776 protein-coding genes, 27 tRNA genes, 1 other RNA gene, 7 pseudogenes and 1 riboswitch (1 of these 812 only partly in view) are annotated in these 922746 nt (G+C 60.1%); of the genes and pseudogenes, 554 read left to right on the top strand and 257 right to left on the bottom strand.

From position 1 onward, the window contains the following. Nucleotides 1–892 precede the first annotated feature (892 nt). The 4 genes from CORGL_RS10155 to CORGL_RS08555 all read left to right on the top strand — a co-directional run bounded on the left by CORGL_RS10155 (nucleotide 893) and on the right by CORGL_RS08555 (nucleotide 4535). Nucleotides 893–1147, top strand: a complete 255-nt coding sequence (locus CORGL_RS10155; RefSeq protein ID WP_216476088.1) for a glycoside hydrolase family 88 protein — start codon at nucleotides 893–895, stop codon at nucleotides 1145–1147. 5 nt (nucleotides 1148–1152) lie between these two features. After that, a complete protein-coding gene (locus tag CORGL_RS08565; RefSeq protein WP_216476087.1) occupies nucleotides 1153–1986 on the top strand; it encodes a glycoside hydrolase family 88/105 protein in 834 nt (277 codons plus the stop codon). Nucleotides 1987–2167: 181 nt separating this feature from the next. After that, a complete protein-coding gene (locus tag CORGL_RS08560) occupies nucleotides 2168–3595 on the top strand; it encodes an MFS transporter (RefSeq protein ID WP_049777764.1) in 1428 nt (475 codons plus the stop codon). Between the two features lie 88 nt (nucleotides 3596–3683). After that, entirely contained in the window at nucleotides 3684–4535 is an 852-nt protein-coding gene (locus CORGL_RS08555) for a sugar phosphate isomerase/epimerase family protein (protein WP_013709507.1), read from the top strand. Between the two features lie 63 nt (nucleotides 4536–4598). Here the strand turns inward: CORGL_RS08555 and CORGL_RS08550 are convergent, their stop codons facing one another. From CORGL_RS08550 to CORGL_RS08540, 3 genes are read right to left on the bottom strand one after another with little or no spacing between them, the layout of a single operon-like run. Further along, nucleotides 4599–5396, bottom strand: a complete 798-nt coding sequence (locus CORGL_RS08550; RefSeq protein WP_013709506.1) for a membrane protein — start codon at nucleotides 5394–5396, stop codon at nucleotides 4599–4601. After that, nucleotides 5389–6324, bottom strand: a complete 936-nt coding sequence (locus CORGL_RS08545; RefSeq protein ID WP_013709505.1) for an ABC transporter ATP-binding protein — start codon at nucleotides 6322–6324, stop codon at nucleotides 5389–5391. Before CORGL_RS08545 ends, CORGL_RS08550 begins: the two co-directional genes overlap by 8 nt. Next, the gene (locus CORGL_RS08540) at nucleotides 6321–6959 is read right to left on the bottom strand and encodes a TetR/AcrR family transcriptional regulator (RefSeq protein WP_013709504.1); all 639 of its coding nucleotides are present in this window, start codon (nucleotides 6957–6959) and stop codon (nucleotides 6321–6323) included. Before CORGL_RS08540 ends, CORGL_RS08545 begins: the two co-directional genes overlap by 4 nt. A gap of 144 nt (nucleotides 6960–7103) precedes the next feature. On the opposite strand from CORGL_RS08540, the gene CORGL_RS08535 reads away from it, so the two are divergent. Continuing rightward, nucleotides 7104–8045 (top strand): 1-phosphofructokinase family hexose kinase, encoded by a 942-nt coding sequence (locus CORGL_RS08535; protein ID WP_245526906.1) that lies wholly within the window; start codon nucleotides 7104–7106, stop codon nucleotides 8043–8045. Nucleotides 8046–8466: 421 nt separating this feature from the next. After that, complete coding sequence (locus CORGL_RS08530; RefSeq protein ID WP_013709502.1) at nucleotides 8467–9219, top strand: MurR/RpiR family transcriptional regulator; 753 nt, start codon at nucleotides 8467–8469, stop codon at nucleotides 9217–9219. A 47-nt stretch (nucleotides 9220–9266) separates the two neighbouring features. Here CORGL_RS08530 and CORGL_RS08525 read toward each other — a convergent pair whose 3' ends face one another. From CORGL_RS08525 to CORGL_RS08485, 9 genes are all read right to left on the bottom strand, one after another. Further along, entirely contained in the window at nucleotides 9267–10175 is a 909-nt protein-coding gene (locus tag CORGL_RS08525; protein ID WP_216476086.1) for a 2-keto-3-deoxygluconate permease, read from the bottom strand. A 5-nt stretch (nucleotides 10176–10180) separates the two neighbouring features. Next, on the bottom strand, nucleotides 10181–11545 hold the full coding sequence (locus CORGL_RS08520) for a four-carbon acid sugar kinase family protein (protein ID WP_013709500.1): 1365 nt from the start codon (nucleotides 11543–11545) through the stop codon (nucleotides 10181–10183). 162 nt (nucleotides 11546–11707) lie between these two features. Next, nucleotides 11708–13108 carry an AmmeMemoRadiSam system protein A gene (amrA, locus tag CORGL_RS08515; protein WP_013709499.1) on the bottom strand — a complete coding sequence of 467 codons (1401 nt, stop codon included), beginning with the start codon at nucleotides 13106–13108 and terminating at the stop codon, nucleotides 11708–11710. A 230-nt stretch (nucleotides 13109–13338) separates the two neighbouring features. After that, nucleotides 13339–15306: a Stk1 family PASTA domain-containing Ser/Thr kinase gene (gene pknB / locus CORGL_RS08510; protein WP_013709498.1), complete on the bottom strand. Its 1968-nt coding sequence runs from the start codon at nucleotides 15304–15306 to the stop codon at nucleotides 13339–13341. Between the two features lie 53 nt (nucleotides 15307–15359). After that, nucleotides 15360–18287 (bottom strand): FtsW/RodA/SpoVE family cell cycle protein, encoded by a 2928-nt coding sequence (locus CORGL_RS08505; protein ID WP_013709497.1) that lies wholly within the window; start codon nucleotides 18285–18287, stop codon nucleotides 15360–15362. Then, nucleotides 18284–19894 (bottom strand): Stp1/IreP family PP2C-type Ser/Thr phosphatase, encoded by a 1611-nt coding sequence (locus tag CORGL_RS08500; protein WP_013709496.1) that lies wholly within the window; start codon nucleotides 19892–19894, stop codon nucleotides 18284–18286. Before CORGL_RS08500 ends, CORGL_RS08505 begins: the two co-directional genes overlap by 4 nt. Beyond that, nucleotides 19891–20304 (bottom strand): FHA domain-containing protein, encoded by a 414-nt coding sequence (locus CORGL_RS08495; RefSeq protein WP_013709495.1) that lies wholly within the window; start codon nucleotides 20302–20304, stop codon nucleotides 19891–19893. The genes CORGL_RS08500 and CORGL_RS08495 overlap by 4 nt, the downstream gene beginning before the upstream one ends. A gap of 8 nt (nucleotides 20305–20312) precedes the next feature. Continuing rightward, the gene (locus tag CORGL_RS08490; RefSeq protein WP_013709494.1) at nucleotides 20313–21311 is read right to left on the bottom strand and encodes an FhaA domain-containing protein; all 999 of its coding nucleotides are present in this window, start codon (nucleotides 21309–21311) and stop codon (nucleotides 20313–20315) included. Between the two features lie 17 nt (nucleotides 21312–21328). Further along, nucleotides 21329–23179, bottom strand: a complete 1851-nt coding sequence (locus tag CORGL_RS08485; RefSeq protein ID WP_013709493.1) for a serine/threonine-protein kinase — start codon at nucleotides 23177–23179, stop codon at nucleotides 21329–21331. A 446-nt stretch (nucleotides 23180–23625) separates the two neighbouring features. Between CORGL_RS08485 and dnaX the strand changes: the two genes are divergently transcribed. From dnaX to fucO, 7 genes are all read left to right on the top strand, one after another. Beyond that, nucleotides 23626–25821, top strand: coding sequence for a DNA polymerase III subunit gamma/tau (gene dnaX, locus CORGL_RS08480; protein WP_013709492.1), 2196 nt, complete (start codon nucleotides 23626–23628; stop codon nucleotides 25819–25821). Nucleotides 25822–25994: 173 nt separating this feature from the next. Further along, nucleotides 25995–26306, top strand: coding sequence for a YbaB/EbfC family nucleoid-associated protein (locus CORGL_RS08475; RefSeq protein WP_013709491.1), 312 nt, complete (start codon nucleotides 25995–25997; stop codon nucleotides 26304–26306). Nucleotides 26307–26333: 27 nt separating this feature from the next. Beyond that, on the top strand, nucleotides 26334–26930 hold the full coding sequence (recR, locus tag CORGL_RS08470) for a recombination mediator RecR (protein ID WP_013709490.1): 597 nt from the start codon (nucleotides 26334–26336) through the stop codon (nucleotides 26928–26930). Between the two features lie 347 nt (nucleotides 26931–27277). Further along, the gene (nifJ, locus tag CORGL_RS08465; RefSeq protein WP_013709489.1) at nucleotides 27278–30811 is read left to right on the top strand and encodes a pyruvate:ferredoxin (flavodoxin) oxidoreductase; all 3534 of its coding nucleotides are present in this window, start codon (nucleotides 27278–27280) and stop codon (nucleotides 30809–30811) included. Nucleotides 30812–31230: 419 nt separating this feature from the next. Further along, nucleotides 31231–34479 carry a YDG domain-containing protein gene (locus CORGL_RS08460; RefSeq protein WP_013709488.1) on the top strand — a complete coding sequence of 1083 codons (3249 nt, stop codon included), beginning with the start codon at nucleotides 31231–31233 and terminating at the stop codon, nucleotides 34477–34479. A 161-nt stretch (nucleotides 34480–34640) separates the two neighbouring features. Beyond that, nucleotides 34641–34829 carry a hypothetical protein gene (locus CORGL_RS09975; protein WP_172633557.1) on the top strand — a complete coding sequence of 63 codons (189 nt, stop codon included), beginning with the start codon at nucleotides 34641–34643 and terminating at the stop codon, nucleotides 34827–34829. Between the two features lie 210 nt (nucleotides 34830–35039). Continuing rightward, a complete protein-coding gene (gene fucO, locus CORGL_RS08450) occupies nucleotides 35040–36185 on the top strand; it encodes a lactaldehyde reductase (RefSeq protein ID WP_245526905.1) in 1146 nt (381 codons plus the stop codon). A 356-nt stretch (nucleotides 36186–36541) separates the two neighbouring features. Here fucO and CORGL_RS08445 read toward each other — a convergent pair whose 3' ends face one another. From CORGL_RS08445 to allC, 10 genes are all read right to left on the bottom strand, one after another. Then, complete coding sequence (locus CORGL_RS08445) at nucleotides 36542–37000, bottom strand: pyridoxamine 5'-phosphate oxidase family protein (protein ID WP_216476085.1); 459 nt, start codon at nucleotides 36998–37000, stop codon at nucleotides 36542–36544. Between the two features lie 180 nt (nucleotides 37001–37180). Next, nucleotides 37181–38137: a 2-hydroxyacid dehydrogenase gene (locus CORGL_RS08440; protein ID WP_013709484.1), complete on the bottom strand. Its 957-nt coding sequence runs from the start codon at nucleotides 38135–38137 to the stop codon at nucleotides 37181–37183. Between the two features lie 114 nt (nucleotides 38138–38251). Then, nucleotides 38252–39265 (bottom strand): alpha/beta hydrolase, encoded by a 1014-nt coding sequence (locus CORGL_RS08435; protein ID WP_013709483.1) that lies wholly within the window; start codon nucleotides 39263–39265, stop codon nucleotides 38252–38254. A gap of 9 nt (nucleotides 39266–39274) precedes the next feature. After that, entirely contained in the window at nucleotides 39275–40873 is a 1599-nt protein-coding gene (locus tag CORGL_RS08430) for a PucR family transcriptional regulator (protein WP_013709482.1), read from the bottom strand. Between the two features lie 88 nt (nucleotides 40874–40961). Next, nucleotides 40962–41753 (bottom strand): (S)-ureidoglycine aminohydrolase, encoded by a 792-nt coding sequence (gene allE / locus CORGL_RS08425; protein ID WP_013709481.1) that lies wholly within the window; start codon nucleotides 41751–41753, stop codon nucleotides 40962–40964. 86 nt (nucleotides 41754–41839) lie between these two features. Then, on the bottom strand, nucleotides 41840–43108 hold the full coding sequence (locus CORGL_RS08420) for an MFS transporter (RefSeq protein WP_013709480.1): 1269 nt from the start codon (nucleotides 43106–43108) through the stop codon (nucleotides 41840–41842). After that, the gene (locus CORGL_RS08415) at nucleotides 43105–44430 is read right to left on the bottom strand and encodes an MFS transporter (RefSeq protein WP_013709479.1); all 1326 of its coding nucleotides are present in this window, start codon (nucleotides 44428–44430) and stop codon (nucleotides 43105–43107) included. Before CORGL_RS08415 ends, CORGL_RS08420 begins: the two co-directional genes overlap by 4 nt. 95 nt (nucleotides 44431–44525) lie before the next feature. Further along, on the bottom strand, nucleotides 44526–45890 hold the full coding sequence (allB, locus tag CORGL_RS08410; protein WP_013709478.1) for an allantoinase AllB: 1365 nt from the start codon (nucleotides 45888–45890) through the stop codon (nucleotides 44526–44528). Nucleotides 45891–45987: 97 nt separating this feature from the next. Further along, nucleotides 45988–47481 carry an allantoin permease gene (gene allW / locus CORGL_RS08405; protein WP_013709477.1) on the bottom strand — a complete coding sequence of 498 codons (1494 nt, stop codon included), beginning with the start codon at nucleotides 47479–47481 and terminating at the stop codon, nucleotides 45988–45990. Between the two features lie 33 nt (nucleotides 47482–47514). Continuing rightward, nucleotides 47515–48741, bottom strand: coding sequence for an allantoate deiminase (gene allC, locus CORGL_RS08400; RefSeq protein WP_013709476.1), 1227 nt, complete (start codon nucleotides 48739–48741; stop codon nucleotides 47515–47517). Between the two features lie 293 nt (nucleotides 48742–49034). On the opposite strand from allC, the gene CORGL_RS09730 reads away from it, so the two are divergent. From CORGL_RS09730 to arcC, 4 genes are all read left to right on the top strand, one after another. Continuing rightward, complete coding sequence (locus CORGL_RS09730) at nucleotides 49035–52037, top strand: bifunctional FdrA/YlbE family protein (protein WP_245526904.1); 3003 nt, start codon at nucleotides 49035–49037, stop codon at nucleotides 52035–52037. Nucleotides 52038–52050: 13 nt separating this feature from the next. Further along, nucleotides 52051–53049: an oxamate carbamoyltransferase subunit AllH family protein gene (locus tag CORGL_RS08385; protein WP_013709474.1), complete on the top strand. Its 999-nt coding sequence runs from the start codon at nucleotides 52051–52053 to the stop codon at nucleotides 53047–53049. A 10-nt stretch (nucleotides 53050–53059) separates the two neighbouring features. Beyond that, nucleotides 53060–54112: an ureidoglycolate dehydrogenase gene (gene allD, locus CORGL_RS08380; RefSeq protein ID WP_013709473.1), complete on the top strand. Its 1053-nt coding sequence runs from the start codon at nucleotides 53060–53062 to the stop codon at nucleotides 54110–54112. Nucleotides 54113–54200: 88 nt separating this feature from the next. Beyond that, entirely contained in the window at nucleotides 54201–55160 is a 960-nt protein-coding gene (arcC, locus tag CORGL_RS08375) for a carbamate kinase (protein ID WP_013709472.1), read from the top strand. An 83-nt stretch (nucleotides 55161–55243) separates the two neighbouring features. On the opposite strand, the gene CORGL_RS08370 is transcribed toward arcC, so the two are convergent. Further along, complete coding sequence (locus tag CORGL_RS08370; protein ID WP_245526903.1) at nucleotides 55244–55975, bottom strand: C39 family peptidase; 732 nt, start codon at nucleotides 55973–55975, stop codon at nucleotides 55244–55246. A 229-nt stretch (nucleotides 55976–56204) separates the two neighbouring features. Next, nucleotides 56205–57182 carry a zinc dependent phospholipase C family protein gene (locus CORGL_RS08365; RefSeq protein WP_013709470.1) on the bottom strand — a complete coding sequence of 326 codons (978 nt, stop codon included), beginning with the start codon at nucleotides 57180–57182 and terminating at the stop codon, nucleotides 56205–56207. Between the two features lie 437 nt (nucleotides 57183–57619). On the opposite strand from CORGL_RS08365, the gene CORGL_RS08360 reads away from it, so the two are divergent. From CORGL_RS08360 to CORGL_RS08340, 5 genes are all read left to right on the top strand, one after another. Further along, the gene (locus CORGL_RS08360; RefSeq protein ID WP_013709469.1) at nucleotides 57620–58192 is read left to right on the top strand and encodes a QueT transporter family protein; all 573 of its coding nucleotides are present in this window, start codon (nucleotides 57620–57622) and stop codon (nucleotides 58190–58192) included. 112 nt (nucleotides 58193–58304) lie between these two features. Continuing rightward, complete coding sequence (locus tag CORGL_RS08355; RefSeq protein ID WP_041738731.1) at nucleotides 58305–59489, top strand: glycosyltransferase; 1185 nt, start codon at nucleotides 58305–58307, stop codon at nucleotides 59487–59489. After that, entirely contained in the window at nucleotides 59489–60832 is a 1344-nt protein-coding gene (locus CORGL_RS08350; RefSeq protein WP_013709467.1) for a sensor histidine kinase, read from the top strand. The genes CORGL_RS08355 and CORGL_RS08350 overlap by 1 nt, the downstream gene beginning before the upstream one ends. Before the next feature lie 75 nt (nucleotides 60833–60907). Next, a complete protein-coding gene (locus CORGL_RS08345; protein ID WP_013709466.1) occupies nucleotides 60908–61624 on the top strand; it encodes a LytR/AlgR family response regulator transcription factor in 717 nt (238 codons plus the stop codon). A gap of 23 nt (nucleotides 61625–61647) precedes the next feature. Next, complete coding sequence (locus tag CORGL_RS08340; RefSeq protein WP_013709465.1) at nucleotides 61648–62097, top strand: metallophosphoesterase family protein; 450 nt, start codon at nucleotides 61648–61650, stop codon at nucleotides 62095–62097. Here the strand turns inward: CORGL_RS08340 and CORGL_RS08335 are convergent. Then, complete coding sequence (locus CORGL_RS08335) at nucleotides 62002–62583, bottom strand: GNAT family N-acetyltransferase (protein WP_013709464.1); 582 nt, start codon at nucleotides 62581–62583, stop codon at nucleotides 62002–62004. The two genes, CORGL_RS08340 and CORGL_RS08335, sit on opposite strands and share 96 nt — an antisense overlap. Nucleotides 62584–62971: 388 nt before the next feature. Between CORGL_RS08335 and CORGL_RS08330 the strand changes: the two genes are divergently transcribed. The 5 genes from CORGL_RS08330 (at nucleotide 62972) to CORGL_RS08310 (ending at nucleotide 66642) form a co-directional block, all read left to right on the top strand. Next, nucleotides 62972–63049: transfer RNA gene (locus CORGL_RS08330), tRNA-Asp, on the top strand. A gap of 221 nt (nucleotides 63050–63270) precedes the next feature. After that, the gene (locus tag CORGL_RS08325) at nucleotides 63271–63759 is read left to right on the top strand and encodes an RrF2 family transcriptional regulator (RefSeq protein WP_013709463.1); all 489 of its coding nucleotides are present in this window, start codon (nucleotides 63271–63273) and stop codon (nucleotides 63757–63759) included. Nucleotides 63760–63798: 39 nt separating this feature from the next. Next, complete coding sequence (locus CORGL_RS08320; protein ID WP_013709462.1) at nucleotides 63799–64698, top strand: HhH-GPD family protein; 900 nt, start codon at nucleotides 63799–63801, stop codon at nucleotides 64696–64698. A gap of 152 nt (nucleotides 64699–64850) precedes the next feature. After that, nucleotides 64851–65390, top strand: a complete 540-nt coding sequence (rbr, locus tag CORGL_RS08315; protein WP_013709461.1) for a rubrerythrin — start codon at nucleotides 64851–64853, stop codon at nucleotides 65388–65390. Nucleotides 65391–65616: 226 nt separating this feature from the next. Beyond that, nucleotides 65617–66642, top strand: a complete 1026-nt coding sequence (locus CORGL_RS08310) for a LacI family DNA-binding transcriptional regulator (protein WP_013709460.1) — start codon at nucleotides 65617–65619, stop codon at nucleotides 66640–66642. Here CORGL_RS08310 and CORGL_RS08305 read toward each other — a convergent pair. Beyond that, nucleotides 66639–67634, bottom strand: a complete 996-nt coding sequence (locus tag CORGL_RS08305; RefSeq protein WP_013709459.1) for a LacI family DNA-binding transcriptional regulator — start codon at nucleotides 67632–67634, stop codon at nucleotides 66639–66641. The genes CORGL_RS08310 and CORGL_RS08305 overlap by 4 nt on opposite strands. A 204-nt stretch (nucleotides 67635–67838) precedes the next feature. Between CORGL_RS08305 and CORGL_RS08300 the strand changes: the two genes are divergently transcribed. The 9 genes from CORGL_RS08300 (at nucleotide 67839) to CORGL_RS08260 (ending at nucleotide 79257) form a co-directional block, all read left to right on the top strand. Further along, the gene (locus CORGL_RS08300) at nucleotides 67839–69314 is read left to right on the top strand and encodes an alpha/beta hydrolase domain-containing protein (protein ID WP_013709458.1); all 1476 of its coding nucleotides are present in this window, start codon (nucleotides 67839–67841) and stop codon (nucleotides 69312–69314) included. A gap of 46 nt (nucleotides 69315–69360) precedes the next feature. After that, nucleotides 69361–70980: a glycoside hydrolase family 140 protein gene (locus tag CORGL_RS08295; protein ID WP_013709457.1), complete on the top strand. Its 1620-nt coding sequence runs from the start codon at nucleotides 69361–69363 to the stop codon at nucleotides 70978–70980. Nucleotides 70981–71079: 99 nt separating this feature from the next. Next, nucleotides 71080–72402, top strand: a complete 1323-nt coding sequence (locus tag CORGL_RS08290; RefSeq protein WP_013709456.1) for a PTS sugar transporter subunit IIC — start codon at nucleotides 71080–71082, stop codon at nucleotides 72400–72402. A gap of 67 nt (nucleotides 72403–72469) precedes the next feature. Beyond that, nucleotides 72470–72772, top strand: coding sequence for a PTS sugar transporter subunit IIB (locus tag CORGL_RS08285; RefSeq protein ID WP_013709455.1), 303 nt, complete (start codon nucleotides 72470–72472; stop codon nucleotides 72770–72772). Nucleotides 72773–72994: 222 nt separating this feature from the next. After that, the gene (locus tag CORGL_RS08280; RefSeq protein WP_041738729.1) at nucleotides 72995–74395 is read left to right on the top strand and encodes an L-fucose/L-arabinose isomerase family protein; all 1401 of its coding nucleotides are present in this window, start codon (nucleotides 72995–72997) and stop codon (nucleotides 74393–74395) included. Nucleotides 74396–74456: 61 nt separating this feature from the next. Then, nucleotides 74457–75305 carry a transketolase gene (locus CORGL_RS08275; protein ID WP_013709453.1) on the top strand — a complete coding sequence of 283 codons (849 nt, stop codon included), beginning with the start codon at nucleotides 74457–74459 and terminating at the stop codon, nucleotides 75303–75305. Continuing rightward, the gene (locus CORGL_RS08270; protein ID WP_013709452.1) at nucleotides 75298–76290 is read left to right on the top strand and encodes a transketolase family protein; all 993 of its coding nucleotides are present in this window, start codon (nucleotides 75298–75300) and stop codon (nucleotides 76288–76290) included. Before CORGL_RS08275 ends, CORGL_RS08270 begins: the two co-directional genes overlap by 8 nt. A gap of 5 nt (nucleotides 76291–76295) precedes the next feature. Further along, on the top strand, nucleotides 76296–77789 hold the full coding sequence (locus tag CORGL_RS08265; RefSeq protein ID WP_041738727.1) for an FGGY family carbohydrate kinase: 1494 nt from the start codon (nucleotides 76296–76298) through the stop codon (nucleotides 77787–77789). A gap of 172 nt (nucleotides 77790–77961) precedes the next feature. Next, nucleotides 77962–79257 (top strand): MFS transporter, encoded by a 1296-nt coding sequence (locus tag CORGL_RS08260; RefSeq protein ID WP_013709450.1) that lies wholly within the window; start codon nucleotides 77962–77964, stop codon nucleotides 79255–79257. A 121-nt stretch (nucleotides 79258–79378) separates the two neighbouring features. Here the strand turns inward: CORGL_RS08260 and CORGL_RS08255 are convergent, their stop codons facing one another. From CORGL_RS08255 to CORGL_RS08245, 3 genes are all read right to left on the bottom strand, one after another. Then, nucleotides 79379–80236, bottom strand: a complete 858-nt coding sequence (locus CORGL_RS08255) for a type 1 glutamine amidotransferase (RefSeq protein ID WP_216476084.1) — start codon at nucleotides 80234–80236, stop codon at nucleotides 79379–79381. 8 nt (nucleotides 80237–80244) lie between these two features. Next, a complete protein-coding gene (locus CORGL_RS08250; RefSeq protein WP_013709448.1) occupies nucleotides 80245–81759 on the bottom strand; it encodes a Mur ligase family protein in 1515 nt (504 codons plus the stop codon). A 169-nt stretch (nucleotides 81760–81928) separates the two neighbouring features. After that, on the bottom strand, nucleotides 81929–82573 hold the full coding sequence (locus CORGL_RS08245) for a TetR/AcrR family transcriptional regulator (RefSeq protein ID WP_013709447.1): 645 nt from the start codon (nucleotides 82571–82573) through the stop codon (nucleotides 81929–81931). A 376-nt stretch (nucleotides 82574–82949) separates the two neighbouring features. On the opposite strand from CORGL_RS08245, the gene CORGL_RS08240 reads away from it, so the two are divergent. The 4 genes from CORGL_RS08240 to CORGL_RS08225 all read left to right on the top strand — a co-directional run bounded on the left by CORGL_RS08240 (nucleotide 82950) and on the right by CORGL_RS08225 (nucleotide 88422). Beyond that, nucleotides 82950–84239: an MFS transporter gene (locus CORGL_RS08240; RefSeq protein ID WP_156789832.1), complete on the top strand. Its 1290-nt coding sequence runs from the start codon at nucleotides 82950–82952 to the stop codon at nucleotides 84237–84239. An 80-nt stretch (nucleotides 84240–84319) separates the two neighbouring features. Further along, nucleotides 84320–85861 carry a DUF5605 domain-containing protein gene (locus tag CORGL_RS08235; RefSeq protein WP_013709445.1) on the top strand — a complete coding sequence of 514 codons (1542 nt, stop codon included), beginning with the start codon at nucleotides 84320–84322 and terminating at the stop codon, nucleotides 85859–85861. A gap of 144 nt (nucleotides 85862–86005) precedes the next feature. Further along, nucleotides 86006–86938, top strand: a complete 933-nt coding sequence (locus CORGL_RS08230) for an ROK family protein (protein ID WP_245526902.1) — start codon at nucleotides 86006–86008, stop codon at nucleotides 86936–86938. 56 nt (nucleotides 86939–86994) lie between these two features. Then, nucleotides 86995–88422: a 6-phospho-beta-glucosidase gene (locus tag CORGL_RS08225; protein WP_013709443.1), complete on the top strand. Its 1428-nt coding sequence runs from the start codon at nucleotides 86995–86997 to the stop codon at nucleotides 88420–88422. Nucleotides 88423–88470: 48 nt separating this feature from the next. Here the strand turns inward: CORGL_RS08225 and CORGL_RS09490 are convergent, their stop codons facing one another. Beyond that, entirely contained in the window at nucleotides 88471–89604 is a 1134-nt protein-coding gene (locus CORGL_RS09490) for a helix-turn-helix transcriptional regulator (protein ID WP_013709442.1), read from the bottom strand. 113 nt (nucleotides 89605–89717) lie between these two features. On the opposite strand from CORGL_RS09490, the gene CORGL_RS08215 reads away from it, so the two are divergent. From CORGL_RS08215 to CORGL_RS09480, 8 genes are all read left to right on the top strand, one after another. Continuing rightward, nucleotides 89718–90971, top strand: a complete 1254-nt coding sequence (locus CORGL_RS08215; RefSeq protein ID WP_013709441.1) for an MFS transporter — start codon at nucleotides 89718–89720, stop codon at nucleotides 90969–90971. Further along, entirely contained in the window at nucleotides 90961–92025 is a 1065-nt protein-coding gene (locus CORGL_RS08210; RefSeq protein WP_013709440.1) for a carboxylesterase family protein, read from the top strand. The genes CORGL_RS08215 and CORGL_RS08210 overlap by 11 nt, the downstream gene beginning before the upstream one ends. A gap of 12 nt (nucleotides 92026–92037) precedes the next feature. Then, nucleotides 92038–93735 carry a CocE/NonD family hydrolase gene (locus tag CORGL_RS08205; protein ID WP_013709439.1) on the top strand — a complete coding sequence of 566 codons (1698 nt, stop codon included), beginning with the start codon at nucleotides 92038–92040 and terminating at the stop codon, nucleotides 93733–93735. 278 nt (nucleotides 93736–94013) lie between these two features. Next, nucleotides 94014–94355 carry a DUF5674 family protein gene (locus CORGL_RS08200; RefSeq protein WP_013709437.1) on the top strand — a complete coding sequence of 114 codons (342 nt, stop codon included), beginning with the start codon at nucleotides 94014–94016 and terminating at the stop codon, nucleotides 94353–94355. Further along, nucleotides 94348–94713, top strand: coding sequence for a hypothetical protein (locus tag CORGL_RS09485; protein WP_013709436.1), 366 nt, complete (start codon nucleotides 94348–94350; stop codon nucleotides 94711–94713). Before CORGL_RS08200 ends, CORGL_RS09485 begins: the two co-directional genes overlap by 8 nt. 442 nt (nucleotides 94714–95155) lie before the next feature. Further along, entirely contained in the window at nucleotides 95156–96583 is a 1428-nt protein-coding gene (locus CORGL_RS08190) for a PTS transporter subunit EIIC (protein WP_013709435.1), read from the top strand. 99 nt (nucleotides 96584–96682) lie between these two features. Beyond that, nucleotides 96683–98068: a glycoside hydrolase family 140 protein gene (locus CORGL_RS08185; protein WP_013709434.1), complete on the top strand. Its 1386-nt coding sequence runs from the start codon at nucleotides 96683–96685 to the stop codon at nucleotides 98066–98068. Between the two features lie 188 nt (nucleotides 98069–98256). Further along, the gene (locus tag CORGL_RS09480; RefSeq protein WP_049777708.1) at nucleotides 98257–98769 is read left to right on the top strand and encodes a hypothetical protein; all 513 of its coding nucleotides are present in this window, start codon (nucleotides 98257–98259) and stop codon (nucleotides 98767–98769) included. A 40-nt stretch (nucleotides 98770–98809) separates the two neighbouring features. Here the strand turns inward: CORGL_RS09480 and nth are convergent, their stop codons facing one another. Next, the gene (gene nth / locus CORGL_RS08175; RefSeq protein ID WP_013709432.1) at nucleotides 98810–99472 is read right to left on the bottom strand and encodes an endonuclease III; all 663 of its coding nucleotides are present in this window, start codon (nucleotides 99470–99472) and stop codon (nucleotides 98810–98812) included. A gap of 83 nt (nucleotides 99473–99555) precedes the next feature. Further along, nucleotides 99556–101151 (bottom strand): DNA recombination protein RmuC, encoded by a 1596-nt coding sequence (locus CORGL_RS08170; protein WP_013709431.1) that lies wholly within the window; start codon nucleotides 101149–101151, stop codon nucleotides 99556–99558. 537 nt (nucleotides 101152–101688) lie between these two features. Between CORGL_RS08170 and htpG the strand changes: the two genes are divergently transcribed. The 3 genes from htpG (at nucleotide 101689) to CORGL_RS08155 (ending at nucleotide 108690) form a co-directional block, all read left to right on the top strand. Then, nucleotides 101689–103713, top strand: a complete 2025-nt coding sequence (gene htpG / locus CORGL_RS08165; protein WP_013709430.1) for a molecular chaperone HtpG — start codon at nucleotides 101689–101691, stop codon at nucleotides 103711–103713. A gap of 70 nt (nucleotides 103714–103783) precedes the next feature. Continuing rightward, entirely contained in the window at nucleotides 103784–106501 is a 2718-nt protein-coding gene (locus CORGL_RS08160; RefSeq protein WP_013709429.1) for a YhgE/Pip domain-containing protein, read from the top strand. Beyond that, nucleotides 106498–108690: a YhgE/Pip domain-containing protein gene (locus CORGL_RS08155; RefSeq protein ID WP_013709428.1), complete on the top strand. Its 2193-nt coding sequence runs from the start codon at nucleotides 106498–106500 to the stop codon at nucleotides 108688–108690. The genes CORGL_RS08160 and CORGL_RS08155 overlap by 4 nt, the downstream gene beginning before the upstream one ends. A gap of 692 nt (nucleotides 108691–109382) precedes the next feature. Here the strand turns inward: CORGL_RS08155 and vsr are convergent. Beyond that, nucleotides 109383–110321 (bottom strand): DNA mismatch endonuclease Vsr, encoded by a 939-nt coding sequence (gene vsr, locus CORGL_RS10150; protein ID WP_280985038.1) that lies wholly within the window; start codon nucleotides 110319–110321, stop codon nucleotides 109383–109385. Nucleotides 110322–110583: 262 nt separating this feature from the next. On the opposite strand from vsr, the gene CORGL_RS08145 reads away from it, so the two are divergent. From CORGL_RS08145 to CORGL_RS10145, 3 genes are all read left to right on the top strand, one after another. After that, the gene (locus CORGL_RS08145) at nucleotides 110584–110763 is read left to right on the top strand and encodes a hypothetical protein (protein WP_013709426.1); all 180 of its coding nucleotides are present in this window, start codon (nucleotides 110584–110586) and stop codon (nucleotides 110761–110763) included. Between the two features lie 176 nt (nucleotides 110764–110939). After that, on the top strand, nucleotides 110940–111989 hold the full coding sequence (locus CORGL_RS08140) for a Rossmann-fold NAD(P)-binding domain-containing protein (RefSeq protein WP_013709425.1): 1050 nt from the start codon (nucleotides 110940–110942) through the stop codon (nucleotides 111987–111989). A gap of 131 nt (nucleotides 111990–112120) precedes the next feature. After that, on the top strand, nucleotides 112121–112252 hold the full coding sequence (locus tag CORGL_RS10145; RefSeq protein ID WP_280984767.1) for a hypothetical protein: 132 nt from the start codon (nucleotides 112121–112123) through the stop codon (nucleotides 112250–112252). Nucleotides 112253–112660: 408 nt separating this feature from the next. Here CORGL_RS10145 and CORGL_RS08130 read toward each other — a convergent pair whose 3' ends face one another. From CORGL_RS08130 to CORGL_RS08115, 4 genes are all read right to left on the bottom strand, one after another. Continuing rightward, nucleotides 112661–114316, bottom strand: coding sequence for a hypothetical protein (locus CORGL_RS08130; protein WP_013709424.1), 1656 nt, complete (start codon nucleotides 114314–114316; stop codon nucleotides 112661–112663). Next, nucleotides 114317–115096 carry an ABC transporter ATP-binding protein gene (locus tag CORGL_RS08125; protein WP_013709423.1) on the bottom strand — a complete coding sequence of 260 codons (780 nt, stop codon included), beginning with the start codon at nucleotides 115094–115096 and terminating at the stop codon, nucleotides 114317–114319. 53 nt (nucleotides 115097–115149) lie between these two features. Then, nucleotides 115150–115395: a type II toxin-antitoxin system antitoxin gene (locus CORGL_RS08120; protein WP_013709422.1), complete on the bottom strand. Its 246-nt coding sequence runs from the start codon at nucleotides 115393–115395 to the stop codon at nucleotides 115150–115152. A 65-nt stretch (nucleotides 115396–115460) separates the two neighbouring features. Beyond that, nucleotides 115461–116462: an SPFH domain-containing protein gene (locus CORGL_RS08115; protein ID WP_013709421.1), complete on the bottom strand. Its 1002-nt coding sequence runs from the start codon at nucleotides 116460–116462 to the stop codon at nucleotides 115461–115463. Between the two features lie 501 nt (nucleotides 116463–116963). Here CORGL_RS08115 and CORGL_RS08105 point away from each other — a divergent pair. The 12 genes from CORGL_RS08105 (at nucleotide 116964) to CORGL_RS08050 (ending at nucleotide 131797) form a co-directional block, all read left to right on the top strand. Further along, nucleotides 116964–117815 (top strand): ABC transporter ATP-binding protein, encoded by an 852-nt coding sequence (locus tag CORGL_RS08105; protein WP_013709420.1) that lies wholly within the window; start codon nucleotides 116964–116966, stop codon nucleotides 117813–117815. Further along, on the top strand, nucleotides 117805–120024 hold the full coding sequence (locus tag CORGL_RS08100; protein ID WP_013709419.1) for an FtsX-like permease family protein: 2220 nt from the start codon (nucleotides 117805–117807) through the stop codon (nucleotides 120022–120024). The genes CORGL_RS08105 and CORGL_RS08100 overlap by 11 nt, the downstream gene beginning before the upstream one ends. 370 nt (nucleotides 120025–120394) lie before the next feature. Continuing rightward, a complete protein-coding gene (gene pflB / locus CORGL_RS08095; RefSeq protein ID WP_013709418.1) occupies nucleotides 120395–122521 on the top strand; it encodes a formate C-acetyltransferase in 2127 nt (708 codons plus the stop codon). Nucleotides 122522–122612: 91 nt separating this feature from the next. Continuing rightward, a complete protein-coding gene (grcA3, locus tag CORGL_RS08090; RefSeq protein WP_013709417.1) occupies nucleotides 122613–122864 on the top strand; it encodes an autonomous glycyl radical cofactor GrcA3 in 252 nt (83 codons plus the stop codon). A 206-nt stretch (nucleotides 122865–123070) separates the two neighbouring features. Further along, nucleotides 123071–123868, top strand: coding sequence for a pyruvate formate-lyase-activating protein (gene pflA, locus CORGL_RS08085; RefSeq protein ID WP_013709416.1), 798 nt, complete (start codon nucleotides 123071–123073; stop codon nucleotides 123866–123868). Between the two features lie 235 nt (nucleotides 123869–124103). Continuing rightward, entirely contained in the window at nucleotides 124104–126071 is a 1968-nt protein-coding gene (locus tag CORGL_RS08080) for a BglG family transcription antiterminator (protein WP_013709415.1), read from the top strand. 57 nt (nucleotides 126072–126128) lie between these two features. After that, a complete protein-coding gene (locus CORGL_RS08075; protein ID WP_013709414.1) occupies nucleotides 126129–126506 on the top strand; it encodes a PTS lactose/cellobiose transporter subunit IIA in 378 nt (125 codons plus the stop codon). A 58-nt stretch (nucleotides 126507–126564) separates the two neighbouring features. After that, the gene (locus CORGL_RS08070) at nucleotides 126565–126861 is read left to right on the top strand and encodes a PTS sugar transporter subunit IIB (RefSeq protein ID WP_013709413.1); all 297 of its coding nucleotides are present in this window, start codon (nucleotides 126565–126567) and stop codon (nucleotides 126859–126861) included. Nucleotides 126862–126886: 25 nt separating this feature from the next. Further along, nucleotides 126887–128194 carry a PTS sugar transporter subunit IIC gene (locus CORGL_RS08065; RefSeq protein ID WP_013709412.1) on the top strand — a complete coding sequence of 436 codons (1308 nt, stop codon included), beginning with the start codon at nucleotides 126887–126889 and terminating at the stop codon, nucleotides 128192–128194. A 120-nt stretch (nucleotides 128195–128314) separates the two neighbouring features. Beyond that, on the top strand, nucleotides 128315–129793 hold the full coding sequence (locus tag CORGL_RS08060; protein WP_013709411.1) for a glycoside hydrolase family 1 protein: 1479 nt from the start codon (nucleotides 128315–128317) through the stop codon (nucleotides 129791–129793). Between the two features lie 4 nt (nucleotides 129794–129797). After that, on the top strand, nucleotides 129798–130328 hold the full coding sequence (locus CORGL_RS08055) for a DUF3284 domain-containing protein (protein WP_013709410.1): 531 nt from the start codon (nucleotides 129798–129800) through the stop codon (nucleotides 130326–130328). Between the two features lie 65 nt (nucleotides 130329–130393). Beyond that, complete coding sequence (locus tag CORGL_RS08050; RefSeq protein ID WP_013709409.1) at nucleotides 130394–131797, top strand: 6-phospho-beta-glucosidase; 1404 nt, start codon at nucleotides 130394–130396, stop codon at nucleotides 131795–131797. Between the two features lie 72 nt (nucleotides 131798–131869). Here CORGL_RS08050 and CORGL_RS08045 read toward each other — a convergent pair whose 3' ends face one another. The 4 genes from CORGL_RS08045 to CORGL_RS08030 form a co-directional block, all read right to left on the bottom strand. Then, entirely contained in the window at nucleotides 131870–132775 is a 906-nt protein-coding gene (locus CORGL_RS08045) for an ROK family protein (protein ID WP_013709408.1), read from the bottom strand. 194 nt (nucleotides 132776–132969) lie between these two features. Next, complete coding sequence (gene arfA / locus CORGL_RS08040; RefSeq protein WP_013709407.1) at nucleotides 132970–134484, bottom strand: arabinosylfuranosidase ArfA; 1515 nt, start codon at nucleotides 134482–134484, stop codon at nucleotides 132970–132972. A 107-nt stretch (nucleotides 134485–134591) separates the two neighbouring features. Then, nucleotides 134592–135671, bottom strand: coding sequence for a hypothetical protein (locus CORGL_RS08035; protein ID WP_013709406.1), 1080 nt, complete (start codon nucleotides 135669–135671; stop codon nucleotides 134592–134594). A gap of 134 nt (nucleotides 135672–135805) precedes the next feature. Next, entirely contained in the window at nucleotides 135806–136591 is a 786-nt protein-coding gene (locus CORGL_RS08030; RefSeq protein ID WP_156789829.1) for a helix-turn-helix domain-containing protein, read from the bottom strand. Nucleotides 136592–136812: 221 nt separating this feature from the next. Here CORGL_RS08030 and CORGL_RS08025 point away from each other — a divergent pair, with 221 nt between their 5' ends. The 23 genes from CORGL_RS08025 (at nucleotide 136813) to CORGL_RS07920 (ending at nucleotide 160164) form a co-directional block, all read left to right on the top strand. Then, on the top strand, nucleotides 136813–139068 hold the full coding sequence (locus CORGL_RS08025) for a beta-L-arabinofuranosidase domain-containing protein (RefSeq protein WP_013709404.1): 2256 nt from the start codon (nucleotides 136813–136815) through the stop codon (nucleotides 139066–139068). 93 nt (nucleotides 139069–139161) lie between these two features. Further along, the gene (locus CORGL_RS08020; RefSeq protein WP_013709403.1) at nucleotides 139162–140673 is read left to right on the top strand and encodes an oligopeptide:H+ symporter; all 1512 of its coding nucleotides are present in this window, start codon (nucleotides 139162–139164) and stop codon (nucleotides 140671–140673) included. Between the two features lie 57 nt (nucleotides 140674–140730). Next, nucleotides 140731–142695, top strand: coding sequence for a glycoside hydrolase family 127 protein (locus CORGL_RS08015; protein ID WP_013709402.1), 1965 nt, complete (start codon nucleotides 140731–140733; stop codon nucleotides 142693–142695). A 289-nt stretch (nucleotides 142696–142984) separates the two neighbouring features. Next, entirely contained in the window at nucleotides 142985–143479 is a 495-nt protein-coding gene (locus CORGL_RS08010; protein WP_013709401.1) for a PTS sugar transporter subunit IIA, read from the top strand. A 15-nt stretch (nucleotides 143480–143494) separates the two neighbouring features. Further along, nucleotides 143495–143830 (top strand): PTS fructose transporter subunit IIB, encoded by a 336-nt coding sequence (locus CORGL_RS08005; protein ID WP_013709400.1) that lies wholly within the window; start codon nucleotides 143495–143497, stop codon nucleotides 143828–143830. Between the two features lie 81 nt (nucleotides 143831–143911). Then, nucleotides 143912–145006 (top strand): PTS fructose transporter subunit IIC, encoded by a 1095-nt coding sequence (locus tag CORGL_RS08000; protein ID WP_013709399.1) that lies wholly within the window; start codon nucleotides 143912–143914, stop codon nucleotides 145004–145006. A 103-nt stretch (nucleotides 145007–145109) separates the two neighbouring features. Continuing rightward, a complete protein-coding gene (locus CORGL_RS07995; RefSeq protein WP_013709398.1) occupies nucleotides 145110–146012 on the top strand; it encodes a ketose-bisphosphate aldolase in 903 nt (300 codons plus the stop codon). 198 nt (nucleotides 146013–146210) lie between these two features. Beyond that, entirely contained in the window at nucleotides 146211–147080 is an 870-nt protein-coding gene (locus CORGL_RS07990; protein ID WP_013709397.1) for a MurR/RpiR family transcriptional regulator, read from the top strand. Nucleotides 147081–147095: 15 nt separating this feature from the next. Next, nucleotides 147096–147905: a 5'-methylthioadenosine/S-adenosylhomocysteine nucleosidase gene (locus CORGL_RS07985; RefSeq protein ID WP_013709396.1), complete on the top strand. Its 810-nt coding sequence runs from the start codon at nucleotides 147096–147098 to the stop codon at nucleotides 147903–147905. Nucleotides 147906–147983: 78 nt separating this feature from the next. Further along, entirely contained in the window at nucleotides 147984–148574 is a 591-nt protein-coding gene (gene yihA / locus CORGL_RS07980) for a ribosome biogenesis GTP-binding protein YihA/YsxC (RefSeq protein WP_013709395.1), read from the top strand. 166 nt (nucleotides 148575–148740) lie between these two features. Continuing rightward, the gene (locus CORGL_RS07975) at nucleotides 148741–149787 is read left to right on the top strand and encodes a LacI family DNA-binding transcriptional regulator (RefSeq protein WP_013709394.1); all 1047 of its coding nucleotides are present in this window, start codon (nucleotides 148741–148743) and stop codon (nucleotides 149785–149787) included. 237 nt (nucleotides 149788–150024) lie between these two features. After that, nucleotides 150025–150663: an SIS domain-containing protein gene (locus CORGL_RS07970; RefSeq protein WP_013709393.1), complete on the top strand. Its 639-nt coding sequence runs from the start codon at nucleotides 150025–150027 to the stop codon at nucleotides 150661–150663. A gap of 73 nt (nucleotides 150664–150736) precedes the next feature. Beyond that, on the top strand, nucleotides 150737–151219 hold the full coding sequence (locus CORGL_RS07965; protein ID WP_013709392.1) for a PTS sugar transporter subunit IIB: 483 nt from the start codon (nucleotides 150737–150739) through the stop codon (nucleotides 151217–151219). Between the two features lie 23 nt (nucleotides 151220–151242). Further along, nucleotides 151243–151992 carry a PTS mannose/fructose/sorbose/N-acetylgalactosamine transporter subunit IIC gene (locus tag CORGL_RS07960; protein WP_013709391.1) on the top strand — a complete coding sequence of 250 codons (750 nt, stop codon included), beginning with the start codon at nucleotides 151243–151245 and terminating at the stop codon, nucleotides 151990–151992. After that, a complete protein-coding gene (locus CORGL_RS07955; RefSeq protein ID WP_013709390.1) occupies nucleotides 151992–152915 on the top strand; it encodes a PTS system mannose/fructose/sorbose family transporter subunit IID in 924 nt (307 codons plus the stop codon). The genes CORGL_RS07960 and CORGL_RS07955 overlap by 1 nt, the downstream gene beginning before the upstream one ends. 18 nt (nucleotides 152916–152933) lie before the next feature. Then, nucleotides 152934–153869 carry a phosphoglycerate dehydrogenase gene (locus CORGL_RS07950; protein ID WP_013709389.1) on the top strand — a complete coding sequence of 312 codons (936 nt, stop codon included), beginning with the start codon at nucleotides 152934–152936 and terminating at the stop codon, nucleotides 153867–153869. An 89-nt stretch (nucleotides 153870–153958) separates the two neighbouring features. Next, nucleotides 153959–154366: a PTS sugar transporter subunit IIA gene (locus tag CORGL_RS09725; RefSeq protein WP_013709388.1), complete on the top strand. Its 408-nt coding sequence runs from the start codon at nucleotides 153959–153961 to the stop codon at nucleotides 154364–154366. Nucleotides 154367–154408: 42 nt separating this feature from the next. Continuing rightward, on the top strand, nucleotides 154409–155305 hold the full coding sequence (locus tag CORGL_RS07945) for a dihydrodipicolinate synthase family protein (RefSeq protein WP_013709387.1): 897 nt from the start codon (nucleotides 154409–154411) through the stop codon (nucleotides 155303–155305). Next, nucleotides 155286–155975 (top strand): beta/alpha barrel domain-containing protein, encoded by a 690-nt coding sequence (locus tag CORGL_RS07940; RefSeq protein ID WP_342610094.1) that lies wholly within the window; start codon nucleotides 155286–155288, stop codon nucleotides 155973–155975. Before CORGL_RS07945 ends, CORGL_RS07940 begins: the two co-directional genes overlap by 20 nt. Nucleotides 155976–156322: 347 nt before the next feature. Beyond that, the gene (locus CORGL_RS07935) at nucleotides 156323–156970 is read left to right on the top strand and encodes a UBA domain-containing protein (RefSeq protein WP_172633555.1); all 648 of its coding nucleotides are present in this window, start codon (nucleotides 156323–156325) and stop codon (nucleotides 156968–156970) included. 2 nt (nucleotides 156971–156972) lie between these two features. Then, on the top strand, nucleotides 156973–157749 hold the full coding sequence (locus CORGL_RS07930) for a response regulator transcription factor (protein WP_013709384.1): 777 nt from the start codon (nucleotides 156973–156975) through the stop codon (nucleotides 157747–157749). Nucleotides 157750–157876: 127 nt separating this feature from the next. Beyond that, a complete protein-coding gene (locus tag CORGL_RS07925; RefSeq protein WP_245526900.1) occupies nucleotides 157877–159244 on the top strand; it encodes a sensor histidine kinase in 1368 nt (455 codons plus the stop codon). A 194-nt stretch (nucleotides 159245–159438) separates the two neighbouring features. Further along, nucleotides 159439–160164: a GntR family transcriptional regulator gene (locus tag CORGL_RS07920; protein WP_013709382.1), complete on the top strand. Its 726-nt coding sequence runs from the start codon at nucleotides 159439–159441 to the stop codon at nucleotides 160162–160164. A gap of 121 nt (nucleotides 160165–160285) precedes the next feature. On the opposite strand, the gene CORGL_RS07915 is transcribed toward CORGL_RS07920, so the two are convergent. From CORGL_RS07915 to CORGL_RS07895, 5 genes are all read right to left on the bottom strand, one after another. Further along, a complete protein-coding gene (locus CORGL_RS07915) occupies nucleotides 160286–160687 on the bottom strand; it encodes a hypothetical protein (protein WP_013709381.1) in 402 nt (133 codons plus the stop codon). A 141-nt stretch (nucleotides 160688–160828) separates the two neighbouring features. Further along, on the bottom strand, nucleotides 160829–161692 hold the full coding sequence (locus CORGL_RS07910; RefSeq protein ID WP_013709380.1) for a PTS system mannose/fructose/sorbose family transporter subunit IID: 864 nt from the start codon (nucleotides 161690–161692) through the stop codon (nucleotides 160829–160831). Then, a complete protein-coding gene (locus CORGL_RS07905; RefSeq protein ID WP_013709379.1) occupies nucleotides 161682–162560 on the bottom strand; it encodes a PTS mannose/fructose/sorbose/N-acetylgalactosamine transporter subunit IIC in 879 nt (292 codons plus the stop codon). Before CORGL_RS07905 ends, CORGL_RS07910 begins: the two co-directional genes overlap by 11 nt. A gap of 108 nt (nucleotides 162561–162668) precedes the next feature. Next, nucleotides 162669–163148 carry a PTS sugar transporter subunit IIB gene (locus tag CORGL_RS07900; protein ID WP_013709378.1) on the bottom strand — a complete coding sequence of 160 codons (480 nt, stop codon included), beginning with the start codon at nucleotides 163146–163148 and terminating at the stop codon, nucleotides 162669–162671. Beyond that, nucleotides 163149–164942 (bottom strand): glycoside hydrolase family 35 protein, encoded by a 1794-nt coding sequence (locus tag CORGL_RS07895; protein WP_013709377.1) that lies wholly within the window; start codon nucleotides 164940–164942, stop codon nucleotides 163149–163151. Nucleotides 164943–165238: 296 nt separating this feature from the next. Here CORGL_RS07895 and CORGL_RS07890 point away from each other — a divergent pair, with 296 nt between their 5' ends. Genes CORGL_RS07890 through CORGL_RS07865 form a run of 6 tightly spaced genes read left to right on the top strand, consistent with a single transcriptional unit; the run spans nucleotide 165239 to nucleotide 170498 of the window. Then, a complete protein-coding gene (locus CORGL_RS07890) occupies nucleotides 165239–166039 on the top strand; it encodes an SDR family oxidoreductase (protein WP_013709376.1) in 801 nt (266 codons plus the stop codon). A gap of 19 nt (nucleotides 166040–166058) precedes the next feature. Continuing rightward, the gene (locus tag CORGL_RS07885; protein WP_013709375.1) at nucleotides 166059–167927 is read left to right on the top strand and encodes a PTS sugar transporter subunit IIA; all 1869 of its coding nucleotides are present in this window, start codon (nucleotides 166059–166061) and stop codon (nucleotides 167925–167927) included. Continuing rightward, nucleotides 167928–168437 (top strand): transcriptional regulator GutM, encoded by a 510-nt coding sequence (locus CORGL_RS07880; protein ID WP_013709374.1) that lies wholly within the window; start codon nucleotides 167928–167930, stop codon nucleotides 168435–168437. An 11-nt stretch (nucleotides 168438–168448) separates the two neighbouring features. Beyond that, nucleotides 168449–169018, top strand: coding sequence for a PTS glucitol/sorbitol transporter subunit IIC (srlA, locus tag CORGL_RS07875; RefSeq protein WP_013709373.1), 570 nt, complete (start codon nucleotides 168449–168451; stop codon nucleotides 169016–169018). A gap of 29 nt (nucleotides 169019–169047) precedes the next feature. After that, nucleotides 169048–170091 (top strand): PTS glucitol/sorbitol transporter subunit IIB, encoded by a 1044-nt coding sequence (srlE, locus tag CORGL_RS07870; protein ID WP_013709372.1) that lies wholly within the window; start codon nucleotides 169048–169050, stop codon nucleotides 170089–170091. 23 nt (nucleotides 170092–170114) lie between these two features. Continuing rightward, nucleotides 170115–170498 (top strand): PTS glucitol/sorbitol transporter subunit IIA, encoded by a 384-nt coding sequence (locus CORGL_RS07865; RefSeq protein ID WP_013709371.1) that lies wholly within the window; start codon nucleotides 170115–170117, stop codon nucleotides 170496–170498. A 123-nt stretch (nucleotides 170499–170621) separates the two neighbouring features. On the opposite strand, the gene CORGL_RS07860 is transcribed toward CORGL_RS07865, so the two are convergent. Further along, nucleotides 170622–172163: a DNA cytosine methyltransferase gene (locus CORGL_RS07860; protein ID WP_013709370.1), complete on the bottom strand. Its 1542-nt coding sequence runs from the start codon at nucleotides 172161–172163 to the stop codon at nucleotides 170622–170624. 241 nt (nucleotides 172164–172404) lie between these two features. Here CORGL_RS07860 and CORGL_RS09855 point away from each other — a divergent pair, with 241 nt between their 5' ends. The 3 genes from CORGL_RS09855 (at nucleotide 172405) to CORGL_RS09475 (ending at nucleotide 175814) form a co-directional block, all read left to right on the top strand. Further along, complete coding sequence (locus CORGL_RS09855) at nucleotides 172405–173490, top strand: zinc ribbon domain-containing protein (protein ID WP_013709369.1); 1086 nt, start codon at nucleotides 172405–172407, stop codon at nucleotides 173488–173490. Nucleotides 173491–173771: 281 nt separating this feature from the next. Next, entirely contained in the window at nucleotides 173772–174314 is a 543-nt protein-coding gene (locus CORGL_RS07850) for an N-acetylmuramoyl-L-alanine amidase (protein ID WP_013709368.1), read from the top strand. A gap of 18 nt (nucleotides 174315–174332) precedes the next feature. After that, a complete protein-coding gene (locus CORGL_RS09475) occupies nucleotides 174333–175814 on the top strand; it encodes a YARHG domain-containing protein (RefSeq protein ID WP_013709367.1) in 1482 nt (493 codons plus the stop codon). Between the two features lie 8 nt (nucleotides 175815–175822). On the opposite strand, the gene CORGL_RS09850 is transcribed toward CORGL_RS09475, so the two are convergent. Beyond that, the gene (locus CORGL_RS09850) at nucleotides 175823–176425 is read right to left on the bottom strand and encodes a zinc ribbon domain-containing protein (RefSeq protein WP_013709366.1); all 603 of its coding nucleotides are present in this window, start codon (nucleotides 176423–176425) and stop codon (nucleotides 175823–175825) included. A 195-nt stretch (nucleotides 176426–176620) separates the two neighbouring features. Between CORGL_RS09850 and CORGL_RS07835 the strand changes: the two genes are divergently transcribed. From CORGL_RS07835 to ulaG, 10 genes are all read left to right on the top strand, one after another. After that, nucleotides 176621–177058 carry a Fur family transcriptional regulator gene (locus CORGL_RS07835; protein ID WP_013709365.1) on the top strand — a complete coding sequence of 146 codons (438 nt, stop codon included), beginning with the start codon at nucleotides 176621–176623 and terminating at the stop codon, nucleotides 177056–177058. Nucleotides 177059–177310: 252 nt separating this feature from the next. Continuing rightward, nucleotides 177311–178255 (top strand): metal ABC transporter solute-binding protein, Zn/Mn family, encoded by a 945-nt coding sequence (locus CORGL_RS07830; protein ID WP_172633554.1) that lies wholly within the window; start codon nucleotides 177311–177313, stop codon nucleotides 178253–178255. After that, nucleotides 178252–179040, top strand: coding sequence for a metal ABC transporter ATP-binding protein (locus tag CORGL_RS07825; protein ID WP_013709363.1), 789 nt, complete (start codon nucleotides 178252–178254; stop codon nucleotides 179038–179040). The genes CORGL_RS07830 and CORGL_RS07825 overlap by 4 nt, the downstream gene beginning before the upstream one ends. After that, nucleotides 179037–179912, top strand: coding sequence for a metal ABC transporter permease (locus tag CORGL_RS07820; protein ID WP_013709362.1), 876 nt, complete (start codon nucleotides 179037–179039; stop codon nucleotides 179910–179912). Before CORGL_RS07825 ends, CORGL_RS07820 begins: the two co-directional genes overlap by 4 nt. Beyond that, complete coding sequence (locus tag CORGL_RS07815; protein WP_013709361.1) at nucleotides 179905–180684, top strand: metal ABC transporter permease; 780 nt, start codon at nucleotides 179905–179907, stop codon at nucleotides 180682–180684. Before CORGL_RS07820 ends, CORGL_RS07815 begins: the two co-directional genes overlap by 8 nt. Before the next feature lie 111 nt (nucleotides 180685–180795). Then, nucleotides 180796–181803, top strand: a complete 1008-nt coding sequence (gnd, locus tag CORGL_RS07810; RefSeq protein WP_342610098.1) for a phosphogluconate dehydrogenase (NAD(+)-dependent, decarboxylating) — start codon at nucleotides 180796–180798, stop codon at nucleotides 181801–181803. Nucleotides 181804–181826: 23 nt separating this feature from the next. Further along, nucleotides 181827–182285 (top strand): PTS sugar transporter subunit IIA, encoded by a 459-nt coding sequence (locus tag CORGL_RS07805; protein WP_049777706.1) that lies wholly within the window; start codon nucleotides 181827–181829, stop codon nucleotides 182283–182285. Nucleotides 182286–182288: 3 nt separating this feature from the next. After that, nucleotides 182289–183605 carry a PTS ascorbate transporter subunit IIC gene (locus CORGL_RS07800; protein ID WP_013709358.1) on the top strand — a complete coding sequence of 439 codons (1317 nt, stop codon included), beginning with the start codon at nucleotides 182289–182291 and terminating at the stop codon, nucleotides 183603–183605. A 20-nt stretch (nucleotides 183606–183625) separates the two neighbouring features. Then, the gene (locus CORGL_RS07795) at nucleotides 183626–183910 is read left to right on the top strand and encodes a PTS sugar transporter subunit IIB (RefSeq protein ID WP_013709357.1); all 285 of its coding nucleotides are present in this window, start codon (nucleotides 183626–183628) and stop codon (nucleotides 183908–183910) included. A 114-nt stretch (nucleotides 183911–184024) separates the two neighbouring features. Beyond that, a complete protein-coding gene (gene ulaG / locus CORGL_RS07790; protein WP_013709356.1) occupies nucleotides 184025–185098 on the top strand; it encodes an L-ascorbate 6-phosphate lactonase in 1074 nt (357 codons plus the stop codon). A 45-nt stretch (nucleotides 185099–185143) separates the two neighbouring features. Here ulaG and CORGL_RS07785 read toward each other — a convergent pair whose 3' ends face one another. After that, nucleotides 185144–186001: a MurR/RpiR family transcriptional regulator gene (locus tag CORGL_RS07785; protein ID WP_013709355.1), complete on the bottom strand. Its 858-nt coding sequence runs from the start codon at nucleotides 185999–186001 to the stop codon at nucleotides 185144–185146. A gap of 395 nt (nucleotides 186002–186396) precedes the next feature. On the opposite strand from CORGL_RS07785, the gene CORGL_RS07780 reads away from it, so the two are divergent. After that, the gene (locus CORGL_RS07780) at nucleotides 186397–187050 is read left to right on the top strand and encodes an MgtC/SapB family protein (RefSeq protein ID WP_013709354.1); all 654 of its coding nucleotides are present in this window, start codon (nucleotides 186397–186399) and stop codon (nucleotides 187048–187050) included. A 28-nt stretch (nucleotides 187051–187078) separates the two neighbouring features. Here CORGL_RS07780 and CORGL_RS07775 read toward each other — a convergent pair whose 3' ends face one another. After that, nucleotides 187079–188281 (bottom strand): sensor histidine kinase, encoded by a 1203-nt coding sequence (locus tag CORGL_RS07775; RefSeq protein ID WP_013709353.1) that lies wholly within the window; start codon nucleotides 188279–188281, stop codon nucleotides 187079–187081. 13 nt (nucleotides 188282–188294) lie between these two features. Further along, entirely contained in the window at nucleotides 188295–188960 is a 666-nt protein-coding gene (locus CORGL_RS07770; protein WP_013709352.1) for a response regulator transcription factor, read from the bottom strand. A gap of 127 nt (nucleotides 188961–189087) precedes the next feature. Between CORGL_RS07770 and CORGL_RS07765 the strand changes: the two genes are divergently transcribed. Beyond that, nucleotides 189088–191052 (top strand): ABC transporter ATP-binding protein, encoded by a 1965-nt coding sequence (locus CORGL_RS07765; protein ID WP_013709351.1) that lies wholly within the window; start codon nucleotides 189088–189090, stop codon nucleotides 191050–191052. A gap of 1 nt (nucleotide 191053) precedes the next feature. Next, a complete protein-coding gene (locus CORGL_RS07760) occupies nucleotides 191054–192919 on the top strand; it encodes an ABC transporter ATP-binding protein/permease (protein ID WP_013709350.1) in 1866 nt (621 codons plus the stop codon). Between the two features lie 157 nt (nucleotides 192920–193076). On the opposite strand, the gene CORGL_RS07755 is transcribed toward CORGL_RS07760, so the two are convergent. Next, nucleotides 193077–194039 (bottom strand): lactate/malate family dehydrogenase, encoded by a 963-nt coding sequence (locus tag CORGL_RS07755; protein ID WP_013709349.1) that lies wholly within the window; start codon nucleotides 194037–194039, stop codon nucleotides 193077–193079. A gap of 285 nt (nucleotides 194040–194324) precedes the next feature. Here CORGL_RS07755 and mfd point away from each other — a divergent pair, with 285 nt between their 5' ends. Continuing rightward, nucleotides 194325–197888: a transcription-repair coupling factor gene (gene mfd / locus CORGL_RS07750; RefSeq protein ID WP_013709348.1), complete on the top strand. Its 3564-nt coding sequence runs from the start codon at nucleotides 194325–194327 to the stop codon at nucleotides 197886–197888. Between the two features lie 7 nt (nucleotides 197889–197895). On the opposite strand, the gene CORGL_RS07745 is transcribed toward mfd, so the two are convergent. Further along, the gene (locus CORGL_RS07745) at nucleotides 197896–199563 is read right to left on the bottom strand and encodes a putative manganese-dependent inorganic diphosphatase (protein ID WP_013709347.1); all 1668 of its coding nucleotides are present in this window, start codon (nucleotides 199561–199563) and stop codon (nucleotides 197896–197898) included. Nucleotides 199564–200057: 494 nt separating this feature from the next. On the opposite strand from CORGL_RS07745, the gene CORGL_RS07740 reads away from it, so the two are divergent. The 4 genes from CORGL_RS07740 to CORGL_RS07725 all read left to right on the top strand — a co-directional run bounded on the left by CORGL_RS07740 (nucleotide 200058) and on the right by CORGL_RS07725 (nucleotide 205693). Then, nucleotides 200058–200792, top strand: a complete 735-nt coding sequence (locus CORGL_RS07740) for an ABC transporter ATP-binding protein (RefSeq protein ID WP_013709346.1) — start codon at nucleotides 200058–200060, stop codon at nucleotides 200790–200792. Then, nucleotides 200789–202150: an FtsX-like permease family protein gene (locus CORGL_RS07735; protein ID WP_013709345.1), complete on the top strand. Its 1362-nt coding sequence runs from the start codon at nucleotides 200789–200791 to the stop codon at nucleotides 202148–202150. The genes CORGL_RS07740 and CORGL_RS07735 overlap by 4 nt, the downstream gene beginning before the upstream one ends. A 266-nt stretch (nucleotides 202151–202416) precedes the next feature. Then, complete coding sequence (locus tag CORGL_RS07730) at nucleotides 202417–204447, top strand: RecQ family ATP-dependent DNA helicase (RefSeq protein ID WP_013709344.1); 2031 nt, start codon at nucleotides 202417–202419, stop codon at nucleotides 204445–204447. Between the two features lie 115 nt (nucleotides 204448–204562). Continuing rightward, complete coding sequence (locus tag CORGL_RS07725) at nucleotides 204563–205693, top strand: Gfo/Idh/MocA family protein (RefSeq protein ID WP_156789826.1); 1131 nt, start codon at nucleotides 204563–204565, stop codon at nucleotides 205691–205693. Nucleotides 205694–205804: 111 nt separating this feature from the next. On the opposite strand, the gene CORGL_RS07720 is transcribed toward CORGL_RS07725, so the two are convergent. Continuing rightward, entirely contained in the window at nucleotides 205805–208819 is a 3015-nt protein-coding gene (locus CORGL_RS07720; protein ID WP_013709342.1) for an insulinase family protein, read from the bottom strand. A gap of 335 nt (nucleotides 208820–209154) precedes the next feature. Between CORGL_RS07720 and CORGL_RS07715 the strand changes: the two genes are divergently transcribed. After that, the gene (locus CORGL_RS07715) at nucleotides 209155–210045 is read left to right on the top strand and encodes a DMT family transporter (RefSeq protein WP_245526898.1); all 891 of its coding nucleotides are present in this window, start codon (nucleotides 209155–209157) and stop codon (nucleotides 210043–210045) included. A gap of 64 nt (nucleotides 210046–210109) precedes the next feature. Here CORGL_RS07715 and CORGL_RS07710 read toward each other — a convergent pair whose 3' ends face one another. Beyond that, nucleotides 210110–211630, bottom strand: coding sequence for a carboxypeptidase M32 (locus CORGL_RS07710; RefSeq protein WP_013709340.1), 1521 nt, complete (start codon nucleotides 211628–211630; stop codon nucleotides 210110–210112). Nucleotides 211631–211763: 133 nt separating this feature from the next. Between CORGL_RS07710 and CORGL_RS07705 the strand changes: the two genes are divergently transcribed. The 19 genes from CORGL_RS07705 to CORGL_RS07620 all read left to right on the top strand — a co-directional run bounded on the left by CORGL_RS07705 (nucleotide 211764) and on the right by CORGL_RS07620 (nucleotide 234042). Beyond that, the gene (locus CORGL_RS07705; protein ID WP_013709339.1) at nucleotides 211764–213173 is read left to right on the top strand and encodes an aminotransferase-like domain-containing protein; all 1410 of its coding nucleotides are present in this window, start codon (nucleotides 211764–211766) and stop codon (nucleotides 213171–213173) included. Next, nucleotides 213170–214297, top strand: a complete 1128-nt coding sequence (locus CORGL_RS07700; protein ID WP_013709338.1) for a D-alanine--D-alanine ligase family protein — start codon at nucleotides 213170–213172, stop codon at nucleotides 214295–214297. The genes CORGL_RS07705 and CORGL_RS07700 overlap by 4 nt, the downstream gene beginning before the upstream one ends. 379 nt (nucleotides 214298–214676) lie before the next feature. Beyond that, a complete protein-coding gene (locus tag CORGL_RS07695) occupies nucleotides 214677–215753 on the top strand; it encodes a zinc-binding dehydrogenase (protein WP_013709337.1) in 1077 nt (358 codons plus the stop codon). Between the two features lie 99 nt (nucleotides 215754–215852). Next, nucleotides 215853–217256: an MFS transporter gene (locus tag CORGL_RS07690; RefSeq protein ID WP_013709336.1), complete on the top strand. Its 1404-nt coding sequence runs from the start codon at nucleotides 215853–215855 to the stop codon at nucleotides 217254–217256. Between the two features lie 37 nt (nucleotides 217257–217293). Further along, entirely contained in the window at nucleotides 217294–218361 is a 1068-nt protein-coding gene (locus tag CORGL_RS07685) for an NAD(P)-dependent alcohol dehydrogenase (protein ID WP_013709335.1), read from the top strand. Between the two features lie 2 nt (nucleotides 218362–218363). Next, entirely contained in the window at nucleotides 218364–219200 is an 837-nt protein-coding gene (locus CORGL_RS07680; protein WP_013709334.1) for a class II fructose-bisphosphate aldolase, read from the top strand. A gap of 1 nt (nucleotide 219201) precedes the next feature. Continuing rightward, a complete protein-coding gene (locus tag CORGL_RS07675) occupies nucleotides 219202–220149 on the top strand; it encodes a carbohydrate kinase family protein (RefSeq protein ID WP_013709333.1) in 948 nt (315 codons plus the stop codon). A gap of 70 nt (nucleotides 220150–220219) precedes the next feature. Beyond that, nucleotides 220220–221197: an NADH-dependent methylglyoxal reductase gene (gene ydjG, locus CORGL_RS07670; RefSeq protein WP_013709332.1), complete on the top strand. Its 978-nt coding sequence runs from the start codon at nucleotides 220220–220222 to the stop codon at nucleotides 221195–221197. Between the two features lie 118 nt (nucleotides 221198–221315). Further along, a complete protein-coding gene (locus CORGL_RS07665; RefSeq protein ID WP_013709331.1) occupies nucleotides 221316–222074 on the top strand; it encodes a DeoR/GlpR family DNA-binding transcription regulator in 759 nt (252 codons plus the stop codon). Nucleotides 222075–222178: 104 nt separating this feature from the next. Further along, a complete protein-coding gene (locus CORGL_RS07660; RefSeq protein ID WP_013709330.1) occupies nucleotides 222179–223525 on the top strand; it encodes a dicarboxylate/amino acid:cation symporter in 1347 nt (448 codons plus the stop codon). A 32-nt stretch (nucleotides 223526–223557) separates the two neighbouring features. After that, nucleotides 223558–223713 carry a hypothetical protein gene (locus CORGL_RS09845; RefSeq protein WP_156789825.1) on the top strand — a complete coding sequence of 52 codons (156 nt, stop codon included), beginning with the start codon at nucleotides 223558–223560 and terminating at the stop codon, nucleotides 223711–223713. A 402-nt stretch (nucleotides 223714–224115) separates the two neighbouring features. After that, nucleotides 224116–225192, top strand: a complete 1077-nt coding sequence (pheS, locus tag CORGL_RS07655; RefSeq protein WP_013709329.1) for a phenylalanine--tRNA ligase subunit alpha — start codon at nucleotides 224116–224118, stop codon at nucleotides 225190–225192. Between the two features lie 36 nt (nucleotides 225193–225228). Continuing rightward, nucleotides 225229–227724, top strand: a complete 2496-nt coding sequence (gene pheT, locus CORGL_RS07650; protein WP_013709328.1) for a phenylalanine--tRNA ligase subunit beta — start codon at nucleotides 225229–225231, stop codon at nucleotides 227722–227724. 41 nt (nucleotides 227725–227765) lie between these two features. After that, nucleotides 227766–228521: a hypothetical protein gene (locus CORGL_RS07645; RefSeq protein WP_013709327.1), complete on the top strand. Its 756-nt coding sequence runs from the start codon at nucleotides 227766–227768 to the stop codon at nucleotides 228519–228521. 447 nt (nucleotides 228522–228968) lie between these two features. Next, nucleotides 228969–230687: an ABC transporter ATP-binding protein gene (locus CORGL_RS07640; RefSeq protein WP_013709326.1), complete on the top strand. Its 1719-nt coding sequence runs from the start codon at nucleotides 228969–228971 to the stop codon at nucleotides 230685–230687. Nucleotides 230688–230694: 7 nt separating this feature from the next. Further along, nucleotides 230695–231687, top strand: coding sequence for an ArsR/SmtB family transcription factor (locus tag CORGL_RS07635; protein WP_013709325.1), 993 nt, complete (start codon nucleotides 230695–230697; stop codon nucleotides 231685–231687). Between the two features lie 66 nt (nucleotides 231688–231753). After that, the gene (locus CORGL_RS07630) at nucleotides 231754–231993 is read left to right on the top strand and encodes a hypothetical protein (protein WP_216476083.1); all 240 of its coding nucleotides are present in this window, start codon (nucleotides 231754–231756) and stop codon (nucleotides 231991–231993) included. A 241-nt stretch (nucleotides 231994–232234) separates the two neighbouring features. Then, nucleotides 232235–232951: an ABC transporter ATP-binding protein gene (locus CORGL_RS07625; protein WP_013709324.1), complete on the top strand. Its 717-nt coding sequence runs from the start codon at nucleotides 232235–232237 to the stop codon at nucleotides 232949–232951. Beyond that, nucleotides 232948–234042, top strand: coding sequence for an ABC transporter permease (locus CORGL_RS07620; protein ID WP_013709323.1), 1095 nt, complete (start codon nucleotides 232948–232950; stop codon nucleotides 234040–234042). The genes CORGL_RS07625 and CORGL_RS07620 overlap by 4 nt, the downstream gene beginning before the upstream one ends. Before the next feature lie 38 nt (nucleotides 234043–234080). Here the strand turns inward: CORGL_RS07620 and CORGL_RS07615 are convergent, their stop codons facing one another. After that, on the bottom strand, nucleotides 234081–234803 hold the full coding sequence (locus tag CORGL_RS07615) for a GntR family transcriptional regulator (protein ID WP_013709322.1): 723 nt from the start codon (nucleotides 234801–234803) through the stop codon (nucleotides 234081–234083). A gap of 240 nt (nucleotides 234804–235043) precedes the next feature. On the opposite strand from CORGL_RS07615, the gene CORGL_RS07610 reads away from it, so the two are divergent. The 5 genes from CORGL_RS07610 to CORGL_RS07590 all read left to right on the top strand — a co-directional run bounded on the left by CORGL_RS07610 (nucleotide 235044) and on the right by CORGL_RS07590 (nucleotide 239636). Next, on the top strand, nucleotides 235044–236444 hold the full coding sequence (locus tag CORGL_RS07610) for a glycoside hydrolase family 1 protein (RefSeq protein ID WP_013709321.1): 1401 nt from the start codon (nucleotides 235044–235046) through the stop codon (nucleotides 236442–236444). A 37-nt stretch (nucleotides 236445–236481) separates the two neighbouring features. Further along, a complete protein-coding gene (locus CORGL_RS07605; protein WP_013709320.1) occupies nucleotides 236482–237855 on the top strand; it encodes a PTS sugar transporter subunit IIC in 1374 nt (457 codons plus the stop codon). 85 nt (nucleotides 237856–237940) lie between these two features. After that, nucleotides 237941–238246 (top strand): PTS sugar transporter subunit IIB, encoded by a 306-nt coding sequence (locus CORGL_RS07600; RefSeq protein ID WP_013709319.1) that lies wholly within the window; start codon nucleotides 237941–237943, stop codon nucleotides 238244–238246. Nucleotides 238247–238255: 9 nt separating this feature from the next. Then, entirely contained in the window at nucleotides 238256–238621 is a 366-nt protein-coding gene (locus tag CORGL_RS07595) for a PTS lactose/cellobiose transporter subunit IIA (protein ID WP_013709318.1), read from the top strand. Between the two features lie 58 nt (nucleotides 238622–238679). Next, nucleotides 238680–239636 (top strand): ROK family protein, encoded by a 957-nt coding sequence (locus tag CORGL_RS07590; protein ID WP_013709317.1) that lies wholly within the window; start codon nucleotides 238680–238682, stop codon nucleotides 239634–239636. A gap of 89 nt (nucleotides 239637–239725) precedes the next feature. Here CORGL_RS07590 and CORGL_RS07585 read toward each other — a convergent pair whose 3' ends face one another. After that, a complete protein-coding gene (locus CORGL_RS07585; protein WP_013709316.1) occupies nucleotides 239726–239980 on the bottom strand; it encodes a hypothetical protein in 255 nt (84 codons plus the stop codon). Between the two features lie 340 nt (nucleotides 239981–240320). Here CORGL_RS07585 and CORGL_RS07580 point away from each other — a divergent pair, with 340 nt between their 5' ends. The 9 genes from CORGL_RS07580 to CORGL_RS07540 all read left to right on the top strand — a co-directional run bounded on the left by CORGL_RS07580 (nucleotide 240321) and on the right by CORGL_RS07540 (nucleotide 251320). Then, on the top strand, nucleotides 240321–241676 hold the full coding sequence (locus CORGL_RS07580; RefSeq protein ID WP_013709315.1) for an aspartate aminotransferase type Ic: 1356 nt from the start codon (nucleotides 240321–240323) through the stop codon (nucleotides 241674–241676). Between the two features lie 128 nt (nucleotides 241677–241804). Further along, entirely contained in the window at nucleotides 241805–242119 is a 315-nt protein-coding gene (locus tag CORGL_RS07575; RefSeq protein ID WP_013709314.1) for an STAS domain-containing protein, read from the top strand. Between the two features lie 90 nt (nucleotides 242120–242209). Beyond that, on the top strand, nucleotides 242210–242890 hold the full coding sequence (locus CORGL_RS07570; RefSeq protein WP_041738707.1) for a Sec-independent protein translocase subunit TatA/TatB: 681 nt from the start codon (nucleotides 242210–242212) through the stop codon (nucleotides 242888–242890). After that, the gene (tatC, locus tag CORGL_RS07565; RefSeq protein WP_013709312.1) at nucleotides 242890–243672 is read left to right on the top strand and encodes a twin-arginine translocase subunit TatC; all 783 of its coding nucleotides are present in this window, start codon (nucleotides 242890–242892) and stop codon (nucleotides 243670–243672) included. Before CORGL_RS07570 ends, tatC begins: the two co-directional genes overlap by 1 nt. Nucleotides 243673–243705: 33 nt before the next feature. Next, nucleotides 243706–245022 (top strand): histidine--tRNA ligase, encoded by a 1317-nt coding sequence (hisS, locus tag CORGL_RS07560; RefSeq protein ID WP_013709311.1) that lies wholly within the window; start codon nucleotides 243706–243708, stop codon nucleotides 245020–245022. Between the two features lie 298 nt (nucleotides 245023–245320). Then, the gene (locus tag CORGL_RS07555) at nucleotides 245321–248095 is read left to right on the top strand and encodes a phosphoenolpyruvate carboxylase (protein ID WP_425358166.1); all 2775 of its coding nucleotides are present in this window, start codon (nucleotides 245321–245323) and stop codon (nucleotides 248093–248095) included. Nucleotides 248096–248258: 163 nt separating this feature from the next. Further along, nucleotides 248259–249167 carry an alpha/beta hydrolase gene (locus tag CORGL_RS07550; RefSeq protein WP_013709309.1) on the top strand — a complete coding sequence of 303 codons (909 nt, stop codon included), beginning with the start codon at nucleotides 248259–248261 and terminating at the stop codon, nucleotides 249165–249167. Continuing rightward, nucleotides 249164–250069, top strand: coding sequence for a helix-turn-helix domain-containing protein (locus CORGL_RS07545; protein WP_013709308.1), 906 nt, complete (start codon nucleotides 249164–249166; stop codon nucleotides 250067–250069). Before CORGL_RS07550 ends, CORGL_RS07545 begins: the two co-directional genes overlap by 4 nt. Nucleotides 250070–250081: 12 nt before the next feature. Next, a complete protein-coding gene (locus tag CORGL_RS07540) occupies nucleotides 250082–251320 on the top strand; it encodes an MFS transporter (protein WP_013709307.1) in 1239 nt (412 codons plus the stop codon). A 54-nt stretch (nucleotides 251321–251374) separates the two neighbouring features. Here CORGL_RS07540 and CORGL_RS07535 read toward each other — a convergent pair whose 3' ends face one another. From CORGL_RS07535 to CORGL_RS07525, 3 genes are read right to left on the bottom strand one after another with little or no spacing between them, the layout of a single operon-like run. Next, the gene (locus CORGL_RS07535) at nucleotides 251375–252193 is read right to left on the bottom strand and encodes an amino acid ABC transporter ATP-binding protein (RefSeq protein ID WP_013709306.1); all 819 of its coding nucleotides are present in this window, start codon (nucleotides 252191–252193) and stop codon (nucleotides 251375–251377) included. 11 nt (nucleotides 252194–252204) lie between these two features. Beyond that, nucleotides 252205–253518: an amino acid ABC transporter permease gene (locus CORGL_RS07530; protein ID WP_049777704.1), complete on the bottom strand. Its 1314-nt coding sequence runs from the start codon at nucleotides 253516–253518 to the stop codon at nucleotides 252205–252207. A 1-nt stretch (nucleotide 253519) separates the two neighbouring features. Next, entirely contained in the window at nucleotides 253520–254359 is an 840-nt protein-coding gene (locus tag CORGL_RS07525; RefSeq protein ID WP_013709304.1) for an ABC transporter substrate-binding protein, read from the bottom strand. Between the two features lie 466 nt (nucleotides 254360–254825). On the opposite strand from CORGL_RS07525, the gene aspS reads away from it, so the two are divergent. From aspS to CORGL_RS07465, 12 genes are all read left to right on the top strand, one after another. Continuing rightward, nucleotides 254826–256598 (top strand): aspartate--tRNA ligase, encoded by a 1773-nt coding sequence (gene aspS / locus CORGL_RS07520; protein ID WP_245526975.1) that lies wholly within the window; start codon nucleotides 254826–254828, stop codon nucleotides 256596–256598. Nucleotides 256599–256894: 296 nt separating this feature from the next. Then, nucleotides 256895–257827, top strand: coding sequence for a type I phosphomannose isomerase catalytic subunit (locus CORGL_RS07515; protein WP_013709302.1), 933 nt, complete (start codon nucleotides 256895–256897; stop codon nucleotides 257825–257827). A gap of 208 nt (nucleotides 257828–258035) precedes the next feature. Further along, nucleotides 258036–258248 carry a FeoA family protein gene (locus tag CORGL_RS07510; RefSeq protein WP_156789823.1) on the top strand — a complete coding sequence of 71 codons (213 nt, stop codon included), beginning with the start codon at nucleotides 258036–258038 and terminating at the stop codon, nucleotides 258246–258248. Nucleotides 258249–258370: 122 nt separating this feature from the next. Continuing rightward, nucleotides 258371–258592 carry a FeoA family protein gene (locus CORGL_RS07505; RefSeq protein ID WP_013709300.1) on the top strand — a complete coding sequence of 74 codons (222 nt, stop codon included), beginning with the start codon at nucleotides 258371–258373 and terminating at the stop codon, nucleotides 258590–258592. A gap of 100 nt (nucleotides 258593–258692) precedes the next feature. Continuing rightward, a complete protein-coding gene (feoB, locus tag CORGL_RS07500) occupies nucleotides 258693–261236 on the top strand; it encodes a ferrous iron transporter B (protein WP_013709299.1) in 2544 nt (847 codons plus the stop codon). Between the two features lie 118 nt (nucleotides 261237–261354). Further along, nucleotides 261355–261561, top strand: coding sequence for a hypothetical protein (locus CORGL_RS07495; protein ID WP_013709298.1), 207 nt, complete (start codon nucleotides 261355–261357; stop codon nucleotides 261559–261561). A gap of 155 nt (nucleotides 261562–261716) precedes the next feature. Next, entirely contained in the window at nucleotides 261717–263054 is a 1338-nt protein-coding gene (locus CORGL_RS07490) for a glutamine synthetase family protein (protein ID WP_013709297.1), read from the top strand. Between the two features lie 181 nt (nucleotides 263055–263235). Continuing rightward, nucleotides 263236–263898: a response regulator transcription factor gene (locus CORGL_RS07485; protein ID WP_013709296.1), complete on the top strand. Its 663-nt coding sequence runs from the start codon at nucleotides 263236–263238 to the stop codon at nucleotides 263896–263898. Nucleotides 263899–264085: 187 nt separating this feature from the next. Beyond that, nucleotides 264086–265534 carry a S1C family serine protease gene (locus CORGL_RS07480; RefSeq protein ID WP_013709295.1) on the top strand — a complete coding sequence of 483 codons (1449 nt, stop codon included), beginning with the start codon at nucleotides 264086–264088 and terminating at the stop codon, nucleotides 265532–265534. A 323-nt stretch (nucleotides 265535–265857) separates the two neighbouring features. Further along, entirely contained in the window at nucleotides 265858–268011 is a 2154-nt protein-coding gene (gene ligA / locus CORGL_RS07475; protein WP_041739493.1) for an NAD-dependent DNA ligase LigA, read from the top strand. A gap of 317 nt (nucleotides 268012–268328) precedes the next feature. Continuing rightward, nucleotides 268329–270221: an ABC transporter ATP-binding protein gene (locus tag CORGL_RS07470; protein ID WP_013709293.1), complete on the top strand. Its 1893-nt coding sequence runs from the start codon at nucleotides 268329–268331 to the stop codon at nucleotides 270219–270221. Further along, a complete protein-coding gene (locus CORGL_RS07465; RefSeq protein ID WP_013709292.1) occupies nucleotides 270214–272097 on the top strand; it encodes an ABC transporter ATP-binding protein in 1884 nt (627 codons plus the stop codon). Before CORGL_RS07470 ends, CORGL_RS07465 begins: the two co-directional genes overlap by 8 nt. 87 nt (nucleotides 272098–272184) lie before the next feature. Here CORGL_RS07465 and CORGL_RS07460 read toward each other — a convergent pair whose 3' ends face one another. Then, on the bottom strand, nucleotides 272185–273048 hold the full coding sequence (locus CORGL_RS07460) for a MurR/RpiR family transcriptional regulator (protein WP_013709291.1): 864 nt from the start codon (nucleotides 273046–273048) through the stop codon (nucleotides 272185–272187). Nucleotides 273049–273239: 191 nt separating this feature from the next. On the opposite strand from CORGL_RS07460, the gene CORGL_RS07455 reads away from it, so the two are divergent. The 16 genes from CORGL_RS07455 to CORGL_RS07380 all read left to right on the top strand — a co-directional run bounded on the left by CORGL_RS07455 (nucleotide 273240) and on the right by CORGL_RS07380 (nucleotide 292824). Further along, nucleotides 273240–274685, top strand: a complete 1446-nt coding sequence (locus CORGL_RS07455) for a glycoside hydrolase family 1 protein (RefSeq protein WP_013709290.1) — start codon at nucleotides 273240–273242, stop codon at nucleotides 274683–274685. A 284-nt stretch (nucleotides 274686–274969) separates the two neighbouring features. Next, a complete protein-coding gene (locus CORGL_RS07450) occupies nucleotides 274970–276898 on the top strand; it encodes a BglG family transcription antiterminator (protein WP_013709289.1) in 1929 nt (642 codons plus the stop codon). Continuing rightward, a complete protein-coding gene (locus CORGL_RS07445) occupies nucleotides 276898–277248 on the top strand; it encodes a PTS lactose/cellobiose transporter subunit IIA (protein ID WP_013709288.1) in 351 nt (116 codons plus the stop codon). Before CORGL_RS07450 ends, CORGL_RS07445 begins: the two co-directional genes overlap by 1 nt. Before the next feature lie 40 nt (nucleotides 277249–277288). Further along, nucleotides 277289–277582, top strand: coding sequence for a PTS sugar transporter subunit IIB (locus CORGL_RS07440; protein WP_013709287.1), 294 nt, complete (start codon nucleotides 277289–277291; stop codon nucleotides 277580–277582). Between the two features lie 85 nt (nucleotides 277583–277667). Beyond that, on the top strand, nucleotides 277668–278126 hold the full coding sequence (locus tag CORGL_RS07435) for a hypothetical protein (protein ID WP_041738704.1): 459 nt from the start codon (nucleotides 277668–277670) through the stop codon (nucleotides 278124–278126). A gap of 5 nt (nucleotides 278127–278131) precedes the next feature. After that, the gene (gene celB, locus CORGL_RS07430; protein WP_013709285.1) at nucleotides 278132–279484 is read left to right on the top strand and encodes a PTS cellobiose transporter subunit IIC; all 1353 of its coding nucleotides are present in this window, start codon (nucleotides 278132–278134) and stop codon (nucleotides 279482–279484) included. 65 nt (nucleotides 279485–279549) lie between these two features. Next, nucleotides 279550–280980 carry a 6-phospho-beta-glucosidase gene (locus tag CORGL_RS07425; RefSeq protein ID WP_013709284.1) on the top strand — a complete coding sequence of 477 codons (1431 nt, stop codon included), beginning with the start codon at nucleotides 279550–279552 and terminating at the stop codon, nucleotides 280978–280980. Between the two features lie 263 nt (nucleotides 280981–281243). Continuing rightward, nucleotides 281244–282719: a PTS transporter subunit EIIC gene (locus CORGL_RS07420; protein ID WP_013709283.1), complete on the top strand. Its 1476-nt coding sequence runs from the start codon at nucleotides 281244–281246 to the stop codon at nucleotides 282717–282719. A 153-nt stretch (nucleotides 282720–282872) separates the two neighbouring features. Next, entirely contained in the window at nucleotides 282873–283406 is a 534-nt protein-coding gene (locus CORGL_RS07415; RefSeq protein ID WP_013709282.1) for a PTS sugar transporter subunit IIA, read from the top strand. Nucleotides 283407–283481: 75 nt separating this feature from the next. After that, nucleotides 283482–283733: an HPr family phosphocarrier protein gene (locus CORGL_RS07410; RefSeq protein WP_013709281.1), complete on the top strand. Its 252-nt coding sequence runs from the start codon at nucleotides 283482–283484 to the stop codon at nucleotides 283731–283733. A gap of 22 nt (nucleotides 283734–283755) precedes the next feature. Beyond that, nucleotides 283756–284322: a histidine phosphatase family protein gene (locus CORGL_RS07405; protein ID WP_013709280.1), complete on the top strand. Its 567-nt coding sequence runs from the start codon at nucleotides 283756–283758 to the stop codon at nucleotides 284320–284322. A 53-nt stretch (nucleotides 284323–284375) separates the two neighbouring features. Continuing rightward, the gene (locus CORGL_RS07400; protein WP_013709279.1) at nucleotides 284376–284687 is read left to right on the top strand and encodes an Asp-tRNA(Asn)/Glu-tRNA(Gln) amidotransferase subunit GatC; all 312 of its coding nucleotides are present in this window, start codon (nucleotides 284376–284378) and stop codon (nucleotides 284685–284687) included. Between the two features lie 2 nt (nucleotides 284688–284689). Continuing rightward, on the top strand, nucleotides 284690–286204 hold the full coding sequence (gatA, locus tag CORGL_RS07395; protein WP_013709278.1) for an Asp-tRNA(Asn)/Glu-tRNA(Gln) amidotransferase subunit GatA: 1515 nt from the start codon (nucleotides 284690–284692) through the stop codon (nucleotides 286202–286204). After that, nucleotides 286201–287841 (top strand): Asp-tRNA(Asn)/Glu-tRNA(Gln) amidotransferase subunit GatB, encoded by a 1641-nt coding sequence (gene gatB, locus CORGL_RS07390; RefSeq protein WP_013709277.1) that lies wholly within the window; start codon nucleotides 286201–286203, stop codon nucleotides 287839–287841. Before gatA ends, gatB begins: the two co-directional genes overlap by 4 nt. 198 nt (nucleotides 287842–288039) lie before the next feature. Next, the gene (locus tag CORGL_RS07385) at nucleotides 288040–289101 is read left to right on the top strand and encodes an NAD(P)-dependent alcohol dehydrogenase (RefSeq protein ID WP_013709276.1); all 1062 of its coding nucleotides are present in this window, start codon (nucleotides 288040–288042) and stop codon (nucleotides 289099–289101) included. 417 nt (nucleotides 289102–289518) lie between these two features. Beyond that, nucleotides 289519–292824, top strand: a complete 3306-nt coding sequence (locus CORGL_RS07380) for a YDG domain-containing protein (RefSeq protein ID WP_013709275.1) — start codon at nucleotides 289519–289521, stop codon at nucleotides 292822–292824. A gap of 360 nt (nucleotides 292825–293184) precedes the next feature. On the opposite strand, the gene CORGL_RS07370 is transcribed toward CORGL_RS07380, so the two are convergent. Then, nucleotides 293185–294423 carry a hypothetical protein gene (locus CORGL_RS07370; protein ID WP_013709274.1) on the bottom strand — a complete coding sequence of 413 codons (1239 nt, stop codon included), beginning with the start codon at nucleotides 294421–294423 and terminating at the stop codon, nucleotides 293185–293187. 453 nt (nucleotides 294424–294876) lie between these two features. On the opposite strand from CORGL_RS07370, the gene CORGL_RS07360 reads away from it, so the two are divergent. Together CORGL_RS07360 and CORGL_RS07355 are read left to right on the top strand one after the other, a co-directional pair. Then, nucleotides 294877–296340, top strand: a complete 1464-nt coding sequence (locus CORGL_RS07360) for a hypothetical protein (RefSeq protein WP_013709273.1) — start codon at nucleotides 294877–294879, stop codon at nucleotides 296338–296340. 380 nt (nucleotides 296341–296720) lie between these two features. Next, the gene (locus CORGL_RS07355) at nucleotides 296721–297842 is read left to right on the top strand and encodes a hypothetical protein (RefSeq protein WP_041738698.1); all 1122 of its coding nucleotides are present in this window, start codon (nucleotides 296721–296723) and stop codon (nucleotides 297840–297842) included. 401 nt (nucleotides 297843–298243) lie between these two features. Here the strand turns inward: CORGL_RS07355 and CORGL_RS07350 are convergent, their stop codons facing one another. Next, a complete protein-coding gene (locus CORGL_RS07350) occupies nucleotides 298244–298519 on the bottom strand; it encodes a helix-turn-helix domain-containing protein (RefSeq protein WP_049777701.1) in 276 nt (91 codons plus the stop codon). Nucleotides 298520–299338: 819 nt separating this feature from the next. Further along, nucleotides 299339–299707, bottom strand: a transfer-messenger RNA (tmRNA) gene (gene ssrA / locus CORGL_RS09715). A gap of 265 nt (nucleotides 299708–299972) precedes the next feature. Between ssrA and CORGL_RS07345 the strand changes: the two genes are divergently transcribed. The 7 genes from CORGL_RS07345 to CORGL_RS07310 all read left to right on the top strand — a co-directional run bounded on the left by CORGL_RS07345 (nucleotide 299973) and on the right by CORGL_RS07310 (nucleotide 308163). Then, nucleotides 299973–300851: a patatin-like phospholipase family protein gene (locus tag CORGL_RS07345; RefSeq protein WP_013709271.1), complete on the top strand. Its 879-nt coding sequence runs from the start codon at nucleotides 299973–299975 to the stop codon at nucleotides 300849–300851. 219 nt (nucleotides 300852–301070) lie between these two features. Further along, a complete protein-coding gene (rplM, locus tag CORGL_RS07340; protein WP_013709270.1) occupies nucleotides 301071–301514 on the top strand; it encodes a 50S ribosomal protein L13 in 444 nt (147 codons plus the stop codon). A 3-nt stretch (nucleotides 301515–301517) separates the two neighbouring features. Then, nucleotides 301518–301913 carry a 30S ribosomal protein S9 gene (gene rpsI, locus CORGL_RS07335; protein WP_013709269.1) on the top strand — a complete coding sequence of 132 codons (396 nt, stop codon included), beginning with the start codon at nucleotides 301518–301520 and terminating at the stop codon, nucleotides 301911–301913. Between the two features lie 130 nt (nucleotides 301914–302043). Beyond that, a complete protein-coding gene (gene glmM / locus CORGL_RS07330) occupies nucleotides 302044–303381 on the top strand; it encodes a phosphoglucosamine mutase (RefSeq protein WP_013709268.1) in 1338 nt (445 codons plus the stop codon). 37 nt (nucleotides 303382–303418) lie between these two features. Beyond that, nucleotides 303419–303916: a PTS sugar transporter subunit IIA gene (locus CORGL_RS07325; protein ID WP_013709267.1), complete on the top strand. Its 498-nt coding sequence runs from the start codon at nucleotides 303419–303421 to the stop codon at nucleotides 303914–303916. A gap of 70 nt (nucleotides 303917–303986) precedes the next feature. Further along, nucleotides 303987–304718, top strand: coding sequence for a glucosamine-6-phosphate deaminase (nagB, locus tag CORGL_RS07320; protein ID WP_013709266.1), 732 nt, complete (start codon nucleotides 303987–303989; stop codon nucleotides 304716–304718). Nucleotides 304719–305139: 421 nt separating this feature from the next. Then, nucleotides 305140–308163 (top strand): AfsR/SARP family transcriptional regulator, encoded by a 3024-nt coding sequence (locus CORGL_RS07310; protein ID WP_013709265.1) that lies wholly within the window; start codon nucleotides 305140–305142, stop codon nucleotides 308161–308163. A 49-nt stretch (nucleotides 308164–308212) separates the two neighbouring features. On the opposite strand, the gene CORGL_RS07305 is transcribed toward CORGL_RS07310, so the two are convergent. Next, nucleotides 308213–308530, bottom strand: coding sequence for a YhbY family RNA-binding protein (locus tag CORGL_RS07305; protein WP_245526897.1), 318 nt, complete (start codon nucleotides 308528–308530; stop codon nucleotides 308213–308215). A gap of 260 nt (nucleotides 308531–308790) precedes the next feature. Here CORGL_RS07305 and CORGL_RS07300 point away from each other — a divergent pair, with 260 nt between their 5' ends. Then, nucleotides 308791–309264 carry a hypothetical protein gene (locus CORGL_RS07300; protein ID WP_013709263.1) on the top strand — a complete coding sequence of 158 codons (474 nt, stop codon included), beginning with the start codon at nucleotides 308791–308793 and terminating at the stop codon, nucleotides 309262–309264. On the opposite strand, the gene CORGL_RS07295 is transcribed toward CORGL_RS07300, so the two are convergent. After that, a complete protein-coding gene (locus CORGL_RS07295) occupies nucleotides 309259–309723 on the bottom strand; it encodes a hypothetical protein (RefSeq protein WP_013709262.1) in 465 nt (154 codons plus the stop codon). The two genes, CORGL_RS07300 and CORGL_RS07295, sit on opposite strands and share 6 nt — an antisense overlap. 6 nt (nucleotides 309724–309729) lie before the next feature. Then, nucleotides 309730–311094, bottom strand: coding sequence for a PFL family protein (locus CORGL_RS07290; RefSeq protein WP_013709261.1), 1365 nt, complete (start codon nucleotides 311092–311094; stop codon nucleotides 309730–309732). Nucleotides 311095–311404: 310 nt separating this feature from the next. On the opposite strand from CORGL_RS07290, the gene CORGL_RS07285 reads away from it, so the two are divergent. Next, entirely contained in the window at nucleotides 311405–313513 is a 2109-nt protein-coding gene (locus tag CORGL_RS07285) for a glutamine synthetase III family protein (RefSeq protein WP_013709260.1), read from the top strand. On the opposite strand, the gene CORGL_RS09470 is transcribed toward CORGL_RS07285, so the two are convergent. Continuing rightward, the gene (locus CORGL_RS09470) at nucleotides 313510–314484 is read right to left on the bottom strand and encodes a GNAT family N-acetyltransferase (protein WP_013709259.1); all 975 of its coding nucleotides are present in this window, start codon (nucleotides 314482–314484) and stop codon (nucleotides 313510–313512) included. The genes CORGL_RS07285 and CORGL_RS09470 overlap by 4 nt on opposite strands. A gap of 340 nt (nucleotides 314485–314824) precedes the next feature. Here CORGL_RS09470 and CORGL_RS07270 point away from each other — a divergent pair. Beyond that, nucleotides 314825–314899, top strand: a tRNA-Glu gene (locus tag CORGL_RS07270). 168 nt (nucleotides 314900–315067) lie between these two features. On the opposite strand, the gene CORGL_RS07265 is transcribed toward CORGL_RS07270, so the two are convergent. Beyond that, nucleotides 315068–316189: a hypothetical protein gene (locus CORGL_RS07265; RefSeq protein WP_013709258.1), complete on the bottom strand. Its 1122-nt coding sequence runs from the start codon at nucleotides 316187–316189 to the stop codon at nucleotides 315068–315070. Further along, complete coding sequence (locus CORGL_RS07260) at nucleotides 316189–317268, bottom strand: hypothetical protein (RefSeq protein ID WP_013709257.1); 1080 nt, start codon at nucleotides 317266–317268, stop codon at nucleotides 316189–316191. Before CORGL_RS07260 ends, CORGL_RS07265 begins: the two co-directional genes overlap by 1 nt. 272 nt (nucleotides 317269–317540) lie before the next feature. Here CORGL_RS07260 and CORGL_RS07255 point away from each other — a divergent pair, with 272 nt between their 5' ends. The 5 genes from CORGL_RS07255 to CORGL_RS07235 all read left to right on the top strand — a co-directional run bounded on the left by CORGL_RS07255 (nucleotide 317541) and on the right by CORGL_RS07235 (nucleotide 323851). Further along, complete coding sequence (locus tag CORGL_RS07255) at nucleotides 317541–318755, top strand: iron-containing alcohol dehydrogenase (RefSeq protein WP_013709256.1); 1215 nt, start codon at nucleotides 317541–317543, stop codon at nucleotides 318753–318755. Nucleotides 318756–319008: 253 nt separating this feature from the next. Continuing rightward, nucleotides 319009–320079 carry an N-acetyl-gamma-glutamyl-phosphate reductase gene (gene argC, locus CORGL_RS07250; protein WP_013709255.1) on the top strand — a complete coding sequence of 357 codons (1071 nt, stop codon included), beginning with the start codon at nucleotides 319009–319011 and terminating at the stop codon, nucleotides 320077–320079. Nucleotides 320080–320157: 78 nt separating this feature from the next. Further along, nucleotides 320158–321429 carry a bifunctional glutamate N-acetyltransferase/amino-acid acetyltransferase ArgJ gene (gene argJ / locus CORGL_RS07245; RefSeq protein ID WP_013709254.1) on the top strand — a complete coding sequence of 424 codons (1272 nt, stop codon included), beginning with the start codon at nucleotides 320158–320160 and terminating at the stop codon, nucleotides 321427–321429. A gap of 50 nt (nucleotides 321430–321479) precedes the next feature. Beyond that, complete coding sequence (gene argB, locus CORGL_RS07240; protein WP_013709253.1) at nucleotides 321480–322463, top strand: acetylglutamate kinase; 984 nt, start codon at nucleotides 321480–321482, stop codon at nucleotides 322461–322463. Nucleotides 322464–322567: 104 nt separating this feature from the next. Continuing rightward, entirely contained in the window at nucleotides 322568–323851 is a 1284-nt protein-coding gene (locus tag CORGL_RS07235; RefSeq protein ID WP_013709252.1) for an aminotransferase class III-fold pyridoxal phosphate-dependent enzyme, read from the top strand. On the opposite strand, the gene CORGL_RS07230 is transcribed toward CORGL_RS07235, so the two are convergent. From CORGL_RS07230 to CORGL_RS07220, 3 genes are all read right to left on the bottom strand, one after another. Next, nucleotides 323848–325050 (bottom strand): acyltransferase family protein, encoded by a 1203-nt coding sequence (locus tag CORGL_RS07230; RefSeq protein WP_013709251.1) that lies wholly within the window; start codon nucleotides 325048–325050, stop codon nucleotides 323848–323850. The genes CORGL_RS07235 and CORGL_RS07230 overlap by 4 nt on opposite strands. An 18-nt stretch (nucleotides 325051–325068) precedes the next feature. After that, nucleotides 325069–325905, bottom strand: a complete 837-nt coding sequence (locus tag CORGL_RS07225; RefSeq protein ID WP_156789821.1) for a hypothetical protein — start codon at nucleotides 325903–325905, stop codon at nucleotides 325069–325071. 236 nt (nucleotides 325906–326141) lie between these two features. Beyond that, complete coding sequence (locus tag CORGL_RS07220) at nucleotides 326142–326447, bottom strand: hypothetical protein (RefSeq protein ID WP_013709249.1); 306 nt, start codon at nucleotides 326445–326447, stop codon at nucleotides 326142–326144. A 341-nt stretch (nucleotides 326448–326788) separates the two neighbouring features. Between CORGL_RS07220 and CORGL_RS07215 the strand changes: the two genes are divergently transcribed. After that, nucleotides 326789–327508 (top strand): CD20-like domain-containing protein, encoded by a 720-nt coding sequence (locus tag CORGL_RS07215; RefSeq protein ID WP_013709248.1) that lies wholly within the window; start codon nucleotides 326789–326791, stop codon nucleotides 327506–327508. A gap of 179 nt (nucleotides 327509–327687) precedes the next feature. Here the strand turns inward: CORGL_RS07215 and CORGL_RS07210 are convergent. Continuing rightward, a tRNA-Val gene (locus CORGL_RS07210) sits at nucleotides 327688–327761 on the bottom strand. A 155-nt stretch (nucleotides 327762–327916) separates the two neighbouring features. Here CORGL_RS07210 and CORGL_RS07205 point away from each other — a divergent pair. The 17 genes from CORGL_RS07205 (at nucleotide 327917) to CORGL_RS07125 (ending at nucleotide 343610) form a co-directional block, all read left to right on the top strand. Next, entirely contained in the window at nucleotides 327917–328831 is a 915-nt protein-coding gene (locus CORGL_RS07205; protein WP_013709247.1) for an HAD family hydrolase, read from the top strand. Beyond that, complete coding sequence (gene murI / locus CORGL_RS07200; RefSeq protein WP_013709246.1) at nucleotides 328828–329757, top strand: glutamate racemase; 930 nt, start codon at nucleotides 328828–328830, stop codon at nucleotides 329755–329757. Before CORGL_RS07205 ends, murI begins: the two co-directional genes overlap by 4 nt. A gap of 11 nt (nucleotides 329758–329768) precedes the next feature. Further along, nucleotides 329769–330509 (top strand): ribonuclease PH, encoded by a 741-nt coding sequence (gene rph / locus CORGL_RS07195; RefSeq protein ID WP_013709245.1) that lies wholly within the window; start codon nucleotides 329769–329771, stop codon nucleotides 330507–330509. A 57-nt stretch (nucleotides 330510–330566) separates the two neighbouring features. Beyond that, a complete protein-coding gene (gene rdgB / locus CORGL_RS07190) occupies nucleotides 330567–331217 on the top strand; it encodes an RdgB/HAM1 family non-canonical purine NTP pyrophosphatase (protein WP_013709244.1) in 651 nt (216 codons plus the stop codon). 195 nt (nucleotides 331218–331412) lie between these two features. Beyond that, nucleotides 331413–331709, top strand: coding sequence for a Veg family protein (locus CORGL_RS07185; RefSeq protein WP_013709243.1), 297 nt, complete (start codon nucleotides 331413–331415; stop codon nucleotides 331707–331709). A gap of 2 nt (nucleotides 331710–331711) precedes the next feature. Continuing rightward, nucleotides 331712–332611 carry a 4-(cytidine 5'-diphospho)-2-C-methyl-D-erythritol kinase gene (locus CORGL_RS07180; protein WP_013709242.1) on the top strand — a complete coding sequence of 300 codons (900 nt, stop codon included), beginning with the start codon at nucleotides 331712–331714 and terminating at the stop codon, nucleotides 332609–332611. A 36-nt stretch (nucleotides 332612–332647) separates the two neighbouring features. After that, nucleotides 332648–332724, top strand: a tRNA-Pro gene (locus tag CORGL_RS07175). A 331-nt stretch (nucleotides 332725–333055) separates the two neighbouring features. Beyond that, nucleotides 333056–333322, top strand: a complete 267-nt coding sequence (locus tag CORGL_RS07170) for a twin-arginine translocase TatA/TatE family subunit (protein WP_013709240.1) — start codon at nucleotides 333056–333058, stop codon at nucleotides 333320–333322. Between the two features lie 94 nt (nucleotides 333323–333416). Next, entirely contained in the window at nucleotides 333417–333890 is a 474-nt protein-coding gene (gene greA / locus CORGL_RS07165) for a transcription elongation factor GreA (RefSeq protein ID WP_013709239.1), read from the top strand. Between the two features lie 71 nt (nucleotides 333891–333961). Then, nucleotides 333962–335488 (top strand): lysine--tRNA ligase, encoded by a 1527-nt coding sequence (gene lysS / locus CORGL_RS07160; protein WP_013709238.1) that lies wholly within the window; start codon nucleotides 333962–333964, stop codon nucleotides 335486–335488. 595 nt (nucleotides 335489–336083) lie between these two features. Beyond that, nucleotides 336084–336833 carry a glutamine amidotransferase gene (locus CORGL_RS07155; RefSeq protein ID WP_013709237.1) on the top strand — a complete coding sequence of 250 codons (750 nt, stop codon included), beginning with the start codon at nucleotides 336084–336086 and terminating at the stop codon, nucleotides 336831–336833. Between the two features lie 96 nt (nucleotides 336834–336929). Next, nucleotides 336930–337847, top strand: a complete 918-nt coding sequence (locus CORGL_RS07150) for a DMT family transporter (RefSeq protein ID WP_216476082.1) — start codon at nucleotides 336930–336932, stop codon at nucleotides 337845–337847. Nucleotides 337848–337899: 52 nt separating this feature from the next. Continuing rightward, nucleotides 337900–338955, top strand: coding sequence for a linear amide C-N hydrolase (locus CORGL_RS07145; protein ID WP_013709235.1), 1056 nt, complete (start codon nucleotides 337900–337902; stop codon nucleotides 338953–338955). A gap of 83 nt (nucleotides 338956–339038) precedes the next feature. Further along, nucleotides 339039–339986, top strand: a complete 948-nt coding sequence (locus tag CORGL_RS07140; RefSeq protein ID WP_013709234.1) for a nucleoside hydrolase — start codon at nucleotides 339039–339041, stop codon at nucleotides 339984–339986. Between the two features lie 33 nt (nucleotides 339987–340019). Beyond that, on the top strand, nucleotides 340020–341420 hold the full coding sequence (locus CORGL_RS07135; RefSeq protein WP_013709233.1) for an MFS transporter: 1401 nt from the start codon (nucleotides 340020–340022) through the stop codon (nucleotides 341418–341420). Between the two features lie 135 nt (nucleotides 341421–341555). Further along, on the top strand, nucleotides 341556–342470 hold the full coding sequence (locus tag CORGL_RS07130) for a ribokinase (protein ID WP_013709232.1): 915 nt from the start codon (nucleotides 341556–341558) through the stop codon (nucleotides 342468–342470). A gap of 117 nt (nucleotides 342471–342587) precedes the next feature. Beyond that, nucleotides 342588–343610 (top strand): LacI family DNA-binding transcriptional regulator, encoded by a 1023-nt coding sequence (locus tag CORGL_RS07125; RefSeq protein WP_013709231.1) that lies wholly within the window; start codon nucleotides 342588–342590, stop codon nucleotides 343608–343610. Here CORGL_RS07125 and CORGL_RS07120 read toward each other — a convergent pair. Further along, entirely contained in the window at nucleotides 343607–345154 is a 1548-nt protein-coding gene (locus CORGL_RS07120; RefSeq protein WP_013709230.1) for a DUF6937 domain-containing protein, read from the bottom strand. The two genes, CORGL_RS07125 and CORGL_RS07120, sit on opposite strands and share 4 nt — an antisense overlap. 89 nt (nucleotides 345155–345243) lie before the next feature. On the opposite strand from CORGL_RS07120, the gene CORGL_RS07115 reads away from it, so the two are divergent. From CORGL_RS07115 to CORGL_RS06985, 27 genes and pseudogenes are all read left to right on the top strand, one after another. Beyond that, entirely contained in the window at nucleotides 345244–345975 is a 732-nt protein-coding gene (locus tag CORGL_RS07115) for a TetR/AcrR family transcriptional regulator (RefSeq protein ID WP_013709229.1), read from the top strand. Continuing rightward, on the top strand, nucleotides 345968–347386 hold the full coding sequence (locus tag CORGL_RS07110) for an MFS transporter (RefSeq protein ID WP_013709228.1): 1419 nt from the start codon (nucleotides 345968–345970) through the stop codon (nucleotides 347384–347386). Before CORGL_RS07115 ends, CORGL_RS07110 begins: the two co-directional genes overlap by 8 nt. Before the next feature lies 1 nt (nucleotide 347387). Next, complete coding sequence (locus CORGL_RS07105; RefSeq protein WP_013709227.1) at nucleotides 347388–349127, top strand: glycoside hydrolase family 36 protein; 1740 nt, start codon at nucleotides 347388–347390, stop codon at nucleotides 349125–349127. Nucleotides 349128–349292: 165 nt separating this feature from the next. Then, nucleotides 349293–350654, top strand: a complete 1362-nt coding sequence (locus CORGL_RS07100; RefSeq protein WP_013709226.1) for an MFS transporter — start codon at nucleotides 349293–349295, stop codon at nucleotides 350652–350654. A gap of 393 nt (nucleotides 350655–351047) precedes the next feature. Continuing rightward, complete coding sequence (locus CORGL_RS07095) at nucleotides 351048–353699, top strand: ATP-dependent Clp protease ATP-binding subunit (protein WP_013709225.1); 2652 nt, start codon at nucleotides 351048–351050, stop codon at nucleotides 353697–353699. A gap of 142 nt (nucleotides 353700–353841) precedes the next feature. Then, a complete protein-coding gene (gene disA / locus CORGL_RS07090; protein WP_049777747.1) occupies nucleotides 353842–354879 on the top strand; it encodes a DNA integrity scanning diadenylate cyclase DisA in 1038 nt (345 codons plus the stop codon). Beyond that, complete coding sequence (gene ispD / locus CORGL_RS07085; RefSeq protein WP_049777700.1) at nucleotides 354876–355631, top strand: 2-C-methyl-D-erythritol 4-phosphate cytidylyltransferase; 756 nt, start codon at nucleotides 354876–354878, stop codon at nucleotides 355629–355631. The genes disA and ispD overlap by 4 nt, the downstream gene beginning before the upstream one ends. A 14-nt stretch (nucleotides 355632–355645) precedes the next feature. Continuing rightward, nucleotides 355646–356125 (top strand): annotated as a pseudogene (gene ispF, locus CORGL_RS07080) (2-C-methyl-D-erythritol 2,4-cyclodiphosphate synthase); the annotation flags it as partial. A 97-nt stretch (nucleotides 356126–356222) separates the two neighbouring features. Continuing rightward, nucleotides 356223–357689 carry a cysteine--tRNA ligase gene (cysS, locus tag CORGL_RS07075; protein ID WP_013709221.1) on the top strand — a complete coding sequence of 489 codons (1467 nt, stop codon included), beginning with the start codon at nucleotides 356223–356225 and terminating at the stop codon, nucleotides 357687–357689. A gap of 9 nt (nucleotides 357690–357698) precedes the next feature. Then, entirely contained in the window at nucleotides 357699–358553 is an 855-nt protein-coding gene (rlmB, locus tag CORGL_RS07070; RefSeq protein WP_013709220.1) for a 23S rRNA (guanosine(2251)-2'-O)-methyltransferase RlmB, read from the top strand. Then, nucleotides 358554–359099 (top strand): NYN domain-containing protein, encoded by a 546-nt coding sequence (locus CORGL_RS07065; protein WP_013709219.1) that lies wholly within the window; start codon nucleotides 358554–358556, stop codon nucleotides 359097–359099. It begins immediately after the preceding gene. A 94-nt stretch (nucleotides 359100–359193) separates the two neighbouring features. Continuing rightward, nucleotides 359194–359268, top strand: a tRNA-Thr gene (locus tag CORGL_RS07060). A gap of 258 nt (nucleotides 359269–359526) precedes the next feature. Beyond that, nucleotides 359527–359608, top strand: a tRNA-Tyr gene (locus tag CORGL_RS07050). 10 nt (nucleotides 359609–359618) lie between these two features. Further along, nucleotides 359619–359694 (top strand) — tRNA-Thr (locus CORGL_RS07045). A gap of 4 nt (nucleotides 359695–359698) precedes the next feature. Continuing rightward, nucleotides 359699–359775: transfer RNA gene (locus CORGL_RS07040), tRNA-Met, on the top strand. 92 nt (nucleotides 359776–359867) lie between these two features. Next, nucleotides 359868–361058 carry an elongation factor Tu gene (gene tuf, locus CORGL_RS07035; protein ID WP_013709218.1) on the top strand — a complete coding sequence of 397 codons (1191 nt, stop codon included), beginning with the start codon at nucleotides 359868–359870 and terminating at the stop codon, nucleotides 361056–361058. A gap of 240 nt (nucleotides 361059–361298) precedes the next feature. Beyond that, nucleotides 361299–361448: a 50S ribosomal protein L33 gene (rpmG, locus tag CORGL_RS09710; protein WP_013709217.1), complete on the top strand. Its 150-nt coding sequence runs from the start codon at nucleotides 361299–361301 to the stop codon at nucleotides 361446–361448. Nucleotides 361449–361456: 8 nt separating this feature from the next. Then, a tRNA-Trp gene (locus tag CORGL_RS07030) sits at nucleotides 361457–361532 on the top strand. Nucleotides 361533–361606: 74 nt separating this feature from the next. Continuing rightward, nucleotides 361607–362053, top strand: coding sequence for a preprotein translocase subunit SecE (gene secE, locus CORGL_RS07025; RefSeq protein WP_013709216.1), 447 nt, complete (start codon nucleotides 361607–361609; stop codon nucleotides 362051–362053). 2 nt (nucleotides 362054–362055) lie between these two features. After that, a complete protein-coding gene (gene nusG, locus CORGL_RS07020) occupies nucleotides 362056–362592 on the top strand; it encodes a transcription termination/antitermination protein NusG (protein WP_013709215.1) in 537 nt (178 codons plus the stop codon). Between the two features lie 126 nt (nucleotides 362593–362718). Continuing rightward, nucleotides 362719–363147: a 50S ribosomal protein L11 gene (gene rplK / locus CORGL_RS07015; RefSeq protein ID WP_013709214.1), complete on the top strand. Its 429-nt coding sequence runs from the start codon at nucleotides 362719–362721 to the stop codon at nucleotides 363145–363147. A gap of 104 nt (nucleotides 363148–363251) precedes the next feature. Next, nucleotides 363252–363959, top strand: a complete 708-nt coding sequence (gene rplA, locus CORGL_RS07010; protein ID WP_013709213.1) for a 50S ribosomal protein L1 — start codon at nucleotides 363252–363254, stop codon at nucleotides 363957–363959. 209 nt (nucleotides 363960–364168) lie between these two features. Then, nucleotides 364169–365572, top strand: coding sequence for an asparagine--tRNA ligase (asnS, locus tag CORGL_RS07005; RefSeq protein WP_013709212.1), 1404 nt, complete (start codon nucleotides 364169–364171; stop codon nucleotides 365570–365572). Nucleotides 365573–365837: 265 nt separating this feature from the next. After that, complete coding sequence (locus tag CORGL_RS07000) at nucleotides 365838–366860, top strand: ABC transporter substrate-binding protein (protein WP_013709211.1); 1023 nt, start codon at nucleotides 365838–365840, stop codon at nucleotides 366858–366860. 247 nt (nucleotides 366861–367107) lie between these two features. Beyond that, entirely contained in the window at nucleotides 367108–368037 is a 930-nt protein-coding gene (locus CORGL_RS06995; protein WP_013709210.1) for an ABC transporter permease, read from the top strand. Beyond that, nucleotides 368037–368831, top strand: coding sequence for an ABC transporter ATP-binding protein (locus CORGL_RS06990; RefSeq protein WP_013709209.1), 795 nt, complete (start codon nucleotides 368037–368039; stop codon nucleotides 368829–368831). Before CORGL_RS06995 ends, CORGL_RS06990 begins: the two co-directional genes overlap by 1 nt. Before the next feature lie 110 nt (nucleotides 368832–368941). Then, on the top strand, nucleotides 368942–369760 hold the full coding sequence (locus tag CORGL_RS06985) for a tyrosine-protein phosphatase (protein WP_013709208.1): 819 nt from the start codon (nucleotides 368942–368944) through the stop codon (nucleotides 369758–369760). Here CORGL_RS06985 and CORGL_RS06980 read toward each other — a convergent pair. Then, on the bottom strand, nucleotides 369757–370413 hold the full coding sequence (locus CORGL_RS06980; RefSeq protein ID WP_013709207.1) for an HAD family hydrolase: 657 nt from the start codon (nucleotides 370411–370413) through the stop codon (nucleotides 369757–369759). The genes CORGL_RS06985 and CORGL_RS06980 overlap by 4 nt on opposite strands. Nucleotides 370414–370602: 189 nt before the next feature. Here CORGL_RS06980 and CORGL_RS09970 point away from each other — a divergent pair, with 189 nt between their 5' ends. Together CORGL_RS09970 and feoB (CORGL_RS06975) are read left to right on the top strand one after the other, a co-directional pair. Next, nucleotides 370603–370761, top strand: coding sequence for a hypothetical protein (locus CORGL_RS09970; RefSeq protein WP_172633552.1), 159 nt, complete (start codon nucleotides 370603–370605; stop codon nucleotides 370759–370761). A 204-nt stretch (nucleotides 370762–370965) separates the two neighbouring features. Continuing rightward, nucleotides 370966–373347 (top strand): ferrous iron transport protein B, encoded by a 2382-nt coding sequence (gene feoB, locus CORGL_RS06975; RefSeq protein WP_013709206.1) that lies wholly within the window; start codon nucleotides 370966–370968, stop codon nucleotides 373345–373347. Here feoB (CORGL_RS06975) and CORGL_RS06970 read toward each other — a convergent pair. Together CORGL_RS06970 and CORGL_RS06965 are read right to left on the bottom strand one after the other, a co-directional pair. Next, on the bottom strand, nucleotides 373344–374093 hold the full coding sequence (locus tag CORGL_RS06970) for an SdpI family protein (protein ID WP_013709205.1): 750 nt from the start codon (nucleotides 374091–374093) through the stop codon (nucleotides 373344–373346). The two genes, feoB (CORGL_RS06975) and CORGL_RS06970, sit on opposite strands and share 4 nt — an antisense overlap. After that, nucleotides 374077–374370: an autorepressor SdpR family transcription factor gene (locus tag CORGL_RS06965; protein ID WP_013709204.1), complete on the bottom strand. Its 294-nt coding sequence runs from the start codon at nucleotides 374368–374370 to the stop codon at nucleotides 374077–374079. Before CORGL_RS06965 ends, CORGL_RS06970 begins: the two co-directional genes overlap by 17 nt. A 203-nt stretch (nucleotides 374371–374573) precedes the next feature. Here CORGL_RS06965 and CORGL_RS06960 point away from each other — a divergent pair, with 203 nt between their 5' ends. After that, a complete protein-coding gene (locus CORGL_RS06960; RefSeq protein ID WP_245526896.1) occupies nucleotides 374574–375143 on the top strand; it encodes a uracil-DNA glycosylase family protein in 570 nt (189 codons plus the stop codon). An 18-nt stretch (nucleotides 375144–375161) separates the two neighbouring features. Here the strand turns inward: CORGL_RS06960 and CORGL_RS09465 are convergent, their stop codons facing one another. From CORGL_RS09465 to CORGL_RS09705, 3 genes are read right to left on the bottom strand one after another with little or no spacing between them, the layout of a single operon-like run. Then, nucleotides 375162–376490, bottom strand: coding sequence for a hypothetical protein (locus CORGL_RS09465; protein WP_013709202.1), 1329 nt, complete (start codon nucleotides 376488–376490; stop codon nucleotides 375162–375164). Further along, on the bottom strand, nucleotides 376487–377464 hold the full coding sequence (locus CORGL_RS06950) for a DUF4097 family beta strand repeat-containing protein (protein WP_013709201.1): 978 nt from the start codon (nucleotides 377462–377464) through the stop codon (nucleotides 376487–376489). Before CORGL_RS06950 ends, CORGL_RS09465 begins: the two co-directional genes overlap by 4 nt. Next, nucleotides 377461–378117, bottom strand: coding sequence for a helix-turn-helix domain-containing protein (locus CORGL_RS09705; protein WP_013709200.1), 657 nt, complete (start codon nucleotides 378115–378117; stop codon nucleotides 377461–377463). The genes CORGL_RS06950 and CORGL_RS09705 overlap by 4 nt, the downstream gene beginning before the upstream one ends. Nucleotides 378118–378823: 706 nt before the next feature. Between CORGL_RS09705 and CORGL_RS09840 the strand changes: the two genes are divergently transcribed. After that, nucleotides 378824–378985, top strand: a complete 162-nt coding sequence (locus CORGL_RS09840; RefSeq protein WP_156789820.1) for a hypothetical protein — start codon at nucleotides 378824–378826, stop codon at nucleotides 378983–378985. 710 nt (nucleotides 378986–379695) lie between these two features. Further along, nucleotides 379696–381261, top strand: a complete 1566-nt coding sequence (locus tag CORGL_RS06935; RefSeq protein WP_013709198.1) for an oligopeptide:H+ symporter — start codon at nucleotides 379696–379698, stop codon at nucleotides 381259–381261. A gap of 230 nt (nucleotides 381262–381491) precedes the next feature. On the opposite strand, the gene CORGL_RS06930 is transcribed toward CORGL_RS06935, so the two are convergent. Further along, a complete protein-coding gene (locus CORGL_RS06930; RefSeq protein ID WP_013709197.1) occupies nucleotides 381492–383315 on the bottom strand; it encodes an ABC transporter ATP-binding protein in 1824 nt (607 codons plus the stop codon). 372 nt (nucleotides 383316–383687) lie between these two features. Between CORGL_RS06930 and rplJ the strand changes: the two genes are divergently transcribed. From rplJ to CORGL_RS06915, 3 genes are all read left to right on the top strand, one after another. After that, on the top strand, nucleotides 383688–384212 hold the full coding sequence (rplJ, locus tag CORGL_RS06925) for a 50S ribosomal protein L10 (protein WP_013709196.1): 525 nt from the start codon (nucleotides 383688–383690) through the stop codon (nucleotides 384210–384212). Between the two features lie 118 nt (nucleotides 384213–384330). Beyond that, nucleotides 384331–384711, top strand: coding sequence for a 50S ribosomal protein L7/L12 (gene rplL / locus CORGL_RS06920; protein WP_013709195.1), 381 nt, complete (start codon nucleotides 384331–384333; stop codon nucleotides 384709–384711). Between the two features lie 305 nt (nucleotides 384712–385016). Continuing rightward, entirely contained in the window at nucleotides 385017–385928 is a 912-nt protein-coding gene (locus tag CORGL_RS06915) for a UTP--glucose-1-phosphate uridylyltransferase (RefSeq protein ID WP_013709194.1), read from the top strand. Here CORGL_RS06915 and CORGL_RS06910 read toward each other — a convergent pair. The 3 genes from CORGL_RS06910 to CORGL_RS06900 form a co-directional block, all read right to left on the bottom strand. Further along, complete coding sequence (locus CORGL_RS06910) at nucleotides 385918–387087, bottom strand: CdaR family transcriptional regulator (RefSeq protein WP_013709193.1); 1170 nt, start codon at nucleotides 387085–387087, stop codon at nucleotides 385918–385920. The two genes, CORGL_RS06915 and CORGL_RS06910, sit on opposite strands and share 11 nt — an antisense overlap. Nucleotides 387088–387246: 159 nt before the next feature. After that, the gene (locus tag CORGL_RS06905; RefSeq protein WP_013709192.1) at nucleotides 387247–387678 is read right to left on the bottom strand and encodes a GNAT family N-acetyltransferase; all 432 of its coding nucleotides are present in this window, start codon (nucleotides 387676–387678) and stop codon (nucleotides 387247–387249) included. 72 nt (nucleotides 387679–387750) lie between these two features. Continuing rightward, on the bottom strand, nucleotides 387751–389274 hold the full coding sequence (locus tag CORGL_RS06900) for a UxaA family hydrolase (RefSeq protein WP_013709191.1): 1524 nt from the start codon (nucleotides 389272–389274) through the stop codon (nucleotides 387751–387753). A gap of 307 nt (nucleotides 389275–389581) precedes the next feature. Here CORGL_RS06900 and CORGL_RS06895 point away from each other — a divergent pair, with 307 nt between their 5' ends. The 28 genes from CORGL_RS06895 (at nucleotide 389582) to rplX (ending at nucleotide 420795) form a co-directional block, all read left to right on the top strand. Further along, on the top strand, nucleotides 389582–390928 hold the full coding sequence (locus tag CORGL_RS06895) for an SLC13 family permease (RefSeq protein ID WP_342610092.1): 1347 nt from the start codon (nucleotides 389582–389584) through the stop codon (nucleotides 390926–390928). 118 nt (nucleotides 390929–391046) lie between these two features. Further along, nucleotides 391047–392387: an enolase C-terminal domain-like protein gene (locus CORGL_RS06890; protein ID WP_013709189.1), complete on the top strand. Its 1341-nt coding sequence runs from the start codon at nucleotides 391047–391049 to the stop codon at nucleotides 392385–392387. A gap of 92 nt (nucleotides 392388–392479) precedes the next feature. Next, complete coding sequence (locus tag CORGL_RS06885; protein ID WP_013709188.1) at nucleotides 392480–393808, top strand: enolase C-terminal domain-like protein; 1329 nt, start codon at nucleotides 392480–392482, stop codon at nucleotides 393806–393808. 94 nt (nucleotides 393809–393902) lie between these two features. Further along, a complete protein-coding gene (locus CORGL_RS06880; protein WP_013709187.1) occupies nucleotides 393903–394814 on the top strand; it encodes a dihydrodipicolinate synthase family protein in 912 nt (303 codons plus the stop codon). After that, nucleotides 394792–396069 (top strand): glycerate kinase, encoded by a 1278-nt coding sequence (locus tag CORGL_RS06875; RefSeq protein ID WP_245526895.1) that lies wholly within the window; start codon nucleotides 394792–394794, stop codon nucleotides 396067–396069. Before CORGL_RS06880 ends, CORGL_RS06875 begins: the two co-directional genes overlap by 23 nt. A 25-nt stretch (nucleotides 396070–396094) precedes the next feature. Continuing rightward, the gene (gene garR / locus CORGL_RS06870; RefSeq protein ID WP_013709185.1) at nucleotides 396095–396976 is read left to right on the top strand and encodes a 2-hydroxy-3-oxopropionate reductase; all 882 of its coding nucleotides are present in this window, start codon (nucleotides 396095–396097) and stop codon (nucleotides 396974–396976) included. A gap of 66 nt (nucleotides 396977–397042) precedes the next feature. Beyond that, a complete protein-coding gene (locus tag CORGL_RS06865; protein ID WP_013709184.1) occupies nucleotides 397043–397903 on the top strand; it encodes an MBL fold metallo-hydrolase in 861 nt (286 codons plus the stop codon). Between the two features lie 136 nt (nucleotides 397904–398039). Further along, entirely contained in the window at nucleotides 398040–399512 is a 1473-nt protein-coding gene (locus tag CORGL_RS06860) for an NAD(P)/FAD-dependent oxidoreductase (RefSeq protein ID WP_013709183.1), read from the top strand. Then, nucleotides 399509–401266, top strand: a complete 1758-nt coding sequence (locus tag CORGL_RS06855; protein ID WP_013709182.1) for an FAD-dependent oxidoreductase — start codon at nucleotides 399509–399511, stop codon at nucleotides 401264–401266. Before CORGL_RS06860 ends, CORGL_RS06855 begins: the two co-directional genes overlap by 4 nt. A 3-nt stretch (nucleotides 401267–401269) precedes the next feature. Continuing rightward, on the top strand, nucleotides 401270–402577 hold the full coding sequence (locus tag CORGL_RS06850) for a nickel pincer cofactor-dependent isomerase, group 22 (protein WP_013709181.1): 1308 nt from the start codon (nucleotides 401270–401272) through the stop codon (nucleotides 402575–402577). Between the two features lie 303 nt (nucleotides 402578–402880). After that, the gene (rpoB, locus tag CORGL_RS06845; protein WP_013709180.1) at nucleotides 402881–406390 is read left to right on the top strand and encodes a DNA-directed RNA polymerase subunit beta; all 3510 of its coding nucleotides are present in this window, start codon (nucleotides 402881–402883) and stop codon (nucleotides 406388–406390) included. 6 nt (nucleotides 406391–406396) lie between these two features. After that, the gene (locus tag CORGL_RS06840) at nucleotides 406397–410890 is read left to right on the top strand and encodes a DNA-directed RNA polymerase subunit beta' (RefSeq protein ID WP_013709179.1); all 4494 of its coding nucleotides are present in this window, start codon (nucleotides 406397–406399) and stop codon (nucleotides 410888–410890) included. A gap of 346 nt (nucleotides 410891–411236) precedes the next feature. Continuing rightward, nucleotides 411237–411608, top strand: coding sequence for a 30S ribosomal protein S12 (gene rpsL, locus CORGL_RS06835; protein ID WP_013709178.1), 372 nt, complete (start codon nucleotides 411237–411239; stop codon nucleotides 411606–411608). 89 nt (nucleotides 411609–411697) lie between these two features. Continuing rightward, on the top strand, nucleotides 411698–412168 hold the full coding sequence (gene rpsG / locus CORGL_RS06830; RefSeq protein WP_013709177.1) for a 30S ribosomal protein S7: 471 nt from the start codon (nucleotides 411698–411700) through the stop codon (nucleotides 412166–412168). Nucleotides 412169–412190: 22 nt separating this feature from the next. After that, nucleotides 412191–414299 (top strand): elongation factor G, encoded by a 2109-nt coding sequence (gene fusA, locus CORGL_RS06825; protein WP_013709176.1) that lies wholly within the window; start codon nucleotides 412191–412193, stop codon nucleotides 414297–414299. 65 nt (nucleotides 414300–414364) lie between these two features. Further along, a complete protein-coding gene (gene rpsJ, locus CORGL_RS06820) occupies nucleotides 414365–414673 on the top strand; it encodes a 30S ribosomal protein S10 (RefSeq protein WP_013709175.1) in 309 nt (102 codons plus the stop codon). A 391-nt stretch (nucleotides 414674–415064) separates the two neighbouring features. Then, entirely contained in the window at nucleotides 415065–415685 is a 621-nt protein-coding gene (rplC, locus tag CORGL_RS06815; RefSeq protein WP_013709174.1) for a 50S ribosomal protein L3, read from the top strand. Nucleotides 415686–415732: 47 nt separating this feature from the next. Further along, the gene (rplD, locus tag CORGL_RS06810) at nucleotides 415733–416359 is read left to right on the top strand and encodes a 50S ribosomal protein L4 (protein WP_013709173.1); all 627 of its coding nucleotides are present in this window, start codon (nucleotides 415733–415735) and stop codon (nucleotides 416357–416359) included. Next, nucleotides 416360–416647 (top strand): 50S ribosomal protein L23, encoded by a 288-nt coding sequence (gene rplW / locus CORGL_RS06805; protein WP_013709172.1) that lies wholly within the window; start codon nucleotides 416360–416362, stop codon nucleotides 416645–416647. 170 nt (nucleotides 416648–416817) lie between these two features. Further along, entirely contained in the window at nucleotides 416818–417648 is an 831-nt protein-coding gene (rplB, locus tag CORGL_RS06800) for a 50S ribosomal protein L2 (RefSeq protein WP_041738682.1), read from the top strand. Nucleotides 417649–417680: 32 nt separating this feature from the next. Then, nucleotides 417681–417941: a 30S ribosomal protein S19 gene (gene rpsS / locus CORGL_RS06795; RefSeq protein ID WP_013709170.1), complete on the top strand. Its 261-nt coding sequence runs from the start codon at nucleotides 417681–417683 to the stop codon at nucleotides 417939–417941. A gap of 14 nt (nucleotides 417942–417955) precedes the next feature. Continuing rightward, nucleotides 417956–418327: a 50S ribosomal protein L22 gene (gene rplV / locus CORGL_RS06790; RefSeq protein ID WP_013709169.1), complete on the top strand. Its 372-nt coding sequence runs from the start codon at nucleotides 417956–417958 to the stop codon at nucleotides 418325–418327. A 7-nt stretch (nucleotides 418328–418334) separates the two neighbouring features. After that, nucleotides 418335–419054, top strand: coding sequence for a 30S ribosomal protein S3 (rpsC, locus tag CORGL_RS06785; protein ID WP_013709168.1), 720 nt, complete (start codon nucleotides 418335–418337; stop codon nucleotides 419052–419054). 2 nt (nucleotides 419055–419056) lie between these two features. Further along, nucleotides 419057–419488 (top strand): 50S ribosomal protein L16, encoded by a 432-nt coding sequence (gene rplP, locus CORGL_RS06780; RefSeq protein ID WP_013709167.1) that lies wholly within the window; start codon nucleotides 419057–419059, stop codon nucleotides 419486–419488. After that, nucleotides 419489–419704, top strand: a complete 216-nt coding sequence (gene rpmC, locus CORGL_RS06775) for a 50S ribosomal protein L29 (RefSeq protein WP_013709166.1) — start codon at nucleotides 419489–419491, stop codon at nucleotides 419702–419704. Between the two features lie 16 nt (nucleotides 419705–419720). Next, the gene (rpsQ, locus tag CORGL_RS06770; protein ID WP_013709165.1) at nucleotides 419721–419981 is read left to right on the top strand and encodes a 30S ribosomal protein S17; all 261 of its coding nucleotides are present in this window, start codon (nucleotides 419721–419723) and stop codon (nucleotides 419979–419981) included. A 103-nt stretch (nucleotides 419982–420084) separates the two neighbouring features. Further along, nucleotides 420085–420453: a 50S ribosomal protein L14 gene (gene rplN / locus CORGL_RS06765; protein ID WP_013709164.1), complete on the top strand. Its 369-nt coding sequence runs from the start codon at nucleotides 420085–420087 to the stop codon at nucleotides 420451–420453. An 18-nt stretch (nucleotides 420454–420471) separates the two neighbouring features. Then, nucleotides 420472–420795, top strand: coding sequence for a 50S ribosomal protein L24 (gene rplX / locus CORGL_RS06760; protein WP_013709163.1), 324 nt, complete (start codon nucleotides 420472–420474; stop codon nucleotides 420793–420795). 324 nt (nucleotides 420796–421119) lie between these two features. Here rplX and CORGL_RS06755 read toward each other — a convergent pair whose 3' ends face one another. Beyond that, nucleotides 421120–422040 carry an AEC family transporter gene (locus tag CORGL_RS06755; protein ID WP_013709162.1) on the bottom strand — a complete coding sequence of 307 codons (921 nt, stop codon included), beginning with the start codon at nucleotides 422038–422040 and terminating at the stop codon, nucleotides 421120–421122. Nucleotides 422041–422596: 556 nt separating this feature from the next. Here CORGL_RS06755 and rplE point away from each other — a divergent pair. The 24 genes and pseudogenes from rplE to CORGL_RS06635 all read left to right on the top strand — a co-directional run. Beyond that, nucleotides 422597–423151, top strand: a pseudogene (rplE, locus tag CORGL_RS06750) (50S ribosomal protein L5); the annotation flags it as partial. Between the two features lie 72 nt (nucleotides 423152–423223). Beyond that, nucleotides 423224–423409, top strand: coding sequence for a type Z 30S ribosomal protein S14 (locus tag CORGL_RS06745; protein ID WP_013709160.1), 186 nt, complete (start codon nucleotides 423224–423226; stop codon nucleotides 423407–423409). A gap of 120 nt (nucleotides 423410–423529) precedes the next feature. Next, a complete protein-coding gene (rpsH, locus tag CORGL_RS06740; RefSeq protein ID WP_013709159.1) occupies nucleotides 423530–423928 on the top strand; it encodes a 30S ribosomal protein S8 in 399 nt (132 codons plus the stop codon). A 32-nt stretch (nucleotides 423929–423960) separates the two neighbouring features. Next, entirely contained in the window at nucleotides 423961–424497 is a 537-nt protein-coding gene (rplF, locus tag CORGL_RS06735) for a 50S ribosomal protein L6 (protein WP_013709158.1), read from the top strand. 72 nt (nucleotides 424498–424569) lie between these two features. Then, nucleotides 424570–424932 carry a 50S ribosomal protein L18 gene (gene rplR / locus CORGL_RS06730; RefSeq protein ID WP_013709157.1) on the top strand — a complete coding sequence of 121 codons (363 nt, stop codon included), beginning with the start codon at nucleotides 424570–424572 and terminating at the stop codon, nucleotides 424930–424932. Nucleotides 424933–424945: 13 nt separating this feature from the next. Further along, nucleotides 424946–425470, top strand: coding sequence for a 30S ribosomal protein S5 (gene rpsE, locus CORGL_RS06725; protein WP_013709156.1), 525 nt, complete (start codon nucleotides 424946–424948; stop codon nucleotides 425468–425470). Between the two features lie 2 nt (nucleotides 425471–425472). Next, nucleotides 425473–425655, top strand: a complete 183-nt coding sequence (gene rpmD, locus CORGL_RS06720) for a 50S ribosomal protein L30 (RefSeq protein ID WP_013709155.1) — start codon at nucleotides 425473–425475, stop codon at nucleotides 425653–425655. A gap of 2 nt (nucleotides 425656–425657) precedes the next feature. Further along, nucleotides 425658–426107, top strand: coding sequence for a 50S ribosomal protein L15 (gene rplO, locus CORGL_RS06715; RefSeq protein WP_013709154.1), 450 nt, complete (start codon nucleotides 425658–425660; stop codon nucleotides 426105–426107). Beyond that, nucleotides 426101–427384 carry a preprotein translocase subunit SecY gene (gene secY / locus CORGL_RS06710; RefSeq protein ID WP_013709153.1) on the top strand — a complete coding sequence of 428 codons (1284 nt, stop codon included), beginning with the start codon at nucleotides 426101–426103 and terminating at the stop codon, nucleotides 427382–427384. Before rplO ends, secY begins: the two co-directional genes overlap by 7 nt. A gap of 18 nt (nucleotides 427385–427402) precedes the next feature. Next, complete coding sequence (locus CORGL_RS06705; protein WP_013709152.1) at nucleotides 427403–428029, top strand: adenylate kinase; 627 nt, start codon at nucleotides 427403–427405, stop codon at nucleotides 428027–428029. Next, nucleotides 428026–428814: a type I methionyl aminopeptidase gene (gene map / locus CORGL_RS06700; RefSeq protein WP_013709151.1), complete on the top strand. Its 789-nt coding sequence runs from the start codon at nucleotides 428026–428028 to the stop codon at nucleotides 428812–428814. The genes CORGL_RS06705 and map overlap by 4 nt, the downstream gene beginning before the upstream one ends. 80 nt (nucleotides 428815–428894) lie before the next feature. Beyond that, nucleotides 428895–429113: a translation initiation factor IF-1 gene (gene infA / locus CORGL_RS06695; protein WP_041738678.1), complete on the top strand. Its 219-nt coding sequence runs from the start codon at nucleotides 428895–428897 to the stop codon at nucleotides 429111–429113. 140 nt (nucleotides 429114–429253) lie between these two features. Next, on the top strand, nucleotides 429254–429367 hold the full coding sequence (rpmJ, locus tag CORGL_RS06690) for a 50S ribosomal protein L36 (RefSeq protein WP_012802562.1): 114 nt from the start codon (nucleotides 429254–429256) through the stop codon (nucleotides 429365–429367). 15 nt (nucleotides 429368–429382) lie between these two features. Continuing rightward, nucleotides 429383–429757, top strand: a complete 375-nt coding sequence (gene rpsM / locus CORGL_RS06685) for a 30S ribosomal protein S13 (protein ID WP_013709149.1) — start codon at nucleotides 429383–429385, stop codon at nucleotides 429755–429757. Nucleotides 429758–429767: 10 nt separating this feature from the next. Continuing rightward, nucleotides 429768–430172, top strand: coding sequence for a 30S ribosomal protein S11 (gene rpsK, locus CORGL_RS06680; RefSeq protein ID WP_013709148.1), 405 nt, complete (start codon nucleotides 429768–429770; stop codon nucleotides 430170–430172). A gap of 19 nt (nucleotides 430173–430191) precedes the next feature. Further along, nucleotides 430192–430788: a 30S ribosomal protein S4 gene (gene rpsD / locus CORGL_RS06675; RefSeq protein WP_013709147.1), complete on the top strand. Its 597-nt coding sequence runs from the start codon at nucleotides 430192–430194 to the stop codon at nucleotides 430786–430788. 31 nt (nucleotides 430789–430819) lie between these two features. Further along, nucleotides 430820–431761 carry a DNA-directed RNA polymerase subunit alpha gene (locus tag CORGL_RS06670; RefSeq protein ID WP_013709146.1) on the top strand — a complete coding sequence of 314 codons (942 nt, stop codon included), beginning with the start codon at nucleotides 430820–430822 and terminating at the stop codon, nucleotides 431759–431761. Nucleotides 431762–431789: 28 nt separating this feature from the next. Beyond that, the gene (gene rplQ / locus CORGL_RS06665; protein WP_013709145.1) at nucleotides 431790–432395 is read left to right on the top strand and encodes a 50S ribosomal protein L17; all 606 of its coding nucleotides are present in this window, start codon (nucleotides 431790–431792) and stop codon (nucleotides 432393–432395) included. A 93-nt stretch (nucleotides 432396–432488) separates the two neighbouring features. After that, nucleotides 432489–435041 carry an energy-coupling factor transporter ATPase gene (locus tag CORGL_RS06660; RefSeq protein ID WP_013709144.1) on the top strand — a complete coding sequence of 851 codons (2553 nt, stop codon included), beginning with the start codon at nucleotides 432489–432491 and terminating at the stop codon, nucleotides 435039–435041. Beyond that, nucleotides 435038–435937, top strand: coding sequence for a tRNA pseudouridine(38-40) synthase TruA (truA, locus tag CORGL_RS06655; RefSeq protein WP_013709143.1), 900 nt, complete (start codon nucleotides 435038–435040; stop codon nucleotides 435935–435937). Before CORGL_RS06660 ends, truA begins: the two co-directional genes overlap by 4 nt. Nucleotides 435938–436194: 257 nt before the next feature. Continuing rightward, nucleotides 436195–437301 (top strand): glycosyltransferase, encoded by a 1107-nt coding sequence (locus CORGL_RS06650; RefSeq protein ID WP_172633551.1) that lies wholly within the window; start codon nucleotides 436195–436197, stop codon nucleotides 437299–437301. After that, entirely contained in the window at nucleotides 437264–438304 is a 1041-nt protein-coding gene (locus CORGL_RS06645; protein ID WP_013709141.1) for a LacI family DNA-binding transcriptional regulator, read from the top strand. Before CORGL_RS06650 ends, CORGL_RS06645 begins: the two co-directional genes overlap by 38 nt. Before the next feature lie 230 nt (nucleotides 438305–438534). Beyond that, nucleotides 438535–441057, top strand: coding sequence for a phosphoketolase family protein (locus tag CORGL_RS06640; RefSeq protein ID WP_013709140.1), 2523 nt, complete (start codon nucleotides 438535–438537; stop codon nucleotides 441055–441057). A gap of 239 nt (nucleotides 441058–441296) precedes the next feature. After that, a complete protein-coding gene (locus CORGL_RS06635; protein WP_041739416.1) occupies nucleotides 441297–441731 on the top strand; it encodes an arginine repressor in 435 nt (144 codons plus the stop codon). A gap of 69 nt (nucleotides 441732–441800) precedes the next feature. Here the strand turns inward: CORGL_RS06635 and CORGL_RS06630 are convergent, their stop codons facing one another. Further along, nucleotides 441801–443996 carry a transglycosylase domain-containing protein gene (locus tag CORGL_RS06630; RefSeq protein ID WP_013709138.1) on the bottom strand — a complete coding sequence of 732 codons (2196 nt, stop codon included), beginning with the start codon at nucleotides 443994–443996 and terminating at the stop codon, nucleotides 441801–441803. 181 nt (nucleotides 443997–444177) lie between these two features. Here CORGL_RS06630 and CORGL_RS06625 point away from each other — a divergent pair, with 181 nt between their 5' ends. Both CORGL_RS06625 and tyrS read left to right on the top strand, forming a co-directional pair. After that, entirely contained in the window at nucleotides 444178–445899 is a 1722-nt protein-coding gene (locus CORGL_RS06625; RefSeq protein ID WP_013709137.1) for a hypothetical protein, read from the top strand. A 218-nt stretch (nucleotides 445900–446117) separates the two neighbouring features. Beyond that, a complete protein-coding gene (tyrS, locus tag CORGL_RS06620; protein WP_013709136.1) occupies nucleotides 446118–447338 on the top strand; it encodes a tyrosine--tRNA ligase in 1221 nt (406 codons plus the stop codon). A gap of 187 nt (nucleotides 447339–447525) precedes the next feature. Here tyrS and CORGL_RS06615 read toward each other — a convergent pair whose 3' ends face one another. The 4 genes from CORGL_RS06615 to rnhA form a co-directional block, all read right to left on the bottom strand. Then, on the bottom strand, nucleotides 447526–447963 hold the full coding sequence (locus tag CORGL_RS06615) for a Fur family transcriptional regulator (RefSeq protein ID WP_013709135.1): 438 nt from the start codon (nucleotides 447961–447963) through the stop codon (nucleotides 447526–447528). Nucleotides 447964–448196: 233 nt separating this feature from the next. Next, complete coding sequence (locus tag CORGL_RS10015; RefSeq protein ID WP_013709134.1) at nucleotides 448197–448622, bottom strand: acylphosphatase; 426 nt, start codon at nucleotides 448620–448622, stop codon at nucleotides 448197–448199. A gap of 3 nt (nucleotides 448623–448625) precedes the next feature. Continuing rightward, nucleotides 448626–449717 carry a Gfo/Idh/MocA family protein gene (locus tag CORGL_RS06605; protein ID WP_013709133.1) on the bottom strand — a complete coding sequence of 364 codons (1092 nt, stop codon included), beginning with the start codon at nucleotides 449715–449717 and terminating at the stop codon, nucleotides 448626–448628. Nucleotides 449718–449774: 57 nt separating this feature from the next. Then, nucleotides 449775–450263: a ribonuclease HI gene (gene rnhA, locus CORGL_RS06600; RefSeq protein WP_013709132.1), complete on the bottom strand. Its 489-nt coding sequence runs from the start codon at nucleotides 450261–450263 to the stop codon at nucleotides 449775–449777. A 207-nt stretch (nucleotides 450264–450470) separates the two neighbouring features. Here rnhA and CORGL_RS06595 point away from each other — a divergent pair, with 207 nt between their 5' ends. Further along, nucleotides 450471–451721, top strand: coding sequence for an aldo/keto reductase (locus CORGL_RS06595; protein ID WP_013709131.1), 1251 nt, complete (start codon nucleotides 450471–450473; stop codon nucleotides 451719–451721). A gap of 223 nt (nucleotides 451722–451944) precedes the next feature. Here CORGL_RS06595 and CORGL_RS06590 read toward each other — a convergent pair whose 3' ends face one another. Continuing rightward, nucleotides 451945–452151, bottom strand: a complete 207-nt coding sequence (locus CORGL_RS06590; RefSeq protein ID WP_013709130.1) for a transcriptional regulator — start codon at nucleotides 452149–452151, stop codon at nucleotides 451945–451947. 166 nt (nucleotides 452152–452317) lie between these two features. Here CORGL_RS06590 and CORGL_RS06585 point away from each other — a divergent pair, with 166 nt between their 5' ends. From CORGL_RS06585 to CORGL_RS06565, 5 genes are all read left to right on the top strand, one after another. Further along, entirely contained in the window at nucleotides 452318–452875 is a 558-nt protein-coding gene (locus tag CORGL_RS06585; RefSeq protein WP_013709129.1) for a PTS sugar transporter subunit IIA, read from the top strand. 12 nt (nucleotides 452876–452887) lie between these two features. Beyond that, nucleotides 452888–453376: a PTS sugar transporter subunit IIB gene (locus CORGL_RS06580; RefSeq protein ID WP_013709128.1), complete on the top strand. Its 489-nt coding sequence runs from the start codon at nucleotides 452888–452890 to the stop codon at nucleotides 453374–453376. A gap of 83 nt (nucleotides 453377–453459) precedes the next feature. Continuing rightward, complete coding sequence (locus CORGL_RS06575; RefSeq protein ID WP_013709127.1) at nucleotides 453460–454314, top strand: PTS mannose/fructose/sorbose/N-acetylgalactosamine transporter subunit IIC; 855 nt, start codon at nucleotides 453460–453462, stop codon at nucleotides 454312–454314. Beyond that, complete coding sequence (locus tag CORGL_RS06570; protein WP_013709126.1) at nucleotides 454314–455081, top strand: PTS system mannose/fructose/sorbose family transporter subunit IID; 768 nt, start codon at nucleotides 454314–454316, stop codon at nucleotides 455079–455081. Before CORGL_RS06575 ends, CORGL_RS06570 begins: the two co-directional genes overlap by 1 nt. Before the next feature lie 71 nt (nucleotides 455082–455152). Next, on the top strand, nucleotides 455153–456268 hold the full coding sequence (locus CORGL_RS06565) for an SIS domain-containing protein (RefSeq protein ID WP_013709125.1): 1116 nt from the start codon (nucleotides 455153–455155) through the stop codon (nucleotides 456266–456268). A gap of 160 nt (nucleotides 456269–456428) precedes the next feature. Here CORGL_RS06565 and CORGL_RS06560 read toward each other — a convergent pair whose 3' ends face one another. Next, nucleotides 456429–456758 (bottom strand): helix-turn-helix domain-containing protein, encoded by a 330-nt coding sequence (locus tag CORGL_RS06560; RefSeq protein WP_245526894.1) that lies wholly within the window; start codon nucleotides 456756–456758, stop codon nucleotides 456429–456431. A 1426-nt stretch (nucleotides 456759–458184) separates the two neighbouring features. On the opposite strand from CORGL_RS06560, the gene CORGL_RS09835 reads away from it, so the two are divergent. The 7 genes from CORGL_RS09835 (at nucleotide 458185) to CORGL_RS06515 (ending at nucleotide 464140) form a co-directional block, all read left to right on the top strand. Continuing rightward, nucleotides 458185–458553, top strand: a complete 369-nt coding sequence (locus CORGL_RS09835; protein ID WP_156789818.1) for a helix-turn-helix domain-containing protein — start codon at nucleotides 458185–458187, stop codon at nucleotides 458551–458553. 80 nt (nucleotides 458554–458633) lie between these two features. Then, nucleotides 458634–459140, top strand: coding sequence for a PTS sugar transporter subunit IIA (locus CORGL_RS06540; RefSeq protein ID WP_013709121.1), 507 nt, complete (start codon nucleotides 458634–458636; stop codon nucleotides 459138–459140). Nucleotides 459141–459156: 16 nt separating this feature from the next. Then, nucleotides 459157–459486, top strand: a complete 330-nt coding sequence (locus CORGL_RS06535; RefSeq protein ID WP_245526893.1) for a PTS sugar transporter subunit IIB — start codon at nucleotides 459157–459159, stop codon at nucleotides 459484–459486. A gap of 26 nt (nucleotides 459487–459512) precedes the next feature. Further along, a complete protein-coding gene (locus CORGL_RS06530; protein ID WP_013709119.1) occupies nucleotides 459513–460979 on the top strand; it encodes a PTS galactitol transporter subunit IIC in 1467 nt (488 codons plus the stop codon). 29 nt (nucleotides 460980–461008) lie between these two features. Then, nucleotides 461009–462073 carry a 2-hydroxyacid dehydrogenase gene (locus CORGL_RS06525; protein ID WP_013709118.1) on the top strand — a complete coding sequence of 355 codons (1065 nt, stop codon included), beginning with the start codon at nucleotides 461009–461011 and terminating at the stop codon, nucleotides 462071–462073. 156 nt (nucleotides 462074–462229) lie between these two features. Continuing rightward, the gene (locus CORGL_RS06520; protein ID WP_245526892.1) at nucleotides 462230–462889 is read left to right on the top strand and encodes a class II aldolase/adducin family protein; all 660 of its coding nucleotides are present in this window, start codon (nucleotides 462230–462232) and stop codon (nucleotides 462887–462889) included. 81 nt (nucleotides 462890–462970) lie between these two features. Continuing rightward, entirely contained in the window at nucleotides 462971–464140 is a 1170-nt protein-coding gene (locus CORGL_RS06515) for an iron-containing alcohol dehydrogenase (RefSeq protein ID WP_013709116.1), read from the top strand. A gap of 46 nt (nucleotides 464141–464186) precedes the next feature. On the opposite strand, the gene CORGL_RS06510 is transcribed toward CORGL_RS06515, so the two are convergent. Genes CORGL_RS06510 through CORGL_RS06500 form a run of 3 tightly spaced genes read right to left on the bottom strand, consistent with a single transcriptional unit; the run spans nucleotide 464187 to nucleotide 468319 of the window. Further along, nucleotides 464187–466010, bottom strand: coding sequence for an NAD(P)/FAD-dependent oxidoreductase (locus CORGL_RS06510; RefSeq protein ID WP_013709115.1), 1824 nt, complete (start codon nucleotides 466008–466010; stop codon nucleotides 464187–464189). After that, nucleotides 466003–467382, bottom strand: coding sequence for an NAD(P)/FAD-dependent oxidoreductase (locus CORGL_RS06505; RefSeq protein ID WP_013709114.1), 1380 nt, complete (start codon nucleotides 467380–467382; stop codon nucleotides 466003–466005). Before CORGL_RS06505 ends, CORGL_RS06510 begins: the two co-directional genes overlap by 8 nt. 10 nt (nucleotides 467383–467392) lie before the next feature. Continuing rightward, nucleotides 467393–468319 (bottom strand): Mrp/NBP35 family ATP-binding protein, encoded by a 927-nt coding sequence (locus CORGL_RS06500; RefSeq protein WP_013709113.1) that lies wholly within the window; start codon nucleotides 468317–468319, stop codon nucleotides 467393–467395. Nucleotides 468320–468711: 392 nt separating this feature from the next. Here CORGL_RS06500 and uvrA point away from each other — a divergent pair, with 392 nt between their 5' ends. The 26 genes from uvrA (at nucleotide 468712) to CORGL_RS06365 (ending at nucleotide 506218) form a co-directional block, all read left to right on the top strand. Further along, nucleotides 468712–471606, top strand: a complete 2895-nt coding sequence (uvrA, locus tag CORGL_RS06495) for an excinuclease ABC subunit UvrA (protein WP_013709112.1) — start codon at nucleotides 468712–468714, stop codon at nucleotides 471604–471606. A gap of 389 nt (nucleotides 471607–471995) precedes the next feature. Beyond that, nucleotides 471996–474422, top strand: coding sequence for a leucine-rich repeat protein (locus CORGL_RS06490; RefSeq protein ID WP_013709110.1), 2427 nt, complete (start codon nucleotides 471996–471998; stop codon nucleotides 474420–474422). Nucleotides 474423–475052: 630 nt separating this feature from the next. Further along, nucleotides 475053–475340, top strand: a complete 288-nt coding sequence (locus CORGL_RS06485; protein WP_013709108.1) for a hypothetical protein — start codon at nucleotides 475053–475055, stop codon at nucleotides 475338–475340. A gap of 377 nt (nucleotides 475341–475717) precedes the next feature. Beyond that, on the top strand, nucleotides 475718–478126 hold the full coding sequence (gene murJ, locus CORGL_RS06475) for a murein biosynthesis integral membrane protein MurJ (RefSeq protein WP_013709107.1): 2409 nt from the start codon (nucleotides 475718–475720) through the stop codon (nucleotides 478124–478126). 6 nt (nucleotides 478127–478132) lie between these two features. Further along, the gene (gene uvrC, locus CORGL_RS06470; RefSeq protein ID WP_245526891.1) at nucleotides 478133–480184 is read left to right on the top strand and encodes an excinuclease ABC subunit UvrC; all 2052 of its coding nucleotides are present in this window, start codon (nucleotides 478133–478135) and stop codon (nucleotides 480182–480184) included. 325 nt (nucleotides 480185–480509) lie between these two features. Further along, a complete protein-coding gene (locus CORGL_RS06465) occupies nucleotides 480510–481526 on the top strand; it encodes a hypothetical protein (protein ID WP_013709105.1) in 1017 nt (338 codons plus the stop codon). 405 nt (nucleotides 481527–481931) lie between these two features. Beyond that, nucleotides 481932–483572 (top strand): glycosyltransferase family 39 protein, encoded by a 1641-nt coding sequence (locus CORGL_RS09450; RefSeq protein WP_013709104.1) that lies wholly within the window; start codon nucleotides 481932–481934, stop codon nucleotides 483570–483572. A 47-nt stretch (nucleotides 483573–483619) separates the two neighbouring features. Continuing rightward, nucleotides 483620–484612 (top strand): glycosyltransferase family 2 protein, encoded by a 993-nt coding sequence (locus CORGL_RS06455; RefSeq protein ID WP_013709103.1) that lies wholly within the window; start codon nucleotides 483620–483622, stop codon nucleotides 484610–484612. Between the two features lie 349 nt (nucleotides 484613–484961). Beyond that, the gene (gene rapZ / locus CORGL_RS06450; RefSeq protein ID WP_013709102.1) at nucleotides 484962–485882 is read left to right on the top strand and encodes an RNase adapter RapZ; all 921 of its coding nucleotides are present in this window, start codon (nucleotides 484962–484964) and stop codon (nucleotides 485880–485882) included. Between the two features lie 13 nt (nucleotides 485883–485895). Continuing rightward, nucleotides 485896–486999 (top strand): gluconeogenesis factor YvcK family protein, encoded by a 1104-nt coding sequence (locus tag CORGL_RS06445; protein WP_013709101.1) that lies wholly within the window; start codon nucleotides 485896–485898, stop codon nucleotides 486997–486999. Beyond that, a complete protein-coding gene (whiA, locus tag CORGL_RS06440; protein WP_013709100.1) occupies nucleotides 486978–487904 on the top strand; it encodes a DNA-binding protein WhiA in 927 nt (308 codons plus the stop codon). Before CORGL_RS06445 ends, whiA begins: the two co-directional genes overlap by 22 nt. A gap of 210 nt (nucleotides 487905–488114) precedes the next feature. Further along, on the top strand, nucleotides 488115–489143 hold the full coding sequence (gap, locus tag CORGL_RS06435) for a type I glyceraldehyde-3-phosphate dehydrogenase (protein ID WP_013709099.1): 1029 nt from the start codon (nucleotides 488115–488117) through the stop codon (nucleotides 489141–489143). A 225-nt stretch (nucleotides 489144–489368) separates the two neighbouring features. After that, entirely contained in the window at nucleotides 489369–490565 is a 1197-nt protein-coding gene (locus tag CORGL_RS06430; RefSeq protein ID WP_013709098.1) for a phosphoglycerate kinase, read from the top strand. Next, on the top strand, nucleotides 490555–491334 hold the full coding sequence (tpiA, locus tag CORGL_RS06425) for a triose-phosphate isomerase (RefSeq protein ID WP_013709097.1): 780 nt from the start codon (nucleotides 490555–490557) through the stop codon (nucleotides 491332–491334). Before CORGL_RS06430 ends, tpiA begins: the two co-directional genes overlap by 11 nt. Beyond that, nucleotides 491331–492887, top strand: a complete 1557-nt coding sequence (gpmI, locus tag CORGL_RS06420) for a 2,3-bisphosphoglycerate-independent phosphoglycerate mutase (RefSeq protein WP_013709096.1) — start codon at nucleotides 491331–491333, stop codon at nucleotides 492885–492887. Before tpiA ends, gpmI begins: the two co-directional genes overlap by 4 nt. A 396-nt stretch (nucleotides 492888–493283) precedes the next feature. After that, nucleotides 493284–493538, top strand: coding sequence for a preprotein translocase subunit SecG (gene secG, locus CORGL_RS06415; RefSeq protein ID WP_013709095.1), 255 nt, complete (start codon nucleotides 493284–493286; stop codon nucleotides 493536–493538). A gap of 360 nt (nucleotides 493539–493898) precedes the next feature. Beyond that, on the top strand, nucleotides 493899–495581 hold the full coding sequence (locus tag CORGL_RS06410; protein WP_013709094.1) for a peptide ABC transporter substrate-binding protein: 1683 nt from the start codon (nucleotides 493899–493901) through the stop codon (nucleotides 495579–495581). A gap of 224 nt (nucleotides 495582–495805) precedes the next feature. Then, on the top strand, nucleotides 495806–496843 hold the full coding sequence (locus CORGL_RS06405; RefSeq protein ID WP_013709093.1) for an ABC transporter permease: 1038 nt from the start codon (nucleotides 495806–495808) through the stop codon (nucleotides 496841–496843). Between the two features lie 74 nt (nucleotides 496844–496917). After that, on the top strand, nucleotides 496918–497799 hold the full coding sequence (locus CORGL_RS06400) for an ABC transporter permease (protein WP_342610097.1): 882 nt from the start codon (nucleotides 496918–496920) through the stop codon (nucleotides 497797–497799). A 2-nt stretch (nucleotides 497800–497801) separates the two neighbouring features. Further along, nucleotides 497802–498929, top strand: coding sequence for an ABC transporter ATP-binding protein (locus CORGL_RS06395; RefSeq protein ID WP_013709091.1), 1128 nt, complete (start codon nucleotides 497802–497804; stop codon nucleotides 498927–498929). Continuing rightward, nucleotides 498929–499957, top strand: a complete 1029-nt coding sequence (locus CORGL_RS06390; RefSeq protein ID WP_013709090.1) for an ABC transporter ATP-binding protein — start codon at nucleotides 498929–498931, stop codon at nucleotides 499955–499957. Before CORGL_RS06395 ends, CORGL_RS06390 begins: the two co-directional genes overlap by 1 nt. A gap of 25 nt (nucleotides 499958–499982) precedes the next feature. Next, nucleotides 499983–501734 carry a peptide ABC transporter substrate-binding protein gene (locus CORGL_RS06385; RefSeq protein WP_013709089.1) on the top strand — a complete coding sequence of 584 codons (1752 nt, stop codon included), beginning with the start codon at nucleotides 499983–499985 and terminating at the stop codon, nucleotides 501732–501734. Between the two features lie 153 nt (nucleotides 501735–501887). Then, a tRNA-Leu gene (locus CORGL_RS06380) sits at nucleotides 501888–501978 on the top strand. Nucleotides 501979–502097: 119 nt separating this feature from the next. Then, complete coding sequence (locus tag CORGL_RS06375; RefSeq protein WP_013709088.1) at nucleotides 502098–504458, top strand: GAF domain-containing SpoIIE family protein phosphatase; 2361 nt, start codon at nucleotides 502098–502100, stop codon at nucleotides 504456–504458. Beyond that, nucleotides 504455–505384, top strand: a complete 930-nt coding sequence (locus CORGL_RS06370) for a cation diffusion facilitator family transporter (protein WP_013709087.1) — start codon at nucleotides 504455–504457, stop codon at nucleotides 505382–505384. Before CORGL_RS06375 ends, CORGL_RS06370 begins: the two co-directional genes overlap by 4 nt. A gap of 96 nt (nucleotides 505385–505480) precedes the next feature. Further along, nucleotides 505481–506218 (top strand): anti-sigma factor antagonist, encoded by a 738-nt coding sequence (locus CORGL_RS06365; RefSeq protein WP_013709086.1) that lies wholly within the window; start codon nucleotides 505481–505483, stop codon nucleotides 506216–506218. 79 nt (nucleotides 506219–506297) lie between these two features. Here the strand turns inward: CORGL_RS06365 and CORGL_RS06360 are convergent. Further along, a tRNA-Cys gene (locus CORGL_RS06360) sits at nucleotides 506298–506371 on the bottom strand. A gap of 40 nt (nucleotides 506372–506411) precedes the next feature. Beyond that, nucleotides 506412–506487: transfer RNA gene (locus CORGL_RS06355), tRNA-Gly, on the bottom strand. A 338-nt stretch (nucleotides 506488–506825) separates the two neighbouring features. Here CORGL_RS06355 and CORGL_RS06350 point away from each other — a divergent pair. The 3 genes from CORGL_RS06350 to yedF all read left to right on the top strand — a co-directional run bounded on the left by CORGL_RS06350 (nucleotide 506826) and on the right by yedF (nucleotide 508903). Next, nucleotides 506826–506900 (top strand) — tRNA-Val (locus CORGL_RS06350). A gap of 205 nt (nucleotides 506901–507105) precedes the next feature. Next, nucleotides 507106–507573 (top strand): DUF488 domain-containing protein, encoded by a 468-nt coding sequence (locus tag CORGL_RS06345; protein ID WP_216476077.1) that lies wholly within the window; start codon nucleotides 507106–507108, stop codon nucleotides 507571–507573. Nucleotides 507574–508291: 718 nt separating this feature from the next. Further along, on the top strand, nucleotides 508292–508903 hold the full coding sequence (gene yedF, locus CORGL_RS06340) for a sulfurtransferase-like selenium metabolism protein YedF (RefSeq protein WP_013709084.1): 612 nt from the start codon (nucleotides 508292–508294) through the stop codon (nucleotides 508901–508903). A gap of 478 nt (nucleotides 508904–509381) precedes the next feature. Here yedF and CORGL_RS10105 read toward each other — a convergent pair whose 3' ends face one another. From CORGL_RS10105 to CORGL_RS06330, 3 genes are all read right to left on the bottom strand, one after another. Further along, nucleotides 509382–509690, bottom strand: coding sequence for a hypothetical protein (locus tag CORGL_RS10105; protein ID WP_049777698.1), 309 nt, complete (start codon nucleotides 509688–509690; stop codon nucleotides 509382–509384). A 65-nt stretch (nucleotides 509691–509755) separates the two neighbouring features. Further along, nucleotides 509756–509911 carry a class I SAM-dependent methyltransferase gene (locus CORGL_RS10095; protein ID WP_245526890.1) on the bottom strand — a complete coding sequence of 52 codons (156 nt, stop codon included), beginning with the start codon at nucleotides 509909–509911 and terminating at the stop codon, nucleotides 509756–509758. A gap of 95 nt (nucleotides 509912–510006) precedes the next feature. Continuing rightward, nucleotides 510007–510525 (bottom strand): YaiI/YqxD family protein, encoded by a 519-nt coding sequence (locus CORGL_RS06330; RefSeq protein WP_013709083.1) that lies wholly within the window; start codon nucleotides 510523–510525, stop codon nucleotides 510007–510009. 276 nt (nucleotides 510526–510801) lie between these two features. Between CORGL_RS06330 and CORGL_RS06325 the strand changes: the two genes are divergently transcribed. Next, nucleotides 510802–511986, top strand: a complete 1185-nt coding sequence (locus CORGL_RS06325; RefSeq protein WP_013709082.1) for a M20 metallopeptidase family protein — start codon at nucleotides 510802–510804, stop codon at nucleotides 511984–511986. Between the two features lie 91 nt (nucleotides 511987–512077). Here the strand turns inward: CORGL_RS06325 and CORGL_RS10240 are convergent, their stop codons facing one another. Continuing rightward, entirely contained in the window at nucleotides 512078–512413 is a 336-nt protein-coding gene (locus CORGL_RS10240; protein WP_013709081.1) for a helix-turn-helix transcriptional regulator, read from the bottom strand. 176 nt (nucleotides 512414–512589) lie between these two features. Between CORGL_RS10240 and CORGL_RS10235 the strand changes: the two genes are divergently transcribed. From CORGL_RS10235 to CORGL_RS06285, 7 genes are all read left to right on the top strand, one after another. Continuing rightward, complete coding sequence (locus tag CORGL_RS10235) at nucleotides 512590–512802, top strand: helix-turn-helix domain-containing protein (protein ID WP_013709080.1); 213 nt, start codon at nucleotides 512590–512592, stop codon at nucleotides 512800–512802. Between the two features lie 221 nt (nucleotides 512803–513023). Continuing rightward, nucleotides 513024–513449, top strand: a complete 426-nt coding sequence (locus CORGL_RS06310) for a PTS sugar transporter subunit IIA (protein ID WP_013709079.1) — start codon at nucleotides 513024–513026, stop codon at nucleotides 513447–513449. Nucleotides 513450–513512: 63 nt separating this feature from the next. Next, nucleotides 513513–514262: a PTS mannose/fructose/sorbose/N-acetylgalactosamine transporter subunit IIC gene (locus CORGL_RS06305; protein ID WP_013709078.1), complete on the top strand. Its 750-nt coding sequence runs from the start codon at nucleotides 513513–513515 to the stop codon at nucleotides 514260–514262. Between the two features lie 2 nt (nucleotides 514263–514264). Continuing rightward, nucleotides 514265–515098: a PTS system mannose/fructose/sorbose family transporter subunit IID gene (locus CORGL_RS06300; RefSeq protein ID WP_013709077.1), complete on the top strand. Its 834-nt coding sequence runs from the start codon at nucleotides 514265–514267 to the stop codon at nucleotides 515096–515098. Between the two features lie 115 nt (nucleotides 515099–515213). Next, nucleotides 515214–515888: a ribulose-phosphate 3-epimerase gene (locus tag CORGL_RS06295; RefSeq protein WP_013709076.1), complete on the top strand. Its 675-nt coding sequence runs from the start codon at nucleotides 515214–515216 to the stop codon at nucleotides 515886–515888. A 48-nt stretch (nucleotides 515889–515936) separates the two neighbouring features. Continuing rightward, complete coding sequence (locus CORGL_RS06290; RefSeq protein WP_013709075.1) at nucleotides 515937–516419, top strand: PTS sugar transporter subunit IIB; 483 nt, start codon at nucleotides 515937–515939, stop codon at nucleotides 516417–516419. Nucleotides 516420–516468: 49 nt separating this feature from the next. Beyond that, nucleotides 516469–517560, top strand: a complete 1092-nt coding sequence (locus CORGL_RS06285) for a galactitol-1-phosphate 5-dehydrogenase (protein WP_013709074.1) — start codon at nucleotides 516469–516471, stop codon at nucleotides 517558–517560. Between the two features lie 39 nt (nucleotides 517561–517599). Here the strand turns inward: CORGL_RS06285 and thiD are convergent, their stop codons facing one another. The 9 genes from thiD to CORGL_RS06240 all read right to left on the bottom strand — a co-directional run bounded on the left by thiD (nucleotide 517600) and on the right by CORGL_RS06240 (nucleotide 527401). Further along, nucleotides 517600–518418 carry a bifunctional hydroxymethylpyrimidine kinase/phosphomethylpyrimidine kinase gene (gene thiD / locus CORGL_RS06280; protein WP_013709073.1) on the bottom strand — a complete coding sequence of 273 codons (819 nt, stop codon included), beginning with the start codon at nucleotides 518416–518418 and terminating at the stop codon, nucleotides 517600–517602. A gap of 107 nt (nucleotides 518419–518525) precedes the next feature. Beyond that, nucleotides 518526–519227 (bottom strand): thiamine phosphate synthase, encoded by a 702-nt coding sequence (thiE, locus tag CORGL_RS06275; RefSeq protein WP_013709072.1) that lies wholly within the window; start codon nucleotides 519225–519227, stop codon nucleotides 518526–518528. Then, nucleotides 519227–520060, bottom strand: a complete 834-nt coding sequence (gene thiM / locus CORGL_RS06270; RefSeq protein ID WP_013709071.1) for a hydroxyethylthiazole kinase — start codon at nucleotides 520058–520060, stop codon at nucleotides 519227–519229. Before thiM ends, thiE begins: the two co-directional genes overlap by 1 nt. Nucleotides 520061–520132: 72 nt before the next feature. Next, entirely contained in the window at nucleotides 520133–521527 is a 1395-nt protein-coding gene (thiC, locus tag CORGL_RS06265; RefSeq protein ID WP_013709070.1) for a phosphomethylpyrimidine synthase ThiC, read from the bottom strand. Beyond that, a riboswitch (TPP riboswitch) is annotated at nucleotides 521515–521629 on the bottom strand. (Overlaps the previous gene by 13 nt.) A gap of 134 nt (nucleotides 521630–521763) precedes the next feature. Next, nucleotides 521764–522741: an ABC transporter ATP-binding protein gene (locus CORGL_RS06260; protein WP_013709069.1), complete on the bottom strand. Its 978-nt coding sequence runs from the start codon at nucleotides 522739–522741 to the stop codon at nucleotides 521764–521766. After that, on the bottom strand, nucleotides 522734–523732 hold the full coding sequence (locus tag CORGL_RS06255) for an ABC transporter ATP-binding protein (RefSeq protein ID WP_013709068.1): 999 nt from the start codon (nucleotides 523730–523732) through the stop codon (nucleotides 522734–522736). The genes CORGL_RS06260 and CORGL_RS06255 overlap by 8 nt, the downstream gene beginning before the upstream one ends. 12 nt (nucleotides 523733–523744) lie before the next feature. Beyond that, nucleotides 523745–524647: an ABC transporter permease gene (locus tag CORGL_RS06250; RefSeq protein WP_013709067.1), complete on the bottom strand. Its 903-nt coding sequence runs from the start codon at nucleotides 524645–524647 to the stop codon at nucleotides 523745–523747. A 12-nt stretch (nucleotides 524648–524659) separates the two neighbouring features. Continuing rightward, complete coding sequence (locus CORGL_RS06245) at nucleotides 524660–525580, bottom strand: ABC transporter permease (RefSeq protein ID WP_013709066.1); 921 nt, start codon at nucleotides 525578–525580, stop codon at nucleotides 524660–524662. A gap of 102 nt (nucleotides 525581–525682) precedes the next feature. Continuing rightward, nucleotides 525683–527401 carry an ABC transporter substrate-binding protein gene (locus CORGL_RS06240; RefSeq protein WP_013709065.1) on the bottom strand — a complete coding sequence of 573 codons (1719 nt, stop codon included), beginning with the start codon at nucleotides 527399–527401 and terminating at the stop codon, nucleotides 525683–525685. 268 nt (nucleotides 527402–527669) lie between these two features. On the opposite strand from CORGL_RS06240, the pseudogene CORGL_RS06235 reads away from it, so the two are divergent. The 8 genes and pseudogenes from CORGL_RS06235 to CORGL_RS06200 all read left to right on the top strand — a co-directional run. Continuing rightward, nucleotides 527670–529004, top strand: a pseudogene (locus CORGL_RS06235) (alpha-L-fucosidase); the annotation flags it as partial. 141 nt (nucleotides 529005–529145) lie between these two features. Then, entirely contained in the window at nucleotides 529146–531854 is a 2709-nt protein-coding gene (locus CORGL_RS06230; RefSeq protein ID WP_013709063.1) for a transglutaminase domain-containing protein, read from the top strand. A 176-nt stretch (nucleotides 531855–532030) separates the two neighbouring features. Beyond that, a complete protein-coding gene (locus CORGL_RS06225; RefSeq protein WP_013709062.1) occupies nucleotides 532031–533392 on the top strand; it encodes an ABC transporter substrate-binding protein in 1362 nt (453 codons plus the stop codon). A 111-nt stretch (nucleotides 533393–533503) separates the two neighbouring features. Continuing rightward, entirely contained in the window at nucleotides 533504–534346 is an 843-nt protein-coding gene (locus CORGL_RS06220; protein WP_013709061.1) for a carbohydrate ABC transporter permease, read from the top strand. After that, entirely contained in the window at nucleotides 534347–535183 is an 837-nt protein-coding gene (locus tag CORGL_RS06215) for a carbohydrate ABC transporter permease (protein WP_013709060.1), read from the top strand. 3 nt (nucleotides 535184–535186) lie between these two features. Beyond that, nucleotides 535187–536194 (top strand): LacI family DNA-binding transcriptional regulator, encoded by a 1008-nt coding sequence (locus CORGL_RS06210; protein ID WP_013709059.1) that lies wholly within the window; start codon nucleotides 535187–535189, stop codon nucleotides 536192–536194. A 73-nt stretch (nucleotides 536195–536267) separates the two neighbouring features. After that, nucleotides 536268–537920, top strand: a complete 1653-nt coding sequence (gene malQ, locus CORGL_RS06205) for a 4-alpha-glucanotransferase (protein WP_013709058.1) — start codon at nucleotides 536268–536270, stop codon at nucleotides 537918–537920. Continuing rightward, nucleotides 537892–539115 (top strand): ABC transporter ATP-binding protein, encoded by a 1224-nt coding sequence (locus CORGL_RS06200; protein ID WP_013709057.1) that lies wholly within the window; start codon nucleotides 537892–537894, stop codon nucleotides 539113–539115. Before malQ ends, CORGL_RS06200 begins: the two co-directional genes overlap by 29 nt. Here the strand turns inward: CORGL_RS06200 and CORGL_RS06195 are convergent. Next, entirely contained in the window at nucleotides 539091–540515 is a 1425-nt protein-coding gene (locus CORGL_RS06195; RefSeq protein ID WP_013709056.1) for an aminopeptidase, read from the bottom strand. The genes CORGL_RS06200 and CORGL_RS06195 overlap by 25 nt on opposite strands. Before the next feature lie 252 nt (nucleotides 540516–540767). On the opposite strand from CORGL_RS06195, the gene polA reads away from it, so the two are divergent. The 6 genes from polA (at nucleotide 540768) to ndk (ending at nucleotide 548926) form a co-directional block, all read left to right on the top strand. After that, nucleotides 540768–543596, top strand: coding sequence for a DNA polymerase I (gene polA, locus CORGL_RS06190; RefSeq protein WP_013709055.1), 2829 nt, complete (start codon nucleotides 540768–540770; stop codon nucleotides 543594–543596). Between the two features lie 432 nt (nucleotides 543597–544028). Next, entirely contained in the window at nucleotides 544029–545054 is a 1026-nt protein-coding gene (locus CORGL_RS06185; protein WP_083810004.1) for an argininosuccinate synthase, read from the top strand. Between the two features lie 253 nt (nucleotides 545055–545307). Beyond that, nucleotides 545308–546006, top strand: a complete 699-nt coding sequence (locus CORGL_RS09440; RefSeq protein ID WP_013709054.1) for a class I SAM-dependent methyltransferase — start codon at nucleotides 545308–545310, stop codon at nucleotides 546004–546006. A gap of 156 nt (nucleotides 546007–546162) precedes the next feature. Further along, nucleotides 546163–546837 (top strand): MATE family efflux transporter, encoded by a 675-nt coding sequence (locus tag CORGL_RS06175; RefSeq protein ID WP_013709053.1) that lies wholly within the window; start codon nucleotides 546163–546165, stop codon nucleotides 546835–546837. A 159-nt stretch (nucleotides 546838–546996) separates the two neighbouring features. Continuing rightward, nucleotides 546997–548424, top strand: coding sequence for an argininosuccinate lyase (gene argH, locus CORGL_RS06170; protein ID WP_013709052.1), 1428 nt, complete (start codon nucleotides 546997–546999; stop codon nucleotides 548422–548424). Between the two features lie 94 nt (nucleotides 548425–548518). Further along, nucleotides 548519–548926 (top strand): nucleoside-diphosphate kinase, encoded by a 408-nt coding sequence (gene ndk, locus CORGL_RS06165; RefSeq protein ID WP_013709051.1) that lies wholly within the window; start codon nucleotides 548519–548521, stop codon nucleotides 548924–548926. Here the strand turns inward: ndk and CORGL_RS06160 are convergent. Next, on the bottom strand, nucleotides 548923–549705 hold the full coding sequence (locus CORGL_RS06160; protein ID WP_013709050.1) for an HAD family hydrolase: 783 nt from the start codon (nucleotides 549703–549705) through the stop codon (nucleotides 548923–548925). The genes ndk and CORGL_RS06160 overlap by 4 nt on opposite strands. Nucleotides 549706–550271: 566 nt before the next feature. Here CORGL_RS06160 and rpsA point away from each other — a divergent pair. The 12 genes from rpsA (at nucleotide 550272) to CORGL_RS06095 (ending at nucleotide 569958) form a co-directional block, all read left to right on the top strand. Continuing rightward, the gene (gene rpsA, locus CORGL_RS06155) at nucleotides 550272–551540 is read left to right on the top strand and encodes a 30S ribosomal protein S1 (RefSeq protein WP_013709049.1); all 1269 of its coding nucleotides are present in this window, start codon (nucleotides 550272–550274) and stop codon (nucleotides 551538–551540) included. Nucleotides 551541–551783: 243 nt separating this feature from the next. Next, nucleotides 551784–552467, top strand: a complete 684-nt coding sequence (locus CORGL_RS06150; RefSeq protein ID WP_013709048.1) for an HAD family hydrolase — start codon at nucleotides 551784–551786, stop codon at nucleotides 552465–552467. Then, nucleotides 552464–553879, top strand: coding sequence for a Sapep family Mn(2+)-dependent dipeptidase (locus CORGL_RS06145; protein ID WP_013709047.1), 1416 nt, complete (start codon nucleotides 552464–552466; stop codon nucleotides 553877–553879). Before CORGL_RS06150 ends, CORGL_RS06145 begins: the two co-directional genes overlap by 4 nt. Before the next feature lie 280 nt (nucleotides 553880–554159). After that, entirely contained in the window at nucleotides 554160–557984 is a 3825-nt protein-coding gene (dnaE, locus tag CORGL_RS06140) for a DNA polymerase III subunit alpha (RefSeq protein ID WP_013709046.1), read from the top strand. Nucleotides 557985–558907: 923 nt separating this feature from the next. Continuing rightward, complete coding sequence (locus CORGL_RS06130; protein WP_013709045.1) at nucleotides 558908–559453, top strand: KOW motif-containing protein; 546 nt, start codon at nucleotides 558908–558910, stop codon at nucleotides 559451–559453. Continuing rightward, nucleotides 559450–560484, top strand: a complete 1035-nt coding sequence (locus tag CORGL_RS09695) for a sugar transferase (protein WP_013709044.1) — start codon at nucleotides 559450–559452, stop codon at nucleotides 560482–560484. The genes CORGL_RS06130 and CORGL_RS09695 overlap by 4 nt, the downstream gene beginning before the upstream one ends. A gap of 476 nt (nucleotides 560485–560960) precedes the next feature. Further along, a complete protein-coding gene (locus CORGL_RS06120; RefSeq protein WP_245526889.1) occupies nucleotides 560961–562766 on the top strand; it encodes a DUF4012 domain-containing protein in 1806 nt (601 codons plus the stop codon). Between the two features lie 292 nt (nucleotides 562767–563058). Next, on the top strand, nucleotides 563059–564825 hold the full coding sequence (locus CORGL_RS06115; protein WP_013709042.1) for a phospho-sugar mutase: 1767 nt from the start codon (nucleotides 563059–563061) through the stop codon (nucleotides 564823–564825). Continuing rightward, a complete protein-coding gene (locus tag CORGL_RS06110) occupies nucleotides 564822–566240 on the top strand; it encodes a sugar phosphate nucleotidyltransferase (protein ID WP_013709041.1) in 1419 nt (472 codons plus the stop codon). Before CORGL_RS06115 ends, CORGL_RS06110 begins: the two co-directional genes overlap by 4 nt. Nucleotides 566241–566653: 413 nt before the next feature. Continuing rightward, entirely contained in the window at nucleotides 566654–567436 is a 783-nt protein-coding gene (locus CORGL_RS06105; RefSeq protein WP_013709040.1) for a WecB/TagA/CpsF family glycosyltransferase, read from the top strand. Between the two features lie 73 nt (nucleotides 567437–567509). Next, nucleotides 567510–568631: a glycosyltransferase gene (locus CORGL_RS06100; RefSeq protein WP_083810001.1), complete on the top strand. Its 1122-nt coding sequence runs from the start codon at nucleotides 567510–567512 to the stop codon at nucleotides 568629–568631. Continuing rightward, complete coding sequence (locus CORGL_RS06095; RefSeq protein WP_013709038.1) at nucleotides 568624–569958, top strand: O-antigen ligase family protein; 1335 nt, start codon at nucleotides 568624–568626, stop codon at nucleotides 569956–569958. Before CORGL_RS06100 ends, CORGL_RS06095 begins: the two co-directional genes overlap by 8 nt. A gap of 927 nt (nucleotides 569959–570885) precedes the next feature. Here CORGL_RS06095 and CORGL_RS09830 read toward each other — a convergent pair. Beyond that, nucleotides 570886–571626: a hypothetical protein gene (locus tag CORGL_RS09830; protein WP_172633549.1), complete on the bottom strand. Its 741-nt coding sequence runs from the start codon at nucleotides 571624–571626 to the stop codon at nucleotides 570886–570888. A gap of 68 nt (nucleotides 571627–571694) precedes the next feature. Beyond that, nucleotides 571695–572372 carry a hypothetical protein gene (locus CORGL_RS09825; RefSeq protein ID WP_041738658.1) on the bottom strand — a complete coding sequence of 226 codons (678 nt, stop codon included), beginning with the start codon at nucleotides 572370–572372 and terminating at the stop codon, nucleotides 571695–571697. Nucleotides 572373–572690: 318 nt separating this feature from the next. Between CORGL_RS09825 and CORGL_RS06080 the strand changes: the two genes are divergently transcribed. Genes CORGL_RS06080 through CORGL_RS09685 form a run of 3 tightly spaced genes read left to right on the top strand, consistent with a single transcriptional unit; the run spans nucleotide 572691 to nucleotide 576285 of the window. Then, nucleotides 572691–573797: a polysaccharide pyruvyl transferase family protein gene (locus CORGL_RS06080; RefSeq protein WP_013709037.1), complete on the top strand. Its 1107-nt coding sequence runs from the start codon at nucleotides 572691–572693 to the stop codon at nucleotides 573795–573797. Then, the gene (locus CORGL_RS06075; RefSeq protein ID WP_172633548.1) at nucleotides 573745–575304 is read left to right on the top strand and encodes a polysaccharide biosynthesis protein; all 1560 of its coding nucleotides are present in this window, start codon (nucleotides 573745–573747) and stop codon (nucleotides 575302–575304) included. Before CORGL_RS06080 ends, CORGL_RS06075 begins: the two co-directional genes overlap by 53 nt. A 6-nt stretch (nucleotides 575305–575310) precedes the next feature. Next, on the top strand, nucleotides 575311–576285 hold the full coding sequence (locus tag CORGL_RS09685) for a Coenzyme F420 hydrogenase/dehydrogenase, beta subunit C-terminal domain (RefSeq protein WP_013709035.1): 975 nt from the start codon (nucleotides 575311–575313) through the stop codon (nucleotides 576283–576285). 1982 nt (nucleotides 576286–578267) lie between these two features. Here CORGL_RS09685 and CORGL_RS06070 read toward each other — a convergent pair. From CORGL_RS06070 to CORGL_RS06045, 7 genes are all read right to left on the bottom strand, one after another. Next, nucleotides 578268–579476 (bottom strand): MFS transporter, encoded by a 1209-nt coding sequence (locus CORGL_RS06070; RefSeq protein ID WP_013709034.1) that lies wholly within the window; start codon nucleotides 579474–579476, stop codon nucleotides 578268–578270. Continuing rightward, nucleotides 579476–580486 (bottom strand): ADP-ribosylglycohydrolase family protein, encoded by a 1011-nt coding sequence (locus tag CORGL_RS06065; RefSeq protein WP_013709033.1) that lies wholly within the window; start codon nucleotides 580484–580486, stop codon nucleotides 579476–579478. The genes CORGL_RS06070 and CORGL_RS06065 overlap by 1 nt, the downstream gene beginning before the upstream one ends. A 26-nt stretch (nucleotides 580487–580512) precedes the next feature. Continuing rightward, on the bottom strand, nucleotides 580513–581442 hold the full coding sequence (locus CORGL_RS06060) for a carbohydrate kinase family protein (protein ID WP_013709032.1): 930 nt from the start codon (nucleotides 581440–581442) through the stop codon (nucleotides 580513–580515). Nucleotides 581443–581582: 140 nt separating this feature from the next. Next, nucleotides 581583–582947 carry a family 4 glycosyl hydrolase gene (locus CORGL_RS06055; protein ID WP_013709031.1) on the bottom strand — a complete coding sequence of 455 codons (1365 nt, stop codon included), beginning with the start codon at nucleotides 582945–582947 and terminating at the stop codon, nucleotides 581583–581585. 34 nt (nucleotides 582948–582981) lie between these two features. Continuing rightward, complete coding sequence (locus CORGL_RS06050; protein WP_280985035.1) at nucleotides 582982–584409, bottom strand: PTS transporter subunit EIIC; 1428 nt, start codon at nucleotides 584407–584409, stop codon at nucleotides 582982–582984. 18 nt (nucleotides 584410–584427) lie between these two features. After that, a complete protein-coding gene (locus CORGL_RS10090; protein ID WP_245526888.1) occupies nucleotides 584428–584622 on the bottom strand; it encodes a hypothetical protein in 195 nt (64 codons plus the stop codon). Nucleotides 584623–584633: 11 nt separating this feature from the next. Next, nucleotides 584634–584858: a ChbG/HpnK family deacetylase gene (locus tag CORGL_RS06045; protein ID WP_013709030.1), complete on the bottom strand. Its 225-nt coding sequence runs from the start codon at nucleotides 584856–584858 to the stop codon at nucleotides 584634–584636. Between the two features lie 441 nt (nucleotides 584859–585299). Between CORGL_RS06045 and CORGL_RS06040 the strand changes: the two genes are divergently transcribed. Continuing rightward, on the top strand, nucleotides 585300–585518 hold the full coding sequence (locus CORGL_RS06040; RefSeq protein ID WP_013709029.1) for a helix-turn-helix domain-containing protein: 219 nt from the start codon (nucleotides 585300–585302) through the stop codon (nucleotides 585516–585518). Nucleotides 585519–586047: 529 nt separating this feature from the next. Further along, nucleotides 586048–586266 carry a helix-turn-helix domain-containing protein gene (locus tag CORGL_RS06035; RefSeq protein WP_013709027.1) on the top strand — a complete coding sequence of 73 codons (219 nt, stop codon included), beginning with the start codon at nucleotides 586048–586050 and terminating at the stop codon, nucleotides 586264–586266. A 111-nt stretch (nucleotides 586267–586377) separates the two neighbouring features. Here CORGL_RS06035 and CORGL_RS09430 read toward each other — a convergent pair whose 3' ends face one another. Beyond that, nucleotides 586378–587817: a tyrosine-protein kinase domain-containing protein gene (locus CORGL_RS09430; RefSeq protein ID WP_013709026.1), complete on the bottom strand. Its 1440-nt coding sequence runs from the start codon at nucleotides 587815–587817 to the stop codon at nucleotides 586378–586380. A 142-nt stretch (nucleotides 587818–587959) separates the two neighbouring features. Between CORGL_RS09430 and CORGL_RS06025 the strand changes: the two genes are divergently transcribed. Next, nucleotides 587960–588041: transfer RNA gene (locus CORGL_RS06025), tRNA-Leu, on the top strand. On the opposite strand, the gene CORGL_RS09675 is transcribed toward CORGL_RS06025, so the two are convergent. Beyond that, nucleotides 588039–588731 (bottom strand): hypothetical protein, encoded by a 693-nt coding sequence (locus CORGL_RS09675; protein ID WP_013709025.1) that lies wholly within the window; start codon nucleotides 588729–588731, stop codon nucleotides 588039–588041. The genes CORGL_RS06025 and CORGL_RS09675 overlap by 3 nt on opposite strands. Before the next feature lie 240 nt (nucleotides 588732–588971). Between CORGL_RS09675 and CORGL_RS06015 the strand changes: the two genes are divergently transcribed. Beyond that, on the top strand, nucleotides 588972–589256 hold the full coding sequence (locus CORGL_RS06015; RefSeq protein ID WP_013709024.1) for a PTS sugar transporter subunit IIB: 285 nt from the start codon (nucleotides 588972–588974) through the stop codon (nucleotides 589254–589256). A 513-nt stretch (nucleotides 589257–589769) separates the two neighbouring features. On the opposite strand, the gene CORGL_RS06005 is transcribed toward CORGL_RS06015, so the two are convergent. After that, nucleotides 589770–591755 (bottom strand): BglG family transcription antiterminator, encoded by a 1986-nt coding sequence (locus tag CORGL_RS06005; protein ID WP_041738652.1) that lies wholly within the window; start codon nucleotides 591753–591755, stop codon nucleotides 589770–589772. Nucleotides 591756–591984: 229 nt separating this feature from the next. Here CORGL_RS06005 and CORGL_RS06000 point away from each other — a divergent pair, with 229 nt between their 5' ends. From CORGL_RS06000 to folD, 16 genes are all read left to right on the top strand, one after another. Continuing rightward, on the top strand, nucleotides 591985–592290 hold the full coding sequence (locus CORGL_RS06000) for an HPr family phosphocarrier protein (protein ID WP_083809995.1): 306 nt from the start codon (nucleotides 591985–591987) through the stop codon (nucleotides 592288–592290). Between the two features lie 55 nt (nucleotides 592291–592345). After that, nucleotides 592346–592654, top strand: coding sequence for a PTS sugar transporter subunit IIB (locus CORGL_RS05995; RefSeq protein WP_013709020.1), 309 nt, complete (start codon nucleotides 592346–592348; stop codon nucleotides 592652–592654). 23 nt (nucleotides 592655–592677) lie between these two features. Continuing rightward, nucleotides 592678–593970, top strand: coding sequence for a PTS sugar transporter subunit IIC (locus CORGL_RS05990; protein WP_013709019.1), 1293 nt, complete (start codon nucleotides 592678–592680; stop codon nucleotides 593968–593970). A gap of 18 nt (nucleotides 593971–593988) precedes the next feature. Next, on the top strand, nucleotides 593989–594315 hold the full coding sequence (locus CORGL_RS05985; protein ID WP_013709018.1) for a PTS lactose/cellobiose transporter subunit IIA: 327 nt from the start codon (nucleotides 593989–593991) through the stop codon (nucleotides 594313–594315). Beyond that, the gene (locus CORGL_RS05980) at nucleotides 594312–595763 is read left to right on the top strand and encodes a glycoside hydrolase family 1 protein (protein ID WP_013709017.1); all 1452 of its coding nucleotides are present in this window, start codon (nucleotides 594312–594314) and stop codon (nucleotides 595761–595763) included. Before CORGL_RS05985 ends, CORGL_RS05980 begins: the two co-directional genes overlap by 4 nt. A gap of 240 nt (nucleotides 595764–596003) precedes the next feature. Next, nucleotides 596004–596090: transfer RNA gene (locus tag CORGL_RS05975), tRNA-Leu, on the top strand. A 343-nt stretch (nucleotides 596091–596433) separates the two neighbouring features. Beyond that, nucleotides 596434–597735, top strand: a complete 1302-nt coding sequence (locus CORGL_RS05970; protein ID WP_013709016.1) for an MSCRAMM family protein — start codon at nucleotides 596434–596436, stop codon at nucleotides 597733–597735. A 620-nt stretch (nucleotides 597736–598355) separates the two neighbouring features. Beyond that, the gene (locus tag CORGL_RS05960) at nucleotides 598356–599294 is read left to right on the top strand and encodes an aldo/keto reductase (RefSeq protein WP_013709015.1); all 939 of its coding nucleotides are present in this window, start codon (nucleotides 598356–598358) and stop codon (nucleotides 599292–599294) included. A 201-nt stretch (nucleotides 599295–599495) separates the two neighbouring features. Continuing rightward, nucleotides 599496–600479: a hypothetical protein gene (locus tag CORGL_RS10010; RefSeq protein ID WP_013709014.1), complete on the top strand. Its 984-nt coding sequence runs from the start codon at nucleotides 599496–599498 to the stop codon at nucleotides 600477–600479. 192 nt (nucleotides 600480–600671) lie between these two features. Then, nucleotides 600672–601034 carry a desulfoferrodoxin family protein gene (locus tag CORGL_RS05950; RefSeq protein WP_013709013.1) on the top strand — a complete coding sequence of 121 codons (363 nt, stop codon included), beginning with the start codon at nucleotides 600672–600674 and terminating at the stop codon, nucleotides 601032–601034. Between the two features lie 88 nt (nucleotides 601035–601122). Further along, nucleotides 601123–603123, top strand: a complete 2001-nt coding sequence (locus CORGL_RS05945) for an NAD(+) synthetase (RefSeq protein ID WP_013709012.1) — start codon at nucleotides 601123–601125, stop codon at nucleotides 603121–603123. A 100-nt stretch (nucleotides 603124–603223) separates the two neighbouring features. Next, on the top strand, nucleotides 603224–603748 hold the full coding sequence (gene ruvC, locus CORGL_RS05940; RefSeq protein WP_013709011.1) for a crossover junction endodeoxyribonuclease RuvC: 525 nt from the start codon (nucleotides 603224–603226) through the stop codon (nucleotides 603746–603748). After that, nucleotides 603745–604365, top strand: a complete 621-nt coding sequence (ruvA, locus tag CORGL_RS05935; protein ID WP_013709010.1) for a Holliday junction branch migration protein RuvA — start codon at nucleotides 603745–603747, stop codon at nucleotides 604363–604365. Before ruvC ends, ruvA begins: the two co-directional genes overlap by 4 nt. Beyond that, nucleotides 604362–605465, top strand: a complete 1104-nt coding sequence (gene ruvB, locus CORGL_RS05930; protein ID WP_013709009.1) for a Holliday junction branch migration DNA helicase RuvB — start codon at nucleotides 604362–604364, stop codon at nucleotides 605463–605465. Before ruvA ends, ruvB begins: the two co-directional genes overlap by 4 nt. A 134-nt stretch (nucleotides 605466–605599) precedes the next feature. Continuing rightward, nucleotides 605600–607267 carry a formate--tetrahydrofolate ligase gene (locus tag CORGL_RS05925; protein WP_013709008.1) on the top strand — a complete coding sequence of 556 codons (1668 nt, stop codon included), beginning with the start codon at nucleotides 605600–605602 and terminating at the stop codon, nucleotides 607265–607267. Between the two features lie 10 nt (nucleotides 607268–607277). Further along, nucleotides 607278–608129 (top strand): bifunctional methylenetetrahydrofolate dehydrogenase/methenyltetrahydrofolate cyclohydrolase FolD, encoded by an 852-nt coding sequence (gene folD, locus CORGL_RS05920; protein ID WP_013709007.1) that lies wholly within the window; start codon nucleotides 607278–607280, stop codon nucleotides 608127–608129. Between the two features lie 136 nt (nucleotides 608130–608265). On the opposite strand, the gene CORGL_RS05915 is transcribed toward folD, so the two are convergent. After that, nucleotides 608266–608496, bottom strand: a complete 231-nt coding sequence (locus CORGL_RS05915) for a cold-shock protein (protein ID WP_013709006.1) — start codon at nucleotides 608494–608496, stop codon at nucleotides 608266–608268. A 392-nt stretch (nucleotides 608497–608888) separates the two neighbouring features. Between CORGL_RS05915 and CORGL_RS05910 the strand changes: the two genes are divergently transcribed. Together CORGL_RS05910 and CORGL_RS05905 are read left to right on the top strand one after the other, a co-directional pair. After that, the gene (locus CORGL_RS05910; RefSeq protein ID WP_013709005.1) at nucleotides 608889–609380 is read left to right on the top strand and encodes a hypothetical protein; all 492 of its coding nucleotides are present in this window, start codon (nucleotides 608889–608891) and stop codon (nucleotides 609378–609380) included. Nucleotides 609381–609539: 159 nt separating this feature from the next. Next, entirely contained in the window at nucleotides 609540–611162 is a 1623-nt protein-coding gene (locus tag CORGL_RS05905; protein WP_013709004.1) for an ABC1 kinase family protein, read from the top strand. A 17-nt stretch (nucleotides 611163–611179) separates the two neighbouring features. Here CORGL_RS05905 and CORGL_RS05900 read toward each other — a convergent pair whose 3' ends face one another. Continuing rightward, complete coding sequence (locus tag CORGL_RS05900) at nucleotides 611180–611734, bottom strand: GNAT family N-acetyltransferase (RefSeq protein WP_041738646.1); 555 nt, start codon at nucleotides 611732–611734, stop codon at nucleotides 611180–611182. Nucleotide 611735: 1 nt separating this feature from the next. Continuing rightward, a complete protein-coding gene (locus tag CORGL_RS05895) occupies nucleotides 611736–613805 on the bottom strand; it encodes a class I tRNA ligase family protein (RefSeq protein ID WP_013709002.1) in 2070 nt (689 codons plus the stop codon). 122 nt (nucleotides 613806–613927) lie between these two features. On the opposite strand from CORGL_RS05895, the gene CORGL_RS09425 reads away from it, so the two are divergent. From CORGL_RS09425 to queA, 3 genes are all read left to right on the top strand, one after another. Then, a complete protein-coding gene (locus CORGL_RS09425) occupies nucleotides 613928–614554 on the top strand; it encodes a DUF3267 domain-containing protein (RefSeq protein WP_013709001.1) in 627 nt (208 codons plus the stop codon). Next, nucleotides 614551–615150 (top strand): epoxyqueuosine reductase QueH, encoded by a 600-nt coding sequence (locus CORGL_RS05885; protein WP_013709000.1) that lies wholly within the window; start codon nucleotides 614551–614553, stop codon nucleotides 615148–615150. The genes CORGL_RS09425 and CORGL_RS05885 overlap by 4 nt, the downstream gene beginning before the upstream one ends. An 88-nt stretch (nucleotides 615151–615238) precedes the next feature. Continuing rightward, nucleotides 615239–616450 (top strand): tRNA preQ1(34) S-adenosylmethionine ribosyltransferase-isomerase QueA, encoded by a 1212-nt coding sequence (gene queA, locus CORGL_RS05880; RefSeq protein WP_013708999.1) that lies wholly within the window; start codon nucleotides 615239–615241, stop codon nucleotides 616448–616450. Here the strand turns inward: queA and CORGL_RS05875 are convergent. Then, the gene (locus CORGL_RS05875; protein ID WP_172633547.1) at nucleotides 616447–617814 is read right to left on the bottom strand and encodes a coiled-coil domain-containing protein; all 1368 of its coding nucleotides are present in this window, start codon (nucleotides 617812–617814) and stop codon (nucleotides 616447–616449) included. The two genes, queA and CORGL_RS05875, sit on opposite strands and share 4 nt — an antisense overlap. Before the next feature lie 122 nt (nucleotides 617815–617936). On the opposite strand from CORGL_RS05875, the gene tgt reads away from it, so the two are divergent. After that, nucleotides 617937–619076, top strand: a complete 1140-nt coding sequence (gene tgt, locus CORGL_RS05870; protein WP_013708997.1) for a tRNA guanosine(34) transglycosylase Tgt — start codon at nucleotides 617937–617939, stop codon at nucleotides 619074–619076. An 88-nt stretch (nucleotides 619077–619164) separates the two neighbouring features. On the opposite strand, the gene CORGL_RS05865 is transcribed toward tgt, so the two are convergent. From CORGL_RS05865 to CORGL_RS05855, 3 genes are all read right to left on the bottom strand, one after another. Then, nucleotides 619165–619812, bottom strand: a complete 648-nt coding sequence (locus tag CORGL_RS05865; protein ID WP_049777693.1) for an HdeD family acid-resistance protein — start codon at nucleotides 619810–619812, stop codon at nucleotides 619165–619167. Between the two features lie 164 nt (nucleotides 619813–619976). Continuing rightward, complete coding sequence (locus tag CORGL_RS05860) at nucleotides 619977–620459, bottom strand: thiol peroxidase (protein ID WP_013708995.1); 483 nt, start codon at nucleotides 620457–620459, stop codon at nucleotides 619977–619979. 101 nt (nucleotides 620460–620560) lie between these two features. Beyond that, nucleotides 620561–621073 carry a CarD family transcriptional regulator gene (locus CORGL_RS05855; RefSeq protein ID WP_013708994.1) on the bottom strand — a complete coding sequence of 171 codons (513 nt, stop codon included), beginning with the start codon at nucleotides 621071–621073 and terminating at the stop codon, nucleotides 620561–620563. A gap of 214 nt (nucleotides 621074–621287) precedes the next feature. Between CORGL_RS05855 and argS the strand changes: the two genes are divergently transcribed. Both argS and rho read left to right on the top strand, forming a co-directional pair. Beyond that, nucleotides 621288–623141, top strand: a complete 1854-nt coding sequence (argS, locus tag CORGL_RS05850) for an arginine--tRNA ligase (protein ID WP_013708993.1) — start codon at nucleotides 621288–621290, stop codon at nucleotides 623139–623141. A gap of 296 nt (nucleotides 623142–623437) precedes the next feature. Continuing rightward, nucleotides 623438–625729: a transcription termination factor Rho gene (rho, locus tag CORGL_RS05845; RefSeq protein ID WP_013708992.1), complete on the top strand. Its 2292-nt coding sequence runs from the start codon at nucleotides 623438–623440 to the stop codon at nucleotides 625727–625729. A gap of 38 nt (nucleotides 625730–625767) precedes the next feature. On the opposite strand, the gene CORGL_RS05840 is transcribed toward rho, so the two are convergent. Beyond that, complete coding sequence (locus CORGL_RS05840) at nucleotides 625768–626544, bottom strand: SDR family NAD(P)-dependent oxidoreductase (protein WP_013708991.1); 777 nt, start codon at nucleotides 626542–626544, stop codon at nucleotides 625768–625770. Nucleotides 626545–627230: 686 nt separating this feature from the next. Here CORGL_RS05840 and CORGL_RS05835 point away from each other — a divergent pair. The 4 genes from CORGL_RS05835 (at nucleotide 627231) to CORGL_RS05820 (ending at nucleotide 630898) form a co-directional block, all read left to right on the top strand. Further along, nucleotides 627231–628457, top strand: a complete 1227-nt coding sequence (locus CORGL_RS05835) for a hypothetical protein (protein WP_013708990.1) — start codon at nucleotides 627231–627233, stop codon at nucleotides 628455–628457. Between the two features lie 3 nt (nucleotides 628458–628460). Beyond that, complete coding sequence (locus tag CORGL_RS05830) at nucleotides 628461–628928, top strand: VanZ family protein (protein WP_013708989.1); 468 nt, start codon at nucleotides 628461–628463, stop codon at nucleotides 628926–628928. 213 nt (nucleotides 628929–629141) lie between these two features. Further along, nucleotides 629142–629876, top strand: a complete 735-nt coding sequence (locus CORGL_RS05825) for an iron-sulfur cluster assembly scaffold protein (protein WP_013708988.1) — start codon at nucleotides 629142–629144, stop codon at nucleotides 629874–629876. A 17-nt stretch (nucleotides 629877–629893) separates the two neighbouring features. After that, the gene (locus CORGL_RS05820; protein WP_013708987.1) at nucleotides 629894–630898 is read left to right on the top strand and encodes a GGGtGRT protein; all 1005 of its coding nucleotides are present in this window, start codon (nucleotides 629894–629896) and stop codon (nucleotides 630896–630898) included. A 213-nt stretch (nucleotides 630899–631111) separates the two neighbouring features. Here CORGL_RS05820 and CORGL_RS05815 read toward each other — a convergent pair. The 7 genes from CORGL_RS05815 to sufC all read right to left on the bottom strand — a co-directional run bounded on the left by CORGL_RS05815 (nucleotide 631112) and on the right by sufC (nucleotide 636694). Further along, nucleotides 631112–631187: transfer RNA gene (locus tag CORGL_RS05815), tRNA-Lys, on the bottom strand. 24 nt (nucleotides 631188–631211) lie between these two features. Beyond that, a tRNA-His gene (locus tag CORGL_RS05810) sits at nucleotides 631212–631288 on the bottom strand. A gap of 141 nt (nucleotides 631289–631429) precedes the next feature. After that, nucleotides 631430–631852: a Fe-S cluster assembly sulfur transfer protein SufU gene (gene sufU, locus CORGL_RS05805; protein WP_013708986.1), complete on the bottom strand. Its 423-nt coding sequence runs from the start codon at nucleotides 631850–631852 to the stop codon at nucleotides 631430–631432. Then, nucleotides 631845–633101 (bottom strand): aminotransferase class V-fold PLP-dependent enzyme, encoded by a 1257-nt coding sequence (locus tag CORGL_RS05800; protein ID WP_013708985.1) that lies wholly within the window; start codon nucleotides 633099–633101, stop codon nucleotides 631845–631847. Before CORGL_RS05800 ends, sufU begins: the two co-directional genes overlap by 8 nt. Further along, nucleotides 633098–634429, bottom strand: coding sequence for a SufB/SufD family protein (locus tag CORGL_RS05795; protein ID WP_156789812.1), 1332 nt, complete (start codon nucleotides 634427–634429; stop codon nucleotides 633098–633100). Before CORGL_RS05795 ends, CORGL_RS05800 begins: the two co-directional genes overlap by 4 nt. Continuing rightward, nucleotides 634430–635842 carry a Fe-S cluster assembly protein SufB gene (gene sufB / locus CORGL_RS05790; protein ID WP_013708983.1) on the bottom strand — a complete coding sequence of 471 codons (1413 nt, stop codon included), beginning with the start codon at nucleotides 635840–635842 and terminating at the stop codon, nucleotides 634430–634432. Nucleotides 635843–635851: 9 nt separating this feature from the next. Then, nucleotides 635852–636694 carry a Fe-S cluster assembly ATPase SufC gene (sufC, locus tag CORGL_RS05785; RefSeq protein ID WP_013708982.1) on the bottom strand — a complete coding sequence of 281 codons (843 nt, stop codon included), beginning with the start codon at nucleotides 636692–636694 and terminating at the stop codon, nucleotides 635852–635854. A gap of 185 nt (nucleotides 636695–636879) precedes the next feature. Here sufC and CORGL_RS05780 point away from each other — a divergent pair, with 185 nt between their 5' ends. The 13 genes and pseudogenes from CORGL_RS05780 to CORGL_RS10230 form a co-directional block, all read left to right on the top strand. Beyond that, nucleotides 636880–637332 carry an RrF2 family transcriptional regulator gene (locus CORGL_RS05780; RefSeq protein ID WP_013708981.1) on the top strand — a complete coding sequence of 151 codons (453 nt, stop codon included), beginning with the start codon at nucleotides 636880–636882 and terminating at the stop codon, nucleotides 637330–637332. Further along, complete coding sequence (locus tag CORGL_RS05775; protein WP_013708980.1) at nucleotides 637329–637517, top strand: hypothetical protein; 189 nt, start codon at nucleotides 637329–637331, stop codon at nucleotides 637515–637517. Before CORGL_RS05780 ends, CORGL_RS05775 begins: the two co-directional genes overlap by 4 nt. A 14-nt stretch (nucleotides 637518–637531) precedes the next feature. After that, nucleotides 637532–639085, top strand: a complete 1554-nt coding sequence (locus tag CORGL_RS05770) for a 4Fe-4S dicluster domain-containing protein (RefSeq protein ID WP_013708979.1) — start codon at nucleotides 637532–637534, stop codon at nucleotides 639083–639085. Next, nucleotides 639082–640233: a glycosyltransferase family 2 protein gene (locus CORGL_RS05765; RefSeq protein ID WP_013708978.1), complete on the top strand. Its 1152-nt coding sequence runs from the start codon at nucleotides 639082–639084 to the stop codon at nucleotides 640231–640233. The genes CORGL_RS05770 and CORGL_RS05765 overlap by 4 nt, the downstream gene beginning before the upstream one ends. 203 nt (nucleotides 640234–640436) lie before the next feature. Next, on the top strand, nucleotides 640437–641141 hold the full coding sequence (locus CORGL_RS09665) for a glycosyltransferase family 2 protein (protein ID WP_013708977.1): 705 nt from the start codon (nucleotides 640437–640439) through the stop codon (nucleotides 641139–641141). 11 nt (nucleotides 641142–641152) lie between these two features. Next, complete coding sequence (locus CORGL_RS05760) at nucleotides 641153–641494, top strand: DUF2304 domain-containing protein (protein ID WP_013708976.1); 342 nt, start codon at nucleotides 641153–641155, stop codon at nucleotides 641492–641494. A 1459-nt stretch (nucleotides 641495–642953) separates the two neighbouring features. Further along, the gene (locus CORGL_RS09660; protein ID WP_013708974.1) at nucleotides 642954–644120 is read left to right on the top strand and encodes a glycosyltransferase family 4 protein; all 1167 of its coding nucleotides are present in this window, start codon (nucleotides 642954–642956) and stop codon (nucleotides 644118–644120) included. A gap of 65 nt (nucleotides 644121–644185) precedes the next feature. After that, nucleotides 644186–644716, top strand: coding sequence for a hypothetical protein (locus CORGL_RS05750; RefSeq protein WP_172633546.1), 531 nt, complete (start codon nucleotides 644186–644188; stop codon nucleotides 644714–644716). After that, entirely contained in the window at nucleotides 644698–645969 is a 1272-nt protein-coding gene (locus CORGL_RS05745) for a lipopolysaccharide biosynthesis protein (protein WP_013708972.1), read from the top strand. The genes CORGL_RS05750 and CORGL_RS05745 overlap by 19 nt, the downstream gene beginning before the upstream one ends. 825 nt (nucleotides 645970–646794) lie before the next feature. Next, the gene (locus tag CORGL_RS09655) at nucleotides 646795–648204 is read left to right on the top strand and encodes a glycoside hydrolase family 25 protein (RefSeq protein ID WP_013708971.1); all 1410 of its coding nucleotides are present in this window, start codon (nucleotides 646795–646797) and stop codon (nucleotides 648202–648204) included. A 124-nt stretch (nucleotides 648205–648328) separates the two neighbouring features. After that, on the top strand, nucleotides 648329–649897 hold the full coding sequence (locus tag CORGL_RS09650; RefSeq protein ID WP_013708970.1) for a DUF2142 domain-containing protein: 1569 nt from the start codon (nucleotides 648329–648331) through the stop codon (nucleotides 649895–649897). Nucleotides 649898–650157: 260 nt separating this feature from the next. Then, nucleotides 650158–652542: a glycosyltransferase family 2 protein gene (locus tag CORGL_RS09645; protein WP_013708969.1), complete on the top strand. Its 2385-nt coding sequence runs from the start codon at nucleotides 650158–650160 to the stop codon at nucleotides 652540–652542. Between the two features lie 230 nt (nucleotides 652543–652772). Continuing rightward, nucleotides 652773–652848: pseudogene (locus tag CORGL_RS10230) on the top strand (sugar phosphate nucleotidyltransferase); the annotation flags it as partial. 32 nt (nucleotides 652849–652880) lie between these two features. Here CORGL_RS10230 and CORGL_RS09400 read toward each other — a convergent pair. Next, on the bottom strand, nucleotides 652881–654086 hold the full coding sequence (locus tag CORGL_RS09400) for a DUF4422 domain-containing protein (protein ID WP_013708968.1): 1206 nt from the start codon (nucleotides 654084–654086) through the stop codon (nucleotides 652881–652883). Between the two features lie 1170 nt (nucleotides 654087–655256). Between CORGL_RS09400 and CORGL_RS09955 the strand changes: the two genes are divergently transcribed. The 6 genes from CORGL_RS09955 to CORGL_RS05700 all read left to right on the top strand — a co-directional run bounded on the left by CORGL_RS09955 (nucleotide 655257) and on the right by CORGL_RS05700 (nucleotide 663084). Continuing rightward, complete coding sequence (locus tag CORGL_RS09955) at nucleotides 655257–655400, top strand: hypothetical protein (RefSeq protein ID WP_172633545.1); 144 nt, start codon at nucleotides 655257–655259, stop codon at nucleotides 655398–655400. 121 nt (nucleotides 655401–655521) lie between these two features. Then, complete coding sequence (gene rfbA / locus CORGL_RS05720) at nucleotides 655522–656421, top strand: glucose-1-phosphate thymidylyltransferase RfbA (RefSeq protein WP_013708967.1); 900 nt, start codon at nucleotides 655522–655524, stop codon at nucleotides 656419–656421. A 96-nt stretch (nucleotides 656422–656517) separates the two neighbouring features. Continuing rightward, complete coding sequence (rfbB, locus tag CORGL_RS05715; protein ID WP_013708966.1) at nucleotides 656518–657537, top strand: dTDP-glucose 4,6-dehydratase; 1020 nt, start codon at nucleotides 656518–656520, stop codon at nucleotides 657535–657537. A 129-nt stretch (nucleotides 657538–657666) separates the two neighbouring features. Continuing rightward, a complete protein-coding gene (locus tag CORGL_RS05710; RefSeq protein ID WP_013708965.1) occupies nucleotides 657667–659127 on the top strand; it encodes a sugar nucleotide-binding protein in 1461 nt (486 codons plus the stop codon). Nucleotides 659128–659136: 9 nt separating this feature from the next. Further along, on the top strand, nucleotides 659137–661194 hold the full coding sequence (locus tag CORGL_RS09395; protein ID WP_013708964.1) for a glycosyltransferase: 2058 nt from the start codon (nucleotides 659137–659139) through the stop codon (nucleotides 661192–661194). 3 nt (nucleotides 661195–661197) lie between these two features. Beyond that, entirely contained in the window at nucleotides 661198–663084 is a 1887-nt protein-coding gene (locus tag CORGL_RS05700; protein ID WP_013708963.1) for a glycosyltransferase, read from the top strand. Here CORGL_RS05700 and CORGL_RS05695 read toward each other — a convergent pair. Beyond that, a complete protein-coding gene (locus tag CORGL_RS05695) occupies nucleotides 663065–664123 on the bottom strand; it encodes a glycosyltransferase family 2 protein (protein ID WP_013708962.1) in 1059 nt (352 codons plus the stop codon). The genes CORGL_RS05700 and CORGL_RS05695 overlap by 20 nt on opposite strands. A gap of 282 nt (nucleotides 664124–664405) precedes the next feature. On the opposite strand from CORGL_RS05695, the gene CORGL_RS05685 reads away from it, so the two are divergent. From CORGL_RS05685 to CORGL_RS05630, 12 genes are all read left to right on the top strand, one after another. Next, nucleotides 664406–664482: transfer RNA gene (locus CORGL_RS05685), tRNA-Arg, on the top strand. Between the two features lie 269 nt (nucleotides 664483–664751). Next, nucleotides 664752–666947 (top strand): fructose-specific PTS transporter subunit EIIC, encoded by a 2196-nt coding sequence (locus CORGL_RS05680; RefSeq protein WP_013708961.1) that lies wholly within the window; start codon nucleotides 664752–664754, stop codon nucleotides 666945–666947. Nucleotides 666948–667195: 248 nt separating this feature from the next. Beyond that, entirely contained in the window at nucleotides 667196–667459 is a 264-nt protein-coding gene (locus tag CORGL_RS05675) for an HPr family phosphocarrier protein (RefSeq protein WP_013708960.1), read from the top strand. A gap of 131 nt (nucleotides 667460–667590) precedes the next feature. After that, the gene (ptsP, locus tag CORGL_RS05670; protein WP_013708959.1) at nucleotides 667591–669294 is read left to right on the top strand and encodes a phosphoenolpyruvate--protein phosphotransferase; all 1704 of its coding nucleotides are present in this window, start codon (nucleotides 667591–667593) and stop codon (nucleotides 669292–669294) included. Nucleotides 669295–669392: 98 nt separating this feature from the next. After that, the gene (locus CORGL_RS05665) at nucleotides 669393–670325 is read left to right on the top strand and encodes a 1-phosphofructokinase family hexose kinase (protein ID WP_013708958.1); all 933 of its coding nucleotides are present in this window, start codon (nucleotides 669393–669395) and stop codon (nucleotides 670323–670325) included. Nucleotides 670326–670405: 80 nt separating this feature from the next. Beyond that, nucleotides 670406–671755 (top strand): C1 family peptidase, encoded by a 1350-nt coding sequence (locus tag CORGL_RS05660; RefSeq protein WP_013708957.1) that lies wholly within the window; start codon nucleotides 670406–670408, stop codon nucleotides 671753–671755. Nucleotides 671756–671772: 17 nt separating this feature from the next. Further along, a complete protein-coding gene (locus CORGL_RS05655) occupies nucleotides 671773–673251 on the top strand; it encodes a CCA tRNA nucleotidyltransferase (protein ID WP_013708956.1) in 1479 nt (492 codons plus the stop codon). Nucleotides 673252–673445: 194 nt separating this feature from the next. Then, entirely contained in the window at nucleotides 673446–675485 is a 2040-nt protein-coding gene (locus tag CORGL_RS05650) for a YDG domain-containing protein (RefSeq protein WP_013708955.1), read from the top strand. A gap of 382 nt (nucleotides 675486–675867) precedes the next feature. Continuing rightward, on the top strand, nucleotides 675868–677967 hold the full coding sequence (locus CORGL_RS05645; RefSeq protein ID WP_041738636.1) for a YDG domain-containing protein: 2100 nt from the start codon (nucleotides 675868–675870) through the stop codon (nucleotides 677965–677967). Between the two features lie 322 nt (nucleotides 677968–678289). After that, the gene (locus tag CORGL_RS05640; protein ID WP_013708952.1) at nucleotides 678290–679756 is read left to right on the top strand and encodes a glutamate-cysteine ligase family protein; all 1467 of its coding nucleotides are present in this window, start codon (nucleotides 678290–678292) and stop codon (nucleotides 679754–679756) included. A 241-nt stretch (nucleotides 679757–679997) separates the two neighbouring features. Further along, a tRNA-Gln gene (locus tag CORGL_RS05635) sits at nucleotides 679998–680071 on the top strand. 21 nt (nucleotides 680072–680092) lie between these two features. Continuing rightward, nucleotides 680093–680168 (top strand) — tRNA-Glu (locus tag CORGL_RS05630). Between the two features lie 196 nt (nucleotides 680169–680364). Here the strand turns inward: CORGL_RS05630 and CORGL_RS05625 are convergent. Further along, complete coding sequence (locus tag CORGL_RS05625) at nucleotides 680365–680739, bottom strand: hypothetical protein (protein ID WP_013708951.1); 375 nt, start codon at nucleotides 680737–680739, stop codon at nucleotides 680365–680367. A gap of 415 nt (nucleotides 680740–681154) precedes the next feature. On the opposite strand from CORGL_RS05625, the gene CORGL_RS09820 reads away from it, so the two are divergent. Together CORGL_RS09820 and CORGL_RS05615 are read left to right on the top strand one after the other, a co-directional pair. Beyond that, nucleotides 681155–681280 (top strand) — tRNA-Gln (locus tag CORGL_RS09820). Nucleotides 681281–681301: 21 nt separating this feature from the next. Beyond that, a tRNA-Glu gene (locus tag CORGL_RS05615) sits at nucleotides 681302–681377 on the top strand. A gap of 270 nt (nucleotides 681378–681647) precedes the next feature. Here the strand turns inward: CORGL_RS05615 and CORGL_RS05610 are convergent. The 7 genes and pseudogenes from CORGL_RS05610 to CORGL_RS05580 all read right to left on the bottom strand — a co-directional run bounded on the left by CORGL_RS05610 (nucleotide 681648) and on the right by CORGL_RS05580 (nucleotide 689725). Next, nucleotides 681648–683102 carry a glycoside-pentoside-hexuronide (GPH):cation symporter gene (locus CORGL_RS05610; protein ID WP_013708950.1) on the bottom strand — a complete coding sequence of 485 codons (1455 nt, stop codon included), beginning with the start codon at nucleotides 683100–683102 and terminating at the stop codon, nucleotides 681648–681650. A 74-nt stretch (nucleotides 683103–683176) separates the two neighbouring features. Beyond that, nucleotides 683177–683923, bottom strand: coding sequence for a sulfite exporter TauE/SafE family protein (locus CORGL_RS05605; RefSeq protein ID WP_013708949.1), 747 nt, complete (start codon nucleotides 683921–683923; stop codon nucleotides 683177–683179). A 50-nt stretch (nucleotides 683924–683973) separates the two neighbouring features. Then, nucleotides 683974–684876, bottom strand: a pseudogene (locus CORGL_RS05600) (NAD(P)-dependent oxidoreductase); the annotation flags it as partial. Continuing rightward, nucleotides 684864–686195: a hypothetical protein gene (locus CORGL_RS10225; RefSeq protein WP_013708947.1), complete on the bottom strand. Its 1332-nt coding sequence runs from the start codon at nucleotides 686193–686195 to the stop codon at nucleotides 684864–684866. The pseudogene CORGL_RS05600 and the gene CORGL_RS10225, both read right to left, overlap by 13 nt. Before the next feature lie 12 nt (nucleotides 686196–686207). After that, the gene (locus CORGL_RS05590; protein WP_013708946.1) at nucleotides 686208–686876 is read right to left on the bottom strand and encodes a DUF4867 family protein; all 669 of its coding nucleotides are present in this window, start codon (nucleotides 686874–686876) and stop codon (nucleotides 686208–686210) included. A gap of 8 nt (nucleotides 686877–686884) precedes the next feature. Beyond that, nucleotides 686885–687550, bottom strand: coding sequence for a transaldolase family protein (locus tag CORGL_RS05585; protein ID WP_013708945.1), 666 nt, complete (start codon nucleotides 687548–687550; stop codon nucleotides 686885–686887). A 144-nt stretch (nucleotides 687551–687694) separates the two neighbouring features. After that, a complete protein-coding gene (locus CORGL_RS05580) occupies nucleotides 687695–689725 on the bottom strand; it encodes an alpha-glucosidase (RefSeq protein WP_013708944.1) in 2031 nt (676 codons plus the stop codon). Nucleotides 689726–690096: 371 nt separating this feature from the next. Here CORGL_RS05580 and CORGL_RS05575 point away from each other — a divergent pair, with 371 nt between their 5' ends. Continuing rightward, on the top strand, nucleotides 690097–691338 hold the full coding sequence (locus CORGL_RS05575) for an ROK family protein (RefSeq protein WP_172633544.1): 1242 nt from the start codon (nucleotides 690097–690099) through the stop codon (nucleotides 691336–691338). A 348-nt stretch (nucleotides 691339–691686) separates the two neighbouring features. After that, on the top strand, nucleotides 691687–692967 hold the full coding sequence (locus CORGL_RS05570; protein ID WP_013708942.1) for a lysylphosphatidylglycerol synthase transmembrane domain-containing protein: 1281 nt from the start codon (nucleotides 691687–691689) through the stop codon (nucleotides 692965–692967). 9 nt (nucleotides 692968–692976) lie between these two features. Here CORGL_RS05570 and CORGL_RS05565 read toward each other — a convergent pair whose 3' ends face one another. The 10 genes from CORGL_RS05565 to gltX form a co-directional block, all read right to left on the bottom strand. After that, nucleotides 692977–693957 (bottom strand): alpha/beta hydrolase, encoded by a 981-nt coding sequence (locus tag CORGL_RS05565; protein ID WP_013708941.1) that lies wholly within the window; start codon nucleotides 693955–693957, stop codon nucleotides 692977–692979. 133 nt (nucleotides 693958–694090) lie between these two features. After that, nucleotides 694091–695323: an ABC transporter permease gene (locus CORGL_RS05560; protein WP_013708940.1), complete on the bottom strand. Its 1233-nt coding sequence runs from the start codon at nucleotides 695321–695323 to the stop codon at nucleotides 694091–694093. Continuing rightward, on the bottom strand, nucleotides 695320–696141 hold the full coding sequence (locus CORGL_RS05555) for an ABC transporter ATP-binding protein (protein ID WP_013708939.1): 822 nt from the start codon (nucleotides 696139–696141) through the stop codon (nucleotides 695320–695322). The genes CORGL_RS05560 and CORGL_RS05555 overlap by 4 nt, the downstream gene beginning before the upstream one ends. Then, nucleotides 696138–697481: an efflux RND transporter periplasmic adaptor subunit gene (locus tag CORGL_RS05550; protein WP_013708938.1), complete on the bottom strand. Its 1344-nt coding sequence runs from the start codon at nucleotides 697479–697481 to the stop codon at nucleotides 696138–696140. The genes CORGL_RS05555 and CORGL_RS05550 overlap by 4 nt, the downstream gene beginning before the upstream one ends. Nucleotides 697482–697739: 258 nt before the next feature. Next, nucleotides 697740–700673 (bottom strand): ABC transporter permease, encoded by a 2934-nt coding sequence (locus CORGL_RS05545; protein ID WP_013708937.1) that lies wholly within the window; start codon nucleotides 700671–700673, stop codon nucleotides 697740–697742. A 123-nt stretch (nucleotides 700674–700796) separates the two neighbouring features. Further along, a complete protein-coding gene (locus CORGL_RS05540) occupies nucleotides 700797–701864 on the bottom strand; it encodes a sensor histidine kinase (protein ID WP_245526968.1) in 1068 nt (355 codons plus the stop codon). Between the two features lie 5 nt (nucleotides 701865–701869). Beyond that, nucleotides 701870–702595, bottom strand: a complete 726-nt coding sequence (locus CORGL_RS05535) for a response regulator transcription factor (protein WP_013708935.1) — start codon at nucleotides 702593–702595, stop codon at nucleotides 701870–701872. Nucleotides 702596–702604: 9 nt separating this feature from the next. Then, a complete protein-coding gene (locus CORGL_RS05530; protein ID WP_172633543.1) occupies nucleotides 702605–704149 on the bottom strand; it encodes a L,D-transpeptidase family protein in 1545 nt (514 codons plus the stop codon). Nucleotides 704150–704436: 287 nt separating this feature from the next. Continuing rightward, nucleotides 704437–706047 carry an L-serine ammonia-lyase, iron-sulfur-dependent subunit beta gene (gene sdaAB / locus CORGL_RS05525; protein WP_013708933.1) on the bottom strand — a complete coding sequence of 537 codons (1611 nt, stop codon included), beginning with the start codon at nucleotides 706045–706047 and terminating at the stop codon, nucleotides 704437–704439. A 30-nt stretch (nucleotides 706048–706077) separates the two neighbouring features. Further along, the gene (gltX, locus tag CORGL_RS05520) at nucleotides 706078–707559 is read right to left on the bottom strand and encodes a glutamate--tRNA ligase (RefSeq protein WP_013708932.1); all 1482 of its coding nucleotides are present in this window, start codon (nucleotides 707557–707559) and stop codon (nucleotides 706078–706080) included. 443 nt (nucleotides 707560–708002) lie between these two features. On the opposite strand from gltX, the gene metK reads away from it, so the two are divergent. From metK to CORGL_RS05490, 5 genes are all read left to right on the top strand, one after another. After that, nucleotides 708003–709286: a methionine adenosyltransferase gene (metK, locus tag CORGL_RS05510; RefSeq protein ID WP_013708931.1), complete on the top strand. Its 1284-nt coding sequence runs from the start codon at nucleotides 708003–708005 to the stop codon at nucleotides 709284–709286. A gap of 4 nt (nucleotides 709287–709290) precedes the next feature. Further along, complete coding sequence (gene priA, locus CORGL_RS05505; RefSeq protein ID WP_013708930.1) at nucleotides 709291–711777, top strand: replication restart helicase PriA; 2487 nt, start codon at nucleotides 709291–709293, stop codon at nucleotides 711775–711777. A gap of 85 nt (nucleotides 711778–711862) precedes the next feature. Continuing rightward, the gene (def, locus tag CORGL_RS05500) at nucleotides 711863–712420 is read left to right on the top strand and encodes a peptide deformylase (protein WP_013708929.1); all 558 of its coding nucleotides are present in this window, start codon (nucleotides 711863–711865) and stop codon (nucleotides 712418–712420) included. A gap of 15 nt (nucleotides 712421–712435) precedes the next feature. Next, nucleotides 712436–713356, top strand: coding sequence for a methionyl-tRNA formyltransferase (gene fmt / locus CORGL_RS05495; protein WP_013708928.1), 921 nt, complete (start codon nucleotides 712436–712438; stop codon nucleotides 713354–713356). Continuing rightward, on the top strand, nucleotides 713353–714765 hold the full coding sequence (locus CORGL_RS05490; RefSeq protein WP_013708927.1) for an RsmB/NOP family class I SAM-dependent RNA methyltransferase: 1413 nt from the start codon (nucleotides 713353–713355) through the stop codon (nucleotides 714763–714765). Before fmt ends, CORGL_RS05490 begins: the two co-directional genes overlap by 4 nt. Nucleotides 714766–714788: 23 nt before the next feature. On the opposite strand, the gene CORGL_RS09640 is transcribed toward CORGL_RS05490, so the two are convergent. The 7 genes from CORGL_RS09640 to glgB all read right to left on the bottom strand — a co-directional run bounded on the left by CORGL_RS09640 (nucleotide 714789) and on the right by glgB (nucleotide 727963). Continuing rightward, the gene (locus CORGL_RS09640) at nucleotides 714789–715121 is read right to left on the bottom strand and encodes an FmdB family zinc ribbon protein (RefSeq protein ID WP_013708926.1); all 333 of its coding nucleotides are present in this window, start codon (nucleotides 715119–715121) and stop codon (nucleotides 714789–714791) included. A 114-nt stretch (nucleotides 715122–715235) separates the two neighbouring features. Then, nucleotides 715236–718535, bottom strand: a complete 3300-nt coding sequence (locus CORGL_RS05480; RefSeq protein WP_013708925.1) for a 4-alpha-glucanotransferase — start codon at nucleotides 718533–718535, stop codon at nucleotides 715236–715238. Nucleotides 718536–718721: 186 nt separating this feature from the next. Continuing rightward, a complete protein-coding gene (gene glgA, locus CORGL_RS05475; RefSeq protein ID WP_013708924.1) occupies nucleotides 718722–720860 on the bottom strand; it encodes a glycogen synthase GlgA in 2139 nt (712 codons plus the stop codon). Between the two features lie 125 nt (nucleotides 720861–720985). Beyond that, complete coding sequence (gene glgD, locus CORGL_RS05470) at nucleotides 720986–722098, bottom strand: glucose-1-phosphate adenylyltransferase subunit GlgD (protein ID WP_013708923.1); 1113 nt, start codon at nucleotides 722096–722098, stop codon at nucleotides 720986–720988. A 3-nt stretch (nucleotides 722099–722101) separates the two neighbouring features. Next, complete coding sequence (locus CORGL_RS05465; RefSeq protein ID WP_013708922.1) at nucleotides 722102–723250, bottom strand: glucose-1-phosphate adenylyltransferase; 1149 nt, start codon at nucleotides 723248–723250, stop codon at nucleotides 722102–722104. Nucleotides 723251–723351: 101 nt separating this feature from the next. Next, entirely contained in the window at nucleotides 723352–725778 is a 2427-nt protein-coding gene (locus tag CORGL_RS05460; protein WP_013708921.1) for a glycogen/starch/alpha-glucan phosphorylase, read from the bottom strand. Between the two features lie 37 nt (nucleotides 725779–725815). Continuing rightward, the gene (gene glgB, locus CORGL_RS05455) at nucleotides 725816–727963 is read right to left on the bottom strand and encodes a 1,4-alpha-glucan branching protein GlgB (RefSeq protein ID WP_425358165.1); all 2148 of its coding nucleotides are present in this window, start codon (nucleotides 727961–727963) and stop codon (nucleotides 725816–725818) included. 383 nt (nucleotides 727964–728346) lie between these two features. Here glgB and CORGL_RS05450 point away from each other — a divergent pair, with 383 nt between their 5' ends. Beyond that, complete coding sequence (locus CORGL_RS05450) at nucleotides 728347–729075, top strand: thiamine diphosphokinase (protein WP_013708919.1); 729 nt, start codon at nucleotides 728347–728349, stop codon at nucleotides 729073–729075. Between the two features lie 160 nt (nucleotides 729076–729235). Here CORGL_RS05450 and CORGL_RS05445 read toward each other — a convergent pair whose 3' ends face one another. The 3 genes from CORGL_RS05445 to rpmB all read right to left on the bottom strand — a co-directional run bounded on the left by CORGL_RS05445 (nucleotide 729236) and on the right by rpmB (nucleotide 733351). Next, a complete protein-coding gene (locus tag CORGL_RS05445) occupies nucleotides 729236–730006 on the bottom strand; it encodes a phosphotransferase family protein (RefSeq protein ID WP_013708918.1) in 771 nt (256 codons plus the stop codon). 82 nt (nucleotides 730007–730088) lie between these two features. After that, entirely contained in the window at nucleotides 730089–732737 is a 2649-nt protein-coding gene (gene adhE, locus CORGL_RS05440; RefSeq protein WP_013708917.1) for a bifunctional acetaldehyde-CoA/alcohol dehydrogenase, read from the bottom strand. Nucleotides 732738–733162: 425 nt separating this feature from the next. After that, a complete protein-coding gene (gene rpmB, locus CORGL_RS05435) occupies nucleotides 733163–733351 on the bottom strand; it encodes a 50S ribosomal protein L28 (RefSeq protein WP_013708916.1) in 189 nt (62 codons plus the stop codon). Between the two features lie 381 nt (nucleotides 733352–733732). On the opposite strand from rpmB, the gene CORGL_RS05430 reads away from it, so the two are divergent. From CORGL_RS05430 to rpoD, 28 genes are all read left to right on the top strand, one after another. Then, nucleotides 733733–736087, top strand: coding sequence for an ABC transporter ATP-binding protein (locus CORGL_RS05430; RefSeq protein WP_013708915.1), 2355 nt, complete (start codon nucleotides 733733–733735; stop codon nucleotides 736085–736087). Then, entirely contained in the window at nucleotides 736087–737898 is a 1812-nt protein-coding gene (locus CORGL_RS05425; protein WP_013708914.1) for an ABC transporter ATP-binding protein, read from the top strand. Before CORGL_RS05430 ends, CORGL_RS05425 begins: the two co-directional genes overlap by 1 nt. A gap of 161 nt (nucleotides 737899–738059) precedes the next feature. After that, on the top strand, nucleotides 738060–738413 hold the full coding sequence (locus CORGL_RS05420; RefSeq protein ID WP_013708913.1) for an Asp23/Gls24 family envelope stress response protein: 354 nt from the start codon (nucleotides 738060–738062) through the stop codon (nucleotides 738411–738413). A gap of 37 nt (nucleotides 738414–738450) precedes the next feature. Next, on the top strand, nucleotides 738451–740118 hold the full coding sequence (locus CORGL_RS05415; protein WP_013708912.1) for a DAK2 domain-containing protein: 1668 nt from the start codon (nucleotides 738451–738453) through the stop codon (nucleotides 740116–740118). A 1-nt stretch (nucleotide 740119) separates the two neighbouring features. Next, entirely contained in the window at nucleotides 740120–742303 is a 2184-nt protein-coding gene (locus tag CORGL_RS05410; protein WP_013708911.1) for an ATP-dependent DNA helicase RecG, read from the top strand. After that, nucleotides 742300–742911: a 16S rRNA (guanine(966)-N(2))-methyltransferase RsmD gene (rsmD, locus tag CORGL_RS05405; RefSeq protein ID WP_013708910.1), complete on the top strand. Its 612-nt coding sequence runs from the start codon at nucleotides 742300–742302 to the stop codon at nucleotides 742909–742911. Before CORGL_RS05410 ends, rsmD begins: the two co-directional genes overlap by 4 nt. Continuing rightward, a complete protein-coding gene (gene coaD, locus CORGL_RS05400) occupies nucleotides 742904–743401 on the top strand; it encodes a pantetheine-phosphate adenylyltransferase (protein WP_013708909.1) in 498 nt (165 codons plus the stop codon). Before rsmD ends, coaD begins: the two co-directional genes overlap by 8 nt. A 60-nt stretch (nucleotides 743402–743461) precedes the next feature. After that, nucleotides 743462–743962: an ATP synthase subunit B family protein gene (locus tag CORGL_RS05395; protein WP_013708908.1), complete on the top strand. Its 501-nt coding sequence runs from the start codon at nucleotides 743462–743464 to the stop codon at nucleotides 743960–743962. Nucleotide 743963: 1 nt separating this feature from the next. Then, nucleotides 743964–744515, top strand: a complete 552-nt coding sequence (locus tag CORGL_RS05390; RefSeq protein WP_013708907.1) for a YceD family protein — start codon at nucleotides 743964–743966, stop codon at nucleotides 744513–744515. Between the two features lie 132 nt (nucleotides 744516–744647). Further along, nucleotides 744648–744827, top strand: a complete 180-nt coding sequence (gene rpmF / locus CORGL_RS05385) for a 50S ribosomal protein L32 (RefSeq protein WP_013708906.1) — start codon at nucleotides 744648–744650, stop codon at nucleotides 744825–744827. Nucleotides 744828–744905: 78 nt separating this feature from the next. Further along, nucleotides 744906–745943, top strand: coding sequence for a phosphate acyltransferase PlsX (plsX, locus tag CORGL_RS05380; protein ID WP_013708905.1), 1038 nt, complete (start codon nucleotides 744906–744908; stop codon nucleotides 745941–745943). Between the two features lie 82 nt (nucleotides 745944–746025). Beyond that, nucleotides 746026–746268: an acyl carrier protein gene (locus CORGL_RS05375; RefSeq protein ID WP_013708904.1), complete on the top strand. Its 243-nt coding sequence runs from the start codon at nucleotides 746026–746028 to the stop codon at nucleotides 746266–746268. Nucleotides 746269–746273: 5 nt separating this feature from the next. Further along, on the top strand, nucleotides 746274–746999 hold the full coding sequence (gene rnc / locus CORGL_RS05370; protein ID WP_013708903.1) for a ribonuclease III: 726 nt from the start codon (nucleotides 746274–746276) through the stop codon (nucleotides 746997–746999). A gap of 9 nt (nucleotides 747000–747008) precedes the next feature. After that, nucleotides 747009–750548, top strand: a complete 3540-nt coding sequence (gene smc / locus CORGL_RS05365) for a chromosome segregation protein SMC (protein ID WP_013708902.1) — start codon at nucleotides 747009–747011, stop codon at nucleotides 750546–750548. Continuing rightward, complete coding sequence (ftsY, locus tag CORGL_RS05360) at nucleotides 750548–751468, top strand: signal recognition particle-docking protein FtsY (RefSeq protein ID WP_013708901.1); 921 nt, start codon at nucleotides 750548–750550, stop codon at nucleotides 751466–751468. Before smc ends, ftsY begins: the two co-directional genes overlap by 1 nt. Nucleotides 751469–751471: 3 nt before the next feature. Continuing rightward, on the top strand, nucleotides 751472–752953 hold the full coding sequence (gene ffh, locus CORGL_RS05355) for a signal recognition particle protein (RefSeq protein ID WP_013708900.1): 1482 nt from the start codon (nucleotides 751472–751474) through the stop codon (nucleotides 752951–752953). A gap of 123 nt (nucleotides 752954–753076) precedes the next feature. After that, on the top strand, nucleotides 753077–754159 hold the full coding sequence (locus CORGL_RS05350; protein ID WP_013708899.1) for a DUF871 domain-containing protein: 1083 nt from the start codon (nucleotides 753077–753079) through the stop codon (nucleotides 754157–754159). Nucleotides 754160–754498: 339 nt separating this feature from the next. After that, entirely contained in the window at nucleotides 754499–756010 is a 1512-nt protein-coding gene (locus tag CORGL_RS05345) for an IMP dehydrogenase (RefSeq protein WP_013708898.1), read from the top strand. Nucleotides 756011–756032: 22 nt separating this feature from the next. After that, entirely contained in the window at nucleotides 756033–758615 is a 2583-nt protein-coding gene (gene leuS, locus CORGL_RS05340; protein WP_013708897.1) for a leucine--tRNA ligase, read from the top strand. A gap of 109 nt (nucleotides 758616–758724) precedes the next feature. Continuing rightward, entirely contained in the window at nucleotides 758725–759228 is a 504-nt protein-coding gene (locus CORGL_RS05335; protein ID WP_013708896.1) for a ribosome maturation factor RimP, read from the top strand. Between the two features lies 1 nt (nucleotide 759229). Next, complete coding sequence (gene nusA, locus CORGL_RS05330) at nucleotides 759230–760465, top strand: transcription termination factor NusA (protein ID WP_013708895.1); 1236 nt, start codon at nucleotides 759230–759232, stop codon at nucleotides 760463–760465. Nucleotides 760466–760574: 109 nt separating this feature from the next. Next, nucleotides 760575–763235, top strand: a complete 2661-nt coding sequence (infB, locus tag CORGL_RS05325; RefSeq protein ID WP_013708894.1) for a translation initiation factor IF-2 — start codon at nucleotides 760575–760577, stop codon at nucleotides 763233–763235. Between the two features lie 14 nt (nucleotides 763236–763249). After that, the gene (gene rbfA / locus CORGL_RS05320; protein WP_013708893.1) at nucleotides 763250–763648 is read left to right on the top strand and encodes a 30S ribosome-binding factor RbfA; all 399 of its coding nucleotides are present in this window, start codon (nucleotides 763250–763252) and stop codon (nucleotides 763646–763648) included. Continuing rightward, complete coding sequence (locus CORGL_RS05315; protein WP_013708892.1) at nucleotides 763641–764711, top strand: DHH family phosphoesterase; 1071 nt, start codon at nucleotides 763641–763643, stop codon at nucleotides 764709–764711. Before rbfA ends, CORGL_RS05315 begins: the two co-directional genes overlap by 8 nt. A 13-nt stretch (nucleotides 764712–764724) precedes the next feature. Then, nucleotides 764725–765666 carry a tRNA pseudouridine(55) synthase TruB gene (gene truB, locus CORGL_RS05310; protein WP_013708891.1) on the top strand — a complete coding sequence of 314 codons (942 nt, stop codon included), beginning with the start codon at nucleotides 764725–764727 and terminating at the stop codon, nucleotides 765664–765666. Further along, entirely contained in the window at nucleotides 765663–766679 is a 1017-nt protein-coding gene (gene ribF / locus CORGL_RS05305) for a riboflavin biosynthesis protein RibF (protein WP_013708890.1), read from the top strand. Before truB ends, ribF begins: the two co-directional genes overlap by 4 nt. Then, nucleotides 766666–768660, top strand: coding sequence for a DNA primase (dnaG, locus tag CORGL_RS05300; RefSeq protein ID WP_013708889.1), 1995 nt, complete (start codon nucleotides 766666–766668; stop codon nucleotides 768658–768660). Before ribF ends, dnaG begins: the two co-directional genes overlap by 14 nt. A gap of 146 nt (nucleotides 768661–768806) precedes the next feature. After that, complete coding sequence (rpoD, locus tag CORGL_RS05295; protein ID WP_013708888.1) at nucleotides 768807–770135, top strand: RNA polymerase sigma factor RpoD; 1329 nt, start codon at nucleotides 768807–768809, stop codon at nucleotides 770133–770135. Between the two features lie 179 nt (nucleotides 770136–770314). On the opposite strand, the gene CORGL_RS05290 is transcribed toward rpoD, so the two are convergent. Continuing rightward, nucleotides 770315–770389, bottom strand: a tRNA-Asn gene (locus CORGL_RS05290). A gap of 136 nt (nucleotides 770390–770525) precedes the next feature. On the opposite strand from CORGL_RS05290, the gene CORGL_RS05285 reads away from it, so the two are divergent. From CORGL_RS05285 to CORGL_RS05250, 8 genes are all read left to right on the top strand, one after another. Beyond that, nucleotides 770526–771350, top strand: coding sequence for an ABC transporter permease (locus tag CORGL_RS05285; protein ID WP_013708887.1), 825 nt, complete (start codon nucleotides 770526–770528; stop codon nucleotides 771348–771350). Between the two features lie 9 nt (nucleotides 771351–771359). Next, nucleotides 771360–772139 (top strand): ABC transporter ATP-binding protein, encoded by a 780-nt coding sequence (locus tag CORGL_RS05280; RefSeq protein WP_013708886.1) that lies wholly within the window; start codon nucleotides 771360–771362, stop codon nucleotides 772137–772139. Between the two features lie 603 nt (nucleotides 772140–772742). Further along, nucleotides 772743–775202, top strand: coding sequence for a SpaA isopeptide-forming pilin-related protein (locus CORGL_RS05275; protein ID WP_013708884.1), 2460 nt, complete (start codon nucleotides 772743–772745; stop codon nucleotides 775200–775202). 306 nt (nucleotides 775203–775508) lie between these two features. Continuing rightward, a complete protein-coding gene (gene pyrR, locus CORGL_RS05270) occupies nucleotides 775509–776093 on the top strand; it encodes a bifunctional pyr operon transcriptional regulator/uracil phosphoribosyltransferase PyrR (RefSeq protein ID WP_013708883.1) in 585 nt (194 codons plus the stop codon). Between the two features lie 2 nt (nucleotides 776094–776095). After that, nucleotides 776096–777040 (top strand): aspartate carbamoyltransferase catalytic subunit, encoded by a 945-nt coding sequence (locus CORGL_RS05265; RefSeq protein WP_013708882.1) that lies wholly within the window; start codon nucleotides 776096–776098, stop codon nucleotides 777038–777040. Further along, a complete protein-coding gene (locus CORGL_RS05260; RefSeq protein ID WP_013708881.1) occupies nucleotides 777024–778316 on the top strand; it encodes a dihydroorotase in 1293 nt (430 codons plus the stop codon). Before CORGL_RS05265 ends, CORGL_RS05260 begins: the two co-directional genes overlap by 17 nt. An 81-nt stretch (nucleotides 778317–778397) precedes the next feature. Next, complete coding sequence (locus CORGL_RS05255; RefSeq protein WP_013708880.1) at nucleotides 778398–779192, top strand: dihydroorotate dehydrogenase electron transfer subunit; 795 nt, start codon at nucleotides 778398–778400, stop codon at nucleotides 779190–779192. Beyond that, nucleotides 779189–780112 (top strand): dihydroorotate dehydrogenase, encoded by a 924-nt coding sequence (locus CORGL_RS05250; RefSeq protein WP_013708879.1) that lies wholly within the window; start codon nucleotides 779189–779191, stop codon nucleotides 780110–780112. Before CORGL_RS05255 ends, CORGL_RS05250 begins: the two co-directional genes overlap by 4 nt. Before the next feature lie 57 nt (nucleotides 780113–780169). On the opposite strand, the gene CORGL_RS05245 is transcribed toward CORGL_RS05250, so the two are convergent. After that, nucleotides 780170–781324, bottom strand: coding sequence for a PucR family transcriptional regulator (locus tag CORGL_RS05245; RefSeq protein WP_013708878.1), 1155 nt, complete (start codon nucleotides 781322–781324; stop codon nucleotides 780170–780172). A 606-nt stretch (nucleotides 781325–781930) separates the two neighbouring features. Here CORGL_RS05245 and CORGL_RS05240 point away from each other — a divergent pair. The 12 genes from CORGL_RS05240 (at nucleotide 781931) to CORGL_RS05185 (ending at nucleotide 794645) form a co-directional block, all read left to right on the top strand. Next, nucleotides 781931–783157: an MFS transporter gene (locus CORGL_RS05240; RefSeq protein WP_013708877.1), complete on the top strand. Its 1227-nt coding sequence runs from the start codon at nucleotides 781931–781933 to the stop codon at nucleotides 783155–783157. After that, a complete protein-coding gene (locus CORGL_RS05235) occupies nucleotides 783154–783894 on the top strand; it encodes a nucleoside phosphorylase (protein ID WP_013708876.1) in 741 nt (246 codons plus the stop codon). Before CORGL_RS05240 ends, CORGL_RS05235 begins: the two co-directional genes overlap by 4 nt. Nucleotides 783895–784022: 128 nt before the next feature. Continuing rightward, a complete protein-coding gene (pyrF, locus tag CORGL_RS05230; RefSeq protein WP_013708875.1) occupies nucleotides 784023–784748 on the top strand; it encodes an orotidine-5'-phosphate decarboxylase in 726 nt (241 codons plus the stop codon). Nucleotides 784749–784948: 200 nt separating this feature from the next. Continuing rightward, a complete protein-coding gene (gene mihF / locus CORGL_RS05225; protein WP_013708874.1) occupies nucleotides 784949–785257 on the top strand; it encodes an integration host factor, actinobacterial type in 309 nt (102 codons plus the stop codon). A 3-nt stretch (nucleotides 785258–785260) separates the two neighbouring features. Further along, nucleotides 785261–785830 carry a guanylate kinase gene (gmk, locus tag CORGL_RS05220; protein ID WP_013708873.1) on the top strand — a complete coding sequence of 190 codons (570 nt, stop codon included), beginning with the start codon at nucleotides 785261–785263 and terminating at the stop codon, nucleotides 785828–785830. Nucleotides 785831–785835: 5 nt separating this feature from the next. Further along, the gene (locus CORGL_RS05215; RefSeq protein ID WP_041739262.1) at nucleotides 785836–786117 is read left to right on the top strand and encodes a DNA-directed RNA polymerase subunit omega; all 282 of its coding nucleotides are present in this window, start codon (nucleotides 785836–785838) and stop codon (nucleotides 786115–786117) included. After that, nucleotides 786118–787365, top strand: a complete 1248-nt coding sequence (gene thiI, locus CORGL_RS05210) for a tRNA uracil 4-sulfurtransferase ThiI (protein WP_013708871.1) — start codon at nucleotides 786118–786120, stop codon at nucleotides 787363–787365. Between the two features lie 18 nt (nucleotides 787366–787383). Next, nucleotides 787384–788316, top strand: coding sequence for an NYN domain-containing protein (locus CORGL_RS05205; RefSeq protein WP_013708870.1), 933 nt, complete (start codon nucleotides 787384–787386; stop codon nucleotides 788314–788316). Between the two features lie 458 nt (nucleotides 788317–788774). Then, the gene (gene ileS / locus CORGL_RS05200) at nucleotides 788775–791579 is read left to right on the top strand and encodes an isoleucine--tRNA ligase (protein WP_013708869.1); all 2805 of its coding nucleotides are present in this window, start codon (nucleotides 788775–788777) and stop codon (nucleotides 791577–791579) included. A gap of 19 nt (nucleotides 791580–791598) precedes the next feature. Then, nucleotides 791599–792159, top strand: a complete 561-nt coding sequence (lspA, locus tag CORGL_RS05195) for a signal peptidase II (RefSeq protein ID WP_049777737.1) — start codon at nucleotides 791599–791601, stop codon at nucleotides 792157–792159. Next, complete coding sequence (locus CORGL_RS05190; RefSeq protein ID WP_013708867.1) at nucleotides 792134–793186, top strand: RluA family pseudouridine synthase; 1053 nt, start codon at nucleotides 792134–792136, stop codon at nucleotides 793184–793186. Before lspA ends, CORGL_RS05190 begins: the two co-directional genes overlap by 26 nt. A 205-nt stretch (nucleotides 793187–793391) precedes the next feature. After that, nucleotides 793392–794645: a glycosyltransferase family 2 protein gene (locus CORGL_RS05185; protein ID WP_172633578.1), complete on the top strand. Its 1254-nt coding sequence runs from the start codon at nucleotides 793392–793394 to the stop codon at nucleotides 794643–794645. 5 nt (nucleotides 794646–794650) lie between these two features. Here CORGL_RS05185 and CORGL_RS05180 read toward each other — a convergent pair whose 3' ends face one another. Genes CORGL_RS05180 through CORGL_RS05165 form a run of 4 tightly spaced genes read right to left on the bottom strand, consistent with a single transcriptional unit; the run spans nucleotide 794651 to nucleotide 797861 of the window. Continuing rightward, complete coding sequence (locus tag CORGL_RS05180) at nucleotides 794651–795043, bottom strand: DUF956 family protein (protein ID WP_013708865.1); 393 nt, start codon at nucleotides 795041–795043, stop codon at nucleotides 794651–794653. A gap of 55 nt (nucleotides 795044–795098) precedes the next feature. Next, on the bottom strand, nucleotides 795099–796016 hold the full coding sequence (locus CORGL_RS05175) for a PTS system mannose/fructose/sorbose family transporter subunit IID (protein ID WP_013708864.1): 918 nt from the start codon (nucleotides 796014–796016) through the stop codon (nucleotides 795099–795101). 22 nt (nucleotides 796017–796038) lie between these two features. Beyond that, nucleotides 796039–796857, bottom strand: coding sequence for a PTS mannose/fructose/sorbose transporter subunit IIC (locus tag CORGL_RS05170; RefSeq protein WP_013708863.1), 819 nt, complete (start codon nucleotides 796855–796857; stop codon nucleotides 796039–796041). An 11-nt stretch (nucleotides 796858–796868) separates the two neighbouring features. Beyond that, nucleotides 796869–797861, bottom strand: coding sequence for a PTS sugar transporter subunit IIB (locus CORGL_RS05165; protein ID WP_013708862.1), 993 nt, complete (start codon nucleotides 797859–797861; stop codon nucleotides 796869–796871). 262 nt (nucleotides 797862–798123) lie between these two features. Between CORGL_RS05165 and CORGL_RS05160 the strand changes: the two genes are divergently transcribed. The 37 genes from CORGL_RS05160 to hflX all read left to right on the top strand — a co-directional run bounded on the left by CORGL_RS05160 (nucleotide 798124) and on the right by hflX (nucleotide 837133). After that, nucleotides 798124–799554, top strand: coding sequence for an ATP-grasp domain-containing protein (locus tag CORGL_RS05160; RefSeq protein ID WP_013708861.1), 1431 nt, complete (start codon nucleotides 798124–798126; stop codon nucleotides 799552–799554). 5 nt (nucleotides 799555–799559) lie between these two features. After that, nucleotides 799560–800015 (top strand): prepilin peptidase, encoded by a 456-nt coding sequence (locus CORGL_RS05155; protein WP_156789809.1) that lies wholly within the window; start codon nucleotides 799560–799562, stop codon nucleotides 800013–800015. A 104-nt stretch (nucleotides 800016–800119) separates the two neighbouring features. Further along, the gene (locus CORGL_RS05150) at nucleotides 800120–801370 is read left to right on the top strand and encodes a deoxyguanosinetriphosphate triphosphohydrolase family protein (RefSeq protein WP_013708859.1); all 1251 of its coding nucleotides are present in this window, start codon (nucleotides 800120–800122) and stop codon (nucleotides 801368–801370) included. 209 nt (nucleotides 801371–801579) lie between these two features. Then, nucleotides 801580–802968: a replication-associated recombination protein A gene (locus CORGL_RS05145; RefSeq protein WP_013708858.1), complete on the top strand. Its 1389-nt coding sequence runs from the start codon at nucleotides 801580–801582 to the stop codon at nucleotides 802966–802968. 101 nt (nucleotides 802969–803069) lie between these two features. Further along, nucleotides 803070–803678, top strand: a complete 609-nt coding sequence (locus CORGL_RS09390; protein ID WP_013708857.1) for a DUF948 domain-containing protein — start codon at nucleotides 803070–803072, stop codon at nucleotides 803676–803678. After that, nucleotides 803668–804054, top strand: coding sequence for an ATP-binding protein (locus tag CORGL_RS05135; RefSeq protein ID WP_013708856.1), 387 nt, complete (start codon nucleotides 803668–803670; stop codon nucleotides 804052–804054). The genes CORGL_RS09390 and CORGL_RS05135 overlap by 11 nt, the downstream gene beginning before the upstream one ends. A gap of 1 nt (nucleotide 804055) precedes the next feature. Next, entirely contained in the window at nucleotides 804056–804844 is a 789-nt protein-coding gene (locus CORGL_RS05130) for a SigB/SigF/SigG family RNA polymerase sigma factor (protein ID WP_013708855.1), read from the top strand. Then, nucleotides 804841–806217, top strand: coding sequence for an AI-2E family transporter (locus CORGL_RS05125; RefSeq protein ID WP_013708854.1), 1377 nt, complete (start codon nucleotides 804841–804843; stop codon nucleotides 806215–806217). The genes CORGL_RS05130 and CORGL_RS05125 overlap by 4 nt, the downstream gene beginning before the upstream one ends. Before the next feature lie 146 nt (nucleotides 806218–806363). Then, nucleotides 806364–809021: an alanine--tRNA ligase gene (gene alaS, locus CORGL_RS05120; protein ID WP_013708853.1), complete on the top strand. Its 2658-nt coding sequence runs from the start codon at nucleotides 806364–806366 to the stop codon at nucleotides 809019–809021. Continuing rightward, on the top strand, nucleotides 809018–809440 hold the full coding sequence (gene ruvX, locus CORGL_RS05115) for a Holliday junction resolvase RuvX (protein ID WP_013708852.1): 423 nt from the start codon (nucleotides 809018–809020) through the stop codon (nucleotides 809438–809440). Before alaS ends, ruvX begins: the two co-directional genes overlap by 4 nt. 330 nt (nucleotides 809441–809770) lie before the next feature. Then, nucleotides 809771–810802: an endolytic transglycosylase MltG gene (gene mltG / locus CORGL_RS05110; protein WP_013708851.1), complete on the top strand. Its 1032-nt coding sequence runs from the start codon at nucleotides 809771–809773 to the stop codon at nucleotides 810800–810802. Continuing rightward, the gene (locus CORGL_RS05105; protein WP_013708850.1) at nucleotides 810799–811299 is read left to right on the top strand and encodes a YqeG family HAD IIIA-type phosphatase; all 501 of its coding nucleotides are present in this window, start codon (nucleotides 810799–810801) and stop codon (nucleotides 811297–811299) included. Before mltG ends, CORGL_RS05105 begins: the two co-directional genes overlap by 4 nt. Before the next feature lie 7 nt (nucleotides 811300–811306). Continuing rightward, on the top strand, nucleotides 811307–811840 hold the full coding sequence (locus CORGL_RS05100; RefSeq protein WP_013708849.1) for a shikimate kinase: 534 nt from the start codon (nucleotides 811307–811309) through the stop codon (nucleotides 811838–811840). After that, the gene (locus CORGL_RS05095; protein ID WP_041738623.1) at nucleotides 811837–812943 is read left to right on the top strand and encodes an iron-containing alcohol dehydrogenase; all 1107 of its coding nucleotides are present in this window, start codon (nucleotides 811837–811839) and stop codon (nucleotides 812941–812943) included. Before CORGL_RS05100 ends, CORGL_RS05095 begins: the two co-directional genes overlap by 4 nt. 39 nt (nucleotides 812944–812982) lie before the next feature. Further along, complete coding sequence (locus tag CORGL_RS05090; RefSeq protein WP_013708847.1) at nucleotides 812983–814113, top strand: M24 family metallopeptidase; 1131 nt, start codon at nucleotides 812983–812985, stop codon at nucleotides 814111–814113. A 93-nt stretch (nucleotides 814114–814206) separates the two neighbouring features. Next, complete coding sequence (gene efp / locus CORGL_RS05085; protein WP_013708846.1) at nucleotides 814207–814770, top strand: elongation factor P; 564 nt, start codon at nucleotides 814207–814209, stop codon at nucleotides 814768–814770. A gap of 15 nt (nucleotides 814771–814785) precedes the next feature. Continuing rightward, entirely contained in the window at nucleotides 814786–815142 is a 357-nt protein-coding gene (locus CORGL_RS05080) for an Asp23/Gls24 family envelope stress response protein (protein ID WP_013708845.1), read from the top strand. 3 nt (nucleotides 815143–815145) lie between these two features. Next, nucleotides 815146–815742 (top strand): transcription antitermination factor NusB, encoded by a 597-nt coding sequence (nusB, locus tag CORGL_RS05075; RefSeq protein WP_013708844.1) that lies wholly within the window; start codon nucleotides 815146–815148, stop codon nucleotides 815740–815742. Beyond that, entirely contained in the window at nucleotides 815714–816001 is a 288-nt protein-coding gene (locus tag CORGL_RS05070; RefSeq protein WP_013708843.1) for an exodeoxyribonuclease VII small subunit, read from the top strand. Before nusB ends, CORGL_RS05070 begins: the two co-directional genes overlap by 29 nt. A gap of 9 nt (nucleotides 816002–816010) precedes the next feature. After that, a complete protein-coding gene (locus tag CORGL_RS05065; RefSeq protein WP_013708842.1) occupies nucleotides 816011–816814 on the top strand; it encodes a TlyA family RNA methyltransferase in 804 nt (267 codons plus the stop codon). Then, on the top strand, nucleotides 816811–817671 hold the full coding sequence (locus tag CORGL_RS05060; RefSeq protein ID WP_013708841.1) for an NAD(+)/NADH kinase: 861 nt from the start codon (nucleotides 816811–816813) through the stop codon (nucleotides 817669–817671). Before CORGL_RS05065 ends, CORGL_RS05060 begins: the two co-directional genes overlap by 4 nt. Further along, nucleotides 817661–819313 carry a DNA repair protein RecN gene (locus CORGL_RS05055; protein WP_013708840.1) on the top strand — a complete coding sequence of 551 codons (1653 nt, stop codon included), beginning with the start codon at nucleotides 817661–817663 and terminating at the stop codon, nucleotides 819311–819313. Before CORGL_RS05060 ends, CORGL_RS05055 begins: the two co-directional genes overlap by 11 nt. A gap of 150 nt (nucleotides 819314–819463) precedes the next feature. Then, complete coding sequence (locus tag CORGL_RS05050) at nucleotides 819464–821131, top strand: ribonuclease J (RefSeq protein WP_013708839.1); 1668 nt, start codon at nucleotides 819464–819466, stop codon at nucleotides 821129–821131. 1 nt (nucleotide 821132) lies between these two features. Next, the gene (locus CORGL_RS05045; RefSeq protein ID WP_013708838.1) at nucleotides 821133–823706 is read left to right on the top strand and encodes an FtsK/SpoIIIE family DNA translocase; all 2574 of its coding nucleotides are present in this window, start codon (nucleotides 821133–821135) and stop codon (nucleotides 823704–823706) included. Continuing rightward, a complete protein-coding gene (locus tag CORGL_RS05040) occupies nucleotides 823706–825007 on the top strand; it encodes a helix-turn-helix domain-containing protein (protein ID WP_013708837.1) in 1302 nt (433 codons plus the stop codon). The genes CORGL_RS05045 and CORGL_RS05040 overlap by 1 nt, the downstream gene beginning before the upstream one ends. Nucleotides 825008–825028: 21 nt before the next feature. After that, nucleotides 825029–825526 carry a YajQ family cyclic di-GMP-binding protein gene (locus CORGL_RS05035; RefSeq protein WP_013708836.1) on the top strand — a complete coding sequence of 166 codons (498 nt, stop codon included), beginning with the start codon at nucleotides 825029–825031 and terminating at the stop codon, nucleotides 825524–825526. Nucleotides 825527–825569: 43 nt separating this feature from the next. Further along, complete coding sequence (gene rimO / locus CORGL_RS05030; RefSeq protein ID WP_013708835.1) at nucleotides 825570–826916, top strand: 30S ribosomal protein S12 methylthiotransferase RimO; 1347 nt, start codon at nucleotides 825570–825572, stop codon at nucleotides 826914–826916. A 9-nt stretch (nucleotides 826917–826925) separates the two neighbouring features. Continuing rightward, nucleotides 826926–827564 carry a CDP-diacylglycerol--glycerol-3-phosphate 3-phosphatidyltransferase gene (pgsA, locus tag CORGL_RS05025; RefSeq protein WP_013708834.1) on the top strand — a complete coding sequence of 213 codons (639 nt, stop codon included), beginning with the start codon at nucleotides 826926–826928 and terminating at the stop codon, nucleotides 827562–827564. A 14-nt stretch (nucleotides 827565–827578) separates the two neighbouring features. Next, nucleotides 827579–828082 carry a CinA family protein gene (locus CORGL_RS05020; protein WP_041738621.1) on the top strand — a complete coding sequence of 168 codons (504 nt, stop codon included), beginning with the start codon at nucleotides 827579–827581 and terminating at the stop codon, nucleotides 828080–828082. Between the two features lie 298 nt (nucleotides 828083–828380). After that, the gene (gene recA, locus CORGL_RS05015; protein ID WP_013708832.1) at nucleotides 828381–829460 is read left to right on the top strand and encodes a recombinase RecA; all 1080 of its coding nucleotides are present in this window, start codon (nucleotides 828381–828383) and stop codon (nucleotides 829458–829460) included. After that, the gene (locus tag CORGL_RS09385; protein ID WP_013708831.1) at nucleotides 829457–830173 is read left to right on the top strand and encodes a regulatory protein RecX; all 717 of its coding nucleotides are present in this window, start codon (nucleotides 829457–829459) and stop codon (nucleotides 830171–830173) included. The genes recA and CORGL_RS09385 overlap by 4 nt, the downstream gene beginning before the upstream one ends. A 260-nt stretch (nucleotides 830174–830433) precedes the next feature. After that, a complete protein-coding gene (gene rny, locus CORGL_RS05005) occupies nucleotides 830434–831984 on the top strand; it encodes a ribonuclease Y (protein ID WP_041738620.1) in 1551 nt (516 codons plus the stop codon). Between the two features lies 1 nt (nucleotide 831985). Continuing rightward, entirely contained in the window at nucleotides 831986–833068 is a 1083-nt protein-coding gene (locus CORGL_RS05000; RefSeq protein WP_013708829.1) for an ATP-binding protein, read from the top strand. 92 nt (nucleotides 833069–833160) lie between these two features. Next, complete coding sequence (locus tag CORGL_RS04995) at nucleotides 833161–833481, top strand: stage V sporulation protein S (protein ID WP_013708828.1); 321 nt, start codon at nucleotides 833161–833163, stop codon at nucleotides 833479–833481. Between the two features lie 7 nt (nucleotides 833482–833488). After that, a complete protein-coding gene (gene miaB, locus CORGL_RS04990) occupies nucleotides 833489–834859 on the top strand; it encodes a tRNA (N6-isopentenyl adenosine(37)-C2)-methylthiotransferase MiaB (protein WP_013708827.1) in 1371 nt (456 codons plus the stop codon). Further along, entirely contained in the window at nucleotides 834856–835842 is a 987-nt protein-coding gene (gene miaA / locus CORGL_RS04985; RefSeq protein ID WP_013708826.1) for a tRNA (adenosine(37)-N6)-dimethylallyltransferase MiaA, read from the top strand. The genes miaB and miaA overlap by 4 nt, the downstream gene beginning before the upstream one ends. Then, on the top strand, nucleotides 835802–837133 hold the full coding sequence (hflX, locus tag CORGL_RS04980; protein ID WP_013708825.1) for a GTPase HflX: 1332 nt from the start codon (nucleotides 835802–835804) through the stop codon (nucleotides 837131–837133). The genes miaA and hflX overlap by 41 nt, the downstream gene beginning before the upstream one ends. Here hflX and CORGL_RS04975 read toward each other — a convergent pair. Together CORGL_RS04975 and lexA are read right to left on the bottom strand one after the other, a co-directional pair. Then, nucleotides 837101–837835: a heparan-alpha-glucosaminide N-acetyltransferase gene (locus CORGL_RS04975; protein ID WP_013708824.1), complete on the bottom strand. Its 735-nt coding sequence runs from the start codon at nucleotides 837833–837835 to the stop codon at nucleotides 837101–837103. The genes hflX and CORGL_RS04975 overlap by 33 nt on opposite strands. Beyond that, nucleotides 837835–838473: a transcriptional repressor LexA gene (gene lexA, locus CORGL_RS04970; RefSeq protein ID WP_083810037.1), complete on the bottom strand. Its 639-nt coding sequence runs from the start codon at nucleotides 838471–838473 to the stop codon at nucleotides 837835–837837. The genes CORGL_RS04975 and lexA overlap by 1 nt, the downstream gene beginning before the upstream one ends. Before the next feature lie 160 nt (nucleotides 838474–838633). Here lexA and CORGL_RS04965 point away from each other — a divergent pair, with 160 nt between their 5' ends. The 4 genes from CORGL_RS04965 to CORGL_RS04950 all read left to right on the top strand — a co-directional run bounded on the left by CORGL_RS04965 (nucleotide 838634) and on the right by CORGL_RS04950 (nucleotide 841447). Beyond that, nucleotides 838634–839110: a LysM peptidoglycan-binding domain-containing protein gene (locus CORGL_RS04965; protein ID WP_013708822.1), complete on the top strand. Its 477-nt coding sequence runs from the start codon at nucleotides 838634–838636 to the stop codon at nucleotides 839108–839110. An 88-nt stretch (nucleotides 839111–839198) separates the two neighbouring features. Further along, on the top strand, nucleotides 839199–839642 hold the full coding sequence (gene nrdR / locus CORGL_RS04960) for a transcriptional regulator NrdR (protein WP_013708821.1): 444 nt from the start codon (nucleotides 839199–839201) through the stop codon (nucleotides 839640–839642). A 4-nt stretch (nucleotides 839643–839646) separates the two neighbouring features. After that, nucleotides 839647–840090 carry a dUTP diphosphatase gene (gene dut, locus CORGL_RS04955; protein ID WP_013708820.1) on the top strand — a complete coding sequence of 148 codons (444 nt, stop codon included), beginning with the start codon at nucleotides 839647–839649 and terminating at the stop codon, nucleotides 840088–840090. 37 nt (nucleotides 840091–840127) lie between these two features. Further along, nucleotides 840128–841447 carry an NCS2 family permease gene (locus CORGL_RS04950; protein ID WP_013708819.1) on the top strand — a complete coding sequence of 440 codons (1320 nt, stop codon included), beginning with the start codon at nucleotides 840128–840130 and terminating at the stop codon, nucleotides 841445–841447. A gap of 34 nt (nucleotides 841448–841481) precedes the next feature. On the opposite strand, the gene CORGL_RS04945 is transcribed toward CORGL_RS04950, so the two are convergent. After that, nucleotides 841482–842798 (bottom strand): MGDG synthase family glycosyltransferase, encoded by a 1317-nt coding sequence (locus CORGL_RS04945; protein ID WP_013708818.1) that lies wholly within the window; start codon nucleotides 842796–842798, stop codon nucleotides 841482–841484. A 117-nt stretch (nucleotides 842799–842915) separates the two neighbouring features. Between CORGL_RS04945 and CORGL_RS04940 the strand changes: the two are divergent. Further along, nucleotides 842916–843872: pseudogene (locus CORGL_RS04940) on the top strand (NAD(P)/FAD-dependent oxidoreductase); the annotation flags it as partial. Between the two features lie 300 nt (nucleotides 843873–844172). Here CORGL_RS04940 and CORGL_RS04935 read toward each other — a convergent pair. The 14 genes from CORGL_RS04935 to CORGL_RS04870 all read right to left on the bottom strand — a co-directional run bounded on the left by CORGL_RS04935 (nucleotide 844173) and on the right by CORGL_RS04870 (nucleotide 856195). Beyond that, a complete protein-coding gene (locus CORGL_RS04935; RefSeq protein ID WP_013708816.1) occupies nucleotides 844173–845027 on the bottom strand; it encodes a DegV family protein in 855 nt (284 codons plus the stop codon). A 280-nt stretch (nucleotides 845028–845307) separates the two neighbouring features. Further along, nucleotides 845308–846465, bottom strand: coding sequence for a coiled-coil domain-containing protein (locus CORGL_RS04930; protein WP_013708815.1), 1158 nt, complete (start codon nucleotides 846463–846465; stop codon nucleotides 845308–845310). Between the two features lie 190 nt (nucleotides 846466–846655). After that, a complete protein-coding gene (locus CORGL_RS04925) occupies nucleotides 846656–847756 on the bottom strand; it encodes a C40 family peptidase (RefSeq protein WP_013708814.1) in 1101 nt (366 codons plus the stop codon). Between the two features lie 236 nt (nucleotides 847757–847992). Next, nucleotides 847993–848526 (bottom strand): adenine phosphoribosyltransferase, encoded by a 534-nt coding sequence (locus CORGL_RS04920; protein ID WP_013708813.1) that lies wholly within the window; start codon nucleotides 848524–848526, stop codon nucleotides 847993–847995. Between the two features lie 48 nt (nucleotides 848527–848574). Continuing rightward, complete coding sequence (ftsR, locus tag CORGL_RS04915; protein ID WP_013708812.1) at nucleotides 848575–849459, bottom strand: transcriptional regulator FtsR; 885 nt, start codon at nucleotides 849457–849459, stop codon at nucleotides 848575–848577. A 2-nt stretch (nucleotides 849460–849461) separates the two neighbouring features. Then, entirely contained in the window at nucleotides 849462–849896 is a 435-nt protein-coding gene (locus tag CORGL_RS04910) for an FHA domain-containing protein (protein WP_013708811.1), read from the bottom strand. 59 nt (nucleotides 849897–849955) lie between these two features. Beyond that, nucleotides 849956–850714, bottom strand: a complete 759-nt coding sequence (locus CORGL_RS04905; RefSeq protein ID WP_013708810.1) for a CDP-alcohol phosphatidyltransferase family protein — start codon at nucleotides 850712–850714, stop codon at nucleotides 849956–849958. Nucleotides 850715–851074: 360 nt separating this feature from the next. Continuing rightward, nucleotides 851075–851317, bottom strand: a complete 243-nt coding sequence (locus CORGL_RS04900) for a hypothetical protein (RefSeq protein ID WP_013708808.1) — start codon at nucleotides 851315–851317, stop codon at nucleotides 851075–851077. A gap of 195 nt (nucleotides 851318–851512) precedes the next feature. Next, nucleotides 851513–852583 (bottom strand): zinc-dependent alcohol dehydrogenase, encoded by a 1071-nt coding sequence (locus CORGL_RS04895; RefSeq protein WP_013708807.1) that lies wholly within the window; start codon nucleotides 852581–852583, stop codon nucleotides 851513–851515. 50 nt (nucleotides 852584–852633) lie between these two features. Beyond that, complete coding sequence (locus CORGL_RS04890; RefSeq protein ID WP_013708806.1) at nucleotides 852634–853491, bottom strand: PTS system mannose/fructose/sorbose family transporter subunit IID; 858 nt, start codon at nucleotides 853489–853491, stop codon at nucleotides 852634–852636. Then, nucleotides 853491–854273 (bottom strand): PTS mannose/fructose/sorbose/N-acetylgalactosamine transporter subunit IIC, encoded by a 783-nt coding sequence (locus CORGL_RS04885; RefSeq protein WP_013708805.1) that lies wholly within the window; start codon nucleotides 854271–854273, stop codon nucleotides 853491–853493. The genes CORGL_RS04890 and CORGL_RS04885 overlap by 1 nt, the downstream gene beginning before the upstream one ends. 3 nt (nucleotides 854274–854276) lie before the next feature. Next, entirely contained in the window at nucleotides 854277–854774 is a 498-nt protein-coding gene (locus CORGL_RS04880) for a PTS sugar transporter subunit IIB (protein WP_013708804.1), read from the bottom strand. Beyond that, entirely contained in the window at nucleotides 854774–855199 is a 426-nt protein-coding gene (locus CORGL_RS04875; RefSeq protein ID WP_013708803.1) for a PTS sugar transporter subunit IIA, read from the bottom strand. The genes CORGL_RS04880 and CORGL_RS04875 overlap by 1 nt, the downstream gene beginning before the upstream one ends. Before the next feature lie 117 nt (nucleotides 855200–855316). Next, nucleotides 855317–856195, bottom strand: a complete 879-nt coding sequence (locus tag CORGL_RS04870) for a class II fructose-bisphosphate aldolase (protein WP_013708802.1) — start codon at nucleotides 856193–856195, stop codon at nucleotides 855317–855319. 222 nt (nucleotides 856196–856417) lie between these two features. Here CORGL_RS04870 and CORGL_RS04865 point away from each other — a divergent pair, with 222 nt between their 5' ends. Continuing rightward, nucleotides 856418–857230: a DeoR/GlpR family DNA-binding transcription regulator gene (locus CORGL_RS04865; protein ID WP_013708801.1), complete on the top strand. Its 813-nt coding sequence runs from the start codon at nucleotides 856418–856420 to the stop codon at nucleotides 857228–857230. Between the two features lie 144 nt (nucleotides 857231–857374). On the opposite strand, the gene CORGL_RS04860 is transcribed toward CORGL_RS04865, so the two are convergent. Both CORGL_RS04860 and CORGL_RS04855 read right to left on the bottom strand, forming a co-directional pair. Then, entirely contained in the window at nucleotides 857375–858295 is a 921-nt protein-coding gene (locus CORGL_RS04860) for an N-acetylglucosamine kinase (RefSeq protein ID WP_013708800.1), read from the bottom strand. A gap of 600 nt (nucleotides 858296–858895) precedes the next feature. Next, nucleotides 858896–859540 (bottom strand): DUF5067 domain-containing protein, encoded by a 645-nt coding sequence (locus CORGL_RS04855; RefSeq protein ID WP_013708799.1) that lies wholly within the window; start codon nucleotides 859538–859540, stop codon nucleotides 858896–858898. A 126-nt stretch (nucleotides 859541–859666) separates the two neighbouring features. Between CORGL_RS04855 and CORGL_RS04850 the strand changes: the two genes are divergently transcribed. Beyond that, nucleotides 859667–860800: a M20/M25/M40 family metallo-hydrolase gene (locus CORGL_RS04850; protein ID WP_013708798.1), complete on the top strand. Its 1134-nt coding sequence runs from the start codon at nucleotides 859667–859669 to the stop codon at nucleotides 860798–860800. Nucleotides 860801–860806: 6 nt separating this feature from the next. On the opposite strand, the gene CORGL_RS04845 is transcribed toward CORGL_RS04850, so the two are convergent. The 5 genes from CORGL_RS04845 to CORGL_RS09635 form a co-directional block, all read right to left on the bottom strand. Then, a complete protein-coding gene (locus CORGL_RS04845; protein WP_013708797.1) occupies nucleotides 860807–861067 on the bottom strand; it encodes a TM1266 family iron-only hydrogenase system putative regulator in 261 nt (86 codons plus the stop codon). 32 nt (nucleotides 861068–861099) lie between these two features. Beyond that, the gene (gene hydF / locus CORGL_RS04840; protein WP_013708796.1) at nucleotides 861100–862368 is read right to left on the bottom strand and encodes a [FeFe] hydrogenase H-cluster maturation GTPase HydF; all 1269 of its coding nucleotides are present in this window, start codon (nucleotides 862366–862368) and stop codon (nucleotides 861100–861102) included. A 47-nt stretch (nucleotides 862369–862415) separates the two neighbouring features. Beyond that, nucleotides 862416–863861, bottom strand: coding sequence for a [FeFe] hydrogenase H-cluster radical SAM maturase HydG (hydG, locus tag CORGL_RS04835; RefSeq protein WP_013708795.1), 1446 nt, complete (start codon nucleotides 863859–863861; stop codon nucleotides 862416–862418). Nucleotides 863862–863906: 45 nt separating this feature from the next. Then, entirely contained in the window at nucleotides 863907–865004 is a 1098-nt protein-coding gene (gene hydE, locus CORGL_RS04830) for a [FeFe] hydrogenase H-cluster radical SAM maturase HydE (RefSeq protein WP_013708794.1), read from the bottom strand. A 1002-nt stretch (nucleotides 865005–866006) separates the two neighbouring features. Next, entirely contained in the window at nucleotides 866007–866747 is a 741-nt protein-coding gene (locus CORGL_RS09635) for a GntR family transcriptional regulator (RefSeq protein WP_013708793.1), read from the bottom strand. A gap of 191 nt (nucleotides 866748–866938) precedes the next feature. On the opposite strand from CORGL_RS09635, the gene CORGL_RS04820 reads away from it, so the two are divergent. The 3 genes from CORGL_RS04820 to CORGL_RS10220 are packed head-to-tail and all read left to right on the top strand — an operon-like array spanning nucleotide 866939 to nucleotide 869990. After that, nucleotides 866939–868342: a glycoside hydrolase family 1 protein gene (locus CORGL_RS04820; RefSeq protein ID WP_013708792.1), complete on the top strand. Its 1404-nt coding sequence runs from the start codon at nucleotides 866939–866941 to the stop codon at nucleotides 868340–868342. Nucleotides 868343–868367: 25 nt separating this feature from the next. Then, nucleotides 868368–869693: a PTS sugar transporter subunit IIC gene (locus CORGL_RS04815; RefSeq protein WP_013708791.1), complete on the top strand. Its 1326-nt coding sequence runs from the start codon at nucleotides 868368–868370 to the stop codon at nucleotides 869691–869693. A gap of 6 nt (nucleotides 869694–869699) precedes the next feature. Next, entirely contained in the window at nucleotides 869700–869990 is a 291-nt protein-coding gene (locus CORGL_RS10220; protein ID WP_049777684.1) for a PTS sugar transporter subunit IIB, read from the top strand. A gap of 147 nt (nucleotides 869991–870137) precedes the next feature. Here CORGL_RS10220 and CORGL_RS09630 read toward each other — a convergent pair whose 3' ends face one another. The 3 genes from CORGL_RS09630 to CORGL_RS04805 form a co-directional block, all read right to left on the bottom strand. Next, the gene (locus tag CORGL_RS09630) at nucleotides 870138–870320 is read right to left on the bottom strand and encodes a DUF3781 domain-containing protein (RefSeq protein WP_245526966.1); all 183 of its coding nucleotides are present in this window, start codon (nucleotides 870318–870320) and stop codon (nucleotides 870138–870140) included. Next, nucleotides 870301–870429 carry a hypothetical protein gene (locus tag CORGL_RS10140; RefSeq protein WP_280983406.1) on the bottom strand — a complete coding sequence of 43 codons (129 nt, stop codon included), beginning with the start codon at nucleotides 870427–870429 and terminating at the stop codon, nucleotides 870301–870303. The genes CORGL_RS09630 and CORGL_RS10140 overlap by 20 nt, the downstream gene beginning before the upstream one ends. Before the next feature lie 159 nt (nucleotides 870430–870588). Further along, nucleotides 870589–871392, bottom strand: coding sequence for a hypothetical protein (locus CORGL_RS04805; RefSeq protein ID WP_013708790.1), 804 nt, complete (start codon nucleotides 871390–871392; stop codon nucleotides 870589–870591). Between the two features lie 156 nt (nucleotides 871393–871548). Here CORGL_RS04805 and CORGL_RS04800 point away from each other — a divergent pair, with 156 nt between their 5' ends. After that, the gene (locus tag CORGL_RS04800) at nucleotides 871549–872031 is read left to right on the top strand and encodes a hypothetical protein (protein WP_013708789.1); all 483 of its coding nucleotides are present in this window, start codon (nucleotides 871549–871551) and stop codon (nucleotides 872029–872031) included. Nucleotides 872032–872114: 83 nt separating this feature from the next. Here CORGL_RS04800 and CORGL_RS04795 read toward each other — a convergent pair whose 3' ends face one another. The 4 genes from CORGL_RS04795 to CORGL_RS04775 form a co-directional block, all read right to left on the bottom strand. Beyond that, complete coding sequence (locus CORGL_RS04795; RefSeq protein WP_013708788.1) at nucleotides 872115–872906, bottom strand: MurR/RpiR family transcriptional regulator; 792 nt, start codon at nucleotides 872904–872906, stop codon at nucleotides 872115–872117. 488 nt (nucleotides 872907–873394) lie between these two features. Beyond that, a complete protein-coding gene (locus CORGL_RS04785) occupies nucleotides 873395–874000 on the bottom strand; it encodes a hypothetical protein (RefSeq protein WP_172633540.1) in 606 nt (201 codons plus the stop codon). A 206-nt stretch (nucleotides 874001–874206) separates the two neighbouring features. Continuing rightward, entirely contained in the window at nucleotides 874207–874674 is a 468-nt protein-coding gene (locus tag CORGL_RS04780; protein ID WP_216476076.1) for a PTS sugar transporter subunit IIA, read from the bottom strand. A 48-nt stretch (nucleotides 874675–874722) separates the two neighbouring features. Then, nucleotides 874723–876228 (bottom strand): PTS fructose transporter subunit IIC, encoded by a 1506-nt coding sequence (locus CORGL_RS04775; RefSeq protein ID WP_013708785.1) that lies wholly within the window; start codon nucleotides 876226–876228, stop codon nucleotides 874723–874725. 401 nt (nucleotides 876229–876629) lie between these two features. Between CORGL_RS04775 and CORGL_RS04770 the strand changes: the two genes are divergently transcribed. Together CORGL_RS04770 and CORGL_RS04765 are read left to right on the top strand one after the other, a co-directional pair. Continuing rightward, nucleotides 876630–878087: a zinc ribbon domain-containing protein gene (locus CORGL_RS04770; RefSeq protein WP_013708784.1), complete on the top strand. Its 1458-nt coding sequence runs from the start codon at nucleotides 876630–876632 to the stop codon at nucleotides 878085–878087. Between the two features lie 31 nt (nucleotides 878088–878118). Then, nucleotides 878119–878796, top strand: coding sequence for a metallophosphoesterase family protein (locus CORGL_RS04765; protein ID WP_013708783.1), 678 nt, complete (start codon nucleotides 878119–878121; stop codon nucleotides 878794–878796). 52 nt (nucleotides 878797–878848) lie between these two features. Here the strand turns inward: CORGL_RS04765 and CORGL_RS10215 are convergent, their stop codons facing one another. From CORGL_RS10215 to CORGL_RS10205, 8 genes and pseudogenes are all read right to left on the bottom strand, one after another. After that, complete coding sequence (locus CORGL_RS10215; protein WP_172633539.1) at nucleotides 878849–879064, bottom strand: DUF2087 domain-containing protein; 216 nt, start codon at nucleotides 879062–879064, stop codon at nucleotides 878849–878851. 695 nt (nucleotides 879065–879759) lie between these two features. After that, on the bottom strand, nucleotides 879760–879927 hold the full coding sequence (locus tag CORGL_RS09815; RefSeq protein ID WP_156789807.1) for a hypothetical protein: 168 nt from the start codon (nucleotides 879925–879927) through the stop codon (nucleotides 879760–879762). A gap of 151 nt (nucleotides 879928–880078) precedes the next feature. Then, nucleotides 880079–880558 (bottom strand): hypothetical protein, encoded by a 480-nt coding sequence (locus CORGL_RS10210; protein ID WP_041738611.1) that lies wholly within the window; start codon nucleotides 880556–880558, stop codon nucleotides 880079–880081. A 42-nt stretch (nucleotides 880559–880600) separates the two neighbouring features. After that, nucleotides 880601–881305 (bottom strand): DUF1648 domain-containing protein, encoded by a 705-nt coding sequence (locus CORGL_RS04745; protein WP_013708780.1) that lies wholly within the window; start codon nucleotides 881303–881305, stop codon nucleotides 880601–880603. 717 nt (nucleotides 881306–882022) lie between these two features. Next, complete coding sequence (locus CORGL_RS04735) at nucleotides 882023–883222, bottom strand: hypothetical protein (protein WP_013708778.1); 1200 nt, start codon at nucleotides 883220–883222, stop codon at nucleotides 882023–882025. A gap of 827 nt (nucleotides 883223–884049) precedes the next feature. Continuing rightward, a complete protein-coding gene (locus CORGL_RS04725; protein ID WP_156789805.1) occupies nucleotides 884050–884274 on the bottom strand; it encodes a hypothetical protein in 225 nt (74 codons plus the stop codon). A gap of 85 nt (nucleotides 884275–884359) precedes the next feature. After that, nucleotides 884360–884572 (bottom strand): hypothetical protein, encoded by a 213-nt coding sequence (locus CORGL_RS10080; RefSeq protein ID WP_245526883.1) that lies wholly within the window; start codon nucleotides 884570–884572, stop codon nucleotides 884360–884362. 55 nt (nucleotides 884573–884627) lie between these two features. Next, a pseudogene (locus CORGL_RS10205) lies at nucleotides 884628–884909 on the bottom strand (magnesium chelatase domain-containing protein); the annotation flags it as partial. Nucleotides 884910–885468: 559 nt separating this feature from the next. On the opposite strand from CORGL_RS10205, the gene CORGL_RS04715 reads away from it, so the two are divergent. Further along, the gene (locus CORGL_RS04715; RefSeq protein WP_156789804.1) at nucleotides 885469–887442 is read left to right on the top strand and encodes an ATP-binding protein; all 1974 of its coding nucleotides are present in this window, start codon (nucleotides 885469–885471) and stop codon (nucleotides 887440–887442) included. 126 nt (nucleotides 887443–887568) lie between these two features. Here CORGL_RS04715 and CORGL_RS04710 read toward each other — a convergent pair whose 3' ends face one another. The 24 genes from CORGL_RS04710 to CORGL_RS10075 all read right to left on the bottom strand — a co-directional run bounded on the left by CORGL_RS04710 (nucleotide 887569) and on the right by CORGL_RS10075 (nucleotide 907346). Then, entirely contained in the window at nucleotides 887569–888015 is a 447-nt protein-coding gene (locus CORGL_RS04710) for a hypothetical protein (protein ID WP_156789802.1), read from the bottom strand. 178 nt (nucleotides 888016–888193) lie between these two features. Continuing rightward, nucleotides 888194–888397 carry a hypothetical protein gene (locus CORGL_RS09805; protein ID WP_013708773.1) on the bottom strand — a complete coding sequence of 68 codons (204 nt, stop codon included), beginning with the start codon at nucleotides 888395–888397 and terminating at the stop codon, nucleotides 888194–888196. Between the two features lie 1110 nt (nucleotides 888398–889507). Continuing rightward, on the bottom strand, nucleotides 889508–889861 hold the full coding sequence (locus CORGL_RS04700) for a hypothetical protein (protein WP_013708772.1): 354 nt from the start codon (nucleotides 889859–889861) through the stop codon (nucleotides 889508–889510). Nucleotides 889862–889978: 117 nt separating this feature from the next. Further along, on the bottom strand, nucleotides 889979–890305 hold the full coding sequence (locus CORGL_RS04695) for a hypothetical protein (RefSeq protein WP_013708771.1): 327 nt from the start codon (nucleotides 890303–890305) through the stop codon (nucleotides 889979–889981). Nucleotides 890306–890968: 663 nt separating this feature from the next. Further along, a tRNA-Pro gene (locus tag CORGL_RS04685) sits at nucleotides 890969–891045 on the bottom strand. Nucleotides 891046–891123: 78 nt separating this feature from the next. Continuing rightward, a complete protein-coding gene (gene coaBC, locus CORGL_RS04680; protein ID WP_013708770.1) occupies nucleotides 891124–892431 on the bottom strand; it encodes a bifunctional phosphopantothenoylcysteine decarboxylase/phosphopantothenate--cysteine ligase CoaBC in 1308 nt (435 codons plus the stop codon). Next, nucleotides 892424–893149: a zinc ribbon domain-containing protein gene (locus CORGL_RS04675; RefSeq protein ID WP_013708769.1), complete on the bottom strand. Its 726-nt coding sequence runs from the start codon at nucleotides 893147–893149 to the stop codon at nucleotides 892424–892426. The genes coaBC and CORGL_RS04675 overlap by 8 nt, the downstream gene beginning before the upstream one ends. Then, on the bottom strand, nucleotides 893146–893952 hold the full coding sequence (locus tag CORGL_RS04670; RefSeq protein ID WP_013708768.1) for a Nif3-like dinuclear metal center hexameric protein: 807 nt from the start codon (nucleotides 893950–893952) through the stop codon (nucleotides 893146–893148). Before CORGL_RS04670 ends, CORGL_RS04675 begins: the two co-directional genes overlap by 4 nt. After that, nucleotides 893949–895118: a cysteine desulfurase family protein gene (locus CORGL_RS04665; protein ID WP_013708767.1), complete on the bottom strand. Its 1170-nt coding sequence runs from the start codon at nucleotides 895116–895118 to the stop codon at nucleotides 893949–893951. Before CORGL_RS04665 ends, CORGL_RS04670 begins: the two co-directional genes overlap by 4 nt. Nucleotides 895119–895142: 24 nt before the next feature. Further along, on the bottom strand, nucleotides 895143–895823 hold the full coding sequence (gene rpe, locus CORGL_RS04660; protein ID WP_013708766.1) for a ribulose-phosphate 3-epimerase: 681 nt from the start codon (nucleotides 895821–895823) through the stop codon (nucleotides 895143–895145). Then, complete coding sequence (locus tag CORGL_RS04655) at nucleotides 895802–896842, bottom strand: NAD(P)H-dependent glycerol-3-phosphate dehydrogenase (RefSeq protein WP_013708765.1); 1041 nt, start codon at nucleotides 896840–896842, stop codon at nucleotides 895802–895804. Before CORGL_RS04655 ends, rpe begins: the two co-directional genes overlap by 22 nt. Then, a complete protein-coding gene (gene plsY, locus CORGL_RS04650; RefSeq protein ID WP_013708764.1) occupies nucleotides 896839–897543 on the bottom strand; it encodes a glycerol-3-phosphate 1-O-acyltransferase PlsY in 705 nt (234 codons plus the stop codon). Before plsY ends, CORGL_RS04655 begins: the two co-directional genes overlap by 4 nt. Nucleotide 897544: 1 nt before the next feature. After that, on the bottom strand, nucleotides 897545–898882 hold the full coding sequence (gene der, locus CORGL_RS04645; RefSeq protein ID WP_013708763.1) for a ribosome biogenesis GTPase Der: 1338 nt from the start codon (nucleotides 898880–898882) through the stop codon (nucleotides 897545–897547). Then, complete coding sequence (locus CORGL_RS09950; RefSeq protein WP_041738601.1) at nucleotides 898879–899085, bottom strand: hypothetical protein; 207 nt, start codon at nucleotides 899083–899085, stop codon at nucleotides 898879–898881. The genes der and CORGL_RS09950 overlap by 4 nt, the downstream gene beginning before the upstream one ends. 66 nt (nucleotides 899086–899151) lie before the next feature. After that, nucleotides 899152–900000, bottom strand: coding sequence for a 4-hydroxy-3-methylbut-2-enyl diphosphate reductase (ispH, locus tag CORGL_RS04635; RefSeq protein ID WP_013708762.1), 849 nt, complete (start codon nucleotides 899998–900000; stop codon nucleotides 899152–899154). A 2-nt stretch (nucleotides 900001–900002) separates the two neighbouring features. Then, nucleotides 900003–900728: a lysophospholipid acyltransferase family protein gene (locus CORGL_RS04630; RefSeq protein WP_013708761.1), complete on the bottom strand. Its 726-nt coding sequence runs from the start codon at nucleotides 900726–900728 to the stop codon at nucleotides 900003–900005. A 7-nt stretch (nucleotides 900729–900735) separates the two neighbouring features. Next, entirely contained in the window at nucleotides 900736–901413 is a 678-nt protein-coding gene (gene cmk, locus CORGL_RS04625; protein WP_013708760.1) for a (d)CMP kinase, read from the bottom strand. A 1-nt stretch (nucleotide 901414) separates the two neighbouring features. Beyond that, nucleotides 901415–902188: a pseudouridine synthase gene (locus CORGL_RS04620; protein WP_013708759.1), complete on the bottom strand. Its 774-nt coding sequence runs from the start codon at nucleotides 902186–902188 to the stop codon at nucleotides 901415–901417. Between the two features lie 52 nt (nucleotides 902189–902240). Continuing rightward, entirely contained in the window at nucleotides 902241–902993 is a 753-nt protein-coding gene (scpB, locus tag CORGL_RS04615) for an SMC-Scp complex subunit ScpB (protein ID WP_013708758.1), read from the bottom strand. 9 nt (nucleotides 902994–903002) lie between these two features. Next, nucleotides 903003–903803 carry a segregation and condensation protein A gene (locus tag CORGL_RS04610; protein WP_013708757.1) on the bottom strand — a complete coding sequence of 267 codons (801 nt, stop codon included), beginning with the start codon at nucleotides 903801–903803 and terminating at the stop codon, nucleotides 903003–903005. A 65-nt stretch (nucleotides 903804–903868) separates the two neighbouring features. Next, on the bottom strand, nucleotides 903869–904555 hold the full coding sequence (locus tag CORGL_RS04605) for a site-2 protease family protein (protein ID WP_013708756.1): 687 nt from the start codon (nucleotides 904553–904555) through the stop codon (nucleotides 903869–903871). A gap of 13 nt (nucleotides 904556–904568) precedes the next feature. Further along, nucleotides 904569–904865 (bottom strand): hypothetical protein, encoded by a 297-nt coding sequence (locus tag CORGL_RS04600; RefSeq protein WP_013708755.1) that lies wholly within the window; start codon nucleotides 904863–904865, stop codon nucleotides 904569–904571. After that, complete coding sequence (locus CORGL_RS04595) at nucleotides 904852–906879, bottom strand: ABC-F family ATP-binding cassette domain-containing protein (RefSeq protein WP_013708754.1); 2028 nt, start codon at nucleotides 906877–906879, stop codon at nucleotides 904852–904854. The genes CORGL_RS04600 and CORGL_RS04595 overlap by 14 nt, the downstream gene beginning before the upstream one ends. A gap of 320 nt (nucleotides 906880–907199) precedes the next feature. Further along, a complete protein-coding gene (locus CORGL_RS10075) occupies nucleotides 907200–907346 on the bottom strand; it encodes a hypothetical protein (RefSeq protein WP_245526953.1) in 147 nt (48 codons plus the stop codon). Between the two features lie 226 nt (nucleotides 907347–907572). On the opposite strand from CORGL_RS10075, the gene CORGL_RS04590 reads away from it, so the two are divergent. Then, nucleotides 907573–909045 (top strand): outer membrane protein assembly factor BamB family protein, encoded by a 1473-nt coding sequence (locus CORGL_RS04590; RefSeq protein WP_041738600.1) that lies wholly within the window; start codon nucleotides 907573–907575, stop codon nucleotides 909043–909045. 91 nt (nucleotides 909046–909136) lie between these two features. Here the strand turns inward: CORGL_RS04590 and CORGL_RS04585 are convergent. The 18 genes from CORGL_RS04585 to tsf form a co-directional block, all read right to left on the bottom strand. After that, nucleotides 909137–909211, bottom strand: a tRNA-Val gene (locus CORGL_RS04585). A 113-nt stretch (nucleotides 909212–909324) separates the two neighbouring features. Then, entirely contained in the window at nucleotides 909325–909510 is a 186-nt protein-coding gene (locus CORGL_RS04580) for a hypothetical protein (RefSeq protein WP_013708753.1), read from the bottom strand. Between the two features lie 189 nt (nucleotides 909511–909699). Further along, nucleotides 909700–910560, bottom strand: coding sequence for a YhfC family intramembrane metalloprotease (locus CORGL_RS04575; protein WP_172633536.1), 861 nt, complete (start codon nucleotides 910558–910560; stop codon nucleotides 909700–909702). A 134-nt stretch (nucleotides 910561–910694) separates the two neighbouring features. Continuing rightward, entirely contained in the window at nucleotides 910695–911147 is a 453-nt protein-coding gene (locus CORGL_RS04570; RefSeq protein ID WP_013708751.1) for a DUF3887 domain-containing protein, read from the bottom strand. 215 nt (nucleotides 911148–911362) lie between these two features. After that, nucleotides 911363–912430 carry an ABC transporter permease family protein gene (locus CORGL_RS04565; RefSeq protein WP_013708750.1) on the bottom strand — a complete coding sequence of 356 codons (1068 nt, stop codon included), beginning with the start codon at nucleotides 912428–912430 and terminating at the stop codon, nucleotides 911363–911365. A gap of 266 nt (nucleotides 912431–912696) precedes the next feature. After that, nucleotides 912697–912774 (bottom strand): ribbon-helix-helix protein, CopG family, encoded by a 78-nt coding sequence (locus CORGL_RS10200; protein ID WP_083810036.1) that lies wholly within the window; start codon nucleotides 912772–912774, stop codon nucleotides 912697–912699. A 50-nt stretch (nucleotides 912775–912824) separates the two neighbouring features. Further along, nucleotides 912825–913043: a hypothetical protein gene (locus tag CORGL_RS09795; protein ID WP_156789796.1), complete on the bottom strand. Its 219-nt coding sequence runs from the start codon at nucleotides 913041–913043 to the stop codon at nucleotides 912825–912827. Nucleotides 913044–913354: 311 nt separating this feature from the next. Then, nucleotides 913355–913430 (bottom strand) — tRNA-Ile (locus CORGL_RS04555). 50 nt (nucleotides 913431–913480) lie between these two features. Further along, nucleotides 913481–913556, bottom strand: a tRNA-Ala gene (locus tag CORGL_RS04550). Nucleotides 913557–913666: 110 nt separating this feature from the next. After that, the gene (locus CORGL_RS04545; RefSeq protein WP_041739202.1) at nucleotides 913667–915385 is read right to left on the bottom strand and encodes a proline--tRNA ligase; all 1719 of its coding nucleotides are present in this window, start codon (nucleotides 915383–915385) and stop codon (nucleotides 913667–913669) included. Nucleotides 915386–915400: 15 nt separating this feature from the next. After that, entirely contained in the window at nucleotides 915401–916474 is a 1074-nt protein-coding gene (gene ispG / locus CORGL_RS04540) for a flavodoxin-dependent (E)-4-hydroxy-3-methylbut-2-enyl-diphosphate synthase (RefSeq protein ID WP_013708748.1), read from the bottom strand. 33 nt (nucleotides 916475–916507) lie between these two features. Further along, nucleotides 916508–917875 (bottom strand): M50 family metallopeptidase, encoded by a 1368-nt coding sequence (locus CORGL_RS04535; RefSeq protein ID WP_013708747.1) that lies wholly within the window; start codon nucleotides 917873–917875, stop codon nucleotides 916508–916510. 10 nt (nucleotides 917876–917885) lie between these two features. Further along, nucleotides 917886–919058 carry a 1-deoxy-D-xylulose-5-phosphate reductoisomerase gene (gene dxr / locus CORGL_RS04530; RefSeq protein ID WP_013708746.1) on the bottom strand — a complete coding sequence of 391 codons (1173 nt, stop codon included), beginning with the start codon at nucleotides 919056–919058 and terminating at the stop codon, nucleotides 917886–917888. Then, complete coding sequence (locus tag CORGL_RS04525; protein WP_013708745.1) at nucleotides 919055–919861, bottom strand: phosphatidate cytidylyltransferase; 807 nt, start codon at nucleotides 919859–919861, stop codon at nucleotides 919055–919057. Before CORGL_RS04525 ends, dxr begins: the two co-directional genes overlap by 4 nt. Before the next feature lie 68 nt (nucleotides 919862–919929). Then, a complete protein-coding gene (locus CORGL_RS04520) occupies nucleotides 919930–920724 on the bottom strand; it encodes an undecaprenyl pyrophosphate synthase (RefSeq protein WP_013708744.1) in 795 nt (264 codons plus the stop codon). Between the two features lie 2 nt (nucleotides 920725–920726). Then, entirely contained in the window at nucleotides 920727–921263 is a 537-nt protein-coding gene (gene frr, locus CORGL_RS04515; protein ID WP_013708743.1) for a ribosome recycling factor, read from the bottom strand. Between the two features lie 2 nt (nucleotides 921264–921265). Next, nucleotides 921266–921988, bottom strand: a complete 723-nt coding sequence (gene pyrH, locus CORGL_RS04510) for a UMP kinase (RefSeq protein WP_013708742.1) — start codon at nucleotides 921986–921988, stop codon at nucleotides 921266–921268. Between the two features lie 117 nt (nucleotides 921989–922105). Further along, nucleotides 922106–922746, bottom strand: the 3' portion of a protein-coding gene (gene tsf / locus CORGL_RS04505; protein ID WP_013708741.1) for a translation elongation factor Ts. Its footprint extends 238 nt past the window's final position; the window shows 641 of its 879 coding nt (coding positions 239–879); its start codon lies beyond the right edge, outside the window — the gene reads right to left on this strand; its stop codon occupies nucleotides 922106–922108.

Below are 922746 nucleotides of genomic sequence, written 5' to 3'. Positions count from 1 at the left end.
AACCTACGAGACCTGAGTATGAACCATTGCGCCGATGTCGGAAAATCGTACCAGTTCCGGCACAGGAGCATGTTTCTAGTCAAGTCTAGTAAACCGGTTAAGTCAAGCTGTTTTTCAGATTGATGTCGTACTTACACAATCTCGAAGCAAGGCGGCATAGTTCGTACCGCATGTCCGCCGGGCTTTCGCCCAGAAACAAAGACTTTGCTGACAATACACCATGTACATGAGTCAATTCGGCAAGTATGGTCGCTGTCTTCAACGGTCTCATGTCAACCGCGTGAGATATCGGTAATCACTCGCATGCGGCAGCTCAATGGGGCGGGAAGTGCGCGCGCAGCTCACCAATCGACATGCCGAGATCGAAGGATAGCTTGAAGTGAGCCACTTCGGATTAAAATGTTACTATCTGTCTAATTAAGCTCTGCTTATCTACCGTTCATCCCATTTTTCCGACCGTTTGCAACAAAGTACACGGTTTTCAATTTTTATAGTGCCAAGAAGAATTAAAAACAAATAACGTAGAAATCCAATGTTACAGAGAAAGATCAAACTAGTTTACTTGAACTTGAATTTGGATTGAGAGGAGGTGCTGCGCTTTGCGATGTCGTCGAAAGCTCCAACGCAGAGTCCAGTCCGTGTGGGCAAGGCGCTAAAACGCTGCTGACGTGTAGTGGCTGATCGACTTGGTCAGAAGATTCAGCGCGAGCCGTTGCGAGGGGAGTGGTCGGCGAGTCGCCGTTCAAGCTCTTTGAGGTGTTATGCGCGCATCGGTAGAAACCAGTGTTAAAAAACGTCCTGTCCGTTCATCACCATAAAGAATCGAAACGAGGGTAATCGAAGGGTTGTTTCGTTTGAATCCCAATCATGAGATCTGGAGGTATCTGACAAGATGATGCTCTGCAGCAAATCAGAAATTGAAAAGCGAATCCAGCTGCTCATCGATAACGAAATCCACTTGTGTGATCCTACCGGTGAGTGTTTTGTGCGAGTCGCTGATGGCTCCCTGATTGATAACAAAAGTTTCAATTTTTGGGAATGGACATCGGGAATCGGATTATACGGTTTGATGAAGTATTACATGCTGAGTAATAATCCTGAGATACTCGAGATCATCAGGAATTGGTTTGAAATCAATTCAGTATGACCCCGGTGGAAAAGAACATCAATACCGCCGTGCAAATGTTGACTTTGGCATATCTGTATGAGGAGACGCACGACAAGGCCTATCTTTCACACCTTTGTGCATGGGGGGATTGGCTTTATTACGATCTACCTCGTACACAGCGAGGCGGATTCCAACATGTCACCTATGGCGATTTGAATCAAGATGAGATGTGGGTCGACACTCTGATGATGAGCATCCTCACGCTGGCCAAGCTCGGTAAGGTACTTCATCGCCCCGAGTATACCGAGGAAGCGAAAAAGCAGGTTCTGCTGCACATTCAGTTTCTGCAAGATAAGAAGACCGGATTGTGGTTTCATGGTTGGAGTTTTCTCAGAAATGATAATTTTTCGGGGGCGTTTTGGGGAAGAGGAAACTCTTGGGTAACGATTTCATTTCCTGAGCTGCTTGATCTCTTGGATTTGCCGAGAGGAGACAGTTTCCAAGAGTATCTGACTACAATTTTGAAGTTTCAGGTCGAGGCTTTAGAGAATTATCAAGATGAAAGTGGATTGTGGCACACGCTGATTGATGATTCGAGCAGCTATCTAGAAGGGTCTGCTACGGCGGGCTTTTCGTACGGCATCCTTAAAGCCGTTCACGACCATCGAATAAGTCGACGACATCGAGAGACCGCGATGAAAGGGATCCAGGCTCTGCTCGACAATATCGATGACACCGGTGTCCTCGGAAGGACATCCGGTGGCACTCCGATAGGAGAAACCAAAGAGTTCTATAACGACGTTCAAATATCTGCTATGCCCTATGGTCAGTCGATGGCGGCTCTGGCTTTGACGGAATACCTTAAAGAATTCTATTGATGCTGCACGCACTCGAATTTCGGGCTCGATGAAACTTTTGCAGCGATGGGATTCTTAGCACGTGATCTGCCCAAGCGGTCGGATCCGATACTGAACCGTTGCACGGTCATGCATCATCACGAGGGGAGACAATGGAATGGAATCGGTTGTGATAGAAAGTCCTGCAGATACAGCGGAGGGCATGAAAGTTGTCAAGGCCACGGCACGCGTATTCGGTTGGAAAGACAAGATCGGATACGCATTTGGAGATCTTGGAAACTGTTTCATCCTTGGACTGGTAAACAGCTTTTTGACGATCTACTACACGAACGCATTGGGCATATCTGGAGCGATCGTTGGAATTCTGTTCTTGAGTGCGCGTTGCATCGATGCATTTGCCGACGTCACGGTGGGACGAATCGCAGATGTCGCTCCGTTGCAAAAGGCCGGGCGATTTCGCCCGTGGATCCGATATGTGAAGTATCCGTTCTGCGCGATAACAGTTATTTTGTTTCTCCCAATGGTGGGGAATTGGCCTATGGCTTTTCGTCTCGTGTATGTTTTCGTCACGTATCTCGTGTACGGCATCCTGAATTCATGCATCAACATCCCGTACGGCTCCATGGCCAGCGCTATAAGCGACAATCCGGATCATCGGGCCTCTCTATCGACATCGCGTTCCGTCGGATCTGCGATCGGCGGCGCAACGACTGGTTTTATGATTCCTCTTCTGGTGTACAAGGCGACTGTCAACGGCCAGCAGACGGTGTCTTCCATGCGCTTTTTCATGGTTTCGATCATGTGTGCCGTTATCGCGTTCATTTGTTACAACATGATCTATGCCATGACGACGGAACGCGTTCAGGTCCGCAAAACGCAGAAGGTTTCAGCTAAAAAACTGGTCAAAGGCCTGATTACGAACAAGGCATTAATGGCGCTGGTCGTTGCCGATTTCTTTTTAGTGATCAACCAGAATCTCTCGGGGACGCTGGCGACGTATCTGTTCACAGATTATTTCAGAAACACGCAGGCATTGTCGATTGCGTTGCTGTTCACGTTCGGAACGGTCGTTGTGCTCGCGCCGTTTGCAACGAAGCTGATCAAAGCTTTCGGTAAAAAAGAGGCAAGTATAGCGTGCCTGGCATTCGGAACCGTCATGTATCTGTTGATGTACGTTATGCATATCACAGATCCTTGGGTGTACTTGGTCCTGCTGTTTCTGGCAACATTGGGCTCAGGGATGTTCAATTTGATGGTATGGGCTTTTATCACCGACGTAATCGATTACTGTCAGTTTTCCACTGGGTTCCGGGAGGACGGGACTGTCTATGGAGTCAATTCATTTTCTCGAAAGCTCGCTCAAGCTTTCGGCGGCGGCCTCGGCGGCTTCATGTTGGCTGCTATCGGATACGTATCTTCGACATCGGGAGGAGCCGAGCAGACAGCAGCCGTCATCAATCGAATCTATGCCATCGGAAACCTGATCCCCGCCGGTTGTCTTTTGCTTGGCATGTTGACGCTCATCTTGTTTTATCCGCTAAATAAAAAGAGGATCGATGCCGTCGATGCAGAGCTGGCTGAACGGCGTTCTCGGGATATAGCCGAACAGGAATCAAGCAAGAGCGCTTAGCCGCTGCGCTGCACGGATGATAAGGATCGGATACCTATTTCACAAATGATTCCAACCTGATCTAAAAAAGGGAAATGAGATTCTGAGTATGAGAGAAGACTTTGCGGTTCGCGGCCATGATATTGCAATCAGAGATGATATTTTGGGACTGGCAACAGCCTTACAGGCAAGAGAGCTGCGTTCGCTTGCGTTCGCACCGGCTTTGTCATTGCCGGAGATGACTGACTCCGGCGAGCACATCAATGTCGGTCTTGCGAATTACATTCGCCGCATGCTTGCCGAGCGTGATGTGGAGATCGCGACGTTAAGCTGCTATGTGAACATGATTCACCCTGATGCATGTGAACGAGCCCAATCGGTTGCACGGTTGAGCCACTACTTGCAGCTTGCCCCGGAGTTCGGAACGCGAATAGTCGTGACCGAGACAGGTAGCGTCGATCCGAATTTCGCGTTCACAGAAGACAACTTCGGTGATGAGCCATTCGCTGCCCTGTTGGACGCCATTGCACCGCTCCTCCAAACCGCTCACGAAAATGGTGTTTTTCTTGCCTTGGAACCCGGAATTAATCATCCCGTATATTCGCTAGATCGTGTGGAAGACGTACTGACATACTTTGGTTATGACGCCGCACTGAAGCTGGTACTCGATCCGGTCAGTTTGATTACGCCTGGTCATGATCGGGCTGATGAAATTCTGAGGGAAGGTTTCTCCCGATTCGGGAGACAAATCGTCGCAGTGCATATTAAAGATTATGAGTGGACGCCGAACGCTTCGAGACTGATAAAGCCGGTGTTACCGGGTACGGGCCATGTTGATATGCATCAGCTCATTACGATTGCGCAGAGCTGCCAACCCTATGGCATCAAATGCTTTGACGAATTGGGCAACGACATGCTTGATGAGGTTCTTCGGATGCCTTGGATCAGTAAATATCAGTAGCTTGAGCTTTCATCGGAGACCTTGCGATCGTGCTGGCGCATGAGACAGCGAGGATCTGGATTTTTACACATCCAGATCTCGGCGATCGAAGACGACGATCGCCACGCCGAGCAGCGCGATGCCGCCTGCGCCGAGCAGAGCGGCATGCGCGATCGATGCGCCGTCGGCCGCCGCCAGTCCGTAGCAGTCGAACAGCGTCAGGGGATTTACGTTCTTCAGGAACTCGAATCTGTCGCCCACCTGAGAAATCATCTGCATGAGCAGAAACAGGATGCACAGGCTGCCCCCGCACCAGCGCGCCGCGCCGGCGCCGGGAAGCGCGCAGGCCGACAGAAAGCAGACGCCGCTGAAGAATATCCACAGCGCAAACAGGCCCGCATTGGCGCGAACGAGCGGGGCGACGGCGAGCTTTCCGGGAAGCATCGTCGCCGCACACGCCAGCTCGACCCCCGTGATCGCGCAGAGCAGGCCGATGAGCGTGGCTGCGAGCACACCTGCCATGCTGAGCACGATGGTCTTTCGGCTCATCGGCGTCGCGAGCAGATAGGCCATGCTGCCACGATCGAGATGGCGGATGATGAGTCGGTTTACCAGCAGCATGATGAGCGCGAGGGGCAGCACGGTGAGTAGAAATCCATACAGATAGTTCAACATGAACCCGATCAGCGTCGTTGCATGCGTCGACATGCCGAAGGCAGCGAAGATCTGCGGCATGCTCGCCGCCATCTCGTCGAGGGTTCCTACTAGCTTCGGGTCGAACATGCTCATCACCATGGCCACGTACACCGCTATCACTGCGGCGAAGATGCCGACGACCGTAAGGCTTGCCCGAATCTCCCGGGCGAACAGCGCCCTAATCATGTTCGTTCTCCTTCTCGACGATCTCGTCGCTTCCGTATAGATGCATGAAAAACTCCTCGATCGGCTGCTCGCGCACCGTGAGATCGGCGACGCCGAAGCCCGCAAGATCCTTCACAAATTCGTCCATCTCGCCGATCACCTCGATCGAGGCACCCGTCTCACCGGTGCGCGCGGTCCTCGGATGCGCGGTGAGATAACGCTCGCGCGTCGCCGTGTCGAGGAAGCTCACCTCGAGCGTTCGCTTGCGACTCCGACGGACGTCGTCCATGCGCTCCACCGCCGCCAGCCGGCCGCCGCGGATGAAGGCGACGCGATCGCAGGTGCGGTCCACCTCTTCGAACATATGGGAGGACAGCATGATTGTGGCACCCCGCCGCTTCTCGGCGAGCACAAGGTCGATGAAGCGCTGCTGCATGAGCGGGTCCAAGCCGCTTGTGGGCTCATCGAGCAGCAGCACATCCGGTGAGCCCATGAGCGCGCAGATCAGACCGACTTTTTGTTTGGTGCCCTTCGACATCTTGCGGATCCGTGCGCGCAGATCGAGCTCGAACAGCTCGGCAAGCTCGTGCAGGCGCCTGCGGTCCTGAAGTTGTTTCATGCGAGCCATGAACTCGAGAAAACCGCTCGCGCTCATCTCGTCCATCATGGAGATCTCCCCGGGCAGATAGCCGAGCCTCGCCTGGATGCGCGGTCGGGCGGCGAAGCAGTCCATGCTCTGGATGGACGCGCGTCCGGCGTCCGCTCGGATGAATCCCATGAGATGGCGCATCGTTACCGTCTTGCCGGCGCCATTGGGTCCGAGAAAGCCGAACACCTCTCCGCGCGTCACCGAGAAGCTGACGCCGAACACGCCGCGGCCTCGTCCGTAGTCCTTGACCAGACCGCTGACGTCGATCGCCGTGCGGTCCGCCATCGCGGTCTCGCTCATCGGTATTCCTCCTTGTATGCATAGGCCTTGAGCATGTCGCACCATTGTTCGAGTTCATCGAGGAGCATGTCCAGGTCGATGCGGCGTCTGAGACAGCGCTGCTGGTGCAGATAGCCGTCGCAAAGCCAGATGAGCTGGTCGACCACATGTCGGACGTCCACGTCATCACGAAAGCGATCGAAGCGGACGTTTTTGAAATAGATTCTGAGCATCTGGTCGATCTGCTGCTGGTTCCACGCGTTCAGGACATCGCGTACCGCTCGGTGCTCGGGGTAGAAGACGCGCAGGAAAAAGTCGAAGATCCAAGGGCACCGTTCGAAGACCGCTGTCTTCTTGCGAGCCGCGTAGCCCAACAGCTCGAAGAAGTCATCGATCCGATAGAACTCTTCATCGGCGACGATCGCCTCCATCCGTTCAGTGAAAAAGTCGATCAGATAGAGATAGAGCGCGCGCTTGTTGCTGAAATAGAAAAACAGCAGGCCTTTCGAGATGCCGGCCTTCCGGGCGATAGCTTCGGTGGAGGCCTTCTGGTAGCCGCAGCGACCGAACTCCTCGATGCCAGCCGACGCGATCGCTTCGCGCCGCTCATCGGAGAGGCGGTCCAGCCTGTCGGCAGCGGTGACGATCTCTCCCATAGTGGCTACCCCCTTCTCGCATGGCTTGTCGCCGCGTGGTTGATCAGCTCTCACGTGCATGCTATACCGTTGACTCGTTTTTGGAAGGGGTCCGACGCGAAAAGGCCGAGTTCTCATAAGGTACAATCAACATTGTCAACTTCGATGGGAAATGATGTATCGATGATCTACACGCTCACGCCGAATCCGGCAGTCGACCTCAATGAGAGCTGCGATGTGGTTGCCGCGGACACCGTTGTCAGAACCCGTGATGCCGTCTTCACGCCCAACGGCAAGGGATTGAACGTCGCCTTCACACTCAGGCGATTCGGTGTGCCCACAAGGATACTCGGTTTCTTTGCGGGGTTTACCGGAGACTATATCATCGCGGGTGCCCAGAGAATGGGCGTGAGCGTGATACCCGTGAAGTGCAAAGGCATAACACGCGTGAACCTGTTCGTCTCCGTCGGCAGCGGCGAAGAGTACAAATTCGTGAACGAGGGTGCAAAAATCGACGCGACCGCGGAGCGCGAGATGATCGAAACCATTCTCGACGTCGCAGATCTCTCATGCCTGTCCATTTCAGGATCGATGCCCCCGGGAGCCTCGGTTGACCTGCTTGATCGGCTTGTCGATGCCGCACGCGATCGCGATGCGGAGGTCGTGCTCGACACATCGAGCGAGAGACTGGCCGAGCTCATCCGAAGGCGCCCGCTCCTTATCAAGCCCAACGACGATGAACTGCGCGACGTGTTCGGCCTTGACGTGCGAGACGATGCGACCGCACGCGCCGCGCTCGCGCGCCTGCATGAAATGGGGGCGCGCAACGTTCTGCTCACGCTGGGAGCACATGGAGCTTACTTCTCGGACGGCTCGGCGATATGGCATGCCGTCCCCGCATTCGAGCCGATGGTTCTGTCCACGGCATGCGCGGGCGATGGTGCGCTCGGGAGCTTTCTGTCAATCTGGTTCGCAGACCGCTCACGCGTCGAGGAGGCGCTCGCTCTCTGTCAAGCGGTCGGTGCCAATGTGGTCGAATCAGCCGGACTGGGTGATTTCTCCTGTGTTGAGGAGTATCGGTCTCGTATCTGCGTGAGACGTCTGTGAGCTTTGCTCCGCTCATCGCCGAGGGGTCCGAAAAAGTGCATCGTGCGGAAGCCGGTGCACTTTTTCATGATGATTCACGATAAAAGACAGTATCAGCATAGTATTTAAATCAGTATGTTCATCTAATATAGTATTATTTTTGGCATGATATCCTACCTCATGTCCAGCATTTTATCAAATATGTTTGACATATGGATCAATTAAAAACCCTTCATTACCTTGCCTTTTCTGTAGTATCTGTGTGTAAATGAAAAGTGTTACTGTTTTTACCATAATTATATTTATGATATCGCTATGCTTTGTTTATTGGATTAATCACTATAAGTTTTACCATCATAGACCAGTTGATCTTCGGTTGTGAAATGATGATTTGTAAGAATTACCTAACAAGATGACGTTAGAGATAAGTGGGAGCTCAACTATGGAGCAGCTGATCACATACTACGATAACCTGACCGAACGCGAGCAGCGGGCCTTTGGCTATGTCTATCTCAACCAGCGCTCTGCAGCGAAGATGAAGAAGAAAGAGCTCGCAAAGAGCGCGCTCGTATCAAAAGATGTCATATCCAGCCTGATTCGCAAGCTGGGTTTCGACAAGTACAGCAGCTTCATAGAGTTTCTCAACAATGACGATGAGCGCATGCTCCCCATACGCCACAGGGCCATGAAAGTGCTCGAGGTTGCTCCTCCGAAGCCAACTGCCGCGCAGCAGAGCGGTATCCTCCGCAAGAGCGGGAAGGCGATCTGCAAAGCGCGCTTCATCTACATCCTCGCTGAAGGGGACAGTCGCCCGGTCGGCTCATATCTCGAGTATCTATTGCTGACATTGGGTATCAAATGCCTTCTCATGAGAGATTTCAGCCTCGCTGATGCTCTTACGAGGGCTATTTCAAGCGATGAGCTACTCATTTTGATTTCTCCGTCCGGTGAGACCCCCGGTCTTGTGGACGCTGCACGTATCGCGCGAAGAGGTCATGTGAAGACGATATCGCTGTCGGCCATCCCGGGCAGCCGAATCGCTCGATACAGCAGTCTGAACCTGTGCTGCAAGCTCGAGCAGGAGGAAACCGGCGAGCTGGGCGGGAACTCACGAATGGACATGCTCTATCTCGTCGAGACCCTGATCGATGGCGTGCAGCGGGCGCGCAAGAGCCGCTCGAATCACAGCGACTAGCGTCGGCGCGCTTCATCCGCTTTTGGCGGACAGCAGATGATCATGGCTCAGTGCAGGTGATGGTCAAAAAAGCTCACAATAAACGGCATCAGTATCATCGTGATGATCGACGCGGTCGCGCACTGCGCCGCTGCGACAGGTACGGCCCCCTCGAAGGCGCGGTCGGCAGAGGCGATGATAGAGGGAGTCAAGGCTGAGTTCGCCGCGACGGTTCCCATCGCGACCCCGAGAGGGGTTTTCTTTTTCAAAAGGACGTTGTACACGATTTGGATAGCGATACCGACGCCTATGGCAAGCACGGCGAGTGCGATTCCAGAGGCACCTGCGGTAAACAGTACGCCCAGGTTTGAGGTGGCACCGATCGCGAAGCTCAGAAATATCATGATCACAGGCTCCGATCTGAGGCAGAGGCACCGGAATTCGCGATCACAGTTGCCCCAGACGATCCCGATCAGCACCGGGATCGCAGTTCCGATGAGATCACCCATGGAGAATTGCGCTGCGCCGGAGAGCCCCATGATCACCATGGAGCCCATCGGCCCGTTTTTGAGCGCAAGGACCGAGACCGCTCCGACGTCGGTCGCATCACCGTATTCGCCGCTCAGCGCGATGTATAACGAGCTGTTATTGCTTGGAATCGCGCAGAAGAGCACGAACGGGCTCAGACCGAGAACACCAGCGGAGCCGAACGCAGCGTTGACGCCCCAGCCGAGTGCCGCTCCGAAACCCAGTTTCATACCGAGCAGAAGCGCACCTTTGTACAACGGAAGACCCGCCTGCCGGATATTTATCTGCGATCCGCAGATTATGAGAAACAGGCCCATGAGCGTCTGGCCGCCTTTGCGCAGCAGCGCGGTGGCCGGGCCCCCGACTCCGAGCGCTCCGGGAAAGATCGTATTGATCAGCATAGCTGCGACCAGCGGTACGATGATCTGGCCGCCGGGCACCTTTTCCATCGCTCTCATTTCGAAGCGCCGACCCGGATTCCGCCGCAAACGTCTTCGAGAATCAACCGAGTTACAATTCGCTTCGCGGTTTCGTCATCGCCGACCATGCCGCCTTTGCCGACGATTCTGAGGCCATCATGCGGACCGCCCACGATAGCGCCGAGGTTGGCCTGCGGCTGCACGGAGTCGATGAATCGTATGCCCTCTGCCCCTATAGCCTTGAGCACGGCAAACAGGGTGTCACCACCGGTCATCGATATGCCGCACAGATCGTCTGCGATGCGCTGATCGCTCAGGACCTCGCGCACGATCGAGGCGAGCCCGGAGGTCAGCCGTGCCGATGATGATCCTCGCGTCATCTTGCGCGCTGTCTCGATCGATGAGAGATCGATCCGCATCGAGCTGACGGCGGTCTCGACGACGACGACCTGCGCAGCGCTGCGTGCGAGGGCATCACGAATCTTGCGCACACCGCCGCGAATAGCCGTCGCTCGCATCTCGTCGTCCAGCAGCTCTTGTGGCGATATCGATACGATTTGCACGCCCTTCTCTTTTGCCAGCTTTCCGATCTGCTGTCTCGTGAGCTCGGTTGCGCTACCGGCGACGACGAGAACTCGATGCCGCGCATCGGCGATAGAGGCCAAGCGCGGGGATCTCACGGGCAGACGGTCGGCAGATCCGAGACCTCGACAGATCGCCATCTGCTGCGTCAGAGCGCCGGAGTCGACGCAAACCACGGCTAGATCCATGTCGGTGACAGCTTGGGCGATCGCGCGAACATGAGCGGTGGTGATCGCATCGATAACGATGATTCGGCTGCCCGCATGCGACTGCCTGTCGATGGCTCGCTGTAGCTCGCTGCGGCCGGCGAGCACGCACCCCAGATGGATCTCACCGACTTGACGCGTGCTCTGAGATGCCAGCAGCGTCGGAATGTGCGATTCGCGCACCGGCGAGAGCACATCGCGAGCAGCATCGGTTTCAGAAAGCGCCTGGCCGTCAATGAGGGCGTAGCCCCCGACCGTGATCCGTTTCGATGCGCTCAGCGTGTTCGCGACGATCGCCGTGTGATCGTCGCCGATCTCATCGAGCAGAGCGTCGATCTCCACGCCGATCCCGCCGCGATATGTCGTGTCAATGCGCTTCGTGAAGTGAACGGCACCGTGGGAGGCGAGGGCGCGGTAGGTGTCACGTACACGCTGCTGTGCCTGCCTTGGGGGCAGATTGCGGCTATTTGTGCTGATGATGAGCGCTTCATAGGACTCTGATCGCGGCATGCGCGCCGCACTCAGGTAGGACACGGCGCGGATACCGCTCTGCGCGAGCATCACGCCGGAGGTCATGGTCAAATCATCTGTGATCACTCCGAGTTTATCCAAGCGACGCATCCTCCTTTGCCGAGCCGAATCCGATACGGCACGCAAGACATGTCGGTTGGTATACCCATCTGGATCATCACATGGTCTGATCGCGCTCTTCTCGCTCAAACGCCACAGCGTCGCATGCTCCGTCTGAGCGCTCAGCACATCAGCAGGCTGAGTTCATGCGTGGCGCTCGACGGAGAACCGCTCGAGGCGAACGCCGGGTTCACTCGGATCGATGCCGCCCTTGCGTGCGGCGATGCTCACTTGGTCCTCGACGCTGTCCACCCCATCGAGATCGGGCAGAAGCAGGCCGCGACGCCCGTCGCTTCCGCTCACGATCACACCGAAGCGAGAAGGATCGAGCTCGTCGATGCTTGTTACCGGTTCGGGCGTCCCCATGACATCGACATCATAGACGAGCTCGTCGAGTTCATCGATGCTCACCGGGGGGAATCTGGGATCTCGGCAACCGGCGGATACCGCGTTATCGATGATTTCGTAGGCGAGATCTGCATGGACGGGCTCGATCGTGCCGATGCAGCCCCTCAGCTGACCATGTTTCTTGATCGAGACAAAAGCTCCCGACCGTCTTCCGAGTAGCTCGGCTGGCGTATCGTCTGGCAGAATCAGCGCGGTGCGTTCATGGACATAGTGCTCAAGGGAGGTCCGTGCGAGGCGTACAAGAGGATCCTCGTTTTCACGCAAGGTGCGCATCTCCTGTTCGTGGCTCTGCTCGTATCGGCTTCCGTAGGCGCGCGCTTCATCTGTACCCGGAGCATCGATCGGTGTGAACGCCCCGATGCCGTATCCCACGCCGAACGGTCCCTCATAGCAGAGAAGCTCGGATGTGATGGGCGTGCGATCGAGTGTGCCCGCCATGATCTGAAAGGATCGCAGTCCGCACTCGGCGGCTCGCTCTGCCAGGGCCGGATCTATCGTAAGCAGACGATCGAGCTCGCCGCTCTGAAACGTCTCGCAGACAAGCGCATCGAAGACGGAGCCTTCTTCAGCGAAGCCATAGGGTCCCTCGGAGCTGAGCTTATGGGAGAGATCCCCTGAAGCGATCATGACGACGCGTCGAGAGAGGGCGTCAGCCGAAGCGAGCACAAGCTGTCCGAGATGGTAGTGATCGAGTGGCGAGAGCCCCGAGAGACTGATCCGCACCAATCTGAAGTCGCGATAGCTCTCCTCGATGAAGTGAAGCGGAACGAGCACGCCCCAGTCGAGATCCTGCGCGGGCCCGCCGAAGGTGCCCGCGCGCAGGCCGTCGCGGTCGGCGCGACGAGACAGCTCGTCGACGAACTCCTCATCGTAGCGCACGTTCGATCCGTCGGATTCGTCGCCGAATTGCGCGAACGTGCCCCGTGCCCCCGATCCGGGGGCGATATGCAGATAATCGGCAAACATTGGGGAGTGCGGGCTCGACAACACGATCGTCTCAGGCTCGAGCTCCGCCACGCGGCGCGCGACTTCGTGATATGCCTCGACGGTAGACGATATCTCGTGTTCGCGGCCATGTCCTATGCGCGGGAGGATGAGCGGTGGATGGGGCAGCGCGAATGCGGCGAGAACAGGCATGGAATCACCTCGTGTACAACAGATGCCTACGAATTGGATACCACCCTTATTCCCGATTGCGATCGAATCACAATCTGATTCCGCCGAAAGAAAAAGAACCATGCAGGTCGCAAGGGAGCCGCTCGAATGCTGAGCGGCTCGCGAAAACAGTTCGCTACCTCGCAGGAGGAGCAGGCAGGGCTATGCAGCTGCCTCAGTTTGATCGATGAGACCGACCGATCGCGAAGGCATCAGTTCCCCGAGCTTTGAACCGGTTTCTTATCGGGGTCGGTGCTCGGCTGGGGATTCGGGTCGGGCTTTGGTCCCCTTGAGATGACGACGGTGATCGTGGTGCCGCTCTTCTGGTTCAGTTTCGGGTTGAAGCTGATCACATAGCCCCTCTTCACGGTGCTGTCATACTCAAATGTCGTATTCATGCCGAAACCCTTGGATTTGAGCGCATCGCTCGCCTGTTGCTCGGTCATGCCGCTGAGATCGGGAACGAGTACGGTGCTGGGCTCTGCCGGGCCGGTCGAGATCGTATAGCTCACCGTGGAACCGATATCGACCGAAGAGCCCGATGCGGGATCCTGCTTGAAAACCTGCCCCTTCGTTGTATTGCTGGTATCCTTCGAGGCGCTGCCCTGCAGGTTGAGGGACTTCAACTTCGCCTCGGCCTGTTGCTGGGTCAAACCGATAAGGTTGGGAACTGTGACCTGTTCGGGCCCGGTCGAGACCTTGTAGTCGATCGCAGACCCCTTCTTGACGGATGTGCCCGCCGCTTGGATCTGCTGGAAAACTTGGCCGATCGGAGCGTCGTTCGACTCCTCGGTCGGATTGGGGACCAAACCCTGATCAGTCAGAAGCCTGCTCGCTTCATCTTTGTCCTTGCCAACGATGTTGGGGACCTGAACGGTCTCATCGGGTTTGGCTCCCTTTGAGATCGTGATGGAGATCTCGGAGCCCTTCGCTCTGCTCTGAGCACCCTTGGGAGTCTGGTCGCAGACCTTGCCCTCCTCGTAGTCGTTGTCGAACTGGCTCGATATGGGTTGGTGGACCTTGAAACCGCTGTCCTCGATCTTCTTGATGGCCTCCTCCTGGCTCATATCGAGCACGTTGGGTACCTCAACCTGCTGCGTCTGGCCGAACAGATTCGTCGCGAAGATCGTGATCGCAGCGATGAGCACGATCGCGGCTATGATGCCCGCGATGATCTTGCCACGACGCCTCGGCTTGCGCTCGTAGGGACCCGAGCTCGCCTGCTCGGTCGCACTCGGTCCCGCGGCGGCGTCGCGTACCGGACTCACCATGGTTCTGGTCTGATTGCCCAAGAGGTCGGTTTCGGTCGTCGCGCCGATCGGTGCGACACCGAGCACGTGGGTTGGTTCGGGGATGTCGACCGTGCGACCGGCAAGATAGCTGTTGAGTGCGGCGCGAAGTTCCTCCGCGCTCTGGAACCGGTCTGCAGGGTTCTTCTCCATGCAGCGCAAGATGATGCGCTCGAGGTCCGCATCCACGGCTGGATTTACCTGTCTGGGTGCGACGGGTAGCTCGTTGACCTGCCGAAGCGCGACAGAGATGGCATCGTCGCCGTCGAAGGGAACCGACCCGGTCGCGCACTCGTACATGACTACGCCGAGCGAGTACAGATCCGACGTCGGCCCGAGCTCTTGACCGCGCGTCTGCTCGGGTGAGACATAGTGGGCCGTACCGAGCACGTTGTTGTCTTGCGTGAGATGGCTGTTCTTGGCTCGAGCGATGCCGAAGTCCATGACCTTGATGTTGCCGTCGGGCTGAACCATGATGTTTTGCGGCTTGATGTCGCGGTGCACGATCTCGTGCTTGTGAGCGACTGCAAGAGCCGAGCAGATCTGCGAGCCGATCTGCGCGACCTTCTTTGAATCGAGCGCGCCGTGAGCTCGGATTCCGCTTTTGAGATCGGTACCGCGCAGATACTCCATGACGATGTAGTACGTGTCACCGTCTTTGCCCCAATCGTAGACGCCTACGATATAGGGACTCTGCAGACCCGCGGCGGCGCGGGCTTCCTGCTTGAAGCGCGCCGCGAATGTTGCGTCCGATGCGTACTGCGGCAGCATGATCTTGACGGCGACCGAGCGATCCAAGACCTTGTCCTGCGCCCGATACACCGTGGCCATGCCCCCGGTGCCGATCTTATCTTTGAGAAGATATCTTCCTCCAAGGATCCTCTGACCCATGCTGCTCTCCTATCCGATGCTCTCGGGCATGCTGTTTCCATCTGTCATGGTCCTCACGACCCCTGTACGGCAAGTGCTGCGGCAAGGATCTTGCCTGCGACCGATGCGGCTGTGACGTTGCTCTCATAGTAGTTCTCGATCACCACCGAGATGGCGACGGTTGGGGTGTCATAGGGGGCGAAGCCGACGAATGTCGAGTTCGCATTCTCTTTCGAGGCCAAGTTGGTCTCTCCGGTTCCGGTCTTTCCCGCCACCTTGACGCCTTTGATAGCGGCTTCTCGTCCGGTGCCGCGCTGGACGACATCGAGCATAGCGCTCTTCACCTGATCGGCGGTACCTGCGCTCACCGCCTGACCGAGAGATCGGGGTTGCGTCGATTTGATGACGGTCCCGTCTGGGGCCAGAATCTGACCGCAGATATAGGGATCCATGGCGATGCCGCCGTTTGCGATCGCAGCGGCGATGACGGCGTTTTGCATCGTCGTCAGCTGCGGACCGGGCTTGTGGCCCTGCCCGACGGGCTGTCCTGCGCCCGCCCAAGCGAGTTCCCACGCCTTCATCTCCTGTGGCTTGGGCATATATGAGGCGCTTGTGGAGAAGTCCTGCCCGAGTGATTGTCCGAAGCCGAACGCCTTTGCGAACAGTACGAGCTTGTCTGCGCCAAGTTTGCCCGCAACCTGGCCATAGACCACGTTGGAGGAGACCTCGAATGCCCTTCGCAATGAGACGGTTCCGAAGTTCGCCCTGTTGACATTTGTAACGTCTGCTCCGCCGATGTTCATGGAGCTCGGAGAATTGAATTTCGTCTCGAGCGTCGCGGTGCCCGTCTCGAGCGCAGCGGAAAGGGTCACGACCTTGAACGTGGAGCCCGGTGTATAGAGCGCCTGCGTCGCCCGATCGAACATCGACCCCTTTGACTCATCTGATCCGCTGTTCAAAACCGCAGCGATGCTATCGGAGTCAGTGTTGTCGTAGGTGGGCGCATTGGCCTTCGCGATGACTGCGCCGGTACGCGGATCGAGCACGACGATGGAGCCCTTGAGACCCTTCAGGGCCGACTCGGCGGCCTTTTGGATACGCGAGTCGATCGTGAGCTTCACGGAGTTTCCGGGTTGCGCGATGCCTGCAAGCGAGCTCAGTGCGTTCTCCCAGCTCGAATAATCTTTTGAGCCGCTCAGCGTGCGATTCTGCGATTTCTCGACACCGGTTGCACCGTAACGCTGTGAATAGTAGCCCACGGTATGGGCTGCCAGGTTGCCGTTCGGATAGGTGCGCTTGTAGGTGCCGTCACCTTGGCGCAGCGATTCAGCGAGTGTGACGCCATCGGAAGTGATGATGGATCCGCGCTTGATGCGCTGCGTGCGCTCGATGGTATGGTTGTTGATGCTCATGTTGCGATACTCGTCCGCTTTGATGACTTGAATGTATGTCAGGTTGGCGATGAGCATGGCGAACAGAGCCGTGAACAGCACGACCGTGCGCGTAAGGCGCTTTGCGAGCGCGACCCGTCCCAAGACACCGGATTCGGGGGTCTCGAGCAGGTGGCGCCGCATGCGCGGAGTAGGTTGCGCATGAGAGCCGACCCCGCGCGACCGCGCGCGCGGTCGGGCGTCGGTCGAGGGAATCGCTCTCGCGTTGCCAGCGGTGGTGCCCGGATTGGGTGCGCCGGGTGCGCTCGCCAGCGCTTTGACCACCCCGGAGCCAGCCAGCTCCGCCTCGCGGCCGGTTGCCTCATCGCCGGCTCGCATGAGCAGTGCGATGATGACGAAGCTCGCCAGCAACGAGGTGCCGCCTTGGCTCATGAAGGGAAGCGTGACGCCGGTGAGCGGGATGAGGCGGGTGACGCCCCCCACGATGAGGAAGGCCTGAAACGAGATCGCGGCCGTGAGACCGGTCGCGGAGAAAGCCGCGAGATCCGACTTCGCGCGAGCAGCGGTGGTGAGACCGCGGACGGCGAAGAGCATGAAAAGCAGAAGAACGGCCGCGCCACCCAGAAGACCCATCTCCTCGCCGATGCCGGAGAAGATGAAGTCCGAGCCGACTACGGGAATCTTTGTCGCAAGTCCCTTGCCGATGCCCGTTCCGACGAAGCCGCCGTCGGCGAGTGAGAACAGCGACTGGACGATCTGCATTCCGGAACCGGAGGGATCGGCGAACGGATCCATCCAGATCTCGAAGCGGGTGCGCACGTGGTTCAGGACCTGGAAGGCACCGGTTCCACCGATGACCAGCAAGACGATACCGATGATCACATATGAGATGCGTCCGGTGGCGGCATAGAGCATGATGAGGAACAAGGTGTAAAACAGAAGGGCGCTACCGAGATCGCGTTCGAACACGACGATGAGCACGCATATCGCCCAGACGATGAACAAGGGCATGAGCAGGCGCAACCGAGGGAGCTTGAACCCCAGAATCGAGTGGCTCGAGATCGAGAGCAGCTCGCGGTTCTCCGCGAGGTATCCGGCCAGGAACAAAACGATGAAGAACTTCGCGAACTCGCCGGGCTGAATGCTCGCGATGTTGCCGATGTTGATCCACAGCTTCGATCCGGAGATCTCGGTCCCGATAAACATCGGGAGCACCAGCAGCAAGATACCGATGAATCCGAGCGTGAACTTGTATCGCTTGATCATATCGAGGTTCTTGACGACAGCGAGCGTACCGATCATGAGACCGATCGCGATAAACAAGTAGATGAGCTGGTTCATGGCAAGGGACGGTTCCAGCCGCGTGACGAACGTGATCCCCACGCCGGAGAGGATGAACACGATCGGCAAGAGCGCCGGATCGGCACCGGCCGCGAAGATGCGAACGGCGATGTGAGCCGCGGCGAAAGCGGCGAACAAACCGATCGGAACCGCCAGGGCCTGGGCCGATAGGGACGATCCGATGGCGACGACGTACATCGCATAGAGCAGCGTCACGGGAAACGCGGCTGCGACCAGAAGAAACAGCTCGGTGTTGCGGCGCGAGCTCATTGCGCATCGCCTCCGTTCGTGGGAGCGAGCGTGCCGGCGAGTCCGCTTTCATCCTGATCGAGCGTATCGCCTTGCGCGGGATCGCCCTGCGATTCCGCGGTGGCATCATCGGATGGGGGGGTAGCAGGAGAATCCGCCGACGGCTCCGGCTCGTTCTTGTTCTTGCGAATCGCCGCGGCGTCGTTCGCCTGACGGGTCTGCTCCTCGTCGATCTGCTTGCGGTATTTTGAGATGGTGTCCATCGCTTCATCGTAGCTTTTCTGCGGGATTCCGCCTTGGAGGCGAGCTCGCGTGTCCTCGGGGAGATCTTCGAGCTTGATCGACGTGGTGTCCTGAAGCCAGCTGAACTTGAGACCCATGAACGAGGAGGGCACCCCCGAGTAGATGGCGACCTTGCCGCTATTGGAACCGAGGTAGGTCGAGTTCGTGACGAGAAAAAACGCGATGCCGACGGCTGCCGCGATCGTGAGAAGAAGCGAGCATGCCGCGATGATCAGGTTGCGTCGCCGCCGACGCAGGATCTTGCGGAGCCGTCCATCGTCTACGACATCGATGACCAGTACGGTCACGTTGTCTGATCCTCCGTGCGCGAGCGCCGCGTCGACAAGGTTGTCCGTGCAGATCTGAGCCGTATCGGACTGGATGGAGATCCTCTCGATCTCCTCGTCCGGAATCATGCTCGACAGCCCATCAGAGCACAGGATGAGACGATCCCCCATCTCGATGTTCAGCTGAAAGTGGTCGGCATACATCGCCGGATCCGAGCCGAGTGCACGCGTGATGACCGATCGATTGGGATGGACGCGGGCCTCGTCGGCTGTGATCTGGCCAGCGTCGATCAACTCCTCTACGTAGGAGTGATCGCGCGTGATCCGGATGAGCGTTCCCGCATGCAAGAGATAGGCGCGAGAGTCGCCGACATGGGCGATCGCCACGGTCGTGCCCTCGATGTAGGCGGCGGTCGCCGTGCAGCCCATGCCGGGCTTGCCCAGGCCGTTGGCCGCCGCCTCGATGATCGCGGCGTTCGCCGCCTCCACCGAACTGCCCAGCAGCGCCGGATTGGCCGAGGGCGGCGCAGTCTTCGATATCGTTTTCACAGCGATCGAGGAGGCGACCTCGCCGGCGGCGTGTCCCCCCATTCCGTCGCAGACGCAGAACAGAGGGGACTGAACGAGATAGGAGTCCTCGTTGTGCGTGCGCACGCTACCGACATCTGAGCGCGCGCCCCACATCAGCGCCGTGGTCGTGCCCGCATCATAGGTCGAATCGGTCTCCACCCGCTCGAGTGAAATCGGCTCGAAGTCCATGGTCGAGTCGGGAGCACCGATCCTCGTCTCGATAGCCGACGAATCGATCTCAGCCGTGTCCTCCGGGGAGCTCTGCTGGGCTGCGCGCTCTCTGGTGTCCTTCGGTTGCGAGATCTCGTCTTTCCGATCCGGCTCCTCAGTCGTCTCGGATGCCGTCTCGCACGATGCGTCATCGCCTGAGGCCGGATCGGGCTGCTCGGTGAAATCCTTCTCGAAGGCGTCTGCGAGACCCTGCGTCGTCTGCTCCGGCGACGCACAGGACCCCTCCTCTGTCGAATCGATGCGCTTTTCTTCCGTCATCGGCGATTCACTTTCATGACGACATCGCCGATCTGCACCTCATCGCCCTCTCGGAGCGTGGTGGGATCGGAGAGCTCTTTGCCGTTCACGAGCGTGCCGTTAAGCGAGTTCAGATCCTCGATGATGAGCGAGGGCCCCTGCAGCGAGAAGCGCGCGTGCGATGCCGAGACGAACGGCTCGTTCACGCAGATGTCCGACGAGGGAGAGCGACCGACGATGACCGGACCGAGCATGTCCACGTGAATGCCCCGGATGCCGCGCGGTCCCTTGTCGACATCGATGGTCCAGATAGCCGAGTCGCGCCGCTGTCCGCGCACAAGCCCCACTCCGGTCTTCATGACCGCGAACAGGAAAATGTAGAGCAGAACGACCAGCGCGATCCTTCCCGCATACAAGACGATATCAATCATGCGGCGTATCAGCCCCTAAATTCAAACGTGTTGAGTCCGAATGTCAGCAAATCGCCGCTACGCAACGGCGACCTGCTGACCGGACGATTGTTGACGTGCGTTCCGTTTGTCGAGTTCAGGTCCTCGATCGACCAATCGGCGCCGGTGAAGGTCAGACGCGCGTGGCGACGCGACACGTTCGGGTCGCGCAGCGTGATGTCGGTCATGGAGCGCTCGCGGCCGATGATGCACTGGGCTTCGGTGATGTTGAAGATGTCGCCGGTGACGACATCGACGAGGTGAGCAAGCGGCTGAGCGGGGGCCTGCGGGGCACGCGAGCCGACCATGTTGACGGCGACGCTTTCGGCGCCTGTCGCAGCGGCCCCGCCAAGACCGAGAAGCTCGTCTCGCGGAACGGTCCTGCGGACGGGCACGACGGCAGGGTCCGGCGCGGTCGGTGCGAACGGGTCGGCGACCGCTGCACCTGCAACGCCTGCGGCGGGCTCGATCGGCGAGGGGACGCGCGAGCTCACCAGAGGAACGGATCCCCGCAGAGATCGAGGTTCGCGGGGATCGGCAGGCGTATCGCGAACCGGCCGCATCTCCTCGCCGCCGCCCGCGGACAAGCCGCTCTGATAGGCGCGCTCCTCCTCATAGAGCCGGCCCAACGTCGGCGCATCGACGTTTTCCGCGAAGACGGTGAACTTGCCCTCCTTGAGCGACGGATCGACCATGAAACGAACGAGAGGCTCTCCGATGAGCGCGAAGCGCTTCTTCTCGATCTGCGCTTTCACGAAGTCGCTGACCTCGCGCGCCAGTTCGATATAGTAGGGCGACAGCAGGGGATCGTCTGCACTTGCGACGAGAATCGTGTACAGAGCGGGCGCTGTGTTGACCCCATCCAGTGATAATGTCTGCTGTTCCATCTCGCGGGCCGCCCGCTTGGCGAGCTTCTTGAATGAAAAGGGCGCCCGGGAAGCGCCGAATATGCTCGCCACGTGATCCTCGAAGATATTCAGGAAGTTCACGAGCTATCACCCTCCGATTAGCTTTTGCGATATCCAAGTACTCGTACACATAACCAAACAAGTATAGAGGATAGAGTCGCCACGCATATCCGCAGGAGGAAGCCCAGCAGTCCCAGGCTGGCAATTTCCATAGGGTTAGCAAGAGCGGGAAGCAAAACGACCATAATTCCGGGAACGAGGCACGCTGGCGCGAGAAGGCCCGTGCCCCGATTCTCTCGCGCGCGCTCCCAAAGCGATTCAAGCACAAGGCTCGTAAGCGCAGCCGCCGCGGAGAGCGCCGCGATCGAGATCCAGAGCATGGGCGCACTCAACGCTCGCGCCGCCGCGAACGCGTCCAGCGCGCCGCCGCCGAAGGAGACCGCAAGCATCAGACGGGAGAAGGCGATGCCGAGCGCGCAGGTGCCCGCCGCTGCGATCGGCGGGAGGAAGTAGGCAGCCACCACAATCGCCAGACCTGCTCCCAGCGTGGCATCGCCGCAGATGAGCGCAAGAGCACTGAGCGACACGAATACCGCGGACGCAGCCGTCCATACCCGACCGCATGCATACCACCAGCCACCCACGAGCGCAAGCGCGACAACCGCTACGGGGAGCACCGAGAAGATCGCCGTGTGATCGAGTATCGTCATCAGGAAGCCCGTGGCGAGAAGCACGGCTCCGATCGGCGGTGCCAGGCCCGCGATCGCGCCGATGGCAGCCGACTCGATGCCGCACAGCAGATAGCCGCCGACGCCTTGGATGGCACCCATGATCTGCAGTATCCGGAAGAAGACGACCGCGACCGAGATTGCTGCGATGGCGCCGACGACGATGTCGCGGGCTTTGTCAAGCCTGCTGCCCAAGGTGCCCTCCGCAGGATCGAGGCGGCGCTCCTGCTCCGCGCCTTGCGTCTTCGTCGATGAGGCGTCCTCTCCGTCGGATTCCTGCTCCTCGTCAGATGCGAGGCGCACAACGATGCTCGACAGGCTCTTCCCTCCGGGGCGCACCTCGCCCAGACCGTAGAGGAACAACGAGCCGAACTCGTTGACGCTGCCTAGGCGGTCTTCCGGATTCACGCGCAGAGCCCGCAACAGCGCATCCTCCGAATAGGACGATATGTCGGGGAGCAGAACATGAGGCGCGACGATATCCTGCTCCATTCGCTTGAGGGACTCCTCGGTGGTTTCTGCGCGAAAAGGACTGGTCGAGCAGAGTGCCTCATAGAGCACGCAGGCAAGTGAGAACACATCGCTTCTCTCGTCGACCCGCTCGCCCCTGAGCTGTTCTGGCGACATGTAGTCGACCGTGCCGCCTCGCGCCGATCCGAACCCCGCCGCGCTGGTGAGCGTCGCCATGCCGAAGTCCGTCAGCTTCACATGGCCCTCGCGATCGATGAGCACGTTGGCGGGTTTGATATCGAGATGCAGCGCACCGTTCTCATGCGCATAGGAGAGCGCTTGCGTGAGGGCGTCCGCGACGTATGCCGTCTCATCGAACGTCAGCGAGTTTCCCTCGATGCCCTGGAGGAGTTCCTCGAGCGACAGGCCGTTGATGTATTCCATGACCAAGTAGGCATAGGTCTCATCGTAGGAGAAGTCAAAGACCGTGACGATGTTGGGATGAGGCAGCAGGCTCGCCGTGCGGGCTTCGGCGAGTGCGGTGGCGATCGTCTCCATGGGCTCGTTGCTGCCCGGCGGGGCCAGGGGCATGCGCTTTATGGCGACGCGACGCTGAAGCCGCGCGTCGAGACAGATCTCGACCATGCCGAACCCCCCTGCGGCACGCGTCGCGATCGGACGGTAGCGCCTGAGCAGCGAGGAGGCTCTGGTGCTTGCTGCAGCAGGTCCGGTCACGGTGGCACCGGTGGTATGTTGCGAGAGGTTCGGCATGATCTTCCTCTGAGGCGGCTGAGTTTCTGACGAGCTGCGCAAAACTGGCTTACAGAACAACTATTTTAGCACGCACCCCGATCGCGCCCGGATGTCTCGTGCGCCCGAGTCGTGTTGCTTCATTGCTCGGATACCGCGCGCTGAGTCTACAAGGTATCATACGAGATGGGTGCTCCCCGGACGGGGGTTAAAAAGAGTAGCATAAGCGACACAGGAGGTCCCGCCTGCGATGGTGGATCCGCTTCGCGGCCTACGACGCCTTCGTGCGCGAATCGCCACCGACCGCGCGGCAGCGCACGCAGACGAGCGGGGTTCGAGATGGGGAAAAGGTGAAGACAGCTGTCTATCGATAGCTCTTCCCCTATCGAGACAGCCTCCGGGGCATCGAGCGCCGCCTGTCTCGGGCAGGCCTCAGTCACCGAAACCAAACGGTTAGGAGAGATCCGATGGATTCGCTCTACAGAACGTACCGCCCGCTCACGTTTGACAGCGTCGTCGGTCAGGACCACGTCGTCTCGACACTTGAGCACGCCATAGCGGAGGGGCGCTGCTCCCACGCGTATCTGTTCTGCGGTCCGCGAGGCACCGGCAAGACCACCATGGCGCGCATCCTCGCCAAAGCGCTGCTGTGCGAGCGCTCCGAGGGCAGCGGCGGCTGCATGCCCGATGGCACCTGCGCCGAGTGCAGCCTGATCGCGGACGGGACCCATCCGGATGTCTATGAGCTCGATGCCGCTTCACGCACCGGAGTGGACAACGTCCGTGAGGAGATCATCGGATCGGTGAACTTCGCACCGGTACGCGGCAGTCACAAGATATACATCATCGACGAGGTTCATATGCTGACCACGGCAGCGTTCAACGCGCTGCTGAAAACCCTCGAGGAGCCGCCCGCGCACGTCGTCTTCGTGCTGTGCACCACCGATCCGCACAAGATCCCCGAGACGATCCTGTCGCGCTGTCAGCGATTCGACTTCCGTCGCATCTCGTGCGCGGACATCGTGGCGCGGCTTGCTCTGATCTGCGACGCAGAGGGCTTCGAGCGCGACGAGGAGGCTCTGGAAATCGTGGCCAGGCATGCGCGCGGCGGCATGCGCGACGCATTGTCGACGCTTGAGCAGCTTTCCGTATTCGGCAACGGATCCGTCCGCGCCCAAGACGCTCACACCCTTCTGGGCGAGGTGGCCTCCAGCGTGCTCACCGAGTTCAGCCACGGAATCGCCTCGCGCGATGTCGTCGGCCTGTTCGAGGCCGTTGCCGCCCAGATCGAGGGCGGCGGCGATCTGCTCGAGCTGACCCGCGACCTCGTTGCGCACGTCCGCGATGTGTACATGCTGCGGGTGGCCGGTCCCCACCGGACGCTCATCGAGGGATCTGCGGAGGAGCTGGCCGCCCTTGAGGAGGAGGCGCGGCGCTTCGAGAGCGTCGAGAGACTGTCGCGCGTGCTCACCGTGCTCGACGACGCCGCGCTCGAGATGCGCACGGCGGCAGATGTCCGGCTGGTGCTCGAGATCGCGCTCGCGCGGCTTGCCCGGCCCGAGTCCGATCTCACGCTCGAGTCGCTGGCGGAGCGCGTCGAGCGGATGGAGCGCGCTCTCGCGCGAGCGGCCGACAGCGCGACGCTCGACGGGATCACACGTCGCGTTGAATCCCCTCGGGGTGGGGCGGCAGCCGTCGGCGTGTCCGAGAAGTCGGCCCGCGCGGGGTCGGATGCCGCGCCCGGGCCTCGCCGAGGATTCGCTGCCGGCTCGACAGCCGCCCCGGCTGCCCCGGCCCCGGCTGCCCCCCTGCAGACCGCTGCGTCCTCGTCCGCCTCCGCGCGGGCCGACGTCGCCGCATCGCGTCCCGTCCCCCGGGATGCTCCCGTATCGGCGCCCACCGCCCCGGAGGCAGCGCCCGCCGACGATGCGACACCTGCGTCGGTGCCCCGGATGGTCGCGCCATCCGCTTCCGCGCCGCCTGCGAATCCCTCCTCCGCCGAGGTCGCGCGTCCGGTTGTCGATATCGGTGATCTCGGGCGAAGGTGGCAAGAGGTCGTGAAGCGGGTGACCGCAGCCCAGCCATCGCGAGGCGCCCTGCTTCAAAGTTCGCGTCTGCGCTCGGATGACGGAGCGATCCTGATAGTTGAGTTGCCCGCCGGCTCGGGGTTCGCCATCAAGATGCTCAGTCGGCCGGACTCGCACGAGTTGATCGCCCCTATCGCCCAGTCGGTCTTCGGAGCGCGCACCATCGAGTACCGCATGGATGGACATCCCGAGCGCGCGCAGCCGCGACGTGAGGTCCGGCGCCCCGCTGGGCCCGAGCCAGTCTCGCCCGCCGCCGATCAGGTCGAGTCGACGACCTCTGCCGGCGATGCCTCCGATGAGCATGAGAGCGTGCCGCCCTTTGATGTCGACCTCCCGCAGGCGGGATCCAAGGTCTCGACGAGCGACGCCGCGGTTCGTGATCGACCGGCCACCGATGAACGGCCGGCTCAGACGGGTGCCGCGCAGACGCGATCTGCCGCCGATGCGGGATTCGAGCCCGATCCCACCCAGGCCGCATCAGCTGCGGCTCCGACGGCGGCGGAGTCCGAGATCGATGCAGCGGATCTGCTCGGCAGCGTTTTCGGCGACGGGGTCGTGATCAAAGACACCCTGTGAGCGAGGGGAGGGGGCGTCGAAACGGCTCCTGCGACTTTTGGCGACGCTCAGCCCGCGTGCGGTCGCCTCCCGGCTTTGATGGTGTTTTCGCTGCGCCGTCCCGCGCATGGTACGATCTCACGGACAAGAGGCGATGCGGCCGCGCGGCCGCCCGAGAGGACAGGCAGTCGGCTATGGACATGCAGCAGATGATGAAGCAGGCCCGCAAGATGCAAGAGCAGCTCGCGGCCGCGCAGGAGGATCTCGCCCAGACAACCGTGGACGCGTCCGCGGGAGGCGGCACGGTCAAGGTCACCGTGAACGGCGAGATGGAGCTGACCTCGCTCACGATCGATCCGGAGGCGCTCGATCCCGAGGATGCCGAGCTTCTTCAAGATATGATCATAGCGGCGGTGAACGAGGCCTTGAGGGGCATCAACGACATCGCGAACAAGCAGATGGGCGGTATCGCGGGCGGACTCAACATGCCGGGTCTGCCATTTTAGGCGCCGCGGGCACTCAAGGGGATATCGATGTCAGCTGATCGCAGTCTTCAGATACTTCTCGATGAGCTGGGCAGGCTTCCCGGAATCGGTCCGAAGTCCGCGCAGCGCATCGCCTATCATCTGCTTGAGGCGGATCCCGAGCAGGCGCGCCGCCTCGCTGCGGCGATCATCCAGGTCAAGACGGAGGTGCACTTCTGCGCGCGGTGCTTCAACTATGCCACGGAGCAGGAGTGCTCGATCTGCTCGGACACCTCGCGCGACCGAACGCGCATCTGCGTGGTGAGCGAGCCGCGTGACGTCTCCGCCATCGAGCGGACAGGGTCTTATCGCGGTCTGTACCACGTGCTCGGCGGGGTCATATCTCCCATGGACAAGATCGGGCCCGAGCAGCTTCACGTGCGCGAGCTTCTCGCGCGGCTGGGCGCGGAGGACATCGAGGAACTCATCATCGCGACGAATCCCAACATCGAGGGGGAGACGACCGCGAGCTATCTGGCTCGTGCGATCAAGCCGCTCGGTGTGTGCGTCTCGCGCTTGGCGAGCGGTCTTCCCGTGGGGGGGGACCTGGAGTATGCCGACGAGCTGACGCTCGGACGAGCCATCGAGGCGCGACGTTCCCTTTGATCGAGGTCGCGGGTCCGTATCGCTCGATATCCGGTGTCCTCGATGGGAGCGTCCGATAGGGGTCCCCCTTCCGAGTGCGATGGGACACCCCGCAGACGATGGTCCATGCACGTTTTCTCGACGAGTGCCAGATTCGCGTGCGGCATGCGCGAAGACGGAGTACAATATGCGTGCCTGTGGATCATTGCAGCGGCAGTATCCTATCCGTTATCGAGGGGAAGCGCTTGCCATGCGATCGAGCGGTGCTCGATCGGCCGTTTCGTTCTGCGATATCCTATATGCTCGTTCACACCCCGGGTCGGCAGGCGTCTCCGGGACCTATATACCTACAAGAGAGGAGAAGGTATATGGAGCGTCAGTTCAAGTCCATGGATGGCAACACCGCCGCTGCATACGTATCGTATGCATTCACGGAGGTCGCGGGGATCTACCCCATCACGCCTTCCAGCCCGATGGCCGACTACGTCGATATCTGGGCCGCACAGGGGAAAAAGAACATCTTCGGCACGCCCGTCAAAGTCGTCGAGATGCAGTCCGAGGCCGGAGCCGCCGGCACGGTCCATGGCTCGCTTGTGACCGGTGCGCTCACCACCACCTACACGGCATCGCAGGGCCTGCTGCTCATGATCCCCAACATGTACAAGATCGCCGGCGAGCACCTGCCGGGTGTCTTCCATGTATCAGCGCGAACCGTGGCGTCGCATGCGCTCAACATCTTCGGAGACCACTCCGATGTCATGGCCTGTCGCCAGACCGGTTTCGCCATGCTCGCCGACGGCAACGTGCAAGAGGTCATGGATCTGGGCGCTGTGGCGCACCTGGCCGCGATCAAGGGCCACGTGCCGTTCCTGAACTTTTTCGATGGGTTCCGCACCTCGCACGAGATCCAGAAGATCGCCGTGTGGGACTACGATGATCTGGCCGAGCTCACGGACATGGATGCCGTGCAGGCGTTCCGCGACAGCGCGCTCAACCCGGAACACCCGCGCATGCGCGGCAGCCACGAGAACGGCGACATCTTCTTCCAGCACCGCGAGGCGGGCAATTCGGTCTACGACAACCTGCCGGCTGTGGTCGAGGACTACATGCATAAGGTCAACGCCAAGCTCGGCACGAACTACGAGCTGTTCAACTACTACGGCGCGCCCGACGCCGACCGCGTCGTGGTGTGCATGGGGTCGTTCTGCGATGTGCTCGAGGAGGTCGTGGACTACCTCAACGCCCACGGCGAGAAGGTCGGCCTCGTGAAGGTCCGCCTGTTCCGCCCGTTCTCCATCGATCATTTCGTCGACGCGCTGCCCTCCACCGTGCGCAAGATCGCCGTCATGGATCGCACCAAGGAGCCCGGTTCGCTCGGAGAGCCCCTCTACGAGGACATCGTCTCCGCTCTCTACGAGGTTGGTCGAACCGATATCTCGGTGATCGGCGGTCGCTACGGCTTGGGCTCCAAGGACACGCCGCCCGCCTCGGCGTTCGCGATCTACAACGAGCTCAAGGCAGATGCGCCTCGCCGCGAGTTCACCGTCGGCATCGTCGATGACGTCACGAATCTCTCGCTGGCCGAGGATCCCTGCGCGCCGAGCACCTCGGCGCCGGGTACCGTCGAGTGCAAGTTCTGGGGTCTGGGCGGCGACGGCACGGTCGGTGCGAACAAGAACTCCATCAAGATCATCGGCGATCACACCGACAAGTACGTGCAGGCCTACTTCCAGTACGATTCGAAGAAAACCGGCGGCGTGACCATCAGCCACCTGCGTTTCGGCTGCTCGCCCATCCGCAGCCCCTACTACGTCTCCAAGGCGGATTTCGTCGCCTGCCACAATCCGAGCTACGTCACCAAGCGCTTCAAGATGGTGCGCGATGTCAAGCCCGGCGGCACGTTCCTCATCAACTGCCAGTGGGATGTGGATGAACTCGGTCGCCAGCTCAATGCCGAGGCCAAGCGCTATATCGTGGAGAACGACATCCAGGTCTACACGATCAACGCGATCGATCTGGCAGCTGAGATCGGCATGGGCAAGCGCACGAACACCATCCTGCAGTCGGCGTTCTTCGCGCTCGCGAAGATCCTGCCGCAAGAGGACGCCATTCGCTATATGAAGGATGCCGCGACCCACTCCTACCTCTCAAAGGGGCAGGCCATCGTCGACATGAACCACAAGGCCATCGAGATCGGCGCGACGGCGTTCAAGAGGGTCGAGATTCCCGCCAGCTGGGCCGACGCCGTCGACGAGGACGTGCGCGTCGCACGAGAGGGCCGCGCTGCCGTGCTCGATCAGGTCGAGCGCATCATGGAGCCCGTCAACCGCATGGAAGGTGACAGTCTGCCGGTATCGGCGTTCACCGACTACGCCGACGGGGAGTTCGAACTCGGCGCGAGCGCTTACGAGAAGCGCGGCGTCGCCGTGCAGGTGCCGCACTGGGACGAGACGAAGTGCATCCAGTGCAACCAGTGCGCCTACGTGTGCCCGCACGCCACGATCCGCCCGTTCGTCTTGACCGACGAAGAGGTCGCCGCCGCACCAGAGGGGCTGCGTACCCTCGATGCGATGGGACCGAAGGCCAAGGGCATGAAGTTCACGATCGCCGTCTCACCGCTCGACTGCATGGGCTGCACCAACTGCGCGAAGGTCTGCCCGAAGGATGCTCTCACCATGCAGGAGACCTCTGAGGAGCTCGACGAGGAGAAGACCTTCGAGTACTGCGTCAACCATGTCGCCGAGAAGACCGAGCTCGTCGCCACCAACGTCAAGGGCAGCCAGTTCAAGAAGCCGCTGCTCGAGTTCTCCGGCTCCTGCGCGGGCTGCGCGGAGACCGCCTATGCGCGTCTGGTCACCCAGCTCGTCGGCGATCGCATGTTCATCGCCAACGCCACCGGGTGCTCTTCGATCTGGGGCAACCCCGCTGCGACCGCACCGTACACCGTCGATGCCGAGGGCCATGGCCCGGCGTGGAACAACTCCCTGTTCGAGGACAATGCAGAGCATGGTCTGGGCATGTCCTTGGGCTATCACGCCGTTCAGAACAAGCTCATCGCCGCTACGCGGGCCCTCATCGCGAAGGATGGTGCTCGCGAGGCCGTGAAGACGACCGGTCAGGCGTGGCTCGATTCGCTGGATGACGCCGAGGCCAGCAAGACTGCGGCTGCGGCATTTATCGCCGAGCTTGAGAAGTGCGGCTGCGACGCCGCGAAGCGGATCTTGGCTGATCGCTCCTTCATGACCAAGAAGTCCTTCTGGGTCATGGGCGGAGACGGATGGGCCTACGATATCGGATTTGGCGGCTTGGATCACGTGCTCGCCTCCGGCGAGGACATCAACGTGCTCGTCTTCGACACCGAGGTCTACTCAAACACCGGCGGACAGGCTTCAAAGGCGTCCAACATCGGCCAGGTGGCCCAGTTCGACGCAGCCGGCAAGGTGATGAAGAAGAAGAGCCTCGCCGAGATCGCGATGACCTACGGCTACGTCTACGTGGCGCAGGTCGCCATGGGTGCGAACCCGGCGCAGACGCTCAAGGCGATCGCCGAGGCCGAGGCCTATCCGGGACCGTCGCTCGTCATCGGCTACAGCCCTTGCGAGATGCACTCCATCAAGGGCGGTATGAGAAACTGCCAGGGCGAGATGAAGAAGGCCGTCGAGTGCGGCTACTGGAACCTGTTCCGCTTCAACCCGGCGGCGCCCACGGGCAAGAAGTTCTCCCTCGATTCAAAGGAGCCCTCCGGCGGATACCAGGAGTTCCTCATGAACGAGGCTCGCTACAGCCGTCTGACTCGCGAGTTCCCCGAGCGCGCCAAAGAGCTGTTCCCCGCAAACGAGCAGGCTGCCATGGCTCGCTATCAGCAGCTTGTGAAGCTCAAGGACATGTACGCGGACGTGTAGACCGACCTTCGAGCAACGGCTCCGGCGACAGTCCTGCCGCCGGAGCTAGCAGCGCCCCATTCGCCTGTGCGGATGGGGCGTTTTTTTTGATCTGATGTCATCTGCGGGCCGTGTCCGACACAACGCTTTGTGGTGGTCGCTTGCAACGGCACCTCGATTGCACCCGCAATCGACCCGAGTGCCACCTCTCCAGCTGCTCGATCACCTGACAGGGAGCAGAAGTCTTCGATCCGCAAAACCATCGAGCCGCATGTCGCCGACCGCGATGGCGATACGCTCTCCGCAGGGGGGGGGCTTTTTCTGAACGCGTATGACCCTTCTCGGATTCGGGTACACGTCAGGTGACGGCGTGATCGCGACCCGAGCCGACTCGGGTGAAGCTGCGGCTCGCGTGAATCAGGATCGCGAAAGGGGAACATGTGAATATCACGAAGCGGAGGAGCCGCTCACGGCAGCTTCTCGTCGGGCTGGTGCTGCTCGGAGCGCTGGCGGCCGTGCCGATCAGGAGCGCCTACGCCGACGCGACGTTCGGCTCCCTCCATGTGACCGGCGACGAGACCGCCTGCACCTATGCGAACGGCACCGTCACGATCACCAAGTCCTCGACCCTGACCTTCTCCATGGCGACTCCGGGTCAGAAGGGCACCGACAGCATCGTCGTGGGCAAGGGAGTCGAAGCGAACCTGACCTTCGACGGGGTCGACATCGATGAGAGCGGCGACACGAGCAAGCCGGCGATGGAGCTGGTGGAGACCCGCGATGGCGTCACCAAAGGCGCCATCGTGAAGCTGACCCTCAAGGGCACGAACAAACTCACGAGTGCGGGCGACAACGCGGGGCTGCAGATTCAGTACACGGATCATTTCGTTCAACCGGGCGTCCCGGAAATCGACATTTCCGGGCCCGGGTCCCTGACGGCCACCTGCGTCGGAGTTGGCACCGATCCCAAGCATCTCGGTGCCTGGGGCGCGGGCATCGGAGGCAGCTATCATCACTCGGGTGGTAACATCTACATCGAGAGCGGTACCGTGACCGGCGTGTGCGACGGTCGCGGATGGCCGAGCTACGCCGCGGGCATCGGCGGCGGCGCCGGGAAGAGGAACATCAGTGGAGACACCGGAACCGTCAAGATCTTCGGCGGAACCGTCGAAGGCAAGACGCTCGGTCCCAAAACCTACGGCGCGGGCATCGGGTCCGGTCAGAACGGGGTAAATACCGGTGTTACCATCTCCGGCGGGACGGTCACGGCGAGCAACGGGGACGAAGGAACGGAAGCGCACGACGCTGCGATCGGCTCCAACTTTCAGTTTGGAACTGGGCGCCAAGGCGTTATAGCGATCACGGGCGGCACCGTTAACGCATACTCTCAAAGCGACGATCCGGGCATAGGCGACAAGTACGATCAGCTGATCAAGATATCGGGAGGACGGTTTGACGTCTCCTCGAAAAACGGCAAGCCCATCGACCCGGGCAACGGTTTGAACGTGTCGCTGGGATACATCACGGGGGGATGCTTCGCGGGCGGTCAGGCCGCAGGCGTGAAAGACAGGAATCTGACAGACTGCGGATACATATACAATCTGAGCCTCAGAGATCCGCACGTGGCGTGGCACAACATAGATCCGGCCACCAAGGACAAGTATCCATATCGCATCTACAACCAGGGCAAGTTCCAGATTGCCGTGACCCAAAACGGCGGCAGCAAGGTCTACGATGGAACGTCCCTGGCCCTGAAGGACTTCACGCTCTCGGTGCCCGGCGGCGAGGTGGACCTCCAGCAGCTGGCCAATGCGCACCCGCATCTTACCTACAGGAGCAATGCGACCATGCACATATGGTCTGAGCTGGGGAGACATACAACTGATGCAAGCAGCTACATGATCTGGGCGCGCAGCGACCCTATAGCTCGCATGGGCACCAGCGAGACGACCTACACGCTGTTCGTCTCCAACAAGGAGCCGGATCAGAAGTCAGAGCTGGAGGGCTATGAGGCCTTCATAACCAAGCGGCCCACCCATCTCGTGTCCGCGAAGATCCTCTTCCATCTGAGTTACACGGGCTCCACCGTGTTCGGGTGCCCTCCCATCTACCCGAATCCAAAAGACGTGATCTTCACGTTCGACAACGCGGTGGAGGGGGAGCACTTCGGTGTCATGGACGACTATGAGTTCCAAGGCAAGCTGGCCGATGCGAACGCGGGACCGAACAGGCCGGCAACCGTGAAGATCACCAATTGGAGCACCTCGCTGAACAGTAGGTCGCACAACTACAGCTTGGAAGGCGACACCGTGGATACGACCATCGATGTCGACCCGGGGCAGATCACCATCAAGATCGCGTCCGTGGGGCCGAAGGTCTACGACGCGACCACCGTCTCGGCCGTCCCCGAGGTCACGTTCGGCGGCCTGGCGTCAGGTGAGAAGCTCGTCGCGGGCACCGATTACGATGCCTCCGGCGCCTACGCCGACGCGCGAGCGGCTACCGACAAGGATGTCACCGTCACCGTGACGCTCAAGGAAGGCTCCCAAGCGGCCGCGAACTACAAAATCGCGGGCACGATCACGACGAAGTCCGATATCACACGCCGACCGATCACGGTGGGCTCCGCGGACATCGCAACGCGGGTCTATGATGGGACGACGGAGGCGACCGTATCCAGCGTCACGTTCAAGAACCTCGCGGGCGACGATCAGCTCGCGCAGGGCACCGACTATCAGGTGAGTGCCGCCTTCGGCGACGCGCGCGCCGCGAACGGCAAGGACGTGCCGGTCGACGTCGAGCTGCTCGAGGGAGGCCCGCTGTCGGGCAACTACACCCTGTCGGGCAGTCCCTACATGGCAAGCGGCGACATCTCCAGGCGCCCGCTTCAGATCAGCGAGGCTAAAGCGGACTCGAAGGTCTACGACGCGACCACCGACGCGACCGTCTCGGATCTGGCATTCTCGAACCTCGTCGCCGGCGAGCAGCTCGTCTCGGGGGATGACTACACCGCGTCCGGCACCTTTGCCGACTCCCACGCAGGGGCTGACAAGGAGGTCAGCGTCACCGCCAAGCTCTCGCAAGACAGCTCGGTGGCTGCAAACTACACCCTCGACGGCGCATTCAAGACAACGGCGACCATCGAGCGCAAGCCGATCGAAGTGAGTTCGGCGAAGGTGGATTCCAAGGTCTTCGACGGCAACACAAGTGCGACCGTCTCAGCCGTCGCCTTCTCCGGCTTGGTCGGCAAGGAGCGGCTCGCTCCGAAGCAGGACTACACCGTCGCGGCGGCGTTCTCCGATGCCGCGGTGGGCAAAGCCAAGCGCGTCGACGTGACGATCTCGCTGATCGGCGAGGGCCCCGTCGCCTCGAACTACCTGATGGACGATGCGCACCTGAGCGCCAAGGCCGACATCACCCCGGCCGATTCGGGCGGTGGCGACGACGGCGGCAAGACCGACGGCGGCGGCACCGATGGAGGCAAGACCGACGGCGGCGGCAAGACCGACGGCGGGAAGAGCAGCGGCGGCAGGACCGGTGGTAAGACCGGTGCAAAAGCGAAAACGCAGCCGCACCGCGGCGGCGCTTTGCCCGGTTCCGGCGATGCAACGTGGGCTGCAACCGCCGTCGCCGTCGCGTTGGCGGCAGCTGGGGGTATCTGTCTGGTGGGCGCCCGGCACCGGGGCTGATCGCGCGGGACGCGGTGTCGCTATCGCGTGATCGGGGTTTCGCGAAATCGTAAGATTCTATACGGCCATCCGCTGTGCGGGTGGCCGTTATCGTAATTGAGCGGAGGAACGAGGACACATGGGACTGTGCAGGATGCTTCCGCTCGACCATTGTCGCATCTTTGGTCATACTGACCATTCCAACGAGAATATCGGGGCGCGCCGTCGCCATAGCCTTCTCGGTCGCACCGGAGCTGCCCTCGGCGGGCGGCGCCTCCGGCTTGTCCGCGCGACGGGGTGCGGCGATCTGCGCGCTCGGCGCGGCTCTGTCTCTGATGGTGCCGTTCTGTCGCAGGTGGAGGGCTCTGTGAGATGAGCGAGGACAATCCTCATCACCGCTGTTGGACGCGATGCGCATGAGAGCGAGCAGGGTGGGCAAAAGGCGCTCACGAGGCGCTGTCTGTCGCGAGCGAAAATCATTTTCGACCCCGGCCGCAATTTAGAGTAGAGTAAGCACAGGGAGGGCTGAGCAGCCCGCTTGGTCCACTTGGATGAGAGAGGTTGCGATCATGCAGAGAATCATGCTCAACGAAACTTCCTATCATGGTTCCGGTGCCATCGAGGCGATTGCCGATGAGATGCGCGCCCGTGGCCTCAAGCGCGCGTTTGTCGCATCCGATCCCGATCTGGTGAGGTTCGGCGTAACGGCGAAGGTGACCGACATACTCGATCGCGAGCACATCTGCTATGAGCTGTTCGAGGACATCAAACCCAATCCCACGATTGAGAACGTGCAGCACGGGGTCCAAGCGTACAACGCGTCCGGAGCGAATTGCATCATCGCTATAGGTGGCGGTTCCTCCATGGACACCGCGAAGGCGATCGGCATCATCGCATCTAATCCCGAGTTCTCTGACGTGCGATCCCTTGAGGGCGTGGCACCGACAAAGAACCCCTGTGCGCCCATCATCGCGGTTCCCACGACAGCCGGGACCGCTGCGGAGGTCACGATCAACTACGTGATCACCGATGTGGAGCGAAAGCGCAAGTTCGTCTGCGTCGATCCGCACGACATACCAGTCGTCGCCGTGATCGATCCGGATATGATGACATCCATGCCCGTGGGGCTCACCGCGGCAACGGGCATGGATGCGCTCACCCATGCGATCGAGGGCTATACCACAAGAGCCGCATGGGCTATGACCGATATGTTCCATATCGAGGCCATCAGGCTCATCTCGAAGCATCTGCGCGATGCGGTGGCAGAGGCGAAATCGAAGCAGCCGGGATCGGGCCGTGAGGGCATGGCGCTTGCTCAGTACATCGCCGGCATGGGGTTCTCAAACGTCGGCTTGGGACTCGCGCACTCCATGGCGCATACCCTCGGTGCGGTGTATGACACCCCGCATGGCGTGGCGTGTGCGATGGCGCTTCCTATCGTCATGGAGTTCAATGCGAGCTGCACCGGCGAGCGCTATCGCGAGATCGCGCGTGCCATGGGCGTGGCAGATGTCGATGGCATGCCGCTCGACGAGTGCCGTGCGCAGGCGATCGCCGCAGTGAAGAAGCTGGGCCAGGATGTCGGAATCCCTGCAGAACTCGAGGCTCTCTCCGAATCAGATCTGGACTTCTTGGCCGAGTCCGCACATGCCGACGCCTGCGCCCCGGGCAATCCGCGCGAGGCGAGCGTCGAGGAGCTTAAGGATCTGTTCCGCAAGCTGATGTAGGATATGCTGCTGGGCAGCTCTATTGATCACGTGATCGCGACGCCTCGCCCGCCTTGAGCCGACAAGGCGTCGCGATCACGCCCGAATATCATGATCACTTCGATGGTGTCATCACGGGCGGAGCGGCCACTCGAATATGATCTCTCGCGGTCATCTCTTACTGATGTTGACGGACTCTGATGTTGACGGACTCATCGAGTTCACAAAAGCGCGTTTTTTTACCTCAAACCAGGGGGTTAGTAAAACTTTTCTGTACCAAAACCGCGCTTTTGCACCAGAAATGACCCACCTTGCCCGCTCTGCAGACCCCGTCGCGGCTCAGCCCTCCTGTCAGCTCTCTATTCGTCCTTGACAAATCATTTTTCGTGCACTGTTTTCCCTGTCATGTGGTCGATGCAAAGTTCTAGCACCTGTACCCTATTTCCCGAGCGGCGGATGTCTTCCTCTACGGATTCTGTGGGTGGAAAGTATTTCTGTCCAAGCTGGCGGACAAGCCGAACAGTTTCATCCGGGTCATCAATCATGTGTATCCGGCCGAAGATGACGATGCTTTTAATAGTCAGCGCCCAATCCCCTTCTTTGCGGTAACCCTGATCCATGACACAGAACGATACCCGGTTATCTGCTGCGAGAGCATCCAGCTTGTGTCCCGTTTTCGCACAATGGAAGTAGAGTTTGCCATCTAGGTAGATATAGTTGAGCGGAAAGGCATATGGGTAGCCATCCTCCCCTTGTATCGCCATAACTCCTCGGGGTTCCCGCTTCAACATCTCGATGCATTCCTGTTCGGGCATAGCCTGCTTGATTCTTCTCATAGCGCGGAACATAATCGTTTTCCTTCTATCCAGCCTTAATTGATCGGTACCGTTGAGTCTGGCTGTCCCTAAGTTTTATTCAGGCTTTTCTGTACCAGATGCAACTCTGTGACGACAGCATTCCCCCTCGCACGGCGATTGCAATCGCCGCGACGTGCCCGTGTCCCTCTCCGTGCTCCCTTACAGCTTCATAACGTTTTGCGGCTTGCCTGCGAGGTAGGCGGTCACGTTGTCGAACTCGATTCTGGCACGCCGCTCCATCGCCTCCTCCGTGAGGAAGGCGACGTGCGGAGTGAGAACGATGTTGTCGGCCGACAGGAGCGGGTAGTCGTTCGGCAGCGGTGGCTCCATGTCGAAGACGTCGATGCCCGCTCCGGCGATTCGTCCGTCGTTCAGGGCGTCAGCGAGCGCCTGGTTGTCCACGATCGCACCGCGCGCGCAGTTGATGAGGATCGCGCTTCTTTTCATGCGCCCCAGCTGCTCGGTGCCGAAGCTCTTGCGCGTCGAGTCGTTGAGCGGCAGATGCAGCGTCACGATATCGCTGCTTTCAAGCAACTCCTCCTCAGAGGTGAACTCGATGCCCGCGTCGATCGCCTCTTGACTGCGGTGCGGTGCAAAACCCAGGACGCGCGCCCCGAACGCGCGATACAAGCGTGCGACCTGGGTGCCGATGCGTCCGGTGCCCACGATGCCGACGGTTCTGCCCGAGATCTCTCGGCCTGTGAGGCCTGCGGCGTCCCCGCAGGCGCGTACCGCGGCATCGCCGTTCACGATCTTGCGCAGCACGCTGATGGTGAGCCCGATAGTGAGCTCGGCGACCGAGACGTTCGAGTAGCCCGCGCAGTTGCACACGGTGATGCCGCGCTTCCTGCATGCGGCGAGCCCGACGTGGTCGATGCCGGTGAACGCCACGGCGATCATCTTGAGCGTGTCGATCTGCTCGATGACCGCATCGGGGTAGGGGTGGTTGGCGATCATGACGATCTCGGCATCGTTCGAGCGCTCGACCAGCTCAGAGGTATCGGTGCTCACCGAATCGAAGTACACGAAGTCGTGACCATCCCGTTTGAGCGCACCGGCCAGCTCGTCGATGTCGGCGCGTGAGATGCCGAGGGGTTCCAGAAGTGCGATTCTCATAATGGACTCCGATCTGTTGAAAGGTGGACGATTTGATCGTTGCGGGCTCACTCGTCTGCGACGATGTCGCCTGCGTTGGCCGATGCGCACCGCATGCAGGTACCAACCGATATCTTACCCGTCGCGCGGTTTCCGCCGGGCCGCAGATCGGCACGTATCGAGAAAATCAAGGGCGGCGCGGTATGCACGCGGCCCCGCCGACTGCTCTGGGTCTCGGTCGAAGTCATGCTCGAGGTAGTAGACCGTGTGCAGCTCGGTGTGAGGTGCCGCGCGGCTCAGGTGCTTGGAGACCTCGAAGGGAACGTCTCGGTCGGTTGTGCTCGCGGCGATGAACAGCGGAGGCAAACGAGCGATGTCGGTCTCGGCGAGCCCAAGACGATCGGCGTATCTCCTATCGGCTCCGACCATCTCCGGCCAGCGACCGCTCTGACGCGCGTAGACGTACAGGGAGAATCGCTTTTCCATCGGAGCGCAGGTGAGGGGTTCATCTGCGCGGTGCGCAGCGATGCGCGCTGCGGACTCGTCGTCCACGGCGGGCATCGCTGCGTAGTACGGGTTCGGCTTGCAGGTAAACGCTGCGAGCAGATCGGTGTAGCCGTAGAAATCCCATACCGCGAGCGGACCCGGCCAGCATTCGGGATCGCGCTCCGATGCAGCGCCCGGCCGGTGGCGCTGCGCGCGTGCCGCGAGCATGAGAGCGAGATAGGCGCCGGCCGAGCGACCGAACAAGACATGCTCGGTGCATCCGAGCGCGGCGAGACGTTCGCGTACGAGCTCGTCGACCGCGCACGCGGTCGAGCTGATGATATCGGGCGCGGCTGTTTGCGGGGCGAGCGGATAGTCGAGGCAGATCAGAGCGTGTCCGCGTGCCAAGATCTGGTCGATATAGGCCTGTGGCAGGTCATCGCGGCTTCCGAAGAGCAGGCCACCCCCGTGCAGATAGATGATCGCGACTCCCGAGCCGCTGGTGTCCATATCCGGGGATCCGCTCCCGTCGACATCGGCTCGCCTCGCGCGAGCGGGATCGGAGGAGGGCCGGTGCACGCTCATGCCGATCTCGGTGCGCACGATCTCACCGCTTGCGCGCATGCGCACGGCAACTTCGATCGCATCCCTGAAACATGACAAGATATGACCTCACTCCGTCGCATCGATGAGATGATAGATCCTGCTGCCCAAGACGATCTGCAGACGATCGTCGGGGTTGCGCAGATCGAGCTCGGAGATCTTCTCCAGACGATCCACGCGGTAGCGGATGGTTTTGGGGTGCACGAACAGATCGCGGCCGGTCTTCTGGTAATTCAAGCTGTTCTCACACAGCGTGACGGCGGTGCGAAAAAGCTCTGGACGGGCCGCATGGAGCGCGGCGACCCTGGGATCGATGAAATGATCGAGCTCGCTCAGATCACCTGCCTGCATCAGAATCTTGAACACCCCTAGGTCCTCGTAGCGAAGGCAGGCGTTTTGATAGCGATTGCTGTCAAAGAAGCGCAGGATATCGATAGTCTCTCTGTTGAGCGAACCCAGTTCGTAACGGTTGCCGGTGCGACTCAGCGCGGCGAAGAACGTGTAGCTCGGCATCGAGGGCACCTCGGCGACCTCTTTGAGCGCCGAGGTGATCGCATACACGTCGAAACAGGAGTGCTCACCTTTGAAGTTGTGGAGAAGCGCGATCCGATCGTTCGCTTGGAAGTATGCGATATCAGGGTAGATCATCTTGAGTCGCCGACGTATGGCGAGCAGGATATCCTCGCGACGATCGGCCTCAGACGGATTGGCGAGATCGATGCGAATGAGCAGCATCTGGTAGAACGGATACTGGGCGACCCCCAATATCTCGAGCGCGTTGTCGATATAGCTGCGATTCGCGTAGCGATCGAGCAGCAGATCCTGCACGAGATTGTTGTTGCGGAAGAACAGCTTGCGATCCACCGCGTTTTGCTTGAGCACTTCCATCTGCAGCAGACTCACGACATTTTCCACCGCCATGATATCAAGCGGTGCCAGTCTTTCACTCTTGCTGTGGATGATCAGATAATATATCTGATCATCCGAAGACGGGATTCTGACAGCGGTGGCGCGCCGCCGGATCGTCGCGTAGCGAAGCTCCGCGTCGTAATAGCGGTGCGTGCGGTAGCGGTCCGGCGCAATCTCGGTCAGTCGCGGGGAATTGAATTCGGAGAGTTCTTGACATGTTGTCGTTCGACTGTTTTTAGCTGCATCGAGATACGTTATATCCGAATGGATCGTGCGTCGAAGCTCGGTTATGACCTGCAACACGGTCGGCGACTTCAGCGCCAGTGCCATGGTCTGTCGGTGCACATCGAAAAAGCGATTCAGCAGGATCAGGTTCGATTCTAGAAAGCGACCGAGCACATCGAGCATCAAGGCCTCGTACTTGGTGTCCTTGGGAATCTGAACGAGCGGCAGCTTCAGCTCATCGCAGCGGCTGATGATCTGTTCGCCGGGGCTGTCAAGCAGGCGATCGGGTTTGAAGACGATGCCGGCGATGCCGATCGCGCTGGCCTTGGCGAAGAACTCGTCAAGCTCGCGGTCCGAAAGCCCCTTGAACGCGTAGAAGCTCGTGAGGATGAGCTGCCCTTCGCGGCCCCAGGCTTCGATATCCACGGCCTCGAGTATCATTGCGCTGCTGACTTCGCATGAGGCTCCCTCGGTACCGGCTATGAGAAGAGCTCCCGCGAAGGAGGGGAGTCTGAGAACCTCGGATACATTCATGAGCTTGGATACCCCGATACAAGATGCGGGCTGCGACTGGTTTCAGCGCTGTCGCAGCCCTGATGGCGCGTTCTCGCTTCGCGCCCGTCTACAGCTCGACGTCGCGATTGCAGTCCTTCGAGTAGATATAGGCGAAGTCGTCGCTTCTGCCCACGCCGTAGCCCGCCTGCAGGCAATAGGACGCCATGAAGATGTAGTCGCCCTTCTTCACCGGCATCCACTCGTTGTCCAGATTGTACATGCCCTCGCCTGAGTAGATGAACGCTCCATGCTCCTGGTAGTGCGTCTCGACGTAGCCATGGTAGGCACCGGGCTTGAAGGACAGGATGTGGATGTTCATGTCGAAGCCCATGTCGGTCGCAGAGGGCAGCAGATCCTTCACGAGCACGTCTTCCATCCCCTCATAGGCGGTCCAATCGATATCATTGACGTTGCCGACGACGGAGTGCGGCTCAGCTCCCTGGATCGCCTGGTAGCGACGCTTGTACATGAAGCCGTGAGCGACGTTGCCCGAGGAGTTCATGAACCGAAGGACACCGCCGGGTCGCGTGTAGATGTAGCCGCCCGCCGTGATGGTCGCGGTCTCGTCCTCGTTTTCGACCTCGAGCTCGCCGTCGAACAGGTAGAGGATCGACTCGATGCCGGCAGCCCCCCAGCCCTGCTGATTCTTTCCATGCTCGTTGATGGTGATCACGTAGTCCACGAAGGTCGCGCCGAGCTTGGGCGACCCCAGGATCGTGATGTCGCAGTCCTCGAATCCGGGAATGACGTTTTTCACCAAGCCATCGGGCTCTATGAGCGCGAAGTTGTTCTTTCTGATGATCGAGCGGTTCTCGAGGATGTCGCCGCGATAGCCGGTCACGTTGTTGATGTAGCCCATGTTGCATGCTCCTTATTGTTGAACTGGTTTCTATACTGATCCAAATCGCGACCATTTGAAAGCTCGGCGCTCGATGCGTGCGCCTCCTAGGCCGCCCTTCTCCCTTCATCTGCTCGGCGACCGTTCGTGAGCACGAAGAAGATCGTTCCCGCGAGCAGCAGAGTCGCTCCGAGGTAGAAGCTGATCTCTCCTGATCGGCTGATGTCGATGATGAGGCCCGTCAGCGCAGGTGCCACGACCGAGGAGGCCATACCGAAGAAGTTGAACACGCCCAGCGTCGTCGCGACGCGGTCGCTGTCCGCCTGATCGGACATGTAGGAGATGAGGACCGGATCCACGGCCATCTTGCCGAGCAGGCCGTAGAGCAAAAGGATGATGGACAAGATGACGGCGTTCGGCGCGAGCATGGAGACGGCGACGAGCACGAAGGCGAAGCATTCGAGCAAGATGATGATCGATGCCTTCCTGTCGCGTCTCCTATCGGAGAGATGCGAGAAGTACAGCGCGCCAGGAATCGCGGTCACCGAGATCATCGAGACGATGATGCCGATCATTCCGCCGGTGATGCCCCGCTCATTCTCGAGAAACGACGGCAGCCAGGTGACGATCATGTAGTAGGCGTAGCAGGTGCAGAAGTACAGGACGTAGCAGGCGATGAAGCGGATCTTGAACAGGCCACCTCCCTGAGTCGCCGTCGCCTGACCGACGCTGGCCGCCTCCGAGCGCGCTTCGGTCTCTCGGCGCGCCCGCTCGTGCAGCTCGCGCTTCTCTGCGATGTTGTCGCGCAGCGCGATCGCGTACCAGGCGACCATGAGAGAGATCAGCACGGCCGAGATCACGACCATGGTCTGCCACGGCAGCCCGAGCTGCTTGACCAGAAAGCTCGATCCGATGAGCCCCAAGATCATGCCGACCGCTGATCCGCTGTTGACGATCGCTGCGCCGACGCCCTTCTTATCTGCGGGAACGTGCTGCGTGGTGAGCGAGAACGCCGCGCCATAATAGCATCCGCAGCCGATGCCGGCCAGCGCGCTGCCCACGAAGATCGCACCCAGACTTCGTGCCATCGCGATAAGAGCCGCACCTGCGGCGAAGACCAGAAAGCCGGGAATGAGCACGCGCTTCTGACCGAAGCGGTCAACGAGGTAGCCCGAGGGGATCTGCAGCGCCGTGTAGCCGAAGAAATAGCAGCTCGAAATCAGCCCCATGGATGAGTTGGACTGCGGGCCGATCGTCTGCTGGATCTCGGCATAGACGGGTGTCAGCATCGAGCGGTAGACCCAGATGACGACCCATCCCAGACAAAATGTGAAGACGATGGTCTTCCAGTAGTCCCTTGCGAATCGTGCGCTCACGTGTGTACCTCTTCTCTGATAGATGCCGGCTCGGATCCGATCACGTTCGCACGGCGAACGGCTCTGGCGCTCAGGGCCCTGTTGACGAGGAAGAACTGGAGCGTTCCCAGAAGCACGATAGCGATCGCGACATAGAATCCGTACACCTTCGAGCTGAAGGCATCCGACAGCGCTCCGGTGACGAACGGAGCGACCACGGACGCGGACATGCCGAAGAAGTTGAAGACGCCGAAGCTGGTCGCGACGCTCTTCTTCGAGACGAACCGCGTGAGCCAGGAGATGATGATCGGCTCCACGGCAAGTTTACCCAGAAACCCATAGGCTATGATGCCGGCGACCAGCATCGGTGCCGCCGTCAGCTTTATGATGAGAAGAAGCATCCCGGCTGCAGCAAGTTCGAGACCGATGATGAGACCGATCTTCCGTTCGGGAATTCGATCGGCCAGTCTGCTCCATATGAGCGCTCCGGGTATCGCCGAGAAGAACACGAGGGAGGAGGCGATCCCGACGATCCCTCCGCTGAACCCGCGCTCGGTCTCAAGGAAGTTCGGCAGCCACGTCTCGATGAGATTGTAGGAGTACAGAGTCGAGAAATACAGGACGTAGGCGGCGATCAGATGCGGACGAAACAGATCGCGCAGGATCGATCCGCGAAAGCGAGCATCGGCCGCATTCTCGACCTGATCTGCGGCGACGGCTGCCCGAAGCGCCGCGGCAGCGCCTCTCATCTCGAGCGCGGGCCGGATGAAGCGGGCGAACACGGCGATCATGATCAGGCACAGCACGGCTATGATGGCGGGGAACACATACCAGGGCAGGATACCTCGACCGATGAGGAAACTCGACGACACGAGCGACACTCCGCTGCCCACAGCCGTCCCGCTGTTCACGATCGCCGTCGCGAAGCTCTTGCGCTCCTGCGGGACATAGGTGGCCGTGAGCGAATAGGCCGTACCGTAAAAGGTTCCGCACCCCAGCCCGGCAAGCGCGCTGCCGCAGTAGAGCATCGGCAGCGATGCGGACAGCGCCACGACCGTGGCGCCGGCGGCGAACACGGAGAAGCCCGGGATCAGCACGCGTCTGTGCCCGAAGCGATCCACCAGCAGCCCGGAGGGAATCTGCATGAGCACGTAGCCGAGGAAGAACGAGCTCGTGATCGCCCCGATCTGCGCATTGGAGATGCCTCCGAAGTACGCGCTGATGATCGGGTAGATCGGCGTCAGGATCATACGGTATCCCCATATGACGATCCAGCCCGCCGTGAGAACGAAGACGACTTGGTTCCAGTACGGACGCCTGCCCGCTTCTCGTTCAACTGCCATATGAGCCCCCGCACTCGTGCGCCGGGCCACCGGATGAGGTTCCGACGGCCCGGCGCGGTTCGTTTACAGTACCTTTCGATAGCGCCTGTCAGGCGTCACTTCTTGAGGAACGTCCCTGGGCAGTCGCCGGCGAGCCCCCGCTTCCTGCTGTAGGTCGTTTCGCCGCGCAGGATCGTCGCGGCGACCTGGGCACCGATCGTCTTGCCGACATAGGGGCTGACCTTGTTTTTGTACTCGAGATCCTCCGCCTTGAGCGTGTAGGGCGCGTTCGGCTCGATGAGCACGAGATCCGCGTCGCGGCCGACCTCGATGCGGCCCTTTTCCGTGAGGCCGAAGCGATCCGCGACATTGGTGGACATGACCTTGGCGAACAGCGTCATCGGCAGATGACGCTTCTGGACCATCTCATCGAACATGACATCGACGCAGTTCTGGATTCCTGCGATGCCGCCCCATGCCGTGAACGCGTTGTCGCCGGCCTTGAGATCGGGCGTGCACGGCGAGTGGTCGGAGACGACGAAGCTGATGAGTCCGTTCTCCACGCGCTCCCACAGCGCGTCTCGCTGCGCCGCATCTCGGATGGGAGGAGAGCATTTCGTGATGTTGCCGATGGCGTCGAGGTCGTCGGTTGTGAAGTAGAGATAGTGCGGGCAGGTCTCGCAGGTGATGTCGAAGCCCTCCGCCCGCGCGCGAGCGACCTCGTCCACGGCCTCCTTGCAGGTGCAGTGGCAGATGTTCACGCGGCAGCCCGTGAGCTTGGCGAAGAAGATCGCACGGCGCACAGCCTCGAGCTCGGTGAAGACCGGTCGGGTCGCGACGTAGTCCGCCAGCGTCTTTTTGCCCTGCTCCTTGGCGATCTCGCCGAGCCGATCGGTGATGGCGGCGTTTTCGCAGTGGAGGTCCAGAACCTTGCCGGTCTCGGCGATCTGGCGCATGCCCTCGTACAAGGAGTAGTCGTCGACGTTTTGGAAGTCGCCCTCGATGTTCGGGTCGCCGCAGGTGGCCAGAAACGCCTTGTAGCCGACCACGCCGCCCTGATCGAGCTCTTGGATGCCGCCGTCGAGGTTGTACGGGGTGAGCCCGCCGAGCGAGGCGACATCGACGCGCAGCTTGCCGCTGCCGGCCGCCTCCTTGATCTTCAGACGCTCGCCGTCGGTCGTCGCCGGGATCTGATTCAGCGGCATCTCGACGATCGAGGTGATGCCTCCCTTGGCGCAGGCTGCGGTGCCGGTGGAGTAGCCCTCCCAGCCGTCGCGGATGCCGCCGCCCGGATCGGTGATGTGCGCATGACCGTCGATCATGCCGGGGCTCACGACGAGCCCGGTCGCGTCGATGGTCTTGGTTCCCTCAAGGTCGTCGCCGATGCCTGAGATCCTGCCGTCTTTGATGGCGATGTCGCAGGTCATCTCCCCGCCTTCAAGTATGACAAGGCCGCCTTTGATAACGAGATCATTGCTCATGTCCGTTCCTCCTCTGTGTTGCCGGTCTGCTGTATTCCGATCCCTTTCAAAGATCCGCTTCGCGTCGAGACCGGTGCGCCAGCGCACCGGTCCGCCCTCATCGGGTCTCCGAAAACCGTGACTGGCCCGCTCGTCGGGCGGCGACCTTCATGATGATGGTATAGATGATGAGCGCCGAGGCGAATCCCACGATCCAGGAGATATCGGTCAGCGACTTGAGCGCCGGGATGATTTTGCCCGCATAGGATATCACGAGACCGGCGAGGGTGGCGAAGATCGCCTCCCACCTGATGCCGGCATAGGGGTTGGTCGAATCTTTGCGCGAGACGTCCATATACAGCGCATTCAAGTCGATGGTTCGCCTCGTGACGAAGTAATAGTGCGCGATCATGACGCCTGCGACCGGACCCAGAAACGCGCCCACGAAGTTCAGGAACTCGTAGATGCTCGCAGAGTTCGCCATGAGGTTCCACGGCATGATCGCAAAGCTCACGATGCTCGCGATGATGACACCCTTCTTATAGGTGACGCGCTTCGGGAACAGCGCCGAGAGCTGGTAGGCAGCCGGGATGATGTTGCCGGTTGCGTTGGTGGAGATCGTCGTGAACAGGAACAGCAGCGTGGCGAAGATGACAGCCGGCAGGCTGTCCCACCGGTTTATCAGCTTCGTGATGTCCCACTCCTGCACATTGAAGGCGATAGATGATCCGAGCAATATGACGACGCTGCAGAACGCGAAGATCATATAACCCACGATGAGACCCGCCGACTGACCGATCTGCTGAGATCTGGTCGATTCGGCATTCTGCGTGAAATCCGAAACGCTCGCCCCGGGTGCGGCCCAGACCGCGAGCACCGAGCTGAATATCATGAGGTAGATGAACGCCGGATTGACAGAGCCGGCTTCTCCTTGGCTGTAGGCGAAGATGGGGGCGAGCCCGCCGGCCGCCCAGATGGCCCACGCGGTCATGCCGAAGATGACGATGTAGATGACAGGCGAGAGTATGCCGGTGAACTTATTCAGGATGCCGCCCCCGCCGAGGCCGATCGCGACGTTCAGCAGCCAGAAGATCGTGAACGAGATGAGACCGGGAACGCTGATGCCCAGTATGGTCGCCCCTCCGCCGAGAGAAAGGAAGCCCGGCCACACCTTGCTGATGATAATCGTGAGCGCGAGCGATCCCGTGTAGTTCTGAAGGCCGAACCAGGCGATGGCCACGATGACACCTCGAATGATGCCGGGCGCTTTCGCTCCGAGATTTCCGTAGGTGGATCTCAGGTGCATGGCGAACGGGATGCCGTAGCGCGATCCCGCTTCACCGTTCGACGCCATGAACAGAGATACGAGCAGGGCGGATATGACGAGTGCGATCATAACGTTCACAGGGGACAGCCCCAAAAACAAGAAACCGCCGACCGCTGCGTAATTCGGGATGTTGTGAACCGAGCCCATCCACAGCGTGAAGTAGTTGATAGAGCTCATATTGCGCTTTTCGGCGGACTTCGGCAGCAGATCGTCGTTGTAGCCGCGATCACGATACCTTGCCAGCTCCTCCTCGGAGATCCGGCAATCCTTCCCATCGGTGCCCACGATTTCGCTCCTTAGCTGCATTGCGGATGGATGCTAATAGGCGAGCGCGTGCAATGCGGCGCCCAGGGTGCGGATTCCCTCTTTGAGGTCGGCCGGCTCGGTGTACTCCTCGGGGCTATGGCTGATGCCTTTCACGCTTCTCACGAAGACCATGCCGGTCGGGATGTGCGGAGCGATGATCTGAGAGTCATGACCGGCTCCGGAGTGCATGACGCGATAGCGCACCCCTACCTCCTTGCAGGCGCTCTCGACGCATTTGACGATAGCCGGATCCATGGGGACGGGGTCCGCATCCATCCAACGGTCGATTTCGATCTCGACGCCGTGCTCGGCGGCGATCTCGGCCATGTCGGCCTCGATCTGCTCGGTGAAGCGCACGAGCGCGGCTCGATCGGTGTGACGGCAATCCATCGTGAACATCGCGTCTCCGGGGACGACGTTGACGGTGTTGGGTACGACTTCGATGTGACCGAAGGTGAGCACGAGCGGATCCCCTTCGTCGACAGCCTTGCCAAGGGATCGGTTCACGATCTCGGCGAAGACCTGGATGACATCGTGACGATAGCACATGCGCGTCGTTCCGGCATGGTTGGCCTCGCCTTTGAGCGTGATGTTGTAGCGCCGCTGGCCCACGATGGCGTTGACCACTCCCACGGGGATGTCTTCCATCTCAAGGGTGTTGCCCTGCTCGATATGCAGTTCGACGAACGCCTTCATATGATCGGCGGCAGACGTCGGTGAGGTCCGTAAAGAGAAGCCGCAGTCTCGCATCGCATCGGCAAACGAGATGCCCTCCGGGTCGACCACGTCCGCGATCTCGGAGGCGGGCACGCTACCGACGAGATTCTTGCTGCCCCAGAACACGAATGGGAAGCGGCTTCCCTCCTCCTCAGCCATGGATATGACGGTGAGATTCTTCTTCGGCCGACCGTATTCCTCAACCAGGTGCTTGACGGCCAGAAAGCCGCCGATGACACCGAGCGCGCCATCGTACTTGCCGCCTTGGATGACCGTGTCCACATGCGAACCGGTCATGATGATGTCCTCGCTGCCGTCGGTGCCCGAATAGGTGCCATACAGGTTGCCGACCTCGTCAAAGGAAGCGACCATTCCGGCCTCTTCGAAACGCTGCTTCAAAGCGAGCTGCGCGGCGAGCCACTCCTTGGTGAACAACAGTCTGGTCATCCCTCCTGCAGGGTCGGCACCGTTTTTAGCAAGCCATTCGACATTTTCCACGATTTCGTTTTCCGTCACGCTCATGTGTGCCATCTCCTTTAGGGATGTTGTCTGCGACTGCGACCTCACTTCGGTTGCGGGGCCCGGACCGGCGCATCGTCACCTGGAGGTGAGAAGCCGTTCGCTTGCGACTGACGTTACCCATAAGACTACGCAGGCCTACACACAGCGACAATATCCACATTGGCTAGATACACCTTGTTATTATTATCCAGAATAGGGAATGTATGAACAGCCAGTCAATGGTTAACTGGTGACAGGAAAAGATCGTCCGGTCACACGGTCGGACGACATGAGGCTCGTTCAAGAAGGCGGAGATGACGATGCTCTACACCGTGGTAAAGAAGAACTCCTATCAGGACTCGATCAATCTGATGTTGCTCTCGAACAAGGTCAACGCTCTTGATGGAGTGACCAAAAGCCAGATCATGATGGGTACCGATGCGAACAAGGGCATATTCAAGCAATCGGGCCTGCTGACAGATGAGGCGGATGCCGCAGAGCCCGGCGACATGGTCGTCGTCGTGGACACCGATGACGAGTCCGTCGTTGATGATGTCTTGAAGGAGGCCGATTCATTTCTGGCTGATCTGTCAGTGAAGAGCAAGGGTCAGGCGAACAAGACCGTGGAATCATGGGAAGAGGCGATCGAGGAGCTTCCCGATGCGAATCTCGCAGTCTTCTCCATACCGGGCGAGTACGCCGCGCCCGAGTTGGAGCGCGCTCTCGATCTGGGGCTCAACGTCTTCTCGTTCACCGATAACATCGCGATCGAGGATGAGGTGCGTCTGAAAAAGAAAGCCCACGAGAAGGGCCTGCTGCTCATGGGTCCGGATTGCGGTACGGGCATCATCTCGAGCATTCCCATCGCATTCACGAATGTCATCCGACCGGGCAACATCGGCATCATCGGTGCGTCCGGTACCGGCATACAAGAGGTCTCCTGCATCATCGACAGGCTCGGCCAGGGCTGCGTCCATGCGATCGGCACAGGCGGGCGCGATCTCAGCGAGGATGTCGACGCCATCACCGTCAAGGACGCCATCGCCGCTCTCGACGCGCATGCCGCGACCGACGTCTTGTGCATCATCTCGAAGCCGCCGGCACCGAGCGTTCGCGATGAGGTGCTCGATATGCTGCAAAAGGTGACGAAACCAGTCGTCGCCATATTTCTCGGTGAGCGACCGACGGCGCACGAGGGCAGGGTGCATCTGGCGCACACCCTCGAGGAGACGGCGCGGATCGCCGTGGATCTCGCAACGGACCACGATGTCAAACCATGCTACGTGGAGCCGCTCGCCCATGATGTCACCCGGACGCTCGGTCGAGATCGCACGGTCGTGGGTCTCTACTCCGGAGGCACGCTCGCAGCGGAGGCGGCGATGATGGTCTCAGAGGCGCTCGATCTAGGGGGTCTGATCAAGAAGCGGGGCTTCGTGCTCCAGCACGAGGGATATGACGTGATCGATCTCGGCGACGACGTCTACACGCAGGGACGTCCGCATCCCATGATCGATCCGGATGTGCGCATCGAGATGATGCGCGACTACGCTGGCAGAAAGCAAACCGGTGTCATCCTGTTCGACTGCGTGTTGGGCTACGGCGCGCATCCGGATATGGCCGGATCCCTCGCCCCGGTCATCACGGAGTGCCTTGATGCGGCAAAGCGCGAAGGGCGCGAGCTGTTCTTCGTCGGTACGGTCGTGGGCACCCGCAGCGATCCGCAGGATTACGATCGCTGCCTCAAGGTGCTGAGCGAAGCGGGGGCCCTCATGGAGGCGACGAACGCGCAGGCGACCCGTTTGGCGCTCGCTCTCAAGGGGATCTCATGTCCGGAGCCAGAGAAGGGCACGGTGGAATACAAGATCAAAGACGACTCCGCGTTGCCCGAGCCCACCGACGCCCTCATGGAGCTACTGGATTCCAAGCCGCGCATCATAAACGTCGGCATCGAGAGCTTCAACGATTCGGTTCGCGCGTTCGGCGGCTCGTCGGTCCAATACACCTGGAAGCCCATGGCCGGCGGCAACAAGCGCATGATCCATCTTCTCAGCGAGCTTCGCAAGCACGAGGAGATCGACGATGAGAACGATCGCATCATCGAGAGATTCAAGCAATCGCAGCCGTTCCTCGTCGACGTCGTACCCGCAAAGTCCGTTATTCCCGAGATCAACGGCAAGGTGATCTTGCATGCAGGTCCCCCGATAGATTTCGAGAGCATGACAAACCCCATGCAGGGCTCCTGCATCGGAGCCGTGCTGTTCGAGGAATGGGCAGACAGCGAGGATGAGGCGGTGAAGCTGCTGAGAAGCGGCGAGGTCACGTTCATGCCGTGTCATGACGTGCACGCGGTCGGGCCGATGGGGGGCATCACGACCCAGAACATGCCGGTGCTCGTCGTCGAGAACAGGGTCGACGGCACCGTGGGCTACTGCACTCTGAACGAGGGCATCGGCAAGGTTCTTCGATTCGGTGCGTACTCCGAGGAGGTCATCGACCGCCTGCGTTGGATGCGAGACGTACTCGGTCCGGTGCTCTCCCAGGCGATCCGCCACAGCGAAGAGGGCATCAACCTGAATGTGCTCGTCGCGCGCGCTATCACGATGGGCGACGAGTTCCATCAGCGCAACATAGCGGCATCTCTGTGCCTGCTCAAGGAGGTCGGTCCTCTTATCACCGAGATCGACGTCGAAAAAAGGAAAAAAGAGCAGGTCATGCACTTCCTCGCCGATACCGATCAGTTCTTTTTGAACGTCATGATGGCTATGGGCAAGTCGATCGTCGACTACGAGCGCAAGGTTCAAAAGGGCTGCATCGTGACGACGATGTGCAGGAACGGGCGCGATTTCGCGATTCGCATATCGGGTATGGGAGACCAGTGGTTTCTCGCACCGGTCAACACGCCTGATGGCCTGTACTTCACCGGATTCTCACCTGAGGACGCGAACCCCGATTTCGGCGATTCCGCGATCGCTGAGACCATCGGCGTCGGCGGGATGGCCATGGTCGCCGCTCCGGGTGTGACGCGTTTCGTCGGCGCCGGCGGATTCGAGGATGCGCTTGCGATCTCCGACGAGATGGAGCGCCTGTGCGTCACGCATAATCCCGCTTGGACGATTCCGACTTGGGATTTCAAGGGGACGTGTCTGGGAATCGACATCAGAGAGGTGGTCGCCACCGGTATCACACCGCTCATCAACACGGGCATCGCGCACAAGCAGGCGGGCGTCGGCCAGATCGGCGCCGGAACCGTGCGCGCGCCGCTGGGCTGCTTCGAGCGCGCCCTCGAGGCGTACTGCGCCTCCCTCGGTATCGAGTAGGCGGGAGCATCCGGTGGCCGATCTGACAACCAGAATCGTGGGAGATCGCGCGCGGGTGTGCTCCCAGCTGCTCGATCGACTGCCCGCCCGCGGCAGCGGCAGCGTGCTCAGCGCGTACTCCTCCGGATTCAACATCTCGGTCGGCGAGGAGCTCCTCTACATGGGGAGCACGGACAGGGCGCTGTCCTGCACGGGTGCTGCCGTGTCCGCACGCGAGCGAAACGTCTTGCGCGCGAGAGCTCGTCCGGGTGATCTCGTGACGCTGCGCGACCGCGTGGTGCGCGTCTACGATCGGCTCGGCGTGACCGAGATCGATCTCAGCGGGTTCGAGCCGGTTGATCTGTCGCTTGCGAGCATCAGAAGCGCCGCCATCGATGATGAAGCCCGCACGGCGCTGATTCGGTGTTTGGATGAACTCGATCTAGCCACGACGATCGGGATCGCGCGTGACGCGCGACTGCGAGAGCATCTGCATCGTCTGGCTGATCCGGATTCAAGTTCCGCTGGAATCGCCCGTGGAGTGGAGTTTCTGCTCGGGCGCGGTGCGGGCCTTACGCCGAGCGGCGATGACGTGCTGATGGGCTTGGGTGTCGCGCGCTGGCTCCAACGGCGCGAGACGCGGCTGATCGATGCGATCAGTCGATCCGGACTCGATCGGACGACCCCGGTGAGCCGCGCCTATCTGCGCGCGCTGATCGCGGGGGCGGCCAATGAGAACTACATCGATCTCGGGCGAGCCGTGGCTGCCGCTCAGACGGAGCGCTTCGGCGGATTAATCAAGTCGATTCGCGCGGTTGGCCATACCTCGGGCAGCGATAGCCTGCTCGGTTTCGCGCTCGGCTGGGGTCTGGATGTCGATCGGCTGCTTTCGACAAAACCGCAGCGCACTCACAGCGGGTGCCGTGCGAGCACCTCAGATGGTTCTATAGCGAGTCCGGGCGCATTTCGCGTCGTAAGAGGGACCCGCATGAATAGGATGTGTACGCGTTCAGGGATATACCACCTAGCATAAGGAGACGATCATGCTGCTCGCACGAGAAGAACTGAAGGAACTGATGAAGAACAAGTTCATGGCGGCCGGCCTGCACGCAGATGATGCCGACAAGACCGCGGAGGTGCTCACGTGGGCTTCCGAGCGCGGTCTGCACAGCCACGGCGAGGTGCGTGTCGAGTACTATAGCGAGCGCATCTCCAAAGGCGGCATCACCGTCGATCCCAACTGGACCTGGGAGCAGACCGGGCCGTGCTCGGGCATGCTCGACGGCGACAACGGCTGCGGATACCCTTTCGCCATCAAGGGACTCGAGTACGCCATGGATCTGGCCAAGGAGAACGGCATCGGCATCGTCGGCGTCCGGCGCGTGTCTCACACCGGTGCGCTTGGCTACTATACCGAGATGGCCGCGAAAAACGATCTGTGCCTGCTCACGATGTGCCAGTCCGATCCCATGGTCATACCCTTTGGCGGCGCCGAGCCGTTCTACGGTACGAACCCCATCGCCTTCGGCGCGCCGACCGCAGATGAGCGTTTCGTCAACTTCGACATGGCGACCACCGTGCAGGCGTGGGGCAAGATCCTCGATGCCAGAAGCGCGGGACGCTCGATACCCGACACATGGGCCGTCGACAAGGATGGCTGCCCGGTGACCGATCCGCATAAGGTCAACGCTCTGGTCGCGATCGCGGGCCCCAAGGGCTACGGCCTCATGATGGTCGTGGACATTCTGTCGGGCGTGCTGCTGGGCGTGCCTGCCGGCAAGCACGTCTCCTCGATGTACCACGATCTGTCCGAGGGCCGCAACCTCGGTCACATCCACATCTGCATCGACCCGTCGCGCTTCTGCGGGCTGCAGGAGTTCAAGACGCATATGTCCGAAGTTCTGGATGAGCTGGGCGCCGTCAAGCCGGGCCCCGGATCGGACAAGGTCTACTACCCGGGCGAGCGGGCGCTTCTGCGCAAGGCCAAAGCCGACGCCGCCGGTGGCATCGAAGTCGTCGATGACATCTACGAGTATCTGAAATCCGACAAGCTCTATATCAACAGCTGGGACCACAAGAACCGTTTCGCTGAGTGAGCTATTCATGAGCCGGGGCACCCGCGGGCGTCCTCGGCCGCCGAAGAGCAAGGCCGAACGGTCTGCCCTGTCTGAGAAAGGGATTGCTATGTCACGATCATATGGGAGGCGCGAGCGCATCGTCGTCGCACTCGGGGGAAACGCGCTCGGTGAGACGCCGGAGGAGCAGATGGCGCGCGTGCGCGCTGCAGCGCCGACGCTTCTCGAACTCATCTTGCAGGGCAATGAGATCATCATCACCCATGGGAACGGCCCGCAGGTCGGCATGATTCAGAATGCGTTCGCCACCGCGACCGATCCGAAGGTCCCGCCGATGGATCTGCCGGAGTGCGGTGCCATGAGTCAGGGCTACATCGGCTACCAGCTCCAGCAGGCGATCGGGGTGGCGCTGCACAAGGCCTACAAGCGCTGGCACGTGGCGACCGTCATCACCCAGATCGAGGTGGATCCGGACGATCCGAGCTTTCAGCATCCCTCCAAGCCGATCGGACCGTTTCTCACGAAAGAGGTCGCCGATGCGCAGCGCGCCGATCATCCGGAAATGGTCTTCATCGAAGACTCAGGTCGCGGCTGGCGTCGCGTCGTCGCGAGTCCCGAGCCCAAGAAGATCGTCGAGGCCGATTCGATTCTGCATCTGCTCGACAATTCGTTCATCGTCATCGCCTGCGGTGGCGGCGGGATCCCGGTCGTGCGCGATTACGCCGACAAGGGCGCCTACAAGGGCGTGGCAGCGGTCATCGACAAGGACATGGGCGGCGAGCTGCTCGCCGAGGACTGCGACGCGGACGTTTTGTTCCTGCTCACGGCAGTCGAGCACGTGGCTGTGAACTTCGGGCAACCCAACCAGATCGATCTGAAGGATGTCTCGGCTGATGAGGCCGAGATAATGGCCGACGAGGGCCAGTTCGGCAAAGGTTCCATGGAACCCAAGGTCCGATCGGCGATCAAGTTCGCTCGCTCGCGCAAGGGGCGCACCTGCATCATCGGCGCGCTCGACAAGGCACCCGAGACGATCGCGGGTCTGTCGGGCACCCGCGTGCACGGCTGAAGGGACGGCGAGCCGACGAGAGGCCTCAGAGCGCTACCGTGACAGATGACAGCGGGATCGCCGCCGAGGATGCACCAGCAGCCTCAGTCGAGCTTGGAGAACGACCAAGCCATGTCCGCCTGTCGGAGCACCTCGACGATACCCCAGCGCTGCGTGCTTCTGATGCTGCTGTTGGGATCGTGGATCGTGAGCATCCCGCGCTCGTCGATGCTCTCGACCACGATGAAGTGACCCACCGTGGTGAAGTCGCCGACGCCCATGCTCAAGATGAGCGGATGCCCCGAGTTCAGGGCTGCGGTGACACCGGCACGCGTCGGGCGCATCTCGGTGCCCGACAGACCGATCGCGCGCGCCCCCTTCGTCATGAACGCCCATTCCGTTGCACCGGTCGGAGCGTAGCCCCCCGCGTCGGCAACAGCGCACATCTCGAGGGGGCCGAGGTCGGTCCTGCCGGTCAGATAGATGCAGATCATGGCGACGCAGGTGGGACCGCAGCCGTTTTTGCCGATGGTTCCGCCGGCGTAGGGTTTGTCGCACCACATGATATCGCCCTGGTAGAGGTGGGGCATCTCGCCCTGACGCCATTGCGAGCGCGGCGTCGAGATCATGAGATCATCTTCGAGAGAGCGCCGGTCGTCTTCTTTGCTCTGCTCGCCAGTGTCGGTCCGCCCGCAACGCCGCTCCGCGCTCGGATAGAGCAGCATGCCCAGACCGAGACTGAGAGCCAACAGGATGAACACCGTCAAAGCCGCCAGGGACCGGGCATGAAACAGCGGACGGGGACCGTCATGCGCATGCGGCTGCCGTGCGCGCACGGTGTGCCGGTCCGCGCGGTGATCGCGGGTCCCGGCGACGGGTTTTCTGACACCTCGCGTCTCACCCGGATGCTCGAGGAGTCGCCGGCCTCCATCGCATGCCGCCCGCGGGCGCGGCGTATGTCCCGCCCTGTTCGGGCTGCGCGCCTCCCGGTTGTCTGACCGCGCGGCCGCACTCGGCTCGGACCGATGAAACCTCGTCAGCCGGACAGCTCTGCGCGCCGCCTCATCACTGCGCCCTCGTCTGTCCGGCATCGCTTCGCTCGCTCCCCTCGCTGCTGCGCTGCGGCTCACCGAGCGGCTCTCCAGAGTAGTTCAGATGGCCGGTGATGGTCTTCATGTCCGCGCCGTCGATGAATGCGCTCATCGCGTCCGCGCAGTCCTCGAGAGCGCGATCGAACACGTCGGGAAAGCTCTCACATGAATCCGCTTCGGTGAACGGGTTTCTCCAGCTGAGATGATCCATATTGCCGGTTCCCGCTGCGGGCTTCTCGCTCATGCGATGTGCGAGGGAGGCGAGCAGCGAGTAGCCGCCATGGAGAGACTCAACGGCACCGACGAGGCGTTCGCCACCGGACCCCGCGGGTTCGATGATGCGGTACACCAAAGCCATGTCCCGAACGGCACCGGCGTATTCGTTGCCACCGATCTCGATGCCGTAGACCCTATGGGCCGCGTAGCTCAAAAGAGCCCCCCCGACCCGATCTGCGGCCTCGCATGTCTCAAGCGCTCCAGACGGCGAGAGACCATCTGTCGGCGCACCTGTTCGCTTGAGCTGCAACATGAGCACGTCGAGATCACTCTCTATGATAGCGTGCACCTGATGCTCAAGAGCCGCCAGACTGTCATCGGCATCCTGTATGGCGTGCTGCTCGGCATAGACGAAAGGATGCGCTGTGCGATCGAGTATGTAATGGGAGAGCATGCCGAGCGCGAAGGCCCGGCCCGTCCTGTTCTCGTCGTCCCTCAGATGGTCGACGCCCTCGCGGATCACCTCGAGCTGACGAGTCACCTGGCTCGCGTGCATCGTCGTACCGAGATGAGCGCACTCGCGCATATGAAGACTTCGGAAGCGGAAGAAGAACGGATCGGGTCCCTGGTTCGCGATGAGAAAGGCGCGCCGCTCATCTTCGGAGACGACTGTTCCCTCCGGCAGCAGATCGATGCTTTCCTCACCGAAAAGACGATGGGTGATCAAAGCTGGCATAGCGGATCCTCTCTGTGTTCGGTTGTGTCCATTATCGCTGTCTATTATATGAGGTCGCGGCAGAACCGGTGCGAAATCTCGTTTTGACCACCGAGGGCTCGGAGTGCGCCTGAATCCGTCTACCGCAGGCGTCCGCTCGAATAAGATCGGGCGGGTTCTGCCGGGGAAGCCCCCGTGATCATCGCGGCTTGCTCGATAACTCCGGTCCTCTGCGTGCGGATCTTGAAAATTCTGCTAGTATCGATGGTGGCATCGCTCACGGGGATCCTTCTTTAGGAGTGCTTTCCATCGGGATCCCGCTTGCTGTGAGCTTCGCCATGCTGTTGGGCCGTCCATATCGGGTCCGTCGCCGACGCGCGACGCGCTCTATCGAGCCTTCGATTCGCGGACGCCTCGCAGTTTCAGCAAAGCCCTCCGATTCACAGAAGGTGGTTCACATGTCATCGAAATCCATCGCCCGCGCGGGCGTCATCGCTGCGGCTTACGCGGCCTCGACGCTCGTGGTCATGATCTTTTTGGGTAACCTGGCTTGGGGGCCGGTGCAGTTTCGCGTCTCCGAGGTTCTATGCGTGCTCGCGTTGTTCACGCCGGACGCTGTCGTCGGCCTCACACTGGGTTGCGTCATCGCCAATGTCGCGAACATCGCTCTGTCCGGGACCGGTGCGCTGGGGATGCTCGATGTGGTGTTCGGGTCGGCGGCGACGCTTGTCGGCGCGCTCGTCACCTGGAAGCTGCGCCGGCACCCGGCGGTCGCGCTGCTCGGTCCGGTGATCGCCAACGCCTGCATCGTCCCCGCCTACCTGCCCATCCTTCTACAGGCGACTGGCTTCTACACCATACCGTTCACATCGATCGCGCTGGATGGATCGTGGTTGTTCATGTATGTCTTCGGGCTTGCGAGCACCGGTGCGGGGGAAGCGGTTATCATGTATGTTCTGGGGTATCCGTTGTCCCGCTCACTGTCCCGCACGCCTTATTTCAAGGATATGTCTCCTTTTCACTGCAAATAGGGTACAAAGAGGTAGCATCCTCTGGATTTCAGGCGTAGCGAGACGTGGTCGTTCTGGCGACGCCTAGAGCCGCGAGATGCGCCGACACCTGTTTGCTGGGAGCGTGAGGATGATGAAAGCGGCAATAGTGATCCCGTCGTATTGGGCCGATGCTGCCAGCGCCTCGATCGCATCGTGCGACTACGATCACACGATTCAACTCGGCGAAGATGCCAGCCAGCTCGAGGCGTGCCTCGCGTCGCTTGATCAGGTGCGCGGCAGCTTTCACGTGATCCTGCTCGAGGTCTGCGCGGCGTCTGCGACAGCTGAGGTCGCCGAGCGCATCCGTACGGTAGCGCTCCGCCATCCCGCCCTCGAGGTGAGCGTTGTCACGAACCTTGAGGCGAGTCGCATCATCGAGATGGTTTCGAACCTGGTACCCGGGGGGACGGGGGAGTGCATCTCTCTGCGCGGCTACGGTGCGATTCGCAACATGGGCTTGGCGGCAGCCGCGGTGCTCGGCTATGACGTCGTCGTCTTTCTCGACGACGATGAAGTGGTTCTCGGTCCTGATTTCATGGACCGCGCTCTGTTCGCCCTCGGTCAGGAAACCCGTCAGCGTCTGCCTATTTTAGCGAAGACCGGCTACTTTCTTGATCGCGCAGGCTCGCCGCTGGCGGACTGCGGAAGGAGGGGCCCCGCTCATCGCTGGTGGACGAAGCGTCTCGAGTTCAACCGATGGATGCGCAAAGCGCTCGCCGGCACGCGCATCTCGCGGTCGAACCATGTGTGCGGGGGATGCTTCGCGATCCACGCGCGCGCATTCACCCGTGTCGCGTTCGATCCGTTCATCACGCGCGGAGAGGACTTGGACTATCTGTTCAATATGCGCATGCAAGGGCTCGATGTGTGGTTCGACAACGAGTGGACGGTCAGACATCTGCCTCCCCGCCCGACCTCGACGGCGCCCCGTTTCATGCAGGACGTGTATCGCTGGTACTACGAGCGCGAGAAGCTTGCCTGCGCGAGCAGGAAAAAGGAGCTCTTATCGGTGACGGCGGCATCGCTCATGCCCTATCCGGGCCCTTGGATCTCCGTGGAGCTGGACCAGCGCGTCCGCAAGACCGCGTTTCGCCGCGCCCTGCTCACAAGAGAGCATCTGGCATATTGGCGCATATGGCGGCGCGGAAGCGCGGAAGCGACGCGTTATGCTCGAGAAAATGCTGAGAGCTACCTGCGGTTCCAGAGCTTCTGGCCGTTGATCATGAACAGGCTTTGGCTCAACGAGGAGCTCGCCGGCGCTCTGAGGAGCGCGTGATGGCCGCGCTCATCCCGGTGGGTCGGCCCGACTCGCTGTCCATCACGCGTGCGCTCGCCATGGTCTGCGCGCTGCTGCTTACCGGATATTTCGTTTTTACGCTGGCGATCGGCTCGGTGGGGGCGATCGCTGTCATCTGCTGCGTCTTGCTGTGCGTGGTGCTCGTGGGCGTGGTGCTGCTCGGTCTGAATCCCGATCCGCTGCGCTCGCAATACGCTCAGGAGACGCTGGCCATCGCCTCGGATATGCTCGAGGACATCAAGGGCGGTCTCAACTCAGAGAGCGCCGAGACCGTGTGCCGCCACCTGCTCTCGGAGACCCGCGCGAGCACGATAGCTGTAACCGATCAGCGCTGCGTGCTCGCCTGCGTAGGTGATCTCGCGAGCGATTTTCCGCCGGGATCGCCGATTCACACGGCGACGACGCACTACGTGCTCGACCACGGCATCGTCCAATCGTTTACCCGAGTGCTCGATGTTCTCGGAGAGGGGGGCAGGCACAGTCGGATACCGGCCGGCATCATCGCTCCTCTCATGGTCAGAGGTCATGCCGTCGGTACGCTCAAGTTCTATTTCAGAACGCCCCGTCTGGTGAACCGCACGCAGTACGCGCTCGTCTCCGGGTTCGCCGAGCTGCTCTCGACCCAGCTCGCGATCCATGAGCTCGAGATTCAAGAGGAGCTGACAGCGCGCGCCGAGGTTCGCGCGCTGCAGGCGCAGATCAATCCGCATTTTCTGTTCAACACGCTCAATACGATCGCGTCTTTCACGCGCACCGATCCCTTGCGGGCGCGCGAGCTGCTGCGAGAGTTCTCGTCGTTTTATCGATCCACGCTCGACAATTCCGGTTCGCTGATTCCCGTCGAGCGCGAGATCGCTCAGACCAGACGCTATCTCACGTTCGAGCGAGCGCGCTTCGGTGACGATCGCATCGTGGCGACATTCGATGTCGAGGAGGGGGTCCAAGACGCTCCGGTGCCCGCATTCGTGGTGCAGCCCCTTGTTGAAAACGCCGTTCGACACGCCCTCACCGGCGATGCTCCGCTTCACATAACCGTCTCGATTCGCTCATGCGCCGACGACGCCATCTCCATCGAGGTCTCCGATGACGGGGCCGGAATGGATGATGAGACGGCCACGCGTCTGTTCGATGTGTTCTCTGCCGCACCCGATACCAGCTCACCGCAGGGGCGCGGGGCCGGAGTAGCCATGCGCAACATCTCGGAGCGCATCAAGCGCTTCTACGGACCCCGCTCCTATGCAAACGTCGCGTCGAAACTCGGGCAGGGCACGACCGTGACGTTGCATCTTGATTTGCTGGAGAGTATCTTCGTTCAAAGGTAGAATAGATCGCAGGGTCATCTCAGTGCCGAGCTGGCCCATCTTCTCAATCGGGGACGACGGAAGGAACCATCCGATATGCTACGTGCCATGATCGTCGATGATGAAGCTCCTGCTCGCTCTGAACTGCGCTTTCTACTGGAGCAAACGGGCAAGGTCGGATCGATCATCGAGGCTTCCAGCGTTCGTTCGGCAATAGAGACGCTCATGGAGAATCGCGTCGATGTCGTGTTCTTGGATATCTCGATGCCGGGAGCCTCCGGGCTCCAGCTCGCAGAGGCCCTGCACAAGCTCAAGAACCCGCCATCGATCGTGTTCGTGACAGCTTACAGCGACCATGCCGTCGAGGCGTTTGAGGTAGACGCCGTGGACTACCTTCTCAAGCCTGTTGAGGAGGCGCGACTTGATCAGGCCATCGCCCGGGTTGCAGCCCGTATGAAGCCAGTGACTGACAACAAGGTCTCCATCGGTCGGATTCCGGTGGAGAAGGGCGGGCGCAAGGTGCTGATCCCCGTTGACGAGATTCGCTATATCATGGCGAAGGACGACTACTCGTGTATCTTCACCGATGATGATCGCTTCTTGTCAACCACATCGCTCGCTCAGTTCGAGGCAAAGCTGTGCGATTTCGGATTCTTCCGAGTGCATCGGCGTTATATCGTGAACCTGGGTAGCGTCGAAGACGTCGAGACGATCGCCTCCGGTGCGATCCAACTGGGCATCGCGGGGGTCCAAGATCACATCCCGGTTTCTCGACGGCGGGTGGTGCCGCTCAAAAAGGCCCTGAGTCTGTAGAAACATGCAATGAAACGGTATACATGAAGCGCATCGACATCATCTCTGACACGCACGGCCATCTCAGCTCAGATCTGCTCTCGGCGCTCGCGGGAGCGGATCTGGTGGTCCATGCGGGCGATATCACCTCCGAGCGGGATTGGGAACTCCTCTCGGCTCGCTTTGAGATCCGGGCCGTGATGGGTAACAACGATTACTGCCGGGATTACGGACCGCAGGTCAAGAAGGTGACCCGCTTCACCTTCGAGGGCCTGCGGTTCGTTGTGGCACACTATCGAGAGGATCTTCCGCTTGAGTCCGCCGATGTCGCGATCTGCGGACACACGCATCGTCCGAGTATCGCGCGCTCTGGTGGGTGCCTTTTGATCAATCCCGGATCACCCACATACCCCCGCGGGACGAGCGGCCCGACGATGGCGCGCATGCTTGTGGGCGACGCAAAGGTTGTCTCGGCGAAGATCGTCACGCTCTAGACGGCTCTCGAGAACGCGAGTCCCTCTATGAGCCGAGCGGCAGCTGCAGCCGATCCGCTTGCGATAGGGCTTCACCGTCGTTGACATCCAAGCCCGCTGATCTCCGCAGGCAGTGAAGCCGAGACGCTCGTAAAAGCCCCAAGCCTCGATCTTGCCATTCAGAGTGATCACGCGAAATCCCATCTCTGCGGCGATCTGCTCGCCGAATGCGATCAGATCGGCTCCGATTCCGCGTCCCCGTGCGAAGCGCGCGACGACCATCTGGCAGATCCGTATCTCCGACTCATCGATGGGCTCCAGATGCATCGTGGCGACGATTTCTTTGTCGATTATGGCGGCAAGGTGGATGCAGCGCGCCTCCTCTTCAGGGGCGATCAGCAGATCCTCGAGTCCTTCGTCGCGGCGCAGCTGCTCATTGCGCAGTGTCAGGCAGCGAAGATAGTGAGAGCTGTTCCACTCGATTACTGAAAGCGTTGCGTTGTTCATGATCTCTCCTCTTGTTATCTGTGAGAGGAGAAGCGATATCTAACGGGACGCTTGCGGCAGCGTCGCAGATGCACTCGTCACTATCGACTTCTTCCCTCTGTTGCCGATACTTCGTGATCGACTGTCATCCATCGCTGCCACCTCCTTGTGTGATTTCGGATATGGAAAAGATCCCGTCGCGCGCGGCAAGGCAGCTTGCCGCGACCATGTGGCGCGCGTTCACGGGTCTCATCGCATGCGCCGCATGTCCGGCGAAGCTTACTTCCCGCCGGCATCGAAGTCAAGGGCTCGTGTCGTCTGACTGCATCGCAAACACTCGAATTGCACGAAAATACTGCTTGCGCGCCCAGGGGGCTGTGTGTATACTTACCTACGCAGCAGTTGCTGTGGGGAGTTAGCTCAGATTGGTTAGAGCGCCGGCCTGTCACGTCGGAGGTCGCGGGTTCGATCCCCGTACTTCCCGCCATAGCATGCAAGAGACCCTGCCCCGGCAGGGTTTTTTATTTTGATGCAGATGTGACGAAAATAAATCGTGATAACGGGTACCTCAGAGCTAGCCGATAATTGTATATGAGAGTTGAAGCGATGTAATTCGGGCAGTACAATTCTCGGAGATTTTCGGTCCGTGTTTTCCGTCAGGGAACAGCAAGATCGAGCAGGTACTTTGTCGATACAAAAGGGAGCGAGATGGATATCTCAAGGAAAACCGATTACGCGTTCCGGATTCTTGCCATGCTTGTCGGGAGCAAGGGGTCGTTGCTTTCGGTCCGGACAGCGGCAGAGGAGATGGATGTACCCTATTCGTTCGCGCGCTCGATTCAGCACGAATTGACCAAGGTCGGATTCATCGAAAGCCTTCGCGGCGTTCGCGGCGGGATGAGGCTCAAAATCGATCCCGCTTCCATTACCGTCAACGATATCATCGAGGCCATGCAGGGACCCTTGGTGGTGAACAAGTGCTTGAAGGACGGCAAGCCCTGTCCCCGGCGCGAATCGTGCTGCTATCACCCGATCTGGATCGGTGCGAAGGCGCTGCTTCGGGACTATTTGAGTTCGGTTACCCTCGAGGAGGCCGTCAACTGCAAGCGCAACCCCTGTGTGAACTCCAAGTTCACCAAGCGCAGCGAGTTTCCCAATTACGTCTCACGTGAGAATGAGTATATAACTGGGAAATAGCTCCGTTGCCGCTTTTAAATCCAGAGGAAAGCATTTCGAATGCCCCTTGATTCCTTTCGTGCGCTCGTACGTTGTGAAGGGTCGCGCCTCTACCGCGATCTCTTTTGGCGTCAGACGCGTGATCCATATGTGATCTGGCTGTCCGAGGTCATGCTCCAGCAAACTCAGGTGCCGCGTGTCGAGGCGCGCATGCCGGCGTGGCTGGAGCGCTTTCCGCGAATCGAGGTCCTGGCAGCTGCCGGAACAGCAGATGTTCTCCGCGCGTGGCAGGGTATGGGCTACAATCGTCGCGCTCTGTCGTTGCATGCGACCGCTAACATCATCGTTAGGGATCACAGATCAGTCTTTCCCGAGCAGACTGCGGAGCTTCTGAGACTGCCGGGCATCGGTCCCGCGACCGCTCAGGGTATCCGCGCGTTCGCTTTCGATCTGCCAGGAGTCTATCTGGAAACGAATGTGCGCACCGTGTTTCTGCATCACTTCTTCCCAGACGTGCCCGCGGTACCGGACAAGGAGCTCATTCCGCTCATCGAGTCCTGCTGCCCCGAGATGTTACCAGAAGATCGTCACGGCAGGTTCGCCGAGCCCCAAGATGAGCGCGATACGCCCCGCGCATGGTACTATGCGCTGCTCGACTACGGCGCGCACCTTAAAAAGACGGTTCCCAATCCGTCGCGCCGATCAAGCGCCTATATCAAGCAGTCTCGATTCGAGGGATCGCGCAGGCAGAAGCGCTCAGGACTCGTGAGCCTGCTTCTCGATGCCCACCAGATGGCACCTGAGGGATTTTCATCGGCTGCTCTCACGGATCTTCTGAGTCAAAGGGAACAACGTGCGGGTCGCGCAGCAGTCGAGGAGGACATCGTTCGCTCGCTGCTCAAGGATCTGACATCCGAGGGGTTCTGCCGCGAATCCAATGACCTGTGGCGGATCGCGTAGCGCCCGCACGTGTGTGTTGTGTGCGTGAAGAGTGGGTATATGCTTTTGTAGCATCGATCGCTTATTAGGAATCGATCTACAATAAGAGGCGCGGCATCGTCGCACCAGACGTTGGCGAGCAACCAGCACATCGTTGAAGGGAAGGGTTCATTATGGATTTCGAGAACTCCCAGACAAAGAAAAATCTTGAGGCGGCCTTTGCGGGCGAATCGATGGCCCATACGAAGTATCGGTACTACTCGGCACAGGCGAAGAAGGATGGATACGTTCAGATTTCCGACATCTTCCTCGAGACGGCTCTGAATGAGTCCATGCACGCGAAGCAGTGGTTCAAGTTTCTGCACGACGGATCGGTCCCCGAGACGATCGATAACCTGAAAGATGCCGCTGCAGGTGAGAACTACGAATGGACGACGATGTACGCCGGCTTTGCCAAGACGGCAGAAGAAGAGGGCTTCCCCGAGATCGCTGCTAAGTTCAAAGGCGTTCTGGGGGTGGAGAAGGTTCACGAGGCCCGCTACCGGACCCTGATCGAGCGCGTGGAGAAAGGCGAGGTCTTCACCCGCGAGGGCGTCAAGGTGTGGAAATGCCTGAAGTGCGGTCACCTGCATGTTGGCCCGGCTGCGCCGCAGGTGTGCCCGGTGTGCGGCCATCCGCAGGCGTATTTCGAGGAGCAGAGCAAGAATTACTAGGCGTTGCCGAGCATCGCGCACAGCTGATTTGAGCTGCATGAACCGCCGAGCACGAATTCGTGCCCGGCGGTTTTTTTCGTCCATTCCCAGAATGGAAAACGTTCATGTGCCTTACTGGTTTAGCATAGTCGGTAAACATCTATGATCATGTTTACTTCTCGATGTCGTCTCGCGGCACAAGGGCTCGATGGCATCGCGGGGGCATGACCGCCAGAAGGAGTACCTCATGCCGAAAGCGAGCGTACGCGAGATCAGCCGAGTGACCGGGTTCTCGCCTGCAACCGTGTCAAACGCCCTCAATCACAAGCGCAACGTGAGCGAGCAGACAGCGCGCGTGATCATCGACGCCGCGAGAACGATGGGCTATCAGCAGAACTCACAGCTTGAAACCATCCAATTCGTGCTGGCGCGCAAGACGGGGGAGATCGTTGACGAGAGCACATTTCATCCGGCTGTCATCGAGGGTGTTGAGCGTCAGGCGCGTCGTCACAATATGGGAACATCGTTTGTCACCCTCGATTTCTCCGATTCCGAGACGGTTCGCCACGATGTCGATGCCCTGATCGCCGACTCCCAGGCGGCGGTGATTCTGCTCGGAACCGAACTCTCCGATGAGGATTTCGACCTGTTCCGTGACAGCGCCGCCCACCTGATCGTTCTAGATGGCTGGAGCGATCGACACTACTTTGATACCGTGGCGATCGCGAACGCTGATTCAGCGCTGCGGGCCGTTCGCCACCTTATCGACCGCGGTCATCGCAGCATCGGATATCTTGCCGGACGCTTTCGCATCCAGAACTTCAGAGCTCGCGAGCGAGGGTATCTCCAAGCGCTCAGCGATGCCGGCATCGCCTTCGATCCCTCATGGCGCATCATGTTGGGAACCACGCTCGAGAGCGCCTATGAAGACATGGCCGACTGGCTCGCGGCGATCTCGCCCGAGCGACTTCCGAGCGCGCTGTTCGCCGATAACGACGTGCTCGCCGTGGGCGCGCTGCGTGCGTTGCGCGAGCACGGCCTCAGGGTCCCCGGCGACATCTCGATCATAGGTTTCGACGACCTGTCATTCGGTGCCTTCTCAGATCCTCCGCTCACCACGATGCACGTTCTCAAGCAAGAGGTCGGCGAGATCGCGGTGCGACGGTTGGTCGGCAACATTCGAAATCCAAAGTCCTATACTTGCAAAACACAGGTCAGCACATATCTTGTTGAGCGGGAAAGCGTCTCTGAGTGTTTGCGTGACCCGCGTTAGGCTGATTCGCGTCTGATGAGCGAGACGCCGATTTCTATCCTGATGGGATGATGCTCGCTCTCATTCAATATCTCGACGAGTCGGCGCGCCGCGATCGCGCCCATGTAGCCGGCGGGTACATTGATGGTACTCAGGGAAGGATGAGCGTTGGTCGCTCCTTGCGAGTTATCGAATCCGATGAACCCGATATCTTGCGGTATGCGATATCCGCGCGCCGCGAACGCCTGGATGGCACCGATGGCGATATCATCGAAATCCGATAGGTAGCACGATGAGAGCTCCGTGCCCGAGTCGATGATCGCTAACATATCGTTGCGGGCGGTCTCGACGGTCGCACCGAGTTCGTGCACGATGCAGCTCTCAGCTGACCCGCCGGCGAGTCTGAGCGCGAGCAGATAACCATCCAGCCTCTCCTCGAAGTTGCTGATGCGCGCGCTGCTTCTGAGATAGCCGGGGAAAGAGCCGTACCGGCTGGACAGGTACTCTACGGCTATACGGCTGCCTTCGCGGTTGTTGATCTGGACGCGATCGAGCCCCGCGGATATGCATGTATCCAGAAGCACGAGGGGGATATCGAGCGCTGCGAACGGCATGAGGTCGATTTCGTTCATCTCGGTCGCGAGCAAGATGACGCCGCCGCTGGCCGCATCCGCGATCGAAGCGATCTGCGCGCGTACGCTCTCGTACGTCGAAACCTGTCTTATCGTGAATCGATAGTCCCTGATGCGCAGCTCTTCTTCGATACCCGAGACCATTTCGGAGAAGAACGACGTTCCGAAGATCTGGTGCTTGCTGTAGCAGATCAGCTCGATGCTGCTCGACCGGATCCGCTCGAACTTGAGTTTCGAGAAGTCGAATCCGAGGCTGCGCGCTGTTTCGATCACGACGGCTCTGGTTTTAGCTGACACTCCGGGTCGGTTATTGAGAGCGAGCGATACGGCAGCGGGAGATAGCCCCAGCTGCTCAGCTATCATCTTCGCTGTGACGGTCATGGCGATCACCTGAGGTTGAGTAACGGGAGAGCGGCAGCTGACGTGTTAGACAATCATGTTCGGCACGTTATCAGTAGTTAGGATACCACTGACCAAAGTATTTAGTAAACAGTTTAGATATTTTACTCAATTACCGGTTGAGATTTAGCTGATCGCCTCGTAGAGTACGCCGTGGGAAGACACCGAGCCACTCTTGGAGGCGCTATGATCTCGCATATCGAGGAGATTCCGATCACACCCGCATCCTATCCGTTCTCAAGTGCCGAGCGCTACTGCGAGCTGTCAAAAAGAGGCTATGTCGAGCGCGAGTATTATATTCAGGGCACAGCGAACGTCTATCGCAGCATCTCGAACGGACCGCTTGTGGAGATCAGGACGTCGGATGCTCCCTACATCAACAGATGCATCGTGCGCACGCCGACCGATCCGGGAGCAGCCAGCGGCAACGTCGTGGTAGAGATCATCAATCCCACCTCGTTCATGGAAATCGAGCGCATGTGGATACTGGGTCATCGCGAATTCCTACGCTCGGGTGACATCTATGTCGGCATCACCAGCAAGCCCAACACGATCGCCAAGCTCATCGAGTTCGACGGGAAGCGCTATGGCAGGCTCTCATGGGCGAACCCCACGCCCGATGTTCCGTTCACCTTCGATCCGGACGAGCTGATCCGCTCGGGCGTCGCCCAGCCCGATCTGGATCCGAGGTATGAGACGGGCCTTTTCTGGGACATGCTCATCGATCTGGCGCGTGTGCTGCGCTCGGATGCTCCTCAAAACCCCATTCGCGATTTTCGCCGGGACCTGATCTGTCTGAGCGGCTGGTCACAGTCCGGCTCTTATCTGCTTCGCTATATCAACTCGTTCGCCGAGATGGCGGATTCGGGCCCGGAGGGCCAAGTGTTTGACGCGTACCTCGCGGGGGGTGCCGTTCATTCGCTCGTGGTTCCGGTGAACCAATACGAATCGGGTCGCTCCTATGCACCTGAATTGCGCCGCGTCGAGCGCTGCCGCCAGCCTCTCATCGCGGTGCAAACCGAGAGCGAGAACGGTCGCATGCAGGGCTGGCGTACCTACATCGATGATTCCGATCGGTCTGATTTCAGATATCGCTGCTACGAGGTGGCCGGTGCGAGCCATGACACACGTTACACCTATGTCGATTATTACCGTGACGACGAGGATCTCAAGCGCATCGACCATCTGCCGGCCTACACCGGCAAACACGCCCACCCGAACGACTATCCCTCAGAGATCCTCATCGCCGCCGCCTTTCGCAATCTGTTTCGCTGGGTGCGGACCGGAGCGGGCCCCACCAGGTGCCCGCGGATCCCCGTCGACGCCTATGGCGAGAATATTCGCGATGCGTTCGGGAACAGCATCGGCGGGCTCCGGACGTGCTTGTTGGATTACCCGTGCGCACGCTTTTGCAACACGAGTCGAGTCGAGATCGGTCAGGGAACGGTCGATAAGAACTCGACCGTGGATGGGCTGTTCGGCCATCGCGAGCCCTTTTCGCAGAACATGCTCATCGAGCTATATGGAACATTGGATCATTATCGCGAACTGTGCGAGCAAAGCACCCGCGAGCAGGTGAGTCGCGGATTCGTCTGCAAAGAGGATGCGGATGCCCTCGTCGAGGCAGCGGTGAGGGCAGCGGTTGCGGGCGGACTTGTATGAGGGTCGCTCTCATCGTTTGACGGGGCCTGCGAGAAAGCGAGTTCACATGGAAATATCAGCAGTAAAAACCGAGACGTGGCGTGCGGCGATTTTGACGTTTGAGTCCAAGGAGGAGTACGCCAATCCGTTTTTGGACGTGGTGATCACCGCGGCGTTCACGGGACCTGCAGGCGAGCAGATCATACGCGAGGCGTATTGGGACGGAGGGTGCATCTATCGCGTCTCGTTCGCGCCAACCGCGCCCGGGACATGGGGCTACGCGCTGGTGGCACCGCCGCGATGCGGTTTGAACGGTGTCACCGGCACAGTTGAGGCGGTGCCCTATCGCGGTGATCTCGCTATCTATCGCCACGGTTTTTTGAAGGTGGCCGAGGGAGGTCGCCACTTGGCCTACGACGACGGAACTCCGTTCTTCTGGTTGGGCGACACCCATTGGGAGTTCGCTTTCGGCGAGCGCTGGGACGAGTCGAATCATCCTGAGATGGATAGCCAGTTCAAAGGGATGGTGGATCGGCGGGTAAACCAGGGTTTCACGGTATATCAGACCAACCTGCGCAGTGATCTCGGACCGGGCGCCCATCTGTTCTGGCGAAAGGACGGACCCGATGTGCCCAATGTCGAGTTCTACCAACAGGAGCTGGATCGACGCATGTTATATCTCGCCGATGCGGGCCTGATCAACGCGCTGGGGCAGGCATGGTTTTTTTCCGTGCAAGGCGACGGAGGGGTCGAGCATCAAAAGCATCTCGCTCGCTATCTGGTCGCCCGCTACGGGGCTCTGCCCATCGTCTGGACGCTCGCCGGCGAGATCGCCGGCTACGACGCGGACGCCGATCTCAGAGCCGCGCGCATAGACGGATGGCGCGAAGTGGCTCTTGAGATCGAGCGGCGCTGCGGATACGCTACGCTGCAGACGGCTCACTATACCAATGAGCGGCCCTTCGCCGACTACTATCAAGACGAGGACTGGTTTGATTTCACGCTCAATCAAGCGGGGCATGGTGATTATCTGATCCGTGCCACTGACTACGCTGACTTTTTTGCAGACCATCCCCGCAAGCCCTTCGTCGAGGGCGAGGCGCTCTATGAGCTGTGCTCCACGCTCGAGGAGATGGGTTGCAGAAAGTGCACAGACGACATGTTGCGTCGCGTCGCGTATATGACCATACAGATGGGTGGGTGCGGCTACACCTACGGTGCGCAGGGGATCTGGGACAACGTCTGGGAGAAACCCGCAGAACCTGATCCCATGATGGCCATCTTCAATCGCTTCGGTGTCACCTGGGCCGAGGCAGTCGATGCTCCCGGTGCCGCCCAGATGGGCTACATGCGCAGGTTCTACGAGGAGAATCGCTTCTGGGAGCTTGTTCCATACCATATGGGGGCGCCGGAGGGAAACCTGTTCGCCAAGAAGCGTCCGTTAGCGACGGTCAGCTCGGATCTCGCTCGTATCATCGCCTACTACGGCGATACGGCAAGAAAGGGACTGGTGATCGATGGCGTGGCGGAGGGGTCGATCTACAGAATGCGTTGGTTCGATCCGCGTACCGGAGTTTACCGAGATGGGGAGTGTGCCCCAGCAACCTCAGGCTCAGTCGAACTTCCTGTGAAACCCGATCTCGGCGATTGGCTTGCCGTACTCGAACGCGAGGGCCAGCAGGGGTAAAGCGGTATTGCAGCGGAGCGACCATATCTCAAGATGTTGGTTGTTCGCTGATTGCAGCAAGACAATTGATACTATGCATGAGGGGATTGGTGTAAGCTTATGAGCGCTCTCAATTCGGTGCAGGGAATACTTGAAAAGCACGTCGGCCCGGTCGCTCGCAAAATGAGTGAACTCAAGATCGTCAAGGGGCTGATGGCCGGTATGATGGCGACGATGCCGGTGACTCTCGGAGTCGCATTGCTGTCGGTACTTGCGGGGCTTCCCATTCCACCCCTGCATGGCTTTCTGGACGCGACGGGCCTGCTCGTCTGCATCAATGACGTACTTGTGGTCACGATGAATCTCGGGGCTCTGTATATGTGCGCCTCCGTCTCGTACAACTACGGCAAGGTGCTGGGCGAGCGTGGGATTTCCTCGACGGTGGCAGCACTTGGTGTCGTCTTGCTGTTGATTCCGCTTGGACACGCAGATGACGGGACCACCTATATCCAGACCTCCTATCTCGGCAGCAACGGTCTGTTCGTTGCTCTCATCTTCGCGCTGATCGTTCCCGCATCGCTTTCATTTCTCATGAAGCATATGGCGCTCAAGCTGCCGGACAGCGTACCTCAGTTCGTATCGGATTCACTTTCGCCGATGTTTTGCGCGATCGTCATCTTTACGAGTGCCGCGCTGATCAAGTACGGGATGACCATGACCCGGTTCGGCGATGTCTTCACCATGATAAACTCAGGTGTCGCGGCACCTGCCATGACGCTCGGCTCTTCTCCGCTTGCTGTGATCCTGTTCTTTCTTTTCTGCAATGTTTTATTCTTCTTCGGCGTCCATCCAAGTGTCCTGATGTCGGTCTACATGCCTGTCATAGGTGCAATCGGCTTGGCGAACACCGAGGCGTTCGTTGCGGGGCGACCCTTGCCCTATCTGCAGTTCACCATCATGTTCGCTATCGGCTCCTGTGACGCGCTGGGTATGGAACTCGCGTTGCTATGCGCAAAATCGGAACGGTACAAGGCGCTTTCACGCATCGCGCTGGTTCCCGCTGTTTTCAATATAAGCGAACCCATCATGTTCGGTACACCGATCGCGATGAATCCCTATATGTTCATTCCCTATATCCTATTGAAGCCGCTTGCCTGCCTTGTTGCGACCATCGGTTTCTATCTGGGTCTCGGAGCCGCACTCAATCCGACCATCTCCATGCCGTTTGTCGTGCCGTTGCCGATAAGCTCGTTTTTCAGCGGCGGAGCCGGGCTTGTGGCAATCATCGCGGTGACGATCCTTGCGATCGCTGTGCTTTTCTTTCCATTCGTGAAGATTGCAGACAAGGCGGCACTTGAAGAAGAGGCCGCCGCGATTGCAGCAGCGAAGAGCTCCGAAGACAAGGGAGCGCTCGCAGAGGAACTCGCAGGGCAGCCTGTATGATGTATATCGGTTATCGCAGGTGTATCGATAGCCCGTTTGATCATGAATACAACGTGAGGAGAGAACAATGAAGAAGATCGTCTTGATGTGCGCCGGAGGAATGAGCACGAGCATCATCATGAAAAACATCAAACGCGCCGCTGAAGAGGAAGGGCTTGAGTGCGAGGTGGTGGCAAGAGCTATCGCGGATGCAGCCGATGCCGGGCGCGACGCCGATGTCATCTTGCTCGGACCACAGGTGGGCTATGCCATCGATGATGTGCGCGCGAGCTGCCCGGGCGTGCCCGTCGACGTCATAGAGATGATCGCCTACGGCATGATGGATGGCAAGAAGGCGCTCGCTCAAGCCAAGGTCGCCATGGGCATCTGACCATGGCCGCCCGTCTCGTGTCTCGTGGTTCCTCGAGAACCGAAAAAGGAACTCAAACAGATTGATAAACATGTTTATTTCCGTTCATCTTGATTAATCGACCATTCATCTATATTATCGCCTATAGTAATAAACAGTGATATAAAACAATTAGTAAACAGTATGTTCTTGCGCGCTCGCCGCGCACCGCGACGATGGGAGTTTGGCCGTATGAATCGAACTATGGATACCATCAGACTCGGATTCGTGCCGACGCGGCGCAGCATCTTCAGCGCACCGGATGCTCTCAGGTATCGTGGGCTCACGCTCGACCGCCTGCATGAGCTGGATGTCGACGTCGTCGACATCGATGACATCAACGAAGAGGGCCTGCTGTTCGACGACAGCCACATAGAACCCATCCTCGAGAAGTTCCGGGTCGCCAAGGTCGACGGGATCCTGTTGGCTCACTGCAACTTCGGCACGGAGTTTCTGTGCGCCAGACTCGCGCGCGAGCTGGGCAAACCGGTGCTCCTCTGGGGTCCGCGCGATGAGCGTCCCGAGCCTGACGGCACGCGTCTGCGCGACACGCAATGCGGTCTGTTCGCAACCGGCAAGGTGCTCCGCCGGTTTCAGGTGCCCTTCACGTATATGACGAACTGTCGGCTCGGCGATCCGGCGTTCGAGCGCGGCGTGAACGACTTTCTTGCAGTCTGTGATGTGGTGCGCACCTTCAGAGGTATGCGCATCCTGCAGATGTCCACGCGACCGTTCGACTTCTGGACCACGATGTGCAATGAGGGCGAGCTGCTCGAGCGCTTCAATATCCAGCTCGCGCCTATCCCCATGACCGAGGTGGTCGCGGAGGTTCGTGCCGCCCAGCGCGATGAGGGGGCCCTGTCGGCCATGCTCGCCCACATCAGGGAAACCATGGTCATCGAGATACCTGAAGACAAGGTCCCGGTCGTGGCAGCCCTGGCCATTGCGATGCGCCGTCTCGTGGAGCGCTACGGCTGCGATGCCGGCGCGATTCAGTGCTGGAACGCTCTGCAGCAGGAGCTGGGCATCATGCCATGCGCCGCCAATGCGATTCTCAACGAGGCGGGCATCCCCATCGTCTGCGAGACCGACATCCACGGCGCCATCACCGCCCTGCTCGTCGAGGCCGCCGACCTGCGCCGGCACCGCGGCTTCTTCGCCGACTGGACGGTGCGGCATCCGGACAACGAGAATGGCGAGCTGCTGCAGCACTGCGGGCCGTGGCCGTGCTCGGTCGCCTGCGAGATGCCCCGGCTCACCTATCCGCTCGCGTTCGACCACCCCGGAGCGCTCACCGCCGAGGCGCGGCACGGCAAGCTCACGCTGGCGCGCTTCGACGGTGACAACGGGGAGTACTCGTTGCTGCTCGGCAACGCACGCGGCATCGACGGTCCGGCTGGGATGGGGACCTATCTGTGGATCGAGGTCGAGAACCTCAAGCGTCTCGAGGCCAAGATCGTCGAGGGGCCCTACATCCACCATTGCGTCGGCATCCATGCCGATGTGGTGCCGGTGCTCTACGAGGCGTGCAAGTACATCGGCGTGAAGCCCGACCTCTTCGATCCGATCGAAGAACAGGTCCGGGCGTATCTGCGCGGAGAATGATCGCAACCGGCGGCGAAGCCCCGCACAGAGCGGTGGCACCGAGAGGGAAAGGAAGCATATCGTGGTGGACGCGAGCTTGAAGCATCTCGAGCAGCTGCGGTGGCAGCTGCGAAAGGATACCGTTGACATCATCATGGCCGGAGGAGGCGGTCACATCGGCGGCGACATGAGCGTCATCGACACGTTGATCGCGCTATACGGCAAATGGCTCAACATATCGCCCGGCACCGCAGCCGATCCGGAGCGCGATCGCTTCGTTCTGTCGAAGGGTCACTCTGTCGAGGCCTACTATGCGGTTCTGTGCCACTTCGGCTTTCTTGACCTCTCCGATGTGAAGGCGCGCTTCTCGCAGTTCAAGAGTCCCTATATCGGTCATCCGAACAACAAGCTGGCCGGCATCGAGATGAACTCGGGCTCGCTCGGGCACGGGCTGCCGGTCGGCGTCGGCATGGCTCTCGCGGCTCGGATGGACAAAAGGTCCTATCGCACCTACGTGGTCATGGGCGACGGCGAGCTCGCCGAGGGATCGATCTGGGAGGCGGCCATGGCCGCCAGCCACTTCGGCCTCGATAGCCTATGCGCCATCGTCGATCGAAATCGCCTGCAGATCTCCGGGTCGACCGAAGATGTCATGGCGCAGGACAGTCAGCAGCAGCGCTGGGGAGCCTTCGGCTGGCATGTCGTCACGACCGACGGCAACGATCTTTTCTCGCTGGATGCGGCGTTCGCCGAAGCAGCGTCCACGAAAGGCGTCCCAACCGTCATAATCGCGAACACGACCAAGGGCTGCGGCAGTCCCGTCATGGAGAACAAGGCCGCATGGCACCATCGTGTTCCCACGCCAGAGGAGTACCGTCAGATCTGCGCCGATTTCAACACGCACATGAGCAGGGAGGTCGCCCATGTCTGAGAAGATGCCTCTGGCGCGCACAGCCGATGCCGCCGCCAACAACAAAATTGCGAACCGCCAGGCGATCTGCGAGGTGCTCCTGCAGACCGCAGCAGACGACCGCGATATCGTAGTCGTCTGCTGCGACTCGCGCGGATCCGCCTCGCTCGGCGCGTTCGCAGATGCGCATCCCGAGCACCTCGTCGAGGTCGGCATCGCCGAGCAGGATGCGGTCGGCATCGCTGCGGGCATGGCGAGCTGCGGCAAGAAACCCTACGTGGCGAGCCCTGCGAGCTTCTTGTCGACGCGCAGCTACGAGCAAATCAAGATCGACTGCGCCTATTCGAACACCAATGTCAAGCTCATCGGCATCTCCGGAGGCGTGTCTTACGGCGCGCTCGGAATGAGCCACCACTCCGTGCAGGATATCGCGGCGCTGTCCGCCATCCCCAACATGCGCGTGTACCTGCCGAGCGATCGTCACGAGACGCGCCGGCTCATCGAGGCGCTGCTGGCCGATGAGCTGCCCGCCTACATCCGCGTGGGCAGAAACGCCGTCGCGGACGTCTACGCGAGCGCCGAAGCAGCTGATCTGCCCTTCGAGCTCGATCGGGCCGTGTGGCTTCGCCGAGGTGATGATGTGGCTATTGTAGCCTGTGGAGAGATGGTGCGCCCCGCGCTCGACGCGGCGGCGCTGCTTCATGAGCAGGGCATCGAGGCGAGCGTGCTCGATATGTATTGCCTGAAGCCACTCGATCGCGATGCGCTCATCGAAGCGGCTGGCTCAGCGAGCGCCGTCGTCAGCGTGGAGGAGCACGCCCCCTCCGGCGGCCTCGGATCCTTGGTGGCGCAAGTCGTCGGTGAGACGTGCCCCCGACCCATCAGGTGTCTGTCGCTGCCGGACGCTCCAGCCGTGACCGGAACCTCGTCCGAGGTGTTCGCCTGCTACGGGCTGGACGCCCTGGGCATCGCGCAATCCTGCGCGGCGGTATTGCGCGGGTGCTGAGCGCCATGGCGCGCTATATCATCGGCATCGATCAGTCCACGCAGGGAACCAAGGCTCTGTTGCTCGATGAGCGGGGCACTCTGATACGGCGCGTCGATCGGCCGCACCGCCAGATCGTGAGCGATAGCGGATGGATCAGCCATGATCCTCGCGAGATCGCGCGCAACGTGATCAGATCCAGTCGGGATGTCGTGCTCGCCGAGGGGATTCCGCTCGGGGAGGTAGCAGGCATCGGCATCTCAAACCAACGCGAGACCACAGTCGCATGGGACGCCCGTACCGGAGAGCCGCTGTGCGATGCCGTGGTGTGGCAATGCGCGCGCGCGAGCGAGATCTGCGCGCGCATCAAGGCGAAGGAAGGCGCATCGGAGATGGTGCGCGCACGCAGCGGGCTGCCTCTGTCGCCGTATTATCCGGCGTCGAAGATGGCATGGATCTTGGAGAACGTGAGCTCGGCCTCAGAGGCCGCTCGCTCCGGAAGCCTGCGGATGGGAACGGTAGACAGCTGGATCATCTGGGTGCTCACTCACGGAACCGCGTTTTTGTGCGACCATTCCAACGCGAGCCGCACGCAGCTTTTCGACATCGCCGCACTCGGCTGGTCCCAGGAGCTGTGCTCGCTGTTCGGCATCGATGAATCGTGCCTGCCCGCTGTGACCGATTCCGACGCGTGCTTCGGATACACCGATCTGGAGGGCTTTCTCCCTACGCCGATTCCGATCCACGCAGCGCTGGGTGACAGCCATGCCGCTCTGTTCGGACAGGGTTGCCTGAAGCGCGGCATGGCAAAGGCGACCTACGGTACCGGTGCGTCGGTCATGCTCAATGTCGGTGCGCGGCCGATTGCGAGCGCGCACGGACTGTCGACGTCGATCGGATGGCGGATGGGCGCGACGGAGACCTATGTGATCGAGGGCAATATCAACTACGCGGGAGCTGTTAACACCTGGCTCAGGGATGATCTCGGGCTCATCGACGCTCCGAGCGAGGTCGAGGCGCTCTGCCGGTCTGCATCCCGGGCGAGTCGCGTCTATCTCGTTCCCGCATTCAGCGGACTCGGTGCGCCTCATTGGTGCGATCGGGCGCAGGCCGCGATCTTGGGCATGGAGCGCAGCACGCATCGGGCGGAGCTGGTCTGCGCGGCAAATGAGAGCATCGCCTACCAGATCGCAGATGTGGTGGACGCCATGCGCGAGGACGCTGGAATCGTCCTGTCGGAGCTGCGCGTCGATGGCGGCCCCACTGCCAACGGATATCTCATGCAGTTTCAATCCGACGTGCTCGCCACACCGCTGCGGGTCGCAAAGAACGACGAGATGAGCGGCATGGGTGCCGCGTGGTGCGCTGGAGTCTCTCTGGACATCTACGGTCGCGATGTCGCAGTCGATTCCGCGCCTCGAGCCCGATTCGAGCCGAAGATGCGGCCAGATGAGCGCCAGAGCCGTATAGCAGGATGGCGTCGAGCTCTCGCGACCACGATCGGTTATGCCCGCGACTGAACGCGGTTGCGCATCCATGATGCGCTCGCATCGAGCACATGTGCACAGACCGGCTGCGCGCTGGGTATACTAGCCCATCGCAGCATCAACCGGTCAGTCCGCGGTCGAACCGAAATGCGGTTCGCTCACCTTGAGCTCGGAGGGGCTGACGTGAATCGCATGGGAGGCCCCGATGGCAGATCCGATACATGACGGAGCCGTAGCTTCTTCGGCTCTGGCACCTGATACAGGAAAGCCGCTTCCGGCATCGTCGCTGGTTCGATTCGCATTGGGATTCATTCTATTCGGCGGCATGTGGATGATGTCCGACATGATCGGTGCCGCCGTGCTGCTGCCGCAGCGTTTCGTCGAGCTGTTTCCCGGGCAGGCCGAAGCGGTTCTCGGCACCATGAACTCCTTCGGGAGCATTTTCGCGTTGATCGCCAATGTCGTATTCGGAGCTCTTTCTGATGCGACGCGTTCCCGATTCGGCAAGCGGACGCCTTGGATCGCTTGCGGGGGCTTCATCGCCGGCATCGCTTTCTGGCTGACGTCGGTGCAGACGAGCCTCGTAGGGATCGCCGTCTTCTGGTCGATCCTCCAGGTCGGTCTCAATATGATGATCGCTCCGGCTATGCCGATTCTGTCGGATAGGATTCCGCTCATGAGGCGCGGGACCATTTCCGCGTTCTACGGAGCGGGAGTGATCTGCGGTCAGTCGCTCGGCACGATCATCGGCTCCGCGTTCATCACCGATATACCGGCGGGTGTCGTGTTTGGCGTGATCAGCTGGTTTCTCACCGGATTGCTCGTTGTCATCATCTGGCCGCGCGAACGTTCGGCTGCGCTGGCGCAGACCCAGCGATCTGATCGACTCAGCCCGTCCGCATTGCTCAAGAGCTTCATTCCCTCCTGTCGAGGCTGCCGCGACTTCTACCTGGCGCTGGTCGGGCGCTTCCTGTTCGTCTTCGGTTATTTTGTCATCGGCGGCTATCAGCTCTACATTCTCGAGCGCTTCATCGGACTGGGTGAGATCAGAGCATCGCAGGTTCTATCGATCCTGTCGCTCATCATCATGGTCGTTTCACTGGTCACATCGCTCACTTCGGGTGTCATCTCCGATAAGATCGGTCGGCGAAAGCCCCTTGTCGCGGTCGCATCCGTGCTCATCGCGATCGGGTTCGCGGTGCCCTGGCTTGTGCACTCAGTTGCAAGCATGTACATATACGCAGCTCTCTCAGGGATCGGATACGGTGTGTACAGCTCTGTGGATCAGGCCTTGAACGTCGATGTCCTGCCCTCAAGGGAACAGGCCGGCAAGGATCTCGGGATCTTGAACATCGCGAACACCGCCGGTCAGGTCTTTGCGCCCGTTGTGACATCCTCGATCGTGCTCATCACATCATCCTACGCTCTGACGTTCCCCTTCGCCATCTGCTTCATCATGCTCGGCGTCGTCTTCATCATGCTCATCAGAGGCGTCGCGTGAGCTTGACGGCCCGCTGAGCTCGCGTCGCAGGTCGCTGCAGCATCGGCGCTGCTGCGCGGCGGTCATATGGTGACATCTTCGAGAAGGCGGTCCGCCCGCATGCGCCTGCGCTCGCGGGATGCTATCTCGGCCGATGAGCTGCAACCGAGCGCGCCCTCTGGGCGAGATCATCGAGCAGCTGCAGCTCGCGACGCTGCTCTTCGATCTGCTTGGGAGCGAAGCGTCCATAGCGTCGCTCGATTGCGGTGCGAATGAGAAAGTCCGCCACCAGAGGGTTCTTGGGCAGCAGCGAGCCATGGAGATAGGTGCCGATCGCATTGAACGCGCGCGCCCCCTCGGTTCGATCCACGCCGTTGTTTCCCATGCTCTCGCGGTCGACCTCTCCCAGGGGAGTAGCTCCCTCTTCGAGAAATGTCTGGCCCGAGTGGTTCTCGTATCCGATTATCTCTCCGAACTGGCTTGATTGCTCCACCACGTTTCCTATCAATCGATCGGCTTGGCCGATCGTATACGCATCGAAGATGCCGATGCCCTCCATGCGCGTGCCGTCAATCGATTCGAAGAAATGACCGAAGAGCTGATAGAGGCCGCAGACGACGAGGGCGGGGGTGCCCGCTCGGACGAGAGAGCGCAACGAGTCGGCGCGCGCTGACAGATCCTCGCAAATCATCTTCTGGCCCAGGTCTTGGCCGCCGCCCCCGAGGATGAGATCAACGTGGTCGGGCCAATCGTCACCCGGGTTGTAGAAATGCAACCGGGCATCATAGCCGTACAATGCCAGACGACGTCGAATCGTCAGAAGGTTGCCGAAATCGCCGTAGATGTTCATATCTTTCGAATAGAGAAAGAGCACATCGACTGCTCTGTCCGCCGTTGATGTCACATGTTCGTCCTCAGTGGGGCGCATGCGCTCGCATGCGGCCTCGTTCACTGCGTTCGCCCGCCCGCGCGTCTGGTCGCTCGGCAGTGTTGCGTTCATCTCCGTCATCAGCGACCCACCCCTGCATCTGCAACATCTGTCATGTGCGAAAGCTTCGCGCGCACGCGCAGCATCGAGGTATAGGTGCAGAAGATCCTCTTGGGTATGCCCGCATCCGCCATGACGAATCGCTCGACCGCCGATTCCAGATCTGGATCCGTTTGCGCCACGCAGACTCCATCGTAGCCCAGCCGAAGCGCCATGTCCCAAGCCCTGTCACCGGACACCATGGCCACCCCCGTCTCTCTCAGGGACCTGAAATCAACGTCCCATAGCCAGCTCATATCCCGTCCATCGGCATACTGATCGCAAATGGCGATCATGGTCTTATGAGCGGCGGCGGCAAACGATTGCAGAGAAAGTCTGAACCCCATCGGGTTCTTTACCAGCACGAGCTCAACAGGGCCTGTTTCAATCTGTATGATCTCGCCCCTGCCGAACGCAGGGGTCACATGGGATAGGGCAACCGCCAGGTCTTGCGCGTCGGGATGACCGATCGTCTTCTCGATGACGGTCTCGGCCATTGCCAGAGCGGCAGCCGCATTGTATACGTTGTAGATGCCCTCGAGGGCCACCTGGGTCGTGATCCGCGTTCCGCAGATGATAAAAGATGCGCGATGATCCTCTACGTCTGCGAGCACGACGTCTGCTGCGGGCAGATCGGATGAGGATGGAGAATTCGACTCGGTCGCCGACTGGTCGGCAGAAGCCTTCGAGTTCTGGGCCCGGGCTGTCTCCGTGGTCGCCCATGCATACATTTCATCATCTGATGGGAAATACGAACGCAGTTCATCTGCGAGACCGAAATACCTGACTGCCACGCCAGTGTCGGCGTGAGCGGCGAGGCGACGGATGCGTCCGTCCTCGCGGTTGAGCACGATCGTGCCGGTAGTCGCTTCGGCGACCTGACCCAAAAGGCGCGCCGTCGTATCTATTTCGCCGAATCGATCCAGCTGGTCACGCATGACGTTGAGCAGCAAACTGTATCTGGGACTCACATGACGGACGAAATGCACGGCATACGCCTCGTCCAACTCCAGCACGGCTATATCGGCATGCAGTCTTCCATCCAGACCTATCTCGGCAAGCAGCGATGAAACGATCCCTCGGGTGAAGTTCGATCCGGTCGGATTCGTGAAAACATCCAACCCCATCTCCTGCAGCATCGTCGAGACCATGCGCGTGGTGGTGGTCTTGCCGTTGGTTCCCGATACCAGAACCACTCCATAGGGAAGCCGGTTCAGCGTTCGGCGAAGAAAGCCCGGATCGATGGCCTCGATGATCTTTCCGGGAAGGGCGCTGCCGCCGTGCCGGGTCAGCCTGATCATCGAGCGAATCAGCTTTCCGACAGCGGGCGTGAGAGGTGCATACCATGGCATGCCCCCCGAGATCCGCTGAGCGTCATCGGTTTCGTTCGGCCTCTCGTCTGATTGAAGATCTGTTTTGTTCAAGCCCCAAGCTCCCAGCTCGATGAACCATGGAAATTCCTGACCCGCGACCTCGATTCCAGCAAGGTGGTTCAAGATCGCTGTACGCGATGCGCGCGCCAGGCCATGATGATATCAGCTCCTTCAAGTCCGCTGCCTTCTCCGGAGAAAACATGTGCGCCGAGCAGAAAGATCACACCGGTTGGCGCGGGTCGCATCCGAGCGGGCACAGAGATCGATGGGCACCTGCTCGGCTGCCACCGCATCATCGATACCCCTCCCATTGCGGCAACGGAAACAGGAAGTCCTCGAAGCGCGCCCATTCTGCCTCATAATCGATCTCATCGGGCCGAGCGAGCCAGCGGCCCTCCAGACCGTACATGGCCGCCATCGCAACAGAGAGCGCGAGCTTCGCATCGACACCTTCGGGCACGCTCCAGTCGCGGCCATGTGAGGGATCGGAGACCTCTTTCGATCGCTGTGCGAAGTACTCATGCGTAGGGCTGTCCCTGGAGATCGCCTCGGTGTTCAAGATCTGGAACAGCAAGACGAGTTCCGGTTGATGCGCGTTCTCCGCCACGATCAGCCTGCAGAACTCTGGAATCTTCGGAAGCTGTCCGGCAAGCGAGCCATTGGGAACGAACAATGAGAGATAATCTTGCATCGAGCTGCTGCAGTTGTAATAGTGCCTGATCACCTCGACAAGAAGACCCTGTTTGTCGCCGACATAGTGCAGGACTCCCGCCTGCGTGATACCGACCCTGTCGGCGACCCCCTGAAGCGACATGCCGTTGAATCCTCGCGCATTGATGATGTCGACAGCAGCTGAGATAATCTCGTTGAGCCTGCGTTGCGCCGCCTCGCTTCGATGCCCCGCGGGGCGGATAGCGCTTTTTCTCTGAGCGGTCATATGGTCACTATGCTTTCTGATCGTATCTGGCTGCACCTGCGTAGACGCCCCGATGCGGTCGGGACTGGAACCGCCGTGGCCCCGATTATGCGCGCGGAAGAGCACGGTGTCAAAAGCGCGCCAGAGCCTGGGACGCCTTGATACGGTCGGCCGCAGAAGGCGGGTATGGCGTTTTCCGGAAGCTGAACGGTCAGATCAGCGGGATAAACGGCGTTTTATTGCGTTTACTCAGATTAGAATTGTAATAGCGTAAATACTATGGCAATCTTTTCTTTAAATTCACTTACTGATCAGTAAGTGATTAGCACATGTGGCGCGATGCCATGTCGCATGCGCACCGAGTCCGTAGAAACTTTCATGGGCGGTCCGTATGGAGATGTCAGCAGCGAGAGAGATCGCACCGGACGAAGCATTGGCACCGGACACCGGCAAGCCCTTGCCTGCATCTTCCTTCTGGCGCTTCGCGATCGGTTTCATCATCTTCGGCATCATGTGGATGATGTCGGGCACCATCGGGTCCGCGGTGCTGTTCCCCCAGCGCTTCAACGCGATCTTTCCCGGTAACGCTGAAGCTGCGCTCGGAACCATGAACGCGATCGGCAGCGTGTTCGCGCTCATCGCGAACGTGGTGTTCGGTGCCCTGTCGGATTCCACGCATTCTCGCTTCGGGAAGCGCACGCCGTGGATCGCCTGCGGCGGGATCATAGCGGGAGTCGCCTTCTGGTTGACATCGATACAGACGAGCGTTCTGGGCATAGCAGCCTTTTGGGGACTGCTCCAGATCGGTCTCAACATGATGCTGGCACCAGCCTTCCCCGTGCTTTCTGATCGCATTCCCCTCAACAGGCGAGGGACGATATCCGCCTTCTACGGAGCCGGAATGATTTGCGGGCAGTCAATCGGCACCATCATAGGCACTCAGTTCATCACGAATATGATCCCTGGTTTTCTATGCGGAGCGATCTGTTGGGTTCTCACCGGTGCTCTCGTTCTCATCATCTGGCCTGCAGAGCGATCGACGGCTATCGAGCGAGGTGATGATACGCCCTCTTTCAACCTGAAGGAGCTACTTCTGAGCTTCGCCCCTCCTCGGCATAACTGCCGCGACTTCTACCTCGCGCTCTCAGGGCGCTTTCTGTTCGTATTCGGAACCTTCATCATCAGCGGCTATCAACTCTATGTGCTCGAGCGCTACATCGGTTTGGATGATGTCGCCGCTTCGCATGTGCTCGCCACCATGTCGATCATCATCATGGTCGTCTCTCTTGCGACTTCGCTCACATCCGGTGTCATCTCCGACAGACTCTGCCGCCGCAAGCCCATAGTCGTTGTCGCCTCGATCATGATCGGTGCCGCCATCGCGCTGCCCTGGGTGTTTCACTCCGTTGCGAGCATGTACGGTTACGCCGCGCTGTCCGGATTCGGTTCCGGTATCTACAATTCGGTCGATCAGGCTCTCAATGTCGATGTGCTTCCATCGAAGGAGGAGGCCGGCCGGGATCTGGGAATCTTGAACGTCGCAAATACCGCGGGACAGGCCTTTGCTCCCGCGGTGACATCTTCGATCGTTCTTGCGACCTCTTCGTATTTTCTGACATTTCCCTGTGCCATAGCGCTCATTCTCAGTGGCGTGGCGCTCATCATGCTCATCAAGAGCGTGCGCTAGCCGATCTCGTCGCGGCTACGGTGTCTTTTCATTCGTTGTCATGGTCGTCTTTCCATTTTCAAGCTTCAAAGGAGGAGCTCATGCAAACCATCGAGCAGTACCGCATCTTCGAAGTGGTCTTGGAGGGAACAGACAAGGGCAACCCCTATCGCGACGTCGAGCTGTCTGCGAGATTCACGAGTGAGAGGGGAGCAGACAGCGTCGTCGTTCAAGGTTTCTACCGCGGGGATGGACGCTATGGCATCCGATTCATGCCGACTCTTGAGGGATCATGGAGCTTCGAGACGACAAGCTCCGATGCGCTGCTGGACGGCGCGCGCGGTGAGCTGTTCGTGGAGCCCGCTCAGGCCTCCAATCACGGTCGGGTGCTGCGATCGAAAGACGTCATGCACACATCCGCCCTCTTTGACTCGTCGCTCGATTTCACCTTCTCCTTCGAAGACGGCACGCGCTTTCTGCCGTTCGGTACCACATGCTATGCGTGGATCAATCAGCCTGCGGCGGTCCAGGAGCAGACGCTGCGAACGCTTGCCCATGCACCTTTTAACAAGCTGCGCATGTGCATCTTTCCAAAGTTCTATGATTACAATCATGAGGATCCGGAGCTCTTCCCCTTTCCGGGCGATCCGACAGATGGCTTCGATCGCGCGCGATTCAACGAGCCGTTCTGGGAAAACCTCGATCGGCGGTTGTCGCAGCTCGATGAGATGGGAATCCAAGCGGATATCATCCTGCTGCATCCTTACGACAAACCCGAATGGGGCTTTTCCAGCATGTCGACAGAAGAGGATATCTTCTACCTGAGCTATGTCGCTCGACGCTACGCGGCGTTCAAGAACATCTGGTGGAGCCTCGCCAACGAGTTCGATCTCATGCCGCACAAGACCGTGGAGGACTGGGACAGATACGCACGAGTTATCATGGCGAACGATCCCTGGGGTCACCTGCGCTCGATCCACAACTGCCGGACGGTGTTCGACCACACGCATCCTTGGATCACACATGTCAGCTGGCAGCGTATCGATGTGCGTCGCACCGCGGAGTGCGTGAGCGAGCTGCGCCGCGCCTATGGCAAGCCGGTCGTTGTCGATGAATGCGCCTACGAGGGAAATATCAGCTGGGGTTGGGGCAACATCAGCGGCGAGGAGATGGTCCGCCGGTTCTGGGAGGGCGTGCTCAGAGGCGGCTACCTCACGCACGGGGAGACGTTCGTGGATCGCGGCCCGCAGATCTGGTGGGCGCATGGAGGCAGACTTCATGGCGAATCTCCTGCGCGCATCGCGTTCTGTCGCGAGTTCATGGAATCATTGCCGCAGGATATGGACCACGTAGCCGGGGAGGTCTTCACGCTGGCCGGCACGTTCACATGGGATGTGACGTGCATGGCCGACAAACAGGGATCCGGAACGGATTGCATCCTCATATACTTCGGTCTCTCTCGCCCCGCATACCGCGATTTTGTCCTCCCGGAGGGGTCGCGCTACGCAATCGATGTGATCGATACCTGGAACATGACAGTGGAGCGCGCGCACGAGGATATGTCCGGGGCATTCCGGCTGGAGCTTCCGAGCCGTCCCTACATGCTTGTCCGCATGCAGGCCAGAGGGGAGAACGCTCTGTGAAGCCCGAGAGGGGCTCGTCCTGTCGCCTCGGGCAATCCGTGCGGCGCTGATGCGAATTATGGGAATGATTCGATATGGTTTTGACAGATGCCCGTCCGGGGAAGCTGATAGCAGAGGTGCGCGCAGGGCGCAGGTGCAGCAATCATGGGAGCGGTCGCGATGAAGCGCTATCTTGGAATCGATATCGGAGGCACCAGTATCAAGTGGTGCGTCCTCGACGACGACTTCGCGATAGCGGACCGCGGTTCGGTTCCAACCGATTTCGAATCTCCCACCGACCTCATCGCGGCGCTCGCCACGATAGGCCGACCATACCAAGATGACATCGCAGGGGTCGGCGTCAGCGCACCCGGTGGCTTTTACGAGAACGATCTCGACGGCATCGTTCACCGGGGTGGGGCCTTGGCCTATATGGATGGATTCCCACTCGGTCGGGCCCTTCGCGAGCAGCTGGGGGTCCCGGTCTGCGTCAGCAACGACGGCAAGTGCTGCGCGCTCGGCGAGTACAAGCGCGGGGCGCTCAGAGCGACTCGCGTCGGTGCCGTGCTCACGGTGGGTACCGGGATCGGCGGCGGAATCGTCATCGGTGGCCATGTCGTGCGCGGCGCGCACGGTTTCGCCGGGGAATTCAGCTTCATGAGCAACAACACCGAGGACTGCGTGGCGGTCGAGCACGTCTTCGGCTTCACCGGCGGCTGGTTGGCCCTGCGCGCGGCGATCCTCGAGGAAAAGGGTATCGCTGGTTCCGCAGGCGTGGACGGCAGGAAGCTGTTCGAGTGGATTGATGCCGGCGATGAAGCCGCACGTCGCGGTCTTGAGCGCTACGCCCGGATGTTCGACTCCAACCTACTCAACCTGCAGGCCGTCCTCGATCCGGAGGTATTTGCAATCGGCGGGGGGATCAGCGCGAATCCTGCCTTGGTTGAAGCGCTCAATCAACAGCTCCCGACGGTGCTCGCGCACTACACCGGCTTTATCCGAGACATTCCCCATCCGGTCATCCGCAGAGCGGAGCTGGGAAACGACGCGAACCTCTACGGAGCGGTACAGGAGCTGAGAGACATCCTTCATGAATGAGTTCGGGGGCGAACGGGCATACCTGCGATGTATGCCAGCATGAAAGGACGACGGACATGGGCTTTCCTGAAGGTTTTCTCTGGGGCGGAGCCACCGCAGCGAACCAGTGCGAGGGCGGCTACGATGAGGCAGGACGCGGGCTGGCCAATGTCGACGTGATGCCACATGGCCCTGAGCGCCTGAGAGTCGCAGCGGGCCTGCGCAAGATGCTCTCCTTCGAGAGCGGCTTCCACTATCCGGCGAAGGTTGCGATCGATATGTATCATAGATACCGACACGACATCGCTCTTTTCGGTGAGATGGGCTTCAAGACCTACCGGCTCTCTATTGCCTGGACGAGGATATTCCCGAATGGAGACGAGGAGGAGCCAAACGAGGAGGGCTTGGCCTTCTATGAGAAGCTGTTTGTCGAGTGCCATCGTCACGGTATCGAGCCGCTCGTTACAATCACCCACTTCGATTGTCCGATTCATCTCATAAGGAAATACGGCGGTTGGCGCAGCCGTCAACTCATCGACTTCTATAAGCGATTGGTGAGCGTGCTGTTCGAACGCTATCGAGGTCTGGTTCGCTACTGGTTGACATTCAACGAGATCAATATGATCTTGCAGCTGCCGTTCATGGGCGCGGGACTCGTGTTCGATGAGAGCGAGAACAAGCTGGAAGCGGAGGCTCGCTCGATTCACAACGAACTGGTCGCGAGCGCATGGGCGACTCGGATCGCTCACGAGGTGGATTCGAAAAACCTGGTCGGCTGCATGATCGCAGCGGGCAGCTACTATCCGTACTCCTGCCACCCAGAAGACGTGCGCGCCGCCCAAGTCGAGAGCCAGGCGAACTATTTCTTCACGGACGTGCAAGCGCGCGGGAGTTATCCAGCGTTCGCTGTAAAGCGTCTGGAGCGCGATGGGATCGATGTCGGTATGACCGATGAGGACCATCAGATCTTAGCTGAGAACACCGCTGATTTCGTTTCGTTCAGCTACTATGCTTCGCGATGCGCCGCCGGTCCCGATTCGGATGCCATGCGCATTCCGGGCGATTTCTTCGGCGAGGTGCGAAATCCCTATCTGAAGCGCAGCGAGTGGGGCTGGGCGATCGATCCTTTGGGTCTTCGCATCACACTGAATGATCTGTACGACCGCTACCAGAAGCCGCTGTTCATCGTGGAAAACGGCCTCGGTGCCAAAGACCGCATCGAGGCGGATGGAAGCATCTTGGACGATTATCGCATCGATTACCTGCGCCAGCATATTCAAGCTATGCGAGACGCGATCGATCAGGATGGCGTCGATCTCATGGGATATACCACGTGGGCTCCGATCGATCTCATCTCTGCCAGCACGGGCGAGATGTCAAAGCGCTACGGCTTCATCTATGTTGATCGCGATGATGACGGTGAAGGCACGCTTGCGCGCTCGCGCAAGAAGAGCTTCGAGTGGTACAAACGGGTTATCGCCACCAACGGCGAGGATCTGAGTTGACATCATATGCGTGATCGATGGCCGATCGCATGAGCGTGAAACTCTCGCTCAGACATGGTAGCTTTTGCGATAGTCACGCGGCGTGGTCTTCTCAAACCGGATGAACAGGCGTGTGAGGTAGCTCTGATCGGTGAGTCCGAGCGACTCCGCGATTTTTGCTATAGGCAGATTCGTAAACGTCAACAGGCTTTTAGCCTCACGTATCTTTTCTTTGTTCGCATAGTAGATGATCGTCATGCCCGTCTCGCGTCGGAACCTGGCGCACAGGTAGTTCTTTGAATAGCCGAGCGCCGCCGCCATGTCGTCCAATAGGATCCGCCCGTTCAAGTGGCTTGCCACATAGTCTTTGATCCGATAGATCGTTGCGAATCCCGGATGCTTGTCTGCTGCCTGGATGCGAACGATGAAGAGCGATCCGATCTCTTGAATCAGCGTGCTGACGTTTTCTATCGAGTCCATGTGCTCGATTTGCTGGCAGCATCGATCGCTCAGCTTGAACGCGGCATCCTGCTTGAGCCCTCCTCTTATGGCGGCCCGCGTTATCAGCGTCGTCGCCGACAACGCGAGATTCTTCTTGTTTCTCAGCTCGTTGCGCGTGGCCATCTGGCCGTAAGTTCCGCTCAGAAGCAACCCGGAGAGCCGTCTGTTGAAGCTCTTGAGGTCCCCCCGCTCGACGGCATCGAGCAACAGCGTCTCCTTGGCGAAGCTGTTGTGTCGAATTTCGGGGAGATCGAGCTGATCGTAGTAGGTACGCGGATGCGCCTGAGACGAGAACACGGTATCGGTGATCGAGGTCGGGACATCGATCACCGGCATACTTCGAAACAGAGCGAAGAACAGGATCCTTGTGTAGGAGGCCAGTCGTTCCATGCCGATCGTGGGGAATCTGTCTTCATAATGGCCGGTCTCCTCAAGCGTTCTCGGGGTCACCCATAACACAATGTAGGGGAAGTCGGCATTTTCAGTTCCGATGACGCTGTAGTACTCGTTGCCATTCCATGTGTAGATGCGAGCTTTACGCGGCGGCACCTCAGTCAGCTGGGAGAGGTGCGATTTCGGCGGCTCAGGCGTGGCGGGCGAGCGGAAAGACTCCTCGATTCGAGTCGTTGAATCGATGAGGAAAATAGGAAGTTTGCTCGATCGGTGGAACTCCGAGATAAGATTGCGAAGCGCATCTTGCATAGGGCAGCTCCCAAATGCGTTATATAGTTAAAATTACCATTCGATTATACAATTCCCCAAAATAAGCCTCCTGTAGACTTCGCTCATCGGCGAATCTAGGGAGGTAATTGGCTATGAAGGAAAAATCAGGTTATGCATGGTGGATCTTTGGAATCTGCTGTTTGATTTCCCTGGTCGGGTTTGGCCTCGTGATCAACACAGTCGGTTTATTTTACGAACCGATGAGCGTGGCGTTCAAAGTTGGCAGGACCCAAATTGCGCTCATGTCCACATTTCAAAGCATAACCGGTGCCGTAACCCTTCTGTTTGCAGGAAAGGTCATGACTAAGATTAGCGTCAAGCGCATTGTGGTAAGTTGCTTCGTTATCATGGGTGCCGGGCTGGTTAGCCTTGCATTTGCTAAATCGTTAGCACAACTCTATTTTGTATCCATGCTGATTGGAATTTGCCAGCCGTTTGCCATCGGCCTTTCGATCCCGGTTCTTCTTGGAAATTGGTTTGAAAAGAAACTTGGTACCGTTATGGGAATTGCCCTGAGCGTCTCTGCCATCGGGGGAACCATATTCAATCCGGCTATCAGCTCGGTTATTACTAGCTTTGGCTGGCGCACAGGCTGGATGGTCGAGGGAGGTATTCTCTTAATCACGATAGTGCCTCTCACGATGTTCCTATTGAAGGATAAGCCTGGAAAAGGTCAGGAGGCTTACGGACATGAGACACCGGAAGTTGGATCGACTGACGAATGCTCAAAGACGGGTATCACGTTGGGAGAGGCTGTCAGAACGCCAATGTTTTACCTTCTTGCATTTGCAATGATTTCGCTGCAGTTTGTTGCAGGATTCGTCCAGCACATCTCAGGGCATATCGTGAACATCGGCTTGCCGCTCACGACTGGCGCAGCAGTGGTTTCTGGGGTCATGCTGGGGGCAGCGGTGGGAAAAATCTGTATCGGATATCTGTTGGATAAATGCAATAACCGTGCAGTGATCGGTATCTTCACGGTCTTTGGAGTAATCGGATGGAGTGGTCTGCTCGTCATGCGCAGCGCATTCGCGTTGGTTGCAAGTGGCTTTATTCTAGGATTGGGTCAGGGAATCTTGCTCGTTGCGATGCCATACCTCATCCGAACTCAGTTCGGTCAGAAGGACTATAGCAACATCTTGTCAATCCTCGGCGTTTTCTCTGCTGTATCGGCCGCAAGCGCAGTGAGCATCGATGGCATTTTCTATGATCTGACCAACTCGTTTTCGGTGCCACTTCTGCTGAATGTCATTCTCTATATACTTGCCGGCTTAAGCGTGGTGGCTTCAATCATGTTTTCTAGACAGCATGGTAAGCGAATCGGAGATGTTTTACATGCAGAGTAGAATTATCTATACGCGTGAGATCACCGCAGACGGAGATCAGGTCATTTGCGCAGACATCAAATTGAACAAGAAGTTTCACCTCAACGATTCTCAAGTTTACTTTCAGGTGAGAGGCGAGAGGGTACCGATAACCTCGATCGATTGTTCTGGACGTGACGTTCATGTCGATTTCGCGAGAGATTCGCGTCTGGCGACATTTTCTTTCGATCAAGATGATTTCGTGAATCGTTTTGCACTTCCTGAGATCGAAGCATTTCTCGAACTCGGGAAAAGCCGGCAGTCCAGCTTTTTAATCAGTTTTCGCGAGCCGGCATTTTTTAGAGATTTCTCCAGCTTTGCCTTTCAATATGGTAATGGCTGCATCGGATGCTATCAATATGCGACCGGTACAAGTGCAACAAAACGACCGCTCGTGGTCTTTTTGCACGGCTCGGGAGAGCGCGGTCTCGCAGATTGGTTGCCGCTGATCGGCAACGATGTTCCTCAGGCGATTCATGACTACATCATGAACCACGAAGATGCCGTTCTCCTGGTTCCACAGGTTTCATGGACTCCTGAGCTAAGCGGATGGTTTCGACCAGAAATTCGAGATGCTTTGATACGTCTCATCGATGCCGTGATCGAAGAGGAGAATATCGATACGAGCCGAATCTATCTTGCCGGTCTTTCCAACGGTGGTGCTGCAACGTGGCATTTTGCCGAGCGGCATCCGGATATGTTCGCTGCAATCGTTCCCTGCTGTGGCTACATCTACAATGATGAAAAGAGCTTTCTTGGTGATCCGGGAGGCGGTCGCTATATGGAACCGACTCAACGGGAAGCTAGTAGGCTCAATGAAATTCCGATCTGGGCGTTTCACGCTGAAGATGATTCGACTGTTGATGTTCGTGGAACTCGAAGCTCGGTCGCCGCTGTCAAGAGTCAGGGCAACAGGCATGTCCGCATGACAATATACGAGCCTGGTCTAGTGAGACCGAATCCACATGCAAGTTGGAAGCTTGCGTTCAAAAACTCGGATCTTCTCCCTTGGATGTTCAGTCAGCGAAGACGATAGCGAGGGACCGTAGTGTTTACCATCAAGGATAGCGGCCTCATTTCATGGTATCAAAAAGTCACAGCAACTTATCCGAAAGCGCGGTCACAATCAGTCAAGTTGCGAACAGCACAGGTGAGAATGCGCGATGGCATTCTACTCAACACGCGCATTTTTTTACCGGATTCGAGCTCTCCGTACGACGTACTCTTCACGCGAAACCCCTATCCCGCCAATGAGTCGATTTGTGAAGCGATCTACACACCCTTTGTAGAGCAGGGTTATTGCATGATCATTCAGGATTGTCGAGGGACCGGTGATTCTGAGGGACTATGGGATCCGTTTCAGAATGAGAGAAATGACGGTATCGATTCGCTGAATTGGCTTCAAGCACAAGATTGGGTGCGATCCATCTGCACGTTTGGGCGCTCGTATTCCGCTTTCACGCAATGGATCGTCGGCGACGTCCTTCCTGAGAAAGTCAAGACAATGGTTCTTGAAGTCTACGGCGTCAATCGATTCGATCAGGTGTATTGCAACGGAGTCTTTCGTGAAGATATATATACCTCGTGGGCCTTTGCAAATTCCGGCGTGAAGTCCGATCTTTCGCCTGCGGAACAATATCGCCGCGCGATCAGTCTATATCCCGCCGACAAGCGCGACATCGAAATCGTTCGCCAACAGATGCCCTTCTATCAGGATTATCTGCGAGAGACTGATATGGCTGCTCCATACTGGACGGATGGCATCTGGCAGACTCTGCGGGACGTTCCCTCAAAGATTACCGTACCAGTACTCATCACCGATGGATGGGCGGACCATCATCTGCAGGGCAGTCTCATTGGATTTCGTGAGTTGCGCCCAGATGTGCGGGCTCGAAGTCGGTTGATTGTGACACCCGGCGATCACATCGGCTCCCCAACAGGCAAGTTGACGTATGATGATGCGCAACGATTTGGATTCATGAATCTACGCGCCAACCTTGATTGGTTCAACCATATTGTTCGTGGTACCGAGGAGATTTTCGATTCGGCTGTTTATTTGATGCGCGGAAATCGCTGGGTTGATTTCGACAGTGCAAAAGCAATGGATCAGAAGTATTACTTGGGCTCTAGAGGCGAGCTGTCGGAAGAATCTTCGGAAATGGGAAGCGTGGAATTTGACTATGATCCTCGTTGGCCGAACACATGGCCAGGGGGTAATGAATTGCTGGCTTGGATCACCCCCGGGTTCACCGACCTGCCTCATGGGTTTACCATGACGGATCCCTATCCAGATCGTTCAGATGTCGTTCGGTTCGAAACCCATGCTTTTTTTGATATGGTGATGATCGCTGGCGAGATAAAGGTTCATTTGGAGGTTTCATCAGACTGCGAGGATACGGCGTTCGCCGTACGGCTTTGCGAGCACACGGCTGACGATCTTTATATCAACATTAAGGATGGTATAAGCGCGCTTTCCCATCAGGTATTCGACAACGAGTGCAGATACGAGCCGGGTGCGCAAACTCGAATTGATTTGTCGCTTGGTGATATCGCTTGGGAGCTGCAGCCGGGTTCATCGATACTGCTGCTGATTTCATCCAGCAATTTTCCCATGTATGCGATACACAGCAACAAGTCCGGCCCGTGGAGCGCGCAGACAATAGAGGCAATCATCGCGCACCAACGCATATTTACAGGTGCGCATCAAAGCTATGTCGAACTTCCTCTTGCAGTGAGGTCGGAATGAGATATGCGATATGAATGCAGATCTTCTGGTCTCCGGGATCTGTTCGCTGTGTTGGTGTGGCAGGCTTGTCGACGGATTTAATGAGTTTGCATCGCGCTATGAGAACGAGGTGGGATATGTTTTAGTAAAACGAGCGTTACGAAACCACTCTGGGGTCTATGCTGGACCAGTGACTGCTGGATTTGATTTTGCTGATGTTTAATAGGCACCTATATGCTCTTATGCGCTACCATGTTCTCAAAACAACGTGTACCTCCTTGGATTAGAAGGCTTGTACCATGAACAAGGTCACATCCATCTCTGTTGAAGATCTGAGATCCGTAGCCGAGCGAACCTACAGCGATTTCGTCAAAGCCGTCGTCGATACGCGGCGAGGGATCGTCGTTCTCGATGCGGATCTCCACGCAGATGAGGAGCAATTTCTACTGGAGGATGGTTCGGCTCAAGATGATCTATGGGGCATCAACCTGTATCCCGATAAATTCAGATCCGAGAGCTTTGTCGAGTTCAAGTCGCTGATCAATATCAGGCCGTGGCAGCAGAACCGCTCACAATCTGTCCAAGATCCGCAGACGCGAAATGAGATACTCTCCATCATCTCCGAGGTCGTACATGAGTAGCTACAGGATCGACCAGAGAAGATGGGAGGGTCTGAGTTTTCTCGAGCAGATGGGAAACATCGGCATCGAGGTTGATCGCGCGATCAGCGCTCGACGCGCAGCAGACATCGAGCGCGCCGACGGCGCGCTCGACAGGGCGGTTGACCTTATCGATGCTACCGTGTGCTGTCTTGTCGAGCAGAGGTCTCATCGCCTGCGGGAGCTTCTTCTCGCTCGCAATGAGTTTCTTCGGATCTTTTTCGAGGACGCATCTGATACTGACGTTGAAGATGTTGACAGATACTTCATGTATTTCGCGGTGGCAGCGCAATGCCAAAGGCGGGCTCGGCGGCGTGGCGCACCTGCCACCGCCAGCTGAACGACCGATCACGATATCGGCGTCATCACCGGTGCATCACCTGACGCAACGACAAGAAGCGAGAGCAGGGTTCTGCGAGCCCGGACAGCTGATCTGATCTGGTGCATAGTCGCTTATTCCCACACACCGACTGGTGACAAATCGTTCAAGCTGTCCTATCCCCCCCCCAGCGGCAGTCCAGCGCGATTCTTCTCACAAGTAAACATGTTTAATAACTAGAAAGCATATCATCAGGTAACTTCAGTAGATACATACCGTTTAGCTTATTTATAAAACCGTCTACCGGTAAAACCTCGGTCAATTATTCAAATCCGGTATCCTATCAATCTAAACGTTCAATAAACAATTTGTTTACTGGACAGCATTGAAGCACCTGCGAGCGGCCGTCGGCCAAGAGCGCCGCTCAGGGGGAGAATGAACTGCAGCTCACGAGGGAGGATCAATGGCAGACAACAGGCAGATCGCAACGGATGTCCTTGCGGAGGTTGGAGGTGCGGCGAACATCATATCGGCTTCGAACTGCATGACCCGATTGCGTCTCACACTGAAAGACGACAGCAAGGCGGTCATCGACAGCATCAAGAAGATCAAAGGCGTACTCGGAGCCCAGTTCTCCGGTTCGCAGCTTCAGGTCATCATCGGTCAGAACGTACCGAAGGTGTGCGAAGAGTTCTGTGCGGCAGCCGGGATCGCCCAAGCTGGCGACAAGGAGCAGTCCCGCGATGTTCCGCGTGAGAAGTTGACCTTGAAGGTATTTGGAAACCGCGTACTGGATTACATTTCCGGCTCGATGGTCCAGCTCATCCCTTTGGTCATGGCAGGGGGTCTGTTTCGAACTTTCGCTGTGGTCCTGGGACCGCAGATGCTTCATGTCATCTCCGATACCGATGCCACCTACACGTTTTTCTACACGACGCTTTATGAGGCGACCTTCTACTTCCTGCCGATCTATCTGGGTTACGCGTGCGCCAAAAAAATCGGCGCGAGTCCGGTGCTCGGCATGCTCACCGGCGGCTTGCTGGTCGCTCCGAGCATCACCCAAGCGGCTGCGAACAGTGAGCACATCAGCGTCTACGGTATCTCTATCACCGCTGCCAACTACTCTCAGACCGTCGTCCCCATTGTGTTGTCGGTAGTCGTTCTCTATTTCGTCGAGAAGTGGATGAAGCGTCACGTGCCCGATATCCTGTCGACAATTTTCGCACCGTTTTGCACCATGATCATCGTCGTGCCCGTCGCGCTCATCTTGGTCGCGCCCATCGGCAACGAGCTCGGCAATCTTTTGGCCAACTCCTTGTTCCCGCTGTCAAAGATCGGCGGCGTCGGCATCATCGTCGTCATGGCGGTTCTCGGTGCCTCCTGGCAGCTTTTCGTCGTTGCCGGCATGCACATGCCGGTCATCATGCTCGCACAGGTGCAGATCATACAGGTGGGATACGATCCGTTCGTCTTCGTATCCACGAACTGCGCGATGACGGCGGTCTGGGGCTGCGCCCTAGGTTCGTTTCTGCGGTTGCGCAACAAGGAGGAGAAGGGATTGTCCCTGGGCTATGTCGTCTCCGCGATGCTGGGAGGCGTGACCGAGCCGGCGCTGTTCGGCATACTGCTGCGCTTTCGTCGCACGATGCTGGGTATGTTCATCGGCGGAGCGGTAGGAGCCGTGATCTCAGGAATTCTCGGTGTCACATACTATATGGCCGGTGGGGCGTCGAATCTTTTGGTCGTGCTGAATTACCTTCAAGGCGGCCAGAGAAATGTCGTCTGCGCAGTCATCGGCATGGCTATATCGTTTGCTGTCGCAACCGTCGTGGTCTATATGACCGGTTTCTCAAAGCAGGAGATGGAGCAGATGGACGCGGACAGCGAGTAGGCGCTTCGCGTCCGCGGGCTCTCAGGGCTGCAGCACGGCTCTGGCAGGTATGCAGATGACGATTCGCGACGGGCGTGTCGCACGAGAAAAGGAGAGATCATGGCTTTGGGATCGCTGAGCGTAAACAAGCGGGGTGACGGCTTTCTTCTTGATGGCCAGCCGTGGTTCTGGACCGCGGACACCTGCTGGAGCGCATTCACGAGCATCGCGCTCGATGATTGGGACTACTATCTTGAGCGCCGCGCCGAGCAGGGATTCAACACGGTGCAGATCAACACGCTGCCGCAATGGGATCGCTGCCGGCCGGATCTGGGGGTGTACCCGTACGCCAGCGAAGATGGAGTGAAATTCGACTGGTCTGCGCCGAACCCGGCGTGGTGGGAGCGCGCTCGCACCATGTGCGAGATGGCGCATGATCGCGGCATCCGTCCGGCGCTCGTTCTCATCTGGTGCAACTACGTTCCGGGAACCTGGGCGAGCGATATGGCGGCGAGCATCGGGATCGAGATCGATCTCATGCCGATCTCAGAGGCTCTGAGGCACATCGAGCGCGTTGTGCACGAGCTCGGGCGCTTCGATCCGATCTACATCGTTTCGGGCGATACCGATTTCAAGACCGATCAGGCTATCGATTATTACGACAGCGTGCTCAAGCAGATATGCGCCTGCGCGCCGGCATCGCTGCGCACGATGCATATCTGCGGCGGCAGCGATTCGCTGCCGGAGCGCTACCTCGATCGCTTGGATTTCTATCTCTTTCAATCCGGTCACAATATCGCCAAGCAGTCCGGCAGCTATCGTCTACCCGAGACGTTTCGCGCGCGCTATCCGAAAAAGCCGCTCATCAACTCCGAACCTTGCTATGAGCAGATAGGACCGAGCCGACACGTGTCCAAGCGCTTCGTGGACGGCGATGCACGGGCCGCAATGTCGCCCATCGCGCTTGATCAGCGCTTCTCGGCTCGCGACGTGCGCGCCGCGCTGTGGTCGAGCGTGCTCGCAGGTGCCGTCGCGGGAGTGAGCTACGGTGCGCACGGCATTTGGAACTGGCAGACCTCGCGCTCTGACAGCTCGGCGCTCGGGGAGGGGTTCGACGCGCCGTTTCGCTGGCAAGAGGCATTGCAGTTCAGCGGGGCATGGGATGCCGGGGCGCTCGGTCTGATGCTCGAGATCCTCGGCGCGACCAGCTCCGATGAGGACGAGGCCATCGAGCCGGCACCCGAGTTGCTCGATGACGAGCGCGAGGAGATCAGGGCGGCGCGCATCGGCGAGCGCATCGTAATCTATGTGCCGCGAACTACCTCGATCGCGATTCGCTCATCGCTGGCGGGCTGCAACGTCCAGGCAATCGCTCTCGAGAATCGAAGGGTCGCCCGGCTCCCGTTTTCGAGTGATGATAAAAAGGGGTGTTGCGCACGCATAGCGCAACACCCCTTTGAGCACGATGCGCTGATCGTCATCTCGCCTCGGACGCGGTCACGCTGATCAACCGGATGGCGTCTCCGACACGCACGCGCGGCCACGCGGATCCACGTCGCGGTGTCGCATGGACCCTCTGGGAGCGATGACCGCTCGCCGAAATCGCAAAGAATCGTCCTTGCGCTCGCGCAGCTCATCACCCATGCTGTAGGGGCCCCTCTTCTCTGCGCGTGCCCTTGAAACGGGGGCTCCGCATGAATCTGTTTATCGAAACTCCGCAGCGAACAGCCGATCGTCGCCGATGGGCTCAGTCTGAGTGCGCCTGCGAGACCGTCAGCGAGCGGGCCGTCCCCGGTTGGTGCGATGAGATAGCCGGTCCTGCACCAGATCGGTCCGGGGACCACCGATCGCTGCGCTCCCGGCTCTTCGGACGTGCGGGGGTGCGAGTGCCCCCGCACGAGCGGGCGCATCGCGAGGCTCAGGCACCTGAACAGGCTGAGATGCGTGACGGGGAGCTGTACTCGGTCGCTCAGGAGTCTTATCGCGAGGAGCTGGCATATGACCGGCATCGCGCACGATGCCGACGGGCCGCCCGCATCTGCAGAGCGCTGTTGCTTCTCATCGGCATACCCATGGCGCTTTGCTTGGTATTCACAGCATCGTACGCGCTCACCTGTATTCTGAACGGCGCTACGCCTTCAGAGGTCGTCGAGCTGCTCTCCGGTTTGTTCAACCGGATCACCGGTTTCATCAGAGCGGCGACCTGACAGCCCTTCGCCCCCGCCCGCGTCGTGAGACGAAGCCGCCTCAGGCGAGGTCGGCGCTGGGACAGATATCAGCGAGCGGACACAGGTTGCATCGCGGGTTCCTGGCTATGCAGATCTCCCGACCGAGTTTGATCCATTGATGGTTCACTGATCCCCACCATTGCGATGGCAGAAGACCGAGCAGGTCCTGCTCGGTCTTAAGCGGATCGTTCAGATGCGTTCGGGGTGAGAGGCCGAGACGGTGGGCGATGCGGTTCACATGGGTGTCGACGGCGATGCCTTCGACGATGTTGAAACTCACGTTGAGGACGATGTTCGCGGTCTTGCGACCCACGCCGGGCAGGCGCATGAGTTGCTTCATGTCGGCGGGGACCTCGCCTCCGAAGTCGGAGACGATCATCTGCGCAGCCTCGACGGCGTGCTTTGCCTTGGTCTTGTAAAACCCCAGTGAGCGAATGACGTCGGCGACCTCCTCGGGAGATGCCGAGGCGAGTGCCTCTGCTGTGGGCCAGCGGGCGAACAGCTCGGGAGTGACTCTGTTCACCTGAGCATCAGTTGTCTGCGCAGAGAGCAGGACGGAGATTACGAGACGATACGGATTCTCATGATCGAGGAAGCATTCGACCGAACCGTAGCGGGCTTCCAAGCGCTTGCAGACTTCGATCGCTCGCGTCCTCTTGATTGCGTTGCTCTCTCGTGGCATGCGCTCTCCTTTGGGATGTAAGAGAAATCCCCGGGACGAGACTTCGTTCCGGGGATGCCGCCTGTATATCTGATAAGGCGAGATTAGCTCTCGTCTTCGGTCTCGTACTCGAGTTCCTCTTCGAACTCGGTGTCTTCCTCGACGTCCTTTTTCTTCTTTTTGTCCTTTTTCTGTTTGTCCTTCTTTTTCTTCTTCTTGTCCTTTTTCTTCTTGTCCTTCTTCTTCTCTTCCTTCTTCTTTTTCTCTTTCTTGTCCTTCTTCTTATCCTTCTTCTTATCTTTCTTCATACCGTCCTCCTCATATTCGTCTGACGTCATGTCATCCATGTCGTCTATGGACTGCTTCATGTGTGCGCCGCCTATGCGCGTCGGGGTCTCGTCTTGGTTTGAGCACATACTATCTCCTATCTCGTTTTTCAGCTGGTCTGCACCTGCAGAAATGGCGCTGCTGACATTTCTGGACGCCACGTTGACCTCTCGGCGAGCGCGACGCAGTGCCTTCTGGTAGCTGGGAAGCTCCGATCTCACGGCGGTGAGGACCTTGAGCACGGAATCCGTGTGCTCCTCGAGCCGCACGCTCTGATAGCTCATCTGAAGACTGTTGAGAATCGCTGCCATCGTCGAGGGTCCCGCGACGTTCACGTGATAGACCCCCTGCAGCTTTTCAAGAAGACCGGGAAGTCCGACCACCTCGGCGTAGAGTCCCTCGGATGGCAGGAACAGGATGCCGAAGTCCGTTGTAGCAGGTTCGGCGATGAACTTTCTGGAGATCCCCTTCGCTTCCTTGCGTATCCGGTGCGCCAGCTCCTCGCGCGCAGCCGTGATGTCCTCGGAGTTGCCGCTTTCGAGAGCTTCGGACAGATACTCGTATTCATCGATCGGGAAGCGCACATCGATGGGGAGCAGAACCGGTGCACCCTGTGAGATCGGCAGCCTCACAGCGTAGCTCACGCAATCCGGGCTTCCCGGTTTCGTGGGAACGTCTTTGCAGAACTGATCTGCGGTGAGTATGTCTGACATGAGGGTCTCGAGGTCTACCTCTCCCAAGATGCCCTGAGTCTTGACATATCTGAGTACGCGCTCGAGGTCGCCTGCGCCCGAGGCGATCCCGCGCATGTCATCGAGACTGCCATAGAGCCTCTCAAGCTGTGTCCCGACGCGTTCAAACGGTTTCTGCAGCCGATTGCTCACAACTCGCGCGAGCCGCTCATCGAGGGTGGAGCGCATCTGATCAAGCTGGTTCTCGGTGTCCTCTCGAAACATTCGCAGCTGCCGGTTGATGTTCAGGAGTATCTTCTCCAGATGCTCCTCCACATAGCCGTTCGCTTGCTCGGAGGACCGCATCGTCGGACGGCGCTGATCGCGCTCACGAACGTCAGTCAGGTTCAGACGCTTTGCGATGTAATCGAAGCGCTGCTGTTCGATGGAGTTTTCGCTCGCCACCTGCTTTGACACAGCGTCAAGTGTGTTCTGCGTGTCGGCGAGCGACGAGGAGACCGTGTCAAAGATGCCCTTGATCTGATAGAGCGCAGGCACGATCTTCTTCGAGCGCTGAGTCTGATCTCTCACGGATCGGTTCGCCCGGCAGATGAGCACGGTGCAGGCAACACCCAAGGCTACAGCGCATATCGATGCCGCTGCGGCAATGATAAGTATCGCCGAGGCCGCCGGACCGTCCATACACACCCTCCCCCAAAACAGTGTTTCCGCTTGCAACATTATAGCTGCCATGTGCTCAGATGTGGTTGTGAAGGGCCGATGATCTAGAAGTTTGTCCAAAAGGCACTGTTCGAATCATATTCCGGACAACACGGGGACGCATCAGACCTGAGGAGCAGATCTGCCCATTGACATGAAATACTTGTTTTCTCCCCTGATCAGAACCATGATGATGGCACGGAGACCAGATGAGCGAGGCGGACTTCGAAGAAGTCGCAATCGCGTTCGGCACGTAAATCGAGCCCCCTTGATCGCGCATGTATGAATCCATCTATCCGATGTTGCGCAGACTGGCACGTGGTCTAGCAATCAGATTCTGCAAACCGGGACCCGTGCGTCTCATGAATAATATGAGAATCCGCAAATATGCAAGGTGCAAGGATATAAAATCTAAGTCCGAACGTATAAGGTCTGTTGGCGGCAGATCGTCTGAGCAGACGAGGCCTCAAGCTGAAGCCACCAGGCGACGGAATTGCCCTATATGGAGAGGACGCACGCATGCGCAAATTCAAGACTGAAAGCAAGAAGCTGCTCGATCTGATGATCAATTCGATATACACGAATCGCGAGATATTTCTGAGGGAGCTGATTTCCAACGCATCCGATGCAGTGGACAAGCTGTACTTCAAAAGCTTGACCGATCACGACCTCAAACTGGAGGATGAGGATCTTTCGATTCGCGTATCGTATGACAAAGATGCCCGGACGATCACAGTTTCAGACAACGGCATCGGAATGACGGCGGCGGAGCTGGAAAAGAACCTTGGTACGATTGCGCACTCGGGCAGCCAGGAGTTCAAAGACGAGACCGAAAAGGATGCGACTGACGCCATCGATATCATCGGTCAGTTCGGGGTCGGATTCTACTCAGCGTTCATGGTCGCGCACAGCGTTCGGGTGATCTCGCGTGCGTTCGGCGAAGATGACGCCCACGTATGGGAGAGCGACGGACTCGAGGGCTACACGATCGGCGACGCCGAACGCGAGCGCCATGGGACCGATATCGTTTTGACTCTGCGCGAGAACGAGGAAGCTGTCGACGGCGAGCCCGGTGAGGACTACGATCGCTATCTTTCCGAGTGGGCGCTCAAGGACCTTGTCACGCGGTACAGCAACTACGTGCACCATCCCATTCAGATGATGGTCACAAAGAGTCGCGAGAAGCCCAAGCCCGACGATGCGGGAGACGACTACAAACCCGAATACGAGAGCTACACCGAACTCGAGACGGTGAACTCGATGACGCCGATCTGGAAGAAGCGGTCCTCAGACGTGAAGCCCGAGGATTACAATGAGTTCTACAAGTCCACGTTCCATGACTTCGAGGACCCTGCGCGTACCATTTCATTTCACGCAGAGGGAACTCTGGAGTACGATGCACTGCTGTTCATACCGGGCCGCGCCCCGTTTGACCTGTACAGCAAGGATTATGAAAAGGGACTCGCCCTCTACAGCTCAAATGTCATGATCATGGAGAAATGCGCAGATCTGGTGCCGGACTACTTCAGCTTCGTGCGCGGTGTCATCGACTCGGCTGATGTCTCCTTGAACATCTCTCGCGAAACGCTGCAGCACGACCGTCAGCTTCATGCGATCGCCAATCGTGTCGAGAAGAAGATCACGGCCGAGCTCGAGGACATGCGTGACAACGATCGCGAATCGTTCGAGGCGTTTTTCGAGAACTTCGGACGCGGTCTCAAATATGGGATCTACTCAAGCTACGGCATGAAAGCCGCCGGTCTTGCCGATCTGCTGCTCTTTTGGAGCGCGCGCGATCAGAAGATGGTCACGCTCGCTGAGTATGCCCATGCGATGCCAAGCGAGCAGAAGGCAATCTATTACGCGGCCGGAGACTCGCGCGAGAGGCTCTCAAAGATGCCCATCGTGTGCGGCGTGCTGTCGCGCGGCTTTGATGTCTTGCTCCTCACGCAGGACGTTGATGAGTTCACGTTCCAAGCTATGCGCACCTATGAGGCAAAGGACATGCTCAAGGTGTTTGAGGACGATGCCGCTCGGGAGGCGGCGCAGGCCGCCGCAGCCGACGGTGCCGAGCCCGCGCGCGAGAATCGCAACCTGGAGCTTAAAAATGTTGCCTCCGACGATGTCGATCTGGAGACCGAAGAGGAGAAGAAGGACGCCGCCAAGGCGACCGAAGGCCATAAGGATCTGTTCGAGACCATGAAAAAGGCGCTCGAGGGCAAAGTCGAACGGGTCGCGGCGTCGGCTCGCGCAACCGACGCGCCCGCTTTCATAACCACGGAGGGACCGATGTCCCTTGAGATGGAAAAGGTTCTCTCGAAAGGGCCGGAAGCAACCCAGGAGAATATGCCCAAGTCACAGCGCGTGCTGGAGGTCAATCCGAAGCACCCCGTTTTCGAGAAGCTCGTATCCGCCCAGCAATCCGGTGACACTGAAAAGGTCTCTCGCTATGCGGGCCTGCTCTACGATCAAGCGCTGCTCGTCGAGGGGATGCTCCCTGAGGACCCGGTTGCGTTTGCGCAGGCTGTCTGCGAGCTGATGTAGCATCTGGCCCGCTCAGCGGGTTTGTAGTAGTGTGTTTCCGAATCAAGGCAGAGGGTTCCGCTCATCGCGCATGTACTGCGATGAGCGGATCGGTGTGATCGGATGGTTTGTCGTGTCCTGTGTGATCAAAATCTTTCGACGCGATCTCATGCGTCTCCTTCGCAATCCGGTGGCCCTGGTGCTCATCGCCGGCGTGTGCGTCATACCTTCTCTATACGCATGGTACAACATCGTGGCCAACTGGGATCCGTATGGCAACACGGCCAACGTCCATGTCGCAGTGGCGAATGAAGATGTCGAAGCCAGTAGCGATTACGTCGGCGGTCTGAACGCGGGGGAGCAGACGATCAGCCGGCTCAAGGAAAACCATCAGCTCGGATGGGTCTTCACGTCCGCAGCTCAAGCCAAAGCGGGTGTTGAGTCGGGTGAGTACTATGCTGCCGTCATCATACCGAAGGACTTCAGCAAAAATCTCCTGAGCATGTTCACCGACGAGTACACACAGCCGAAGCTGACATATTATGTGAACGAGAAGAACAACGCGATCGCGCCGAAGGTCACCGACACGGGAGCGGAGACGATCGAAGAGCAAATCAATGACACGTTTGTCGCCACGGTGAGCAAGACGATCATGGAACGCGCCAAGGAAGCCGGAGCCGACGTCGTCGAAAAGGGAGCCACCGCGCAGAGCGGACTCATCGGAACCATTCGAGAGGCAAACGATGCCCTTGATCAGGGGAGAGCTTCATTAGATGGAATGACGGGCACGATCGACGCGACAAAGAGGGCCATCGCGTCCGCCGACACATCACTCAAGAGCCTCTCGGACCGTGCTCCCGGACTTTCCGCTGCGCTCGCACAGGGCAATGATCTTCTGACCACCACGCGCACCTCGACCCGTGCGTTCACGACATCGCTGTCCGGTGCCCTTTCAAGCGGATCCATGCAATTGGGTCGCGCCTCCTCTCGGGCCAGCGTCGGCATCGGCTCCGCGAGCGGGGCCATCATCTCCGTACAGGGCAAGGTCGACGGCATGCTCGCCGACGTCCAAGCGCTCATTGATGACAACCAGCGCGCTATCGACGTGCTCAAGCAGATCACAGATAAGACAGTGGATACGAGCGCCATCATAGGCGCTCTGCAGAACGAGAACGATCGTCTTCAGACGGTGAAGGATGGTCTCAAGACGCAAAGCGATGACATCAAGAATTCTGCGACCTCGATCGCTGCCGCATCCTCAGAGATGAACACTGCCGTGCAAAACGGTGTCTCCGGTGTGGCGAACGTGCAGTCCCGTTTCTCCTCGAGTGTGCTACCCCAGCTGGATCGCGGACTGGACTCGTTCTCGAGTGTCTCAGGAGATCTTTCCGGAGCGCTCGGCGGCATGGTCCCGCTTATAGAGCAGGCGCGCGGGATGCTAGGAGAGCTTTCGGGGACTCTCGATCAGGCGAAGGAAACGATCGCACATGGTGACAGCGCAATCGGTTCCGTTCAAAACATGCTCAAACGAACACGCGACGATGTCGCTGCGCTTCGAAGCTCTGAGGTGGTCGGCAGGCTCGCGGATCTGCTGGACGCCAAGCCCGAGGACCTTGCTGACTTCATGTCCTCACCGGTCTCGCTTGTCACGAACACGGTGTATCCGGTTGCGACCTACGGTTCGGGCGTCGCGCCGTTCTATACGAATCTGGCTTTATGGGTCGGAGGCTTCGTGCTCATCGCGATCCTCAAGCTCGAAGTCGATCGCGAGGGGCTTCCGGCGTTCTCGCCAACGCAGGGATATTTTGGCAGATGGCTGCTGTTCGTGCTCCTCGGTGTCGTTCAGGCGCTCATTGTATGCTCGGGTGATCTGGTGCTCGGGATGCAATGCAGCTCTCCGGCGCTGTTCCTCGTTGCAGGCGTCGCGATCTCATTTGTTTACGTCAACATCATCTTCGCGCTCGCAAGCGCTTTCAAGCATATCGGCAAGGCGATCGCTGTCATATTGGTGATCGTCCAGATTCCTGGTTCCTCTGGAACCTATCCTATAGAGATGATGCCGGCTTTCTTTCAGTGGCTGCATCCGTTGCTGCCGTTTACCTATGGTATCAATGCGCTGCGCGAGACCGTCGGCGGCCTCTACGGCTCGCACTATCTCAGCGATCTCGCCTCGCTTTTTGCATTTCTCGTCGCAGCGCTTGTCGTGGGCGTGGGGCTTCGCCCGTGGTTGCTGAACATGAATCTTCTGTTCGATCGCGAGCTTTCGCGTACCGGCGTCATGATCTCCGAGAAGAACAGCCGCTCTCGCGAGCACTACTCGCTGCGCCAAGCTCTGCGGGTCATGTTTGATACCGCAGCATATCGAGAGCGCGTCATAGTCAGAGCAGACCGTTTCGAGCGTCGCTATCCTCGACTCATCCGCGCGGGCTTTCTCCTCGTGTTCGGTTTGCCGACCGTTCTGTTCGTGCTCACCGCCGTTCTTGATGTAAGCATAGATGGCAAGATCGGGATGCTCGTGCTCTGGGTCGTTTCCATTATCGTTGCCGATGCGTATATGATCGCTGTGGAATACGCGCATGAGAGCATGCGGCTGCAGCTGAGGATATCGGCGCTATCCGATGAGGGCCTGCGTGCGCAGATTCGCGGACATATGGACGACTCCCCGCTTGCTGCGCGAGCCGCTGGCATCTTGGGCGGCCGGGATCGATCTGCTGCAACCGACGACGATATTCAAGCGGGCAAGGCCACGAGAGAGAACTCGGGCTCATCTTCGCGTGCTTTCGATAAGGGGAAGGACGAGACGCTGTGAGAAACATCTTGCATCTGTTCCGCTGTGATCTCGCGCGCATCCGGCGCAGCGTTATCGCGCTGATCGTCGTGGTCGGTCTCATCATCGTTCCGGTGCTCTATGCTTGGTTCAACATCGCGGGCAGCTGGGACCCCTATGGCAACACCGGCAATCTCAAGGTCGCGGTGGCCAATACCGATCGCGGTTACCGCAGCGATCTCATCCCGATCAAGGTGAACATCGGCAACTCGGTGACTTCGGCGCTTCGCGAAAACAAAGATTTGGATTGGGTGTTCGTGGACAGGGATCAGGCTGTCGAAGGTGTGCGCTCAGGTGAGTACTACGCCGCGGTCGTGATTCCAGAGGACTTCTCCTCGGACATGATGACGCTTTTCTCCACCCAGGTGAAGCATTCGAATATCATCTACTACGAGAATCAGAAGGCGAACGCGATCGCGCCGCGCGTCACAGACAAGGGTGCGACCACGGTGCGCAAGCAGATCGATGAGACATTTACCGAGACGATCGGCAGCATCGGACTATCGACTTCGGCGAACCTTCTCGATTTCATGAACAGCGATCAGATCGGCGCCTACGTTTCCAATCTGAACTCCACACTCGACGCGAGCATCTCTGGGCTTCGCGATGCGCACGCGGGTACGAAGTCGTTGTCGGGACTCCTGGGCTCCACTTCGGGCCTCGTAGGGTCGACCGGCAGACTCATGGGCGATACCGGCGGCACATCCGCGCAGATGCGCAAGCTCTTGGCGGATGCGAAGCAGGGACTCGGAGACACTCAGGCCTCGATCGAGGGTGCGGCGGACACCATCAACCACGCTCTCGGTGACACAGCAGCGAGCTATGACGCGGTGTCCAGCGCGGTCGGCAAGGCGTTTTCCGCTGCAGGCACGCAGGCGGGTGACACTCAGAGCCAGCTCAAGTCTATTGCGTCTCGTGTGGGCGAGCAGGCCGCTCGAACCGAGAAAATCAAGGGCGATATCGAGAAGATCGAACGGGATCTTCCCGATCTCGACCCACGGGTGAAAGCTCCCCTCGATGGGGTGATTTCACGACTAGACGCAGTTGCGAAAAAGCAGCGCGATCTGGAGGCGCGTCTCAATGCCGCGGCAAGTGACATCGGCGGCAGCGCATCTGCCATCGAACAGAATCGCAAGGATATCCAGGCGCTTGTTGCGGAAGCGAAAGCAGGCATCACTCAAGTCAAAGCCGATTACGAGACCACGCTCAAGCAGAACGCCGCACAGCTCGAGAAAACGGTGGAAGATACCGTAAGCGGAAGTCGGGACACGGCGCGCGATCTGGATGCGACCGTCAAGAAGCTCTCCTCTTCCTCGGAATCACTCGCAAGCGAACTTGCGGGCGCACAGGGCGTGCTCGGTGGGGTTACGGATACTTTGGACTCTTCAGCGGAGTGGCTCGCCAAACTCAAGGGCGAGCTCGAAGGTGCCACCAACTCGCATGATCTGGTTAAGATTCGCTCAATCATCGGCGAGGATCCCGCCGCACTGGCCAGCGCGCTCGCGGCACCGGTCGGACTCAGCCGGCATGCTGTCTACCCGATTGCCAACTACGGCTCGGCTATGGCTCCGTTCTACACCGTCCTTTCGATGTGGGTGGGAAATATCGTACTCGCCGCCATGCTCAAGGTCGTCGTCGACACGGATCTGGTCAAGCGTCTCATGCCCGTGCGCCTGCATGAGCTGTATCTCGGACGCTTTCTGCTGTTCGCAACGTTGGCCTTATGCCAAAGCACACTCGTGTGCGCCGGAGACATCTTGTTCTTCGGCATTCAGTGCGACAGCCCTCTCGCATTTATCGCGACCGGCTGGCTTGCCGGTTTCGTCTTCTGCAATATCATCTACGCACTCACGGTGTCATTCGGCGATGTCGGCAAGGCGCTTGCAGTCGTTCTGCTTGTCATGCAGGTAGCCGGCTCGGGCGGAACGTTTCCCATTCAGATGACCGCCGACTTCTTCCAAGCTGTGTATCCGTGGCTGCCGTTCACCCACGCTATCAACGCGATGCACGCCGCCATGGCGGGAAGCTACGGTGCCGAGTATCTCGCCGAGATGAGCAAGCTCGCGATTTATTTGCTTCCATCGCTTGCACTGGGTTTGCTGTTGCGTCGGCCGATAATCAGAGCCAACACGTGGGTCATCGAGAAGATCGAGTCGACAAAGCTCATGTGATCACGTACATATCAAAGCCACATGCCAAGGTGCCCAGCTCTATGTCGCGATATCAAGAATGACGATGTCCTGGACATGCGGTTTCAAAGCGTGCGTGACGCAAAGATTGGCGTAGAGTTCCAATCAACCCAATCAGTCACACATATATTTGAGAAATACTCGTTATCCGGTATTAAGCTTATAGACGCTCAGTGCGGCGAAAGGGCGCAGCGCTGAGATCTTCGAGCAGATCGCGACAAGAATTCCTAAGATTCTCGTGCTGTCTGTTCGAACGGACAGGAGATGCTGTGGTAGAACCGAGGAGACCTGATCTCTGTATCGGGGGGAAGGAGAAATGGTTTGCACGTTGGGATGGCCGCTGTAGCGACCATGTGCAGGCTGCGCTTCTGGAAGAATGCATGCACGGCCTCCTCGTTCTACCACCAGTACCGTAGCGTCCGGAGCTGCTGCTGATCCGATACGCCGTTTACATTATTGGCAAGTTCAATTGAAAATATACCGAGAGAGCCCGAGAGTGTTATTTTTGCAGAAGGATACCAGATGGATAGCAATTATATACCATCGTTTTCCTGCTGATCCTGATGAAAAAATGGGGTGCTATAAAATGTTGAGATTTCGTGAAGACGTGAAACGATCCGTTATAGGTAGCAACTTGATATCGTTTGTGACGAAAACGACAACCAATAACACCTCTAACTTGAACGTCTCGCATTTCGTATCGTATCGATGACGCGAGCCATCGTCGCTTCGATGCGCGCATCTGCAAGCTCGCACTCCCAGATCGTGATTGCCTGCCAGCCCAGTGCGCGCAGCTCGGTGATCGCTCGGGCGTCCCGCTCGATATTCCTGCGGAATTTCGCCTGCCAGAACTCAACGTTGTGCTTCGGCACGCCGGGGTTGCAGTGCGGGCATCGGTGCCAGAAGCAGCCATTGACAAAGATCGCGATCCGACGACCAGGGAATGCGATATCGGGTCTGCCGGGCGCATCTCGCCATTGAAGTCGATAGCCAGTGAGACCGGCTTTTCGAAGGCGCTTTCGTACGAGAAGCTCCGGCTTGGTGTCGGAGCGTTTGTTGGCCTGCATGGTCTTTCTCGTGGCAGCGCGTCTTCGGATCATCTCGTCCTGAAGGTTCCCGCGAACCTCTCCATCTTCATAGTGCTCAACCTGTCCCGTCGCGGATTTGCGTGATTTCAATGAGCAGCTTTGAAGCACTTCGATAAGGTCGGAGTTCGCAGCAAGCCAGCAGAGCTCGGAAAGCGACGCTCTCTCCACCCAACGAATCTCGATCTGCTCGGTCATCGCGAGACACCCGGATTTGATCGTGCACAAAAAGCACCTCATCGAGAGATGGTACTTGGGATAGCTGTATTCAACGGTGTATATGTCGCGCAGGTCGCCGACGTGCACATGCAGCTCTTCCTCGAGTTCCCTCACACATGCCTGCTCGGCGGTTTCGCCGCGCTCGATCTTGCCACCGGGAAACTCCCACAAGTCGTGCGACCCGCACCGCTTTCGCCTCACTGCGAGTACGCGGTCGGTATCGGCTGACTCGCAGATAATCCCTATCGCTACCCGAACCGTTCTCAACGGGTTGTCTCCTCTTAGCCTCTCAACTCCATCTTCGAGCACAGTTGCCAAGTATAGGCGGCTCAGATAGCTGCAAGCAAGACTCTTCGACGAGCCGCGACAAGGGTTGCAGACAACCTGATAGAAACATGGCCCCGGTGACTGACGGCACCTCTGGGCGCCGCACGCGACGAAGTTGAGTGCGACTGCTGTGCGCGCATCTGGTCGCCTGAGCCGAATCTTACAAAACTGAAATAACCATGTAAGACAAATCGATGGCAGGCGCTCGCCCGTCCTGCCAGGATAGCGTCAGGAGGTGTTCGTGATGCCATCAAGAAACCTAAACGTCTGCGAGTCGAGCCCGTATACTCCGAGAGACGTGCGCGCGAGACGCAATCCGGTTGTGCGCATCGGCATGACCATCGCCGAGATGGTGATCTGGCTTGCCGTCATGGCGCTGCTCTCCATCGGTGTGATCTGGCTTCTGTGCAGCTCATCTCGTTGATCTGTCACAGGATTTGCCGCATGTTTTCGGATATGTGCAAAACTCGCCTCTCGTTGTGTATGTGGTTATCGCATGCCGATAGCCATCTGTTGAGCGGAAATCCGATATAGACCACGTGTCGATGCACATTCGGGGAATGATGATGGCAGCTATCCGCGTGCACCGAGGGAGCAGCCATGGTCAAGGATTTCATCGACACGAACGATTTCAGCAGTGAGGAGATCCGTGCGATCGTGGAGCTCGCAGCAGCTCTGAAGACAAGCATCAAGCAGGGCTTGTTCCATCCGCATCTGTTGCGAGACAAAAGTCTCGGCGTGATCTCCTTCCAGATCCCAGCGCTGACGCGCATCCCCCTCGAGGTGGCGATGTGCGACCTGGGCGGGCACAGTGCGTTTCTCGATGCGCGGTGCACAGCGTCGGAGGGCTGCGAGACACTCGGTGACTCCGCGCGGGTCATGGGCGCTCTATTGGATATCCTGGCAGCGCATGTCAGATGCCATCGAGACGTCATCGCACTGGCTGCGAGCTCTGCAGCTCCCGTGTTGAACGCGATGAGCGATTACAATCACCCCACGCAGGAGATCACCGATCTGCTCACCATGCTCGAGCATCTGCCATCAGGCAAGCGCATCGACGAGTGCAGGATCGTCTATGTCGGGGGTGCGACGCAGGTTTGTGCGTCGCTCATGTTCATCTGCTCCAAGATGGGAATGGATTTCGTTCAGTTCGCCCCCAGCGGCCATCAGCTCAGCGATGGAGCCCGCCAGATCGATTCCGATTTCGATCTGCTCGCGATCGGCCGGAGGAATTGTGAGATCTCGGGCGCTTCCGTGACCGTATCGGATGATCTCGAGTCCGTTCGGGATGCGGACTACATCTATACGGATGCATGGCACAGAGCGGTTCGCGATGAAACCTCCTCAGATGACCATCTGAGAGCTTTTCCTTCGAAGTATCAGGTGACACCCGCTCTCATGGCGCTCGCTGGCAGTGAGGCGAAATTCATGCATTGCCTGCCGGCATGTCGCGGCGAGGAGGTTGTCGATGAGGTCATCGATGGACCGAAGAGTCTGTGCTGGGTGCAGGCAGAGAACCGCAAACATGCCATCCGAGCGCTGCTCGCAACATTTGGGCCGCGCACGGCGCTCAGAGACGAGATCATCGAATACGCGGGCAGGGAAGAGCTGCACCGGGCGCTCGACAAGATCGATGTACTTCAGGCGTGAGTCCCCGACGGCGCGGACTCGCCGGCGACATCCAGAACGCGCTTCGCATGGTGTCCATCGAGAATCTCGGGAATCCTGCGCGTACGCGAGGCGCCCCGCCCACACGGGGTTGTGCGGACGGGGCGCCTCGCGTGGATCACGCAGCAACGGTCGGGGAGAGCCGTCAGACCGATGCGGCGTATGGGCGTATCGGCCAAGCGTCGAACGGTGAGATCGCGGCAGCGGCACCTACATTTCGAACGGCGCGCATGAACGCCCTGTAGGCTCGTCTCATGTTGATGCGCTGATCATCCGACCGACCGCGAGGGCTCTTGAAGCTGATCACGCGACCGCGTCGTCGAGTTTCTGATGAGCTTCCGGTTGCTCGCATTCCGACCGCTGTTGTTTGAACGTGAACGGCCGGTCTCGGACGGACTTTGCTCGCATCCCTCGAAGCGCTCCCGTGCCTGACCATGCGTGTTGCGCAGTGCATGAGATCTCCTCCTCTGCCTGATGGAGCCGGGCGCGGCTCATCCTCGAGATGCGCCTGACCAATCCGTGTCAAAAGCAATATAGCGCAACCGCATGTAGGCGCCCCTGAAGGAAGGCTTAATACTTCCTTAGATGATCCTCAAGTATTCTTGAGCAGAAAACTGCAGGTCAAATCCACTATAATTCGAAGTATAACCCCCTTAAGAGATATAGAGCCTCGCATGCCGTGAGGTGTGCGTGAAGATCGCTTGGCCGACCGCCATCCCGAGGATACCGACCACGAGGTTGTACACGCCGCCGGTCCAGACGCCAAAGGTGCTCATGAGCACCCATGCGAGAAAGGCGCCGCCGAACACCAGGACCATACCGCCGAGCGTGCACACCATGATGGGCAGGCCCCGCTTCACGACCTCCGCCGGGGCGCTCCAAGCGTAGTTGGGTCGCCTCGCGTCCAGGGCCATCGCTACGTTGACGGCGGTATAGAACAGGCCAAATCCCAGCACGGGGACCTGCAGAGCGCCGAAGGGGTTCTCCTGACCGGTGATGAGGAGCGTCAGCGCGCCGATGAGCAGGGTTGCGATCAGCGGAACCGCTCCAGCCACCAGCTTCGATGCGAGCACGGTGCTCACCGGCACCGGTGCGCTGGACATGACCCACGCCGATCGGCCCTCCATCGACACCGCGCACGCGGCGCTGCAGCACGTGATCGATAAGAACGCGAACACCCAGGGCACGAACGAGAAGAACAGGTCGAGCATCTGATCGGCACCGTTCGTTGAGGGAGCGATCATCACAATCGTGCCGCGCACCCCGAGGACGGCGATCGCTACGGACAAGGCGATCATGAACAGGTAGCCGGACAGGCACTGGAACGCATAATAGGGGATGCCGATGATGCAGCGGATCTCCTTTATCGCCATCGCCTTGACGGGCGCGGCCTGCGTCCCGGTCGCCAGTCTCAGCTTCTTGGCGCTCATATGCGAGCTTGCGCGGGCTGCCAGCAGACCGTTGATCTGGAGGTAGCAGCGCTGCATGATCTCAAGGCACAGCGCGCTCACTGCGATGGAGAAGACCGCGAAGTAGAGAAACGGCAGGACATGACCGCTGTCGAGCGCCGCGCTCACCCATGCCGCCGGCGGCCAGAACGAGGTTGCGCTGTCACGTATCATGGTGGCGATGCCTGACACCGCACCGGCGGTCTGCTCGCTTGACATAGAGTACGAAAAGCTCGAGAACCAAAGCGAGCCCCAGAACAAAGCGAGTATGCAGGCCAGCGCGATCACGATGTAGGCGAGGCTGGCGTGGCGAAATCGCGAGGCGATCGCCGTGATGCCGAATGCGAGAAAGACGCCGATGCTCGTAGGAGCCATCGGCGCGAGCACGATGCTGGCGATGGCGACGAGCACCGTCCACGGATCGGCGCCGACGTTGAGAAAGTAGATGATGTAGAGAGGGATCATGAAGATGAGCGCCGTCAGGATCGCCATGGAGAACAGCGCACCCAGGCGGGTGGCGACCACGCTGCGCCGCGATACCGGCAGCGACATGACCAAATCGAAGTCATGCAGTCCGAACAGGTTCCCGTTCGCTTTCATGAATGCAAACCAGACGCCGGCGAGCGACCCTATAACCATGGCGAGCGCCGGGATCGCGCCGGCGAGTCCCACCGCGGCGAATGAGATGCCGAAGGCCACCAGATAGGATTCGAAAATCGCGATGATCAGACAGACCCCCGCGACGATGAGCACGAGGCGGCGAGTTCGCGCACCCTTCGTCATGCCGTCGCGACCGCGGGGTGCCAAGGAGTTCAGCAGCGAGAGGAACTGGACGCGGTACAGCAGCACGAGATCGCGCATCTATCTCGCCTCCTTCTCCTTGACGAGTTCCATGAAGACCTCTTCGAGCGATTCGTTGCCGCGCACCTCGTCGATGGGCCCGCTCGCGAGCAGCTTGCCCTGTCTGATGACGGCGACCTTGTTGCAGAGCTTCTCGACCACCTCCAGCACGTGCGAGGAGAAGAACACGGCCGACCCGCGCTCCGCCAGCTCCCGCAGCAGCTTCTTCAGTTCAAAGGAAGCTTCCGGGTCGAGTCCGACGAAGGGCTCGTCGAGCACGAGGAGCTTCGGCTCGTGGACGAGCGCGGAGATAAGGACCACCTTCTGCTTCATGCCGTGGGAGTAGGAGGAGATCGCATCGCCGAGCGCATCGGTGATCTCAAGGCGCTTCGCCAGATCGGCGATGCGCTCGGAGCGCACATCGACCGGAACGCCGAAGATGTCGGCGACGTAGGTGATGTAGCTGATGCCGGTCATGTACTCGTAGATATCCGGATTGTCAGGCACATAGGATATGAGCCGTTTGGTGGCGACCGGATCGGTGGTGACATCGATGCCGCCAACGCGGATGGTGCCGGCGTCCACTCCTTGGACACCGACGATCGAGCGGATGAGCGTGGTCTTGCCGGCTCCGTTATGGCCGATGAACCCGTAGATGTCTCCCGGCTCGACCTCGAGCGAGATGCCCGAGACCGCGATCTTGGCACCGTATCGCTTCATGTAGTCCGATACCTCGAGCACCGGGTCGCGACGTGCGACGCAAGAATAGCTGCCGACAGGATCGCGTACGGTTTCGTCCATGATTTCCTCCGTTGTGACGATGATGAACTTCAGGCGACGTATTCGGTGCGCGCTCAGCTCGGGCTCTCGGGCGGCGCGTGCTCGCTGCGCGCGGCGCTCTCGGCATCGCGTGGGGCGCGATCTCCAGCGTCGGCTCCGTCGCCGCCGCGACGTATCGGTAGACGACCGGCCCGTCTGAGCGCGTCGCGCACGATCCACTCGATTTGGCCGTTCGCGCTGCGCATCTCATCATCTGCCCAAGCCTGCACGGACTCCCAGATCGCGGGATCTATTCGAAGCGGATATTGCTTGCGAGCCATAGCAGACCTCGATCGTCATAGGATGCATGCGCCAGGCCCGCGGGCGTAGCGGGGGCGGAAGCGCGCTAGTACAGCGAGCCGGTGTTCACAACCGGGTGCGCCTCGGACTCGCCGCACAGCACCACCATCAGGTTTGAGGCCATGGCGGCCTTTCGTTCCTCATCAAGATCGATCGTGCCGCCCTGTGACAGCTGCTTGACGGCCATGTCCACCATGGATACGGCGCCCTCGACGATCTTGCGCCTGGCGGCGATGACGGCCTCCGCCTGCTGCCGGCGCAGCATCGCCTGGGCGATCTCGGCCGCGTAGGCCAGATGGGTGAGACGCGCGTCGTCCACGACGACGCCCGCGGCAGCCAGACGGTCGGTGAGCTCACGCTTGAGCGCGCCGGAGACCTCCTCGACATTGGCGCGCAGTGTGATGGTATCGGTGGCGTCCGAGGAGTCCTCGGCGTGGTCGTAGGCGTAGATGCTCGCGACGTGGCGCAGCGCGGTCTCGGCCTGCATGGCGACGTAGCTCTCGTAGTCATCAACGTCGAACAGGGCCTTTGCGGTGTCGGCGACATGCCAGACCACGACGTTGGCGATCTCTATGGGGTTGCCCATGCGATCGTTGACCTTCAGGCGCTCGCCGTTCAAGGTCTGCATGCGCACCGAGACGAGCGTCGAGCGGCCGTCGGAGCCTCCGAAGAGATGCCCGGTGGCGAGCGCCTCGCCGAGTTTGGTGCCGGATCCCTCGCCGAGGTTGCGGCTGAAGAACGGATTGGCCCAGCGCAGGCCCTCATCGCGCACCGTCCCCATGTACTTGCCGAACAGCACGCACACGCGCGCCTGGCCGGGCTGGACGGTGAAGAAGCCCTTGGTGGCGATGGTCCACACGCAGAACAGGATGATCGAGATGATCAGAACCATCGTATGCATCCCGGATGAACCCCCATGGCTACCCTCGTGGGCTGCGATGCGCATCGTCGACCAGATGAACATGGCTACATCTGCCATCAGAACAACCCCGAGCACTCCGACCATGGCCCAGCCCGAAGCTGACGTGACCTTCTTTTCCGCGCTCATAGACGATCCCTCCATGTGCACCCTGCGGCTCTTCGGCCTGTCAGAGTGGTTCCCCCCGATCGGGGCGGGGGCGAGCCCGACGAATGCGATGCGCATCTCGTTGAGGTCATTGTGATATCACCATGGAATCACGTCAAGAAAAAGCCTGGGGATATCGGCGGATTTTTCAGCTGCGAGGCAAAAGGACTTCAACGATCTTCGCACCTTACAAAACTGAAAGGGAGCTGTAAGCTAAATCGATGGCAGCCGGCCTGCGCACCTGCCAAGATGGGTGCAGGAGGTTGAGATCATGGAGAACACGAACGAAAGCGATTCAAGGCGAAGTCCGTATGAAATACCGCAATCAACGCGCCAGCGGCGACGGCGCGGTTGCGCCGGTATGTCACATATCGAGGCAGTCGCTTGGCTTGTCATCATGATGCTGCTTGCCGCTGCCATGATCTGGCTTCTATGGAAGACGTCGCATTGATGCAGAAGAGCTATCAAAGGAGAGGATACGCGATGAAAAATACGGCGGATGGCTTCGCGACCATGACAGGCGAGCGCGCCGGCGCGCAAAGGAGCTGGGGCTCTGACGTATCAGAAGCTCAGACCGTGCTCGAGGCGGTGCATATCGAGAAGGTGTACGGATCGCGCGGCAATGTGACGCGTGCGCTGGCCGACGTCTCGTTCAGCGTGAGCCAAGGTGAGTTCGTCGGGATCATGGGGCCCTCCGGTTCGGGCAAGTCGACATTGCTCAACTGCGTATCCACGATCGATTCGGCGACGAGCGGCTCGGTGCTCATCAACGGAGCGGACGTCACGAAGCTGAAGTCCGACGGACTCACGCGCTTTCGCCGCGAGCAGCTCGGCTTCATCTTTCAAGACTCGAACCTGCTTGACACGCTGACGGCACGTGAGAACATCGCGCTGCCGCTCACGATCTCGCGCGTTCCCGCCAAGGAGACGCTGCGGCGCGTCGATGAGGTCGCCGGGCGGCTCGGTATCGCCGAGTCGCTCAACAAGTATCCCTACCAGCTCTCCGGTGGCCAGCAGCAGCGCGTCGCCGCCGCGCGTGCGCTGGTGACCGATCCGGCTGTCATCATGGCCGACGAGCCCACCGGTGCGCTCGACTCGAAGAACGCCAAGCTGCTGCTCGAGAGCTTCGAGACCATGAACGAGCGGTATCGGGCGACCGTGCTCATGGTCACCCATGACAGCTTCGCGGCAAGCTACACCCATCGCGTGCTGTTCATCCGCGACGGGCGGATCTTCACCGAGCTGTACCGCGGTGACACCTCCCGGCATGAGTTCTTCAGCCGGATCATGGAGATCGTCGCGATGATGGGTGGGGAGGGCTCCGATGCTCTGTAGACTCGCTTGGGGCAACGTGCGCCGAGCGGGCCGCGACTACTTGGTCTACCTGCTCACCCTGGCGTTCGGCGTCACCGTCTTCTATGCGTTCAACACCATCTCGATACAGATCGACTACGCGGGGCTCGGCGATGACAGCATATCGACCTCGCTCGGCGGCATGATCTTCGGTCTCACGATCTTTCTCGCCTTCGTTCTCGGCTTTCTCATGGTGTATGCCAATAACTTCATCATGAAGCGCCGCAAGAAGCAGTTCGGGCTCTATCAGATCCTCGGAATGAGGCGCACGCAGGTCGCGCGTATCATGACGATGGAGACCCTGTTCGTCTCGATCGCGGCGCTCGTGCTCGGCGTCGCTATGGGCGTGGGCCTCTCCCAGCTCATGGTGTTCTTCACCGCGTCGCTGTTCAAGGCGCAGATCTCGAGCTTCCACTTCTTCTTCTCGATGGAGGCGCTGCTGATCACCGTCGAGTGCCTGGCCGCGATCTTTCTCGTCACGCTCGTGTTCAACCTGCGCGTCGTCGCTCGGGCAAAGGTCATCGATCTCATCAGCGCCGGACGGCATAGCGAGACGGTGAGAACGCGCAGTCCGCGCATCTCCGCGGTCATCTTCCTTATCGGCGCCGTGCTGATCGGGGTCGCCTACGCGCGTCTTATCCATGACGGGATGCCCCTGGACGGCTACCCCGAGTCGCTCATGAAGTTTCTCATCACGACGATCATGGTGATCCTCGGCACGATCCTGCTGTTCTTCGGGCTCTCGGGATTTCTGATCGAGGTGCTGCAGCGCGCTCGGGTCATTTATTGGCGTGGCCTCAACATGTTCACGTTGCGGCAGCTCGCGGCCAAGGTGAACACGGTATCGTTCTCCATGGCCGTCATCTCGATGATCCTATTTCTCGCGATCACGTCAGTGAGCTGCGGTATGTCGATCGCGAGCGCTATGACCTCGATGCTCGAGGAGTCGACGCCCGCTGATTTCACCATCGGCTTGATGTATACCTACCCGATGCGTCTCAGCGCGCAGCTGAATCCGAGAGACGGGCAAGCCGCGCAAGATACCGACGAGGTCGCCGCCGCGCTGCGGCGTGAACCGATCGACATGCTTGATCAGGCGCACAAGCAGGCTGGAAGCAACTGGCGGGCCGGTAGGGGCAGCTCCTCGGCTGCGGCGCGCGAGCTCGATTCGATCCTCGGCAGACATGTGCAGGTGAACCTCTACAGCCCAAAGCCGGTTGGCTCCGATAAGAGCGTGCTCTCACTCGGAACCATCGTGAGATCTCTCGGGGAGAACATGCCCGCAGGCATGAAGGGCTCCGATGCCGATCTCGTCGGGCTCACCATGGTGTCGGCCAGCGACTGGAATCGGTATCGCGAGTTCCGCGGCATGGAACCGGTCGATCTGGGAGACGACGGGTACACGCTGCTTGCGATCGCCGGTGACACGGTGACCGGCGTCTACAATCGCGCTCTGGGATCGGGCATGGAGATCGATATCGCCGGGCACAGTCTTCATCCGAGACAGAAGCAGCTGGAACGCACCGCGAGCAGCTTCGGAAACGGGGAAACCGGCGGCGGCGGGGGCACGGTTGTCGTGCCCGACGCCGTGATCCGCGACGCTGATCTGCCGCTCGCGACAAGCTATCTGCTGCTCGACTACAAATCAGGTGTTTCCGTCGAGCAGGGCGATCGCATCGCCGGAAAGGTGATGCCGAACGGCCCCATCGAGAACTCCGATGACATCAATATCGCGCAATGGTTCGGTGCCGATTCGCGCACCGACGTGAACCTCACCGCCAACTCGACACGCGGCATCATCAGCTATCTGTCGATCTACATCGGCTTCGTGCTCGTGGTGGCCTGCGCCTCCATTCTGACGATTCAGCAGCTCTCGAGCGTCGCAGATTCGAGCAGAAGCGTCCGCATCCTCTCGGAGCTCGGCACGGCGCGCCGCGAGATCATGCACTCGGTGCTCGGGCAGCAGATCGTCTACTTCGCTTTTCCGCTCATCGTGGCCGGCGCCCACTCGCTCGTGGCGCTCAGCGTGGTGATCCAGCTCGTCAAGCTGCTGGGAGGTCTGACCATCGCCGACACCGTGGGGGTGGTCGTGGCGATCTTCGTGCTCGCCTACGGGGGATACTTCCTTGTCACCTATGCGATGAGCAAAAGCATCGTGCGTGATGCGATCCGGGTGCGGCACACCGAGTAGCGCCGTGAAGACGTGCGACCCCGCTGTGGCGGGGTCGTGTCGTCTGCGTTCGCAGATCGAGTCAGCCTGTACCGAACCGCGCGCATCCGCTCAGCGCCACGCGTTGCGCTGAGCGTGAGATGCGTTGCGCTGACGTTGCGATTCAAGGCGCGCATCCCCTGCAAAGATTAGTCCGCTCCATGCGTCGCGCAGGCGTATCGCTATGGTATCCTTCGCTTATGGTTTTCTCGGTGAACGGTATCTTTTGAGTAATGAGCGGGAAGCACCTGACAACACGCCTAACGCGCAGCTCGCCGTCGAAAGAGACCAGATAGGAGCGCGCACGCGCTTATGTCTGCGCGCACGAGTCATTGAGGAGCGTGGTTGCGCTATGAAAGAGGAATGGCGAGGTTTTACAGGTGGAAACTGGGAGCATGAGGTCGATGTCCGCGACTTCATCCAGAAGAACTACAGGCCCTACGAGGGCGATGCATCGTTTCTCTCTGGTCCGACGAAGCGGACGACAGAACTTTGGAACACGGTTCTCGATCTGCTGATCCAAGAACGCGAGCGCGGAGGAGCGCTCGATATGGATACCGATGTCGTGACCGGCATCGTGAGCCATCCGGCCGGATACATCGACAACGCTCATCCGGAGCGCGAGGCGATCGTCGGTCTGCAGACCGATAAGCCTCTCAAGCGGGCACTTCATGTCAATGGTGGCGTCCGCATCTCGATGCAGGCTGCCGAGCAGCACGGATATCATATCGATCCGGAGATCGTCGAGACCTACACGTATCATCGCAAGACCCATAACGCCGGTGTCTTCGATGTCTACACGCCCGAGATGCGCGCCTGCCGCAGTGCGCATATCATAACGGGCCTGCCCGACGGCTACGGACGCGGCCGCATCATCGGAGACTATCGGCGCGTGGCTCTCTACGGGGTCGATTTTCTGATCGAGGACAAGAAGGCGCAGAAGGCTTCGACGCCTGTTGTCATGACCGAGGAGAACATTCGAGACCGCGAGGAGCTCCAAGAGCAGATCCGCGCACTCGGCGAGCTCAAGATGATGGCGGACTTCTACGGCTTCGACATCTCACGGCCTGCGGCGAATACGCAAGAAGCCATCCAATGGACGTACTTCGCCTACCTGGCCGCCGTCAAGGAGCAGAACGGTGCAGCGATGTCGATGGGGCGCACGTCCTCATTCATTGACATCTACGCCGAGCGCGACCTGGCTGCCGGCAGTCTCAGCGAGGAGCAGATTCAGGAGCTCGTCGATCATTTCATCATGAAGCTGCGCATGGTCAAGTTCGCGCGCACGCCCGAATACCAGAATCTGTTCTCCGGCGACCCGCAATGGGTCACGGAGTCCATCGGCGGCATGGGCGTGGACGGCCGAACGCTTGTGACGAAGACGGCCTTCCGCTATCTGCATACCCTCGAGAACATGGGTACCTCGCCGGAGCCCAACCTCACGGTGCTGTGGTCGACGCGGCTGCCTCAGCCATTCAAGGAATTCTGCGCGAGGACCTCGATCGCCAGCTCGTCGATCCAATACGAGAACGATGATCTCATGCGGGTCTACCACGGTGATGACTATGCGATCGCGTGCTGCGTCTCATCGATGCGCATCGGGAAGGAGATGCAGTTCTTCGGTGCTCGAGCTAATCTCGCGAAGTGCCTGCTATACGCTTTGAACGGCGGTGTCGATGAGGTATCGAAAAAACAGGTCGGTCCGAAGTATCGCCCGGTCAGCGGTGATACGCTCGATTATGATGATGTGATCGACAAGTTCGACGACATGATGGAGTGGCTCGCGAGCGTGTATGTCAACTCGCTCAACATCATCCATTACATGCATGACAAGTACTGCTATGAGCGAATCCAGATGGCGCTGCACGACAAGCACGTCCATCGTTGGTTCGCAACCGGCATCGCGGGGCTCTCCGTGGTCGCTGACTCGCTTTCCGCCATCAAGTACGCCAAAGTTCATCCTGTGCGCGATTCCGACGGCATCATCGTCGACTTCAAGATCGAGGGGGATTTCCCCAAATTCGGAAACGATGATGACCGGGTGGACAGGATGGCTCACGATGTCGTGCACCAGTTCATGGAGTTCGTTCGCATGAACGACACGTATCGAAATTCGGTTCCCACGACCTCGGTGCTTACCATCACCTCGAACGTGGTATACGGAAAGAAGACCGGTTCGACACCGGATGGCCGCGAGGCCGGCGTGCCGTTCGCCCCCGGTGCGAACCCCATGCACAAGCGCGACAGTCACGGTGCCATCGCCTCTCTGAGTTCGGTATCCAAGCTGCCGTTCCATGACGCGCAAGATGGCATATCGAACACGTTCTCGATCGTGCCGGCCGCGCTCGGCAAGCCCGATCAGGTGTTCTTCGGTGATATCGATCTCGATGGCGTGGAGATATCGCTTGAGAACGCAGCGTGCGGCGCCTGCGCCGATGACCCATCAGCACCCGAGGATGCGATCGATCTCGACCGGTAGCCGGCGACGTCTGCGCACACGACCGCGATGCATAAGTGATATGGTTAAAGCAGCAATTGATCTCTGTTTGATTCGATCAAGGGAGTGGAAGATGAAAGTCAAAGATGTAGCCGAGGCACAGGCTGACAATCTGGTTGGCATGCTCGATGCCTATACGGAGAAGGGCGGGCACCATCTGAATGTCAACGTGTTCGATCGTGATACGCTCCTCGACGCGCAGCAGCATCCGGAGAAGTACCCGCAGCTCACGATCAGGGTCTCCGGTTACGCGGTCAATTTCAACAATCTCACGAGGGAACAGCAGGATGAGGTTATCTCCCGCACGTTCCACGAGGGAATGTAGCGAGGCGGCGCACAGCTCTTCGCGACTATACGAGTGATTCTCGAACCCCTCGGTTGCTCACGCGGTTGGCGTGCAGACGTGGGGAGCGCATCACTTCAGTGTGAAGACGATCCGACAAGCAGTCGGGTCGTCTTTTCTTTACCGCATAAGCGATGGATAATGGATGCGAGGAAGAGGCTGCGTCAAGCAGACACGAGGAGCGATGCATGTCAATGGAGGCAAGAGAGCTATCCGGATCCGATAGGCCGTCGGCGTTCGCACGCGGATCGATCCATTCGATCGAGACCATGGGCACGGTCGATGGACCGGGAATCCGCTTCGTCGTCTTCTGCCAGGGTTGCCCCATGCGTTGCGCATACTGCCACAACCCGGATACCTGGCGCGTCGATTCGGGCGCGTCCGTGACTGTCGAGCATCTCGTGGAGGAGTTCGAGAGCAACCGATCATTCTATAAGACGGGCGGGATCACGGTTTCGGGTGGAGAGCCGCTGCTGCAGCCCGACTTCGTCGGCGATCTGTTCGGTGCTATGCACGACAGCCCGTCCGGCCGCGTACATACGTGCCTTGACAGCTGCGGCTACGCGTATGATCCCAGGCGGCCCGATCGGTTCGAGCACCTGTTTGACGAATGCGATCTCGTGCTGCTTGATATCAAGCATGCTGATCCCGAGGAGCATCGCTCCCTGTGCGGGTGCGACATGGATTCGATTCTGGCATTCGGTGAGGAGCTTTCACGCCGCAAGATCGCGACGGTCATCCGGCATGTGATCGTACCCGGCTTGACCGATACGGTCGAGGAGTGCACGCGGGTGGGTAGGCTGATCGCCAGCTGGCGCAATGTGGTCGGCCTCGAGCTGCTTGCCTACCACACCTTGGGTGTGTCCAAATACGAGCAACTCGGCATCCCGTATCGACTTGCGGGCGTGCCTCAGATGGATTCAAGACACCTGCCGGAGCTGCGCCGTGCCGTCTTGAGGGGAATGAAGGAGGGGCGAGCTGGGTAATACAGCTGCCCGTCAAACTTGCGAGCGGCCCCGATGCAGCGCTGAAGGGGATATCGCAGGTATCTTCTGAGCGGATATGCGGCCCTCGCCGCGTCGCTCGAACCGCGAACTTCGAGTCCCACCTGCTAAAACAGACTTCGTTCATAGATCTTTCCGATTCATGCGGAAGCTGAAAGCATGGAAAGCCCTGTTCAGTGCCCATAGCATACAAGCTGTGAGAGAGGAGTCAGGGGCCATGCAGGATACTGCGTTTGCTGCGTATATCGCTTCGGCGCGCGGAAAGACCCCTGCCGAGATCGCGACGCATCTTCAGGTGAGCATTCGGACGGTTCGCACATATGTGAAGCGCGTCAACGCCGCGATGAACGGTTTCGCCAAGATCCGACTCATCCGCGGCCACGGTTACAAGCTCGAGATCGAATGTCGCGATCAATTTGCCGCATGGATGCGCGACACGCGAATCATGTCGAGCACCGAACTGCCCCAGACACCGCATGGGCGCGTCACATATCTGCTGAACGATCTTCTGATGAGAAGCGGCTGGATTACCCTCGAGGAGCTCGCCGGCATCCTGTTTGTTTCGCGAACGGCGATCTGCAACGATATGAAAGAAGTGGAGCGCGCGCTCGAATGCTTCGGACTCAGGCTGAGGCGCCGACCGCACTATGGCATTTGCGTCGTCGGCTCCGAGATGGCGCGGCGCCTGTGTCTGGCGAGCATCATCATGGAGGCCTATGGTCAAACCAAGCAGGGGTCCTCCTTTTTCCTCGGTGCCGATGAGGCGCCCGCTGAAGGAGAACCCAAGCTCAGCATGATCGCCTCGTGCGTCGGCGAGGTGTTGGAACGATATCGGTTCCAAATCAACTCCGTCTCGTATCAAAACCTGCTCGTGCATATCGCGGTCGCGCTCATGCGCATCAAGGAGAGTTGTCGGGTCCCCATGATGCCGGAGGACATCGCCGCCATCAGGGGATCACGTGAGTATCCGCCTGCCTGCGAAATCGCCTGCAACATTCTTACGAAGATCGGAGTGGAGCTTCCCGAGGAGGAGATCGCCTATATCGCCATCCATCTTGCCGGCAAGCAGACGCTCAGCATCGAGGCAGACGATCACGGTCTGGTCATATCGGATGAGGTCTGGGGCGTGGTCTCCGAGATGCTCGAGTGCGTATGGAAGGTGTTTCGGTTCGACTTCAGAAACGATATCGAGCTTCGGTTCAACCTGGCTCGTCACATCGTCCCCCTCGCTGTCCGAATGCGCTATAAAATGCGCCTCAAAAACCCGCTCCTCTCAGATATCCAGACCCGTTATCCGCTGGCGTATTCCATGGCGACCGATGCATCAACGATTCTCATGGATCGCTACGGCTCGACGCTCTCTGCCGATGAGACCGGCTACATCGCGCTCGCGTTCGCGCTCGCGCTCGAACGCCAGAAGAGCGCGGGTTCCAAGAAGAACATTCTCATGGTCTGCGCTTCGGGTGCGGGCAGCTCACGGTTGCTCGAGTACCGCTGTCGACAGGAGTTCGGCGCCTATATCGACAAGATCATATCCTGTGACGCGCTCAATCTCTCCAAAGTTGACTTCGCTGAGATCGATTACGTGTTCACGACCGTGCACATCGCCGAGACGTTGCCGGTTCCCGTGCTCGAGATGAGGTACTTTCTGGGTTCCGACGAAGTTGAGCAGGTTAAAAAGCTCCTGCGCACAGATCGCATCGACAGCGACTGGGTGCGTCGGTATTTCAGCCGAGACCTGTTTTTCGCGCATCTGAGCTTTGATTCCAAGCAGGAGGCACTTGATCATCTGATCGATCGCGTCTGCGAGAGGAAGACCGTCGAAGATCGGTTTCGAGAGCTCGTATGGAAGCGCGAGATGACCGCCGCGAGCGCATTCGGCAACAGCGTCGCCATGCCCCATCCGCTCGAGCCGGCGAGTGCGGAGACGTTCGTATGCGTCGGCGTACTCGATAAACCAGTGCCCTGGGATGAGTTCGGTCATGTCGTTCAGGTGATATTTCTCTCTTCGTTTTCCGCAGACAGCGGCATTGAGCTGCAGGGACTGTACAGCCGCCTTGCAGATCTGCTTGTGAGCGCACACGCGATCACAGAGCTCGTGACAGATCAGCGCTGGGAGACGCTTGAGAATCTACTGAGGGAGCAGCCCGACCCGCCTTCTTTCGTCGATGCTCGAGGAGCATGACGTGGAGATATCGCTCGTATGAGAAAACTCGGATGGTCTGCTGAGGAGGTGAATGGCATGGAAGAGCAACAAAGCGCAGCGGTTGACGCGGAGAGTCAGGAGATGATCTCCTTCGGGATCGTCGCATCGGCAGGAGAAGCCCGCAGCTTGGCGTTCGAGGCGCTCAAAGCGGCGAGAGACCATGATTTCGATATGGCCGATGAGCTGCTCGCCCGCTCGAAAAAGGCCGCTCTCGGCGCGCACAGAGCGCAGACGGCCCTACTCAGCCGGGAGGCCGACGGCGACCATACGCCGGTCGACGTGCTTCTGGTGCACGCACAGGATCATCTCATGACCTCGATGCTCGCTCAAGAGCTCATCGCGGAGCTGATCTATCTGCATCGAGCGAAACAGGATCGAAAGGTTAGAGAGGAACGCGTGAGGGAGCAGGATTAAGCAGGATCACAGGGTCGCCCGAGCGCTGAGCGCACAGGCGAGATGGAGGGAAACGGTCATGAAGGTATTGCTGGTTTGCGCGGGTGGCATGTCCACAAGCATCCTGATGAAGAAGCTTGAATCATATGCAGCTGCCAACGACATCGATTTCGAGATTGCCGCCGTCGGCCTGAGCGCATACAAGGACATCGCTCAAGACTACGACTGCATACTCGTGGGTCCCCAGGTGGGCTACCAAAGCGACATCATCGCCAAGGAGAGCGGTCTCAATGTCGAGGTCATTCCACCACAAGATTACGGCTTGGCGCGCTGCGAGAACATTTTCAAGCTCATCGATAAGACGCTGGCGAAATAAGTTTCCAGGGCAAAGGAGAGACGCTATGGAAGATCTGTTTAACAGCCCGGTGATGATCAAGCTTCAGAAGTTCGGCCAGATGCTCGGTCGCAACAAGTTCCTCTCGGGGCTGCAGGGCGCGATGATGTCCTCGATGGGTGTGATCATGGTGGGTGCGCTGTTCCAGATCATCTGCTCGGTCGGCGGCGAGAGGATGCTCGGTCTGTTCACCACCGGCGACAATGTGTACAACATCTTGTATTCCCCGTACAACTATACGATGAACATGCTGTCGCTGTGGATCACCGGCATGCTCGCCTACAACTATGCGCGCAATGTAGGGATCAAGTCCCCCATCATCAGCGCGGTCGAAGCCCTGGCGGCGTTTCTGCTGTGCGCGGGCACGCTGTCCGTCACAGAATCGGGCAACACGGTCATGGACACGACCTATCTCGGCGCACAGGGCATGTTCGTCGGCTTCATCGTGGCATTTGCATCCGTTCGCGTGGACAAGATCTGCGTCGACAGAAACATCTATATCAAGATGCCCGATATCGTACCGCAGTTCCTGCAGGATGGATTCGCGGGCATCGTGCCGATGCTCGTCATCATCGCGATATTCCTAGGGGTCCAGACTCTCGTCACCGTTGGAACCGGAGGAGCATATTCTGTGTGCTCCGGATTCATGTTCGTGTTCAGCGCGCCTCTGAACACGCTCACCTCGGTTCCGGGAATGTTCGTACTCTGCATCTTTGCTGGTCTGCTGTGGTGTTTCGGCATCCATGGAACCATGATTCTCGTGTCGGTCATCATGCCGCTTAGCCTTCAGGCTGCCGTAGCCAACGGTGCCGCTCATGCTGCAGGGCAAGCATTGGTTTTTTATCCGGTTGCCTTATTCTACGGCATGTCGATCGCAGGCGGTACGGGCAACACGCTCCCGCTTGTGCTCATGAGCCTGAGGTCGAAGTCCGAGCAGATGCGCGCCGTCGCCAAGGCCGGGCTTATCCCCGGGTGGTTCAACATCAACGAGCCGGTCACCTTCGGTATGCCCATCATGTACAACCCGGTGCTCTGTATCCCCTATGTGCTCAATATTCCTCTTGTGATGCTGTTCTGGTACATAGGATATGCGACCGGCATCATCATACCCAGGTGGATCTCGGTCGGCGCGGTGCTCCCCATGGGCTTCGGTAGCTACCTTACGACGCTGAATCCGATGAACGCCGTCTGGGATTACCTTTCCATAATACCGGCGGGCATCGTCTGGTTTCCGTTCTTCAAGGCCTATGAGCGGCAGCTGGTCGCAAAGGAGCAGGCTGCGAAGGAGGCAGAGCTCACGTCTGCAGCCGCGTGAGGCCGATTCTTCGAGATGGTCTGATTTCCGCTCGCGACGATTGGATCTTCTCGATATGATATGGATGCACGCAGTTTTTGAACAGGGCATTTTTGCACAAGATGACGGAAGGAGAACATGATGGCATTTCCCGAAGGCTTTCTCTGGGGAGGAGCGACCGCTGCCAACCAGTACGAGGGCGCCTACCTTGAAGATGGAAAGGGGCTGAACACATCAGACGTTCTCACGGCAGGGTCTCACACCACGCCGAGGCGCATCACATGGGAGAATCCTCAGACCCATGAGACGGGATCGACCGGTATGGGCTTCGGCAGTCCGATGGAGTTCCCCGAGGGGGCTGTGCCCGCAGTGATCGATGGCGAGTACTACCCCAGCCATGTGGCGACGGATTTCTATCACCATTATGCCGAGGACATCGCGCTCATGGGTGAGATGGGCTTCAAGGCCTTCAGACTCTCCATGAACTGGGCGAGGATATTCCCGAATGGCGATGACGCCGAGCCGAATGAGGCGGGTTTGGCATTCTACGATGCCGTGTTCGACGAATGCGCTAAACACGGTATCGAGCCTCTGGTCACGCTTTCCCATTATGAGACGCCTCTGTCGCTGACTATCAATTACGGAGGCTGGAAGAGCAGGAAACTCGTCGGCTTCTTCGAGAGATACGCCGAGACCGTCTTTCGGCGCTATCGCGGCAAGGTCAAATATTGGCTTACGTTCAATGAGATCAATCTCATGAGCATGGCGGGCTTCATGGCTGGTGGTGTGACCGACACGAGCGAGCAGGCGCGAGCGCAGGCCGCGCATCACCAGTTCGTCGCCAGCTCGTTGGCGGTCAGGGCGGCGCATGAGATCTCTCCTGACATTCGCGTCGGTCAGATGCTGGCGTATCAGCCTGCATATGCGTTGAGCTGCGATCCGGCAGATCAGCTGCTTGTTCAGGAGCGCAGCCATGCAACGCTGTGGTACGCCGACGTGCAGACGGGCGGCGCCTACCCGGAGTACCGCCTGCTCGAGATGAAGCGCAAGGGTATCGAAGTGTCCATGGAACCGGGCGATCTCGAGCTGCTGTCCCACTACCCGGCTGATTTTCTGAGCTTCTCATGCTATGGCTCGACGACGCTGACCACGCATGAGTCCGATGCAGGAGCCGGCAACTTCGTCTTCGGCGTGAAGAATCCCTATCTCAAGACGAATGCCTGGGGCTGGGCGACTGATCCGGCATGTCTGCGTTTGGCGTTGAACACGCTGTACGATCGCTATCACAAGCCGTTGTGGATCGTCGAGAACGGCATCGGCTGGGATGACGTGAAAGAGGCCGACGGGAGCGTGCACGACTCGTATCGCATCGACTACCTGAGGGAGAACATCGCTTCCATGCGCGACGCGGTGACGCTGGACGGCGTGGAGCTCATGGGTTACACCATGTGGGGTTGCATCGATCTCGTCTCAGCCGGCACCGGTGAGATGCGCAAGCGCTACGGATTCGTATACGTGGACCGCGATGACGAGGGCCAAGGCACGCTCGCGCGCTCGAAAAAGGACAGCTTCCTCTGGTATAAGAAGGTCATCGCCTCAAACGGAGAGGATACGGAATAGCGCAATGAGAATCGTCCGGACGCTCGACATCACCTCTGATGAGTTCTTCGACTACCTCGAGCAGCGTCTGCTCACCGAGATCGAGCACGCGACAGGCGAGCGACATGCGCCTTCGGTGCTCAAGGCGGGCTTTCGCTATGTCAGCGATCCGGACGATCGATATCGGAGAGCCGAGGTGAGAATTCTCGCTTACGTTCGCGGAATCGAATACCGCCTGAGCAGCGTGACCGCAACCGATGATGTTACGATAGGCTATAGGATCGAGCCGCATGCGGGCGGCATCGAGGTCACTTATACGCAAGAGATCGGGAGCGATCTCACAAGCTCGCAGGGTCCGCTCATGAGAGGTTTTTCTCAGGCGGTCTATCTGAGCCGCATGGCGCAATCCCTCATGGCAATCCAAGATGCGATCTTGGATGCGCGCGATGGGGTGCCTGTCACTTCATCGAGAGGGGCCTCATCAGGCCCCTCTCGTTTCGGCTCCGCTCGGCCCGGTCGAAGATTGCGCGACATGCTCATCGAGCGAAAACGCTGAGATCGCTCGCGCTTCAGACGCAAGCCGGTGCTCGCAAGAAGCTGGCTACGGGGAAAGGATGCGATATGGCACAGGAGAATCGCGGCGTCAAGATCGTGACCATCGGCGGTGGCAGCAGTTATACGCCCGAGCTGATGGAAGGCTTCATCAAGCGTTTCGAGGAGATGCCGATTCGCGAGATCTGGCTCGTCGACATCGAGGAGGGCCGCGAGAAACTCGAGATCGTCGGTGCCATGGCGCGGCGCATGTGGGAGGCCAGCGGGTACCCCACCCAAGTGCACACAACGCTCGACCGCCGCGCGGCGCTCCCCGATGCGGACTTCGTCACCACGCAGTTCCGCGTGGGCCTGCTTTACGCGCGCATCAAAGATGAGCGCATACCGCTTTCTTGGGGAATGCTCGGACAGGAGACCAACGGCGCCGGGGGCATCTTCAAAGCGTTCCGGACGATTCCGGTGATCGGCGAGATCATCGACGATATGCGCGAGCTGTGTCCAGAGGCCTGGCTTGTCAACTTCACGAATCCCTCGGGCATGGTGACCGAGGCCGCCATCAAACAGTTCGGATGGAGGCGCACGATCGGGCTGTGCAATGTTCCGGTGAACGCTATGCTCATGGAACCCAAGATCGTCGGCTATCCCGAGGGCGCAGAGGATCTGACATTTCGCTTCGCGGGACTCAACCATTTTCATTGGCATAGGGTGTTCGATCGAAGAGGCGCAGACATCACCGCGAGGGTCATCGAGCGGCTGAACGACCCCGACAACGGCATGCCCGTCAACATCGCCGATATCCCCTTCCCACTCGATCTCATTCGCGCAATCGGCATGCTGCCATGTGCCTACCATCGTTACTACTACCTGCACGCGGAGATGCTCGCTCACGCGCTCGAGGAGTTCGCACGTGGTGAGAGTCGCGCCGAGCAGGTCAAAAAAACAGAGGAAGAGCTGTTCGAACTCTACCGCGATCCCGCTCTCGATCACAAACCCGAACAGCTTGCGCGTCGTGGCGGGGCGCACTACTCAGATGCCGCCTGCGAGTGCGTGAACGCGATCTGGAACGACAAGCACGAGCACATGGTCGTATCCTGCGAGAACCGCGGCGCCCTCAGCGATCTGGCATCTGACTCGATCGTCGAGGTCTCGGCGCTCATTTCCTCGAAGGGAGCCGAGCCGATTGCCTGGGGTGAGATGCCGGCGCAGGAGCGCGGCTGGCTGCAGATGATGAAGGCTATGGAGGAATGCGTGATCGACGCCGCCATAACCGGTGATTACGGACGAGCGCTCGAGGCGTTCTGTCTGAATCCTCTGATTGAAAACGGGGCGGCCGCTCAGCACGTGCTCGATGAGCTTCTGATTGCGCATGAGCGCTATCTGCCCCGGTTCGCTGCAAAGATCGTCGAGCTGAAGTCCGCTGGCGTACAGGTGAGAGACGAGACGGCGGCACGGCTTGTGGCTCAAGGTCACTGAGCTTGCATCTCGCGGGAAGATCTCCGAGATCGCTCTGCGGGCGGGTATGGGCCCCGTCCGCAGAGCGCGAACTCAGCGGCCTGAGACGCTTCTCTGCTGTGCGCGGCGCGCGAGTTCCAGGCAACCGAGGATGCCCTGCTTTCCATCGAGGCTGTTCTCGACGATGTAGGTATCGATATCGCTGATCTCGGGCGTCACGATGTATCCGTTCAACAGAGCTACGACTTTCTTCCGCGCGAGACTCACGATAGGCGTGTGGTCGGCCACGCCGCCTCCGATGATGATGCGCTGCGGAGAGTAGCACAGCGTGTAGATGACGAGTGCCTGTGCGAGATAACCCGCCAGCAGATCCATGGCTTCGCCATCATCTGCCAGTTCATCGGCCTGCTTGTTGTTCCACCGTCGTTTGATAGCGGGTCCGGCGATCAGACCCTCGAGGCAGTTCGGATGATAGGGACAACCGCTCTCGGACCCGATGGTATCGCGAGGATCGAGCTGCAGAAGGATATGGCCGGCTTCGGGATGCATCATGCCGTGGAGCAGCTCCCCATCGATCATCACGCCGGCTCCCACGCCGGTACCGATGGTGAGATACACTGCGGTGTCCAAACCCCGCGCGCATCCATGGGTCGCCTCGCCCAGGCAAGCGGAGTTTACGTCCGTGTCGTAACCACAGGGGACATCAAGTTCGCTTTTGAGCGAACCGAGCAGGTCAAAGTAGCGCCAAGCGGTCTTCGGGGTTTCTAGGATCTGGCCGTAGCGCGGAGACGCCGGATTCACGGCTGTGGGACCGAACGCGCCGATGCCGAGCGCTGCGATTCCCTTATCGCGGAACCAGTCCGCCACGGCCTCCATCGTCTTGACGGGGTCGCCGGTGGGAATCTCCTCGCACTCGACTACGGTGCCGTCTGCGTATCCGGTTGCGACGACCATCTTTGTTCCGCCCGCCTCCAAGGCGCCGAGCAGTGTCTTACTCATCTCGAACTCCTTCCAGATCGTTGAGAACGAACAGGCGGCTGAGGCAAGTATAGCCTTGTAACTTGGATTGCAACAGCGTGAAACGGGTGAACTGTTTCATATGCGTTCTGCCCGCGACATCTCGCTGATCTGATAAGTAAACCGCATCGATGCGCAGTCATCGAGCTGGGAGGAGGTACATGGTTCCATGCGCCTTACCTTTTGTCAGCATATCGTTCCAATCGAATCACATTCCAGCTATGTTTGCCGAGAATGCCTCTTAGTACACTCTCCTCCACCCTAGAGGCATGAGAGCGTATGGGGCGAACGGTGTTTGGCGCTGTTTCCGTATTGATCGCCTTCATGTCGTTGCATGCCAGCACTAAATGCTCTTTTACCCGATAACCGCAAAATTGACGCAAATCGCAGGTTATCTCAACATCGTCGTTCAGATCCTTGTTCACGGCAAAGATCGTAAGGGATTGAGCCGCCTGATCCCATATGCATACACTGTCCAAGACCGACACGGTCCCATAGGTTCTGCTTTCATACCGCGGAGCGTTGGTCTGAGTGAGCAGAACAGTCCCCCTTCCATAGGTGCTGGCATGCAGATAGGGATAGAATATCGTCTGACGCCAAGCTCTTGTGTCGGAAGTCATTATCGGGGCTATTGCGTTCACCAACTGCGCAAGGCACGCGATCTTTACGCGATCAGCGTGTCTCAGCAGCGTTATGAGCATACTTCCGACCAGCAGAGCGTCCTCGAAGTTGTATACATCTTCCAGCTGGTGGGGCGCTTCACTCCATGGTCTGATCTGCTCGTCCTGCTCTTCGCTGTGATACCAGACGTTCCATTCGTCAAATGATAGTTCGATCTCTTTCTTTCGGTGTTTTTTCGCCTTGACCGCATCGCAGATGGATGCGACTCCTGAGATGTAGTCGTCCATGCACTGCGAGCCTGCAAGAAAATCAGTGGTATCGTTGTTTCTGTTTGCGAGATACAGATGCAGGGAAATATAGTCGACCTCGTCATAGCACTCATCCAGAACCTGATATTCCCATTCTCCGAAGGTGGGCATCGTCAGACCAGAGCTGCCGCATACTACGGTTTCAATGGTTTGATCCAGCGATTTCATAATCTGTGCGGTATTCGATGCGAGCCTTCCATATTCCCTTGCCGTCTTATGGCCTATCTGCCAGCTTCCATCCATCTCATTACCGAGGCACCAAAGCTTTATGTCGTGTGGTTTTGCATAGCCGTGAGCCCTGCGAAGATCGCTGTAATCAGTCCCCCCGACAAAATTGCAGTACTCAAGCAAGTTTTTGGCATCTTGGGGACCCTTGGTGCCAAGATTGACCGCCATCATGATGTCGCACCCCGCCTTGTCGGACCACTCTGTGAACTCATTCAGACCAAACTGGTTCGTTTCGATTGCCTGCCATGCTAGATCGATCTTTGCTGGTCTTCGATCTTTAGGCCCTACGCTGTCCTCCCAAGAAAACCCCGATACGAAATTGCCTCCAGGATAGCGGACGATCGGTACCCTCAGCTCTCTGACCAGGTTCAATGTGTCTTTTCGAAAGCCATGCTCATCGGAGTTCGGGTTCCCTTTCTGATAGATGCCACCGTACACGGCCCTTCCAAGATGCTCGATGAAGGAGCCGAATATCCTTCTGTCAACAGTGGCGATCTGATAGTGCTGGTTGATGAAGATCTCTGCTCTCTTCATTATTTCGGCCTCCTTTTCTGACAGGATGTCAGAACTTGGCTTGACAGACGCACAACAAGAGGAGATGCGAGAAGGATGGGTGAGCGGATGCCCTGCACCTCTCTGAGTTAGATGGCAGCAACTCGTGGAACATCTTGAATATGACCGGCGTAGCTGTGATGGACCGGTGTCGCATCCCAAGGGCGAGGCAGATTCTGATCCGGATAGATTCTGGAGAGCAGCGAGTGGCCCACTGGATCGTATTCCCGAAGTTCGGCACGGGTGTTAAGGGGTCCGCGGACACCGTCCCAGCCACCGGTGTGCGATTCAGCCATGACATTGAACCACATGGCTGTCAACGTTGCAAAGTACTCCTCTGCATTGAGCATGAGGTATGTTCTCGGCCATAGAGCTGCGTCCCTGGCATGCTTATAGGCGTTGATCAGATCTTGAGCCAATGTCCGGTCTTGAAGTAGATCGATCCCGAGCAGATGGATAGCGTGTCCGAACTCATGGGCGAGAATGGACTCATCGGGATAGCGTGTTCGATGGATCCCATCGGTGATGCGCAGGATGTTTCTGGCAGAAATCGAGGTGGTCGTGTCTGTTGGCATGCCACCGTACCCTTCGACGGGTCGGTCCATGATCTGTGCGCCGCCGCGGTGCTCGGGGATATCATATACATCCTCATGTATGCCGTAGACAGCAACATCGGCGTTGCTTTCCACGAGCGCGGCGGCAATGTCAGATCGCTTGCCGAGCATGAGGTCGATGATCGCGGCTGCGAGCGTGTGTGTGTGGTACGAAACGTCATCTGAGGACTTGATCAGGATACCGCAGCGCGTTTTGGTGAATTTCGTATAGCGACCATGCCAGTTGCTGACTACGATCGAGCTATGCGGGTCTGCCTGATGATGGCTTTGGCTCTCGATACGAACGCTGAGCTGGATCTCGACGGTTCCGAGGTCTGCCAAGCTCAGCGGTTCCCTGACGATCAAGGTGGTGCGTTTCTTGTTCGGCTCATACACATTGAGCATGTTCCATTCCGCCTTGACATCATCGACGAGGTGCAGCTTCTTGCGGTTGCGTGTGAGCATGAAGTTCTCAGGATCGGCAGCGTTTTCAACCTCTTCATCCCAATACAGCTCGATCCGTTGCGGATCGATGATCTGGCTGAAGATGACCTTCGGACTCATGCTGTCTGACATCTGGAGAACCTCCTACTGTCTAGAGTGACAGCCGCAACTTCGTCTTCGACCTCATCGTAGCGATTGTCTCGAGTGCAAAGGGGGTATCGAGATTGTTTGTAAATTGCAGCCACCAAAGATTAGGTTCTGTCCACCTAGGTTCGATTGAAATGCCGCTGGTGGAATGTCGAGCGGTACCTGGTCGGCGTCATGCCGCAGCTTCGTTTGAACACTTTCATAAAATAGCGCGCATCCGAATACCCGACCGCCTTGCTGACAGCTTTGATGTTGTCATCGCTTTCAACGAGCATCGCTTTGGCGGCATCCATGCGAAAGCGTTCGATCTCTTTGGTGATGTTGATGCCGAATTTCTTCTTGTATGCTCGTGACAGGTAGCTCTTGTTGTAATTGAAATAGTCGGCGATCTGGTCGAGTGTGATCTGACCGAGCGCGTTGATGCGGATCCACTCGCGAACCGGCTGCAGCTCATGTTGTTGCATCGCTTGGGACCAGGCGAGCTGCTTTGTCTGGACGCTCACCTCATGCAGAATGCACGACAAGATGCTATCCAGATAGAGTTGAGGGACTTTGCGCTGATAGATATCAAGCAGCTGATTCGTCAGAACGGACACCCGATCAATCAGAAGCTCGTCGCTGTATTCGGGCAGCACGAGCGTGTAGGCGGCCTGTCGTGCGATATCGGCCTCATCGTGCAGTGCGTGGAGATCGGCAAGTATGAAATGGAACCAATCGAAGCGCAGCGTGGTCTCGATCGGTTGGAATCCACTGTGCTCTATGCCGGGGGGTACGATCAGAAATGATCCTTGCCCTGCGAGATAGCGCGAGTTTCCGATCTGGAGCGGCAGCGCACCGCAGATCGGACAGATGATCTCGTAACTGTCGATCACGCGTCGTTCATGGCACCATCCCTTTTTTCCCATGAAGGTCCCCGCAGAGATGAAACTGGGCGCGGGAGCTGCATCAATGGCGACATAAAGTGTCAATTACCCCATCCCCACCCCTATGACCTGGTAAAAATCTTTGATCTATTCTGAATATTAGTCCACTGACGGATAAATGTGAAAGGAATATCCTGAGCATGCGCTTGAAATCGACGTCGATCGCGCGAATCTGTTTGCTGCGGACCGGAAGGAGTGCGTGCATGAAAACAGATGAGGAACTGGTTCAAGAGGACATCGCCAGCCTGTACCTGGGCAATCTGCGAACCGTGGAATTCGATCTCGATTTACCGAGTGAGGGGAAGAATGGCTCGAGAATCGAGTGGACCGTCGACGACGATCGGTTTCTGAAGCCGGATGGAACGGTCGTGCGCCCCAGCTACGGCCGAGGTGATCGCGTCGTGCGGCTGACGGGGACTCTCACACGCGGTTCCCACCGTGAGAACAAGACATTCGAGGTCAAGATTCTCGAGGAGCGCAACAAGATCGACGTGAAGACGGTCTTCCCGATCGAACTTCACCACGAGCCGGGTGAAACGTTCTACATGCCACAGGCTGTTGCGGTCGAAACCGCGCTCGGTGAGTTGCTGCCGCAATACGTCGTCTGGGATGGCGGCGAGAAACGCCACTATGAGGTTCCGGGTCTCTACGAGATCACCGGTCACATCGACGCCTCAGATGTTCCGGTGCGCGGCAGCGTCGTGGTCGAGCCCGGCGTCACCATCACTTCGATGCGCAGCAAAAAAATGCGTCCGATCAACTTGACATGTGTGCGCCTCGCACCCGGTACGCCGGCAGCCGCCGCACAGCAACGGCGGCTGAGCTTCCTCAAGCAGGTTGACGACGATCAGATGCTCATCAACTTTCGACGGGCCGCCCACATGGACACCAAAGGTGCTCCGGAGATGATCGGCTGGGACACACCCGATTCGAATCTGCGCGGCCACACCACGGGCCACTATCTCTCGGCGCTCGCACTCGCATGGGCGGCAACAGGAGACGAGACGGTGCATTCCAAATTGAGTTACATGGTGCACAGCCTCGGGGAGGTTCAAGCTGCATTTCGAGGGCAGCCGGGTATCCACGAAGGGTTTCTCAGCGCCTATGATGAGTCACAGTTCGACCTCTTGGAACGTTACACTCCCTATCCCGAGATCTGGGCACCGTACTACACGCTCCATAAGATACTTGCTGGCCTGCTCGATTCCTATCGGTATGCGGGAAACCGTCAGGCGCTCGAGATCGCGATCGGAGTGGGGCACTGGGTTTACAATCGTCTTTCTCAGCTCGATCCGATCCAGCTGAAGAAGATGTGGGCGATGTACATCGCCGGAGAGTTCGGCGGCATGAACGAGTCTCTCGCAATGCTCGGAGCCATCACCGGCGAGGAATCCTTCGTCAAGGCGGCCAGGTTCTTCGACAACGATAAGCTGATCTTCCCTGCGCTGCAGAAGGTGGACGCGCTGGGCACGCTTCATGCCAACCAGCACATACCTCAAGTGATCGGTGCACTGTCCCTCTACGGGGTCACCCATGAGGAGAGCTACTATCAGGTCGCAGAGTTCTTCTGGCACTCGGTAGTCGCTCACCATATCTATGCGTTCGGCGGCACCGGTGACGGCGAGATGTTCCAGCAGCCCTGTGAGATCGCCGCTAAGATAGATGAGTTCTCCGCAGAGTCCTGTGCATCGTACAACATGATCAAGTTGACGCGCGATCTGTACGAATACGAGCCCACGGCAGACAAGATGGCGTACTGCGAGAACGTGCTCATCAACCATATTCTCTCTTCGACCGACCATGAGGGCACAGGCGGCTCGACCTATTTCATGGAAACGCAGCCGGGTGCCAGGAAGGGCTTTGACACCGAGAATTCGTGCTGCCATGGAACCGGGTTGGAAAGCCAGTTCATGTACGGTCAGAGCATCTATTATCAGGGCGAGGGTCAGCTGATCGTGGCGCTCTACCTCGCGTCGCATCTCAAGACCGACGATACCGATGTCACCATCGATTGCGATTTCAACCATCCTGAGACGGTGCGGATCGCGATCGGCAGACTCGAAGGAAAGCTCGTGCTCAGGCACCCCGACTGGAGCGATCGCATGACGGTGTCGATCAATGGAGCAGCTGCTCGGATCGCAGAGAAAGACGGGTATGTCACCGTTGAGGATTCCCTCGCGCCCGGCGATGAGATCACCGTGAGGCTCAATCCCGAGCTCAGGCTCATCCCGACGCCAGACGATCCGAATCGAGTTGCGATCGGCTACGGCCCCTTTGTTCTGGCGGCGTTGAGAGACGAGACCTCCTATCAGACGCTCGACGTGAGCGATGACGCGGCACTCAAGTCGCTGCTGGTCAAGGATGCGGATTCGGTGCGCTTTTCGGCGGGCAGCGAGATATTCGTTCCGCTCTACACGATCGACGACGAATCATACGAGATCTATTTCAATCAGAGATAACCCCTCTGCGTTCATCAGGTAGGTACGGTACCAGGGGAATTAGAAACGCCCCTGGTTGGATATTTCTGTCAATTAGAAAGGATGGAGAGTCAGATGGCAAGCGACGCTATTGCGGTTCCCGCTCCCGTTGATGACAAAATGGAGGAAATCTACAACGACACAGGTTTTTTCGGACACCCTCGTGGGCTCGCGGTGCTCGGCACCGGTAACCTATTCAACTCAATCGCGTGGGCCTCGTTCAATGCGATCTTCATCTATTATTTGTACTCACCTTTCTCAAAAGGACTCGGTTTCACTCAGGGTGAAGCGGCATCGATCATCGCAGCGCAGGGCGTGGCGACCAGCGTTCTCAATATGGTCGGAAGCTGGCTGGCCGATCGGGTTTTTGGGATGCGCACGGCGCTCGTGTTGGGCAACATCACCAAGGCTATCGGGTTCGCGTTGGTGGCCATTCCGGATTTCACGCTGGAACAGGGCAGGATCTGTATGTTCCTCGGTCTGATTTTCCTTTCGGTACAGCTGATGGGCCAGTCGAACAACTCGCTGACGGCCCAGCTCTATCGCAAGTCCGATGACGCCAAACGAGACGCCGCTTTTACATTCCACAACATCTTCAATAGCGTCGGCGGTCTGCTCGCCCCGATCATCGTGGGCAACATCTCGATGCTGAACTATCACATCGGCTTTGCGATCGCAGGGGTCGCAGCGCTCGCTTATAGTTTGACGATCTTGCTGTTCAGTCATCGCTGCTTCGGTGAGCTGGGCAGAAAACCGGTCAAGCCGTTGCCACCAGCTGGTCTGCGGAAGGTCGCGCTTATCTCTGCAGTTTCGATTGCGATCGTCGCGATCGCTATGGCCGTATCGATTGTAGCGGGGGTGATGACCTTCGACAATCTGCTCAGTGTGATCAGCACTGCGGGAATTCTGATCCCCCTCGCCTTCTTCTTCAAGCTCTTCACAAGCAAGGACATCTCAAAGAAGGAGCGCAGGGTCTTCAAACCGATGGGCAAGCTGCTGACGATTCAGGTGTATCAAGCCGTTATCTGGGCGGTCACCGGTCCGGCGACTCTGATCTACATGGATCAATATCTCAATCGGGACTTCATGGGATTCACGTTCGCGCCGGCTACCTTCGTCTCCATTACCGCCGTCTTCGCTCTTATCTTCAATCCGATCGCAACGTATCTCTGGACCGCTACAAAGACCGGTGCCAGCATACGGAGTCTGAGCAAGATGGCACTCAGCTACGCTTTGGGCTCTGTGACCCTGTTCGTTATCCCGCTGACGGTCACCCTTGCCACCGGAAAGATAAATCCGCTTTGGTACATTCTGACCATGGTAGTCGACACGTTCACGGGAGCTGTCGGCGGGCCCGCCGGAACGTCTCTCATCGCGAAGATGGCACCCAAGTCCTATGACACGCAGATCCAGACGGCGTTCGGCCAGTGCACCACTATAGGAAACGGCATCGGTATGGTGGTTTTCATGTTCGCCACGACCGCTCAGCAGCAGATCGCTCTCTTCCCGTGGCTTGGGGTCGGGACGATTCTCATTGGTCTTTATCTGCGCTATGACCAGAAGAATCTTGAGGCTGCGATTGCATAGGGAAGCGCTTCGATAAGTCTATAATTATTGCCAATTTCAAGAAAGGTCTGATAATCCATGAGTGATTCAAAAGCCACGTCGACCACGCAAAACAAAACGAGCGCTCACGTGACAATCAAGGATGCCTTCTGGAGCAAGCGCATCGATCTGGTGCTGACGCAGATGCTCCCGTTTCAATGGCGCGTGCTCAATGATGCCGAACCGGATGTTCCCAAGTCAGGGGCCATCCAGAATTTCAAGATCGCGGCAGGGGAGGCGACCGGGGAGTTCTACGGCATGGTGTTTCAAGATACCGACCTGCACAAGTGGTTGGAAGCGGCCGCCTATGCGTTGGAGCTGACTCAAGATCCCGAGCTCAAAGCGCATGCCGATGAGGCTTGGCGCCTGATCGCCAAGGCTCAGATGGACGACGGATATGTGGATACCTACTTTCAGATCAAGGCACCAGAGTACCGCTGGACATCGCTACAGGATAACCATGAGCTCTACACTGCGGGACATCTGATCGAGGCTGGAGTAGCCTACCATCAGGCGACCGGTAGTCAAATCGCGTTCGACGTGATCACAAAGCTCGCAGATTTGCTCGTGAAGCGCTTTCTCACCGATGGCACCGCCGGGGTACCCGGTCATCCGGAGATCGAGCTGGCGCTCATGCGGCTATACCACCTGACGGGCAAAGATGCGTACTACCGGCTTGCGCGGCATTTTGTGCTTTCCCGCGGCCAGAAGCCGAGCTACTTCGAGGCAGAGACCGCGGATCGGCGAGAGAAGAAGATCCCGAACTGGCTTGATATCGCTTACAATCACGGCGAGGTGGACATGGAGGAACCGGTCGATCTCGCGTACTATGTGGCGTCTAAGCCTCTGATCGATCAGAACATAGCCGAGGGTCACGCCGTGCGCGCCGGCTATCTTTATGCCGGCTTGGCCGATGTGGCCGCTGCGAGCCAAGATGACGCGATCAAAGCCGCCGCTCTTCGACTATGGCACAATCTGGCAGATACGCAGATGTATGTGACCGGTGGCATCGGTTCGACGAATATGTGTGAAGGGTTCACCCATGAGTACGATCTGCCCAACGAGAGCAACTACTGTGAAACCTGCGCAGGTATCTCGCTGATCCTGTTCGCACGCCGACTTCAGATGTTCTCTTCGGATAGCCAGTTTGCCGATGTGATCGAGCGGGATCTCTACAACAACACACTCGGCAGCATGTCGATGGATGCGACGAGGTTCTACTACCGTAACGAGCTCGAGCGCTGGGGCGCCAAGATCGCGCGGGCGGGAAGGCCCGGCTGGCATGCATGCGCGTGCTGTCCGCCGAATCTTGCGCGTCTGATTCTCTCGCTCAATCGGTATCTCTATCACGAGGTAGGTGCTACGCACTATGTCGACCAGTTCATCGGAAGCACCTATCGCAGCGATGGGGTGGCTTGGTCGATGAGCAGCACTATGCCTGAGAGCGGCTGTGTGAAGCTGATGGTCGAGGCATGGGCAGCTGGCCATGAGCTCGCTGTGCGCATCCCCGCATGGAGCCAGAGATTCCGCTTGGAGCTGAATGGCAGGCCGCTGCATGCCGGCATCGACTTCGTGCTGAGCCAAGGTTATGCGCTGGTGCTCGAAGAGCTGAAGTCGGGTGACGAGCTGGAGCTCAAGCTTGATATGGCTGTCAAGACCGTGCACGTGAACTCACGCGTCAAATACGATGCGGGCAAAGTCGCCCTCATGCGGGGCCCGTTGGTCTACTGCGCCGAGGAAGCTGACAATCATATCGACGACTTCTGGAATGTGGTCGTGCCCGCAGATGCCGTCTGGTCTGAGAATGCGCATCCCACGTTCCCCGACGTGCGGTGCCTCACAGGTACGGTCCGATACGCCGCGTCGACCACTCCAGCTCTGTACAGCTATGATGAGCCCGAGATCAGATCTATTCCATTGACGCTCGTGCCGTTCTACACGCGCTACAATCGTTCGCTCGGGGCGATGCAGGTCTACTTTCGGCAGGATTCCCGTCTCAGATGATGTGACCTGAAGCGCATTCGGTCATCTGCTTTTCAACAGCGCCCGCCGCCCGCATTCCGTGCAGATGCGGGCGGCGGGCTGTTTGCTCTGTCTCGCATGCGGGCCGAGCCACCGGCTCGGGAAAAACAGAAATATTGGAACATGGTTTCATAGATAAGTATTACATGAAACCATTTACCAGTTAATCTAATACGCTTACCAGATAAATAAATACTTAGCAATATCGTGTTTCATAAATTGATATATTGATGAAACACAAGTACCTTCACGATTTGGAAAGGAGGGAAGTATGTCAAAAACGAACAGTGGCGGGTTCGACATCGCGAACGTTATCGATGAGCGTCTCATCGCGCTCGATCTGGATGTTACGACCAAAGAGGGCATGCTCGAGGAGCTCGTCGATCGCTTGGAGCAGCACGGCAGGATCAGCGATCGCGAGGGCTTCCTCAACGACGTCATGTGGCGAGAGGGCGAGGGCAAAACCGGTATCGGCATGGGCGTGGCGATACCGCACGGTAAGTCCTCGGGAGTCACACGGACCGCGCTTGCGATCGGGACGACCAAGCACCCGCTTGCCTGGGAGTCACTCGACGATGAACCCGTGCACGTGGTGATTCTGTTCGCAGTGACCGAAGGGGATTCGGATATCGTGCACCTGAAGTTGCTCCAGCACGTCGCCATGCTGCTGGCGCACGAGGCATTCGTCGAGCGATTGCATAAGACGAGAAGCGCATGCGAAATGATCGAGCTTCTTGAATCGAGTCCAGACGACTACGACAGCTGACGAGAAGGGCGGGACATGATGAAACTGGTTGGAGTCTGCGCGTGCACATCTGGGATCGCGCACACCTACATGGCAAAAGAAAAGCTGGTCAAGGCCGCCGCGTCACTGGGACACCAAATCAAGATCGAAACTCAGGGTACCATCGGCGTCGAAGATGAGCTGACGGCTGACGAGATCGCTAAAGCCGATGCAGTTATCCTAGCTGTCGACATCAAGATCGACACGTCGCGATTCAAAGGAAAGCGCGTGATGGAGGTGCCCACCGGTCTGGTGCTCAAAGCGGCGAAGCAGATCATCAACAAGATCGCGGACGAGGTGGAGAATGCACCTGAGCAAGGCGGTTCGAACTAGGCTGTGCTGATTGCCGCGACCGAGTTCGTGAAAGCTCTGCTCAGTGGTGCGCGTCGCAACTATTAGGGAAAGAAGGAAAACATGCTAAAAAAGCTGCAGCTCAAAAAGCATGCATTGACAGCGATCTCTTACATGCTGCCGCTTGTGGTCGCCTCCGGCCTTCTGATCGCGATCGGCAACCTGACCGGTGGCCAGGTGGTCAAAGATGTTGACGAGCTGACGATTCCAAGTGCCCTCACCTCGCTGGGCGTGCTCGGCATGGGGCTGCTGCCCTCGTTTATCGCGGGCTACATCGCCTATTCCATTGCAGATCGCCCAGGTATCGCTCCCGGCTTTCTCATGGGTCAGATCGCATCATTTCTGGGCGCAGGGTTTTTGGGTGGTATGATCGGAGGTTATCTCGTAGGTTATATCTGTCTCATGATCGAGAACTATGTAAAGGTTCCCAAATGGGCAGAAGCTCTCATGCCTATGATGATCATCCCCACGGTTTCGGCGATCGTTGGCGGATTGCTCATGTACTTCGTGCTCGGTACGCCCATCACATGGCTCACCCAGGCGCTCACGAGTTTTATCAATGGACTCGATCAGAACGCCAAGGTCGCATATGGATTCATCATCGGCTGGCTTGGCTGCCTCGATTACGGCGGACCGATATCGAAGGTTCCCAATCTCATTTGCGATGGTTTGATGCTCGAAGGGGTGTACGGACCAGAGGGAATCAAGGTGCTCGCTGCGATGGTTCCCCCGTTTGCTGTTGCGATCGCCCTGTTGCTGTCTAAGTTTGTCGGCAAGCCGATCTTCAAAAAGACAGAACAGGATAATATCGGCATTGCATTTCCGATGGGCGTCTGCATGATCTCAGAAGGCGTCATTCCGATCGCCATGAACGACATCATCCGAACAGTGTTCAGCACATCGATCGGTTGCGGAATATGCGGTGCGATCGCATTCGCTTCAGGTGTCGAGTCCATGGTTCCCTCCGGTGGAGTCTTCGTCATTCCCGCCATGACGAATCCGATCATGGCCGTCGTTGCTCTGCTCTGCGGATCCGCTGTGTCCGCGCTGCTTCTCGTGCTCGTCAAAAAACGTCTCGATCCGCATGAGATCAATGATCTCGAAGAACCCGATGCGGATGAGCAGGAGGTGGATCTGTCGTCCTTCAGTCTCTCGTAGGTTCAAGCGCTCACCTCGCAGCGGTTGCGCATCGGAGGTGCGCATCATCCGCGCGGCTCAATATGGGCAATTAGACGTATCTTGCAAAAAGGAGTGATCTAGCATGCTTGTTAATATGACGCAGATGCTTGGAGTCGCCAAGGAGAAGCATTTCGCAGTAGGGGCGTTCAACGTCTCTGAATCCAACCTCGTGCGCACCGTCGTCGAAACGGCCGAGGCCCAGGATGCGCCGGCGATCGTTGCGCTGCATCCCACCGAGTTAGAATACTGTCGCGATGAGTTCTTGAAATACGTGATCGCACGTTGCTCGAACAGTCCGGTTCCCTTTGTCATCCATATGGACCACGGTGACTCGATCGAGAGCATCATGAGGGCCGTCCACTGTGGCTTCACCTCGGTCATGATAGACGGATCGCTGCTGCCGCTCGCGGACAACATCGCCAAGACGCGCGAGGTCGTTGACGTCTGTCATATGATCGGCGTCTCCGTCGAAGGTGAGCTGGGAACCATCGGCAACACCGGAGCCACGATAGAGGGCGGCATGAGCGAGGTCAGCTACACTGATCCAACGGATGCGAAGACCTTTGTGGAGCGCACGGGCGTTGACACGCTTGCGATCGCGATCGGCACCTGCCACGGCCTGTATCCCAAAGGCGTTACACCGAGGCTCCGCATGGATGTGCTTCGCTCGATCCTCGAGGTCATCGATATCCCCTTGGTCTTGCATGGCGGTTCGGGCAATCCAGATGCGGAGATCGCCGAGGCGGTGCGCATCGGTATCCAAAAGGTGAATATCTCCTCCGACTACAAGAGCGCCTTCTTCTTGAAAGCTCGCGAGGTACTTGCACAGGAGAATTCCGGCTGGGATCCGAACAATATCTTCCCCGCATGCATCGACGCCGGAAAAGCGGTCATCAAGCAGAAGATGGAGCTATTCGGTTGCGTAGGCGCGGCCAGATTCTTCCGTGAGCCGGTGGTGCCTCAGTGGCGTCAGACTCAGGAGTGACTGAGTGATTCGGTGGGGCTGTGGCCCGCGCCCTCCTAGCTCATAGGATGCTATGCGAGATGAAAAAGGGCTCCATGGAGCCCTTTTTCGCTCATTCTTTGGCGTCTCTGTCGCCGAATGCCCATGCTTTGCCAACGGCGAGGCGTACAGCTGCGTTCGTTGCTATCATGACGTAGGAGAACTTGAAAGGGTTGTGCCATGCAGCGAAAAGGCAGCGTCATCAACGAGATCTGCACACTCTACGATCGCTTGAGCGATCGCGAACGGCATATTGCGGATTTCGTGCTCGCGAAGCAGACCGACGTCCCGACGATGACGACACGCGAGATAGCGTCCGAGAGCAGAACATCTGCGGCGACGGTGTCGCGGTTCGTTCGCCATCTCGGATACGAGAGCTTCTCTGATCTGCGCGATGCCCTGCTGCGCGAGAACGGATCGGGCGCAGGCGCTTCGATGGCATCGCAGGTCATCTCTGTGGATGCGCCGCGTGCTGCCATGGAGACGGTCCTCTTGGCGAAGAAACGGGAGCTTTTGGACACGCTCGACCTCATCGATGAGGGTGAGCTTGTGCATGCGGTTCGGCTCATCGAAGGCGCGGTCTCCATCGTGTTCGCGGCTGTGGGCAACACGATCCCCGCCGGTCTCTCGGCGTCATTTCTTCTTTCCGAGTTGGGTCTTCGCGCGCAGTGCGCCCCCACCACCGAGGCCATGATGCTTTCCTCTATGTCGCTCACCGGGCGTGATGTCCTGGTTTTCATCTCGAAATCCGGCCACTCGAAACGGCTGAACAAGATGATGGACAATGCGCTTGATTCGGAGACTCCCACGATCGTGATCACGAACGTACCCGATTCGCCGCTGGCGCGTCGCTCGTCCTGCGTGCTGCATGCGGCGACACGCGATAAGGTGCTCTCGGGAGATCTGCCGTTTTCGCATAACTCGATCAACTTCATCGTTGAGGTCATCTTCTTGCTGCTATGCTCCGATGTGCCCAACTTCAAGGCGAGAGCCGGTCTTTTGTGGAAGTCGCTGGGAGAGGATAAGGGCGTATCAGAAGAGGTCTTCTAGGATGGGGACTGCATCATGACTGAAACCATCGCGGTCATCGGCGCTCTCGAGAAAGAGGTGCGCCTCGTCTACGACAGGCTCAAGGAACGAACGATCGTCGATGGCGCAGGGCTCTCGACGGTGCGTGGCGTGTACGAGGACGCGCGCGTGGTCGCTGTGACCGCCGGAATGGGCACGGTCAATGCCGCTGCAGCGACTCAGTACCTCATCAGTTGCTGTGATGCGCGCGCCGTGATCTTTTCCGGCATCGGAGGCGCGATCAATCCAGTTCTGCGACCCGGTGACGTGGTGATCGGAAGCACGCTGCGCTATCTTGACACCGACACGGCTCTGCTGGCCGAATCCGTTCCCTGTCTCGAGGAGTTCGCATCAAGCGATGATCTCGTCGATATGGCGCGACAGGCGCTTATGGCTGAGGGGTACGCAGAGCTCGATGTTGACATTGAAGGCGCCCTGCCTCTCGGTGCCGCAGACGGGCGTCGCATCGATACGGTCGCCGATGCCGAGATGCCTCGGTTCCTCAGAGGAACCATCGCGACGGGGAATCGCTTCATCGTCGGTGCGGATGCGCGAGCGCGGGTGAGCGCGCAGACCCAGGCGGACTGCGTTGAGATGGAAGGGGCTGCCGTGGCGCATATCGCGGTCAAGAACGGCTGCGACTGCTTGGTGCTTCGAGCGATCTCCGATAGCTGCGATGAGAGCTACGAGCAGCTCAGCTCGCGTTCGTTCGATCTGGAGAGCTATGCTGCCGGGGCCAGCTCGCTCGTGCTCGATATCGTGGCTCGCTATGCCCGCCACGTCGAGGCGAACTCAAAAAGCAGATAGGATTGTTACCAGCAACGATGCACTTTCGCCTAAACGCGCAACAACTTCTTTGACCTTATCGATTCCGTGGAGGATACCATGGCCGACTCCATCAACTACCAACTAGCCAAGTTCGTGGCGAGCTTTGGCAAGGCATCACAGATTCCGCTGTCGACCTGTCCTGAGGTCACATTTGCAGGCAGGTCGAACGTTGGCAAGTCATCGATCATGAACAAACTGTTCGGCCGCAAGAATCTGGTGAAGGTCTCGAACACCCCTGGGAAGACAGCGAACATCAATCTGTTCGAGGCGGATGGCATCCACTTCATAGATCTGCCCGGCTATGGTTATGCGCAGCGTTCCAAAGCGGAACGGTCGCGGTGGGCCGGACTCATCGCTGATTTTTTTGCGCTTGAACGCAGTTTCAATCTGGTCGTCGCACTCGTGGACATACGGCACGATCCAAGTGCGCTCGATCATCAGATGATCGAGTTTCTCCAACACAACGAGCTGCACTTCGTCGTTGCCCTTACCAAGGCCGACAAGCTCAACCGCTCTCAGCAGGCTCGTCAACGGGCGAGCATCTCCTCGCAGATCGACGTTGATCCCGCCGACATCATCACGACGTCGGCGCGAAGCGGAACTGGTATAGATGTTCTGAAGGAGCGCATCGCGCAGGCGTGTCTGTAGGCCGGTGCATCAAAAAGTGGGTCTCGTTACGTTACACCTTCGAATTGTATGTGCATAACGATGACTCTTGTGTATTGGACCATCAGAGCTTTCGGCTGATTTATCGATTCCAACTGCTAAACTACAGATAAGTGAATACTTCGGAGGCCTAACGAGGTGTCCGTCGATGACAAGGGCGAGCATGAAAAGCTGTACGACCATCAAGGATATCGCTGCGAAAGTTGGAATGTCAGTAACTGCTGTGTCGCTGGTCTTAAACGAAAAACCCTGTCGAATCACTGATGAGAATCGCAAGCGAATCAAGGAGGCAGCCCACGAGCTCAACTACTCGCCAAACTACAGTGCGAGAAGTTTGAAGACGCAACAAACGATGACGCTGGGTCTCATTGTTCCGAATATCGCCAGTCACTTTTACTCGAAGATTGCTAAGAACTTGGAAGAGGAGTGTCGGGAACTCGGATATGCTCTGTTCATCACTGGTTCAAAAAATCGGTCTGAAGATGACTGTCGCTTACTGAATATGCTTGCACGACGTGGTATTGACGGGCTCTTTTTTGTTAGCAGCAGCGAAGCGGTGGGGGATTCTGAAGTCGGCAGGCAGCTTTGTGATCTGCATGTTCCCTATGTGCTGGTAGGCCGCTATCTCCCTGCAATAGAATGCGATTCAATCCGTTTCGATGAGGAAGCTGGTGCGCATCGTGCAACTTGCTGTTTAATCGAACGTGGACACACGAAGATCGGATGCATTGTAAATACGGTCACATCCGAAAGCGGTGCCTTGCGCTACGATGGTTATCGCCGTGCTCTCGCCGAGGCAGGGATAGCGTCAAACCCAGAGTATTGCGCCGAGAGTGATTATGATATCGGTGAAAGCTATAAAGCAATGGAAAAGCTGATCAGGACCGACATTTCCGCGGTGCTTGCAACAAGCGATAGTATAGCGCTCGGTGCTGTGCGTTGTATACAGGATCACAATCGACGGATTCCTGATGATATATCTGTCGTTGGCTTTGACGAAGAGATTGCGTATCAGATTTATAAACCTCGATTGACTATCATAAAACGCGATATTGAGCATCTGTGCCATCGCGCAACTGCAATGTTGCACGACCGTATCGAAAACACGAACAAAGATCTGCAAGTCGAGTTCAACGATGAAGCTATCATGCCGGAACTGCTAGAAGGCGAGAGCGTGAAAACTCTCACTGAGTGATTGCTCGCCGATCGGAATTCGATCCTGTCGACACATTAGAACCGCTTAACGATTCGTTTCACCCGCTCACGGGTTTCTCGCTAATGATAAAACGTTAAATCATTATAGTTCATCAATATTAAGTTTGATAAAACGATTGATCATTGCAGGATCGACGCAGTTTGATGCAGACAGGCAGACTCTTTCAGCAGGACATCAGGCAAATGTGATAAAACGTTTAATCTTGAAAGGAATGATATGTCAGACACGGAATTGAACACGACGGACCGAAATGAAGTGGAAGAGTTCCTATCCATTGCGAGGCGAGAGATATCTGCGTTTGCAGAAAGAATTGACTATAACCAGCTTTCGAGTGCAAAACTGCTAATCAGAGAGGCGGAGCGAGCAGGGTGTCGCGTTCACGTGACCGGCATCGGAAAACCAGCGCATGTAGCTGGATATGTGGCATCGCTGTTCTCCTCGACTGGTACCCCAGCCTACGAGCTTCATGGAACAGAAGCGGTGCACGGCAGTTCAGGACAGGTCCGACCCGGTGACATAGTAATAGCGATTTCGAACAGCGGAGAAACGGCTGAGCTCAAGGCAACGGTTTCAACACTAATTGCAAACGGTGCTCACATCATATCCGTGACGGGCAACCCTTCTTCGTGGCTCGCACGTGTTGGCGAGGTCGAGCTTATAGCGAGTGTTTCACAAGAGGGTGATTACATGAACAAGCCTCCGCGTGTTTCAGTTCTTGCTGAAATCATCGAGCTGCAGTGTCTGTCTATTTTGCTGCAGAGGGCTTATGGCCTCACCCCTCAATCCTATGTCACGTGGCATCCAGGTGGAAGTCTCGGCCAATCGATACGGAGTACGGAGGACTCCCTCACGTGAATTGAACACTCATCTTGGATTGTTCACGAGGTTTTACCAGTGCGTATGAGCAAGCGATGAGCTGGAGGCAATTATGAGTGTAAAACTGGCACGAATTGATTTTCGGTTAATTCACGGGCAGGTGATCACAAACTGGACGCGCATCTTGGGCATCAACGAGATTATCACTATTGACGAGGAGTTACGGCATGATGAGTTCATGCAGGATGTCTTTAAAATGGCCGCACCCAAGGGTGTCAGGATCAAAATTCTGAGCTGCGAAGAGGCTGCTCAGGCGCAACAGCAAGGAGAATTTGAGAGAAGTAGCGTAATGCTGCTGTTCAAGAACGTGGAATCCCTCCAGCGCGCGCTCAAAGCCGGCGTGAAACTCGATTCCGTCCAAGTCGGAGGCTTGGGAGGAGCTGCAGACAGGAAGGTCGTGCACCACGCGATCACGCTCGACCAAGCCGATCTTGACACACTGGTTTCGATTGCAAGTACCGGTATAGAAGTCTATTTCCAGACGACCGCAGATTACTCGAAGGCGACACTTGAAGAGATTTCAGCCAAGTTCTAGGACGTTCTCAAGGAGGGAAGGAAATGGGTTCCGTTATCAGCGCTGCGCTCGTTGGTATTACATATTGGATTTCTATGGGTCGTGCGTTCTACTACTTTTCGTTTGCGTTCCGAAAGCCGGTGGTAATTGGAGTTGTCATCGGTCTGATCTACGGAGATGTGCCGATTGGACTGGTCGTGGGGGCCACCATTCAACTTATGTATATGGGTGGCATAGAGGCAGGGGGCAACATTCCATCCGATCAGGGATTGGCAGCTTGCATCGCGATTCCGGTTGCGATCATCAATCATCTTGACGCTGGCACCGCAGTTGCGATCGCTGTTCCGTTTGGTGTACTCGGAGTACTTCTCAACAATATTCGCAGAACGATCAACTCATTATTCTCAACTCGTGTCGACGCATTGGTCGAGGATGAGAAATACGACTTGGTCTCCGTGTTCTCTTTCGCGTTGCCTTGGGCTATGAACTTCATTGTGTATTTCGTCCCCGTTTTCATCGCAACGCTTCTAGGCCCTTCTGCGGTACAGGCGGTAATAAATGTTATTCCAACTTGGATTATGAATGGACTCGCCAATGCAGGAAACATGCTTCCGGCTCTGGGCTTTGCACTCACCCTTGTCATCATGGGGAAAAAACAGTACCTGCCCTTTTTTGTCGTTGGCTTTTTTATGTTTGCAATCACAGGATTTTCAATGCTCACTGGTGCAATTTTCGCATTGTGTTTCGCGCTGATCGCCAATCTATTTGTTCAGCATGAGGAGGTCGCACAATAATGGTTACGGGTAGAGACCCAGAAGATAAAGAGCAGAACCAAACAACTGAAGGATTTAATCAGAAGGCGACTCAGGAGACGATCAAGCAGGTTCTAAATTCGGAAAGTGTGCCTGCTATCACCAAAATAGATCTATTGAAAGCGTGGTGGAAATGGTGTCTTGCCGTTGAGGTGCCCGTGAGTTTCGATCGTATGCAAGCCCTTGCTTTCGGCTACTCGATGAACAAAATAATTCGCAAGCTATATAAGAATGATCCAAAAGAACTCAAAGAAGCATTTCATCGGCATACCTCGATGTTTAATACAAATTGTGATTGGGGCAGTGTAATTCACGGTATTGTTATATCACTCGAGGAACAGCGGGCACATGGTGCTGAAGGCATTTCGCCTGAGATGATCCAATCCATCAAACTCGGACTCATGGGGCCATTGGCTGGCATCGGCGATGCAGTTGACCAAGGTATCGTCGGCACGATTCCTCTGGCAATTTTCGTTCCAATGGCGTTGCAGGGCAACATTATCGCAGCCTTCATCCCGAGCCTGATTTATCTGGCGTGGTCAACAGGATGGTCTTGGTTCTTGTTCCGGCAAGGATATACCCTCGGACGAGGTGCGGTTACCGAGATTCTGCATTCAGGGACTATCAAAAAGGTCATCGATGCTGCAAGCATCATGGCGATTTTCATGATCGGTTGCCTTTCCGCATCGTATGTCAAAGTGAGCACAGTCCTGCAATTCGATAGCGGTGGAGGAAAATTTACAACGGTGCAGAGCATTCTTGACGGCATTTTGCCATGTTTGCTTCCGTTCTGCGTGGTCATGGGGATGTATCTCTATATAACGAAGAGAGGTCCCAAATATCTGAATTTGATCGCGTACACAATGGTTATCGCGATTTGTCTGACGGGTCTCGGCATCATCTAATTAATGAGGAGCTTACACATGAATGTGCTCATCACACCGCGCGGATTCGCAAGATATGGTACGGATGAAATTGCTCGCATGGAATCTCTTGGGTTGAGTGTGCAGTGCAATACAACTGGAAATCCCTACAGTGCCGACAATTTTCTTGAGATGGCCAAAGATTCGGACGCGATCATCATAGGGGTCGACATCTGTGACCGTGCGGTTATGAAACAATGTCAGAAATTAAAAGTAATCTGCAAATTTGGAGTCGGTACCGATAACATCGATCTCGCATATGCCAAGCAACGAGGTATCTATGTTGGCCGCACTGTGGGCTCGAACTCGCTTTCGGTTGCAGAGCATGTCGCTGCCTTGATGTTTGCCGATGCGAAAAACCTCTATCCCACTATTCGGGACGTCAAGGCGGGTGGTTGGTGCAAGCCAACCGGTGCTGAACTTCATGGAAAGAGCTTAGGAATCATAGGCTTCGGAGCTATTGGAAAATCTCTCGCCAAAATTGCGACTGGGATTGGCATGCACGTCATAATCTATGACGCGTTTACGATCGATCCGAAAACAGCGCAGGAGAATGAATGCACCATCGCCAGCCTAGATGAGCTACTCGAGATGTCAGATTACGTATCTCTTCACGTTCCGCTCTTGGACAGTACAAGAGATATGATTTCAACACAGCAATTCGATCATATGAAACGTGACGCATGCTTATTGAATGCCTCACGAGGCGGGATTGTAGACGAGACAGCCCTCTATGAAGCTTTGAAACGTGGTGCCATTCGCTCGGCTTGCTTTGACGTCTACTCTTCAGAGCCTCCTCGTCCGGAAAGCCCCCTTTTGGCGCTCGACAACTTTCTACTTACCTCTCATATCGCCTCGCGAACACGCGAAGCGGAAAGACGCACGTGTCTGATCTCGACGAATTATATCTTGGAGCATCTCGGATTGCAGCAATGATCGATGGGAGAAATGCAAGACACCTTATCACGTCTGTCGGCCAGCTGCGCTCATCGATCATTTCAACTATCCTAATTTGGAGGTAAGAAGTGAAGATCATTATTGGTGCCCATGGAAGGTTGGGCCGGGAGCTCATCAACTCGGCGAAAATGATATTCGGCACGCTTGAAGATGTTTCCAACGTATCACTTTTACCCGGAATGTCATTCGAGGACTTCAAGCGCGATGCGGAATCGATTTTAAAATCAGTCGAAGACGATCAGATTCTTGTGCTGACCGATCTTTTCGGGGGTACTCCCTGCAATGTATTCTCAGCGCTGAGCAGGCAGTATGGGTGCAGCGTTGTATCAGGAGTTAATCTCCCCATGTTAATTGAATTGTATGCAAGTGTTTCATCCGGGCGAGACGATCGCACTGCTGGGGAACTTGCAGAATATGCACTTAGCGTATTGCGCGAGAGCGGGGTCCATACAAATCGAGTCCTCGCATCTTCGTAGAAACTGGTGCGGGGACCATCCAAAATGAATCGGAGGAGATCGATGTCAACCTTTCACGGTGTAATCGTTCCCATGGTAACGCCATTCAAACGAGACAGTGCGCAGTCCATCAATTTCTGCGCAGCTGATCAGCTCATAGAAAAGCTAATCGGATCAGGTGTTTCGGGGATTTTTATTTTTGGAAGCAATGGAGAATTTCATCTCTGTTCCCATGAAGAAAGAATCCGATTCACAAAGCATGTAGTTCAGAAAGTTGGTGGTCGCCTGCCAGTGTATGTAGGAACCGGAGCATGTTCGACGAACGAGGCATGCAATCTTTCACGGGAGGCTGAGGCGTTGGGAGCCGATGCGCTTTCCGTGGTCAATCCGTATTTCACACAGATCAGCGATTCTGAAATCGTGCGTTATTATGAGCGGGTGGCTGCAAGTGTCAAAATACCTATCATTTTGTATAACATTCCTAAATCAACCGGAATGAACCTGTCTGCTGAAGTTGTGTCGAAAATTGCGCCGATCGAAAATATCAAAGGCATCAAGGACAGCTCCGGAAATGTGGAGAACCTTGCAGGATATATAGAGGCTGCATATGGCAATGACATGGATGTGCTGGTTGGATCAGATGGGAAGATTTCCAAGGGTTATGCGATGGGCGCGACAGGGGCTATCGCTGGAACAGCAAATCTGATCACGGATGTCGTAGTTGGATTGTTTAGCGCACTTGAGTCCGGTAAGACTGAATCTGCAAAAATGCTTCAAGCTGAGATCGAGCCCTTGCGCGATATCTTGCATAAGGGATCCACACCGGCAGTGCTAAAGAGATCGCTTGAGCTAGCCGGTATTCCAGTTGGTCCAGCGCGTGAACCCGTTTCCGATCTCTCCGGATTTCTTGACGCATCCATCATGTCAATGCTTGATCACTATGGAATCGAACACATTTGAATATGAGGCAATTTCGATTGGAGTCTTTGCTATGGCTATGGAAAAAGCTGTTATTTCAAAGAGCATATATGAGTGCTGTGCATTTGCAGTGGTTCGAACACCTTCGGTGGATCGCGCTTGCGAAATTGCCGAAGGCTGTCTTCGAGGTGGTGTGAATGTTCTTGAAATAAGCTACACTCTGCCGAATGCCGGTGAGGTGATCGCAGGCGTAAAAGAGCGGTTTGGGAGGCAGATAGTCGTGGGTGCCGGCACCGTCATGGATGCTCCAACGGCACGACTCGCCACCATCGCGGGTGCAGAATTCGTCGTTGCAAATTGTCTCTCCAACGAAGTCGCCACTCTGTGCAATCGCTACCAGATTCCCTATGCACCGGGATGCACAACGGTGACCGAAGCCATGCATGCCCTTGAGATAGGCGCGGCGTTTATCAAGTGCTTCCCGATCTCGAACTTCTATGGGCCCAAGCTCGCCTCGATCTTCAAGACCCCCACGCCGTGGATGCCGCTCATGGCTTCAGGGGGCATCAATCTCGAAAACCTCGCTGAGTGGGTCCGCGCTGGAATCGACTGCTGCGGCATCGGTGGCCTGCTCACGGAAGGCAGCGCAGCTGAGATCGCAGCGAACGCGGCCGAGGTTCGCAGGATCATCGATGAGGTACGCGCCGGATAGGGTATGTGATCGATCGCATCAGGATCAGTGAGCGAGCATACAGCTCGTCGGTGGTTACAACCTCGCGGATAAGAGCGCCGGTTGACATCGGTCGCGCCTATCCGCGAGGCCGTTCTGTTCAGTGCGCATTGCTGCATCATTGCCCCCCGCCTGGCGAGACCGCGTTTACCTCGACCAGGGTGTTTTTTTATCGCTGTGGAGGGGGTCGTCTTGCTGATGGCGTGAAACAAAAGGCATCGATTATTAATCTTTGCATCAGCTTGCCTTAATCTGTGGGGCCCATCATGATGGGGACATCGGATCGATTACCGCGGAAGGCAGAGATGCAAGAGACACAGAACAATAAGATGCAGGTTGCGAATCAAGACAACGCGTGCTCTGACGTGGATTCAGGGCATCGCGGTTCCGCTGGATCGATTTCAGAAGAGGAGCGCCTGAGGAGGACCGGTCTTGTTCGCGAGAACGCCGGCGTATCCTTTGAGGATGCCCGTGCTGCGCTGGAGCTCACTTCCTATGACATGATCGATGCCGTGATCCTGCTTGAGCGACAGGGCAAGACCTCCTCTTCGACGGTGCATATCAGCACGGGAGGGGCCGGGGATGCCGCCGCGTCGAGCAGCGAGACGGCGCGGCAGATGTCCCAGGCCCAGATCGATTATGAGAGGGATACGAGGCAAGGCAGATTCGAGGAGCGCCTCGGCGGGGCCATGCGATGGGTGCGACATGTGCTGCAAAGAAGCATCGATATCACCCTGGTGGCAAAGCACCGTGGACGCCAGGTGTTCTCGATGCCGCTGCTTCTTGTTCTCTTGCTGGCTGCGTCAATGTTTTGGACGGGAGTGGCGTTTCAGTTCATAGTGGTCCTGCTGATCGCGAGCCTGTTCTTTGATTTTCGGTATCATTTCGAGTGTCTGGAGGATGCGCCCGCCCGCCCTGGCGATGTTTCCGACGATGATGCTGATGAGGATGATGACATGAACCGCAAGGACGTTTGAAGATGACCAAGATTCTGGTCGTGGAGGATGAGGAGAAGATCGCGCGCTTTGTCGAGCTTGAACTCTCGCACGAGGGGTATGACGTCGATAAGGCAGCTGACGGACGCATCGGTGCCGATCTCGCCGTGATAAACGACTATGATCTGATTCTGCTCGATGTCATGCTTCCCGAGCTGAGCGGTCTGGAGGTGCTGCGTCGCGTGCGCAGGATCAAGTCAACTCCCGTGATCCTGCTCACCGCTCGCGATGCCATCATCGATAAGGTCGCTGGATTGGACGCCGGTGCTGATGACTACATCACGAAGCCCTTTGCTATCGAGGAGCTGCTCGCACGTATTCGCGTGGCGCTCAAGCACCTTTCGGATGCAGGCGAGCTCCCAACTCAAGAGGCCGACGCCGGTGTCGCCGGCGAAACCGGAGATGGGATGCCGAGCCACGAGGCCTCTCGAGGCGTGACCCGGGATGCAGGCGGGCGTCCACGCGCTCTTAGAGCTGGGGCGGTTCTTCTCGATCCTGATTCACATGAGGTGCTCGTCGGGGTCGAGCCGGTCGATCTGACGAATCGGGAGTTCGAGGTTCTGCACGCGCTCATGTCGAACCGTAACAGGGTGATGTGTCGCGATCAGCTCGTACGCGAGGTGTGCGGTTACGACTATGTCGGTGAGACGAACGTCATCGATGTCTACGTGCGTCATATTCGCATGAAGATCGATGAGCCCTTCGGTATCGAGCTCATCACCACCGTGCGCGGGGTCGGCTATGTCATACGCAAATCATAGGAGCCGATCCGCCGAAGAAGGCCCGCAGCGCATTCACGTGTTCCGTCGAGGCGACGCGCCTGTATGCACGGCGACCGAAAGGTCATCCACTTCATCGATCGCGCGCAGCATCGCACGGTCTATTCTCGTGCGTCGGCTGATCTGGTTCTGCGTGCTCGATCTGCTGCTCTTGTCGGCGCTGGTATGCGCGTTCGTGTTCCAGAGCATCCAGCAGCTGCCGGCCTCCGCTCGCGCCGGCCAGCTGCTGGCACCCGGCAGCTCTTGGGTGCTCGCCTCCCCCCGCATGAACCTTGCGGCGCTCACTCTCAGCGTCACAGAGGCGGGAGGCACCGTTCACGAGTTCCACTTCTCAGACCATGCCGCCTTTACCGTCTCCGTTGTCAGCGTCGTGGTGGCAGCCGAGGTCATCGCGCTGCTCTCGGGTTTCTCAGAAGCGCGACGCATACGTCGCAAGCTGCGTCCGCTCAACGAATTGGCCCTCACCGCCGAGGCGATCGGTACCAGAGCCGATGAGCCCGGAGCTGGCGACCGCCTCCTGCAGGGTGCGAAGATCACATCAAAGCAGAAATTCGAGAGTCTGAAGCATGCGATATCCGAGGCGACGGTTGAGGCGCCGCGCATCTCCACCGGGGACAAGGATCTTCGCAGCATCGAGGTTGCATTGAACGGGCTGCTTCATCGCATGCAGGAGGCAAAGGCGCAGCAGGCGCGTTTCGTTTCAGATGCTTCGCATGAGCTGAGGACCCCACTCGCTGTCATCAAGGGTTATGTGGGCATGCTGGACCGTTGGGGCAAGGACGATCCGGAGGTGCTCGAGGAATCCATCAGCGCGCTCAAAGCGGAGTCCGAGCATATGGGTGAGCTTGTCGAGCAGCTGCTCTTTCTCGCGCGCGGCGATTCAGGTCGCAACACACTCGAGCGCACGGTGTTCGACCTCGGCGATCTGGTTGCCGATGTGGCCGAGGAATCGCATATGATCGATGAAAACCATCGCTACGAGATGCGTGCGGACCGGTCCGAATGCGGCAGAGAGGATCATGCCGAGGGCACGGGACATCCCCAAAAGAAGGGGTGGGCCGCTCGGACAGGAGGTGCGACCCAGCATATGAGAGCTGCTGCGGCACCTCTCATGGTGTATGCCGACCGTGCTCTGATAAAGCAGTCTCTGCGCATCATGGTTCAAAACGCTGCACGGTACTCTCCGAGCGGGTCCTCTATCACGCTGTCGGTTCAAGTGGATTCTGCTTCCGGACGCATCGGCTATGCGGTGACCGATGAGGGGCAGGGCATGACACCATCGGATGCTCGGCATATCTTCGAACGATTCTATCGAGCTGATGATGCGCGCGCCACCCACCGTGGGGGCACCGGACTCGGTTTGTCGATCGCCAAATGGATCGTCGACGCTCACGGGGGCGAGATCGAGGTTGCCTCCCGGGAGGGACTCGGCACGCGCTTCACCGTATGGCTTTCCAAAAGCAATCCGTCGGCTTGATGAGCGCTTCGGCAAAGAGGCGAGTATCGCTCAAATCCGAAGCTCCGTCTTTAAAAAGACATGTCATACAACGGGCGAATGTTGCCTATAACGCTCATTTCTTGTATACATCAACTGCAGGAGTCGCACCGGCAAGCGGCTGATATCATGGTCAGCGTCATGTACCAAAATGCTCTCAGCACATGGAGAAAGCTATGGGTATCGCTAAGTACCGGCGGATCGAAGAGGATCTCAGAAAGCAGATCCTCAACGGTGAGTTCGAATACGGCGATCGCTTCTACAGCGAATCAGATCTTATCAGACGCTACAACGTGAGCACCATCACAGTCATTCACGCGCTGAAGAATCTTGTGAATGCCGGTTTCCTCGTTCGAGAGCAGGGACGCGGCACATTCGTGTCGCGCGCGCGCAAGCAGCAGACGGTGGAGTTCTCCGATATCGAGATCTTCAACGATCGGGGTGTGCGCGAGCAGGTTGAGATAGTCTCGTTCGAGTGCTGCAACGATTCGAAAATCTGCGATATCTTGAAGCTCGAGCAAGATGAGACCTATCACCGCATCATTCGCGTTCGTCGCATCGACCGCATCGCCTACATGGTGCAGGTCTCGCATATTCCAAGCCGCTACATCAAAAGTGATATCAGTCCGGACTATTACCATTCAATCTATCAACGTTTTCGCGACGATTTCGATATTCATCTTTTCGATGAGGCTTCCGTGGAAACCGATGAGGTCCTCTTTCCCGCACCACCCAAAATCGCTGCGGCACTTGAGTACGCTGAGGATGCGCCCTGCGTCTTGCAGCACAAGACGACGATATTGAGTGATGGTCAGATCGCGGAGTACACATTGGGGTACAAGCGCTGGGATTTCTTCAAGATCGAGCTGAAGAGGTCGACATCAAGTACATCGAGCCGATAACTGCGCCGGATATCGTGTACAGCGCGTCTTATCTTTAGCTGCTCGCGGCTCGCAGTCACACATCGTCACACGTTCATCCCATGCTGCTCGACCGTTCGCATCCCCGATCAAATCGGCCCTTTCACCGTTGCTTGCTCTTGTCGGCAATGTCGAGCTTCTCCTGCTCTCTGCGCATGGCGGCCGCGCGCTCGGCGCAGCCGCTCTGCTCAAAGAAGACTAGAGCCCGGCTGATCACCGCGCGGCGCTGCGCTCGTGTGAAGTGAGCCGTTAGCAAACGGTCGATCATGTAATCAACGTCGCTCATTTCGGCCTTCGCCATGCAGACGTTCATGCGCATGAAAAAGAGATTGAATCGCGGGAACAGGATGCGCATGGGCACGCCGTCGAGCAGATGGATGCACTCATCGTATCGCTCGCTCATGAACGAGACCTCGAAGCTGCGGTACAGATAGCGTTTGGCCATCTCAGATCCGATGAAATACACTACGAGAAGGATGACGCAGCCGATCGTGAGCGTGTTCATGTGATTGCCTCCTTCAGAATGATCGCGGCGCTACGTGGGATCTGTTTTTTCATAATAGAGCGGATGGAAAAGCCCCGACGGGTGCATGCCAGCCGGGGCTCGGAACTGAAACGAGGTTCCAGATGCGACGAGTCGCTTGGATCATCCCTTTGCGATGATACCGAAGCCACCCAGGATCACGGCCAGGATCAAGACGATGAAGATCGCCTTGGTCGAGGTCACCCCCTTCTTGCCGAGCATCCAGTACACGAAGCCCACCAGCACCACCGGCACGAGCTTGGGCATGATCATGTCGCAGATGTTCTGCAGGTTCAGGGGAACCTCGCCGATCATGGGCTTTACGGCCAGCACGATGTTCACGTTGGAGGCGACCAGGGCGCCGACCATGAACACGCCGAGCACGGTCGCCGCGCCGGTGAGCGCGTTGAGCTTGTCGCTCATCGTGGTCACGAGCTTGACCCCCTGCTCGTAGGCGAAGCGGGTCTGGCGGCAGCGGAACCAGTCGACGAAGATGTTGACGACCACCCAGATGAGGATGCCGATCGGATTGCCGTTGATCGCCATGTTGGCGGCAAGCGCACCGAAGATCGTCGGCAGGAGCGATCCGAAGATCGAGTCGCCGATCGAGGCGAACGGTCCCATGAGACCGGTCTTGATGCCGGCTGCGGTCCGCAGGCCCTCCAGGCCCTCCTTCTCCTCGACGGCGAGATCGATGCCGGTGACGATGGTGTTCAGGAAGTTCGAGGTGTTGAAGAACTGCGCGTGGGTGCGCATGGCCTCCTTGAGCTCGGGCGTGCCGTCCCCGTAGATCTTGCGCAGCTGCGGCAGGATGGTCCACAGGTAGCCCGATCCCTGCATGCGCTCGTAGTTCCAGCCCACCTGGAACAGCGGCAGGCTCCTGCGGTTGATCTGCCGCAGATCCTCTTGCGTGAGCCGGTAGCCCGTCGTCTTGTGCGAATCGGGCTCGGGGTCGTCCCGCCCGATGCGGATGTCATCAGAGCTCATCGTCTTCGACCTCCTCGTTCGAGTCGGCGGTTGCGGCAACGGCGAGCCGAGCGGCCTGGTTGCCCTTGTAGTACAGGATCGACAGCGCCAGGCCGATGATCGCGATCGTCAGCATCGACAGGTTGTTGAACGAGCCGGCGAAGTCCTTGTTGACCGCGGACACGCCCGCACCCAGCGTCACGATGCTCGTGAACACGGTGCCGAGCAGGGCGGCGATGACGAAGCCGAGCAGCAGGTAGGCGATGTGCCTCTTGACCGGGAGGTAGCGAAGCAGGATCGCGAAGCCCACGGCGGGCAGCGCGCCGCCGGCCACGGTCAAGCCCTGCGCGAGCCAGCTGAGATCACCCTGGAGCAGGCCGACGATCTTCTCGACGATGCCCTGACCGAAGGTCAGTGCAAGAAACACCGGCAGAGCGCGCGACAGCGCCCAAGAGAGGGCTCCGAGCAGAAAGTCGCGATGAATGCCCGCGTAGTCGAACTCCTCGATGCGCCCGTCTATGCGATGCACCCAGAACGTGTTGGCGAACCTGCCCAAGATGTCGGTGTAGACCAGAAGGGCTGCGACTGGAACGCCGATCGCCGTCAGCGCCTGCTCCGGGTTCCATTTGAGTGCCACGGCGAATGCCGTGGCCAGAACAGTGCCGGAGTTCGCATCGATGCGCGATGCGCCTCCGAACGTGCCGACGCCCAAAACCATCAGTTGCATGCTGCCGCCGATGAAGAGCCCGGTGGTCACATCTCCCATGACGAGTCCGGAAATCAGGCCGGCGAAGACCGCCTGTCCGGCTGAGGTGTACGGACCGAGTTCGTCCAGAATCTGATATGCCGCGTAAAGCGTCAGTAACAGAATCTGCCACCATTGAATCATAGCTTTCCCCTTTCTTTCAACGAATAGAGCTGCCTGCACAACGTTGTCCATCACATGCCGAGCGCAGCCTCCCCATGCGATCGGGCACTGAAAAACCGAATCTCACGGTCACGCCTTCTCAAGCAGCGGCATGAAGTCCTCCGCTGCGTTGGAGGGGACCATCTGTGCGGTGAGGGTCACACCGCGGGAGGCGATCGCCTTGAAGTCTTCGATCTCGGAAGGCGTGACGGCGATCGAGCGGGTCACGTTCTTGATGGTGCCCTCCGATGCCATGTTGCCGACGTTGACATGTTCGATGGGCACCCCTGCATCGATGAGCCGCAGCACCGTCTTCGAACCCTTTGCGATGATGAACAGGCGCTGCTCATCGTATTTCCCGGCTAGGATGTTGGCGGCGGCCTTCTCGACGGGCAGCACCGAGAGCCTCACCGAAGTGGGACAGGCCATCTTGAGCACCTGCTTCTGCAGGCTGTCCTGCGCGACGTCGTCATCGACGACCATGAAGCGACCGACGTTGAGCGAATTCGCCCACAGGTTGGCCACCTGTCCGTGCAGCAGGCGGAAATCTATGCGCACTCCGATAATCATCTATCTCTCCTCTCCGGCCCGTTCGTCGATCACAGGCCTTGAGCTCAGTTTGAGCTCGTCCGAATAGATCCCCTCGGTCTCGAAGACGATGATGTCATTCGATCCCACTCGCAGCAGGCCATGGGGAACATACAGGCTCCGCGTGGGGCCCTTCTCCCAGAATCGACCTACATTGAAGCCGTTTACAAACACACAGCCCTTGCCGAAACCGGTGAGGTCCAGATGCGTGTCGAGAGCCGTGTCCCGGACAACCGCAGCGAAGCGATGAAACGCCGGTGCCCCTGGGGTCCACCCCCGGGAAAAATCCACCTTGTCGGCGGATGCGAGCGGCAGCCGGAACACTTCGAAGCCTGTCACGAAGTGCAGATCGACGCAGATACCCGTTCGGATGCCCTTGTGCTGGGTTGACGCGAGCAGCTTGTGGCCGTAGTTGACACGACCCATGTTCTCGACGAGGATGTCGAGCTGATTGATACCCGGCTTCGGTGCGGCCAAGATGTCCTCGCCGATGTCTTCCTGGTACTGGGTCGCCACAAGCCGGCCGTTGAGGAAGAGCTGGGCGCGGTCGCGTGCGTCGACGATGCGGAAGCGCTCCTCACCGGCTGTGTCCGCCTCGATGCGCGTGCGGTACAGGATGTAGCCGTATGCCTGCCCGAGGTCCTCCATGGCCGCGGGATGGCGCATCTCCAAGGGCTCGGAGAGCGTGTCGAGTGTTTCGAACAGGCCGGCGAGGCCGCAGCGCTCAAGCGTCATCGGAGCCAGCGTGCCCTTGATCCGCGGCGAGGCGGTCCGCGCGTCGGGGAAGTCCTCACGCACCATGCGTTGCAGGGCGTAGAACTTCTCGGTCGGGTTGCCCGCCTCATCGAGCGGGGCGTCATAATCGTAGCTCGTGATCTGGTGCAGGTCATGGTCATGTCGTGCCGAGCACCCGTTCATAAAACCGAAATTCGTGCCGCCATGGAACATATAGAGATTGATGCTTCCCTCGCGCAGGGCTTCGCGAACGCTTCGGGCAAGCTCTTCCGGATCGCGTCGCACGACCGACTCGCCCCATCGATTGAACCAGCCAGCCCAGAATTCCATGCACATGAGCGGCCAGGTCTTGCCGTGCTCTTTGTGGAATCCCTTGAGCGCGGCAAAGTTCTCCGTCGCATGAGATCCGAAGTTTCCGGTGGCGAGGACGTTGTCTTCGATAAGCGATCCGGCGCGCTGACAGGCACGCCATGGTCCGTCTGAGGTGCACAGCTTCACATCGATGCCTCGCTCGACCATGAGATCGCGAACGGAGCGCATGTAGTCGCTGTCCTCGCAATATGAGCCGTACTCGTTTTCAATCTGCATCATTATGATATTGGCCCCACGCGTGATCTGGTGCTTGGCCAGATGAGGCATGAGCATGTCATAGTAGAGGGCCAGACGCTCGAGAAATCTCGGGTCGTTTGAGCGGATGCGCATGCCGCGCTCGGCCAGCAGCCATGCTGGCAGGCCGCCGAACTCCCATTCGGCGCAAATGAAGGGGGAGGGCCGCACGATCGCCCAGAGGCCGAGATCTGATGCGAGCCCCAGGAAGCGCTCGAAGTCCGTCTCGGCGGTGATGCGGAATTCATCTTTGTGCGGCTCATGCATATTCCATGGTATATATGTTTCGACTGTGTTGAAGCCCATGGCTTTGAGATTGTAAAGTGAATGCTCCCAGTCGTCTGGGTGCAGGCGGAAATAATGGATCGCACCGCTTCTGATCTGAAAAGGACGCCCATCCATATAGAAATCAGAGCCGATCTCGAATGTATGCACGCCCGCCGTCCGATCTGTCGCAGAGAATAGCTCAAACCACCATACTTAATATATTAAGATATTAAGATGAGACTATGCCCAAGAACTGTATTCAAACATGCTTATCGGTAGAGACAGCTCTGCGAGCGGTCCTATGGCCTCACGTAATGAATCTCATATGAAACGATCACCCGCACAGCGCACGTTAAGGCACGCTTTTACGCCCACGCAAGAAAAAAACTATCTTAACCTGCGGGTTTTTAGAAACTACCATGTAGCCGCACGACATATCGATCCATAGGGAAGAGGAGTTCGTCATGGGCAGCTGGCTAGATCTTGACGGCAAGACAGTTATCGTAACCGGTGGTTCATCGGGTATCGGAGATGCGATTGTCAGAGAGCTCATTCATGATGGTGCCAATGTTGTCAACGGAGATATCAAAGAAGGGACCTTTTCAGCCCAGAAGCTTACATTTGTCAAAACAGATGTCACAAAAGCACATGAGGTCGAGCATCTTGTGGAGAAGGCAGTTGCGATCAATGGTGAGATCTGGGGCATTGTCAACAATGCTGGTATTAATCAGCCCCGTGTCCTAGTGGATCCAGATGACATGCACGGAAAATATGAACTTGATGATGGAACATTCACATCTCTTTTCAACGTCAATGTCAGAAGCGTGTTCTTGATCTCGCAGTCCGCGGTCCGCAGAATGATCAAGCAGAGACATGGCGTGATCGTCAACATGTCTTCTGAGGCAGGGCTCGAAGGTTCGATCGGACAGAGCATTTATGCTGCAACAAAGGGCGCGATAAATGCATTTACGCGTTCATGGGGTAAAGAGCTGGGGAAATATAATATTCGCGTTGTCGGAGTGGCACCAGGGATAATGGAGGCCACAGGGCTCAGAACAGCATCCTACGAAGAGGCTCTGGCGTATACACGCAACATCACGGTCGATCAACTACGGGCGGGATACACTTCGACATCGAGTACTCCTCTCGGACGGGATGGAAAGCTCGAAGAAGTCGCTTCCGTCGTAGCGTTCTTTCTTTCAAATCGAGCGAGCTATGTCACCGGAATAACTGCAAATGTAGCGGGTGGGAAGTCTCGAGGTTAATCAAAAGGGGGAGAGACTCTTGAACAGCCTTGACTACCGCCTTCTTCGCTATCTGCTCATCAACGGAACCACGAAGCTAAGCGTACTAGCTGAAAGCGAGAACGTATCCTGCCGAACCATGAGGAAATATATACTCAACCTATCACGAGCTCTTGGAACCGCCGCAGAAGTCAAAATCAATAGCAATGGCTACTACCTGCATATTTTGAATCGTAGACTCTTTTGTCTGATTCAGTCAGGTGCTTTGAAGCACAATATCGACAACAACGATCGTCAAAAGCGCCAAGCCGAGATCCTGTTCATGCTAATCCAAGAGGGGGGGTTTATTTCTATTGACGATCTTGCTGATCAGCTCATTGTCAGCCGTGGGACACTTCAAAAAGATCTGGATTCCTGTCAAGTTTGGTTACATGGGTATGACATTGCGATTCAAGGTGTGACAAGTCGAGGAATCAGACTTCGCATAGGATCTGCGGCTGATCTGGTCGTTTTCGTGTATTACAAGATGCTGGATTACATTCAAAACAGATTGCCGACAGATGAGGGCCTGATCAATCAGGTTGTCGATTTGCTCACGTCGTTGAACGTCAGCAAAACCATTACTCGAACCTTTGTCAACATAACAAGAATATTGGTTTTTCTGAAAAGGAACGGTTATGAAATCACTGAGGTGAATGTCGTATACACGAATCTGGTCGATGATTCCGACCACCTTTCCAAATTGATGGAGATCATCGAGGACCAGTGTCAGGTTGTTTTCAATCCGATGGAGCGATTGTTTTTGACCTTTCCGTTCAATTTGTATTCAAATCCCTTGCTTTCGAACGAGAAGACCTCCTCTGCGCTCGATCGAAACAAAGTGCTTTTCGATGAGGTGTCTCAATCGCTCAATGCGCTGATCAATACGCGGATCGATTATGACCAGTTTTACGACTCCATCAAATATCATTTGATATTTCTTATCAACAGAGCTGTCTTTCATGTCGCCCCTTCAGATTTTTTAAGAGATCAGATGCTCGAGAAGTTTCAACTTGCCGCAGATCTGGCCGCTTCATTCAGCAAAGCGCTTGAGGACCGATTGGATCTTGAAATCTCTGACGTGGAGATCAACTATCTCACTATTTACTTTGAGATGGCGCTTCAAAAGTCCAATAATGTTGGTTCTGACCAGCCGAGAGTTGGATTTCTGCTCGATATGGGCCTCAGTGCCCTGAACTACCTGCAGAATCAATTGAATATCATGTTTGAGTCGAACGTGGTGCTTTCCGCCTATCAAAACGAGGCCGAGATCATTCAAGACCAAAACGATCTGATCATGGTGTTTTCGGATCGCATATTGGACTGCGGACTGAAGATTCCCGTTGTCATGGTTGGCGACATCTTCCGCGACCGTATCTTGGAGACGAAAGTCAAAGCTTCGGCTCTTCAGCATGAAATTGATGCGGGTAGGGTTATCTGGAGGTCTCAGCCCTTTGACAACAGGAGACGGTTGGGCTACGAAGAAGTTCTCCGCCGGGTCCTTAGACCGGACGGCAAGGCTGGTACGGTCGACACTGAGTTTTGCCAGCGGTTGATCGACAATGAAGCCTCATCAAAACTCATACTGGCCAATGGCGTGGCCATTCCTCATGCCATCGGTAAGATCAGAGGAAACAATCTTTTTCTCAGCTTGGTTATTTTAACGGAACCGATTCTGGTACGAAGATCTGAGGTCAGATACATCTTCATTATCGGAATCCCGTCTGTGCTGGAGAAGAAGACCCTCGAGGATCTCTCGATGTTGTACGATCTGCTGTTTTTGATCGCTGTCAATGAAGAAGCGGTCGCCAACTTGAAACGAACTGCGACCGCGCTAAAACCGCTGACTATTGTAACGGAGGGCCTGTAGATGCCATTTTTGCAAATCGGTCTCATGATAGCCGCAGCATTTCTGGTCCAAGCGTTGATGGGATTCTTTCAAATCAAGAACTTTGCAAAGCATTATCGCGAAGTTCGACGGAGGGGACGCGTGCTGATCGGAAAAAACCCACGCAGATTTCGCTCGGGCAGTCTGATGCTCATAGGCCTCGATTCAGCTGGCCGTGTGCAGGAGATTCGCGTCATGAAGGGGGTGAGCGTATTTAGCAGGTTCAGGGAGCTTTCTTTAGGTGTGGGTAGGCCAATAGAAGAGATTGGAGCCGATCATGATGCATTGCAGCGGTTAAGTAGAACGGAACGTGAGTGCCTTCTCAATGCGTATCGAAATTTCATTAACTTTAAAACTCATAATCTGAGTGTCGAAGATTTTGACACCAGCAGTGTCAGCATCTTTTCACTCCCTGTGTTCAATTCATTGCTTGCAACCGGCAGATCGAAAGTGAGAAAACTCATGCGTGAGTGCGATCGAGATGCTATCTAGGAGATGAAACCATGAGCTATATATCTGATCTAGCCGCCGGATTCATGGGCTTGTTCCAAACAGGTGCTCAAACATTCATTGGCTGGATGACGAGTATCGTTCCGGTAGTTCTACTATTGCTGGTACTTATGAATACGATCATCGCGTTCATAGGAGAGGAGCGCATTGAGCGCTTCGCTCAAAGGGCGAGCAGAAACGTTTTCATGCGATATCTGATTCTGCCTTTCCTTGCTGCGTTCATGTTGGGCAACCCAATGTGCTTCACGCTTGCGCGTTTTCTACCCGAGTACTACAAGCCAAGTTACTATGCGGCTCAGGCGCAGTTCTGTCACACGAGCAACGGTGTCTTTCCGCATATCAACCCCGGGGAGCTCTTCGTCTGGCTTGGGATTGCCCAAGGCGTCCAGCAGCTGGGATTGAATGAAATGGACCTGGCGATCCGTTATATGCTCGTGGGAATCGTGCTGAACTTTATCGGAGGCTGGGTAACCGATTTCACGACGTCAATTGTTTGCAGACAGACCGGCGTCATGCTGAGCAAGACAGTTGATATCTCAGCGCGGATCGGTCAAGCGGAGTAATACTCGACTACCTTGGAGGCGACATATTCATGACTGGAAAAAAATGGCATAGTATCAGGGTCGTAAAAGGATCCGGTGGATACGGTGGGCCGCTTACGATCACACCGACGGAGAAAAAGCACAAGTTCATCTATGTGACAGGCGGAAATAAACCTCCTATCGTGGAAAAGATCGCGCAGCTCACAGGCATGGAGGCCGTCGATGGATTCAAGACGTCGATTCCTGAAGACGAGATCGCGGTTGCGATCATAGATTGCGGAGGGACACTGAGATGCGGTATCTATCCCAAGAAACATGTGCTGACGATCAATATCTTACCAAGTGGGAAATCGGGCCCACTCGCCGAGTTCATCACACCAAGCACTTATGTTTCCAATGTTGGCGTCGACCAGATCACCGCGCTTCCCGATGATGCGATTCCTGGTCAGGATCTGAATGGAAAAATCGACGAGCAGCAGATGCACCAGACAAAGCCCGAAGCCAGCAGAGAACATGAACAAAAGTACGATACCAGCAAGACGATCACAGGGCAGATGAAACGACCGAACTTCATCGCCCGGATCGGCATCGGTGCTGGCAGAGTCATATCAACCTTCAACCAAGCTGCCAAGGACTCCGTCCAAACGATGCTCACGACGGTGATTCCGTTCATGGCATTCGTTGCTTTGCTCATAGGTATCATTCAGGGGTCCGGTTTGGGCAACTGGTTCGCCTCGCTGATGACCCCGTTGGCGGGCAATATCTTCGGTCTCATCTGCATCGGCCTCATCTGTTCGCTACCGTTTCTTTCGCCGATCTTGGGACCCGGAGCGGTGATCGCTCAGGTTATCGGTACGCTGATCGGCGTCCAGATCGGCCGTGGCAACATACAGCCGCAGTTTGCGCTGCCGGCTCTTTTTGCGATCAATACGCAGAACGCATGCGATTTCATCCCGGTCGGCCTCGGTCTCGAAGAGGCTGACTCGAAAACAGTCGAAGTCGGTGTCGTCTCCGTGCTCTACTCGCGTTTTTTGAATGGCGTTCCACGGGTCATCATTGCATGGATAGCGAGCTTTGGCCTGTATGCACAGTAGAAATCGGTAGAAAGGTGCACAAGATGTCATCAGCTGAAGGCGTGAAGTATGAAACAGTGATCTTGGAAGCGGGGTGCAATGCAACCGACTTCAGGAATGTGAACATCGCTGTACTTTTTGGGGATACCGCGCCGAGCGAACTGCGTCCGTTTTGCTTCATAATCCGGGTCAGCCCGGTCTTCGATCAGATCCGTGCGGGCGATTCTCTCGAATTCAACGATCAGAGGTATGTGATCACGGCAATCGGTAGCGAGGTAAACAGAAATCTTGCTACTCTCGGCCATATCTCGGTTGTCTTTGATGGATCGCCTTCTGCGAAATTGGAAGGATCTGTATATGTCGAGAGGAAGGAGTACCCGAGTCTCAGACCTGGAGACGTGATTCGCATATGGGGGCCGGCTGTCTGAAGATCAACGATGTGCGTGGGATCGGTTGGATGACATCGACTCCCCGGGGGATGCTCCGGTTGTACCGATCTCGACAGGTCGGCGGCAGTCTTTTCACCGGCCTGTCGAGATCCATCGTATCGATCAGCTCGGTTTCGCCGCGACCACCATGGGCTTGCGATCGTGTCCGCCGCGCATCATGCAATCGTAGATGACCTCGGCGATCTGTTTGGCGAGCAACGGGGGTACAGCATTGCCGACCTGCTGATACTGAGAGGTGCGATTGCCTTCGAAATAGTAGTCATCGGGAAATGTCTGGAGCCGCGCGGCCTCGCGCACCGTGAGGCTGCGGCACTGCACGGGATCAGGATGTATATAGTAGTGCCCGTCCTTGGAGATATGCGATGTCACGGTCATGGAGCGCCTGTCAAAGATCTGGACTCGGAACCGATCGGAGAAGATGACGTCTTTGTTCACCTTCGCGTCAAGGGCGTTCTTGTGATTGGGGAGCAGCGATGCAGGGAAATCCTGCAGCTTGGGCGAATATCCGTATCGCTGGCCGAAGACGGCGCAGAATAGATAGCGATCCAGGTCGCTTGCAAGATGGTTTCTGGCCTCATGGTTCGGAAGAACCGATATGCCGTCCAGTCTCGCGCGATACCAGCTGATCAGCGGCGTTCGCTGTACTCGCACGATGCTGCGCTTCGCCTGCGTTTCAGGGAATCGCGCGTCAGACAGCGCGGAGAGCTCGGCGCGCAGCGCGCGGCCCTCGGCGGTGCCTGCCAGGCGCTTCGCAGCGTGCGCGATATATCGCTGCCAGGATTCTCTCATGTTTCCACTTCGTTTTGAGAAGCCGCTTCTCACGGGTGGTATGCCGGTGAGAGCATCGCGAACCGTCTTCTCTGCAAAACGCGGGGTGAGAATCGAGGGGGTGAGCGAAGAATGCGAACGCAACCCGAGCAGGACCACGCGGTGCCGAGCCTGCGGGATGCCATAGCGCTCCGCATCGACGATATAATCTCTCGGTTCCACAGCGCGGAGCTTTGACAAAGAACGAATGCGATAGCCGGCGCTCTCCATATCACGAAGGATCATGTGGAAGACACCTTTGCGGGCGAGCTTCGCCGACAGAATCCCACTTACGTTCTCCATCACGAAGATATCGGGGTTGAGCCGCTCGATGAACCTCAGGTAGCATCTGTACAGCGTCTGCTTCTCGTCTTTTTGGAGGCCTTGCCGATCGTGTGTCCGACGAGATCGACCAACCAGCGAATACGCTTGGCAGGGGGGACCACCGATGAGGATGAACGAATCGGATCCGTATGCGTCAAGACGGCGCTTGGCTTCCTCCACAAGGGCATCATCGCCCTCCTTGAGCGTTTCGCACAGCGCTTCGCGGTTTGCCTGCTGCCACTGCTCGGGAAACTCGTTTCTGAGGGCCTCGAGATTCTCGGCGCTCGGATTTTGCAGATAGTTGATATAGCTTGCAGGCATCGCGCCGCACGCACGGTACGCAGCGCGGAAGAAGGCGCGCATTCGGAGCGTCCGATGCGCGAGGGGATCTTTCTCCACAGACATGATGATCTTGAACGCAGGAGAGCCGCTCTCATTGCATGCTGAGGAAAACCCCTCTCCCAAACCCCCCGCGCCGGCGAACAGATCGATGATTGGAATCGGCTTCTCCATGGGTTCCTTTCGAGTCAAACGAACCACAAGGTACCAGGGTTGTTCAGCGGAATCTAGGATATCGCGGTCAGGCGCATAAAATAAGTACATTGATATGCGATGCGTCCGCTTGGGGTCCGCTCATTCCTTGCATCTTGAGAGAGCGCGCGCACATTGGCGATAAAGCGCGAATAGATATGTATTATAATGGTGAAAGTGTGAAACACCGATGGTTGTAGTCATCAAGCGAAAGAGGTACCACATGGAGTGTCCACATTGCGGCAATCCGCTCAAGGACGGTGCACGATTCTGCGGTTCGTGTGGCAAGCCGGTTGATGGCGCCGCAGCTCCGGGGCCTCATCATCCGTCTGTGAACCCCGCTGCGCCGGCTGGTCCGGCGGCTGCTGAGGGGGCGCAGCGGCCCGCTCCTGTTCCTGCGGGCGGCCCCGCCGGCGGCCCCGGGGGTCCTTTTTATCCGCCAGCGGGGCCCTCCGCTGCGGCCGCGGGATCTCAACAGCCCTACGGGATTCAACCCAGCGGTGGCTTCGGGTTCTCTCAGCCGGGCTGTCTGGGCGCAGCGTGGCATGACATCACCTCCTCGCCCGGATGGTTCAAGCGCATACTGTTACTCATGGCGTTCAACTGCGTGCCATTCCTCAATTGGTACGCCAACGGCTATTGCATCCAGTGGGGATCGGACCGGGCTGTCGGAATGCAAGGTCCGATGCCGATCGGCACCTTCAGCAAACGGGCTTTTCTGAGCGGGCTGTGTCTCACCGTTTTATCTATCATGGGCTTTTTCGCCTTGTTTGCAGTTATGCCTCTGACATGGATCCCATTCATCGGTTTGCCGATCATCATCGTGTTCGGATGCTTCGTCGACATGTTCAAAGGGCTGGCCGTCATGCGCATGGCCATGTTCGACCGCTTTGGCGAGGCGTTTGAGCTTTCCGATATCGTGCAGAAGAGCAGAAGGCGCATGGGCAGCTTGTTCGCGTCCGCATGCGTGCCCGGCATCATCGTCGGAGCCGTACTCTGGATCATCGTTTTCATCTTGCTTGTTAGCAGCATGGCTCGAGTACGCTACTCATCAGATACGATGTCTTGGGCCTACAATCATATGGCGGATATCCAGAGTTTCGCCAGCGACCCGGTTGGATACATAATGCGGCTTTTGATCGCCTTCAGTATCTGGATCACCGTCCTGTCGCTGCTCTTCAAGTTTTTCACTGGATTTGCACAGGCTTGGTCGTTTCGCGCACTCGGTCATTGGATCGAGCGCTACGCACCCGAGTGGAAGGCGCAGGCCCGGCAGGGCAGGCCGGATGAGCCCACAGCGCAGCGGTGAGCAGGGACCTGGCATCCAGGATGAGGCGGGCTCTTCTGTGCGCAGTCCTGATATGCGGGCTGTGCGGTGCCTGCACAGCCTGTGCGCTGCCGCCTCGCACGTCGCATGGCGGGAGCGGTTCTGCGGGTTCGGCCACCGCGTCCGGTAAAAGCAACGGAAGCGATGCAGGCAGCGCATCGAGCCGCTCGAACGGATCGGGCGGCGACGGTGAGGAGCACGGAGAAACGGATCGCGCCCGTTTGGTCGCTGAGGCGCGGGGCAGGCTCTCGCTGAGGGAGGATATGAGGACAAGCTTCGCACACGGTCCCAAGCCCGCCGAGTTCCAACGCTATATCGTGCTTCATGACACGGAGGGCACCGGGGATGCCGACTCGGTAATCAACTGGTGGGACGCCAGCGGCCATGGAGTCGCCGCGCACTTCGTCGTCAATCGAGATGGAAGCGTGGTGCAGTGCGTAGCGCTGGACAATATCGCCCACCACGCCGGATATGGCGACACCGGGCATAATGATTTCTACGGCACGTGCGATGAGAGCCGCGATGACAAGGTGGGCGCGGATCAGATCGGCGGATGGGCGCGAGACTACGGTATGAACTCGTACTCCGTGGGCATCGAGCTCGTTCATGTCGGGGGTTCGGGACCCTATCCGGAAGCCCAGCTCGATGCTCTGGACAACCTCATCGCCTATATCGATGCGTATTACGGCTCCGAGAGCACGATCATCGATCACAAGGCATGGCGGACGGGGAACTCGGATACCTCGCCTGAATTCGCCTCCTTCTTGGCGAATTATCAGTCTCACCGTAGACATGCGGTTCAGTAGCAAGGGAGGCATCGCGTGATGCAGGATAAGATTGAAAGCGATCAGGGAGATAGGTACTGCACTGAATGCGGCAGTCCGATCAAGCCGGGGATGCGCTTCTGCACGAACTGCGGCGCCCCTGTGCAGGATTCGGGTGCCACATCGAGCGAATCTGTCACCGAGTCCGCTTCGATTGGCCGGGAGCGCGTCGATAACGACATGGCTGATGGGGCGGTCGATGCCGAGACCGCACCTGGCCGCACCGAATCCGACATCCCCGCCGCGGGGCCTGCGGTGCCTGCGGCGGAGCATTCCGTATCATCCGGCGAGTTGTTTGAGAGATCAGACGCCACCGCAGCGTCACGCCCCGCCGTCGCACCGATAGATTTCAACACCGGCTCCCCGGCGGAGCAGAGGAGATCAAAGAAGAAGACGATTCTTATCGTGGTGGCGGCGCTTGTGATAGTCGTGGTGGCTGCCACCGCGGTCTACCTGGCGATCAGTTCCCGAACAGGACGAGCGCCCGGCGCTGGGGCCGACATCGCCGCAGGTTCAGAAGACAGCGGCAGCCGGAATGCAAAGGAAGGCCAAGATGACGGCGCGGGTTCTGCCGCCGATGATGATCTTCGGGGCATCGATATCAGCGGAGTCAACCTGTCTCACACATATACCAGCACGCTCGCTGCGAAAAGCGGTGCCGGCGGCCCGACGTTCAAGTTCGCCTACCCTGATAAATGGAACATCGAAAAAACCAGCGTGAGCACCGACTCGGAACACGTAGCACTGAGCAATAGTTATTCCCCGACGATTTACTTCGATGACGAGAGCCCGCTCTCAAGAGATGATTCGAGCAGCTCACCCAAGGTTACCATCACCAGAATCGCCGACGCGAAGTTCTCCCCGGGGACGTCTCAAGGCAAGAGCTACAAGGATCTCGGCAAGTTCATCGTCGCAAAGGTAGAGATGGCTGCCGATCAGCCCGCTGATCCGCCGACCGTTTTTCTCGCGCTGGTGCCCGAAAAAGCGCTCAAGGATACCGATGCGCTCAGGACCGATCTGGCGAGACCGCAGTTCGAGTACGGCAATCTGATATCGTTTTATTGCTATTACGATGACGGTGTGTATTCGAAGGAGGAGCAGCAGCAGCTCGTAGCTATACTGGCGAGTCTCACAGTAAGCGACTCCCCACAGACCTCGTCGAGCGACTCCACCTCCGATGACGCGACGAGCAAAGCCTCTGATTATGTGCTGCCGGACAGCGACAAGCGGTATATGGGTGAATCCGAGCTGGACAAGCTTTCGACCGAGGACCTATTTTTCGCGCGCAACGAGATCTACGCTCGCCACGGCAGGGAGTTCAATTCTGATAAGTTGAACTCGTTTTTCAAGGGAAAGTCCTGGTATCATCCGACCGTTGCTCCTGACGCCTTCGACGCATCGGTGCTAAACGATTGCGAGCACAAGAACTTGGACGCGATCCACAAGATCGAAGTCGAACGGAGCTCACCCTATATCGACTGATGAGCGCTCTACATGGAGTAGCGATACGTGTAGTACTCCGAATGGGAGGGCGCTAACGGGGAGCCGGTTGCATAGATCCAGATGATAAGGACCAAGACGCAACATGAGATCACGGTTCCGGCTATCGCCAGTCCCTTTGGTGTCTTGAACAACCCCATCACGGAGAAGATGGTGCCGAGGAGCCACAGGACCTGCCCGAGCAAAGGGATCATGCCAAGAAAGATCGAGATCACAGAAAGCACGAACCCAGCTGTGCCGAATGAGTTCTTCTGAGGGGGCGGGATCTGCACGTTGATATTCGTAGCAGGCATTCCCGGGACTGCCGGAGGGACGGTGCAGTTCTGATAGCTGCCTTGCTGGTACTGCGGCGTCGCAGGGGCCGCCGGGGGGACGGTGCAGTTCTGATAGCTGCTTTGCTGGTACTGCGGCGTCGCAGGGGCCGCCGGGGGGACGGTGCGGTGCTGATAGATGCTCTGATCGTAACCGATTGGCGTTGGCTTGCCTGAGTTGAAGGGATCGGGATTGACGGCCTCTCTGACCATCGGTGCGCCGCACTCGATGCAGAACCTTCCCGTATCCGGGTTCTCCTTGCCGCAGTTTTTGCAAAACATGCTGGTATCCCTTCGCCGGTGTGCGCGAAATCGCGTCGAGCGCTCACATATCCGAGACTGCATCGCAGTGCTGGTCATTATCGCATCCCTCATCGGGCCGGTCAATCGCGTGCCGCATGTGGTCGGCAGCTTGGAGCGTTTGACTCGATCGAATCAGACGGCATAATGGGATTGCTCTCAACCGAGGAGGATCTGATGTCCGTCAAGCGGGGACACTACAACACGCGGCAGCAGGCATTTGTCATGGAGCTGCTCGAGGCCCACGCAGGCGAGGCCTTGACCATTGAGGAGATATGCGATGCGCTGAGCGATCGCGGTAGCAGCGTCGGTCGCACAACTGTCTATCGCTTGCTCGGCAAGCTCTCTTCGCTTGGTCGCGTCATCCAAGTGGCGGACGTGCGCGGCGGGCCGTCACGCTACTGCAGGATTTCCGGAGAGGGGACCTATCTGGTCTGCTTGGGCTGCCACCGGGTCTTTCCGCTTTCCTGCGACGGCTTCGAGACGTTCGTCAGGCACATCAGCGGCGAGCACGATTTCGATCTTGAATTGCGTTCCACAGTTCTGCACGGCTACTGCGGGACGTGCGCCCGCGGCGCGCATGAGGAGAACCAGGGGATCACCCATGCCCGATGATGACGGATCCGTATTGTAGGGGCGACTGAGATCTTGGGTGCGGCATCGCCTGATGTGTCTATTTGACTTTGCGCGCGTTGGAATTAAACTAAAACTGATTTCCGATTTCGCAGTCTTTCCCCAGAGGCGGGCCGGATGAAGGTGGGCCGGGATGGGTAGAAATCCAGTCCGTGCACGATCGTGCCGGTCCGGTCGCGTTGACAGGGAGAAACCAGCATGTCTGATAACGAACTTGACCCTCGTTCGCCTAGCTTGAGTCGCAGAACGTTCCTTGGCATCAGCGCCGCCTTGGGACTCACAGCTCTCACCGGCATCTCGCTGGGTGGCTGTGACAGGGCCGGACACGCGGGAGCAGGGAAGGGCGAGAAAGGCAAGCTCGCCATATTGGCGGCTGAGAACACCTATGGTGACGTGGCTCGTCAGATCGGGGGCAGCTTCGCGGATGTGACCTCGGTGATCAGTGATCCTGGAGCCGATCCCCATAACTTCGAGATCACGCCGTCGGATGCGAAGATCATCAGCCAGGCGCTTATCGTGGTCGAGAACGGCTTGAGCTACGACGACTGGATGGACAAGATGCTCGCCTCCAGCGAGAGGGTGGACCGAACGATCATCAGCGCACAGAAGGTTTTGAAACTTCCCGATGACACGCAAAATCCTCATCTCTGGTATGATCCGGCAACCATGCCGCAGGTGGCGAAGACAATGGCCGCGGCGCTCAAGAAGCACGATCCCGATCATGCGAGCGAGTACGACAAGAATCTCAAAACCTTTTCTAGTTCCGTGGAGCGCTATCGATCCGCACTCGCCGATCTGGGAAGCCAGTATCCGGCCGCGAGCGCCGCTGCGACCGAGCCTGTTGCCAACTATATGCTCGCCGCTGCCGGCGTCACCATCAAGACTCCCTGGAGCCTTCAAGCGGCTATCATGAACGATCAGGATCCGTCGGCACAAGACATCGGCTCGCAGATGAAGCTGCTCAGCGATAGGCAGGTAGACTTCTTCGTGTACAACGAGCAGGTCACTTCGTCGCTTACGAAGAAGTTTCTCGACGCGGCGAAGGAGGGCGGCGTACCGGTGGTGGCAGTGTATGAGACGATGCCGGAGCACCACGATTACGCGTCATGGATGCTCGCCGAGGTGGACGCGATCAAAGCCGCGCTGTCAAAACACGAGTCCACGACGAGTCTGTCATGACTGCGGAGCACAGCGGTTTCGGACAGACGGTGCTCGCCGTTTGTGATCTGAGCGTCGAGCTCGGCGGAAGATGCGTTTTGGACCAGGTGACGTTCAAGATCGCCGCCGGCGAGCTGATCGGCCTCATCGGGTCCAACGGCGTAGGCAAGACAACGCTGTTTCGCGCCGTTTTAGGTGATATTCCATCTCGGTCGGGTCAGATCGATCTGCTCGGTCATGCGCGGGTGCGCCCGGGCGAGGTCGGTTACGTGCCGCAAAGCGTCGGGTTCGACCGAGATCTCCCCTTGCGCGCGCGCGACCTTGTAGCTTTGGGGCTGGATGGTCATCGATTCGGCCTGCATCGCCGGGGTCGGGCGTTCTGGAAGCGCGTCGAGGATGCCCTCATCGGTGTCGATGCGATCGATCTTGCAGATCGTCCGGTCGGGCGGCTCTCCGGTGGGCAGCAGCAGCGCGTTATGATCGCTGCGGCGACCGTTTCGGATCCTGCGCTTCTTATACTTGATGAGCCACTCGCCAGTCTCGACCCCGCTAACGAGATCGATGTGGTGCGGCTTCTCGATGGGCTGCGCCATCAGCGGAACATGAGCGTGATCATGTCCTCGCATGACATCAATCCGCTTCTCGGCGTTCTTGATCGAGTCATCTACCTCGCGAACGGCCACGCCGTGAGCGGCACGACAGACGAAGTGGTCCGTACCGATGTTTTAAGCAGACTTTACGGACGACCCATCGAGGTTGTTCGCCATGATGGTCATCTGTTTGTTCTTGCAGGTGATCGGGTATGATCGGCCTCGTCGAGGGCATGAGCTCCTCACCGGAGGTGCGCGTCGCGCTCGCTGTCGGAACGATCGTGGCCGTGATCACGGCTGCGGTCGGCGTTCTGACCGTGTTGAGGGGCCAGTCGTTCGCCGCCCACGCCCTCACCGATCTCGCATCGGTGGGAGGCTCCGCTGCATTTCTGTTCGGTGGCGATCAGCTCTGGGGGTTCGTGATAGCCTCGGTCCTGTCTGCTTTGGGCATGCATGCCATAGGAATCGAGCGCATCAGGAAGCGCGATATCGCAACAGGGATCGTTCTCAGCGCGGGCATGGGGCTCACTGCTTTGTTTCTCATGCTGGCGGCGACCGGTCGGTCTTCGGGCGGCTCTCCGATGTCTGTGCTCTTCGGCTCCCTGTTCTCCCTGCGCGCCAGCGTCGTTCCGCTTGTCTGCGTTCTGGCGATCCTTTGCGCTGTCGTGCTTGCACTCATCTGGCGGCCGTCGCTTCTGGCGACGGCATCTCTTCCGTTCGCGCGGGCACGCGGGGCGCGGACCCGTGCGGTTGATGCGCTGTTCATGTGCGCGCTCGGCATCGGGGTCGCCCTCGGCGCGATCTCGGTCGGCGCGGTGCTCGCGACCGCATTGCTCGTGGGCCCCGCAGCTTCGAGCTTGCGTGTCGCCGGCAGCACGCGTGCCGCCCTTGTCGCATCATGTCTCATCGGCGTCGCATGCGTCTGGGGCGGCGTCGCGCTCTCCTATGCGAGCTATGCATTTCTCGGCGGACGATCGCTTTCAGCCAGTTTCTGCATAGTCGCTCTCGTCTTCGTCTGCTATCTGGCCGCTTTGATGATGAGCGGCATTGAAGGGGCTGCTCGCAAGGGGGCGCGTAAGCGTGTTTGAGTCCTACCTGTGGAACACATGGCTCGGCGGGACGATCATCGCCCTGGCGGCCGGTGTCGTCGGCTTCTTCGTGGTCATGCGCGGCGATTCCTTTCTTGCTCATGCCGTTCCACACGGATCGTTTGCCGGTGCGGCTCTGGCGAGCATCTTCGGGGTCAGCTCGATGGCCGGTATGGGTGCGGCAGCGGCGGCTACAAGCATCGCCGCTGTCACGCTGGGAAGGCGCGGCAAACAGGATGTGGTGATCGCGTTGCTCCTGTCTTTTCTGCTCGCGGGAGGATCCCTTGTCTTGAGTCTCGGAGGAGCGTATGCGAACCAGGTCTATGGTCTGCTGTTCGGACAGGTGCTCGCCGTGTCCTCCTCCGGACTCGGCGTCATGGCGATCTGCGCCTCGCTGTCTGTGCTCGCTGTCGTGACGATGCTCAGACCGCTGCTTGCCGTCTCCGTGTTACCCGGTTCCAGAACGGCGAGGGGCGCGAATCGCCTCGCACTCGATATCGCGTTCTCTCTTGTGCTCGCGGCGGTTACCACGGCGAGCGTGCCGGTCGTCGGCGTGCTGCTATTGTTCAGCCTGCTCGTCGCACCGCCCGCTGCAGCCTGCGAGCTGTGTCGGACACCGGCGCGCGCGATGGGACTCTCATGCGCTCTTTGTCTGTTCTCCATATGGGCCTCGATCGCTCTTTCCGTGATGACCGACTTCCCTGTGGGATTTTTCGTTGCGAGCATCTCGACGGTCATATATGTTGTTGCGCGCTCAGTGGGGCATCGCTGAGGTTCGCGGATGAACTGTGATCATTGTCGATGAACGGCGGTTTTGCAGCTGCAGACGGTGCAAAGAAGACAAAAAAGAAATAATTTTTCACTATTAATTACATAAAAAGAAATTTTTGATATAGTACCTGAATCCATCGGGAGTCGGCCGTCGCAACCGAGAGAGCTGCAGCGCGCGTCGCTGCGCTCGATCACGGCCGCAGGAGAAAGGACGCAAACAATGCAGATCGGACTTGTCGGTTTGGGGAAGATGGGCTACAACCTCGCCCTCAACCTTTGTGACCATAACCACGAAGTGATCGGCTTCGACCTCGCGGAACAGGCACGTGCGAGACTCGCGGACAAGGGCGTGGACACCGTGAGGAGTCTGACCGAGCTCGCCGCCGCACTCGACGCGCCGCGCGTGATGTGGCTGATGGTGCCCCCTGGGGATGCGACCGATGCGACGATCACGAAGTGCCTGGAGGTGCTCGAACCCGAAGACATTCTCATCGACGCGGGCAACACCAACTACAGAGACACCATCGATCATGCTGCAGCCTGCGCCGCTCATAACGTGCGCTTTCTTGATATCGGCACCTCAGGCGGAACGTCTGGGGCCCGACAGGGTGCGTGCCTCATGATCGGTGGCGATCGAGACGCCTACGAGCTGATCGAGGACGCGCTGCTCGATGTCACATGCGAGGATGGCTGCGCTTACGTGGGGCCCGCCGGATCCGGGCACTTCATGAAGATGGTCCACAATGGCGTCGAGTACGGCATGATGCAAACGATCGGGGAGGGTCTCGCCATCATGCGCACGGCCCCGTTCGACTACGATCTCGCCGCGGTGTGCAAGAACTGGAACCACGGGTCGGTTGTTCGCTCCTGGCTCATGGAACTCATCGAGCAGCAGCTTATCGCCGAGCCCGATCTGGCTGGCATCAAAGGCATCATCGGTACATCTGATGAGGCGAAATGGACGATGCAGGCCGCACTCGAGCAGAACGTCCCGGCCCCGGTTATCGCTCAGTCGCTGTTCGAGCGGAATTCATCGCAGATGGGCGAGGAGAATTTCTCGCACAAAGTTGTCGCAGCGCTGCGAAAGGGCTTTGGCGGGCATGCGGTCGTAACCAAGTGAACGACAGACAAACCGGAGGCCGAATGATGACGCGCAATTTGTTCGAGGCCAGATATCTCCAACTCAAGATTCATGCATCCAGCTGGCAGGATGCGCTGGCCAAGGCGGCGGATCCGCTCATCCAAGACGGCGGTATCGACACCGCATACATCGATGACATGGTCGAAGCGATCAAAAAGCTCGGACCCTATATCGTGCTCGCACCCGGGCTGGCCTTGGGTCATGCACGTCCGAGCGCAGCGGTGCATCGCCCCTGCGTGGCTATCGCGACGCTGGACGAACCTGTCGCGTTTGGCAGCGAGCACAATGATCCGGTCGACATCGTGGTGATCTTCGCTGCCGTCGATGATGACGCCCACATCGAGCTTCTACGGAGACTTGTCATCTTCTTCAACGCGCCCGACAGTTTGAACAGCCTGCGGGCGGCCTGCACGACGAAGGACGCGCTGGATATCGTCTGCGCGATCAACACGGGGGAGTAGCACATGGACGCTCTGAATTTCATCGTATATCAGCTTCTGACCAATCAGGTTATCTTTTTGGGACTGATCGCACTCGTGGGGCTTCTGCTGCAGAAAAAGAAGTTGCCCCAGACGATCGATGGCGTCGTGAAGACGGTCATCGGGTTTCTTGTCGTGTCCTCCGGGGCCGGCATCGTAAACAGCTCTCTTTCCAAGGTCGTGACCGCGCTCAACGGATCGCTGGGAGTGGCGGGCGTGCTGCCCCTGAATGAAGCAGCCGGTGCTCTGGTGCTGTCGATGGAGAGCGTGGGTCGCAATGCGGTGCTCATATTTCTGTTCGCCTTCCTGCTCCATCTGCTGCTCGTACGGCTCATTCCCGCCAAGGATTTCAAGAATGTCTACCTGACTGCGCATCTCGCCTTGTTCCACGCATGCTTCATGGCCGTCACGCTGCCAGCGGTGCTCGGTGTAGACAACGCCGCGCTCGTCATCGGCCTCGGCAGCGTTTTGAACGCGCTGTACTTCACGCTTTCCCCGGCCATCACTCGCAAACTGGCGCGCGCGTGGACAGGCGACGTCATCACCCTCGGGTTCAACGACCAGGTGGGCTCGCTGGTCGCGACCGGTGTCGGAAGACTCGTGGGCTCGACGGAGCCCGCTCAGGATGCGGACAAACTCAAGCTACCCAAATGGGCGATCATGTTTCGCGACAACACCGTCGTGTTGTTCTTCCTGATGCCGATCATTTTCATCGGCATGGGCGTAGCCGTCGGTCAGGACGGCATCCAAGCGCTCGCCGGCAAGGGACCGGATGCGACCAACTGGTTCATATGGCTGGTGATCCAAGCCTGGACGTTCACAGCGGGCATCGTCATTTTGCTGCAGGGCGTGCGCATGTTCGTCGGATCCATAGTTCCGGCGTTCAAAGGCATCTCTGACAGGTTTCTGCCCGGCTCCATCCCGGCGCTGGATGCTCCGACGTTCTTCCCCTATTCGCCGATGGGGGGCATGTTCGGTTTTCTCGGCTCATCGGTCGGGGCCATTCTGGTCTGTCTGCTGACGATCGCGCTGCATTCGCCGATCATCGTGTTCCCCTCACCGATCATCATGTATTTCGATGGCAACGTCATGGGCGTGTTCGGCAACAAAGCAGGTGGCTGGAAGGGCGCGCTCGCTGCGGGCTTCGCGGGAGGCTTGATCACCTCGGCCGCTGTCATACTTTTCTATCCGCTCACCGGCGCGGTCTTCGGGCAGGGTGTGACGTGGTCCAACATCGACTACGCTATTGTCTGGATGCCGGTCATGTATGTGATCAAGTTCATCTCAGCGCTGTTCATCTGATTCAATTCAAGGAGAGCATTATGAAGATCTGCGCAGTCTGCGCTTTCGGAGTCGGTTCATCTATCATCGCCAAGATGAACATCGAGGCGATCCTGGCCGATGAGGGCCGCGAGGAGATCGAGGTCATCACTGTGGATCTCGGCAGCATCTCGGGCACCGATGCGGATATCTATGTGACGACCAACGAGCTATCGGAGAACTTCCCCGAGGAGTTCAAAGACAAGACGGTCGTTCTCGACAACTTCATCGACCGTGCTTCCATCCAGCAGAGCCTCGATCCGCGCATCGCGGCCTTGGGAGCCTAGCGGATGTGAGTTCATGATCGATGACGAGTCGTTTTCGAGTTCGATGCGTCGTCAAACCGTTTGTACCCGTGCATTCGGCTCGCCCGAATGCACAGAAGGAGAGGAGAGGTCGCCATGTCAGCGAAATGTGTCCAAGAGGTGACCCAGCAGAGCTGGATCAACGAGGTGTTTCCCGAATGGGGGACCTGGCTCAACGAAGAGATCGACCGCACGGAGATCGAGCACGGCACCTTCGGTATGTGGTGGCTCACGAACATGGGGGTCATGATCAAAAGCGACAAGCAGACACAGATCGCGATCGATCTGTGGTGCGGGCCGGGCAAGCGGACTCACGACGCACCCGATATGGGTCCGCGCCATCAGTGGTCGCGCCTGACGGGAGGGCGCAAGATCCAACCGAATCTGCGCGCCGTGCCCATGGTCATCAATCCCTTTGCGATCCATCGTCTCGATGCGCTGCTGTGCACGCACTTCCATCACGATCACATCGATCTGAATGTCGCGGCCGCCATCCTGCAGGGGGTTGAGCAGGACATACCCTTCATCGGTCCGAAGTTCGTGGTTGATCAGTGGATCGCGTGGGGCGTGCCCGCCGAGCGCTGCGTCACGGTCAGACCCGGAGACACCGTCAAGGTCCATGATATTGAGATCGATGTCTGCGAGTCGTTTGACCGGACTGTTCTGATCACCGATCAGAAGGGTGAGCCGGTGCCGGAGGGCAAGGAGATCCCCGACATGGACGAGCGCGCAGTCAACTTCGTCGTCAAAACGGATGCCGGCAGCGTCTACCACGGCGGGGACTCTCATTTTGCGACCATGATGGCTGAGCACGGCAAGAGATTCGATATCGATGTAGCGATCGTCGCCTATGCCGAGAACCCCATCGCCGTAACGGACAAGATGACTTCGTCCGATGTCCTGCGCGCTGCCGAGTCACTGGGATGCCGCGTCGTGGTTCCCGTTCATTGGGATGTATGGAGCAACATGCTTGCAGATCCGCAGGAGGTCATCGATCTGTGGCGGATGCGTCGTGATCGCATGGGCTATACGTTCTATCCGTTCGCCTGGCTGCCTGGCGGCAGCTTCATCTATCCTCGGGATGCGGAGAAGATCGCTTACTTTCATGATCGAGGATTTTCCGATCATCATATGCATCCCACGGATGTGCCCTATCCATCGTTTCTGTAGACTTCCGAGCGGGCCCGAAACGAAGCGGTCTCGCTTCACGGTGTCTCATCGCTCGACGCGGGTCGTTCCGATCGCCTCTCGAACGAGCTGCAGGGAATGCTTCGAGCGCTCCTCATCGTGAAGCATCACCATGGTGTAGAGGGTATCGATGAGCGCGAGCTGCGAGATGCGCGAGGAGAGCGACTCCGAGCGATATCCAGTCTCTTCGGAGATCGTCACCAGAGCTACGGTGCTCGCGCGTGCAAGAGCGGAGGCGGGGTTGCTCGTGATCGCGATCACAGGGCAGCCCCGCTTCTCAAGCATGGTCGCGATGTCTATTGTCTGCTTGCTGCAGCCGCTGTGAGAGATGGCTATCGCGCAGTCTCGATCTGTGAGACGCGCAGCTTCCATGAGCTGCAGGTGGAAGTCTGCCTCATAGCGCACGTCGATCGGGGTTCGCATGAACTTATGGAACCCGTCTGCCGCGACGATGCTGCTGCCTCCCATCCCATAGAAGGACAGTCGCTCGCAGTGAATGATCAGATCTGCTGCGGCAACGATGTCCGCTTCTTCCAACATGGCTTTCGTGTCGGTGAGAGACTTTATCGATGAATCGAATACGCTCGCGGCGATCTCGCATGGACCGGAGCATTCCGAGATGTGTTCGTGGATGGAGACCTCCCGATCAAAGTCTTCGAGAAGCAGATCATTTCTGAAACTGCGAAAGCCTTGGTAACCGAGTTTGCGCGTGAATTTGAAGATCGTCGAGTCAGCCATGCTCAGCTGCTCTGACATCTCGTTGATGGTCATGCGCGATGCTCTCTTGGGGTCGCTCAGGATGAACGAAGCAATCTGAATCTCTTTGGCGGAAAAAGCTTTCTCCATGGTTTTGATCTTGAGTTTGAGCGTTTGTCCCGTCATCATGATCCCTTCTGCGGTTGCTTTTAGCGCAACAGTCATATCTCAGCTGATCGAAGTATGAGTTGCGCTCAATCGAGGGAGTCGCCTGCCCGATATGTATACTACTGCATCTGGACGCTGGTAGAAAAAATCTATGAGATCTTAGAAAAAATTTTCTTCGAATCAAGATCGCAACCTATGAAAAGGGATTCATGCCAAGAGCGGGTCGAAGTGATGAGACGAAGCGCTGACTCCTTCACTGTTTGTTTCCCATACATCTCGATGTCTTTGACACTCCGGCTGCAGCAGGCTAGAGTGAACACGGAGTCATTTTCCATCGAATATATGAATACAGTCTGCGCATCCTGAGTATGTGGAAAAACAGCTCCAGTCTGTATAGTTGGAGAGAAGTTGACACTATGAGCGTTCTATTCACATTAGACCTGTTCGCGAGGATCGCGCTTGCAGCCCTGAGTGGCATCATCATCGGGTTCGAGCGCATGAGCCACTTCAAGGTGGCCGGTGTCAGCACGCATATGACGGTAGGCCTGTCGGCTGCGCTGATCATGGTCGTATCGAAATACGGGTTCTCAGATAGCACGGGATTCGCGGTCGATGTCTCTCGTATCGCGGCCCAGATCGTCTCAGGGGTCGGTTTTCTGGGCGCGGGCATCATCATCCAGCGCGATCGCACGGTGCAGGGTCTCACGACAGCGGCAAATATCTGGGGAACCGCCGGGGTCGGAATGGCATATGGTGCCGGCCTCTATGTCGTCGGTATCTTCGGTACCGCCTCCCTCGTGGGTTTTCACGCCCTCGTGCACCATGTCGGGCGCCTGCAGCCGGAGATGCAGCAGACCTACATCCTCAAGCTCAGAAAGACCAGTGACATGGCTCATCTGCTGGATGCGAGCAACGGAGCCACCAAGCTCATCTCCTATGATATCCGCCGCTTCGACAAGGATTCAGCAGAGGTTGAGATGACGTTGCTGTTCAGAGACGACAAGCAGGAGCAGCAGTGGGCCGAGCACACGATCGCGCGAAAAGACATCGTCAAGCTCATGAAAGCCTAACTGGGCCGCTTGGACGAGCCGAACTGCCTCAGTCGGGCCCCCGGGTGCCGCACGCTGCATCTTCGGTGCGCGCGCGGGTGGCGGCAACCAAGGGGATCGTCAGGGTGAACACGCAGCCGCCACCGGGATTATCCTCGAGTGACACCCTGCCGCCGTGCCCCTCGGCGATGGCGCGCACGATCGCCAGACCGAGGCCGACGTTTCCCTGGCTGCTCGAGCGTGATGAGTCCGCGCGGTAGAAGGCATCGAAGACGAGGTCCTTTCGCGCATCTTCGATACCAGCGCCGTGATCGGCTACGCTGATGCTTACCTCGTCGTCTGACGCCGCCGCAGATAGCTCGACATCTATGCCATGACCGCCGTGATCGATCGCGTTCTCCACGAGGTCGGCGAGCGCCCTTTGCAGCAGAGCGGCGTTTCCCGTCACGGTTATGGAAGGAGTGTCCGCATGCTGCATTCTGACGAGGCGCACGCCGCGTTCGCGGGCCTTGTCCTCCAGCTCCGCGCATACGTTGTCGATCATCGATTCGATGTATATGTGCTCGTGAAGTGTCATCTCGTTCATGTTCGCCAGATCAAGCAGGTCTCCGACGATGCGGGACAGTCTATCTATCTGACAGGAGAACGTCTCCAGCAAGGCCTCTTGCTCAGCGGGCGTGCGAGACGAGCGCTTGCGAAAGACCTCGAGGCGCGTTTTCAGGACCGCGAGTGGCGTGCGCAGCTCATGTGCGGCGCTCTGGGAGAATCGCTTCTGGGCGACGAACGCCTCCTCGAGTTTCTCGCTCATCTTGTTGAATGACACGGCGAGTGAGGCCACCTCATCGCGACCGGGCGGAATCTCCGCGCGCTCGCATAGGTTCCATGCCGTGCGCGTCGCCATGTGCTCGCTGAGTTCGCGCAGCGGCCGCATTGCTCTGCCGGTGAGCACCCAGATGAGGCCGAAACCAGCGAGGACGGTGACAGCGAGATATCCCAGGCTGTCAAGAAGATAGGTGCGTCGCGCGTCCACGGAGGTCCGCGGTTGATGGGGTGGCTCTCGCAGCGAGAAGGAGCGGGTGCCAGACTCGGCACTCGAGATACCACCGCCGATCTCGAGGGTCGGCGTTGCCTCGATCGTATCGGCCATCGCATTGGCCGAGCGGTTCAGCAGGGCGCACAGGCTGATGCTCAAGATGAGAATGAGTCCGGTGCTCACAAGCGTCAGACGAACACGAAGCGGTATGGATCTCACGGCCGTTCCCCCTTCAATCTATATAGTAGCCCTCGCCGATTCTCGTTTTGACCACATCGTCGCCCACTTCGGCGCGCAGCTTCTTGCGCAGCGAGGCGACATGGACCCGCACGACGTTGCTGAAGGTGTTCGCATCGCGGTCCCATATGTGGTCGAGCAGGTCCTCTTGGCTTACGACCTCTCCTCTGTGAAGCAGGAGATGCTCGAGTACGGCAAGCTCCTTGCGCGTCAGCGCGATCTCGCGCGACCCGACGCGAAGCGTTCTGCCGATCGTGTCGAGTCTGAGGTCGCCGCAGCGAAGAACGGAGGCGGCTTGAGTGAAGCTTCTATGAGTCAGCGCGCGAATGCGCGCCTCAAGCTCCTCGAAGGCGAATGGTTTGATCAGATAGTCATTCGCGCCGCTATCGAGTCCGTTCACTCGGTCAGCGACCGAGGAGCGCGCTGACAGGATGAGGACCTTGATATCACGCGCGCTCTCGCGCAGCTCGCGCAGGATCTCGATACCGTCCTTGCCGGGCAGATTGAGATCGAGGATTACCAGATCATAGGATTCCACGGCAAGAAGCTCGGAGGCCATCTGTCCGTCCGCGCAGGTTTCGACCGCGTAGCCATCGAGTCTCAGGCCCTCGGCGATCGCGTCTGCGAGATCGCGCTCGTCTTCCACCACAAGCAGTCTCATATCCGCCCCTTTCGTTTTCAACAACTATAGTCCCAAGTTGGCGAGCTCGCGCTTAACGCGGACTTTACATCGCATCTGCTATGCTCCGGTGGCCGAAGGCAAAAGCGAGACGAGAGGAAGAGGACACGTGTTTCAACTGAGTCATGTTTCCAAGACATACGGTGGGCAGGATGCGCTGCACGATGTGACGCTCGAGATCGGTGGCGGCATGAGCTACATCGTGGGCCCCTCGGGTAGCGGAAAGACCACGCTTCTCAAGATCATGAGCGGGATGGATGATCGCTACGAGGGAACGGTGAGCTATAACGGACAAGATCTCAGAACCCTTGCCAAACGCGATCGCTCCCGCCTGTTCGGACAGGTGTTCGGCTTCGTCTGGCAGGACTTCAATCTCATAGAGGAAAGGACCGTTCGCGAGAACGTAGAGCTTGCGTCCTGGATCTCCGCCGAGGCCGATGAGCGCGCCATCGTCCGGGCGATGCGCGACATGAAGATCGAGAAGCTCGCCGAGCGCCCGGTCCGCGAACTGTCCGGTGGACAGAAGCAGCGCGTCGCGATCGCCCGCGAACTGGTCAAGGACCCCGAGGTCATCTTCGCGGACGAACCGACCAGCGCGTTGGACAAGCGCTCCGCGAAAGCGACGATAGGCATCTTGCGCGTGCTGGCCAAGGAGCGCAGCGTGGTCGTCGTCACGCACGACCGCTCGCTGCTCGCGGGCAGCCCCTATGTCTATGAGCTGGACAAGGGGACGCTCTCTCAGGCACCCAAGCCCAGGCGCGCCGCCGAGCGCGCCGCGCGCGAGCGCCGGCCACCCCGGCTCCCCATCGCTGCGGCCCTGCGCATGGGTGCGATCGCCGTACGGAGGAACCTCGGCCATACGCTGTCCATCCTTCTGGCCGCGCTCATCTCCGCGTCTCTTCTGCTCTCTTCGGCGGGTACGGCGGTGGCCGGCGCCGGGCAGAGCGAGTTCGACCGTCTTTATGCCTCATATGGCGATCAGCTGCTCGACCTCAGCCTGTTCTCCTCATTCATTGGCGCGGGATACAACAACGGCAAGAAGAGCGATGATCCAAATGTGGATGTCGATCAGGATCTCTCTGGCCTCTATGAGAAATACGCGCAAGATGATCGCGTCAAGATGTTGATGGTGCCCCAGCCGTTCCAAGACATTCACGTCACCGTGGACGGCCATGAGTATCCGATCACCTCGACGAACAACGTGCCGGTGATGAACAAGCTGCTCGCCGGCTCGATGCCCGCCGACTCCAAAGGCGGCGACGCTTCCGACAGTCAGCAGATCGCCGTGCCCGAGAGCTTTGTGAAGAAACTCGGCATCTCAAACGAGGATGCGATCGGCCGTGAGCTCGATTTCAAGGGCTCTGTGTACAATTGGGCGTCCGGTTCTCCGGTCGAGGTGCCGCTGAGCGCGCACGTGAAGATCAGCGGCGTGATCAACACCGATATGGTCTCCGATGTCGGAGGTTCGACCAGCAAATACTCGGTCGATGACTCCTTCTTCTTCAGCCCCGCCACCCTCAAGCGCATGCGCGAGGCCGCCGGAATGAGCGGCGATGCGCCGGCGCTTTATCTCCGCGCCAAGAGTCCGAAGGATCTGATCTCTCTCAAAAACGAGCTCAATGCAAACGGGATCGTTCCGACCGGACATTTCGAGCAGGTTGAGAAGCTCGTCAAGATGAATGATGAGACGAGCCAGCAGACTGGATCTGCGACAACGGTCATGGGAACCCTTTCTGTCGCGGTCGTAGCCGCGGTGGCGCTGATCGGAGCGATTCTGCGCAGACGAGAGTTCGCGATCCTGAACGTTGCGGGCTATGTCGGCAGGCGACTCGCCGGTGCCCTCGTCGGGGAGTTCGTGCTGCTCGCTGTGATGTCGGCCGCGCTGTTCGTTGTCGCGTCTCCGGTGGTCAACGCTATCACACAGGCTCTATGGCGCGTCTCGATCATGCGAATCGACTTGATCGCCGTGGGTGCGCTCATGGCGGCGGGGCTCAGTTTGCTCGCCTATGTCATCACCATGGTGGTGGCTTCTCTCAGCCGGCCGGCGGACGCCCTGCAGAGAGGTGAGCGCTGATATGCTCGAACTCAGGGATGTGACGAAGCGCTACGGGCAGACGACTGTCCTGGAACACGTGACGTTCTCGTTTCCGGCACGAGGTCTCGTGTGCATCATGGGTCCTTCCGGCGCTGGAAAGTCGACGCTGTTGAACCTGCTGGCGGGATTCGACCGCGACTATGAGGGAGAGATCCGCTTAGATGGACTGGTGCTTTCGGATATGGATCCCGACGCGCTGTGCGAGTACCGCCGCACAGAGGTGGGGTTCGTCTTTCAGGACTATTGTCTGATCTCGGGCTACACGGCTCTCGAGAACGTGTTGATGGCATCAGCTCTGAACGCGACCTCAGAGGAAGACCGGCGTGCTCGCGCAGAGCGGCTCCTCGGTCGTGTGGGCTTGGGCGACAAGGCCTCGCAGCACGCGAAGACGCTATCCGGCGGGCAGAAGCAACGTGTCGCGATCGCTCGGGCGCTCATGGGATCGCCGACGCTCATTTTGGCCGATGAACCCACCGGTGCCCTCGACCGAGCGACGTCCGGTGAGATCATGGACCTGCTCTGCGAGATCGCGCATGAGAGGCTCGTGGTGGTGATCACACATGACGAGAAGCTGCTGCCCTTTGCTGACGATGTCTTGCACATCGAGGACGGACGCCTCGTCGCGGATGGTGCGACGACTGATGCCGCTCAGACGTCTTTCGAGACGACCGAACCCGATGCCATCGCCTGCACTCCGGAGGCCGCAGCCGCCAAAGATGCCCAGCCGCACGTCGCGGACGCCCCTGCACCGCGAGCCCCCGTGCGCGCGCTCGCGACGGCTGCGGCGAACTTCAGAGCCCATGCGCCCAGACTCGTCGCCATCGCCGCGATCATCTCCTTGGGGTTGCTGGCCGTTCTGCTCTCCCTGTCCTGCCGCAACGTTGAGCGCCAGTCCATCGAGCGATTCAAGCAGAGCAACCCTGTTTTCGGCAACGGCTATATCAAGGGCGGCGACACGGCGAAGGCGCTTTCAAAGCTTCGCGCCGATGGCCGCGTGGCTGACAGCTACAACCAGTATGTCCTCAATGATGTGGGCTTGAGTCTGGATGGCAAGCAGGAGACGATGGCGGAGAAGCTGCCGCTTCCGAAGGCGACCGAATCGCTGTCCTATGGCACCATGCCGCGCGAGGGGCGCGAAGAGATCGCGCTGACGCCGAGCCTCGCCAAGAAGTTCGCGGCGAACATCCACAGTCTGCTCGGCAAGCAGATGCAGTTCGACATCGGAGGCACCTCCCGCAAGCTGAGGGTGAGCGGGATCTACAACGCCGGATACGATGACTTCTTCATCAGCTCGGACATCGAGCGGGATCTGTATGAGGGCATGCAGGATCAACAGGTCTACTCAATCAGCTACGATGTTCCCGAATTCGACGATGTGCTGCCCGTGAGAGCATCGCTGCGCGCTCTGGGCTTCGAGCCCACCGACGCGTCTGCCGAGGTGAAGAACCTATCGGAGACGTTCGCCAATGTCAACCGACTCTTTCTGAGCGTCGCGGTGCTGGTTTGCGCGGTCGCGCTGTTCCTGTGCGCCGTGCTGCTCGTCAGGCTGCAGGGCTCCAGAGTCCGCGAGATGGGTCTGCTGTCCGCGCTCGGCTTTCGCCGACGGGATGTCGCTGCCGTGATACGCTTCGAGAACCTGATGCTCGCAGGTCTAGCTGCGGTGATGTGCTGTGTCCTCGTGGGTCTCGTCAACATCGTCGCATCGCTGATCGCCTTTCCGATCGAGATCGGCGTCGCGGAGGTCGCGCTCAGCTCCGCAGCGGCGTTCGCGACGGTTCTGATCGTGAGCGCGCTGGCAAGCGCGCGGCTGCTGAGGGCGGATCCCGCGCGGGCGCTCAGAGGCTGATCGAGACCGACCGCCAGCAGGCCCATGTCGCTTGGCGATCGGTCCCACCGTGCGCCGGCGCGTCGATGGGTGCAAAGAGGAGGGGATACGAAGGGCTGCGACGCCGCGATTGGCATCGAGCCGCGACCCCCTCCTCTGCGCGCGCTCTTGTCCAGAGCTACTTCGGCCACCAGCTGATCTGCGAGATGTTGGTGCGGATGTGCTCGCATGAGGCGCGGAACAGCTCGATCTCGGCATCGTCGAGACCGGGATCCAGGACCTCCTCGATCCCCTCGCGTCCTATGATGCAGGGCAGCGAGGTGAAGATACCCCGTTGCCCGTACTGACCTGTGAGCAGCGTTGATGCACCCATGACGGAATGCTCGTCATGGAAGACGGCCGCGATGATGCGCGCCGCGGCGTTTGCAACGGCGTACTCGGTGCAGCCCTTCCCGTTCAGGGTGACGTAACCACCATAGAGCGCCTTTTTACCCAGATCGTCTCTATCGAGATCGAAGCGCTGCGGGTCGAGTTCGGCGAGCGCCTGCAGCGGTATTCCGCCGATGGACGCTCCGGACCATGCCGCAAATCCGGAGAAGCCGTGCTCGCCAACCATATAGGCATCGATCGATTTCGGATCGATGCGCGCGACCCTGGCGATCTGATAGCGCAACCGCGCGGAGTCCAGCGCCGTGCCCGTTCCGATGATTCGGGCCGGATCGTAGTCGGTGAGCTTCCAAAACGCGGTCGCCACCACATCGCAGGGATTCGCGATCGTGACCCAGATGCCTTTGAAGCCCGCATCGACGATGCGCTGAGCGAATCCGTGCACGGCATCGCTGGAGAAGAAGAGCTCCCCGTCGCGGTTCTCCTTTGCCAGAGCGACCTTGCCGGCGGCGTTCACGATGATATCGCAGCTCGCGAGTTCCTCGTAGCGATCGCCGCAATCACGGATGAGGGCGTTATGGGGGCAGAACAGCAGAGAATCGGAGAGATCCTGCGTCTGGGCCTCGGTTGCGTGCCGATCGATATCGCAGAGATACAGCTCATCTGCGATACCCTGCAAGAGCAGGCTGTTGCCGACGTGGGCCCCGACATGGCCGACACCGATGATTCCAACGGTTCGAGCTTGCAATGACATGGCGGCTCCAATCTTCGAAGGTGCACGGCACCATTGTACGCCCCTCGACGCAAAACGATGGAGTGTTTCAAGTTGGATACCTCGACGCAACTGAATGGCGCATGACGGCGGAATCGATCCATATCGCGAAGGCACGCCTCCGTCGTGGACGAATACCGGATTCCATCGCGGAGCGGCTGTCGAGCGAATTGGGACGCACCGCCTGCGGTACGATAGACGGCGCGAACCCGCCCGGCGTGACCGAGCGGGCTTTTCTGCGTTCACGACCGATTGGACACGTGTCACATGCTCATTCACCGCATCGCCGCCCAGCTCTTGTCTGCCGAGCCGATTCGTCTCATCGAGGCCGCTCTCGAGCGCGGCGAGGATGCGACGCTCGCCGTATCGCAATCAGCTCGCAACCTGCTCATCGCAGCCCAGTTCGCGCGCAGGCCCCGCCCGACGGTCTACATCGTCTCCGGAGAGGAGGCCGCTGATCGCGCCGCCCGAGCGCTCACCGCCTTCGTCGGCCTCGAACACGTCGTTCGCTATCCGGAGCGCGCCGACTGGCCTTGGGCCGCCACGGCAGCCGATGACGCGGCTGTCGCGACCCGGTGCGAGGCTCTGGGCCGCATGGCGCGCGGCGACGCTGCCATCATGGTCGCGTCGGCACGGTCTCTGCTCAGGTGCGTCCCAGAGCCCGAGAGCCGATACTGGGAAGAGAAGCGCTTCGCCGTTGGCGACCAGTTCCCCTTCGAGCAGGTACCCACGTTGCTCGTCGGCATGGGCTATGCGCGAGCAGGCGCAGCCGATGTCGCGGGCACGTTTCGCGTCCACGGCGACGCGGTGGACATCTTTCCCGCGCAGTCCGGCTCTCCGGTGCGCATCGAGTTCTTCGGCGATGAGATCGACCGTATCCGTCTCATGGTCGCGCTCACCGGTCAGACTATCGGCGAGGTGCAGGAGGTGTCCATCTTCCCGTGTCGCGAGCTCGCTCTGACAGATGATGCCGTACGGCGCCTCCATGCGGCGCTCTATGAGGCATCGCAGGGCGACAGCGAACTCGCTTCACTGCTCGAGCAGGTGAAAGCTCGTATCGCGGTTCCCGAACTCGATCGTTTGCTGCCGCTCATGTATGACCGCACGGTCAGCCCGCTCGAACACGTCCCTCCTGAGGCGCTCATCGCGCTATCCGAGCCGCGCTCGCTGTTCGACGACTGCACGCGCGCCTACGAGACGATCGCGCAGCGGGCGCAGGATTGCGGCGTGCGCCGGCTCGATGGGCTCTACGTGCGCCCGAAGGAGCTTGATTTCGGCAGGCAGCAGCGGGTGAACTACGTGTCGCTCATCCGTGCGGGAGGCGGGCCCACCGCCGAGCTCAAGATCGAGCAGCCCTCGATCGCCGGCACCGATACCCGCTTCATCACGCGCCTGAGGCAGCTCGTGGCGCGCCGCGACGCGATAGTCTTCGCGATTCCCGATCGGGGTGCCCGCGAAGCGATCGAGCTTTCCTTGAATGACGAGTCGATCCCTATCGAGGAGTCCCTCAGCGCGGCTCCGGAGAACGCTGATCCGATCGATGTAGCGTGCTTGCGGCGCGCCGCGGACCCGATCAACGCCCGACGCATCGAGGCGGACGCGGCTGCGCCCACCGCTCGGACGCTGACACGGGGACGCGTCACCTTCGTCGACATCCCGCTGACCGCTGGCGTCGTCGTGCCCGATGCGCATCTCGCGGTGCTCTCGCTGTCGGATCTGAGCGCGCGCATGGACAGACGCCGCGGCCGCGCGCGTCGTCGCGCACATGTGACTGATATCACCTTTCCCTATCAGCCGGGAGACTACGTCGTGCACGCCACTCACGGCATCGGTCGGTTCGCGAGCATCGTTCGTCAGGAGGTCGGCGGACTCGAACGCGACTACTTCCTGCTCGAGTACGCCGACGGCGACAAGCTCTACGTTCCGCTCGAACAGGTCGATCGGATCACCCGTTACGTGGGTCCGGACGGGTCATCTCCCAGACTCACGCGTCTGAACACGGCTGACTGGTCGCGTGCCACGGTCCGCGCGCGCAACAGCGCAAAGCGGCTCGCTTTCGATCTCGTCGATCTCTACACGCGTCGCTCGACTGTGGCCGGGCACGCCTTCGCTCCGGATACGCCCGCGCAGCTCGAGATGGAGCAGGCCTTTCCCTATGAACCCACGCGCGACCAAATCGAGGCGATCGGCGACATCAAAGCTGACATGGAGGCCCCCAAGCCGATGGATCGCCTCCTGTGCGGCGACGTCGGCTTCGGCAAGACCGAGGTCGCGCTGCGCGCGGCATTCAAGTGCGTGGACAACGGCTATCAGGTCATGGTGCTGTGCCCCACGACCATTCTCGCCCAGCAGCATTACGAGACCCTTTTCGAGCGCTTCGCCCCTTTCGATATCGAGGTCGAGGTGCTCAGTCGCTTCCGCACGCCCTCCGAGCTGAGCGCCGCGCTCGCGGGCTTCTCGGACGGCAGCGTGGACGTTCTGGTGGGAACGCACCGACTGCTCTCCTCCGATGTCAATCCGCACAGCCTCGGGCTCGTCATCATCGATGAGGAACAGCGCTTCGGCGTGCAGCACAAAGAGCAGCTCAAGAACCTTCGCGAGCAGATCGACGTGCTTACGCTGTCCGCGACGCCGATTCCGCGCACCATGCAGATGGCGATGTCGGGGGTGCGCGACATGTCGCTCATCACGACGCCGCCGTGCGGGCGGCGGCCCGTTACGGTGCATGTGGGGGAGTACGATCCGGATACCGTCTCCGCGGCGATCCGTTTCGAGTTGGCGCGCGAAGGGCAGGTATACTACGTGTCGAACCGCGTGAAGACGATCGAGGATGCGATCGATCGGGTGCACGAGGCCGCGCCGGAGGCTCGCGTGGGCGTCGCGCACGGCAAGATGAGCTCACGAGAGGTCGAGGAGACGATGATCGACTTCACGGCCCATCGCATCGACGTGCTCGTTGCGACGACCATCATCGAGAGCGGCATCGACAATCCTCACACGAACACCCTCATCATCGAGGACGCGCAGCGATTGGGCCTCGCCCAGCTCTACCAGTTAAAGGGCAGAGTCGGCCGGTCCGCCTCGCAGGCCTTCGCCTACTTCATGTTCCCCGGCGAGCAGCCGCTCACTCAGGAGGCGACCGAGCGGCTGTGCGCGCTGTCCGAGTTCCAGGAGCTGGGCAGCGGCATGCGCATCGCGATGCGCGATCTCGAGATCAGGGGGGCCGGCTCGCTTGTCGGAGCCGAACAGCACGGCAACCTGTCGAATGTGGGATTCGATCTGTTCACTCAGATGCTCGGGCAGGCTGTTGCCGAGGCGCGCGGCGAGGGGGCGTCCGAGATGAGCGAGTCCGGAGTGACGATCAATCTGCCGGCGGATTTCTTTTTGGATGAGGCCTATCTGCGCGACGTGGACCGCCGCGTGCTGCTCTATCGCAAGCTCGCTGCAGCAGCGGATCTGCGTACGGTTGACGAGGCGCAACAGGAATGCGAGGCGGATAACGGCGAGCTGCCGCTTGCGGGCAGAAATCTGTTCGACCGCGCCCGGCTGCGCATCCGGGCGGACCGGCTGGGTCTTGAGAGCGTCTCGCTCGCGGCGGGCAGGCTCACGTTCACCGGCATAGATGTGCGCGCCCCGATCGCCGCCGCCTTGCGAGAGCGGTTGGGAGCGATCGTCTATCCGAAGTCGCGCAAGCTCTCGGTGCCCTACCGAATCGGGGCCGGAGCGGGCTCCGGGCGGGGTCGAGGAATCGATGCTCACGACCAGCCCAGCGCCGTCGCGGCCGCACTCGAGATCGCAAGCCAGCTCGGCACCACCGCAGACGAGGACTGAGCGGGACCTACGAATGCTCCTCGAGCATTTCCTGCAGGGTCGTCATGAGCGCAGGGGTGACCTGTTTCTTGCGGCTCACGACGCCGGGAAGCACGGCTATGCCGTCTTCCGGCGTCACCCCGAATGCGCGGATCACCGTGGCCTCGGCGTTCGCACCGTAGTACATCATATCGGTCGACTGGCTCTTGACATCTGTGAACATGTAGAACACGATCGGCAGCTCCTCGGACTTCGCTCCCGTCTTGAGCCAAGGGCCCACGAGCCGCTCTGCGGCGCGACGGCTGGGCTCGGTCATGAAGCTGCCCTGGCCGACGCCGAAACGGACGTTGCCGCGGCTGAACACCTTGAAATCCTGGTGGAAGACCTCCTCGGCCGTGCGGCCGGTGAGATCGGCACCCGCATCGAACATCGCATCGGCGTACGTTTCGATCTCGACGCCGGATATCTCGGCGAGCTTCCCGCCGACGAATACATCACGGGGGGTGCAGGTGGGTGAGCGAAACGCCAGCGTGTCGGAGAGGATCGCCGAGAGCATGAGTCCGGCGATGTCGCGCGGGATCTCAACGCCGCTCTCCTCATAGATGCCGTAGATGATCGTTGCGGTGCACCCGACCGGCATGTTTCGAAAGTACACGGGCCCGCTCGTCTCGATCGACCCGATGCGGTGATGATCGATGATCTCGACGATTTCGGCTTGCTCGAGGCCATCGACCGCCTGCGACCGCTCGTTGTGGTCGACGAGTATGACATGCTTCTTCGTGACATTCAGCAGACTCGCCATGCTCGTGATGCCCTCATAGCCGCCAGATTCGTCGAGCACGGGGAAGAACCGGTGACGCGTCTGGGCGATGATCTTGCGCGCATCGTCGACAGCGGTGTTGACGCTGAAGCGGATGACGTCCTCAAACGGCAGCATCTCGGCGCTCACGGGGATCGACATGCTGATGAGACGAGCGGCCGCATAGGTGTCATACGGGGTGGTGATGATCGCGCACTCACGTTTCTTCGCGAGCTCGCGCACCGTATCGGTCACTTTCGCATCGTTGCAGATGATGAGGCATGATGCTCCGGATTCGACGGCGAAGCGCTGCGTCTCGAAGCGATTGGTGACCAAGATGATATCACCCGGCTCAACAGCTCCATCCATCATCTCAGGGGAGGTGCCCACGCGGATGCTGCCGCGAGTGATGCGGCTCTGCGGGTCGCCGACGACCATGTCACCTTTGAGTGTCGAGAGCACGTTGCCGTACTTCGTCTCGGAGTCCGACAGGATCGACGCGTGGAAGATGTCCATGTTGGCATTGGCTATATCGCGCACGGTGATGATGCCTTGGATCGAGTCGCTGTGATCGGTGATGCACAGCGTGCCGACGTCCTCCTCGCGCATGAGATCCCACGCGGCGTAGAGGCTCAGATCGCGGTCCACTCCTCCCAGGCGCTGGATCATCGTATCTTTGATCTGCGGGGAGACCGTGGTGATGAGCTCGGGCTCCTCGAAGCCGAAATGATCGAGGACGAACGCCGTCTCGCGGTTGATCGTGCCGGCTCGCCGGGCCTCGTACTCGGTGTCTCCGATCTTGTTCTTGAGGTAGGCGTAGGCAATGGCCGAGCAGATGCTGTCCGTGTCGGGATGCAGATGGCCAATAACATTGACCTTGCGAATTGCCTCAGTCATGCAGCACTCCTTGCGTCGTGCGCCCGCGCGATATCGGGCGTCGGATGCGAATGGTTCTCTGAATTGTACCCCCGCGCGTCTCCGCGCGCTCTCACCGACGCCGCGTGTCGATTGAACCGTCATATGATCTGCGCTGCGCTCAGCTCGGAGGTGGTTGAGAGGCTGGCCAGGTTCGCAGCTGTCGCCTCAGGGGGCCCGGCGCATTCCCGCCCGCTTCGCGCGTCTGCGGCAGCGCGGTGCGATGTGCTCTTCTCAAGCGGATCCCCCGCAGATGTGTCCAAAACTCATTCGGAGTTCGAGTCACGCGACGTCCGCGGTTCGCGACTCGAGTATTCATCTGAAAAGACCCGTGCGTTAACTCGAAACGCATCTTCGCTTAACCGTCGGCCAAGGTCGGCTCGCTATAGTCATGCCAGGCGGCCTGAGGGACCGAAAGACAAACCGCGTCGTCCACCTGGCGATAGCCGGATCATGATATGAAGGAGTGGTCGAATATGGCATTCTCGGTAGTGGTCAAAGACGTCCAAAAGACGTTCGTCACGGGACGGGGGCGCGCCAAGCGGACGACCCCGGTGCTCAGGGGCGTCAGTCTGAGTGTGCGCCCAAAAGAGATGGTTGCGATCGTGGGGCCCTCCGGCTCGGGCAAGTCGACCCTGCTGTACTGCATGTCAGGGCTGGAGGCCGTCGACGGCGGCTCCATCGAGGTGATGGGTCAGCAGGTCGCCGACGCGTCGCGCAACGCGCTGTCGCGCATCCGCCGGCAGCACGTGGGCTTCATCTTCCAGTCCTACAACCTGCTTCCCTCGCTCAGCGCACGGGAGAACGTCGCCCTGCCGGCGCGCTTGGCCGGGCGGCCCGTAAGCGACGCGCGGCTCAACGAGACGCTCGAGCGCGTCGGCCTGGCCGGGCGCGAGCGCAATCGGCCGCAGGATCTGTCCGGCGGCGAGCAGCAGCGCGTGGCTATCGCGCGCGTGCTTGCGAGCGCGCCGGACGTGGTCTTCGCCGATGAGCCGACCGGCGCTCTGGACACGAAGAACGGACGGGAGGTGCTCGGGATGCTCAGAGACATCGCCGACGAACCCTCGCGCTCGGTCGTGATGGTGACCCACGATCTGGAGGCGGCGTCCATGGCCGATCGCGTGCTCATCTTGCGCGACGGTCTGATCTTGCGGGAGATGGGTCGCTCCAGCTCCAAGGAGATCCTCGACGCGATGGAGGCGGCGGCATGATCCGGCTCATCTTCTCCGATCTGAGAGAGCACGCCGCGACATGGGTCGGCGCGCTGATCGTGGCCGTGGGCTGCGGGTTCATCGGCGGGTGGGTGGCGTCTCTGCAGACGACCGCCGATGCCTACGGGGGGCACGTGCACTGGATGCTGCGCAACGCCGTGAGCGGTTATCTCATGTTCTCGGTGCTCGCTGCCGTCGCGGTGCTCATCTCCGCGGCGAACCTCACGGTCGCGGTCCAGCGGCGTTCCTACGCGTTGTGGCAGCTCGTGGGCGTCAGCCCACGGCGGGTGGGCGCGATCGTGCTCGCGCAGCTCGTTGTCGTGGCCGTAGTCGGCTCGCTTGTCGGCACGCTCGTCGCCGCTGCGATATTCGCCCCGTTGCTGCCTTGGACGCTCAGCTCGGCTGAGGTGTTCACGGGTGTGGTTCCTCGGGTGGATCTCGGCCGGATGCCGATGGTCTGGCTTGTTGTGGCGGCGGTGTTCGTGATCGGTGGTGCCCGTGGTGCACGCAGCGCGTCGCGCACCCCGCCGATCTCCGCCTTGCGAGATCCCGAGCAGCGAGTCAGGCGGATGACCTTGCCGCGAGCCGCGCTCGCGCTCGCGCTCATCGGATGCGTCGCCTGGATCCGCGCCACCATGGTGCGTCTGCTGGCGCAGGATCCCTCATCTTGGTTCAATATGGCCTCTTGGGGATTACTCATTCCCGTTTTTTTGGCGGCCACTTTGGTGGCCGCCGCCCCGGTCGTGCTTCCCGCCGTGCTCACGGTGTGGACCTCTATCGTGCCGCAGCGCCGTGGGACCGACTGGTGGCTGGCGCGGCATGCGGCGCGCGAGGGGCTGTCGGCTTCCGCATCGATCGAGACCCCTGTCATGGTGGGTGTAAGCATCGTGGCCGGTCTCTACTCCGTGATCGGCGTGTTGGGAGGCTACGCGCACGCTCAAGGCGACACCGGTGCCTGGATGCTCGATTTCTCCACCGGGCTGATGTTTCTGGGCGGACCGGTGCTGCTGTGCGCGATCGGCGCCGCCGTGAGCGTCGTGATGTCCTCCGGGTCGCGCACCCGCGACATCGCTCTGCTCAGCGCTGCGGGAGCGCGACCGAAAACGCTTGTGGCCGCGGCTGCCTTCGAGGCGCTCATCCATGCGGTCACATCGACCCTGCTCGGCATGGGCGCGGCCGCCGCCGCGGCGGCGCTCATCGCCAGCGTGTTCGGCAGGCCGCTTCTCGCGGACATGGCGCTCGGCGAGGGACTCATCGTCTCGGTGGCGGGCTTTCTTCTGATTCTCACCGCGACGCTCATGCCCACGCTCAGTGCGCTGCGAAGGGACATCGTAGGCGTTCTGGCAGCTCAGGATTAGAGCCATCGCTCAGAGCGCCTCGACATCAGCGAGCGCATATCCCACCTGTTCGCAGGGACGATACATGATCCGATCCGTCTGCGTGAGGACATGGTAGCGAGACCTCAGGGACTTCTCGAGGCGCTCGTGGTGCGGAGCCCATCTGCGCGCGCCTCGCGCTCTGAAGAAGCCGACGAGTTATCTCATGAGCGGAAGATTCGAGCGAGGTCTCCTGCGTGACGGCGGCGTATAATCGCCTCAGCAAAACGACGAGGGGAGACCACCAGATGCCCGTGAGCGCAGATAGATCATCGAGCGCCGATGCGAGAACTCGCGATGAGGTTCTCGAGAGGACCGAGTGCGTATCGGCCCATGAGGTGCTCAAGCGCTTCTTCGGCTACGAGACGTTTCGCGCCGGGCAGCAGCGTCTCATAGATGCGGTGCTCGCCGGCTGCGATGTATTGGGCGTCATGCCCACAGGGGCCGGCAAGTCCATCTGCTACCAGGTCCCCGCTCTCATGCTTCAAGGCATGACGATCGTGGTCTCCCCGCTCGTGTCGCTCATGGCCGATCAGGTCCGCTCGCTGATGAGCGTCGGCGCCAGACCCGCGTATCTGAACTCCTCGCTCAGCCCGTCTCAGCAGGCGACCGTCATGTGCCGTGCGCAGCAGGGCAGCTATCAGATCATGTATGTCGCTCCGGAGCGGCTGTCCGATCCGCGCTTCGTGGACTTCGCGCGCCGCGCGGCGGGCGCAGGCGGCATCGGTCTGCCGCTTGTAGCCATCGACGAGGCGCACTGCGTCTCGCAATGGGGGCAGGACTTCCGTCCCGCATACCTGGGGATCGCCGATTTCATCGATGCGCTTGACCGCCGACCGATCGTGGCGGCGTTCACCGCCACGGCGACCGAGCGCGTCCGCGAGGACATCACGAACATGCTCGGCTTGCGCTCACCGCAGACCGCCGTCACCGGGTTTGATCGCGCGAACCTGTCGTTCAGCATCGAGGAGCTCGGTGAGCGAGCCAAGACCGCCTGGATACGCGATTACGCGCTCGCGCACAGCCGGGAGAGCGGCATCATCTACTGCTCGACTCGAAAGGCCGTCGACGCTCTCGCCGAGGAACTCGAACGCGCTCTGTCTCCCGATGGCATCCGGGTGGGACGCTACCATGCGGGCATGGGCGCTCGGGAGCGTCAGGTGAGCCAACGGGCCTTCATCGACGACGCGATGCCGGTCATCGTCGCCACCAACGCCTTCGGCATGGGCATCGACAAGCCCAATGTGCGCTATGTCATTCACAACAACGTTCCCGAGAGCATCGAGGCGTACTATCAGGAGGCTGGTCGCGCCGGCCGCGACGGCGATCCGGCGAGCGCGCATCTGCTGTGGAATGGCAACGATTTCAGGCTGCGGCGCTTCCTGATCGACCGCGACCCCGAAGACGAGCGGTCCTCGCCCGAGCAGCGAGAGCACGCAAAGATGAACCGCTTTCGGCTGCTCAACCAGATGGAGGGCTACTGCCAGACCACGGGCTGTTTGCGCGAGTACATCTTGCGCTATTTCGGTGACGAGCATTCAGCGTCCAAGCCCTCTGCCATCGAGGGCGCGTCGGAGAGCACGGGTTGCGGCAACTGCTCGAACTGCCTTTCAACCTTCGAGGTCGAGGATGTGACCGAGACCGCTCGAGAGATCTTGGAATTCGTCTCGAGGAACCCGGCTCGTTTCGGAAAGACCCTCATCGCCGATGCTTTGCACGGAGCGCGAAACGAGCGCGTGAGGAGTTCTCGCTTGGATGCCGACAAGGGTTGCGGCGCGCTGTCCGCAGAGCCCCTGAGACTGATCAAGACGGTGATCGATCAGTTGTCTGGCCGCGGCTATCTCGCGGTCTCGCAGGGACACTACCCCGTCATCGGTTTGGGACCGCGCTCGGAAGAGGCGCTGAGCGCGGTGGGGGCCGCGTCCGCCGACTTCAGTTTCACCATGAAGCGTCGCGCCTCTCGGCGCGCGAGCGCGCACAGAGCGCGGCGGGTTGTCGATCTGCTACGTGAGGAGTCCGGGCTCGGATCGCGACCGCGGGCCGGCGACGATGCGGAGCTGTTCGAGCGATTACGCGGCGTCAGGACGACCTTTGCGACGCAGCGGCAGCTGCCGCCGTACATGATCTGCAGCGATGCCGCGTTGCGCGGCATGTGCCGTCTGCGTCCCGCAACGCGCGCTCAGCTGCTCGATGTCAACGGGATCGGCGAGAAGAAGGCGGCGGAGTTCGGAGAGGAGTTCCTCGCCGAGATCGTCGCCTTCGAGCGCGCTCAGCGCTGAGCCGCCACCGCGATCGAGCGTGACGCAACCATGAAGATGGCCCTCGTCGCGCCCGCGCGCGCTCAGGCGGGGAACTATGATGAGAGCTGCTCGCACCTGCGATGAAGGGGCAACCATGGTTGATTCAGCAAAGATCGTATCTGCTCGCGGTGGAGCCGGGGCACGCGAAGAGCCCTTGGTCACGGTCGAGGACGAGTCGCATCCCAAAGCGCTGTTCGCGACACCAGAGCTGCGATGGGCGCTCATCGGAACCGGAGCCATCGCCAATCAGATGGCGCAGGCGCTTCTCTTGGCGGATCGTCACCTCGTCGGCGTCACCAACCGCACGCGTGCGAAGGCCGATGCCTTCGCACGCAGATACGGCATCGAGCGCGTCTACGGATCCCTCGATGAGCTCCTCGCCGATCCGCTGGTGGACGCGGTCTACATCAGCACACCGCACAACACTCACATCAGGTTCATCCGCGCCGCTCTCGAAGCGGGCAAGCACGTCCTGTGCGAGAAGGCCATCACGCTCGACTCCGCCGAGCTCGACGAGGCCCGCGCTCTGGCGGCAGAGCGCGAAGTCCAGCTCATGGATGCCACGACGATCCTGCATATGCCGCTTTACCGCGAGCTTGGGCGCCGCGCTCGAAACGGTGACTTCGGAGCGTTGACTCTCGCCCAGGTGAACTTCGGCAGCTTCAAAGAATACGGAGATCTGACGAATCGCTTCTACAATCCGCGTCTCGCCGGAGGGGCCATGCTCGACATCGGCGTGTACGCGATCACGGCTGCCAGGTTGTTCATGGCCAGCCAGCCGAAGGAGATCGTGAGCCTCTCGACGCGCGCATCGACCGGTGTTGATCAGTCGAGCGGATTCGTGACGAGAAACGCCGAGGGGCAGCTCGGTGTCTTTTCGCTGACATTGCACACCAAGCAACCCAAACGCATCGATCTGTGCTTCGAGGACTGCTATATCGAGATCATCGACTATCCGCGCGCTGATAGCGCAATGGTCGTGTGGACCTCCGATGGGCATCGGGAGGAGATTCAAGCAGGCAGGCAGGAGTATGCGCTTCTCTATGCGGTGGCAGATCTGGAGGCTGCCGTCGACGGCGACCGCTCACGACGCGAGCTGATCGGCTATACCTCCGATGTGATGGACATCATGACCCGTCTGCGCTTCAGCTGGGGCATATATTACCCCGAGGAGGCCGCACTCGCCCGCGCCGCCGGTGTACCGGTCGCAGGCGAGACGACCTGAGGAGACGCGGGCGCGATCGAGCTTGGAGGCTCCAGCTCGCGTGCGCGGCCTTCTGACGGGGCATGAGTCGAGCCGGAGTACGAGTGCTGTCGATGCCGACGGATACGTCGGTCAGCAGAGGAGATCGCGCACCGAGAGATTCGAGTGACTCGCTTCTATCGCATCACGGCCACCGAACACGCACACCGGAGCCTCGACAGCGAGCCTGCTCACGTCCGCGCCGATCTCACGCAAGCCCGCCGGTGTCGCGGACAGGATCTCAGAGCGAATGCGAGCCCGCTCATCGGCCGGCATGCCGCACAGATAGGCGGCGTTCTGCCGCTTCGTGAGCGCATAGGGCTTGATCGGAGCGTCGTGAGCGGCGACCGAGGATACGATGAGGCCCTCCAGGGTCGCGGTGTCAGGCTCGAAGCGGCCGAGCCAGGAGCCAGCGCGTTCGATGCGCTCGAGCGATGGGTCGATGGCCGGATCGCGATAGGTGTAGAAGGCCAGCTGCCGATCGATGGCGCAGATCAGACCGCAGCCGTAGGCTCCTCCCTTGACTCGGATCTCGTTCCAGAGATAGTCGAAGGACAGCGCGCGCGAAGCGACCTTCCAGATGCCGTCTGTGGAGATGCCGATCGCGCGCGGATCGGTGGCTCGCGCCACATAGCAGATGTCGCTCGGGATGACGAACGCCTCGTTCGCGGGAGCGGGCACGGGCACCTGCAGCTGGCCCGCGCCCTCCTGTCGCTCGCTCAATCCGAGATCGCCTGCCACCGACCAATAGCGCGCGTAGTCCTCATCCGATCCGGTGAAGCTCGCGATCGCGCCCGTCGAGCTGAAGATGCGGCGCTGCAGGTCGCGCAGGTCATCCATCACCTGGCCCTTCCGCTCGTCGAAATGCTCGAGGACATCGCGGACGAATCGGTAGTACTCGATGCCATCGAGCTGCTCGCGAACGAGCGCTGCCGGCGAAACGTACGACATCGCCCTGGCTATCGCCGCCTGATGACCGCTCATGAGAAAACCCTGCTCCATGCCGATGCGGACCTGCGTCAGGACATCGCGAATCCGGTCATCGTCCTCGAACAGGGTCTGCGACCAGATCTCACGTGGGATGTCGGCGAGCGCATCGATCTTCTCGCAGAGCGCTCCGGCAGACACCGTGAGCACCGGACGCAGATCGCGCCATCCCGGCGCGCCGAGCACCTCGGGCCGAAAGGAAAGGAAGCCCAGGTTCGATCCGATGAGGCTGTCAAGCTCGGATGCGCTGTGCCGGGAGGTCTTGAGCTGCTGCATGAGCTGGCTGAGCAGCCCCACGAGCGGAAGCTCGCCGTAATCGACGCATGATAGGTCGAAGTAGGTCATCGCGTAGGCGAGCCGCCTGGTGGGTATGTCGTGTTTCAAGCACGGGATCGCCGAGCTCTCATCAAGGGTCGGGACCGCCTCCCGCGCCGCCTCGCCGATGTCGCTCACATGCAGTTGAGGCAGGGACGAGCGAGAATCCGGCGAGTCGGCGCTCTCCTGCTGTCGACGAAGTTCGGCGACGTTGTCTATGATGGTGCCCAGCTCCTGCGAAGACATCTCGGCCTTTTTCGCAGCGAGTCTGGTCGCCTCGTCGAAGTCGCCTTCCGGGTCGCCGCTGTCAGCTGAGCTGGCTGCAGCAGCGTCTTGTCCGTCTTCTTGGATCGGCACGAGTTCCACGAGCGCGCAGTGTTCGCTCTCCAAGATGATCTCGCGCAGCAGGTCCTCGAAGTAGGAACCTGAGAGTTCGTCGCGAAGTGCCGCGTAGACCTCAGCGTATCTGAGCGCGCGGGTCGCCGCCTGCTCATCGTAGAGCCAGGTGGACAGCGCCTCGGAGGCGAGCACGACTCCGTCGGCCGTGCCGTAGTCGCGCTGGCGAAGGCTGAACTCATTGCTCGAGAGCACGGCCTCGAGCCGGTCGCGCGGGATGCCCTCGGCGACGAGGCGAGCGCAGCGCTGCTCGATGATCTCGCGCAGGCGCATCGCCGAATCAGGCGAGGCGTTCTGGAGGATGATCAGGCCATAGGGCTGCAGGCACGCGCTGGATGTGTAGCTCACGAGATTGCCGCCGATGCCAGCCTCGATGACGGCTTTCTTGACCGGTGCCTCGTTCGAACCGAGCAGCGCGTCGAAGAGGATGTCGGCGGCGATGATGCGCTTGCGCTCCGCGACCGAACCGAGTACGTAGGCCATGCCAACCAAGGCGTTGTCAGGTGTTGTGCGCATCTCGACGCGCGCGTGCTCGCAGCGTACGGGCTCATGGGCACAAAGGGGGTTGGGGGCGGCGAGTGCCCCCTCACGGGCCCGCTCGCTCGCGGCGGTGGGAGCCGAGAGGTACTCGGAATCAAGAAATTCTAGAACGCGCGCCGCGTCCATGTCTCCGTAGAGCGTGATGTAGCTGTTCGCGAGGTTGTAATGACGTGCATGCGAGTCCAGAAACCGCTCGTAGGTGAGCTCGGGAATGAAGCGCGGGTCACCGCCGGATTCGAAGGCGTAGGCCGTGCCGGAGAACAGCTCCCGCATGATCGCGCCATCGAGCACCTCCATGGGATCGGACAGTGCACCTTTCATCTCGTTGAGCACGACGCCGTTCAGACGCAGCGGCGCCTCGGGGCTCTCGAGCTCGTAGTGCCATCCTTCCTGTTCGAAGATGGCGGGCTTCGTATAGATGGCAGGATTCAGGACGGCGTCCAGATACACGCTCATCAGGTTCACAAGGTCCTGCTCGTTGGTGGAGGCGACCGGGTACAGCGTCTTGTCCGGGAAGGTCATCGCATTCAGAAAGGTCTGCATGGATGTCTTGATGAGATCGACGAACGGCTCCTTCAACGGGTATCTCTTCGAGCCGCACAGCACGGAGTGCTCCAAGATGTGGAAGACCCCCGTATCGTCTGCGGGCGGTGTCTTGAATCCGATGGCAAAGGCCTTGTTCTCATCCTCGCAGGCGAGATACAGCAACCGCGCGCCGGATAGATCATGTCGCAAGACGTAGGCATCGGCATCTATCTCTTCGATGGTCTCCTGCGAAATGACTGAAAATCCCAGCACATGAGTATCCGGTGCAAGCAGCTCGGCGGCGGCGCGTCTGGGATCGGTCTGGGTGCTCTGCGTGGCTGACATGGTTCTCCTAACATCGGGTCGTCGCATTCGCGAGCCCGCATCGGATGATATCGGCAAAGTCGAGGAGTCGGCGCGAGCTCGAGATCAGCGATGCCGAACTCTTCGCTCAGGTTGTATCCTTTGCCCTGGGCGGGCGGCTCCCATGCATGATAATGCAATCTCCGACAAGTTTGCACGCCGCAAGCGATTTTCGCTCCCGTGCGAGCGCATGTTGCGCTATGGTTGCATGCAAGAATGGACTGCGCCGAGCCCGCTTGATGTGCGATCTCGCTCAGCCCTGCGACGCCCTGACCGGAGAGGCATCCGCCAGCGTGGAGACAGATAGACGGATTCGAATGAGAGCGATGGGAGATCGTCGACTCGTGCGCGGCGTCCTCGCCACGCTCGCAGGCGGATCGTTCTGGGGGCTGTCCGGAACGAGCGCGAGCTTTTTGTTCGCGTTCTACAAGGTGGATACCGCCTGGCTCACCTGCGTGCGCCAGGTGCTCGCCGGTCTGCTGTTTCTCGTGGTCATCTTGGTGCGTGATCGCAGGCGGCTCATCGAGCTGTGGACGACCAAGCGCGATCGCCGCGTGCTGTACGCGTTCACGCTGTGCGGCCTCCTGCTCAACCAGTTCTTCTATCTGTGGACCGTGCGCATCACCAATCCGGGCACCGCGACGGTGCTGCAGTGCCTGTCGCTCGTGTTCATCATGGCGTTCGCTTGCGTGGCAGCTCATCGTCGACCGAAGCGCCGAGAGATCGCCGGCCTCGCGCTGGCGTTCGGGGGGACGTTCCTCATCGCTACGGGCGGCAGCTTGGATAGCATGTCAATTCCTCCTGAGGGACTTGTCTTGGGTCTCGTCACGGCGCTGAGCGCGGCGTCGATGGCGATCATCCCGGTGAGGATCCTGCCGAAGTACGGCTCATCGATCGTCACCGGCTCGGGCATGCTGTGCTCGGGTGTGGTCACGAGTGCGTTCGTTCAGCCCTGGCGCGATCCCCCGGTCCTCGACCCTCTCGGCTGGCAGGCCCTTGCAGTTCTCGTGGTCGTCGGTTCGTTTTTGGCGTACTTCCTCTACATGCAGGGTGTGACCGACCTCGGGTCGGTGCGCGCGAGTCTGCTGGGCACCGTCGAGCCCGTTTCGGCGACCGTGACCTCCGCTATCGTGCTCGGCACGGTGTTCGCTCCCACCGATATCGCAGGGTTCGTCCTCATCATCGCGATGGTGTTTTTGACCGTGTAGACCCCCCCCGATACCCCTCTCGCGCATCAAATTCACGCGGGGCGCGGAGCGCGAGGCGATGTCATCACAGGCCGTAGAGCGCGCGAAACTTCTCCGAGAGATATCCGCAGTAATAGGACGCATCGAAATCGGCCCCGCAGGCTTCTCGGATGAGCTCGGGTGCGTCAGCGGAGCGGCCACGACTCCAGATGCGCTCGCGCAGCCAATCGCGCACCGGTGCGAGATCGCCTGTGGCGCAGGCAGCTCCCAGATCGACCCCCGATGCTCTCATGGCAAAAGTGAACTGGGCGTCGTAGGCGCTTCCGAGCGCATAGGTGGGGAAATATCCGAAGCTGCCGCCCGACCAGTGCACATCCTGCAGACAACCGTGCACGTCGTCGGGCACTGCGAGTCCGAGGTAGCGTTTCGTGAGCTGCGCCCACAGTCCGGGTATGTCTCGCGCGCTCGCCTCGCCGGCGAACAGCAGTCGCTCGATCTCGTAGCGGATCATGATATGAAGCGGATAGGTGAGCTCGTCGGCCTCGGTTCGTATGAGCGAGGGAGTCGCGATGTTGACGGCGCGATATAGCTCCTCCTCGGAGACGGAGCCATATGCATCCGGCACATGTTTGCGCAGCAGCTCGAGCAGCGGCCCCATGAACGCACGGCTGCGGCCGACGGTGTTCTCGAAGAAGCGCGACTGGCTCTCATGGATGCCCATCGATGTTCCGCCTCCAAGGCAGCTGTAGGAGAAGGCGGGATTCACGTTCTGCTCGTAGAGAGCGTGTCCGCTCTCATGAATCATCGAGAACACGTTGCTCATGACGTCATGCTCGTGGATATGGGTTGCGATGCGCACATCACCTGGGGCGAAGCCATCCGAGAAGGGGTGCTCGGTCTGGGCGAGCGCCGTGCCCTCGGGGTCGAGCCCCAGAAGCGCCATGAGATCGTAGGACAGCCGGAGCTGAACCGAGGTGGGAACCGCGGCGCTGAGCCAGGGCGCGTGCGGCTGCTCGCCGCGCTCGTTGATCTCACCGACGAGCGGTACGACCGTGGAGCGCACGGCCTCGCAGAACGCGTCGAACGACGCGCTGTCCAGACCGCGCTCGTACTGATCGAGCCAGACGTCGTAGGGATCGCGCACCGCATCGAGATACCCGGCGTGGCGCTTCAGCGTCTCGACTATGTCGTCCACATAGGGGGCGAACGACTCCCAGTCGTCGGCTGCCTTCGCGCGATGCCATACCGCCTCCGCCTCGCAGGTGAGCCTGGCCCACGCGATGGCTTCATCTGCCGGGATGGCTGCGGCCTCCTTCTGGTCACGGGAGAACACGCGCAGCTCCTCGGTGGTCTGCTCGCCGAGAAGCCCTGCGGCCTCGGCTCGCTGGAGCGCTTCCACGAGTTCGACGGCATCCGGCCCGGTCATGATGGCATGGCGCTGGCCGGCGAGCGCGGCGAGAGCCTCGCCTCGCGCGGCTGCACCCTGTGCGGGGGCGACCGTCGCCCCGTCGAACGACGCGATGCGGGTGAGATAGGATCTCATCCACAGCTCGCGCTGGGTCCGATCAAAGGCTTCCACGATATCGGCTGTCCGTCTGTCGCTCATGTGATTCACGCATCCCTTTCACGGCGGGTTCATCTCGAACAGCTAAAGTGTAACCAGTTAAGGCAGAGCAGGGGAAGTCGGACGCGAAAATCTGTCAGACGATCGCGACGGCTCCGTCAAGGGAGGTCAAACCGTGCCATCCGCAACGGTTCAATTCGATGCGTGGGAAGGACATTACGCGAGACGCCTCGCCTCGCTTCGCCATTCGGCGGTGCGCGACCTGTTCGCCGCCGTATCGCGTCCGGATGTGATCGGTCTGTCGGGCGGTATGCCCGACATATCCGTGCTTCCTCTGGAGCAGGTTGCCGAGTGCGCTGCGGACTGCATCAGAAAAGAGGGGGTTCGCGCTCTTCAGTACGCCGGTTCGCTCGGTCGTCTGGAGTGTCGTCGCGTCGTATGCGACACGCTCGCAGAGCTCGACATCGCCGCCACGCCCGATGACGTGATCCTGACGGGGGGCTCTCAGTCCGCCCTCGATCTTCTGGCCAAGATCTTCATCGATCCCGGCGATGTGATCATCACCGAGGGACCGACCTATCTCGGTGCGCTCCAGGCGTTCTCCGCCTACGAGCCTCGCGTTATCCACATCGAGCTCGACGAGAACGGCATGCGCGTCGATCTGCTTGAGGAGCGCCTGCGCGAGCTGGGTCCACACGGGGCGAAGTTCATATACACGATTCCGAGTTTTCAGAATCCGAGCGGTGTGACCATGTCCCTCGATCGGCGCACCAGACTCATCGAGCTCAGCCGCGCGTACGAGATTCCGATCATCGAGGATGATCCCTACGGCCGGCTGCGCTACGAGGGGGACCCGGTGCCTGCTATCAAGAGCATGGATTCCTCCGTCATCTATCTGGGGACCGTCTCAAAGATCTTCGCACCGGGCCTGAGGCTCGCATGGGTCGTCGCCCCGCATGCCGTCATCGAGAAGGTAAACCTTGCAAAGCAGGGTGCATGCCTGTGCACCTCGCCCATGAACGAGGTTATGGTCGAGCGCTATTTCACCGATGTGGATTGGCACGCCACCCAGCGTCGCGTCATAGCTCTGTATCGCAGGCGTCGCGATGCGATGCTTTCCGCGCTCGCAGAGCTTTTCCCGCCGGAGGTCACGTGGACGCACCCGGCTGGGGGTTTTTTCATTTGGGTCACGCTGCCTCGCTACTTCGATTCCGATCAGCTGCTCTCCTGCGCCCTCAAGGCGGGCGTGGCGTTCGTTCCCGGTGCCGGGTGCTTCTACAACGGAGAGGGGAGAAACAGTCTGCGCATCGCATTTTGCTACGAGGAGCCCGAGGTGCTGCGCGAGGGCATTCGACGGCTCGCAGAGGCCATCTCGGACCGCATGGATCTCTATCGCGCCTTTCTCGCGGTCGGTGCGCTGCCGGAGAGTCCTCAGCCAGCTCCGGGAAAAAACACCCTCGACTCAGAGTCGCCGGCGAGCGCTTCGGCGTCGGTGGCCAGAGAAACACCCGACCGCGCGCATCCGCGATCGGCGGCGACGACCGGCGCGGCTGGTTCAGCCCGCACGATCAAGGAGGAATCATGAAGGTCGCAGTTATCATGGGCGGCACGTCGCTCGAACGCGAGTTTTCTCTCAAAAGCGGGCATCGCATCGCCCGTGAGCTGGAGGCGAAGGATCATATCGTCCTGCCTCTCGACGCCACATCCGAGCTCACCTGCGCCCTGCGCTCCGGCAGACCCGATGTCGCCCTCATCGCCGTCCACGGGTTGGGCGGCGAGGACGGCGCGATCCAGGGGCTTCTGGAATTCCTGCGGATTCCCTATGTGGGATCAACATCAGAATCTTGCCGCGCAAGCTGGAACAAGGTTGATCTGCCTCGAGCATTCAACAGCTATCTGCTCGCGCACCCAGATAGGCTCGAGGATGCGAGCGCGTCGCGATCCGCGCATGAGCGAGGCTGCTCATCCGAGCATCCCGCAGATCAGCTCGACGCCGTCTTCAGCCGAGTCGGCAGCGACTGCGCCCGAGATATGCTCCCGAACAATCCGCTCATTCCGACCCCGAAGACGTTTTGCCTGACAGAGGTCGCTTTTCGCTCGATGGGGGCCGCAGCCGCGCTTGATCTCGTGTGCGACCGCCTGGGATATCCGGTAGCTGTCAAACCGGCATGCGGCGGTTCGGCGATGGGCGTTTCGCGCGTGGGATGCCAAGAGGCGCTGGGCGAGGCCATCATGGGCGCGCTGTCCTTCGACGACAAGGTCATCATCCAAGAGTGGCTGGAGGGCGTCGAACTGTCGGTTGCGATCTGCTGCGGCCAGGACGGGGCGGCCAGAAGTCTGACTCCAGTCGAGATCGCACCCAAGGAGACGTTTTTCACCACAGCCGCCAGGCTCGATCCGAGCGCGGTCGATTACTTCGCACCGGTGCGCGAGGAGTCGTTGGTGGCGAATGGCCATGGACGCTCCGCCGACGATCTTGATTCCCTTATCGCGCGGACGGCGCTCGATGCGTTTTGCGCACTGGGCTGCCGCGATCTGGCGCGGGTTGACATGATGCTCTCCGATGGGGTCGCCTACGTCATCGATGTCAAGGTGGCTCCGGGCATGTCTGAGAACTCGCTTCTGCCGATGGCGGTGGCCGCGAGCGGTTTCGATCTCGGTGATATCTTCGATGGCCTTGTGCGACGGGCTGCTGTGCGCGGAGCCTGAGGCGCGGCTATTGGATTGCGTTGTCTCGGCGGTTGCCAAGGCCCTGTCGGAATTGATCCGACAGGGCCTTTTTCTTCGGCTGCACATCGATGAGCAACGGTGCGGGATGCTTTTCGTGCCTCGTTTCGGTCGTCATCTCACTTCAATATGAAATCGGCAGTCGTTGAAGAAACGCTTCAACCGAATTAGCTGCCGCTCGTGAAGCAGAAGTTTAGCTAACGGTAAAGCACAGAACAATCACAATAGAGTACCGTTCACAGTTCAATTTGAACTAAACACAGAATTCTTCTTTAAAACAAAGAAATTATCTTTAGATTAGACATTAGGCAGTGGGATCGACCCAATGCCTGATTGCATCCAGCAGGAATGGAGGACACGCATGAAAGCACTGGCGCGCTACGGTAAAGAATTTGGTGGCTATCGAATGATCGACGTCCCTGAACCGGTCTGCGGGGACAGTGATCTCATCATCGAGATCAAGGCGGCGGCGATCTGCGGCGCAGACATGAAGCATTGGAAAGTGGACAACGGGTCTGATGAGTTCAATTCCGTTCGCGGCCATGAGTTCGCTGGCGACATCGTGAAAGTCGGTGAAAACGTCACTGATTGGCATGTCGGCCAGCGCGTCGTGTCCGACAACTCTGCGCACGTCTGCGGTGTGTGCCCAGCATGTGACAGCGGTGATTTTCTGTGCTGCGAGCAGAAGGTCAATCTCGGTCTTGATAACAACACCTGGGGCGGCGGCTTCTCCAAATACTGTCTTGTTCCCGGCGAGATTCTGGCGATACACAAGCATGCACTCTGGGAGATCCCCGAAGGCGTCAAGTACGAGGAAGCAGCGGTCCTCGATCCGATCTGCAACGCCTACAAGGCGCTCGCGCAGCAGTCGAGTTTCCTTCCCGGCAGCGACGTGGTCGTGTTCGGGACCGGTCCCCTGGGCCTGTTTTGCGTGCAGATGGCCCGGATCATGGGAGCGGTCAATATCGTTATGGTCGGCCTCGCAGACGATGTTGCCGTGCGCTTCCCTGTTGCGAGGCAAATCGGAGCGACGCACTGCGTGAACGCGTCGACAGAAGATGTTGTCAGCCGCTGCACTGAGATATGCGGACGCGATAATCTCGGGCTCGTCATGGAGTGCTCGGGCGCGAACATCGCGCTCGAGCAGGCGATCAATATGTTGCGACCCAATGGAGAGGTAGTTCGTGTTGGTATGGGTTTCAAGCCGCTTGAATTCTCAATTAATGACATCACCTCTTGGAACAAAAGCATCATCGGTCATATGGCATATGACTCAACAAGTTGGCGCAATGCTATCCGCCTGCTCGCGAGCGGAGATATACACGTGCAACCTATGATCACGCATCGGTTGGGGCTCTCTCAATGGGAGGAGGGCTTTGCGGCCATGGCTGCCAAGGAGGCCATCAAGGTCATTTTCACCTACGACTACGACGAGTAGTTTCCGTCTGCGGTGATCTGCGGGGTACAGCCAGACAGAGTTGATTGCATTGATATCAGCTGTTCAAACCTGCTGAAGGAAGTGAAAAGGGTTGATAACATGAAAAAGTTGATTCCGAACTGCGGTGCGCGGCTGGACCGTCTTCCCGACTGCAGATGGCATTTGTCGATTTTCATGATGGTCTCATTCAGCCTGCTCGTCTGCTGGAGCAACGCCATCGGAGGGCTTGTGCTCGCGCAGCTCAAGGAGATCGGCTGGACCGATAATGCGACAAGCGCTGTATTTACATCGCTTACAACAGCGGGAATGTTTGTCGGTGCGCTTGCCGGCGGGGTGATTGGCGACAGGATCGGACGCAGGCGGGCGCTTTTGGTCTGCCAAGCGGTTCACATCGCTTCGATGCTCGCGGCGGTGATCGCTCCGAATATGGGATTGCTCATCTTCTGCCGGCTCATTCAGGGTATCGGTCTGGGTGCGCTTCTGGTGACGCTGTTTGCAGGATTCACGGAATACATGCCCGGTCGCAATCGAGGTACATGGTCGAGTCGCGCCTCGTTCATCGGCAACTGGTCGTATCCTCTGTGCTCGTCGATCGCTGTGCTCATCTCTCCGATTCTGTCGGCGGACATGAACTGGCGCGTACAGTTTCTCATCCCGTCGGCACTTTCACTTGTCGCAGCGATTCTGGCTTGGGCAAGATTTCCCGAGTCGCCGCGATGGCTTGAGTCGCAGGGACGCTTTGACGAAGCCGACGCCATCATGTCTGAGATCGAGAGCAGGGTTGAAGCCGCGACAGGCTCAAAGCTGCCGGAACCCGAGCTGCGTTCCTCTGAAACCGCAGCGGTCAAGTCTCTGCCGTTCTCGGCGCTGCTTGAAGGCAATCTACTGAGGCGTGTGATCTTGGGATCATTTGTCCTGATCGCCATGAATGTCGTACAGTACACGCTTATCAACTGGTTGCCCACGATCTTTCTGACGCAAGGTATCAATCTCAGCGATTCGATTGTCTTGAATACGATGAGCATGTTCGGTGCACCGTTCGGCATCTTCATCGCCATGCTCGTCATGGATCGTGTTCCGCGCAAAGCCATGGGAATCGGACTGCTCATGCTCATTGCCGTGCTCGGAATCATTTACGCCATGCAGCGTGACATGACCACGATCACCGTCGTCGGATTCTTCCTCATCACCTTTGTGTACATGTATGTCTGCTATGCCTCGGCCGTCTACGTGCCCGAGATCTGGCCGACCGCGGCAAAGCTGCGCGGCAACGGGCTCGCAAACGCCGTGGGGCGCATGAGTGGGATCCTCGCGCCCTACGCTGTTGCGGCTCTGCTCGATTCAACGGGCGTGATGGGAGTCTTTGCTCTGCTCGGCGGGGTGTCGGTAATCGTTGCCATCGCCATCGCGACCATCGGCATCGAGACCCGCGGGGTTTCGGTGGAGACGATCGGAAGTGTTGAGGGGAAAGGACGTGGTGCCATTCGGACTGAGGAAGTCTAACCGTATCAGAACGCCACGTCTATATTCAGGAGGAACCATGAGGAACTCTGAAGCGATACTCGTCACGCCGGGTACCATGAAGATCTTTGATGCGCCGGTACCGAAGCCAGCGAAAAACGAGGTGCTCATAGAAGTCGAATATGTCGGCATCTGCGGATCAGATGTTCACGGATTCGAAAGCGGACCCTACATTCCGCCGTCTGATCCGAATCAACGAATTGGTCTCGGGCATGAGTACGCTGGAACCGTCGTTGCAGTGGGCGATGAAGTGACTGACTTCCGTGTCGGTGACCGCGTGTGCGCCGAGCCGGGCGTGCCAGATGGAACGTGTCGCTACTGTCTGGGAGGACGCTACAACATCTGCCCCGATGTTGACTTTTTGGCGACTCAGCCCCGTTATCGCGGCGCACTCGCGCGATTCATAACGCATCCATCGAACTTAGTCTACCATCTGCCTGAGAACATGAGTTTCATTGAGGGGGCGCTTGTCGAGCCCGCGGCGGTTGGCATGCATGCGGCGCTCGCCGGCAACGCGCGCCTGGGAAAGAAGATCGTCATACTCGGATCCGGATGCATCGGGCTTATGGTGCTTCAGGGCTGCAAGAGTCTGGGCGCGACAGAGATCGTCGTGGTTGATGTCATGCCGAAGCGCCTTGAGATGGCCAAGAAGCTCGGGGCGACCTGGACCGTCAACGCGACGAAGGAAGATACCGTTGCGCGCTGCCGTGAGATCCTCTCCGGTGGTGCAGATATCGTGTTCGAGACCGCGGGTGCCAAAGTCACCGCTCTGCAGGCAACGGACATCGTTGATCGCGGGGGCAATATCATGATAGTCGGCACTATTCCTGAGCCCGTCCCGATTGACTTCTTGAAGATCAACCGTGAGGTCACGATTCAGACTGTGTTTCGGTATGTGAACAACTATCCGATGACCATCGAGGCGATCTCACAGGGTCGTTTCGATGTCGCATCCATGGTGAGCAACGTGTACGACTTTGAAGACGTGCAGCATGCTTTCGAGGAATCCGTTTCAAATAAAGCAAATATTATCAAGGGAGTCATCAAGGTCGGCGGGAGCCGGGAACCAAGCGAAAAAGGAGAGTAATCATGCTGGCAGATATTCGTTACTGGGAGCACAAGGCCACCGAGGGCCACTTCGCGATCCCTCATTTCAATGTTTGGAACGCAGAGATGCTCATGGGTGTCATGGATGCGGCAGAGCAGCATCGCGCGCCCGTCATCATCTCGTTCGGCACCGGATTCGTCGGCAACACTTCATTTGAGGACTTCAGCGCGATGATGGTGTCGATGGCACGTACTGCCACCGTTCCCGTCATCACGCACTGGGATCACGGCCGATCGATGGAGATTGTTCAAAATGCTTGGAAGCACGGCATGAACTCTGTGATGCGCGACGCGTCTGCCGAGACGTTCGAGCAAAACATTCGTCAGATCAAAACGGTCGTCGATTGGTTCCATCCCCGCGGAGTGCCAGTCGAGGCGGAGCTCGGCCATGTTTGCGACGAGGCGGTCTATGAGGATGCGCTCGCGGGCTACGCCTACACCGACCCCGATCAGGCAGCCGAGTTCGTCGAGCGCTCGGGATGTGATTCTCTGGCGGTCGCGATCGGGAACATGCATGGTCAGTACAGCTCGGAGCCCAAGATCAACTTCGACGTGCTCGCGCGTGTGCATGAGGCGGTACGCGTTCCGCTCGTGCTTCATGGTGCATCCGGCATCGGCGATGAGGACATTCGTCGCGCCATCGAGGGGGGCATCGCCAAGATAAACATTCACACCGAGCTGTGCTTGGCCGCGATGGAGGCGGTTCGTGCTCATGTCGATGAGTCGTTCCTCTCGCTTGAGCGTTGCGTGCGCGATGCGGTGCGAGATCGAGCCGCTTCAAAGATCATTTTGTTCGGCGACGAAGGCAAGGCTGAATAAGATGGGTCGTACCGATGTCGTGTGCATGGGTGCTGCTATCGTGGATATTCCGCTGCAGCCGGTGACCCGTGAGATCTTCGAGGTGGATTCCAATCCCGTCGAGCAGATCGCGATGGTGATTGGCGGCGACGCCATTAATGAGGCAACCATCGTCAGGCGACTCGGCCACAGCGTCTCGCTCGTCGCCATGGTGGGCGACGATGCAGCTGGCAGCCATGTGCTCACCCACTGCGACGCTGAGGGCATCGATCGCACGTTTGTAAAGGTAAAGAAAGATATCGATACCTCGATCAACGTCGGACTCGTCACGCCCGACGGCGAGCGAACGTTCGTCACGAATCGCAATGGAAGCCTTTGGAGGACGACGACCGCGGATTTGGATTGCGCACCATTTGCCGGCGCGCGTCTTCTGTCGTTTGCAAGTATTTTTAACAATCCACTGGTTGACGGTACTGCGCTGGTCACGATCTTTCGGCGAGCGCGCGCCTGCGGTCTTACGATCGCTGCAGACATGATCTACCCCAGGTTGGGCGAGACGCTTGAGAACGTGCGGGAGGCTTTGGGTTATCTGGATTTCTTCTTTCCGAATCGCGACGAGGCAGCATGGCTCACCGGCTGCGAGCAGCTCGATGATATCGCTGATGCGCTGCTCGCCTGCGGTGTGAAAAACGTTGTGATCAAAAACGGTGCGAAGGGCTGTTTTGTAAAGAACGTCGTGCGCTCCTTCACGGTCGACGCGATACATGGGGTACATGCGATCGACACAATCGGTGCCGGTGATAACTTCGTCGCGGGGTTTCTGACAGCGGTTCTCGACGGAAGATCGCTCGAGGGGTGCGCTCAGTTTGCAAATGCCGCGGGCAGCTTGTCAGTTCGCGCTATCGGTGCCACAGGGGGTGTTCAAAACCGAGCTCAGGTCGAGCGCGAACGCGCACGCGCATATCGCTAGCATGCAGAAGGCCCCTGTGGCACCTGTTTGCACGGAAAGATCGGTCATTTCACTCAGAGAGGAATCGACGATGAACAACATCAAGTTGGGCGATACGGGGAGTCGGATCTCGCAGATCGGCCTCGGCACGTGGGCAATCGGGGGCGGCCCCGCTTGGGACCAAGACCTTGAGACCAAGACGTGCGTCGACACGATCGTCACAGCCGTCGGCTGTGGAGTCAATCTGATCGACACCGCGCCCGGTTATAACTTCGGCAACAGTGAAATCATGGTTGGACGTGCGCTTGAGCATCTCAAACGCGAGGACGTCATCTTGGAGACGAAGTTCGGCATCGTATGGGATCGCAAGGGGGCGCTGTTCAACAAGGTCGGCGATCGCCAGCTTTACAAGAATCTCTCAGCCGAATCGATCTTGAAGGAGATCGATCAGAGCCTTGAGCGGCTGGGCACCGACTACATCGATATCTACATGAGTCATTGGCAGGCGGTCGAACCCTACTTTACTCCCATCGCGGAGACCATGGAGTTGCTCACAGAGCTCAAAAGACAAGGAAAGATTCGCGCGATCGGTGCGGCAAATGTGACGGCCGCTGATGTCAGACAATACCTGGAGGCGGGCGAACTCGATATCGTGCAGGGCAAGTACAGCATCGTCGATCGCGGAGTGGAAGACGAGCTGTGCGATATCTGCCGGCAAAACGGTATCGTTTTGCAAGCTTATTCGCCGCTCGAGCAGGGTCTGCTCAGCGGAACGATCGAGCGAGGGTACCATGCGGTCGGTGCTCGCGCGAACAAGAGGTGGTTCCAGCCGGGCAACTTGGAGCGGGTCCTCGACATGCTCGATGCTTGGAAGCCGCTGTGCGAAAAGTATGACTGCTCTGTGCCGACACTTGCACTCGCATGGGTTCTCGCTCAAGGAGATTTCATCTCGATCCTATCCGGCTCGACATCACCCGATCAGGTGCGTGAGAACGTGCTGGCCGCCGATATTATGCTCGAGCCATCGGATGTTGCATGGATGCGAGAGCGCGCTGAAGCGCTCGGCTGACAAGTAGGGCTCATTCGAAGAGAGCAGGAGATGTCCGGTCCACAGATCTTTTTGGTTGATTTTGCAGCATCGTGTATCCTGCAGGGTGATCAAGAATCAGAGGTGAGGGGATCGATACATGGCTGCAGGAGAACGACTCGAAACCATCAGGGCTCTGCTGACGAATGACGGGCAGGTTAGTGTCTCGGACTTGAGCCGGAGCATGTCGGTGACCGAGGAAACGATCAGACGCGACCTCGAGAAGCTTGAGGCTGAGGGATTTCTCATGCGCACCTATGGTGGAGCAGTGCTGAACGAGGCGCATAGGGCAGAGGATGTTCATTTTTATAGGAGAACTCGTCGCAATCTCGCTGAAAAGCGCGCGATCGCACTGAATGTCCTACCTATACTTCAGGGAAAGCATGCCATCGCAGCGGATGCGAGTTCGACGGTGTTGGAGACGATTCGACTGATCGGCAACCGTGAGGATGTCAGTTTGCTGACATACTCAGCAGCAGTATTCCATGAGCTCAACGATCCTGCGATCACTATCGTTTCACCGGGAGGTCAGTTCGATAAGAGCGGATTAGCCCTGTACGGACGTACGACTATTCGCGCAATCAGTCAATATCATGTCGATATACTGCTGCTCAGCTGCAAGAGCTTGAGCATCGATGGCGGATTGCGCGATTCACGCGAAAGCGAGGCCGAAACCAAGCGCGTCCTGATTGAGCGGGCGAAAGAGATCGCACTGCTTGCCGATCACTCGAAGTTCGATCAGAACGCTTTTGTTCCCTTGGCTGATCTGGATCGCATCGATTATCTGGTCACGGATTGCGAACCGTCAGACGACTGGAAACAGGCTTGTTGCGCCCGTGGAGTCAAATTGCTGTATTGACCCGGTCCATCGATCCGCGTTTCTCTCTGAAGCGGAGTCCGACGGACTGTTGGGTTTGCGTTCCCACACGAATCGTCTTTGGATTCAACGCGAGAGGAGATGCCATGCGAGCTAAGAATCGCCTATCTTTGATGGGGAGAATGGTCATAGCGCTTGCAGTTGGTTTCGCCGTGGGAATCGGATTTCTAGGTCTCAAGATGCGCATCGGTGCTGAATCACCCATCTGGAGGGAGGTATACCGGATCCTGTTCGCAAATATCGAGGCTGCCTCTGATGCGGACGGAATCGGCATCTTCTATATCGTCGGGCAGCTGTTCATGCATGCGCTCCAGCTTGGTATCATGCCCCTTGTCTTCATATCCCTCACTCTTGCGATGGAAGGTATCGAGGATAGAGCACGACTCGGAAGAATTGCGGGCAAGGCGATACTGAGTTTTCTCATCTTCTATGTGATCTGCGTTGTCCTCGCCTCGCTGATTGCCTATGTTGTGAAGTCTGCCGGGTTTTTCAACATCTCGCTGCCGATGAACGATCTTGGCGACTTGCAGAAGGTTGACGAGTACAATCCACTTGCCATCTTTATGGGAATCGTTCCAAGCAACCTATTTTCAGTGTTCTCTGACAACGGAGCGGTTCTGTCGGTGATTTTCGTCGCAGTCGTCACGGGGCTGTGCATGCACCGCATGCCCGATCAGACCAAACCGTTCAGGGATCTTCTCCGCAGCATCGATCGGATCGTCCTCACGTATCTGGATTTTCTGATCGATCGGGTATCGCCATGGGCGATATGCTTCATGATATCCCGGGCCTTCGCCACCTACGGCGTCGAGTACCTGTTACCTGCAGGTGCGTTCGTCATCACCGTGGTTCTCTCCGGTCCTGTGCTGCTGCTGAGCGTCTATCCGATCGCTATTTTCATGACGACTCATCTGAACCCGCTTCCCTTCATTCGAAAGACCGTGAAGACAGCCCTGCTCGCTGCGGCGACTCAGTCCTCAGCGGCAGTTCTTCCTGAAAACATGGCGTCTTGCGTAAAAGAGTTGGGATGCAGCAGCGAGTATTCTAGTTTCATTCTGCCGTGTGGTATGGCGATTCACATGAATGGGACCACGGTCATGCAGATCGTCGCCGTCACGTTCATAGCAACGGCTGCGGGTATCGATATTCAGCCCTATCAGATCGCGCTCGCGGCTGGATTGTCCATAATCATGGCGATCGCCACGCCACCCGTGCCAATGGCCGGTGTCACACTCGTGTTCGTGCTCATGAACGCGCTCGGGTTCACGACCGATCTGTGCTACATGGCCTATTCGCTTGTATTGGCTATCAATTTTCCGGCAAGCATGGCAGTGATGCCCATGAATGTCGTCGGCGATGCCGCAGTTGACATCATCGTCTGCAGCAAGGATGGCGAGCTGGATGAGGAGACCTATAACAGCCGGTCCCGTTGATATAGTGCATATTCGTTGGACGTTTTGTTCCGATGGCAGAACAAGAACAAAGTGCAATCATTGAAAGCCCGCTTGAGTTCACCCGAGTGCTCGGCTTTCTCACCGAAGAAGCGACAAAGCGCGAGCCGCGGATTCTGATGGTCGAGCATGCCCATATCAAAAGAATATCGTCCACCGAGACAGCCTGAAACATCAACTGCGCGCGTCGCGCCCTCGTCCCGGTTGTGCTACGATAGCGCACAACGCGATGACGGAGAGGGTCTGCGTCTCATATGCGTCCGGTCAAGAGAGGACGGGTCCCAGGCTGGAAGCCCATCCACCGACGGAGATGCTCGCGTTCACTCCCGAGCAGCGACCTGAACCCCCCGGTGCCTCAAAGCCGGGTTTCCAGTAGGGGAGCCGCGGATCCCGGCGACACAGGGCAAAAGGGGACCGCAGGACAGACAGCCTGCCGGTCAATCAAGGTGGTACCGCGGATATCAGCCGTCCTTGGGTATGCGAGAGCGCCCGAGGGCGGTTTTTCATGAAACGGGTGCGCGAGAGCGAACAGGGTCCGACGATACGGCGGGCGGACCGGAAAGGGGACGGGCATGGGTTTGATCGAGGATCTGGAAGGGCTCGAGCAGCGAGCGAGGCAGATGGTGGAGGATGCCTCCGACGCCGAAGCGCTCAGCGCCGCGCGCGTCGCGCTGCTCGGCCGCAAGGGCGAGATCACCGCTATCATGCATCTGATGGGAACCATAGACGCCTCGGAGCGCCCGGCCGTTGGCAAGCGCGCCAACGAGGTGCGCTCCGCGGTCGAGGCCATGATCGAGCGACGCGCCGCGCAGATGAAGCGCGAGGCGCTCGCTGCGACCGTGGAGCGCGAGGCGGTCGACATCACGCTGCCCGGGGCCCGTCCGCGCATCGGACATCGGCACCTCATCACGCAGATCGTCGAGGAGATCGAGGATCTGTTCTGCGCTCTGGGCTACACGGTCGAGCACGGCACCGAGGTAGAGACCAGCTACTACAACTTCACCGCGCTGAACGCCCCGATGGACCATCCCAGCCGATCGGCGCGCGACACGTTCTACATCCAAGACCAAGCGCCGGGCACGGTCGAGCATGCCGAGCGCCACGCGCACGGAGAGTCGGACATCCTGCTGCGCACGCAGACCTCCGGCGTGCAGATCCACACCATGGAGACGCAGCGGCCGCCGATCTACATGATATCTTCGGGCACCGTCTTTCGTCCCGATACGATCGACGCCTGCCACCTGCCCCAGTTCACTCAGATCGAGGGCCTGGTCGTTGACCGCGGCATCTCGTTCGCCGACCTCAAGGGCACGCTTGACCACTTCGCGCGCACCATGTTCGGCTCCGATCGACGCGTGCGCTACCGGCCGCATTTCTTCCCGTTCACCGAGCCGAGCACCGAGATGGATGTCTCGTGCAACGTCTGCGCGGGCGAGGGCTGCGCGTTCTGCAAGCACACGGGCTGGATCGAGATATTCGGCTGCGGCATGGTCGACCCCAACGTGCTGATCAACTGCGGCGTTGACCCGGAGGAGTACTCCGGTTTCGCCTTCGGCATCGGTGCGGAGCGCGTGGCGGCGCTTCGCTTCGATGTGCCGGGCCTGCGTCCGTTCGTGACGGGCGACATGCGCTTTCTCGAGCAGTTCTGATCCGGTTCGTTCGCGACACGAGAGGAGATATCGCACATGCGCGTATCCTATGCATGGCTGAAGACGATGGTCGATCTTCCGACCGACCCCTATGAGCTGGCTGAGCGTCTCAACCGAACCGGTACGGAGGTCGAGACGGTCGAGACGGTGGGAGAGAACCTCGAAAACGTGGTCACCGCCAGAGTGGTCACGAAGGTGCCCCATCCGGACTCCGACCACATGTGGGTCACCATGATCGATGTGGGCGCGGACGAGCCGATCCAGATCGTCTGCGGCGCCCAGAACTTCAACGAGGGCGATCACATCGTGACGGCGCTCATCGGCGCCGAGCTGCCCGGCGGCATCCGGATCAAGAAGAGCAAGCTGCGCGGCGTCGAGTCGCGCGGCATGAACTGCTCGGCGGCGGAGCTGGGTCTCGGAGCGGATCACGACGGCATCATGATCCTTCCGCCCGACGCTCCGGTCGGCGTGCCCTTCTCGCGCTATCGGGGCACCTCCGACACGGTGCTCGACTGCGAGATCACGCCGAACCGACCGGACTGCCTGTCCATGATCGGCATGGCCCGCGAGGTCGGCGCGGTGCTCGACCGCGAGCTGCGCATCGATGCGCCCTCGATCTCCCGGGAGGCCGGCCGACCGACCGCCGAGGAGATCGCGCTCGATATCGAGGGGGAAGGGTTGTGCTCGCGCTATGTGGCGCGCGTCATCCGGGGCGTCAGCGTCGGGCCCTCACCGGAGTGGATGGTCCAGCGGCTGGCCGCCGCCGGCGTGCGCTCGATCAACAACGTCGTCGACATCACGAACTACGTGATGATGCTCACCGGCCAGCCGCTGCACGCCTTCGACCTCGAAGCCTTTGCCGCCCATGACGGTCACCGGCAGATCAGCGTGCGCGCCGCGCGCCCCCGCGAGGTGTTCCGCACGCTCGACGGCCAGGACCGGACGCTGTCGGAGGGCATGGTGCTGATCACCGACGGCGAGCGACCGGTGGCGCTGGCCGGTGTCATGGGCGGCATGGATTCGGAGATCGAGAGCGACACGACCTCGGTGCTCGTGGAGAGCGCCTGCTTCGACGCCGCGCGCACCTCGCACACGAGCCGCGATCTCTCGCTCATCTCCGATGCGTCGATTCGCTTCGAGCGCCAGGTCGACGAGGCGGGCTGCCTGGACGTGGCGAACATCGCCTGCGCGCTCATCGAGCAGATCGCCGGCGGCACCGTCGCCCCCGGCTTTGTCGAGCACTACCCGGCTCCCAAGGTGCAGTCCGAGGTGGAGCTGCGGATCGCGCGGCTGCGAAAGATCGTGGGCGCGCCGATCGAGGCGGCCTTCGCCGAGCACGCTCTCATCCGGCTGGGCTGCGAGCTGATCGGGAGCGCAGACGCCGCGGAGCACGTCGGCCGCATCGCCGCGGAGGCCGCCGGCCCCGCAGCCGAGGGAGCCGACCGGCCGCTTCGCTTCAAGATCCCCACGTTTCGGCCGGATCTGACCCGCGAGATCGATCTCATCGAGGAGGTTTTGCGGCTGTGGGGCACCGAGCGCGTGCCGTCGAGGATCCCCGCCGCTGAAAATCACATCGGCGGCCTCACGCGCGAGCAGCGCACGCGCCGACGCGTCGGCTCGATCCTGCGCGCCTGCGGCCTGAGCGAGACCCGCTCGCTGTCCTTCGCGGCTCCGGATGATCTCGCGCGGATCGGCATGAGCACGGCGGGACGCGGGCTTCCGGTCGTGCTCATGAATCCGCTCGTTCACGACCAGACCGAGATGCGCCGATCGCTTCTGCCGAGCCTGCTGCACCAGGTCGCCTACAACCTCGCCCACGGCACGGCCGATGTCGCGCTCTATGAGACGGGTACGCTGTTCTTCGGTCGGGAGTCGGCGAGCCTGCCGCGCGAGCGCGCCTCGGTCGCGGGCGTCCTCACCGGCGCGTCAGGTTACGACAGCTGGCTCGACCATCCGAAGCCGGCGCGCTTCTTCGATGGCAAGGGCGTCGTCGAGGAGCTGCTCGCCCAGCTTCGGATCGAGAAGGTTCGCTTCCGCGTTCCGGAGGGCGACACCGCCGCTCATCTGCAGTCGGGACGGGCCGCAGAGGTGCTCTCGGGCGGCGCGGTGCTCGGCTGGGTCGGCGAGATCAGCCCGGTCGCGCTCGAGGCGCTCGACATCGATCAGCCGGTCGTGGCCTTCGAGCTCAATCTCGACGCGCTCGTCGACGGCGCGCGCGACGCAGGCTCCTTTCGCGCCCATTCGAGCTATCCGGCGGTCGAAGTTGACCTTGCCATCGTGGTCGATGAGAACGTGAGCTGCGAGGATCTTGAGCGGAGGCTCATGTCGGCGGGCGGCAGGCTGCTGCGCGGCATCCGGCTGTTCGACGTGTACCGCGACGAGGCGCGCGTCGGCGCCGGGCGAAAGTCCATGGCGTTCTCGCTGACCTATCAGGCCGATGACCACACGCTCACCTCGCAGGAGGTCGACAAGGCGCATCAGCGCCTCGTCAAGAAGGTCACGGCGTCGACCGGCGGCGAGGTCCGCTCGTAACGCGACCTTGAGTGGGCCCGCTGAAAGCAGAGGAGGCTGTCTTGCCGAGCTGGAACATACATATCGCCCAGACGGAGCGGCTGCTCGCGCGCGGCGGAGCGGTGGCCCGCGCCGTGCGCGCCGTCGACGCGTTCCTCTTCGGCAACGTGGTGCCCGACATCTTCGTCGGCTATATGGTGCCCGACATCGCCCATCCGATCGCCTACCACGAGACGCATCTGACCGATTCCGAACCGATCCCGCGCCCGCGCGAACGGGAGTTCTGGGACGAATACGTTGTGTCACAGCTCGTCCGCGCCCGCGCGGAGGAAGGGGCTGGAGCACTCGACGAGGTCTGTCCTGAGACCTCTGCAGCGGTTCGCTGCGAAACGCCGCCTGAAGCCCGCGTCGAGCTCGATCTGTGCCTCGGCGCCTGGACCCATCTGCTCGCCGACAACCTGTGGAACACCGAGGTGCGCTCTTTTCTGTTCTCCCATGGCGGTGTGCCCGGCGAGCAGTTTCGCATCAAGAAGCAGGGCGATTTCGACTGGTTCGGCAAGACGCTCCAGATCAGCGCGGTGCCGCGTGCGACGCCGGCTCTGTACGCGGCGGCTGCGGCGTTTCCGCAGTATCCGATCGATCATGCGAGCGTGGAGGCGACGATCGCGGTCATGGCCGAGGTCGTGCGCGCGAACGGCGGCGTCGCCGAGCACCCACCTTATCTGCTGCTCAATGACGACTTCTTCGAAGAGACCCTCGAGAAGGTCCTCGATGAGACCGATCGGATCCTCGCCAGCCGGCTGGAGCGGACCGGCTGAAAGCGCTCTTGCGCTCGCGTGTCGCTCGAGATGAAGGCTCCGCAGACCCTCCTCACAGGTCAGCTCTCGGCGATCGCGCGCTTGCGCGCGGACAGACGTCTCGATGCAAACGGAGACGTTGAAATCGGAGGTGGGGTCGCATGAGCAGGTGCGCGCCCTTATGGGAGCGAGTTACAACAGGACAGCGGATCGAAACTTAAACTGGACGTTGCCGAAATTCGCAAGGTGCCAGCATGCGCTTCACACGCGCAGGCGTCGCAAGGCGCGACTTCTGCGGTGATCCACCCGGCGCGTGACACCGGTCTTCGGACGAGGGCAGCCGTGTCGACGATCGGGCGACATCGGCGCTTGCCGTTCACGGGATACTCGAAGATATTAGATGAATATAATACACATCTATATTAGAATAATATCTAATATCTGATCCTGCGAAACCGAGGAGTGACCATGCTGGGGCTTTTCCGCCGGTGCAAGCTGCTTTTCACACTCAATATCTTCATGGGGGTCGCGGTGGCGGCGCTCACGGTCGCTGCGGCAACCATTCTGGAGCTCGTCCTCAACGCCGTCATCGATGCGGATTCGGAGCGATTCGGTGTCATGCTGCGGGTCGCGTTGGGTTATCTGGTCATCATGGCTGCGGTGTCGATCTGCGCGGCGATCGTCGAGAAGCAGGTCGTCATCACAGCGATAAGAAATCTTAGAACAACTGTTCAACAGGGCATACTGTCCCGTGACAACGAGCATTTCGGTTGCCTTGGGACGGCGGACTACCTGTCCGCGCTCACCAACGATATGAAAATCGTCGAAGAGAACATCGTCGTGCCGCTGCTGAAGTCGATTCAATATGCGCTCATCTTCCTGATGGCGGCCGTGGCCCTGTTCTTCTACAGCGCGCTCATCGGCGCGATCATGCTGGGCGGCCTGGTCTTGATGTACCTGCTGCCCTCCTGTGTGGGCGGCTTGATAGGAAAGCGGCAGGAGGCGTATTCGACGGAATGCGCACGCTACACATCAATTGTGAAGGATCGTCTGTCAGGTTATGGCGTTCTGCGCGCATGCCGTCTCATCGAACGGGCGAGCTGCGAGCTCGCGACCCGAAGCGATGCGGTGGCGAGCAAAAAGTTCGCCGCTGATCGGCTGCTGGCGCTCAGCGAGGGTCTCGCCGGCGTCATGGGCGCGGTTCTCCAAATCGCTACGATGCTGGTGACAGGTGTTCTCGTGCTGCGCGGAGAGATGCTCGCCGGCACGTTGCTGGCCATCTTGCAGCTATCCGGTGCATTCGTGCAGCCCGTTGCCATCATCATGCAAAGTCTGCCGATGATATGCGCCGGCGCGCCGGTCCTCTCCCGGTTGAGAGTCCTGGGACGTCCGGCGCCATCTGGCTTCAGCGGGAACCGCGTCCCGCGGTTCGAGCAGGAGATCATCTTCGATAGCGTCAGCTTTGGCTACGCGGCAGAACGGCCGGTGCTATCGGGTTTGAGCGCGACGCTGAAAAAGGGGGAAAGCTACGTGCTCGTCGGCGAGAGCGGGTGCGGGAAGACCACGCTGGTTCGGCTGCTCGCCGCCGAGCGCAGCGATTACGCGGGTGCGATTCGAATCGATGGCTGCGAGCTGCACAAGCTCGACGTCGATCGAGTGCTGGAGATGGTTTCGACCGTACAGCAGGATGCGTACCTGTTCGACGAAACCCTCGAGTACAACATCTCCCTCGGACGATCCTACTCACGGGAGCGGTGGGCGCGCGCCTTGACCATCAGCGGTGTCGACAGGTTTATCGCCCGAATCGGGCAGGGGCTTTCCACACAGGTCGGTGAGCTCGGTGCGCGCCTGTCAGGGGGTCAGCGTCAGCGCATCGCGGTCGCCCGGGCGATCATCGACGAAAAGCCGCTGCTCATCCTCGACGAGGGCACGAACGCGGTGGACGCCCGCACCGCCTGCGACATCGAGTCCGCCCTGCTGAAGATCGACGATCTGACCCTGATAACCATCACCCACGATCTCAGACCCGAGCTGCTGCGCCGATACGATACGGTACTCTTTATGAAGCACGGTCGGATCGAGGAGATCGGCTCCTACGATGCGCTCATCGCGAAACAAGGCGGCTTCGCCTCATTTCAGAGTCTGCGCGCATCCAACGATAACCCGACGCGAGACAACGCAAGGTAGGCCCGCCATGAAGCTACAATTGGACCCAGCTGTCGAGACGTTCTTTCTGCTCGCTGATGCGGACTGGGGGAAGAGGCAGAAAAAGAGAGCGATCGAGCAGCTCGATGCCCTCGGCATCGACGGGGCCGCCTGCTATGCCGCGCAGTTTCATCTGATCGAGCGCTATTTCTCAGCTTTTGCCGCCTGCATGGTCAAAGACGCCGGGAGCTCCTATATTGCGGACCTGAGCGATCAGGCGGCATTGCTGTTCGTATCGCTGCTCGTCTCCCATCCGGCTTGGCTGCGCGATTTCGAAGCTCTGCCCGAGGAAGAGGTGATCAACGAGGTCCGCAGCGGGATCTCGGCGATCATGGGGACCGGTGCCGATTTCATCGCCGCGCTTGAGACGAGCGGTCTTTCCGATCGCGCGCGCTGGCAGCTCTCCGTTCTGTGGCAGCAGCCCAAACCGAGAATCGCTCTGGTCATACGGGCGATCGCAGCCAATATCCCCGCCTTTAACCAGGCGCGTCGAAAGATCGAGCCCGAGATGGCCTCCGTCCTCAGCCAGCTTGGGGACCAGCTGCGGGACGATAAGCTCTCTCCGATGGTCGACCAGGCGGTGTCGCTTTACCCCCATGCACGGATCACACCGTCGCTCGCTGCCCCTCTGCTGGTCATGGCCATCGGAGATACCTGCGTTCTCGGACTTCTGCTCAATCGCGTCTTTACCGGTCGGACGGATGGCCTCGCTGATATCGAAGCCGTCCGTGTCTCCAAGGCCCTGAGTGATGCGAACAGGGTCGCCATCCTGCATATATTGAAGGGTAATCGACTCTACGGCGTCGAACTCGCCCGCAAAATCGGCCTCACGCCAGCCACCACGTCCTACCATATGAACATGTTGGTCTCCGCCGGCTTGGTCGAGGTCGCGAGGCAGGACGCGAGGATGTTCTACCGGCTGAGCGCCAACGGCATCGAGCGGTATCGCGCATGGCTCGAAACGTTGCTGTCGCGGAGGTGAGCTCGCTCGGCGCGCGTCGCGTCCTGGGCGCTTCGCAGCAAAAAAAGGCACCGGGCATGTCGCCCGGTGCCTGCAAGCATGACGCCGGCTCTTTACGCGGCGGCGGCGTTTCCGCAGTATCCGATCGATCATGCGAGCGTGGAGGCGACGATCGCGGTCATGGCCGAGGTCGTGCGCGCGAACGGCGGCGTCGCCGAGCACCCACCTTATCTGCTGCTCAATGACGACTTCTTCGAAGAGACCCTCGAGATGGTCCTCGATGAGACCGATCGGATCCTCGCCAGCCGGCTGGAGCAGACCGGCTGAAGGCGCTTTTGCGCTCGCGTGTCGCTTGAGATGAAGGCTCTGCAGACCCTCCTCATCCGTCAGCTCTCGGCGATCGCGCGCTTGCGCGCGGGCAGACGTCTCGATGCGGACGGACCCTTTGAAATCGGAGGTGGGGTCGCATGAGCAGGTGCGCGCCTTTATGGAGGCAGACTGAACTAGCTATACTGATATCCAATGCACTGCAGTTCGAGTAGGGGCGCGTCTCGGGAAGGCGGATCGAGTGATCGAGGTCAAGGGGGTGTCAAAGCACTATCGGAAATGTACAGCGCTCGATGATGTGACATTCAACATCGGACGCGGCCACATCACCGGCCTGCTCGGTGAGAACGGAGCTGGCAAGTCCACGATGCTGAGAGTTCTCGCCGGAACGCTCAGATCCGATTCCGGCACGGTCCGAATCAACGAGGCAACGACGGCTGAGCGGCAACGCCGAATCCAGACGACCCTTTTGCTCGCAGGTGAAGCCGGACTCTACGAAGAGCTCACGGCATTCGAGAACATTCTGTATTTTGCCAGGTTGCGCGCGCTCGACCTGCGCGTCGCCAGACAGAGGATTCGCATGCTCTCCGAGCGCTTCGATATGGACGGTTTTCTGGACCGTCGGGTCTCGGAGCTTTCCTGCGGCATGCGTCAGAAGACCGCTATCGTGCGGGCGCTCATTCACGATCCGGACATCATCATGCTCGACGAGCCGGAGTCCGGTCTCGATTTCGTCGCGTCGAGCACGATGAATGAATTTCTTCGCGAAAGCGTGAAATGGGGCAGGATCGTGATCATCTCGAGCCACTCCGCCGGTGAGATCCTGGATCTTTGCGATCAGGTGGTCGTTCTCAAGCAGGGCCGGGTCGTCACGTGCGAGGATCTGCGGACGCTCACGCGGGGCAAGTCGCTGTCTGAGGCGTTCGCGACGGTGAGGAGTCTGGTGACGAGGCGATGAGGCTGCGGGTTATCGTCGCTATCGCGCGCAAGGAACTGCGATGCTTCTGCGCGAGCAGGCGGACAGTCATAAACACCCTTGTGGTCTCGCTTGTTTTGGTTCCCGGGCTTCTCATGTTCAGTTCATGGGCGATGACGAGCCGGCACGCGGCCGGAGGGCCGAAGACCGTCGGCGCGGCGACCGAGCAGCTCGTCGAGTCGCTCGGTCACGTCGATCAGGTGAGCGCCGTCCTTGTCACCGGGCGGGACTCCGCTGAGGAGATGCTCAGGAAAGGCGAGATCGATGCCTATGTGGAGCAGCCGGAGGCAGGTGGCTACGCGATCTCCTACTCGAGTTCCACATCCTCATCCCTGGATGCCGCCTCCGCATTCAGGCAGATGCTCGAGGAGTCGCTCGGCGCCCGGAAAGGCAGGGTCTCGCTCACCGATGTGTCAAAGGATGGTGTCGGCGATCTTTTGGCCTGCACCCTCATCCCGGCTGGCCTCATGGTCGTGTGCAGCATGTCGGCTGGCTCGCTCGCGATCGCCGCCACGGTCCGCGAACGGGAGGCGGGCACCTTCGAGCCGCTGGTCTCGACGGGTATCTCGCGTTTTGAGATGGTTGCCGGCAAAATGGTCGCCGTTCTGCTCGGAGCATGCGCGTCGATGGCGCTCGGCTTGGGCGGCACCCTTGCCTACATCGCGATTCGCATGCCAGACTCCCATATCATCACCGGCGAGACGCTCGTCGTGGTCGCGCAGACGAGTGTGATCGCTTCCGCGCTGTTCTCATTCGTGTTCGTCGCGGCAGGCATGATCTCGCGCACCGTTCGCGAGGCGCAGAGCTATACCGGTATCATCACGACGCTGGCGATGGTCCCTTCGATCTTTTTGTCCACCGCCAAGGTGGGTGCCGCCGTCCGTTTCTGGCCGGTCCCGCTGCTCGACATAACCGCGGTCATGCGCGATGCGCTCTATGGCGTTATCTCGTATAGAGCGCTCGCGTTGTCGGGACTCGTGTGCCTGCTGCTCGGCGTGGCGGCCTGCGCGATCTCGATCGCCGGGGCGACAGTGGAGCAGCGGCGCCCATCGAGGTCGCAACATCACAGATGACGCACGTCGTGCCATATCCGGGCACATCTGAGCGGATCTCAGGCCAGCGTGATGTTGTGCAGCGTGTATCGCTTGCCGACGTTGCGCGATATCGAGTACTCGAAGGGGACTCCGCTGTCCAGATATCCCACCTGCTCGAACTCGAGCAGCGGCTCATTGCATGCGATCCCGAGCCGCTCGGCCTCGATCTGGTCTGCCGGCACGGCACGGATCGCTCGGTGGAAGCTCGCGATCTTGAGTCCCAGGCCCTGTTGGAGATAGCGATAGACCGATGCGCAGACATGCCTGCGTTTCAGGCCGGGGATGAGGTCCAGCGGCATATGCGTGTACTCGATAGTGATCGGAACGTTGTTCACCAGTCGCGTACGGCAGTGGTAGTAGGTGAAGTCGTCATTCGCGATAGCCAGGTGGCGAGCGATCTCGGGTGAAGGGATCACGATATCGAATGCGTATACCATCGAGGACACCTTCTCGGCGGGGTCGGCGTGCTCAGCCGTGAAGCCCTGAGCGCGGTCGTTGACGCCGACCGAGAGCGGATCGTCAACCAAGCCCGTGCTGTTCTTCACGTAGCTGCCCGAACCGCGTCGCGTCGTGACCAGTCCGGCTTCGGTCAGCCAATCCATGGCGCGCTTCACCGTGATCTTGCTCACCGCGTAGATCTCGCACAGCTCCACCACGGTCGGGAGCCGCTCATTGGGTCTGAGGGAGCCGTCCTCGATACTGCTTTGGATGTCGCGCGCGATCGCCTCGTATTTGAGCATGGCCGTCCTCCCCGATCCTCGATCGCATCTTATCGGTGCCAGAGACAAGTATAATCTTGTCGATCATCAATATCTTCGCAGATGGAATAGTCTATTCAAAAACAGTGATGATATAGAATAAAAGTGCTATGAATAAAAAAGTATAGCGCTATAATTTAACAACGATGCGAAATGCGGATCGATTCGAACCAAGCCAACTCGATCGTCGCTCGATCAGAGTGGCACCGGAAAGGGGCATGCATGAGGCACTATACGCTACCAGAGGACTTCTTCTTCGGCGCGGCGATGTCGGGTCCGCAGACGGAAGGGGCCTGGCGTATCGGCGGCAAGCTCGAGAACATGTGGGACACCTGGTCAAATGAGTCCATAGACGCGTTTCACAATCGCGTGGGCTCATATGTGGGAAATGATTTCATGGCGCGCTACCGGGGAGATCTTGACATCATGGCCGATCTCGGCCTCACCTCGTTTCGCACATCCATTCAATGGAGCCGCCTGCTGGATGCCAACGGCGAGCTGAATCCGCAGGGCGCGGCATGGTACCACCGACTCTTCGCCGCGGCCGCCGATCGCGGACTCGAGGTCTTCGTGAACCTCTACCATTTCGATATGCCGACATATCTGTTCCGTCGCGGCGGTTGGGAGAGTCGCGAGGTCGTCGAAGCCTATGCGAGATATGCGCAGATCGCATTTCGCGAGTTCGGTGATGAGATTCGCACATGGTTCACGTTCAACGAGCCCATCGTCGAGCCCGAGCAGCGCTATATGACCGGCGTCTGGTATCCTCAGCTCCATGATTTCAGCCGGTCGCTGACGGTGCGCTACAACATCTCGATCGCGCACTGCCTGGCGACCGAGCGCTTTCGTCAGGCTCAGGCGAAAGGCGAGATGCGCGACGACGCCCGCATCGGCCTCATCAACTGCTTCAGCCCGTCCTACACGAAGGATGATCCATCTGAGGCAGATCTCGAGGCCGTTCGGATGAACGACGGGTTGAACAACAGGTGGTGGCTCGACATCGTGCGCGATGGCACGCTGCCCGCAGATGTCATCGAGACGCTCGAGCAACGCGGGCAACGGCTCCCGCACCGTCCCGGCGATGCGCAGATTCTTCAGTTGGGACCAGTCGATTGGCTCGGCTGCAACTACTACCAGCCCTCGCGCGTGCAGGCACCCGACGCGCCGACGGACTCATATGGAAACCCCCGGTTCGCGGATGCCTATGTCTGGCCTGAGGCGCGCATGAACACCTCGCGCGGCTGGGAGATCTATCCGAAGGGCATCTATGACTTCGGCATGAAATGCAAGCGGGACTATCCCGGTCTCGAGTTCTTCATCTCCGAGAACGGCATCGGCATCGAGGGGGAGGGTCGCGAGCGCGGTGGGGACGGTCGCATCGAGGATTCCTATCGCGTGGAGTTCGTGCGCGACCATCTCGCATGGATCGCCCGTGCCATCGATGAGGGCGCGGCCTGCCGCGGTTACCACTACTGGGCGCTGATCGACAACTGGTCTTGGGCGAACGCCTTCAAGAACCGCTATGGATTTATCGAGGTGGATCTCACGCAGGGCTACGCACGCCGGGCCAAGCGCTCGGCAGATTGGCTGAAAGAGGTGGTCGCCACGCATATCGTCCGCTAGGAATCGTTGTCAACTCGAGTCGATTGGAGTGAGGGCAATGGCAGACGCCACTGGCTATCTCGACAGATTCGCGGACGTGTCCGCGCGGATCGGAAATCAGGTTCATCTGCGATCGCTGCGTGACGGCTTCGCCACCATCATGCCGCTGTTCATCCTCGCAGGTGTCGCGGCGCTGTTCAACAACGTCGTATTCACATGGATCTGGGGCCCGAGCGGTCTGATGCCGAGCGCCGATGTGCTCGGTTGGGCTCAGTACTGGGGCGGTGCCCTCTCGAACGGCACGCTCAACATCTCGGCGATCCTGTTGTGCGGCATGATCGGCTACTGTTTGGCGCAGAACAAGCGCTTCGACAACCCCATCGCCTGTGTCGTCATCGCCGTGTCGGCGCTCGCCGTGCTCATGCCGCAGACCGTTGCCGCAGCGGTCGCTCCGGCTTCGCAGCTGTTCGAGGAGGGCAAGAGCATAACAACGCCCGTGTCGGGCGCCTTCACCACCGGCTATACCGGCACAGCGGGGCTCTTCTCCGCCATCATCGTCGGTCTGCTCGCAACGACGGTGTTCATCAAGATATCCGGTGTCGACAGGCTGCGCATCAAGATGCCCGAGGGCGTGCCGCCGGCGGTCGGCAAGTCCTTCGACGTGCTCATTCCGATGATTCTGTCCTTGGGTGCCTTCGGTCTGGTGGCCATGATCCTGTTCGCCATACCGGCCCATACCGATCTGACGGCTATCATCAACGAGTTCATCCAGACACCGCTGCGTGCGCTCACGACCAACGTCTGGGGTCTGGTGATCATCTACTCGATCGGCACGTTTCTGTTCACGCTCGGAATCCATCAGACAACGATCAACGGCGTGCTCGTCGAGCCGATCCTGACGATCGTGCTTCTGAACAACACCGCGCTGTACAACGCCGGCAAGGCCATCCCGATGGCGAACTTCATGAACATGGATATCATCAACGTGTTCGCGCTCATGGGAGGGTCGGGTTGCACGCTCGCGCTCCTTATCGCGACGTTCATCATGGGTCGGTATCGGCCCAGCAAAGAGGTCGCCAAGATGGCGGTCCTGCCCGGACTGTTCAACATCAACGAGCCCGTCATCTACGGCTATCCGATCGTGTTCAACATCCCGCTCATGATCCCGTTCGTGCTGAACACCGCGCTCGGCATCGTCATCTCCTATTTCGCCACGGTCATCGGTCTCATCAGTCCTTGCGTGATCCAGGTCCCCTGGACGTGTCCGATCGTGTTCTCCGGCGCGCTCGCCACCGGAGGCGATCTGCGCGCTTCGGTGCTGCAGGTGCTGCTTTTGGCCCTCTATACGGTTATCTACCTGCCGTTCATGAAGGCAAGCGAAAAGAGTCTCCAGAAGCAGGCCGAGCTTGCGGAGCAAGCTGAGCAAGGCTAGCATGACAGATAACATCTGCGGCCGCGTGCGCGCGACGTTGCGGCGCGCCGGCCGCGTGGGTTTTCCCGACTGATTGGAGCGGATCATGAAGAAGATTCTACTGTGCTGCAATGCGGGCATGTCAACGAGTCTGCTCGTTCAGAAGATGCAGAAGGAGGCCGCCTCGCGCGATCTCGATGTCGATATCGAGGCGCGCCCGCTCAACGAGGCGATGGACCATGTGGATGAAGCGGCCATCATTCTTCTGGGGCCCCAGATCGGCTACACCAAAGCCGACTTCGAGCGCGCCGTCGAGGGTCGCGACATCCCCGTCGAGGTCATCCCGATGATCGAATACGGACGCATGAATGCGGCGAAGATTCTGGACGATGTCCAAGCGAAGATCGGATAGGTGAGCTCCATGGAGGACGTGAACGAGCTCGAGCTCACCTGCTTCGAGATCATCTCCTACGTCGGTTCTGCGAAATCCTCCTTTGTCGAGGCGATCGCCGCCGCCAAGGCGGGAGATCTCGATCGCGCGGAGGCCCTCGTCAAACAGGGAGATGAGAACTACAACAGCGGTCATGAAGTTCATATGAAGCTTCTGCAGGCCGATGCCGCCGGCGCTCGACATGGAGAGGCGCCTCTGATTCTTTTGCACGCCGAGGACCAGATGGCGGGAACCGAGATCGTCAAGATTCTGACCGTGAATTTCATCGATGTCTATCGCGAACTCATGGCCTTGCGCGCGAAGAGCGGGCTTTCGGGGAATGAAAGCGCGCGTTAGACGGGTATCATATCGTGACGGGGCGACCGACGAGCGTCGCCGTGAGGGGAGAGCGAACATGGCGAGGACCGCAGGGTTCTATATCGGCTTGGACGTGGGCGGCACGACGGTCAAGGAGGGTCTGCTCACCGCGCAGGGGGAGCTGATCGCGCGCGAGGTCGTGCCCACGCCGCCGCTGACCGATGCGGTCGGATACGCCGCCGTCACCGGGGGCATCGATCGTCTGCTTGCTCAAGCCGCTGCGGCTCCTGAAGACGTGCGAGGTATCGGTCTGGCGGTCCCCGCCCCGGTTCCCTCGGATGGTCGCATCAAGGTCGCCGCGAACATCAAACTCGATCTCGACGGTCTGAGAGATGCGCTTCGCGAGAGCTGCCCAGCTGCGGCCGTGACATTCGAAAATGACGCCAACGCAGCCGCGATGGGCGAGCTTTGGGTCGGCAGCGCGCGGGGCACCGACAGCTTCGTGTTCGTTACGATCGGAACCGGTGTCGGAGGCGGAGTCGTCCACGCCGGCCGTGTTGTGTCCGGGGTCGCCGGAGCAGCTGGTGAGATCGGCCATATGTGTCTGAATCCCGAAGAGACGCGTCCGTGCGGCTGCGGGGGCCATGGGTGCCTGGAGCAATACGCCTCTGCCACCGGTATCGTCCGCAGCTATCTCGCGGCGTGCCGATCAGCGGGCGTCGAGCCCGTCCCGCTGGCGGGGCCGAGCGATTCCCGCGCCGTCTTCGAGGCGGCTCGCGATGACGACGCCGCCGCCGCGAGCGCGATCGAGACCATGTGCGACTATCTGGGGCGTGCTCTCGCGCTCGTCGCCTGCGTCATCGACCCGGAGGCGTTCGTTTTGGGCGGGGGGACGTCCAACTCCTCGGATCTCTTCTTGGAGCGACTCGTCGAGTGCTATCGAAGCTATGCTCTGATCTGCTCAGCCGATACACCGATCGAGATAGCATCGCTGGGTAACGATGCCGGTATCTTCGGTGCCGCCTACGTGGCTCTCCAGGCGTCGCGTCGCTAGGTGCCGCCGGGTCGTCGCGCGCGAGCCGGTGGCGCCGGCGGGCGTCTCGTCTCCTGCTCGCGTGCGGCTCCGCCGCCATGGCGCCCGGTCTATTCGACGGTGCCGAACAGAGCGCTCCACCCGTGTGCGGCTGTGGCCGAGTTCAGCTGGTCGCACAGCCGCTGGCGCTCATAGGTGCCAGGTGGCAGCAGGCTCACGATCTCGCGCGCATCGACCGTGAGATCGAGCACTTCCGCCTCCAGTGCGATATCGAGCAGCTCGACCGTCGTGCGTCCGCGGAACAGCGCGTCCACGAAGCGCTGCAGCTCCTCGGAGCCCTCGGATTGAATCGGCATGATGCCCATGTTCTCGCTCCCATCATAGCGACGTGCTCTCAATCTAGCATGGTTTCAACATGGGGCCCTCATCAACGCGTTCATAGCTGAGCTTCGCTTGGTCTCCATTGTCTGGCATCTGGCGTCGCCTGCTGCGTCGGGGTCTTGTTTCGGTCTCTCCGGCCGCGCTCCTTGCCAGCGTGCGCCGATCTCGCAAGACCGATCATCGAGATTCTCACGCGCTGCCGAAAACTCCCCTGTCGTCTCCGCTGCTGCACGTATACTGATATCCACCGATATAGAAGCGCATCCGAGGCCTTGGCCAGGTCTCGTCTTCGCGTGACGCGTTCAATCCCAGAGGGGACCGATTATGCAGACCGTGTACGGGCAGATGAGTGATGAACAGCTCGACCGAGTGATCGAGCAGCTGAGAGATCAGGCCGACCAGGTTCGGTCGCGGGGCCTGACGCTCGACATGACCCGCGGCAAGCCCTCGCCCGAACAGGTGGCGATCTCGCTTCCGCTGCTCGATACGGTGGATGCGACGACCGATCTGCATGATGAGGGGATCGACTGCGGAAACTACGGCTGCTTCGAAGGCATCCCGTCCGCTCGCCGCCTGGCCGGAGAGCTGCTCGGTGTGCCGTCCGATCAGACGCTCGTCTTGGGATCCTCGAGTCTGCTCATCGAGTACGAGACCATCAACATGTTCTGGCTGCGCGGCACATGCGCTCACGCTCCCTGGGAGGCATATGCGGCCTCGCATAGCGGCCGGCCACCTCGTATTCTGTGTCCGGTGCCCGGCTACGATCGTCATTTCGCGATCACCGAGGAGCTCGGCATCGAAAACGTTCCGATTGCGATGACCGATGATGGACCGGATATGGATGAGGTGGAGCGGCTTGCCGCCACAGATGATTCCGTCAAGGGCATCTGGTGCGTTCCAAAGCATTCGAACCCCTCAGGCGTCACGTTCTCGAAACGCAGCGTGCAACGTCTGGCGACCATGCGGACGGCTGCTGCGGATTTTCGCATTCTCTGGGACAACGCCTATGCCGTGCACGACCTGTATCCCGATTGCGAGCCGCTTGCGAACATCTTTGATATCGCGGGCGCTGCCGGTACCCAAGACCGCGTCGTCGCGTTCGGATCCACCTCCAAGATCACGTTCCCCGGATCGGGCATCGCTTTCGTGGCGGCTTCTCGGCGCGTGCTCGATGACATTTCCCGCGCTCTCAAGGTCGCGCTCATCAGCGCCGACAAGATGAACCAGCTGCGTCATGTTCGGTTTCTGCCCACGCTTGCCGACATTCGCGCGCATATGGCCCGCCATGCCGCGTACCTGCGGCCGCGCTTCGAGCTGGTTGAGTCCAAGCTCGCAGCTGGACTGGGCGCCTCGGGTTGCGCGACCTGGACGCATCCTCGAGGCGGCTATTTCGTCTCGTTCGACGGTCCGGATCGGACGGCTCGCCGCGTCGTCGCGCTCTGCCGTGATCTGGGCGTGCGCCTCACGCCGGCGGGGGCGACCTGGCCGGGCGGGCGGGATCCCCGCGACGCCAACATTCGCATCGCACCGAGCTATCCGTCCCTTGAAGAGCTCTCAGATGCACTCGACGTGTTCGTTCTCGCGGTGAAGCTCGTGGCTGCCGAGCAGGAGGCGGCCGCGCGCGCCGAATCCCGGGAATCGCCATCGGAGGCCGAAAGGCCGTCCCTGCGGAAGAATTGAGAATCCGCTTGCATGTGTTATCGTCGCGCTCAGAAGGATACAATACAGCAAGAAGAAGCTGACAGGCGCGCTTTTTGCAGGCGCTTCCACCGGTTCCGGTCAATGGACCCCACTCTGAAGGAGCAGGCATGGAATTGAACATCACAACCGACCCAAAGCCCGAGTGCTATTCCATCGCAGTGGGGGGCGAGATCGACATTTCGTGCGCGTCGAAACTCAGGACTGCGATCGACATGGCGTTCGAGCAGCCGGCCGATGAGGTGAAGCTCGACTTCGGAGATGTGAGCTATATCGATTCGACGGGTATCGGGGTGCTCGTCGGCATGGCTCAAAACGCCCAGAGGAGGCGCAAGCGGTTCTCGATCGTCAACTGCCAGCCGGGCGTCATGCGCGTCGCGCACCTGCTCGGTGTTGATACAGAGGTTTCTATTTCTGGTCGGTGACTACGACATCTCGTCACATCTCAGCTTGCCGATGGTGGTATTCTCGTAGGGTTATGAGAGCGCTTCACGACCGGTCGCAACGCGTCGACCGTGTCAGATGACCCTTGGAGGTTGCCCGTGTTGGATATCGGCGGCAATGAGATGCTGATGATCTGTGTTGTCATCCTGTTGCTCTTCGGGCCGGATAAGCTGCCGCAGGCCGGACGCACCATCGGTCGCGCGATCCGTCAGTTCCGCGAGACGCAGGCCAGAATGACGGCGATGGTTCAATCCGAGATCGTGGATCCGCTCGCGACAGCCGTTCAGGATCCTTCGATCTTGGTGGACGCCGCCACGAAGGGCGATGTTCCGGATGAGGAGGACGCCGACGCCGATACCGACGACATCGCCTCCAGGAAGGCAGCCGAGGCCAAGAGCGAGACATTCGCCGAGCGGCGCGCCCGCCTGCTGAGCGAGCAGGCGAAGACCGCCGGCGAGCCCGTGGCGCATCCCGAGGGGGATCTCGAGGACGAACAGAGCACCCGGCCCGTCGAGCCGGGCGCATCCGAGCCGAGCGCAGCGGATGAGAAGTCCGGCGGCGTGATCGCCCAGGCCGACGTCGCCGCATCACCTGAGGCCGCACCGGAGGCGCGACTCGATGAGGAGGCCGAGACCGAGAGGCTCTATGCCCGCAGGCCCCGCGTGCGCGCCCGTGCGGACGAGGAGACACCGAGCGCGCAGGCGAGCTGCGCCGCCCCTGAAGATGGATCAGAGCAGGGGGGTGATCGGTGATGCCGATCGGACCAGCCCGTATGCCGCTTCTCGACCATCTGGGGGAGCTGCGCCGTCGTTTCACCATCATCTTGTTCTCGGTCTTCGTGACCGCGCTCATCATGTACTTCGCGACGCCTGTCGTCGTCGATATCCTGAAGATGCCGATCGCTCCATCGGTTGCCGGCAAGTTCTACATCACCTCCGCGCTCGGCGGCTTCACGCTGCGCTTCTCAATTTCGTTCAAAGTCGCCCTGATCATGTGCACACCGATGATCCTGTGGCAGATCTTGGGATTCTTCTTGCCCGCCCTCAAGCCCAACGAGCGTCGCTGGGTCGTCCCGACGGTCTTGGCTGCGACGGCGCTGTTCTTCATCGGTGCCCTGTTCTGCTACCTGTTCGTCATCCCGCCGTGCTTTCAGTGGCTGATCGGCGAGACGAAGGCGATCGCCGATCCGCTGGCTGAACTCACGGACTACCTCAATATCGAGCTTTTGCTGCTCATCGGCTTCGGTATCGCGTTCGAGCTTCCCCTGGTCATCTTCTATCTGTCTATCTTCCATATCGTTCCCTATACGGCGTTCAGGGCGCAGTGGCGCTACATCTACGTCGTGATGGTCTTCGTGTCGGCATGCGTGTCGCCCGACGCCTCACCGGTCACATGCATCATGATGTATGCCGCCCTGATCGTACTCTACGAATCATCGCTGGCCGTCGCGCGTCTCGTTATCGTCGCACGGGAGGGCAAGGCCGGTCTGTCGCGGAGCCGGCTGGGATTTTTCACAGATGACGAGGACGAGTGATTCCGTCAACGGGGTCAGTGGGAGGACATGCGCATGCGGGCACAGAGGGCCGAGGGCACGAGGGATCTGATCGGGCGCGATATGCGCGCTTGGATCGCGATGCGAGATGCTGCGGCTGAGGTGTTCGAACCCTTTGGGTTCGAATTGGCTGAGACCCCTGCTATCGAACAGGTCGATGTTTTCGTGCATGGTATCGGCCAGTCGACAGATGTCGTGCGCAAGGAGATGTTTCGCGTCTTCTCCGGGGCGAACCTGGAGCGCGCGCTCACTCAGGGGACGGAAGCCAACCTCAAGGCCAAGCAGCGTCTCGCTCTGAGACCTGAGGGAACCGCAGGCTTGGTTCGCGCCGTGGTGGAGGGAAATCTCGTCCCCCCCGGAGGGGCACCGGTCAAGCTCTACTATGCCGAGGCGATGTTTCGCGGCGAGCGCCCGCAGAGGGGTCGGTTGCGTCAATTCCATCAGATCGGCATCGAGTGGCTCGGCGCGCCCGATGCTGCCGCCGATGCCGAGAGCATCGTCATGCTCATGGAGTTCTACCGGCGGATCGGCTTCGATATGAATCGTCTGCGCCTCAGCATCAACTCGATGGGCGATGCGCGGTGCCGTCCCGCCTATCGCGAAAAGGTACGGGACTTCATCGCGCGACACGCTGATGAGATGTGCGATGAGTGCCGCGAGCGCGCACAGCTCAATCCGCTACGCGCCTTCGACTGCAAAAATGATCGGTGTTCGAAGATCATGCGATCCGCACCGCTCATGATCGATAACCTGTGCGAGGAGTGCCGGGCTCACCACGATCAGGTCAAGAGATATCTCGATGCCGCGGGCGTGAGCTATCTCGAGGACCCGACGCTCGTGCGAGGTCTGGATTACTACACCCGTACGGTGTTCGAGGTGGAGGCCCTCGACGCCGCCGTCGGCTCCATCGGCGGCGGGGGTCGCTATGATGGGCTGGTTGAGCTTGAAGGGGGAAAGCCGACACCGGGGGTCGGATTCGCCGTCGGCTTCGAGCGCATCATGCTCGCGCTCGAAGCTCAGGGCACGCGGTTGGGTAAGGACGCGCCTCCGTGCGTATACGTTGCCAATGCAGGTGCCGATCTGCGCGAGCGCGTGTTCGACATCGCGCTCCAACTGCGCGCGGCGGGGGTGCGCACCGAGGCCGACTATCAGGGACGCTCGCTCAAGGGGCAGTTCAAGCAGGCCGACAGGCTCAAGGCGGCGCTTATCATCGTGATCGGCGCGGAGGAACTCGCCGCTGGTGCCGTGCGCGTGCGCGATATGGTGAGTCATGAGGAGCGACTGGTAGCCCTGGACGAGATTCTCGAGGACGTTCGGTCCCGTCTCAGCTGAGGCGGGCAGAGAGGCGCGGCTCGCTGGCTGCAGAGCGCGCGTGCGAGCGCGTGAGGTCGGAGCATGGGCGGGGCCGGGTTCTGTAAACATCTGCGCATAGATGCGCTGCCGTGCGGGCCGCGGCGCCTGCGGCCCCTATAATGATGGCGTTGCGCTCAGCTGCCGGCCGCCGCGCCGAAAGACCAAGGGGGACTCTGTGATCCGACCACGTTGTGAAGCCAAGCCCGCAGCGGCAATCGACTCGAAGCAGACGGAGACGGTCTACAGGCTGGCGAACGAGGCGATCTTCGCCGGACGCATCGATGCCGTCGAAACGAAGGCAGCCGCAGACACGCTGGCGGACATCGATGTTCCGACACTGCTGCGCGACAATCTCGAGCTGTTCTTGCGCTTGGAGCGCAAGATCCTTCAAGAGTACGATCCCGCGGTTCGCAGGCTCTTCGATGAGCTGCTCGATGATGTGATCAACGTGACCGCGCCCGAAACATCTTCGGTGCCTTCGCAGGTTCCAAGCGGGTGTTCCGAAGCCGGATCCGGCGATGAGCCCGCGACCCGGGGGACGGCCCGCGTCTCGGACAACGACGGTTCCGAGGTGTTTCGCGACGCCGTGGCGCTGCTCGACTCGGTGCCCGCGGAGCGCCAGCAGATCCTCGTCCGCGCGTTCACATCCTTCTTCCATTTGGCGAATCTCACCGAGGAGAACTTCCGGGTTCGCTCGCTCAAGAAGCGGGAGAGCGAAGTTTCGATCGACTCTGCGGTCGATCCGTCCAACGAGCTGACCGTCGCCTATCGCCGGCTCATCGAAGAGACCGGGGTGCAGCGCGCGACACAGCTGCTCGATCGACTCGAGTTTCACCCTGTCTTCACCGCGCATCCCACCGATGCGCGGCGCAAGGCTGTCGAGGGAAAGATCCGCAGGATCGCTGCTCTGCTTGACCAGAGGCCGCGTCTCGGAGGATCCGATCTCGTGGAGAACGAGCGCCATATGCTTCAAGAGATCGATGCGCTTCTGCGCACCTCTCCCACAGCGATCAAGAAGCCGACGCCGGTCGAGGAGGTCGATACGATCATCGACATCTTCGATGGGACGCTGTTCGATACGATCCCCCAGGTGTATCGCCGGTTCGACGACTGGGTGCTCGGCGAGCGCGCAGGCCGCGTGCCACCGGTGTGCCCCGCGTTCTTTCATCCCGGAAGCTGGATCGCAGCGGACCGCGATGGCAACCCGAACGTGAACGCCAGAGTGAGCCGTCTGGCGGCGATGAAGCTGTCGGCTCACATGGTGTCGTCTCTCGCGCGCAAGTGCCGCAGCGTGGGCCGCAATCTCACGCTCGATTCGGCGTGCGCCGAACCATCCGAGGAGCTGCGCGGACTGTGGAGACGACAGGTTGAGATGAGCTCCACCTTGACGGATCGCGCTCAGGCCATCTCGCAATCCGAGCCTCACCGTGCAGTGATGCTCGTGATGTGCGCACGTTTGGAGGCCACCGTCGCTCGCAACGCGGACAACATGTATCGCGACTGCGCCGAGTTCTTGGATGACCTGCGCATCGTGCAGCGCTCACTTGCCGCGGCGGGAGCCCCGCGCGCGGCCTTCGGACCTCTCCAGACGCTTATCTGGCAGACGGAGACGTTCGGCTTCCACATGGTCGAGATGGAGTTTCGCCAGCACTCCGTCGTGCACACCCGTGCTCTGGAGGATATCCGAGCTCATGGTCTGACCGGTGATCTCGAGCCCATGACGCGCGAGGTGCTGGACACCTTCAGAGCTCTTGGATTTATCCAGCGTCGTCTGGGCGCGCGCGCCGCGAGGCGCTACGTCGTCTCGTTCACGAAATCGGCTCAGCACATCGCCGATGTCTTCGAGCTCGCGCGTCTTTCATTCGCCGATCCGAAAGATGTGCCGACGATCGACGTGATTCCGCTCTTCGAACAGCTTGAGGACCTTGAGGGATGCATCGATATCCTCGATCAGATGCTTGAGGATCCAGATGTCTCGCGTCGGCTTTCCGAATCGAGCCGCAGGATGGAGATCATGCTCGGCTACTCCGATTCGTCGAAGGACGCCGGACCGACCACGGCGACGCTCGCGTTACATGACGCGCAGCGCAGGATCGCTCTCTGGGCGCAGCGCAATGACATCGATCTCACGCTCTTCCATGGGCGCGGCGGAGCAGTCGGTCGCGGTGGGGGTCCGGCGAACAGGGCGGTGCTCGCGCAACCGAGAGGATCTGTCAATTGCCGTTTCAAGGTCACCGAGCAGGGGGAGGTCATCTTTGCCCGTTACGGCAATCCGTCTCTGGCGCGCCGTCACATCGAGAGCGTTGCCGCAGCGACCCTGCTGAACTCCGCTCCATCGGTCGAGCGCGAGAACACCGAGATGACCGCGAGCTTCTCGCAAGTTGCAGTCAGGTTGAGCGATTTTTCGCATGAGCGCTACCGCGCACTGCTCGAATCGGATGATTTCGCGTCTTGGTTCTCGACGGTGACACCTCTCGCCGAGGTGGGGCTTCTTCCTATCGGTAGCCGTCCCGCCAAGCGAGGACTCGGTGCGCAGTCGCTGGACGATCTCAGAACCATCCCTTGGGTTTTCTCATGGTCTCAGGCGCGTATCAATCTTGCAGCCTGGTACGGTCTCGGAACCGCTTGCGAGCGGCTCGGAGATCTTGATCTGCTCAGGCGAGCCTATCGTGAATGGCCCCTGTTCGCCACATTTATCGACAACATCGAGATGTCGATCGCGAAAACAGACGAGAGAATCGCGAAGATGTATCTCGCTTTGGGGAAGCGCGAGGATCTGGCTCGCCAGGTGCTCGAGGAGATGCGTCTCACCCGTGCCTGGACGCTGGCTATAACAGGCAACTCGTGGCCGCTGCAGCATCGCCGCGTGCTCGGGTACGCCGTGCGCGTACGAAACCCGTATGTGAACGCGCTTTCGCTCGCTCAGGCGCGCGCGCTTCGCAACGTCAGAGCGCCGATCGGCGATATTTCCGAACAGGACAAGAAAGAGTATCTGGATCTGATCCTGTCCACGGTGGCAGGCGTGAGCGCCGGCTTGCAGAACACCGGGTAGAGGAAGCACGCAGTTGCCCGTATCGGTCGCATCCCATATATCGTCACAGGCCAAAGAGGTCACTTGGTGCCGAAAGTAGGGCAACCCGTGGTCTCGCAACAGCGCACCAGAGCTTGTACCATGATTCCGAGAGGCGCAAGGTTCAAGCGAAAGGAGCATCCAGATGGCCACGATCGACAAACAGCTCTGGTCGGAAGTTGAGCGGGTGCGCGAGCAGTGCAAATCTGCCGACGACGCTCGAGATGCCGGACTGCCCACCGATATACCCGAGGTGAAGCGAATCAACAAGATCAGCTATGGACCCGATGAGGAGCAGACGCTTGACATCTCGCGTCCGACCGGCATGGATGGCGATCTGCCGACCATCATCAACGTGCACGGCGGCGGATGGGTCTATGGCACGACCGAGGTCTATCAGTTCTACTGCCTCGCGTTGGCGAAGGCCGGCTTCAACGTCGTCAGCTTCAACTATCGCCTGCCGCCGAAGGTGCAGTTCCCCGGGGAGCTCGATGATCTGCATCGTGTCATGCATTGGGTCTGCGACCACTCGAGCGAGTATCATCTAGATTTGAACAACGTCTTTCTGGTCGGCGACAGCGCGGGCGGTCAGATGGTCGAGCAGTACGTGACGATTCTCGCCAACCCGTCGTTTCGAGCGCTATTCACCTACGATGTCCCGAAGCTGTCCGTGCGCGCCGCCGCCCTCAACTGCAGCGCATGCTTCATGAAAGAAGAGCTGGCTTACACGAGCAAAAAGAAGATCGCCGGCGCGATCACCGCGTATTTCACGCCGGAAGCCGTCGAGGCGCACCAACGGCAACTCGACACCGAGACATACATGACCTCTGATATCGTGCCCCTGTTCCTGCTCACGGCGAATGATGATTTTCTGCGTGATCACATGTACAAATTGGATGGCTTTCTCATCGCCAAGGGCATCGATCATCGAATCGAATGCTTCGGTGACAAGGATAACCCGCGCAGCCATGTTTTCCATATCAATCAGCGGGATCCTCTTGCAACCGAGGCCAACGAGATGGAGCTCGATTTCTTCAGGTCCCATCTGGCATGAGCGCGTGGTCGCATGAGCTCGTGCAGCCGAGGGATGCGTTGCCGGCTGTCCTGCTGATCCATCGGAGTCGCTCTGGTGCAGGTGAGTACATATCGCCTCATTGGCATCAAAGCATCGAGCTGAGCTACACTCGTTCGGGTTCGATCGATGACTTTACGATCGCCGATGCACATTATCGGACAGCGCCCGGAAAGCTCCTCGTGGTCAATTCACGGCACGTGCACAGCGTGCGGGTGCTTCCCCGAAGTCACGCCTCCGGTGGGATCGCGCTGTCGATGCTCTTTCCCTATGATCTGGTATCAGGCTTGTATCCGCAGATCACAGACCAGGTGATCGCGATCAATGACGAAACGGGGTTCAGCTTCATTCAGCACGACCGCTATCGGCATATCGTACAACTCTGCGAACAGGTCATTGCGGAAAAGCTCGCCCGAGGAGATCGCATGAAAGATGTGCGGCTGAGCCTGCTCAGTCTTCAGATCTTGCAGGTTCTGCTGAGAGATTTCACCGCCCCCCGAGACGGACCAACAAAGGGATCTTGTTTTGTGGGTGAACGATTGCAGCAGGTCGTTGACTATATTGACAACAACTATCTGACTGCGGGCAGCCTAAGTGAGATCGCGAGGCACATTCCCTTATCGAAAGCCTATCTTGCGCGCTTTTTCAAGAAAAACATGGGAGTGACCGTCGGGCAGTATCTGAGCGCCGTTCGCGCTCGCCATGCTCGTATTGAGATTCTGCGCCAGCATGGCACCTTCGAGGAGATCGCGCTCAGCGTCGGCTTCAGCGGTGCGAAGACGATGAATCGCGCCCTCATGTCGAGCTATGGCATGAGCGCGCGGCAGATCCAAGAGGATCATCGCTCTCATCTGACAAATTTCGAGCATGCGTTGAAATCGTAGAGAGGATCGATCATGGAACGGCGACTGCAGCAGACGTTCATCTTCAAAGTTTCCCTGCTCTCCATCTCTTTGTTCTTGTCTATGGCACCGCAGATATCTTCGGCGCTCCCTCTTATGTATGGTGCATTCCCAGGTATCGATCAGGCGGGAGTAGAGACGCTTGCGACGATTCCGAACTTTGGCATCATGGCCGGCCTGCTGATAAGCCCACAGCTCGCACGTTTGATCGGCAAGAAGCTGACGATCGTGCTCGGACTCGTCATCGGCCTGATAGCGGGAACGGTCCCGATGGCTACCGACTCATATATACTGATCTTGATCACCCGCTTTCTGCTCGGAGCCGGGATCGGGCTGTTCAACTCCTTGGCAGTCAGCCTCATCCCTCAGTTCTATCTCGAGGATAAGAACGAGTTGGCAACGATGATAGGCTACCAAAACGTCATGGGTGGTGTCGGGGCCGCGCTCGCATCACTTCTCGTCAGTCATCTCGTAGTGATCAGCTGGCATGCCGCATTCGGCATCTACCTGCTCTTCATCCCCTCTCTGGTTGCGTTCACCATGTTCGTTCCCTTGAAATCCCATGCTCGACATCCTGATGAAGATGCATCTCGCCCGGGGGATTTTGAAAAGCATCCGCGCAGAATCAACGCTTCGGTAATCGAGATTGCGGTTCTCATGTTTTTGATATTCGTCTTTTTTATGCCTATGAGTTTCAGATTGCCGAATCTCGTGGTCAGCGAAGGGATCGGCACAGCGAGTCAGATCGCGCTCGTGGGTGCTGGAACTACGCTTGTTGGCATTCCTGTCGGCATGGCCTACGGCTTTTTGTTCAAGCATCTTCGCGAAGTGCTGTTTCCTCTGGGTTTTGGGCTGACGACTCTCGGTTTTCTCGCTGTCGCGACGGCACCGGACTTGGCTTTTCTTATCGTGGCGGTGCTTGTCGTCGGCGTGGGGTTCGGTCTGGCGGTGCCCTATGTCTACACGTGGCTCGATCAGGTTGCGCCGCAGGAGTCCATCAACTTCGCGACGACCGTCATATTGGTTCTCGTCAATCTGGGTTGTTTTGTTTCGCCGATGCTGATCAGCGCTATCTCATCCTTCATCGGAATCAGGGGCCCTCGGGCGGAGATGCTGATCTCGGTGGTCGCCTTCGCTGCGATGTTCATCTATGCGGTCAAGCATGTCGTGAATGCGCGAGCGACGCGGGAGCGAGAGCGAAAAGAGCGAACTCAGATTTCCGTGCAGCGCTGAGCGTGTCACCGCAGCAACGAGCATGCTGCTTCAGAAGCGCGCAGTAGGCTCTGCTCACCCGGATACGGCACCGATGAAGGCGCGCGTGCGATCCGATGAGGGGTGCTCGAATATCTGTTCGGGCGTGCCCTGCTCGACGACGACACCGTCTTCCATGAAGATGACGCGATCCGCGACATCGCGCGCGAAGCTCATCTCGTGGGTGACCACGACCATGGTCATGCCAGCCTGGGCGAGTTCGCGCATGACATCGAGCACGTCGCGGACGAGCTCGGGGTCCAACGCGCTGGTCGCCTCATCGAAGAGCATGACGTGCGGATCCATGGCGAGCGCACGGGCGATCGCGACGCGCTGCTGCTGACCGCCGGAGAGTTCGTCTGGAAAGTAATCCGCGCGATCCTTGAGACCCACGCGAGCCAGCTGGCACAATGCGACTCGCTCGGCTTCTCGCTTCGTGCGCTTGCAAACCTTCATCTGCGCGAGCATGACGTTGTGCAGAGAATCCAGGTGGGGGAACAGGTTGAAGCTCTGAAATACCATGCCCATGCGCTCTCGCACGCGATTGAGCTCAACCTTGTGCGCGGTGATGTCTTGGCTCTCGAACAGAATCTGGCCCGAGTCTGGTCGCTCGAGCCGGTTCAGGCATCTGAGCAGGGTTGACTTGCCCGATCCCGATGGCCCCAGGATGACGACGACCTCGCCGCGGGCGATGTCCATCGATATCCCCTTCAGCACGTCGGTTTCCCCGAAGCTCTTACGCAGATCGGTGACACGAATGATAGAGGTGCGATCGTCACGTGGGCCACCATCGTCTCCGTTCGCGTCTTCCAGCTGCTGTTCCAGCAAAAGATCTTGTTCATCTGATTCGGGCATCGCGTGCCTCCTCATGACGCGGCGACGCGCGCGGAGTCGCCAGACGCTGTCGTGTTCGATCGATGTCGGCGCGTGCGACCGCTACTCACGCGCCGCTCGAGATGCCGCGTGATCTTGGAGAGCGGCAGCGTGATGACGAGATAGAATGCCGCCGCTACGATATAGGGGGTGATCGAACCGGTGTTGGCGACGATGGTCTTGGCGTACATGACCAGCTCCATGGTGCCCACGGCCGCGAGCAGCGACGTATCCTTGTACAGCAGGATGAACTCATTGGTGAGGTTGGGGATCACGGCTCTAAACATCTGGGGCACAATGACGTCGACCATGGTCTGGGAACGCGTCATGCCCAGCGAGCGGGCCGCCTCGCCTTGGCCGATATCGATGCTCGCGATGCCGGCACGGAAGATCTCGCACAGATACGCGCCCGAGTTCATGAACATGACGATTATGCCGAGCGCGAACGGCGCAACTTGGACTCCGGCGAGGGGCAGACCGAAAAAGGCGATGTAGATCTGCAGAAACATCGGTGTGCCGCGCACGATGTTCACGTAGGTCGTCGCGATCCCGCGCAACACGGCGCTGCGGGCGCGTCGCATGATCGCGAGGAGAAGACCACATGGGATGGCCAGGGGGAACGAGATGGCTGCGATGGCCAGAGACATGAGAAAGCCTTGGAGCACCACGGGAAAGCTCGTCACGAGTATCATGGGATTGGCGAACAGCCGCAGAAACTTGTTGGAGTTCCATGATCTCACCCAAGGCTGGGCGGAGAGAAACTGCGCCGCCTGCTCGAACGGCGACACGCCGACGACTGTGATCGCGGGAATGTCCGATAAGGCCTTGCTGCCTGCGGAATTAGTCTCTGAGCCGGTGAGTTGCATCTGGCCGCCCGCTGCGGGGAAGATCACCCCGTAGATCTGGATGTTGAGCTTTCCGGCTCGGTTGATCGGTTCGGGAAAGGACAGCGTCAAGGTCTGATCCTTTGAGCCGACTTCGACTCCGATCTCGGTGCGCGTCATGAAATCCCGTCCGGTGAGCAAGACCACCCGCGTATCGGCGGAGCGATATGCCGTGTTCTCCGGAAGCGTGAGCGAAAGCGACCTGAGACCCTCGTCGACACCGAGGGTCGCCTCCCACGTCACACGCGTCTCCGAGCCGCCCATGACATCGCTCGTCTCGTCGTCTGCGTTCGAGCGCGCCGTGCAGCGCTCGACCGTCAGGGCGCAAGCGGTTCTGGGGCCGCCGCACAGCAGGACGGCGAGTGCGAAGAACATGATGATAGATCGGAGCTTCCACGATCTGCGTTCGGCTGATCTGCTCATGTTATTTCAGATACTCGGAGGTGAGCCGGTCGATGGTGCCGTCATCCCTCAGTGCCTTGAGGGCGCGATCGATGCCCTGCTTCAGGCCCGGATTGTCCTTGGATACCGCGATCGCGTACTGCTCGCCCGTCGCAGACTGGGCTACGATCTGAGCATCGGGATAGGCGTCGGCGAGCATGTTCTGCACGACGGATCTATTCGTGCAGACGGCAGCGGCTTGGCCGGCCTGTACAGCGGCGAAGCAGTCTGTGGAGTTGCCATAGCTCTGAGTCGTCGCATGCGGGTAGTTCTCCTTCACGAACGCCTCGCCGGTGGTGCCGCTCTGAACCGCGATGACGACGCCTTGCTTGTTCAGCTCGGACTCGGCGTTGTCCGAGGTGATGGGACTGCCCTTCATGACCGCGATGGCCTGGTCGTCGGTATAGTAGCCGCTGGAGAAATCGACCACCTTCTCTCGCTCGGGTTCGATCGTGATGCCCGAGATACCCGCATCCGCTTGGCCGCCGGCGGCTATGGCCGTGGTGATGCCATCGAACTGAAGATTCTTGAATTCCGCTTCCAGACCCATCTGCTTGGCGACCGCTTTGGCGATCTCGATATCGAACCCGACGTATGCCCCGTCCTTGAGGTTCTCGAAGGGAGGGAAATCAGGAGATGTCGCGAATGTGAGCTTGCCGGGGGAGGTAAGGGTGTAATCGCTCGAGTTCGATTCGCCTGACGCGCCGGAACCCTTGGAGGCGTCACCGCCCTTCGAGGCCTGGCTGCACGCAGCAAGCCCTATCACGGTTGCAAGTGCGAGCATGAACGGTACGACGTATCGTACGCTTCCCATCTTCTTCATAGCTGTTCCCCAATCCTTGTCGTGCGGTGTGCGCAGAGTCGGGTACTGCATCACATACCCGAGCCAGTATCGCTTTATCCGCGCGTCTCGGCAATATTCATACCTAGGATATTCTTCGTTATGAAATATAACGGTTAAATATTCTATATATCGTATATTTTGACCGTATTCGGAGCGTTTTTTGCATCGACGCAGTCGCCTCAGCGGATCGCATTAGCAGAGAACCATCGTGAATAGCGCGAGAAAAAAGTACAGTCCGGACACCTTGGAGCGCGGGTTGCAGCGGTCCCATGAACAAGTGTCGAAATCAGCGTGCCGCCGCATCAAGCAGCCGATAAGATGGTACCATCTCTTGCTACGGTGTCGGGTTGCGCGGTCTACGCAGACTCGGCAGTCTGTCGGTTGCCGCCCGCACCGACACGGGGCGGCGCAGATGAAGGAGGATCCTGTGGAAGACAGCCACGATATGCAACGCATGCATTCCATGCACAGTCGCACGAGCGGTGAGCTTCGCGCTGCGGATATCGGTCAAGAGGTCACGCTCACCGGGTGGGTGTGGCGCCGCCGCGACCACGGAGGCCTGATCTTCTGCGATCTTCGCGACCGAACCGGTTTGACGCAGTGCACGTTCGATCCCGAGCATTCCGGCGGCGAGGCGTTCAGGACGGCTGAGACCATGCGCCCAGAATGGCCGATCCTGGTCCGCGGCATCGTCAAGAGCCGAGGCGAGGACATGGTGAACCCGAAGCTCGCGACCGGCGAGATCGAGGTGCTCGTCGACCATATCACCGTGTTCAACCGGGCCAAGACCCCGCCTTTCCCGATCGAAGATGGCATCGATACCGCAGAGGACACCCGGCTGCGCTACCGATATCTCGACATGCGCCGCCCAGAGGTCGCCGCCAAGCTCCGGCTCCGCGACGAGTTCGCGTTCGCTGTGCGCAAGGCGCTTCACGACCGCGCGTTCACAGAGATCGAGACACCGGTTCTCGGCAAGTCCACGCCTGAGGGCGCCCGTGATTTCATCGTGCCCTCGCGCACCCAGCCGGGAAGCTTCTATGCGCTGCCGCAGTCCCCGCAGCTCCTGAAGCAGCTGCTCATGATCGGGGGCGTGGAGCGCTACTATCAGGTCGCGAAGTGCTATCGCGATGAGGATCTGCGCGCGGATCGTCAGCCCGAGTTCACTCAGGTCGATGTCGAGATGAGCTTCGTCACCGAAGATGACGTGATCTGCGAGATGGAGGATGTGCTCCTTGAGGCGTTCACCCAGGTAGGCGTGGGCTTTCCCGCGCCTCTGCGCCGCATCCCGTACTGGGAGGCCATGGATACCTTCGGCAGCGACAAGCCGGACACGCGCTACGGCATGCATCTGATCGATCTGAGCGATACGTTCGAGCATTCGGACTTCAAGGTGTTCGCCCATGCGGCCAAAGCCGAGGGACAGGTGGTGAAGGCGCTTAACGCGCGTGGGGCCGGAGCTTGGCCGCGCGCGCAGATCGACAAGCTCTCAGATGTCGCTACGAGGCTGGGAGCCAAGGGCCTCGCTTGGATAGCGTTTCGCCCCGATGGCTCGGTGAGCTCGCCGATCGCGAAGTTCTTTTCCGAGAGCGAGATGGCCGATCTGCGAAGTCGCTGCGATGTCGAATCCGGAGATCTCGTGATGCTCGTCGCCGGCGAGCGACTCTGCGCAGATGAGGTCTTGGGCGGGATGCGCACGCACATGGCCGATGCGCTGGGCGTCCCGCGTCAGGGTCACGACTTTCTCTGGGTCGTCGACTTTCCACTGTTCAAGTATGACGCTGCTGAGCAGCGCTTCGCATCCGAGCATCATCCGTTCACGCAGCCGCGCGACGAGGACCGGGAGAAGATCGCGACCGACCCGCTCGCCGTGGGCTCGTGCACCTACGATCTCGTCATGGACGGCTTCGAGGCGGGTGGAGGCGGCATCCGCATCCATGAATCCGATGTTCAGCTGAAGGTTCTCGAACGTCTGGGGTTTGACGAGGCGTCCGCCCGTGAACAGTTCGGGTTTTTGCTGGACGCGCTCGATTACGGTGCTCCGCCGATGGGAGGGTGCGCATTCGGTCTGGACCGTATCTGCATGCTGCTCACGGATTCAGCGTCGATTCGCGACGTCATCGCGTTCCCCAAGACGAGTTCCGGCTCCGATCTCATGCTGCGCGCACCGAGTCCGGTTTCATCTCGGCAGCTCGAGGATGTTTCGATCCGACTGGATTAAAGCGGTCGCCACGGCGCGAGAGCGGATCCATCGAAATCGCGAGGTCGATCCCAGACGGCGTCCGCTTTCGCGGTGCCGGCTCGCTCGGAGAAGACGTCTCGACGGGCATGAATCGATTCGCCCGGACGCCGTCTGTCTTCGGACGCGCGTTCGGCTCGCATGAATCGATCAGCCCTCATCTTCTGATGAAATATCCAGCAGGATCACAGAAGTTGCTTCGGGGCCGCCGCGTGATGGGGGTATGCTTGAGGCGCAGAAGCGTCGCATCTTGAGGCCGCAACCGGAAAGGGGACCCCATGGAGTCCATGATCAAACTCATCCCGCAGTTCAAGGAAAAGATCTGGGGAGGCCGGCGCCTTGCGACCGATTTCGGTTACGATATCCCCGCCGGCCCGGTCGGAGAGTGCTGGGCGATCTCGGCTCACCCCTCTGGCGACGATGTGATCGCCACGGGGCGGTTTTCAGGACAAAGTCTGTCATGGCTCTGGGAGCATCACCGCGAGCTCTTCGGCGATGCCGTAGGAGATCGTTTTCCCCTGCTTGTGAAGATCATCGACGCGAAGGATGATCTCTCGATCCAGGTGCACCCCGATGACGCCTACGCTGCCGAGCACGAAGGCGGCTCGCTGGGGAAGAAGGAGTGCTGGTACGTGCTCGCAGCGGATCCGGGTCAGACGATCGTGATCGGTCAGCGGGCTCGCGCGCGCGACGAGTTCGCTCGCATGGCTCGCGAGGGCCGCTGGAACGAGTTGCTCAATGAGGTGCCGGTTCGACCCGGCGATTTCTTTCAGATCGATCCGGGAACGGTACATGCCATCAAGGGCGGCACTCTGATTTTGGAGACCCAGCAGTCCTCCGATGTGACCTACCGCGTGTACGACTACGATCGTCTACAGGACGATGGGACCCACCGAGAGCTGCATATGGCGCAAGCGCTCGACGTGATCGATTTCGACCAGGTTCCCCCGTGTTCGGGCACCGTCAACGATGATGAGGCTGAAGGCGTCACCGTGCTCGAGACGAATGAGTGCTACACGGTCGAACGCGTGCGGTGTGTCAGCTCGCTCACCTATGAGACGCGCCATCCCTTCACCTGCGTGAGCGTGATCGCCGGCGAGGGGACGCTCAACGGCGAGGATGTTCGCAAGGGCAGCCATCTGCTGGCTCTGTCGGGATGCGAGCGCATAGACATCCTCGGTGAGATCGAGATGATCTGCTCATATCAGTGAGTGTTCCGCGCACAGACGCGGTTTTGTTTGATTTGTCTAAATTGTATGATGAAGCTAACTAATTTCTCCTTTTCCCTCGGACTCTCTTCCCGAGCGGGTGTCGCCGTGCTAGTTTACTTAGGTGAACATTGGCGATCGGCTCCTTTTTGATGGATGGGGGATTCGGATGCTCGGTTATCAGGCACATACCGAAACACGCAGACCTTCGATGCCGCTGTCACTGGTGAGATCCGGTGAGACGGTAGCGGTTTCGAGCGTACGCGGGGATGAGGGTATCAGGCGTCATCTCAAAAGCCTCGGATTCGTTTCGGGCTCGCAGGTGCATGTTGTCACTGCGGGCGGGAGCAACATCATCGTGAACGTCAAGGGAACCCGGCTGGGTCTCGACAGCAGGGTCGCGCAGCATGTGATGACCACGTAGTTTTCTGGCCGCTCCCGGCGAGCAGCTGCTCTGGTCCGGCTGAGTTCGGGCTCCTGCGGTTCTCGAGGAAGCTGCCTCAGACGTTGAACACGACAATTCTGGCATATGGAGAGGAGGATGCAATGAAGACACTGGCAGATGTGATGGTGGGAGATTTCTCCGCTATCGTCAAACTGCATGGAGAGGGTGCGCTGCGCCGTCATCTCATGGATCTCGGACTCACCAGGGGAACAGCTTTCACCGTGGTGAAAGTCGCGCCTTTGGGAGACCCCATCGAGATCCGCGTGCGCGGCTATGAACTCTCGATCCGCAAAGAGGAGGCAGCGATCATCGAGGTCGGATGACGGCGCATTTTTGTATTGAAAAAGTTAGACATTTCTAACTAATGAGGTAACGGCGAGCTTCTCATGGCGGCTCGGACGAATCGAGTGGAAGAAGGTATGGATGTCAGCCTCATCGCTCAATGTGGCACTTGCTGGAAACCCGAACTGCGGCAAGACGACGCTTTTCAATCTGGTGACCGGACAGAACGGCTACGTCGGAAACTGGCCCGGTGTCACGGTGGAGAAGAAGGAGGCGAGGGTCCGAGCCGATCACCAGATAACGGTGACGGATCTTCCCGGTATCTATTCGCTGTCTCCTTACAGCCCCGAGGAGCGGGTCTCGCGCGATTATCTCATGAGCGGCGTTCCCGATGCGGTCGTGAACATCGTGGATGCCACCAATCTCGAGCGCAACCTCTATCTGTCGCTGCAGATCATCGAGACCGGCTTGCCGACTGTGATCGCGCTCAACATGGGGGATCTCGTCGAGCGCGCAGGCGATCGCATCGATACGAAAGCGCTCTCCAGACGTCTCGGATGCCCTGTGATCATGATATCGGCGCTCAAAAACAAGGGAGTCGACGAGCTGATCGCCGAGGCCAGGCAGGCGGCGACTCAAAAGGCAAGGCCGAGTTCGCCTGCGTTCGATACGAGCATCGAGTGCGTCGTCTCGCGCATCGAGCAGCTGCTGCCTGCATCTGTCGCCGCGCGGGAGCGCCGCTACTGGGCTGTGAAGCTGTTCGAGCGCGACGCTGACGCCTTGACGCGCGTCCACCTCAGCCGCGACAGCGCGGCGTGCATCGAGCAGCTCGTCTCGGATTGCGAGCGAGACTGCTCAGATGACGCGGAGTCCATCATCACAAGCGAGCGCTACGCCACGATCGCCCATATCATCGACGACTGTCTCAAGCGAGCGCCCGAGAAGATGAGCGTCTCGGAGAAGATCGACCGCGTGGTGACCAACCGCGCCTTGGGCCTGCCGATCTTCGCCGTCGTGATGTTTCTCGTCTACTTCATAGCGGTCTTTACCGTCGGCAAGTCGGCGACCGATTTCACAAACGACCAGATCTTCGATCAGGGCTGGTTCGTCTTGGGACAGGGTCGGGCGGCCTACGATGAGGCCGCCGATCGCTATACCGAGGCGCAAGCCGAGATCGCGGCTTTCATGTCAGCTGCTGACGAGCACGGAGTGGATGTGTCCGCATACAACGATGCGATGGATGCGAGCGATCCGGCGGCCGCGGCGGCTGCAGCCGCGGATATCGCGCGCGACCCGGCCGTCTCCCAGATCAAGACGACAGCGGAGATCCCGGGAGACGACGACCAGGTGAGCAGAGTGTCCGTGGATAGCGCGACGCTCGAAGGCGCGCTCGCTGTCGGCGAACCCGATCCGGCCTCATTCGGCCCCTGGGTGCCGAGCGTGCCCGCTATCGTCGGCGGATGGCTGACCGCGGGCGGAACGCAGGAGGGGGGACTCGTCTACGCGCTCCTGATCGATGGTGTCATCGGGGGGCTCGGAGCGATACTCGGCTTTCTGCCGCAGATGGTCGTCTTGTTCATCATGCTCTCGTTTCTTGAGGATTGCGGTTACATGGCACGTGTCGCATTCATCATGGATCGCGTGTTCCGCCGCTTCGGCTTGTCGGGTAAATCATTTATTCCGATGCTCATCAGTTCGGGTTGCGGGGTCCCCGGCATCATGGCCACCAAGACCATCGAGAACGAGAAGGACCGGCGAATGACGGTCATGACGACGACGTTCATACCCTGCGGGGCGAAGCTGCCCATCATCGCGCTGCTCATGGGCGCGCTCGTGAGCGGCACATCGGCCTGGTGGATCAGTCCGCTGTTCTACTTCCTCGGTGCGTTCGCGGTCATTGGCTCAGGTATCATGCTCAAGAAGACGAGGCTCTTCCGCGGCCGTCCCACGCCCTTCGTCATGGAGCTTCCGACCTATCATATGCCGGCTGTCCGTTCGTGGGCTCTGCATGTGTGGGAGCGCTGCTGGTCGTTCATCAAGAAGGCGGGGACGATCATCTTCGCCTCGACGGTGGCGGTGTGGTTCCTGTCCAACTTCGGTGTCTATCACGGAGCATTCGGATACCTGCCGGACATGACCGGGATCCCCGAGGAGTTCACCGATTACTCGGTGCTCGCCGGGCTCGGTGGCGCGCTCGGCGTGATCTTCGCACCACTCGGGTTCGGATCCTGGCAGGCGGCCGCGATGTCGGTGACCGGTCTTATCGCCAAGGAGAACGTCGTCGCCACGGCAGGTTCGCTGCTTCATATCTCCGGTGCGACCGAGAGCGATCCGAGCATGTGGAGCGCGTTCTCCGCGATGTTCGGAACAGCCGGCGGCGTGCTCGCATTCGGGGCGTTCAATCTGCTGTGCGCTCCATGTTTCGCCGCCATGGGGACGATCAGAAACCAGATGAAATCCGGCAGGTGGACGGCGATCGCGCTGGGATACGAGTGCGGTCTCGCTTGGGTGATCGGGCTGATCGTGAACCAGATGTATCTGCTCGCGACCGGCGGAGAGATTGGCGCATGGACCGTCATCGCCTTCATCGCGATCGCCGCGATCGCATATCAGCTGCTCAAACCGATGCCCAAGGATGCATTTCTTGATGAGCCCGTCCTGGTGGAGGCTGTCGCCTCGGCATAGGGACGCCTCGGCATCGGCGGACTCGGCTGCTTCGGCATGTTGCCGCTTCGGCGACATCGAGCCTGTGAGGTGGGCGCGCAGCCGGGCATGTACTATCAGCAAGGTTGAAAGGAGAGGTATGGCCCCGCTAGACATCGTCATCTTGTCGCTTGTCGCCGCTGCCTTCATCGCCGTGTGCGTGCGCGTGCGCAGAAAGGGCGCGTGCGCGGATTGCGCGCACGCATGCGCATGCGCCAAAGGTCACCGGCCTGCGAAGCGAAGGAGCTGTCCTGCCCTCAGAGGTGCGGCCGACATCGCGGACGAGCTCTCTCGCCATGTGAGATAGCTTCTCGCCCTCTCGCTTTGCCCTCTGCGCGCTCACAGCCCCCCGCCGGTCCCGCACGTATGCTCCCGGTGATCGGAAATCGCCTCGAAACAAATGTGTGGCAAAATACGATGGGGTATGCGACTTTGCGGGATGCAGACAGAAGGGTGCTTGGCATGGACCGGCAGAATATCGATTTCGTCCTCCGAACAATAGAGAAGCGGGGCATTCGATTCGTGAGGCTGTGGTTCACCGATGTGCTGGGCCGACTCAAGAGCTTCGCGATAAGTCCAGAGGATCTGGAGGTCGCTTTCGAGGAGGGCATCGGTTTCGATGGCTCATCGATCGAGGGCTTCACCCCGCCCGAGGAGGCGGATATGCTCGCCTTTCCGGATCCCTCGACTTTCCAGGTGCTGCCTTGGCGGCCCCCGCACGATGGGGCGGCGCGCATGTTCTGCGATATCTGCACGCCTGATCGCGTGCCGTTCGAGGGGGATCCGCGCGAATGTCTGCGCCGGATGTTCTGCCGCGCAGAGGCGGCCGGCTTCATACCGAACATGGCCAGCGAGCTCGAGTTCTACTACTTTCCCGACGACCACACGCCTGAGCCGCTCGATCACGTCGGGTACTTCGATCTGACTCCGTCCGATTCGGCCCGTGATCTGCGACGGGCGACGGTGCTCACGCTTGAGAAGATGTCGATTCCGGTCGAGTACACCTTTCATTCATCCGGCCACTCCCAGCACGCCATCTCTATCAGGCATGCGGAGGCGCTGACGACAGCCGACAATATCATGACCGCCAAGCACGTCATACGTCTCGAGGCGTTCGAGGCGGGCATTCACGCATCGTTCATGCCGAAACCCATCTCAACGCAAGCCTCGTGCGCCATGTTCCTCCAGCAGTCGCTGTTCGACCGCGAGGGGAACAATGTCTTCTGGGGCGAGGAGGAGCAGCTCTACCACCTCTCAAGCACGGCGAGAAGCTACATGGCCGGCATCTTGAGTCACGCCGCCGAACTCTCGGCGATCACGAATCCGACCGTCAACTCGTACAAGCGTCTCACCACCGGCGAGGGGAACACGCCGGAGTACGCAACATGGGGCCTGCGCAACCGCGCCGCCATGATTCGCGTGCCCATCTACAAACCCGGTAAGCAGCTATCGACGCGCATAGAGCTTCGCTCGCCCGACCCGATGGCGAATCCCTATCTCGCCGCCGCGGTTACGCTCGCCGCGGGACTGGACGGCATCCGACGCGGGCTCGCGCTTCCGGCCGAATCGATGGCCGAGGCGCAGAACCTGAGCGAGGGCGAACTGGCGCACTCGGGCTTCGCCCCGCTGCCTCGCAGCCTCGATGAGGCACTCGATGTCTTTGCCAGCTCCGAGTTCATGCGCGACGCTCTCGGCGAGCACATCCACTCGTTCTTCCTCAAGAAGAAGCGCGATGAATGGGAACGCTATTCCTCGGTCGTGACGGAATGGGAGATCGACTACTATCTGGCAAACTCCTGATCCGCCGCTGCGCGTCGGCGGCGCGATGAGCAGCGAGGGCGCTCGTCGACGCGAGATCGCGCAAGGCGGGTCCGCTGCGCGCCACTGCAGTCGAGAGCGCGGTCAGTCATATGTGCTCGGGCGGAAATATCGCGTTCCGATTCCCCCGTGGGCTATGATATAGCTGTTTGGAAGGTGGGATATGTCAGAGAAATGCCTGTTGTTCATGGCTCGCACGACGCGTTTGCATGAGTTTGTCAGCTCATGCGCGCAGACCATGGATGTCGCGATCAGTCTCGCGACCCCGGACTCACCGAGTGCCGCCATTGAATTCGATCTGCTCGTGCTCGACGCCGACGGAGTGCGCAACGATCGCATCGAGCAGATCGCCGCATGGCTCGATGATCGCGGCGGCATTCCGATGCTTGTGGTGGCCGACGAGGCGGCCCTGCCGGCTCTGCGCCTGCCCTCGCGCATCCGATCGGACTTCATCTGTCCCACAGCGCTTCCCGCAGAGCTTGAGGCCCGTGTGAGCCGGCTCATCTTCGAGGCAGCTGGGCCCTCGTCAGATGAGGTCTTGAGGATCGATGAACTTCTTATAAATCTGGCAACGTATCAGGTCTATCTGGAGGGTGAACCCGTCGATCTCACGCTCATGGAGTATTCGCTGCTCTCGTTTCTCACGACGCATCCGAATCGCGCCTATTCGCGCGAGGTGCTGCTTCACCGGGTTTGGGGTTTCGAGTACTGCGGCGGGACGCGCACGGTTGACGTTCATATACGGCGCATTCGCTCCAAAGTCGGTCCGCAGATCGCCGCGCATATCATGACGGTGCGCGGCGTCGGCTATCTGTTCAGGACCTGAACGCGTGGAAAGCGGTTTCGCTCGGTCGGCGCAGCTGCTCGACCTCTATCGCGCCCCTTGTTGAATCTTGTCGGGCGGCGGGGCGGAATAGCTTAAATATGAGTGAACATCACAAGTCCCGGAAGTCGCCGCGCGCATCTTGGGGTACAACGGAATCAAGCTCGTCAGCGAGGAAAGGAAAAATTTCATGAAAGAGGATAAGACGCCCAAACCGCCGGAGGGCTTTATGGAGGGACCCGATGCTTCGCCATCCCGCGCCGGGCACGAAGAGGATCCCACGAGCCTGATGCCCGGTACGGATGGTCATGTGGCCGATGCATGGGACTCGACTTCGAACCAACCCCCCTTTGCTCCGCAGACGGAGACCGTGAGGCAGACGGTTGTGAAGACCAAGGCAAAGAAGTTCCCCGTGTTCTTGAGCGGGCTCATCGGAATCGCGGTGGGCGCTCTTCTGCTGTTCGCACTCGCCATGTCCGGTGCCCTGCAACTGGACGGCAGCGATGTCGGCTCCTCCGGCAGCTCAAGTTCCTCAGGGTCATCCGGTTCGCAGACGATCAAGATCAATCCCGAGGACAACTCGCTCGCGGAGGCCGTTGCCGCCAAGGCGCTGCCCTCGGTCGTGTCCGTCTCGGTCCAGCAGAACATGTCAAAAGCGGGAATGGGCTCCGGCGTGGTGATCGACAAGGACGGGGACATCGTTACGAACTACCATGTCATCGAGAACGCCTCCGCTATCGTCGTGCAGCTCTCGGGCGAGAGCTATGAGGCCGAGATCATCGGCACCGACAAGTCGAGTGATCTGGCTGTGATCAAGATGAAGAAGGTCGATTCCTCGAAGCTCACTCCTATCGACATCGGCGATTCGACCTCGCTCGCGGTCGGCCAGTGGGTTATGGCGATCGGCAGCCCGTTTGGCAACGAGCAGTCGGTCTCAACGGGTATCGTGAGTTCGCTGTATCGCTCCACCGCTCTTCCGTCCGCATCGGGTACCTCGATCTATGCGAATATGATTCAGACGGATGCGGCGATCAATCCCGGAAACTCCGGCGGCGCGCTCGTGAACAGCAAGGGCGAGCTGATCGGGATCAACTCGATCATCGAATCCACCTCGGGATCGAGCTCGGGTGTCGGTTTCGCGATTCCATCCAAGTATGCGATCGATATCGCCAAGCAGATCATTGCGGGCAAGACACCGGCGCATCCCTACATCGGTCTCACCGTGAGCTCTGTCAACGCGCTGTCCGCGCGTCAGTTCAACTTGAGTGCCAGCGAGGGAGCACTCGTGAACAGCGTATCCGAGGGCAGCCCGGCGGCCGAGGCCGGCATCAAGGAGAACGATATCATCACGCGCATGAACGACAAGCCCGTCACCTCAGCCGACAACCTGATCATCTCGTTGCGCGAGCACAGCGTCGGGGACACCGTGACGCTCACGCTCAAACGGGGCGGCGACGAGAAGAAGGTCGATGTCAAGCTCGGGTCCGATGAATCCGTATCGAATCAGCAGGAAAGCTCGAAGGAGGACGCGACGAAGGGGAACGGATCGGGCAACTCGATGTCGCAAGATCAGTTCCTGCAGTATCTGCAGAACCTGCTGGGCAACAACGGCGGACAAAACGGCGCGAAGCGAAACTGAGCAAACGCTCAGAGCAAGCCCAGCCAGAGTGCTCGGGTCGGGTGAGGATGCTGGCCGCGGGCGGCGCGATCCGCAAGGATCGCGTCGCCCGGTCGTTTCACCGCAGATGGCAAGCTGAGTCGCCACCTCAGGGCACCGCTGACGATTGCGCGTGATACCCTGTACGGAGAGATCGCGTGCGGGCGGCGGCGCATGCGCGAGTTCGAACGGAGGCGATTATGGCCAAGCTTGTGAATCAAGCCGCGTCGTGCAAACCAGACAGATCGGATGGGCGTATGCCGGGGGAAGCCTCGAAGGATTCCACCGCGCAACCGGCGGGACACATGACCTCGACCGCCGCGGTGCCGCCTGCGGAGCGCGCAGAAGAGCTGCGCCGCCTGCTCGACTACCATGCTTACCGCTACTACGCACTCGACGCCCCCGAGATATCCGATGCGCAGTTCGATCGCCTTCTCAGGGAACTCCAGCAGATCGAGGTCGAGCATCCCGACCTCATCACACCGGATTCCTATACACAGCGCGTCGGAGGTTTCGTCTCCGGTCAGTTTGCTCCGATCACGCACATGGCGCGCATGTACTCAATAGATGACGCGATGGATCTCGATGAGCTGGATGCATGGCTGGATCGTGTCGAATCAGCGCTGGGCGCCGGCAGCGCTGTTTACACCTGCGAGCTGAAGATAGACGGTCTTGGCGTCGCGCTCACGTACCGCAGCGGAAAATTCGTGCGAGCGGCGACACGCGGCGACGGATATGTCGGGGAGGACGTGAGCAGAAACATCCGCACGATCGCCGATGTGCCGATGCGGTTGAGCACTGAGGCCGTCGAACGCATGGGGGACGATGCCAGCGAGGCGATCGAGGTTCGCGGCGAGGTGTACATGCCCAAGGGGAGCTTCGCGCGACTGAACGCGACCGCCGACGCCGAGGGCCGCCCTCCGTTCGCGAACCCGCGCAACGCCGCTGCCGGCTCGCTGCGCCAGAAGGACCCCGCAGTCACAGCCAGACGCGATCTATCCACGTTCATGTATGCGCTCGCCGACACCGCGCCCGTGCACGTCACCTCGCAGCTCGAGTTTCTAGATTGGCTCAGGGAAGCGGGCTTTCATGTGAATCCCAACGTGGCGCGCTGCGCGAGCCCCGCGCAGGTGCACGATTTCTGCGCCGACGCCCTTGCTCACCGCGGCGGACTCGACTACGACATCGACGGCGTCGTCGTGAAGGTCGATTCATTCGAGCTGCAGGAGAGACTCGGATTCACCGCGCGCGCCCCGCGCTGGGCGATCGCATTCAAGTTCCCGCCCGAAGAGAGGCGCACCGTTCTGCGCGAGATTCGCATTCAGGTGGGGCGGACAGGAGTTCTGACGCCCGTCGCGCAGTTCGATCCGGTGAGCGTCGCGGGTTCGACGATCGCCCGCGCGACTCTTCATAACATCGATGAGATCGAGCGCAAGGATGTTCGCGTCGGTGACACGATCATCGTGCACAAGGCGGGGGATGTGATTCCCGAGGTGGTCGGTCCGGTGCTCGATCTGCGCGCTGATGGGGCCCGTCCCTATCAGATGCCAGATCGCTGTCCGGCATGCGGAAATCCCGTCGTGCGCGAGCCGGGACAGGTCGCTATCAGGTGCGTCTCTCTGGACTGTCCGGCTCAGCTGCATGAGCGGCTGCTGCACTGGGTGAGCCGCGGGTGCATGGATGTCGACGGCGTCGGCGCCGAGCTGGTGGACAAGCTCGTCGATGCCGGTCTGGTGCGCGACGTAGCGGATTTCTACACGCTCACCTCCGAGCAGATCGCGGCGCTCGATACCGGGCGAGTCTATCAGAAGACCGTCGCGAAGAAGGGCGTCCGCGCCGGAGATCCGATTCTTGTGGGGAAAACGGTTGCCGACAAGATTGCGGACGAACTCGACCGCTCCAAATCGCGGCCCCTCGGACGCGTGCTGTTCGCCTTGGGCATCCGTCACGTCGGCAAGAGCGTCGGCGAGCTGCTGGCCCGGCACTTCGGCTCGATCGAGGCGCTGATCGAGGCGAACGAGGAGGAAATCGCAGGCATCGATGGAATCGGACCCAAGATCGCGTCGAGCACGAAGATGTTCTTCTCGGTGCCGGAGAATCTGCAGGTCCTCTCACGCTTGCGCGAGGCCGGCGTCGGTACTCAGGAGGGTTCCGGTGAGGTGGAGGCCCGTGAAGCCGAGGAGAGCGGAGTCTCTGTCGAGCTCGCTCGTCAGCGACCTCTGGAGGGTCTCACATTTGTGCTCACCGGTTCGCTCGAGCACAGAACGCGAGATCAGGCGGCAGCGGCACTCGTGGCGCTCGGTGCCCGAGTCGCGGGATCCGTATCGAAGCGCACGAGCTTCGTCATCGCCGGCCCCGGTGCGGGCTCGAAGCTGACCAAGGCGGCGTCTCTGGGTATCGCCGTTCTCGACGAGCGGGAGTTGGAGCGGATTCTCGCCACCGGGCGGGTTTCGGCGTGACGCATGGACTGATCGCCAGATGAAACATCGGATATGAGGAGCAAATCCGCATTTGTCAGGTTTTCGACAGAACCCCCTCGAGTCGGTTGCCGATCTGTACTACAAATAGAAGGGGTCGTCTTCGCGCGGGAGAGCGGGATATGGCCAGACGGCGCGCACCTTGCAGGGATTCGGCCCCTGCCCGTCAGATGCGACGGGTGCATCCAAAGAGCCCATGGCTCTCGTGGGTACATCATTCTGTGGCGGATTGATACAGGGCGCTCGGGCCCGCTCGCCGCCGTCCATAGGGATCTGTGGTACGCAGAAGGGGCATGTACATGAAAGATTTTCGTCGGCTGCTCGGATATCTCGGACCGTATCGCAAAGATGCGATCGCAGGTGCTGTGGTCGTGGCCATAGAGACCTCGCTCGAGTTGTTCATCCCACTTCTCATGGCCGGCATCATCGATCAGGGCATCATGGCCCGAGACACGCAGCTCATCTTGCGACAGGGTGCTCTCATGCTGCTGTGCGCGTTCATTTCGCTGGCGTGCGGTTTGCTCTACGCGCGTTTCTCGGCGCGCACGGCGGTCGGGCTGGGCACGAACCTTCGTCAGGCGGAGTATGAGAAGATTCAGACCTTCGCTTTCGGCAATCTCGATCGCTATCAGACCTCCTCGCTCGTGACGCGTATGACCACCGATATCACGGTCATCCAGAACGCGGTCGCGAGCGGCTTTAGGCCGCTTGTGCGCGGACCGGTCATGCTCGTCATGGGACTTCTGTACGCGAGCTTCATGAATATGCACCTTGCGACCGTCTTCTTCATCATCCTTCCGCTGCTGGCGATCGCCCTGGGCATCATCGTGCGTCGCGTGTCGCCGTTCTATCGTCGCTTTCAGACGGCGATGGATCATCTCAACGGCGTGGTGCAGGAGGACGTCACCGCCGTCCGGGCTATCAAGGCCTATGTGCGCGCGGACTACGAGCGCGAGAAGTTCGGCGGGGTGAACCGCGAGGTCGCTTCCTGGGCGACGCGCACCTTTGGAACAGCCGTGTGCAACCTGCCGATCTTCCAGCTGTCGATGTATGTCGCCGCGACGCTCGTGCTGTGGATCGGCGGCCATATGATCATCGCCGGCGAGCTCAAGGTCGGCCAGCTCACCGGCTTCATGAGCTACGTTTTGCAGATCATCAATTCCCTGATGATGATCTCCAATGTCTTTTTGCTGCTCACGCGAGCTCTCACCAGCGTCGAGCGATGCTCGGAGGTGCTCGACGAGGCACCGGAGCTGTTCTCGGCACCGCAGGGGCAGGCGATATCAACCGTCTCGAGCGGTCGGGTCGAGTTTCGTGACGTATCGTTCAAGTACGGGGCCGATGCCGACCAAGACGTGCTGGAGGATATCAACCTGGATATTCCCTCGGGAACCCGCGTGGGGATTCTGGGCGGAACGGGATCGGGGAAGACCTCCCTGGTGCAGCTCATCGCCAGGCTCTACGATGTCGATCAGGGCCAGGTGCTCCTCGATGGTCACGATGTTCGCGACTATGATCTCACGGTTCTGCGGGATGCTGTCGGCATCGTGCTCCAGAAAAACGTGCTGTTCACCGGCACGGTGCGCGAGAATCTGCTGTGGGGCAATGAAGGGGCCGACGATGATGAGCTCTTGGAGGCATGTCGCCTCGCCTGCGTCGATGAGTTTCTCGAGCGCATCGGCGGGCTCGATGGCGATCTCGGGCAGGGTGGCGACAACGTGTCAGGTGGTCAGAAGCAGCGACTCTGCATCGCGCGAACGCTGCTCAAACGGCCACGTGTGCTTATATTCGACGATTCGACCAGTGCCGTCGACATGGCAACGGAGGCCAAGATCAGATCGAATCTCGCTGCGATTCCCGATGTCACGACGATCGTCATCGCCCAGCGCATCACCTCTGTCATGGATGCCGAGCAGATCATCGTGCTCGACAACGGTCGCGTCCATGCATGCGGCACCCATGATGAACTGCTCGAGACAGATACGATCTACCAGGAGATCTACGCCTCCCAGACTGAATTCGTGCAAGCGGCTCGCGTCGTGAGCTCCGAAGGCGACGAGACGACCGCCGGGTTGATCGACGAGGATTCTCGCGGTCCGCGCGAGAGCTCTTGGCACGCCTGCGCACCCGAGAGGGAACCAGGCGATGAAACCGGTACGAGCGATGCGAAGGGGGTTGAGCCGCGTGGCTAGAACGACCGCTGGGACTCGTCCGAAGAATCTCGGTCATACCGTGAGGCTGCTGCTCCGTTATATGGGTCATGCGAAGATCTCTCTGCTCATCGTTGCGGTGCTCGTTTCCATCTCGGCGATGGCGAGCCTCATCGGCACCTACATGGTCCGTCCGATCGTCGATGGTCTGGCGGAAGGCGATACCTCGCTGCTGGGCGGGCAGATCATGTTCACGGCGACCGTGTACGCTTTGGGCGTGCTGTCCGCGCTGGGTTACACCCAGACGATGGTTCGCGCGGCCCAGCGGGTCGTCTTCGATATTCGCCGCGATCTGTTCGCGCACATCCAGACCCTGCCACTCGCCTACTTCGATCGCAATCGCACCGGCGATATCATGAGCTTTTTCACCAACGACGTCGATACCGTATCCGAGGCGCTCAACAACAGCTTCGCCAACGTCATCCAGGCATGGATCCAGCTCGTCGGCATCGTGGTCCTGTTGTTCGTGCTCAATTGGCGGCTGACGCTGATCACGATCGTCTGCGATGCCATCATCGCCTCGTATGTCAGATTCTCCGGTTCACGCAGCAAGGCGTTCTTCAGTCGGCAGCAGGATGCCCTGGCGGGGCTCGACGGCTACATCGAGGAGATGGTCACCGGCCAGAAGATCGTCAAGGTGTTCAATCACGAGCAGGCGAACGTCGACGAGTTCACCAGACGCAACCAGATCCTGCGCCGCGCCGGCACCTCGGCGCAGGCCTACGCCGCGAGCATGGTGCCGGTGACCGTGTGCATCGCGCTCACGAACTACGCGATCGTCGCGGTGGTCGGTGGCTTTCTCGCGATCAGGGGCATGGCCGATGTCGGTGCACTGGCGAGCTATCTCGTATTCGTGCGACAGGCCGCCATGCCGATCAACCAGTTCACGCAGCTCGGGAACTTCCTTCTGAATGCATTGGCGGGCGCGGAGCGGCTTTTCCTCGCCATGGAGCTCGAGCCCGAGGTCGATGAGGGATCGGTCAAGCTTGTCAAGACCGGGCAGGGCGCATGGGTATGGCAGCTGCCGCAGGGTAAGGGCCTGGGAGCCTTTGGCGCGCTGCTGCCCATGGACGCTCAGGGCAGGGGACCCGATGGAACGGTCCTTGAACGCGGGCCGGTTCCGCTCCATGGTGATGTGCGCTTCCATGACGTTGATTTCTGGTATGTTCCGGAGCACACTGTTTTGCACAAGCTCAACCTGTTTGCCAAGCCCGGTCAGAAGATCGCATTCGTAGGCTCGACAGGAGCGGGAAAGACCACGATCACGAACCTCATAACCCGATTCTACGACATTCAATCCGGTGAGATCACCTATGACGGCATCGATCTCAAGAATATAGAGAAGGCGAGTCTGCGCCGCTCGATCGGTATCGTGTTGCAAGATACGCATCTGTTCACCGGTACCATCGCCGACAACATTCGATTCGGCAAGCTCGATGCGACCGACGAGGAGGTGCGCTCAGCTGCCGAGGCCGCGCACGCCGATTCGTTCATCCGTCGCCTCCCGAAAGGCTACGAGACGCAGGTCGCATCAGATGGCGCGAACCTGAGCCAGGGCCAGCGGCAGCTGCTCGCGATCGCACGCGTCGCGGTGGCGGATCCGCCCGTCCTCATCTTGGACGAGGCGACCTCCTCGATCGATACCCGCACCGAGAAGCTCATCGAGCGCGGTATGGACCGCATCATGGAGGGACGCACGACGTTCATGATCGCGCATCGTCTCTCGACCGTGCGGGACTCCAATGCGATCATGGTGCTCGAGCGCGGCAGAATCGTCGAGCGCGGTACAAACAAGGAGCTGCTCGCCCAACACGGTGAGTACTGGCAGCTGAGCCACGGGCTCAAAGAGCTGGATTAGCGCGGTGGGCAGGTGATGCGCACAGGGGATTCACCCGAAGCGGGTTTACGGGGCCGCCTCGGGTGATCTGGCTGCCCCGCGCAGGTCTCATCTTTCGTCTGCGCCGGGCAGACTCGTATAGGGCAGCGATTCCTCCAAGAAGGCGAAGCTGCGCTTGTAATCCATTGCGAAGAAGCACGCGAAGAGCGTGTCGAGCGCGTATTGCACAGCTATATGGCTCGCAAACTGCGTTATCCGGTGGCACAGGCTCTCTCGATCACTGATCTCGAGATAGGCGGCCAGGCCCGGATGCAGACGCTGCGCACGAGAGGTGCCGATCATGATGACCGGCGTGTTTCGCCGGGCGAGCACCGGAAGCAGCGCGTTGAGGTTGGGCGCCAGCCCCGAATAGGATATGGCGACCGCCGTGCGCCTTGCGTCAGATGCCAGCGCCGTGCGCATCTGACGCTCGAAGCTCGCATGGCAGGATGCCGATTTCCCTGCGGAAAGAAGCCGATCGCAGAACATCTGCGCGGGATGCAGATTGTGGGATTGCGTGTAGATATCCAGAGCAGGGAGCTTCTTGATGAGCTTCGCGGCGCGGTCCATCGCATCGAGATCGAGTAGACTGCGCGTGTCCTCGAGTGTGGCCGCATAGAGCGTCTCGATGCGCTCCGCGATATCGACTGCGCGCGATGCGGCGTCGAAGGGAAAATCGAAATCGATGGCTTCCGTTCGGCGATCTCGCCCGGCGCAGGAACGGGCCACCTCGATCTTCAGCTGCTTGAAGCCCTCCAGTCCAAGCTTCTTGCAGAACCGGTGCACGCTTGCGATGGAGGTCGCCGTGAGGTGCGCGAACTGGTTGATGGAACAGGTCTGGATCTTCTCTCCCATCGAGCGCACGGCGTCTGCAAGCTGCTGCTCGGTCGGCGTCAGTCCCTCAGCGCTCTGTATCCTGCGCTCGATATCCACAAGGTGCCCCCTTTACGCGTGCTTGGTATCAAAATGTATCATGTTCAGCTCGATCGGATAGCCCATCTTCGAAAAGATGTATCCAACAAGGGGAAGCATCTTGAGCGCATCGGTGACGGCCTCCATACTGGGACCAAGGCGGCGGGCTCGGCGCGCTTCGCGTCGGTCCCTGGATTCGGAGGGAGTCGATCATGAGCAGCGAGTTTCCGAAGGGGTTCTTCTGGGGTGGTGCGACGGCGGCGAACCAGCTCGAGGGCGCGTGGAACATCGATGGTCGCGGTCCCTCGGTTGATGACCATTTCACGGGCGGGACGAAGGACACCCCCCGCAGGATCACCGTTGACATTCAACCGGATCTGCTCTACCCCAACCATGACGGCGTCGATTTCTATCATCGCTACGAGGAGGACATCGCACTCATCGCCGAGATGGGCTTCACGATGTTTCGCATGTCCATCAGCTGGTCGAGGATCTATCCCAGAGGCGATGACGAGCAGCCCAATGAGGCGGGTCTGGCCTTCTACGACCGCGTCTTCGATTGCTTGCGCGCGCATCACATCGAGCCGCTCGTGACGCTGTCTCACTATGAGATGCCCTATCATCTGGTTGAGAAGTACAACGGATGGGCGAGCCGCGAACTCATCGGATTCTTCGAGACCTACTGCAAAACCGTCTTCCAGCGCTACCGCGACAAGGTGACCTACTGGCTCACCTTCAACGAGATCAACGTCGGCACCAAAGAGTTGGGCGCGATGCTGGAGACCGGCATCATACAGGGCTTCGAGGGCCCGGCCTCAAAGATCGAGACGTCACTGCAGCTGCGGTATCAAGCGCTGCACCATCAGTTCGTCGCGAGCGGTCGCGTGGTCGCCTTTGCTCATGAGCGCTATCCTCAGTTCAAGATGGGCAATATGGACTGTTTCATCCTGTCGTATCCGGAAACCTGCGATCCGCAAGATGTTTTGGCCACCCAGGCTGAGATGCGTCGGATGAACTGGTTCAGCTCCGATATCCAGGTCAGGGGCGCCTATCCGAGTTACGCCCAGCGCTTCTTTCGCGAGAACGGCATCGAACTGGAGGTCGGCAAAGGCGATCTTGATGATATCGCTCGCGGCAAGGTTGATTTCTACACATTCAGCTACTACATGTCGGGCACCGTGGGGACGCATGAGGGCCACGCAGCCTGTCAGGGCAACATGGTCCGCGGCGGTCTCAATCCCTATCTCGAACAGACCGAGTGGGGCTGGCAGATCGATCCGACGGGTCTCAGAGTCGCGCTGAACGAGATCTACGACCGCTACCAGATACCGCTCATGGTCGTTGAGAACGGCATGGGCGCCAAAGATGAGTTGACCGGTGACGATAGGATTCACGACACGTATCGCATCGCGTATCTGAAAAAACACGTGCTCGCCATGCGGGAGGCGCTGCGAGACGGAGTCGACCTCATCGGCTATACGTGGTGGGGTCCGATCGATCTGGTGTCAGCCGGAACGGGTGAGATGCGAAAACGCTACGGGTTCATTTATGTGGACAAGCACGATGACGGATCGGGCACGAACAGGCGCGTGCGCAAGGACAGCTTTTTCGCCTACCAGAAGATCATCGCATCGAATGGGGCCGAGGGGCTCGAATAGAAGAGGACATCGGAGGCACGAGCTTCGAGGGAGCCTCCGTCCACGCGGTCCATGTGGACCGAGTTCAGCGAGATCAAGCCGGTTTCGGGCATGACAACATGATATGAGAGGGCCGTCGCCCGCGAAAGGGCGACGGCCCTCTTTGCGTTTCGGTCCGGTTGATATGAAACGATGCCGTGTCCGTGCGCTGCAAATGAGGTACTTCGCTTCCGTTTAATCGGAAGCACAACCGTTGGAAATTCATTAAACACACACATATAGTAACTATGAGGAAAGAGGGGCCCATGCGGGACGCAGAGTTCGTGCGCTTCATACGCCAGACAAAGCCGATCAATCCGGCTGATGCCGCAGCCCGGCTCCACGTGAGCGCTCGGACGATCCGCACCTATGTGCACAGGGCCAACCGCGCGATGGAGGGCTTCGCGCGCATCACGCTCAGTCGAGAATCCGGATACGCCATCGTCGAGCAGGATTCGCAGCGCATCGAGGCTTGGCTCTCCGATGCGCTGAGAAGCGTCGAGACCTCTCCCCAGACACCGCAGGAGCGTATCGCATACCTCTTGAACGATCTGCTCATGCGCACAGACTGGATCACGATGGATTCCCTATGCGACATGCTCTACATATCGCGCTCGACGCTTACCGGAGATCTCAAAGGCGTGGAGCGCGAGCTGAATAGGTTCGATTTGTCGCTTCTGAAGCGCCCTCATCGCGGTATTCGAGTCGAGGGCGAGGAGATGGCGAGACGCGTATGTCTGGCGAACATCGCCGTCGAGTCGATGAGCGGGGGAGATCTGGTTCATGGTCATCTGCTCGCCGTCGTTTCCCGCTGCGTCGAGAACGTCGCCCATGCACAGCGCTTCCAGATCGTGACGACCGGCTATCAAAGTCTGCTCGTCCATATCGCCATCGCTTTGCTGCGCATCAAGGAGGGATGCTATGTACCCATGGCCTCCGAGCATCTCGAGCGTCTGCGACCGGCGCGCGAGTACGCGGTGGCGCAGATGATCGCTGAGGGCATAGAACGTGAGATCGGTATCGAGCTGCCTCAGGAGGAAATCGGATATATGGCGATTCATCTCGCCGGAAAGCAGACGCTGCTCGACTCCCAGGGGGACGCTCAGGGGATTGTCATCTCAGATGATGTGTGGGGAGTCGTTTCTCGTATGCTCGAATGCATCTGGGCCGCGTTTCGATTTGACTTCCGCTATGATCTCGAGTTGCGGATGAATCTCGCGCGACATATCGTCCCGCTTGCCGTGAGACTGCGCTACAGCATGAGACTCAGAAACCCGATGCTTCCCGACATCAGGATTCGCTATGCTCTCGCCTTCGCAATGGCGCAGGAGGCATCCCATGTTCTCGGCGCAGCCTATGGAAGCGAACCGTCCGACGATGAGATCGGCTACATCGCGCTCGCCTTCGCGCTCGCGCTCGAGCGGCAGAAAACCGAGGTTTCCAAGAAGAGCATCCTGATGGTCTGCGCATCCGGTGCCGGCAGCGCCCGTCTGCTCGAGTTTCGCTGCCGGCGTGAGTTCGCCGACTATATCGATACCATCGCAACCTGCGATGTTCTAAATCTCGACGCCGTCGATTTCTCAGGGATCGACTACGTCTTCACCACGGTGCCAATCGAGCGCCCGCTCCCGGTGCCCGTTCGCGAAGTGAGCTATTTTCTCGATGGCCAGGATATCGTCGATCTCAGGGATCTGCTGCGAGGCGACGCCGTGAATGAAGCGCTGCACCCGTTTTTCAAAAAAAGCCTGTTCTTTCCGCATATGAGCACAGGGACAAAAGAGGAGGCCCTCGATTATCTGATCGATCGCGTAGCAGAGCGGGAGCCGGTCCATGAGGACTTTCGCAACCTCGTCTGGAGGCGCGAGCGGCTTGTCGCCACGTCGTTCGGCAACGGCGTCGCGATGCCGCATCCGCTGGAGCCTGCAGCCGAAACCACGATCGTCTGCATCGGATTGCTTGATGAGCCCGTGGCGTGGGATGACAGCGGCTGCGATGTCAGAGCGATTTTTCTCGTGGCGTTCGCCCCAGACGTGGACGACTCGCTGAAATCGTTTCTCTCTGTCTTCACCGATATTCTATCGAGCGCGCGTGATATCGACTTGCTGGTGCAGCACCAGAGCTGGAAGACGTTCGCGGATATCGTCGCGAGCGCATTTGCATCTGCGAGGGCTCCAGCGCCAACCGAGAGGAGGTGATGGATTTGACAGAGCAGAATCAGAGCGGCGAGATGATCTCCTTCGGGATCATCGCGTCGGCCGGACACGCCCGGAGCGTCGCGATGCAAGCGGTGAGTGCGGCTCGCAAGGGAGATTTCGAGAGCGCTCGTCGCATGCTCGATGAAGCCAAGCAGGCGGGTCTGGAGGCTCACCTCGCGCAGACCGCGCTGCTCACACGCGAAGCAAGCGGGGACCACGTTCCGGTGGACGTGATGCTCGTGCACGCTCAGGACCATCTGATGACGTCGCTGCTTGCTCAAGAGATGGCCGAGGAGCTGGTGCATCTCTACGAATGCAAACATGATCGCAACGAGTCGCAAGACGTGTGAGCGCACCTCGCGCTCATGCGATCCAAGAAGGGAGAAAGACATGAAGCTGCTGCTTGTATGCGCAGGGGGCATGTCCACAAGCATGCTCATGAAAAAACTCGTGGCCTACGCCGACGAGCATGGAATCGAGTTCTCCGTCGACGCGACGGGATCGAGCGGTCTCAAGAACGCGAATGACTTCGATGTCGTTCTGCTCGGACCTCAGATCGCCTATCAGCAGGAGGCTATAAAAAAGAGGATCGGGGAGGTTCCGATCGGCGTCATTCCCATGCGGGACTACGGCATGGCGAGGTGCGAGAACATCTTCGCTCAGATCGATGATTTGGTCGGATAGCGCTGGAGGGGCGATGACTCATAGAGGAGGGCTCGCAGTGGGGGCGGGATGCAAGCAAGATAGAGACAGGAGCTTGCGTCGACGCATGATCGAGCGGAACGCCAAGGCGAGCCGCTATATGTCCGTCCGTTACGCTGCGGCGGTGCTGTTCTTCGCCAACCTGTGGTGGTCTCTGGCGCTCATACCCGCCTTGACCCCGGTGATCGTGATTCCGCTCGCCAATCTCGTGATCTTTTCTGTCGTGACCGGGGAGGCGGTGTGGATCGTCACGACGGATCGCGAGTTCATGCGTCTCTCGTTTGGCATCGTCGGGGCATCCGCGATGATCTCCGTCGCGCTGCTGCTCGTTGCCATCGTGCTCGGCCCCGAGCTTGTTCTTGCGATTCCCGCCGACCGCGTCGTCGCGCTCATAGCGCTCGCCGTCGCGGTGATTCTCAAGGCGGGCGTACTCAGACAGATCATGCTCATCAAACGGCACCGTGACCGCCGCTACGCGTACTGCGCGTACCTGCTTGAGCGCGCCGATGATTCGAAAGTGAGGTAATCACCTTGTTTGATTTTCTTGAGAGGTACATCATGGGGCCCATGAGCAAGCTCTCGCAGCTTCGGCTCGTGCGCGCCATCACCTTCGCAGGCATGTCCTCGATCTCGTTCACGATCGTCGGATCGATGTTTCTGATCATCAGCGTGCTGCCGCAGGCCTTCCCCGTGCTGGCGGGCATCTGGGCTGCGACCTTCGACAAGATCGCGCCCATCTACATGCTCGCCTACGCCGCCTCGATGGGGGCGATCTCGCTGTACTTTCTCGTGGCGACCTCCTTCGAGTACGCCCGCATCTTCGAGGAGGAGGACGAGGTCGACATCAAACCCCTCAACGCCGTGCTCATGGGCGTCTTCGGTCTGTTTCTGCTCATGCCGCAGATCGCCATCGTCAAAGGCGTGATCGCGCTCGTCAACGTTGCGAAGGGAAACGTCATCAACGGGTGGATGGTGAGCGACTACGGTCTTGATCGGCTGGGAGCGACCGGTATATTCACCGCGATCATCGTGTCGTGGTTCACGGTGCGCATCTACGTGTTCTGCGTCAACAGAAACATCGTCATCAAGCTGCCCGACGTGGTCCCCGAAGGCGTCGCGCGCTCGTTCACCGCGCTCGTCCCCGGGTTTTTCATCGCGCTGATCTGCATGCTCATCCAAGGTGGGCTCATGGCGCTGGGAACCGATGTCTACCGGGTCATCGCCATCCCGTTCAGCTTCGTCACGAATCTCTCGGGCACCTGGCCGGGCATGCTCGTGATCTTCTTTCTGATCCACGCGCTGTGGCTCGTCGGCATTCACGGAGCGACGATCGTATCATCGTTTCTCACACCGATCGTTTTGGCCAACCTGCAGTCCAACGCGGCCGGCACGACGCACGCGGTGCTGGCCGGTGAGTTCTACAACGCTTTTGTGCATATCGGCGGATCGGGCTGCACGCTGGGTCTGACGTTTCTCATGCTGTTTCTCGCCAAGAGCGACCAGCTCAAATACATCGCCCGCGCCGAGATCGCGCCGGCGTTCTTCAACATCAACGAGCCGCTGATCTTCGGGTTGCCGATCGTGTACAACCCCGCGCTCGCCCTTCCGTTCCTTCTGGCGCCGATGGCGGCGATGTCGGTGGCATATTTCGCGATCTCGCTCAACATCATACCGGCGATCATCGTGCAGATGCCCTGGCCGACGCCGGTCGGGCTGGGCGCGTTCATCTCGTGCGGCGGCAGTCTGTCCGCAGCGCTCACCGCGATCGTCGGCGTCGTGGTGGCCACGCTGATCTACTATCCGTTTTTCAAGCACTACGATACGAAGCTCTATCATGAGGAGCAGGAGAAGCTCGCGGCAGACCGGGGTGACGCCGCTGCGTGAGCGCGGTCGAGAGGCGCGCGTCAACAGGAGCGCTGTCAAGCTCAGCAAATGGAAGGGAGAAGAACATGGCTTTGAAAGAGGGTTTTCTATGGGGCGGAGCTGTTGCAGCCCACCAGCTGGAGGGCGCGTGGGACGAGGACGGCAAGGGCCCCTCGATCATGGACGTCACCACGGCAGGGGATGTGAGCCATGCCCGCCGCTTCACAGAGGCGGTCGAGCCGGAAGAGCTCTACCCCAACCATGAGGCGATCGACTTCTACCATCGCTATCGGGAGGACATCGCCCTGTTCGCAGAGATGGGGTTCAAGTGCTTCCGCACCTCCATCGCTTGGACGAGGATCTTCCCGCAGGGTGATGAAACCGAGCCGAACGAGGCCGGTCTCAGATTCTACGACGATCTGTTCGACGAGTGCCTGCGCCATGGCATCCAGCCGGTGGTGACCCTCGCTCACTTCGAGATGCCCCTTGCCCTCGTGAGCAGATACGGCGGCTGGCGCAGCCGCAAGCTGATCGATCTGTTCGTCCGCTTCGCGACCGTGTGCTTCGAGCGCTACCGCGACAAGGTGACGTATTGGATGACGTTCAACGAGATCAACAACCAGTCCAGCTTCAATGACGACTTCAGCATGTACGTGGACTCCGGGATCCTGGCTCGTGAGGGGGAGGACCGCGAGCGGCTCATGTACCAGGCGGCTCACTACGAGCTGGTCGCCTCGGCACGTGCCGTGGAGGCGGGCAGGCGGATCAACCCCGCATTCCGGATCGGCTGCATGATCGCCATGTGTCCGGTCTACCCGTACTCATGCGAGCCCGCCGACGTTCTGCTGGCGCACAAGGCCATGGAGCGCCGGTGCTTCTTCGCCGACGTGCACGCGCGCGGGACCTACCCGCCGAGCATCCTGGCCCTGTGGCGCCGTCGAGGCTTCGAGCTCGACGTGACCGAGGACGATCTGGCGACGCTCGCGCGCGGCACGGTCGACTACATCGGTTTCTCCTACTACATGAGTCTGGCGACGCGCTGGAGCTCGGACAATCCCGGCTTCGACTTCGATCGTAAAACGTCGCTCGTGGTGAACCCCCATGTCAAGGCTTCCGATTGGGGCTGGCAGATCGATCCGATCGGTCTGCGCTACACGCTTGACTGGCTCACCGACATGTACCGGCTCCCGCTGTTCATCGTGGAGAATGGCTTCGGCGCCTATGACACTGTCGAGCGGGACGGCTCGATCCACGACGGCTACCGCATCGAGTATCTGCGCGCTCATATCGAGCAGATGAAGCTCGCCGTCGAGGAGGACGGAGTCGACCTCATGGGCTATACCCCGTGGGGCTGCATCGATCTGGTCTCGGCCGGAACCGGCGAGATGGAGAAGCGCTACGGCTTCATCTACGTGGACAAAGACAACAGCGGAGCCGGCACGCTCGCGCGATCCCGCAAGGACTCATTCTTCTGGTATCAGCGGGTGATCGCTTCAAACGGCGAGGATCTTTCATGATCTGAGGAGCTTCACCGCCAGAATTTCGAAGCGATCCGCATCTGCGACGATCGACTTTGATTACCGAGCACCCCGGCCACGACCGAGGTGCTCTTTCCTGCCATGCCCAGCGGAGGTGACGTCCGTGCTCGCATCATGAATGCGATCCTTCAAAAAGGGAACACTTCAACTCGATATGAGGAGCAGCTCATCTGCGCGCGCAGATCTCTGCTTTGAGGTTCAATCGAAGCTCTGCGAAGTGTCCATAGAAGGAGGTTGCCCGCATGGCGAGCAGATATGATGCCTTAGCGCGGATCATCATCCAAAATGTCGGCGGTACGGAAAATATCGTCACCGTCAAGCACTGCGTGACCCGTCTGCGCTTCATACTGCGAGATGAGGGGAAGGCGAACACAGAGGTTCTGGAGGCTACCGAAGGCATCCTCAAGATCATGCGAGCCGGAGGTCAGTATCAAGTCGTTATCGGGCCCAACGTGGGCGACGTCTACGATGCCGTGCTCGATGTCGGTCATCTCACAGGAGAAGGGCTTGTCGATGCGGACGGATCTGAGCCTGCGGGGGAGGGGCGGCCGAAGGGCGCGCTGAGCATCCTTATTGATGTCGTCTCGGGTATCATTCAGCCGTGCTTGGGGCTGCTCTCAGCCGGTGGCATCATCAAGGGTCTGCTCGCCCTGTTCACATTCTTGGGCTGGATGCGCTCAACTGACGGCACCTACCAGGTGCTTTATGCTGTCGGCGATGGGGTCTTCTATTTCTTGCCCATTGCGTTGGGATACACATCGGCCAAGAAGTTCGGCTGCTCGGAGTTCACGGGCATGGCCCTCGGCATGGCGCTGTGCTATCCGGCGATGGTCAACTCGAATCCCTCGGCCCTCGGCTCGACGGCCCATGCCCTGGGCACCGTCTTGGCCGGCACGCCCTTCGCCATGAGCTACTCAATGACGTTTCTGGGAATCCCGATCATCATGCCCGCATCCGGTTACACCGCAACCGTCGTCCCGATTATCTTGGCTGTTTGGTTCGCCGCGCATATCGAGCGGCCGCTGCATGAGAAGATTCCCGCTGCCATCAGTTTCTTCACGGTGCCGCTTGTTACATTTTGCGTCGGGACCGCTGCGATGTATCTGCTTATCGGCCCGGTTGCTTCGGTTCTCACGAACGCGGTGCTGCTCATCTTCAACACGCTCTACGCGCTGCCTGTCGTCGGGGGCATCGTGGCCGGGGCGCTGTTGGGCGGCTTTTGGCAGGTGCTTGTCATCTTCGGTCTGCATTGGGCGCTCGTTCCGCTCGCGTTGGCGAATATCGGCTCTCAGGGATTCGACCTCGTGCTCTCTCCCCAGTTCGGCTGCACGTTCGCGCAGATCGCTGTCGTGTTCGCGCTCTACCTGAGATCACGGGACACCAAGTTCAGGCACATCGCGCTGTCGGCTATGGTCACGGGTCTGTTCGGGACCACTGAGCCGGCGATTTACGGGGTGACGCTGCCGCGCAAGAAACCCTTCGTGATCGCCTGCATCGCCGGCGCGCTATCGGGTGCCTATATCGGGGGTATGGGCATCGCGAGCTATGTGTCGGGTTATTCCGGCATCACCGGATTCGCCTGCTACATCAACCCCTCGGGTGATCTCTCCGGTTTGATCAACATGATCATCGCCGTCGCCGGCGCGATGCTGATCGCTTTCGCGCTGACGCTCGTCTCCTGCAGAACCGACGCCGCGCAGGCAAAGACGCGACACTGAGCTCAGACCCACGAGCCGCGGCCCATGATGGACCGCGCGCCGTCCAGGCGCGACCGCACCCAAGTCGACCGGCTTAACGACGCGCACAGCTTGAATGCGGGCATATAATGCTCAATGACATGTATCAGCCCTTTTGAAACGAGGAGTGATCATATGGGTCTTTTCGACAGGCTGCTGAAACACGAGCCGGCCGCGGTGCCCCCACCCACCGGTGTCGACGTGCACCCGGAGGCCGATACGCTGTACGCTCCGGTATCCGGACGCGTCGCCACGATGGCCGAGGTGCCCGATCCTGTTTTCAGTGGAGAGGTGCTGGGCGCTGGCTGCGCCGTGTGGCCGGATGGCGATGTGATCTACGCACCGGCGTCGGGCAAGGTGAGCGTCACGATGGGTCATGCAGTCGGCCTCATCACCGACGACGGAATCGAGCTGCTCGTGCACATCGGGGTCGACACCGTGAACCTTCAGGGAAAGGGCTTCACCGGCTTCGTCAAGCAAGGAGACGCGGTGAGCGCGGGTCAGGCGCTCATCAGGTTCGATAGCGATGTCATCAAGGAGGCCGGCTACGAGGACTGCGTGGTGCTCGCCGTCTCCAACACCGCGGAGTTCGCCGATGTCGCAATGATCGCCCAAGCGGGCTCGACGGTCTCGGCGGGAGATGCCGTGGTGAAGATCACACGCAAGTAGCGAGCGGCAATTTCACCGCGTGAAACGGGATGACCCAGGATCGCGCCGCGCCGCTCGCAGGGGGGGGGCATCGATATGCTTGAATTCTCGCACAGGATAGGCGATCCGGAAGGGTTGCACGCGCGGCCCGTCGCCCAAATCGCCGCCGAGGCCCGCAAATGGTCCAGCGATATCATCATCGGATGCGCGGGTCGCTCGGTGTCGGCGCGCGACCTCATGGCGCTCATGGCGCTCGGTGCGCATCAAGGTGATACGCTTGATGTGATCGTTGAGGGCGAAGATGAGCGCGCCGCGGCCGAGGGAATCCGTCGGGCGCTCTCATTGTAGACGCGCAGGGCTTGGAGGAAACATGGCAACGCTGTATCTCGTTCGGCACGGCCAGACGCTGTTCAACCGACTGCACCGCAAACAGGGCTGGTGCGATTCCCCCCTGACCGAGCTGGGCATCGAGCAGGCGAAGACGACGCGTGATTGGCTCCGCGCACGCGGCATCGCATTCGACCATGCTTACTCGAGCACCTCTGAGCGGGCGTGCGACACGCTTGAGCTGATCGTGCCCGGCATGGATTACGAGCGGGTGAAAGGGTTGCGTGAATGGAACTTCGGCACCTTCGAGGGACTCACCGAGGATACGAATCCCCCGCTTCCCTACGGCGATTTCTACAAGCCGTTCGGCGGTGAGGGGGAGATGGAGTTTCGCGAGCGCCTGATGTGCACGCTGACGCAGATCATGGAGCGCCCGGGACATCTGAGCGTACTGTGCGCGACTCATGGCGCCGCATGCGCCCAGGTCTTGCGCGCCTGCGGTCATGAGACTCTGAGGACCGGCGAGCATATGGGCAATTGCTGCGTGATCACGCTCGGCTTCGATGGAGGCGATCTCAGCGCGAAAGCGATCGACAATCCGAACGACTGATGGTGCACGCGGATGCGCATCCAAGAGGCACAACGCGATAGAGGGGGCGAGCGATGGCATTCAGCGTGAAGGATGTTCAGGACATCTCAGGCTATGTGTGCATCGATCTCGATCGAGACGAACTCGTCGAGATGCGCGATTATCTGAACGAGGCGATCGATCTGCTCGAGCCCATCCTCGAATACGATACGTCTGACGTCGAGCCGACGTTCTATCCGATCGGGGACCTCTCCAATGTCGTGCGCGAAGACGCCATCGCATCGGCGCGGTCCCTTTCGATCGAGGAGGCGCTCGCCAACGCGGCGAGCACGCGCGGGAGAAGCTTTTTGATCCCGCAGATATTGGGAGGGGAACAGGACAGGTGAGGGTGCGAGGGTTCGACGAGCTGCAAGCGCGCGAGATCGCAGCCGGGATCTCAGCCGGTGAGTTCAGCGCTCGCGAGATCGCCTGCGCCTCACTCGATGCCATCGAGAGGCGCGATAGCGAAATCGGAGCTTTTCTGCAGGTTACGCCCGAACTTGCAATCGAAGCCGCTGATCGGCTGGATAGGGCGCGCGCCTCCGGCGACAAGCTTCCGGCTCTCGCCGGTGTGCCGTTGGCGATCAAAGACAACATGAACCTCCTGGGCACGCGGACCACATGCGCCTCGCGCATGCTCGAGTCCTACGAGTCGCCCTTCACGGCGACATGTGTCGCGCGCATGCTCGATGCGGGCTGCCTGCCGATGGGAAAGGCGAACATGGACGAGTTCGCGTTCGGCTCCTCGACGGAGAGCTCGGCATTCCACCGCACGAACAACCCATGGGACACGGCGCGCGTTCCGGGAGGCTCCTCAGGGGGATCGGCGGCAGCGGTCGCAGCCGGCGAGGTCGTCTTGTCGCTCGGCTCCGACACCGGCGGATCGACTCGCCAGCCCGCCTCGCTGTGCGGAGTGGTGGGCATGAAGCCGACCTATGGGGCGGTGTCGCGCTACGGTGTGGTGGCCTTCGGGTCCTCGCTCGATCAAGTTGGGCCCATCGGCCGTACCGTCGAGGACGTGGCTTGCGCCATGGATGCGCTCACGTCGGGCGGTCGCGATCCTCTCGACGCCATGAGTCGAGACGTGCCGGCGGATTTCCTTTCATTTCTCGACATGCCCCTGGATGGGTTGCGCTTTGGCATCGCACCGACCCTCATGGAAGTCGAGGGGCTGAGCCCGGAGGTCGCGTCGGCTCAGGAAAGGGCCTCGCGCGCGCTCGAGGAACAGGGGGCGACCCCGGTAGAAATCGAGTTGCCTCACCTGAATGCCGCCATCGCGGCATACCACGTCATCGGTTCCGCCGAGGCCTTCTCCAATCTCGCTCGCTTCGACGGCATCCGCTATGGATACCAGCAACCGGGATGCAAGACGCTTGGCCAGCAGATCTCTCGCTCCCGGGCGCGAGGTTTCGGTGCGGAGGCGAAGCGCCGCCAGCTGCTCGGTGCCTATCTTCTGTCCACGGAGGCCTATGAGAGGTACTACATCGCCGCGCAGAAGGCCCGCACGCTTATCACGCGCGATTATGAAGAGGCGTTTCGGCAGGTTGACGTGATCCTCATGCCCACGAGTCCAGGCGTGGCGTTTCGGTTCGGGGAGATCGAGGATCCCACGAGGATGTATCTTTCGGATATGTTCACGATCTCCATCAACATCGTCGGCAACGCCGGCATCTCGGTGCCGGCAGGGCTTGGCGAAACCTCGCATCTTCCGGTGTCCGCCCAGCTCGTGGCTCCCGCCTTCCACGATCGCGAGCTGCTCGGCTGGGCTCGCGCGCTCGAGCGCGGCCTCAGTGGGCAGGCGGGGTCCCAGACGGCCGGTCGCGTCGCGCCGGACTTCGCGGGAAGAGGCGGTGAGATCGCATGAGAGAACTCGCATGCGCGCTCGAGCGCTGGGAGGCGGTGATCGGGCTCGAGATCCACACCGAGCTCACCGAGCTTGAGACGAAGATGTTCTGCGGCTGCCGGATCACCCACGATGAGGCGCCCAACTCGAACGTGTGCCCGGTGTGCCTGGGTTTTCCCGGCGCGCTGCCGGTTCCCAACAAGCGTGCGATCGAGTCGATCGTCATGGCAGGGCTCGCAACGAACTGCGAGATTCGCCGGCGTTCGATGTTCTATCGCAAGCACTACTTCTATCCAGACATGGCGAAGAACTTCCAGACCACGCAGGGCCCGATCGCGCTGTGCATGCATGGCCGCCTCGATCTGGAGGTGCCGGCCTCCGCCGCCGCCGAGCGGGGCGATCTCGCCGGCGAGCCGCACGGAGAGGCCATCGTTGCGAGCAAGGCACGAGGCGCTTCCGCCGGCGAGCACGGATTCAGGCCGACCGGGTACGGCGCCTCGGCACCTCTCGCACCCGAGCGTCGCCCAGATGGGTCCTACATCGCACCCATCAGGATCCTGCGCATCCACATGGAAGAGGATGCCGCGAAGATGGTTCATATCGGCGGCGCGGAAGGTCGGATCACAGAGGCGCACGAGAGCCTGATCGACTACAACCGCTGCGGAACTCCTCTGATCGAGCTGGTCACCCTGCCTGATTTGCGCACGCCTGAGGAGGCTCGTCTGTTCATGGAGGAGCTGCGCCGCATCTTCATCGCCCTTCGCATCTCAGATTGCTCGATGGAGAGCGGATCGATGCGCTGCGACGCCAATGTGAGCCTACGGCCCCGCGGCAGCACCGAGTTGGGGGTCAAGACCGAGCTCAAGAACCTGAACTCATTCAAGAGCCTGCACGACGGACTCGCCTATGAGATCCGTCGTCAGGCGGACGTGCTCGAGCAGGGGGGCACCGTATATCAGGAGACTCGACACTGGGAGCCCGCACGCAAGCGCACGGTGGTGATGCGCGTGAAGGAGTCCGCCGACGACTACCGGTTGTTTCCCGACCCGGATCTCGCTCCGTTCGCGCTCGCCGACGAGTTCATCGAGGCATGTCGCAAGAGGTTGCCCGAGCTCCCCCAGGCCTTGCGCGATCGCCTCGTGACGCAATTCGGGATCAGACGCGCCGATGCGGCCCAGATCGCATCTGATGCGGATCTCGCCCGCTTCTTCGAGAGGGCTGCGGCAAACTGCGATCGGCTGCGTGCGCAGACCATCGCGAACCTGCTGCTCAATGAGGTCGTCTCGTATCTGAAGGCGGCGAGGACGCCACTCGCTGAAAGCGGGATCGCCCCCGAGCGGCTCTGTGCGCTCGCCGCGCTCGTGGAGGACGAGACGATCTCGTACAGCCGGGTACCGGAGGTCATCGAGGTGATGGCGCGCACAGGAGAGGACCCCGGGGCGATCGCAGATGCGCGCGGAATTCGTCAGGTGAACGATGACGCCTGCCTCGAACCCGTCGTCGAGGAGGTGCTGCGCGCCTGCCCCGGGCAGATCGCCCAGTACCGCGCCGGAAACGAACGGGTGCTCGGCTTCCTCATCGGGCAATGTATGAAGGCGAGTCGCGGCACGGGCAACCCCCGGCGTTTCGGCGAGCTGCTGCGCGCATCGCTTGCCTGAGTGGGGGGGGCAGCTCGCCTGTGCGCGTGCAATCAGCACGCCGGCCCCGCTCGACACCTCATGGCGCGCGATCGAAGAATTTAACCGCATCGTGTGACGGACCGGATGATGAGCCGTGCACGGGTAGACTGAGGTTGTCGCGGGTTTTGTCCGCAAAGGATGCGACGATACGATATTCCCACGCTGAGAGGAGACCTCATGAGAGGTTACGCGATGCTCAAGATCGGCGAGTCCGGCTGGATCGAGAAGGACGTTCCCGCCTGCGGGCCGAGAGACGCGATCGTCAAGCCCCTGGCGGTCGCTATCTGCACATCGGATGTGCACACGCTGTGGGAGGGCGCGATCGGCGAGCGCCACAACATGATCCTGGGCCATGAGTCCTGCGGTGAGATCGCAGAGATCGGCGAGGAGGTCGCGGATTTCAAGCCCGGCGATCGGGTGCTCGTGCCCGCCATCACACCTGACTGGAGCTCGCTGGCGGCGCAGGCGGGATTCGCGATGCACTCGGGCGGCATGCTCGGCGGCTGGAAGTTCTCCAACTTCAAAGACGGTGTATTCTCGGAGTTCTACCATGTCAACGATGCCGATGGCAATCTGGCGCATCTGCCCGAGAACATCGACCCGGTCGATGCGTGCATGCTCTCGGATATGGTGCCGACCGGTTTTCACGCAGCCGAGCTCGCCGATGTGGAGTTCGGCGATGTCGTGCTCGTCATTGGCATCGGCCCGGTCGGCCTCATGAGCGTCGCCGGAGCAGCGATGCGCGGAGCCGCTCATATCATCGCGGTCGGCAACCGGCCGGTCACCGTGGAGGTTGCGCGTCGCTACGGTGCAGACGATTTCATCTCCTACAAGAACGGTCCCATCGCCGAGCAGGTGCTCGAGCTGACCGGAGGCGTACCCGTCGACAAGGTGCTCGTCGCCGGCGGGGACGGCACCACATTCGAGGAGGCCGTCAAATGCGTCAGGCCCGGCGGAAAGATCGGCAACGTGAACTATTTGGGATCCGGAGAGTTCGTGACGATCCCTCGTGTCGAATGGGGCGTCGGGATGGGCCACAAGGAGATCATCGGCGGGCTCATGCCCGGCGGTCGCCTGCGCATGGAGAAGCTCGGCGCCCTCGTCGCGCGCGGGCGGCTGGATGTGCATCCGCTCATCTCCCATATCTTCGAGGGATGGGATCATCTCGAGGAGGCGCTGTTCCTCATGCGCGACAAGCCGGCCGATCTCATCAAGCCGGTCGTCAGGATCGAGGAGTAGAGCGCGACCGGTCAGCGCGGGTTCGCTCTGCCATCGGCAGTGATCACGTCGCGCCGACGGATTGCAATCGCAAGAGCATGAACGGCGCGGCGCGCAGGCAGGACGCCCGGTGCACCTCGCTTCGGATGCGCACGGGCGCGCCTTCGCCACTGGGCGGGGGCGCCCGTTTGCACTCGCACCTATGAGATCACTGAGATCTGTCACGCTTTGACGCGATGGGCTCCAAGCGCACCGAATCGTCCGCCTCCCTCGTCTAGCGCGACAGATTTCTGGAGGGTGCATTATATAGAGATCTAGTCCATAAAAAGAATATCGGGAATCCGCTCCTCAACTCATCTAAAGCGGGGTATGAACCATGGCGTCTGTACGATCGCTATGCGGCCGATTGCGAGTCCGCGCACGGAAGGACGGTTCACTATGGTCAGAACCGCTGATAGAAGGTATGACAGATCGGCCTTGATAGCATTCGCTCTGCTCGTGGGCTTTATGGCTGCTCTCATGCTATCCCCCAAACAGGCGTGGGCCGAGACTGCCGGCGCCTTTGAGGTGACCGGAGGCACAAAGGGGGTTGATTGGACATATGAGACCCTTGCCGGTCAAGAAGACACCAATATCGTCAGAGTGCAGAACGGCGCCAACGTCACGATCTCCATGGCTGCGGGCAAAGACACCGCCACAGAAGACGGCATCGCCGTCGCCGATGGCGCGCATGCGGCGATCACGCTCGACAGCGTCAAGATCTCGTATGCCGGCTACTCCAAAGTGCTCGCCATCGGAATGTCAACTGGGGTTCTCGATCTGACCCTCAAGGGCACAAGCTCGATCACGGGCCCGGGGTCCGAGACTCCCGTGCTCGTGCCGAATGGCTCCACGCTCAACGTTACGAAGGCATCCACGGGGACGCTCACCGTCACCGCTCCGGGCGGAGCCGGTATCGGCGGCGGCAACGCTACGTCTACGGGAGCGATCTCCATCTCAGGTGGCACGCTCAACGTCACCGGAGGAAGGGGCGCGGCAATCGGCAATCTGAGCGGCAACTCCGGCGACGGGCGCATCACGATCTCGGGAGGAACCGTCGTCGCGAACGGATACAACTCGGCCTTGGGCGGCTGGACCGCCGCGACCAAGGGAGCCATCACCATCACCGGCGGCAACGTGACCGCCACCAGTCAGCATGCGGCGGCGATCGGCGACATGAACAGCGGTGCCGTCGGTACGATCACCATCTCGGGCGGGACGGTGAAGGCGACGTCCAATAGCTCGGCTGCCGGTATCGGTGCCGCCTATCAGAGCTCATCGGGCGGAGAAATCACCATCTCGGGCGGTGACGTGACCGCCCAGGGCAGCAGCTCGGCCGGCATCGGATCGGCGACCCGCTCCCCGCAGGGCAAGATCAGGATCACCGGGGGCACGGTACATGCCAAGGCGGGGCGCGGCGCGGGGATCGGTGCCGGACTCGACAGCACCGGCGACACCGATATCACCATCTCTGACAGCGACGTCACCGCCACAGGCGTCTCCGGGGCGGGCATCGGCACCGGCACCGGAGATTCGCACGCGATCATAACCATCTCGAATGCGACCGTGCATGCGGATTCCAACGCGGGCTCCGGCATCGGGGACGGCTACGGCGGCACCGGCAACGTTGACATCACCATCTCGAAGAGCACCATCGTGGCCTCGGGATACAACGGTGCAGGTGTCGGTGGATGGTCAAGCGGCAACAAGGGCAACGTGAGCATCACCGGCGGAGACGTCACGGCGACGTCGATGAGCGGTGCCGCTGGAATCGGTGGCGGATACGATGGCGGAGCCGGAACGATACTCATCAAGGGCGCGACGGTCCGCGCTACGGCCATCAACGGAGCCTGCGGCATCGGTGCCGGAAGCACCGGTTTCGACGATACGTCGTCGATCACGCTCGATGACGCGCAGGTGAGCGCAAAGGGCTCGGGGTCGGGGGCTGCCATAGGTCTCATGCCCAGTCTGGTGGACAACAAGGCGAGCGCCGTGATCTCGATCACAGGTGGCAAGATCATCGCGGTCGGCGATGAGAACGGCGGAGGCGGGATCTGCTGCAGCTCCGGCGGATCCGCCGACGGCAAGATCACCATCTCCAACTCAGACGTGACATCGAAGGGCGCGACGTCGAGCGCCGGGATCGGCGGAGGCGCCTACAGTCCGGCAGGCGACATCCAGATAACCAACAGCACCGTCGTCTCCGTTTCCGGCTACGGTGCGGGCATCGGCGGCGGAGAGCGCGGCGGCAAGGGCACCATTCACATCACCGGCGGCGACATCACCGCGACCGGCGGGTCCGGCGCGGGCATCGGCGGCGGCGCCACCGAGCCGGCCGACTCGGTCGGCGCGATCGTGCTCGATCAGACGAAGGTGACAGCCACCGGTTCCGACCAGCAGCCGGGTATCGGCGGCGGATCCGAATCGACCGGCGGCTCGATCACCGTCACAGGTGGTCAGATCATCGCGACCGGCGGAGCCGGTGGCTCCGGCATCGGTAGCGGAGCAGGCGGCTTCGGCGCGGTGATCGTGATCAAGAGCGGCGTCGTCACCGGGACCGGAGGAGCGAAGGCACCCGGAATCGGCAGTCGGGCCCGGGCCAACTCGACAGGCAAGGTCTCCATCTCCGGCGGTTCCATCTTGGCCGTCCCCGGCGAGGGATCCAAGGCCATCGACTCCGACGCGATCTCGATCACCGGCGGCATCTACGGCAAGGGCGCAGCCGCCGAGCTTCCGGGCACCGACACGGGCCGCGCCTACGAGTGGGCGCCGGATCAGGGCTACGTCGCCCTGGACAACGTCGAGGGCGCGACGAAGGGCACCTACCCCATCAGGATCTACCGTCTCAAGACCTACGGCCTGTCGGGCAAGACCGAACTCGAGAAGGTCTACGACGGCGCGGCACCCGATGTCGGACTGTTCGCCCTGAGCGACGGCGACCAGGGGATCCCGGGCTTCGACGGTCTCGTGGCGAGTGCGAGGTTCCGCTATCGCGCGGGGGACGGCGACTGGGCGGACGGCTTGCCGAAGGACGCCGGCACCTACTCGACGGAGGCGACGGTCGGCATCGCACGGGACGATACGGCCTACATCGCCTATGCGCCGACAGGGCCGCTTGAAACGAAGCTGACCATCGATCGCAAACCCATCGAGATCTCCTCGGCGACCGTGGCATCCAAGGACTGGGACGGCAAGCGCGATGCGACTCTGGATTCGGTTGAGTTCAAGGGCCTCATCGACGGCGAAGCGCTCGCCACTCCTCAGGACTACACCGCGACCGCTCTGTTCGACGACGCTGAAGCCGGCACGGGAAAGTCGGTGATCGTGACCGCCGACCTCGTCGAGAACGGGCCGGTGGCGAAGAACTACATTCTGGCTGACGGCAAGGGCACTTTCAAGACCACCGCGGACATCCGTCCGACCGGCGGCGGCGACGACCATGGCGGCGACGATCACGGTGGGAACAACAACGGTGGCGGCGACCACGGTGGAAACAGCAACGGCGGCAACGGCAACGGGGCGAACAGCGGCACCCGCGACGGTCGCGGCCCGAGCAGCGGTTCCGGGCGGAATGGCTCGAGAGGCGCTCGCGGCAGCCTGGCCTCGACCGGTGACATCGCAGGCTTCTCGTCCTTCATCGCCTTGGCGGCGGGAGCGGGCGCGATCGGTCTGGCGGCGGCTTTCCGTCGGCGCACCGAGCGCTGAGACACGCGGCAGTGCTCTTCGAGGGCCCCGGGCATCGCGCCCGGGGCCCTTTGCGCAGCTTCACTCGAAGGTCGCTGATCTCTTGAGCGGGCTGCGGGCACAGCACAGCTCGCACGCTCTGAGCATAAACGCGATGATCGGCTCCCCTCGGAGTCTCAGGGGACTCCTTGCTGTCTTGGCTTTGAGCCGAGCCGATGGGGGGGGGGGACATCCGAGAAATGCTGCCGACCCGAGGATGAAACCGTAGGCGGGCGGCGGTATCAGCTTCTGCTCCGCAGCATGATGCGGGATTGGGTGAGAAAAAGGGGATGGCGACGCGATGATCGCCATCCCCTTGCCGCTTCCTAAGATCGTGCGGCGCTACCGCCCGAGCTCGGTGTTGTCCTCGGAGCGGTCGCGAAGCTCAGGAACTGGGCTTTCCTTGTCCTCGAAGCGATAGTCCCTGCCGTCGACGCCTTGCATCTTCTGTATGACGACATGACTGGGCACATCCTCCGCATTCCCGTTGACATGCTTGTTCCAAGCGAAGAAGCGGTAGTCATCGGGCAGCTCATTCACATCGACGAACTTCTCCTCCTGCGCGGTGAGCTCGACCTGCTCGGCGAGAATCGAGCGGACGTAGTCCTTCTGAGGATGCAGATCGAGCAGATCGGGGTACTTTCCGTCCGGGATCATCTGGCTCCACTCCGTTCCCTCATAGCTCTTGAGCAGATCTGCCGCCTTGTGCAGGTGCGCGACCTCCTGGTCGAAATGGCGCTCCCAGATCTTCTTGACCGCAGGATCGGTCTCCGTCTCGAGGAACGAATAGTAAACATAGGTCTCCATGTACTCGCGCAAGAGCATGTTCTCGAGCCATGTGCCTTTCGGATCGAGCAGATCGCCATAATGGGTCACATGGTCCTCTTCGACCATGGCGATCTCCTGATACAGATCGCGTCCGGGGCCCTCTTCCATCTGGTTGCCGATGTTCATGTAGAAGTTCATCGTCTGCTGCTCGCCGGCCGTCAGGATGAGCGCGCCGAGCGTGGTCCGGATGTCGTGTTTCTTCACGTCTCCCGGCTTGCGGACGGCGTCGAAGGGGTGCCTGTGATGGGAGATGGTCGGTCTTCCCGGGGTGATCTCGATGGTGGCCATGACCAGGGACTCCGCGGGGATGTTCTCGTTGAGCTTCATCAGGTTGGAGTAGCGATAGAGGTGGTCGAAGTCCTCCAGGAGCGCGAAGTCCATGCACGACTTGGCATATGAGTCGGGTTCGTGGATCGCCAGCCACGCGGTCAGGTCGACGGCCAGTTGCTCATAGCCGATCGTGAGTTCCAATGGGGTCTCATCGGAGGGCGACAGCCAGTTCACGCGTTTCTGCTGAGACTGCTCCAAGGCCCGTGTGAGAGCGATCTCGCGCCTCAGATCGTTGTCCGGGCAGTTTCTGTTGAAGTTATGCCCGAACATGACGGCTTCGACCTCGATGCCGTTCATGAGGATGATGCGGCACTTGGTGTATGGATCGACCTCCGCCTTGTTATAGGGTTTGACTGCGAGATCCTTCCAGGTGAACAGAAGTGTGTCTTTGTCGGCTCTCCGTTCCAGCTCGAATGGGTTCATAGCGCGTCCTTTCACTCGTTGCGGGTCGTTGAGCTCGAATCATGCGCACCGCATCCGCGCCGCGCGGCATCCGGCATCGTCGATGTCGGAGCCGATTCGCTCAACACAGGGCTTTCTACCCGTGCAGAGCGTGGCTTTGCGTGATGAGCGGATCCTCCATCTTCCCCTGCGCGGCTCTCGATATCAAAGGATGCGTCGCATCGTTGCAAAGATCTGCTCAAGCGGCAATTAGAAAAGCAATGCCAAACAATGGATCAGACAGACTGATGCACGGGGACCTGCACGCGAGCATGAAGGTCTTGCGGTGTGTTCTCAAGGCGCTGGCATACTTGTAGATTCCGCCGCCTCCTCACCAGCAGCCTTTGTAACAATATCAAACTAAAAGTTTACATCTATAGTACAACACATTAAAATGCAAACTGTTTGTTTTCATATCCGATGAAAGGGGATCCTGTGAACTTGAGAAGATTGCGAGGGCGTCTGCTGGTCGGGGCAACGATGTTCCTCCTGCTCGGCGTCGGCGCATCCGTTCGTGCGGCCAACATGGCGTATGCAGATGACGATGCGGGGCAGAATCCGCTTGCGGCAGACGAACAGAACAGTTCCCCGGAACAAAAGAATGACCCCGACGCGATCTCGACGCCTGAAAATGCGTCAACCCACACAGTCATCTTCATCGTCGGCCAAGACTCAACGACATTGAAGGAGGTCCACGTACCCGACGGCCAAGCGGTCGCCGACCCGGGGTACAAGGAATCCGGAATCTTTGATGATGCAAACAAGCCGTACTACAACGACCATCATTTTGATTTCGTCGGATGGCGCATCGGCGATCAGACCGAGTTCGCTGAGGCGTCAGACATCACCAAGGATCTGTACGATTTCAAAAAACCCGTCAGCGGTGATTTGAAGCTGAGCGCTGTCTATGCGTTTGATCAGCATAAAGTATATATGAATGTACTTTTCAATCCTTATGTGCCTTTTAGTTCTGATCTTCGCGGTGATCCTGATCCATATGAGGTCACCCCCATCAGCATCCTTTCTGGCAAAACCATGAAAGAGGCACTTGACAATCAACATGAGTGCGGCGATTTCTTTACGCTTGGGATAAATTCGAAGTCCAGTGTGATGATGGAGCCGGGAATGCCTCATCCCGGCAATCCGAAGTACATCTTCAACGGATGGTTCGATCAATACGGGCATCAGTACACCAAGGACACTCCCATTGATAAAGACGTGCATCTGCTAACCTCATGGCGCCTCAAAGGAGCAAATACAAATGTAAATATTTTATTTGGAAGTGCGGAAATACTTCAAGTTGATGGCATTCTGCATGGCCCCAACGTCCCCGATGGTGCAAAAATCGTTCTGAATTGCCCCATCCCCTCAGCTAGTGAGTATGATAAGCTTCCGTTCAATTTTACCGATGGATGCCTCTGTTCTATCAGCCCTAAACTTTTTGTGAATGGCAAGGAGATTCATAACGGGTTTGGGTCTTTTAAGCTTAGTTGCGCTATTACGCTTGATGAGTACAAAGGAGCAAATGCTTTCGACGTGTTCAGCATCCATATGGATGGAACTGTTACCTCAGAGCGAAAACCCATTACTAATAATATAGCGTCCCTGCAGATATCAGATCTGTCGGATGTGACCTCGATGTTTTGGGTTGTTGTGAAGGCGCCCAATGGCGGCAACGACGATTCCGGCGATGGTGCAGGCGGCGGCACGACAAACGACGATAACAGCAAGTCCGACGATTCGCAGAATAACAATCCCGACCAGGTGCAGAACGACACCACGGAAGAAGGGCCCATCCCGGGGACAGGTGATGGCAACTCTCCTGCTATAGCGGGAGCGCTCGCTGGTCTCGGTTCTGTCTTTGCAGCAGGCGGATATATCTGCCGTCGCAACTCGTAGCTTGATGGGCTGTCGATGCAGAATGAACGTGAAGTGATGAGCAGGCGGCAGAGATCACCATGGACCATGTCGCGGCAGCGATATCGGGAGCCTCAGAGCACGTGTGCTGAGGCTCCCCGCCAGCAACGTGATCGGCGATCCCGCCCCTCTTTTACAGAAAACCCGATGGGATGCCGGCACCGCATCAGCTCTCTTGATAAGGGTCTTTTTTTGCCGAGCATCATATTTGGACGACGCCGGATTCTGGGCGGTCGCGTGCTCTTTGAGACCATTGTGAGACCAGCTGATCGGTTGAATCGACCAGATCTATAGCGCTTCGGTTGAAGGACATCCTTGAGCTCGCTTAAGCCCAGCCGATTGATACCAGCCGAAAATGCGACATGAAGAATGTAGAGGCGATTAAAATGAATGGCAGAAAAGCTGACAATCTGAGCGGCAGCAGGGCGGGGAGCACTCCCGATGCTGGGCTGAGTCCTCTTGAGCCCCAGCCGGATCATATGGGAAGCGAAAGCGTAGGGGAGCATGCGCAAAGCATGGTGGACTCCGAGAGCGTTCCTATCGTTCAAAGCGAGAATGGTAACAACAAGGGCAAGAATCCCAAGAAGCGCAAGGCGGTTATAGCAACCGCTCTGATTGTGGCGGTTCTTGCATGCGGTGCCGGGGCTGTGTACGGAAACAGCTACCGCGAGCAGGCCAGCAAGCACAATCAGGAGGTCGAGCAGGCCTACAGCAAGCTGGACCCCGCCAAGCATCTGGATCAGGTGAATCTGGCCGACCTTGATCTGGATCATATGATCGAGCGGATCGATGGGTATCAGAAGTCACTGGATCAGGTCAAGAAGGATTCCAACGACAACAATCTGAAGTACGCTGACGGTACGGATCAGGACTGGGGCAAGCTTGAGACCGAGTACAGCAAGCGGATCAAGAATGTTCAGGACGTGCAGATCAAGAAATGGCAGGATGCGGTTGACGAGCAGGCCAACTTCAACGTGGACGGTACGGACAATCTTGACGATTTGAACCAGCGTCTGGGCGCTCTGAACAGCGTGCTTGAGACCGTTCAGAAGGACGAGGTTGCCAAGAAGTTTTGGAGCATGCCCGGTTCCAGCAACGAAAAGCTTGTGAAGTCAGCGCAGGATCAGGTTACCCGTTTCCAGGCTCGTATCGATGCGGTGACCCAGGCCAAGGCTGATGCTGCAAAGAAGGCTGCCGAGGACGAGGCGGCGCGCAAGGCTGCTGCAAATTCAAATAACAGTGGCGGGGCTGCGCAACCCAAGGCTGGTGGCGGTACCGGTGGCGGTCAGCCTGCTGGTGGCGGTGCTGGCAAGCCTGCTGGAGGTGGCGGCGGGTCCAAGCCCAGCAGCGGTCCTCGCCCTACTGGTAAGTGGAAAACACATTTTTATGAGGATGGCAGTAGTTCAACCACATATCAGTGGTCGGACGGTTCATGGCGTACTGCTAATGGACAAATTGATCCTTGGGGTATATTAGATAATTAAAATTATATATGGTTTATATGGCGGATGGAAGGGTGAGGCTCAATGCAATCTTATGAATCTGGGTCTGCAGGTGCTGAAGGTGCGAGGGTTGCGGTTGTTGCGTCGCCAGCTCTTTTAGCCCGCTCTGGATATGCCAAGCGCTTCTAAGACGAGCTGCTCAATTGCCAGTCTCTCTTGATCCAACTATTTGTTATTGAGGCAACTGCCGCGTGAAGCGGCTTGAGCAGTACGACGGTCTCCCCACTAGCTTGGGTGCGAGCTGAAGGCGATTTTCGAGACCTGCCCGCGTCGTATAACAGCAAAAGGGCTTGCAGCGATGCGTCCGTCCGCGAGCAGCCGAAGACATGTTGTCCATTAGCGTCGCACTCCGCATAAATGCGGTTTGCAGTCAACGGGACGGTCTAGCAGATCGAATCTTGACTATCAGGTATCTCCGGACCGGTATCCGCCTGCTCGAAGGCGAACAACTCTGATAACGTTATGCCGTAAAGTGAGGTCAGCGCATACAGCGTGCTGAGCTTCGGAGCGCGTTTACCCTGCTCGATATAGCCAATGGAAACTCTGTCCATGCCGAGGAGCTCCCCGACCCGCTCTTGCGAATAGTGGTTTGCCTTGCGAAAAGCCTGAAGATGGCGGCCAAGACGTTTCTGGAATAGATGAAAGCCCTCAATTTGCATGTTGCCAAAACTATCGGGGGCTCTTTGTTTTAGCTACAAACAGATAGTTTGCATGCTCGCATCGGCAAACCATTTCGACATGCCCTTCCAGTGCCGCAGATTAATTCAGATTTCGCCAGCACCTTTTGGGCAGCGGATGATAACAGCTCATTCGATAGTCTGTATCATTTTTTACATCTAATCGGACAGGTTTTGACAAACGCAATGTACATATCGCAGCGCATAGGGACGCGCATGGGCAAGTGGAAGCGCTTCGCCGCTTCGAATTCCGCAGGGTGTTCATCAAGAACACGGGGCGACAGCGACTTACTGAGGTACCACCTTTCTCGATGCTGCGGACCTTGGGCTCCGCAGCGCCTCGAATTATAGAGCAAAAGCGCCACAGAAGTGACCATATGCCCTTGCGCGCGGCGACGCGCCCTCGGGTTCCTAGTCGGTTCGATCTTAGTCTGAGCCATACCGGCTACGTGCTCAGACGCATTCCCCTAAGATGACGCCGCACGAGGGGCGGGGAACTCCCTCGATTGACGCGCTGTCAGTTTAACTAAGTAGCGAGAGCCAGTTGAGGCTCGAAAGACCTGTTGTTGTCAATTCAATTTGACCATACATTCGTTTGGCTTGGCGAGGAGACCACGGCCTTTTTTTTTGGCCTCCTCCCCTCATGCGCTGAACGTGGCATGTGCCTTTGGCCCTCGAATCCGTTGCCAAAACCTCCTTCGCCGCCATCGGGTTACCAAGACAATAACGAAATGCAAGAAGAACGACGAAATAAAAAGCCCTTTTTACCTGCGATAACAGGAAAAAAGGGCTTGTATTGTCTGGTGGAGGCGCGGAGAATCGAACTCCGGTCCACGAAAGCTCCCTGATCGGCATCTCCAGGCTCAGTCGCCGGTTGAGATTCGGTTCCCTTGCGCGCGGCGACGCGCCCTCGGGTTCCTAGTCGGTTCGATCTTAGTCTGAGCCATACCGGCTACGTGCTCAGACGCATTCCCCTAAGATGACGCCGCACGAGGGGCGGGGAACTCCCTCGATTGACGCGCTGTCAGTTTAACTAAGCAGCGAGAGCCAGTGAAGGCTCGAAAGACTTGTTGTTGTCAATTCAATTTGACGGTACCCCTGTTTAACGTGGCGAGGAGACCACGGCCTGCTTCCTCTCTCAGAGCTATCGCGTCGAAACCAGTCGCCCCCTCGCAAGAGAGGTCGATACCGACCTGTCAATGAACACGCAGCACGCGTGCTGCGGACCATGTATTCTACCACGTTCACTGAGATAGTTGCGGAGAGGAGGTGAAAACAGCGGTCTGCATCTGGTGGGATGACGTGGAGTTCTGCTTCATCATCGACCCCTCCGTTTGCGATTCCCCTCGGTGTGGTCCAAGATGGAATCGAAAGATATGCGGGCGCATGCCCGCGCTCAGAGAGCGCGGCTCTCGCGAGGGACAAAGGAGGGGCCATGGCAGTCGAGCATCCAGATGCGGCATCCAAGTCGGTGGCGCTCGTGCTCGAGGGAGGCAGTTATCGCGGGCAGTTCACAGCCGGCGTGATCGATGTCCTGCTCGAGCACGGTATCGAGACGGCTGCCGCATACGGGGCATCTGCGGGGGCTCTGAACGGGCTCAACTACAAGTCGCGCCAGATCGGTCGGGCCAATCGCGTCAATCTGGCGTTCTGCGATGACAGCCGCTATATCGGTGCGCGTTCCTTCGCTGCGACCGGCAGCTTCATCGGCTACGATTTCCTGCTCAACGAGATTCAGCTGCGTCTCGATCCCTTTGATGATCAGGCCTTCCAAGCCAATCCGATGCGGCTTTTCGCCGTCGTCACCGACATCGTGTTCGGCACGCCGGCTTACTTGGAGGTCGCTTCGACGCAGCGGGATCTCGACGTGGTCCGCGCGTCCACGTCGCTGCCGCTCATGGCTCCGCCGGTCGAGATCGACGGCCACTTCTACCTGGATGGGGGCATCGCGGACTCGGTGCCGGTCGAGCGCGCTCTCGAGGTCGACGGCTTCGATCGCGCGCTGGTGGTGCTCACGCGCGAACGCGCCTATCGCAAGGAGCCCTACGAGCTCATGTCCGCCGCCCGTGCGCGCCTGCGGGCCTATCCCTATCTGCTTGACGGCCTGGCGACGCGGCATGAGCGCTACAACGCGCAACGAGAGCGCATCTGGGACTACGAGCGGGCGGGCCGCGCCCTCGTGATCGCACCCGAGCGCCCAGTCGAGGTCGGCCATATCGAGCGCGACGCGGAGAAGCTGCTCGATCTCTATCTTCAGGGCCGCCGCGCCGCCGAACGCGATCTCGAGAGCATAGGCGCGTTCGTCGCTCGGTGAGCGCTCCCGTGCGCGTCGCGCTCCTATTGCCCCTGCACCTTTTCTGCGCAAGGAGGTCGCTGCGCGCCGCGCACGATGCCGACCGACCTTCTGTGCAGAATGTCTGCGAGGCCGCCGAATACATGTTGACGCGAGGAAAACAGGCGGTATACTCAACAGGTTACTTCACAGAGCCCCGTGAATCTCTGTCAAGACACGTATCGTATCTGGAGGAATCAAGTGATTCAGAAGTCGACTCACTATGCCAAGCAGGGTGAGGTGGCCCGCACATGGGTCCTCATCGATGCCGATGGCGCCATTCTGGGACGTCTCGCCACCCAGATCGCACAGATCCTGCGCGGTAAGACCAAGCCCCAGTTCACACCCAACTCGGACTGCGGCGACTTCGTGGTTGTCATCAACGCCGAGAAGGTCAAGCTCAGTGGCAACAAGGCGGACCACAAGGTCTATTATCGGCACAGTGGCTACAACGGCGGCCTCAAGGCCGAGAGCTATCGCTCGGCCATGGAGAAGCATCCCGAGAGGATCATCGAGCATGCTGTTCGCGGCATGCTGCCCAAGACGACGCTCGGCCGCAAACAGCTGACCAAGCTCAAGGTCTACGTCGGCGAGCAGCATCCCCATGCAGCGCAAAACCCCGTCAAGATCGAGCTGGAGGCTTAACCCATGGCTGAGAACACCGTCGTCTATCAGGGCACTGGCCGCCGCAAGAACGCCGTGGCCCGCGTCCGTCTCATTCCCGGCACCGGCAAGGTGATCGTCAACAAGCGCGATGCCGCCGCCTACTTCGGTCGTCAGCGGCTCGTCGATGTGGCGTGCGCGCCCTTCAAGGTGACCGATACCGTCGACGCCTTTGATGTCATCGCGCTGTGCAATGGCGGTGGCATGAGCGGTCAGGCGGGTGCCGTGCGCCTGGGCATCGCTCGTGCGCTGCTTCGCGCCGGCGACTATCGCGCCGATCTCAAGCGCGCCGGGTTCCTCACGCGCGACGCGCGCGTCGTCGAGCGCAAGAAGTACGGCCTCAAGAAGGCCCGCCGCGCTCCTCAGTTCTCAAAGCGCTGAGCCCGCTTCCTCGAAGGATCCGGATGTGCAAGCGGGACCTGCCGACATGCTCGGTGGGTTCCGCTTTTCATTTGATCATTGCAAGGGCGTGCCAGGGAACAGGATCTCGTATCAATAAGGAGCCGAAGCCATGACTCGAAACCTTTTCGGAACCGACGGCGTCCGCGGGGTCGCCAATCAGGATCTCTCATGCGATCTCGCCTTCTGCCTGGGCCGCGCCGCGGCGCGCTTTCTGGGCCCCGACATCTGCGTCGGGCGCGATACGCGCCTGTCGGGCACGATGCTCGAGAGCGCGCTCACAGCGGGCATCATGGTCGAGGGCGGCCGGCCGCACTGCTGCGGCATCATCCCGACACCTGCCGTCGCGCTGCTGACGGTTCAGTCCGGCTTGGACGGGGGCATCGTGATCTCGGCGTCGCACAACCCGCCCGAGTTCAACGGCATCAAGTTCTTCAGCTCCAAGGGAATGAAGCTTCCCGACGAGCTCGAGGAGGAGATCTCGGCGTGGGTCCTCTCCGACGCCGCGCATCGTTCCGAGGGGCTGCCCACCGGCGCGAAGGTCGGATCTATCGTCAAGATGAGAGATGCGCGCGAGCGCTACATAGCTCATGCGATCGATACGGTCGAGGGCGGCTCGCTCTCCGGGCTCGTCGTCGCCGTCGATTGCGGGCACGGTGCCTCGTGCATGTGCACGCCGATCGCTCTGCAGCGACTGGGTGCCACGGTGCACGCCATCAATACCGGCTTCAACGGAACCGATATCAATGTCGAGTGCGGGTCGACGCATCTCGAGCCGCTGCGCGAGCTCGTCTTGCGCACCGGTGCCGATGTCGGCTTGGCTCATGACGGCGACGCGGATCGCGTGCTGTTCGTGGACGATCGCGGAGAGGAGATCGACGGCGATTTCATACTCGCGATCTGCGGGGCGGATCTGGCGGCGCGCGGCAAGCTCAAAGGTCGCGAACTGGTCTCGACGATCATGTGCAACCTGGGCTTCACCACGGCGATGCGCTCGCAGGGGTTCGAGGTCGTGCAGACGCAGGTGGGCGATCGCTACGTTTTAGAGCGCATGCTGGCCGATGGAGCCATCTTGGGCGGCGAGCAATCAGGCCACATCATCTTCCTGGAGCACAACACAACCGGAGACGGTCTGGTGACGGCCCTTCAACTGCTGTCGATCATGAAGCGATGCGAGCGCTCGCTGGCCGAGCTTTCCGGTATCATGAAACGCTACCCGCAGGTGCTCGTCAACGTGCACTCCGAGAGCAAGGACGCTCTTGATGACTGCAAGGCGGTTTGGGATGCCGTCCATGCGGTGCAAGCCGGGCTTGGCGAGCGCGGACGCGTGCTCGTGCGCACCTCGGGTACCGAGCCGCTCGTTCGCGTCATGGCCGAGGCGCAGAGTCACGATGCGGCGCGAGACGCGGTCGATCGCCTGGTCGAGGTGGTCAAGAGGGAGCTTCCGTAGTCGCGCTCGAGGTATCTTTCGGTCATCGAGGGGGATCATGCTCAAGCGTCTTATGAGGGAATTCAGATTCAGGGGCCGCAGCAGCGTGCTGCCCTCGCCCATGGCCGGCAGAGTCATCTCGCTTTCTCAGGTTCAAGATCAGACGTTCGCTGCCGGCCTGCTCGGCGAGGGCGTGGCGATCGAACCGACGGGCTGCGAGGTCGTCGCCCCGTCCGATGGCAAGGTGAAGGCGATTTTTCCAACCGGCTATGCGGTGGCGCTGCGCACCTGCGAGGGCTTCGATGTGCTGATCCATGTCGGCATCAGCACATCGGGTCTCAACGGGAGACACTTCAGAGTGCATGCGTCGGTTGGGGACAGCGTCAAGCAGGGTGATCTTCTGATCGAGTTCGACCGCGACGCGATCGTGTCAGAGGGTTATGATATGACGGTGCCGATCCTGATATGCAACTCTGCGGAGTTCTCGCGCATCAGATGCAAGATCGGCCAGACGGTCGAAGAACTTGACACGCTCATGTCAGCCAGAGAGCGCTAAAGTATAGGTGTCGCGATCTGCAGACATTTGGCAGATCGCGCCGCATCCGCATTCGGAGGAAGGAAACGCTATGCTGAAGATCATGCGCGCTCGTGATTATGATGACATGAGTCGGAAGACAGCGAATATCATATTGGCCCAAGTCATTCTCAAACCGACTTCGGTGCTCGGTCTGGCTACGGGCACGACGCCCATCGGTGCCTATGAGGCCATCATCAGGGCATATGAGCGAGGAGATGTCGATTTTTCCCAGGTTCAGACCTTCAATCTCGATGAGTATCGCGGACTTGCCAACGATGATCCGCAGAGCTATCACTACTTCATGCGCAAGCATCTGTTCGATAACATCAACATCGACCTTGATCATGTCCATGTGCCGGACGGCTCGAACGCGGATGCTGCAGCCGCCACCACTGCATATGACCAGATGATCGAGGATGCGGGTTTCTGCGACCTTCAGCTTCTCGGTATCGGACGCAACGGCCACATAGGCTTCAATGAGCCCGATGCGGCATTCTCCACCGGCACGCATTGCGTAGATCTCACGCGCAGCACCATAGAGGCCAACGCGAGGCTGTTCGAGCGCGAACAGGACGTACCGCGGCAGGCCTACACCATGGGTATCCAGTCCATCATGCACTCGCGCATGGTCATCATCGCTGCGGCCGGCGATGAGAAGGCCCAAGCGGTGCGCGATATGTGCCAGGGCCCTGTCGTGCCGTCCTGTCCGGCTTCCGTCCTTCAGCTCCATCCCAATGCGGTGCTCGTGGCAGACGAGTTGGCTCTTTCGCTGCTCTCCTGATCGGTCCCGTTTGAGTTTTCCACAATTTGTCGCGCCGCGCGCGACGATCTGTTCTAAATCTGCGCGATATCTTGCAGTTTGTACGCCTGCAGCGGAAATAGATGTCTACACCAGTTCAGCTTAAAGATCCACAGTCAGCTTTCAGACGGTCTATTTTACTTCGTGGACGGTGATATGGAGGGACGTTTCGGCCCGTTCGGCATCCCTTCATATCCATTTCGATGCAAGTGGCAGTCAGATTTACAGAGAACAGGAGGTAGTCGGGTTATTCAGGAGAGGGTTCCAGGTGACCGGCGATCTTGCAAAAAATGGTGACAAATCTATCCAGAATCTAACGCGGTTCCAAAGTCGCTCGGCTTTTCGCTTGTCGGCCCTCCTCCCTTTCATATCGTAGATAGAAATGTCGAAGTTGGGAGGGAACATGAGAAACAACGAACCAGTAGCAAAAAAAGACGTAAACAAAAAAGAGGACTGCTCACCGAAGAGCGCTGCGCTGCCGATGGGAACGAGCTTCATGGTCGCGCGGACCCACCTCGTACGCGATCTGATTTCTCGCGGGAGCGAAGCCGGGATCGTTCTCATCTGCGCTCCGCACGGATTCGGAAAGACGGGCTTGCTTCTCCAGTACGCAGATGAGGTTCGCAGCGACCCCGCGCGCGGCGCGGTCAGCATCATGGATGTCACCGGATTCTCACTCGAGGAACTCGATGCCCTGCTCGATCGGGGCGAGGAGTTGATCGCGCTGTCACCGCATCCGCTGCTCGCCATCGATAACGCACCCTGTTTGGATCCCCCCGCGCTCAAGGCGTTCGTCGAGCACCTCAGAAAGATGCGCGAGCGAGGTTTCGAGTTCATCATCACCTGCAGACCGAACAACCACGCGCTCGTTCGCGCGACCGGCGACTCCATAAAAGTCAGTGCTCAGAGCCTCAAGGTGAGACCCAAGGAATACGCTGAGTGGGCGCGAACGTTTTCGATCTCGAGTTCACTTGACGTCTATCGGCTCACACAGGGTGTTCCTCTTCTCGTGGCTTCGCTTCAGACCGTCACAGAGCGCCAAGAAGAATCCGAAACCATGCTCGATCTCGCCGTCATCGACATATATCGCTCCGTTCTGAACGAGATTCAAGGCGACTGCGGCGGGCTCGCCGATCTCATCCAGCTTATGCTGCTGATGGGGCAGGGGAGCATCGCCGATATGGAACGTTGCGGTGTGCGCGTCGACGTCCGGGATCTTTCGCGCATCGCACGCGACTATCCGTTGTTCGGTTTCGATCCGGCTTCGCGCGAGTTCTCCTGCATCAACGCTGAGGGTTCAAGCCTCCGGCGCATCTGCGAGCAAATCGCAGCCATGCGACCCGAATTGGTGACCAGAGCGGCGAGGATTCTGCTCAAAGCCGATCGCGTCGACAGGGCGGCCATGCTCATCGATCAGCATCTGGATGCTGAACGCGGTCTCGCGATCCTGCAGCAGTTCCCCCTGAAGCTGGCGCTTGCGGGGCACGCGACGCTTATCAGCGCTATCGTGGCGCGATACGAGGCCCTGCCCGGTCAGCGCGAGATCGGAGTCGGCGCGCTGCTTGGCGCATACGCTGCAGCTCTGACGAGCGGCGACATCGCGCTCGCTCGCCTCACGGCCCGTGAGCTGAGCCGGCGCGCGCAAAGGATCGACGACGAGATCGATAGCGCCGACTGGGAGGCCGCCTGCGCGCTTTCAGAGATGTGGACAGGGTGTCGCAATATCGAGCTGCCGCAGTCACCTCGTTTCGCCGCCGAGTCCCCATCGTTGCCCGTGGTCGCGAGACTTCGCGCTCACGTCCGCTTCCAATCCGATTTCTTGCGCGGACGCCTCGATCCCGCGGACCCCGGGCGCGTTCCCACCGGTGCTTCCGAAGCCGATGATCTCGACGTGTCGAGTCTTCTCGACCTCACCGATCTGCTGCTCGGTGAGGTCGCCTCCGGCACCCTGGATAAGCTCGATGAGCGCGACCAGCTGCTTTGCGCCATGGAGCCGATCGTGCGAAGCCGCAGGCTCCGGCCGCTGCTCGATCGATTGAGGCTCGTGGTGTCGGCGCGCAGGATGCTCGTCGGCCTGCCCGTCACAGATGAGCGTTCATTCGCCGATGCATCCACAGGTGCCATTCGCGCAGGTGATCAGTCGACGCAGCTGCTCTGCCTCCTTCTGGAAGGTTGGCAGGACCTCATGGTGGGTCAGGTCGTGAACGCGGAGTTTCGCGGAACGCAGGTTCTGCGGCTCGCAGACAAGGAGCAAAAACTGCTGAGGAGCTGGGCCCATCTGCTCGAGCGCACGGCGCACGTCATGAACACGTCGCGCGTCGCGATACGCGAGGAGGCCGAGATGCTCGACTTGGCCGAAAACGACATCTCTGTCGCACAGGCGTGGGCGAACGCGTTGCTCCTGTCTTCCGCGCGATTCGACGCCGAGCTGTCCGCATGGTATTCCCTGCACAAGAACAAGCTGCTCGATCCCGGGATGCGTCTCATCGCCCGTCTCGCCATGTGCGCTCTGGGCGAGCGCGCCGACGCTATGCGTCGACTCATTCCGGATCAGCTGCGACGCAGATATGATTTGCAAAATGATTCTGAACCCAAGGGAGCGGATCCGCTTCTCGGGGTCCCGGACCCATCGATCACCCATGAGGTGGGGCAGCTGAACATCAGATTGTTCGGGGGATTCAAGGCGGAGCGAAACGGCCATACGCTCACCGACGAGCTGTGGCGTCGAAGGAAGACGAGCGTGCTCGCCTCCAGGCTTGTGCTGGGGATGGGGTCATTTGTGAGCAGGCGCACCCTTGCCGAGGAGTTGTGGCCCGAATATGATTACGGCCATGCCAGAAGCAATCTGTACAGCGCTCTGTCGATGCTGCGCCGTGCGATGGGGCAGCGTCGAGGAGGCCCCCAGTATATCATCACGCAGGGCGAGGGTGTCGCGGTCAACTCGGAGTACGTCGCCTCCGATGTCATGCGGATGGCCCTTCTGACCCGTGAGGTTCTTCTCGGGCGCAGCGGTGTATCCGGTGAGCAGATACTCGAGATGTGTCTCAAGATCGAAGAGCTCTACGTCGGGCCGCTGTACGTGCCTGACGCCGCGGATTCGGCGTACTTTGTTCGCGTGCGAAAGGCCATGGGATCCAGGTTCCTGGATTGCATGATTCGCGGCGTCGAGATCGCGATCGAGCAGGAAGACTTCTCATCGGCGGCTTGGATGATCGAGGCCGCGCTCAAGGAGGATCGAACGCGCGAGGATGTGATCAGAAGCGCGATGCGCGTCTACGATCTGGGCGGTCGTCGCCGCGAGGCGGTCGAGCTGTATCAGAGCCATCTCTATTATCTCGACCACGAACTCAAGGCGTCACCGGAGTCCGAGACGTGCGCCATCTATGAGCGGATCGTGCGCAAGAGCCGCAACCGGGACATCATGTAGCGAGATGCGAGCGCTCGGCTCGCATGAGCGATCCGGGGGGCGGGGTCGTTCAGCTGATATCGATATGCTCGATGTCGTCGCGGCTGCTTCTGCGGTACAACGTGAAGCGGCGACCGATCACCTGGACGATCTCGGCTCCGCAGCTCTTCGCGACCTCATCGGCAGCGGCGCGCGCGGTGAGAGCAGAAGTATCGAGCACCGAGCACTTGATGAGTTCATGCGCCTCCAAGCTCTCGCTCGCCTGTGCGACGGTGCCCGCACCCACGTTCGCCTTGCCGATGATGACGACCGGATCGAGATGATGGCCGATTTTGCGAAGCTGTCGAATCTGACGTCCTGTTAGTGACATGGCACCCCTGCTCTTCATGCGTGGCGCTCTCGCTGCTCGCGCGTTCAGCTCTGTCGGCTTCCTACCATAGCGCATCGCGCGCACCGGGTGCATCGGAGCCCCGGCATTCTCAAAGAATCTCGAAGCGGCTCCGATGCCACCCGAGCACCTGTCGCAGGGTCAAGATACTGCGGTTTCTCATCTGCGGTGACGCGCATGCGAATGAAACCCCTCATGAGATGGTAAGCTCTGGTGCGTAGGCTAAAGCCCGACTTCGGCGCAACGCTAAGGAGTTCAATATGTCTGAGAAGGATCGCCTCGATTCGCGACGCGCGTCAATCAGCATCGATCCGGCCGGTCCGCCTTGGGCACCCTGCGGCGAGAGCACCGCAGCGCCGAGGGCGCGCTCGGCTTCGTCCGCCCCCTCAGCCGTCCGCGCACCGGTAGATGGGCTCACCGCGGCTCGACGCGCCCAAGGCGAGAGTCGCGCGGGAGGACTGGGAATCGGGCTCACCTGTCCACAGCCCGGTTCCCCTTCGGGCGGACACGCGCGACCCGTCTCTGCAACGCTGGTCGCTCTCGCATCGGCTGCCGTGGGAATCGCACTCGCGATCCTGCTCATCTTGGTGGTGGGCGGTGCGATCATGGCGGTCGTGATGCGAGACGACAGCTCTGCGCCAGGCGATCAGCCGGCGGTCTTCCAGACCGCGACGCGCGCGCCGAGCGATACCGGAGCGGTGAGCGGGCATCTGTGCGCGTCGCTCAGATCATGAGAGATAGCCGAGCCAGCCGACGTAGGCTTGAGCGGTTTCTGGAACCGCGAGCGTGAGGTTCTGTCCGTAGACCTCGACGCCCAGATAGGAGGGATCCTCGTAGGTGGTGACGGTGACCTTCATGCCCTGATAGGTTGTGACGAAGCCGCTCTTCTTCTTGGCGCTATCCGGCAGCGGGATCATCTTCCAAGATGAGATGTTCAGGTTGTCGATCGCATCCGATACCTGATCTTGCGACAGTCCCGTGGCGGATGATATCTCCGCGATCCTGTCGCGCAGGGCACTGTCCGCCTTGCCCTTCAGACCCGATTTCTCCAGAAGCGCGTTGCCGGCATCCGAGCTCAGCGAGCGTATGAACGGCATGTTGCCGAGCGGCGTGTTGACAAGCAGAGATAGACCGCCGAGCACGATGACGAGAAAGATGAGCGCTTTGGCGATCACACGGGTGAAGAACCTCATGGCAACCTAGTTCCTAAGCGAGTTGATAGGAGCCGGAAAGCGTCCGCCTCGGTGTGCGAGCACGTCTCCCGCATACGGGTTGACAGCCATGACCGGAGCTCGTCCGAAGAGCCCTCCGTATTCCAAGCAGTCTTTCGGACCTTTGCCGATCGCGGGGATGATGCGAACAGCTGTCGTCTTGCCGTTGATGACCCCGATGGCCATCTCGTCGGCGATGATCGCCGCGATCGTCTCGATGGGCGTGCTGCCCGGTATGGCGATCATATCGAGCCCGACCGAGCACACGCAGGTCATCGCCTCCAGCTTCTCCAGTGAGAGAGCCCCCGCTTGGACGGCCTCGATCATGCCGGCGTCTTCCGAGACGGGTATGAAAGCTCCGGAGAGACCTCCGACATTGGAGGTCGCCATGACCCCGCCTTTCTTCACGGCGTCGTTGAGCAGGGCCAAGGCGCAGGTCGTACCCGGTCCGCCGCAGGTACCCACGCCGATGATCTCCAAGATGCGCGCGACGGAGTCCCCGGCTGCCGGCGTCGGTGCGAGCGAGAGATCGACGATGCCGCGGGACACGCCCAATCGTTTGGCCGCTTCACGATTCATGAGCTCGCCGGCACGCGTGATCTTGAAGGCGACCTGCTTGATCCGCTCGGCGACCTCCGTCAGCGTCGCGGATTCCGGCAGCTTCTCAAGGGCTGCCGCCATGACGCCGGGGCCCGAGACGCCGACGTTGATGACGGCATCCGCCTCGCCCGAACCATGGACGGCTCCAGCCATGAACGGAGAGTCCTCGACCATGTTGGCGAAGACCACGAACTTCGAAGCGCCGATGCAATCGCGATCAGCGGTGGCGAGCGCCGCGTCGCGGATGACGCCGGCTACGCTCAGCACGGCGTCCATATTGATACCGGCGCGGACGCTTGCGACGTTCACACTCGAGCATACCCTGGTCGTGGCGGCGAGTGCCGATGGGACGGATGCGATGAGCCGACGATCGGCGTCTCCGATGCCCTTGTGAACGAGAGCTGAGAAGCCCCCGATGTAATCGATTCCGATCGTCTCGGCTGCCGCGTCGAGCGCGCACGCGATCGGCGTGAGATCCTCGGCGTGACACGCGGCGGCGATCTGGGCTATCGGCGTGACCGATACGCGCTTGTTCACGATCGGAATGCCGTATTCGCGCTCGAGCTCCTCGGCGCAATCGACGAGACGCTCAGCGGTTCGAGTGACATGTTCGTAGACATCGGCGCACACGCTGTCGATGCTTTCGCGCGCGCAACCCGTGAGCGAGATGCCCATGGTGAGCGTGCGAATGTCGAGATGCTGAGTGGAGACCATCTCAAGGGTGTCCGCGATCTCGCTATGCGTGATCCCCACGGGCTCTCCTTCCGGGGCTGAGCTTGCGATACGATATGACCATTCTACTGTGCATTGCTCGGTGCGGATGGAACAAACACATCGCGGTGGTCGCCGAGCCACCAGGGGTCCCGCCTTCTCGTTCGGTCTTCCGTATGCGCGTGAAGATGGGGAAGAAACGTGCCGATCGGCCGCTTATTGGGTTTATGGGTCCGCTCTGCGGTACCCTGTCCGTATGCGCGTTCACCGAGAGGCTGTCCATCATCTCACAACAGGGTGCGAGCAGGCTGTTCGGTGACGCTGATCAACGCGTCCGCTGCTCGGGCGACGCATGGCTGAAGGGATTCGCGTGGCCGATCTCACCGATCGTTTCGGAACTCTGGTGTTCTCAGAGGTTGTCATGAAAGACTACCTTCCCAAGGACATATGCAAGCGTCTGTCTGCTACCATCGACCGCGGAGAGCCGCTCGATCTGGATCTGGCGAACGCCGTGGCCCATGCCATGAAGACGTGGGCTCTCGAGCGCGGAGCAACGCACTACGCTCATTGGTTTCAGCCCCTTTCGGGCATCACCTCGGAGAAGCACGATGGATTCCTCGAGCCGAACCGCGATGGCACCGCGATAACGAAGTTCTCGGGCAAGGAGCTGATACAAGGCGAGCCGGACGCATCGAGTTTTCCCAACGGCGGGCTGCGCGCGACGTTCGAGGCCCGAGGCTATACCGCGTGGGACGCCACGAGCCCGGCGTTCATCAAGGCGCGCGTTCTGTGCATCCCCACGGCGTTCTGCTCCTACAACGGCGAGGCGCTTGATAAGAAGACACCGTTGCTGCGGTCGATGAAAGTCCTCGACGAGCAGGCGAAGCGCGTGCTCGCGCTGTTCGGGAAGACGCCGCAGCGCGTCTCGCCCTACGTGGGCAACGAGCAGGAGTATTTCCTGATCAAGAAAGAGGCCTACAACGCGCGACGCGATCTGGTCATCTGCGGACGCACGCTGTTCGGGGCGCCTCCCTGCAAGGGTCAGGAGCTCGAAGAGCACTACTTCGGAGCCATCCGTCCCACCGTCGCCTCATTCATGCATGAGCTCGACGATGAGCTGTGGGCGCTCGGAATCCCCGCGAAGACCGAGCACAACGAAGTCGCGCCGTGTCAGCATGAGCTGGCACCCGTCTACACCGAGCTGAACGAGGGAGTTGACAACAACCTGCTCGTCATGGAGAAGATGAAGTTTGTCGCTTCGCGCCACGGACTCGTCTGCCTGCTCCACGAGAAGCCCTTCAAAGGTATCAACGGTTCGGGGAAGCACAACAACTGGTCTGTCGCCACCGAAAGCGAGAACCTTCTCGATCCGGGTGATTCACCTCTTGAGAACCTGCAGTTCATCGTCTTTCTCACGGCGGTCATCGAAGCGGTCGACACATATCAGGACCTGCTGAGGACGACGGTGGCAACCTGCTCGAACGACCATCGCCTCGGCGCCGACGAGGCGCCTCCCGCCATCATGTCGATCTTTCTCGGTGACTGCCTGACCGAGGTGGTCGAAAAGATCGCCGATGGGAAGGCTTCCATCCACGCGACGCACGACATCCTCGATCTGGGTGCCGACGTGCTCCCCAAGCTCGAGCAGGACAACACCGATCGCAACCGGACTTCGCCGTTCGCCTTCACCGGCAACAAGTTCGAGTTCCGCGCGCTCGGTTCAGAGTCGAATCCGGCAGATACGAACACAGTGCTCGATACCGCGGTCGCCGCCTCGCTCAAGCGCTTCGCCGATGCGCTCGAGGACACGCCGAGGGAGCGTTTCGCGGCAGCGGTTCTGGATCTATGCAAGATCCGGCTGAACGAGCATCGACGTATCCTGTTCTCCGGGGACGGCTACTGCGAGGCGTGGCACGAGGAGGCGCGGCGGCGGGGTCTCAGCGATCTTCGCACGACTGCAGATGCGCTGAGTTGCTATCTCGACGAGAAGAACATCGATCTGTTCCAGAGCATGGGCGTGCTCACGGCACCTGAGATGCACAGCCGCTATGAGGTCAAGCTCGAAAAATACAACAAGCTCATGAATATCGAGGCGACGACGATGACTCGCGAGGCCCGACGCGCGTACCGCCCTGTGATCACCGCATACGCGACCAAGGTCGCCAAGGGGCTGGAGGCCATACGATCGGCCGGAGCGGACGCATCGATGAAAAGCGAACAGGACACGCTCAACCGCCTGTGTCAGGGCATAACTGAGATAAACGATGGCATCGATGCGCTCGTCGAGGTACATGAGCGAGCCGAGGCGATCACAGATGCGCAGGAGCAGGCGATGTGCTACGCCCATGAGGTGAACCCCGCCATGGAACGACTGCGCTGCGCTGTGGACGCCATGGAGGAGATCGTTGCGGCAGATTACTGGCCGGTGCCGACCTACGATGACATCTTGTTCTACGTCTAGGGCAGAAGCGCGCTGCTCAAGATGAAGTGCTGCTCCTGGCTCGGCTCCCAGGCCTTTTCCCAGGTCTCGAGCGTGGCGTCGTAGGCCTCGACGTCGGCCGGGTCGATCTCTCTGACGGGACTGGCTCGATAGGTCCAGCGATGACCCTCCAGTGTGCCCTGCGCGAGCTGGGCCACGAGCATCGAGGCGGGATAGGTGCCGTCTTCAAGCGACATGTTGACGCGCTTGCAGCTTCTGAAGCCCTGCCGAACGAAGATGGCGGGATCGCCGAAGACGACGACGGTGCCAAACCCGAGATCGCGGGCCTTTTGAAGTGAATGGTCCATCAGCCTCGTTGCGAAACCCTGGTATCGGCATCCCGGATGTACGCACACAGGGCCGAGCGTGAGAGCGGTCCTCTTCGCGCCGGTCTCATCGGAGATGCTCGCCCGCGTGTACATGATGCTTCCCACGATATGGCCGTGGACCTCGAGGACGAGGTTGAGATCATGCACCAGATCCGGATGCTCGCGCATGATGTGAACAAGGTAGTGCTCGCTGCAGCCGGGTTCGTGAAGATTCCAAAACGAGGTGCGATACAGCTTGTCGACGGTCTCCCGGTCCGCTTTGGTCTCCCGGCGCACGACGGGATCCTCGCTGGGATCCCCTCGGGTGGCGGGGCCGTCCTTCAGCGTCTTCTTTCTATCGCGGGCCCAGCGCGGGTAACGATCGTCGAGGGCGCGCGGACCGCACCCGTGAGCGGTGGTCACGGTGAGCGTTCGGGCGTTGAGGGTTATGATGGCATCTGGAGCGTGCACCAGGTAGTTCTTGCCACGCAGCGTGACGCTCGTCTTGGGGTCGAGGATGCGCGACCGGCACCAGTTCGAGACGTCGTAGACCCCCAGACCGAGATTTCGCGAGAGCCGGACTGCGGCAAGCTCGGTGGTATGTATGCTATCGAGCTTCTCGATCAGATCGTCTTTGGTGCCCATGGCATTCTTCCTCTCCCATTCACACCTGCATCTCATCATGGTAGCGCAATCGGGTGCGCTCGCGCTCGTCCGCGAGGACTGGATAACCGCCGAGAAGAGCGAGTCGGGCTCGAATTTCAAACTCAACGCTGCCTTTGAGTCGTCTTGCGCGCCTCCTGCGCGGCACCTGGGCGCTTGCCAACCCGGATAAGAGGGATTCTCCCTGACTCGGCGTTACGCGTTGCGGTGAGTGCGAGACGCGTTGCGCTGACGTTGCGAGTGAAGGATTCCTCGCGACGTGAGAGAGTGCGAGAGTCCCTCTGGTATGCAAAGGGTGCACTCTGGTATACTCTTTTGCGCTGTCCCCATCGTCTAGTGGTTAGGACACCGCCCTTTCAAGGCGGTAACGCGAGTTCGAGCCTCGCTGGGGGCACCAGAAGCGGTTTCGGGTCCGGTTTCTCTTTGAAGCCGGACCTTTTTCATCTCCTCAGGCGATGTCTGGTGCGCTGTGCATCGAGCGCCCTTCGGGAACCGTGTCATCGTTTTGGCGGCCAGCCGACATCGGCGGGAAAGCGCCTGGTGACCATGTTCGCGCAACTCAGGTCTAGAAACCATTGCGGCTGGCGAAAGCGTCGGATATCGCGAGCGTTCCCTCGACCGATTCCGCCCAGGGAACGAAATCAGGTGTATCGGAAATAATCGCATCCGCCTCCCAGACCGCTTGATGGGGGAGATCCCAGCTGTCGCGCGGCTCAGGCCGAACGGGCAGGTATGGATCCAGATAGGTTGGGTTGAGCAGGAAGAATGCCCCGCCGTCGCAGCGCTCGTTGAAATCGCGCAGCGCTCTGCGGGCTGCCTTGGTCTTTCCGAGCTTGTAGAGCAGAATCGTGCGGGCGAGCAGATACCAGGGAGAGTTCTCCGGGTGATCCGGCGCGCTGTCCCTCATCGCCGCAGGGCTGTCCGCAGTTGCGGTTCGAGACGATCCGGGTGCCTCGGCACGGTGCTCCTCACTCAGGGCGCAGAGCCTGTGAGCCAGCTCGAAGAACCCAGGCTCATCTTCAAGGCGAGCCAGCGCCAGCATCACCGTTCCCTCGGCATGATTGGGATATCCCTCGGCGCGCATCACCAGACGCGCGTAATCGGCCGCCCGTCGATACCGAGCCGTCTGCATGCACTGCTGCGAGAGGGCCTCAAGAATATGAAGCCAGCCGATGACCTCCAAGCTGGCGGCTGTCAGATCGGCCGCATCCGAGCTGTTCTCCCGTGCGCATGAGGGCGAGATCCAAAAGTGCGGAGCAGCGATGTCAAACCCGGCGACGCTCTCGCTCAGTTGATCTCGGACCTCCGCTTCGAGCTTCAAGAGATCGGAGACGATACCATCGGGTTGGGCGTGATCGAGCAGAATCGCCAAGAGCTTCGGCTCGGCGAAGAACTCGTCCATCTTGGCGATGTCGAGGAGGCTGGCGCGGATTCCGGCGAACAGCGCGAAGCGCGATTTGGCGAAGTCATCGTCTTGCAGATCTCCGATGGCGTCTAGCCCCCTCATGAGCGCGGATCGAGTTCGCCTGTACTGCACGAGGGCCCGAGCACGCGGGGTCGTCGCGTACTTCTCCGGCCGCTTGGCGATATCTCGTCGCAGCAGCTCCCGTGCGGCCGCGGTCAGATCGCTATGGTCTTTGCCGTACTCATTCAGCAGATAGCAGATCGTGTAGTCGTTCAGGTTCATCAGTTTTCGTCTCCGGGGAGCGGGTAGCCGATGATGCGCGCGTCAAGATCTTTGTCGCTTATCTCGCGTTGGACGATCTCGCTGGTCGCGATCCAGGTCGCCAGACTCGGGGACTCGGGATCGCTCGGGCCCTCCTGCAGAAGCGGGGTCGCCTCGCTCAGAGCCAGTATCAGCTCATCTTTGCTGCCGGCTTCGACACCCACGCGCGCGAAGACGCCATCTGGCAGCTCGGGCTGGTAGAAGAGCATATCAGCGCAGTTGGGATAGGTGCGCATGAGACTTCTCAGCTCGTGGGCGGCATCTGAGAGGTCCAGTGCATGATAGGACATGCACAGGGCAGCCAAGATCGCCCATGCATCATCCGTGCGCGCAGCGCTATGGTGCCTTCGGCGCGCTCGGGTGGATGTCAGATTCGGTGCGATGCGTCGCCGTCCGAGTCTCTTCAGATCCCCGCGGGGACGCTCGAGCTTCGCCATGGCGAGCATCGCGGTGAATCGAATATCGGCGGGATCGCTCGGAACTCTGGCCAGGCTTCGTTCAGCCGTCCGGAGAGCGAGCGTGTAGCGGCCGGCGATAAAGGCTCTTGAGGCGATGGCCGCGAGCCAGCGCAGATAGGGACGTCGTCCCAGATCATCTGCGAACTCCCTGCTGTAGACATCGCCAGCGCTAAGGAGGCAGGTCTCGGCATCCTGTTCGACCTCCTTCTCGTGCGCAAGAAGATAGTCGACATACTCCTCATTCGATTCGGACTCCATCGCGGCGAGCATCCGCCGCGCATCCCAATTTCCGCCGTCCAACCCGATCGCTTCGCGAAGCTGGAATTCCGCATGCTCAGCGGCCGCTTCCGCCTCGGCGTCATCGGCGATCGCGGGAATGGCGTAATCGATCGTTCCGGCGGCTTTTGCAACCAAATGAAATGAGCGATCGCTATCGCTGACGATGAGCTGCGACGGATCCTCATCGAACGCCGTCATGCACTCTTCAATGAACACGCTGTTATTGAGGGGGAAGACGCGTCTGCGCTTCATGGTCTGAAGGATAAGTCGCAAGCAGTCCTCTTGCATGGGATCGAACGACATCGCCGGATCTCCTCTTTCTTTTCCGTCAATCAGCTAGCATAACACATGTACCCATGATTCAGTCGACCTGTCATATCGGCACCGTCATCTTCTTCGTCGATGCGCACGAATGAGATCGTGTTGAGAACGTAGAGGCCGCCTCGATCGAATGGCGGTAGAATATGAGTTGACAACGGGGCATGTCAAGCAGGTTCAACGTTTTCTGTTCATGCGGCACCGAAGACGGTTCCGCTTGTATGCGGGCTTATCGAGCCTGCGATTGGGAGGTATGTATGGGACGTTTCACCAATCCTCGCGACTTGTTCTTCGGTGAGGGAGCCCGTCATGAGGTGGCCAACCTCAAGGGCAACAAGGCCATGATCGTCACCGGGGGCGGCTCCATGCGCCGGGGCGGCTTCCTCAAGGATGTCGAGACGGATCTCAAGAGCGCCGGCTTCGAGGTCTCGGTGTTTGAGGGCGTCGAGTCCGACCCTTCGGTCGAGACCGTCATGAGGGGCGCCGAGGCCATGAGCGCCTTCCAGCCGGACTGGATCGTCGCGATCGGCGGTGGTTCGCCTATCGATGCCGCAAAGGCGATGTGGCTGTTCTATGAGTACCCTCACGAGACCTTCGAGGAGGCCATCGTTCCGTTCAGCTTTCCCGAACTGCGCCAGAAGGCCAGGTTCTGCGCGATCGCCTCGACGTCGGGTACGGCGACCGAGGTCACCGCATTCTCTGTCATCACGGACTACAAGCTGGGCATCAAGTATCCCCTGGCCGACTTCAACATCACGCCCGATGTCGCTATCGTCGATCCCGAGCTGACCTACACCATGCCGCAGAAACTGTGCGCGCACACCGGCATGGACGCGCTGACGCATGCGGTGGAGGCCTACGTTTCAACCGCCGGTTCGATGTATACCGATGGCAACGCCTTGCATGCGATCCGCGAGATCGTCGAGTGGCTGCCGCGCTCATACGAGGGTGATCATATCGCGAGGCAGCACATGCATGACGCTCAGTGCATAGCCGGTATCGCGTTCTCAAGCGGACTGCTCGGCATCGTTCACTCGATGGCGCACAAGACGGGGGCCGCCTTCTCAGGGGATCATATAATTCATGGGTGCGCCAACGCGATGTACCTCGGCAAGGTCATCCAATTCAACGCACGCGATACGCGCGCGCGAAACCGATACGCGTTCATCGCCAAAGAGATCCTGCACCTTGATGGAACGAGCGAAGACGAGCTGGTCAGCGCTCTCGTGCAGAAGATTCGCGACCTCAACGATGCGCTGAGCATCCCGCAGGGCATAAAGAACTACGGACGCGGAGGCGTTCGCGCCGATGCATCCGTGATAGACCCTGATGAGTTCAAAGCGAAGCTGCGCGATGTGGCCGCTACGGCGATCGGTGACGCCTGCACGGGCTCCAATCCGCGTCAGCCCACGCAGGAGGAGATGGAGAAGCTCCTCATGTGCGCATACAACGATGAGGCGGTGACCTTCTAGGGAACCGAGGACGCCGCACGGTTTCAGCTTGCTGCGAACGATCGCGCTGAGGCGGTCGCCAGCGTCAGAGCACCCCGTCGCGCATCGCGCGGCGGGGTGCTCTGACTGCACGGGCGCAGAGGGTGTCACCGAAATTTGTCTTCTTTGGATCGAAACGCATCCCGCATTCATTATGATGGGTACAAGAGTGCTATTCTCTCCTGCCTCATGAGCGCGCGGTCCCATGCGCGCTCGGAAAGGGATGTGATCAGACATGTCGATCGATGTTGGGATCGTCGGCGCCGCCGGATACGTCGGCGCCGAGCTCGTCCGGCTTCTTTTGGATCATCCGGACTTTGAGGTCGTTGCCATTACCTCGGATGCGGACGCGGGCCAGACGTTCGCAAGCGCGTATCCATCGTTTTCCGGTGTGAGCGATCTCGTGTTCACCGGTCATGATGACGCGAGGCTCACCGAATGCGATGCGGTGTTTTTGGCTGTTCCGCATACCGCCGCGATGGCGCTGGTACCCGATCTGCTTTCCGCCGGTGTCACGGTCATCGATCTCTCGGCTGACTACAGGCTGGCCGGTGCCGATGTCTTCGAGCAGTGGTATGGCGTGCACCATACCTCTCCGCAGCTTCTGAGTACGCGGTTTTTCGGACTACCGGAGCTGTTCGGCGACGGGCTCGTGGCGGCGGCCGAGCAGCGCGCTCAGGGAGAGCCGGTTCTTGTGTCATGTGCCGGCTGCTATCCCACGGCGACATCGTTGGCGGCCTATCCGGCCCTGGATGCCGGTTGGATCGATTCCACGAGCCTGATCGTGGTCGATGCCATTTCGGGCGCGACCGGTGCGGGGCGCACCGCAAGCGCTCGGACGCATTTCTGCAATGTCGACGAGAACCTTGAGGCATACGGCGTGTGCCGGCACCGTCACACGCCCGAGATCGAGCAGATACTCGGTGCCCCCGGGCGCGTGGTGTTCACCCCGCATCTGGCGCCGCTCAAGCGCGGTCTGCTCTCGACGGTCACCATGGTGCTTTCGTCCGAGTGGGCATCCGCGTTGACATGCGAAGAGGCGATATCTCGGTACCGGGACTTCTTCAACGGACGGGTTTTCGTTCGAGTCATGGATGAGGACGAGATGCCGAGGACGGCATCGGTCGCGGGGAGCAATGTCTGCCAGATCGGTTTGGCCATCAGCGAGCGCACGCATTCTTTGATCGCGGTCGCCGCGATCGACAATCTGTGCAAGGGGGCCGCAGGTCAGGCCGTGCAATGCGCGAACACCTTGTTTGGGTTCGACGAGAGCCGGGGATTGCCGCTGGCGGCTCTTCCGGTGTGATGCTTCGCCCCGCGAGACGCGGGGCGAAGCATCGTTGGCATACAGATGGATTCACACATCTCATCAAGGAGAACATGGATGGACACAGATGAGTTCGACGCGCGGATTCGCGCGGTGCCCGACGGCGGGATCACGTCCGCGCAGGGTTTTAGAGCAGCGGGCGTGCATGCGGGCTTTCGCCGGGATCCGGCGCGCCCGGATCTGGCGCTGGTGGTCGCAGACGATGTTTGCTCAGCTGCCGCGGTGTTCACGCGCAACGCGTTTTGCGCGGCACCGGTGCGCGTGAGTCGCGCTCACCTGGGAGGTGCGTCACGTGGCCACGGTACGATCCGAGGGGTGGTCATCAACTCGGGCAACGCCAACGCGGCGACCGGAGAGCCCGGGATGGTCACGGCACGGGAAACCTGCGACATCGCCTCGCAGGTCATGGGCTGCGAGCCCGAGCAGGTCCTTGTCGCCTCGACGGGAGTGATCGGCCAGCCGCTGGACATCGGACCGTTTGAGACCGGCGTGCCGGATGCATTCGATCGTCTGTCGCGAGACGGAGGCGCCATGGCGGCGCGCGCGATCATGACAACCGACACCAATCCCAAGGAGTATGCGGTTCTCTATCGCAGCGCGACGTTGGAGTACGTCGATCGCACATTCACCGTCGGCGGCATGTGCAAGGGATCGGGTATGATCATGCCCGATATGGCGACCATGATCGCGTGCATCACCACCGACGCCCCGATCGGTCCCGCGGCCCTGCACGCGATACTCGCGGCATCGGCAACCCGCACCTTCAACAAGATCACAGTCGACTCTGACACATCCACGAACGATACGTGCATCCTGCTCGCATCAGGTGCAGCTGCACCTGATGCGGCCCTCATCGAGCAGGGAAGCGATGCCTTCGAGGAGCTCTCGCACGCGGTCTTCGTCGTCTGCGAGGCGCTCGCGCGAAGCATCGCCGTCGATGGGGAGGGAGCCTCAAGACTCGTGACCGTCAACGTCACGGGTGCCGCGACTCCGGCCGATGCCGATACCCTGGCGCGCGCGGTCGCCAATTCCCCGCTCGTCAAGACCGCGATCGCCGGACGAGATTGCAACTGGGGTCGCGTCGCCATGGCGCTCGGGAAATGCGGCGCGCTGTTCAGACAGGAAGACGTGGCCATCGACATCATGGGGATTCCCGTGTGCCGCGGCGGTCTGGCGGTGCCCTTCGATGAACGGGAGGCTCGGCGACGGTTCGAGTCCTCCGAGATCGTCATCTCAGCCGATGTGGGAGCGGGCTCGTGCGCGACGCGCGTATGGACCTGCGATCTCACGAGCGACTACGTCAAGATCAACGGCGACTATCGCACATAGCGCGACGCGATATAACGAGCTCCGATCCGATCGCATGCGTGGAGGTCCCCATGAAATACGCCCGTGACGCCCGAGCGGCTGTTCCCAGCGAGCAGACGGTCCAGCTTCTGTTTGAAGCGCTGCCATGGATCAAGAATCTCACCGGAAAAACCGTGGTCATCAAATACGGCGGCGCGGCCATGGTCGACAAGCGCCTGCGCGCGGACGTGATGGCCGATATCCTGTTGCTCAAGATCATCGGTATGAAGCCGGTGCTCGTTCATGGTGGCGGATCGGCGATCAGCGAGGCTCTCGAGCGCTGCGATCTGCCGGTGAGCTTCAAAGACGGTCAGCGCGTCACGACTCCTGCGGCTATGGAGATCGTACGCGAGGTCCTTGTGGGCAAGGTGAATCAAGAGCTCGTCTCGGTCATCAACGAGCACGGAAACATCGCCGTCGGCGTCTCGGGCTGCGATGCGGGGGTTATCGTCGCCGAGCAGCTCGATCCCGAGCTGGGACGCGTGGGCAAGATCGTGAGCGTCAACGCCGAGTATCTCGAAGAGATGATATCGCACGAGTACATCCCGGTCATCGCATCTGTGGCTCAAGGCGAGGACGGCGGATTCTACAACATAAACGCTGACGTCGCGGCTGGCTATATCGCGGCGGCGGTCCACGCGCACGACGTGGTTTTCCTGACCGATGTCAATGGTCTCTTTGAGGATTTCTCGGATAGAGCCTCGCTCATCTCGAACCTCACGCTCGAGGAGACCCAGCGGCTGCTCGATGGCGGCAAGGTCGCCAAGGGTATGATCCCCAAGCTGGAGTCTTGCATCTACGCGCTGCGCTGCGGCGTGTTTCGCTCCCACATCATAAACGGCACCATCGATCATGCGCTGCTCCTGGAGCTGCTCACAGATTCGGGTGTGGGAACGGTGATGCATTCCACTGATGCCGGGTACGAGATGGATGCGCATCCTCATCCGCTGGGAACGTTCGCTTCACGTCTCGCGGAGAATATCGATCCCGCCGCGGAGGCGGTCGAGAAGATATGAGGCGAGCGGCTTTCACGATCGGCAGAGGTGCCGTCTCGAGCTGAACGATGAGCTCGCGGCATCGGCGGCGGGCGAGCGGCCCGCTCGACAGAAAGGTGGTCCACATGTCGTTAGATCAGGAGCAGACGCTTGAAGCGTCATACATGATGCAGACGTTCGCGCGCCTGGACGTTGAGTTCACACGGGGCGAGGGCATGTCCCTCGAGGGCGATGACGGCAGGCGCTACCTGGATTTTCTCGCCGGAATCGGCGTGTGCTGCCTGGGCTACGCGCACCCCGCGCTGACGGCTGCGATCGAGGCGCAGGCGCACAGGCTGCTGCATGTTTCGAACTTCTTTTTCATCGAGCATCGCGGCGAGGTCGCGGCGATGCTCTCGAAGCTCGCCAACGGAGATGCCCTCGGTGCTCGCGCTCTGGCCCGCGCCATCAAAAGCCAAGATGGAGAGGCCGTCGCCGCCGCGAGCGCTCCTCGAGCCGGCGAGCAGATCTGGCAGACCTTCTTCGCGAATTCGGGAGCCGAAGCCAATGAGACCTCGATGAAGCTCGCGCGCCTGTTCGCGAGACGCAAGGGCAACAAAGGGAACACGATCATCTGCCTGCGCGGAAGCTTTCACGGTCGGACACACGAGACGCTTGCGGCGACGATGCAGGATCACCTGCAGGAACCGTTCAAGCCCCTGCCCGACGGCTTCATCGCATGCGAGCCGAACAGCATCGAGCAGCTGCAGGCGATCTTCGGGGAGCAGGGCAGCGAGATCTGCGCCGTCATGGTCGAGGCGATTCAGGGCGAGAGCGGCGTGCACCCCCTGACGCAAGATTTCATGCGCGCCGCCCGGGATCTCGTTCACAGCCATGGTGGCCTGCTCATCTCAGACGAGGTGCAGACGGGACTGTTCCGCACCGGAGCCCCGTTCGCGTCGCACCTGTTCGGGATCCATCCCGATATCATGAGTCTGGCCAAGGGCATCGCCGGGGGTGTGCCCATGGGCGCCTGCGTCGCGCGCCGCGAGGTGGCCGAGGCCTTTGAGCCGGGAGACCACGGCTCGACGTTCGGAGGGAGCCCGCTTTCGGTTGCGGCGGCCGAGGCGGTTCTCTCCGAGCTCGTGGTCGGCCGATTCGGCGAGCGGGTCAGCGAGGTCGGAGCCTATATGGCCGAGCAGCTCGCTGCCCTTTCGCACGTGGTCGAGGTGCGCGGCGCCGGTCTCATGATCGGCTGCGATATCGACGAGGCGTCCGGTGACGCGCGCGACGTGGTGGCCCGCGCCTTGGAGGCCGGCTTCGTGCTGAGCGCGACCGGTCCGCGCACGCTGCGGTTTCTGCCGCCGCTCATCTGCACCAAGACGGATGTGGGCGCCCTTGTTGCGGGTTTGGCGGACGTGCTCGGCTAGATCACGTCCACTCCGCCTCTCGACGGATGCGTTGCTCGTCCGACCACGTGAGACAGTCGTATGCTCGGGCGCTCGATCAGACGCCAGAACGCGGTGGCGACGCCGAGGCTAGCCGCCAGCGCGATCCCCGACAGCATGAGCGGAGATGCGATGCCGATGCGGGGCAGAAGCGCCTCGATCGCCCCGATCGTGATCGCATGCGTGAGATACAGGCTGTAGGAGAGGGCGCCCAGCATCAGAATCGGCTTGCAGCTGAGTGCTCGATGCAGCAGGCCATCGGTCATCGCGAGAGCGACGCATGCCGCGCATGCCGCGCTCATCGCGGTCGAGAGCGCTGCCGCGCCGAGCGGTCCGGTCGCGACGAGCTGCGGCAGCTCGATGAGCAGCGCCGCCGCGATGAGCGAAATGACCTCAAGCGCCCGCGGAAGGCGCAGGGCGCGGAGCCGCTCCCAGCGCCGTGCGAGCAATGTGCCGATCCAGAACATGAGGCACAGGCGCAACGGGAAGTATCCGCTCCAGCTCGAGAGGAATATCGCTGCGAGCGCGCCGAGGACAGCCGGGCCGTCACGGCGGATCCTGCCGATGCAGGCGATGGCAAGAGGGAGCGTCAGGCTGAACCATAGCTCCCAGCTCATGGACCATACCGGTGAGTCGACTCGTGAGATCGCTCCGCCGAACAGGTTGACCGTGTCATCTGAGACGTTGAAGAGCAGATCGAATTGCATGAGGATGTCATGGACGGCCCTGCGCGCACCCGAGGAGAACTCGACGGCCATCGCGGAGCGGGACATCTGTCCCATGCGCCATGCGACAAAGCCTGCGATGATACCGAGCGCGATCGCCGCGGCGGCGGGGATGCCGAGGCGCACCACGCGTCTGGGGTAGTAGCCGAGCCAATCGTCGTGCGCGCCCGCGCGAAGTCGCGCGAGCGGTGCGATCGACAGGACCACGCCGGAGAGCACGAAAAAGATGAGAACTGATGCCGTCCCCGGTATCAGGCCGTAGGGGGAGTCGGCGCCAAGAGGTCGGATCATCATACCGATATGCAGCAGCAGCACGGACAGGCATGCGATCCCGCGCAACCCGTCCAGTGATGCGATCCTGTTCGAGCGGTTCTCGTCCATCGTGCCCCAGCTCGTCGCGGCCAGCTCCATTTCCTGAATGCCCGCTACGATACCATAGGGCGGCGAGAACGGCATCCCAAGGGGATGACTCGCTTACAACCAGGGCTCGATTCCGAGGTCCTCGCTCGTGATCACCGCGAGGTCATCATCGCGGATCATGAGCATGCTGCCATCTCCGAGCGGTCGGAACATCGAATCGAGTGAGTAGGTATCGCACAGATAGATCCTGGGCGCGCGGCCCGCCGAGTCAGCGGTGCAGAACGCGCGCCGGCACGTCGGGATCGGGGTGTTGCCGACGATCTGATCCATGCCGAGCGCTGGATCGGCTGTGAGCTCCTCGATATCCGTCCACAGCGGTCCCGGCGGGTCTTGGGGGCCGTGCTGTTGTCCGCGCGCCGCAAGCGCGCTGAGGTGCTCATCCTCACCTGAATCAAACAGCGCGTTGAGTCCGTCACGAGCTCGGGTGGCGTTGCACGCGCCGCCCAGGTGCACCTCGGCGTAGGTTCGCGTAAGCCCCGCGTGCGTGATGAGAAACCCTTCGGCTTCGGCCGCGATGCGGGCACCCATATCTGCGAGGATGCGTCTGGCCTCGCCGGCGAGCCTCGGCTCGGTGGCGGCCGTCTCGGAGCCCAGGATGTATTCCATGTCATGGTTGCCCACGAGCACCTCACAGGTGACGCCGCGCTCTCGCAGATCGCCGACCCAGTCACGCAGCATGCGAAGACCTGGGATGAGAATGCAGCCGGGTGCGCGGATCCCCGTGCTGCTCCATGCGTCGCAGTAATTGCCGAGCATCACGATTCTTTCGAGATCGAGGCGCCTCACCGCCGTCTCGACTCGTGGGAGGATGTCGCTTTGGGCGAGATGGACGTCTCCGACGATGAGTGCCGGTGCCCCCGATCGATTCTCTGCGGTGGTTTGTTCAGCCATGGTGAACCTCTTTCTGGGCCGACAGGCGCGGGCTCGCTCGTCGTCTCGGCCCGCGCCTGTCTGGCGCTCGCGTCCGTCGGGTTCGCGACCGGCTGCCGTCCGCATCCGCTCGCGCCTGCTTCGGGGATCCGTGTTCCGATGGCCTCCCGACGGGACGCTCGATGGTTTCTCACCTGGGAGTGTACCCTGATCTGCGGGGTGCCGCTCAGCATTCATGGGTCGCAACGCCCGTCTCCTCATTTCACGCCTGTCCCCTGCACCGGTGCCGAGGGCGCCGCCGGCGGCGCGACGAACCACCTCGTTCCCTGCCGCCACAGGCTCTTGCGCCTGCCTGCGATCCGAACGTCGAAGCGCGTGACGAGGTTGCCCATGTGAGCGCGACCGTAGCTGCGGACGCTGTAGACGGATTCCACGGTCCAGCTCCTGCCGTCGATCCAGGTCACGCGCACCGGCCGCTCGTCGCCGCATGGGTCGTACTCGACCGTGACCCCGACATATACGCGCCGCATGGGTATGCCATTCGTCCCAGCGAGATCTCCCACATCGCTCCTCTCATATCGAACAGGTGTTCGTAGATAAAATAATAACCCACTGGATGGATTGATGTGTGGAGCCGCATGCCGATCCGGAACGGACGTCGGCGACGAGCGCAATAGCGTGTTTAAAAAAGGAGGATGCGGGTACACGCTAGCTGTCAGCAGCGTGTGCAGGGGGAGGAGACTCAGTGATATGCACGGCATTCAATCTGCAAGCGAAAAAATATTTCCAGACCTTAGCTGACAGCTAATGAAATCGAGCACCCTCTACACAATAATGAGGCCATATCGGAATCAGCGAGGAACCCCTCGTTTGATTGCAGCGACGAATCAGAAAGGTTGAGGTTATGGTGGATAACGCACAGGGACGGTCCCACTCGGCGGCGGCGATCGTAGGGATCGTGTTGGGCGTGCTCGCGCTCGTTCTCTCATGGGTTCCGATCATCAACAACTTCGCGGCACCGCTCGCGGTGATCGGAGCGATCTTCGCGATCGTGGGCATCGTGGGAACCGTTCGCGGCAAGAGATCCGGCAAAGGGCTGGCCATCGCGGCGGTCATCGTGAACGTCATCGCGTTCGCCATCGTCATGGGGACGCAGGCGATGTACGTCGCGGCCATCGACCATGCGGCGAACGGTCCGTCAGCGACCTCGAAGTCCCAGGACAAGGATTCATCCGACAAGGGGTCCTCAAAGGGCGACTACAAGGATCTCTCCGCGGGCACCGAGGTCAAGCTCGAGAACGGACTCAGCGTGAAGCTCGATTCGGTTCAAGGGGATCTCAAGAACTACGATGGTTCGAAGGTGATCGGCATTCACGTCACATACGTGAACAACGGCGATAAAGAGGTGAGCTACAACTCCTTTGACTGGAAGGGCGAGGACGCGAAGGGGGCGCAGGAGACCGCGACCTATTACAGCGAGGGCACCGACGAGCTCAACTCCGGTACGCTCGCCGCCGGCGGCACGGTCTCGGGAAACATCTATTTCAAGGATGGAACCGTCAAAGCGCTCTACACCTCCTCGTTTCTCTCGAAGAGCGAGACGGCCAGCTGGAAGCTCTCCTGATAAGAGCTCGATCGCCGATCGCGCGCTCAGCGGCGTGACCGGCGCCTCTCGAGTTGGCGGTGGCACGCATCTGTCAAAAACGAGTGTCATGCGACTTCTGAGCTAGCAGCAGATGCGCAGCTCACAGATGAAGCGCCCTCCAGGCACAGATTGCCTGGAGGGCGCTGCGGTATCGCGGGTGGGCGATGAGGGACTCGAACCCCCAGCCTTGTGCGTGTAGGGCACCTGCGCTGACCAGTTGCGCCAATCGCCCGCGGACACCAAGTATAACCCAAGCCGCACCGATCGAGGAGCCGCGCACTCGAAGCGATGGCGTGACTTCTGCGTGGCATCTGCCGTCCGGCTGGCCACGCGTCGACGAAGGCGGTTATGATAGGGCCGTTCGCTTCGCTCGATACCGGAGGGCCCATGCCCAACAGCTTTCTGCCTCTATCACCTGACGATGCCCTGCGCGAGCAGCTCGCCGGCGTGCGCTACGTCTTCACGGATCTCGATGGCACCATGCTCGCACCGGGTTCCTGCGCGCTGGCTGATGCGAGCGGCGCGCCGAGCCTCGATCTGGTCGCCGCTCTGGTCGAACTCAAGCGCTCGGGCATCGAGGTCATTCCGTGTTCCGGACGCAATCGCTCCATGCTCCATGAGGACGTGCGCATCTTGGGCCTCAATGCCTTCATCGGCGAGATGGGCGGCCTCATCATGGTCGATCATGCCAGCAGCCGCTGGGAGTACTTCACAGCGGATATGGACTACGTCCCAGCCTGCGGACTCACACCCCATGAGGTGATCGAGAGCACCGGTATCTGCGATGAGTTCGCCAATCGCTGGCCGGGCCTGCTCGAGTACCACAACGACATGTCGACCGGCTACAGGCATCGCGAGGTGACGGTCGGGATGCGCGGAGAGATTCCCGATGAGCAAGCGCGTGATCTGCTCGACGCATGTTCGACTGCGCTCGACTGGGCGGACAACGGCTATCTCAACTACATATCGGAGCCCACGACTCTGAAGCTGCCCGCGGGCACGAAGGGCAGGGCATTCAACATCGTGCCGAAGGGACTCAACAAGGGTCGGGGTATCGCGCGCTTCTGCGAGCTGCGCTCGATCCCCATCGAGCAGACGCTCGCCATCGGCGATGCGGCATCCGATTTTCTCATGGCGGATCATGTGGGGACATTCATCTTGGTGGAGAACGGCCTTCGATGCGCGACTGCGCCGGCGTTTCTCGCAGCGCATCCCGATGCCTACGTCGCGCACGGACGCATCACCGATGGATGGGTGTGCGCCATGCGCACCGTGCTGGCCGCTCGGGAGCGGAGCGCATGATGGCTCAGCCGACCAAAACGGCCTTCACCGGCGATCGCCCGATCGGCGTGTTCGACTCGGGCGTCGGCGGGTTCACGGTTGCAAGGGCCATCTCGCGCGCCATGCCGCACGAATCGATCGTCTACATCGGTGACACCGCGCGCTGCCCCTACGGAACGCGCGGCGTCGAGGAGGTGCGCGCCTTCGTTGCGCAGGTGGGGACATGGCTGGTGCGGCAGCGCGTCAAGGTGATCGTCATCGCCTGCAACACGGCGACGGCCTCAGCACTCGGTCTCGCTCAGCGCATGTTCGATGTCCCGGTCATAGGTGTCATAGGGCCGGGCGCGCGCGCAGCCGTTCTGGCAACGCGCACGCGCGAGATCGGTGTGCTCGCCACCGATCTCACCATCGCTTCGGGCGCCTATTTGCGTGCGATCAAGAACCTCGATGCCGGTGTTGGCGTGCACGGTTGCGCGACCCAGCGCTTCGTAGAGCTCGTCGAGAGCCGATTGGCCGGCGGAATCGGAGCCGATGCGCAGTGGCTGGATGGAGCAGATCTATTCGATACGCCGGAGGTGCGCGCCCTCGTGCGCCGCGAGACCGAGCCGCTCAGGGGTCTCGATATCGATGCCGTCGTACTTGGCTGCACGCATTTTCCGCTGCTCGTGCGCCCTATTCGCGCCGTGCTGGGCAGAGGCGTGCACGTGGTGTCCTCAGCCGAGGAGACGATGCGCGAGCTTCATGAGATGCTCGCTTGCCAAGGGCATCTCGCCCCGTCGACAGCGAGGCCCGAGCATCGGTTCGCGACGACCTCCGAGAACACGTCCGCATTCGCGGAGGCGGGACGATTCATCTTCGGCTCACGGCTCGTGGACGTCGAGCATGTGGGCATCGATGAACTCAGTCGGCTCGCGTCGGATCGCCAGATCCGGACGCGCAGACTGTGAAAGGAGTGGGCATGGAGCACATGGAGGTACGCAGGGCGGACGGCCGGGGAGCGGGCGATCTGCGGCGCGTGAGACTCGAGCGGGATGTCATGAAGAACGCGCTCGGTTCATGCATGGTGGAATTCGGTGACACCCGTGTGCTGTGCGCCGCCACGATAGAGGACGGACTGCCCGGATGGCGTCGAGCGAGCCGTTCAGGGTGGGTCACGGCTGAGTACGCGATGCTGCCCGCTTCGACCGGGCGTCGCACGAGACGAGAGTTCGGTCAGCGCAGGGGGCGCTCTCAAGAGATCGAGCGCCTCATCGGGAGAAGCCTGCGCACCGCGACCAATCTGCGCGCGCTCGGCGAACACACCGTGACGATCGACTGCGACGTGATCCAAGCTGACGGTGGGACGCGAACAGCCGCTCTCACCGGTGCCTGGGTGGCCCTTCACGATGCGCTCGCGGCTTGGGTGGAGGCGGCCAGGATTCCCAGAATTCCTCTGGTGAGCCAGGTCGCGGCGGTCTCAATGGGTCTTGTGGATGGCAACGTCTTGCTCGATCTCGATTACGCCGAGGACTCGCGTGCCGAGGTCGACATGAATCTCGTGTGCACGCAGAGCAGGGAGATCGTCGAGATACAGGGCACAGGTGAGCGCACGCCCTTTGATCGAGCGCATCTGGATGCACTGCTCGATCTGGGATTTGAAGGGATAGAAAGGCTGATCGCTCTTCAAAACGAGGTCACGGCATTCAGAGACGAGGCCTGAGCGCGTCTCAGACAGATAGTCGCCCAAGATCGCCAGACGAGGAGATAGGGAGCCGACATGGCATGGGAGCACATCGATATCGACGCACTTGATCCCGCCCGAACGATAGTGGTCGCGACGGGCAATGCGCACAAGCTCGTCGAGATCGAGTCGATTCTGGGCCGTGTGATGCCCGATAAGGTGTTCGTCGCGATCGCACAGCTTGGCGATTTCGAGGAACCCGAGGAGACCGGAACGACGTTTCTCGAGAACGCCCTCATCAAAGCCGAGGCAGCTGTCGCCGAGACGGGCCTCGCCGCCATCGCCGACGATTCGGGTATCGTGGTCGATGCGCTCGGGGGCGAGCCGGGCGTGTACTCGGCACGTTATGCCGGGGTCCACGGCGATGACGAGGCGAACAACGCAAAACTGCTGAGCCGCCTGGCAAACACGCCGGCAAGCGCCAGAACGGCGCGATTTGTGAGCGTGGTCGCGCTCATCGACGCGGGAGGGACGGTGCTCAGCGGTGAGGGCAGCTGCGAGGGCAGCATCGGTTTCGCGCCGCATGGTGAGAACGGCTTCGGCTACGATCCGCTGTTTCTGCCCGCGGCGAGGCCCGGCATGACCATGGCCGAGCTCTCCGCCGAGGAGAAGAACGCCATCAGCCACCGTTTCCACGCGCTGCACGATCTAGCTCGAAGACTCGCTGCGTCGGGTACCGCCATCTGACGAGGGCCGCGATTCAGCGCGTGTCACGCGAGCGCGTCGCGGGGATCGGCCGGAGTTTTCTCGTACCGCTCGGCGCAAGCTGCGCAGATTCGTCACATGAGATGCAATTGCCGTCGCGGCCTGATACAATCAGTCCGTTTGTCTATCTTGGGGCATATCTGCCTTTTAGAAATGAGTCCGCGGGAGGCATCGTTGATGGAAGATCAGGAAGTCAATCACATTGAGGACATCCACGAGAAACTCGAGGGCATGGTAGGCGATCGCGTGAAAGTGAAGGCCAATATGGGTCGTACGCGCGTCATCGAGCGCATCGGTACGATTCAAACCGTTCATCCTGCAGTTTTCATCATAGAGGTCGATGAGCGCCGGGGCCGCAAGTCGCGTCAGTCCTATCAGTATGTGGATGTTCTGACGGGTACGGTCGAGTTGTTCGATCCGGAATCTGGTGAGCATATCTTCACTCCCCTGGGCAACCAGCTTGAGGAGCACTGAGGATGATCGAACGGGCGATCAGAGTTTTTGCTCCCGCCAAAGTCAATCTCTATCTCGGAGTTCACGCGCAAACGGATGCACGCGGTTACCACCGAGTCGATTCTGTTATGGCTGCGCTCGATCTGACCGATACCGTGACCGTGGCACCCGCATCGGACTCGACGCTGACGGTGCGCATGCGGCCGAACCTCGACGTTGCAACCGAGCGCAACACCGCGCATCGCGCGGCTGCGGCTCTCGGACGGGCATTTGGCCGAAAGCCCTGCGTCGAGATCGAGGTCGAGAAGCGGATTCCGATTCGCGCGGGATTGGGCGGGCCCTCAGCTGATGCGGCGGCGGTCATCGTGGGCATGTGTCGAGCCTGGGGGATCGATCCGGCCGATGAGCGAGTGCGCGCAACAGCGCGCGGCATCGGCGCGGATGTGCCGTTTCTGCTGTCTGGTGCGCTCGTCTACTGCGACGAGGCGGGAGATCGCCCTGCGGAGATATTCGAACCTCTCGGCGGTCTTGCCGTAGCGCTTGTGAAGCCGATATCGACAGGTGTCACCGCGGCGGAGGCCTACGCGCGCTTCGATAGGGCCCCGGTGCCTCCCGCGCCGATCGATCCGATGCTCGAGGCGCTGAGAGAACATGATGGTGCCGGCGTCGCCCGTCACATCTCCAATAACCTTCGAGCGGCATCATGTGAGCTTGATCCGCAGATCGGACACGTGCTCGAGTGGATGCGCTCCCGATCTGAGGCCCGCGCGGTCGAGCTCACCGGATCCGGTTCGTGCGTCTACGCACTATGCGATACGATCGAGACGGCGGACGCGATCGCCATCGCCGCCGAACGCGAGCGCGGATGGTGGAGCTGCGCCGCAAAGATGAAAAAGTCCCGGCTCTCCGCGTCTGACGTCTAGCATCGCGCGCCGCATTCTGCTACGATAGCTTCGATTCGGGTTGTGGCTCAGTTTGGTAGAGCACCGCGTTCGGGACGCGGGGGTCGCTGGTTCAAATCCAGTCAACCCGACCATCGCATTCTCAACAAGGGGCCCTTGCGGGTCCCTTGCTTTCTGAAAAGCATGCAGGACGCTCACCGCATGGACCGTCGATTCCGGCGCGCTGCGCAGGACGAGTCAGCCGGTGCCGCGAGCCGGAGATGCGCAGAGGATTCGGTATCGGTGTCGATGCGGATTGGGACGCGATCGCACTCGGGGCTGCGGATAAGTTGTGCAGCTTGCGAGATACGTGCAGGAGCACGGGGACTGTTTCTGCGAACGTGTACAATATGAGCATGTTGTCTCGACCGCCTTGGGGCGGTATACTCGTTCGGCATGACTGATGCGCAACCGGGAGGAAACCGTATGATGCCAAAAGGTGTATTTCCATGGATCGTTGTTCTTGTCATAGCGCTGCTGGCGCTCGGTCCGAAGAACCTTCCGAAACTTGGCAAGTCTTTGGGGTCTACCGTCAAGAGCATCCGTGAGGGCATGGAGGACGACGAGGAGACCGCTGAGGTCGAGAAGACCTCCAACGTGCCCGAGGATGAGGAGATTCGCCTGCTTGAGGCAAAGCTCGCCGCAGCAAAGAAGAAAAAGGAACAAGCTCAAGAAAAAGAGGACGCCGAGTAGCACCGTGCTGTGCGCAGGTGAATGACGACCGGCTTTCTTTCATGAATGGGCCGGTCGTTTTGTTTTGATCGCACGAGAACAGGGAGTCTGTTGCATGGAAGCAAATGAGATAGTTCTAACCCCCGAGGGTCGCCAGAAACTGGTCGATGAACTCGACTGGCGGGAGACGACGCTTTCCAAGGAGATCGTCGAGCGCATCAAGATCGCACGCGATTTCGGCGATCTCTCAGAGAACTCCGAATATGACGATGCGAAGGACGAACAGGCGAAGAACGCTGCTCGGATCGTCGAGATCCAAGCGATTCTCGCGAACGCTCAAGAGGTGAAGGCAACCGGTCATTCACTTACCGTATCTATCGGCAGCTCGGTGTCGCTTGTGGACGCCGATGGCGTGGCGACCGACGTCTCTCTTGTGGGCACGACCGAGACGAATTCACTGGAGCACAAGATCTCGAACGAGTCACCGGTGGGCCATGCGATCATCGGTCGCGCTGAGGGCGAGACCGTCGAGGTCACGATGCCCTCGGGTACCGTGCGCGCCTATACCATCACCAAGGTCTCGCGCTAGGCTTCAGGGCCCATAGCGTTCAAGCGCTCCTCGAGCCTTGCTCTCGGGGAGCTTTTTTCGGAGGAGTCCAGATGTCTGATCACCGCGAATCTTCCGCTTCTGAGGAAGATGGCGCTTTGCCGGATGCTACGATAAACGACGAGCGCGCGCATCGTTTGGCGAAGCGCGCGGCGCTGATCGCCGATGGAGGCGACCCGTATCCCGAGAAGACCGTAGCGAAGCACCATGTTGCCGAGCTCGAGCTCGCCTATGCCTCGCTGGCCGACGGGGAAAGCACCACTGATATCGTGAGCGTCGCAGGTCGCGTGATGGCGAAGCGCGGACAGGGCAAGATCGCTTTTATCGTGGTGCGCGATCCGACAGGCGAGATTCAGCTGTTCTGCCGTATCAATGACATGCGCGATGAGGACTGGGCCCTTGTTCGCGATCTCGATCTGGGCGATATCGTCAACGTATCCGGTTGCGTCGTCCGCACGCGTCGCGGTCAGCTCTCCATCGCCCCGACAAGCGTCGCGCTTCTGGCCAAGAGCGTTCGCCCTCTACCGGAGAAGTTCCACGGTCTGTCCGACAAGGAGACCCGGTATCGCCAGCGCTACGTCGATCTCATCATGAACGATGAGGTGCGCTCGACTTTTGAGAAGCGCTCGCGGATTCTCTCGGCCTTTCGGCGTCACATGGATGCGGATGGCTACTTCGAGGTCGAAACGCCCATTCTTCAGAATATACAGGGCGGGGCGACCGCGAAGCCCTTCATAACGCACCATAACGCGTTGAATCAGGAGAATTATCTGCGCATCGCGACCGAGCTCCACTTGAAGCGCTTGCTTGTGGGAGGTTTCGAGCGGGTGTACGAGATCGGGCGCATCTTCCGCAACGAGGGGATGGATCAGACTCACAATCCGGAGTTCACCACGATGGAGGCGTACCGAGCATATTCAGATCTCGAGGGGATGAAGGCGCTGGCGCAAGGAGTCATCAAGGCCGCTAACGCTGCGGTGAACAGCTCCGAGCGGATCGATTACCAAGGGCGCGCGATCGACCTGTCGGGAACGTGGGTGAGTCGTCCCATGGCAGAGATCGTATCGGAGGCTCTCGGATCACCGGTCAGCCTCGACACAAGAGTCGAGGAGCTGCGCGCGCATGCCGCAGCGCACGGCATCGAGGTCGAGGCCGAGTGGACAGCGGGCAGGCTCATAGCCGAGCTCTACGACGAGATCGGTGAGCCGACGATCATCGATCCGACCTTTGTGTGCGACTATCCCGTCGAAGTCTCGCCTCTAGCAAAGCGTCGAAGAGACGATCCAAGGCTTACGCACCGCTTCGAGCTGGTCATCGCAGGTCATGAGTACGCCAATGCCTTTTCAGAGCTGAATGACCCGGTGGATCAGGCGGAGCGCTTCAGAAGACAGGTCGAGGAGAAGGCGTCCGGGGACGATGAGGCGATGGAGTACGATGCTGACTTCATTCGGGCGCTCGAGTACGGCATGCCGCCCGCCGGCGGCATCGGCATCGGCGTCGACAGGGTGGTCATGCTGCTGACGAATTCCGCAAGCATTCGAGACGTCCTGCTCTTCCCGCACATGCGGCCCGAGGCGTAGCAAATGCTGACTGCAAGCGTCGCTGCATCTGTATGATCGGGCGCCGTTTGTTTCATGGCGGGCGTTCAGATCAATAACATACTTTTTACGTGCATATCTGGGCTTCGTGCTTCGCGAGACTCGTGCTCCGATGCATAAATCAGTGCGATCTCAAAAGTCCTTGCAAGCTGACAATATTGTGAAGGCGAACGATCGGCAGCGATTTGAGGGCGGAGCCGACAATCCACATGTATGTAGGTTTAATTCCGAGGCGAAAGCACGGTTGGCGGTATCGCGGAGCACCTGATAGAGGCAATACACGTCTCATGTCACTCTGATTGGTGCGGCGAAAACCGGTTAGAGGGGAAAACCAACCGCTTGTCGACAGAGGTGATAAAGCGCTTTATCTGTTTAGGAGAGATGCTAGAATCACTTCAAGCATTGATAAAGCGCTTTATCTGAGAGCAACTGGGACGTACAAGATGCGGAATCGTCGCGAATGCGCATGTTCAAGATGGATGACCGAATTGATGCGTTGCGATTACAGGTTGCTAGGTGCAGTGCTACGCATTAACTGGATCGGACGGAAACAGAGACTAGCACAGGAGGAAACAACATGGCAAAAGTCCTTCTAGCCGGTGAATCTTGGATAACAGCCACAACGGAGTACAAAGGCTGCGATTCGTTCACAAATACAAAACTGGAGATCGGATGTTCGGCTTTACTCGGTTCTCTTCGTCAACAGGGACACACTGTTACGCACTTGCTTGCACATGACGTTCCTGAAAAATTTCCATGGACCAAAGGTGAGCTAGATCAATATGATGTGGTATTGCTATCAGATATTGGATCGAACTCATTAGCACTTTCTGACGATGTGTTTGCAAAAGGGATTCCGTCGGTTAATCGAATGAATCTTTTGAAGCAATGGGTAGAGGCTGGCGGGTCTTTGATGATGGCAGGGGGATACCTTTCCTTCGCTGGATTCGAGGGAAAAGCTCATTATCATGGCACGCCAATCGAGGATATTCTGCCGGTGCAGATACAGCCTTGTGACGATCGTATCGAGGCCCCGGAGGGATTAAGACCAAAACCGGTTGAAGCCAATGCTATTACCGATGGGCTCGGCGAATTTCCGCCGATTCTCGGTTACCAAAAGCTCATTGCGAAGAATGAATCCAAAACTCTGATGACGGTTGAATCCGATCCGCTGCTGGTGGTCGGCAATCCGAAAAAGGGGCGCACGCTAGCATACGCAACAGACATCGCGCCGCATTGGGCTTCCCGAGACTTCATGGATTGGCAGCATTATGGGAGGTTTTTCTCTCGATGCATCGATTGGCTCTCCGGAAGTATATCTGAATAAAGGTCTTCTACTATCCGGCTCAATCTTGTTAGACCAAAGCGAGGGTGAAAAAGAATGATGCCCCAGAAAAGCGCGGAGAGGACCGTTGTAGTTCCATTGCTGTTCATAGCAACGGTTCTGGCAGGCATGCTGTCACCGATGCAGTCGGCAGTAAATGGACAAGTCGGAAAGGAGCTCGGGGACGGAAATCTTTCCGCAGTCGTATCATTTGCCTCCGGGCTGGTCGTGATGACGATCATCATCCTTTCTCAGGGATCCACCAGAAAAGGATTCGCCTCGATACCGCATAAGATCACTGCACATCGAATTCCATGGTGGAACTGGGTTGCGGGATGCTGTGGTGCGATGGTTGTCTTCTCGGAAGGGGCGACGGCTTCCGTCTTGGGTGTTGCAACCTTCCAAACCACGTTGATATCAGGAATGGTGATATCAGGTCTTGCCTGCGATCGATTGGGAATCGGTGTCGATTCCAAGCAACCGTTCAGTATCCCGAGGGTCCTGGGAGCAATTCTGGCTATTGTTGCAACAGTGCTGGTCGTGCTTCCCAACTGGCAGATGCCAAAAGTAATTGCGCTGGCCGTGCTTCCATTCTTGGCAGGTCTGCTAGCAGGTTGGCAGCCAGCGGGCAACTCCGCCGTTGCAAGAGAGACGGGTTCCATGTTGGTCTCCATAACGTGGAACTTCTTAGTCGGCTTTTGCATCTTGGCTTCCGTATTGCTTGTCCGCTTTGCCATGGGGCAGGTGACGCCGGGCCTTCCAAGTGATTGGTGGATGTACCTGGGTGGTCCCTTGGGGCTTCTTTCAATTGCGTTGATGGCTTTGCTGGTACGCGGATTAGGTTTACTCCTTTTAGGCTTGGCCTCAACAGCGGGTCAACTGATCGGCTCGGTTCTCATTGATTGGCTGGTTCCGGCATTGGGCAATCAGGTCTACTTCGTAACGATCTTGGGTGCCTTCGTTGCTCTGGTCGGTGCGGGAATCGCAATGATGCCCTCTGCTCAGAAGCCGTTATAGACCGAAGAGGTTGAGGGCGAGCATGATATGACCTACGGAGGGAGGAAGCGCTATGGCATGCACCGGAATCGAACTCATCAGCAGGCAAGGCAATCCGTATTGGGGGCGAACTCAGGACTTTGAACAGCATTTCGAGTATTCGGGCGTAAAAATTCCAAGGGGCAGTGAGATTCCCGGCACCTATACGCCATTTGACAGTTTGCACAGCGTCATGGGAATCGTCTGGGCCGATGACATTCACAAATCTCCCAAGCTGCTGGACGGAATCAACGAACATGGGATCTGCGGTGGATCATTCTATTTTGATCATTATTTCCGCTACGTTCCTACTGAGCAAATCAAGCTCAAGGGCAAGACGCCAATTTGCGGCGAAGAGCTTTGCACTTGGATTCTGACTCATTACAGAAGTCTTGATGAGACTATTGAAAGACTTGGTCAAGATGTGGGCATCACGAATGATCCGGGATCGATGATGGAAAAGTCCGTTCCCCAGCACTGCGTTTTTCAAGATGAGACGGGTCGCTCGATTGTTGTCGAACCTTCTGTCCCGAACGGTTTCAAGTTCTTTGAAAACCCTGTCGGTGTATTTGCCAACGCACCAGAATTTGATTGGCATCTAGATAATCTGAAGTGTTGGTTGGAGAGGGCGACGAATCGGCAGTATGAGTTTGACCGAACCGAATCGATTCACCAAATAGACTTGGAAGAGCTCACAAGCGGATTAGTGGGGATACCCGCCGATTTCAAGCCGGAATCGCGGTTTTTGCGTGCGGCATTTTTAAAACTGCTTTCCGTCCAAGTGGACGATGAAGATGCGCTGAACCAAGTATTTCAACTACTGTCCTCGGTGAATACACCCAAAGGGGCCTTGAGGATCAGTCAGGCCGATAGGACGCTGGTAGCATGGACCCAATACACAGCTGGATATGATATCAAAAAGAAGATCCTCTATGCTTTCACCTATGAAAACCGGAATCTCAGATCACTTGAATACGGTGATCCTGAGAGATGGGGAAATAAGATTCGATACTACAGCTTCATCTCGAAGCAGTTGGCGTATCCATTTATCGAGAAAAATGTATGGAATCCCGGCGAGAATACATTATAAAAAGCTCGTTCAGCAGCGGTCCATTCAGAGTGCTCACCCGATAAGGTAAAGATGCTTTCTTCGAGAGATGTTAGGAGATCATTATGAGCAAAAAAATAATCCTTGATCTGGACACGGGCATCGACGATACGCTTGCGTTGGCATACGTATTGGCTTCTCCGGAGGCTGAGCTCATCGGAATAACCGGTACCTATGGAAATGTAACCGTCGCTCAGGGGGTTCAAAACGACCTTGACCTTCTTGAACTGTTCGGATATCCAGACATTCCTGTATACGCGGGACCGACGCATCCTTTGGCAAGCGATAGCTTCGAAGTCTTAGATAGCTCGGGGGAGTTTCACGGTAAAAACGGTACAGGAGATGTTGAGATCCCTGCCAAAGCAGCCGGCTCGGTTCAAGAGCAAAACGCAGTTGACTTTATTATCGAATCGGTACGGCAATACGGTGACGAACTTGTAATCGTTCCCACGGGTGCGTCCACGACGATGGCCGCAGTCCTTCGAAAGGCACCTGATATCGAGAACAAGATTCACATCGTGATGATGGGTGGGGCCTTGACGCAACCAGGTAACAGCACCATTTTCGCTGAGGCGAACGTCTTGCAGGATCCCGAAGCCACCAAAGAGCTGTTTTCCAGCTCTGCGGATATCACGATGATCGGGTTAGATGTGACAACCAAAGTGAGAATGAGCCGTCAGGATAACGAGCAGTTGCGCGCAACGGGTACGAGGATCGGCACCTTCATGGCAGATATGATTGATTTTTATATTGAGGTCAGCGAGAGATATGATAGCATCCCCGGTTGCAACCTGCATGACCCTCTCGCCGCCGCAGTCGCACTCGACTCAAGTCTTGTGACAACATTTCCCATTAATCTTACGGTTGATCTCGAGGATGGCCGAGGAAGAACGATTGGTGATCCAGCGAGGCTTCTCGATGCGCCGAACACGAAGGTCGCGCTTGCCGTGGATGGAGAGCATTTCGTGCCGGGGTTTCTCTCCCGCCTCATGTGGCTCGCTATATCAGCCTAGATTTGTTCGAGATTGACAGAAGGGGAGGAAATCATGGCCGAACTTGTTGCCGTTGAGAGGGTAGGCGACGATCTTTTCGAGGAGAATCGCCTAAAGACAAAAAAAGCCCTTCCGGCGCTTCTCATCGTATTTTTGCTGGGCACGCTCATGACTCAAGCGTTCAATTTGGTATTCCAAAACATCGGTGACACTCTCGGTATGTCAGGCAGCGCTGCGCTTCTGAGCACGCTCCCAGGCATTGTTCTTGGTGTCGTTTGCATGCTCTACGGAACGCTTTGCGACTTTATCTCGCCTAAACATATGACGTTATTCGGGGTGAGCTCGCTCATAGCTGGAAGTTTATTGGGGTTTTTCGGATCATTTAATTTTTGGATTGCTCTAGTTGCGCGCATGATTCAGACAGCAGGAGGGCAAGTTGCTGGATCGGTTTTCCTCGTCATGTCCGTAAAGTATCTTACAGATAAAGAAAAAGCCATTTATATCGGTATCTATAATGCAGTTTACTATCTTGCTGCAGCCGTTGGAATCTTTGCCGGAGGCATCATCACCTCGATTGATTGGAAATATCTGTTTCTGGTACCGGGAATTTCTCTGATTTTTATCCCTTCCCTTATCAAATACACCCCTGATATCAGCGCGGAAGGTGAGAGGATCGACGGGATTGGCATAACTATCTTTGCGGTTCTCGCAGGTCTTATCGCAGTGTATTTTTCGTTTCCAAGTCTAACTCTGATAATTGCTGCAATTAGCGTAGCTGCGATTCTCATCGTATGGATTTTAAAGGCCGGGCATCCTTTTCTCAGTCGATCATTTGTAACGAACGCCGCCTATATGTCTGTCGTGCTCATGGTTTTCATGATCTGCTTTTTTAACTTTGCTTGCGTACCGATCTATAACGCACTCGGAGATGCCTTATACAGCGTTCCGCTCACCGAGGTGTCTTCATGGCTCACTGCGGTGTATATCTTCGCGGCGATCGTTGGAGTGGGCTCGGGCCCCGCGATTAACGCACTGGGACGTTCGAAGACGCTTGTTTTAGCGGCGTCTTTGATGATAATAGGTTTTGGTGGTTCCGCGCTTTTGCTCAGCAAGGGCTTCGTCGTATTGTCAGTGCTCGCATGCCTGTTCGTAGGGGGCATGACCATTGCGTATACACCGCTCTACGACACAGCTTCCGATGCTCTACCAAAGGAAGAGGGTGGTCGCGGCATTGGCATACTTGATCTCATGTTGAACACGGCATCATCGATTGGTATGGCTGTATACAGCAGCTTGATAATCAACAAGCATCTCTCAGCTTATAGTCCGATTGGAGCTTCGGCGGGGGAGCCGGCCTTGATATCGAACATTTTTCTCATCATGTCGGCTGTTTCGGCATTGTCGCTCATCGTCTTCTTGGTTTTTAGAAAGGTGACGCTTAAGCATCTGTTGTAATCAAGTCTATGCCAGCGAACTAGCTCCTACCGGTACACAGATCGTTATGACACACGGACACGTGCACGAATCGAGAGCATGCATAGCATTTCGGTCGTGCATTGGCAATAATGACTTTTCATTCGGAGTGCTCACATGCATAAGGTAATCGTTTTCGGCAGCTTGAATATGGATCTGACTATAGCGTGCGAGCGCATGCCGCTTGCCGGAGAAACGATCTCCGGCGGCGGCTTTCTTGCCAATCCCGGTGGCAAGGGGGCGAATCAAGCCGTCGCCGCCGCTAAGCTCGGCGCCCAGACACAGATGATCGGTGCTGTCGGCCAAGATACGTTCGGCGATCAGCTGATCGCCGCTCTGGCTGAGGCCGGGGTGGAGTGCAAGTGCGTTGAGCGCGTGTCCGGCAGACCTACCGGGGTGGCATGCATCGTGCGCGTCGGGCCAGACAACCGCATCATCGTAGATCCCGGTGCGAACGATGTCTTGCGAGCGGAGGATGTCTCGCATGCTCTCGATCGCCTCGCTGGTCCCGGGGACATCTTTCTCACTCAGCTCGAGTGCGACCATGCGACCACGTTTGCCGCCCTTGCCAAGGCCCGCTCCCGCGGGATGTATGTCGTCTTGAATGCTGCGCCTGCGAGAACGCTGCCTGATGACATCTGGTCAAATATCGATCTGGTCTGCATCAACGAAACCGAGTGCGCGGCCATCACAGGAGTCTATCCCGACTGCGACGAGGCCGCTTTGAGAGCGATGCGACAGCTGGCAGATAAAGGCGTACATCTTGTCGCCGTCACGCTTGGTGAGCGTGGTGCGATTCTTCTTGAGGATGGCCGCAAACTCGTCTCAGAGCCGTTTCATGTGAACGCTATCGACACCACGTGCGCGGGGGATACCTATCTCGGTGCCTTCATCGCGGCCCGAGCCAGAGGGATGTCCACCGAGGAGATCATCCGGTGGTCATCGTGCGCCTCTGCGCTCGCGACGACTCGGATCGGCGCGCAGCAGTCCATACCCTCCATCGCCGAGGTTGAGCGCCTCCTGACCCGATAGGCACTGTTCTCACATTGCGCGCTATCGTTGAGCAGCGGATGTTCTATGATGGAACATCCGCTGCTCCGTTTTAGGGCACTGGTCGGATGCGACATGGGAAGATGACAGGAGGAATCCATGGCTCGTAGGGTTACCCTCAAGGACATCGCACGGGAGTCGGGTTACTCCGAATCCGCGGTGTCGCTGGTGCTGAACAACCGATCGTGTCGTCTGTCCGATCAGAGCAAGAGGTGCATTCGCGAGACCGCCCGCCGCCTCCGCTATCGCCCGAATGAGGTCGCACGCGGTCTCGCGATGAGTAAATCGAACACCATTGGCTTGGTTATTCCCGATATCGAGAACCCGTTCTTCTCTTCCTTGGCGAAGCGCTTTGAAGAACGCTGTCGCGAAACAGGATGTGGTCTGTTCATTGCCAACTCTGATGATCGCAGTGCCTATGATTGCGAGCAACTCGAATGCTTGGATGCGCGCGGTGTCGATGGCATCGCATATGTCGCGAGCAACGGTGGCTCTGAAGATGACCAAGCCGATCCGATCGGCGTGCTCGCCGCTCTCTCGGTCCCCTTTGTCATGATCGACCGTGTCATAGATGGAGTTCGGTGTGACAAAGTCTATGTGGACAACGAACTTGGTGCCTATATGGCCGCGTTGCATCTTCTCGATCACGGCCATCGGCGCATCGGCTGCTTGGCAAACACTTCTCATACGCAAAACGGATCTGCTCGACTCATGGGCTATCGCAGGGCGCTGTCTGAGCGAGGCATCACGTTTGAACCGGACTACGTCGCGGAATGCGATTATCACGCTGAGACCGGCTACGCTCAGACAGATCTGCTGATCGAGGCAGGCGTCACTGCGATCTTCTCGACCAGCGATCTCATCACGGTGGGGATGCTCTGCAGGTTGCGCGAACGTGACATCCGCATTCCTGAGGACATATCGATCGTGAGTTTCGACAACAGCCCCTCACTCGCATTCGCTTGGCCAGGTATCACCGCTGTCGATCAAGATATTCCGCGTCTGTCATCTATAGCATTCGATATGCTGACAAGGCGCATCTCGGGAATCGATGATGATCCCATGACCTCCGTCGTGAGCCCCTCTCTTGTGGTCCGCAACAGCGTGCGCTCAATTGACTAGCCGAGCCCGGTGGTGGCGAGATTGATAACTCTGTATGCGCCGTCATAGACATGCTGGGCGTTTGCACGAATGATGGCATCGCACATGCGACTGATAAGAGTGCGATCGGCTTGCATCGCGTCGATCACAGAGAGCACCTCGCGCGTGTCATCGATCTCGTAGGTTCCGTCTCCGAGTTCGGCGGTACGGATGGCCCCCCATGCCTCATGTCCTCCAATGCGATGCACCATGAGCTTTGGGACAGGATAAAACGATAGCTCGCTCGGTTTGGTGATCAAAAGATCGCACCCGCGCATTAACAGATTGGTCGAATATACCGCTGCGAAGATGTCTTGGTCGAAAAAGGCGTGGATGCCGCTCAGCTCGGTCTGATCCTCGGCGAGACACAGGTCTGCGAAGCTCATCACCTCCCTGAAGTCCCCGAAGTGTCGCACCGCTGAGCTGGCGAGTCCATCCACAAGCTGTTCGAGGCGTTTCCAGACCTTCCCGTGATCACCTGCATTGATAAGGAGCAGAGCGTCTCCGCGTCGCGCCGCCGGCAGCAGATGCTCGATGATAGCGGCAACCAGCTCGGTCTGTGCTCCCGCTCCTCCGATCGTGATGAGATAACGGATAGGGGAGCCCCCGAGCAGCCTCTCTCTTCTTCGCGCGCAATCGATATCGATGTTCGAGACGATCTCATGATCCACATAATGGCCGGTCTCGCATATGTCCTTGCGGGGCATTTGTCTGAGCGAGCGAGTCGGAGCCATGCCCCGCAGCATGCGATACCCCAGATACGCTCCGGGCGTCTGGACCGCGTGTATCGAGCCCTCGGCAAGATGCAGCGCCATCGGCCAGTTGTCCGGGATGGCATTGACTACATGGGTGAGGCCTGCGTGAACAGCCGCCTGAGAGGGCCAGGCATGCGTGCCCACATAGGGGACATCTTGAGGAAGGTCCTGAAAGATGGGCACCATGAGTTCGGATTTCTTCTGATCTATCGCGTTATACGAGAGCTTCCTGAAACCCTCCGTGTTGAGTGGTTCCCATATGAGCCGGTTAAACAGGCTGAATCTCTGCGATAGACGAGATCCTTGAGAATACAACTCGTTTTGCGCGGCAATCACCTTGGCACCTGTCGTTTTCGCATGGGACACAAGATCGAACCAATAGGGCGTGAACCCCATGGCACGGGCGGCAGACGCCATCGCGATGGCGATGCGGTAATGTCCATAGCCCATTCGGATATTGCCGATGACCACGGGCTTTCGGTCGGACCCGATGGGGGATCGCTCCGTTTGCAACATGTGGCGTCCCGCCTTGGCGTCCGCGATGATGTCAAGTGGTGCGTCGCTCTCTGACAAAACGAGTTCTCGTATGTCGAGCAGCGTGCCGATCGTTGGGAGATCACGCGCGGCGAGATGGTAGGTGGCTGATGCGTCGTCGCCAAACCGTCTCGCATATCTGTTTCTGGCGCGTCGCGCGCGACGGCGGGTCTTGGCATCCATGACATTGCCGAAGATGATCTCCGACCTATCCGGTAGACCGTTTACGGACTTCATGGCGAAGCTCTTCCTTTCTGATCATGTTAGTGATAGTCTAACTATCAAATCGATAGTTAGACTATCATACGAAAGGAAGAGGATGTCAAGTGGCGCGCAGCGCTAGATTCTCCGATCGTCGAGCGTGTGATGCGCACGGGCTTCCGGAAACGCCTTTCAGCGCTTCATTCGACACGCGTGACACAAAGGCAGTCGAGCAGGCCGCGTTGCTTTTCCTAGATGAGGGGATCGCCGCCGTGCCGATGACCCGGGTGGCGCATGCAGCAGGGGTCGGAGTGGCGACGCTCTACCGTCATTTCGCAACCAAGGCGGATCTTGCGGTACGCGCCGCGACCCTGCTATGGTATCGATTCAACCTCGAGGTAAATGACTTGGTGATCTCAGAGGCCTTCAGGGACATGTCCGGTCTTGAGATGCTCGACGCGCTCACGTCAGCCTATCGCAACGAGTACTTGGAGAATCCGCGTTTCGTCGCCTTCATCGACGAACTCGATCGGATGCTTCTCACAGAGCGTGTCGACCAGTCGGCGCTTGCTTGCTACGATGCTCAGATTGACTCATTTTACTTCGTATTCGAAGAAGCATATCGATCCGGACGAACAGATGGCAGCATCCGTCGTGATGTCGATTTTCGCCTCTTCTATCGCAGCGTTGCCCATGCGCTGCTCGGCGTTGCGCAGAAGCTTTCCAGAGGAGAGCTGATCCCCTCCGATGATTTCTCGCTTGCTTCAAATGAGCTGCATCTCATTGCTGACATGGCGGTGACATACCTTGGCGGAACCGGATCCGGTGATTGCAAGAGGGGAGATCCCGATGACTGAAAGAAGACTTGCGACGAATCGTATCATATGGACCTTTGCCACAGGCCAGCTAGGTTGGTCGATCTTGTCTGGAGTTGTCACGAACTGGCTCGTTTACTTCTTTCAACCTGGCCATGACCTTTTGAACGAAGGTCAGCGCATCTTCATCACCCAGGGCAGCGTGCTGCTCGGTATGACGACGATTGGCCTCATCACCGCTCTGGGAAGATTCACCGATGCGTTCGTCGATCCGTGGGTCGCTTCGCGCTCAGATGCATGCGGCCACCGTCTCGGACGTCGCGTTCCGTTCATGCGATATGCCGCGATTCCCTTCGGAGCTGCGACGATACTCGCCTTCGTGTCGCCGATAGACGGCGTTTCGGTGGTGAACGATATCTTCCTGCTCGTCACGGTGCTGGCGTTCTACGTATGCATGACATGCTATTGCACGCCGTTCAACGCACTCATACCCGAGCTGGGCCGGACGCAGGAGCTCAGAATCGAGGTTTCCACGCGCATCTCGTTCACGTACTTCATCGGCACGGCGATCGCATACCTCGTCCCCAACATCGCAGGTCTGCTTCAGCCTGCCCTTGACATGACGACGAGCTTTCGCGTGACGATCGCGGCGCTCTCCGTGATAGCCGTGGCATGCATGCTCGTTCCGACGTTTACCATCGATGAGCATATCTATGCTGAGACGACACCCTCCACGATCAAGATGGGAGAGAGTCTCAAGATGACATTCTCAAATCGGCGGTTCCAGGTGTTCGTTGCCTCCGATATTCTTTACTGGATCGCGATCACGATGTTCCAGACCGGCTTGCCGTTTTACATCACCGCCCTCATGGGTCTCCCGGATTCTATGACCTTTGTTCTGTTCGCTCTCATGACGATCATGAGTCTTGTATTCTATGCGCCGGTCAACGCGCTTGCGAAACGAATGGGCAAGAAATGGCTCGTGTGCTTTGCCTTCATGTTCTTCTGCATTGCATTCGGGGTGACATCACTCGCAGGCCTTCTCGGGATTCCGGGTATCGCCTGGGGTGTGATGATCGCTGTTCTGGCTGCTCCTCCCATGGCGGTTCTCGGCATTTTGCCTCAAGCCGTCGTCGCAGACATCGCCCAGGCCGATGCCATCAGCAACGGCGAGGCGCGGCAGGGCATGTTCTATGCGGCGAGGACCTTTTCGATGAAGCTCGGTCAGTCGGTTGCCATGATCCTGTTCACGTCGGTCGCTCTCATAGGAGGCGCGGGGACTGGCTATCGGCTCTCTGCGCTTGCAGCCATGGTTCTATGCCTGATCAGCGGACTTACGTTTCTGCGCTACGACGAGCACGGAGTGCTCGCAGCGATTCGACGCGATGCCGCCTCTTCAGCGGATCGCACCGCGAGCTGCGGCTCGGCGAGCTTGGAAGGCAAGGTAGACTAGCATGGACGACCCGCGTGGCGGCTCCTTCGCAAAAACGCTTCCGATTGTCGATATAGATGCCGATCCACGGTTCACGCTCAGGTGGAGGTCGCTTCCTGATGGCTCGTCGCATCTGGTGAACTGGTCGGGAGCGGATCGGCCCGCCTGTTGCGAGATGGGTCTCGAGGTGCGCTCCACGTGTTCCTCGGAGCCCGGCGGCGTTGCCCACAGGACTTGGAGCATCGAGGTCAGACCAAACAAGACCATAGAGATTCTCGATGTCAAGGCAACGGTCGATGCGCCCATCGCTCGAGCTGATGCCGTCTTTCTGAATGGATACCAGTCTTGGACCGATAGCGTCGAGCGGCGGCCGACCGCGCGTGTCCGCGGGCTCGATCGAGTGCCGCGATTCATCGTGGATCGATATGTGCTCGATGGCAGCGGAGACTATCGATTCACCCGATACGATCATCGGCGGGGGCACCAACATGGGTTTTGCTACGGCTACATCCGCAGGGCCGACATGGTTGCACTCGTCGGATCGCTCGAGGAGGACAGCGGTTTCACCGTATTGAGGACCTCGACGGCCGAGAACGAGCTGACGCTTGAGAAAGAGCCCCCTTCGAGGCCGCTCGCCGCAGGTGAGTTCCGTCGCCTCATGGCATTCGCCATATGTCAGGGCGCGCGCGAGGAGGCCGTCGCCCGATGGCTCGTTCTGGCGGGTATTCGTCCCCTTCCCGCCCCGCCACTGGTAGGTTATTCAAGTTGGTATCGTCGCTATGGAGATATCGATGCCGAATCGCTTCTTGATGATCTCAAGGGCGCGACTCATGTGCTCTGTGACATCGATCTGGGTCCCGCTCAGCGCGTTTTTCAGATAGACGATGGATATTCAAAGGTGGGAGATTGGCTGGAGTTCGACCGATCGCGCTTTCCGCTGGGCCCTGCGACCGTCTTGAGTGCAGCGCGTGAAGAGGGCTTCATTCCCGGCATCTGGCTCGCTCCGTTCGTATGCGAGCGTGATTCCGAGCTGTATGCGGCGCACCCGGACTGGCTTTTGAGCGACGCGTTCGGGTCCGAGGTGAGAACCGGCTGCAACTGGAGCGGCGCGGTCGCACTCGATACGAGAAATTCCGAGGTTCGTGACTACATCGCAAAGGTGATCTCAACGGTGACCGCGAATTGGGGAGCCGAGCTGCTCAAGCTCGATTTCCTGTTCGCGGCATGCATGATCGCCCATGACGGGCTCAATCGAGGGGAGCTGATGGCTGATGCTCTCGAGCTTCTGCGGGAATCCGCTGCTCCGCGGACACGCATGATTCTTTGTGGCGTGCCGCTTGCATCGGCATTCGGCAAGGCAGAGTACTGTCGTATCGGCTGCGATGTCGGCTTGGATTGGGACGATAGGTTCTATATGCGGCTGCTCCACCGAGAGCGCATCAGCACGAAGAACAGCCTTCGCAACACGTACGGTCGCGCCCACTTGGATGGTCGCGCATTTCGCTGCGATCCAGATGCGTTCTTCTTGCGCGCCGGCGATGTGAATCTCACCACCAAGCAAAAAGAGAGTCTGCTCGAGGCCGATATCGTCTGCGGCGGTGTTCTTCTCACTTCGGATGACATGGGCGCATGGACAGCTGATCAGATAGAATGCTATAGGGCTGCCGTCAGGGCGTTCGCCGCCAAAGAGGACGGCGCGATTCGAGAAGCCGGTAACGAGAACGGCCTTCTCAACTGCAGCCCCTCGAGTTCGAGATCCTAGCGACCGCATAAGCGTCACAGGACGGCAACCGGGAGATCGATGCTCACCGCGCACTCCCTGTCCCCGGCACCGGATCCAGGGTGCAGGCACCGGAAGGAGTACCCGCAAACGAGGCGCTTCGCGTGCTCCGGCACGGGCGGCTCACAACGTCGGCAGGAGGATCTGATGGCAACGAAGTCACGCGCGACCACGCGGATCGTATGGCTGTTCGCACTCGGAAAGCTCGGATGGCCGATCCTCTCGGGCGTCTTCACAAGTTGGCTGGTCTACTTCTACCAGCCTGAGCAGGCGTTTATCGATTCCGGGCAGCGCCTGTTCGTCACACAGGGCAGCGTGGTCCTGGGCATGACGGCCGTCGGGCTCATCACCGCTGCGGGTCGTTTCATCGGCGCATTCATGGATCCGTGGATCGCAGGCATGTCGGATGCGTGCTCCCACCATCTGGGCAGGCGCATCCCTTTTATGCGTTATGCGGCGATTCCCTTCGGCGCTGTCACGGCGCTTGCGTTCTTCTCGCCGGTACATGGTGTGTCCTGGGTCAACAACGCGTATCTGTTCATCATGGTGATCGCATTTTATGTATTCATGGCCGCTTACAGCACGCCGTACAGCGCGCTTCTGCCCGAGCTGGGCCGTACGCAGGACCTGCGCATCAAGGTCGCGACATGCATCTCGGCGACCTATTTTCTCGGCACTGCCATCGCCTATCTCGTGCCGGGCATCGCCAAGCTCTTCCAGCCGGTGCTCGGAACGACGATGAGCTTTCGCGCAGCCATCGCCGTGCTGTCGATCATCGCGATAGCCTGTATGCTCGTGCCGGCGTTTGCAATCGATGAACATGTCTATGCCGAGACGACCCCATCTATGGTCAAGATGTTCACAAGCCTCAGGTTGACGCTCTCCAACCGTCGGTTCCAGGTGTTCGTCGTCTCGAATATCATGTATTGGATCGCGATCACGATGTTTCAGACCGGGCTGCCCTTCTACGTCACCTCGCTCATGCATCTGCCGGCATCGATGACGTTTATCCTGTTCGCGCTTATGACTGGGTTCAGTCTGGCGTGCTACCCGCTCGTGAACATCCTCGCTACGCGCATGGGCAAAAAACGACTCGTCGGTTTCGCGCTGCTGGCGTTCAGCGTCTCCTTCGGGATCACGTCGCTTTCGGGTCTGCTCGGGATCGCGGGCGTCGTATGGGGCGTCATAGTCGCCATTCTCGCAGCTGTTCCTCTGGCCATCTTGGGTATCCTGCTGCCCGCTGTCGTTGCGGATATCGCCGAGGCCGATGCGATCGAAAGCGAAGAGCCGAGACAGGGCATGTTCTACGCGGCTCAGACCTTCTCTACGAAACTCGGACAGGCGCTCGCCATGATCCTGTTCACCTCCGTGGCGCTTGTGGGCGAGGCGGGCTTCGGCTACCGATTGAGCGCTCTGACCGCGATGGCTTTCTGTCTGATCAGCGGTATCATCTTTTTGTTCTACAATGAGCGGCGCGTGCTCCAGACGATTCTCTCCGCAGAGAAGTAAGGCGGAGATCCGAACTGGCGGCGTGTCGAGGATCCGGTTCAGCTCTCAGCGATATCGCTCGACTGAGGTTGCCGTCTTGGGAATGGAAATACTCGAGCCGAGCCGGTCGGCATCGGGTATCATAGCGGAAGGCATCTTTTCTGTGTCGGATGTCTTGAGGAGACAAGGAGCTCCGTCGTCGCGCGACCGCCCGCCCGCCTATGTCGATCGGAAATCCGAACGACATGCAGTTGATCATCTTGGGCGAGCCCGCTGTGAAGGCCGCGCGCGGTGGAAAAGATGAGACCGCTCATGGGTAGAGAAGAGAGTGCGCTCGCTAGGCTTGGCTGTGCATCGCATCACCATCGTCTCCGTGCGCCGAACTGTTCATCATGACACGTAAGAGGTAGTCATATGTTAGACAGATTCACAGATCGCGCGCGCCGCGTCATGTCAATGGCAAAGGAAGAGGCCGTCGCGCTTCACACGACCAAGGTCGGCACCGAGCATCTGCTTCTCGCGCTGGCCAAGGAGAGCGAAGGCATCGCCGCCGAGGCCCTTCGTTCGCTCGAGATCACCTACGACGACATCTTGGCTCAGCTCAAGGAGGTTCATTCGACGGAGCCGGAGGACGACGGTCAGGATGCCGAAGCTGCGGATGCGGCGAACGGCGCGAACCAGGCGAAGCTCGCCTTCACCCCGCATGTGATCTCAGTCATGGAACGCAGCTTCAGATTGGCGCGCGAGAACAACCAGACGTATGTCTCCACAGAGCACCTTCTGCTCGGTATCGTCGCCGAAGAGCAGGCTGTGGCAATGGATATCCTCATGCGACTCGGGGTGTCGGCAGCGGCGATCCGCTCCGCCGTTGAAAAACTCACTTCCAAGGATCAGAATGCCACCCGCGGTCTGGCCGGATCGGCGTCGGGTCGCGTTGGCGCGGGCCTGCCCTTTTTCTCCGGCGAATCCGTGCAGCAAAAGGGGGAGGAGGCCGACACGCTCAAATCGTTCGGTACGAATCTCACGCAGGACGCACGCGACGGCAAGCTCGATCCAGTGATCGGTCGCAGTCGAGAGATCTCTCGCATGATGGAGATCCTATCTCGGCGCACGAAGAACAACCCGCTGATTCTGGGCGATCCCGGTGTCGGCAAGACTGCTATCGTGGAGGGACTCGCTCAGGAGATCGCGGCGGGAAACGTACCGGAGAATCTCGTCGATCAGAACATCTGGACGCTTGATCTTCCGGGCCTCGTCGCCGGGGCCAAGTATCGCGGCGAGTTCGAGGAACGCCTTAAAAATGTTATCCAAGAGGCAACCGATGCTGATGATATCATCTTGTTCATCGACGAGATGCACACGTTGATCGGAGCCGGTTCAGCCGAGGGATCCATAGATGCGAGTTCCATGCTGAAGCCCGTGCTCGCTCGCGGTGCGTTTCAGATCATCGGCGCGACGACGGCGGAGGAGTTTCGCAAATACCTTCAGAAGGACCCGGCGTTCGAGCGACGCTTTCAGCCCGTCGACATCGATGAGCCCAGCGTGGAGGACACGGTTCGCATCCTGAACGCGTTGCTGTCGCGCTACGAGGAGCATCACCACGTGCGCTATACGCCCGCTGCGGTCGAGGCGGCTGCGAGCCTGTCATCGCGCTACATCCAGGACCGCTTCCTGCCCGACAAGGCGATCGATCTCATTGACGAGGCGGGAGCCCGTGCTCGAATCGCGGCGAATCGCGCTCCTGAGCCGGTTCGCGCCGCGGAGCGCCAACTCGCTCAGCTCAAAGAAGAGGTCGAGAGCGCCACCGAAGGCGATGACTTGAACCGCGCCGCTGAGCTCAAGGAGCAGCAGAGATCCGCTGAGATCGCGCTTTCAGAGGCGCGCGCGGCATGGAACGCGGAGATGGATGCGAGCCCGCTCACGATCGATGCTCCGCAGATCGCAGATATCGTATCGGTGATCTCCGGTGTTCCGGTCTCCGCGCTCACGGAGAGCGAGTCTCGCCGCCTGCTGGGAGCTGAAAGCGCGCTCAAATCGCGTGTTATCGGACAGGATGAGGCCGTCGAGGCGGTCGCCAAGGCCATCAGGCGCTCGCGCTCGCCGCTCAAGGATCCGCGCAGACCCGGCGGCTCGTTCATCTTCCTCGGACCCACCGGCACCGGCAAGACCGAACTCGCCAAGACGCTCGCGGCATATCTGTTCGGCAGCAAGGATGCCCTCATCAGCTTTGATATGTCCGAGTTCGCGAGCCAGTACGAGGTGTCGAAGCTCATCGGGTCCCCGCCGGGTTACGTCGGCCATGAGGAGGGCGGTCAGCTCACCAAGGCGGTTCGTCGGCATCCCTACTCGGTGGTGCTGTTCGATGAGATCGAGAAGGCCCATCCGGACATCTTCAACACGCTGCTGCAGGTGCTCGATGAGGGCAGGCTGACCGATGGACAGGGCAAGACCGTTGATTTTCGCAACACGGTCATCATCATGACCTCGAACGTGGGCGCTCGCGAGATTGCGCGCGAGACAAGCGTCGGTTTCGGTGCATCCGGCGAGGGGGGCCTGTCCTCGATCGAGATCAGAAGCCGAGCCATGTCTGAGCTGAAGAGGCTGTTCCGCCCTGAGTTTCTGAATCGCGTCGATGACATCGTCGTATTCCAGAAGCTCTCAAACGAGAGCCTGAAGAGAATCGCGAACCTGCTCGTGGACGATCTGCGCCAGCGCCTGAACATAAACGGCATGAACATCAAGCTGACCGATGCGGCCCTGGATGCGATCGTGACCGAGGGGACGGACCCCACCAATGGAGCCAGACCGCTCAGACGCGCCATTCAAAAGCTCATAGAGGATCCGCTGTCCGAAGAGCTTCTGGGCGGCGAATGGGGCCCCGGAGACACCGTGCTCACCGATGTGGTCGATGGAAAATTCGTTTTCACGCACACCTCCGGTGAGATTCCCGCGCCCCGGCCGCTCGGAGCCCTTGGTGCGTCGTTTGACAGCGCGCCGCGCACGACGGGCGACTCGCCGCTGCCGAGCGCGGGCACGGCGGCTCGCGAAGGCGCTGATGCGCGCTGAGGGCGCAGGCGCCCGCATTCATTGTTTTCTTGATGATGCATCCGCATCGGCTGGAGTCGTCTTCATTCATGAGAAGATGACAATGGCAAACAAGCAATGAATTGGGGGCTTGCTGGTGCATAGAGACGAGATTCTCAAGCGGATGAACGAGGCTATCCGACTGACCGCTCCCGGTCAGCCTATTCGCACCGCGCTCGACATGATCATCGCCGGCCATCTGGGTGCTCTTATCTGCGTCGGCGACACCGAGAACGTGCTTGCCGTCGGCAACGACGGGTTCCCGCTCAATATCTCCTTCACAAGCAATCGGCTGTTCGAGCTTTCGAAGATGGATGGCGCGATCGTGATCGATGGGGATCTCACGCAGATCCTGCGCGCGAACTTCCATCTGAATCCCGACCCATCCCTGGCCACGAGCGAGACGGGCATGCGACACCGCACGGCCGCCAGGATGTCCGTGCTGACCGATGCGACCGTCATCTCGATCTCGGCGCGCCGCGCCGTCGTGAACGTCTATGTTCACGGTACGTCCTATCAGCTTCAGCAGGTACCCGAGATCATGAGCTCGGTCAACCAGCTGGTCGCCACGCTTCAGACCACGCGCACCTCGCTCGACCGCTCCCTGTTGCGCCTGACGGCGCTCGAGCTGGATGACTATGTGACCCTCGCTGATATCACTGATATCTTCTCGAGCTTCGAGATCCTGCAGCAGGCTAAAGAAGAGCTCAAGAGCTGCATCGTGAAGCTCGGAACGCAGGGAAAGCTCGTGCAGATGCAACTCGAGCAACTTGCCGGTTCGGGCATCGACACGGACTACGATCTCATGATTCGCGATTATGCCGCGAACTCCTCTGAAGAGAGCGCCCAGCGCATCCGCGCGCGCTTCGCCGCGCTCACCCCCGAGGACATCACGAGCCCTCAGAGAGTCGCCGAGGTTCTGGGCTATGACGACCTCGATGAGGATTCCGTGATGACCCCGCTTGGCCTGCGCACGCTCTCGCAGGTCTCGGTCGTGCGCGACGGGGTGGCGGAGCGCATCGTGGACGAGTACGGTTCGTTGCAGGAGCTGATGGATGAGATCCGCAAGGATCCTGAGCGGCTGGGAAACTTCGGCGTGAACAATCCTACCATCTTGGCGGATACGCTCTATCGCATGCAGGGCAACCAAGGGGGCGCATGATGCAGTCCGTCTGCGCGGTCGTGGTTTCCGGTGGGAACGGGTCGCGTTTCGGAAATCCCGGGGGAAAGCAGCTCGTGAGCGTAGCAGGCAGGCCTCTCATGACCTGGTCGATCATGGCGTTCGATCGCTCTTCGCACGTCGGCCGCATCATCGTGGTCTGCCCTGCGAACCGTCGCGCTGAGATGAGGGGACTCGCCGTAGATCCGTACGAGTTCAGCACCCCTGTCGCCTTCGCCGATGCCGGCGAGACCCGTCAGGCATCCACGCGAGCCGGCGTGCTCGCGACCCCTGAGTGCTTCGAACTCGTGGCGATCCATGATGGGGCTCGCCCGCTCATCACGACCGAGGCGATCGATCGCGCGATCGGCGTTCTCGTCTCGAATCCTTCGCTCGACGGTGTCGTATGCGGTCAGCCCGCGATCGACACGCTGAAGATCGCAGCGCGCGGCCTTATCAGCAGCACACCGCCGCGCAGCGTGTTCTGGGCCGCTCAGACCCCTCAGGTGTTCCGTCTGGACGCGATGCGGCGCGCTCATGCGCGCGCGGTGGAAGATGGTTTTCTGGGTACCGACGATTCCTCGCTCGTCGAGCGGATGGGGGGACGAGTCCTGTGCGTCGAGAGCCCGCGCGACAACCTGAAGGTCACGGTGCCGGAGGATCTGCGTCCCGTGACGGCGATCCTGCTCGGTCGGATGAGCGATGCCGAGTCCGCGCAGGACACCGGAATCATCTCAACCCCGCCGATCGCGTAGGGACGGGAGGGACCATGGAGCGCGCGCTTCGCATAGGACACGGCTATGATGTTCACCGGCTTGTCGCAGGTCGGCGCTGCGTCATCGGCGGCGTCGACATTCCCTTCGAGCGCGGCCTGCTCGGACACTCCGACGCCGATGTACTCGCTCACGCGCTCGCGGACGCGATCCTGGGGGCGATCCGAGCTGGCGACATCGGCTCATTGTTTCCGGATACCGATCCGGCCTACGAGGACGCTGATTCGCTTGTGCTGCTGGCTCGCGTCATGTCCCGCGCTCGCGATCTGGGTTTCGAGCTCATCGACGCGGACTGCACGCTGGCCTGCGAGCAGCCCAAGATCGCGCCCCATCGGGAGCGGATGAGGGCAAATCTCGCTTCAGCGCTCCACGTGTCTCGCGAGCGCATCGGCGTCAAGGCCACCACGACCGAGCGGCTCGGCTGGGAGGGGGCCGGCAGGGGTGTCGGCGCCTGGGCCGTCTGCCTGCTTGAGAGACGCTGCACAGACGAAATGGCGGTCGATCAGGGTCATACAGCTCGCTGGGGCGCCGAGTGCCCCGGCGAGGCGGACGGCGAATGCTAAGGAGCATCGCATGCGCATCTATAGCTCGCAAACGCGCGTCAAGCGCGAGTTCAAACCGATCGAGGCGGGACGGGTCCGGATGTACGTCTGCGGTCCCACCGTCTATGACGACGCTCATATCGGCAACGCGCGCACGTTCATCACCCTCGATGCGATCCGACGCTGGCTGATCGCGAGCGGCTACGAGGTGACATTCGTTCAGAATCTGACCGATGTGGACGACAAGATAATCGGGCGCGCCGCAGATCAGGGACGCTCAGCCGAACAGGTGGCGCAACAGTTCGCGGAGCGATTCATCGACGTGATGCGTCGCGCGAACGTGCTCGACCCCGATATCCGGCCCAGGGCGACACGCGAGATCCCCGCGATGATCGAGATGATAAAGAGCTTGATCAAACAAGGCCACGCCTACGCGGCGGGCAACGGCGACGTGTACTTCTCCGTGCGCAGCGATCCCAGCTACGGAGAGGTTTCAGGCAGAGATATCGACGAGCTCATGGTCGGCGCCCGCATCGAGGAAAACGCTGTCAAGCGCGATCCGCTCGACTTCGCGCTATGGAAGGCGGCCAAACCCGGCGAGCCGATGTGGGATTCGCCGTGGGGGCCGGGTCGACCGGGCTGGCACACCGAATGCGCCGCCATGGTCCATCGTCACCTCGGCTGCCCGATCGACATTCACGGTGGGGGATCAGACCTCATCTTCCCACATCATGAGAACGAGTGCGCCCAAGCCGAATGCTGCTGGCACGAGGGCTTCGCGAACACGTGGCTGCACGTCGGTATGCTCATGGTGGATGGCGAGAAGATGTCGAAGTCTCTCGGTAACTTCTGGACGCTCGAGGAGGTGCTCGACCGCCATTCCGCCGCGGCGTTGCGTCTTCTCATGCTGCAGACCCACTATCGCACTCCTCTTGATTTCTCCTTCGAGCGACTCGAGGGCGCGCAGACGTCGCTTGGCCGCATCGTCAGCACGGTGGGAAACCTCCGTTGGGCATCCGACCGCGCCTCAGGAAACCCGGATGCAAGCCTCGCCCAGGGGCTCGCTCGTCGGATGCAGATTGCCCGCTCGGAGTTCAAAGAGCAGATGGATGATGACTTCAACACGGCGGGCGCGCTGGGTGCGTGCTTCTCGCTCGCGACGGCGGCGAGGAGCTACCTCGAGTGTGCCGGTGTCTCGGTTGACGCATCGATTGCTCTTGCTTGCGTTGAGTTTCTCGAGGAGTCATTCTCCGTACTTGGTATCGAGCTGCCGGCATCTGCTTTGGAGCTTCCCGCCGAGCTCGTTGAGCTCGCGGGGCGGCTCGTCGGCTACAGCGGGAACGACGTCGCCGCAGCTGCCGAGGCGCTTCTGGCGGCCCGCCTCGATGCGCGCATCCGCAGGGATTGGGCTTGTGCCGACGGCATTCGTGATGAGCTGGCGCAGCTCGGTCTCTCAATCGAGGACACCGCTGCCGGTCCGCGCCTCAAGCGCTCCTAGGCGGCTGAGATGTCAGACACGAGGTCGAGAGGGAAAAGCGCCGGCAAAACGGTCGGTGGCAGGCGTCTGCCGAGCGCGCGCGCATCGAAGGGGACCGAGAGGGGATCTTGGGCCGCGAGTTGCATCGAGGGTCGCAGGGCGGCGACCGAGGCGCTTCGGGCGGGCGTTCCGGTGCACCGAGCGCTGCTGGCTGACGGAGCCGAGACGGAAGGGGCCCTCTCCGGCCTCATCGGGGCGCTCGAGCGCGGCGGGGTGCCCATTGCGCGCGTACCGCGCGCCAAGCTCGATGCGCTATCCTCTCACGGCGCCCATCAGGGCATCGTGCTGGAGACCGAGCCGTTCCCATATGCGACCGTCGAAGATGTCATCGCGCGTGCGGGCGCGGGCGCGGCCCTCGTCGTCGTGCTCGATCACGTTACCGACGAGGGCAACTTCGGCGCGATCGTTCGATCTGCCGAGGTTGTCGGAGCAGCTGGAGTCATCATAGCCTCCAAGCGCGCCGCCGCGGTCGGTGTCGGGGCATATAAAACGTCAGCCGGGGCCGTCATGCACCTGCCGATCGCACGGGTTCCGAACATCGTTCGAGCGCTCGAGGCGCTCAAAGGTGCCGGATTCTGGGTCGGCGGCGCGACCGAGCATGCTCGCGACACGGTGTGGGATGCGTCGCTTGAGGGGCGCATCGCGCTCGTTGCGGGTTCGGAGGGATCAGGGCTCTCGAGACTCGTACTCGAGAGCTGCGATTTCACCGTCAGACTTCCACAGCGCGGACAGACGGAAAGCCTGAACGTGGCTCAGGCAGCGACGGTTCTGTGCTATGAGTGGCTGCGTCGCGAGACGGCCTCAGGTGAGGGGACGGAGACGTAGGTGGGCGGAAAACGCGAGCTGCTCGTGGTGGACGGATACAACGTCATCCACGCCACGCCACGCTACAGGAGACTCGTCTTCGATCACGCCGATGACCCCTACTCCTCCGATGTGCATGACGGGTCTCGTATGGCGCTCATCGCTGATGTGGCAGCGTTCGCACAGGGTCGCTACGATGCCATCATCGTGTTCGATGGTGCCGGCAACGTGTCGGCTGCGCGACCGGATCTGATCGAGGCGGGCGTGCGCATCGAGTTCTCGCCGACGGGTGTATCTGCCGATACCGTGGTTCAGCGCTTGTGCATCGAGGCCCGAGACGCGGGCCGCGCCTGCTCGGTCGTGACAAGCGACGCCGCTATCCAGACGACCGTTATGGGCAAGGGCGTCACGCGCATCTCGGCGCGCATGCTCGTCGATGAGATTCGTGAAATCGATCGCGATGTAGAAGAGATGGAACAGGCGCCGCATATGAAGATGACACTGTCCGATCGGCTCGCGCCCGACCTTCGACGCAAGCTCGACGAGCTGCGCGGACGGAGATCGTAGAGGTTCGCATGATCGTCGTCTTGGTTGCGCGCGTAGGTGCGCCGGGGTATTCTGTATAGGCCCGATGCGCACCGTATCTGATGCGCATGGCGCTGCCAGCGTGGCTCAAAGGCAGAGCAACTGATTTGTAATCAGTGGGTTGCAGGTTCGATTCCTGTCGCTGGCTCCACGGTCGCCTGTCGGCACCCGGTATCTATGAGGTACCGGGTGCCGTTTTCATGGGCGCAAAGGTGACTCTCGACCGCATGGTCCCTTCATATCTCATCCATGTGCTGCAAGAGAAAGCGCCTGATTGGCTAAGTGGGATACGCCCGGGCACGTGTATTAGCGCAATCTGGTTGACATAAGCGCGTTTCACGTCGTACTATGCATCTGCTCGCGGAGGTGCTTGACTTGCGCCAATCAGCTTTGCGGGTCTTGATCGAATGGGAGCGTGCCCGAGTGGTTAATGGGGACGGGCTGTAAACCCGTTGGCTTTGCCTACCAAGGTTCGAATCCTTGCGCTCCCACCCGTCAAGTGCCTGTATAGCTCAGTTGGTAGAGCACTTCGTTGGTAACGAAGAGGTCACCGGTTCAAGTCCGGTTGCAGGCTCCATCACGGCGGTGTAGCTCAGTTGGTCAGAGCACACGGTTCATACCCGTGGCGTCACTGGTTCGAATCCAGTCACCGCTACCAAGGGATCACCGTGGCTTCCCGAACGCGCTGGGGAGTCACACAGATTATGAGGCATTGTCCCGTACGGGGACGACCTTAAGGAGGAGGGCATTATGGCCAAGGAAAAGTTTGAGCGCACAAAGCCGCATGTGAACATCGGCACCATCGGTCACGTCGATCACGGCAAGACCACCCTGACCGCCGCCATCACCAAGGTTCTCTCCGAGACCCCGGGTTGCAAGGCTGATTACACGGCGTTCGAGAACATCGACAAGGCTCCCGAGGAGCGCGAGCGCGGTATCACCATCTCCGTCGCCCACGTCGAGTACGAGACCCAGACGCGTCACTACGCGCACGTCGACTGCCCGGGACACGCCGACTACATCAAGAACATGATCTCCGGCGCCGCTCAGATGGACGGCGCGATTCTGGTCATCGCCGCCACCGACGGCCCCATGGCCCAGACGCGCGAGCACATCCTGCTCGCCAGCCAGGTCGGCGTCGACTACATCGTCGTCTTCCTCAACAAGTGCGACATGGTGGATGACGAGGAGCTCATCGATCTCGTCGAGATGGAGACGCGCGAGCTGCTATCAGAGTACGATTTCCCCGGAGACGACATCCCGTTCATCCGCGGCTCCGCGCTGGGAGCGCTCAACGGCGACGAGAAGTGGAAGGGTGCCATCGTCGAGCTCATGAAGGCCGTCGATGAGTACATCCCGACGCCCGAGCGCGACAACGACAAGCCGTTCCTCATGGCTGTCGAGGACGTCATGACCATCTCCGGCCGCGGCACGGTCGCCACCGGCCGCGTCGAGCGCGGCGAGCTCAAGCTCAACGAGACCGTCGAGATCGTCGGCATCCGCGACACGCAGAACTCCGTCGCGACCGGCATCGAGATGTTCCGCAAGAGCATGGACTTCTGCGAGGCCGGCGACAATGTCGGTATCCTGCTGCGCGGCATCAAGCGCGAGGACATCGAGCGCGGCCAGGTGCTCTGCAAGCCCGGTTCGGTTCATCCCCACACCAAGTTCACCGGCGAGGTCTATGTCCTCACCAAGGAGGAGGGCGGCCGTCACACCCCGTTCTTCGATGGCTATCGTCCGCAGTTCTACTTCCGCACGACCGATGTCACGGGCAACGTCAAGCTTCCCGACGGCGTCGAGATGGCGATGCCGGGCGATCACGTGACGATCACCGGTGAGCTTATTCACCCGATCGCCATGGAGGAGGGCCTGCGCTTCGCTATCCGCGAGGGCGGCCACACCGTCGGATCCGGTGTCGTGAGCACCATCATCGAGTAGCTTTCGAGCGCTTGAGTTCGGTTTGGACTGACGTTTGGGAACCCGGTTCCTCTTCGGGGGAACCGGGTTTTTCTGTCACGTGGCGCCAAGGCGTTTGACATCTCGTTCCCACGAAGGATATCTGCGAGAAGATCTGCAGATAAGGAGGGGAAAACGCCTCAGCCATTGACAGAGTCGGAATGCAGATGATATCGTATCCCACCGTGCCCGTCTGGGCGGTAGTTGGAGGTAATCAGATTCATGCGTACATTAGTCACCCTGGCGTGCACTGAGTGCAAGCGGCGGAACTACACGACGACCAAGAACAAGGCGACCATGCCCGATCGCATGGAGATCAAGAAGTACTGCCCTTGGTGCCGTCATCACACGCTGCACAAAGAGACGCGCTAGTCGATCATACGCCAGTAGTTCAATTGGTAGAGCATCGGTCTCCAAAACCGAGGGTTGAGGGTTCGAGTCCTTCCTGGCGTGCCAGTTTTTTCTCCGTGAGCCTCATTTGAGGCTCACGGTTCACATCGTAGTGTGCAGGCTTCGCCGGAGGTAGGACCATGGCCACCAGAAAAAGCAAGAGAAAGGGCTCTCAGAGCAAGGGAAAGGCGTCCACCGCCGTCCCTGCAGGCGATAGCACGAAGAAGGCTGTTTCCGGTAAGTCTGTCGAGACCGCAGCGGCCAAGTACGCTGATGCCAAGCCCTCAAAGTCTGCCAAATCGGTCAAGTCGGCCAAGGGCAAGTCCGCCGCGAAGCCGAAGTCCAAGGCGAACGCGAAAATCGCCAAGGCCAAGAAGAACAAGAAGCCGAATATCTTTGTTCGCTTCAAGCGCTACATCGGCTCGATTCGCACTGAGATGCGCCGCGTGACATGGCCGACGAAAAAGGAGCTCATCAATTACTCCATCGCGGTGTGCGCCTCTCTTGTGGTGGTCGGCATCGTGATCGCACTGCTCGACACCGTGATCGGTCAGGGCCTCGTGCTCTTTTCCGGATTGAGAGGCTAGCCATGTCCAAACGCTGGTATGTCGTTCATACCTACTCGGGGTATGAGAATCGCGTCAAATCCGATCTCGAACGTCGGATCGAGAGCATGGGCATGCAGGATCGCATCTTCGACATTGAGATTCCCATCGAACATGTGACCGAGATCAAGGAGGGCGGCCATCGCGAGACGAAGGACGCCAAGATCTTCCCCGGTTACGTGCTCGTTCGCATGGAGATGGACGATGACGCGTGGACATGTGTCCGAAATACCCCAGGCGTTACGGGATTTCTCGGAGCGAACGGCAAGCCCGCGCCGCTATCGCGTGACGAGTTCAACAAGATGATGCGCCGCTCGAGCAAGGGTGAGGCACCCAAGCGCACGGCTGTCGGGCTTGAGGTCGGCACGACGGTGCGGGTCACATCCGGTCCGCTGGCGGACTTCGATGGACAGGTCGCCGAGGTCAACGCCGAGGCTGGCAAAGTCAAGGTCATCTTGCTCATCTTCGGCCGCGAGACTCCCGTCGAGCTGTCGTTTGATCAGGTCGCCGCGATCTCGTAGATCTCTTTTGCTCGTCCGCGCGGACGTGCTGCCCTCGCTGGCCGCTCACCTTCGAGGGCGCTTCCAGTACGTGCGCGCTCGCGATATCAGAACATATGGCACGCTTGCGTTCCAGAAAGGTTTCCCATGGCTCAGAAAAAGGTTCAAACCGTAGTCAAGCTTCAGATCCCCGGCGGGCAGATGACCCCGGCTCCTCCCATCGGGCCGGTGCTCGGTGCAGCTCAGGTGAACATCATGCAGTTCACCCAGGCGTTCAATGCGGCAACAGCTGACAAGATCGGCGATATCATCCCGGTTGAGATCACCGTCTACGAGGATCGCTCCTTCACGTTCATCACCAAGACGCCGCCCGCGGCGCATCTCATCAAGAAGGAGCTCGGCATCAAGAGCGGTTCGGGTGTTCCGCAGCGCGACAAGGTCGGCGAGCTCTCGCAGGAGCAGCTGACAAAGATCGCCGAGATCAAGATGCCCGATCTCAATGCGAACGATATCGAGGCCGCCAAGCGGATCATTGCCGGCACGGCGCGCTCGATGGGCGTGACGATCGCCGAATAGCTCGGGTTTCAGGTTGGGCGCGCATCGCGTGTCCGAGGAAGCGCGCATGTGCGCGCTGCGATGTGGGAGGGCAAACGCCCGTTGGCACCACAGGAGGTGGCATTATGTCAAAGCACGGAAAAAGGTATCGCGGCGCAGCCGAGAAGATCGATTCGACAGAGCTTTACGCGCCGTTACGTGCCGTGAGGCTCCTCAAGGAGGTCGCGACGGCCAAGTTCGATGAGACGGTCGAGGGGCATTTTCGTCTCGGTGTCGACACGCGCAAGGCCGATCAGAACATTCGCGGCAGCATCTCGCTGCCTCATGGCACGGGCAAGACCGTGCGCATCGCCGTGTTCGCCGAGGGCGACAAGGCGCGCGAGGCCGAGGAGGCCGGTGCCGATATCGTCGGTTCCGATGACCTGGTCGCTGCGATTCAGGGCGGAGAGATCATGTTCGATGCGGCTATCGCCACGCCGAACATGATGGCAAAGGTCGGTCGCATCGGTAAGATCTTGGGCCCACGCGGTCTCATGCCCAATCCGAAGCTCGGAACCGTGACCATGGACGTCGCCAAGATGGTTTCAGAGCTCAAGGCGGGTCGCGTCGAGTATCGTGCGGATCGGTACGGCATCTGCCATGTGCCGCTGGGCCGTGTCTCGTTTGATGTCGCGACGCTCGTTGAGAATTACGCGGCTCTGTACACGGAGATTCTGCGCGTGAAGCCCTCCTCGGCGAAGGGGCGCTATGTGAAAAGCATCGCGCTCTCCTCTACGATGGGGCCCGCCATCAAGGTCGATCCGGCTGTTCAGCGCGATTTCATGGAGGAATAGCGCGTATCGCCGAAGGTTCGTTTCAGATCGGCACGCCAACCCGGTTCGCGCCTGAGTGCGAGCCGGGTTTCGCATATCTGTTTGCTGTTTCGCTTGCGGTGAGGCTGCTGCGCGATGCATGGTCAAAGCCATTGAAAATCCTGCTATGATAGGATGCATCGATCAGGGGCCGTCTTCAAGCACCGACACGCACAACGAGGAGATCATCTGTGAATCGCACTAAAATCGCCCGAATCTATACAGATGCCGAGAGTCTCGGTGGTGAGCTGGTCACCGTCGCGGGTTGGGTGAGATCCATTCGCGATATGAAGAACTTCGGGTTCATCACGATCAACGACGGCAGCAGCTTTCGCGATCTGCAGATCGTCATGAATCGGGATCAACTCGACAATTATGATGAGATAGCGCATCAGAATGTTTCTGCGGCTCTTGTGGCCACAGGGGTCGTGAAGCTCACACCTGATGCCCCCCAGCCGTTTGAGCTGACTGCCGAGACCATTCGCGTCGAGGGCGCCTCGGCTCCGGACTATCCGCTTCAAAAAAAGCGTGCGACCGTCGAGTATCTGCGAACGCAGCAGCATCTTCGTCCGAGGACCAATCTGTTTCGAGCGGTGTTTCGCATTCGCTCCGTCACCGCCGCAGCGATCCATCGCTTTTTCCAAGAACGCGGATTCGTCTATGTGAACACGCCGATCATCACGGCGAACGACGCCGAGGGCGCCGGCGAGATGTTCCATGTGACAACGATCGATCCGATGAATCCCCCGCTCTCACCGAACGGAGAGATCGACTGGAGCAAAGACTTCTTCGGGGTTCCCGCCTCACTCACCGTTTCGGGTCAGCTGAACGCTGAGAACTTCGCCATGGCTTTCGGGGATGTGTACACATTCGGCCCGACCTTTCGAGCTGAGAACTCTAACACCGCACGCCATGCGGCGGAGTTCTGGATGGTCGAGCCCGAGATGGCCTTTGCCGATCTCGCCGATGACATGGATCTGGCAGAGCAGATGCTGAAGTTTCTGATCAGCGAAGTCCAGCGCCTGTGCCCCGACGAGCTCGCCATGCTCAATCGTTTCGTGGATAAAGGGCTGATGGAACGGCTCAGCCATGTGGCGGCCTCAACGTTCGCGCGTGTGACCTACACGCGCGCCATCGAGATATTGCAGGCTGCGGTCGAGGCGGGAGAGAATTTCGAGTACCCTGTCTCATGGGGTATCGACCTGCAGACCGAGCACGAACGGTATCTCACGGAGCGTCATTTCAAGAGGCCGACGTTCGTGAGCGACTATCCCGCGCAGATCAAGGCGTTCTACATGCGTATGAACGATGACGGAAAGACCGTCGCCGCCATGGATTGTCTGGTGCCGGGCATCGGCGAGATCATCGGGGGCAGTCAGCGCGAGGAGCGCCTCGACAGACTCGAGCGTCGTATAGCCGATCTGGGCATGGATGCCGAGCAGTATCGCCCTTACCTGGATCTGCGTCGCTATGGAACAAACAGGCATGCGGGCTTCGGGCTCGGGTTCGAGCGCATGGTGATGTATCTCACCGGCGTCTCGAACATCCGCGATGTGTTGCCGCATCCGCGCACCGTGGGCAACGCGGAGTTCTAGCGCCCGTCCGCGCGGCTGCGAAAAGCCTATCTGTCATGCAAGAGCGCGTCGCGCTTCGCCATCTGAGGCCCCGTGGGGATCGCACCTGTACGGCCGCGATCCCCGCGGGGCTCACCCTGCGTTAACACTTCGTAACGCTTTGGCGTGACGAGAAAACCACGGTTACCATAAAGCTGAGACCATGCGCATCTTCGTGCGGGATCATCGAGGATGCAGGCCAGCTGCCGATGAGGTCGCGGCGATTCATATAAAGAGGAGGTCGCATATGAGGCGACACATATCAGCTGGCGGCAGGATCTGTGCCGCAGCTTATATCGCGGCGGTGACGCTGATCATAGCGATCGCGCTGAGCGCATGCGGGATCGCATCTGAAACGGATTTTTCGCGAGGCGACGCCGCACATGCGAGGTTCCGCATCGGCGTGCTTCAATTCACCGAGCACAGCGCTATGGATCAGGCCAGCGCGGGTTTCGTCAGCGCCCTCGACGACGCGGGGATCTCCTACCGCATCGATCATCAGAGCGCCCAAGGCGATCAATCCGGCTGCCAGACGATCTGTGAGAAGCTCGTCAACGACGAGGATGACCTCATTTTCGCGCTCGGCACCCAAGCTGCCCAGTCCGCGGCGTCTGCGACACCCGATATCCCGATCGTCGGCTCCGCTATCACAGATTATGCCGAGGCGGGGCTCGTCGAATCGAACGATAGTCCGAACACCAACGTCACGGGCACCTCAGATCTGACACCGGTTGCCGATCAGATAGAGCTTCTCCATACCTTGCTGCCGGATGCGAAGACCGTCGGGCTGCTGTATTGCTCTGGCGAGAGCAATTCGGCCGAGCAGATCAAGATGGCTGAGGAGGCCTGCGACAAGCGCGGCCTTTCAACCAAGCGCTACACCGTATCGAGTTCAAATGAGATTCAGCAGGTGGTCGAGTCTATGGCCGGTGAGGTCGATGCCATCTACACACCGACCGACAATACGATCGCCGCCGGCATGTCCACGGTTTCCATGGTGGCGACCGAGAGGCACCTGCCTGTGATCGTCGGCAGCGATACCATGGTTGAGGATGGCGGGCTCGCCTCATTCAGCATCGATTACCATGATCTGGGCTACAAGGCAGGGCAGATGGCTGTTAAAATCCTGACCGGTGGCGCCGATCCACAGGATATGGCGATCGAGCATCTCACGGCAGAGGAATGCCGCCTTGTTATCAACAAGCAGGCTGCTCGGGAGCTCGGTGTCGATCTGTCGAGACTCAAGGAGCGAGAGTACACGATGCTCTGAGGTCTCACTTGAACCTCCGCGTCCGAAGCCCGTGTATGCGATCTGCGAATCTGCGAGATCGATTCAGTTACAGCGAAGTTACGGCACCAGCGCGCCTCAGACGCGCTCACGTTGTCATGCTACACTGTGCTGCGCTCTCGACCCGTCGGCGTCACGTGCGGGACACGGCGCGTGAGAGGGATCGATCCTCAGAATCCGGTTCGATTTCAAAGATCTTTCGGTGAAACCTCAAACGTGAGGAGCGGATATGCTGCTGGCATTGCAGGGCGCGGTTTCTCAGGGAATCCTCTGGGGCATCATGGCTCTGGGGGTCCTCATCACGTACAAGCTGCTGGACATTCCCGATCTGACCGTGGATGGCAGCTTCGCGCTCGGGGGCTGCGTCTGCGCGACACTCGTCGTCTCCGGTACCGATCCCTGGCTTGCGCTGATCGGGGCACTGCTGGCCGGAGCCGCCGCCGGTGCGGTCACCGGTATCCTTCATGCGGTGCTCGAGATCCCCGCGATCCTTGCCGGCATCCTGACCATGATCGGATTGTGGTCGATCAACCTGCGCGTCATGGGCAAGTCGAACACGCCACTGCTCAGATGTGCCACGATCTTCACCCGGATCCAGCAGGTGAGCGGGCTGTCCGCGACCGCTGTCGCCGCGCTTGTCGGCATCGTGCTCGCGGTCGCGCTCATCGTCGCGCTCTACTGGTTCTTCGGTACCGAGATCGGCAGCGCGCTGCGCGCGACCGGTGCGAACGAGGATATGGTGCGAGCTCTCGGTGTGAACACGAGGATCACCAAGATAATCGGTCTCATGCTCGCCAACGGTCTCGTGGGCTTATCCGGTGGGCTCATCAGTCAGAGTCAGAGATACGCCGATATAGGCATGGGTACCGGTGCCATCGTCATCGGTCTCGCCGCCATCGTGATCGGTGAGGTGCTCGGCCGGCTCGGCCCCGGTGGGCTGAGAGCCTTCGGCAGCCGCTTGATCGCGGCCGTCGCGGGATCAGTCGCGTACTTTCTCGTTCGCGCTGTCGTGCTTCAGCTCGGGATGAATGCGAACGACATGAAGCTGCTGTCTGCCGCGATCGTCGTGATCGCCCTGAGCGTACCGGTCATGGTGGAGAAAATGCAGCTCAAGAGGAGATACAGGCGGGCCTGCCGCCTGAGGGGAGGGGAGCGCTGATGCTCGAGATCGCTCATGTCTCCAAGACCTTCAACGCAGCCACCGTCAATGAGAGGCGCGCGCTGATCGATGTGAATCTTCAGCTCGACGAAGGGGAGTTCGCGACCGTCATCGGTGGCAACGGCGCGGGGAAGTCGACGCTCCTGAACATGATCGCCGGAGTCGATCCGATCGATGCGGGGACGATCAGCCTGGATGGCATGGACATATCGAGACTCAGCGAGGCCGCCCGGGCTCGCTACCTCGGCCGGGTTTTTCAAGATCCCATGAAAGGAACCGCCGCGGACATGCAGATCGTTGAGAATCTCGCCCTCGCTCGACGTCGAGGGCGACGTCGCGGGCTCGCGTGGGGCGTCACGCGAGCGGAGCGTGCTTCATATTCCGAACTGCTCGCCTCGCTCGATCTCGGTCTCGAGAGCAGACTCTCCTGCAAGGTCGGACTCATGTCCGGCGGTCAGCGACAGGCGCTCACGCTGCTCATGGCGACGCTGACTCAACCCAAGCTCCTCCTGCTTGACGAACACACCGCCGCGCTCGACCCCAAGACCGCGATGAAGGTTCTCGATCTGACCGAGCGCATCATCGCCGAGCACAACTTGTGCGCGCTCATGGTGACGCATAACATGCACGATGCTATCCGCCTCGGAAATCGACTCATCATGATGCACGCGGGATCTGTCATCTTTGAGGCGTCCGGCGCGGAGAAGCGCGCGCTCAGCGTGTCGGATCTGCTTCAGAAGTTCGAGGCGGCCGCCGGAGGCGCTTTCGCGAACGACCGCATGCTTCTGAGCTGATGTAGCAAATGGATGCAATCGGTACCTCGATAGGGATTTCCAACCGCGGAGCCGATATGGAGAGGGCACAATAGGGGGCGAGATGCAGAGCCGATGGGTTGGAGTGACGCGTGACACATAGCAATGACGCACAGCTGCCGGATTACGTCGAGCTGCCTGCGAGACAGGGCCCGGCGGGGCGGGAGGCATATGGGTGGATCGATTTCAGCAAGCTGCCCAACACCCGCGATCTGGGAGGTCTGATCGGTGCCGACGGGCGTCGCGTCAAATCGAGGCTGCTGCTTCGCTCGGGTGCACTCGGCTTCGCCTCGGACGAGGACCTCGACCGTCTGCGCGACGAATATCGATTGGCCCTCGTCGTCGATCTGAGAAACGACACCGAGCGCTCCGAGGTCCCAGATCCTATGGATCACTTTCCCGAAGCGCGTTACCTGCAGGCGGATATCCTGTCGAAAGAGACGCTCGGCATCACGCAGGAGAAGGCGACCAGACAAGTCGCCGAGATGCGGCGCGCCGTCGAGGAGCGCGACTCCGAGCGGTTCATGGCTCTGCTGTATCCCCAGATGCTGTTCAGCGATTCGGGCATGAAGGGCTACCGCGAGATGTTCGAGGCGATCATCGGCACCGAGCGGGGCGCAGCGCTGTGGCACTGCTACGTTGGCCGGGATCGCTGCGGGTTGGGCTCGATACTCATCGAGTCGGCACTGGGAGTCTCCATGCGCGATATGGAGACTGATTATCTGGCGACGAATCGCTACGCCCCCGTGGAGATGAGCCGTGACACGCCGGCGAGTCACACCTCGTTCAAGTCCGCATCCGATGCGGTCGCCAACGAATACGGCGATTACCTCGGCTATATCGAGCACGCGCTCAAAATCTCGAAAAGCGGTATCGCCGATATGCGCGCACGTTTTCTGGAGCGTCGCTAGAGGGACCGAGCGGGCCTCGCAAGTCGATCGATCGTCTCTGCCAGCGCGCATGCATCTCCGGTGAAGTGATGCGCGCGCATGCCGGCGATCTCGGCGCCGATGCAGTTGTCGGCATTATCGTCAACAAACAGACATGTGGCGACATCTAGGCCGAAACGATGCGCGAGCAAGCGATAGATATCCGGATCGGGCTTCATGATGTGCTCGAAGGCGGATGCCATCCACCCATCCAGCGCCGGGTGAACCGGGGCGCGGGAAAGCTGCTCCTCGATGCGGGTCGAGGCGTTGGACAAAACATAGATGCCGAGCCCGCGTGTCTTGAGATCGAGGGCGAGGCGGTTCGTCTCCTCGATCGGCCGCGAATGGGCCGGCCATCCGGCGATGAGAGCGTCAAGATTCGGTCGAAGCCGCCGCGGCAGGTGCTCGGCGGCGACTCGCGCCATGGTTTGATGGCTGATCGCACCCGCGTCGAGCAGCGCCCATTCCGTTCTACCGAACAACGCCGCGTCGAGCAGCCGCGCGTCGTCCTCGTTTTCAGCGAAGACTCGGGCGAAAGCGAGGCCGTCGAAGGTCATGAGCACGCCGCCCATATCGAATATGACGCTCTCGATTGCAGCGGACCGACCGTGCTCCTGTCTTGACTTCGTGTCCATCTGAGCGCTCCCAATGGTTTCTCGTCGTCGGCCGCCAAGGCGAAAGGCAACTTCGACCTCACCTGTCGCTCATGCGCCTGTTGAATGCGAGTGGTATCCCTTGCCGCTCGCTCATGTCACCATGATAGCGAAGATACGCGGTGATCCAACCGATTGCGAAAGGATTTTTGTCTGATTCGCTGTCAATTCTTGTGTTGTGGACTCCATCGATCCTGTCCGGAGAACAGCTGCCACTCGCATCGACTCGCGCCGGCCCGCGAGCCCGCGCTCACCCTCGCGCTCATGGCGCTGCACTACCGCATCACCTGTCGGGCCCGCGAGCGGATGCTGCTCCCAGATGAGCGATGAGGGAGCCGAGCGGCGCGACGCGCGCTGCTTGAGATCGGCTTGCCAGATCGGCGCGGGGCGCCTGCGCGCATGGGGGGACTTCGGATCCGTTCGTCCCGAGGAGCATATTCCTCAAATCCTTTCAAAAAGTCAGAAAAATCCAAGTGATCTCTGATATCTTAGCCTTGGATAACAACATCGGACCGGCTGGAAGGGACAGGGGAGATCGCAACGAACGTCACGAATAAGGGGCTTGACGAGCTCCCGGTCGGAGCCGATGCGCTGATCGCATCGGTCGATTCGGATGATATCGCGCTCAGGCAGCACATCTTCGACATGGGACTGACACCGGGCACCGAGGTGACCATGGTGAAATATGCGCCCATGGGCGACCCGCTCGAGATCTGCCTGCGCGGCTACGAGCTCACGCTGCGGCGGGCGGATGCCGCTCGCATCCGCCTTGCTGATGCTCATGTTCGCTCATCGACGCCGGCTGAGCGCGATCGTCTCGCCGCGGTGGCGCATCCGGCGATCGGCGAGCGCTCCAGCCGTCCGCACGAGAGCGGCGCAGCCCTTCGCGTTGGAGCGCCGCTCTCTCTGGCGCTCGCGGGAAATCAGAATTGCGGCAAGACCACGCTGTTCAACCAGCTGACCGGAGCGAACCAGCATGTTGGCAACTTCCCCGGTGTGACGGTCGCGCGCAAGGACGGGCGCATGCGCAACCATCCCGAGGTGACACTCACCGATCTGCCGGGAATCTACTCGCTTTCGCCCTATACCGGTGAGGAGGTTGTGAGCAGGCAGTTCATCTTGAATGAGCATCCGAGTGCCATCATCGATATCGTGGACGCCTCCAACATCGAGCGCAACCTCTATCTGACGCTCCAGCTCATGGAGCTGGAGCGACCTCTCGTCATCGCGCTCAACATGATGGACGAGGTGGCGGCAAACGGGGGCACCGTCGATATCAATGTTCTCGAGAGCATGCTCGGGGTGCCGGTCGTTCCGATCTCCGCCGTGAGAGACGAGGGCATCGACGAGCTGGTGGAGCATGCCATTCATGTCGCGCGCTTTCAGGAGCGGCCCACGCAGCCGGACTTCTGCGCGACCGAGGGTCGAGCCATCGGCGCGACGCATCGCTGCATTCAGGCCGTCGCGGCTCTCATAGCCGACCACGCCGAGCGCGCCGGCATCCCGGTGCGCTTCGCCGCGACCAAACTCATCGAGGGCGATCACCTCGTGATCGAGGCTCTTGGGCTCGAGTGCAACGAGAGCGCGGCCATCGAGCACATCATTGCACAGATGGAGGCGGAGACAGGCACCGATCGCTTGGCGGCATTGGCTGATATGCGCTTCACGTTCATCGAGCAGATTTGTCAGGCGAGCGTCATCTGTCCGCGCTGCAGCCGCGAGCACGCGCGTTCGGTTGCGATCGATCGCCTGCTCACAGGTCGCTACACGGCCATCCCGGTGTTCGCGGTGATCATGGGACTCGTTTTTTGGCTGACGTTCGGCCCGTTGGGTTCATGGATGAAGGAGCTGATGCAGCAACTCGTCGATGTGTTCACGCGGGCCTGTGCTGCCGGTCTGCTCGCAGCAGGTGTCAACTCGACGGTTCGCTCACTGGTGATCGACGGCGTTTTCGTCGGCGTGGGCACCGTGCTGTCGTTTCTGCCGCTCATCGTGATTTTGTTTCTGCTGCTTTCGCTGCTGGAGGACTCAGGTTACATGGCCCGCGTCGCTTTCGTAATGGACAAGGTACTGCGTCACCTCGGCCTTTCCGGTCGAAGCTTCGTTCCGATGCTCGTCGGCTTCGGTTGCAGCGTGCCGGCTATCATGGCCACAAGGACGCTTCCGTCTGAGCATGATCGAAAGATGACGGTCCTGTTGACGCCATTTATAAGCTGTTCAGCGAAGCTGCCGGTCTATGGCCTTCTCTGTGCGGCCTTCTTTCCGGACAACACCGTCATCGTGATGACATCGCTGTATATGATCGGGATTCTCGCAGGCGTGATCGTCGCGTTCGTGTTGAGACGCACGGCCTTCCGAGGCGATCCGGTGCCGTTCATCATGGAGCTGCCGAACTATCGGATGCCCGGTCCGCGCACGACTCTCATGCTCATGTGGAGCAAAATCAAAGATTTCGTGACGCGAGCCTTCACGATCATCTTCATCGCGAGCGTGGTCATCTGGTTTCTGCAGACCTTCGATTTCCGGTTGAATGTGGTGGCAGATCAGTCGCAGAGCCTGCTCGCTGCGCTGGGTGGTCTTCTCGCGCCCGTCTTCGGACCGCTTGGATTCGGCGATTGGCGCGCATCCACAGCGCTGGTCACCGGACTTCTGGCAAAGGAGAGCGTCATCTCGACATTGAGCGTGCTGCTCGGTTCGATATCCGGCGATGCGCTCGCCTCTTTGTTCACCCCTGCCAGCGCGTACGCCTTCTTGGTGTTCACGCTGCTGTATCCACCCTGCGTCGCCGCCATCAGCGCCGTGCGCAACGAGCTGGGCGTCCGCTGCGCACTCGCCATGTTTGCGCTGCAATGCGGAATCGCTTGGACGGTGGCGCTCGTGGCGCGCATCCTGCTTCGCGCAATCGGACTCTTTTAGCGCGGTTCGCTCGGTCTTCGCAGCAGGGGCCTGTTGTCGCGGCAGAACACCAGCAGGGAGTAGATGTACACGGCGCCCCGGACGCACAGATTGACGATCACCAATATGATGCCCTGATCGATATAGCCCGTTGGAGTGCAAAGGATCGCAGCCGTCAGATAGGCGATGCCGAAGACGATGGTTGCGGTTCCGGCGAAGCGATGGGTGAGAAACCAGTTGCGCTCATCATGCAGAGCCCAAGGCGTCTTGTAACCGAAGAAGTAGTTCTGTCGCACGCGGGGCAGAAAATTCCCCAGCGCCAGCATCGCGGAGCCGATGATCGCATAGAAGAGCCGAGCCACGATACCGGTCTGGGTGATCTCGGGTGCCACGGCCCATACGGTGATATCCGGAAGCCAGGTAACGGCGATGACGAGCATCACGCAAACAACTGCAAACGCCCGATAGACCTTCTTGAACCGATCGAAATTGCGTCCTCGCGGATCGATCTGCGGAACGATCCACATGACCACCACAACCAAGAAGGGAATCGCATCGAATACGAGAGCCATCCACCTCGGAGCCCATCCGTCGATGCCGTATTGTCCCCAATGCGTGGGTATCAATGCGGGCAGCTGAGGATAAAGCAGGGCATGGATCAGCATCGACGCACACGTCAGCGCGATGAGTGCGATCCATGCTCGAAGACTGAGGGGGTCTCCGGCCCACGCCGGCCGGCTGTGGGCCTGATCACGATCTCGGGTCATGCGAGCCCTCCGAATCCGTCGCATCGGAAAACGAGTAGAACCATCTCATGAGGGATTGCATGACCGTCATGTTCAGCGTGTAGATGATCTGCTGTCCCCGACGCTCGTCCTCAATGAGTCCCGCGGCTTTGAGCTTTCCGAGATGGTGGCTGATGGAGGGCTTGGTCATGTCGAAGTGCGCGGCGATCTCTCCAGCGGTCATGCTGCCGTCACGCAACAGCTCGAGCATGCGCCGCCGAGTTGGATCGGCGAGCGCCTTGAACCCTTCTTTTGACATTCGCTTCGACTTCCGTCTCGGTCCGCGCTGGCCAGACGAGATGCTGACCAATTGCATTATAGAAATGCGAGAACGTCTGTCAATGCGAGCACGCGGGTCCGGCGCGTCTGCCGATAGCGCCCGAAAGGCTCATACTGGGTACAACAGCTGCGCGATAGGCAACCGTCGCCGCATCGGCGGCCAAGCGGTTCGATAGCGTCCTTATGGCAAAGGTGGTCTCGATGAGCGATGCTCGACATGTCTCCCATGTGTTCGGTCCGCTGTTCAACGAGAGCAGCAGTGTGCTCATCTTGGGGTCGTTCCCCTCGGTGCGCTCGCGCGAGCAGGCTTTCTACTATGGCAATCCGCAGAACCGCTTCTGGCGTGTCGTCGCCGCATGCCTGTCTGCGCCTGTTCCGGTGAACGAAGGGGACCCGCTTGGCGAAGCAGGTGACATCGCGACGCGCGCGCAGTCGGTCGCGCAGAAGCGCAGATTGCTGCTCGAGCATGGAATCGCCGTATGGGATGTGATCGAGAGCTGCGATATCTCAGGATCGAGTGACGCGAGCATCAGAAACGTCGAACCCGTCGCGATCGAGACCGTCATCGCCGTCTCACCGATCGAGCGCATCCTGTGCAACGGTGCGTTGGCCGGTCGACTCTATCATCGCTATCTCGAGGAGCACGTCGGAATGGCAGCCGAGGTCCTGCCCTCTACGAGTCCGGCGAACGCCGCTTGGTCGCTTGCGCGGCTGGTCGAGCGATGGAGACCGGCTCTCGGCAGTTCATCTTGAGGGCGCCGCTGCGGGTGATCAGCGCGGATCCTCGTCCGGGCCGCGGCCGGTTTCGCGCGCGAGCGCTCGGCAGCGGCGCCGCATCTTCCAACGGTAGAGGAAGCGAGGCAGCGCGCAGGGCACCTCGATGATGCCATCTGTCGCCATGATCGACGCGCCGGTGCGCACCGCCAAGATGAGCTGATCGATCGCCTCCGAGGTTCGTCGTCTGAGTCTTCCCATGCGGGGGGTTCCAGCGGTCGGGACTATCATGCCGTCGCCGGCCACGACGAGCGCCCCGCCCCACATGAGATCGGCCACCCGGCAGAAGCAGCCGAGCACGCCGCAGGCCGCCCGGCCCCGAGCGGCATCGTAGAGACCGAGGTTTGATATGGCGTAGATGCGCGCGCCTCGGGCGAGTGCATCCATCTCACTCAGCTGCTCGAGCAGTCGTATCGCGCCAGATGGAAGCGCGGCGAGATAGACCGGGTATCCGATCACGATGGTATCGCAGCTCGCCAAGGTCTCAAGCGAGCTCGTCGCATCGCACGAGGACCCGACCACCTCGCGTTGGCGCAGCTCGCCGTCGGCGCTCATCTGAAAGCGGATGATCTCGGCGTGCTCATCTCGAACCGCCCGCGCATCGTCTTCGAAAGAATGAGCCGAGATCCGCTCGTAGGCATAGAAAGCGTCTTCGAAGTCATCGAGCAGCAACGAGGTGGCGCTGGCATCTCCGTTCGGGCTTGCGCACACGCATGCGATGCGGCCGGGGAGCGGGCGCGCAGAGGGTCGCGCGTCGCTCGCTCGCACGGGTTGCCCCGGCCGTGCGCCTTCAAAAGCGGCTGAGGCGACGCCAAGCTCGTCTGCGCGCTCTGGAAACCACACGCCCACGAGGTCAAGGCCGACGTCGTCGCACATCGTCGAGGCGATCTGCATGAAGCACGATCGCTCACATGCGCTCGACGCCCCGTAGAGCCAGATGCTCGTCCGCGTCCGCGTTCCCGTGCCGCCTGCTCGAGCCGATCCGCCGTAGCGTCGTCGATGATGGGTCTTCCGATCGATGATGCGAGAACACGGATGCGCAGCCGGGATCCAGCGATCGAGCGCGCACTTCACCGGCGAGCTCACGGCGCCGAACGTGTTTCGGCTTGCGATCCACAGCTCGTCTGCGGCTCCGAGCAGCGCTCCCAGATCTCCCGGGGCGTCGCGGATGACGCAGGGTCCCGGCGTCGCCGTCCAGCAGCTCAAGCACCCCCTGCAGTCACCGGAGTCCCCCAGGACCTCCGGTCCTATGACGACGTCGCACGCCTCATCGAGCTGCGATCGCCGCCGATCGTCCCGTTCGATGTCGCAGATGAGAACCCTCATCTCTCATCACCCGCTCCGGTCTTCATCAGTCGCATCTTGCCCACGGTCAGCCGCGCCTCGATCGACGCGGAGCCGTCACCGGTACGCAGAACACGGCTGCGGCCGTGTTCATCGCGTCTATCGCTGGTCTTGAAATCGGTCGAGAAATCACCCAGGGTCGTCTCGACATGCGCGGTGAAGCCCGTGTCGGCGGGCAGCTCGATCGTTGCCTCTCCCGTGGTCAGAGAACAGGTGAGAGATCGCGGTGCCGAGCTCTCGCAGACCGCGGTCACCTTGCCGGCGGTCAGCTTGATGCCAAGTTCTTCGGCGACGGTGCCGCGCATGCGGATGCTGCCGGAGGTGGCGTCAAGCGACAGATGATCCGTCGAGAGCCCGTCCACCTTCAGATCCCCGGCCGTGATCGAGAGCTCGCAGCTTCCACAGGAAACCCCATCGAGGCGGCAGTCGCTCGCCCCGGCGCTCACCTTCACGTGATCGAGCCGAGCGGCACCGAGCTTCTCCGGCGGCAGCCTGACGCGAAGACGCTCGTCTCCTGTCGCGCCACGACCTGTTCCGCGCGACCACAGGAATTGGAGAGGATCCGACTGGAAACCGCGGTGGGATCTCCGCGGATGGCGATCGATCCGCAAGGTTCCGTCTTCGACCGCGCACGACGGCGCGGGGGCATCGCGACGATGGGTGGCTGTGACCTCGATGCCGCCGTTCGCGGTGTCACCGTTCGTGATTTCGACATCGTCGGCGGTATCCTCGATGTCAAGACCGGTGACCGTCGATGGGTCGAAGGACCATGTCCGGGTCGTCGCGCTCGCATCTGGCTGAAGCCAGGGCACCTGCGGCAGAGCTGAGCGGACGAGCCCCGAGCACCAGGGTAGTCCGATCGCCAAGACGATCACCCCTGCGATGAGCGCGATGCCGCAGCCGGCTTTCAGCCGAGCCCCACGCGACAGCCGCGAGAGGTCGTTCAGGCGGCTCATCGCGGCACCTCCTCATCAGCGCGGCTGCGATCGAGATCGTCCTCGATGACGCCGGCGATCCAGCGAAAGATCGGGATGGTGAGAAACACGAGCCAGGCCCAGTCGAAGCTCCAGATGATTCCGATGGCGAAAAACAGGATGACGGTGAAGATCCCATACGGAAAGGAGCTGAGCGTCCCCCGTCGGCGGCTGGGCCTCCCATCAGCTCTGTTCGTACGGAAGCGGGATTCCGGCAGCGGAATCCGCTCGGGGGTATCGGCGCGCGACGCCGCTGCAGCTGCCGCTTGCGCGGCCTGCGCGGCGGCAGCGCTCGCCTCAGTGACCGCCGACAGCGCCCGCTCGGCGCGCTCCCGCTCGACTCGGAGCTGCTCTTCGTCGCGAGCGCGCTCCCGAGTGGTCTCGCGCGTCGCGGCCGCGGCCTCCTCGACGAGGTCCTCGGCCGTCCCGCCAAAAGGCGCGCCGACGAGCTCATCGAGGCTGACGCTGTAGAGGCGGGCGAGCGCGATGAGATTGTCCGTGTCCGGTGACGACTCCGCACGCTCCCATTTCGAGATGGCCTGTCGAGAAAGGCCGAGACGCTGGGCGAGTTCCTCCTGACTGTAGCCTTTCGTGCGTCGGAGTTCTGCCAAACGCTGCGCGGTCTGAACGTTCATGATCGGTTTCCCTTCGCGGCGCACCCGTGCCAAGCTGCGGGCATGTGTCTGATTGTAGCCTAACGCGATACAGCTCAGCGCGCATGGGACGCAGCGAGCCGGCGGCGGCCGCGACATTTCCGCGGCGCCCGTCGGCACCCGCGATTTCGAAGTCGCTCGCATCCACGATGATGCCCGAGCCGTCTCGGTTGCGCCACCGCTTCTGGTGGGCATGTGGGCAACTTTTGGTTGCGGGGAAGATGAGCTGCGGGAATGACGCGAATCTTCATTGTCTGCGCCGGCACGTCCAGAAAGCCGCCGCGCAGGCAGAGCTGGCGGATCATCGGCGTATCCTCATCGATCTGCTGAGCGCTGGCTACAGAGGTGCCCCCGCAGACTTCGATTATCGCGTCCGCTCCCACGCTGCATCCGCGGCGGCGATAGCGCGCCTCATGCAAGGGAATCTGTTCTCGTCGAGGTGGCGGATACTCGCTTTGGACCTGTCGTGGCGATATCTTCACAGGTCGCTTGATGGAGCAGCAGCTTCTGCACAGCATATGAGATGCTGCGCAGCGCGCTCTTCTCGATGACATCGCCGATATCGTATGCTGTTGTGAGTTCGAGCAGCGTGAAGTGGAGCCAACCGAGGTTGAGTTTGCTCTGGTGGACTGGAAGGCACCGTACTTGATGCCCTACTTGATGTCAGACACTGCTGTAGAAGATGCCTGTGTATGACAAGAAAGCGCTTTCGTCGATTTGCTTCGGGAATACGTTAAAACAGATGGATGATTCCATAACCGTCGATGGTTTTTCGATCTTGATCCTAAAACATCTCGCCGATGAAGATCCGGCAGAGATCGACTGCGGTTTGGGGCAGCGGCTGCTTTGACAGACAACGAAACTCGACCGAGCTCGTCAGATTGATATGGTAAAAATCGTCTACCTATTCTGAATTTCCATCCACTGACGTGGAATTGCAAACAACGTAGTCTAAATATACGGATATCACACCGGCTGTATATCTGGAATGGGAGTCCGGACTTTCATGGTATTCGACAAAGCCTGATGCTGCAGCGGAAAGGAAATGGATAGCCAGTCCCCGTGTGGTCAATACATCTGTTTTGAACATGCGGGTCAAGTGGCAGGCGATTGATACCTGGCCTCAGTACTCAAAATGCGCGATGTCGATGTGGGAATGCAGCCAGCTTCAATCGGAGGCGATCATGCCACATTTTTCATCAGGAGACGCGATGGCACAGCGATGCTTTGCCACTAAGAATGGAGCAACACGATGGTCGCGCACATACAGATGCGTTATCCCCGGAGAGCGAGTTTGATGGCTATTCAGCTGCCGAGAAGGGGTTCCACCACTGCGAGTCTATCTGAGACCGCGAATCCTGATTCAGGGTGCCTCACTGCGGTTCCGGAGACGTTCGTTCCGCTGTGCATCGTCGATCACGTGATGCACGAGGTTCATTTCACCCAACATCAGACCCAATCAGAGAAAGGTAGAGTGCTGATGGCAATGAAAGTTCACTGATAGAAATGATCTCCACCTTTCTTCATGAGAGGTGACGTAACAGAAAGAGGCGATGTCTCATGAAAAGCGATGCGATCGCTGTCCCTGTTCCTTCGGCCGATTCAGCCTTCGACTCCGCTGAGCAGCTCGGTGCGAAGTCAGCTTCGACGGATAACAAGATGGATATCATCTACAGCGATAGACGCTTTTTTGGTCACCCTCGCGGCCTCGCGGTGCTTGGCACCGGCAACCTGTTCAATTCCATCGCTTGGGCGGCGTTCTACGCGATCTTCATCTACTATCTGTACAGCCCGTTCTCGCGTGGTTTGGGCTTCACGGCCGGGCAGGCAGCTTCGATCGTCGCCGCACTGGGGGTTGTCAACAGCGTGTTCGGTATTGTCGGCAGCTGGCTGGCAGACCGGGTCCTCGGCATGCGTACCGCGCTGGTATTGGGCAATATCACCAAGGCAATTGGTTTTGCTTTGATCGCCATCCCGTCATTCTCGGTCGATCAGGGCAGGGTATGCATGTTCCTCGGCCTGATCTTTCTCGCGGTGCCACTCATGGGGCAGTCGAACAACTCGCTGACCGCACAGCTCTATCGCAAATCGGACGACGCGCGTCGCGACGCTGCGTTCACATTTCATAATATCTTTAACAGTATCGGCGGCCTTCTCGCTCCTGTCGTCGTTGGTAACATCTCGATGTTGGACTACCATATCGGCTTCGTGATCGCTGCAGCGGCGGCCTTGGGCTACGCCCTGATCATTCTTCTGTTCAGTCACTCCTGCTTCGGCGAGTTGGGCCGCGCTCCGGTAAAGCCGCTGGACCCCGGGCAGCTCAAACGAATCGGTTTGATCACGAGCGCGGTGGTGGTGCTCGTCGTCGTCGTGATGGCAGCTCTGATCAGCATCGGGGTTATGACATTCGATCGTCTGCTCAGCTTGATTACCACGATGGCGTTTCTGATCCCGATAGCGTTCTTCGTCCGCCTGTTCACCAACCGTGACATTCCCAAAACGGAGCGTCGGGTGTTCAAGCCGATGAGCCAGCTACTCGCCGTGCAGGTGTTCCAAGCACTCATCTTGGCGGTAACGGGGTCGACAAATCTCATTTACATGGATCAATACTTAAACCGTTCGTTTTTGGGGATTACGTTTGCTCCGGCTACCTTTGTCTCGATCAGCGCCGTGTTCGCTTTGGTTGTGAGCCCGGTGGCGACCTATCTGTGGACTGCCACAGCCTTTGGAAGCAGCATCCGCAGTTTGAGCAAGATGGCGCTCAGCTACGCTTTCGGTGCGGTTTCCTTGTTCGTGATCCCTCTGACCGTCACATTGGCAACTGGAAAAGTTAATCCGATCTGGTTTATTCTAACCATGATCTTCGACCAGTTCACCCAGTCAGTCGGCGGTGCCACTGGTATATCGATCATCGCAAAGATGGCCCCGAAGTCCTACGATACGCAGATTCAAACGGCGTTCGCTCAGTGCACGACGATCGGCAACGGTCTCGGCTTGCTCATCTTCATGTTTGCAACCACCGCGCAGCAGCAGCTGGCGGTCTATCCATGGCTTGGCGCGGGGACGATCCTCATCGCCATCTACCTGCGCGTCACGCAGAAAAGGTTCGAGGCGGCAGTGGCTTGATCGGACGATGCGATCGAGTGAGGGGAAGCTGGAGGGGATCTCCGATTACCTGCATTTTACTGGCCATACGAGAGGATGATCGCTTGCGAGACACCGGTTTATGAACGTCAGCACGCGGTTCACCCTCTTGTCCCACTCTTTTTTTACGGCATGATCAAATCGAGAGCGATGGTCTGGCATTAGCATCATACGAGCATTCCGCAGTTGGCTTTCTCCGAGTTGGCCCGTGATCACTGCCCTCCCAGAAACGCGCCGGTCTGCCGGCTCCACAGCCGTGCGTACTCGCCGCCGGCTCGCACGAGATCGCTATGGGTGCCGTCCTCCACGATGACGCCGTCGCTCAGCACCACGATGCGGTCGAGCGCCGCGACGGTTGACAGGCGATGGGCGATCACCAACGAGGTCCTGCCCCGCATGAGGTTCTCGAGCGCGCTTTGGATGAGCCGCTCGCTCTCGGAATCCAGTGCGCTGGTGGCCTCGTCGAGCACGAGGATCGGCGCATCCATGAGGATGGCACGGGCGATCGCGATGCGCTGGCGCTGACCGCCCGAGAGCTTGACGCCACGCTCTCCGACCTGCGTGTCCATGCCCTCGGGCAGACGACGGATGAATTCGGTGGCGTTGGCTTCCCGCGCAGCGCCCTCGATCTCCTCGGGGCTCGCCTCGGGACGTCCGTAGGAGATGTTCTCACGGATCGTCCGGTGGAACAGCAGCGGCTCCTGCGGCACGTAGGCGATGCTTCGCCGCAGGCTCACCTGGTTCACAGCGGCGATGTCCTGCCCGTCGATCCGGATGGACCCGCTCGTGAGGTCAGCGAGACGCAGCAGCAGACTCGTGAGAGTCGTCTTGCCCGAGCCGGAGCGCCCCACGAGCCCGACGCGCTGCCCGGAGGGGATGTCGAGGGTGAAGCCGCGAAAGACAGGATCGTCGGCTCCGGCATCCGGGTAGCTGAAGCTCACATCGCAGAAGTCGATCTCGCCGCGATCGATGACGAGATCGGCGGCGTCGGGAACATCGTCGACGAGCCTGGGTTCATCGAGGGCGATCGTGAGATCGTGAGCATCACCGAAAGCATGGTTGATGCGCTGGAATATCCGCGAGAGCATGTTGAAGTGGTTGGTGATCGTGTTCGTATAGGTGAACATCATGACGAGCGTGCCCGCCGAGATGCCGAACCACGCTGCGCCGCCGGCGATGAACACGGCAACGAGCGTCATCATCACCACGATCAGCGCGCTCGACACCGAGCCGGTCAGCAGGGAGCGGACCATGCGACGGCTGTCGGTGTCGCACACCGCCCGGTTCGCCTGCTCGAACAGGCTCTGCTCAAAATCCTCGCGACCGGCGGTCTTCACGGCCAAGATGTTGGTGATCGAGTCGGACAGCTCACCGGACAGCCGGTTCTTGGCGGCGCTCGCCGCGGTGTTGACCGGCAGGATCCGGCGGTAGAGTCGGAAGATGATGATCACGTAGATGACGAGCACGACCGATAGCAGCGCGACGTAAACGGGGACGAGCGGCACGAGCAGCACGATCGTGAACACGACGGCTGCCACAGAGGGCAGCGCCCCATAGGCGAAAACGTCCATGAGCTGCGAGTAGGCGGCGATGTACAACTGCGTCGAGCTGACGAGCGAGCCGCCGAAGCGATTCGTGTGAAAGGTCATCGACTGGTTGCACAGCGCGTCGAACGCGGTGCGACCCAGCTCGTAGCTCGCGCGGATCTCAACGCGTGCGCAGGTGTAGTCCTGCAGCTTGCTACAGGCCTGGCCAATGACGTTGACGAGAAACAGCGTCACGATGTAGGGTCCGAAGACGGGAATGACGTCGTCGGCTCCGATGCCGCCGGCACTGACGGTGTCGACGATCCGGCCGACGATGAGCGGGTTGGCGAACATGAGCAGAAACACATAGCCGAGTGTCACGATGACGCTGGCGAGAAACATCGGCAGCTGTATGCGCGTCACCCTCCAGTAGTAGTGCAGCGTGCGCACCGCGACGGTGCGCTTACGCCTCTTTCCGGCCTCTTCGCGTCGTTCCCGCTTCCTGTCCATGGACTCTCCTCGCGCCTCGCGTTCGAACTATCCTACCCGCTCCATCATACGCGACGCCCCCGTCGGATGCAGCCTGTGTGATATCCGTGGCAATCCGCATGCATCTCTGCCATTTGCCGACGAGGCCTTGACCACGCGTCATGCTGAGTGCATACTGCCTTTTGATTCACGCACGAATCCGCTGCCAGAGACAGCCGGTGCCCGCATCGCGCAAATAGGCGATCGCGAGCTCAAAGGGGAGACCCGCCAGCCGAGGTGGTCGAGCAGACATGTCTTCTCGCCCCCGTCGCTCATGCAGCGTCGGGGGCTTTTTCGAGACGCCCCGCCGTCTTGGGCGGTTCGTGCTCGGATGCGATGAAGGAGGTGTGTTATATGCCAGCACAGTACAAGATCGACAAGGTCGCCGAGATCGAGTCCCACATCAAGGAGAACGCCGGTCTGTTCGTGGTCAACTACCATGGCCTCACGGTCATGCAGGCTCAGGAGCTGCGGCGCAATCTGCGCGAGGTCGGTTCCGAGATGAAGGTCTACAAGAACAATCTCGCGCGTCTCGCGCTCAAAAATCAGGAGCAGCCCGAGATAGGCGACATGCTCGTCGGCCCCGTGGCCTACGTGTTCTACGAGCAGGAGCCTGTCGAGACCGCAAAGGCGCTCAAGGACTTCGCCGCGAAGACCAAAGACGTGCTCGAGGTCAAAGGCGGTATCTCGGAGGGAAAGGCCATTACGGCCGAGGATGCGCGCGCAATCGCGGATCTTCCCACGAAAGATCAGCTTCTGGGTCAGATCGCAGGTCTCATCTCCGGCTTTGCCCGCGGTACCGCGGTGTGCGTCAACGGTGTGGCCTCCGGCCTCGCCCGCGCGATCAGCCAGGTGTCAGAGCAGAAGGAGGCGGCCTAGGCGCCGCGTTCGCTTACCGGCACGTCCTGTACGGAGGTGCCGACCGAGTGGCGTGCGTCCGCGCGTCACGTGTTAAAACCACCCCGCGATCGATGCGGGCAATGAAAGGAAGAGGATCATGGCAAAGCTTTCCACCGATGAGATCATCGATGCCCTGAAGGAAATGACCCTGCTCGAGGCGAGCGAGCTCGTCCACGCGATCGAGGAGACCTTCGACGTCTCCGCTGCGGCTCCCGCAGCGATCGCTGCGGGCCCCGCCGCCGCCGCTGCGCCCGCCGAGGAGGAGAAGACCGAGTTCGATGTCGTGCTCGAGGGCTTCGGCGATAACAAGATCCAGGTCATCAAGGTCGTGCGCTCCCTCACGAGCTTGGGTCTCAAGGAGGCCAAGGAGGTCGTCGAGAGCGCGCCCAAGGCCGTTCTCGAGGGCGTGAAGAAGGAGGAGGCCGAGGAGGCCAAGGCGAAGATCGAGGAAGCAGGCGGCGCTGTCACCATCAAATAACGGCAGCTGATCAGCACTCGTTTTCGCTATCTGGGCGGGCCTTGGAAACCGGGCCCGCCCTTCGCATCTGCGGACGGGCCGCGCCCTCGCCGCATCCGTCGACATCTTGACAGGTTCTGCAGAGGAACCCTCCCCTGCATCTCAGGGTCATCCATCTCAGTGCCAGCTTCCCTTGTAGTTTACTTGAGATTTCCCGCCGCCTTCCGGCTGGGCGTTAAGATGCTTGAAGGCAGATCAGCAAGAGGTTCACCGCGATTCGCATACAGGCGATCCGCGTCTCGTGAGACGCGCCGAAAGGAACGATCATGAAGGCCATCATTCCCGCCGCCGGTCTCGGCACGCGCTTTCTCCCCTCGACGAAGTGCACACCGAAAGAGATGCTGCCCGTGCTTGACAAGCCGGTCATCCAATATGTCGTTGAGGAGGCGCTTGAACCCGATGGCGTCGACAACGTCATCATCGTGACCTCGCCGGACAAGCCTCAGCTGCTCACTTATTTTCAGCCCAATCGCTCGCTTGAGGTCCTGCTGCGCGAACGTGACAAGGCATCATATGCGGATATCGTCGCGCAGGCGGGTTCGCTTCCGGTGGACTTCCGATACCAGTACGAGCCGCGCGGGCTCGGGCATGCGATCCGTTCAGCTGCCGACGCTGTCGCAGGCGAGAGCTTCTTCGTGCTGCTCGGCGATTATGTGGTCCCAGCTCGCGATATCTGCACGAAGATGCTCGAGGTCTCGCGTACGCACAGCGGAGCGTCGGTCATCGCTGTCGCGCCCTGCGCCCCTGAAGACGTCTCGCGTTACGGCGTCATCGCCGGCGAGCGGATCTGCTCGCTCAAAGGTTTCGAAGACGCGCAGGATACCGAGCCGGGTGCGGTATGGCGACTCTCGGGTCTCGTCGAGAAGCCCTCTGCGGCGGATGCCCCCTCCAACCTCTTCATCGTCGGCCGCTATCTGCTCTCACCGCTCGTGATGGAACTTCTGGCCGATCAGGTGCCCGGCAAGGGCGGCGAGATTCAGCTCACCGATGCGATGGCTCGCTCCCTTGAACGCGAGGCGATGTACGCTGTCGTGATCGATCCGCTCTCCGGCTACGATACCGGCACCCCTTCGGGCTGGATCGCCACAAATGCCCTCATGGCCGCCGAGGATCCGCGATTCAACGCCGGGTTCTGGGAGGCTGTCGCAGAACGCGGCGGTCTCAACGTCAAACAGTGACGGGCGATGCCAGCGCGCGCCTCTCGGCGGTAGTCCGCGCTTCTGACATCAGGTAGGCGCGCAGCAGGAAGGCAACCGTTAACACCGCGTAGTCGGATAGGTTTCGCGGATTGTAGCCCGTTTTCTCCTTCAGTCGGTTGAGCTTGTTCTGAAATGTGTTCTTGTGCATGAACAGCTCCTCGGAGCATCTCATGATGCTTCCGTTGTTGCGCGTGTAGGCGTCGAGGATCTGAGCGTATCGTTCGATCTGGTCGGTTTCGAGCGGGCCGAGCACGCGCTCGACGAAGCGCTCGGCGTCGTCGGTGGGGATCGCCGAGACGATCGATCCGAAATCCAGGTGCTCATAGCGCTCTATCCGAGCGCTGCGCTCGAACGCAAGCCATGAGGCGCAGCGTCGCGCCTCGGCATAGCTTCTCCAATACGTGCGCCAATTCGGTTCGATGCACCCGATTCCCAGCGGAATCGGGCAGCCGGCGCTCTCGCTGATGTCATCTTGGACGAGGTGCAGACCAGCTCCCAGAAGATTGAGATCGCGGTCGCTGGCAAACATGCACAGGCGTTGTCCGTTCAATGAGAAGAATATGCTTTTATATGGAGCGAGACGTGCCTGCAGTCTCGTGCACAGATCGTTGTAATTGAACGACGAGGCGCTCGTGGCTCTGATGATGCCGACGATGGCGCGCCGGGGCTCATCGAGGTCGATATCGACAAGGGAGGACAGGTAGCTCGCCATGGAGCTGTCACCGTGCTCGGAGATCAGCGTGCTCACCAGGCTGTCAGTCGAGACGCGCTGATTGAAGCTCGTCATATAGTTCCAGTTCTCACGGATCAGGATCTCGGTCATCTTCTTGATGACGTTTCCGAACGGTTCGACCTCCTCGCGCGATCCGGTGATGCCGATCACGGCGACCACTGAGTTGTTGAACACCACGGGAACGTTGATGCCGCGCTTTGCCCCCTTGAACTGATCGGCGTGGTCGATGATGATGGTCTCCTTGCGGCGCGCCGCGAGTCTGGCACCATCGTGACCGCCTCCGATTCGTGAGGTGTCGGTGCTCGCGATGATGGTACCGGAGGTGTTGAAAAGATTGATCTCGTGGTTGATGATGTCTTTCAGGCTCTCGACTATGCTCTCCGCGATCTCCGGATCGAGTTCCATGGTGCGCTCCGAATCCTAGATGATCACACCGCGCGTGCTGAGCAGGCGCGGTGCGATCGTTCATGATATTCGATACCCTTCAGGGTTCATAGAGAGCCAAGCAGTGTCTGACATCGCGTGCTCGGCGATCGGTGGATCTGATCGGTGGGCCGGTGGCTGTCAGGAGTTCTTGAGATTCTTCTCAAAGCGATAGTGCGTCTCCGTGAAACCCTGGTTCAAATAGAATTCGTGACTTGCCGTATGACTGAGGCGGCTTGTCACCGCGATGCACTCGCAGCCGGCAGCGCAGGCGCGCTGCTGCGCCCAAGCGAGCAGCTGATCGCGAACGTCGGCGTTGCAATGGCTCTTGTCGACAACGAGTTCCTTGATCTCGCCGATGCGCGTACCCAGATGGAGCTGCCAGGTGCACAGCATGCCGACGAACCCGATGACCTCGCCATCTTGTTCGTAAACGCCGAGTTTGTGGCGCTCCTGGCTCAGCTGATCGACATAGGTTCTGGCGAACATCGACTGCTGAAGATTGAAATCGCTGGATGCGCTGACAAGGTTGAACACAGCTGCGAGGTCGGATGATTGTGCATCTCTGATCATGAGTTCTCCTTCGTGCTTGTGGGCTGGGTCTTGCCTCTCGTTCGAGATTGCGATTGCTGCGGCGTCGGCGCGCTACGTGATCGGCGCGGGATTGAATATGCACAGGTCGTTATGCAGGCCGTAACGCTCGGAATAGGGCTGGTCGCGACCGCTTGCAACCTCGATGATCTTCCTGAACACCATGGTACCCATCTCCGCTATGGTTTTCTCGCCCGTAGCGACCGGGCCCGCGTTGATATCGATGATGTCGAACCACTGCTCCTTCATCTCATTGCGCGAGCAGAGCTTCAGAACAGGTGCGGCAGCCAAACCGTAGGGTGTGCCGCGTCCGGTCATGAACACTTGCACTCCGATGCCGCTTGCAAGCTGGCAGGGACCGCACACGATATCGCTCGCTGGGGTCGCGGCATAGATGAGTCCGTGTTCTCGCGGGCGCTCGGCGGGGGAGAGGACCTCTACGATCGGTGAGGTGCCGCTCTTGGCGATGGATCCCATTGCCTTCTCAACTATGTTAGACAGCCCGCCTTTCTTGTTTCCGGGAGTCGGATTCGCGCTGCGATCTACGCCGCCCAATTCAAGGTAGGTATCGTACCAGCGCATCTCCTCGGCGAGCCGATCCGCGACGCTTTTGCTCACGCAACGTCTCGCGAGCAGGTAGACACCATCGCGAACCTCAGTGACCTCGGAGAACAACACGGTGCCGCCCGCGGCTACGAGCATATCGGCAGCATAGCCCGCGCTCGGGTTCGCCGATACACCGGAGAATGCATCGGATCCGCCGCATTGCAGGCCCACGAGCAATTTAGATATCGGCAGGGATTCGCGTCGACGCCTCTCGAGTCTCTCCAGCTTTTGGCGGGCCATCGAGAGTATCGCTTCGATCATGGCCTCGAAACCGCGATGCTCCTGAAGGATGATCACGTTGTCCGCGCAGTTGAGTTCGGGCTGGTCGGCGAGGAGCATCTCCACGGTCAGCTTCTCGCAACCGAGGCCCACGATCATCGTCTGCCCGCCGAAGTTGGGATGCCGAAGCAGATTGCGCAGCGCGCGTATGGGAACCTTGGCCTCCGGAGCGTTGATCGCGACACCGCAACCATAGGCATGATTTATCGGTACCACGTCGTCGACGTGGGGATAGCTCGGCAGAAGCTCTCGTCGAATGCGATCGACGGCAACGTTGACGACGCCGGTGACGCACTGGACCGTCGTATGGATCGCGAGAATGTTGCGCGTGCCGGCGAAGCCGTCATCGGCGGCCGGATAGCCCTCCCATGTGGATGCGACGGGCTCGGGCAGATCGGTTGCGATGTCGCAGCCCCACTCCATCTCGTCGAGCGCGGGTGGAACGGGCAGCACGAGGGAGTCCTCGTTGATCCAGCTGCCGGCAGGCGTGTCGCGCTTCACGTAGCCGAGTGTGACGCCATAGCGGATGACGGCTCCGTTCTCGGCGATCGGCTCAAGTGTGATCTTATGAGCCTGCGGTATATCATGCCTGGCGATGACACCCGGCGCGAGCTGAGTCCCCTTTGGAATGTCGTTGAGGGCGATGGCAACGTTATCTCTCTTGTTGACCTTGACGTATTTTGATTCATCCATGGTTCAAGCGCTCCTTTCGGTCCGGTGTCTGCATGCCCGGCACGCGAACAATGCGAGCGAGCAGAGTCTCTCATTGCCTTGCGCACATCATAGGCCCACGCTCAACTGTCATACATGGTTCGCGTACCAATCTATCCAGCCGCTTTTGGTTGTTCATTGTGCTATGGAACCTTACCACCATGCTTGCGAGCGCTCATTGTGTTAAGCAAGGCGAACGGGAGGAATCTTCGTTTTCTGACGGCATTCGGGCTGCCGGATCAGCTGCGTGAGGGCGTCTATGCCTTCGCGCTTCGGCGTTTGATTGGAGATGCGAATGAACACTTGTCTTGCTGTACTTGGCTTCGCGACGATGATCATCGTCACGATCGTACTGCTCAAAAAATGGGTCAGTACGCTTTTGGCGTTCACGACTATTCCTTTGATCGCGGGCATCATCGCGCTCGTGATCAGCGGCGGAAATCCGTTGTCCATTGAGGGCGTCTCGAGTATCGGAGCTTGGATAAAGACCGGAATCGGTATGACATCCGACATCACGTTGATGATGTTGTTTTCTCTCCCATACTTCATGCTTATGGCTGATACGGGCTTATTTGATGACATTGTCAAGGCCATAATGAAACGCGTGCCGATCTCTGCGCCGGTTGTCTGCGTTCTAACGGTCGTCGTAGCGTGCATCATCGAGCTCGATGGTTCGATCACGTCTGTGTTTCTTATAACCGTCCCTTTGATGCTGCCTCTGTATGAGCGCTTCAAGGTCGATAAGCGCGTGCTTCCATTTGCCATTGCGATTGCTATATTATTCATGTGCAATACGCCGTGGAATCCCAAGATTCTTCGTGCTGCGACACTCATTCCGGATGTCGCCAATGCCTCGACGGCGATTTTTCTGAAGCTCGTTCCCATTCAGATATTCATGTTCGTGCTGCTTGTGGGCATCACCGCCTTCATCGGTATTCGCGCACGGAAGCATCAACTCGAAGAAATCGCGATCTCGCACGAGGATCTGCTGGATCAGTTCCAAGATACGGAGCTCACGCGCCATAACCTGTTCTGGGTCAATCTGCTTCTTACGGCTCTGATGATCTTCTGTCTCATCGCCTTCCAAAGCGTGCCGCAGTACTACGTCTTCGCGCTCGGCCTCGTGATCGCCCTCGCGATCAATTTTCGTGATCTCGGACAGCAAAGCAAACTGCTCAAGAAATATGCCGCCGAGCTTTTCCCTGTTGCGCCCGCGGTGCTGCTCTCCGGTGTCGTCGTAGGAGTCATGCAGGAGAGCGGCATGCTCGATGCGATGGTCAATGCAATGATGGGCGTGGTCCCGCCCGCGTTGGGTCCATGGCTCTACATCATCGTCGCGTTGTTCTCCACCCCCCTCATGCTTCTGTTCACGAATGACACGTGGTTCTACGCGCTCATGCCCCTCGTGTCAGCCTTTTCCATCCAATATGGTGTACCGGCTGAGACCGTGATCGTCACACTATTCATGAACTTCGGATCCATGATCTCGGTCATAGCGCAGCCGCAGCTCTACATCGCCACAGATCTGACCGGCATCACGATAGACCAGCACATCAGGTTCACGTTCTTCAAGCTCTGGGCGATCAATATCGCGGTGGTGATCTTCGGAGTGGTCACCGGCATCTTCATGCCCTAAGCCGAGATCGGTCAAGCGCGGGGCATGTGAAGAGTATCCCGATTGAAATACCTTGCACGTGCGGAGCGGTCATCGGATCATACGTGCCAAAGCGGTTCGCGGAGAAAGGAAGAGTTATATGGTACAGGTGATCAAGAGGATGGAAGTCATTCCCGTCGCAGGCTATGACAGCATGTTGCTTAATCTGGCGGGCGCGCATGAACCGTTCTTCACGCGCAATATCGTGGTCATGACCGATAGCGACGGTGTCATCGGCGTCGGCGAGGTCCCCGGGGGAGAGGTGATCACGCGCCGTCTCGAGAGTTGCATACCGCTGGTCGAGGGAAGACCGTGGAGCCAGTGCAACGATATCGTGATGACGTGCGCCAAGATGCTTTCCGCCCAGGTCACTGCTGCCCCCGCAGGCGGTACCGAGACAGCTCACGCGCAGATCTTTAAAAAGGTCACCAACGTCCTCACCGGAGTCGAGACCCCGCTGCTCGATATCATGGCCAAGCACCTCGAGGTTCCGGTGGCCGCTCTGCTCGGCGACGGCCAGCAGCGCGATTCGGTGCGCTTTTTGGGCTACCTGTTCTATGTGGGTGATCGCACGAAAACAGGCATGCCCTACATCCACGACGATGACGATTCGGACGAGTGGGGTCGCATCCGCCGCGAGCCGGCGCTCACAGCGGAGGCCATCGTGCATCAGGCAAAGGCCGCTCAGGAGCGTTTTGGATTCCACGACTTCAAGCTCAAAGGCGGCGTGTTCTCCGGTGCCGAGGAGATGGAGGCAATACGGGCTCTCAAGAGGAGCTTCCCCGATGCCCGCATCACGATCGATCCCAACGGGGCCTGGTCGCTCGCTGAGTCTCTTGAGCTGTGTCGCGATATGGTCGGCACGCTCACGTACTGCGAAGATCCCTGCGGTGCCGAGGGCCGCTTCTCCGGTCGAGAGACGATGGCGGAGTTCCATCGGCTCTCCGGTCTTGCGACCGCGACGAACATGATCGACACGGATTGGCGCGAGATGAAGGCCGCCATTCGTCTCGATTCCGTCACGATACCCCTTGCCGACCCGCACTTCTGGACGATGCGCGGCTGTGTGCGCGTCGCCCAGCTCTGCCATGACATGGACCTCACCTGGGGCGTGCACTCGAACAATCATTTCGACATCTCGCTTCACATGGTCGCTCAGGCCGCCGCAGCGGCTCCGGGCTTCTACAACGCCTGCGACACGCACTACATGTGGCAGGATGGACAGCATCTGGGACAGGAGCCGCCGGTCTTTCGTGACGGCTGCCTGAGCGTACCGCGCGATGCGCCCGGTCTGGGTGTGGAGATCGATCGCGCGAAGCTGGAGGCGGCGCACCGACTCTATGTCGAGCATGATTGCGGCACGCGCGATGATGCAGCGGGCATGCAGTCCATCATCCCGGGATGGGAGTACGATCCGCATCGGCCCGCACTCGTTCGATAGCTTTTTTGCAGCACAAGCCGGTTCCTTTGAAACCGGTGCCCGAAGATGTGTTTTGGAAGCCGGCCTCAAAGGCCCTACAGGAAGGAATGGACATGTCAGTTCCCACGATCGAGAAGATGGAAGTCTACCCCGTTGCCGGTTACGACAGCATGCTGCTCAACCTCTCCGGAGCGCACGGGCCATACTTCACGCGCAACATCGTCATCATGACCGATTCCGAGGGCATCGAGGGCATCTCGGAGGTTCCAGGATCCAAGAAGATCACCGAGGTGCTCAACGAATGCAGCGATCTCGTCGTTGGAAAAGCCGTGGGCGAGTACAAAAACATCGTCCGCTCGATTCATGAGCGCTACGCGAAGCTCGATGCCGGCGGCCGCGGTGGTCAGACGTTCGATTTGCGTACGACCGTACACGTGCAGACGGCGGTGGAGACCGCGCTGCTCGACATCCTGGGCAAGCATCTCGAGGTGCCCGTGGCGGCCCTGCTCGGCGACGGTCAGCAGCGCGACTCGGTGCGCTTTTTGGGCTATCTGTTCTACGTCGGCGATCGCACCAAGACCGATCTGCCCTATATCCACGGCGACGACGATTCCGACGCGTGGGGTCGCATCCGCCGCGAGCCCGCGCTCACGCCCGAGGCCATCGTCGAGCAGGCTCGGGCCGTCCGGGAGCGCTACGGCTTCCACGACTTCAAGCTCAAGGGCGGCGTGTTCGCCGGTGCGGAGGAGATGGAGGCGATCCGCGGGATCAAGCACGCCTTCCCCGATGCGCGCATCGATCTCGATCCGAACGGCGCCTGGTCGCTCGCCGAGGCGGTCGAGATCTGTCGTGACATGGTCGGCATCCTCACGTACTGCGAGGACCCCTGCGGTGCCGAGGGCCGCTTCTCCGGCCGCGAGACGATGGCGGAGTTTCACCGTCTCACGGGGCTGCCGACGGCGACGAACATGATCGCCACGGACTGGCGCGAGATGAAGGCGGCGATCCGGCTCGATTCGGTTTCGATTCCGCTGGCGGACCCTCACTTCTGGACGATGCAGGGTTGCGTGCGCGTCGCACAGCTCTGTCACGACATGGATCTCACGTGGGGCGTGCACTCGAACAACCACTTCGACATCTCGCTGATGATGGTCGCGCATGCCGCGGCGGCGGCACCGGGCTTCTACAACGCCTGCGACACCCACTACATCTGGCAGGACGGCCAGCATCTGGGAGAGACGGCACCGGTCTTTCAGGATGGCCGCCTGAGTGTTCCGCGCGATGTACCCGGTCTGGGCATCGAGATAGATCGTGCGAAGCTCGATGCGGCGCATCGGCTCTACGTCGAGCATGACTGCGGCACCCGCGACGATGCCGCCGCCATGCAGTATCTGATCCCCGGTTGGGAATTCGACCCGAAGCGTCCGGCGCTCGTGCGCTGAGCTGAATTGCGACTGGTATCGTTGCTCTGAGCAAGCTGCGCTCGAGGTGCAACGAGATCATGTCGTGACATCGCAAGCGATTGAAGGAGAGGATATGTCCAACAAGATCGATAAAGCTGCATTCAAGGGAATCTTCGTTCCCATTCTGACCCCGGTAGACGACAGCGGAGCCATCGATGAGCGACGGCTGCGCGCCCAGACCGACTATGTGATCGAGCACGGGGTCGACGGCATCCTCGCTTTCGGCTCGAACTCGGAATTCTATATGTTTGAAGACGATGAGATGATCGAGGCGACGCGTTGGATCATAGATCAGGCCGCGGGCCGCGTGCCTGTCATGTTCGGCATCGGGCACATCAGAACGAGCCGGGCCTCAGCCTTGGCTCGTCGAGCGTCCGATCTCGATATCGACGCGATCTCTGTGCTTCAGCCCATGTTCATCGTGCCGACGGCAGAAGCTCTCTATCATCATTTCAGCGCGATCGCCCATGCGGTTCCCGACACGGCGATGTTTATCTACAACAATCCGGGGCGTGCAGGCTACGCTGTGCCGATTCCCGTTATCACCCGTCTTGCACATGAGATCGACTCGATCGTCGGCATCAAGGACTCCAGCGGCAACATCACAGATCTGCAAGAGCTCATTCGCCAAAACCGTGACATCGGCTTTCGGGTGTTCGCCGGCAAGGACACGATCGTCTATCTCAGCCTCAGCGCCGGAGCCGCGGGTTCGGTCTGTTCGACCGCGAACATGTATCCCGAACTCGTCTGCGGCATCTACGATAAGTTCGTCGCGGGCGACCTTTCCGGCGCTCTCGAGGATCAGTTCACGCTCAACCCCATCCGTCTGTCGCAGGATGCGGCGAGTTTTCCGGCGGCGACCAAGGATATGGCTCGGCTCATGGGCATGGATGTGGGTTCTGTGATCCCGCCGACTGAGGCCACGACCGGTCCGGCGCTCGAGCATATGAAAAGGACGATGCGTGAGGCGGGATATCTCAAGTGAGAAGATGTTGCATGAGGACAAGGATCGACGAATGAGCTCGAGTCCCGAACAGACAACGGAGAAGGAGGCGCGGATCGACATGCGCGACTGTTCTGTGCTGCTGGCCGTTGACTCCTTCAAGGGGTCCGCGTCGAGCAGCAGGGTGGAGAGCCTCATAGAGCAGGGTATCCGGCGGATCGTCCCTTCCGCGCGGATTCTCAAATTCCCCATCGCGGATGGTGGAGAGGGCACCGTGGAGGCAATCGTATCGGCGCGAGGGGGCAAGCTCAGGCGCGTCTGCGCTCGCGGGCCGCTCGGCGAGACCGTCGAGGCGCGCTATGGCATCGTCGAGGAGTCCACCGCGATCGTAGAGATGGCCGAGACGAGTGGCATCACGCTCATAGAGCAGACTCCGAGAAACGCCCTGAGCGCGTCGTCGTGGGGGGTCGGACAAATCATCATCGACGCGATCGAGGCAGGTTGCAAGCGCATCCTGATCGGTTTAGGCGGCAGCGCCACCAGTGACGGCGGAATGGGTATGGCAAAGGCGCTTGGAATCGAGTTTCTCGATTCAGCTCGCAGACCGGTGCCGTGCGGGCTCGAGGGGATGCGAACGCTTGCATCGATCGATGTCGGCGGTCTGGATCCGCGCATCGCCGAGACCGAGTTCACGATACTGACCGATGTCGACAATCCCCTCACCGGGCAGAACGGCGCGCTTAGGGTCTATGGCCCGCAGAAGGGCATCGAACCGTCTGAGATAGAGACACTCGACGGCTGGATGAGCTCGTTCGCGGCGCTTCTCGAGACCACGGTCGGCAAGCGCGTGCAGGATCGTCCCGGTGCCGGTGCGGCGGGAGGCTTGGGTGCCGCCCTGATGGCCTTTTGCGATGCCCGCGTCGAGCGCGGTATCGATTACGTGCTCGACGCCATCGAGCTCGAGGATGCCATGGCGGATGTGGATCTCGTGATCACCGGTGAGGGCCGCATCGATGCGCAATCGGCAAACGGCAAGGCACCGGTCGGCGTCGCCGCACGTGCGAAGCGCAGGGGAAAGCCCGTGATCGCCATCGCGGGGGGTCGCGGTGACGATATCGAAACCGTCTATGCCGCCGGGATCGATCTCGTGCTCCCGACGGTGCCGCGCACCATGGGTCTTGACGAGGCGATCGCACGCGTTGATATCGACGTGCCCGCCGCCGGCGAGACCGCCATGCGCGCGTTTCTTCTCTCGTTGCCTCAGGTGGGGACCTCTATCCCGCCTCGGGTTCGATAGTACACATCTTCGGAAAGGAAACATCATGAATGTAGGTTTCATCGGTCTTGGAATCATGGGCAAGCCCATGGCGAAAAACATCCAGAAGGCCGGCCATACGGTCATCGCCTACGATCACCACCGGGAAAGCATCGAGGAGATCGTCGCCGCCGGCGGTGTCGCGGCGGAAAGCGGCCGCGAGGTGGGTGAGCGCGCCGAGGTGGTCATCACCATGCTTCAGAATTCGCCGAACGTGGAGAGCGCCCTGTTCGACGAGGGCGGAGCGGCCGAAGGTCTCACAAAGGGCAAATGCGTCATTGACATGAGTTCGATCGCTCCGCTGGCGAGCCGTGATTTCGCAAAGCGGCTATCGGCGATCGGCGTCGATTTTCTTGATGCGCCGGTTTCCGGCGGGGAACCCAAGGCGATCGATGGTACGATCGCGGTGATGGTCGGTGGCGACGAGAACGTGTACGCGCGTTACGAGCAGCTGCTCAAGACCATGGCCTCCTCGGTCACGCTCGTGGGCGGCGTCGGCGCCGGCAATATCACCAAGCTCGCCAATCAGATGATCGTCGCCGTCAACATCGCAGCTCTCGGCGAGGCGTACTCGCTCGCGAAAAAGGCCGGCGTGGATCCCGAGCGAGTTTACGAGGCCATTCGAGGCGGTCTGGCCGGCTCGACGGTCATGGACCAGAAGTCCGAGAAGATCTTCAAGGGCGATTTCACGCCGGGCTTCCGTATCGAGCTGCACATCAAGGATCTGCAAAACGCGCTCGACACCTCTCACGGCGTGAATGTCGCCTCCCCGTTCACCTCGCTTGCCATGGAGATCATGCAATCGCTCAAGGCCGGCGGACACGAGCGCGACGATCATTCGGGTATCGCCGAATGGTACGAGATGGTGAACGACTTGAAGCTTCAGTGACAGAGAGCTCAGAGGTCGGCGGGCGCCTCGTCGGTGCCCGCCCTTTTCGCGAACTGGGAGGTTGCTATGCCTTTTAGGTGCACAAAGCCGATCCCAAATGTTGTTCAAACGATCACGAGCGAGCCGTGGAAGATCGCCATCGATCCGTTTCAGGTCGCCCCGCGTACCTACTATGTGGCCGGTCAGCGTTGGGTCGGCTGCTATCTGATCGACACGGGCTCTGGGCTCGTGCTGATCGATACTGGGGTCCAGGAGAGCGCTCATCTGCTGGTCGACTCGATCTACAGACTCGGTTTCGATCCTCATGACATTCGAGTGATCCTCGTGTCCCACGCTCACGTCGATCATTGCGGCGGTGCCGCCCTCATGCGCGAGCTCACGGGTGCCAAACTTTATATGTCGCGCGAGGATCTCGAGTTCATGAGGACCGCACCCGAGGAGACCCTTGCGCTCGATCCCAGATTCCATGCATGGGATTTCGAGCCCGATGCGCTGTTTCACGATGAGGATCCCGTCGAGCTCGGAGCAGTCAGCATCCGCACGACGCTCACGCCCGGTCACACGATCGGTTGCACCTCGTTTCGCTGGGATGTGGAGAACCCTGTCGACGGAGCGCGCTACACCGTCGGCATGCACGGCGGCGTCGGCGCCAACACGATGAACGATGCCTACTACTCCACGAGCAAGGTGCTCACGGCAAAGCTCCGGGAGCGCTTCATCGCCGATCTCGATCGCGTCGGTTCCTGGCATGTTGATATCGCGCTGCCGAGCCATCCCAATCAGATCGAGATCCTTGACCGAGCCGGCAGCTACACCGATGAGAAGCAGCCCTACTTGGACGCATCGATCTGGCGCGACTTCCTCGCTGAGCGCGTACGACAGGTAAACGAGTACGATGAAGCGGCCATAGCGGCGATGCTGAAATAGCAGATCGGCTTTTTGAATCTGTCATCACGTTATTGCATTGAACGCGATCGCGGCGCGGCGGGCAAAACGATTTGCAGTTCTTCGCGGCCCGACATTCGGCCGTGGATCGTGTCGATCCGAAAAGGAGACGGTTCTCGTGGAGCGATTCGATGCCGTGGTTATCGGTGCAGGTGTTATCGGATGTGCGATCGCGCGTGAACTCTCGCGTTTTCGACTGGACGCATGCGTGATCGAAAAGGAGCCAGATGTCGCATTCGGAAACTCCAGCCGAAACACCGGCATGCTGCATGCCGGGTTCACCTACGCCCCCGGATCGCTCAAGGCGATCTGCGCGGTTGAGGGCAATCGGGAGTTCGATCACGTTGCTTCAGAGCTCGATGTCGCATTTCGTCGCAGTGGCAAAGTCGTTGTCGGATTCACCGATCGAGACCGAGCGAACATCCTCAAGTTTATGGATATCGGGATGAAAAACGGTGTAGAGGGCCTAAAGATGGTCGACAAGCAGCAGCTCCATGATATCGAGCCTCAAGCGAGGGGTGAATTCGCACTGTACAGTCCCATGTCGGGAATCCTTGATCCTATTCAATACACGATCGCGCTTGCAGAAAACGCCCATGCGAACGGCGTACGGTTTCTCTTTCGCACAAAGGTCACAGGTCTCAACTGGTGCGCGCAAACAGATGAGGGCTTCTACCGAGTGATCACGAACAGAGGGGTCATTCAGAGTCGATGGATCATAAACTGCGCCGGGATGTACAGTACCGACATTTCGGAGATGCTTGGGATAACGGGGCATGTCACCAAGGGATTTAAAGGCGAGTACTATGTTTTGGACAAGCGAGCCGCCGAGGGCCTGCGCACGCCGGTCTACCCGGCACCGAACGAGAAGGGCGGCTTTTCCACTCATGCCACCATCACAGTGGATGGCAACGTGCTCGTGGGCCCGGACTCCTATATCACCGAGGGACGTGAGGACTATGCAACCTCGAGCGCGCACCTCGCGGGTCTTGTGCGCGACGGCAAAAAGATGTTCGATAACGTTAAACAGGAGTTCTTCATTCGAACATTCGCCGGCATCCGCTGGAAACGCGTCGATCCGATTACAGGCAAAGTGCTGGACTTCGTCGTTGAACGTCGAGATGAAGCACCTCAGGCTGTCAATCTGGTGGGCATCGAGTCTCCAGGAGTGACGAGCGCCCTACCGCTTGCAAGGCGCGCGATAGATAAGATGCGTGAAGTAGAGGACCTCGAGGAGGATCCGGCTTTTTCTCCTGAAAGAGCAGGGATCAAACGTTTTTGCGATGCCACTTTGGCACAGCAGCGGCTTCTGGTTGAGCAAGATCGCGCATATGGCGAGATCATCTGCCGATGCGAGATGGTCACCCGAGCTGAGATACTCGCCGCTATTCATAATCCACTTGGGGCGCACACGCTGGCAAGTGTCAAAAACCGAACTCGTGCGACGATGGGCCGCTGCCAAGCAGGATACTGCGAGAGCAGGATCACGGCGCTCATTCGATCGGAACTCGACGCGGATGCCCGTGATGTTTGCTACCAACATGAGGGTTCGCATATGTTCACGGGAGATGTGCGAGGGGGCGTGCGATGAGCGACCGGATTGCCAGACGAGGCGTGATCATCATTGGAGGCGGTCCGGCGGGGCTCGCGGCTGCTGTAAGGCTTCATGATCTCGGCGTGAACGATGTGCTGATCGTTGAGCGCGAGCATCGGCTCGGTGGGATCCTGCGACAGTGCATCCATGACGGATTTGGGCTGACGAGGTTCAAACGGAGCCTGAGCGGCCCGGAGTACGCTCAGCGTTTCATTGACGATGTCGATGATCGCGGCATCGACTATCTCACTGACGCAACGGTGATAGATGTCACCGCTGACAGGATCGTAACGCTGGTCTGCACCGCTGGTGTCATGCGCTATGGAGCAGATGCGATCGTGCTCGCAATGGGTTGCCGGGAGCGAACCCGACACGCTCTCAGCATTCCGGGTACGCGTCCTGCCGGCATCTACACCGCAGGCGTGGCGCAGACCTATGTGAACCTGCAGAATACGATGCCCGGCAGAGAAGCCGTGATTTTGGGTTCCGGCGATATTGGCATGATCATGGCTCGTCGTTTGACGCTGGAGGGCGCCCACGTGAGCACTGTTCTAGAGATTCTGCCCTATGCAAGCGGTCTACCGCGCAATGTCGAGCAGTGCCTCAATGACTACGGGATTTCGTTGAGGTTGAGCCACACCGTTGTTGAGATACTTGGAGACGCGCGTTTGGAGGCTGTGAAGATAGCCCGAGTCGACGATCGGCTCAAGCCGATCGCTGGAACCGAGGAGATCTGCCCCTGCGATACCCTGATCTTGTCAGTTGGCTTGATCCCTGAAAACGAGCTGTCACTCGGAGCAGGGGTCAGGCTGGATCCGCGTACGAGGGGGCCTCTGGTCGACGAGACCTATCAGACGAGCGTGGAAGGCGTTTTCGCAGCTGGAAATGTATTACACGTGCATGACTTGGTGGATTTCGTGTCCATGGAGGCCGAACGGCTGGCAAAAGCGGTGGTGATCTTTCTGGACGCTCGTAAAAAGGACCATTCCGATCGGGGACGGCGCGACTCCGTGGGAATCATTCCGATTATCGCGGGTTCGGAGATCTGCTATACCGTTCCGCAAGCCGTTGGCGGACATAGCGATTTCACGCTCTCCGTGCGTGCAAGACAGCCGCTGCGCGACTGCACCCTCTCTCTGCGGACGGAAAGAGGATGCGTACACCGAATCCATTTCGCGAAAATGCTGCCCGCAAAGATGGTGCAGATCGCCGTTCGCGCTGAATGGATCGAGGGAGCGCATGAGCTTCACGTGGAGCTATCGGGTGCTTTGTCCCGGCGCATGATGAAATCATTCGCGCCTGGTGAGAACCAGCTTGGGCCCGACACGGAACCGCTGCAGGCAAAGCCAGGCGATGCGTCGCCGGAGGGTGACGAGGTGCGCATGTTGAGTTGCATCATGTGTCCAACGGGCTGCGATATGAGAGTCAAGGTCCGCCTAAACAGAGTCGTTTCCGTCTCGGGCAACTCATGCAAGCGAGGTGAGCAATACGCCAGTTCAGAGGTGAGCGCGCCGGTTCGAAACATCGCCACATCGGTGAGCGTGGAGGGCGGGGAGCTGCCTGTCGTGAGCGTGCGTCTCGACAAGCCGATTCCCAAGAACAAGATCTCAGACGTGATGGCCAGGATCGCAAAGCTGAAATGCACAGCGCCGGTTGAGATCGGCGAAGTCCTTCTTGCCGACGTCTGCGGAACAGCAAGCAATGTCATCGCCACAAAGCGACTCGCTGGCTGTCAGCTGAAGAAGGGATAGGTCATGCATATCAAAAAGGGCGCGACGGTGTCCCGGCTTCTTGCCGGCGTTGCAATCCCCAAGATGTTCCATGCTCGGCAAACGTTTGATCGAACGAGAATAGCGCCTGCCGAGATCCCCACCGTGGTGCACGCGCAGTTATCGCAGGACGCATTCAGAAGCCGGATCCTGCCCGGCTCGCAGATAGCTATCACGGCGGGAAGTCGCGGCATAGCCAACGTCGATATCATCACGAAATCGATCGTCGATTTTGTGCGCGAATGCGAGGCGACGCCTTTCATCGTCGCGGCCATGGGAAGCCATGGGGGGGCGACGCCAGCCGGACAGGCGGCAGTTCTTGCAGGATACGGCATCACCGAGCAGACCATGGGCTGCGAGATCCGCTCATCCATGGAGACCGTTGAGATCGGTCGCTCCGAGTGCGGCGTCCCCGTAGCGATCGATCGCAACGCCTACGAGTCTGATGGCATTATCGTCTCGTGCCGCCTGAAGCCGCATAATGCCTTCCGTGGCAGCGTAGAGAGCGGGCCGTGCAAGATGCTCACAGTCGGTCTCGGCAAGCAGCGCGGCGCAGAGCGGGTCCACAGCCAAGGTATGGGCCTCATCGCGCGCAACATTCCCAGCATGGCAAAGGTGGTACTCGAACGCGCACCGGTTCTCTTTGCGATTCCGTGCATTGAGAACGCGTACGACGAGACCTGTCACATCGAGGCTATTCTTCCGGAAGATCTGCTCGATCGGGAACCCGAGCTTCTGCGCTACGCGTTTACGCGGATGCCCCGGCTCATCGTTGGATCTTGCGATGTGCTCATCATCGATGAGATCGGAAAGAACTACAGCGGCACGGGCACCGACCCCAATATCACCGGCACGTTCTCGACTGAGTTCGCATCCGGCGGAATCGAGGTCCAGCGGACCTGTATGTTGAGGCTGTCCGCGGCCTCCCATGGCAACGCGCTCGGGATAGGGCTAGCGAGCGCCATCACGCAAAGAATCTTCGATGACATCGATCCCGAGGCGATGTATCCGAACTGCATCACGAGCACCGTCTTGTCTTCCGCTCGGATCCCATGCGTCCTCGCCGATGATCGCGAGGCGATTCAGCTGTGCCTTCGCACATGCACGGGTATCGATCGCGCGAGGCCCCGTGTCGTCAGGATTCCGAACAGCCTGAACATCGGTGCTATCATGTTGTCCGAATCCTATTACGCCGATGTGCGCTCCGGGCGCTATCAGCATCTCGAAGCACTCGATGCCCCGTGCCCGCTTGTCTTCGATGAGTCGGGTGACATAGAGCCCATGCAGGTCTGAAAGCTTGTGTCGAGCGGCACTCGTCCTGTTGATTCACCATAAAATCATGAACATATGTTCGCTTTGGTATCTGTGACCTGCTGTTATTCTTCAGCTCTAGCGATATACTCTAAAACGCCTCTCGCGTCAAGGGAATTCTTGCTAAACGGTACAGTCTTGCTAAAATATGAGATCGCGATAACTCACTCGATCTCCCGTGGACAGATTCGAACATGGTGTCCGTGCCGACAGCGGCACGAAGCGCCGTTGCCGGCACGAGGGGTCGCGAGAGGTCACCTTGTTCCATGAAGGAGGAAACACCTGGTGCAGAACGCAACACGTACCCCAGAGATCACGGCAACCGAGCGCGAGCGACTCAACTTCGGCAAGATTCCGGTTGCGATGGAGCTTCCGAACCTCATCTCGGTGCAGAAGCAGTCGTTCGATCGATTCATGGCAGAGGGCCTCCAAGAGGCGTTCCGCGAGTCGAGCCCGATTCAGAGTTCGAACCATACACTCGAGGTCAGCTTCGGCACGCATCAGTTCAGCGATCCGGTCCACAGCGTGGAGGAGTGCCGCGAGAAGGACATGACCTATCAGGCCTCGCTTTTGACCGAGGTCCGCTTCACGAACAAGGAGACGGGCGAGATCAAAGAGCAGCTCGTGTTCATGGGCGACTTCCCCATGATGACCGAGCAGGGGACGTTCATCATCAACGGCACCGAGCGCATCGTCGTCTCGCAGCTCGTGCGCAGCCCCGGCGTGTACTACTCTTCTGAGCTTGACGGCGGTCATCGCGTCTACAAGGCGCAATCCATCCCGGCGCGTGGCGCGTGGCTCGAGTTCGAGGTTGACAAGCGCGATCAGCTCGTCGTCTCGATCGACCGCAAACGCAAGCAGAGCGCGACGATGTTTCTGCGCGCGCTCGGCATCGCCGTCACCAACGACGACATCATCGAGCTGCTGGGCGACTCCGAGATCGTGAAGCGCTCGATCGAGCGCGACGTGGCGCTCACGCGCGAGGACGCCCTCATCGAGATCTATCGGCGCCTGCGTCCCGGCGAGCCCCCGACGGTCGAGTCGTCTCGATCGCTGCTCGAGGGTCTGCTGTTCAACCCGCAGCGCTACGATCTGGCGCGCGTCGGACGCTACAAGATGAACAAGAAACTCGGTCTCACCACCGACGAAGAGGTTACGACCCTGACCGACGAGGACATCGTCGCGACGCTGCGCTACCTGCTCGCGCTGGCGGCTGGCGAGCCCGGTTTCAAGACCGACGACATCGACCATTTCGGCAATCGGCGCGTTCGCACGGTCGGTGAACTCGTCGCCAACCAGTTCCGCATAGGCATGAGTCGCATGGAGCGCGTCGTCCGCGAGCGCATGAGCTCGCAGGATATCGACGAGATCACGCCTCAGTCGCTCATCAACATCCGGCCCATCGTGGCATCCATCAAGGAGTTCTTCGGTTCCTCCCAGCTCTCCCAGTTCATGGACCAGGCCAACCCGCTGACCGGCCTCACCCACAAGCGCCGTCTCTCCGCGCTGGGCCCCGGCGGTCTCGCCGGCCACAAGTCCGGCTCGTCGCGCCGCACGAACGTGCCGACCGCGGTGCGCGACGTCCATAACTCGCACTATTCGCGCATGTGCCCCATCGAGACGCCCGAGGGCCCCAACATCGGTCTCATCGGTTCGCTGGCGCTGTACGCCCGGGTGAACGAGTACGGGTTCATCGAGGCTCCGTACCGCCGCGTCCAAGACGGCCGCGTCACCGATCAGATCGACTGGATGACGGCCGATGAGGAGGAGAACCATATCATCGCGCCGGCAAACACGCCGCTTGATCCCAAGACCGGCGAGTTCGTGGTAGCCGATGCGTCCGGCGAGCTCAAGCGACCGCACTCGGTCGTCGCCAGGACCCGCGACTTCGACGGTTCGTTCGGCGCTCCTGCCGATGTTCCGGTCGCCTCGGTCGACTACATGGACGTCTCCCCGCGCCAGATGATCTCGGTGGCCGCCACGCTCATTCCGTTTCTCGAGCACGATGATGCCAAGCGCACGCTCATGGGCGCGAACATGCAGCGCCAGGCTGTGCCCCTCGTGCATCCGAGCGCGCCTTTCGTCGGCACGGGCATGGAGCGTCGAGCCGCGCTCGATTCCGGCGAGGTCACGCTTGCTCGCGAGGCGGGCGAGGTCGTGTTCGCCGACGCATCGAAGATCACGGTGAAGACGGAGACCGGCATGGACGACTACGTCCTGCCGAAGTATCAGCGATCCAATCAATCCACCTGCATCAATCATCGTCCGCTCGTGCGCGTCGGCGACGAGGTCGCACTCGGTCAGCCGCTCGCGGACGGTCCCTCGACCGATCACGGCGAGCTGGCGCTCGGTCAGAACCTCACCGTTGCCTACATGAGCTGGGAGGGTTACAACTACGAGGACGCCATCGTCGTCTCCGAGCGCGTCGTGGCCGACGACCTGCTCACGACGATCAACATCTCCCGCCACGAGATCGATGCGCGCGACACCAAGCTCGGACCCGAGGAGATCACCCGCGAGGTGCCGAACCTGTCGGAGGACATGCTCGCCAACCTCGACGAGGACGGCATCATCCGCATCGGCGCCGAGGTCGGACCCGGCGACATTCTGGTGGGCAAGGTGACTCCCAAGGGCGAGAGCACCCAGACCGCTGAGGAGCGTCTGCTCAAGGCCATCTTCGGAGCGAAGGCGCATGACGTGCGCGACACCTCGCTCAAGATGCCTCACGGCGCCTATGGTCGCGTGATCGACGTGGTCCGCTTCAGCCGCGACGCCGGTGACGATCTGGCCCCCGGTGTGAACGAGCAGGTGCGCGTCTACGTCGCTCAGCGCCGCAAGATCCAGCAGGGCGACAAGATCGCCGGTCGCCATGGCAACAAGGGGGTCATCTCGGAGATCCTGCCGATCGAGGACATGCCCTTCATGGCTGACGGCACGCCGGTCGATGTCATTCTGAACCCGCTCGGTGTGCCCTCGCGTATGAACGTCGGCCAGCTGCTCGAGTGCCATCTCGGTTGGGCGGCCGCCTCGGGCTGGGACCCGGATGACGCGGACTCCGAGCGCTATGTGCCGGGTCCGTTCTTCGTGTCCTCTCCGGTGTTCGACGGTGCGCACGAAGACGAGATCGCCGAGGTCATTCGTCGCGCGAACAAGAATAAGATCAATTTCGCCTCGATGCGCTACGGCAAGCACATGCGTCCCGAGTTCGTGACGCAGCTCGACGCGCGCGGCAAGACCAAGCTCACCGACGGGCGCTCCGGCGAGGAGTTCCGCGAGCCCATCACCGTGGGAACGTCCTACATCCTGAAGCTCGGGCACATGGTCGACGACAAGATTCATGCGCGGTCCACCGGCCCCTACAGTCTGGTGACCCAGCAGCCGCTCGGCGGCAAGGCGCAGTTCGGCGGTCAGCGCTTCGGCGAGATGGAGGTTTGGGCGCTCTACGCCTACGGTGCCTCCAACGTTTTGCAGGAGATTCTGACGGTCAAGTCCGACGACACCGTTGGTCGCGTCAAGACCTACGAGTCGATCGTCAAGGGCGAGAACATCCCCATTCCGGGGATCCCGGAGTCCTTCAAGGTGCTCGTAAAGGAGATTCGCTCGCTTGCCTTGGATATCGAGCCGCTTCACGATGCGCAACCCGCCGCGACGGCCGATGAGGCCGAGCAGGAGGGCGAGGCTTCGATTCTGGATGATATGACCGGGTTGCCCGAACTCGACGACGCCGATATCCCCGCTGATGGGGCCGAGGCTCTCATCGGGGGACCCGTCGCAACCACCACTGATAAGGAGTAGTTGACTGTGGCAGATTTCGAAGCTACTGATTTTGAGGCGGTAAAGGTCTCCCTTGCCAGCGCGGACCAGATCCGCTCGTGGTCGCACGGGGAGGTCAAAAAACCGGAGACCATCAACTATCGTACCCTGAAGCCCGAGAAAGACGGTCTGTTCTGCGAGAAGATCTTCGGTCCGGCGAAGGACTGGGAGTGCTCCTGCGGCAAGTACAAGGGCATCCGCTTCAAGGGTATCGTTTGCGAGCGCTGCGGCGTCGAGGTCACCTCAGCCAAGGTGCGCCGCGAGCGCATGGGCCACATCGAACTTGCCGCCCCGGTGAGTCATATCTGGTATTTCAAGTCCCCGACGAGCTTCCCGATGAGCCGTCTGCTCGATCTCAAGAGCAAGGACCTCGAGAAGGTCCTGTACTTCGCGAGCTACATCATCACGAAGATCGACATCGAGGCGCGCGATGCGGATGCCGATGATCTGCGCGAGGAGCTCTCAGCCGATCTCGAGGAGATCGACGCCGAGTGCGCCCGACAGATCGAGGCGCTCAAGGAGCAGGGCATGCCGGAGAACTTCGACGAGTTCTCCGATGAGGAGCCGCTGAGCGCCGAGGAGATCGCCGCCGGGATCATCGACATAGAGGAGGAGTGCAAAGACGAGCGCCAGCTGCGCTCCGATGCGTTCCAGACGTTCATGAAACTCTCCGAGCGCGATCTCATCTCCGATGAACCTCTGTTTCGCGAGATGAAGCGCTATTACTCGATGTACTTCTCCGGAAACATGGGCGCCGAGGCCATTCGCGATCTGCTGTGCGCCATCGATCTCGATGAGGAGGCCGACAAGCTGAAGGTCATCATCGCAGATGAGGAGGGCCAGAAGCAGAAGAAGGAGAAGGCGGTCAAACGCCTCGAGGTCGTCGACGCCTTCCTCAAGGGCGGCAACGCCCCCGCGAACATGATCTTGGATGTCGTCCCGGTTATCCCGCCCGATCTGCGCCCCATGGTGCAGCTCGACGGCGGTCGGTTCGCCGCCTCCGATCTGAACGACCTGTACCGGCGCGTGATCAACCGAAACAACCGGCTGAAGCGCCTGCTCGACCTCGATGCGCCGGCGATCATCGTGAACAACGAGAAGCGCATGCTGCAGGAGGCCGTCGACGCCCTGTTCGACAACGGCAGACGCGGGCGTCCCGTTTCCGGGCGCGGCGGACGGCCGCTGAAGTCGCTCGCCGAGGCGCTCAAGGGCAAGCAGGGGCGCTTCCGCCAGAACCTGCTCGGCAAGCGCGTCGACTACTCGGGCCGCTCCGTCATCGTCACCGACCCCGAGCTCAAGCTGCATCAGTGCGGCCTGCCCAAGACCATGGCCCTCGAGCTGTTCAAGCCCTTCGTCATGAAGCGTCTGGTCGAGCTCGGCAAGGTCGAGAACATCAAGGGCGCAAAACGCGCCATCGATCGCTCCGCGAGCTTCGTGTGGGACATCCTGGAAGAGGTCATCGACGGGAGGCTCGTGCTGCTCAACCGCGCACCGACCCTGCACCGTCTGTCCATCCAGGCCTTCGAGCCCGTGCTCGTGGAGGGCAAGGCCATTCACCTGCATCCGCTCGTGTGCGCCCCGTTCAACGCTGATTTCGACGGCGATCAGATGTCGGTCCACGTGCCGCTGTCGCTGCAGGCCCAGGCCGAGGCGCGCGTGCTCATGCTCTCCTCGAACAACCTGCGCTCGCCGGCGTCGGGCAAACCCGTGAACGTGCCCTCCCAGGACATGATCATCGGCGTCTACTATCTTACGCAGCAGCGCGATGGGCTCTCCGGTGAGGGCCACGTGTTCGCCAGTCTGGACGACGCGCTCAATGCCTATGACTCGCGCTCCGAGGTGGATCTGCAAGCGAAGATCAAGGTTCGCGTGTCCGCCGCCGAGGCGAACGTGGAGGGCGAGGACGGCCGACGGCTGTTTCGGGTCTGCGATGAGCGCGGTCAGTTCACCGACTACGATGTCACCGGCGCGAAGACGTGCCGCATCGAGACGACGATCGGCCGGATCATCTTCAATCGACAGTGCCTGCCCGCCGACTACGAGTTCATCAACTACAAAATGGTCAAAGGTGACGTAGGCAAACTCGTCTCCGCATGCTGCGATCGCTATCCGTCCGCCGAGGTCGGCCCGATCCTGGACGCCATCAAATACGCGGGCTTCCATTTCGCGACGCGCGCCGGTCTCACGATCTCTCTGTGGGACGCGCTCATCCCCGACGAGAAGCCCGAGCTGCTCGCTCGCGCTCAGACCAACGTCGATACCATCAACGAGAACTTCGAGGACGGCTTCATCAACGAGCAGGAGCGCCACACCGAGGTCGTCAACGAGTGGACCGCCGCCACCGAGAAGGTCGCAGCGCTCATGCTCGACCTGTTCGATGAGGAGAACCCCATCTACATGATGGCCGATTCCGGCGCGCGCGGCACGAAGACGCAGCTGCGGCAGCTCGGAGGCATGCGCGGTCTCATGACCGACATGTCCGGCGAGACGATCGATCTGCCCATCAAGGCGAACTTCCGCGAGGGGCTGCTGCCGCTCGAGTACTTCATCTCCACCTACGGGGCGCGCAAGGGACTCGTCGACACCGCGTCTCACACGTCGGATTCGGGATACCTGACGCGACGGCTCGTCGATGTGGCGCAAGACGTCATCGTGCGCGAGGAGGATTGCGGCACCACGGAGGGCGCGACATACGACCTCGTGCTGCCCGGTTCCGACGACATCGACACCGAGCTCGTGGGCCGCTGCTTCATCGAGGACGTCACAGCGCCCGATGGCACGGTGCTCTTCAAGGCGGGCAGCTACATCGAGAGCGTCGAGGATCTGGAGCGCATGGTCGCAGCGGGACTCACCAAGATACGTCTGCGTGCGCTGCTCACCTGCCGTTCGAAGTTCGGCGTGTGCCAGAAGTGCTACGGCTGGGACCTCTCGACGCGTCTGCCGGTCGCCATCGGCACCGCCGTCGGCATCATCGCGGCTCAGTCGATCGGCGAGCCGGGAACCCAGCTCACGATGCGCACGATCCACTCCGGCGGCGTCGCAGGCGCCGACGACATCACGCAGGGCCTGCCGACGGTCGGCCGCATGTTCGATGTCGTGGGCAACGTGAACGAGAAGATCCTGGGGCGCGAGGCGGACCTCGCGCTGCACTCCGGAGTGCTCTCGATCAAGCCTGAGAAGTCCGAGTACGTGCTCACCATCACGGATGCCGATGATGCTCAGCACATCTACGACGAGATCCGGGTGCCTGCATCGGTGCGCTTCATGCCCGGCATCGCGGACGGCTGCTCGGTGCGCGCCGGCGATCAGATCACGAAGGGCTTCGTGAACTTCCGCAGCCTGCGTCACCTCACCGACATCGAGTCGACGATGCACACGTTCGTGAAGAGCGTCAAGGACGTCTACACGTCGCAGGGCGTCGATTTGAACGACAAGCATATCGAGGTCATCGCGAGGCAGATGCTGCGTCGCGTTCAGATCACGAATCCGGGTGATTCGAAGTACCTGCTCGGACAGTACGTCGATCGATACGAGTTCGCCGATGAGGTCGAGCGGGTCGCGCGTCTGGGCGGTGCCGCTCCTGCGGCTGAGCCCACGATCCTGGGCACGCTCAAGGTCGCCGCGAGCATCGACTCCTGGTTGAGCTCGGCCTCGTTCATCCGCACCGCCGGCGTGCTCACCGAGGCGGCGATCGAGGGCAAAGTCGATCACCTGCTCGATCTGAAGTCCAACGTCATCGTAGGCAAGAAGATTCCGGCGGGAACCGGGTTGAGACCGTATGACAACGTGGGGCTGACCTATCGCACCCCCGAGGGCTATCAGCTGGTAGAGGGATCGGCATCCTCGGCTGCCAAGTCCCTGCCCGACTGGGCTCCGCCCGAGCTCAAGGAACTCGATGAGGAGCTGCCGCAGCAGCTCGACTGGGCGGGCTTCGATGAGTTCGGGGTCGGCGACGGCTCGTTCACCCGCAACGGTCGCACGATCTCCGCGGACGACGCCAAGCTCTATCTCTTCGATGATCTGGGCGTCTCTCAGCGCTGGACGAATAAGTTCTCAGAGGTCGGCATCGAGACGGTCGGCGATCTGGTCGGCAAATCCGAAGAGGATCTGCTTCGCATCGACGGCATCGGAGCCAAAGCGATAGAGGAGCTGCGCGACGGTCTCGAGGCGCACAACCTGCTCTACATCCTTGAGAGCAGCGATGACGTCGCCGACGAGGAGGATCTGTCGCAGCTGCTTCAGATGGTGTTCTCTCCGGACGGTCCCGACGACATCCTGCTGGGCGCCTCCGCTCCTCGCCATCACTTCGAGTCCGATGAGGAGATGATCGGGGCCCCTGTCGAAAGCGAGAAGAAAGAGGGCTCGACACCGGGTATCATCAACGAGGACATGGCCTCGCTCGACGAGCTGCTGAACAAGCTCGTCGATACCGATGGCGACAATCCGGAAGACCCGAACGACATGAATGACTACGAGGAGTAGGTCTCCTCGTACGTCCTTTGCGCGCGAGCGCGCCTATGAGCGACCCGCCTTGAAGATTCGAGGCGGGTCGCTGGTTTTCTTCCATTTCCGGTCGCTTGGAGGGGCCGCCGCGGGGAGCGGCTGTCCTTGGCTGCCGCGCGGCGTCGCGTCCTGCCGGGCACGGGTCTGCGGGGTTTCACGGAAAAGTTTCCGAATATGGGCATGCCCGGATCCGTGGTCTGTTGACACAGCACGTCAGCACGAGTAAAGTTTCGGGCTGCACTGTCGCGCGGGTGGATGCTGCCACCTCGTTTCAGTCCGTCGCACCATTCATCAGAGCTGGAACCATGACGAGAAGGAGTACATTTTGCCTACAATCAACCAGCTGGTTCGCCAGGGCCGCAAATCCGTTCCCAAGAAGTCCAAGAACGCGGCGCTGCAGCACAACTCCCAGAAACGCGGTGTGTGCACCCGTGTGTTCACCACGTCTCCCAAAAAGCCGAACTCGGCGCTGCGCAAGGTGGCCCGCGTCCGTCTGGTCAATGGCATCGAGGTCACCGCATATATTCCCGGCGAGGGTCACAACCTGCAGGAGCATTCCATCGTGCTCGTCCGCGGCGGACGCGTGCGCGATCTGCCCGGTGTGCGCTACAAGGTCGTGCGCGGTGCCTATGATTGCGCACCGGTAGCCAATCGCATGCAGTCTCGTTCCCGCTACGGCACCAAGCGCCCCAAGTAGGTTCGTCGGCGCAGAGCCGCTTCATCGTTGACACATCCCGATGCGAGGCAGTCCCTTGCATCGTACAACCACGTTTAAGGAGATAGAACATGCCGCGTCGTGCACCAGCGACTCGCCGCGAGGTCGTGCCGGATTCCGTGTACAACAACCGCCTCGTGACGCAGCTCATCAACAAGATCCTTCTCGATGGCAAGAAGTCCATCGCGGAGACCATCGTCTACAGCGCATTCGACATGGTCGCCGCCAAGTCGGAGGCCGATCCGCTCGCCGTCTTCAAGAAGGCCATGGAAAACGTCAAGCCCACGCTCGAGGTCAAGCCCAAGCGCGTCGGCGGCGCGACCTATCAGGTCCCCATGGAGGTCAGCGCGCGCCGTTCGACGGCGCTGGCACTGCGCTGGATGGTCGGATTCTCGCGCTCGCGCAAGGAGAAGACCATGGCCGAGCGTCTGGCAAACGAGATCCTCGACGCCTCGAATGGCGTGGGAGCTTCCGTGAAGAAGCGCGAGGACGTGTTCAAGATGGCCGAGGCCAATCGCGCCTTCTCGCACTACCGCTGGTAGATTACGGAGGAATTGAACTACCATGGCTAAGTCCAAGTACAAGCTTTCCGATACCCGAAACATCGGCATCATGGCCCACATCGATGCCGGCAAGACGACAACCACCGAGCGGATCCTCTACTACACCGGCAAGACGCACAAGATCGGTGAGGTCCACGAGGGCGCTGCGACCATGGACTGGATGGTCCAGGAGCAGGAGCGCGGCGTCACGATCACCTCGGCCGCCACGACGACCTTCTGGGAGAAGGACGGCACGGAGTACCGCATCCAGATCATCGACACGCCCGGTCACGTAGATTTCACCTCTGAGGTCGAGCGCTCGCTGCGCGTGCTCGACGGCGCGGTCGCCGTGTTCGATGCCGTCGCCGGCGTGCAGCCGCAGTCCGAGACCGTGTGGCGCCAGGCGCACAACTACAGCGTGCCGCGCATCGCGTTCATCAACAAGTTCGACCGCGTGGGCGCCGATTTCTGGCACGCCATCGAGACCATGCGAGACCGGCTCGACGCCAAGGCCGTTGCGGTTCAGGTTCCCATGGGCGCCGAGGACGGCTTCTGGGGCGTCATCGATCTCGTCACCATGACCGCGTGGGACTTCAAGGCCGACGACAAGGGTATGACCTACCCCGAGCCGCTCGCCGAGATTCCCGCCGAGTTCGCGGATATCGTCGCGGAGAAGCGCGAGGAGCTGCTCGATGCGGCATCCGAGTACGATGACAGTCTGATGGAGCTGGTCTTGGAAGAGGCCGAGGTTCCCGTCGAGACGCTCAAGGCCGCCATCCGCGCCGGTGTGCTCGCCAACGATCTCAACCCCGTTCTCGTGGGCTCGGCCTACAAGAACAAAGGCGTGCAGGAGCTGCTCGACGCCGTCGTCGACTACCTGCCGAGCCCCTTGGACATTCCGCCCGTAGAGGGGACCGATCCCAAGACCGGCGAGGCGGACAGCCGCCCTGCGGATGCCGACGCGCCGTTCTCCGCGCTCGCGTTCAAGATCATGACCGATCCCTTCGTGGGCAAGCTCACGTACTTCCGCGTGTACTCCGGACATGCCGACGCCGGCTCCTATGTGGCCAACGCCACGAACGGCCAGCGCGAGCGCCTCGGTCGCATTCTCGAGATGAACGCGAACGATCGGATCGACCGCGATGAGTGCTCCGCGGGCGACATCGTGGCCGCCGTGGGCTTCAAGGCCACCACGACCGGCGATACGCTCACCACCGAGGGCGACGAGATCATCTTGGAGTCCATGGATTTCCCCGATCCGGTCATCGACGTCGCCATCGAGCCCAAGACCAAGGCCGAGCAGGACAAGATGAGCATCGCGCTCACCAAGCTCGCCGAGGAGGATCCGACCTTCCGCGTCTCGACGAACCACGAGACGGGTCAGACCATCATCGCCGGCATGGGCGAGCTGCATCTGGAGATCATCGTCGACAGGCTCCTGCGCGAGTTCAAAGTCGATGCCAACGTGGGCAAGCCGCAGGTCGCCTACCGTGAGACCGCAGGGCACGACGTTGACAAGGCCGAGGGCCGCTTCATCCGCCAGTCGGGCGGTCGCGGCCAATACGGACACGCGGTGATCAAGCTCGAGAAGATGGAAGAGGGCTTCGGCTACGAGTTCGTCAACGCGATCGTGGGCGGCGTCATTCCCAAGGAGTACATTCCCTCGATCGACAAGGGCATCCAAGAGGCCATCCAGAGCGGCGTCATCGCCGGCTATCCGGTGCTCGATATCAAGGTGACCCTGTTCGACGGATCCTACCATGAGGTCGACTCCTCCGAGGCCGCCTTCAAGATCGCCGGCTCCATGGCCGTGAAGGACGCGCTCAGAAAGTCGCAGCCGGTGCTGCTTGAGCCGATCATGCAGGTTGAGGTCGAGACCCCCGAGCAGTACATGGGCGACGTGATGGGCAACCTGTCCGGCCGTCGCGGCAAGATCGAGGGCATGGACGACCGCAAGAGCGGCAAGCTCGTCCGCGCCAAGGTTCCGCTTGGTGAGATGTTCGGCTATGCGACCGATCTTCGCTCGCAGACCCAGGGGCGCGCTTCGTACACGATGCAATTCGACTCCTACGAGCCCGCGCCGAAATCGATCACCGAAGAGGTCGTCAGCAAGTCCGGCGGTGCCGCCTGAGGCATTTGCGATCGCACGCTCACTATCAGTCGCGGGGATGACTCGCACGCACTTTGGAGGTAACGTTGTCTAGCCAGAAGATCAGGATCCGCCTCAAGGGCTACGATCATGAGGTCGTGGACCAATCCGCGAAGCTCATCGTCGACACGGCGCAGAAGACCGGTGCCCGTGTCGCCGGGCCCATCCCGTTGCCCACCGAGCGGAATCTCTACACGGTCATCCGCTCGCCGCACAAGGACAAGGACAGCCGCGAGCAGTTCGAGATGCGCACGCACAAGCGCCTCATCGACATCCTCGACCCCACGTCCGGCACGGTCGATGCGCTCATGCGCCTCGATCTGCCCGCCGGTGTCGATATCGAGATCAAACTGTAGGATCCATGCGCGCCCGTGCCGTTTGGCGGGGGAGCGCGCCCGGTGCCCATGGTCAGGTTTCAACGTGCCCTGCGCCCCCGCGGCGGCAGGGCACGTTGCGTATGTATCTCAGCTCTTCCTCTGCAGGTTCGCCTGCGTCTCCAACAGGCGAATCCACACCAAACACATGCGAAGAAAATATGAATACGCCCGGTCCCGTGTATACTAGGTGAGCTGTGTCTTTCCTAGGGATGTTTCTGTTTCGATGCGCCGTCTGCTCATCGGGTTGCAAGCTCAACGGGGCCAAACAGAAGATCGGTTCGGGGGACGCGCACACGTTTGTGGTCCGCTGGGGGCGAGCGCAAGGGGCGCTCGCGTGTGTCCCATGACCACCGAGAGTTAGGACCATTGCATGGTTAGCATGATTCTCGGCCGCAAGATCGGTATGACCCAGGTGTGGGATGAGAACGACAACGTCGTTCCCGTCACGGTCATCCAAGCAGGCCCCTGCTACGTCTCGCAGGTGAAGACAGAGGCGACCGACGGCTACGACGCCGTCCAAATCGGTTTTGGCGACATTCGCGCCAAGCATGTGAACAGGCCCATGGCCGGGCACTTCGCGAAGGCCGGCGTCGAGCCGGTGCGCTATCTTCGCGAGGTCCGCGTTCCGGCCGGCGAGCAGCACAGCGTCGGGGACCCCGTGACCGTGGCAGATTTCGAGGGCACTGAAAAGGTCGACGTCATCGGCACATCCAAGGGCAAGGGCTTCCAAGGGCGCATCAAGCGCTGGGGACAGCACCGCGGCCCCATGACGCACGGCTCGCATTTTCATCGTCACCCCGGTTCCATCGGTCAGTGCGCCTACCCTTCGAGGGTTTTGAAAGGTCTCAAGATGGCCGGACACATGGGCAACGATCGCGTGACGGTGAAGAACCTCTCCGTTGTCCGCATCGATGCCGAGCAGAACCTCATCTTGGTCAAGGGCGCCGTGCCCGGAGCCAAAAGCGGGCTCGTCTGCATCCGTATGGCCTGAGGGCCCGGGTCCGAATCGCCCAGCGTCATACCAAGGAGAACACAGAAATGTCTAAGATAGAGGTCAAAAATGCGGAGGGGAGCAAGGTCACCGAGACCGAGCTCGCTTCTGCGGTGTACGGCATAGAGCCGAACATCCACATCATGCATCACATCGTCAAATGCCAGATGGCATGCTGGCGTCGGGGCACCCAGTCCACGAAGAGCCGCGGCGAGGTTCGCGGCGGCGGGCGCAAGCCATGGCGTCAGAAGGGCACCGGCCGTGCCCGACAGGGCTCCATCCGCGCCGGCCAGTGGCGCCACGGTGGCGTCATCTTCGGCCCCAAGCCCCGTTCATACGCAAAGCGCATGAACAACAAGGAGGTCAAACTCGCGATGCGCTCCGCGCTGTCCGCGAAGCTGCGTGACGACGAGCTCGTCGTCGTGGACGACTACGGCTTTGACAAGCCCTCCACCAAGGCCGCCATGCGTCTTATCAGGTCACTTGAGCTCGAGGGCAAGCGGCTCACGATCATCGTCCGAGAGGACGACGTCAACGCGTATCTGTCGTTCCGCAACATTCCCCGGACCTTCATCATCACGCCGAACGAGGCCAATACGCATGACCTTGTGAACAACGGCGCGCTGCTGATGCCGGCTGATGTCGCCGTGCACTTCGGGGAGGTGCTTGCATAAATGGACGCACACAGCGTGATCGTTCGCCCGATCGTCTCGGAGCACTCCTATGAACTGCAGGAGATGCGCAAATATACATTCGAGGTCGCGAAGGGCGCCTCGAAGCTCCAGATCGCCGATGCGATCGAGGAGCTGTTCTCGGTGAAGGTCGTTCGCGTCAACACGCTCAGCGTGAAACCGAAAAAGAAGCGCGTGCGCCAGGTCGCCGGGTACACGCGATCTTGGAAGAAGGCCATCGTCACTCTGGCCGAGGGCGATAGCATCGAGATCTTCGGCAACCAAGCGTAAGAGTCGGCTCGTTTGTTCGGCGTGCTCCCGTCGGGGGCACGCATCGGAATCGTATCGGGCTAAAAGTAGAGCCGCCCGGTACCGTGGTAATCCGGTGTCAGCGCAAACCCGAGGCCTCGCCTCGAATCCCTGCTTGCGCGGGCCAGCGGATAGAGATGAAAGGGATCAGCATGGCTGTAAAGCACCTCAAGCCGACCAGCGCGGGCAGGCGCTGGCAGACGATCTCGGATTTTTCCGAGATCACCTGCACCAAACCAGAGAAGTCGCTTCTCGAGCCCCTGTCCAAGAAGGCCGGACGCAACAACAACGGACGCATCACGGTGCGCCATCAGGGTGGCGGCGTGAAACGTCGCTACCGTGTCATCGACTTCAAGCGCAACAAGGACGGTGTCCCGGCCAGGGTCGCCACGATCGAGTACGATCCGAACCGATCCGCGCGCATCGCGTTGCTCCACTATCGAGATGGCGAGAAGCGCTACATCTTGGCACCGAAGGGTCTCTCGGTTGATGACATCGTGCTTTCCGGCACCGACGTCGACATCAAGCCGGGCAACGCCTTGCCTCTGTCCGATATCCCCGTCGGCACGCTCATCCATGCGATCGAGTTCCGTCCGGGCAAGGGCGCAGCGATCGCCCGCTCCGCCGGCACCGCCTGTCAGCTGATGGGCAAGGAGGGCAAGTATGCCATCTTGCGCATGCCCTCCTCTGAGATGAGGCGCGTGCTCGCCACGTGCCGCGCCACGATCGGCGAGGTCGGCAACGCCGATCACTCCAATATCGTCATCGGCAAGGCCGGGCGCAAGCGGCACATGAACGTTCGTCCGACCGTGCGCGGCACCGTCATGAACCCCGTCGATCACCCGCACGGCGGCGGCGAGGGCAAGAACCACACCTCCGGACGCCCCTCTGTGACGCCGTGGGGCAAACCGTCCAAGGGCTACCGCACGCGAAAGAAGAAGAAGGTTTCGAACAGCCTCATCATTCGCCGCCGCAAGAAGTAGTTTCGGATACCGAGTCTTAGGAGTTAGCACCTATGAGCAGAAGTCTCAAGAAAGGACCGTTCGTGGAGACTCGCCTCCTCTCGCGTATCACCGCGATGAATGAGGCTGGGAAGAAGGAAGTCGTCAAGACCTGGTCTCGCGCTTCCACCATCTTCCCGGAGATGGTCGGCCACACGATCGCCGTTCACGACGGCCGCAAGCACGTTCCCGTCTACATCACCGAGTCGATGGTCGGACACAAGCTCGGCGAATTCTCGCCGACGCGCACGTTCCGCAGCCACAAGGCCAAATAGGGGGGTCCTCGTACATGCCAACCAAGTCAACAGATACCGAGACCCGCGAGGTTCGCGCTGTCGCGAAGTACGTGCGCGTCTCCGCCGGCAAGGCCCGGCTCGTGATCGATCTGATTCGTCGCAAGCCCGTGCCCGAGGCCTTGGACATCCTTCGCTTCTGCGAGCGGGCCGCCGCCGTGGACGTCGAGAAGGTCCTTCGCTCCGCTGTCGCCAACGCGGAGAACAACAATGGCATGCGTGCCGACGATCTCGTGATCGTCAGCGCCTATGTCGACCAGGGACCGACGCTCAAGCGCATCCGTCCCCGCGCCAAGGGCTCCGCTTCACGCATTCTGAAGCGCATGAGCCACATCACCGTCGTCGTCGCTCCTCGAAAGGAGGCGTAAGCGAAGTATGGGTCAGAAAGTCTACCCCACAGGGTTTCGTCTCGGCATCACCGAGAATTGGCGCTCCCGTTGGTTCGCCGAAAAGGATTACGCCGCATCCATTGGCAATGATCTTGAGATCCGCCGCTACCTCACGAAGCGCCTCACCCGCGCCGCCGTGTCGCGCGTGGAGATCGAGCGCGCCGGCGACAAGGTGAAGATCATCATCTTGAGCGGCCGCCCCGGTATCGTCATCGGAAAGAAGGGCGCTGAGATCGATGCGCTGCGCACCGAGCTCGAGCGCGTCGCGGGAGTCTCGAAGGGCAATCTGTCAATCGATGTCATCGAGATCAGGCGTCCCGAGATCGATGCGAAGCTCGTTGCCCAGTCCATCGCCGAGCAACTCGAGGGCCGCGTCGCATTCCGTCGCGCCATGCGCAAGGCGGTCCAGTCCGCGAGCAAGGCGGGTGCCAAGGGCATTCGCATCCAGTGCTCCGGTCGCCTCGGCGGCTCCGAGATGGGTCGTCGCGAGTGGTACCGCGAGGGACGCGTTCCGCTGCACACGCTGCGCGCCAAGATCGATTACGGTACCGCCACCGCCCACACCACGATGGGTTCGTGCGGCGTGAAGGTCTGGATCTTCCTGGGTGAGCGCATGCCCGGTCAGCCCACGCCGAACCCGGCGCTCGAGGGTCCGTCGCGCCCGTCGCGCTCGCCTCGACGCCGTAATTCGGAAAGGAGGGGTTAGCAGTGCTTGCTCCCAAACGTGTTCTGCATCGCAAGGTGCAGCGCGGCTCCATGAAGGGTCAGGCCAAGGGCAACACCCAGCTGTACTTCGGTGAGTTCGGCATTCGAGCTCTCGAGGCCCACTGGATCACCAACCGCCAGATCGAGGCCGCGCGTATCGCGATGACACGCTACATGAAGCGCGGAGGACGCGTCTACATCACGATCTTCCCGGACAAGCCCGTGTCCAAGAAACCCGCGGAGACGCGCATGGGCAAGGGAAAGGGAAATCCCGAGGAGTGGGTGGCCGTTGTGAAGCCCGGTCGCATCATGTTCGAGATAGCCGGGGTGAGCGAAGAGGTCGCGCGCGAGGCGCTTCGTCTGGCTCAGCACAAGCTTCCCATCAAGACCAAGATCGTGACCCGCGCTGATCAGGAGAACGGGGAGGACAAGTAGATGAAGCCCGCAGAGATTCGTGAGTTCTCGGACACCCAGCTGGCAGAAAAGCTGAAAGAGGGTCGTGCCGAGCTCTTCAACCTTCGTTTCCAGATGGCCACGAGCCAGCTGGACAACACAGCTCGGGTCAAAACCGTCAAGAAGGATATCGCGCGTGTTCTGACCGAGCAGCGCGCCCGCCAAATCGCAGCGGAGAAATCCGCTGCGGCCAAGTAGATCGCAGGAGCAGAACATGAGCGATACGCGTAACCAGCGTAAAGTCCGCACGGGTGTCGTCACCTCAATTTCTGGCAACAAGAGCATCGTTGTCCAGATCGCTGAGCACAAGCGTCATCCCAAGTACGGCAAGATGATGACCAGGACCTCGAAGCTCCATGCGCACGATGAGGAGTGCGCGGCCGCCGTGGGCGATTCCGTTCGCATCATGGAGACCAGACCGCTGTCCAAGATGAAGCGCTGGCGCTTAGTCGAGATCGTCGAGCGGGCGAAGTAAGCTGCCAAGACGTAACATGTGCTGACGACGTGCGAGGTCAGGGGATTCGCGTTCGCATCTCCCCGGTCGCACCTCCCGTCAGCTGAGGTTCGGAGGAACTACCATGATTCAAATGCAAACGATGCTCAACGTCGCTGACAACTCCGGCGCGCGCAAGGTTCGCTGCATCAAGGTGCTCGGCGGATCGAAGCGCCGTTACGCCGGAGTCGGCGATGTGGTCGTCGCAGCTGTCCAAGAGGCGACGCCCGGTGCGACCGTCAAGAAGAAAGATGTCGTCAAGTGCGTCATCGTTCGCACGGTGAAGGAGGTTCGTCGCAGGGACGGATCATACATCCGCTTCGATGACAATGCCGCCGTCGTCATCAACAGCGACGGCTCGCCCGTCGGTACCCGCATCTTCGGGCCCGTCGCGCGCGAGCTTCGCGATCGCAAGTACATGAAGATCGTCTCGCTTGCACCCGAGACTCTGTAGAGAAGGGAGTGATTGCCCATGGCAATGTCCATCAAGAAGGGCGACACCGTCAAGATTCTCTCCGGCAAGGATCGCGGCAAGCAGGGCACCGTTCTGCGCGCGTTCCCAACTGAGGGAAAGATCAAGGTTGAAGGGATCGCCATCGTAAAGAAAGCGGTGCGCCCCAATCAGCAGAACCAGCAGGGGGGCATCGTGCCCCAAGAGGCCAAGTTCGATGCGTCCAACGCCATGCTCGTCTGTCCGAAATGCGGAAAGGCAACGCGCGTCGGTCACGAGGCCGGCGAGCTCGAAGGCAAACGCACGAAGTTGCGCGTCTGCAAGAAGTGCGGGAACAAATTCTAGAAGGCCGATCAGGCGGATCACCAAAGGTTCTGAACAACTGGTTCGGTTTCGAAGATGCGCCGCTCAGATCATCTCTTGTTTTTGATGACACGCGCACCGCAGTGCATGCGGGCCTCGCGGATTGCTCCGTGGGGCCTTTTTCATGAGCGCCTCATACGCGATCCGGTGTGCGGGCCGCAATGCGATCATGCCGCGAATATCGTATGAAGCGAGCCGGAAAACCCAGCGCCGCCGCAGACGCGACACCCCGAGCGACCTGTTCATGCGATCCGGCCAGATCCGCGCGAAGGCGACCAACCGCTTCTTCAAGCGCTTTCGTCTCGATCACGCAATTGAGCCTGTGAGCACGAGCGCGCCGGTCATCAGCGCCAGGCCGGCAAAGATGCTGATCGTGTTGGCAAGGCCCGCGAGTTGCGCATCGCCACCCGCCCACAGCGTGAACGCTGGGCCGAGCGCGGAGACGGGTGCCCAGACCAGCGTGGCGATGAGGGCTCGAATCTCGGGAGCGAGCGGGAGAAGCGCGAGTACGAGCGCGCACTCGATCGCACAGGCGCAGTATCGGCCGCCGAGCAGCTCGGCGATCCGCCGCAGCCGTTCTCGATCGACCGACAGACTCACCATGAGGCCGACCATGAACAGGGACAGAAACGCGTTGGCGTTCGCCACAGGTTCGGTGAGCGAGACGATCGCCCCCGGGATTCGAATTCCCAGACATGCGAGCGCCATGAGCACGAGATAGGAATCGAAGGCCACCGAGCGGGTGAGTCGCCGGACGGCCTCTGATGCCGGATGCGCCGAGCGCGTGCCGTCGACCACCATGGTCGTGATCACATATGAGCCGCCGGTGACCATCAGCGAGTTGCCCGCATCGAACATGCACGCGGCCACCACGATAGGTGCGGGAAAGAACGCCTGTACGAACGGCAGCCCGAAGCAGCCGATGTTGAACCCGGAATTCAACAGGAGAAACTTTCGATCGCGGGCATCGAATCGGTGTGTGAGCGCCAGAGTTGCGAAGAAGGGAACCCCCGCACACAGAAAACCGATCGGAATGAGCAGAAGCAACTCGCGGGAGAAGTCCGCAGCGCCGAAAGCGTGAATTATCGTCGCGGGCAGCGTGATCGTGAAGACGACCTTCGAGAGCATGTTTCCGGCCCCGGTGCCAAGCTTGCCGCTTCTTCCCGCGAGCATGCCGATCACGATGATGGCGATGAAGGAGCATACCTTGATGATCACCTGCCCCATGGGTGCTCCAAGCGAAGACCAAGGGGATAGGCGTTGCGATGAATGCGCCGATGCACGCCATGTCCTTTCTCGATGACCGATTCCATCCAGATTATAGCGTCGGGAAGGCTGCACCGCTTGCGACATCCCCTGTGATCTCGCGTGTCGGATGAAGACAGCAGGGCGATGTTGCCGTGGGCCGGTATGTGGATTTCAGCCCACACATAAGGTTCTTCTGGTAATTCTCCCTGCATGTGTGTATGATATCGACCGTATGACCGGCTCCTGCCGTCATTTCATCGTGTCGCGACTCAGCCGTCGGGCGCGAACCGGCAGGAGGCGCGAGGACAACCCGACGGTGCGCGATGCCGCTTGTGCGCGTATTTCGTGTCCAGGGCCATGCCCCGCGCTTAAAACCCCAGAAGGAGCGCTCATGGCTGAAGAGAAGTCGAACGAGGCGTCTGCGAAGGCGCCTGCGAGCAAAGCGGCGGAGAAGAAACCCGCCAAGGCGAAGGCTAAATCGCGAACCGCTGCCGGAAAAGCCGCTGAGGCGACCTCCGCCGGCTCCTCGGCCGCCGCGCAGGACAAGTACGTCCCCCGCCTCAAGGTGAGATACCTGGAAGAGGTAAAGGACCAGATGCGCGAGCAGTTCGGCTACAAGAACGTCATGGAGATACCCAAGTTCGAGAAGATCGTCGTCAACATGGGTGTCGGCGAGGCGGCGACCGATTCAAAGGCGATCGAGGGAGCGATCCGCGATCTGCGCACCATCACAGGCCAGCAGCCCATGGTGACGCGCGCTCGCAAGTCGATCGCGGCATTTCGCCTGCGCGCCGGCATGCCCATCGGGGCCAAGGTCACTCTGAGAGCCGATCGCATGTGGGAGTTCCTCGACCGTCTCATGTCTGTCGCGATCCCGCGTATCCGCGATTTCCGCGGCGTTTCGACCAAGAGCTTCGATGGTCGAGGCAACTTCTCGATGGGTGTCACCGAGCAGCTCATCTTTCCCGAGATCAGCTACGACTCCATCGACCATACGCGAGGGATGGACATCACGTTCGTCACGACCGCCAAAACCGATGAGGAGGCCAAGGCGCTCATGGGCGCCTTCGGGTTCCCGTTTCAGAAATAGCACATCCGCTCCGGCGGTGCGCGCGCCGCGCCGCGCCGCCGGGCACCGAAGCCAATAGTGAGGAGGAAATACGTGGCTAAGACATCGATGATCGTCAGGGCTCAGCGCGACCCGAAGTTCTCGTCGCGCAAGAACAGCCGCTGCCAGCGCTGCGGGCGCCCGCGCTCCGTCTATCGCAAGTTCGGCCTGTGCCGAATCTGCTTTCGCGAGCTGGCACTCAAAGGCGAGCTTCCCGGCATCAAAAAGGCCAGCTGGTAAGTCACTGCCAGCGCCCGCGGGTTTTTTGCGGGCAGGGGAGAGCGTGCTTGAACAGGCTCGGTCGCCACGGGTGGCCGAGGACCGCTTGCACGCGTTCATCAAGAGCGAAGGAGAATCCGCATGAACGTCACAGACCCGATCGCAGACATGCTGACGCGCATCCGCAATGCGAACGCTGCGAACAAGGCAACGGTCTCGATGCCGAGCAGCAAGAAGCTCGTCGCCATCGCCCGTGTCATCAAGGAGGAGGGTTACGTCGAGGGCTTCCGCGTCGAGGACACGGAACCCGCCAAGACCCTCGAGATCACTCTCAAGTACGGACCCAAGAAGCAAAAGGTCATCACCGGCATTCGCCGCATCTCGAAACCGGGGCTGCGCAAATACGCCGGAGTGGCCGACATTCCCCGCGTTCGCGGCGGTCTCGGCACCGTCATCGTGTCCACGAGCCACGGTGTCATGTGCGACCGCGACGCCCGCAAGAAGGGCGTCGGCGGCGAGATCATCGCATTTGTCTGGTAGTCATTCGGCGCGTAGAAGGAAAGGAGAACACCGTGTCTCGTATCGGTAAGAAACCTGTCCAGATTCCCGCCGGGGTCGACGTGGCAGTCAACGGATCGCATGTTGTCGTCAAGGGGCCGAAGGGCCAGCTTGAAAATGATTTTTACAGCAAACTCACCATCGGTGTCGAAGGAGACGTGCTGAGCGTCACCCGTCCGGATGACGAACGCGAGAGTCGTGCGCGCCACGGGCTCACGCGCGCGCTCATCCAAAACATGGTCACCGGGGTATCCGAGGGCTACACCAAGATTCTGGAGCTCGCCGGCGTCGGCTACCGTGTCCAGCTCAAGGGGGACTCGCTGGAGTTCTCGCTCGGATTCTCGCACCCGGTCGTGTACCCGGCACCCGCCGGGATCGCCTTCGAGGTGCCCGACAACACGCACATCAGCGTCAAGGGCATCGATAAGCAGCAGGTCGGGCAGGTTGCAGCGGAGATCCGCGGTCTGCGTCCGCCTGAGCCCTACAAGGGCAAGGGCATACACTACGCCGGGGAGCACATCCGGCGCAAGCTCGGCAAGGCCGCCAAGTAGCACTCGATCGTCGTTCCCGCACGTCCATCACCCCGTCAGGTGGTGGCCGGGACCTTCTAAAGGAGTTTCAACATGGACAAGAACAAAGCGAAGCTGCAGGGTCTCAAACGCAGGCAGCGTCGCGTCCGCGGCAGGATCTCGGGCACGCCCGATCGTCCTCGCCTGCGCGTCACACGCACCAACGCAAACATCTACGCCCAGGTCATCGACGACACGAAGGGTTGCACGCTGGTCTCCGCCTCCACACTTGAAAGCGAGTTCGAGGGCCAGACGACGTCCAACCAGCAGGCTGCCGAGAAGGTCGGCAAGCTCGTCGGCGCTCGTGCCGCCGAGGCGGGCATCACACACGTCAGATTCGATCGCGGCGGTCACATCTACCATGGCCGCGTCAAGGCACTCGCCGATGGCGCCCGCGCCGCCGGTCTATTGTTCTAGGAGGTAAGTAGCTATGGCTCGTAATCAAAGACAGCAGCGCGAGGCCTCCGAGTTCGAGGAGCGCGTCGTCTTCATCAACCGCGTGTCCAAAGTCGTCAAGGGCGGTCGTCGCTTCAGTCTGGTCGCGCTCGTCGTCGTCGGCGACGGCCGCGGTCGCGTCGGTCTCGGGATGGGGAAGTCCACCGAGGTGCCGCTGGCGATCTCGAAGGCGACCATCGACGCGAAGAAAAACATGTTCGCCGTGCCGCTGACCGATACCGGTACGATCCCGCATGAGGTCCTGGGCCGCTTCGGCGCGGGCCGCATCATCATCAAGCCCGCCGTCGAGGGAACCGGCCTGATCGCCGGGGGCGCCGTGCGCCCGCTCTTCGAGCTCGCGGGGATCAAAAACGTGCTCGCCAAATCGCTCGGCACCGATAACGGTCTGAACATCGTGAAGGCCGCCGCCCAGGGGTTGAGGGAGCTCGCGAGTCCGGAGGAGATCGCGGAGCGCCGCGGCCTCACCGTCGCCGAGATGTTCGTAGGTAAGGAGCGATAGGCATGGCTGACACCATCAAGGTCAAGCAGGTTCGCAGCACAAACGGCTGCAAGAAGGACCAGGTCGACACCGTTCGCTCGCTGGGGCTCGGAAAGATCAACCGCATCCACGAGCTTCCGGACAACGAATCGGTCCGCGGAATGATCTTCAAGGTGAAGCACCTTGTCGAGATTGTAGAGGAGTAGCAATGCAGCTTCACGATCTTACCCCGGCCCCCCGCTCCACGCATCGACGCAAGCGCATCGGGCGCGGCAACTCGGCCGGCAAGGGCACCACGGCCGGACGCGGTCAGAAGGGTCAGCTCTCCCGTTCAGGCGGCGGCAAGGGCGCGGGCTTCGAGGGCGGCCAGATGCCGCTGGCGATGCGTCTGCCGAAGCTTCCGGGCTTTCGCAACCCGCGTCGCATCGAGTTCGCTCCGGTCAACCTCGCGCGCCTCGATGAGAAGTTCGAGGATGGCGCGTTGATCGATGGCGCGGCGCTCGTCGCGGCGGGCATCATCAAAAAGGAATTCATCCCGGTCAAGATCCTTGGGGACGGTGAGATTTCCAAGAAGTTCACGGTGCGTGCCGATAAGGTTTCGGCGAGCGCGCGAGCCAAGATCGAGGCCGCCGGCGGAAAGGTCGAGGAACCGTGCTAACTGGTCTCAAGAACGCGTTTGGCATCAAGGACTTGCGGAGCAAGATCCTGTTCACAGCCGGGATGCTCGTCGTCTATCGCTTCGGCGCCCATCTTCCTGTCCCCGGTGTCCCCTTTCAGGGGATGATGAACCTGTTCGGAGGCAACGGCTCGGTCGCATCGGGAGCGATGGCGCTGCTGAACCTGTTCTCCGGTGGCGCGCTCAAATACGTGTCCGTGTTCTCACTCGGCATCATGCCCTACATCACGAGCTCCATCATATTGCAGCTTCTTCAGAGTGTTGTGCCGAGTCTGCATGAGCTTTCGCGCGAGGGAGAGGTCGGTCAGACGAAGATCACCCAGTACTCGCGCTATCTGACCTTGGGGCTCGCGGTGCTGAACTCCATCGGATACCTGTTCTTGTTCAAGAGCTACGGCGTCAGCTTCAATGGCGCCGGCGCGCCCGAGGCCATCTTCGACATCATGGTCGTGGGGACCCTTGTCGCCGGCGCGATGCTCATCATGTGGATAGGCGAGCTCATCACGCAGCGCGGCATCGGCAACGGCATGTCGCTGATCATATTCGCGAACATCATGGCCGGCCTTCCCCAGGCGATCGTTTCCTCATCGTCAGCCGGCCTCAAGGGCATCATCGTGACGATCGTGGTCTTCGTGGTCATTCTGCTCGTCATCCCCCTCATCGTGTTCATCGAGCGAGGTCAGCGTCGCATTCCGGTGCAGTACGCCAAGCGCGTCGTCGGTCGGCGCATCATGGGAGGCCAGTCGACGTATCTGCCGATCAAGGTCAACACCGCCGGGGTCGTGCCCATCATCTTCGCGAGCGCGCTTCTGTACTTCCCGGCTCAGATCGCCGTGTTCTTCCCTGGGATCGACTTTATTCAGACAGCTGCCGGCGCGTTGTCCGCCGGCTGGCTCAACTGGGTCCTGAACGTGGTCTTCATTGTGTTCTTCGCATACTTCTACACCTCCATGGTGTTCAATCCCGATGACACGGCGGACAACCTGAAGAAGCAAGGCGGGTTCATCCCGGGTGTTCGCCCGGGCAGGGCGACAGCGGCCTACATCAAAAACGCTCTCAACAAGATCACCCTGCCGAGTGCGGTCTTTCTGGCTGTCATCGCAATCGTCCCCTCGGTCGTATTCTCGTTCACGGGCAACCGCCTCATACAGTCGTTCGGAGGCACCTCGGTCCTCATCATGGTCGGCGTCGTGCTCGACACCATAGCCAAGGTGGAAAGCCAGCTCAAGATGTACGACTATGACGGCTTCTTCAAGTAGTCAGAGAGGAGACGACCTATGAACCTGGTGTTGCTGGGAGGTCCGGGCGCGGGCAAGGGCACGCTGGCGCAGCAGCTCGTCGGCGAATTCGGCTACGCCCACATCGCCACCGGCGATCTTCTTCGCGCGGCTGTCAAGGCCAAGACCAAACTCGGTGTGCAGGCGAAACGATATATGGATGCCGGAGAGCTCGTTCCCGACCAGCTCGTGATCGAACTCGTCAAGGAGCGCCTCGAGCAGGACGATACCCGTTCGGGCTTCATCTTGGACGGGTTTCCGCGCAATGCTGTTCAGGCGGTCACGCTCGATTCCGAGCTGGCGGCACTGGGACGAGAGCTCGACTGCGCTCTGCTCATCGAAGCGTCACCGAGTGTCGTCATCCGCCGGCTCTCAAGACGGCGCACCTGCAGGACGTGCGGCTACACCGGTACCGTCGAGGACAAGGTGTGCCCGCTGTGCGGCGGTCAGATGTATCAGCGCGACGACGATAAGCCGGAGACGATCGCGAACCGCTTGGATGTGTATCAAAAGCAGACGAGTCCGCTGGTGGAGTACTATCGCGGTCAGGGCCTGCTCAAGACCGTAAACGGTGATGGACACAAAGACGACGTGAACGTCGTGGCGAAGGAAGTCCTCGGCATATGATAAAGATCAAGACGCCGCAAGAGATCGAGGAGATGAAGAAGGCGGGAGCCCTGTCCAAGATGGCGCTGCGTCATGTCGGCGCTATGGTGCGTCCGGGCGTTTCGACCTTTGAACTCGATCAGCTCGCCGAGCAGATGATCCGCATGCACGCCGGTCGTCCGGCCTTCAAGGGTTACGGCGGCTTTCCCGGGTCGATCTGCGCATCGCTCAATGACGCCGTCGTTCATGGCATTCCCAACCCCGAGGTCATTCTGCGTGATGGCGACATCATATCGATTGACACCGGAGCCATCGTGGAGGGCTGGGTAGGCGACAACGCTTGGACGTTCTTCGTCGGCACGCCGAGTCAGGAGGCTCAGGCGCTGTGCGAGGTGACGCTTGACTGCCTGAAGGCGGGCATCGCGCAGGCGATTCCGGGCAACCACGTAGGCGACATCGGCTATGCGATCCAGTCGCTCGCCGAGGCGCACGGTTACGGCGTGCTGCGCGACTACGTCGGACATGGCGTCGGCCGCGCGATGCACGAGGAGCCAAATGTCGCAAACTTCGGCAAGCGGGGTCGCGGCGTGCGTCTCCAAGAGGGAATGGTCATCGCGATCGAACCGATGATCACCATGGGCTCGAACCACGTGAACGTCGGCGCGGACGGCTGGATCGTGAGAACAGTCGATCACTCCCTTGCCGCCCACTACGAGAACACACTTGCCATCACGGCGGACGGTCCTCGTATTCTGACTGCGGACGCCGAGGGCCCGTGGTGCAATCTTCAGGGTGGAGTTATGTAGACGGCACAGAGAATTCGTGTTTGATGCTGTTCTGGTGTATTATTTATCGTCGCTGTCGTTTTCTAGAGAAAGATGTGCTTGTGAAGAAGGAAGACGCTATCGAACTCGAGGGCACGGTTACCGAGCCGCTGCCAAATGCCATGTTTCGCGTCGAGCTCGAGAACGGTCATACGGTGCTCTGCTCTATCTCGGGCAAGATTCGGATGAACTACATTCGGATTCTGCCTGGTGACAAGGTCGTCGTCGAGCTTTCTCCCTATGATCTGACGCGCGGGCGCATCACCTATCGTTATAAATGATCGATACCCCCGTGTGGGGTCGAACGCGAGGCGAGCCGGCGTTACGGCTCGTCTCAAAAAGTGAGCATGTGATCCACGCCTGCGGCTGGGCGAGCAGATAGCAGTTGGTTTCAGGTTGAACGCCACCGAAAGGAAGAACGATGAAGGTACGTCCTTCGGTCAAGAAGATGTGCGATAAGTGCAAGATCATCCGGCGTCACGGCAAGGTTTTCGTGATCTGCGAGAACCCCCGTCACAAGCAGCGCCAAGGTTAAGAGAGGAGACAGACGTTGGCCCGTATCAATGGTGTCGACCTGCCACGTGAGAAGCGCGTGGAGATCGGTCTGACCTACATCTACGGAATCGGCCGCACCACGGCGACGAAGATCTGCGTCACGTGCAACATCAACCCCGATACGCGGGTTCGCGATCTCACGGAAGACGAGGTCAACGCGATTCGCGATTACATCGACAAGAATCGGATCATGGTTGAGGGCGATCTGCGCCGTGATCAGAACCAGAATGTCAAGCGCCTTATGGACATCGGTGCCTACCGGGGTCTGCGCCACCGCCGGGGCCTTCCGGTCCGCGGGCAGCGCACCCACACGAATGCTCGCACCCGCAAGGGCCCGAAGCGTCAAATCGGTGCCAAGAAGAAGAAATAAGGAGCGCTAGATGGCTACAGCAAAGAAGAATGTTCGTCCGACGCGCGTGAAGCGCGCCGAGCGCAAGAACATCGCCGTGGGGCAGGCCCATATCCGCTCCACCTTCAATAACACGATCATCTCGATCACCGACCCCCAGGGCAATGTCATCACATGGCGCTCGTCGGGTACCGTGGGCTTCAAGGGCTCGCGCAAGTCGACCCCGTTCGCGGCCCAGATGGCCGCCGAGGCATGTGCAAAGGCTGCCATGGAGCACGGCATGCACAAGGTCGCCGTGTTCGTGAAGGGTCCGGGTTCCGGGCGCGAGACCGCGATTCGCTCCCTGCAGGCCGCCGGTCTCGAGATCGCCAGCATTCAGGATAAAACGCCCATTCCGCACAACGGCTGCCGCCCCAAGAAGCGCCGCCGCGTGTAACTGAAAGGATCGAGAAACTATGGCAATCGATAGAACCCCGGTTCTCAAGCGCTGCCGCCAGCTTGGGATCGATCCCGTGGAGCTGGGCTACAGCAGCAAAAAGGAATCCATCCGTCAGCCCAAGCGGCGACGCAAGGAGTCCGAGTACGGAACGCAGCTGCGCGAGAAGCAGAAGGCGAAATTCATCTACGGTGTACTTGAGAAGCAGTTTCGCCGGTACTATTTTCGCGCGCTCAAGATGACCGGCATCACCGGCGAGAATCTCATGACGCTTCTGGAGACTCGCTTGGACAACGTGGTGTTTCGTCTCGGCTTCGCGCGAACTCGCAAAGAGGCCCGACAGACCGTTCGCCACGGGCACTTCACAGTCAATGGGCACCGTGTCGATATTCCCTCGTACTTGGTCAAAGAGGGAGATGTCATCGCGGTCGGAGCGAAGTTCCGCGATCTGCTCCCCATCAAGGAGGCACTGATTTCCTCCGAGCGCTTCGAGGTTCCCGGCTGGCTCGAGGTCGATATCGAGAAGCTGTCTGGCAGCGTGCTCTCACTTCCGAGCCGCGAGCAGATCAGCACCGATATCAAAGAGCAGCTCATCATCGAGCACTACTCTAAGTAGCCCGCAAGGCTGCTGAGGCTGGAGGTAATACATGTCAGAATTTATAAGGCCTCAAGTTCAGGTCGAAGAGATCGACGAGGTTTCCGCGCGGGTCTCCGTCGAGCCGCTCGAGCGGGGCTACGGCGACACGTTGGGCAACTCGCTCAGGCGCGTTCTGCTCTCCTCGCTCGAGGGAGCCGCAGTCGAGGCTATCCAGATCGATGGCGCGCAGCATGAGTTCATGACCATACCGAACATGGTCGAGGACGTGACCGACATCGTCTTGAACGTGAAGGGTCTTGTTTTCAGATCTCTGGGGACGACCGACGAGGCCACGGCGACGATTTCGGTCGACGGCCCCGGTGAGGTCACCGGCGCGGACTTCTTCGTCCCGTCCGATTTCGAATTGGTCAACCCGGATCAGCATATCGCGACGCTTACCGAGGGCGGTCATCTCACGATGAGCATGCGGATCGGTTACGGTCGGGGCTACATCTCCTACGAGGCGAACAAGCACGACAACGATCCCATCGGCATCATCCATGTCGATTCGCTGTACTCACCGGTGCGCCGGTGCGCCAAGCTCGTCGAGGCCACGCGCGTCGGCCAGCACACCGACTACGACCGGCTCGTGCTCGAGATCGAGACGAACGGGGCGCTCTCACCGCGCGATGCCGTCGTCTCAGCTGCGAACATCATCAACCAGCACATGGCCTCGTTTATGAACCTTGCCGAGGTTCCCGAGGTCGAGGAAGAGGTTTCCATCTTCGCCCCCGAGGTCACGAGTGACAACGCCGAGCTTGACAAGCAGATCGAGGATCTGGACCTGTCCGTCCGTTCCTATAACTGTTTGAAGCGCGCCAGCATCCACTCGGTTCGTCAGCTTGTCGAGTTCTCCGAGAATGATCTGCTGAACATTCGCAATTTCGGCGTGAAGTCGATCGAGGAAGTCAAAGACAAGCTGGAGTCCATGGGGTTGGGCCTCAAGGCCTAGCGCTTGCATACGAAGGAGAATCGAGACCATGCGTCACAACAAGAAGAAGGGCCTGAAGCTCGGTACCGATGCGAGCCATACCCGGGCCATGAAGAAGAGCCTTGCCAAGGCGCTGTTTGAAAATGATCGCATCAAGACGACGGAGGCGCGCGCCAAGGCGCTTCGCGGCTATGTCGAGCCCATCATCACGTGGGCGAAAAAGGGCGACCTGCATTCTCGTCGTCTTGCGATCTCCAAGCTCGGCGACAAGAACCTCGTCGCCGAGATCTTTGATAAGGCCGCACAGGGCATGTGGGTCGATCGCAACGGCGGTTACACCCGTATCATGAAGCTCGGAACACGCAAGGGAGACAACGCTCCGGTCGTCATCATCGAGATCGTCTCCGAGGCCGTCAAGAAGAAGACCGCGACCGTCGCGGCGGCTCCCAAGCGCGCCGACGCCCCCAAGAAGGTCCGGAAGGCGGCGGTCGCAGATGATGACACCTCAGACGATCGCGCTGATGCAGAGCAGACGGCAGACGATGTCACCACTACCGTAGACGCTGATGCCTCCGCTGAGGTCGCGACGGAGTCGAACGAGGTCGAGGACACCGAGAACGCCTCGGATGCCTCAGCCGAGGGGGCTTCTGAGTAGATCGGCGATCTCGCGTGATCGGAATGCGAAAGGGGTGCGCATGCGCACCCCTTTTTTGATGCGATCCGCGCGGATCTTGAGACGGTGGATGAAATGATCGAAGTTGCAAACGCGCGTCTTCGCTACGACGCGCTCGCCGGCCGCCCCGCGCTGACGGGAACGACGTGTACCATCTCGCCCGGCGAGCTGGTCTGTCTCGCCGGTCCGAATGGCTCGGGCAAGTCCACGCTCGCCGCGCTCATGTGCGCCATGAGGCTGGCCGATGACGGGGAGGTTCGCATCGACGGGCTCGATGCGCGCATCGACTCGCAACGGCGCGAGGCGCGGCGACGCGTCGGGTTCGTTCGACAGAGCGCCGCCGATCAGATGGTCGCCTCGATCGTGGAGGAGGAGGTTGCGTTCGGGCCGCGCAACCTGGGTCTCGCCGAGGCTGATATCGAGCATCGCGTCGAGCGCGCCCTGCGCGATGTCGGTCTCATCGACCTCATGGGACGCGACGTTCGCACGCTGTCCGGCGGCGAGCAGCAGCGGGTCGCGCTGGCGGGCGTGCTCGCGATGGAGCCGCGCTATGTCGTCCTCGACGAGGTGACCTCGAATCTGGACGTCGTCGCGCGCGCGACGGCACGCGCGCTGTTTCGAAGGCTCGCCCGCGAGCGCGACATCGGAGTCGTGCAGATCACGCATGACCCGCTCGAGGCCGTCGCTTGCGACCGCGTGCTGCTGATGGAGAGAGGGCGTCTCGCGTGGCAGGGCCCGACCATCGAATTGCTCATCGGTTCCGCGAGACAGTGGGATCAGACGTTTTCGTTCAGCGGCTATATCGACGCGCTTCGCGTCGCTATCGAGCTCGGGTATCCGCTTGAGTGCGGATCTGAGCCGACCGATCTGCTCGGGTGGCTGCAGCGGGCGCGCGCGAACGGGTCGGTTGATCGTTGTGGGATCGAGCGGATCCTCGCTGCGACGGCGCATCCGCTCGATGGTGGAGACCGACCTGCGCCCGCGCAGGGAGCGCGTGTCGTCGGAGCGCGCGGTATTCGACAGCGAAGCGGCGAAGCGCTGATCTCGCTCGCAGACGTCAGCTACGCCTACGGGCGAACAGAAGCGCTGAGCCATGTGAACGTAAGTGTTTCCCGGGGCGAGGTTCTGCTTCTTGCCGGTCGCTCGGGATCGGGCAAGTCCACCCTCGCAGCGCTCGCCGCCGGCCTCGCGACCCCGCATGCCGGCGAGATACGCCTTGGCGTCCGTTATCCTCGCCCCGGCGACGTGGGATATGTCTTGCAGGCACCCGAGCAGCAGCTCTTCTGTGACAGCGTGGAGGCGGAGTTGGCCTTTGCACCGATGAACCGGGGCGTCTCGCGCTGCGATCTCACCGATCGGGTGCATGAGGCCGCTGCGCGCATGGGCCTTGATTCCGGGCTTCTCCCACGCGATCCGTTCTCCTTGTCCGGCGGACAGGCGCGAAAAGTGGGGATCGCCTCGGTCCTGTCGCTTCATCCGGCGGCGATCGTACTCGATGAGCCCTCCTGCGGTCTTGATGCCCGCGCACGCGATCAGCTTCATCGCCTCGTTCGCGCGCTCGCAAATGAGGGCATGGCGATCATGGTCATCAGCCATGATCTGGAAGAATGGCTCGTCCGAGTGGATCGCGTAGCCCTGCTCGAACACGGTGAGCTCCGCTGGCACGGTTCGCCGCAACGACTTGCCGGGGAGCCCTCCCTGTTCGCGCGCGCCGGCTTGGCGGCACCTGAGTCCTGGGTTCTTCGAGATGCGCTCCTCGCAGCTCTCGCCGTCCCGATCGACGCGGTCGACCCATCGGGTGCGAGCTCCTCTGAGAGCTCATCCGATGCGCGCGTGCTCCCGATGAGCCCACCGTCGCGCCCGAGGCGCTCTGCGCTGGCATCCGTGGACGAGCGGGTCAAGATCATCTTGCTGCTCGCTGCGAGCGCAGCGGTATTTTTCGCGGACGCTCCATGGATGCTCGCTGTCTGGTGTGCCATGCTCGCCTGCATCCTCAGATGTGCCGACGTGAGCGCTCGAGGGGCGATCGCCGCGATCAGACCCACCCTCGCGCTGCTCGTTCTGATCGCATGCGCGAACCTGGTATCATGCGACGGATCCGCCGACATCCGCGTCATCGGCTTTATCGGTCTCTCGCGCACCGGAGGGGTTCGCGCCCTTGTCTGCGCCGCTCGCCTCGTTGTCATCGCGGGATTCTCCTTTGCGGTGGCGCAGAGCACCACGCCGACTCGTATCGCGGCCGCCGCAGCTCGTCTGGCCCGTCCTCTGGCGCGTGCGGGCGCACCCGTTGCCGCGCTCGCGCTCTCGCTTTCGATCGCCTTGCGCTGCATACCGATCGTCGGCGATGAGCTCACCAGGATCAGGCGCGCTCAGCTCTCTCGCGGCGCTCGTTTCGAGGAGGGCGTCCTCGGCATCCGGGCTCGTGCTTGGATATCCGTGCTCACCCCGCTCATGGTGGGGCTTCTCCGGCGTTCCGATCGCCTTGCCGAATCCGTGGACGCGCGATGCTATGCTGATGCGGCACGCGCCATGCCCGCGCCGCGCTCGCTTGGCAGGCGCGATGCGATCGCGCTGGGGCTGGGCTCGGGTTTGATCGCGCTGCTCGTCGCGGCGAGGTTCTTCTTATGAGAAAGGCAACGGGATTGATCGTGGATGAGATGAGACGGGCCCCCGGCCGGGGTTGCCCGACGACGGACCTCGAGACCGCGTCGGGATGCGGCGCGGCCGCGGAGCGCTTCTCGGCGACGCTCGTGCTGAAGCTCGGCTACGACGGCACGCGCTACAGTGGATTCGCCGAGCAGCCCGACAGATGCACCGTGGCCGGTGAGGTTCGCCAGGCGATGGAGACCTTTCTCCGCAGACCGATCGAGCTGATCTGCGCCGGCCGCACCGACGCCGGTGTTCATGCGATCGGGCAGCACGTGAGCGTGGCGGTTCTTCCGGCGGAGTGCGAGATCCCGCGCGCGCGCTGGCTGCGCGCCATGGACGCGCTGCTTCCGCCTGATATCTCAGTCGCTGGCGTGTTCCGTGCGCGTCGGGGCTTCTCGGCTCGATTCGACGCGCGCGACCGGACCTACACCTATCGCATCGCGGCGGGCTCCGTTCGGCCCGCGCTCATCCGTCCCTATGTCTGGTGGCATCGTCTTGAACTCGATGAAGGGGCCATGAGGGATGCGGCGACCTGTCTTGTCGGCGAGCATGACTTCAAGAGCTTCTGCCGAGCGTCGTCGGCGGCGGGCAGACCGACCTCCCGGCGCGTGCTCGATGTCGACTTCGCTCATGAGAGCGAGCTGGGCGAGAACGTGCTCGCCTTCACGATCCGCGGCAACGCGTTTCTTCACTCGATGGTTCGCACGATCGTCGGCAGCCTCGCGGAGGTGGGTACCCATCGACGCGATCCGGCTTGGCTGGCGGACGCGCTCGCCGCCCGCGACCGCGCCGCGGCGGGTCCCACCGCTCCGGCGTGCGGCCTGTGCTTCATGGATGTGAGCTACGACTCAGGAGAGCTTGAAGGCTGGCTGTGAGGACGCTCGCTCACGCGACGCCCCGGGCGCGAGTGCGTCCCCGCCGCGATTCCGCTTTTGGTCGCGACCTCGTCAGAGAGCCGGCGGTCTGAGCGCATGTCAAACTGGTGATGAGGATCTGTACTTGGCGTGCAGCGACGAGCACGGTTCATGCGCGTCTCACGCGGTGCTACCATGGGCACAGCAGTTTTCCAACAGGTATGGAGGCTGAGAGCTTGGCTCATCGCGCATCAAAGCGACCGAGCGTATCGGTCATCATGGCGGTTCACGATGCACGGGTTCACCTGTGTCGCGCCGTAGAAAGCGTGCTCGCAGCTGATGCTGTCGCCGTCCAGGTCGTCATCGTGGATTGCGCCTCCAACGATGGCACGGCCGCGCTCGCCGCGCGCATGGCTGAGCGCGACATCCGCATCGATGCCATCCGCATCGATGTCCCCGATCCGGCATCGGGTCTGGATCGCGGACTGAAGATCGCGCGCGGTACATATTGCATGGTCATGGGCCAGGATGACTGGTTCGCTTCACATGGGCTCACACGGCTGCGCATGCTCGCGGAGACATCGGATCTCGAACTGTGCGTTCCGGAGCTCTCCGTCGACATCATTCGGACGAGCGGCGAGCGCACCTCGATCAAGCGGCGCGTCGACGCTCCCGCTTCGAAGTCCGCCGGTGAGTTCCATCGGCGCATGAGCGCAATGATCGAGTCGGGCGTCTTCGACAGCGTGAGAGGCAAGCTCTTGCGCCGTGATCGGGTCGAAGAGCTTGGATTGAGCCTCGCCGAGCTCTCGGGCGATCTCGATTTCATGGTCGCCTATGTCGAATCTCTCGAGCGCGTCGGCTTCGCCTCGGGCTCCTGCTATCATCTGACGCTTCACGCTCGCCCCCCTCAGGGGTCCGCTGCGTCGAGGTATCCGCGTTGCCTGCGTGATCATGAGCTGCTGCTCGGCCTCGCAGGCAAGTGGGAGATGCTGGACAACCGTGAATTCATGACAGCGGTGCACCGGCGTTACCTGAGCGGTATCATCGCCTGCATCGAGCAGACGTGCGCAAGCGGAGCTCGGCTCTGCGCGCCTGAGAGAAACGCTCGCATCCGCTATATGCTCGAGGAGCGGGCCACGCGTGAGAGCATTCTGGCGCTGCATGATCGCAACCGCGACTTCGGCTTCATGTACGTCCCGCTTGCGCGGAGCAACGTCTCCGCCTGCTGCATGGGCGTACGTCTCGTCAGTTTCATGCGGTCCTCCCGACTTCCGCTCGCACCGGTGCTGAGAGACGCCAACGTCGCCTGGGAGTCGGCGTTGTGCGCGATAGGGGAAGGGAGCCCGGATGGCTGCAAAAGTTACCTTGAAGGAGATCGCGCGTGAGGTCGGCCTGTCACCCACCTCGGTGTCGCTGGTGCTCAACAACCGCCCGAACAAGGTCTCTCAGATCAATCGCGAGCGCATTCGCGCGGTCGCGCGCAAGAAGCACTACATTCCCAATCAGATCGCCCGCAGCCTTGTGACCCAGCACTCGAACACGCTCGGATTGATCGTGCCGAACATCGAGAGTCGATTCTTCTCCTCGCTTGCCAAGAACCTCGAGATCCGCTGTCGGCGTCGCGGGTACGCGCTGTTCATCATGAATGCGGATGATGCCTCCTCGAATGACTCCGAGCTGGTGCGACTGCTGCTCAATCGAGGAGTCGATGGGCTGCTGCTCGTGCTGTCCGATGAGATGTCGCCCAACGAGCGTCTCATCGAGGATCTCTCGATCTGTCCGGTTCCCTTCGTGATGATAGATCGCACCATAGAGGGTCTGCGCTGCGACAAGGTTCGTTTCAACAGCGAACTGGGCGGCTATCTCGCGACGAGCTATCTGCTCGCGCGCGGTCACCGTCGCATAGCGTGTCTGGTGAACACGCATTCCAACACCGGCCGCGCACGTCTTGCCGGCTACGCGCGAGCGATGGCGGAGTTTGGCGTCGAGGTCGATCCCAGCCGCGTGCTCGAGAGCGACTACTACATCGCCGATGCCTACCGGGCTTCGGCCGACCTCATCGGAACCGATGCGACCGGAGTGTTCGCCAGCTCGGATAACATCGCGCTCGGACTGCTCAAGCGCCTGCATGAGTGCGGCCGCCGCTGTCCGCGAGACATTTCGCTCGTGAGCTACGATAACAGCGCGGCCGATGCGCTGTTCGAACCGGCGCTGACCTCGATAGAGCAATCCGTCGACGAGCTATCCGAGCATGCTCTGGAGCTGCTGTTCAGCCGTATCGCCGAATCGGCAGCGCTCAGCGAGCCGACACCCGCGGTCGAGCGGGTCCTGCCTCCGCGTCTCGTGGAGAAGGAAAGCGTCCGAGTGATCGAGCGCCCGCGCAGCTAGATACCGTCAAGTGTGCGAAGAGCTCGCGCATGCCCGCGCTCTGTATCTCCGGCGCATCTCACCCCCTCGAGCAGCTCGCCATAGGCGAGATTTGAGCTATCTGTGTGGCTTCGTACGCATCTGATGGCTCCTCGATCGAGGGAAAACGTTTTACCCACTATAATCGCCTCATCAGACAACCCTGTGGGCAGCATGATCTGCCGCAGGGACGGCACAAGGGAAGGAAGCACATGTCTCAGCCTGTGATCGGCACACCATGGAAGAAGCTCCCGGATATCGTCCCGGACGATGAGCTCGAGGGGATCGACAGATACTGGCGCTGCGCGAACTATCTGTCCGTCGGCCAGATCTACCTGCGCAGCAACCCGCTCATGCGTTCAGATTTCGTCGATGAGAAGACGGGCGAGACCCGCGATTTCGGCCGGGAGGACGTCAAGCACCGCCTCGTGGGGCACTGGGGCACCACGCCTGGCATCAACTTCTTGATGGGGCATGTGAACCGCCTGATCGCCGACCACGGACAAAACGCGATCTTTCTCATGGGCCCGGGCCACGGCGGACCCGCCGGAACGGCTCAATCGCTGCTGGACGGCACCTATCGCAGCTGCTATCCGGAGATCACCGACGATGAGGCCGGTCTTCAGCGTTTCTTTCGCCGCTTCTCCTATCCCGGCGGCATCCCGAGTCATTTCGCACCGGAGACCCCGGGATCCATCCACGAGGGCGGAGAACTCGGCTACACGCTGAGCCACGCCTACGGCGCCGTGATGGACAATCCGAGTCTGCTCTGCGTGGCCGCCATCGGTGATGGCGAAGCGGAGACGGGGCCTTTGGCCACCGGCTGGCAATCCAACAAGCTCGTGAACCCTGCAACCGATGGCATCGTGCTGCCGATCCTGCATCTGAACGGCTACAAGATCGCCAACCCGACCATCTTGGCGCGCATCTCCGACGAGGAGCTCGATGCCTTCTTCCGTGGCATGGGCTACGCGCCCCATGTCTTCGTCGCGGGCTTCGACGATGAGGACCACCTTTCGATCCACAGGCGCTTCGCTGATCTGATCGAGCAGGTCTTCGCTGAGATCTGCGACATCAAGGAGGAGGCGGCCGCGCGGATCGCGACCGGCAAGACCGTGAGCCGGCCCACCTATCCGATGATCATCTTCCGCACGCCCAAGGGCTGGACGTGCCCCAAGCGCATCGACGGCCAGAAGACCGAGGACTCTTGGCGGGCCCATCAGGTTCCGCTCACGAGCGCCAAGGACACCCACGAGCACTTCCGTGTGCTGCGCGGCTGGCTTCGATCCTACGCTCCCGACGAGCTGTTCGAGAGCGACGGTGCAATCAGAGCCGAGGTCACCTCTTTCATGCCGAAAGGCGAGCTGCGCATCGGTGCGAATCCCAACGCGAACGGCGGCGTGATCCGCCGCGATCTGCGTCTGCCCGACGCCCGTGACTACGAGGTCCCGGTCGCCGAGAAGGGACACGGATGGGGCATGATCGAGGCCGCGCGCGTCTTCGGCGTGTTCACGCGCGACGTGCTCAAGCGCAATATGGACGATTTCCGCATCTTCGGTCCGGATGAGACGGCTTCGAACCGCTTGCAGGCCGCCTACGAGGTCACGCGCAAGCAGTGGGATGCCGGCTTCTACGCCGATGAGGACAACGACATGCTGCTCGCCGCGAGCGGCAAGGTCGTGGAGCAGCTCTCCGAGCACCAGTGCGAGGGGTTCTTGGAGGGCTACGTGCTCACCGGTCGCCATGGCATCTGGAGCAGCTACGAGAGCTTCGTCCACGTAGTGGACTCCATGATCAATCAGCACTGCAAATGGCTTGAGGCGACCGTACGCGAGATCGACTGGAGAAAGCCGATCTCGGGTCTGAATATCCTGCTGACCAGTCATGTCTGGCGTCAGGATCACAACGGTTTCTCGCATCAGGACCCCGGCTTCGTGGATCTGCTGCTCAACAAGGCCAACGAGACCCATGTCGTCAACGCGTACTACCCGGCTGACGCCAACATGGCACTCGCCGTCGCTGAGCGCGTCTATGCATCGACCAACTGCGTGAACGCGATCTTCTGCGGCAAGCAGCCCGCGCCGACGTTCCAGTCGCTCGATGAGGCGCGCGCCGAGCTCGCTGAGGGCGTCGCCGCATGGGATTGGGCGTCTTCGGCTCAAACGCCAGCTGAGGCGGATGTCGTGGTCGCATGCTGCGGTGATGTCTCCACGCTCGAGGCTCTGGCGGCGACCGATCTGCTGCGCGGGACCGGAGTCTCCGTGCGCTTCGTCAACGTCGTGGATCTGCTCAAGATCCAAAATGCCCACGAGAACGATCGGGCTGTGTCCGATATGCGCTTCACCGAGCTGTTCGGTGACGGCACCGTCCCGGTCCTGTTCGCTTTTCATGCCTATGCGGGGACCATTCGGCGTCTCATCTGGAACCGACCGGGACACGACGCGTTCCACGTCCATGGCTATGAGGAGAAGGGCTCCACTACCACGCCCTTTGATATGCTTCGTCTCAATCGCATGGATCGCTGGGCGCTCGCCGCGCATGCGCTGCGTCTCGTGGACGAGAAGCGCTTCTCGACGCAGATCGCCTCGTGGGAGGCGTTTCGCGAGGAGGCGTTCCGATTCGCCGTCGACGAGGGCTACGATCATCCCGCTTTCACGGACTGGGTATGGCCCGATGCCGCCGGATCCGCTGCGGAACTGTCTGCGGCACAGCTCACCGTCGGGGACAACGAGTAGAACGAGTAGCGCAAAGGCATTCTCGAAGCACCCATTGTCCCAGTCGCGCCAAGCGAGCCGATCACCGCATCGATCCGGTCGATCGGCTCGCTTTTCACGCTTTTCGTTTCGGTTTCGTTTCCAAGCTCATCGTTCGACATCCGCTATGCTGGGACTGTATAATTATACAGAAAAGAAGCGAACCGGGCCCTGTATATGCAGGACTACAAGTCGAAAGCTGGAGCGACGTGAGGGAATCCATAGAGAAGAAACGCGATGAGCGCCAAGATGCGATCCGGAAGATCGTTCGGGATCTTGATATACGAACCCAGCACATGCTCGTCGAGGAGCTCAGACAGCGCGGATTTGAATGCACTCAGGCGACAGCCTCGAGGGATATCGCCGATCTGGGACTGCGGAAGCTGCCAGAGGGCATCTACGTGCTCGCGGAGGATCTGCATCTGCAGCGCATGGTCTCAGAACTGCTCACACGGGTCCTGCGCAGCGACAGCATGGTGATCCTCAAAGCGCAGCCCGGTACGGCCGCAGGCATCGCGGCAGCCATCGATGCAGCGGAGATACCGCTCGTCATGGCATCGATCGCCGGTGATGACACCGTTCTCATCATCACCGACGGAAGCCAGAGCGCGCAGCGGCTGGAGTCCTATATCTCCAAGCTCTGCAACCGAGGATAGATCATCCGCGACCCACCGCGCCGCTCGTACCCCTTCATTCAGAGCAGTTGCGACTCCCGTCTTGGGAGATCAGCCATCGTCATCACCGGAATCATCCTGCCCCTTGGTGTCCGGGCTCGTCGGATCCGGGCTGGGCGGATTCGGGCTGGGCGGATTCGGACTGGGAGGATTCGGAGTGGATGGGCTCGGGGTGGTGTCCGGGCTCGCAGGGTTCGTCTGCGGCTGCTGATCGGAGGAGCTCTCCCGCTCGTTGTCAGATTTCTGCTGCCGGTTGGTGTTCGCGCCGCTGCGGCTCGGCCACTCGCCGAGCGCGATCTTTTTGCCGTCGATCTCCCACACCGAGCTGCTCTTGTAGGTGGGCGCGGTTCCGGTCGGGAATTCCTCTCGCTCGACCCCGTTGAGAGCCTTGTTCAAGAAGTTTCTCGCCATCGGTAGGGTCAGATCATCGCCGAGGGCTTCGCGTCCGCGAATCTTGATAGGTGTGTTGCCTGCTGTGTAGCCGCTCCAGACCGCGATGGTGAGCTGCGGGGTGTAGCCGCAGAAGTACAAATCCGCCGCATTGTCGGTCGTGCCGGTCTTGCCCGAGAACGGCTGGTCCACCGAAAGACGCGCGCTCGCTCCGGTCCCGCTTGTGATGACTCCCTTGAGAATATCGGTCACGACTTGGCACACCCCGGTATCGAGCACCTTCTTGGGATCATCGGTGTGCTTGTACAAAACGTTGCCGTCGCGTCCGTCGATCTCGACGACAGCGGTGGGTTCGCGATAGTAGCCCCCTGTTGGGAACACGGTGTAGGCACCGGCCATCTGCAGGGTCGAAAGCGATTCCACGCCAAGTGTCATCGCAGGAGCGTTTTTGTTCGTATTGGAGATATCGATGCCGACTTTCGAGCAGTAGTCCACGATCGCCGAGTTGCCGAGCGCCAGCTCCGCCTGGACATAGCCGGCGTTGGAGGAAACCTCGGTGGCGCGTCTGAGCGTGATGCTGCCGTAGTTCGTGTTGCCGTAGTTTCTGACCGTGTAGGTCGAGGTGCCGTTGGGCACCCTGATCCCGGAGTTGCAGTTGAGCAAGATGTTGGGATTCATGCCGTTTTTGATAGCGGTTGCGAGGGTGAACGCCTTGAACGAGGAGCCGGTCTGCCGTCCGGCCAGAGCATGATTGACATGGCGCTCATCGGCGTTGTAGTCCCTGCCGCCGACCATCGCCTTGATGTAGCCGGTCTTGGAATCCAAAGCGGTCATGCCTGCCTGCAGATCCTTGACGTTCACCTTGTTGAGCTGCCCCACCACGGCTTCTTCGGCGGCAGCCTGCGTGTCAAGATCGAGCGAGGTCTTGATTGTGAGACCGCCCTTGAAGATCTTGTCAAAGGAGTACTTTTCCTGCAGCTCGTCTTTGATGTAGCTCACAAAGTACGGGGCGGCGTCGATCTCGACGCCGTTCGACTTGTTCTCGGTGATATGGAGGTTCAGCGGCTCAGCCTGGGCGGCGTCGTGATCGGCTTGAGAGATGTAGTCGTTTTTGAGCATGCGGTCCAAAACGACGTTTCTGCGCTTCGTGGCCAGTTCGGGGTTGGTGGTCGGATCAAAGGTCGCCGGGGAGTTGGGCAGTCCCACGAGCAGGGCGGCTTCAGACAGCGTGAGGTCCTTGGCGCTCTTCGTGTAGTAGGTCTGCGCCGCCGCCTCGATGCCGTAGGCTCCGTGACCGTAATAGATGGTGTTCAGATACATCATCAGGATATCATCTTTTGAGAAGATATCCTCCATCTTGACCGCGAGATAGGCCTCGCGAACCTTGCGCTCGATCGTCTTGTCGAATTGCTCGTCAGATAGGATCGTGTTGCGCACGAGCTGCTGGGAGATGGTCGAGGCACCTTCGGAGCCACCTGTGAGCTGCACCCACGCCGCGCGGGCGATGCCTATGGGGTCGATGCCCCCGTGCTGATAGAAGCGCTCGTCCTCGGTGGCGACGGTGCCGTTGAGAACGAACTTCGAGCATTCCTTCATCTTGATGCTCTTCCGGTTCTGCGTGAAGAACCGCGCGAGCTGCCGGCCCTTGGCGTCGAGCACCGTGGTCGGCTCGCTTGATAGATAGGAATCCGCATTCGTGTAATCGGGCAGGTTCTGCAGCCATCGATTCACGTTTCCGAGCATGCCGATGCCAAACGCCAGACCGAAGATCAGCAAGAAGCCGAAGAATGAGGCGAGGACGATAGGAACGACATGCGTCTTTGCGCGTCGCCGCATGTGACGGTCGCGAGGACCCATGTAGACCTCCTACAGATCGAGTAACCGGGCTGCCGGTGCAGCCGGTGAGAAAACGGCATCCGAAAGATATATACACATTAGCGCAACACGTTCGCCCGCCTGCTCGTGTATTGTGGTCGTAGAGAAACTCCAGATCGATTGCATACCTTGTCAGGTGCGGAAAGGGGAGTCGCACACGTCGATGGAATTCGAAGAGTGTACAGGCGGCTCGGATGCGTCCTCATGGGTGCGGCAGCGTTTCGCACCAGATGCCGCATCCGATGAACGATGTCATAGCAAGCAGGCAAAGGGCCGCTGCGGCCTCGAGTCGCACACGTCGCCTCGAGCGGCGCGGCAGGCTCTGGCGAGCTGGCTTCGGGCGCACCTGGCACCCGAGTGCCAGGTGCGGCTGGTCGCGCTGGCGCTTGCCGCTTCGCTGGCGCTGGCGCTGGCGGCGATGCTTGTCATATCGCGCTACGATCACAGCTATGCCGACGACTGGCACTATGGGGTCGACGTGCATCTCTCCCTCGATGCCGGTCGCGGGGTCTGGGGAGCCCTTAGCGCCGCGCTCGGAAAGACCGTCGAGACCTTCGATTCATGGCAGGGCACCTATTCGGCGATCATGCTCATGTGCCTGCAACCAGGTGTGGTGAGCGAGGATCTCTACGGTTGGGGAGCCGTGCTCGTGATCGTTGCGCTCGTGGTGTGCACCGGCTACGCCGCCTCGGTTCTGCTGAGAGACGTGCTGGGGGCCTCGCGCCCCTGCTGGATCGCGTTCACCTCGGTGGCGCTGCTGCTCCAGACGCAGCTGCTGCCGAGTCCCGTGGAGGGCTTCTGGTGGTACAACTCGGCGATCTACTACACGTTCTACCATGCTCTCATGTTGCTCATGGTCGGGATGGCGATCCGATTGCTGAGAGGCGGAAACCCCCGTTCCGCTCTGAGCCCGCGCGCCGCGGTCGCGCGCTGGATCGCGCTGACGCTTCTGGCTGTCGTGGTCGCCGGCGGCAACTTCGTGACCGCGCTCATCGTCGAGCTCGCCCTGTGCGGAGCCGCGGTCTGGTCGATCTGCCGCGCGACTCCTCGCCGGGCGCTGATTCTCATCACCGTGCTCGCGTTCACGATCGGTTTTTCGATCTCTGTGTTCGCCCCGGGCAATGCGCTTCGACAGGCGTCGCAGTTCCCACGGGATGGCATGGGAGTGCCATCGACGCTGTTGAAATCTGCCCTTGCGGGATTCGAGTACGCCGTCATGTGGACGAACGGTCTGCTCGTGGTCTCTCTCGCCGCGCTCGCTCCGATCATGGTGAGGGTCGCCCGCGGATCGCGACTCTCCTTTCGGCTTCCGGGCGCTGCCTGGGGCGCATCGCTGATCGTGTTCATGGCGAGCTTCGCCCCGACCTTCTTCTCCATGGGCGACGTCGGCCCGGGCCGGGTCCAGAACATTCGCTACGATCTGTTCGTCCTGCTCGTCATCGTGTGCACCACATGGACGGTCGGTCGGTGCGTGAGATACCGAGAGCATCGACGCGGTATGGTCTGCGGCTCCCTCTTTGCGCCGGGCCTGTTTGAGAGCGCCCGCGTGTTCGCAGCGTGGTACGGGGTCGTCGCCCTCCTCGCCGCGAGCAGCTTGGTCGGGATGGCGCTCGACAGCCGGCATGTGGGGGATCTGACATCGCTTTCGGCGGCGGAGGCGCTCTGGAGCGGACGGGCCCGCGCTTACGATCGGCAGGTGCGCGCGAGGCTGGCCGCGATCGGCTCGAGCGAATCCGAGACGCTCGAGGTTGCTTTCTACACGGTGAGACCGAAGGTCCTGTTCATGGGCGATATCCGCGACAACATGGACAACTACATCAACTATCGGCTCTCCGAGTGGTTCGGCAAGAGCTCCATCATCGGGGTGAGGGCGCCGAGCGGCTGATCGCGTCTGCGATGCGCGGGCGATCCGCACCCGCGGCGCGTCTGCGATGCCCCGGACGAAGCTGCTCCGCGCTTCGCGCGCCTCGGTGCGGCGATCCACATTTCTCGCCGAGCGATGGCTCATCGCGGCTATACTGGACCACATATGAACAGGCCCAGTCTCGCGTCGCGCTCCGTTGAGCGGCCGCACGGCGACGGATCCACAAGGAGGACAGAGCAGTGCTTGCAGTCGACGAGCAGATGCGCATCATATCATCGGGAACCGCTTCCATCGTTCCCGCGGATGATCTCAGAAGGAAGCTCGCACGCGGAGTACCGCTGAACATCAAGCTCGGCGTCGACCCGACCTCCTCCGATCTGCATCTCGGTCACGCCGTGCCCCTGCGCAAGCTGCGGCAGCTCCAGGATCTCGGCCATCGCGTGACCTTGATCATCGGCAACGGGACCGCCCTGATCGGCGATCCCTCGGGGCGGAATTCAACGCGCCCGCAGCTCACGCCCGACGAGATCGACGCCAATGCGGCCACCTACGTCGCTCAGGCGACCAAGATCCTCGATCCTGATGCCACCGAGGTCCTCTACAACGCCGCGTGGATGCTCGCCTTGGATCTGAAGGACCTTCTGGAGCTCGCGAGCAGGTTCACCGTGGCGAGGATTCTGGAGCGCGACGACTTCACCCGTCGCTATGAGTCGCAGACCCCGATCGCTCTGCATGAATTCCTCTACCCGATCATGCAGGCATATGACTCGGTGAAGATCGAGGCGGATGTCGAGATAGGCGGCAACGACCAGCTGTTCAATCTGCTCGCCGGTCGCGAGCTCATGGAGAAGCTCGGCATGGAGCCGCAAGTCGCTCTCACGATGCCGCTGCTCGAGGGTACAGATGGCGTCCGCAAGATGTCCAAGAGCTATGGCAACTACATCGGTCTGACCGATGCGCCCGAGGAGATGTTCGGCAAGACGATGTCGATCTCCGACGAGATGATTCCGCGCTATTACCGGCTTGCGAGCTCGCGATCGCCCGAGCAGGTCGATGCGATCGAGGCGGCTCTCGCCGATGGATCCGCGCAGCCTTATGAGCTGAAGCGTCAGCTGGCCCGCGAGATAGCGGACACCTATCATGGAGCCGGTGCCGGAGATCGGGCGCAGGCAGCTTTCGACCGCGTGTTTCGCGAGGGGCGCCTGCCCAGCGAGGTGCCCGGGGTGTTCGTCGATCTGGAACCAGGCGATGACGGCACGGTCTATCTTGCCGGGGTGCTGAGACAGGCCGGGCTTGCCGGCTCCTCGGGGGAGGCCCGCCGTCTCATCGATGGTGGTGGCGTCCGCGTGGCAGGCGAGCAGCTCGCGCCCGGCTGCTACAACCTTGACCCGCGCGAGCTCGAGGGCGCCGTCGTCCAAGTGGGCAAGCGGCGCTTCGCCCGTCTGTTGCGCGGTGAGTAGCGCAAGCGGATCCGTCTTCGGATCGCGCTGTCGGCGCTCGGCTCCCTCGAGCTGTTCGGCCTCGATCGCCGAGGCTCGCGCCCGCACGGTCTCTGCGGCTCGATCGCCTCTGAGCGCCGCGTGGATCCTTTGCTGCCGGATAACCTGACGGCCCCGTGCGCCTCGGCGGGTCTGGATGTCGGCCGCCTCACATATCGCGTCGCTTCGGCGTCTGTCGCGGCTGATCTTGCGGCGGTTCCTCGTCGAGCTGGCAGGCGCGACAGAGGCCCTCGAATATCGTGTAATGGGAGATCCCGGCATAACCGGTTCGCCCTTCCACGAACTCGTCGATGGAGGTGTCCGGCGCGACTCCCACATCGGTGACCGCACCGCATGATGTGCAGGTGAGATGCGCGTGAGGCAGGGTGCAGCCATCGAAGCGGTTGCCTCCGGACGTCTTGATGATCTGGATGACGCCGTCTTCGACGAGCAGGTTCAGATTGCGATAGACCGTGCCGCGGCTGATCTTGCGATCGCGCTTGCGAACCATCAGATAGACCTCATCCGCGGTGGGATGGGAGCGGCTGTCGCGGACCGCCTCGAGGATCATCTTGCGCTGTCTGGTGTTTCTTCTCTGAGCGGCCATACGTGCACCCCCTTTTCCGAGTCGAGATCGCGCCGCGCCGTCCGCCCGCTTCGGGTCACGACGCCTTTCATTCTCGCAGGTTCCCCGATGCTGCGTGTCTCAGCGGAACAATCTCCCTGTATTGCTCACTATCAGGTCCTGGTATCGATTGTCTGCGCACTCGTGCAGGGCTGCTCGCTCGATCGATGCGGCGAGAGCGCCGCGATCGGGTCCTGCGGCTGCGGCAGAGTTTATCAGAGGCGCACGTCGAAATCCGCATCCGTCTGCCGCGTCGGCATCTCGTCGCTCTGTTCGAGCCATACGCGGCATCCCATGCGATCATAGTAGTCGTGCAACGCCTTGAGATGCGCCATGATGTCGGCCGGGGCGGCCTGCAGCTCCATCTCGACCGATCCGTCGTCGAGGTTTCTGACCCATCCCGTCTCGTTGCTGTCGCGCGCGATGCCCCGGTTCGTCCAGCGAAAACCAACGCCCTGCACGGTTCCGGTGAAACGCAGATGGAGACGCATGCGCGCTCCATCTGCTTTCGCACGCTGCTGCAGCCTGCGGAGCAGCTCCAGCTCGAGATCGCTGCGATGCGGCTTCGCTCCGGGACCGGACCGGTCGCCTTCTCGTCCGGCTCCCTCGGCGATTTCCCTCAGCCGATCGATGAAGCTCATCGTCTACCTCCTGTCCCGCGGAAAGGCGATGCCCGCCTGACGGCGCGCCTCGTCCATGACGGCGATCGAGGACGTCGTGATGTCACGGCACCTGCCGAGCGTTCCGGCGCCCCCGGCTGTCGCCGTGGCGAACGCGGCCCCGCGCGCCGTGTCAGCCACGGCGTCGATGAAGTCGTCCAGCTCGTAGCGCATCGTATTGGCGCAGGAGGCTAAAGCGAGCTCGCGTTGGCTCGCTCCGACCTCCTCGTGGACCTGCTTCGCGTCCCCGCGCAGCGCGCGTCCGCGCACGTTGAGCCGCGCCCGCTGGGGCGAGGAGATCTTGTCGATGCGCAGCGTGGCGAGCTCGCCCTCGATCTGGCTGTCAACCAGATCGTTTGTGATCTTCGAATAGCCGAGCTCTGCGACCGCGCCCGGATAGCGCGCGATGATGACCCCCGCCCCGTCGATGGGTCCGTGCGTGATATCGCGGGTCGCCGGATCGAGCAGCACGGGCACGCACGTTATCTCCTGCGGCTCTCCGAGCAGATCTATCATGGGCTCCACGCAGTAGACGCCGATATCCATGAGCGCGCCGGCGGCCATCTCGCAGTCGAAGATGGCGCTCGGGCGACCGGCCAGGATCTCGTCGTAGCGCGATGAGTACTTGCCGAAGCGGATGCTCACGCGCCGCACGGGACCGAGCTGGGAGATGGTGTCGCGGCACGTGCGGTAGGCCGGATCATGCAGCGGACGCATGGCCTCCATGGCAACCGTCGCCGCCCGCTCGGCGGCGTTGAACACGGCTGACGCCTCGCGCAGGTTCGAGCCGAGCGGCTTTTCCACAAGAACGTGCTTGCCGCCCTCGATGCAGCGCAGGGCCTGCTCGCAGTGGAGCGCGTTGGGGCTCGCGATGTAGACGGCATCCACTTCGGCGCTATCGGCGAGCTCGCCGATCGAGGAGAACGCCACCGAGCCGCCTCGCTGCCTTGTGAAGGCCTCCGCCCGCGCCGGATCGCGGGAGAGGGTTCCAACGAATACGGCACGTCTGTTCGCGTTCAGCGCCTCCACGAAGTTGTCGGTGATCATACTGGTTCCGATGGTTGCGATTCGCAGCATGCGCCCTTCTCCTTTCTTCGGGGACGCAGCGAGCGCCACGTGCGGCGCGCATGGCGCTCAGTCCGCGTCGTGCTCCGAGAAGCCTTTGTCCTCGTTCAGTTTAGCGGAATCCGCGGCCTCGGTCGCGAGTTCGTCGCAGCGCTCGTTGAGCTTGGAGCCCGCATGACCTCGCACCCAGACGAACGCGACTCGGTGGTCGCTCTTGGCCTCGAGCAGGCGCTTCCACAGATCGACGTTCTTGACCGGCTTTTTGGCCGCGGTCTTCCAGCCGCGCCGCAGCCATCCGTCGATCCAGCGCTCGTTGAACGCGTTCACCAGATATCGAGAGTCGGAGTGCAACTCGACTTCGGACGGTCGCGTCAGCGCCTCGAGCGCGACGATCGCCGCCATGAGTTCCATGCGGTTGTTCGTGGTGCGCCGGAATCCGCCGGACATCTCGCGCCGAAAGCGCTCGCCGCGCGGACCCACGCATGTGAGCACCGCGCCGTAGCCTCCGGGTCCGGGGTTTCCGCGCGATGAGCCGTCTGTGTAGATCGTGACCTTCAAGCTGCCTCCAGCTGTCCTGACGAGCCTGTTCGCGACTCTTCTGCACCGCCTATTGTCACCTCTTTGGGTCGGGCGAGCGGCGGCGCGCGACGAAGCACAGTGATTATTCAGGTTTGCCGCCACCGGGCGCCATCGCCGCCGCGCGACCGGACCCGTGCCTCTACAATGGGATCTTGATGGCATATGCGGCGAGCGGGGGAGGTCCGGATGCAGTATCGACAGGACGGCCGAGGCGGCAGGCGCATCTCGGCGCTCGGACTGGGTTGCATGCGCTTTCCGGGATTCGCGATCGGTCGACCCGATCTGCGATCCGCCGAGGCGATCATCGCCCGAGCCCATGAGCGCGGGATCAACTATCTGGACACGGCCTATCTCTATCCGGGCAACGAGGCATGCGTGGGCGCCGCGCTTCAGCGGCTGGGTCTGCGCGATGCCATGATCGTCGCCACCAAGCTGCCGCACGGCTCGTGTCGGCGGCCGGAGGATCTCGACCGCATTCTCGATATCCAACTGCGTCGTCTCAGGACCGACCGGATCGACTGCTATCTCATCCACAACATCTGCGCGCCCGCGCAGTGGAAGCATCTGCAGTCGATGGGCATCGAGGCGTGGCTCGCCCGACAGCGCTCGCAGGGGCGGCTGGGTGCGGTCGGCTTCTCATACCATGGCAGCGCCGCAGACTTTCCCGTGCTGCTCGATGCCTACCCGTGGGACTTCTGCCAGATCCAATACAACTACCTCAACGAGCGCTATCAGGCTGGGACGGCGGGGCTCATCGCCGCCCATGCGCGCGGTATGGGCGTGTTCGTGATGGAGCCGCTGCTGGGAGGACGTCTGGCTGGAAAACTTCCCGATGAGGCGAAGAGGATTCTGGCCGAGGCGGGGCGTGACCCGACCCGCGCTTCCGTTCGCGGCCGCGGACGGTCTCGCGACGTGAAGAGCGTCTCGGCGCTCGAGACGCCGGCTGCGTGGGCTCTCGCGTGGGTGCTCGATCACGCTGAGGTCACGATGGCGCTATCGGGCATGACCTCCGCAGAACAGGTGGATGAGAACGTCGACATCGCCTGTCGGGCGGAGCCGGGCTCGATGAGCGCCGATGAGCTCGACGTCATCGCCAGGGTGGTCGAGGTTGTTGAGCGCTGCGGCCGCATCGCCTGCACAGGTTGCGCCTACTGCATGCCGTGCCCGGCCGGTATCAACATCCCCGGGTGCTTCTCGGCGTACAACGCCTCCTTTGCCCACAGTTGGTTCACCGGGGTTCAGCAGTACCTGATCGCCTCGGGGGGCCTGAGGCGCTTTCTGTCCGGCAGCGCTTCGCGATGCATGCGATGCGGCCGATGCCTCGGTCGCTGCCCGCAAAAGATCGCGATTCCCGATCGGCTGCACGACGTCGCCCGCCGGCTGACTCCCTGGTACCCGGGGGCGTACCGACGGGGTGTCCGGCGAAGCTCGGACTGACTGGAGCCCTCGGGTCTTCGGCGGTCACTCGCCATCGGCGCAAAACGGATCCGCTGGCAAATCTGAATGGGAACTCTGCTTCCAATCCGCAACGCATCTCCATAATCCATACACATGTACGTGCTTCGCGCGATGTGGAAGAGCATCGCGGCATCGATCGTCTGGCCCCCCTGGGCGGTCAGACAGGCACGAGTCGCATGCGAGCCACGAGGCGTCACGAGCATCAATCGCTCTCGCTGAGAGAGCGAAACTCCTCAAGCGACATACCGAGCCTGTCGACGATCTCGCACGCTTTGGGCCAGGTAGGTTCACGCAGTTGCCCTGACAGAAGCCTCGATATGTAAGATGAGCTGATATCACCGCCCACGATATCTGCCTCACGCAGCCCCTTGTGGCGCAAGGCGGCGGCGAGCGCTGTTGAGAATGACATATGCTGACCCCTCTTCAGGAACGGTTCGAACCAGACGCTGAAACAAAATGATACCAATGATGGCACCGCATGCATGATTTGCTCTTGACAGCTTCATATTAGCTATTACTATTCCTTCATATAATTAACTAAAGCGTGGATCATCACGCGACGTACAGGAGAGCACATGGCTAACAAGCTTGTTCTGGTCACACATGGCGATTTCGCAGACGGGATCATCTCATCCATCGAGCTGGTGCTGGGCGCGGCGGTGCCGATCGCGTCCGTGTGCGTCCAGGCGCACGAGACCGTTCTCGCCGTCGTCGAACGCACCGAAGCCGCGATCGCAGAGTTCGGCCCGGACGAGCCGATTGTTGTTTTGACAGACATCATAGGCGGCAGCACTACGCAAAGCGCTCTGCGCGTGCGCGCTCGCGCCGCCGGCAACGTGTACTTCGTCGTGGGTCTCAACCTTGGTCTCGTCCTCGAGATCGCGCTGCTGCCGCTGATTGCGCGCACCCGCGCGTCTCTCACCGGAAGCGAGTTTTCCAGCGATCCCGTGAGCGAGAGGGATACGAAGACCGCTTCGAGTCGCATGACGACCGTCGTTCGCGAGAAAAACGAGGCGATGCTTCGGCGCGCAGTCGCCGCCGCGAAAGAGGGCATCGGCCTCCTGCGCGATCTCATGCCCGATGATCAGGATCTCAATCGTCGTCAAACCGATCCGGACACCGCCGAGCTGTAGGGGGGCTCTCAGATGATCAAGCTTTTGCGCATTGACGACCGACTCATCCACGGTCAGGTCGCTGTCAGCTGGACGTCGCATCTCGGTGCCGACACGCTTGTCGTGGCGAGCGACGCCGCCCTGAGCGATGCCCTCATGCGGACCGCCTTCAAGATGGCGAAGCCGCCGCAGGTGACGCTCTCCATCAAATCACTCGAGGGCGCCGCGCTGGTCCTCAACAATCCCAAGCACGAGAGGCGCATCATTCTCGCGGTGTGCGCGAGCCCCGCCGACGCGCTCATCCTCGCAAAGCGCTGTGCGGGGATCGGCGAGATATGTCTGGGAGGGGTCCGCCAGGCACCGGGTCGCCGTCGCATCTCCGGTTCGGTCTTTCTCGACGAGCAGGATGTGGCGGCACTCAGACAAATTCATGAGCTGGGAAAAAGGGTTTTTCTGCAGTCCGTTCCAACCGAGCGGCCCATGGGCTTCGAGGCGATCGTCTGCGCGTACGAGCAGGGTTAGCGCGGCTGGGCCCCGGCGGCGATCGCGCGCGTCAGCCGTAAGCTCAGCGCAAAGGTTTATCCGACACAGGGAAGGAGAAGTATATGGTGGTTCAGGCACTTCTGCTGGGGATCCTCTCCGGATTCGCGATCTGGGACGGTCGCGTGTGCGGTCAGTGGATGTTCGAGAGGCCCATCGTTCTGGGGCCTCTGGTCGGTCTCATCTTGGGCGACGTGTCCACCGGCGTCATCACGGGGGCCGCAGTCGAGCTCGTCATGACCGGCGTCGTATCCATCGGCGCGGCGGTGCCGCCCGATGTGGTGTGCGGGGGCATCTTGGCCACGGCGTTTTCGATTCTGTCAGGGCTGGACACGCAGGCCGCTGTCGCGCTGTCTCTGCCCATAGCGACGCTCGCGCAGTCGGTGGGCATCCTCGTCCGAACGCTGAACTCGACGTTTCTTCGCATGGCGGATACCGCGGCTGACAAGGGCGATTTCGCTGGGATCTCGCGAGCCCTCTGGGGCGGCGCGACTCTGTTCTGGATCAGCAACTTCCTGATCGTCTTTCTCGGTGTTCTGCTCGGCGCGCAGGTCATCGGCAGCTTCGTCGACTGGATGCCGAGCTTCATCATGGGAGGGCTCAAGGCCGCCAGCGGCATGCTGCCCGCCCTGGGCATCGCGATCCTCATGCAGCTCATCTTCGATAAGACCAATGCCGCATACCTCTTCGTCGGTTTCGTGCTCACGGCGCTTCTGGGCATGAGCACCACCGGTGTGGCGATCGTGGGCGCGACGATCGCCTATGTCATCTACCAAGCGGCCAGCGCCCGCGACGCGCGGCTCGCTGCGGCCCCCGCCGACCGGGTGACCGGTTCGAGCGACCCCGGCGCCGCAGCCGTTTGCGCGCCGCCGACGTCGGCAGCCCCGGCCCTCTCTCGAGATCTGGATGGTGAGCTGTGATGAGAGATATGGACGAAGCCGTCAAGCCCGGCGGCATGATCACGAGACGAGACATGCGCAAGGTGTTCTGGCGCTCCTTCCCGCTGCAGGCCTCGTTCAACTACGAGCGGATGCAGAACATCGGCTTCTGCTACGCCATGATACCGGTGCTGCGACGGCTCTATCCCGAGCGCGATCAGGCCGCCCGCGCCCTCAAGCGGCATCTGTCATTTTTTAACACCACCCCGCAGGTCGTCACCTTCATCACCGGCGTCGCGATCGCCCTGGAGGAGGAGAACGTGAGCGCGGAGCGTCAGGGGCGTCCCTTCGATATCGAATCCATCGCGGCCATCAAGGCTGCGCTGATGGGACCGCTCGCCGGCATCGGCGACTCGTTCTTCTGGGGAACGTTCCGCGTCATCGCCACCGGCGTCGGCTGCGGTCTGGCCTCCGGGGGCAGCCCGCTCGGCCCGATTCTGTTTCTGCTCATCTTCAATATCCCGCATGTGCTCTCGTGCTGGTGGGGTCTGGATATCGGCTACCGGAGCGGCGTCGGCTTCATCGAGTCCGCCGAGTCCTCCGGAGTGATCGAGAAACTCATGGGTGCGGCCAAGGTCATGGGCCTGTGCGTGGTGGGTGCGATGATCGCCTCGATGGTGACGTTCTCCACTCCGCTGGTGGTGGCGATCGGCCAGACGACCATCAAGGTCCAGGATATCTTCGATCAGATCCTGCCCTCGATCCTGCCGCTGGCGCTCACGTTTGCCTGTTACGTTCTGCTGAAGTGAGATTTCAAGACGACCACGGTCATGTTCGGGCTTATTCTCTTCGGTATCATCGGTGCGTTCGGAGGAGTCTTATGATGTCATCTGCTATGTTCGGCTACATCCGTGAAACCCCTTCCGTGCTCAGTCGCATCATCGAGCAGCGCGCCTCGATCTGCGCCCCCTTCGTCGAGGCTATGCGCGACGCGCCCATCGAGCGGATCTACATCATCGGATCGGGCACGAGCTTCCACGCCGGTATCTCAGCCCAGACCTTCATCCAGGAGGTGATCGGCTGCCCGGTCAGCCCGATGTATCCGACTCACTTCGCCCGGGAAGCCCCTCTCGCAGATCCCAGAGCGCTGGTCATCGGCGTCTCCCAAGGCGGCCAGAGCCTATCGACCGTGGCGGGCCTGGACGCGGCGGCCGCGCGCGGCATGCGCACGGCGGCTCTGAGCGCGAACCCCTCTGCCCTCATCTTCGAGCACGCAGAGACGAGAATCATGCTGGAGGTCGGAGAGGAGGCGTGCGGGGCCAAGACCAAGGGCTACTGCGGCTCGATCGCAACGCTCATGCTCATGCTCGCCGAGTTGGCCCGCGCCACAGGCCAAGTCGCGCCCGCCGAACTCGATGTCTCGATAGCGCGCATGAGGCGCGTCATCGACAACATGCCGCCCGTGATCAGCGAGGCCGATTCCTGGTATCGCAGAATCGAGGCCGATCTTGTGAGCGCGCGCCGCATCATCGTCGTGGGCTACGACGCCATCTACGGAGACGTGCTGGAGGGAGCGCTGAAGATCTTGGAGACCGTGCGCCAGGGTGTGAGCGGTTACGATATCGAGGAGTTCTTCCATGGCATCTACAATTCGATCTCCGCAGAGAGCCACCTGTTCATCTTGGGATCCGAAGGCGCCTACAAGGCGCGGGCGCAGAGGCTCATCGAGATCCTGAGCGAGTGGACGCCGCACACCCACCTCATCGCCGACCCCAACGGGGTCGAGGCCCCCTCTGAGCGCGACCTGATCGTCCACCTCGTCGATGATCCGCTCTTCTCCTGCTGGGAGTACATCCTGCCGCTGCAGGTCATCGCCTGCCGCGCGGCTCAGTCCCTGGGGATCGATCCGGCCATCCCGAAGGATCCGCGGTTCCATGAGCGCATCGGCAGCAAGGCGCCTGTCGCCGAGAGCGGCAGCGTCACGTCGTCGCGCTAGCGCCGCGACCGGCGCGCCGAGCTTTTTCGTATTCCGCGGAGAGGACGACGCTCCGTGGAACTTGGAGCGCATCTCAGGTTCTATGCGCTTTTGGAGATGATCGTGGTGCGGGAGGGCGTCTGCGGTACACGCGGCGCCGGCAGCGATTCCCGGTGCACGGTTACCGAGGAAGCCCTCCCTGCAGCTGGAGCGCTCTGAACTCGTCAAGCGAGATCCCGAGCGCGTCGATCATCGCGCAGGCTCGCCTCCATGTCGGCTCTTTGATATTGCCGCGAAGCAGCTTTGACAGATATGCCTTGCTTATCAATTCGGATTGAAGGTCGACCTGCCTGAGACCCTTCGCGTCCATGAGAGCTCTCAGAGTCTCGGTGAACGTCAGGCTGAATTTGGTTGGAACGATGTTGGGTTGCGCGCCGAGACCGTGCGAGGTAAGCGCGCGCACCAAGCCCCTCCGATTTGGACGAAGACGTTTGTTGAGTACTCTTCTCATGCGCTTTCCAATCCCTTTCAATATCCCTTTCAAGCTATTTTGCGCATCAGTCATTGCGGTGCTGGAACTGTTCTCACAAGACCATATGATTCGCCATCAAATGAAAGTATAAAACGAGGGTCTTCACAACGTTTCGGGCATGCTGGCGCGAAACTACTTGAAGGGTATTCCTTGCAGTTGAAGCGCTCTGAACTCGTCAAGCGAGATGCCCACGGCGTCGATCATCGCGCAGGCTCGCTCCCATGTAGGTTCTTTGAATTTACCGCTCAGCAAGCGAGATAGATAGGGTTTGCTGATAAGGGGTGACTGAAGATCAACTTGTCTGAGATGCCGTGCGTCCATGAATACTTTCAATGTGGCAGCGAATGTCAAACTGGGTTCAGCTCGGTCCCCATCTGAACATGAGTGAAAAGTGGGCGAAGCACGTTTCCACAGTTGCTTGTCCTGAGGCGCGCGAAGACGTTTATTGAGGACTCTTTTCATATCTTGGCGAATTCCTTTCACTTTATGGTTGCTCTGGTGGCAGTCTTGTGCCGATGGGTAACTTTCATGTTCATTTCATCCAAGCATCTCATCGGGTGGATGCGCGCTTAGCAAACATACTTGCAAACTCTTCACGTAAAATTCAAATACGGAATAACTGATAGGGGAACGCGCGCTATTCAATTCGATTGTATAATGCCCCCTCCTGCCCGTTCCGCAATTCAATCATGCGGCCTTGTCCTTCATTTTTAAATATTCGTTCCGGTACTTCAATGACATGTCGGCAGCAAGTTATTTCTTATGCGCGTCGGCTGCTTTGATTTGTCGGCTTTATCTCGAAACAGTGCACAAGTAAGATAGTTGTTCATACGATTGGGTGTAAGTTTCATAAATGAGGCAATCGAATCGATTCAACGCAAAGGAAAACATAAAGCGATAGAAATAGTAACCCTCCTTATACTAGTTAAATACCTATACAATTTTATCAAAAGATAAGGACATGCTGGATTTAGTGGCAAAAAACAAAATATCTCGCTTGACTTATTACTAATTAGAACTAAGTTATATCCTATAGTTAATCCAAGATAAGAAACTACAACATGAGAAACTTAGAAGAAAGGATAAACATGGTTTCTAAAGCTGCAGGCAGAACCGCAAAGCTTGAGAATGGCATCCATATTTCGAACGATGCTTCAAAATATGGCATCGAGCCGAGATTGCAGACGCTATTGTCGTCACTCAATCTGAACCCGGCTGCGCGATCATTAGAAATCATTGTTCAGAACGTTTTCTATATGTTTCGAACTGTTCTAGGGAGACCCCCAGAGATTCGATGATCATGCAGGCTTTCTCCCACGTTGGCTCTTTGATGTGACCGTTGAGAAGCTCGGAAAGGTATGTCGGAGTAATCTCATCACGTACGAGATCGCGACGTTTCAGGTTCTTGGATCGCATCACTGACAAGACAGCCTCTGTAAACGTCATATTTCAGTCCTCCGTATCTTTGTCGCCGCTTAGTAGCGTATTCATTCTAAATGTAAAAGCTGCATCCACTTCTGCAAGATTGGCAGCGTTTGGCTTAAAAGTTACTAATGCAAATGCAACTAAGGGAGATGAGCAGATGGAAATGATTGCGGAGCAAGTTCGCCTCTGGCTGTCGAAAGACGGGAACAGCATGGATGCTCTCGCAGGCAAGTTGAATCTCAGCTCAGCAGATCTGCAAAAGAAACTCTCAGGAAAATCAGAGTGGTATTGGTCACAGGTGCTCACGATTTCTGAGGTCCTCGGCTGTCGTCTCGAAGATCTCCGATGATTCGCTTCCCAAAGTTCGTTTCTGCATGAACCCGAAACGCAGATTTCCCCAAACAATAAGACTGAAAGGAGGTGAAACATATGACATCGTTGCTGCATACCGACCTAATCATTCTTGATGCCGAGGTGGCGAGTGCCGAGGAGGCGATCCGTCTTATGGGAGACAGACTTGAGAAGCTCGGATTCGTGACTGAGGGCTACGCCGATATGGTATGCGATCGCGAAAAAACCTATCCCACCGGTCTGCCAGGTGCTTCATGGGCGATCGCGCTCCCGCACACCGACCCGACCCTTGTCATCCGACCTGCCGTCGGCGTCATCGTGCCGCGCGAGCCCGTCGAATTCAAGATGATGGGCGCGCCCGACACAACGCTCGATGTCCGCCTCATCATGCCGCTTGTCATCAAAGATGCAAACAGCCAGCTCAGCTTGCTCAAGACGATGATGGGTGTCATCGCGGACGCGCAGCTGCTCGAGCGCATCCGAAGATCTCGCGATCCGCGCGAGATCATCGAATTGCTGCGCCCGATAGAGTGCGACGAGCCCGGTCGAATGTCAGGCGGAACGCCGCGTCCCAAGATCAGATAAGCCCTCGCCTGACCAGATGGCACACAACGAAAGGATACCTATGCGACCGATACGAATCCTGTGCGTCTGCGGTTCGGGAACCGCGACGTCCGCTATGTTGTCCGCTAAGCTGCGCGACGTGCTCGACGAGCTCGGCTACGCTGCGGAGACCGATGAGACCAACCCGCCCGGGGTCGCCATCGCTTCGACTATCCATCCTTGGGATCTCATAGCATATACGAGTCCTGTCGAGGACACCTGTGGGATCCCGGCGTTCAATGCGACGGGTTTTTTGGTAGGAATCGGCGAGGAGGAATTTCTCGGCCAGCTCAAACGTTTGATCAAAGGTCTTGATCTCACCGACTGAGATATGCCTTGAGAGGGGAGAGAGCAATGGATGGATTCTTCACCCTGTTGAAGGAGATTTTTGACACCTTCGGCAACTACATCACCGTGCCCGTCATCATCTACGTGATCTGCCGCATCTTCCGCACTCCGGCGAAGCGGGCGTTTCAGTCCGCGGTGCTAGTGGGCGTCGGCCTCATGGGCATGTCATTTGTGACCAACGCGTTCGGAGGCGTGCTGACGCCGCTCATTCAGCGCATGGTTGACGCGTCGGGCATCTCCAAGCCCGCTCTCGACATCGGCTGGCAGGCCGTTGCGGCGGTGAGTTATTCAACGGACCTCGGCATGATGTTCATCGGTGTGGGTCTGATCTTTCAGGTCGTCGTGTGGCTGCTCAAGATCACCGATATCTTCATGCCTTCTGATTTGTGGAACAACTACTCGATCTCTGTTTGGGGCTCGTTTCTGTTTCTGCTTTGCGGCAACATGTTGCTGGCGTTCGCGCTCATGCTGTTTGTTAACTTGGTGACTCTGCTTATCGCGGAGTCGGTGCAGAAGCGCTGGTCGACCTATTTCAATTATCCGGGTTGCTGCATGACCGCACCGCATCACATGGGGGATGCGCCCCTCTATCTTGTACTGAACATCATACTGTCCAAGCTGGGATTCGATCGCATCAAAGCCGACCCGGCCTCCATCAAAAAGCGGATCGGCGTCATGGGCGAGCCCATGTACATCGGTCTGGCGATCGGGCTGCTGCTAGGCATCGTGGGCAATATAGATCGGATCGCCACCCTCGCCGGATGGGGCAACGTCGCTCAGGTTGCCGTGATGTGCGCGGCCGTCATGGCGATCTTCCCGCGCATCGCCGGCATGTTCGCAGCCGGGTTCGGGGCGCTCACCGAGTTCTCTCATAAGACGCTCGCCAAGTCCAGATACGGCCAGGGCCGGCAGTTCATCGTCGCCGTGAACGATGCACTGGGCTACGGAGAGGCGGCGACGCTCACCACCGGCCTGCTGATCATACCGTTCGGGATCCTGATCGCGTTTCTGCTGCCGGGAAATCTCGTCATCCCCCTCATGGTGCTGCCCTCGCTGCCCTATATGGTCGAGATCCCGGTGGCTCTGTCCAACGGCAACGTGGTGAAGTCACTCGTAATGGGAATCATCGTCTTCATCGCGAAGCTGCTGATGGCGTCCTATTGGGCGAGCGCGTTCACTCAGGTCGCCGCCCAAGCAGGTTTCGATCCGGCCGTGCAGGCCGTCGCCGCCGGTACGTTCGTCATCGGTTTCATCATGTCCAACTGCACGGCGGGTCTGATCACGATGGCGTTTCTCACGCAGAATCCGCTGATCATCGCGTTAGTCGTTGCAGTCTACATCATTCTGTACATCGTATTCAGAAAGAACCGCACGCGCTTTCAGGATTATCTGGAGCGCTTGGCGACAGGTGCGCGGCCCGCGCACGAGGCTGCCGATGGCATTGCGCCATCCGAGAAACACGCCATCGTTTGATGCGCCCGCACTCCAAAGGAGAAGTCACCATGAAAATCATCGTTATCGGAGATATCGTCGTTCCCTGCGAGCTGCTTGCCGAGGCCGCCAGATCACTCGATGCGAACGCCCAGATCGTCGCCGTGGAATGGGTTTGCTCCTCGCGTCAGGAGTTTCAGCGTCGTGCGCAGCATCTCGAGCGAAGCGGTCCGGACGCCGAGCAGGTGCCACACGCCGTTTTTGAAGCCATCGCCGACGCGGACGTGCTGCTCACGCACTTCTGTCCGGTGCCCGCGGATCTTATAGCAGCCGGAACCAGGCTCAGATTGATTGGAACCTGCCGGGGCGGCATGGAGCACATCGATGTCGCGGCGGCCACCTCCCAAGATATCCCGGTGATCCACTGCATCAGAAACGCGGAGGCGACATCAGATTTCGCGATCGGACTCATGCTCTGCGAGACGCGCAACATAGCGCGCGGACATGCAGCTCTCAAGGCGGGAGAGTGGCGAAAGGACTACGTGAACAGTGGCTACACCACTTCGCTTTCCGAGATGACCCTCGGGCTCGTCGGTCTGGGCCATATCGGAAGCCTCGTGGCGAGAAAGGCTGTCGGTTTGGGGATGCGACGTGTGATTGCATGCGACCCCTATCTCGATCAGGCGCGTCTTGACGCGCAGGGGCTCGATGTGAAGCTACTCAGTGAGCGGGAGCTTTTCGCCGGGGCAGATATCGTGAGCCTGCACCTGCGCCTTACACCTGAGACAGATGGGTGCATCGGGGCGCAGCAGATAGGCCTCATGAAGTCGACAGCCTATCTTGTGAACACCTCGCGCGCCGGTGTACTGGACAAGGCGGCGCTCATCGCGGCTCTCGTCGAGCACCGCATCGGCGGTTGCGCCCTGGATGTGTTCTGGGACGAGCCTCTTGCCCCCGACGATCCCATTCTCGCCCTCGACAACGTCACCGTCACGCCGCATAACGCTGGCAACGTCGTCGACGCGCTTCCGAAAAGCCCGATCCTGCTCGCGAAGAAGATCCAGCAGTACTGGCAGACGGGCACAAGCGACATGGTCGTCAACCTAGAGCAAATCGGCTCGAAGCGAACGGACTGAGAGAAGTTCGCGGCGGACGCCGCAAGATATCGGCGCGGCAGCTCGCGATATCCTTCGACCTTGCGCCGCCACCGGCCCCGCCGCCACCTATCGGATTCATATACAAATTCACCCCGGTCGCCTCTTCGGAGGAGCAAAGGAGCATACATCATGATCATGGAACAGCAGCGTACACAGATCGTGAAGTTCGGCAGAAAGATGAGTGCGAGCGGTCTGTGCGTGGGCACGAGTGGCAACATTTCGGTCTTCGACCCGCGGACCGGATATCTGTGCATAAGCCCGTCGGGGCTGGGCTACTTCGAGACCGAGCCGGAGGATATCGTGGTTATGGATCTTGCCGGTAATGTGATAGAGGGCGAACGAAAGCCCTCGTCTGAGCACGGACTCCATACCATCGTCTATCTGAATCGTCCCGACGCCCGCGCGGTCGTGCACACCCACTCGCCGTTCGCCACCACGCTGGCCTCGATGCATGAGACGCTCAAGCCGGCGCACTACGCCATGATGGGAGCCGCTGTCTATGAGATCCCACTCGTGGAGTATGAGACATTCGGGTCAGCGGAACTCGCCTCCGCTGTCGAGATGGCGCTGCGTGCGACTCCGGCGACTCGAGCGCTGCTGCTCGCCAATCATGGAGACGTCTGTCTTCATGAGAGTCTGTCAAAGGCGTTCGCCTTGGCTGAGAACATCGAGTTCACCTCGCGCGTCCAATGGCAGTGCGCGTGTGCGGGTCGTCCAGTTTATCTCACGCGTGACCAGTTCGCACGCGCGCTCGAGCGGTCTAGGACCTATGGTCAGGTGCCAAATGGCCGATAGAGACAAACAGACCTCGCAGATCTTTGGAGTCGATCGCGACGTCCAAAGCTCAGGCGGTCGCACCGGAGGGGAGTTGTCGATATGAGAATCTGCAAGCTCGGTGCGGACAGGATATACTGCGGCGAGGGCGCGATCGCGGCGCTCGCCGACCTGCCCGGTCTGCTGCGGCGAGCCTATATCGTCATGAGCGGGGACACACAGGTCAAGCTCGGTCAACTCGATCGCTTGACCGAGGTGCTCGATCAAGCGGGCTGGACCTGGCGGGTCAACATCGAAGTCGAGCCGGAGCCCTGCTGGAAGTCGGTGCAGCGCGGTGTCCAGGAGATGCGCGCGTTCGAGCCCGACTGGGTGATCGGCTTCGGTGGGGGATCAGCCATGGACGCGGCGAAAGCGATGTGGGTGTTCTACGAGAACCCGAGCTTCGTTTCGCTTGAGGACGCCATGCCGCCCGCGAAGCTCGCACTGCGGCAGCGGGCGCGGATGTGCTGCATCGCCACGACCGCGGGCACCGGATCCGAGTGCACGCGAGCCGCCCTTATCAAAGACCCGGTCTCGCGGCGGAAGTACTCGGTGCGCGAATACACCGGACGCTTGATCCCCGATGTCGCGATACTCGATCCCGAGTTCTCGCTCACCATGCCGCGCGCCGGCACAGTGGCTTGCGGCATGGATGCGCTCACGCACTGCATCGAGGCCTATGTGGCGAGATCGGCGGACGCCTTTTCGGACGCGCAGGCGATCGGCGGATGGATCACGGGCTATCGTGCGCTGCAGACGTGCGCCGTGGAGCCGTCGAACCTGACCGCTCGCCAGGACATGCTCATCGCGAGCTGCCTGGGCGGTATAGCTTTCACCAACGGCGGGCTCGGAATCTGTCACGGTGTCGCGCACACCTTCGGCGCCGCCTACAATGTGGCGCACGGCCTTGCCAATGCCGTCGCGCTGCCCTACAGCATAGCGTTCAACCGTGCGCGCAGCGAGAAGGCCGCTGCGCGGTACGGAGAGCTCGCGCGTTTGGTCGGAGCGACTGATCTGGAACAGGTTGTGCTCGACATGCAGGCGCGGCTCGATGTGCCGCCGACGATGCGTGCGGTGCTCGGTGGCGGTGAGGATGCATTCGAGGCTGACTTCGATCAGCTTACCGATGCCGTCATGGAAGACGTGTGCACGCCCTCGAATCCCGTGAGGATCACTCGAGAGGATGCACGCTTCCTGCTCGAGCAAGTGTTTTACGGTGGAAAGGAGGGGTGACCTGAAGCGAGGATGCAGCTTCGCCCGTCCCTTCGAGCGCGTCTGGCTACAGACTGGCGATGAGCGCCTCGGCGCAGCGGATGCCGTCGGCCGCGGCGCTCATGATTCCGCCGGCGTAGCCGGCGCCCTCGCCGCTGGGAAAGACGCCTGTCACCCCGAGCGCCTGCAGCGCATCGTCACGGGTGATGCGCACCGGCGAGCTCGAGCGCGTCTCGACGCCGCACAGCACCGCATCCTCGGCGTCGAAGCCCGAAAGTCGGCGCCCGAGCTGGCCCAGACCGGCTCTCAATGCGCTGATGACGCAGGCGGGCAGCGCTGGGTCGATCTGCGTCCAGCGCACCCCCAGGGGGTAGGTCGGCTTCACGCTCCCGCCGGCCTCGCTCGCAGCCCCGCGCAAAAAGTCTCCGACGAGCTGAGCGGGGGCCCGATATGCGCCTCCGCCCAGCTCGAAGGCTGTCCGCTCGCATCTGCGTTGCAGCGCGACGCCGGCAAGCGGATCATCGCCGCCCATGTCGGCGGGAAAGATGTTGGCGAGCAGCGCGGAGTTGGCGTTCTCGCCGCCTCGACTGAATCTGCTGGCCCCGTTGGTGACGACGCCTCCCTTTTCTGATGCCGCCGCCACGACTTCGCCGCCGGGACACATGCAAAAGGTGAACACGCTGCGGCTGCCGGCCGGGTGCACGGCGAGCCGGTAGGAACCGGGACCGAGCGCGGGATGGCCGGCGGCGCGGCCGAACAGGGCGCGATCGATGGCGCTCTGGCGATGCTCTATGCGCACGCCCATGGCGAACGTCTTGCGCTCGAGATCGAATCCCCGGTCCCGAAGCAGCTCGAAGACATCGCGTGCCGAGTGCCCGCACGCCAGGATGAGCCGGTTGCAGCGGATTCGCTCGCAGGTCTCAGACACCTTGTCGCGACTGTCGCCCGTCCGAGAGTCGCCCTCGCGCTCAAGACGACCGTCCATCCGAGGATCCGCCGCGCGCTCGGCGCCCCCGCCCGTCTCGGACCTCTGCTCGACCTCGATGGCGCGAACGACCCGCTCGCTCGGTGCGTTCTCGCAGACGATATCAGTGAGCCGGCAGCCGAAGCGCACCTCGCCACCCAACTTGCGGATGCGTGTCGCGATGCGCTCGACGATGCCGGGCAGAAGATCGGAGCCGATGTGCGGCTTGGCGTCCCATAGGATCTCTGCGGGCGAACCGGCTGCAACCAGCGTCTCCAGGATGAGACGGTGCGTGGGGCTCCGGGTACCCGTGGAGAGCTTGCCGTCGGAGAACGTGCCGGCGCCGCCGAGGCCGAACTGGATGTTGCTCGAGGTATCCAGCACGGCGGTGCGATAAAAGCGGCCGATCGCCGCCGCGCGCGCACGAGCATCGCCTCCGCGCTCGATCACGAGCGGCTCGAGCCCCGCCTCGGCCAGGGAGAGCGCGGCGAACAGGCCCGCGCAGCCCGCTCCGACCACGACCGGTCGATCTGCGCGCCGATTGAGGCCGGCTTCTGCAGACCGAGGGGATGACGGTTTCTGCGGGTATCGCGCTGCCCAACCGTCCCATCCGGCACGTGATTCCCGAGCAGGAGACGCGGCCTGCTCCGTCTGCGCGATCCGGACGCGTCCGCGGGTGCATGGATCAAGATGCGCGAGCACAGCCGTCTCGTCGATGTCCTCGCGCAGGCGCAGCGCTACGCTCAGGACTATATGTACATCGCGGCGTCTGCGCGCGTCGATCGATCGTCTGCGCAGCTCGAAGTCGACGACGTCCGATGGTTCCAGACCGAGCAGGTCAAAGGCGGCGCGTCTGGCCGCTTCGAGACAGGCCGCCTCTCCGACGGCTGCGTCGAGTGCCACCGCGATCTGGGATATCTCAAGCATCGAGGCCGCCCGCTGCCGCATGTCGCGCTCGCGGCGGCTCCTGCGCTTCGAGCGGGGAGACGGCTGCCGCTCCACGCTCGCGCCGGAGGGCGGCTCGCCCCGCCGCCGTCCCCGCGCGCAGACCGGACAGCCACGCCCACGCCAGGTTGTAGCCACCGCAGTCCGCGTCCATGTCGAGCGCCTCACCGCAGACGGCGATGCCGTCTGCCAGCTCGGGTGAAACCGTCAGATCGGGCACCTCGACAGCCGACAGGGGGATGCCCCCTCGCCGGACCTGGGCGCAGCGCTCATCGGCGGTACCGGTGACCGCAAGGGCGATATGCTTGCATGCCCGCGCGCAGCTCAGCGGCGTGGTCCCCGCGCCGGGCATGATGAGCGCGGCGAGAGGGCGGGCGAGCATGCCGTCGAACCAAGAGATACCGCCTCGCGCGAGCGGTCCCACGGCCGCCTCGCGCCTTGCCATCGCGCGCGCCAGATCGGCCTCGTCGACGTCGGCGAACAAGTCGATCTCGATGACATCACCCGGTCGGATCCGCCGTGACAGGTTGAACGCAGCGATGCCCGAGATGCCGTAGCGACGGAACAGCACCTCGCCGGTCTCGCGCCACACCGGCGCGCCCGCGCGCATCAGGGTGAGCGTCGCGTCGACCCGCAGCCCGTCGAGAGCGGCGCGCGTACCGGCGGCCCCCGGCAGATCGCAGGCGATCGGACAGAGCATGGGCGTCTCTTCTTCATGAGGCAGACCGAATCGTCGGGCGATCTCGGCGCTCTGTCCGCCGACGGCGACCACGATCTGGCGCGCGCTCAGCTGAACCTCCTGCAGCGCCGCCGCCGACAGCGCTCTGCGCTCGCAGCGCAGCCATCTTTTCAGATCGCGATCATCGTGCACGTCGAGCGCGGCCTCAGGTCTGCGCGCTTGCAGCCTCCACCCCATCTCCTCGCGGGCCTCAACGCGGGTCAGGGTGTGCATGGCGCGCAGCTCGACGCCCTCCCGCTCGCAGGCTCCCAGCAGGGCGTCGCGGACCGATTCGGCCCGTTTGCTGCGCGGATACAGCCGCCCGGCGACCTCGACGGTCACGATGCCCACCGAGCGGAGAAACGCCTCGATCTCGGTTTCCGCCGAGGACCCCATGACCTCGCGTGCGATGTCGGGGTTGCTGTAGCGCGCGGCCTCGAGCGGGACGTGCGCGAGGTTGCACCGGCCGTTGCCCGTGGCCAGAATCGAAAGCCCGCAGGCGACGTCGTGCTCGAGCACCGCGACCCGGCTGCCGGCGCGGCGGGCCGCCAGGGCCGCGGCGAGTCCCGAGGCCCCGCCGCCGACCACCGTGACGTCATAGGTCGTGGTTGAGCGCTGATGAGATGGCCGTATCATGCGATGGCCCTCACGATATGTCCGACGCGCGTGGAGCGTCCGGCTCCGCGCGCGTGGCCCCATCGCCATCCACACGCGAGTCCGGCCCCGAGGACTTCGCCGCCGAATCGGTCTCATCTGCCTCCCGTGGCGAAACCGCCTCGATAGCGGCCACCGCATCCGCGAGCATGTCCGCCGGCAGCGCCTCCTCGATCGTTCCGGCATCGATCGCGGCGGCCAACGAGGGCTCAACGGGCAGCCGCCCCAGCTCGCAGAGACCGTAGCGCTCCTTTATCTTGCCAAGCGTGCTCGCGCCGAACAGCTCGATGCGCTCGCCGCACCGCGGGCAGCTGACGTAGCTCATGTTCTCGACGACGCCCAGAATAGGCACGTCCATCTTCTCTGCCATCCTCACCGCCTTGGCGACGATCATCGATACGATGTCCTGCGGGCTCGTCACGATGACGATGCCGTCCACCGGAAGCGATTGGAATACGGTGAGCGCGACGTCACCGGTGCCGGGCGGCATATCAACGAGCAGGCAGTCCAGCGGTCCCCATGAGGTGTCGCTCCAGAATTGCCTGATCGCCCCGGCGATGACCGGCCCGCGCCACAGCACCGGGTCAGTCTCGCTGTCGAGAAGCAGATTCGATGAGATCACCTTGATGCCCCCAGTCGATATCTCGGGGAGCAGCAGTCTGCCCAGACCCGATGCGCGCCTCCCGCTCATTCCGAGCATCTTGGGAATCGACGGCCCGGTGACGTCGGCGTCCAGGATCCCGATGGAAAGGCCCTGTCGCGCCATCTCGATGGCGAGCGCTCCGGTGACGAAGGATTTGCCCACGCCGCCCTTGCCCGAGAGCACCGCGATCACCCGTTTGACCTCCGACAGGGAGTTCTGCTCGAATCTCATGGGGGCCCGCTGGCCGCCCGACTTCTCAGCGTGCTCGCAATCCATGATGCGCTCCTCGTCTTCCGTGTGCTTCACCGAGCTGGCCGGGAGCCCGATCGTCTCGTCTGCTCAGAATCGGTCCCCGGTGCCCCTGTCTGGCCTCTGAGCCCTATTGTACACATGCCCCATCGCGCTCGCCGATGGGCCCGCATCGCTTGTGCTCTCGACATAAAAACACGAACAAGGCTTGTATATCCCATGACGGTGCGGGGGATCACGAACATATGTCCGCGCCTTGCGCTAGACTGTGGGGCTGCGCTTCTCAGCTGGTCTCGCTCACCGGCGCCGAGGGCGCCGTATTCTTACCGTCTCGGGCCCGAATCGGTTGCCTCATAGGCACCGCAGCCTGCGGTGCCGGGCGCGCACCATGTCGAGTCCGTTTTCACGAGGAGCCATGCATGTCCGAATCCTCAATCGTCATACGCGGGGCGCGCGAGCACAACCTGCGCGACATAGATCTCACCATCCCTCGCGATCAGCTCGTGGTCATCACCGGCCTGTCCGGCTCGGGCAAGAGCTCGCTGGCGTTCGACACCATATATGCCGAGGGCCAGCGCCGCTACGTCGAGTCGCTTTCCAGCTACGCCCGGCAGTTCCTCGGCCAGATGGACAAACCGGATCTCGATTCCATCGACGGCCTCTCTCCTGCGGTCTCCATCGACCAGAAGACCACATCCAAGAACCCCAGATCCACAGTGGGCACGGTCACGGAGATCTACGACTATCTGCGCCTGCTGTTCGCGCGCATCGGCATTCCGCACTGTCCTGTGTGCGGGCGCGTCATCGAGCGCCAGACCACCGATCAGGTTGCCGACAAGATCCTGGCGGCAGGCCAAGGCAGGCGCGCCTACATGCTCGCTCCGGCGGTGATCGGCCGCAAGGGGGAGTTCACCAAGCTCCTCGATGACCTGCGCGCCGAGGGCTTCTCCCGCGTCCGCGTGGATGGGGAGGTCCGCTCGCTCGACGATGAGATCGAGCTCGACAAGAAGTTCAAGCACACGATCGAGGTGGTCGTCGACCGCATCGTCATCCGCCCGGACTCCTCGGGGCGCATCGCTGAGGCCGTGGAGCAGGCCACGAGGCTCGCCCACGGCAACGTCGGCGTCTATCTGCTGGCCGACCGGGGCGCCCCGGAGGGGACCGAAGGCGATCTGTTGCGCTACTCGCTCGCCCTGGCCTGTCCGGAGCACGGGCATTCCATCGACGATCTGCAGCCGCGCGACTTCTCGTTCAACGCTCCCTATGGCGCGTGCCCGGAGTGCGACGGCCTGGGATTCAAGAAGGTCGTCGATGCCGAGGCCCTCATCGAGGACCCTTCGCTGTCGATCGAGCAGGGTGTGTTCGGCAGCTTCTTCGGCAAGTCGAACTACTATCCCCAGATCTTTTTAGCGCTGTGCCGGCATCTCAAAGCCGATCCGTCCGCCCCCTGGTGCGAGCTGCCCGCGCGCGTGCGCAAGATCTTTCTGGACGGTCTGGGCGATGTGAAGATGCGCGTGGACTATCGCACCCAGGACGGGCGCGACACGCACTGGTCCACGAAGTTCTCCGGCGTGCGCAACATCCTCTACGAACGCTACATCGAAACCACCAACGAGAACACCAAGGCGCGGCTGGAGCGCTTCATCCGCGACGAGCCGTGTCAAGCGTGTCACGGCGCCAGGCTTCGTCCCGAGATGCTGGCGGTCACGGTGGGCGGCAAGTCAATCTACGACGTGTGCCTGATGTCGTGCAACGAGTCGCTTGCGTTCTTCGAGACGCTCGAGCTCAGCGAGCGCGAGCGCTATATCGGAGGCAGGGTCGTCAAGGAGATCATAGAGCGGCTGCGCTTTCTGGTGAACGTCGGCCTGGACTATCTGACGCTCGCGCGGGCCTCCGCCACCCTGTCGGGAGGCGAGGCGCAGCGCATCCGGCTGGCCACGCAGATCGGCGCGGGTCTCATGGGAGTGCTTTATATCTTGGATGAGCCCTCGATCGGCCTGCATCAGCGCGACAACGCCCGCCTCATCGAGACGCTCGAGCGGCTGCGCGACATCGGCAACACCGTGATCGTCGTCGAACACGACGAGGACACGATCCGCGCCGCGGACTACGTGGTGGACATGGGCCCCGGTGCGGGAGAGAACGGCGGCGAGGTCGTGTGCGCGGGCACCCCGGCAGACATCATGGCATGCGGCGGCTCTCTCACCGGAGCCTATCTTACCGGCAAACGCATGGTGCACGTGCCGAGCAAACGGCGCGATCCGGGTCGCGGCGCGCTCACCATCACCGGTGCCAGAGCGAACAACCTGCGCGGCATCAGCGCCAGCATCGAGCTGGGAACGCTCACCGTCGTGACAGGCGTGTCAGGCTCGGGCAAGAGCTCGCTGGTCACCGACACGATCGCCCCGGCGCTGACCAACGCCATCCAGCGCTCGTCGCGCCCCGTCGGCCCCTATCGCTCGCTTGAGGGGGTCGCTCAGATCGACAAGGTCATCGATATCGACCAGTCTCCGATCGGCCGCACGCCCCGATCGAACCCTGCAACCTATATAGGGCTGTGGGACGATCTGCGCGCGCTGTTCGCGAGCACGCCGGAGTCCAAGGCGCGCGGCTACGCTCCCGGCCGCTTCTCGTTCAATGTGGCCGGCGGGCGGTGCGAGGCGTGCAAGGGAGACGGGCAGATCAAGATCGAGATGCACTTTTTGCCCGACATCTACGTGCCCTGCGAGGTCTGCCACGGCAAGCGCTACAACCGCGAGACACTCGAGGTGCTCTACCGAGGCCGCTCCATCGCCGACGTGCTCGACATGTCCGTGGCCGAGGCGCTCATCTTCTTCACCAATATCCCGCAGGTCAAGCGCAAGCTCCAGACGCTCTACGATGTCGGGCTCGGCTACGTGCGACTGGGACAGCCGGCCACGACGCTCTCCGGTGGGGAGGCTCAGCGCGTGAAGCTCGCGCGCGAGCTTCACCGCAAGCAGACCGGAAAGACGTTCTACATCTTGGATGAGCCCACGACGGGCCTGCATTTCGAAGATGTCCGCCAGCTGCTCGATGTGCTCGAGCGCTTGGTCGATGCCGGCAACACCGTGCTCGTGATCGAGCACAATCTCGATGTCATCAAGGTGGCCGATCGGATCATCGATCTGGGTCCGGAGGGCGGCGGCGGCGGCGGACGCGTCGTGGTGGCGGGCACCCCCGAACAGGTCGCGCGCTCCAGGAAAAGCTACACCGGGCGGTTCCTGAAGCCGGTGCTCGCTCGCGACGCAGCCCGCGAGCGCGAGCATGTGAGCGTCGAGTCGGATATGCTCTGAACTGATCGAGAGACCTGAATGTCTTGTGACATTTGTATGAATGAACATAATCTGATTGAGATTCCGGACAAAATGATAGAATGAAAACTACATTACCGCGCGGGAATGTCGCTCTGTCCCGCTCCAGATGGAAGACCGTTTTAGCTGGAAGGGGGCTATTCTATGGGGCCGAATTTAGCTGCAAACTCCATGTGCCCCCTTTTGGGATGCACCTTTATCGCGGTCGTCTCTGCGATCGACGAGTGCCAACATTCATCAGCGACCCTTGGCGGATCGCATAGTATCTCAGGTTGCGCGCGCCTTCGCGACCGGCTTGCCGCCACTGTGGTGTCGCAGGCCCCTCATGTGGAATCGGTTGCATTGTGAGCCGGCGCACGTGGACATCTGCTGTGAGGTCGGCCGTTCTCATCGGCTGCGTCGCTGCGACACTGCTTGCGTCGAGCGCTGCGGTCATGTGGGCCCAAGGCGCGGCGAGCCCCGGGGTGCATTCCGGGGCGGATGCCGGTCAGCAGGGCTCGTCCGTCAAGGAGAGTCGCGTGAGCGCGCACAAGACAACCGATCCCGAGCGCATCGACGGCAAAAGTGGCGACCGCGCTCAACAAGCCGATGCGGCCGCTACCGATGGCTCGACGGGCGCCAAGAAATCCGGGGCGGGCGGTGGTTTGCAACCGGCCTCAGATGGCACGAAACATCAGGCGTCGCCCACGAATGAGAACTCTGGTGCCACGTCGCCTCGCGCGGCCGTCGTGGGCACGCGATTCTGGGGGTCCATTTCTGTAGGCGGCAAGGTATGGAGATGCCAGTATGGCGTCACGAGCGTCGATCCAGATAACAGAACGGTGGAGATCGGCAGCGGAGTCAACAAGGAGAACGCATTTCAAAGCACGCAGGGAGAGGTTCTGGATCCCGCGCCGAGCGGCGATGTGACGCTGCCGCACACTATCGTCTACAACAACGACGTGTACACGGTGAACCGTGTCGGCTCAATGGCCTTCTGGCAGTGCTATGACATCACGTCCACCGGCCTCGCGGACAAGGACTCAACCATCCTCAGCATCGGGCGCGAGGCCTACAACCATGATGGTAGGATCGGAGAGACCGGCCTTGCTGAGAATTCAAGTGTCACTCTCATCGATGGGGGTGCATTCTCCAACGGCAACTACGATAAGACCGGTTTGGCCGATAATGACTCGGTAAAGCAGCTGCGCGCAAACGCCTTCGATAACGATCAGAATCTGAAGACGACCGGACTTGAAAAAAACAAGTCTGTGACAGATCTCGGTATGGATGGTGAGATGGGTCCCTTCTACGACTGCAAGAGTCTGACCTCGACAGGTCTGACGACGAACACGACGGTCACCTCCATCGGGGCACGCGCTTTCCATGACTGTCCTAGCTTGGGCAAGGAGCCCGATGTCAACGGAAACACCAACTTGTACGATCTGGTGCTGAACGCACCCGAAATCAAAGACAAACCGCTTACTATCGGGATCGCCTCATTTGACGGCACCAACTACGATCGGCTGTATCTCAACGGTCCGCCGGAGAGTTTTAAGCTTGTGCGCGATAGCAGCGGAGCGAAATCGTCGACGTTTACGGGCTCGAAAATAACCAAGGTGTTCGTGCCCCCCTCATGGGCCGAAGTTCCGACGCTGACGGACGACAATATAACCTTTTCTCAAACGGACGGCACGCTCGTCGTCATGACTCCCATGAAGGAGGTCTCTGCTAAACGGATCACGAATAATTTCACGAGGGCGCACATGACAGTCTTCGCAAAGCAGAGCTTCAGGCTGAGCATATCGCGCGATAACGGCGGGTGCTTGGGAGAGTATTCGGTAACCGTTCCCCCTGGCTCCACTAAGGTCAACTTCGGCTTCGAGACGCTGCCGCAGAAAGAAGACCCCAAGGGCAAGCTGACGCCCAACGAAGAGCACCTGAGCGTCACCGTCGTCGGACAGACTGAATTCGCCTATCCAGCAGGTGCGACGCGGCGCAGCTACAACGTATACGACGACAAGGGTGCCGCGCCGCTCGATTGCACGGTTCCTGCCGTGCGCTACACGATAAATTTCTTGCCGAACAAGGGCTCGGGCACCTTGATGCCGGCACAGACCAAGATCTACGGCGAGACTTTGAAGCTGCCGAGAAACACGTACACCCGTGGAAAGGACTTCGAGTTTACCGGGTGGAACACCATGGCCGACGGCAGCGGAGAGCATCTCGACGACCAGGAGACTCTGATTGGTGATCTGAGCAAGATGCAAGATGCCACCGTGATGCTCTACGCCCAGTGGAAGTCCAAGGTCTCCATGTCTCTCACGGTGCACAGCGCCGATTCAGGTGGCGCTTTGGTTGCCGGTGCCGGCTACGTCTTGAGCCACTCGAGTAAGGTCTCGGACACTTCAAAATGGGCCAACGAGGTCTTCATCGATAAGGACAAGACCCACCCGGTCGGGCCCAACGGCTGGCCCCGGGTGTCGGGTACCGATGGCTCGATAGCCCTATACGGTCTGGCTCCGGGCGACTACTATCTCTTCAACACGATGGCCCCCGCTGGCTTCCAGCTCTGCGGCTCGGTAAGCGAGATCCTCATCGCAGAGGGTGGGACCGTCACGATCGATGGCAAGCACTACGAGCCGGTGACGCCCGGTGCCATCGATGTGACGATGAGCTACCAGGCCGCACCGACCCTGCCGGGCACCGGTGCCTTCGGGTCCGGACCCGCGCAGGCAGGTGCGTGCGCACTGGCGCTGACGGCGGCACTCGGCGCGGCGACGCTTGTCTGGCGCCGCCGTGGGGGATTGGCGCTCTAGCCGACACTTCTCCGTGTTTCGCTCAGGCATTTGCGAGCGGATCGAAGCGTGACGGATTATCGTGCGGGATTGTCGATATGTTCCACCTAGGTTGCGCGCGCGATCTCAGTCGGCTTGCCGCGGCCTCGTGGCAGCATGCATCCTCGCACGGAATCGGTTGCACTGTGAGCCGGCGCACGTGGACAACTGCTGCGAGGTCGGCCGTCCTCATCGGCTGCGTCGCAGCGGTGCTGCTTGCGTCGGGCGCGGCGGTCATGTTGGCCCAGGGCACGGCGAGCCCCGCAGTGCATTCCGGGTCGGATGCCGCCACGGCAGGGGGAGAGCGGCCGTCAGCGCGCGGGATCCGCGCCGCCGATGCGGACGCGCACCGCGCCGACACGGGGACCCCGCGAGCTCCAAATCTCGGGCGGGCGCCGCGAGCTCCGAATCTCAAGCGGGCCCCGCGAGCTCCGAATCTCAAGCGGGCCCCGCGAGCTCCGAATCTCGGGCGGACCCCGCGAGCTTTAAATCTCGGGGGGACCCCGCGAGCTTTAAATCTCGTGCAAGAATTCCACGCGTTCATCGGCGTAAGGAACAAAGAAGGGTGACCTAGCGGTTCCGTGTCGCCGACGACGATGCGGAGCACCCGACGTGCGAGATCTACGGATACCTGTCCGGGCAGAAGGATTATCACGCCGCGATCTCGGACGCCGACATCGAGATTACTGCTACGCGCTCGAGCAGACGGGTCTGAATCGCAACACCACTCTGACGAAGCTCGGAAACAAGGCGTTTTCCAACCGCGCTGCCACCGACAGCAGCAAGGTGCCCGTGAGCGCTCTGAGCACCACCGGGCTCGAATCGAATCGCACCTCGCTGGGCGCGGCCGCCGATGCCTGCAGCCGCGCGCTTTTTGACTACAATCAGGGGGTCAAATAGCAGTATTCTGGTCAAAAACCGCGCGTTTGTCGCGCTCCGCACCTCGGTCGCCCGCGACCGCGCCTCTGCCGCGCCCGCGCCTCGGTCGCGCCCGCGACCCGGCCGCCCGCCCTCGCCCCCGCGCCCGCTCGCACCTCGGCCGCCCGCGCCCGCGCGCCGGCAAGAAAATCAATGGAATGACACCTTGGACGCGGTACGGATTACTCAGATGGCTACACTGATACGAGGTGCGCACCCCATGACCTCCACATCCGTTGGCGCTCATGTGGTATGCTGCATGCCCGTCGCGCGGCCCGCGGCGGACGAGAAGGCACCCGTGCTCATGTGCGCGGTCTGCTCGCGATCGTGGTCCGCACATGCAAGAAGGGATAGGACGGATGGCAGACAAGCCGCGTCATGACGGCAATCACTTCGGATCCGGTGACGAGCCGGGCTCGTGCAGGCCCGATGAGACGTCGGCATTTTTGAACGCGGCCGGTTGGGCCAAGCGTCCGCTCATCGAGCCGGACAAGACCTCTGCCTTTCTGGAGGCCGCCGGTGCCGTGCCGCCTCCCGGCTGTCATCGCGCACCCGCCCTGCCTGCGGGTCTGTGCACGCCGAGCGGCGCTGACCGAGCGGACGCGCGCCCGAGCGGCGGCTCAGAGGTGGACGCTTCGCTGAACGCGCGCGAAGATCCCGCGCCCGGCCGCGGAAGCGCTGCGAGCGCCGCCGAGGACGACATGTCCACCTCCGATTACGGCGGCGTCATGCGTTCGGCGCGTCTTATGACCGGACTCATCGTCTTGTCGCGCGTGACCGGTTTCATACGCACGTGGGCCATGGCGTTCGGTATCGGCATCAGCACCGTCTCAACGGCGTTTCAGATATCGAACAACCTACCCAACACCCTCTACGAACTCGTTATGGGCGGCATGCTCGTCACGGCGTTCCTGCCGGTCTACATGGACGTGCGTCGCAACAGAGGACGCGCTGGCGCCGAGGACTACATCGGCAATCTGCTCGGGATCCTGCTGGTCGTACTCGGGGTGATCGTCGCGCTCTCAACCGTGTTCGCTCCGGCGGTCATCTGGACGCAGTCGTTTCTGGGCAGCAGCGATGCCGCCGACGCCGCCAAGACGATCGATCTGTCCGTCTTCTTCTTTCGCTACACGGCCGTCCAGATCCTGTTCTACGGTCTGGGCTCCGTGTTCTCGAGCGTGCTCAACGCGCATCGCGAGTATTTCTGGTCGTCGTTCGCCCCTGTGCTCAACAACGTCGTGACCATCGCGAGCTTTCTGGCGTATCGTCCGCTCTCGCAGGTGAGTCCGATGGCCGCGCTGCTCGTGATCGCCGTGGGATCAACCGCCGGGGTCGCGGTCCAGATGGTCTGTCAGATCCCGGCGCTCATCCGCTTGGGCATCCGGCCGCGCCTGAGGATCAACCTCTCCGATCCGGCGCTGCGCCAGACCGTGGCGCTCGGCGTGCCCACGCTCGTGGCGACGGCCTGCACCTTCGTGCTCGGCTCCGTCACGAACTCGACGGCCATGCACGTGCAGCCGGAGACCGGTGCGTCGGTCATCGCCTACTCGCGCCTGTGGTACACGCTGCCCTATGCGCTCATCGCGATACCGCTGTCCACGGCTCTGTACACCGAGCTTGCGCGCGATGCCTCCCGCGGAGACACGCGAAGCGTGCGAGCGGGCATCTCACGAGGGGTCAGCGAGCTGTTCTTCTTCATGATTCCCCTGGCGCTGTACGTGGTCGTCTACAGCTTCCCGCTGAACCTCGTCTACGCGGCCGGGGCGTTCACCGTCTCCGGCGTGCATCTCGTTGCGAGCTACACCGCCGTGCTCGCTCTCTCCCTGCCGTTCTACGGACAGTTCGTGCTTCTGCAGAAGAGCTTCTCCGCTCTGATGGACATGCGGCCCTATGCTCGCTTCTGCTTGGTGGCGGCCGTGTGCGAGGCGACCTTCACGCTGGTGGTCGTCATGGTGCTGGGAGGGGGCATGGAGCTGATCGCCCTGTCGAACCTCTTGTACTTCCTCGTGCTCGACGCGCTGTCGATCCGATGGCTGCGTCGCCGGCTGCATGGCCTCAATGTCGGCACCATCATCCGGGGCTTCGCGACCGGCGCGGTGCTCGGTGCGCTGGGCGCGGCGGCCGGCTGGGGCGTCATGCAGGCGCTGCAGGCGACCACGGGCCCCCTTGTGGTCACGGTCCATGGAACCGAGGTCGCGGTTTCGGCGTATCGCACGCTTTGCTATGTCGTCATCTCGGGTTGCGTCTCGCTTCTCGTGACGTTCGGTGCGGCCGTGCTGGTGGGCGTACCCGAGGCCGATGCGGTCGGCTCGCTCATCCGCAGACTGCTGGGCGGCCGCAGCCGGCGCCGGGCGCGCGGCGGCATGCAGCGCTGCGCCAGACCGCATCGACGCCGCGCCACATCCCGGACGCGCGCGAGAGGGCGCGTCGCCGCCTCTCCGTCGGCTGCGACGACGCGGCGCAGCCACGTCGGAGGCGAAGTCGCGGCGCGCGGTGAGGACGCGCGCGTCACGAGCGCGCACGGACGTCCCGGGGCTCGCTTCGGCCGCGGCCGTCCCGCCCCTCCGTCTCTGAGCGCCCCATCCTCCGCGCGTCTCGATCAGGCCGGGCCCCGTGGCGGCACCGGCTCCGCTCGTCTCGATCAGACCGGGCCTTGTGCCGGCACCGGCTCGAACCACCGAGCGGTCTCAGGTCCGAACCGCGCTGGCGACTCGGGTGGCCGACGCCTTTCGCCTCCGGGTGCAGGCGGCTCGCGAGGGTCGTGCTAGCGCGTCATGCTCGGTGATGAGGACATCATGAGCCTGGCGGAGCAGGTCTCCCGCGTACCGGCGCTGCCGGGCTGCTATCTGTGGAAGAACGCCGCCGGCGAGGTCATCTACGTCGGCAAGGCCAAGAATCTGCGTACGCGCATGCGCCAGTACGTGACGCTCGCCGACGACCGCGAGAAGATTCCTCTGATGATGCAGGTCGTGCGCGGCTTCGACTACATCGTCGTGGATTCCGAGCACGAGGCGCTCGTGCTCGAGCGCAACCTCATCCGCCAGTACCGCCCCTACTACAATGTGGACTTCAAGGACGACAAGAGCTATCCGTTCATCGCGGTGACCGAGAGCGATCTGTTTCCCGCTATCAAGTACACCCGGGAGCGCCACAGAGCCGGCACGCGCTACTTCGGCCCCTACACGGACAGCCGCGCCGCGCGAGAGACGATCGATACCCTGCGCAAGGTCATACCCGTCTGCAGCGCTGGGTGCGCCGAGTGGCGCCGGGTGCGCCGCATGATCGAGGCGCATCGCGGGGATGAGGACATCGTGAGCCTGGTGTGCGCAACCGGTGGCCGACCCTGCTTCGATTACCACGTGGGCCGCGGCCCGGGCGTGTGCGTCGGCGCCATCGCCCCCGAGCAATATGCTCGGAGCATCCGAGCCGTGGAGCGCTTTCTCACCGGTCAGCGCCGCGATGTGGTCAACGAGCTCGTCTCCGAGATGAACGAGGCCGCCGAAGCGCTCGATTTCGAGCGCGCCGGCCGCATCAAACGGCGTCTCCAGATGATCAGCGACCTCGATGACCGGCAGCAGGTCGAGTTTCCCACGAGTGTGGATATAGATCTCGTCGGCTTCTATCGCGAGGAGACCATCGCCGGGGCGTGCGTGTTCATCGTGCGCGAGGGACGAACGATCAGAAGCGTCGAGTTCATCCTCGACAAGGGCCTTGACGTGGAAGCCGATGAGCTGGTCTCGGGCTTCATCAAGCGCTACTACGACGAGACGGCCGACGTTCCCGCCGAGGTCGACGTCGCGATCGATCTCGCTGACGCCGAGCTGCTCGGCGAGTGGCTCACCGAGAAGCGCGGCAGGGTGTGCCGGCTCCACCGTCCGCAGCGCGGCGAGAAGCACCGTCTGCTTGAGACCTGCGAGCGCAACGCGCGCCACGCTCTCATGCGCTATATGATGCGCACCGGTTACGCCGACGATCGCACGAACCAGGCGCTGCTGCAGCTCGAGAGCGCTTTGGCGCTTCCTGCACCTCCGATGCGCATCGAGTGCTTCGACATCTCGACCATCCACGGGTGCTTCACCGTCGCCTCGATGGTGGTGTTCACAGCGGGCCACGCTGACAAGAGCCAGTATCGTCGCTTCCGCATTCGCACATCAACCGGCGAGGCCAACGATTTCGCCTCGATGCTGGAGGTGCTGGGGCGACGCTACGCACCGGTGCGCATGGCCGACGAGCGCTTCGGATCTCGGCCGGATCTGCTTGTGGTCGATGGCGGCAAGCCGCAGCTGACGGCCGCCATGACGCAGCTCGCCGAACTCGGACTCGATATACCGGTGTGCGGTCTGGCAAAGGCGGACGAGGAGCTGTTCGTGCCCTGGGACGACACACCGGTCGTGCTGCCGTCCGGTTCGGCGTCGCTCTACCTCATCAAGCAGGTTCGCGACGAGGCTCACCGCTTCGCGATCACGTTCCATCGCCAGCTGCGCGACAAGGCGATGACGGCTTCGGTGCTCGACGAGATCGAGGGCGTGGGCCCTGTGCGCAAGCGCGCCGTGATGCGTCACTTCGGCTCCATGAAGCGACTACGTCAGGCGAGCGCGGAGCAGATCGCCGAGGTGAAGGGGATCCCCCGGGCCGTGGCGCAGGAGATCTTCTACATGCTGCGCGCCTGGGACGTCCGCAGCGGAGCCGTGGAGTGCGGCGCGCCGGCCGCAGAGTCTGAGGGTGGAGGGCGCCGTGCTGCCGAGACCGAAACCGAGACCGAGACCGCTCCCGCGTCTGATGGTCATCACAAAAGCGCGCCTTTTGTACATAAAACTATTGAATAACCCCCTGAATCAAGTCAAAACCCGCGCATCTGTGAATGGCACGGCCGCCGAGTCGTCATTGAAAGCAGGGAAACCAACCTAGCGCCATCAATCTGATCCGCAATCGGCTGACGCGTCAACGACATGAAGACGGCGCTGCGATCGGCACTGTCAGTCGGTCTGAGGCGCCCCTGCCGGCGCCTGGGTGACTGGCATGCCGCGGTGTGCGCATTCCCTGTTGGACCCGTGTAACCTCCTGCTGCATTTCTGCAAGATAGATGACCGATATCGGAAAGACACGTCTGATAGCTTAGGGCGGTGTCAGGTCATTCTGAGGAGGATCGTGATGAAAGCAATTGACATGCGGATCAACGAATTGCTGCGGGAGGCGCATCGGGCAAAGCGTTGTCTGGCGATTCGCAGCGGCAACGAGCGCCGCGCTCTTCGCAGGCGTGTGAGATCGCATGAGGTGGTGGAGGCGGAGCCGGGAGTGTTCGCCGAGATCTCCTATTGGAAGACCCTCGGTGAGGACGAGCGCGCGATGCACCGTATTCGCGCCCAAGCGAGCCTTCATCCGTCTTGGGTGTTCTGCATGTTCTCGGCAGCCGTCGTTTTCGGTCTCGAAGTGCCCTTCGAGCTGCTGGGAGCAACGCATGTCGCTTCTCACGGCAGCTATCGGACAAGGTCGCCCGGACTGCTCGTCAGACATCGGCTTTCGGTCGAAGAGCTGGAGCGCGTCGATGGGATTCGCGTGACCGGGATCGACGAGACGGTCCTCAAGTGTCTCTGCGCGACATCCACGGAGCTCGGACTCGCGATCGTCGATTCCGCACTGCATGCGGGGCTGACCACAAAGGCTTGCCTGGAGCGTTATCTCAAGGACCGCGGTTCTGGCAGACGGGGCATCGATCAGGCGCGCAATACTTTGCAACTCGCGGACGGACGCAGCGAGAACGGTGGGGAGTCGCGTGCCCGCGCCGTGATGATCGAGATCGGATTTCCGCCGATCGACCTGCAGACGGAGTTCGCCGATCCGCTTCGCGCCGATCGAAAGTTTCGCGTGGACTACCTGTGGCGCAGCGTTGACGGTGCACTCGTGGCAGGCGAGCTCGACGGCCGTGCGAAGCGGTGGGATCCCGCGCTGCTGGGCGGGCGCACGTCTGCCGAAGCGATGGAGCAAGAGCGGCAGCGCGAGGCGCTGCTCACTGCGCACGGCTTGCGCATCGTCCGTTTCAGCTTCAGGCAGGCTCAGGACCGTGCCGGTCTAGCTCGGCTCCTCGCGGCTTACGGCATTCTCCGCAACCCTGTGGGCGGGCTGGCGCACTGTGATACCGCGCGGGACGGTAGGGCGGCGACTCAGTGATGCCGCGCGGGACAATCAAGCGGCGACGCCGTATCCTGTGCGGGACGGTAGGGCGGCGACGCAGTGATGCCGCGCGAGCGATGCTTCCACAAAAGCGCGGTTTTTGACTGGATGCAGGGGGTTATTCATTAGTTTTGTATACAAAAATCGCGCAGATATACGACTCTCGCTGGCGGCGGAGGAGCGTACGGCCGTGATGCGGGCATCTCCCTCAATCTTCCGGTCCGTTGTATAATCGATATCGCCTTCAGAAATGATCGATAGTTGCCTGTTTGACCACAGCGGAATGAGGATTTTGAATCAACCGAAAGCAGAGATCCCTTGCCTATCGACTGAGATCATTGATGTTTTGAATCGGGGGGGGGGCGTCGTACTCGGATAGAGTCTCTTGTAATATTCCATCTCATGGTGATTGCCCTTGGGAGCGCCTATCTTCTGGCGGGTGCGTTTCACGGTAACATTTGGTTTGACGAGAGCTACAGCCTTGCGATCTCCAACCACTCGATCTCGGATATTATTCGCATCGGCTCGGCTGATGTTCATCCGGTTCTCTACTACATCGCACTCTGGATTCTCCGTCAGGTGTCAGGTGGCGGAATCTTGGCGTGCCGGCTGTTCTCGGTGGCGGGATCGATTTCGCTGGGACTACTAGGATTCGGCTGCGTACGACGCGATTACGGACAGCGCGTCGGTGCGATGTTCTCATTTCTTGCCTTGTTCACGCCCTACGTTTCTCACATGTCTGTAGAGATCCGCATGTACTCCTGGTGCGCCTTTGCCGTGACCCTGTGCTTTATCTTTGCCGCAAGGATCTATCGCGTCTGCTGCCGTGACGCCCAAAGCGCGCGTATCCCACTGAGCTGGTGGGTCACATTTCATGCTGCGAGTCTCGCATCGGCGTATCTGCACTATTTCGGCACGATCTGCGCGCTGTTCATTGTTGTCGCGTTATATGCGGGTATTACACGGACTCATGCTGATCGATCTGTACGCGCTGGTCTTGTTGTCGGTGCAGTGTTGCAAGTTTTGTGTTACCTGCCATGGCTGATCATCTTCCTCCGGCAGATTGTGAAAGTCGAATCGGGTTTTTGGATTACGGTTCGCTATCCCGATGCGCTTGTGCAGGCCGTTCTCTTCCCTTTTATTGACCCGTGGGTTGCCGATGCGGTTGCCTCAGCGTTCGGACTTCCTTGTGGCGTTGCCATCGGATCGATATATTCGAAGCCCGACCCATTCGCTATATCGTTGGCAATGCTATGTGTCCTTGCCGCTGTTTTCGCCTATCGACGCGATCGGAGGTGCAGAGGAGGGCTCCAGCTCTTCGCCAGTCTGATGGTATCAACTTTGGTATTGTCGGCGATCGGCAAACCAATCTTTCAATACCGATATCTGTATGTCGCAATCGGGCCGCTGCTGCTCTCGTGCGCTCAGGCGTTATTCGGCTCGTCAGATGATAGTCGAGTTAAGCCGAAGGTCCGCAACCGACCTGCTGCGGGACGTGGTTCTAGCATAGGAATGTTTTACCATGCCCGCCTTGTGGCGTTGGCAGCAAAACCGTTTGCTCCGGTCGGAATCATAGGAGTTTTGCTGGTTCTGTCTATAACGGGAAAGTTCAAACTCATCGAGACTCTGTACTCGCCACAGAATATCGAACCCGTGCAGGAGCTTCGCGAGCAGGGGACCGCCATTCACTCCGTATGGACGCAGGATGCATCTTGTATGGGCCTACTCGCAATAACTGCACCCGAGCGGAGGATCAATTTCGTCGACAGATGGTCTCAACAACTGGCATACGAGGCGTACAGCCCGGGGATAAATTTCTATCAAGCTGGCAACTGGGGAATGCATATGCGGGGAGAGCGTTTCAACGTGATTTCGCGTTATGCAGGAATTGAAAGCGAAGTTTCTCACCGGAGCGTCATACGACAGACCCACATTGATCTCAATAAGTCGTTTGACAACAGGTTCATCATTCGCTCCGACAAGGCGCTGTTTAGGCCCTATGAGCAGGTCTGGTACATCGTTTCCGAGGTCGAGGAATGTTGAGCGACCAAAATTTGCGTTTTTATCACCAATGCTCAGGAGGGCACGTCATGCATATGATTTCCGTTGTCGTCCCATGCTATAACGAGGTCGAGAGCCTCCCGATTTTTGTCACCGAGCTGGAACGGGTCATACGTAGCATGCGCGACGAGTTCGGAGTCTCTTTTGAACTGATCTTCGTAGATGACGGCTCTCAAGACGCTACGTTGTCATCGATCAAGATGAACGCGGCGCGCCTTTCCGGCATCTCTCGAGTTCGCTGGCTGTCCTTCTCTCGCAACTTTGGGAAGGAGGCGGCTATCTTCGCCGGGCTTGAGCGATCCTCCGGCGACTTTGTGGCGACTATCGATGCGGATCTGCAAGACCCCCCTTCGCTTCTCTTCGACATGTACTCGATGTTGCAAGACAATGAATTTGACAACGTGGCTGCCCGCAGAGCGAATCGAGATGGCGAGCCAACCATTCGCTCTCTGTTCGCACGGAGCTTCTATCGGATCTTCAATAGGATCTCAAACACGGATGTGGTGGACGGTGCCCGAGACTTTCGTCTCATGAGGCGATCCATGGTGGACGCTGTCCTCTCGCTGAGGGAGCGCAACCGGTTCTCTAAGGGAATCTTCGGATGGGTTGGGTTCAAAACGAGATGGATTCCCTACGTTAACGCGCGCCGTGTCGCCGGGGAGACAAAATGGAGCTTTATCTCCCTGGTGCTGTACTCCATCGATGGAATAATGGCTTTTTCCACCGCGCCGCTGTTCATATCTTCAATCGCAGGCATTATTCTGTGCTTCGCAGCTATCTTCGGCGCCCTCTTCATCGTGGTGAAGACATTTCTTTGGGGGGAACCTGTAGCCGGCTGGCCCTCGCTGGCATGTATCGTCACCCTTTTGGGGGGTCTCCAACTACTCTGCCTGGGAATCATGGGACAGTATCTCGCCAAGACCTATCTCGAGACCAAAAACCGTCCTCTTTACATCGTCAAGGAGTCCGGAACTGAGGAAGAAGACGATATCGCTGACAGCGAATCGTCTCAAGCCGAGTGACGGGAGTCAATCCTTGGCGCACGCTTTGTCAATGGTTGAGATTCCGCGCCGGCTAGACTCTCCCTTTGGCAAATCAATGAGCCTTCCCTGGGGTCCAAACGGGAGCCATGATAGCCTGCACCCATCACGATCCATCCAGGGAGGTGCTTCGGAGCGGACGGAACCAGATCGAAACCTCGCGACACCCTGTGGTCGACTCGTGTGAGCGCCTCCGTCGCCGCCGTGGGGGCTCAGGATCAGCCGAGTTGTTTTTGCACGTAGAATATGAATGAGCGGCAGCAGGCCGCGTCTTCGGTGCGCGAAATCGTATACCATGGTGTGTGATCAGGCGCAGCGGAGAGGAGCGAGCGTGACACAGCAGGAAGCCGCACGGACCGCCGAGGCGGTCGACCGCGTCCCCGATATCGTCATCATCACCGGCATGGCCGGATCGGGCCGCACGCAGGCCATGCACGTCTTCGAGGACATGGGCTACTTCTGCATCGACAACCTGCCGCCGCGCCTTGTTCGGCAGCTCGCCGAGCTCGTCGGCATCAACGCCGGTATCGGCCGTCATCTCGCCGTCACCTGCGATCTGCGCAGCCAGGGTCTCTTCGATGAGCTGCTCGACGTCATCGATACGCTCGAGCATCACGAAATGAGCTGCCAGGTGGTTTTTCTCGAGGCGAGCGACGAGGTCCTTATCCGCCGCTACAGCGAGAATCGCCGTCGGCATCCGCTCGCCACGCGCGGCGAGACCACGGCCGATGCGATCCAGCGGGAGCGCACCCAGCTCGCGAGCATCCGCGACAAGGCGGACATGATCATCGACACGAGCCGGCTGCGCACCCAGGCGCTGCGCACGAAGCTGCGTCAGGCCTTCTCCGAGCTCACGGACCAGCAGCTCATGGAGGTGCAGGTCTTCTCATTCGGATTCAAGCACGGTATGCCCGTCGAGGCCGACATCATGATCGACGTGCGCTTCTTACCCAATCCCTTCTATGACCCCACGATGCGCGCCATGACCGGGCTCGACGAGAAGGTCGCCTCCTATGTTCTGGAACATCCCAAGACCGTGGACTTCCTGAAAGCGTGGTACCAGCTGCTCGATGCCGTCATGCCCGGCTACATAGCCGAGGGCAAGCCGCAGCTGTCCATCGCGATCGGCTGCACCGGCGGCCAGCACCGAAGCGTCGCGATCGCCGAGGCGACGGCGCGCTACCTCGAGCGCCAGCAGTACCGCGTCTCCATCTCTCACCGCGACCTCCCGCGGGCGCCGGTGGCGGGCTGAAGGAGGGATCGTCATGTCTTCGAGAGCCGCGCTGCCGTCCGATCCCGCCGCGCGCCCCCTGAGGGTCGTCTCCATCGGCGGCGGGACGGGCCAGCCCAACCTCATCTGCGCCCTGCGCGCGCTGCCATGCGCCATCGAGGCGATCGTCGCTATGGCCGATGACGGCCGCTCGACCGGAATCCTGCGCGAGCGCTCAGGCGTGCTTCCTCCCGGCGACGTGCGCAAGTGCCTCTCCGCTCTGGCTTCAGACCCCGGCGCCCCCCTTGCGCGGGCCTTCGCTCACCGCTTCGGATACCTTGACAACCACGCTTTGGGCAATCTCGTGCTCGCGGCTCTGTGCGAGGAGGGCGCGACGTTCACCGAAGCCGTCTGCGCATGCGAGCAGCTGCTGGACTGCGTGGGGAGGGTGCATCCCTCGACGACCGACGACGTCCATCTCATCGGTCGCACGGTGGACGGCCGCGTGGTGCGCGGGCAGGCGGCGCTGTCCCATGGCTCGTGCGCGCTCGAGACGGTCTGGCTCGATTCGAAGGCTCGCGCGCACGCGCCGGCGGTCGCGGCGATCATGGCGGCCGATCTCGTCGTGCTCGGTCCCGGTTCCCTGTTCACCTCGATCATCCCCAATCTGCTCGTCGATGGCATCGCCACCGCCCTGCGGGCCACACCGGCCATGAAGGCGTTCATCTGCCCCAAGGTCGACATGCAAGGAGAGACTTGGGGAATGGACGGAGATGAGTGCTTGGCCGCGCTCGAGCGACACGGCATGGCCGGTGCCATCGACATCGCGGTGTTCCATCGCTCCGCAGATGCGGCGGGATCTGCCACGCGAACCTTCCGGGCCCTCGTCGGTCGCCTCGCCGAGCCGATCGCGTCGCCGAGCGACGCGGCCAACCTCGATGGCGGACCCTCGAGAACTTCGGTTCCGGCGCGACACGACGCGTTTCCCTTTCGGGATGTCGCGCTCACGGGCGATGCCGAGCGCCGCGTGCGCGCCCGCGTACCCTGGGTCGCGGTGCGCGATTTCTCCTGCGCACGGTCCCGCTCGATCCACGACCCCTCGGCGCTGGGCGCCTGCATCCTCGAGGTGATGAACAGATGTCGTTCACGGCGGAGGTGAGAGACGAGCTGTCGCGCTGCGAGCCGGCGTGCGGCTACTGCGATCTCGCGACGCTCGCCGCGCTCGCTCGCGTGTGCGGCACGCTCACCTACGCGGGTCCGGGCCGCTATCGCCTGCAGGTGGCGACCGAGACCGGCGCGGTCGCCCGCACGATGATCGGGCTCACCCACAAGATCTTGAAGCTCAGAACCGAGTTCACGGTGCGTCGGTCAGTTCTGCACAAGGTGAGGAACTACTTGATCACCCTGCCAGACCAGCCGGACCTCGAGAAGGCTCTCGTGCTGCTGGGCATTCTCGATCGCTCCGGGAGTCTCGTTCGCGGCATTCCCAGACATGTCGTCTCCCGGCCCTGCTGCCGGATCGCCTACATCCGCGGGGCGCTGATCGCGGGCGGGTTCGTGGCGGATCCGCGCGGGGGCTTCCATCTCGAGATCGCCGTTCAGGGCGAGGCCTACGCCCGCGCGCTGGCCGAGCTCATAGGGACCGAAGGCATCCGACCAAGGGTGAACCGGCGCCGCTCCGCCCTCGCCGTCTACATCAAGAGCGCCGATGACATCCGACGGCTGCTGCTCGACGTCGGGGCCAGGCGCAGCGTTGCCGCCATCGAGGACGCGCGGGCGATGAAGTCGGTCAAAAACGAGGTGAACCGTCGCGTCAACGCCGAGCTCGCCAACCAATCGAGAAGCGCCGGCGCCGCTCAGCATCAGCTCGGTCTCATCGAGCGGGTCGATGAGATGGGGCTGCGCGACACGCTGCCGCGCGCCCTGCGCGTCTTCTGCGATCTGCGCGAGGCGCATCCGGATCTCTCTTTGCGAGATCTGGGGAACCTCGCCGACCCGCCGCTGTCGAAGTCGGCGCTCTATCATAGGATCACCCGGCTCGAACGGCTGCTCGAGCAGACGTGACGCCCGCGGCCGATTCTCTGCGGCGCAGAGCGCCTCGCACGCCGAGTCGACGTCGCAGCGGATTCTGACGTGTCGGCAACCAGCAGAATCGGTCAATATTTCCATTCACGCGAAACTCCCTTTGAAAAAAAGGTATATTTGTCGAGTGGTATTTATTTGAGCTTCAACGGCAGGCAAGGTGTCTGCGGGAGCTTACGAAAGGAGTTACGAATGGCAGTAAAGGTTGCAATCAACGGGTTCGGCCGCATCGGCCGTCTCGCGTTCCGTCAGATGTTCGGGCATGAGGGCTCCGAGATCGTCGCCATCAACGACCTCACCGATCCCAAGATGCTCGCGCACCTGCTCAAGTATGACTCGACGCAGGGCAACTACTCATGCGATCACACGGTCGAGGCCGGCGAGGGCTCGATCACGGTCGATGGCAAGACCATTAAAATCTACAAGGAGCCCGATGCGAAGAACCTGCCTTGGGGCAAGCTCGATGTCGACGTCGTGCTCGAGTGCACGGGCTTCTACACGTCCAAGGCCAAGTCTCAGGCGCACATCGACGCCGGTGCCAAGAAGGTCGTCATCTCCGCTCCGGCCGGCAACGATCTGCCGACGATCGTCTACAACGTCAACCACGACATTCTGACCGCCGATGACAACATCATCTCGGCCGCGTCGTGCACCACGAACTGCCTGGCGCCCATGGCCAAGGCCCTGAACGACTTCACGCCCATCCAGACCGCCATCATGTGCACCATCCACGCCTACACCGGCGATCAGATGCTGCTCGACGGCCCGCACCGCAAGGGCGATCTGCGCCGTGCCCGTGCCGCCGCCGTGAACATCGTCCCCAACTCGACCGGTGCCGCAAAGGCCATCGGCCTGGTCATCCCCGAGCTGAAGGGCAAGCTCATCGGCGCCGCTCAGCGCGTTCCGGTTCCCACGGGCTCCACCACGCTGCTGTTCTCCGTCGTCAAGTCGGCCAGTGAGCTGACAGCCGAGAAGATCAACGAGGCCATGCATCGCGCGTCCGACCCTGAGACGTTCGGCTGCACCGATGATCCGATCGTGTCCTCCGACATCGTGGGAATGACGTTCGGCTCGCTGTTCGACACCACCCAGACGCTCGTCAACAAGATCGAGGGCGCAAACGATCTCTACGAGGTCCAGACCGTCGCCTGGTATGACAACGAGAACTCCTACACCTCTCAGATGGTGCGCACCATCAAATACTTCGAGAAGTTCGTGTAGCGCGAACCTCTGTGTTTCGGCACTCGACGGGTGCCGTCATCGTCGATCTGGGGCGCGGCCCGCGGTTTGCCGCAGGTCGCGCCCTCTCGTTGCTGCGGCATGGTGTTGCCGCGCGAGATCGCCAAGGAATTCGCGAGCGGGGGAGGGGACATCGATCCATGCGAACCTTTCACCCGACGCGCCCGAAAGCAAGTTTCAGCACTCAGACTTGAAAGGCAGGTTCGCATGGCTTTTACGAAGAAGACCGTTCGCGACATCGATGTCGACGGCAAGCGCGTTCTCATGCGCGTCGACTTCAACGTCCCGCTCAAAGACGGCGTCGTCACCGATGACACGCGCGTGCGCGCGGCCATCCCGACCATCGAGTACCTGGTCGAGCATCATGCGCGCATCGTGCTCATGAGCCATCTGGGCCGCCCGAAGGGCGACGGACCGGAGCCCGCGCTCTCGCTCAGGCCCGCTGCGGACAAGCTGCGCGAGCTCACCGGCTTCGATGTCGCGTTCGTCGACGACACCTACGGCACGAAGGCCAAGGCCGCCGTCGACGCGCTTGAGCCCGGCAAGATTCTCGTGCTCGAGAACGTGCGCTTCGACAAGCGCGAGAAGAGCAACGATCCGGAGATCGCCAAGATCCTGTCGTCCTACGGCGACGTCTTCGTGCTCGACGCCTTCGGCACCGCCCATCGCGCGCAGGGCTCGGTCGTGGGACCCGCCGCCTATCTGCCCGCCGTGGCGGGCTTCCTGCTCGAGAAGGAAGTCGATACGCTGACCTCGATCTTCGCGGAACCCGCACGGCCGTTCGTCGCCATCGTCGGCGGCTCGAAGGTCTCCTCCAAGATCGGTGTGCTCGATCATCTGATCGATGCCGCGGACACCCTCATCATCGGCGGTGGCATGGCCTACACGTTCTTCATGGCGAAGGGCTGCACCGTCGGAACCTCGCTCAAGGAGGAGGACTGGGTCGAGCGCGCCGCGGAGATGCTGAAGCGCGCCGAGAGCAAGGGCGTCAAGATCCTGTTGCCGCTCGACAACGTCGTTGCGGATCACTTCGGCGAGGACGCGACCGGCGAGGTCGTCGACTCCGACAAGATCCCCGATGACCGGATGGGCATGGACATCGGCCCCGAGACCGAGAAGCTCTACGCCCGCGCCATCGCCGCAGCCAAGACCGTGTTCTGGAACGGCCCGATGGGCGTGTTCGAGATGGATCAGTTCGCGCATGGCACCGAGGCGGTCGCCGAGGCGGTCGCGTCCAACACCGCGTGCACCTCGATCATCGGCGGCGGCGATTCGGTCGCCGCGGTCAACAAATTCGGTCTTGCCGACAAGATGAGCTGGATCTCCACGGGCGGCGGCGCCTCGATGGAGCTCGTCGAGGGCAAGGCCCTTCCCGGAGTGGAGGCGCTCGAGGATGCAAAGTAGACGCACCCGGCTCATCGCCGGCAACTGGAAGATGAACAACGGCATCGGCGAGGCCGCGGTGCTCGCCTCTCGGCTCGGCGAGCTCGTCGGGACCGCACCGGAGGGCGTCGAGGTGCTCGTGTGCCCGCCGACCATCGACCTGAGCGTCGTGGCCGACAAGATCGAGGGCACCGACATCAGGCTCGGCGCCCAGAACTGCTACTGGGAAAAATCCGGCGCCTACACCGGCGAGACGGCACCGGGGATGATCCGCGGCGTCGGCGCGCTCTACTGCATCATCGGCCATTCGGAGCGTCGGGAGTACTTCGGCGAGACCGACGCCGATGAGATGCGCAAGGCCCGCGCCCTGATCGACGCCGGCATCACGCCGGTGTTCTGCTGCGGGGAGTCCGAATCGGTCCGCGAGTCGGGCTCGCAGGTCGCGTTCGTGTGCGACCAGATCAAAGCGGGTCTGGCCGGCATCGAGCTCGCCCGCGCCGACCAGCTGGTTGTCGCCTACGAACCCATCTGGGCCATCGGCACCGGCAAGACCGCGACGGCCGCCGACGCCCAGGAGGTCTGCGGCGCGATCCGCAAGACCCTCGCTGAGCTGTTCGGCGAGCAGATCGCCGAGGGGGTCCGCGTGCTCTACGGCGGCTCGGCCAAGCCCGGCAACATCGCCGAGTTCCTGGCGGAGCGAGACGTCGACGGCGCACTCGTCGGAGGCGCTTCGCTTGTTGCCGAGGACTTCGCGGCCATGGTCGCACGAGCGGGGGAGCATCTGGCATGACACAACGTCATCTTCCGGCGCTTCTCGTGATCATGGACGGTTTCGGCGTCGCCGATCCCGGCGACGCCAACGCCGTCTCCCAAGCGAGAACGCCCTATCTCGATTCGCTGTTCGAGACCTGCCCGCACACCACGCTCGGAGCCTCCGGCGAGGATGTCGGCCTGCCCGCGGGGCAGATGGGCAACTCCGAGGTCGGCCATCTGAACATCGGAGCCGGCCGCATCGTGTTCCAGGAGCTCTCGCGCATCAACAACGCAGTGCGCGACGGTTCGATCTTTGAAAACGAGGTGTTCGTCAAGACGATGGACGATCTCGCCGCGTCCGGGCGAACCCTGCATCTGTTCGGCCTCATCTCGCCGGGCGGGGTCCATTCCATGCAGGCCCACGGCGAGGCGATCGCGCGCATGGCCGCCGAGCGCGGTGTGGCGCGCGTGCGCTTCCACTGCTTTTTGGATGGACGCGACGTCGATCCGCAGTCGGGTGCCGGTTACGTGGGCGAACTCGTCGACTTTTTGGCTGAGCTCTCCGAGCGCACCGAGTGCGATGCGCGCATCGCCTCGGTCTCCGGGCGTTACTGGGCGATGGACCGGGATAACCGCTGGGAGCGCATCGAGCGCGCCTACGACGTGATCACCGCAGCTGATGGTGCGGATGTCGATCCGGTGCGCAGCATTCGCGATTTCTACGCGCGCGACCCGCGCGGCGATGAGTTCGTCGAGCCCTTCGCCACCCGCAACGAGGGCGTTTCCGATGGCGACGCCATCATCTTCTTCAATTTCCGGCCGGATCGCGCCCGCGAGATGACCCGTGCCTTCACCGAGAAGAGCTTCTCGGGCTTCGAGCGCAAGATTGTGCCGCATCTGTCTCACTTCGTGACGATCACGGAGTACGATCCGACGTTCGACGTCGAGGTGGCCTTCCCGAAGAGCTTTCCCGACGAGGTGCTCGCCGACGTGATCGCCGAGGCCGGACTGAGGCAGCTTCACACGGCGGAGACCGAGAAGTACGCCCATGTCACGTTCTTCCTGAACGGGGGTCGAGAGGAGCCCAAGCCCGGCGAGGAGCGCGTGCTCGTCGCGAGTCCCAAGGTCGCGACCTACGACCTCAAACCCGAGATGAGCGCGCCCGAGGTCACCGATCGGCTCGTCGAGGCCATTCGCGATCATCGCGCGGATTTCTATATCGTCAACTACGCCAACTGCGACATGGTCGGCCACACCGGCGTGACCGACGCCGCGATCGCCGCAGTCGAGGCAGTGGACGCCTCTGTCGCGCGCATCATCCCGGCGATCCTCGAGGCGGGCGGCTTCGCGCTCATCACGGCAGACCATGGCAACGCGGATCACATGTACGATACGGATGAGGGCGGCGCGCGGCATCCCTTCACAGCCCACACCACGAATCGCGTGCCCTTCATCGTGGTCGACAAGGCGGCGCACCTCACCGGCATCGAGGACGGCCGGCTCTCAGATATCGCACCGACGCTGCTCACCCTCGCCGGTCTCGAACCGTCCGCGCCCATGACCGGGCGCGTGCTCGCGCGCGAGGAATAGAGGCGAGCTCAAGCAGCTGGCTGAGCGCTCCGGGGTCACGCCGGGCGTGCTCCCGGGAGCGCTCGGGCTGCGGGTAGCTGCCACAGAAGCGCTCTGGCTGCGGGTAGCTGCCACAGAAGCGCGGTTTTTGACCATTCCAAGCGATTTTCTTGCGAAGTGATGGTCGAAAACCGCGCTTCTACGCAGACATCGTTCGTTTTGTCGGTTCTGTTGGCATCAGTTGGCCCCTTTGTCTCCCCACGCGCCGCCTCTGCGCGCCTGCCGACGCCCGCTTCCGAGACGTCGCAGCTCGTCGAGTTAGCTGGATCATCTCTGGAGATCGCACCGCGGTGCGATGAACAAGGAGGAAGATGTGCTATCATCTCCGCCGTTCGACAATATGCGAAGGAGTTTCCCGTGGGTCCTTTTCAGATCATCATCTTCGCCGTCTGGCTCATATCCGCGCTGGCGCTGATCGCGCTGGTGCTCATGCATTCCGGCAAGGGCACCGGTGTTTCCGACATGATTGCGAGCTCTCTGTACAACTCGAGCGCCGCCACCGGTGTCATGGAGCGAAACCTCGACAAGCTCACCGTTATCGTCTCGGTGGTGTTTGGCTTGTCGGTCGTTGTCTGCATGTTCTTCTTCCCGCAGGGTATCGTGGGCATCTAAGATTGTCTCTCATATATGGTTTGCTCTGTTGCGGCGCTTTCGGAGGGTGCCGTTTCTCGCTGACGGCATCGCATGCCATCGGTTGTTGAAACCCATACCTTGTGCGCTATTCTGAAACATTCTTGACACATTATGCATTCGTTCAACGAGTATAAGGCTGCGTATCACGGTGATTTTGCCCGGATACACTGCGCTTTGGTAAAGCAGCTCGCGTGATTCGATCAAGTTTCTTGTCCCGAAGCCCTGTATTTTCCGGTATCGTAATACACAACATCTGCGCATGGGGTCTCGATCGACGCCAGACGCTTGGATGCAAGGCTGGTGGGGGACCGTCCCACCATTGAACCAAAGGAGGAACGCATGGCAGATTTCAAGGTCAGGCAGCCCATCGTCGGACGTCGTCAGTTCATCGGCGGCACCTTGGCGGCAAGCGCGCTGGCGGCTCTTGCAGCGTGCAGTCCCGCAGGCAAGGGCTCGGGAAGCACGGATGGCGGCGGGTCCTCCGCGAGCAACAAGATCAGCTACTTCCTGAGCGATCCCAAAGCTATCGATCCGTACAACTTGCAGGAGGATCAGGGCACGCAGGTGGGCCACTGCCTGTTCGATCCGCTGGTCACCTATGACTGGGACAAGAAGAAGGTCGTGGCGCTCGCGGCAAAGGATCTGCCCGAGATCTCCGAGGACGGCCTCACCTACACGTTCAAGCTGAAAGAGGCTACGTTCCACAACGGAGACAAGGTCGACTCCGCCTCGTTCAAGCGCGGCTGGCAGCGTCTGGTCGACCCGAACATGAAGACCCCCGGCGAGATCGGGTATCACCTGGCACCGGTTGCGGGCTACAGCGAGTACCTGGCGGGCAACGCCAAGGAGATCACGGGGCTCACCTGCCCGGATGACTCGACCTTCGTGGTGACGCTCTCCAAGAAGATGGCCGACTTCATCTACGTGTGCACCCATCCCGGTCTGGTTCCGGTTCCTCAGGCGGCCATCGATGAGGCGGATGACTTCCTGCTCGCACCGATCGGCAACGGTCCGTTCAAGATGAAGGACAAATGGGTCACCGGTCAGTACATCGAGATCGAGCGCAACGATGATTACTACGGCGACAAGGCCACGATCGATGGGGTCTATTTCAGCATCCAAAAGTCTCCCGAAACGGCCTTCACCGAGTTCGAGTCCGGCAACATCGATTTCACGAACATCCCGACGGCCAAGCTCAAGGACATCAAGGATCAGTACGGCGCATCGAAGGACGGCTTCACCGTCACACCGGGCAACCAGGTCCTCGACGGCACCGAGTGCTCGGTCTACTTCTTGGCCGCGAACCTGAAGGGCACGAACGAGTACCTGAAGGACGTCAACGTTCGCCGCGCCATCTCGATGGCCATCAACCGCAAGAACATCGTCGAAACCGTCTTGTCCGGTTACGGTGCGGTGGCCGACGGCGTCATCCCCTCGCTCATCGACGATGAGAAGGAGGGCAAGTGGAAGTACACCGAGTACGACCCCAAGGCAGCCGCCAAGCTGCTCGATGACAAATATCCGGCGGGCGATGACGGCAAGCGGGGAATCACGGTCACGCTCAACTACAACTCCGGTGGCGGTCACGAGGACATCATGACGACGATCCAGAGCGATCTCGAGAACATCGGCATCGAGGTCAATCAGGGCACGCAGGAGTGGGCGGCCTATCTCACCACGATGAAGGAAGGCTCCTACGATCTGGGCCGCATGGGATGGATCGCCGACTATCCGACGATAGACAACTTCATCTACCCCAATTTCTACAGCACGGCGGACAACAACTACTCCAAGTACGACAATCCCGAGATCGATAAGGCCATCGACGCGTCGCGCCTGATCGATGACGAGGACGAGCGCAAAGAGGCGCTGCGCAAGATCAGCGCCAAGATCGGCGACGATATGCCGCTCATCCCGATCTACTTCTATTCGCACAAGTACGTGGGTAGCAAGAGGCTCAAGAAGTTCTACTACAGCCCGCAGGTCGCGGCTGCGTTCAGCAAGGCAGAGATCGCCAAGTAGCGAGACGTCGCTCGCGTACTCAAACTGAGTTGAGTTGCAGGGCACCGAGTATTCGATGCCCTGCATATGTGTTCGAGCCTTGCAGCCCAGGGCCGGTTGGGAAATCAACCAGCCATGAGCTGTGAAGCGCTTCACATGTGGTGATCGCTTGGATCGCTCTTGTGAGCCCGTCTGAAGCGTATAATTACCGTTTCAATGCTGAGAGCAGGAGAGGAGCGTGCGTTGTGCTCAGATACGTCGTCAAACGCGTGCTGCAGTTCATCCCAGTGTTTCTTGGGGTGACCTTGATCATGTTTGCCATGCAGAACATCGTTCCCGGCGATCCGGTCAAGCTCATCGCAGGCGAGCGGACCCTCGATCCGCAGACCGAGATGAATCTGCGGGCCCGTTACCATCTGATCAAGACAGATGGGGAGGGCCGCCCCGTGCTTGATGAGAACGGAGATTCGATCCCTACGCCCCTGTGGGAGCGCTATGCCCTGTACCTGGGCAATCTTGCCCATGGTGACCTTGGCAGATCCTATCAGCGCGGTGAGGATGTCTCGAACATCCTCGCGCAGAAGTATCCCTACACGGCACAGCTCGCCGTGGTCGCCATCGTGATCGAGACGATTCTGGGCGTCAGCGCCGGCATCATCTCCGCCGTGAAGCGCTATTCGTTCTGGGATGTCTTCGTGACGCTTGTCACCTCGGTTCTCGTGGCGATGCCGGCATTTTGGCTCGGCATGCTTCTTCAACTGCTTTTCGGAGTATGGCTCCCGCAGGTCACCGGCGGCGCTATCGCGCTTCCGCCCTCAGGTGCCCTGAGCCCGATGTCGCAGTTCCCCGGTTGGATGTACTTCATCATGCCATCCATCACGCTCGCCTCAATCTCGACCGCCTATACCGCTCGCATCATGCGCTCCCAGCTTCTGGACGTGCTCAACCAGGATTTCATTCGCACGGCGCGGGCGAAGGGTCTCTCCAGGCATTCCGTCATCGTCCACCATGCGCTGAAAAACGCGCTGATCCCCGTTGTCACCTATATCGGTATGGACTTCGGCACCATGATGGCCGGTGCGATTCTGACCGAGACGGTGTTCAACTGGCCCGGTGTCGGCTACGAGATCTTCCGTGCGATCGGCCAGCGCGACTACCCGATCGTTATGGGGTCGGTCACCATGATCGTCATCGTGGTCATGATCATCAATCTGATCGTCGATATCAGCTACGCCTTCCTTGATCCCCGGATCAGGCTCGGCGGCACGAATCAAGAGCAGTAGGAGCGAACATGTTGTATCACAGTCCATCAGAACGCGCCGAGGTGGGCAAGGCTGATGAGCCCGTCGCAGCGGAGATGTCCGGCGAGGCATCCCGCACTCTGTGGGGAGATGCGATCAAGCGCCTGAAGCGCGACAAGCTTTCGGTGATCTCGATCCTTTGGATCACGATCGTGATCGTGATCGCGCTATCGGCTGATCTGTGGGTACCGAACACCTTGGGATCCCCGACTGATTCCGACAGTGCGACGATGGCGGAGAACTCGCTGCTTCCGCCGTCGGCGGCTCATCCCTTCGGCACCGACAAACTCGGACGCGACATCTTGTCGCGCGTCATCTACGGTGCGCGCATCTCATTGTCGGTCGGCGTCGTCGCAACGGGCATCTCGACGATCATCGGACTTATCATGGGGGCGCTCGCCGCCTACTACGGTGGGATCTGGGACACGATCATCATGCGCTTGGCCGATGTGTTCCTCGCATTTCCCTATACGCTGTTCGTCATCGTCATGCTGGCGGTGATCGGCAATGGCATCCAGAATGTCTTCATCGCGATCGGGGTGCTGGGCTGGCCATCGATCGCCAGAGTGTTTCGCTCGGCGATCCTGTCGGTCAAGGAGAACGACTACGTGGACGCCGCGCGCGCCATGGGGGCCTCCGATCTTCGTATCATCGCACGCCACATCTTTCCGAACTCGGTGGCATCAATCGTCGTGTACGCGACGATGAACGTCGGCGGAGCCATCCTCACCGAGGCGGCGCTGTCGTTTCTGGGTATGGGCGTCACCCCGCCGAACCCCTCGTGGGGACTGCTTATTCAAGATGGTGAGCAGTATCTGCGCTCGCAGCCTTGGCTCATGATCGAGCCCGGTCTGGCGATCCTATCCACCGTGCTTGCGTTCACGCTGCTCGGCAACGGTATGCGCGATGCGCTCGATGTGAAATTGAAGGACGCGTAAGCATGAAAAAGAACACGGAAACCTATATCGACCTGAAGCAGCGGCCCATCGCCGCCGATGAGCACCTGCTCGAGGTCGATGACCTGAAGATGTACTTTCACACTCAGGACGGCATCGTCCATGCGGTCGACGGAGTGTCCTACACCTTGGAGCGCGGCGAGACGCTTGGCGTCGTGGGGGAGTCCGGCTCGGGCAAGTCCGTCACCGCGCTCACGCTCATGGGGCTCATCGACATGCCTCCGGGCAAGATCGAAGGGGGCGATGCGCTCTATAGGGGTCACTCGCTCATCCACATGCCCGAGGAGGAGCTGCGTCACATCCGGGGCAACGACATCGCGATGATCTTTCAGGATCCGATGACCTCGCTCAATCCGGTCTACAAGATCGGTCGGCAGGTCGGCGAGGGCCTGAGGCTCCATCGCGGCTACACCAAGCAGCAGGCGCTGGAGCGCGCTGTCGAGCTTCTCCGCCTTGTCGGCATACCGGAGCCCGAGAAGCGCGTCAACGAGTATCCGCACCAGTTCTCCGGCGGCATGCGTCAGCGCGTCATGATCGCGATGGCGCTCGCCTGCGACCCGGACATCCTGATCGCCGATGAGCCCACCACGGCGCTCGACGTGACCATTCAGGCGCAGATCATCGAACTCATGCAGGAGATGCAGCAAAAGAACGGCAACGCGATCATCATGATCACGCACGATCTGGGCGTGGTCGCCGATATGGCCGACAAGATCATGGTCATGTACGCCGGCAGGCCCGTGGAGTTCGGGACCGCCGATGAGATCTTCTATGAGAGCCGCCACCCCTATACCTGGGGTCTCATTCGCTCGATCCCCGAGCAGGCGGTCGACGAGAAGAAGCCCCTGACGCCTATTCATGGCAATCCGCCTTCGCTGGTGAATCTCCCAAGCGGCTGTCCATTCGCTCCGCGTTGTCCCTATGCGATCGATATCTGCCATGAGCAGGTGCCCGCTCATATGACGATCAGCAGCGATCACTTCTCCGCCTGTCACTTCGCCGATGATCCCGAGTTCATCAAGAACGCGCCGGATACCTCGCGTTCACGCGGAACGATCGCGACCGGGCAGCCCGACGTACTTGACACGACTTCGACAGGAGGTGAGGCGTGATGGCGGCAGACACCGAGAAGGAGCCTCTGCTCAGAATCGAGCATCTCACCAAGGAGTTCCCCGTAGAGGGAGGGGTGATCGCGAGTCGCCTGTCAAAGCGGGTGGTCTCAGCCGTCAGCGACATCTCATTCGATATCCACGCAGGCGAGACATTCGGCCTCGTGGGCGAGTCGGGCTGCGGCAAGTCAACGACCGGGCGCACCATCATGCATCTCACGCGGCCGACTGCGGGCAAGATCTTCTTCGAGGGTCGCGACATGGCGGCGATGAACGGTCGCGAGCTCAAGGCGATGCGTCGCGAGATGCAGTTCATTTTTCAAGACCCCTATGCGAGCCTCAACCCGCGCATGACGATCGGCGAGATCGTCTCAGAGCCTCTGACCATCCATGATGTCGGCACAAAAAGCGAGCGGATGCGCACCTCTCGCGAGCTGCTCGAAGTCGTCGGGCTCAATCCGGAGCATATAAATCGCTATCCGCATGAGTTCTCAGGCGGGCAGCGGCAGCGCATCGGAATCGCGCGAGCGTTCGCGTTGCGCCCGAAACTCATCATCTGCGATGAGCCGGTCTCCGCCCTCGACGTGTCCATCCAGGCCCAGGTCCTCAATCTGCTGTCCGATCTTCAGAAGCAGTTCGGAACCGCGTACATGTTCATCGCACATGATCTGTCTGTCGTTCAGCACATCTCAGACCGCGTCGCCGTGATGTATCTCGGTAAGATCGTGGAGATATCTGATTGGAAGACGCTGTACTCCGAGCCGAACCATCCCTACACCCAGTCGCTGCTCTCCGCGGTGCCGGTGCCGGATCCCGATATTCAACGCACGCGCAAGCGCATCATTCTCGCTGGAGATCCTCCTTCGCCGATCGACCCGCCAAGCGGATGCAGGTTTCACACGCGTTGCCCGATCGCCAAGGAGATCTGCAGCAAGCAGGAGCCCAAGCTCGAGTGCGTGGCGGACGGTCATTTCTGCGCGTGTCATTTCGCGAAGAGGTTTCCCATCAAAGAGACGCATATCGACCTGTAGCCACGCGAGGGGCTCGGAGGAGCGCATGGGTGATGAGTTGCATGATCCGGCCTGCGCCGGAGCCAGGGCACCGAAGGCGGTGAACGGCGATCGCGATGCCTTTGCGTTGACACGTCGGTCCTTTCTGGGAGGCGTGGCCGCCGTGGGTTCGCTTGCGGCACTTGCGGCCTGCTCTCGGCTTCCGAAACAAGGTGCTTCGATTCCCGGCAGCCAGACGAGCGCTCAGACGGGTCCCGCCAAGCTCGCTGTCGCGATATCGCAACCGGCGGCGATCGATCCGATCAACGTCCGCGATGCCGCGGGTCTGCAGGTCGTTTTTCAGCTCTTCGATCCGCTTCTCAGATATGATTTCGAGCAGGCCGCACCCGTGGGTCTCGCCGCATCGAGTTTCGAAGCGAGCGATGATGCTAAGACGTTCACGTTTCATCTTCGTCAGGCGTCTTTTCATAACGGGGATCCCGTGCGATCGGAGGACTTCAAGCGCGCATGGGAGTGCATCGTCGATCCCGATAGCGTCCTCGCCAAGAACCTCGGTTCCTCACAGGTCGCTCACCATCTCTCACTCGTCGATGGCTATCAGAGCCTGCGCTCCGGGGCAGCCTCCGGTCTCGCCGGTCTTGAGTGTCCGGATGCGCAGACGCTCGTCGTCAGGCTCTCGGCACCCTATGCCGACTTTCCGAGTATCGCGGCTCATCCCGCGCTCGGCCCGGTGCCCGCCTCTGCCCTCGTCGATCCCAAGGGTTTCGCCGCTGCCCCTGTCGGCAACGGGCCCTTCCGGATGATCGGAAGCTGGGATGAGCACGCTCAGAGCATCGAGCTGCAACGTTTCGAAGCGTATCCTTCACCATCTGAGATCGACGCCATATCGCTCGGCATCCAGCCCGATGCCGAGCGGGCCTTTCGCGAGTTCCAGATCGGGAATCTGGATATCTGCGACTGCCCGATCACCCAGTACGAGAAGGCCAAGGGAGATCGAGGCATGTCTGCAGACGGATGCACGATGGAAGAGGGTGCCCGGCTCGTTCTCGGCTCAGAGCTCTCGACATACTTCATCTGCTGCAACACCACGATCGAGCCGCTCTCCAATCCCGATTTCAGACGGGCGGTCTCTCTGGCGATCGATCGAGACGAGATCTGCAGATCCGTCTTCAAAAGCACGCGCATACCCGCAGACGATATCATACCTCCTCATATCCCGGGCTATCGACGCGGAGCGTGGCCGTATGCCAGACACGATCCGCAGGCGGCCGCAGCGCTTCTTGACAAGATATATCCGAAGGGCAAAGACGGCTCTCGCGGCGTGAAGCTGAAGCTCTCGTTCAATCCCGACGGGGGCCACAAGAAGGTCATGGAAGCGATTATACGTGACCTGGCGGATGTTGGGATCGATTGCGAGACCGACACAGCCGAGAGCGATGTTTTGATCGGGCGATATCAGAACCGCCAATATCAGCTCGCCCATATGGATTGGACTGCGGACTACCCCATTATGGACAGCGTTCTCTTCCCGCTGTTCCATTCGAGTTCGCTTCAGGGATCCAATCGATCAGGGTTCACGAGCGCCGAGGTTGACGCCTCGATCAATGAGGCTCGCACCATCAAGGAGGAGTCCTCGCGCATATCGCGCTTTCAGGATGCCAACACGCTGATCGCTCAGATGTGCCCGATCATCCCCCTGATGTATTTCACGCATATCGTTCTCGGATCCGATCGCATCTCGCGTCTCTACATCGATCCTCAGACGCGCATCCATCTGGCGGACGCGACGCCGAGCTAGCCACTTCGGCGCGCTCGCGCGGAGGCGGCGCCTCGAGCGCGCGCGAGCCGTATGGACCGGAGAGCTTCGGGACTCTGTCGATGCTGAGCGGATGAAAATTGTTCTTGCCTTACGGAGGCACTATGGGTTATTATCAATCACGCTGAAAAGCATGTCGGAGTGGCGGAATTGGCAGACGCGCTAGCTTGAGGTGCTAGTGACCCCTCCAAAGGTCATGCGGGTTCAAGTCCCGCCTCCGACACCATGGATTCATTCGCCTCGCCAGGGGCTTTCTTTTTCTCCCTGACCTTCCTTTGGTATGCTCATGTAAAGAGCGTGCGGCATGGAGTCCGCGCGCGGCAAGCTGAGGATGGAGGCTCGCTGATGGACGCCATGCCCTATCACGATGCCATAGGGCTGCTGAAGCTGGTTGAGATGACGAGCGACTTCATCGCCGTGTGCGCGCATGACGGAACGATTCTGCACATAAATCACCAGTTGCTTGATCTTCTCTCGGAGCTGCGGCCGCTTATCGTGGGTTCGAATATCAAAGATCTGCTCTTCAGTGTGTCATTTGAGCGCGCTGCCGATCACGAGCTGCCGTTTCCCTTGGACGGGTCCGATACCAAGCTCACGCTCAAGCTGTTCGACGGCTCGTTCACCCCGGTCCTCGCGCGCGCGGTCCAGCTATCTTCCGGCACATCCGAGCAGGCGGATTCCGGCAGGATTCTTGTCGTCATGCAAAGCCTCAAAGAGAGGTACGCCCGCGATGTGGAGTTGAACCGGGCTCTCTGCGAGCTGCAGTCGGCAAATAAGCGCCTTTCGGGGATTATTTCGGTTATCGTGGAAAGCATTGGAGCAACCGATCTTGCGAAACTGCTGGACACCGTCTTGAACGAGCTGGTCAGTGCACTCGATGCAGATGGCAGCGCGATCTACTTCTCAGAGAGCACCGGATTTCGACTGCGGGGCGTCTCGCGGAGTCTCTCTGAGTGCGATGTTCCGGTGTTTCTACCCTATGGCGTGGGCATCCCTACATATGTGATGCGCAAGCAGCGGTCCTGTCGGCTGTCTGTTCTGCCCGCCATCGATGAGGACGATCCGAGGATCATCATGTATGATCACGGCGATCGACAGCGGTTCTCCCTCAGGATCGAGGAAACCTTGCCGTTTCGCTCGCTCATCGCGGTTCCGGTGTTCTATGGGACGCAGGTTCTGGGCGTGATAGAGCTGGGCTGGAGTCGTCCGAAGACACAGCGCGCCTACGACGTCAAGGTGCTCGAGGTCATTTGCGAGTTCTTATCCATCCAGCTCGTCGGTTTGGTGAACAGCCTGCGATCCAAGCGCATGACCAAGCTCATCCGCTCGATCAATCATATCCGCGATACCCTGTTCGAGTTCGGTGTCGTCAGAAAGGGGACCTGGCCGAAGATCTCGAGCGAGATGCGCCGAGTCCTGTCGTGCGACCTCTATGAGTTTAAGTTCGATGCAGACAACGAGTGTTGGGCGCTCGATGTCAACGGCAGGTTCTTGGACATCCCTGGAAGCATCGATGAGATGTTCTTCTCCACCAGAGAAACGGCTGCTCGCCCGAACCCGGGTATCGAGGACTATCTGGCTCATGCAGGCGGCGCTCAGTCCACATGCAGCGACGATCTCGAGCGTGTGCGACTGGCCCGCTTCAACGTGGAGTCCACCTTCGGAAAATGGCTCAAATCCCACGGTTTGCCGGGGCAGGGGATCTTCGTTGACCCCGGTCCGCAGCTCATCGTCCAAGAACCTCCGACAGACGCGCGAACTGCCGATGATAGCGCCTCCGCTGCGCAGACGCCGGTACAGCTCGGACTGGAACACATGTATGTGCTGCTGCGCGACGAGTCATATGAGCCCCTTGATGATATGGAATACGACTACATGCTGTGGCTCGCGCACGAGTATGAGATCTACCTGGGTGATGCGACGCATAAGAAGCAGCAGGGCTGCATAGCTCAGACGCTTCAGGTCGGTATGAGAAACGCGCTCGGGAATGTACCCGGACTGACGACGGATTCGCTCTACTCGTCGGCGACGCGTCAGGCCCTTGTAGGGGGCGATTTCTACACGCTGATCCATCTTCCAGACGACTGCGCCGTCATGGTGGTCGGCGACGTATCGGGCAAGGGCGTCGAGGCGGCTTCCATGTCCGCGCTCGTGAAGACGGCGCTCACCGCATATGCCTGGGAGGGAGCGGATCCGGATGGCATGTGCCGCTCTCTCAACAGCATGCTGATGAGCTTCTCGCGTGTCGAGACATTCGCCAGCATGTTCATCGCCAAGATCGACCTGCGCCGCGGCAGGGCGTGGTACTGCTCGGCGGGCAGTCCCCCCGCGCTGCTCATCCGCTCCTCGATTCTCAAGAGTTCAGATGAAGCGCGATCGTGCACGCCTGAGTCCTGTGTCCTGGACATGCAGTCCGGCGTCGTCGGCGCGTTTGAGACCATGTCGTTCAAGGGGGGTTCCTTTGAGTTCTCCGCTGGTGACATACTGTTCATGTACACTGATGGTGCCATCGAGGCGCGCAACTCGAAAGGTGAGTTCTTCGGCGAGCAGCGTCTGCGCGATCATGTGATGCGTCACGTTCATCAAGGACTCCATGGATTGTGTCAGACGATTCTGGATGCTCTCGATGAGTTCACGGACTCGACGCTTGATGATGACATCGCTCTCGTTGCGCTTCGCTTTGACAGAGACAAGGAGCCTGAATGAGAATCGGGGCTCACAGCGCGCATGAGCGCTTCTCGCGCATTCGGCATGCGCTCGGCATCATCTTGGTGCTGAATCTCATGGTCGCGGTAGCAAAGATCTGGTACGGAAGCATCACCGGTGCCGTGTCGGTCCGTGCAGACGGTATCGCCTCGCTGTTCGACTCGGTATCAAATCTCGTCGGCATCATCGGTCTGGCCCTTGCAGCACGCCCCGCTGATCTGGATCACCCCTATGGTCATCAGAAATTCGAGACCTATGCCAGCGCCGGTATTGGGATCATGCTGCTCGGTGCAGCCTATTCAGTCGGATCCGAAGCCGTTGGCAGCCTCGTATTCGCCACCGCCGAGCCCCAGGTGAACGCCGGATCGTTTGCCGTCATGGTGATCACGCTGGCAGTGAACCTGTTCGTTGTCGTCTTTGAGCGAAATCGCGCCCGTGCGCTGCGCTCGGAGCTGCTTGAGGCGGATTCCTTTCACACGCTCGCGGATGTCCTCGTGACCCTTTCGGTCATTCTGGGTCTCGTGTTCGTGCGGGCGGGATGGCCCATCGCGGATCCAATCGTATCGATTCTGGTTGCAGTGATGATACTGAAGAGCGCCTACGAGGTGTTTCGTCAAGCCAGCGCGACGCTCTCCGACAAGGCGCGAATCTCCGTGCGTGAAGTCAAATCGGTTGTCAACTCGGTTCCCGGAGCGATCAACTGCCATAACGTTCGAACCCGCGGAACCGAGGGCGAGGTCTACATGGACCTGCATATCATGGTCGAGCCGTCCATGAGCATCGCTCATGCGCACGAGGTCGCCGGTCTGGTCGAGCGCGCGATCGCCGAGAGCTTTCCCCAGGTTGTCGACACCGTTGTACATGTCGAGCCTGATACGCCCGAGGAACGATTCCAGGCCGCAATGGACGATTCAGACATATCGTAGATGAAGAAATGGTTAAAATATAACCAACATGCTGCCATCTCGGAGCGAGTAGCCGAGCAGCTGTTTAGAACCGAGTCACCGGGGAATCAAAACGGTATGGATGGATGGAACGACATAGCAGTCATCGCGCCTGCGGGGGATATCGATATCGCGACAGTGTCTCTGCTGCGCTCCGAGATAGACAATTATGTGAAATCTGGCATCAGGCGGATTCTGCTCAACTGCGAGCATGTTGGATTCATAGACTCCACGGGTCTGGCGTTCCTGCTCGCCTGCGCTCGGAGTCTCATGCATGCAGGCGGTCTGCTGACGCTGGAAAACGCCTCACCCGAGATCATTCGCTTTCTTCAACGTGCGCAGCCGCTCGATGTGCTGCATGTCACCGCTGCCCATCGATTGCCGATCCCTGTTGCATCTCAAGATCAATCCCCTTTGTGGAGCAAGGCCATCGTCGTGCAGAAGGGGATCGAGAACCTGAGCTACTATCGGCATCGAGCCATCGATATACTGAGTGATCTGCCCATGGGCTACGATGCACGGTTGGACACGGTTTCTGCCTTGGGGGAGGCGCTCAGCAACGCTTATGATCACGCGGACTGCGATGGTGTGACCATGACGATACGCGCCTATGTCGATCGCGTCGTCGTGGAGGTCCTCGATTGCGGCGAGGGTTATGAAATCGGTGCTGACGAGGAGCCGGATGTGACCGAGGAGCGCGGGCGGGGCATCAGACTCATGCGGATGCTCGTCGACAGCGTGGAGGTGCACCGACGCACGGATGCACGAGGTACGCTCGTTCGACTCATCAAGCTTCTGTCGACAGTGGAGACGTGATCGGCGATCGAGCGGTATCACAGCACGTGCAGAAAAAGAGAAGCCGGTAGAGGAAAGCACCTCTACCGGCTCTTGTTGCTGGAGGCGACGCCCGGATTCGAACCGGGGATAAAGGCTTTGCAGGCCTCTGCCTTACCACTTGGCCACGTCGCCGAAGAAAAAGGCCGAATCTCGATCCGGCCGTTGCATGCGATGGAGCGGACAACGGGGTTCGAACCCGCGACCCCCACCTTGGCAAGGTGGTGCTCTACCAACTGAGCCATGTCCGCTTGCAGAGAGATAAGATACACGAGAACTCAGGTCCATGCAAGCCACATCGCAAAAAAACCGACGAGGGTCCTGCGACGAGGGCTTTTCATCGGATGACGGAGCACGGGAGCTGCAGTTGCGCTTTCGGATACCTCGGCATCCGCCCGATCGGACGGAGTCGCGCGTCACCGCTTGCGGCGACCGGTCGCATATGGTTTCGTCAGGATAGCGGTGTCCATCTGAGAGGCGCGATGCACGGCATCTCGCGCGAACCGCGACGCGCTTTTTCAGATTCGATCTTTACAGAGCTGCGCAGGTTCGCTATATTAGCACCTGCGCGTGCACGCAGGCGCAAATCGGGCGTTTAGCTCAGGGGGAGAGCGCTTCCCTGACACGGAAGAGGTCACAAGTTCAAATCTTGTAACGCCCACCACGAACAACGAGGTCAGATGCTGAAAAGCGTCTGACCTTATTTTGTAGTCGCTAACTTCTCGCCTTGCGGTACAAAGTCCTGTAAGCCGAGGTGCAATCGAGCGATAACGGAGCCGAAACCATCAAGCGAGTGTTTGTCTGCGGGACAGCAGGTATATCGATTTTTCCAGTGGATATAGTAACTTCAGTGCTTCCGTTCCGATTGCATGAAGCGAATGAGAAGAGGGCTCTACATCATGAGAATCCACACGATCAGGCCGTATGGCATCACCGCTCAGCAGTTCTTCGATACGCTCGCTGAGGAGCACGCCGATCTTCTGCTTGACGTGCGACTCAAGAACACCAATCAGCTTGCCGGATTCACAAAGAAGAACGATCTGGCGTATTTCGTGCCCAAGTTGCTCGACGCGGACTATGAGCACGATACGCTGTTTGCGCCAACTCCAGAGCTGTTCGGCGCCTATATCCATAAGACGATGTCATGGGAGAGCTTCTCCGAGGCTTATCGCGATGAGATGATCGCGCGCGACGCTGTCGTGCGGTTCTTCGACCGCTATGGCGGCTATGAGGTCGTTTGCTTGCTGGGCGCAGCGTCGCGTGAGCGGCGCAGCCATGTGGAGGTTCTGAGACGCATGCTTGAGGATGCCGACTGCAAGCGGACGCCGTCGCGATGATCGGGTTTCATCTGCAAGAGGTTGCATGAGATCGATCACGAGGCGGTCTTATGCTTCGGGATGGAGTCACAGCGCGCACCCTCTATCCGGATTCTGTTATAGAGAAATCTCGTATTCGAGTTGCGCCTGTTTGCAAAATCGACCTTTCAGGACATGAATATTTCGTGAATGGATATCGGGTCGTCTCAATTTGGGTAATTTCACACAGACGACACGGGGACGCAGACGTGTTCCCGCGATCGTACAAAGGCGAGGTGTCCCAACCGGCGTCATCGGCGCGCGGGAACCCGGAGGCCATACCGGCTTCTCCCCTCTGTCGCATGTGATCTCCGGGCGCGACCTCCTCCGCAACATCCTGCTGTGCTGCAGCCGCCGGTTGCGCCGCCTCGCCTATTCTCATGTGGTGCGAGCATCATAACCGCTTACCGAAAAAAGAAGTTGCCCCTGAGTTTCTTTGGTCGCCAGAATAAAACCAGATTCGGGCAGGGGCACAAAGGATATCATGTGCGGCTCGCGGGCTTAAGTTTCTGAAGGCGCATATGATTGTGCCGCCAAAGAAATGGCGGGTTTTATTGACATATATAAATACCCATGCTTATACTCGGGCTATGTCGAAGGTTCGTCTCCGGATAAAAATGGGAGTAGACGGCTAACCGGGTTGCATCTTGTTCGAGAGGGTCAGAATTGTTGCAAACCGACAGCAAAGGAGCTGAGTATCATGGTGGTAGTCAACGCGATGGGCGAGGTCTGTCCTGTTCCCGTGGTCATGACTCTGAAGGCGGCCGCCAAGCTCTCCGATGGCGGAACCATAGAGACGCGCGTGGACAACGAGGTCGCCGTTCAGAATCTCATGAAGATGGCGCAACAGAAAGGATATGTCGTCAGCTCGGAACGCATCGGTGACAAGGAGCACCGCGTCAAGATCACCATTCCCGCTCGCTCCGGACACGATCAGAATGAGGAAGCGGTTGATACACGGGAAGGGTCGGGTCATCGCGGCATCGTCGCCGTCATCTCGGCCGGCCATATGGGCTCAGGCGATGACAAGCTGGGTGCCATCCTTCTCAAGGGCTTCATCTATGCTCTCAGCCAGCAGGCCAAGCAGATCGATGCTGTGCTGCTGTACAACGGAGGCGTGAAGCTGGCCTGTTCGGGATCGGATTCCATTGAAGATCTGAAAGCCCTTGAGGATCGCGGATGCGCGATACTGAGCTGTGGAACCTGTCTTGACTGCTATGGTCTCACCGCCGCAGTGGAGGTCGGTGGCATCACGAACATGTATGAGATAGTCGATAGGCAGCTTCAGGCCGATTTGATCGTGCGGCCGTGATCACATTGGTACCTCATGCAAAGGCCTAGCCCTCATAATTTCGTATACCATGGTGTTTAGCGAGGACTAATTCACTTTCGCACTTAGGTGGTGTTCTCAACCGGGGTTCTTATGACGGCGCTGCTGTCGCGCCGGCTCAGCTTATAGCTCGCAATCGGTAGACGGACAATCGAAACCAATCTCGGGCTCGGCTGCGAACAGATTCCAATCGAGGCGGGACGAATAGTTGTCCAATTGAAAAATGGCTGTCGAGGGAGTTGTATGCGCGCCTATAGTCCTCTATATGCTGCATGCTCTTTTTATTACCACGAATGAAATTCGATACAATGAACGGAGATATAACACAGTGCCGTCGAGTATCCGTTGCGCTGAGCTGCGATAGGGCGTTTTCAGTACAAGAAAGAGCTTCATCGTCGCCGCCACCGGGGCCGGTGACGGTGGCGCATCGTTTGAGGGCTGCAGCCGTCTTCGGCCGCGATCAGCTCCGCTTCTCACAGAGGGTTGCCCAGAAGGTCGGAATGTTCAGATCGTGCAGTCTGCCCTCGCCGTGGGTGTCCTCATAGCAGTCGATGAGAGTGAAACCCGCCCGCAGCTGCCCTGCGATCTGCTCGTCGAAGGTATGCGAGAACTGGATGTCGTCCTCGTCGATGTCGAAGGTCGCCATGAGATCCGGATCGCGCAGCGGGTTGTGCGGCAGCCTGTTGACGATGCGCTCCTCCGCGCCGTCGAACGCATAGCCGAATCCGTTATCGAGTCCGCAGATCAGACGTCCGCCGTGCGCGAGCACGCGATGGCATTCGCGCCAGATCGGCAGGACCTCCTCGACGCAGCAGTTGGAGAGCGGACGGATGATCAGATCGAATGAGCCGTCGGAGAAGGGGAGGGCCTGGTCATGTCGGCGCGCGCGATCTCGATGTCATACCCCTCGCGCTCGGCGACGAGGCGGTCGGCTGCAACCATCTGCGGCGAGTAGTCGAGCACGGAGCATCGAGCGCCGATTGCGGCCATGAGGCGCATCTGCTGTTCGTGCGTTGTGGTCGGTGCAGCCGGCAATGCCGGCGATGCTCATACGACTCTTTTCAAATCGGTTTCAGATGACGAATTCATGCCTGCTGCGTGTCGTCTCGCAGCAGCCGGGTGAGGTTCTGGGTGAAGCGGCGGCGGTCATCTTCGGTGAAGGGTGCCGGCCCCTTGGTGCGCCCGCCGGTGCGACGGACCTTCTTCTCCTCATGACGAATGAGAAGATCTATGTCGATCGTCGCCTTCTGGTAGATGCGGCCGCGCACGCCGATGGCGGCGGCACCGCGTCCGAGCACCATTCCGGCCAGACCGATGTCCTGCGTGACGACGACATCGCCGGGTTCGAGCAGCTCGATGATGGCGAAGTCGGCGCTGTCGGCACCGACGGAGACTTCGAGGATCTCGACCCAGAAACCGGTGTGGGTCGCATCCCGCCCCCGCGCGCGGCCGACCTCTCGCGGATCGTCGCGACGGATCTGACGCGCGAGATTCTGCGTCGTGTTGCCGGCGATGACCGTGCGGACCCGAGCCTTGCGGGCGCAGGCGAGCGCCTCGCGCGTCACCGGGCAGGCGTCGGCGTCTATATACAGCGTGGGCGGCACAGACGGACTCCTTCAGACACATTGGTTGCTGCATGCAGGCATGATATCACATCGCTTGTCGTCTCGGCGCACGGAGCTGCTACTATGGTATGAAGCGGCGATGCGTCAGGCATGCGATGGCATGGCGGATCCGCCTCGACGTTTTCTTCGTGCACCATACTCAGCGATACGGGTCGCGGCAGCGCAGGGGGCTGAGTTGAAGGGAGCTGAGGGCGCGCGCACATCGCGCGCGACTCTGAGATATGAGTAATCGAGCCATGGATGGGAGTATGACTCATGGACGTGATGGGCATCGCCGAGGACAGCTGGGACCACGTCGTCGAGCTGCGTCGACAGTTCCATCGACATCCCGAGACGGGCTGGAGGGAGCAGGGGACGCAGAGGCTGATCGAGCAGGAGCTCGATGTTCTCGGTATTCCCTATGTCGAGGTCGCGGGGACCGGTGTCATCGCGACGCTCGTCGGCAAGAGGGGTCTGCCCGTGATCGGGTTGCGCGCCGACATGGATGCCCTTCCCGTCAAGGAGGAAACGGGGCTCCCGTTCGCGTCGGAGTACGAGAACACGAGCCATGCCTGCGGCCATGACGCACACATGGCGATGCTGCTCACGGCTGCGAAGATTCTGTCCGAGCACAGAGACGAGCTGAAGGGGACCGTCAGGTTCATATTCCAGCCGGCCGAGGAGCTCGGAGGAGGTGCGAAGAGGGTGGCGGCGTTGCCCGAGGTTCAAGATATCGATACCTTCATGGCCATCCACATCTGGTCGCCCATTCCCGTGGGCAAGATATCCGTTCAAGCGGGTCCGCGTATGTCAGCCTGCGATGTGTTCCGCCTGACCATCAGGGGAGACGGCGGCCATGCGGCGTCTCCGGAAACGGCGATAGACCCGATCCCGTGCGCCGCCGCGGTGATCAGCGCCCTGCAGACGATCGTGAGCAGGGAGATATCGTCGACCGAGGCGGCGGTTGTGAGCGTGTGCACGCTGAGGGCGGGTACGGGGTTCAACGTCATCCCCGACGAGGTGACGCTCACAGGGACCGTCAGGAGCTTCTCTCACGGGGTCCACGCGCAGATACCGCAGGCGATGGAGCGCATCATCGGCGGCACGTGCGACGCCTTCCGGACGACCTTCGAGCTCGACTACACCGAGGCGACCCCACCGGTCATAAACGACGAAGACTGCAGTCGTCGCGCGGAGGCCGCCGTGAGAGCGACAGCGGGAGACGAGGCGCTGATCGACTATCCCATGATCGGCGTCGCCGAGGACTTCTCGTTTTTCACGCGTGACAAGCCGGGCGTCCTTGCCCTGGTCGGTGGCGGCAAGCTCGAGGGACCGGTCTATCCGCACCATCATGCGAAATTCGATATCGATGAGCGGGGACTTGTGATGGGTGTGGCGCTGTTCGTGCAGTACGTTCTGGAAACGCAAGAAGAGATGAGATCGACCGCTCGACTGGGATGATGCCCACAGAGAGCTCATATCCGGTGGGGTGGATCAGCCGCTCGAATCGCATGCCGCATCATGCTCCGCGAAGCTGACGGACCGTCGGTGCCTAGCAGCCGCCCCTCGCATCTCTTGATGCAAGTGCGGCATTTCGGGCCCCTTGGAGGATGAAGGCTCTCTGCTCTTCTGTTGATGACTCGTAGCATCGATTCAGGTCGGCTTGCTGAGGATCTGAGAACTCGACGGGGGAGAAGTCACGACCGGCGAGCTCATCCAAGGTGCAATGGAGCAGATCGGCGATGTCGCAGGCGTCCTCCAGCCGAAGTTTCCGCTCTCTGTCCTCCCAGGCTTTTATCTGGCGCTCAGGAACCCCCAGAGCTTCAGAAAAGGTTCTGCGGCTAACATATCCAGCAGCTTTGCGCAGACGAACAAGTTGAAGATTCATAATCGTTCCAATCGATGTCACAACTGATAGTACACATATGGTGACACTTATTCAAATTTTTATGAATAAAGGTATTGCTTAAGACACGTATTGTGTCTATTCTTATGAGTGAAAGACACGAAATGTGACATAATGTAAATAAACATACACGTTTTGTGTTTGGGAGGCACCATCGCATGAATAGAGAGAAGGTAGGACGGCGTATTTTCATCTGGCTTATGAACGCTGACATGACGCAGAACGATCTGGCTGTTCGCTTAAGCGTTTCGCCGGCGAAGGTGAGGGATTGGATCTGTGGGACCTGCTCAATCAGCTTTGATCATGCTGAACAGATTTGCAGCCTATTCGGAAAAACACTAGACGAACTCGCGGGTAGAAAATCGATCTAACGGTTTTGAATTCATGGAGCAAATGGCGTTGAAGGCCGCATTCAACGTACCGCGTCCGGTGAAGGAGCTCACAGGTTGCCGCCCTCATACACATTGACAATAGACCTCTGTTTCGAGCATCGGTTTTCTTGTTCCGATTTTTTTTCCGTCGACCACACAGACTATGCAGGCGTTTTCCAATTTGTATGTCATCCAGTGCAGCACATCGAAAGGAGGGGGAAATGGTGCACATCGTTGTTGCGACCCATGGTGGCCTCGCCGGAGGAATCCTATCGACTCTGGCTCTGGTGACAGGTGATGTGGATGAGATCAGCGCTCTCGCGCTATTGGAAGGAGATGATCCGAGTGCGTTTGAATTGCAGATGCGAGGCGTTATAGAGAAGTTGAATGCGCTGCCGGGAAGCGAAGGCACGCTCGTTCTCGTCGATCTTCTCGGCGGAACTCCGTCGACGTGCGCTGCCCGAATCATCTCCGATGAGGGATCGGCGCGTATCCGTTGCCTGACAGGGCTGAACTTTCCGATGCTCGTGGAGGCGGTCTTCAACCGAGAGCGCAAGTCACTCGTCGAACTTGAGGCGTCGTGCGCGCAGGCAGCGCGAGCAGGCATCATCCAGCTTGCGGATCTGGTGCCTGAGCACTCGCCCTAGCATCGCGTAGCACATGCAGGCCGCAAGCGAAGGTGTATTCAAGATCTGATGAAGGAGGATATCTTGATCATCCAAGCATTGCTCGTCGCGCTGATCACCACCTGCAGCAGCTGGTGGTTCAGCCATGCGATCACTCGTTCGTGGCTCTATCCAATCTGGTCGGGGTTTCTTGTCGGCATTGTCATGGGGCAGCCCCTCCAGGGGATGATGATCGCCGCCGCAATCAACCTGCCCTATATCGGCTTCATCACCGCAGGCGGATCGATGCCGGGCAACCCGCAGTTCGCTGGTCCAGTGGGAACAGCACTGGCGCTGGTCTCCGGTCTCGACGTCAACACCGCAACGACCGTCGGTGTCATCCTGGGCAGCGTCACCATTCTTGTATGGACCGTGTACATGTCCGTCAACACCTTCTGGGTCCATATGGCGGAGAACTTCCTGGAAGCGGGCAACATCCGCGCCATGCGGATCTGCAACTACGTTCCATCATTTCTGGTCTCCGCGCTCATCAACGGCGTTCCCGCCTATCTGGTCGTCGTGCTCGGCGCGCCCTTCGGTGGATGGCTGCAGAGCTTCCCGCAGTGGATCGTCGACGCGTTCGGCGTGATCGGCGGGCTCATGCCCGCTCTCGGTATCGCGATGCTGTTGCAGTATCTGAACAAACCCAAGCTCACGGCGTTCTTTTTCCTGGGCTTCGCCTTGGCGCAGTTCGCGAGCTTCTCGACCATGATCATCACGTTTCTGGGGGTCATCATCGCCGTGCTCATCTACAACTTCAACGGGTTCGCGCAGATCGAACAGGCGGGTGAGTAGGCATGACACAGCTAAAGAAATCGACGTTGATCAAAAATTGGCTGCTCACGTATTCCTCGGAGACATGCTACAACTATGAGCGGATGCAGGGGCTTGGCAACACCAACGCGTTCGTGCCGGTGATCCGGGAGCTGTACCCGAGAGAGCGACAGGCAGAAGAGCTCAAGAAGTATCTTGTCTTCTACAACACGGAACCGTCTTGGATGGGCACGATCATCAACGGCATCAGCTCGGCTATGGAGGAGAAGCGTGCAAACGGAGCCCAGATCAGCGCGGATGACATCACCGTTTTGCGCGCGGCCCTCATGGGGCCCATGGCTGGCATCGGCGATACGGTGTCGCAATCGATCGCCTATCCGGTCCTCGCCGGCATCTGCATCCAGCTTGCCCTGGCGGGGAACTTCGCGGGACCGATCCTGTTCGAGACCGTGTTCAAGATCCTGATGCTCACCTGTGGCTATAACATGTTCATGCTCGGCTATCGCAAGGGCAAAGATGCCATCGTCGAGCTGCTCTCAAGCGGCATCATCAATCGCATATTGAACGCGGTGAGTGTTGTCGGCCTCATGGTCGTCGGAGCCATGACCGTTCAGAACGTCCACCTCGATCTGTCGTTTGCACAATTCACCTGGAGCAATGAACTCGGTGACGTCAAATTCAACTTGCAAAAGGGCGTCTTCGATGCGCTGCTGCCCGGGCTTCTGCCCATGCTGGTCGTTCTCGGTGTATGGTTTCTGCTGCGAAAGAAAGTCAAACCTCTTTACCTTGTGCTCATCATTTTCGGCCTCGGCTTTTTGATCGTCGGCTTGGAGGCGCTGTGCGGCGCATACGCATAAAGCCGGTCCATGTCGGCGACTCCAGCGCGAAGACAAAGCGGTCCGCGCGTTCGCGCAGACGGTACAACCGCTTCTTGAATGTGTCGGGTTCAGATCAGCGCGACGGGAGGAGAGCATGAAACAGGAATTCAACATCTATCCGTCCATCATGTGCAGCGCTCCTTGGGATGTCAAAGGCTATATCGATGCATTCGAGCGCGCCGGGGTCGCCGGTGTGCACTTCGACGTCATGGATGGTCACTACGTTCCCAACGTCATGCTCGGGACCGATGACTTCGATGCCATAGCCTCGATCACCGAGCTCTCCTTGGATGTGCACATCATGGCCGAGGGAGCCGACGCCTTCGTCTCGTTTTTCAAGCTGCGGCCGCATGACCGCTGCTGCTTTCATCCCGAGACGTGCGCGCAGCCCTACAGGCTCCTCGAGCGTATTCGACGCCGGGCGTCGGCGTGCGGTCTGGCCTTGAGCCCGGGCACCCCGGTCGGCTATGTCACCGAGTGTCTGGAGCTGCTCGACTTCGTGCTCGTGATGGCGGTCAGTCCCGGCTTTGCCGGACAGACCATGGTTGCGGACCATCTGAACAAGGTCAAGCGGATACGGGAGCTTGTCCGCCGAGCCGACCATCCCATAGAGATCGTCATCGATGGCAACACGACGGTCGCGAATGCGCGACGGATGATCGAAGCCGGCGCGAACGGGTTCGTCGTCGGTACATCGTCGCTGATGGGCGAGGGCCCCGCTGGCTTCGCCACGCTGTACGAGGCGTATCTCACAGGTCTTGCCAGCTGAGCTTGTCTGATCAGAAACTTGCAGGTCAACAACGGAATGTGAGGTAACATGATCGACAGTAATCTGAGATTCGTCCGCATCGACGATCGCCTCATACACGGGCAGGTCATCACGGCATGGCTGCACGCCTATCACGATGTGACCCATATCCTCGTCGTGGACGACGACGTGAGCGCCGATCCGTTCATGAGGCAGATGTTCGGACTGCTGGTGCCCTCCGGCATCACCATCGATGTCACCGATGTCGCAGGGGCTATCGAGCTATGCGCCGCCGGGTTGCCCAGACCGACCATGATGCTCGTGAAGTACCCGCTCACGGTCAAGCGCCTGATCGACGGCGGCGTCAGCATCGAGTTTCTGAACATCGGCGGCATGGGGATGGCGGCGAACAGGAAGAAGTTCTTCCAAAACGTAGCCGCCTCCGATCTTGAACGGCAGATCTTGAAGGAGCTTATAGATAGCGGTATGAAGGTGGAGATTCAGATCGTCCCGGCTCAAAAGCAGGTCGACGTCGCATCTCTGCTCAGATAAGCTGCTCGTAGATAGCCGACCGCCCTGCATCTGCTCGAGAGGAGCGCATATGGAACCATCGTCATATCGGCAATCGACTATGAAGGCCTGCCGCCTTCACGGCATCGGCGACTTCCGTACCGATGAGGTCCGGATCCCCGAGCCCGTGGGAGAACAGCTGCTGATCAAAGTCGGGGCGTGCGGCGTCTGCGGATCGGACATCCCGCGCATCTTCACTCTGGGCACCAGCAAGCAGCGCTATCCGCTCACGATCGGCCATGAGTTCGGTGGGAAGATCGTGGAGGTCGGCGACGATGCCGATCCCTCGCTCGTGGGAACGCGAGGTGCGATCTTTCCCTGCATCCCCTGTCGGAGCTGCGGAGCGTGCCTGTCGGGCAACTACGCCATGTGCGAGGACTATGACTATCTGGGGAGCCGCAGCGACGGAGGTTTCGCGCGGTATTGTCTTGTCCCCTCCGCGTGGCACGTCGTTTTCAGCACAGACCCGAAGACGACCGATGACAGCCTCGCGATGGTCGAACCGTGCACCGTGGCCCAGCATGCGTTGCGTCGCGGGGAGGTGCGCGCCGGCATGAACGTCCTGATCTTCGGCGCGGGCCCTATCGGCATCATGGCCGAGCGCTGGGCGAGGATCTTCGGCGCGCGCACGGTCGCGATCTGCGAGATCGTCGAGGAGAAGGTCGAATTCGCGCGTCAGCGCGGCGCGCAGGTGATCAACGGTTCGGCGTGCGATATCCGAGAGGCGTTTCGCGAACTCAGCGCCGGCCGGGATGCCGACGTCGTGATCGAGGGAACGGGGACCGGGGCGGCTCTCGGGCAGGCCATCGAGTGCGCGCGCACGTTCGGCACCGTCGTTCTGCTGGGCAATCCGGTGCGCGACACGACGATATCGCTGAGTCAGCACAGCGCGATCCTGCGAAAGGAGCTGTCTCTCAAGGGAATCTGGAATTCGCACTACGCCGCGACGCCGGTCAACGAGTGGCAATTCAGCGTCGCGATGATCGACGCGGGCGACATGATCGTCGATGATCTGGTCACCGCGATCTGCGATCTTGATGAGCTCCCCGGGCTGTGCCGGGACATCTTCGAGCGTCGCGTCACGGTCTGCAAGGCCATCTGCCGCCCCCGGACGCAGTCATGAGAAGCAGCGGGTCCCGTCTGAGCGCGTTTCTCAGGGCCCTCAGCGTTGCCACATATGATCGAGCGGGCCCGGCCCCCGGCCCAGATCCAATCCGGCTGCGAGCGCTCCGGTGACATAGCTCTTCGCTTGGTTGACGGCGGCGATGAGGCCCAGCCCCTGCGCGAGTCCGCATGCTATCGCCGAGGACAGCGTGCATCCGGTTCCGTGGGTGTTGGCGGTCTCGATGCGCGGATGGCGAAACCAGGTGACGGACGTCTTGATCGCATCACCCTCTCCGGTGCGCTCGGCAAGCAGATCGTTCGATTCGTCGGTCATGTGGCCGCCCTTGACGAGCACGGCGCAGCCGATGCGCGCCGCCAGCTCGCGTGCAGCTCGCTCCTGCTCGTGAGCCGTGGTGATCTCGAGGCCGCTCAGCTCCTCGGCCTCCGGCACATTGGGCGTGATGACGGTCGCCAGCGGGAACAGCAGCTCAGCGAGCGCGCTCGCAGCGTCCTCGTCGATGAGCCGCGAGCCCGCTGTGGAGACCATAACCGGATCAACAACGATGTTTCGCGCGCCCCACCGCGTAAGTCGCTCGGCGATCGTCTCGACGATCTCGGTTGAGGAGACCATGCCGATCTTGACGGCTGCCGGCGGGATGTCCTCGAACACGGCATCGATCTGCTCGGCGACGATTCGAGGTGTCGCTTCGAGCACATCGCGAACCCCCAACGTGTTCTGCGCGGTGAGCGCTGTGATAGCCGTCTCGGCGAACAGATGGTGGGCGGCTATGGTCTTGATATCCGCCTGAATGCCGGCCCCGCCGCTTGAGTCCGATCCCGCTATGCTCAGAACTGCCGGAATGACCCTGGTTTCCATATGATCCCCTTTCCTTCTCAGAACATGAAGGCTCGCTGAACCGGTCTGGCGCGATCGGATGAGACCGGGCCTCAGATATCGTCTACCCATGTGCCATATCGAAAGTGCTATTTCATGCCATCTCGATGAAACGCTCGCACCGCGCACATTCTCAGCGCGCGCGTCGCCGCTTCGATGTCCGCGGCGGCGAAGATCGCCGAGACGATGGCCGCGCCGTCGGCACCGGTACCAAAGAGCAAGGGGATGGTGCGCTCGCTCAGTCCGCCGATGGCGGTCACGGGTATGGACACGGCCCGACAGATTCCGCTCAGGGTTTCGCGTGTAACCGGAGTGGCGTCAGCCTTGGTTTGCGTGCTGAACATGGCTCCGACGCCGAGGTAGTCGGCACCCGCCTCCTCAGCCGCCAGCGCCTCGGCCACCGTGCGGGCCGAGACCCCGATGATCGCATCGTCCCCGAGCCGGGCTCGCGCCTCCCGGCAGGCGGTGTCGGTCTGTCCCACATGGACCCCGTCGGCACCGGAGCGTGCGGCAGCCTCGACGTCATCGTCGATGATGAGGGGGATGCCGTGCGCGCGGCAGCAGGGTACGAGCCGCTCCGCGATAGCGGCGACCTCGGCTGTCGGCCGATCCTTCTCGCGCAGCTGCACGCAGGTCGCGCCTCCTTCGATCGCTTGGAGCACGCACGCCTCCAGCGTGCGGCCGGCGAGCCAGCTGCGGTCGGTCACGGCGTAGATCAGCATGCTTGCGCGAATCCGCTCGCGTGACCACATGCCGCGACGGCGGGGGTCTTGCGCGGCGAAGCGCTCCATCACAGAACCTCGACTCTGGCACGTCGATCAAGTGTCGGGGCGTCCATGTTGCAGATGGCGTCGATAAGATAGATGCGGAAGCTGCCGCTGCCATCGAGTGCGTCCATGCGAGCCCGAGCGACCTCGCCGGCGATTCCCATGCAGGCCACAGCTGAGACGACGGCATCGAGCCGCTCATCGAAAGAGGCGATGACGTGGGCGCCGACGAGGCAGGAGAGCATGCAGCCCGTGCCCGTGATCGAGCTCATCATGGCAACGCCGTTAGTGATGGCGCGCACGCGTGTTTCGTCAGCTACGATATCGATCGCGCCGGTGATGGCGATGATCGCGTGGAGTCGCGCAGCGAGCTCGCGTGCGAACTCCGCGCTCGACTCGAGGTTGTCTCGCGTGATCGCGTCATCGGGTCCTGCATCGACGCCACGTGTCGAGGCAGCCGCACCGGCGATCGCCTTGATCTCGCTCATGTTGCCGCGTACGACCGTGACCGGCAGGGTATCGACCAGCTCGGTGGCGATGCGCGTGCGCAGCGCTGAGGCACCTGCTCCCACCGGGTCGACCACGATGGGGTGGTCCAGCTCCGCGGAGCGCGCCCCTGCCACGCGCATGCCCTCTATGGAGCGCTGGTTGAGCGTGCCGATGTTGAGAACGAGCCCCCCGCAGATCGAGGTGATGTCAGCCACCTCGGCCGCATCGTCGCTCATGATGGGAGAGGCGCCGCATGCGAGCAAGGCGTTGGCGCAATCGTTGGCGGTCACATAGTTTGTGATGCTGTGAACCAGAGGTGAGGTCGCGCGGACGCGAGCGAGGCTCTCGCCGAGGTGTTCCAGATCCATGTCGTAGCCCTTCTGTCACGGCGCTGCCTCTCTGTCGGCCGCGCCTCATTCCAGCGGCTGATCGCCCGCCGATCAGCTCGCATCGAGATCGATGGTGGTGCCCTCGAGAACCTTGTTGACGGTTCGCACGGCGCACATCTTGCCGCACATCGTGCAGGTTCCCTCGGTCGCGGCCGGCGAGGCCTCGAAGCGGGCGCGAGCCGTCGCCGGATCGAGCGCAGCGGGCCACATGGCCTCCCAGTCGAGCTTGCGGCGGGCCTGCGCCATGCGCGCGTCGGCGTCGCGCGCGCCGGGCACGCCCTTGGCGATGTCGGCGGCGTGCGCGGCGATCCTGGTCGCGATGAGGCCGTCGAGCACGTCGTCGGCGTCGGGCAGGCACAGGTGCTCAGCGGGCGTCACGTAGCACAGGAAGTCCGCGCCCGCGCTCGCCGAGATCGCGCCGCCGATCGCCGCGGTGATGTGATCGTAGCCCACGCCGACATCGCACACGAGGGGCCCGAGCACGTAGAACGGAGCGTTGTGGCACAGCCGCTTCTGCATCTTGACCGTCGCTGCGATCTCGTCGATCGCCATGTGACCTGGGCCCTCGACCATGACCTGCACGCCGGCGTCCCACGCTCGGCGCGTGAGCTTGCCCAGCTCGATCATCTCGGCGGTCTCGGTCGCATCGTTGGCGTCATAGAGGCACCCCGGTCGGCACGAGTCCCCCAGCGAGATCGTGACATCGAACTCATGGCAGATCTCGAGCACCTCATCGAAGCGCTCGTAGAACGGGTTCTCCGCTCCGGTCACCTCCATCCAGCCGAACAGCAGGCTGCCCCCGCGCGAGACGATGTTCATGAGCCGGCCCGTCTGCTTGAACGTCTCGACGACGCGCCGGTTGATGCCCGCATGGATCGTCAGGAAGTCGACGCCGTCCTCGGCGTGGGTGCGCACGACGCGCAGGAGGTCATCGCCGGTGAGCTCGACGAGCGGCTTCTCGAGGTAGCCGATCGCGTCATACATCGGCACGGTGCCCACCATGAGCGGGGTCTTCGCGATGAGGTCGCGTCTGAACGCCTGGGTCTTGCCGGCGTTGGAGAGATCCATGATGGCATCGGCGCCGTTGTCCTGCGCGATGCCGACCTTGCGCCACTCTTCGGCGGCGTCGGCGCGGTCCCCGGAGATCCCGAGGTTCACGTTGACCTTCGTCGAGAGGCCCTCGCCGACGCCTACGGGCGCGAGCCCCTTCGCGAGATGGACGACATTGGCGGGTATGGCGATGCGTCCGTCGGCGACGCGCTCGCGGATGAACTCGACGTCGCGTTGCTCGCGCTCCGCGACCGCGCGCATGGCGGCCGTGATGCGACCAGCGCGCGCGAACTCCATCTGCGTGACGGGAGCGCTCGGGCTCTGAGGCTCGCTCTTCGATTTCGGTTCGCAACCTCTTGGTGTGCGGCGTCCGTGTTCGCTGTCACTGATGTTCATATCTTTTCCCTTCGTTGGCATTACCCATATCAGGTTTTTCGGGTCGGAGCGAGCGCGCTCCCTCTCAGCCTGCCGTCTGCGCAAGCTCCCCGTGATCTGCGATCGCGCCTGGCGGCGCGATCCCGTCGCGTCGATGCGATCCGCTCGATTATACGCTCAAACGAGCGCCCGTCTCGCAACGGGCGAAACGGGCGCAAAGGCTTCGTGTGTCGATCGTACGTGCCAGCCGATCGCGGCTACAGCGTGAGGTCGGGGTAGTGGCATCTCACGACATGGCCCGGCTCCACGATTGTGTCCGGTGGAACCTCCCTGGCGCACTTCTCGGTCGCATGCGGGCATCGCGTGCGAAACGGACACCCCGAGGGGAGCGTGGTAGAGGTGGGGATATCGCCTTCAAGCAGCACATGGTGCTTCTTGATCTCCGGATCGGGCACAGGCACCGCGGAGAGCAGCGCCTGCGTATAGGGATGACGCGGATTGCGGTAGAGATCCTCGTTCGGCGCGACCTCCATGATCGAGCCCAGGTACATGACGGCGATGCGGTCGGATATCATCTCGACGACGGCGAGATCATGCGATATGAACAGATAGGTGAGGTTGAACTTCTCCTGCAGATCACGCAGGAGATTCAGGACCTGCGCCTGGATCGAGACGTCGAGCGCCGAGACCGGCTCATCGGCGATGATGAGCTTCGGCTGCACGGACAGGGCGCGCGCGATGCCGATGCGCTGCCGCTGGCCTCCGGAGAACTCATGGGGATAGCGCTCGCCATGGGCCGCAGAAAGCCCGACGACATCGAGCAGCTCCTGGGCGCGCCGCAGACGCTCCCCGGTGGAGAGCGAGGTGTGAACGAGGAGGGGCTCGCTGATGATGTCCTGCACCTTCATGCGGGGATTGAGCGAGCCGTAGGGATCTTGGAACACGACCTGCATGTCCGATCTCAGCGGACGCATCTGCTTGTCAGACAGCTTTGAGATCTCACGGCCATCGAACCATATCTCACCCTCATCGGGTTTGATCAGGTGGTCGAGAAGTCGGCTTGTCGTGGACTTGCCGCAACCGGATTCCCCTACGATGGCGAAGGTCTCACCGGCAGCGATGTCGAAGGAGACGTCGTTCACGGCATGGACGAACTTCGTCGGCTTGCCGAAGAACGACTTGCTGACCGGGAAGCGCTTCGTGAGGTTCTTGATCGAGACGAGGGTATCAGGCATGGGCCAGCACCTCCTTCCGCTCGTTTTCGCTCAGAAGGCAGCTCGACAGGTGATCGGGCGCGACCGGATGCAGGGTCGCCTCGTGCGTGCGGCACCGCTCCTGAGCGAAGGAGCAACGCGGTGCGAAGCGGCAGCCCGAGGGCATGGCGGCGAGATCGGGCACGCTGCCCGGGATCGAAGGAAGCCGTTTCACGCGGCTGCCGAGCCTGGGCACCGAGGCGATAAGGCCCTTGGTGTAGGGATGGTCAGGATGCGCGAACAGCTCTCGCGTCGAGGTCTGCTCGACGATGCCACCGGCGTACATGACGATGACGCGGCTGCAGGTCTCGGCGACGACGCCCAAGTCGTGCGTGATGAGCAGGATGGCGGTGTTGCGCTCGCGGCGGATCTGCTCCATGAGAGCCAGGATCTGCGCTTGGATCGTCACATCCAGGGCCGTGGTCGGCTCGTCGGCGATCAGGATCTTGGGCTCGCATGACATCGCCATCGCGATCATGACGCGTTGGCACATGCCTCCGGACAGCTCGTGCGGGTAGCTTCTGAGCGTCATCTTGGGCTCGGGGATGCCGACGGAGGCGAGCACGCGGAGGCAGCGCTCGTGGACCTCCCTTTTCGACAGATCGTTGTGCAGCGTGATGGCCTCTGCGAGCTGGTCCTCGACGCGCATGATCGGATCGAGCGAGTTCATGGGCTCTTGGAAGATCATCGCGATGTCGTTGCCGCGGATGGAGCGCATCCTTTTTTCCGAGAGCTTCAGCAGATCGTCGCCACCGAACATGACCTCACCTGAGATCCTGCTCGTCTGGCGGGGGAGCAATCGCAAGACGGACAGCGACGAGACGGATTTGCCGCAGCCGGACTCGCCGACCAAACCGACGATCTCACCGGGATGCAGGTCGAACGATACGTCGCTCACCGCGGTGATCCACGTCTTGCGATCGCGCTTGAATTCGGTCGTGAGGCCTCGGACCTCCAACAGGGGTGCTGACATGAAGACCACCGTTCAGTTTAACTTGGGATCGAGCGTGTCGCGCAGACCGTCGCCAAACAGGTTGAACGCGAGCACGGTAAGAAAGATGACCAGACCGGGGAAGAGCACGAGATGCGGCGCGGTCGCGATATAGCTGCGTCCCTGCGAGAGAATCGCGCCCCACTCGGGTTCGGTGACATTCGCGCCCAGACCGAGAAACGAAAGGCTTGACGCCGTCAGAATGGCACCGCCCACGTTCATGGAGAAATTGACGATCAGGGCCTGCATCGTACCGGGGAAGATATGAACGAACATCGTCCTGGCCGTTGAGCAGCCGACCGATTTCGCGACCTCGACATACAGCTCTCCGCGCACCTCGAGCACGGCTCCCCGGATGATGCGCGCGAACGTGGGAACGGTGAACACCGCGACGCCGATCATGATGTTTTTGATGCCCGGTCCGATGATGGCGACGATCGCCATGGCGAGCAGCATACCCGGGAACGCGAACATGATGTCGCAGACGCGCATGATGATCGCGTCGACGATTCCGCCGAGAAACCCTGCGAGCAAGCCGAGCACCACGCCGACCACGGTTCCGAGCACCGAGGCGGTGACGGCCGTGCCGATGGAGAGCTGCGTGCCCGCGAGGATTCGACTGAACACGTCCCGTCCGAACTCATCGCAGCCCCAGATATGCGTCGCGCTCGGACCGGAGTACAGGGCCGCGTAATCGTAGGCTCCCGGGTCATACGGGGTGATCTGCGGGCCGATGACGGCGATCACCAAGACGAACACGATGAAGAAGAAGCCTGCGACGGCGGTCTTGCGCCGCCAGAACTTCTTTATGAACTGCCTCCACGGGCTCACGGCGCGCGGCAGCTCCTCGCCCGCCGCGAATGCGCCCTCAGCGTTCTTCGTGGTTGTATCTGCCATGATCTGCCTTTCCTAGTCGTAGCGCACGCGCGGGTTGATGATGCCGTACAAGACATCGGCGATCAGGTTGACGACCATGTATTCCAATGAGAAGAACAAGATGAGCGTCTGGATCACCTGGTAGTCGCGGTAGCCGATCGAAGCCACGAGCAACCTGCCCAGTCCGGGAATCGAAAACACGGTCTCGACGACGACGGAGCCGGCGATCAGCGCGCCGATCTGCAACGCCGCCACCGTCACGACATCGATCGAAGAGTTCTTGAAGGCATGGCGCCAGATCACCTTCGATTCGCTCAGGCCTTTGGCGCGCGAGGTCCGGATGTAGTCGCGACCGAGGTTCTCGACCATCGAGGAGCGCGTGACGCGCGCGAGAATGGACATGATGCCGGCACCCATGGCGAGCGACGGCAGAATGTAACCCTGCCATGTGTCGACCCCGCCCGTGGGCAGCAGACCGAAGCCGACCGAGAAGATCTCCATGAGCTGAAGACCGAGCCAGAAGTTCGGTATGGAGATGCCGGCGATCGCGATGACCATGCCCACGATATCGAGCGAGCGTCCACGGTTGATAGCGGCGACGGCACCGATGATCACACCGAACAGCGCGGACCACGTGATAGAGCAGATCGTCAGATACATCGTGATGGGCAGTCGGGGAGCCAGCAGGGACCCCACCGTCTCCTTGTTCGAGAAGGATATCCCGAAGTCACCATGGAACAGTCCCGTGACCCAGTCGATGTACTGCGTGAGCAACGGCTTGTTGAGGCCGAGCTGCTCGCGTATCTGCTCGACCTCACCGAGGCGCGCCTGCGGCCCGGCGACCATGCGCGCGGGATCGCCCGGGATGAGGTGGATGAACATGAAGACGAGAACGGAGATGATGAACAGAAGCGGAATCATGTTCAGTATCCGCTTGACGAGATATTTCCCCATATGCTGCCTTTCCGTGCGATGCAACGCGCATGCCAGCCGTCAGATAATCGGCTGGCATGCGATTAGGCTCAATTGCGCGAATGCGGGTCGCTGCGCGCCTCGCTACACCGATAGCTTCTCGTTGATGATATCAAGACCCTGAGGCGGGTTGGTCACATTGGAGAGGCAGGAGTTGTACGCGATCAGCGAGTTATCGCTGGCGAGGTAGATCCAGGGGCACTCATCCCAGGCGATGTCCTGGCACGCGCCGTAGTGCTTGTTCTGCTCTTCGAGAGTCGGCGCGGCGTTGCCGGCCTCGAGCTCGGCGTTGAATTTGTCGTTCTTCCAAAACGCCGTGTTGTACCCGGTCGGCGGTACCATGGCCTCGGAGAGCAGGGAGCGCATGAAGCCGTCGGCATCGGTCTGCGACCAGTTGACATACCAGGTCTGGAGCTTCGTCTCGCTCTCGGACGCCTCTGCGAGCACGCCGTTTGTCGCCGCGTCTCCGGGTTTCACATCGACTTTGACATTGATCTTGGCAAGCTGCTGCATGACGAACGTCATGCCCTTCGTCTCCTGCGAGGAGTTGTCACCGATCATCTCTATGCTGAAACCATCTTCCAGGCCCGCTTCTTTGAGCAGGCTCTTCGCTTTTTCGATGTCGTAGTCGAAGGGCTTTTGCTCCTTGTATCCCGGAACGGTGGCGGGCAGGACCGAGGTCGCCGGCGTCGCGGCGCCAGCGTACATGACGTCGACGTAATCCTGCTGATTGAGGGCGTAGTTGAGCGCTTGGCGGACACGGACGTCATCAAGCGGTTTGACGTCGTTGTTGAGTGTCACGTAGCGCATGGTCGTGGAGGGGATGGAAAGCAGGTTGATGTTGCCGGCGCTGCGGATCGTCGCCACCTGATCGGCTGGTACGGGATAGGCGACCTGGACCTCGCCGGTCTGCAGCATCGCGATGCGCGAGCCGGCTTCGGGGACCTCGCGGAAGGTGACCGAGTCGATCTTGGGCGCCTTGCCCCAGTAGTCATCGTTGCGCACCAGGGTGGTGTGGTCGCCCTGCGAGTACTCCTTGAGTTTGAACGGTCCGGAGCCGGCGGACTCCTTCATGTAGTCATGGGAGGAATCGGTGACCACCTTGCCGCTGATGATGAAGAACTGGGCCATCGAGTTCAAAAATGGCGCGAAGGGCTTGGCGAGATGGAACACGACGGTGCTCTCATCGGGTGCCTCGGCGCTGTTGACGCGGGTGACCTCGGTGTTCTCATCGATGGTCTCGATAAAGGTGCGGCGGCGCCGCCAGTTGTTCTTCTTATCGATGGCCTGCTGGTAGTTCGTGAGCACGACGGAGGAGTCGAACGCGGATCCATCGGTGAATGTGACGTCGTCACGCAGATGGAACGTATATGTGAGAGCATCGTCGGAAATCTCCCAGCTCTTGGCGAGGCGGGGAACGAACTTCATGTCCTTGTCGTAGGCGAGAAGCGAATCGTAGATGTAGAGCACGACGTTGCCCGAGGTGCCGTCCGACCAGTTCATCGGATGCAGCTCCTTGACCGGAGTCTCCACCGCGATGGTCGCGTCGTTGGACTTCGCCTTGCTATCCGTCTTGGTCGCGCGCACGACGAAGCCGTCCTTGTCGGCCTTGAGAAGATCGCTCGATGAGGAGCCACCCGCAGATCCGCTGCCCTTCGCATCTTTCGATGCGCCCTTGCAGCCCGCGAGACCCAGCCCGGCTGCGACAGCCGTCGTCGCGATGCCGGCGGCGAGAAAGCCTCTGCGTGTGATATTCAGATTCGCGGCCCGCTGTTCCGATGGGGTTGTCTTTCCTGTGCTCATCGATCGTTCCTTTCCTCGTGGTTCAGTGCTCTGATCACTGCCGTGCGATCAACTGGGGCACGTCAGACAGACTCGCATTGACACCGATGCTTCAGCAGATGGCGCATCCGCGCCCGATCGAGCATCCGATGGCTGCGAGAAGACTGTCAATCATTCACGCGTGTACCCATTTGCTAACGAGCGTAGCACACTCTATGCTACCCTCGTTAGCAAATAGGCGAACAGTCGCGATGGGCCCTCCGACGTATCGGCGCGCTCCAGCCAGAGAGAAAGGACCGCCATGTACCGCTTCGATCGCGAACGCTACGATGAGCGGATGAAGTGGTTCGTGAATGATCGCTTCGGCATGTTCATCCATTTCGGGCTCTATGCGATTCCCGCCCGCGGCGAGTGGGTCATGAGCATCGAGGAGATGGATGAGACTGCCTACGCTCGCTACTTCGACCAGTTCGATCCGACCGCTTTCGACGCGCGCGCCTGGGCTCGCTCGGCGCGCTCCGCCGGCGTGCGCTACGCTGTGCTGACGGCGAAGCATCATGACGGCTTCTGCCTCTATGACACGGCGACGACCGATTTCAAATCGACGTGCACGCATCTCGGCCGCGATATCGTGGCCGAGTTCCTCGAGGCGTTTCGCGCGGAGGGCATCCGCGTCGGGCTCTACTACTCGCTCATCGACTGGCATCATCCGGATTTTCCGCAATTCGGCGACAGGCAGGCTCCGCTCCGCCGCGATTCCCTGCGGGGCGCGAACACGCACCGCGTCTTCAGCCGCTATCTCGATTTCATGCACGAGCAGGTGCGCGAGCTGTGCGAGAACTACGGTGCGCTCGATCTTCTGTGGTTCGATTTCTCCTATGATGAGCTGCGAGGGGAGGCGTGGCGCGCCACCGATCTCATGAACATGGTGCGCTCATTGCAGCCCGGAGTGATCGTGAACAACCGTCTGGAGGTCAGCGGTGAGGGGTTGGGATCGCTTGCCGCCTGCGCGCCGACCGCCTACCATGGAGACTTTGTGACACCCGAGCAGATCATTCCGCCCCGGGGTCTGGTTGACGCCCACGGTGATCCGCTCGTCTGGGAGGCCTGTCTCACCCTGAACGACAACTGGGGATACTGCGCGACCGATTTGAACTACAAATCCGCCTCCCTCATCATACACAAGCTCGTCGAATGCGTATCGAAGGGTGGCAACATGATCGTGAATGTCGGCCCGGATGCCACCGGACGCTTTCCGGAGCCCTCGATGCGCATTCTGGAGACCGTGGGCTCCTGGTTGGCGCGCAACGGGGAAAGCGTCTACGGATGCGGCCCGTCTCAGGGGGGGCCGATCGAACCGGAGCGGCCCGAATGGGGGCGGATCACGCGCGACGGCGACACGTATTTCGCGCATCTGTACGAAAGCGCGCTCGGGCCGGTACCGCTGCTCGGCTTCCCGCCGGACCGCATCGCCGCGATGCGCCGTGTCGCAGACGGCTCGGAGGTGAGACAGTCTGAGAGCTGGACTCACAGCGATTACCCCGATATCGCTTTTGCCGATCTCGGACCTCTCGCCGAGCTGCCCGACTCGATCGATACGGTGATCGGTGTCAATGTGGTATAACATCACTCAAGGAAAGGCAGGTGCAGGTCCCCGATCTCTGCACTGCCTTTCCTGTGTCTTTCAGCCGGTGCACAAGCCATCCGATCTGCTCGAGCCCATAGAGGCGACAGATGGAACACAGACGATAGGAGCGCGGCAGCCATGTTCTCTCAGGCATTGACCGATTACACGCGAGCGCGGCTTGCGAGGCGAGCCGATCTTCTCGAGCCGCTCAGCGAGCAGATCGAGCACGAACTTGCCAGCCAGCAGCAAGACGTCGCGGAGCTTCTTCGCTACCTGTATGCGACGCTGCCGATAAGCGATGTGTTCGATGCAGCCCCAGGATTGCTCGCGTCCTTCGCCTCCCACGCCGTCATGCTTCGGCGTGAGATGCCTTGGGCGGCCGAGGCCTCGGAGCGGATCTTCGTGCATGATATCGCCTGCCCTCGCATCAACAACGAGCCCCTGACCGATTGCCGAGACGTCTTCTGGCGCGCGCTCAGAGATCGCGTCGCGGGAAAGACGGACGTCGAAGCCGTGATCGAGGTGAATTACTGGTGCGCAGAACGCGTCACCTACCAGCAGTCCGACGGTCGCACGCTCGATCCGCTGGCCTTGCTGGGATGCGGAAGGGGCCGCTGCGGGGAGGAATCGACGTTTCTCGTGAGCGCGCTGCGCAGCGTCGGGATCCCCGCGCGTCAGATCTATACGCCCTGCTGGGCGCACTGCGATGACAACCACGCATGGGTCGAGGTACACGTGGACGGCCGCTGGCGCTATCTGGGCGCTTGCGAGCCCGAGGAGGTGCTCGACCGCGGCTGGTTCACGGCGGCCTCCGGGCGCGCCATGATGGTGCGGACGGTGCTGTACTCCGATTTCATGTGCGATCTCACCTGCGATCGCGCCAGGCTCGCGCGCGACGGCAGCACGGTCATCGAGAACATCACATCGTTCTACGCGCCGACGACGGTGCTGAACGTGCAGGTGCGTCGCGCTGACGGCAGCCCGGCCCGGCACGTCCAGATCGATCTGAGCTATCTGAACGCAGCCGCCTGGCGCGAGATCGGCCACGTGATCACCGACGCGAAGGGCTCGGCCTCGATCGAGATCGGCATGGGAACGCTGCGCCTGCTGGCCAGCGATGAGACGAGCATGGCAGAGACCCTTGTGAGCACATCTGAGACCGACCGGGTCGAACTCGTGCTCGCTGCCGCTCCCTGCGCGGCATCCGAGCCGGTCCAGCGCGCCTGGTGCGACCTGGACGTCCGCGCACCCCTCGACCATCCGGCGCCCTCAAGCCAGCCCGCTCCCGAGCTGCTCGGCATCGGAAGGGCGCGCAGAGCTCGCGCCGACGAGCATCGACGCGAGCGCCTGGATGCGCTCGGCGCGCGCTCGGCGCGCTCGGCGGCTCGCGTGATCGAGCGCTATCGGTCCGCGGGCGCGCTGGCCGGCGACGATACGTGGGAGGCGCGGATAGGGGAGTGGTTCGGCGACGCGTTCGGCAACGCCTCGGAGATCGAGCGCTTTCTGCTGCGCGATATCGAGCGGGACCGACTTGAGCTGCTCTCGACGCTGTCGAAGAAGGACTGCTGCGACGCGACCGCAGCGATTCTGGAGGCCCATCTGCGCCATGCGCGGTCGCTCAGGCAGGCGAGCTTGGAGCGCATCGAGCGCCAGGGAGCTGATCCAGAGCTCGCCCGCAGCCTCTTCCGCTCCTTCGTTTTGTGTCCCCGCGTGCACACCGAGCAGCTCAGCTCGGCCTCAGAAGCCATCGTCGCAGCTTTTGGCGACAAGGAGCGCGAGATGATGATCGAGCGCCCCGCGAGCATCTGGGAGCGCATCGAGCGCGAGATCGGATTCGCGCGCGATGAGCATCGCTTCGAGCTGGTCGCCTCGCCTGCCGCCGCGCTTCGCTCCGGTCAGGCTGCACCGCAGACCAGACGCACCCTGTTCGTATGCATCGCTCGGGCTCTCGGGATCCCCGCCAGATTGAACCCGCTCGACCTCACGGCGCAGTACTGGGATCACGGGTCGTTCAAGGAGGCGAGCGCAGTGGAGGAGCCGGATGGAAGCTGTCTCGAGCTCGCTTTTCCGCAAGAGGGGATCGTCTACGGCAGGGATTGGAGCCTGGCTCGGCTCATCCAGTCGGCCGGCACGGGTGATGCGCGGATGCGCCTGAAGTTCGATATGCTCGATCTGCGAGCCGAGCAGCTTCCGGCCGCTCTGCGCGAGATGCGCCTTCCGCGCGGTTGCTATCGGCTCACCTCCACGGTTCGGGTGCCGGCAGGCGACCAGCAGGTCTCAGAGCTCGACTTCGAGCTGGGTGATCCGGCGAGCGTAGCGGTGCGCCTCAGGGTGCGCGAGCCCGAGGCGCGCGACATGCTCACGCGGATCCCTCTCGAAGACTTCACACTCGAATCCGAGGATGGAGGCGACCTGAGCGTCGCGGTCCAAGCGCAGGGACACTGCGCGCTCGTCTGCTTTCTAAGGCTGCGCGAGGAGCCCACCGAGCACCTGCTCAACGAGCTTCGCGAGCAAGCTGAGCAGCTCGAGTCGTCAGAGCTGTCGATCCTGCTGGTTGTACCTGCGGCGGCGCAGCTTTCCGATCCCACCTTGTCGCGAACTCGCTCGGCGCTGCCCGAGGCGCATCTGTGCCGGCAGGACTTCTCCGAGCTTCCCGAGCGACTCGCGCGTCGCATGTTCGCCGAGCCCGGCAAGCTTCCCCTGGCGCTGCTCGTTCAGACCGAGCGGGGAGGCCTGATCGGACGCTACGCGCAGGCGGGCTACAACGTCGGGACGGTGAATCTCGTGCTCCGGCTTGCGGCGCTCGCGAATCTCACGGTGTCCTCTCAGGGGGAGAGCGGAGCCTGACGCGAAGCGTTGCGTCAACCGCTTGCCGAAACTTTAACGGCAGACGGTATCTGGTCAACCGTGAACGGTCAATATCTCAATGATGCCTTGCGTGCCCTCCTGCATGGGCATATAACGATGGAAATCAGTTTGGAAACGTTTCCAAACAGGCGTCCATTCCTAAGGAGGAATTCGCTATGATGGAGAGAAGGCAGTTCATCAAAGTCGGGCTAGGGTCGGTGGCGGGCGTGACGATGCTGGCCGCAACGGGGTGCAAGGGCGCTTCCGCAGGCGGATCCGGATCGACGTCGGGTGCCTCCGAGGACGCGAAGGGCAAGGTCTACTTCCAGAGCTTCAAGCCCGAGCAGGACAAGCAGTGGAACGCGCTCGCGAAGATCTTCACGAAGGAGACCGGCATCCCCATGACCGTCAAGACGGCGGCTCAGGGCCAGTATGAGACCGAGCTCAAGTCGAACATGGCCAAGAAGGAGCCGCCGACGCTGTTCCAGGTCAACGGACCGGTGGGTCTGGCCTCCTGGAAGGACTACTGCTACGATCTCGATGGCGCCGACATCATGAACGAGCTGGCGTACGACAACTTCAAACTCGTCGGCGACGACGGCAAGGTCAAGGGCGTCGCCTACGTCATCGAGACCTACGGCATCATCTGCAACACGAGCCTGTTGAAGAAGGCCGGCCACAAGATCGAGGACATCACCGACTTCGCCTCCCTCAAGAAGATCGCCCAAGATATCACGAAACGCAAAGACGAGCTCGGTTTCTCCGCGTTCGGTTCGGCGGGCCTGGACAACAGCTCCTACTGGCGCTACACCACTCACCTGGCGAACCTGCCCATCTACTATGAGTACAAGGCGGACAACATCAAGACCACCGATGCGATCAAGGGGACCTATCTGCCGAACTATCGCGATATCTTTGATCTCTACATCAACAACGAGACCGCAGACCCCTCACAGCTGTCGACCAAGACCGCAGATGACGCGACCGCCGAGTTCGTGACCGGCAAGTGCGTGTTCTATCAGAACGGCACCTGGGAGTACGCCAACATCAAGGATGTCGGCGATGACAATCTGGGGATCCTGCCGATCTACATCGGCGTCGCCGGTGAGCAGAACCAGGGTCTGTGCACCGGGTCGGAGAACTACTGGTGCGTGAACAAGAACGTCTCCGAAGATGATATCGCCGCGACGCTCAAATTCATGAACTGGTGCGTCACCTCCAAGGCCGGTGTGGAAGCGATGTGCGGCACCGACAAGGCCATCGGGGATCTCGATGGCATGGGCTTCGTGATCCCGTTCAAGAAGAACAAGAAATCGACGAACCCGCTGACGCTGCTGTCCGACAAGTATCTGGCAGATGGCAAGACACCCGTGGACTGGCTGTTCAGCACGATCCCGAGCGAGAACTGGAAGACGGCTCTGCAGTCGGCACTCACGAGCTACGCGGCCGATCAGTCCGACTCGACTTGGGACGGGGTCAAGAAGGCGTTCGTCGACGGGTGGGCCACCGAGGCCAAGGCGTCGAAGAAGAACGCCTGATATCAGCTCTGATCCCTGCGGGGTCAGGACTCGGTCGAGAACGGTCTCATATGCAGCGGGCAACTCGCGCGCCTGCCCGCTGCTTTTTTGCGCGCAAAGGAGGTTGACATCATGGAGAAGGCGATTCGGCGCTATCTGCCGATCTTCGTCGTGCCCACGTTCGCGGCGTTCGTCATCGGATTCATCGTTCCGTTTGCCATGGGCATCTGGCTATCGCTGTGCAACTTCACCACGGTGACCGACGCGACGTTCACCGGGTTGGAGAACTACGCTCTCGCGCTTCAGGATACGATCTTTCAGCACGCGTTCTGGTTCACTGCGCTGTTCACCGTCGTCTCGCTCGTGGTCATCAATCTCATCGCCTTCGCCCTGGCGCTCGGACTCACCAAACGGCTGCGGGGCACGAACGTGTTCCGTACGATCTTCTTCATGCCCAATCTGATCGGCGGCATCGTGCTCGGCTACATCTGGCAGCTCATCTTCAACGGCATCCTGGCCGGCTACAGCCAGGCGCTCGCGCTCAACCAGTGGTACGGTTTCGTCGGCCTCGTGATACTGGTCTCCTGGCAGCAGATCGGCTACATGATGATCATCTACATCGCCGGTCTGCAGGCGATTCCGACCGATGTCATGGAGGCCGCCCAGGTCGACGGGGCGAGCAGCTGGCGACGACTGCGCGGCGTGATCATCCCCATGATGATGCCCGCGATCACGATCTGCACGTTTCTGTCGGTCACCAACGGCTTCAAGCTGTTCGATCAGAACCTGTCGCTCACGGCCGGCGCGCCCGCAAAGCTCTCCGAGATGCTCGCGCTCAACATCTACAACACGTTCTACGGGCGAACGGGCTGGGAGGGGGTTGGTCAGGCGAAGGCGGTCATCTTCTTCATACTCGTTGTCGCCATCGGGCTCATCCAGCTTCGGGCCACGCGCTCCAAGGAGGTGCAGCAGTAGATGAAGAGCAGAAATCGCCTGAGCTGGCTGGGCACGGTGGCTCTCACAGCTCTGAGCATCGCCTGGGTCGCGCCGATCCTGATCGTTGTCGCCAACTCGTTCAAAAAGGGCACCTTCATCAGCCTCGAGCCGTTCAAGCTGCCCGACGCGAAGACGTTCGCCGAGTTTCTGAACTTTCGCAACGCGATCGACGAGTACGGTTTTCTGGATTCGGTCTGGTGGACGGTGTTCATCACCGTGGGATCGGTTGCGGTCATCCTGCTGTGCACCTCGATGTGCGCCTGGTTCATCACCCGGGTGAGAAATCGCTTCACCAAAACCGTCTACGTGCTGTGCGTGTTCTCCATGGTCGTGCCGTTCCAGATGGTTATGTTCACCCTCTCCTACCTGTGCAACCACCTGGGCCTCGACACACCTTGGGGAATCATCATCGTCTATCTGGGCTTCGGGGCGGGTCTCGCCGTCTTCATGTTCTGCGGATTCGTGAAGTCCATCCCCATCGAGATCGAGGAGGCCGCCCTGATCGACGGGTGCTCGCCTCTGCGCACGTTCTTCTCGGTGGTGCTGCCCATCATGAAGCCGACCTACATCTCTGTTGGCATCCTCGAGACGATGTGGATCTGGAACGACTTCCTGTTGCCCTACCTGGTGCTCGACACCAACAAGTACAAGACGATCTCGATCGTCATCCAGTTCATGAAGGGCTCCTACGGTCGGGTCGACATGGGATCGATCATGGCGGCTCTGGTCATGGCGGTCATTCCCGTGGTCATCTTCTACCTGGCATGTCAGAAGCACATCATCAAAGGCGTCGCCGCCGGAGCGGTCAAGGGATAGGCCATGGACATTCGAGACATCGCCCGTCTGTCAGGGTACAGCCTGGGCACGGTATCACGTGTGCTCAACGGGCGCGAGAACGTGAGCGAGCGGGCGCGCGCGCGTGTGCTCGAGGTCGTGGAGGCCCATGGGTACGAGCCCAACGAGAACGCCAGGTTCCTGAAGATGCAGGAGGCCACCTCGGTGGTCGTATTCGTGAAGGGCACGCGCAACATGCTGTTTGCCGACATATTGGAGCGCATCATGTCGCAGCTCGCTGAAACCGGGGAGCAGGCCTGCGTCAGCTATCTCGATGAGGACGCTGACGAGGTGCGCTCCGCTCTACGCTTTCAGCAGATACGCCATCCCAAGGGCATGATCTTTCTGGGTGGCGATCCCGCCTTCTTCGAGAGGAGCTTCGCGCGTATCGAGGTGCCCTGCGTTCTCATCACGAATACGGTATCTGATCTCGGGTTTCGCAATCTCTCGAGCTTCTCGACGGACGACACGGCCGCTGCAAGGGAGATCGTGGGGTGGCTCGGCGCATGCGGTCACGAGCGCATCGGCATCATCGGTGGATCCCTGACGCCCGGCCAGATCAGCTATCGGCGTCTGATGGGTGCTCAAAACGCGCTGGATTGCGCAGGTATCGACTTGGACTTCGAGCGCGACTACGAGCCGTGCCGCTACTCGATGGAGGCGGGCTACGAGGCGATCGTGCGCCTCCTTGCTCGCTCGCCCGACATCACAGCCGTCTTCGCGCTCGGAGACGTCATCGCGCTCGGCGCGGCGCGCGCGGTCTTCGACATGGGCAGGCGCATCCCCGAGGATCTGTCGCTGGCGGGCTTCGATGGCATAGCGTCATCTCAGTTCTCGGTGCCGCGCCTCACGACGATCTGCCAGGACAGCGCTCAGCTCGCATCGCGCGGTGTCGTCGCGCTGCTGCGCGCCATGGCCGCTGAGGTGGAGCCGGTCCATGAGGTCGTCCCGTTCAAGCTCTACAAGCGCGAGAGCGTGCGCCCCCTCTCATGAGGTGCGCTCATCCCAGCGGGAACGCCGGTGCCAGGACCGGAAACCCGCTCACCGATCCAAAGGAGGGGAGCGAATGAGATGCGCGGGCATCCTGATGCCGGTCAGCTCGCTGCCCTCCAAGCGGGGCATCGGAACCTTGGGCGATCAGGCGCGACGGTTCATCGACTTTCTGGTTCGCTCGGGGCAGTCCGCCTGGCAGATCCTGCCGATCGTTCCCACCGGGTACGGGGATTCCCCCTACCAGTCGTTCTCCAGCTTCGCCGGCAACCCTTATCTGATCGATCTGGATGACCTCGCAGACGAGGGCCTTATCTGTCGCGCGGAGCTCGACCGCATCGATTGGGGAGCAGACGTCGCGCGCGTGGATTACGAGGCGCTGTACCGGGAGCGCTTCGCGCCTCTGCGCGCCGCGGTCGAGCGGCTCGGCGCGGCGAGTCCGGCGGCCCTTTCGGCCTTCACGAGAGCGCAGGCGAGCTGGCTCGATGACTATGCGCTGTTCATGGCGATCAAGGACGCGCACGGCGGTGCCGCATGGAGCTCATGGGAGCCACCGCTGCGCTTCAGGCAGCCCGCGGCGATTCACCGGGTCCGCTCTGAGCTCGCGGACGGGATCGCCTTCTGGAAGGGTGTCCAATTCCTGTTCTTTCGGCAGTGGGCGCGCCTCGCCGCGCGCGCCGCGACCGCCGACGTCGCGATCATCGGGGATCTTCCCATCTACGTCGCCTGGGACAGCGCCGATGTCTGGGCCCATCCCGAGCAGTTCCAGCTCGATGCCGAGGAGACGCCGATCGAGGTGGCGGGCTGTCCTCCCGACGGGTTCTCAGCGGAGGGCCAGCGCTGGGGCAACCCCTTATTCGACTGGGACCGCATGCGAGCGGGGGGCTATCGCTGGTGGATCGACAGGATCGCCTATCAGCTCCGTCTGTTCGATGTTTTGAGAATAGACCACTATCGGGGTTTCGATTCCTATTACGCCATCCCCCGCGCATCGACGACCGCGCGCGGCGGGCGCTGGCGCAAGGGTCCTGGCATCGAGTTCTTTCGAGCCTTGAAGCGCTCGATCGGAGAGGGCAGGATCATCGCAGAGGATCTGGGGTTCACCACGGCCTCCGTGCGTCATCTGCTCGCACAGACGGGCTACCCGGGAATGAAGGTGCTCCAGTTCGCATTCGACAGTCGCGACGGCGACGGCGGGCGATCCATGCCGGGCGATTACCCGCGCAACTGCGTGGCGTATGTGGGCACCCACGACAACGACACGGTGCTCGGCTGGCTCGAGAGCGCCCCGGCCGAGGACGTGGTTCGGGCCCGCGCATCTCTTTTTCTCGATGCAGACGTCGACGCGAACTGGGCGATGATGCGCGCCATCTGGAACAGTCCCGCTGACACCGCGATCGTCCAGATGCAAGACGTGCTCGGTCTGGACGGGAGCGCACGGATGAACACGCCTTCCACCCTCGGCGGCAACTGGACATGGCGCGCTCTGCCCGGATTCGCCTCCGATGATCTCGCCGAGCGGCTCCACTGCGAGATGGAGCGCTGCGGCCGCCTCCCGGATCCATCGGATCGGCATCGCGTCGCGGAGCCGATGGCCGGCTGCGGGCAGCTGCATGATGAGACGAGATCAAGTATGGGAAATCGCCTCGCCAGAGCGGATGATGCAAACGGCGAGCAACAACATGAGAGGGGTTGCGATCATGGCAGAGGTCAGTCTGAGACATGTTGAGAAAATCTATCCGAGCACCGAAAGGGGCATGAGACGCGCGCAGCGCGGGCACGCGCAGGTCAAACGGGGTGCGAACCTCAAGGTGACCGAGGAAGGCGTGGTCGCCGTCGAGGACTTCAGTCTCGATATCCGCGACCGCGAGTTCATCGTGCTCGTCGGTCCATCTGGCTGCGGCAAGTCCACGACGCTGCGCATGGTGGCCGGACTCGAGGACATCACGCGAGGCGAGATCTACATCGACGGCAAGCTCATGAACGACGTGGAGCCCAAGAACCGCGACATCGCGATGGTCTTCCAGAACTACGCGCTGTACCCGCACATGACGGTGCGCGGCAACATGGAGTTTCCGCTGAAGCTTCGGCACATGGACAAGGCCGAGATCGCCGAAAAGGTGGAGCGCGCCGCAGAGATCCTGGGCATCACCGAGTACCTCGACCGCCGGCCCAAGGCGCTCTCCGGTGGTCAGCGGCAGCGCGTCGCCATCGGACGCGCGATCGTGCGCGAGCCCAAGGTGCTGCTCATGGACGAGCCGCTGTCCAATCTCGATGCGAAGCTGCGCAACCAGATGCGCACCGAGATCATCAAGCTCAGGCAGCGCATCGACACGACGTTCATCTATGTGACGCACGACCAGACCGAGGCCATGACCCTGGGCGATCGCATCGTCGTCATCAAGGACGGTCAGATCCAGCAGATCGGCACGCCGCAGGAGGTCTATGAGCACCCGTCGAATCTGTTCGTCGCGTGCTTCATCGGGGTGCCCCAGATGAATCTCTACGACGCCGAGCTTCTGCTCGATGACGCCGGCTCCTATACGGTGCGCCTCGCCGATGCGACCATCGTGCCCTCAGAGGACAAGCAGCGGCGCCTGCGCGAGCTCGGCGTGCGCCCGCAGGCCATCAGCCTGGGCGTCCGACCCGAGCACATCGCCCTGCTCGGCGACGTTCAAGGAGCGATACCCGGCGTGGTCGAGGTCACCGAGATGATGGGGGGAGCCGTCCACCTGCACGTGAGAGCATGCGATCGCGAAAGCATCATCATCGTGCAGACCACGAGCATGGAGGGAGCGACGCCGCCGCGCATCGAGGTCGGCTCGCCGATCTCCTTCACGTTCGGCGGAAACATGATCCATCTGTTCAGCCGCGAGACCAAAGAGAACCTGGAGCGCGATCAGCCGCGACGCAAGAAAGCTTGATAGCCCTTGTAGGCCTCATAGATATCCGCCTTGCTGGCGACCTCCCACAGTGCGTGCATCGACAGCACCGGGACACCGGCGTCGATGACGTCCATGCCGTACTCGGCGAGGATGTAGGCGATGGTCCCGCCGCCGCCCGCGTCGACCCGGCCGAGCTCGCAGGTCTGGAATCGCACGCCCGCCTCGTCCATGATGTCGCGCAGCAGCGCCATGTACTCGGCGTCCGCGTCGTTGCAGCCGAATTTTCCGCGCGCGCCCGTGTACTTGTTGAAGCACAGACCCCGACCGAGGAAGGCGGCGTTTCTCTTCTCGAAGCGACTGGCGTAGGCGGCGTCGAAACCGGCCGAGACATCCGATGAGAGCATTCTGGAGCGCTCGAGCGCGCGCCGCACCGCCAGAGGACCGGTCTCGCCGGCTGCGGTCATGATTTCGGCGACGGTGTTCTCGAAGAAGCGACTCGTCATGCCAGAGGCTCCCACCGACCCGATCTCCTCCTTGTCTGTGAGCAGGCAGATGCTCGTGCGTTCGACTGATTCGACCGCGAGCTGCGCGGCAAGCGAGGTGTAGGCGCATACCCGGTCGTCCTGGCCGTATCCCAGGATCATCGAGCGGTCGAGTCCCATCTCGCGGGCCGGACCGGCCGGGACGACCTCGATCTCCGCGGACAGCAGGTCCTCTTCCTCGATATCGTAGGTCTCACGCAGGATATCGAGCAGACGGCGCGACACCGCCTCTTCGCCGGTCGCCGCAGCCGCATCGGACCCACTCGATCCGTCCGTCTCGCCGGCTGTGTCATCGGCGGGTCGGCCACCGACGATGACATCGAGGTTCTCCGCTTCGACGGCTTCCTTGGCGGGCTTGGACATCTGCTCGCTCGCGAGGTGGATCAAAAGATCGGAGATCGTGAACACCGGATCACCCGCGCGATCGCCCACATTGATGTCGACGAGTGTCCCGTCGCGCTTCGCGACCACACCCACGAGCGCGAGCGGTGTGGCGACCCAATGGTAGGGTTTCACGCCCCCGTAGTAGTGCGTATCGAGATAGGCCAGATCTCCTGCCTGGAACAAGGGGTTCTGCTTGAGGTCGAGACGGGGGCTGTCGATGTGCGCACCCAGGATCGAGAAGCCTCGCTCGAGCGGAGCGGATCCGATGTTGGCGAGCATGAGCGCCTTGCCATGGTTCACGGCATAGACCCGATCACCCGGCTTGATTCCGCCTGAGGCGAGAGCCTCGTCGAGAGCGATATAGCCGGCCGAGCGGGCGAGCTCGACGCCGCGCCGGACGCACAGCCGCTCGGTCTTGCACTCTGAGAGAAACGAGCGATATGCTTCGCTCAACCTGTCGATCTCATCCAAGTCGTCCCTGTCGTATCCGAGCCACGCGCATGTCCGTTCCATATCGGTCCTCTCTGCGTCTTCGCGCCGAGCGCGCGTCTCGGCGCGCGCGGCCCCATTTCGGGCATGATACCCACAAGGCATGGTAGCACGCGCCGGAGCGGCGCGCGTGCTGCGGTCGCGCGCCGCTGTTCCGATGAAATCGCCTCCCGCATCCGGGTGCGGGCTCCCATGTCCTACACTGGATGGTCGAGCAGGGCATCAGCGTCGCGCGCGCCTGCGGGCGGCGCGGCTCAAGAGAGATACGAGGTTCTCATGACAGATTCTGCAAGCGGATACACGCTTCAGCAGGCGTCGGTCGCTCCCGCCGCCGATACCTGCGATGAGCCCGTGCGGCGCACCATCGCCGTCGTGGACGGCAACTCGCTCATGCATCGGGCGTTCCATGCGATCCCGCCGTCCATGAACGCGCCGGACGGCAGACCCACAAACGCCGTGTTCGGCTTTCTCAACATGTTTCTCAAGATGGTCGACGCGTTTCATCCCGATGGCATCGCCGTGGCATTCGACAAGGGCAAGCCGCTCGTGCGCATGGAGATGCTGCCGAGCTACAAGGCCCAGCGCCCGCCGATGGACGAGGATCTCCACGTCCAGTTTCCCATGATCAAGCAGTTGCTGGAGCATCTGTCGATTCCGATTCTCGAGGCGGCCGGCTGGGAGGGCGATGACATCCTGGGCACCTTGGCGCGCCTGGGTGAGCAGGAGGGCTTGGACATGCTGCTGATCACCGGGGATCGCGACATGTACCAGCTCACGACCGAGCACGTGAAAATCGTCGGCACCAAGCGCGGTCTGTCCGATGTGCAGCTCATGACCCCGCAGGTCGTCGAGGATCTCTATCACGGCATCACGCCGGCGCTCGTGCCGGATTTCTACGGGCTCAAAGGGGATTCCTCCGACAACATCCCCGGCGTGCCCGGCATCGGTCCCAAGAAGGCCAGCGCGCTCATCATGCGCTACGGCAGCTTGGATGAGGTCATCGCCCATGCCGAGGAGGTGCCCGGCAAGATGGGCGAGAACCTGCGCGCCCACATCGACGACGCGCTGCTCTCAAGGCGCGTCGCGACGATACAGACGGACGCTCCGGTGGAACTCGACATGAGAGAGCTGAGCTTTCCCGCCTTCGACGCCCATGCGGTCCATGACGCACTGGGCGAGCTGGGCATCATGGCGATGCAGAACCGCTTTCTGATGCTGATCGGCGACGATGAGGGCCCCTCCTCGCCGGATGGCGAGACGCTCGCGGTCGCGGACGCGCTCATCGCGCGCGCCGAGACAGCAGAGGGCATCGATGAGGCTGTCGCAGAGCTCGTCCGCGCCATCGATGCGGGCGAGTGGATCGCAGCCGTCATCGATGACGACAAGAAGGACGGTGCCCTGTTCGGCCTCACGCACACGCTGTGGGTGGCGACCTCGGAGCGGCTCATCGCCTTCGAGGAGCCCGAGGGCACCGAAGCGGTCTCAACAGAGCACGCCGGAGGGATCGATCTTACGGCCGGGCTCGTGCGCGGGGTGATCTCGCGTCTTCTCGCCGACGCGCGTCTGTGCGCGCCGGACATGAAGTCGCTCATCCGCGAGCTGGTCCCCGCCGACTCCAGCGAGCCCGCGCTCACCGATGCGCTCGAGATCGATGTGTCGCGCACGTTCGACACGACACTGGCCGCCTATCTGCTCGACTCGGCCCGCTCGCACTTCGATGACGGCTATATCGCCGACACGTATCTGAGCGTCTCGCTGCCGCCGGCGCGCGGGGAGGCGGGAGCGCCCACCGACGCGCCGGTCGCCTCGGCGCGCGCCGCCGCCGTCGCGCGAGCCGCGCGCGAGCCGCTCGCGCGCGCACTCGAGCTGCGGGGCGCGAAGAACGTCTTCTGGGACATCGAGACCCCGCTCGTCCCGGTGCTCGTGGCGATGGAGCGCACGGGCATGCTCGTCGATCCCGGCTGTCTGAAAGATCTCTCCGAGGGCCTGGAGTCTCAGATCGACGAGCTCGCCGTGCGCATTCGTGCGCTCGCCGGCGACTCCGACTTCAACATCTCGAGCCCCATGCAGCTGTCTCACATCCTGTTCGATGTCATGGGTCTGCCCACCAAGGGTCTCAAGAAGACGCATCGCGGCTACTACTCGACCAACGCGCGAGTTCTCGATGAGCTGGCGCAGGACAACGAACTGGTCCGTCTCATCTTGGAGTACCGGGAGAAGACGAAGATCAAGTCGACCTATCTGGATACGCTGGGACCGCTGCGCCGTCAGGACGGTCGGGTTCACACGACCTACAACCAGACCATCACGGCGACCGGCAGGCTGTCCTCGTCCAATCCCAACCTGCAGAACATCCCGACGCGCTCAGAGCTCGGCCACACCGTCAAGACCGCGTTCTCGGCTGGGGAGGGTGCGCTGTTCCTCGCGGTCGACTACTCTCAGATCGAGCTGCGCCTGCTCGCGCATCTTTCCGGCGACGAGCATCTGATCCGGGCGTTTCGCGAGGGCGAGGACTTCCACGCGGAGACGGCCGCGCGCGTGTTCGGCGTCCCGGTCGATGAGGTCACGCCGCGGCTGCGCAGCCGGGCCAAGGCCGTGAACTTCGGGATCGTCTACGGCCAGCAGGCCTTCGGACTGTCCCAGACGCTGGACATCCCGGTATCCGAGGCCCAGGAGATGATCGATCGCTATTTCGAGGCGTATCCGGGGGTGCGGGCGTTTCTCGATCGGACGGTCGCCGAGGCCGCCGAGCGCGGCTACGCCGAGACGATGTTCGGTCGCAGGCGACCCATTCCCGAGCTCAGGATGAAAAACGCCACGCAGCGCAGCTTCGGTGAGCGCACGGCTATGAACCATCCGATGCAGGGCAGCGCCGCGGACATCATCAAGATCGCGATGCGCCGCGTCGCCGAGCGACTGCACGGCGGCGACCTGCATGCCAAGATGATCCTTCAAGTCCACGACGAACTCGATTTCGAGTGCCCGATCGCGGAGGTCGCCGACGTGTCAGCCATGGTACGCGAGGAGATGGAGGGCGTCGTCAAGCTGAAGGTCCCGCTCATCGCCGACGTGTCCACCGGTGTCACGTGGGCCGATGCGAAGTAGCCCTTCATGTTCTCGGGCTTCGCTGCGGCGCTCATCGACGGCGACGCATTGTTTCCGTTTGAAGAATGGAACGCTCGCCGTCGCGGCAGCACTTGCCCAAATGCCGCAGTCGCTTGATAATGCACGAATGCGAGATTCGCGCCGAAGGATCACAGATCAGCGGCGTCCGGCTCGCGAGAACGTCACGTGAGCGATGAGGGAGCGGAGTTGCCGGATCAGACGATGACATACGGGAGCGCGATCGCGAGCGCGATGCCCGCCGTCTCGCCTCGATTCGAAACCGCGCCTCAAGCAGTTCACGCGATGTTGCGACGACGATAACCAGATCGTTTTCGCACGCTTGCCCTCCCGTGTGCGTCGCTCGGGATCATCGATTCATGGCCTCATGAACGCGTCCTCCGTCAACCGGAGGCGATCAACTGAGGCGATCAGCTGCACAGCTCCATCGATGGTGCATGTCCCCATGCTCCGCCTCCCGGGATCCGGCTCATTTCGGCGCATCTGGTCGAGGTGGCGCACCGGTTCGGCGCGAGCGCCATCGCGCATGGATGCACCGGGAAGGGCAACGATCAGATCCGCTTCGAGACCTCGGTGCTCATGCTCGATCCGACGCTGGACATCATCGCGCCGCTGCGGGAATGGGGCCTGCACTCCCGCCCCGAGGAGGTCGCCTACGCGTGCGAGCACGGCGTGGATGTGCCCGAGGGCACAGGGGACAACCCTTATTCGATCGATGACAACCTGTGGGGCCGCGCCATCGAATGCGGGGCCCTCGAGGATCCTTGGAGCGAGCCGCCGCACGACGTGTGGACCATGACGGCCGATCCGCAGGAGACGCCCGACGATCCCGCGGTATGCGAGACCGGCTTCGAGCGAGGCGTGCCCGTCTCGCTCGACGACGTGCGGATGCCCCTGTCCGAGCTCGTCGTGGCCCTCAACGCGCTGGCCGGCCAATACGGCTTCGGACGGCTCGATCTCATGGAGAATCGCCTGGTCGGTCTGAAGTCGCGCGAGTGCTACGAGGTTCCCGGGGCGCTGAGCATCATCATCGCCCGCCGAGCGCTCGAGGATCTGACCCTCGAGCGCGATGTCGCCCACGAGAAGCTCGATCTGGAGCGCACCTGGGCGACATGCGTCTACAACGGGCAATGGTTCTCGCCGCTCAAGCGGGCGCTCGACGCCTTCATGGCCGAGACCCAAAAAGGGGTCACCGGAGTTGTCCGGCTGCGGTTCCTCAAAGGGCGCTGCACCGTCATCGGCCGGAAGAGCGCACGCTCTCTGTATGATCTGGGTCTTGCCACCTACGATCGCGACTCCACGTTCGACGAACGCGCCGCGAGCGGTTTTCTCGAGCTCCAGACGCTGTCGCTCAAAACATGGGCGAAGGTGCAAGGACCAGACGTTTTGGCCTGCGAGCCGCTCGCCTGCGATCTCGTCGCGAATCCGGCGCTGCGCTGAATGAAGCCCGGGGGAGGGGAGGTCCGACGCGGCCCTGTCGCTCCCGGCGCACGCTCAGCGCTGCAGATTCGCCGGTGACGCAGAAGAGAGGTCCGCAGCGTCGGCTCCAAAGCGATGCGACCCGACGGGGTGCAGCGCCCGGTGGGGCGGTGTCGCTGAGCGTTCGAAACGATGCGGATATTTCAGCGAATGAAAATTATTCATTGACAGATGGTGGCTCCTCCTCGGCAATGGTCTCGAAGGAGGTCCATCAATGCGAGAACAGGAAGCGGAGGCGCGTTCGCAGACGGCGTTCGACCGCCATGCGGCGACCTATGACGACGACATCAAAGGGCGGCACGCCCGCACCCTCTATCCGGCGGTGATGGAGCGGCTTGCGCGCCTGCGCTTCGACACGGTGCTGGACATCGGATGCGGCACCGGCGCGGTGCTCGATCTCATAACACGGCACGACCCGAACGTGCGCGCCTTGGGCATCGATCTGTCTGAGAGGATGGTCCAGCGTGCGACAGACAGGCTCGCGGGGCGCGCAGAGATCACGCTCGGCGATGCGAAGCACCTGCCGTTCGATGAGTATGCGCAGCGCCTGACGGCACCTCTGACGCTCCTTGTCGACGATGCGACGCTCACCTTCCGGATGTTGCTTCAGCGTCTGCCTTCTCTCTCGGACGTCGAGAGTCCCGATGATCCGAGCTACGAAGCGTTTCACCGCGGCAGCAGCTCGTGGATCCATGATCTGTCGTCGCTCAAGGTCTGCTCGATCATGGTGCCGCATGTCGCGGAGGCGATCCGTCGCGCCAACGAGCGCGGCGAGACCTGCATCGAGGACTGCGATGCCGCCGCATCGTTTGCCGTCTTTGGCCAGATGGGTGTGCTGCTCGACACGACGCTCGACAAGAAGGAGCGTGTGGAGCGGATCCAAGCGTTCCTGCACCGGCTGCTCGATATCTGACACGAGCGGTCTGCCACGCCCCGAGGACGTCGATGCCCGATCGGGCGTCGCCCGAGATCCTGATTTCACGGCACCGAATTCCTTTTGAGATAGGATTCTCTGCCATGAATAATGAATGAAGATCATTCATATTTGATTGATGAGAAGGGATTCCTCATGCAGAGCACGATCGATTTCATCAGCACGGACACCAGAAGATCGTTTTTCATCATGACGGTTCCGATGATGATCGCGATGACGTTGCCCTGGACGCTCGCGTGGCTTCAGACGCCGCCGGAGACGATGCGCATGGCCCATGACTTCCTCGCTATCTATCTTATAGACTATGTCGCCGATTTCCTGTACCGCTACTTCGCCGCCGTGCTCAGAAGCCATGGGAACACGACGCTACCCGCGATCGTGATCCTGCTGTCCACCGTGATGAACACGCTGCTCTCCGGAGGCATCTCGGTGCTCGTCGGATCGATCCTGCTCGTGATGTTCGCGCGACAGCTGTCCGGTCTGTTCGTCGACGCTCGGCCGGTCGCCGACGTCGTATCGATCTACTTTATCATCATCGGCCTCGGTTACGTGTTCAACACGCTCACGAACTGTCTGATCGGAGCGCTCAACGGAATGGGAAGGCCCACGAGGGGCATGTTGCTCATGCTCTTCTACTATCTGCTGGTCCGCGTGCCGCTGTCGTTTCTTCTCTCGGCTGCGACCGGTTCTGTCAGCGGCGTGTGTGTTGCGGTTCTGATCAGCCATGTCGTCGCGTTCGCCTCAGCGGCCGGCGTCTATCTGCTCAGCGGAGGTCGCACGCCTGAGCCTGCGCGGGCAGGGCGGGGCTGAGAAGCGGCGGACGACGACAACGTTTCGCCGAGGGCGCGGCGGCGCGTGACTTGTCGCACGCGACGTCCTACACTTGATGCCAGCAACGGATCCGGACGACGTGTGGCCGGGCCGCATGACCGCGCCGGTCTCGGCCCCGCCTCAGGGGAGGAGAGCGCCATGGCGCTGTGGAGCGGCCGATTCAAGGGGAGTGCCGACGAGCTGACGCAGGAGTTCGGAGCGTCGCTGCCGATCGACCGGGCGCTGTACCGACAGGATATCGCCGGGTCGAGAGCGCACGCGTCGATGCTCGCCAAGCAGGGGATCATCAGCAGGCGGGACATGCGCGACATCCTCGGCGGCCTGGACGGCATCGAGCGAGACATCGAGTCCGGTGAGTTTCACTGGGACATCGCCGATGAGGACATCCACATGGCCATCGAGAGCGAGCTGATCCGCCGCATCGGCGAGGCGGGCAAGCGCCTGCACACGGCCCGCTCGCGCAACGATCAGGTCGCGACCGATCTGCGCCTGGCCACCAAGGCGCTCTCCCGTCAGCTCATGGAGGCGAATCTCGCTCTGCGCCGCGTGCTGCTCGAGAGCGCCGAGCGCGCGGGCTCCCAGGTCATGCCGGGCTACACCCACCTCCAGCACGCCCAGCCCGTTTTGCTGTCGCATCATCTGCTCGCCTACAGCTGGATGCTGACGCGCGATTTCAAGCGCCTGTCCGCCGCCTTCGACGCCGCGGACGCATCGCCTCTGGGTTCGGCGGCGCTGGCCGGTACGACCTATCCGATCAACCGCGAGATGACGGCGGCCTCGCTGGGCTTCTCCCGCGTCACCGAGAACTCCTTGGATGCGGTCTCCAACCGCGACTTCCTGCTCGATCTCGAGTACGCCTGCGCGGTCATGTCCATGCACCTGTCTCGGCTCGCCGAGGAGTTCGTCGCGTGGTCGAGCTCGGAGTTCGGCTTCATCACGCTTTCCGACGCGTACTCCACGGGCTCCTCCATCATGCCTCAGAAGAAGAACCCCGATTTCGCTGAGCTTGTTCGCGGCAAGACGGGGCGGGTGTTCGGCAATCTCGTCGCGCTGCTCGTCGTCATGAAGGGGCTGCCGCTGGCCTACGACAAGGACATGCAGGAGGACAAGGCCGGAGCGCTCGACACCGCGGAGACGCTCACGGGCTGTCTCGCCGTCATGTCCGGCATGATCGAGACCATGACCGTGAACGGGGACGCGATGCGCTCCGCGTGCGAGACCGGGTTTCTGGCCGCGACCGATGTCGCGGACTATCTCGTGCGGAAAGGTATGCCGTTTCGGGAGGCACACGCCGTGGTGGGCGAACTCGTGCTCGCATGCGAGAAGCGCTGCTGCCGGCTGGAGGAGCTGTCGCTGACCGATCTCCAGCGGATCTGCCCCCTGTTCGAGGACGACATCGCAGGTGCCCTCGACATCGACTCGGTGGTTCGCGCGCGCACGACCTGCGGCGGCACAGCCCCTGAGGCGGTCGCCGTTCAGCTCGAGCGGGCGCGCGCCTGCATAGCAGAAGACGAGTACGTCATCAACGCGCTCTCCCATATCGTGGAGATGGGCCCGCTCGCCTGAGGGATCGCTCGCGAGGGTATAAGATCGAAAGGAGCGCGCCGCGCGATCCCAGATGCGCGGATCCCGATCGGCAGCGCGAGCGAGAGGAGAGAGCGTGGCACAGGAGCGGACATATTCGATGATCAAGCCCGATGCGGTGCGCGATCGCCATATCGGCGAGATCCTCGCGCGCATAGAGCGGTGCGGACTTGCCATCGAGAGGATGGAGCTTGCGACCATCACGCGCGAGCAGGCCGCCGCCAACTACGCCGAGCACAAGGGAAAGCCGTTCTACGATGGACTCATCTCCTTCATCACGGGCGGTCCGGTCGTGAAGATGGTCATCGCCGGCGAGGGCGCGATCGCCAAGATGCGCTCTCTCATGGGTGCGACCGATCCCCAGAAGGCGGCACCCGGTACGATCCGGGGCGATTTCGGTCTGGATGTGGACGCCAACGTGATCCACGGATCCGACTCGCCCGATGCAGCCGAGCGCGAGATCGACATCTTCTTCGGTGCCTAGGCGGTTCCGCATCCGACATCTTGGACGATGTCGAGCAGGTCGCGCGACTGCCGCTCGCAGAAGCGCTCCTCGATCTCTCCGAAGCTCTGAGCGAAGTCGGCCATCCGCCCCGTCCATGTCGCGCGCACCGGCGAGCCCGATCCCACGTAGGCGGTCTGGATGCCGCAGTCCGGAACGGGGAAGTCGCGCCTCGGATCGTTGCCGACCATGAGCACATCGGCTGGTGCCAGCCCCAGCGAGCGTATGCCCTCCAGATAGTAGCGGGCATGCGGCTTGCATCTCGTGCTCGTCTCCATCGAGGTGATGAGTCTGAAGGGGACCTCGTCGAGCTCTCCCCAGCGTATCCGGCACGCGATGGCCTGACGCGTGAAACTCGGATTTGTGAACAGCGCCACGTCCAGGCCGCGCTCGAGGACGGCCTCGATGGCCTCGCGGGCACCGGGCGCAGGGCGCGCGGCGATGATCGAGTCGTTTTTCCGGGGCAGGATCTCGCGCTCATAGCTCTCCAGCACGTCGGCTATCACCGGATCATCGAGCGGAATGCCGCATCTGCGCTCGATGGAGCGGTTGAAGTACGCGAGATTGCCGAGGTCGTCGTCGCGCTCGGCGCTGTTGAGCTCGAGCAGCGCACCGCCGAACGAGGCGATCATCGCGAACGGATTTTTTCGGGCGATGTCGGCGAGCAGATAGGCCTCATCTCTGGCGAAGACGGCGAGAAACGCGCTGAGGTTGATGCTCAGCAGCGTGTTATCCATATCAAACAGCACGGCTTTGAGCATAGAGCCCCTCCTTCCGGCGTCTCCAGACGACTTTTGTACCCAGCGCAGGCGATCTCGCGCCCGCGACGATCAGTTCATATCCATATCCGTCTCCGTCCGGCGCAACGCCTCTCGGAAGGAGCGGAGCCGATCAGCGCGTTCCGGTTGCATCATCTCGGTTGCATGATTGTTCCTTGGCATCGCGAGCGCAAGCGGGTTAAGCAATTCCTCATAAACGGCTCCGAGCGAGTCGGGTGCCGCAGAGGTGCCCGGTCTCCTTCAGACGAACGCGCAAGTGCTGTCGCCTGCGCGCCTGTCTGCGCCGTTCACCCCTCAAGCGGGACCGCCCACCGCCATCGCGTGGGAAAACACGCCCGAAAACCATGGGAATGGGTAAAAAAACACACCTTGACCTTGAAAATCCGAGCGTTTCAACGTAATCTATTATCCCGTGAACGCACAAGGTTCACATCACGTATCTGTTGGCCCCCGAGTGTTCCGAACAGTGCGCGCCCGAGTAGCGTATCCTCGACGCCCAGCTGCAGGTCCTAGCTATCGGGGCCCCGATGTTCGAAAGGGGTCCACCCTTGAGTGAGATTCAGAACTCGTCCATTTTCTCCCTTGACGATGTCAACGAAGAGGAGATGAACAGTCTTATCGATGGCACGATCACCGATTTCGATGAGGGCGACCTTGTCAGCGGTACAGTCGTCAAGATCGAGCATGACGAGGTTCTCGTGGATATCGGCTTCAAATCCGAGGGCGTCATCCCGGTGCGAGAGCTGTCCATCAGAAAAGACGCCGATCCCTCTGAGCTGGTCTCTGTGGGCGATCCGATCGAGGCGCTGGTCCTTCAGAAGGAGGACAAGGACGGCCGTCTGGTGCTCTCCAAGAAGCGTGCCGAGTACGAGCGCGCCTGGAACCGCATCGAGGAGAAGTTCAACACCGGCGAGAACGTCGAGGGCGAGGTCATCGAGGTCGTCAAGGGCGGTCTGATTCTGGACATCGGCCTGCGCGGCTTTCTGCCCGCCTCACTGGTCGATCTGCGTCGCGTGAAGGATCTCACCTCCTACATGGGCACCTCCATCGAGGCTCGCGTCATCGAGATGGATCGCAATCGCAACAACGTCGTGCTGTCCCGCCGCGTCGTGCTCGAGGAGTCCCGCAAGGCCGAGCGCTCCGAGATCCTCTCCAAGCTCAAGAGCGGCATGCGCCTCACCGGCACCGTCTCTTCGATCGTGGACTTCGGCGCCTTCGTCGATCTCGGCGGCATCGACGGGCTCATCCATATCTCCGAGCTCTCCTGGAATCACGTCAACCATCCCTCCGAGGTCGTCAAGGTCGGCCAGGAGGTCGAGGTCGAGGTCTTGGATGTCGATCTCAACCGCGAGCGCATCTCGTTGGGCCTCAAGCAGACCACCGAGGATCCGTGGCGCGCGCTCGTCAAGAAGTACCCGGTGGGCGCTATCGTCGAGGGCAGGGTTACCAAGCTCGTGCCGTTCGGCGCCTTCGTGGACCTGGGCGAGGGGATCGAGGGCCTCGTGCACATCTCCGAGATGGCCAACAAGCACGTGGATCAGCCCTCGCAGGTCATTCACACCAATGAAGCGGTGCAGGTCAAGGTTATGGAGATCGATCTGGATCGCCGCCGCATCTCGCTGTCGATGAAGGCGGCCGCCGAGACGCTCGGGATCGAGATCGAGGTCGCACCGATGGAGTCCCATGACGCGCCGGCCAAGCCCGTCGCGAAGGAGACGGACGAGCAGGCCGCAGACTCCGAGGATGCAGCCGATTCCGCGCCGGCGGCGCAGGCTCCCGAGGCGCAGGCGTCTCAGGATGGCTCGAACGAGGAGTAGCGCGCATCGCATCTCGCTTGCTTGGAACCCCTGTCCCCCGCATTCCGGGGGCCAGGGGTTTTTCATGGCGCGCTTCAGGATGGGGGCGGGATTCCGGTGCGGAGAAGGGCGGTTTTGAGTTCGCCCTCTCGCGCGCTGATCATGGTGTCCCGACGCGTCGCGATCGCGCTTCCGATCCGCCTTGGCTTCGCGTATCATAACCGGAGTGCGAGAAGCGGACACGGCGGGCGAGGAGGTTGGCACATGGAAGATGTGGATGCGACGGATCTGTTCTTGCGGCCGGTCGTTGTCTTCGATTTCGACGGCACGCTCGCCGACACGGCCGACTCCATCAAGCGCACAGCGCGCCACGTGCTCGAAGAGATGGGGATGCCCGCCGACGAGATCGATGAGGCGCGGCTCAACAGCATGATCGGTCCGCCGCTCGAGGAGGGGTTCCACGATCTGTTCGGCCTGACGAGCGCGGGCTCCCAGCGGGCCTGTGCGCGCTATCGCGAGCTGTACGCCCAGTTGGATCCGAGCGCATGCCCGCCGATGCCGCACGCGATCGAGCTTGTGGATATGCTCGGGCGGCAGGGGCGCACGCTGGCCGTCGCCACGTCCAGACGCGAGGACGTCGCCGAGCGGCTGCTCGTTCAGATCGGTCTGCGCGACAGCTTCGCAGCCGTCGCGGGGCACCTGGAGCCCTATCGGCGCACGAAGGCGGCATCGATCGCCGCCGCCCTCGAGATGTGCGGCGCGCGCCCGGCAGACGCCGTCATGGTAGGCGATCGCTTCCATGATATCGAGGGCGCCCACGAGCTGGACGTCCCCGCGATCGGTGTGTACACCGGCACTGCGGAGCCCGGAGAACTCGAGCGCTCGGGTGCCGATGCGATTCTTTGGGGACTCGAGGAGGCAATCATCAAGATGAGGAGGAGCTCATGATCGATCACAAGCTCGAGGCACAGGTAGATGCCTACGTAAAGGAGATCTGGGAGGATGCGATCGCGGATATCGGGCAGTTGGTGGCACATCCTTCCGTGAGCGACGTCTCCGCAGCCGAGCAGGGAGCGCCCTTCGGCCGCCCGGTGCGCGAAGCCCTGGACGCCGCGCTGCGCATCGCGCGGCGGCTCGGATACGAGACCTCCGATGATGACGGCTACATCGGCATCGCCGACATCGCCGGCCAGCGCTCCGCGCACATCGCCACGATAGCCCACATCGATGTGGTACCGGCCGGCCCGGGCTGGCGCACCGATCCATTCGCTCTGGAGCGCCGGGACGGCTGGTTGCTCGGGCGCGGCGCCCTCGACGACAAGGGCCCGGCGGTGCTGTCGCTGTACGCCGGAGCCTTCCTCAGGCGACAGGGCGGCGCGCCCCGCTATGGATTTCGCGCGCTGCTCGGCTGCGACGAGGAGGCCGGTATGCGCGATGTCGACCACTATCTCGACTCTCACGAGAACCCCGCGTTCCTGTTCACGCCAGATGCGGCGTTTCCGGTGTGCAACGCCGAGAAGGGCAACTACAACGCCGAGTTCAAAAGCGCTCCGATCTCCTCGGGCCGCATCCTGTTCTGGAGCGGCGCCGCGGCCGGAAACGCGATCCCCGGCGAGTCGATCATCGAGCTGGCGGTCGACGCCGAGAAGCTGCCCGCGCCGAGAGAGCACGCCGACCGCATCGGCATCGAGCCGGTGCGGCAGGGTGTCTCTCGCATCGTGGCGAGGGGAATCGGCGGTCACGCCTCGCTTCCGGAGGGCACCATGAACGCGATCGGCATCATCGTGGGCTATCTTCGCGCGAGCCATGTCGTCGACGGGGAGGAGGCGCGCTTCCTCGAGCTGCTCTCGAAGGTGCTGGCCGACACCTCCGGGACGCAGCTGGGCATCGCCAGCGAGAACGAGGCATTCGGCGCCCTCACGCTGAACGGCGGCACCATCGAGGTGCGCGACGGCCGCATCGTCCAGTCTATCGATATTCGCTACCCCGACAGCACGAGCGCAGCGGCCATCACAGAGCGGCTCTCAGCGCTCGCGGCCGACTTCGGTGCCGAGTTTCGCGTCGCCTCGTCGAAACCGCCCTTCTCGGTGGATGCGGACGATCCGGCGGTGCGCGCCCTCATCGACGTGTACGGCGACGTCACCGGCACGCGCGCCGAGCCGTTCTCCATGGGCGGGGGCACCTATGCGCGCAAGTTCGCCCGTGCTGTCTCGTTCGGACCGGAAGAAGAGGATCTCGTCGCCCCGGAGTGGATCGGCTCCATGCACGGTCCAGACGAGGGCGCCAGCGAGCGGTCCCTGCGTCGAGCGCTCAAGATCTACATTCTGGCCATCCTGCGCTTGCAGGAGCTCGAGCTGTGACGTAGGCTCGCGCGGGCGCTCCGCTCTGTCCGTGCAAGGTCTCCCGGCCACGTCGGGACTTTCTCGAACCCGGGTTTCTTCGCCCCGCGCGCTCGCTCCGGCCCGGCGCGCCGCGCTCATGTGGTCCTCATGCGGACCGCGCCGTGCGCCGGGGAGGCGAATCGCGCGGTGCGCTATGATCGTATGAGACCCCGCGCCTGCGCCCCCCGTTGCATCGGGTTCCAATAGATTCGCAGGTCAGCGCTGAATCTTTACACCGGATCCCGATAGGAGAGCTGCCGTGGCGTTCGTCCATCTGCATAACCACTCTGAATACTCCATGCTCGATGGCGCCACGCGCATCGAGGACATGGTCGAGCGCGCCGTCGAGCTGGGCATGCCCGCCGTCGCGCTCACCGACCACGGCTACATGTACGGCATCCCTCAGCTCGCGCTCGCCTGCAACAAGGTGAACCATGACATGCCCGAGTACCGCGTCTGGAGTCACGACGCGGCGTTTCTCGCGAAGGGACGCGGGGACGAGCTGGAGGATCCCGATGCCCGAAGCGATCCGCGCGGCCATGCCCAGCATCTGCGCGACATGCAGGCCTGGCGCGAGCACGGCAGCCTGGAGAGCGTGCGCCCCCGTCCTCTCATCAAGCCGATCTTCGGCTGCGAGGTGTACTTCACCCCGGATGAGACGCTCGCCCGCGATCACAAGCCCGAGCTCTACCACCTGATCCTGCTGGCGCGCAACGAGGTGGGCTACGTGAACCTCATGCAGCTCGTCTCGGAGGCGGCCGTCTCGGGCTTCTACTACAAGCCTCGCGTGACCTTGGACAACCTGCGCCGTCACCGCGAGGGCATCATCGGCTCCTCGGCGTGTCTGGCCGGCGTCATCCCGCGCTGCATCGATGAGGGCAACACCGAGCAGGCGATCATCTGGGCCGAGACGTTTCGCGACCTGTTCGAGCCGGGAAGCTTCTACATCGAGATCCAGGAGCACGGCATCACGACCGATGCCGGCATGACCGATGAGCAGCTCAGCCACCAGCTCATCGAGATCGCCGCCCGGGTCGGCGTCAAGGTCATCGCCACCAACGACTTCCACTACCTCACGCGCGCCGACGCGCCGGTGCAGGACCTCATGCTGTGCATCGGCACGAACGCCAAGATGGACGATCCCAATCGCATGCGCATGCAGGGCTCGGAGTTCTACATGAAGAGCGAGGAGGAGATGCGCGCGCTGTTCCCGTACTGCCCCGAGGCACTCGACAACACCGTCGAGCTCGCCGAGCGCTGCGAGGTCGAGCTCGATTGGGACAGCATCATCCTGCCGCGCTTCCCCGGGCTCGACGAGGGCGAGACCCACGAGAGCCAGTTCCGGCGCGAGTGCGAACGGGGCCTTGCGCGCCGCTACGGCGACGACTGGCGCGAGCGGGAGATCAGCGGGGTGAACATCGCGGAGCGCTTCGAGTACGAGTACCGCGTCATCTGCGACAAGGGCTTCGCCGCCTACTTCCTCATCGTGGCGGACTACGTGCGCTGGGCCAAGGAGAACGGCATCGGCGTCGGGCCCGGGCGCGGCTCCGCGGCCGGCGCCATCGTCGCCTACGCCATGGACATCACGACGTTCGATCCTCTGGAGAACGGCCTCATGTTCGAGAGGTTCCTCTCCCCGGAGCGCGCCGAGATGCCCGATATCGACATGGATTTCGACGACGAGCGGCGTCTGGAGGTCGTGGAGTACGTTCGGGGTCGCTACGGCGCAGACAAGGTCACCCACGTCATCACCTACTCGACCATCAAGGCCAAGCAGGCCATCAACGATGCGGCGCGCGTGCTCGACTATCCGGTCAGCACCGGTCAGCGCCTCTCCAAGATGATCTCGTCGGCCCCCTCGGTGAAGCTCTCCCAGGTGCTCAAGCAGCAGAAGAAGAAGGAGGAGCTGTACAACCCGGATTTCGCCGACGCCTACCGTGGCGACGACGACGCCCGGCGCATCATCGATGCGGCCCTGTCCATCGAGGGCCTGACCCGCGGCGAGGGCGTGCACGCCTGCGCCGTGCTCATCTGCCGCGATCCGGTCAACGAGCACGTGCCCACCAAGCTCGACACCAAAGGCGGCGTGGAGATCACGCAGTACGAGGGCCACACGGTCGCCGACATGGGCCTGCTCAAGATGGACTTTCTGGGGCTGCGCACGCTGACGGTCATCTCGAAGGCGAAGGCCAACATTCTGGCGAACTTCGGCACCGAGGTCGATGTGGACGCGATCCCCTTCGATGATCCGGCGATCTTCGAGCTCATGGCCGCCGGACGCACCGCGGGGGTGTTCCAGGTCGAGTCGGCGGGCATGACCGCGACGATCAAGAACATGCGTCCCAGCGAGTTCAAGCACGTTGTCGCACTGATCGCGCTCTATCGGCCGGGACCTCTGGGCGCGGGCATGGTCGCCGACTACATCGACCGCATGCACGGCAGAAAGAAGGTCGTCTACTACGACAACCGTCTGGCGCCGCTTCTGGAGGAGACCTACGGAACGATCGTCTACCAGGAGCAGGTCATGCAGATCTCGATGCACATGTCGGGATTCACGGCGGGGGAGTCCGACAAGGTCCGCAAGGCCGTGGCCAAAAAGCACATCGAGCTCATGGAGACCGTCGTCCAGCACTGGGACGATGGCACCGACGAGACGATGCAGGACCACTGGATGAACGGTGCGGTGAGAAACGACTTCTCTCGCGCGATAGCCGAGCAGATCTGGGCCGACGTCTTGAAGTTCGCCGAGTACGCGTTCAACAAGTCCCACTCTGCCGGGTACGCGATCCTTGTCATGCAGACCGCCTGGCTCAAGGCTCACTACCCCTATGAGTACATGGCCGCCGTGCTCACGAGCTTCACGGGCAAGACCGAGAAGATCGTCCACTACATCTCGGCGTGCCGGCATGAGGGCATCGAGGTGCTGCCGCCTGACATCAACGAGTCCAACAAGGACTTCACCGCCGTCCATGAGGGCATCCGCTTCGGGCTGGCGGGCATCCGCGGCGTGGGCGAGGGGGTGGCGCGAACCATCATCGAGGAGCGCGAGCGCGGCGGAGCCTTCAAGAACCTGCATGATTACATGGAGCGGCTGGACCCCGCGTGCGCGAACCGCCGCGTCTGCGAGGCCCTCATCAAGGCCGGAGCCTTCGATGCGAGCGGATTCCCGCGCCGGCAGCTCATGGGTTTCATCGATAAGAACAACCCGGAGAACATACTTGATGCCGTCGTGCGGCGCAACAAGACGCGGGCGACCGGGCAGGTGTCGTTCTTCGATGTGCTCGGCGATGTGGAGGGCTCGGGTTTCGAGGTCAAGGTTCCCGAGCCCGACGGTCAGGAGTGGGACCGCCACACCAAGCTCGCCCAGGAGCGCGAGGTGCTGGGCATCTACGTCTCCGACCATCCCCTGCGACCCTATGAGTGCGCCCTGGCCCGCGCGCGCGACTACGCGCTCTCGCAGATCGAGGTCGGCGAGGAGATCGACGCCGCTCTCGGAGGCGATGCGCCGACCGCGAGCGCGCCGGCAGCGGGCCAGGCGATCCCGGAGGACAGGGCGTTCTGGTTCGCCGGCATGGTCGCCGACGTCTCGAAGCGCGTGACGAAAAACGGCGACGCCATGGCGATCGTGCGTCTCGAGGACATGGAGGGCGAGGCGACCGTTGTCGTCTTCCCCAAGACCTACAAGGAGGCCGAGCGGCTGCTGTTCGGCGAGACGGACCCGGAGACCGGAGCCGTGCTCTCAGACGCGTTCATCCGCGTGCGCGGCCGCCTGGAGCGCTCCGACAGGGGCGACCAGATCATCGCGCAGGAGATCGCCCCGCTCGAGCTGAGCGAGGAGGCGAATCGCCCGAAGATCTTCGAGATCATGATCCCCAGCTCGCGCTTCTCGCAGGCGAGCATGGGCAGGCTCGCGGCGCTGCTCTCCTCCAACCCCGGTGCCGACCGCGTGGAGCTGTTCATCGAGCAGGGCGACGGGCAGACGATGCGCGCCGAGATCCCCACGAGGGTCAACGCCCGTTCGGTGCCGCTTCACGCCGAGGCGCGCGCGATCGTGGGAAACGCCGGCCGCGTGACGGTGATCTAGAAGGCGACCGGCTGGGAGCGTGGGACACCCACGAGTCTCCCGACCGGCTCGGAGCGCCCGCGAGTCTCCCGGTCGGCTGGTGAGCGCTTCATGCGTTCTTCCAACAGACGCGCAGCTGCTCTTGAGTTGGGCTCGGCTGTCCGAAATGCGGATATGCGCTGGTGCGCTCGATGAGATGCCGCTTTTTCAAGATCATTGAAATGACAGAAACCGGCGCATCTTTGGATTGCAGCTCAGATATATACGCTACGCTGGGCGAATTAATGCATTTCTTCAAGCTTCTGGGATCAAGAGCGCTTTCAGCGGACGCTCCTGCCGCAGCATTGCGCTGCTCGCGCGGCAAGATGTGCTACCATTCACAGGTGTTCGTCGGTGTTGTGCGATGCTGCAAGGGGCGGGCGAGGTTCGCGGAAGCGCACAGCATGGATGTACTGGATTTGCTCGCGCCGGGGAGTGGGGGAGAGATCGACATGAGTTCAGCCGCATGCAGTGCGATCGCTCTGCCGCCGCGCCCCTACTGGGGGATGCGTTCTAGCTCCATGGTGACGATGCGCGGCTCTCTGTCTGAGTGCAAACCGAATAGCATATCGACGTCAGCTCGTCCGCGCCGGCGTGAGTTTCTGTTGCGGGCCTGACGTCTGCGAGAATCTGGGCGTTCGCTCGTAAAGATGAGCGCTCGCGCAGTTGCGTGCAAGCAGCCCAGCGCAGGGCATGTGCTGGGCTGCTTGCAGTCAACTGGCTGTGAAGTTCGTTATACCTCGTTTACCCGGGCAGCGCCACGTGCGTGCTTCGCAGAGCCGAGGGAGTGAATAGATCCGTATCAGCTGGTGCTGGCCGGTATGGCGAAGCCATAGGTCAGCTCGAAGGATCTGTTCGTCTCACCTCGGCTTGTTCATTTCGTAGCACGCAAGGGAGGTTTGCCTATGTGGTATGTGATACAGGTCTTCAAGGGTCGCGAGAGCGCCATGGTCGAGTATGTCAAGCGCATGGTGCCCGCCTCAGTGCTCGATGAGTGCTTCTCGCCGCGGTTCGAGACCGAGATCAAGGTAGGCGGCGAATGGACCAGATGCGTGAAAACGCTGCTCCCTGGCTACATCATCGCCATCGCCACCGGTCCCGATAAGCTGTCTCGGCATCTGTACGGCACACTTGAGTTCGTGAGGCTCGTCAAGCAGGGCGGTAGATTCTGGCCCCTCCAAGAGGAGGAGCGCAATCTGATCGCGCGGTTCACCAAGAAGGGCAGCCGCACCGTCCCGATGTCGATCGCGGTCAAGGACGGAGACAACGTCATCGTGAAGTCCGGGCCCCTCATGGGCCATGAGGGGCTCATCAAAAGCATCGATAGAAGAAAGAGCATCGCCACCCTCGAGGTGGAGATCTGCGGACGCAAGGTGCGCACCCGCGTGGGCTTGGGTGTGCTCACCCGCGATGCGTGGGAGGCCCGCGAAGCGCAGGCAGTGATGGTATGAATGACAGACAAGAAAAAAACATGAAAAAAGCAGCTGAACAATTAAAGCTCGCCGGCATTTCATCTGAAAACGAAAGCACGATCTCACGTGAAAGCATCCAAGACAGCAACGTCGCAGTCAAGCCGGCCAAGCAGGCGAAAGTGCATGACGTCATCGTCACACTAAACAATTCCAACAATCTTGCTGCTGAAACAGGGACTGCGCAACGAACTGTTATCTCTATCAAGGGAGAAGCAGCTGCTCAATCAACTTTAGAGTTGAAAACTGCCGATATCAAGAGTTCTTCAAGTAAAGTCTTCCATTCCGATTCGACGCCTGGCACAGACGCCCCCCTTGCAGGCACGAGAAAAAGATTGCTATACGATAATGCGCCCAATTTGATCCAATGCCTTCGAGCTTGGGGAGACCAGAGAATATGCTATCTCATAATAAAGAGAGTATTTGATATTTGTTTTTCTCTGTTTGTTGTCATAGTTTTGCTAGTGCCCGCGCTTATTCTATGTCTTATTATTCGGTTCGATAGCCCCGGGTTTCCCCTGTATTCTCAGAAACGGATCGGCAAGATCGATCGTAATGGGCATTCGCGAACCTTTACCATGTGGAAATTCCGGTCCATGTGCAAAGGCGCTGACAGCATGCTTGGAAATCTTTCAGATAAGAACGAGGTCAAAGGACCTATGTTTAAAATGTCACAAGATCCACGCGTTACCAGGGTCGGACGTTTTATTAGAAAGCATTCGATTGACGAGCTTCCACAATTTCTCAATGTGATTTCAGGAGACATGTCGGTCGTAGGCCCACGTCCTCCGCTTCCGGGTGAGGTCGAGCAGTACGACGAGTGGGCTATGCAGCGATTGACGGTTAAACCAGGCATTACAGGCCCTTGGCAAGTTGGAGGCCGCTCCAATGTGGACTTCGACGACATGGTGAGACTTGACCTCGGATATATCGCAAAACGCTCTCTTCATACAGATCTTGTTCTCGTGGCCCAGACGATCGCAGTAATATTCTCAGGTATGGGCGCAGTATGACACGGATGAGCAGATAGCGCTGTACTCTCGTAAGTTGAGTTTTGCTTCGATTGAAAGAATGGATGAGCTTCATAATGAGTATATTTAGCCTAGGTCACGCGCCAAGGTTTGACGGCACCGATGCTTCAGATTCTTTGTCTCAGGCTAAATCCACATTGTCACCTAGCAGCACTGAGGAGTTTACTCGCGCATATGCAGAGGGATCGAACAACCCCCAGCGTATCAAGCGACTAAATCGCAATCAAAATAATTTACGAAGCATTACAAATAAAGGGCCAGTAAAAGCAACTGAGCAGATTACTGGGTCTACACCAGCGACGAGAAGATCTTACAGCCCGCAATTGGGCATCGGAAGTGGGCGACAACAGAGAACTGCGGTCAATACTCGGATAGGGCGTATAAATTCGCACCAGCCACATATTCACACTTGGCAAAATCAAGTATCGCCATATCGTCCTTGCACGTGGAAGACAAATGTGGCAGCAGAAAAGCACGGGAGTTCCTATTCTGATAGCTCTTGGAGAAAACGTCGGAAAAGGCTTATCACGAGGATCATAGGTTGTCTTATTGTTATTCTTCTGGCGTTTGGAGGATTTTGTGCGATCATTGTCTTTCGTGATGCAAAGGACATCACGGCTCAGTCTCAGAATATGATCGCTGAAGCGAAGAGCATTGCAGACAAGGCGAAGGATAAAGACTCCGATGGAATTAATTCTATCGCCAGCTCACTTGCCGCTCAGATATCAGATTTAAAAAGTAAAACGAATGGGATTTCTTGGCAAGTTGCGACGCTTGTGCCCGTGATCGGCCAAGATATCCAATCTGCGCGCACCGTTGTCACCGAGATGGACAATCTTTGTCAATACGCCCTTGTTCCCGCATGCGATGCGCTTGCACAAATGCAATCCGGAAATTTAATAAAGGATGAAACTATCGATCTTGCGTCTCTACAGTCGATCTCATCTACTTTGGGTCAGATATCTCCAATCCTTCAGAACAGCTCCAAGCAACTCAACTCACTTCCAAAGGCACATATAGGGAAGCTCAATGAGGCTATCGGCAAAATCAAGGATCTTCTCTCCGGCGCAAACAGCGCGCTTGATCAAGTAAACGATGTTGCGCCGCTCTTGCCGCAGATGTTTGGTGCAAATGCCCAGCCGCGAACTTATCTTATCGTAGCTCAGAATAACGCTGAGCTGCGCTCGACCGGGGGCTTTCCTGGCACCATTGGAACCCTCACGCTAAGTGACGGAAAAATCGCCCTTGGTAAGTTCACTGAGGCACACGATCTAAAATGGTATGATCAGCCCGGCTTTGATGTCACTGATGAAGAGCGGATCATTTTCGGAGATCGTGTGGGGAAAGTCCCTGCCGATACTGACTTTATTCCAGATTTCAGCAGAGCATCATACCTCCTGAGTGAGATGTGGAAGGACCAAAAGGGCGGCAGGATTGATGGCGTTATAGCGATTGATCCGGTTTTCCTGCAGCGATTGCTTGCTCTTACAGGCGGGATCACAGCCAGCAATGGTATGGTCGTTGATGGTGACAATGCGGCTAGGGTTCTTATGCATGATGGATATCAAAAGCTTCCCACAAAAGCAAAAGATTTATTTTTTGCAGAGGTTGCAGGCTTGGCATTCCAAAAGATCATGGGCAATATTGGTGAAGTTAGCAAGATAAAGCTTTCTGAAACCATTTTACAGGCAATAAAGGAGCATCGTTTCCAAGCATGGATGGTAAACCCCGATGAGCAAAATGCCATAGTCAAAATGGGGTGTTCCGGTACGCTTTCTGCGGATAAAGCAGCACCGAAACTTGGTGTGTTTGTAGCAGATGATACATCGTCAAAAATGAGCTGGTATCTTTCCCTGAAGACCGAGATTGGACAAGCATCTAAAAATCAAGATGGGTCAACAACCTATTCAGTTAAAACTACAATAAAAAACAATTTGAAACATAAAGATGCAACAGGTGTTGTTAAATACATAACAGGGGGAAACGTCACAAAACGCGATGTGACCGACATGGTGAACAAAGTCTATTTTTTTGCACCATCAGGCGGACTGATATCCGATCTAAAACAGGATGGCTTCTCACAGCAGGGTTTGGGTCCAGCGCTGGCAAATTACATGGATCATCAGGTTATCTATTCGACAATTCAGACATTAGGTGATTCTGTCACTACGTATACGTACAAGGTGACTGTTACTAGTGACGCAGCACAGCCACTTGATCTTGAAACTACACCTACAGCACAGGATGTTGCTGGGTGGAAATAATATTGAAAAGATTTTCGGTGCATTTCTGTATAAATTCGATCGTATTTTCGGCCTATCTGTTCTCTCTAAAGAGGATCGATGCTTTTTGCGAAAATATGTGAGCATGCTTTGCCGAGACAGCTTCAGTAAAGGATGCCTCAACTGGGTACAAGTTCGTTCTAATAATCATACGCATGTCAGGATCGGCAGAGCTTCATTATACAGCCACCCTTGGCTTGGAGGCAGCAAAGTGCTTGCTTCGTTTTTATACAGCACGGAGAGACGAAAGAAAACTGGCCAAATCGAGTAGCCTATGAGAGAAACAATAAAAGAAATAAAAACAAAATACGAACGTTGGATTGAGCGCGCGGACTCTTCACTTCAGAACGAGTTGATGGATCTGGCGAATGATCAAGTCGCCATGGAGGACGCGTTTCTCCACGGCCTTGTATTTGGAACGGGAGGACTTCGCGGCACGCTCGGAGTGGGTACGAACCGAATGAATGTTCATACGGTTGCACGAGCCACACAGGGGCTCACAGATTATCTGAAAGCGAATTTCGAAAAGCCGAGCGTTGCCATCGCTCGCGATTCTCGTCACATGGGAAAGGAATTCTGTTGGATGAGCGCTCGAGTGTTTGTTGCAAATGGAGTCCGTGTGTATTTATATCCTCGAATCGAGCCGACGCCAGCGCTCTCGTTCGCAGTACGCCATCTCCATTGCACTGCCGGCGTTTGCGTGACGGCATCACATAATCCAAAGGATTACAACGGTTACAAAATTTATGGTGCCGACGGGTGCCAGATTACGACTGAAACAGCCTACGAGATCCAGAACGCAATTGAGAACGTAGATGAATTTGATGATGTGAAGGCATTGTCTTGGGATGCGGCTCTAAACTCAGGGCTGATCAACTGGATTGGAGAGGAATGCATTGACGCCTACCTAGACAGTGTTGCCGAGCAATCGCTGGACATATCTCCATCTACTAGAATATCTGTCGTTTACACACCGCTTAACGGAACAGGTCAAGAGTGTGTAGGTCGTATTCTCGACCGGATTGGCAACGTGGACGTAACATTGGTTCCCGAGCAGTCCTACCATAATGGCAACTTTCCAAGCTGTGAGTGTCCAAATCCCGAGAATAGGGAGGCTTTACAGTGTGGTCTCGATTTGTGCGACAAGCTGCAATCAGATCTGCTACTTGCTACCGACCCAGACTGTGACCGTCTGGGTATCGCTGTGCGGCATGCCGGCACCTTTGAACTTCTCAACGGCAACGAGGTGGGAGTTCTCTTAACAGATTATGTGGCTCGCATCAAGCGCATCAATGGCGAAGACCTTAAAAACTCCGTCTTGCTCACGAGTATCGTTTCGTCTGATATGGTTGAAGCGCTGGCCTTTGACTATGGTTTTCAGATGCGCCGTACTCTTACGGGTTTCAAGTTTATTGGCGAGCAGATAGGTTTCTTAGAAAAAGATGCAGAAATAGGTCGCTTTATGCTCGGGTTCGAGGAGAGTTATGGTTACCTGAAAGGCTCATATGTGCGCGACAAGGACGCCGTTGTTGCCAGTATGCTTATTTGCCAAATGGCACGTTGGTATAAGTCGCAGGGTCTAGATTTGGTGGATGTAATGCGTGAACTTTATGACCGCTATGGCTATTATCGCAATATCCTCACGAGCGTAACCTATTCTAGTACGGACGGTGTAGATAAAATGCACGAGCTTTTTGCAGATTTGCGCAGGCGACCGCCAAAGTATATAGCCGGTCTAGAGGTTGAACAGGTGGTTGACTATGGGCTCGGTCTCCCCATGCCCATTTTAAATCGGCTTCCAAGTGATGAAGGGCAGCGCCTCCCCCCTTCAGATGTCCTTGAGTTTTGTCTTTCCGGTGATAACAAACTTATCATGCGTCCCAGCGGCACCGAGCCTAAGGCGAAGGCCTACGTATTCGTGAAGGGATCTACCGCCGATGAGGCTAGTACCCTACTTAAGCGACTTAAGAAGGCTGCAGGCCGCCTTCTTACGCCGCACACAACAATTGGAGACTACGAAAGCAAGGAAATGATACGATGATTCACATTGTCCTTCTCTCTGGTGGCTCAGGCACGCGCTTGTGGCCGCTTTCCAACAACGTTCGCTCTAAGCAGTTTCTGAAGGTTCTGCGCGATGCCGAGGGTAATCACGTTTCAATGGTCCAACGTGTCCTTGGTCAGATACGTCGCGTGGCCGCCGAACTTGATATCACCATTGCTACCAATTGCGATCAGTGCAATGACATATTTCAGCAGATTGGGGGGGAGTATACGCTCGTACTTGAGCCAGACCGCCGCGACACTGCGTCCGCTATCATGCTCGCTTGTGAGCATTTAGCTCTAGTGCAGGGTGCTAATTCGACTGATACTGTTATAGTAATGCCCATAGACACCTACGCGGAACAGGATTACTATGAATCAATTCCTGCGATCGATGACGCGGTCCGGACTGGTGCCTCGGAGCTGGTACTACTCGGGGTTGAGCCTACCTATCCATCGGCGAAGTACGGTTACATCGTTCCAGATGAGGGCAAATTTGGCGATTTGAGGCGAGTCTCTTATTTTTCTGAGAAGCCAGATGAGGATACGGCTAGTAAGCTCATTGCACAAGGGGCTTTGTGGAACTGTTGCGTATTCGCGTTCCGTTTAGGATACTTGCTCGATCTGACGAGGACCTTTTTAGAAGCCTCGAGCTTTGAAGAATATATTGCCAACTATTCGAGACTCCCCAAAAAAAGCTTTGACTATGAGGTAGTAGAGAAGGCATGCTCGATATCCGTCCTATCTTATGCGGGAAAGTGGAAGGATTTGGGTACTTGGAACACGCTTACCGATGAGATGGCCGAAGTGGTTTCGGGCTTTGCGATCGTCGACCAAGATACCTGCGACAACGTGCACGTGATTAATGAGACCCGTCTGCCCATAGTAGTTGCGGGCATTCGTGACGCTGTGGTTGTTGTCACACCCGACGGAATCCTCGCATGCGCTAAAAGTGAGTCAGTCGACATTAAGCGACTTCTCGCTCAGCTGACCAAGACTAGGCTTATGCACGAACAGTGCCGTTGGGGTGAGTCCCGCGTGCTTGACTCCTGCGTGAATTCAGATGGAAACAAGTCACTTACAAAGAAATTGATTATAAAAAGTGGCAAACAGCTACCGTACCAGCGCCACGGTAAACACTCCGAAGTATGGACGATTGTGCGCGGTGAAGGCGAGATCGTTCTAGATGGTAAGACCAGACATGTTAAAGCTGGCGAAGTGGTGAATGTTGAGATCGGTTGCATGCACGCATGTCGTGGCATCACCGACCTGCACATCATCGAGGTGCAGTATGGTAAGGCTCCCTTCGAAATGGACATTGTGGAAGCTGGAAATTTCTGGTCCAACCAGCCTAATGTGTCAACAAAAAAAAATGATGATTTTACCGCGCGCTTCGATTACACTATACGGAACTGAACGAATGGCAAAGTTCGTTATCCTGATTTGAGAAAACAGCTGCTGTCATCAGCTTCTTAAGTTATTCTGCCTCATCATGTGTGAGCAATCCTAACATTGAATAAGCTATATTACTCGAGTGTGGCATCGTTCGCAGGTGTTGCATATTCGTGGAGTCAGACTGTTTGGATGTGATTTAAAACTTTAGGAACGACGTTGCAGTGTCATAAAGATGCATTTATATGGGTGTTATCGACTTTCCCAAAAAAGTCTTATATAGGGTAATCCGATTACTCATTCGTTCGGCTGGCAACCTCTTAGTACTGGAGGATGTATTAAAGGCAAGCTGATGAACCACAATCTAACCTCGAAACCTTGATCTTATGGGCAAAGCTGTTGCATAATACATAAATATTCTTCTTAGGAATCGAACTATGAGTTTAGACATTGACAAAAACCGTTACCCTTACCGTGTGGCATTCCTCAACACAGCTTTCGACAACGTAAGCCTCTCGCAGGTACGCGAAATTGTAGCTGACCACGTGCAAACTTGCGTGCCGGGTTATATGGTTTCTCTTAACAGTGATATTGATATTGCTCTTGAGCACGATCGAGAGTTCAAAGCCGCGCACAACCAAGCCACGCTCGTGCTTATGGACTCCCAGCCGCTCTTCAATCTTGCACGGAGGCAAGGTATTCCGGTTAAAGAGAAGATCTCCGGTTCTGACCTTATGGGCCCTGTTTGCCAGTGGGCACTTGAGCAATGCTGGTCAATATATATACTCGGTGGTATGCCCGGTGTTCCCAAGAAGGCGGCTGAGAATCTTCAGAAAAAGTACCCGGGTCTCAAGGTGGTTGGGACACTTTCGCCCGATTATGGTTTCGAACGCGATCCTGTTAAGCTTTCCGCGGTACTTAAGGCTGTTGCCGTGACGACTCCAGATATACTATTTGTATCTCTGGGTGCTCCAAAGTCGGAAAAGTTTGTACATGAGAATCTATATAGCTTTGGGTCTTCATTCATTTTTAACGTCGGTGCCGGCGTGGACTTTGCAGCTGGCAAGATCAAGCGTGCTCCCAGATGGATGAGCGATCACAGTCTTGAATGGCTCTACCGCTTTTTCCAAGAGCCGAGGAGACTCTTCAAACGCTACTTCATAGATAGCTGGAAGCTGCTTAAGATTATCAAGAAGTATGGTAAACGAGAAATTCGATGAAAATACGAACCGACAGCCTAATAACTGGTCAAATGCATAATATCTATTTAACTTGCGGAGGACTCGGCAAGTTATGAAGGAACCTATTAATATGATAACTTCATTTAGGCAAAGTGCTAAGAAGACCATAATCCATCTTGGCCCTTCAGGGGAGCTGCTAGGAGGCATACGTACGGTCATGGAGGGATTGTGCTCGTCTGCCCTTGCAGATAAGTACGATATGAGGATCGTGCCTACCGCTTCGCAGAGCGGGCGCATCAGTACGTTCCTCCGAGGATACCGTCGCTGCGCGAAACTTTGCGCCGAGGGTGAAGCTGATTTACTCCATATCCACATGTCTGAGAATGCGAGTTGTTTGCGCGCGGCACAGGTTCTAAGAATGGCTGAACGTAATGGTGTTCCAACGGTGCTCCATTCGCACGGAGGCAATTTTCAGACGTACATGGACAATGTATTTCCAGTACTCAAGCGGAGACTGATTAGAGCCTTTGCTCTCGCCCAGTCGGTAGTAGCGCTCACGCCGGGTTGGCGTGATTACTGGCAAGTACTTTTACCTGCGACAAGAATCAATGTTATACCCAACTTTGTTAGGCTCCCCGCGCGTGTCCCCGCGTTCCGTGTGGGAAAGCACCTTGATGTGCTCTATCTCGGCGTTCTAGGAGAGTGTAAGGGGACTTATGATCTCATCGAGGCTGTAAGGTTCCTTTCCGAGAAAGGCTTTGTTGACGGGTTGCATGTGCACCTCGCCGGGAACGGGGAGGTCGACTGCTGCAAAAGACTGGTCGAAAAGTATCAATTAAGGCATCTTTTTACTTTCCATGGATGGGTGGAAGGCATGCAGAAGGAGAGCCTTCTCAATAACTGTAGCGTCCTTGTGTTGCCGTCACACTTTGAGTCGTTCGGCATTGTACTCCTTGAGGCGATGGCACATGGGCGGCCCGTTATCTGTAGCGATGGTGGAAGCATGATCGAGACAGTAGACGACGGTGTGGACGGTATTGTGTTTCCACGTACGAATGTGGGTGCGCTGGCTCGGGTACTGCAAGATTGCCTTAATGGGCGCTACGACTTGGCTACTATGGGCTATCGAGGCAGAAAAAAAGTGGCGTCCATCTATTCGGAGGAACGCGTTCTCTCTCAATGGTCGGATTTGTACAAGCGAATTCTATCGGACAAGGACGATTTCGATGCATAATACAAGTTTGAATACAAACGGAGTATGTGCTAGTAGTCGTCATGCGGAGGTTGCGTTGGAAAGGTTTGATAAACGGCCCCAGTCATCCGCCGCTCTGTCCATGATGGTCCTAAAGATACTTTTCGCCATTATGCCGGTTGTCGATTCCCTGAATGGATGGCTTAACGAGGGCGGCAACGAAGGTGGAATAACCTTGGGCATCTTGTATCGCTGTGCAATCATGCTCACCGCCAGCGGATATCTCGTGTCTGGCAGGCGAATCCGCAATCGCCGCTCGTTCTTGCTCCCGATCCTTCTATTCACTGTTCTAGTCCCACACTTGCTTAACTTGCTCGGTAGTATGTCGTTTCTCTCGCTCTCCATAAAGACGCTCCTCCCTGTCGTGTGTATTGAGGTATTCGTTCGCTTTGCGGATGCTGGTGAAGACATGCTGGACTTCGCATCTTCGGTCTTTTCGACTTGGGCAGTCCTGCTTCCTCTATGTATTCTTATTCCGTACTTCTTAGGATTTGGTTTCACTACATATGGGGAGAGTGGCGGCACTGGATTTAAGGGGTTTTTTTATGCTCAGAATGACCTTGCGTTTTTCTTAGTAACAACACTCGGCTACACGGCGTACCGATTTACTTCTGATAAGAAGATTCGGTACGCTGCGCTCGTACTTGCGCTCATGGCTTGCGTCGTGCTGCTGGGCCTCAAGAGCGCGTATATAGTTGCTGCGCTTTACCTTGTTTATTTTTTTGTGCTGGATTCAAATCTTTCAACAATACAAAAAATCGGTGGCTGTGTCGTTCTAGTCATGTGTGCTATTTTCGGATTTCTCCTGTTTTCTAGTCAAGTTGCTGCCATTGCAGCGCGATGGAGTTTTTTTTATAATAAAGCCGATAATTTTCTCACTTTTTTCACTAGTTCACGGATCGATCGTATTCCAGTAGCGATGAAATATTTGGATTCCTCGATTGGCCCGATGTGGCGTGTGTTCGGGGCTGGCGACGCGTACTCTGTCGTACTTAAGCCATACAGTCTGGTTGAGATGGACTATTTTGACCTGTACTTCCAGTTCGGCTTGATCGGCGCTGTCTTCTTTGGAGTGTATTACGCTTCGTTCTTCCACCCACTGCGCAAGTGCATTGGGCCGCTGCCTGCCTTCCTGCGTCTGTCTTTGTTCGTCGCTTTGGTAATGGCCGCCCTTGCCGGTCACGTGTTCAACACGGCACTTTCTGGTATGGTGCTTGCAGTGATCTGTTGCGGGATAAACGGACTGAATAACGAGGGCACTGCTCGTGGGGGATGGCGAAGAAATGGCAAAGCGGTTCGAAATATATAAACACTTTGCAGATGATGCAAAATTGTATGATCAAAATAGTGTAAGAAAGTGAGATGCAGTCAAGAAGTACAGTTGACATATAGAGAGATGCAGGGTTGGATATTTTAATGAACAATTAGGCTAGTCACTGCATATATCGGTCCTTAGACTATGAATAAGCCTTATTTAGCTGAAGTGCGTGTAAAACTGTATCGGGGATCTCGAGGAGCCAGCAAAGAGTGATCTTGACTGCTAAGAAGTTATTATTTTGTGATAAAAATGGGTATGACATGATTTGAAATGTTCGTAAGAAAGTTTTGGTGAAGACGAGGGGCTCAGTATGTCTAAGAGAAGGGTTCTCAAGGCGGAATTGAGAATTTGGTCGAAATGGATGGGTGTTTATTGTATTGGAGAGACAGTTTCAGGAACAAGTTGTTTAGGTTAGCCGTCTCACAAGACGTTTATGGAAAAACCGGTGCAAGTTTTTTTGATAAAAGGATATCCTTATATAATTTGAATTTTGCTAATATCTGCTCAGAGATAACCACAATGCTGCTGATGTCCTTTTTACTTAATGCAACAGATTGAGTCGAGTAAAGAAAGTTGGTCGTCTTTGTAGTTTGTAAAGGTAACTTCTAGGTTTCTGATGTTACTTTGTGCCTGCGTTGTCGCAGCGCTTTCATTACTTCGCATTCTGAGTTCCCTCGCGGTCGAAGTGCAAGAGGATATCACCTAGGTTGAGCGCTGCCGCTTTAAGCGGTAGTGGGTGGTGACGTTTTGTTGGACACTTCCCGGCCTCGACGCGGCCGCCTCTCCTCGATCCCCATCCCGAGACGGACGGAGCTCAGACGGCGATCCCGAGCCCTCGCCCGCGCTCCATCATGCTCATTCCGAACCTCGTCTTGATGCGCTCGTCGCGGTGCCGGCGGAGATATTCGTCGAGCGCGGTCATGAAGCTCTCGAGTGAGACGCCCCGGAAGTCCGTTCTGCAGAAGAGGTCCTGCTTGACCCTGCCGAAAAGGCCCTCCGCCGCGGCGTCGTCGGGCGAGCCGCCCCTCGTGGACATCGAGCGCGTGAAGCCGTTGCGCTCGCAGATCGCGATCCATCCGGGCCAGCGGCAGCGGCGGCCCCGGTCGCAGACGGATCGTCGGCGCCTCGTTCGGGGCGCCTCGTCGCGCAGGCGCGCTCGAGCGAGGCGCTCGCGACCTCCGCGCTCGGTCCGGGCCCGCGGGCCCGGCAGACCGGCAGGCCGTCCGCGCGGTCCACCACGGGCGACAGGCATACCTTCCCCGCCGGCGTCCTGAACTCCGTGATGTCGGTGACCCACAGCGGGTCGGGTCGGGCCGCGTGGAAGTCGCGGCGCACGAGATTGCCCGGGGCCGCCGTGATCTCGCCTCGATATGAGCCGTGGCGGCGCGCGCGCCCGAGCAGGCCGGCGAGACCGCTGCCGGTCATGAGCCTCATGATCCTCCTGCCGAGCGCGACGGGCGCCCGCGCTCCCGAGCCCGGTCGAGCGCGCCGACAGCCGCAGCGGCGCCGGCTCCCCTCGAAGGCGGCGCCCGCGACCTCGAGCAGATCGGCATCCCCGTCCCGGCGCCTTTGAGCTCTCATCTGGCAGCAGCAGCCGCTTCGCGCGAGGTGGACGCGCCGGCCGACCCTCGCCCGGGGGATCCCGTATCTTTCGGCCACGCTGCGCTCGAGGCGCGCCCTCTCAGCGCCGCTCGGGTTCTCGGGGGCGGTACCCCGGCCTTTTTTCATCATCTCGGCCGAGCCCCGGGCACCGCGAGTTCGAGCCGCATGTCCTCGATGCGCGCGCGGAGCTCCTCCTCGCTGCGCCGCAGCTCCTCGATCTCATCGGCGAGGGCGTCCTTCCCATGGCTGAGATCGGCCCCTCGCCCGCGGTCGCGCGGGGCCGCCCGCGTCTCCTCATCCGGCATCGCCGCCGCCTCTCCTCGGTCGCCGAGCATCTTCCGTCTCCGGTCGTCCGCGCGGGCCGCCTCGACGCCGATCCTCTCGGCGAACCGCGCCGGCGTCGTCGCGGCGGAGGATGCGGCGATGAGCCCGTCGCGTCTGAGGACGTCGGGAGCCGGGCCGGAGCGCACCGAGCGCACGCCTGCCGCGAGCTCGTCCACCCAGTCGGCGAGCAGCGAGCGGCAGGGGTAGCCCATATGGCGGATGGTGCGGGCGAGGCGTCTGCCGTGCGTGAGATAGTGGTCCACCGCCGCGCGCCTCTGCTCCTCGCTGTATCGTGACCACCTGCGGCCGCGATCGGACTCGATGCCGCAAGCTCTCTCAGCGAGTCGCTCGCGGTACCAGACCCTGAGCGACTGAGGGCTCGGGTAGCCGATCTCCCTGATGGTGTCCGCGGGACCGAGCTCATACCTCTCATAGAGGTCGAGCGCCCTCTCCCTCTGCTCCCTCGTGTAGCGCGCCATGGAAATGGCACCTCCTCGCATACAGTCCAACAAATCGGCACCACCTCGTTTTGCTCAAAAACTGTTGACTAAATACAGAGTTCGCCGACGTCACTGACGAGGAGCTCAGTTGGGCCCGGGACCTGCTCAACGGAAGGCCGGGGGAGACACTGGAATGGAGGACGCCGGCCGAGGCGGTCGCGGAGCTTCTGGGAGGGTCCGCCGCATGAGATACGATCAGCGAAGACCGGTGCAATGACCGTGTGACTCCGCCATACTTTTTTGATATTTTTTAGAGGTTTTTGTACAAGTTGTCTGCATTCTACAAGGGAGCTGTTGATGTCATCAGTCGGTATTTTGACTTTTCAAAACACGTTAAATTTTGGTGCAGTATTACAAAACTACGCGCTCTATTCAATTATTGCATCTATGGGATTTATTCCAACCGTTATAAATTATAGGTCTAAAAAAATTGAGCTGGCAGAGCGCCTAGTATTCGGTGAAACAGTTAAAGATAATATTAAGTTTCTCTTGTCTCGCACGAAGGCAAAAAAGTTTGAAAAATTCAAATCTGGAATGAATTTTTCAGAAGAATGTGATCGTCAAACGATCAAGGATATCTGTGCGATGTTTGATTACATTGTTGTCGGGAGTGATCAAGTTTGGAATACTATAATAACCGGTTCAGATCCAACATATTTTCTTGATTTTCTAGACGATTCTTCGAAACGCAAAACATATGCGGTAAGTATGGGATTTTGCGAGCTGCCTAATGACATGCCTGAATTCAAAAAGCTTGTTAGTGGGTTTTCATCGCTCTTGGTTCGAGAGAAGACGTGCTCAGATTTTCTTTCTCGTATATGCCCTCATGCTGTGAGTCTACAAGTTGTTGTCGATCCTACTCTGCTCATAGACCCTGAAAGTTGGACATCGATGGCTTGCCTGCCTCAATATGCTAAAAAGAAGGATTACATACTTGTATATGACATTTCAGAGAGCGAAACTACTTTCATTGCTGCTAGATTAATTGCAAAACAAACGAAAAAGCAAATCATTCGAATCCAACAAAATACTTTTGGAGGTAAGTTTTTGGGGAAAAAAGGGATCAAATCTGTACGTAATGTCTCACCTGAACAGTATCTTGGCCTTTTCAAAAATGCGGCGCTGACAGTAGTCAGCTCTTTTCATGGAGTCTGCTTTTCAATTATCAATCAACGTGATTTCTACTTTGCGACGCAGGTAGGTAACTCAAACACCAATTCCCGTATCTATGACCTTCTCGACTCTCTAGGCATTAAAAACAGAAGTGTTCAGCATCTGTTTTCTGGGACTGCGGAGCCGATTAATTGGAGCGTCGTCGATACTCATCTCGCTACCTTACGCAAACGTTCACTTGATCTTCTCGAATCTTCACTTAATGATTTGGGTTGCAAAGATGACAAATAGTGCTTCAAGAACCCAATCTTTCCTTCAAAATAGCTTCTGGTCAATGGTACTCATGCTCGTCAACCTTTTTTCTGGCTTTATTGTCCCTCGTGCCATTATTGGGGCATATGGCTCCGAGGTGAACGGTCTAGTGAACTCTTTAACACAGATGGTGAGTTACATCTCTCTTGTTGAGGCAGGGATTGGTGCTTCAGCAGTATTCGCACTATATGGTCCCCTTGCGATAGGGGACCAATGCAACGTGGACGCTATCGTTACAGAGGCGAAGCGTTTCTACTATCGTTCAGGTTTGATTTTTACTATGCTGATCTTTGCGCTTGCTATTATATATCCATTACTTGTGAAGACAGAGACGATCAAACCAGCTGAAATAATGGTACTCGTTGTTTCCCTTGGCGCAACGGGTTTTTTGGACTTTTTCACCCTCGCAAAGTATCAAGTATTGTTTACTGCGGGCCAATGCAATTGGGTAGTACAAATCGCAACTAGCGTATATAGAATCTTCTATACTATAGCCGTGATCGTAATGTCTTCTCTTAACGTGCCCGTAGCGACCGTCTATTTACTTGCAATTGCTGCAATATTTATACGAGCTATCGTCCTCGTTTCATATACAAAAAAAATCTATCCGCATGTCAACTTCTCGTCAAAAAATACGTATAGTTTAAAACAACACTGGGATGCATTTTACCTTCAAATATTAGGTGCAGTTCAGTCAGGGGCACCGCTCCTTGTTGCTACGTTTTTGTTGCAAGATCTTAAGCTGGTGAGCATATACTCGATTTACCTTTTGGTCGGAAATGGTGTGCAAAACGTGATAGCGTCGTTCTGTAATGGGACTCAAGCGAGTTTTGGTGATGTTATTGCGAGAGGTCAAAAAAGTGTCCTCAAGAAAACTTTTGCTGAATTCCAGACGGCTCTCTACTTTGTTGCCGGTGTCGGTTGCGGGACTGCCGCTGCACTAGTGGTACCATTCGTTAGACTCTATACCAAAGGGGTTGCAGATGTAGATTACGTTCGTCCAGTCTTGGGAACCCTCGTAATGCTTAATGTCTTTCTCTATCATCTTAAATCTCCGCAGGGTCTCCTTGTTATCGCTGCTGGCCATTATCGGAAGACGCGTCTGCAGACAACTGCACAGGCGGTTATTTTGCTAGTAGGAACCATTGTACTTGGGGTCCTATTCGGATTGGAGGGAATTGTGTTGGGCTGTTGTCTCTCAAACTTTTACCGAGACATTGATCTGTTATTTTACGTACCGCACGAGATAACTGGGACTAGCCCAATGGAAACAGTGTGTAAGATGCTTCTCAGTTGCATTGTCGCTGCCACGATTTACAGTCCCTATAAGCTGTTGTCGCCCCCGTGCAGTGCATGGAGTTCATGGTTAATACAATTGGGGCTACTCATTCTCTGGGGATCTGCTGTTTCGCTCGCTGTACTCCGATTGACCCAGCGTGTTGAGTTCTCGGCGCTGTTGGCTCGGCTGAAGAATTTGAAAAGGTGATCTACCGTGTTGGATGATTCTGCGTATCCAATTGCATTTGCTGCAAAAAATAATGACGAGACGGTTCGTGCCGCGTCGATGTCCGGAGGTGTATTTAGTGAACTTGCTCGCGATATCTTGAACCGAGGGGGAGTGGTTTACGGTTGTGCGCTGACCGAAACGTTCCGCGCTATGCATATTAGAATCAATTCCATCGACGAGATCGATCGCTTGAGAGGCTCTAAATATATACAGAGTGACCTTACAAATATATGGACCCTTTTAGCCAAGGATATTGAAAGTGGGATTCCAGTCCTCTTCTCCGGAACACCTTGCCAAGTCGCTGCAGTAAGAGCATATGTTTCTTTTAAGCTACTAAGTGATGATAATCTAATTTGCGTTGACTTGGTGTGTCATGGTGTACCAAGTCCGATTGTGTGGGCTGATTACCTGAAGTGCATGGAGCAACGTTTTGACGGCTCTGTCGAATCAGTTGTTTTTCGAGATAAGTATCGATTTGGATGGGCATCATGCCACGAGACGGTCTTTATTGACGGAGTGCCGCACAGTGCCGAAACATTTAAGGATTTGTATTTTGCCCATCAGGTAGTGCGGCTTTCTTGTTTTTGTTGCCCTTACAAAAGCACAAAACGAGTCGGCGATGTGAGCATTGCGGATTTTTGGGGTATCGATGATGTGATACCTGGATTTAATGATAATAGGGGGGTTTCATTAGTATTAATTAATTCAATAAAGGGGGATGGAATCTTTGCTAGAATTCGTCCAAGGCTCGATGCTAGGAAGGTTTCGATCGAAAAGTGCCTACAGCCATCTCTTGTGACCAACTTTCCTGAACCTAAAAACAGAGCGAAGTTCTGGCGTGATTTTCAGATGCATGACCTTGAATGGCTTGTTAGACATTATGCGAATAAACCATTGTGGCGTCGTATGGGGTCAAAGATCAAAAGACGTATCAAAAACAGAGGGGGGAGTAAATGCTAAGTGGAAAAAGAGATGCTTTTCGATTGCCCGATTTGGATTCAGACAGGCATTACTGCTGCGGTTGTGGAGTGTGTGCGGCAATTTGCCCGAATAGTGCGATCCTCATGGTTGTTGATTCTGAAGGCTTTGCATATCCAAAGGTCAGCAGTTGCTGTTGCATTGGTTGCTTAACTTGTGAGCGAACTTGCGCATTTAAACTCGACCTTACCATCAGCAGTATTCGAGCAGCGGAGTAATGAATTTCTCTTTTTCTTGCAGGTGAAAAGGCCTGTTTAAATCTGTACATAGGTGAGCATCTCGTATTTCATATTTCTTCGGTGCTTAGCTACAGCTTGTCAACGACTGCTCTTCCTTTGATGTCGCGTTCTTGGCAGAAGCTCCTTGGTCTACACAAGCCGTATGATTTTTTGAGATGAAGTATGAAGCCCTGTACGGGCAGCAGCTCTATTGTAGCAAGTTTCACTGTTGGTAGTCGAGACACCAAACAGAGTATTGCCATTATTCTGTACTCTTATTGGGAATTGGAGGTCACGTTTGGTTACGTCATAATTTAAGTATTCGATTAGAGTCGATTAATCGCAGACGTAGTCCAACTGCTGGATGGATACAACGTAGAGTTGCTTGATGTCGAGAAGGATACCTGATATAGTGCAATAAGTTAAGCTTACAGGTGAGGTGTCGAAATCAGTCCGCAGAATACTTGAATTGCAATCCCATCGATACGGTTGAGACTGTGGACATAACCTCGGACATCGCCTCGGCTGTATAGCTTGGACTTTTTCTGTACCTCATCAGGCTCATTTAATCGAGTGATTCCTTGATTCGCGTTATATCGTACTAGTGAAGATGTTCGTCGAGCGCATTGACGTACCTCCTTTGTCGACACGCCTTGCCTGTTGCAGCCGTAGAGAAATTCCAATTTCAAACGGCCGATAAATCGTTCGCACATGCTATTGTCAGGCGATCATTCCTTTTTCGACATCGATCTCATGAGGTTGCCGGCATCAGTGAGTTTTATCTAGCGGACCAGCGATAATGGCATTCGCGGTCGGACCAGACTAGTAGATTCTCATTTTTTTCAAAGTGTCCAGGGCCCGATTCAGCATGGAGTTGACGGGCTTTCGCGTCGAGGCCGGTACCGATCGAACATCATCTATTTTATGCAAGTCCGAGTGTCAAATTTCAAAGAATTCGTTGAGTCTTTAAAACGTTTCTAAAGCTTGAAATTTAATAAATAGAAACCCTGTTTCAAAAACAGTATCCGGCAATCCAATATCTCGACAAAAAAACCGATACTCCAAAGTTTGCATTTTTACGATGCAACCAGTCGTGAAGATTCTTTCGCTCTAAAAGAACCATTTGCATTTTGAGCGGTAGGAATCTTATATTTGATTAGAAAGCATTTAGGAGATTTACGGAACAAGGCACTCCATCATCACAATGTTTGTTTTTTCTAAACAGTTAAGACGACCTTAAAAAATGTGTGAGCTTAAAAAAGATGAATTCAATGCATATTCGGTTGGATCAATTAAATATTATGAGATTGCTTTTTTCCGAATTGTGATTGAAGTGTATCTGAGTTGCAAAGCGGAGCTAATAATCAAAACTATGGTTTGACCTTCTGATCAATTCGGTTATACAAAATCGCTTGAGCAGTTATAAATAAAAGTAGGAATAAACGTAAATACTTCTATCTGCTCGCGATTGCATGTGGCATATTCGTTTGCCTCATAATCAAGAGTAATAATGATTGTAATGATGGCGCAAGAACGTGCTTTGTAAGTTAGCTTTTCAGATTTGAAAAGATACTGTATATTTTTTCTTCAGTAGTCCCACAACGAGTACTTATCCAGCTAAAACCCGATTGGCAAACTGATTGAAAATGGGGCATTGACTATTTCCTCAACCCACATCTCACAATCTCAGTTGTCCGATAGCGGCCGTGCTCCTCGCCTCGAGAAGCTCGGCCACCGGCAAAAAACTCACACCCCACCCGCCGCCGCAGCTCTCCGATGGGCGACTGCGTAGAACAGCGCGAATCCCACGGCGACCGAGCCGAGCAGAAGCGTGCCGAGGGCGATGGGCAGCCTCAGCGACTGCGAGTTGAAGACAGCTGCGACGAGCACCAGAAAGTAGGAGGGGAGATAACCGCCCAACCCGCCGAGCACGACTTGGAAGCCCGAGACGAGCGCGGCGTTCTCGTTGTTCGCGCACTCGGCGATCTTGACGTAGAAGGAAGACGACATCGTCCCCAGTCCGATCCCGACGATCACCGCGCTGGCATACATGGGCGGCAGCGTCGCCGCTTGCGAGATGCAAAACGTCCCCAGCCCCAGCGCCCCGGCGCAGAAGGTGATGGTGTAGTCGCCCAGCACCTTCTGTATGAGGCCGAACGAAAGCGCGGCGAACATCGCGGTCAGCGTCGCGGTGGAGAGCACCGTGGCAGCCGTGGTGGCATCGCCCAAGCCCTCGGTGACGATGATGCTCGACATGTTGAGCTGGTAGATCGTCTGCACGATCATGCATACGCAGTAGAACAAAATGAAGACGTAGAGCCTGCGCGGAAGCTGCCTGATGGCCGCCGCGAGAGGCGTTTGCGCCGCGACGGGCCTGATCTCGGGTTCCGGCAAACACAGCAGCAGCGCCGCCAAGCTCAACAGTAAAACGAGGTAGGCGCTCCAGCTGATCTTGGCGCTCACGCCGACGAGCAGCCCTACGATCATCTGCAGGATGATGAGGGAGACGTTCTTCACCACCTCGCCCACGCCGAACATGTACGCGCGTCGCTCGCCGGGAAACAGATCGATGATCAGCGCGTTGCCAAGCGGCCACAACAGGCCCAACCCGAAGCCCAGCACCATGCGCGCGCACACGACGGTTTGAAACGACATCAGAAACAGCGGCGCTGACCCGCCGACCACGATGAGGAGAAACGACATCGTGAGGACGGTTCGATATCTGAGTCGACGTCCCGTCAGCGCCCCGGAGAGGATCGAAGCGGGGATGGCCGCCAGATTCGGGATCGTGATCAGCGAGGCTATCTGCTCATGTGAGATGCCGGGGAACAGCTGCTGCAGGTCGTGCAAAGCGGGATCCATGACATTGGCTGCGATGCAGGCGAAGTAGATCTGCAGCACGCCCACCGCGACGATGATCGTGCGCGCCCGTCCCGTGAATCGATTGGCAAGCATCACTCAAACCCCCTTGTCTCGCGAACCAGCTCCGCCATACGGCAGGCCAGCCCGTCGAAGTCCATATCGTTGGCATCGCACAAGAAGCGCTCCTCGGCATCGGTTATGTCGTAGCGGCAGGCTCCGCAGATGCCGCCGCATATCGCCCCGATCGTGTCGGTGTCGCCGCCGATGTTGGCGGCGATGTGCACCGACGCCTTGAGACTCGCTGCCGATCTGCGCACGATCGCAAGAGCGGCCGGCACCGTCTCGACGGTTTCCAGCCCGGTGCCCAGAAAGTCGGAGAGTCCGTCGAGAAACTCGCTTTCGTCCGCGTTCTCGGCGAGCCGCCAAGCGTAGCGAACGCGCGCTATCAGCTCTGGGCTCGGTGTCTGCGCACCGAAGCGGGCGGCCTCATCCGCCGCCGCTGCGATGAGTGCGAGCAGCTCATCCCACTCGATCCGGTCGTGCTCGAAGCAGTAGCTCACCGTCGTCGCGACCGCTGCGGCTCCTTGTATGGCGATTCGCGTGTTGTGCGTCGGCATGCAGATGTGCGCCACCTGCTCGACCAGACTCGTCATATCCCGACAGGAGCAGATGAGCCCGACCGGCGCGATCTTCATCGCCGCGCCGTTGGTCGTGCCCTGCGCACCCGCCTCCTCCAGTTTGGAGCCGCCCTGTATGGCGCGGACTGCCCGCAGCGTGCTCGGGCCCACCACATCGGCGCTTCTGGGATCCGTGTCCAGCCATTCGATCAGGCGCGCAGCGAAGCTCTCGGCGTTCAGGTGAGCGCGGCCGCGAATCAGGGCCTCGCATACGAACACGGTCAGCTGCGTGTCGTCGGTCACCTGGCCGGCGTTGAAGCTCCGGCGAATCGTCGAGCCCTCTTGAGGGCTGGGAAGATACGTGTTCACTGTGCCGAAGTGCTCCCGGATGAAGCGTCGGGTGCAGCCCTCCGTCGGCATGCCCATGGCGTCGCCATAGGCGATTCCCAGCAGCGTATGCAGCGTCTTTCTGTAGATGGAATCCATTGCATGCTCCTCTCGCATGGCGGTGATCAGACGCTCTCCATGAACCGTTGCACCTGCTCGGCTGTCGGTGACGCCTGCGCTCCGAAATCCAAGCAGGTATAGGCGGCGCACCAGGTGGAGTACCACAGCGCGGCCTTGAGATCCATGTGCTCGACGAGATGGCTCACCATGAAGGAGCCGATGAAGGAGTCCCCGGCACCGGTGGTGTCTCGCGCCTCGATCGCAACCGCCGGGATGCGGATCTCGCGATCTCGCTCGTCGTAGGCCACCACCCCTTGGGCGCCCAGTGTCAAGACGATCAGCCCCGGATAGTATCTGCGAATGAACTCGACCTGCCCTGACAGCTCGTCCGAGCCGCTCAGAGCCCTGATAGCCTCTTGGCACGGAGCGAACACGTCCACGTACGCCAGGATATCGGTGAGAAACGTCCGATCAACGCCCTGAGATAGGATGCTCTCCAGATCCTCCTGAAAGTTGATCACGACTTTTTTCCCGGCGGCGTGAGCGCGCTGGGCTGCCGCCATGTTCAACTCTGCGGGATTGAGATCGAGATAGACGATGTCCGCTTCCTCGATCAGAGAGAGGTCGGCGCGCTCCTCCTCCAAGGGAGGAAGACGGTGTTCACGGGAGACGACGAGCATCTTCTCGCCGTGAGGATCGACATAAATCAGACAGCTCGGCGCATCGAATTCACCGGGTCGCCGAACCACTCCTCTGCTGTCTATACCGCGGCGCGCCAGGTTATCCATGATCCAGTCGCTGTCGGCGTCTTGCGCCACCTGCGTGATCACGCCGGTGGAAGCGCCGAGCTTGGCCGCCTGCACGAGCACGTTGGTGCCGCTGCCGCCCTGCAACCGTTCAGATGAGAGAACGTTGCAGAAGCTGTCTTTGATCGGCAGATGGTCAACTTGGCAGATCGTATCCACAGCGATGCTGCAGACCCCGAGGATGTTCATGTTCAAACCCCTTTCAGATCTTGTCTTAGGCGATTCTCATGTTGCCGATGGATATGGCTTCAAAGGCTGGCGGGGGAGAGGCGGGCGAGGTGCCGACGAGCTGGTGCCTCGCCCGCTTGTCTCATGCCAGCAGGTAGGATCTACCGTCCCCAGTACTCCGCGTTCAGCTCGATGTAGTGCTGCGCCAGATCCTTGGCGATGGAGTAGGAACCCACGAGCGGGTGCATGCTCAGACACTCCACGATGTCGTCCTCCGAGCGGCTGATGATGCCGCGGGCGGCCAGCCGCTCGTAGTATTTCACCCGTCGGATAAGTTCTAGGTTTCCTGGCTCTATATCCACCTCGGCGAAGCGGTGCGGCGCGCAGCCCTCTTTCGAGACGTCGCAGGTCACCTCTACCACATCGTCATCGGCAAGGCCTGGGATGGCACCGGCGTTCGGGGCGCACAGAATCATCGACCTGGTGCTGCCCGAGCGCTCGATCTCGATGTAGCGCAGCGCCACGCCGGCGTAGCCGCCCTCATCGGCACCGTATATATCGAACTTCCACGGCTCGGTGCGGCGAACGCCGCTCTCGTTAGCCATGTACATATTGCTGCGGCGACCGTGCCATCTATTATAGATCGCCAGTGCCTCGTCGAAGTTTCGATCCATGTCAAGACCGCGCAGCTCCCCGGTCATGTGCCGGTTGACCTCCTCGATCTGCTCGCCGCGCGTGATGCCGGCGCGCAGGATGTTCTCAACCGCGCGTTCGCGGTAGTAGAAGTAGTACAGGTACTCGTTGAGCAGAGTGCCGCGTCGCCGCGCGAGCTCGGGTTCGAAGTACCTCATGTCCGTCTCGCGGTAGGTGCGCTCGTCGGCCAGCAGCTCCGGCAGGATCTCGCGGCCGTCGAGCAGCACCGAGGAAAAGAAGGAAAGGTGGTTGAGACCGTAGCACTCCCCTGAGATGGCGCTCGAATCCACGCCGAGCATCGCTGCGATCGTGCGCAGCATGCCGGTGGGAGCGTCACAGACGCCATAGGCGAAATCATATCCCATGTCGCGCAGCGCCTGCGAGACGACGCCTGCGGGGTTCGTGAAGTTGAAGACCTTCGCACCCGGTTTGGCGTGCTCGCGTATGAGCTCGCAGTAGCCAGCGAGCGCGGGCACCGAGCGCATCGCGAAGGAGACGCCGGCCGCCCCGGTCGTCTCCTGACCGAGCACGTTGCGCGACAGCGCGATGCGCTCGTCGCGGACGCGCATGTGGTCGCCGCCCACGCGTATGGTGGTGATCACGTAGTCGGCGTCGCGCACCGCCTCGATCGCGTCGCCGGTGAGCCGCATCTCGAGATCCGGGCTCAGCAGCCCGGCGACGTGCCTGGCGATGCCCCCGTAGATGCGCAGCTTCTCCGCATCGGTGTCCATGAACACCAGCTCGGTGATCCCGAGCTCGCCCGCGCGCCGCGCCAGGCTCTTGGCGAGCAGTGGTGAACGAACCCCGCCGCCGCCGATAACCGTCAGTTTCATAATCTGATTCCTCTCTCTGGATGATTTCAAGCCTCTAATCGTTCTGCGGCTCGGCATCACCTCCTCTCACATCTGCGAGCTTCGAGAACGCCTCCTTCACCTGCGGTACCGCCAGCCCGATAATCACCTGTATCGCCTTGCCGTTGCGCACCACCCCCTTTGCTCCGCATGCCGTGAACGCCTCATCGGCCAGCACCAGGTTTTCGTCGGCTACGGTCACCCGAAGGCGCGTCATGCAGTTCGCGCAGGAGCGGATGTTTTTCGCACCGCCCAGCGCCGCGAGATAGCCGGCGGCTTCTTTGCTGCAGGACGTTTCACCATCGGCTTTCTCGGCGATTCGGCTGTGAACATCGCTCTTGCCGAACATCCGGACGGTGTTGCTGCGGCCGGGCGTGTTGAAGCCGAATCTCAGGATCAAAAACCTGAACACGAGAAAATACGTCAGGATCGAGACCGCCCCGATCGCGAACATGATTGCGAACGCCATCCAGTGGTTCTGCCACATCGGAATGAAGTTCTTGGCGGATATAGCGATCAACCCCGAGCCCATGTCGCCGGACACGCCGCAGGCGAACTCGATCGTCGCGAACGTCGCGGCGAGAAACGCGTGCACGAAGAACAGCACCGGCGCGAGAAACAAGAAGGTGTAATCGAACGGCTCGGTGATGCCGCACAGCACCGAGGTAATCACACCGGGCACGCACAGGGCGAGCACCCTTTGTCGGTTCCCCTTGCGCGCAGTCGCAAAGAAGGCCAGCGCGATGCCCGGCACACCGAAGAAGTTAGACAGACCCTGCAGCGAGAAGCCGCCCTGCGGGAACAGGATGCTCAGCGGCTGGGTGGACGCTGCGAATTCGTTCATGTGACGCATCCAGTAGGGGATGGTGCCACCCTCCACGATGGCGGGTCCGTACTCGAACGGCGCGCTGATGAAATGATGCAAACCGGTGGGCAGCAGCGCTTTCTCGAGGAACGTGTAGATCCATACGCCCAGCAGCCCCGCATGGGACATGAAAAACTGCAGCGAGCTGATAGCCGCCTGGACCGTCGGCCATATGGCGCAGAATGCGAGCGCCAGCGCGAGCATGACGGGAAAGCCCGCGGCTCCCACCAGCGCGGATCCCTGGAAGATGCCGAGCCACTCGGGCAGCCGCCTTCTGAAGCAGCGGTTATGGACCCAGACGATGACCGCTGAGACGAGCAGGGCCCCGAGAAAGCCCGTGTCGAGGGTTCTGATGCCGCAGATCGCCTTGATGCCCAGAGCATCCGCCGCATCCAGATCGACGCCGAACGTCGACCCGAATCCGGCCAGTATGCTCGATACGAAGACGTTGAAGGTCATGTACAAAACGAGCGCCTCGAGTGCCGCGCGCCCGCGCGCTTCGTTGGCGAGTCCGAGCGCAAGGCCGACGGCAAATAGGATTTCCATGTTGTTGAAGACGGTCCAGCCGCCCTGATTGATAACGGTCCACGCTCGGTTTCAAACGGTGCCTTCGCTAGCGATCGACCCGATGAGTATGGGATTCGTCAGCACAGAGGTTATCGCGACAACGATGCCCGAGAAGATGAAAAACAGAACCGGCGTCAGCATCGCGCCGCCGAAGCGTTGAAACTTCGCCATGACTTCGCCGTGCGCATCAAAGCGCGCGCGTGAGCCAGCAGCTTTCATACTCATGAAACCTCCCCTCACATCTGAGTTCTCATCGCTTGCCCGCGCAGGCAGCAAATCGCGCGGACGCGGGCCTTGAGATCGGGATTGGCTCTGGCCATATCTGCGGCCATATCGAACCCGGGCATGTTGGCCATCAGCGTCGCCGAGGTGAGGATGCCCTCGGTGAACGCGTCGAGGATGCCGTGGTTGATTCCGGCGCTATAGCCGAAATCGTCTGCATTGATGATGAGAAGCGGCATGATATCTCCGTTCTGCTTGGAGTGGTGGACTCTGGTGTACGGTTGTTGTCGCGCGCGCGATAATGGGCTGGAACTTGAGAGATGCGTTCGGTTGAATATGAATAAACGGTCAATCAAGATGTTCAACTATGGTATATATACCGTATATAAAGCAAGTGACCATTCCTGTTCAAGAGAACAGAACACTGTGAATTCAATGTTTGATGCGCAGCTGAGGGACAAGACAAGGCTGATAGGTCTATCAAGTTTGTTAACGACTCGTACCCGTTAATTGGTTTCGTCCGATGCGACCGCTACGGACTGTACCATCAGATATCGATGCTTTTAACTGCATTCAAACCGTCGCCTGCAAGGATACATTCTGTCCGGTCTTTCTGAAATTATCATAACTACGGTATCTTTACCGCTTGTAAAACTAACGGTCTCCATCACAGTATTCGTATGGATAAAATACTGCAGAAACAACTGGGAGCGCGAATCAAAAGCCTTCGCAAGACGCGGATCGGCATGACGCAGGATGCCTTTGCTCGCAAATGCGCAATCGACGAAACGTATTACGCGGCGATCGAGCAAGGTAGGCATAACCCGACATTTTTGATGTTGAAAAAGATCGCCTCCGGACTCCGGGTCTCTCTTTCCGAGCTTCTGAAAGATCTATAGAGGGTTTCAGCCCTCGTTCATAGCTGGTCAGCTGTATTGCACCTTGGCGTCGGCGTAGCATAGATCCTTACCCCCGTCTTCTCCATTGCTGTTTTCAGCTTTTTCCCTCAGCTGATACTGGTACGGTTCCGGACCCGTTGCGGTAGCTGCTGCAAGCTGAAAGTTGGCCATTCCGGCCCTAGAAAACCTATGAGCTCTGAGCACTATTTGGATACTACGGCATGAACTTGAGTAGTTACAACGGTATATATACCTTTATTCTAAATATATTTTAAACTCGTTGGGATTTAGATTGAGGGACATTTTGATCGCATCAAGCCAGTGCAGATAACAGAAATCAGACGGAAACCATATAGATATCGACTGGCTTCTATGATTGAAGCGCGCGTCAGCAGAAACAGCAAACTGCTGATTCAACGTGTTTCAGGCTCGCCGTTGGTTGCAGGAAAACCGAAGCAATTGATATGTAGATATCAATTACGGTATATATACCTTTGTAATAATTTACCAAAACTTTCAGAATTGCATCATGAGCGATTCTGTAGACCAACAAATCGGCGCGAGGATACGATGCCTGCGCAAGAAGCGAACCGGTCTGAGTCAGAACGGCTTCGCCTGCCAGATCGGTATCGATCGCTCATACTTTGCGACTATTGAGCAGGGCAAGCACAGCGCCACACTGCAGATGCTCGCGCGCATATCGCAGGGACTGGGTGTCTCGCTGCAAGAGCTTTTTGAAGGTCTGTAGCGCGCCTGCGTTTTCTCAACGAACTCAAAACGCTCAACGTGGTTGCGGGTCCTAGTTTAAATATGCCCACTATGGATCCTCGACGCGTCAATGACTCGGTACCGCTTCGTCTCAGGATGCGGTTGCCTTATCGGTCTGCTTTCCGCGGTGGGCGATCTGGGACAGCTTCTTACGGCGGATTTGGTCGTGCTCGGCCTGCGAGACCTTGGTGCGGTTGTAGGCGATACCCGCGACGGGGGGGCCGGCCTTGCGCAGCTGCCCGGAGCCCTTTTCAAGCTCACCAGCACGGGTGACGCCGTTGCGAACGACCAGCAGCGCCGCATCGGAAAGCGCGGACAGAATCGCCGCATCGGCGAACGGACCGAGTCGCGGTGCGTTGTACACGATGTATGAGAAGTGCTCTGACAAGATATCGTGCAGCGCTTTGAAGCGTTCCGAGGAGATGAGCTCGGTGGGGTTGGGGACACCCGTCTCAGCATCGAGGAAGAACACGTTCTCGTGTCCGATATCGCATACCGCCTGCACCAGCGAGCAGCATTGCGACAGGACGCTTCTGAGTCCTTCGCGCGAGTGAGCTCCGATCAGATCGAACAGGGGTCTGTTTCTGAAGTCGCATTCCACCAGCAGGACTTTGCGACCATCGGATGCAGCGGCCTTGGCGACCAACAGAGCCACATCGGGGCTTCCCTCTTGATCGGCGGCGGACGTGACCGTAATGGAGCGAATCGGATCTCCGATCTTCAGAAACGCCAGATTCGCCAGAACGGTGCGCGCCGACTCGAGCGCTTCGCACTCCTGCCCTGGCACAGGGCTTGCAGCAGCGACGTTCTCCGCATCCTCTTCGATGGCTGCGGTCAAGAGCGCCCGCGCCTCCGAAACATCCCGCGGGGGCGTGTGCACATCGGTGACGTCTGCGATCGTACCGAGCACTGGCAAATCAGATACCTGCTCTGCGGTCTCGATGTTGCGGATGCGATCGTCCAGCAGAGCGGGAAGCGCAATGAGCGCCGTCGATGCGAGCAGGGCCCCGACAAACGCCTCGGCGATGAACTTGGTCTTGCTCATTCCGGTCGGCTCCATGGGAACGGGGGCCTTGTCGACCACCTTCACGCTGTAGACGCCCATGAACTCGTGCGAGACATCTGCGACGGCGGCGGCCAGAGCGTTGGCGACATATGAGGTGCTCTCCGCGCTCGGCCCGGTCACGGCGATCTGGAGCACGAGCGAGTTCTTGTCGCTGACGACTGATGTCTCGTATCCGTCAAGTGAGGGCATCCCGAGCGCCTTGGCGGCTTGATCCTGCACGCGCTGGCTCTTGACGAGCTGCGACACATCCTCGGCGATGCGCTCGCTGACCCCGAATGCGGTCGAAAGGTTCGTCTTGTTCGAGGAATCGTCAGAGACCAAGATATAAAGTGTCGTCGCCGCCTTGTACTGGTCGCGCACGAACACCGAGCAGTAGATCCCGGCCATGCCGGTGATGGTCGCGGTCAGCAATATGATGATCCACAGCCGCTTACGTATGAGTCCAGCAAGATCACGTAATGTCATGTGTTCCGCTCCATCTGCGCATCGAGCCCCGGGAGAGTGATTAAGTACCGAGCGCATCGCATTTTAGCACCAAGTTGCCCGTTCGCCCACAGATATCGCGCGTGAAGCGCCAATCCGGTCGTGCTACACTTCTTCTTTACGTGGGGGCGTGGCGGAATTGGCATACGCAAGGGACTTAAAATCCCTCGCCGCAAGGCTTGTGGGTTCGAACCCCACCGCCCCTACCGCATGCGATTCCGCGCGGCGGTCTCCTTCGGGCCCACCGCATCTCCTGCGTCGCGATCGTCTGCCTTCTCGCCAGCTTCAGCCTTTGGCGCGAACGAGTCGCTCTCGGCTCGCTTCAGATACTCGTCGCGCCTGCTCATATCGCCCTTGTTCCCATACTGAAGCGCGAGCAGGTACTCCAAGCGGCCTCGCTTGGCGCCTTGGACGTCCGCGAGCTCGCCTTCCATCTCCTCGATATACGAGGAGCTGTTCAGGTTCACGATCTCATGCATCTGACGGCACTCCCGCTTCACCGCGTCGTATCTGTCGCCCCACCCTTGGATCTCCTCGAGAAGCTCTTCGCTTCGCGCCTTCTTCTCGCGGGCGAGGTAGAAGTTGAAGGCTTTGAGGACCAGATCGGTGCGCTGCGCTCGCCCCAGGCGGCGCGAGAGCATCTCCTGGAACTGCTTGTCGGCTGCGGCGAAGTCATCTTGCATGAGGCTGGCATTGAGGCGCATGTAGCTGAGGTTGTACGGGGGATACAGCAACCGCGCAAGGCGGCTGCTCACAAGGGCTTCGAACCCGTCGAAGTCGCCAGCGGCGAGCAGGCGCCTCAAGCGACCGAATGTCGCGCGCTTCAAGATCCCACCGATGATCCAAGCTGCCGCCATGATGGCGATCAGCACGTAGGAGATAGCCCTGGTGTCCATGGGACGTCCCTTCCTGTCTCAGCCTCTGCGTCGCGCGCAGCTCTCGGGCGCGGCGCTCGAGAGCTCCGATGCGAACCGATCTCTTTAACCTACCATGTTCGCGCCCCTTCCGAAAGCTGAGGATGCTTCGCGGCGCGCCAACGCGACAGGATCGTGCGGAGACTTTGGCGTTTTGCGCCACACGAGAGGTCGCACGAGATACACTAGGAGGCGGTGTTTTCTCGAAAGGAGATCCGTGATATGAAAAAGATCATTTTGGCATGCGGTGCGGGCGTGGCGACATCGACCGTCGTGGCCGGCAAGATCAGCGAGCTGCTGGACAAAAACGGCTATGAGGGGCTCTATTCGATCGTGCAATGCGAGATCGCCGAGGCGAAAAGCCAGTGCGCCGGTGCGGACCTGTTGATCGCCACCACTGTGGCCCCCGAAGGCATCGAGTGCCCCTACGTGAACGGCGTCCCCTTTCTCACCGGCATGGGCCGCGCCTCAGCCGAGCGGGATATCCTGGCGGCGCTCGCCGGGTAGCCGCTTTGGATGCGTCTTTGTGGTGCTCGCGCGGGACCCTCTTTCGCATCCCTTTCCCTTCGTCGGCATCTCATCTCTTCCCTTCTCGTCTGGGCCGCGGATTCGACCCTGACGGGAAGGATTCTCCCTGACTCAGGGCTACGCGTTGCGTTGACTTTGCGATTCGACTCAACAACTTTATGCCGTCCTTTTCGAACGATTCGCTCGACGCGACTGCGGTGTCGCGGTATAACGCGAAAAGCAGCAAAGCCCGCAGTCTGGTGCGGGCGGCGCTACACTTTCGTTTGTAGGGGCCAGGTGCTTCTGGCCCCTATCTCTTACCGCGCAACTCCATCCGCCATCGCTTATAGTTCCGCGCAGCCTTCGGCGCGAGCCGAAAGATGCTCAGCGTGTAAAATACCGCCTGCAGAATTTCAAGGAAGATCCCCAAAGGTGACGCTCCTTTCCCCGGCTGCCTCATCGAGGTGCTCGGTATGTTGGTAGCGCCGCCCGCGAACGGACTCTGCCGCGGGCTCATTCCATCATGTCGCACAATCTCGAGATGAACTCCTCGTAGTTCTCGCATCGGGAGAGCGCGAGCACCTGTTGAGGGTCGGAGAGCACGCAGACCAGGGGATCGAACAGCTCGTAGAACGCGGCTCGGTCCCTGCGGTTGAAGGACAGCATCATCACCAGGCGAACGTACTCGCCGTTCCAGTCGATCGGCGTGTGCGAGACCATCACCGAGATGCTGCTGCGCTTGGAGCACAGACGGACCGGATGGGGTAGGGCGAATGACGAGAGGGACGTCGAAGAGAGCGCTTCGCGCTCCCACACGCGCTCTTCGAAATCCTCACCGACCCAATCGCGCGCCCGCAACCTGTTGACCATGCGGTGGATGACTTCATCGCGCGTCATACGGTCTTCGTTGATCTCGAACAGCTCGGCGAACATGAGCCGTTCGAGATTGCCCCTGATCTCGCCTCTGCGTTTGCGATGCTTCAGCTCCTCGACGATGCGCCGGATCTCCTCGGCGTCGTGATCCGTGGGAAAGATGTTGACCCTGTAGATGGGAGCGCCAGAGTACACCTTGACGGGTACGGTCGCGATGAGCAGATCGACGGCGCTCAGGTGCGCGAGGTCCTCTTCCTCTGTGACGATATTTGTGATGAGCAGAACTGCCTCGAAGTGACGATCGAGGAACAGCATCACCTTCTTGTCGAGATCATAGTACGACGGGCAGTACAGGACCGCTTTGACCTTGTTGGTGAGCTGCTTTTGAGTCTCGAGTGCGCTTCCCAAGTGAAACGCGATGTAGGCGATCTCGTCGTCATTGATCTCCAGAGCGGTGCGCATCTTGATGAGGCACGCCTCGGCGACCGCCGTGTCGTAGAGCAGCGGGCACATCGAACGTATCTGCTGGGTGAGCGGGTTCTTGCTCAGACCGCCCGACTTTGCGCGCAGCAGCAGATTCTTAATGTGCAGGGCGAAGCGCACGAAGAACTCGTGTTCGGACAAATCGATGCCATAGTAGCCGCTCAGATCCGAGATCATCTCCCTCACCAGCGCCAGACATTCCGAGCCGATGAAGTGTTCGATGTCGTCCTTGGTTGCCGTCCGATAATCAAGCAAGGTGGTGCGCGACGCTAGCAAAAGAGAAAGCTCGTAGACCTCGACGGAGGAGAAGGCGATGCCGAAGTGCTCGGCGAGCCGGCCCGTGATCGCGAGCGCGAGTTCGCGGTCGCCCGCGCCCGAGCTCTCCGGGTCCCTCGAACCGACGCTGCCGGCATCTGCAACGCTCCTGTCGTCTTCGATCCATCGCATCCCGCTGAGACTGTTGCCGGAGCGAATGCGCTCGATGGTGATGGCGATGTGCAGCACAAGGTTCACAACCGAATAGTCATTCGCGAAACGGCGATACTCGTCCAGCGTTTCGCGGACGCATGCGCTGATGTAGCCGGCATCGATATCGGGGAACGCTTGCTCGATGGTGCTGAGGTCGAGGAAGTTCACACTTGTCTCGCTGTAGAGCAGATCGCTCCCCAGCCGACGCTTGTCCTTTTCAAGGCCCTCGAGACTCAGTTGGTTGTCGTGTTGCACGAGATCGAGCCTGAACGGCGCGATCCGATGTCGCACGCGGCTGAGATCAGTTTTCATCGTGGTCAGACTGACAAAGAGCTCCTCGCATAGATCGAAGACGTTCAGCGAGCGGTTCGCGAACAGGAGTCGTCGCAACAGAAACACGATGCGCTCCCGGCTGTTCTGCGGCACGTCATCGGATCTTTGCGCATCGATCAGAGCGCTTGCGAGATCAGGATCGGGATGATACCCACTTCTGTTCGATCCGATGCAACCTGGCACCTTGGCGTTGATCTTCTGCACGCAGGCCTTGACCGTACGAATCGAGACGTCGAGCCTCGAGGCGAGCGCGCGGGCGCTCAGAGGACCAGCGCTTTCGAGCAGTGCGCGCAGCAGCTGTTGTTCTCTCTCGGAAAGCACGGTGCATCCATCCCTTCCCATGTCGAGGTTGCCGATCTGTCTTTTGCTCGGCGATCGGTGTACGACGCTCGCTTCTGCCTGAACAACGATCCGTCTGATTATCAACCGCGTCTGACAATAGGGTCGGGCGCGGGATCAGACTACGTCGATTGTAATAACCGAATCGTATTTCGCAGTCTGCTCGGACATCTGGTTTTTGCACCGTCAGGGTGCACGAGACAAGTGGAAGCGCTGAGGCGGATCATAGAGGATGACAGTGTTTCGTTCGCCCGTAAACCCGAGGAGGTCGCCAATGAAGTCGTTTGCCCATACAATTACTGACCCCGTTGGCTTGCACGCACGTCCCGCAGCCGATCTGGCTCGCTTCGCGGCATCATGCGCATCCGATGTGCACGTGAGAAAGCGCGGTGCCGACAAGGAGGTCGACGCGAAGAGCATGCTCGCGATCATGTCGCTCGGGGTTCGGACTCACGACGCCGTCGAGTTCTCGATCGAGGGGGAGACGGAAGCAGACGACGCGCCCGCGCTCCGCGCATTTTGCGAGCGCACGTTCTAGCCAGGGTGAGTACGGCGATGGCGCTCTCGAGGCGTCGGAATTGGGAGGATACAAGATGAAGGAGATCCTGTTGGTGTGCGGAACCGGGGCGAGCAGCGGTTTCATGGCTAAGAACATCCGGCAGGCCGCCAAGGCCCGCGGGCTGGAGTGGAGCGTCAAGGCACGCAGCGATTCGGTTATCGAGGACTACATCGACCAGATCGATCTGCTCATGGTCGGTCCGCATCTCTCGTACATGCTCGGTGACCTTGAAGAGGTCGCCAAACCCTATGGCGTGCCCGTGGCGATCATCCCCAAAGCGGATTACGGAAACCTCGACGGCGAGGCCGTCTGCGATTTCATGCTGCCGTATCTGAGTGAATAAGACGAGACGAGGGGAGATTATCGATGGATGCTTTCATGGCGTGGATGACGGATTCCTTCGCGCCGAAGATGAATCGGCTCGCGCGCAATCCGTGGCTTGCTGCAGTGCAAGAGGCCATTCTCGACGCGATGCCACTCATTCTCATCGGCTCATTTGCTACGCTGTTCAATATCATTCGGGATGTCTTTCCGAACATGCCCGATATAAGCATGCTCAGCAACTTCTCATTCGGTTTGATGGGTTTATACCTTGCCTACCTCGTGCCCGCAACGATCATGGAGAAGAAGAAGCATAAGCGCACCTCTCGTCAGGCGGGGCTGGCCGGCATGGCGATGTTTCTCATGGTGGCTTATCCCACCTTTGATGATAGCGGCAACGTAACCTTTGTATTCTCAAGCTTGGGAACGGGTGGGATGGTCGCAGCGCTCGTGGCAGGTCTGTTCGTGGCTGCAATCATGAATCTGTTCGCCAAACACACATTCTTCAGCGAGGATTCGTCGATCCCTGATTTCATAACAGTCTGGTTCGACACGTTGATTCCGATCACGCTGTGTCTCATCATCGGTTGGATCTTCACATTCGTGCTGCATATCAGCATCTTTAACATGATCTACCTAATCTTCCTGCCGTTTTTGACGATCGGTCAGTCTTTCTGGGGGTTTGTGCTGCTCAACTTCATCGGATACGCGTTTCTCTATACGTTCGGCATCTCCACCTGGGTCATCTATCCGATCACCTCTGCGATCTGCCTGCAGGGTATCGGCGACAACATGGCGCTGGTCGCTGCCGGGCATGCCGCCATCAACATCCACACCTCGGAGACGGTCAGGCTGTTTCTTGTCGGTGGCGGGGGCTCCACGCTTGCGTTGGGATTCATGCTGCTGCTCGCGAAGTCTGAGCGGCTGCGAGTCATCGGTCGCGCGACGATCATCCCTTCGCTGTGCAACATCAATGAGCCGCTCGTCTTCGGTGCCCCGATCGCTTTCAATCCGCTGCTCATGGTCCCCATGTGGATTATCGGCATCATCGGGCCGACCGTGACCTATCTCGCGATGGCTTGGAGGCTTGTTCCGATCCCGTCGGCAACGTTCAACATCTGGTATCTTCCGAGCCCCCTCGTCGGTTATCTCGGTACGCGCTCCATATCCGGCCTGATCCTTGTGCTCGTGATCTTCGCACTTTCGTGGATTGTCTACTATCCGTTCTTCAAGGTCTACGACAAGCAGTGCGTTGCTCAGGAGCAGGGCGATCGTAACAAGAAGGAGTCACTCGTCGCGAAGAGGTCCCAGCGCGCAGTCTCCGCTGCGAGATCATGAAAAGATAAGGAAATCAACATGACGAACGATCAGCTCAACGAGGCCGCGATGCAGATCATCCTGCATGCGGGCGACTGCCGCGAGCTTCTAGGGGAAGCGATCGACCTTATCCTTGACGAGGCTTCCGTCCAAGACGTGGAGGAGAAGCTGCATCAGGCGAAAAAGGAGATCGCGAAGGCACATGTTTTGCAGACGGACATGATCCAAGATTCGATCAACGATGACGAGCTGCACACCACGCTTCTGTTCACGCATGCGCAGGATACGCTCATGACCATCAACAGCGAGGTCAACATAACGATGAATATGATCAGACTCTATCGCAAATTGGAGGCGAGCCGATGAGCACCGAACTTGACATGAATCCACCGACGGGGTTTCCGAAGCACTTTTTGTGGGGAGGCGCCATCGCGGCGAACCAGGCCGAAGGGGCTTGGGATGTCGATGGCAAGGGCGTCTCGGTCGCGGACATCGAGATCCTGCCCGATCGCTACAGCCGTACGAATGTGGTGGGCTTCAGCCATACTCGCGATGAGATCGAGGCGGCGATGACAGACGGTGCAGGCTACTATCCCCGTCGGCACGCTATCGATTTCTACCACACCTATCAAGAGGATCTGGCGCTCATGGCGGAGATGGGCTTCACGTGTCTGCGTACCTCCATCAGCTGGGCCCGTATCTTCCCGCACGGCGACGATTCCCAGCCATGCGAGCTCGGCCTGCGGTTCTACGATCGGCTGATCGATGCGATGCTGAAGTTGGGCATCGAGCCGGTGATGACGATCTCGCACTATGAGATGCCGGTCGATCTCGTCTTGAAGTACGGCGGCTGGGCTTCTTCCACGGTCAGGACCTGCTTTGTCCGTCTGTGCGGGGTTCTGTTCGAGCGCTATCGAGGCAAGGTCAAGTATTGGATCCCCTTCAACCAGATCAACTGCTTGGGCGGATGGGGCGAGTTTGCGAGCCTCGGCCTGCTTCGTGACGCGATCGAGGCTGATGGCTCCCTTGTCTATCAGGCGCTGCACAATCAGTTTTGCGCCAACGCCGAGGCGGTGAAGCTGGCACACGAGATCGATCCGGCAGCGCGGGTCGGCGTTATGCTCGGAGACGATCCCAGCTACGCGGCCACCTGCGAACCTGCCGATGTGCTGGCCGCTCTGCGGTACCGCCAGATGAGAAACTACTTTTTCTCGGACGTGCTCGTTCGCGGCTGCTATCCGGGATATGCGATACGGTATTTCAACGAACAGGGGATCGCGCTCGACGCCAGCGCTGATGACCTGGAGCTGCTGCGCATGCATCCGGTTGATTTCTTCTCCTGCTCCTATTACTACTCGAAGATCATCGACGCACGCTCTCCCGAGCAGCCGCGCGACAACCCGCATCTGCAGCGATCGGTGTGGGGATGGTCGACCGATCCGATCGGTCTTCGCATTTCGCTCAACCAATACTGGGATCGATATCATCTGCCGATCTTTATAGCCGAGAACGGTCTCGGTGCGCTGGACGAGGTTGTCGACGACACCGTGCACGATGACTACCGCATCGCCTATCTCAAGGCGCACATCGAGGCCATGCGTGAGGCTATCCGCGACGGCGTTGATGTGTTCGGCTACACCTCGTGGGGTCCGATCGACATCGTCTCATGCTCCCAAGGAGAGATGAGCAAGCGCTATGGCTTCATCTACGTGGATCTCGACGATCGTGGGCAGGGCAGTGGCGTCCGTTTAAAGAAGGACAGCTTCGCATGGTATCAGCGGGTCATCGCAAGCAACGGCACCGAGCTCGATTGATGCGCTCCCTTTGCGGCCCGAGTCTGCCAGGCGCAGGCGGGAGCGGACTGGCCTCCCCGGTCCCGTCGGCTGCCGGCAAGCAGGGTTGAGCCATCATGGTTCGAAATCGTTCGGAGTCCAAATGACACCGCAAATAAAATAAGACTTGATCGGTCGTGCCCCAAGCCGAGAAAAAGCTCTTGCGGTCGCTGTGTGGCTAGGGTATGATGATGCCCGCCTCGGATCCTATCGAGGCTGTGAGCGGGCGTGGCGGAATTGGCAGACGCGTATGGTTCAGGTCCATATGAGCTTCGGCTCATGAAGGTTCAAGTCCTTTCGCCCGCACCATTGACTGAATGAAGGAGCCCCGAGCCCTCGACCGAGGACCGGGGCTCCTTTCTGCTGAAGGCGGCCCCAAGAGGCCGATCCGGTGATGACCTTTGAGTGGCGAACCCACCCCAGTGCGATCTCTCGGCCTCGGGTCGCCGGCGTTACCGTCACGTGGGGCCTCATCGGTATTTCAGGAGCGTTTCAACCAATCGACCTTCGAGGTTGAAATACAACCCCTGGTCGAGCAAAATGTGTGATACTATAAAAAAACCCATCGAACAGCTGGCATGTTACGGCGATGTTTCGATGTCGCGCATCGGGGCGCGGCACTTATGGCCGCGGCGAAAAGGGAGAAGTGACGATGATAAGCAAGAGCAGGAAAAATCATTTCGGTCGCGTGCTCGCGAGAGCGCGCGTCTTGGGGATCGTCTGCGTCTTGGCGGCTGGCCTAACCGTGCTCTCGCAGGGCGTGGCGGCGGCGGCCGACTACGTGCCCAGAGCTGGTCTCGTCACCGTCGACCCGGCCAATCCCGCCCGAGGGGGGCAGACGGGACGCGCGGGCACTGACGTCTCCGCTGCCCGGCAGCTCGAGAGCGCAGCGGCGGCCGGCCAGAGCGGTCGCGCGGATCGCCCGGGCCAGGTGCTCGACGCCCAGTGGGAGACCTCGGTCTCCAGGGATCTCGTCGTCCGCAGCCTCACCGAGGGCGACGCCCCGGTGGCCGGGGCCGCCTACGTCCTGGGCTCGCGCGACGGCGACGCCGCCTCCGGGGTCGAGGCCTACACCGACGAGGCGAAGACCGAGCGGGCGTCCTGGCCGCAGCGCTCCGGCGCCGACGGCGAGCTGCGCCTCTACGGTCTGGTCCCGGGCACCTACCACCTGTTCGGAACCGAGGTGCCGGCCGGCTTCCGCAGGGCCGCGTTCTCGCACGTGATCGTGATCGATCAGTCCGGGGCCGTCCGCGTCGACGGGCAGCGCGTCGGGGAGGGCGCGGTGCGCCTGGCCCTGTACTTCGAGAAGGTCCCGGTGGTCTCCAGGGATCTCGTCGTCCGCAGCCTCACCGAGGGCGACGCCCCGGTGGCCGGGGCCGCCTACGTCCTGGGCTCGCGCGACGGCGACGCCGCCTCCGGGGTCGAGGCCTACACCGACGAGGCGAAGACCGAGCGGGCGTCCTGGCCGCAGCGCTCCGGCGCCGACGGCGAGCTGCGCCTCTACGGTCTGGTCCCGGGCACCTACCACCTGTTCGGAACCGAGGTGCCGGCCGGCTTCCGCAGGGCCGCGTTCTCGCACGTGATCGTGATCGATCAGTCCGGGGCCGTCCGCGTCGACGGGCAGCGCGTCGGGGAGGGCGCGGTGCGCCTGGCCCTGTACTTCGAGAAGGTCCCGGTGCAGACGGGTGCCGGTACGACGACGCCCGACGCAAAAGCCACTGCGAAGCCCGACGCGAAAGCTGCGGCGAAGCCCGATGCGAATGCCGCGGCGAAGGGTGCTGCAAAAGCCACGACGACGCCTACCGCAAAAGCCGCTGCGAAGCCCGATGCGAAAGCTGCGGCGAAAGGCTCTGCGACGAACTCCGTCAAAGCCGGGGCGGCGGGCACTGCGGCGGCCGGGTCGGCTTCCGCCGCGGAAGCCGGATCCGCGTCCGGGCAGAGCACCGCGCGCTAGCCGGATGCCTTCGGCGAGAGATCCCGCCGCTCCGCGGGTATCTGCCGTCGGCGAAATCGCAGACTTCTCGTGCGTTTTGCGCGGACCGGATCAGCGGGATCCCTTCGCCCGCCTCTCTTGAGCGGCATGTCGCGCGCCACAGCGTCCGTCCGGGCCGCGGATTCGACCCGGACGGAGAGTGCCGCGCTGACTTCGCGATTCAAAGAACCGGCCCTGCGATACTTAAATGATTCTTATCTCTGATATCCTCGCGGTCGCGCATGTTACGATGGATCATGCAGATGGTCCATGATCCCCGCCTTACGGTTCCCCGCGGCACCTGCCGTACGATCGGCAGCACCGACCCAGCAGCGAGGTACTGCCGTGACAGCCGTGTTGGCATCCCCCTGTCAGCTTGTGAGACCATCTGCGACGGGGCGGCGGCCACCTTGGCGGCTGCCCCTCTCTTTTGAGCAGATGACATCACCTGGACTCGGCGCGCAGGGCCCGCATGACAGCCGGGCCGCGATGGTGAAACCCTCGCGATCGCGCCGTCATGATATCTCCGTTGCGATCCGGGCATACTCTGCCGCGTACTCACAGGTGCGCGCCGATGTGCGCGCTGGCGAAGGGAGCCGCAAATGCGATACCAGCAGATCGGAACATCCGGCATCGAGGCGAGCCGCGTGGCGATGGGTGTCATGCGCATGGCTGACAAGACGCGCGAAGAGGCGAGAAGCGTGGTCGACGCGGCGCTCGAAGCCGGTATAGACTTCTTTGACACCGCAGACGTCTACGGCGACGGAATGAGTTCCGCTGCCCTGGGTCAGGCGCTGCGCGACGTCAGCGTCGATCGGTCTCAGATCGAGGTGCAGACGAAGTTCGGCATCGTTCACAATGAGGACGCGCAGCACGGGTCACACTACGACTTCTCCCACGACCACCTCGTGGATTCAATCGATCAGGAACTGCGGCGGCTGCAGACCGACTACGTGGATTTCGTGCTGCTGCATCGTTTCGACACGCTCGTTGATGTCGACGAGCTCGCTGCGACCATAGATGAACTGGCGGAGACCGGCAAGGTGCTCCGGTTCGGCGTGAGCAACGTCGGCCCTTGGACCGTCGAGATGCTCCAAGCGGCCTTGCATCAGCGGCTTGATGTGAACCAGCTGCAGTTCGGACTCAAGCATGCCGGCATGGTTCAGGTCCAGGTGCACGAGAACATGCTTGATGATCAGGCGATCGATCGCGACGGAGGGGCGCTGGTCTACTCCCAGCTGCGACAGATGACCCTTCAGGCGTGGAGTCCGATGCAGTACGGCATGTTCGAGGGTCATTTCGTCGACAATCCCAAGTTTCCCGAGCTGAACAAGAAGCTCGCCGAGATCGCCGAGGCGCATGACGTCACGAAGGAGGGCGTGGCCACCGCTTGGATCCTGCGTCATCCCGCCAAGATACAGGTCATTTCCGGTTCGATGAATCCCGAGCGCATCGCCCGGGTCGCAGCCGGGGCCGGTGTGGATCTGGACCGGCAGGAGTGGTATGACCTCTACACCGCAGCCGGCAACGAGCTGCCCTAGCGCAGCGAGGTTTGCCGAAAGGCTTGATGAGTCCCGGGCGCGCACAGAGGGGCGCGCCTTGCCGTTCCTGTGTGCGCACGGGGCTGTGGGCCGTCTCGCTCGCGTGCGCCCCTAAAATGATAGGTGCAGCCGAGAGGCTTTGGGATGGCGCGAGAACGGAGCGCCATATGATGAGCGCCGGTGGGGCGCAGGAGGATTTGCATGTCTGAGTACAGCGAGAACGAAGAGATGATGAGCGCATCCGAGCAGGAGACGCCCGAGACGCTCACGGAAGCCGAGACGGCTGAGACCGAGAGCTCGACGATTGCGGCGGGCGGACCCGCTGCGCAGCAGGCGCCCGCCTGTCCGGATTGTGATACCGCAGCGCAGGAGCAAGGCGAATCGGAGCCGACGGCCGCTCCGGCGACAGGGGAGCGGGAAAAGCCTTCGACCGATCTGGACGGAGAGCTCTTCGACAAGGTGAACAGAGCGGCGCGGCTGCTTCGGAATCGCCGCTCCATGGTCCACGAGGAGGCCGAGGCCGACGGTGCGCGTCTGGGCGATCTGATACGCGCGCTCAAACTTCTCGAGCTGAAACCTCGGATGGAGCAAAAGGAGATCGCAGACCTACTCGGCATGCGCCTTCGCGAGGTCGATGACCTTCTCCGAAGCGCGGAGAAGCACGATATCGTCGGTCGCATCGAGCCCGAGGAGGACGACATGCGAAAGGTCGTCGTCTTCGCCAGCGAGGATGCAATCGAGATCGCGACCGCACAGGGCAAAAAGCGCAAGAAGCTCGTTCCTCAGCTTTCCGCCGAGGTGGCCGAGCGACTGATCTCCGATCTCGCTCAGGTCATAGATCCCCTCGTCGCCATGGGCCTCGACGAGGACCGCGACAACAGGGGCGACCGCGGGGGACGCGGCGGCTTCGGCGGACGCGACGACCGGGGCGGCTCGCGCGGCGGCTTCGGCGGAAGGGGCGGACGCGACGATCGGGGATCCCACGGCGGTTTCGGAGGACGCGACGATCGCGGTCCGCGCCGGGACTTCGGAGGCCGTGACGACCGCGGGGGACGCGGCGGCTTCGGAGGCCGCGACGACCGGGGCGGCTCACGCGGCGGCTTCGGCGGACGCGACGATCGCGGTCCGCGCCGGGACTTCGGTGGTCATGACGACCGCGGTGGACGCGGTGGATATCGCGGCTAGCTTTCGCTTGTCGGCCAAGCGGGCCGGTGCATCTTCATCGAGCCCGCTCGGTCTTCTCATGTTCGAGCTCGCTTTGCCGTTCGCGTCGACAAGGGATGTGCGTTCGCTGCATTTGCTCTTCTGCGGATAGGAGTGCCGATCACTGGGCATAATGATATAGAGTTCTATCCAATAGCAGAGAAGGGATCGGCGATGGCTGACTTTTTCAAGGATTCCGAAGGTAACATTTTTGTATCGCTGAAAACGGATGCCCCCACTCCTGAGGGCTTCAACAAGCTCGATGTCAACACGGTGGACGCCGTGAAGGAGAAGCACGTGCCCGTTGTCGAGATGCAGCGTGACGGACACATCATCCACGTTCAGATCGGCGAGGTCGAGCACCCCATGATCGAAGAGCACCACATCGAGTGGATTGCCCTCGTGACCCCCGATCGCCTGGAGATCCATGAGCTGAAACCGGGGCAGTCGCCGACGACGTTCTTCGCGGGCGGCGCGAAGTCCGGTACGGTGTATGAGCACTGCAACATCCACGGGCTGTGGAAGGCGGACTTCTAAGTCAGACCCCGGCACGCGTCTCGGATCAACGGATGGATCGCGAAGGGCCGCCGCCGGTGGCCCTTCTTGGACTGAAGGGGGTTTGTGCTTGAAGATCGCACTTGCCCAGATCGATGCCCGCCTCGGTGACATCGAGGGAATCTGCGCACGCATAGAGCAGCAGGCGCACCTTGCCGCCGAGCAGGGCGCTCGGTTGCTGTGCACTCCCTTTCCCCTGTTCACAGGCGTGAATGCCGGCGGACTTCTTGAATCGCCCAATTTTGAGCACAGCATGGTTCGCGCACTCGGCGAGCTTTCTGAGCGGCTGGCTTCGACCGATATCACCTGCCTTGTGCCAGCGACGGTCAACTATCTCGATGCTCCGCTGTTCGAATTGTTCATGTTGAAGGACGGGCGACTCATCCCCACGCGCAGCATGCTCGCGCAGCGCCGGGAGGCCGCCGCGCCCATCGTTTGGACGCCCCCGGTGTTCGATGTGGCCGGCGTGCGCATCGCGGCGACCTTCGATCTCGAGCACGATATCGAGGAGGTCCCCACGGGCTGCGATCTTGTCATATCCTTTCAGGTCAATGCATTCGACGCCTCCGATGAGACGACGGCGGCGGTCGCCGCGATCGAGCGGAGTCGGGTGCCGGACGTCGTCTCGAGAAAGGGCGTGTGGCTCGCTTGGGTCGCGCCGGTGGGCGGCTTCGATGAGGTGGTCTACACCGGGGGCTCCTTTGTCATGGACGACATCGGGCGCGTGGTGGCTGCGGCTCCGTGCTTCGAGGAGTCCCTGCTCGTGCAAGACGTGCACCATGGGACCTTTGCCATCGAAGACGAGCGGGAGCCCTCGCTGCCCGGCTACAGTCGAAATGAGTGGATCTGGGGAGCGCTTCGCATCTCCCTCAGAGATTCCGTGCGCGCGAGCGGACGCGAAAAGGTTGCCCTCGTGCTCTCGAACGATCTCTCGAGCTCGCTTCTCTGCGCGCTGTGCGTCGATGCGCTCGGTCCGCGCAACGTGATCGGTCTTATCGTCGATCTCGGCGCGTCCGCATCGCAGAGGGATTCCGATGAGCGTTCGCGCGCGGAGTCGATCCGCGCGTTCGCGCGAAACCTCCATATTCAACTCGTGGAGCGGACAGGCGCCTCCGCCTTCGGTCGGGATGCGAGCTCGTCTGCGCTCTCCGGCGACATGATGCGCGCAGGGCAGATCACCGGCGTGCTGCTCGATGAGGTCGCCCAGCAGGCGGACGCCCTGGCCGTGAGCCCCATTTCGAAGACCGATGCCGCCCTGGCCGCTCCTTTGCATGCGGCTCGTTATGAGGGGATGGTCGCGCCCTTCGGAGATGTGTACCTGACGACGCTCGAGTTTCTGGCCAAGGAGCGCAACCGCTTGGCTCCGACGATACCCGAGGGCGCGGTGAATCTGCGGGCGGTGAAGCAATCGATGGCCGAGATCCTCGTCTGGATGGTCGTGAGCAATCGCGATCACCCGGAGTACCGCGAGCGCATGGCGCAGGTTCTGACCGCTCTCGAGCCGCACGAGATCGACGCCGTGCTCGAGGCGCACGTCGATCGGTCCTGTCCGTTCGAGGAGATCCCGCAGGTCGAGAAGAACCCCGAGGCGGTCGCCTTGCTGCTCATGTTCGTTCGCGGCGGTGAGAGCGCAAGGCGCATGCTGCCCATGGCCCCGATCATCTCCGCGCGCTCGTTCGTCGAGCGCGATTGGCCCCGTTCGCTTGCTTGGTCGGATATGGGGCGCAACGGCGATGAGCTGCTGTCGGCCCACGATATCGCTGTCGGCGAGATCGAGGGCATCCGCTCCCGCGCAGCGCGAAGCGGTGAGCGGATGCGCGGTGAGATCATGGGACTGGTGGGTGGTCTGTTCGGGCTCACACCCGAGCAGGTGGAGGAGCTCAGCTCGGCCGAGGGCCAGCAGCGCATGCGGGAGAGCTTCGAGCACTTCGAGAGCCAGATTCAAGACGCCATCAACAGAATGGCCGACAGCGACGATGGGCACGGCGGACCAGGTGGCACGCAGACTCCGCCGACGCACCCGCCCTCGGATCCGTCGTCGCGCAACCTTCCGTTCTTTTCACAGAACTGATCGAGATCCCGCCGTCGCGCGCTGCCGATCATGCTATATTAGAACAGATGTTCGCGTTGATTCGAGCGCCGGATCGGTTGGTCCGCGCGAAGGAGGTCGCATGGTCGTTCTCGGTATCGATCCGGGTCTCGCCAACACCGGGTGGGGTGTCGTGGAGGAACGCTCCGGCGATGTGCGCTGCCGTGCGTACGGCTGCATCCAGACCGCATCTGGCTCGCCGCTCGCCGTCAGGCTGCGTCGCATCGCAGACGATCTGAGGGCGGTCGTCGAGCGCTATCGTCCCCAGACCGCGGCGATCGAGGACATCTACTTCGGTGTCAACGTCCGATCGGCTATTCCCACCGCCCATGCGCGCGGCGCGGCGCTCGTGGCGTGCTCGCTTGCCGGAATGGACGTGGGCGAGTACACTCCGATGCAGATCAAGCAAGCCGTCGTGGGCACCGGTGCGGCTGACAAGGCGCAGATCGCCTATATGGTGAGGCGTCTTCTGCAACTCGATCGCGAGCCGCGCCCCGACCACGCGGCCGACGCGCTCGCCTGCGCTATCTGCCATGCGCATCTCGTGCGCACAGCGGCCCTCACGGACGGCCGGTTCACTCAGACGAAAGGGAGCGCCTACGCATGATCTCGCAGCTTCACGGAACGCTTGTCGACTCCTCACCGACCTCGGCGCTGATAGATGTCGCCGGTGTGGGCTACGAGCTCGGTATCTCCGGTGTCACCGCGCAGGCGCTGCCTCAGCCGGGCTCAGACGTCATGCTCTTCACTCGCCTGCAGGTGCGTCAGGATGCGCTCACGCTGTTCGGTTTCGCGACGCGCGAGGAGCGCGCGATGTTCGATCGCCTCATCGCGGTCTCGAGCATCGGCGCGCGTCTCGCGCTCGCCACGCTCTCGACGTTCACGGTCTCCCAGATTCGCGTTATCGTGGCGCAGGAGGATGCCGCGCGCATGGCCGAGGTCCCCGGTGTGGGCAAAAAGACCGCGCAACGCCTCATCTTGGAGCTCAAGAGCACACTTGAGAAGGGAGATCTGCCGGGCTGCGCCGACGCGTCTCGTGAGTCCGGTGCCATGTCCCCCTCCGCCGGGTCCGCCGTCGACGATGCGCGCGCGGCCCTGCTGTCCATGGGATTCAGCCCGCAAGAGGTCGCAGTCGCGCTCGAGACACTCGGCGACGAGGAGCGCGAGATGCGCGTCGAGAGCGTTCTGGCAGGCGCGTTGCGGCGCCTGGGGAGCGGCGCATGATGTGGGAAGCGGATGCCTCGCAGGATCTCTGGGCGGCTCCGGGTGCGACCGAGCCCGCGGACTCTCAACGCGCTCAGAGCGACGAGCGCCTGCTCACCGCCGATCTGTCCCCGGACGATCTCGAGGTCGAGCGCACCTTGCGCCCGCAGCGCTTGGAGGACTACTGCGGGCAGAGCCACATCAAGAGAAGCCTGCGCATTCTTATCGAGGCGGCACGGCATCGCGGCGAGTGTCTCGATCATGTGATGTTCTCCGGTCCTCCGGGCCTCGGCAAGACCACGCTTGCGACCGTTCTCGCCAACGAGCTGGGAGCGCAGATCAAGACCACGTCCGGTCCGGCTATCGAGCGAACCGGCGATCTCGCGGCGATCCTCACGAACCTCCAGCCCGGAGACGTCTTGTTCATCGACGAGATCCACCGGCTCAACCGCTCGGTCGAAGAGGTTCTCTATCCCGCTATGGAGGATTTCGCGCTCGATATCGTGATCGGCAAGGGACCGGCGGCGCGCTCCATCCGCCTCGAGATCCCCAGGTTCACGCTCGTGGGGGCCACCACGCGCTCGGGCATGCTCACCGGGCCGCTGCGCGATCGGTTCGGTATCTCCTTCAGACTCGACTACTATGCGATCGACGACCTCGCCGCGATTGTTGAGCGCTCCGCGAGGATTCTCGGTGTCGATATCGATGCGGACTCCGCTCATGAGATCGCCTCGCGTTCCCGCGGTACGCCGCGGCTTGCGAATCGCCTGCTCAAACGTGTCCGCGACTACGCTCAGGTACGCGGTGGCGGCTCGATCGATCTATCGATATCGCAAGAGTCGCTCACGTTCTTCGAGATCGATGAACTCGGCTTGGATTGGATGGACCTGCGCATCCTGGAGACGCTCGCAAGGACGTTTCGGGGGCGCGCGGTGGGCCTCTCAACGCTCGCGAGCGCGGTGGGCGAGGACCCCGCCACCTTGGCCGATGTCTACGAGCCCTATCTGCTCCAGTGCGGTCTGATGGTGCGCACGCCCCAGGGTCGCCAGGCGACGCCCGCCGCCTTCGATCACCTCGGCTGCGATCGCGTGAGCGCCAAGGAGAGCGACGCTGCGCGATAGCCTCCGTGCGTCATCCGTGAGGAGGTGCGCGCTGGCTCTCGCTTGCCGCGCGCCGATGCGTCCGCTTTGCGCTATGGTTATATGTGACGGCGCGAGATGACTCTTGCGCCGCACCACTCAGGGAGGGGATATCCATGCATTCAGATATCGAGATCGCGCAATCGGTTTCACCCGTGCCCATCGTCGAGGTCGCGCGCCAAGCGGGCGTCGATGCGCAGCATCTGGTCCTGTACGGCACCGACAAAGCGAAGATCGACTACTCCCTCTTGAATGCCGCTGACGCGCATCGCGCGAAGCTCGTCCTCGTCACAGCGATCAATCCCACGCCGGCGGGGGAGGGCAAGACCACGACCACCATCGGCTTGGCCGACGGCCTGCGTCGTCTCGGTCGCAGAAGCGCGGTGGCGCTGCGCGAGCCCTCGCTCGGCCCGGTCTTCGGCGTGAAGGGCGGCGCCGCCGGCGGCGGATACGCTCAGGTCATTCCGATGGAGGACATCAACCTGCATTTCACGGGTGACTTTCACGCGATCGGCGCTGCGAACAACCTGCTCGCCGCTATGATCGACAACCATGTCCAGCAGGGCAACTCCTTGGACATCGACGTGCGTCGCATCACCTGGAAGCGCGTCGTCGACATGAACGACCGCCAGCTCAGGAAAATCGTCGATGGTCTGGGCGGCCGGCCCTGCGGCACACCGCGCGAGGACGGCTTCGACATCACGGTCGCCTCCGAGGTCATGGCTATTCTGTGTCTGTCCGTCTCGCTGTCCGATCTCAAAGAGCGCCTCGGCGCCATGGTCGTCGGCTGGACGCGCGCAGGCGAGCCGGTGCGGGCTCGCGAGCTGCGCGCCCAAGGTGCGATGGCCGCCCTGTTGAAAGATGCCCTCAAGCCCAACCTCGTCCAGACGCTCGAGGGCACGCCAGCCTTCGTGCACGGCGGGCCGTTCGCCAACATCGCGCACGGATGCAACTCGATCATGGCGACGCGCATGGCGATGCGCTTCGGCGATATCGCCGTAACCGAGGCCGGATTCGGAGCAGATCTGGGTGCCGAGAAGTTCTTCGACATAAAGTGTCGGATGAGCGGTCTTGTCCCCGATGCGGTCGTGATCGTCGCGACGGCCCGAGCGCTCAAATTCAACGGCGGCGTCGCGAAGGCGGATCTCGATCGGGAGGACACCCCCGCGCTCGAGCGCGGTCTTCCCAATCTGCTGAGGCATGTTGACAACATTCAGCGGGTCTTCGGTCTTCCCTGCGTGGTGGCGATCAATCGCTTCCCGACCGATACCGCCGCAGAGCTCGAGCTCATCGAGCGGTCGTGCTCGGAGCACTCCGTGCGCGTCAGGCTCTCAGAGGTCTGGGCAAAAGGAGGTGCGGGCGCCACCGAGCTCGCCGAGGAGGTTCTGCGGCTGCTCGAGGAGCCGGCGCACTTCCGCCTCGCCTACGAGGACGGCACCGACGTCGCCGATGCGATTCAAGCGGTCGCGCACAAGGTCTACCGCGCCGATGGCGTCGAGTACAGCCCCGCTGCCTCAAGACAGCTGACCGAGCTGCGACGCTGCGGCTTCGGTGAACTGCCCGTCTGCATCGCCAAGACGCAGTACTCCTTCACCGACGATCAGACCAGACTCGGCGCGCCGGAGGGATTCACCATCTTCGTCCGCGAGCTCAGGGTCTGCGCGGGGGCGGGCTTTATCGTCGCGCTCACCGGCAGCGTGCTCACGATGCCCGGACTTCCGCGCGTGCCGGCCGCCGAGCACATCGATGTCGATGACCGAGGCGTCATCACGGGACTGTTCTAGGGGAGCGGCAGTGGCGATTATCATAGATGGAAGAGCGCTCGCGGCTCGCGTGCGCGCTCAGGCGGCAGCGGATGCCGCGCGCCTCACGGCTGCGGGGTCGGCTTTGGGACTCGCCGTGGTGCTCGTCGGAGAAGACCAGGCCTCCAGGACCTATGTTCGATCGAAGCTGCGCGACTGCCGGGAGTGCGGCATACGATCGTTTGACTACAAGCTGTCCGCGGACACCTCGCAGGACCGTCTCATGTCGCTCATCGCTCGGCTGAACGCCGATGATGCCGTCTCGGGCATTCTGGTACAGATGCCCCTGCCGCCCCACCTCGATGCGGAGGCGGTCGTGCAGGCGGTCGATCCCGCCAAGGATGTGGACGGGTTCCATCCGGAGAACCTCGGCAGACTCGTTCGCGGCCTGCCCGGGCTGCGACCCTGCACGCCGGCGGGCATCATGTGCATGCTCGACGCCTACGGCATCGATCCGGCGGGGAAGAGCGCCGTCATCGTGGGCCGATCCTCGATCGTGGGCAAACCCATGTCGCTCATGCTGCTCGCCCGTGATGCGACGATCTCGGTCGCCCATTCCCATACGGCCGACATCGCCGAGATCTGCCGTGGCGCCGATATCCTCGTGGCCGCTTGCGGCAGCGCCAAGATGGTGCAGGGCGATTGGGTCGCAGAGAGGGCGACGGTCATCGATGTCGGTATGGACCGAGACGAGAGCGGTGCCCTGTGCGGGGATGTCGATTTCGACGCGGTCGAGCCGCGCGCGGCAGCCATCACCCCGGTACCCGGCGGGGTGGGCCCGATGACGCGCGCCATGCTCATGCGCAACGTCGTCTCAGCGGCCGCCTCCGAGCTCTGCGGATGATTCCAGAATCCGGCACGAGGGCACAAGGATCCGCGCATCGCAGGATGGCGTCCATGCCCTTTCCGCATGAAAAAAGGCGTCCGGATCGCTCCGGACGCCTTGCATGCCAAGGTGCGCCTGATCAGCGGGATGAACCCTAATCGATCTTGCGGACGTTGATGGCCTGGGTCTCGCCTGGCTTCTTGCCCTCGCCGAGTTCGAACTCGACGCGATCGCCCTCGTCCAAGGACTTGAATCCATCCATCTGAAGTGCGCTGAAATGCACGAACACGTCAGACTTGGAACCGTCCTCGGGAGCGTCATCGGGAGTGATGAAGCCATAGCCTTTTTCACGGAAGAACGATTTCTTAAGAGTACCGGTTGCCATTCTAAACCTTTCTTTCTGTGCTCCGTGGGGAGCAAGTGCCGCACGGAGCGGTCGCCTCGCGCTATGAGGATCATACTCCAAAATCTCTTCTCGTGTTCGCAAGAATCGCAAATTTTAAGAAACATTCTGTGCTCGGGTCGCTTGCGCGGTCTAGCGGCTCGACGCGGCGCTACACTTGATGGGAATGGCACCGCATGCGATCTCAGGTGCGATGCGCCGGGGACGCATCTCGCGCCCGTCAGGCTTCCGAAGGGCATGCGGCTCATCCGTCGTCTCGGATGCCCGCCTGCCGCGTGCGATTTCGCCACGAGGGCGCGGGTACAAGGGTGGCAACGCCAACGCATGCGCCGAGCCTGAGGTTCGGGGGTATGCCGGACAAGGAGGTATGAGGTATGACCGCACGATTCGAGGATCTCATCAACGGTATGCTCAACGTCGGCTTCGGCGCGGCCGTCACCGCTTCGGAGAAGAGCAGGGAGGTCCTGCATCAGCTGAATGACAAAGGCGAGCGGGTGCGTTCGCAGCGATCGGAGTCGAACTTCGCCCGCTCCATGGCTCAGGTCTTCGAGCAGGCAGGCGGTACCATCTCAGATGTCACCGCCACGATCGGCGCCACCGGCGAGACCGCAGCCGAAAGGATCCTCGATGAGCTGATTCGGGCCCGCGTGCGCCCGATGGATGCGCGCGGACGCATCGCCTTCATCGAGCACGTCCGGTCGCTCGTGAACTCCATCGATGACACCGCCCGCGCGGGCGCCACGCCAGCCGGCGCCCCCGGCGAGGCTGGCACGGAGTCGGCTGGGCCCTCATCTGCGCTCACGGGATCCGCGCACCCCGCTGATCCCGGCGACGAAAGGTCTTTCAGCGCCGGCGGCCGGGCGTAGCGGGCGCGCGCGATGACAGCGGAGCCGAACGGAAACGACGCTTCGGCGACGGACGGCGCAAAGGGTCGCTCTGATCGAGCGTTCGACGCGAGGCGCTCCCCGCGCGCACGCAGACGTGCGGCCCGCGCGGTCGACGCGGTGCGCACCGAGCCGGCCACCATGGCCGATGCCGAGAAGTACCAGCTCACATTCACCGGCAAAAGAAGACGCATAGCCGAGATCTTCAGACTCGCGAGAAAATACGAGATCTGGAAGGATCTGACGCCGGTTCGCCTTCGCTGCCTGCTCGAAGAGCTGGGACCGATGTTCGTCAAGATGGGACAGATCTTGGCGAACCGCTCGGAGATCCTGCCGCAGCGCTTCTGCGACGAGCTGGCTCACCTGCGCACCGAAGTCGAACCGGTCCCCTTCGCTGTCGTGCGCGACTGTCTCGAATTCGAGTACCGCCGACCCCTTCGGGAGGTGTTCGCCTCGATCGAGGAGCAGCCGCTTGGCAGCGCGTCGCTCGCCCAGGTCCATCGCGCACGGCTCACCAGCGGGGAAGACGTCGCCGTCAAGGTTCAAAGGCCCGGCGCGCAACAGGTCATGGCACAAGATATCGACATCATGCGCTCGCTGGCGAGACGCATCTCGCGCTTCGTCAAGACCGAGCAGTTCATCGATTTGCGCGACGTGGTGGAGGAACTCTGGGATTCCTTCCGCGAGGAGACGAACTTTCTCGCGGAGGCGCGCAACCTCGACGAGTTCTACGCGCTTCATGAGGACGTCCCCGATGTGTCGTGCCCGCGCTCCCACCTGTCCTACTGCACCGAGCACATCGTCGTCATGGACTACATCGATGGCATCTCGATAGCCGATCCCGCCGCGATCGCGCGCACGGGCGCGCGCCTGAGCGATATCGGCGATGCGATCGTGGAGGACTACGCCAAGCAGGTTCTCGATGACGGGTTCTTCCACGCCGATCCCCATGCGGGCAACATCATCTACAAAGACGGCGTGATCTTCTTCATCGATCTGGGCATGGTCGGTCGGATGTCCTTTCATGATCGCACCGCGGTGCGCGACATCTGCGCCGCGGTCGGCAGAAGCGATGTTCCCGCGCTGAAGGACGCCTTCATGCGGATCGCGGTGGCGCGCGGGGACACGGCCCAGATCGATCATGCGGCGTTTCTGGCGGATCTCGATTGCATCGTCCAGGATTTCGGCAGCATGGAACTGAAGAATCTGGACATCGGTCGCTTCCTTGGATCCCTTATCAATCTGGCGCGCAGGTACGATGTCGAGCTGCCGAGCGTGATGACGCTCTACGCTCGCGGCATGGTGACGCTCGAGGGGCTGCTCAGCGAGTATATGCCCGAGGTGAACATGATCAAGATCATCTCCGAGCACATCATGCGGGAGCAAGCCGGTTTCGCGGGCATCGAGCACGCCGCCGACGATCTCTTCGATGCCATCGGCCGCGCGCTCACGGGCCATCTCCAGTCGGCGGAATACACGGGACTGGCCGCGCGCATGCTCACCCGGGGTCAGTTGAGGATCAACACGCGTCTCATGGGCTCCGAGGAGGTGTTTCGCCGTCTCGGCGGTATCATCGACAGGCTTTCCATGTCTATCGTGATCGCCGGACTCTTCATCGGATCATCGGTGGTGTACTACGCCAAGATCGAGCCGGTCATCTTCGGCATTCCGGTCATCGGCTTTCTGGGTTACGCCTCCGCGTTGCTCCTGGCGCTGCGTCTGGGACGCGAGATCTGGCGAAACTCCCACGGTCGCGGCAGGTGATCCGCACGGGCGAGCCGCTATCGCTCTAGGAGCTTCTCGTATCCGATGCGCACCCTATCTGCGGAGGCGCCGTGAGAGACCAAGGAGAACGAGGACAGCTCGCTGAAACCGCGGTGCCGCAGAAATCCGCGCATCGCCGTGTTTCCCGGATGGGTGTCTATGCGGATGCTTCGACGGCCGGCATCGCGGCATACCTTCTCGGCCGCGCGGAACATGAAGTCCATGACGCCGCGGCGCAGCGCCGCGTGCGCGCTCGCGCATCGGTGGATGGCGGCGTAGGGCGGCTCGCCGTCGCCTGCGTCGCAGGTGAGCCAGCAAATCTTCGAGGCGGTGTAGTCCGCGTCGCGGTCGAGTCTGATCGCGAGCGTGCCGAGCAGATGGCCGCTGTCATCTTGGGCCACGAAGCAGGCCCGCAGCGCGATGTCCGCGAGGACATCCTCGATGCCCGGATAGCCGTGCCCCCACTGCTTGATTCCGAGCCGCTCGATCGACGCGCGTCCCTCCTCCAGGATCTGGAGGACTCCTTCGGCGTCGCGCTCGCAGGCGGGACGCATGAGGAGTTTGCCTGTCATCTCAGGATCGATTCGGGTGCTGCGTGAAGAAATCGTATCGCGGCGGCAGCGGTCGCACCCGGTGGGTGCCGGGTGCCTCGCCGATACGCGCGATCAGCTCATCGGTCGTATCGAAGATGTGCTCCCATGAGAAGAACACCTTCGCCTCGATGTCGAAGTGGCTGCAGATGAGCTCGCAGCCTTGCGGCACGATTCCGTGCATGAGCACCGTTGCGCAGCGCAGCTCGAAGAACGCATCGATGAGCGCGCGCTCGAATGCGGGCGCGTCGCCTCCGCGTCGAGCTGCCGCCGACGCGTCGCTCCAGCGCTTGTTGGCCGCTCGCAGATACTCATCGCAGACGCCGAGGGCGCGATGCAGCTCGGTGAGATACATGTTGCGCTCGAACGCGATGATCGCGTGCTGAGCGGCTGCGAGCACCTCGCCGGCCGGCTCTCCTGCCGGAATGCAGCCCGCCTCGCGGACTCCTCCGTCCAGGGTGGTTCCCTGCTTGGCGGCTCCGTAGAAGCACGAGCGCGCCAACCTGTTGAATACGCCGGTGAGCAGCGCCCCCTCTTTCAGCACCGGATCGACGACGCGCGGATCGTCGCGCGCGATGAGGGGGTCTCCCTCCGGGTTCGTGCCGGTTTGACGCTCGTCATAGGCCTTTGGAGAGAAGCTGACCGGTTTCTCTCCCAGCCCGAGCGACAGCCAGTGAGCGCGGAGCTGCTCGACCGTGTAGTGCTCGAGCAGATCGTCTGCCAACGGAGGTGGGGTCGCGGAGCTGGACGATGCCTTTTTGCCCATGTACAGCAGATGACAGTTCGCCACGACGGTGCTCTGGGTGAGTCCCCATCCGAGCGCGCTCCAGATGGCTGGTTGCGCCACGCTGTAGAAGAAGATGTTGTCCTGACCGATGAACTGATAGATCCGCGCATCGTCCGTGCACCACCAGTCTCGCCAGTCCTGACTCGCGTAGCGCGTCGCCTCTCCGCGCTCGCGGGCGGCGGCAAGTGTGGCGCGCGTGAAGCTGATCGGCGCCCACAGACTCTCCGGCCAGCACCAGCATGTGAGGCCGGAGAGTCCCTCGATGGTGGGCGCGGGCACTCCCCAGGATATGTTGCCCGTGATGCGAAACGGCACGAGCGCCTTGCCCGAACGGAAGCGCACCCCGCCGCGCCTCAGGACCCCATGGGCCGCATCGCGCTCCCGCCAGCTCGGAAACGTGACGGTGAAGGAACTCTTTCCCTGCTGGGCCTCGGCGACCGTGTGATCGGGCAGCTCGTCTGCGATGGCATCGAAGGCTTCTCTGAACTTGGTCTGGATGTGGATCTGAGGCGGCAGCAGCCACTCGGCGACCGTCTTGGTCACAAGGGGCCGCGTGGTCCGGTCCTCCGCGAGCAGGGCGGAGCGCTCGCGCAGCAGTTCGAGTCGGCCGGGGAGATCGAAATAGAGGTTGTCCACCGGGACGAGTCTGGGCTCCTCGCCGGTGAGCGTGCTTCGAGGCGCGATCAGCTCCTCGGGCTCGAATTGATGACCGGCATCGCACTCATCGGCATAGGCTCGCTCGGAGCGGCAGCCCGCAAGAGGGCAGCGGCCGATGACTTGCCGACCATTCAGGAAGGTCTGCGCGCCATCGTCGAAGAACTGCTTGGTCGCTCGCTTGAACAGGGATCCGCACGCGTGCAACCGCTCGATGACGGCAGCAGTCGCGCTCTCGTGCACATCGCGGGCGGGGGGCAGCGCGCTGCCGCCGTACAGATCGCACGAGATGCCGAAGCGATCGAGCGTCGCGGCCTGGTCGCGGTGGTTTTCCGCTACGTAGTCAGCTATGGTCGCCGGAGCGCGCCCCTGCTCGCGCAGCAGCCGGTAGCTCTCTTGGATGGGCGAACCGTAGCAATCGGTGCCCGAGACGAACAAAACGTTGTCTTCTCCCAAGCGATCGCGCAGGAAGCGCGCGTAGAAGTCCGCGGGGACGAAGACGCCGCCGATATGACCGAAGTGCAGGCCCTTGTTGCCATAGGGCATGCCGGCTGTGACGACGGCGCGGCGCGGCCACCGCGGACGTTCGCTATCTGTGCGCTTGTGTGCCATGGACGCTCCTATGCAGATCCGTTTTCCTCGCGCTCGCTCCCGCACGAGATCATACCCGCTGGGCGGTAGCGCAACCAAACATTATCGCACAGCAGAGCCGCATTGCGTGTATCCTTGGATACATGACTGAAATCGGCAGCATACACACGTTTGACGATTCCGGCTTTTTGCGCTGGATCACTGGGTGCGCGCTGGCGGTGCTCCTGGCCGGAGCCGCGTTGCTCATCGTTGCGGTGAGCGCGCTTCATCTTGTCCCCTTCGGGCCCGCCGGCGCCCTCGGATCGATGCCGATCTGGATCCGTATCGGTATTTCGTTGGCCAGCCTGGCGGGAACCCTCATCCTCCATGAGCTGACGCATGCACTTCTTTTCAAGCTGCTGGCACCGGCGGGCGCTCGCGTGACGTTCGGGGCCAACTGGCGCGTCGGCATGATCTTCGCCTGCGCTCAGGGTGTTATCTACACAAGGCGGCATTATCAGATGATCGCCGTGGCGCCGAGTGTCGCGGTGAGCGGCCTCGCGCTCGCACTCGGCGCTGCGACAGGAGATCTGCTCGTGGGACTTGGTGTCGGGATTCTGCATCTGTCCTGCTGCACGGGCGACTGGGGCTATCTGCGGGCTATCCGCAGGAACGCCGCCATCACGCACTGTGAGGACATGCTGTGGGGTGTTCGATTCTACGGCGACGGCCCCGGTGCGTTCGACGACCGAGGCGCTTGCCCGCGGCACGACAGCTCGGGGGGATCATGAGACGGCTGCTGCTTCACGCGTGCTGCGCCCCCTGTGCGCTCGAGCCGCTGCGCGCGCTGCGCGCGGAGGGCTTCGATCCCATCATCTGCTGGGCGAATCCGAACATCCAGCCGCCTCAGGAGAGCGCCAGGCGTCTCGAGGAGCTCAGACGCTGGACAGCTCGTGCTCGAATCCGCCTGATCGAGACGCATGAGGACACCGACGCCTGGGAGCGGCTCGTCGCTCCGATAGGAGCCCTCGATCGGACTCGGCGCTGTCGGGCGTGCTATTCGCTGCGTCTGGCGCGGGCCTGTCGAGTCGCCTTGGACCAGGGCTGCACCCATGTGGCCACGACTCTGGCGGTCTCTCCATACCAGCTCCTCGATGTCTGCAACGAGGAGCTGGAGAGGCTCTCTCGCGCGCGCGGTCTCGTGCCGGTCGTCCGCGACTTCAGACCATGGTACCCCCGTGCCTGTCTGCGTTCGCGCGAGCTGGGGATGTATCGGCAGCGCTACTGCGGCTGCCGCTTCTCGGCGGCCGAGGCGGCGCTCGGGCGCGCGCGGATGCGCGAGCAGCGCCGCGCCGCGCGCGATGGCGCCGGCAGGGATGGAGGTTGAGCGCGCGGCCCTGTCTGCTGCTACCATGTTGTATCGCCGGATATCCGGCGATGCCGGCGCGACCGGCTGAGAGTGGGAAGGACGATCCATGCGCACCGATGACTTCGATTACGATCTGCCCGAAGAGCTGATCGCGCAGGCTCCCGTCGAGCCGCGCGACTCCTGCCGCATGCTTGTCATGCACCGACGGGTTGCATCCGCTGCTGCCGCAGCGGATGCGCGCGGCGATATCGAGCACCGAAGGTTCTCGGATATCATCGATTATCTCGCCCCCGGTGACCTGCTTGTCGCCAACGAGACGCGCGTCATGCCCGCGCGTCTCGTTGGCACGAAGCGCGAAACCGGTGGCGTCGCCGAGACCCTGCTGCTCAAGCGACGCGAGGATCTCGATGCGCTCGGGTCGGTGTGGGAGTGCCTCGTGAGTCCGGGCCGCAGGCTCAGGCCCGGCTCGGTGATCGAGTACCGCGCAGGAGGTCTCCATGCTCCCGTTCAGGCGCCGCCGGTCCTCATCGGGCAGATCGAGGCGTTCGTGGAGAACAGCAAGGGCGGCCGCTTGGTTCGCTTCCATCCGGTCGGCTCCGAGGCGCTCGACGGCCCCTGTACGCTCGACGCCGCGATCCATGCGGCGGGACATGTGCCACTGCCTCCCTATATCACCTCCTACGAGGGGGATCCGGAGAATTATCAGACCGTCTACTCGATGCGCGAGGAGCATTCGGCGGCCGCGCCCACCGCGGGCCTGCATTTCACCGAGGAGCTCATCGATCGTCTCCGCGCAAAGGGCGTCGGCTGGAAGACGGTTGAACTCGAGGTGGGAATCGACACGTTTCGGCTCGTGCAAGAGGATGATCCGACCGACCATGTCATGCACACCGAGCGCTACCACGTCTCAGCAGACGTCATCGAGGCGGTGCGCGCGACGAAGGCGGGCGGAGGTCGGGTGGTCGCCGTCGGGACAACAGCCGTCCGATCACTCGAGAGCGCCTTCGACACGATGCGCCCCGCGTCGCAGCCCCCGGTGGTCGCACGCCTGTTCGAGAACGCGCCGGACTCCGCTGCCGTGTGCTGTGCGGGCGATCTCGTCGAGCGTCGCGATGCGACGACGAGTCTGTACCTGATGCCCGGATCTACGTTTCACGTGGTCGACGCGCTCATCACCAACTTCCACGTGCCGCGCTCGACCCTCATGATGCTCGTCTCGGCGTTCGCTTCACGCGAGCAGATCATGGACGCCTACGCGCAAGCGGTTCGCGAGCGCTACCGCTTCCTGTCATTCGGCGATGCCATGTTCATAGACTAGCGGCCGATCGCGATCCAGATGACAAGCGCGATGGCGATGACGGCACAGGCGATGCCGACGATCGTCGCGATGAGGCGCAACCTTGATCTGCGGGTTCGCTCGCGCACGTTCCGCTCGGCGTCTGCGAGCGCCGCGACATCTGACTCCAACTGCTCGCGTGCGGCCCGATCTGCCTGAAGTCGATCGGACAGCTCCTCGGTGATCTCGGGGTGGGCGTGGATCTCGTCTGCCTCCTCGATCAGCGTCCGGGCCGTCTGCGCCTCGTCTTCGGCGTCAGCCGATCGCTGGTCCTGCGCTCGGCCCGCGCGCTCTTGGGCGCTGATCTGATCGCGAAGGCCGCGCTCCCGCTCGGATGCCTCCTGCTTTGCCGTCTCATAGCGGTCCCGCGCGGCGTCGGCCTCGTCGGTGATGGATCGAAATGCGTATCTCGCCTGTTCAACCGGTTTCTCTGCCTGCTGTGCGGCGGCTTTGGCGGCGAGCAGCGCCTGATTCAGCTCCTCGGTTATTGCCGGCAGCTTTGTTTTCGCAGCTTCCAGTTCGCCGGTCGCATCTGCGATCTCGACATCGAGCTGCGCCAGGCGCACCGAATAGGTCGCTGAGTTCACGGAGGGATTCCTGTCGACCTCGGCGCGCTCGGCCTTGAGCGTCTTCAGACGGCTGGCAGCGCTGTCGATGGCGCGCTGCGCCGCGGCGACGCCTTTCTCGCGATCGGGTTCGGCGCGCGCCAGAGCTTCCCTCGCGTCGTCGAGGCGCCGTTGCAGGCGGCTTCCCGACTCCCTGGCGGAGGCTTCTTTCGCCTCTGCTGCGTCGAGTGTCGCCTTGAGGCGGCGCTCGGCAACGGCATCGGCGGTGCGCGTCTGCTCGAGGACAGTTTTGAGTTGCTCGATCTCCCGCATGATCGTCTCATGCTCTGAGACCGCGTCAGCCTGTTTCTTGAGCGCCGCCTCCAGGCGCGCCGTCTGCGCGGCGACGATCTGCTCGTAGCGGTCTGCGACGTCCCTGCGGTGCAGGAGCAACCCGTCGGCTTCGGCGATGCGTCGATCGAGTTCGTCGAGTCGCTCGCGCGCCTCGGCGCTCGCGCGCCTCGCCGAACTCACCTCCTTGACCGCGTCGACGCCCTGCGTGAAGATGGATCCCACCTGTTCCATGGCACCCGAGACCCCGCCGCCCGTTCGCTCCTCTTGAGCCTGCGCGCGATCGTTCGACAATCCTGACTGTTCCTCCGCCTTAACGTCCCCGCTCTGATGCAGGTCCTCTGCGTCGCGCTCGGTGCGCTCGTCGCGCAACTCATCATCCCCCATGGTCTGCTCCCATCCCATCATCATCACAGCCCTGTGTGACAGGGCGCATCGTGCTATCACCATGATATAGTCTCTAGCGGACGGCAACCGACGCGCATCGAGCTCTACCGCGTTTCCAGAACTTGCCGCCGCATCGTTACCGACGCGGGAGCGCGATGCGCCCCCTGATGCGAGGAGCAAAACTGATGGATCAGATCCGATTCGGATTCGATGTCGTCGCGCGGGAGCCCGGCGGATCCGCACGTGCCGCGGTGCTCGCCACGCCGCACGGCGACATCGAGACGCCCATCTTCATGCCGGTGGGCACCAAGGCGACCGTCAAGGGGATCCCCACCGCGACCGTTCGCGAGCTGGGGGCTCAGATCGTGCTGGCCAACACGTACCATCTTTCGATGCGGCCCGGACCAGACGTCATCGCCGCTTTGGGTGGCATTCATCGGTTCATGAACTGGCACGGGCCCATTCTCACCGATTCCGGCGGTTTCCAGGTCTTCTCGCACAAAGATGCCGTGACCCTCTCAAATGAGGGGGTTCGCTTCATCGCTGGCGACTACGACGGCTCGCATGTGTTCTGGTCGCCCGAAGATAACATGGCGATCGCCGAGAAGCTTGGTGCCGACATCTGCATGCAGCTCGACCAGTGTCCGGGATATCCCGCCGAGCGCTCATTCGTCGAGCGGGCCGTGGAGCTCTCAAGCGCGTGGGCCGAGCGCTGCTGGCGCGCCCACAGTCGATGCGATCAGGCGCTTTTCGGCATCGTCCAAGGGGGGATGCATCTCGATCTCCGATTGCGCTCTCTTGCGCATCTCGAGTCGTGCGGCGATTTCATCGGATATGGAATCGGCGGCTACTCGGTAGGGGAGAGCCACGAGACGATGTTCCAGACGCTCGCACCGCTCGTCTCCGAGCACATGCCTCAGAGCAAACCACGCTATCTCATGGGCGTGGGCAACCCGACCACGCTGCTCAAAGCGATCGCGGCCGGCGTGGATATGTTCGATTGCGTGCTGCCCACCCGTACGGGTCGCATGGGTACCGCGTTTTCCAGCGAGGGAAGATTGAATCTGCGCAATGCCAGATTCGCTCTGGACGACGCTCCGATCGATCCGGGGTGCGCCTGCCCGGTGTGCTCCGGCGGCTACACTCGAGCTCTCATACGTCATCTCGTTGTGCAACGCGAGATGCTCGGGGGGATCCTGCTGTCTGAGCACAATATATTCTACCTGCTTGATCTCATGAAGCGTGCCCGAAGGGCCATCATCGACGGTCGCTATTCGGCGTTTCTCTCGCAATGGTTGGACAGCCCCGCCGCCCAAGACTATTGATCCCGGTCTCGGCCGGATCCGATCAGGGCCCCGCAGGCGCAGCGCCTGCGGGGCCCTCTGGCGATATCGATCGATCAAACCTCATCGATCAGCGCGTCGCATCGCGGTGGTGCGAGGCGCGGTCGACGTCTGAGACGGAGATCTTCTTCACGGCGAACGCCTCGACGAAGACGGTCACACCCGTCACGATGAGATAGGCCGCTATGATGTAGCCCAAGATGAGGCTCGAGAACATGGGCATCACGATGAACAGGATGCCCATGATGATATCGAGGATCCCGATGAGGGTGCCCAGCGATGTGTCGGGGATGTTGAAGTAGCGCAGGCGCTGCGAGAACGAGATCCGCTCGAAGCCCGCGATGATGAACAGGAAGGCGAGCAGAAACACCATCGCTCCCGCCGTGAGATAGGGCGGCATCATGATCAACATGACACCCAAAACGATATTCAAAACGCCCAGCAGGGCGCGCATCGGACTGCGGAAGAACTCGGACATGCTGAAATAGATGTAGATCTCGGAGATGCCGTGGGCGATGAGCGCAAGCGTCGCCGCGATCTGGATCACAGCGAAGATGCTGAACGGATACATGGCGCACGCCACCCCGGCGAGTGCCATCAGCAAGCCGAGCACGATCATCCACGCCTTCGTTCTGCCGACGTTGTCGTTCCAGCGTTTGACGTACTCCTTCACGTAATCATAATCTGAATCGTACCAGTTCATAGCGATCACTCCCATGCAGATGCCCTTGTGCCGACCATCCCGTCGGCAACTTTTCGAACATCCCCCTTCTACCCGATGACCTCTCGAATAACGGCCCGGGTCCGGCGCATGGAGACGGGCGGGTCCCCGGTTGTGCGGACCCGCCCGTCGCGTGCACGATCTGAGGAGCCCGGGACCCGCTAGCGAGTCGCCTCAAGCGCCGTGCGATAATTCGGCTCATCGGAGATCTCTTGAACGATCTCGCTGTATACGATCTCACCGTTGCGAACGACCAGAACAGCGCGCGCCAGATCACCGGCGAGCGGGCCCTCGTCGAGCAGCAGACCGTACGCTTTGCCGAAGTCGCCGGTATCGGACAGCACCGTCATGTCCACGCCCTCGGCGGCGCACCATGTGCGCTGCTCATCGGGGGTGTTTGTCGATATGCTCAGAAAATCGATGTCATCGCGCTCGCTGGCCTCGACGTTGAAGCGCTTCGTCTGCAGGGAGCAGGTCTTGGTGTTGATATCGGGGAACGTGCTGATGAGCACCGTGCCTCTCAGGGCTGAGAGCGTCACATCGCGCCCCGACAGATCGGTGAGCGTGAAATCCGGTGCGTCGCCGGAGGTCACCGGATCGATTCGGGCGATGGGCTGGCCGTGCAGGGTGATCTCATAGGTCATGATGGCTCCTGTTCTCTCGTGGGTTCCAATGATGCTCTTACCCCATATCGGCTCTGAGCTACAGAGACGGGGCCATCCGCTTCATCTGATTCCAAACCAGCTCAATTCGAACTCGGATCTAGAAACTCATCTATGTCTGCGACTCCGGCGAAGCGGCGCTCGATATCGCTTTCGCTGACACCCAGGGCCACGGCCAGCTCCTCCACCGAGCGGCGATGGGCCTCCTTGAGCACGCGCGTGTAGTAGCTGCTGGGCTTCTTGTCGCGCGACTCTGCCTCCATGATGCGCAGGCGCATCGTCTTGGCCACGCGGAGCGTCTCGGGTACGCCCTGCTTCAGGAGCTGTTTGAAATGCGATTCCTCCAGAGAGCTGTTCCGCTCGGTAAACGAGTCGCACTCGATGGCGTCATAGTTCTCCATCACGCGCTCCGCCTCCTCGCGGGATACGGTGGCGTGAAGACGATCCGATTGGGATAGGGGGTATTTCATACGCGTTCTCGCGTGGCCCTGTTTGGACTCGAGGATGATCATGGGATTCGGGGCCGCCTCGTCGAACCCCGTGATCGTGCAGACCCCTTGCCCGGGATGAATGACGTGCTCGCCGATACGAAACATGCTGCCTCCAACTGTCAAGCTTTGCATCCTATCAAGGATAGCACGCCAACACATGCCTTGAGCAGCAAGGCTTTAAGATACATACGAATTGCAAGGCACGTCGCGGGGTCCCGGCGCACCGTTGCCCTCGTCCCCTCTCGGTTGTGCTAAAGTAGGTCCTCGTCACGATGGCTCCGGCTTTGAGCAAAGCGGAGCGCTTCTAGGAGGAACGGCTATGCCCGAGCTGATCGAGAACCTGGTGCGCGAGGCTGTTATCGCAGCGCAGAGCGCAGGCGATCTGCCCGCGTTCGCGCTTGAGGACTGCGGGGTCGAGCGTCCGGCGGACACCTCGAACGGGGAGTGGACCTCCACGGTGGCGCTGCGCTCGGCCAAGGCCGCCGGCATCGCGCCCCGCGCCTTCGCCGAGGCTGCGATCGCGCATATGCGCATCGACCCCTCGATCGAACGCGTCGAGATCGCGGGACCGGGGTTCATCAATTTTTATCTCTCGACGGGTGAGCGAAACGCGGTGTTCGCTCGCGCGCGAGAGCAGGGTGCAGATTTCGCTCGGTCGTCTGCGGGGGCGGGCATCCGCCTTCAGGTCGAGTTCGTCTCGGCCAACCCCGTGGGACCGCTGCACATCGGTCACGGGCGCTGGGCCGCGCTGGGGGATTCGTTGAGCCGCGTGATGGAGCACGCGGGCTACGACGTCGAGCGCGAGTACTACGTGAACGATCACGGCAACCAGATGGATGTCTTCGGCAGCTCGATCTCCATGCGCTACATGCAGCTCGTCGATATCGTGAACAAGCGCGGGGTCGGTCTCGAGACAGCGGTGCAGCTGCTGAGCGCTGACCGCGACGCCTATATTCGCGATGATTCCGACGAGCATCCCGAGCTCCATCCCTACTCGGACCGCTTCATCGATGCGCTCGGTGCCAATTCATATGGTGGAGAGTACATCATCGAGACGGCCGCAGATCTGTTCCGGCGAGACGGCGATGCCTGGGCGGGCGCGAGCGAGTCGGAGCGCATGAGCGCGTTTCGCGAGCAAGGGCACCGAAAGATGCTCGACGAGATCCGTGATCTGTGTCATGACGTGCGCTGCGACTTCGATGTGTGGTTCTCCGAGCGCAGTCTCTACGAGAAGGCGACGACGGGCCCCGACGCCGGGACCTCCGCCGTAGACCGGGCCTTCGCCAGACTTCGCGAGATGGGCTACATCTACGAGAGCGCCGGCGCCGTGTGGTTCCGTTCGACCGATCTGGGCGACGACAAGGATCGCGTTCTCGTGAAGGCCAACGGCGACTACACCTATTTCGCCTCCGACGTCGCATACCACTGGGACAAGTTCCAGCGCGTGGACCATGCGATCGATATCTGGGGCAGCGACCACCACGGCTACATCGGCCGCGTTCGCGCTGCCTGCGATGCGCTGGGCTATCCGGGTCGCTTCGAGGTCCTGCTCGGCCAGCTCGTGAACCTGCTTCGTTCCGGCAAGCCGGTGCGCATGTCGAAGCGCAAGGGCACGATGGTGACCTTTCGCGAGCTCGTCGATGAGGTCGGGGCTGATGCGACGCGCTATACCCTGATCAGCCGCTCCGCGAACCAGACGATCGACTTCGATATCGATGCGGTGAAGGAACGCAGCATGGACAATCCGGTCTACTATGTTCAATACGCCCACGCCCGTATCTGCTCGATCCTGCGGCGCGCCGCCGGTGTTGACGACAAGCAGGCGGCATTGCTCGGAATGGACGCCGTCGCCGCCCGGTCGATCGGCGATCGCGTCGATTACGCGCTGCTCACCGATCCGACAGAGTTCGCCTTGTCTCGGAAGCTCTCAGAGCTCGAGGAGCTCGTCGTTTCGTGCGCGCGTGATCGCGCTCCGTTTCGACTCACGCACTTCGCCGAGGAGCTCGCCGCCGACTTCCACTCGTTCTACGGTGCCTGCCAGGTGCTTCCCAGCGAGACGCGGCCGGTGGACGCCGAGCTGTCGCGCGCCCGACTGGCAGCGTGCGACGCCGTGCGATCCGTTCTCTCTCTCGTGCTGGGCCTCATCGGGGTGTCCGCGCCGGAATCCATGTAGATCGAGTTTCTCTCGCCGCCGTGCGTTGCGTGTGCATCCGTCCCACGTGGCATTTTTTCCCCACCTGCTTTCTGATTTTGTGCTACACTGCAGGTACGCGACACGCGTATTGTAATTCCTGCAGTTCAATCATATCGGATCGGTTGCATGTTCTGATCGCTTCCGCGCACCGATGCCGTTGCCCGGTATGTGATGATCGATTTCAGCAAGTTTTGATCGGCAGGATCGCGTCGGGGACATCTCAGGTCGCGGTTTCGCATAGAAATGTCTGACTGGAAGAAAGTAGAGCAATCACCGTGCAAGAAGAGAATACCGAGCATTCAGAGAACGTGATCGCTGCCGATGGGTCCGTGCAGGCTGACGCGGCCCCGCCGCGCCGACGCGCGCGCAAACCGCGTGCGAAGGCCAAATCCGCCGAGGGCGGACCAGCCCAGGAGGACGGCGGGCAGAAGCGCTCCGCCCGTCGGGGAGCATCAGGGGATGCCCCCGCCGCCGACTCCGAGCCACAAGAGGCTTCCGTCTCCGGTGGAGACGATGCGCCGCGGTCGCGTCGCGGCGCACGGACCCGGCGGCGCGCTTCCAGACGAGACGAGCAGAGCGAGGTCTCGAGAGACGAGGGAACGACCCAAGATGGCGGGGACACCGGTGCAGCCGAGTTGGATCCGCAGATCGCACAAGCGCGCGCCCTGGCGAAGATCTCGCAGGCTTCGATCGTGCGCCAGCAGCGGCAGGCCGCCGAGCGGGCCGCCGCCATGATCGCGGCGCCCAGCGATGGGGGAACCGCTTCGGCTTCGGCCATCGAGCTGGCGATCGATCCGTCGCTGCGGCCCCATCGCCGCGGCCGCAAACCCAAGGCCTATCTGGAGGCCGAGCGGGCCGCTCGCCTCGCCGCGCAGGCGGCTCTGGGCGAGACGCGGGCCTCAGATGAGACAGCGGAGCCGTCCGCCGGCGTCGAGCGCCCCTCCGTTGCCGATCATGCGGACGCCACGGATGCCGCATCGCCCGAAGGAGTCTCGCCGACTCGGCAGTCCGAGCGCCACGGAGGGCGAGCCCGTCGGGATCACACGCGCAACCCGCTCGCTCACAGCGAGGACCGCAGCCGTGGAGGCCAAGGCGATTCCGCGCGCCGCGAGCACGGCTCCGGTGCCTCTCAGAATCTGGCGGGTTCCTCCAAGCGGCAGCACCAGTCCAAGCGCACAGAGCGGACGCGATCGGCTGAGCGAGCCGGCGGCGAGGTCCGTCGCGGCAACGGAAACCGGCCGCAGCAGATGCGCAAGCAGCGCAGCGCAAACCGCTACAACGCTCCGACCGAGCCGACGCTCACGCGCGATCAGCTCGGCTCCATGAAGGTCGCCGAGCTACGCGACAAGGCCACAGAGCTCGAGCTCGACTACGCCGGAAAGAGGAAAGCGGAGCTCATTGATGAGATCTTTGCCGCAGCGGCACGTGCCGAGGGGTTCCGCGAGGTCGAGGGCGTCCTCGATATCGCCAATGACGGATTCGGCCATATTCGCGTGAACGGCTATATGCCCAGCCATGATGACGCATTCGTCTCCGCGAACCTCATTCGGGGAGCCCGATTGCGAGCCGGTGACTTCATCATCGGCACGCTTCGCCCATCGCGACCCGGGGACAAGTACCCGGGCTTGGCGAAGATCACCTCCATAAACGGGGTCGATCCAGAAGATCTGCGCCATCGTCCCAAGTTCTCCGAGCTGACGCCTATCTACCCCAACATGCGTCTCCAGATGGAGCACGGCCGGGACTCCATCACGGGTCGCGCCATCGACATCGTCGCGCCCGTTGGCAAGGGCCAGCGCGGTCTCATCGTCTCGCCTCCGAAGGCGGGCAAGACCACGATCCTCAAGAAGATCTGCCAGTCCATCGCTGCGAACAATCCCGAGGTGCACCTTATCTGCCTGCTTGTGGACGAGCGTCCCGAGGAGGTCACCGACATGCAGCGTTCGATCAGAGGCGATGTCGTCGCCTCGACGTTCGACATGCCGGCCGATAATCACACCCGGGTCTCCGAGCTGGTGATCGAGCGAGCCAAACGCATCGTCGAGATGGGTGGCGACGTCGTCGTCGTGCTCGATTCCATCACGCGTCTCGCCCGCGCCTACAACCTGGCGGCTCCCGCATCGGGTCGCATCCTATCGGGCGGCGTGGACTCCGCGGCGCTGTACCCGCCGAAGCGCTTTTTGGGTGCCGCGCGCAACATCGAGAACGGCGGATCGCTCACGATTCTCGCCTCGGCGCTGGTAGACACCGGATCCAAAATGGATGAGGTCATCTTCGAGGAGTTCAAGGGCACGGGCAACATGGAGCTCAAGCTCGATCGCGATCTTGCCGATCGGCGCATCTTCCCGGCTATCAACCCGGTCTCCTCGGGCACGCGAAACGAGGACCTTCTGATCGACGAGACCATGCGTCCCTTTGTATGGGGCATTCGCCGGGTGCTCGCGAACATGAACAATACCGAGCGATGCGCGTCAGCCTTCATCAAGGGTCTCAAGAGCACCGCCACCAACGAGGAGTTCCTGGTTCGCTCCGCCAAGCGCGCCGCCGAGCATCCCGACGCCCTCTGAGGTGGGCCGCCGGGCATCGGATGCGACGCGCGCCTCGCTCACCGCGATGCAAGCGAGCGCTGCACGCCGAGCAGGACGCGGTAGGGGATCACATGCGTCAGAGCGTAGAGCACCCTCATATCGAGGGCAGGGATGCACAGATCCCTGCCCTCTTCGGAAGCCTTGAGCGCCGCGCGCGCGACGCGATCGATGCGCTCGAAGCCGATGGCGCTCATCTGGCGTGCGGCGCTCGCGTCGCCGGGATCGTCGAGAAACTCCGTCTTCATGAATTTCGGGCATACGGCCGTGGCGCAGATGCCGACGTCTTCGAGCTCCGCGTTCAGCGCGCGGGTGACATCGAGGATGAATCGCTTGGCGGCGGCGTAGACCGCGAGATCGGGCTGGGGTAGAAATGCCGCGACGCTTGAGATGTCGATGATTCGGGATCCGCTCCGCATGTAGGGCAGAACGCGATAGATCAACTCGACGGGGGCGCGCATGAGCAGCTGCGCCATGCGCGGCGCGGCGTCTTGCCTCTGCCGCGCGAAACGGCCGAACACGGCGATGCCCGCATTGTTCACCAGCAGTCTTACGTTGGCGCAGGCGGTCTCCGCAAGAGCCGATTCCAAGATGCTATACGAGATCGGATCGGTGAGATCGAGGCAGAAGGGACGCACAGGGGTGCTGGAGGTGCGCACAAGCGCCTCGAGGCGGTCCGCTCTGCGCGCGACCGCCCAGATCTCGGTGACATCGTCGATGGCTCCAGCGTCCACCTGACGCGCGAATTCGCGTCCGAGTCCCGATGACGCACCGGTGATCAGTACAATGTTGGGCATGATGACTCCATTCGTTGCGATCCGGGATCGCGGCCTGATCTGCATCAATTCTATAACCTGTTTTTCGTGTTCCCCGGATGGATTCACCTCAACACACGGTCATGATATGGCAGCGCGTACAAAACTTGCAAATGATGTGGTTATCTCTCATAATGCGAAGTGATGTTCACGAAGGGGAAGTTCGCAGACCGTACCAGCAATTTCGCTGGTCTGGTCTTGCGCACACCGCTGTCTCGAATAAGGTCTCCGTCGTATCAACATCCTAACGTACCGAGGTGCCGGGCATACATCTCGGATTCTGCAATTCGCCACGTGGGGAAAGGAGACGGCACAGCCTCTGTTCGCGAGAATCGCTCGCGAGGCCTGAGGGCTTTCAGCGCTACGGATCCATCAGCGGTGGCACCAGAAAGCTGAGAAGTCGATCTCGGGTTCGAGAGGTCCGCCATATCGTTGAGATGCATGCGCTCCCATTTCTCATGAAACCCTCTGCAGCAGTTGCGGTAGAAGAGGCCGACTCAGGTGCCCCACAAGATGATAGGCGCGTGATACGGCGTCGCAGCGATGAGGACGCGTTCGCGGACGCGTCAAGCGCGGCATCCGAGGACGATCTCAGATCTGAAGAAGACGACCCGCGATCCCAGGGGTCGATCAGTGCCTCGAAAACGACACGTGGTCGAGTCCTGCATATGCTCAAGGATGTGAGGCGTCGATTCGATCGCGAGCAGGACGTCGAAGACGTCCCGGTCATCGCTCGCGCTCAAGACGCGCTGTCAGACGAGGACGCGTGGGCTGCGATGGACGCCATGCTCGAGGAGGAATCGCCGATCAGCTGCGGTCCCGAGCACGCGAAGGATCTTTACGAGATCGCACTCGGGCAGATCGAAGACTCCTATGGCGATGTCTACGACGAATACGATGACGATGATGACGCCGTCGAGGATGAGCTCGAGGTCGACGCGGAGGATCCGATCTCCATCGATGATGCGCTCGACTTCGCCTCGCAGGCATGGGAGCGGGCCGGACAGACGAATGCGACGTCAAAGGACGATGACGCCGAAGAAGAGATGACCGCTTCGATGAGTCCGCTTTCCGATGATCTGTTCGGCGACGCACCGATCGTGGCACCCGATGATCCCGCTGCCTCTGACGATCTCGACATAGCCCTCGGACCCAGCGCTGAGCCCGTCACGCTTGATGAGGAGATCCTGTTCCCGAACGCGCATGCCGACGATTCAGACGACGACGTCGAACTCGCGAAGCCGGCTTGCGCCAGCGTTGGCGACCATTCGCCATCCGACGGTTCCGAAACGGCGCTCGCTGTACTCGAAGATGAGACAAAGGGTTATCCGAATCGTCCGGATGTGTGGGCCTCGGCCTACGGGATCCTCTATGACGAGGAGGCCGCTTCGGCTCAGCCCGATCGTCCGCGATCCACGAAGCGCCCCCCCAAGCTCTATATCTGTCACCATTTCAAGATGGAGCCCGCAGAAGACGGGAGCTCAAAAGAGCTCGCCGGCGACGCGGACGCCTCCGTTGAGAATTCTCCTATCGGCGCCGCCGGCTCCGCGGATAACGATCGTCAAGATCGGATCGCTGCCGAGGCGCATGATCGTGTGCTCGAGATCATGCGCGAGGAGCTCTGCACCGCCCACCTGGATAGCGTCATCAAGGTCGAGGGCGGAGATCACATCGAGTCGGGACCCTCTTGCGAGCCCGAAAACGAGGATGCGTCGTCGTGCTCTGAGGCAGTCTGCGCGAATGAATCAGAGGCTTCTCGCGAGCAGTCGAGCGATGCCGGCTGTGAGGCTACCGCCGACGATGCGGCGACCGATACGGCATCAGTCGATTCCGCCCCGAGTGCCTCGAGTTCATCGCCAGATGCCGAGGATCCCTCGGCGTCTGCAGCGGAGTAGCCCATGCGCATCTCCAGACCCTGGCTCGTCGCGACCATTCTTTTCACGATGTTCATATGGGGCAACTCGCTCGTGCCCGCGACGGGCAGCTCCGGTATGAGCTTGCGTGTCGTATCGGCCCTCAGAGGGGCCCTTTCCGGTCTCGATCTGCCGAGCGCGTGGATCACGAATTTCCTCGTCCGCAAGACCGCTCACTTCACCGAATATGCGATCCTCGGCATCTTGGTCTCCCAGACGCTGGCATCCGGGAGCCGCTTGAGCCGGACCGCTCTTTTCGTCCTTGTCGTCGTCCTCGTTCTCATACCCTCCATCGACGAGACGATCCAGCTGTTCGTACCTGGCCGTTCCGGTCTCATCACCGATGTGATGCTCGACTGCTCGGGAGCCGCTGTCGGTTCGGCGCTGCGCGCGCTCGCGCATCGCCTGCGCGAGATTCGCGTCCGACGCCGGGATACCTCGACTCGAAATTGATCTCGGGGATGCCTTTCGCGCGCAGCAGATGCTCGATCGACAGAAAATCAGCTGCTCGCGAGCGACCCGCATCCTCGCAGCGGCGCGTTATGCGAACCTCGCTTTCGCTCTCGTGCGCCGCGCTCGGGTTTGGAGGTATCATATATCCGCATGCCGCGACGGCGAGGAGGTCCGACGGCATCGTCCAAGCAGTGAATTTCAGAGAGGAGAGCTATGGAGTACTCAGCGGAAGTGGAGCATATGTGCCCGGTCGCCAAGGGCGCCTGCCACGGTCCGGCACCCATCCCCGAGGAGGGGAAGTGGGTCCAGGCCAAGGAGGTCAAAGACATTTCGGGTCTGACGCACGGTGTGGGCTGGTGCGCGCCGCAACAAGGCGCGTGCAAGCTCACCTTGAACGTCAAAGAGGGTGTGATCGAGGAGGCTCTGATCGAGACGATCGGCTGCTCGGGAATGACTCACTCTGCCGCCATGGCAGCCGAGATTCTGCCGGGCAAGACCATTCTTGAGGCCATGAACACCGATCTCGTCTGCGATGCGATCAACGTCGCGATGCGCGAGATCTTCCTGCAGATCGTCTACGGCCGCACTCAGACCGCCTTCTCCGAGGGCGGACTGCCGATCGGCGCTTCGCTTGACGATCTCGGGAAGGGTCTGCGCAGCCAAGTCGGCACCATGTTCGGCACCAGAGCGAAGGGCGCACGCTATCTCGAGCTCGCGCAGGGCTATGTCACACGCATGGCACTGAACGAGCACGATGAGATCATCGCCTTCGAGTTCATGAACCTTGGCAAGTTCACTGATGCGCTGAAGGCGGGGAAGACCCCAGAGCAGGCCATCGCAGGCGCCATGGGCCACTACGGTCAGTGGGAGAGCGCCGCCAGGTACATCGATCCGCGCACCGATGATGAGACCCATTCGGTCGCCAGCACGTTTCCGGTCAACGAGTAGAGAGGGAGGGATCATACATGGCTGTTACATTTGAAGGATACGAGCGCCGCATTGGCAAAATCGAAGACGCACTCGAGCACAACGGCATCTCCTCCCTCGAGGAGGCCGAGAAGCTCTGCTTGGATCGCGGCGTCAACCCGCGCGAGATCGTGACGGGGGTCCAGTCCATAGCATTCGAGAACGCCGGCTGGGCCTACACGCTCGGCTGCGCGATCGCTATCAAGCGGGGTGCCGAAAGCGCTTCTGCGGCCGCCTCGGCGATCGGCGAGGGTCTGCAGGCGTTCTGCGTTCCCGGATCCGTCGCCGAGGACCGCAAGGTCGGTCTCGGACATGGCAACCTGGCAGCGATGCTTCTAGGCGAGGATACGCGGTGCTTCTGCTTTCTGGCGGGGCACGAGTCCTTCGCCGCAGCCGAAGGCGCGATCGGCATCGCACTCAATGCGAACAAGGCTCGCACCGAGCCCCTGCGCGTCGTGCTCGATGGTCTGGGCAAGGACGCAGCGCAGATCATCTCTCGAATCAACGGCTTCACCTATGTGAAGACGCGGTTCGACTACTACACCGGCGATCTCGAGGTCGTCGAGAGGGTCGCATACTCGGATGGCCCGCGCGCGGAGATAAACTGCTACGGCGCCGATGATGTCCGCGAGGGCGTTGCGATCATGTGGCATGAGGACGTCGACATCTCGATCACGGGCAACTCGACGAACCCCACGCGTTTCCAGCATCCGGTCGCCGGGACCTACAAGAAGGAGCGCCTCGCCGCCGGCAAGAGGTACTTCTCGGTCGCGTCGGGCGGTGGCACGGGACGCACGCTGCACCCGGACAACATGGCCGCGGGCCCGGCCTCCTATGGCATGACCGATACCATGGGCAGGATGCACTCGGACGCGCAATTCGCCGGATCTTCCTCCGTGCCCGCGCACGTAGACATGATGGGCCTGATCGGCATGGGCAACAACCCCATGGTCGGTGCTACCGTCGCCTGCGCCGTCGCGGTGAGTGCCGCCATCAACGGCTAGGGCTGCCAGCAGCGCATAAAGTCTCGCTCGCGCAACGCCGTCCTTCGAATCTCCGAAGGACGGCGTTTTTCATGATCACCCGGTTTGCAGGCGGCCCGCATCCCGCCTTCGCGATGGGCTCCCGGCCAAAAGGTGCGAAGGATCGCCCGGCTCATCCTCAGGGGAGCGCGTTCTTTGAAAAAAGGCCCCGCGATGCGGGGCCTTGAGAGATTCTGGTGGATCGTCAGGGGTTCGAACCCTGGACCTTGGGATTAAGAGTCCCCTGCTCTTCCAGCTGAGCTAACGATCCGTCATGTGCGCGCTGAGGTGGAACTGGGGTGGGTAAAGGGGCTCGAACCCTCGACCTACGGAGCCACAGTCCGTCGCTCTAGCCAACTGAGCTACACCCACCATGTGCATCCCACGCGCAAAGCGCTTGACTATTATTACAGTCTCAGCTCTGCGATGCAAGCCCTTTCTCGTGCAATTCACGCCGCATTTCTTGAACGGGACGTCATCTCCGGCCAGTCGGCGCGCTACCGAGCCGCTCGACTAGACGCTCAGCATCCCATCGAGCGTGCGCCACGCGAGCTCTGCGCACTTCACCCGGGCGGGCATGCGCGCGATGCTCTCGAGTTCGGCCGCCTCGTCGAGGTCGCAGCGATCCTGCTCGGAGAGCGTCTTGCCCTGGATCATACCGAGAAACAGCCCGGCCAGCCGACGCGCCTCCTCGACGGTCTGGCCGGTGATGAGATCGGCCATGATGTCGGCCGATGCCTGCGAGACCGCGCACCCCGCTCCCGTGAAGGCTGCCTCCTGGATGGTGCCCTCTTCCACTCTGAGCGACAGCTCAAGGTTGTCGCCGCAGCTCGGATTGATGCCCTCATGCGTGTGGGTGGCGCCGTCCATCTCGTATTTGCAGTCGGGGTGGGCGTTGTGCTCCATGAGCGCGGGCGAGTAGACAGAGTTATCCATGAAAGGTCCTCCAAACCGTTTCCAAGCCGTCGCCGAGCATGTCGACGTCGTGCCGGTCGTTGTAGAACGCCAGGCTTGCTCGGCAGCATGCGAGATTCTCCACGCCGAGCCAGGCGAGCAGCGGCTGAGCGCAATGATGCCCTGCTCGGATGGCGACGCCTTGCATATCGAGCAGGCTCGCGACGTCGTGCGGATGGATGCCGCGGACGTTGAAGCTGATGACTCCGTGGTGGCGCGCGGGGTCCGGCGAGCCGATGATGTCGATGAAGGGCAGCTCGGCCAGACGCCGCATCGCCGCGGAGACCAGAGCCGCCTCGCGCTCGGCGATCGCCGGGTAGCCCACATGGTCGACGAGGTAGGACAGGCCGACGCCGGTCGCGTAGATGCCCGCGGCATCCTGCGTGCCCGCCTCGAAGCGCTGGGGCACCGGAGCCCAGACGGCACCGGTCTCGGTGACCGAGTCGATCATCTCGCCGCCGGTGTAGAGCGGCTCGGTGCGCTCAAGCAGCTCCGCTCGTCCCCACAGCACGCCGACGCCCATGGGGCCGAGCGCCTTGTGCGCGGAGAACGCGAGGAAGTCGGCACCGAGCTTGGAGACGTCGACCGGAAGGTGAGGAACGGACTGCGCGGCGTCGACGACCATGATCGCGCCGTTCTCGTGTGCGGCGGCGGCGAGCCTCTCGATCGGCAGGCGCTGCCCGAGAACGTTTGAGACCTCGGTCGCGGCAACGATCTTCGTGCGCTCGCCGATCTTTCTGGCGATCTCGGCCTCTTCAAGCTCCCCGGTCTTCGTGGGGTAGAGGTAGATGAGATTGGCTCCGGCGTCCGCGCAGGCGCGCTGCCAGGGGATGAGATTGCTGTGGTGCTCCATGATGGTGATCGCGACCTCGTCACCGGGCGCAAGCACGCTCGGCGCGAACGCCAGCGCAACCAGGTTCAGCGATTCGCTCGTATTGCGCGTGAACACGATCTCGTCTGGCGTCCTCGCGCCGATGAGATCGGCGATCTGCGAGCGCACCCGCGCGATCGCATCGGTCGCCTCTACGGAGAGCGCATAGAGACCCCTGAGCGGGTTTGCGTTCATGGTCGTGTAGAAACGGCTCTGTGCCTCGAGTACGGTACTTGGCCGCTGCGAGGTGGCCGCGCTGTCCAGAAACGTCAGATCAAGGTGCTCGGCGAGCAGCGGAAAGTCGGGTTTGTAGGGATTGGCGTCGATATCGGCCGCACCCGTGCGCGCAGAATCGCTCATGCGATCTCCTCCTCGAAGTCGTCGATCAGCGCGCAGGACAACCGGACGACGCCCGCGCGAATCCGCTTGTCAGCGACGCCCGCGACCGCATCCTCGAGCTTGGCGCGGATGAACAGATCCTCGGCGGCCGTCGGCGAGATACCGCGCGTCGCCAGATAGAACAGCTGCTCGTCGCGAATGTGTCCGATCGTCGCCCCGTGGTTGCCGAAGACATCGTCCTCGTCGCACAAAATCACGGGCACGGTCTTGTTGCGCACGCGCTCATCGGCTAGAAGGACGGTCTCGCGCTCGCTTCCGCGACTGCCCTTGCAACCATGGGCGAGCTCGATCGTTCCGCGCATCGTCTTTGCGCTCTGGCCAGCGAGAACGCCGTTGGCAGCAAGCTCGGATACGGTCTTTTCCCCGCGCTGGATCAGCTCGTAGTTGAAGTCGCGTCGCTGCTCTCCTGTGCCGAGATAGTCCGTGGCCACGGAGATGTTCGAGAGATCGCCGAGCAGATCGCCGGCAAGTCCCGTGTAGCTGCGGCCCGCGCCCAGCACGGTGTGGTGGACGCTCACGCGCGCGTCCTCGTCGAGGAAGAGCCCCGTGTCATCGAGCGCCACCCAGCTGTCATCGAGTGTCTGGACGCAGGTGATGCTCACCTGGCTGCGTGCTCCGGCGAAGACACGCAGCGACAGGCCGACCAGGCCCGCGCCGATAGCCGGAGAGTCCAAGGAGATCGTGACCGCGATCCGACTTGAGGGTCGGGCGACGACATCGATCGCGCCCCCGGTGACGGCGCCGTCGACGCCCTCGATGCGCACCGTCGCCTGCGCGCGGTGATTCTCGGCGACATCTATGACGACCGGCGCGCCCGCGATGTCGCGCAGATACGCGTAGGCCTCGCCGCCCATGCCCGTGCGAAACGCCTCGGCAGGCGAGATGCGCTCCTCGCGCTCGATCGCGCGGCGCTGGTAGGCGGAGACGGCGGGCACATCGAGGCGGTCCTCTGCGGCGATGCGCTCCGCGTGTCGATCATCGCCCGGCGCGCTCGGACGCCGATCGCGAAAGCGCGTGCCGGCCTTCTCAAGGGCCCGCTCGAACGCGTCCGGAGCACCGGTGAGGACCGCGTCGTCACCTTCGGCGAGCTCGACTGCGACCGCGCTTCCTTGCAGTCGGGCGGATCCGCGTGCGAGCGAGGCGGGCAGCTCGATGGCGGTCTCATTCATCTGAAGCCAGCTCCATGTGGGAGCGGGCATCGCATTGACGTGTCTCAAGGTGAGCGCCGGCTGCTGTGCGTCTGCTGCTTGCGAGCCTCTGCTCGATGCTGTGTCGCTGTGCTTGTCCATCTAGCCGATCGCCCCTTCCATCTCGAGCTTGATCAAGTTGTTCATCTCGACGGCGTACTCGAGCGGCAGCTCCTTCGAGACCGGATTCGCAAAGCCGTTCACGATCATGGTGCGTGCCTCCGCCTCGGATATGCCGTGGCTCATGAGGTAGAACACCTTGTCGTCGCCGATCCGCCCGATCGTCGCCTCATGGCCGATGTCGACGTTTTTTGCGCGGACATCCATGGCCGGGATCGTATCGGAGCGGCTCTCATCGTCGAGCATGAGCGACTGACACGACACACTCGCCACCGCGCCCTCGGCGGCCTCGGTAACCACCAGCGAGCTTCGAAACGTCGAGATGCCACCGCCCTTCGAGATGGACTTCGTCTCGACGCTCGCACTCGTGTCGGGTGCGGCGAGCACGGTCTTGCAACCGGTGTCGAGATTCTGCCCGCATCCGGCGAACGTTATGCCCGTGAACGAGCTTCGGCTGCCGCGGCCGGCGAGCACGCTCATGGGATACAGATAGCCCACATGGCTGCCGAACGATCCTGAGATCCACTCGATCTCGCCGCCCTCCTCGACGCGAGCGCGCTTCGTGTTCAGGTTGTACATGTTCTTCGACCAGTTCTCGATCGTCGAGTAGCGCAGATGCGCCCGTGCGCCGACGAACAGCTCGACGGCACCGGCGTGCAGGTTCGCGACATTGTACTTCGGAGCCGAGCAGCCCTCGATGAAATGCAGATCTGCGTCGTCCTCGACGATGATGAGCGTGTGCTCGAACTGACCGGCGCCCTTGGCGTTCAGCCGGAAGTAGCTCTGAAGCGGGAAGTCGAGCTTCGTTTCGCGCGGAACGTACACAAAGGATCCACCGCTCCACACCGCGCCGTGCAGCGCCGCGAACCTGTGATCGGTCGGCGGGATCAGCGTCATGAACTTCTCATGAATGAGCGGCTCCCACCTTGCATCGTGCAGGGCCTCCTCGATGCCCGAGTAGACGATGCCCAGCTTCTCGGCGGCGTCTTGCATGTTGTGGTAGACCAGCTCGGAGTCGTACTGCGCGCCGACGCCGGCCAAGTAGCTGCGCTCCGCCTCGGGGATGCCGAGTCGCTCGAACGTGTTCTTGATGTCATCGGGCACCGATTCCCAGTCGGCGTGCTGCTCGGTGTTGGGCCGCACGTAGGTGACGATGTTGTCCATGTCCAGCCCGTCGAGCGCCGGCCCCCAGGTGGGGTTGGGCATGCGCTGGTAGATGTCGAGCGACTTCAGGCGGAAGTCGAGCATCCAAGCGGGTTCGTCCTTGCGCGAGGAGATCTCGGTCACGATCTTTGGGGTGAGCCCCGCATCGAGACGGTCGAAGCCCTCCTCTGCATCGGTGACGTCGTAGAGGCTGCGGTCGATGTCGGTGAGCTCGGAGCGATTCCTCATCATGATCGCCTCCTAGCGGGTCTTTCCGGTTGCGGCGGCAACGGCCGCCCCGGCGACATCGGCTTTGTCGGCCGTATCCGCCGACGCGTCCGACTCGCGCGCCGTCCGTTCGAACGACTCGAAGCCGTGCTCATCGATCCAGCTGATGAGCGAGGCATCATCCTCGCGCACCACGCGACCGTCCACCATGACATGGACCGCGTCGACGCTCAGCTGCTCCAGGATGCGGGTGTTGTGGGTGATGATGAGCAGCGATCCATCCGTCGCCCGACGGTAGGCGTCGATGCCGCGCGAGACGACGCCGAGCGCATCGACGTCAAGTCCCGAATCGGTCTCATCCAGGATCGCGAGCTTGGGCTTCAGCAGCAGCAGCTGCATCATCTCGACCTTCTTCTTCTCGCCGCCTGAGAAGCCGACACCGAGGTCGCGATTGAGGTAGCTGACGTCCATGTCGAGCTCGGCGGCCAGCTCGCGCACACGGCTGCGAAACTGTTTGCCGCGCATCTCAAGACCGGGTCTGCCGGCGATCGCGGCACGCAGAAAGCTCGACAGCGGCACACCGGGTATCTCCACCGGGGCCTGGAAGGAGAGGAACAGCCCCGCACGGGAGCGCTTGTCACTCGGCAGATCGGTGACGTCGGATCCATCGAAGACGACGGATCCGCTGAGAACGGAGTAGACGGGATCGCCCATGATGACATGGCCGAGCGTGGACTTTCCCGCGCCGTTGGGACCCATGAGCACATGCGTCTCACCGGAGCCGACAGCGAGATCGACGCCGTGCAGGATCATCTTATCTTCCGCCGCCGCTGTGAGCTCGCGCACGGTGAGCAGTGCTTTGTCTAGATCGGTCATTGCAGGTCCTCCTGATGTGTCGGAATCATCGGCCCCGTGTCCCCGGGCGGCCGCATCGCTTGCTGATGGATTGTCCGAGAAAGCCTATTGAATGCCTCGGATTAACGATAAGATGATAGGGAAATAAGTCAAGCTTTAATCCGAGCAATTCACTAGAATTAAGGACCTTGGCGAGAGGGGGCCATTTGCTCATATCATCGAAGGGCCGCTACGCGTTGAGGCTCATGATCTACATCGCCGCGTTCGGGGGTGATCAGGGCCGCGTCGCCCTGCGCGAGATCGCGGCGTGCGAGGATATATCGCAGAAGTACCTCGAGCAGCTCGTGAGACCGCTCATGCGCGCCGGGCTGCTCAAGAGCGTGCGTGGCAAGAGGGGCGGCTACATTCTGGGCAAGCCCGCTGAAGAAGTGCGCGCAGGTGACATCCTGCGCGTGGCCGAGGGCACGACGGCACCGGTTGCCTGCGAGGGCCTCGAGGGCGCCTGCGAACGCGCCGACCTCTGCTCGACCGTGCGGTTCTGGACCGGCCTCGATGCCGTGATCGAGAGCTATGTCGACGGGGTGACGCTCGCCGAGCTCGCGCGTGCACCGGATATCGATCTGGGCAAAGGTGTCGGAAAGAGTGGGGAGGACTTGTGAGCGGCCGGGTTCCTCGGATCGAGTCGGTCCGCCTCGCCGCGGTGCTCCCGGCTGCGATCGCATCGCATGCGATCTGCAGGCGCGCCCGCCTCGGCGCTGCTCTTATAATGGAGGGGACAGCGAGACTCGAGTACGATGATACGACGCGCGCGGGAGCATGCGATGCGAGCCGCTCGGATGAGTGAGACGGGAGATCTCAATGGCTGATATGATGCGCGGCGCCTACACCGGTCTGGCCGAGATACGGCGCATGGTCTTTCGCGAGGTGGCCAAGCTTGCTTACGCCGACGCCGACGACGACGCCGATTACCGATGGGTCGATGAGCTGCCCTATCGGATCATCCCCGGCGATGTCGCCACATACCGTGAGAGCGTCTTTCTCGAGCGGGCGGTCGTGGGCGAGCGGATCAGACTGACGATGGGCCTGCCGCTGCAAGACGTCGACAGACCCGCTCGACTCTCCGAGGGCGTGGCGGCAGCCGCGCGACCGGAGACCTACTATCAGCCGCCTCTCATCAACGTCATCAAGTTCGCCTGCAACGCCTGCGAGGAGGAGTGCTACGAGGTCACGAATATGTGCCAGGGCTGTCTGGCGCATCCCTGCCGTGAGATCTGCCCGACCGGTGCGGTCACTTTTGTGGACAAGAAGGCGCATATCGACAAGGATGCCTGCATCAACTGCGGCAGATGCGCCTCCATCTGTCCCTACACCGCCATCGCGCACCGCGAGCGGCCCTGCGCGGCGGCCTGCGGGATGAACGCCATCGCATCAGATGAGTGGGGCCGCGCCGAGATCGACTACGACCGGTGCGTCTCATGCGGGCAGTGTCTGGTGAACTGTCCGTTCGGCGCCATCGCCGACAAGAGCCAGATCTTCCAGGTCATCCAGGCCATCACCACCGGCGACGAGGTCATCGCCGCGGTCGCCCCCGCCTTCGTGGGCCAGTTCGGTGGCCGCGGCAACGTCGACAAGTTGCGCGAGGCGTTTCTGCGTCTCGGTTTCTGCGGCATGGAGGAGGTCGCGATCGGTGCCGATCTGTGCACGGTGCAGGAGGCGGAATACTTCGTCGACGAGGTGCCCGACAAGCTGCCGTTCATGGGGACGAGCTGCTGCCCGGCCTGGTCGGTCATGGCCAAGCGCGAGTTCCCCGAGCATGCCCAGTGCATTTCGATGGCGCTGACGCCGATGGTGCTGACAGCGCGGCTGATCCGCGAGCGGCATCCGGATGCCAAGATCGTCTTCGTGGGGCCCTGTGCAGCCAAGAAGCTCGAGGCGAGGCGCACGAGCGTTAAAAGCGAGGTCGACTTCGTACTCACGTTCGAGGAGATGGCCGGCATGATGGAGGCGAAGGAGATCGACTACCGGCAGCTGAGCGGGGATGGTTCGACCGATTTCGAGGTGGCGAGCGCTGATGGACGCGGCTTCGCGGTGGCCGGCGGCGTGGCCTCCGCGGTCGCGAACGCCATCCACAGCCTGCACCCCGAGCGAGAGGTGCGCGTCGAGGGCGCCGAGGGCCTCGCGAACTGCCGTAAGATGCTGAAGGCCGCCGTGAAAGGCAAGTACGACGGCTGCCTGCTCGAGGGCATGGCGTGCCCGGGGGGGTGCGTCGCCGGGGCCGGAACGCTCCAGCCGGTCACGAGATCGGCCGGCATGGTACGCGCCTACGCGAAGCGCTCGCCGTATAAGACGGCCGATGAGGACAGGTACCGCTCTCAACTGAGCATGCTCGAGCGCTCCGAGGATCGCGCATGAGCCAGCGAACGGCGACGGGCGTGGACAGGCCCTTTTTCGAGCAGACCGTCTCGGTCATCGTGCCGGTCTACAACACCGAGCGCTACCTCGACCAAGCGTTGGAGAGCCTTGAGCGGCAGACCCATCAGGCCCTTGAGATCCTGTGCGTGAACGACGGAAGCACCGATGGCTCGGCGGCGATCATGCGCGCCCATGCCGAGGCCGATTCGCGCATCCGCGTGATCGACAAGGCAAACGGGGGCTACGGTGCTGCCTGCAACCGAGGAATCGAGGAGGCTCGCGGCGAGTGGATCGCGATCCTCGAGCCCGATGACTGGATCGAGCCGGGGATGTATGCCGACATGCTGGCGTTCGCGACGACGTTCGGCGGTCTTGCCCGCCCGGTCGATATCATCAAGACCCCGTACTGGGTGATCGAGCGCGCCGATACCCCGCAGCAGGAGAAGGCTCCCTGCGCCTACCGCGGCCGCGTCCGGCCGCGCTCGCAGCCCTTCGCCGTGCGTGATGCTCCGCATCTGCTGGGGCACCACCCATCCATCTGGTCGGCGATCTATCGCAGGGGCTTTCTCTTGGAGAGGGGCATCCGATTTCACGAGATACCCGGCTCGGGCTGGGCGGACAACCCGTTTCTCGTCGAGACGCTCTGTCAGACCGAGGGCATCCTCTATCTGGATCGGGCGTACTACTGCTACCGCGAGGAGACGCCGGAGAAGACCGTCGAGCTCGCAGAGCGCAGCCCGCTTCTGCCCTTCGAGCGCTGGAACGATATGGTCGATGTCCTCGAGCGGCTCGGCGTCACCGACCGTTCCGTATGGGATATGCAGACGTATAGGGGTTTTCTCTACATGAGCGGCATTATCGAGACCACCGGGATCGAGGGGCATCCCGAGATCCGCGACGCGATTCGGAATATGTTCTCGCGGATGGATCCGGAGCTGGTGTTCGCGAATCGGCGCGTGTCGCCGGCCTGCAAGCGCCTGTTCGCCGCGTACCGAGGTATCGCTTCACCTCGGATCAGCGAACTCGATCACATCCGCGATCTGGTGGAGCAGACGTCCTACGCTATCTGGAACCGAGGGCTTGCGCGCTCGCTCAGAATGGTGGCAACGTACGTGATGAGGTACCGTGCGCGATCGGGGAGGAAGTAGGGGAGCAGGCAAGCAAGAAGATTCGGGTGGCCGCGATAATTGCTGGAACGTTATTCAATAGCCGCGCTATATCAAGTGCAATGACTTTGTCGCGCAAGATGTAGATTCCTCGAGAATCGAACGGTCTTTATATCATAGCAATAGTCTTGCGCTTCACATAAGCGCATAGTACACACGGAGGCCGATACTGACGAAAGGCTTGTATGAGTTCGACTATAAGTGCATTGATAATCATTCCAGCATATAATGAAGCTGAATGCATTTTGACGACAGCGCGAGCTGTTGAGGCTGCAGGATATGATTACGTTATTGTCAACGATGGGTCGCACGATGAAACGCTTGAAATATGCAAAGAGAACGGACTTAACGTAGTCGATCTGCCATTGAACCTAGGGATCGGTGGAGCAGTTCAAACTGGGCATAAATATGCACAGCGTTATGGCTACAGCATCGACGTGCAAATCGATGGAGATGGACAGCATGATCCCAAATATCTGCCGTCGCTCATTAAGGCGATTGAGAGCGGAGCGGATTTAGTGATCGGTTCCAGGTTTCTCAATCATTCTACTGGCTTCCGCTCCACGTTCTTCCGCCGTATAGGAATCGGATGGCTTTCAAAATGGATAAAAGTGCTTACTGGAAAAATAATTACTGATCCAACATCTGGTTTTCGCGCATGTGGTGAGCGAGCGATCGATTTGTTTTGCGAGAGTTATCCCGTCGATTATCCTGAACCTGATTCGATCGCTACAGCTCTTCGCAAGGGACTCAATGTACAGGAAATTCCAGTCGAAATGCGAGAACGCCAAGGAGGCGTCTCATCCATAGGCGGGTTTTCGGGTGTCTACTACATGGTAAAAGTAACATTGGCAATATGGATTGCTTGCATGAATCGTTACGTGCAATAAGGAGAGATGAAATGCCTGTAGGTTCACAAATTGCTATAGCAATAGTTTGTCTTGTTCTGCTTGTATATGTGCTTCACCTTGTGAAACACGAAAGATTGCAGCTACGTTATTCGCTCTTATGGCTCATGTTAACGACACTCACCCTGTTGTGTGCAATATTTCCAAAGCCTTTGTTTTCAATGTCAACATTTTTTGGATTTGAAACAGCATCAAATTTTATCTATTTTGTCGGCCTTCTTTTCTCGCTGGTGATCATGCTATCGCTTAGCTCAATTGTCAGCAAACAATCTACTTCGATAAAGAACTTGGCTCAGAGAGTTGCTCTTCTCGAGCACAACCTTACGAAAAAGTAGTTTCCGTAAGGTTATAGATAGTATTTTTCATGTTAAACCAAAACTAACAAGTATTCTTCGAAGTAATCGAACGATCCAATGATGTCGAGCGGAACATCGAGTTACCTCAGAGTCTTCTTGAAAGTACTTATTCAGGGACTTGCCCAACGCAGGGCAAAGGGAGACGTTGAGATGGTGACCGAAGTTCGATCTGGTCGTGGACCGTCTGGGGAGGTCATCCACATGAGATACAATTAGAAAAGCCGGTGCCGCAACCGCGTAGATCTGACCACATGAATAGTTTTCAGTGGAACAGAATTCCTTCTATACTTTTAATCAAAGAATGGATTTAAAGCAGGTGCGGCGTCATCAAAGCTGAAATCTGATTCCCTGAGAGTGGCGATTCTCGAGATGCCGAAGCTGTGAGATCGTGCGTGTCGCCTTTCTGAAACAAAAAGATCGTATAGTCACGCATCCTAGCTGATTTTATGACCAAGGAGTGTGGTTCTCCCTTTGAGCAGCATTCTTCTGATCTGGATATAGTCAATTTAACTGTCATCTTTCTATTATGGACTTTTAGGTCGCAGCAGAATGAATGTCGACTGATGGTTTTTTGTCCACAGTTAGAGTCAGCGAGTACCCGAGCAGGATCATTGAATAATAGTCTCGTGTTATTTGATCCTTTTGTATCAAGTACTTCAAATTATACCTCGCGATTTCTCCAGTTCCTACAAGTTGAGAATTAAACCATGCAGGATTGGTTTCCTGTAGCTCTGGCGAGATACATCGCTCGGAGCGCAAAAATCGCAGCGATAAGTCTGTAAGCTAGGTTCTTATGATCGTTATCTATGATGTAAACGAAAGATGAGGCAGCGTCATTATGAGTTATCCTATGAACTCGAGTAATCCTTATTACCTTCAGATTTGAGACGGGATTGGGAATGTTGGAAACCACGCAATCAGAGAGCAAGGTGGTCTCTGTCATCTCCGTCTTCAATCTCTGTCTCGACCATCTGATGTTGCAGACAAAAAGAGTTCTCTCCCAGACTGTGAGGCAGAGCTTCTGTCGTCGAGGCGAGGACTGCTTCGCATTTTGCGAACAAGACGGTAACTGGCTTTATTTATTAGCGACGGGAATAGGTACCATTGTAAAAGATGGACAAGTCACGAATCTGTGTCGCAGTTATGAAAACATAGCTTCCGATGTCGGCATTTCCAAAATACGAACAACGGCGTTGAGAGTTCGCCGATTCTTATACAGAAATGAGCTATCGAAGTTAGAACTAATGCACATTGAGTCCAATCGAGTTCTTGGTGATGGTCGCCGTGAATCGCGCGGACGTATTCCGATGCTCTTTGTATCGGGAAACCATGTGCGAAAAGCAATAATCAAGCTCTTCTATCCCACCCCTTCGACAAAGCTTATTTGATGAGGTTGACTGCAGAGCATTGTTTCTTTTAGAAAGGCTGTAGTGTTGCTATGAGAGTTGCGTTTTTTTCAGCTCATTACCTACCTCATGTTGGTGGCATTGAAACGTACACGGAAAAGCTTTCGAATACCATGGCTGACATGGGGAACGAAGTAGTAATAGTCACTAACAATTTGTTTAATTCTACACCTATTGAGCGTAACGGCTCAATAGAGATAGTGCGCTTACCTTGCTTTTCCTTTCTGTCAGGTCGCTATCCTATTCCCAATAGAAACGCTGAATACAAAAGGCTGATCAATCACATCGAACGGCAAAGCTTTTCAGGTATTGTAATAAATGCACGGTTCTATCTACATACGCTGGCAGGGGTTCATTTCGCTGAAAACCAGAATTCTCTTCCAGTTATAATTGATCATGGTTCAGCGTATCTATCATTTGGAAATTCTATGATAGATCCGATTGTCAGGTTATACGAAAATGCTATCACACGTCATTTGACTCGACACCCTGCGGCTTATTACGGTGTTTCTGATCGTAGCGTCGACTGGCTTTCCCATTTTGGAATAACTGCCCGGGGCACAATTCCCTATGCAATAGATGTTGAAAACTATCAACATTCAGCTTCTAAGAGGAACTTCAGGCAGGAACTTGGTGTTTCAGATTCAGATGTGTTAGTGGTATTTACAGGCAGATTGGAATCTATAAAAGGGATTCAGATTATCTTGGAAGTAGCTGATCGATTGCGCGATCAAGCGTTCCATTGCTATTTCACCTTTGCTGGAGAGGGAAGTTTGATAGCTGAAATCAAGCGAGCTGCTGTTGCGAATCCAAAAGTTTCGGCGCTCGGACGACTCGACAATGCTGATGTTGCTGCACTGATGCGAGATGCAGACCTATTGCTCCTCCCATCTCGCTCAGAGGGATTCGGTGCATCTATGATCGAGGCTGGTGCTATGGGAACCCCTATTATGGCAACAGATGTGGGCGTGGCATCTGAGCTAGTCATCAACGGATCTGGGGGATGGATAATCAACCGTAACGATATACAAGGCGTTGTTAACAAAATAAGTAGCATTTCAGCTGACAAGTGTCTGCTCGCTGAAAAGGGATCTGATCTGCAGCGCTACATTAAGGCAAATTTCACATGGAAGTCGACGGCGAAAGCCTTGATTGAAGCTTGTGAGAAAGCGAACTATGAGAACCAGACACGACTATGAATGGCTTCGGTCGGAAGGATCTTGAACCGCATGAAAACGAATCGGCAGATCGAATTGCCTCTATCATGTCCATCTTCAACCTCTGTCTCGGCCATCTAATGATGCAGACAAAAAGTGTTCTGTCCCAGACTGGGAGGCAGAGCTTCTGTCGTCGAGACGAGGACTGCTCCGCATTTTGCGGACAAGACGACAAATGGCTCGCGCGCAAGCGCGAATACGCGGTCGCAGCACTCGACGATCGAGCTGCGCAAGCTCTGGATTCCTTACCGTACCCCTATTTCTACCACTGCGTATCCTGCGATCGCGAGCTGGATCCTGGCAGTGATCAGGCGCTTCATCCCAAGGACGTTTCTTTTAGAAACGCCTTGAGCGGTGTGCCTGAGTTCGACATGATTCTTGTTGCAAACCATTCATTCTCTAAAAAGATGATTTGGTCCAATCAAGCCATATTCGAGTACGAACAGCGTTGCTCAAAGCGTGCTCGCCCAAGTCATGCTGTCAAAATGCAATCGATGAACCCAAGTACAAGATGGCGTTTATCTCCGGTAGGCTATAGCATTCGAGGAGATACAATTGATTGGATGTTGATGTTGTGAGCGTTAAACAGTTATCTATCAGACAAAATCTAATCTGGAATACAGTCGGCAACCTTCTTTACCTAGTTGTACAGTGGGCGCTGACTTACTGCGTTATCATTTTCCTCGGTTACGGGGAAGCTGGTGTTTTTTCTCTTGCTATGAGTATCGGTAACTCCTTCTATAACATCGCTACGTTTACCATCAGGAACTACCAAGTATCTGATGTTTCAAATCGTTTTTCCGATGATACGTATATTTTGGCACGGCGCATTTGTTCTGTTGCAGCAGTACTATTGTGCATTTTGTTTACGGTATGGAACGGTTACAGCCTTGCCACCATGCTTTGTATTTTGATGTACATGCTGTTCAAGATATCTGAAGCTATGGCAGACGTGTACCATGGAATAATGCAGCGCGCGCTGCGTATGGATTGCATCGGTATATCCTTTGCTATGAAGGGAATTGTCGAGCTGATATTTTTTGTTGTTGCAATAATCCTTGGAAAAACCCTCTTTATTGCACTGCTCTGTTTAACAGTAGCTTCTTTCGGCCTTGTCTACTTCTTCGATCGGCGCATTGCGTTTAGTTTGAGTGTGCCATCCGATCCGTCACGAAAAACACAGTCTCAGGTACGTCAACTTTTAAAGACTTGTATTCCGATAGCTCTTTATGGATTCTTCTTTAATACGATGGCTCAGATACCGAGATTCTTTCTTGAATCGCTTAGTGGCGCGGAAATTCTTGGTGTCTATACATCTGTCGCTCTTCCTGTGACGATCGTCCAAGTATCTGCAAACTTTATATTCTCTCCCGTAACCACACCCTTAGCAAATTGCATAAAAGTTGGCAATATAAAACAGTTCATACACTACATTAAGTTAGTATTTGCCGGCATTGCAATTGTCGGTATAATTTCATTGCCGAGTTCAATTATTTTTGGTCGAAGTTTTTTGAGCATACTGTACGGGAGTTCAATCGTTTCGCATGACTATCTTTTGTTTCCATTGGTCATCTCAGGACTCTTGGTAGCAGCTTCTTGGTTTATTGCAAACACGCTAACGGTCTTAAGACAGCTCCGTATACTTTTATTAGCTAGCTGCATCTCTTTTTTTATCGTGGTGATATCTAGCGTTCCTTTAATTTTAGCATGCGGCCAAAACGGCGTAACGTTTTCATTCATTTTAGGGCTATTGATCTTTTTTGTAATTTGTCTTACTTCATTGGTATTTGAAGTTCGAAATAAAATGCAGAGACAGTGCTGCAATAATTAATCTGTGCTTCAATTAAAACGTGAAAGGCCACCAAGTTTCTTGAGATGTAAATCTGTGTGATCATTTTTCATAGAGTCATTTCGATTTATAAGTTTATACAATAATTATTTGTCGGCAGTTTTTCATTTCACTTTTTCAGTCGATAATTAAATTGTTAGTCTAGCGATTATATTAGTCGCGTGTGCATAGCGACGCGAAGCCGTGCAATTCACTGCAGTTGGGGACTCAGGGTAAGGAGCTTGAGCATAGGGAAAGAGGTTGTCCGCAATAACCTATTAGTATACAGAGCCGACCGTACCCAATGATGGCCAATAGGCATAGCCCGGTAATAAGGCCTATTCCGTCGAATTCGGTTATGCTTAACTATTTGGTTACCCTGTCGCTCGGGCGGAGGGAATTTGCCCAAAGCTTAGATGTCCATGGGATGTCTCCTGTCTCGTGGCTGCTGTTGTTGTCAATGGAAACGAAAAAAACGTTAGTCAAAGCTGAGGCCTATCAATAGATGGTATTGGAATATGCCCTGAGTTAGGATAAAGGCTTTCAAGGTGGTTAGAACTACTCTCAGGGTGCCTAGCGGTGGATATATTATGGGGGTATAGTGCGCCGACCATGAGACCCAAGCGAAGCTCTTTCAAAATATAGATTAAGCATGATTGATTCAACGTAGCCTATCTTGGCATACTGGTTTTGCATAATTTGGAGAGATTACAATTATTGGTTTGATTTTTCAAGTGCAATGGCGAGAACCGTGATCAACTGTCTGTTAGAGCAACATACAGTTTATAATCTATTCGCCACGCGTTGATTTCTTGAATGGAGATTTGGATGCACAAGAGAAGGATGATCACCGCATTGCTATTTTTTGCGGTTTTGTTACTGGGCCAAAGTAGTTTGTCATCGCCCGTTTTTGCAGAGGTAATACAAGATCAGAACCAATCTCCTACCGCAGAAGAGGCACCTTCTCACGATGAAGTCTCGATCAAAAGAGAAGCAGATCGCGACCGTTGTTCGGGAGGATATCTAAATAGCTTCCGCTACGTAGACGGTCGCTTGATTCAGAGAGACAACGGGTCGAGTTACAGTGCTTCGAAACTTAATACGTGGAGAAAGGAAAATGGAGTTTATATTTCGACAGATGGTACCAGAGTGGAGAATGCGAAGGCTTTTGGGTTGGACGTGTCCCAATGGCAGGGTACGATTGATTGGAGAAAAGTAGCTAGTTCAGGTTTGGTTGATTATGCAATTATTCGTTGTGGCATAGGTTCTGATGTTTTGAATCAAGATGATCAGCAGTTCCTGAATAACGTGCGTGGATGTCAACAAAATTCCATCCCCTTTGGAGTTTATATTTATTCATATGCATTCAATACATCAATGGCGCAGAGTGAGGCGCAACATGTTCTCAGGTTGTTAAAAGCAGCAGGGCTATCCAGCTCCGCGTCTGTTGAATACCCTATATATCTTGATCTTGAAAATGACGCGAAGAAAGGTAGACCCGCTGGAGAAGACAACGGACAAGTTGTGTACATTTCAAACGCCACGCTTGAAAAAATATCCGATACATTTTGTTCCTCAATTGAAAAAGCAGGGTTTTCCGCAGGTGTTTATGCGAACTTGAATTGGTGGAACAATTATTTGACCGGATCTATTTACAATCGGTGGAGTAAATGGGTTGCTCAGTACAATACGGCTTGCACGTATCATAGCCAGCATGACATGTGGCAGTGTATGAGCGATGGCAGTATAACGGGGATAAATGGAGCAGTAGATATCGATTTTGACTTCATTGGCCTGAATCCGGCGACCCCACCAGATAAGAACCACCAAACGATGTATAGGTTGTATAACCCTAATAGCAGCGAGCATTTTTATACGCTCAACAGCAACGAGAGGAATTCCCTCAGTCGCATCGGTTGGATCTATGAAGGGGTTGCTTGGTTTGCACCATTCAATTCAAATCGTCCTGTATATCGTCTGTTTAATCCAAGTGATAGCGATCATCATTACACGTTAAGTATCAACGAACGTGACACACTCGTACGCATTGGGTGGGTATACGAAGGCATCTGTTGGTATTCCGATAGCGAAAGCACTTCAACGGTATATAGATTGTTCAATCCAAATTGCGCCTATGCGGGCGCGCATCACTATACCCTTTCAGAAAATGAGCGGAATGTTCTCGTACGTCTCGGATGGATCTATGAGGGGCCAGCGTGGCACGGTTTGAATAAATAGACAAGCTTTGATTCATTTGGTTGCTATGCTTTTTCAAGACAGTCTCAGTGCATAATATACAATGTCCCCTGTGACTGTTTTACAAGCTGGGTATAACTTGCTGCACTAACGAGAGGTGAACGGGATGAGGGTATGCGAGACCAAGAAAGACCCGATGGGCCTTCTCATTCCGTTGGTGATTTTGATTGCTTTAATCATTTGTTCTCTCTATTGGTATTCAGTTTGTCGATCTGTATGGTTTCTGGTTTTTTCCCTACCTTTGAGCAGTGCCGTTGCAGCATTTGCTTATATTCTGGCTACAAACAACAAAGTTGCTGAGGCGAATTGGCCGTTCAGAACCTGTTTTCTTCTATTTGGTATTATATTTCTCGGGCTGTTTACGCCGGGTTCTGTTCCGGATGAACCTTACCACTTCTGGTCGTCGTACGGGTTGGCAACTCTAATGACTGGGAAACCTATTGATTCTGAGCATGATAAAATTTTCGTTAGAAACTCCGATGTTAAAGAAGATCCAACAAGCTCGCCAATCGTCTCATATCAATCCGTCAAACGAGTTATTTCAAGATTTGAGCTGTTTTCGCGAGATTCATCTTGGACACAGCATGCAGTCCCCAAGGGGTCTTTGGACTGGACTTCAAATCCGGTTTTTATCAAGTTCTTTTCTGCTGCAGGGATAATACTTGGGTGGCTTTTGAATTTGGGGACGTATCCTCTTTTTTATATGGGTCGCATATTTAACTTCGCACTGTTTTATCTACTTGCATGTCTTGCTATTCGTATGACGCCCGTCGGAAAAACAGGGTTCAAGATCATCTGCCTGCTTCCTATAACGCTTCACCTCGCGTCTTCATACTCTTACGATGCCGGCATTATTGGGCTGGCGTTTTTACTCATCGCTCTGCTCCTCCGTTTACTATATGGTAGTACTTCCGAAATAAAAACCGCATTGGTGGGCATTCCCATCTGCGCAGTTTTACTAGCACCGTGCAAGGTAGTATATATTTTTATCGTCTTCGTTTTATTTCTTGTTCCGTCTTCGAGATTTCAATCAAAGAAATTCGCTTTGACCTATAAATGCGGAGTTTTGCTTTGTTGCGTTTTTGCTATCGCTGCTTTGCGCATGGCAACGTTGTTTTCCATGGCTGGTTCTAGTTCTAGTTCTGTGGGATTGGATTACAGGGGTGCGGAAAGCGGAACATTCTATCATCTTTCGGACGCCATTGCCGATCCTCTTCATGCTACTGGAATCTTTTTTCGAACTATAGATCAACTAGGTGAGTTCTATATTTCTGGAACTGTCGGGACAACGCTCGGTTGGTTTCAAGGAAATATCGCTGCGCCGGGTTTTTATACTTTTGGCTATCTATTAGTACTTCTTTTATCGTTTGCACGCAGCAATGATGACGATATTACTATTGTTGCGAAATCTCGATTTGTTTTTTTTGCTGTCTGTGCTTTAAGTTGGCTTGCAACTATGATGTCGATGTACTTAGCTTGGACGTTCAACTCAGAGCCCATTGTAATGGGCGTTCAAGGAAGATACTTACTTCCCGTGCTTCCTCTTCTCGGTCTTGCTTTCAGAAGCAGAAAGCTGAGATATGACGGAAGCATGGCGAATGCAACTTTGGTGGCAGTCACTACGATAAACACCCTTTATGTTCTAAGAATCATAGCTATCGTCTTGATTTCGTAGCGATTGAGCGCATGAGGAGATTCTGTTTTATTGAAAACTGCGAGAATAGTATTCGTACGAAAAGCAAAAGCTAATTGAACGAAAAGGACAAGAGTTATTTATTTGTTAGAATAATGATGCCATGTAGAGAGACTTTTGTGTATGAATGATTTTGCTTGCTTTTTCAGAATGCAACATTTTTTGCTAATCTCAGAAGTGGAAATTAGTGTTCGTGACCAGCTTATGATGGTTTGTCCGATATTGATATTGAAGGATAAAAAATGAAGCTATCGATTGGAAAAATGTGTCGAGGACAAGGGATAGCATATATCCTAACGATAGTGCAGTATGACGAAGGTCATTCAGTGGCTTTTTCTGCTCTGTCAGAGAGCGGTGTAAATTTGCCGATCGAAGCCTACCCTTCAGATCTATACGGCCATCATGACACTGCTTTTGTTCTCGCGACGCCATTGTTGGAGACATCCCGTATTTGCATCAAGGCAGAAGAAATCGATGTCAACGGTGAGATTATTTCTTCAGTGAAGAAAAAGCTTTCTCGGTTTCGCATCAAGTGGTCCTCCCGATTGAATTATAAAATCGACCCACGAGTGATGTCGCATCTTCGAGATATCGATCGGTTCACTTATTCAAATCAGATTCATATCAGACCGATACACTATTCTGCAACTGCGGGTCCAAATATAATTGTAAAAGGCATTATTTGCAGTCCTGAACATGAGAACGAAGTCAGGGTTCAACTGTTGCGTGCTGACGGAGTTGAGGACAAAGATTTTCAGCCGTATCTTTCGAAATCCCAAGAAATACTGTACGAAGGTGTCCGGCGAGTTGAAACCCAGTTCACTGCTCGTGTTCCTAATGATGGGCTAACCTATTGCCTTGTTGCTAGCGGATGCAATGGCAGTCGCGCCGGTTTTATGTGCTTCGACGGACCCTCACGGGATTTTTATCGCCAAGTTCATACACCCTGCTATTACAGAATCAGCGAGTTTGATCACTGGCAAAACTATTCGAAAGATCGAGCTCGAAAATTTGAACTTGCAAATATTGAAGACTATCGTATCGATGGTGGTCCTGTTTTCAGTATCATCGTACCGCTCTATAATACGCCGGTTTCCTTTTTTATCGAAATGGTTCAATCTGTTCTTGGTCAACTCTATCAAAACTGGGAATTGATTCTAGTTAATTCGACACCAGAGAATGCTGCATTGCAGAACGCCATCGAGTCACTGTCCGACGGTCGAATACACGTCCTCACTTTGGCTCACAATTTGGGGATCTCGGAAAACACAAACGCCGGCATGGGTGTCGCACGGGGAGATTACATTGCCTTTCTTGATCATGATGACCTTCTTGACAAACTTGTGCTTTATCGCTACGCGAAAGCCATCAAAGATGACGATTCCATTGATGCGCTCTATTGTGATGAGGATTTTTTGACCGAGGATGGTTTTCTGATCAATCCGCATTTGAAATCGGATTTCAATCTCGATCTGCTTCGATGCCATAATTACATAACTCACTTCCTTGCTGTTCGAACTGCTTACGTTGCGAAACTCCGCTTGAGGAAAGCGTTCGATGGGGCACAAGACTATGATTTTCTATTGCGTCTCGTTGGCTACACGCAAAATATTGTCCATATACCTGAGGTGCTCTATCATTGGCGAATGAGCGATAGTTCAACGGCGAAAGACGCCAGCAACAAGGGGTATGCAGAGAAGGCCGGACTTCTTGCCCTCAAGGAACATCTGACGCGTTCTGGACTCTGTGCAACCGCGGAAGTTTCTGATTGCAGCTGTTTTTATCGTACGCGGTATAAAGTATCGGGCAATCCACTTGTCAGTATCATAATTCCAAATAAGGACAGTGTGAAAGTTCTCTCTCGCTGTATCGAATCCATTATTAACAAGACCTCATATTCGAATTACGAAATCCTAGTGGTTGAGAACAATAGCGAAGATGAAGAGACCTTTCGTTTCTACGAAGACAGTCAAAGAAATTTTGAGAAAGTACGTGTCGTGCATTGGCCGCATGGGTTTAATTACTCAAAGATCAACAATTTCGCAGTGCAAAAAGCCAAGGGTAACTACATACTGATGTTGAATAACGATACCGAGGTTATTTCTCCAACTTGGTTGGAATCTATGCTTGGCTTTTGTCAACGACCAGATGTGGGAATCGTTGGGGCAAAATTGCTCTATCCGGACGATACGATTCAGCATGCAGGTGTGAGCATGCTTTATTGCACGGATTTGGGCCAGATGGGTGGCCCGGTGCATGTTTTTTGCGATTTGGATAAAAGCGATCCCGGATACATGAACCGTGCTTTTTTTTCGCAGGATGTTTCGATCGTTACAGGAGCCTGCCTTCTTACCAAAAGGTCGGTATTTGAATCGGTGGGTGGCCTCACTGATTCATATGCGGTCGCCTACAACGATGTCGATTATTGCCTCAAGGTTCGCGCCAAAGATTTGCTGGTCGTCTATGATGCCGATGCACTTCTATATCACTATGAATCATTCAGTCGCGGAAGCGACAAAAACGACAGGCATGTTAATAGATTCATTTCCGAACAAGGGCAGTTGCGCCATGATTGGCCTCAGTATTTTTCCGGTTACGATCCATATTATGGCAAGTACTTGACATGAGCTATTGTTGTTGAGAGATTTGTTGCAGATGAGCGGTCTTTTACATTGGCACGGGATAGCGCGTTTGCCTGTCTTCGACCTGTCGTGTCGCGTGAGAGACGCCATAAAAATAGATCAGGATTTATGCCCCTTCACCAACGGCTGCAAATAGTTCTTATACGGCAACGCGCGGCTTCGATGGTCTCTTGGTTTCATCGGCCCATTGACCTGAACATCGAGGATTGAGTTCTATGAAAGGCATCATTTTCGCGGGGCAGTGGAACCAGACTGTATCCGCTCACCACGGTCACGAGCAAGCAGTATTTGTGATGCCGAGTGAGCAAGCCCTCCGGCCCGCTTTAATCCAAAACGGCTTCCCGTTCAGCTTCTTGTAAAAACCGCTTGAACATGCGTTTCTTGTGCCGCTGAAGCAACGATGCGGGCTTTGCCACGTCTGAGTGCACACCTTCGCAATACAGGTTCTCATAGCCGGTGGCGTGCTCTCGTGCATCATGGTGTTTCAAATAATGCAAGATATACGCTACGTGGTTGTTCGAGAATTCCTGCCGCAGCAAAGGGCATCCGTTAATATACGAAACGATGGAAAAGTGAGGATGCGCCATCCGCCCTTCGTGAATCCCGTATGCCAAAAAGTGAGAGAGCGATGCCTCGGGATTATCAAAATAATGCTCTGCCAGATCGGGATAATGGTTGAGATAGAACGAATAATCGAACACATCTGAATAATCGATTCCGCAGTCAATCGGAGTGGCCAGACCGGTGATACTGAAGTTCGGACGCTCGATATAGGCTGCGGAAATGTCATCACTTGCCGGTTCGTCTTGCGCGGCCGGATCGACAGTTGAGCACTCATACGTGGACAGTCTATGCTTTCTGAGATACACGTTGAACAGACGCTCGGCTAAAAAACCGAAGACGCGTTGCTGGTACGGGTCGCGGTCGGTGAAGGGATCGACTCTCACTTCCATTTTGCGCTCTACGGCGAACAGCCAGCGAGCATATGAATTCAAAAGAGGCTTGCGGCAGACCAAGATGTTATAAGGAGAAAAGGCGCTGTCGAACATGACGGAGTCGAATGCGGTCAGATAGGATGAAAAGTAGCGTCCTATAACCTTTCGAAGTTGAATGAGATCAGTGGAAGAGTGCGCCAGCCGGTATTGCTCAGCTAACGAGATGAGAAACCGACCTTGAACCACCGGCTCATGTGCTGCTACGATACAATCGTATTTGTTTAATAGCTCTCGCACGGTGTTCTCTGAAAGGAGATTGCCACCGCCGCGAGCGCCCGAAGGTTCGCGTAAAAAGCGGCGATAGTGAACGAGACCGACAATGTCCTCTCGTGATCGTTTCCATATCCAGTACAAGCCAGTAAGCTCGCAAAACGTACTATTCTTCCGCGAGATGTTGCCAATGAAGCTATCATCGTATTCCCAATCGGGTCGACGCTCGGCCACACCTAATTTTTCGGCACCAACGAACAGCGGCTGATAGGGCGACTGAGTTGGAAGTTCGAGGGATTTGTGCGCTGCGATATATATCTTCATGTGCCCGCCCCCGACGACTCGATGATTGCTTCCATTATACCGATAAAACAAGAAATCGGGTTTTCGTAACAAAGTAACCGGCAATGTCTCAGCAGCTTTACGTATAATTGCTAGATCATGTTGAATTTCGCACCAACAGTGGATTCGGCTTGAAGCGACTAAATGGTGTTATGGGACTTAATCAGCTCCAGCTATGGTGTGATAGTACTCGACCATAAAAAAATTCTTTTACTCGTACGAGATACGAGAAGAGATGTCTGGAGCGCTACGCAATGTCGACCTAGTCATTCCCGGGTCCACTTGGGATCAGAATTGCGACGATGTTTTGACCTATCATGTTAACGCGGCATACATGAGCGACGAGTGGCAAGGTAACGAGCGGTTCGAATGCCTGAGTAACGTGTGCACGGTCCAGTATTTCGAGAGAACGTCGCGCATATCGTCGGCCGATGTCAAACAGCAGCGTCGTTTCTAAAGAAAAGGCCCTCTGATGGGCCTTATCGATCGGCTTCTGGGAACGCGACGAACAGTTTGAAGCATTGATCAGGAGATGCGGACAAAGGAGGCATAATGCGAGGAGCAGGCGCGACGCATACTGATGCACCTCGACGAAATCGGTACAGAGCTTCATGTGCAGGTTATCGATTCGCAGATGTGTTCGGAACGCTTGGAGACAATGCTCAGGGGGATGAACTGTCAGCCGGGAGAGACGTCCCCGGAGTCGAAAGCGTTTGTTTATGAACATGTCGCCCGCTGCGGAGCCGCTTCGCGTCATGCAGCTCGGCTGTGCGTGCAGCACTTACGGGAATCTCTCGATCACTTCGAGTGCTGCAGTGACGTCAAAAACCATGATCGAACGTATGGAGACGCGGGCTACTACCAAGAATGGTTGGCTCAAGGCTATATGAAAGACAGCCTGAGGAAGAAGAGGACACATCGCTTTCAAACAAGATCGCGAATGATTTCGATTAAATGGAACGTGAACTTGATGACATCCAAGTGATTCGTCGGGAAAGAAAAAGGGATCGGCCACCATGTGGGCTTCGGCAATTTGAAGATATGGATGACTATTCCTGAATCTTGTCGGAATGAGATGTTTTTCCGGCACGAAACCTGACGTTTAAAGGTGTCTCTTGTAGCGCGGCTCGAAATATTGAATAGTTTTTATACGTGGCATACGAAGATCTGTGCTCGTTTCCCCGGGACATCTCGGTTCACGCGCATGTCGAGCTTCCTACGAAACCGCGTGGACTGCTTGCCGTTGACAGACGATGCGTCGCTTTCTTCGATAGGTCTGGTGGCATCGCGATCTGATAACCTTTTGCAGTTTGCTCTCGGATCAGGACACGAGCAAACGGAATGGTATCCTTTTTACCGTCAGTGCCAAGCTGATGGCAGATACTATTGTCCTTGACCTTGAAAGGCGTAACGCTGCATGAAAGGCATCATTCTCGCGGGGGGCAGCGGAACCAGGCTGTATCCGCTCACGACGGTCACCAGCAAGCAGCTCCTGCCCGTCTACGACAAGCCCATGATCTACTATCCGCTTTCCGTGCTCATGATGGCTGGCATCCGGGACATCCTGATCATTTCCACGCCGACTGACCTGCCGAACTTTCGTCGTCTGCTCAAGGACGGGGCGGATTTCGGCGTGAACCTGTCCTATGCCGAGCAGCCGAGCCCGGACGGTCTGGCGCAGGCCTTCATCATCGGCGAGGAGTTCATCGCCGGTGAGCCGTGCGCGCTGGTGCTCGGCGACAACATCTTCTACGGCAACGGGCTGTCGCGCCATCTGCGGCGCGCGGTCGAGCGCTCCGAGGCCGCCGGTGGAGCGACCGTGTTCGGCTATCACGTGGATGATCCCGAGCGCTTCGGCGTCGTCGAGTTCGATGAGCAGTTCAACGCTATCTCAATCGAGGAGAAGCCAACCGAGCCCAAGAGCTCCTACGCCGTCACCGGCCTGTACTTCTACGACAGCCGTGTGTGCGAGCTCGCCCGGCAGGTGCGCCCCTCCGCCCGTGGAGAACTCGAGATCACGACGCTCAACCAGATGTATCTCGAGAACGGTTCGCTGTCAGTCGTCACGCTCGGTCGCGGTTACGCCTGGCTGGACACGGGCACCATGGAGAGCCTCTTCGAGGCCAGCGAGCTGGTGCGCGTCATGGAGCGCGCACAGGATCAGCCGGTCTCGGTGCTCGAGGAGATCGCCTTCGAAAACAGCTGGATCGATCGCGAGCGGCTGCTCGCGTGCGCCGAGCGATACGGGAAGTCGACCTACGGCCAGCATCTGAAAAAGATCGCCGAGGGCAAGATCATCCTGCGGCATCTCGGTTAACCCGTCCGGGGACAGGCGCGCAGACGCCCTCGCGCGACCGGCAGCGGTGGTCTGCGCACAGAAGTTCGACGTATCGGGTCATATGAGAGGACAACCATGACAGAGAGCTTTCAACCGACCAACATCATCGTGACCGGCGGCTGCGGCTTCATCGGCTCGAACTTCGTCCACCATGTGGTGGCTACCCATCCCGATGTCCACGTGACCGTGCTCGACAAGCTCACCTACGCGGGCAGGCGGGAGAACATCGCCGGGCTGCCGGCAGAACGCGTGGAGCTCGTCGTCGGCGATATCTGCGACACCGATCTGCTCGAGCGCATCGTGCCCGGCCACGACGCCATCGTCCACTACGCCGCCGAGTCGCACAACGACAACTCGATCCTCGACCCCGCACCGTTCGTGCGCACGAACGTCGAGGGCACCTTTTGCCTGCTCGAGGTCGCACGCAAGCACGATATCCGCTTCCACCACATATCGACCGATGAGGTCTTCGGCGATCTCGCGCTCGATTGCCCGGATCGCTTCTGCGAGGACACGCCGTACCGTCCGAGCTCGCCATACTCCTCGACGAAGGCCAGCTCCGATCTGATCGTCCGCGCATGGCACCGTACGTTCGGCGTGCGCGCGACGATCTCGAACTGCTCGAACAACTATGGTCCCTACCAGCATATCGAGAAGTTCATCCCGCGCCAGATCACCAATATCCTCGAGGGGATCCGCCCGAAGCTCTACGGCACCGGCGAGAACGTGCGCGACTGGGTGCACACCGAGGATCATTCGCGCGCGGTGTGGGAGGTGCTCACGCGCGGCCGCATCGGTGAGACCTATCTCATCGGCGCGGACGGGGAGAAGAGCAACATCGACGTGCTGCGCTCGATTCTCGAGCGCATGGGCAGGCCCGCCGACGAGTTCGACTGGGTCCGCGATCGGCCCGGCCATGATCGCCGCTACGCTATCGACGCCTCCAAGCTCACCCGCGAGCTGGGATGGTCACCGGTGCACACGGACTTCTCCGAGGGACTTGATGCCACCATCGCCTGGTATCGCGACAACCGCGCCTGGTGGGCGGACGTCAAAGCTTCCACGGAGGCGAAATACGCCGCTCAGGGTCAATAGGACGGCCGCATCGGCCTGGGTGATCCGTGAGCGGCAACCCTGTCGCGTGATGCGGCATCCATGGCACCGGCTGGCGCGGGATCGCACGAGCACATCAGATCGCATCAGATAGACGACGGAGGGAACAGGATGGAATTCGAGAGCGAGCTCGCGGTTCACAGGACGGATATCCCCGGGCTCGTGGTGCTCGATCTGCCCGTGCACGGGGACAACCGGGGGTGGTTCAAGGAGAACTGGCAGCGCGCCAAGATGGTGGCGCTCGGTCTGCCGGACATCCGGCCGGTACAGAACAACATCAGCTACAACACATCGCGCGGTGTCACGCGGGGCATCCACGCTGAGCCCTGGGACAAGTACATCTCTATCGCGATCGGCGAGATCTTCGGTGCGTGGGTCGACCTTCGTCCCGGAGCCACGTTCGGGCGCGTGTTCACCTGCACCCTCGATCCCTCGAAGGCGATCTTCGTTCCGCGTGGGGTGGGCAATGCCTTTCAGACGCTCGCAGATGGAACGACCTACACCTATCTGGTTGACGCGCACTGGTCGCTCGCTCAGAAGCGAACCTACACGTTCGTGAACCTCGCCGATCCGGACCTTGCGATCGACTGGCCTATCCCGCTGACGGCAGCAGAGCTCTCCGATGCCGACCGCGCTCACCCGCCCCTGCGCGAGGTTGTGCCCATGGCACCGAAGCGCACGCTCGTGACCGGCTGCAACGGCCAGCTTGGTCGCGCGGTGCGCACCTATGCGCAAGAGCATGATTTGCAGGGATTCGATTACTGCGACATCGACACGTTCGACTTTGCAGATCCGGACGCCTATTCAGCATACGATTGGTCGCTCTACGGGACTGTCATCAACTGCGGTGCCTATACCGCGGTCGATCGGGCCGAGACCCGCGAGGGCCGCGCCGTCGCGTGGAGGGCGAACGCGGCGGGCCCCGCTCTGCTCGCTCGCACATGCGTCGAGCACAGCATCACGCTCGTGCACGTGAGTTCCGACTACGTCTTCGATGGCGTCCTTGATAGCCACACCGAGCTTGAGCCCTTCGCGCCTCTGGGGGTCTATGGGCAAACGAAGGCAGCCGGTGACATCGCCGTCGCCACCTGTCCTGCTCACTACATCGTGAGATCGAGTTGGGTGATCGGGGAGGGGCGCAACTTCGTCAAGACGATGATGGCTCTCTCGCGGCGCGTCGCGGATAACGATGACGCGCTGACGCAGGTGAGCGTCGTCGACGATCAGCTCGGCCGTCTCACGTTCACACGTGACATGGCTCGGGGCATCTTCCACCTTCTCGATTCGGGATCGGACTTCGGAACCTACAACCTCACCGGGGAGGGCGAGGTCAGGTCTTGGGCCGACATCGCCCAAGCGGTGTTCGATCGGACCTGCGGCAACGGCGAGGCGGTGGTGCCGGTATCGACGGCGCGCTACTATGGGGCGAGCGAGGTGCCCGTGAGTCCGAGACCGATCCATTCCGCGCTCGATCTGACCAAGATCGAGGCGACGGGCTTCATGCCGGCCGACTGGGAGCGGGATCTTACGGCCTACGTCGACGCAGTGGCGTCAGCAGAAGATGGAAGCTGAGCCGACTTCATGGGCGAGGTGAGCAACGCGCAGATCTCCTGCTCCGAGACGGGATCGCCTGAGACGGAGGCGCTTGTCAGCTGCTTGGCAGCCTGTCCGCTGACCGAGGCCGATGTGCGGCGCGGACGGGCGCTTCGCGTCACCTCATGCGTGCGATCGGCCGATGATGATCTCTCGTCATCACCGCAGACGATGGTGTGGTCGGTGATCTGCCTGCGGAAAGCTTGGCGGCGTGAGGTGCCTCCCCGTCTATCGGGTATCTCCGGCATTCCTCACCCCGTCGCACCTGCGCGCTTGGTGAGCTGGGATGTGCTGGTCCGGGGACGGCGATGGTGCGCGACCGAATACGCGGTTCCCGTGCCGATTCAGTGTCGCGCGTTCAGCTTGCGCTTGGGCATCTACGTTCGTCGGATCGATGCCGTGGAGAGCTCGCGTCAGATCGATGCCTATTTCGAGCAAATCAGAAACATCCTTGTGGATGACGGTTACAAAACGTGGCTCGCCGGAGATCGCCGCCGTGCGCAGAGACTGGCCCCTCCCCAGACGGGTCCTCTGATGAGCATCGTCGTGCCCGCGTACAACACCCCGCCAGCATATCTCAGCGAGATGATCGCTTCCGTGATACAGCAGACCTACGCTCGATGGGAGCTCGTGATCATCAATGCGAGCCCGGAAAATGAAGCTATGGCGGCGGTGTTGGCGGATCTCGATGATGATCGAATCATTGTGGTGGACGCCGCGGAGAATCTGGGCATCGCCGGTAACACGAATCTGGGCATCGCCGCCTCACACGGGGCGTATGTGAGCTTTCTTGACCATGATGACTTCATCGAACCGCACGCCCTGGCTTTGATGGTGCGAGAGATCCAGCACCATGAAGGCGGACTCGATCTCATCTACTGTGACGAGGACAGCTTCGATGAGCGCGGCAAGTTCGTCTTGCCCCTCTTCAAGCCGGGAGCGAACATCGATCTGCTCTACTCGAACAACTATGTCATCCACTGGCTCACGGTGAGCAGACGGATGCTGGATGCGATCGACCGATCAGAAAGCGAGCTCGATGGGGCCCAGGACTACGACCTGACCCTCAAGGTGTTCGAGCGCTCATCAGCCATCTGTCGCATTCCGCATGTCTTGTACCACTGGCGCATACACGCGGGATCGACGAACATCAACCCGGATTCAAAGCCCTATGCGGCCGATGCCGGTCGCCGGGCTATTTGTTTTGCATTGCGAAGACGGGAGATACCAGCGCAGGTGAGGCCGACCGATGTGGCCTACACCTATGAGGCTGAGCTTTTCGATGCTTCCGACGACAAGCGGCGACTGCAGCTGCTGCTCGATGGCAGCGCATCCGATGAGGTCTCGGCGGTGATCGACGACCTCGAACAAGCTGGCGTGGACGTTTCGCTTCGCTCGCTGGCTCGGTCGCGTCCCGATGAAGAGAATCTTGCGAACGTGGTATCCGAGACGATCAGCGAATCCGACCTTGTGCTTTTCTTGAACGGGGACATTCGCCTCGATGTCGCGGGCATACGTCGTCTCATGAGCTACTTTCAGCGCCGGGAGGTCTTCGCCGTGTCCCCTCGCGTGGTCCGCGCAGACGGTCTGATGGATTTCGCCGGTGCCATCGTGCGACCCGACGGCACGCTTGGCCGTCTGAATCGCTTGCTGCCGGCTGCCGACGGGGGTTATCTTGGCCGTGCCCACCGGTCCTACGATGCGGCTGTCTTGAACGGTGAATGCTGCATGGTGCGAGGGGGCGCGCTTAAGCGGATCGGTCTGGATGCGCGCTTCTCGACACTTGAGTACCTGCTCGCGGACGCCTGCCTGAAAGCGCGTGCACGCCGCTTGCTCAGCGCCTATGTTCCGTATGTGACCGCGCGTCTGAGAGTCGCGCGTTCCCTGATCGTCGAGCCGGCGTGCATGTGGCCATCGTCTGATGGTGCTCGACTCATTTCGGTCCATCACGATGTGCTCGGTGAGGGAGATCCGAGCCATAACCCCAACTTCGATCCGAACAGCCTGTATTATAGGCTCAATCGGCACCGAGCCACACAGGAGTGATCCATGACGAAGATGAGATTCGCCAATATTGTTTTCAAACCGAATGCTCGCGCGATGAGCTTTCCGAGTCTCTATTATCGCACCGAGAAGCTCGCGGTCTATGATAGCGAGCACGAGGCCCTGTTTCTGCAGGAGGAGGGCACGTACGACTTCACGACGTACTTCAACGCCCTGTCTGTGCGCAAACTGCTCGAGTACACGCGCGCTACCGGCTTCACGTTGCATGCGGAGGTGCGCGGCGCCCCCTGCCGCGTCGTCCAGACGAAGGCCTGCGCGTTTTTGGAGGAGTCGCTCACCGTCGATTCGGTCGCCCGTGATCTCGCTGGGACGGAGGCCGCAGCGGATGCCGCTTGGGAGCCGATCGATCTTGAGCTCAAGGTGGATGATGACGCGGTTCTGGTCGCTTTTCGCATCGAGACGCGAGGGGCGGTCGAGCTGCGGCGATCCTGGTACGAACTCGAGATCGAGGGAGATCTCGATCCCGTTGAACTCTCGCTGGTCACCACGACATTCAAAAAAGAGAGCTATATCATTCCCAACATCGAGCTCATCCGCCGCGAGATCTTGGGCTGTGAAGACGATATCGCCCGTCATGTTCGCATGAACGTCATCGACAACGGGCGCACGCTGGATGCCGAAGCGCTCTCCGGAGATGGCGTCACCGTGTTCGCGAACCCCAATGTCGGCGGGTCCGGCGGATTCGCCCGCGGGATGATCGAGTCGCTGCGCCAGCAACCGATTGCAGCGACGCATGTGCTGCTCATGGACGATGACGTCTCGGTCTCCTCTGAGAGCATTCGACGCACCTACAACCTGTTGAGAATCTTGAACGCCGAGTACAGGGAGGCGTTCATCAGCGGCGCGATGCTCGATTTCATGCAGGGTGAGGAGCAATGGGAAGATGTCGGATTCATGACCGCGGAGGGAACGTTCTCCACCGCGAAGGGTCCGCTCAATCTGAGCAAGCTGCCCGAAGTCGTCCTCAACGAGCGCATGCGCTTCACGGATCTTCAGCGCGAGCAGATGTATGCCGCATGGTGGTACTGCTGCATCCCGGCTGCCGTCATTCGGCGCGAGGGTCTGCCGTTGCCCCTGTTCGTCCGATGCGACGACGCGGAGTACGGTATTCGATGCAAGCCGAGGTTCATCACCATGAACAGCCTGTGTATCTGGCACATGGCCTTCGATGCTCGCTATAACGCCGCCGTGGAGCGCTATCAGACCACCAGGAACACCATGATCTCCCACGCTGTGACCGGGATGGCTCCCCGTTCGGACTTTCTGCGCGAGCTCAGGCGGAATCTGAGCATCGAGTTGAGAAAGTTCAACTACACCGACGCTTCCGTTTTGCTCGACGGCTTCGAGGACTTTCTCAAGGGACCAGACTTCATAGCGGCCCCGGTTGCCGAGCGCTGCTTCATAGAGGCGAATCGCAATGTGGAGAAGTTCTTCGATCTGGCAAAGCTGCAAGCCGATGTCGACTCCGACGGCGGCCCGGATCTGAGTGGAATCACCGAGCGCGATCTCGATGTTCCCAACCGTCACTCCAAGCTGATCACGCTGATCGATCTCGTCACATGGAACTTTCAGCGCGCCCCCTTCGCGCGGCGCGGAGAGGGGTACGGCATCATCTCAGCGCTCGGTTGGAACAACGACCTCGAGAAGTTTCATGGGAAGCGCGCGCTCGTGGTGATCGACTGGCATCGCCAGCGGGGCACCATACGGCGCAAGGACAGGAAGCGCTACAGGGCGATCATGCGTCGCTATCGCCGGGATCTGCGCTTCTATCGGGCGCATGGCGAGCAGCTGCGCCGAAGCTATGCCGCCGCTCGCGAGATGCTCACCTCTCAAGCCTTCTGGGAGCGCTATCTCAGGGAAGCGGCCGAATGAAGCCCTGCTGTGCCGCCGCCTCTGAGATAGGACGCAGGAGCCTCGGCGGACCCGTTCTTCTCAGCGCCTGCGCGGGCTCTGTCCGACCGATCGCCTCGGTGCTCGTCGGCGCAAGGGGGCGCTCCATCTCCCGATAGACCTCGAGCTCCCAGTGCCGGCGCTCCGATTTCGCGATCGAGTCCAATATGACGCCTCCGATCAATGCAAAGCAGGCAAGAAGGATGAGCGCACCGGCGAGCGGGATCACGGGTGGCCAGACTTCTCGTACCTCGCCGATCCGCGCCGATGCGCCCGAGGCGAGCCCCCCTCCGACGGCGGCAAGCGCCACGGCGACCACCGAGAAGAACATCAGCGGCCGGATAGCTCTGAGCATCGATAGAACGCACCAGATGATGCGCGCCCCATCTGAGATCGTGGAGAGCTTCGACGTCGATCCCGGCGGGCGATCACGATAATCGATGGGCAGCGCCGCGACACGCCATCCCATGGCTATCGCATGGATCGACAGCTCGGTCTCGATCTGGAATCCATCTGCGAGCACCGGGAAGGTCTTAGCGAGCGGCCGGGAGAGCGCGCGGTACCCTGACATGGCGTCGCCGGGGTCCCCTCGAAACAGAAACCTGATCAGACCTCGGACGAGATAGTTGCCGAAGCGGTGGAACACACGAGGGTGCTCCTCCATATAGGATCCGTTGTCGAGTCGATCGCCGACGACCATGTCCGCGCGACCATCAAGGATGGGGGCGCAGAGCCCCCGGCCCGCTTCGGCCGGGTAGGTGCTGTCGCCGTCGACCATGAGATAGCATTCGGCGTCGATGTCGCGGATCATCTGTCGCACCACATTGCCCTTGCCGCGTCGGGACACGAAACGCACGTGGGCACCGTGTTCCCGCGCGATCGCTCCGCTTCGGTCGGTCGATGCGTTGTCATACACATAGATCTCCGCATCCGGCAGTTCTCGACGAAAGTCCTCGATCACGTCCCCGATGGTGAGCTCCTCATTGAAACAGGGGATGAGCACCGCGATATTCTTCTTCACAGCTATCTCCTCAGCCGCATGCGTCGGCAGTCGATTCCAGATTCAGTTCTGCTTCTACCCCTTTGACATCGCGCGCGTACTGCTCGCGGGCGAACGGCTGAATGCGACCCTCGCGTGTCGCTGCTCTCGAGCCCCGCGCTTCTCACGGGTGCGCTGAGAATCGGTATCGAGCAGGGTATCGAACAATCATAACCTCGTCGGAGCTCTCACATCGGCTGTCATCATTTTCGTCTATAATCATTCTTGCTCGGCGGGACGCGAATGTGATCTCCGCGGGCAAACGCGCCATTAGCTCAGCTGGACAGAGCAGGGGACTTCTAATCCCAAGGTCGTAGGTTCGAATCCTATATGGCGCACCATGATCATATGGTGCCGGGTCGCCAGCCCGGTCTTTTGCGTTCGTGAAGCCACATGCTGCATCACCGACGGTGGCTTCGCGAACTCAGTGAGAGGACCCACGCGCTCTTTCATCGACCGATTCTTTTGAGTCGGCTTCAGCGCACCGGCGCTGTGGTAGACTCATCACAAATACACCATATCCTGCATGCCGGGTCCGCATTCGATTCGGGCGGCATGCATGCGGCAAAAAGGCTGCGCGCCCTTTGGCGCCGGGAACCAGGGAGAACACATGTCCGACACATTCGATATCGTTGCCGCCACCGGCTGCCCGACCGGCATCGCACACACGTATATGGCCAAAGAGGCGCTCGAGCGGGCTGCCGAGGCGCGCGGGCTGAGCATCAAGGTGGAGACGCACGGACAGGTCGGCGTCGAGGACGAGCTCACAGCCGCCGAGATCGCCGGCGCCCGGGCAGTCGTCATCGCCGCGGACAAGGACGTGGACGCCGATCGCTTCGCCGGCAGGCCACAGGTGTCGGTCAGCGTATCGAAGGCGCTGTCCGCCGAAGCGGCCGGCGTGCTCATCGACCGTGCCCTCGCCGCCGAGGGCACCCGAGCGCAGGCGGACCGTGCGGCAGCTGAAGGGGCGCCTCGCGCATCCAGGGAACATGAGACCATCGTCCACCAGCTCTACCGTCATCTCATGAATGGCGTCAGCCACATGCTCGTGTTCGTCGTCGCCGGGGGCGTGCTCACCGCGATGTCGTTTCTGTGGGGCATCACCTCCTATGATTCCACGGCAGCCGATTACAGCGCGTTCGCAGCGATGCTCAAGACGATCGGCGGCATCGCCATGAATCTCATGGTGCCCGTGCTGTCGGCGTACATCGCCGAGTCCATCGGCGACCGCCCCGCTCTCGTGCCGGGCTTCGTCGCCGGCATGATCGCGATCCAGGGGCTGCCCGTCAACGCGACGACCGGCCTGATCGACGCCGGCGGCACCGGGGTCGGGTTCGGCTTTCTCGGGGGCATCGTCGGAGGCTTTCTCGCCGGTTATGTGATCGTTGCGCTCGAGCACCTGCTGCGAAGGCTGCCGCAGAGTCTGGGAGGGCTCAAGGCGATCTTTCTCTACCCCTTGTTCTCGACGCTGATCGTCGGAATCGTCATGCTGGCCATCTCGGTTCCCATGGCGTGGATCAACACCTCGATGATGAGCTTCTTGCAGAGTCTCAGGTCCTCCGGACCGATCGTGCTCGGTCTCGCCATCGGATGCATGTGCGCATTCGACATGGGCGGCCCTGTGAACAAGGCCGCCTACGCGACCGGGACGTTTCTGCTCGGCAGCGCCTTGGAAGCGGGTGTTGGCACCCGGGCTTACGACTTCGGCACGAACTTCATGGCCGCCGTCTCAGCGGCCTGCATCGTGCCGCCGCTCATCACGGCGTTTGCGGTCATCGTAGGCAGGCGTTGGTTCTCCCGAGAGGATCACGATGCCGGCGTCGTCAACCTCATCTTGGGCTCGACGCATATCACCGAGGGAGCGATCCCGTTCATGACGAAGAACATCTGGCCGGTCATGCCTATCATGATGATCGGTTCCTCTATCGCCTCGATTTTGACGATCATGTTCAACGTTCACGACCCCGCACCGCACGGCGGCTTTCTGGTGATCCCGGTCGTCGAGGGCTGGCAGCTGTGGGTCGCTTCCATTCTTGCGGGCACCGTCGTCGGAGGGCTGCTCTTCGTCGGTTTCAAGCGCGCGGATCACCTCAGGCGGGAGCACGGGGACATGATCAACGGGGGAGTCGCGCCGAGGAGCGCGACCGTCAGCCCCGCGGGATCGCTCGCTTGCAAGGAGTCCGATGCCGGGGCCCAGACCTCGGCGGTGGACGCCCGAGCTGTCGCTTCATCAGGTGACCCGTCCGCAGCAGGCCCTCAGGCTGGCGATCCCCAGGGCGCGCCTTCCGACGATGGCAAGATGCAGCGCGGCTTCGGGACCGGATCGGTCACGCAGGGCGGATCGGAGGCGAGCAAGGGTTTCGTCTGTCCGGAAGACATCTTCGTGGATGTTGATTTCTCGACGCGTGACGAGGTGATCGACTTTCTCTCCCGGGAGGCCGTCTCCCGCGGCCACGCCGATGACGCCTCGGCGCTCGCTGCTGCGTTTCTGGAACGCGAGGCAGAGGGATCAACCGGTATGATGGACGGTTTCGCCATTCCTCACGCCAAGGCTGCGACGGTGCGCGATGCGGCTGTCATGATCGTGAAGGACCCTTCTGGCATCGATGGCTGGGACACGATGGATGATAAGCCCATCAATATCGCCATCGCATTGCTCATTCCGGATTCCGAAGCCGGGTCGACCCATCTCAGGCTTCTGTCGCGCGTCGCGGAGGCCCTGATGGATGAGGATCTGCGGCAGGATCTCAGGAAGGCGAGGAGCCGCGAGGCGATCGCGCAGATCGTGAACGAGCGGTTGTCTTAGGTGCCCGCTGGGTATAGTTTTCATCTGATGGAGCGGGAGTCCGGTGTGCTCGGCTTCGATGGCGGCCATGGGATGGTTCCGCGCGCGGTGGTATCCGGTCGTCAGGGCGCGATCAGATGACGGAGACGAGGATCGCATCCCAATTGCGCTTTCTTCGCCTTCTCAAGGCGTCCATGCGCTAAACTAGGTACGTTGTTTACCTCGTTTTACCGCATCAGCTTGCGGAACATGTCTGAGAAGGAGTCAATATGGTTTCTGAGAAGGTCACCCTCGTCAATCCCCAGGGTCTTCACATGCGTCCGGCGGGTCTGTTCGCCTCCAGCATGGGTAAGTTCGCATGTGACGTCACCGTGGTCACACCCGAGAAGGAGGTCAACGGAAAGAGCCCGATGGCTCTTATGGCCGCTGGCATTCCCTGTGGCACCGAGGTCGAGATCCGCTGCGACGGCACCGATGAGACCGAGGCGCTCGCAGCTGCCGTGGATCTCATCAAGAGCGGTCTGGGTGAGTAGCTTCGTCTTGGCGACTTTCCGATTTGAACGCATAGGTTCATAGGAGCATACGCAGGCGCCTGCTACCGCTGGGCGTCTGCGTTTTTCGTCGTAACGGTATCATGGAGATCCGGCAGGAGAGAGGACTTGGTATGTACGAGGGAGTAAACGCATCCGAGGGCATCGGAATCGGCAAGGTCGTCGTCGCGGTCGAACCCGATCTTTCGTTCACGCCAACCACGGTGGAGGACACTGCTGCCGAGCGCGCGCGCTACGGGCGCGCGCTGGAAGCCTTCATCAAGAAGACGGAGAAGCAGGCCGATCACCTGTGTCGGACCATCGGCGAGCAAGAGGCTGAGATCATGCAGGGCCATATCGCCATGGCCAACGACCCCGGCCTGCTCGATGAGATCAACCGCCTGATCGACTCCGGCGTGATGGCCGAGCAGGCGCTCACCGAGGCGACCACCATGTTCGAGAACATGTTTCTCTCCATGGATGACGAGATGTTCCGCCTGCGTGCGACAGATGTCGCAGATATCCGCACGGGCATCTTGGCCCAGTTGCTCGGCAAGGAGATCGTCGATCTCTCGACGCTGCCCGCCGGCTCGGTCGTCGCCGTGCACGATCTGACACCGTCCATGACGGCGACCATAGACAAGGATAACGTCGTCGGGATCGTGACCGAGACGGGCGGACGCACATCTCACTCCGCGATCATTGCTCGCGCACTCGAGATTCCCGCGGTCCTGTCGGTGGTGAACTGCTGCGCCGCGATGCGTCGGGGCACGACCGCGATCGTAGACGGGACATGCGGTGTGGTCATCTTGGACCCCGATGAGAAGACGCTCGCCGAGTACACGAAGAAGGCCGAGGAGTTCGCAGCGGAGAAGGCCGAGCTCGAGCGCTTCCGCGGCCAACCCACAAAGACCGCCGACGGGATCGAGAAGATCATCGGAGCCAACATCGGCAACCCCGACGACGCCGTCGCCGCAATGGAGCACGATGCCGAGGCCATCGGGCTGTTCCGCACGGAGTTCCTGTTCATGGATGCCAAGCAGCTTCCCTCAGAGGACGAGCAGTTCGAGGCGTACAAGAAGGCGGCGGTCACCGCGAAGGGCGCATCGGTGATCATCCGCACGCTCGACGTGGGCGGCGACAAGGAGATAGCCTATCTGCACATGAAGAAGGAGGACAATCCCTTCATGGGCTATCGCGCCGTGCGCTACTGTCTGGGTAACCCCGACCAGTACAAGGTTCAGCTGCGCGCGCTTCTGCGCGCGAGCGCCTTCGGCAAGATCATGATCATGATCCCGCTGGTGACAGCCGTCGAGGAGGTGCGCGCCGTCAAAGCGCTCGTTGAGGAGTGCAAAGCCGAGCTGCGCGACAAGAACATCGAGTTCAATGAGGACATCAAGGTCGGCGTCATGATGGAGACCCCTTCCGCCTCGCTGATCGCCGACAGGCTCGCTTGCGAAGCCGACTTCTTCTCAATCGGCACGAACGACCTCATCGGCTACACCATGTGCGCCGATCGAGGCAACGACCGCGTCGGATATCTATATAGCGTGTATTATCCGAGCGTCTTGCGCTCCATCAAAAACATCATCGAGTGCGGTGTGCGCGCCGGCATCATGGTCGGCATGTGCGGCGAGGCCGCTGCCGATCCGCTCCTCGAGCCGCTGCTGATCTCCTTCGGACTCGAAGAGTTCTCCATGTCGGCGCCGAGCGTGCTGCGCGCGCGCAAGACGATTTCGCTGTGGACGAAGAAAGAGGCGGATGAGCTCGCAGAGCGCGCTCTGGCATGCTCTACGATTGAAGAGGTCAAGGCGATTTTAACCGAGGCCGCGCGCTGATCGCGGATCGGGTACATGCTCAGAAAACGCAAAGCCGCGCACTGCGGGGGCGCATGGTCTCACGCGCCGCGGCATAGATGATGAAAGGCGCTGCCATTATGTTTTACACGCTCACAGCGAACCCGGCGGTCGATATGACGGTGTCGTGCAACGGGCTCATACCCAATGAGAACATCCGATCCGGCTCAGCGAGCTACACTCCCAACGGCAAGGGACTCGATGTCTCGTTCGCCCTGAAGAAATTCGGAACCGAATCGGTGGCACTGGGCTTCTTCGCCGGTTTCACGGGCAAGTTCATCGTCGAGGAGACCATGAACATGGGGTGCCTGTGTCGACCGGTGTGGACAGACGGCATCACCCGCATCAACGTCTATATCAATGACGGCGAGAGCGAGTACGGCGTATTGAATCCCGGAGCTCCGCTCACACCCGAGTACCAGCAGGAGCTCTACAAGGTCATCGATACAGCCGGCAACCTCGACTGTCTCGTCGTGTCCGGCTCGCTGCCCCCTCGCAGCACGGAGGACTTTCTGGATCAGGTCATGGAGCACGCACAGGTCCGCGGGGCTGACGTGGTGCTCGATCTGTCGAGCAAAAAACTCGAGGAGCTGGCTGAGAAGCGCCCGCTGCTCATCAAACCGAATCACCATGAGCTGCACGAGATCTTCGATCTTCCCGTGCGCGACGATGAGGACGTGCGGCGCGCTATGGCTCATCTGCACGGCATCGGCATTCAAAACGTGCTGCTGACGATGGGCAGCAAGGGCAGCGCCTACTTCTCGAATGGTGAGGACATCTGGTTCGCGCAGCGCGATTTCAACATCAAGCTCGTCTCATCGGTCTGCGCTGGCGATTGCACGTTGGCGGCGTTTCTCACCAAGTGGTACGAGGAGCGCGACAATGTCGAGTGCGCGATGAAGCTCGCGCTTGCGACGGGTGCCAATGTCGCCGAGAGTGTCGGCCTCGGTGATTTCGCGCGGGTCGACGAGTACAGCAAGCGCATCAAGGTCAGAAAACTCGATCGTCTCTGAGTTCTCAGATATTCGATCCGGCGGCGAGCCGACCGGATCGTTCAACATGATTGTCCTTTTTTGATACGTTTGGAGATGCCATGGATTCAGTTCACACCATCACGCCTGCCGACATCGAGCGAGCGCAACGGAACTTCGACGACTGCCGGTGCAACGCGATCGCCCGCAACGCGGTGACGGGTTCGGGCGTGCGCGCGGTGGCCGCCGATCCCGCTGCGCTGGCCCGCGCGACCACGACGTTCGATATCCAACTCGAGCAAGGCGATATCACCAATCAGCGACATTCCGGTCGCTGCTGGATGTTTGCGAGTCTGAACACGATGAGGTTCAGGGTCATGAGAAAGCTCGGTCTCAAGACGTTCGAACTGAGCGAGACCTACCCGCTGTTCTGGGACAAGTTCGAGCGATCGAACTGGTTTTTCGAGAACATCATCGCGACCGTTGACGCTCAGCTCACCTCGCGCGAGGTCTCATATCTGCTTGCCGATCCCATCGGCGACGGCGGGCAGTGGGACATGTTTCGCGCACTCGTCAAGAAATACGGTGTAGTGCCCAAAGAGGCCATGCCTGAAACGGCGCTCTCAGGTGACACCGGAGATCTTCGCAAGTATCTGACGCGGTATCTGCGTCACGGGGCCAAGCGCATTCGCGATGCCGCCGCAAGCGGTTCCGGCACCGAGGCGCTCACCGAGCTCAAAAAAGAACTCATGGACGGGGTCTATCGGATTCTCGTCATCACCCTCGGTGAGCCTCCGAAAACCTTCGATGTGCGCATTCGCGACGAGCGCAACGAACTCAAGGCGAGTGGGACCTACACGCCAAAGGAGTTCTTCGCCGAATTCGTCGACATGGATCTCGACGCCTACATCTCCTTGATCAATGCACCGACCGATGACAAGCCGTATATGCGCTCCTATACGGTGAAGTATCTTGGCAATGTTATCGAAGATGGAAGCGTCCGCTATGTGAATCTGCCGATCGAGGTGCTCAAACGGGTCGCGGTTGCTCAGCTGCGCGATGGGCTGCCTGTCTGGTTCGGCTCCGATGTCGACCAGGGTTTCTTGCGCAAGGAGGGCGTGCTCGACCCAGGCGCCCTTGATGTCGATTCGCTGTTTCGCCTCCCGATCGAAGAGGGCTTGGACAAGGCGGGCCGGCTTGATTACGGTGAGTCGCTCATGACCCATGCCATGACGATACAAGGTGTTAATCTTGATTCCGAGGGCGAACCCACGCGCTGGCGCATCGAAAACAGCTGGGGGGATGACCGGGGGAAGAAGGGCTACGACATCGCCTCCACAGCATGGTTCGACGAGTATGTCTACCAAGTCGTCGTCGACAGGCGCTATCTGAGCGATGAGGAGATCGCCGCCTACGATTGCGATCCGATCGAGCTCGCCCCCTGGGATCCCATGGGTGCGCTCGCCGATTAGCGCGGAAGAGAAGCGCAATGTCCGTGTCCGAAGGCGAGACCCGCGGTACCACTCACACAGCCGGGGCGGCCTCCACGCTCAATGGGGTCGCCCCCTCAGATGCGGCAAGTACTGTTCTGCGCGCGCTTGAGGAGACAGACCTCAAGGCATGGTTCGTCGGTGGCTGGGTACGCGATGCGCTGCTCGGCTCCGAGAGCCATGATATAGATATCTGCTGCTCGGGATCATGGCAGTCAAACGCGGCGGCGCTGCGCGCGGCCGGCATCGAGGTTCTCGAGACCGGCGTGAGCTTCGGAGGCATCACGGCGGTGATCGCACATGACCGCGTCGAGGTCACGAGTTACCGCATCGATGGCGACTACGTTGACGGTCGGCATCCCGTGCGCATCGAGCGCGCCGGCTCCATCGAGGACGATCTTGCGCGGCGCGACCTGACTGTCAACGCAATGGCTTGGCATCCCGAGCGCGGGCTCATCGATCTGTTCGACGGGCGGGGAGATCTCGCTCGGCGCGTCATTCGCGCCGTGGGCATCGCCCGTGAGCGCTTCGAGGAGGATGCGCTGAGGATGCTTCGCGCGGTGCGCTTCGCCTGCTCGCTTGATTTCAAGATGGATTTTGAGACCGACGAGGCGATCCGCGCCTGCGCCCCGCTTCTCAAGGCGATCAGCGCTCAGCGCGTGGGTTCCGAGCTCGATCGGATTCTGGCGAGCGGACGCGGGGGAGATGCCTTGGCGCATCATCCCGCACTCATGTGCGTCGCGATTCCCGAGCTCGCGCGACTGCGCGGCTTCGATCAGCGCAGTCGCTATCATGACTTCGACGTATACGATCATACGGCTCGCGTGCTCACGGTCGCCTCCGAGCTCGCCCTCGCATCCGATACCGACGGCGGGGCGCTTTCCGCGCTCGATCCCGCTCTCATGTGGGCGGCGCTGCTGCACGACATCGCGAAACCGGAGACCTTCACACTTGATAGAGATGGGCAGGGGCATTTTTTCGGTCATCCCGAGTTGGGAGCCGACCTCGCAGGTCGCATCATGGGACGTCTCGCACGGCCGCGAGACGTCGTGCGAGACGCATGTCTGCTCATTCGGTATCATGATCGACCCATGCGGCCGGATCGCTCTGATCTGCTGGGTGCCATGGCCCTCATGTCCCGGCCCGGAGCTGACACAGCTCATATTATGGATGAGCTGTTTGATCTCAAGCGCGCGGACACGCTCGGCAAGGCGCCGTCATGCTTTTGCTATGTCGATGAAATCGAGCGGATGCGCGAGATGGTGCACGAACTGCTTGCGCACCGTGAAGCCTACAGCCTCGCGACGCTTTCGATCAACGGCGGCGATCTGATTCGCGTGGGTGTCGAGCCGGGACCGCCTATCGGCACTCTGCTGCGTGAGGCACTTGCCGCGACGATCGCCGGCAAGGTGGATAACGATCCCATGGCTCTGCTTGACTATCTTGATCTGGATGATCGAAGACGATCTTCGGAATAGTCCGTCGAGCTTCACGTGGCCCTCCCTTGCATCACGTGCCTGTTTGGAGGAGCCCTAACGGCATTGCCGGTTTCATTGAATTGCGTTTAGCATATAGATTTGCGTGGTCTGCCATGCGCCACCCGCTTTAGGGGGGTAGATAACGTCGTGAAGCATACATCTCAAGCGACCTTTCATTGGAGAGGCGGAACAGTATGAAAGAACGACTCATGCGAAGAAAGGCCCCACGTCGAGCGCTGCTCATGTTCGCGCTTGTCTTGGCGGCGCTCGTTTTCGCGCCTGGGCGCGCAGCGCTCGCCGAACCCGTGACGGCGGGCGACTACAGCGTCGATGGCGGCGACTGGTCCTACGATGCGAATCAGCACCTCCTCACCATCCTGACGGGCACCGAGGTCACGATCTCGATGGCCGACGGCGTGGAGCAGACGGCGAGCGATCGGATCGCCGTCGCGGACGGCGTCGACGCGAATGTGACGCTCGACGGCGTGAACGCGGATTTCACCGACATCAACGCTTCTAAGTCCAGCTACAACATCTTGACGATCGGAAGCCCAGCGTCACCCACGAGCGGGGGCACGAGGCTGACGCTGGCCGCCGGCTCCGTGAACAGATTGCGCACCACGATGTCCGACGCGATCTCCGTTGGAAACAAGGGGACCCTCACGATCGGGGGCACCGGGGAGCTCGATGTCGAGAGCACCGATTACAGTTCATATCACTATCCGAACGGTTCGGGCATCGGCGCCAACTACGGCGGCTTCATCGTGATCGAGGGGGGTACGATCAACGCGCGGGCGCAAGGCGCCGGGGCCGCAATCGGCTCGAGTCAGGGTTACCTCGGCGGCATACGGATCAGCGGCGGCGATGTGACCGCCACGACCGACTCCGATTTCTACACAAGCGGCAATTCCTACAACGCCAGCGCCATCGGCAACGGAGGCTATTTTGCCGGTTCAAATCCACAATATGGCGACATCGTCATCGAGGGCGGCACGGTGAGCGCCAAGGCAGGTGGTTCCCAGTCTGGCGCTGCGATCGGGTACTACCCGGCGTATTACGGGGGGAGCTTCACACCCGGCGATGTCTCCATCACCGGCGGCTACATAACGGCCGCCTCAAACGGGTTGCCCGCCACGCCGATCCTCGACGCCGGCGGGAAGCTCTCGATCACCGGCGGCTTCTTCGGTGCCGGAACGCTGAGCGTGACCCCCGGCGACGACGGCGATCGGGGCGCGGTCTACGGCGCGGAGCCCGATCCGGGATACACCGTGATCGCCGACGAGGAGCCCGACTCGAAGGCCGCCTATCCGGTGCGCGTGCTCAAGAACGATCCGTACGACCTGTCCGCCGCGCAGGACGGCCCGGCCGTCTACGACGCTGGGGCGCTCGACCCCGAAGCGATCGCGCTCGGCGCCAGGGCCGACGTCGCGGTCGACCCCGCCGAGCTCACCGATCACGCGACGTTCCGCCACCGGTCGCAGGGCACGGGCGGCCCCTGGACCGACGGGCTGCCCGAAGACGCCGGCGCCTACGAGGTCGAGGTCACCGAGCGGCCCTTCGCGGACGGCACCGGCAAGCTCGCCCTGATCCCGCGGGGAGCGGCGATCGCGGAGGTCACCATCGATCGCAGGCCGCTCGAGGTCGCCTCGGCGAGCGCGGCGCCCAAGGCCTACGACGGCAAGACCGACGCCTCGGTCTCCGGCGTCGAGTTCACAGGCCTCGTCGGCGGCGAGCATCTCTGGCCCGGCGAGGACTACGAGGCGACCGGCTCCTTCGCCGACGCCGAGCCCGGCCAGGACAAGAACGTCGTCGTCACCGTCAGCCTCAGGCAGGACGGCCCGCGGTCCAGAAACTACATCCTGTCCGAGGGGCACGCCAGCGCGAACGCGACGGCCGGCATCCTCGGCGACGGCCATGACGGCCATGACGGCCGCGACGGCAAGGACGGCCGCGACGGCCGCGACGGCAACGGCCATGATGGTCGAGATGGGCGCGACGGCAAGAACGGCGCGGGCACCATCGGCCAGAAAGGCGAAAACGGCAAGAACGGTACCTCCGCGAGCGGCGCGCGAGGAGATGCGGTCGCCAGGAAGGGCGATGCAAAGGTACGTGGCTCCAAGATGCCTTCCACCGGCGACGCCGCCTGGATCGCCGGTGGAGCGTCTACCGCTCTGCTCGTCGCCGGTTCCTGCTTCATCGTGCTCTCACGCGGGAAGGCTCTTCGATGCAAGTGAGAACGGATCGACTATCGTCGGCTCGAAATGTCGCGTACGAGACACGACGGCGCTGAGGGCTTGACGGATCCCATGCGTTCATGTCACAGCAATCGATATTGATGAGACCCCCGCTATCGGGGGTCTTTCTTTGCGCTGCACCTTTTGCTGTGTACATTGCGTGACGACAAGGCATGTGCAACCGAAAGGCCCCTCAGACGGTGTCTTTCGCTGCGATGCGCTCGCAGTCGCGCGGATACGAGCCGCGACGGACAGACATGTATGCTTTCGGGATTCGCGACAGCTAAGATATGGATGCTGTGAACCTCTCGGACGTTGGCTCGATTTCGGGTAGAGAAACAAGACCCTTGCGACAGACATCTCCCACGGAAAGGGGAACGACATGAAAGAACGACTCATGCGAAGAAAGGCCCCACGTCGAGCGCTGCTCATGTTCGCGCTTGTCTTGGCGGCGCTCGTTTTCGCGCCTGGGCGCGCAGCGCTCGCCGAACCCGTGACGGCGGGCGACTACAGCGTCGATGGCGGCGCGCAGGGCGTCGATTGGACCTATGATGCGAGTAGGCACCTCCTCACCATCCTGACGGGCACCGAGGTCACGATCTCGATGGCCGACGGCGTGGAGCAGACGGCGAGCGATCGGATCGCCGTCGCGGACGGCGTCGACGCGAATGTGACGCTCGACGGCGTGAACGCGGATTTCACCGACACCAGCGCTTCTAGGTCCAGCTACAACATCTTGGCGATAGGAGTCCTTGGGTCCGCCAAGAGCGGGAGCACGAGGCTGACGCTCGCCCCCGGCTCCGTGAACAGGTTGCGCACCACGCAGAGCGACGCGATCTCCGTTGGAAACAAGGGGACCCTCACGATCGGGGGCACCGGCGAGCTCGACGTCGAGAGCACCGATAACAGCTCATATCACCAACAGAACGGGGCGGGCATCGGCGCCAACTACGGCGGCTTCATCGTGATCGAGGGGGGTACGATCAACGCGCGGGCGCAAGGCGCCGGGGCCGCGATCGGCAGCAGTCTGGGTTACTTTGGCGGCATACGGATCAGCGGCGGCGATGTGACCGCCACGACCGACTCCGTATACGGCATGGGCGGCACGCCCTACAACATTAGCGCCATCGGCAACGGAGGCTATTATGCCAGTGGACAATATGGCGACATCGTCATCGAGGGCGGCACGGTGAGCGCCACGGCGGGCGGTAGCTTCGCAGGGGCCGCGATTGGGTTTTACTCGTCGTTTTACGGGGGGGTCTACACACCCGGCGATGTCTCCATCACCGGCGGCTACATAACGGCCGCCTCAGACCGGCTACCCACAACGCCGATCCGCGACGCCGGCGGAAAGCTCTCGATCACCGGCGGCTTCTTCGGTGCCGGAACGCTGAGCGGGACCCCCGGCGACGACGGCGACCGGGGCGCTGTCTACAACACGGCGCCCGATCTCGGCTACATCGCGATCGCCAACGAGGAGCCCGACTCGAAGGCCGACTACCCGGTGCGCGTGCTCAAGAACGACCCCTACACGCTCACGGCGGCGCAGGACGTTCCGGCCGTCTACGACGCCGTCGCGCTCGGAGCCGACGCGATCGCGCTCGGCGCCAGGGCCGACGTCGCGGTCGACCCCGCTGAGCTCACCGATCACGCGACGTTCCGCTACCGGCCGCAAGGCGCGGGCGGCCCCTGGACCGACGGGCTGCCCGAAGACGCCGGCGCCTACGAGGTCGAGGTCACCGAGCGGCCCTTCGCGGACGGCACCGGCAAGCTCGCCCTCATCCCGCAAGGACCGGTGAGTCTGAAGCTCACCATCGATCGCAGGCCGCTCGAGGTCGCCTCGGCGAGCGCGGCGCCCAAGGCCTACGACGGCAAGACCGACGCCTCGGTCTCCGGCGTCGAGTTCACAGGCCTCGTCGGCGGCGAGCATCTCTGGCCCGGCGAGGACTACGAGGCGACCGGCTCCTTCGCCGACGCCGAGCCCGGCCAGGACAAGAGCGTCGTCGTCACCGTCAGTCTCAGGCAGGACGGCCCGCGGTCCAGAAACTACGTCCTGTCCGAGGGGCACGCCAGCGCGAACGCGACAGCCGGCATCCTCGGCGACGGCCATGACGGCCATGACGGCCGCGACGGCAAGGACGGCCGAGACGGCAAGAGCGGCAAGGACGGTCGCGATGGGAGCGACGGCACGCAGGGCCAAGCCGGTCGCGATGGCCGCGACGGCACGCAGGGTCAAGCCGGTCGGGATGGCCGCGACGGCACGCAGGGTCAAGCGGGCCAAAACGGCGTCAACGTTCATGCCGGATCCGGCTCCAGCGGTCGATCCGCTGCAAAATCAAATGGCGGAGTCGCACGCGGCAAGGCCAAGATGCCCTCGACCGGAGATGCGTACTGGGTCGCGGGGAGCGTCTCGGCTGTCCTGCTCGCGGTCGGCGTCGGCTTGATCGCCCTGTCGCGCGTAAGGTCGCGCCGGTCACGGTGACATCGCGCCCTGCTCGATTTGAAAAATGTCCCCAGACAAACCCGTCGGTCTGGTGGATCCAATGACTTTGATGCTGTCATCATGAAATAGGGCTGGAAGCGAGGCTCCATGCATGGGGTCTCGCTTCTTGCGCATACAGGATATGCTGGGCCTCAAAAACAGCGTCGATGTTAGAGCTTGCGCGCCCGATGGTCGCTCTGAGCTGCTCTGTGCCGTTTTCCTATGATAACGCGGGGGAAGCGGGGCTCTCGTCATCGCGGCGGCGCGCAGTGGGTATTATAAATAAAGAAAACTATGGTTAACATCCAGAGAGAGGTACGTGATGTCGCGTCCTTACCGCATCCCCTCGTTTACCGGCGCGTTCCGCGAGAATCTCGATGCGCTGATCTCCACGCTCATCATCGGCGACAAGCGACCGGCGGGCAAGAAGATCGGATTCGAACTCGAGCGCATCCTGCTTTATGCCGACGGCTCGCCCGTTCCCTTCTCCGGTGAGCGCGGAATCAGCGCTCTGCTGCATGAGATGGCGCGTACCCGGCCCGAGCAGCAGCTCGACTTCATCGACGGCAGTCTGCTCGGCCTCGCATACCCGGTCGAGACCTCGAGCGAGACGGTCGACGTGACCGTCTCGCTCGAGCCCTCGGCCCAGATGGAGATCTCAACTGGTCCGGCGCATTCGGTCCGCGCTCTCTATGAGACGGTCCTCAGATTCGATGAGGAGGTCCGACGGGCTCTCGCGACGCTGGGGATAGATGCGCATCTGGTGGCTCTCGGCTGCAACCCTTCGGTGAGAAGCCCGCTCGATCTCGAACTCATTCCGAAGAAGCGCTACACCTTCATGGATGCCTATCTGTCTGGTCGGGGTCGATTCGCACAGGATATGATGCGCTGCACCGCCTCGACACAGGTGTCACTTGACTACGAGAGCGAGTGCGACGCCGAGCGGATATATCGCATGGCCACGCTTCTCGGACCGATGTTCGCCTTTCTGTTCGACAACGCTCCGATCTTCCGCGGGCAGCCTGCTTTCGGCATGGCCCGCTCACGCATCTGGCGCCACGTCGATGTCGATCGCTGCGGCATCGTCCCGGGCGCGCTCAAGGGATTGTCGTTCGAGGACTATATCTTGTGGGTCTCATCGGTGAAGCCTGTGATCTTCACCGATGAGCAGAAGGTCACGACCTCGACGGACGATTTGTACACACGCGACATCATGTCCAAACGGCTACTGAGTCGCAACGAGCTTCTGCATCTGCTCTCCACGGTCTATCCGAACGTGCGTTTGAAGGGCTTCGTTGAGTTGCGCGAGATGGATTCCTTGCCGCCCAGGCTTGCCGCCGCCTGCACGAGTTTCACCGGTGCGCTGTTCTACGATCGTGAACTCGAGTCGAAACTCGTAGATCGACTTCGGGCGCGGCTCCCCGAAGGTTTCGATGAGATTGACGAGAACGATGCAGTCGTCGCGCGGGTGCACCTCGAGGAGCAGGGATGGGGCGCAAGTGTGTACGGGGTCCCGGTCGGCGAGATGGCAGATGCGCTGCTCGCCATCGCCAAAGAGAATGTCGCAGGCCATGCCGGCTGTCTCGATGCATCTTCCACATCGCCGATCGACGCGGCGGTTCCGGTCGTATGCGACACCGGGGCGGCTCGCGATTTCGATCTGGAGGGCCTGCACATGCTGGAGCGACTGTGGGGAGCTCGCAGGTTGCCGCGCGATTGCGATCGAAGCGAACTTCAGGATCTGATGGGTACCGAGGATGTGTGGTTCGACGCAGCCCGTTTCGCGTGATCCGGTCGGTCGGGTCGGGACCCAGGGAGTCTCATGCGGCCGCCGCGCAGCTCTCAGCTGCTCCTCAGCTTCAGCCTGTTTCTTCCTCTGGCAGCAGGATCTGCGGTTCAGGGAGACCGCTTGATCTCTTTTTGTCCACATCTTGAAAAAGAGCGCATTTTGGCTTGCGTGAACGGGACGCGTCACCTATTATTCTTATCTGCGCAGGCGCGGGAGCGCGTGCGCGAGGACAGGCACCCATTGGGATGTCGTCTAATGGCAGGACAGCGGATTCTGGTTCCGTCAATGGGGGTTCGACTCCCTCCATCCCAGCCAGTGCGCTGTCCACACATAGTCGGCCCGTTCGTCTAGCGGTTAGGACGCCGCCCTCTCAAGGCGGAGATCACCAGTTCAAATCTGGTACGGGCTACCAGAGCTTTCAGATGCGGACCCGTTTATCGGGTCCGCATCTTTTTCGTTCTACGGGGGGGGGGGTGCCCCGTCACTGCATCCCGTCGGAGGGGCTGTTGCGTCCGATCCGCGCGCTCCGTCACAGCATCTTGCTCAGAGCCCTCGCTCAAAGCATGCGCCGAGACGGCGGAGACGTCAGCTGCGGGGATGCGGGGATCTCAGAGCAGCGTGCCGTTGAAGATGATGATGACTCCCAGGCAGCCGCATAAAGAGAGCGCTGTCACTGCGCCGCCCGCGGCTAAGAGGACCTTCGCCCAGCAAGGTGCCGGGGCCGCGAGCATCCTTGTCACGCCGATGATAGCCATCGAGGATCCGATGGCGAGACCGGCGATGCACAGACCCTCCCTCGCGGCGAAGACGGGTAGCTCGGCTGAGGCTATATGCGCATAGTGATACGGATGCAGCCACAGCACACTGCCGGTCGCCATCATGTACAGCCCCGGTCCGAACAGCGCGCAGAAGATGACGGCGATGGCCAAGCCGCACACGACGGCGCGAGGAAGCCAAGGGTTGTCGATGGTGATTTTTCGCATGTTGGACCTCGCATCGGGAGGGAATGACAGCAGCTCAATTATAGCACCTCGGTCGTATACCGTGCTCTCATCGGCGTCTGCTGTCTGAACGTGGTGCTGCACCTTATCGCGGCCCTCTTTCTGCCGACGGCTGTGCCGATGCATTGGAGCTGGCGGGGAGTGAATGATGCAACGGGTCCGAACTGGGTTTCCGCGCTGTATTCTGCCGCACCTTTCACCATGTTGCTGTTGCTTTTGGGGGTTTGCGCGCATCGGTCCGCTGACGCGCAATATCGATCACGCCAAGAGCTCATTTCTGATCATGGGTGTCTCGATCACGATTCTCATGATCGTCTTCACATGGGCGGTTGAGCTCCCTTGCTTCTTCCATCCTCAGGAGCCGATGTCGGCACTGCGGGGTTGCTTTCATGTGCGACGTGATGTGGGGTAGATTGGGCGTCGTCCTCATGGTGATCGGCAAGTTCGTACCGTGAATCAAACGCAACTATCACAGCGGATTCTGGTTCCGCCAATGGGGGTTCGACTCCCTCCATCCCAGCCAGTGCGCTGTCAACACATTGTCGGCCCGTTCGTCTAGCGGTTAGGGCGCCGCCCTCTCAAGGCGGAGATCACCAGTTCGAATCTGGTACGGGCTACCAGAGCTTTCAGATGCGGACCCGTTTATCGGGTCCGCATCCTTTCGTTTAGAGCTCCAAGGTCAAGCTGACACCCGGGCGATCGGACAGGCGTCTTCTTTCTACGACTCCGAGTCATATCGACGGTCACGCCCCATACGATAGCCGAGCTTCCATGGACGAGTGCGAGCATGCTCGCCGTCCAGATCCAAGCGATGGTGATGAAGGTTGGCAGTGCGTCCCATCAGTCGAAAGCCCCCCTCGCATGCTGCTCCACATGCTCTCAGGATTCTCTCAGGCCTTCTCATCGGCTCGGTCCAGCTGGCTTTTGTTGCGTCGCTGCTGAAGATCGAGCATGATATCGGTGTACTTCCGCTCGGTGATGGGATAGAACCACATGAGAACCATCGTGAGCAGCGCACCTGCGACGGGATAGAGAAAGACGAGACCGCGGATGCCTTCGAGCGCGAACGCCGTCTGCTCATGGTTGGGAACGTATCCGATGAAGGCCAGGATGAAACCGGGAATCGATCCGGCTGCTGCGAGCGACAGCTTGCGAAAATAGGTGTAGGACGAGTAGACGATTCCCTCTGAGCGAACGTGAGTCTTCCATTCTCCGTAGTCGACGACATCGGAGATGAGCGCCCAGTTGAGTCCTGTGATCAGACCGTTTCCGAAGTAGGATACGCTTGTGAAGAAGGCGAACGTCCATCCCGAGTTCGTAAGGAAATACCCTATGCCGTCTGAGATGGCCCAGATCATGCAGGCCATGATATAGGTCTGCTTCTTGCCAAGCCTCCTGCTGAACACCGGGATCATCGCCGAGCCCAAGATGGCGAATCCCATGGTGACAAAGGTCATGTAAGATACGATCGTGATATCGTGGAGGACATACTGCGCGAAGTAGAACTGAACCGCCAGCTTAACATTGTATGCCGAGAAGGTGAACAGGTTCGCCAGACACAGCACCAGTAGCGGCTTGTTGCGAAAGACCGATCTGTAGGACCGAAGGACGTCTTTCAGCAATTCCTTGCGACCAACGCTATGGACCTCGGCAGCGGCGTTGTCGCGCGCCTCGTCATGGTAGTTCTCCTTGATGTTGCGATAGGAGATCAGCTGGCAGGCCACCCCGAGTATCGCGAAGACGACCGCTGCGACGGTATAGCCGATCCTCTGGGTCGGCAGCAGCAGCACGATGGGGATGAATCCGACCGTCGTGAGCAGGTTGCCCATGTTCGACCCCATGTTGCGCCATGCGGAGAGCTGCGAGCGCTCGACGCTGTTGCGCGTCATCGCCGGCTGCATGGAGCCGAACGCGACATTGGAGATGCTGTAGACGGTTCCGAACACGATGTAGCTCACATAGGCCCAGATCTCCTGCGCGGTGATCGAGACATTCGGGATCATGAAGTTTGAGACCATGAGTATCCCCAGAGGCAGCGCAGCCCAGAGCATGAACGGACGGAACCGACCGCGCGGCCCGATTCTGCGCCGGTTGTCGATCCACGTTCCGACCCCGACGTCGGCGAAGGCGTCCCAGATCTTTGCGACCAGAAAGACGCCGCCGGCGACCATCGGGTTCAAACCGACCACGTCGGTGAAGTATTTCAGCAGGAAAAGCTGGCCGGTGTCGAACAAGAAGTTGCTTCCCACATCGCCCAGGCCGTAGGCCAGCTTCTCCCTGAGCGACAGCACAGCGGGGAATTCCTCTTTGCTGCGCTCCTTCTCGATTGAAATGGTTGCCTGCATCTCGTGAACCGCCTTTCCGGTCTTTGGTTTTCATCGTCTGAGGTGGATGTGATCGGCATGTCAGCGCAGCGTGCTCAGATGGAGATCAGCAGGCTCGCACCGGATGCCAGCAGCAGCAGATAGGAGATCAGCATGAACGTGCGCTGGTCCATCCGCTTGAGCAGAGACCCTCCGACAGCCACGCCGGCTGCCATGGGAAGAAGTGAGAACGCCATGTAGCCCATCATCGGAGCGGTGAGCTTCGCGCAGAGCGCCGCTTGGACAAGAATGATCGAGTTGAGAGCGATCCAGCAGGCTGACAGCGTCGCGCGAAACCGCTGCTTCTCCGGCAGCCTGTCGGTCGCATACGCGACCAGCAGAGGGCCTCCTGAGACGAACAGGCCGTGAACGATCCCGGCAGCCACAAGGCAGGCCGCGTCCCGCGCAGGAGCGGGACCGCGCGTCCTGAGCTGTTCATGCCCGATCACCTTGATGAGTCCGCGCACGGCTATCGCGATCACGAACAGCGGAAGGCAGACCATGAGGACGGCTCGGGGCGCGACCTCATAGGATGCGATGCCGATGATGAGCCCCGTGATCATCCACGTGAGGATCTTCCTGACGCCGCTCCAGCTGATCGATCGGTGATCTTTGATCAGGATGGCGATGCTGGCGACAAGTCCGAGGAAGTTGAGCACCTGCTTGGCGGTCTCCAGATCGACGAGCAGAATCGCGAATGGCAGCGCGATGAGCGTTCCGGCGAAACCCGTGATGCCCTGGATGACGTTTGATGCGAACACCACGAGAAAGAGGGCGGCCAGCATCGCGACAGAGGTGCTCATTTTTAATCACCGTCCTTCTCGGTCCAGATGAGCGCACCGTCACGCGAAACTCAGAGCGACGGATGAGCCAACGCGTTCTCCTCGACGATCTTGAAGGAGGCTGAGAAGTCCTCGCCACCGAGATGCTCCTCGACCGCTTGCTGATAGATGCCGCGCACCAAGGCGACGCCCGGAAGGTCGAGTCCCTTCTCGGCAGCGAGATCCTGCGCGATCCCGGTGTCCTTGCTCATGTTGTCCACCGAGAAGGCCGTGGCGAACTGCCGCGTGCCGATCGCCTCCGCCTTGGTCTGCAGATAGAAGTTGCTGGCACCGCCGATGGAGATCGCCTTCACGAACAGCTGCCAGTCGATGCCGCAGCGCTCAGCGAGCGCCATCATCTCGTTGACGCCGTTTTGGATCTCGCCGACGAGCATGTTGTGCAGAATCTTCATGGTGATGCCCTGGCCGTTGCCGCCCATGTAGACGATATCCTGACCCAGGATCTCAAGCAGCGGCTTCACCTGTTCGTATGCTTCGCGCGGTCCGCCCACGTAGATGCCGAGCGTTCCATCGATCGCCTGCTGCTTGGATTTCACTACCGGCACGTCGAGAAAGATCGCGCCGCGCTCACCGAGCGCCTCGGCCAGCGAGATCGAGTCCGCCGGCGCGATGGTGCTCATATCGATGAAGATCTGGCCCGGCCTGATCGCATCGTAGACGCTTTCATGGATGGCGCGGACGTGCTCGGCTTTGGGGACGCTCGTGAAGACCACGTCGGCGCGTTCGACGACCTCATGGCTGCTGTCGCAGGCGCGCCCGCCGATCGAGGACGCCTGGGCGACCTTGTCGGCATCGAAGTCGAAGACGAAGACCTCGTGTCCGGACTTCCTGATGAGATTGGCCGACATCGCAGAACCCATGATGCCCAGCCCGATGAATCCGATATTCATATGGCGCTCCTCTACAGAATCGTCGTCTCGATATGCAGGACCTGTCCGAGCTGCTCGATCTGATCGGTGACATCTCCGTAGGCGAGTGCGAAGTGCGGCTCGTAGCCCTCGGTGATCGCCTGATCGATGAAGTTGGTCACGGCTGGTCTCAGCTTGACCACGACCGAGGTCCCCGTGTAGGCGTTCGGTTTGTCCAGCGCGGTGCCGCAGGTCGCGATCAGACGGTAGCCCTGCGGCGTGTAGCTGATCCGGAGCAGGGTCACGCCGCCGGGCTTCAGTCCGAAGTCCATGGCGACTCCGATCTTGCGGTTCGGATGCAGGCCCGCTCGGGCGCCCTCGCTGTCGGCGGCGAGCGAATACGGGGCGAATCCGCAATGCCACATCACGATCGCGTTCTCCTCCTCGATGATGCTGACGATGTCACCCAGATACGGTGCACCTCCGGTGAGCTCGCGCAGGGCGAACATGGACAGCGAGCCATGGATATCGGCCTCGCAGGTCGTCGGAAAGCCCTCTTCGGTCAGCTGGGAGAAGATTCCGCACGGAGCCGTATGCATCCGCTCGAAGAAGTCCGGCCAGCAGCGCATCGCGATCGTGCTCAGATGGTCAGCCTCGATATGGCGTCGAGCGACGGTGGTGAATCGGGCGAGACGACCGACGGTGTCGTCGTTCGCCTCGAGGCCGACGATGTGCTCGCGGGCGAAGCGCAGCTCTTGCGCGCACTCCTGCTCGCTCACCTGCTCGGCCTCGCTGAACCAGTCCGCGAGTTCGTACTTCTTGGTCGAGATGCCGAACGCCTCATGGAGCGCCTGGTTATTGGTATCCGAGAAGAAGAATCCGCTCGGATAGGTTCCGACCACACCGACCGTGGTCGTCTTGAATCGCCATGCCAGGCCGAGCACGGCCAGACTGCGGGACAGATCGAGCTCGGTGCGCTGCTGATCGGGGTTGCCTATCAGGTGCAGGAAGGTGCGGCCGTTGAACTTCAGCGTGTTCGCCGCCGCCATGACACCGGTCAGGCTGTTCAGTCTGAGGCGACCGCCGATACCCGGTTCGCGCAGGCCCCAGATGATGACCGGCGCGTCGATAAGATCGATCGCCGTGCCGATGAATTCACCGTCGACAAACGTGATCGCCTGGAAGATGATCGCATCGGTGGCCGAACGGTGGCCCCGGACGAAATCCGCCAGCTCAGCAGGATCGCTCAGCAGCGTATCGGGAGCAGTGAGCTCAATGCCGGGTAGATCTCCGAGTAGCCGTCTGCTCTGCTCGAACATGCGCTGCGCCAGATCGACATCGAATGTGAGCCGTGCCGCCGGCAGATAGAGTGCGCGTATTGTCATAATGAGTTCCTCTCAGATGGCTATGGTCAGGTTCTCGCCCACGATGCCCGGGTAGGCGCCGCACGCGACGAATCGTTCGTTGTCAGGATGCGCGATCAGCCATTTGCCATATTTGAACAGTGTCCGCGGCCGGGCGCGGTCTTCGGCGTACGGGTGCTCAGGCAGATCGGTGTTGACATCTGCAAGTAGCATCACCAGGCATCTGAAGCCGTCTTCGGACGTCCTGCAGGGTGCGAAATGCATTGTCGTTCCGAATATCGAGATGCAGGTACCCCGAGGTACGAAGAAGGCCTTGATATCCTCGACGCGATAGCGGTCGCCCTGAAGCTCGGGTGTGCGTCCGAGGAACAAGACAATATCATCGGTGGCGATGTTGACCTCAGGAGCGTTGTGCCACTCGAGGCAGTTGAGCTGGCTGCTGTGCCCGTTGCAGTAGCCGACCTCGACCGGCATACCGCCGAAGATCTCATAACGCAGCCAAAGGGCCGCATCGGTGCTCTCAAGTTCGTTGTCTGAGGCCACGTAGATGTTGCCCTCGGCGGGCAGCGGCTTTTTTGCGAGCGCCTTCAACGGTGCCGCCATGTCTATATCGGCGAGCACCTGCCCGTAATCGCGGAACGTCGGATCTGATACGGAGAAGATCTGAAGTTTGGGATTCAATTCCCGAATCTGTTGCAGCATAAGGCCTCCTAGTCGGTCACGGTGTTGTCCCAAGCGTTCTGGAACACACCGAGGCCCTGTGCGGTGAACGCATGCTCGAAGGAGGCGCGAAAGACGGCGAGCCCAGCGGTCACGATATCGGCACCGGCTTTGGCGGCCTCGCCGATCTGGTAACCGTTGCGAACGGCCGCGACGATGATCTCGGTGTCGAACCCGTAGGTCCGGTAAATCTGGACGATGTCGCGAACATAGTCCAAGCCGTCATCACCGCTGTCCTCTTTCCAGCCCACGAAAGGGGAGACATACTTCGCTTTGATCTTGCCGGGGACGATCGCCTGAGAGGCGGAGAACACCAATGTCACATTCGTGCGGACTCCCTTGGCTTCGAGTTTGCGCGCAGCGCACAGGCCCTCGTTGGTGCACGGAATCTTGATCACGAAATTCTCCGAGATCCTCGCTATCTTCTCGGCCCCGTCGACGATATCCGCAGCGGTCTCGAGGTGCGGGTTGATCTCCACGGAGATAGGAAAGTCGGGATGGCCCTTGAACTCAGCCGCGAGCTCGTTCACGACCGTCAAAAAGGGTTTTCCCGAATTCATCACGTGCTTCGGGTTCGTGGTGACACCGTCGATGCCGAACGTGTCACGGGCCTCTCTTATTTCGTCGATCTTCGCGCTGTCCAGAAAAAACTTCATGATGGACCTCCATTCATTAAATTAAAATAATTAACTAACATAACCGAGCATAGATTTGTGAACCAGAGCAGTAAAGAATCAAATCGCGAGCGAGCAAAATCATGTCGCAAACGGTCAGAGTGACGCTGAATCGAGTTGGTTGACTCAATCGAGCACGGCGGACTTGAGGCCATCAAAGAGTTCTACGAACGGGGAGCTGGCCCGGAAGAACACGGGTATCTGCCCCAGAGGTGCCTCGATGCTATGCCAGCCACCGCCGTAACGCGCTCCGCTCCACAGATGGACCCACGTATCTTCCGGTAGATAGAGCCGTCGAGTCGTCTGCGCCTGCTCGTAAACCGGTGCGATGAGCAGATCCTGCCCGAGAAGGTACTCGTACTTGAGCGAGTAGGTGATCTCGTCATCCTCGTAGTGCAGGAACAACGCCCGCTGCGCAGGTAGGCCGAGCTCTGCGGCCTCGCTCATGACATGAGTCCGATAGCTCGCCAGCAAGCGGAACACGTGAACATAGCGAGCGAGATGGTTCAGTGCGTCGGGATCGTCGTAGACTTGGAAGTTGGTATCCGGACGGTTCCCCTCATGAGAACGCATAAAGGGGGTGAATGCAGCCATCTCCGCCCATCGCATGAACAGCTCGCGGGTGCGGATGTTGCCATATCGAGATGTATATCCGCCGATATCGGAATGAGTCAGTCCGCAGCCGGTCATGCCGGCGGACAGGGCAGCGGGTATGACCGAGGCGAGTCCGTCATCCAAGCTCCAGTTGACACTCTGGTCGCCCGCCCAGAGCAGAGGACATAATCCCTGAGTTCCGCTCGTTCCGGCACGCATGAAAAAGATGATCTCGCGCTCGCGCCCGGCCTCATGGATCGCGTCGCGGTTGCAGCGCGCCCACAGCGCCGGCCACTCATTGTGGCGCTCCAGCGGATTGGATCCATCGAAGAGCACGACGTCAGTCGGCAGATACTCGCCGAAATCCGCCATCCATCCCGAGAGGCCGACATCTATCAGATTCGTCTTGATCAAGTTCTTGAACCAATCGTAAGCCGCCGGATTCGTGAAATCGATCACGCCGCAATCAAAACCACCGAAGTCGACCAGATAGGTGGTGCCGTCCTTGCGTCGCGCGAAGAAGCCGCTCTGCTCGGCCTGGGGGAACTGCGATGCATCGGCGGCGATGTAGGGATTGATGTATCCGAGGAATCGGATGCCCTCGCGTCTCCACGCGGCGATCTTGCTTTTGAGTTCAGGATAGAGCTGGTCGTTAGCGGACCAGTTCCAAAAGAGGCGTTTGCCAAAATCCGTGATCCGCACGCCCTCCCAATCTTGGCACCACACACCGGCTAGCGGAACCTGAGCTCGTCTGAACCTCGAAATCAGCTCATCCACACGTTCGGACCCACCTTGGACGCCGGCGATGAACCCCTCTGATGTCCAGCTCGGAAGCGGTTGCTGCCGCCCGAGCATATCGGTCAGCTTCCGCAGAAGCTCTTGATAGCTCGTCGCCGTTCTGAAGATGATCCGTTTCGGGATCCCCCAGAATTGCAGCTCGTGGTAGCCTTTGGGACGAAAATCAAAGTCGGCGTAGACGAAGGTGTCGGCGTGACAGAGATACCGCTTGCTCGAGATGAAGGTCGGCTCGGGATAATTGGTCGTCCACCAGTCGCCACCGGCGTGATCGCGCGAGTCCGCGTAGAATGTGGTCAGCGTCGTCTTGTTTCTTCCGACGCCGGGTTCAGATGTCCAAAGCGGAAAGTGATGCCCGCGAAGATCAAAATAGGAGAGCTGCTCGCCGCAGCCGAATACGTGCTCGTCGGGCTCCGCGTCAAGGCGAAGCCAGAGTCTGTTCCATCTCGCGTCGGTCGTCTCGACGCGCAAACTCAGATCGCCGTTTTGAGACAGTTCGAACATGCAGGTCGCATATGGCGCGCCCTGATATCCCATGATGAGCGTCAGCGTCGTTTCGTGCATCTCGTGATCGATCGGTGTCAGGGGAAGTCTCTCGATGACATCATCGACTATATCGAAGTTGCCGCGGTACATGGTGATGTCCGCGTCGCCATGACCCAGGTAGCAGAAGGGTGTCTGATCGATGCCGCTCATCAGGCAGCGATCGTCATAGGTGATCTTTTGGTCGGTGATCTTCAGGATATGGGTTTTGTGCCTGATTTCCATAAACGGATCCTCCTTGAATCCGACGCCAGGTGCGTTTGATCTGCGATTTCGCATCGTGCCGTGTAACGCGCAACCCCCTTCTTAAATAGTTAAATTAATTAACTGATATAGATCGAGCGTAGCTTTCTGATCGGAAGCAGTAAAGCGCGCTTTGTGCGACCGGGCCGAAAGGCCCCGCGAACGGTATGGTCGCATGCTCCCTTGGAGTTCCATTTGATTGACGGGACCATCTTACAGCTGCGATAATGCTCATATTTATCAATCAGCGAGATCGCGCGCCGAGCAGCCCGCGATCTCAGACGAGGAGCCAAGGTACAGGCATGATTGTGAACTCAAAGCATCGAGCAAAGCGCGAGAATGAAATCAGAATCATGCAGCTTATTCAGGCGAGGCAAGCGATGTCGCGCAAACGGATCGCTGAAGCGCTCAGCCTCACTCAAGCTTCGATAACGCAGCTGACCAACGGTATGATCGAAGCGGGGCTGCTGCATGAGGTGGGCCCCGTCATCTCGCGGAAGCGCCACGCGGGTCCTCGGGAGGTGCTCATCGACATCGACGAGACCTTTTCGTATCTTCTCGGTATCGACATCGAGATGGATCTCGTGTCTCTTGGCATCGTCACCTTCAAGGGCAGGCCCGTGATCAAGCGTTCGTTTGCATTCGACCTGCGCGAACTCGATGCTGGCAGTGCACCGAAGCTCGTGCGCAAGATTTCGAGTCTGCTGAGCACTATGCTGCGCAAGACGGGCCTGACCCGCGATGATCTCGTGCAGTGCGGGATCGGAATGGTGGGGCGAGAGTACTACTTCCGTGCTCGAGGGTTGCCGATGCCTTCGATGTTCGAGACGAAACAGCGGATGATCGAGCTGCTCATGCGCGTTCTGTCGATACCGGTCACCGTTTCCAACAACGTCTGCGCTCTGGCCGAGGCTCAGACGAGCTTTTTCGACCGGAGCGCGTCGTCGTTTCTCTTCGTGAAGGTCGGTCCCGGGATCGGCAGTGCAATCGTGCTGGACCGCGAGCTGTATCGCGGCGAGCACGGTTTGGCAGGAGAGATCGGCAGCTCGATGGTCGGCGAAGGTTTAAAGAACGATCGATCTCGTCGTGCGCCGGTCTGTCTGGAGGACATCTTCGCTCTTGAATATGTCCGCGACGAGCTTTGTCCGTTCTGGTCCGCGTTGAGATTTCCGAAGCTATTCAAAGCTCTGGGAGGAGATCTCTCAAAGCTCACTCAACATGTAATTGACGACCAGCTCGTATCGAACAATGAAATCGTCGTCGGCCTGTATCGAGAAAAGATGCGCATCCTCGGCGGACGGATCATAGACTATATGAATCTGCTCGATCTCACGCAGGTCTATCTATATTTCGGCGCAGCCGCCGGCAGCGTTCTGCTCGAGCTTTTGAATGAGCAACTGCATGACGCGTTCGAGCGCACCGGACGGCGGGCATCGTTAAGCGATATCGGTAGTCGGCAGGTGTTCCTGAGTGGTGCGGGCGTTGCCTATAGCAGCGTCATAGAGCACTTGGGAGAATCTGATAGAGGTCTCGCTTCATTTCGTCGAACACCCGCAAGCTCTGCGGACAGAGACGCGAGATCGCTTCGCATCTGACCGTGCCGTCATTCATCATCAGCTGGACCGGGCTCGGACAAGGCGGTGTGAACTCATCGGATCTCAAGACTTCCAATATGTTGAGGACGAGAGTGATCGGAAAGTCTATCAACGATCGACGACCGCTGTACTCTTGAGTCGCGTGAGATCTCGGGCCGAGGAGATCCCGTCTCGTCGCGGCGCGTACTCGCAGCATCTGAAGGTTCTCCATATCGACCAACTCGCCCGCGCCAAACGGCGGATAACATCTACAATAGGGGAACCCGCATCCGATGCCACCGACCGCACGGGCCTTCGATCGCGCTGGGCGTCCGCGCTCATCGTCGCCGTGCGCCTCTGAGGAGATCCATGTCAGATTCGTCCAAACCCTCTGCGCCCAAGCCCCAGGTATCCGTTCAGGCTTCAGGTCGGGATGAGCGGAAGAGCGCGCGCAGGGGGGCGATCTTCATCGGGGTCGCGTTGCTCGCCTTCGTGATCTATCTTCTGGTGAGCGGTCAGATCGCCCAGTTCATCGAAGCGATGCAGACGGTGCGGATCCCCTGGCTTCTCGTCGCCTGTCTGTTCATGCTGCTCTACCTCATTTTCGGCATCGCTGCCTACGCGATCGCCGTCTGGCTCGACCCCGATTCGCCGGTGGGCATCCGAGATCTCATCTCCGTCGAGGCGAGCGGCATCTTCTTCGGCAATCTTACCCCTATGATGATGGGCTCGACGCCGGCGCAGATCTACCGGCTCACCAAGGCGGGCCAGAACGTCGGCGAAGCGGGTGCGGTGCAGTTCACCCGCTTCATCGTCTATCAGTTCGGTCTGGTGGCGTGGGGCGCGATCCTGCTCATCGCGCGGATGCCGTTCTTCACCGCGCGCTATGGCGACATGATGCTGTTGTGCGTGTTCAGTTTCGGTGGACACGTGCTTGTCTTGCTCACGATCTTCGCGATCGCGCTCATGCCCAAAACCGTGACGCGGGTCGCATGCTGGATCATCGCGCTCATGGCGCGCGTCGGGGTCGCTGAGGACAAGATCGAGAACTGGCGGGAGTTCGTCGACGAGGAGATCTACTCGTTCTCGCGCAAGTTCAAACTGGCAGCCGGACACACCTCCTCCATGCTGCTCACCGTCGTGATCACCCTGCTTCAACTCGCCTTCTTCTATCTCGTGCCGTTCTTCCTCATGCTCGCCTTCGGTCAGCACGATATCGACTTCTTCTCGGTGATGGCGGCCGCAGCATTCGTGCAGCTGCTCTCATCGGCGGTCCCCCTGCCCGGTGGCACCGGCGGGGCGGAAGGCGGCTTCGCCTTGTTCCTCGGACAGTTTTTCGGGTCGGCGGCAACGGCGGGCTATCTGCTCTGGCGTCTGATCACCTTCATCGCGCCCACGATCATCGCCGCGCCGCTGCTCGGTCTCAAGAGCCCGCACAACGCGAGCATCCACGCCCGCTGGGATCGCACGATCGGGCGGCTTCTGGCGAGCCGTTCGTCTCAGAGGAGTGGAGCCGACGAAGCTTCGGGAGGCAGGGGAGTGTCCACCAGGGGCTCGCATCGTCCGACAGGCGGGATAACCGTGTCTCCAGAGGATCTGATCCGCAAGCGCCGCACCGACGGGCGCGATGAGACCGGCACGCAGGGCTGATCCAGCTCCTCAGAGGTTATCGTCTATGAACGCATCGATCGTCCCCCAGTAGCGCTCGGGATCGGTCGATGCGGATCGGGCGTGACCGGCACCATTGATGGCGAGCTTGCGCTTCACCGGGCTGGCGCACGCGTCAAACACTTCATCGAGCATCGAGAATGGAACGAAGGTGTCCCTCGTTCCATGGATGAAGAGCATGGGTATCCGCGCATGGGCGAGCCGCTCCAGGGAGGAAGCCTCGCCCAGGGTGAAGCCCGCGCGCAGCCGGCAGATCGCATCGGCGGCATAGAGCACGGGGAATGCCGGCATCTTGAACATGCGTTTGAACTGGAAGAAAAACTCGTCCCAAACGCTCGTGTAGCCGCAGTCCTCGATGATGAGCCTGACATTTTCCGGCAGCTCGAGTCCGGAGGCCATCATGACCTCGGCGGCTCCCATCGATAGACCGAACAAGATGATGCGCGCCCGATGATCTCGTCTGCAGATGTCTTGGATCCAACCCAGAAGGTCGAGGCTGTCCCGCCAGCCCATCTGGATGAAACCTGTGTCGCTGTTGCGCTCGTGTGCGCGGGCCGCCGGCGCGAGCACGCTCATGTTGCGCTCGAAGAAGTGATAGACGTATCTCGCCATGTGCTCGGGTGCGCTGGAGTAGCCGTGGCAGACGATCGCGTAGTCGTGCGTGGGCTGCTCGTCGCAGGCCGCATCGATGCGCCAGCCAAAAAGCCGTTGGCCGTCATCCGCGAGATGCTCGATTGAGCGCCGCGCCCCCAAGAACCACGCTTTTGCCCTGTGCTCAAAGTCCGCATCGGCTGGCGAAACCGCCTCATCGGATGCTTCAACGCCGCCGCTGATCACCCGCGCGATCATCGATTCGCGCATATGCGGGTCCAGTCCGAACCTGAACAGGCGATAGCCGCTGTATCCGATCGCCACGGCGGCTGCTGCGGCGATGGCAGCGGCGGATGCCCTTGTCGCGCGCGATTTCATCATGGTGCCGCCTTCCCGTGCCACGCCACCGCAGGCCCATCCCGTGGAGGCGTTTCCGCATCTTTGTTTTCCATGGTACCCCTTGAGCGGTCCCTCTCTGGTGTCGGCTCTGCGCGATCGGCCGGACGGCGACCCCCTACTGGTAGCGAAGGCTCTCGACGGGATCGAGCCGGGCTGCGCGTCTGGCGGGATAGAACCCGAAGACAATCCCGATGAAGACGCTCAGACCGACGGCCAGCGCGATAGTCACCAGCGAGAAATCCGGCTGGATGTTCAGGCTCTGCCCGGATGCGGACAGATACGAAGAGCCGATGGCGCTCGCAGCCGCCGCGATCCCGAACGCGATCATGTAACCGAGAACCGTTCCGATGACGCCGCCGCTGACGCACAGCACCGCAGATTCGACGAGGAACTGCGTTGTGATATCATGCCGCCTCGCGCCGAGTGAGCGTCGCACGCCGATCTCGCGGATGCGCTCCGTGACATTGGTCAGCATCATATTCATGATGCCGATACCTCCGACCAGCAGGGAGATGCCGGCGACCGTGCCCATGATGAGCTGAAAGGCTCCCATGAACATATTCATGGAATCCATCTGCGACTTTATCGAGGAGATGGTGATCGACTGATCGATGTCCTTTTCAGCGATACCCTTGATCTTGGCGAGCTGGGTCTTCGTCTCGTCGGCGACCGCATCGAGGTCCGCGCCCTGTCGAACGAGCCCCATCACCTGGTTCTCGGATCCTCTCGTGTCTGGATAGTCGCGTATGCAGGTCTTGAGCGGCACATATGCCAGTAAGGCGGGGTCTTGACCCGCGCTGACGGTGCCGGCCTCGTCGACGCCGACGATCGTGTAGTCGCGACTTCCGATGCTTACCGTCTTGCCGACGGCGTCGATTTCCGCGTCTCCGAACAGCATCTTGACGGCACCTTTGCCGATGATGATCACTCGTGCTGCGGCGACTTCCTCGGAGGGGTTGAACATCCTGCCGTCAGCGATCTTCACGGCTCCGGTGAGGTTGAGATACTCCGCATCGGTTCCGTTGATGCTGACCTGCATGGAGACTCCGTTGACGCGCTGCTCGCCGGATCCGTAGACGCGCCCCTTGACGAACTCGTAATCGGGAACGAGCCGCTCGAGCTTCTTGAGATCCTTCTGCGACATCTGGAAATTCCCGGAGATGTTCAGCAGCCTGGATGCGTTGAGGCCGAGTGAGCCCATCATATAATTGCGCACGCCGCCGATAAGAGAGGTCATAGCGATGACGGCCGTGATGCCGATCACGATGCCCGAGATGGTGAGCAGACTTCTGCCGCGGTTGGCACCCAACGCGCGCAGGGCGGAGGAGATGAGATCGTGCATGGTCATGGCCGCGCTCCCTGCAAGGTGGGATAGACGCGTGGGACGAGATTCGCCAGATCGCAATCCGAATTCATGCCGCCGACGCCCGCTTCGGCGGCTCTCGGAGCGTCATCCGATTCGGTCGGGCTCTCGAGCGGGGGCCGCGTGGCGCTCGCGCGGAGTCTGCCGTCGCGGATCTCGATGGTGCGATCCGCGACGGCAGCGATTCGCTCATCGTGGGTGATGAGCACGATCGTCTTGCCCTGCGCCCTGAGACGATGGAAGGTGGCGAGCACAGCGGCTCCCGTGGAGCTGTCCAGATTGCCGGTGGGTTCGTCGGCCAAGATGATGGCAGGGTCTCTCACGAGCGCGCGGGCTATGGCGACGCGCTGCATCTGGCCGCCCGAGAGTTGATTCGTCCGGTGATCGCAGTGGTCAACGGGAAGCTCCACGGCTCGCAGCGCGTGTATGGCGCGCCGCTCCCGGTCGGCGCGGCGGCAGTCCGTGTAGGAGAGCGGCAGCATGACGTTGTCGATGACGCTCATGCGCGGAAGCAGGTTGAAGCTCTGGAACACGAAGCCGATGCGCCCGCCGCGAACCTCGGCGAGTTCGTCGTCGTTCAGCTTGGCGACATCGAGGCCTTCGAGCAGATAGGTTCCCGATGTCGGTGTGTCCAGGCAGCCGAGAATATTCATGAGCGTCGATTTGCCCGAGCCCGATGGTCCGGTGATAGCGATGAACTCGCCGGTGTCGACGGTCAGCGAGATGTTGTGAAGAACATGGGCGAAGCCGGCTTCCGTCTCGAAGATCCGATGGATCGCCCTCAGCTCTATGGCGGGTCTCATGAGGCGACCTCCGTCTTTCCCGTGGTCCCGCGTGCGCCGGATCCGGTCGCGATCACGAGTAAGTCGCCATCTCTGAGCGGCGCCTCATCCATACCCGACTCATCGGAGCCCGCTTGCCTCGGCTGAGCGCTCCCGATGACGGCGACATCGTCGTTCCTGGCATAGATGTGCACCTCTTGACGGCGGCCCCCCTTCTGTTCCGGATCGTCTTGCACCATCACAAAGTCCGTACCGCCGTCTGACTGCAGCGAGACGAGCGGAACCATGACAACGTTGTCCAAGCGGTTCGTCACGAGTGTCGCCTCAGCGCTCATGCCCGGCTTGAGGCGCGGGTCTGGCTCGGCTATCAGCAGGTCGACGGCGAAGGTGGATGTGTTCGCCGCGGAGCCGTTATAGCTCATGGACGTGCTCGCCGCGGAGTCTGTCGAGGCGCAGGAGGCTATGTTTGCGACCTTCCCCTGGAGCTTGAGGCCCTCGAATGCGGGAAAGGTGATGTCTGCAATCTGATCGACGACGACAGAGGCGATGTCTTCCTCGTCGATTTGCAGCCGAAGTTTCATCTGAGACAGATCGGCGATCTGCATGAGCGGATCGGAGCTGCCTCCGGTTGAAGAGAGCTCCGATAGACGGGCACCGACCTGCACGTTCATAGAGATGATGCTGCCCGCCGCCGGAGCGCGCACCGTCTTCTCACAGACTTTGGCTCGTGCGGCGTCGCGTGCGGCTCGGGCCGTCTCGACGGCGCGCTGAGCGACGGCGAGCGCGTCGGCTGTACCGCCGCTGTCGGCTGCGTCGGCGCCCCGGGGCCGTCCGGCGATCTTGTTCGCTGAGACAAGATCGGCTTCGGCGCCCTTGAGTTCGCGCTCCGCGTCTTTCAACGCGGTATCGATCTGCGGGTTGGAGATGATCATGAGCACATCGCCCTTGTTGACCGTTTGGCCCGCAGAGACGCGGACCTCCGCGATGGTGCCGTCGACCGTCGGCGAGACCGCGATCGAGGATCTCGCCTCGAGCGCACCACGGTCTTCGATCTGGCTTGTGAACGTTCCGGCTGCAACTTGATCGGTCACAAGCTGGACGGAAGGCGTCGAGCCGTGCGTCGCTAGCGATATACCTACGGCGGCGAGTCCGATGAGCGCGACGAGCACCGCAGCCACGATCGCCCGCTTGATGAGTCTGCGCCGTCTGCGCTCGGCGCGGTGCCGCTTGAGATTGGCGAACGCCTCTGCATCAGAGCGGGCAGCCTTCTCAGCCGCGGCGAGCGCGTCGGCGTCGACTGAGGCGGTGCCGGTCACCTCCGGTTCGCAGACCGCTGAGGCGACGTGAGTGCGATTCTTCATGTTCCGCTCCCATCTTGACAACCTTATCAGGCTTCGGACCAAAACCCGCTTGGCAGCATGATCACTGTCGCAGGCCCGGCTCAAGCCTATTCAGAACCAGCGTGGCCCCTTCAATGCATGGTGACTCGCCAAGGTTGCTCGCAGATGACGCTCACATGACTGTTCTGTCACCTCAGATGTCGCGCATGACGCATGTTCTCTTCGGTCGCTTACGGCCACTCGAACCCCGAGGTGCAAGCCGTCGTCAAGGTGCTCCCATCAGAGCACCTCATCACGCAAGGTCTCCACCGGCGCATCCGAGCGACATCGGCGCAGAGCGTAGACGACGGAGACCAGTGTGACGCAGAAGACGATCGAACAGGCCTGACCGATGGAGAACAGCGAGGGCAGCGAGAACGTCAACTGCAAGAGGGCGGGCTGCACTCCCCAGAAGATCAGATAGCATAGTCCGGTCGCGATCATAAGGCCCGCCGTCAGCGCCCGGAATGCGCAGGTCGCGCATTCGCGCGCGATCATCGCGCGAAACATTCGACCGTCCATGCCCAGCGAGCGCAGCACCGCGAATTCGCGTCGGCGAAGCACGATCGAAGCGCTCATCGCAGTGAACACATTCGCGACCGCGATAAGCGCCGTGAGCATGGAGAAGCTTGTGGCGAGCACCTGCGCCGCCGCGAGCCCGATGCGCCCCTCCTGATTGACCTTCGCGTTGTTGACGATAGAAAAGGAGAATCCCGCATCGACATAGCCGGCCCGCTCGATGATCTCGCGCAGCGAGCGCTCGGTCTTGGCGGCGTCGGCGGATTGAAAGGAGCAGCTCGTCTTCAGCGTGCGTTTGAAGCCGGTCTCATCTCCAAACGGTGCCGGATCGAGCGCGCCTGCGGAGAGGGCGGACGGTTCAGATGTGACATCGTCCGCCGAATCATCAGACGTGTGCCGAGCCGAGGCGGCGATCTTCGGCAGACTTGAGAGCGGCAGGAGGATCTCGATCGCACTCGAGCTGCCAAGACTCGCCAGCGCATCGGGTGCTCGCTCGCTCAGTGCTGCGATCTTGATCGGAGTGCTCGACAGAATCGCATGACCGGACGGTGTCAACTCGGTTCTGCCGCCATCGGCCGCGCCGTACACGGCGTCGCACCCGCCCGCGCCGTCCCCCCTGAGGCCCTGATAGTCCAAGCCGTCGCGGTGGGCGCGCACACGGGTGACGAGGTCGATGGCACCCGTGTGCCTGAAGACGGGGCGATACGCGAAGCTGTTGGCGTCACAAACGACCAATCTCGTGTTCAATGCTATCGCCAGGGGACACTCGGGGTTGCAGTAGTCGCCGACGGACAGGCCGAGCGCGTCGAGGTATCTTCTCCATGCGGCGTCATCCATGAAGTTGAGATTGACCTGCGGATAGGGGGATCTCGCCGCCGCGTCCCGCCAGACATCGGGTTGCAGCATCTCCGCATCGACATGCGCGTTCAGCTGGATGATCGTATCGGTGCCCCGTGAGCGGACCCCTGCGGTGCCGGCGGCCTCTCGCTGAAGCCCATCGAGCTCCGCGAGCATCGTCTCGAGCGATTCGCCGACGCGGTCGGTCTGCTCCACCGACAGCACGATGTCGCCGTCGCGTGTGCGCGACGAGGCACGCAACACGTCGTTCATGAAGGAGGACAGCCAGGCCGAGACTACGAGGACCGCCACCGATACCGTCAGCGCCGCCGTCGCGACGCGCGCATGGCTTCCGGTGCGACGACGGTTGCGTTGAGCGAGAAGCCCGGGGACGCCCCCGATGCGCAGGCGCACGCGATCGCACCGCGACACGGCTGCCTGGCCTCGCACGCGGCCCCGGCGCGCTGAGCGACGCTTCCTTCTCACGCGAACACCGCGCACGGCATCAACCGGCGATACCCGGCACGCCCTCCAAGCGGGGAGAGCGGCGCCGAGCGCAACCGCTATGAGCGAGGCGAGGGCGGCCAGACCGATCGCGACCGGCTGGATGGAGAACGACGCGCCGTTGAGTTCGGCTTGGAACAGCACGCTCATTCCCGCCTTGCCCGCGCTCAGCGCCATCTTCGCTCCGAGCAGACCGAGCGCGACTCCGACGGGAACCCCGATCAGCGTCAGCGCGAGCGCCTCGGCGAGCACGACGCGCCGCAGCTGGCGCTTCGATGCGCCCAATGAAGCGAGCAGCGCGAACTGCTTGGTGCGCTCGGAAACCGAGATCGCGAGGGATGTGAAGATGAATACGGAGGAGGCGACCATCACGATTGCGCAAAGCAGCGCCGCAGCGATGAGGAGACGAGTCCACAGGGACGAGAACGGGGTATTGAATTCGAGTTCGAGCAGCGAGTCGTGAAGCGCGACCGGGCGGTCGAGCGCCCGCGTGCTCATCCGTCGGGCCCCGGCGCCGCTTTTTCTCACGAAGGCATCGGCGAACCTCTGCACGTCCTCATAGGTGTCCAGGCCCGTTGTGGTGATCCATGCGCTGAATGCGCGCGGAGCGGCACCGCCGCCCGCCCCTGTGAAAACATCGTAGCCTCCCTGCGCGGCCTCGCCGCCGTCTGCGATGTAGACGCCGACCACGGTGAGCGGACCGCTGTCTGAAACATCGCTCAGCTCGGATCGGTCGTCGCGGGCGGCATTCGCCCCGGCCGCCCGTGATCCGATTTGGAGCCGGAGCACGGATCCCAGCGCGATCGATACGGAGTCCTCCATTCCGGGGGCATCGTCGAGCGCGGGGACTCTCATGCCCAGAAGCGCATTCGGAACGATGATCTCATGCGGCTTCTCGGGATAGCGGCCGGACTCGAGGTCTGGCCGGGGTGAGAGCCGGTCATTCGCGTCTGAGACGGAGAGCAGACTCAGATACTCACCGGAGTTCGAATTCGGCTTCGCGCGCCGCTGAAAACCCGCGCTTTGTGGCCTCGAAGTCACCGCGAGACCGTATTCTCCCTGTTGGGAGACGTGCGCCACGTGGGGATCGCGACGAAGCGAGGCGAGATCGGCGTCCCTCAGCGAGCGGAACACGATCTGCCAGGTGCCCTCATGCCGAGCGGTGGCATCGATCAGCGCGGATCTGATGCAAAACGCCGTCGTCACGATCGCGGTGATCGCAGCGCACGACAACGCGACGCCGACGATCGAGGTGATCGTGCGGACGCGATTGCGCCGAAGCGAGCGCAACGCGAATCTGCCGAATATGCCCATGTCTCATCGCCTCTTCCGGAGTCGCTCGGTTTCCGCCCATCGATCATCATGAAGCAAGCAACTTGGCGCGAGATGACCGTCGCATGACAATACTGTCATCTCTCGGACGGCGTCATGCCCGTGCTATACGACTGATTTGAAGAAGGTGATCTCGAAGCGCGCGCCACGACCTTCGTGGCGAGACTCATCGATGTTGCTTGCCTTGATGGTGCCGTCCTGCGCGGTGATGAGGCTTTTGGCAAGGGAGAGCCCGATGCCGACGCCAACCGGGTTGACTTGGCTGAGACCCTCCCCATGCCCGGGCGATACCGAATCGCTGCCGCGATAGAAGCGCTCGAAGATATGGGGGAGATCCCCGCTGGATATGCCCGTCCCGTTGTCCTCTATCGTGATTCGGCAGCCCAGGGTATCCTCCCAGGCTCGAATGCGAACGCGTCCGCCCGGCGGGGTGTGCTCCATGCAGTTCTTGAGGATGTTGGTCACGGCCTCAGCCGTCCACGACAGATCGCCTGCAAACGTGGTTCCAGCTGCGATATCATGCTCGAAGCTCACATCGGCGATGTCGTAGGCGACGGCGAGCGGCTCGAAGGCGATGGCCACGAGCCGCTCGACATCAACGGGCTGCCGCGCGAGCTCGACGGCGCCCGCATCGAGTCGGGCGAGTTTGAGAAGACTCGACACGAGCTGCTCGATGTGCAACTGCAGCCGCTCGATCACATGCAGACGTTCGACCTCCTGAGAGCATCCGCCGCGCTGGACAAGCCGTTTGCGAACGAGCTCTGTGGTGATAGACAGCGAGGTGAGCGGCGTCTTCAGCTGATGCGAAATGTCGGCGAGCGCATCGGCGAGCGCCATGCGCTCCCGCCCGAGACGATCGGCTGTCAGATTCAGTCGCGCGACCATCTTGCTCAGCTCGTTGGAGAGGACAGCGAGCTCGCCTTCGCTCATGTGATCGATATCCAGGCTGCGACCTCCGTGCAGCACGCGCTCAAGCTCGGAGGTCATGCGGGCGATAGCGCGGTAGCGCGCTCGGGTCTCGGCGGCGACGAGAACCCCGACGGCCAGCGCCGCAGCGCCCGCCCATAGCGCCGCCGGCGGACCGTCGATGCCTGCGGCCAAGGCGCACACCGCGATCGCGATGGCGGCGTACGCGAGAACGAATCCTGTGAGCTCCCTGTTGCGCAGCAGCATGGTGATCACGCCACAGAGGCTTTGTAACCCATGCCGCGCACCGTCGTGATCATCTTCGGGTGTGCGGGATCATCCTCGATGCGATCGCGCAGCCGCTTGATGTAGACAGACAAGGTGTTCTCCTCGATGTATGCACCGGCATCATCCCACAGAGCCTCGCGGATCATCTCGCGGGTGACGAGTCGTCCGGGATTGGTGGCAAATAAAAGGAGCAGGCGATATTCGAGGGCTGACAAGATGAGCTCGCAGCCATCACGCTCGACATGCGCTCGCTCGGTGTCGATCGCAAGCGGTCCGAAGAAGACCTTGCGGGCATTCGGTTGAGCGCGGCGGATCGCGGTGGCGATGCGCGCGATCAGCTCGCGGGGTCGAAATGGTTTGGCGATGTAGTCATCCGCTCCCATCGTGAGACCTGTGACCGTGTTGAATTCGTCATCTGAGGCGGTCAGGAAGATGACGGGGAGGTCGGGCTGTTCGCGCTTGATCTCCCCGCATACCGCGAACCCGTTGCCCTCCTCGAGCGTCACATCCAGAAGGACGAGGCTGAGCGGCGCGCCCACCCGCTGCTCGCACCGAGCGCCGAGCGAGCTGTCAGACAAAACGTGGACGCGCTCGATCGCGGCGTTCTGGGTCGCCGCGTGCTCGACGCCGTAGCCTTCGGAGACCAACAGCTCGCTGAGAGAGCTGACGATGATGGGATCGTCCTCGACAAGCAAGATCCGATGCTTCATGGTCTCACCTCAGTTGTGGACGATGACGGCGTCGCCGACCTGAATCATGTCGTAGAGCTCGATGACCTTGTCGAGTGGGGTGTTGATGCAGCCATGGCTGCCGGCCCAGCGGTAGGCGCCCGGATCGCTGTAGACCGAGGCGCTCTGCCAGCTCGCATCATGGAACCCGATCGAGCCGTCCACGAAGGCGATCCAGTATTGCACGGGGCTCTCATAGACCGGCTTGCCGGTATTCGGATCGATCTTGCCGCTCACCAGCGTGATGTTGCGCAGCTTCTTGTTGACCTTGTAGATCCCCGTCGGCGTATCGTCCTCTCCGTTGGGCTTGCCGGTGACGATCCCGGTCTCCCAGAGCAGCTTGCCGCTGGCATCGAAGTAGCGCGCGCGCTGCTCGGATATGTCGACATCGGCATAGGCGCCCCAGTCGGGGTTGCCGTGCGCCGCGTAGGTCACGCCTTCAGAGGTGGTGGGAACATCGATTTCCCCGCTTCGCTTGGTGTGGACGGCGTCCTGCACGATCTCGACGAGCTTCTTCTCGTCGACCTTCCAGCCGTAGGTGCCGTCTGAGACCGTGATGACCTTGCCGTCCGGGCGGGTGTAGGTGCGCTCGCTGCCGACGGTGTTCATGGTATCGGCGAGCTCATGGGCCCATGAGCTCACCTTGTCGTTGTCAAGGGCAGGCGACAGGGCATCATCGAACGTGATCCACTTCGAGAGCGTCTCGCCATCGAGTGCGCCGGCCTCAGTGCCAGCCAGCTTGAACGTCACGCTCGTGCCTATCAGAGCATTTGCCGCGTCGCATGCCCGTTGCAGGTCTCCATCGCTGACACCCCCTTTGAGCGGCTCGTATGCGTTCGTTTCAAGCGAAACCCTTTCGCGAAGGCTCGACAGCGCCTCCTTGGCGAGCCGCTCCACGGTGCTCTCGCTCAGCTTCTCGTTGCCGCGCGCCCGCTCGGCGCTGAATGCACCTGAAGTGGGATCGAACGCGCTTTGCGTATCGAACGCCCCGCTCCGGTGCTCGTTGAACGTATCGATCGCTTGCTTCAGATCACTGCTGAAGGAGTCCTCGTCAAAGGAGGGGGAAAGCAGGGAGCGATCGGTTGATGTCCCCGCATCGGCTTGCGCGCCCGTGCACGCTCGCCATAGCCTGACCGGCCACAGGTAGGGCTCGTTGCCGGCGAGGGCTCTTTTGGCTGCGGCGTTCGCGTCGATGAGGTCCGAACCATGCTTTGGCGCATAGCTCCATTTGAATCCGATTCCCTCGACGGTGAGGCTGTAGCGGTTCGCCATCGAGTCGATGCGCGTCGCGGCACCATCCTCGGGAAGCAGCGAGACGTCTGCGCCAGCGATCGAGGTGTTCGGATAGAACACCAGCGAAAACGCTGCGATGCCGCCCACATAGACCAGAGCGATGAAGCTCAAAACGAGAAGAAGGGCGATTTTGCCGCCGCGCCGCCCGCTGCCGCATCCGAGCCGTCCGCGAGCGCCGCTTCGCGCCGCGTGGGCGCCACCTGTCGTGCGGCGGTCCCGCGGCTCGGGCAGAAGCGCTTGCACGGGTCGTGGCGGTATGATCGGAGGCGTGCCGCTCGGCGTCCGGGTTCCGATCACTCCGATGGTTCCCTCCGGCTTCCTGTTGACGCCGGGGCGGGACGCGGACCCAAAGGGGTGGTCGGCGCTTGCGCCATGCGAATCGAATGAGCTGTCATTCTGCGACATCGTGCACTTCGTTTCCTGTGTTGCGATGAGCGCCGAAACCGCGCGCGGTTTTGTCGCTCAACCTTATGCATCTCGAGTATACCTGCAACCGCTCCTCGGGACGCGAGGTTTATCAAACGGATATCTCAGTCGCAGCCTCCGCAGCATCCTTTTGCGCGCAGCGCCGTCGGCGCCTGCGCGATACCGCCTTGGGCCGTCTCGCGCAGGCTCGGGGGCAGCGCATGTCCGACTGCGCACATCACATCGGCCATCTCGTCGAATGAGACGAGGCTCTCGACCCCGGATAGGGAGAGCTGCGCCGATGAGAGCGCGCACGCCACACCGATGGCGTTGCGATTCTGGCAGGGCACCTCCACGAGACCCTGGACGGGATCGCACACGAGTCCGAGCAGATTGGACAGAGCGAGCGAGGCCGCATTGAGCGCGCCAGCGGGCTCGGCACCGAGCAGCTGCGCGCAGGCGGCGGCGGCCATCGCCGCGGCGCTGCCGACTTCCGCCTGACATCCCCCCTCTGCCCCGGCGACGCAGGCCTGCGTCGTCAGAATGAGGCCGACGGCGGAGGCGCAGAAGAGAGCCTCGAATAGCTCCGATTCATCGGAGCCGAGATGATCGGCGAGGGCGAGCACGCAGCCGGGTACGATGCCCGATGATCCGGCGGTCGGCGCGGCCACGATGACACCCATGCTCGCGCTGCGCTCGAGGACGGCCATCGCGCGGGCGACGGCATCGGTCTGCACGGGGCCCATCAGCGCGTCGGCGAGCCTGGAGCCGCAGGAGCGGACGGCTCGCGCCTCACCGCCGATGAAGCCGCCGAGCGAGCGGCGTGGCCGCTCGATGGGCTCGGTCGTCTCCTTGCGCATGACCGTGTAAACCCGCTTCATCGAATCCGTCGCCCGCTCGCCGCCGACAAGCGATTCCTCGCGGGTCCGCATGACCGAGCCGATGGATCGCGCGGGCCGGCGCCCGCGTTGTCGTCCGTCGCAGAGCTCGAGCAGCTCTTCAGCTGTTGAGAAATCGCATTCGATCTCGCCTGCGCCCCTGGAGCCATTCGAGCCCGGAATGCTTATGACGGTCGCGGTCGCGATCTCCGGGCTTGCCCGCAGCCTGCGCACAAGCTCGGCGCGCGCGTCCCCCTCGGGCAGCTCATCGAGTTCGAAGACCGTGTAGGCGCTGCCCCCGCGCGCTGTTCTGTAGGTGCGCATGAACGCGATGTTGATGCCGCGCTCGCTGAGCTCGACGGTGAGACGGGCGAGCACGCCGCGCTCATCGCGGTGAGCGATGAACAAGGTATCGTACTCGCCCGAGAGATCGACTGAGACGCCGTCGATGCGGCTGATGCGCACGCGCCCCCCACCGAGACTCTCTCCGCGCACGCGGCGGCGCTCACCGGCGGCGCCCGCCATCTCGATGTCGACGGTGTTGGGATGGATCGATCCGTCATCTCCGCCGACGATGAACGAGCAATCAAGCCCTTGCTCCCGGGCGAGAGAGAGGGCGTCGCGAATGCGCTCGTCGTCGGTGTCGAGGCCCAGAATCCCCGCTACAAGGGCTCTATCGGATCCATGACCCCGGTAGGTGTGGGCGAAGGAGTTCCACAGCGTGAAGCGCACCCGCGTCACGGAGCCCTCCATGAGCGATGCCGCTACGCGCGCGCAGCGCAGGGCACCGGCTGTGTGCGAGCTGGAGGGCCCGACCATCACCGGACCCAGAATCTCAAATGCCGACAGACGGGACATGATTTTTCCTCCCAAGGAGATGTTTTCCCATCACGCGGACCGCACTCGCGCCTGCTCGAGGCGCTCGAGGCAACCTGAGCGCCCGATGAGCTGGGCGGCCTCTCCGAGGGGCGGTGAGACCATGGTGCCCATCAGCGCGACCCGAACGACCTGAAACACATCGCGTCGCTTCTTATCGAGAAGCTCCGGCACGGTATCGATCGCCGCGTCGATCGCTTCGGTCGTCCATGCGGATTCCGGGATGGCCGAAAGGACGTCGATGACGGGGTTCAGAATCGCGGAGGACCCGGGTCGCTCAAGCGTTTTCGCAAGCGCTTTCTCATCATAGCCGAGCTCTTTGGAACCGATGAGAATCGGACGCGCGATCTGCGCTGCCGTCTCGGGCATCTTCGTTCGCGGCTGAACGAGGCGCGCCAGGTCGCCAAGCCAGCTCTCGCTGCGACCGATGAGGCAGCTGCCGAGGCCAGCGCGCTCTATCTGCGGGACGAGGATCTCTGAGATGAATCGGCTTTCGGACATGCGCCTGATGTACTCGGCGTTCATCCATGCGAGTTTTTTGGGATCGAACGTCGCGGGATTCTTCGAGATGCGATCAAGTGAGAACTCGCTCGCCAGCACCTCGCGCGGGATGATCGTCGTCTCGCCGTCGAGTGACCATCCGAGGAGCGCCAGGTAGTTCATCAGGGCGTCAGGCAGAATGCCGGCATCGCGGTACTCCTCGACGCTCGTGGCTCCGTGACGCTTGGAGAGCTTGCGCCCATCCTCTCCGAGGATCATCGATATGTGCGCGAACACCGGGACGGTGGCTCCGAGCGCCTCGTAAGCGATGACCTGTCGCGGTGTGTTCGAGAGATGATCGTCGCCGCGGATGACATGGGTGATGCCCATGAGCGCATCATCGACGACGGTCGCGAAGTTGTAGGTGGGGGTGCCGTCGGTGCGCATGATCACGAAGTCATCGAGTTCTTTGGCCGCGAAGCTCACAGAGCCGTGCACGGCGTCTTCGATCACCACATCGCCTCGATCGAGGGGAACCTTGATGCGCAGGGTATGCGGCTCGCCGGCTCGGATGCGATCTCTCGCCTCATCCGGATCGATCCCGCGGCAGCTGCGATTGTATCCCTGATAGGGATCGCGTCGGGCACGGGCCGCGTCGCGCTCGGCGGCCAGCTGAGCGGGAGTGCAGAAACATGGGTAGGCGCGCTCCTGCGAGACGAGGCGCATGGCGGCTTCGCGGTAGAGGTCGAGTCGCTCGGCTTGGGAATAGGGCCCTGCTTGGCCGCCGATCTCGGGGCCCTCGTCCCAGTCGAGTCCCAGCCAGCGCATCGCGCTCAGGATGACGCGCGTGTTCTCCTCGGTCGAGCGGGCCGGATCCGTGTCGTCGATGCGCAAGATGAACGTGCCGCCGCGTGAGCGCGCGAAAGCCCAATTGTAGATCGCGGTGCGGGCGCCGCCGATATGAAGGCGACCGGTGGGGGAGGGTGCGAAGCGAACGCGAACGGGAGAGGTCATGGATGCTCCTCGAGGGATTGGTCGTATGCTGAGCAGCTTGCTGCGCCAAGCATTATATGCCAAGCTGAAGCGCTATGGAGGCGAAGCTCGACTCCGGGTATGAAAAACGTATCTGAGTTCTCTCGCTTCTGGAGGAGACGCGCGCCCATCCGGTTGCCCCTGCCGTCTGCGCACGCGATGGAAGCGGCGAGCGGCACGGGGCATCGTTCGCGGCGCCTCCCGTCCAGCCGAGTCGGGGGCCGGCTCGGATCACGACGAGATCGCACGCCGCAGACGGGGTGCTCCCTGTCGGTCTTGTTCGCGCGACCAGCGAGGTGTGATGCTTGTGGGCGCATCGGAGCGACCTGACATAATCGTCTCGACCCAAGAGTACAATCATCTCGCATCAACGCGCCCGGCGGAATGGCAACGGTCGTCGGGCAACTCGAGAGAAAGGGCATGCCATGCCAGATCGACTTCGTTCCACGGACCGCCCGCGCTCGTTCCTGTTCACCTCCGAGTCGGTGACCGAGGGACACCCGGACAAGATGGCCGACCAGATCTCCGATGCCATCCTCGATGCCATACTCGCCAAGGAGGCCGCGCTCGAGGCTCGAGGATACATCGCGCCGAGCGGTGCGCCGGCGAGACTCGATTGCGTGCGCTGCGCCTGCGAGACGCTCGTCACCACCGGATCGATCATCGTCTCCGGCGAGATACGCACCCAGTCCTATGTGGACGTGCAGGAAATCGCTCGCGGTGTCGTTCGGCGCATCGGCTATGATCGCGCGAAGTACGGCTTCGATTGCGACACGTGCGGCGTCATCAACATGATTCACGAGCAGAGCCCCGATATCGCTCAAGGGGTCGATGAGAGCTTCGACGTGCAGGCCGGTCTCACCACCGACGCGATCGATCTCATCGGCGCGGGCGATCAGGGCATGATGTTCGGTTACGCGACGGACGAGACGCCGAGCCTGATGCCGATGCCGCATCATCTGGCGAGCCGGCTGGCCGAGCGGCTGGCTCGGGTGCGCCATGAGGGCCTGATAGACTACCTGCGCCCCGATGGAAAGACGCAGGTCACCATCAGGTACGAGCAGGGTCGCCCGAAGGCCGTGGAGACCATCGTGATCTCCGCGCAGCACGCGCCGTCGATCCGCTCCATGGAGACGATCAAGGCCGATCTACTCGCCTGCGTCATCGAGCCCGTGCTCGAGCGCGCGGACATCTCATGGCGGGGATGCGAGCTGTACGTGAATCCGACCGGGCGCTTCGTGGTGGGCGGTCCCATGGGCGATACCGGGCTCACCGGCCGCAAGATCATCGTCGATACCTACGGCGGCATGGGGCGACACGGCGGCGGCGCCTTTTCAGGAAAAGACTGCACGAAGGTGGACCGCTCGGCGGCCTATGCCGCTCGCTGGGTCGCGAAGAACGTGGTCGCAGCCGGTTTGGCGACTCGCTGCGAGATCGAGCTCGCCTATGCCATCGGAGTCGCTCATCCGCTCTCGGTCATGGTCGACACCTTCGGTACGGGCACCGTCTCGGAGCGCGAGATCACGCGGGCGATCGAGAAGGTGTTCGATCTGCGCCCTGCGGCGATCATAGAGGCGCTCGATCTGCGACGACCGATCTTCGAGAAGACGGCGAGCTACGGCCATTTCGGTCGCGACGACGCTGATTTCACATGGGAGCGCCTGGATCGAGCGGACCTGCTGCGCAGCGCCTGCGGTAGCCGGTCCTGAGCCGGTGCCGAAGATCTCTGATAAGAAGCCCGCGTCGATCTCGCGATCCGCGAGCGGCTCCCGCTCGGGGGAATCGGCAGGGACGGCGCGTCGCGCAGCTGGCGTCGCCTGCGCATTCGTCTCGGTGATCGTTGACATCGCATCGCGCGCGCTCACCGAGCCATTCACCTACGCCGTGGACGACGCGGCCGTCAATGAGATAGAGATCGGATCCACCGTGCTGGTCGAGTTCGGCCGGCGTCTTGCCGTGGGCTATGTCATCGCCATCGCCGAGCAGCCTCAGGGGCTCCCCGACGGGGGGGCTGTCGAGGGTCGGAGTGTGAAGACGATCCGATCGGTTCTCGCGCGTCGATCGTTCTCAGCCATTTCAGCTGATATCGCTCGCTGGATGGCGCGCGAATACGTCGCGTCGACCTCGGAGTGCCTGAGGCTGTTTCTGCCACCGGGGCGCTCCGCTCGTCTGTCTCGGGCGGCCGATGGCACCTATGTCCTCGAGCAGCCCCGCGTCTCAGAGGTCTGCGATCGCTGGGTGTCTCTCACCGAGCGCGGCCGGCGTTTCGAGCCTCCTGCTCGCGCGAGCCGTCAGCGACAGCTCATCCAAGCGCTTTCATGCGGACCCGTCACGACCAGAGAGCTGGCAGCTCTGTACACGAGCATGTCCGCGACCGTGCGCGCACTCGAGCGCCGCGGACTCGTCTCAGTCGAGCAGCGCAGAGTCTGGCGCGGATGCGATCAGGAGACCACGCTTTCATCGGCATCCGGGCTGGCACCGGAGACGTTGACGGGCGCACAGGTCGCTGCCTTGAAGGCGATCGGCCGCGCGGTGAGCGCCGGTCGCGGCGACGTCGTGCTCATCGACGGCGTGACGGGTTCGGGCAAGACCGAGGTCTATCTCTCCGCGATCGAGCCAGTTCTCGAAGCCGGCCGCTCGGCCTGCGTGCTCGTCCCCGAGATTTCCCTCACAGCTCAGACGGTCGGTCGGTTCCGTTCGCGCTTCGGTGCGACGGTAGCCGTGTTTCATTCGCGCCTGTCTGCCGGTGAGCGCCTCGATCAGTGGGATCGCGTGCGCGATGGCACCGCGCGAGTCGTCGTCGGTGCGCGATCGGCGCTGTTCTGCCCCTTTTCCGATCTGGGGATCATCATCATCGATGAGGAGCACGAGCAAAGTTACAAGCAGGGTTCGAATCCTCGCTATCACGCGCGCGAGGTCGCCGCAGCCATGGCCGCCCGATACGGCTGCGCGCTCGTACTGGGCTCAGCGACTCCCTCGGCGGAGTCACTCATGCGCTGCCGGGAGAAAGGCTATGCGAACAGAAGCTGGCTGCGGGTCACCATGCCTGATCGGCCGGGTTTCGCACAGCTGCCCAACATCACGATCGCGGATCTCCGGCGAGAGTTTCGATCCGGCGGGCGCTCGATCTTCTCGCGTCCCCTGGCCGCCGCGCTCGAGCGGGTCGCCGAGCGCGGTGAAAAGGCTGTGCTGCTGCACAACCGTCGGGGTTTCGCGCCCTTTCTCATGTGTCGCGAGTGCGGATGCGTCCCGACGTGCCGCCACTGTTCGACCGCCCTGACCTATCATGAGCGGACGCACACGCTCGAGTGCCATACGTGCTCGACCGTCTACCGCATTCGCGCCTATCCCGACCAGAACGCGCGCTGCCCCAGGTGCAACAGCCCCTACCTCGCGAAGATGGGGCTCGGCACCCAGCAGGTCGAGGATGCGCTTCACGCGCTGCTGCCCTGCGATGTCGAGATCATTCGCATGGATGCCGATTCGACCAGGGGGCGCGACGGTCACAAGCGGCTGCTCGAGCGCTTCGATGCCGCCCGGTGCTCCGTTCTGCTCGGCACACAGATGATCGCCAAGGGTCTCGATTTTCCCGAGGTGACTCTCGCTGGCGTGATCAATGCCGACTATGCTCTCAAGATGCCGGATTTCCGTGCGAGAGAGCGGGCGTTTGATCTGCTCGAGCAGGTTGCGGGTCGCGCGGGGCGCGGCGAGAACCCCGGCGAAGTCATAATCCAGACGTATCTGCCCGACGATCCGGTCATCAGAGCCGTCGCCGCGCACGATCGATCCATCTTCTCCGAGCACGATCTGCGCGTGCGCGCCGAGGCGCTCTATCCGCCCTTTGTGCGCTTGGTGAACATCGTGTGCCAGGGTCGTGAGGAGAAATCCGTGCGCGCCTGCGCCGATCTTGTGGCGAATGCGCTGAGGCGCGCGATCTCCGAGGAATCTTGTGGGGAACCGGGGCACGTACCTGCGGATACGACGCATACTCTTTCGCCTGATCCGATGAGCGGCCCCATCGTCGTCGGTCCGGCGAGCTGCGTCATCGAACGCGCGCACGATCGCTTTCGCTTCCACATCGTGATCAAATGCCCGCTGGGGTATCATATATCTCGAATAATCGCCGCGACTCTTTCTCGCATCGGCTCGAGATCGGGGATCAGCGTGACTGTGGACGTTGACGCCTACGATCTGATGTGAGCCGAAAGGTACCGGTCTGCCCGAGGGCGCACGGTCGATCAAGTGGGGGGTCTGAGATCGCGTTGAACTGGAAGGGAACCGCTTCGTGGAGATAAATGGAATCGTCTTGTCGCCTGATGAGCGCCTGCGACGGGAATGTGCCCCGATCGAGGAGATCACACCCGAGATCGAGCGGCTGGCGTCGCATATGAAACAGGAGATGTTTGAGAACGCCGGATGCGGCCTTGCCGCACCACAGGTGGGTCAAACTGTTCAAATGATAGTTATTGATACCTCTTATACGTCACGTGAGGACTACGATCCCTACGTCTTGATCAATCCCGTGATTATCGAGCAGTCAGATCGGCTGACAGCGTTCTCGGAAGGGTGCTTGTCGATTCCTGGAATCTCCTGTGAGATCTACAGGCCCGATCATGTCGTCGTCGAGGCCTATGATCTCGACGCGAACCTGATACGCTATGAGGCAGCGGGAGATCTGATGTGCGTCTGCCTGCAGCATGAGATCGATCATCTCAAGGGGATCACCATGTTCGAGCGACTCGATCCCGCTGCGCACGTCATCGCGTTGCGCGCGTATCAGGATGCGCTCGCTCGCGGGGCGAAGCCCGGCGAGACCGGGGCGAAGCCAGTCGAGACGGAGTAGGGGAGGGAACCGAGCATGCGCGTCGTTTTCATGGGAACCCCGTCGTTCTCCGTGCCCCCCCTGCGCGCGCTCGCCGCCGCTCATGATGTCTGTCTCGCCGTGACCCGGCCTGATGCCGTTCGCGCGCGCGGCAAACGACTCGAGCCGTCTGCCGTGAAGGCGGCGGCAGTCGATCTGGGAATCCCGGTGCTCGAGGCGAGGCGAATGGATTCCGATGTGATCGAGGCCCTTCGCGCGACGGAGGCTGACATCTTTTGCGTCGTCGCCTTCGGTTCGATCCTGCCCGACGAGGTCCTGAGAATGTCTCCTTTGGGATGCGTGAACGTTCATGCGTCCCTTTTGCCGCGCTGGCGCGGGGCGGCGCCGATTCAGCGCTGCATCCTTGCCGGTGACTCGTGCACGGGCGCATCGATCATGCGGATCAGCTCCGGTGTCGATACCGGCGATGTCTGCGCCCAGGCTTCATGTGCCGTATCGAGCAAGGGCGCCGATGAGTTGAGCTCGGATCTCTCCGAGCTGGGGGCATCGCTGCTCGTGCGCACCCTCCCTGCGCTCCGGTCCGGCGATGTCGTGTGGTCGCCCCAGGATGAGACCAGAGCCACTCTCGCGCCCAAGATCGAGAAGGGCGAGCTGTGGCTCGATCCGAAATCCTCGGCGGAGATGAACGCGCGTCGCGTGCGAGCGTCATCGGATGCGGCACCCGCCCGCTGCGTCATCGTCGATCGGCCGGTCCGCGTGACGCGCGCCGTCGCTGTGAGGTCGGCTCATGTCGCTGCGGGCTGTCTCGCGGTCGGAAAAGAGCGCGTGCTGCTCGGCTGCGCGGACGGCTCACTTCAGGTTCTGTCCCTCAAACCGGATGGTCGTCGCGAGATGGGCGCCGACGCCTGGGCTTCCGGCGTACGCGTTCGCACGGGTACCTGGCAACGGCTTGCATGATGAGAAGACCCGCTCCCGCCGCCGGCCGCGCGGCCGCGCTATCCGCCTTGTTTCTGGCATATCAGCGCGGAGTCCATGTTCGCGAGCTGCTCGACGGCGTGGCACGCGACCGGCATCTCGACCGACGCGATGCCGCGTTCGCGATGCGGCTCGCCCTGGGCGCGACGGTGACCTCTGGTGCGCTCGACGAGGTTATCGATATGCACCTGGATCACCCGCGACGCGTGTCGGCGCGTGTTCGGATCGCGCTGCGCATCGCCGCCTTCGAATTGATCTATCTTGAGCGGCCGCCCGCCGTCGCCGTCAGTCAGGGAGTCGAACTCGTCGGCTCTATCGCTCGCAGCGCGACCGGCCTGGCCAACGCGGTGCTTCGCCGCGTCGCCACCTCGCGGCGCTCCTATCTCGCCGCTGCGGACGCGCCGCTCAAGGACCGCCGAGTCGTGTCCCTGGCGCGCTGCGCCGGGATGCCGGTGTGGCTCGCTGGCGCGATCGAGGGATCACTCGGACCAGAGCTCGCCGGGCGGCTCTTCGACACCCAGCTCACGGCTGCACCCATCGCGATCCATCTGAACCCGCTTCGCGAATCCGCTGATTTCGCGAAGGTTTTGGGATCTATCGAGCTGCCCGGGTGCGCCGGACCCGTACCAGGGCCCGAGCTGCTCGCATCGTCGGCGCTCGAGCGCGGCGACGCTGTCGTATCCGACGCTGTCGCGCAGCTGATCGCGACCGCGGCCACGGCGGTGGGCACGTGTCTGGAGATCGGATCTGGTCGCGGCACCAAGACCTTCGTCATGGCCTCCCAAGCTCACCGGGCCGGCTTCGCGCGTCATCATGTGGCGCTGGATATCGATTCGAGACGCGCCGAGTCGTGCGGACAGCGTCTCCGTCGAGCCGGCTTGGATGAGGGCGTTCGCACCCTGGTGGCAGATGGCTGCGATCTCGAGGGGGCTCTCGGCGATTCAGATCGCCGCCGCCTGTTCGAGACCGTGTTCGTGGACGCCCCGTGTTCGGGTACCGGTACGATGCGACGCCATCCCGAGATATGCTGGAGACTGCGACCCTGCGATGTGGAGCGCGGACTGCCGGACCTTCAGCGAGCGCTGCTCGCCTCGGCGGCCTCCCGTGTCGCCATGGGCGGTCAGCTGCTTTATTCCACCTGCTCGGTGCTGAGCAGCGAGAACGACGATGTCATCGATGACTTTCTGGGTGGTGAGACTGGCCGCGCATTCAGGCTCGATCGCGTCTCCGCCGCCCCGATCCTGCGCTCAGCGGGATTCGCGGACGCCAAGCGCTTCGCCGAAACCCTGGAAAGCGCAAGAGGCACGCTGCAAAGCGTGCCGCGGACAGGGGACTTCGATGGACACTTCTGCGCTCGGCTCATCCGCTGTCATACGGCCGATAGCCTCTAGCTGACCGATCGACTTCGTTGCGATCAGGCCTTCTTTGCGCTTCGGGCCGGGACCTTCTCGTGGTTCGGACATGTCGCGCATTCGGTTGGATGCGCGCCCTCGCCGCTCGATTTGCTCTTCGATGCCGAGCAGGCGGGCGTCTGCGCGCATTCTCGGGCAGCTGGTTTCGGAGCGTCGGCGCGTCGCTGATCCGTGTTGTAGAAGCCACTCCCCTCGAAGACGATGCCGGCGGCGCTGAACTGCTTGTCCGCGGTGCCCCCGCAAGCCGGACAGCTGATATTCGGATGAGCGCTCATACGGTGCTCGACCTCGAAGGTCGTTCCGCATGCAGCACAGCGGTAGTCATAGCGTGCCATGTGTCCCAGAACCCTTTCGTTTCGCTGATAAGCCATAGGCTACCCTACTCAAAACAGCTTTGCCGCGCAAGAAGCCCGGCTCCGTGGCGCTCGGGCTTCAAGCAGTCTCCTCATTCATCGGCTCGCCGCGCTGATGCGACCGCTTCTCTCGAGCATCTCGCGAATGCGTGGGACGGCGTCGATCACATCGGCTTCGCGCGCTCTCCATGTCCAGTTTCCCTCGGCCACCCCCGGTACGTTCATGCGCGCCTGATCATCCAGCTCAAGAATGTCCTGAAGCGGCGTGATCACGACATCCGCATCGCTGTGGAGCGCGGCGCCAAGAAGTGCTTCCGCGATGCGACGCGCCTGTTCTCGATCCCCGTTGGCGTAGGAGCGCTCGCAGAAGCCGATGAGGGTCGAAGTGTCATGGGTCGACGTGTAGCAGATCTTTCCGGCTTGAGGATAAAAGCCGGCGCGGACGTCATAGTCCTCGAACTGCATGACGTCCATGCCCGGAAAGCCGCATGTCGCGCACAGCGCGCGCACACCGGGCGTGAGATAGCCCAGATCCTCCGCGATGAAGGGCAGCGGACCCCATGCGTCGTAGGCGAGTTGGAACAGATCCGCTCCCGGTCCCGGCAGCCAGCGTCCCGCGGAGCACGCACCGCCAGCCGGAATGCTGAAATACGAGTGATAGCCTAAAAAGTGGTCGAGTCGGACATGGTCGTAAAGTCGTTGAGCGCGTCGCAGTCTCGCGAGCCACCAGGTGAATCCATCATGTCTCATCCGGTCCCAGCGAAACGTCGGGTTGCCCCAGAGCTGTCCGTCGGGTGCGAAGTCGTCCGGCGGAGCTCCCGCGACCTCGGTCGGCCTGCCGTCATCATCAAGATTGAACAGCTCCGGTGCGCTCCAGACATCGGCCGATTCGTCGGAGACGTACATCGGGATATCCCCGATGATCTCGATGCCGCGCTCGTGCGCGTACGCGCTCATCTCTCCCCATGCGGTCTCGAAACAGAATTGGAGATACGCTTGGAATCGCGCCTCCCGAGCGAGATCGCCGTCGTCGAGCAGCGAGGGATCGTAGCGCTTGAAGCGAGCGGGCCATTCATGGCGCGATGCACCCCCCATATGGCGCTTGATGGCCATGAAAGCGCAATAGGGTGCCAACCAAGCCGCCTGCGTCTGCGCAAACTCCAGAAACGCGGCGTCGTGCTCTCCTCCCGTGTCGCGCCAGCTCTCGAAATCCCGCTCGATCTCGCCAGCCGTCCCGGGCAGAAGCGCAGAGCTGCCCGCGAACGCGGAGGGTCCCGCATACGGCGAGTTGAAGCCATCAGTGGGATTCACGGGCAGGACCTGCCAGTAGCGAGCACCCATCGCGTGGAGTCGGTCGATGAAGCGCCGTGCAGCGGCACCGAGACGACCTGCCCGACCGTCCTCGGTCGGCATCGAGGTGAGATGGCACATGATTCCCGCTCCCGGGGCAAGCGGCTTCTGCATGCGTCGCCGATCATGGAAGTGCACGACCGCGGAACCGAGCGGTGCGAGCTCCACCGTCACGGTGCCGTCCTCGTTGCGACCGAGCTCTCTGCCCGAGATCAGATCTGAGGCGGCCTGGCCGAGCATGGGGATGCTCACGGCGTGCTGCGAGGCGCAGTCGCTGTTGAGAATTACCGTCGCGCTGAGTCCGCTCGCGTCGCGACGCGTGTATGATAAAACGTCATCTGAGCGCGCTTCGGCAGAGATGTCACCGGTCACCATCAGAGGCAGCGCCCGGCGCAGCGCCGCGGCGTTTCTCACGATGGTGAGCATATCATGATCGAAGACATCGCGCTCATCAGGCAGTGTCCGTCGATTGCCCGGATCCGATAGCCCCTCAAGACCGTATTCATCACCGTAGTAGATTGAGGGGACTCCCGGGAACGTCATCTGCATGAGCGAGGCGAGCCAGAAGCGTCCTTTTGCGAGTCCCATCGCGTGCGGATCGAGCCGCCAGGTACCCCGCTCGCTCTCGGGCAGCTGGGACTCGTCCGGACCGCCGCCGAGCACAGATGCGATACGGGGCTTGTCGTGGCTGCCAAGCAGATTGAGGGCGCACGCGAGCGCCTCGGGAGGATAGTTCTCCCGAAGTGATTCGATGGTCTCGGCCGTATCGCGGGCGGATCTGACGCCCAACAGGTAATCGATGACCATAGAGCGAAACGGATAGTTCATCGCGGAGTCGAGCTCCTGGCCCAAAAGATAACGACGAAGCTTGCCGTAGCTCGACTTGTTCGACGCATCCTCCCAGACCTCACCGAGAACCAAGCCGTCGGGGCGCTCCTCCATGACAGCGCGCTTGATATCGGCGATGAATCCATCGGAGAGCTCATCGGCGACATCGAGACGCCAACCTCGCGCGCCGGCGCGCAGCCAGTGTCTCACGACCCCGTCGGCTCCCAGGATGAGCTCACGGACGAGAGGCGAATCCTGATTGAGATCGGGCATGTTTTTAACGCCCCACCAGCACCTGTAGCCGCCGTCATCGTCAAACTTATACGCATCGCGCCATGGGGATTCCGGGCCGGACCAGGCTCCTGCGCCCGGGTAGTTTCCGTAGCGGTTGAAGTAGATCGAGTCATCCCCCGTATGATTGAATACTCCGTCCAAGATAATCGAGATTCCCCGTTCGCGCGCAGCCGCGCACAGGTGACGAAAATCTTTTTCGGTTCCGAGAATGGGATCGATCGACAGATAATCCGCCGTGTCGTAGCGATGGTTGCTCGCCGCCTCGAAGATCGGATTCAGATAGATCGCCGAGACGCCGAGTTCGGCCAAGCGCTGAAGATCGTCCTCGATGCCCTTCAGCGAGCCCCCGTAGAAGTCCCAGCACGCGATCGATCCGTCGTTCGCCCGTCGATAGCTCGGCGGTTCATTCCAGTCCTCGACGAGTCGGCGCGCGATGCCGGCGCGGGGTCTGTCGAGCACCGCAGCCGTCCGCTCGCGCCATCCGGCATCGCGGCGGTAGCGGTCGGGAAATATCTGGTACACGATGCCGTGCTCGTACCAAGTCGGTCGTATGGCACGATGCTGAAAGACCGTGATCTGAAACGAGGGGGCGTCGATCGACGCATATGCGACACCCTCACCGCCTGTTCGCCCCGTGGGAGCTCCGAGATAGGTAGCGGTCCCGTCAGCGGCACGTGCGATGAATAGATACCAGACGATCTCAGGCTCCGGACACGCAAGCGAGACCTCGAAGGTCCCGTTTCCGACAGCAGGCATATCATCGATCCGCTCGCCTCTGCCGTCGACCCAGGTGCGCAGTGAAAGCCGGATGCTCGCGAAATCGGCATCCTCCACGTGAACCGCCAGACGGACCGTGGTGCCGGCGCGAACAGCTCCGAAGGGCGCGCGGCAATCGCAGCTCCTGGAGTTATGTCTCAATTTCATACATACCTTATCTTCTCGGCGCATCCGAACCAACGAGGTGGGATGGTCGTTTGATTCATCGAAAAAATGCCCTCGTACACGCTATCAGATGATAGCACGAGGGGCTGATGAAAGGCGGGCCGCACCGGATCCCCAGGCGTCCCATCGCGCATGGGGCTCACCGGTCATCCCGGGGAGTCCCACCTCTCATCTCGATCGATTCGAGCGACGCCCTCGTGTGCGCTTCATGCGTGAAACGGTCTCCGACGCGAGGTCGCATGGAGCAGACGAGCTGCTCGTCGAACCCGCATCCCCCTTCGGACTCGTCGCAGCCCCTCGTGCGGCCGCTCCCTTCGAGCGCACCGACCCCGTGGGCGCCTCGGTGGCATCTGCGCTCGCATGTGCCTTTCGAGAGGTTTTGGGGGGCGCGGACACGGTGCTCTCAGTCGAGCGCTTGGATTTCGCAGCGCTGGTCGACGTGGTTTCGAGACGTTCGGCGCTGCCGCGAGCGCCGCGCTTCGAGATTCGGACCCGCGCGGTCGTCGACCCTGCGGTCGAGGGCTTCACCGGGTTCGCCTTGCCGCCGGAGCCGCGGCTGATCCCGGAGGCGCGCTTGGAGGTCGCCGACTTCGAGCCGGAGGCTCGCCGCGCGCCGCTGCCCGTCTTCGCAACTGGACCAGCTGTCATCTCGGGTGCCCGCTTGGCAGAGCTTTGCGACTGGATCGCATCGGATGCGGCACCTGCGCGCGGCCGCGTCTCAGCGGCCGACAGCTGCTGAGAGCAGGGTTCTGGTTTCGCGGATCTCGGCTCGGCAGAGGATCGCATCCGCCCCGATTCGGTCTCGCTCGATTCACCTGCGGGCAGCGTCTCCGATGCGTCGCCATCGCCTGTGAAAAGCAGATGCCGGTAGAGATCAAGATAGCGGGAGGCTGAGTGAACCCAGCTGAAGTCTTCGGCCATGGCATGTGCGACCAGGCCGCTCCACCCTTTTCGATCATCCCAGAACAGGCGCGCCGCACGAAAGACCGCATCGCCCATCTCGTCGCCGTTGAAGTGGGAAAATGAGAAGCCCGTTCCCTCACCGGTAAAGCGGTTGTAGGGCTTGACCGTATCCTTGAGTCCACCGGTCTCTCGCACGATCGGCAGCGTCGCGTAGCGCATCGCGATCATCTGCGCCAAGCCGCACGGCTCGAACAGAGAGGGCATCAGCAGCATGTCCGCACCCGCGTACATGCGATGCGACAGCGCGGGGTTGAATTGGATGCGCGCCGCCATGACGCCGGGATACAGACTGGCGAAGAAATTGAGAGCATCCTCGTAGGTGCGCTCACCGGTGCCCAATACTGCGACCTGGACCCCGCCTGAGAGGATTCGCTCGAGTGAGTACGTGACCAGATCGAGACCCTTCTGTCGCGTCAGCCTGCTCACCATTATCATGAGCGGGCGATCCTGACGGACCTCAAGCCCCAGCTCTTCCTGGAGGGCAGCTTTGCATGCCCGCTTTCCGGCCATGTGAGACGCGGTGAAGCCCTGAGCGATGCGCGCATCGGTGGCGGGATCGAAGGCGTCGACATCGATCCCGTTCAGAATGCCCGACAGCACAGCCGAGCGTTCGCGCAGCACAGGGTCGAGTCCCTCACCGAATCCGGGCGTGCGGATCTCCTCTGAATAGGTGGGGCTCACGGTCGTGATCGCATCTGCGTAATGGAGCGCGCCTTGCATGTAGTTGACCGATGAGTCGTCGCACCGCAGCTGTCCGGCCGCGGCCGGAATGTGGGCGAGCCCCAATATATCATTCAGAACCCGATCGGAGAACTGCCCTTGAAACGCGATGTTGTGGATGGAGAAAACGGTTCTGACGCGCTCGTAGGTGGGCAGTCCCTGATAGAACTCGCGTAGAAAGACAGGGGCCAGCGCCGTGTGCCAGTCGTTGCAGTGAAGGACATCGCAGGTGAATCCCGCGGGAAGATGCTGCAGACTCTCGGTGACGGCCTTTGAGAAGAAGGCGAAGCGCTCCCCGTCATCGAAGAAGCCATAGGGCGAGTCTCGCTTGAAATAGCGCTCGTTATCGATGAACAGGTACCTCACGCCGTCGAGATCCAGAAGCTCGAGCCCGCAGTATTCGTTGCGCCAACCGAGTGGAACGTAGAAGTCGCACAGGTGCGTCATGCTTTCCGTGTACTCGGGGGCGATGGATCCGTATTTGGGCACCATCACGATGACATCGGCGCCGGCCTGTCCAAGCGCCTTCGGAAGCGAGCCGGCAACATCGCCGAGCCCACCGGTCTTCACGAAGGGCGCCGCCTCCGCTGAGGCGAACACCACTTGAATCCTCTTATTTGCCATAATCGCTCCTGAACCCCTTGATGGTGCGGCGAGCGGCGCGTCGCCGTGCGACCGCCCCACCGTCGCTGACGTCTCTTTCGATAGCAGTGGACAGATCGCGCGACTCGCACCGCCGCTCGTTCCCCTCACTGCGCTTCACCGGCCACCTTTCCGATCACGAGGATCGACTCGGGCGTGCCGCGCAATTCGGTGTTCTGAGCGACGACGTTGTTCTTGTCGATGATCGCGTGTTCAACGCGCGCGCCGCTCTTTATGACGCAGGACTGCATGATGATGCTGTTTGCCACGCTGGCGCCGCTCTCGACGACGACGCCGCGCGACAGTATGGAGCTGCGAACCGTGCCGCGTATCATGCAGCCGGCGGAGATCAGCGAGTTGCACGCATAGGACCCCGCAACGTATTTCGCAGGCGGATAGTCGTGCGCCTTGGTGCGGATGGGTCGCTCGGCCATGAAGAGCTGATCGGCTCGGTCCGGATCGAGCAGTTCCATGCTGCGCTGATAGTACGTGTTCTCGTCGAACACGCCGATCGAGAGCCCCTTGAACTCGTAGCTGCAAACGTCGATGCGTGCGAAGTCGCCCGCGATCGCCTCGAACAGATCGAGATAGTCTGCGCTGGCGTAATGATCGATGATGTCGATCAGCACGTTTCGTTCGATGATGAAGCAGTCCAAGAACTTGTTGTCGCCGAAATCGCAGCCAGTCTTGATGGCCGTCACGCGGCCGCCCTCGCCGATCTCGAGGGAGGAGACGTCGTGCTGGGGGCGCTCGGCGCAGTGATAGATCATGGTGATGCCGGCTCCACTCGTCTCGTGCGCGTCGATTATAGCATCGAGATCGAGGTTGAAGATGATGTTCGATGCGCACATGACGACATGGGGTTGCTCGGAGCGAAGGAACAGCATTCTGTTCGAGATGATGTCACGCAGAAGGAACCGCATGCCCCGTTTCGACGTGCCATAGGCGTTTCCCGGCAGCAGGAACATACCGCCCTTCTTGCGATCGAGCATCCAGTCGCGTCCGGAGCCGATGTGATCGATGATGGAGCGGAAGTTCCCGGGCATGACGAGGCCGACGGTTCTGATACCGGCATTGCACATGTTGGAGAGGGGAAAGTCGATCAGTCTGTAGCGACCGATGATGGGCAGCGATGCGAGCGGTCTCGACTTCAGCAGGGTGCTCGATGCTCTGCTCGCGTAGTTCGCGGTGATATAGCCTATGGCCTTTTGGTTGATCATCGCTCACTCACCCTTTCCGATGACGACGTCGTTTCCGACGACAGCGGTGTCCTTCGTGGAGTCCACGCTCCCCAATTTGACGTTTTCCTCCACAACCGAGTTCTCGCCGAGAATCGCGCGGCTCACATGCGCGCCGCTCTTGACGACGCAACCGGGAAGCAGCACCGAGTCCTCTATGATCACCCGCTCGCCGACGATGCAGTCGGTCGAGATGATGGAGTGGCGCGCCGTGCCGAAGATCTTGCAGCCGTTCGAGACGAGGCAATCATCGAGTCGACCCTCCGGTCCGATATAGTGAGGAGGACGGGTCGCATCATTGCTCATGACGGGAAACGCCTCATCATACAGATCGAACTCAGGATCTTGTCCGAGCAGATTCATGCTCGTCTCATGAAAGCTCGCGATCGTGCCGACGTCTTTCCAAAACCCGTTGAACTCATAGGTGAAGAGCCGTCGCTTGTCAGCCAAAAGCTTCGGGATGATGTCGCAGCCGAAGTCGTGGCTCGAGCGCTGATCGATCGCATCGTCTTCGAGGGCGGCGATCAGCACGTCGGTTGTGAAGATGTAGATTCCCATGGACGCGAGATTCGAGTCGGGTTTGTCCGGCTTCTCGGTGAACTTGAGGATGCTGTCGTCCTCTTCATCCTTTGTGATGATGCCGAAGCGGCTCGCATCCTCCCAGGGGACGGGCATGACCGAGACGGTCAGATCGGCACCGTGATCTATATGGCTCGCCAGCATCTTGTGGTAGTCCATGCGGTAGAGATGGTCTCCTGACAGGATGAGGACGTAGCTCGGATCATGTTCCAGGATGTAGTCGATGTTCTGGGTCACGGCGTCCGCGGTGCCGGCGTACCATGCGCCCCCGTCTTGCGTTGCGTAGGGCGGCAGAATCGAGATGCCCGCGCCGTATTCGTCCAGATCCCATGCCGCACCGGAACCGAGATAGGCGTGAAGCAGGTACGGTCGATACTGCGTCAGGACACCGACCGTATCGATACCGGAGTTCGCGCAGTTCGACAGCGAGAAGTCAATGATCCTGAACTTCCCCCCGAACGATACGGCCGGCTTTGCTATCTTGCTCGTGAGCGCTCCCAGCCTGCTGCCCTGTCCTCCTGCGAGGAGCATTGCTATGCACTCTTTTCTGCTCATCGTCGCCTACCTTTCCCTCGGTCTCATGGTATCTATCGCTCGGGCGCGCGCCGTCTGTCCCTTCCCTGCCGTCGCGATCGGTCCGTCTTCCGCCCGAAAGCTCATGCGTGCCAGATCTCGTCACGGTACTCTCGGATCGTTCGATCACTGGAGAACCAGCCCGACGTCGCCGTGTTGTGCACAGAGCGGCGATTCCATGACATCGGATCGGCGTAGGTGGCGGTGAGTCGCTCCCACGCGTCCACATAGGATCCGAAGTCCTTCATGACGAGGTTCGCGTCGTTGCTCTGCATGACCTCGTTGCGAATCGACTCGAAGTTGCCGGAGAGCGCGGAGAACGTGTCATCGGTCAGCTCATCGATGACCCGACCGAGTCGCGCACGATCCGCGTTGTACATATCCCACGCGAAGTACGTGCCCTTCTCGCGCAGCTCCTCCACCTCCTCGGCGGTGAGTCCGAATATCATCTCGCTGTCCGCGCCGGCGAGATTCACGATCTCGATGTTCGCACCATCGAGCGTGCCCAGTGTTATCGCGCCGTTCATCATGAGCTTCATATTCGAGGTCCCCGAGGCCTCCATGCCCGCTGTGGAGATCTGCTCGGAGATCTCGGCGGCGGGGTAGATGAGTTGTGCGTTGGAAACGCGGAAATCGGGGATGAAGCAGACCCGCATGATCTCGTTCACCCTGGCGTCGGCGTTTATGACATCGGCCACAGAGTTTATGAGACGGATCGTCTCCTTGGCGAACGCGTAGCTCGAGGCGGCCTTGCCGGAGAAGATGAACGTCGTCGGCGCGACCGCGAAGTTCGGATCGGAGATGCGGCGATTGTAGATATCCATGATCTTGAAGATATTCAGGAGCTGGCGTTTATAGGAATGGAATCGTTTGACCTGGACGTCGAAGATCGTATTCGGATCGATCGAGATCGCGTGTTCCGCGGCCATGTATCGGGCAAGTCTGGCCTTGTTCTCCCGTTTGACTCGAGCGGCGCGCTCAAGAAACGAGGGATCGCTCTCGAATTCGGTGAGCCTCGCGAGCTGGCTGGCATCATCGAGCCAGGCATCACCGATCACCTCGGTGATGAGCCGGGCGTAGCCGGGATTCGACTCCGCGAGGAAGCGACGATGGGAGATGCCGTTGGTCTTATTGTTGAATTTATCCGGCATGAGCGCGTAGAAGTCCTTGAGGACGGTATGCTCGAGAATATCGGTGTGGATCTTGGCGACCCCGTTGACCGAGTGAGAGCAGATGACCGACAGGTTCGCCATCCGGACCTGGCCGTCCCACAGGATCGCCGTGTTGCGCAGCAGATCCTGCCAACCGGTGCGACTCTTGTCGAAATCGTCCTGCCAGCGTCTGGCGATCTCCTCGATGATCTGGTACAGGCGCGGCAGCAGTTTTGAGAACGTGCCGATAGACCACGTCTCGAGTGCTTCCGGCAGGATCGTGTGATTCGTATAGGACAGTGTCTTCGTGACGATGCTCCAAGCCTCGTCCCATCCGAGGCGTTCCTCGTCGATGAGTATTCGCATGAGCTCGGGCCCGCACATGGCCGGGTGCGTGTCGTTGGTGTGGATGGCGACGAAGTCGGGCAGCTCGCTCCAAGCTCGACCATGTTCGAGTCTGAACGTGTCGAGAATCGTGGAGATGCCGGCGGCGACGAACAGATACTCCTGTTTGAGGCGCAGCAATCGTCCGTGCTCACCGGCGTCGTTGGGATACAGGATCGCCGAGATCGCCTCCGCGTCGGCGCGATGCGCGTCGGCTTCGGCGTACGAGCCGCGGTTGAATGCATCGAGGTCGAAGTGCTCTTCGAGCGGCTCGGTCGACCAGACGCGCAGCTTGTTCACCGTCTTGCCGCCGTAGCCCACGACGGGGATGTCGTAGGGTACGGCGAGGACGTCTTGGGTGTCCTCGGTGCGGTAGTACATCCGTCCGCCGTCCTCGTAACCGACGACGCGGCCACCGAAGCCGATCGTCACGGCCTTGTCTTGGCGGCGCACCTCCCAGGGGTAGCCGCTTGCGAGCCACTCGTCGGTCGTCTCGACCTGTCGACCGTCGAGGATCTCCTGCTTGAACAGGCCATAGCGGTAACGCATCCCGTTGCCGTAGCCGGCGATTCCCTCGTGCGCCATCGAGTCGAGAAGACATGCGGCGAGTCTGCCCAGCCCGCCGTTGCCCAGCGCCGGATCCGGTTCCAGATCGCAAAGGTCGTCCAAGTCCGCACCGAGGTCTCTCAAACCTTGGCAAACCAGATCGCGTGCGCCAAAGTTCAGCAGGTAGTTGTCGAGCAAGCGGCCTATCAAGAACTCGATCGAGAAGTAGTACACGCGTTTCTTGCCGCTTTTCGCGACGCGGTTGTCCGTCGCGGTCTGGACCGTGCGCGCACGCGATGCGATAAGTCGCGCGAGCGCGTTGAATCGATCGAAATCGCTCGCGTGCTCGAAATCCTTGCCGGTGATCGCCATGATCTGCGATCGGTAGCACTCGATGAACTCCTGCTTGCTGTTAAAGATGCTCTCCATGGTGTTTTTCCCTGCATGTGTCTTGTGATGGATATCCTCACCTCGTCGCGCCTGTCGTCCGCCTCCCCTCGGGAGCCTCGCGCACCGAACCGCGCCGTTTCTTCGACGAGCGCGCGCGGCGCGCGGATCCCTTGTCGTGCGGCTCGTCCGCCTCGACTCGCGCCGAGCCCGCATGGGGTGCCGCGCATGGACTGGGACCGATGCGCTTGAACACCAGACCGGCGAGTCCGGGAAGCGCTACGTCGATAGAGTCGTCGCAGCCATTCCACGGGTAGGGTAGCGACGCATAGCTGGATGCGACGGGGTAGCCGCTGCCGCCGAACGAGGGATCATCGGAGTCCATGACGACCTGCCACACGCCTTCGCGCGGGACGCCGAGATGGAAGGACTCGTATGAGGCTGGGTCGAAATTGATGATGAATAGGAGGTCGTTGTCAATGTGATCGGCGTGGCGGACGAACGACACTATCGACTGCGCCGCATCGTCCGCATCGATCCATGTGAAGCCGGTCTGCGCATAGGCCCGCTGCCAGAACGCCGGCTCGTCGCGAAAGAGGTGGTTCATCGCGCGCGTGAACACCTGATGGCGCGCATGATCGCTCGACTCATCGATCAAAAACCACTGGAGGGACTCGTAATAGCGCCACTCGATGGTCTGAGCTATCTCTGCGCCCATGAAGTTCAGCTGGGCACCAGGGTGGGCCATCTGATAGAGCAGCAGCGTGCGAAGTCCGGCGTAGCGTCTCCACGAATCCCCGGGCATCCGCCCGATCAAAGAGCATTTGCCGTGCACGACCTCGTCATGGGAGAGCGGCATCACGAAGTTCTCATTGAAGGCGTACATGATCGAGAACGTGAGCAGCCGATGGTTGCCCGCTCGCCAGGGAAAGTCGGTCTGCATGTAGTGAAGGGTGTCATTCATCCATCCCATGTCCCATTTATAATGGAATCCCAAGCCCCCCTCCTCCGGGGGATAGGTCACCAGCGGCCAGGCGGTCGACTCCTCTGCGATCATCATGCAGTCAGGATGGGCGCGGCCGACGACTCCGTTGACCTGGCGGATGAAGGCGGATGCATCGAGATCCTCCTCCGTGCCAAAGCGATTGGTCCGCTTCAGAGCGGGATCATCGATGCCGAAGTTCAGGTACAGCATGCTCGAGACGCCGTCCATGCGAATGCCGTCAGCATGGAACACCTCTATCCAGAACAGGGCATTCGAGACGAGAAAGCTGCGCACCTCCCCGCGACTGTAGTCGAATTTGTGCGTGCCCCAGTTGGGATGGATCTCGCGTTCGTAGAGCATGTGTCCGTTGAACAGCGACAGGCCGTGCTCGTCTGCGCAGAAGCCTCCGGGAACCCAATCGAGGATGACCCCGATGCCGGCGGCATGGAAGCTGTCGATGAGATGCATGAGCTGGCGGGGCTCGCCGTAGCGCGACGTTGCCGCAAAGTAGCCGGTGGGCTGGTAGCCCCAGGAGCCGTCGAAGGGATGCTCCATGATGGGCATGATCTCAACGTGGGTGTAGCCCATCTCGACGATATATGCGACGAGTTCTTCGGCGAGCTCGTCGTACGTGTAGCCTACTCCGCGTTGGGCGGGGAACGAATCGCCGGGACCGGGATAGCCGCCGTTCTCGTCGGGCTCACCTTGGGGGGCATCGCCGTGCCGACGCCAGCTGCCCAGATGCACCTCGTAGATGTTGAGCGGCCGCTTCATGTGGTCGGCGCTTCGCCGCGCTGCCATCCAAGCGTCGTCGCTCCAAGCGTAGTCGGCGAGGTCCATGAGTCGCGAGGCCGTGCCCGGGGCTCGCTCGGCGAAGAAGGCATAGGGGTCCGCTTTGTAGATCAGATTTCCCTCTTCGGTCTCGATAACGAACTTGTACAGCTCACCCCGCTTGAGATCGGCGATGAACCCTTCCCATATGTCGCTGTCCAAGATGCGCTTCAGATGATTCGCGTCGACGTCCCAGCGATTGAAGTCTCCGACGATCCGGACGCTTCTCGCGAGCGGAGCCCAAACGCGAAATCGCCATCCGCGCGCGCCATCTTGCGTATCCGGGTGCGCCCCCATCTTCTCCCAGCTTCGCTGCCAGGTGCCGTTTGAGAGCAGATAGATATCATCTTCGGTCATCATCAGGCAGGTGGCGCGCGGATCCGTCTTCGCTGAGATGCGCTCGGCGCTCATGTCCCTCGAGGCGACTTCGGTCTTCAACTCCGACCCTCCAATCGATCATGCGGCTTCCGCAGCTGCGCTCGAACAAAAGCCCGAGGATCGGCAGCGCGGTCGCGATCCGATACAAGTCCTTTGGCTCGCAAGCGCACATCGACAGGGGATAATCCTTTTCGTTCCTGAGACGCGTGTGGCGTATATGGAACCTGTGACCGCCATAAGAATACCATGGGAGGCGCTTTGTCCATCCTCGAAGGGGGGAGACGGTAACAATCGGCTCGTGGGCGTGGCGTTTCCCGTCTGTCGCGAGGGGGAAGCGCGGATTCAGCGCAATGCGGCGTCGCATCATCATATCGGGGATAATAGGTACTCCGCGACAACCGAGGAAGGATCTGGCTATGGGCTTCAGAAAATCCGAGTCGACGCGCGTGCTGCTCATCGGCGGTTCGCCGTGCCCGATGACACCGGCGCGCGTAGCAGAGCTGCGCAGCCGCTGCGATGTCGTCGTCGCGGTGGACCGCGGATACGACACCGCGCTCAGGGCCGATACGGGCTGCGACCTGTTTTGCGGGGATCTTGATTCTATCAGCGCGCGGGGAGCGACCCTGTTGCGGGCCGCCGAGGCGCATTCGACTGCGGCCGATCCCATGTTGGTTGAGCGCTATGATCCGCATAAGGATTTCACCGACTTGGCGGGCGCGCTGCGCGCCATCGACGCGCGCTGGCCGGATGCATCGATAATCGCGACCTGCTGCTTCGGCGGATCACCCGATCACCTGCTCGGCGTGCTCGGACGCCTTAAAAGTCGAGGCGGGCACATCGAGCTCGTCGAGGACGCATTTTGCGGTCGGATTCTGCACGGAGGCGACCGATGGCGTCTGAGGTGCGCCACCGAGCAGCGCTTCTCCTTCATTCCCATCTCGGATTGCGCGACCGTCTCGCTTTCGGGCATGCGCTGGAAACTCGATCGCTCGCGCGTCGGGCTGCTCAGCGATCTGGGGATATCGAATGTGATCGAGTGCGACGACGCCTCGATCATCTGTCATGATGGCTCACTCATCGCTTGGGCCTTCAGCCCTGAGACCGCAAGAGGATCTTCGGCATGCATGCATGCCGGACCTGCATGAGACTCGCGACCCTGCTGACCACGTCCTTCGCCGCAAGCGCGGACGCGCGGCGACGATGGTGCGCGTCAACAGAATCCCGGTGGCGCCACGTTGGCGCCACCGGGAGCGAAGGAGAGCTGATTATGCAAGCGAACAGCTTGCTCGAAGCGCGCTCGACCGTCTACTGGTAGTCGAACACGTCGATCCATCCCATGAGGAACCGCTCATCGATGGAGCGCTTGCGGGCGAGTTCGGAGGCGGCGATTATCGGCAGCCACTGGCGAACGGCTCCTTGCATGGGCGCCCCGCGCCGCTCGCTGTACAGGTCGAGGTACATGTCGGCCTGCTCCTTGCTGTTCAAGGAGAACAGCAAGTAGGTCATCGCGACATCGGCTGCGGGGGAACCCTGTGTGGCATGGGCCCAATCGCATACCGACAGCGTCTCGTCATCGCTGACGATGACATTGGAGGGGTTGAAGTCACCGTGACAGACCTTGAACTCCTTCTTCATCCCGTCGAGGCGCTCGAGCAGATTGTAGCGCGTCGTCGCATCGATCTGATCGAGGGAGTCGATCATGCGGGTGTACTTGTCGCGCTGACGGTTGAGCAGCGGGGCGGTGTGGGCGTGGATATCGATCTGAAGATCGATGAACGCTTCGAGGAACTCGCCGAAGCGCTGGGGCTCGGCATCGATCTTGCTTTCGAGCGTGACACCGGGGACCTTGCTCGTCACGAGCGCCCAGCCGAAATCGTCGCTCTCGATCTGCGCGACCTCGAGCGCCCTGGGCGAGGGGATACCCGCCTCGTTGATGCGCGCAAGCGTGAGCGCCTCATTGAAGACATCCGAGACGGGTTTGGTCTCGTTGAAGACCTTGACGATCCGGTCGCCGAGATCATAGACGATCTTGTTGCCGCGGTGTGCGAGCTCCGTCTTGTTTTTCGGAAGAATCATACGCCTCATTCCCTTCTGATGGATCCGTCCGTTCCATGCAAGTCGGGGCCCGACACGCGGACCCCGACGACTTCACCTTCTATCAGACCCCGTAGGACTGGGGTTCGCGCCCGTAGTAGGCGTCGAGGAACAGCTCCTTGATCTCGCTCATGAGCGGATAACGTGGATTCGCGCCGGTGCACTGGTCGTTGAACGCCTGCTCGACCATATCATCGAGCGTGTCGAGGAAATGCTTCTCGTCCACGCCGTACTCGGCGATCGTCTTCTTGACGCCGATGAGATCCTTGAGCTCCTCGAGCCTGTTCACGAAATTCTCGAAGACCTCCTCATCGTCTTTGCCGCACACCCCGCAGAATCGTCCCAGCTCGGCGTAGGCCGCTCGAGCGTTGGGGTAGGGGTACTGAGAGAACGTCCCCATCTTGACCGGGGCCTCGGTGGCATTGTAGCGCATGACGCGCGTCAGGATGACGGCGTTGGCGATACCGTGGGGCAGGTGGTGGAACGCGCCGAGTTTGTGGGCCATGGAGTGGTTGAGGCCCAGAAACGCGTTGGCGAAGGCCATGCCCGCCATGCACGAGGCGTTGTGCATCTCCTCGCGAGCATGCGGGTCGGCGGCGCCCTTCTCGAAGGCAGCCGGCAGGTTGTCGAAGACGAGCTTTGCGGCGCGCATCGAGAAGCCCTGCGTGTAATCGGAAGCCATGATCGAGACGTAGGACTCGATCGCGTGGGTCATGACGTCGATGCCGGAGGCAGCGGTGAGGCCGCGCGGCGCCGTCATGGCGTTGTCGACGTCGACGATGGCCATGTTGGGCAGAAGGGCGTAGTCGGCCAGCGGCCATTTGATGCCGGTCTCGGCGTCTGTGATGATCGCGAACGGCGTGGCCTCCGAACCTGTGCCCGAGCTTGTGGGCACGGCGACGAAGTAGGCTTTCTTGCCCATCTCGGGGAAGGTGTAGACGCGCTTGCGGATGTCCATGAAGTCCATGGCCATGTCCTCGAAGTTCGCATCCGGGTGCTCGAAGAGAACCCACATGATCTTGGCGGCATCCATGGCCGAGCCGCCGCCGACGGCGATGATGACATCCGGGTCGAACAGGCTCATCTGCTTCGCGCCGCGTCGCACGCACTGAAGCGTCGGGTCGGGCTCCACATCGTAGAAGCAGTCGTGCGCGATGCCCATGCTGTCGAGCTTCGCCTCGATGGCGCGGGTGTTGCCGTTCTTGAAGAGGAACTGGTCGGTGACGATGAACGCGCGCTTCTTGCCCATGACGCAGCCGAGCTCGTCGAGGGCGACCGGCGTGCTCCCTTTTTTGAAGTACACCTTCTCCGGCGCGCGGAACCACAGCATGTTCTCGCGGCGCTCCGCCACGGTCTTGATGTTGAGCAAGTGCTTCACCCCCACGTTCTCGGAAATGGAGTTGCCCCCCCACGAGCCGCAGCCCAGCGTAAGGGAGGGTGTCAGACCAAAGTTGTACAGGTCGCCGATGCCGCCTTGCGAGGAGGGCGTGTTGATGACGATGCGGCAGGCCTTCATCTTGGATTGGAATTGTTCGATCTTCTCGCTCGCCGCGGGATGGACGTACAGCGAGGCGGTGTGGCCGGGGCCGCCGGCGAGCACGAGCGTCTCGGCCTTGTCGAGCGCCTCGTCGTAGCTCGCGGCGTGATACATCGCGAGGACCGGTGAGAGCTTCTCGTGGCTGAACTCCTCGGTGGCCGCGTCGGTGGAGGTGATCTCGGCGATCAGGATCTTGGTCTTGGCGGGAACGGTGATGCCGGCCAGCGCCGCGATGTCGGACGCGGGCATTCCCGGGATGCGATGATCGAGGGCGCCGTTCTTGAACATGGCGCCGCGCAGGCTCTCGAGCTCGGTTCCGGTTTTGACGAAGTAGCAGCCCCGGCGCTCGAACTCGGATCTGACCTCGTCGTAGATCGGGTCGAGAACGGTGACGGACTGCTCGGAGGCGCAGATCATGCCGTTGTCGAACGTCTTGGACAGGATGATCGAGCTGACGGCGAGCTTGATGTCTGCCGTGTCATCGATGACGACCGGCGTGTTGCCCGCGCCGACACCCAAGGCGGGCTTGCCGCTCGAGTAGGCGGCTTTGACCATGCCGGGGCCTCCGGTCGCCAGAATCGTGTCGACATCTGCCATGACCTTGTTGGTGAGCTCCAGGGACGGCACGTCCACCCAGCCGATGATGCCCTCGGGCGCGCCGGCGGCGACCGCCGCCTCCAAGACGATTCTCGCTGCGGCGATGGTGCATCGGGCAGCGGCCGGATGCGGGCTGATGATGATGGCGTTTCTCGTCTTCAGGCAGATGAGGCACTTGAAGATCGCGGTGGACGTCGGGTTCGTCGTCGGGATGACCGCTCCGACGATGCCGACGGGCTCGGCGACCTTCGTGATGCCGTAGGCGTCGTCGCGCTCGATGACGCCGCACGTCTTGGTCCTCTTGTAGGCGTTGTAGATGTACTCCGCCGCGTAATGATTCTTGATGACCTTGTCCTCGAGCACGCCGCGGCCCGTCTCCTCGACAGCGAGTCGCGCGAGCGGGATGCGTGCCTTGTTGGCCGCCATCGCCGCCTCGTAGAAGATCTTGTCCACCTGATCTTGTGAAAAGGTTGAAAAAATCCCTTGGGCCTCGCGCATCGACGCGAGTTTCGCCTCAAGGGATTCGACCGAATCTACAAGTTCAGGGGCAGTGGTTGCCGAAGGCTTCTTTTTCACCATGTGTCTCTCCTCATGAATGGTGACCTACCCTTCCGGGGAAATCATAGCAAGTCTCGTCGCGAAACGGTACGGATATTTCGTGAACGGCGTATTTAAACGCTTCAAATATTTGTAGCGTTTCAATTTACGGTAAAGGGGGAATCGCCTGCTTTTCGTATCATCAGATGACCGGGTGGTCGCTCGAGGAACATATCTGGCAGCAGCGGAAGGATGAAATCGCAACGCGCCAAGCCCCGCATCATTCAATACGAGGTCGGCTGGGTGTCGGCGCGCGCGTAAATCGGTCTCGGGTTCGAAACGCCCTCGGCGGAATTTGCCTCAGACGAGATCGGCGCACGAAAAAAGCGCCCCGAAGGGCGCTGACTCGATCATGCGGATCTGTTTGCGCAGGATATGCGAACTCGTATCACCCGAGCCGCACGGCGCTAGGAGCGAGCCACCTTGCCAGACTTCAGGCAACTCGTGCAGACGTTCATCTTGCGCCGGTGGCCGTCCATGACAACGTGCACGCGCTGGATATTCGGTCGGAACTTACGATTGGTGACGCGGTGCGAGTGGCTGATCGAGCGACCGGCGACCGGATGCTTACCGCAGATTTCGCATACTTTTGACATGACGGGACCCTCCTCGGGCGGTCTGGTGTACCGCAAGAAACAGATAGGAACTATAGCATAGATAGGCGAAATCGTATGCAATCTTCATAGAGAGGCACATACCGCGCCCAGCGTCCGTCATGTGCGACCGAGCCGTTCGATGTGCCGATGGCAGAGAGCGCGGCCGTCGACGTTCTCCCGACGCGCGCTTCACCCTGGCGTCGATCGCCGATATGCAAACAGCTGCGGTCCTGCGCGCGCGACCTTCATGAACCGAGGAATTATTGCGAAATAACTATGAGACTTCGCGCCCGTTTCGTCGCGACGACCACAACTGGTCGCGCGACGGGCAAAATGGTGTGGCAACGCAATCGAATGCGGCGAGATCGAAGAGGAGATCTTTTGAGAACCTTCACTTTTCTCAGGCACCATAAAGTGAGTCTGCTCATTGCCGTGGTGCTTCTGTTCATACAGGCGAACTGCGAGCTCACCCTGCCGACGCTGATGAGCGACATCGTCGATGTCGGCATCACGCGCGGCGGCATAGCCAGCGCGGTGCCCGATCGCATCGCGCAGGGAGCGCTTGAGAACGTCGAGCTCTTCCTGTCTCCCGAGGAGATGCGCAGCGTCGAGGATCTCTATGGTCCAAAGGACGATAAAGGTGTTCGCGACGTTATCGGCTCAGATGCAGATCGCGCTGCCATCGAGGGCGCTCTGGGCGAGGCGGAGATGCTCACCTACCAGTTTGATCAGGGGATACCAACGAAACAGTTCATGAAGTACGCAGCGCGAGACCAGCGCGCGGCGCGCGCTCCGGGCGCGTCCGGCGCCGAGCGGCAGCTATCCCAAGGGCTTGAAGCGAGTCTCGGTGATACCGTCACCACCGACTCGCTGCGCAAGCTCGTTCAAGCCGGCGCGATATCGAAAGATCAGCTCGTCGGCGCGCGCTCGGCTCTCGTGAGGAGTCTGGGCGACAACGCCGACACGGTCATCGGTCTGCGCGCGGTGGAGTTCGTGAAGGGCGTCTACAGGAGCATCGGCACCGATCTTTCTCAGGTGCAGACCGACTATCTGGTGCACGAGGGCGCGATCATGCTCGGTTTCACCCTCGTGGGAGCAGCATGCGCCATCGGAGCGGTCTTCAACGCGTCGCGCACCGCGGCACTCGTCGCGCGAGATCTGAGGCACGATCTCTACGAGCGCGTTCTGGCGTTCTCTCCGCAGGAGATGTCGAGGTTCTCCGTGGCTTCGCTCACCACGCGCGGGACCAACGATATCCAGCAGATCCAAACGGTGCTCGTCATGTGTCTTCGCATCGTCTTGTTCGCTCCGTGCATGGGAGTCGGCGCCGTGTGGCGGGTCATCTCCTATGGGGATACGGGCATGCAGTGGATCGTGGTCGCGGCCGTGTGCGTCATCGCGGTCGTGGTCGGCGTGCTCATGGGTCTCACCCTGCCTCGGTTTCGCAAGATGCAGATATTCGTCGACAGGAACAATCTCGTGGCGCGTGAGATCATCACCGGAATCATGCCCGTCAGAGCGTTCGGACGCACGCGATATGAGGAGGAGCGCTACGATCACGTCAACTCCGAGCTCACATCTACCTATATATTCACGAATCGCGCCATGTCGTTCATGCTTCCGTGCATGATGCTCATCATGAACGTCACGTCGGTTGCGATCGTGTGGTTCGGCGGCCATGGCGTAGCCTCCGGGACGCTTCAGGTCGGCTCGCTCATGGCGTATATGAACTACACCATACAGGTGATCATGTCCTTCATGATCCTCACGATGATCTCCGTCATGCTGCCCCGCGCCGACGTGGCCGCCGCGCGAGTGATCGAGGTGCTGAACACGCATCCGAGCATCGACGATCCCGAGGCTCGCGGCGAGGCGATCGACACGCCGGCCGAGGGGGGCGAATGGTCCGGCGATCTCGTTTTCGATGACGTCACATTCACCTATCCGGGGGCTCCTGATCCCACGATCGCGCACGTGAGCTTCGAGGTGAAGCCCGGTCGGACGCTCGGGATCATCGGCTCGACCGGCGTGGGCAAGTCAACGCTCGTGCAGCTCATTCCCCGCTTGTATGATGTCACGGGAGGCTCGGTCAAAATCGATGGACGCGATGTGCGCCATATAGGCCTCAGGAAGCTGCGCTCGCTTATCGGGTTCGTGCCCCAGCACGCGGTGCTGTTCTCTGGCGACATCAAGGACAACATCAAATACGGAGACCCTTCGATGTCAGATGAGAACATGGAGCGCGCAGCGCGGGTCGCCCAGGCGTGCGACTTCATCGAGGCGAAGTCCGAGGGATTCGGCAGCATGATCGCTCAGGGGGGCAGCAACGTCTCCGGTGGCCAGCGCCAGCGTCTCGCCATCGCGCGCGCTCTGGCGACACGTCCCAAGATCCTCGTGTTCGATGACGCGTTCTCCGCGCTCGACTATCGAACCGATTCGAATCTGCGCGATGCGCTCGCCAAGGAGGTGCGAGGCACCACGGTCGTCATCGTGGCGCAGCGCATCGCCACGATCATGCACGCCGACGAGATCATCGTCATCGACGACGGGCGCGCGGTGGCCGCCGGAACCCATGAGGAGCTGCTGCGAACGAGCAGGGAGTACCTGGAGATCGCCAGAAGCCAGCTTTCCTGCGAGGAGCTCGGTCTCGAAGAGGATGCGAGCGTCTCGGCAGGATCGGAGAAAGAGCGTCACGCTGACGGACGAGACGCATCCTCGAGGGGAGGTGAGCGCTGATGGCGGCACCCATGGGTATGCGCGGCGTCCCGGCGACCGAGAAGGCGCGCGACTTCCGAGGCACATTGATCAAGCTCTTCCACTATATCGCAGAAGAGCGATCGAGGCTCATCGTGGCCGTGGTCTCCGCGATCCTGTCCGTGGCGTTCAACGTCATGGGTCCCCGCGTGCTCGGCAACGCCACGACCGCGCTGTTCGAGGGGATCAGCGCCAAGGTCGCTGGCACCGGGGACGTCGATTTTTCAAATGTGGGGCACATACTGGGTATCGCGCTGACCATATATCTCGGTTCATCGTTTTTGAATCTCGTGCAGGGCTGGCTCATGGCTGGCATCACGCAGCGCGTATGCTATCGACTGCGTCGTCAGATCGTCGAGAAGATCGGCCGCATGCCGCTCGGTTACTTCGAGACGCATGCCGTCGGCGACGTGCTCTCACGGGTGACAAATGATGTCGACACCCTCGGGCAATCGCTCAATCAGAGCGTGACGCAGCTCATCACCTCGATTGCGCAGATCGCAGGCGTGGCGATCCAGATGCTTCTGCTCTCGGTGACGCTGGCGGGCGTGACATTTCTCACGGTGCCGCTCTCGCTGATCATGGTGGTTCTCATCGTTCGCGCCTCCCAGCGCTACTTCCGCCGTCAGCAGACCTTTCTGGGCGAGGCTGATGGCATCATAGAGGAGAGTTTCTCCGGGCAGACGGTCATCCAGGTGTTCAACCGCGAGCGCCGCGCCGTCTCCGAGTTCAACGATGTGAACGACAGACTCTATATCTCCGGTGCGCGCTCGCAGTTCCTCTCGGGTCTCATCCAGCCCATCACGAACACCATCGCGAATCTGGGTTACGTGGGCGTCGTCGTCGTGGGCGCGCTCCTGACGATCGCGGGCTCGATCAGGATCGGCGACGTGCAGGCGTTCATGCAATACGTCCGCAATTTCACGTGGCCCATAACGCAGCTGTCTCAGGTCTCCAATATGCTCCAGATGATGTCTGCCGCGGCCGAGCGCGTATTCGAGTTTCTGGCAGAGCGCGAGGAGGGCGCCGACGCGACGACCCCTGAGCGCGTTTCAAGCGATGGCTCCGTCAGATTCGAGCACGTGCGCTTCGGTTATGTGCCCGACAAGACCATCATCCATGACTTCAGCTGCGACGTGCCCCCCGCCTCGACTGTCGCGATCGTGGGTCCAACCGGGGCGGGCAAGTCCACGCTCATGAAACTGCTCATGCGCTTCTATGATGTGGACGACGGACGCATCCTCGTGAACGGCGTTGATGTGCGCGACTACGCTCGGAGTGATCTGCGGCGCAACTTCGCCATGGTGCTGCAGGACACGTGGTTGTTCAAGGGATCTGTGCGGGATAACATCCGCTACGGCAAGGCCGACGCTACCGATGAGGAGGTCGAGCGCGCTGCGGCGGCTGCCTTCGCCGACCACTTCATCCGCACGCTTCCGGGCGGCTACGAATTCGAGCTCAACGAGGAGGCGTCCAATGTCTCGCAGGGTCAGAAGCAGCTTCTGACGATCGCCCGCGCCGTTCTCGCGGATCGCCCGATCCTGATCCTCGATGAGGCGACCTCGAACGTGGACACGCGCACCGAGGAGCGAATCCAACGCGCGATGGACAACCTCATGCGTGGTCGCACCAGCTTCGTGATCGCGCATCGGCTCTCGACGATTCGCGAGGCGAACACCATTCTCGTGCTCCGTGACGGCGATATCGTGGAGCGCGGCACGCACACCGAGCTGCTCTCGAAGGGCGGGTTCTATGCGGAGCTTTACAATTCCCAGTTCAAGGCCGCTGTATAGATGACACCGCGCCGGTCCGGCCGGCTGGGCGATTCCTGCATGGGATCAGAGGTAGCTGTGGACCCGGAGTTGTTGGCCCGCGCGAGACGAGCTCGTAGTAAGATACGTAGGGATCGCCCTCGCGATCCGATGCTTGAAAAGCATCTTGAAAGGAGATTTCCGTGACTGAGCAAATTCCAGGAACACTCAGCGTCTCAAACGACGTCATCGCCGATATCGCCGGTTACGCCGCCCTGTCGTGCTACGGCGTGGTGGGGATGTCCGAGCAACTTCAAGGCACGGAGTCCGTGCGCCTGCTAGCCGGGCAGCGGCTTCGCAAGGGCGTGCTCGTCTCGACCGATGAGGGCGGTATAGAGGTCGATCTGCACGTGGTGCTCGAGCAGGATGTCAACATGAGATCGGTGTCCGAGAATCTCTCAAGCGCCGTGACGTTCGCGCTTGAGGAGATCGCCCAGATCGATCCGGCAAACCTGAGGATCGTCATACATATCGAGGCTCTGAAGAGCCGCATCTAATGCCGGATCGGAAACGGAAGTACGGAGACATATCCTGATGATTGCGCAAACCATACGAACCTGCTTTCCACTTGCCGCGCGCGCGGTTTCACAGCGCGCCGATGAGATCAACAAGCTCAACGTGTTTCCGGTTCCAGACGGCGACACCGGGACGAATATGTCCCTCACGCTCGCTTCGGTTGTACGAGAGCTCGGTGAGCTGCCCGCTGATGCCGGTATGCCGCAGATCGCCGAGGCGATCACGCATGGCTCGCTCATGGGTGCACGTGGCAACTCCGGTGTCATCACCTCCCAGATTCTGCGCGGTGTAGCCGAGGGACTCGGTGCCGCCTCCGATCCGGTCAGCACTCAGGACATCGCCTCTGCGCTGCGGCGATCTGTGAAGGTGGCCTTCAAGGCGGTGCGCAAACCAGTCGAGGGGACGATTCTGACGGTTCTGCGTGACATCTCAGCCAGGGCTGATGCCTGCGAGAAGGCGCACGACTCGGTCGCGGAGGCGCTCGATGCCATCGTCGCCGAGGCATATCGCTCCGTTGCGCGCACCCCCGATCTGCTTCCCGTGCTGAAGGACAATGGTGTCGTGGACTCCGGTGCATTCGGATTCGCGATTTTTCTCGAGAGCTTCGTGTCCTCTGCGCTCGGTCGCTCCTCAGCGGTCGAGGACTTCTCCGCGACGTTTTCCACTGATGCCTCCAACTCCCGTCTTGACGCTCTCGGTCGCGTTGAGATCGAGGCGATCGACGACTGGGAGGGCTCGCGGTATCGCTATTGCAACGAGTTCCTCTTCAAGGCCGAAGCCCCTATCGATGAGGAGGAGGTACTCGACTTCCTCTCGACGATGGGTGACTGCGAGTTGCTGGTCGGCTCCTATCCGACTTATAAGATCCATGTCCACTCGAACATCCCCGATCGCGTGATCGCGCATATGCTTGAACTCGGTCAGGTGTTTGAGGTGTTCATACACAACATGGACATCGAGGCTGCTGAGCGCCGAGCGAAGATTCGCGCAGAGACTCAAGCCGCCCGACCCGGTGCGCCCAAGCCGATCGGTTTCGTGGCGGTTGCTGCCGGGTCCGGTGAGGCGGACATTCTGACGTCACTCGGTGTCGACGTCGTGGTGTCTGGGGGTCAGACAATGAACCCGTCCACTGCGGATCTGCTCGAGGCGGTCTCGCGCGTTGACGCTGAATCGGTGATCATCCTGCCGAATAACAGCAACATTCTGATGGCTGCCGAAGCTGCCGCGACCGCTGCCGGAGATCGTCGCGTAGTCGTCGTTCCGACAAAGACCGTGCCGCAGGCTTTTTCCGCGCTGTTCGCGGTGCTTCCAGATGCCACGCTCGATGAGGCGGTCGCGTCCATGACCGATGCTGTGATCGAGGTTCGCGATGGGGAGATCACCCGCGCGGTGCGCGATTCCGCGGCTGCGGACGGGTCTCCGATTCGCACTGGTGATGTCATGGGTATCATCTCCGGCTCGATTGATGTCGTCGGAGCCGATGTCAAATCGGTCACCCTCGAGTGCGTGAAGCGCATGCAAGCCAGCGACGAGGGAGATTCGCTCACCATTTTGGCGGGCGAGGAGCTATCCGATGACGCATTCGCCGATATCTTGGCCGCTCTGTCTCAGGCGCATCCCGACCTCGAGATCGATGCGCACCGAGGAGAGCAGCCCCTGTATCCCGTTATCTTCTCAATAGAGTAGCATGTCGGAGGCGACATGCGATTTTCTCGTGCCGCCGTCGAGCGCGCGCATCGCGCACTCGAGCACATGGCGTGAGGATATCTCGCGGCTTCTGTATGTCTCGGGGGCGCGCGAGCAGGCACTGAGGAGACTCGGTATCGAGCGGGTGGGCGATCTGCTCTCCCGCATTCCATATCGCTATCTTGATTTTTCACATGCGCATGATATCGAGAGCGCTCCGATCGGAGAGGTATCGACCATTGTTGCACGCGTCGATCGCGTGGTCGAACGCAGGCCGAGACCGCGCTTGAGCGTGACCGAGATATCGCTGGTGGATGCTACCGGGGTGCTTCAGGTCGCGTTCTTCAAACAGCCGTGGATCGCTCGACAGATCGCGATCGGGGACCGGCTCGCAGTCCTTGGCAAAATCGAATTCGCCTACGGGTTCAAGCAGATGACATCTCCCCATTATGAGCGTCTCGATCCGGCTGCCACGACAGGGTCGATCCTTCCGGTGCACAAGGTGAGCGAAGGTCTGTCAACGGCATGGATGCGGCGCATTATCTCGGTCGCGCTCGGGCGTCTGGGTTCCTTCGCCGACGCGATACCGGCGGATCTTCGGGCGCGGCATGGTCTCATGAGCGCCGCGCGCGCCATGCGCGCCATTCACTTCCCGGTTTCGTTCGTCGAGCGGGATGCCGCTCGACGTCGTCTCGCTTACGACGAGATCCTGATTCTGCAGCTAGCCCTGAGGCTGCGCAACGATGCGAATCTGCTGGGCGTGCGTCCATCGGCGCATCTCGTCGCCTCTCACGTGCGCGCGCTTCGCGAATCTCTGCCGTTTCAGCTGACCGATGAGCAGCAGCGCGCGTCCGATGAGATCCTGCGGGACATGGCCGATCCCGATCGCATCATGAATCGTCTGCTTCTGGGTGATGTCGGAACCGGAAAGACGGCGGTCGCCTGCATCGGCCTCGCCTGCGTCGCAGACACTGAGACGCAGGCGTGCGTCATGGCCCCGACCGGCGTGCTCGCCGAGCAGCACGCTGCGCGGTGCGGATCCATACTCGACAAGGCCGGTGTCACCTGGGCGCTGCTCACCGGCTCGACGACGCCGGCTGAGCGCGCTGACATCGTCTCGCGCCTTGCCGACGGAAAACTCTGCGTGCTCTTCGGAACCCATGCCGTGCTCGGAGAAGATGTCTGCTTCCGCCACCTCTCGCTCGTCGTGATCGATGAGCAGCATCGCTTCGGCGTGAATCAGCGCAACATGTTGAGGGCGAAGGGTATCGGCGCCGATCTGCTCGTCATGACTGCGACGCCCATTCCGCGAACGATGGCGTTATCGGTCTTTGGCGACCTTGACACGAGTGTCATACGGCATCGGCCGATCGCGGGCGCCGGCGTGGCGACGCGCGTGCTCAGCGAGTCGAGCCGAGACATCGCGATCGGTGCTCTTCGCGACGCGATCGCGCGAGGGGAGCAGGCATATGTCATCTGTCCGCTCGTCGAGCCGACAGATCAAGGCGATGACCTCGAGGAGGTCTTCGAAGACGAGGATGCAAGGGATTCCGGGTCGTCTCAGGCGGCACCGCTTCGCAATGTGGAGCAGGAGGCGGAGCGTCTCAGACAGGTCTTGGGGACCGCGCGGATCGCACGGCTGCACGGACGAATGCCACCGCGCGAGAAGGATCGCGTCATCACGGCGTTCCGCTCGGGCGAGATCGATGTGCTCGTATCGACAACGGTCGTCGAGGTCGGCGTCGACGTCGGCGGCGCAACCGTCATGGTCATCGAGAACGGGGAGCGCTTCGGCTTGGCCACCCTGCATCAGCTACGCGGTCGCGTGGGCCGCGGCTCGACTCCGGGCACCTGCTTCATCCTCACTCGGGCCGCCGGCAAGCTGAACGTGCAAGCTCGGGTACGCCTGCGCGCGCTCGAGCGCACATCTGATGGATTCGCGCTGGCGGAGATGGATCTGAGGCTGAGGCACGAGGGAGAGATCCTGGGTCTTCGCCAGCATGGCGGTGTGAGCCTTCGCTATGTTGACTTCGATGCGGACACCGACCTCATCGAGTGGGCGCATGACGATGCGATAGAGCTGCTCGGGTCGTCCGGGGGCTTGCGCAGCGCGCGGACCGTTCCGCTTCGTCTCGAGGTCATCGATCGCTACGGCGACGTGTTCAAGGAGGTGAGCGGCGGATGAGGGTCGTAGGGGGAAGATGGCGGGGCAGGCGTCTCATCGAGCCCGTGGGGCGCGATGTGACGCGTCCCACTCAGGATCGCGTGCGCGAGGCGTGCGCGTCGATGATCGAGGCGGCTCTTGAGGGCGGCATCGCCGGCGCGCGGGTGCTGGATGCCTTCGGCGGGACAGGAGCACTTGGCATCGAGATGCTCTCACGGGGTGCCTCCCATGCGACATTTGTTGATTCCGATCGACAGGCGGCTTCGCTCATCAGGAAGAACCTTGCCTCGCTTGGAGCGGATCCTGCTGTTTGGAGCGTTCTGTCCGCTGACGCGCCCGCGCTCGCCGCGCGCGGCGAGGTCCCCGGGTCCCCGTTCGATCTCGTGCTCGCGGACCCGCCCTATCTGAGGGGACCGGACCTGACATGGGATCTTCTGCGCGCACTCGTCAACCGGAGCTCTCTCAAGCCCGGTGCCGTGGTATCGTTCGAACACGCCTTCGCCCCCGCCGCGCCCCCGCCGCCCGATTTCGTGACGCTGCGTGAAAAGCGCTATGGGGCGGTCGCAGTCGATCTGTTGCGCTGGACGGCAGGCGATGCCGGTCTCGATGATGAGGTGTCATATGGATAGCATATTCTCGCACGTGCTCGTACCGGGGACGTTCGACCCCATCACCTACGGGCATCTTGATGTCATTCGCCGCGCGCGACGCATCTGCTCGCGGGTGACGGTGGCCGTCGCCGCCTCCCTCGGGAAGAACGGGTGCGGCACGACGTTTACCCTCGAGGAACGTGTTGTTATGGCGAAGGAGGCTCTTCGCGACATGCCAGGCGTTCAGGTCCGGCCCTTCATGGGTCTGCTCGTGGATTTCGCACAGGAGGTCGGTGCCGATGCGGTCGTGAAGGGTCTGCGCGCGATGACGGATTTTGAATACGAGCTGCAGCAGGCGGACCTCAACTATCGCTTGGATCCGCGTCTCGAGTCCATCTTTGTGATGAGCACCCCGCGCTACGGCTACCTCTCTTCCTCGGTGGTTCGCGAGATCGCCGCTCTGGGCAGGGATGTGTCCGAGTTCGTTCCCCCGAATGTGGTGGCAGCGCTGAAGCGTCACTTCAACTGAGAGCACACTTGGGTATGTGGTACTATGGACCTCTAAATGAACCCGATGAAAGGAGACCGGATGCCGGGTGATAACTTTCCTGGCGAGAGGATCGAGAGCTTAGTCGATGAACTTGAAGGGATTATCGAAGAGGCAAAACCGCCTTTCGGGAAAAGCGCGCAGTTCAAGATCATCGAGACGGATGTATTCTTCAACATCCTCGATGAAATCCGGATGAGCTACCCCGATGAATGGCAGAAATCTCGTCGCATTCTGAAGGAGCGAGACGAGCTCATGGCCTCTGCAGCCGCGCAGGCCGATTCGATCATCGCGGATGCTCAGCAGCAGGCGCTCACGATCGCCGGCGAGCAGGAGATCGTGCGCATCGCGCAGCAGGAGTCGGATGATATTCACGACCGCGCCAAGCAGTACGAGCGGGAGACGCGCTATGCCGCGGAAGATTACGCCGAGCAGGTGTTCACGCATCTGGAGGAGAATCTGAAGAGCCTCACCAGCACTGTCGCCCGCTGTCGCCAGCAGCTCAATGAGGGTGCGGGCGGCCAGCAGGGCGGTTCCTGGTAGGATGGCTCTCATCGATCCCGTTCTCATCGATCTCACCGGTAAAGCGGAAGGTCCCGGCGAGAGCTTCACCTTCTCCGGTCATGCGGCGGCTTCTGGCTACGATATGGGCGAGCGGCATCTCGAGCTCGAAGATGGGCTCTCATTCGAGGTCGCTTTCACGAATACGGGCGATGGCATTCTGCTGACGGGTATGGTCCGGGGCCGTGCTGCGGGGGTGTGCGATCGCTGCCTCGACGTGGCGCGCATCGATATCGCCGGAGCCATCGAGGAGTATTATCTTCTTGAGAAGCCGCATGATCCGACCTGCTATGAGGATGGATTCGAACTGCTCGGATCCGATCGCGTCGTCGACCTCGCCGCCCCGCTGTCGGATGCCGTGATCACGGACACCCCTTTCGCGCTGCTGTGCAGCCCTGATTGCGCGGGTCTTTGCCCGGTGTGCGGGTGCAACCTCAATCATGCCGCCTGCGATTGCATGACAGACTCATTCGATGTCGCGCGATCCGGCGAGGAGAGTCCCTTCGCGGCGCTGCGGGATCTCGAGATCGAGTGAGCGGCATCTCCGCCGCGATCTATGAGCAAGCGCTGAAACGCGAAATATTCGTCGCTGTCAGCTGATTGGTTGTGCTATCATCGCTACTTGCGCGTAATCGCACCTGAAGGTCAGGTCATAAGGAAGGTTGACATGCCAGTACCCAAGCAAAAAAAGGGCCGTGGGGCCACTCATAGCCGTCGCTCCGCAAACATGAGGATCGAGGCGCCCGCACGCTCTGTCTGCCCGCGCTGCGGGGCCGTGAAGCTTCCCCATCATGTCTGCCCGAACTGCGGCTTCTACAAAGATCGTGAGGTCATCGTCGTCGAGTAGCGCCAGATGCGCGAACAGCTCGAGGATGCATGTGGCCGGCTCGAAGAGTCGGCCACATCTCGTCTGGGGGAGTATGCAATGAGCAGCGTTGTGATCTGCGTCGATGTCATGGGTGGCGATGAGGGTCCCGAGCCCGTGCTGCGCGGCATCGATGCCGCGCTCGCCGCCGATGAGCACTTGGAGGTGCTCGCGGCGGGGCCCGAGCGCATCGTGGTGCCCCTCGCCGACAAACGCCAGCGCGTGCGCGCGCTCGTCGCCGAGCAGGCGATCGCGATGGATGACGATCCGATCTCCGCGGTCATGAAGAAGAGGCGAAGCTCCATCGTGCTCGGCTGCCGCGCGCTCAGGCGCGGCGACGCCCAGGGACTGTTCTCCGCCGGTTCGACCGGTGCCGTCACGGCTGCGGCAACCGCCTTTGTCACGCCGCTTCGTCACGAGCGCGCGGGCGCGCTGCGGCCTGTGCGGCCTTGTATCACCTCGGCGCTGCCAAACCGCGCCGGTGGGCTCACCGTCTTTTGCGATATGGGTGCCAACCCGGATGTCGAGCCGTCGGATATGGTTCGCTTCGCCCAGATGGGCGCGGCATATGCGCGCGCGGTTCTCGATGTGCGCGCACCGCGCGTGGCGCTCCTTTCAAATGGGACCGAGGACTCGAAGGGCTCTTTGTTCACGAAAGCGTGCTTTCCGCTGCTGCGCGATCAGATCGAGGGGTTCGTCGGCAATTGCGAGGGCGATGGCGTCGTGTCGGGCGACTATGATGTCGTCGTGGCGGATGGATTCGCGGGCAATATCGCGCTCAAGGCGATGGAGGGATCGGCAAAGCTGCTCATGAACGAGCTCAAGTCGACGTTTCTGGGCTCGGTGCGCGGCAGAATCTGCGGTCTTGTCATGAGGGGATCGCTCAATGATCTCAAAAAACGGTTGTCCGGAGACTCCAGAGGAGGTGCCATGCTTCTCGGTGTGCGCGGTGTCGTGCTCATCGGACATGGTGCGACCTCGAGCGAAGCCGTGATGAACGGGACGCTGAGCGCAGCGTCGGCCGTGCGCGCCGGTTTGGTCGAAAGCATTTCGACGGCGCTCGACTCAGGCCAAGCCGACGGGGAACAATGCCTCTGACAGCTTTGCCAATGCAGGCATTGCGAGTAGAATCATGGGAGCTTATTCAGGCCGGCTATCCGGCGACGCGAGAGGAGCGCGAATGGACCGCACCGAGATATTCGAGAAGCTTGCCGAGATCACGAGCGATGTGCTCGGCATCGGATCCGATGAGATCACCGAAGAGACGACGTTCGAGGATCTCGATGCCGATTCTCTCGATCGTCTCCAACTCGTGACGGCGATCGAGGATGAGTTCGATATCGAGATCGCCGATGACAAGCTCGAGTCAATCGGCTCGGTTTCCGACGTCGTGGATGCTATCGAAGCAGCACAGGAGGATTAGACCCATTGCAAGTCTCTGAGAAACTGCGCGCTGCCGAGCAGATATGCCACCACAGGTTCGCTGACAGGCAGCTGCTGCGCTGCGCCCTGACTCATCCCTCTGCGGTCGAGGGACAGCCCGTCTGCGCGTCATATGAGCGACTCGAGTTTCTGGGAGATTCGATTCTCGGAGCGATAGTGGCCGTAGCCCTGTTCAATAGCTATCCTTCCATCGATGAGGGCAGACTCACCCGTCTCAAGGTATCGCTCGTCTCGGGTGCGATGCTCTCTGACGTCGGGCTCGAACTCGGCATCGACCGATGCATCATCTTCGGTGCCTCCGAGACCGGCACGGGTGCGCGCGGTATGCACTCAGCACTCGAGAACGTCTACGAGTCATTGGTCGCGGCGATGTATCTCGACGGCGGCTGGGATGTCGCCGAGGCGTTCATTCTGCGCACCCTCGAGCCCCACCTCGCCGATGACCGTCCAGAGAGCGTCTCGAACCCCAAATCCATTCTTCAGGAGCGCGTTCAAGAGGACCATGGGGAGCCACCCTGCTACAAGCTCGTTGGCATGAGCGGACCGGCGCATGAGCCGACCTTCACCGCCGTCGTGCTCGTCGACGGCGTTCGCTGCGGCCGCGGGACGGGTTCGTCGAAGAAGGAGGCTGAGGCCTCCGCGGCTCGCGATGCCCTCGAGCGCATGGGCTGCTCCCATCAAGGCGTCAGCTCGAACGAAAAGCTCGGGTAGGAGCGCATCGTGTATCTCAAGTCTCTCACCCTCAAGGGATTCAAGTCGTTCGCCGATCGCGCTCACATGGTGTTCGAACCGGGTCTGGCTGTCATCGTCGGGCCGAATGGATCGGGTAAGTCGAACATCTCGGATGCCATACTTTGGGTGCTCGGAGAGCAGAGCGCCCGCCAGCTGCGCGGCCAGGCCATGGAGGATGTCATCTTCTCCGGCTCCTCGGCGCGTCAGCAGGTCGGCGTCGCCGAGGTGACGCTCGTTCTCGACAACGCGGATCACGTGCTGCCCGTCGAGTTCGAGGAAGTCGCCATAACGAGGCGCATGTATCGCTCGGGCGAGAGCGAGTATCTCATAAACTCGAGCCCGTGCCGTCTCATGGATATCCAAGACGTGCTGCACGATTCCGGCCTCGGCAAGGACACCCACTCCATCATCTCGCAGGGCAAGCTCGATGCGATCCTGCAGAGTCGGCCGGAGGAGCGTCGAGCTCTCATCGAGGAGGCCGCAGGCATAGCCAAGCACAAGCGCCGTCGCGAGCGGTCGCAGCGAAAGATCGCATCGATGGACGAGCACCTGAAGCGGGCGCACGATATCAGACGCGAGATCGCTCGTCAGCTCAAACCGCTTGAGCGACAGGTCGATCTCGCGCGCACCTACGAGGAGCTGACTGCGCGCGCCCGAGAGCTCACGCAGATACTCGCCGTGGACGAGCTGCGGCGGCTGCAGTCATCTTGGAGCGAGCTCGAGACGCGGAGCAAGGAGAGCGCAGCGGAGCTCGAGCTCGCTCGATACCGCCTGTCGGAGCGCGAGAGAGATCTCGAGAAGATGCAGGTCACACTCGAGGAGAAGGGCCTGTTCGTCGGAGATCTCGGCGAGCAGCGGCGCCGCATGCAAGATGTCGTGGGTCGTATCGGCTCCGATATGCGGCTGCTCGAGGAAAAGGGCCGTAACATGGTCTCGCGCCTTTCCGAGATGCGCGGCGTCCTCTCCGGCTCGGAGCATCAGCGCCGCCGCATCACGCAGGAACTCGAATCGGCGACGGGCTCGCTTGACGAGGCGCGCGCGGCGCTCAGCCTCGCTGAGGGCGATGCGGCCGAGCTCGAGCCCGCGGCAACCGATCTGCGCGCGCGCCGAGCCGAGCTGGATGAGCGCATCTCGAGGCTTCGTCGCGATCAGCGCGACTCCCAAGCCGAGGCGGACGCCGCCTCACTCGAGCTCGCGCGCGTATCGGAGGCGCTCTCGAACGCCGACGTCAAGGACGCGCTGTACGCGTCCCGCCTCGAGCAGATGGGCGAGGCGATCGAGTCGACCCGCGCGGCGCTGGCAGCCAGTCGCGCCCGAGCCGCCGAGCTCGATGAAAACCTTGTCGCGGTGCGAACCCGCCGAGACCAGGCGACGCGCTCGATCGAGCTCGCGCAGAGCGTTCTGAGCGAGCTGCGAGCACAGGAGCGTGAAGCGCGCGACAGGCTGGGTGAGGTGCGCTCCGAGCTCTCGAGCCTCGAGAAGCTCGATGATCGCCTCGGCGACGCATCCCCTCTGGCGGCAAAGGTCGCCCGCGAGCGCAAAGGGTCGGTGGTGTCGCGTCTTGCTGACATCATCGAGGCCCCACCCGAACTCGAGGATCTCGTCGAGAGTCTGCTCGCAGATGATATCGACGCGATCGTGCTCAAGGACTCAGCGGCGCTTGCGGATGCGGGCTCCTTCGCGCTCGAGCAGACCGGCGTCTCGGGTTCGGCGGTTCTGGTCGCGCGCGATGTCCGCGCCCCCGACGCGGATCACGGCGCTCACGGCTATCGACTCGTGGAGCGGCTGCAGGTGCGTGAAGGCTACGGACCGGTGATCGCTGCGCTTCTGGGGCACGTGCATGTGGTTCCCACGCTGGCGGATGCGCTCGACGCACCAGCTGCTCCCGGGGTCGTCTACGTGAGCGCCGACGGCGCCCGCGTGCGCGACGGAGGGGTCGTCGGCGTCGGGGTCGCCGGGTCGGGCGGCACGAGCGGCACGCTCGAGCGGCGTCGCCGCATCCGCGAGCTGGGCCGTGTCGAACCCGATCTCGCCGCCGGCTTCGAACATGCTGCAGCACAGGTGAGCGATGCGGAGCGCGAGCTCCAGGAGGCGCGCGCTCGTGAGAGCGCGACTTCAGGCGAGCTGGCTGGCATCGAGGGGGAGCGTCGCTCTCTGATCGCCGAGGTCGGTCGACTCGAGCAGTCTCTCTCCGCGCTGCTCGCTGACGAGGCCGCGCTGAGACGTCAACGCGAGACCGCCGCCGAGCAGATGCGCTCCGCGCAGCCCAGGGTCGATGAGATCGAGCGCGTTCGCGATGAGGCGAGAGCCTCCGTCGGCGAACTCGAGCAGCGCCTGGCAGAGGCGGCCGAAGAGTTCGATCGCGTGCGGACCGAAGACGCGGAGGCTGCCGCGAAATTGCAGGATGCCAAGGTCAGGCAGGCTCAGGCACAGGAGCGCAAACGAGGATTGGAGATGCGACTGCCCGAGCTCAAGCGTCGCTTGGAGGGGATCGATCGACGCATCGACGCCACGACGCAGGCTTCAGGCGCGCTGGAGGTCTTGCGGCTCCGTATTGATCCCCTGCATGAGCGCTATGATTTGCTTGCAGCCTGCGCGATGAGCTGGGCTGCGCGTCTGCGCGATCAGGCGACGCTCGAGGAAGCGGATTCCGCCACACTCAAAAAGACGATCGAGGACGCCAAGGCGCAGCTCGCCTCTGCAAAGGCTGATCTGAATCGGGCGAGCGAGACGCAAAGTGAGATTCAAGTCGAACGCGGTCGGCTCGAGATTCAGGTGGAGCACGCCATACAGGCGATCACCGCGGATGGAACGACCGTGCTCGAGGAGGCCCTTGCGCTGCCGGCACCTCAGGACCCCCCCGCGCAGAAGCGAGAACTCAATGAGCTCGTGCGCAAGATCAACGGCTTGGGGCCCGTCAACCAGGTCGCCATGGAGGAATACGAGCGCCTGAGGAGCCGAGCTGACTACATCGCCGCGCAGCTTGCGGATCTCGAGTCGGCGCGCCGCGCGCTCGCAAAGATCATATCGGCGATCGATCGCAAGATGCGTCGACAGTTTCTGACCACGTTCGAGCAAGTCGATGCAAACTTCAAGCGCGTCTTCTCCATGCTCTTTCCCGGCGGGCAGGCGTATCTCGAGATGACCGATCCGGATCATCCGGCCGAGACGGGTATCGAGGTGATAGCTCAGCCGAGGGGCAAGCGCATCTCCAAGATGATGCTCATGAGCGGAGGCGAGAAGAGCCTGACGGCGCTTGCTCTTCTGTTCGCCGTCTATCGCACGCGCACCGTCCCGTTCTATGTGCTCGACGAGGTCGAGGCCGCTTTGGACGACTCGAACCTCTCCAAACTGCTCGGTGCTATCGACGTGCTGCGCAAATCGACTCAATTGCTTGTCGTCTCGCACCAGCGACGCACCATGGAGGATGCTGACGTGCTCTACGGCGTCTCGATGCAGGCGGACGGCGTCAGTCGCGTGGTCAATCAGAAGCTCGACCGAGTGACAGGAAAGGTCGTGAAGGTATAATGGGTCTATTCGACGCGCTCTCACGTGGGCTCGAGCGGAGCCGTGAGACGCTCAATGAGGTCTTCTACTTCGGCGGCGAGGTCAGCGAGGAGTTCTGGGAGGATCTCGAGGACACGCTCGTCATGGATGACATGGGCGCTGAGATCGCCATGAAGCTGACCGATGAGCTGCGCGAGATCGCCGCACGCAAGAATCTGAAGACCTCCCGGCAGCTGCGCTGCGCGCTCGCCGCCAGACTCGAGGACTATTTCGTGCCGTCTTCGTGCGATCCCATCTCCCAGACTCCCTCGTGCGTGCTGTTCGTGGGCATCAACGGCGCCGGCAAGACGACGACCGTGGGCAAGATCGCGAGCAAGGCCGTCGCTGCGGGAAAGCGGACGGTCATAGGATCGGCCGACACGTTCAGAGCAGCGGCTATCGAGCAGCTCGACATCTGGGGGGAGCGCGCGGGCGTCCCCGTCGTCAAGCGGACACGCGGGGCGGATCCGGCGAGCGTGTGCTACGACGTGCTCGATGAAGCGGATCGGATCGCCGCCGATCTCGTGCTCATAGATACCGCGGGCAGACTGCACACCTCCGCCGATCTCATGCGCGAGCTCGCCAAGGTCGTGAATGTGACGAGAAAGCGGGCCGAGCGCATGCGGGCGGGCCCCATGGCCGTTCATGTCGTGCTCGTCATCGATGCGACCACCGGCCAGAACGGACTGGCCCAGGCGAGTCGCTTCAACGATTCGCTCGGTCTGGACGGTGTCATCATGACCAAACTCGATGGAACCGCCAAGGGCGGCATCGCCTTGGCCGTGGCGTCGAAGCTGGAACTTCCCATTCTGGCTGTCGGCGTCGGCGAGCAGGTGGATGATCTGCAGACATTCGATGCGGGCGACTTCTCTCGCGCGCTCGTCGGAACCGGTGAGGAGTAACCGATGTTCAACAGTCTCTCTGAACGTCTGAATGACACGTTCGATCGCCTGCGCGGCAAAGGCAGGCTCACAGAGGCGGATATCGTCAGCGCCATGCGCGACATCCGCATGGCGCTGCTCGAGGCCGATGTGAATTTCAAGGTCGTGCGCGATTTCGTCGCGAAGACCAAGGAGCGCTGCTCGACCTCTGAAGTGATGGATTCGCTGACGCCGGCTCAAAACGTGGTCAAGATAGTGCTTGATGAGCTGACCGAGCTGCTCGGCTCGACTGAGAGCAAGCTCGTGCTCGGAAACCGCATACCCAATGTCATCATGCTCGTGGGTCTACAGGGATCGGGCAAGACGACCGCAGCGGTGAAGCTCGCCTATCTGCTGAAGAAGCAGGGCCGCTCGCCGATTCTGGCGGCAGCCGATGTCTATCGCCCCGCAGCCGCCGACCAGCTCTCCGCGCTCGGCAGCGAGATCGAGGTTCCCGTCTTTCGCGGCGACGGAGCCGATCCGATAGAGATCGCTCGCGGATCCATTCGAGAAGCCGTCGACACGATGCGCGATGTCGTCATCGTGGACACCGCGGGCAGGCTGCAGATCGACGAGCAGATGATGCAGGAAGCCGTCGACATCAAGCGCGCCGTCAAGCCCGATCAGATTCTCATGGTCGTCGATGCGATGACCGGTCAAGATATCGTGAACGTGGTCTCGACCTTTGCTGAGCGCACCGATTTCGACGGGGTCATCATCTCGAAACTCGACGGCGACGCCCGCGGTGGCGGCGCGCTTTCGATTCGCGCTGTGACCGGCAAGCCCATCAAGTTCGTTTCCATGGGAGAGAAGCCCGACTCGCTCGAGGTGTTCTATCCCGATCGCATGGCAAAGCGCATCCTGGGCATGGGCGACGTCGTCGGCATCATCGAGAAGGCTCAGGAGATGGCCGACGTCGAGCAGGTGGAGGCCGCCGAGCGCATGCTGCGCGAGGGCTTCACGATGAACGACATGCTCGACCAGATGCGCTCGCTCAAGAAGATGGGTGGTATGAAGTCCATCTTGGGGATGCTTCCCGGCGGCCAGCGGGCGCTGAACCAGATGGGGGGCAATCTCGACGAGCGCGTGTTCGATCGAAACGAGGCCATGATCATGTCCATGACGGCTCAGGAGCGTCTCAATCCCAAGATCGTGAACGGGCAACGTCGAGCCAGAATCGCTCGGGGCTCAGGTGTCCAGCCCTCTGATGTGAACAGCCTCATGAAGCAATGGGGCGAGATGAACAAGATGATGGGCAAGATGCGCTCCATGACCAACCAGATGGGCGGCGGCAAGCGCGGAAAGAAGGGCAAGCGCGGAAAGAAGATGCGCATGCCCCAGATCCCGGGAATGGGCGCTCTCGGCGGCCAGAGTCCCCTTGCCTTCGGAGATGACTCACAAGGGAAGGGGTCCGCAGATATGGATATGCTGCGCCAGATGGAGCAGCGTCTGCGCGGCGGGAGATAAGGGCGGCGACATCGGCCCGCTGACGTACAGATGGCATGCGGATCCGGTGCCATGTGCTCGATCGCACGCGTCACCGCAGACATCTGAGTCGATCTCAACAACACGATCAGAAAGGCGGCTCGCATGCATCGGTTGGGTATCTCCGTCTATCCGCAGCGCTCGACACCCGAGCGCGATGAGCAGTACATGAAGCTCGCCGCGAGCTATGGTTTCACACGTATCTTCACGTGTCTGCTTTCGGCGGACACCGCGGCGCTCGACACGTTTGGGAGCTTCACTCTAACAGCGCATGAACTGGGATTCGTCGTTGCGGTCGACACGAACGAGACCGTGTTCGATCGGCTCGGTGCCACGCCTTGCGATCTTTCGCCGTTCAAGCGCCTGGGCATCGACATCATTCGTCTGGACGCCCATTTCGGAGATTGCGGCGACATCGCGATCACGCGCAACCGCGAGCGCATCTCGATCGAGTTCAACGGAAGCGCCGCGCTCGCGTTGGACAACCTCATCGAGCGCGGGGCGGATCCCCATGCGATGCGGACGTGCCACAACTTCTATCCCGAACCCTATACCGGTCTTTCCGAGGAAGCGTTTACGCGCCTGTCGATGAGATACAGAAACATGGGGCTTGGCACGGCGGCGTTCATCTCGAGTCGGCAACCAGATACGTTCGGCCCATGGCCGGTTTTTGCGGGCCTTCCCACCTGCGAGGATGATCGTCACCGCCCGGCTGAGCTTCAGGCCCGGCATCTGTTCGCCACCGAGCTCGCCGATGATGTCATCTTCGGAAACGCATTCGCTTCCGAAGAGGAGCTCGCCTCGGTCGCCGCCGTTGATCAATGCCGGTCGCAGCTGGGGCTCGTGCTCGAGAGCGGCGTGAGTCCGGTCGAGCGGGAGGTGATCTGGGGTGCGTCGCATGCGACCCGCGGTGACGCCTCGGCCTATATGCTCCGCTCGTCGATGCCGCGCCTCGCGTTTCGCGATCGATCCATCGCCGCGCGGCCCTCAGGAGTCCAATCCTTCAAGCGCGGTGACGTTCTCGTGGTGAACGACAACATGGAGCACTACCGCGGCGAACTCGAGATAGCGCTCAGAGAGATCCCCGATGACGGGACGCGCAACCTGGTGGGCGCCGTGCCCCCCGAGGAGCTGTTCCTGCTCGACTACATAGCTCCGGAGCATCTGTTCGGATTCAAACGATGCTAGAGGTCCAGGTCGATCCCGGTCCGGCGGCCCTCCGGGGCCTCTCTTGAGGCCGCTGTCGGCAGATCGCCTTACATCTCGCTCGACAGTTCTTTGAAGCGCTCGCGCGGGATCCGGGAAGCTCTTGATCATGGCGCATATCGCCGCCGTGCGCGCGCACCGGTCCCATCGGCGTTCAGGGCGCAGGTGGATGCGATGATCTGGCCGATCCTGCGTGGTATCCACTGGAATCCCTCATGTTCTTCGCGCGCACAGCGCAGCATGAGCGGCGTCTGCGCTACAATAGCTGCACATAGCGTACAGTGCGGCAACGAGGTCGCCGCGGGTCCAAGAAGGAGCACAATGGCCACATTTTTTCCGGGTGAGTCCCACACGTTCTCAGAGTATCTGCTGGTACCAGGGTATTCATCCCAAGAGTGCGTGCCCGACAACGTCTCGCTCAAAACCCCTCTCACGCGTTTTCGAGCCGGCGAGCAGCCCGCCATCAGCCTGAACATCCCTATGACGTCTGCCATCATGCAATCCGTCTCAGGAGAGTCGATGGGCATCGCGCTGGCCACCGAAGGCGGTATGTCGTTCATCTATGGCTCGCAGTCATCCGAGGACGAAGCAGCCATGGTCAAGAGCGTCAAGGATCATAAGGCCGGCTTCGTCATCTCGGACTCGACCCTCACACCGGGTATGACCCTGGCCGAGGTCATGCAGCTCAAGATGCGCACCGGTCATTCGACCATGCCCGTTACCGATGACGGGCTGGCCCACGGAAAGCTGCTGGGTATCGTCACCTCGCGCGACTACCGACCGTCGCGCGACGACCCTGCGAAACGCGTGGAGGAATTCATGACGCCGCGCGAGAAGCTCATCGTCGGCGACGAGCACATCACCCTCAAGCGAGCCAACGATGTGATCTGGGACAGCAAGTTGAATGCGCTTCCGGTTGTCGATGCCAGCGACTATCTGTTGGGAATCGTGTTTCGCAAGGACTATGACGCGCACAAGACGAACCCCAACGAGCTTCTGGATGCGAACAAGCGCTATATGGTGGGTGCCGGTATCAACACCCGAGATTATGAGACGCGTGTTCCGCTTTTGCTCGATGCGGGGGCTGACGTGCTGTGCATCGACTCCTCGGAGGGCTACTCCGAATGGCAGAAGCGCACGATCAGCTGGATACACGGCACGTACGGCGAGGATGTCCATGTCGGGGCCGGCAACGTCGTGGACGCCGAGGGATTTCGCTTTCTCGCGGATTGCGGCGCGGATTTCATCAAGGTCGGCATCGGCGGCGGATCGATCTGCATCACGCGCGAGACGAAGGGGATCGGACGCGGACAGGCCACGGCGCTCATCGACGTGTGCCGCGCGCGCGATGAGTACTTCAAGGAGAAAGGCGTCTACGTGCCGGTCTGCTCAGACGGCGGCATCGTCTACGACTATCACATGTCGCTCGCCCTGGCCATGGGTGCGGACTTCATGATGCTCGGCCGCTACTTCGCTCGCTTCGATGAGAGCCCCACGGCGCGTGTGAACGTGAACGGTCAGTACATGAAGGAATACTGGGGAGAGGGTTCAGTGCGTGCCCGCAACTGGCAGCGCTACGACCTTGGTGGTGCAGCGAAGCTTTCGTTCGAGGAGGGGGTCGACTCCTACGTTCCCTATGCCGGTTCCCTCAAGGCCGGCGTGGAGTCGACGCTGTACAAGGTGAAGTCCACGATGTGCAACTGCGGAGCCCTCACGATCCCAGAGCTTCAGCAGAAGGCTCGACTCACGCTCGTCTCATCGACGTCGATCATCGAGGGTGGCGCTCACGACGTCGTGCTCAAGGATCACAACCAGTCTATCAGCTACCGCTAGGAGCAAGGAGGAGTCACGCCGTATGTGCGATGACACGGTTCACAACATGGATGTTCCCGATTACGATGCCGGACGCATCGAGAAGAAATGGATGCGCATCTGGGACGACGAGAACCTCTTTGCGCTCAACGAGAACTCAGCGCGTCCCAAGCGCTACGTTCTCGAGATGTTTCCCTATCCTTCAGGCGACTTGCATATGGGCCATGTGCGCAACTACACCATCGGTGACGCCATGGCGCGAGCCGCGCGCATGCGCGGCTTCGATGTCTTGCATCCCATCGGATTCGATGCTTTCGGCCTGCCGGCGGAGAATGCGGCGATCAAGCACCGCACGCAGGCAGCCGCTTGGACATACCGCAATATGGAGTGCGCGCTGGCAACCATGCGCCGCATGGGCTTCTCCTACGATATGGATCGCCTTCAGCAGACGTGCTCTCCTGAGTACTATCGCTGGGGACAGTGGATATTCGAGAAGCTGTGGGAACGTGGACTCGTTTACCGCAAGAAGAGCCCGGTCAACTGGTGTCCCGGCTGCAAGACGGTGCTCGCCAACGAGCAGGTCGTCAACGGCCGTTGCTGGCGTTGCGACTCGCTTCCGGAGCGGCGAGACCTCGAGCAATGGTACTTCAGGATCACCGAGTACGCCGATGAGCTGCTGGCCGACCTTGACAAGCTGCCCGGGTGGCCGGAGCGCGTCAAGCAGATGCAGGCGAATTGGATCGGTCGCTCCGAGGGAGCGGATATCGACTTCATCCTGTGTGATTCCGACGGCGAACCCGACCCGGATCAACGCATAACCGTGTTCACGACACGCGCCGATACCCTGTTCGGCTGCACGTTCTTTTTGCTGTCCCCCGAGTACGACGGATTGATCGATCTTGTCGAGGGCACCTCGTGGGAGGCCGGCGTGCGCGCTGTCATCGAGGGCGCGCAACGGGTATCCGCTGTCGAGCGCGCGCAGGGCACCCTTGAGAAGCACGGCGCGTTCACCGGGCGCTACGTCGTTAACCCGGTGAGCGGTCAGCGCGTTCCCGTTTGGGTCGCCGACTACATCGTCTCCGATTACGGAACCGGTGCCGTCATGGCGGTTCCCTGCGGCGATCAGCGCGATTTCGAGTTCGCGCGCAAGTACGATCTGCCCATCGTCCCGATCATCCTATCTGATGAGGATCGCCTCGCTCTTGAGGAGTCCGGTGAGTCCATCGATACCTACAACGGCGAGTCCGTCGATTGGGATCGCGCGCACACGGCTGAAGGCACGCTCGTGCAGTCCGGTAAGTACACGGGACTGCGAGGTGGAAAGCACTCCGAGGGGGAGGCCGCCATCGTCGCCGATCTGGAGGACGCAGGCGTCTGCAGACGCAAGGTCGAGTATCGCTTGCGCGATTGGCTGATCTCCCGCCAGAGATACTGGGGCAACCCGATTCCGGCCATCCACTGCGCGCACTGCGGGATCGTACCCGTGCCCGTAGACGAGCTTCCGGTCGTCTTGCCCGAGGATCTCGATCTCGGCGCGGGGGAGACGCTCGCATCCCATCCGGAATTCTATGAGACGACCTGTCCGATCTGCGGGGAGCCCGCGCGCCGCGAAACGGATACCATGGACACGTTCACCTGTTCAAGTTGGTATTATCTGCGCTACTGCGATCCCCACAACACCGATCTGCCGTTCTCGCGAGCGGCGGCGTCGCGCTGGATGCCTGTCGACAACTACGTCGGAGGCATAGAGCACGCGATTCTTCATCTGCTCTATTCGAGATTCTTCACGAAGGCCCTTCGCGACATCGGGCTGTTGGACATCGACGAGCCGTTCGAGAATCTGCTCACTCAGGGTATGGTCAAAGACGAGCACGGGGAAGTCATGTCCAAGTCGGTCGGCAACGTCATCGCGCCCGCTACGGTGATCGAGCCCTATGGGGCCGATACGCTTCGCCTGGCGATCCTGTTCATCGCGCCGTCCGAAAAGGATTTCAGCTGGGATGCGAATGCGGTGGAAGGGGCGAACCGCTTTCTCAGGCGCGCTTGGCGCGTCGTATGGCGGCTCTCCCGCGACGCGGGCGAGGACGCCCTCTCGGCGACGTGCTCCTCGCTTGACAAGTCATCGCTCGATGACGCCGCGCTCGCACTGCTGCGGGAGCGCCATCGCGCGATCGCGAAGTGCACGGCGGATTTCGATCGTCATCAGTTCAACACCGCCATCTCAGCGGTGATGGAGCTGGTGCGGGCCGCCAGCGCATGGGTCGGCTCGAAGGGGCGGCGCGATCCGGCCCTCTGCGGCCTCATCGCCACCGATATCGTCTCGGTGCTGGCACCCATCTGCCCGTTCTGGGCTGACGAGCTGTGGCATGAGGCCCTCGGTCACGCCGCGGACGTCTACAGCGCACCCTGGCCGGCCTTTGACCCCGAGGAGGCCGCAAGCGATACCGTTGAGATCGCCGTGCAGGTCATGGGCAAGCTGCGTACGCGCTCAGTTGTGCCCTCGGGTGCAACGAATGAGGAGATGCGGCTTGCGGCAGAGCATGCGGCGCGCAAATGGATCGCTGATAAAACCGTGGTGAAGGCTATCGTGGTTCCAGGAAGACTTGTGAACCTGATTGTCAGATAAGCGCTTCACATGATGTGGTCCTTATGGTATGCTATCTCGGAAACTGAAGTTGCAAACAGAAGGGAGTGGGGTTTCACCCCGCTTCCTTTCTTGTATGAGGAGGTGTCGCGTGGTCAAGACCAAGCTGGAGCAGCGGCTTATCGACGCGCTGGAGGCCGAGGCGTCCGCGCGCGACATCGATATCGTCGATGTCGAGCTCACCGGTGCGACAAAGGCGCCCTGTGTGCGCGTGCGACTGGAAAAAGCAGACGGGTCCGCGCTCTCACTGGATGATGTGTGCGCGCAGAACTGCTGGGTCTCGGCCGTCGTTGAGGATATCGATCCCGTCGCCGGTCGCTATACGCTCGAGGTCTCCTCACCGGGTATGGCGCGCCCTCTGCGCCGTCCACGCGACTTCGCGCGCTTCGTCGGTCAGACCGCGCAGATCGGGTTCATCCAGACGCAGGGTCCGGATGGTCGGAGCCGTTTGACGGGTCTGATACAATCCGCGAATGAAGACTGCGTCACAATCGCGCCAAAGGACGGCGAGCCGCTTGCGGTTCCGTTTGAAGCTATCAAGAAGGCCACGCTGAAGCCGAGCTATGACTTCGGGCGCGCGAGGGAAGGGAAATAGCATGGCATCCAAGATGATGGACGCTCTCATGGAGCTCTGCCAAGAGAAGCATATCGATCAGCTCTACCTCATCGACTGCCTGGAGCAGTCGCTGTCCAAGAGCTATGCCGACATTTTGCATCTGGAGTATGGCGCCGAGGTCACGATCGATCGCGCCACCGGCAAGGTCTATGTCTACGAGCTCGTGCCCAAAGGCGAGCCCGACGAGGAGACCGGCGAGTACACCGAGTTCGACAAGAAGGATGTAACGCCCAAGGACACCTCGCGGATCGCCGCTCAGCATGCGAAAGCTGAGATCAACGCGATCGTGCGCAACTCAGCGCGCGAGCAGATCTACGAGGAGTTCTCGGATCGGATCGGGGATATCATCACCGGTACGGTTCTGCAGTCCACTCCCGACTTCACCATCGTGAAGATTCGAGAGGGCGTCGAAGCCGAGCTGCCCCATTTTGACTTGCGGCGCTTCGAGAACGAGCGCAACGAGCGGCCCGCAGGTGAGCGCTACATGCACAATCAGCGTCTGAAGGCCGTCATCATCGATGTGCGCGATCCGAACTCTACGATGCAGCCGCAACGCGGAGAGCGCTCCAGACCGCCGATCGTCATCTCGCGCACGCATCCAGCGCTCATCAAGCGTCTTTTCGAGCTTGAGGTCCCCGAGATCTACGAGGGAACCGTCGAAGTCAAATCTATCGCTCGCGAGCCCGGACAGCGTTCCAAGGTCGCGGTTCATTCGCTCGACGATCGTCTCGATCCGGTCGGTGCCTGCGTCGGGCCCAAGGGCAGTCGCGTGCGAACCGTCGTGGGCGAACTTCGCGGTGAGCGCGTCGATGTCATTCTATGGGATGCGGACCCTTCGGTGTTCGTGGCCAACGCGCTGTCACCGGCGAAGGTGTCGCGCGTGCTCATCGATGAGGAGAAGAGCTACGCCGGCGTCATCGTACCCGATGACCAGCTCTCGCTCGCAATCGGCAAGGAGGGCCAGAACGCGCGGCTCGCGGCGCGGCTCACCGGCTGGCATATCGATATCAAAAATGAGACCCTCGCGGCCGATATCCTGAAGAACATTCCGGTCCCTGCGGCCGTCGATGATGACCTCATCTCCGATGATGAGCCCAGACGCTGCCAGTACGTCAGCGAGGACAACATCCGCTGCCGCAATCAGGCTCGTCCGGGTTCACGTTACTGCGGCGTGCACGAACAGGACGCCATCGAGGGTGCGGAGGATCTGATCTAGCGGTCGGAGGGCTCCGCTGCGCTGTGCGCGCGTCCTTCTGCACCCAGCTTCGATTCGTTTAATGCATGGTGGTGCACGCTTGCGTGCCCGAGAGGTAGGTGAATGGCTCATGGCGAAGGTTCGCGTATCGAGTCTGGCCAAGGAATTCGGAATGACGTCCAAAGAGCTGCTTGAGCATCTTGATGAGATGAAGATTCCCGCGAAGGCGCCGTCTTCGACGCTCGAGAGCGCCTACGTTGCCGTGGTGCGGAAGAATCTCGCTCCGCTCATCGAGGCGCGCGCCGCCGAGATCGAGGCGAAGCGCGCCGAGGAGCGCGAGGCGGCCGACGCCGCGAAGGCGGAGGAGGCCCGCCGGGCAGAGTCGGCGCGCCTTGCCGCCGAGGCGCGACGCGAGGAGGAGCGAAGGCTGTCCACAGCCGCCTTGGCAGCCGAGGAGACGGCTCGCGCCCGCGCCGAGCAGGAGGAGCGACTCGCGCGTGAGCGCGCCATCGAGGCGGAGAGAAGCGCGAAGCGCATGGCCGTCCCCCCCTCAGACTCCGGATCGCGCTTCCGCTCTCTGCTCGATCAGATCGCCGAGCAGGAAGCAGCGCTCAAGGAGCGCAAGCGCCTTGAGGAGGAGAAGAAGGCCGCTCTGGCAGCCGAGCGACGCGAGCGCCGACAGGATCGCTCGCGTGGTCGCTCCGCTCAAGGGGGCGCGCAGGCTTCTCAGGGCGCGCGTCGAGGTGCGGAGATACCCGCCGTGCCGAGCGCATCAGAGGCCTCTGGAGCCGAGAAGGCCTCCGGGAAGGGACGGCGGGCCAAAAAGCACACCGATGAGGACCGCTACACGCGCATGGCGCGCGAGGCGGAGGAGTACAGCCGCGAGCGCGTTCTCGAGGAGGCCCGTGCGGCCATCGAGGAGGCATCGCGCGAGTCGACCGGTCGTCGCAAGAAGCGCAAGGAGAAGCGCGTGCGGGAGGCCGAGCAGGTTCTTCAAGAGAGGAAGATCGAGGAGGCGCGCGCCAAGGGGCTCGATCCCGAGGAGCTCGACTGCGTGCAGGTGTCACAAGGTGTGACGGTGGCTGAGCTGGCCGAGGCGCTCGACGTTTCCGCCAACGATATCATCAAGCGTCTGTTTCTGCTGGGAACGCCGCTCACCATGACGCAATCTATGTCCGATGACCTCGTAGAACTCGTCGCCGATGATCTCGATCGTCAGATCAAGATCACGACGCCTGAGGAGGAGAACACGTTCACGTTCTTCGACGATCCGGATGACCTGCGTCCGCGTCCGCCCGTGGTCACGGTCATGGGTCATGTCGATCACGGAAAGACCTCTCTTCTTGACGCCATTCGTCACACCGGTGTCGCCGCCGGAGAGGCCGGTGGCATCACGCAGCACATCGGCGCCTCCGAGGTCACGATCAACGATCGGCAGATCACGTTCGTGGACACGCCGGGCCATGAGGCGTTCACCGCGATGAGGGCGCGCGGTGCTCGCGTGACCGATGTCGTCGTGCTCGTCGTCGCCGCCGATGACGGCGTCATGCCGCAGACCATCGAGGCGATCAACCACTCGAAGGCCGCCGATGTTCCCATCGTGGTGGCCGTCAACAAGATCGACAAACCCGGTGCCAATCCGGAGCGCGTGCGCAAGGAGCTTTCCGGCTACGGCGTCATGCCCGAGGAGTGGGGCGGTGCGAACATGTTCGTCAACGTCTCCGCCAAACAGGGCACCGGCATCGATGAGCTGCTGGAGACCATCTTGCTGCAGGCTGATGTTCTCGAGCTTCGCGCCAACCCCGATACCTTCGCCTCCGGCTACATCTTGGAGGCGAAGCTCGATCGCGGCCGCGGCCCGGTCGCAACGGTGCTCGTCAACCGAGGAACCCTGCACGTCGGCGATTCCTTGGTCGCCGGCATGAGCTACGGGCGCGTCCGCGCGATGCTCGATCAGCATGGCGAGCAGATCGAGGGAGCGGCTCCGTCTGATGCCGCCGAGATCTTGGGTCTGGGCTCGGTGCCTGCAGCAGGAGACGAGTTTCGCGTCTTCGCCGATGAACGCGACGCGCGCGATCTCGCCGAGCAGAGGTCGCTCAAGGCCCGCATCGAGGAGCAGAGCAAGATCAGACATGTGACGCTCGAAACCCTGTTCTCTCAGATGAGTGAAAACGAGCTGTCCGAACTCAACCTGGTCGTCAAAGCCGATGTCCAGGGCTCCATCGAGGCGCTCGCCGACGCGCTCGACAAGATGGACCAGACCGAGGTCCGCATCAACATCATCCACTCCGCTGTCGGTGCCATCTCCGAGACGGATGTCACCCTCGCGGCCGCATCCAACGCCATCATCGTCGGTTTCGGCGTGCGGCCCCAAGCCAAGGCGCGCGACCTTGCTGAGAAGGAGAAAGTGCAGATCAAGACCTACTCGATCATCTACAAGGCGATCGAGGACATCGATGCGGCCCGCATCGGCATGCTGAAGCCCACCGAGGAAGAGGTTCAAACAGGAACCGCTCAGGTCAGAGACACGTTCCGGGTTCCCAAGGCCGGTGTCGTCGCTGGTTGCATGGTCACCGAGGGCGAGATCGATCGAGACGATCGCGTTCGGGTCGTGCGCGATGGCGTCGTCGTGTTCGATGGAGAGTTCTCCTCGATGCGCCGCTTCAAAGACGATGTCAAAAGCGTGAAGGCCGGATATGAGTGCGGTCTGGGTATAGAGAAGTATCAGGATATCCACGTGGGCGATGTGTTCGAGGCATATAAGATCGTCGAAGTCGCCCGTACCGAGTAGGAGGAGATCATCAGGTGAAGCAGACCAGTGCGACCCGTAGACTCGGCGAGCAGCTTCGTGAGAAGCTGGGTTATATCCTGCTCACCGAGATATCTGATCCAAGGCTCGATTTCGTGACGATCACCGGTGTCGAGGTTTCGACTGATCGAGCGCTCGCGCGCGTCTTCATCACCTGCGAGCGCGATCGCTACGATGATGTCGCAGAGGCGCTCGAATCGGCGAAGGGCCGCATACGCAGCATCTTGGCTCGATCGCTCGATTGGCGCGTGACCCCCGAACTCGACTTCAGGATCGATCAGGCGACCGATGAGGCCGAGAGCATCACGCGAGCGCTGAAGAACGTTCCCGAGACGCTGTCGGTCGCCAAGAACGAGGAAGGATATCCGATATCGGATGACCGCGTCGATGAGTAGTCACTCGGGGCTCGTCGGCGATGATCTCGCTGCCGATCTCGATCGCGTGGCTTCGATGATCGTCGGCGCGCAGACGATCGCGATCTCCGGGCACACGTCGCCGGATGGGGATTCACTCGGGTCGGCGCTCGGCTTGGGTTTGGCCCTGCGCGAGCGCTACCCTGACAAGTCCGTCACGTGTCTGCTTGCCGACGATGCGCCGGTGCCGCGTATCTATCGTTTCTTGCCCCACGCGGACGAGCTGTTGAGCGCGGTGCGCTACGATGCGTCGCCCGATCTGTTCATCTCGGTCGACTGTCCGATTCTTGATCGACTGGCGGATTCGTCCGATGTCGCGCGTCGCGCGCGAACCGTTATCTCGTTCGACCATCATCCGGCACGTCATGAATTCGCAGGTGTTTCGCTCAGATGCGTCGATGCCGCCGCGACGGCCGTGCTCATAGAGGTCTTTCTCTATGCCGCCGACATGACGATATCCAGTGAGGTGGCCACTTGTCTTCTATGCGGCATCGTGACCGACACCGGCAGGTTTCAATATCAAAACGCGAATTCCGCGGCGTTCTTCAGCGCATCGAGACTCGTCGCGTGCGGTGCGCAACCGGCTCTCATCGCTCTGGAGGTCTATCAGAGTCAGCGCATCGAGTATCTGCGCCTGGAGTCGCTCGTCATGGGGCGGATCAAGACGGTTGCAGGCGGCAAGGTCGCCTACAGCTATGCTCGCGAAGTCGATCTCAGACGCTGCGGCGTCTCTGCCGATGAGTGCGACGGCCTCGTTGACGTCGTGCGGTCGGTGAACGGAGTCGAGGTCTGCCTGTTTCTCAGGGAGCTTGACGGAGATCGGGGGATTCGCGGCAATCTTCGCTCCAAAGCCGACATAGATGTCTCCGGTGTTGCGGACGCCTTTGGCGGCGGCGGCCATGCCGCCGCCGCGGGGTTCACCTATCATGGATCGATCAAGGCCGGGCTCAGCGAGATTCTGCCGCTTTTGCTCGAACTGGTTGGCGCTGATGTCTCCGAGATGCCCGCCTCGCTGAGATCCGGAGTTTCGGCGAAGAGCCGATGAGGATGCGATATCTATGAGTGATTGCACAGCCGGGGCATGCAACTTGCTGCTCGCGATCGACAAGCCGAGCGGATGCACGTCACATGACGTGGTGCTTCGCTGCCGTCGCGCTCTGGGTCAGCGTCGCGTCGGTCACGCTGGCACGCTCGATCCGCTGGCTTCCGGCGTCATGATCATCGGGGCGGGCCAAGCGACCAGGCTGCTCGGAATGCTCACGCTCGATGTCAAGTGCTATGTCGCCGAGATATCGTTTGGATGTGAGACGAACACCGATGATATCGAGGGCGAGGTGACGCGCGCAGCAGCTGTCCCACGCGATCTCGTCGATCTCTCGGGCGCGCAGCGCGTCCTTGATGGCTTTCTCGGTTCGGGCGAGCAGATCCCACCCGCGTTCTCGGCGATTTCGGTGAACGGCGTGCGCTCCTATCGGGTGGCGCGCTCTGGCGGCGAGATCGATCTGCCCCCGCGGCCCGTGACGATTTATCGCGCCGATGCTCTCGCAGCGTTCGAGCGCGCCGGCTCGCTCATGTGGACCGTCGTCTTCGAAGTGAGCAAGGGCACCTATATTCGCGCTCTCGCGCGCGACATAGGCCGCGCCGCCGGCAGCGCGGCTCACGTCTCGGCTCTGCGCAGGACCGCATCCGGGTCTATTCGCCTTGACAGCTGCGTCGAGATGGACGGGCTCGATCGCTCGATCGCTCGCGAGAGCTGTCTGGATCCGATACGAGCGCTCGGTATCGCCGCCGTCGATATCCCCGCGCGCTATCGCGAGGATATCCTGTGCGGCAGGCGCGTGCCCATTTCTGCCGCAGGCGACCTCTCCCGGCTGCCTCGGTCGGGCGATCGCGTTGCATGCGTCCGCAGGGGGGAGCTTTTGGCCCTTGCCCGCCGAAGGGGGGACGATCTCGTTATGGATACCGTGTTCCCCGAGGTGATCGAAGGCGTGCGGATATGAATGCGCCCCTCGCTGAGTTGCGACGCGATTTTCTGGTATCCGCATCGCATGCTCCCATCGACGTGTTCGACGGTTCAGCCGATTTCGCGGGCCCGCGAGCCGCCGCGGTTGCGATCGGTGTCTTCGATGGCGTTCATATCGGTCATCGAGATCTCATCGCTCAGGCGGTTGCTCGAGCACGTGACCAGGGCATATCCGCGGTGGTCGTCACATTTGATCCCGATCCCGATCGGATCGTCTGCGCTGAGCCGGCGCCCGAGCTCATGACCACGCGCGATCGTCTGCGTCAGTTGGCGACGCTCGGCGTCGACGGCGTGCTCGTCATACCGTTCACGCGCGAGCTCGCAGCTCTCGATCACGTCCGCTTCTTCGAGGAGGTGCTGCTGCGCAGCGTCCGGCTCCGCTCCATCCATGTCGGCGCAGATTTCAGACTCGGCGCGCACGGCGCCGCCAGCGTCGAGCGCATTCGCGCATGGTGCGCTCCGCGCGGCATCGACGTCTGCGCTCGCGAGCTGGTCTCGCTGGGAGGCGCGCCGGTCACCGCGAGCAGAATCAGAAGACTCATCCGCGACGCCGAGATCAAGGAGGCGAGTGCCTGTTTGGGTCGGCGCTATCTCGTGCGCGGTCGCGTTGCGACCGGCCGGGGCGAGGGCACCGGCATGGGTTTTCCAACGGCGAACGTTCGTGTTGCACCCGAAATGGCGCTTCCCGCCGACGGGGTGTATGCGGGCTTTGCCTCCGTCGACGGTTGCGTCTGGCCCGCTGCGATCAACATCGGCGTGCCGCCGATGTTTCGCGACGACCCACGCTCTGCTCATCTCGAGGCGACGCTGCTCGGCTTCTCCGGTGATCTCTACGGCCGCCGGATTGCGCTCACCATCGATCGGCGGCTGCGCGCCGCCGAGGTCTTTCCATCGATCGAGGATCTCACAGCCCAGGTGCTCGCGGACATCGACCGCGTGCGCGCGGATCTCGGCGAGAGCGGGGTGGACCTAGACGATGATCACCGATGAGGACAAGGATCGCGTTCGCGCTGCGACCGATCTCGTTCAGCTTGTTCAAGAGACCGTGGAGGTGCGTCAGCGCGGTCAGGAGTTCTGGTGCTGCTGTCCGTTCCACGGGGAGAAGACGCCCTCGTTTCACATCATTCCCTCGACGCAGGTCTGGCACTGTTTCGGTTGCGGACTGGGAGGTGACTGCTTCGCCTACATCATGCATCGCGAGAACCTGAGCTTTCCGGAGTCTATTCGGTTTCTCGCTGAGCGCGCCGGCATCGAACTCGAGGAGCGCGGCGAGCGGTCCTCGAGTGGCACGAAGCGCTCTCGCATCATGGACGTTTGCGAGGCGACCGCAAGTTTCTATCACACCTTGCTCATGCGTGGAAAGGATGGTCGCGCCCGGGATTATTTCAGATCCCGCGGTATTGGCCGCGAGGTCTGCCAGCGGTATCGGCTGGGATTCGCACCCGGTCACGGCGCGCTCGTAGCTCATCTGGGCGGGGCCGGCTATACCCCTCATGAAATGGTCGACGCGAATGTCGCCCTCGCGCGCGATGGCTCGGGCCTCATCGATAGGTTTTTCGATCGCGTGATCTTTCCGATCTTCGATGAACAGGGACGCTGCATCGCATTCGGCGGCAGGATCATGGGCGAGGGTCAGCCGAAGTATCTGAATACCGCCGAGACCTCGATATTTCACAAGAAGCGAAACCTCTATGGATTCAACTGGGCAAAGGAGCACGTCGTCGCGAAGGCGGAGGTGATCGTCGTCGAGGGCTATACCGACGCGATCGCCTGCTATGAGGCTGGCATCAGAAACGTGGTCGCCACCCTGGGTACCGCCCTCACCGAGCATCATGTGAAGACGCTCACCCGTTTCGCGAAACGGGTGATCTATCTGTTCGACGGAGATGCGGCGGGGCAGGCCGCCGCCGAGCGCGCGCTCAGATTCATCGAACGCGATTCCATCGATCTTCGCTGCGCGATTCTGCCCGACAACCTTGATCCCATGGAGTTCGTCACCGAGCGCGGCGGCGAAGCGCTGCGCGAGCGGCTCGATCGATCCGAGGAGCTTTTGGCATTCGTTTTTCGCAAACTCGAGGAGAAGAGCAATCTCGGTACCCCCGCAGGACGCGTGAAGGCGCTGGAGGATGGCTGCCGTCTCATTTTCCCGCTACGTGAGAGCTATATGGTCGATGCGTATTACATGCGGATAGCTGATCTGGTGGGGCTGGACATCGCGGCGGTCAGAAATTCGGCTGCGCGCGTGTTCCAGCAGATCCAGCATGAAAAGCAGGTGGCTCAGCGTCGCGATGGGCAACGAGTGCATATGCTTTCGCCCTCGACTCGAAAGCGTTCTGATGTCGATCGCGCGGCCCGGACAACTCGAATCGAGCCGGACTTCGCCGAACGCGAACTCGCCGATTCTCTCGAAGCGCACGGCGCGTCGCCGTCCGCTATGGCATCTGATCGCGGAGTTGGCGAGCGCCCGACTTGTCTGAGCGATCTTGAGCGCCGCGCCCTTGTCGGCGAGCGCGAACTCATCTCGCTTCTCACGCTGTATCCCGATATGTTTCGACCCTTCGCTGAGCGGATCACCCAGATCGAATGGGTCGATTCTCGCCACGAGGCGATCGCCTGGGCGATTCTTGCGACACCGAGCGGCTCTGAGCCCTCCGTTGTCATGGCGGCAGCCCGTGCGGTCTGCCCGCAGGCGGATCAGGTTGCGGCCGGAGGCACAATATCCTCGACGAGCGTTCATCCGACTGAGACGAACATCGCATTTCTGCTCGATGCGCTCGAGCTGTATACCGTTCGACGACGGTTGCGGGCGACTCAGGCGCAGCTGCGTCAGGACCGCTGCTCACAGGCGGATGAGCGCCGTGAGCTCATGATCCGGGCGTCACAAGATACCGAGCGCCTGCGCGAGCTCGCTCGCGCCGTCGAAGGGGTCGCGGATCAGCTCGACGCTCCATCGAGCGATGAAGGTGCATGATCGCTGCGAAACGGGTACACGGGTTGTCACATTGTACGTATTCGGTGCATGTCTCTGATAGCTTTTATGCTGCTTGCAACTTTTTTCGCTGGGTATAGACAGGTGTGTTAAAGTAAAAACTCTTGTAAATCAGGAAGGGAGAATCTGTGCAGAAAAAGACGGGGAGCACGGAGACCGAACTCGACCCTTATATGGATCAGCTGCTGGACAAGGGAACAAAAAGCGGATCGGTTTCCGAGGATGATATCCAGATCGCATTCAAGGAGATCGAGATATCCGATGCACAGCTGGCTTCCATCTATCAATCGCTTCGCGAGCGGGGCATCGATGTCATCGCCCATGATGACGAGGATGTGACCGTGCCCCTGGAGGAGGCACCCGGGGACGATCTCGTTTCCGACCTCGATGATGACAACATCGAGGACCATGATATCAAGGTGGCCAAGATCGCCGACGCCGAGATGGCCGCGGCCAAGCCGAAGAAGAAATCCCGTGTGCGCTCGTCGCGCTCGCGGGCTCGCCTGCGCGGTCTCGACGCTTCGACGGTCATGCTCACCGGTGATCCGGTTCGCATGTACCTGAAGGAGATCGGCAAAGTCGATCTGCTCACGGCTGCCGATGAGGTCGATCTCGCAATGAAGATCGAAGCGGGTCTTGAGGCAGCGGAGAAACTCGAATCGAGCGATCGAGGAGAAATCGCCCTGACTCGTGCCGATATGCGTCGCCTTTCGCGCATCGAGCAGGTGGGTCTCGAGGCGAAGCAAGCGCTTATCTCAGCGAATCTGCGCCTCGTCGTATCCATCGCTAAACGATATGTGGGTCGCGGAATGCACTTTCTGGATCTCATCCAAGAGGGCAATCTGGGTCTGATCCGCGCTGTCGAGAAATTCGACTATGAAAAGGGATTCAAGTTCTCCACGTATGCGACGTGGTGGATCCGTCAGGCTATCACCCGGGCCATCGCAGATCAAGCGCGAACCATTCGCATTCCGGTCCATATGGTCGAGACCATCAACAAGCTTGTTCGGGTGCAGCGCCAGCTGCTGCAGGAACTCGGACGCGATCCGACGCCTGAGGAGATCGGCGCAGAGATGGAGATGAGCGCGGATCGGGTTCGCGAGATCCAGAAGATCAGCCAAGAGCCCGTCTCGCTTGAAACGCCGATCGGCGAGGAGGAGGACTCCCAGCTCGGTGACTTCATCGAGGACGCGCAGGCTGTGGTTCCGCCTGATGCTGCGAGCTTCTCGATGCTGCGCGAGCAACTCGTTCAGGTTCTCGATTCGCTCGCAGATCGCGAGCGCAAGGTGATCGAACTGCGCTTCGGTCTCAATGATGGTCATCCGCGCACGCTCGAGGAGGTCGGTCGCGATTTCGGCGTCACGCGCGAGCGGATTCGCCAGATCGAATCCAAAACGCTGGCGAAGCTTCGTCATCCGAGCCGTTCGAGCAAGTTGAAGGACTACATCGAGAGCTGATGCGGTCTCGATCCTCGCGCGCGAAGAGATGTCGATCATCGTGCATCGGTCGCGCGACTCCCTGATTGCCCGCGGACGGCTGGAGCTTGATGCCGGCCCATGGCCCCATGAACGGTGTCCCAGATTGCTGTGAACAAAGAACCCCACCGGGCGAAACCGGTGGGGTTCTTTAAAAGATCTGGCTCCCCGGGTAGGACTCGAACCTACAACAACGCGGTTAACAGCCGCGGGCTCTACCATTGAGCTACCGAGGAATGAGTTGTGTCGCCCTCGAGCAACAGAGATCAGTATACAAAACTCGTGGCGCTTGACAAGGCGGAAATCGAAAAAAGATGGTGTGCTAGAATGACACTTCATGAATACGGAACCGAACTGCTGAGGAGCGGCCCCGTGCCAGATAGTTCAACCATTCGCACGAACTCCCATGCCGGGAGCGACGTTGAAAAAGATATCTTCATCTTGCGGCAGCTGGTCACCAAGGACTTCAAGATCAAATACCGCCGCTCTCGGCTGGGGGTGGCGTGGAGCGTGCTCAACCCCTTGCTCATGATGATCGTCATGGCGATCGTGTTCACAACGATGTTCGCTCAGGCCGAAGGTGGCGGCATTCCGAACTACCCGCTCTATCTGATTTTGGGCAACGTCACGTTCTCTCTCATGTCGGATTCGACCTCGCAGGCGCTTATGTCCATTTTCAGCGCTTCGGCGCTGCTCAAGAAGGTCAGGGTCCATCGGTTTGTATTTCCAGTGCAGAAGGTGCTGTTCTCGCTTGTGAACTTCGGCTTCTCGCTCATCGCTGTGGCGCTGGTCATGCTGTGGTTCAGGATCATTCCCACGTGGCATGTCGTCTGGCTGCCGGTCTGTCTTCTGCTTCTGGTCGCCTTTTGCATGGGGCTTGGGCTTCTGCTGTCGGCGCTCACCGTCTTCTTCCGAGACATCATGCATCTGTGGAGCGTGGTGCTCACGGCATGGACCTATTTCACGCCGATCTTCTGGCGCGTCGACTTCATTCAGACCATGCCTCATGCCCTGCGCGTTCTCATGTATGCCAATCCGATGTACAACTATCTGACGTTCATGCGCCAGATCTTTCTCTATCAGGCGAATCCGGCCCCCATCACCTTGGTGATGTGCACCGGTTGGGCGGTCTTCGCGCTCCTCATCGGATACACGGTGTTTCACAGGACTGAGCACCGTTTCATCCTCTACATCTAAGGAGATCCGATGAGCGATTCGGAACTATCTGAAATCACTGAAGTCTCACGTGATGAGTGCGCCGTCGAGGTCGACGACGTCACCATGATCTTCAACATGGCATCCGAGCAGCTGAACAATCTGAAGGAGTACTTCATCAAGATCATGCGCCACGAGTTGTTCTTCGAGGAGTTTCGCGCGCTCCGCCACATCTCGTTCAAGGTTCGTCGAGGCGACGTCGTGGGTCTTGTCGGGACGAACGGCTCGGGCAAGTCCACGATGCTCAAGGTCATCGCCGGCGTTCTCGAACCGAGTGAGGGCGCGTGCATCGTTCACGGCAACATCGCGCCTCTGATCGAGTTGGGGGCCGGCTTTGACATGGAGCTCACCGCTCGGGAGAATATCTATCTGAACGGTGCGCTGCTCGGCTACAACAAGCAGTTCATCGACGCTCATCTGGATGATATCGTCGACTTCGCCGAGCTGCACGATTTCATGGACATGCCTCTCAAGAATTACTCGAGCGGTATGGTCGCGCGTATCGCCTTTGCGATCGCGACCGTTACCGAGCCCGACATCCTCATCGTCGACGAAACGCTCTCGGTGGGCGATGTGTTCTTCCAAGAGAAGTGCGAGCAGCGCATCCGGCATTTCATCGATTCAGGCAAGGTGACGGTTCTGTTCGTGAGCCACTCGATCGAGCAGGTCGAGCGGATCTGCCGCCGCGCGGTGTGGATCGAGAAGGGCGAGCTTCGCATGGACGGCTCGGTCGATGAGGTCTGCGAGGCTTATAGGAACCAGTTCGCGTAGAAAGTCGGTCGCGCGCGCATCGTCTCATGCGACGTCTTTTCATGCTGATCGATACCGAACACGCGGACGTCCACCGACGGCACCCTCAGAAGGTTGCCTGATGAACAGGGCTGTGATAGAGTTAAAAGCAATTGTTGAAGATTCCATTCAAAGGCTATCGATGATACGGCTTTGCCGTACTGGTGTTCGCATAGGAAGATAGCAGGCTCAGGCTGAAGCCTACGTGGAGGTCGATCATGAGACGGTGGCTCCAACCTCTCTCACATGGCACGAAGGATTCCGATAAAAAGATTGCGCATCGTCGCCCAATGACCGCTTTGGTCATCCTCCTCATCATGATCACCTGCGCCGCGACCCTGCTCTCCTCCGGCTTCGCCGATACCCCCGTGATCGGGGGGGGGGTCCAACTCTTCCCTGAGGTCGACTGAGGACCAACCCGGCGTCGACGATTCGGCTGATCAAGCCGCTTCTGGTCGCGTCGCAGACAGCTCTGCGAAGGCGAACGCATCCGAGGCTGGAGAGAAGCCTGCCAGCAAGTCCAGCACAGCACCCGCCGGGCATGCGAGTTCAGCGGCCGACAAAGATTCCGTTTCAGAGGGCGGCGTGGCGGGCAACGCACCCGATCGGGTTTCAGATGATGCAGGTCCACGCGATGTTCGAGGGATTACGACGCTCAGCGCCATCCGCTACGGCGCAGACAGGTTGCATGATCCTTTTCAGGTTGATCTCGCGAATGCGAAAGGGGAGTCAGGTGCCGTAATCGAGGACATAGCGAAGCTGCCTCGCAACTACTGGAATGGCGACGGCACGATTGAAGGAGACTTCACATTCTGGAAGCTCAGCCTGAAGGGCAAGGATGGGGGGATAGACTACGGCCCCCTCCAGGGTAATATCGGAAATACTCAATCGCGCACGGGCACCGACATAGCGCGTATCAGGGTGGCCGCGGACGGTCAGATCGAGTTCATGCCCGAGGAGACAGGCGAGTGGACCGGGGTGCACGGCGACGGGAGCGGCCTGCAGTTCGTGTTCTACTACCTGCAGGACACGCTCGTCGATTCCAAGAATCCGATTTTGCACTTTCGTGTCTCGGAGTGGTTCCTTCAGTATTTTTGCCCTCCGACCAGTTCGAGCCCAACCCCTTGTGCGGTCATCACCGAGGTGATCGATGCTGACTCCGGCAAGCAGATCGCCAAGAGCGATACAATGTACTACGTTGGCAACAACCTCGGTGTTCAGAACATCACAGTAGATGCAATCGACGAGAATCAGTATCACATCACAAGGATCGAGGCGTACAAAGCGGCCTATCAGGGTGATACCGATCCCTGGAGCTCCACCGAGAAGGCGGATCCGGGCCACCCGTTCGCGACATATGACTACACGCGCGCCCACGACGGTTCCATGAGCTTGTCATGGGACGGCGGCGATCCCCATCACTCCATCTTCACGGTCTATGTCTCCCGCACGGCGCAGGTCGGCCTCGTGAAGCGCCTCTCCGGTGCCGACGCCGACCGCTACCGCAGCGAGCCGTTCACCTTCTCCGCCCACCTCGAGCTGCCTGCCGGCGCAGTTCTGCATCCCAGCTATCCGGCGCGCGGTCTGGCCGACGGCGCGACCGAGCTCAGGGTGACCCCGGACGCCGCCGATCCCTCTCGCGGCGAGATGACCGGCATCGCGGCGCTGCCGGATCGCGCGGTCTCGATTCGCGGGCTGCCCGAGGGGACACGGGTGCGCTTCAGCGAGACCGGGGCACCGGATCGGGATCCCTCGGCGTTCTCGACCTCTTGGACCAACGATGTGACCGGCGGCGATAACGGCTCGGCGACGGCCAGACGCCCCGATGCGACTGGTGAGGGGCGCCCCCAGACGGTGACGGCGACCAACGAGGTGAGCGCGGCGACCGGCAAGCTGACGATCACCAAGACCCTCACCGGGCTGTCGCGCCTGACGAGCCGGGATCGGATCGATCTAGCCGGGTCGTTCTCGATCGAGTCGGGCTCCGGCGCCCTGCCGGCCCTCACTTTCTCCAACGCCACGGAGACGACGCCGGCAGGGGGGATCCTGGACGAGGACGTCGACGAGGTCACCTGCACTTGGCGGCTCTCGCGGGCCGCCACCGGCCGGACGATCCTGACCGAGCGGGGATACGCAGTCGCCTCGACCACGGTGGCCGCGCAGGTGCGCGTCGGCACCGGAGCGCTTAGCCTGTCCGACTCCGCCGAGGTCGACATCGGCGGAGTCGAGACGCGGGTCGCCTTCGTCAACGAGTACGGCGCGCCTGTTGAGGACCTCCGCGTCTCCAAGTCATGGCCGGACACCGCCGAGGCGGAGCGCGCCGCGGTGGTCGTCGAGCTCAGCTGGAGCGGAACCGAGCCGGGCGCATCCGGCGTCCTCGGGACTCGCCAGCTCGACGCCGCCGGCGGCTGGTCGGTCGAGCTCGCGGGCATGCCGACCGCGACCGCCGCAACCGGGGAGATCTCCTACACAGCCCGGGAGGTATCGGTCGGGGGTCTCGTCCCGGAGCGGGCCGGATACGAGGTGGCCGTCACTCGACGGGGGGCCGCGATCACGGTGATCAACACGAGGATCCCCACGGTGACGCTTCGGATCGAGAAGTCCGACGCCGAAGGTGGCGCGCCCTTGGCCGGCGCGGGGTTCTCGCTGGAGCCGGAAGGCGGCGGCACCGCTCGCACGGCCGAGACCGACGACAGCGGTGTCGCGCTCATCGCCGGGATCAGACACGGGACCTACCTGCTGAGCGAGACGCGCGCCCCGTCCGGCTACCAACTGGCCACCCGACCCTGGCGCATCGTCGCCGACACCTCCGGTGTCACCGTGTTCGTCGCCGACGAGCAGGGCCGCTACCCCGATGAGGGCTCGCCCGCTCCGGTGTGCCCCGACGGCTCCTTCCGCGTCGCCGTGGCGGACACCCGTACCCCGGAGCTTCCCTCAGCCGGGGCCTCCTCGCCGCTCACCGTAGCGGAGGGCGGCGGCGCCGCGATCGCGTTGGCCTGCGGGCTGCGCGCGCTGACAGCCGGACTCGCGCGCAGGCGGAGGTGAGATCGACTCGGAAGGTCGGTTTCTGATCGATGCGGTCAACATGAACCTGGCGTCCACATCATCATGGCGATGACGATCCCGTGGAGTCAGCTCGCGCAGCTGCGGTGATCCGATTCGACACGGACGCGCTCTTGACGGTGCTCATCGATAACCTAGAATAGGGGAGACCTTTAAGCGCGTACGAGATACCCGCAAGGACTATGACATAGCTCGTCCAGAGCCCTTTTCCCGGATGTCTCACCGTGCCCACGGTCGGATGTCCATTTTTTTGGCGGCCTCTGGTCGCCTGCAACGGAAAGGAGACCGATGGGCACGTCCACCCCGAAGGCGATCATCATGGATGAGGTCGCCGTCAATCGCGCGATGACGCGCATCGCGCACGAGATCTTGGAACGCAACGAGGGATCCCGCGATCTTGCTCTCGTGGGCATCGTGACCCGCGGGGATCTGCTCGCAAAGCAGCTCGTTCATGAGATGGAACAGATCGAGGACGCAAAGATCCTGCTTGGAAGCTTGGATATCAGTTTCTACCGCGATGACTATATGACGAACTTCGCGCCGGCGGTGCACGCGACGCATGTTCCGTTCAACGTCGATGGCAAGCGCATCGTGCTCGTGGACGATATCCTCTACACCGGCCGCACGATCCGCGCCGCCCTCGATGCGATCATGGATCTGGGGCGTCCCAGCCGCATCGAGCTGGCGGTGCTCGTCGATCGCGGCCATCGCGAGCTCCCGATCTGCCCGGACTTCGTCGGAAAGAACGTGCCGTCTTCCCGCGACGAGAACGTGCGACTCTATTTGAGAGAGGTGGACGATCGCACCGCGGTGGAGATCTTCGAGGTCGAGCCCGGTGCCCATGTCGGCTCCGCTCCCTTGGGAGGTGAATGAGCATGTCCTTCGATCACAAGCATCTCATCGATATAGCCGAGTACTCCGACACCGACATCATGACGCTGCTTGAGACGGCAAAAGCCTTCTCCGAGGTCAACAGAAGAGCCATCAAAAAGGTTCCCACGCTCAAGGGCAAGACGGTCGTGAACATGTTCAACGAGCCGTCGACGCGCACGCGCAGCTCCTTCGAACTCGCCGAGAAACGTCTTTCGGCTGACAGCTTGAACTGCGGCGGCTCCTCGACCTCGACCGTCAAGGGCGAGAGCCTCATCGACACGGTCATGACGCTCGATGCCTATCAGATCGACATGATCATCGTGCGCGACAAGCACGCCGGCGCCCCCTATATCATCACCCAGCACTCGCCGGCTTCAGTCATCGACGCTGGCGACGGAAAGCACGGACATCCCACGCAAGCGCTTCTCGACCTCTATACCATCTGGCAGCATCGAGGCCGCATCGAGGGGCTGCGCGTCGGCATCGTCGGCGATATCGGTCACTCGCGCGTGTGCGGCTCGCTCATCCCGGCACTCAAGATCATGGGCGCCGAGGTCACGGTCGTGGGCCCGGGCACGCTCATGCCGGCGTGCCCGGATGTTCTCGGCGTCGACCATGTGAACTTGAATCTGGACGATGTCCTGCCGGATCTCGATGTCGTCTACATGCTGCGCATCCAGAAGGAGCGCCTTGAGGGGGCACCCTTCCCGAGTCTGCGGGAGTACCACGGACTCTACGGTCTCACACGCGCCCGAGAGCGGCTGATGCGCCCCGACGCGCTCATCGCTCACCCCGGTCCCATCAATCGAGGGGTCGAGTTCGATTCGCATATGGCCGATCACCCCGTGCGCTCGGTCATCCTCGACCAGGTCTACGCGGGCATCTGCGTGCGCATGGCCGCCCTGTTTCTTCTGCTTGGAGGTGCCGAAAATGGCCTTGATTCTTAGGAACGCCCATGTCATCGATCCGGCCTGCGGTCTTGATGGCGTGCTTGACGTGCGCATCGCGGGCGAGCGCATCGAGCGCGTCGGAGAGCGGCTTGAAGGCGGCGACAGTGATGATCAGCTCGACCTCACGGGATGCTGTCTGGTGCCGGGACTGGTGGACATGCATGTCCACCTTCGCGAGCCGGGCTATGAGCACAAGGAGGACATCGAGAGCGGCACCCGTGCCGCCGCAGTTGGCGGGTTCACCGCGGTGTGCTCCATGCCCAATACCGATCCGGTCAGCGATTCTGCAAGCGTGATCGAGTTCGTTCTCAGCCGAGCGCGGGCGGCCGGTCACTGCCGCGTGCATCCCTGCGGGGCGATGACGAAAGGGGAGCGCGGCGAGATACTCTCCGAAATGGGTGACATGGTCGCTCATGGCGCCGTGGCGTTCACCGATGACGGCCGCGGCGTACAGTCCGCCGGCATGATGCGGCGCGTGATGGACTACGGCAAGATGTTCGGCAAGGTCTTCATGAGCCACTGTCAGGATGAGGATCTGGTAGGAGACGGCCAGGTGAACGAAGGGGTCGCTTCGACCAAGCTCGGTCTGCTCGGATGGCCTGCCGCCGGCGAGGAGCTTCAGATCGCACGCGACATACGATTAGCCGAGCTCACGGGCGCGCGTCTTCATATCCAGCACGTCTCGACCGCGCGCGGCGTCGAGCTGGTGCGCGCGGCAAAGGCCCGGGGCATCCCGGTCACCTGCGAGGCGACCGTGCATCATCTGTTCTTGACCGAGGATGACCTGGACGGCACGTACGATACGAATCTCAAGGTCAACCCGCCGCTGCGCACGGCTGCGGACGCGGCTGCGCTCGTCGAGGGTCTCGTTGACAAGACGATCGATGCGATCGTGACCGACCACGCGCCCCATGCGGCATGGGAGAAGGCGCGTGAATTCGAGTTGGCGCCATTTGGCATGACGGGTCTTGAGTCTTCTCTCGCGCTCGTGATCAGCAAGCTCGTCCGTCCGGGAACGATCTCATATGCGCGCATGGTCGAGCTGATGTCGATCAGGCCCCGCGAGATCCTCGGCGTGGATTCGATCTCGATCACCGCGGGAAGCCCTGCAGACGTCACGGTCTTCGATCCGAATCTGACATGGACGCTCGGGCGCGATGGCTACCAGTCCAAAGCCGAAAACTGCGGATTTGCCGGAACGGAGCTCACCGGTCGTGCCGTTGACGTGTTCGTTTCCGGCCGACCGACGTTGGCCGATGGTGCCATCTGCTAATATGGGTGTTCGTCGTGCGCGGCACCCCGTACCGCGTGAAATCCGTCTTGACCATGCTGAACCATGGGGTTAGGAGCGCGCATGCCAACGCCTTCTCCTGCTCGCGTGCATGATTTCGAGGTCGTTTCGAACGAGAGCATCGCTGAGCGCATTTTCTCGATCGAGATAGCGGCTCCCGAGCTCGCGCGCGCCATCTCACCCGGACAGTTCGTGAATGTCGCCGTTCCCGGAAACGCGATGTCGCTTTTGCGCATTCCGTTGAGCTATGTGCGCGCAGATATCGACGCGGGATCGATCGTGATGTGGTACGCCGTCGTGGGTGATGGAACGAGACGTTTGTCGAGGATGAAACCGGGGGAGACCTCTACGCTCCTCGGCCCGGGGGGCAGAGGCTGGTCGGTGCCCGACTCGACGACTCGGGCGCTGCTCGTCGCCGGTGGGATCGGTGTGCCGCCGGTGCTCTGTCTCGCTCATGAGCTCCACGAGCGCGGCATCGCCTTCGATGTGTGTCTCGGCAGCATGTCGGCGAAGACGCTCGTGGGAGCGGAGCAGTTCCGCTACCTCGGCGCGGGAACCGTATGCGTGTCAACCGATGACGGCACGGCTGGCCTGTGCGGCTTTTGCACCGACCCCGCAGCCGATATGCTCCTTGCGGGTGGCTATGATTATGTGGCCACCTGTGGTCCGGCACCGATGATGCGCAAGACGGCTGCTGCGGCAGCTGAAGCGGGCACCTACTGCGAGGCCTCGCTGGAGCGTATGATGAGCTGCGGATTCGGCGCTTGCGGCACCTGCAACGTCGAGACGACCGAGGGAATGGAGGGCGCGTGCATGTGCGGCCCTGTGTTCGATGCTTCAAAGGTGGTGGTCTGGTGAGTGCGGTCAGAATGGCCGTCGACGTGGGCGGCATCAAGATGAAAAACCCCGTCAGCACGGCGGCGGGCACGTTTGGTTACGGATGGCAGTTCGATTCCCTGATGGACGTCTCCGCGCTCGGGGCCATCACCACCAAGGGGTGCGCGGCGCTGCCCTGGCCGGGCAACCCCGCCCCCCGTATGGCAGAAGTGCCGGGAGGGATGATGAACTCCGTCGGATTGCAGAACCCGGGCGTCAGGGGCTTCGTCGAGCAATCGGGAACCTATCTCGAGCGCTTGGCGGGCAAGGGAACGCAGATCATCTGCCAGGTTGCCGGACACTCGACCGCTGAATACGTGAGCGCCCTTGAGCTGTTCTGCGAGCTGTGTCCCTGGGCAGCCGGCTTCGAGCTCAATGTGAGCTGTCCCAATGTCGCGGAGGGCGGCATCGCTTGCGGCTCGACTCCCGAGGCCGCAGCCGAAGTGGTGCGCGCCTGCCGACGGGTCTGCGACAGGCCCCTTCTCGTGAAGATGGCGCCCGTGCGCGTCGACGAGATCGCGCGGGCGGTCGAGGATGCCGGTGCGGATGCCCTGACGATCATCAATTCGATCCCAGGTATGTCAATCGACATCGAGACGCACAGGTCCAGACTCAGCAGACCCACCGGCGGACTCTCGGGACCGCTGCTGCACCCGATCGCGGTCCGAATGGTCTGGGAGGCCTTCCGTGCAGTTCGGATTCCGATCATCGGCGTGGGAGGCATCATGACCGGTGCCGACGCAGCCGAGTTCATCCTCGCGGGTGCGACTTCAGTTGCCGTCGGGATGGCGAGCCTCGTGGATCCCGGAGCTTCCCTGCGCATCCTCGCAGAGCTTGAGGCGTGGGCGGACAGACAGGGTGTGAGCGATATCAACGAGCTCGTCGGCGCGTTCGAGGCATAACGCGAGTCTCTCGTCCGCGCCGGGCTTGTGCTCGGTGGGCTCCGAGCACAAGCCCGGCTACATCTCGTTGATATGGAGGGAGCCGAGGAACAGCCAGACCTTCTCCGATGTCACGGTGTAATCCAGTCCGGTCAGCTTTTTTATCTGCTCCAAGCGGTATCTCAGCGTGTTCACATGAATGAACAGTTTTTTGCTCGTCGGTTTGAACTGCTCATTCATTGCAAAGAATGTGGTGAGCGTCTTGAGCAGATGAGGATGGTCGGCCAGCACGTCTGTGTGCGCGAAGAACGCGTCGGTCTCGGGTGACTCGCTGAGCTTGTTGATATGCTGGTAGAACTCAACGTCGCGATATCGGCAGATCGGCGTCGGCCCCGTGAGCAAGCTGCCGTTGCGATATGCGAAGTCAGCTTGCTCATAGGCTTCCTCGGCTTGGGTGAGCGGACGAATGTCGCTCACTCCGAAGTGAAACGTTCCATCGGTGTCGATCTGCTTTTCAAATGACGAAATAAGCTGGTTGTAATCGATCGAGAACTGAACGAACAACGCCATCGAGATCTCATTCAGCTCGTTGACGACCGCGTAGTCCGCGGCGAGGCCCGTGCTCTTCAGATACTCGCAGGCGTCTGTGACCGAGTCTTCGAAGCGATCGATCAGCGTGACCGTCTCGCTCTCGACATCCTGTGACATGAGGAGATCGGTGCAGAACTCCGTGCGAAACAAGATCAGTCCGAGCTCGTCGGGATGATCGAGACCGAGCACCTTCACATTCTCCAATCGCGCATCGCCCGCTTGGAGAAGCTGCTTCATCGCGCATTGCGTGAAATAGGCTCCCCGTTGATCGTTGCCGATCTCTCTGTTGACAGGGTTCAGGACCTCAAAAAAAGAAACACCCTCAGGGATGAGAAGCAACGGCAGCTGCGCCTGATTGGCTTGGGCAAGAATGCGCTGGATTATTTCTGACCCCCTTGTTCCCCTTATAGCCAGAGCCGCACATCGGCGTTCGGAGAGATCGGTGATGAACTCCGCCGTCTCCCCCATGCTGGCAAGCACGTTTTGATCTGCCATGAGCAGCGCGCCCCCGCGGAACCATTCAGTCGTCTCGGTAGATTCGACAACCGTGGCGGAGCGGATCACCTTTGAGGCGTTCCAGATGTCACTCAGCGGCTCAATGGGTGCAGATATGTCGTGTAACAGGCTGTGTAAGGTCAGCATGATTTCCCTTTCCTCCAAAAAACACACACAATAAAGAAATGCGTCAGCAAATGACTCGAAACATCACATCGCCCCATAGTGCAGGGCAGTGTTTTATGGATTGCTATCCCAGCGCGATGTTTAGCCATATTTTTACATACCCGTGGGATAAACAATGGCACATAATCTGCTATCTATATTGATAAAAACCCAGATACATTCCGTTCACTCAAATCGGATACCTCCTCAGAGCAATTGCACTTGAGTTGCAATTGTTGCTCTTTTCCTGCTTAGTGGCAGTTCTGTCGGGGCAGGACTACCAAGGGTAACCCTTATGCAATGCGATGTCACCTTTCTTTTACAAGGGGGTTCGTATTATAATGCATAAGGGGGTTCGTCTTAGCATCGTACGCAGCGCTTTTCCATCTGCGCGGTTTTTTCATGATTAGCTAGCTCGGCGGCATCGTTTTCAGAATCTGAGGTGAAACGTACAGTCGGTACGTGCCGTTTCTGGTTACCCGTCCATATACGGCGTTTTGGCATTGCCCTAGACTGTTCGGATGCCTGCCCCCGCCTGAGGGGCAGAACCTTGTTGATTGAACCCCCATGATGATGACAGGAGGAAACATGAGCTTTGACGCGGGCCGATCCGCTGCGCGGCGCGGCACCACGCTCGCTGCGGCCATGTTGGGATTGGGGTCCCAGTCCATGAGCACCATGCTGCTCTCATATGTGCTCACGACGTTGATCGCGGAGTTCGGGCTGAGCGGTGCGGCCGGTGGCCTCATCTCAACGGTGACAAACATCGGCATGCTCATCGGCGGCATCATCTTCGGCACGCTCGCCGATCGCTGCGGAAGGACGCGGGTCTTCGCGGCCACGGTCGCGCTGTTTTCGCTCGCCACCGGACTCGGTGCGATATCGAGCAGCGTAAATATGCTCTACCTGTTCCGCTTTCTCGTCGGTGTCGGCGCCGGAGGCGAATACGGAGTCGTCATGTCCATGATCGCCGATGCCTATTCGAGGGAGCAGCGCGGCAGGATCACGTCCTATGTGACGGTGTCCGGGCAGATCGGCAGCATCATCGCTGCCATCGCGGCTGCGCTGATAGTCCCGGTGTTGGGTTGGCGCGGACTGTTCGCCTTCGGCGCCCTCCCTGTGCTCTTGGCGATCTGGGCGAGATTCGCGCTCAGAGAGGGTGACGCATGGAAGAGGGCGATTGGGACAGCCGAGGGCCGGCCATCGATTCGAGATCTGTTCTCAAGGGGCCGAGCGACGACGACGATCCGGCTCACGATCATGGCCACTGCTCAGGTCGCAGGATACTTCGGTCTCATGAATTGGTTGCCGGCCATCCTCCAGGGAAGGCTCAACCTCAGTGTTTCCGGCTCCTCGCTATGGATGATCGCCACGATCACTGGCATGTCGATCGGCATGATCGTGTTCGGCCAGATCATGGATAGGCTCGGCGCGAAGGTCGCCTATGGTCTGTTTCTCATCGCATCCGCGATCGCGGTATTCGCGTATTCGTTTGCGGGAAGCGCTGCTGTCATGCTGATCGGCGGCGCGCTCGTCGGTTTTTTCTGCAACGGTATGAACGCGGGTTACGGTGCGATCGTCGGGAACCTCTATCCAGTCGAGATTCGGGCGACGGCGAACAACACGATATTCAACATCGGTCGGGCGGTCGGTGGATTCTCATCGGTTGTGATCGGGTTTCTTCTCGAATCGTTCTCGCTGAGGGCGGCCATGGCCTTTCTCGCGATCATGTACATCATCTCCCTGTTTTGCGTCCTCACGCTGAACATGACGAAGGCGAAGACAGGCTCATCGACGGAACAGGAGCTATCATGAGCGTTCATCTGAAAGGTCTGACCGAGGGCGTGCTCGGTGATGCGACGATCATCGTGGGCGATCCCGGTCGCGTTTCCCTCATCAGCTCGACATGGGATGAATCCGAGGTGGTGAGCGAAAACCGCGAGTTCTCGCTGGCGGTGGGCAGCTTCGAAGGAACGCAGGTATCCATCTGCTCGACCGGCATCGGAGTCGGATCGACCGAGATCGCCGTCACCGAGCTCATCGAGAACGGCGCGCGCGCGATCGTGCGCTGCGGCGGATGCGGGGCATGGCAGGACGGTATCGAACCGGGGGAGATCATCATGAACTCGGGCATGGCTCGTTCCGAGGGCATGTTGAGTTCATATGTGCCGAGCACCTATCCCGCAGTCGCCGATCCGCTTCTTCTGAGCGCCATCCGCTGCGCCATGGACTCAGACGGCATCACCGCCCATATCGGGGTCGGTCTCACGTCCGAGACCTATTATCTGGGTCAGGGCAGGCGGCAGGGATTCGAATCGCGTCTGCGACCGGATCCGGGGCTCATGAAATACTGGACCGACCGCGGTATCCTGAATTGCGAGATGGAGACCGCGGCGCTCTATCTGCTTGGTTCGATTTACAGCGTGCCGGTGGCCAACTCCCTGGTCGTTCATGTCAGTCGAAGAAACGAGATGTGGACCGACGAGGAGGACTACAGGCGCGTGCATCAACGCGCCGCGACGGCGGTGCTTCGCGGCGTGCTCGCCCGATAGCCGCTCTCGTTCCTGTTCTTCTTTCGCAGTTCGCCCGCTATCGGACCGGATCGCTCTCTGAGAGCTCGACCGATGCTATACTGCGAATCGCAGACGTTTTGCGTGAACGCGCTCGCAAGGAGGATACGGTGGAGCTTCGTGATGCTCAGGACAAGGTGATGGTTGCTCTCGATTGCCGCTCGGATCAGGCACTCGCCTTGGCGACAGCTCTGGAGGGTCATGCGCGATGGATGAAGGTCGGCATCACGCTGATCTACGACGAGGGCCCTGCGTTCGTCATGGCGCTCAAGCGACGCGGCTACAAGGTCTTTCTGGATGCGAAGTTCCATGACATTCCGTTCCAAGTCGAGCGGGCGGTCAAAAGCGCATCTTTTTCCGGCGCGGATCTCATCACCGTTCACGGTGCCGGTTCCGCGCAGATGCTGCGGGCGTGTCGCCGCGGCGCCGATGAGGCTGCCGATGTCATGGGCAAGCGTCCGCTTCTTGCGGCGATCACCGTGCTCACGAGTATGAATGAGGAAGAGCTTGCGCGCGTGGGCGTCACGCGCCCGATCGCCGAGCAGGCGCTCGCCCTGGCGCGTCTGGCGCATGACAGCGGGATCGATGGCGTGGTGTGCTCGCCCCAAGAGGCAGCTTCCATGCGCAGCCTTCTCGGTCCTGATGCCCTTGTCGTGACGCCTGGGGTACGTCCTCGCGGGGCGGCTCGCGGGGATCAGAGCCGTGTCGCGACGCCTGCTGAGGCGGTGCGCGCAGGAGCGAGCCACATTGTCGTCGGCAGGCCCATCACCTGCGCGGATGATCCACTTGCCGCATTCGATGCCATTGTGGGCGAATTGGTCGACGATGTCGCCTGAGATAATGTGTTGCCCCCTAACCTGCTGAAACTTAGCGAACGTTCTATGAATTAGCTTGATATCCGCACTTCTTGAGACCTGTGCACTTGAACTTTGATCGCCGTTCGTCTAACCTATGATGCGGTTCGCAGGTCGGTTAGCCCGTTTTCCAAGCTTGACTACCTGATTTGATAGTAGAAACGTAGATATTGGAGGTTCTAATGGCGCTACCTCAGCTCACTGACGAGCAGCGCAAGGCCGCACTTGAGAAAGCGGCTGCCGCCCGTCATGCACGTGCCGAGCTTCGCGAGAAGATCAAGAAGGGCGCGATCTCGCTTGAGTCGGTTCTGAACTCAGACGATCCCATCGCTTCTCGTATGAAGGTCTCCACCCTGATCGAGTCGCTTCCCGGCTACGGCAAGGCCAAGGCTGCCAAGATCATGGATGAGCTCGGTATCTCTGCTACGCGGCGCGTTCAGGGGCTCGGAGTTCGCCAGCGCGAGCAGCTGCTCGCCCAGCTCACCAAGTAAGTAGTGGACTGCGCTGAATCAACGCTTTTCGTGATCTCAGGACCGTCAGGAGCAGGCAAGGGAACACTCGTCGCGCATGCGCGCGCACTGCTTCCTCGCTTGGGCCTGACGGTTTCGGCTACCACGCGCGCCCCCCGCGAAGGTGAAGTCGATGGCAAAACGTATTATTTTCTGTCGCGCGAGAAGTTTACGGCCTTGATCGATGGCGGCGAATTCGTAGAGTGGGCGGAAGTGCATGGAAACTTCTACGGCACGTTGAGAAGCGAGATCGACCGCTGTCTGGGCTTGGGCGTCTCGTTGATCATGGAGCTTGACCCCCAGGGTGCATTTCAGGTTCGGCAACAGTTCCCTGAGGCTGTTTTGATTTTTATCATGCCGCCGAGTCTCGGTGTCATCAGAAGGCGGCTTGTCAGCCGAGGCAGCGAGACCGCTTCGACGCTGGAGCGCCGTCTGGTCGATGCCGAGCGGGAACTTCAGCTCGTCGGTCGATACGATGCCGTCGTCATCAACGATGATCTTGATCGGGCGTGCGAGGAGCTCGTCCGCATCATCAAACGCAACGAAAGGATATGATGCCCGTGTCAGTCGTCAAACCACCGATTGATGAGCTGTTGGACAAAACCGAACGAAACCGATTCCTGTTGGCCTCGCTCGCTTCCAAGCGCGCATGCGATATCAATAGCATGCTGCGCGGTCAGCACAGCCGTGTTCTCGCCGTGCAGGACGTCGATGACATCACCATAGCTTTGTCCGGTAAAGACACCATCTCGATGGCGATGGATGAGATCGCCGATGGTGACATCTCGTTTGATCTTCCGCGTTTCGAGGAAGCACTCGGCCACCGCGCCGCAGACGTCTAGATGACCAGTCGCGTCTGCTTGGTCCACTACCATGAGGTCGGACTCAAGGGAAAGAACCGAGCGCATTTCGAATCTTTGCTCATCGATACGATAAAGGCGGCTCTTGCCGCCTTTTCCGTGGACCGCGTCGTTCGAATATCCGGGCACGTGCTCGTGACGTTCTCGGATGCTGACGACGCTCGGCGAGCTTTCGATGTGATCGCAAGGGTGCCGGGTGTCGCCAGGGTATCTCTCGCCTTCCGCACGAGACGCGTTCCGCAGCACTATTGCCGCGCCGCGATCGCCGCGCTCACCGAGTTCGGCTCATTTGAGACGTTCAAGGTTCATGCGCGGCGATCGCATACCGATTACCCGCTGTCCTCGCTCGAGCTCAACGCTCAGGTGGGAGATGCCCTGTGTCAGGCGTTTCCCGACAAGGTAGTGCGGATGCACGAACCCGATGCCGTCGTGAACGTCCTCGTGGTGCAAGGGGAGGTGTTCGTCTACGCGCGTTCGGAAAGGGGTGCGGGCGGCCTCCCCGTCGGAAGCGCGGGAAAGGTTGTGACGCTGCTCTCATCGGGGATAGACTCGCCCGTAGCGACTTGGTTGCTTTCCCGGCGCGGTGCGGTCTGCGTTCCCGTGCACTTCTCCGGTCGACCTCAGACGGCGGCGTCGAGCGAGGATCTGTGCCAGGACATCATCTCTGCCTATGCGCCGGCCATCCAGATAGGCCGGCTCTATGTCGTGGCATTCGGTGACTGTCAGCGCGCGATCTCATTGGCGTGTCCCAGTGCCCTGCGCGTGATCATGTACCGCCGCATGATGTATGCGCTCGCCGAGCGCGTGGCGCGCATCGAGGGGGCTCGGGCGCTCGTGACCGGCGAGTCGCTCGGCCAGGTCGCCTCGCAGACGCTCGAGAACATTCAGGCGGTGGACGACGTCGTGTCGATACCTGTCCTGCGGCCCCTCATCGGCTCGGATAAGCAGGAGATCATCGATCGAGCGCAGGCGATCGGCACCTTCGACATCTCCTGCGAGACCGCTTCGGATTGCTGCACGCTGTTTATGCCGCGTCGGCCAGAGACCCATGCAAAGATGTGCGAGGTGCGTCGCAGCTGGGACCTCATCGATCATGAGGGGATGCTCGAGCAGCTGATGGATACCATCGAATACGTTGATTTCACGAGCGGCAGCTACCGCCCGCCGCGTGCTCTGCGCGAGCGCCATCGCTCGCTCGCTCAACGAGGCGCAGACAGCTCGATGGAATAGGATACGAGAGAGGCAGCCATGAGTGCCAATTTGGATAGCGACCTGAAATTTGCGATCCTGATAGATGCGGACAACATATCCGATAAATACATCAAGATCGTTTTGGACGAGGTGGCAAACTACGGTATCGCCACCTACAAGCGAATCTACGGCGATTGGACGAGCCCGCGGCTCGCATCGTGGAAGAACTGTCTGCTCGAGAATTCGATTCTGCCGATGCAGCAGTACAGCTACACCTACGGCAAGAACGCGACGGACTCAGCGATGATCATAGACGCGATGGATATATTGTATTCCGGCACGGTCGACGGCTTCACGATCGTGAGCTCGGATTCGGATTTCACGCGTCTCGTCGCCCGTTTGCGAGAAAGCGGGATGCAGGTCATCGGCATGGGCGAGCAGAAGACCCCCGAGCCGTTCATCTCCGCCTGCAACCAGTTCAAGTATCTTGATCTGCTCTTCGAGGCCCGGAAGGCAGACGAGGCGGCCGAGGAAGAGCAAGAGGTCGAGGAGGCACCGCGCAGCAAGCACCAGCGAAAGGGCTCGAGTGTCGGGAGACGAGCGTCCAGCGAGCGCGATCGCGAGCGCGTCACGGGACCCCATCCCGGCCAGGGAGCGCAGGATCGACGGCCCTCCCTGCTCGCCTCGGCGCAGCCGGACAGCGCGGAGCCCGATTTCGATGAGCTGAGTCGCGCCGACAGGCGTCGACGCATGCGCACGATTCGCACGACGATCAACTCGGTCATCGACAAGTTCTCAGACGATGAGGGCTGGCTTTCTCTGGGACGTCTCGGAGACCAGCTCTCCAAGCGCATGCCCGATTTCGATGTCCGCAACTACGGTTTCAAGAAACTGCTTCCCTTTCTGAAGTCGCTGGGCGCCTACGAGTTCGACGAGTCCTCCGGCGAGTCGGGACATCGTCAGATTCATCTGCGACTTCGACAGGATTGAGCAAGTCGGCGCTTCATTGGTGCCTACCCGTCGCATGCCTCGATGCTCGGTGCGCGCACCAAGGGAGAACGTGGTATCATTGACGCCACAGGCAGTGATGGGGACAAGTAGATGCGCCCTGCACGGATGAGAGAGCGGACGGGTGCTGCGAGTCCGTACGCGCAGGCGCAGCGAAGATCACCCCGGAGCCGCGGTTCGAACCGCTCGGGTTTCTCAGAGCGCAGTAGATGCCGCCGAGATGGTCGTCGTCACAGACCAGCCGAGTAACGGGTGCCAGGCGCACCTGAGCTGGGTGGTAAAGCGAAGGGTATCAGTCGCGAGCGGGCGAATCTCGTCTTGCACGTGTTCAGGCGCTTCGTCCCAGCTCGAGGGACGGAGCGTTTTTTTCTCGTCACCGCGCGTCGGCACCAGATGGGATCGGGCACATCGGTGCCCTTGGAAAAGGATGGAACTCTCGCATGGGCAATGATTACAAGCACACCATGAATCTTCCGAAGACTGGTTTTCCAATGCGCGGAAGTCTTGCAAAGACCGAGCCGGCGCGCCTTGAGTCATGGCGGTCGGCGCGCGTCTATCGACTGGCTCAGCAGCGCTGCAGCGAGCAGGAATCGTTTGTGCTCCATGATGGTCCTCCGTATGCCAACGGTCCGATCCACATGGGTCACGCGATGAACAAGATCGGCAAGGACATGATCAATCGCTACTGGATGATGCGAGGCAGACAAGTTCACTTCGTACCGGGATGGGACTGCCATGGTCAGCCGATCGAGCATAGAGTCGAGGAGAAGCTGGGCACCGAGAGGTTCAACCGGACGCCGGTGGAGAGGATTCGCGAGCTGTGCCGCCGTTTTGCCGTGGAGAACATCGAGGTCCAGAAAGCCGGGTTCGAGCGGCTCGGCGTGCTCGCGGACTGGGACAATCCCTACCTCACGTTGCATCATGAGCACGACGCGGCGGATATCGAGGTCTTCAAGAGCCTGTTTGATCAAGGCATGATCTACCGGGGCCACAAACCGGTCCATTGGTGCAAGCACTGCCATACGGCTCTCGCGGAGGCGGAGATAGAGTACGGCGACGAGACATCTCCGTCGGTCTACGTTCGCTTCGAGCTGACGGATACTCCGAAGGGATTGGAGGGCTTCTCCGGACCGGTTGATTTCATCATCTGGACGACCACCCCCTGGACGCTCCCATCCGATCAGGCTGTCTCGTTGAAACCCGGTGCCATCTATACCGCGATCGAGCACGCCGGACGGGCCGAGCTCATGGCGGAGGAGCTCGCTGAGCGCGTGTGCGAGCAGCTCGGCTGGGATCTGACGCCGCTTGAGGTCGATGGCCGACCCTATCGAGTCGTCGCCGAAGACCTATTTCATCTGCGCTATCGTCAACCGATCTTTGATCAGGTGCGGGGGATCGCGCTCCTCGCCGATTACGTCGGCCTGGACGAGGGAACCGGAATCGTCCACAACTCACCCGGTCATGGTGTCGATGACTACTATGCCTGCATGGCCGAGGACATGGAGATCTGCATGCCCGTGGATGATGACGGACGATTCTACTCAGGCGAGAGCTTCGGTACCGGGGGGCCGTTCTCCGGGCTCGATACCGACGAGGCCAATCCCGAGATAATCGAGTATCTGCGTGAGCGCGGCACGCTCGTCGGCGAGAAGCGAATCTCGCACAGCTATCCGCATTGCTGGCGCTGCGGCAACCCGGTGCTGTTTCGGGCGACGGATCAGTGGTTCGTATCCATGGACGCCGCGAATCTGCGATCCCGCGCCCTTGAGGCGATCGATACCTGCGTGCGCTGGTATCCGGGCAACGCTTCGAATCGTCTGTCCGCGATGATCGAGGGCCGACCGGACTGGTGCATCTCGCGACAGCGCAACTGGGGCGTACCGATTCCGAGTTACACGTGCGCGGCCTGCGGCGAGAAGGTCATGACCGACGAGACGCTCGATGCCGTGATCGAGCTCTTTCGCGACCGGGGCTCCGATGCCTGGTTCACCGAGACTCCTGAGAGCTATCTGGGGGCCGCGTGCGCGTGTCCCGCATGCGGCTCTCATCGCTTGAAGGCGGATAAGGATATCTTGGACGTCTGGTGGGACTCCGGGGTGTCTTGGCAGGCCGTTTTGCGAAAGCGGCCCGGTCTCAGCTATCCCGCCGATCTTTACCTTGAGGGATCCGATCAGCATCGCGGCTGGTTCCAGTCCTCGTTGCTCACGAGCGTGGCCGCCGAGGGCACGGCACCGTTCCGGGGGGTCGTCTCTCAGGGCTTCGTCTTGGACGGACAGGGCAGGAAGATGTCGAAGTCACTCGGCAACGTCATCGATCCGAACGCCATCTGCGAGGAGATGGGGGCGGATATCGTTCGTCTGTGGGTCGCCTCGGTCGATACGTCATCTGATGTCGCCTGTGATCGCGACATCCTCGCGCGCACCTCGGACGCCTATCGCCGCTTTCGCAACACCTTTCGGTTTTTGCTCTCTGAGCTGGAAGGCCAGTTCGATCCGAAGACGGATGCCGTCGATGTGGCGCAGCTGCTTCCGCTCGATAGGCTCATGCTCGCCAAGATGACTCTGGTCCAAGCGGAGGTGACGGGCGCGTATGCCTCGTATGAGTTCAACCGCGTCTACCGGACGCTTTATGACTTCGTCGTGACCGAGCTCTCGAATGTCTATCTCGATGCGCTCAAGGATCGCCTGTACTGCGAGCGCGCTGACGCGCCCGCGCGCCGCAGCGCGCAGACCGTTCTGTCCGAGTTGCTCTCCATGCTGCTTCGGGACCTGCAGCCGATTCTCGCATACACGACAGACGAGGTCATGGCATTCGCCCCGTCCGGTTGCCGAGACGACCAGACATACGCTGCACTGCTCGAATGGTATGAGACGCCGCTTTCCCTTGGCGAGGCCGAGAGTCTCTCACCGGTTCTGGAAGCCGCTCTCGAGCTGCGCGCGGCTGTGACCAAGACGCTCGAGGACGGGCGCGCAGACGGGGAGTTCACCAAAAGCCAGGAGGTGCGTGTGCGCGCGACCGTGCCCGCGGCCATGCACGAGTTGCTCACAGGAGCCGATGCTCCCGATCTGGCTGAGTTCTTCATCGTAGCCGAAGTCGAGCTCGTCGCCGGAGAGGAGCTCGCCATCGAGATCGCAGCCGCCGAAGGCGAGCGCTGCGACCGATGCTGGCGCTACCGCGAATCGACCGGCCCCCACGGAGAGCACGCTCGCATCTGCGACAGGTGCGCGGACGCGATGGGGGTGTGAGGTGCTGCCGGCTCTGTCGATGGCGCGGCGGCCGCCGCTCGCGCGGCGTCTCGCTGTAACGGCGCTGCTCGCCGCATCGCTGATCGCTGCAGACCGCATCTCGAAGAACGCCGCGGTCTTGGCGCTCGCGAGCCGCGGCGGCATCGAGATGATACCCGGTATCATGTCGTTTCGACTGACCGCCAACACGGGGATGGCGTTCAGCTTGGGTGCGGGTCTCGGTGTCGTGTCCATTGCGCTGACCGCGATCGTGAGCGCGGCGGGAATCGTCTATCTCGTTCGCGCGCCGATCGTGTCGCGTCTGGAGCCCATCGGTCTCGGCATGCTCATGGGGGGATCGATCGGCAACGCGATCGATCGCGTTCTCTACGGGAGCGTGACCGATTTCATTCAAGTGAGAATCATGGACTTTCCCATCTTCAACGTCGCCGATATCGGGATCACTCTGGGGATTCTCGTCGCGCTATTCGGGTTCATGAAGCTCTCTCCGGCCAATCAGCGAGCCTTGGATCGAGATGAGGCGGCTCGAGACATCCGTTCGGATATCGAGGACGATGGCTCATCGGTCAACGAGAAGTGATGCTGCTGTGAGCGATCGAGAGCTCAGCTATGTCGTGGATGCGACCGAAGCCGGTCAGCGGCTTGATGCCTACCTCGGTGGCCGGCGCGCCTGTCCGACGCGGTCGGCTTGCGCCCGTCTCATCGAGCGGGGCGCTGTGAGCGTCGACGGTGCGATGCAATGCTCGAAGAGCTTCATCGTCTTGTCCGGACAGCGCGTCGACCTCGCTTATTCTGAGCAGGTGGAGGCCGCCGTCGTCGCCGGAGAGCCGATTCCGCTCGATATTCGCTTCGAGGACGAGTATCTCATCGTCCTATCGAAGCAGCGCGGTCTGGTGTGCCACCCCGGACACGGGCACGATTCGGGCACGCTGGCGAACGCCCTCGTTCATCACTGTGGCATCGATCATCTCGGAACGTTGCAGGGAGAGGATCGTCCCGGCATCGTCCACCGTCTTGATCGGGACACATCAGGTCTCATGCTCGCAGCAAAGGATGATGCCACCCAGCGCGCGCTGCAGGACCTGATCAGGCTCCGCACGCTCGATCGCCGTTATATCGCTCTGGTTCACGGGGTGATCGCCCGTGACGCCGGGACGATCGATACGGGCCTTGCTCGTTCGAGCCGAGACCGTCTGAAGATGGCCGTATCCGACGATCCGGCGGCTCGGCAGGCGATCACGACGTTTCGGGTGCTCGAGCGATTCGACGCCGCGCGGGGTGATGAGGGCTACACGCTCATCGAGTGCCATCTCTACACGGGGCGCACTCATCAGATCCGTGTCCATATGCGCTATATATCCCATCCGATCGTGGGCGATCCGCTCTACGGAAGAAAATCGAAGCGCGCGGAGCTGGGGCTCACGAGGCAGTTCTTGCATTCCTGGCGTCTGCGGTTCACGCATCCGGTGAGCGGGGAGCGAGTCGAGGTGACCGATACGCTGCCCTGGGACCTTGCAGCCTCACTCGACGACCTCGCGAAGCGCTCGATCGGTCGAACCGATGCGGGCACCGAAATCATCGAGCGCCTCGGAGCGCGCGAACCCTGATCGCGCCGCGCCGCGCATGTGCATTCTCAGATATTTCTCTGGAGCACCGTATCCCCTCGTTGTACGCGACGTGCAAAAGATCGTCTGTGGACTACACTGGTATGGTCTGCAACTACAGCGTCTGACGGCCTCGACTCGATGGAGTGTTCTCGTGCGGCTCATACCTCTTGAACTGACACCGATCGCGATCTTCAATCTTTTCGTGATGGTGTTCTTTTTGGTGTGCCTTTTTTACCAGATCGTCTTCTTTTTCATTGGTATGGTTCGCGGAGAGGTGAAGATCGCCCCTGCGAAACGGCTGCATCGGTATGGCTTCTTCATCGCGGCGCACAATGAAGAGGCTGTCATCGCGAATCTCGTCACCTCCATCAAAGAGCAGGATTATCCCTCTGAGCTGATCGACATCTTCGTCGTGGCAGATGCCTGCACCGATGAAACCGCCCGCGTCGCGCGCGAAGCGGGCGCGATCGTCTATGAGAGAAACGATCTCGCGCGCAAGGGAAAGAGCTGGGTCATGGACTACGGATTCGATCGGATCCTGACCGAGTATCCGGGCCGTCATGAGGCATTTTTCGTGTTCGACGCCGACAACCTGATCTCGTCAGGTTATGTGAGCGTCATGAACGATGCGTTCGATCAGGGATTCATGGCCATCACGAGCTACCGCAACTCTAAGAACTTCGGAAGTTCCTGGATCTCGGCAGCCTATGCGACATGGTTTCTTCGCGAGGCGAGATTTCTCAACAACGCGCGCATGATCTGCAAGACATCGTGCGCGGTATCCGGATCAGGATATCTTGTCGCCGCGAACATCATCGAGGGGATGCATGGGTGGGACTTTCACACCCTTACCGAGGACATTCAGTTCTCCACGTTCTGCGCGGTCCACGGCGTTCGCATCGGATACGCGCCCGCTGAGTTCTACGATGAGCAACCAGTCACCTTCGCTGCTTCCTGGAAGCAGCGGATGCGCTGGACGAAGGGATTCTACCAGGTCTTCTTCACATACGGCAGGCATCTGTTCAAATCGATGCTGCTGTTCCGCCGCTTCGCCGCCTATGATCTGCTCATGGTGATCGGGCCCGCGATGCTGCTATCGTTGATGTCGGTGCTCGCGAATGGAACGTTTCTCATCGTGGCCATGCTCTCGAGAGGCTTTCTTGTGACCGAATCAGAGATCGAGATGTGTTTGGGCTCGCTTGTGATGACATTTGTCAGCATGTATCTGTCATTTTTTATCATGGGCGCTCTCACCACGTTGCTCGAGCGCAGGCACATCCACTGTCCCAAGCGCTGGCGCGTGATCTCGAACCTGTTCACATTCCCGCTGTTCATGTTCACCTATATGCCGATCACGGTCGCTGCGCTGTTCCTGAAGGTGGACTGGGTCCCCACGCCGCACGCGGTATCGGTCACGCTGGAGCAGGTGGTCGGCGCGTCGAAGCATCAGGCGTCATGATCTGATCACACCTGACTGCTCGGACCTCTTCGGTTGAACAGCAGGTTGCTCGCGCCGCGCCGCACGACATCGAGAAAGCTCAGCGAGCGGACCATGCGCTCATCGGATATATAGCGCTTCATCGCTCTCAGCGCTCGCTTGCTGTCGCGAGCGCTGAAGGAGAACGTTCCACTTGACTTGGTGAGGACGGCGAAGCGGGGAATCCACGTTCCCTTGAACATGACCGATGCGGCGACGCGGTCAACCTCGTCCCACGGGATCTGGATGCAATCCGCCGGGTTTCGACTGTTGTAGAACTCGATGGCTCGGTTGCCGATCATGATGTTGCCACGGGTGGCAAACGCACCCGAGGTCGCCGGCATCACGAGATCTACGACGCTGTTAAGCGATTGCACCATGGCAGGTCCATTCCATCCCTTCGGTTACCGTCGCCGCCGCACCCCGTTGTTTTCCTTACATGATGTTCAGCACGCGGCCGATGATTCCGATCGCGAACAGCGCGACGATGATGACGATAGGGGAGACGCGCTTTCTGAGCAGCCAGCATATGAGAAGCGTCAGAAGAACGGCGGCGAGACCGGGAATGAGAGAATCCAGGTTCTGCTGCAGCGTCGTCTGCTTCATCTCGTTGAGACCGTCCGCGCCCAGTACACTGTACTGCGTCAACGCGTCATGTATGCCCTGGGCTCCGCCGCGCAGGTGGTCCCAGTCGATGAACGCGCCAGCGGATTGCTTGACGGTCGAGACGACGGGTGTGAACGAGATCGAGACCCATCGTTGCACGAGGGCGCCGATGATGAACATGCCCAGAATCGACGCGCCCTGCGTGACCTTGCTGAGCAGACCGCCCCTCAGATTCTGAGCGATGGTCGTGCCGACGCGATATCCGAATTCCAAGGTGTACCAGATGAATCCCATGCGGATGATATTCCAGGCAAAGAAGAACAGCAGCGGTCCGATGACGCTGCCACCTGATGCCAAGGAGGCACCGAGGGCACCGAGAAGCGGCCGCAGCGTGTACCAGAACACCGGGTCGCCGACTCCGGCGAGCGGGCCCATCATCCCGACCTTCACACCCTGGATGGCTGCATCGTCGATCGCGGTGCCGGCGGCGCGGTCCTCCTCGAGTGCGAGCGTCACGCCCATCACCGGGGCCGACACGTACGGGTGCGTGTTATAGAACTCGAGATGACGCTTGAGAGCGGCAATCTGGTCGTTTTTGTCCCCGTAGAGCTTTTTGATCGCAGGGATAATGGAATAGCACCAGCCGCCGTTCTGCATGCGCTCATAGTTCCAAGATCCCTGGAGGAACTGGTGTCGCCAGGCGATCTTGAATCGATCAGATCGTGATAGCCGAGTCTTGTCCGTCATGTTATCTCACTCTCCTGCGGTCTCAGTAGTCGTTCAAGATATCGCCGAGCGGGTCTCCCGTGGCGCTCCCGCCGCCGGCCTCAGCGCTTTGCTTGAGACCGAGATAGAGCAGGGCGAGAGAGACGCCGATGACTCCCAGCGCGATAAGCGTGAGCTGAGAGATCGCAGCGAGGGCGAATCCCAGAGCGAAGAAGGGCCAGACCTCTTTGGATGCCATCATGTTTATGACCATGGCGTAACCGACGGCTGCAACCATCCCGCCGCCGACCGCCATGCCGCCTGAGAGCCAATCCGGCATCGATCTCAGAATGCCCTCGACGGCCGCGGAGGGGATGAAGCAAAGCGCCGCAGCGGGGATCGCGATACGCACTCCCTGCATGAGAATAGCGATGACCTGCCATATCTCGATCATGCGAAAGTTGCCCTTGACCGCGGCCGCGTCCATGATGTGCGCTATCGGGATAGCTATGGTGCGGCAGACCATCGTCAGGAACAGACCCGCTATAGAGAGCGGAACCGCCATGGCTATCGCCGCGGTGATGGCATGGTCGACCTCGGTGGGCGAGGTTCCGCCGGATGGCAGGGCGAGGACCATGATGATGGCTGAGGCGACCGACGCGAGAGCCGCGTCAGGCGCCATGGCGGCACCGACGTTCGCCCAGCCGAGAGCTATCATCTGGAGCATCCCGCCCAAGGTGACCCCTTCGACGAGATGGCCGCTCACCAAGCCGATGAGCGAGCATGCGACGAGGGGCTGATGAAACTGGAACTGGTCCAAGACGCCGCCCATACCTGCGAGCAGGGCGACGATGACGATGAGTGCAATGGTGATCGGTGGCATGCTGCCTCCTTCTAACTCAGGTGCAGTTCGGATTTTGCCTTGTTGAGCATGTTCTTGAATGACCCCGCTGAATCGTTCGGCACCTTGCGGGCATCGAACTCGATGCCGTGCTCGAGAAGCCCCTCAAAGGCGGTGACATCATCTCGACCCATCGAGACGGAGTTGGTGATAACGACCTTGCCCTGCGAGTGGGCGATCGATCCGAGGTTCACCTTCTTGATATCGAGACCTCCCTCTACCGCTCGAAGCAGATCTTCAGGTGTCTCGAACAGCAGCATCGCCTTCGTGTCGCCGAAGCGCGGATCGCGGGCGACTTCGATCATCTTGTCGATGGGAACGACGTTGACCCGCACCCCTGGCGGCGCCGCCTGCTCGATCATGCTTTTTCTGAGCGCGTCGGAGGCGACGTTGTCGGATACGACGATGATGCGATCAGGACAGGAAGTCTTGGTCCAGGTCGTCGCGACCTGGCCATGCAGCAGGCGCGTATCGATGCGAACGAGTACGAACTTGATGTGACCGTCACCCAGCACGGTTCCCTCCGGAATCTGAGCGCCGGATGGCTTCTGTGCGTGCTGAGGCCCCTTTGACCTCGTATCGGCTGCATCGAGGTTCTCGGGCAGCACCCGCACGCCTCGACGGGCCTCCTGCACGACATGGGCCGCGAGCGCGTGAGCGCTGGCCGCCCCGGGCCTCGCGGAGTAGGCCTCGATGAGCATGGGCAGATTGAGACCGGTGAGAACAGCCCAGCTCTCATGCTCTTTGCAGATCGCGCTGATCTGATTGAATGGCGTTCCGCCCCACAGATCGACGAGGAACAACACCTCGTTTCGATCATCAAATGAAGCGAGGGCCTCCTCGACCTTGCTGCGAAAGTCATCCGGTCCCATGCTTGCGGCAAGCGAGACCGATGCCACGGCCTGCTGGTCGCCGAAGACCATCGACCCGGTCTGTCTGATCCCGTCTGCCAAGGTACCGTGGCTTGCGAGGACGATTCCGACCATCACACATAACCTCCTCTATTTCTTCTGATATCCAACACAACAGCAGAGTTCATACCCATTCTCAGGTCAACGAGTCAGATTCAATTGATGTGAATGCTCATGAGTGTTCGCGTCGCGGGATCGCAGCGCTCTGAGAGGGCGCCCCCCAGAGCTTGCTCGGGTATACAATGAACTCATGCTCGAAGCTCACCGGCGCGAGTACCGATGAGCTTCGAGTGATCGGTTCTCATCAGCGATCTCGCAACACGCGTCAGGAGCTACCATGCGCACATGCAATGCACTCGATCACGTCTCACTTCCGATAGCGGCTCAGCAAGGAGAGGCCGCTCCCTTGGACGCGCGCGGACTTCAGCAGGAGTATCTGGACATCGCTCGAGGCCTTGACGGAGACGCGCGATCCCATGAGGCCGGCGACTCGTTTCTTGTCTCCGCGGGCGCCCTGTATCATGGCGGTCCGGTGCAGTGGAGCTTCGTCCCGAGGATATTCTCAAAGCGGGATCTGGGTCACCTCGCGTGGATCGCCGAGACGATGGGCGCCATCATGGATAAGCTCACGCGGCGCTATCTGGATGATCCGACTCTGCGTTCGATGTTCGGGTTCACGCCGGATCTCGAGGCGCTCACGATGCTGTCCTGCGGCTATGAAAGCCTGCTTCCGATCGCGCGCGTGGATATCTTTCTGAACGATGAGACCGGGGACTTCAAGTTCTGCGAGCTGAACACCGACGGCTCATCGGGGATGCTCGTGACCGAGGAGGTGAGCCGTGCATACATGGCGACCGAGACGGGCAGGCGCTTCGCCGAGCGGCATGATCTCTCGGCGTTCGATGTGTACGGAGCCTGCGCCGAGACGGTCATCGGATGCTATCGCGAGGCCGCCGGCAACGTCGAGTTTCCGACGATCGCGGCGGTCGACTACGCTGAAAGCATCGCGGCCGAGGAGATCGAGGTTCTGTCGCGCGTTTTTCCCGACCACGGCGCCGCTCTGCGGTTCTGCGATATACGCGATCTGAGCTACGAGAACGGCGTCTTGCGCGATGCGATCGGGCCGATCGACTGCGTCTGGCGTCGCGCCGTCCTCTCCGAGATGCTCGAGAAGCCCGGTTCGGGACCAGATGCGCTCATGGCGTGCTCGCGTGAGCCGCATGTGCCGATCGTCGGCGGGTTTCGCTCATGGCCGTGTGCCACCAAGACGGTCTTCTCGGTGCTCCGCGACCCCTATGTCGCCGAGTTCCTCACCGAGGAGCAGCTTGATTTCGTCCGAAAGCACGTTCCCGAGACATATCTCCTCGACCAGAAGAGCGATCTCACCAGGTTCTCCGATCGAATCAGATGGATCGTCAAGCCGCGTGACGGATATAACAGCATCGGCGTTCGCGCGGGACTTGATTGCACCGATGAGCAGTGGGTCTCCGTTCTCGAGGAGATGGCGCGCACCGGCGGCACGATCCAGGAATACGTCTGCCCCTACAGCACGATGAATGTCGAGGGCGCCAGCTCGGCTGCCGGGTCGGATCCGCAGATGTACATGAACATGGAGGGTCTGTACCTGTTTGATGGGAGATTCTCGGGGGTGTTCACCCGCTGCGGCACGAACGCTGTGATCGGCGAGGCGGCCGGCAGGCTCAACATGGGCTGCCTTGTCAGCGATGGTCCGGCGAAGGGCCTCGGCATGGGCTCCTCCCGATCGTGACCGTCTTGTCCGCTGCGCCGGCGCGCGTCGCAGCGCAGGTCGTCCTGTTGGTGCTTCTGGGTATCGCGGCGCGCATCGATGCGATGCGGTGCCGGCTGCCCAACGGTCTCGCCTGCGCCCTTGCCGCAGCGGGAGCAGCGAATGCGTTCGCAACAGGAGGAGTCGATATGCTGCTCGCGCGCCTGGGGGGCGCCCTTGTCGCGTTGTGTCTGCTCGCAGCGATCGAGCTCCTCTGGCGCTCTCGGCGCTCGGAGGTCGGTATCGGCTTCGGAGACATCAAAGCCGTGTTCGCTCTCGTGCTCGCCGGACCGCTCAGTGCATTTGTCGCCTTTGTGATCGGTTTGGTCGCGCTTGCGATCACCGGTGTCGCGCTCGGTCGGCGTGCCTTGCCTTTTATTCCCTTTCTCGCCCTGTCCTACCTGCTTGTGATATGCACGGAAACGGCGCTTCGCCTCTTTTGATCTGAGCGTTCGCCCTGAGGGCCCTGACGCGAATCCCATCGCGCCTCGCGTTCGTCCCCGCGCTGTGCGATGATGCATGCAGCGCATCAAAGAGGAGGCCTGAGATGAGCTATAAAGCGAGCAATCGATCGGCAGTGCGTCGACGCATGGCGACGATTCCGGACTCCCTGTCCGACGGCTTGGTAAAGCGCATGCTGAGCGATAGAGCTCAGGGCTGGCGCAACCCCCTGTGCTCTCGTGATGTCGACGCGCGGCGCCGCCACCGGCGCGACCGCGATACGATGAGCGCGTGGAGGCCCTCCTATGTTCGCGACGTCGAAAAGATCATGCATATCCCCGCGTACAACCGGTATGCGGGCAAAACTCAGGTCTTTTCATTCAGGAGCAACGACGACCTGTCGCGACGCGGCCTGCATGTGCAGCTCGTGGCACGTATCGCGCGCGACATCGGATACGCCCTGGGACTCAACACCGATCTCATCGAAGCGATCGGCCTGGGACACGATCTGGGGCACACGCCGTTCGGTCATGCCGGCGAGAGATGTCTGAACGAGGTGTACCGGCCCCACTGCGGTCGATGGTTCTTGCACAACGTGCAATCCGTTCGCGTGCTCGATGTGCTCTACGGGCGCAATCTCACCCTGCAGACGCTCGACGGGGCTCTGTGTCACAACGGAGAGTACGAGCAGCGGGTGTTCGAGCTGTCGGAGCGTTCTGACTTCGAGGGACTCGATCGCGCGGTGGAGGCCTGCCGCACCACGGGGGAGGCCGCCCTCTCTCGGCTCCGGCCCATGACGCTGGAGGCCTGCGTCGTCAGGATCTCGGACATCATCGCGTATGTGGGTCGCGATCGTCAGGACGCCATCGCCGCCGGTCTGCTCGAAGAGGATGCATTCGAGGACGGGCTGGGGGGCGCGTACAACTCGTGGATTCTCTCGCACGCCTCGGCTGACATCATCGAGCACAGCTACGGCAGGGATCGCATCGAGATGAGCGAGGCGCTGTTCTGTGAGATCCGCCGCGCGAAGGCCGAGAACTACGAGAAGATCTATCGCGCGAGCGGGGTCGAGGGCAAGTGCTCTGAAGTTCTGTCTCGAGCGTTTCAGCTCATGTACGAAAAATTTCTCGCCGATCTGCTCGACGAGAACGAGTCCAGCTACATCTTTCGTCATCATATCAACCGTCTTGAGAGCGCGCTGTCTCATTACGGTCGCCACTATGACTGGCGAAGAGATCCGGATCAGACCGTGGTCGACTATATCGCGAGCATGACCGACGGCTATTTCACCGAGTTGGCGACAAAGCTGTTTCCCGATCTGTGCTTCCCGCGCCGAACCTACATCCGCGATCTGTGAGCGTCGGCGCGTCCGTGGTTATCGCAGCGCGCATCTGCTTTGTGCAACAGCGCCATCGAGGTGCGTGAACGCTCCCGCCATGAGGGCGGCTCACCGTGAAGTCGGTGCTCTCGAGCGCGGTCGAGCCAACTTGAGCTCCGGATGTGTCTTCTTCCGGTGCAGCGCGCGAGCTCCGCGGCCTCTCGTTGATGACTGGTACAATGGTGGACATGGATACGCTCTTCACAGCAGTCGAGTCGGATGAGACGCGACGAGACGCGCCACTTGCTGTTCGCATGCGACCATCGTCGCTCGCAGATTTCGTCGGCCAAAGCGAGGCAGTCGGCCCGGGTTCTTGGCTTCGACAGGCGATCGAGCTCGATCGCCTGTCGAGTGTGATCTTGTTCGGACCCGCCGGTGTCGGCAAGACGACGCTCGCTCGCATCATCGCGATGAACACGAGAAGCGAGTTCATCGAGGTCTCGGCCGTGTCTGGAACCGTGAAGGATCTGCGTCGCGCGATCGAGGACGCCAAGCGCCGCCTGCTGTCGCTTGATCGTCGAACGATCCTGTTCATCGATGAGATACACCGCTTCTCAAAATCGCAGCAGGACACCTTGCTTCACGCGGTCGAGGATCGAGTGGTGGTCATGGTCGGCGCCACGACTGAGAATCCATTCTTCGAGGTCAACTCCGCGCTGCTCTCGCGTTCACGCATCGTCGAACTCAAACCCCTTCAAGATGAGGAGATCGGCGCGCTGATCAGACGCGCCCTCGGCTCTCCCAGGGGGCTGGCGGGTCGCTTTGCTGCGGACGAGCAGACCGTCGACGCGATCGCGTTGATGGCCGCAGGCGACGCTCGCGCCGCACTCACCACGCTCGAGCTGGCCAGCGAGATCGCTCTGACGCATTCAGAGGGTCAAGGACAAGACGGTGATACGAACGCGGGCGTCATCGAGATCGGCCGAGATGACGTGGATATGGTGAATCCGCGCCCGGGTCTGTCCTATGACAAAGACGGGGACGCGCACTACGACGTCATCTCCGCGTTCATAAAATCCATGCGCGGCAGCGATCCGGATGCAGCAATCTATTGGCTCGCTCGCATGATCGACGCCGGCGAGGATCCGAAATTCATCGCGCGGCGCATCATGATCGCCGCCTCTGAAGACGTTGGCAACGCTGACCCGCAGGCCCTGCTCGTGGCGCATGCGGCATTCAAGGCCGCCGAGGCGATCGGGTACCCGGAATGCCGGATCAACCTCGCTCAGGCCGCGCTCTACATCGCGCTTGCTCCGAAGTCGAACACCGCTCTCGCCTCGATCGATGCGGCGCTGGCTGACATCCGCTCCGGCGGACGGCGCCCGTGTCCGAGCCACCTGCGCGACCGGCATCGACCGGGATCGCAGAACTACGGTTGCTATCTGTATCCGCACAGCTACCCGGAGGGCTATGTCGATCAGCGCTATCTCCCCGAGGGTCTCGAGAGGGGGACGTTCTTCAGATCTGCCGGGCGCGGATGGGAGGAGTGGCGCGTCGAGCTTTCAGGTGGCCGGAGCTCCCATGCGTCGGCGAATTCAGACACCCCCGAGGAAAACGACGTGATTGAGACCTCTTGAGGCTTCGCCGCATTATCCCGCCCGCTTCGGGTACTATTAGAATCGTCATATGGTTGCAGCGGCACAGGGATTCGTCGTGCCGCGTCATGCTGGGAGGCGAAATGGGTCCCATACAGATAGTCCTCATTGTGCTCGTCTGCGCAGGTATTTGGGCGGTTTCTGAGGTCGCGCTCACCATCCGTCGCGCGCGCGCGACGATTTCGTCGATCGATCGGACGGTCGAGGAGATCACCGACGTCATCGAGGAGGTCCATCCGCTCATGCGACGCCTCGACACCACGGTCGAGGCGTTGCAGCCTGCTCTCGGCCAGATCGAGCCGCTGATCAGATCCGCGAACATGGCGACCGAGGCGCTTTCGGCGGATCTGATCGAAGTCGAGGCGATCGTGCGCGATGTGTCGGCTGTGAGCGGGGCCGCGGCGAACGCGAGCAGCGCGGTGAGCGGTATCACCGTCTCTGCATCCGATGCGGTGCACAGGTTCTTCGATCGGAGGTCGGGATCCTCGAAGGGCCGCTCTGGTTCCGCCTGCTTGCATGATGGGCGAGCCTTGAAGCACTGCTGTGACAGCTCGATGCGCTCGAGCTCGACGACACCGAAGCACATGGCGCAGCGCCGCTACTATACATATCGTGAAGCCGCCCATCCGGACTTCCCATATTTCGAGGAGATCTCCGTGGGACATGACAAGGAGAACTCATATGAGCTGTGATTGTCCGAATATGCCGATATCACTTGAAGTTCACGCCGACCCGCGCTTCGCCAGACTCGTTCGGATGACAGCGGCGAACGTGGCGATGCTGTCGTCGATGTCGGTTGATCGCATCGAGGATATCCGCATGGTGGCGGAGGAGGCGTTCATCTATGCCTGTTCCTGTGAGCCCGGTGCGCGCCTCATCATTGAGTTCGAGGTCGATCAGAGCCGGGTTCGCATGACGTTCGAACTCGGTGACGTGCATCTCTCCTCGTTGGATGCGCATGGACCCACGGCGGTCTATACGGATCTCATCCTGACGGCGGTGCCGGATTCCTACGTCAAACGTGAGTATCCGGCTGCTCTTCAGCTCGAACTCAAGGCGGATGTCTGATATGTCCGAGAGAGCCGCGAGGGGCAAAACAGCTTGGGATAAAGAGAAGACCCATGAGCTTTTTCGCAGGTACAAGGAGGACGGCGACGATGACGCCCGCGAGAAGCTGGTCATGTCGCATATGAATCTGGTCCGTTTCCTCGCCAACAAGTTCAAAAATCGCGGCGAGCCGCTCGATGATCTGATGCAAGTCGGCTATCTCGGGCTGCTCAAGGCGATCGATCGCTTCGAACCGGCACGCGGACTCGAGTTCACGACCTATGCGACGCCGACGATTCTGGGTGAGATCAAGCGGCACTTCCGCGACAAGGGTTGGAGCGTGCGGGTTCCGCGTCGCCTGCAGGAGCTGTCCGCAAAGGTGAATCAGGCGACCGATCTGCTCACGACCGAGCTGCAGCGCTCGCCCAAGGTCGAGGAGATCGCAGAGTACCTCGATGCGACCGTCGATGAGGTCCTTGAAGCGATGGAGTCCTCCTCGGCATACAGCTCCGTGCCACTCGAAGGCACCGGCAGCTCGGAGAATGATGACGCGCCCTCCATCATCGACCGCTACGCCATAGATGACAACGTCTTGTCGTTCACCGATGACCGTCTCATCATCGAGGATGCTCTCGAATCGTTTTCACCTCGCGAGCGCGAAGTGGTGAACCTGCGGTTTCTGAAGGGCATGACGCAGATCGAGATCGCCGAGCAGCTCGGTATATCTCAAGTCCAGGTCTCTCGCCTGCTCAGACGCACGTTGAAGAAGATCCAAGATCGCATCGATCCGGAAGGGGTCATGAGTCAGTGATAAGCGATGGGCTGCGTTCATGTGCGGCGAGAACCCCGAGGGGAGATCTGCCCTTTGAGCGCAGAATCGCTCTGCGCGTGTGGATCGCGGTTGGTGCGATCGTTATCGCTGTCGCGGTCATGCGCGTCCTCGGGGTTCTCGCCGCCGTCGTGGAGTTTCTGGCTGTCGGCTCGCTTGTTGCGTTCATCGCTTCGCCCATGGTGCGCGCGCTCGAGCGAAAGGGGGTCCCCCGCGGCATCGGCGCCCTCATCGGCCTGCTCGTCATCGCCGCGGTGGTCATCTGCATCGGGGTCGTTCTCGTGCCCGTCTTCGCCCAGCAGTCGTTAGAGATATTGACGAGGCTTCCCGAGCAGCTGAGATCGCTCGGGGAATGGGTCGTGAGCGTATCTCAGGAGTTCAGGTCGCTTTCGCAGTCCGCATGGGCCTCGCAGCTCGATATGGCGCTGAGTTCGCTCGCCGATGTGGCGTCGTCGTATATGCGACAGGTTGCCAGCGATGTGGGCGAAGGTGTGTTTCCGTTTATCTCGGCGTTCGCCTGGCAGCTGTTCATCTTCTTTTTGGGGCTCGTGCTGGCCTACTGGCTCGCACGCGACTATCCTCGAATTCACCGGGAGATCGGCATACTCGTCGGTGAGCGTCACGAGCTGAATTACCATTTCATGATCGCGATCATCGCGCGATCTGTGGGTGGCTACATGCGCGGCATGGTCATCACCTCGCTCATCAATGGCGTGCTAGCCTATGCGGGCTTTTTGATCATCGGCCATCCCTATGCCGCGCTCATGGCGGTGCTTGCGGCCCTGTTTCATCTGGTGCCCGTCGTCGGGCCCTGGGTTTCCTGCTCGATCGCGACGCTGATCGCGGTCTTCTACAGTCCGGCCCTCGCTGCGTGGACTCTCGTTGTCGCGGTCGTGTCGCAAAACATCACCGACAACGTCATCTCGCCCAAGATCATGCAATCCGCCGTTCAGGTCCATCCTGCGATGAGCCTGACAGCCATCGTGGCCGGTTCCGCCCTCATGGGCGCACTCGGAATGGTCATCGCGATCCCGCTGTGCGCCGCTCTGAAGGGCTTGTTCATTTTCTATTTCGAGGGATCGACGAAACGAGCGCTCATCTCACCTGATGGTGCGATCTTCAAGGGGCGTCCCTTTCGAGACGCCGATGGCCAGCCGGTTGCCGCCTACGATGCCCTCGGAGACGATAGCTTTATTGATGAGATGGAGTTTCTGGCTGAGAAGCGCGCTGCATCGCGGAGCGGATCGCCGAAGCGCGGTGAGGATGGCAGCGGCTGTTCGTCCTTACCGGCGGATGTCGCATCGTCACCCGGCGCTGAGGCGACGCCGGATCGAAAGGACCCGGATCGTCATTGATCCCGACATTGATCTGCGCGCGAACCCATCGCAACACAGGTTCGGTTCGTTTCGGCGGTTAGTGTATACTCTTTCTGCTTGGTGGGTATCCAGCTCGCCCGTATTCGTCTCGTATTCGAAATCCTCATCAGGGAAGGATCATAATCGTGGCTGCACCTACTCCGCCCAAGAGCACCTCTGAGATTCGCGCGTCGTTTCTGGATTTCTTCGAGCGGCGGGGCTGCAAGGTCGTACCTTCATCCTCGCTGCTTCCCGAAGACCCATCTCTTTTGCTGGCAAATGCCGGAATGAATCAGTTCAAGCAGTATTACCTCGGAAAGAAGACCATGCGCGAGATCGGTGCGGCTTCGTGCCAGAAGTGCATAAGAACAACCGATATCGATATCATCGGATCGGACGGTCGCCATCTGTCATTCTTCGAGATGCTGGGCAACTTCTCATTCGGTGGGGTCACCAAGGAGCAGGCCTGCGCGTGGGCGTACGAGTTCAGCACAGAGGTTCTCAAGCTTGCGCCGCATCGACTGCATTTCACGATCTTTGACGAGGATGAAGAGGCTCATGAGATCTGGCGCGCGCTCGGAGTGAGCGAGGATCATATCTCCCGGTTGGGTGCCGAAGACAATTTCTGGGCTGCGGGGCCGACCGGCCCGTGCGGCCCGTGCTCGGAGATCTACTATGACCAGGGGGAGGCTTTCGGCTGCGGCAGCCCGACGTGCGCCCCCGGGTGCGAGTGCGACCGCTACCTCGAGTTTTGGAATCTTGTTTTCACGCGCTATGACCGGCAGGCCGATGGATCGATGCCCGAGCTGCCGCATCGCAATCTCGACACGGGCATGGGTATAGAGCGCGTCGCCGCCATCGTGCAGCACGCGAGTTCAAACTATGAAGGCGATGTGCTCTCAGGGCTCATCGCGCTCGGTGTCGAGATATCCGGTCGCGCCTACGATCCGCTGTCCTATCAGGGCGATTCCCGCTCACTGCGCATCATCGCCGATCACTCTCGCGCGGCGACGTTCATGCTCGCCGATGGAATTCGACCCTCCAACGAAGGACGCGGCTACGTGCTTCGGCGTCTCATTCGCCGTGCCGTCATGCACGGCCGTCTGCTCGGTATCGAAGGCGCGTTTCTGAGTCGATTCGCGCGAAGCGTCATCGAGACCATGGGGCCCCACTATAGCGAGCTCATCGAGCACCGCGATCTGGTGGTGTCGTTTCTGGCGAGCGAGGAGGAGCGCTTCTTCGCAACGATCGACAACGGCAGCGCCTTTCTCGAGGATGCGCTCGCCGGACTCGCGCGCGGAGACACACTCGATGGCCGAGTCGCATTCACCTTGCATGATACGTTCGGTTTTCCGATCGATCTGACGATCGAGATCGCACGCGATCGCGGCATCAGCATCGATGAGGAGGGATTCGATAACGCTATGACCGAACAGCGCGAGCGCGCTCGCGCTCAAGTGCGAGATGTCGCCTGGTCGAGCTTCGACAGCGTCTGGATCGGTCTTGCCGATACGATTTCGCCCACGGCCTTCGTGGGCTATGACAATTATGAGGCCGAGGCCCGCATCGTCGCGATCATACTCGAGGATCGATCCGTCGATGCCGTCGAAGCGGATCAGGTTGCCGAGATCGTCCTCGATCGCACGCCCTTCTTCGGGGAGCGCGGCGGACAGATCGGCGATACGGGAACGCTTCTGCGACCCGACGGCGGGACGGCTTTCGTCGTGGAGCGCACGGAATGGCGCGAGCGGATCCTGTGCTCCCATGTGGGTCGCGTCGGCGCGGAGCGCCTCTCTGTCGGAGACACGGTGATCGCGCAGATCGATGTCGCTCGTCGCGAGCGCATTCGACGCAATCACACGGCGACGCATCTGCTTCATGCAGCGCTTCGCGGCGTTCTCGGCGAGCACGTGGCCCAAGAGGGCTCATTCGTCGACGACGAGCGGCTGCGATTCGATTTCACTCATTTCTCGGCTTGCACGGCTGATCAGCTCGCTGCGGTCGAGGATCGGGTGAATGATTGGATCTTCGAAGATCTGCCGGTCGCAACCGATGTCATGGATCTTGAGGAGGCGAAGTCCTCAGGTGCTCTCGCGCTGTTCTCCGAGAAGTACTCATCTCGGGTCCGGGTGGTCTCCTGCGGCACGGCATCACGCGAGCTCTGCGGCGGAACGCATGCTCATACCACATCCCAGCTGGGAATCTTTAAGATTCTGTCGGAATCCTCCGTCGGAACGAACACCCGCCGCATCGAGGCGGTGAGCTCGGCGGGCGCACGTTCCTTCTTCAGAAGACGACTGGCGTTGCTCGATGAGACGGCCGAGAAGCTGCGCGTGCGCCCCGAGGATGTCCCCGCCAGGGTCTCCGCGCTCGAAAGAAGTCTTCGCGAGACCTCCGACAAGCTGCGTCGCGCTCTCGTGGGAGACACCTCCGATGCGATCGACCGTGCGATCGGAGAGGCTGTCGACGCGGGAGGCTACGCGCTCGTTGTCGCGCGCATAGACGGACTGGATCCGCAGGATCTTCGGGGTGCCTGGGATACGATTCGCAAGAGAAGCGACGGTCCGGTCGCCGCTGTTCTAGCAGGAGCGACATCCAAAAGGACCCCTGTGCTGATCGCAGCCGGAGACGAAGATGCCGTTCATGCTGGATTCGACGGTGCAGCTCTCATCAAGCGGATCGCGCCGAAGATCGCCGGCGGCGGCGGCGGCCGGCCCGCAATGGCGCAGGCGGGTGGAAAAGAGACCGGGGGCATAGATGCCGCTCTCTCGATGGCCCGCACCGAGCTGCTTGAACGTCGATGATCGCCCTCGCGATCGATATCGGCGAGGTCAGATGCGGCATCGCCGTATCCGATGCCACCGGGCGCGTCGCCTTGCCCGTGAAGGTGCTGCCAGCTATCGAGGTGGTCTCGCTCGCGCGGAGCTTTCGCGATGTCCTAGCCGAATATGAGCCCGAGATGCTCGTCTGCGGAAGCCCGCTGACCCTGGCGGGAGAGCTCGGACCACAGGCCGAGCGAATTCGAGCTGAGGCGGAGGCGATCGGTTCGGCGGCCGATCTGCCTGTCGCGTTCGTTGATGAGAGGATGAGTTCGCGCGAGGCGAAGCGGATTCTTCGGGAGCGAGGGTGCACGGAGCGCGAGATGCGCGGCAAGCTCGATATGATCGCAGCGAGCCTGTTTCTCCAGACGTGGCTTGACAGGAGGAACCGGACCGGACGATGAGCGCCTCGACTCAGAATGCGAGCATTGCTGCTGCACGTCTGCATGAAACGAACACTGCTCGGTTGAGCTGCTGGTATGCGATACGATACAATTGCTGTGTTTTCTGCATCAGAGGGGGGCATTGTGATCGATGAGACCGGTCATGGATCGGGTAGGCAGAATCGCTGCGACAGATCGGGTGCAAGTCCGGCGCAGCACCGAGCTCCCGCGCAGAAGCAGAGCAGAGTTTCGCAACCTTTTTCATACAAGGTAAGGGACGGCCGGCGAAATCCGGGTCGCGGCGCGAGCGGCGCCCGGTATCCCGACAGGAGGCGCAGGCGGGTCTCGCCCGTGCCGTCCATCGTCGCCATCGTTGCGATCGTCGGCGTGATCGCCGCGGGTGCGCTGCTGATCCTTCCGCGACTCGCGAACCTCGGTTGGGTGGCACCCGAGTCATCGGTCGCCTCCGGACAGCCCGTGGAGATCACCATCCCGCAGGGTTCGGCCGGCACAGAGATCGCATCCCTGCTCAAGCAGGATCATGTGATTGAAAGCGCGACGGATTTCGAGGCGGAGGTGAAGCGCCAGATGGTCGAGACCCAGCTTAAACCCGGCAAGTACAGCTTCGTCACCGGACAGGATCTGAAATCGGTCGTAGAGACGCTCGCGCACGGATCCAACGTGGAAGGTGTGAAGCTTGTCATCCAAGAGGGCCTGACCGTGAAGGAGACCGCTGCCAAGGTCGAGGAGACCTTCGGAATCGCCCGAAGCGATTTTCTCGCTCAGGCGAGGGCATCCAACTATGTCGGCGACTACTCCTTCCTCGCGAATGCCTATGACGATTCCCTGGAGGGATATCTGTATCCAAAGACCTATTCGTTCACCGAGAAGCCCACGGCAGATCAGATCATCCGAGCGCTACTCGATCAGTTCAAAGCGGAGACCGCGGATCTTGATCTCGACAAGGGCGCCAACGGGCTTGACGCGCGACAGATCGTCACCATGGCATCGCTGGTCGAGCGAGAGACCGCCGAGGATACCGAACGGCCCAAGGTCGCCAGCGTCATCTACAATCGACTTGCGAAACCGATGAGACTCAAGATCGATGCCGCGATCGTCTATGCGCGCGGCGGAGGAAACCAAGCGGTCTCAAGCGAAGATCTTGGCATCGAATCTCCCTACAACCTCTACAAACACGATGGGCTGCCCCCCGGACCGATCTGTTCGCCGTCGATCTCTTCCATCCGCGCGGCGCTGAGGCCGGCCAAGACGGACTACCTGTACTACGTGCTTTCGAGCTGGGGTGCCAAAACGCATCGCTTCACCTCGGATGACTCCGAATTCGCTCAGTTCGCTCAAGAGTATCAGGATTCACGTCCATGAACGGCGTCCTGTCGCCTGCGCGCTATGTGTCTTCCGTCGATCGAGTGGATCTCATGGCCCTGCGGGCCGAGGGCAAGCGAGCGCTTCTGCTCGATCGCGACAACACCCTCGTTCCGTTCGGTGCCACCTGCGCCCCGAATTCCGTTGTCGAATGGCTCGACAAGGCACGCGACCTCGGTTTCAGGGTGTGCGTGATCTCGAATAACTGGCATCGCTCCGCCGTCATGATCTCGGCATGCGAGCTGGGCCTCGAGGCGATTCCGTGCGCGATGAAGCCCGCTCCGATCGCTTTGATGCGCGCCCTCGCCCGGCTCCACGTGAGCGCGCGCGAGGCGGTCATGATCGGCGACCAGATATGCACCGATGTGTGGGCCGGAAACATCGCCGGGGTCGACACCATTCTCGTCAAGCCGCAGACGAAGATCGATCTGTGGTACACGAGGATATTTCGTCTCCTCGAGAAGCGCATCCTCAAAAACCGAGTGTGCGAGGTGTAGCTGCGCTATGCCTCAGTTCCCCAAGCGCGGGTGCGATCATATCTTCTTCATCGGCTTTCTCGGTTCCGGCAAGTCCACGCTTGCGAGGAATCTGGGACGCATGTTCGGCCGTCGCTTCGTCGACACGGATCGGCTCGCGGAGAAGCGGGCGGGAAGAAGCGTCGCGAAGATCTTTCAGACGAAGGGGGAGCGAGCCTTCCGGATCTTGGAGACCGACGTGCTCAGATCGCTCGAGCGCGAGCGGAGCCTGCTTGTGTCCTGCGGCGGCGGTATCGTCGAGACGCCGAAAAATATCGAGCTCATGCACGAGATGGGATACTGCGTCTTTCTTGATGGAGACTTCAAGGACTCGCTTCGCCAGATCAAATCGCGCAGATCGAGACCGGATTTTCGCTCATGCTCCCATGCGGCGCATCTGTTCGAGCACCGCAGACCGCTCTACGAGGCCGCCGCCGATCTCAGCGTCGACATTCGCGGACGAACATTTCAGCAGGTCAGTTTTGAATGCGCAAATCAACTTTTGGAGTGTGGTCTCATTTGAGCATCAGACGTCAGCTGCTCACGAGTGACTCGATCACCGTGGACTACCGTGTCGGGATCGGGGCGCTCCAGCAGATCAACCGCATGGTTCGCTCTGTCATGGGCAAGATGCGGCGAGCCCTGATCCTTTATGATCCCGACATCTCGGATGATTCGCTCGCCTCGGTATGCGAGGAGCTTCGAGATCTCGGTATCGAGCCCGTGTCGATCAAGCTGAGCGAAGGCGAGCGCATCCCCACGGTCGCTGAGGCCAGCTCCGTGTTCGAGTCCTTGGCGAAGGCCAAGATCAACGTGGATGACGCGATCATCGGTTACGGCGATGCGGATCTGTGCTCGATCGTTTCGTTTTGCGCCGCGCTCTGGTGCGGAGGCACGCAGGCGCTGCTCATTCCTACGACGCTCGATGCGATGGTCACCGCTGCGACCTCCATGCGCGCGCTCGATACGGCTCATGCGCGGGAGATGGTCTTCTTGCAGCCCTCGCCGGCCTTGGTCTTGAGCGATCTCGCTTATGTTGTGGGGGCGCCCGCTGAATCCGTGCGAGCCGGCTATGTGGCGCTGCTTCGCTCGGCGATCTTCGGCAGCCGATTGTCTTGGGAGCGTTTCGGTCAGCAGATTCGCCCCATTCTGAATCGCGACGAGATCGCGATCGCCGATGAGCTGATCTCAGCCCAGTCGTCTCGGCTGGCGGTGGCCAAGGCTTCGAACCCCTCTGCGCGTCACGCGCGATCATACGGTTTGACCTGCGCACGCGCTCTCAGACGATGTCTAGGTGGCGACGTCGCGGACTATGCGCTGCTCGCCGAGGGCATGCGATTTGAAGCGCGCCTCGCTCACGAGGTGACCCAATTCGATATCGACGATGTGTTCGCGCAGGATGATTATCTCGAGGAACTGGGTGTTGCGGAGTTGCGCATCGATTTCGATGAGGCGATGTTTCTAGAGGCGCTCACCGAGACGAGCGCTGCTCATTCGAACAGATTTCTTTTCGCTTTGCCTCGCAACCCGGGTACAATTCGTTTGACTGCGGTCGATACGGATGTTCTCGAGCGTCATGTTCGAGCGTTTCTGAAATCGCGCTCGTCTGGTTCGGTTAAAGGTTGATCTCGCATCGAGAACAGCGATATGAAATAAGGAGATGGCATGTCAGAGAAAGAATATGGTCCCGAGCAGCGCCTTGCGCGCGTGCGCGCCATGCTCGATGAGCGCGCCTACGATGGAATCCTCATTCGCGATGAGGCGAATCTGCGCTGGCTCACAGGTGCGACAGACGTGTTCGACTTCACCGGGGAGCTTCCCCACGTCGCCCTCATAACCCGCGAGAAAGCTTACCTTCACACGGATTCGCGCTATTTCAACAGCTTCATGGAGCACATGCCGAAGTCCAGTCCCTGGCAGATCGACATGGACGCGGTTCCCGCCTCGGTCTGGGCGCAGCGTCGCGCGGCGAGCGGGCGCTGCCGCACCGTGGCCATCGAGGACTCGATGGAGCTGTCGTTTCACGGCGCGCTGCTGCGCGCTATCGATGATGCGTCGCTGGCGATTCAGCTGCCCCTCCTTCATGCGGATCTGCGTCTCATGCGCGCCGTGAAGGATCCAAGTGAGCTTGAGCTCATGGCCCGCGCCCAATCCATCACCGATGCCGCCTTCGAACATATGCTCGAATTCATCAAGCCCGGTCTCACCGAGAAACAGATTCGCATCGAGCTCGACAGCAACATGTTCAGCAATGGCGCCGACGGCCTCGCGTTCGCCTCGATCGTCGCCTCTGGTCCCAACACGGCGAATCCGCATGCCATTCCCACCGATCGCGTGGTCTGCAAGGGCGATCTCGTTCTCATGGATTACGGTGCGACCTATCGTGACTACTGCTCGGATATGACGCGCACGATCTGTCTGGGAGAGCCCAGCGATGAGCAGCGAGCGATCTACGATCTGGTGCGCTTCGCCCATGAGAGCTGTGCGAGCGCGATACGCGCCGGCGTCGACGGTCGGGATATCTACGAGCTCTCTCGCAGGATCATCGACGAGGCGGGCTACGGTGCCTATTACGCTCACAGCTTGGGCCATGGTGTCGGCATCGAGGTCCATGAGCTACCCGTATTCGGTCGCTCGAGCAACCTCGTGGAGGCTGGCGCGGTCATCACGGTCGAGCCGGGCGTGTATCTGCCGGATCGCGGCGGCGTGCGCTTGGAGGATTTCGGCGTCGTCACCCAAGAAGGGTATCGTCCCTTCACGGCCTCACCGCATGAGCTCCAGATCATCGACTGCTAGAGATTTGACGGAGCTGTCCTGCGGTGCAGTCTGAAAGAGTATACTGCTGTCGATGTTGATCAAGGTTTCGCTCGCTCGTCAGAAGGGTATTACATGGCAAGCATCTCCACCGCCGATTTCAAAAACGGCATCGGTTTGCGCATAAAGGACAAGATATGCACGATCGTCGAGTTCCAGCATGTCAAGCCTGGCAAAGGCGGCGCGTTCGTCCGCTACAAGACGAAGGACATTCGCACGGGCCGCGTGGTCGAGCAGACCTGCAACGCGGGCACGAAGTTCGAAAGCGTACAGCTCATCACCAAGGAGATGCAGTACCTCTATCACGATGCGGGCGACTATATCTTCATGGATAACGAGACCTTCGAGCAGGTCCCGGTTTCCGCGGAGTTCGTGGGAGACAACGCCAGATGGCTGCGTGAGAACGATACCGCGCAGCTGCTCTTCGCCGATGACGATCTCATGGGCGTGAATCCTCCCATGTTCATCGAGGCGGAGATCACCGAGACCGATCCGGGGTTCAAGGGGGACACCGTTCAGGGCTCGACGAAGCCGGCCACAATCGATACGGGGGCGCTCATTCAAGTGCCGATGTATCTCAACCAGGGCGATGTTATCAAAGTCGATACGCGCGACGGCAAGTTCGTCTCACGCGTCTGAGAGGTGAGGAGATCGATGTCTGAGGAGATCTGTATCGCGGGTATAGGTATCGCGCCAGAGGTGCTGGAGACGATCGTCACGCGTGCGGTCGAGGAGGTCGAGGGCGTCGCCTCGGTGGGGGTGAGAGACCTTGCCACGAACCTGGTATCGATGTTCACGAAGGCTCCTGCGTCGATGCCGCCTGTCGAGGCCGTCGTCGAGGGCGAGCGGCTTGTTTTGATCGTGCGCATCGTCGTGTTCTTCGGATACCCTTTCATGGATCTGGCTGCCGCTGTCCGCGAGGCAGCGGTGCGCGTCATCGACGCACAGGTCGGCGTCGAGGTCTCTCGGGTCGATGTCTTTATCGACGGCCTTGTCTTTCCCAAGGAGTAGCGCGTGAGCATAAAGGTGAACCGCGGGCGCACGCTTGCTCGCAGCCAAGCGCTCCAGCTGCTGTTTCAGGCTGAGGCGCTGATGTGTTCGCTCGATGAGGTCCTCGAGGGCGATTACCTCCTATCGCAGGGGCCTCTCGAGCCGTACGCGCTGGAGCTGGTCCGCGGATGCTACGCGCATCTCGATCGCATCGATTCGGCGCTGTGCGCCGTCTCCCAGAACTGGGAGCTGTCCCGCATGCCCGGCTCTGATCGCAATCTCTTGCGACTCGCCATCTATGAGATGCGCTTGGCGGACGAGCCCATCGAGGATGCTGTCGTCATCAACGAAGCGGTTGAGATCGCGAAGGCATATGGGACCGACGAGTCCGCTGGGTTTGTCAATGGCGTTCTCGGAGAGATCTCGCGTGCCGAGGAGCTGCCCGACGCCGATAGGTTGACGCGCGCGTCGTCTTCCGAAACCTCTGAGGGGGCCGCAGACGCAGCCGATCAGACAGATGACGGGAGCTCCTGCGGCGAGGACCCCGAAGGCGCGGTCGGGTGCGATCCCGACGAGGGCGGTGACGGACAACATGGCGCAGACTCCGACGCATTCATTTGATGACATCACGGCTCGGCTCGACGAGATCATAGGCCAGGTGCGTTCGAAGGACACCTCGCTTGAGCGCAGCCTCGACTTATTCGACGAGGCGATCGCGCTGGGCTCCAAAGCGGTCGAGATGGTCGATACCTCCAAGCTGAGCGATCGCGAGGTCGCCGATCTCACCGCGGACGCCGCTCGGTCTTGCGAAGACACCGATCGGAAGCGCGCTTCCGTTGAGCCGCCCGAGGCGACGGCGGCCGATGCACCTCGAAGCTAGCGCCCGACGATGAAGCGGGTGCGCCTCGATGACGAGATGGTCGCCCGGGGGCTCTGCCCCGACAGGGACAGCGCCCTGCGCATGCTCATGGCCGGCATCGTCTCAAGCAGAGGTGAGCGCTTGGTCTCAGCGGGGCGCATGGTTCGACCCGGCATCGAGCTTCATGTGAGGCGGCGAGCGCCCTATGTCGGCCGCGGCGGCATCAAGCTCGCCGGCGCCCTCGACGAGTTCGGCGTCTCTCCCAGGGGGTTGACATGCGCCGACATCGGAGCATCCACCGGCGGATTCACCGATTGTCTGCTCAAGCGCGCCGCGAGGCGCGTCATCGCCATCGACGTCGGACGCGCGCAGTTCGACTGGTCGCTCAGAGGCGATCCGCGCGTTCAGCTCCTCGAGCGAACCAATGTCATCGACGTGCCCGAGCTGGGATATCGCTCGAGCTGTGATCTCGCTGTGTGCGACGTCTCCTTTACAAGCGTTCGAAACATCATCGATGCCGCCGTGGAGCTGCTCGTTGACCGGGGTCGGTTTCTCGCCCTCGTGAAGCCCCAGTTCGAGGCCGTCTCTCGTGATGTGGGCCGAGGAGGCGTCGTGACCCGCGCCGATGTGCACCGTCGCGTCCTTCATGCCACCGCGACGCTCTTTGTCGAGCATGGGCTCTTGCCGATCAAGGTGTGCGCATCTCCGATCAAGGGCGCGAAGGGGAACCGGGAGTTCTTTTTGCTCGGGGATCGCGCTATGCTAACGATGGGCGATCCGCATGCTGTGGAGCGCCGACTGAACGAGCTCCATCAAAAGATCGGCGAGATATGAAGATACTGCTTGTTCCCAACTATTTCAATGACGAGGCCACGCGGAGCGGTCTGGCGCTCGAGCTGTGGCTCAATAGGCAGGGCTATGAGGTCAGCTGGGTTCCCGATCAGCGCGATGCGGCGTTCGCTCCCGCCGACGTCGAAGGTTGCGATCTCGTCATCTCTCTGGGCGGGGACGGGACGCTGCTGCGAGCGGCGCGCATCGTGAACTACCGCGAGATTCCCATTCTGGGACTCTCCTACGGACATGTCGGCTTTCTCACGGCCGCGAGCCCGAAGGATCGCGATGTGCTGGCCGTGGTCGAAGACGCTCTCGCCGGAGAGCTTCATGTGAGCCGCCGGGCGACGCTGGCATGCGATGTCGTGTCCGTGCGCGATGACGGGGGGATCGACACGGTCCACACGTTCGCACTGAACGACCTCGCCTTGGCGCGGGGCCCGCTGTCGGACATGGTCGAGTTCGCCATAACCGTCTCGGGACATCACATCGACCGGCTGCGCGGCGACGGGGTCGTCATCTCGACGGCGACGGGGAGCACGGGCTACGCGCTATCTGCAGGCGGGCCGATCGTGAGCCCGGATTACACGGGTATGGTCTGCGTTCCCATCGCGCCGCACACCATTCAGGCTCGCGCCTTTTTGACATCACCATCTGATATCGTGGAGATCGCCATGTCAAAGGAGCGGCCGACCGTTCCCGCCATCGCGATCGACGGTCAGTTCGTCACCGCCGATGGCACGGTCGATCATGTCTCGGTGCGTCGCGGTCCAGGTGACATTCTTTTGCTCGACTACGGCCCGGAGAGCTTCTATAACTCGGTCTCACGCGTGTTCTTCGGAGTGAACAATGCTCGATGAGCTTCACGTGGAGAATCTTGCTCTCATCCGCGACGCCGTACTCGTTCCGGGCACCGGGCTGACGGTGCTGACCGGCGAGACCGGTGCCGGCAAGACCGCTTTGCTCTCAGCACTCAAGCTGCTCATGGGCGAGCGCGCCGACGTTTCCATGGTGCGAGAAGGGGAGCGCAGCGCATCGGTCGAGGGGCGTCTGTTTTTGAATCCGCACGACATCGAGGGCGTCTCGGTCTGTCGGCGCATCGGATCTGACGGTCGCAGCCGCGTCAGACTCGATGGCGAGATCTCAAGCGTCCGCGCGCTCACGCAGCGCGTTGCTTCGCATATCGATTTGTGCGGACAGCACGAGCATCAACGGCTGCTCGATGCGGCGACCCATGTCGAGATGGTCGACGCGTGGGCCTCCCGTGAGATCGAGCCGCTGAGAAGCGCCTACGTCGCCGCGCTCGAGCAGGCTCGATCAGCTCGTTGCGAGCTCGATCGGATCGAGGCCGCGATCAGGACGCGCGGATCGCGTCTGGATGAGGCGCGCTTCACGCTCGAGCGCATAAACGAGGTGGATCCGGGAGCCGACGAGCTCGAGACGCTTGAGGAGTCGCTGCCGCGAATCGAACACGCGGAGACCCTGGCAGGATGCGCGCACCAGGCGCAGGCGATGCTCTCCGACGAGCAGGGGGCGCTCGATGGGCTCAACTCAGCCATCGCCGAGCTGGAAAGGATGCGCCAGGTCGATCCGACGCTCGGAACCCACGCCGACGCGCTCGCAGAGGCCGCCATCACACTTGAGGATGTTTCATCCGATCTTCGAAGATATCGCGATGAGATCGAGTTCGATCCACGTGAGCTCGAACGCAGCCAGGCTCGCTTCTCTGAGCTCAAGGGTCTGTTGCGGCGGTTCGGTCCGCGTATGAGCGACGTCCTCGCTCGTCGTGACGAGGCGCTCGAGCTGATCGGTCTGGTCGACGACGGTGCGGCGCAGATCGCGCGGGCGCGCGAGACGCGCGATCAGGCAGAGGCCTCGCTCACAGCGGCAGCGCGCTCTCTCATGCGCCGAAGAGCCGAGCTCGCCCCGCGTTTCTGCCGCGAGGTCGCAAAGCAGATGGCCCGCCTCGAGATGGGCTCATCCGAGTTGGTCTGGGAGACCCGCGAGCTGCCGCGCGAGCGGTGGACGAAGTCCGGTCCCGCCGCCTGCGAGCTGCTCTATCGGACCGGACCCGGCCTCACGCCCAGGCCTCTCAGGAAGATCGCCTCAGGCGGAGAGCTGTCGCGTGTCCTGCTCGCCTGCAAAGTCGTTCTCGGCGACGCGAACAAAGCGGGCACGTTCGTCTTCGATGAGGTCGATGCGGGTGTCGGAGGGGCCGTCGCCCGCTCGCTCGCACAGGTTCTGGCGGATCTCGCCCGCACCCACCAAGTGATCGTTGTCACTCATGTCGCTCAGGTCGCCGTGCTCGCCGAGGTTCACTACGTCGTGGAGCGCCAAGGCACCGATGAGCCCGTGACCGTTCTCACGCAGGTGACAGGTGAGACGAGGGTGCGCGAGATCGCTCGGATGCTGTCTGGCGACGCCACCGACGCCTCGCTTTCCCATGCGCGTCAGATGCTTCATGATGCGCAGCGCTCGCAGGGGTCGCCAAGCGCGTGCTGAGGTGTTCCTGTGGGTACTGGGCCCGCGAGAGCCCATTCGCTACCTCATCGTCTATAATTTCATACAACTGTGTTTTCCTACGGTACGTTTCCGCAGCTGTGCTGCGTGTAAAGCAATACCAATCTATGCGAGAGGAGCCGTACGCACGTTATGGCAAAAAAGAACCAACCTTTGAGGATCATTCCCTTGGGCGGACTCGATGGCATCGGCAAGAACATGACGGTCCTTGAATGCGGGCCGGATATGGTCCTTCTGGACGCGGGACTCATGTTTCCCGATGATTCTCAGCCCGGAATAGATCTCGTCCTTCCGGACTACACCTACGTTCTCGAGAATGAGAGCAAGCTTCGCGGCATCGTGATAACCCACGGACATGAGGATCACATCGGAGCACTTCCCTATCTGCTCCAGGATCTGAATAACAAAGTGCCCATCTACTCCAGTAAGCTCACGCTCGGTCTGATAGAGGGCAAGCTCGCTGAGTTCAAGATCAAATCACCGAGATTTCGCCCGGTCGTCAGCGGCGACAAGATCGAGCTCGGGGGGATATCGGTCAGCTTCTTCTCCATGACGCACTCCATACCCGGTGGCTTCGGCGTCTTCATCCAGACCTCTCAGGGCAACGTCATGCACACGGGCGACTTCAAGCTCGACCAGACGCCGATCGACGGCGTCCGACCCGCTTTCGATCTCATCAATCGCTTCGCCGGGGAGGGAATCGATCTTCTGCTCTCCGATTCCACGAATGCGAACATGCCCGGGTTCACGAAATCTGAGGCAGCGGTCGGCGAGGCGCTCTACGAGGTCATCAAAGAGGCTCAGGGTCGCGTCTTCGTCGCTTCGTTCGCCTCGCATATCCATCGCCTGCAGCAGGTCTGCGATGCCGCGCGGTCCTGCGGCAGGAAGATCGTCGTCACGGGCCGCTCCATGCTCACGAACACTCGTGTCGCACGAGAGCTGGGATACCTCAAGATCGACGCGCGGGACATCTTGGACGCATACGACGTCTCGGGCATTCCGGACAGCAAGATCGTCGTGTTGTGCACCGGATCTCAAGGCGAGCCGCTCTCCGCGCTCTCGCGCATGGCAAACGGCGAGCACAAGACCCTCTCGATCCGCGAGACCGACACCGTGATCATTTCCGCGACGCCGGTGCCGGGCAACGAGAAGGCGGTGCAGCAGGTCATCAACAGTTTGGCCAAGCTCGGCTGCGAGGTTTACGACAAATCGCAGAAGCTCGTGCATGTCTCCGGGCATGGCAGCCAAGAGGAGCTGAAGCTCATGCTGGCCATGGCGCATCCGACGCATTTCATGCCCGTTCACGGCGAGACGGTGCATCTGCGCGCGCACGCCGATCTCGCGCGCAGGCTCGGGATCCCAGATGAGCGGATATTTCTCCTCGACAACGGTGACTCTCTCGAGATGCGCGACGGCTCGGTGCGCGTCGGCCCCTCGGTCGAATCGGGCGTGGTCTATGTCGACGGTCTTCGCATCGGCGACACCGACCCGATCGTGCTGAGGGATCGTCAGAAGCTCGCGAATGACGGCACCGTCACAGTTGTCGCGATCGTATCGCTCAGAAGCAAGCGCATCGATGCCGTCGAGTTCTCAGGTCGAGGGGTCTCCTTCACGATCGATGACTCGTTCTCGGCCGATGCGTCCGCCTCGATCATGCGCTCGATCGAGAAGGGGTCGTTCAACTACACCAACAGCGGCACCGACGCGCTGCGCAAGGCGGTGCGCGATGTGCTGTCCAACTTCATCTGGAGCCGTACGCACACGAGGCCGATGATCATCCCGGTTGTCATGGAGGTCTAGCGTGGCGGAGCGTCGTACCACTGCAGCGACGAAGAAGCGAACCGGCAGCACGAAGCCGGCCGCAGCGGGGCTGCGCGCCAACAAGGGAAAGAGCCCGGCTGCTGCCTCACCAGAGCCGGAGGATCGCAGCTCATTGAGCCGTGAGATCGTCGGCGTCGTGATCGCGATGTTCGCGGCGATATCGTTTATCGCCGTCGTCTCGCCGGCGAACGAGCCGATCGCCCATGCGATCTCGAACATCTACCACATGGGCTTCGGGGTGGGCGCCTACGTTCTGCCGGTCGGGTTGCTGTTTGTGGCTCTTATAGTCTTTCGACGGCAGAGTTTCTCGTTCAGCGGGCGCAGCTTGGCGGGTATCTGCTTGATCTATCTGTTCCTGAGCGCGCTCCTGTCGCTGCTCGTTCCCGACACGCAGGTCTCGACAGCCGCCATGTTCGAGCCGAGCTCGCTTTCGACATCGGGTGGCTTGATCGGTGCGTTTCTGGCCTCGATCCTGCAGGGTGCGCTCGGAAAGTTCATATCGTTCGTCGTCGTGGCGGGAGCGGCGATCATGGGATTGTTGCTGATCGGTTTCTCGGTACGCGATTTCCTGGTACTCGCGGCCGGTCGTTTCCGCGAGCTGGTCAGCCGACGGAATATCGAGGTGAATGAGAGCCCCTGGGGGGATTCGAGCTTGAGCGCCGGTGATGACGTCGATGGAGGCTCTGCTGTGGATCGCGCCGGTGACGCAGCGCCGACGATGCTTCTGAGCGGGCGGTCTGCTCAAGGGGCTGTCGCTTTGGGTTCCTACGAAGATGAACCGTTCGTAGATGTGTCAGATCAACTTGCTGAAGAGCACGCGCGGACGACGCTTATTCCGATTGCGGAGACCTACACCGATGCGGCCTCGGCATCTGCCGAAAGCCCTGAGGCGATTCGAGGTGATCAGAGCGAGCAGGCGAAGGTGCTCGCCGATGGCGAGGATCGGCAAAGCCAGGTGCCGGCGTTCCTCCTCAATCCCACGCGCGCCGCTCGCAAAGCGAAGAGGGCTGCCGGCACCTCTCGGTCTCGACGCACCGATGCGACGGATGAGACATCGGAAAACTTGGCGGGCCGCAAGCTTCCGCCCGTCTCGATTCTGCGGCATAATCCGCGCTCCGCCACGGCAGCGTCTTCCGATAAGGAGCTTCGCCAGACGTCCGAGGGTCTGCAGTCGACACTCAACGAATTCAACCTCCATGCGCTCGTGGTCGGATGGATCTCCGGACCCACGGTCACGACATTCAAGGTTCAACCCGGGGAAGGGGAGCGGGTGAGCCGGATCTCCAATCTCGAGGACGATATCGCCTTGTCGCTCGCCGCGCAGTCCGTTCGGATCTTCGCCCCGATTCCGGGCACTTCCCTCGTCGGTATCGAGATCCCGAATCGCAAGCGTCAGAATGTGAATCTGGGCGATGTCTTGCCGTATGTGAAGGGCGGCCCGCTCGAGTTCGCGATCGGTCGCGACGCCGAGGGCGAGCCGATCGTCGCCGATCTCGCCAAGATGCCCCATCTTCTCATCGCGGGAACGACTGGCTCGGGAAAGTCGGTCATGATCAACTCGATCGTCATGGCTCTTCTCATGCGCACCGTCCCCGAGGACGTGCGGCTGATCATGGTCGATCCCAAGCGCGTCGAGCTCGCCGGTTACAACGGGCTGCCACATCTCTACGTTCCGGTCGTCACCGAGCCCAAACAGGCTGCCAGTGCGCTGCACTGGGCCGTATCGGAGATGGAGCGCCGTCTCAAGGTCTTTGAGCGTCTCTCAGTTCGCAAGATCTCCACATTCAACAAGAAGCAGAGAGCCGGCGCATTCAAAAAATATGATAATCCTCCTCAGAGAATGCCCTATCTCGTCATTATCATCGATGAGCTGTCCGACCTTATGATGGTTGCGGGCAAAGATGTCGAGGCCTCCATCGTGCGCATCGCGCAGCTCGGTCGCGCTGCCGGCATCCACCTGATCGTCGCCACGCAACGCCCCAGCTCTAACGTCGTGACCGGTCTCATCAAGGCGAACATCACAAATCGGATCGCCTTCAATGTCGCTACGGGCATCGATTCGCGCGTCATAATCGACCAAGTGGGCGCCGAGAAGCTCACCGGTTGCGGTGACATGCTCTTCTCGAAGGTCGATTGGGGCAAGCCCAAGCGAATTCAGGGGTGCTTCGTCTCAGATGACGAGATCAATCAAGCCGTCGCATTCGTGAAAGATCAGGGCGATCCGGAATATCATGAGGAGATCCTCTCCGAAGTCGCTCCCGCCTCAATCGGGGGAATGGGGGGCCATGAGCTCTCAGAGGACGATCCGCTCGTCTGGGAGGCCGCCAAGATCGTGGTCGATTCCCAGATGGGTTCGACTTCGGGCTTGCAGCGTAGGCTCAAGGTCGGCTATGCTCGCGCGGGTCGCATCATGGATATGCTCGAAGAAAAGGGGATCGTCGGCCCTCCTGACGGTTCGAAACCCCGCGAGGTTCTGCTTGATGCCAAGGATCTTGAGGAGCTCCGCTCCGTCGAGGCTCGCATGGCCGACGACGGTGAGCTTGGAGGGTTCTGATGGCCGCGCGCTTCGGAGAGATGCTGCTGAACAGACGACGCCAGATGGGTCTATCCATCCAACAGGTCGCCAATGTCATCAAGATCAGGCCTCAGATCATAGAGTACTTCGAGGCGGGCAATTTCGCCGCAATGCCTCCCAGGGGCTATGCTCAGGGGATGATCTCAAGTTACGCTCGGTATCTCGGTCTCAATTCGCGACAGATCGTTGAGGTGTACTTCGACGAGCTCTATGAGTACGAACGACTGGGCAGACGGCGGGGAGGGCGTCTTGAAGGCGCTGCGGGGCTTGTGAGATCGCGTTCCGGATGCGATGTTCGGCGGCGCGATATTCCCGAGGGCGATCGGTCTCGATCGCGTTTCGCGCAGCGGCCCCCGCAGGCGGGCTATGTGCCCGAGTCGGTTTCGGATCACGAGTCGATTCGTCTGTCAAATGAGCTCGCATCCCGACGCGATCAGCCGGTCCCTCCCTATGCGAATCGAACGCATGAGCGGAGCACGCAAGCGCTGCGCTCGGGCCGCGCACGTGGTGAGCGCACGTCCGGCGGCGATATGCAGCGGGTCTCCGGAGTTCGACGCGGAAGCAATCGAGCAGGACAGGACAGGGGCCTGAGACCCGGCCGCCCACGGGGCGGGAGCTCCGGGGCGATCCAGCCGAGCGGCCGCGCGTCCGCCGCCGGATGTCGGGGGATGGGACGAGGGGCGCCCGCCGCTCCGCATCGCGGGCCGGTCGGGCGCGCTGCGGAGCGCAAGGCCGGATTGCTGTCCGATCGACGCGTCGCGATCGGAGGTGCCGCGCTGCTCCTCGTCATCCTTATCGCTCTGGTGCTTCTGCTGATGCAAGGCTGCGCTCATCGCGCAGCGAACAGATCGGGCTCCGCGCGCGGAGCGGCGGCGAGTTCCCAGTCCGCGGCGTCTTCCGCTTCGAGCGGAGGGTCCGCCTCGCCTGACTCGAGCTCCACCCCCGCGTCATCCGGTGCGATCGAAGAACCCCAGCAGCCGATTGTCAACGTGCACGTCGATCAGGGTGCGACCTCTTGGATCGAGGTGAAGCTCGATGGAAAATACGTCAAGTCCGACAACGTCATCGGGCCGTTCGATCAGAGCTACACGGTGACGAGTACCTTGGAGATCACGGTGAACACTCCGGACAGCGTCAAGGTCACGAAGAACGGCACCGAGGTCAAGTGGAGCGATAAGATGGCCGGGGTGGCGCGGATGACCATCACCGCGCCTGCTCCGACATCGGCGGCGTCACCGGACGGATCGCCGCAGACCGGCGGCGCGCAGGCGACTCGGTAGACAACAGAAAAGGATGCAGACATGGCAAAGGAATCGAGCTTCGATATCGTCTCCCAGATCGACATGCAGGAGGTGGATAACGCCTATCAGCAGACGACGCGCGAGATCGCGCAGCGCTATGATCTCAAAGACTCCGGCTCGACCGTCGAGTTCTCCAAGCAGAGCGCTACCGTGACGGTGAGCGCGCCGGCGGATTTCGTGGCACGCCAGATCATCGATGTTCTCATGGCAAAGTTCGTGAAGCGCAGCCTTGATCCTCGTGCGATGCGCTGGGATTCCCCGCAGCCGGCGTCAGGTGGGACAACGCGCGTGGTCGGTCACATCATCGAGGGCATCGACCAGCAGACCGCCAAACGGATCAGCAAAGACATCAAGGCGATGAAGCTCAAGGTCAGAGTTACCATCGAAACCGATCAGCTTCGCGTGTTCTCCGCTTCTCGGGATGTTCTTCAGCAGGTTATTCAAATGCTGCGCGACAACGATTACGGCCAGCCCCTTCAGTTCGTGAACTATCGATGAGATGCGACCGTTGAGACCGACTTCGAAAGGGAGACGACCTTCTGTGCACAACTCCTGTGGTTCTGTTTTGTTCGTCACGCTCGGCTGCGCGAAAAACGAGGTCGATACCGACCGCATGCGCGCCCTGCTTCTGTCGAACGGTTACCAAGAGGCCGCCTCAAGCGATGACGCAAACGTCGTCATCGTCAACACGTGCTCATTTCTCACCTCGGCCACCTCTGAGAGCATCGAGTGCACGCTGGCCCTGGCAGAGCAGACCACGGCGGGAATTCGCGATGTCCCCCTCGTGATGTGCGGATGCGTGCCGTCTCGCTACGGCGACGATCTGCCTGCCGAGCTGCCCGAGGTCGCTGCGTTCGTGCGCACCGACGAGGAGGATCGGATCGTTTCGGTCCTCGACGATCTTCTGGGCGTGCAGCGCGAGACCCCTGCATTCATTCCTCGGATCAAACGGACCGTGGAGGGGGCGGTGGCCTATGTAAAGATCTCGGATGGTTGCGATCGTCTCTGCAGTTTCTGCGTCATCCCCTTCATTCGCGGTCGCTATCACTCTCGCCCGGCGGCAGACATCATCGCCGAAGCGGTCGAGCTGGTTTCGGGCGGCGTTCGCGAGATCGTTCTCATAGGCCAGGATACCGGCGTATGGGGCGGCGATCTGCCTGCGGCTGCCGGGACGGGCGGTCCTGCGAATCTCGCTCAGCTCCTCGTGGCTCTCGCCGCGGCGCTCCGGCCGGCTCACGTCTGGATACGAGTCCTATATCTGCAGCCAGAGGGTATGACCGACGAACTCATCGCTGCGATTCGGGATACGCCCGAGGTGCTTCCCTACATAGACATCCCGATTCAGCATGTGAGCGCTCGCCTGCTCGCGGCGATGCGTCGCACCGGGTCCCGCGAGGAGCTCGAGGCCCTGTTCGAGCGCCTGCGTCGCACGATACCGCATATGGTGATCAGATCGACAGCGATGGTGGGCTTCCCCGGCGAGTCCGACGAGGAAGCCGCAGAGCTTCTTGAATTCATGGCCAGCGTCGGCTTCGACTACACGAGCGTGTTCGCGTATTCCGCCGAGGAGGGCACGGTGGCCGCGCGCCTTACCGAACAGATCGATGAGCAAGTCAAACTCGAGAGGCAGCAGGCCGCAGTCGATCTCGCTGAGGAGCTCGGTTTCGCTGCCACCGCCGCGCATGTGGGCGAGACCGCAGATGTCATCGTCGACGGTGTGGAGGATGAGGACGGCGAGCTCGAGCTCATCGGTCACGCTTGGTTTCAGGCCCCCGATCTGGACGGCGCGGTTCATCTCGACGCCACGGATGCCTCGGTTGGTGATATCCTGAAGGTCAGATTCACCGATAGCTTCTGCTACGAGCTCGTCGGAAGCGTCATAGCGTAACGGAGACCCATGGAGACAACGAGCAGATACAACGGTCCCAGCGGGCCCGATCGCGGTTTGAGCAGCGTTTGGACGCCGGCCAATGTGGTCACATGCGTTCGCATCGCGGCGATACCGCTGTTCATGATCTTTGCGCTCGGCGGCCCCGCGGCCGTGGGCGTTCCGCTCAGCATCGAGAGGACCGGCGCGTTCATACTGTATGCCGCCCTGAGCCTGACTGACAAACTCGATGGACATCTCGCGCGCTCTCGAGATGAGATCACCGATTTCGGAAAGTTTCTCGATCCCATCGCTGACAAGTTGCTGGTCTTCGCCGCCTTGCTCATCTTCATCGAACAGGGCACCCTGAGCGCTTGGATCGTTTTCGTGATCCTGCTTCGCGAGTTTCTCGTGAGCGCTCTGCGCATGGTTGCGAGCGCGGAGGGAATCGTTATCGCGGCGGATGTGCTCGGCAAGTGGAAGACTGCGATCACCATGGTCGCCATCTGCGCATATCTGCTTGCTGAGATGCTGGCCGCTTGGATGCTTCCATGGACTGCATCGGTCACCTTCATCGCGGACATTCTGATGACGCTTGCCGTGGCGCTCACGATCGCGTCGGGGATTCAGTATTTCTGGAGCTGCCGCATGATCGTTTTTCGGGTGTAGGTGATCGCGTGAGCATGGCCGATTTGTCTCGCCTCGACGATATCGCCTTCGATGTGGTGGAGTGCGCCTGCGCGCATGGCGCTTCGGTGGCGCTCGCCGAGTCGCTGACCGCGGGGCTCGTGGCATCGGCCATCGCGGCGATCCCTGGGGCATCGCGAGTTCTTCTGGGTTCCGCCGTCACCTATACCGATACCGTCAAGCAGCGGTTGCTCGGTGTTTCAAAGAGAACGATTTCGCTTCGCTCCGCCGTCTCGCGCGAGACCGCATGCGAGATGGCACAGGGAGCCAGACGGCTGTTCGGCGCTGACATCTCCGTCAGTTTGACGGGCTATGCCGGTCCCGGCGGCGGTACGCCGATAGATCCGGTCGGGACCGTCTATCTGGCCGTCAGCGATAACTATGGCACATGCTGCGAGCGCGACGCCTTCGTCGGCGATCGCAATGAGATCCGCCTGCTCTGCGCGAGACGCGCGCTCGAGCTCTTGCTTGAGCACCTTGCGAAGATTCCATGTGATTGAGCGCCACGGCCTGTTGCCCACATCGATCTGACAGCGGTGACGATGCAGGCCCGCGGCCGAGACGCAGACGTCTGCAGCGGCTTTGAGGTGCGCTTATGCTAGCGCGGAGATACATTTGTTCCCGCAGGTGGCACCGTCGTAGGATCACGAGTCAGATGCGTTTCGAATTCTGTCAGACAGGCGCAAGATATTTCGTCTTTCGGGTCAGATGGAATCTCTACCATGGAGTCGTTTCATGTTGACAGCGAACAGCTGTTCGAATATGATCAACCCGTGAACGTATCAAGGAGGATACCGCATGGCAAAGAATTCAGGTCCCGTCCGTCAGGTGCACGAGCGCACCACCGGTGCCGAGCGCGATAAGATGATCGACATCACCAGAGCGGAGATCGAGAAGAAGTTCGGCACGGGCTCCATCATGCGCTTCGGCGACGGGGGGCCACAGCTCGAGGTCGAAGCGATCTCGACGGGCGCCTTGGCGCTCGATGCGGCTCTGGGCATCGGCGGGGTCCCCCGTGGTCGCATCATCGAGATTTACGGACCGGAGTCATCGGGCAAAACGACCCTGTCCCTGGAGATTCTCGCGGAGGCGCAGGCGGCGGGGGGCGTCGTCGCGTTCATCGATGCCGAGCACGCCCTGGATCCCGCCTACGCTGCTCGCATCGGGGTCGATATCGACGAGGTGCTCATCTCGCAGCCGGATACCGGGGAGCAGGCTCTTGAGATCTGCGACATGCTGATTCGCTCGGGTGCCATCGACGCGGTCGTCATCGATTCGGTCGCCGCGCTCGTACCGCGTGCTGAGATCGAGGGCGAGATGGGGGACACCACGGTGGGCCTGCAGGCTCGTCTTATGAGTCAGGCGCTGAGAAAGCTGGCGGGATCGCTTTCCAAATCGAAGACCATGTGCATCTTCATCAACCAGCTGCGCGAGAAGATCGGCGTGATGTTCGGCAACCCGGAGACGACTCCAGGTGGCCGCGCGCTCAAGTTCTTCTCCTCGGTTCGGATCGACATTCGGCGTATAGACAGCATCAAGAACGGTCAGGAAGTCGTGGGCAACCGCGTGCGCGCCAAGGTCGTCAAGAACAAGGTGGCGGCACCGTTCCGCTCGGCGGAGTTCGACATCATGTACGGCACCGGAATCTCGAAGGAGGGCTCCATCTTGGATATGGGAGTGGAGTTCGAGATCGTCAACAAATCCGGTGCCTGGTACACCTATGAGTCGGAGCGACTCGGGCAGGGCCGCGAGGCCGCTAAGGAGTTTCTGCGCGTCCACCCCGAGCTCGCAGAGGAGATCGAGGGGAAGGTTCGCGTCGCATGCGGTCTGGACTTCTCCGATGAAAGCACAGGCGATGCCGTGGAGGTCTCCGCTTGAGATCAGAGGTTCCGGGGCAATCGCAGCCGCGCGTCATCGAGATCGCCTTCGCATATCCCGAGAAATCATATTCATCGTTCGGCGGACGCGCGCATCGCCCGCCGGCCGAGATCATTCTTGTGCTCGAGGACAAAGAGCGCCGGACCCGTCTCGTCGCGACATGTGTGGCGCATGCCTGTCAAAGAAAGCAGCCGTCGCTGCCTCGGGATCTCGATGCGATCTCCAGCTTCCTCGATGCCACTGATCGCACCTGCTGCATGCAGCAGCTTGTCAAGATGCTCGCTCGCCGCGATCACGGTTCCGCCGAGTCACGTGAGAAGCTGATCGCTTACGGGTTCGCCGAGGACTCGGTTGATCGAGTTCTCGAGCGCGCCCGCGAGCTTCGGATGATCGATGACGGTCGCATCGCGCGCACCTATGCCGAGCGTCTCATGCAAAAGGGCTGGGGTCGCGCCATGGTCGGAAGGAAGCTGCGTGCGCGTGGGTTTTGCGCGGAAGAGATCGATCGAGCCCTTGAGATGTCCGGGTCGCTCGAAGACGAGCTCGCACGTGCGAGCGCTCAGCTTGAGCGCCGACCCGTGCCTGCGGTGAGGGCGTTTGAAAAACTTGCGCGCTATCTCGTCGGCAGGGGATATGCCCTCGAGATCGCCCGACGTGCAACGAGAGATCGATTGAGCCGCCTTGCCGAGCAGGCAGATTCGATGCGCGGGTAAGCGCGGCCGCGCGCGGCCGGTGCCGCGCCTGTAGTCCATCGGTGAAGCCTGCGGCAAACAGGTCCTCTCAATTGACAGAAACCTCGCTTCAACGTAGCATGAACGTGTCATTTGCCATATGATACGCCCTCACTTCAGGTGATGGCGAAAGATACGTTAGACATATCGACGCGTGATCATGTTGCGCAAATGTCCGATGCCTCGCAAGGGCACCGTCAAAGTTGCAGCAGATTTTTGACAAGGAGTTGAAAACCGTGGGCATGGAAATCGTGATCGGCCTCGTCTTTCTCGCAATCGGCGCAGCCGGAACCGCGGCCATCATGCGCACCGCCAAGAATAGCAGCCTACGTGACGCCGATTCGAAGGTCGAGTCGGCACATGCGAAGGCTGAGCGGGTAGTCGGCGATGCGCGGCGTCAGGCCGAGACACTTAAAAAGGAGGCCCTGCTCGAGGCTAAAGAGCAGATCATCCAGAGCCGGCAGCAGTCTGAGGCCGAGGAGCGACAGCGCAAGAAGGAACTTCGTGTGCTCGAGAATCGCGTGATGCAGCGCGAGGAGTCACTCGACAGGAGAAATGACGTCCTCGACAAGCGCGAGCACCAGCTGTCGAGTCTCGCTGGTCAAATCGAGAAGCAGAGCAGCGAGCTCAATGAGCTGTATCGCCGGCAGACCGACGAGCTGGAGCGCATCTCGTCGCTGTCACGCGAAGATGCTCATGCCGAATTGCTTGACAAGGTGAGAGCGGAGGTCACCCATAAGGCGGCGGCGATCATTCGCGAGTCCGACCAGCGTGTGAAAGCGGAGAGCCGCAAGCGCGCGCAAGAGGTCATCTCCACAGCGATACAACGATGTGCCGCAGATCACACCGCCGAGATCACGGTCACATCGGTTCACATCCCCTCAGATGATCTCAAGGGCCGGATCATCGGCCGCGAGGGGAGGAACATTCGAACGTTCGAGCAGATTTCCGGTGTGAACCTCGTGATCGACGATACGCCGGAAACCGTGGTTCTGTCGAGCTTCGATCCGGTCCGTCGCGAGACCGCGCGCGTCGCCCTCGAGAACCTGGTCGCTGACGGTCGAATTCACCCCGCCCGGATCGAGGAGATGTATCAAAAGGCGTTTGATCTCGTGCAGCAGCGTGTCGAGGAGACCGGCGAGCAGGCGGCCTTCGATACGGGCATCCATGATCTTCATCCAGAGCTCGTAAAGACCCTCGGCGCCCTCAAGTATCGCACCTCTTTCGGACAAAATGTTCTCGAGCACTCGCTCGAGGTCGCTGATCTATGCGGTATCATGGCGACCGAGCTGGGTGTCGACGATGTCGCAGCTCGCCGTGCCGGATTGCTTCATGATCTGGGAAAGGCGATCGACCACGAGGTCGAGGGGCCGCATGCTGTCATCGGCGCCGATCTCGCGCGTCGCTACGGCGAGAAGCCCGAGATCGTGCACGCCATCGAAGCGCATCATGGGGACGTCGACCCGAGCAGCGTTCTCGCTGTGCTCGTCATGGCAGGAGATGCCATCTCGGCGTCTCGACCCGGTGCGCGGCGTGAATCAGCGGAGAACTACATCAAGCGCTTGGAGAAGCTCGAGCGCATCGCCAATGCTCATGCCGGGGTCGAGCGAACCTATGCTATGCAGGCGGGCCGCGAGGTCCACGTCATGGTTCAACCTGAGAAGATCTCGGATGCGGATTCCGCCGTGCTCGCACATGATATCGCGCAGCAGATCGAGGAGGAGATGGAGTATCCGGGACAGGTTCGCGTCGTCGTGATCCGTGAGAGCCGTGCTGTCGACATCGCAAAATAGCATGGACGAATCGCACGATCTCATTTCGTTCGTCGCTTCGATGTCAGGTGAGGGAAGTCTGCGCGTCGAGGAGAACCTTGGCGACGGCTATGTTCGGCTTCGCATCTCAGAGGCGGAGCGACGTCAGGCAAAGCATGACATTCGCTGCGTCGAGGATATCGTCATCGAGATGCTGCGCAACGCGCGAGATGCCGGTGCCACCGAGATCTACGTCGCGACAGGTAAAGACGAGGACATTCGCACGCTCGTGTTCATCGACAACGGCGGCGGCATCCCGGCTGACATGCAGGAGCGAATCTTTGACGCTCGTGTCACCTCGAAGCTCGAGAACATGAAGATGGATCGGTGGGGCGTCCACGGTCGCGGTATGGCGCTGTTCTCCATTCGGGAGAACACGCGCGAGGCGCGCGTTATCGCATCTCAACCGAGTCAGGGCACGGCGCTGCTCGTTCGCGTCGATACATCATGTCTGAGCGAGCGCGCCGATCAATCGAGCTGGCCGCAGGCAGTCAGGGATGAGGACGGCGCCTACACGCAGCTTCGCGGCCCGCACAACATCGTGCGGGCCGCATGCGAATTCGGTCTGGAGGAACTCAACAACTGCGACGTCTTCCTCGGAACACCGACCGAGATCGCCGCAACGTTGTTCCTCCACGCCTCAGCGCGACTGGACGCATCGCGACTCCTGTTCACAGACGATGAAGGCGATCTGCCGGTCTGCGAGCGGTTGGGATGCGCCGCGGATGCGGCAGATCTCATGCGGATCGCCGCAGCGCTCGGCATCGTCATCTCCGAGCGCACCGCTCACAGGATCCTCGCAGGATCCATCGATCCTCTGAAGAGCGTCACCGCCCGCCTGTTGCGGGAGCGCGACAGCGCGGTTTCATCGCGACCTGTGGATCTCTCTCGTGATCGCAGGGGGCTCATCATTGCAAAAGAGGATCTCGATCACTTCTCTCGCGCCATGGAGCGCGAGTTCTCCTATCTCTCGTCTCGATACTATGTGAACCTTGCGCGCATGCCGAGAATTCGCGTCTACCGCAATCGGCTGATCGTGACATTCGATGTCGACAAAGAGGAATAAGGTCTATTGCCCTTGGCTTCATGATGCGCTAAAGTCAAGAAGAAGCTTACAGAATTGCAAATCAAACACACCATGCCGCAGGAGATCGTTTGATGGATTATCTAAAGGTATCGAGTAAATCCTCACCTGCCTCCGTCGCGGGTGCCGTTGCCGGTATGGTCAAGGACGGGCTTCCGGTGACGATGCAATGTGTCGGCGCGGGCGCCGTAAATCAAGCGATCAAGGCGATAGCGATTGCCCGTGGTTTTTTGATCCCTGTGGGGTTTGATATTTCATGTTCACCATTGTTCTCGGATATCTATATCGAGGGGCAGATGAGGACGGCCATTCGTCTCACCGTGAACGTCCATGCTCTGTCGCAGGCGACAGAGCAGCTGCCCGAGTATCTTTCCGACCGATCCGCATTGGCGTAGAGCTTTCATGACTGATCACGATACGCTTTCTCAGCTCGAGGGAAAGACATATTTCGTTCGCACCTTCGGATGCCAGATGAACCTACATGACTCCGAGCGGGTTGCCGGCTTGCTGGACTCCTGCGGGTGCCTTGAGGTCGAGACCCCTCAAGAGGCCGATATCGTTGTTTTCATGACCTGTTGCGTTCGCGAGGCAGCCGATGTGCGCCTGTATGGCCAGTGCTCGTCGCTGAAGAGTCTCTCTTCGCCACCGGGGGGCAGACGCATCGTGGCTGTGGGGGGCTGCATCGCCCAGCGGGACGGGCGCGATCTGCTCTGCAACCTGGACAATGTTGATGTCGTTTTCGGAACCCATTCCATCGCGCATGTCGCACAGCTGCTCGCAGCGGCGTTTGAAGATGAGTCGCCGCACGTCAGAACACGCGACCAGGAGAAACGGGCCGCGACCGACATGCCGTGGAGTCGGAGGCGCACCTATCACGCATGGGTGCCGATCATGACCGGGTGCAACAATTTCTGCAGCTACTGCATCGTCCCGTATGTCCGTGGACGCGAACGGAGCCGGCCTGCTGACGAAGTGATCGATGAGGTGGTCGGACTTGCCCGAAGCGGGGTGCGCGAGGTCACCTTGCTCGGTCAGAATGTCAACTCATACGGAAGGGATTCAGCGGGACGCCCCCGTTTCGCCAAGCTTTTGCGCGAGGTCGCCGACACCGGTATCGAGCGCATTCGTTTCACCTCCTCACATCCCAAGGATCTGCTTCCCGAAACGATCGAGGCCATGGCCGATCTCCCGGCGGTTATGCCGCAGCTTCATCTTGCCGTGCAATCGGGTTCCTCGCGCATCCTATCGCTTATGAATCGGCGCTATTCGAGGGAATCCTATCTCGAGCTCATCGATCGCGTGCGTCAGCGCATGCCCGAGATCGCCTTGTCGACCGATATAATCGTGGGTTTCCCCGGCGAGTCCGAGGACGATTTCGAGGAGACGCTCTCTCTGGTTCGATCGGTGCGCTTCTCGCAGGCGTTCACGTTCATCTACTCCAGACGTCAGGGCACGCCTGCTGCGCAGATCGAGGATTCCACGCCCCGCGATGTCGTGCTTGATCGCTACAATCGTCTTCTTCGCGTCGTGGAGCAAGGCGCCCTTGAAAACAATGAGCGAGATCTGGGTAGGACGGTGCCCGTTCTCATAGAGGGCTCATCGAAGAAGAATCCCGACATGCTGCAGGGCAAGAGTCCCAAAAATCAGACGGTTCACGCGCCGGTGCCCGACACGGCTGACGCAAGACGGTTCGTGGGATCGATTCTCGATGTAACAATCAAGCGCGCGCGAACGTGGTATCTTACCGGATCGGTCGTCGGTGAGCCGCATTGATCAAGACACGTGCCGCGTCCGTGAGCATCCCGGTGATCGCGATCGTCGGACCTACCGGTGTGGGCAAAAGCCATGTAGCCGATCTGGTTGCCGCTGCGATGCGCAGCGAGGTGATCTCAGCCGATGCGATGCAGGTCTATCGCGGTATGGATATCGGCACCGCGAAGATGCCCGCCGCTCAGCGCCGCGCACCGTTGCGTCTCATCGATATCGTCGATCCCACTGAGTCCTATTCGGCGGCGCTCTATCAAAAAGATGCACGCCAGCACATCGAGAGACTGCTTGCAGACGGCTCGGTACCTGTAGTTTGCGGAGGCACGGGTCTCTACGTGCGCGCCGCATTGGATGATTGCGTCTTTCCCCCCGGAGAGAAGGGGGATCGGCGCCGACGTCGCTATGAGGCGCTTGCCGCGCGAAAGGGCGATCAGGCTGTCTACGATCTGCTCGCGCGGCGCGATCCGGACAGCGCGCTCGCCATTCACCCTCATAACGTCCGGCGCGTCATACGCGCATTGGAGATGCTGGACCAAGGGGTGTCCTATGCCGAGCGACGATCGCACCTCACCAAGATCGAGCCGGTCTACGATACCGTATATTTCGGACTCGCTATGGAGCGAAGTGCTCTGTACAGACGCATTGAGAGCCGTGTGGATGCGATGATCGCGGCTGGACTCATCGCAGAGGTGCAGCAGCTTGTGAACGAGGGCGTCGCTGACGCGCTCACCTCTCGTCAGGCGATCGGGTACAATGAGATCATTCAGTACCTCATGGGCGAGCAGACGATGGAGGCCTCGATCGCGGCGATCAAGATGCGAACACGCAGATATGCCAAACGGCAGATGTCTTGGTTCGGACGCGATCAGCGGATCGAGTGGATTCACATGGATGAGCTACGAGTTGAAGAGGCAGCCCACATGATCGTCGAGAAGATGGGGAGGTCGTATGACTCATTTTCGTCCGGTATCCACAGAGCTCATTCCTGAGCGAGCGCTTTTAGTCGGTGTTGACCTGCACGATGGCGGCTGGCCGACCGAGAGCTCCCTGGATGAGCTCGCGCGGCTCGTCGAGAGCGCTGGCGCGAATCCGGTCGGCCGCATGGTGCAGCGCATGGCACGGCCAAATCCGAGGTCCATGATCGGATCGGGGAAGCTCGAAGAGCTCAAGTCGACAGTGTCTCGCCTTGATGTCGATGTGGTGATCTTCGATGAAGATCTAACCCCTTCGCAGCAGAACAATATCGAGCGCGCCATCGGAGCGTCTGTCAAGATAATCGATCGAACAGCGTTGATCTTGGATATATTCGGCATGCGGGCGCAGACGCGCGAGGGAAGCATTCAAGTCCAGCTCGCGCAACTTGAGTATCTGCTGCCTCGGCTCCGCGGGATGTGGACCCATCTTGCAAAGGAGCAGACGAGAGGTGGAATCGGCAGCCGCTTCGGACAAGGGGAGAGTCAGCTTGAGGTCGATCGTCGCCTGATCCGCAAACGGATATCCGCACTGAAGCGATCGCTTCTACAGATTGAGACGCGCCGTGATGTCCAGTCGAGAGCGCGCAGGGAGTCTCCTGCTTTTCGCATAGCTCTGGCCGGCTACACGAATGCCGGGAAGTCCACATTGATGAATCGTTTGACGGGATCGGATATCATGTCAGCCGACAAGCTGTTCGCGACGCTCGATCCGACGACGCGCGCGTTCAAGCTTCCCGGCGGCCGTCTGTGCACCTTGACCGATACCGTCGGCTTCATTCAGAAGCTTCCCCATGGTCTTGTAGATGCTTTCAAGTCGACGCTCGCCGAGGCTCGAGATTCCGATATCATTCTCGAGGTCGTCGATGCCTCAGACGAGAACTATCTACGCCAGATGTCGGCCGTGGACGTCGTGCTCGATGAAATCGGTGCTTCGGAGCAGCGGCGAGTCACGGTGCTCAACAAGATCGATCTTATCGATCCTCTCGATCGGGCCGATCTCGAAAGACGTCATCCGGATGCAGAGCTCGTCTCATCTGTGAACGGTTTGGGAATCGAGCGGTTGCTTGAGCGTCTGAGCTGCGAGGCCTCAACTCTCGACAGCGTCATCAGCTTGCGCATCCCGTATCGCGAGGCTGCGCTGATTTCGCTGGTACATGAACAGGGGCATGTGCTTCAAGAGGTGTTTGACGAGGATGCGGTAAGGCTGGTGGCCGATATCCCGCCGCGCGTCGCCGAACGCTTGATACGCTACCGGGATGCGTCCACCGACCAGCTATCTGAGCCAGAGATGGAAAAAAAGCAGTAACACTGGTTGGTGCACAAGGTAGATCGGAAGACTCGCCCTGCCGATCGCGGAGAGCACCTTGCAGCGGTCGCGGAGCATCCATGCGGGATAGCCTCGGGGGTGCGTGGGCCGCATCACACGGCCTAGAAACGCGCCTGCGAGATAGAGAAAGGAATAGGGGAGCAGGGGATAGTAATCGCCCGAACTGAATGCGCTCGAACGCAGGCCAAGCCAAGCGAGATGCTCCACCGGATATGTCCTGGTGGGAACAGCCCACGTGAGCATGAACAGGGCGCAACAGAGAAACAGCCCCAACCATGGTGAGACCAGCTCGAAGATCGGGCGGCTCAACGAGTACATCAGAGTACTGGCAGCCATGCAAAATAGAATGCCATAGCTTATAGGCGTGTCCACCTCTGCGACCCATGTTGCAGCCGACACGCCGAGGGCGCAGGCACCGTATAGCAGAGCTCTCCTTGCATTGCTTCGAGAGAAGACCGTCATCCATCCGGAGACTATCAGAAAGGTCCAGCTGATCGACGCCGACCATACGCTGCGCACGATCGTGTTCGTAAACCAGATCGTATTCGCGTCGAAAAGCACCACAGCGTCATAGCATGCATGATAGATGATCATCGAGACGACTGCTGCACCTCGTAGCACGTCGAGCGCGCGCACTCGTTGGCGATGATGAGGGGCCCCTCGACTCTCGCCGCGAAACATCAAAAGCGTCGCATCAAAGCAACGACCTTTCCCAGAATAACGGGATCGGTGACATAGATCGGCTCCATGGCATCATTGGCCGGCTGAAGGCGAACGCGTCCGGGCTCCTTGTAAAATGTTTTGACTGTCGCCTCGCTGTCGATCATCGCAACGATGATCTCACCATTCATGGCACTGCTCTGCTCGCGCACCACGATATAGTCGCCATTGAGAATTCCCGCATCGATCATCGAATCGCCGTGCACCTCCAAGATGAAGGAACTGGAGTCGGTGGCGATTTCGGTCGGCAGCGTGAAGGTGTCCTCAACGTTTTGCTCGGCAAGAATGGGCATGCCCGCCGCAACACGTCCGACGAGTGGCAGCGAGATGCTTCCGCGGTCGGGTTTCTCTATGACCTCGGCGAGCTTGGCTGAGCTTCCGTCCTCGTTGAAAAGCTCCAAGGCCCGTGGCTTTGTCGCATCTCGTTTTATGAATCCATGGTCTTCGAGTGCACTCAGATGGGCGTGGACCGTGGAGGGAGAGGAGAGCCCCACGGCGGCGGCCATCTCGCGAACACTCGGCGGATAGCCCTTCTCAAGCTGATATGAGCGAATGAAATCATAGATCTGCTGCTGTCTCTTTGTGATCTTGCGCACGATGTTCACCTTTCTCACGTCGAAAAACAAACATATGTTCTATTTATGCTTGACAAGAACAACTGTTCGAAGATAATTGTATACGAACATTCGTTCCTATGCCAGCACTTTGTCTTACCAATGCGATAGAGCGATCTCAATTCAGCATTTGAAGGGAACTTTGATGATTGAATCTTACGTCGCCGTCCAAGATCGTTTCCCATCACTTGGATCAAGCGAGCCGCGCCCGACCTTCAAGGTGCTTTCCGGCGGTCTCTCTCATCCTTCAGCTTGCTCACCTGTCGCGTCGCTGCGCGTGACTGGCAAGCATATCGCGCGCGAGGTTATCACGGTCTTGTTCGTCAGCTTGCTCGCGGGCGCGGTATTCGCTGCCGGCTTGGGTGTTATCGGTGGTGCGCGCGGCCGCTACGAGTCAGCGCGCGATCACGCGTCGCGGAGCGCGACCCAAATCGTTCAAGGGGACAGCTTGTGGTCGCTCGCTTGCGAGCATCCCATCGAGGGCCTCGGGACGGCTGATGTCTGCGAGATCATTCGCAGCTGGAACGACTTGGGTTCCGCGACGATACAGCCGGGTGCACGGCTCGTCGTTCCCGCGGGACCACATGACTTCCATGATGTCCGTGCGTCTCCCGATATATGATCTCAACCCTCGAATCAAAACCTTTTTGTGATCTATCTGGGGGGAGTCGTGGTATTCTTACCTCGTTTCCGATTTTGAGGAGGTCTGGATGCGCTGTCCCAAATGCGGCAGCGAGGAAACCCACGTCGTGGACTCGCGGATGCATGAGACGACCAACGCGATAAAGCGTCGTCGAAAATGTCTAGATTGCGGATATCGCTTCACAACCTATGAACGCTGCGAAGATCCAATCGAGGTAATCAAAAGCAATGGGTTGAGACAACCGTTTGATCGCAACAAACTGCTCGTCGGTCTCACGCGTGCCACGGTGAAGCGCTCGATCAGCCTTGAATCGCTGAATTCTCTCATTGATGATATCGAGCGCGAGTTGCGGGCTGGAACGTTCGCCTCCATACACTCGCGCGAGATCGGCGATATGGTCCTCAAGCGGCTCGAGCGGCTTGATAAGGTCGCCTATGTGCGGTTTGCCTCGGTGTATCGTGATTTTCAGGATATCGATGAGTTCCTTCAGGAACTTGACAAGTTAAGGTGAGAATATGGCATGCGTATCGGTCTCTATCAAGCGTCTCGATCCGTCGGTCGAGCTTCCGTCCTACGCCTACGCCGGCGATGCGGGGCTCGACCTTCGCGCCAGCGAAACGATCGAGCTCGGTCCGCACGAGCGATCGCTCGTCTCCACCGGTCTCGCGATCGCTTTGCCTGAGGGCTATGCGGGCTTTGTTCAGCCCAGGAGCGGCATGGCGCTCAAACGGGGGCTCTCCATCGCGAACTCGCCTGGTCTCATCGATGCTCATTACCGCGGAGAGATCAAGGTCATCGCCGTGAACCTCGATCCGCGCGAGTCCATTTGCATCGAGCGCGGAGAGCGCATCGCGCAGCTTGTGATTCAGGAGGTGCCCGCGATACGGCTCATCGAAGTTGAAACCCTTGATGAAACGCAACGCGGTACAGGTGGGTTCGGGTCGAGCGGCACGATGTAGCTCGATGCGATCGAAAAACGAAACCGAGGATAACCACATGCTTGAGAGATTCTTCAGATACACGCAACGCAATTCGAGTTCGGGTACCGAGGTGCGTGCAGGTGTGACAACGTTTTTGGCCATGTCCTACATCATCGCAGTGAATCCATCTCTGCTGGCTGCGGCAGGTGTTTCTGCAGAGGCCGCTGTGACCTCGACATGCTTTGCGGCCGGTGTCATGACGATTCTCATGGGGGTCTGCACGAATCGCCCGCTCGCGTGCGCATCGGGCATGGGGATCAACGCGGTCGTCGCCTTCTCGCTCACTGCGGCGAGCGGCGGTGACTGGCGAGTCGCTATGGGCGTCATTTTCCTCGAGGGGATCATCATCACCGGTCTTGTCCTGTGCGGTCTGCGCGAGGCCATCATGGATGCGGTTCCCATCTCGCTTCGACGCGCGATAGCGGTTGGACTCGGCATCTTCATCGCCTTGCTCGGTCTGATCAACGGTGGCATCGTCGTGAACAACGAGTCCACGCTGATCGGTTTCGGCTCGGTGTACTCACCTCAGTTCATGGTCGGGGCTCTCTCGGTTCTCGTGACGTTCGTTCTATTTGTATTTCACGTTCGCGGCGCCCTTCTGATCGGCATTCTCATCGCCTCACTCGCCGGCATACCGCTCGGCGTCACCGCGATCCCGCAGGGAATCTTGCAGCTGCCGAACTTCACGACATTCGGCGCACCGTTTCAAACCGCACAGGACGGATCGGGGATGGCGATCCTCAAGGTGTTCGTGAGCCCGACGCTGCTCGTATTCGTTTTCTCCATCATGCTCTCCGATTTCTTTGACACGATGGGAACGGTTGTCGCCGTGGCAAAACAAGGGGACTTTCTCGACCGAGACGGAAATGTGGAGGATATCCGCAGTATTCTTCTGATCGATTCGATCGCTGCGGCGCTCGGCGGGTTCGTGGGTTCCTCTTCATGCACGACTTTTATGGAGTCGGCCTCAGGTGCCGCAGACGGCGGGCGCACAGGACTGACCTCCGTTGTCTGTGGTTGTTTGTTTTTGGTCGCAGCGTTCTTCTCCCCGGTCATCGCTGTTGTATCTTCAGCTGCGACCTGCGGTGCCCTTGTTCTGGTCGGATATCTGATGATGAGCGTCGTTGCCGATATCGATTTTGATAAGCCTTTAGATGGTATCTCCGCCTTTGTCACCATCATCGGGATTCCGTTGACCTATTCGATTTCAACGGGGATCGGTCTCGGCTTCATCGTGTATTCCCTGATCGCGGTTTGCACCGGTCACATGAAAAAGATCAAGCCGCTCACCTGGATCGTCGATATCGCCTTTATCATCTCATTTCTCGTCGCGTGAGGCTCGGTTGCGCACCTTGTGAAATCTCGTTCGCTTACCGCGTGTGCGCGGGCTTCGCGCCCCAATAGAACGAGATGAAATGACGTTCCCGGTCGATGGGAACTCCGACATGGCTCATGGTGGCCTTAACGATATCGCTTGCCGCGTGGGGTCTGCGCAGCGCGCCCGCATTGATGATCAGAGCTTTGAGCGCGGCGGGATTGTCGTGCAGGTGCTTGAGCGTCAGCACGAGTTCCCGGGCGGTTGTGACGTGCATGCCGGCACCCATCGATGTGAGCATCGTCGTGTTCGCCTTTTCCTGACCGTATGATTTTCCGAGCAGGACCATGGGAAGCTGGGCGCATAGACACTCGGTCACCGTGAGGCCGCCTGATTTCATGATCGCAAGGTCGGAACCATGCATGAGAGCGGCCATATCATCTACGAAGGGCAGCACGGATACATTGCCGAGACCCATCCCCGCGAAGAGCGCCGAGAGCTTTCCCGAATACTCCTGATCCCGACCGGGAAGAAACACGAAGTGCATTCCCTCCAGAGCGCGCAGATAGGGAACGGTCTGCTCTATGGCGCATCGAAACCGAACATAGGGCTGAGGAAGCGTCGCCCCCGCCATGATCAAAACGATGAGCTTGTCCTGAGGGAGGCCGAAGAGCGCTCGGTCCGCGACGGGATCCGCAGGGCGCTCGAAGCCGTTGCGAACGGGGATCCCGGTGATGGTGATGCGCTCATCGATGACCCCTCGCGCTCGCAGGGTCTCCGCCATGTACTCGGTTGCGACGCAGAACAAATCGGTTTGTCGATGGGGCCACCAGCCCTCGATCTCATAGTCAGTGGGCACGCAGACCACAGGATAATCCATCCCTGTAATGGAGCGAGCTCCCACCGCGACATTGGCGCCGACGATATGGGTTGCGATGATGGCGAGAGGTCGGCGCTGACGCACATGCTCGGTGAACTTCGGAAACATGATATGCGACCATGCCGTTCCACCGCCCCACAGCAGGCGACCGGTGAGCGAGTATCGCCACGTGATATCGTAGATGGGACGCGTAGCCCCCGTGAAGGACGCTGCGGTCTTGTTGCCATCAAACTTGATGCGACCGAAATCGAGCACATCGACAACTTCGATTTCGATATTCTCGGGAATACGGTATCTGCCTCGCAGATCATCGATGCTCTGGGCGATCGCGCGGGCCGCCGCTCTGTGCCCGGAACCGACCGATGCGTGAATGACGATCACAACGGGCCTCGGGCTTCCCGGACGGATTTCGAAGGATCCTGTGCAGATATCATCTGATCCGAGCGCTGTCCTGTGCGCAGGCGACGGGACAACGGTATCATCTGAAGGCATTCACGCTCCTTGAGGTCACGTTCGGTCTGCGTATATTTTACGCTAAGAGGCCCCGCGCGGGTTTAGAATTGGGTATGACCAGAGAGATCGGATAAATCTCGATCCTGTGGGGAAGCTGAAAGGAACAACATGGATCAGATCACGCGTTGCGACGTAATCGTCATCGGCGGTGGACCGGCAGGGTTTTCAGCGGCCATATACGCTGCCCGCGCCGGACTCAACGTTCTCGTTCTCGAGCAGGGCATGCCCGGTGGACAGATCGCATCCACGGATTTCATAGACAACTATCCCGGTATCCAGCGCATGTCCGGAACCGAACTCGGCGAGAAGCTTCACAGGCACGCTGAGGACGCAGGGGCTCTGGTCGAGTTCGCCATGGTCGAGTCGCTGTCTCGCTCCGAAGACGGCATGTTCCATGTCAAGACGACCGATGCGATCCACGCTGCTCCGACTGTGATCGCGGCCACGGGTTCGGCCCCTCGCACCGTCGGTTTCAAAGGCGAGGACACCTATCGTGGACGCGGCATCTCGTACTGCGGCACCTGCGACGGCGCATTTTTCAAGGGGAGACTCGTTTTCGTCATCGGAGGCGGAGTCACCGCCTGTCAGGAGGCTATGTTTCTGACGAGGTTCGCACGCGAGGTCATCATGGTCGTCAGGCGCAACCAGTTTCGCGCACCCAAGAGCCTGATCAAGAAGGTCCTTGCCAACAAGGCGATTTCTGTTCGATTCGGTACCTCAGTTCTCGGCGTGGAGGGGTCTTCGATGCTTTCGCGCATCGTTTTTCAGGATAATGCGACCATGGAGACGTATGAGGAGACCCACGATGAGGGGTCGTTCGGCGTCTTTGTATTCGTCGGCAATGACCCGAGCGTCTGTCTCGTCAAGCCCTACGTCGATCTGGGAACCGATGGCGGCGTGATCACCGACGAGGCCATGGCGACGAGAACGCCGGGGCTGTTCTGCGCCGGCGACATGCGCGAGAAGGATCTTCGTCAGGTTGTGACCGCGATCTCCGATGGAGCGATCGCCGCGGTGAGCGCATACCGTTACATCGATTGTCATGCCGCTTGATCCCGGATAGGCGGAAGTCATCGACGTGAGGTCGTGTGGATATCAAATCACGATAATATATCTTATGTAATGTTGTGGGGTCTGCACCTCTGCCCTCACGCATGGGCTCGTCGTCAAAACAGATTCAAAACAGCTATGAAGATTGAAATGTGTATGCTCATTGGCCTCGTTGCATGTGTGGCGTTCATTCGAGCTATCGGCTATTTTGTAATCGAGACGGCGGTAAATTTTCGCTGATCCATTGTTGAATTATGGCTTGGTCGCTGGCCCCTGAAAAGGGTGATATTCAAAGGAGTACGATTATCGAGTGGTGAACCATTCGTATCCGATGATCAGCCCGCCGCGCTCCGCGTAAAACGAGCAGAGAGCCCCGCAGGGTAAGATGCGAATCTGTGCGGTCGGCCAACGTTGAACGATCATGTCAGCGAGTTCATGGGCAGCCCGTTGCCCATCGACGTAATCGATATAGACGAGGCCGCCGCGGTAACCATCCGCAGCCATGGTGTTGACGGTCTTCTGATTCATCTTTCGCTCACCGTGAGCCGGACCGACGATCTTGATCGTGCCCTCCGGGCTCGCCGTGCCGAGAATGCGAATGCTCAGCTTGCTCGCGATGATACCTGCCATCTTGGGCATGCGACCAGACTTTGACAGATTCTCATAGCTCATGAGGGAGAACAGAACCTGTGAGGAGCGCTCGAGAGATCGAGCGTAGTCGCAGGCATCCTCGAAGGTCCGCTCGCCGTCATGCAGGTACCGATCGAGCATTTCGACTATGACCTCGAGTTTGCCACCGGCGGACCGCGTGTCGAGCACGTATATACGGTGTCCGCCCTCCTCGAGCACCAGATCACGTGCGATGCAGGCCGCTTCATAGCTTCCGGACAGGTTGGATGAGATCGTGACCGCGATCACGTTCTCCGCGCACCGAAAAAGCTCCGCCCACTCCCCCGCACTCGGACACGAACTCGATGATGCCGCACCCTCTGCGGCTACGCGACGATTGAGATCCTCGACATCAAGGTCGGCATTATCGATATACTCCCGGCCGGCGACATTGATCTTGAGCGGTGCGAAGCGGTAGACGGTATCCGGGGCCGTGGGTTCAAACGAACGCAGGTTGCAACTGGAGTCCGCTACGATTGCCCAAGTCATTGCTGTCCTTTCAGATGAGCCACGGTGATATCGGCGAGCATACCGCGCGACCGCGTGGCACGAGGTCAGGTTCGCTCATGACAGTGTATCCATATCCGAATTGAATCGGTTGCAGTCAAACCCACTGCAACCAAATCACATATGCGAACCAGCTATCATATCAATCATAATACGTCTAACTGAGTCGGATTTGAAGCAGACGCGCTATATAAGAAGTGTCCATCTGCTCTCACGACTGAATGAGAACGAAAAGCTCCGGCCTTCTAGCGAGACGAAGCACTCATCGATAGAGCTGCCCGCCGCCGTGGAAGGAACCGAAATACCTCATATCGCTTGTCCCCGCGCCCTTGCCGAACGTTCTTGCACCGAAGATCTTGCCGCCTCCCACATAGAACGCGACATGTCCGCTGAAGAAGACCACATCGCCGTATTGGAGCTCGTTGACGTTGGTGGTGAAGCGACCGTGAGTCCGGAAATACATCTCCTGTCCGCCCGAGGTCGTCGAGGGAAGGGTGATACCGATGCACCGGTAGGCGTACCAGACAAGTCCGGAGCAATCGAATCCCACCGAGGGGCTTCTGCCGCCGCTCACATAGGCTGCACCCTCTTGCGCGAGCGCATAGCCGATAGGAGACGAGATAGTCGTTTTGCCACCGCTGGGATCTGGTGCGGGGGCGGGCGTCGGGGTCGGAACAGGAGCCGGGTTCGGTGCAGGTGGCGTCACATTGCCGCCGCTCTTGTCAGCGGTATTGTTATTTGTGCTGCCATCACCGTCGACGGGAACCTTTGCGGCACCGTTTGCGGCATCGTTTGAGGACTCCATACCGGATGCGACCGCTGCGTTGTTCTTGGCTTGCTCTTCAAGCTGTTGCTTGACCTCTGCGCTGAGCGAGTTCACGAGCGACTGGGCCTTCTTCTGATTCGCTGCCAGATCGTCGACCTGCTGCTGGATCTCGGCGAGCTTCTGTTCCTGTTCGACCTGCTTTCGCTCGAGTTCAGCTTTGAGATCGCGCACCGATTTGATCGTCGCCGCTTGAGCCGCCGATACCTTGTCCATGTAGAAGACGCGCTCGAGGATATCGTTGAACGTGGTCGAGTCGAGCAGAAGCTTGATCACCGAGGCACCGCCTGTCTTGTACTCGCTTGAGACATGGCCTGCCAGCTCGGCCTGCTTCTCGGTGAGCTCGGTGTGCTTCTCCTCGATCAATGATTTCGTATCCTCTACTTCGGCGGTGGAGGATACGAGCTGCTCCTGAAGTTTCTGGTAATCTGATCCGATCTGCTCGAGCTGAGCTGTCGCGGAGGCGAGATCGGACTGAGCGTCGGCGAATGCGCTCAGGGGGCTGCATGTGACGGCCGTGGCAACGCAGAGCGCAACCGCAAGCAATCTGCGCGTCAAAAGATGTATCCGAGTGCGAGCGGGCTTCGCGAATCGCATGCAAACACTTCCTACAAGTCCGGTGATGGTTCAGGTCATACACGACTTCAGTATAGCGGCCAGTCATCGGAGCTGTCAGGCGGCTCACGATCTCAGAGCGAAACCTCCAGAGTGTCCACACGCTATCTTAAGGGTTCCTTCGCGCAGGCAGACGGGCCAACCGTGGCCGCCGCGTGACGACCACGGCACCTCAGAGCTGCCCGCCGCCGATGAAGTTCCTCTGCGCGCTCAGTCTCGTGATGCGGACAACGTCGCCCGGTTGCGTCGCATTCAAGATCGAATCACCGCCGGCATAGAAGCCGACATGGCCGACGAAGAACACGAGGTCACCGTATTGCAACTGGGACTTGTCGGTCGTGAAGCGACCATGCTTTTTGATGTATTCGCATTGCGCGTCGGAGTTGTGCGGAAGGGACACCCCTTCCATGGCATAGGCGTACATCACGAGACCTGAGCAGTCGAATCCTGCGGGGGTGGAGCCGCCCCACACGTAGGGCACGCCGATGAACTGCTTGGCGTTCTCGATGTAGCTGCCGGTCGCATGACCGGGATTCGGCTTCGGGGAGGGCTTGCCACCGGAGTCCGCGGGGGTATCAGGGGATTTCTGCGTATCCGGCGTGGGCGTCGGCGAAGGGCTCGGAGTGTTGTCGATCACCTTCGCGAGAGCTTCGTCCTTGGCTGCCTGATCGGCGATCTGCTGCTTGAGATCCGCATCGAGGGACTCAACGAGGCTGCTGGCGCGCTCGCGCTCAGCCGCGGCGGCGGCGGCCCTCTCCTTCGCCTTGGAGAGCAGATTCTCCTGATCCCTCTTTTCATTGGAAAGCTGTTGGCGCGCGGTCTCGAGCTCTCCTTTGATGGTCTTGATATTGTCGATCGCGGCAGCTTGGGATTCAGAGACCTTGTTCATGTAATAGATGCGGGAGATCAGCTCGTTCAAGCTGTTCGATCCGAACAGAACCTCGGAAAACGACAGTCCGCCGGCCTTGTAGGTATCCGATATGTGCCGCGAAAGCTCGGTTTGCGCATCGCGCAACTCGGATTGCCTGCTCTCGATCTGCTGCGCGTTCTTTTCGATGTTGCCCTTCGTGACCTCGAGATCAGCCGTGTAGGCGGTGACCTGATCATAGATCTTGCCATAGCTCGAGGCGTACTGTTCAAGCTTTAAGCGAGCTTCCGCCAGATCCGAGGCGGTATCGGCGTATGCTGAGGGTGCCGAATCCAGTGCCGCAGCCAGCAAAATGCCCGCGCAGATGGCTATGAGCGTCAGTGCATGTCGAATCTGCTTCAGCATAGACAGTGCCCTTTCAAGGTGTGACGTGGAATTCCCATCGTGTGTCCACCCTACCCCGAATGGAGAGCGACAGGAAGGGTTCCGAGCCGACCGACGGGGATACTCCATATGGGCGAAGAAAATGCCACATAGATATGGAGGTGCTGTCAAGAAATAACGGGCATCGCAAGGAGATGAATTCGCTTCCTCGCTGAGTTTGATGCGCAGCCAGACAGCTCATGGAAACGACTTCGACGTCAATCGACCTTGACGAGGCTGAAGAGTTCGTGTTCGCCGACTTTTGCGAGCGCATCGCGCGGATGCAGAAAACCGAGCTCGAGAATGCAACCGTATCCGATGAGATGCGCCCCGGTGGTCTGCACGAGCTCGCCGGTCGCAGCGAGGGTCCCACCGGTTGCGACAAGGTCGTCTATGATGAGCACGCGGTCTTCAGCGGTGAGCGCATCGGCGTGGATCTGAAGGGTGTCGGTTCCGTATTCGAGATCATAGCTCACCGAGATCGTCTCGCGCGGAAGCTTGCCCGGTTTTCTCGCGGGGACGAAACCCGCACCCACCTCGAGCGCGACGGGTACGCCGACCATGAAGCCGCGCGCCTCGGGACCGATCACCTTGGTCACGCCCTGTCCCTGGAAATGCTCCGCGATCGTCGCGATCGTCGCGCGCATCGCGACGGCATCGGCGAACAACGGTGTGATGTCCTTGAACAGGACACCGGGCTCAGGATAATCGGGAATGTCGGCGATGTAGGCAGAGAAGTCGAATGTGGACACGATGGCTCCCTATTGGTCGAGTACAGATGTGATCCGGCTGAAGTGCGACTATGGCGTTCCGGTGATGACGGCCGCTTCCGAGGCAACGGGGATCTCGAGCGGCAGCGGAGCTGAAAGCTTCCCGAGATCGATCTGTTGCGGAGCCGGTTCCCGACTCGAATCGACCTCCGCCTCCGAACGAGTCAGCTCTTCATCGATCGAGTCGACGTCGGCGTCCTCGACGATCGCATGCAGCGACTCGAAGACGCGATTCTTGAGCAACTCGGTCTGCACCCCGTCAGTGAGATCGTGCAACTTCTTGAAGGCGCGCTCCAGTTTGGCGTCTCGGTCCTCGTCGCTGTCATCCATTCCGAGCATGCCGATCAGGACCTGCTCGAACATCGTGGATTCACGATTGGCGGCAAGCACGTATTGACGGAGGTTGCGAGCCTCGATATGAAAACGGGAGAGCTCGGCGCAGTAGCGTATGATCTGGAAGTCGCGTCCATCGATCAGATCGCGGTGCTTTGGACTCCTGATGATGCGAATGAGATCGTTTTCAGCCAGCGAGCGAACGAACGAGATGTCAACCCCGAGCAGGTCGGGGATGTTATCGATCGGATGAAGCTTCTGCTTGGTCTCCTTCGCCTCGGTTTTGAGCGGCACATCGGAGAGCAGGCCGACCTCGTAGGCGAGCTTGGACAGGTCAGTCGCGCCATCGAGGCGCTGCTTGATGACATTCAAGGGCATGTAGCGCGTCTTCTGAAGGTGCAAGATGACCTCGAGGCGATCAACGTCCTCTTTGGAGTACTGTCGATATCCCTTCGGTGTCCGATGAGGGGCGATCAGCCCCTCATCCTCGAGAAAGCGGATCTTGGAATTGGATAGATCGGGATACGCGCCGCGCAGGAGGTTGACGACCTGACCGATACTGAGGTAGCTGCGCTCAGCCAAAGCTACTCACCAGTCTCGATGCGCTCCGATTGACTTTCGTGGTACACCAGCGTGAAGGTGCCGATCTGAATGGAGGACCCGTCATGCAGCGTAGCGGTGTTCACGATGGCACCGTCAACCCAGGTTCCGTTCAACGAACCCAGATCCTCGATCATCGTTCCCCGTGATCTGCAGAAGATCTTCGCGTGAACCCGTGATACCGTCATGTCGTTCAAGAAGATCTGATTTGAGGGATCTCGACCGATGGAGGTCTCGTCCTCGTCGAGTTCGAAGACGTTACCGGTCTGCGGCCCCTTGATGATGAGCAGAATCGGTCTGGCAAACGGAGCGCGCTTCATGAGATCGGGTGCCGTAGCATCGTCAGACGGCATGCGAAAAACGCGCGTCGAATCAGTTTCACGCCTGATATCAGGCGTTTCATGTAAATTGCCAGACATGTGGAACCTCCATCGTGTCCCCCGCAGCGATGCCAGGGCTGATCATCCGAACATGTACATCATTCTACCTCAGAGCTGTCACGAAAGCCTTCGGCGACCGGTCCATCATCGTCTGACTCCACGATCTCCGGGTTGAGGAAATCCTCCTCCTCGTCTTCTGGGTGCTCTTGCGATCGCTTGACGAGCAGCACCCCCTTGGCCGTGTAGACAAGGGCTGTGAGGATCGAGAAGACCGAGCCCAGATAGACGAGAAATATGCCGAACGGAGCGTCCTCTCCATTCAAACCGGGAAAACCCGCGGCATCTGCCGGCAGCACATCGAGACCCTCAACTATCGGCTTTCCAAGCAGCATGAGCGTGAACCCCGCCATGAGCAGTGCCGTCGCGGCCTTGCCCGTGTAGACGACATCGATGGGGCGCCTGTGGAAATGATGCACGATAAAGTTGCCGAGCGCGAGATAGGCGTCGCGCGCGATGATCAGGATGCAGATCCACACGGGAAGCTCGGATCTGATCACCAGTCCGAGTACACCGGTGAACAGCAGGGCGCGGTCGACAAGAGGATCCATGAGTTTGCCCAGCCAGCTGACCGTCTTGGTCATGCGGGCGATCTGCCCGTCGAGCCAGTCGGTGCATGCTGCGATCGCATAGATGACAAGGGCGACGTAGCGATTCACATCGGTGACAAACAGGAACAGGAACACCAAGGTCAGAATGAGGCGCGAGCCTGTGATGAAGTTGGAGACGGTGAAGACCTTGTTCGAGGGGTAGTCGGAGGTCCCGATGAGCTCCTTTCTGATCTTCCTTTTGAGACGCACGTTGATCCCCTAGTTGCGTTGGCGCGAACACATAGACAGACTGCTGATACCCATTCGTCGATCGCATGTGACGCGCCGCTCGCATGCGTCTCGTATCCGGGCGCATGCCTCCGACAGCGATACAATGGCCATGAAACGAAAACTTGGCTCCGCATCGTTGGACTTCCAAAGCAAGAATCAAATCAGATCCAATGACTTGGTGAGCTTTCCGAGCAAGAAACATGACGTCAGACCGTGAAACGATTGTAGCAGAAGTACGTGTCCGCGATCAGCCCTCCACGGACTTCGGGCACCCGTCTTTGAAGTGCGAGGGCGACCATGCCGCGGTCCTGAGACCTATCCGATCGGATCGCCGCTGAGCTATCCGCGTTGCAGTCCGAAGAGGCGCTCGTTGTCAGCAGCGCGCTTCGCATTGATATCGCGAATCTCCATATCTCCATCGATATAGGGCTGGTACATCGCGAACGGGTCACCCGCTCCGAGGCTGCATGAGCTGCACATCTCGCAGCTTCCGTCGCCACAGCCGGCCAGCGAGCGTCGAATGATCTCCTCGCGCTGCTCGCGTGTGGTGTCCTTGATCAAGATGCTGCGATGTGGGCTCACGGCTCTCACTCCTATGTCTCGATACTCTACGAATACGATTGCGTATAAACAACGTCAACGTTTGCTGTTCAGAATTGCGATTTATAAAAAACCTGCAACAAGAATTATAGCGTGAATCCTCGAGACATCAGGGCCCCCTATGCATTGCATAGAGGGGCCCCAAAGAGAAAGCAGTCCGCTATAGGGAACCGTCTGTCACATGACGTTGAAATTTACGACGACACGAAAAGACGTGCCCTCGATCGCCTTTTCAAAAGCATCTTTAACATGATCCGCAGTATATTGCGCGCTCACGAAAGGTCTCATATCGACTATTCCCTCTGACACCAGCGTAGCTGCTCTTACAAAATCACGAGCATTGGAATTTGCAGTGCCGATGGTTCGTATAGAGCAGCTATGCATCCAACCCGCGTCGATGGGCACAAGTCTGTCCTCGCCCGGCTTGGGATGGATAGAGCTGTAAAGGATGACCGCCCCGGTGTTGCCAACACAACGATAGGCATCTTCGAGCACGCTCGGAAACGGCGTCGTGTCGAAAACCACTTGCGCCTTGCGACCATCTGTATATTCGAGTACCTTCTGAGCAAGATCCTCATTCGAGGGATCGATCGTGTGATTCGCTCCGAGCTGTGAGGCGAGTTTAAGTCTTTTTTCGTCGATGTCTGCCGCAATGACAGATGCTCCGCGTTTTCCAGCTAGCTGAATATGCAACTGACCCATGATGCCGCATCCAATGATCAGAACGTAATCACCAAACTGGATGTCAGCAGATTCCACACTGTGGACCACGCAGGAAAGCGGTTCGATGATCGCCGCCTCCTGTGAACTCACATCATGATATTTGAATACGCAATGGGTCGGAACGAGAAGATATTCCGATAGCCCTCCCATTCCGTGATACGGAAGACCTTCCAGTTTCGTTTGATGGTCAAAGTGCGGACAACTCTGCCCTTCCCCCGTCTTGCAAAGAAAGCACTCATCACATGACAGATTGGCTCCGATGACAACATGGTCTCCGATCTTCCATTCTCGGGAATCGACATGTTCACCGATTTCTTCAATCGTTCCAGAGACTTCATGGCCGCCGATAAACGGATACTCGACCTTATTCATACCGGTGTACACACGTTGCTCCCAGGTACACAGAGCGCAACTCTCAACTTTGATCAAAACATCGCTTCCGATTGCGTGAGGCTTGGGGCATTCTTCCAAGACGATATCTCTCACTCCTCGAAACACCGCGGTTTTCATAGTTTCTACCTGCATGTCGATTCCACCTTCCAGAGCTGAGATAATTGGATCACTTCGTGAAGTTGCTAAGCCACGTATGTGAGCGCGCCGCTCAGCACACCTATAATCCCGACAGCAACAATGAGCGCGATGATCTTTAAAGATGACCAGCGCTTTTTAAGTAGCCAGTAAACAAGCATGGTTACGCACAATGGAAGGATCTTCGGCATGATCGTGTCAAAGAGATCCTTTTGCACATTGAAAACGGTTCCGGTGGTTGAAAACTCGATACCGCACGTCACGACAACGTATTTCACAACCAGACCGCCCATGACCATGCACCCCATGATCGATGCGCCTTTCAATAGCTTTCCAAGAGTTCCCTTTTCCAAAAAATCTACGACTGCATCGCTTCCCGCCCTGTATCCGAACATGAAGCTCGCATAAGAAACGGCATAGGCGCCTGCGGTGATAAGAACTGCATAGAGCAGTGCTCCCCAGATGTTGCCTGATCCGGATGTGGTTAGATCGATGCAGATGCCTAAGAGTATAGGGATGACAACGCCCTGCCAGATGGTGTCGCCGATTCCGGCTAAGGGCCCCATCAAGGAGGTCTTGATATTTGTGATGAACTCCCCCGGTATAGGCGCACCCTGCGCCTTTTCTTCTTCAGCGGCTATCGACATTCCCAAGATACAGGCACCGAACTCAGGTTCCACATTGAAGAATTCAATTTCTCGTCTCATCAGTTCGCGACGTTTCAAGGCGTCGTCCCTGTATAGCATCCGAGCGATCGGAACAAAAACATGCGCGCAGGCTTGTCCCATCATGCGTTCATAGTTGTAGCACGTCTGTACAAATGTTTCCCAGTTGAACCAAGCGTGCCGCAGCGCACTCTTTGTGACCAGACCATCTTTACGAGCAAGATTGCTCTTTTCAGCCATCAGAATTCCTCCTCCGATTCAGATGCGACGGGTGGTACAGCCGTAACATTTTTTTGGTACGAAAGCTGAACGTAAACTATGGCTGTGATAAGAGCGATGATGCCCAATGGCAACAGATCGAGTCCGGAGTAGACCGCGAGCGCGAATCCAAGAAAGAGAAAGACGATTGACTCTCCTTTGAAGATATACTGCAGGGTGATGGCAATGCCAAGTGCAGGCATCATGTTACCGATGACTTCAAACACAGTGAGTACTCGGCCACTCATCATAGTGACGAACGATTGAATGTAGGAGGCACCGAAATACGCTGCAAGCGCACAGGGCACAAGTGAAATCACACATACAAAGATCTGCGGAAACAATATGTTCGCGATCCAGATCTTCTCAAATTGGTCTTTTTCAATATAGCCGTCTGCTATGTGCACAAAGATCGAATCGAATGTCATACGCAGATACCAAACGATGGTGCCGAGCAATCCAAGTGGGACGGCCAACGCAAGAGCAGTCTCCGCCGAAAGACCACCGACGATGGCATATGAGGTGCCCAGGACACCAGCAAGCGCCATATCTGCAGGCATGGAGCCTCCGGCAGAAATGAAACCGAGATAGACAAGATTGATGCTACCGCCTACTACAGCACCTTGAACAGGATCGCCCAAAATGACGCCCGTGATGAGACCACATACGAGGGGACGCTGTAAAGACCAAAGACCGGCAAAAGGGAGGTTTCCCACTGCAAGCCAGTAAACGATGCCGCATAATCCGGCTTGAATAATCGTCATGGGTCACTCCTGTCTCTGCATACGCTTGAGAGCATCATTTACTTCGATCATTGCTTGCTCGGGAACAAGTTGATAGTAGACATGTACACCACTGTCGTGCATCTTTTTGATAGCGGCTACCTCATCCGGGTCAGCTGCGACATTTTTGATGAATGGAGCTCGATTTCCGTGTAGGCCCATGCCACCGAGATTGACTTGTGTGATCGGTACACCTGCTTCGATCATTCGGAGGAAGGTGATCGGACTTTTTGTCAAAACGATGACCCGCTCGCCGGGAACAGGTTCTTTATTCAAGCCCTTGATCGCCGCCTCGATTGTTGCTACGAATACCTTCACGCCATCAGGGGCAAGCGATTTTAAAACTCGGCTGTTGAACTTGTCTTGCGCAACCGCATCATCTGCAACGAGAATGCAGTTTGCTGATAGGCTGGGCGTCCACACCGAGACCACCTCCCCATGGATGAGACGATCGTCTACGCGTGCCAAAACAACATTTCTCATCACCACTCCTCCCCTTCGGTTACATCCAAGCTTTGACTCAAAAGACCCCGTACGTCTTTTATGCTGCTTTGAGCAACTGAGACAACAGCGCTTACGATTTCTGAGGCGGTTTTGCCGGAGCTGCGACACACGAGGGCTTCGATCAGGGATGGCAAGTTCATGCCAGTGATATGGAAGATATCGTGCGCACGCGATATCTCTACCACCTGGTTGAAAGGACTTCCAAAACAGACGTCCGTGAAGAAAATCACGTTTCCCTCATCTTCGGGGCTGAGTATTGCAGTCAATTGCTCGCCCAATCGCGCGGCTTCATCTTCCGCGTGCAAGCTGAAGGCGAACATATCTTTCTGAGGACCCAAAATCATTTGCACGGTTTCTAGCATTCCCTTGCTCAGTCCCCCATGCGAAGCCAAGATGTACTTCATGAGCAACTCCTTCCGCTTTAAAGCAGAGATTGCCAATCAACAACGTTAGGCTGGTATATTTAATAATGTTGATACGCGCTCCACGGGTGCAAGCAGGTTTTTCCCTGTTCGCATACGTCAAGATAACTTGTTTGCAAAGACGTTCATGACATGTTCGAATGCGATGCATAATTCATCGTAAACAGCTTCAGTCATGTCATGCCAGTAGACGATGGCGCTCTGATCTAGACCCTGAAAATCTGAGATGACTTTTTTTACACGTTCTCCCGCAAACTTTGCACCATATGTATAGTAGTTGATCTTACGTATACCAGCTTGGATAGCCTGATGGTAATCAGAATCGGAAACACCTGATCCACCATGCATGACGAGCGGCGTCATGGTGTGGCAACGCAGTTCTTCGAGGACTTTGAACGAAAGATGGGGCGTCCCCTTGTAGATACCGTGTACCGTTCCAAACGAGACCGCGAGAAGGTCGCAACCGGTGGAGCCGATGAACTCGACTGCCTGCTTGGGATCTGTGTAAATCGCATCGGGAGTGTCAACGTTCTCCTTTTCATGACCGCGTCCATTTTCCCGCGGACCCATTGAACCAAGCTCGCACTCCAATCCGCAATCGAATTGGCCGCACATATCAGCAGCTCGCTTTGCAAGCTCGACATTGCGTTCATATTCCAACATGGACCCGTCAAACATGACGCCGGTAAATCCCAGATCAAGCGCGCGCCTCATATAGCATAGATCCTCGCAGTGATCGAGATGGACGCAAACAGGTGCCGATGAGCGCTCGGCAAGCGCTACCATGATCGGTCCGATCACACTCAACGGAACGATATCCTCATGCCCTTGTGCATGTGCGATGATCACGGGATAACCGAGTTTCTCTGCGGTATCGATGGACGCGCGAATGGATTCGAGACTTGGGCAATTAAATGAACCGATCGCCATCGTGTGCTGTTCGGCAATAGCGGTGATGTCTTTCAGATTGATAAGCATGCAAGCTCCTTTTGATCTACAGTTTTTGTTTGCTTCTGTATTGATTCACGGTTGTTAACGATCGCTAGCGTTTATTCTACTCTCTTTCATTTAGTTTTCTTTTTACAGGCATTCTTCTCAGCAGACGGTAGAATAGGAACCGTTAACGGTAACTGCCTTGGTGTTATTTTTCGTAAGCTATTATGTGAAGATCAATGAGAACTGCAGATGTCGGAGAATCAGATGAACAATTCGACCGGTACGCCTAGTTGCAATGACCTCAATCTGTTCGCGGAGGAGCGACGAAATCGCATCCTCGAGTTACTGGCATCGGAGTCGCGTGTGCTGGTAGGCGATCTGTCAATGCGATTCGGCGTATCCCCCGCGACGCTTCGCAACGACCTTCGCGATCTCGATGCCGCAGGCTTGCTTCGTCGCACTCATGGTGGCGCCGTGGTTCGAGAAGCTGTCGCAGTTGAGCAACCTGCCGATACCGCATTTGCAGAGCACCAGGAAGCAAAAATTGCAATAGGAGCCAGAGCTGCTCAGCTTGTTCGCGATGGCGAAACGATTTTCTGCGATTCGGGCTCCACGACGTTCGAGTTTGTCCGCGCACTGGCTTCACGTCGCGGTATCACATTGATTACGAATGATTATGCTATCGCATCCGAAGCGGAGCGTCTGCTCCCTGATTGTTCTATCAATCTGCTCGGTGGATCGGTGAGAAACGGCTTTCACTACACAACAGGGTCTTCTGCAATCGATGCTCTGATGCGATTTTCTGCACCCCTGGCATTTCTGGCCGCAAGCGCATTTTCGTTTGAACGGGGTTTTACCGTTCACACGACTGACCTCTCCAACTTCAAACGAAGGATGATCGAGCGATCAGAACGTTGCGTGATGCTGATGGATTCAAGCAAAATCGGCACATTTACAACTGTGACATTCGCAGAGCTTTCTGATGTGAGTGAACTTGTCACTGATGGAAGAATCTCCAGCAGCGATCGTCTGAGATTTGAGTCCTGTGGAGAAAGTCCGATAATCACCATCGCCTGATCATCGAGACGGTACCGATAAGGATTGCGGATGCGGTAGGTCGCCGCGGACGACGGGTGCGACCACTAGGATAAAGACCGTGATCAAGAGTGTTTTTGAGAGCATCCGCGGCATGGAAGCAAATGTCAAATCTGAACTCGGCGATCAGCCGCAGCGGCTGAGTCGTCGTCGCAGCAGCAGACAGGCGCCCGACGCCGCCTCTCTGATCGGGGCGACCAGCCTGCAGCGCGACGGGAGCTGCTCGGCGAGCGGATTCAAGATCAGCTCGCCGGCCTTGAAGGTTCCGCCGACATAGGAAACCGGAATCGCCTCGCCTGCGGGATGCTTCTCACCGAACAGCGCATCGGCGATCACCTCGACCATCCGAGCCTCCTCGGCTGCGGCGCGCCGAAAGATGTCTCGGGCATCCGGGTCGCCCTCCATCGCCGCGCGCGATACCAGTACGCTCAACGCGGCGGTTCTCGTGCGATCGTGCCCTATGACATCGCGCATGTAGGCGATCAGATCAAGATCGCGGGAAAGCTCGAGCTCCTGCCGCACGATCCGATGCAGCGCGCCGCGCGGACGGCGACCGTCGGATTGCAGGCTGAACGCGCGAACGAGCTGCTTTCCCATCCAGTAGCCGCTTCCCTCGTCGCCGATCTGATAGTCCCAACCGCCGCAGCGCATCCCGACACCGCCGCGCTCGCCGTATGCGATCGATCCGGTTCCGGCGACGATCACGATTCCCTCGGCCAGATCCAGGCTCGCGGCCAGCGCCGCCTGAACATCATTCACCAGCTCGAACGGAAGCCCTGCGGCGGCATCGGTCACGATCGCCCGTATCCGCGCGTCGTCGGATGCCCCCTCGCCGAAGCCCGCGATGCCGAAGCCGATTCCCCGCACGTCAGCTAGGCCGCGGAGCCCTGCCTCACAGAAGCCCTCGACGAGCATCGAGCGCATCGCCTCGGCACCGATCTGCCCGATATGGCTCGTGCCCCTGTCGAAGGCATCAAGCGGTCGCATATCGTCGTCGTACAAGGCAAAGGTTGTCTTCGTTCCGCCGCCGTCAACTCCAAGCCACATCTGGACCTCCCTGCGCTCGGAAAAAAGCATATAATCCTTAGCTTACAGGTACGCGACGGCATATTACGCTGAAATCAACACGAGACTTATGAGTACAATTAGTTTGAAATTATTTTTCAATAGGATGGTTATGCGCAACATCGCGATCTATTAGCCTGTTGCACTACATTGCAAGTTTTACAGAATCTCTTGTGCAAGCATTTTATGATTCATATATATTCCCTGACGCTATGACATTGATCTTAACCTTGGTAAGCTTGAGTATCTTAACCAAGGTAAAGATAATGCAGGGCAAACTCTAAGCGCTCCTCCGCGAGTGATAGGATTTCTCCCGTGAACGGAGTGTGGGCAATCGGAATTCGTTAATTCGACCGCAACGGGTGCGCAGCGACGTCTCGGTGTCCATGGCTCGCACCGACATCGTGTTCGATGATCGGAAGCCGTTCGCGACGGTGCACAAGCCAACGTCTTGCAGGCACCGGCTTTGTCGAGATCGCCGGACCCTGAGCCTCGCTTCAGACGAGACCCAGACTGTGTAGCCGCCGATATGCGCCAGGGCGGTGGTACTCTGCGAATCTAACGTGCCGGATGCTATGTACGCTATTGCAAACTGAACTGCTTGGAAATAACGGTTTTGGAAGCGTTGTCGCTGAGGCCCTCTATCTCGATCGTGACGGGCGCCGAATCGTCCAGCAACTTAAATCCAGTAGTAAGAGTCATGGTCACACCGTCTTGCAGCTGGTTGAAGAAATCATAGTTATCAGGTTCCGCATCGCCGAATGTTGCGTGACGAAGAGCTTGGCCATTCTGAAAGGCTTGGAATTTCACACCTGACGGAGGATTCTCATTGTCACCGGTGCTGTTTGTCACCTGATAGGTAAGAACGATGGTCGCAGCACCCGAGAAGTCTCTTCTTGAGGAATCGACGGAGACGAATTTGACATGCCATCCGTCGATCTCACCCTCGCCCTCAGTTTTCCGAATCGTCTTTTTACGATTATCGGAGCTGTCATCCACCTTGTCGTCCCGAGCGCTGCCGTGTCCATCAAAAGCAGACGCGACGGAGTCGAAACTGGACATCAGCTGAGCGCGTGTAGTGATAGAAACGTATAGTGATGCGCCCGATGCGATTGCGGCGATCACAGAAACGATAATCACAACAAAGTTCAATATGGGGATTTTTTTCTTGGTATGACCCAAGCATTTCGAAGTTGTTTCTTTATGCGAAGACTCATTTTGTGCCATGGTGCAACACCCTTTCTGTTGGTGTCTAGATACTACCATTCTGTTACACGTTTCGAAGTCTCACACTTGCTGTTAGTGCCATAGTATGTGGTACGATCGCGCTACCTGCGAGAAACGGAGATCTCTATGATCAAGAAATCTGACATCGAATCATTTGCGGCTGCTCACACCGAAGAGGCGATCGCACTTCTGGAGGAACTCGGCGCCATTCCCGCGCCGAGCCATCACGAGGAGCTGCGCGCCGAGTTCTGTCGCGCTTGGTTTGAGCGTGCCGGTGTCGAGAATGCGCGCATCGACAAGGCGAAGAACGTCATCTGCCGATTCAACTGCGACGGATGCGAAGATATCACCGTGTTCATGGCCCACACCGATGTCGTGTTCGATGATCGCGATCCGTTCACGCCGGTCCGCGATGGTAGCATCCTGCACGCGCCCGGTATCGGCGACGACACCGCAAATCTCGTCAATCTTATGATGGGCACCCGTTTTCTGCTCGAACACCGCGATCAGCTCCACGGCGGAATCATGATCGTCGCGAACTCCTGCGAGGAGGGACTTGGCAACCTGGATGGATGCCGGGAGATCTTCAAGACCTTCGGTGATCGGATCCGTCGCTTCTATTCGTTCGACGGCTACGAAGCCGAGATCACGAGCGAGCCGGTCGGCTCCCATCGCTACCGCATGGTCATCCGTGCCGAGGGAGGTCACTCATTCGGCGACTTCGGCATGCCGAGCGCCATCGCGCAGGCGGCCGAGCTCGTCTGCCGGCTCTATGCCATCGAGCTGCCGGACGAGGCAAAAACCACCTGCAACGTCGGGCGCATCGAGGGCGGCACCACGGTGAACTCGATCGCGGAGCGCTGCGAGCTGCTCTACGAGTACCGCTCGAGCAGCGCCAGCTGCCTGAAGCAGATGCGCGCCGCGATGCGCCGGGTCATCGATGGGATCCGCGCCGAGGGCGTGGATGTCGAGATCGAGCTTGTCGGCGAGCGCCCCGGTGCGGGCAACGTCGACCCTGCAGCGCTTCGCGCGTGGACCGATGCAAACATCGAGACCATGCGACCGTGGGTCGCAAGGGACATCGAGGAGTGCGCCGCATCGACGGACGCGAACATTCCGCTGTCGCTGGGTGTGCTCGCGAACACGATCGGCACCATCGAGGGCGATCTCGCTCACACGCGTGAGGAATGGGTCGATCTCACGTCGATTCCCCGCGGGATCGGCCTCGTCTGCAGCCTGATCGCACGCTATCTGGGATGACGGGATCTACACGTTCGAATACGCCGTCTTCGCTGAGACACCTGCAAGCTGACCGATCTTGCCGGTCATGGCGCTGATGACGCTCTGCGGTCCGTCCATCGCGACGCTGATGATGAAGATGTCGCGCTCGCGATAGGGCAGTCCCATGCGCCCGATGATGTGATCGCGGTACTCGTGCAGGATATCGTTGAGCTCAGCCACGGAATCCGGTTCCTCCACGATGATCGAGGCGACCGCGACGCGGGAATCCATCTCGTCTTGTTCCATCTCTCTCCCCTTTCGGCTGCGTGCCGTTGGCGTTACGCGGATCTCTCCGCCCTCAGATGCGGGAACAGCTCGAGGCTGCGCTCCAAGATGCCGTGCAGATGCGCGATGAGCGTTCCGTAGTTCGTGAACGGAACACCGCTGTCGGCCGCGCACGCCATTCGGTGCCGCATCTCCCGCTCGTTGAGCATACATCCCCCGCAGTGGATGATCAAAGCGTAATCGGTGAGATCCTCCGGAAACTCCGTGCCCGACACCCATTCCAGCTGAAGATCGCGACCGGTGCGCTCGTGCAGCCATCTCGGGATCTTGACCGTGCCGATATCGTCGCACTGACGATGATGGGTGCATCCCTCGGCGATGAGCACGCGGTCTTTGTCGCGGAGTCGATCGACGGCTCGCACACCCTGCACCGCGGCATCCAAAAATCCCTTGTAGCGGGCCATGAGAATGGAAAACGAGGTGAGCGGGACGTCCACGGGCGTGTCGCGCGCGACCCTGCCGAACACCTGGCTGTCGGTGATGACCATGGTCGGCTGCCTGCCGAGGATGTCCAGCGTCGACGCCAGCTGATCCTCCTTGAGCACGAGCGCCGTGGCGTCAGCGTCGAGGATGTCGCGAATCGCCTGCTGCTGCGGCAGAATGAGTCGGCCTTTCGGCGCGGCGGAGTCGATGGGCACGACGAGCACGCACAGATCCCCGGGGCTCAGAAGATCGCCGACGAGGTGCCGCTCGTGCCGGTCGGTGCCGGCGAGCGCGCCGATGCGCTCCTTGAGCTCGTGGATCCCCTGTCCGCTGAGCGCGCTCACGCACAGTGCCTCATTGTCTGTCGGCGCAGCAGCGCTGGCTGATGATGCTGTCGCTGCGTCAGGGCCCGCCGTGGCGCTGTCGCCCGCTGCAGCGCCACGATCGGACTTATTGGCGATGATGAGATGCGGCAGCCCCCGGTCGCGGATCAGCTCGAGCAGCTGGCGATCGGCTGCGGTCACACCGGACGCCGCATCGTAGACGAGAATCGCGATGTCGCATTTGTTGAGCACCTGCCGCGTCTTTTTGACCCGCAGCTCGCCGAGCTCGCCGGTGTCATCAAAGCCCGGCGTGTCGATGATCACCACCGGACCCAGCGGCAGCAGCTCCATCGATTTGTAGACCGGATCGGTGGTCGTGCCGGGGGTGTCGGACACCACGGCGAGATCCTGCCCGGTCACCGCATTCACGAGGCTCGACTTGCCCGCGTTCCTGCGACCGAAGAAGCCGATGTGCACCCGGTTGGCGCGCGGCGTGTCATTGAGGCTCATGGACATCTCGGTTTCCTTTCATCACGTTCACGTGCGCGGCGCTCAGGGACTCCCTAGAACCGGAAGTCACGGATCCCCTGCTCGATCTTGCTCAGGTGATCACCGCAGATCTCGCGCACCCGTTCCTTGGGGATGTTGTTCATCTCGGCTTCGATCAGCGCCTCGCCGATGGCGCGGGTCTCCTCGCTCGCGTAGTCCATGAGAAACTCCTTGAGGGTCATGAGCGCGTTGGGGTGGCAGCAGTTCTGGATCTGGCCGGTCTTGCACAGAGCCATGAAGCGGTCACCGGTGCGCCCCTTGCGGTAGCATGCGGTGCAGAATGATGGAATGTAGCCCAGCTCCATGAGCCAGCGAACCACCTCATCGAGCGAGCGCTGGTCGGAGACGTCGAACTGCTCGGTCTCGGTGGGCCGTGCCGGCTCGGCGTAGCCGCCCACCGAGGTGCGCGACCCCCCGCTGACCTGTGAGACGCCCAGCCCGATCACCTGCTCGCGGACCTTCTGGCTCTCGCGCGTCGAGATGATCATGCCGGTGTACGGAACGGCGATTCTGATGAGGGCGCACAGCTTCGCGAAGGTGTCGTCATCGATGCCGTTGGCGAAGGTCGACGGATCGATGTCGTCGGCCGCATTGATCCTCGGCACGCTGATCGTGTGCGGCCCGACGCCGTGGACGGCCTCGAGGTGCTCGGCATGCATGAGCAGCCCGGCGAACTCATAGCGATAGCGCTCGAGTCCGAACAGGACGCCCAGACCCAGGTCGTCGATGCCGCCCTCCATGGCGCGGTCCATCGCCTCGGTGTGGTAGTTGTAGTCATGCTTGGGGCCGGTGGGATGAAGCTCCAGGTAGCTCTTCTTGTCGTAGGTCTCTTGGAACAGGATGTAGGTGCCGATGCCGGCGTCCTTCAGGCGGCGGTAGTTTTCGACGGTGGTGGCCGCGATGTTGACGTTCACCCGCCTGATCGCGCCGTTTTTGTGCTTGATGGCGTAGATCGTCTCGATGCACTCCAAGATGTACTCGATCGGGCTCATCTTGGGATCCTCGCCCGCCTCGATGGCCAGGCGCTTGTGACCCATGTCCTGCAGCGCGATGACCTCGCGCGCCACCTCCTCCTGCGTGAGGCGCTTACGGGGGATGTGCTTGTTCTTGGCGTGATACGGGCAGTAGACGCAGCCGTTGACGCAGTAGTTCGACAGATACAGCGGGCAGAAGATCACGATGCGGTTGCCGTAGAAGGCCTGCTTGATATCCTTCGCCAGATGATACATCCGCTGGATCCGCTCGGGATCCTCGCAGGCGAGCAGCACCGAGGCCTCCCGATGGCTGAGACCGGCGCAGCTGACGCCGGTCTCGGTGCGGCGCGGGCGCGCCTTGTTTAGAATGGCGTCGATCAGCTCGACGTTGTCCTTGTTCGCATCGGCCCAGGCCAGTGTGGCCAGGATCTCCTCGTGGTTGATGAACTCGTCGGCGACCAGAGATTTCGGATCATACGTGTACATGATGTCCCTCTTCCTTTCGTGAGATTCGGGCTGTTGCGCTATGGCTCATCCGGCGAAGTCCCCGCGATCGACGGCGATGCGCATCCCGACCGCGGCGAAGCGGCGATCCAGCTCGCGCAGGTGCTCGGCGGCCTCGCATCCGGTCGCGAGCTTGTCGTTGTACAGCAGGTACTTGCCGCGGTTCTCAGGCGGCGAGAGATTGGGCATGACCACGTTGGCCCCTGCGAGCATCCCCTTCTCGCGGCCCTGCGGATCGAGCGTGCCGATCGCCGTGGTCGCCGGAAGCAGCGATGCGGGCAGCATGAGACGCAGGCAGCCGAGGAAGAACAGGGTCTGTGCGACCGAGCCGGCGGCGTGGTCGCGAAACGGCGTGTCCCGGTGCGGGATGAACGGGCCGATGCCGACCATCTGCGGCTGCAGCTCGTCGAGATAGAGCATGTCGTCGGCAAGGTTCTCCACGGTCTGGTAGGGCGAGCCGACCATGAAGCCGGCGCCGGTCTGATAGCCGATCTCCTTCAAGTTCGACAGACAGGCCTTGCGGGTGGCCAGACTGAGCTCTGAGGGATGGAGCCGGCGGTAGTGCGCATCGGTCGCGGTCTCATGGCGCAGCAGGTAGCGATCGGCACCGGCGTCGAACAGGCGCTGGTAGCTCTCGCGGGTGCGCTCGCCGAGCGACAGGGTGATGGCGCAGTCCGGGTGGTTCGCCTTGATGCGCTCGATGAGCGGGCAGAGCACCTCGTCGGTGAAGAACGGATCCTCGCCGCCCTGCATGACGAAGGTGCGAAACCCGAGCTCGTAGCCCTTGTCGGTGCAGGCGATGATGTCTGCGGGCTGCAGCCGGTAGCGCTCGGCGCATTCATTGCTCCTTCGGATGCCGCAGTAGAGACAGTCGTTGCGGCACCGGTTCGATATCTCGATGAGACCACGGATGAAGACCTTGTCGCCGTAGCGCTGTCTGCGAACGGCGCGGGCGCGCTCGAACAGATAAGCCGTGAGCGGCCCGTCCGCAGCGTCCGTCGACGGCGCTGCCCCCTTTTGAGTGAGATGATGTCGCTCCTCGGAGCGCTGCGCCTCGATCAGCGCGACCCATTCGTCGCGCGTCAGATGCCTCGTCTCATAGAGCTTGTCGATGACCTCGAGCATGCTGCCTCCCGACACAGACGGCGACGGCAAAAAAAGCACCCGTCCGAAAGACGGGTGCATCTGAGGACTCCCGACGCGGTGTCGATTGGAGGGGCGATCAGAGGTGCGGAGTGCGTCTTTCGGCTCAGAACACGATCTTTGCCATCAGAACCCTTCAGCTCGAGACGCCACCGGGCGCAACGAACCTCTTGCGCGCGACCGCTTGCATACGGCCGCTCACGAGATCTTCTTTATAGGAGTTCGACTCGACGAAGTCAAGCTTCGGCGACGATATTGATGTAAGCGCGACATCATTTTCGTTTTACAATTGCCCGCATGTGACAACGAGAATTAGATCTGTGAAGCTTACTGTTATCGATGACATGCCGATGCGACGCCCAAAATGCAAAAAAAGAATTAATGCAGATACGCGACAAGCAGGAACACGAACCACGATATTCTCAAAATGAAACCAAGGTTTCTTGAAAGAACATGGAGCTGCCTGAAGTATTGCCCACGAGACAGCAATCTCGACTAGCGCATATAGGACGATCGAAGCGTCGGGCTGCCAATACCCTTCTTAATCCGGTACCCGCCAGTGCGCCGAGATCCTTTGCAACAAGTCATAGCAAAAACGAAAGGGAGACGAAGTAGCAAGAGTGAGATGTTGGCAGTATCTCGGACAATTTCGTTGTGGGATCTGACATGATTCATTCACGACTCGAAGGTTGCCGCCGACACGAAGTCACTGCTGAGTAAGATAGATCAGAACTCTGCGGTGAGATGAAGCTCAGAACCCGTATCGAAACCGGTTTAAAGTCAGGTGAAACTAGTTAGTGAATGACGCCCGTCGCCAGGAAGGCTGCGGCTGTTTGATACAGTAGTACTCGCATTACTATCGACATGAACCAATGCGTTTTGCTATGTGCCATCAATAATCTCGGCAATCGGGCCCTTCGCGGACTAGCCTTAATATAACTTTTCATTTTCGCCTTTGGGGCAGGCTCTCTAGCAAAGACCCCTTCAGCCGCTTTTTCGCTTGTGGAGTTTGACCGTGCGCTCCGGTTCGCTGAATTCAGTGTGCCGTGTTACCGAATACTCGAATATGGTCCCATCTCCCAGAAATGCAGTCTGCTCGACTTCAAGCAACGGCGTATTGAAGGAAACCCCAAGCCACTTGCATTCATCCGGTGAGGCCAACACCGCCCGAATAGTTGAATGGGAACTACTGATACTAAGATGGAGCTTATGCTCAATAAACTGATAGATCGAATCCTCCACATCCTCTTGGCTCAGTCCCGGGATAATTGAAATTGGCATGTAAGTGTATTCAGTTTGAAGCGGGCGCTCTTCGATAAAGCGCGACCGGCAGATGTAATACACAAAACCGCTGTTAATTCCCAACGCGTCACAAACTATAGTATTGGCCTGAATAACGGAAAACGCATGCACAACTGACCTGACTTTAACCCCGCTTTGCTGATAATGTGATTTTGTGCCTTCAATTAACGTCGCATCTTTCCAGTCAAAAGATGAAGTTCTGCCACTGGCACTTCCCATTCTGTTGACAAAAGATCCCACACCTCGTTTTCTCGAAACAAGACCACGATGTACGAGTTCGGTCATCGCTTTATTTACCGTGATCTTGCTTACTCCATATATCTTGCAAAGTTCATCAGCGGTGGGTAGCTGATCATTTGGTTTGTAGTGATTGCTTAGAATCTTCTGTTGTAAATCCTCAGCAATGAAATCGCATTTTAACACGATTATCTGATAGCTCCCTGTTCGCAAATTGGTTTCTGGTTAGTTGAGTATATCAGCAGATATCACTTAGACATATTGATCCATTTAAAAAAGGATTTCTACCGTTCATCAAAGAAATAGTATATTTAGTTTTTATTAATATATATACTATATTTCTATAAGTTATGTTTTATACAGACGGAGGCAAGAAAATGATAAAAAAGGCGCATCTTCCACAGCAGTTTTTCTTCGGTGCAGCCCTCTCCGGACCGCAGACGGAAGGCGCGTGGAAGCAGTATGGAAAGCTGGAGAGCGTATGGGATCGATGGTCTCAAGACGATATCGATTGTTTTCATAATAAAGTTGGGTCTTACGTGGGCAATGATATGATTAATCGATGTGAAGAAGATTATCAGATCTTTCGCAGTCTGGGTCTGACAACAGCCCGAACTTCAATCCAATGGACACGACTTGTTGATCAAAATGGCGCCTTGAATCGGGCTGGCGCGGATTTATACCACCGTATGATAGCCACGGCAAAACGGGAAGGCATTGATCTTTTTATCAATCTTTATCATTTCGACATGCCCGCGTATCTTTTGGATCGTGGTGGCTGGGAAAATCGCGAGGTCGTCGAAGCGTTTGCAAACTACGCCCGGTTAGCCTTTCGCGAGTTTGGGCATGAAGTCCACTGCTGGTTTACGTTTAACGAACCGATCGTGGAACCAGAGAACAGTTACACAAAGGGTTTGAATATCCCCTTTATCAGAGATTTCAGACGTGCATGTGCCGTTCAGTATCACATTGCGCTCGCTCATTCGCTCGCGGCGCGCGAGTTTCGTCTCGCGAAGGCCGCTGGGCTCTTGCAAAACGATGCGAAACTTGGTCTTGTGAATAATTTTGCACCACCCTATACGAAGAGCAGCCCTACTGACGCTGATCTGGATGCAGTACGCATGGTCGATGGTCTGCACAACCGTTGGTGGCTCGATCTAGTGACGCGAGGCTCACTGCCTTGCGATATTCTTGACACGCTTGGGAAACGAGGCATCTCGCTGCCTATTCGTCCTGGTGATGAAGAGCTTCTATCCTTCGGCACTGTGGACTGGCTCGGCTTCAATTACTATGAGCCGATGCGCGTTCAAGCACCCGACAACTCGATTGATGATGAAGGAAATCCTGTTTTCGCAAAACCGTATGTCTGGTCGAAGCGAAAGATGAACGAAAGTCGTGGGTGGGAAATCTACCCCAAAGGTATTTACGACTTTGGAATGAAAATCAAGCGCGATTATCCAGGTCTTGAGTTCTTCGTTTCTGAAAACGGCATGGGGGTCGAAAACGAAGATTTATTTCGTGACGATGAGGGGCTAGTTCAAGATGATTATCGGATAGCTTTCATTCGAGAACATCTGTTTTGGATAGCCCGAGCAATTGACGAGGGCGCAAACTGCGTCGGATATCATTACTGGGCTGTTATCGACAATTGGTCTTGGACGAATGCCTTCAAAAACCGTTATGGAATAATTGGTGTCGATCTCGCTCACAACTATGAGAGATACGAAAAGAAGTCTGCAGCTTGGATGAGAAAACTTACAGCAACACATGTCGTTGAATAGAATACAAGGAGACCAAGGAGACAACATGTCCAATAGTATCGATAAATGCGGTGCTCTTGAGAAATTCTCCCAGATCGCCGCCAAGATTGGAAATCAAATCCATTTAAGGACATTACGGGATTCCTTCGCAACCATCATTCCTTTATACGTTCTTGCCGGAGTTGCGACTCTTCTCAACACATCCGTTTTTCCTTTATTGTTGTCAGGTGACGCTCTCAAATATGCAACATTGTGGTGCACGGCGATATCCAACGGCACGCTGAATTTCTGTGCTGTAATAATTTGTGCACTTTCAGGTTATTTTCTTGCAAGAAACATGTTCTACAAAAACCCCCTTGCCTGCGCAGTTGTTTCACTATCTGCTCTAATAGTACTCATGCCAGCAAGTGTGTCGGCCACGCTATCAAGTGACTCAAAAGATTCAGTAAACGTTGTCAACGCGCTTATCTTTGATAACACAGGAGTGAAGGGATTGTTTGCAGGCATTATTGTGGGTCTGCTGGCCAGTCAGATCTTTATTCGATTGTCAAGCATTGAAAAACTTAAAATCGATCTCGGGGAAGGCATTCCTCCTGCGGTAGCTGACACATTCAATGTATTGATCCCTATGCTCATTACACTTTCAATAGTCAGTTTGTTCAATGTGGTCCTGCTTGTTGTTTTCAACTTGGATCTCATCGCTCTTATCCAGTACGTAGTCCAAAAACCGCTTGCTCAGCTCGGAACAAGCTTGTTTGCGGTGCTATTCATTTACTCCATGGGGAATCTGCTTTTCTTCCTTGGCATTCACCAGAGCACCATTAACGGAACTCTGCTACAACCGATCTTGACAGTGGCCATTTCAGAAAACATGGCTGCCGCGGCAGCGGGTGAACGAATCCCCCATGTGCTGACCATGGTGTCTTTAGACAACTTTGGTCAGCTGGGGGGCACAGGTTGTACCATTTGTTTGATTATTGCAACCTTTATCGTCGGGAGAAACAAAGCGAGTAAAGCAGTATGTTCCATGTCGATCCTTCCAGGCGTTTTCAACATCAACGAACCAATTATTTTCGGCTATCCGATTGTTTACAATCTGTCACTACTCGTCCCGTTCATCCTTATACCGGTGCTTGGCATTGCAATCCAATATTTTGCAACCGTGCTTGGACTGATAGCTTATATGAGGGTCTACATTCCGTGGAATACCCCACCGATTCTTTCAGGATTTCTTGCTACGGGAGGAGATATCCGTGCGGCGCTGCTTCAGGCATTTATTATCGTCATTGGCGTATTGATCTATATTCCATTTGTAAAACTGTCCGAGCGCACTGAAAATCTTCAACTCGCAGAGGAAAAATCGAAGCAATAGAACTCAATGCGCTGTATATCAACACTGTGGACCGGGCAATTCATGAAAAAGATCGTTCTGTGTTGCACTTATGCAATGTCAACAAGTCTTTTTGTTCAGAAGATAAAGAAGGTCATTGTAGATAAAGGTATTCAAATACTTGTCGAAGCTTTATCGTTGAGCAGCGCGATTGAGCAAATCGATTCTAGCGACTGGAATTTGATTGTACCTCAGATTAGCTATGCTGTTCATGATTTTGAAAAACTGCTGAGAATCAGCAGACACCGATTAGACACCGATTGCACTTTTTCAACGTAAGATTTTAAAATCATCCGCAGCAGGAGATCGTGGACGATGCTCTTGAGTTCATTCAAATCGATAAAACATCCTGCGTGTTTTAACCGGGCAAGCGGTCGCAGTCGCTTAGCAATCGATGTGTCAACTACGGCCAAGGCTAGACAATTGCTAGCAAGTATGCGCTCTTGTCTGCGTTGCATGTGTGATGATGGTGTAGCTGCGAGTATTCACGGTGATGATGCAACCGTCGATGCCGATGTACCAGTTCTTTCCCTTTCGACTGATGCTGACATTCGCAGACTCGAGCTTCTCTTGGCACCATGCTACGAGGTCATCGACATTTAGCTGCAGATTGCGTCATATTCTCGGAAGACTTCTCCTGCGCATCACCGCACTCCAGAATGACGGAATCGATCGCGCGAAGCGCTTCGGTCAGCTCCTCGGCCGTATAGGCTCCCATCAAACAGCTCTCCCGTGGTTAGACGAATCGGATGCATACACCGCGCGGCATGGGATCGATTGCGCACCCCGGGTGACGCGTGGCGTATGGGCAACAGCACACACCATTCGATTGAGGAAGACCTCGATCAGGCAAGCCACTCGATGTGCGCACCGGGTTTCAGCTTATTCTCGCAAGATGCCCAAACATGAGGCCGAAGCGTAGCGTCAGCATGTACGCGATCGGCATGAACAGGTAGAAAGCAGCGATATTTCCAAAATGCAGACGAATCTTCTCTGCAGGAGGTGGCGTCATCAGACGCACACCGATCGCGGTTGCGACAACGACCAAGGCATACACGATCGCCGGGATGCCCAACGCCACACGGAGTCCTCTGAAGGCTGCGCCGGTGGGCTCGATAAGATCGTTGAAGACGAGCCACAGCGGAAACGGCAGTGAGACGAGTGCGGCGGCGATGAGAAGTTGACACGCCTCACGCGCGCTTGAGCCCACCGATCGCGCTCGTACTATCCACAGCGCGACGCTAACGGAAGACACGATGACACCGGAACATATGAGAAACCGGAACTGCATCAAAAGACCGATCGCCGATGTGATGTCAAAGCGCGCTGAATCGGTGGGTTTGTTGATTGGCTCCTCGCCCACCATGTCCTCTACATGCTCCTCCCGCGCGGGGGCGGTATGGGCACCGGACAAGTTGCTGACAAAGAGCGTCTGTGCGCCGTACGGCGCGCAGATCGTCGTCGTGTAGTATCCGGTGATGTCTTTCGAGGAAGCCCCCAATGAGCCATGCGTCTCAGGAAGAGGGACCTCGGCGCTCCACGTCGGTTCGAAACGCGCATCTAAGGTGATCAGCGATGCCGATGAATAGAAGCAAGCGCTTACCACGAGAGCGCTCATCACTAACATGGCAATGCTAAAAGCCCATCGAAGCGAAAAGCGTTTGAATCTAGATTCTGCCATGATCGCCATCCCTCACGCGATGACATCTGCACCGCAGCCGCGAACGGACATAGTGATAATATAGCACGTAGACGCCTCATCTGGTTTCTTAACAAGATGTTCGATGGCCCGCTGAGCTCATACCATGCCGGCAAACTCGATGTGAAGGAGGCTCGTATGAACAGGATCTCATCGTGGTCCCGTGCGGCGGCGCGCGTGGCGGCACTAGACTACGCTCCGTACGCGCTCGCCATCGTCGTCTCGGAGAACATCGGAGTGACGATGGCAGAGCCGGAGGTTCTGATACTCTTTAAACTCCATGATCTGGCGAGCTTGGGTTTCTTGCTGATCGTCAGAAGCGGGCTTCCGCTCATCGGCATCGCCTGGGTCATGCTCGCCGCCCCGCGCGGCCCCGCGCGCAGACAGGGACCGCGCTCATATCGTCTCGCGCGGAACACGATGCTGCTTGTGGCGGCGGGACTGTCTGTGACATATTTCGCCATCGCGCTCATTCTTCATATGCTGTTCGGGAATGGCTTCTCTCTGCCGTCCGCGGTCTTTTTCGCTCTGTTGGCCTCCTCAGTCGTGCTTGCCTTGGGAATCTGGATCTCGCTCAGGCCTTTGAGGCGTCAGCATCGCCGCGGAGCGCATGCGGCGTGAGAATTCGCAGCCGGCGATGTATCGTGCGCGAGGCAGCCAATCACTTCGATGCGCTTTCCGACCGGCCCGCGTGGCGGCTTCCTCTATTGGCGCAGAATCACCTCGGACTCCGACCATTGTCTCAACGACCCGGCATACAGATGGATGTATCTTTCATACACTATGTCCAGCTGTATCAGAATCGGAATCTGGGGAGAGATGCTGCCCAGCGCCTCCTGTCTTGTAAAGCCCGCTGCCATCAATTCGACATCGGCGTAGGGAATCAGCTGCGAGAAGCGATTCGAGGTGATCAGCGATATGGAAACACCATTCGCTTTTGCGAGCTCCATCGCCTCCTTGAGCCTGTCATCATTCCCGCGTAGGCTCGAAACCACTATCAGCTCATCTTTACGTGCGGAATGCGCAGACATCATGATGGAGTTATCGTCCGAGATGACCCTGACGTATTTCCCGACTCTTGAAAACTTGAATTGAAAATCCGCGCCGGCGTAGGAGTTGAAGCCCTTGCCGAAGAAATGGATGATCTTGTGTCGGTGGAGCAGCTCGCAAAAGGCGTCAACGACTTCCTGCGAGTAGCTGCTGTCGCTCCTTGTTGCCAGAGCGTGGTAGGCAGCGGTGATCTTTGAGGACGCTGAGGGTCCTGAATCGTCCACCTCTCGAGACAGCTTGTACAGGAAGATGAGCTCCTTGTAATTATCGAGCCCGACCTTTTTGCAAAACCGCGTGATAGAGGACTTCGACACCGCCAGGCGACACGACAGCTTGTCGATGCTCAGCGCAGGCTTCTTATTCAAGAAGTAGTCAGCGATCACCTGCTCCACCGAGGTGAAATCCAAGCGGCGCGATTCGATCAGGATAAATATATCCTCCTGCATGTTTTTTCCTCAATAAGCGATGTGGATCGTCTTGATCTCCCCGGGTTGAACGCCCTGAACATAACGGTATCACCAATTGATGCATCGGAGATGGGAATGCCGTTCCGATTGACAAAGTATGACATCACAGCGTTCTTCCCCACAATCATGCCCTCATCAACCGTTCTGCAGGCATACGAATTGCATATGCAAATGTCAAACCCGTCCGTATCGAGCGTTTTCAGCACCGCGCTGAGGACAAAGCTGTCAATGCCGAGTCGGATCCCCACTGCGAAATCGGTTTTCCTTCAGCAGATTCGATCCGAAATACTTGAGAGTCATGGTGAAACGATTAAACTCTTGAATCTGATAATGAGGACGGAATACGGCATACTCTAGACAGTCTCTTGCTGCTCTTGCCCGCCCGCAGCCGTCGTCCATCTGCGATGAGGTGATCAAGTACACCCTCAAAAGCCCCTTTTTAATGCAACGTATTCAGACTTATGAAGTCAATCAAATAACGTGGTTTTTAATTCCTTGAAGAATCCCTCTGTTCCGATGTCAACAAAGAGACCAAGCGACCCTTTGGAATCGCCATGTTTCATATTTTTAACAACTAATGCTGGAGTTTCATTATCATTCAAATAAAAGGTTCCATTCGAGCAGTTAATTACAGCCTTTAACGTAATCCATTCATCAAGCCCGATGTCTGCAGTGCCCTCGTAATCGGAAATCCCGTTTTTCCTAAAATAGTCGAATTTGTATTTAGGATACGAGAAATATTGAATTGCTCGGTTTTTCCTCACGTTTTCGGTAACGCGACCATTCGTAGGCCGCACATAAAAAGATTCAAATTCTGAATCATCCTCATTGATCCTAAATGCAATTCCAATAAATCCACGAGCGAAACTTGGAGCATCCGGCAATAGTCTACTCAACATTTTGACTTCGATAATTCCATTATGAAAAGTAAGATTCATCTTCTTGGCATACGTATTCTCGTCGAACTCATGTATGTTAGTTGATTTAACTACCCTTGTAACAATCTCATTATTTAAAGATGTCATACCTAGACTAACATTTACCGGTTTAAAATCATGCATTTCGGTATCCACGTTTTCACTCCCCTCAAGCAGGTAGATCCTTAGAATAACTGTAATACTCTGCGGTGAGAAGAAAGGGGGGAAACAAATTTGAAGCGGCGTGTTTTCTGAATGTGCTCGCGATCCCAGTGCGAGTGATAGATCACGTGAACCGTCTTTTTTTCATGCCAGTCCTCTAGGCTCCGGGTGTTGGCACGGTATGCGCCGACATGGCATGATCATCCTCGAAAGTCGATCTGATCTATCATCTTGGTGAGCGCTTCCGGATCGTCTTGGTTCAGAATTCCCTCTCGAAACGTCTGATCGATCAGCTTCCTCGCGATCAGACTGAGAAGCTTCAGATGCTCGACGGCGCCTTTCTCCGGAATCGTCAAGGCGATGGCTACCCTCACGGGTTTTCCATCCAAGGCGTTCCAGTCAATCGGGTTATCGAATTTCATCACGAACATACCGGGTCTTATATTGACCGCATCCTTGCAGTGAGGAATCGCGATATGGTCCTTGAATCCCGTCGTTCCCTGATTCTCCCTTCTGATCAGGCCGGCGCAATAGCGCTGCTCATCTGAGACGAAGCCCAGACCATAAGCGAATCTCGCAATCGCTTTGAATGCCTCTGTCTGGGTCGTCGCGCAATCGTTGATTGCAATGTGGTCTTGATTGAAGACACTCGGATCCATGTATCTCATCACCCTTCATGTTCGCTGTACGCGCCGCCGTGGATTCAGATGCCCCCTCTACGCCCCCGTCGGCTCCCCTTGCGTCGCAACTGCGTGATCGGGGGCTTGGTTTCGAGAGAAGCCAATCAGAAGCGCCGTGGTCAGGATCCCTGCGCACACGCAGAGGATCCACGTGAGAAACGGAATGGGCTGCTCGATATAGCCGATGAATGTACCCAAGGGGGACCCGATGCCGCCATAGAACTTGCATCCTGTGGCCGCAGCCAGTCCGCCGGCGACAGCGGAACCGACTACATTGGAGAAGATCATCCTGATGGGATTCGCGGCGACGAAGGGGATCGCTCCCTCGGTAACGCCGACGATGCCCATGCCGAACGCGGCGCTGGCAGCGATCTTCTCATCCTTTGAGAACTTCTTTCTGAACAGCATCGTTGCGAGCCACACGCCCAGCGGAGCGATCGAGATGGCTGCCTGCGTAGCCGTCCCGGGAACGAAGTTCGCTCCGGTGATCCCATATTTGGTCATGGTATCTGTAAAGACAGCCGTGCCGAACACCAAAGCGGTCTTGTTGATCGGACCGCCCAGATCGAACCCGATCATGGCCCCGCAGATCGCGCCGATCAAGATCGGTGCTCCAGCGAAGTTTTTGTTCAGATCTGTCAAGCCCTGATACATCGCGTCCATTCCGACCGAGATGGGATTCCCGATGATGAACAGGACGATCAGCGTGATGACGCTCGTGGCGAGAAACGGAATGATCATGATCGGCACGATCGGAAGCACGATCTTCGGCCATGGAATCCGCTTGAGTGCCTTGACGAGGTACCCGACGATGAACGCGACGACGATGGCCCCGATGAAACCGCCTCCGGCCTCCGTGCCCAGAAATTCCGGATCGTTCACCAGATAGGCACCGATCATCGCCGGGGCTATCGCCGGCTTGTCCGCGATCGAATTCGCGACGAAACCGGCGAACAGGGGGATCATCAACTTGAATCCGACCTGACCGACATAGAACAGCTTCTCCATCAGATAACCCATCTGGGTCGTGTTGTCGAAGCCCCATTTGACGATCCTCCCGAGATCGTCTCTCTGAAAGGCGTAGAGATTGGCGATCGTCAGGATCAGACCAGCGGCGATGACCATCGGGACCATATATGAGATGCCGCTCATGACATGGGTGAGGAAGTTGACCTTCTCCTTGTCGCTTCCAATCTGGATCCTACCGATCTTGGTGCCCTTTTTTCCGAAGACCTCCGCCTCATCGAATGCGCGCTCTATCAGAGATTCTGCATCTTCGATCGCCGGAATCGACTTCGTGACGAAGAGCGGCTTTCCCGTGAAGCGAATCGGGTCGATGTTGATGTCTGACGCGATGATGACGAGATCTGCATCCTCGATGTCTTGGGGCGTCAATACGTTCTCCGCCCCGATGGCGCCGTTCGTTTCCACCTTCACCTCGTAGCCCATGCGCTTCGCAGCCTGTTCGATGGACTCCGCCGCCATGTAGGTGTGCGCGATCCCAGCCGCACACGCGGTTACCGCAACTATTCGTCTCCCCATATTCTGACCCTCCGTTTGGCGTGATCATTTCCTGCAAGCGTAGAATACTCCTGATGATGAATAAAGCATTTTCCTTCACTTGGGTACTGATACCGAGCTTTTCTTGTCAACTGGTACTAGTTTCACTTGAAGCGAGTGGCAATCTGTCTTCATTTATTAAGCCATCCGGGGTCTGTTTTCTTTTCGACTCGACAGAGGGATCTCATTCGCCTCCGAAACGATGTCGAATTCGACAACCATCTTTCTGACGGATCGAATTTGATTACAATGTATCCATATGTTCAGGGGGATCAGGCGCTGCGAAAACGGTTGTTTCGCTACAAGCCAACCGAACTTTCGCCGACGAGAGATACGGCGCTCGCCTTGAGCCGTTGTGAGAGAAGAAGAGGAAAGGAGAGGGTATGAAGTGCCAAGAATGCGGTGCCGATGTAGCCGAAGGAGACAGGCACTGCACTGCATGCGGGGCGCTGATACAGCGCGACGATGCGACGGACCCGGAGGGATCGGCGAGCTCTTCAGAGCCCGACGATTCCGCGACGGACAAAGATGACGGTTGCTCTTCTGATAAGCCGTCCTCATCTTCAGAGAAGACCTCGCAGGCTCATGGCTTCGAACAGAACCCAAAGGATCCGGCCGCACCAGTTGGCGTTGAGCATGCGGACATCGCTTCTGGACCCGCAGCCGTGCCCGCGAAAGCGCATTCGTCGATCGCGGCGGCTCTGTTCGCCATATTCAAGGGCGCATCTCCTGATGCGAGAAGAAAGCGGGTCGCCATCATCGCCGGTGCGATCGCTGTGATCTGCATTCTTATCGGCGTGGTCGTTTTCACCTCGATCGCCAACAGCAATGTTCCGGAAGAAGTCGTGAAAAAGGACTTCGAGAAAAGCTCGTTTGTGAAAAAGGGCAGCGTGCTCTCGACGTACTGCGAGGAAAGCCCCTATAAGATCAAGGAGTTCAAACTCGACGGACAAGAGGACGTGGCGGATACGGGAGGTATCGATACCGCCCTGCTGCATTCGGCGACCGGCAACGCCAAGCTCCGCAACGTGCATATCTCGGGAAAGATAGCGAACGAGAGCTTCGAGACCACCTTTACCGGTCACGTCTGCTACTCAAAGGACGGCAACGGATGGAAGCTCAGCGGGGATCCGATAACGGACACTCACACAAGCATCCCGTTGAAGGGCGTCAGCAAGATGGAGGATACATCGAGCAACCAGTTCCATCTCGGCAGCTCTGTGAAACCCGAGTTCTCTGATGTATCTTCGACGTTGGATGAAAACGATGGAAGCTACACCTCGACAGCGACGGTCAAGGTGAAATACTCGTTCTGGTTTGCCGATGACACCGCTGTGAACAAGCAGAAGTTCACGTTCGATGAAGACGGGGGCTGGACCCCTCAAGGCGACGTCAAGGTGAGCGACACCAAAACGGAGTGGAAGCTGTCAGGCAAAACGTTCGAGTACTCGAAATCTGGCTTTGGCCGCGATCTCACGATGTCCCTTGCCCTCAAAGACTCGGATGGCGGAAATCTCAGCGCTGCGTACACCATCGTCCAAAAGGCGAGCTCCGCCAGTTCGGCATACAAGGATCTCAATCTCTCGGGTACCGCAACCGGCAAACCGGCGCACAAATACGGGGAGGATAACTTCACTCTCCCCTTGAACGACCCTGACCAGCAGGTCAGCTTCAAAGTCGGCAGAGGGTATCCCCAAACCGTAGCCGGTTTTGGCGAAGTCAACACCTTGGATGTCTCCTATGACACGAAGGCTGCGTACATGAGCTTTTTCGGCAGCGAGTCCCACCTTGAGGGGCACAGCACCTTCACGGAGAAGACAGCTGAAAGCAAAGCGGATTAAATCAGGATGGGTTGCCGTGAGGGTCTATTGCATGTCCGACATACACGGATGCGTCGACGAGTTCGAGCGCGCGCTCGAGCAGGTACTGCCCCACCTCGCTGAACCGGGCAGCGAGCTTTTGCTTTTGGGCGACTACGTTCACGGCGGTCCCGCGAGCTTCGCGGTCATCGATCGCATCATGGAGTTGCAGAGCAGATGGCCGGACAAGGTCGTCGCGCTGCGCGGCAACCATGAGCAGATGATGCTCGAGCCCGGATGCGATCTGCCGATGGGCGACGACGAGCGCTCGCATGCCCACAGCGAGAGGGAATATCGCGCATGGCTTCGCGGTCTGCCGTTATACCACGTGGAAGGCCATGTGATCTTCGTCCACGCCGGCATAGACGAGCGGGCCGGTGACCTGTGGCGCTGGGGTACCGATGAGACCACGTTGATCTGGAAATATCCCGCTCAGATCGGCAGGTTCGAGGATGGCTGGGCGATTGTGGCGGGCCACGTGAGCACCGCGACGGTGAGCGGGGACCCCGCGTTTCACGACATCTTCTTCGATGGCGAGGCGCACTACTACATAGATGGGGATGTTCTGGTAAGCGGGCGCATCCCCATCCTTCTCGTTGACACGGCCGAGCACAGGTTTTACGAGGTCAGCGAGGACGGCGAGCGACCGATTTCTCCTTACGGCCGCGATAACGTCGGCAAGGCGTACTGAAAAAATGCTGCGCCGAGCAGCGAGCGGAGATCGTTCCCGAATATGTGCCCGATCACTTTGATATCAGCCAGTATCGCGATCCGTCGCTGCTGCGCTCGAGGATGCGCCCATCGACCAAGGCCCTTCTCAAATAGGCGAAGTCTTGGAAATGTGCTTGCAATGTCGCATTGACCTCAGGCTCGCAATATATGCGATCCGGAGTGAACAAGGATCCCAGATACAGAAGCATCTCCGTACGGTACTTCTGCTTGGATGGAATAGAAGTCATCTTTCCATCCTTGAGATACCTTCGCTTGAAATCGCTCGAGTCTTCGGATTGACGCGTATCCATCGGTATCAACCCCCGTACAGCATAGATGTCACACGAAACCAAGTCTTTGTTGAATATGCTATCAATCCAACCTTTATGGTCAAGTGAGCAGACGCAACTTTTAGCATTATTATGTGTCTTGATCGCCTTCGCACGTCGGAATGAGCGCGCTAAGTGACGAGCTTTCCATTGCTCGCCTCACGTTGTTCCATGAGATACTGAACTTTCAAATTGCCTCAGTTTAACAATGCACTCCGGTAAGCAACGTTGTTTGGTCCTCGATTTTTTAGAGAATCCTTTAACCCGATCGTCCCCGGGAAACTGAAGAAGTAGCTCAAAGAATTCTTATCGTCGTGCACTTTTACACATACTTTGAATTCGCTGATGCTGAAAGCGATGTTTCAGGTGTAGTTCCAAAGATCGAGCTAAGATGTCCACTAGGCAAATCTTCTTCCCGTCGCATAACATGATCTCGGCAGCGGAGATGAAGATCTCGATCTCGCGAACCGGCGCTCTCGCACTGAGCCACAATGCGCATCGGATGATCAAATCACAATCCTGCGAGCGATTTGATCGCAGGACGCGAGAAGAATTTAACAACAACAGGTCTCAGCGGGTCACCCGCGGGCGGCGCTTAAAAGGAAGCCGATTATTCAGCCCTCGGTCACCTTGTAGCCGTCGCCAAGGCGGATGGAAGAATAGACGAAATAATAGACATATTTCCCCTGTTCTCTTTTGCAATCTATCCGCTTCACGATCGCCCGCTCCCCCTCGAAGATATCAACGATCTCGAACCTGCATCCGTCCTTGGGCGCTTTCATCTCCGGGGGGAAAGAAAAGCCCGCGAGAGACCCAAACGTTACCACAGCCAAAATGGCGCACAGAAGGGCACGGAGTAGGTGCGCATTCGCCCACCTGTAAAACTTGAGACGGGCTTTCTTTATGGGGTATTGGAGTTGGTTCACGTGATTGTTATTGAGAAGCCCATGTCAGAGCAAACCAGACGAAGAACCCTACAGCACTATAGGTGCAAACAGCGAAGAAGCTGCTATCCATGTACACAGTGAGCAGCGTCCATATAATGGTGGCAATAAAAAGATGGATTCCGACCGTCGCTATTCCAAACAGAGTCAGGACAAGAGCGGTCGGTGAAATGTGGAAATGAATGTCTCGCACCCGTTTCGCGAGGGCAACTGTCGCGGCACGCGCATCTGGCTCGATGCCATCCTCAAAAAGGAACTCGAGCGCGTCGCGGACTAGAGTCTCGTGGACAAAGAAGATTACCTTTTCGCCATTGAACGCAGTCCCGTGCGCCAAACGGAGATCAAGCTGCTGCTCAGCGAAGCCCTCACCAACATAGGAGGCGATCGGCAGGTTTTCATGAGGAGCATCGATGCAAGCTACCGCTATGAAGGCTACAGCGCGTACTCGATGGACGATCTGGGCTCGCACGGCAGACGATCGGCCTCTGCAAGCGATCCGGCGAAGCGAGGACTATTCGGATCTCACGCGCAGCGATCTTCCGCGCAAAAGGGTCGCGACGGCCATCAGAGATCCGATTGCGATCGTGACCAATGCAGACTGTTCAAGTGGCAACACGATTCCGCAGGCCACCAGCTCGACCAGACCTGCGACTATTGAGTTTCGTCCAGAGAAACGCTGAAGCGACAACCAGGACCTGTCGTCAAGCTCCCAGGGGACCCGAGCGCCGATGAATCGATTCTGCTTCGTCCTGTCTGAGAAGAAGACGCCGTAGACGCCGGAGAGCAGCAGCAGGATTCCGATGAGCGCGAATACGAGTTTAAAAACACTCGAACCGTCAAAAGCGGGATGCAGTGGTAGGGCGGGAGCATTCACAACGATGACGGAAGCGGTAATGACGTTGAAGACGAGAAGAACGACTATCATGGCAACCAGCAGATACTTCCTTGCCACTGTTTTATCCCTGTCAGACGTTGTAGAGTATTTCAGTGCGTATCGGTTTATCAGCTGAATCCCGCATGCGACCACGAAAAAGATCACGGGAAAAGCCGCTATCATGGATTTATTGGCCCATCCGTTCGCCACGCCTGACAAACCAAAATGGATTGCGATTCTGTCTTGGATGTAGGGGTAGAACGCGTACGTGACGATGAAGGGCAAAATCGACAGGATCCAGTAGATCGCCAGCAGATATCTTCTTGGTGAATTCTTCGGCATCGTTCTTCCTTTCTTTCAAGCCTCGTTCGCAACGACAGAACGCGAACAGCTGATTTTGATGACTGATTTTTCAAAACCAGAAGTCCGGTGTTAACAGCATTTTTAACATTCGTACCGTAGAGTTTATACGTGCCTCTCCAGTCAGTGCTTACAATACTTGCAACCGTTATTCCCAGCACATCGTATGAGTCATTTTTGTCAAGTATAATATCTGAATAATTAAAGTAATTCTGAACTGAGGTTACCATAGCATTGTATTTATGGCAGATATTTCTTTGCAAGAGGGTGTATTGTTTGACGACATCGGATCCTATGGCGAAATTTAAAAACAAGCTGATGACGCTATCATTATTGAAATGATGATCAACATAGTGCGACCGATATTCTCCTTCATATTGTATAGAAAATGCTTGATTATCATTTCTTGATCACACGTTTGGAAGGGGCTGAGGCTTTTGATCTTGTACGACTCGGTTTCCCATCTGCTCTCCTCAAGAAAGTAAGCATTGGGAACCTTCGAATTCATATATATCAGTCCTTTTGAAGTGATCTCAGACCTAGGCTTCATAGATCCATCTGAGGCCTCGCTTTTCGAACATAATATGATCAAATTGGAGTGAATCTGAGAAATCATGGACTTTCTGGGAATCGGACAAGGATACTATGGACATCGTCGGGACTGCCCGTTTGCATCGGCGTAGGGCCCCTGTGCCCGGCTTAGCGTCGGCTCGATGCGGCCGCGGCGAGCGCTGATCTGAGCTCATCGCCAATCGCCTCGTTGAACTTCACCTGTGCCGTACTGGTCGTGTGTTTTCGTTTCTCCTTGGTGATGCGGCTCCAGATGAGCTTACCTTCATCGTCCGTGCAGTCCGCCCACCGGGCAATGCTGTCCCATCTGATCTTCCAAGGTGCATTCCGCCGATCCGTGTTGATGAACGACCTATCACGAAAATGAACCGCCACGCATTCGCCAAAGTTTTTTTCAATATGCTTGACCCAGAACTTGAACGGTCCGGGCTGAACGATAAAGACGCAACTGGTGTAGCAGATGAGATCCCGGATCAGAGCCAGCGCCATCTCCTGAGAGGGTAGAAGGGCCTCGCTGATCTGGTCACGATCGATGCCGTTCAGCAGCTTTCGCAGAGACTTCTCGCAATGGCAGCGTCTGATATTGTGAGTCGGATAGCCGGACACCTCGATCTGCGCAAGCCGAACGCCAAGCCAGTCGGACAGAGCGTTCCAGTTATCTGTCCCGACTGAGGCACAGACGAACCTGCACAACGACGCGTACAGCTCCTCACGGTGCCATCTCCATGTTTCAGAGCTGCTCAGCCACGGTAGGAACGGCTTGGCTTCAGCGAATGATCTGAGAACTTCGTCCTGATCCTTATCGAACAGTCTGGCCTCCTCAGCGTCGGACGGCCGCTGCGCGAACTGGGGGTTGTACCCCAGCACCACGATGCGCGTTCCTTTGTGAAATGACCCCATGAAGGGATGAGGGGGTATGGGCCTGAGCATGGCTTTCGGGTGAAACGCGGTGCAACCGCTCACCCATCGAATGTGAAGTATTTGCAGCGGAATCACAGTCGGATTGTCGATCGGGAGCAGCCGCGCGTGGGAGACATCTCCCTCAAATCCGTTGATGTAGTAGAGGAAGCCCTCGTTTCCCTTTCTCTTAAACCATTCGGAGGCCTTCCCTTTGAGCTGCTCCTCGATACGGCGGATGTCATCAGGGTGCATCGCCGCGAGCAGGCCACGGTTCTCGATGGCCATTTCGCGCCATTCCGTCGTGGAGGTCTTTCCGAAAAGGAAGTTTTTGTCGCCCCAGAACTCTCGCAACTTCTGAGCGGACTTCAATTCCTTTGATTTCCCGTCAGTTGAACCGGATAGCGCGGCCGGTGCTGATTCGTCGCTCATGGCATCCCCTCTCGTTCGCATCATGGTAACGTGCCGGCCCTCTCATCGCAACAACCAAAGGAATCCTATTGGTACAAAGTGGCCTCCGCTTCGTCTGTGGCGTGTTGATTTTCAATAATACTTGAGCAGAATAATCACGGAGATTGAAAAGAACGAGGTAGTGGCGATTCGTCGGACCGCATGCGTGAAGGTGCCATCGGTGCGCTCGAGGCGTCTGCCGTGCGTGAGACAGCGGTCCGGTGCCGCGTGCCTCTCGCTCCTCGCTGCGGCGGGACAGCTTGGAGCCGCGATCGGACTCGATACCGCAGGCCCTCTCAACGAGCCGCTCGCGGTACCGGACCCTGAGCAACCGAGGACTCGAGCAGCTGATCTCCCTGATGGTGTCCGCGGAACTGAGCTCATACCTCTCATATAAGTCGAGCGCCCTCTCCCTATGCTCCCTCGTGCAGCGCGCCATGAAGATGGCACCTCCTCGCATACAGTCTGACAAATCGGCACCACTTCATTTTGCTCAGAAACTGTTGACTAAATACAGCATCTCGAGCCCCGGAGCGAGCGCGGCGCCGGTCCGGAACCCTAAAGGCCAGCGCCGAAGAGGATGTCTTGGCTGTAGAGGTTCCCTTCCGGTGAGGCATTTATACTGTTTGGAGTCACCATAGGATATCTGTTTTTACAGAATAATCGGAAGTGCGGAAGAGAAGTAAGCCAGCTGCATTTTCCGGTCTGTAACCGCTTCTCCACGGGGCTTTCCCCCGTGAGGACCACAGAATAAGAGGACCGCATCGGATTCAACTGGGATGCAGCCCTCTCCTCCTCTGTGAATAAAATCAGACGTATCTTCTGATCACATAGATGGATCCGAATCCGAGACCATAGTATATGAGATCGCGGGCTACGCGCGGTAGCGCCAACATGGCAATAAATAGAACGGGAAGCAGCGCGATGAACAGGAGATCTGCTGTGAATCGATACCTCGAGGCCCGGGCCTTGCCTGATTTGAACTCATTCCGGAGAAATAGAACGACAGAGACACCCGCAACTGCTGCAGACATGACCACAACTGTAACATTATCACGCGGATCGTTCGAACTCAGAAGAAGGGGTTCTCCCCTGATTCCAGGAATGCTGACAGGACGCCTAGACCCAGCGCGGCCTAAGAGCAAGTGCGATCTTGGCGCGTCCCAGCCTCGGCCACTCGGCCAGATCGGCATCGCGCTCGATAGGCTCGAGGTGGTGTCGCAGAATGTATACCGCCTCGCGACCTCGTCTGAGCGCGCTGAGCGGCCCTATGCAGCGCAGGGGTCCCCGGCAGCGAACCCGCTCCGGATGCAGGCCCTGCGAGCAGCTCAAGACCCCTCTCGCGCGCGAGCTCCGCGTAGGGCGCCGCTCTGCGGTTTAGCGACGCGCCGCCGTCAGGCTCCAGCGAGCCGACAAGCAGCCGGCCGTCCACTGCCCCGGCGGGCACCTGCCCGGAAGCTGCTAGCACCGCCGCCGCGATCGCCAGCTCAATGTGGCGGTCAGAGGCGGCGAGGCGGATCGAATCGTTGTCTTGATCGAATGACGACACCGTAATCGTCACCGACGCGTGCGGCACGGCGTAGCCCGCGCCCCGGATCGCACAACGGACCCGCGGGCGCAGCTCGAGCGCGGCGGCGTCGCTCACCCCGTTGAAAACGAACTGCGCCATTCCACGCTCGATGCAACACTCTATTTTCACAGGCCGCGCCTCCACTCCTCTTATGACAGCCGATGCCACGGTCTCGTTTCCGGTCGCCACCATCCCACTCATCGCTTTCCTCTCTTTCCGGGCTTCCTTCTCGTCCCTGTCGATCTTTCTCAGGGCGATGGCGGGTGCCTGCGCCCGCCATCGCTTGTATGCGATGCGAGCCGCAGGGGACTCCGCGTCAAGGGAACTGCGCGAAGGGAGCGCGCGGGCTCTTCGCCCCTCCTGCACGGGAGATCCCATGTGAATCTACCTCGCGGGATGGGGTTCCGCGACCCAGATGCCCGGAGCCGCGGCATCGCGACTAAACGGCAGGGCGCGAAGGAGGCGTCGACCATCCATCCAGACCACCTTCGAGCCATGGTTCGCCACAGCCTCCCCCTGATTCTTGTAGGGGCCGACAGGGGTACTGCCGGCGAGGCGCGAGGGCAGAGAGGGGCAATGCCGAGGATCTCTGATCCGCTCGACACGGTCCAAGAGACGAATTCCGCGTTATAGTAAAGGATAGAAGCCATGCATTGTCATGAGCAAGATGGGAGCCAGAACCATGAATAGTGCCCAAGAGCTAAAAATCCCCGTCTCAATGAAGCATCTCGGCGCGAGGGGGCTGGAGATCGATCTTCGCGAATCGCAAATGACATGGGCTCCCAACGGTGTTGGCAAAAGCTCGATATACCGGGCTCTGAAGGAGAAGGGGCCGAAAAAGGTCTCCTTTGTGGAATGCAGCGATTACCGCGCCAACTTCGCGAAATCCGCGAAAAATAAACTAACCATCAGCGCGCGGGTGCAGAGCATAAGCGAACTCAAGAATCAGACCGAGCAGCTTCTTACCGGCTGCGCATTCGTGGACAATCTTAAATCTATGGGCTTAACCAATGCAAAGACAATCGGGATCGCGGTACCCTCGCACCCCAAAGCAAAAGCAGACTTGGCCGGAGACCTTGAGCAATTCAGCAAAGCGGACGCCGACGGTCTTATAGACGCGCTCAAAGGCGCGGACTTGCAGTTCTTTGTCTCCCACTGGCGCGACCTTCAAAAGGCCAAATCGCTCAAAGAGGAAATCGAACCGTTTCGCAATGAGATCATCGCCGATGCCGTCGAGAGCATAGAGCGATGGATCGACGAAGGCGAGAGGACCTGTCCGGTCTGCGGTGCATCCCACGGGCGATCCGTTGCGAGCATCATCAGGGAAAAGCACAGACAAGCATGCCAGATTGAAGCTCGGACGCTACAGGATTATCAGCGATCTCATCCGGGAGAGGATGCCGCCACCATGGCGAAGGGCTACGATACGCTGCTCAAGGTGGCGTCAGACGCCAAGTTGACATCCGAGGACGCGGTCTTCAGCCTCTGTCTCTGCGGTGGCAGCAAAGACAACTCGAAGCGCATCGAAGCGAATTCCACTGAGTTCAGGAAACTAAGCAAGCGGATTGCGAAGTTCGAGGCGATGCGAGATCGGTTCTACTGCAACATCTTGAAACGTAAAGACGAGCTCGTCAGCTTGCTCACGGTCAAGTTTGACGTCAAGGAGGAGGCCATAAAGTTCGATGATGTCGACAAGGCACTTACCGTCACGCTTCCGCGCAAAGTGGACACGTACAGCACGGGCGAGATCGACCTGCTCCTCATCCTGGTAAAGATCAACGACTTCGTCGCGAGCGATGACGACACGCTGGTGCTTGACGACCCGATCACCAGCTTCGACACAGCTAATCAATACGCGGTGATCTTCGATCTCATCGACATCATCAGCTCGGTCAAAAAGACAGTCATCATGTTCACCCACAACAGCAACTGCATAAACATAGCCTACTCGCAGTATCCGAATTGCTTCAAATATGAAAGCCTCGATCGCTGGTCCGATGGCCTGAGGAAGCAGCCCATCACGATCGATGATAGCGAGGACTCCCCCCGACCTCTCAGTCAGGCCGCTTTGATCGAGCAGGTTGGAAGGATGGGATGCAAGACATACAACACCAAGATCAAATATCTCAAGGCGGTCGCGGAGCGAGAAAGCGTCCCCGGGCTAAACGCTGTGTTTCACTATGACGCGCCATTGTGTTCCGTTGACTATGAAAAAGAGAAACTTTGCAACGAGTATCTTGCCAAGCTTATCGAGTCCTTCGAGCCCGATAGCTTGAACAAGAGCTCGTTTGCCTGCCGTTGCCTTGACAAGGAGTTGCTGATGATCGCTCTGCGCGTCTGGGTCGAGAAACAGCTTTACGAAGATCAGCTCAACGAAAGCTGCTCACCTGATCTCTTTGGTAAGGCCAAGACTCTCGGGACGCGCATCGAGGCCATCTTCCCGAAAGACGGCCCTTCAAGCTGGCACGGCCCCGACACGGTTACGCGCGCCTATCTCATGGGGAAGAGAGTCATGTTGAATCAATCGTCCCACTCCGGGGCTCAGCCGGTGCCGTTTGAATACGCCCTTAATCTATCCGCCTACGAAATCGATAAAATGGTACAGGACATCAAGGCGCACTTTGGAGAATAGCGACTGTCGTGCCATGTCCGCAGGCCTGGTCGGAGACGCGGCGTCGCCGCCGTCACAGGCCGCCGATGCGGCCGCTCAGCTCCGAGCATCCAACAGGCTCAGGGCCGCCCACCGGATAACTCAAGTTCACATCGGAACCCGGCGTTCCGATCGGTCGATGCGCATGGTGTGCCGCCGGGCATCTGCCCACGCCTTCTGCGTGAGCTTGACCTTGCGCGAAACCATCTCGGCCGACGGAACGGCGCAAACGCCTCTCGTCTCACACCCCACACCGGAATCGAGAAGGCTCCGGATCAGCTCGAGAGCGTCTTCCACGACGCCGCCGAAGCTGTACGAGGCGCAGAGGCGACCTGCGAATCTGCGCTCGAGGACCAGCCTGTCGAGCGCCGCTCTGCTCCGCCGATCCAGCGACAGCGTCACCTCGTGCGTAGGCCGCCGCGAGCCGTCGGGATGGGGACGCCGCCGGCGCGGAGCGCCGGCGGCGCACATACTCAATGACTCGACGGGCACGTTCGCCTCGCACTTGCAGGACGCGCTCCCCAGCGGTGCCGCGTCGGTACCGGGTTGCCTCACCTGCCGAGGATGCTGGAGATCGCTTTCAGCTCGCTGGAGCCAGCTTCGCGGCTCACAGCCGGCCGTCCGCGATGCCGCCCTCCAGAGCCGAAGTTTTCGTCCTGAACCCCATCCAGTCCATGACGGTCCTCGTGTCCAGAAGATGCTCGTATGAGGCATCTCTAATCGCGGGAGCGTCTCAGAGCGATGCGCCGTCCATCTGCGCCCTCACCACGGCGGCGGCGAGCGGAATCCGACGCGCGAACACCTTGAAGCCGAGCGCCGGCAGATGCTCCTCGAACTGGCGCCTGCGAGGCCTCTCGAGCTTTGTGGTGACCCGATACAGCCCTATCATCACCGCGGGATCGTTTACCCAGTGCGCATCCACCGACTCTGATACCATGTTCAGACACTCCCCAATTTGGGTTGCCTCCGATTCAAGCCCTGGCGTGGTCGTCGGCACGATGAGGTGCTTCACGCCGACGAGGATCGCCCGTACCGATAATTTGTTCTTTCGTCCCGCCGGCGCCTCGGGAGAAGGGCACCGTGCCACCGTCCAAACCACGCGCCGAGCTGCGATGCTGTTATGAGGCATCACGTGCCACCGTCTCATCATAGGCGGGTTCAATCGTTCAAATGCCAGGGCACCGTTTGCTCAACGAATGAGCGCGGTAGTCATCTCCAGAGATTCTCATGCAGCCGACCCAATCGGATAAGCCCTGTCGCTGATCCAGGTTGCCGCGAAAAACGGTGCCGGCAACAACGTGCGAAGTGCTTCGTCGTGACGGTTACGCCGACGCAAGGCGACGGCTCGCCGCTTGTTTTCCCAAAGTCGCAGATCGCTCCTCCCGTCCCTGTTGAATCTCGGCACGGCATCCTCTGATCGAATTGAGCTCGACGCGAGTCTCCTCCGCTCGCCATCTGTTCCGATCGCCGCTGTACGGGCGTCATCGCGACCACCGGTTAGAAGACCAAGATCTTTTCTGGCAACCCGCAGGATGCTTCTCCGCGTAGGCCACCCGGATTTTTGAAAGCCTCCGGCAAGGATGCATCGACTGCCAGTTCCCAGCTCCCAGAACGCTGACCCGGCGCCAGATGGCGTCCGAAGCCGATCTCACGAGTCGCCGCGTTACGAGTTCCGTATGTCCAGCCTCACGCGATGATGGTGCTGGGACTTGGTGCGCATCGCGATTCAAACAAGCTGAGCGGCCGATCTGCTTCGCCGCTCCGGCGGAGAATGCGACGGGGTGAACTGGATACCCTCCGCCCTCTGGCGACGTGAGCCTCGCAGAGGAACCCGGCAATTCAATGGAGCCCCATCCTCCTCTCTCTGATGCGATTCAAGAGTCTGCAACGAGTCCAAACCTCGTCAGAATCACAACCAAAGAGCCGCAGCGACGAGACGAAGGGTCAAAAGACAGCGCCAAGGATGCCTGTTCGCCTGATGGGCGATCTCGCGCCGGCAGCGCTAAGCGTCGGAGTCAGCGACCCCCCCCCCGATACGTCAGCAGAACTACTGGATAAAGACGTCCATCGGTCCTTTAATGTATGCGATGGGATTCCTCGAATCGTTCACCCGCATTGTTCTCCCGACCCAGGGGTTGCCGCTCAACACCTTACCCAAGATCTTTATCCTAGGCGCTTCCTCAGCTCTCTTCACACCGGAGATGGACGCGACGCATACAATCTTGGAGTTCGGGTCCACCACGATGGCGTTCTCGCATTCCATGACCCGGGTGGGATCCGCTCTCCAGTCGCCTTGAGCGGCGCGCCAAGCTTCCTCCTCGTTCATTCCGGGTTGCCAGCCGTATTGCGCATCTTGGCAGCCCTCTTCCTTCAGTTTGAGCTTGAGTACTATATTCGTCATGATTTTTTCCTTTTTGACGTCGAACGCCGTTTCATCTAGGTTGGCACAAAACCTAGATACCTATATACCGTAAGCCTATGTTGGAGCCGCTCGCGCGATTTCAGCCTTCCCGCAGCCTCATCGGTAGGCGACAGGGTTGCGCGACCAGTTCACGACCATGGTCCTTCCAAGCAACGGACTACGCTTCTGCACCGATCCGCTGATCCGGATCCTGGCGGAGCCAGCGATCTTTCGGACCTTCGAGATCGAGACGACGCACACGACCTCGGAATCCGGATTCAGGACGATGACGCGCTCGCAGGCCGCCACGCGCTTCCGGCTCGCCCTCCAGTCGCCTTGGGCGGCGCGCCACGCCTCCTGTTCGTCCATTCCCGGCTTCCACCCATACGGTCGTTTCGGACACTCGTCCTGTCTCAATCGAAGTTTGAGCACCAGATCTTCCATGCGATCAGCTCCCTTCGGGTAACGGGTTATTTCAAAAGTATTATAGCATAACTTCGGTAAAAGTATACAAGTTAAAAAGTAAAAAGTATATTCTTCTGCCACATCGCTTTCGCGCAGATCAAGCAAACTGAGCTGCGCCATTCCGAGGTCTTCCCTCACCGTTGATCAGCAACAACCTTGTTGAGGTCCATCGATACCACGCGTGTTCGAAAGAACCGCGCGGGCTTCAACGAAGCACATGCAAAATCTCCGCAACCGATTCCGACGATCGCGCCTTGCGTGGCGGCTTTTTGCTCGCTCTTTGGCGGCACCGGCTTCGAATGCGCACCGCGTCCGGTCTCGGACGGGTCACTTCTGACTTGTCGAAACAATTCGACGCGTCCCTCAGACCAAGGCCGTTGTCGATTCACCAAGCTCTCAAGTTCAAACTAGAGATGTAGAGTAAAAGATCGGAAATCATGCGCTGAAAAACAATCCGACGGCCGAACGAGGCGGGGACGGCGATCCATCCCTGTCGGCCTATGAGCGCCCTTCTTGCAGCGATCTCGCAGCGGGCTCGCAATCCGCTCGCAATCCGCTCGCAATCCGGTTGTACACTCGGTTGCACGATGACTCTCTCAAGAAAAAGGCCAGAGCGGACACCCGCTCTGACCTCGTGTTTCGTGGTCGGGACGACTGGATTTGAACCAGCGACCCCTTGACCCCCAGTCAAGTGCGCTACCAAACTGCGCCACGTCCCGAAACATCGCCGCCGCACGCGACAGCACGAATACTTTACTCAACTCCGACTCAACTTGCAAGCTGAAATGACCCATATCTCATAATTGATAAGCGCGCCGCAGGATCTCAAATGCAAGATCGCGTTTTTCTATGAAACCGAGATCGCAGACACCTGCGCGGCCGACCCACCAAGCGCGATCCATGTCCTGATTAAACCCCGATCCGGCGAGCGCGACGTCGTTGGCAACGATAGCATCGCATCCCTTCCGTTGGAGCTTCTCGCGAGCATTGTCGACGACGCGCTCGGTCTCCGCCGCGAATCCGATCACGCGGCGCTCTCCCTTCTCGGCGCTGAGCTGCGCCAAGATATCGGGTGTTCGCACGAGGCGCAGCGACTCGAGCGACTCGGTCCCTTTCTTGAGCTTGTGCGCGGCGGGCTCGGCCGCAGCGTAATCCGAGACCGCTGCGGCGCAGATGAGGGCCGTGGCGTCCGCGAAAGCTGATCGCGCGCACCTGAGCATCTGCTCTGCCGTCTCGACGCGCTCGACGCAGACGCCCTCAGGAGGCGCGATCGTCGTGGGTCCGAGCACGAGGGTCACCTCCGCACCCAGCTCATATGCGGCGCGCGCGAGCTCGACGCCCATCTTCCCCGACGAGCGGTTGCCGATGAAGCGCACCGGATCGATCGGCTCATAGGTCGGCCCCGCCGTGATGACGATCCGCTCACCGGCGAGCGAATCGGATACCGAGCCGTCCGTCCCCTTCCCGCGAGATCTCGGTGCTCGCTCCGTCGCGTCTTTCGAACCAAGTGCGGCCATCACGCGCTCGACGATGTCGCACGGATCGGCGAGGCGGCCCTCCCCGATGTCGCCGCAGGCCAGATAGCCCGCATCCGGAGAGATGATTTGAGCACCGCGCGCGCGCAGCACCTCGATGTTTGCCTGCGTGGCCGCAGCGCGCCACATGTTCACGTTCATGGCGGGCGCGATCAGGATCGGCAAGGCGGTCGCGAGCAGCGTCGTCGAGATGAGATCGTCAGCGATGCCGTGCGCCATCTTCGCGATGATGTTCGCCGTCGCGGGTGCGACGAGCACGACATCGGCCGCCTGCGCAAGCGAGATGTGCTTGATCGGGTCGGACGGATCATCGAACAGCCCCACGGCGACGGGTCTGCGAGTGAGCGCCCGAAAGGTCAGCGGGTCGACGAGTCTCGTCGCGTGCTCGCTCATAGCGACCGTGACATCCACGCCGCGCTTCTGCAGCAGGCGAGCGATCTCGCAGGACTTGTAGGCTGCGATGCAGCCCGTCACGCAGAGCAGAATCGCGGGCGCATGCGGTCCCTGCGCGCTGCCGGACATCACTGCGATATCAGCGCCCGCGGGCACGGATGCGTCGCGCTCACGCATCTTGCGCGCCTCCTCTGTCGTGGACGAGCATGCGATGGCAGTACGGACAGCGGGTGATCTCGCCTTGAAGACGAATGTCGGCCAAGGAGGATGGCTGAAGGGTCGTCCGACATATCGAGGGCGTCACGCCATCAAGATGCTCGATAGCCAGCCCGTCGAAGCGCTTCATGGCCTCAGCGTACTCATCGAGCAGCTCGGAAGGCACGCTCGCTGCGATGCGCTCGCGCTCGGCCTGCTCCTCATCGATCGAAGCCTGAATCTGCGCGGCGCGTTCGCGCGTCTGGCGCGTATCGGCGATGATGGAAGCCTCGAAGCGAGCGATATAATCCTTGAGAGCGCGCTCCTTCTCGACAGCCGAGGCGCGCGCCTCGAGGTTCTCGGCACGGGCGTGCTTGATCTTGTCGAGCCTCTTCGCCAGATTCGTCAGCTCCAGCTCCAGATTCTGAACCTCATGATAGTTCGAGGGGTCGACGCCGTTTCGCTGAGCCGCCTCGACCGCAGCAGAGGTGGTCTTCTCATCGACATCGAGATCCGCGAGTTCTATGTCGATATCCTTGCGCTGCGCGAACAGCTTCATCGCATCGTTTTTCAATTTGAGATATGCCTTGCGCTTGCGCGCGAGATCCTTGAATTCTGGCATCTCTGCCAGAAGAGCCCGCTCACGGGCGAGCGAGAGATCGATTTCTTGAATCTGCAGCAACGACTGACCGACGCTCATAGGAGGTCTCCTTTTGATATGGTCCACCACTGGGCGCTGGACCGTATGATCTTGACCGCATCGCCGGAAAGACCGATGCGGATGAGGCGGCGGGCCAGCACGTCCACGAAGGGCTCCTCAGAGCGATCGTGACCGAGCAGGATGACCGAGCACCCGCAAGCCGCCAGATCCTGACACACATGATAGCCCGCTTCCCCGGTGATCAGGACATCGGCGCCGACATCGATCGCGGCTCCACCAAGATCGCCGAGCGCGCCCGGAACGAAGGCGAGCTTGGCGATCTCACAGGCGGGGTCCCCCCAGACGCGCGGCTCCGTCGAAAACACGCGCGCGACGCGCCGAGCGAGGTCTCCGAGTCGCTCGGGAGCCGTTTTCGCGATCGCGCCGATACCAGCTCGATCAGGTTGGGAGGGGTATTCGAGAGATGTCTGCGCGCCAACGCCCAAAAGCTCGGGGAGGATCGCGCGCGCATCGGGCGAGCGGTCGAGGTTCGTGTGCATCGAGATGACGCTGACGCCCAGTTCCGCAGCAGTGAAGACGGCGGCGGCCCCTTGTGGCGCGGCAGCGCACTCGGGCACGAATGAAGCCGGAGCGGATATGTAGACCGGGTGATGGGTCACCAGGACGCCGGCACCCAGCTCATGCGCCCGACCGACGTTTCGCGGCGACGCGTCGAGCGCCACGCACGCGACGCCGAGTTCCTCGTCCGGTCTGCCGACCGAGAGACCCACGTGGTCCCATGGCTCTGCGACCGACCTCGGATAGCACTCGAAGAGCGAGCGCTCCAGCTCTGAGACCCTCATGATCGCGGACCTGCGGCCGCAAGCTCGCACAGCGCGCGGCAGAACCTATCGAGATCGGCCTCGCGCGCGCGGTCATCGAAGGAGATGCGCAGGGATCCGGACGCAGCCTGCTCATCGATCCCCATCGCCCGCAGCACGTGGCTGGATCCGACAGCGCCCGCGCTGCATGCCGAGCCCGCCGAGACCTCGAAGCCCGCGGCGTCCAAGCGCAAGATCAGATCCTCGGACTCAATACCCTGGACGAGCACGGAGACGATCCCGGGCAGTCGCTGCGCGCGCTCGACGTCCGGAACGGAAGATCGTATGCGCGGGCAGCTTGCGAGCTGCCGGTACACCTTATCGGAGAGAGCGCGAACCCGAGAGGCGTGCTCGACGATGCGCGGAGCGAGCGCGCGACAGACCGCTGCGAGCGCGACGTGGCTGCGCACATCCTGCGTGCCGGCGCGCCTGCCCGCCTCCTGGCCCCCGCCCAGGAGGCGGGGCCGCAGCGGAGTGCGTCCCCGCAGGTAGAGACCGCCCGTGGCGACCGGCCCGCCCACCTTGTGGCCCGCCAGGGACAACGCGTCGCATCCGAGCTCGTCCACATCGATGGGAATATGCAGGAAACCCTGAATCGCATCGGTGTGGAACCGTGCCCCGACGCGATGCGTCAGCTCCGCCAGCTCGCGAACGGGCTGGATGACGCCGGTCTCGTTGTTCGCGAGCATGATCGATGCGAGCGCGACCCGATCATCCAGAAGCCGCGCCAATCCATCCGGCTCGACGCGCCCCGATCGGGCCGGGGCGACGATATCGGTCTCGAACCCGGCTTCATGAAGGAGCCCGAGATTATCCAGAATCGAATCATGCTCGATGCCTGAGACGATCACGCGGGTGCGCTTTCGATCGCGCGCGCGGACGCCTTCGGCGATGCCGAGAAGCGCAAGCTGATTGGCCTCGGTGCCACCCGCCGTGAGAACGAGCTCCGAGGGGCGCACGCGCGCCCCGAGGCAGCTTGCGATATCGGCTCGAGCGCGCTCGAGCCGGGCGGCCGCACGCCGTCCGAGCGTATGCAAGGCGTTGGGATTCGCCCCGGCGATATCGCTGGCGTCATAGGCGCTCTGGGCGGCTATCGCCTCCGGTCGCATCGGAGTCGACGCGGCGTAATCAAGGTTGACTGGCGGCATGTTCGCACCCGTTGTCACGGTCGATCACGCATCCCTCAAAGCGAGGCCCCGCGTCGCGAGCTCTCGCAGAAGCTCCATCTCAGCTGAGGGGTCCGCAGCTCCGAACACCGCTGAGCCGGCCACGAGCGTATCGGCGCCTGCCGCCACGACCTGCTCGACGTTTGCAGCCGAGATGCCCCCGTCGACCTCGATCGCAGGATTCACGCGACGGTGCGCGCACAGATCGCTCAGCTGTCGCAGCTTTGCATAGGTTCCCTCGATGAAGCTCTGACCACCGAAGCCGGGGTCCACGCTCATGACAAGCACGGCGTCCACATCCTCGATGATGCTCTCCAGCGCGGAGACCGGCGTCGCCGGGTTGAGTGTGACGCCCGCGCGCACGCCTCGATCGCGCAGCCGGTGGACGATGCGATGCAGGTGCGTGGCGGCTTCGACGTGGACGGATATCATGTCAGCGCCGGCATCAGCGTACCAATCGATCGTCTCATCGGGATTGGTCACCATCATATGCACATCGAGCGGAATCGAACAGTCTCGCTTGCAAGCTGCCACGATGGCGGGTCCGAATGACAGGTTTTCGGTGAAGTGGCCATCCATGACGTCGATATGGATGAGGTCCGCTCCGGCGATGCGCGCGAGCTCTGTTCCGAGTGCTGTGATGTCGGCCGCCAGAATCGACGGCGCTATACTGATCTCTTCTCGCATGGGATTCCCCTCTCCTTGCCAACTCCGTAGAACTCTTCCGTCGGAAGACGATCCATGAGCACCTCCAGCGCCTCGCGGATCGAGGCGTTCCCGTAGATGATCGATTCCAGGGCGAACGTGATCGGCGCGTCGACCCCGATCTCGCGGGCGAGCTGCGCGACGCTCAGAGCCGCAGCCGCGCCCTCGACGACCATATGCGTGCGCCTCTCGTAGGTCGACAGCGCGGTGCCGCTCGCACAGGCGAGACCGAATCCGCGATTTCTCGAGTGGGGCGAGGTGCATGTGGCCACCAGGTCCCCCATGCCCGCAAGCCCCATGCATGTGAGAGGATCGCCGCCGCGGGCGTAGACGAGCCGGCTGATCTCGGCGAGTCCACGCGTCATGATCATGGCGAGGGTGTTGTCACCGTAGCCGGATCCGCAAGCTATGCCGCACACGATCGCGATGACGTTCTTCACCGCGCCGCACATCTCGACGCCGACGGGATCATCGGACAGGTAGACGCGAAAGGTCAACGATATGAGCAGGTCGCGAAACCACTCGGCGACCTGCCCCTCGGTTGCGGCGCACACGGCCGCGGACAGGCCGCCCCGGCACACCTCCTCGGCGTGGTTGGGCCCCGAAAGCGCAGCGATGCGCTCGGCGCAACCCAGCTCCTCTGCGACGACCTCGGTCATGAGCTTGCCGGACTCGGGCTCGATGCCCTTCGAGAGACACAGCACCGGAGCGTTTCGGGCGACGTGTCCGGCCGCCTCGCGCGCGCGCTCTCTCAGATACGCCGAGGGCGTGGCAAAGATCACGGCTTCGGCGCCCCTCAGCGACCGAACCAGATCATGCTCCGCTGAGATCCGCCCGGAGAGCTCGTACTCGACGAGATAGCGAGGGTTGCGATGCCGCTCGGTGATGGAACGGGCGATGCTCGGATCATGAGCCCACATCACAACCTGATCCGCGCGCGCCGCGCACAGACCTGCCACGGCGGTCCCCCATGAGCCCGCCCCGATGATCGCGATCCTCATCGGTCGGCTCCCTTCTCGTCGCCGTCGCCGTCGCCGCACCGATGTCCTCTCAGCGAAAGCTTCGATTCGGAACCCGAGATGAGCTTTTTGATGTTCGCGCGATGCGCCCAGATGATCAAGACTCCGATGAGCGACATGATGAGCTTGAGCGAGATGGATGCATAGGGGAAGGCGAAAGCGACAGCAACGGGCACGCCGAGAGCCGCGAGAATCGAGCCGACCGAGACGTAGCGCGTCAGCGCGACACCGATCGCGAACAGACCGAGGAGAGCGCAGGCGATCGGCCAGTACCATCCGAGCAGCACGCCGAGGCCGACCGCGATCCCCTTGCCTCCCCTGAAGTGCAGATAGGGCGAGAACACGTGCCCGCACACGCAGGCGAGCGCCACGAGGCCCAAAAGGTGATCGCCGGGCCCGCCGGGCGTGAGCTGCAGCTCGTCGCCACCAAAAGCCGCCCATGCGATGACGAAGCGGCTCGCGACGATGCAGGCAACCCCCTTCAGGCAATCGAGCAGCAGCGTGGCAGCCGCTATCTTGGGTCCCAGAACGCGCAGCGCATTCGTCGTGCCGATGTTGCCCGATCCGGCTTCGCGAATGTCGACATCGTCTTTCATGCGTCCGAGTATGAGTCCGAACGGAATGCCACCGATGAAGAAGGAGGCGATCAGGCACACCGCTATCACAACGTGCGACATGGACATATCAGCGCTCCCTGCCGGAATGCGAATCCTTTTTGCGGAAGCGAAGCCGAATCGGCGTCCCGCCGAAGCCGAACTTCGCGCGCATGCGATTCTCGATATAACGGCGATACGAATCGCTTATGAGCTCGACGTGGTTCACGAAAAGAGTGAACGTTGGAGGCTTGGTGCCCGTCTGCGTCATGTAGTGCATCCGCAGTCGACGCTTTCCGTCCACGACCGTGTGGCCGAATTCGCGCAGATCGGTCAGGAACTGATTGAGCCTCGAGGTTGAGATCTTCGTCTCACGGGCTCGCTCGGCGACATCGATCATGCCCCAGACCTTCTCCACCGCACGCCCGGTGAGCGCCGAGGTGCGCAGGACGCCAGCCCAGGTGGCGAACGTGAAGCGGCGCTCGACGCTGGCCATGACCTGCTCGCGCAGGCGCTCCTCGCCCAAGGTGTCCCATTTGTTGAGAAGCACGACCACGGCGCAGCCGCGATCGATGGCGAGCGCGGCGACCTTCTGATCCTGCTCGGTGACGCCTATACTCGAATCGACCACGAGCAGGGCGACATCGGCGCGATCGATCGCGCGCAGCCCGCGCACCATCGAATAGTACTCGACGTTCTCGTAGACGTTGCTCTTCTTGCGTATGCCCGCCGTGTCCACCATCCGGTACAAGCGAGCGTCGCGCCGGACGATCGTGTCGATTGCGTCGCGCGTCGTGCCCGCGACATCGGAGACGATGGAGCGCTCGGAACCGATCATCTTGTTGAACAGCGAGGACTTTCCGGCATTCGGCCGACCGATGATCGCGACGCCCAGGGCGTCGGGAAACGGATCGACCTCGCGCTCCTCATCGGGCAGCAGGGCGACGACCTCATCGAGAAGATCCCCTGTTCCGTGACCGTGCAGAGCCGAGATGGGCAATGGATCTCCGATGCCCAGCGAGCTGTACTCCCACAGGCGCTCCCCCTCTCGATCAGGGTTGTCGAGCTTGTTCACGAGCAGAAACACCGGCTTGTCCACACGCCTGAGCAGGCGCGCCACCGTCTCATCCTCCTCGGTCACGCCGGTTCTGCCATCGACGACCATCAGGATGACCGCAGCCTCCTCTGCGGCGGCCAGCGCCTGGTCGCGAATGGAGCCCGAGAAGACGTCCTCGCTTTTGAGCGACTCGATGCCGCCGGTGTCCACGATCGTGAACTCGCGTCCCGCCCAGTCCGCGTCGTGATAGGAGCGGTCTCGGGTGACGCCGCGGGTCTCGTGGACGATGGCCTCCGATGTCTGTGCAAGTCGATTCACCAGCGTCGATTTGCCCACGTTCGGGCGGCCGACGACCGCTACGATTGGCTTCATATGCTACTCCCGCCGATGGATTCGAGCGCTCCGATGCCGATGCCCCGAGCGCGCTCCGATTCGTCTACCAGATCGACGGACGCCGATGAGCCCGCATGGGCCCGCGCGCCGCGTCGTGAAAGCTCCGCTTCAAGCTGACTTCGATGATACCCGTCCGAGTTCAGCCCGTCTGAGATGAACAAGACGATGGGCACAAACAGCATAACACCGAAGGGATCGCATCCGATCTGCGCGAGGGAATCAGACGCGCCGACCGGCTCCGGGCCAGCTCACGCGCTGTCGCACATACCGCCGATGACCGCGACAGCGCGATCGATGTGGGCGGCGGGCGTCGACGCGCCAGCCGTGATGCCGACGAGACGCGCGCCGTAAAACCAACTTGACTCGAGTTCTGCGACATCCTCGATATGATGCGTCTTCGGACACGAAGCGGCCGAGATCTCGGCGAGACGACGGGTGTTGCCCGAGTTCTTGCCGCCTATCACGATCATCACATCCTCCCGCTCGGCAAGGGCGCGCGCAGCGCGCTGTCGATCGGTGGTCGCAGCGCAGATCGTGTTCACGACGCAAACCTCGCGCGCGCGCGCGAGGAGCGCGTCGGTGATCTGCTGAAGGCGCTCGATCGTCTGGGTGGTCTGGACGACGACACCGATGCGCTCGGCGAGATCGATTCCGTCCAGATCGGCGAGACGGGAGACGACGCGCGCGCCATCGCCTGCGGCTCCGAGAATGCCCTCGACCTCGGGATGTCCGGCCTCTCCGACCACGAGCAGCTGGAAGCCCTGACGAACGAGGCGGCGCGCCGCGGCGTGGGCCCGCTTCACGTAGGGGCAGGTCGCATCGAGCACGTGAAGGCCCTGGGCGCGCGCTTGCTCGACGAGCCGGGGCACGACACCATGCGTGCGCAGAATCAGCGTGCCGGCATCCGCTGTCGACACGCTCTGCGCGACGCTGACGCCCTCGCGGGCGAGCTCATCGACGACAAGCGGATTGTGAATGAGCGGACCGAGGGTTCTAACCGGTCCCTCAGCGTCCCGGGCGGCGGCGCGCGCCATCGCGAGCGCGCGCTCCACACCGTAGCACGCGCCCGCGTGCGCAGCGATCTCGATCTCGACCATCTTCAGCTCCTGCCGGGATGCTCGCGGCGCAGCTCATCTCGGACGGCGTACATGCGCGAGACCGACTCGTCCTCCACCCACGCGAGCCGTTCGCGACGCCGGAGATTCGCTGGAGCCGCCGCGGGATCGATCCGTGAGCCGCAACGGACCCAGGTCTTTCTCGGACGGGGCACGTGTTTGCCCGCAGGGGTTATATCACGAAAGCCGCAGACCGCCATAGGGGCGATCTCGGCCTTCGCCATCTGTGCGAGCAGGGCGAATCCCCCGTGGATCCTGACGGGCCGCCCCTCGTCTCGGATGCGCGTGCCCTCCGGGAAGATCAGCACGTCCTCGCCTCGCGCCAGCGCGCGCTGCGCGCGACGAAGCGCTTTGAGATCCGCGGTTCCGCGCTCGATGGGAATGCCTCCTCCAACCCGTGAAAAGAGCCACCGCACGATCCCCACCGCGTCCCATTCGGATTTGTACAGCGGGCGGACGCGCCGACCGCTGCGCCAGACGTGCGCGCATATGACGACGACCTCTGCCATGGACGTGTGGTTGCAGATGACGACCGATCCGGTCGCGTCGGATGAAACGAGCTCATCGGCGTTCTCCACCCGCCAACGCCACAAGAGCTTTGAGAAGATGTAGAGGATACCGAAGACCAGGTCGCTGAGGATCCGAATCGGCAGGGGGAACGCTCGCATGCCGCACTCGAAGTAGCGATCCGCGCTTTTGGCCGCGCCCATGAGCTATCTATCTCCTGTCATCGATGAGAGATGTGATGCGAGCGAGCACCTCATCGATGCCGCAGGCGGTGGAATCGATGCGCACGGCGTCCGCCGCGCAGGACAGCGGAGCGCACCGCCGATTGGCATCCAGGGTGTCTCTGCGCTTTATGTCAGCAAGGATCCTGCGCGACTCGGCGTCGAGATGTCGGCTGTCCAGCGATGTCCCATGACGCTGGAGCGCGCGCCGACGGGCGCGCTCCACAGGGTCCGCCGTCAAAAACACCTTCACCTCGGCATCTGGAAACACCACGGTTCCGATGTCGCGGCCCTCCGCCACGATATCGCGCCCGATCGCTGCTTGGCGCTGAGCATCGAGCAGCGCGGTGCGCACCCCCGGGTTCGAAGAGACCTTCGAGACGGCGCGGTCCACCGCCGCCGTGCGAATCTCGCGCGTGACGTCGCGACCGTCCACCTCGAGGTGGGTCTCCTCCCCGGCGCGCGAGGTGAAGCGCATGGAGAGCCGTGCAGCCAGTTGCGCGATCGCGCGCTCGTCGTCGATATCGACACCTCGGCTCAGCGCGGCATTCGTGACGGCGCGATACAGCGCCCCGGTGTCGAGCTGAGCGAAACCGAGACGACTGGCGAGCTCGCGCGCGATGGTCGATTTGCCCGATCCAGCGGGTCCGTCTATGGCGACGATCATATCATGATTCCTTTCGAGACGCGCCGGGCCGCCCGAGGTGCGCGGGCGGATCAGCTGGCGATTCAGGTCGGAGAAGAGCGAGCTCGCAGGACGTGAGCTCTCTCCACTCCCCTTCTGCGAGATCGCTGGCGGCAACCCCGCCGAAGCTCGTGCGCACAAGGCGCTGAACAGGATGGCCCACAGCGGCAAGCATGCGCTTGACCTGATTCTTTCGGCCCTCGCGAATGATCAGCTCAACAAGGGATGATCCCCCCGAGGCGCGTCGCTCGACAAGACGGCACCGAGCAGGCAGGCATGGGCCGTCATCGAGTTCGATCCCGGCGCGCAGCACATCAAGGTCGGCCGAATCCGGGGTCCCCTCCACGCGTGCGAGGTAGGTCTTCGCGACGTGCTTCGAGGGATGCAGCAGATTCTGCGCGAGATCGCCATCCGTCGTGAACAGCAACACGCCTGTCGTGTCCTTGTCGAGCCTCCCGACGGGGAAGAGCCCCGGAAAGCGCCGGATGGGAACCAGCTCGGCGACACAGGGCCTGCCCGCGGGATCGCTCATCGTGGTGAGATAGCCCGCCGGTTTGTTGAGCACGATATAGACCGGAGGTGCACCGAAGACGACTTCGATGCCGTCCACCTCGACGCGATCGGCTCCGACATCGACCTTCGTTCCCAGCTCGCTTGCGACCAGACCGTTCACGCGCACCCTGCCGGCGCTCATCAGGTGCTCGGAGCCGCGCCGGCTCGCGACGCCCGCACGCGCGAGAAAGCGCTGCAGGCGCATCGTCCGCGGACGCTCCCGCCGGTCCCCCGGCTCCATCGAGGCGGCCGCGAGATCAGGCGTCAAGGCGATCACCCGCGGTCTCGCCGCCGCGCACGGCTGTACCGTCCGCACCGGACAGCGCGTCGAGGGCCGATTGGGCGCGCAGATCCTCTCCCTCGGAGGTGTCGAGAAGCTCGCGCTCCTCCTCCAGGTCCTCCTCGGTCTGCTCGAGGGTCGATGAGATCGCGCCACCTGAGAGGCGCTCGCGGATAAATCGCTTCGATTCCTCATCGGGGGCGAATTGCTCGAGATCCGGAAGATCGCGCAGGGAGCGCAGGCCGAATTTCTCGAGAAAGACATTCGTTGTGCCGTACAGGATCGCCTGGCCGCGCTCCGCGTCGCGACCCACCTCGCGGATGAGCCCTTTGTCGACGAGCGACGAGATGACCCCGTCGGAGTTCACACCGCGAATCCCTCTCACCGCCTCCCGAGTCGCGGGCTGGTGATACGCGATCACCGAGAGCGTCTCCAGAGCCGCTTGCGACAGCTTCTGCGTGTCCCAGGACATCACGAACGACTCGACCTGCTCGTGATACGCGGGGTGCGTGAACAGACGCCAGCCTCCTGCGACCTCGCGCAGCTGGAAACCCCGATTGGCCTCTTCATACTCGACCTTGAGTTCCGCCAGAAGCGACGCCGCCTCGCCGGGTGCGATGCGGATCACGCGCGCGAGCGCAGAGGCGCTCACCGGATCGCTCGAGACCAGAAGCATCGCCTCGAGAGCGCCTTTCGGTGAATCGGATTCCAGGGTATCCAAGGTGTTCACGCAAGCCTCCTACTCGTCTGCGGACAACGCGTCGCCCGGCTTATAGGCCGCGGCGCCACGGACGCGGTCGATGCGAATGTCGCCGAAGCTCGATGCCTGCGCCAGCGTGATCGATCCGCGCTTCGCGAGCTCCAGTATCGCCAGAAACGTTGAGACGATCTGCTCGGCACTCGATTCGGCGTCGAGAAGCTCGGAGAACATGATACGGGGCCGGGCCGTCGTCACTCGATCGACAGAGGCGACCGTGAGCTCCAGTGGCACGCGACGCGGCGCCACGTGTTCGGCCTCCAGCAAGAACGTATCACGTCGCGCGGCGAGGTCGGCGCAGATGACAGCAAGACCACGCAACGTGATCCCGGAGAAGTAATCGGGCATGAGATTCAAGAACTCGGGGTCCGGGCCGGCGACCCTGGGATGCATGCGTCCCTCGGCCTCCATGCGCGATCCAAGGGCCCATGAGGCGCTTCTGAACTGCTTGTACGCGATGAGCCTCTGTATGAGCACCTCGCGCAGAGCGTCGCCGTCAAGGTCGGAGAGCTCATCATCCTCCTCGATCGCATCCTCGCGAAGACGCACCGCGTCATCGGGCACCAGAGAGGCCGCCTTGATGTCCAGAAGCGTAGCGGCGACGAGCACGAAGTCGCTGGCTATATCGAGGTTCATCGCGTCCAAGCGGTGCACTTCGGAAAGAAACTGCTCGGCGACCTCTGAGATCGAGATGGCCCCGATATCAACCTTCTGCCGCGAGACGAGCTGCAGCAGCAGATCGAACGGACCCGAATAGAACTTGGTCGTCACGCGATACGACATCGAAGCTCACCTCCCACGGCGCAAGAATATCCCGGGCACACCCGACACGTTGGTCCCAATGCAGCTCAGACCAATCCCATCGCGAATGACAGCAGAAAATGAAATACAGGGTACACGGTCACGCTGAAATACAGCGAGATCAGATCGATACGGAAGAACTGAGGCAAGACGAACAGCATGATCAGCAACGCGAACATGGCATAGCGCTGGATCTCATAGTAGGTGCGCAGGGCCTGGCCCTTGAGGAACACGACCAGGATGGCGGACCCGTCAAGCGGCGGGATCGGAATGAGATTGAAAAATGCGAGCGCGAGGTTGATCTGAATCGCCTCGACGGACAGATCCATGATCGATCTGACCATAAAATCAGTCGCAGAAGAGATCGCGACCGAATGGAGAACCAATCTCAGCAGCAGCGTGAACAGGCAGGCGATCACGATGTTCGAGGCGGGACCGGCGAGCGAGACCAAAAGCTCGTCGCGCTTGGGATGCCTGAGATTGTTGACCTGCACCGGTACGGGCTTGGCGAACGCGAACACCGGTCCACCCATCGCTATCATGAGCAGCGGCAGCAAAACGGTGCCGAACGGATCGATATGATTCAGAGGATTGAGCGAGACGCGGCCGCGCGAGCGAGCGGTCGCGTCTCCAAGAAGATACGCGGCGAGCGCATGCGCGCTCTCATGAACGACGATGCCGATGATCAATGCGAGCACGCTGATGATGATCGAATACAACGACAACCTATACATGAGGACCGCCTCTCTAGCGGAGCATGCGCGCGATGCGCGAGAAGATGAAATCGAGTATGAACAGCGCGACGGCCATGAGGGAGAAATCGAAGCGGAACACCCCGCCGAACGGACTCGATATCACGCCATAGCCAGCGATGGAGGGGGGCAGGACGCGGGAGATGTCCACGATGAGCCCGACGATGTTGAGCCTTGAGGGCAAACCTGAGAAGCACAGGATGACGACGAAGCAGCACAACGCGATCGAGCACAGCCGGAGCGCGAGTGCCAGTATGCCCAGGGCCACGCCAACTGCTCTACGAACGCCCATGTGATGTCTCCTCCTCCAGTTGAGCCGAAAGATCCAGCCACTCCTCCTCGAGAACGGAAATCTCCTTTTTGAGCGCACCGTACTCAGCCAGCGCCCGGTTGAATGCGACCTGATCCTCGTAGAGCCCCTCTGAGGACATGATCGCCATAAGCTCATCGTAGCGCGCGCGCTTGCGAGCGAGATCCGCATCGACGGTGCTCAAGCGAGTCCGGCGCTGCTTGAGCCTGCGGTTCAGCTCGGCGCGCGCCTGCGCGTCACGCCGCCGCTGCTCGCGTGTGCGCTTCCCCGCTGCAGGCTCCTCAGGGCTCGAGGTGCCCGCGCGTGGCCGCCCGACCGTGCCGGCGCGCGATTGCGCGCCGGTCGCCTCGGACCGACCGTCTGCTTGTTCCACACGCCTCGCGAGATCATCGCGCTTGTACAGGAAGTAGTCGTAGTCGCCGTCGATGACTCTCATCTGGCCGTCTCGGACGTCGACGACGCGATTGGCGACGGCGCGCACCAGATGTTCATCATGGCTGATCAGCACGATCGTGCCGGGAAAGCGCGTGAGCGCGCGCTCGAGCATGTCGATGGAATCGATGTCCAGATGGTTCGTCGGCTCGTCCAAGCACAGCAGAGCCTCGGGCGCGACGAGCATCTTGGCCAGCGCGAGCCGGGCCCGCTCCCCGCCGGAGAGCACGCCGACCCGCTTGTCCACATCGTCGCCGGAGAACAAAAAGGCTCCGAGCAGGCTGCGCTCCTGCGGAACGGTCCACCCCGGGGCGACGGCGTCGATCTCCTGCAGGACGGTGTTCGCCTCGCTGAGCGCCTCGAGCTGATGCTGTGCGTAGTATGCCACGCCGACATGGAGGCCGAGCGAGCGCGAACCCGCGTTCAACGGCTCGACGCCGGCGAGCATCTTCATGAGGGTCGACTTGCCCGCGCCGTTCGGCCCGGAGAGCACGACATGATCGCCTCGGTACAGCGTGAGATCGATGCCGTCGTAGATCTGCTTGTCCCCGTAGGCTTTCGAAGCGTTCTCGAGGGAGACCACCATGTCGCCGGAGCGCGGAGGGTCGGGGAACTTGAAGTCGACGTGGCGGTGGCCCTCGGGCAGGATGACGAGCTCTTGTCTGATCTGCTCGATGCGCCGTATGCGCTCCTGGGCCTGCGCCGCCTTGGTGGGTTTGTAGCGGAACTTATCGACGAACACCTGCATGTGGGCGATCTCGCGCTCCTGCGCGGCGCGCTTGAGACGCATCTGCTCGAGGTTCTCCTCGCGCTGGCGCAGATACGCGCCGTAGTTGCCCGCATAGGTGGTGACGCGACGGTTCTCGACGGCGGCGACGTGATCGCAGCAGGCGTCCATGAAGGCTCGGTCGTGGCTGACGATGAGCACGGCGCCCTCGTAGCCGGCGATAAAGCCGCGCAGCCACTGGACGCTCTCCAGATCGAGGTGGTTGGTCGGCTCATCGAGCAGAAGCAGGTCGGGATGGCGCAGGAAAAGCTTCGCGAGCGCGATGCGCATCTGCCAGCCTCCCGAGAATTCCGCGCAGGGCCGCGAGAAGTCCTCGACGTGAAAGCCCAGGCCGGCCAAAATCTGACGGGCGCTGCTCTCCAGCTCGTAGCCGCCGAGCCGCTCGAAACGGTCCTGCACCTGCCCGTATTCGCGCAGCAGCGCATCGAGCTCGCCGCCCGCCTCCCCCGCCGCGGCGATCTGCTGCTGCAGCTTCTCGGCGCGCTCACCGAGCGAGACGATCTCGCTGGCCGAAGCCATGACCTCCTCCAGGATGGAGCGGCTTGAGGCGAGTTTCGTCTCCTGCTCGAGATAGCCGACGCGAACATCCTTGGCGAACAGGACGGATCCGGTGTCGGGTGCATCGAGCCCCATGATGATCTTGAGCAGCGTGGTCTTGCCGGCGCCGTTGGGCCCGACGAGCGCGTAGCGCTCACCGGCGTTGATCTGCAGCGACGCGCCCGTGAACAGAACGCGCGCGCCGAAGCTCTTCTCAACCTTGTCAACCGAGAGGATCATACCAACCTAACAGACCGTGCCCGAGGGCGCTGCGGACAGACGAATATGGGAAGCGAGGCGCACAAGGCCCCGCACAGGATCAGGATCGCTTTGCGGAACAATACATCAAACGTGACTATATATCAAGCTACCTGCATAAACGCACGACAATTGGTCGTGCGTCATCCTTCTTTCAGATCCGATGGCAGCCGTGCACCAGACGCTTCTCGCGCGAAACTCAACCGGTCGGTGCCATGACACAAGCAGGTCGTGAGCGAGCAGATTCGCCACGGCAGCACCGCGACTGTGACCGGTGATCAGTATCTTCGATGAGGCGAGGTCTATTCCGTTTTCTGGGTCCACGAACTCAGTGCCGCGCGAACGTTGTCCCACGTCGCCTTGAAGCCGTGGTGATGCATTGTTGAGGACGCGCCGGCGGAGACGTCCATGTTCGACTCCCAATCCGCCTTGCTTGCGGTTCCCCACACGTCGACGACCACCAGGCGCGCTCCGCTCGATCCGAGCAACTTGGTCGCGAAGGCGTATTCCGGAGTTCTCGCGCAACGCGATGCGTCACACTGTGCGAAAAGGGCATTTCGATCGCATCGTTCCTTCTAGACCGTTGGCCCCTCTTGTCTGGTATCGCAGCATCGTTGAAACGAAGTGAGCGGTATACTCCGATTGCTTCGCATTTGAACAATGGGAGGTCCTCCTATGCTTGCTGGCGTTCTCATCTCGCGTCGCCGTCTGATCAGCACAACCAGACTGCTTCTCGCGGCCTCCATCGCAACCTTCGCGTCGGGATGCCGCTCAGGCGATCAGCGCGATGGGTCTGCCGGGTCCTCGTCCTCGAGCGGCTCTGGAGCCGCTGGCAACGAGCCCGAAGGGGGCGGTGCGACCCCAGGGGCGACGCTGGTCAGCATGACTCCAAAGGGAAATGTGAGGTGGACGAAGGTGGTGGTGGAATATGCCAACAGCACGACCGAATCAGACGATGAGGCCGCGCAGACGGCTGGCTTCGCCTCCACGTCGAATCTCGTTTTGCTGAACGGCCTTGTTTATCTGGGCGCAGGCGAGGAGGTGCGCGCGCACGATGCCCAAGATGGCAGGCTCGTGCATCGAAAGCCCTTGAAAGGAGCTATCGGGGCTGCCGCCATCACCGTAGCGGGAGGCAATGGCACAGAAGGTGATCAGGTGCTCGTTGCATGCACGGACGGCTCGTTGTACGCCCTTGAAGCTGTGGATCTGGACGTACTGTGGAAATCCGTGTGCGTACAGGCCTCTTCCATGATAGGAAGCGAGACGACTCGATTCCCGAACGGCTCTGAAGAGGTGCACCGAACATACGCGGATGCGAACTGGCACGTCACGAACATCGCCTGCAGGGGAAATCGCGCCTATGTCGGATTTTCGAGCTATCAAGTCGATCCCGGTTCGCATCTGATCTGCATATCACTCGACGATGGGTCGCCGGTATGGACGCTGCCCTATCCGGGGAGATTCGCCTCCACAGACGGACAAAGCGAGCTGTTCGCCTCAGATGCAGGACTTGTGGTTCCCGAGCCCGAGGCCACGGGAGTCCTGCTGCTCGACTACGAGTCCGGAGCCGAGATCGCTCGCATTGAGATCGATTCGCCGTTGGGCACGGGACTCACCACCGCACCAGAGGATGCGACGCGCCTTTTTGCGCTCTCCCGGCAAGGAACGCTGTATCGCCTGAGAGCAAAGCCGGGCTCGCTGAACATCGAGGACGCAGTCGCGCTCAGCGCTGTTCCAGAGGCTGGCATCGCGCAAACGATTCCCAGCGAGGCGAGGCCGGTGCTCTTCGACGGTTGCCTACTTTGCAACCTTGCGAGAGCAAAGGATGCTGAGGACGCCTCGATCGCTCTGGTTGATGCGAATACGCTTCAGGTGATCGACACCGTGCAGAATTTCTCCCTTGACACGACGCCGATCGTCTTGCAGTGCAGAGACGATCCCGCACGATTGCTTGTTATTTGTCTGGGCACGGACGGTCTGTGGCAAGCGAGCTATGAGAGCAGGCATGTGGGCGCGTTCAAACGGATCAACGATGATGTCTCATGCGGCAAAACGGCATGGGACACGTTCGTTCCTGTCGATTCGCAGGGCACGTTGTACCTCGCTTCGGGCAACTCCAACAGACAGCGGCTTTTTGCTATCAGCTGACAGCTCCCCTGCTGACTTCCTTGGACAGATATTAGGACAGTGTGGAAAAAACCGGCCTACCGCGTTTGATCTGGTAGACCGGTGTGTGTTGTGGTGGGCGATACAAGATTTGAACTTGTGACCCCATCCGTGTGAAGGATGTGCTCTACCCCTGAGCTAATCGCCCGTGCAATTCAGCGTACTCGATAATACCATGCTCGGCCGCGCACGCCAACGGCATTTTCAACTTTGCATCCTCGACGCACCATCGCCCGGCGCGGATCTTGTGCCACCGCGCATCTAGAGCATATTGAACACCAGGCTCAGGGCAGCAAGCAAGTCGACGCCCAGGACGAGGAGCAGCCACGGCGGACACGGATTGCGATAGAACATGTACTCGCCCGCCGCGATCACAACGGCGAATACCGGCAGGATCAGCGCCTTCGGCATGTAGTTTCCCAGCTCGGATGTCGCGGTCAGCTGCATGCCGACCTCGCTCGGGAGAAGAAGCGCACAGAGAATCAAGACGCCGATCGAGGCGATCGAGAGCCCGATCAGGATCCTCTTTCTGTTTTCTCAAGTGACGCCCTGCTTTTGAACGCATTCGGGTTGATGTAGCCCATGCACGTCGCCTTTCACTGTACAGATAGCTATCTGCTGCTCGATTCTTCCCCCTCACCCGGCAGAGGAGACATCCGGTGCCGGCTCGGCGGCTTCAGCGGAGTCAGGCCTCGCGGCACTTTTTCGCCGCGAGGCCCGATAGAGACGCACCGCGACGCCGATGGTGAGCAGAGCGACCGCAATGGCCCAGAGCTCAGTCGCCCATATCGGCAGAGCATTGGCCTGGTACAGACCGGCACCGAAATCGCTGAGCGCGTGCAGCAGGATCGCGCCGACGATCCAGCTTTTGCGGATCAGTCCGCTGACGGCCATCCACACGATCACCGAGGCGGCGATGTGGAAGCTGATCGAGCAGGCGCGTTCAAAGCCGAAGAGGAGCCAGGAGATCGACGGATTGGCCAGCAATTGCTGAAGCTGCTGCTCCACCACCATCTGCTTGTCTGCTGAAAGAGACGCGATGAGCTGGGATGCGCCCACGCTGTTGGCCATGATGGCCAAGATCAGTTCATTGAGCACCTGCAATCCCTGACCCAGAAGCGACTCGATCCCGCCGTGACCGATACCATATCCTATGGCCCGCTCGACGCCCTCGGCGGGGCGATGCGAGCGGCGGAGCATAAGGAAGGCGCAGGCGCGTCCGAGCTCCTCGAACACCCCGGCGGCCAAAGCTCCATAGAGTGCGTAGACGAACGGCAGGGTCGAGATGAGCCGGGGAAAGAGCCTGAACAAGACGACCCCATGAAGGATCTGCTCAAAGACCCCTGCGAACACGATGAAGGTGACCGCGCCTATCAGCACGGGGATGAATCGAACATGCAGGCGGGCTCGAGTGACGAAGAACAAGATAAACGGACCGCCCACAGCTATCAGCGCCGACGCCGCCAGACATATGATCGAAGCGATCGAGACCATCATTTCCTCCTTGCAGATAGGCATTGTTCATCGGATCGGTCGTGCGCAACCGCCTCGGGCCGACGCAGGACCGATGCTCTCGAGGGGCGCCTCGTCTCAGTTTCGGCACAGGTCATGCAACCAGCCCGCAACCCAGATCATTTGAACCGGAACATTGACCAACCCCCATCTTTTTCAAAGGCGACGCTGTACTGGACCTTGGCATTCTCGTGGGTCGCCTGCTGCACGATTATCGCCTGATCTCCTGACGCGCTCTGGTAGTACGCGACATCATCATATGATTTGAAGGCTCCGAACGCATCCATGGTCGCCTCGGAATTTTTGAAGCCTTTGATAAGTTCTGATTTCGATGTCTTCACTGTGGCGGAGACCTTCCCTGCGAGCGCATCCCAGTCGTGGTCGTTCGCCTCATCGATGAGCGCGCGCGCCTCCTTGCGCACCGCGGCTTCATCGGTCCAGTCGGGCAGACCAGGTTTCGTCTGCGCTGCCTGCTGCTGACCTGAGGTGACGAAAAGCGCGACGGCAACGCACGCCAGGATCAGAACGATCCCGATGCCGCCTCCGATCATGATCTTCTGATTCTTTCGCATGATGATCCCTTCGTTTCGACGGGATCGAGACCGGACGGCTTGCGGTCTTGCCCGCGCGCCTCCCCCTCGTTCCCGCGCTGCATTACGATTAGGCAACTGTCTAATCATATAGGAATTATAGAAAGGGCAAACGAATTGTCAACAGTATTTTCGGGCGGCATCTGACGCGGATCCGGCTCCGATCGACGCTACCCCGATGAGGTTAAACGGACTGGTCACTGCCCGGATGAGAGCGCCCGCGCCGGCGGGCGACGAAGATTGGCGATCGCCGGCGCGAGCGTGGCCGCGAGCACGAGTGCGAAGCCGACTGATGAGACCACCAACCCCGGCATGAAATCAATGCCGACAGAAAACGGAAGCCCGTAGGCGCCGTCGACCACAGCGCAGGTTGCCAGCACCGACGCGGCGCCGACGGCAGATGCGCTCAGCGCATGGATGAGCGCCTCGAGCGCGGAAGTTGCGACGATCGTGCGCGCATCGGCTCCGGCGACCGTCATCAGCGCTACGTCGCGGGTGCGCGATCTCGACGACATGATGACGCTCACGGCAGCGCTGAGGGCGCAGAGCACCACCGGGCCGCCGAGAAGAAGCAGCGTGGTCGAGACGTCCAATCGAAAGCCGCTCGTATCGGTGGCGCCGAGCGCGCGGGCGTGGGCCGCCAGAACGCGTATGACGGAGAACAGACCCGCGACGAGCCCGAAGCCGACCATGATCGGCGTCTCGACCGACATGCTCATGCCGATAGACCAGGTCGCGCTGCGGCGGGCGAGATACCACGCGCTGCCCCAACTGCCGGGCACGAGCCGGCTCCAGCTATCGAGCAGCGCGGGGAGAATCATCGGGGCGGCCGGCACCAAGGTGGCCACCAGCAGGCCGGGCAGCAGAAGCGCCGTGGTCATACCGGCCGTCGGCGAAGCACCCGAAATCGTTGAGGCCGCCCAGCAGCTGAGCGCCGCGACAGCTTGCGATGTTCTCGCGCACCGTGCACTGGCGATCCCGATCTCGAGGAAACCGTGTTCGGCAGAACTGCCGTTCCGGGCTCTGGGGAGCCAGTTCATGTCGTCGCACTGGTCGTCCTGGATGGCGCGGATGGTCTCGCGCTGCGCATGCTCGTCGGCCCATTGCAACTCGGATGTCATGCGGGTCGTGGCCTGGATCTTGATCCGCTTGGCGACGACGGTAGCGACTTCCTGCTCGTAGGACGACTTGGCCGCCCCTCCTCGACGACCTCGGCCTCCAAAGAAATCGTTGAAGACCATGATCTCCTGATCGCGGAACAGCATCGGGGTGGACGGGTTTTGTTGTCTCGATTCACATCATGAACGCGACTAAAAAATGCGAAAGGAGGCGGATGCTCGGCACCCGTCCCTTTTCGACTTTCCCTGCCGCCGCTCAGTAGCGACTACCGGGCGTGCGGATCGCCCCGTCGTCAGGATAGCGGTACTCCACGCTCCGTCCCAGCTCCTCCAACCGAGCACCGATCGCCCGGGCGTTGGCGTTGGCCGCGCCGAAGCGCTCGAAACCCCGCCTTGGTCCTTTTCATGCGATCTCATCTCATTTCCATAAGCTCATGATCGATTGCCCTTCTAACGAATTCAGAGCGAGATATGCCCTCTTTTTTGGCAATTCAGTTTATCGCCTCAACTCGAGATCTAGGAACTTGAGTAGAGACCATTGTCATTTTTCTTTTTCAAGCGGGCGTCCAAGTACTGTTTTTGAGAAATCAAAATCAGAAAAATCGCCTTGCTCGTATCTATCGGCATCGTCGGCAACATCTTCTAATGTAGTATCAAACAGTTTGCAAACTTCTTTATCATTCATTGCTTCCCCCTCTCGAATCCGAGCTTCTTCTTTATGTCTTTTTTCTGCGGGGCCTGCGTGTGAATCACTAGCCATGATCCACCCTCCTTTCTGATGACCACAAGCTCTGTCTGTCTTCCCTTAGAATCAATCCCAATTGCAACATACCTGTCTGGGTTTACATCGAACGACGGTGCGCAGGCGGTGCAATGCTCCCATGCCGTTGCTGCATCGTCCTTTGCGATAATTGGATGTCTCAAAGAGACTCTTTCCGAGACGATGACTCGCTCTAGAACTTTACCCTACCATTAACGATGGGGCGGACCGATGTGAGGGGATTGGAGAAACAGCTGCGCTCTATCAGAAAAAAAAAGCACGAACCGCAAAGGGTTCGTGCTATTTAGGTTTGGTGGGCCTGCTGGGATTCGAACCCAGAACCTAGGGATTATGAGTCCCCCGCGCTAACCGTTGCGCCACAAGCCCGAAATGAGAACAGCCCCTGAGATCGATGATTCAGAGGCTGCGAGTCTGCGTGGTGGAGACGAGGGGGATCGAACCCCTGACCTCTTGACTGCCAGTCAAGCGCTCTCCCAGCTGAGCTACGCCCCCAAGCGGTGCAGGAGATAATATACGGGATCGCAGGCGCGTTTGCAAGAGCCAACTCGAACAAATCGCAAGCAAAGCTCTATCCCGGCCAAAAACGACCGATAGCCCTCACTCTAGGCGAAGCGCACACCGCGCGCGCGGCGAATTCGCTCCACCGCATAGTTCGATGCGTCATCGAGCGCCACATCGACCCGCTCACCGGTTGCACGATCTTTGATCTCGACTGTGCCGGCAGCGATGCCGCGCTTGCCGACTATGATCTGGTAGGGAAAGCCCATGAGATCGTTGTCAGCGAACTTCACTCCGGGTCGCTCGGCGCGATCATCGAGCACCACGTCGATGCCACCGGCTGACAGCTCAAAGGCGAGCCGATCGCCCGCCGCGACGCATGCCTGAAGCTTCGTATCGAGCAGAACGATCGAGACCTCGTAGGGAGCGACCGAAACGGGCCAGATGATGCCAGCCTCATCATGATGCTGCTCGACGACAGCGGCCAAGGTGCGCGAGATGCCCACACCGTAGCAGCCCATGAGCATGGGCTGGGTCCGACCCGCCTCGTCGGTGAATGTGGCACCCATGGGAAGCGAGTACTTCGTGCCCAGCTGAAACACCTGGCTCACCTCGATGCCGCGCGCACCGGAGAGCTCCTCGCCGCACACGGGACACGGATCTCCGGCTACGACGGTCACGAGATCCGCCCACTCGTCAACCTCGAAATCTCTGCCCGGACAGGCGCCGGTCAAGTGGAAGTCGACCTCGTTGGCACCGCACACCCAGCGCTCGGACTCGCGCAGCGACTCGTCTGCCACGAGCCGAACTCCGCGAGGCAGTCCGACCGGACCGATGAAACCCTTGTGCAAGCCGGTCGCGGCGAGCTCCTCTTCGTCCATGAGGTGGTAGTCGCCGAACAGATGACCCGCTTTGATCTCATTGAGTTCCCGGTCGCCCGCGACGATGGCGACGACGGGCACGCCGCCGCCATCGATGAGCGCCAGAGATTTGCGCGTCGCGTTCTCAGGGATGTCGAAATGCGCCGCGACCTCTGCGATCGAGGCGAGGCCGGGGGTGCTCACGCGCTCGAGGGCGCCGTCCCCGGGGCCCTCGGTGACGCTCACCCTCGTGGAGGCGGCTTCATCGTCTGCCGCGAAACCGCAGCTGTCGCAGTAGACGAGGCTCGCCTCGCCCGAGTCTGCAAGAGCCATGTATTCGACAGAGGTGTCGCCGCCGATCTGCCCTGAGTCGGCCGCGACCGGCAGCGCCGCGAGACCGCAGCGCTCGCAGATGCGTCCGTAGGCGGCCTTCATATCCTCATAGCACTCCTGCAGCGATGCCTGAGTGGCTGAGAACGAGTAGGCGTCCTTCATGATGAACTCTCGACCGCGCATGAGGCCGAATCGGGGACGCATCTCATCACGGAACTTCGTCTGTATCTGATAGAGGCTGACGGGCAGCTGCCGATAGCTCGCGAGCTCGTTCTTGACGAGATCGGTTACGGTCTCCTCATGGGTGGGGCCGAGTGCGAACTGCCGCTGATGCCGATCGACGATACGCATGAGCTCGGGACCGTATGCGTCCCAGCGGCCGGAGAGGCGCCACAGCTCGGCATCGGTGAGAATCGGCAGCAGGCACTCCTGTGCGCCGATCGCGTCCATCTCGTCGCGCACGATCTCCTCGATCTTTTTGAGCGAGCGCCACGCGAGCGGCAGATAGCTGTAGATTCCCGAAGCCATCTTTCGGATCATGCCGGCCCTCAGAAGCAGCCGATGGCTCACCAGGTCCGCTTCTGCCGGGTCCTCCTTGAGCGTCGGCGCGTACAGATTCGACATCTTCATCACATAGGTCACAGCCTAGCTCCTCACATATGAGTGAACCTCGCGCATGAGCGCCTCGACGATATCCCTCTCGGCAACTTTACCAATTATCTCGCCGCGGCGAAAGAGTGCGGCCTGACCTTTTCCGCATGCGACGCCGATATCGGCGTCAGCCGCCTCCCCCGGACCGTTCACGACGCATCCCATGACCGCAACCGAAATGGGAGCATCGACATGCTCCAGCTGCGCGGAGATGCGATTCGCGATGTCGATGAGGTCGACCTGGCAGCGCGCGCATGTGGGACACGAGACGATCTCGGGCCCGCGCCGACGGATCCCCAGGCTCGACAGGATGTCCCAGGCGACGGGAACCTCCTGCAGCGGGTCGGCGGTGAGCGAGACGCGAACGGTGTCGCCGATCCCCTCGGAAAGCAGGATCCCCAGCGCGACAGCTCCTTTGACCGTACCCTGACGCAGCGTGCCGGCCTCGGTGACACCCAGATGAAGCGGTATGTGCGGAAGCTCGCTGGCGAGCGCGCGGCCGGTCTCCAGGGTCATGGGGACGCTGTGGGTCTTAGCGGACAAGACGATATCAGTGAAGCCCCGGGCCTCGAAGTGCTCGACGAAACGCAAACAGGATGCAACGAGTTTCTCTGATTGAGTGAGATCATCGCGACATGCGATATCATCCTCGAGCGATCCGGCGTTGACACCGATCCGAATGGCGGCTCCGGCTGCCCCGGCGGCATCGATCACCGCGTCGACGCGCTTCCAGGATCCGATGTTGCCGGGATTGATGCGCAGCTTCGCCGCACCCGCAGCGAGCGCGTCGATCGCCAGCCGATAATCGAAGTGGATATCGGCTACGATCGGCACCGGGGAGGCCGCGCACACCTCGGCGAAGCCCGCGAGCGCCGATCGCGTCGGCACCGAGACGCGCACGAGATCGCATCCCGCCTCGGCGAGCGCGCGCACCTGCGCGATCGTCGCCGGAGCGTCCTCGGTCGGCGTCGAGGTCATAGACTGGACCGCGACCGGCGCGCCGCCTCCGATGACAAGGGAGCCGACCCGGACGGGGCGCGTGAGATCACGCGGAAGATCGGTTTGCATGGGCGTTCCTTTCGGCGGCGCTCGAGGTCGCTCTCAGGAGAAGATGCGCAGAATGTCCCCGCGCAGCAGGTATATGAACAGAAGCGCGAATATAAAGATTCCCGCGATGTTGACCGCGTTTTGTATCCTCAGGGGGATTTTACGGGGAAGCAGCGCCTGGATGACCTCGAACACGAGCTTGCCGCCGTCCAGCGGTGGGATCGGCAGCAGGTTCATGAAGGCCAGGGAGAACGAGAGCAGACCGGCAAGCTGAAGAAACGTGGCGATTCCCACCGATGCAGCCTGCGCCGACATGACCGAGATCCCCACGATCGATGTCGAGCTGTCGAGCACCTCCATGGTGTGCTGGGGCTGCACCAGTCGAACGACCGCTTGCCCGGTGGCGGCGAGATATGATATCGAGAGCTTGGCTGAATCGACGGGGTTCAGATGCGCGACCTCGGTCGTGGCCTGGATTCCGAGCGGCTCATCGGAGCCGAGCGTGATGCTTGCGCTGCGAAGTTCTCGATCATGCTCGAACTCGATCGAGAAAGCGCTGCCCTTGGGCGCGCCTTTGATCGCATGCAGGATATCGGTCCATGTCTCGGTCGTCTCTCCATCGAGCGAGATGATGCGATCGCCCGCCTCGATGCCCGCTGCGGACGCGGCCGAGCCCTCTTTGATACCGCCGACGGCGTTCACATCCTTGATCACCGTGACGCCGATAATCGAGTAGACGCACATGATGAGCAGGACGCCGGACAAGATGTTGACAGCGATACCCGCAAGCAGCATGCACGCGCGCTTCCAGATGCTCGATCCCAGATAGGTTCGCGACCTCTCGCGCTCGAAGAAGCCGCGCTCCTCCATCGGTGGCTCCCATGGCTCCCCCTGAGAGGTGGCATGGTGCCGATCGAATCTGCGACCATCCAAGACGGTGTTGCCCTCCGCGTCTCGGGCAACGCTCGCATACCGGCTCGGATAGCTCTCCTCGGAGCGCTTCGACTCGTGACGTCCGTCATCGACCGGCGCGAGCGAGCCCCATCCGGCCAGCATCGCGCACGCGTCTCCCGCCTCATATTCCGTGATCGACAGGGCGCGAGCGATGTCGGCGACCCGCATCGAGCCCGCTTCGTGCACGAGCCTCAGAACCTGCGGGGCCCACTCGCTGCTCTCTGGATCCATGCCCGAGATCATGGCGTAGCCTCCGAGCAGAATCGGCGTCACCCCGAACCGTGTGCCCGAACGCTTTGAGGTGTGACTCAGCCGCCAGCGGAACGGCAGACCCAGAAAGAACTCCGTCACACGCACCCCGCAGGCGCGCGCCGCGAGGAAGTGACCGCCCTCATGCACGAAGACAAGCGGCGAGAGCAGGACCACGCCCCAGAAAACAACGGAGAGAACCGCGGAGATCACGTGCATATCGCGCCCTTCATGATGCCCGAAGCCGTCGAAGGAGGTCCTCCGCGCGGTGACGGGTCTCGTCATCGATATCGATGAGCTGATCGAATGATTCGACCGGGGACGCGTCGTGCGATGCCATGCACGATTCTACGACCCGGTCGATGTCTGCGAACGCGCAGCGCCCAGCCAGAAACGCCGCGACGGCGACCTCGTTGGCGGCGTTCAGAACACAGGGCATCGTCCCGGCGATCCGACCGGCTTGGTCGGCAAGCTCCAGACAGCGAAACGCATCCAGATCCGGCGCGGCGAAATCGAGTGAGCCGATCGTGCGGAAATCCAGACGAGGCGCTGGCGTCTCCCAGCGAGCGGGATAGGACAGGGCGTACTGTATCGGGATGCGCATGTCCGAGGCGCCCAGATGAGCGATCACCGATCCATCCGCGTACTCGACCATCGAGTGGATCTTCGATTGACGCTGAATGAGGACGACGATAGCATCGTAGGGCACCCCGAACAGATGATGCGCCTCTATGCGCTCGAGCCCCTTGTTCATGAGCGTCGCCGAGTCGATGGATATCTTCGCCCCCATCGACCACGTGGGATGCGACAGCGCCTCGCCCACGCTCACCGAATCCAAGCTCGCACGGGACCGACCGAAAAACGGTCCCCCCGAGCAGGTGAGCCAGATCGCATGCACATCGCGTGCAGGTTCACCGAGGCGACACTGCAGTATCGCCGAGTGCTCCGAGTCGACCGGCAGGATCTGATCGGCGGCTGCGCGCGGCATGAGCAGGTCGCCCCCCACCACGAGGGACTCCTTGTTCGCCAGGGCGAGGCGCTTTCCCGCCTCGACCGCTCTCAGACTCGCCTCGAGGCCCGCGACGCCGACGATCGATACGAGCACCGTGTCCACATCCTCGCGTTCGGCCAGCGCGCTCACGGCACGAGATCCGAATCCGACCTCGCATCCGGCGGGCAGCTCAGAAAGGACGGGGTCATCCGCATGTTCGGTGTCCGAGACTGCGACCGCCGCCACCTTGAACTCGCGAGCGGCGGCGACGAGTTCTTCTGTGCGCCCATGCGCCGACAGCGCGACCACCTGGATTCGATCGGCGTTGCGACGGCAGACATCGAGTGTCTGGGTCCCGATCGATCCCGTGCAACCGAGTATGGCGACGCGCTGCGGCTCGTCGCAGATCATATGATGCCCCCGATGAGAAGCAGGAGCTGAGCGGTGATGCACCCGAAGATGAGCGAGTCGCATCGATCGAGCATTCCACCGTGACCGGGTATGAGATCCCCGGAGTCCTTGACGCCTACGCCGCGCTTGATGCGCGACTCGATGAGATCCCCGAAGACGCCGAGAACATCCACGATGATGGCGAACAGAACGGCATGAAAGAGATCCAGTCCGTACAGCTGGCTTCCCCACAAGATGAGCCAGATCGCGATCGATCCCACGATACCGCCGACAAAACCCTCCCAGCTCTTGTTGGGAGAGATCTTTGGAGCGAGCTTGTGCCTGCCGATCCTGCTCCCCACGATATAGGCGGCGGAATCCGATACCCACAGGGAGGCGCACACTCCGATGGCGAGAAGCGCGCCGGCGAACCCGGGTCTCGCCTCGCGAAGCAGAACCACAGAAGAGAGCATGAAACCCGTGTACAGAGGGCCCATGAGCGTGACCGCGACATCCGCGATGCGCGTGCGAGGCGAGTACGCGTACCAAAGACCCACCGAAAGCACGAGAATGAACAGCAGGGCATTCAAAAACCGCGAATCTCCGAGCGCGGAAAGCGGGAAGAGCACCGACGCGACGAGCCCGAGCGGCTCGCAGGGCAGCTTGCCGTCGATGCGCATGAGGCGAAAGAACTCAAAGCAGCACAAACAACTCAGAAGGCCGAACAGCATCGCCGTGGGGACGACGCCGAGAAGCAGACTCGCGATGACGAGCGCGGCATAGACGAGTCCGAATGCGGCACGTGTCGCGAACCTCCTGATCATGGCCGCATCTCCTTTCGAGCAGACCTCGACAGAGGCTGGTTCTCGTTCATTCTGTCTGGTCTGCGCTATCATGATCGCGCGCCCGCACCGACGCCGCCAAAGCGCCGCTCACGGCCCTGATATGACAGAATCGCCTCAAGAAGGCCCCAGCGATCGAAGTCGGGCCAGCAGGTGTCGGTGACATAGAACTCTGCATAGGCTATCTGCCATAGAAGATAGTTCGAGACCCTGAACTCACCCGAGGTGCGTATCACGAGCTCCGGATCGGGCAGATCGACCGTATAGAGTCGATCGGACAGGGTGCGCTCATCCACATCTGATAAAGCGAGCTGTCCCGCGGCGACCTGCTGCGCTATGAGGCGCGCCGCCCTCGTGATCTCCGCGCGTCCCCCGTAGTTCACAGCGAGTGCGAGAATCATGCCTCTGTGGTTCTCGCACTCTCGTAGCCCGAATTCAAAGACCTCCCGGGTCTTTCGGGGGAGCGCCGAGATGTCACCTAGAAAAACGACGCGGACATCCTCCCTGCGCAGCAGTGGCAGCTCGTCGATGAACGTCTTCGCAAACAGATGCATGAGCAAGTTGACCTCGTGCTGCGGCCGCGTCCAGTTCTCCGTTGAGAACGCATAGGCGGACAGAACGTCCACGCCCAGCCGAACGCAGGTCGTTATGATCTCACGCAATGCGACGATACCGGCTTTGTGACCCTCGGCACGCGACAGGCCGCGGGCGATGGCCCAGCGACCGTTGCCATCCATGATGCATGAGACATGGGAGGGAATCCTCGTCAGATCGAGCGCGGCGAGGCTCTCGCCGTCGGGCGCGTCGGCGAAGTGCTCGGCAAATTTGATGGAATCGATGCGCAACCCTATATCTCCATGACTTCGGCCTCTTTGGCCTTGAGCATCTGATCGATCTTGGCGACGTACTCGTCGGTACGCTTCTGGATTCGAGCCTGATCGCGACGGACGTCGTCCTCTGTGAGGTTCTCGTCGCGCTCCGCCGCGCCATTCGCCTCACGGCGGATACCGCGAATGGAGACCCGTGCGTGCTCTGCAAGCTCGTGGCATTCCTTGACGAGCTCGCGGCGCCGCTCCTCGGTCGGCGCGGGGAACGGCAGGCGCACGACCGAACCGTCGGAATTCGGCGTGATCCCCAGGTCAGATGCGGCGATCGCTTTGACGATGGCGTCTGTGATCCCGCGATCCCATGGCTCGATCACGAGCAGGTGAGCCTCAGGTACCTTTACAGCGGCAACCTGCGTGATCGGCGTGGGAACACCGTAGTAGTCAATCGAGATGTCAGACAGGATGCCGGCATTGGCACGACCGGTGCGAACCTTGGAGAAGTTGTGCTTCAGGCTCGCGAGCGTCTTGTCCATCTGAGCAGATATATCCGATCCCATGTTCAGCCCTCCTGTACGATGACGGTGCCGACGGGCTCTCCCGCAAGCGCGCGCCTGATATGGTCTTTTCCATCGATGTTCAACACGATGATAGGCATGCTGTTATCTTGGCACAGCGCCGCGGCGGTCGCATCCATGACCCGAAGCCCGCGCACCAGGACCTCATGGTAGGTGATCGTCTCGAACCGGACCGCGTCATCGTTGGTGCAGGGATCCTTGTCGTAGACGCCATCCACCTTCGTAGCCTTGAGCAGGCAGTCCGCACCGATCTCGCAGGCTCGAAGCGCGGCGGCGGTATCGGTGGTGAAGAAGGGATTGCCCGAACCCGCTGCGAAGATGACGACATCGCCCTGTTCGAGATGGCGAATCGCACGCCGGCGAATGTAGGGCTCGCAGACCTCGTTCATCTGAATCGCACTCATAACGCGGCATGGGCAGCCCAAGCGCTCGAGAGCGTCCTGCAAGGCGAGCGCGTTCATGACGGTGGCGAGCATGCCCATGTAGTCCGCCTGCGCGCGGTCCATTCCGCCCGCGGCTCCCGACATTCCCCGAAAGATGTTGCCGCCGCCGACCACGATACCGACCTCGATACGAGCTTCAACGAGTTCGCGAATCTGAAGCGAAAGCCGTTCGATGACGGAAGGGTCGATGCTGCAGCCGCCGTTTCCCATGAGTGCTTCCCCCGAAAGCTTCAGCAGGACGCGCTTATACAGGTATTCGGACAAGGGACCCTCCTTCGATGGTGGTTTGAATCATTCTAGCAAAGAAGCGACACGAGCCCATGGAAAAGCGGGCTGCAGGTAGAAACCAACAGCCCGCTTCCAATTCATCGCCTGGGACGGCTAAGCCTCAGAGCCACCGCGCTCGAGACGGTCGAATCCGACGATGGAGATCTTATCGCCGACCTGTTCAGATACGTTTGCCGCGTACGCGTCGATCGTGATGCCGGGATCCTTGATGAACTCCTGCTCATTGAGGACGAAGCTTTTGAAGTACTTCTCGAGTCGCCCGGTCGCCATCTTCTCTTGAATGGCCTCCGGCTTGCCGGACTGGGCGGCCTGGGCCTTGTAGATCGAGATCTCATGATCGATGACATCTGCGGGGACGTCCTCTCGCACCGCCGCTGTCGGCGCCGCCGCCGCGACCTGCATGGCGACATCATGGGCGAAGACCAGATAGGGCTCGGCCGCAGAGGTCGACGGGTGCTCGAAGGCGAACTCGACGAGAACGGCGATCTTGCCTCCCATATGCACGTAGCTCGACAGGGCACCGGCATCGGCGCGGCGCAAAACGAGGCGGGAGATCTTCATGTTCTCGCCGATGACGTGAATGAGCTCGGTGAGCGCGTCCTGAACCGTCTCTCCCTCATAGGGACATCCCAGGAGCGCATCGATATCCTCGGGCTGCTCGGATGCGACGATCTCGGCGAGTCTGGTGGTGAAACCAGTGAATCGGGGGTTCGAGGCGACGAAATCCGTCTCGC

The organism is Coriobacterium glomerans PW2, assembly GCF_000195315.1.
GTDB classification, from domain to species: domain Bacteria; phylum Actinomycetota; class Coriobacteriia; order Coriobacteriales; family Coriobacteriaceae; genus Coriobacterium; species Coriobacterium glomerans.
This window is presented reverse-complemented; position numbering and strand designations above follow the sequence as displayed.

Coding starts and splice junctions, on each gene's coding strand:
- CORGL_RS10155 (WP_216476088.1), top strand. CDS start 893: ATGATGCTCTGCAGCAAATCAGAAATTGAAAAGCGAATCCAGCTGCTC.
- CORGL_RS08560 (WP_049777764.1), top strand. CDS start 2,168: ATGAAAGTTGTCAAGGCCACGGCACGCGTATTCGGTTGGAAAGACAAG.
- CORGL_RS08555 (WP_013709507.1), top strand. CDS start 3,684: ATGAGAGAAGACTTTGCGGTTCGCGGCCATGATATTGCAATCAGAGAT.
- CORGL_RS08550 (WP_013709506.1), bottom strand. CDS start 5,396: ATGATTAGGGCGCTGTTCGCCCGGGAGATTCGGGCAAGCCTTACGGTC.
- CORGL_RS08545 (WP_013709505.1), bottom strand. CDS start 6,324: ATGAGCGAGACCGCGATGGCGGACCGCACGGCGATCGACGTCAGCGGT.
- CORGL_RS08540 (WP_013709504.1), bottom strand. CDS start 6,959: ATGGGAGAGATCGTCACCGCTGCCGACAGGCTGGACCGCCTCTCCGAT.
- CORGL_RS08535 (WP_245526906.1), top strand. CDS start 7,104: ATGGGAAATGATGTATCGATGATCTACACGCTCACGCCGAATCCGGCA.
- CORGL_RS08530 (WP_013709502.1), top strand. CDS start 8,467: ATGGAGCAGCTGATCACATACTACGATAACCTGACCGAACGCGAGCAG.
- CORGL_RS08525 (WP_216476086.1), bottom strand. CDS start 10,175: ATGGAAAAGGTGCCCGGCGGCCAGATCATCGTACCGCTGGTCGCAGCT.
- amrA (WP_013709499.1), bottom strand. CDS start 13,108: ATGCCTGTTCTCGCCGCATTCGCGCTGCCCCATCCACCGCTCATCCTC.
- pknB (WP_013709498.1), bottom strand. CDS start 15,306: ATGGGTCAGAGGATCCTTGGAGGAAGATATCTTCTCAAAGATAAGATC.
- CORGL_RS08505 (WP_013709497.1), bottom strand. CDS start 18,287: ATGAGCTCGCGCCGCAACACCGAGCTGTTTCTTCTGGTCGCAGCCGCG.
- CORGL_RS08500 (WP_013709496.1), bottom strand. CDS start 19,894: ATGACGGAAGAAAAGCGCATCGATTCGACAGAGGAGGGGTCCTGTGCG.
- CORGL_RS08495 (WP_013709495.1), bottom strand. CDS start 20,304: ATGATTGATATCGTCTTGTATGCGGGAAGGATCGCGCTGGTCGTTCTG.
- CORGL_RS08485 (WP_013709493.1), bottom strand. CDS start 23,179: ATGCCGAACCTCTCGCAACATACCACCGGTGCCACCGTGACCGGACCT.
- dnaX (WP_013709492.1), top strand. CDS start 23,626: ATGGATTCGCTCTACAGAACGTACCGCCCGCTCACGTTTGACAGCGTC.
- CORGL_RS08475 (WP_013709491.1), top strand. CDS start 25,995: ATGGACATGCAGCAGATGATGAAGCAGGCCCGCAAGATGCAAGAGCAG.
- recR (WP_013709490.1), top strand. CDS start 26,334: ATGTCAGCTGATCGCAGTCTTCAGATACTTCTCGATGAGCTGGGCAGG.
- nifJ (WP_013709489.1), top strand. CDS start 27,278: ATGGAGCGTCAGTTCAAGTCCATGGATGGCAACACCGCCGCTGCATAC.
- fucO (WP_245526905.1), top strand. CDS start 35,040: ATGCTCAACGAAACTTCCTATCATGGTTCCGGTGCCATCGAGGCGATT.
- CORGL_RS08445 (WP_216476085.1), bottom strand. CDS start 37,000: ATGAGAAGAATCAAGCAGGCTATGCCCGAACAGGAATGCATCGAGATG.
- CORGL_RS08440 (WP_013709484.1), bottom strand. CDS start 38,137: ATGAGAATCGCACTTCTGGAACCCCTCGGCATCTCACGCGCCGACATC.
- CORGL_RS08430 (WP_013709482.1), bottom strand. CDS start 40,873: ATGAATGTATCCGAGGTTCTCAGACTCCCCTCCTTCGCGGGAGCTCTT.
- allE (WP_013709481.1), bottom strand. CDS start 41,753: ATGGGCTACATCAACAACGTGACCGGCTATCGCGGCGACATCCTCGAG.
- CORGL_RS08415 (WP_013709479.1), bottom strand. CDS start 44,430: ATGGCAGTTGAACGAGAAGCGGGCAGGCGTCCGTACTGGAACCAAGTC.
- allB (WP_013709478.1), bottom strand. CDS start 45,890: ATGAGCAATGATCTCGTTATCAAAGGCGGCCTTGTCATACTTGAAGGC.
- allC (WP_013709476.1), bottom strand. CDS start 48,741: ATGAGCGTGACGGAAAACGAAATCGTGGAAAATGTCGAATGGCTTGCT.
- CORGL_RS09730 (WP_245526904.1), top strand. CDS start 49,035: ATGACGATGCTCTACACCGTGGTAAAGAAGAACTCCTATCAGGACTCG.
- allD (WP_013709473.1), top strand. CDS start 53,060: ATGCTGCTCGCACGAGAAGAACTGAAGGAACTGATGAAGAACAAGTTC.
- arcC (WP_013709472.1), top strand. CDS start 54,201: ATGTCACGATCATATGGGAGGCGCGAGCGCATCGTCGTCGCACTCGGG.
- CORGL_RS08365 (WP_013709470.1), bottom strand. CDS start 57,182: ATGCCAGCTTTGATCACCCATCGTCTTTTCGGTGAGGAAAGCATCGAT.
- CORGL_RS08360 (WP_013709469.1), top strand. CDS start 57,620: ATGTCATCGAAATCCATCGCCCGCGCGGGCGTCATCGCTGCGGCTTAC.
- CORGL_RS08355 (WP_041738731.1), top strand. CDS start 58,305: ATGAAAGCGGCAATAGTGATCCCGTCGTATTGGGCCGATGCTGCCAGC.
- CORGL_RS08350 (WP_013709467.1), top strand. CDS start 59,489: ATGGCCGCGCTCATCCCGGTGGGTCGGCCCGACTCGCTGTCCATCACG.
- CORGL_RS08345 (WP_013709466.1), top strand. CDS start 60,908: ATGCTACGTGCCATGATCGTCGATGATGAAGCTCCTGCTCGCTCTGAA.
- CORGL_RS08340 (WP_013709465.1), top strand. CDS start 61,648: ATGAAGCGCATCGACATCATCTCTGACACGCACGGCCATCTCAGCTCA.
- CORGL_RS08335 (WP_013709464.1), bottom strand. CDS start 62,583: ATGAACAACGCAACGCTTTCAGTAATCGAGTGGAACAGCTCTCACTAT.
- CORGL_RS08325 (WP_013709463.1), top strand. CDS start 63,271: ATGGATATCTCAAGGAAAACCGATTACGCGTTCCGGATTCTTGCCATG.
- CORGL_RS08320 (WP_013709462.1), top strand. CDS start 63,799: ATGCCCCTTGATTCCTTTCGTGCGCTCGTACGTTGTGAAGGGTCGCGC.
- rbr (WP_013709461.1), top strand. CDS start 64,851: ATGGATTTCGAGAACTCCCAGACAAAGAAAAATCTTGAGGCGGCCTTT.
- CORGL_RS08310 (WP_013709460.1), top strand. CDS start 65,617: ATGCCGAAAGCGAGCGTACGCGAGATCAGCCGAGTGACCGGGTTCTCG.
- CORGL_RS08305 (WP_013709459.1), bottom strand. CDS start 67,634: ATGACCGTCACAGCGAAGATGATAGCTGAGCAGCTGGGGCTATCTCCC.
- CORGL_RS08300 (WP_013709458.1), top strand. CDS start 67,839: ATGATCTCGCATATCGAGGAGATTCCGATCACACCCGCATCCTATCCG.
- CORGL_RS08295 (WP_013709457.1), top strand. CDS start 69,361: ATGGAAATATCAGCAGTAAAAACCGAGACGTGGCGTGCGGCGATTTTG.
- CORGL_RS08290 (WP_013709456.1), top strand. CDS start 71,080: ATGAGCGCTCTCAATTCGGTGCAGGGAATACTTGAAAAGCACGTCGGC.
- CORGL_RS08285 (WP_013709455.1), top strand. CDS start 72,470: ATGAAGAAGATCGTCTTGATGTGCGCCGGAGGAATGAGCACGAGCATC.
- CORGL_RS08280 (WP_041738729.1), top strand. CDS start 72,995: ATGGATACCATCAGACTCGGATTCGTGCCGACGCGGCGCAGCATCTTC.
- CORGL_RS08270 (WP_013709452.1), top strand. CDS start 75,298: ATGTCTGAGAAGATGCCTCTGGCGCGCACAGCCGATGCCGCCGCCAAC.
- CORGL_RS08265 (WP_041738727.1), top strand. CDS start 76,296: ATGGCGCGCTATATCATCGGCATCGATCAGTCCACGCAGGGAACCAAG.
- CORGL_RS08260 (WP_013709450.1), top strand. CDS start 77,962: ATGGCAGATCCGATACATGACGGAGCCGTAGCTTCTTCGGCTCTGGCA.
- CORGL_RS08255 (WP_216476084.1), bottom strand. CDS start 80,236: ATGAACGCAACACTGCCGAGCGACCAGACGCGCGGGCGGGCGAACGCA.
- CORGL_RS08245 (WP_013709447.1), bottom strand. CDS start 82,573: ATGACCGCTCAGAGAAAAAGCGCTATCCGCCCCGCGGGGCATCGAAGC.
- CORGL_RS08240 (WP_156789832.1), top strand. CDS start 82,950: ATGTCAGCAGCGAGAGAGATCGCACCGGACGAAGCATTGGCACCGGAC.
- CORGL_RS08235 (WP_013709445.1), top strand. CDS start 84,320: ATGCAAACCATCGAGCAGTACCGCATCTTCGAAGTGGTCTTGGAGGGA.
- CORGL_RS08230 (WP_245526902.1), top strand. CDS start 86,006: ATGGGAGCGGTCGCGATGAAGCGCTATCTTGGAATCGATATCGGAGGC.
- CORGL_RS08225 (WP_013709443.1), top strand. CDS start 86,995: ATGGGCTTTCCTGAAGGTTTTCTCTGGGGCGGAGCCACCGCAGCGAAC.
- CORGL_RS09490 (WP_013709442.1), bottom strand. CDS start 89,604: ATGCAAGATGCGCTTCGCAATCTTATCTCGGAGTTCCACCGATCGAGC.
- CORGL_RS08215 (WP_013709441.1), top strand. CDS start 89,718: ATGAAGGAAAAATCAGGTTATGCATGGTGGATCTTTGGAATCTGCTGT.
- CORGL_RS08210 (WP_013709440.1), top strand. CDS start 90,961: ATGCAGAGTAGAATTATCTATACGCGTGAGATCACCGCAGACGGAGAT.
- CORGL_RS08200 (WP_013709437.1), top strand. CDS start 94,014: ATGAACAAGGTCACATCCATCTCTGTTGAAGATCTGAGATCCGTAGCC.
- CORGL_RS09485 (WP_013709436.1), top strand. CDS start 94,348: ATGAGTAGCTACAGGATCGACCAGAGAAGATGGGAGGGTCTGAGTTTT.
- CORGL_RS08190 (WP_013709435.1), top strand. CDS start 95,156: ATGGCAGACAACAGGCAGATCGCAACGGATGTCCTTGCGGAGGTTGGA.
- CORGL_RS08185 (WP_013709434.1), top strand. CDS start 96,683: ATGGCTTTGGGATCGCTGAGCGTAAACAAGCGGGGTGACGGCTTTCTT.
- CORGL_RS09480 (WP_049777708.1), top strand. CDS start 98,257: ATGAATCTGTTTATCGAAACTCCGCAGCGAACAGCCGATCGTCGCCGA.
- nth (WP_013709432.1), bottom strand. CDS start 99,472: ATGCCACGAGAGAGCAACGCAATCAAGAGGACGCGAGCGATCGAAGTC.
- CORGL_RS08170 (WP_013709431.1), bottom strand. CDS start 101,151: ATGGACGGTCCGGCGGCCTCGGCGATACTTATCATTGCCGCAGCGGCA.
- htpG (WP_013709430.1), top strand. CDS start 101,689: ATGCGCAAATTCAAGACTGAAAGCAAGAAGCTGCTCGATCTGATGATC.
- CORGL_RS08160 (WP_013709429.1), top strand. CDS start 103,784: ATGTACTGCGATGAGCGGATCGGTGTGATCGGATGGTTTGTCGTGTCC.
- CORGL_RS08145 (WP_013709426.1), top strand. CDS start 110,584: ATGCCATCAAGAAACCTAAACGTCTGCGAGTCGAGCCCGTATACTCCG.
- CORGL_RS08140 (WP_013709425.1), top strand. CDS start 110,940: ATGGTCAAGGATTTCATCGACACGAACGATTTCAGCAGTGAGGAGATC.
- CORGL_RS08130 (WP_013709424.1), bottom strand. CDS start 114,316: ATGCGCGATCTCGTGCTGCTGTACCGCGTCCAGTTCCTCTCGCTGCTG.
- CORGL_RS08125 (WP_013709423.1), bottom strand. CDS start 115,096: ATGGACGAAACCGTACGCGATCCTGTCGGCAGCTATTCTTGCGTCGCA.
- CORGL_RS08120 (WP_013709422.1), bottom strand. CDS start 115,395: ATGGCTCGCAAGCAATATCCGCTTCGAATAGATCCCGCGATCTGGGAG.
- CORGL_RS08115 (WP_013709421.1), bottom strand. CDS start 116,462: ATGAGCGCGGAAAAGAAGGTCACGTCAGCTTCGGGCTGGGCCATGGTC.
- CORGL_RS08105 (WP_013709420.1), top strand. CDS start 116,964: ATGAAAAATACGGCGGATGGCTTCGCGACCATGACAGGCGAGCGCGCC.
- CORGL_RS08100 (WP_013709419.1), top strand. CDS start 117,805: ATGCTCTGTAGACTCGCTTGGGGCAACGTGCGCCGAGCGGGCCGCGAC.
- pflB (WP_013709418.1), top strand. CDS start 120,395: ATGAAAGAGGAATGGCGAGGTTTTACAGGTGGAAACTGGGAGCATGAG.
- grcA3 (WP_013709417.1), top strand. CDS start 122,613: ATGAAAGTCAAAGATGTAGCCGAGGCACAGGCTGACAATCTGGTTGGC.
- pflA (WP_013709416.1), top strand. CDS start 123,071: ATGTCAATGGAGGCAAGAGAGCTATCCGGATCCGATAGGCCGTCGGCG.
- CORGL_RS08080 (WP_013709415.1), top strand. CDS start 124,104: ATGCAGGATACTGCGTTTGCTGCGTATATCGCTTCGGCGCGCGGAAAG.
- CORGL_RS08075 (WP_013709414.1), top strand. CDS start 126,129: ATGGAAGAGCAACAAAGCGCAGCGGTTGACGCGGAGAGTCAGGAGATG.
- CORGL_RS08070 (WP_013709413.1), top strand. CDS start 126,565: ATGAAGGTATTGCTGGTTTGCGCGGGTGGCATGTCCACAAGCATCCTG.
- CORGL_RS08065 (WP_013709412.1), top strand. CDS start 126,887: ATGGAAGATCTGTTTAACAGCCCGGTGATGATCAAGCTTCAGAAGTTC.
- CORGL_RS08060 (WP_013709411.1), top strand. CDS start 128,315: ATGGCATTTCCCGAAGGCTTTCTCTGGGGAGGAGCGACCGCTGCCAAC.
- CORGL_RS08055 (WP_013709410.1), top strand. CDS start 129,798: ATGAGAATCGTCCGGACGCTCGACATCACCTCTGATGAGTTCTTCGAC.
- CORGL_RS08050 (WP_013709409.1), top strand. CDS start 130,394: ATGGCACAGGAGAATCGCGGCGTCAAGATCGTGACCATCGGCGGTGGC.
- CORGL_RS08045 (WP_013709408.1), bottom strand. CDS start 132,775: ATGAGTAAGACACTGCTCGGCGCCTTGGAGGCGGGCGGAACAAAGATG.
- arfA (WP_013709407.1), bottom strand. CDS start 134,484: ATGAAGAGAGCAGAGATCTTCATCAACCAGCACTATCAGATCGCCACT.
- CORGL_RS08035 (WP_013709406.1), bottom strand. CDS start 135,671: ATGTCAGACAGCATGAGTCCGAAGGTCATCTTCAGCCAGATCATCGAT.
- CORGL_RS08030 (WP_156789829.1), bottom strand. CDS start 136,591: ATGGGAAAAAAGGGATGGTGCCATGAACGACGCGTGATCGACAGTTAC.
- CORGL_RS08025 (WP_013709404.1), top strand. CDS start 136,813: ATGAAAACAGATGAGGAACTGGTTCAAGAGGACATCGCCAGCCTGTAC.
- CORGL_RS08020 (WP_013709403.1), top strand. CDS start 139,162: ATGGCAAGCGACGCTATTGCGGTTCCCGCTCCCGTTGATGACAAAATG.
- CORGL_RS08015 (WP_013709402.1), top strand. CDS start 140,731: ATGAGTGATTCAAAAGCCACGTCGACCACGCAAAACAAAACGAGCGCT.
- CORGL_RS08010 (WP_013709401.1), top strand. CDS start 142,985: ATGTCAAAAACGAACAGTGGCGGGTTCGACATCGCGAACGTTATCGAT.
- CORGL_RS08005 (WP_013709400.1), top strand. CDS start 143,495: ATGATGAAACTGGTTGGAGTCTGCGCGTGCACATCTGGGATCGCGCAC.
- CORGL_RS08000 (WP_013709399.1), top strand. CDS start 143,912: ATGCTAAAAAAGCTGCAGCTCAAAAAGCATGCATTGACAGCGATCTCT.
- CORGL_RS07995 (WP_013709398.1), top strand. CDS start 145,110: ATGCTTGTTAATATGACGCAGATGCTTGGAGTCGCCAAGGAGAAGCAT.
- CORGL_RS07990 (WP_013709397.1), top strand. CDS start 146,211: ATGCAGCGAAAAGGCAGCGTCATCAACGAGATCTGCACACTCTACGAT.
- CORGL_RS07985 (WP_013709396.1), top strand. CDS start 147,096: ATGACTGAAACCATCGCGGTCATCGGCGCTCTCGAGAAAGAGGTGCGC.
- yihA (WP_013709395.1), top strand. CDS start 147,984: ATGGCCGACTCCATCAACTACCAACTAGCCAAGTTCGTGGCGAGCTTT.
- CORGL_RS07975 (WP_013709394.1), top strand. CDS start 148,741: ATGACAAGGGCGAGCATGAAAAGCTGTACGACCATCAAGGATATCGCT.
- CORGL_RS07970 (WP_013709393.1), top strand. CDS start 150,025: ATGTCAGACACGGAATTGAACACGACGGACCGAAATGAAGTGGAAGAG.
- CORGL_RS07965 (WP_013709392.1), top strand. CDS start 150,737: ATGAGTGTAAAACTGGCACGAATTGATTTTCGGTTAATTCACGGGCAG.
- CORGL_RS07960 (WP_013709391.1), top strand. CDS start 151,243: ATGGGTTCCGTTATCAGCGCTGCGCTCGTTGGTATTACATATTGGATT.
- CORGL_RS07955 (WP_013709390.1), top strand. CDS start 151,992: ATGGTTACGGGTAGAGACCCAGAAGATAAAGAGCAGAACCAAACAACT.
- CORGL_RS07950 (WP_013709389.1), top strand. CDS start 152,934: ATGAATGTGCTCATCACACCGCGCGGATTCGCAAGATATGGTACGGAT.
- CORGL_RS07945 (WP_013709387.1), top strand. CDS start 154,409: ATGTCAACCTTTCACGGTGTAATCGTTCCCATGGTAACGCCATTCAAA.
- CORGL_RS07940 (WP_342610094.1), top strand. CDS start 155,286: ATGGAATCGAACACATTTGAATATGAGGCAATTTCGATTGGAGTCTTT.
- CORGL_RS07935 (WP_172633555.1), top strand. CDS start 156,323: ATGCAGGTTGCGAATCAAGACAACGCGTGCTCTGACGTGGATTCAGGG.
- CORGL_RS07930 (WP_013709384.1), top strand. CDS start 156,973: ATGACCAAGATTCTGGTCGTGGAGGATGAGGAGAAGATCGCGCGCTTT.
- CORGL_RS07920 (WP_013709382.1), top strand. CDS start 159,439: ATGGGTATCGCTAAGTACCGGCGGATCGAAGAGGATCTCAGAAAGCAG.
- CORGL_RS07915 (WP_013709381.1), bottom strand. CDS start 160,687: ATGAACACGCTCACGATCGGCTGCGTCATCCTTCTCGTAGTGTATTTC.
- CORGL_RS07910 (WP_013709380.1), bottom strand. CDS start 161,692: ATGAGCTCTGATGACATCCGCATCGGGCGGGACGACCCCGAGCCCGAT.
- CORGL_RS07905 (WP_013709379.1), bottom strand. CDS start 162,560: ATGATTCAATGGTGGCAGATTCTGTTACTGACGCTTTACGCGGCATAT.
- CORGL_RS07900 (WP_013709378.1), bottom strand. CDS start 163,148: ATGATTATCGGAGTGCGCATAGATTTCCGCCTGCTGCACGGACAGGTG.
- CORGL_RS07890 (WP_013709376.1), top strand. CDS start 165,239: ATGGGCAGCTGGCTAGATCTTGACGGCAAGACAGTTATCGTAACCGGT.
- CORGL_RS07880 (WP_013709374.1), top strand. CDS start 167,928: ATGCCATTTTTGCAAATCGGTCTCATGATAGCCGCAGCATTTCTGGTC.
- srlA (WP_013709373.1), top strand. CDS start 168,449: ATGAGCTATATATCTGATCTAGCCGCCGGATTCATGGGCTTGTTCCAA.
- srlE (WP_013709372.1), top strand. CDS start 169,048: ATGACTGGAAAAAAATGGCATAGTATCAGGGTCGTAAAAGGATCCGGT.
- CORGL_RS07865 (WP_013709371.1), top strand. CDS start 170,115: ATGTCATCAGCTGAAGGCGTGAAGTATGAAACAGTGATCTTGGAAGCG.
- CORGL_RS07860 (WP_013709370.1), bottom strand. CDS start 172,163: ATGGAGAAGCCGATTCCAATCATCGATCTGTTCGCCGGCGCGGGGGGT.
- CORGL_RS09855 (WP_013709369.1), top strand. CDS start 172,405: ATGGAGTGTCCACATTGCGGCAATCCGCTCAAGGACGGTGCACGATTC.
- CORGL_RS07850 (WP_013709368.1), top strand. CDS start 173,772: ATGAGGACAAGCTTCGCACACGGTCCCAAGCCCGCCGAGTTCCAACGC.
- CORGL_RS09475 (WP_013709367.1), top strand. CDS start 174,333: ATGCAGGATAAGATTGAAAGCGATCAGGGAGATAGGTACTGCACTGAA.
- CORGL_RS09850 (WP_013709366.1), bottom strand. CDS start 176,425: ATGTTTTGCAAAAACTGCGGCAAGGAGAACCCGGATACGGGAAGGTTC.
- CORGL_RS07835 (WP_013709365.1), top strand. CDS start 176,621: ATGTCCGTCAAGCGGGGACACTACAACACGCGGCAGCAGGCATTTGTC.
- CORGL_RS07825 (WP_013709363.1), top strand. CDS start 178,252: ATGACTGCGGAGCACAGCGGTTTCGGACAGACGGTGCTCGCCGTTTGT.
- CORGL_RS07820 (WP_013709362.1), top strand. CDS start 179,037: ATGATCGGCCTCGTCGAGGGCATGAGCTCCTCACCGGAGGTGCGCGTC.
- CORGL_RS07805 (WP_049777706.1), top strand. CDS start 181,827: ATGATGACGCGCAATTTGTTCGAGGCCAGATATCTCCAACTCAAGATT.
- CORGL_RS07800 (WP_013709358.1), top strand. CDS start 182,289: ATGGACGCTCTGAATTTCATCGTATATCAGCTTCTGACCAATCAGGTT.
- CORGL_RS07795 (WP_013709357.1), top strand. CDS start 183,626: ATGAAGATCTGCGCAGTCTGCGCTTTCGGAGTCGGTTCATCTATCATC.
- ulaG (WP_013709356.1), top strand. CDS start 184,025: ATGTCAGCGAAATGTGTCCAAGAGGTGACCCAGCAGAGCTGGATCAAC.
- CORGL_RS07785 (WP_013709355.1), bottom strand. CDS start 186,001: ATGATGACGGGACAAACGCTCAAACTCAAGATCAAAACCATGGAGAAA.
- CORGL_RS07780 (WP_013709354.1), top strand. CDS start 186,397: ATGAGCGTTCTATTCACATTAGACCTGTTCGCGAGGATCGCGCTTGCA.
- CORGL_RS07770 (WP_013709352.1), bottom strand. CDS start 188,960: ATGAGACTGCTTGTGGTGGAAGACGAGCGCGATCTCGCAGACGCGATC.
- CORGL_RS07760 (WP_013709350.1), top strand. CDS start 191,054: ATGCTCGAACTCAGGGATGTGACGAAGCGCTACGGGCAGACGACTGTC.
- CORGL_RS07755 (WP_013709349.1), bottom strand. CDS start 194,039: ATGTCATTGCAAGCTCGAACCGTTGGAATCATCGGTGTCGGCCATGTC.
- mfd (WP_013709348.1), top strand. CDS start 194,325: ATGCTCATTCACCGCATCGCCGCCCAGCTCTTGTCTGCCGAGCCGATT.
- CORGL_RS07745 (WP_013709347.1), bottom strand. CDS start 199,563: ATGACTGAGGCAATTCGCAAGGTCAATGTTATTGGCCATCTGCATCCC.
- CORGL_RS07740 (WP_013709346.1), top strand. CDS start 200,058: ATGGCATTCTCGGTAGTGGTCAAAGACGTCCAAAAGACGTTCGTCACG.
- CORGL_RS07735 (WP_013709345.1), top strand. CDS start 200,789: ATGATCCGGCTCATCTTCTCCGATCTGAGAGAGCACGCCGCGACATGG.
- CORGL_RS07730 (WP_013709344.1), top strand. CDS start 202,417: ATGCCCGTGAGCGCAGATAGATCATCGAGCGCCGATGCGAGAACTCGC.
- CORGL_RS07725 (WP_156789826.1), top strand. CDS start 204,563: ATGGTTGATTCAGCAAAGATCGTATCTGCTCGCGGTGGAGCCGGGGCA.
- CORGL_RS07720 (WP_013709342.1), bottom strand. CDS start 208,819: ATGTCAGCCACGCAGAGCACCCAGACCGATCCCAGACGCGCCGCCGCC.
- CORGL_RS07715 (WP_245526898.1), top strand. CDS start 209,155: ATGAGAGCGATGGGAGATCGTCGACTCGTGCGCGGCGTCCTCGCCACG.
- CORGL_RS07710 (WP_013709340.1), bottom strand. CDS start 211,630: ATGAGCGACAGACGGACAGCCGATATCGTGGAAGCCTTTGATCGGACC.
- CORGL_RS07700 (WP_013709338.1), top strand. CDS start 213,170: ATGAAGGTCGCAGTTATCATGGGCGGCACGTCGCTCGAACGCGAGTTT.
- CORGL_RS07695 (WP_013709337.1), top strand. CDS start 214,677: ATGAAAGCACTGGCGCGCTACGGTAAAGAATTTGGTGGCTATCGAATG.
- CORGL_RS07690 (WP_013709336.1), top strand. CDS start 215,853: ATGAAAAAGTTGATTCCGAACTGCGGTGCGCGGCTGGACCGTCTTCCC.
- CORGL_RS07685 (WP_013709335.1), top strand. CDS start 217,294: ATGAGGAACTCTGAAGCGATACTCGTCACGCCGGGTACCATGAAGATC.
- CORGL_RS07680 (WP_013709334.1), top strand. CDS start 218,364: ATGCTGGCAGATATTCGTTACTGGGAGCACAAGGCCACCGAGGGCCAC.
- CORGL_RS07675 (WP_013709333.1), top strand. CDS start 219,202: ATGGGTCGTACCGATGTCGTGTGCATGGGTGCTGCTATCGTGGATATT.
- ydjG (WP_013709332.1), top strand. CDS start 220,220: ATGAACAACATCAAGTTGGGCGATACGGGGAGTCGGATCTCGCAGATC.
- CORGL_RS07665 (WP_013709331.1), top strand. CDS start 221,316: ATGGCTGCAGGAGAACGACTCGAAACCATCAGGGCTCTGCTGACGAAT.
- CORGL_RS07660 (WP_013709330.1), top strand. CDS start 222,179: ATGCGAGCTAAGAATCGCCTATCTTTGATGGGGAGAATGGTCATAGCG.
- CORGL_RS09845 (WP_156789825.1), top strand. CDS start 223,558: ATGGCAGAACAAGAACAAAGTGCAATCATTGAAAGCCCGCTTGAGTTC.
- pheS (WP_013709329.1), top strand. CDS start 224,116: ATGGGTTTGATCGAGGATCTGGAAGGGCTCGAGCAGCGAGCGAGGCAG.
- pheT (WP_013709328.1), top strand. CDS start 225,229: ATGCGCGTATCCTATGCATGGCTGAAGACGATGGTCGATCTTCCGACC.
- CORGL_RS07640 (WP_013709326.1), top strand. CDS start 228,969: ATGCTGGGGCTTTTCCGCCGGTGCAAGCTGCTTTTCACACTCAATATC.
- CORGL_RS07635 (WP_013709325.1), top strand. CDS start 230,695: ATGAAGCTACAATTGGACCCAGCTGTCGAGACGTTCTTTCTGCTCGCT.
- CORGL_RS07620 (WP_013709323.1), top strand. CDS start 232,948: ATGAGGCTGCGGGTTATCGTCGCTATCGCGCGCAAGGAACTGCGATGC.
- CORGL_RS07615 (WP_013709322.1), bottom strand. CDS start 234,803: ATGCTCAAATACGAGGCGATCGCGCGCGACATCCAAAGCAGTATCGAG.
- CORGL_RS07610 (WP_013709321.1), top strand. CDS start 235,044: ATGAGGCACTATACGCTACCAGAGGACTTCTTCTTCGGCGCGGCGATG.
- CORGL_RS07605 (WP_013709320.1), top strand. CDS start 236,482: ATGGCAGACGCCACTGGCTATCTCGACAGATTCGCGGACGTGTCCGCG.
- CORGL_RS07600 (WP_013709319.1), top strand. CDS start 237,941: ATGAAGAAGATTCTACTGTGCTGCAATGCGGGCATGTCAACGAGTCTG.
- CORGL_RS07595 (WP_013709318.1), top strand. CDS start 238,256: ATGGAGGACGTGAACGAGCTCGAGCTCACCTGCTTCGAGATCATCTCC.
- CORGL_RS07590 (WP_013709317.1), top strand. CDS start 238,680: ATGGCGAGGACCGCAGGGTTCTATATCGGCTTGGACGTGGGCGGCACG.
- CORGL_RS07585 (WP_013709316.1), bottom strand. CDS start 239,980: ATGGGCATCATGCCGATTCAATCCGAGGGCTCCGAGGAGCTGCAGCGC.
- CORGL_RS07580 (WP_013709315.1), top strand. CDS start 240,321: ATGCAGACCGTGTACGGGCAGATGAGTGATGAACAGCTCGACCGAGTG.
- CORGL_RS07575 (WP_013709314.1), top strand. CDS start 241,805: ATGGAATTGAACATCACAACCGACCCAAAGCCCGAGTGCTATTCCATC.
- tatC (WP_013709312.1), top strand. CDS start 242,890: ATGCCGATCGGACCAGCCCGTATGCCGCTTCTCGACCATCTGGGGGAG.
- hisS (WP_013709311.1), top strand. CDS start 243,706: ATGCGGGCACAGAGGGCCGAGGGCACGAGGGATCTGATCGGGCGCGAT.
- CORGL_RS07550 (WP_013709309.1), top strand. CDS start 248,259: ATGGCCACGATCGACAAACAGCTCTGGTCGGAAGTTGAGCGGGTGCGC.
- CORGL_RS07545 (WP_013709308.1), top strand. CDS start 249,164: ATGAGCGCGTGGTCGCATGAGCTCGTGCAGCCGAGGGATGCGTTGCCG.
- CORGL_RS07540 (WP_013709307.1), top strand. CDS start 250,082: ATGGAACGGCGACTGCAGCAGACGTTCATCTTCAAAGTTTCCCTGCTC.
- CORGL_RS07535 (WP_013709306.1), bottom strand. CDS start 252,193: ATGCCCGAATCAGATGAACAAGATCTTTTGCTGGAACAGCAGCTGGAA.
- CORGL_RS07530 (WP_049777704.1), bottom strand. CDS start 253,518: ATGAGCAGATCAGCCGAACGCAGATCGTGGAAGCTCCGATCTATCATC.
- CORGL_RS07525 (WP_013709304.1), bottom strand. CDS start 254,359: ATGAAGAAGATGGGAAGCGTACGATACGTCGTACCGTTCATGCTCGCA.
- aspS (WP_245526975.1), top strand. CDS start 254,826: ATGCAACGCATGCATTCCATGCACAGTCGCACGAGCGGTGAGCTTCGC.
- CORGL_RS07515 (WP_013709302.1), top strand. CDS start 256,895: ATGGAGTCCATGATCAAACTCATCCCGCAGTTCAAGGAAAAGATCTGG.
- CORGL_RS07510 (WP_156789823.1), top strand. CDS start 258,036: ATGCCGCTGTCACTGGTGAGATCCGGTGAGACGGTAGCGGTTTCGAGC.
- CORGL_RS07505 (WP_013709300.1), top strand. CDS start 258,371: ATGAAGACACTGGCAGATGTGATGGTGGGAGATTTCTCCGCTATCGTC.
- feoB (WP_013709299.1), top strand. CDS start 258,693: ATGTCAGCCTCATCGCTCAATGTGGCACTTGCTGGAAACCCGAACTGC.
- CORGL_RS07495 (WP_013709298.1), top strand. CDS start 261,355: ATGGCCCCGCTAGACATCGTCATCTTGTCGCTTGTCGCCGCTGCCTTC.
- CORGL_RS07490 (WP_013709297.1), top strand. CDS start 261,717: ATGGACCGGCAGAATATCGATTTCGTCCTCCGAACAATAGAGAAGCGG.
- CORGL_RS07485 (WP_013709296.1), top strand. CDS start 263,236: ATGTCAGAGAAATGCCTGTTGTTCATGGCTCGCACGACGCGTTTGCAT.
- CORGL_RS07480 (WP_013709295.1), top strand. CDS start 264,086: ATGAAAGAGGATAAGACGCCCAAACCGCCGGAGGGCTTTATGGAGGGA.
- ligA (WP_041739493.1), top strand. CDS start 265,858: ATGACCTCGACCGCCGCGGTGCCGCCTGCGGAGCGCGCAGAAGAGCTG.
- CORGL_RS07470 (WP_013709293.1), top strand. CDS start 268,329: ATGAAAGATTTTCGTCGGCTGCTCGGATATCTCGGACCGTATCGCAAA.
- CORGL_RS07455 (WP_013709290.1), top strand. CDS start 273,240: ATGAGCAGCGAGTTTCCGAAGGGGTTCTTCTGGGGTGGTGCGACGGCG.
- CORGL_RS07450 (WP_013709289.1), top strand. CDS start 274,970: ATGCGGGACGCAGAGTTCGTGCGCTTCATACGCCAGACAAAGCCGATC.
- CORGL_RS07445 (WP_013709288.1), top strand. CDS start 276,898: ATGGATTTGACAGAGCAGAATCAGAGCGGCGAGATGATCTCCTTCGGG.
- CORGL_RS07440 (WP_013709287.1), top strand. CDS start 277,289: ATGAAGCTGCTGCTTGTATGCGCAGGGGGCATGTCCACAAGCATGCTC.
- CORGL_RS07435 (WP_041738704.1), top strand. CDS start 277,668: ATGATCGAGCGGAACGCCAAGGCGAGCCGCTATATGTCCGTCCGTTAC.
- CORGL_RS07425 (WP_013709284.1), top strand. CDS start 279,550: ATGGCTTTGAAAGAGGGTTTTCTATGGGGCGGAGCTGTTGCAGCCCAC.
- CORGL_RS07420 (WP_013709283.1), top strand. CDS start 281,244: ATGGCGAGCAGATATGATGCCTTAGCGCGGATCATCATCCAAAATGTC.
- CORGL_RS07415 (WP_013709282.1), top strand. CDS start 282,873: ATGGGTCTTTTCGACAGGCTGCTGAAACACGAGCCGGCCGCGGTGCCC.
- CORGL_RS07410 (WP_013709281.1), top strand. CDS start 283,482: ATGCTTGAATTCTCGCACAGGATAGGCGATCCGGAAGGGTTGCACGCG.
- CORGL_RS07405 (WP_013709280.1), top strand. CDS start 283,756: ATGGCAACGCTGTATCTCGTTCGGCACGGCCAGACGCTGTTCAACCGA.
- CORGL_RS07400 (WP_013709279.1), top strand. CDS start 284,376: ATGGCATTCAGCGTGAAGGATGTTCAGGACATCTCAGGCTATGTGTGC.
- gatB (WP_013709277.1), top strand. CDS start 286,201: ATGAGAGAACTCGCATGCGCGCTCGAGCGCTGGGAGGCGGTGATCGGG.
- CORGL_RS07385 (WP_013709276.1), top strand. CDS start 288,040: ATGAGAGGTTACGCGATGCTCAAGATCGGCGAGTCCGGCTGGATCGAG.
- CORGL_RS07380 (WP_013709275.1), top strand. CDS start 289,519: ATGGTCAGAACCGCTGATAGAAGGTATGACAGATCGGCCTTGATAGCA.
- CORGL_RS07370 (WP_013709274.1), bottom strand. CDS start 294,423: ATGAACCCATTCGAGCTGGAACGGAGAGCCGACAAAGACACACTTCTG.
- CORGL_RS07355 (WP_041738698.1), top strand. CDS start 296,721: ATGAAGAATGTAGAGGCGATTAAAATGAATGGCAGAAAAGCTGACAAT.
- CORGL_RS07350 (WP_049777701.1), bottom strand. CDS start 298,519: ATGCAAATTGAGGGCTTTCATCTATTCCAGAAACGTCTTGGCCGCCAT.
- CORGL_RS07345 (WP_013709271.1), top strand. CDS start 299,973: ATGGCAGTCGAGCATCCAGATGCGGCATCCAAGTCGGTGGCGCTCGTG.
- rpsI (WP_013709269.1), top strand. CDS start 301,518: ATGGCTGAGAACACCGTCGTCTATCAGGGCACTGGCCGCCGCAAGAAC.
- glmM (WP_013709268.1), top strand. CDS start 302,044: ATGACTCGAAACCTTTTCGGAACCGACGGCGTCCGCGGGGTCGCCAAT.
- CORGL_RS07325 (WP_013709267.1), top strand. CDS start 303,419: ATGCTCAAGCGTCTTATGAGGGAATTCAGATTCAGGGGCCGCAGCAGC.
- nagB (WP_013709266.1), top strand. CDS start 303,987: ATGCTGAAGATCATGCGCGCTCGTGATTATGATGACATGAGTCGGAAG.
- CORGL_RS07310 (WP_013709265.1), top strand. CDS start 305,140: ATGAGAAACAACGAACCAGTAGCAAAAAAAGACGTAAACAAAAAAGAG.
- CORGL_RS07305 (WP_245526897.1), bottom strand. CDS start 308,530: ATGAAGAGCAGGGGTGCCATGTCACTAACAGGACGTCAGATTCGACAG.
- CORGL_RS07300 (WP_013709263.1), top strand. CDS start 308,791: ATGTCTGAGAAGGATCGCCTCGATTCGCGACGCGCGTCAATCAGCATC.
- CORGL_RS07295 (WP_013709262.1), bottom strand. CDS start 309,723: ATGAGGTTCTTCACCCGTGTGATCGCCAAAGCGCTCATCTTTCTCGTC.
- CORGL_RS07285 (WP_013709260.1), top strand. CDS start 311,405: ATGGCTGAAGGGATTCGCGTGGCCGATCTCACCGATCGTTTCGGAACT.
- CORGL_RS09470 (WP_013709259.1), bottom strand. CDS start 314,484: ATGGGCACCAAAGACGATCTGATCGAGAAGCTCGATAGCATACATACC.
- CORGL_RS07265 (WP_013709258.1), bottom strand. CDS start 316,189: ATGAACCTGAACGACTACACGATCTGCTATCTGCTGAATGAGTACGGC.
- CORGL_RS07260 (WP_013709257.1), bottom strand. CDS start 317,268: ATGTCGTTCGATCCCATGCAAGAGGACTGCTTGCGACTTATCCTTCAG.
- CORGL_RS07255 (WP_013709256.1), top strand. CDS start 317,541: ATGGGACGTTTCACCAATCCTCGCGACTTGTTCTTCGGTGAGGGAGCC.
- argC (WP_013709255.1), top strand. CDS start 319,009: ATGTCGATCGATGTTGGGATCGTCGGCGCCGCCGGATACGTCGGCGCC.
- argJ (WP_013709254.1), top strand. CDS start 320,158: ATGGACACAGATGAGTTCGACGCGCGGATTCGCGCGGTGCCCGACGGC.
- argB (WP_013709253.1), top strand. CDS start 321,480: ATGAAATACGCCCGTGACGCCCGAGCGGCTGTTCCCAGCGAGCAGACG.
- CORGL_RS07235 (WP_013709252.1), top strand. CDS start 322,568: ATGTCGTTAGATCAGGAGCAGACGCTTGAAGCGTCATACATGATGCAG.
- CORGL_RS07230 (WP_013709251.1), bottom strand. CDS start 325,050: ATGCCGTTCTCGCCGCCCTATGGTATCGTAGCGGGCATTCAGGAAATG.
- CORGL_RS07225 (WP_156789821.1), bottom strand. CDS start 325,905: ATGGCTGAACAAACCACCGCAGAGAATCGATCGGGGGCACCGGCACTC.
- CORGL_RS07215 (WP_013709248.1), top strand. CDS start 326,789: ATGGTGGATAACGCACAGGGACGGTCCCACTCGGCGGCGGCGATCGTA.
- CORGL_RS07205 (WP_013709247.1), top strand. CDS start 327,917: ATGCCCAACAGCTTTCTGCCTCTATCACCTGACGATGCCCTGCGCGAG.
- murI (WP_013709246.1), top strand. CDS start 328,828: ATGATGGCTCAGCCGACCAAAACGGCCTTCACCGGCGATCGCCCGATC.
- rph (WP_013709245.1), top strand. CDS start 329,769: ATGGAGCACATGGAGGTACGCAGGGCGGACGGCCGGGGAGCGGGCGAT.
- rdgB (WP_013709244.1), top strand. CDS start 330,567: ATGGCATGGGAGCACATCGATATCGACGCACTTGATCCCGCCCGAACG.
- CORGL_RS07185 (WP_013709243.1), top strand. CDS start 331,413: ATGGAAGATCAGGAAGTCAATCACATTGAGGACATCCACGAGAAACTC.
- CORGL_RS07180 (WP_013709242.1), top strand. CDS start 331,712: ATGATCGAACGGGCGATCAGAGTTTTTGCTCCCGCCAAAGTCAATCTC.
- CORGL_RS07170 (WP_013709240.1), top strand. CDS start 333,056: ATGATGCCAAAAGGTGTATTTCCATGGATCGTTGTTCTTGTCATAGCG.
- greA (WP_013709239.1), top strand. CDS start 333,417: ATGGAAGCAAATGAGATAGTTCTAACCCCCGAGGGTCGCCAGAAACTG.
- lysS (WP_013709238.1), top strand. CDS start 333,962: ATGTCTGATCACCGCGAATCTTCCGCTTCTGAGGAAGATGGCGCTTTG.
- CORGL_RS07155 (WP_013709237.1), top strand. CDS start 336,084: ATGGCAAAAGTCCTTCTAGCCGGTGAATCTTGGATAACAGCCACAACG.
- CORGL_RS07145 (WP_013709235.1), top strand. CDS start 337,900: ATGGCATGCACCGGAATCGAACTCATCAGCAGGCAAGGCAATCCGTAT.
- CORGL_RS07140 (WP_013709234.1), top strand. CDS start 339,039: ATGAGCAAAAAAATAATCCTTGATCTGGACACGGGCATCGACGATACG.
- CORGL_RS07135 (WP_013709233.1), top strand. CDS start 340,020: ATGGCCGAACTTGTTGCCGTTGAGAGGGTAGGCGACGATCTTTTCGAG.
- CORGL_RS07130 (WP_013709232.1), top strand. CDS start 341,556: ATGCATAAGGTAATCGTTTTCGGCAGCTTGAATATGGATCTGACTATA.
- CORGL_RS07125 (WP_013709231.1), top strand. CDS start 342,588: ATGGCTCGTAGGGTTACCCTCAAGGACATCGCACGGGAGTCGGGTTAC.
- CORGL_RS07120 (WP_013709230.1), bottom strand. CDS start 345,154: ATGAAGTCCGTAAACGGTCTACCGGATAGGTCGGAGATCATCTTCGGC.
- CORGL_RS07110 (WP_013709228.1), top strand. CDS start 345,968: ATGACTGAAAGAAGACTTGCGACGAATCGTATCATATGGACCTTTGCC.
- CORGL_RS07105 (WP_013709227.1), top strand. CDS start 347,388: ATGGACGACCCGCGTGGCGGCTCCTTCGCAAAAACGCTTCCGATTGTC.
- CORGL_RS07100 (WP_013709226.1), top strand. CDS start 349,293: ATGGCAACGAAGTCACGCGCGACCACGCGGATCGTATGGCTGTTCGCA.
- CORGL_RS07095 (WP_013709225.1), top strand. CDS start 351,048: ATGTTAGACAGATTCACAGATCGCGCGCGCCGCGTCATGTCAATGGCA.
- disA (WP_049777747.1), top strand. CDS start 353,842: ATGAACGAGGCTATCCGACTGACCGCTCCCGGTCAGCCTATTCGCACC.
- ispD (WP_049777700.1), top strand. CDS start 354,876: ATGATGCAGTCCGTCTGCGCGGTCGTGGTTTCCGGTGGGAACGGGTCG.
- cysS (WP_013709221.1), top strand. CDS start 356,223: ATGCGCATCTATAGCTCGCAAACGCGCGTCAAGCGCGAGTTCAAACCG.
- rlmB (WP_013709220.1), top strand. CDS start 357,699: ATGTCAGACACGAGGTCGAGAGGGAAAAGCGCCGGCAAAACGGTCGGT.
- tuf (WP_013709218.1), top strand. CDS start 359,868: ATGGCCAAGGAAAAGTTTGAGCGCACAAAGCCGCATGTGAACATCGGC.
- rpmG (WP_013709217.1), top strand. CDS start 361,299: ATGCGTACATTAGTCACCCTGGCGTGCACTGAGTGCAAGCGGCGGAAC.
- secE (WP_013709216.1), top strand. CDS start 361,607: ATGGCCACCAGAAAAAGCAAGAGAAAGGGCTCTCAGAGCAAGGGAAAG.
- nusG (WP_013709215.1), top strand. CDS start 362,056: ATGTCCAAACGCTGGTATGTCGTTCATACCTACTCGGGGTATGAGAAT.
- rplK (WP_013709214.1), top strand. CDS start 362,719: ATGGCTCAGAAAAAGGTTCAAACCGTAGTCAAGCTTCAGATCCCCGGC.
- rplA (WP_013709213.1), top strand. CDS start 363,252: ATGTCAAAGCACGGAAAAAGGTATCGCGGCGCAGCCGAGAAGATCGAT.
- CORGL_RS07000 (WP_013709211.1), top strand. CDS start 365,838: ATGAGGCGACACATATCAGCTGGCGGCAGGATCTGTGCCGCAGCTTAT.
- CORGL_RS06995 (WP_013709210.1), top strand. CDS start 367,108: ATGCTGCTGGCATTGCAGGGCGCGGTTTCTCAGGGAATCCTCTGGGGC.
- CORGL_RS06990 (WP_013709209.1), top strand. CDS start 368,037: ATGCTCGAGATCGCTCATGTCTCCAAGACCTTCAACGCAGCCACCGTC.
- CORGL_RS06980 (WP_013709207.1), bottom strand. CDS start 370,413: ATGGACACGAAGTCAAGACAGGAGCACGGTCGGTCCGCTGCAATCGAG.
- CORGL_RS06970 (WP_013709205.1), bottom strand. CDS start 374,093: ATGACCCGAGATCGTGATCAGGCCCACAGCCGGCCGGCGTGGGCCGGA.
- CORGL_RS06965 (WP_013709204.1), bottom strand. CDS start 374,370: ATGTCAAAAGAAGGGTTCAAGGCGCTCGCCGATCCAACTCGGCGGCGC.
- CORGL_RS06960 (WP_245526896.1), top strand. CDS start 374,574: ATGGCAAAGGTGGTCTCGATGAGCGATGCTCGACATGTCTCCCATGTG.
- CORGL_RS09465 (WP_013709202.1), bottom strand. CDS start 376,490: ATGAGGGTTCTCATCTGCGACATCGAACGGGACGATCGGCGGCGATCG.
- CORGL_RS06950 (WP_013709201.1), bottom strand. CDS start 377,464: ATGAGCCGCCTGAACGACCTCTCGCGGCTGTCGCGTGGGGCTCGGCTG.
- CORGL_RS09705 (WP_013709200.1), bottom strand. CDS start 378,117: ATGAACGTTCAGACCGCGCAGCGTTTGGCAGAACTCCGACGCACGAAA.
- CORGL_RS06935 (WP_013709198.1), top strand. CDS start 379,696: ATGAAAAGCGATGCGATCGCTGTCCCTGTTCCTTCGGCCGATTCAGCC.
- CORGL_RS06930 (WP_013709197.1), bottom strand. CDS start 383,315: ATGGACAGGAAGCGGGAACGACGCGAAGAGGCCGGAAAGAGGCGTAAG.
- rplJ (WP_013709196.1), top strand. CDS start 383,688: ATGCCAGCACAGTACAAGATCGACAAGGTCGCCGAGATCGAGTCCCAC.
- rplL (WP_013709195.1), top strand. CDS start 384,331: ATGGCAAAGCTTTCCACCGATGAGATCATCGATGCCCTGAAGGAAATG.
- CORGL_RS06915 (WP_013709194.1), top strand. CDS start 385,017: ATGAAGGCCATCATTCCCGCCGCCGGTCTCGGCACGCGCTTTCTCCCC.
- CORGL_RS06910 (WP_013709193.1), bottom strand. CDS start 387,087: ATGGAACTCGATCCGGAGATCGCGGAGAGCATAGTCGAGAGCCTGAAA.
- CORGL_RS06905 (WP_013709192.1), bottom strand. CDS start 387,678: ATGATCAGAGATGCACAATCATCCGACCTCGCAGCTGTGTTCAACCTT.
- CORGL_RS06900 (WP_013709191.1), bottom strand. CDS start 389,274: ATGGATGAATCAAAATACGTCAAGGTCAACAAGAGAGATAACGTTGCC.
- CORGL_RS06895 (WP_342610092.1), top strand. CDS start 389,582: ATGCGAATGAACACTTGTCTTGCTGTACTTGGCTTCGCGACGATGATC.
- CORGL_RS06890 (WP_013709189.1), top strand. CDS start 391,047: ATGGTACAGGTGATCAAGAGGATGGAAGTCATTCCCGTCGCAGGCTAT.
- CORGL_RS06885 (WP_013709188.1), top strand. CDS start 392,480: ATGTCAGTTCCCACGATCGAGAAGATGGAAGTCTACCCCGTTGCCGGT.
- CORGL_RS06880 (WP_013709187.1), top strand. CDS start 393,903: ATGTCCAACAAGATCGATAAAGCTGCATTCAAGGGAATCTTCGTTCCC.
- garR (WP_013709185.1), top strand. CDS start 396,095: ATGAATGTAGGTTTCATCGGTCTTGGAATCATGGGCAAGCCCATGGCG.
- CORGL_RS06865 (WP_013709184.1), top strand. CDS start 397,043: ATGCCTTTTAGGTGCACAAAGCCGATCCCAAATGTTGTTCAAACGATC.
- CORGL_RS06855 (WP_013709182.1), top strand. CDS start 399,509: ATGAGCGACCGGATTGCCAGACGAGGCGTGATCATCATTGGAGGCGGT.
- CORGL_RS06850 (WP_013709181.1), top strand. CDS start 401,270: ATGCATATCAAAAAGGGCGCGACGGTGTCCCGGCTTCTTGCCGGCGTT.
- rpsG (WP_013709177.1), top strand. CDS start 411,698: ATGCCGCGTCGTGCACCAGCGACTCGCCGCGAGGTCGTGCCGGATTCC.
- fusA (WP_013709176.1), top strand. CDS start 412,191: ATGGCTAAGTCCAAGTACAAGCTTTCCGATACCCGAAACATCGGCATC.
- rplC (WP_013709174.1), top strand. CDS start 415,065: ATGGTTAGCATGATTCTCGGCCGCAAGATCGGTATGACCCAGGTGTGG.
- rplD (WP_013709173.1), top strand. CDS start 415,733: ATGTCTAAGATAGAGGTCAAAAATGCGGAGGGGAGCAAGGTCACCGAG.
- rplW (WP_013709172.1), top strand. CDS start 416,360: ATGGACGCACACAGCGTGATCGTTCGCCCGATCGTCTCGGAGCACTCC.
- rplB (WP_041738682.1), top strand. CDS start 416,818: ATGGCTGTAAAGCACCTCAAGCCGACCAGCGCGGGCAGGCGCTGGCAG.
- rpsS (WP_013709170.1), top strand. CDS start 417,681: ATGAGCAGAAGTCTCAAGAAAGGACCGTTCGTGGAGACTCGCCTCCTC.
- rplV (WP_013709169.1), top strand. CDS start 417,956: ATGCCAACCAAGTCAACAGATACCGAGACCCGCGAGGTTCGCGCTGTC.
- rpsC (WP_013709168.1), top strand. CDS start 418,335: ATGGGTCAGAAAGTCTACCCCACAGGGTTTCGTCTCGGCATCACCGAG.
- rpmC (WP_013709166.1), top strand. CDS start 419,489: ATGAAGCCCGCAGAGATTCGTGAGTTCTCGGACACCCAGCTGGCAGAA.
- rpsQ (WP_013709165.1), top strand. CDS start 419,721: ATGAGCGATACGCGTAACCAGCGTAAAGTCCGCACGGGTGTCGTCACC.
- rplN (WP_013709164.1), top strand. CDS start 420,085: ATGATTCAAATGCAAACGATGCTCAACGTCGCTGACAACTCCGGCGCG.
- rplX (WP_013709163.1), top strand. CDS start 420,472: ATGGCAATGTCCATCAAGAAGGGCGACACCGTCAAGATTCTCTCCGGC.
- CORGL_RS06755 (WP_013709162.1), bottom strand. CDS start 422,040: ATGGGGCAGGTGATCATCAAGGTATGCTCCTTCATCGCCATCATCGTG.
- rpsH (WP_013709159.1), top strand. CDS start 423,530: ATGAACGTCACAGACCCGATCGCAGACATGCTGACGCGCATCCGCAAT.
- rplR (WP_013709157.1), top strand. CDS start 424,570: ATGGACAAGAACAAAGCGAAGCTGCAGGGTCTCAAACGCAGGCAGCGT.
- rpsE (WP_013709156.1), top strand. CDS start 424,946: ATGGCTCGTAATCAAAGACAGCAGCGCGAGGCCTCCGAGTTCGAGGAG.
- rpmD (WP_013709155.1), top strand. CDS start 425,473: ATGGCTGACACCATCAAGGTCAAGCAGGTTCGCAGCACAAACGGCTGC.
- rplO (WP_013709154.1), top strand. CDS start 425,658: ATGCAGCTTCACGATCTTACCCCGGCCCCCCGCTCCACGCATCGACGC.
- CORGL_RS06705 (WP_013709152.1), top strand. CDS start 427,403: ATGAACCTGGTGTTGCTGGGAGGTCCGGGCGCGGGCAAGGGCACGCTG.
- map (WP_013709151.1), top strand. CDS start 428,026: ATGATAAAGATCAAGACGCCGCAAGAGATCGAGGAGATGAAGAAGGCG.
- rpmJ (WP_012802562.1), top strand. CDS start 429,254: ATGAAGGTACGTCCTTCGGTCAAGAAGATGTGCGATAAGTGCAAGATC.
- rpsK (WP_013709148.1), top strand. CDS start 429,768: ATGGCTACAGCAAAGAAGAATGTTCGTCCGACGCGCGTGAAGCGCGCC.
- rpsD (WP_013709147.1), top strand. CDS start 430,192: ATGGCAATCGATAGAACCCCGGTTCTCAAGCGCTGCCGCCAGCTTGGG.
- CORGL_RS06670 (WP_013709146.1), top strand. CDS start 430,820: ATGTCAGAATTTATAAGGCCTCAAGTTCAGGTCGAAGAGATCGACGAG.
- rplQ (WP_013709145.1), top strand. CDS start 431,790: ATGCGTCACAACAAGAAGAAGGGCCTGAAGCTCGGTACCGATGCGAGC.
- CORGL_RS06660 (WP_013709144.1), top strand. CDS start 432,489: ATGATCGAAGTTGCAAACGCGCGTCTTCGCTACGACGCGCTCGCCGGC.
- truA (WP_013709143.1), top strand. CDS start 435,038: ATGAGAAAGGCAACGGGATTGATCGTGGATGAGATGAGACGGGCCCCC.
- CORGL_RS06650 (WP_172633551.1), top strand. CDS start 436,195: ATGGCGGTTCACGATGCACGGGTTCACCTGTGTCGCGCCGTAGAAAGC.
- CORGL_RS06645 (WP_013709141.1), top strand. CDS start 437,264: ATGGCTGCAAAAGTTACCTTGAAGGAGATCGCGCGTGAGGTCGGCCTG.
- CORGL_RS06640 (WP_013709140.1), top strand. CDS start 438,535: ATGTCTCAGCCTGTGATCGGCACACCATGGAAGAAGCTCCCGGATATC.
- CORGL_RS06630 (WP_013709138.1), bottom strand. CDS start 443,996: ATGGGTCCTCGCGACCGTCACATGCGGCGACGCGCAAAGACGCATGTC.
- CORGL_RS06625 (WP_013709137.1), top strand. CDS start 444,178: ATGGAATTCGAAGAGTGTACAGGCGGCTCGGATGCGTCCTCATGGGTG.
- CORGL_RS06615 (WP_013709135.1), bottom strand. CDS start 447,963: ATGGCCGCTCAGAGAAGAAACACCAGACAGCGCAAGATGATCCTCGAG.
- CORGL_RS10015 (WP_013709134.1), bottom strand. CDS start 448,622: ATGAGCTTCATCGATCGGCTGAGGGAAATCGCCGAGGGAGCCGGACGA.
- CORGL_RS06605 (WP_013709133.1), bottom strand. CDS start 449,717: ATGCTGCGAATCGCAACCATCGGAACCAGTATGATCACCGACAACTTC.
- CORGL_RS06595 (WP_013709131.1), top strand. CDS start 450,471: ATGCAGTATCGACAGGACGGCCGAGGCGGCAGGCGCATCTCGGCGCTC.
- CORGL_RS06590 (WP_013709130.1), bottom strand. CDS start 452,151: ATGTCATTCTCAACAGCGCTCGCCGCCGCCTTGCGCCACAAGGGGCTG.
- CORGL_RS06585 (WP_013709129.1), top strand. CDS start 452,318: ATGGCTAACAAGCTTGTTCTGGTCACACATGGCGATTTCGCAGACGGG.
- CORGL_RS06580 (WP_013709128.1), top strand. CDS start 452,888: ATGATCAAGCTTTTGCGCATTGACGACCGACTCATCCACGGTCAGGTC.
- CORGL_RS06575 (WP_013709127.1), top strand. CDS start 453,460: ATGGTGGTTCAGGCACTTCTGCTGGGGATCCTCTCCGGATTCGCGATC.
- CORGL_RS06570 (WP_013709126.1), top strand. CDS start 454,314: ATGAGAGATATGGACGAAGCCGTCAAGCCCGGCGGCATGATCACGAGA.
- CORGL_RS06565 (WP_013709125.1), top strand. CDS start 455,153: ATGATGTCATCTGCTATGTTCGGCTACATCCGTGAAACCCCTTCCGTG.
- CORGL_RS06560 (WP_245526894.1), bottom strand. CDS start 456,758: ATGAGAAGAGTACTCAACAAACGTCTTCGTCCAAATCGGAGGGGCTTG.
- CORGL_RS06540 (WP_013709121.1), top strand. CDS start 458,634: ATGACATCGTTGCTGCATACCGACCTAATCATTCTTGATGCCGAGGTG.
- CORGL_RS06535 (WP_245526893.1), top strand. CDS start 459,157: ATGGCACACAACGAAAGGATACCTATGCGACCGATACGAATCCTGTGC.
- CORGL_RS06530 (WP_013709119.1), top strand. CDS start 459,513: ATGGATGGATTCTTCACCCTGTTGAAGGAGATTTTTGACACCTTCGGC.
- CORGL_RS06525 (WP_013709118.1), top strand. CDS start 461,009: ATGAAAATCATCGTTATCGGAGATATCGTCGTTCCCTGCGAGCTGCTT.
- CORGL_RS06520 (WP_245526892.1), top strand. CDS start 462,230: ATGGAACAGCAGCGTACACAGATCGTGAAGTTCGGCAGAAAGATGAGT.
- CORGL_RS06515 (WP_013709116.1), top strand. CDS start 462,971: ATGAGAATCTGCAAGCTCGGTGCGGACAGGATATACTGCGGCGAGGGC.
- CORGL_RS06510 (WP_013709115.1), bottom strand. CDS start 466,010: ATGCTTGAGATATCCCAGATCGCGGTGGCACTCGACGCAGCCGTCGGA.
- CORGL_RS06505 (WP_013709114.1), bottom strand. CDS start 467,382: ATGATACGGCCATCTCATCAGCGCTCAACCACGACCTATGACGTCACG.
- CORGL_RS06500 (WP_013709113.1), bottom strand. CDS start 468,319: ATGGATTGCGAGCACGCTGAGAAGTCGGGCGGCCAGCGGGCCCCCATG.
- uvrA (WP_013709112.1), top strand. CDS start 468,712: ATGTCCGAATCCTCAATCGTCATACGCGGGGCGCGCGAGCACAACCTG.
- murJ (WP_013709107.1), top strand. CDS start 475,718: ATGGCAGACAAGCCGCGTCATGACGGCAATCACTTCGGATCCGGTGAC.
- uvrC (WP_245526891.1), top strand. CDS start 478,133: ATGCTCGGTGATGAGGACATCATGAGCCTGGCGGAGCAGGTCTCCCGC.
- CORGL_RS06465 (WP_013709105.1), top strand. CDS start 480,510: ATGAAAGCAATTGACATGCGGATCAACGAATTGCTGCGGGAGGCGCAT.
- CORGL_RS09450 (WP_013709104.1), top strand. CDS start 481,932: ATGGTGATTGCCCTTGGGAGCGCCTATCTTCTGGCGGGTGCGTTTCAC.
- CORGL_RS06455 (WP_013709103.1), top strand. CDS start 483,620: ATGCATATGATTTCCGTTGTCGTCCCATGCTATAACGAGGTCGAGAGC.
- CORGL_RS06445 (WP_013709101.1), top strand. CDS start 485,896: ATGTCTTCGAGAGCCGCGCTGCCGTCCGATCCCGCCGCGCGCCCCCTG.
- whiA (WP_013709100.1), top strand. CDS start 486,978: ATGTCGTTCACGGCGGAGGTGAGAGACGAGCTGTCGCGCTGCGAGCCG.
- gap (WP_013709099.1), top strand. CDS start 488,115: ATGGCAGTAAAGGTTGCAATCAACGGGTTCGGCCGCATCGGCCGTCTC.
- CORGL_RS06430 (WP_013709098.1), top strand. CDS start 489,369: ATGGCTTTTACGAAGAAGACCGTTCGCGACATCGATGTCGACGGCAAG.
- tpiA (WP_013709097.1), top strand. CDS start 490,555: ATGCAAAGTAGACGCACCCGGCTCATCGCCGGCAACTGGAAGATGAAC.
- gpmI (WP_013709096.1), top strand. CDS start 491,331: ATGACACAACGTCATCTTCCGGCGCTTCTCGTGATCATGGACGGTTTC.
- CORGL_RS06410 (WP_013709094.1), top strand. CDS start 493,899: ATGGCAGATTTCAAGGTCAGGCAGCCCATCGTCGGACGTCGTCAGTTC.
- CORGL_RS06400 (WP_342610097.1), top strand. CDS start 496,918: ATGTCCGGCGAGGCATCCCGCACTCTGTGGGGAGATGCGATCAAGCGC.
- CORGL_RS06395 (WP_013709091.1), top strand. CDS start 497,802: ATGAAAAAGAACACGGAAACCTATATCGACCTGAAGCAGCGGCCCATC.
- CORGL_RS06390 (WP_013709090.1), top strand. CDS start 498,929: ATGGCGGCAGACACCGAGAAGGAGCCTCTGCTCAGAATCGAGCATCTC.
- CORGL_RS06385 (WP_013709089.1), top strand. CDS start 499,983: ATGGGTGATGAGTTGCATGATCCGGCCTGCGCCGGAGCCAGGGCACCG.
- CORGL_RS06375 (WP_013709088.1), top strand. CDS start 502,098: ATGGACGCCATGCCCTATCACGATGCCATAGGGCTGCTGAAGCTGGTT.
- CORGL_RS06370 (WP_013709087.1), top strand. CDS start 504,455: ATGAGAATCGGGGCTCACAGCGCGCATGAGCGCTTCTCGCGCATTCGG.
- CORGL_RS06365 (WP_013709086.1), top strand. CDS start 505,481: ATGGATGGATGGAACGACATAGCAGTCATCGCGCCTGCGGGGGATATC.
- CORGL_RS06345 (WP_216476077.1), top strand. CDS start 507,106: ATGAAGCGAATGAGAAGAGGGCTCTACATCATGAGAATCCACACGATC.
- yedF (WP_013709084.1), top strand. CDS start 508,292: ATGGTGGTAGTCAACGCGATGGGCGAGGTCTGTCCTGTTCCCGTGGTC.
- CORGL_RS10095 (WP_245526890.1), bottom strand. CDS start 509,911: ATGGCCGCAATCGGCGCTCGATGCTCCGTGCTCGACTACTCGCCGCAG.
- CORGL_RS06325 (WP_013709082.1), top strand. CDS start 510,802: ATGGACGTGATGGGCATCGCCGAGGACAGCTGGGACCACGTCGTCGAG.
- CORGL_RS10240 (WP_013709081.1), bottom strand. CDS start 512,413: ATGAATCTTCAACTTGTTCGTCTGCGCAAAGCTGCTGGATATGTTAGC.
- CORGL_RS10235 (WP_013709080.1), top strand. CDS start 512,590: ATGAATAGAGAGAAGGTAGGACGGCGTATTTTCATCTGGCTTATGAAC.
- CORGL_RS06310 (WP_013709079.1), top strand. CDS start 513,024: ATGGTGCACATCGTTGTTGCGACCCATGGTGGCCTCGCCGGAGGAATC.
- CORGL_RS06300 (WP_013709077.1), top strand. CDS start 514,265: ATGACACAGCTAAAGAAATCGACGTTGATCAAAAATTGGCTGCTCACG.
- CORGL_RS06295 (WP_013709076.1), top strand. CDS start 515,214: ATGAAACAGGAATTCAACATCTATCCGTCCATCATGTGCAGCGCTCCT.
- CORGL_RS06290 (WP_013709075.1), top strand. CDS start 515,937: ATGATCGACAGTAATCTGAGATTCGTCCGCATCGACGATCGCCTCATA.
- CORGL_RS06285 (WP_013709074.1), top strand. CDS start 516,469: ATGGAACCATCGTCATATCGGCAATCGACTATGAAGGCCTGCCGCCTT.
- thiD (WP_013709073.1), bottom strand. CDS start 518,418: ATGGAAACCAGGGTCATTCCGGCAGTTCTGAGCATAGCGGGATCGGAC.
- thiE (WP_013709072.1), bottom strand. CDS start 519,227: ATGGAGCGCTTCGCCGCGCAAGACCCCCGCCGTCGCGGCATGTGGTCA.
- thiM (WP_013709071.1), bottom strand. CDS start 520,060: ATGGATCTGGAACACCTCGGCGAGAGCCTCGCTCGCGTCCGCGCGACC.
- thiC (WP_013709070.1), bottom strand. CDS start 521,527: ATGAACATCAGTGACAGCGAACACGGACGCCGCACACCAAGAGGTTGC.
- CORGL_RS06260 (WP_013709069.1), bottom strand. CDS start 522,741: ATGCCTGATACCCTCGTCTCGATCAAGAACCTCACGAAGCGCTTCCCG.
- CORGL_RS06255 (WP_013709068.1), bottom strand. CDS start 523,732: ATGTCAGCACCCCTGTTGGAGGTCCGAGGCCTCACGACCGAATTCAAG.
- CORGL_RS06250 (WP_013709067.1), bottom strand. CDS start 524,647: ATGGCAGATACAACCACGAAGAACGCTGAGGGCGCATTCGCGGCGGGC.
- CORGL_RS06245 (WP_013709066.1), bottom strand. CDS start 525,580: ATGGGGAAATATCTCGTCAAGCGGATACTGAACATGATTCCGCTTCTG.
- CORGL_RS06240 (WP_013709065.1), bottom strand. CDS start 527,401: ATGAGCACAGGAAAGACAACCCCATCGGAACAGCGGGCCGCGAATCTG.
- CORGL_RS06230 (WP_013709063.1), top strand. CDS start 529,146: ATGTTCTCTCAGGCATTGACCGATTACACGCGAGCGCGGCTTGCGAGG.
- CORGL_RS06225 (WP_013709062.1), top strand. CDS start 532,031: ATGATGGAGAGAAGGCAGTTCATCAAAGTCGGGCTAGGGTCGGTGGCG.
- CORGL_RS06220 (WP_013709061.1), top strand. CDS start 533,504: ATGGAGAAGGCGATTCGGCGCTATCTGCCGATCTTCGTCGTGCCCACG.
- CORGL_RS06215 (WP_013709060.1), top strand. CDS start 534,347: ATGAAGAGCAGAAATCGCCTGAGCTGGCTGGGCACGGTGGCTCTCACA.
- CORGL_RS06210 (WP_013709059.1), top strand. CDS start 535,187: ATGGACATTCGAGACATCGCCCGTCTGTCAGGGTACAGCCTGGGCACG.
- malQ (WP_013709058.1), top strand. CDS start 536,268: ATGAGATGCGCGGGCATCCTGATGCCGGTCAGCTCGCTGCCCTCCAAG.
- CORGL_RS06200 (WP_013709057.1), top strand. CDS start 537,892: ATGGCAGAGGTCAGTCTGAGACATGTTGAGAAAATCTATCCGAGCACC.
- CORGL_RS06195 (WP_013709056.1), bottom strand. CDS start 540,515: ATGGAACGGACATGCGCGTGGCTCGGATACGACAGGGACGACTTGGAT.
- polA (WP_013709055.1), top strand. CDS start 540,768: ATGACAGATTCTGCAAGCGGATACACGCTTCAGCAGGCGTCGGTCGCT.
- CORGL_RS09440 (WP_013709054.1), top strand. CDS start 545,308: ATGCGAGAACAGGAAGCGGAGGCGCGTTCGCAGACGGCGTTCGACCGC.
- CORGL_RS06175 (WP_013709053.1), top strand. CDS start 546,163: ATGCAGAGCACGATCGATTTCATCAGCACGGACACCAGAAGATCGTTT.
- argH (WP_013709052.1), top strand. CDS start 546,997: ATGGCGCTGTGGAGCGGCCGATTCAAGGGGAGTGCCGACGAGCTGACG.
- CORGL_RS06160 (WP_013709050.1), bottom strand. CDS start 549,705: ATGCTCAAAGCCGTGCTGTTTGATATGGATAACACGCTGCTGAGCATC.
- CORGL_RS06150 (WP_013709048.1), top strand. CDS start 551,784: ATGGAAGATGTGGATGCGACGGATCTGTTCTTGCGGCCGGTCGTTGTC.
- CORGL_RS06145 (WP_013709047.1), top strand. CDS start 552,464: ATGATCGATCACAAGCTCGAGGCACAGGTAGATGCCTACGTAAAGGAG.
- CORGL_RS06130 (WP_013709045.1), top strand. CDS start 558,908: ATGTGGTATGTGATACAGGTCTTCAAGGGTCGCGAGAGCGCCATGGTC.
- CORGL_RS09695 (WP_013709044.1), top strand. CDS start 559,450: ATGAATGACAGACAAGAAAAAAACATGAAAAAAGCAGCTGAACAATTA.
- CORGL_RS06115 (WP_013709042.1), top strand. CDS start 563,059: ATGAGAGAAACAATAAAAGAAATAAAAACAAAATACGAACGTTGGATT.
- CORGL_RS06110 (WP_013709041.1), top strand. CDS start 564,822: ATGATTCACATTGTCCTTCTCTCTGGTGGCTCAGGCACGCGCTTGTGG.
- CORGL_RS06105 (WP_013709040.1), top strand. CDS start 566,654: ATGAGTTTAGACATTGACAAAAACCGTTACCCTTACCGTGTGGCATTC.
- CORGL_RS06100 (WP_083810001.1), top strand. CDS start 567,510: ATGAAGGAACCTATTAATATGATAACTTCATTTAGGCAAAGTGCTAAG.
- CORGL_RS06095 (WP_013709038.1), top strand. CDS start 568,624: ATGCATAATACAAGTTTGAATACAAACGGAGTATGTGCTAGTAGTCGT.
- CORGL_RS09825 (WP_041738658.1), bottom strand. CDS start 572,372: ATGGCGCGCTACACGAGGGAGCAGAGGGAGAGGGCGCTCGACCTCTAT.
- CORGL_RS06080 (WP_013709037.1), top strand. CDS start 572,691: ATGTCATCAGTCGGTATTTTGACTTTTCAAAACACGTTAAATTTTGGT.
- CORGL_RS06070 (WP_013709034.1), bottom strand. CDS start 579,476: ATGCTTGCCAATCGATTCACGGGACGGGCGCGCACGATCATCGTCGCG.
- CORGL_RS06065 (WP_013709033.1), bottom strand. CDS start 580,486: ATGGATTCCATCTACAGAAAGACGCTGCATACGCTGCTGGGAATCGCC.
- CORGL_RS06060 (WP_013709032.1), bottom strand. CDS start 581,442: ATGAACATCCTCGGGGTCTGCAGCATCGCTGTGGATACGATCTGCCAA.
- CORGL_RS06055 (WP_013709031.1), bottom strand. CDS start 582,947: ATGAAACTGACGGTTATCGGCGGCGGCGGGGTTCGTTCACCACTGCTC.
- CORGL_RS10090 (WP_245526888.1), bottom strand. CDS start 584,622: ATGAGTATGAAAGCTGCTGGCTCACGCGCGCGCTTTGATGCGCACGGC.
- CORGL_RS06045 (WP_013709030.1), bottom strand. CDS start 584,858: ATGCCGCTTCTCATCATCAATGCAGACGATTTCGGCTATAGCGCCGGA.
- CORGL_RS06040 (WP_013709029.1), top strand. CDS start 585,300: ATGGATAAAATACTGCAGAAACAACTGGGAGCGCGAATCAAAAGCCTT.
- CORGL_RS06035 (WP_013709027.1), top strand. CDS start 586,048: ATGAGCGATTCTGTAGACCAACAAATCGGCGCGAGGATACGATGCCTG.
- CORGL_RS09430 (WP_013709026.1), bottom strand. CDS start 587,817: ATGACATTACGTGATCTTGCTGGACTCATACGTAAGCGGCTGTGGATC.
- CORGL_RS09675 (WP_013709025.1), bottom strand. CDS start 588,731: ATGGACACCAGGGCTATCTCCTACGTGCTGATCGCCATCATGGCGGCA.
- CORGL_RS06015 (WP_013709024.1), top strand. CDS start 588,972: ATGAAAAAGATCATTTTGGCATGCGGTGCGGGCGTGGCGACATCGACC.
- CORGL_RS06005 (WP_041738652.1), bottom strand. CDS start 591,755: ATGGGAAGGGATGGATGCACCGTGCTTTCCGAGAGAGAACAACAGCTG.
- CORGL_RS06000 (WP_083809995.1), top strand. CDS start 591,985: ATGACAGTGTTTCGTTCGCCCGTAAACCCGAGGAGGTCGCCAATGAAG.
- CORGL_RS05995 (WP_013709020.1), top strand. CDS start 592,346: ATGAAGGAGATCCTGTTGGTGTGCGGAACCGGGGCGAGCAGCGGTTTC.
- CORGL_RS05990 (WP_013709019.1), top strand. CDS start 592,678: ATGGATGCTTTCATGGCGTGGATGACGGATTCCTTCGCGCCGAAGATG.
- CORGL_RS05985 (WP_013709018.1), top strand. CDS start 593,989: ATGACGAACGATCAGCTCAACGAGGCCGCGATGCAGATCATCCTGCAT.
- CORGL_RS05980 (WP_013709017.1), top strand. CDS start 594,312: ATGAGCACCGAACTTGACATGAATCCACCGACGGGGTTTCCGAAGCAC.
- CORGL_RS05970 (WP_013709016.1), top strand. CDS start 596,434: ATGATAAGCAAGAGCAGGAAAAATCATTTCGGTCGCGTGCTCGCGAGA.
- CORGL_RS05960 (WP_013709015.1), top strand. CDS start 598,356: ATGCGATACCAGCAGATCGGAACATCCGGCATCGAGGCGAGCCGCGTG.
- CORGL_RS10010 (WP_013709014.1), top strand. CDS start 599,496: ATGTCTGAGTACAGCGAGAACGAAGAGATGATGAGCGCATCCGAGCAG.
- CORGL_RS05950 (WP_013709013.1), top strand. CDS start 600,672: ATGGCTGACTTTTTCAAGGATTCCGAAGGTAACATTTTTGTATCGCTG.
- ruvC (WP_013709011.1), top strand. CDS start 603,224: ATGGTCGTTCTCGGTATCGATCCGGGTCTCGCCAACACCGGGTGGGGT.
- ruvA (WP_013709010.1), top strand. CDS start 603,745: ATGATCTCGCAGCTTCACGGAACGCTTGTCGACTCCTCACCGACCTCG.
- ruvB (WP_013709009.1), top strand. CDS start 604,362: ATGATGTGGGAAGCGGATGCCTCGCAGGATCTCTGGGCGGCTCCGGGT.
- CORGL_RS05925 (WP_013709008.1), top strand. CDS start 605,600: ATGCATTCAGATATCGAGATCGCGCAATCGGTTTCACCCGTGCCCATC.
- CORGL_RS05915 (WP_013709006.1), bottom strand. CDS start 608,496: ATGGCAACCGGTACTCTTAAGAAATCGTTCTTCCGTGAAAAAGGCTAT.
- CORGL_RS05910 (WP_013709005.1), top strand. CDS start 608,889: ATGACCGCACGATTCGAGGATCTCATCAACGGTATGCTCAACGTCGGC.
- CORGL_RS05905 (WP_013709004.1), top strand. CDS start 609,540: ATGGCCGATGCCGAGAAGTACCAGCTCACATTCACCGGCAAAAGAAGA.
- CORGL_RS05900 (WP_041738646.1), bottom strand. CDS start 611,734: ATGACAGGCAAACTCCTCATGCGTCCCGCCTGCGAGCGCGACGCCGAA.
- CORGL_RS05895 (WP_013709002.1), bottom strand. CDS start 613,805: ATGGCACACAAGCGCACAGATAGCGAACGTCCGCGGTGGCCGCGCCGC.
- CORGL_RS09425 (WP_013709001.1), top strand. CDS start 613,928: ATGACTGAAATCGGCAGCATACACACGTTTGACGATTCCGGCTTTTTG.
- CORGL_RS05885 (WP_013709000.1), top strand. CDS start 614,551: ATGAGACGGCTGCTGCTTCACGCGTGCTGCGCCCCCTGTGCGCTCGAG.
- queA (WP_013708999.1), top strand. CDS start 615,239: ATGCGCACCGATGACTTCGATTACGATCTGCCCGAAGAGCTGATCGCG.
- CORGL_RS05875 (WP_172633547.1), bottom strand. CDS start 617,814: ATGGTGATAGCACGATGCGCCCTGTCACACAGGGCTGTGATGATGATG.
- tgt (WP_013708997.1), top strand. CDS start 617,937: ATGGATCAGATCCGATTCGGATTCGATGTCGTCGCGCGGGAGCCCGGC.
- CORGL_RS05865 (WP_049777693.1), bottom strand. CDS start 619,812: ATGGGAGTGATCGCTATGAACTGGTACGATTCAGATTATGATTACGTG.
- CORGL_RS05860 (WP_013708995.1), bottom strand. CDS start 620,459: ATGACCTATGAGATCACCCTGCACGGCCAGCCCATCGCCCGAATCGAT.
- CORGL_RS05855 (WP_013708994.1), bottom strand. CDS start 621,073: ATGTTTCGTATCGGCGAGCACGTCATTCATCCCGGGCAAGGGGTCTGC.
- argS (WP_013708993.1), top strand. CDS start 621,288: ATGCCCGAGCTGATCGAGAACCTGGTGCGCGAGGCTGTTATCGCAGCG.
- CORGL_RS05840 (WP_013708991.1), bottom strand. CDS start 626,544: ATGCCCAACATTGTACTGATCACCGGTGCGTCATCGGGACTCGGACGC.
- CORGL_RS05835 (WP_013708990.1), top strand. CDS start 627,231: ATGCTCAAGGATGTGAGGCGTCGATTCGATCGCGAGCAGGACGTCGAA.
- CORGL_RS05830 (WP_013708989.1), top strand. CDS start 628,461: ATGCGCATCTCCAGACCCTGGCTCGTCGCGACCATTCTTTTCACGATG.
- CORGL_RS05825 (WP_013708988.1), top strand. CDS start 629,142: ATGGAGTACTCAGCGGAAGTGGAGCATATGTGCCCGGTCGCCAAGGGC.
- CORGL_RS05820 (WP_013708987.1), top strand. CDS start 629,894: ATGGCTGTTACATTTGAAGGATACGAGCGCCGCATTGGCAAAATCGAA.
- sufU (WP_013708986.1), bottom strand. CDS start 631,852: ATGGATAACTCTGTCTACTCGCCCGCGCTCATGGAGCACAACGCCCAC.
- CORGL_RS05800 (WP_013708985.1), bottom strand. CDS start 633,101: ATGAGCGATTCTGCGCGCACGGGTGCGGCCGATATCGACGCCAATCCC.
- CORGL_RS05795 (WP_156789812.1), bottom strand. CDS start 634,429: ATGGACAAGCACAGCGACACAGCATCGAGCAGAGGCTCGCAAGCAGCA.
- sufB (WP_013708983.1), bottom strand. CDS start 635,842: ATGATGAGGAATCGCTCCGAGCTCACCGACATCGACCGCAGCCTCTAC.
- sufC (WP_013708982.1), bottom strand. CDS start 636,694: ATGACCGATCTAGACAAAGCACTGCTCACCGTGCGCGAGCTCACAGCG.
- CORGL_RS05770 (WP_013708979.1), top strand. CDS start 637,532: ATGGCTGATATGATGCGCGGCGCCTACACCGGTCTGGCCGAGATACGG.
- CORGL_RS05765 (WP_013708978.1), top strand. CDS start 639,082: ATGAGCCAGCGAACGGCGACGGGCGTGGACAGGCCCTTTTTCGAGCAG.
- CORGL_RS09665 (WP_013708977.1), top strand. CDS start 640,437: ATGAGTTCGACTATAAGTGCATTGATAATCATTCCAGCATATAATGAA.
- CORGL_RS05760 (WP_013708976.1), top strand. CDS start 641,153: ATGCCTGTAGGTTCACAAATTGCTATAGCAATAGTTTGTCTTGTTCTG.
- CORGL_RS09660 (WP_013708974.1), top strand. CDS start 642,954: ATGAGAGTTGCGTTTTTTTCAGCTCATTACCTACCTCATGTTGGTGGC.
- CORGL_RS05750 (WP_172633546.1), top strand. CDS start 644,186: ATGTCCATCTTCAACCTCTGTCTCGGCCATCTAATGATGCAGACAAAA.
- CORGL_RS09655 (WP_013708971.1), top strand. CDS start 646,795: ATGCACAAGAGAAGGATGATCACCGCATTGCTATTTTTTGCGGTTTTG.
- CORGL_RS09650 (WP_013708970.1), top strand. CDS start 648,329: ATGAGGGTATGCGAGACCAAGAAAGACCCGATGGGCCTTCTCATTCCG.
- CORGL_RS09645 (WP_013708969.1), top strand. CDS start 650,158: ATGAAGCTATCGATTGGAAAAATGTGTCGAGGACAAGGGATAGCATAT.
- CORGL_RS09400 (WP_013708968.1), bottom strand. CDS start 654,086: ATGAAGATATATATCGCAGCGCACAAATCCCTCGAACTTCCAACTCAG.
- rfbA (WP_013708967.1), top strand. CDS start 655,522: ATGAAAGGCATCATTCTCGCGGGGGGCAGCGGAACCAGGCTGTATCCG.
- rfbB (WP_013708966.1), top strand. CDS start 656,518: ATGACAGAGAGCTTTCAACCGACCAACATCATCGTGACCGGCGGCTGC.
- CORGL_RS05710 (WP_013708965.1), top strand. CDS start 657,667: ATGGAATTCGAGAGCGAGCTCGCGGTTCACAGGACGGATATCCCCGGG.
- CORGL_RS09395 (WP_013708964.1), top strand. CDS start 659,137: ATGGGCGAGGTGAGCAACGCGCAGATCTCCTGCTCCGAGACGGGATCG.
- CORGL_RS05700 (WP_013708963.1), top strand. CDS start 661,198: ATGACGAAGATGAGATTCGCCAATATTGTTTTCAAACCGAATGCTCGC.
- CORGL_RS05680 (WP_013708961.1), top strand. CDS start 664,752: ATGTCCGACACATTCGATATCGTTGCCGCCACCGGCTGCCCGACCGGC.
- CORGL_RS05675 (WP_013708960.1), top strand. CDS start 667,196: ATGGTTTCTGAGAAGGTCACCCTCGTCAATCCCCAGGGTCTTCACATG.
- ptsP (WP_013708959.1), top strand. CDS start 667,591: ATGTACGAGGGAGTAAACGCATCCGAGGGCATCGGAATCGGCAAGGTC.
- CORGL_RS05665 (WP_013708958.1), top strand. CDS start 669,393: ATGTTTTACACGCTCACAGCGAACCCGGCGGTCGATATGACGGTGTCG.
- CORGL_RS05660 (WP_013708957.1), top strand. CDS start 670,406: ATGGATTCAGTTCACACCATCACGCCTGCCGACATCGAGCGAGCGCAA.
- CORGL_RS05655 (WP_013708956.1), top strand. CDS start 671,773: ATGTCCGTGTCCGAAGGCGAGACCCGCGGTACCACTCACACAGCCGGG.
- CORGL_RS05650 (WP_013708955.1), top strand. CDS start 673,446: ATGAAAGAACGACTCATGCGAAGAAAGGCCCCACGTCGAGCGCTGCTC.
- CORGL_RS05645 (WP_041738636.1), top strand. CDS start 675,868: ATGAAAGAACGACTCATGCGAAGAAAGGCCCCACGTCGAGCGCTGCTC.
- CORGL_RS05640 (WP_013708952.1), top strand. CDS start 678,290: ATGTCGCGTCCTTACCGCATCCCCTCGTTTACCGGCGCGTTCCGCGAG.
- CORGL_RS05625 (WP_013708951.1), bottom strand. CDS start 680,739: ATGCGAAAAATCACCATCGACAACCCTTGGCTTCCTCGCGCCGTCGTG.
- CORGL_RS05610 (WP_013708950.1), bottom strand. CDS start 683,102: ATGCAGGCAACCATTTCAATCGAGAAGGAGCGCAGCAAAGAGGAATTC.
- CORGL_RS05605 (WP_013708949.1), bottom strand. CDS start 683,923: ATGAGCACCTCTGTCGCGATGCTGGCCGCCCTCTTTCTCGTGGTGTTC.
- CORGL_RS10225 (WP_013708947.1), bottom strand. CDS start 686,195: ATGACAATACGCGCACTCTATCTGCCGGCGGCACGGCTCACATTCGAT.
- CORGL_RS05590 (WP_013708946.1), bottom strand. CDS start 686,876: ATGCTGCAACAGATTCGGGAATTGAATCCCAAACTTCAGATCTTCTCC.
- CORGL_RS05585 (WP_013708945.1), bottom strand. CDS start 687,550: ATGAAGTTTTTTCTGGACAGCGCGAAGATCGACGAAATAAGAGAGGCC.
- CORGL_RS05580 (WP_013708944.1), bottom strand. CDS start 689,725: ATGGAAATCAGGCACAAAACCCATATCCTGAAGATCACCGACCAAAAG.
- CORGL_RS05575 (WP_172633544.1), top strand. CDS start 690,097: ATGCAGCTTATTCAGGCGAGGCAAGCGATGTCGCGCAAACGGATCGCT.
- CORGL_RS05570 (WP_013708942.1), top strand. CDS start 691,687: ATGTCAGATTCGTCCAAACCCTCTGCGCCCAAGCCCCAGGTATCCGTT.
- CORGL_RS05565 (WP_013708941.1), bottom strand. CDS start 693,957: ATGATGAAATCGCGCGCGACAAGGGCATCCGCCGCTGCCATCGCCGCA.
- CORGL_RS05560 (WP_013708940.1), bottom strand. CDS start 695,323: ATGACCATGCACGATCTCATCTCCTCCGCCCTGCGCGCGTTGGGTGCC.
- CORGL_RS05555 (WP_013708939.1), bottom strand. CDS start 696,141: ATGAGACCCGCCATAGAGCTGAGGGCGATCCATCGGATCTTCGAGACG.
- CORGL_RS05550 (WP_013708938.1), bottom strand. CDS start 697,481: ATGAAGAATCGCACTCACGTCGCCTCAGCGGTCTGCGAACCGGAGGTG.
- CORGL_RS05545 (WP_013708937.1), bottom strand. CDS start 700,673: ATGGGCATATTCGGCAGATTCGCGTTGCGCTCGCTTCGGCGCAATCGC.
- CORGL_RS05540 (WP_245526968.1), bottom strand. CDS start 701,864: ATGCTGCTGCGCAACAGGGAGCTCACAGGATTCGTTCTCGCGTACGCC.
- CORGL_RS05535 (WP_013708935.1), bottom strand. CDS start 702,595: ATGAAGCATCGGATCTTGCTTGTCGAGGACGATCCCATCATCGTCAGC.
- sdaAB (WP_013708933.1), bottom strand. CDS start 706,047: ATGTCCCGTCTGTCGGCATTTGAGATTCTGGGTCCGGTGATGGTCGGG.
- gltX (WP_013708932.1), bottom strand. CDS start 707,559: ATGACCTCTCCCGTTCGCGTTCGCTTCGCACCCTCCCCCACCGGTCGC.
- metK (WP_013708931.1), top strand. CDS start 708,003: ATGCCAGATCGACTTCGTTCCACGGACCGCCCGCGCTCGTTCCTGTTC.
- fmt (WP_013708928.1), top strand. CDS start 712,436: ATGCGCGTCGTTTTCATGGGAACCCCGTCGTTCTCCGTGCCCCCCCTG.
- CORGL_RS05490 (WP_013708927.1), top strand. CDS start 713,353: ATGATGAGAAGACCCGCTCCCGCCGCCGGCCGCGCGGCCGCGCTATCC.
- CORGL_RS09640 (WP_013708926.1), bottom strand. CDS start 715,121: ATGGCACGCTATGACTACCGCTGTGCTGCATGCGGAACGACCTTCGAG.
- CORGL_RS05480 (WP_013708925.1), bottom strand. CDS start 718,535: ATGAAATTGAGACATAACTCCAGGAGCTGCGATTGCCGCGCGCCCTTC.
- glgA (WP_013708924.1), bottom strand. CDS start 720,860: ATGGCAAATAAGAGGATTCAAGTGGTGTTCGCCTCAGCGGAGGCGGCG.
- glgD (WP_013708923.1), bottom strand. CDS start 722,098: ATGATCAACCAAAAGGCCATAGGCTATATCACCGCGAACTACGCGAGC.
- CORGL_RS05465 (WP_013708922.1), bottom strand. CDS start 723,250: ATGAGCAGAAAAGAGTGCATAGCAATGCTCCTCGCAGGAGGACAGGGC.
- CORGL_RS05460 (WP_013708921.1), bottom strand. CDS start 725,778: ATGGAGAGCATCTTTAACAGCAAGCAGGAGTTCATCGAGTGCTACCGA.
- glgB (WP_425358165.1), bottom strand. CDS start 727,963: ATGAGCGCCGAGCGCATCTCAGCGAAGACGGATCCGCGCGCCACCTGC.
- CORGL_RS05450 (WP_013708919.1), top strand. CDS start 728,347: ATGGGCTTCAGAAAATCCGAGTCGACGCGCGTGCTGCTCATCGGCGGT.
- CORGL_RS05445 (WP_013708918.1), bottom strand. CDS start 730,006: ATGATTCTTCCGAAAAACAAGACGGAGCTCGCACACCGCGGCAACAAG.
- adhE (WP_013708917.1), bottom strand. CDS start 732,737: ATGGTGAAAAAGAAGCCTTCGGCAACCACTGCCCCTGAACTTGTAGAT.
- rpmB (WP_013708916.1), bottom strand. CDS start 733,351: ATGTCAAAAGTATGCGAAATCTGCGGTAAGCATCCGGTCGCCGGTCGC.
- CORGL_RS05425 (WP_013708914.1), top strand. CDS start 736,087: ATGGCGGCACCCATGGGTATGCGCGGCGTCCCGGCGACCGAGAAGGCG.
- CORGL_RS05415 (WP_013708912.1), top strand. CDS start 738,451: ATGATTGCGCAAACCATACGAACCTGCTTTCCACTTGCCGCGCGCGCG.
- CORGL_RS05410 (WP_013708911.1), top strand. CDS start 740,120: ATGTCGGAGGCGACATGCGATTTTCTCGTGCCGCCGTCGAGCGCGCGC.
- rsmD (WP_013708910.1), top strand. CDS start 742,300: ATGAGGGTCGTAGGGGGAAGATGGCGGGGCAGGCGTCTCATCGAGCCC.
- coaD (WP_013708909.1), top strand. CDS start 742,904: ATGGATAGCATATTCTCGCACGTGCTCGTACCGGGGACGTTCGACCCC.
- CORGL_RS05395 (WP_013708908.1), top strand. CDS start 743,462: ATGCCGGGTGATAACTTTCCTGGCGAGAGGATCGAGAGCTTAGTCGAT.
- CORGL_RS05390 (WP_013708907.1), top strand. CDS start 743,964: ATGGCTCTCATCGATCCCGTTCTCATCGATCTCACCGGTAAAGCGGAA.
- rpmF (WP_013708906.1), top strand. CDS start 744,648: ATGCCAGTACCCAAGCAAAAAAAGGGCCGTGGGGCCACTCATAGCCGT.
- plsX (WP_013708905.1), top strand. CDS start 744,906: ATGAGCAGCGTTGTGATCTGCGTCGATGTCATGGGTGGCGATGAGGGT.
- CORGL_RS05375 (WP_013708904.1), top strand. CDS start 746,026: ATGGACCGCACCGAGATATTCGAGAAGCTTGCCGAGATCACGAGCGAT.
- ftsY (WP_013708901.1), top strand. CDS start 750,548: ATGGGTCTATTCGACGCGCTCTCACGTGGGCTCGAGCGGAGCCGTGAG.
- ffh (WP_013708900.1), top strand. CDS start 751,472: ATGTTCAACAGTCTCTCTGAACGTCTGAATGACACGTTCGATCGCCTG.
- CORGL_RS05350 (WP_013708899.1), top strand. CDS start 753,077: ATGCATCGGTTGGGTATCTCCGTCTATCCGCAGCGCTCGACACCCGAG.
- CORGL_RS05345 (WP_013708898.1), top strand. CDS start 754,499: ATGGCCACATTTTTTCCGGGTGAGTCCCACACGTTCTCAGAGTATCTG.
- leuS (WP_013708897.1), top strand. CDS start 756,033: ATGTGCGATGACACGGTTCACAACATGGATGTTCCCGATTACGATGCC.
- nusA (WP_013708895.1), top strand. CDS start 759,230: ATGGCATCCAAGATGATGGACGCTCTCATGGAGCTCTGCCAAGAGAAG.
- infB (WP_013708894.1), top strand. CDS start 760,575: ATGGCGAAGGTTCGCGTATCGAGTCTGGCCAAGGAATTCGGAATGACG.
- CORGL_RS05315 (WP_013708892.1), top strand. CDS start 763,641: ATGAGTAGTCACTCGGGGCTCGTCGGCGATGATCTCGCTGCCGATCTC.
- truB (WP_013708891.1), top strand. CDS start 764,725: ATGAGTGATTGCACAGCCGGGGCATGCAACTTGCTGCTCGCGATCGAC.
- ribF (WP_013708890.1), top strand. CDS start 765,663: ATGAATGCGCCCCTCGCTGAGTTGCGACGCGATTTTCTGGTATCCGCA.
- dnaG (WP_013708889.1), top strand. CDS start 766,666: ATGATCACCGATGAGGACAAGGATCGCGTTCGCGCTGCGACCGATCTC.
- CORGL_RS05280 (WP_013708886.1), top strand. CDS start 771,360: ATGAGCGATTCGGAACTATCTGAAATCACTGAAGTCTCACGTGATGAG.
- pyrR (WP_013708883.1), top strand. CDS start 775,509: ATGGGCACGTCCACCCCGAAGGCGATCATCATGGATGAGGTCGCCGTC.
- CORGL_RS05265 (WP_013708882.1), top strand. CDS start 776,096: ATGTCCTTCGATCACAAGCATCTCATCGATATAGCCGAGTACTCCGAC.
- CORGL_RS05260 (WP_013708881.1), top strand. CDS start 777,024: ATGGCCTTGATTCTTAGGAACGCCCATGTCATCGATCCGGCCTGCGGT.
- CORGL_RS05255 (WP_013708880.1), top strand. CDS start 778,398: ATGCCAACGCCTTCTCCTGCTCGCGTGCATGATTTCGAGGTCGTTTCG.
- CORGL_RS05245 (WP_013708878.1), bottom strand. CDS start 781,324: ATGCTGACCTTACACAGCCTGTTACACGACATATCTGCACCCATTGAG.
- CORGL_RS05240 (WP_013708877.1), top strand. CDS start 781,931: ATGAGCTTTGACGCGGGCCGATCCGCTGCGCGGCGCGGCACCACGCTC.
- CORGL_RS05235 (WP_013708876.1), top strand. CDS start 783,154: ATGAGCGTTCATCTGAAAGGTCTGACCGAGGGCGTGCTCGGTGATGCG.
- mihF (WP_013708874.1), top strand. CDS start 784,949: ATGGCGCTACCTCAGCTCACTGACGAGCAGCGCAAGGCCGCACTTGAG.
- thiI (WP_013708871.1), top strand. CDS start 786,118: ATGACCAGTCGCGTCTGCTTGGTCCACTACCATGAGGTCGGACTCAAG.
- CORGL_RS05205 (WP_013708870.1), top strand. CDS start 787,384: ATGAGTGCCAATTTGGATAGCGACCTGAAATTTGCGATCCTGATAGAT.
- ileS (WP_013708869.1), top strand. CDS start 788,775: ATGGGCAATGATTACAAGCACACCATGAATCTTCCGAAGACTGGTTTT.
- lspA (WP_049777737.1), top strand. CDS start 791,599: ATGGCGCGGCGGCCGCCGCTCGCGCGGCGTCTCGCTGTAACGGCGCTG.
- CORGL_RS05190 (WP_013708867.1), top strand. CDS start 792,134: ATGGCTCATCGGTCAACGAGAAGTGATGCTGCTGTGAGCGATCGAGAG.
- CORGL_RS05185 (WP_172633578.1), top strand. CDS start 793,392: ATGGTGTTCTTTTTGGTGTGCCTTTTTTACCAGATCGTCTTCTTTTTC.
- CORGL_RS05180 (WP_013708865.1), bottom strand. CDS start 795,043: ATGGTGCAATCGCTTAACAGCGTCGTAGATCTCGTGATGCCGGCGACC.
- CORGL_RS05175 (WP_013708864.1), bottom strand. CDS start 796,016: ATGACGGACAAGACTCGGCTATCACGATCTGATCGATTCAAGATCGCC.
- CORGL_RS05170 (WP_013708863.1), bottom strand. CDS start 796,857: ATGCCACCGATCACCATTGCACTCATCGTCATCGTCGCCCTGCTCGCA.
- CORGL_RS05165 (WP_013708862.1), bottom strand. CDS start 797,861: ATGGTCGGAATCGTCCTCGCAAGCCACGGTACCTTGGCAGACGGGATC.
- CORGL_RS05160 (WP_013708861.1), top strand. CDS start 798,124: ATGCGCACATGCAATGCACTCGATCACGTCTCACTTCCGATAGCGGCT.
- CORGL_RS05150 (WP_013708859.1), top strand. CDS start 800,120: ATGAGCTATAAAGCGAGCAATCGATCGGCAGTGCGTCGACGCATGGCG.
- CORGL_RS05145 (WP_013708858.1), top strand. CDS start 801,580: ATGGATACGCTCTTCACAGCAGTCGAGTCGGATGAGACGCGACGAGAC.
- CORGL_RS09390 (WP_013708857.1), top strand. CDS start 803,070: ATGGGTCCCATACAGATAGTCCTCATTGTGCTCGTCTGCGCAGGTATT.
- CORGL_RS05135 (WP_013708856.1), top strand. CDS start 803,668: ATGAGCTGTGATTGTCCGAATATGCCGATATCACTTGAAGTTCACGCC.
- CORGL_RS05130 (WP_013708855.1), top strand. CDS start 804,056: ATGTCCGAGAGAGCCGCGAGGGGCAAAACAGCTTGGGATAAAGAGAAG.
- ruvX (WP_013708852.1), top strand. CDS start 809,018: ATGATCGCCCTCGCGATCGATATCGGCGAGGTCAGATGCGGCATCGCC.
- CORGL_RS05105 (WP_013708850.1), top strand. CDS start 810,799: ATGAACGGCGTCCTGTCGCCTGCGCGCTATGTGTCTTCCGTCGATCGA.
- CORGL_RS05100 (WP_013708849.1), top strand. CDS start 811,307: ATGCCTCAGTTCCCCAAGCGCGGGTGCGATCATATCTTCTTCATCGGC.
- CORGL_RS05090 (WP_013708847.1), top strand. CDS start 812,983: ATGTCAGAGAAAGAATATGGTCCCGAGCAGCGCCTTGCGCGCGTGCGC.
- efp (WP_013708846.1), top strand. CDS start 814,207: ATGGCAAGCATCTCCACCGCCGATTTCAAAAACGGCATCGGTTTGCGC.
- CORGL_RS05080 (WP_013708845.1), top strand. CDS start 814,786: ATGTCTGAGGAGATCTGTATCGCGGGTATAGGTATCGCGCCAGAGGTG.
- CORGL_RS05070 (WP_013708843.1), top strand. CDS start 815,714: ATGGCGCAGACTCCGACGCATTCATTTGATGACATCACGGCTCGGCTC.
- CORGL_RS05065 (WP_013708842.1), top strand. CDS start 816,011: ATGAAGCGGGTGCGCCTCGATGACGAGATGGTCGCCCGGGGGCTCTGC.
- CORGL_RS05060 (WP_013708841.1), top strand. CDS start 816,811: ATGAAGATACTGCTTGTTCCCAACTATTTCAATGACGAGGCCACGCGG.
- CORGL_RS05055 (WP_013708840.1), top strand. CDS start 817,661: ATGCTCGATGAGCTTCACGTGGAGAATCTTGCTCTCATCCGCGACGCC.
- CORGL_RS05050 (WP_013708839.1), top strand. CDS start 819,464: ATGGCAAAAAAGAACCAACCTTTGAGGATCATTCCCTTGGGCGGACTC.
- CORGL_RS05040 (WP_013708837.1), top strand. CDS start 823,706: ATGGCCGCGCGCTTCGGAGAGATGCTGCTGAACAGACGACGCCAGATG.
- CORGL_RS05035 (WP_013708836.1), top strand. CDS start 825,029: ATGGCAAAGGAATCGAGCTTCGATATCGTCTCCCAGATCGACATGCAG.
- pgsA (WP_013708834.1), top strand. CDS start 826,926: ATGGAGACAACGAGCAGATACAACGGTCCCAGCGGGCCCGATCGCGGT.
- CORGL_RS05020 (WP_041738621.1), top strand. CDS start 827,579: ATGGCCGATTTGTCTCGCCTCGACGATATCGCCTTCGATGTGGTGGAG.
- recA (WP_013708832.1), top strand. CDS start 828,381: ATGGCAAAGAATTCAGGTCCCGTCCGTCAGGTGCACGAGCGCACCACC.
- rny (WP_041738620.1), top strand. CDS start 830,434: ATGGAAATCGTGATCGGCCTCGTCTTTCTCGCAATCGGCGCAGCCGGA.
- CORGL_RS05000 (WP_013708829.1), top strand. CDS start 831,986: ATGGACGAATCGCACGATCTCATTTCGTTCGTCGCTTCGATGTCAGGT.
- CORGL_RS04995 (WP_013708828.1), top strand. CDS start 833,161: ATGGATTATCTAAAGGTATCGAGTAAATCCTCACCTGCCTCCGTCGCG.
- miaB (WP_013708827.1), top strand. CDS start 833,489: ATGACTGATCACGATACGCTTTCTCAGCTCGAGGGAAAGACATATTTC.
- hflX (WP_013708825.1), top strand. CDS start 835,802: ATGACTCATTTTCGTCCGGTATCCACAGAGCTCATTCCTGAGCGAGCG.
- CORGL_RS04975 (WP_013708824.1), bottom strand. CDS start 837,835: ATGTTTCGCGGCGAGAGTCGAGGGGCCCCTCATCATCGCCAACGAGTG.
- CORGL_RS04965 (WP_013708822.1), top strand. CDS start 838,634: ATGATTGAATCTTACGTCGCCGTCCAAGATCGTTTCCCATCACTTGGA.
- nrdR (WP_013708821.1), top strand. CDS start 839,199: ATGCGCTGTCCCAAATGCGGCAGCGAGGAAACCCACGTCGTGGACTCG.
- dut (WP_013708820.1), top strand. CDS start 839,647: ATGGCATGCGTATCGGTCTCTATCAAGCGTCTCGATCCGTCGGTCGAG.
- CORGL_RS04950 (WP_013708819.1), top strand. CDS start 840,128: ATGCTTGAGAGATTCTTCAGATACACGCAACGCAATTCGAGTTCGGGT.
- CORGL_RS04945 (WP_013708818.1), bottom strand. CDS start 842,798: ATGCCTTCAGATGATACCGTTGTCCCGTCGCCTGCGCACAGGACAGCG.
- CORGL_RS04935 (WP_013708816.1), bottom strand. CDS start 845,027: ATGACTTGGGCAATCGTAGCGGACTCCAGTTGCAACCTGCGTTCGTTT.
- CORGL_RS04930 (WP_013708815.1), bottom strand. CDS start 846,465: ATGCGATTCGCGAAGCCCGCTCGCACTCGGATACATCTTTTGACGCGC.
- CORGL_RS04925 (WP_013708814.1), bottom strand. CDS start 847,756: ATGCTGAAGCAGATTCGACATGCACTGACGCTCATAGCCATCTGCGCG.
- CORGL_RS04910 (WP_013708811.1), bottom strand. CDS start 849,896: ATGTCTGGCAATTTACATGAAACGCCTGATATCAGGCGTGAAACTGAT.
- CORGL_RS04895 (WP_013708807.1), bottom strand. CDS start 852,583: ATGCAGGTAGAAACTATGAAAACCGCGGTGTTTCGAGGAGTGAGAGAT.
- CORGL_RS04890 (WP_013708806.1), bottom strand. CDS start 853,491: ATGGCTGAAAAGAGCAATCTTGCTCGTAAAGATGGTCTGGTCACAAAG.
- CORGL_RS04885 (WP_013708805.1), bottom strand. CDS start 854,273: ATGACGATTATTCAAGCCGGATTATGCGGCATCGTTTACTGGCTTGCA.
- CORGL_RS04880 (WP_013708804.1), bottom strand. CDS start 854,774: ATGAGAAATGTTGTTTTGGCACGCGTAGACGATCGTCTCATCCATGGG.
- CORGL_RS04875 (WP_013708803.1), bottom strand. CDS start 855,199: ATGAAGTACATCTTGGCTTCGCATGGGGGACTGAGCAAGGGAATGCTA.
- CORGL_RS04870 (WP_013708802.1), bottom strand. CDS start 856,195: ATGCTTATCAATCTGAAAGACATCACCGCTATTGCCGAACAGCACACG.
- CORGL_RS04865 (WP_013708801.1), top strand. CDS start 856,418: ATGAACAATTCGACCGGTACGCCTAGTTGCAATGACCTCAATCTGTTC.
- CORGL_RS04860 (WP_013708800.1), bottom strand. CDS start 858,295: ATGTGGCTTGGAGTTGACGGCGGCGGAACGAAGACAACCTTTGCCTTG.
- CORGL_RS04855 (WP_013708799.1), bottom strand. CDS start 859,540: ATGGCACAAAATGAGTCTTCGCATAAAGAAACAACTTCGAAATGCTTG.
- CORGL_RS04850 (WP_013708798.1), top strand. CDS start 859,667: ATGATCAAGAAATCTGACATCGAATCATTTGCGGCTGCTCACACCGAA.
- CORGL_RS04845 (WP_013708797.1), bottom strand. CDS start 861,067: ATGGAACAAGACGAGATGGATTCCCGCGTCGCGGTCGCCTCGATCATC.
- hydF (WP_013708796.1), bottom strand. CDS start 862,368: ATGTCCATGAGCCTCAATGACACGCCGCGCGCCAACCGGGTGCACATC.
- hydG (WP_013708795.1), bottom strand. CDS start 863,861: ATGTACACGTATGATCCGAAATCTCTGGTCGCCGACGAGTTCATCAAC.
- hydE (WP_013708794.1), bottom strand. CDS start 865,004: ATGCTCGAGGTCATCGACAAGCTCTATGAGACGAGGCATCTGACGCGC.
- CORGL_RS04820 (WP_013708792.1), top strand. CDS start 866,939: ATGATAAAAAAGGCGCATCTTCCACAGCAGTTTTTCTTCGGTGCAGCC.
- CORGL_RS04815 (WP_013708791.1), top strand. CDS start 868,368: ATGTCCAATAGTATCGATAAATGCGGTGCTCTTGAGAAATTCTCCCAG.
- CORGL_RS10220 (WP_049777684.1), top strand. CDS start 869,700: ATGCGCTGTATATCAACACTGTGGACCGGGCAATTCATGAAAAAGATC.
- CORGL_RS10140 (WP_280983406.1), bottom strand. CDS start 870,429: ATGGGAGCCTATACGGCCGAGGAGCTGACCGAAGCGCTTCGCGCGATC.
- CORGL_RS04805 (WP_013708790.1), bottom strand. CDS start 871,392: ATGGCAGAATCTAGATTCAAACGCTTTTCGCTTCGATGGGCTTTTAGC.
- CORGL_RS04800 (WP_013708789.1), top strand. CDS start 871,549: ATGAACAGGATCTCATCGTGGTCCCGTGCGGCGGCGCGCGTGGCGGCA.
- CORGL_RS04795 (WP_013708788.1), bottom strand. CDS start 872,906: ATGCAGGAGGATATATTTATCCTGATCGAATCGCGCCGCTTGGATTTC.
- CORGL_RS04780 (WP_216476076.1), bottom strand. CDS start 874,674: ATGAGATACATGGATCCGAGTGTCTTCAATCAAGACCACATTGCAATC.
- CORGL_RS04775 (WP_013708785.1), bottom strand. CDS start 876,228: ATGGGGAGACGAATAGTTGCGGTAACCGCGTGTGCGGCTGGGATCGCG.
- CORGL_RS04770 (WP_013708784.1), top strand. CDS start 876,630: ATGAAGTGCCAAGAATGCGGTGCCGATGTAGCCGAAGGAGACAGGCAC.
- CORGL_RS04765 (WP_013708783.1), top strand. CDS start 878,119: ATGTCCGACATACACGGATGCGTCGACGAGTTCGAGCGCGCGCTCGAG.
- CORGL_RS10215 (WP_172633539.1), bottom strand. CDS start 879,064: ATGACTTCTATTCCATCCAAGCAGAAGTACCGTACGGAGATGCTTCTG.
- CORGL_RS09815 (WP_156789807.1), bottom strand. CDS start 879,927: ATGAAAGCGCCCAAGGACGGATGCAGGTTCGAGATCGTTGATATCTTC.
- CORGL_RS04745 (WP_013708780.1), bottom strand. CDS start 881,305: ATGCCGAAGAATTCACCAAGAAGATATCTGCTGGCGATCTACTGGATC.
- CORGL_RS04735 (WP_013708778.1), bottom strand. CDS start 883,222: ATGAGCGACGAATCAGCACCGGCCGCGCTATCCGGTTCAACTGACGGG.
- CORGL_RS04725 (WP_156789805.1), bottom strand. CDS start 884,274: ATGTCTGCAGCAGTTGCGGGTGTCTCTGTCGTTCTATTTCTCCGGAAT.
- CORGL_RS04715 (WP_156789804.1), top strand. CDS start 885,469: ATGAGCAAGATGGGAGCCAGAACCATGAATAGTGCCCAAGAGCTAAAA.
- CORGL_RS09805 (WP_013708773.1), bottom strand. CDS start 888,397: ATGGTATCAGAGTCGGTGGATGCGCACTGGGTAAACGATCCCGCGGTG.
- CORGL_RS04700 (WP_013708772.1), bottom strand. CDS start 889,861: ATGACGAATATAGTACTCAAGCTCAAACTGAAGGAAGAGGGCTGCCAA.
- CORGL_RS04695 (WP_013708771.1), bottom strand. CDS start 890,305: ATGGAAGATCTGGTGCTCAAACTTCGATTGAGACAGGACGAGTGTCCG.
- coaBC (WP_013708770.1), bottom strand. CDS start 892,431: ATGCGTGAGCGCGACGCATCCGTGCCCGCGGGCGCTGATATCGCAGTG.
- CORGL_RS04675 (WP_013708769.1), bottom strand. CDS start 893,149: ATGAGCGTCGGTCAGTCGTTGCTGCAGATTCAAGAAATCGATCTCTCG.
- CORGL_RS04670 (WP_013708768.1), bottom strand. CDS start 893,952: ATGAGGGTCTCAGAGCTGGAGCGCTCGCTCTTCGAGTGCTATCCGAGG.
- CORGL_RS04665 (WP_013708767.1), bottom strand. CDS start 895,118: ATGCCGCCAGTCAACCTTGATTACGCCGCGTCGACTCCGATGCGACCG.
- rpe (WP_013708766.1), bottom strand. CDS start 895,823: ATGCGAGAAGAGATCAGTATAGCGCCGTCGATTCTGGCGGCCGACATC.
- CORGL_RS04655 (WP_013708765.1), bottom strand. CDS start 896,842: ATGAGGATCGCGATCATCGGGGCGGGCTCATGGGGGACCGCCGTGGCA.
- plsY (WP_013708764.1), bottom strand. CDS start 897,543: ATGTCCATGTCGCACGTTGTGATAGCGGTGTGCCTGATCGCCTCCTTC.
- der (WP_013708763.1), bottom strand. CDS start 898,882: ATGAAGCCAATCGTAGCGGTCGTCGGCCGCCCGAACGTGGGCAAATCG.
- CORGL_RS09950 (WP_041738601.1), bottom strand. CDS start 899,085: ATGCTGTTTGTGCCCATCGTCTTGTTCATCTCAGACGGGCTGAACTCG.
- ispH (WP_013708762.1), bottom strand. CDS start 900,000: ATGGTCGAGATCGAGATCGCTGCGCACGCGGGCGCGTGCTACGGTGTG.
- CORGL_RS04630 (WP_013708761.1), bottom strand. CDS start 900,728: ATGGGCGCGGCCAAAAGCGCGGATCGCTACTTCGAGTGCGGCATGCGA.
- cmk (WP_013708760.1), bottom strand. CDS start 901,413: ATGATCGTCGCCATAGACGGACCCGCTGGATCGGGCAAATCGACCATC.
- CORGL_RS04620 (WP_013708759.1), bottom strand. CDS start 902,188: ATGCGCCTGCAGCGCTTTCTCGCGCGTGCGGGCGTCGCGAGCCGGCGC.
- CORGL_RS04610 (WP_013708757.1), bottom strand. CDS start 903,803: ATGTCGTATCGCGTGACGACCAAGTTCTATTCGGGTCCGTTCGATCTG.
- CORGL_RS04605 (WP_013708756.1), bottom strand. CDS start 904,555: ATGTATAGGTTGTCGTTGTATTCGATCATCATCAGCGTGCTCGCATTG.
- CORGL_RS04600 (WP_013708755.1), bottom strand. CDS start 904,865: ATGGGCGTTCGTAGAGCAGTTGGCGTGGCCCTGGGCATACTGGCACTC.
- CORGL_RS04595 (WP_013708754.1), bottom strand. CDS start 906,879: ATGATCCTCTCGGTTGACAAGGTTGAGAAGAGCTTCGGCGCGCGCGTT.
- CORGL_RS04590 (WP_041738600.1), top strand. CDS start 907,573: ATGCTTGCTGGCGTTCTCATCTCGCGTCGCCGTCTGATCAGCACAACC.
- CORGL_RS04580 (WP_013708753.1), bottom strand. CDS start 909,510: ATGCAGCTGACCGCGACATCCGAGCTGGGAAACTACATGCCGAAGGCG.
- CORGL_RS04575 (WP_172633536.1), bottom strand. CDS start 910,560: ATGATGGTCTCGATCGCTTCGATCATATGTCTGGCGGCGTCGGCGCTG.
- CORGL_RS04570 (WP_013708751.1), bottom strand. CDS start 911,147: ATGCGAAAGAATCAGAAGATCATGATCGGAGGCGGCATCGGGATCGTT.
- CORGL_RS04565 (WP_013708750.1), bottom strand. CDS start 912,430: ATGCTGTTCCGCGATCAGGAGATCATGGTCTTCAACGATTTCTTTGGA.
- CORGL_RS09795 (WP_156789796.1), bottom strand. CDS start 913,043: ATGGCTAGTGATTCACACGCAGGCCCCGCAGAAAAAAGACATAAAGAA.
- CORGL_RS04545 (WP_041739202.1), bottom strand. CDS start 915,385: ATGAAGATGTCGAATCTGTACGCGCCGACGCTCAAGGAGGACCCGGCA.
- ispG (WP_013708748.1), bottom strand. CDS start 916,474: ATGCAAACCGATCTTCCGCGTGATCTCACGCGCCCCGTCCGGGTCGGC.
- CORGL_RS04535 (WP_013708747.1), bottom strand. CDS start 917,875: ATGCACGTGATCTCCGCGGTTCTCTCCGTTGTTTTCTGGGGCGTGGTC.
- dxr (WP_013708746.1), bottom strand. CDS start 919,058: ATGATCTGCGACGAGCCGCAGCGCGTCGCCATACTCGGTTGCACGGGA.
- CORGL_RS04525 (WP_013708745.1), bottom strand. CDS start 919,861: ATGATCAGGAGGTTCGCGACACGTGCCGCATTCGGACTCGTCTATGCC.
- frr (WP_013708743.1), bottom strand. CDS start 921,263: ATGGGATCGGATATATCTGCTCAGATGGACAAGACGCTCGCGAGCCTG.